This window comes from Massiliimalia massiliensis (assembly GCF_900155615.1).
In the GTDB taxonomy this organism is placed as follows: domain Bacteria; phylum Bacillota; class Clostridia; order Oscillospirales; family Ruminococcaceae; genus Massiliimalia; species Massiliimalia massiliensis.
This window is the reverse complement of record NZ_FUHT01000003.1, coordinates 286,945-940,950: the sequence shown is the minus strand read 5'-3', so window position 1 is coordinate 940,950 and position 654,006 is coordinate 286,945. Positions and strand designations below refer to the sequence as shown.

The following is a 654,006-nucleotide window of genomic DNA, read 5'->3' as shown; positions in this document are numbered from 1 at the left end:
CGTCCCCGCCCTCTCGAGCGGCAACTTGTTTATTCTATCACACCTCATCGCTTTTGTCAAGAACTTTTTTTCCTTGGCCGGGATTCCTTTCCTCCCTCTCGCTGCGGTGCTTCGCTATTATATCACACTTCCTGCTCCTTTGTCAAGGATTTTTTTCCTTTTTCTCAGCAGCACTCCGTGCGACAGCTTTGTTATATTATCATATCCTCTCTACTTTTGTCAAGACTTTATTTTAAGTTTTTCGACATATACAAAAACCTTTATTGCATTCCCAGCTTTTTATATGTTATAATGAAATCCAACATCAGTTTATGATAGGCTTATTTCAAGGAGGATCAAGCTTATGCCAATTAATATTCCCAGCTCGCTTCCTGCAAAGCATACGCTCGAGCAGGAAAACATCTATTTAATTACTGACGACCGAGCGGCTCATCAGGATATCCGCCCTCTGCGGATCATGATCCTCAACCTGATGCCTAAAAAAATTGAAACAGAGACCCAATTGCTCCGTCTCTTAGGCAATACTCCCTTACAGGTTGATATTGAACTGCTTCAGACTGCGACACATGTTTCAAAAAATACAAATTCTGAACACCTGTTAAAATTTTATAAAACCTTTGACCAGATTAAAGGGGAACGCTATGACGGCCTGATTGTCACCGGCGCTCCAGTTGAAATGATGCCCTATGAGGAAGTGGATTATTGGGATGAATTGGCTCAGATTTTCGAATGGAGCAAAACCCACGTCTACTCTACCTTTCATATCTGCTGGGGAGCGCAGGCTGGAATTTACTATCACTATGGGATCAATAAAAAGGTGCTTCCGCAAAAAATGTTCGGAATTTTTCCGCACAAGGTCACAAACCCGAACCATCTTCTCATGCGGGGCTTTGACGAAATTTACCAGGTCCCCCATTCCAGGCATACCGCAGTAGAGGAAGAATCAGTTTACCGCCATCCGGATTTAGAGGTTCTCTCCTATTCCGATATTTCCGGACTTAATATTGCAATTTCCCATGACTGCCGCAGAGTGTTTGTTTTTGGCCATTCGGAATATGACCGCCGCACGCTGGCAAACGAATATTTTCGGGATAAGGAAAAAGGGCTGGAAATCCAGCTTCCCTACCATTATTTCCCGAACGACGACCCGGCGGAACGTCCGCCTTTTATCTGGAGAGGGCATGCAAACCTCCTTTATAAAAACTGGCTGAATATTGTTTATCAGCAGACTCCATATGATCTAAATGACCTTGCTTGAGACAAAGACAGGCGCGGAAAATTCCGCGCCTGTCTTTGTCTCTGCTGAAACGCTATGTCAATATCTGATAGAAAAAATTGATCAGCAGAGGAACCATTGCAGAACAGATCACACCGTTGAGCACTGAGATGACGACGACATCCTCGCTGGTATATTTGATCATCATTGGCAGGGTGGTATCCTCGCTGGTCGCACCTGCCGGTGCAATCGCTGTAAAGGCGTTAAAATGTTTAACCAGAAACGGAATCAGTAGAAATGAGAAAATTTCCCGGAGCAGATTGCTTAAAAAGGCGATTGCGCCGGCTTCCGCTCCGGCTAAATCCCCAACCAGCACGCCGGATAGGCTGTACCATCCAAGCCCTGATGTCACAGAAACGCAAACAGGGAGCGGGATTTTCAGAAACAGGGCCGATAAAAAGCCTCCCGCCACTGATCCTATCATAATTCCCGCCGGGATCAGCAGGATCGTCAGGTTATATTCCCGCAGCTTCCGCAAAATCAGCTTATTCATCCCTACGCTGACGCCAACCGATACCATCAGAAAACCGAGGACATAATCGGACAGGGACATCACTGCCTGCGAGGCTTCAGGAGAAAACAAAAACTGCGCGCAAAGCACACCGAGAACCAGGCTGATGATTGCAATATAAACCATGGATTAGGCTTCCTCCTTTTTGGCGTCCTGTTTCAAAAATTTCCGGCTCAGCGGATAAACCAGCGCGACGGACAGCACAATCGGAACCACTGCCAGCACCGCGCTTTTCCATCCCAGGGAGAGCAGCTCCTGCCAAAAGTTCTCCCGGCTGCCCAGCTTTAGTCCCATCATAAAGATCAGCACTGCCACCAACACCATCTGAATCCAGGAATTGACCTTCCCGAGCCGTTCTGTCAGCCTGACCGGAATCAAAAAATAACCGATCAGCACCCCGACTGCCATAATTATTACCACCGTCATCTTGTATCACCACTCCTTAATCCCGTCGAAAAATAAGACTTGCGGATTTCCGCAAGTCTTATCCATTTTAATAGCCAACGCTATTCTTCATCCGTTTGAGCCGGGCCGGAAGAGTAAATAATTGTAATTCTAGAAATAGTATTAATAGGAACATCTACTCCCGCACTTATACCCTGCACTTCAATCACCATATTTTGTGCCACAGAATCACTCGGCTGTGCTTCCATACTGATGATGCTCTCAGAAACCCCTTGTTCAATCAATTGAGCTTTCAATTGCTCTACAGTCATTCCACTCCATGATACATTAACACTTTCAGGGCCATCACTTACATACAATATAATTTTTGTATATCGTTCTACCTCTGTACCGGCTTCAATATCTTGACCAATGACTGTTCCCTTTTCATCATCGGTATGTTCACGTTTTACATCAAAAGTAAACTTATCTTCATATAGCGGATTCCCCTGAATAACACTATCATAGTTCATATCAATAAAATTATCTACTACAACTAAATCGACTGCCGGCGACTCCTCAGAGGAGACCTCCGACGACGTCTCTTCGGAAGAAACCTCCGACGTTTCCGAAATCGCGGAAGACAATTCAGAGCTCACCTCAGAAGAGGTATTGTCATCCTTTTTCTGACAGCCAAATCCGATCATCACCCAGTACAGCAGAAAAGCAATTAACAGGACAAACGGCAGGCAGAGAAGAAGCACCTTCTTCCAAGGCGGCACCGGCTTTGCCGGCGGTTCATCCCCCTCGCCAGCCGGATTGATGATTTGGGTTTCATCCTGCGCCCCTTTTTTGCGCGCTTCCTCCAGATAACGGGTGTGCTCCGCCGTCATAGCGTCCATAGTAATCGTGAAATTACCGGCATGGTACAGACCGGCCACCAGCTCCCGTACATTGCTGGTCCGATTGCGATAATCATACGCCATCCCGCGCATCACTGCTTCTGAAACCGCGCGCGGCACTGTGTCGTTTAACTGCACCAGCGGAATCAGATTGTCATTGACATTGCGGGTATTCGCTTCCGGCGGCCTTGTTCCCGACAATACCTTATAAAGCACTGCGCAGAGGGCATAGACATCCGTCCATTCCCCATGCGGTGTCATTCTTGCATACTGTTCAGGAGCAGCGTATCCGTCATATACCTTGCTTTCCAATTCACTGTTCGCTACACGGGCGGCACAAATCTCGAAGCCGGTTAAAATCATCGTGCCGTCTTCACTGATCATCAGTGTTTCCGGACTGATCCCCCGGTGCACAACCCCATGGCTATGGATCACTGCCAGCGATTCCAAAACAGGCTTGAACAGCTCGGACGCCTGTTTCCAGCTCAGCTCTCCCGCCTGCTCGCTGAGATATTGGTTAAGCGGAACCGCATCATATTTTAAATACACAGAATAAACTGTGTTGTTCTCCTCGAAAAGATCGTATACCCGAATGATATTCTCCAGAGAATTCAGCTCGCCCAAATGCTGGTACAAATCTACAAAATCAGATTTCAGAGCCTTATACTTCGCGTCGCATCCCACGTTTACCAGGATGGCGTCTCCCTGTCGGGTACACAGGTTTTGCGGCATGTATTCCCTGATATAAACTGCGCATTCCTTGCTGCAGTCATAACCGATATAAGTCAGCCCTTCCCCGTCAAACTGGAGCATCCTGCCCACAACGTAACGGTTATGCAGAACGGTTTTAGGCTTAACAGCAAACTGCGGCACTTTGTCATCTCTGCTGAAGCCGCAATACGGGCAACGCTCCACGTCGCCAATTTCGCGCATACAGCCAAGGCAAATTTTGACACCCATATATTTTACACCTCAAATTCACGATTCATTTCGCGAAGCCTGTTTAAATAATATTCCTACTTGCCGCAAATGGGCAAATTTATACGTTTATATGATATCAATATCCTCGATATTTGTCAACTCAAAGGGAAAAAGAATTTTTGCACAAAAACGTGCAATACTATTCAAAAATATGTTCGATTGTTTCATTACATTGACTTTCGGAAATATCTTGGATATAATAAAATTATCTAGAAAGCATCGGTAAACTCAAACAAAGTGCTTAAAGAGGAAAGAGGTTTGTATATGTCAGTTTTAGTCACCGGCGGCGCCGGCTTTATCGGATCGCATACCTGTGTGGAATTATTGAATTCCGGAGAAGAGATTGTTGTGCTTGACAACTTCTGCAACAGCAAGCCGGAGGTCTTGGATAAAATCCGGCAGCTCACCGGAAAAGATTTCAAATTTTACGAAGTAGACCTGCTCGATCCGGACGGCGTAGAAAAAGTATTTGCGGAAAACGATATCGAAATCGTGATTCATTTTGCGGGCCTAAAGGCTGTCGGGGAATCAGTACAGAAGCCGCTCAAATACTATCACAACAACATCACAGGAACCTTGATCCTCTGTGAGGCCATGAAACGGCATAACGTCAAAAAAATCGTGTTCAGCTCCTCGGCTACTGTTTACGGAAATCCGCACACAGTCCCGATCAAGGAGGACTTCCCTCTTTCCACAACAAATCCCTATGGCTCCACCAAGCTGATGCTGGAACGGATTTTAACCGACCTCAATGTTGCCGATCCGGAATGGAACGTCACCCTGCTGCGTTATTTCAATCCAATCGGCGCTCATAAAAGCGGTCTGATTGGTGAGAATCCAAACGGTATCCCGAATAATCTCATGCCATATATCTGTCAGGTTGCTAACGGCACCCTGCCGCGGCTGAACGTCTTTGGCGACGATTATCCCACTCCCGACGGAACCGGCGTACGCGACTATATCCATGTCGTCGACCTCGCAGTCGGGCATGTCAAAGCGGTAGAAAGAGCGCGTGAGCTGGACGGCGTAAACATCTATAATCTCGGAACCGGAACCGGTTATTCGGTGCTCGATATCGTCAAGGCATTTGAAAAGGCGAACAATCTGAAAATTCCATATGTAATTGCGCCGCGCCGCGCTGGAGATATCCCCGCATGCTATGCCGATCCAACCAAGGCGAAAGAAGTGCTTGGCTGGGAAGCACAATACGGGATTGAAGAAATGTGCCGGGACAGTTGGAACTACATGCTAAAGCAAAAGGAGAACTAAATCGGAAAGGCCGCCTGAAAGCGGCCTTTTTCTTTTGCTGTTTTCACTCATTTTCTCTTGATTTTTACCGGACATCCAGTTATGATATTCTTAGTATCGGATAAAGGAGAAGTGGATTCATGAAACGCTGCTTATACTGCGGGAAGCCGCTTTCTGACGGGCAGAAAAAATATTGTACCGAGGACTGCCGGATGCGCGCCCATGCGTTCCAGCATTTCGCCGACCGAAAAATTTATTCCTTCCTGTTCCTGTTTATCGTCGGCACGCTGGGAATCGTTGTCGGAAGCGTGCTGATCGCAATGCATCCCGGAATCGGAACCGGAATAATCGGTTTGTCGATTATCGTCTGGGGAGTAAATTTTTTTATCCTTCCGTTCGGCATTCCGGATTCCCTGCATTTCTTCGGCATCCTGGCTTCGATCCGCATCACCAGGATATTAAGTCTTCTGCTGGTCGTTTCCGGAATCGTTTTGTCTGTCGTTGGATTTAACGGATAAATCCCATTTTGTGGTCTTTGCTGCCCAATAGGATACTGATTTTACTTCGCAAAATCAGCCGTAATCCCGAAAGGAGGAAGCTTTCGCCGCACGAAAGCTATGATATTATGGAACGTATTTTATATGTCTCTGATCTGGACGGGACGCTGCTCCGTCCCAACGAAACCATTTCGTCCCAGACCTGCGACATCATGAACCGTCTGATCGGTGAAGGAATGACCTTTTCCTATGCGACCGCCCGGTCATCCGTCACTTCAAAGAAAGTAACCGAGGGTCTCCAGGCGGCATTTCCCATCATTGTGCATAACGGCGTCTTTATTGTGGATAACCGTACCGGCAAGCGCTTGCGGGCAAATCTCTTTACGGACGAGCAGAAGGCGGATATTTTTTCTGTCCTGGAGCAGTTTTCCATTGCTCCCCTCGTCTATTCCCTGCTTTCCGGAGAAGAAAAGTTTTCCTATGTCACAAATATGCTCAGCCGCAGCGCCTTGGAATTTCTTCCGTCCCGAAAGGGCGATCCGCGCAGCCATCCGGTTAGCGAAGCCGGCAGGCTGCGGGAGGGGCAGGCCTATTATTTTACCTGTCTTGACCGGGAAGAAAAGCTGCTGCCGGCATATGAGCAGCTAAAGGGTCGTTACTACTGCACCTATCAGATGGATATCTATACCGGGGAGCCCTGGCTGGAAATCATGCCGCCGACCGCCTCAAAGGCAAACGCAGTGCTTCAGCTCAAAGACCTGCTTTGCTGCGACAGGGTGGTCGCCTTCGGAGACGCGGTCAACGATGTTACGATGTTTCAAATAGCGGACGAATGCTATGCTGTCGGCAACGCCTGTGAAGAACTCAAGCAGATCGCTACAGAAATAATCGGCAGAAACGAGCAGGACGGAGTGGCCAAATGGCTGCTCGAAAACGCCCGGTTTCCCGGCCGCAGATAATAAAAAGGATCAGGAGTTTTCTCCTGATCCTTTTTATTATCTCACCTTCAGTACACAGGACAGAGGTTTCGTTCCCAAAAGCTCCGCGCTGCGTTCATCCGGCTGGCTGATTCCGGCAAACAGCCTAAAGGAACCGCTTTCAATGCTGCGTTCTCCCGCTTCATTGACCGCCTCCATTTCGTGAGGGCGTACTGTCAGGGAAACGGTTTTGCTTTCTCCCCGTGTCAGCGCTACCCGCTGAAACGCCGCCAGGCTCCAGTTTGGAACCGCGTTCGGAGATTCCAGGTCCTTCAGGTAAACCTGCGCGACCTCCTCCACGTCAAAGCCACCCTTATTTTCCAGCGTCAGTTCGACTGTTGCCGCGTCGCCTTTCTGAATTTCCTTCGGCGCAGACAGCTTCACGGCCTCAACTGTGGAATAGGTCAGCCCATAGCCGAAGGGATATAAAGCCGGTTTCTCCATGTAACGGTAGGTTCTGCCCTTCATTGAATAGTCGGTAAAATCGGGCAGGTCGGAAGTATCATGATAGAAGGTGACAGGCAGCTTTGCGCTGGGCGAGCACTTCCCGAACAGCAGGTCGCAGACAGCCTCTCCGCCGTGGCTTCCCGGATACCAGATATCCAGGATCGCCGCGCAGTGCTCCTGCGCATATTGGATTGCCATTGCGCTCCCGGCACTCAATACCAGGATAACCGGTGTGCCTGTCTTGCAGACCGCTTCAAGCAGCTTCTGCTGAAGTCCCGGCAGATCCAGATTCGGCTTGTCGCCTCCTGCATAGGAATTTCCTTCATCGCCTTCCTCACCTTCGATCAGGGAATCAAGGCCCAGGCAGAGGATTGCGACGTCGCAGCGTTCCGCCACCGATACAGCCTCACAAATCCGGTCGTTTGGTTTTGCCAGGTTTTCCACCTTATCCTTATAAAGATGGCAGCCCTCTGCGTACCAAACACGTGCCGTATCGTCTACCGCGCCATGCACCCCTTCCAGGATGGTAGTGTATTTCGAGGCAGTCCCATAGTAATTCCCTTTCAGGACAAGCTGGCTGTCCGCAGTCGGGCCGATCACTGCAATATTCTTGATCTTTGCTTGATCCAGCGGCAGGATACCGTTATTTTTCAGCAGCACCATCGATTTCCGGGAAGCTTCCAGCGATTTTTTGTTGTGCTCCTTACAGTCGTTCACCTCATACGGAATCCGGTTATATTCACAGTCCTCATCAAACATGCCGAGCTTCATCCGGGTCGTGAACAGGCGGACTGCCGCAGTGGTAATATCCTCCTCTGTGATCAGGCCCTCCTGCAGAGCCGCCAATACATGGAGGTAGGTGTTTCCACAGTTGACGTCGCATCCGTTTTTCAACGCCAAGGCCGCCGACTCCGGTGCGGTTTTCGTCACCATATGATGAGTATGAAAATCGCGGATCGCCCAGCAGTCTGAGGTGAAATGACCCTCAAAACCCCATTTTTTCCGCAGGATATCGTGAATCAGGGTTTTGCTCCCGCAGCACGGTTCGCCGTTGGTGCGGTTATATGCGCCCATCACAGCCTCAACCTTTGCTTCCTTCACCGCCGCTTCAAATGCGGGCAGATAGGTTTCATACATGTCCTTTTTAGATACGACCGCGTCAAATTCATGGCGCAGGCTTTCCGGGCCGCTGTGAACCGCAAAATGCTTCGCACAGGCAGCCAGCTTCATATGCTTCCCGTCGCCCTGCAAGCCTTTAATAAAACGAACGCCCAGCCGGGCAGTCAAATAGGGGTCTTCTCCATAGGTCTCATGTCCCCGTCCCCAACGCGGATCACGAAAAATATTGATGTTCGGTGACCAGAAGGTCAGTCCCTTATAGATATCCCGATCATTCTTTTTTACTGCCTCATTATATTTGGCGCGTCCTTCTTCGGCAATGATCCGGGCAATTTCTTCCAGCATATCCTCATCAAACATGGCCGCCATCCCGATCGCCTGCGGGAATACGGTTGCTGTGCCGGCTCTTGCCACTCCATGGAGCGCTTCGTTCCAGTAATTGTATTCCGGTACGCCCAGCCGTTCCACAGCCGGCGCATCAAACCGGAGCTGAGAAGCCTTTTCTTCTACTGTCATCCGGCCGACCAGATCTCTGGCCCGTTCTTCCGGAGAGTAGGCTTGGTCTAGATAAATTGGTTTTTCCATTTTGCACCTCCGCATTATATTCTGATTTTATTATAGGGGACGCGTATGAATTTGTATAGTATTTTTCGTGAAATACGCAATTTCTTAAACCAAAAAAGCAAAAAGTGACAGTTTTTCAATTGCAGATAAAAAGTTGCGTCTTCCCGCAAAAGAGGATATAATAAAATTATTACAAGCTTAAGGAGGTTAGCAAATGAGCCAAGTTGGACTGGTCCTGGAAGGCGGCGGCCTCCGCGGAGTTTACACCTCCGGCGCGCTGGACGCATTTCTGGATGAGAAGATAAAAATCCCCTATGTGATCGGCGTGTCGGCCGGGGTATGCAACGCGGTTTCCTATTTGTCAAATCAGAAGGGACGAAGTGCCGCGATTAATATTGAGCACTGCAATGACCCGGAATACTACGGGCTAAAAAACCTGATCACCAAAGGATCTATTTTCAGCGAGGATATGCTGTTCCGCAAAATGCCGGAAGAGCTTTACCCATTTGACTACGACGCCTATGAAAACAGCGGGATTCAGTTGTTTGCAGGCGTTACCGACTGTGTCAAAGGAGCTCCTGCTTATTATATGCTGGATGGGTTAAAGGAAAAGATGGACATTGTCAAAGCCTCGAGCTGGCTGCCGTATGTTTCCCCCATGGTAGAATATGACGGAAAAAAATTCCTGGATGGCGGGATTTCCGATCCAATTCCAATCAAAAAATCCATGCAGGACGGCAATGATAGAAACGTCATTATCCTAACTCAGCCAAAAGGATATCAAAAGCAGCCTTCCAAGGCGGCACTGCTCGCAAAGCTGAAATACCGCCGCTACCCAAAGCTGGTTGCGCTTTTGGCTGCGCGCCATCAGCTTTACAATGATACCCTCGCTTACATCGACAGATTGGAAACTGACGGGCAGGCAATTGTACTGCGGCCGAGTGAATCTTTAGGGCTTTCCCGGCTGGAGAAGGATGCCGAAAAGCTGAAGGCAGCCTACCGTTTAGGGTATGCAGATGCCATGGCAAAGGCGGAAGCAATCAAAAAAATGATGCATGCGGAATCCTGAACCGGTTATATTATGTGAGGCCGTCACAGAACAGTTCCCCGAATTCTGTTATCCTGAAAGCAGAAAGGATGGTTAGCAAGATGGCAAATATTGTGATTATCGGCTCCGGCCCTGCCGGAGTGTCCGCTTCCCTTTATACCCAGCGTGCGGGAATTGAAACAACAATTCTTAGTAATGGCGGCGGCGCCTTATCAAAAACCGAAAAAATTGAAAACTATTATGGGTTCGCCCAGCCCATTTCCGGCCCAGAATTGGAGCAGGCCGGGCTGGCAGGCGCCAAGCGGCTAGGCGTCACCGTACTGGAGGAAGAGGTCGTCGGCATCACCTTTGAGGAAAAGCTGACGGTGCTGACAACCGCAAACAAATATCCGGCAGACGGGATTATCCTCGCAACCGGTTCTTCCCGGAAAGCCCCAAAAATCAAGGGACTGACGGAACTGGAGCATAAAGGTGTCAGCTACTGCGCGGTCTGCGATGCATTTTTCCACCGCGGCAAGGACGTCGCCGTGCTGGGAAACGGAGAGTACGCACTGCATGAGGCCCTGGAACTGCTGCCGGTCGTTCATTCTGTAACCCTGTTTACCGATGGGCAGGCGCTCCAGGCAGAGATTCCTGATTCAATCAAGGTCAATACACAGAGGATAGACGAGATCGTGGGTACGGAAGCCGTAGAAGCCGTTCGTACCACAGACGGTGAAATATTCCCTGTCAATGGCGTGTTCATCGCATACGGCATTGCCGGAAGCACCGACCTTGCCAAAAAAATCGGCGCGCTCACAGAGGGCAGCCGGATCATTGTGGATGAAAATATGGCGACCAATATTCCCGGCTTATATGCCGCCGGAGACTGTACCGGGGGATTGCTCCAAATTTCCAAGGCGGTCTACGAAGGCGCAAAGGCTGCGACAGAGCTGATCAAGTTTATCCGGAAACAGCAATCATAGTCTAGAAAAGAGGCATAATCTATGGGTTCTTTTGATTCTATTCCTGTATTGAAACAGTTTTTTCCGTTTTGGGAAAGGCTTAGTCCCGAGCAGCAGCAGCTCTTGCTTCAGAACACCTTCCCGGTGACCTATGAAAAGGAAGAACAGCTTCATCGCGGAGCGCTTGACTGTATCGGCGTGCTTCTGCTGAAAAGCGGGCGAATCAGAAGCTACCTGCTTTCAGAGGACGGGCGGGACATCACCCTTTACCGGCTGGCCGGAGGTGATCTTTGCCTTTTGACCGCTTCCTGTATTCTCAAGGAAATTACCTTTGACGTTTTTGTGGAGGCAGAAACTAAATCAGAGGGCTATCTGATCCCGGCTCCGGTATTCAGCCGGCTGACCCAGGAAAACATCTATGCTCAGGCGTTTGAGTACCAGCTTTTGACAATCCGGTTTTCCGACGTTATGTGGGCGATGCAGCAGATTCTCTTTATGAGCTTTGACAAACGCCTTGCCACCTTCTTGGCCGGTGAGCTTTCCAAAGCAGAGAACGGCATTATCCGGATGACCCATGAGCAGATCGCTAAATATACGGGAAGCGCGCGGGAGGTTGTCACAAGGATGCTCAAATATTTCGCGAACGAGGGAATCGTCTCCCTTTCCCGCGGCGCAGTGCAGATTATCAACCCGGAAAAGCTCTACCGGCTTGCAAAATAAGGCTAAAAAGGCCGCCGCCACAATTTGTGGCGGCGGCCTTTTTAGCCTTAGATTTCCTTACTTTTTGATCATGTCGACAATCGCGCCTTTTGGCTTCACGCCGACAGAGGTATCCACCAACTGCCCGTCACGAAAAACGGCCAGGGTCGGGATGCTCATCACGCGGAATTTCTGCGCAAGTTCCGGTTCATCATCAATATTAATTTTGCAGACCTTGACATTATCTTCCTCGTTCGCTATCTCATCAACGACCGGAGAGAGCATCTTGCAGGGCATGCACCAGCTCGCCCAAAAATCAACCAAAACAGTTTGTTCAGCCTTTAATACTTCCTGTTCAAAATTTTCTTTTGTAATTGTTACAACTGACATTCCAATCGCTCCTTTTCTTTCTTGTTACGTTTATTATAACCATTTTTGCAGGCTCATTCTGTAACCGGGTTACAAAAGCCGGGAAAAATTCAGCAAAATTCTTGTTCCCATTCTTCTGCAGTACCATAAAATACATTTTTGTCGATATATTCCTCTTTTCCCTGATAACCCCTGAGTCTTTCCCTGGAAGAATACTGCCAGAAGGTCCAATGCTCCCGGTCATGCAGCACCGGCCGCTTCCAGATATCCCGAATCCAAATCGGACATTCCTGATAATCTCCCTTCAGATACATTCGATAGGATTTTTCCGTTGCATAAAGAACCGGCTTCATTCCGTAATACGCTTCCAGTTCCCCGACCAGTTCCTTGAGCAGCTTATCCACATCTTCCCTTTCCGGTGGGTTTTGTTCCTTGTCCCCATAAAATTCCACGTCAATCACGGGCGGGAGCATTCCCGGAAGCTTCGGAACAGTACGGATAAAATTTTCCGCCTGGGTTTTCCCACTGCTGTCATAGCTGAAAAAATGATACGCGCCAATCTTTAGGCCGGTTTCGGAAGCCTGCTTCCAGTTTTCCGCAAAACGCTGGTCAGTAAAGCCGCTGCCCTCGGTTGCCTTGATATAGGCAAAGGAAATCCCTTCCTCCGCCAGGACGCCCCAATCAATCTCGCCCTGATAAGAGGATACATCAACCCCATGGATCGGAAACTGTTTCGCCGTCATCCGGTTTGGCTGTATCACTCCAAAATAGAGCATAGCCGGAATCAGGAATATAAGGCACGCAAGGAAAACAAGGGATGTGCAAACAGCGCGTTTTTTCATCATCTACCTCTCCTCTCTCCGGCGGGATGTGCCGTCTCCTGCTCTTCCCGCCCCAGCTGATATAGCATGGCGTTTATAATCGCCGCCGCGACATTGCTTCCGCCCTTTCTTCCCCTTGCTACAATACAAGGAACATCGCTTTTTAGAATCAGCTCTTTCGCTTCTACCACATTGACAAAGCCGACCGGCACGCCAATCACCAGCGCCGGAGAAACGATTTGCTTTTCCATCAGCTCATAGAGCTTAACCAAGGCAGTAGGCGCATTCCCGATGGCAAAGATCAGCGGCCCTTTTAAGGACGACGCCTTTTCCATGCTCACTGCGGCGCGGGTAGTCTGCCGCTTCCTTGCCGTTTCCGCCACATCGCTGTCCGCCATAAAGCACTCTACCCGTCCGGACAAACGTTCCAGCGCTTTTTTATTGATTCCGGCCTTTGCCATGTTTGTATCGGTCACAATAGCAGCGCCCTCCCGCAGTGTCTGGATTCCCTTTTCAGCCGCCCCATGGGTAAAGACTATATTTTTGACATAATCAAAGTCTGCGGTCGTATGAATAACCCGTTTTACAATAGGAAGCTCCCAGTCATGAAAAGAGGTTTCCCCCATCTCAGCCGAAATAATCTCAAAGCTGCGCTGTTCAATTTCCATTGGCAGATGCCGTTCCAATTTCATTCTTCAATTCCCTTCCTCGCCGTAATTCCTTGGTCAAACGGATGCTTTTTCTTAACTATTTCAGAATAATAGTCCGCCGCTTCTATCATATAGGGTTTTGGATCCCTGCCGGTCATCACTAGCTCCAGATGTGCGGGTTTGTTCTTCAGAAACTCCCGGAGCGGTTCTTCGGATAACAGCCCCGTTTGAACCGCAGACAGCACCTCATCCAAGATCAAAAGATCAGTTAGGCCTGCCTGCCTCACTGCTTCCTGAAGCAGGCTGTCCTGCTCGGATTTTACTGTCTGTTTTTCCTTTTCTGTCATCTGGAAGGAGAATTTTGTGCAGCTCCCCCGCCGTACAGTACAGCCCGGAAGCTGTTTCAGAACGCTGATTTCCCCGCTCGTCCTTCCCTTCATAAACTGCAAAAACCAAACGCGCAGCCCATTTCCCTCGGCCCGGACTGCCAGCCCAACCGCAGCGGTTGTCTTTCCTTTCCCATCTCCTGCGTAAAGATGGATTAATCCCTGTTTCATATTCCTTCCTCCATTATATGGTAAAACAGCTCCATGTCAAGCCCGCCGCGAATTCCTTCCGCCAGGAGGTCATACTGCCGTTCCCGGTAAGCGGCCTCATCGATTTCCTGTCCCGGACAATACGATACGCCCTTTTCTTTCAACAAAGCGGTAACCACCGCCTGCGCGATTTCAGGCCGGTCAAAGATCCCGTGGATATAGCTTCCGTACAGATTTCCTCTGTTTGCCCCGCCAATGCTTGTGAGCGGGATAGGAGGCGTATCCCAGCAGGTCTGTCCCATATGGATTTCATACCCGCGAAACGCTTTTCCGCTCAGGGTGCAGAATATTCCTTCCAGCGCCCCGAAGGTTCCCGAAACCTGTCCGCGCACCTTTTCCTGTCCAAAGACAGTCCTGCCCGGGAAGAGGCCCATTCCCCGCAGGGTACCGCCTTCTTCTACCTGCTCCGGATCGCTGAGCGCTTGACCCATCATCTGATAGCCTCCGCAGATTCCAAAGACCGGTCTTCCTGAGGAAGCATATTTGAGTATCTTTGCTTCCAGGCCGTTTTCCCGCATCCATTTCAGGTCGCCCATTGTATTTTTGGTACCTGGCAGCACCACAAGGTCAGGCTCTCCCCATTCCTTTGCCGACGTGATATACCGCACTGACACACCGTCCAACCGTTCGAGCGCATTGAGATCAGTAAAATTAGAGATCCTCGGAAAACGGATCGCAGCAATATCGCAGATTCCATGTCCCTGCTTCTGCTCGAGCCGCTCAGAAAGGCTGTCCTCATCATCTACATCAACCGGCAGATAGGGAATCACCCCCGCTACCGGGATATTTGTCAGATTTTCCAGCATCGACAGCCCTGGTTTCAGGATTTCCGGATCGCCCCGGAACTTATTAATAACCAGACCCTTGATTATCCTCCGCTCATCCGGTTCAAGCAGCGCGGCGGTTCCATAAAGAGAGGCAAATACTCCTCCCCGGTCAATATCCCCCACCAGCAGCACCGGTGCATCCGCCAGCTTTGCCATTCCCATATTGACGATATCATCCTGCTTGAGGTTGATTTCAGCAGGACTCCCTGCCCCTTCAATTACAATGATATCATATTCTTCCGACAAACGCTGATAGGCCCTCATAATATCCGGAATCAGCCTTTTTTTATACCGGAAATAATCCGCGGCCTTCATATTTCCCAGCACCTCGCCGTTGACGATCACCTGTGAACCGACATCGTTGGTCGGCTTGAGCAGAATCGGGTTCATCAGCACGCTGGGTTCTATCCCTGCTGCTTCCGCCTGCATCACCTGCGCACGCCCCATTTCCATTCCCTCCCGGGTGATAAAGGAATTCAGCGCCATGTTCTGGGACTTAAAGGGCGCGACCCGGTAGCCGTCCTGCTTGAGAATCCGGCAGATTCCCGCCGCTACAAAGCTCTTTCCGGCATTTGAGGTCGTTCCCTGTATCATAATTGCTTTTGCCATCTTTGTCCCTGCTTTCTATCATTTGCACTGGGTTAGTGCATCCATTAACTGTATATTTTCCGGATGGTTTTTTACAGCAACCCGGTAATCATATTCATCCAGCCCATGATAATCCCGGCAATCCCGGATCAGGATATGCCGCAGCGCCATTTCTTCCTTAAGGCGGGCAGAGCTGCTGCGGAAAAACAGGTAATTTGCATGAGAACCAGTCACTTTAAGCCCCAGTTTTGTTAGTTCCTGTTTCATCCACTTCCGTTCATTCGTCACAAGCTTTCTGCTTTTCTCCAAAAATTCAGTTTCTTTCAGCGCCGCAATCCCCGCTTTCTGAGCCGGAATCGACACATTCCAGCACGCTCCGGATGCCTCCGCGCCACAAACCAGGGCTTGATCCGCACAGGCCGCCCATCCGAGCCTGAGTCCAGCCATTGCATAGGTTTTGGTAAACGCCCGCAGGATAAACAGGTTCGGAAAATCTGAGATCAGAGGAAGCGCGGAAACAAGGTCATATTCCTCTAAAAATTCCGCAAAGCATTCATCCAGGCAGAGTGTAATTCTCTTTTCCCGGCACGCTTCAGCCAGTCGTTTGATAAAGCGCCTGTCCACATACTGCCCGGTCGGATTGTTCGGATTGCAGAAAAACAGAAGGTCTGCGCCGCAGTCCAACGCTTCCAGCAGGGAATCATCCGGCAAAAAGTCATTCTCCCTCAGCAAAGGCAGAAAAATAATCTCACACCCAGCTCCCCTTAATGCGGTTTCGTATTCTGAAAAGGTAGGACAGGGCAGCAACGCCTTTTTAGGCTTAATTGCCTGTACCAGACGAAAGATCAGATCGGACGCTCCGTTTCCGCAGAGAATCTGATTTTCCGGAATTTCATAATGTTCTGATATTGCTTTTTTTAATTCCCGGCAACGAAAATCAGGATATTCCCCACAGAAATCCACTGCTTTTTTCGCCGCCTCTTTTACCGCCTGCGGCATCCCTAATGGGTTCACGTTAATGGAAAAATCCAACACAATATCTGAATACCCCAGTGTATCCCCACCATGCACCCTCATAGCAGGCCTCCTAACCAAAAATAAAGTCCGCGCCAGCCCAGGGCAAGCAGGAACGCGGCAACGGCTGTCCAAAGCATCAGCCGGTTCGCTCGCCGGATATCCTCTTGACAGACAGGCCGGTCATTATCGCCGATATATGGTTTCTTTAAAAGCCTTCCAAAATAATAAGCGTCTCCTGCCAGACGGATATGCAGTGCGCCGGCACAGACCGATTCCGTCTGCGCGCTGTTCGGACTCGCGTGTGAAAACCTGTCGCGCCGGAAAACAGCGAAAGCATGCTTGGCGTCGAGACCTGCCGGTCCGCTGCAGAGGATCATCAGCCAGGCACAGATGCGCGCGGGCAAAAAATTCATTACATCGTCTGTTTTGGCAGCCGCGCGCCCAAAATTCAGATACCGGTCATTTTTATATCCGACCATAGAATCAAGCGTATTGACCGCCTTATAAAAAAAGCCAAGCGGCGCCCCGCCCAAAGCGAGATAGAAAAGCGGTGCGGCAACGCCGTCCGAGGCGTTTTCCGCTACCGTTTCAACCGCCGCGCGAATTACACCCGCTTCGTCTAAAGACTCTACATCTCTTCCGACAATTTGGGAAACCGCTTCCTTGGCGCCGGAAAGGTTTCCCTGCCGCAGACAGGCATACACCTTCATGCTCTCCCTGCGCAGCGATGTAACTGCAAGGATCTGATAGCACATCACACTTTCCAGAACAAAAAAACACAGCGGATGAATCAGCCAGCCGATCCATAAAAGCAGTCCAGGCACAGCTACCGAACAATATAGGGTCAGCAGAACCAGACAGATACCTGCCGCCCATTCTCCCCTTTCAGCCGCCGGAAACCACCGGCGCAGAACCGATTCCAGCCGCTCGATCAGCCAGCCAATTAACCGTACCGGATGGGGCATCCAGTGAGGGTCTCCCAACAAAAGATCCAGAAAAAAGCCGCATACCAGCGACAGAAACGAATAGCCTAAAAGCTGCACTGTTTTTCCTCCTTCCCGGACAGCCGGACAACCTGGCCGGCAGACCTGGCAGAGTCTGAAAGCAAGAATTCCCATCCATCGCCGCTTGGGCATTGCCAGTCATAAAATCCGGACTCCGGAATCAACGAGGACATCACAGCCATGATCGGGCCGCCGTGGAACAGAAATACTGCAGATCCGCAGTCCTCCTTTTGCAGGGTTTTCACCGTTTTCCAAAACGCGGCAGTCACGCGGAAGGCCATTTCCTCCTTGGTTTCTCCGCCTGGGAAGGGAAGCTCGCCGCCGCTCTCCAAAAAATGCCGATAGGCCGGCTGATCCTTTAATTCTTCATAGGTTTTCCCCTCAAAGCTTCCGAAATCCGTCTCAACCAACCCCTCGCATAAAATCATTTTCTGTCCGGAGTATAAAAGCTCTGCAGTTTCAATACAGCGTTTCATCGGACTAACGATTACGGCCTCTGCCTTTGGATAGCGTCCAGCCTGATAAAAACGGATCAACTCCTGTCTGCCCTCTTCACACAGCGGTTCATCCGTTCTTCTCCCGATATACTGCCGTTTCACGTTTCCGGCTGTTTTCCCATGCCGGATCAAACAGATTCTCACAGCAATTCTCCCTTCAGCACCATTCCCAGTCCGCATTGAACGCGGATAACCGCTTCGGCCTGTTTTGCCAACAGGCAGCAAACCCGCCCGACTGCTTCCCGAAAGTCCCGTTCTTCCTGTAAAACCGGTACAACGCCGCAGCCGACCTCCCGGCAGAGGAGAACAATATCAGGATTATCCCGGCAAAGGACTTCCAGCCATGCACAGGGATCCATATTTCTGTCTAATAGCCTGCGTACCAGCAATTCCAGATGTTCCAGCGCGGCAATGCCGTCTCTCTGCTCAAGCGGCAATACCGCCCCGTCCAAAACCTGATCCGCTCTCAAACAGAACGCTTTGCAGGCATATTCCTTTTTTCCCTGCGCCATTCCGCCAATTATCAGTTTCATTGCTATGATCATTCCTTTCTTGGAATTGTACGGTTTTGACATAGCCAAATGAGCGGCGATGGCTCCGCCGCCAAGGAATCAAACCGCTAACCGCTCAACGCCCTGGGCAACAACCACGCCCAGTAATACAACCCATTCGCACAGCGTCAGAAAATAGCCCGCCAAATCCCCGCTGACACCGCCAAATTGCCGTTTGGCCATCCAGTAATAAAAAAACAGCAGTAAAAACACCAAAACAGCGACGCATACCGCCGCGATCCAGTCAAAAAGAACCATCCCAGCCAGAGAAAGCAGAATAAACAAAACGGAGGAAAGCCTGACAGCCTGTTTCTGCGCCGCGTCAGAAAAGCTGCGGAGCAATCCGCTGTTTTTAGAAGGCGGAAATGAGACCGAGCTCCAGCCGCTGAGCGCACGCGACAGGACAAAACCACACCATAACACCCCCATGGAGGAAACGGTAAAACGGTATTCTTCCCATAAGCCGGCGGTCAGCAGCAAATAAATCCCGACTGCAATCACTGCAAAGGCGCCGACATGGGAATCTTTCAGAATTTCCAGCTTTCTCTCCGGCGGTTGACGGGAAGCGAGTGCGTCCGAAGTATCGCAGAAGCCGTCAAGATGGATTCCGCCAGTCAGCAGTATCGGAACCGAAACTGCTACCACTGCGGTCAGCAGTCCGCCTAATTCCAGCAAATGGCTCAGCCAGAGCCACAGGGACAGCGCCCCGCCGACCACCAGCCCGATCAGAGGAAAAAAGCAGAAGGCATACCGCATATTCTTTTCTTCCCATTTTACATCTGGTATCGGCAGAACAGAATACATTGCAAACGCTATTTTAAAGGATTCCCATAGTCTCATAGCTCTTTCCCTTCTTCACATATGACCGGAATGCCGCAGACGACCTCAACTACTTCGTCCGCAATCCCGGCCAGCTTTTGATTTAGTTTCCCCAACAGCCGGAGATACTCCATCACAGAGGAATCATAGGCCGTCCCGTCAGAAAACAGCTCGTTGGTCACGACAATCAGATCCTCCGTCCGGCTGAGCAAACTTCCGATCCCGGAAAAAATTGTTTCTTCCGCCCTCTCCCTGCCAGCCCCCGCCGATGAAAAGAATTCATTTGCCGCAAGGTTGGAAAGGCATTCCAAAAGTACTGTGCTTTTTTCCGGCAGTCCCACTGACCGGATGTCTACTGGGCATTCGATTGTCAAAAAGCCCTTCTCCGCCCGCAGCCTTCGATGGCGGTGAATCCGCCTCTGCGCCTCTGCTCCAAACGGTTCCATGGTTGCAAGATAAACGCGCGGCGCTGCAGCCTGCATCGCGCGCTGTTCCGCGTATTCTGATTTTCCGCTGGCCGCCCCGCCTGTCACCAATAGAAACATCTGCCCCGCTCCTTCTATGTTAAAGGCTGATACGCCTCGATTTCAATCTCCTCAAAGGTGCTCATCCTGCGGTAAACCGCAAGTGACATATCCAAAACCGGCAGGGCGGCAACTGCTCCCGTACCCTCGCCCAGTCTCATCCCTGCGTCCAGGAATGGAGAAAGGCCCAGTTCTTCCATGATTATTCTGCTTGCCGGCTCTCCCGACTGATGGGAAGCCAACAGGTATTCCCCAGCCGCCGGGCAAAGCCGAACCGCGCATAAGGCGGCGGTAGCTGAGATGAATCCGTCAATCACAGCAGGAATTTTCAATGCCGCGCATCCTAAAAAGGCTCCGGTTAATCCCGCAAGATCTAAGCCACCTACCTTTGCCAGCACGCCGACGACATCCTCCGGGTCAGGCCGATGCAGCTCCAGCGCCTGCCGGATCGCAGTCTGCTTTTTCACAAGCCCCGCTGAAGACAGTCCGGCTCCTCGTCCGGTCATCTCCCGGACTGAAAGTCCAGTCAATGCAGACGCTACCGCACTGCTGGTGGTAGTATTGCCGATTCCCATTTCTCCTGTAGCAATCAGTTGATATCCTTCCTCGGAAAGTCTTCTTACCATCTCAATCCCGGCTTCCACTGCCCGGACGGCCTCCTGCCGGCTCATTGCAGGTTCCCTGGCAATATTGCCGGTTCCATACCGGGGCTTGAGAGAAATCATGCCGGGAACATCTGCATTCATCCCAATATCCACCGGTATGATATCGGCGCCTGCCAGCCCGGCCATGATGCAAACGCTGGTGTCGCCCGATAAAAAATTCCCGGCAACAACCGCGGTAACGCTGCTGTCACACTGAGTTACGCCCTCGCAAACCACACCGTTATCCGCGCAGAAAATCAGCACTGCTCTTTTGTCAATCCGACAGTCCGCCGTGCCCTGTACGGAAGAAATCCGAACCACGGCTTCCTCTAACAGCCCCAAGCTTCCCAGCGGCTTTGCGATGCTGTCCCATCTTTTTTTTGAAAGCTCCCCGCTCCTTTGATCAGCCGGCTGAATCCGCTGAAGCGTTTCCTGCAATGAAATCATTCTTGTTCCTTCCTTTTCCGAAAATGTACACATTTCCTCAAAAACCGTTGTACCGCAGATGGATTAGAGACAAAGGAAAGATGCGGAAATCCCGCATATAGAGTCTGCGTTGTATGAACGCATTCCCAGGATGTGTCCCGCACCGGTTTTACCGCTAAAAAGCTGTTCCCGCAGTCGCTGCAGTCCCAATAGTGAAATTCATGTCCCCGAATCTGCTCTCCCTCCCGGCACAGCAGGTTATCTTTCTGTGCAGTCAGGGAGACGTATCCAAAGCGTCCCAGCCGATGGGTTCCAAAACCCCTGGCCGAAATTGCCCCCACCATTGGAAGCGAAATTCCCTGCGCGTCTTCCAGCTCTTCACAGAGATACAGAAAGCCACCGCATTCCGCAATGCAGGGCATCCCATCGTTGACAGCCGCCAAAATGCTTTCCCGCATAGTATGGTTCTCCGAGAGCGTTTGTGCAAACAGCTCCGGATATCCGCCGCCCAGCAGCAGGCCGTCCGCTTCGGGCGGGAGAATACGGTCGCGCAGAGGAGAAAAATACCGCAATTCCGCGCCGCCGGCGGCAAGCAGGTCAAGATTATCCTGATAATAAAAAGAAAAGGCTTCATCCCTTGCAACAGCAATCACCGGACGTCCTGCAGCCGGCTTTAGGGATACCGGCTGCGTCTCGACAGGCGGCGCCGTATCCCCCAGACGGAGAAGCCCATCCAGGTCAATGCTTTTCTCCGCCTGCGCCGCAAGCGTTTGCAGCTTCTGGCCGATGCCCTCCATTTCACCTGCCTGTACCAGGCCCAGATAACGGCTCTCAAAGCTGCAGTTCTCCATTGGCGGCAGAAAGCCGTAAACCTTCACCGGGAGGTTCGACTCAATCAGTGCTTTCATCTCGGAATACCGGGAAGCGGACAAACGGTTCAGGATCACGCCTGCAATCGCCGAATCATCCCGGAATGACAGAAAACCGAACAGGAGTGCAAGAATCGAAACGCTCGCTTTCTTGCAGTCTACCACCAGCACAACCGGCGTCTTGGTCAGCCGCGCCACTTCGTAAGCGCTCGCCTTGGTCGTAGTACCGGCAATCCCGTCATAATATCCCATTGCTCCCTCCAGCACAGAAATCCTGCGCCCGGAGGAATGACGAAGCAGTGAACTGGCTAGCTGTTCCCGGTTCATGAAAAAGGAATCAAGCTGATAGCTCGGCGTGCCGATTGCCCGGCTGTGGAACATCGGATCGATAAAATCCGGCCCGCATTTAAAAGAAGCCGCCGGGATTCCACGATTCACAAAGGCCTGCAGCACTGCGCAGGCAAGGGTAGTCTTGCCGTTCCCGCTTGCCGGAGCAGTAAGCAAAAAGCGCGGAGAGGATAACCGCATGCCCAAACACATCCTTTCTTTAATCACCGTTCCCAATCCGCACTGATTACAAATACCGGGTTTTGCGCACTCATCATATGGTAACGCCCTCTTTTTTCCAAAGGCGTTACCGCAATTTGCACAGCCTCAATTTCCTGAAAGCCCAGTTTTTCCAGAACAGAAAGAGTATGGGAAAGAGTTTCTACTGTCACAGCGTTAGCCACCACACGGAACGAACCAGAGCGGTCGACCAGCCGCGTTAATATTTCTTCCGTCTGTCCGGAGGTTCCTCCAAGAAATACACGATCAGGCGCCGGCAATCCTTCCAGCGCCTCCGGCGCTTTCCCGGCAACCACCGTTATATTTTCACAGCCAAATTTCAGCTTGTTTTTCTCAATCAGCTCCAGTGCCGTATCCCGGCATTCCACCGCATAAACTGCGCCGTTCTCCGCCTGGAGCGCCGCCTCTACCGATACAGAGCCGGTTCCCGCGCCGATGTCATAAACAATATCCCCTGGGCGCAACCGAAGCCTCGACAGGGTAACGCTCCGTACCTCGCTTTTGGTCATCGGCACATTCCCGCGTTCAAACAGGCGGTCGGGCAGGCCCGGCGTTACTACGGAGGGGTGAAAGTCCTTCTGTTCGATCAGCATGACCGAAAGCGAAGCCGTCTCAAGGCTGCAAAATTCCTCTGCCCGTCCGCGAAAAATTCGCTCCTCCGCAGAAGAAAGGTTTTCACCGATCCGTACGAAAGCATCACCGCATCCATATTGCGCCAAACGCCTGCACACACTCGAAACAGTTTGCTCGCCGCCGGTCAGCAGAAAAATCTCAGGATACCGGCGAAGAGCTGAAATCAGGTTTTCCCGTCTGCCATGAAGGCTGATCAGACGAACCGTTTCCCACGCCTTTTTCTCTTTGGCGCAAAAATACTGCAATGAGCTCAGGCCGGGGATTCCAATGATATTGTCTTCCGGGAAAGCTTCTACAATCCGCTTTGCACCACTGTAAAACCCAATATCCCCAGACAGCAGGACAGCAGCTACCTTCGTCTCAGGCAGGCCGGACAGAGCCGCTTTGATCTCCTGAGGCTGATACACCGCAACAGCTTGTTTTCCCGCCGGCGCGATTGAATCAAGAAGCCGTTTGGCGCCAAACAGAATGTCACTTTCTGCTATTGCGCTGTTCGCCGCTCCGGTCAGACCGGACAGATTTCCCATCCCCGCTCCTACCAGATAAATGGTTCTCTTTCTCATCCGCCGCTCCTCCTATAGACATGATTGCCGCTATTATTGCCGGACAGGTATATTTCCCCGGCAATACTGCACAAAGCCCCATTTGTTTTGCCTTTTTCTGCACAGCCTCCGAGAGGCAGAGAATCACAGCGTGTTCCCTCTGCTGCGCGCTGATTTCCTGTGCCAGCCGGTCAAGGTTCACCGGATTATCCGTCACGATAACCACCCTTTTCCAAATTTCCGGCAGACGTTCGCCGCTCCAAACTGTCTGAAACAAGGGCACACAGTCATAAGCGACTCCGGCAGCCGAGAGCTTCTGAAGGCACCGTTCATCGGCCAGCCTTCCGTATGGGATCAGCAGGCGCTCCTTTGGACACACTGCCTGCAGCAGCCGTTCTGAAAATCGCTTATCTTCCTTTCCAACAGCACAGGCCGGGAACAGGCCGCGCTTAACAAGCGACTGTTCCGCGCCCCGGCTGGCCGCAGCCAGTTTCAGGTGTCCCAGTCCCCGGACATCAATTTTCCGGCAGGCGAGCATAGAAAAAAAGGTTTCTGTCTCCTCACTCCCAAAAAAGAGCGCCCAGTCATACTGTTTGATCTGGCAGACCGCCTGCCATAACAAGGTATTATGCTTGATCGGTTTCGTCTCGGTCAGAGAAAGTCGTATTGACGGAATCTGACGAGCAGACAGTTCTTTGCCGAGCCTCGGAAAACGATCCGGTTCCAAGAGCAGCAGCACTTGAAGCTCCGGGGATTCCGTCCGGATTTGACTGGGCTGTTTGATTGGCTTCAAGGCATTCACCTTTCCCTTTCCTTCCAAAGCCGGGCAGTCCTGCGGAAATAATCCGCTGCCCGTTTTACCTGATGATGGCCTTTTCCTCCCGCACAGACCGAGACGACCAATGGTTCTTCTACAATTACAGCGGGAAAATAAAAATCGCATTCTTCTTTGCTGTCCGCGCGGTTTACCGGAATCTTCCGCTTTCGGCAGTAGGATACGATCTCATGGTTGAGCTGCGGATCGTCTGTAGCCGCTAGCACATAATCCATCCCATTACATTCCGATACCTCAAACGCCGACTCCTGCCATTCCTCCGCAAGCTCCCTGATTTCCTCCGGGACAGCCAAGGCACGGACAATCAGCCGGCAGGAAAACCGGCTGAGCGTTTTGATTCTCCGGCATGCAATCCTGCCGGCCCCGACGATCAGCACCCGCTGATTCCTGACAGGGAGGTAAAACGGAAAGTAATCCTGTTTCTCCTCTCTGCACGGTTCCTCGATTCCAAACCGCGCCAGCAGTTCAGGAAGGGAATAGCCTTCCTCCTGCTCCGGCCGCCCAATCACCAGCACAGTCACGCCGAGTTCCTTCGCGGCCTGCAGCTTTTCCGAAAAGCCGCCGGCCTTCCCGGAAGATTTTGTAACCAGATAAGCGGCTTCTGTCTGAGACAGCATCGCCCGGTTCATCTCCCTGGAAAAAGGTCCCTGCATTGCAAAAATGTGTTTCCCGGTTAATCCGCATTCCGTACAGGCACGGATTGATTCTTCAAAGGGCAGTACCCTCGCATAAAACCGTTCTGCAAAATCAGGCAGCACAGAAAAAAGCTTCAGTTCCTTCGTCCCGGTTGTAAGAAAAACCGCGCCGCTGGTTCCCGCCAGATATTCTGCCGCTTCCCGGGACGAGGAAAGATAAACGGCATCCTCCGCCGCTTCCTCCTCCCGTACCAAACGGTAATAAGGCACGCCGGCTTTCAGACAGGCATTCCTGATATTCCGGGTTGCCTCCTGCGCATAAGGATGGGTCGCATCAATTACAGCTTCAAACGGTTCATCCAGCAGGCGATCCGTCATCTGCTGTTCTGTCATCCGATGAGGCCATACGGTCAGCCCGTCCGATTCCGGGAAAAGCTGCGCGCCATATTCTGTCGCAGTACTGGCCACCACCTCAAAGCCATGGCGGCACAGGGCCTGCGCGAGCTCGCGTCCCTCTGTCGTCCCGGCAAATACAAGCAGCTTCGCCATCCTAACTTTCCTTTCCGATCCGGTAGCCTCTGGGCGTTACCATAAATTCACCGATCTGCTTGGTTTTTGAATTTCCGATAAATACTGTCGTAAACATATCCACTTCTGTATCCTGTAATTCGGAAAGGAGCAGAATTCGTTTTGATTCCCCATCCCTTCCGATTTGCCGGACAATTCCGCACACCGTATTTCCCGAACGCCGGGAAAGGATGATTTCACAGGCGCGCTTCAAATAGTCCTTCCGTTTTTTGCTTGACGGATTATATAAACAGATGGAAAAGTCCGCCTCCGCAGCACACAAAAGCCGTTTTTCAATCAACTCCCACGGTGTAAGCAGATCGCTCAGGCTGATCACCGCGAAATCATGCATCAAAGGCGCGCCCAGCACAGCGGCGCCGGAACAGGCCGCCGTCACCCCGCTGATCACCCGCACCTCAAGCGGCGGGTATTCCTCCGAAAGCTCCAGCGCAAGCCCTGCCATACCATAAACCCCAGCGTCCCCACTGCAAACCAGTGAAACCGTATATCCGGAAAGTGCTTCTTCTATCGCCATTCTGCACCTTTTTTCCTCCTGGCGCATCGGGGTGTCCAAATACCGTTTTCCCGGAAAATCAGCGCGGATCTGATCGAGATATACCGGATATCCTACAATCACCTCACTGCGATCCAACGCCTCGTAAGCTTCTTCGGTCATGCCGGCACGTCCGCCCGGGCCGAGCCCTACAATCAATAATTCTCCCATCCAAACATCCTATCTCTTAAAAAGTTAGCTGAAAATTTCTTGTTGCCGCGGCGATTGTCACGCCGTTTTCCACCGTTTTAGATAGAATCAGCCGACCGCCGCTTCCCAGTATCGCCGCCCGTTCACAGACGTTATCCACTCCAACCGTTTTCTGCACAAACGCGGATGGCCGGAATTCTCCCGGCGCGCTGCTGAGCTCGTCCGCCGTATAGCAGCAAAAGGGGAGACGGTATTTCCGGCAAAAGGCCAAGATTGCCGGTTCCTCCTTTTTCCGATCAATCGAGCATACCTGCTCTACCGCCGCTAGCGGAATATTCTCCTGCTCCAGCCTTTGACATATGGCCTGCTCCAGCAGTTCCTCCGCGATCCCTTTCCGGCAGCCGATTCCAATCGTGACGGTTCGGGGTACGCACAACAGGGTAACCGCAAAGGGATGTCTGATTTTAGCTGACACGCAGAGACCCAGCGCCCCTGCTTTTTTCTCTGTAAGCTGTGCGGGCAGATTGCCGGTATAGGGGAAATCCGAATCAAATCCAATCTCTCTCCCAGAGAGCACCGCAGATGAAACCGCCCGGATCGCCTTCGGCGTAATAATGGAAAGCCCCTGTTCCTTTGCCCAGACGTCGACAGCGAACATTCCGTTAATATCAGTGGCCGTCGTGATCACAGCCTGGGCCGCAATCAAATCCGCAAGCGTTTTTGCCAGACGGTTAGCGCCGCCGAGATGGCCGGACAGTACCGGCACCGCATATTCCCCTCGCTCGTCCAGCACAACCACCGCCGGATCGGTTAACTTTGACTCCACGTAAGGCGCAACCGCGCGCACTGCAATTCCGCACGCACCGACAAAAAGAAGCCCGTCATATTCTGCAAACCCTTTCTGTGCAAACCGGTCTATATCCGGCACGGCAAGCCTTTCCTCTGTGCCGCCTATCTGATAACAATCCAGCGTATCCTCCTGCAGCAGACTGGAAATCCGCTCCAGGAGCGCTTTTCCTTTTCCCGTAAAAGCAATCCCAGCCAGTTTCATGATTCTACCTGTTGCCCTGCTGCCGCACAGCATCCTTTCCGCCTAGTTTCCGTTTTCCGCCTTTCGGAATTCATGGGAGAATCCGGGGTCATAAAGCTTTGATCTCTGATACTCGTCTCCCAGAAAACGCCCGACCAAAACGAGCGCCGTTTTGCTGATTTTATTCTCTTTCGCCGTCTGAAGCAGGGTTCCCACCGTACAGCGGCAGACCTTTTCGTCCGGCCAGCTCGCTTTATAGACAAGCGCCGCCGGGGTATCCTCCGAGTATCCTCCCCGGAGCAGCTGCACGCTCAAATCTTCCAGCAGTCCCGTGCTCAAAAACAGTACCATCGTCGCCTGGTGTTCTGCCAGCCGGGCTATTTCTTCCCGGTCCGGGACTGGAGTTCTCCCGGCCATCCGGCTGATGATCACAGTCTGCGAAACGTCCGGCAGGGTGTATTCAGCCTTAACCGCCGCGGCCGCGCCGCAGAAGGAGCTGACCCCCGGCACAATTTCATAGCTGATTCCCAATTCCTCCAAAAGATCCATCTGCTCGCGGATCGCCCCATAAAGACAAGGGTCTCCGGTATGCAGCCGTACTGTCAGCTTTTCCTCCTGTTCCGCCTGCCTCATAACTTCAACGACCTCTTCGAGCGTCATAACGGCGCTGTTATAAATTTCGCAGCTAGTTTTAGCTGTTGTCAAAAGCTCTGGGTTTACCAGTGATCCCGCATAAATTATCACATCAGCCCGGCGCAGCAGCCGGTCTCCCCGTACCGTAATTAAGTCCGGCGCTCCGCAGCCCGCACCCACAAAATAAACCATCTTGCCACCCATCCCTTTCTATTCAGGTTTTACCAGCAGAATGGAAAAATAATGCGGGGGCTCTGTCACTTCCTCCACTGAACGGCAGACCCGCTCTCCTTCCATCCCGCATCGCTCTACTAGCTGTGTTTTCTTCTCCAGCCCGTTCTCCCGAAGCAGGGCCTTTACCTGTTCGAAAGCTCGTCCCGTTTTCATTAAAATCTTGTTTCCTGGAGCTTTCAGCATCGTTTCGGTACATGCATAAGAGCCGGGAATGATGGTAAGCGGCTGATCCCCTTCTGCCAGGCTGGTTCCCAGTGCCGCTGCAGCCGCGCAGAAAGAGGTGACTCCAGGGACAATCTCCGCCTGGAACCCTGATTGTACCACCCGGTCATGCAGATAAAGATACGTTGAATAAACAGTCGGATCACCCAGCGTCAAAAACGCGACGTCTTTTCCCTGCGCCAGCACTGCTTTTATCTTTTCGCCTGCCCGGTCTCGGTTTCGTCCGGTCACTTCTGGGTCACGGGACATCGGTATGTCGATCAAGAGCTGTTCCTTGGATTCAATTTCCGGGACAGCCTTTCTCGCTATTTCAAACGCGGTCTGTTTCTCTCCATTTGCCGCGATCATCCCAACTACGTCGCATTCTCGCATCAGCCGCGCCGCTTTTAGGGTCACCAGCTCCGGATCGCCCGGCCCAACCCCGATTCCATATAATTTCCCCTGCATTTATCTATTTCCTTTCCCTTGTTCTTTCTTTAATTCTTCGATCAGCAGATCGGCGTTTTCAGTCTTTCCAAGCAATCCATAGGGCTTAGCAAACATCACCACGCCAACCGCAACCGATCCCGCGCGCCTTGTCAGCTGCGCTTCTATCGCCCTCATCACGCGGGATATCGTTTCCTTCAGCCATCCTGCCTGCTCCAGCACGGAAAGCGCCGCCTCGGTTGTAATACAATCCATCACCGCTTCTGCCGTTTCCCGTCCCGCGCCTGAAAGCACTGCATAAACGCTCATCAATTCCAGCCGGCAATCCCCGTATTTCGAGTGGGTGTTCATCATTCCCCCAGCAAGCTTCACCAGCTTTCCGATATGCCCTACCAGCAGGACAGACCGGATATCTGCCTGCCGCAGCATATCCAGCGTATCCCCAATGAAATTGCTGCACTGGAACATGGGCGCACCGGTCAGGCTGAGTGTTTCAGACGCAAAGGTTTCACCATAATTTCCAGGCGTCATTAACAGCGTTTGATGTCCCGCCGCATGTAATACACTGATCTCAAGACGGATCGATTCAAGCAGGGCGGCATCGCTCATTGGCTCCACAATCCCGCTGGTACCCAGAATCGAAATCCCCCCCTCAATTCCCAGCCGGGGGTTAAAGGTCTTTTTCGCAAGACGTTCTCCTCCCGGTACTGAGATAATCACCTCAAACCCGCATAAACAGCCAAATTCCTCCGCCGCTTCCGTTACAGCCTGGATAATCTGCTTTCTGGGCTGAGGGTTGATGGCGGCGCTCCCGACAGGACAGGATAAGCCCTCTCTTGTTACCCGTCCAACACCATTTCCGCCTTCGACCGTGATCCCGCCGCCATCCTTATAAAGGACAGAGGCGTAAACCAGAATGCCATCAGTAATATCCGGATCATCCCCACTGTCTTTTCTGACGGCGCAGGAAACTCTGTCAGGTTCTCTTGCGATGTCCTCCGGTTGTGCAGTAATCACAACGCCCTTCGGTGTTTTTACCGCGACAGAAGAAACTGCCTGTCCGGACAGCAGCATCTGCGCCGCCGCCTTCGCCGCCAGTGCGGCGCAGGTTCCGGTCGTATAGCCGTACCGGAGATTTGGGCGGGTTTGATCTAAAAAATAATCCATGATTTGGCCCATGCTTTGCCAAGCAAAGCTCCCTTTCCTTCCCAAGGATCAAAAGTGCCGGTCTCCCATTGAAAAAACTCCATTCAGGATCATCACCGAATGGAGTCATTTGTAAGAAGCCGTTTGTCTTCTCCACAGGCTTCGGTTGACCGCAAAGCTGTGAAACTATCAGGCCCGGCAATCTGGCTTGCTGCATAAAGCAGGATACAGTAACGGACTTGCGCAGGATTCCCACCTGACTTCCCCGTATTTTGCCCATAGTTCTTTTCTAAGCCTTATTGTAGCTTATCCGGGTTTGGCTGTCAAGAAATAGTTCTGGAAAAGGCCCTTTCCTCATTGACAAGAAAAACCGCCTATGCTACACTAAAATTGCGAAAAAACGAAAACAGTTCCAAACTATTTATGTTGAATAACGGTGAAATATGGGAGAATATCCCTATTTTCTTAAAAGGGAACTCGGGTGCGAATCCCGGACAGTCCTGCTACCGTATGAACTGAGGAGGCTTTCACGCGGGGACAAGCCTGCAAGCCACTGGATTTTATCCAATCCGGGAAGGCGAAAGCCAACGATGAAGTTTTAGTCGGGATATCTGCCGTTATGCTCCGCTTTGCGGATGGCTGTAACTTCACAGTGTATGAAGGGTATAGTCTGCATCACAGCCTGACAGGGATCTTTCTCCCTGCCGGTGTTTCGTATTGCAGGGAAGCCCGAAGATATTTTCGGGCTTCTTTTTTCGTGTGCACAATCATAATAGAAAGGGGTTGTTTTTATGATGAAAACAACAAAACTGCAAAAAATCCTTGTTTCCGCCTCGGCCGTACTATGCGCGGCCCTCTTTTTCTCTCCGCAGGCATCCGCCATGCATATTATGGAGGGATATCTCAACCCCGGCTGGGCGATAGCCTGGGGCGTTGTCTGTGTTCCGTTTGTCGTATGGGGCTTTTTCTCTATCTCCAAATCGGTTAAGCAATCCTCCAAAAACCTGGTGCTGCTCGCGATGTGCGGCGCGTTTGCGTTTGTCCTTTCAGCATTAAAAATCCCTTCTGTCAGCGGGAGCTGCTCCCATCCGACCGGGGTAGGGCTTGGCGCTGTCCTGTTCGGGCCGTCTGCCATGTCTGTAATTGGCGTTATTATTCTGCTCTTCCAGGCGCTTTTACTCGCGCATGGGGGATTGAGTACGCTGGGAGCCAATACCTTCTCCATGGCGATCGCGGGGCCGCTTGTTTCATTCGGTGTGTTCAAGCTATGTAAGAAGCTCGGTGTGTCATCCGGAATCGCGGTGTTTTTTGCCGCTGCGCTGGGAGATTTGTTCACCTATCTTGTCACCTCTGTTCAGCTCGCTTTGGATCATCCCGATCCGACCGGCGGCTTCCTCGCATCCTTCTCTAAATTTGCCGGCATTTTTGCGGTTACACAAATTCCGCTCGCAATCTGCGAAGGACTTTTGACCGTAGTGATCTACAATGTTCTGGTCAAGTACAGCCGCAAAGAGCTGGAATCTCTCCACGCTTTATAATCTGCTGTTACATAGAAAGGAAGTCAGCTATCATGAAACTTTGGAAGAAAAATTTAATTTTGATCCTTGCCGTCGTCATTATTACGGTTATCCCATTGCTGGTGCTCCCAAACGCCGAATTTGGCGGAGCGGACGGAGAAGCCGAAGCGGCAATCACAGAAATCGATCCGGATTACAAGCCGTGGTTTGAAACGCTCCTGGAACCGGCAAGCGGTGAAATAGAATCCCTGCTGTTCGCGCTCCAGGCAGCAATCGGCGCCGGTGTCGTCGGTTTTGTTCTGGGACGGATTACGGCAAAATCAAAAGATAAAAAGACGGCGGAAGGGCACCATGAATCAGATTGATAAAATTGCTTATTCCTCCCGGATTGCGCGGCTTGATCCCAAGGGAAAGCTCTGCTTTTCCCTTTTCCCGCTCTGTCTCTGCATCGGGACAAGGAGCATTGCGGCCGGGCTGATCACCCTGTTCGCTATGGCGGCGTTAACCTGCATGTTGACCGGGCTAACCCTAAAACGGTATTTGCATTTCCTGCTGATTCCCTGTGGGTTTCTCCTGATTGGCACGCTTACAATTTTTATCAGCCGCTATCCGGCGGGAGAGTCCTTGCTTGCCGGTGTTACCATCGGACAATACCAATATGGCATCAGCCCGGATTCCCTGTTTCAGGGAATCCGGCTTTGTTCCACTGCGCTCGGTGCGGTTTGCTGTATGTATTTCCTTTCCTTCAACACCCCGATGACCAGTCTATTCCAATGTCTGCGCGGCAGCCCCCTGCCGGGCGTCCTGGTTTCGCTGATGGAACTGATCTACCGGTATATTTTTGTTATCTGGGAGGAAGCCGCTCGGATGAAAACTGCACAGGAGGCAAGGCTGGGATACCGGGGCCTCAGGCAATCGATCCAGTCGGCCGGAACACTGATCGGTACCCTGTTCTTCCGCGCCTATTCCCGCTGCGGCCGGATCTGTGCCGCACTGGAAGCCCGTGGCTTTGAAGGGGATCTAAACGCCTTACAGGAGACCTACGCGCCCTCCAAAAAATGGTATGGCTATACCCTGGCGTTCTGCCTGGTTCTGGGCGCAGCGGCGCTTGCAGAATTTATGCTCAGGAGGAAATTAGGATGAACACAAATTTTCAGCCTATTATTGAAACAAAGAAGCTTTGTTACTCCTATGACGGAGAGTCGAACTCCCTGGACAATATTAATACAGTGATCCCAAAAGGAAAAATTACGGCTTTTCTGGGTGGGAACGGCGCCGGTAAATCAACCTATTTTTTGAATCTGAACGGCGTGCTGACCCCGGATTCCGGAGAGGTGTTCTTTGACGGACAGCCTGTGATTTATGATAAAAAAGGAATCGCCGCGCTGCGCAGGCGGGTCGGGATCGTCTTTCAGGATCCGAATGACCAGCTTTTTTCCGCCAGTGTTTTAAAGGATGTTTCCTATGGCGCAGTGAATCTAAAACTGCCGGAGCAGGAAATGAAACGGCGTGTTGACGAAGCGGTAGAACAGACCGGTATCCGCGAATTTTTGCACGCGCCGACCCACGCGCTCAGCTTTGGACAGAAAAAGCGGGCGGCAATTGCGGGAGTGCTGGTAATGAAACCGGACGTCATTATCCTTGACGAGCCGACTGCCGGCTTAGACCCTTCCGGTGTGAGCGAGATTCTAAAGCTTATGCTGAAAATACGGGAAGAACAGGAGATCACCTTCCTGCTTGCTACCCACGACATTGACCTTGTCCCACTCTACTGCGACTTTGCCTATGTGCTCGATCATGGAAAAGTCGCACTGCATGGTACGCCGGAGGAGCTGTTTCGGCAAAAGGAAAGACTCCGGGAGGTGAATCTCCGTCTCCCCAGGATGGCCCATCTCATGGAAATTCTTGCAAAAAAGGATCATCTCGATGTCGATATCACGGCAGCAACCATCTCCAAGGCCCGGAAGACGATTCGTTCCCTTCTGAAATAACGAAACAGCATTTCCTTGCAAAATCTGTAAATTTCCTGTTTATTTTTGTGGTTCGGTTGCACCGGTTTCTGTAATCTGGTATAATTGGAATATCTTGATTATATGGAAAAAGGATGGTAAACACATGATCATAGAACCAAAAACCAGAGGCTTTATCTGCACCACCGCGCATCCGGAAGGATGCAGGGAAAATGTCCGGAGACAGATAGAATATGTCAAAAGCCAGCCCGCGATTGACAGTGCCCAAAAAGTGCTTGTTATTGGCGCAAGCGCAGGCTATGGGCTTGCTTCCCGGATTTCCATGGCGTTTTCCGGAAAAGCCGCTACCATCGGTATTATTTTCGACAAACCAGCTTCCGGAAAACGAACCGCGAGCGCAGGCTGGTATAACACTGCCGCACTGGAAGAATTCGCCCATGAGGAAGGGCTATATGCAAAAACCATCAATGGAGACGCTTTTTCCCACGCGGTAAAGGAAGAAACAATCGCTCTGATCAAACAGGATCTCGGCAAAGTGGATATGGTAATCTACAGCCTGGCGGCGCCCCGCCGCACTATGGAGGACGGAACCGTTTATTCCTCCGTATTAAAAACCACCGGCGAGTCCTACACCAATAAGACCATTGACCTGGCCTCCAGAAAGGTATCCGACGTTACAATTCCTCCTGCTACAGAAGAAGAAATCGCCAATACCGTCAAGGTAATGGGCGGCGAGGATTGGATGGACTGGATCAAGGCGCTGAAAGAGGCCGATGCGATAGAAGACAGCGCCGTGACTGTCGCCTATTCCTATATCGGGCCGGAGCTCACCCACCCGATGTATACCAACGGTTCAATTGGGATGGCGAAAAATCATCTCTTCCAGACTTCAAAGGAAATTTCAGGACAGCTCGGCATTGAAGCCTATATTTCCGTCAACAAAGCGCTGGTAACCCAATCCAGCGCGGCTATTCCGATTGTGCCGCTTTATATCACCGTCCTATACAAAATCATGAAGGAGCAGGGCAATCACGAGGGCTGCATCGAACAGATGTACCGCCTCTATCATGACAAGCTCCAGAAGGACAGTGTGGAAACCGATGAAGAAGGGATGATCCGGCTGGATGATCTGGAAATGCTCCCGCAGGTACAGGACGAAGTAATGAAGGTGTGGAAGACCATCTGTGACGAAAATATTGAACAGGCAGCTGATATTGATGGATATTGGGAAGATTTTTACCGGATGTTCGGCTTCCGCTTGGACAATGTGGATTATGCAAAGGATACAGACCCCAACGTGGACATTTTGAGTTTAAAATAAAGATCGGGAGGAATTGCTATGAACATCAGAGGTGTTGTCCCGCCCATGACTACCCTGCTGGATGAAAACCGCCGGATCGATTTCGGCGCGAATCAGAAGCTGATCGATTTTCTGATTGACAGCGGCGTCAACGGCATTTTGATCCTGGGAACCTGCGGCGAATTTTTTGCCTTTACCGAACAGGAACGCAGGGAATTTGTCACCTTTGCCGTAAAAGCCGTAAACCATCGCGTCCCTCTTCTGGTCGGTACCGGCCATACGGACGAACGCGAGGCCGCCCGGTTCACCAAATTTGTAGGAGAAGCCGGTGCGGACGGCGCGCTGGTGGTCTCTCCGTATTATGTCGCGCTGGACGATAACGCACTGTATCACTACTACTATACTGTTTCCCATGCGTCCGATACTCCAGTCTTGTTTTATAACTTCCCTGACCGAACGGGAATCTCCCTGAACACACCCCTGGTCAAACGGATTTTAAAGGATTGCCCGACCATTGTCGGCGTCAAGGATACCATTAACGACTATGGCCATACCCGTACCTTCCTGACCGACATCCGGCCGGATTACCCCGGCTTTATCACCTTCACAGGATGGGACGAATATTTTCTGCTCAACCTGCTGAACGGAGGGAATGGGATCATCGGTGCCTACTCAAATTTTACTCCATCTCTTTATGCCAAGCTCTATCAGGCGTATCAGACAGGCGATATGGATCTGGCTGCGGAGTGCCAGAAAAAAATCGGTATTTTAATGGGCTTATCCTCTGTTTCCGCACAGTCAATCGCTGTTGTGAAATATGCGGTTTCTTTGGTGCTCGGCGTTTGCGACATGCCGGCCGCGCCGTTTGAACCCCTCAGCAGCGCACAGAAGGAGCAGGTCAGAACTATCCTGACCCAGGCCGGGATTTTTCCGGCAGAATAGGAAAGAGAGCTGCAATATGACAAATGATGTATCACACAGCGCAAAGGAACGGCTTTTATGGGCACAGTTCGACGCGCTTCAGCTCGGAACCGGCTGGACTTACTCAGATCTCACAAAGCTCCAAATTTTGGTAGAGGACGTTTACGGGGACAGCCACCCCGGCAGCATCCACCTCAACCAGCTTTCAGAACAGGTAAAGATCGGCGTATATGAATCCGGCGGAAAACCCGCCGGATTTCACGCGACTGATATCTGCGACGGCTGTGCCCAGGGACACAATGGAATGAATTATATTCTTGCTTCCCGTGAGGTGTTAACCGACATGGTGGAGCTTCATGGAAGGGTTAATCCCTGGGACGGGCTTGTGCTTTTGTCCTCCTGCGACAAATCAGTCCCCGCGCATCTGAAAGCGGCGGCCCGGCTCGACCTGCCGACCGTCATTGTTCCGGGCGGGAGCATGCGTCCGGGACCGGACATGTCTACCTCGATCAAGGCGGGAGACATTTCCCTGCGGCAAAAGCAGAAAGACAATATCACCCAGCGTGAAATTGCCGACTATAAGCTGACCGGATGCCCTTCAGCCGGCGCCTGCCAGTTTCTGGGGACGGCCTCTACCATGCAGTGCATGGCCGAAGCGCTTGGATTGACACTGCCCGGCGCCGCGCTCATCCCGGCAACGATGCGGGATATCGGCCAATGGGCGCGCAACGCCGGAATTGCCGTGATGGAGCTCGCACGCAAAGGGATTACCGCTTCTGATATTATGACAATGGAGGCATTTGAAAACGCCGTCATGGTTCACAGCGCAATCGGCGGTTCGACGAACGCAACGCTTCATCTCCCCTCCATTGCAGCAGAGCTGGGACTTTCTCTTCCGATTGAGCTCTTCGATGAAATCAACCATAAAATTCCCCATATTGCTAACATCTATCCGAGCGGAACCCAGGTCACCGAGGCTTTCTGGTTTGCCGGCGGGATTCCTATGGTACAATGGATGCTGCGGGATTTCCTGCACCTTGATGTACTTACCATTACCGGAAAAACCCTGCGGGAAAACCTGGACGAACTGGAGCAAAACGGTTATTTTGAACGATATCTCGGATATCTGCACAATTACGGCTTAGCCCGGAAGGATTTATTAACCCCATTGGACGAAATCCAGGAAACCGGATCAATTGCTATCCTAAAGGGCAATATCGCGCCGGATGGCTCAGTCATTAAGTATTCGGCGGTAAAGCCGGAGATGCGGCGGCACAAGGGCCTCGCGCGGGTTTTTGACTGTGAGGAGGACTGCTACAGCGCGGTCGTAAACGGCAATATCCATCCGGATGAAATCCTGGTCATCCGGTATGAGGGGCCGCGCGGCTCCGGTATGCCGGAGATGCTGATGACTACGGAAGCGATCGTCTGCGATCCCAGGCTAAACGGAACGGTTTCCCTGCTGACCGACGGAAGGTTTTCCGGAGCTACCCGCGGCGCATGTATCGGACACATTTCTCCGGAAGCCGCGCGCGGAGGCCCTATCGCCTATTTGCAGGACCGGGACCTGATCGAATACGATATCCCAAACCGTACCCTTTCCCTAGTTGGAACAGACGGGACTGAGAAAACAAAGGAAGAAATCGACACAATCCTGAGGCAGAGAAAACAGACCGTGGTGCTCAAGCGCCCTGAGCTGCGCAAAGGAATTTTCAAACGATATACTGATTCTGCTGAATCCGCTATGAAGGGAGCAGGCATATGACAAAACGCGCATTGGTTTTTATCAGCTTTGGCACTGCCCATTTAGACGCACTAGGTGCGATTGAACATCTGGAAAAAAACATTTCCGCCTCAATGGAAAATGTGGATATCTTCCGCGCTTTCACCTCCCGGATTGTAATCCGTAAGCTTGCGGAAGAGCAAAATCTTGTCATTAAGACCCCGGCAGAGGTGATGGATGAGCTGGTGCAGAACGGCTATGAATCCGTTCTCTGCCAGACATTGCACGTTATCCCCGGCATTGAATATGAAAAGATGGCGGCGGAGCTGCTAACCTATCGCGAGTCCTTTTCAACCTTCCAAATCAGCCGGCCATTGCTGTCAGCACAGGCTGACTACGAGGAATCAGCACAGGCTATCTGTTCTATGATTCCGTTTCGGACAGATGAAGAAGCAATCGTGCTGATGGGACACGGGACGCCCCATTTCGCGAACGCTGCTTACTGTCAGCTTGAAAATACCTTTCGTTTTCTTGGCGAGGAGCATGTCTATGTGGGAACGGTGGACGGCTTTCCGGGTATTGAATATATCCTTTCCCGTCTAAAAACACGCGGAATTAAAACCGTCTATCTGATGCCGTTTATGATTGTAGCCGGAGACCATGCAAAAAACGATCTGGCCGGCGAATCGCCTGACTCCTGGAAGTCAATCCTAGAGGCAAGCGGATTCCATACCCTCCCGATTTTAACCGGGCTGGGTGAACTGGAACAAATCGGGGAAATATTTATCCGGCATTTAAAAGAGGCGGAGCAGGTATAAACCTGCTCCGCTTCTTCTGCATCGTTTTAACTAAAGTACCTCATAGTGGTCAAGAATCTGCTCTTTGCAGAGCCATGGCAGCGACTGCTCCAGCAGCACGCCGTATCTCGTATCGGTGCTGTAGCTGAAGGTCGTTTTGATCGCCAGCTCCAGAAAGCGGGTCGCCCGTTCCATTGCAATTGGAAGGCTGTCCCCTTTCAGTACTGACGCCACTACAATACTGGCAAAGATATCTCCGGTGCCCGGATAGCTGACCGGCACATAGCTGCACTTCACCCGCCAGAAGGTGTTGTGCTCCCGGTCATAGCCGACATTGTTGATCGTCATATCTGCCAGCTCCACCCCTGTTACAATCACAGTAGACGGCCCAAGCTCGCTCAGGCGCAGCAGCTTTGTTTTAAACTGCTGGTGTGTCAGAGGGCGGGGGTCATACGGCTCGTTTAACAGCAGGCTCATTTCCGTCGGATTCGGTGTAATAATATCCGCTTTATGCACCAGTTCCCGCATTCTTTCGCACATTGCCTTGGTATAGGTGCGGTACATTTTTCCATGGTCGCCCATGACCGGGTCGACAAACACCACTGCCTCCGGATATGCCTCCATAAACTTCAGGCAGTCGTCAATCTGCTTTTCCGAAGCTAAAAAACCAGTATAAATACATTCAAATCCAATTTTTTCCTTTTTATACTGCTCCAATGCCGGAATAATATAATCGCTCAAATCTCGGGTCACAATATTCTGAAAACCGCCGGTATGGGTAGAAAGGACAGCAGTCGGCACTGGAACTGCCTGAACGCCCATTACAGACAAAAGCGGCAGGATGACCGTTAAGGAGCATCGTCCAAAGCCGGAAAGATCATGGATCGCCGCCACACGCGCGGGTCTTTTTAACATTTTGATTTCCCCTTCACTTCATTTTCCGCAATCTGACAAAAATTTTGCCAGAATCTCGCCTCAATAAATATTCCCCAAGCACAAATAATAATGGTGCAGGATTTTTTCCTGTAATTTTAATATTGGAGGCGGTATTTGATGAAAAAACACATGAATCCCTGGATTACCGGGCTTGCTGCAGGTGCAGTAGTCGGTACTGCTGCCTATGTCATCAACCATAAAGGCCACACAAATTCTACTGCAAAAACCCTTCGCCGCAATACAGGCAAAGCGCTGAAAACAGTCGGCACCGTCATGGAGAACATGTCCTATATGATGAAATAGGCTTAATTCCCTCTGAAACTCTCAGAGGGAATTTTACTTATTGTCGTCTCAGCCAGAGGTTTCATCTTCATTATAGCATAACGATTCGCTGTTTTCCAGACTCGAATCATAATAGGCGGATTGCCTGACATACTCTCCCGTTTTTTCGTCCTTGCAAACAGCGCTGCGATGTTTGGATAAAAATTTTACAATTTCATAAACGTTGATCCAAATTTCCTGGTCGGATTCCTTTTGCGATTCATCAAAGATAAGCTCCATGCCAAAGTGGAGATGAGGCTTTGTCATCCCATTGGTATCCTCTTTGGAGGAATATCCGGTCATCCCAAGATACCCAATTACATCCCCAGCCTGTACCGTATCTCCGACAGACCGGGAAAATACATATGGGTGTCCGCTGCGAAGATGGGCATAATAATAATATCTTTTTTGATCCAGGCTTCTGATGCCGATCCGCCAGCCTCCGAATTCATTCCAGCCCATCGCCTCGATCACACCGCTCTCCACTGCGATAATCGGCGTTCCGACATTTCCCAGCAAATCGTTTCCCAGATGGTTTCTGCGAAACCCATAGCTTCTTCCGGCGCCAAAATCATCATAATGGTTATATCCGTATCCGCCCGCAATAGGAGAAAAGACCTTTACCCCATAATCGGAAACTATGGTGGACTCTCCATCCTCCCCAATCAGCTCATGCTGGTATTCTCCGATGAACCCGTCCAGTACAGCGCGATAAACATTTTCATAATAAGTATACCCTTTTTTATTTGATTTTGCCTGTTCTTCAGGTAAGGTTCCAGCTTTTGCCTTCTGGATAATCCCGTCAAGGTCTTTTCCCCGATACTGCTTCCAATTCCCCCCGTATTGGACAGCAAGGCATGCCAGACTTTCCACCCAGTCCACATGGTTTTCCTCCTGATAGCTGTCAATGTCCGCCTGTCCCGCCTTCTGCATAGCCTCCACCGGAACATCAAATCCCGCCCAGGTGATATATCCTTCTGCCGGGACTGCCTTCTCCGGATAAAAACAGGCAATTCCTGTTACTGCTATCAATAAGATCAGGACAAAAGCGACAGTTTCCCGCATCCACTGCTTCATTCTATACCCCATCCTTTCCCTTGCATTATATGTGCAAACTAAGGCGGAAATACTTGTCAAAGGAAGGTGGATTGTTTATAATAAAAGATGGCAATTGTTTTTTTGTATTCCATCGGAAAGAGGCAGAATTATGGTTTTAACAGTAAATATCGAAAATACCATTATCACATTTGGCGTGTTTGATGACGACAGACTATCTTTTTCCGCGTCAATCGCCGCATCTCCAAATGCAACAGAATTTGAATATGCAGCCTCTTTCCAGCAGATTTTGACCCTGTCCCATATCCCATTGATAAAAATTGACGGGATAATTCTGGCAAGCGTAGTCCCAATGCTTACGCCAAAGCTCAAGCAAGCATGCCGTCTGTTATTCCATACTGAGCCTCTGCTAGTTTCCGCAGGAGTAAAAACCGGGCTGAACCTAAAGGTCAGTACCGCTACCCTGGGAACAGACTTTGTCTGCGCGGCAGCCTGTGCCGTAAGGGAATATCAGACGCCTTCTGTTATTGTGTCATTGGGGACAGCGACTACCTTTTCCGCGATTGACGGAAACGGGGTTTTCTGCGGTACTGCTATTGCAGCCGGTGTACAGGTGTCGCTGGAGGCGCTCCATCAATGTGCGGCACAGCTTCCGCAGGCTTCTATTGAACCGCCGCAGGCTGTTATCGGGACCAATACAGCCGCTTCCATGCGTTCCGGATTGATTTACGGTACCGCTTCGATGATCGACGGAATGTGCGCCCGCTTTGCGGCACAGCTTTCCGGATTACCGGTCTTTCTTGCAACAGGCCAGCACGCACAGGATATCATTCCATACTGCGATACGCCGTTTGTGTCTGATCCCCATCTGGTTTTAAAGGGGCTGTATTACATCTATCTGAAAAACAAAAAGCAATAGCCGAAATTAAGCACTGTATCCCAATTCTTGGGAACAGCAGCAGGAGGTTTTTACATGTCAAATCAAACACGTTCCACAGTCAAGCTAGTACAGGTTTCCTTATTGATTGCAATTATGGTTGTGATGGCAATGGTTCCGTTTTTGGGCTACATCCCATTGACTCCGACCATCCGCGCCACTACAATCCATATTCCGGTAATTATCGGAGCAATTCTGCTAGGGCCAAGGGTAGGCGCTCTTCTGGGATTTGTCTTTGGGCTGACCAGTCTGATTACCAATACCATCAACGGCGGCGTCACTGCGTTTGTATTCACCCCGTTTTACCAGCTTGGCAATACACAGGGGAATTTTTGCAGCCTGATTATCTGCTTTGTTCCGCGAATTTTGATCGGTGTAGTCGCGGGACTGTTATTCCAATGGATTCAAAAGGTGGATAAAACCAGGATATTTGCCTGTATTGCAGCGGGAATCGGCGGATCTCTGACCAACACCATCCTGGTAATGGGAGGGATCTATCTCTTCTTCGGAAAAGAATACGCGGCTGCAAAGGAAATTGCCTTTGATACGCTGTTAAAGGTAATCGGCGGTGTGATCGCCGTCAACGGCGTGCTGGAGGCCATTGTGGCCGCTGCAATTGCGACCCTGGTCGCACGGCCGCTGATTGCCGTTTTCCGAAAAAAGGGAATGTTGTTATAAAACAGCTTCACCCCTCAGCGGAGATGAATCCTGCTGAGGGGTTGATCTCGTTTTATCCTTTGATATGCTATAATAAAAGCAAACCAAATGCCCTGCATTCAGAAGCCTCATATTATGAGGCTTTGGCAGCGCGATAGCGTTGCCTGCTTTATATTGCAACAACAAATCATGCCGCTTTGCAGCATGGCCGTTTTACGGCCGTCAAAACTTTGTTTTGATCGATTTGTGTTATGATAAAAACAAAAATACAAGCGAAGAGAGGGAGTAATCATGAACAATGCCATGATTATCGAGCCGGAGGATAATGTTGCCGTTGCCATTGAGCCGATCCCAAAGGGTGAAGCGGCCTGTTATGTCCTGCCTGACGGAACACCCTGCAGGATAACTGTGATAGAAAATATCACTATCTATCACAAATTTGCCGTACATGATATCGCAAAGGGTGAGAAAATCGTCAAATACGGTGAGCATATCGGCGAGGCGGGAGCGTTTATCCCAGCCGGGGCGCACGTGCACGAGCATAATGTCATCAGCGTCCGGGAGAACCTGGATGATCGGGGGTAAAACAGGATGGAGTTTTTAGGTTATCTCAGGCCGGACGGACGGGTCGGCATCCGTAATCATGTGTTTATTTTGCCGGCAAGCGTCTGTGCAGCAGACGTTTCACGAATTGCCGCTTCCCAGGTGCAGGGAGCTGTGACCTTCCACAATCAAAACGGCTGCTCCCAGGTCAAAGCCGACCAGCAGCTTACTATGGATGTCATGGCAGGCTACGCGGCAAACCCCAATGTATACGGTACGGTAATTGTGTCGCTTGGATGTGAAAACTGCCAGATGGATCTGGTGGAAGCAGCAGTACGGGAGCGAACCAGCAAGCCGCTTCAAAAGGTGATTATCCAGGAAGCGGGCGGAACAATCAAAGCAGTTGAGCAGGTGGTGCGCCTGGCGCAGGAAATGGTCAGGCAGGCGGGCCTGCTGCAGAGGCAGCCTTGTCCATTGTCCCGGTTGATTGTCGGAACGGAATGCGGCGGCTCTGACCCAACAAGCGGGCTTGCCGCGAATCCACTCGTGGGCCAGCTCAGCGACCTTCTGGTGGATGAAGGCGCAGCTTCTATTCTGAGCGAAACGACAGAATTTATCGGTGCAGAGCATATCCTGGCAAAACGGGCGGCAAACAGGGAAATCCATGACCGGCTGTTTGATATCATCCACCGTTATGAGAAATCGCTGCAGCTCGTCGGAGAAGAGGTACGGGCCGGAAATCCATCTCCAGGAAACAAGGCGGGCGGAATTACCACTCTCGAAGAAAAATCGCTCGGATGCATCCACAAGGGCGGACACCGCCCGATTATGGCGGTTTACGATTATGCCAAGCAGATCGAAACAACCGGGCTTGTCGTCATGGATACGCCCGGAAACGATCCTTCCTCCGTCGCCGGGATGATCGCAGGCGGCGCTCAGGTTGTGGTATTTACAACCGGGCGCGGCACTCCGACTGGAAATCCCATTGCGCCGGTAATAAAAATCACCGGAAATAAACTGACCTATGCAAAAATGGAGGACAATATTGATTTTGACGCCAGTCCGGCCATTTATGAAAGCGGCTCTATGCCCCGGCTGACACAGGAACTGCTGGTAGAGCTGATTGAAATTGCGAACGGAAAATTGTCCAAAGCAGAAGCCCTGGGGATGGTGGAAACCGCGATTGCAAGGGTGTGCAACTATGTTTAAGGTATCATGGATTGCAATAAAAACCCGGTTTGGCAAACGCCAAACCGGGTTTTTATATTATTCCTCTGATTCTTCCTCTGCAGAAACCTCTGCATCAAAGCCAACCTCTTCTTTGATCCGCGCGCCGCATTTCGAACAATAGACATTTTCCTTTGGATTATTCTGTCCGCAGCCCGGACAAACTGTCACGTTCTTTAGCTCCGCGATCTCCTTATTCAGTGCGTCAAGCTTAGAGAGCAGCTCATCAATTTCCTCACATAATGAGTGAACAGTATCCTCATTGGAATTTCCGCTCTTTCCCCTGGACTGGTAAACACTGCGCCCAAGCTTTTCATATAACGATTTAATTTCGTTATTCACCTTGACTGTCTCCAGCTTAAGCTTAGAAATATTGACAACTTCCTCAGTCTTTTTCGCCGCGATATTCACAGCGTCTTTCGCTTTTTCAAAAACCTCATCCATATTCATGACTTAATCACCCTTTCTATGGCGCTTATAAAATTATTATAACGAATGCTCATGAAAAATTCAATGTGATTTTATTAATTTTTCCCATAAAAGGTAAAAACAGCTTCTTTTCGTTTTAATATTTCCGAAAAACCGTCCAGATATTCAAACGGATATTTATAGTTAAAAATCCTCTGCACCTTATCATGTCCCGGCCGGATCAGCTTTGTCACACCGCCGGCGCCCGCCGCCAGGATCGTATGGCGCTCCTCCATGATGAAAATATTATACAGCCCCTCATAACCTTTTTTGCAATATCCGACGTTTTCGAGATTGTGTAATGTATTTTTCTGCCTGTAGAGATAATACGGCTCATAGCCATGTTGGCTCAGGGTTTCATAAGCATAATCTACCATTTCCCCAGTCTTGACCTGTTTCATCCTCTCATCCAGCCCGTCGACTGTATAAAGAGAGGACGATCGCTTTAGGGACAGGGTATGTACGGTGATATTAGTCGGAGCAAGCTCAGTGGCAAGCTGGATAGTGTGCTGAAAGCTTTCCGGTGTATCGCCCGGCAAACCGGCAATGAAATCCATATTAATATCCTCAAAGCCCATCTCTCTCGCCATCTGATAGCAATCCAAGACCTGCTGGGCCGTATGTTTTCTGCCAATAATGGCCAATACCTCGTCATTAAAGGTCTGTGGGTTGATGCTGATTCTTGTCGCGCCTGCCCCGGCAATAACAGCCAGCTTTTCCCGTGTAATCGTGTCCGCCCGTCCGGCCTCAATCGTATATTCCCTGACTGTACCGCACAAAAGCTTTTCCCGCACAACGTCTGTCAACTGCTTTAGCTGCTCTGCTGACAGGGTGGTAGGCGTTCCTCCGCCAATATAAATACTTTCCAGCCGCAGTCCAATTGTATCCGCCATCTTTGCCATATAGCGCAGCTCCTCACAGAGCCGATCCACATAGGGCTGGATCAGCTTTCGTGCCTTCTGTCCCGCAATCGAGCTTGAGACAAATGAGCAGTAGCTGCACCGCGACGGACAGAAGGGGATCGAAATATAAAGGCTGTAGGAATTTTCCCGGGAGGAACGCAGAATTTCAATCTGGTTTCGCGCAGTTTTCTCCATCAGGCTGATTTTCTGGTCAGAGACAAGATAACGTTCCTGAAATTCCCGGCGGATAGACTGTGCATCCATCCCCTGCTTCATCAGATAGATCATAAATTTTACCGGCCGAACCCCGGTCATAATTCCCCATTTTACCTTTACTCCGGTCGCACGGGTAAGGATTTCATAAAGCGCGGTGCAGAGCTGCTCCTCACAATGCTGTTTTTCCGCCCTGTTGTTTTCCACTACACGGTGTGCATGATATACCTTCCCGTTCCATTTCAGAACTGCAAGCAGAAAGGTATGGCTTCCTCCCTTCTTAAGCCGGGTAATCACCAGGTCATCCCGGTCAAAGTCATTGGTATCATATTCATGTCCAAACAGGGTGCAGGGGAAAAACACCTTGCAGATGCACTCCACCTCGTATTGAAATTTGTGCCGGTTACAGATAATCGTCATAGCTCATCATTCCTAAATAGGGATTGGTATTCCGTTCGTAATTTAATGTGGTGTCCTGGTCATGCCCGGGATGAACCTGATAATCCCCGGGGAGTGCGGCAAGCTTTTTCAAGGAATTGATCAGTGTCTGGTAATCTCCGCCGTAAAAATCATGCCGGCCCATACTGCCGCGGAACAGAGTATCTCCGCTGAATAAATCCTCCCCAATGATATAAACGGACGACCCTCTGGAATGCCCCGGCGTATGGATCAATTTTACTGTCAGCTCATCCAGAGACAAGGTATCTCCATCCTGAAGCGGGACATATTCCCTGACTGGCTGACAAGAAAACCCCATCTCCCGGCTCAAATTTTTCACCGGGTCAGCCAGCATCTCTCCGTCCTCCTGCTGGATATAAACCGGGATATCCGGAAACGCATTATGCAGGCCAAACAGCCCGCCAATATGGTCAAAATGGCCATGGGTCAGCAGGATCATCTTCAGTGTGAGACCTTCCTCCCGCAGCGTATCCATAATCACATCCGCATCGCCGCCCGGGTCAATTACCGCGGCATTTTTTGCCTCAGAAGCGACCAGATAGCAGTTTGCTGCCAGCATGCCCAGGGGCTTTTTCCAAATTCTCATTCCTATCACTCCGCTATTTTATTCGCCGTCTTTTCTTGCCTTTCGGATCATAGAACCCGGCGGGACAACAACTTCTGTCTGAATCCGGAATCTCATATGAGGGTGCGGCGTACTATCCACCGGATTCCCTTCATCATCGAACAGGGATTCAATTTTCATAACAACCGGCTTTGCCCTCGGCGAGAGAATCTCTACTTCCTCCCCGATGCTCAGCTTATTTTTCTGCGTAGCATGCATCCAGCCGTTCTCACAGGCATCCACCACTGCAACTACATCATATTCCCGCAGATATCCGCCGTTTTCATAGTACTGATCCGGCTTGCCAAAATAAAACCCCGTGGAATAGCGCCGGTGGCTCACCTTTTTTACCTCTTCCAGCAGCCACGGCTCCAGATTGAAATGCTCCGGGTCGTTCCAGAACTGGTCGACCGCGCACCGGTATGCATTGGTTACAACCGCGACATAATAAGCGGATTTCGCCCGGCCTTCTATTTTCAGGCTGGTCACTCCAGCCTTTGCCAATTTGTCAATGTATTCGATCATACACAGGTCTTTTGCGTTGAGGATGTAAGAGCCCGCTTCATCCTCGAAAACAGGGTAATATTGCCCCGGACGTTTTTCCTCCACCAGATGGTATCCCCACCGGCACGGCTGCGCACATTCCCCGCGGTCTGCGTCCCTGTCCACCAAGTAATTGGAGATCAGGCACCGCCCGGATACAGACATGCACATCGCTCCATGGACAAAAACCTCAATCTCCAGCTCCGGCGGCGTTTTTTCCCGGATTTGCGCCACCTCTTCCAGAGAGAGTTCCCTTGCCAGCACTACCCGTTTCGCTCCCAATTCATAAAAGGCGCGGGCCGTCTGGTAATTGACGATTCCCGCCTGGGTAGAAATATGGATTTCCATTCCGGGAGCATGCTCCTTAAGCATCATCAAGACACCAATATCATTGGCAATACAGGCGTCGATCCCAATCTGCTCTGCATACCGGATATAGTCTGGAAAATATTCAATTTCATGGTTGCGCGGCAGAGTATTGCAGGTGAGGTACACCTTTACGCCATGTTTATGCGCATACTCCACCGCCCGCTTTAGTTCTTCCTCATCAAAATTAGCCGGGGTGGCACGCATCCCAAATGCCTTTCCTCCCAGATACACTGCATCTGCGCCATACTGCACAGCGCTGATAAGGCGCTCGAAATCCCCGACCGGCGCCAGCACTTCCGGTTTTTGAAGCATATGCTGTTCCTTCCTTTCTGTCTTTATCAAAACAGCCGAAGGCCTGCTGCAAAACGATTTCTTTTGCAGCAGGCCCCGGATAACTCCTGCGGGCTGTCCGCCTGCAGGTCTTTTTTATTACTGCTATTTTCCGCTTAGGCTTAACCTAAGCTTTCATCCAGTCCGGCCTTTTTGATGTTTTGCTTGTGCTCATCATAGGTTTCCGCATAGTAGAATCTTGATCCGTCCTTTGTGCTCAGGAAGAAATAGTAATTGCTCTCGGTCGGATTCAAAACCGCTTCGATTGCCTCCAATCCTGGATTATTGATCGGCCCGGTCGGAAGCCCCTCGCTGGCATAGGTATTGTAGCCGTCCAGAATTTCCTGGGAAACCCCAAGCGGTTTTAATACATTTTCCGCATACAGGGTGGTCGGGTCAGACTGCATTTTCGGGAAGGTCTTAGTGTTTTTCAGACGATTCCAGTAAACGCCGGCTACATTTGCCATTTCCTCAGGCGTAGCCTCGGCCTGGATAATCGAGGCCATCGTCATGATTTCGTCGATGCTGTACCCCATCTGTTTTGCCTTTGTCCGCATCTCTGAGGTAAATCTCTTATCAAAGTTTACCAACATTTTGGAAACAACATCATGCGCGTCAGAACCAATATAATAGTCGTTCGTATCCGGGAAGAGATATCCTTCCAAACGGTACGGGCGCAGATCCTTGGTATCATCCAATGCTGTGACAAAGCTCGCCTTAAACTCTCCGTTATTCACCTCGTCGATAAAATCCTCCTTGGTGCAGATCATATTGTCCTGCATGATCTGGGCGATTTCTTCTACCGTCGCGCCTTCTTTAATGGTGATACGGCGGGCAACATTGCTCTGATCCGCGTATTCTTCCAGTACGTTTATCAGGTCGGAGTAGGACATAGAAGCCCGCAGAGGATATTTACCGAAATTGACGGTAATCCCTTCCGTCGCATAATGGATATAAGCACGGAACAGAAAAGCCGACTCGATGACACCAGCATCCTCCATTTTATTCGCAACGTCCGTTACCGTATCATTCGGCTCTACACTGACCTCAATGATCTCATCGCTGTCCTTAAAGCCCATTACATCCTTGACCACCCAAACGCCTCCGGCGGCAATCCCCACAGCAAAGGCCAGGATCAAAAGAGCAAGAATAATTTTCAGGGTCATCCGGACCGGAGAAATCTTTTCCTTCACATATTTGCGTTTTTTCCGCTTTTTCTTCTTTTTTCCACCATTTTCCGGCAGAACGGCCGGCGGCTCCTGCTCATATGTAGGCTGCTGAGAATCCCCGAATTCACTCAGCGCCTCATCGGGAAGATTCAGCACAAACCGCTGAGTCTGCGGCTGTTCCGGTTCTTCTGCCTCAGCCGGCGGTTCTGCCGGCTGAGGCGGCATAACAGGCTCCTCACCTTCCTGAGGAGCTCCAAAATGCAGGTCGTCATATTGCATTGGCTCTTTGCTCATTTCCTTGCCTCCAATTCATCCGTTCTTTTGATCTTCCGAATTGATTTTTCGGTTACCAAAAAATCAACCGGAACATCATATCTTCCCTTTGGAAGATGATAAGCGATACATTTATGATAACAAATCCCGATTTTAACTCCCTGATAGGAGGATAAAAACCGGTCATAATATCCTTTTCCAAACCCTAGGCGAAAGCCCTGATGATCAAAAGAAAAACCCGGGACAATACAGACGGAACGGTCTGTATTTACCCATTTTTCACACTGCGAAAGGTTTGGCTCCAGCAGCGAAAACCTTCCCCGTTCCATATCCTCCCATGAGGTGATCAGGAAAAAATCCATCTTTCCCTTATCATTCAGGCATCTGGGTACCGCTACCCGTTTCCCGTTGCGCCAGCAATAGTGGATCAGGCGATGGGTGTCCACCTCTACTGCGGTAGAGACAAAACATAATACCGTATCAGCCCGCGCAAGGAAGCTAGATTCAGACAGCCGGTCAAAAATCCGGTCGTCCAACTGCCGTTTTTCTTCCGGAGACAAAGTCTCCCGATAGCCGCGGTATTTTTTCCGAAGTTTATTTTTATATCCCCTGATATCTACTCCCATAGAATTCCTGCCTTTAATGTTTCGGCGCGTTCCCGTCCGCAGAGGATTTCGGCAAGCCGAAAGGCAAACTGGTTTGCTGTCCCGGCACCGCGCGCAGTGATGATATTTCCATCCTGTACTACTGGCTCTTCAGTATATTCCGCACCGAGAAGCTGGTCTTCAAATCCTACATAGCAGGTTGCTTTCTTCCCGTTTAAAAGTCCCTTGTGCCCCAGAATAGACGGAGCGGCACAGATTGCAGCGATGTATTTGCCCTGCTTCGCACAGTGGTCAATCATTTCCTGAACACCCTGTGATTTTTCAAGATTCAGCGTCCCAGGCATGCCGCCCGGCAGGATAATCATCTCAGTTTCTTGAGGCTTCAAATCGCTCATCAGCAGATCAGCCATCACAGTAATCTGGTGGGAACCGGTTACCAGGCGATTTTCCACAGCTACTGTTTTAACCGGAAGCTCACAGCGCCTGAGATAATCCAGCGGGGTCAGCGCTTCCACTTCCTCAAATCCGTTCGCCAAAAACAAATAGATCAAAATGTCTTCCTCCATTTCCTAATCATCCAGCATCAGGTTCATATAGTAAGGCTTGTCCGCATGTTCTGTATCAAGCCGTTTCATCATTGCAAAGGGACGTTTTTCTGCCGGCCTGAACCACGGCTCTGCTGTTTTGATCACAATAGACTCCGCATTGGTCTTGCCTGCCAAAGACAAGGCAGCCGTTTCCAGTGCCAGCCGGGGCAGATTGCTTTCCCGGATCAAAAGCGTTTGGCCCTCTTCCAGGCGGTACACCAGATATCCGGCGCCCAAATCATTCACCGCCATAGCGGTTTCATATCCTGCTACGGACAATTCCTCAAAGGTATAGCAGAAATCATTCACAGAAAGAGCAGCAGAAACCGGAAACTGCTGAAGAAATGTTTCTCTCAGCCTTGTAAACTCCGGCCGTGCAGCTGGCGCAAACTGTGTCGGTGTTTCCCGGCTGCCTTTTTTCTCAATTTTTCCGTAATACAACCAGGCGCAGGTCTCATAGCCAAGCTTCCGGTACATTGCAAATAAGGACGGCTCAGCAGGCACCAGCGTCATAAAGCTGCTGCCATTCCGGCGGCATGCCTGCTCTGCCCGGTCATGCAATAAAGTCATCAGACCACGATGACGGTAATCAGGAAGAGTAGCGACAGCATAAACATAGGTTCCCTGTTTTTCCCTTCCATCCACCCATTCCACACACGGCATCAGAGTCATCATCGACACAGGAAGTCTCCCGTCCATAACCAGCCAAACCCATTCCGGACGGTAAGCCCGGGAAAGGTAAAACGCCAGATAACCGCCCTCATCGCCAAAGCAGCTTTTCCAGAGGGCTGTGATTCCGTCCAGATCGTTAATCCCTGCCCGCCTGATCTCCACTTGAATTCCTCCTGTTTATTGTTTCAGTTCTGCCCGATATTCCTCCAGCAGGATGACAGGGCGATAGGAAAGCTTTGCCTTTCGCAGGCCTTCAATCCCCAGATCCTCTTCTCTGTTGATATACCGGTACTGACTGGCTTCATGTGCAATAAATTCCTGATTGATCGTCGGATAGGCACCGTTCACATCGGAATAAGCCTTTTCGATATGGACAACAAACACGTCTTCATTCATTGCTTCCCCGATTGTAAACGCCACCAGCTTGCCGTCAACCCGTAAAAGCCCTCCAACCAGGCCAAGCCTTTCAAAATACCGGAAGGAATTCCTGATTACGCAAATCTCAGCCAGACGGCCGTGATCGTCGCATCCGTTCTGTTTGCACCATTCCAGGGCAAAATCCATGCATTCGCCCATATTTTCTCTGGTAATAGATTCATAACTCCAGTTATTTTCTTCCTTAAAACGGTTAATATGGTTTCGTTTCCCATGATATTTTTTCCCTTTCAGGGAAATCAAATCCTCGGAAAGATAGATATAGTCAAAGCTGTCGCGGTCAGAAATATACTCAAATTTCCCGGGAAAAGCCTGCTCCAGGTCAGCGCGCTTATCATTGGTCAGGCCATGCAGACGAAACTGGACTCCCTGCTCATTGCAGTAACCCATCAGCTTTTCTATTACCGGCGCCGCGTCATGTACTCCGATCGGATAGGCAAAGGAATACTCTGTTCCTTCACCGGCACGAATCACCAGCATATCATCCACGATCGCAAATTCCCCATGATAATGACCCGACCATAAAAACAGGTTGGCAAAGGTCATTTCACAGCTCAGCTCCTTCACAGAGCGGAAATACGGTTCCAGAAGCTCCTGGTCGTCTATCGTCGGCTGTTTAAATGAAATCTCGATCAAACTAAATTACCTCTTTTACACTTAACATAATTTTTTGCGCTATCTCTTCAATCGGAAAAGGGTGTTCTCCATCACAGCATCGGATCACCTGCCACCCTTTCTTTGCAGCGGCATAATGCGCTGACTCCATACACTGTTCCAGATAGCTCATATTTTGTTCATGAATATCCTTTTTGCTTTCATCTCCATGGTACCGGGACAGAATTAATTGATCCGCTACTGCGCGGGACATATCCAGAAAAATCACACGGTCAGGTCTCGGCAAGGAAAGCTTTTGATATTCATAATCCTCCAGCCAATCCAGAAACGTATCCCACTCATCCTTCGGCAATTTTACCATCTGATGGATTGCGTTGGAACTTACATATCGGCTTGCAATCATAATAAAGCCGTTTTCCAGCTTTTCTTTCCAGAATTGCATGTAGCTTGCATACCGGTCGACCGCGTAAAAGCTAGAGGCCGCATAAGCGTTAACTCCATCCGCTGATTTTGAAAAAGCCCCATTCAGATACATTTTTACCAAAGTCGAGGAAGGCTGGCTGTAGTCCGGATAGGAAAGTAATTCTACTTTTCTTTTTTCCGCAAGCAGACGGTCAGCCAAAAGCTGTGCCTGTGTTGATTTTCCAGAGCCGTCCAGCCCGTCTAATACAATCAGTTTCCCCCGCATTTTCCAAGTTTCCTTCCTAGCCGCCTTATTCATAGCATGAGAAAAAACAAAGCGTTTTAATCAGATGACAGCGATTCTCTCTTCTTTAAACCTTTTCCAGAAGAACGCAAAAGGTCAATGATATTATACCATAACCCAACAACAAATAACAAGATTTTTTGACAAGATTTACTTTTTGGACATTCTTCGTTTTTCTTTCTGTTAAAATCTTGGCCTTTCCAGCAATTTCTCGATACCCCGCAATTTTTTCTAGGAAATCTATTGACAAAATTCTATCCTATTGCTATAATATTAAAGCACGTTAAATATGCGGCAGTGCTGGAATAGGCAGACAGGCACGTTTGAGGGGCGTGTGTCTTTGACGTACGGGTTCAAGTCCCGTTTGCCGCACCATAAAAGGGGAACAAAAAAGATGCCCCACCGAAAAGCCTTGATTTTTCAAGGCTTTTCGGCATTTTCAGGGAAAGTTTTTCAGCAAGGGTTTTATAGATGCCAAACAGCAAAAATCCTATTCTGACAAGACTTGAACCGACAAAACCGAATATTTCACCGAAAGGCGTATGGAAGATAAAAAACCATACGCCTTTTTGTTTGCCTAAATTCACAACAACAGTGTAGGAGGTACAGTCAATGAACATATATCAGCAGGAGCTTTTGCGAAAGCTTTCAGAATACGAATGCACCGGACAATATAATGAAGAAAGCAAACGGCTGGAGGTGTCCTATGGCGGCATTCCCCTCTGCTCTCAGAATGAGGACGCTTTCCTTCGATATCACGGAGATAAGACCGTGACGGACGATTGGAAAGCAGCACTCGAAAATATGAAAGAGCAAGCGGCGAAAATCAGAGAGTATGTGAGAATGTATGAAACTGCGCCTCCGATGGAAATCTCCGATATTTCCGAATACCGCAGAATGGCAGAATACGGAGATACCGTTCTTGCCGGAATGTACAGTGAGCAGTATGGCTTCATGTTTACCACTTGGCGTCAAAGCGCCGATAAGTCCTCTGTTGCCCACGGCGATTACACCCCGAATTTCGATTATGTAAAAGAAGCCTTCATCACCCGCTCCGGTCTGCTTGACCGAAATCGGCTGTTCACCGAGGATGAAGCGGCGAACCTGTATCGCTGCATCGCATATGCACAGGACAACTGCGAAAGCCTGACCTACGAACAGGAACAGGAACTGAAATCCCTCGAAGAAAAGCTCCAATATGGGTATCCCAAGCTCGAAGACGAATCACCGTCCTTTGAACAGGCAGATGCCCCACAACTGAATATGTAAACGACACTCCCTCAAGCTCTCGGATTTTGTTTTCCTGTATTCAAAATCCGGGGGCTTTTTGTATTTACAGAGAAAGGAAATAAAAAGATGTATTTTACACAAAACCCATCACTTCATGAGATTGAAAAGCTCATGAAGATGATCCCGAACTTCCGTCCGAGAGGACACGGCATTATTGTCCTTTGTGGTGAGGAAGACGGAACAGCTTCTCTCATCGAAGCCCTTGCAGGAATAAGACATCCGCCGTTTCAAAGGCGGCTTAGGCAATATATGAAGGAAAGCGAGAGTAACCCTATGGATTACAGAAACGAAAAGCACAGACGGGAATTTGAAAATACCGTCAGGAAGAAGAATAAGAAAAACTATGCGCTCATGGCCGCCCTCTACCTTCTGACCGCAGACTGTATGCTTTGGAGGTCGGTTAAAAACTGTGCCGTGGAGAATGTCATCTGCTTTGAGGAAATCCGACTGCATGGCACAGACGAAAACAGCTATGCGCTTTTCTGCGCCGCAAAGGATTTGTATCTCGGCACAAAGTATCTGTCGGTCAGCGACCTTGCAGACAGAGAGCTGGTACCGCCGAGGATGTTCGCGCTCATCTGCAACGCAATGGCAATCCGCCGCTTCGGTCTCGGTGCCATCCATTTTACAGCGAGGGGTGACATGAAATGAGCTATTTTGAGCATGAGCTGAAGGTGATATTCGGCGAGTCCGAAAACCTCTCAGCCGATACCATTTTTTCAGGAAAATCAATGGTGTCGGATATCGGCGGTGATTTACGGGCAAAGGTTCGGTTTATCAGCGCCGGCATTGCAAACCAGTACAACGGTTTTCGGCTGTCCATCATCAACCGGCAGCAAGGAGAGATTGACTGCGAAACCTTTCTATTCCGCGATATTATCGGGCTGAAAAACGGATACGATCCGCATATATGGGAAAATGGCGGCGAAGCCAAATGGTACGGCTTCCGCCCCACTATGCAGGAATACGAGAAAATCCAAAGCAAGGTTGAGGAATATATCGGAATGTATTCCGATCAGGAATTCACTCACGACGGCGGATACACAATGGGAATGTAAAGGAGCGCCTATGCAGAAAAAAGACGAAAAACAACCATTGAGAATAAAAAGCCTTGCGGAATTAAAAAGAGCAATTCAGCCCGGTACTGAGATCAAAGCCTTGTCGCACAGCAATTACCCCGACCTTATCGGTCTTGTCCGTGTGGTGACCGAGGTGCAGACAAACGCTTTCTATTCTAAAATCAAGGATCAGCCGAATCACAGACTTTCCGCCTGTAATTACGGCAAGGGCTTTCGTTCGGATTTTGAAAAGGCAGGATGTTATCTGTTTGACGGCACAACCGTCAAGGTGCTTAACTCTCGGAAAAACGATGGCAGCTTGCTGTATGAGATGGAGGTCTACAGCCCCGAAAACAGCATGACAGAAACAACGAAAACGGAGGAAAACAAATTGAACGAATATGAGAAAATGCGCCGCATGGTGCAGCGCACAAAAGAAACCTATCCGCCCGGCACACGGCTGGAACTCATCAGCATGGATGATCCCTATGCTCCAGTTCCGTCCGGCACAAGAGGAACGCTTCGCTTTATTGATGATATGGGCACTCTTCATATGCAATGGGATAACGGCAGAACGCTCGGCATCGTTCCCGGACGGGATTCCTTTAGAATGCTGACAGAGAAAGAATTGTTAGAGGAAAGAATGGAAAAACTGCCCCGCGTCTCCGGCAAGCTTGTTGCCCTCACCTCAGACGATAATAAATCCTTCATGGGTTACGCAACCGACCGGAGCTGGAACGGATGGGAATGTCCGCTGTTCTCAAAAGCTTCCGCAGATAAAATCATGGCGCATATTAATGAAAATGGCTGCCAAATGACTTATGACGCCGAAGATGACAGCTATACCGTGAAATATCCCGATGATGATGCGGTGGAAGCATTCGAGGGTGAGGACTATCTGATAAACGGTAACATCGAGCATCTCTATCCCATCGGAAGTCATTCGTGGACATGGGATCGTGCGCCGGAGGAAAATGAATATACGGACGAGGGCAATGCTCCTGTTATGGGAATGTAGCACAGGAGGATACCGCTTGAATATTGAAATCAAACTTGACAAGGCAATGATGGATCGGCTTCTGCTGTGCGCTGCCGAAGAAGAAGTGACTGCAGAAGAAATCATCATCAGAGCGATCACAAATTTTATGAAACGAGGTGAGGAAATTGCCTAACGAAGAAAAGAAAGGGATCACAGTAAAAATCGACGCGGAGCTTCACGCAGAAGTCCGTCAGTATTTAGAAACACATGGCATGACGATGGCGGAATTCGTTGCACAGGCTTTGGATAACGAACTCCATCCCAAATTTCAAATGAACGGAGGAAAGAGTATGGAAAACACAAGAACGGTAGCCTTTAAGGTACCGGAACCCTTATTTCAGAAAATCAAGGATTATCTGCAGCGCAACAACATGACGCAGAAGGAGTTCATCCTCGGTCTTATTGAGGACGAGCTGGAACGGGAACAGACCGAGCGTGAGGGCGTAACCGAGGCACAGGAGGACTTTTCAGAACCGGGCGAAGAAGAATCCGAACAGGAAGAAACAGCCGCTGTGGACGATTTTGAAGGGCTTTCTGAAGAAAGCGAAAACGAGGAAGCCACAGACGAAGTTGACGAGGATGAGTCGGAAGATGAAGATAACGGCTTTCGTATGGAGATGTGAGGTGAACAGAAAAATATAAGGAACGGTCGGATGTCTTATGATAATCCGATTTTTTGATATGTTTGCGGGCATCGGCGGCTTCCGCAGCGGACTTGCCGCTGTCGGAGGCTTTGAATGCATCGGACATTGTGAAATAGACAAATATGCAAATCAGGCGTACAACGCCATCTACGACGTGAGAGGAAAACTGTATTTTGAAACCATTGATCCAAACGAGCTGTCCGACCTCGACCTCATCTGCGCAGGATTTCCATGCCAGAGCTTCTCGGTTGCTGGAAAGCGGCTCGGATTTGCAGACGATACAAGAGGAACTCTCTTCTTTGAGATTGCCCGAATCGCTCGTGCAAAACGCCCTGCATTTCTTCTTTTGGAAAATGTCCCCGGTCTGTTATCGCATGACGGCGGCCGGACGCTTGATACCATCTTCTCCGCGCTTGTTGAGCTGGGGTATCATCTCGAATGGTGTGTGCTTAACAGCGCGCATTTCGGAGTCCCGCAGCAGCGGCGCAGGCTGTATATTGTCGCAAGTCTTGGAGCAGAATGTGCCGGAAGGATATTTCCTCTCGCAAGCGGCAATGCGGAAAATCTCAAAGAACTTATACCCGGACCGCAGGGACAGCGCGTCTACGATCCAAGCGGAGTAGCCTGCACCCAATGCGCCGGTTCGGGCGGCTGGGGCGGTAAAACGGGGCTGTATTTCATCGATATGAATCCAAATCCCATAATCACCGACCATGCGAGGTGCATTACCGCGCGGCAGGATTCAGGAGTGAGCAATCACCGTGGCGAGCATACCGCCGTGTTGGTGGAGGACGATGCACCGAGAGCAATCCTCACACCCGACAGAGAAACCGTCCGTCAGCAAGGCAGGCGGGTAAAAGAACCGGATGAACCAATGTTCACAATAACGGCACAAGACCGGCACGGCGTGGTGCATCACGGCAGAATCCGAAAACTGATGCCCATAGAATGCTGGCGATTGCAGGGCTTTACGGACGAACAATTCTATAAAGCGCAGGTCACCGGACTGAAAGACGGTCGGCTCTACAAAATGGCGGGAAACGCAGTGAGCGTACCCGTCATTTCTGCTATCGGACGAAAAATAAAGGAAATCAACGATGAATACCACATCACTGAAAGGATGAAAAACAATGGATAACAAACAAAAAATCGAGGCATTTGACCGTGACAATGCTCCCTTCTATCTCGTAGATCATGAAAACGGAGAGTTCAGCCTGTGTCTCCCGCTCTCTTTTTTACCGAAAGAATATGCCGACTTCGGTCAGAGCGTCTTCAACCGATACGCCGAGCAGATTGGCGATTCCATAGAGGAACGAGGACTGTACACACACGGCCGCGGATACGAATGGGAATCTGTGTTCAAAAAAGCCTTTGAAAACGATGCCAGTCTCAGCAAAATCAGCTTTGACTGCGAAGCAGGCGGATTTTTCTGTTATGCCGGCGACCTCTCCCTGCTTGCAGATTTCGGCAGCCGTTTCAGAACCATGTGTATGGACGAGGACAGCTTCGGCGACCTTGTCTGCAAGGCTTTGAAGGAAGCGGCGATTCGTGAAGCAGAGGAAGAAAAGCTGCGGAATACCCTTCGTGGATTTTTTATGGAATGCCCGAAATCTGAAGCGGAAATCCGAACGCCGGACGGAGATATCCGGCTGTCAGCAGAACAGGGACAGCAGCTTCTAAACGGTACGCTGAAATTCCTCATGATCGGAGGCTCTGAAATCAGCGCGGAGGATTTTCTCGGACAGGAAATCACATATATCCGTTCAGATCTGTTTCATGATGAGCATTTCCAAATGAAAACCGAATGGCCGGAGGAAACAATTGCGCCGACCATGTCCATGTAGGACGGAGGAATGCAGATGAAAAAACAGATGACAATTGAAATGGTAACGGAATATCCCGGACGGGACGGATATTATTACGCCGATCTTCGATTGCCAGCCGAGGATTACGAAATCCGTGACGCTCTGCAAAAATCAAGGGATACCGGCAGAAAAGACGGATACAGAGAAATCACGATTCTGAACTGCGAGCTTATACCGGAGCTTGCAGATGTCCGTCTGGATTCTCCAACGCTGGACGAACTGAACTTCTTTGCCAAAAGGCTTGATTCCCTGGGTTTTGAAGAACAGCTTGTGCTGCAGGCGGTAATCGACAGAATTATTCCCGAAAACTATGAGGGCGAAATCATCAGTATAAAGGATTTAATCAATACCACCTATGGGCTGGATGAGATTATGATTGCGGCTTCTGTTGGCAATGATGAGCAGCTCGGTGAGTTTGTTATCGAAAACGATATGCATGAGGATGTAAGCAGTGTTCCCGATAATGCCCTGTATCTGCTGGATAAAAAGCAGATCGGAAAGCTGCAGAGAGAAAACGAGGGCGGTGTGTTTGTGAATGGGTTTTATGTGGTCGCCGGAGAATATGAACTGCCGGAAATCTATGACGGAAGGACACTTCCGTCCGAAGAAAAGCCGTCCGAGTGGTTTGCCTTTCGCTTAAAGGTAGCGGAAGCTCCGGTGAACAGCGCCGATGAAACCGAAGGCAGCGCGGAATGGATCAGTCTGCCTATTTACAAATCCGAAGCAAACCGCATTGCCAAGCTCCATAACGAGGGCTGTATTGAAGACTGCGTGTACTTTGACTTTGAAGCCTCTGTGTCGCAGTTCACCTCCGAGATGTTCGGAGATAATTCTTACGAGGACTTTATCATGGGCTATCGTCCGACCGAAAACGGCTTCGAACGAAAAGCTGGTGCATTCTACAATTTCTGCAAGAAGGCACAGGATGACAGCGAGAATGATTATTTCTTTATCATTGATGAGATCAACCGTGGAAACTTGAGCAAGATCTTCGGTGAACTGTTTATGTTGATTGAAAATGATAAACGTGGCATTGGCTTGCAGTTGCTATACTCAAATGAGAAATTCTCCGTTCCTAAAAACCTTTATATTATCGGGATGATGAATACGGCAGACCGGAGCTTGGCGATGCTTGACTACGCACTCCGTAGGCGCTTTGCTTTCTATAGGATGTTGCCGGGATTTGAAACTAAAGGTTTTAGAGATTACCAAGAGAACCTTGGTAGCTTAAAGTTTGACCGTCTGATTGCGACGATTCAGACGCTCAACGAAGCAGTCTCCGCCGATGAATCGCTCGGTGAGGGCTTCTGTATTGGCCATAGTTACTTCTGTAATTTAAAAGAGGCTACCGACCAGACTTTGTCGGAAATTATCGAATTTGAGATTATCCCCCTGCTAGAGGAGTACTGGTTTGATGAGCCGACGAAGGTGAAGAACTGGGTTAGCAATTTAAGGAGTGCTATTAATTGATACCGATAAAGAACATCTTCTATATGCTTTCATACGCCTTCCAAGTTTTAAACGAGCAAGGATTCAAGAGTATACAGACAGAAAAATTCGATAATATTGCAGATCTTTGCGCAGCGATATTAGCCAAAGGTGTCTCAAGGCAGTTGAAACAGGGAATAAGTCGTGAATACATTGAACATTCCGAACAACTATCTGCTTTGCGTGGCCGGATAGAGATAACTGAATCCGTTAAGGCTCGCACTATGCTGAAACGTCAGATGGTTTGTACTTATGATGATTTCTCTACCAATTCCTACCTGAATCAAATCATTAAGACAACGATGGAACTTCTTATCCGGTCAGATATTGCGAAAAGCCGAAAAAAAGAACTCCGCAAGTTACTGGTTTTCTTTGGTGAGGTAGATACACTTGATCCTTATATGATAAACTGGAGTCAGCAATACAACCGGAATAACCAGATGTATCGGATGCTAATTTCTATCTGCTACTTAGTTATCAAAGGGCTTCTACAGACCAACTCGGATGGCTCCGTGAAACTGATGGATTTCATAGATGAGCAGCGAATGTGCCGATTATACGAGAAATTCATTTTAGAATACTACAAAAAAGACGGTTATAACAATCTTGTGCTTATACTGGAAGATGTGCATAAACTGGTACATTCTACGAAGAAAAGCACAATAGATTTCTATTTGGGTTTACTCAAGTTGAATGACAAGCAACTCAAAAAGCTTAATCACTTAAGGGAACTCGCAGGATTACCTGCAATCAGCCGAGAGTAAAATCCTCAAGGCGAATAAATGCTGAAATCTTGTAAAATTGTGATGTTAAAGTGATATTAAGTGAAACGATGGAACGCCGTGTGCGGTGAAAGTCGCACGCACGGTGTGGACCGGGGGAAAAGCCGGACGAATTAAGCATTAAAAGAACCAAAAAAGCGAGTACCCGATAAGTACTCGCCAAGATGGAACGTGAGATTTATTTAGCAAGTTTTTCAACTGCTTCTTCAAGAGTAGACACGAAGAAAACGTTGCTACCCTTGTTGCTTTCATAAATGAAATCGTGCAAAGGTTTACTGGTATAGTGGGAATAATCGCCATAAATAGCGATACGGCCACCGTAATTGATGTATTTTTGAAGCATCTCGCCAGCAAATCCAGAGCTAAGAATGAAGAAATTATCGGCAATCAATGATTTACTGATAACAATATTCTTTGTTCCTACCTCATATTTTGCACTCATTAACAAGTCAAGAGCAGAAGAAGTATCTGTTATTACCTTATCTTCGCTGTGCACTACGGCGCAGACGGTGTTATTTCTCACAACTTTCTCAATAGTCAAAATTATCCCTCCTTCTGACAGAATTGTGCTATATTGTAGCATAAACTATCAACGAAAACAAGGGTTTTGACAAAAAACAGGAAGTTTTAGCTTAATTCCAAGGTTTACCTATCGGTATAATATGATTCAGTAAAAATTGTTATTACAAATGAAACCGAAGAGCGTATTACTCATAATATTTTCTATACGGCAATTACTAGAACTAAAAATAAGCTGAAGATTTACTGGAGTCCAGAAACGGAACAGCATATCCTAGAACGACTAGAAGTTAAAAATTCCAACAAGGATGCTTATCTACTAGCACAAATATCATCACTACAAATGGTATAGATAACAAAATTTATGCATAACTGTTTATTACCTTATTTACATGGACATTTTTAAGAACATTTCTATAACAAACTGGTGCAAATTCTCATTTTCTCACGGCTTTCGTTCTAAGCGTAACCGCAAAGTAAAGCCGTGAGAAATATATATTCCGCTATCAGAGTGACGTCCTAACACAGAATAGATAAACCTGTTTCAAAGATAAAATGAAACAGGTTTATCTATTTTTAAGGTAAAAAATGCGATTTTGAGCAGAAATCTGCTGATAAATTTATAAATAGAACGAAAAGCTGCTGTTTCAAACATGAAAGTTTTTAGGTTTGAAAAAAGCAGCTTTTTTAACGTCAAGTGAAACATCAAAATAATCATGTTTGAAAGGAGCGAATGTTATGATAATTCCGTATGGATATTTGAAAGATATAAACGGAGAAATCCGAATCAACAAAGAAAAAGCAAAAACAGTCCTACTGATCTATCACCTCTATCTTGAGGGACTGAGTTTGAACAGAATAGCAGCGTATCTGTTTCATGAAAAGATCGCTTCTCCATCAGGAAAAGATAAATGGACTGTTCAGGCTATTGATAATCTGTTATCCAATCAAAAATACACCCATATAGTCTCTCCTGAAATATATGTGAAAGCACAGCTTGAAAAACAAAAGAGGACAAACCAATCTTCTGATCATAAACGAAAGACCGTTCGGTACAACTCCAATGATGTACTGAGCGGTCTTTTAGTTTGCGGGGAGTGCGGAAAAAATTACCGGCGCATTACAAGAAAAGACGGCAATATTGTATGGCGATGTGCGGACAGAGTGGATAACGGAAGACAGGCAACCTGCCAAAATATTTATACTATTTCAGAAAACGAAATAAAGAACATCATATGTAATTACCTTGAAATAGAAAAATTTGACGATGTAACGGTAAAGAATTACCTTGAGCGTATTGAAATAAGTTGTGATGAAATTATTTTAATACCTAAATTAGAACATATCTTCGACATTCATCTGTAATATCTATCAAACCCCATAAAAATATGCTATAATATAAAAAATAACTTTGTGGACGGATACAATATGGATGAACAAAGACGAGCAGAGGTGCTATGGGCATATTCCATTACACATGAAAGAATTTTAGAGAGGTTAGTGAAAAAAGAGCGTATTTCTCAGGAGAGGGCAGATGCGATATTGGATATGCTTATAGATACCATGAACGAAGAGTAAATAGAGAAACACAGTCGATCCAAGGTCTTCAAAAAGAAATCGAGTCTTTTCTCCATCCGGTAATTGATAGTGAAGATTTTGTCTTGTTAACTGACCTGGCAAGGACTGAAAACAATGAAGACGGATATAGCCACTTGGTCAAGCGAATCAATCTTCCCTCTTTCACTTTAACAGCAAAGAAATGGATTATACAGACAAATGCTATAGGTATAATTTCCAAACAAGGAAATAACGGCGGTACACTTGCGCATCCTGATATTGCTTTTGATTTTCAAGTATGGATGAGTCCTGAGAAACGGCACGAGGTTGTAAAAAGATTAAGAAGATAATTAGAGTGAATGGTAAAAATAAATTCATGTATATCAAAAAATGATATTTATAAAATTGTAATTTTAGTGGATATTTTTTAATAGGAATCTTTGAAGAATGAAACGATGGAGAATATGGTCACTTTTCTTGATTTAATTAAAGATATAGAGTTTCGTAAGTTTAGTAGCAATAGATTATCGGTAGGAACAGGAGATTTTGACTATTTTTTCCCAGATATATTACCGCCATTGTATAAATATACTCGGATTGAAGATTATGTAATTGATAATATAATTAACAATCAAATATCTGCGACTCGAATTGGAGAATTTAATGATTTATTTGATGGAGCCTTTCATCAATATGGCACATTAAAAGAGAGAGGAGATTTTGCACAAAAAGAATGGAAAAAAATAGAGAAGCAGCAAATATCGGCTAAACTTCCTGAAATGTTAGAAGAAGATTATTGTGTTGACATATGGAAAAAACATTTAAAAGAAGAATCTCGTCTAAAATTTAGGGAACTAGATTATCTTAATACTTTTGTTTGTTGCTTTTCGACTCAAAATAATTCTACGCTCATGTGGTCCCACTATGCAGCATCTAATACCGGAATATGCATTGAATATAATTTTAATTTATTGGGTGAAGAATCTATAATACGCCATTCTATTTTCCCCGTTGCATATTCAGATTTGCCAGTCAATTTACAAGATTTACTGGATGATACAAATCATAAAGTTTTCAAATATTCGTTAGATTCAGCTGTATTGTGTGCGGCACTCAACAAAGCAAATGCATGGAAATATGAGCAAGAATGGCGCATAGTATTGGTGCTTGCGCCATTAAATCAGAATGGAAAATGGATGTCGTTATGCGCTCCTGATCCATCCAGTGTAATATTTGGATATCATTTTTTAAAGCCATTTTTTTATTATAATGATAACAAATTAAGTGGTAATGCAAAAGAAAGTATTAAGAAGACAAAAAATTGTTAGAGTATTTAGAAAAAAATAAGATTCCAGTTGCTATTATGCGACCAATGATTGGTAAATATGAACTTGTTCCGCAACCTATAGCTATTCAAAGTCTAATAGACTTAATTAATCAAAATTTTAATCATGACGAACCGGAAGATATGCGTTATTATTATGTAATTCACGATCAATTAATGGAGCTTTTAGATAATGAATAAAATTAAAGTCACTTGGCTTATTCTCTAAAGTTGTAAGTGAAACTTTTTCTACTAGCGTTTATTTAAATTTGATTTTTAGATGCGTAAGTTCAAGTCCCACAGACCAAAAACGTATGGTATCTTTTTTAGTCCCTCTTTACAGCCCTACAGTGATCAATTTGCATACCGTAGGGTTTCTTTTTTTATACGAAATAAACGATCAATTTTATTGAATAATGATAATATAAAGTAAGGAGTAACGAAACAGAGGTCACTCCATTTTTCAGCATTCATACGGGCTTTATGGGGTGAATTTTTAAAAATCTGTTTACCATGGATGTCGGGGATCAAAAACTGAATCACATAGAATGCAAACGGAGCTTCAGCCTGAAAAATCAGACTGAAGCTCCGTTTGCTCATTTTCTGAAGTTTTTCTTTCCCTGTATCGTTGTTTTGAAATAACTTTTTCATTTTATTCGCTTATTGATGATTTGAAATACTCGTAAGATATGTCTGCCGATATTCTGTCGGGGTATACCCCGTTAATTTTTTGAAAGCATGGCTAAAATATTGCGGTTGATTAAATCCAACTTTATGCGCAATGACACTGTTTTTTATCTGACTCTGCTTCATCAGTTCAATCGCATGCTTAATTCTGATTTGTGTCAAAATTTCAGTAAAATTATTCCCAGTTATACTTGGGATCAGAGAACTCAGGTAACCTGGAGATAAAAATACCACTTTTGCAACATCATTTAAGCTTATGTTTGAAGCATAGTTATCCTCTATATATTGCAGAATACGATCGATGATGATTTGTTTATCTGTGTGTTTTTTCACAGAAATATACTCGCTTAAATCCAAAAAAACAGAGAGGAACACACCTTTTAAGTTATCCATATTTTCACTGGATATAATCGCTTGAAAATTAGCATGACGTTCTAAGAATAACGCCATTTGCCGCTTATTTTCACTAAAGATGTGTTTTGCACATAATGTAACCAGTATTAAAATTGAACTTTTAATGAATGAGCGATTTCGACCGAGATTTTGGATCATTTGTTCAAATAAATCACCAATTTTCTCTGTGAAATGAACACCATAGGAATATTGTAATAGGTCAAAAAGTGATTGTTGTATATCAAGTATTTGATAATAATCCGGAAAATCGTCATCTTCTTCACCGGCAGCAAAATGAACGCTGTTAAACCCACTAAAAAAACGATTGCTAAGAGATTTTTTGGCCTGCAGATATCCTTCCTGCATATTCTGATGTCCTGATATTGGCTCGCTGATTCCAATTGAAACAGATATCTTAAGAATATCTTGAATCCGCTGTTGCAGAACTATAAAATAATCATATATCGAATTTTTCCATTCTTCTATGCCACAGGAAATAGAAATAACAGCTACAATCTGATCATAGTTCATTTTTAAAAAATAGAAATTATCTCCAACATTTAGATCAATACACACAGAAAGTAACCCCTGTATATATTGCGGAGTGCAATACGCCTCACCATCCGGTTCTAAAACAGCGATGCAGTAAGGATTTTGGTATTTCTGAAGTATAGAATATACAGAACTATCGGGGCTCATTTCGTTGTTAAGCCTGCCTTCTAACAAATTTCGCAAGACACCTTCTTTTTCATATTGTTTTCTCTCTTTTTCATTTTGATTCCGAAGTGCAGCACTGATTTTCAGAATAATTTGAGCGAGTTCTTGGTAGTGGATTGGTTTAAGCATAAAGGCATCCGCTCCAAAATTCACCGCATTTTTCGCATACTCAAATTCACGATGTCCGGTCATTATAATAAAATGAATATCTGGATTTCGTTCTTTAATGTATTTTAGGAATGTAAGACCGTCAATCCCTGGCATAACAATATCGGAAATGATCAAATTTGGATGATATGTCAAGCAAATTTCTACAGCTTCAAGCGCATTGGCAACAATTCCGCATAATTCACACCCCATTTGTTCCCAGTCGTAAGCCGTACGCATATTATTCCTAATTCCTTCTTCATCTTCGATAATCAATATCTTCATCATTTTTTTCTTCTCCTTGCATAATTTCTAACGGAATTTTAATGGTTACAACTGTCCCATGAAAAGGCTGGCTGTTAATAGTAAAACCATATTTTTCTCCATAAAGTATTTTTATACGATGTTGAATATTTTGTAATGCAATATGGTGCCCCTTTGATTCTTCTGCAGAGGAAACCTGTTCTATTTGTTCAGTCCCCATACCCACACCATTATCTTTAATTGTTATAATTAGGTTTTTCTGCTCTTGCACTGCACTGATGTCAACTATTCCAGATTTAGTTTGACCGCTCAGTCCGTGAACAATAGAATTTTCAATAAAAGGTTGGAGAATCAATTTGGGGATTTTAGCTTGTAATAGTTCTTGTGGAAAATGGCAATCAATATGAATCCTTCCCTGATATTTATTATCAATGATATAAGCATAGTGTTGAATATATGTTCTTTCATCTTCTAAGCAACTGACATGATCTCCTTTCCGCTCAAGGTCTTTCTCAAGCATATAACTTAGGCTATAGATCATGTTACACACATCCTCAGCCTCATATTGTGAGGCAGTCCAACTGATTAACTGTAGTGTATTAAAAAGAAAATGTGGATTAATTTGAGCTTGCAAATTTTCCAACTGCAGGTCCTTCAGCAGAAGTTGTTCCTGGTATTCTTTGGCAATTAGTTCATCTAGATTTCTGGACATTTGATTAAAACTCTGCCCTAAAAAACTAATTTCAATGATTCTGGATTTGGTCGTCCATTGTGTTTTTAAGTTTCCCTCCTGCACTTGTTTCATGCCGAAAACTAAATTTACAATCGGTTTTGTAACCACAAAGGAACCAAGTCTGGCACCCCAAATGCCGAGAAGGACAATGAGAAATGCAATAAAATATGAGAAATATATAATTTGATTGATTTCTTTGTATAAGACATCTCTTTCTATTTCCACTTGTACAACCCAGTTTCGATATGGATATTTTGTAATTTTATCTTTCAGAAAGTGATAACTGATAACCTTGTTTTTATACTGGTAAAGTCCGGAAGATTTTTCCAATTTTTCTATCGAATAATTAGGAAGTAGCGTTCCAAGAAGGCTGCTGTTTTTCGCCCCTAAAATTGTATTTTGTTCGCTTACAATGATTAAATTTGATATGTCAAATTTTTCCTCCTTACTGGATGTATATACCTTATCATATAAATAGTTTGGCGAGAATCTTAAAACGATGAATCCAGTGACTTGATATGTATTAGTATCATATATCAATCGGACTGTGTCTAAGCAATCTAGTTTCTGATTATATCCCAGCCAGCATAACTGTAGGGGATAATTGATTGCCTGTTTGTATTCTGCGCTCGAAAAAGGATTGTCAATTTTTGACTTGAGCTTTCCGTAAGAATAAAATCTGGAGTCTTCTTTTCCGTAGATTTCAATGGAATCTATGTAGTAATAATCAGTAGAACTAAAATATTGAGAAATAATCATTTCAAATTGTTGTTTGGCTTCTTTATCAGAAAGATCTCTTTTTAGAAAATTCCATATCAATGGTTCCTTAATGAGATTTGTCGTTTTAAAATCGATTTCGGTTAATGTATCTGCAATATTTGCAGCTATTTGATTGGCAATATTGTTTGCATATCCCTGTGTTTGTTGTTCAAATAAAGATAAATATTTGCGTGTGGGGAATATTAAAAAAGTTGCAACTGATAATATAATCAGACTGGTAACACCCAGCGTTAAATACCATCTAAGTGTGATTTTAAATCTCGAAAACGGTCTCACTGCCTATCACAATCCTTTCTTATATTTTATTGTAACGGTCAAGTCTCCAAAAATCAAATACAATATATTGGAAAAAATTTACATTGTTGAAAATTTTAAATTTTTATTTGCAGTTGAAACTATTATTTCTGACTTTTTTTATAAATCTGAAAATTTTATACATTAAAAACATAAATAAACAGACTTGAAATAATTATATTTCATTAATATAATTATCATAGAAATTAGATGATTTTTAGCGAAATCATCTAATAGGTAGAGATCTGTACCGTATATGCATAATCAAGTTTAATAATAGGAGGTAGTTCAATGAAATTAAAATCAATTTTGGCTGCGTTTTTGGTTACAGTAACTACAGTCAGCTGTTTTACTGCCTGCGGCGATAATAATGATTCTTCCACATCAAATGGAGAAAAAACGACCGGAGAACAAATCACGATAAATTGGATGGACGGACGTAGTACTCAAGATTATCAAATAGAAGCTGTAGAAAATTATCTTGTGAAACCGTTCGAAGAAGCAAACCCTAACATTGATGTTAACTTTATCCCCACCCCTGATATTACACAGGTATTGAAAATTCAACTGGCAGCCGGTGAGGGGCCTGACTTAATGACATTAGAGGGACCGTCTTCGGTTGGAAATTTCAGCGATAGACTTGTTGATATGACAGAATATGTTGAAAAATATCATTGGGATGAGATTATGTTTGATTGGGCGTTAGAGGCCTGCAAAGTAGATGGCAAATATATGAGTATTCCAAACTGGTATGAAGCAATTATCATGTGGCATAATAATGACATAATGAAAGAGCATGGATGGGAAGTGCCAAAAACAGTTAACGAATTAGAAACCATGTGTCAAGAGGCGCAAGATGCAGGCTTAATCCCGATTTGCTATCATACCGGAGGCTTTATAATGGGAAATGACTGGGCATTGTCTTTATGGTATAGCAATTATTGTGGTCGAGACAGGGTTAAACAATTACTTACAGGAGAAGCAAAATATACAGATGAAGATTTTGTTGCAGCAATAGAAATGTATAACGATTGGTGGCAGAGAGGTTATATTGGCGAGAAACAGACTCATGCAATTTCTAATGAAGATTCACAGTCATTGTATTATAGCGGTAAGAGTCCGATTTTCTTCCATACTACTGCTATGATTGGACAAATGAAGCAAAACTGCACATTTGATTATGGTATGGATTACTACCCTAAATTTAATGATAATTTAGAGTCTGCAGTTGTGCCCATTGCATGCGCAGGATCTTTAGCAATCAACATTATTTCTGAAGTGAAAGATGAATGTGCACAGTACATTGATTATGTCTATCGTGATACCAAAAATATGGCCAAGGGTGTTGAGGCAGGCTTGTCCCCCTTCTGCACAAATATCCCGACTGAAGATTTTTCGGAAGATGTTGACCCTATGATATTACAAATGAAAGATATCTTTGCTGAATTGGAAGAAAATCCTGAAATGGTAGGATATTGCCAGTGGACTTTTTGGCCAACAGCAACACACGAGTATCAAATCAATAATATAGAAAAAGTATTTTTAGGGCAGATGACTGTTCAGGAATTCTCTGAAGAATCCCAAAAGGTTCTTGATCAGGATATTGCGGCTGGTCTTGTTCCAACTATTCCGTAATATAAACTATGATATGCGTTTGCTTCTAGCCGGACATTATGTCCGGCTAGAAACTTAAAAGGAGTGAATAATATGCGGAACAGATCATCAGGATATAAAAAACCTATACCGTTTTTACGAAAATATATAGGGCTTATTTTTATCCTTCCCGCACTACTATTACATTTATGCGTTGTTATGATTCCATCTGCTTCGACTTTTGTGATGTCATTTTATGATTGGAATGGCTTAAAATCTCCAACGTTTATTGGATTAAATAATTTTATAGAAATTTTCACAGAAGATAAGGTTGTTTGGGTTGCATTTAAAAATAATTTAATTTGGATGCTTATTTTTTTAATCGTTCCATTAATTGTCGGTTTGTTTGTGGCTACCTTGGTAGTTCGATTGAAGCACGGACAAATGTTTTATAGAACCGCGATTTTTATGCCCTATGTACTGTCTGCTGTCATTGCGGCGAAATTGTGGGAATCTATTGTCAATCCTTATTATGGAATTCCTATCATTTTTAAATCCCTAGGATTTGATTCATTATCACAAATTTTGTGGTTGGGAGATCCTAACATTGCGTTATTCACAGTGGCTTTTGTAGACAACTGGCACTGGTGGGGATTTGTAATGGTGCTTTTTGTGGCGGCTCTCCATCAGGTCGATGAGGATTTGTATGAAGCGGTGAGGATTGAAGGGGCTACCAAGATTCAAGAATTTTGGTATGTTACATTGCCTGGAATTAAGCCTACTTTTGTTTTTATCATTTCGATGTCAATCATGTGGAGTTTTACAACATTTGATTATATTTGGGCTATGACACAAGGCGGACCAGGTCAGGCAACAGAGATTTTATCATCTTGGATTTATAAAAATTCGTTTACTATGTTCCGTTCTGGCTATGCCAGTGCGCTTTGTGTGATACAAAGTGCCTTAGTATTAATTGCTTTCATAGTAATGAGAATTCTGGGGAAAGGAGCGGAGGAATAGTGAAAAAAAGCTATATAGAAAAGCAAAAACGAACAAATCCTATGGTACATATTTTTTTGATTCTTATAACTGCTTTTCAGATTTTTCCGTTGATTATGCTGTTTATAAACAGCTTGCGAACAGATAAGGAAATTAAAAATTTCCCAATAGGAATCCCCACCTCACTTGACTTTTCAAACTATATTGAAACTTGGCAAAAGGGTGGATATACTTCCGCTTTTATTAGTTCGTTCTCTATTGGATTTACTTGTGTATTGGTAATTTTAGTCTTTGGGGGATTAGCTTCCTATGCGCTAGCAAAATTATATGTTCCTTTCAAGAGCTTTTTTCTGGGTTATTTTACCTTAGGGATGAGCATACCCGGATTTCTGTTTATTACCCCCAATTATACCGTATTTACAAAACTAGGCATTGTAAATACCAGATTATCAATGATAATAATTTATTCGGCGATATTTCTTTCTTTCAATCTCTTGTTATTGAGGACTTACCTAATTGGAATTCCAAAAGAATTGGAAGAGGCCGGGAAAATTGATGGATGCAGTGAAGTAAGCGTAGTATGGTATGTAACAATGCCAATTGCTCGCCCGATTTTTTCCACTGTGGCGCTGTTGGTTTTTGTACAGTGTTGGAATGAATTTTTGTGGGCAAATACTTATCTGTCAACAGATGATGTCCGCACAGTATCCACACGATTTTATAAATTTGTTTCTCAATACTCTATGGATCTAGCCAGTGTTTTTACCGCCGGAGCCATCGCTATAGGTCCGATCATTATTTTATATATTGCTTTGCAAAAAAAATTTATAGAAGGAATGACTTCAGGTGCCGTTAAAGGCTAATGATGTTGGGAGGAAATGTTTATGAATTTTCCAAAATATGTTATGACAAATGCGAATGACTTAGATATGGCTATTCGGGAAGCTAAAAGCCCTATGTGTGAGTGGTATGATCCTAAACATGATGATTTACCTTACTTTGAAAATATTGTTACCGGAAATCGGTTCGGAAATTATCATCACACAAGCTGGAGTTGTGGACACTGTCCTGGAAGATGGGCGGAAAGTTTGTTTTTTTCTCAGTTTGTAACAGGAATGGAATTAGATCCTACTGTATTTCAAAAGTTAAAAAAATGGGTTTTCAAAGTATACGATAATCAAATTCATTTGCCGGCAAACATTGACTTAGACACTTTTGAATTGAAAAAAGAAGTCGATCTCTGCAACTTACGTGAATCATTTTTTGGATTGACGGTCGTCTATCTTTATGATCATGACGTTCGTGCGCTTGCAATAGCAGAAGACGTCATTATGACGGTAGAAAAATATTTTGATTTCGAAAACGGAAAATGGGATTCATTTGCTTATGAGAAAGCAACCGGCGCCAAAAGTGTAGGCCTTTTTACCGGAGATTTAGAACAGACACGTTTTTGCAATACGTTTGGAAGATTTATCGGTGGATTGATCAGATATTATCAAATTAGTTACAGCTCTGCTGCTTTAACTCTTGCTTGTAAGTTGGCTGATATCGCATTAAAAACTGTTGTTCTAGAGGATGGCTCTTTTGATCCCAATCGAACTGCCATGCATCCTTATTCTACAACATCGATGTTGTCTGGTATTGCCCTATTAGCGGATATCACTGGTGACATGCTGCTGTTTAAACGGTTAAAAGCATTTATGGAAAATGGATTTTATCAAATTGCGATCGACACCGGTTGGGTAACCGAAAACTTAAATCGCACAAATTTGGTAGGAGAAATCAATGATAGCTGTGACTTGTTAGAAGTTTGCCTGTTTTTGGGGAAAGCCGGTTTTTCTGAATACTATGAACGGGCAGAACAAATGTTGCGAGGACATATCCTGCCATCTCAATTATTAGATCCTTGCTTTATTTCAGATGAATATAATGATGATGATTCTAAAAGTTACATGGCGAGAAGGGTAAAAGGTTCATTTGGTTTCCCGACACCATACAGCCATGAAGATGAACCAGGCAGTGAAATTTCTTATAATTGGGATATTATCGGTGGAGTTAGCGGACTTTGCTGGTCTAAATGTTACCAAACAACGGAAGACAATAATATTTACAGCATCAACTTGTTATTTGACTATGAAAATCAAGAAATCAAATTTGTCAGTCCATATCAACACAATGACATTCTGTCTGTTAAATTGAGAGTAAAGAAAAACCTACGAATCAGACTCAGCAGACGAATGGATCGCAAACAGCTCGAAAAAGAGTTACAAGAATCAGGAATTGCTTTTTGCATTTTAGGCGATTGGCTGTATTTAAACCATCTTGCAGTAGGACATACCTATTCTTTTCGACTGCCTTTGATTGAGGAAGATAAAGAATACAAATTTAAAGATCATAAGTTGATTTTCCAGTGGAAAGGCGACTCCGTTATAGCGGCTTCTTCTCAGGGCAAAAGATTATGCTTTTTTCAAGAAATATCTTGATGAAAAGACCTGCTGATAGTCTGCCTCCGGATCAAGGGATCAGGCTGTCAGCAGAAATTTATAAATTACATAATAGCGGAGGAAATTATAATGAAATATGGGATTTACAATGCGTACTGGGAAAAAGAGTGGGTCTCAGATTATAAATACTATATTGAAAAAGTGAAAAAATTAGGCTTTGATATATTGGAAATTTCTTGTGCCACACTGCAAAATGACAGCCTAACAGACCATCAGTTGCTCGAAATTAAAAAATGCGCGGAAGATAATGGCATTATTTTGACAGCCGGATATGGCCCGACTAAAAAGCAAAATGTGTCTTCACCTGATCAACATATTAGAAAACAAGCGATAATATTTTTCACAAATTTAATTTCGAAGTTAAATTTAATGAATATTAAATTTTTAGGCGGGGGACTTTATACCTATTGGCCAATGGATATGAGTATGCCCAGAAATAAACAGGCTGACGTAGAACACGCTGTAAAGAGTATGCAGATATTGTCCAAAGTTGCAGAGGAAAATGATGTGACCTTAGGGATGGAAGTGTTGAATCGCTATGAGTCATATATGATCAATACCTGCACGGAAGCAATTGATTTTGTTGATGCAGTAGGCAGCTCACATGTAAAAATCATGTTAGATACTTTCCATATGAATATTGAAGAGGATAATATGGGAGCGGCTATCCGACTGGCCGGAAATAAATTAGGTCATCTCCATATCGGAGAACAGAATAGAAAAGTTCCAGGAAAAGGGACACTGCCGTGGGCAGAAATAGGTCAAGCGCTTCGAGATATTAATTACCAACACGATATAGTGATGGAACCTTTTGTTATGAGTGGTGGAACAATAGGTTCTGATATCAGGGTATGGAGAGACCTGATGATAAATCCTACAGAAGAACAACTTGACCAAGATGCAAAAGGGGCATTGCAATTTATACATCATGTTTTTGAACGTGAAGATTAAATCCAGTATTTAAGCTACTTTTCCAGGTTTGCTCATTTTTATAAAAATGGGACATCAAAAAGTAAAATTAAGAAAATCGCAATGCAAAAATAAAAAAGTGACCAAATCTGAACCCCTAATTCTCATTTTTCTTCTGAATCACAGGGTAACAATTCCGTCACCCTAGCCCAAACCTACGGGAGCGGTATGCACACCGTAGGTTTTCTTTTTATGCAAAATGATAAATCAACTTTATTAAATAATTGTAATATAAAGTAAGGAGTGACAAAATAGATGTCACTCCATTTTTTCAGTATTCATGCGAAGTTGCACGACACAAATATCTCCCGGAGTCTTTTCATGAAAAGACTCCGGGAGATATTTGTTAATATATGTATGATTTTTAAAATTGTAGATCATCGAGTTCACAGTCCCATTTTCTTTGGTAATCCGATGTTTCCTTATCAAGATCAGTTTGTGCTTGTACCAATAATTCTTTGGTAGACCGAATGAGCTCAATTACAAAATGATCCCTTTTCCGCCTTTTATAGAAGTTCACAAGTGCAAGAGATAGTAGTTCGTGTGCCTTTTCTGTATTTTTGTATGTACCGATACCATCAAGATAGCATTTCCCCACTCGGAATTGTGCATCAGCAATGAAAACGGAATCCCTATCATTTTTTTGACAGCAACCCAAGGCTCTCTGATAGAGCATAAAAGCATAATCTTCATTTTGATCTACGCCGTAACCATTCAGATACATATCACCCAATTTATACAAACAGTTTGCATCATCATGGAGTAATGCGCCGAGAGAAAAATATTGATATGCCTTCTTGTAGTCAATATCCTGATGTTGTCCGTAATAGGGACCATACCCGCAGTTGCGGATCGCTGAAATCAGGCCTGCATCAGCCGCTATTTGATAAAGTTCATACGCTTTTTGATGGTTCTGCTCCACAACCTTTCCGGTATCATAAAGCTCACCGAGATCCAAGGCGGCTTCCGGCATATCGTGTTCTATACAAAGCTCATAACACTCTACAGCTTTTCTGGCAATTCTCTCATTGGAATCATCATCGTGACAGTATGCCCATTCATAAACTTCTTCCCAGTCTTCGATTCCAATGGAGTAATTCACTTCATCCAGATCATCTTGGATGTCATCGTTTCTATAGTACGGAGGGAGTGGCGGCTGATTTTCATATTCTTCAGCTGTAGCTTCTCGTACAATATGTTTTGTCCATTCGACCGGATATGGTGCTTCTTCCGCCGTATATTCTGAACAGAATTTTACAATTCCTATTCTCAGTGCATTTTGATTTCCAAATGGTACCATCACATAAGAACCAGACTTTATCTCTCCAGTATCGCTGATATAAGAATAGACGGTTTCCATTCCTTTCACCTGAATGCCGCAATACCAATATCTATTCATGATATTTCCCCCTTTATAGTATCATTACAATTACATTTTACTCTTTTCTAAAGATCGGGTAAAGCCTTTTAGATCATAATAAAATCTTTATATTTTATTTGAGAAAATCGGATTGATTTGACGCTTTCACTTAGATATAATAAAAACAGAGAAAAATTTTGATGGGTAAAGATGAAAAATGGTTTTTAACTATAAAGGTGTAAAATATATCCCTGATGAAAGAGGAATAGCCGAAAAGGTAAAGTGCCCTTTAACAGATGAGTGGGAGCAGGACATTGACTGCATGGAAAATCAATCTGTCATTGACAGTGCTATTCCGGAACGATTTAAGAAAAAGGAAAACTGGAAAGTAATATGCGAAAGGTGTCCGTTTCGGAATTATTAAATTGTGCTTTGGATATTTAAAACAATCCTATGTACTATAAAATATTCAATAAAGAAAGTGAAGTATAAAAGGTAAGAAAATGAAGATCAGATGGACCGGAGAAACAGAGTTTCTCATGCTGACAAAAAACAAAATATATCATGTTATTTCTGTAGAGCAAGGATGGTACAGAATCATCGATGATTCCGGAGAAGACTACCTGTACCCTCCTGAAAAATTTGAAGTAATCCAAAAAGCAAATGAACCGCTCTCACAAGAAAGCGGTCCGCAACAGGAAAAAATCAAATAATTTGCTAAAACATGTGAAGAAATACAACAAGATGAAATTTGAGGTGTAATTATGTACTTGCCACCAAGTGAAATGAAAATCCTTAAATTTATGCGAAAGGAATGGGATGAGATATAAGAAGGTTTGGAAAGCCTTATAAATGAATTCTGAAAGAACATACATTGGATATTTAAAACAAGCCACTATTTTAATATAAAAGCATATAGGAAAACTACGGCGACGGATCACATACAAAATGAGGTGTATCATTTATGCTGCGCTTAAGAAAAATAAATCTGAAAAATAATATCATTGAGGCAGATATGTATTACGAGGATTTGGAAAAACCAGATCATATTAAAGTTGATGTTCGCACTCAAGAAATTATAGAATTGGAAAATGCAGATTTTTATGAATTCAGAACTGCTCCCGGTCACGCTCGTCAGGCACTCATAAAAATTGCCAAAAGCGGAAAAATTCCCGAAGAAAAGTTAATTATGTGGTACTGAAATTACATTTAGGTTAGAAATTGAAAACCTAAAAAATGATGACGGGAATCTACACCACTTCTGTCAATGAATCTACAATCGATGAAGCTCCGATGGCATATAAATCGCTGAACGATATCCTCCACACGATCGGCGATGCGGTAGATATCATTGAAGTATTAAAACCTATTTACAATTTTAAGTCTTCGCATTGATAAAAGAGACTCGTTTTTTGATAAAATATTCGAAGAATGGGTCTTGTTTTATGCGCTAAGTCTCGATAAAATACTGTTTCATCTTCTGTCTTTTTGTTTCATACACCATTTCAGATGTCTGTAAATCCAAAACATAATATTTAAAAATTTTCTTTAATTTTTCAAGATTATCTTGTGTTTTATAAGCGAAATTGATATAATAAAGTTGCGAGATTTTATTATAGAAAGGGGGATCCTATAGAATGGCTGTCAGCTATAATAAACTCTGGAAAATGCTGATAGACAAAAGGTTGAGCAAGACCGAACTGACCCGCCTTGCAGGGATCACCACAAATGCCATGGCAAAGCTTGGACGAAATGAAGACGTCCGAGTAAAAACACTTGAAAAACTTTGCACGTCTCTGGATTGTAAGTTAGATGATATTATGGAGTTTGTGCCGGACCAAAAATCTGAGAAAAGGAAATGAGCGTATGACATATCATTCAGTCCTCTATCTTCACGAATTGGATAGGAAGGCTTTTGAGGCAATGAATTCCTTTCCGAAATTTGTCAAGCTGCGTGAGGCATACATCGCGAATGTAGATGAAAAATCAGCCAAAATCGATTTGCTTTCCTCTGCGATTCGAATCAGTGACAAGCAGTTTTCTGAAATTTACAGGCTTCTGCCCCCTATTTGTAGTAAACTTGACATAGCTATGCCCGAGATTTACTATTTGAAGTCAAAAGAATTAAATGCTTTTACCGGAGGAAACACCTCCCCTTTTATCTGTGTGACATCAAGATTAACTCATGAATTATCGTTAGATATGATAAGCAGTGTACTGGCACACGAATGCGGCCACATTGCCTGTAAACATTACCTGTATCATTCGATGGCTGCACAGTTAATAAACGGCATTGAAAAAAGTCCATTGTCAAGGATTCCGGCAGTACGCAAATATTTGACACCGACTCTCGTTCGTGCTTTATTGTTTTGGGACAGGTGCAGTGAACTTTCAGCAGACAGAGCTGCTGTTCTTTGTGACGGCAGCGCAGAAAAAACCATTGATCTTCTTTTAAAACTTCACGGGTATCAACATGTGAATCGCGATGAGTTTCTACGACAGGCTATGGATTTAAAAGCGTTCGTTAACGATTCAAAATCCAATAAACTGATGGAATTCATGCTGGTACAGGATGAAACGCATCCCAGACTTGCTACACGTGCCTATGAATGTTACGAGTGGTCAAAATCACAGCAGTTTACCGAGATTTTGAACGGCACCTACACACTTGAAGATTTGGAAAGAGCACAGACAAAATCCGAAGAACAAGAAGTGATATCTGCCGACGTTTCCGTTACTGTCAGCGATTCTGATCAGGATGTAAATCTGGATAAAATCAATCATACTTTACATAAAGTCAATGCGCAACTTGATCGCTATACCAATAAAGCAGACAGAGCGGATTATGCGCTGGCGGTCACAAGTGGCATCCTTGCCGGCATTTTGGATAGCTTGTTTGTAGGAGAATTCTCGCTTGAACGCGCTAATCAATGGGGCAATGAACAAGCAGAAATATTAGTAGTCAAAGTTGCAAAATTGCAGGGTTATACTGGTACAGACCCTGCAAAGGCTGTAAAGCATTTGGAAGATATGTTTCCCATTGCGGCAGATAAGGCAACAAGTACTTTTGGCGGAGGGCTACAGCATCATCTTCGTGATTTCTCTCATCATCCAACCCTTATAGGATTGATATGCTCAATTTTAACACAATTTACAAAAAAGGTTTACGGAACTGATGTTACAGGCAAATTCATACCGGTGCCGCTTGGTGAGGATGGGCTTGCCCTCGTCGGCAAGAATTTTCCGGAGAAAATTATGTTTGGCGTTATAAACTGGGTATTCCATATGGTCAGCGATGTTGCTGGCTCTTCTGGTTCCATTATGAAAGGCAGCTTTGGAACAGGTCTTCCAGGACCGTTAGTTTCCTTCCTTAAGGAACTTTCTGCACTTCCTGTGTTTCAAAAGCAAAATCCAAAAGGATACAAAGAGCTTTCTGTCTATATTTCCAAATTGTTCAATGGAACATTACTAGGGAAAAAAGATACAAACGGTAACTTGATTCCACTCAAATTTGACCTGCGTACTGAGATGGGCGTTGCCATGCAAATCGGTCAGCAGGCTATTCCGGTACTTATTAATGAGTGTATTGTCAGAGCTTTTTTCCTTCTACGGCGGCTCCTGCATGAGTTATCCGGAGCAAATATTCAGAGTTGGAGCGACCTACACAAAATGAACTGGAACAAAGTCCTTCCCTTTCATAACAGGACAGTTGACCGTATGCTGACTATCTCAAGTATGACTTTCACAATCGCCGATACCGCTGATGCCGCTATTCACGCCGCCATTGAATCAGGCGCAAATTGGGTTTTGTTTTCAGGCAGATTTGTTACCCGTTTTAATTATGTAGGAGCAGGCAGAGCCGCACTGGCAATCGTAAAAGAGATTTCAAACGAAAAGAAAGAAACACAACTGATTCATGAAAAAATGATTCTTTCCGAAGCTAAGACAACAATTTTTTTAAACAAGCTTCAAGAATTTAAAGCACAGCTCCAAGAAAAGGTTTCAACCTATCTTGCGGAAGATATTTCTGCTTTTATGAATGGATTTGATGAGATTCACCACGGACTGGATTCCGATAATTCCGATCTGATCATTCACGGAAATATTACGATCCAGAAGATTCTCGGCAGAGAACCGCAATTTACAAATCAAAAAGAATTTGACGAGCTGATGGAGTCAGAAACTCCTCTAAGGTTTTAGAGACGGAGGTCAAACCATGCCAATGACAGATTTTAGAAACGAACTGAAAAAATCTTTGCACACAGCATCCGATACTGTTCGAGACAAAGTGAAAGACATCAACACCGCCGAAACGAAAGAGCATCTTCAGAATATCGCTGAGAAAGTAAAGGATAAGTTTGCAGAGACTAGCGGTAAGGCCACCAAACAAATGAAAGAATTCTTTCAAAAAAAAGACTATACGGGGGGAAAAAACGGGCAAGATCACTTTGCCCTCTCTGTGAGAAATGCTTTAAAAATCATCTATTATCTCATGGCCGCTGACGGCGAGATCTTTCACGGTGAAGAAGAAAAGTTTGACGCTATCGGCAAGGAACTCGATCCGAATTTTGAACAGGTAAAGGCTGATATTATCAGTGAATGTAAGATCAGCCTTGAACTTATGGCAAGCAAAGAGTCATATATAGCCGCCTTACGTTCTGGTATTGACAGCGCTATCATTCATTCTCATGGAACAGATGAAGCTATCATCACCCCAAAGCTGCTGGTGTGGGATTTACTGACTGTTGCTTACAGCGACGAAAGTTACAATCAAGCGGAACAGGATTTGATCAATTATGTTGTAGAAAAATGCAATGTCGATCAAGCGATCTATTTGGAAATGCAGAGCAGCATTTTAACGGTATTGGACTTAGAAAAAGAACTCGTTTGGATCAAAACTACCAACAGACCTTATTTAACTATCGAGGCTCATGTAAATGAAATCAATGAGCGTAAAAAGACAATCATGGACAGCGTCATGGCGCTGATTTCACTGTAGGAGGTGTTTTTTATGCCATTACCCGTTTTATTTATCGGCATCGGGGTCGCTGCCGCAACAGGAGGCTTGGGAATCGGTAAGGGAGTAAAAGCCGGTGTGGATTATCACACAGCAAAGCAAGTCAATGAAACCGCAAATGAACTGATTGAATCTTCTACCGAGCAGCTAAATGCTCAAAGACTCGCCTGCAGCGTTTCGCTTCAAAAATTAGGAGAAGAAAAACTATTCGTTCTGAATCATACCATTAACGAATTCCTGGAAACTTTCACCAAAATCAAAAATGTAGATTTTCAGAATTCCGAAGGATTAGACGAACTCAAGAAACTCCATATTGACAATCAAGAATTTGTGAAGTTAAAAGCCATGGTTCATTTTGCCGGTTCGCTTGCGGGCGGCACTGCTGCCGGAACAGCCGGCGGAGCTTTGGTGGCATTCGGCGCTTATGGGGCAGCTCAGGCATTAGCCTGCGCATCTACCGGAACAGCAATTTCAACCTTGAGCGGCGCGGCGGCAACCAATGCCACACTTGCCTTTTTCGGCGGTGGTTCTATAGCGGCAGGAGGACTGGGAATAGCAGGTGGTACCGCCGTGCTTGGCGGTCTAGTCGCCGGTCCCGCTTTGATGGTTATGGGGCTTGTTGCCGGTTACGCTGCAAAAAAAGAACTTGAAAGAGCATATACCAATCATTCCGAAGCACAGCAAATTGCTTCCCAGCTTGAAACAGCTTCCTTACAATGTGAAACCATTCGCAGAAGAACCTACCTGTTTTACAATTTGTTGGCTCGCCTTGATTCCTGCTTTTTGCCGCTCATCTTTAAAATAGAAGATATCTTCAAGACAGAAGGCGACGATTATCGCAAATATAGTGATGAATCAAAAAAAGCAGTTGCTTCCGCCGCAAGTGTAGCAATCACCATTAAATCTGTTTTGGATACACCGCTTTTGACCGATGACGGTCTGCTGACGGAGGAATCCGATAAAACGAAATCCGACATAGAGAGTTTTTTAAAAAATATGAAAACTAATGTTTAACTTCAAACCGATTTCCTGCTGTTTTAATATTCAAAGTATGCGGCTTTGAAATCAAAAACTGTCAAAAGAAGGTGAAGTGAATATGAATATTGTTCGCGCTAAAGAGATGATCACATCTTTGGCAGACGGAATCAACCCTGTGACCGGCGAGGTCCTTTCTGAAAAAGACAGCTGCAATCAGATTGAAGTCGTGCGAGCCCTATATACGATACTGAATTATATTGATACACATTCTGCTGATAGTAAAAGAAAGGTCGAAAATTCCGGAAAGCTCTGGACGCCAGAAGAAGAGGAAGAACTTTGCCATAGATTTCAATCGGGGTACACAAACAAGGAAATTTGTGCTTACTTTAAAAGATCTACAGAATCCATCGCTTCAAGATTAGTTCGTTTGGGACAGATTTCCAGTAGAGATGAATTTAGAAAAAGAAAATGATGATATATCATTTTCATGCAAAATTTGAAAATAGTTATATCCACTTTCCTGATTCTCATTTGATTTTTAAGCAAACCCAGATCGAAATTTGGAACTCAAAAAATGAGACATCCAAATTTCGTCCTCTGTTTTATGTTATAATCCCAGTATTAAAGCTACTTTTCCAGGTTTGCTCATTTTTATAAAAATGGGACATCAAAAAGTAAAATTAAGAAAATCGCAATGCAAAAATAAAAAAGTGACCAAATCTGAACCCCTAATTCTCATTTTTCTTCTGAATCACAGGGTAACAATTCCGTCACCCTAGCCCAACTGAATCCCGGTTATAATTCGAACCAAAAAGTTCGGATTATAACCGGGATTTTTTGCCGTCGTTAAATCCTTGTTAGGCGGATAATGCTTTTATAAAAACACGAAAATAGAACGTTACCTGATTCGAACTGATTTGTCAGACAGGCTTTTCACTCCTTTCTGTGTCATAAAAGTTTTTTCAGACGAAGGAAACAATGGAACAGAGGACGATATTTGGAACTCAAAATGAGATTTCCAGATTTCGTCCTCTGTTTTTATATCGTAACGCGTATTATTATTTGTTTGAAGATGATGTCAAAATATAAAAATTAAAAAACCGTAATGCCAAGGCAAAGAATCATCGCATAAATAACACAGATGGAAAAGCAAAGCCTTTTTAAACTTTCTTTCCCTGAATTAGATTGCTTACATAAGGTCGTTTTCCCGAAAGCACCTCATCATAGAAATTCTGCTTCCATTCGATATAGGCAACGCTGTCCTCTAACTCTTTGATAGATGCGCGCAGGGATTCCTGCTTTTTTGCCAGCATTTCTTTACGCTTAGTAATCGTCTCAGCTCCCTGCAAACACAAAGCAAGGTATTCTTTCATTTCCTGAATACTCATTCCACATTTTTTTAAACAGGTGAGATCTTTGATCCATTTCACATCATGTTCATCAAAAATTCGCCTGTTGTTGCTATCGCGTTTTACATTAGGAACCAACCCCTCGTTACAATAAAATTTCAAAGTCTGATAGGTCATGTCAAGTTCCCGGCAGACCTGCATCATCGTATAAATCATGTCATTCTCCTCATTTATTCATAAAAAATTTTTAATTTTTTTCTAAAAGCCTCTTGACCGGTAGTAACAACCGGAAAATATAATCGATAATATAAACCGGTTATGATGATCGGATTATAACATAAAAAGCGCCAAAATACAATGAAGGGATATGATGATGAATGAGGGTATTGCTTGTGAATGGTAGTTCCCGGAAAAAAGGCTGCACCAGTACGGCCCTGTATGAAGTAGAACGAGCCTTACAGGAAGAAGAAATTGAAACGGAACAGCTTTTTATCGGCAACGAGGTCCTGCCGGATTGTATTGCCTGCCGCAAATGTAAAGAAACTGGAAGCTGTATCTTCCACGATGTTGTTAATGCGTTTGTGGAAAAGGCAAAATCTGCGGATGGCTTTGTATTTGGCTCGCCAGTATATTTTGCTCATCCCAGCGGCCGGCTGCTCACCTTTATGGACCGGGCCTTTTACTCTGGCGGCGGTGCTTTCGCTTTCAAACCGGCTGCCGCTGTGTTAAGTGCAAGGCGTGCCGGTACAACCGCTTCCTTTGATGTCATCAACAAATACTTTACCATCTGTTCCATGCCGGTGGTTTCCTCTACCTACTGGAACCATGTCTACGGCCAGCAGCCGCAAGAGGTTCAGATGGATAAAGAGGGATTGATGACCATGTATAACATTGGGAAAAACATGGCATGGATGCTGAAATGTATCGACTTAGGGAAGCGGCATGGCTTGCATCATCCGGAAAACCAAAAAATCTTAACCAATTTCATGCGATAGGTAAAGGGGTGTTTGAAATGGACAGAGATACACAGAAAAAAGCACAGGACATCTTCCGCGAAAGCCGGAAACGGCTGGTACAGACCGATCCGGAATTTCTGGAAATCGCCGAGAATTTCGCACAGGGCGAGGCTGTACAGGCCGGTAAATTAACCGAGAAGGAGCGTATGCTGTGCATTCTTTCCGCCATGTTGGGCTGCCAGGGTATCGGAGAATTTCGGAATCTCCTTCACGCGGCTTTGGACACGGGGATCGATCCCGTTGCCGTCAAAGAACTTCTGTATCAGGCGGCTGCTTACCTGGGGATCGGCCGGGTTCATGATTTTCTGCTTGCTGCAAACGAAATCATGGAGCAGCATGGCATCCCGCTTCCCCTTACACCACAGGGTACCACTGATAGAAATACCCGGTTTGAGCAAGGGCTGGCCAAGCAGGTGGCACTGTTCGGGGAAGGAATGGCAAAGCGCCAGACGGATGCACCGCCCCTGCGCCGCAACATCAACCGATGGCTGGCGGACAACTGCTTTGGCGACTACTACACCCGCACCGGTCTGAATGATCAGGAACGGGAGATGATTACCTTCTGTTTTCTTCTGGCGCAGGGCGGTTGTGAAAACCAGCTTCGGGGTCATACGGCAGGAAATTTTGGCGTGGGCAACGGAAAAGAAAAGCTTTACAGCGTTGTGGAGCAGTGTATGCCATATATCGGATATCCTCGTTCTCTAAACGCAATGATGGTCATTGACGAGATCGCTGCAAAAGCAGAATAAAGAGGAGGAATCATTATGCAAACTGTCACATTACAAAACGGACTGAAAATGCCCATGGAAGGCTTTGGCGTTTTCCAAGTCCGCGACAAGGAAGAATGCAAACGTTCTGTGCTGGACGCGATTCGGGCAGGCTACCGGTTAATTGATACCGCTGCCTCCTATACCAACGAGGACGCTGTGGGAGAAGCGGTACGGGAGGCCATCGCAGAAGGAATCTGCACCAGAGAGGAGCTGTTTATCACCTCCAAAATGTGGGTGCAGGATATGCAGAATTATGAAACGGCTGAGGCTGCCATCGACGCTTCGTTGGAAAAGACAGGACTTGATTACCTGGATTTGTATCTGCTACATCAGGCAATGAAGGACTATTTCAGCGCATGGCGGGCAATGGAGGATGCCTGCCGGGAAGGAAAACTGAAAGCAATCGGTGTGTCTAACTTCTATCCCCATGTCCTCACCAATTTCTGTGAAACGGTGGAAATCTGTCCCATGGTGAATCAGGTAGAACTTCATCCCTACTTCACCCAGGAGACGGCGTTGGAAACCATGAAGCGTTACCGGGTTGTTCCGGAAGCGTGGGCTCCGCTGGGCGGCGGCCGGTACCGGCCTTTTGAGGATGAAATGCTGGGGAAGATTGCAGAGAACCACGGCAAGACCATTGGACAGGTCATCCTCCGCTGGAATGTCCAACGGGGTGTGGCAGTCATTCCGAAATCCACCCACAAAGAGCGTATTGAAGAAAATATTAACATCTGGGATTTCACCCTTACGGATGAGGAAATGCAGCAGATTGCTTCTCTGGATCAGGGATATATTGGCACTGCCGTAAAACATTTCGAGCCTGAGTTTGTCCGCATGTGCAACAATCGAAAAATCCACGACTAACTGTGAAGAGGCGAATATATGATGAAAAATTTTACTTATACCTATCCCACTCACGTCTACTTTGGAGAGAACGCTGCCCAAAAGGCATTGAACACGGAACTTCATGCCAGCAAGACCGTCATGCTGGCCTACGGCGGCGGTTCGGTAAAGAAAAATGGGATTTACGATGAAATTATGACCATTCTGAGGGAACTGGGAAAAAGGGTCGTGGATTTCTCCGGAATCATGCCCAACCCTACGTATGCAAAAGTACAGGAAGGCGCGGCGCTGGCGAGAAAAGAGCAGACGGATACCATTCTTGCAGTCGGCGGCGGTTCAGTCATTGACTGCTGCAAAATCATTGCGGCGCAGGCGAAAACCAAAGAGGATATCTGGAACATGGAATTTGTCCAGCACAAATTCCCTACAGATGCGATCCCCCTTGGCGCTGTTGTCACCGCTTCCGGGACAGGAGCTGAGATGAACGGCGGGGCAGTCATCACCAATGAGGAATTGCAAATCAAGACCGGCGTTATGGCGGCAGCTCCTAAATTTGCAGTGCTGAACCCGGCTTATACCATGTCCGTTCCAACCATGCAGGTGATCTCCGGAGCATTTGATACCTTGAGCCATGCGATGGAGACGTATTTCGGCCAGTCGGATGCAGATCATGTGTCAGACGATGTGGCGCTGGCAGTCATGCGGAACACTGTTGTGAATATGCGCCGTTTGCTTGCCAGTCAAAATGATCTTCAGGCCCGCGGCAATTTGATGTGGGACTCCGCTATGGCGGAAAATGGAATTTTGAAGGTTGGCCGTTTGACGGATTTTCAGGCACACCAGATTGAGCATCAGCTTGGCGCTTATACCGATTGCAGCCACGGACAGGGATTGGCGGTGATCCATCCGGCCTACTACCGCCATATTGTGAAGGATGCACAAGAGAAATTCACCCGCTTTGCCAGAGAAGTGTTCGGGATGGACACTTCCGAAGCCGGTGTTGAGGCGTTGGCAGTCTTGATCAAAGAGTGCGGTTTGCCTACAAAGCTGGGAGAGCTGAAATCAAGAGTAGAGATCACACCGGAGATACTGCGGAAAGTGGCGGACACCAGCAATATCATAAAAAGCGGTCCCCGTGAGCTCAGCCGGGATGAAATTTACGAAATTCTTTGCGAATGCCTGTGAGGTAACGCCGAAATAAAAGAAAGTGAGAAACCTATGATGTTCAAAAAAATTCTTAGCCTAATAATGGCCGCCATGATGACCTTTTCCCTTTCTGCCTGCGGGCGGACGCCAGCCGGCAGTAATAGTACCGAGTCGCGGAAGCCGGTGTCCTCTGAAGGTGATGCTTCTTCCTCTGTTCAAAGCGAAACCCTGGAAACAGCAGACGGCAGCACATTGGTTGTGTACTTCTCCTGGTCTGGAAACACTGAAGAAATGGCTTCCTATATTGCTGAGCAGGTTGGCGGCGACCTGTATGAGATCATTCCCGAAGTGCCTTACCCGGAGGATTATAACGAAACAGGCGATATTGCAAAGGCAGAACGAGACGAAAATAACCGCCCAACGATTGCCAATCTACCGGATTCTATCGAACAGTACGATACCATTGTGGTGGGTTACCCTATCTGGTGGCACACCGCTCCCATGATTATCGGCACTTTCCTGGAGAGCTATGATCTGGCCGGCAAGGAGATTTATCCGTTTACCCAGTCGGCTTCTATGGATACGGAGCAATTTGATAACTCCATTGAATTCGTCAGAGAGAACGCCGATGGCGCTGATGTACATGACGGCTTGTTTGCAAGACCCTCGGATACTGCTGCGATTGATGCTTATCTCTCCGAAAACGGATTAAGCCAATAAAAAACAATGTATAGATATCAACAGAGGCCAACCCTTGAAACTCAAAAAGCAACGATCAGAAATTATAAGTATTGTGAAAATAAAAAAGGCAGCTTCATCCTCAATTCCCCCTGGTCTACTAGACGTATGGAGAGCAATACAACAGCTTAACAAACAGAATAGATTCTGTTATAATATATTGAGATTTTATAAATAAAAAGGATGATAGATATGGCAGAACGCTGTTCCTGGTGCCTTGGCAACGATAAAATGATCCGCTACCATGATGAAGAATGGGGTGTCGCCTTATATGATGATCAAAAGCAGTTTGAGTTCCTTATGATGGAGGTCATGCAGTGCGGCTTGAGCTGGGAATTGATGATAAAAAAACGAGAGATTTTCCGCACTTGCTTTGACGGTTTTGACTTTAACAAGGTAGCTTCCTATGGGGAGCCTGATATAGAGCGCATCATGAATACAGAGGGAATGATAAGATCCCGAAGAAAAATCGAGGCGGTTATCCATAATGCCTGCCGGTTTCAGGAAATTATTCGGGAATTCGGCTCTTTCAGCGCCTATCTGTGGGGATTTACCAAGGGCAGGACTTACCTTTATATGGGACATCAAAAAGGAAAGCTGCCTGCGAAAAACGGCTTATCCGAACGGATCAGCAAGGACATGAAAAAGCGTGGGCTGAAGTTTATGGGCGCTGTCACAGTGTATTCCCACTTGCAGGCCTGTGGCATCATCAACGACCACCGGGAGGATTGTTTCCGATATCATGAGGTGATGGCAGGACATGTGGCAGTCCGTAAGCGAAGAGACAATGAGAGCTGAGAGCTTGAAAATAGAGAAGGCAGGCATTGGGGACTCCAATGCCTGCCTTCTCTATTTGATGGAATTGCTTCATGCAGCTATATTCGTAATAATAAACGCGGCATCTGCTTCCATTTGATCAAGCCTATTCATATAATTTCCAAGCTGTCTTTATCAGGCAATTTCGGGAACGGCTTCGCTGGCAGGGCCTGATACCAAAATGCGACCGAAGCAATGTCGTCCTGCAAGGGCAGGTAACGTCCTTTATCCCGCCAGCCCAGCGCCTGAATCGTCACTCTCAAGTTCTTTTCAAACCGGATTGGGTCGGTGATATGGAACCGGTACATTCCAAACCGTTTCTGCACCCGGTACAAACGGTCTGTCTGAATTTCATGGAATCCTGTATATGGCGTGCTGAAGGACAGATACTGATCATGGGTAAACGGATCCTCAAAGTCATAGGAACCACAGAAGTAATCCTCTGTCCCTGTTCCGCAGATGGTAGGGAACTCCCCGTCGTCATCCAGGAAAAATTTGATTTCTCCTTCTCCCCACCAGTTATTGTTGTTGACACCCCAGGCCAGGTAGGTGCCTGCATACTGCCCCTTTCCTTCCACCCCGTCCAGGATTATATAGTTCTGCTTGTATGGCAAAGGGTTCACTCTTCTGAACTGCGCATGAAAATAGCCGCACTCCTCTGGAACCTCAGTAAGGGTATAGTCGATCTGATAATAGACTGTCGTATCGTCCTCCGCCAGATTTTCCAGCGTAATACGGCATTTTTTTCGAAACGGCATCGTCCAGTAGCAGTTAAGCGCACTGCCCGGATTAACGCAGACCGCCAGGGAATTGATCTGTGTGTACTCATTCCAGCCGGCGCAGAAAAAATCTCCAATCGGGCATTCTACTGACGGCGTTTCCTGCCCGTCCCAATACATACGGATTATCAGGTATCTCCATGTACCCGTTGGCGTCAGCCAGATATGCTGGATTGCTCCCGGCCCATCAATATCAGCGATCTCAAACGTGCCTTTTGCCGGGATGCGGATATAGGGATTCACCTTCCAGCCTCTGCCCAAATCCCGCGCCGCTTCCCTTGCAATGCCATTTTCCAGTCCGCACATCCCGCCTTTCCCCTTTTCGCCCCGGAAATTTTCCGGGCTGATGGAACGGGTAACCGCGTTGGAAAGCAGCGGAAGTGTTCCCATATTCATATTTAGCCCATCAAACATTTTTTGTTTCCCACCTTATCTATTTTTATTTCCGCACTGCATCAGCACGGTTTATTATACGATCCAAGCCGCTCTCGGCAAAAGGCTTATCCATCCCTATCATAACTGCTTTTTCGCTTGAGCGCAAGATAAATGTCAATGTTTTTATCCATGTTTTTATTGTTTTATAATTCTATCTTATTGCTCCGAATTTTCGCCAAAACAAACAGCGAGCAGAATTTTCAAGCTAAAAATTCTGCTCGCTGTTTGTTTTGGCGGAGAGGAATGAAACTCCCCGATACACTCTTACTCTGTTTCATCAATATGAATATAATGGCTTCCGACGGTTAACTCGATAATATTTCCGTCCGGATCAAAAAAACTGCTTTCAAAAAAATCCTTGCCATATGCGGTCGGTCCACTGCGTAACGCCACACCCGCAGCAACCAGCTTTTCCGTCCTCTCCCGCACCTCCTTCCGGCTTTTTGCCATAAATGCAATGTGCGCGATTCCATAACTGTTTTCCCGGTCAATCTCATGCCGGGCGGGCTGTTCCCTTTTCTGCAGTTCAATGCGGGTTCCGTTTTCAAAATTGATGAAGCAGATTTCGACAGTACCATCTGTCCAGTTATCTTCCGGTGCTCCTCCAAAATACTGCCTATAAAAATTCTTTAATTTCTCAAGGTCGTCTGTTACCAACGCGACATGATCCAGCATAAAATATATTCTCCCTCTATGTATTTGTGGGATTTCGAATCCCAAATATTGTAATTGGTACGATCAGCAGCAATACTACGGCCTGTATGGAAAGCGCTGCAAAAAAGCCAAGCTGCTCTGCAACAAATCCAACAAGCCAACAACAAAAGGTTCCGCCGGCTGAGGCGCTGAGTGCGACAACAGAAGAAGCAGTTCCCGAAATATGGGGAAAGCTCTGACAGGTCAACGCCAGGCAAACCTGAAAAATTGCCCCTGTTATCAGCCCCAGCAGCAGAAAGGCCAGCAACAGCATCGTTCCCTGGAGAAAAGTGCTGCCAAGCATAACTATTCCGCCCAAGGCATTTCCAAATATTAAATACTGCTTGGGTTTTATTTTTCCGGACAGGAAGGTCATCATCAGCCTGCTGCCCAATATTCCGGCCCAATAGACAGCCATAATATTATTGTTCATCGTTGTCTGATCCGGAAACCGTTGGGAAAGATAAGTGGGAATCCATCCCATGAATGAGCTGCTGTGCGCCATATAAAGGAATCCAATCGAGGCAAAAAGCCATAATTTTGGATGCTTCAGGTTCTGAAATATTGACTGCAAACGCAGCGATTCTGAAAGTCCGGATTTTTCATGTCCCGGATGAGGAGCCCGAAAAAGCAGGATCAGAAAGAAAGCCAACACTATCAGGCTGATCACTCCCAAAATACCGAAATCAATCCGCCAGCCTATTTTAAAACGAGCCGCCGCTAGCAGGTATATCGGAGCAGTGACTGATCCTATTCCAAAAAACACGCCGCCCATGTTGATGTAGAAATGGCTTTTTTCCGGGTACAAATCGGACAAATATGCAGAAATCAGCATATTGAGCGAAGAAGCTGCCAGACCAATCACCATTGCGGCAATAATAAAGCCTGTGAATCGGTGAATGATAAAACAGCCGCACAAGGCAAGCATCATCATGGAAAATATAACTAAAATCACCCGCAGTTTCCCAAACCGGTCAGAGAGAAAACCGCAAAAGATCAACGCCAGAATCCCGCCAAAATTTTGCGCTACTGTTACGACGCCGGCCCGGCTCAGGGTAATCTGAAATTCCCCAATTACATTGGGAAGCAGGTTGCCGATCAATGTGCAGGAAACAGCAAATAGGAACATGGCGGCCATGCAAAATACTGTAATAATAGGTTTCGTTTTGTAGTTCATTTATTTCCTCCTTGCTATTGGATTGCGGGCTATGATACAATAAGAGAAGAAATTCGAGAGGAGTTACTCATCATGAATTGCCTTGTGTTTTCTGAATCCTATCCATTGCAGCTAAAGGATGACGATTTCCAAATTGATGCTGTCACAGATTCTAAGCAGCTGCTCAGTTCCATCCGCGCGCACAGTTTTGTACTGATCCTGATTGAAGCAAGGCTTCTCTGCGCCCTTGATGAGGAAACCCTTTCAGAGCTTCAGCATCAAAAGCATCTCGTTTTAGTCGCAGAACAAATCGAACCATGCTTATTTCCAATCCTGACCTTCCTCTCCTTTGAACGGCTTATTCCAGAACAGGAATTCCTTGCCTCCCCCAAGGCCTTTATCCGCCAGACGGCAAGGGAGGCGGCCACAAAAGTTCTCGCTGACAGCAATTCCTCCCTGGAAAAAATAGTTCGTTCCGGCAGCCAGTCTTTAAAAGACGGCCAGGCCCTATCTATGCAGCTCCGGATGATTGATATCCAGTCTCTTTATCTCTTGTTTTTCTGTGCTTCCCGGCCTTTCAAGAAGGAGCATTTAATAACCATTCAAAATTTTGCCAGCTCACATTTGAAAACTCCTTTTGCACCCATCGATCTGGATGGCGAGATTATTCTATTGTGTCCCATTGTGAAAGAGTCCCTGTTGGAGCAGCTCGTAACGGAGTTGAAACAGGTAGACTGCATCGTCGAATATGGCATCGGAATCAGCCGGCATATCTCATTGCAGGAAAATCCTGATTTTCTGCGTTCTTTCCAGGAAGCCAAACTTTCAACCATGATCAACTTCTATCAAAAGCAGGAAGTCTCCTTTTATTTTGAAAACCTGTTTCAGATGGAATATGATTATGTATCTCTGATTCAATCAGAAAAAGAGATCACCAACGCGATCCTGACAGGCTACTCCGAAGAGGAGCTTTTTCAGACCATTGACCGATATATCGCCTGTTTTACTAAGCACTCTATTCTTCCCAAATTGGTATACGAAGCAGTATTCCGTTTCTTTAATTCCCTTGACCGGATGTTTAAGTTTATTGACCCGCTCTGCACCATAAATTTGGAGGATCTAACCATCCACGATTTTGAGCAGTACGGAACTATTGACGATCTTCATCAGGCATTAAACGACATGCTGTCTTTTACCCTAAAAAAGGGAGAGAATTATACCCAAACCAACACCAGAACCCTGCGCGAGATCAAAAATTATCTGGACGACCATCTGAACGAGGCAATCTCTCTGGATTTAATCGAGCAAAGGTTCTATGTCAACAAATATGTGTTCTGCCGTCAGTTTAAAAAATATACCGGACAAACTTTTGGGAATTATATCAAATCCCAGCGCCTTTATAAAGCAAAGGACATGCTCGAAAACTCTCACACCAAAATTTATGAAATCGCACAGCTGCTGGGGTTTAAAGACGAAAGCTATTTCAGCGCCGTCTTCAAAAAGCACTTCCATCTCTCGCCCTCAGAATACCGGGCCTTGCATCAAAAATCCCAAACCAGAGCGGAATGATGAGACATCATTCCCTCTTTTATTTTCTCTTTTTTAAACGGATAACGTTCCAGGACATGGCAGGAAGTATTGTTTCCAGTAGCCCATCCTGTAATGCTGTATTGCTGCAGTCAGAATATGGAACAACAAGATTCGGTTGGTCAAAGGAATTGTGAGCTTTTGGATCATCACTGTGATAGATGATATGTTCTTCCAAGCAATATCCGTCGAAGGTACGGACATCAGCAGACAGATGCATCTCCTGTGACACGCTGCGGTTAATGGCAAGAACGGACACCTCTTCCGCCTCTTCATCAAATACAGTGACTGCAGAAAGATAGGGTACATCGGTAAATTCCTTACTGTCATAACGGCCGCAGGTTACCGGCGTCGTCAGAGCAGTTCCGCGCCCATACAAAGAAGCATGGAGATATGGATAAAAAATAGTCTGTTTATAGCTCCGGGCTCCGCCGACTTCAGTCATAAACGGCGCATTGACATTTACAAGCTGAGAAATGCAGGCTGTTTTTACGCGGTCAGCGCGTTTGAGCATCGAAATCAGCATATCCCCTACCACCAGCGCATCCTCAAAGGTAAAATAATCCTCCAGCAGGGACGGAGCCGGACCCCAAAGCTGGTCTTTGGTGCGTGCGTCCGTATCCTCCAGAATGAACCATACATTCCATTCGTTAAATGCCAGATTAATAGTACGGTTGCTATGCTTGATTGCCTTCATATAGTCCAGTGCGGCTAAGCCATCGCTGATATAGCGGTCAAAGGTTAATGCGCTGGAAAGGAAATTCTGCGTATCATTGATATAATTTTTAAAATAGATGTGCATATCCATCAAATCGACGTGGTCATAGGCATGCTCCAGCACACCGGTCTCCCATGTTCCCAGTGTTTTCTGACTCTGGCTTGAGGTCCCGCACATAATGATTTCTGTATCCGGATTCATCCATTTGAACATTTTTGCAGTTTCCGTTGCGCGCTGCCCGTAAAAATCCGCCGAATGATGCCCAATCTGCCATGTCCCGTCCATCTCGTTGCCAAGACACCATGTTTTAATGTTGTATGGTTCCTTAAACCCATGCTTGATCCGCAGGTCGCTCCAGTAGGTTCCGCCTTTGAAATTGCAGTATTCAAAAAGACTTTGTGCCGCTTCAATATCTCTGGTACCCATGTTCACGGTCATCATGGTTTCTGTTCCCGCGCGCTTAGCCCATTCCTGGAATTCATTCACGCCAATGCGGTTTGTTTCCAGGGACTGAAACGCCAGGTCAAGCCGTTTGGGACGGTTTTCAACCGGGCCAACCCCATCTTCCCACCGATATCCGGAAGCAAAATTTCCGCCCGGGTAACGAACCTGAGGAATCCTGACTTCCCTGACCATTTCAAGCAAATCCTTGCGAAATCCCATGTCGTCTGCTACAGGACTTTCCGGATCATAAACACCGCCGTAAACATCTCTTCCCAGATGCTCTACAAATGCATCATACAGATGCTCGCAGACAGGGCTGATCTGATATGCCCTGTCAATGCTCATTTTGGCTTTTAGCATATTTTCCTCCTCCAAATTCTATCGTTATATGTATTATCTATCACTTTATCCTTTTACGCCTCCCGACGCCATCCCCTTGATCAGGTATTTCTGGGTAAAGAGGAAAAAAATAAAAGGAAAAATAATGGTAATGGTAACAACTGCAAAGGTTCTTCCCCAGTCAATAACATTTTTAGTGGCAGCCCGCGTTACCTCGAGGATCAGGACACCCTTGTCCCTGCTGGTCAGAAATAAGCTCGGCGCCAGGTAGTTGTTCCAGGAAGAGAAAAAGGTGAAGATAATTACCGTAATCATTACGGGACGGGTGAGCGGGAAAATGATTCTGAAAAAAATTCTTCCGATTCCACAGCCATCAATCATGGCTGCCTCTGCCATTTCATGGGGAATCCCTTTCATATAGCCGACAAACATGAAAAACGGCAAAGAAATCCCCGCAGAATAGAGAAGCACGATTCCGCTTACCTTATCCATCAATCCCAGCGTAGAATACATCTGATAGAGCGGAAGCAGGGTTGCCTGAAACGGGATAAAAAATCCCAGTAGAAGATAAACCTTCATCACATTGTTAAACCGGCATTTGTGGTATACAACAGGATAGGCCGCCATTGCCGAAATCAGTGTTACAATGATAACTGATCCGAATGCAATGATTAAGTTATTCCAAAGCAGGCTGAGAAACGGAGATTTCTCAAAAGCGGTAATGTAGTTCTGAAGGTTAAATTCCTGCACCCAGCCATAAGGGTTGCTCGCAAATTCCGCTCTCGATTTAAACGAGCCGATCAGGATAAAAAGGATCGGGTATGCAATCACAAAGCAAAGAGGAAGCATAATCAGATCTATCAGAAAGCTTTTTGCCCTTTTCTTCATAGTTCTGTTTCCCCTTTCTCGGTAAATTTAATTTGAAGCAGGCAGAGCACTGCGGTAATAATCAGCACCAGCACGCCGATCGCGGAAGCCTCCCCGAATTTCCATTCGGTTACGCCGCGGACCAGGATTGCGTGGGTCATGGTGTAGGTTGCTGTAACCGGGCCGCCTTTTGTCAGCGACTGCGGAATTTCATATACCTTCAGCCCCTGTGACAGCAGCACTGTCAGGTTTACGGCAATCGCCGGAACAATCATTGGAATAGTTACATACCATGCCTTTTGAAACCCATTTGCCCCATCCAATTTAGCCACCTCATAAAGGGACGGATCAATCGACTGGATATAGGCGTAGAACAGAACCGCACACCACCCCAGATCAAACCAGATTGCTACAATGATAACCGCAATCTGTGCCGCGGTAGAATCAGAAAGCCAGCCAACCTGGTTCCCGCCAAAGAAACAGATGATCTTGTTGATCAGCCCATTTTCATCCGAAGCAAAAAAGCTTCTCCAGGCGTAACCGGCTACCATCAGACTGATACAGGATGGAAAATAAAATACTGCCCGCTGGAAGCCACCGGTATGGGAATCGCGGGCAAACAGAATCGCTACAATCAGCGATAGGGCCGTAATACCAAGGGTGGTTACTATCGTAAATACCAACGTATATCCAATTGAATTTCGTACAAGCTCATCCTGGAATGCCTTAATATAGTTTTCAAGCCCAACAAAATCCATCTCTCTGTGAGAAGAATAATTCGTAAAGCTGTAAACCAGGCACATAATGAGCGGAACGACGGTAAATACTGTGAACAGCAAAAAAGCAGGCAGCATAAAAATTTGATAGGATATCTTGTTACGCAAACGATTCTTCATGATAGCTGTGTTCCCGCCCTATGCCAAAGGACGGGAACAACCTCCTTTTTCTTCTTTAGCTGTTATAAATCTTATCGAATGCTTCCGCACATTCCTGCGGTGTTTTTTCACCCAGGAGCAGCGCTTGGTTATTCTGCGTATAGGCAGCTACCATTTCATCAACGCTCTTCTTCCAGTAGGATTGAGGCATAAACTGGTTGCCCGGTTCCATTCCCTCTACCAGTGCCTCGCCAAAGATTTCATTCCCTGTATAGCTTGTTTCAAACCCTTCCACACAGGCGATCATGCCGTTAATCTCTTCCTGGGCCGTCAGGCTCTCCTCATCAAACAGGCTTTCTAGGAACGCCAGTGCGTTTTCCTGGTTCTTCCCTTCCTTCATTACGCACATAGAGGGTTCCAGACAGTCACCGCAATAATATTTAGAAGAACCGTCTTCATTCGGAATCCCCATTACTTTATAGTTGAGGTCGGGATTAATAGCCTGGATGTCTGGTACGTTCCAGGAAGCTCCCATAATCATCCCAACTTTTCCAAGCGCAAAATTATTGACAACCGTATCCCACGGAATACCCATATTCTCTGCAGTCATGATGCCAGTGTCATAAAGGTCGGTTTTCAGAGTGGCGAAGATGGGCTCCCAGTAATCAGCGTAGGTTTTCTCCCCAGCTTCAACCTGATTCTCGTAGTCCGGCTCCTTGTTCAGCCAGGTTGCCGCATAAAGCGGGGTAGCTATCGAAATTGCCGCATCGGCTGTATTGTCGATAAACCCTGTTACGCCATCCAGCTGCCCGAGTTTTTTCATTGCTTCAACCAACTCGTCCCAGGTTGCCGGGTCTTCTTGCAAACCAGCCTGTTCCCAGAGATCCATATTAACCAATAGGCCGCCGACAGAACCCCCTGTTGTAACCGCGTAAATCTTTCCATCAAACGTGATTTGTTTTTTGGCAGATTCAGACATTTTCCCTACAACGTCTTCGTTGGTCAAGTCCAGCACATAATCGTTCTCCAGAAAATCATAACGGTTCTCCGCTACCATCAGAACAATATCCGGTACTTCATTAGACATAATCAGACCCTGAAGCTTTTCCATGTATGGGGCGACAGCCTGAGCATACTGGTATTCCACATTGACGTCCGGGTATAGCTCATTATAATGGTCGATCCAGGCTTCCATCATCTCGTCGCTGTACCACGTTAAGATCGAAAGCTCTCCGCTTGGCGAATCAGACGACGGCTGACCGCTATTGCCTTCGGGCGCATTAGAGCTCCCGCAGGAAGCAAGACAGACCGCCATCGTTAAGGTTAAGATGAGTGAAACAATTTTTTTCATCATTAGGCCTCCTTTTTGTTTATATCTCTATTATAGTGAAAAATAAAACGGCCATAAATGAAAGATCTTGATTTTTTCTATAACAAAATTGACTCATTTCATAATTTGTCTATATTTTTCTTTCATTTTATAAAATCTTTTGCAGAATAAACACAAAAACTAAAGGCTAGAGCAAATAATTCAGCCTTTTTTCATTCTTTTTCGCATTAGAGTCATATGATTATTGACATATGTCGGAAACCATGATATACTATATCTGACATATGACGGAAACAAGGTGATGTTATGCCAAGACCGCAAAAGAAACGATATGTATGCTGTATGCCGCAAAATAAAGAATTTGCCCCGATGCATACAAGCTGTGAAGCTCCAGTGACTTTGACTGTGGATGAATACGAGACCATCCGGCTGATCGATCTAGAGGGGGTTACACAGGAGGAATGCGCTGTTCAGATGCATGTTTCCCGAACCACAATCCAGGGAATCTATAATTCAGCCCGGAAAAAAATTGCAGATGCCCTGGTCCACGGAAAAAGATTTATGATTTCCGGCGGGGATTATATTGTTTGTCAGCACTATGCGGCACAATGCGGCAGAGGATGTCACAGGCACTGTCATAAGCATCAATGCAGTATGAATCATACGGAGGATCAGTAAATGAAAGTTGCAGTAACCTATGAAAACGGCCAAATTTTTCAGCACTTTGGCCACACCGAACAGTTTAAGCTTTATACTGTCGAGGACGGCAAAATTGTAAGCTCCGAAATCCTTGGCACCAATGGCAGCGGGCATGGCGCACTCGCTGGTTTTTTAAGTATGAACCAGGTGGATGTTCTAATTTGCGGAGGAATCGGAGGCGGCGCACAAACGGCTCTCGCACAGGCGGGAATCAAGCTTTACGGCGGAGTTACAGGACAGGCTGACAGTGCTGTAAACGCACTGCTCTGCGGTACGCTGGACTATAACCCGGAGGTTCATTGCAGCCACCATGAGCATGAACATGAAAACAATGCACATCGTTGCGGTGATCATGGCTGTGGAAATCATAGCTGCGGCAGCAGCGTGCGGTAGAATAAAAATGCAGTGGTTGATTAACCACTGCATTTTTACGTACACTTTGGATTAAACTGACTATACTTCCCTGTTCAGCCGCAGGACAGTCAACGTAGCGGCCCCATCTGTGCTTTGCACATTACTGTTATAGGTCAATGAAAATCTCGTTGTTTCCGGTGCAAAAACAATGATATGCCTTCATTGCTAAAACGAGAGAATCTCTAGGATGACCACAAACTAGAAAAATCTTTTCATTTACTATTTTTATGGTATAATAAAATAGAAACCTAAACGAAAGAGGTGGTAAAGCATGGCGTTTGACTTCAAAAAAGAATATAAAGAATTCTATCTTCCCAAACAAAAACCCGAACTGATTGAAATTCCTTCTATGAATTTTATTGCAGTACGCGGAAAGGGAGACCCCAATCAGGAAAACGGCACCTATAAACAGGCGATCGGGCTTCTTTACGGAATTGCTTTTACCATTAAAATGAGTCGCATGAGCAGCCATAAAATCGACGGCTATTTTCAGTATGTTGTACCGCCTTTAGAAGGGTTTTGGTGGATGAAGGATACTCCCGGTGTAGATTACAGCAGGAAAGAAGATTTTGAATGGATTTCTGTGATCCGCCTTCCCGATTTCGTAAAAAAAGAGGACTTTGACTGGGCTGTGCGGGAGGCGGCAGGAAAGAAAAAGACCGATTTTTCTAAGGTGGAATTCTGGACTTACCACGAAGGACTTTGCGTCCAGTGCCTGCATATTGGGCCGTATGACAACGAGCCGGAAACCATTCGCCTGATGGATGAATATGCCGAAAGACAAGGATATCAAACCGACATCACTGACCATCGTTATCATCATGAAATTTATCTGAGCGACGCACGCAGATGCGACCCGCAAAAGCTTAAGACGGTTATTCGTCATCCGATTAAAAAAGCGGAGACGTAAAAATACACCCATTACGAGGAATTATGAAAATCACAGTTGCAAAAAAGGACGACCTGAAGCAGCTTCAGGCATTATACCAAATTCTATTTTCAGACATGCATCGGCTTCAGCCGTTTTATTATCAGAACGGGGAACAAAACCCGGAATTTATTCTTTCCATGATCAAGGGGAAACGATCTGATTTCCTGCTGGCAGAAAAAGAGTCGAAGCTGCTTGGCTTTGCGCTTGTACAGGAAGTAGAAACACCTTCTTTTGACTGCGTTCTTCCGCACCGATATGCCTATTTGATGGATCTTGTCGTCCATCCTCAGTTTCGCAGCCATGGTATAGGCACACTGCTCTTAAACGCAGTGAAGGATTGGGCCAGACAACGAAGGCTCGAATATGTTGAGCTCACTGTGCTCCAGGAAAACGCCGGTGCAATCCGCCTATATGAACGTGAAAACTTTCAGGAAACAATGAAAACAATGCGCTTTATTCTATAAAAGAGGCGTCCCGGCAGACATTTAGCCGGGACGTCTCTTTTATCTCCAGCCTGCCGGCTTCACTTTTCGCTCTCTCGGCATAGAATAAAAGGTACGGTTCTATCTGCTGTACAGTAAAATCCTATTTTGAAAGGAGTGAAGAACTTGGCAACCTTAGGCATTGATGTTTCGGAATTTCAAGGGAGAATCGACTGGGATGAGGTCAAGCGGGACAATATCCACTTTGCAATTCTCCGAGCTGGCTACGGACGTTTTCAAAACCAACGTGACCGCTATTTTGAACGGAATTACCGGGAAACAAAACGGATTGGCCTGCCTGCCGGGGCATATCTTTTCAGCTACGCCACAACAACAGAGGACGCGCGGGAAGAAGCAAGAAACCTGCTGCGCTGGCTGGAAGGGAAAGAGTTTGAATATCCCGTTTATTATGATATGGAATCACAGGCTCAGGCCTCGCTGAGCAAACGCGAATTAACCGATGTCGCCGTAGCGTTCTGTGAAGAGCTGGAGCGTGCCGGGTATTTCGTTGGAATCTATGCCAGCGAATACTGGCTCACCAATAAATTTGAGCATGACCGTATCCATCCCTACACCATTTGGCTGGCACAGTACAATGACCGCCCCACCTATGAAGGCGATTTTGACATGTGGCAGTTTACCAGCACCGGTACAGTCAGAGGGGTTAACGGGCACTGCGATATGGATTATGGCTATGAGGATTTTCCGAAGATTATTAAGGAGAACAGTCTCAACGGCTTCACCGGGCGCGGTTCCTCTACCGAATCTTCTGATACTGTCCGGCGTAAGCCAAGATACCGAATCTATACAGTAAAAAGCGGCGATACCCTAAGCGGAATCGCCAGCCGTTTTGGAACAACCTGGCAAAAACTAGCGAAATATAACCGCCTGGCCGATCCAAATTACCTCTATCCAGGCCAGCGCCTTCGTATCCCGGATTAGCAGGTTTGCAAAAGCTTTCTCTAATATGGTATAATAACGTTAAACGGATCGTTTAACGTCCCCAAAAACGGCTCTCAGAGCGAACTCTTTCGTGCCTTGCGGCACCGCCGTTTTTATCCCGGCGGCCTTTAAAGGATACTGAATTCAAAATCAATGCGGATAGCGGGTGAAATGGTGTGAAAGGAAAATGTAAAGGCAACTGGCTGATGGTGACGGATTTGGATGGCACCCTGCTAAACCGCGAAGCTAAAATCAGCAGCAGAAGCCGGGAAATACTCGGCGGCTTAATTGAGAAAGGCGCAATGATTTCGATTGCTACCGCGCGTACCTGCGCTACTGTTCTGCCCCTGCTCGATGGGCTGAGACTTCCCCTTCCTGCTGTGATTATGAACGGAACCGCACTCTATGATTTCAGTACCAGGGAATTTATGGAGTGTAAAATGGTATCCTATCCTCTGGCAATGGAAATTTTGTCAGTATTCCGGGCTGCCCATTGCAACTGTTTTACCCATGTCATTCATTCCGGCGAGCTTGATATCTACTATGACGGACTGTATCATCCGGCAGAAGAAGAATTTTATCATGACCGGAAAGATCTGCCGATGAAGCACTACCGGCAAGCTGATCTTCCTGCCGGACAGGAGGTCATCTATTTTTCCGCGATGAATCAAAAGGAAACCATCCTCCAGATTCACAGCAAGATTCTTTCCCTTCCCTGCGCTAAGAAAATCAATGCTTCCTGCTATGCCGATGTGTACCATCCAGGCTATTATTTCCTGGAAATCTATGATTGCGGCGCTTCAAAACGCAATGGTGTTCGTTCACTGCAAAAACGTTGTCCAGGGTTATCCGTCGCCGTCTTCGGTGACAATTACAACGATCTGTCTATGATGGAAATTGCAGACCGCTCCTTTGCGGTCAAAAACGCGGCCGAAGAGGTAAAGTTTAAAGCAGATGCCGTCATCGAATCAAACCAAAATGATGCAGTCGCATTGGAAATGGAAAAATTATTCTATGGCGGATAAAAAGGAGAGCGGTATAAACCGCTCTCCTTTTTCATATTATCCTTCACAGTCAAGAACGCCGTAGCCATTCTTTCTGCGGTAAATTACATGAGTCAGCCCATCCTCGCCGAGATATACAAAGAAGGAATGCCCCAGCATTTCCATCTGCACGATCGCCTCATCATCGGTCATCATGTTGAGCAAAACATGCTTCCGCCGCCTGATCTCAGTAGACGGATTCTCATCCTCCAGCTCATCTATATATCCTAAATCATCCATTGCCCGCGCAAGGACGTCAATTCCGCTCTTTCTTTTTTTCTCCACTAAGCTGGTTTTCAATTTTCGCAGTTTCCGTTTTAGGTCATCTACCGCATAATCAATGCTTGGTTCGATCCGCTCTGCCTGTGCTTCGCCACGGATAAAGCTGCCTGCATTTTTCACCGTAATATCGCATTGATAGCTATCCAGCTTTTTTGTCAGTGTTACATCAAATGAAGCCGTTTCAGGAAGCATTTTTTCAACTCTTTTTAGTTCCTTTTCCACCCCGTCTTTCGGTCCCTGTTTTAACTCAAATCCTCTTGCTGTAATGTTAATCATGAAAATGAACCTCCTTATTGGCGCTGGGAGCAGCCCAGCAGGTTTTCCGAAGCATATTTTCGAAAAACCATAGAAAAAACTATTTCTATACTATTATTTTACCATATATTCTTATGAATTTGTCAATAAATTGTAAAGATTGCACGAAATATTCTAGGAGGAAAAGAAAACAACCTGTGACGGTTTGTCCGTCACAGGTTGCGGCAGCGGCGAATTGCCGCGGACAGTTCGCAGTTTTCTGATATTACTTTTTCAGCCCGTTCGGTGAACGCAGCGCAGACTTTGCAGTTTTAATCTGGTTCACCGCGTCAAGAAGCCCCTGCTCTGTATTTTTAAGCACACTTTCCGAGAATTCGTTGGCAGCGCGTTTGAGCTCTCTGGCCTGAGTCTGGGCCGTAGAAAGCACCTCATTCGCCTGGGCCTTTGCCTTTTTGTTGATCTCATTCTCATCCACCAGGCGGCGTGCGCGTTCTTCCGCAGCCTTGACGATCCCCTCGGCTTCCTTCTTGGCGTCTTCAATAATAATCTTTCGGTCAGTCACGATCAGCTTTGCCTGCTTGATTTCCTGCGGCAGATTGAGCCTAATATCGTCGATCAGTTCACCGAAACGATCCACTTCGATGACGCATTTTCCCCCGGAAAGCGGAACCGACCAAGCGCTTTCCAGCATATCATCCATAATGTCCAAGATTTCATTGATATTCATAACAATCCCCTATTCTGCCGTCCGGCCTTAATTAATGATGTAGCTGCTGCCATCTATTATGATTTTCCCAATCGCTCCATAATATCCCCGACGATCTCCGCCGGCACAAAATCCGCGATATTTCCGCCAAACTCCGCCAGCTCCTTGACAAAGCTCGAGCTTAAAAACATATATTCCGAAGCAGTAGTTAAAAAAATCGTTTCCGCCTTATTATGAAGCTTGCGGTTTGCCATGACAAGCTGAAACTCATACTCAAAGTCAGATACAGCCCGCAGTCCTTTGACAATGGCACAGGCGCCGACCTGATCCACATAGTCTGCAAGCAGGCCGGAAAAAGTATCCACCTCTACACGCTCCATCTGCGTAGTGCTCCGGCGTATCATATCAAGCCGTTCCTCCGCGGTAAAGCTGCATCGCTTGGAAGGATTCACCGCCACAAGGACAATCACCTTGTCAAACAGTGTTGTAGCCCTGGCAATGATATCAAGATGGCCTTTGGTAATCGGGTCAAAACTCCCCGGGCAAATTGCGATTTTCATAAACCGAATACTCTCCCAGTAACAAATCATGTCTTAAATGCAACTTTATTATAGTATACTCTCAGCAAAAATGCAAATTAATTCTCTTCCCCGGTTTCTTTTTCCCGGTATAGGCTCAGCCGGATTCGCCCGTAAGCATAAACCCTTTTCAGAACATAGGCCCCTATCTCTTCCGGAAGGACTTCTTCCTTTAAGTGTTCGCAGATAATGATTCCGCCCGGCGCCATTACCTCCGGTACGCCGGGGAGCACCTTCTGCAAAATCCCCTTCGAATAGGGGGGATCAAGGAAAGCAATCTGAAACCGTTCCTTTGTCCCGGAAAGATAGGCCTTCGCTTCCATGGCGACCACCTTAGATTTCCGGTAAAATCCGGTCGACTGCAGGTTTTCCTTTATCACCTGCTGCGCAGCCCTGCTCTCGTCTACAAAAACAGCATATTCGGCGCCGCGGCTCAATGCCTCAATCCCAATCTGTCCTGAACCGCCGAATAAATCTAAGAAACGGGAAAAGGGCAGATCAAACTGGATGATATTAAAAAGCCCCTCCTTAACACGGTCAGTAGTAGGGCGAACATCCAGCCCGTCCAGCGTTTTCAGCTTCCGTCCTCTTGCTTCTCCTGTAATGACTCTCATAGGCTATAACTACAGCTTTCGCTCCCGGCGAAAGCACTCCTTTCCTGTGGCATTGGAACTGATGCAGCTCGATAAAATTGATCCATCAAGCTGATACTCATTCCAAAAAATAGGCCCCTAAAGGGCTCTGTCAATGAAAAATACGTTCTATCCGGTTCTGTCTTGCCACGCTCATAACCATCCCGATCCCAAGATAAGAGATCAAAAGGGAGGTTCCTCCCCCGCTCACAAAGGGCAGCGTAATGCCGATGACCGGAATTACGCAAAGCACCATGCCAATATTAATCAGCGCCTGATAAAAAATGATGGCAAAAACCCCGCAGCATAAGCTGCATCCAAGAAAATCCTCGCTGCGGTGTGCTGTCCAGAGGATTTTTCCGCAGATGAGCGCGATGCCAAGCACTGTAGCGGCACAGCCTGCAAGCCCAAGCGTCTGGCCAATATAGGCAAAAATAAAATCATTATGCGCTTCCGGGACCGAGATCAGGCTATCCGAAAACAGCCCTCTTCCCGACCACTGCCCGGAACCCAGCGCAATCTGTCCTCGGTATTGCTGGTATCCTCCGCCCAGCGGGTCAGAAGCAGGGTTCCATGCAACATAAAACCGCTTTTTCAGATAATCCGGCAGGACAAAATTCCACACAAGCGGAACCGCTCCGGCAGCCAGCAAAATTCCGACCAATAACAGCTTGACCGACAGCCCTGCCGCAAACATCATAATAATAAACATGGCAAAGAAAACAGTGGCAGAGCCGTAATCCCCCTGGAACATCACAAGCATGGTATACCCTCCGCCATGCAGGCAGAGAAGCAAAAAATGTCCCGGCGTATTCATCCGCTCCCGTACTTTAGACAGATGAAGGGAGAAGGTTGCCGCAAAGGAGAGCTTTAACAGCTCGGACGGCTGAAGGGAAAATCCAAACAGCCTCAGCCATGCGCGGTCGTCGCTGCCCGGCGGCGTATAGCCGAGCGGCGTGAGCAGCAGCAGGCAAAGCACAAGGCTGGCTCCCGCCCATAAAGGCCAGAGCTTTACAATCGTATGATAATCTACCAGAGAAATGAGGGAAGCAGCAAAAATCCCCAGCACCATAGCCCCGGCTTGGGTAATCACGACATTCAGCCTGATAAAACCCGCCAGATAACAGGAGGTAATAACCAGGCAGCTAAAGCCGGACAACAGGATGCAAAAAAGCAGAAGCCATTTGTCCGTTGTCCTATAAAGCCGCGCCCGTTCCGTTCCCAAACGTTCCATTCACCATGCTCCATCCAGAGCCGATCAGAACAGTCCTACAATCTCCCCGTTTTCGTCAATATCAATTTTAAGCGCAGCAGGCGCTTTCGGCAAGCCCGGCATCGTCATGATATTTCCGGTATAAACCACAATAAATCCAGCTCCCGCGGATACCTTAACGCCACGCACCGTAATTTCAAATCCGGTCGGCGCGCCCAGCTTATTCTGGTCGTCCGAGAGCGAATACTGTGTTTTCGCCACGCAAACAGGCAGCTTATCGAGACCTAACTGTTCAATCTCGGCAATTTCTTTTTCCGCCGCAGCGGTATAAACCACCCCGTCCGCACGATAAATTTCTTTTGCAATTGTCCCGATCTTTTCTTTGATCGGAAGGTTATGGTCATAGAGTACATGGAAATCACTCGGCTTTTCACAGGCCGCCACTACCTTCCGCGCCAGATCCGTACCGCCTTTGCCGCCTTTGGCAAAGACCTCCGCCAGGGCAAAATCACACCCGAGCGCGTCGCAGCAATCGCTGAGCACCTGAATTTCCCTGTCCGTATCAGTCAGGAAACGGTTGATCGCCACGACGACCGGAACTCCGTACTTCTGCATGTTCCGGACATGCACCTCCAGGTTTTTCACCCCGGCCTTGAGCGCTTCCACATTTTCATTTTCCAGGCCGACCCGCGCCGCGCCTCCGTTATATTTCAGCGCGCGGATAGTTGCCACCAGCACGATGCAGTTCGGCTTTAATCCTGCGTAACGGCACTTGATGTCCAAAAATTTCTCCGCGCCGAGATCGGAGCCGAAGCCGGCCTCTGTAATTGTATAATCGCCCAGCTTGAGGGCAAGCTTTGTAGCTTTAACCGAATTGCATCCATGCGCGATATTGGCAAACGGCCCGCCATGCACAATCGCAGGCGTGTTTTCCAGCGTCTGTACCAGATTCGGCTTGATCGCATCCTTCATCAGGGCGGCCATTGCGCCATGTACCCCTAAATCCCGTGCGTAAACAGGACGGTTATCATAAGTATAGGCAACTAAAATGTTTCCCAAACGTTTTTTCAAATCATGAATATCCGAAGCGAGGCACAAAATTGCCATAATTTCACTCGCAACTGTAATCTGGAACCCGTCTTCCCGCGGGATTCCGTTCATCTTTCCGCCCAGCCCGACATTGACAAACCGCAGCGCGCGGTCGTTCATGTCCATACAGCGTTTAAAAAGGATTCTGCGCTGGTCGATCCCAAGCTCATTTCCCTGCTGGAGATGGTTGTCCAAAACCGCGCAAAGCAGGTTGTTCGCCGCGGTAATCGCATGCATATCGCCGGTAAAATGCAGGTTGATATCCTCCATTGGGACAACCTGCGCATAGCCGCCGCCTGCCGCGCCGCCTTTAATTCCAAAAACCGGCCCCAAAGAGGGTTCTCTGAGAGCCAGCACCGCCTTTTTTCCAATCTGCGCCATTGCCTCGCCCAGCCCGACTGAGATGGTAGTTTTTCCTTCACCGGCCGGGGTCGGATTAATTGCAGTCACCAAAACCAGCTTCCCATCCGGCTTTCCGGATAACTCCTCTATCAGCTCATCACTTAGCTTCGCCTTATATTTTCCATAAGGCTCCACAAACTCTTCCGAAACCCCAAGCTCCTTTGCAATATCATAGATCGGTTTCATTGCTGCGTTTTGTGCAATCTCAATATCTGTCATCATAAATCGCCAACATTCCTTTCCTGTAGCCGCCCTGAATCAGCAGCATCCATCCGCTTTCTTTCCCATAGCTTTCCTCACAGGCGAAAGACTCCCGCCTGCGCCCGTCTCACAGGGGATGCTTTTCCCAACATCAGAGCATGCCCCTTGAAACAAATTATTATGATTTATTATACCATACTGTCAATAATCTGACCAGAGCTATTGAAATAATTTACAGAAAATAATATAATAGGAAAAACGGCCTGCGTTCCCATGCAGTGAATGGGTAAAGCAAGCTATGATTCGAAGAAAGGAAGTCCGAGGAGGGCGCCGTATTAATCCTATGATGAATACTTACCGTTCCCACAGTGTGCGGGAAACTGAAGAAATTGCCGAACAGTTTGCAAAAACGCTTCATCCAGGCGATGTCGTCGCATACACCGGGGATCTCGGCGCCGGAAAAACGGCCTTCACCCGGGGAATGGCGCGCGGACTGGGAATCGCGGACGAGGTAGCAAGTCCCACCTTTGCACTGGTGCATGAATACCGGGGATCCGTTATCCTATACCACTTTGACATGTACCGGATCACTGATTTTGACGATCTGTATTCTACCGGCTTTTTTGATTATCTGGACGATCCCAATGGCATTCTGGCAATTGAATGGAGCGAAAATATCGACGGAGTGCTTCCGCCTGGAACCATTACCGTTGCGTTCACCGTGTTAGGTGAAGAGGAACGGGAAATCAAGATTTCCCGGGAAGAATAATAAAGGAATGATGGCAGACTATGAAAATACTGGCAATGGACACCTCCGCCAAGGCAGCGGGCGTCTGTCTGTTGGATGAAACGAAAATACTGGCGGAATATTCGGCCAACCTGGGGCTCACCCATTCTCAGACTATTATGCCGATGTGCGAGCATCTGCTTTCACAGAGCCGGATATCACCAGAGGAAATCGATTATTTCGCCGTTTCAAACGGCCCGGGGTCTTTTACCGGGCTGCGGATTGGGATTGCCGCAGTAAAGGGGATGGCCTATGCTGCCGGAAAACCCTGCGTAGCAGTTTCTACGCTGGATGCACTGGCCTATAACGCGGTGGATTTTTCCGGAACAGTGTGCTGTGTTATGGACGCACGATGCAAGCAGGTTTATAATGCTCTGTATGATGTACAGCCAGGAACAATAATAAAACGGACTCCTGACCGTGCCATCTCGCTGGAGGAAATAGGTTCTGAACTGAAAATGGAAAAAAATCCTGTAATTTTAGTTGGAGACGGCGCAGATTTGTGCTATAATGAATACCAGGGACTTTTAACAGGTCTGGTGCTGAGCGGGGCGGCAAACCGTTACCAGCGCGCTTCATCGGTCGGTCTTGCAGCCTTGGAAAAAATCCGTAAGGGCGAAACCATCAGCGCGGCCGAATTGACGCCGGAATATCTCAGGCTTCCCCAGGCACAGCGTGAACTGATGAAAAAACGGAGGGAAAACCCATGATTGCAATTGGATGCGACCACGGAGGCGTGACGCTGAAGGCTGAATTAATGAAACATATGGCGGAAAAGAATATCCCGTTTAAGGATTTTGGCACCTATACGGAGGAATCCTGCGACTATCCCGATATTGCAAAGCCTGTCTGCGAAAGTATTTTAAGCGGTGAATGCGAAAAGGGAATTTTAATCTGCGGAACAGGAATCGGAATTTCCATGTCCGCCAATAAAATCCATGGCATCCGCGCTGCGCTCTGCCATGATTATTTCTCTGCGAAATACACCCGAATGCACAATGATTCCAATATCATCGCGTTTGGCGCACGGGTGATCGGCCCGGGGCTTGCGGCTGAACTGCTGGATGTTTTCCTGAAAACCGAGTTCGAGGGCGGAAGGCACGCCGTTCGGGTAGAAAAAATGATGAATCTGGAAAAAGAATATAAATAAGGGAAAGGATGTTTTACCATGACAACTCCTATGATTATGGATCACCCGCTGATTCAGCACAAAATTTCATTGCTTCGTGATAAGAATACCGGCTCTAAGGAATTCCGGGAACTGGTATCTGAAATCGCAATGCTGATGTGTTATGAGGCGACCCGCGACCTGCCGCTAAAAGAGGTCGAGATCGAAACGCCGATTGCCGTTGCAAAAACAAAGGTAATCGCCGGGAGCAAGCTTGCTTTTGTTCCGATTCTCAGAGCCGGTCTCGGGATGGTCGACGGCGTATTAAGACTGGTGCCCGCCGCAAAGGTTGGCCATATAGGGCTTTACCGCGATCCGGAAACCAAGCAGGCGGTTGAATACTACGCAAAATTCCCGGTGGATATTGAAAAGCGGGAGGTCATTGTCCTTGATCCGATGCTTGCCACTGGCGCCTCTGCGATCGATGCGATCAACCAGATCAAGCAGCGCGGTGTAACTAATATCAAATTTATGTGTATTATTGCTGCTCCGGAAGGTCTGGAAGCATTGCAGAAGGCTCATCCTGACGTTGCTATTTATTGTGCTTCCAAGGACCAGAGCCTGAATGAGCATGCCTATATCGTCCCGGGCTTAGGAGATGCCGGCGATAGAATCTTTGGTACAAAGTAAACTAAAATCGTGAATATTCGTCAAATAAGGCTGTATTTTTACAGCCTTATTCTTTTTCCGGCATTATTCGACGTTATAAAAGGAAAAATTTGGTAAATATCATCAATTCAGGCTATTATATTTCTCTGTCCTTTCTCATTGTCCCTGCATCAAAAATATGGTAAAATAAAAGTGTTTTAAAAATAGCGTCAAAGGAGATAGACACAGATGAGGCGTAAGTTTAGAATTCTAATTTGTGACAATAAACGCTTCTGGGAAAATGCCTGGAATTCATGGGTGGATCTATCAAGATTTGAGATTCAGGAGATCATACCTGAAGCCTTTGCCATTTTTGATAAAATTTGCGAATACCGTCCTCATATTGTGGTTGTATCAGAAAATATGAAATATATCTCCGGAATTGGAATGATGAAGGCTGTTTCTGCAATTCCCAATTACCATCCTGAGTTTATTATTACCGATTCTGACCCTACTACGGAAAAAAAGCTTTTTGCTGAGGAGCATGGCGCCGCATTTTACCTTTGCCGGCCATACAGCAACAGCACCCTAAACGAACGGCTGATGGAAATCGTCACCTCTTCCCACTATTATCTCAACTGCCCGACCAAGTCCCGGGAACAGTTGGTAGCGGAAACGCTTCATGCGTTTAATATCCCCGCCAACCTCAAAGGCTACCGTTACCTGCGGTATGCTATTTTATTGGCGCTTGCCGGAAGCCAGGAACTCGATTCTATCACAAAGGGCCTATATCCTGCAATTGCAGAAAAATTCAATACAACTTCGGTTAGTGTGGAACGTGCAATCCGTCATGCTGTCTCAATTTCCTGGGAGGCCTGCCGGAATAACCCGGCCGACGAATTCAATGAAATCTTTAGCAATACTGCAAAAAAGCCAAGCAACAGCCGCTTTATCCTCACAATAGCAGAAAAGCTGCATTTGGAATTAGAATTAGAAAATGGACAAACGGATGAAACCGATTAGGTTTCATCCGTTTTAATATGCAAATCCATACTCCCGCTCCGAAAGCCCTCCAAATCCAGAGTAACATAATCAAAGCCGCACTCTTTCAAGGCTGTACAAATTTTATCCTTTTTCTTCAGCGCATCGGTCAGCGCCTCCTGGTCGACCTCAATGCGGGCAATCCCGTTGTGACAGCGCACCCGGACATTATAAAAGCCCAATTCCTTCAGCGCGGCCTCCGCATCCTCTGCCTGACGCAGCAGTTCCCGGCTTAAAAGCTGACCATAGGGAAAACGGGTCGCCATGCAGGGTGAAGACGGCTTTGTCGCAACAGACAGCCCAAGCTCTGCCGCGATTTCCCGTACCTCGGCCTTTCCGAGCTTGCAGGCTGCCAGCGGGCTGAGCACACCCCATTCCTCCAATGCGCGCAGTCCAGGCCGGTATTCGCTCAGATCGTCCAAATTAGTACCATCCATCACACAGGCAAGACGGCGTTCCTGGGCTACGTGGACGAGCTGTTCAAACAGCATGTATTTACAGTGATAACACCGGTCGGGAGGATTTTCCATAACCTTGGGATTTTGAAATTCGTCAATCTCCAGCACCAGGTGCTCAGCCCCCATCTCTTCCGCTATTTTTTTTGCCGCCTGCGTGTCGGCTGCAGGATGGAGCATCGTATGGAAGGTTACGGCAAGCAAAGGGACGCCCGCCTCAGAAGCAACCTTCAGCAGGACGGCTGAATCGACCCCGCCTGAAAAAGCGAGGCAAATTCCGTTTTTCCCCTTATCCCGCACCAATTTGCGCAATTCAGACAATTGATCCATTCTTTCGATCATTCCTCTCATAAAGCGATATAGCAAGAAAGCAAGCCGAAAACGGCTTGCTTTTCCTTTTCAATTAATATTCGGCACTTCCGGTTGTTCTTGGGAATGGCAGCACGTCTCGAATATTGGAAACACCTGTGATATACATAATGAGCCGTTCAAAACCAAGCCCATAACCCGCGTGCTTGGTTCCGCCATAGCGGCGAAGATCCAGATACCAGGAATAGTCCGCCGGATCCATTCCGAGCTCCCGGATTCTTTCCTCCAGTACATCCAGACGTTCTTCACGCTGGCTTCCGCCGATGATCTCCCCAATTCCCGGAACAAGCATATCCATTGCAGCAACGGTTTTTCCGTCGTCGTTCAGGCGCATATAAAAGGCCTTGATTTCTTTCGGGTAATCTGTTACAAACACAGGCTGTTTAAACACCTGCTCGGTAAGGAAACGCTCATGCTCAGTCTGCAGATCGCATCCCCAGTATACCGGGTATTCAAACTGATCCTTGTTTTTCTCCAAAATTTCGATTGCCTCAGTATAGGTGACATGGGCAAAGTCGGAATCCACCAGGGCGGAGAGGCGCTCAATCAGCCCTTTGTCATAGAAATTGTTAAAGAACTGCATCTCTTCCGGACATTCCTCCAGCACATAGGAAAGCACATACTTAATCATATCCCGCGCGAGATCCATATCATCGTTTAGGTCCGCAAACGCAATCTCCGGTTCGATCATCCAGAATTCTGCGGCATGCCGGGTAGTATTGGAGTTCTCCGCGCGGAAGGTCGGCCCAAAGGTGTAAACCTTGCCAAAGGCCATGGCCATACACTCCGCCTCCAACTGTCCGGAAACTGTCAGACTGGTCGCTTTTCCGAAAAAGTCCTGAGAATAATCAACGCTTCCATCCTCGCAAATCGGCGGATTTTTTGCATCCAGCGTCGTAACGCGGAACATCTCCCCCGCCCCTTCGCAGTCGCTCCCGGTGATGAGCGGAGTATGCGCATAGACAAAACCGCGCTCATTAAAGAACCTGTGAATCGCAAACGCCGCTACTGAACGTACCCGGAACACCGCGTTAAAGGTGTTGGTACGCGGGCGAAGATGTGCGATAGAACGCAGAAACTCCAGCGAATGACGTTTTTTCTGGAGCGGATAGTCTGTTGTAGAAGCTCCCTCCAGCACAATCTCATCCGCGTGAATTTCAAACGGCTGCTTCGCCTGCGGGGTCAGTATAATCTCCCCGCTTACCGTTACGGCGCTCCCGACATGGTACTTTGTCACTTCTTTAAAATTATCAATCCTGCTGTCCTCAAAAACAACCTGCAGGTTTTTAAAGCTGCTCCCGTCATTTAATTCCATAAATCCCAGTGCCTTGGAATCACGGATTGTTTTCACCCATCCGGATATTGTGACCTTTTGATCCTGATAAGCGCTGACGTCTGTAAACAGTTGTTTGATTTCTACTCTATCCATAACCCTCAATCTCCTATAATTCTGTCCTGAGCAGGAAAAATACTCTTGCACACAGTCCCTGTTCAATCTTATTTTTTATTATAACACAGGTTATATCCCTTTTTCAAGGTGCTGTCCGGAGGCTGCGCCTTTCTTTTGGACAGCATAACAAGCTGTTGATACAATCACTCGGTTTGCGCCGGCCCTCATCAGGGTTTTCGCGCATTCGTTAACAGTCGAGCCTGTCGTCAGCACATCGTCTACTAATAAAATATCCTTCCCCTTGATCATCTCCGGATTTTTGACTTTATATGCATCCTTCAAGTTATATTTTCTCTCTGTTGCAGACAAAGTATGCTGCGGTTTTGTTTCTTTTATTTTTTCAAGCAAATCCTGATAGGTTTTTTCCAGATAAAATGCGACCGACTTCGCAAGCACCGCCGCCTGGTTATATCCGCGCCCGCGCTTTTTCTTTCCGGTCATGGGCACAGCAGTTACAAGATCAAAGTCGGCTAGTCCGGATTCCTCCAGAAGCCTTGCCTGGAACCAGCCGAAATGCTCCGCGGGCTCGATATCCTGCCGTTTTAAATCGAGAATCGCCCGTTCTGTATCCTGGTTATAGCAAAAAGAAGAACAAGCCGCGTCAAAAAAGCCGCCGTTTTCCCGGCAGTTTGTCAGAACCCGGCTATCCTGACTTTCCGCTAAGTCTCTGCAGTGTTCACAGTAGTGGCGGTCATAAGGGATCACACAGCGGCAGAACGGACAGCGCGCCGGAAAAAAGGAGTGGATCAAAAACCGCTTCACCTTTCCCGGGAAATGTTCATTTCTCAAAATTCTTCCACCATCCCTACCAGCAGGTGTTTCAGATTAGTAAACCTGATTCCTTTGAGGTTGTTATTTACCATAAAAGCAACCCGCTCTTTCCGTCCGACCAAAATAACAATTTGTTTTGCCCGGGTAATCGCCGTATATAAAAGATTGCGGTAATAAAGCCTGTCGTATCCGCCCAGCACGGGAATCACCACTGCTTCAAATTCATTTCCCTGGCTTTTATGGACGGTAATGGCATAAGCAAGCTCCAATTGATCGGCTGCCATATCAAACGGATAATAGGAAAGCCTGTCCTCAAATTCCACCGCAAGGGTCTGGCTGCCGCGGTCAATCATCCGGATTGTCCCGATATCGCCGTTAAAAACACCCATGCCGCGCTCTGTATCCTTCTGCCATTCCATATCATAGTTATTCTTGATCTGCATAACCTTGTCTCCGACACGGTAGGTATAAAGCCCGGCCTTAAATTCCGTTTTGCCCGGTGCCGGCGGGTTTAGCTGTTCCTGCAGTCTGCTGTTCAGCTCTTCTACGCCGAGTTCCCCGCGCCTTTGCGGGCAGAGCACCTGGATGTCGTCCAGCGGGGAATACTGATACCGGTTAGGCAATCTGCGGCAGACCAGGTCAATCACCGTCTGCGATACCGCCGGGGCATTCTGCCGCGGAAGGAAGAAAAAGTCCCCGTCCTTCCGGGAGAGGTCAGGTACTGTCCCCTCTACGATCCGGTGCGCGTTCAGAACAATATTGCTCTGTGCGGCCTGGCGGAAAATCTGCTCCAGCCGTACCGTCGGAACCACCTCGCTCGCCAGCAGATCGTGCAGGACATTCCCGGCGCCCACAGAGGGAAGCTGGTTATAGTCTCCTACCAGGATCAGCTTTGCTCCCGGCTTCATGGCGCGCAGCAGCGCGTCGAACAGCAGGACATCCACCATCGACATTTCATCGATGACCACCGCGTCATTTAAAAGCGGCTCCTGTTCATTCTTGGCAAAACGGGGATTCCCGTCCCCCATCTCTACCTCCAGCAGGCGGTGGATGGTTTTGGCTTCCCGTCCGGTCACCTCGCTGATCCGTTTTGCCGCACGACCGGTCGGCGCGGCGATTGCAATATCCTTCCCGCAGTATTCCAATACGTCAATAATTCCGTTCAGCGTAGTGGTTTTCCCGGTACCGGGACCACCGGTCAGGATAAAAATTTCATTCATCAGAGCTTCCCGGATCGCCTTCTTCTGCAAATCCTCATACCGCAGCTTTTTTTCTTCCTCAACCTGACGGATCACGAAGTCGATTTGCGGCGCTTCCATCGGCGGTACGCTCACCATCAGCGATATTCGGGACGCGATATATTGCTCCGCCGCAAAAAGCTCCGGCAGGGCAAGATATTCCTTTTTCTTCCGCAGCCGTACAAGATCTCCCTGCCGTACAATCGTTTCCAGTTTTTCCTCAATGGTTTGGGCCGGAAGCTCCAGCAGCTTTTCCGCAGCCTGATAAAGCTTTGAACAGGGCAGGCAGGTATGCCCGTTACCAATATTATGTACCAGGATACAGCCCAGCCCTGCAGAGATACGAAGCTCGCTGTCCCGGGGAATGTTCTGATCCTCCGCAATGCGGTCTGCCAGGGAAAAATCGAGCTGGAACAGGCTCCCGCAGAGCAGATAAGGATTTTCACGGAGCAGCTCCGCAGACAAAACGCCCCATTTTTTCCAGACCTTCACGCTCATCGCAGGCGGGACACCGTAAGCGGAAAGGAAGATCATCAGATTCCGTACACCAAAAACCTGCCGCACCTCTTCCGCCAGCTCCCGGCTCTTTTTCAGCGTGATGCCTTTCACCTCCGCCAGACGTTCCGGCTGTTCTTCCATAATCTGAAGGGTATCCTTTCCGAACCGTTCCACAATCCGCCGTGCAATCGCCGGGCCGATTCCCTTGATCGTCCCGGAAGCCAGATATTTGCAGATTGCATTCTCGGTTGCAGGCATTTTCTGTTCGCAGGTTTCCACACGGAACTGGTATCCATAGGTCGCATGGGTGGTATAATACCCCATCATGCTCAGTTCTGTCCCCTCCTGTACATCGGGAATATTCCCTACTGCGCAGACGAGCTCATCTCCAGTTGCCACCTCAATGACCGCAAACCCGTTTTCCTTGTTCGCGAAAACAATGTGCTCCACACTGCCGCAAAGGTTAATCAGTTCTTTCTCCGCCATACCCTGTTTCGGTTCCCTTGTGAACCGCGTCCTTTCTTTGCAGAATCGTAGTTTTATTATAGTATATTTTTACCTGCTTTGCAAACAAATGTTTTCCCGAATCTTTCCCAGCAGCTCTTCCTGTTTGCAGAGATAAACGCCGTCGATATCCTGCACCAGAATTTCCGCAATCCTCCTGCTTTCCTGGCTCATACCGAGATCAACAAGAAAAACCCGGCAATCTGACCGGTAGCGCCAGTTCTGCTCATGCCTGATCCGCCGAACCGAAAACTCTAAATCCGGAAGCTCCCCCTTCAGCGGCATGACAATCACCGCTTCGTCCTGTTTTTGCCTGCTGAAAGCAAAACGGCAGAGACAGGCGATCAGCTCCACAACGCCGAAAATGGCCAGCCCAATTAAAAACGACAGCATCAGATCATTCATCACAAACTCCCCTTTTTCAAAAATAAATCATTTTCCTGCTTTATACTATGTTTTTACAGAAAAAGGGGTGAAAAATAAATTGTTTTTCAGATATTTTTATGATACTATTAATAGATAAGAGCAATACAGGAGGTTCCTTATGAAAAAATGCGATAACTGCGGAGCTCCGTTTGACGGCGGCGTCTGCCCCTACTGCGGCCAGGCGGCAGAGCATACCGGCGCTTCCGATCCAGCGAGCTTCAACACCGGATTCCAGCAAAATACGGCGCCGATTTATCATACTGCACAGCAGCCGACCGCCGCTCCATACAGCCAGCCAACACCGGCAGCCAGCCCAAAAAGCAAATGGACGGCATTCTTCCTTTGCCTGTTTCTGGGATACTTTGGGATACACCGGTTCTATATTGGTAAAATCGGGATGGGCGTACTGTATCTATTCACCTATGGCCTGTTTGGTATCGGCTGGATTGTCGACCTGATTATGATTGCAACCGGAAAAATGCAGGACAGTAACGGCCTGTATCTGGAAAAATAAGCCCGGCTTTTAAAATTATTCCTGCAATAAGCAAAAGATCCCTGCGGATTCTTTCCGCAGGGATCTTCATTTAAAATTTTAAGCGCTTAGAGATATAGTGTATCAATTCATCAACCTTAACCCGTTCCTGTTCCATGGTATCGCGGTCACGGATTGTGACGCAGCCATCCTCAAGGGAATCAAAGTCAAAGGTGATGCAGAACGGCGTTCCGATCTCATCCTGACGGCGGTACCGTTTCCCAATAGAACCCGCTTCGTCATAATCAACGCGGAAATACCTTGAGAGCTTATCATACACTTCCAGCGCCTGCTCAGACAGCTTTTTAGAAAGCGGGAGGACGCAAGCCTTAAACGGAGCCAGCGCAGGATGCAGATGCATTACCACACGGGTATCCTTTTCATCGATCTGCTCCTCGTCATACGCCTCGCACAGGAAAGCAAGCGCAACGCGGTCAGCACCCAGAGACGGTTCCACGACATACGGCACATACCGCTCGTTGGTTTCCGGATCAAAATAATCAAGGCTCTTAGAAGAATGGCTGATATGCTGTTTTAAGTCAAAATCAGTCCGGTCGGCAATTCCCCACAGCTCGCCCCAGCCAAACGGGAACATAAATTCAATATCAGTGGTCGCGTTGGAATAGTGGGAAAGTTCTTCCTGCTCGTGGTCGCGCAGCTTGATATTCTCTTCTTTGATTCCCAGGGAAAGCAGCCAGTTTTTACAGGTATCCTTCCAATAAGCAAACCATTCCAGATCAGTTCCCGGCTTGCAGAAGAATTCCATCTCCATCTGTTCAAATTCACGGGTACGGAAGGTAAAGTTTCCGGGGGTAATCTCATTCCGGAAGGATTTCCCGACCTGGCAGACCCCAAACGGCAGTTTTTTCCGGGTAGTCCGCTGAATATTGGAAAAGTTTACAAAAATCCCCTGCGCGGTTTCCGGACGAAGGTAAATTTCATTCTTTGCATCCTCTGTTACACCCTGATAGGTTTTAAACATCAGGTTAAATTTCCGGATATCGGTAAAATTGGTTTTTCCGCAGTTCGGGCAGGTCACTCCCTTTTCCTTGATGAATTCCATCATCTGTGCGTCAGTCCAGCCTGCCGGATTTTCCCCGGTTTGGTCTTCAATGAGCTGGTCCGCGCGGTGGCGGGTCTTGCATTCTTTGCAGTCCATCAGCGGGTCGGAAAATCCCCCGACATGCCCGGAAGCCACCCATGCCTGCGGATTCATCAGGATCGCTGCGTCCAGCCCGACGTTATAGCGGGATTCCTGCACAAATTTTTGCCACCATGCCTTTTTTACATTATTTTTAAACTCAACGCCAAGCGGGCCGTAATCCCAGGTATTAGACAATCCCCCATAAATCTCGCTGCCCGGATAAACAAAGCCCCTGCCTTTGCAGAGCGCGACAATTTTTTCCATCGTTTTTTCGCTATTTTTCAGCATACCCATAACCTCCGTCTAATATACATATTCCTATTTTAAGTCAGCGGCGCCATAAAGTCAAGCGCGTATTCCGCCGCCGCCCAACATGCCGGCTATATTTCACCCGTGCAAAATCCGGATTTTTATGATACAATAAAATCAGAAGGACTTTATGAAGGAAGGAAAAACGTATGGAATGGACACAGATTAAGCTCTATACAGCGACTCCGGCTATTGAGATTGTTTCAGGATATCTGATTTCGCACGGTCTGCGCGGATTAATGATTGAGGACGCAGAGGATTTTAACGATTTTCTGGAGGATACCACTGTCCACTGGGACTACATCGATGATGAGCTGATGAAATTGAAGGAATGTGAAACCGCCATTGTGTTTTATATTCCCGACAATCTGCAGGGATTGGAAATGCTGGGCGGAATCCGCAATGGGATTGAGGCCCTGAGAAACGAGGCGCCGGAGATTGATTTCGGAAGGCTTGCCTTTGAAAGCGAACAGATCAAAGAAGAGGATTGGGAAACCGCCTGGAAAAAGTATTACCATCCTGTCCGGATCGGGAAACATCTGGTTGTCTGCCCCTGCTGGGAGGAATGCGAGCTGGATGACGGCGATATCCGGGTTACGTTAGACCCCGGCATGGCGTTCGGAACCGGGACGCACGAAACCACCCGCCTGTGCATGCAGTTCCTGGAAGAGGCCATTACCCCGGACAGCAGCGTGTTGGATATCGGGACGGGCAGCGGGATTTTGGCTACCACCGCGCTCCTGCTGGGTGCAGAATCCGCAGTCGGGGTGGACATCGACGAGCTCGCTGTCAAAATCGCGCAGGAAAACGCCGATTTAAACGGCGTTGGCGACCGGATCAGGCTTTATTGCGGCGACCTGACCGAGCAGGTGAACGGTACCTTTGATGTGATCTGCGCCAATATTGTCGCGGACGTGCTGATCCGCCTGAGCCAAACGGTCACCCGGTTCATGCGGCCGGATACCATCCTGATCGTCTCCGGAATTATCGAAGACCGGTTCGGAGACGTCACTGCCGCTATGGAACAGGCCGGCCTGCGTATCACCGGTAAAAAGCAGGAAAACGACTGGGTTTCCCTACAGCTTTGCCTGGCTTAGCCTATATTCAAACTTGGAAAGGAATCAGCCGATATGAAATACCGCACATTGCTGTTTGATTTGGATGGAACGCTGACCGACTCGTTTGAAGGAATTACCAAAAGCGTTCAGTATGCGCTCTCTCACTTCGGAATCGAGGTGGATGACCTGACAGAGCTGAAATGCTTTATCGGGCCTTCCCTTTATGATTCTTTTACAGAATTTTATCACATGGATCATGAAACTGCCCTGCTCGCAGTAGAAAAATACCGGGAGCGGTTTCGGGAAACCGGAATTTATGAAAACAAGCTCTATGACGGAGCCGCTGAAATGCTGGAGTCCCTTCATCGGGCTGGTTTTACCATCTGTACTGCTTCCGCGAAACCGGAGGTATTTGTCCGCAGAGTGCTTGATTATTTTAAGCTCACTCCCTATTTTGATTTTATTGCAGGCAGTCTCTTCGATGGAACACGGAAAGAAAAAATTGATGTGATCCGCTATGTGCTGGAGCAGCAACAGATTACCGACCTTTCCTCCACCTTGATGATCGGAGACCGGAAGCACGACGCCGAGGGCGCGCAGCTTGCCGGCCTCCCATTCTGCGGAGTCCTATATGGATTCGGTGGAGAAGAAGAGCTTGCCGCTTACCCGCATGTATATCTGGCAGAGTCAGCCGCTGACCTGGAGGAGTTTTTGATTCATGGATAATCTGCGCTTTGCCTCTGTCTGCGAAGCAATCACCGGACAAACTCCCGATTCCGGTGGGATCGGTACGCTTGGCGAAAAGACGCTTCACGCGGTCTTAAAGCACTACATAGAACCGGACTCCCGATGTCATGAAATCCCGGTAGGCGGATTTGTCGCGGACATCAAAAACGCGGACGGCATCATAGAAATCCAGACCCGCTCTCTTGACCGTCTGCTGAAAAAGCTTCCCGGCTTATTGCAGACAGGCCCGGTTACTGTCGTATATCCCCTGCCCTGCCGGAAAACTGTTTCCTGGATCGATCCGGATACCGGGGAGGTGACCAAGGCGCGGCGCTCTCCCAAAACCGGGCTGCCCTATGACTCGTTTCGGGAGCTTTATAAGCTCCGCACCATCCTGCCCAGCCAAAACCTGACCATCCGCCTGATGATGATCGACATGGCGGAATATCGCTATCTGAACGGCTGGAGCCGGGACAGAAAAAGAGGTTCCAGCCGCTGTGACCGGGTTCCCGAGCAGATCGCCGCAGAATATTTTCTCTCTGAGGCCGACGATTTCCGGCTGCTGCTGCCGCCGGGACTTCCCGCGCCCTTTACTGCCAAAGAATTCCGGAAAGCCGCCAAAGTATCCGAGCGCGGAGCCGGCTGCGGGATCGCCCTGCTCCGCTCCCTGGGAATTATCACGATGTGCTGCAAAGAGGGACGCGCCTATCTCTACCGGGAAACCGGAAAGGATGAAACAAATGAATGAGGACACAAAACGTCTCCTGACAGTCTGCCGTCTTTGTCCCAGAAGCTGCGGCGCAAACCGGCTGGGCGGTGAACACGGCTTCTGCAAAGCCGGTGCTGAGATTAAGGCGGCGCGGGCTGCTCTTCATTACTGGGAAGAGCCCTGCTTATCCGGAGAATCAGGCTCCGGAACTGTTTTTTTCTCCCACTGCACTCTGCGCTGCGTTTACTGCCAAAACTACGAAATCAGCTGCGGCGGCTTTGGAATTCCATTAACTGAAACAGAGCTTGCTTCCATTTTTCTGTCCCTGCAGGAGCAGGGCGCGCTGAATATCAATCTCGTCACACCGACCCATTATGTGCCGCAGATCATCGAAGCGCTGTCCCTAGCCCGGAAGCAGGGGCTTTACCTGCCGGTAGTCTATAATTCCAGCGGGTATGAATCGGCTGAAACCCTGCGCATGCTCGACGGACTGGTTGATATTTACCTGCCTGATCTCAAATATTTCTCGGATGAGCTGGCACAGACGTACTCCAACGCGCCGGGATACTTTTCTATCGCTGTCAAAGCAATTCAGGAAATGATCCGTCAGGTCGGTCTGCCCAAATTTGAGAAGGATGGGCGGATGCGCAAAGGGGTGATTGTCCGCCATCTGATCCTGCCCGGCTGTCTTGCGGATACCAAAGAGGTAATTCATGCTGTCGGCGAATACTTCGGCAGACAGGTGCTGTTCAGCCTGATGAGCCAGTATACGCCGACTCAGGCTGTCTCCGGGCATCCAACCCTTTCGCAGACAATCAGCGAAGCGGAATACCTTGCTGCCCAGGAATGGATGAAGGAATATGGGGTTACGGAGGGATTTCTGCAGGAGGGCAGCGCGGCGAGCGAAAGCTTTATCCCTTCCTTTTCCCTGGAAGGACTAAAGCCTTATCGAAAGGAGAGTTGAACTGCCTGCAGTTTTGCGCTATAATAAAATCATAAAATGAAAAGATTACCAGAAACAAATAAAGAGAGGAACGATACCGATGCTGACTTCTGCAAAAAAAGAATTTATTACCTTTATGATGAGCGCCGATGTCCTTCGTTTCGGCGAATTCAAGACAAAGAGCGGGCGGCTGACCCCTTATTTTGTCAACACCGGCAACTATAAGACCGGGGCGCAGATTGCGACCCTCGGCAGGTTTTATGCAAACCTGATCAAAGAAACCTGTTCCGACCAGTTTGACGCAATGTTCGGCCCGGCCTATAAGGGCATCCCGCTTGCGACCGCCGCAGCCGCTTCCCTGGCAAGAGACCATGGGATTGACAAGCCGTATTTCTTTAACCGGAAAGAGGTAAAAGACCATGGAGAGGGAGGAAGTCTTGTCGGTTACAAGCCGGTGGACGGCGACCGGGTTATCATCATTGAGGATGTAATCACCGCCGGGACGGCAATCCGTGAAACCATGCCGGTTCTGACCGGATGCGCCAAGGTAACAGTACCGGATATGTTCATCTCCGTCAACCGCTGTGAAGTCGGGCAGAATGCCGGAAAAACGGCCGTCATGGAAGTCTACGATGAATTCGGCATCCAGGTGCATCCGATTGTCACCGTCGAAGATATCCATGCATTTTTACAGGCAGAAGGATACGACAAGGACATCCTATCCCGGATGGAACAATATATGGAGCAATACTGCATCTTTTAACAGCCGAATAGCTTACAGTCCGGAAGAAGCATTCCCCTTTCTTTCGGGCTGTCTTTCTTCATCACTTTCTGAGAAAAGAGGTTTCATGTCATCATGATAAAGCAGCTCGCGCGGCGGTTTTTTGGCTGTGCCAACGTGGTAAAGCCAGCCGAAGCAGTGGGTGAAATACCGCCGCCGTCCCAATTATACCGGGATGCATTTCACATAGCCTGGCCTTCTGTCCTGGAATCTGTGCTGATCAACATGATTTCTCTGGTGGACACCATGATGGTGGGCGTCCTCGGGCCGGAATCTATCTCCGCAGTCGGGATAACCGCCCAGCCCCGGTTTGTGGTTTTGGCAGCAATCCTTTCCTTTAATGTCGGCGTTACTGCTGTTGTGTCCCGTTTTAAGGGTGCGGATGACCAGGAAAGCGCCAACCGCTGCCTGAAGCAGTGCCTTTTGGTCTGCACCTGTATGGCGGCTGTGCTTGCAGTATTAGGCGCGGTATTCGCCCGGCCGTTTTTGCAGTTCGCGGGCGCGGGGCCGGACATAATAGAGGATTCTGTCGGCTATTTCCGCATCATTATGGTCAGTGTATTCTTTAACGGGATCAGCGTGACCATCAATGGGGCGCAGCGCGGAGTTGGAAATACAAAAATCTCTATGCAAACCAACTTAAGCGCCAATGTTGTTAACATCATCTTTAATTTCTTCTTGATCAACGGCGTTTGGATTTTCCCGAAGCTTGGGGTGCGCGGAGCGGCTATTGCGACGGTAATCGGCGATTCTGTTTCCCTGACTCTCGCCATCCTTTCGATCACGCATCGGCAGGGTTTCCTCAACATCCTTCGCTCCAAAACTTCATGGTTTCCAGACAAGGAAACCATGCGCGGTGTCTGGAATGTAGGCCTAAGCGCCCTGGTGGAACAGCTCTGCATGCGCTTTGGCTTCTTCACCTATGTAAAAATTGTCTCCAGCCTCGGAACCATCGCCTTTGCAACCCATCAAATCTGCATGAACGTTTTAAGCATCTCCTTTGGCTTCGGAGATGGATTACAGATCGCATCCGCCTCACTGGTAGGACAGCGCCTCGGCGCCAAACGGCCGGATCTCGCAAAAATTGTAGTCGCCGTCAACCAGCGGATCGGGATGGTTATCGCGACGATCCTCGTCATTATCTTTGTTATTGGCCGGAAAGGCATCGTCGGATTGTTCACCACCGACCAATCTATCATTGAGCAAGGCGCGGTTTTGATGATTATCATGGCCTTTAGCATCCATGCCCAGATCTGCCAGGTGGTAACCTCGGGGAGCCTGCGGGGCGCCGGGGACACCAAATACACCGCCATGGTTTCCCTGATCAGCATTGCAATCTTCCGTCCGCTGATCACCTATGTTTTGTGCTATCCGTTTGGGCTTGGGCTTGTCGGTGCATGGTATTCGCTGGTGATCGACCAGTTTACCCGGCTGGTTTTAGTCATGATCCGTTTCCGGCAGGGAAAATGGACGGGATTAAAGCTATAAACAGTTATTGACAAACCCTTTCAGGGAATGATAAAATATGATATTGGTATCTGTTACACAGATTGAGTTAAAAGAGAAAGGAAACTAAGGTTTATGACTTTTGATACTGTCAGAACACGTTTCGCCCCCAGCCCAACCGGATATATGCATGTTGGGAACCTGCGGACTGCGTTATATGCTTATCTGCTGGCGAAAAAAAACAACGGCACCTTTATTTTGAGAATTGAAGACACAGACCAGGAGCGCTATGTGGAAGGCGCTGTGGATATTATTTATAACACCCTGCGCCAGACCGGATTGGTCTGGGACGAAGGTCCGGATATCGGCGGCCCGGTTGGCCCGTATATCCAAAGCGAACGGATGGGAATGTTCAAGGAGTACGCAGAGCAGCTCGTCAAAAGCGGGCATGCCTATTACTGCTTCTGCGATAAGGATCGTCTGACGGAGCTGCGGGAAATCCAGCAGGCCTCCGGAATTGCGCCGAAATATGACGGACACTGCCGCGACCTCTCCCCGGAAGAAATCCAGGAAAAGCTTGACGCAGGAATCCCGTATGTCATCCGGCAGAAGATGCCGCGGGAAGGCACCACATCGTTTTATGACGAGGTTTTTGGTACGATCACCGTAGAAAACTCCACGCTGGACGATCAGATTCTGATTAAGACTGACGGAATGCCGACCTATAACTTCGCGAATGTTGTGGACGACCATACCATGGGAATCACCCATGTAATCCGTGGGAATGAATACCTCTCCTCTACCCCGAAATACAACCTCCTATACGAGGCATTCGGATGGAAAATCCCAACCTATATTCACTGTTCCCCGGTTATGAAGGATTCTACCCACAAGCTCTCCAAAAGAAACGGCGACGCTTCCTTTGAGGATTTGATCGCCAAGGGGTATTTAACAGAAGCTGTAATCAACTACATTGCCCTGCTTGGCTGGGCGCCAAAGGGTGAAAATGAAATCTTTACCCTTGAGGAGCTCTGCCAGGAATTTGATGTAGGCGGCATTTCCAAATCGCCGGCAATCTTTGATACACAGAAACTGAAAGCAATCAACGGCGCTTATATCCGAAAATTAAGCCTGGATGAGTTTATGGAAAAAGCAATGCCATACATCCGCCAGACCTGCAAGCGGGAAGACGTCGATATGAAAACCCTTTGCGAAATGCTTCAGCCTCGGACGGAGCTCTTTACCGATATTCCGGACCAGGTCGATTTTATCGATGCGTTGCCGGATTATGACCTCCAGATGTACTGCCATAAAAAAATGAAAACCAATCTCGAAAATTCTCTCATGGCGCTGACAGAGCTGCTGCCTGTTTTGGAAAATATTCCAAACGAAAACTGGAATCTTGATACAATTCACGAGGCTTGCTTTGAGCTAATCGGGAAGCTCGGTGTAAAAAATGGAGTCGTCCTCTGGCCGCTGCGGACTGCCATTTCCGGAAAACAGTTTACCCCTGGCGGCGGGATCGACCTTGCTGAAATCCTCGGAAAGGAAACCACCATCGAGCGAATCAAGGACGGTATTTCTCGTTTGACTGCCGCGCAGGAGGCATAAATCCAGAAACAGAGACGGTGCAGTAAAAGGATCATGACCGCTTCAAATTATACTTGTTTAAAAACCAGCTCCAAGCTTATGGGAAAGGAAGATTAGCCATGACAGAGCAGTCACAGCTCGTAATATTAGTCCGTTACCGAATCAAGGAGGGCAAACGGGAAGAATTTCTTGCCCGCTTTCTGGAAGAGAAAATTCTAGTCTCCTCGCAGAATGAAAAAGGCAATCTAAAATATGAATGCTCATTGCCGATAGATTCTGAATGCGATCTTTTCCTGACAGAGCTGTGGGAAAATGAGCAGGCCCAGCTAGCGCATGGGAAAACCGCTCATTATGCAAAGCTCACAGCTTTGAAACAGGAATATGTCGAGGATGTCTCCATCCAAAAATATTTCATTGAAAACAACTAAATCGAATTATCAGAGGAAGGCTGCCAAAATACTGGCGGCCTTCCTCTTTTTCTCCCATTTATTACCAAAAACGCCTTGCCTTTCTGACAATTTTTACAATGGACAAGCCATATAATGGTAGTTGCCAAAATAACAAGCTTTACATCAGGGAGGCAAAATCATTATGAAAACACAGGCAATTCATTCTCGTACCAAACCGACTGTGTCCCGCCAGGGAAAACAGGTTATGTTCCGCGCGGCTATCATCGCAGCGCTCTCTTTTTTCCTTCCGCAATCTAAAATATTAGGCGGGATCGCGCCCTTTGCCGTTGCTCTGACCGCCTGTTTACCGCTAAAATATTCTGTCATCACTGCGGTTGGCTCCCTGCTTGGCTATTTGACTCTGGGGCTGGATGAGACAAACATGATTTACCTTTTCATCCTAGGCACTGCCCTGGGACTGAAAATCATCCTTCAGCGCACTCGTTTTCGGGAAGGTCTCGCCTCCAGCGCAGCTATTTCTTTTCTGGCGTTTTTGATGGTCAGCCTGGCCGGGTTCTTCGTATTGGATTACTCCTCATCCGATTTGGTGCTGCGGATCTGCGAAAGCGTCATTGCCGGCGGGATTAGCTGCTTCCTGTATTTAGCGACTTCGGCAGTCTTTCGTCACGATGCCCTTTCTCAATACAGTAAAATTGAAATTGCTTCTCTTGGCATTCTCCTGATGATTGCTGTAATTGGACTGTGCGGGGTAAAGCTCTATGGGTTCAATCTTGGCATCATATTTGGGACGCTCTGCCTTTTTGTTACAGTAACTCATTTCGGACTGAACGGGGCCGCAGTGGGCGGAATCATCCTTGCGATTTCCCTCTGCCTTTACAGCGTCGATTTTCTTCCGATCAGCGCAGTACTTCTCGTGTCCGGATTTTTAGCCGGGCTCTTCCGTATTATTGGAAAATTCGGACAGATCGCCGTATTCCTCGCCTGCGCTGTTTTCTCAGCCTTTGTGATCGGGATCAGCCTGGACATGCTGTTCTATCTCATGTGTATGCTGATCGCAGCGGGATTATACCTCTCTATCCCGGAACGTCTCTTCTCCTATTTCAACACCGCTGTCATCCAGGAAGAACAGGATTTTGGGATCCGCAGCCATATTGAGCACAGGCTGGAATTTGCCGCGGAAACTATCCAGGACTTACAAAATTCCCTGGTGCGTGTCTCCAAGGGTCTGCGTGCTTCCGACCGGGCTGACTTTTCCATCGTCTGCAACAAAACGGCCTCTCAGGTTTGCCAGAGCTGCCCGATGCGTTTAACCTGCTGGGATAACCATTACAACGAGACGGCTGATGCCTTCCAGAAACTATTCAGCCTTTATAAAAACGGCTTGACTGCTACAGAAGACCATTTAAAATCCTTCCGGCAGCTCAATTGCTGCCGGTCTGCCTCTCTCTTACAAAAGATGGAGGAGGTTTACCGCGAAAATCTCACCCGCGACTCGGTCAACCGAAAGGCGGAGGAAGTACGAAACTTCGCCATCGAACAGCTCTCCGGTGTTTCCCAGATGCTCTGGGAGGTAAGTGAAGAAATCTCTGCCATTGAAGCGCCGGCGCCCGATGACGCGCAGATGGTACGGTCTATTTTCACAGAGCTTGCTGTAGAACCGCAGTCGGTTTTTTGTGCCGTTAACCAGTTTGACCGGATGGAGGTGGAAATCTACACCCTAGCCGGCGTACAAATCGATTTAGAAGAGCTCCGCGCCTACCTGAAAACAGCATTAAAAAGGGACTTCGCCGCGCCGTCTGTTTCTAAAATCAGCAACCGCGTAAGAATTTCCTTCTATGAAACCGCCGCCTTTACACTGGAATACGGAATCCGCCAGGCAACCAACCAGCGTGACACCGTCTGCGGGGATAGCTATGAGCACTTCCTGGATAACAAGGGAAACGCCTATTTTATCCTGAGCGACGGAATGGGAAGCGGGAAACGCGCGGCTCTGGACAGCACGATGACCTGCGGGATTATCCTAAAGCTGATTAAAGCGGGACTTGGAATGGATTCGATCCTGAAGTTTGTCAATTCTTCTTTGCAGATCAAATCTGCGGAGGAGTCCCTGTCAACCATTGATATTCTCAAGCTTGATCTTTATACAGGGCAGGCGGATTTCTACAAAGCGGGCTCCGCCGCTTCCTTCGCCGTCATGGGCGGCAATGTCGCCAAGGTAGAGACCCATTCCCTGCCTGTAGGAATTCTGCAGGGCGTGTCCTTTGACCACAAAACCCTGCTGTTAAAAGAAAACGATACCATCCTCTTAGCGTCGGATGGAATTGTAGAGCTTCCCGAACCAGAAATCTTATCCATGCTCCGCCATGGGCAGGAGCTGTCCTGCGAAGAACTGGCGGAGGAAATCAACAAGGCCGCCGAGGAAGAACTGACTCCGCATGACGACCTCACCACTATCGTGATACGGCTGGCAAAAGGAATCTAAAGGAAAAGGAACGTGCTTTTTAACACGTTCCTTTTCCTTTTATATGATCTCGTGCCGCAGCGCGTCTACCGGCTTGAGAGAGGCTGCCTTCATAGCAGGATATACCCCGAATACGATCCCGATCAAGACTGCAAAAAGGATGCATCCAATCACTGTCTGGAACGGGATCACCGGCTGAATTCCGATCACCGTACAGCCCAGCAGTGCGACCAGAATTCCTACCGCCGCCCCGATTACGGAGCCGATCAGAGTTACCAAACCGGATTCTATTAAAAATTCCGCAAGGATCATCCCCTTTGTGGCCCCGATCGATTTTTTGATTCCGATTTCCCGCGTCCGTTCACTGACAGAAACCAGCATAACAGTCATGATGGACAGTCCGGACACCATCAGGGAGATTCCTGCAATTACAGTCAGCACCGCAGTCACCATTCCCATCATCGATTCAATCATTTCCATCTGACTGTTTAAATCCTGTGCCTTGACCGCTTCCTTTACACCGTAAACATCATCAAGCCCGGCGGTCAGTTTCTCTGTGGCCATTTGGCTGTTGCCGGAGGTCTTGACCATGATCTGTCCGAGGTTGGTTTGTTCCGAAAGCGTCTGCATGGTGGTGTACGGGACATAGGTGAAGCAGGGCACCACATCCCCCATCAGGCTTTGCAAGAGATTCCCGCCGGATTTAATCACCCCTACTACCTCAAACGGACGGTACACTCCGTTAATCAGGATTTTCAATTCCTTGCCGACGATATTGGACCTCTGATAGATGCTTTGCGCATAGCTTTCGTCCACCAGACAGACCTGAGCCATCGTCGCGACGTCATTGTCATTTAAGAGCCTGCCATGAATCACCTCAACCCGAATCAGGTCGGATACGCTCTGATCCACGCCCCAGATCACGCAGTCATCCGCGCCCTGTTTCAGCTTTACTGTACTGTAGGTTACCATCAGCGGCGTCGCTGTATCCACTACACTGCTTTTCCTCAGCCAGCTAAGCTGTGATTCCGTCAGCTCTACCTGCTTTTTCTTGCTGTTTGCGCTGATTAGAATTCCGTTTGCACCCAGATCTGAAAGCTCCTCATTCACTGCTGTCTTTCCGATATGGCTGATAATGGAAATCAGAACAACCGACATCACACCGACTGCAATTCCAAAAATCGTTAAAAACGACCGCATTTTTTTCCGGGTAAGGTGCTTGAACGCATTGATAAAATAATCGATCATGACTCTGTTTCACCCTTTTTCTTTTTCTGGTGCTAATTCACTGCCAGGTTGACATATTCCCCGTCGTGGGAAACCTGGCTGATATCTTCGATAATCCATTCGTCCGGCTTCAGTCCGCCGACCACTTCCACTGAATTGGCGAGCTCCTGCCCGGTCGCAATGACCCTCATTTTCGCCTGTCCGTCCTGATAAAGGTATACATATTCCGAACCGCTGTCCTGCTGGTCGATTGCGCTGTAAGGAATGGTCATCAGCTCCTGCGTGTCGTTTAACCGAATGGTTCCGACCGTAGTATATCCGGACTTCAGGGCGGAATCCTGATCGCTGATCGAAACATAGACGTCTACCACCGTCTGCTTTGTGGTGCCGACCATTGTTTCCTTGGCAGCCGGAGAGATGGTCTGAACAGTACCGTGGTATTTTTTTTGATCCAGCGCGGACATTTTGAGGGTCACTTCCTGTCCCCTTTTTAGCTGCGCCGCATAGTCTTCCGGCACACGCAAAACCGCTCGCAGATGTTCCAGATCCGCAATGGTAGCAACCGTTTCCGTTGGCTGGGTTACCGAGCCCTTTGTCAGATTCAGCGCGCTGATTACCCCGGAAAAGTCTGCGGTAATCTGGGACGGAATCAGAGCCTCCAATTGTTCCTGGTCTATTTTAATGGATTGAAGAACGCCGCTCAGCTCATCCGGAACAGCGTCATAAAGCGAAAGCAGAGCTAATAATGCCTGCTTGGATTCTTCAAAGTCAATCTCTGCAATCACATCTCCGTTTTTTACCGTATCTCCTAAATTAACAAAAACCTCTTTTGGTACAAGCGGCAGTTGTGTAGTCAGCGAGCTTTGGCTCACTGCCTCAATCTTTCCAGTGGCACTGATTTTATCATAATAGCTGCTATAAGTAGGCTGTACCACTGTAACATCATGTAAAACAGCCCCGGTGACAATTTGCGGCAGGCTCAATGCGGCTGCCATCAGCAGGACAGTCGCTCCCAGAAGGATAGACATTCGTTTGACCATATAAAAATTCCCCTTTCAGACAATTTGCTCTAATGATAGTGTGGGTAATTTTCTGAAAATATTTCACTTCATTACAAAATAAACCGCTTTTTTTCACATATACTGTTAAAGTGATTGAAAACAGAAAGGACATGCCGAATGAATTTAATTCTTTGTTCCAAGGACTGTGTTCATCAACAGGATGGCTGCTGCAAGCTGGAAGCGAACGCCGCGCCGACCGGCAGCCATACAGAGGGATGCTGCTATTACCAGAAAATCCGCCCCGCAGCATCAAAAAAGCCGCATAAGAACCGGTAAAGTTCTTATGTGGCTTTTCCCTTTAGCTTGCACCTACCGCCGCGTTGCAGAGCGCTCTGACCTTTTCCGCCGAAAGCTCACAGATGCTGCACGGCGGCCGTTCGGGCGTATCGAATTCATGCAGGACAAGCGCCTGATATTCCACATCGCACCAGCGATTGAATTTGTATCCTGATTTCGGATGGCAGCCGACCGGCTGAAATCCAAACCGACGGTGAAAACTTTGGCTTCCCTCGTTTGGGACAGCAATAACAGCATAGGCCTGATAGTATCCCTGCGCTTGCAGAATCGGCAGCAGCGCACGATATAAAGCAGAGCCAATCCCGAACCTTCTGAATTCCTGAGCGACATAAACTGAAAGCTCGCAATCCCAGGCATAGGCGCTTCTTTCATGAAAAGAGGAGGCATAGGCATATCCTACAACCTGTCCGTTCATTTCACAAACCAGCCAGGGGAACTGTCTGAGCGTATCAGAAACCCGTTCTGCAAACTCCGGCAAACCCGGCGCCTCATATTCAAAGGTAATGACTGTTGACTCTATATAAGGGCGGTAAATTTCCAGTACAGCCGGAATATCCTCCGTCCGAATCATGCGGATTGTTTTTTCTGTCTTGCTATTCGTACCCATCAGTTGTCCAACACCTTCTTAACCGCTTCTCGAACTGTTGATACGCCGACCAGCTCAATCCCGTCGATCCCCGCGCTTTTCAGCTCCCGGAGCGCATTCTTGGAAACAATACAGGTATCAAATCCCAGCCTGCGCGCCTCCTTAACTCTGGAGATGAGATTCGTCACTCCGCGCACCTCTCCTGCCAGCCCAATTTCTCCAAAGGCAAGCACCGTCCCGGAGATTGGCTTATCCCTCAGGCTTGAAATCAAGGCGAGCGCAATGGACAAATCAGCAGCGGGCTCATCCAGCCGAAGTCCCCCGACCACATTAATATAGGCATCCAGGCTGGAAAAATAATAGCCGCACCGCTTTTCCAGCACAGCGAGAATCAGGGCCAGGCGGTTATAGTCAAAGCCGGTTGCCGTCCGCCTCGGCATACCATAGGCTGTCTTGCAGACCAGTGCCTGTACCTCCGCCAAAATCGGCCTTGTCCCTTCCATAATACAGGCGACACAGGTTCCGGAAGCGCCTTCCGGCCTTCCGTCCAGCAGCATCATAGAGGGATTTTGCACCTCCTGCAAACCGCCATCCAGCATCTCAAAGACTCCGATTTCATTGGTGGAGCCAAACCGGTTTTTTACAGCGCGCAGGATACGGAAGTTTTGGTTCCTGTCTCCCTCAAAATGCAGCACCGCATCTACAATATGCTCCAGCACCTTCGGCCCGGCAATCGCTCCGTCTTTATTCACATGCCCGACGATAATCACCGGGATATCCTCGCTCTTCGCCAAATGCAGGAACGCATTTGTACTCTCCCGTACCTGCATTACGCTTCCCGGCGATGACTGCAGCTTCTGAATATTCATTGTTTGAATTGAGTCTACCATCACGAGATCCGGCTTCTTTGCCAGAATCGTGTTTGCGATCCGTTCCACATTGGTATCGGCTAAAAGATAGAGATTTTCACTGTCTACCTTTAAGCGGTCGGCGCGCAGCTTGATCTGACGCACCGATTCTTCTCCGGACACATAAAGAATAGAGAGTGATCTCCCCAGGTATTGGCAAATCTGCAGCAACAAAGTAGACTTCCCGATTCCCGGATCACCGCCCAGGAGAACGACGGAACCTTTGACAATTCCGCCGCCCAACACCCGATCAAGTTCCGAAACGCCGGTATGAAACCGGATTTCATCGTTGACATCCACATCCCGGATTGGGCAAAGCTGGGCCTGCTCGCCATTTGCCGCAGCAACCACCTTTTTATTTGTCGGCACGGCCGGTGCAATTTCCACCTGCTCTAATGTATTCCATCCGCCGCAGCCCGGACATTTCCCATACCATTTGGGCGTCTCATAACCGCAGCCACGGCAGACATAGAGTTCCCTTGCCTTTGCCAATGTAAACATCCCCTTCCGCCAAACAGCGCCGCTCTGCTTTACGGCGTCTGTCCGCAGTATTCCATTATCCCGCAATAGATTGCGAAGGCCATTTCCTTTTGGTATTCCTCGTCAGACAGCTTTTTCGCTTCTTCCTCATTGGACAAAAAGCCGCATTCCACCAGCACAATCGGATTCTGGGCATGCATCAGCAAATAGACTGATTTCGTCCCCTTTTTGATTTGCCTGGTATTTTCAGGCTGGAGTTTTTCCACAATAGAAGTCTGGATTGTCTGCGCCAGCACCTCGCTCTGTGGGTTGTTCACCCCATAAAACATCTGTGCGCCATGATATTTGCTTTCTCCGAATTTGTTCTGATGGATCGAAACCGTCAAGGAATTTTCATCCTGATCAACAATCGAAAGGCGCTTGCGGATATCCTCCGCTTTTTTCTGTGCGATGCTGCCATCCGACGTATGTAACGACAGATCAGATTCCCTGGTCATCACCACATCCATTCCGCTCATCTGCAGGTAATTCTTCAGATATCCGGCAATTGCCAGGTTGATATCCTTTTCCACTTCCCCGTGGATTCCGGTCGCACCGCCGTCTATACCACCGTGTCCGGCGTCGACAACTACCGTTTCAATTTTTTCCGGCTGTGATGGCTGGGTATCCGCAGGGAGAATCGGCGTGTCCTGCAACATAACGCCGAAGAAAGCAAACATTCCGATCACTGCCAAAAATGCAAGCTTCCCCGCCGTCAAGTCCCGCCTTCCTGTATGATACATAAAACACACCCTTTCCTATCTTACGCTAAGGCTTAAGATATTATATGGGTGTGTTTCTTCTTTTATTTCTTTTTATCCTTTTTGTTCTTATACATCAGCTTATCCATCAGGACAATATCCTTATATCCCAGGATATATCCACTGTAAACGCATAGTACGGTAAAGAACGTCATCAGGCTGATAACAATCGATTTCCAAACCGGAAGGGTCAGCAGGGTATCCTTCGTTCCTGCCACCAGGTTGATAAAGATCATATCATGCATATTCAGCACCCGGTAAATAACCAATCCCCATTCACTGGCAGCTCCGCAGTCAAACGCTGTCAGGATAATCAGCGCAAGATCCAGCACAAACATCGGGATGCAGGCGATCAGCCCAACCCACACACCGCGCCAAAGATTCTTTTCCATCCGGTTAAAGTGAACGCGGTTGAGGTCGTCATTTCCAAGCTTCCAGCCAGTTCCGCTTACCAGCGCCCAATAAATGAATAAAATAAAAATCCCGCAGCAAACCTGAAAAATGGTATTATCCGAAATCGGGAGCACGCTGATTACCAGGATCATCGCGATTACTACGCCGCCCACATGGGCTCCAAAAATACTGACTGCATATTTCCAAAGTGGTTTTTGATTCATAACGGTCTGTTTCCTCCTCAAGGCGTTTACAATACTTAATTATTATAGCATTGCGGAAACAGAAAAACAATGAAAGAACTATAAACAATTTATATTTTTGTTACTTTTTGACGATTTCTTCCCTCTAATTTTTCTCTCAGCCATCTGCTGTCAAAGACAAGGACAATAGCAATACCGATAATCAAAACAAAAACAGAAACTGCAAGCGGCATGCCGAACCGAAAATTTCCGGTGGTTATGATTTTGCCGAATAAGACCGGCCCTGAACCGAGCACCAGTCCCAAAATGGAAAAATAGGTGGCCTGCGGATAACGGCGCAGCAAAAAATCAATCATTTTCGCACCAATCAAAATACCAAGCAGCGCACCCAGTCCAATCGGCAGCAAAAGGAGAAAATTGAAATCAGATACAGCGGTCATAATCGTAGTATATACCCCAAAGAGCAGCATCACAAAGCTGCCGCTGATTCCCGGAATGATCATGCAGACCGCTGCAATAGCACTGCACAGGAATAACTGCACAAACACAAACGGCGTAAGGGTGGTAACCACACTTTCCGAAGAAGCGTCAAACGGCCCGACGATAGTAAAGATCATAATTCCGAACGTCACAAGGCAGGGAATAAAATGCCACGGCTTCAGCCCGTCCTTTGTTCCGCGTTTCCAGATCATCGGGATACTGCCGAGAATGATCCCGATAAAGAAAAAATTAATGATCATATAGTGCTGGTCGAGCAGGTAAGAAATCAGGTTGCTGCAGGCAATAATGGCAAGCGCCGCGCCAATCACCAGAGGAACAAGAAAAGACAGGCTCTTCCTCGGTTCCTTCCTCAAACGGGAAATAGAACCGATCAGCCGGTCATAGATGTTGAGAATTACTGCTGTTGTCCCGCCGCTCAGCCCCGGAATCACGTTTGAAATGCCAATGACTACACCATAAAAAACACGTTTTAAAAAATTCATATACGATTGACTGGATTCCCAGCCATTCCTCCTTTAAAGCCCGGACAGGCTAATTCTATTATCTGCTCTTTCCAAAACCTGTCAAATTAAACCCATTATAGCATTTCCCGATTATGATGACAATAAAATAACAGGAAGCTTAAGAAAACTTTATAAATTTCTTACTGAAAATAGTTTCACAAAATCAAAAACTCCCGTCTGATCCGATGAGATCAAGAGGGAGTTTTGATAAGCCGAGCATACCAGTCATTTCCAAACAGGCTTGCCGGCAATCTTATAAAAGCCGCGTCTGATTGATCGTTCCGGTCTGCCGAAACTCAAGCCATTCGCAGATATTGACGGCGTGGTCTCCGATCCGTTCCAGATACTTGGCAATCATCAAAAAATCAATTCCATGATCCACCGGAGCGTTTTCCGTTTTCATGATCTTCACAACCTCAGCTTTTACCTTGTTAAATAGGTCGTCTACGGTATCATCCTGCCGGACAACCTCTCCGGCCAGCTCCAAGTCGCGGTCTACAAAAGCCCGGATCGCATCGTGTACCATCTGTTTTGTATTCTTCGCCATATCCGGGATATGCTGTACCACCTCATAGATATGCGGACCCTTGATATGCAGGATCAGCTCTGCTATATCCGCGGCCTGGTCTCCGATCCGTTCCATATCGGTCACAACCTTTAAGGCGGTAGAAACCAGCCTCAGATCACCCGCTACCGGCTGCTGGCGGAGCATCAGGGACAGGCTCCGCGATTCAATAATCTTTTCAATTTCATTGATCTGCCTATCGTGCTCCACAATAGATTTCGCCAGTTGATAGTCCTCATTCTGAAATGCGGAAACTACCTTCTCAATCGCTTCCTCCACCAGGGCGCCCATCCGGATCAGGTCAGTGTTTAGCTGTTCCAGCTCATGGTCAAATGTTGGTCTTGCGGCCATTCTGATTCCTCCTCTGCTTCACTTTTATCCAAACCGTCCGGTAATGTAATCCTCGGTGCGTTTGTCCCCTGGCATGGAGAAAATCTGCTCTGTCGTGCCAAACTCCACCATCTCTCCCACCAGGAAGAACGCGGTATAATCGGCAATACGAGTTGCCTGCTGCATATTATGGGTCACAATCGCCACGGTATAGTCCTTCTTCAGCCCTTCCATCAGCTCTTCAATTTTCAGGGTCGAAATTGGATCCAGTGCAGAGGTAGGTTCGTCCATCAGCAGAACCTCCGGCTCTACCGCCAACGCCCTGGCAATGCACAGCCTCTGCTGCTGTCCGCCCGAAAGACCAAGAGCCGATTTTTTCATCCGGTCTTTGACCTCATCAAAGATCGCCGCGCTGCGCAGGCTTTTTTCTACGATTTCATCCAGCTTCACCTTGGAACGGATGCCATGGATTCTCGGCCCGTAGGCGATGTTGTCATACACGCTCATCGGAAAGGGATTCGGCTGCTGGAATACCATCCCGATTTTCTTCCGAAGAAGGGTGGTGTCCACACGCGGTGAAAAGATATTTTCTCCGTCCAGCTCAACTGTTCCGTCAATTGACACATTCGGAACCAGGTCGTTCATCCGGTTCAGCGTCTTTAAAAAGGTTGATTTCCCGCATCCGGACGGCCCGATAAATGCGGTGATTTTATTCTCCAGGATATCCATATTAACATCTTTCAGCGCATGGTTGGAGCCATAAAAAAGATTGAGATGCTCTACATGAATTTTCACTTGTTCTTTTCCTACTTGTTCTGTCATTTCTATGACCATTCCTTTCTTCACTCATCACAGCTTTTCGGTCAATCGCAACGAACCGGCAATAATCAGCTTTTCCGGCTTACGTCCAGCTTCCTGCTCAAAAGCTTTGTCAGCAGGTTAATGCCCAGTACAATGATAATCAGTACCAGCGCAATTCCGAATGCATTGTCATACTGCGCCTTGGTCATGCTCAGATACATCTGGATCGTCAAGGTACCGCCCGAGGTCATCGGATGGGTCAGCCAGTTGTTCGGCATCAGAAAAGCACTTCCTGCCGTAAAGAGGAGGGCTGCCGATTCCCCGACAATTCTCCCGATGGAAAGGATTACTCCGGTCACAATTCCCGGCATAGCGCTCGGCAGGATAATGGTACGGATCATATACCATTTGGTCGCGCCGATTCCAAGTGCTCCGGTGCGATAGCTTTCCGGAACAGTTTTCAAAGCTTCCTGTGTCGTCCGGGTAATGATTGGCAGAATCATGATGGTCAGGGTCAGCGCTCCGCAGAGAATCGAAAAGCCAAGACGCAGCACTGTCCCGAAAAACACCATTCCGAACAGTCCGAAAATGATGGAAGGGATTCCGGACAGTGTTTCTGTTGTAAATTCGATCAGGCGTACCAGACGCCCGCCCTTGGAATATTCGGTCAGATAAATGGCCGAGCCAATCCCAACCGGGGTAGCAATCAACAGGGTAATCACAATGATATAGAGCGTGTTAATGATATTCGGCAGGATTCCAAAGGTTTCGTTCAGGGCGCTCTGAGCGGTTGAAATAAATTGCCAGTCAACCACAGAAATCCCACGGTAAACGACATAGCCTATGATCCCAACTAACAGCAGCACTGCCAGAAAAGCACAGATATAAATTACAATCAACAGCGCCATATCGCCGGGGCGTTTCTTTTTATCATAGATACTCACGCTATTTGTCATCCTTTTTGCCCCCTTTTTTCAGCACTGTACTTAACAGGATATTGATTACCATAATAAAGGCAAATAGCACCAAGCCAATCGTAAAGAGAACCTCACGATGCAGTCCTCCGGCATATCCCATTTCAGATACAATCGCAGTGGTCAGCGTCCGAACAGAGTTAAATGGCAGCGGGAAATTGATAGAGTTTCCGCAGACCAGCACAATGGCCATCGCTTCCCCCAGCGCGCGCCCGATTCCCAGCACAATTCCGGTAATAATCCCGGATTTCGCCGCCGGCACAGTAACCTTAAAAATGGTCTGTATCTTGCTTGCACCCAGTGCCAGGGAAGAATTTCGATAGTCCTGCGGGACAGAACGCAGCGAGGTTTCGCTGATGTTAATGACTGTCGGCAGAATCATAATCGCCAGCACCAGGACGGCGGACAACAGGTTTGCCCCACCGGTAAACTGATGATTCGGATCGTCTTTGAAAATAAACTTTTCCAGTTTATAGATTACCGGATTGACCATCAGGATTCCAAGCAGTCCATAGACTACAGAGGGAATTCCCGCCAAAAGCTCTACCGCGGGCCGAACAATTGCGGCAAGCTTGGTATTCGCAATCTCAGAGAGAAAAATAGCGGTCATCAGTGCAATCGGCACACCGATCAGGATCGCGAGTGCCGTGCCGACAATCGAGGTCAAAATAATGTACAAAATCCCAAAGCTTGGATCCTCGGCAGTCGGCGCCCAGGTGGTGCCGAACAGGATATCCAGTATTCCTACTTTAAAAAGCGCAGGCGCGCCGGAATAGATCATATAAACGGTGATTGCGAGCACTGCAATGATTGCTACAAACGCACAGACGATAAAGATGATATTGGCTGTAACTTCTACCACTGATTTTGTTTTATGGCTTCCTATGATTGAAAATTGCTTTTTGGTCTTTGATGGAGCCTCCATAGAACCTGTCTCCCTCTTTTCCGCTGCCCTTCTAGCAAAATATCCTCAAGAGTAGCAAATCTTGAGGATATCTCAGAAAGGACTGATATTTTTATGTTCTCGAATTGATTAGTTATTGGAACGTATCCCCTATTTTGCAGAGATCAGGCCAACCTTAGCAATGATTTCCTGACCCTTGTCGGAGTTGATGTAGTCGAACAACGCCTGAACCGCTTCGCTCTGTTCCGAGATTTCACCTTTGGTAGCCATGACAAACGGACGGCTGAGGAAGTAGTCGCCGGATTTGATATTTTCTTCGGTCGCTTCTACGCCTTCCAATTTGACAGTGTTAACAGTATCGTCGATGACATCCAGGGACACATATCCGATTGCGCCCGGGGTTGCCGCAACCTTTGCCATCACGCCGCCGGTAGAATCAACCTCCTGTGCATACTTGCAAGCGTCCTCGACTTCAAGCAGTTCTTCAAACGCGCCGCGGGTGCCGGAGCCTGCCTCACGGCCGATTACAACAATCGCTTCGTCTTTTCCGCCGAGATCTTTCCAGTTGGTGATTTCTCCTTTATAGATGCTGATCAGCTGATCCTTTGTCAGGTCTGCAACAGTATTTTCCTTATCAACTACTACCGCGATCCCGTCAATTGCTACAATGTTTTCAGCAAGGCCGTTCGCCTTTTCCTCATCCTTTAATGCTCTGGAAGCGTTTCCGATATCTACTGTTCCAGCAGTGACCGCTTCGATCCCAGCGCCGGAACCGGTGTATTCTGCGGTTGCCATTGCGTTGCAGTCAGCGTTAAATGCTTCCGTCAAAGCAGAGCAGAATTTTTCCATAGAAGTGGAACCGGACATGGTGATCTTTGCTCCGCCCAAATCAACAGTGCCGTTTTCCTCTGAAGCAGCACTGGAATCAGAAGAAGCTTCCGGTGTGCTCGTGTTATCTGTTTTTTCTTCTCCGCAGCCTGCAAGCAGTCCTAATGACAGAACAGCAGTCAAAGCAAAAATACCTACTTTTTTTAATTTCATGATAAATCCCTACCCTTTCGTAGAATTCATTTTCAAATTTTATTTTACTTGTTTGCTACGAGTATTATTATAAGGGATTTGTTTTTCTTCAGAAAGCATGTTTCGGTATAATTTAGGTTAAATCGATGTTAAACCGCAAAAGCCCTTTGCGGCGGACAAAAATCTATTGTAAAATGCCTTTTGCTTCTCCAAAATCCAATTTCGCCTTCCATTTCGTTCATTTTAGAGCATATTTGTAAAGTCATGTTAAATGAAATGAAGCAAAAGCTTTACACAGCAAAGCCGGGACAGGTTTTCGTAAAAACCTGTCCCGGCCCTAATAAGCATAATTTTACATTGGCGCTCTTTACCGGTTCCGGCGGCGGAGATAGATAATCAGCGCACCACCCAGTCCCAGGATCACAGCAAACAGGAAGATCAGTTCAATGACCGATGAACTGCCTGAAGCGCGGATATCCACCCAAAGTTCATCCATATAGCGGTTTAGTTCATCCGGAAGGTTGACAAAGCTTTCGCACTTGTCAAGAATCTCCTGCGAGGGGTAAGAAATCCCATCGTTTAGAACCTCTTCGTCAAGCATGGATTTAACGGTTTTGAGCGGCGTAGAATAGCCGATAAACTCAATGTTTGCCAAGCCGATATCCGGCTCCAGCATAAAGTTGATAAAGGTTTCCGCCTCTTTCTTATGCTCCGTTCCCTTCGGAATGACCATCGCATCTACAAAGAGATTGGTACCCTCTTTCGGAACAGCAAAGGCAAGATCCGGATTGTCCTCCTGCATAATGAAGAAGTCCCCCGCGTAATAGGGAGCCAGCGCCGCCTCGCCGTTGGACATCTTATCAAAGATTTCATCCATAACATAAGCCTGGAGTACCATCTTCTGCTCTTTCAGCTTCTCCGCAGCCTGCTCCAGCTCCTTCACATCCGTGGTATTCTGTGAAAAGCCCAGCAGCTTTTCCGCAATTCCAAATGCATCCCGGCTGTTGTTGAACATTAGAATCTGGCCTGTGTACTGCGGATCCCACAGCACCTCCCAGCTATCAACCGTTCCTTCTACCATCGTCGTATTGTAGATGATGCCTACTGTTCCCCAGGTGTATGGTACAGAATACTCATTCTCCGGGTCATACTGCGGATTTTTGAAGGTATCGTCAATATCAGCAAAGTTCGGAATATTTGAAAAGTCAAGAGGTTCCAGCATATCCTCCGCAATCATCCTGGAAATCATATAGTCTGACGGAACGATCACGTCATAGCTTGCAGAACCGCTGCGCAGCTTCGCATAGAGTTCTTCATTCGTCGCATAGGTCGTATAACTGACCTTAATGCCCGGATACTGCGCTTCAAATTCCTTGATGACGTCCATCGAATCATCACTGCCGTCGGAGATATATTCTCCCCAGTTGTAGACCTTAATTGTAACAGTATCCTCCGCCCGCACATCCAGCGCAGATACCTGAAGGCAGGTAAAGCACAGCAGGACAGCGGTGAGAATCGTCACCCACTTTTTCAATCACAGCATCCCCTTTCATCGTTGTTTTTCCTTGTTTTTCTCAGAACGGGCCTGACGGACATTCATCACAATCAGTAAAATCAGAACCGCCAAAAACAGAATGGTTGAAAGGGCATTGATCTTAGGATTGACCTTTTTCCGGGTCATCGCATAGATGGTGACCGGCAAGGTCTGGAAGGAACTGCCGTTTGTAAAATAAGTGATAATAAAATCGTCCAGCGAAAAGGTAAACGCCATCAAAAAGCCGGACATAATTCCCGGCAGGATTTCCGGAATTACCACCTTGAAGAAGGCGGAAAACGGCGTACAGCCGAGATCCAGCGCAGCCTCATAGGTGTTTTGATCCATCTGCCGCAGCTTCGGAAGGACATTGAGAATTACATAAGGTACACAAAAGGTAATATGCGCGATCAATACTGTGATCATCCCCAGCTCCCAGTCAAACATTTGGCAGATAAACACAAACAAAAGCATCATGGAAATACCCATGACAATTTCCGGATTAATGACCGGCATATAGGTAACATTCATGCAGACGCTGCGCGCCCGTTTTTTCATATTCTTGATCCCCAGCGCCGCCGCCGTTCCCAGGATAGTTGCAAACACAGAGGCGAGCACTGCGATTAAGAGAGTATTCCCCAGGGAAGTCATGATCAGGTTGTCCTTAAAGAGCTCCTCATACCAATGGAAGGTAAAGCCGGTAAAGTTGGCTCGGCTTTTGGACTCATTGAAGGAAAAAGCGATCAAAACAAAGATCGGTGCATACAAAAACAATAAAATCAGAAGGACATAGCCCTTGGTAACAGCTTTCTTCATATTACAAGCCCCTCCATTTCATCATCGTCAAAGGAACTCATAATTCCCATAATCACCAGCATAATCACCATCAGGATCAACGACATCGCAGAACCGACATAGGGGTTATAGGTGCTGCCGATGAACTGCTGCTCAATCAAATCCCCGATCAGCATATTCTGACCGCCGCCCAGCATTCTGGAAATAACAAATGTGGAAACACTCGGTACAAACACCATAGTTACCCCGGTAATAATTCCCGGTAGGCTCAGCGGCATCAGTACTTTAATAATTACCTTGACCGCATTGCAGCCCAAATCCTGTGCTGCTTCGATCATCGACTGGTCAATCTTCGCCATCACGGAGTAAAGGGGCAGGATCATAAACGGGAGATAGTTATAAACCATCCCGAGCACCACCGCACCGGCGGTGTTGATCATCTGGAACGGCCCGATATGTAGGAGCCCCAGAAATTTGTTGATCAACCCCTCATTTTCCAGCAAAGTCATCCAGCCATAGGTACGCAGCAAAAAGTTCATCCACATCGGCAGCATGACCAGGAGGATCATGGTACGCTGGTAGCGTTCTGTCGAACGGGACAAAATATATGCAATCGGATAAGCCAGGACAAAACAGATCAGGGTAGCGATAATTGCAAGGTTAATGGATTTAACAAAGATCGGCGTATACTGGCTGATCTTGACAAGGTTGTCAAGGGTAAACCCGCCCTCTTCCGAGGTAAACGCAAAGTAAACCACCAGAAACAGCGGGACGACAATAAATGCAACCATCCATACAATGTACGGAAAAGCAGGCAGTTTATTCTTCACGTTCCGCTCCTTTCTGCCCTGGCAGTTCTGCAGGAGCGATCATAATATCGTCAAAACGGAATTTAATCCCGATATCGGTTGCAATCTGTTCATCATTCATAGAATGGACAAGCAGACTGCGGTATTCCTCTTCCTCATCCTTTGCCCAGACAATCATTTCATTATAAGCGCCTTTATATACCATCGATTCCAGATAGACAATCAGGTCGCTGTGGTCCTCTGAAACAACCTCGATCGATTTCGGCGGGATGGTGAGCAGTACCTCTGTATCCTCCGGAAGGCTTAGCCCTTCGCGGGTAAAGGTAACCCCCAGGAAAGAGACCTCGTTTTCCGCCGTGACCCTTCCCTTGATTTTACTGGAAAAGCCCTCAAAAATCCGCTTCATAACATGGACGTTGTCCGGCGTAAAGGAAAGGGAAACCTCGCTTCCCTCTTCTGCGCTGCGGGTAGTCTGAATCAGCCATTCCAGCCCGTTACATACCACGGTAATCTCATAGTGAACTCCTTTAAAGATCACGCTCTTGACCGTTCCGGTCAAATCGGAGGCGCCGGCGGGAAGGATATCAATATCCTCCGGACGGATGACAACGTCTACCGATGAATCCTTTCCGAAGCCATTATCGACACAATCAAACTCAACGCCGTTGATCTCTACTCTGCCATCACAGATCATGGTCGCGTCAAAGATATTGCTTTCCCCAATAAAGTCCGCGACAAACGCGTTTTTCGGTTCATTATAAACATCCTGCGGCGTCCCGATCTGCTGGATTTCCCCGTCCTTCATAACCACGATGGTATCGGACATGGTCAGCGCCTCTTCCTGGTCATGGGTTACATAGATAAAGGTAATTCCAAGCTGCTGCTGGATGTTTTTCAGCTCGAGCTGCATTTCTTTGCGCAGCTTAAGATCCAGCGCGCCCAGCGGTTCATCCAACAGGAGAATTTTCGGGTGGTTTACCAGCGCACGCGCGATTGCGACCCGCTGCTGCTGCCCGCCGGAGAGCTTGCTGACCCGGCGCTTCTCAAAGCCCTTGAGATTCACCAGCACCAGCATCTGCCTTACACGCTTGTCAATCTCCTTTTTATCCAGCTTTTTGACCTTCAGCCCAAACGCCACATTATCGTATACGTTCAGATGAGGGAACAGGGCGTACCGCTGAAAGACCGTATTGATCGGCCGCTTATAGGCCGGCAGATCGTTGATCCGTTTTCCCTCAAAAAAAACATCACCCTCATCCGGAAAAGCGAACCCGCCGATAATTCTCAGCGTAGTCGTTTTTCCGCAGCCTGACGGGCCGAGCAGTGTGATAAACTCTTTGTCCCGGACATAGAGGTTAATCCGATCCAGAATCTTTTCCCCGTCATACGATAAGGTGATGTTTTTCAAATCCAATAGCTTTTCGCTCATTGTTGTATCCCCCTTTGCGGAATTTTAGTTTTTGCACGAAACGGAGCAGGCTTCGTACAGAACCCACCGGGCTTTTGTACCACCACCCGCAAAAGGCTTTTTCCCCCCGCGCTTTGGGCTTGGAGTTATAGTGGACATACGCACAGTGAATAAAAGACACAAAAACAACAATACTAATATAGGACGTATCAGTATAAATGTCAAGCATTTTTTCAAAAAAATCTCGAAAAATCTTGATTTTTTTGATATTCAGCCGGAATGAGCATCTATTAACGCAAATTTATATCAAAAATACTTCTAAATCCTTTTAATTTCTCTGTTTTCCTTTTAAATCCTTCAAATTTGTGCAGGATAAACAATTTTTATTTCACCTGTCCGGTAAAATATACAGATTTCGCTTACCGCTATTTTCTCTTCCTTTTTGCTCTTAAATAAAAAGCCAGTCGGTTCTCCGGCTGGCTTTTTATTATAGTCCTCACTGTTCCCATGGCGCTATACCGCCATGTTTCATAGGACAGAGAATATCTGTCCTATTTTCCGTCATTCCGTTTCTGTTCCTTTAGCCGGAACAGGGCGTCCAACGCTTCCTGCGAGGTATACCGATTGCCAATTGGACTGGGCCTGGAGGCATAAAAGCCATGAAAGTCAGACCCTCCGGTCATAATCAGGTTGTTTTCCTGGGCCAATTGTCTCAGCGCCGCCTCCCCTTCCTCTGGGCAGCGGCTATGGAACACTTCGATTCCATCGAGTTTTTTTTCCGCAATCAAACGGTGAAGCAGATCAATACTGTCATATTCATAAGGATGCGCCAAAACAGCGATCCCCTGCGATTGATGGATCAGGTCAATCACATCGTCTACGTCGGGATAATCAATTTTGATGTAGAGCGGGCCGGTCTGAGCATTAAAAAGCTCGTGAAACAGGCCGCCAAAGATATGTGTCGTATAGCCGTAGCACATCAAAGCGTGCATAATATGCTGCTTATAAATTGATGTGCTGTGTGATGAGAAACGCAGCAGATCTTCTGCCGTCATCGGAAAATAGCGCAGAACCCTGCGAAACATTTCTTTTCCCGCCTTTTTCCTGGCCTCGCACATCCTGACGCACAATCCCTCCAGCCGGTCCGGCTTTTCCGGCAGATAACACAGAACATGTACCTTTCTGCCATTGGCAGGGTCTTTGCAGGAAAATTCCACACCGGGAATGATCTGAATCCCATAGCGTTGTGCAAGTACCTTGGAACGGGACATTGACGCAACTGTATCGTGATCAGTGATCGATAAAAAGTCCATCCCCGCACGCTTTGCTCTCGCGATTACCTCTTCAATGCCTTCTGATCCGTCAGATAAACGCGTATGACAGTGTAAATCCCCTTTCATCCCAGATACCTCCTATTAACCCCATTATTATACTACTTTTCAGGGAGAAAAAGCAAGTATTCGCCTTTGTATCTAATAATTTCCATATTTTTAGCACTGCAACAGGCTCTTCCTCAATTTGACAGAAAAATAACTGATCGATATAATAGTAAGGAATGATGCAGAGGAGGACGGTTGCAACTATGACTGAAAAGAGGAAAGCGTTTAAGGCGGCATTTCCGCATACTATTCCGATTTTTGCGGGCTTTCTTTTTTTGGGAATCGCTTACGGTATTTTTATGCAGAGCAAGGGATTTTCCTTTTTATGGCCGATGCTGATGAGCATGACCATTTTCGCCGGTTCGATGGAATTTGTCACGGTCAGTCTGCTCGCTTCTGCTTTTAATCCTATTTATGCCTATTTCCTAACGCTGATGGTCAATGCGCGCCACCTGTTTTATGGAATTTCAATGCTGGATGTTTTTCGCGGCACCGGAAAAAAGAAGCCTTACTTAATTTTTGGCATGTGTGACGAATCCTTTTCTATCCTGTGCTCTACTAAGCCGCCTCAAGGAGTGGACAAGGGGTGGTTTTGCTTTTTTGTTACCCTGCTCAACCAATGCTACTGGGTTTTGGGCGCTACCATCGGCGGCCTGGTCGGCGGGCTGATTCCCTTTGAACTGAAAGGAATTGATTTTGTCATGACCGCCCTGTTTGTCGTAATCTTCCTGGAGCAATGGCTTTCTCAGAAAAATCACTGGCCAGCTCTGATTGGGCTGGGTGTTTCCGCCCTTTGCCTGGTCATTTTCCGTGCCGACCAGTTTATCCTCCCGGCAATGGCAGGAATCCTGATTCTGCTTACCCTGTTCCGGCGCCCCATGGAGCGCCGGACGATGGATGAGGCGGAAGTACAATCAACAGACGAATCGGAAAAGGAGGAAGCAGATCAATGGAAATGACGCTGATACAGGGAATTATCACTGTAGCTGTAGTCGTGCTGGGTACAATGACTACACGTTTTCTCCCCTTTCTTGTCTTTCCGGAAGGGAAAAAAACGCCGGACTATATCCGTTACCTCGGCACAGTGCTTCCGTTCGCGGTAATCGGCCTTTTGGTAATTTACTGCCTGAAGGATATATCCTTTTCCTCTTTTCCGTTTGGGCTTCCGGAATTTCTTGGAATTCTTGCAACCGCGCTACTCCATCTCTGGAAAAAGAATATGCTCCTTTCAATTGCCGGCGGAACAGTGCTATATATGGTTTTGATCTGGGTGGTCACATAGCGGAAAATGATGCCAATTTTCCCCTGCATAAGAAAAAAGCAGCCGTTTTTCGGCTGCTTTTTTCTTATGCGTCTTCAAACATATCTTTGCCAACGCCGCAGAGCGGGCAGACAAAATCGTCCGGCAGGTCTTCCCAAGCAGTGCCCGGAGCGATTCCGCCTTCTTCATATCCTACTTCCGGATCGTATTCCCAACCGCATACAGAACAAACCTTTTTCATAATACACACCATACCTTTCTTTTACAGAGACCCCCATTTTCAAAATTGCAGCCGCATCTTCGGCAACATAGGATCTAAAACGGAACGTGCAAACAGCTTCACGCAGATCGGCCTCTTTTACTCATTGATTATTGATATTTTTAATATACCACAAAAGTATACTTTTGTAAAGAGTTTTTCATGATTTTTCCAACATTTTTTTCAGATAAAGTCCTGTGTAGGATTTTTTATTTGCAGCGATCTGCTCCGGCGTTCCGGCTGCAATCACCTTTCCGCCGTTGTCCCCGCCTTCCGGGCCCAAATCAATGATATAATCAGCAATTTTGATTACATCCAGATTGTGCTCTATCACCAAAACCGTATTGCCGGCATCTACCAGGCGGCCCAGCATTTCGACCAGCTTGTGAATATCCGCCACATGCAGACCGGTGGTCGGCTCGTCCAGGATGTAGAGGGTCTGTCCAGTGGACTGACGGGATAGTTCTGTCGCAAGCTTTACCCTCTGTGCTTCCCCGCCGGACAGGGTCGTCGCAGCCTGTCCCATTTTCACATAGCTGAGTCCCACATCGCAGAGCGTTTGCAGCTTCCTTTGAATTTTCGGGATCGGTTCAAAGAAATCGCGCGCTTCTTCAATGGTCATTTCCAACACATCGTGAATGGTTTTCCCTTTATATTTTACCTCAAGTGTCTCCCGATTATACCGCTTGCCCTTACAAACCTCGCAGGGAACATAGATATCGGGAAGGAAATGCATCTCTATTTTGATGATTCCGTCTCCTTCACAGGCTTCACACCGTCCGCCCTTGACGTTAAAGGAGAACCGGCCCGCGTTATATCCGCGCATTTTTGCGTCCGGGGTTTTCGCAAACACATCCCGGATATCAGTAAATACGCCGGTATAGGTTGCGGGATTGGAGCGGGGAGTCCGTCCGATCGGGGACTGGTTGATATCAATGATCTTGTCGATGTGTTCAAGTCCCTCAATCGCTTTGTGCGCGCCGGGCTTCAGCCTTGCTTTGCTCAGCTCCTTTGCCAGCGATTTATAGATGACCTCATTCACCAAAGAGGATTTCCCGGAGCCGGAGACCCCGGTTACACAGGTCAGCGTTCCTAAAGGGATTGAGACATTAATATTTTTTAGATTGTTTTCCTTGGCACCGATGATTTTCAAGAAATCGCCGTTCCCTTTCCGGCGGCCAGACGGTACTTCAATCTTTTTCACCCCAGACAGATACTGCCCGGTAATAGATTCCTTACAGCCGATAATATCCTGGATACTTCCCTGTGCGACAATCTCTCCGCCGTGAACGCCCGCGCCCGGCCCGACGTCTACAATATGGTCGGCTGCGTACATGGTATCCTCGTCGTGCTCCACCACGATTAAGGTATTCCCCAGGTCGCGCAGCCGCTTGAGCGTAGCAATCAGCTTATCGTTGTCGCGCTGATGCAGCCCAATGCTCGGCTCGTCCAGAATATAGACAACTCCCACCAGGGAAGATCCGATCTGGGTTGCCAGACGGATTCGCTGGCTCTCTCCGCCGGACAGAGTGCCCGCCGACCGGGAAAGGGTAAGGTATTCCAGCCCAACACTTTTCAAAAACCCGAGCCGTTCCCGGATCTCCTTCAAAATCTGATGGGCGATCATTTGATCTTTATCAGACAGCTTCAGGTTCTCGACAAAATCAAGCGCCTTGACAACAGACAGCTTACAAAAATCGCTGATGTTGATCCCGCCCACCGTTACCGCCAAAATTTCCGGCTTCAGCCGTTCCCCATGACAGTCCGGGCAGGGAACCGCGCTCATTACCTGCGTAATTTCATCCCGCATATAGTTGCTCTGCGTTTCGCGGAAGCGGCGTTCCAGATTGTTGAGAATCCCTTCAAAAGAGGATCGGTAGCTGCTCTCCCCAAACTCGCTGCTGCGTTTAAACTGAATGATTTCCCCATCCGAGCCATAGAAAAGCAGCGTCTGGATTTTCTTCGGGAGTTTGCCGAACGGAGTGTCCAGGCTGAACTTATAGTGCTTCGCCAGTCCCTCATAATACATCTGAGAAATGGAACCATCCGCGTAATACCATCCGCTCGCCTTAATTGCTCCGTCCTTAATGGAAAGCTCCTTATTCGGTACGATCAGATCCGGGTCAACCTTCATAAAGGTTCCAAGCCCTGTACAAGTAGGGCAAGCGCCGTTCGGGTTGTTAAAGGAGAACATATTCGGTTCCAGCTCTTCTATGCTGACGCCATGCTCCGGACAGGCATAATTAAGCGAAAAGAGTAGCTCCTCTCCATCGGATACGTCAATAATTACAACCCCTTCAGACAGTCCTACTGCCGTTTCCAGCGAGTCAGACAGCCGGGAACGGATTTCTTCCTTAATCACCAGACGGTCTACAATGACTTCAATGCTGTGTTTTTTATTTTTTTCCAGCTTGATCGTTTCGGAAAGGTCGTAAATATTACCGTCAATCCTCACGCGGACATAGCCGGCCCGGCGTGCTGCATCCAGTTCCTTGACATGCTCGCCCTTCCTGCCTTTGACTACCGGCGCGAGGACTTGAATTTTTGTCCGTTCCGGCATTGCCATAATCCGGTCAACAATCTGGTCGATTGTCTGCTGTTTAATTTCTCTCCCGCAAACCGGGCAATGCGGAATCCCGATCCGCGCATACATCAGCCTGAGATAGTCATAAATTTCCGTGACCGTCCCGACGGTTGAACGCGGATTCTTGGAGGTAGTTTTCTGATCGATAGAAATGGCGGGGGAAAGCCCGTCAATACTGTCTACATCCGGCTTTTCCATCTGTCCTAAAAACTGGCGCGCGTAGGAGGAGAGACTCTCCACATACCGCCGCTGCCCGTCTGCATAAATGGTGTCAAACGCAAGGGAGGATTTTCCTGACCCGGACAGCCCGGTGAAAACTACGAGCTGGTCGCGTGGAATGGTCACATCGATATTTTTCAGGTTATGCACCCTTGCGCCCTTGATAACAATCTGATCTTTTGCCATGTCGACTCCTTACTTCTGTTTCTGTTTAAAGCCACTGGATAAACGCTGTTTTATCTATCCGATTATAGCCTGACTGCTCATAAAAACGAAGAGTCGCTTTTTCCTTTGAGCCAGTCATCAGCATAATTTTATAGCACATATTTTCCTCTGCAGCTTTTTTGGCATGTGCTAATACTGCTGAAGCACAGCCTTTTTTACGGTATTCCTGGTCTGTAACTACATTTTCAATCAATGCATATGGTTGTTGGTTGTGGGTTAAGTTTGGAATCACCACCATCACACAAGACGAAATAACCTTTCCTGATTTCTCAATCAAAAAAATATGGTGCCGACGATCCTGTAGGATCTCATCCCACAGCTGCAGGAGAGACTGTTCTATCTCAGGAAGCGGGTTTTGATGCAGTTGGGTATAAAGCTTCAATAAACCATTCAAATCCTGTCTTTCCGCTTCCCGGACAATCCAGTTATTTTCCATCTGTCAGCTCCTTGATCTTATCTCGGATCTGCGCCGCATATTCGAATTCAAGCAGCTTTGCCGCTTCCTTCATCTCTGCATTCAGCCGCTTGATCATCGCCTGTTTCTCGCGGTCGTTCATCCGTTTCTTCAGCTTTCGGACGTCTGTCTCTTCGTCCTTCTTGGATATTTCAATAATCTCCCGAACATCCTTGCGGATCGTTTTCGGGGTGATCCCGTGTTCCTCGTTGTACTTCATCTGGATGGTGCGGCGCCGCTGGGTCTCCGTCAGGGCGCGTTCCATAGACGGGGTGACACTGTCAGCATACATGATGACCTGTCCCTCCGCATTTCGTGCCGCACGCCCAATCGTCTGAACCAGGGAGGTCTCGCTTCTGAGGAAGCCTTCCTTATCCGCGTCCAAAATACAGACCAAAGATACCTCCGGGATGTCCAGCCCTTCCCGCAGCAGGTTGATTCCGACTAAGACATCAAACTCGCCCAGCCGCAGGTCGCGGATAATTTCCATCCGTTCGATGGTATCCACGTCATGGTGCATATACCGCACCTTGATATCAAGGTTGTCCAGATACGCAGTCAAATCCTCTGCCATCTTCTTGGTTAACGTGGTAATCAGCACCCGTTCCTTCCTTGCCGTCCTGATATTGATTTCGCTGACAATATCCTCGATCTGCCCTTCTACCGGCTTTACGATCACTTCCGGATCAAGCAGCCCGGTCGGACGGATAACCTGTTCTACAATCTGGGTACTGAGTTCCTTTTCATATGCGCCCGGCGTTGCCGAAACAAAGACAATCTGATTCAGCTTTCCATAAAATTCCTCATAATTCAGAGGACGGTTATCAAACGCGGACGGAAGGCGGAACCCATAATCTATTAAGGTTTTTTTCCGCGCAAAATCCCCGTGGTACATCCCGCGTACCTGGGGGATTGTAACATGGGATTCATCCACAAACAGCAGAAAATCATCCGGAAAATAGTCCAGCAAAGTAAACGGCGTACTGCCCGGCTCCCTGCCGGAAAGCACCCGGGAATAGTTCTCGATTCCTTTGCAGAATCCAATCTCCGAAAGCATTTCAATATCATATTTGGTGCGCTGCTCGATTCGCTGTGCTTCCAGGTACATTTCATTATCCTTAAAATATTTTACACGCTCCAGCATCTCGTTTTCAATGTCCTGCAGTCCTCTGCGCAGCTTTTCCTCCGGCACAATATAGTGGGAGGCCGGATAGATGGCAGCATGGGAAACAACTGCCTTGACCTCCCCGGTCAGAGTATTGATCTCCGAAATCCGGTCGACTTCATCACCAAAAAATTCCACCCGGATTGCGTTGTCCCCGGAGTAGGCCGGAAAAATTTCTACGACGTCTCCCCTTACCCGGAACTTATTCCGAACGAAGTTAACGTCGTTGCGTTCATACTGAATCTCCACCAGCTTGCGGATCAAATCGTCCCGCGCCTTTTCCATTCCTGTCCGGAGCGAAATAACCATGTTGCGGTAGTCAATCGGGTCGCCCAAAGAATAGATGCAGGATACGCTGGCTACAATGATTACATCCCGCCGTTCACTCAACGCGGAGGTAGCGGAATGGCGGAGCTTATCAATCTCGTCATTAATGGCGCTGTCCTTTTCAATATAGGTATCAGTATTCGGGATATATGCTTCCGGCTGATAATAATCGTAATAACTAACAAAATATTCGACCGCATTCTCAGGAAAAAACTCCTTAAACTCACTGCAAAGCTGAGCGGCTAACGTCTTATTATGTGCAAGCACCAAGGTTGGTCGGTTCATCTGCGCGATAATATTGGCCATAGTAAAGGTTTTCCCAGAGCCCGTAACCCCCAGCAGGGTTTGTTCCTTATCTCCTCTTTTGATTCCCTTCACCAGCTTGGCGATCGCCTCCGGCTGATCTCCCGTAGGCTTGTAGGGGGAAACTAATTTGAATAGCTCCCGCTCATTTTTCTCACTCATAATACGAATCCTCATTTATTACGATTTCTATCAGCCACATTTTTACACGAATTCAGCATGAATCTTCGGACTGATCATAAGCTTACACGAATTTGCTCACCAAAAGCAAGAACGAACAAATGTTTTATTTTATTCTACCTCTTTCGAAACGCTTTGTCAATGTTTTAGTATACCACAAAACCCCATATTTTTCAATTCTTCAACATACAACTAATGCGTCATCTGATCCACTTTTCGCCCTCAATATTTAATAAGCAAGATATTGAGGTTGTTTTTTTAATTCCATTGATCGTTAAGAATCAGGTCTCGTAAAGTCTGCATCGAAATATCCACCGAAGCAATCTCGTCCGCACAGCGTTTTAATTCACCGCGAATCGTTTTTTCGTGCTCAATGTTTTTCTTATACTTCATCTGATGTTCTAAGGCTGCCCAAAAATCAATGGCAATCGTCCGCAATTGTATCTCTGCCATAAATTTTTGATTGGATACTGAAGGGAAAGATAAAACCAAATGCAGGCTGCGATACCCATTGGGCTTCGGGTAGGCAATGTAATCTTTCGTTTCAATAATCTCAAATTCAGGGCATGTCCTTAACCAACTGGCAATTTTATAGACATCATCTAAAAAAGAGCACACGATCCGCATTCCAACAGCATCATGTATCATTTCAAGGGCGGTAACCCCATCCGCCGGAATTTTCCGGCGTTCCAGCTTTCGTATCATGCTTTCCGGTTCCTTGATTCTGGTTTTACAATACAAAACCGGCTCTACCCCATTTGGATAACTTTGCGTTGGATATTTGCGAATAATATCCAGTAAAACTTGCTCTACACGCTTCAGGCCGTCAAGCTGACACCCATAGTATTCTTCATAAGTCAAGATTATCATTCCCTATTTTTTTACATTTTATTTCTTTTTCCTCTGATACATACAATATAGAAAACTATTCCCGCTAAGACGAATGCAGTTCCAATCCACCAGTAAATTTTAACAAGATGGTTAGTTGTTCCATAAATCTCCAGTGCCCCCTGAAACAGACTGCCTGTTGTCAGCGCCGCTATGCCAGAGTGGTACAAATTACAAGACGCCCTGTTCGGTATAGGCATTCTGCAAAAAGCGATTCCGAAAAAAGGCAGCATGCCGCCAACTAAAGGAAATACAAACGCATAGAGCATATAATAGGAATATACCTCATGGCTGAAATGCTCGTAGACAGCGCCAAACAGGATACAGAACAAAGAAACAAACAAATAGACAAATCCCGTCTTTGCCGCGCTTCTATCGGAGTGGTTAGTAACCGATATAGACAATGTCGCTCACGCTCCTTTCCTTGATGCTTCGTCCGTTGGTAGTCGGGTTGTTGATGATTTGACCGTTAAAATACATGGTAGAGGAACCCCCGCCGTCCAGATTGTAGGCGGTCACGACGCCAAGCTCTTTCATAAATTCCGCCAATTGCGCCAGGGACAGGCCGGCGCTTTCATCCGTTCTTCCGTCGGAGACTACAAACACATAGTGGAGATCATCAATGAGGCCAACAGCGGTACGGGGATTACTTGTTTTGGCTTTTCCGACTTCATCATTTTCTGAAACAACCACTGTTCCATCTTCTATCAAGGCAGAGCCAAACGATAAGATCTGCTGCGCGCCGTTCGCAAGGAGTTCCTCGGCAGTAATATCCGTTTCGTTAATAACAGCGAAACTTCCGTCATCGTAGATCACCAGATCTTCTTGACCAGCCGCAGCAGTGCTTCTGTAGAGAACTCCGTTGCGGAGAACATATCCATCTTCCTGTGCGCCGTAATAATCTCCGTTAATAGCCAGAATCGCGCCTGCGCTTTCCGCAATCTCGGAAGTCTTTTCCGTCACATTGCGTCCATAAGCGTTTTTTGCAAATGCGGTCTGAAGGTATTCCGGAGAGGACAGCACAATATCCGCAACAAAAATTGAGGTATCGTATTCCCGGTATTCCGTAATTGTAATTTCAATATTTTCATCGCGGTAGAAAGTTTCGGACAGCACAGCCTCCGTATCGGAACCCGTTTCATTGCTCTGTTCCGTATCGGCTGCGGCAGTGCTCTCTCTTCCGCTTTCTGTTTCGGTCACCACCGTATATGCCCTGGAGATCACAAACGTATCCATAGCAAGGTAGACCGTAAAGGCAGCCAGAAACAGGCTATAGACAATGGCCCACCAGTGTCGCCGTATGAACATTTGAATTTCATCCCTCTTCTTTAAAATTTTTCTGAGATTTTCCTGCGTTTTTCCCTTCCCGGAAAATAACCCTCCGCTGAACCAGCCAGCTGATCAGAAAGAAAAACAGTTCTGTGGCAAGTTTAGCCGCATACCGGTTTATCCCCAGGCAATCCGCAAGAAGCCCCAGAACAAAGGTGTTGCCAGCCAAAATCATACCTGCCAATACAGCATACTGAACAGCAGAGCGGACAACATGCGCTTTGCTCTGGAACACCAGCTTGCGGTTGATGGTATAATTCACGCATGCGCTCATAATCCGTGCACCGATATTCGATAGTACAAGTCTCTGGATACTCCCTAGCCCGAATGTCCATAGGGTGAGAAGACTGTATAATCCATAATCCACCAAAAAACTGATGAGAGAAGCCGCTGAAAACTTCAGGATTTCTTTATACACACGACAGGAATCCCTCACTGTATCAAAATGCGAAGAGGCATTTCCGTCGATATAAATCGTATCGATCTCCTCCTCCAGGATCGGAATGCCGGCCCGTGAGCAGGTCAGCAGCACATTCATTTCGTACTCGTACCGTTCCCCGGAAATGGTGAGAAACTGCGGGATCAGCTTCGCGCAAAAAGCGCGAAGGCCGGTTTGCGTGTCCCATACCTTTTGTCTGGTTGAAATAAAATAAACAAATCTGGTCACTGTATTTCCGAACCGGCTTCTGAAGGGAACATTTTCCTTTAGTTTTCTGCTGCCCAGCACCAGCGCATCCGGATTGTCCTGCGCAATCCGGCAAATTCTTTTGGCGTCCTCAACGCAGTGTTGCCCGTCAGCATCCATGGTAACAATGATGCACTCCGCAGGATAATAATTCTGAATAAAAGAAAGCCCCGTCTTAATGGCTCGCCCTTTGCCCTTATTCTGTGCATGACGGAGCACAGTTCCATATTGGGCAGCGGATTGGAACACCTTTTTGAAATTTTCGTCACTGCCGTCATCGACAACAACGATTTGAAACCCACCGTTTTTTGCCTCTTTCAGAAGCGGAATGAGTTGTTCTGCCGGCTGATATGCCGGAATCAAAGCGATCCATAAAGGCTGCATATTTTGACCTCCCTTCGCCCATTTCTTAATTTAACAATGACAGCTCCTGCCCAAAATATATGTCCGGACAGGAGCTGTCATTTAAAATCCGCCGCGGCCCCGGCCCATTCCGCCTTGCTCTGGCGTACCGCCGCCCATCTGGCCCGGATTGTTTTCTGAGCCGTCGTTGGTGGTAACATCGCCGCCGTTATTGGCGTAGGTTCCGTCACAGTCCAGAGCTGTATTGCCATTGCCGTTGCAGGTAAGGTTCAAGGTACCGCCATTGATAGTCAAAGCGCCGTTGGAATCAATGCAGTCGCCGGTAGAAACGATTTCAAAATTCCCATCGTTAATGGTAATAAAGCTGTCAGACGAAGCAGAGAACTGCTCCTGTCCGGGACGCGCACCGCCAAATCCGGAGCTGTCTGTGCCGCCGGCAGAATTAAGGCCATCGTCCACAGAAGTAATGTCAAAGGTTCCGTCATCAATGGTAATTGACAAGCCTTCAATTCCCTCGTAGCAGTAGCTTATGGTAAAAGTACCGCTCTGAATGGTAACACCAGCGTCCGAATGTATGGCGTCGTCACCGCTGCTCAGTTCGAATTGACCGTCTGAAATGAGAATATCACCGCCTGCGTGAATGGAATCGTCCACCGTATCTGTCACAAAGCTTCCGCCTGTGATTGTGACAGCGCCATCAGCCTTGATTCCTTTCTGGCTGGCCGAGTCTTCCTCTGTCGTAGTGGTTTCACTCTGGGAACCGCCTCGCTGTCCAAAATCCATGGTATCCGTAGTCATCGTGGCACTGGCGCTTCCCTCCCCTGTAGTAACAGTAAAGGTACCGCCCTCTATCTGCAGATAAGCGCTGGCGCTCATGCCGTCGCCTTCCGCCGTAATGGTAAAGGTTCCGCCTGAAATATAGAGAAATCCCAGACTGGCATCGTCTGTGTTCTCCGCGTGGATTCCGTCCTTTCCAGATGTAATCGTGTATGTCCCGTTGGCGATCCGAACACTGTCCTTACCGGAAAGGCCCTGGCTTGCCGCCGTAATAGTATAGGCGCCGCTGGTAAGAACCAGATCGTCTTTGGAAACAACGCCATGGCCTGCGGCAGCGTTGATGGTCAGTGTTCCTGCGCCGTTTAAGGTCAGATCAGATTTGGAAAAAATTACTGCGTCGATGTTATTGTCATCGATGGCCACATATTCCCCGCCGTTAGCTAAACTGTTCTCTGAGCCGGACGCAGTAGTGATAAATACCTTATCTGCCTCCAAAACATAGATAGCTGCTGAATCAGAACTTGTAATTTCTACATTATCCAGCACGAGCTGAATTTTGTCCGTATCCTCGGCGCTGACCACAATCATGCCGTCATTCAATGTTCCGGAAAGGATGTAGGTACCCTCATCCGTAATGGTAACCGTACTTCCGGAAATCTGAACGGCGTCCGAATCGCTGGAAGCGCTGCCGCCCGAAAGGGTGATCTGTGTGCTGGTTTCCTCATCATAACCAATTTCCAAGTCTCTATCCGTAAACATTTCCGATGAAATTGCTGTTGACACTGCTTCAGTTTGGCTTTCTTCAGAGGATCCGTTTTCAGATTCTGTAACAGTAACACCTGCGAAACTGCATGCAGAAAGTGAAGGAATAACCATGAGAAGCAACAATAAGATTGCTATCTTTTTCATATAGACACCTCCTTTATAATTCACCGATTGGCGTTTCCTGTTTGGAGATAGTAATCTCCAAATTCCCGTTGCGGCAGCGAAGTCTGTCGATCAATTCTTTTTCTTTTGCCGTGGTTTTCAGTGTAAGGTTATAGGTGAGGCGGAACAGGCTTCCCATGTTTGTGGTTTTTACCATTGTCAGTTCACAGGCAGACGCATATTCTTTCAGAATCGGTTCGAAAACATCTGTGTAATCCAGATCCTCCGGAATGGTAATGTGAAGGGTTTTATACAGTGCAGTTTTCTTTTTTGCTCCAAAATCCAAACGGTTATACAGAGCGCTGGCAAGGCCGAGGAGGATTGTACACAGAAACGCATAGCCGAGGTATCCCATGCCAATAACCAATCCGGTACCCATGGCAAGAAAAATTGCTCCGATTTCCTTTGCAGAACCGGGTACGGATCGAAAGCGAACCAGACTGAATGCTCCGGCAACCGCGACGCCGGTACCCACATTCCCATTCACCATCATAATTACCACGCAGACCACTGCGGGTAGAAGCGCAAGCGTTGCGACAAAGCTTTTGGTATATCTGGTTCTGTACATATAGAAGACAGCCAATATCAGCCCTGCAACCAATGCGCTGACAACGCAAAGAAGAAAATCGGTGAAAGGAATGACACTGGTCATTTCTGTGTCAAACAATCCTTGAAACAAATTAGCAAACATGACAACTCCTCCTTGAATCTTCCATTGCGGGCCTTATCATCATGCGCCGATATGCCAGCCCATATTTTGAAAACGATGTACGGAAAACCCTGAGCTGATTTAATTCATGGCTCATCCAAAGCGGGAGTCCTCCTGCCGTTTTAATTTCCATCAGCGTTTGTCCTTTTTCAAGCAGCGGCGTCCCATACGTCTCGCTGCCAAGAGATAGATCCTCTTCGCGATAGAGGATATTCTCATCGAATGTCACACGGAAATCGCTGCCATCCAGCGCATAGAAAGCCTCCCGCTCATACGACAGAAACACCGTTGGACGCAGACCTTCGTAGTAGGAGCGGAAATACTCGATTTCATCCGCTATTTGAGAACGGACAGGAAGGGGAGAACCGTTTTGGAAACTTTCTCTGACCTGTATTTCCGGCAGAGTCAGCCGACGCTTATAGACCACTGACTTGTATTTCTTTTTCAGTTCCACAAATACCGGATCGTACGGCGCCGCAGTCTGATAGCTGCGGATCCGCAGCTTCTCTTTATATGCCGGTTTTTCCAGAGAGCGCCGAATCAGACGGTAGGTATCCGTATCATAATAGACATTTCGGATCGTAGTGCGTCCATAGCTGTCAAGTTTCATATAGGGCTTCATTGCCAGTAAAATCGCGCCTTTTTGCCGAGGCGTAAGCAAGTATTTGATTTCATATCGCTTGAATGTTGCTTGATATGCCATTCTTCTGCTCCTTTCTTTATTTATGCGTTCAGTCCATCAAAGCTTCGATCAGATCCAGCACCTGGGAAATAGGGATGGCATACCCCATGCCCTCAACCTCCGTAGAAGAAACCTTGGCCGTATTGATCCCGATCAGTTCGCCGTTCATATTGAGCAAGGCTCCGCCGCTATTGCCGGGATTGATGGCTGCATCTGTCTGAATATAGGTAGAGGAACCGGTATCTGTGCTGACAGCCCGATCCAGTGCACTGACGATGCCTGTAGTTACGGATTGACCGTACCCAAGAGCATTTCCAATCGCGACAACCTGTTCCCCAACTGCCAATTCGTCCGAATCTCCAATTGAAACAATGGAAATCTGGGAAAGCGTGTCTGAAGACAATGTGTCAACCGAAACCTTCAGCAGCGCAATATCCATGGATTCATCATAGCCGCACAGCTGTGCTTCATAGGTTTCGTCGTCCACAAACGTTACTGATAATGTTGTCGCATCTTCCACCACATGATAATTGGTAACCATGTAAAGCTCCGAATCACCGGAATAGACAATCACGCCCGAACCACAGCTGGTGGTTTCCTGCAGCTGCGTTTGGCCCCGCCCGTTTCGCCCAAATTGTCCAAAATAGTTTTGCACCTCCTGGACGGAGATGTTAGTCACCGAGACCACTGAGGAAAGTCCCTGGACTGCAACTCCGCTTACATCCAAAGACTGGCTGGTCGTCTCAGATATATAGGACAATGCAGAAAGCGAAACAGCACTGTCCTGTTCGGCCGTCTGGTTTTCAGCCACGGCTGATTCCGTATAACCAAGCAGCGCGTTTACTCCATAAAAGCTTCCGCCGGCAAGTCCGCCGAAAATTACGGCGCTCAAAACAAACGCGGCAGATTTTCTGAAGATTCCGCCTTTTCTTTGCTTTCTTTTCGTGGGAATCGGAGATCCCGATTGTTCAAATTCTGACATATGGTCCATGGGTCTGTATTTCTGTTCGTTATACATAACCTGCACTCCTTTCATACGTTCACCCGTTTTTTGTACGGAAAATCTTTTTGTTATGTTCAAAGTATACTGTTCGATATTTAGATGAACTTAAAACAGAAACTTAATTCAACTTAAAATCTATTTTTCGGTTATAAAATTGTACAAAAAAAGCGCTATTCACCAAAGAATAGCGCTTTTTCTCAGCGATTTATTTTTTGTTCAGCTCATAGGAAACGTAACCATAATCAGCAAAGATTTTCCGTCTTGTGTGCTTGCCGTAATCTTTCCCTTATGCGTATTAACAATGGCCGACGCGATAGAAAGCCCAAGTCCATAACCGCCGGTCTGGGAATTGTGCGATTTGTCTGCGCGGTAAAAGCGGTCAAATAAATGCATCAGATCCTCTCTGGAAATGGATTCCACTGTATTAAATACACCCAGGTGAATCATATTTTTTTGCTTTTTCAGGGAAAGCTCAATTTCCCCTCTATCATCAGAATACTTCACCGCGTTGTCCAGCAGGATGGTAATCAGCTGCCGTATGGCTTTTTCATCCCCAGTCATCGAAAGCATAGGCTCGATCTGCCCTGAAATCATTTTGTTATGCGTTTTTGCAAGCGCCTGAAATGTTTCTAATACTTCCTCTGCCAGATCAGAAATGGGAAATTCAATTTTTTCCACCTGGGGCTGTTCTTCCATACGTGACAGAAGAATCAGGCTGTTAGTCAACTGAGTCAACCGCTTGGTCTGACTTTTTATATCGTGAAGCCACTCATTTTCCCCGATGTCCATTTCCAGTACCTCTGCATCTGCATCTATGATGGTCAACGGCGTCTTCAGCTCATGTCCAGCGTCGGTAATGAATTGCTTTTGCTTTTCATAGTTTTCTGAAAAAGGTTTCACAATTCGGCCGGAAAGAACAATCAGCAATAGCAGCACAGCCAATAAACCGATCAGGCCAACGCTTGCGCCTGTAACTAAAAAGGTTCGGAAAGAACCCATTTCCCGTCCGTAATCAAGAAAAATAATATGGACTTCATGTTCCGATGTATATATGGTGTATCGATAATCTCCTACAAATCCCCGTGAAGGTCCGTCTCCGAAAACCGACTGAGCGTATTCAATAGCCGTTTGTGTATCTACCGCCGCAATCTTCCCTGTATTCACAGACACAATCGTTCCGTCCTCGGTAAGGAATACCGAAAAATATCTGGATTCATAGGGCAGTTCAGGAGAAGAGCGGCGGTCACCTTTCGGCAGATCATCTGACAGGAAAAAATCATCTTTCAGATGTTCACCAACCGGAAAATTCCCGTCGTTTTCCTCCAAAATAGCTAAAATACTGTCAGCATCCGCCAAAATTTTTCTGTAATTCAAAACGCCTACGACCCCAAAAATAATCGTCAGCACCAGCAGCAACGACAACATGGAGGCGAGAATCAATTTAACGCGCAGTTTGCGTATCATACTATTTCCTCCAATGTATATCCGGCATTCCGCATGGCTTTAATCTGGATATCCGCATGCAAAGCAGCCAGCTTTTTACGCAGATAGGAAATGTATACCCACACCACATTGATCTCTGCTTCGCTGTCGTACCCCCAAATTTTTTCCATAAACCGTTCAGAAGAAATCAGGTTTTTGGGGTTACTCATCAGCATTTCCATCATCTGAAATTCTTTATTTGCCAACCGGTAGCTTCCCGATGCGGTAGAAAGTTCATACGTTGCACGGTCCAAAGTGACATTTCCAATTTTCAATTGGGAATTCGCCTGAACCGCCTGTGTTCGTGTCATTGCCCGAATACGAGCCAGCAATTCTCTTGAATTGAAGGGCTTTGTAAGATAGTCATTTGCACCGGCATCCAAACCAATAACCTTATCGTCCACCTCGGATTTTGCAGTCAAAAGCAATACCGGAATCAGATTTCCTTTCTTTCGAATCTCCTTCAGTACTGTGATGCCGTCCACCTTTGGCATCATAATATCCAGAATAACGCCATCATAATTATCCGCCTCTAAATACTCCAGCGCTTCTTGGCCATCATAGGCTGCATCGACAGAATAATTATTTCTTTCCAAAATGGCGTTCAGTGCCTTTGACAATGCTTTTTCATCCTCGGCCAGTAACAGTCTCATATTGCACACTCCTCTTTGCCTCTTAATCATTTTGGAGAAAAACAGTTCATCTTTATATTATTATAGCATAAACGCTGTAGCTTAAATAGAAATAAAAATCTCAAATTATATCTCAATGAAAACGTCGCTGCGAATACTCCCCTGTATGGCATAGCTTAACCGGCTATTCAAGCGTATTTATGAGGAGAACGCGGGCGGAAAAGTATCCAACAGCAGATTACAAATGCTATCTGATGATTACGGACAGGAGCAGGAAACACAGGCAGAAAATATTGACAGGTTCATCTGCGCGATAATATTGGCCATAGTAAAGGTTTTCCCAGAACCCGTCACCCCCAGCAGGGTTTGTTCCTTATCTCCCCGCTTTACGCCTTCGGTCAGCTTGGCTATTCGGCAGGCTGATAATTTGATACTAATTTAAAGTGATCCATAATGTATAAACACATCCCTGTTTGACCGACAAGCCCTCGCCGGCCGATTTGAATAACGTACAGTACAGATATTCCGTATCCTGTTGCAGGCATCAATATTTTCTAGTATTTTTTGCTTAATCCGTCGTGTTATTTGTGGTGAGAACAAGAATTTCAGAAATCATCTTGCCGTTACATAATACCATATTTTTACGAGTTTTCCGAAAGATCAATAACAAACGTTTCTGCTTGTTCGTAGATTTTTCTTTGCTGTTTAGGTTGATTCTATTTCTCCGCCCGAGGTAGGATAAACGAAAAAACGGATCCACATTCTCTCTGTTTTACACTGCTTTGCGATGATGATATAAAAGGCGGGGACTTGTTCATCCCCGCCTTTTATATCGCGTCACTTTTTCACTCCGGTCAGCACTTTCTCCAGCGTATCCCAAAGCATATTAAGATCAATCGGCTTCGCCACATGCGCGATCATGCCCGCCTCCAAAGAGGCCTGGATGTCCTCGGAAAAGGCATTGGCTGTCATCGCAACAATCGGTATCCTGCCTGCATCCGGACGGCTCATTCCCCGTATTGCACGGGTCGCCTCATATCCGTTCATCTCCGGCATCTGGATATCCATCAGAACCGCGTCATAGGTTCCGGGCTGCGCGCTGCGAAATTCCTCGACTGCCTGAAGGCCATCCGTTTTAACTACTGTTTCTCCTCCATACATGGTAAGCAATTCACAGAGGATTTCCGCATTAATCGCGTTGTCCTCCGCAATCAGGAAGCGGCGCCCCTTCAGGCTTTTTTCCTTTACCGGGCTTATAGTTCCAGATTCCTTTTGGCGGTCTGTTGGAAGCGCCTGGGCGGTTTCACATTCAAGCTCCACAGAGAATACCGAGCCTTGCCCCACTTGGCTGCGGACAGTGATATTGCCGTTCATCAGGTCAACCAACCCTTTGGTAATACTGAGTCCCAGGCCAGTTCCTTCAATCCGGGCAGCGGCGCGGCTGCGTGAAAAGGGTTCAAAAATATGAGATATAAATTCTTCCGGCATTCCCATTCCCGTATCGCTGATCGTAAACCGGTATCTCACCCGGTTTTCAGCTCTCGGCAGCTGAATTTCTTCCGCCAGGAAACTGACTTTGCCGCCTTCCGGCGTGAATTTAATCGCATTGCTCAACAGGTTGATCAGGATTTGGCTGATGCGCAGAGAATCACCATAAAATGCCTCGTGGCAAATTTCTTTTACCTGGATGGAAAACTCCAGTCCAGCCGCCCTAGCCTGCGGCCCCATAATTGCAGATATCTGTTCGATCATCTCTGGCAGCGACAGTCTGATATGGTTCAGTGTGATTTTAGAACGTTCGATTTTACTCATATCTAGGATATCGTTGATAAGACTGAGCAGATGCTTAGAGGAAAGAGAGATTTTTTGCAGGCAATCCCCTACTCTCTCCCGGTCGTCCAGGTGAGCAGCCGCCAATGCAGTCATTCCCATGATCGCATTCATCGGCGTGCGGATATCGTGGCTCATAGCAGACATGAAATCGCTTTTTGCCTGATTGGCGTCCTCCGCCAAAGCCAGCGCTTCCTCCAGCGCTTGTTTTGTCTGCCGCTCTGCGGCGATCATATCAGTCACATCCGCCCGTACCAAGCAGACAGTTCGATGGGCATCATCTCCCCACAGCACATTGATCTGTTTATACCGCAGCTCTTCTCCTGAACGATACGGCAAAACAAAGTCATAGCCAGACGGCCTTTCTCTAAGACGCTGCAGAATAGCGTTAATTTTAAACTGCCGCTCCGCCTGTTCCTGATCAGCCTCCAGATGATAGTTCCCAACAAAATGCCCTACCGAGTCATTATAGTTCTTTACAATATACGGAGGCAAATTTTCCAAAACAATCTGACGGGTATACATCGTAAAGGTATTATCTCTAACATTAATAAAACCCATCAATTCAAAAGTATAGGACATCATATTCAGAAGACCCTGCTGCTCCCGGACAGAATCTGTAATATCCGTCCGGGAAAGGCAAACCCGCCCTAAACGCAGGTCTATTGCGAATACGGTCATATTTTTCGTCCAGATATCACCATTATCGTCTACAATCGAATAGGAAAAGGCATAGGAGCTTTCCTTCCGCAAGCGCTCCAGCATTTGGTCAGGCTCCAGTCCTTTTTGATACTGTTCCCTGTCCTTTGGTACAATTCTGGATTCCAGAGCTGTCTGAACCCATTCAGAGTGCCGGCCATGCCGCGGGGGTACATGGCAGATATTCTGATTACAGGAAATAACCGTATAGGTATCCTTCGCCAAGTCGACATCCACCACAAAGTCATTACCCTTGAAGGACAACTGATGCAGGATTCTCTCAGAAATGATCTGTTCCGTCACATCCGTAATCGTCAGAATTCCGGTCACATCGCCGCTTTTCGGCGTGGAAATCATATTCATCTTCACCTGAACATATCGGCCGCGAGGGTCTTTCGGAAGCTTTACAAAGCACCTGAGAACCTGCTCGGTATCACCTCTGTCGAAAGCGGCATGCGCCGGTTCGTTGAGATAAATGCTCAGAAACTCCTGCCGCTCCGTCTCGTCGACAATAAAGCTCGATATCCCGGTAAAGAAATCATTTCTCACCCACCCGAAGCTCTGCAAAAGGTCAGAATCTGTATGGTCAATAATTTCCAGGATGATATTCTGCGTGATATTGCAGTGGCCGATAATCAGCGCATTGGGTTCTGGTACACGATAATGCTGAATAATCAGGTCATTATACTGCTGCTCAACCCGCTCCTGTTCCTCCCGTTCCCGGGTCATATCATGATAGAAGGCATAAACCCGGCTCTCGCCGTCTTCATTCTGAATCAGGGAAAGGGTATTTTTCACCCAAAAGTATCCGCCGCCGCCTTTCTTGAGCCGGTATACAATCTCCCAATGATTTTCTTGACTGGCGATGTAGGCGTCCATCTGCTCGCGCACAAATTGCCAATCGTCCGGATGCACCCCAGCCATCGCGTCCTGCTTATAGAGTGCCCAAGCCTCCTCATAGGTCATGCCAGTCATAGCGGCAAATCCGTCAGAAAGGAACTCCGGCGCCATGCTGCCGTCCTGCTCATACCGGACTACAGCAACACCGCCCGGCAGATTCTTTACAACAGTTTCAAAATACTGCTCCAGCCGTTCCTTTTCCTTCCGGATTTCTACTTCTTTCGTAATATCCCGGACATATTTGACATAAGATGGAATCCCATTCCAATCTGTTTGCCGGAAACGGGTGCCGAAATACCGCCCGGTGCCTTTCATCGGCATTTCATGCTCCTGTCCATCCGCCGGATGAGTTTTCAGAGTACAAAACTCACAGGGGGAGTCCTTTCCGTGCAGCGCAGTATAGCACTTTTTTCCAATACAGTTTTCATCTTTGAAAAAAAGACCCTTGGATTCATTAACATAAAGCAGGTCATAATTCTTCCTGTCAATCACATAAATTCCGTCCGCGGTTTCGTTTGCAATACTCTGGAACAGCCGGGTCTCCGCCGACATACCGGTAAAGACAGCATAAAACCGGGTTTTTTCAGAAAGCGGGCCCATGCGCCGCCCATTTAAGTGAATCCAGACCAAATTTCCGTCTTTATGGCGTATCCGGTAAGACACATCCAGCACACTTCCACTGCTGACTGCAGCCTTAGCCGCGGCCAGCACTCTGTCCCGGTCCAGCTCATAGATCATATCAAGGGCATTGTACCGTACTAAATTGTCAAATTCCTCCCTGCTATGGCCGGAAAGCGCCATCACGCCATCCGAATAGAAGGTAGGAATGAACCGGTCACCTTCTATCAGATAGCTGGCGATCCCGCCAGGAATCGAATTGACAAGATGATCCATTTCCAGCCGCGCTTCTTTGAGATCAGAAATATTGTAAAACACACAGTGAAGCAGCGGTAAACCGTTTTCCTCCCCGAGCCAGCGCATTTGTACGCGTACCCAAACGATATGCCCATCCCGATGCTGCTTACGAAACTCAAACACAGCAGCTTCATGAGTTTCAATGACACCCTTTGCCTGTTCCACAACCATATCGGTATCTTCCCAATAGGTCATCTCGGCTGCATCCCGCTTGATCAGCTCGTTATATTCTTCGGCTGTATATCCGGATAATTCCGGCACGCCGTCAGAGAAATAGACCGTTTCAAAGATATCGGATACCTTATAGATTGCAACGCCGCCGGGAATTGAATTGATAATATCCTGCATCGTTTCATTAGCGCCGGCCAATTCCTTTTCCAAATATATTTGTTCGCTTACGTCAGTATAAACAGCGTAGAGGAGCTTGGCGCCATCCTCCCGGCTTTTGGCAGAACACTCCAGCCTGATCCATCGGTATTCGTTCTTGTCGTCATTCCAAAAGCGGTAAGTCTGCTGCAAAAGGCCGTCCCGCCGGATAAATCCCTTTACATTTGCTTTCATTGAAACAAGATCATCCGGGTGGACTCCCAGAAAGCTCGTTTCCTGCTCCAACAATCGGATATGCTCGGCAGAATACCCCATAATACGATAGAAAGCCGGATTATGGAAAATAGGAGAAAGCTTCTCCCCGTCAAATTGATAAACGCACAACCCGCAGGGAAGATTGCTAAAGGTTGCCTCAAGCTGTTCTTTTACTGTCTTTTCCTGATCCTGCCGCCATTTTTCTTCCGTGATATCCAAAATATATTCAATATGCGCCAGCGTTCCTGCCCAATCAATCAGCTTTCCATTGAGCTGAAAGGTTCGCTGAAGCTTGGGATGATAAAATTCCCGGACAGACAAATCTGTTTTACTCATCTCTCCGGTACGGCAAAACGGGCATGGCGCATCAAAGCCCGCGGCGCGGTAACAAGCGAGCCCAGGCGAATCCATCTGGCACAAAAACAAGCTTCTAGCAGCCCGGTTTGCATAGAGCAGTTCAAAGGTTTCAGCCGCACTAACATAAACCGCTACAGGCGCATTGTCCAGCACCGCCAGCATTTGATCCATGGACAGCGGGTGATCCAAATTCATGTCCGACCTCCTAATATCCGTTTTTAGGATTATTACATTTTCTGGAATTTAATCCAGTTTGCCGGGCAGTTTCTGTCACACAACGTCTCAATCTACCCGTAAATTATTCTTCTTTTCTGTAAATAAAATCGTAAAGCACCTGGAACAGCCGTTCCGGCTCAATTGGTTTTGCCAGATGGGCGTTCATTCCGGCAGCTTTGCTCTTTTCGATATCGTCATCAAATGCGTTAGCCGTCATCGCAATAATTGGAATTTTTCTTGCATCAGAATTGCTCAGATGGCGAATATTATTAGCCGCAGATAAGCCATCCATGATGGGCATCCGGATATCCATCAGGATAGCGTCATAATATCCTGATTCGGATTTTCCATAAAGCTCCATGGCACGCAGGCCGTTTTCTGCGACGTCTACGACAAATCCTCTTCCTTGCAGAAGCATAACCGCCACTTCAGTGTTAATGATGTTATCCTCTGCCAGAAGGATGCGTTTTCCAGTGAAATCGTAATCGGAGTTCCTGGCCTGTTCTTTCTGTTCTTCCTTTTCTCCCAGGGCTTTCGTAAATGCGGAAACCAGCGAGGACTTAAACATAGGCTTGCTCATTAGAAGGTTTACGCCTGCAAGCTTCGCCTCATGCTCAATCGAAATCCAGTCATAGGCGGTCATAATGATAATTGTCACCTCAGGCCCTACGATATCCCGAATCCTGCGCGCGGTTTCAATCCCGTCCATTCCCGGCATCTTCCAGTCGATCAGGATCATATCAAAATATTTGCCGATATCCCAGAGTATTTGAACCCGCTCGATTGCCTTGCGCCCGCTGTCTACCCATTCAGCGGTAACTCCGATTTCTTTTAGTGTGACAACCGCACTTTCGCAGACAGCTACATCGTCATCCACAACCAATGTTTTCAAATGCGAGAAATGCAGATTCTGCTTTTTCTGGTTATGGCGCAGCTTTTCTTCTGTGATACCCAGCTTTACATCTATTGTAAATTCAGTGCCAATTCCCTTAATAGAGCGTACAGTAATTTTTCCATCCATCATATCGACAATATTTTTGGAAATGGCCAACCCCAGCCCGGTTCCTCCATACAGGGAGGTTGTTCCGGTAGACTCCTGAGAGAAGGGCTCGAAAATATGCGGAAGGAAATCATCGCTCATTCCAACGCCCGTATCATTGACAATAAAACGCAGCTCGGCGTCGTTTTTCGTCCTTCTCCGCTGTTCGGCAGAAATGACTTTACCGCCTTCTCCGGTAAATTTGATTGCATTGCTCAGGATATTAATCAGCACCTGCTGCAATTTCATGGCATCGCCGATATAGTAATCATCCAGCACTGGATCAATAATACACTCATAGTCAATCCCCTTGGACTCTGCCTGTGAATAGCAGATGGAATTGATCCCTACCAGGAAATCCTCGGTAGGAATTTTTTCATTTTTGAGCAGCATCTTTCCGCTTTCAATCCGGCTCATATCGAGGATGTCGTTAATCAGGGACAGAAGAAAACGGGATGAAATGCCAATTTTAGACAGACAATCCGCTACCTGCTCCTCGTCTCCGACCGCCTGGGAAGCAATGGTGCTCATACCAATAATCGCATTCATCGGAGTACGGATTTCATGGCTCATGCGGGACAGGAAATCGCTCTTTGCCGCATTGGCCTGCTCTGCGGCTACCAATGCAGCCGCCAGTTCTTCCTTCTGCCTCTGTTCCTGCCGGACAACATCGGTCACATCTGTACGTGTCATGCATACCCGGCCGAGCTCCCGGCTGATATAGAACACCTGGAAGCGTTTAACCCGGACATTCCCTTCATCATCGATCATTTCGACAATAAAGGAATAGAACGGTTTCTCGGCCAACTGTTTTTTCATAAAATCAAAGTCAAAATTCTCGAGATATTTCCTGCGGGCCTCTTCCTCCATATAACGATTGGAAAGCCGGCGAATTTCTTGCTGGAAATCCCCCTCACGCAGTATCATTTTCTTCTGTTTTTCATGAAACGAGATCAAACGGTGCTTTCCGCTGCAAAGATCAACTTCGGTGATCACATCATAATCCAGGTGGGCTATTTGACTAAGCAACAGCTCCTGTAGCTTCTGTTCCGTAATATCAAAGGTATAGAAAAAAATCACGATATCGCCGGATTCTGGGTTTAGGCAGGCGCGCAGGCTTGTGCTGCCCCAGAAAACGCCTCCGCCGTTCCGCCTGCGCAGAAAATCAAAATGATAGTCTACTTTCCCCGCGGCATAATCCTCTATCACCTTTTGCCGGTCAAGAGAACGGCGTATTTCCTCTCCGTAAGCAGTATCAACGGCAGAAGCGGCAAGATTCTCTATCGTTTTCTCATAGGTATCCCCGACCATGGCGACTGCCACATCCGAGGTTGCGATATAGCTTTCCACCCGGTTGGTTGAGATATTCAGGCGTCCCTGGATACTGCCGTCAGAGGCCGACACCTCCGCAAAATAGATCAGTTCCTTTTCATATAGCTCCCTAACCCGTTCCTGAAGCTGCTTTTCTTCTGTAATATCCACAAATACACAGTAAAAGTACCTCTGCCCGTCCTCTTCTGTGAAAAGCTGGGCTTTAATGGAGACCCATTTTATCTTCCCGTTTTTACAGATCAAACGGTTTTCGTTATGTATGGTATTGTCATGCTGAAGCTGTGCATTCAGCTTCTCCGCCATGATTTTTAGGTCGTCCGGATAGATCACGGCAGACATTTTATTTCCCATCGCCTCAAATTCAGCTCTTGTATATCCAAGAAAATCGAAGAGCCCGTCATTCGCGCTGATCATGGAAAAGTCTGCATCAAACCGGCACCGGAATACAGCGCCCGGAATGTTATTATATAGGTGCAGCACCTCGTCCTGCGCCTGTTTTTGGGCGGTAATATCGATGCAAACTGATGCAATCGCCTGCCTGCCGTCCTCTGCTGTCACCGGCCTGCCCAGATCATGAACCCAGATATAGGTACCGTCCTTTTTCTTCATACGGTATTCTACCACATACTCTCCATGATCCTTAAGCTGCTTCGCTACCGCCAGATCCACGATCCGCCGGTCATCCGGATGCATGCAGTTGGAGATCTTTCCGTCAATATCCGAAACGAATTCCTCTTCATCCTCGTATCCGAGGTATTGAAGCATTTGACGGTTAATGAAATAATAAGGAAAATCCTCTTCTATATATCCTCCCATCATACCGCCTGGCAGGGAATCGTTTAATAGTTCCTGACGCTGCCTTGCAATCTGCTCCATCACCAGAGTCCAGGGATAGTGTTCCCCCTGCCGTTGGCTGTTTCCCGGCTCAGCGTAATGGAGGCTTTTGATCCGCCATTTCCCCTGCACGAGAACCAATGTATAAAACCCGCGCAGATGCCAGGTGTACATCGTATTTTTCAGTGATAATTCAGAGGACAGGCTGCAGATTTCATCGGAGATCTTCTGTTCATGAATGATGCTGCAGGTAAAGGTAAAGGGTTCAGGAATCTCTTTGATATCTGTACGGATATAATCCTCCATTTCCTCCAGCCCCTGGGCAAATTCATCTTTTCCGGTTCCGACAAACGCCACATCCTCGGTAAAAAACGCCAGCGTTCCCACAGCGTCACGTTGGGCAAACCATGCCGCACAAAAATCCAGCAGCGTTTCTGAAGCCGACCTTTGAACTTTCATATTTTTCATCCTTCCCACAGACAGCACCCGCCTTTATTCTGAGCCTTCGCACGGTAAAGCGCAGCGTCTGCGCGCTCAAAAACCTCTTCGAGCGGCTCCTCATAATCCCACAGCACAATTCCGGCCGAAGCAGCGGCTGGAATGCTTTCCACAAAACAGCTTTCCCGGATCGCACGGCAAATTTCTTCACCCTTCTTGCAAGCGATCTGGGCTGATCCCATCTGTTTCATCACAACGGCGAACTCGTCCCCGCCGTACCGGCAGACGAAGTCGGTAGCCCTGGTATAGGAACGCAGCAGGTCGCTAAACATTTTGATAAACCGGTCGCCTCCGGCATGCCCATAGGTATCGTTAACCTGCTTCAGGTTATCCAAGTCAAGCAAAAAAAATGCAGCCGGCATGTCCTCTTTTCGGAGCGACTCAAGCGCATATTTCAGCCCTCTGCGGTTTAAAAGTCCGGTCAGGTAATCTTGATAAGCCTCATCACGAAGCACCTTTTCCCGATTCCAGGAAGCGTTCAGTCCCTTTGTCCGCTGTACCCGTCTGAGAAGGCTTCCCATCCGGTGCGGCTTTGCTGCGTAATCATCAGCCCCCATATTCAGCGCCCTTTCCTCCAGCGCTTCGTCTATCGGCCCGGTAGCAATAACTGGAATATTCCAAATCGTCTTTTCACGCTGGAGTAGCTCTAGAATAGAAAAGCCTTCCCGCTCGGGCAGAGTTAGACTAAGGATGATCGCAGCCAGCTTTTGCTCATATCTCGCAACACGCGCCAGCGCCGAATTAATATCCGGCAGTTCTACTACCTGATACTGGTTTTTAAATGCCTTTCGCACATCACTTCGGTACTCCGCGTCCTCATCAACCACTAAAAGAAGCTGTTCAGCTTCTTTTCTTCTGCGAATAGCCGTATTTTCCTCTTCTCTTTTTTCGGCAACGCCATGTTCTCTGATCAGGCTTTCAAATTCTGAAAGAGGCATAGGCTTTGCAAAATAGTACCCTTGTACATAATCGCACCCGATTTCCCGCAGCCGTACAAGCTGTTCTTTCGTTTCTACACCCTCAGCGACAACACTCAGGTTCATCCATCGGGCAAGACCCATGATAAAGCGGAGAATTCCCTGGTTAACCGGCTTGGCAGTCTCGCTCTGGATGAATTTCATATCCAGCTTCAGGATATCAAGCGGCATCTTGTTGAGCATATTCAACGAGGAATAGCCGCTGCCAAAGTCGTCCATTTCGATGACAAAGCCCAGCTCTCTCAGATGGGTAACCGTGTTGATAATCTGTTCCGGGTTTTCCGTATAAGCGCTTTCCGTAATTTCCAGATGGAGCCGGGAAGGAGAAAGCCCATATTGAGTCACAGTTTTCATCAGGATCTCAGCAATATCCGCATTATAAATGTCTGCCCGGGAAACGTTGACAGAAACCGGCACAGCCGGATATCCCTTCTTTTCCCATTCCTGCAATACGGCGCAGGTCTTTTCCCAGACAAATTGGTCAAGTCTGGTGATAAAGCCGTTTTTTTCAAATAACGGAATAAAAACCGCCGGTGATTGGAGTCCCCATTCCGGATGGTTCCACCGCACCAGTGCTTCCGCCCCGGCGAGTCTGTCATCCCTGATCCGGTATTTCGGCTGGAGATAAACTTCAAACTGCCCCTGCATCAAGGCGGCTTCCATCCCGTCTGTAATCGCCTGCTCCCGCAGCAGCTTGTCACGCAGCGTATCGTCATACATTGCGAAATATTTTCCATACTGCCCTTTGATGCTGCGCGCCGCAAGAAGCGCGCGGTCACACATCTGTTCCACTGAAACGCCGTGGCTGACGACAGCGTAGATTCCCCATTTCATTGTCACATTCTTGGCGCTGGAAAACTCGTTGATTTCCAGACTGCTCGCTGCAAACAGATCGTCCGTATAACTCGACTGCCGTTCTACCAGGCAGACGAACTGATCCGCATGAAAACGTCCGCAGATTCCATGCTTTCCCACATGCCTGGTATACATATCCGCAATTCCGCAAAGCAGCCGATTTCCGGCGGAAACTCCGAAAATATCGTTTACCAGCTTAAAATTTTCTATGTCAGAGCAGATAATGTCATAGTCCTTGCCGGGATTCTGCAAAAGGGTCTCCCTCACGCGCTGATAAAAGAACTCCTTATTATACAGCCCGGTCAGCCGGTCATACTGGATCTGATTGATCATGGCGGCTGTTTCCCTCAGGTTAATCATTCCAGCCACACGGTGCAAAATCACCTGCGGCTTATAGGGTTTTGTCACAAAATCTGTAGCGCCATGGGACAGGGCTGTCACCTCGTCTGACTCCCCGTCCTTCTGAGTCGTAACAATTACAGGAATGGAGGCATAAGCCGGGTCTGCCTTCATATGGGATAAAAAGGTATACCCATCCATGACGGGCATCACAATGTCCAGCAGGATCAGCGCTATCTCTTCCTTATGCTCTTTTAATAAGGAAAGGGCTTCCAGCCCGTTTTCCGCTTCCAACACCTGGTATTCGGCGGATAAAATGCCGCACAGCATCATCCGGTTAATCTGGTTGTCTTCCACAACCAGTATTTTTTTCTGTAGTACCATTGTTAAAAACCTCTATCCTGTGTTATCGCGCTGTTGATAAGTTGTGGTGTTACACCGTTTCTCCGCGTTAGCAGAAAAAGATCGGAAACATTCTTTTCCTTCGCAGCAAGCTCGTATCAGGGTTCTTAGTTTTCCTTCCTCGCAGCCCAGCAGAAACAGCCCTTTCCCTGTGATTTTGCATGGTAGAGTGCTTCGTCAGCCCTCTGATAGAGGGAAGCAAAATCCTCGCCGGTTCTGCAGCCGGAGGCAATCCCAGCCGAACAGCTAACCAGTACTCCAAGCCTTTGAGTCAGCTCCCGGCAGCCCTCTGCAATAGCGGCGTAGCGTTCTTCCGCTTCCTCTCTGCTCTGAAGGCTGCTATCCCAGACGGCAAATTCGTCCCCGCCCATACGGCCCAAAATCGCGGAAGGGTCTGAAACAGTTTTCAGCAGGCGCGCAAACTCCTGGATCACCTGATCTCCGGCCAAATGGCCCATAGAATCGTTGACATCTTTAAAGCCATCCAGGTCTAAAATAAAAAAGTAACCGGCCTCTTCTTTAATCGCCTGGGTAATATGCCATTCCATATATACCCGGTTATAAAGCTCAGTAAGGTGGTCTAGCTCTACCCGGCGCTCCAAGATTTTGTTCTTTTTAATCGCTTCATTTGCAAGTGAGGCCAAGGATTTCGGGTAATACTCGTCTCCCCCTGATCCAGGTAAGGCATGGAATGATGGATACTGCAAATTTCCACCTGCTCGCCCAAATCGCGGCAGACAATGGTAAACCGGCTGCCCTCCATATCCACCAAAACCGCCTTGCCGGGCATTACCTTTTCCCTCACCCAGATGCTTCCAAACACTACACAAATATCGTCACTGATCTTTAACGCGTCGTACCATTCGTCCTGGAATTCAAACTGGATATCCCGTGCCTCAATCTGATCTGAACTCATTCCCGTAAGAAACTCATTTAAATTTTTATAGAACTCATGCCGTCCTGTTCCAATCATTAGCAGATTTTCCGGCATCGTTTTAAACGCGTGTTCCAGCCGGGCAGGTTCAGGATTTACGATATACATGTGCCAAAGCTGTTTTACCTTTTCCATTGCTCTGATCTGAAAATCGGAATAGTTTTGTTTCATTTTGATATCCTTCCTGCGGCTAATTGCGCACTATATAAAAACACCTTTCCCGTATAGCCGGATTTTAAAACATCAACGGATCATGTCCCAATCTGAAATCATACGGGGAGACAATTTTATTATTTATATATAGTCTTAATTATACCTAAATTGTCACTAAATAGCAAGCTTCAGCAAAAGAATAAGCGATAAAATATCTGCTGAACATTCCCGGCTCCTGTAATGCGGATTGGATTCAGGCCAGCCGCCCTACAGGACATCGAAAACTGGTATGAGCAGCCTTTCGGCTTCCGGCAGTCCGCATTGAATCATAAATTCGCGGACAAAAGTTAGAATATGACAGTAACAGCCGGACAATTTTTCCGCAAAGCCATCCCTATCCCCAGCCTCCAACGCATGGAACGCCTCCATGCTCATGGGATAGAGAATATCGTCCTTTTTCTGCTTCTCATCGAAAAAGGAAAAGTAATACCCCCAGTGCAGCAGCTTCGCCGTCTGCTGAATAATCGTTTTTAACGGGCGCAGAGTCAGGTTGTCCAGGATACAATCCACCATTAAATTCAGTGGTATGGAATCCGATTGCTGAAGCATATGCCAAAGCGCCGCCTGCTGCTCCCGGCCAATTCTTTCAAAGGCAAGCCTTGCCGCCGGGCGGATCGCAAACGCAAGCAACTGCAGCCCGCTCAGATACAGCAGGGTGTCCCGCCGATAGGTCTTATTTTTCATACACTGCAGGGTCGCCTGATCGTCTGAGAGAAGAACCATAGTCCCCTTTGCATTGTATGTACGGCCAAAGCCCAGCTCATTAAGCATTGCAAGCGCCTTTCTGACTGTGCTGACCGAAACGCCATACTGACTGGCAAGCACTGCTTCCGAGGGCAGAAAAGTACGGTCCGGATAAATTCCCAACCCGATCTTGTCAATTAAATCGCGGACAATCTGGGTATAATAATGATCTCTTCCGCGTTCCGCAATCCAGCAATAAACGCTTTCTTCATCTTCCTCCACGTTGGGGTGCCCGTCCTCCAGCTCTTCTAAATATTCCTTTGCCGCCTTCCCGGTCAGCTGGAATAAGGTTTTAAAAAAGGTCTCGATTCCCTTTGTATCCTGCTTTTCCAAGGCCTCGATCAACCCTTCGGCCTTCTTTGCATAGCTGCAGGCAGAGCGCATCGCCACAGACGGCTTCTCAACAAAAGAAAACGGAATCCGTATAAACAGCTCCAGGCTGATATAAAGGTCGTTCAGTAACAGGTTATTGGTTCGCTCCAGCAAGCTATAGAGCAAGACGGGATATGCTTCCGAGCGCCCATCTGCCGTGAGTGTTTTGGCATGTTTGATCTTCTGCATCTGCCTGCCGATATTACGCCGGTCACCATGCTGGGCAGAAAAAGCCAGGATTGGCGGGAATAAAAGCGTTAACGTCTCGTACGCCTCCAGAATAGACCGCTTTCGCTCCAGCACAAAGCCTGCAGCCAAACCATCCGTCAAATCAGGATGACGGTATATCACAACAGCGGACTTTCGTTCCTCCGTCTGAATCAGGCCCTCAGCCTTCAGAGCGGCCAGCACGTCCCTGACTGTCCTGATTCCAACATGATACATTTCACAAAGACTGTTTGCCGAGGGAAGCGCTGTTTTGTATTTTAAATAGCCCGATACAATTTGATGATGCAAAATCTGATAAAGAAAATCAAATAACGTCTTTTTTTCTTCCATATCCCTATCCCCTCTCATGTTGATTTTATTATAGCATATTTCTATCAAGTTTTTGAGAGGCTATTTGTAAACGTTCGCAGATTTATTATTGCCGAAAATAACATAAGATGATAAAATAAAGATGATAACAATCATTTTGAATCAGGAGTCTTTTCCATGAAACGATATCAGAAAACTGCGGATTTTAGAAAGCCTGTTCCCAGCAAGGGAGCACAGGTCGTGTTTTTGTCTGCCCTTTTGGTTATTATCTTTGCAGTTACTATCCTAAATTCAGCAAGGCTGCGCTCCGTTTTAAACGACAGCGCCCAGAGCTATGCCCAGGACGTCGCCAGTCAATTGGCCTCTGATATTACCGCCAGGATTCAAAGCAATGAGGACGACCTGCTCCTGATTGCCGATACACTCCTTTCAACCGCGCAAGATGAAAATCAGCTCCAGGCTTTGCTGGACAGGCAGGCGGATATCCTTGAATTTGATCATTTTATGCTGCTTGACCAGGATGGTCAGGAAATTTTCAATGATTCCGGAACGGAAAACCTAAAAGATTTCCCAGGCATCCAGGATTCCTTAAACAACGGCCAAGCCTCCGTTTCCTACATCGAAGGGCAAAGCCTGCTTTATTCTGTTCCTGTCTGTGTGGATGATGAGATCATTGGCACCCTGGCCGGGTTGCGCACAAAGGAAAAGATGCAGGCCCTGATCCAGCCAAAAAGCTTTAACGGCCACGGGCTAACCTGTATTATCAACAACCAGGGCGAAGTAATTGTTTCCCCGACTGACCTAAAGCCTTTTTTACAACTGGACGACATCTTTCATGAAGAAGCCGATTCCGAAGTAAGCCAATCGATCCAGCAGATGCAGGAACGTTTACAAAAGGGACAGAACGGTTCCTTTGACTTTACGGCCATTGACGGCAGTCGGCTGATCCTAGCTTACAACAGCCTTCAGATCAATGATTGGTTCCTGCTCACGCTGATTCCGGAGGATTTAATCTCTGGTGAAGCGAGTAAATATATTTTAAGTACCTTTATTACCATTGCAGCGATCATCCTCATTTTCCTGCTTTTCCTGCTTGCCATGTTCCAATTCTACAGCGGGCACAAAAAACATCTGGAGCAGATTGCTTTTACCGATCCTGTTACCGGCGGCCAAAATGAAGCCGCCTTCCAGATAAGCTGTGAAAGGCTGTTTTCCCAGCTTCAGCCTTTTAGCTATGCTGTTGTTATCCTCAATGTAAAGGGGTTTAAGCTGATTAATGAAAATTTCGGTCTCGAGGCCGGAAACGATACGCTCCGCTATCTCTATCGCGTAATTCAGCGCAACCTTCACGACGGAGAAAGTGTTGCGCGCTGTGAGGCGGATAATTTCTTTCTCACTATGAACGAGACGGATAAAAGGGTGATTCAAACTCGCTTAGAGAACCTGGTCAAAGACATCAATTCCTTTAATGAAGGCAGGGACACGCCTTATTATCTTACTATTTTAGGCGGAATCTTTTTGGTGGATGACCCTTCCCTTGACATTGCCATCATCCAGGACAGGGCACGCACCGCCTATCAAAGCCTTTTAGCTGAGCAGCGTTCCGGCTTTGCTTTCTACAGCTCTGACTATACCGAAAGGCTGAAAAAAGAGCAGGAGCTCAGTGACCTGTTCGATACTTCTCTTGAAAACCACGATTTTCAGGTTTATTTGCAGCCAAAGGTACGCCTAAAGGACGGATCTGTCGGCGGCGCCGAGGCTTTAGTGCGCTGGGTGCATCCCCAGAAGGGGATGATCTTTCCATCGGATTTTATTCCGTTGTTTGAACGCAACGGTAAAATTTGCGAGCTTGACGTCTACATGTTCAAGGAGGTCTGCAAGGCTATGGAACGATGGATTCAGGAAGGAAAGCAAATTGTTCCTGTTTCCGTAAACCTGTCCCGCCAGCATTTCAGGCACCCTCATTTTCTTGAGACCTTTGCGCAGATTGCGAAAGATCATCACCTTCCTAATTGGGTAATTGAATTTGAATTGACTGAATCGATCTTCTTTAGCAATGAACAGATCGAAATGGTCAAACACAGTATTCGTCAAATGCATCGCCTGGGATTTTACTGTTCCTTAGACGATTTCGGCTCTGGTTTTTCTTCGTTAGGGCTGCTCAAGGAATTTGATGTAGACGCCATTAAGCTTGACCGCCAGTTTTTCCTAAATATTTCTCAGGAAAAGGCTAAAAACGTGATTGCCTGCCTGATTGAGCTTGCCCAAAAGCTGGGCGTATACACTGTGGCGGAAGGAATTGAGGAGGAATCCCAGCTTGATTATCTACGCGCAGTCAAGTGTGACATGATACAGGGGTATGTCTTTTCTAAGCCTCTGCCGATCCCTGATTTTGAGCAATGGGTTGAGCGCCAAAGTGCAAAAGGCGAATAATTCCCCTGACAAGGATTCCTTTCCCACTTGTATAGTACAAAAGAAGAACGGGAGCAGCATTTTCCGCTGCTCCCGTTCTTCTTTTGTGCCACTATCTCAAAGTATTTGCCATGAGTGCCGCTCCGATATCCATATCCAGTAAAATAGGTCAGACTTTACAGACAATTTGTTATAAAACAGAAAAAACCGATGACAAGTGATATACTCACAAGCCATCGGCTAAACAAAAGACTACAAATTATCATTCTCACAATCCTACAAACTGCTCTTTAGTATCTTTTGTGGCACTTAGGACATTCTCTGACATAAGTAACCTTATACGCCTTTTTATAATTTCCTCCTGTTGTCCCCGCCGCATGCCTAAACCCTAGATACTTTAATTCCTTTATTCTTTCTAACTTAACATAGCATTCGGGGCATTTATTATGAAACAGATTATAAATAAACCTTTTTATGGATGTTAAAGTTAATGTATATTGCTGCTGTTCTCCATATCTATTATGAAATTCATCTCGATATGGATCATTGTCATAATCTTTCTGAGTATAGCCCAGCTCTCTGTTAATTTGTTCTTCTTCCTCTTTAGAATAAATATATACTTTACGCATATATAGCACCGCCTTATAAATCCCCAAGTTGCCTGCCTTACCACAGACAATTACTGAAGATAATTATAATCCAAAAAGTCAGCTTGTTCAATAACATTACGCACATTCGTTTCTTGTGTCAATACGCCGTCCGGTAGAAACAACCCTATCGCTGATCGGGGACAAATGGAAGGTGATGACCGCACAGCTTCGGGATATGGAGGAAAAGGGACTGCTCATCCGTACCGTCTATGCAGAAGTTCCGCCAAGAGTAGAATATTCTCTGACTCCAACTGGCTACAGTCTCAAACCGATCCTGGACGCTATGGCCTCGTGGGGTACATAATATAAAGAAAAAATACTGGATATGTAAAGGGTTCGCCAAGCCGAAAAAATAGAGCTTGGCGAGCCTTTTACATATTTGTTCGATTTCTTTTCTGATGTCTTTCTGCGATCTTCTTTACTTATATTAAGGTTTTTTCAAAAAACCAATATTTAATTATGTTTTTACTCGAGTTTTACAAATCTATTGCATTTTGTTCATTCTTCTGCTATAATTAACCCTATATTGAACATTTCCGGTTCTAGGGAACGAAAAAGGATACCATTTCGTTCGGGAAAAAGCAAAAAAAGAAACGCCCTTTTAAGGGCGTTTCTCCTGTCGATTTCTGTAGAATGGGAAATTATACATTTTAAGGAGGGATCGTTCTTTTGAACCAAAAAGAATTTGATATTCTTTATTATCTGTATCAAAAGCCGAACCAAAATAGTCAGCGGCAGATTGCCGCCGCGACCAATCATTCGCTTGGGACAATAAATAACTACATCAAAAAATTAACCGAACAGGGTTATTTAAAGGAGGCGGAGCTGACCGAAGCAGGACAAGCCGCTCTGGATGAATATAAAATTAAAAATGCAATCATCCTGGCTGCAGGCATGTCCTCCCGTTTCCTCCCGCTCTCCCTGGAAAAGCCAAAAGGACTGCTTGAGGTTAAGGGCGAAACTATGATCGAGCGTCAAATCCGGCAGCTCAATGAGGTCGGAATCACCGATATTACCGTTATTGTCGGGTATATGAAGGAAAAGTTCTATTTCCTTCAAGACAAATACGGCGTAAAAATCGTGGAAAACCGGGAGTATAACGTCAGGAACAACACCTCCTCCCTGATGTTGGTGCTGGATCAGATTCAGAACACCTATATCTGCGCTTCCGACCACTACTTTACTCAAAACATTTTTACATCCCATAGCTTTACCACCAACTATACTGTGAAAATGGTTCACGGCTACACCACCGACTATTCCTATACCCTCAATGATAAGGGCTGCTTTGATTCCTTCCGGACCTACAGCCATGACGAGCTGGGACTGGTTGGGCCATGCTGCTTCCTGAAAAAGGATGCGGATATCTATAATGCTTTCCTGAAGCAGGAATATGAGAAGCCGGATACCTGGGGGAAACTCTGGGAAGAGGTTTTGATTGACTGTATCACAAGCGTTGAAATGTATCCGCGTATCTTTGAGGACGGCGTAATCTACGAATTTGATAATCTGGAGGAACTTCGTATGTTTGACAAAAACTATATCAATAATCTGGATTCTAAGATTATTGACAACATCTGCGCTACCTTAAACTGCACCGCTGCGGATGTCATTAACATTGAACCGATGAAAATCGGCCTGACCAACGTCTCCTTTAAGTTCGAATGCAACGGTACAGATTACATTTACCGCCATCCAGGCGCTGAAACCAGCCAGTTTTTAAACCGTGAATGCGAAGCCTATGCAGAAAATATTGCAAAGGATCTGGGGCTGGACGAAACCCTGCTCGCAATCGACCCGGTTTCTGGCTGGAAGCTCAGCCGTTTTATTGAGGGCTGCGAATACATTGACCCATACGGCGCAGAAGACCAGAAGGAAGCCATGCGGATGCTCAAGGTGCTTCATGACCAGAAAATTGTTTCCCAATGGGAATTTGATTTCATTGAACAGTCTGAGGTTTATATCCATCTGATGGACAGCCAGGGGCTTTATGATTTTTCTACCTTTATGGATACCCACCGCCAGATGGTGGAGCTGAGCAAAAAAATGGATCAGGAAGGCTTCCAGAAAGTGCTGTGCCACAACGACACCTGGTACTGGAATTTCTTAAAGGACAAGCATGGCAAGGTTCATTTGATCGACTGGGAATATGCCGGCAATACCTATCCGGCTGCTGATGTTGCGGACTACACCATCAGCCTTGATTTTGATGATGAGAAATATCTTGCTCTGGCTGAGGTTTACGAAGGCCGCAAGCTTTCTGAAAAGGAAGTCCGGTTCTATTTCGGTAACCTTGCAATCGTTGCATGGCACTGGTTTGTCTGGGCGGTATATAAAGAAGCAACCGGCACTGTCATCGACGATTTGAAGCTCTGGTATCAAAAAGCGACTGACGCTTTGAAAAAAACACAAGAACTCTATAACAAATAAGGAGAGACATTATGGCAATTGTAGGTAATATTATTGTTTACATCATTATGGCCTGTATGGCGGTTGGCGGCGTTGCCTCCATTATTAAGCCAAAAAGTGAACTGGGCCAGCAGTTTATCGAAGGGATTCAGTCTATCGGGCCGATCTTCCTGTCCGTTGCCGGTATCTTTGCTTCGATCCCATTCTTAAGCTCTTTCATCAGCGCGGCTTTTGGCCCGTTGTTTGAGCTGGTCGGTGCAGACGCTTCTATGGCGGCTACCACCCTGATCGCAGTTGACATGGGCGGCTACCAGCTTGCCGACGCACTGGCGCAGACCCGTGAAAGCTGGGTCATGGCAATGTACACCGGTTACATGGCAGGTGCAACCATTGTATTTACTATCCCAATCGGGCTGAGAATGATCCAGAAAAAAGACGAGAAATTCTTTGCGCTGGGTATTATGTGCGGTTTCCTTGCAATTCCGTTCGGCGTGCTATTCTCCAGCATTATTACTGCACTGTCTAACCCAATGATCCGTGAAACCATCAGTACTGACAGCGAATCCGCCTATCAGCTTGCGCTGTCCTTCGGACTGATCTTCCGCAACCTGATCCCGCTGATCGTAATCTGCCTGCTGATTGTAATAGGACTGAAATTCATCCCGAACGGCATGATTAAGGGCTTTACAATCTTTGGAAGCTTCATCGATATCGCTTCCCGTCTGGTGCTGATTGCCTGCATCCTGGAAAAATTCACTGGCATCTTCTCTATGATTTTCGGCGGCTGGGGCTTCGATCCAATTATCGCTGACGCAGAAAGCACAGAACGTTCTCTTGAGATTGTCGGCAACGTCTGCATGATGCTGGCCGGTGCTTTCCCGATGGTTTACCTTATCCAGAAATATCTGGCTAAAGGCCTTGGAAAAGTCGGAAAGCTGTTCCGTCTGAGCGAACCGGCAACCGCTGGTATCCTGGCCTGCTGCGCAAATGCAATCGCAATGTTCCCGATGCTCAAGGATATGAAAGCAGAAGATAAAGTAAAAGTTGTTGCCTTCTCTGTCTGCGGCGCCTTTTTGATCGGCGACCACCTGTCCTTCTCCGCCAACTTCCAGCCTAACCTGATTGTTCCGCTCTTTGTCGGAAAACTTCTGGCGGCTGCACTGGCTGTTGTATTCACCCGTTTCCTCGCCCTCTCAAAGGCACGGGCTCTTGAGGCAGAAGATCTCAAAGAAGAAGCGGCTGCGGTTTCTGAAAACGCTTAAGCATGCTGATTATATAAACAAAACGGCCTCCTATCACGGGAGGCCGTTTTTAATGATAATATCGAAATAAAAAAGCCTTTGCTTTTGCAAAGGCTTTTTTTTCGATTTACTGCAGCTTAGGCTTCCGCATATTCTTGAGCAATCGGGTCGATTCCATGCTCCTCCCGCAATGCAAGGAGAGTCAGACCGTTGCGTGTATGCTCAGACGCTTTCTGATAAAGCGTATACGCTTCCTTTTCTTCTCCAAGTCTGGAGAGCAGATCGCCGTAAAGCTTCATTAAATCACCGCTGTCTGAAAAGCTCTTAAGGCCTTCCTTTACCTGCTTGATCACTGCTTCATCCGGTATAAAATCAGGATTGCGCAGTTTTAATGTGACGTCTGCACAGAGGAAATCAATATGGCATCCGCAAAGCTGCGGATTCTCTAAAAGAACCTGTTCCGCATCGTCCCATCTGCCGTCATCCATAGCTGTTACCAGTGCCCGGCTTTTAGCGATTAAATTCTCCAATGCCTGAAACTGCCCATCAAGCCGGCGCTGCTGTTTGAGGACGTCAAGGATATATTCCGCATCATAATATTCTCCTGTCAGGGTCTGGAGAGTCAGTATCTCATAAAACATCTGGTCGTCTATCTCAGGCAGAACCCCGGTTTTTCCAAACACGCCCTGCAGTGCCCAATACCGGCCAAACAGTTTTCTGGCTTCTGCAAACCGCTTTTGTTCGATAAGCCGCCGGTAATCGCCCTTTTCCTTCAACGGCCGTAGCAGCTTTTCTACCAGCACCATTGCCTTGATCCGGGCTTCCTCTTTCTTATATTCATCCTCATAGGGCAAACGTTCAATCCAAACTGGCTTTCTTCCCTGAAACGCCTTACGAACCTTTTTGGCCTCAATAAAACGCATAAAATCCTGGTGCACGTTATTGCTGCTCACTCCATAATTGACATAAACATTGTGGGTCTGGCGCTCTTTCCTTTCCGGAATAATTTTCCAGCTTTCTCCAAACTCCCCGCGCAGGAATCCTGCCGGATAGGGCGCAATGGGGTACATGCCGTTTTCAAATTGGACATAAACCGGTTCGCCGTCGAACAGTTTCTTGTCCAGAAAGAACTGCTTGTCACCCCACCGGAAAAAATAATGATCAGCTTCCTCGTCGGGATAGCTGAAAATCTTTTCTTCCAGCTGCCTCAGTACTTCCTGACGCCCAATTTCCTTGCTCATATTCAAATATTTGTAGTAAAGCTCTTTATAGTTCTTGATTGCTGGGTTCACCACATAATAGTCGCTTAATAATTCCGCATAGACGGTATAATAGGCTAAAAATTCCCCATCCTTCTCAGACGGTACCGGGTCAAGGATAAAGATGTCAATATGCTGCCCGCAGGCAAGTCCATGCAGCTCATGTGAGGTATAAATGCAGGATGTCGTAAGGTCTGTTACTTTAATGGTTGATTTATGGTACTCCGGATATCGCGCATGGCAGACCATATCCAAATCCATCTCTCGGAAATCATCACACACCGCGAGTAATTTTTCAAACTCGCTGCGTTTCATGCAGATATCAAGGTCGTCGTCCCAGGGCAGGAACCCATGGTTGCGCACTGCCCCCAGCGCGGTACCGCCCTCGCAATAATAGGTAATATGATGCTTTTTGCAGACTGAATCAACCTTGTTCAAAAGATTCAGCAGTCTCTCCTGTGTTTCGGTCATCGTTGTCTCCATGCCTTTGCCGCGCAAAGGCCCTTTCTTTCGAAATTTGAACCGGTTTTACTTAAATATATTTTCCTTGTCCCTTCGGTCAGGCATGGACTCCGGAACAGGAAGGGTAAAAAAACAATCATTACCCAATTACTTCCCCTTTATAGTCATAGATAACAATCGGTTTCCAATGTTCATCCGGCACAAGGGTTCTGAGCTTCTGAACGTAATATTTCCTGCCCTTCCGTTTTTCAGGCGGCAATTCCTCTTTCAGCAGGGCATCCATAGTGATATCAAATATTTCCTTGTCAAAGCAAACTCCGAGTCCCTTTTTATAGTGATGGAACAGAATTGAACGGTAGGGCTGAAGCAATTTGTTCAGCTCCTCCCATTTTTCCTCGTTATGGAGACGAATCAGTTCACTCTTAATCGGCATATATTTCTGATACATCAGGAAACGGTCGTTGGAACGGCGAAGAATCGCATAGGATCTCCAGACAATCTTATTGTCTTTTGCCATCTTAGACGCATACTCATTATATTTTTTGACGTTTTCCAGTACCTTTTCACTTCCGAGATGCAAAAGGGTATTCTGAACCTCCTGGCAGCTCAGATTAGGGTCAACCATCGCAGAGGGTGCTTTCGGCAAATAAGTGCGCCAGTTGGAATAACATTTCCCAAGATAGGTTTCTATCTGTGCCGGGCCGGCAAAGCTTTTCCCCGCCAGGCTTAACGGCGCGCCCTGACGGTCAAACACCGAGTTCGAATATACCTTGTTTCTCAGCCTGTAGCTTCCCGTTTTTCCGCTATAAATCCGGGTTAAGGTCTTAAACAGACGTTTTCCCCCATTTTTGCCAGCTATCTTTTTCAGCAGGCAGGCGGCACGGTACACCAATTTGCGTTTTCGGCCCTTCGCCTTAAATCCCACCAAGGAGGCCCACTCCCAAAGCTTTTTATAAACTGTCGCTCGTTTGGAGGCGAATTTTCCTTTTTTGGCGCAAAGAATATTAATGGTAACATAAATCCCGTTATTTTGGTACTGTTTGAAATGTTTCCGGGAAATGCACAGCGTATTATTGTTCACGTAACGCAGACTGTAATAGGGATACAGCGGGTTATCGATCATGGAATCAAGGGTACGCTCCTCCCGATTTTCCTTTTTAATTCCTTCTACAAGACGCAGCACGTCGTCCGCGTGGACACAGATTGAGGCCGTATAGCTCTGCGGCCAGAAATCATGGTCACGGTAAGCCGCCAGCGCCGTATCCCCGCTCAGATAATAGGGGATCGCGTTACGGTCACAAACCGCGGCAAGTTCTGTCAATAACTGCGAAAGGACGGCCGCAATCTCCTTTTCCCGCTCTCCATCCTCCTTATCATAGCTTTTGATCTCTTCAATCATAAGTTCCTGTAATTCTTTGATGCTAGCCATTTTTCTGTTCTCCAATATCTTTTATTCTTTCAGTGCCCTCCAAGGCGCCCAATTTCTCATCAATTTCCAGCCAGTCAAACCCGTTACGTTCCTGTTTCTTCGCTAAACGGTACTGGTCTCCTGCCTCTTCTTTTCGATCCATAGCCCAGAGAATATCCCCATAGGACTTTCTCAGCTCCCCTGCCGCCGGGTATTGTTCCAAAAGGCTCAGCACCTTCTGTTCCATCTGTGCAAACGCCTCAGAAGGCGTATTTTCCCGCACCATTAGATACACCTTCGCACGGATAAAATCCAGATGTGCGTCCTGATAGGCCGGGGACTGTTCATAAATCGTTTTCACCGTTTTCAAATCTGAAGTATTCATTGCCGCGGTCAGCGCAACGCTGGTACGGATTAAGGCGGCGCTCTGTTTCAATCCCTCAGACAACGGTTTTTCGGTGCCGCGGCGCAGCGTCAGCAGCTTCTGCGCCTTGTCATATCCTCCGCTCATGCACAGGGTGTTCAGCACAATTTCCAGGTGCTCGTCACCAATATCCCAATACAGCCCATTCGCCCTCATAGACCGGTTAAGCTGTTTCTTGATATAGTCCCCGAACACTTCGGTCAAAACACTGTAATACTTGTCCCGGTAAAGCTGTCCCAAGCTATCTTTGCGGTCATCAAACCACTTCTGATACCTGCTTTGCAGCACAGCAGCCTGCACAAGCCACTTTTCCTTGCGGTTATCCGCTTCATAAGGAAGGCGCTTAATCCAGAGGCGCTTCCGGTGTGCAAAGCACTTAATCAGGCGCTCTTTGTCCAAAAATCTTCGGTAGTCCCCGATCAGGTTATTATAGCTCAAATGCAGGTTCATCACCGTATTATGCGTTTCCTGATTTTCTACTGCGGGAACCTGATACCAGTTGTCCCCATAGGTCTTTGCACAGTATTCGTACGCTTTTTCCGGGATTGGGAAAAGCTCCCCTTCAAACGGTACAAGCTGCGGCGTGCCAAACAGCGCGCGGTCATAAACCAAAAGCTGTTCTCCCCAACCATAAATATATTGCGTAAAGTCATCCGGCACGTCTTCTACATAAATTTTATGATAGAGCCGGTCTAAGACTCTTTGTTTTCCAATCACCTTAGTCAAAGCGCGGTATCTCTTATATTGCGGCAAATAAGGGATGATCTTCGGATTTACGACAAAGCAGGGCGTTAACAGCTCGTTATAAATCAGCCATTCCTGAATCCGCTGCTCCGGACAGGCCGCCGGAATTGGATCCAGGGTCATAACATCGATAGACAAGCCGCAGCCCTCATAGTCTGCAACCTGAGATAAAAAGACTGTAGAGGTCTCCTTGTTCATATATTTAATGGTAATCTTGTGATGGCTTTTATTTCTCCGGCAGGAAATCAGTTCCCGGTTCGGCGCCATTTCCTGATCGATAACACTTGCAAATTTTCTCCAGTTTTCCCTGGTCATGCAGATATCCAGGTCATCATCCCAGGGAATAAAGCCCCTGTGCCGCAAGGCTCCGATTACAGATCCGCCGCACAGATAATAGGTGATCTGATGCTTCTTACAAATTTTGTCAACTTCCCGTAAAAGGGTAAGCAACATTTCCTGCAATTCGTTCACAGGCCGTCCTCCGTCTATCTTGAAATCTTACAATTTTACACAAATTTAACTCTATTTCGCGTATAAAAATATAATATCATTTCTAAGGTGTTCAAGTCAACCGAGTATTATGCTATCTTTTGAACACCGGGATCAGTTTTTATATTTTCCCAGTTTCTTTATTTCCGGACAGAAAAAGGAAAACCTCCCGGTGCAAATCGGGAGGTTTTCCTCTGGGAATTATCAGGTGCTGCGGATCTATTAGAAATCGACTTCTGTCCCGTAATAAATACAGGTGAAGAGCTTTTCCATCTCCTCCTGAGTCGGAATTCTCGGATTGGAGCCGGTGCAGGCGTCACCAATCGCATTTTCGGAAATCGCGGACAGTTTTTGTTTGAATTCCGCTTCGTCAATTCCAAATTCCTTCAAGGTTTTTGGGATGCTCAGTCTCTGGTTGAAATCGTCAATTTTCGCACAAAGTGCGTCAACACCGTCGAGTCCCAGCTCCCATGCGATATCTTCATATCTTTTAGCCGCTCTCATATCTTTCGCATTAAATTTGATTACATATGGCAAATAGATTGCATTGGCACATCCATGCGGGATATGTCCGGTGCTGAACGCGGCGCCGGTTTTATGTGCCATGGAGTGAACGATGCCGAGCAGCGCGTTGGAGAACGCCATTCCAGCCAGGCACTGTGCATAATGCATCTGTTCTCTTGCTTCCATGCATCCATTATAGGAAGCCGGCAGATACTGCATCACCATCTTGATTGCTTTTAAGGCAAGCGGATCAGTGAACGGAGAAGCCACTGTGGAAACATAAGCTTCAATCGCATGGGTCAGCGCATCCATACCGGTGTGTGCGGTCAGTTTTGCAGGCATTGTTTCCGCAAGGTCCGGGTCAACGATTGCGACGTCCGGCGTAATGTTAAAGTCAGCCAGCGGGTATTTGATCCCTTTCGCATAGTCGGTGATAACGGAAAATGCGGTAACCTCAGTTGCCGTTCCGGAGGTAGAAGGGATAGCCAGGAATTTTGCTTTCTGGCGCAGGGTTGGGAAATTAAACGGAACAATCAGGTCTTCAAAGGTAACATCCGGATATTCATAGAACGCCCACATCGCTTTTGCAGCATCGATCGGGGAGCCTCCTCCGATGGAAACGATCCAGTCCGGCTGGAACTCCTGCATCGCTTTTGCGCCCTTCATAACGGTTTCAACAGACGGATCTGGTTCTACGCCTTCAAAGAGCTGTACTTCCATACCAGCTTCCTTAAGATTATCCACAACCTTATCCAAAAAGCCGAAGCGCTTCATGGAACCGCCGCCGACAACAACGATTGCTTTCTTGCCCTTCAGATTTTTCAGCTCATCTAAGGTGCCCTTTCCAAAATAAATGTCTCTTGGTAATGTAAAACGTGCCATTCTCGACTCCTCCATCCTAATTCTCTGCCCGGTTTCTTTCCCGGAAAAATTTGCAAGGTTCAAGGTATGTTTCGCGGTTATTCGCAATTTGCACGGCGCGCTCGGCAAAGATTGTCGAAATCTCGTGATTATACCGAATTTCTTCTTTGTTATTATTTTAACATTGATTAATCGAAAAGGGTAATATATAATAGTTATTGTAGATATCGAAGATTAGAATAGGTCGTTTCCAAGGCAGTCAGGAGGGAAATTCATTGAACTTGCAGTACCTGCGTTATGCCCTTGAGGTAGAAAACGCCAACTCTATCACAAAAGCCGCACAAAATCTTTTTATGTCCCAGCCCAACCTGAGCAAAGCCATCCGGGAACTGGAGCAGGAGATGGGGATCACAATCTTTCGCCGCACCACCCGGGGAGTCTCCCCCACCAGGCAGGGAGAGGAATTTTTGACCTACGCAAAAACGATTGTATCCCAGGTGGATGAACTGGAATCCCTTTACCGCACCAAACAGCAGGATGAATTCCATTTGACCGTTTCCGTCCCGCGGGCCACCTATCTTTCTACCGCGTTTGCAGATTATTATAACAGCCTCAACCCTCAGGGGCAGGTAAATATCCACTTCAAAGAAACGGATTCCATCACAGCAATCAATGATGTCAGCACCAAATTCTCTGATTTTGCAGTCATCCGGTATGAGACGATCTATGAATCCTATTTTCTTTCCCTGCTCGCTGACAAAGGACTGCGGCATGAACCGATGAAGGAGTTTGAATACCTTTTAATGATGTCTGAAACCCATCCTTTAAAGGAATATGAGCAGATTCCCTACCACCAGCTCAACGGCTACATTGAAATCGTCCATGGGGATCTGCAGACCCCGGCGCTGTCCTTCGCGCATATTAAGCACAATGCGGAGCTGAAGACTCCGCCGAAACGGATCTATGTTTATGACCGTGGAAGCCAGCTCAACTTTCTCCAGCAGATTCACGGCACTTATATGTGGGTATCTCCTGTCCCGGAAGAGATGCTCCGGCAATACAGCCTTGTTACCCGTCCCTGTGCCACACCGCAGAATAAAGTACGGGATGTGCTGGTTTACCGCAGAAACCATCTCTTTCATGATCATGAAAAGGAATTGATTCGGGTTTTCAAAGGACAAAACGGATAAGATTTTGAAAACGCTCACTTTTCTCTCACAAAGTTCTCACATTCTTCTGGTATCCTGACCCTATGAGAATGGGAAAGGATTGGGAAAATGAAGAAATTTGCCTGGCCGCACCGCCGGAAAAAAGAAAAGCAGGAGGAACCTGTACCTGCTGCAAAAAAGCTGTCAAAGGAAGAGGAAGAAGCTCAATACCAGGAATTGATCCAGCGTTTTTTACAGCACAGCGCTATAACGCCTGACGAGAAAAAGTAGAGACAGGAAATATGGATCGGAAAACAAAAGGACGCGGTTTGTCTCCGCGTCCTTTTGTTTTTGCCTCTCTTTAAAAAGCTCTTGACTCTGACGCTGCGTCATACGCTACAATCTAATTGCACGGGAAAGAATTGAAAAAGGTACGGTGAGTAGGATGAAAACAGTCAAGGAAGTCAGCAAGCTGTCCGGGGTGAGTATACGCACCCTGCACTATTACGATTCAATCGGTCTGCTTCGGCCGGCAATGACCACCGAATCAGGCTATCGGCTATATGACGGGCAAAATCTGGAACGCCTGCAGTATATCCTCTTATTCCGGGAACTGCAGTTCCCGCTCAAGGAGATCAGCAGGATTCTTGACAGTCCGGATTTTGACCGCAGCCGGGCACTGGAACAGCAGATTACCCTGCTGCAGCTAAAAAAGGAACATCTCGAAAACCTGATCGGATTTGCCCGTGGAATTAAAATGATTGGAGTGAAAAAGATGGATTTTTCAGCCTTTGATACGAAAAAGATCGACGAATATGCGGAACAGGCCCGGGCCCTTTATGGCAAAACGGAGGCATACCGGGAATTTGAGGAAAAATCAAAGGGACGCACCACAGAAGAAGAGCATCTGCTCTCGGAAAGCCTGATGGAGCTTTTCAAGGAATTTGGGACGCTGCGCGGACAGCCGCCGGAAGCAAAACCGGCACAGGAAATGGTGGAAAAGCTGCGCGGGTTTATCTCTGCGCATTTCTACCAATGTACCCCTGAAATCCTCGGTTCCCTCGGCGAGACCTATGCCGGCGGCGGCACAATGACCGAAAATATCAACCGTGCCGGAGGACCGGGCACCGGCGCCTTTGTAGTAAAAGCTATCTCGGCCTATTGCGGCAGTCTAGCTAACCCACAGCCGGAATAAGCCGGACGGCGGTAAAAATCCCCTGCGGAATAATTTCCGCAGGGGATTTTATTTCTGGACTAGCCCATATATTTTTCAACAATATAGTCGCTGAGTTCCTCCAGTACACCCAAATCATAGAAAATCTGAAGCGCGCCGTACCGATTGCGGACATCCTTGGCATAGGTCAGGATATCCTTGATCTCACCCTTTGTCAGCCCGTAGCCCTCTGGTGAGGTCAAGCCGTTTAGCTGTGTCAGCAGGCCGGCGGCTTTATTTGTTTTTTCTACTACGTTCTCCATCATGCCGCGCAGGACATTCCAATTTTTCTCCATCGCGTCAATCCTTGGAATGACGTTTTCCGGATTGTCCTGCCCAACTTTTTGATACAGTGCAATTACTTCATCCGCCGCAAGCCCAAAGGAACGCCTAATTTCCGCTTCCCAGCGGTCATAGTCAAACTGCTTTGCCTTTTCTCTGGCCTCATCAAAATCAATATCCATCTGAAGCAGCTTCTGGTACATGTCATGGATCAGGCAGGTGGCCATCCCGACATTTGTCCCGTGCATTTCACCATACTCCCCGTTGAAAATCGCTTTCATTTCCAGGAAGTGCGCAATGTGATGCTCCGAAGAGGAAGCCGGACGGGAAACCCCGATATAGCTCATCGCAATCCCGATCAGCACCAGCGACTCCATCAAATAGGTCAGTGCTTCCGGTTCCCGGTTCACCAGCCCCGGCACATTGTCAACACATTTCTGCACGCTGTAAAGCACTAGGTCGCCTACCTCTTCACAGAAGTATTCATCATTAATCACGCCGGACATTTTCCAGTCGTTGATGGCAAGATATTTCCCGATAATGTCCCCAAGCCCCGCGCCGATCATCTTGGTCGGGCAGGTTGCAAGCAGTTCGGCATCTCCAATAACAGCCGCAGCATTGCAGCAGACATAGGTGGTTTTCAGATTGTTGTGGATTAACGGGGAAACATTGGACGCGTAGCCGTCCATGGAAGGAGCTGTCGCTACAATATAATATGGAATTCCCGCATGGAACGCCGCATAACGGGTGGTGTCATTCAGAGTACCGGAGCCAACGGTGATAATCAGAGAAAGCCCCTCGAAGAAGTGCTCGCGCAGCTCCTCGACGCCCTCATCTGCCGCGTGCATCTTTTCATAAGGGAAGCAGTATTCCTGTACCTGATAACCGTACTCCTTCAGCAGCGCGAGCACCCTCTCGCCGCATACCTTCCGGGTATTCACATCAGTGACCATCAAGATCTGATCCCTTGCCTTATCGAAAACCCGTCCGTCAGCAAGCTTTTGTCTATCAATCAGGCCGGGGAGCTTCTGCAAAGCGTTTTTCCCAATTGCGATGTTGTCAATATGCGCAATATGTTTCCTGCCGCAGCTGCATTCATACTCCGTATTGATCAGCTCATTGATGGTTTTGTCCAAAAATCCCATATAACCCAACTCCTTCTTACATTATCCCTGCGGCGGGGATGAGCCGCCGCATATACAAAAAGGCAGCAAAAAATGACAGTGCTCCCGGTTAAAATTCCCCTAGGCCTTTTCTCTCATTTCTGTTGCCGCCCTTTTATTCACTTATCGGTTCCAATGATACCACGCAGAGGTTTGGCTGTCAAATTTACAGCTCACAAGCCTTTTCGTCCTTTATTTTTTCTGCCCGTAATAGGCGTTCGGCCCATGTTTTCGGAAGAAATGCTTGTTTAAAAGCTCTCTTGGCATCGGTTCGGCCTGATCACCCATGAGCTGCTCTGTGTAAACCGCCATCATCGCAATTTCTTCCAAGACTACCGCATTATGTACCGCGTTCATGGGATCAGTTCCCCAAGCAAACGGCCCATGGTTTTTTACAAGCACCGCCGGGATATAATCCGGCTCCTGATCCTGAAAGGTCTCTACAATTACCTTACCGGTATTCAATTCATATTCGGTATTAATTTCTTCGTTAGTCATCGCACGCGTACAGGGAATGGTATCCGCAAAATAATCCCCGTGTGTAGTGCCGTATGGCGCAATTCCACGCCCTGCCTGCGCCCAAAGGGTTGCCCAGCGCGAATGGGTATGTACTACACCGCCTACATTCTGGAAATTTCGGTAAATTTCCAGATGGGTCGCCGTATCAGAGGAAGGGTTCAGCTCCCCTTCTGCTGTTTTTCCAGTTTCCAGGTCAACCACCACCATGTCCTTTGCAGACATCTCGTCATACTCCACACCAGAGGGTTTAATGACAACCAGCCCCTTGTCCCGGTCAATCCCGGAGACATTTCCCCAGGTGAAGGTCACCAAATGATGTGCCGGAAGGAGCATATTTGCCTGGTAGACAATCTCTTTCAGTGCTTCTAACATCTTCTCGTCTCTTCCTTTCCCTTATTTTCCTTTTGCCTCAATCCTAAGCTGTTTCAGGCGCTTCATCACATCGTTTGCGCCGCGCCCGAAATAGTCGTGCAGGAGGTTATATTCCGCATACAGCCGGTCATAGACCGCGCTATGCTCAGCATCCGGATAATAGGTGATATCCTTGAGGTTTCCCATGACCTTTTCCGCTTCGAATACGCTGTCATAGCCCCCGTTTTCCTTTCCGGCCGCCACTGCGCCGAAGATCGCGGAGCCAAGCGCCGGGCCCTGTGCGGAGCCAGCAATTTTGATCGGCCGGCGAATGACGTCCGCATAAATCTGCATGGTCATCGGGTCCTTCTGGGATATCCCTCCCGAAGCGTAAAACTCGTTGACCGGCACGCCGCTTTCCTCAAAGGTCTCAATGATTTTCCGGGTTCCGTAAGCCGTCGCCTCAATCAGCGCGCGGTAAATTTCCTCCGGTTTCGTCTGCAGAGTCATCCCGAGAATCATTCCGGTCAAATCCACATCCACCAGTACCGAACGGTTCCCATTCCACCAGTCAAGCGCGACCAGGCCGCTCTCTCCCGGCCTGAGCTTCTCCGCCTTCTCCCGGAGATAGCGGTGGATATTCATTCCCCGCTCCTTTGCCTCATCCAAATAGGCCGCGGGGAGACAGTTGTCAATAAACCATGCAAAATGGTCGCCCACACAGCTCTGTCCCGCCTCATATCCATAGAATCCCGGCAGAATCCCGTCTTCCACCACGCCGCAGATTCCCGGTACCGCCTTTTCCTCTTTACTGATAATCATATGACAGGTGGAGGTACCCATAATTGCAAGCATTTTACCCGGGCCGTCAATTTTTACAGCCGGTACGGTAACGTGCGCGTCCACATTGGCAACCGCGACTGCTGTTCCCGGCTTTAAACCGGTCAGCGCGGCTGCCTGCCCGGTGATTTCTCCCGCTTTATCTCCAATCGGGCAGATTGGGCCGCCCAGCTTTTCCTCTGTGAAATCCGCCAGGCGCGGATCAAGCGCCTCATAAAACGAATGCTTCGGATACCCGGTCTGTTTGTGGTAAAGGGCTTTATAGCCAGCCGCGCAGGAGGTTCTTGTCTGCACTCCCGTCAACTGCCAGACTACCCAGTCTGCCGCTTCCACAAAATAGTCCATATCCTGATAGAGCGTCTCATCCTCGTCAAGAATCTGCCACACCTTTGGCAGCATCCATTCCGAAGAGGTTTTGTCTCCATACCGCTTCAGGAACACCTCCCCGCGCTGTTTCGCCACCTCGTTAATCCGGCTGGCATACTTTTGCGCCGCATGGTGCTTCCACAGCTTGACATATGCATGCGGATCTGTGCGGTACTCCTCCAGAAAGCAGAGCGGCGTACCGTCCCGCTTCACAGGGAGACCGGTACAGGCGGTAAAATCAATTCCCAGCCCAATTACGTCCTCTGCGGATATGCCCGACTGCTCTAAAACCTGCGGGATGGTTGTCCCCAGCACGTCAAGATAGTCCTGCGGATGCTGGAGCGCCCAATCTACGCCAAGCTTCGTTCCATCCGGGAGTTCCTTGTCCATCACAGCATGGGGATAGTCAAGCGCCGCATCAGCCAGTTCCTCTCCAGTTTCCACATTGACGATCACCGCACGACCGGAAAGGGAGCCAAAATCAACACCAACGCTGTATTTTGCCATGATTCTTGTTTCCTCCGTTATCCTGTCAGTTTACAAGTTGTACATACAACTATTTTCTGTTTTTATTATACCTGATCTTCTCCGGAAATGCAATAGATATTTTCTTTTTTACCGGCAATTTATTTTTTCATTTTCAAAATTGAACCGCGTTCGATCAGTTTTGGGGAAAAGGAAGCGCCCATCGGCCCGCGTCCTGCCTCCAGCCGCTCAACCAGCTGGGCCGCGGCTGTCCGTCCGATTTCCTGGAACGGATAATCTACACTGCTCAGGGATAATCCGCCAAAGGTAGCCAGCTGAGAGTTGTCAAAGCTGACCAGAGAAAAATCGTCCGGCACCCCTTTCCCATTCCGCCGCAGTGTTTCGCAGAGCAGGCAGGCAACCTCGTCGTTATAGCAGACAATCCCGCTGTGCCCCTCCAGCCGTTTAAGCAAAAAGCTGTCGTTTTCCGGTGCAAAAAACTGTCTGAGATCTTCTGTAACATACCACAGCACATCGCTGTCATCATAGGACAGCCCCGCGTCCTGCACTGAGTTGACAAAACCGCTGAACCGAAAATGCCCCTGGATATCGTCAGATTTGAAAATACCAAAAAGCCGCTGATGGCCCTTTTGAATCATTGCCTTGGTTGCAATGCGTCCTGCCATATAATCATCCATTGAAACATGCGGGATTTCCAGGTTTGAATAGTACCCGTTGAGGAATACAACCGGGATTTCTTCCTCAAGCATCCTTTGGTAAAGCTTAATATTGGGATTTGGGAACGCGCTTTTGGTCGGCTCAATAATAAATCCGTCCACCTGTCCGGACAGCATGGAGGAAAGGACATTTCCCTCATTTTTGATCCGGTTGTAGGTAATGCCCAGCTGCATCTGGTAGCCGGCAGCAGTTAAAACCTGCTCGATCCCATGGATAATATCCGGGAAAACATAACTGTCAAGATAGGTTGTCACAACAGCAATATTTCCTGTCTTTTCCCGGATCGGCTTCGGCTGATAGGATATATAAGTGCCGCTCCCCCGCCTGCGTTCGAGCATCCGCTCGTTGACAAGAGTCCCCACCGCCTGCCGCACGGTCTGGCGGCTGATTCCAAAGCGCTTTGCCAACTCGTTTTCAGAAAGCAGCTTGCTTCCCTTTTTAAATTCGCCGGAAAGGATGCGTTCCCTAATCCAATCGCTCACCTGCACGTGTTTTGGCTGGCCTGCCATCTCTGTTCCCTCCTGCCGATGTTTGTTTTTTCTATTTTACCATCTTTGAGTTGTATTTACAAGATAGAATATTCCTTCAGCCTTCTGTCCGCCGCATGATATCCCGGCATAATCCGCTCCAGATCCGCATAAAAGGCGGCGGAATGATTCGGGTGGAGAAAGTGGCACAGCTCATGCCCAATGACAAATTCCGCCAGTTCTATCGGAAGCTGGCAGAGGTAAAGATTGATCGTTATTCTTCCCTTGGAGGAGGAACAGCTTCCCCATCGTGAAGCCATCAGTCTTGTCGTAAGCGACGGCTTCCGGACGCCTTCTGCAGCAAACCGGGGGCAGACCCTCTCCAATGCCTCCGAGAGCAGAACCCGAGCCTCTCTCCGGTACCATTTGACGTAAGCCTGCGCCGCCGCTTCCGGGCTGTTTTCCTTAACTCTGACCACAATGATCTCATGCTGCACAATAACGGCTTCCGTCTCCGCCGTTTCTACACGGGCCGCGTATTCCTTTCCCTGCCAGCGCAGCAGGTCTCCTGATACCAGTCCGGCCGGAAGGGTAACCGGCGTCCGCTTGAGCGAACGTGACTGCGCCCTGCGAATCCAATCAATGTGGCTGCGAATAAAGTCCTCCGCCTGCCTCTGAGAAATGCGCCGGCTGACTGATACAGACACACTGCCATCCGGACGAACCCGCAGGTTCATATTTTTTACCCGTTTGACCGAAAGCTGGTATAGCAGCCTGCTCCCGTCATCCAGGATCAGCTCCTTCATTCTGTCCCCTCCGTTCCATATCCAATTAATCTGTTTCTATCTTACAGGAAATGGAACGGAAACGCAAATAAAAAATGCTCCGGCATTTTCCCTTTGCAGGCATGCGGTCAGGCCATTGCTTTTTGCACAAAAAACCTCTCCTCCCAGGAGGCACAAAGGATGAAATGCAAAATTATTCACACAAGCTTTATAAATATACATTATGATCCTTTGTGAATGGATTGACAATACGAAAAAAAAAAGATACAATATTAAAGTAGATTTTTAAAGATAAAGATACGCAGAAGAAAGGGGTTATTGGAATGGGCTATACAATTGCTGAAAAAATCCTCAAAGAGCATATTGTCGACGGTGAACTGAAAAAAGGGACTGAGATCGGGATTCGGATCGATCAGACTCTGACGCAGGATGCAACCGGTACCATGGCATATTTGGAATTTGAGGCGATGGGAGTCGACCGGGTAAAAACCGAGCGCAGCGTCGCCTATATTGATCATAATACATTGCAGTCCGGGTTTGAAAATGCGGACGACCACCGTTTTATCGGGTCAGTCGCGAAGAAACACGGTATTTATTTTTCCCGTCCGGGAAACGGGATTTGCCATCAGGTTCACCTGGAACGCTTTGGAATTCCGGGGAAAACTCTGATCGGCTCTGACAGCCACACGCCGACCGGCGGTGGGATCGGGATGTTCGCCTGCGGCGCGGGCGGCCTTGACGTTGCTGTGGCAATGGGCGGCGGCGCCTATTATATCACCTGTCCGCAGACAGTGCGGGTAAACCTCACCGGTAAACTCTCCGACTGGGTTTCCGCAAAGGATGTTATCCTTGAGGTGCTTCGGGTACTGACTGTAAAGGGAGGCGTCGGCAAGGTAATCGAATACGGCGGAGAAGGGGTGAAAACCCTGACTGTCCCGGAACGCGCTACCATCACCAACATGGGCGCGGAGCTCGGCGCTACTACCTCGATCTTCCCGTCCGACGAAGTAACCCTCGCTTTCTTAAAGGCGCAGGGACGCGCGGACGTTTGGAAGGAATTAAAGGCGGACGACGACGCAGAATATGATAAGGTAATCGATATTAACCTCTCGGAGCTGAAGCCTGCGGCGGCATGTCCGCACAGCCCTGACAATATCAAATCCATTCAGGAGCTCGCGGGCAACAAGGTTGATCAGGTATGTATCGGCTCCTGCACCAATTCCTCCTATCTTGACATGATGAAGGTTGCGGCGATCCTCAAGGGCAAGACCTGCCATCCGGATGTCAGCCTCTCCATCGCGCCGGGTTCGAAGCAGGTCTTTAACATGCTGGCGGAAAACGGAGCGCTGTCTGATTTGATTGCGGCTGGCGCAAGAATTCTGGAATGTGCCTGCGGGCCATGCATCGGGATGGGCCAATCCCCGAACAGCGGCGGTATTTCCCTGCGTACCTTCAACCGGAACTTTGAAGGACGGAGCGGCACCGCTGACGGCCAGGTCTATCTGGTCAGCCCGGAAACCGCGGCGGCAAGCGCCCTGACCGGCGTCTTTACCGATCCGACAGAGGCACTCGGAAAAATGCCTGAATTTACCATTCCGGAAAAATTCCTGATTAATGATAATATGATCGTCCCGCCTGCTCCTGTGGAAGAAGCGGATAAGGTGGAAATCCTTCGCGGGCCGAACATCAAGCCGTTCCCGGTAACCACCCCGCTGGATGAAAGCATTGCGGCTCCGGCTGTATTAAAGGTCGGCGATAATATCACGACCGACCATATTATGCCGGCCGGCGCAAAAATTCTGCCGTACCGTTCCAACATTCCATATCTCTCCCAGTTCTGCTTCGGCGTCTGCGACACTACGTTCCCGCAGCGCGCAATGGAGGCCGGCAAGAGTATCGTGGTTGGCGGTACGAACTACGGACAGGGTTCCTCCCGTGAACATGCCGCTTTAGTCCCGCTTTACCTGGGCGTGAAGGCGGTTGTTGTGAAGAGCTTTGCAAGAATTCATCGCTCCAATCTGATCAATGCCGGTATTCTGCCGCTCACCTTTGTACACGAAAGTGATTATGATTTGATCGATCAGGGCGACGAGCTGGAGCTTTCCGATATCCGAAGCTGTATCGAAAACGATCAGCCGGTTGTGCTCAAAAATGCAACCAAAAATCTCGTCATCCCGGTTAATGCTGACCTTTCCGGCAGAAGCAAGGATATTCTCCTTGCCGGCGGGCTTTTAAACTATACCAAACAACAAGCATAAGGATGGATCAAGGAGGAACGAACCATGGCAGATAAAATTAAAATGACCACCTCGCTCGTCGAGATGGACGGCGACGAAATGACCCGTGTGATCTGGAAAATGATCAAGGATATCCTGCTCACACCGTACATCGATTTAAAAACTGAGTACTATGATCTCGGCCTGGAATACCGGAATGAAACCAAAGACCAGGTGACAATTGATTCGGCGGAGGCAACCAAAAAATACGGCGTGGCAGTAAAATGCGCGACCATTACCCCGAATGCGGACAGGGTAAAAGAATATAATCTTTCTGAGATGTGGAAATCTCCGAACGGCACCATCCGTGCCATTCTGGACGGGACGGTGTTCCGCACCCCGATTATTGTCAAAGGGATTACTCCGTATATCCCGACCTGGACAAAGCCGATTACCATTGCGCGTCACGCTTACGGCGACGTTTACAAAAACACAGAAATGGCGGTAGACGGCGGTTCCAAAGCAGAACTGGTCGTCACTAAGGCGGACGGCAGCGAGGAACGCAGCCTGATCCACGATTTTGCAACGCCGGGTATCATCCAGGGCCTGCATAACATTGACAAGAGCATCGGTTCGTTTGCGCGCGCCTGCTTTAACTTTGCGCTGGACAGCAAACAGGATCTGTGGTTTGCTACCAAGGATACGATTTCGAAAAAATATGACCACCGCTTCAAAGATATCTTCAATGAAATCTATGCGGCGGAATACAAGGAAAAATTTGAAGCGGCAGGAATTGAATATTTCTATACCCTGATCGATGATGCGGTTGCCCGTGTGGTACGTTCAGAAGGCGGATATATTTGGGCCTGCAAAAACTATGACGGCGACGTCATGAGCGATATGGTCGCCACTGCTTACGGAAGTCTTGCGATGATGACGTCGGTGCTGGTTTCACCGGACGGAGTTTATGAATATGAAGCGGCGCACGGCACTGTTCAGCGCCATTATTACAAGCACCTGAAAGGCGAGGTGACTTCCACCAATTCTGTGGCTACCCTGTTCGCCTGGACCGGCGCGCTGCGCAAGCGCGGCGAATTGGATCAGCTTCCAGAGCTTTCCGCCTTCGCTGACAAGCTGGAAAAGGCAACCATCCAGACCATCGAAGAGGGCGTCATGACTGGAGACCTGTACCTTCTTTCCAAGCTGGAAGGGAAAAAGAAGGTCAATACGGAAGAATTCCTGGTGGCGGTCAATGAACGCCTGCAGGCTATGATGTAACCTGATAAAGAATTCGTCGCATCCCCGCGCAATGCCGCTCGTCCGGGGCATATCCCGGCGGCATGAAATACAGTTTTTATTTTTGGAGAGGAATGATCACTTTCATGGCAGGAAAACCAACTGTTTCTATCTCTGTTATCCGGCGTCTCCCCCGGTATTACCGTTTTCTCGGAGAGCTTTCCAAAGCGGGAATTAACCGGATTTCGTCCCGCGAGCTTTCAGAGCGGATGGGCTTGACTGCTTCCCAGATCCGGCAGGATTTAAACTGCTTCGGCGGATTTGGCCAGCAGGGTTATGGTTATAACGTTGCTTCTCTGCGGGAAGAAATTGCCAAAATTCTTGGGCTGGATAAAAAACTGAATACCATCCTGATCGGAGTCGGGAACCTTGGCAAGGCAATCCTTTCCCATCTCGATTTTGGACAGCGCGGGTTTAACCTTACTGCAGTATTTGACAATAATCCAAAGCTGGTTGGTACAGCGATTGCCGGCTTAACAATCAAAGACACTGACCAACTGGTTCCTTTCTGTATGTCCCATCCGACTGATGTGGCGATTCTCACCATTCCCAAAGCTGCTGCAGAATCCTTAAGCGAGCGGCTGATCCAATGCGGTATCCGCTGCTTCTGGAATTTCAGCCACTATGATTTCGCGCTCCATTATGACGACGTTGTAGTGGAAAATGTGCATTTGACAGACAGCTTAATGACGCTGGGATACCGTGTCAATGAGCATCTGCGCGCCAACAGGCCCGACAGTGAAGATTAATTTGGGAATATCCGGCAAATAACTTGTCATAAGATTGGCCCATAACAAATAAAAAGGACGGTGTTGCTCAGTACACCGTCCTTTTTAAGTTCGTGAAATGTTCTTTGTCAAATTGGAATTAAATATCTGAAAGAATGATGAAAAAAGTAGTCAGATTTCCGAATCTCAACGGGAAGAAAAAAATCGAAAAAAATACTTGCATTTCCTTTTAAATTCTGATATAATATATTTCGTTGACAACGCTTCAACATTTGCGAGGGTGGCGGAATTGGCAGACGCGCTAGATTCAGGTTCTAGTGGGAGCAATCCTGTGTGGGTTCAAGTCCCATCCTTCGCACCAAATCTGCGATGAATATAATGTTCATCGCAGATTTTTTATTTTTTCCGCCATACTACAGATCAAAAAAGATTTTATAAGAAACCGATCGAACAGCATATTGTCATTTTCTCCTGATCGTGTTACGATACTGATATATGAGAATCGCTTCGGATCATAACAAGAAATAAAAGCCAAAAGGAGGAAAGCATATGTGTCCCAAAAACCGCCGCCTGTTTTTAAACAAGGAGCATCAGCTATACCTGGTAGAGGAAGCCATTCCACAGCCCAAAGAAAACGAGGTATTGATTAAAATCGCCTCAAACGGAATCTGCGGATCAGACGTTCACTTTTTCCATGAGGGCAGGCTTGGAAACTTTGTCGTTGAACAGCCTTATGTTCCTGGCCATGAAGCGAGCGGAATAATCATCGAAAACGGCCCTGGCGCCAAACGTTTTGAACCGGGTGCCCGTGTGGTGATAGAACCGGGAATTCCCTGCGGGCACTGCCATTTTTGCAAAGAAGGACGATATAACCTCTGTCCTGACGTCATATTCCTGTCCGCGCCGCCAATCAACGGCACCTTCTGCGACTATATTTGCGTCAATGAAAATTACGTGTTCCCTGTCCCGGAGTCTCTTTCCATGGAGGAAGCCGCTTTGGCAGAACCGGCTGCGGTTGCGGTTCATGCCGTACAACGGGCAAAATTCCGGCTCGGGGCTGCCGGCGTGGTTTTAGGCGCCGGCCCGATCGGGCTTTTGACCGTCCAGGCCTTTAAAGCCGCCGGAGGAGGTAAGGTAACCTGTATAGACGTCGTTGAGGAGCGCCTGCAGGCCGCGCTTAAAATGGGAGCCGACGAAGTGGTCAATGCCGCCTCGGTAAATAACCCTCCGGAAAATCTCGGAGAGGTCGCTTTTGAAACTGCCGGAAACCGGGTAACAACCGCCCAGCTTTTCACTGTAACAAGGCCGGGAGGCTGTGCCGTACAGGTGGGCTGGCCAAACGGGAATGTTGTAGAAATGAATATAGCAGATATGATTGACAAGGAACTCACCTACACCAGCGTGAACCGTTATGCCAATGCCTTTGACACAGCGTTGACCTGGCTTGGCGACGGCAGGATCAAAGGAAAAGAAATGATTACCCAGCGCTATACGCTCGACCACGCGGATGAGGCCTTCCGGTGGGCATTAGAGCATCCGAGCGAGACCATTAAGGTGATTATCAACAACGAATAATCAGACGACTGAATATGTAAAAGGGTTATAAAGAGGAGAGGTGAAATACCTCTCCTCTTTAACGGTTTAACAGATAGATCATCAAATTCAGATATCCTGCAAATAATACCCATAAAAAATATGGAATCTGCAGCAGTGCCGCAAGCCGGTTAACCCGATAAAACTCATAAATCATCCAAAGAATCAGAGCCAGCAGGAAAATCAGCCATATAAAGGAAAATAAATAGCTTCTCAAATTAAAAAACAGCAGTGTCCAACAAAAATTAACGAAAAGCTGAATCCCGTAAACCAGCAGCGCAAGAATCGACTCCTTAGCTTTTTCCCGGCATACCAGGGCGCTGCTGATCCCCATCAGGATATACAGAACTGTCCATACAGCCGGGAACAGCCAGGATGGCGGAGAAAGTGACGGCCTATTAATCGCCTGGTATAGCTCCATATTCTTGTTGGTTAAAAGCGCAGAGAGAACCCCAACGCCCAGTGAAATACTGATTGAAATAGCAAATGGTTTGATTTTTTTCCACATAATCGTATCACCCATTCTTATTCTATCAGGAAAGCCAGGAGGTTATACCTGCCCTCCGAAATAAACAGCCGCTGGATTAAAAGGCCAGGCAACAAATTCACACCTTTCTGCATATGCTGTCAGTGGGGTGTTTTTTTGAACGCTTGTGAACTCACCACTACAATCACAGCGATTGCCAACAGCCTTGCCTGCAATCTCTCAACAGATAATATGCTGCTTGCCGCAGCTATATTTACTCAATTAGGAGACACGCTCGCCACTATCGCCGCGCAGAACCAGGCTTGTCAAAGCCAGCCAAATCCTGCAAACAATTTGGCAGAGAACGTCCAACATAAGTGATACTGCATTCTATCACAGGGAAATTCCTCCTTCAGAAGCTTCCTGATATCAGCAAATAGGAAAAGCGTCCAAACATAGGTTGTGTTTGGACGCTTTCTCTGTTCTTCTTATTCAGGCTGCTTTTCCCCTTTCTTTTTCCGTCCTCCGAAAAACAAGATAAAGCCCAGCGCGCTGACCGCCATCAAAATCGGATAAAACAGGTACGGCAGCAGGTCGATCGGCGTGACCGCCAGGCCAACAGCCGCAGCGCCCGCACTTGCATACAGAAGCTGTGCGCCATACGGGATAATTCCCTGCCAAACCGACGTGAAGATGTCCAGGAGCGCGGCGGTTCTTCTGGGTGTGATATGGAATTCCTCGGAGATATCCTTCGCAATCGGCCCCGCCATTACAATCGCAATGGTATTGTTTGCCGTAGAAATGTCTACCAGCGAACTGAGTACCGCAATCCCGACCTGGGCGCCCTTCTGTGTATGGACATGCTTTTTGATCCCCTGCAAGATAAATTCAATCCCGCCGTTTGCCTTTACAAGCCCAATAATTCCGGCGACCACAATCGAAATAACAGTAATGTCATACATGTTCTGCACGCCACCCTTTCCATCCGGGCCTTCGAAAACCACCCGGAAGATCGCGTCAAGCGCAATGGCGTCGGTTGCAACTCCAACCACCAATGACAGCACAATCCCAATTACCAAGATCAGGAATACATTTACCCCAATCAGGGCGCCGACCAAAACAACCAAGTAAGGCAGGATTTTAAAGACATTGTATTCCAAGTCTCCGGCAACCTGATAATTTCCGCCCCGTGCCAAAATCAAAAACAGAACAAGGGTAACCAAAGCCGCCGGAAGCACAATCTTCAGGTTCTCCCGGAATTTATCCTTCATATCGCATCCCTGCGTACGTGTCGCAGCGATTGTCGTATCGGAAATCATGGAAAGGTTATCCCCAAACATCGCGCCGGATACCACCGCGCCCACGCAGAGCGCCCCGGCAATCCCCGTTTTATCGCTGATCCCGACTGCAATCGGAGTGAGTGCGGCGATTGTCCCGACTGATGTCCCCATTGCTGTTGAAATGAAGCACCCGATGACAAACAGCCCCGCCACCGCTACGTTTGGAGGCAGGATCGAAAGTGCAAAGTTGACAGTGCTGTCAACCCCGCCCGCAGCCTGTACCGCACCGGAAAACCCGCCGGCGAGGATAAATACCAGGCACATGATCATCACATTGGAGTCTCCCATATTCTGGGTAACATCCATCAGCTTTTCCTGAAAAGTCCGTTTCCGATTTTGGATAAATGCTACGACTAATGCAATCAGAAAACCGACTACTGCCGGCATTGCATAAAAGTCCTGAAACAAAATACCGCTTCCAATGAATACAACTAAAAACAGAAGAATTGGAAGCAGCGCCCATGCGTTTGCCTTTTTCATGATGTCCTCTCCTTTGTCTTTCTGTTATCTTTAGTATATCGGAACCAGCCCCATCCTGCAAGAATTATTTTCCCTTTTTTCAGAATTTTTGCAAGTAAAAATGCAAAAAAATATAATTTCACAAAATTTCCGACAAATTGGTACAAATTATTGAAGATTTATAGAAAAATCGCTTTTTATATTGACATTTCCCTATTAAATTCGTTACCATAGTAGATGTGGGAATTTACGAATTTTTTACTTATCTATTACATATTAATTACACACCGATGAGATAGGAGGATTCTATGGGCCTGTCAAATATCTTCATGCTGATAGGTGGGCTGGGCGCTTTCCTGTTTGGAATGAAATTTATGGGAGATGGTTTGGAGGCCGCAGCCGGCCCGAAGATGAATAATCTTCTCGAAAAGCTCACCAGGAATCCGTTTTTAGGCTTTTTGGTCGGGACTCTGGTTACAGCGGTAATCCAATCCTCTTCAGCGACAACGGTCATGGTCATGGGGTTCTTAAATGCGGGAATCATGGATCTTGCCCAGGCAACCGGCGTGATTATCGGGGCCAACATCGGGACAACCATGACCAGTATTTTGATTGCGCTGGACGTCTCTGTCATTGCACCGATCTGTATCTTTATCGGCGCGGTTCTGATGCTCTATTCCAAACGTTCGAATTACAAGCATGTCGGGCAGGTGATTTTAGGGTTCGGTATCCTGTTCCAAGGACTGCACACCATGAGTTCCGCCATGTCAGTGCTCAAGGAAATGGAGTCCTTTCAGAATTTTATCACCAGTGCGAACAACCCTATTGTCGGTGTCCTGGTCGGGACGCTGATGTGCGCGGTAATCCAGTCCTCATCGGCTGCGGTCGGCGTTTTGCAGGCTCTTGCCCTGCAAGGTATGATGCCGGTCGGATTTGCTTCCTATCTGATTGCCGGAATCAATATTGGTTCGGCAATGCCGCCCTTTCTTTCCGCTATCAATGCAAAAAACAATGCCAAGCGGGCTGCGTTTATCTATTTCTTCTATAATATCTTTGGGGCGTTGATCTTTGTTCCGGTCACGATGTTTACCCCATATATCGACTGGATCGAGGCCTTTGTGCCCGGTGAGGTGACGCAGGTTGCCGTCTGTCATATCATCTTCAAAATTGTTACTGCATTGGTGCTGCTCCCCTTCACCAATGCAATCGTCCGTCTTTCCTACCGGGTGATCCCGAAGCAGAAGCATGAAAGTGAACGCCGGTTTCTATATATTGACCAGAACCTTGCTGCTTCGCCGAGTGTTATTATTTTGCAGGTTCAGCAGGAGATCAAACGAATGGGCAGTATGGTACGGGATAATCTGGTCACTGCCGCGGAGGGCTTTTTAAACAAGGACTTAAAGTACGCGGAGCGTATCAGGGATCAGGAAGATCTGATTAACTTCCTCAACCATTCCATTACCGATTACCTGGTAAAGGTCAACACGCTGGAAATGTCAGACAGTGTTTCCGAGTATATCGGAAAGCTGTTCCATGTCATCAATGACCTGGAACGCATTGGCGACCATGCAATCAACCTGTTGGAGCGGACGGAATACTGCATGAATAAGGGGCTGATTTATTCCGATTATGCCAAGGACGAGGTCGTGGATATTTATGAACGGAGTCTCCTGCTGTTTGACTGCGCAATCGGCGCTTTCCTCAACAGTGAGCTTTCCGACGAGGAAGAAATCAGGCTGCACAGCCTGGAGGAATCGATTGACCAGCTCACGCTCGAGGCACAGGATCATCATATCGACCGGCTGCGCAACCAGGAGTGCAATACCGAATCCGGCGTAGTATTTACCAAAGTCCTGCATGACCTGGAGCGCGTGGGCGACCATTCCTACAACATTGCGTGGGCGGCCAAGCAGCAGGCGCACCATACGGTTCGTGAAATTTAAGAATAGAATCTCTCCTGCAAAGAAAAATAGGTGACAGGAGGGATTTTTTATGAAAATTGAAATTTTTGTCGACAAGATGAAATTCCTATGTTATAATTGCTTTTGACTGACCTTTAGACAGAACAGAAAGGGGAATCTTTATGAACTGGTTTGACAATTTTTTAGCAGGGATCAACAGCTTTTTGGGAAATGCCAGCGACTTTTTGTATACGTATATTCTGATTATTATGCTGGTATTCGTAGGACTTTACTACTCTTTCCGAACAAAATTCGTGCAGTTCCGGATGTTTCCCGAAGCAATCCGGGTACTGTCAGAAAAGAAAAAAGACGGAAAAGATATTTCTTCCTTCCAGGCATTGATGATTTCCACCGCAAGCCGGGTCGGCACCGGAAATATAGCCGGGGTTGCCACCGCGGTCGCAGCCTCCACTGCAATAGGCGGCTACGGCGCTATTTTCTGGATGTGGCTTTTGGCGCTGATCGGCGCGGCTTCCGCCTTTATTGAAAGCACGCTGGCACAGCTTTATAAAGAGAAAAAGGGGAGCGACTATATCGGCGGGCCGGCTTATTATATTCAGAAAGCGCTGGGCAGCCGGAAGTGGGGGATCGTATTTGCAGTGCTCCTAATCGCCTGCTTCGCATATGGATTTAACGCTCTGCAGGCTTTTAACGCGGGCTCTTCTCTGAAGTACTATATTCCGGACTATGACACCAGCTTCTGGCCCTGGGTTGTAGGCGGTATCCTAGCTCTTTTAACCGGGCTTGTTATCTTCGGCGGCGTCCACCGGATCAGCGGGATTGTCTCCGCAATCGTCCCGGTGATGGCTGTCATTTATATCGGAATGGGATTATTTATTACCTTCCGCAACCTTGATGCCGTACCGGACATGTTTGGGAAAATTTTTTCCCAGGCATTTAATTTCCAAGCGATTTTCGGCGGGTTCACCGGTTCTTGTCTGATGCAGGGCATTAAGCGCGGCCTTTATTCCAACGAAGCCGGGATGGGCTCCGCCCCGAACGCCGCGGCGGCCGCGGATGTCTCCCATCCGGTTAAGCAGGGCTTGGTACAGATGCTGAGCGTATTTATCGACACCATTCTGATCTGTTCCACCACAGCCTTTATGCTGCTGCTGTCCGGAGTCGGGATCAGCGAAGATCTCAGAGGAATGGACTTTGTCCAGGCGGCAGTTTCAAACCAAATCGGAAAAATCGGGCCGCTCTTTATTACAATTTCTATCTTCCTTTTCGCCTTCAGCTCGCTGGTTGGAAACTATTATTACACAGAATCCAACTTCAAGTTTATCCGTAACTCTAAAACCGGGTTGTTTATCTTTCGCTGTACCTGTGTCGCCGCAGTTTTTATCGGCGCATTAATGGACTTTTCCACTGTATGGAGCCTCGCAGACATCCTGATGGGGCTGATGGCGATTGTAAACTTGGTGGTAATTCTTCTGCTTGGGAAAAAAGCCCTGACCGCCCTGAAGGATTATTCCGCCCAGCGAAAAGCCGGAAAGAATCCGGTATTCCGCTCCAGCGAGGTTCATGTAGGTGATCCGGAGATTTGGAACGAAGCACACGCACAAAAGTGGGAAGAATAACAGATTATTTTAGCAGAGGTGACAAAAGTCACCTCTGCTTTTTGGTTAGAAAACGCTTCCGTTTCCTTTTTCCGATGTGGTATGATGAAGTCACAAAATTGATGTCAAATTGCTTGGAAAAGGGGTGTTCATTTGAACAGAAAGCTCAAAAAGGTAATCCTTGATGTGGATACCGGATCAGACGATGCGGTTGCCATTATCTCGGCCCTGCTCTGCGACGAACTGGACGTACTGGGAATTATGGCTTCATTCGGAAACTGTGCGCTGAAATACACGCTCAAAAATACGCTTCGCGTTGTTGACCTGCTGAAAGCAGACGTCCCGGTATTTGCCGGCTGTCCGGAGCCCATGGTGAAGAATCTCCTTCCCGGCCGGGAGGCTAATAACAGCCGGATCGTCCCAAAGGTTGTAGTCGATGGGAAAACAATGCTCATTCATGAAAACGATCTGCCTTTGCCAGAACCAACCAGCAGAGCGCAGGAGAAGCCTGCCTGCGTATGGCTCTGGGAAACCTTAAAATATGCGGAAGAAAAAATCACCATCATCCCTGTCGGCCCGATGACTAATCTCGCGATGGTGCTCCGGATGGATCCTTCGGTCGCGGAAAATATTGAAGAAGTCGTCTTTATGGGCGGCGGTGTATCTATCAATAACGTTACTCCCTGCGCCGAGGTCAATGTGTTCAATGATCCAGATGCGGCCAAGATTGTGCTTCATTCCGGCGTTCCCGTCACCATGGTGACGCTAGACGCAACCTGCAGTTCCCAATTCGGGTATGAGGATGTAGAACGGATTGCGGCAATTGGAAATCCGGCGGCAAAATTCACTGCTGAAATCATCCGGCACTATATCGATACCACAAATGCTGCCAATGTATTTGGAAAGGAAAAACGCGCCCCAATTCATGATGTACTGGCGGTTTGCGCGGCAATTGATAAATCAGTTTTAACTGATGTCCGCCGGGAGGCAGCCGACATTGACATTTCCGGCGGGATCGCAGATGGTCAGCTTGTTGTCGATCACCGTCCAATTGCAGACCCAAAATATCCGATTGATATCGCTTATCATGGAGATGGGGACAAATTACTCAACATGGTTTGCAGCCATCTGGAAAAATACGCGGCAAAGGTAAAATAGGCAGCGAGAAACTCATATTTCCGAAATAACCAACCCGAATGCTTGACAAGGCGGGACGGGTGAAAGGAAATTATGGAATCGTGTGCGGTATCCGGCTTGAAATCTCATCGCTGTCCCAGTAGTTGACTGGCAGGAACAGGAGAGAAAGCCGGGCTGATTGCAACAATCCAACAGGCTGACCAGAAATGCGGAAGCTGTAAGCGCTTGCTTAATCCCCTCTGTAAAAGGATTCTGGAACTGCCTGAAAAACACTGACACCATATTTTCTCCATTTCATAAAAGCAAAAAGCAGGATGGCGGGTGATCCCTGTCCCCTGCTTTTTGCCTGTTCTGATTCAAACTGATTGTAAGCTCACAGTTCCTGTATCAGTCCAGCAAGAAAATGCAGAGAAAGAATTGCATCTTTTTTCCTCTTGTGGTATGATAAGGACGGACTTTCCAGTCCAATATCTGAAAGGGCAGGCGGTTGATACGGAACGCTCATTACTGGAATTATTTACTGACAAGCTGATCGAGGAAACGAAAAAAAATTTAATCCGCTGGCGCCCTGCCAAGCGGCTCGACAGCCTTGCTGTGAAAAAACAATTTGACCATTACCGGAACGAATATGGGCTAGACTCTCCATCCGAGGCATTCCTCTGTGATTTGAAGCAGGGACGTCTTCTTCTACTGCAAATCGTGAAAACAACGCTGAAGCCCGGCAGCGTCATTCATGCTGAATACGACTACCGTCTGTGCATCCAGCCAGAGGGAAAAGGTGATTTCCTAAGCTTGTCTGATCATGAAGCCATTTCTGTGATGGAGCAGCTCTCCGAGCTGCGGTACAGCGAAAACGACAAGCGCTATCCGGATTCCAAGGCACAGGCCCTGTTCCGCTTTATCATCAGTATTATCAATGACAATCCACTGTTATCGTCCACATAAAAGCAAAGACGCCGGTTCTGTAAAACAGAACCGGCGTCTTTGCGATTTTATATTGAGAGCAGCACATTATCGTGATGTTATCATTTTGCAAGAGATATCCTTTTGCCCTTGCTCACCTTTAGCTTGCTGAATACAAACCCTACAACGATAGGCAGGTAAAAGGTCATTACGCGCCATAGCACAATGGTGATCGCCACCAGACCGGCTGTTGGGAAGAACATGGAAAACAGCAGATAAAATCCGCCCTCCGCTCCTCCGGATCCGCCTGGAAGCGGGATAAAAGAGGAGATCATCAATACAAACGCCGCCGCGCTGATAATGGTCAGGTACTGTGGGTTTGCTACACCCAATGCCAGGCAGATGCAGTATGGGACAGTAAAGAAAACAGTTAGCTGCAGCACAGTAATCAGGCAGGGAGCAAGCAGCATTTTCAGGTTGGTTTTCAGCTCACGGAAGGTTTCATAAAACTCGTCCATCTCCTTGTCGACCTTTGCGCGCATCTCAGCCTCATTTTTCACCAAATGAATTTTAGACAGCAAGCGGGTCAGCCCATACAGTGCTTTCCTGCTGGTACGCGGAAAGAATCCAATCCCGATCAGCATCAGCACAACCAGGCAGTTTACACCAAAACCAAGCAGTACCAGATATTCGAACCGGGAAACCTCCGAAACGAAGAAAGAAAATCGGAGCAGAATCAGAACCAGTGAATAAACGGTCAAGATTACTTGATAGACGATAAACTTTGCCAGAAGAATACAGGATGCCTTCCCAACTGGAATCCCGCACTGCTTCAGACGGTATGCCTGGATCGGCTGTCCGCCGCTGGCAAAGGGCGTGATACAGTTGAAGAGCTGGCCTACCATCGAGGTTTTTACACTTTCGGCAAAGCTCAGCTTTTGATTCATCCTGTTTGCCATCAGATAGAGCGCAATGCTTTCAAACAGCCAATATCCCACCATGCAGAGTACTGCTCCCCACAGAAAGGCAGGCTTTGCGGCAACCAACGCCTTCCAGATATTCTGAGGCTTATCCGCCATAAAAAGCGAACCGATCAGCGCACCCGCAAACAACAGGATAATAATCCAGTTCCATGTTTGTTTTTTCATTTTTTTCACTCCCCTGATCCATTTTTAAATGGTTTCACCGCGTTAAACCAGCCGAGGAAGATCGGCAAGCTTGGGGTTAATATTTTTTTCCTTCACAGCAACCGCCTCATAAAAACAACGCCACATTTTTGCCACATGCTCGCGGCTGTAAAAGATATGTCCCTCCATCGATTTTTCCGACGCGGCCTGATAGTAGCCCCGGTCAGCAGAAAGCCTGGTAAGACATCCCATAAAGCCTTCGTTATCATCCGCCCTGAGATAATAATCAAAGAGGATATCTTCATAAATCGGCAGATCCCTCAGCAGGATCGGCACGCCGCAGTTCATCGATTCCAGAATCGTCATCGGAAACAGCTCCTCATAGGACGGCAGAAACATGACGTCTGCCAGATTATATATTTCATTCATCCGGCTGCGTTCAATCAATCCTAAAAAGCGCACGTTCTCCGGCGGATTTGCAACTGCTTTTTTAATCTCCTCATATCCGTCAGAGATTTTCCCAAAGGCAAAGTCCCCCGCCCATAAAAACTGCATCTGCGGCATGCTCCGCGCAATCTCCAAAAACTCCAGCACACCCTTGCGCTTTTGAAGCTGCCCAACACAAAGCACGGTAAATTTTTCGGGATCAAGCTGATATTTTTTACGCAGCCCTTCTTTATCCCGGATTGGGTAAAACTGTTCGGAGGAAACAAAATTCGGGATGTAGCTGACCTTCCGGCGATCTACCCCATAAGCCTCCAGTCGCTCGATAAAATAGGGGTTCACTGTTACCAGGTAGTCCATACTTTTATAGAAGCGGAGCACATACCAATAAAATGCCCGTTTCATAAAACGCGGAAGATGAATACTGTTTTCCAGCGTTTCAGGCAGAAAATGCACATAGCCAACCGCCGTCCCCTTATGCTTTGCAAACGGAAGGCCAAACAAAAATTCCGGATTAATGGTGTGATAATGCGTGATGTCGCAGGTAGAACGGCTGTTTTCCGCCACAATGAAACGGTCGGATAATTCTTCCCTCACAAGCCTTACCTGTTCATCATGCGCAGACAAAACGCCTTGTCCCTGTACCATATCAGCCTTTGAAACCATATTAATCGTAAGCATAATCATTCTCCTTCTATCCGAGGCGTCTAAGAAACCCGTTCTTGAAACCAACCCAGCGGGCAGCTTCTGCAAGGATACTCATCCTTTCTCATTCAACAGGATTTCATCCGAGAAACGCTCTCAAACAGGGCGTTTCTTTTCTATTTATGTCCGAACGAAAATTCATCCTATTTCGTTCAATATTGTATTACTATCATAATACAAATAGTACATCTTTTTTCCTGATTTGTCAACTATTATTTTTTACTATTTCCGGAAATAGTATCCTGATTGATTTGACATGCTTATCTTACCACCCAATACTTAAGAATTCCTTAATCGCGCCGGAAGAAAAAGAAAATATTTTTTGTTTATTTAAGGATTATTCCACAGGACTTCACAGCCTCCCCTTGCCGCGGCAAGGAGAAAGTCCTCTCCCGGATCACAGTCGGTAAGGATATAGTCCACCTGGTCAAAGCCACAGGTACGGCACAAAAGGCTGATTCCAAACTTGCTGCTGTCACAGAGCAAAACTCTTACCTTCGCATGGGAAAGCATCGCCCGCTTTAGCACTGCCTGTTCAAAAGAGGCGTCCATCACACCGTTATTTACCGTTAATCCGCCGCAGGATACCATTGCCAAATCCGTATTAAGCTGCTCCAGCTGCTGGATGGTGTCCGATCCCACGACAGAGCTGGATTGGCTGTTCACCGTTCCTCCCGTTATGTAAATTTTTGCCGGACACTGCTGAGAAAGCAACAGCGCATTTTTCAATCCGTTGGTAATCACTGTACAGGGCAGAGATTTTAAGAGCGGGATCACTGCTCCCGCAGAGCTGCTGGAATCCAGAAACACAGAGCAGTCCGGACGAAAAAAGTCAAGAGCCAGCTTGGCAATTTTTTTCTTCTTATGGATATTCTCCTGTTCTCTCACCCAGCTTGAGGTCTCATTATTATTGGTTTCAAACAGCACTGCACCACCGTGAGAACGCTTGATCATGCCCATTTTTTCCATCACTGACAAATCCCGGCGTACTGTTGCCGGGCTGACAAACAGCACCTGGCTCAATTCCTTGACCGTCACGCTCTTCCTTCGGTTTAGCAGCTCCAAGATCTGCTGCTGCCTTGCTTCCATCAACATACTATCGCTACTCCTTCCGATTATATTGTTTAATTATGATTACTTATGATTATATTATAGCAAATTCCTGCAATTTTTTCAATTTCATAAACAGAGATAGACAAGAAACAATCATAAAGCTTATAATAAGCTTAGAAAAAATTATGCAGAAAGGAGACTCACCAAATGCCAAAAAAAGTGTTAGCCTTTGATTTCGGTGCATCCAGCGGACGCGCTATGCTCGGCATCCTGGACGGCGGCGTGATTTCCATGCAGGAGATCCATCGGTTTTCCAACGATCCTGTTTCCATACACGGAACCCTGTACTGGGATGTGCTGCGGCTGTTCCACGAAATCAAAGCCGGCATCTCAAAGGCAGTGCAGGCCGGCGGATTTGACTCCATCGGGATTGATACCTGGGGCGTAGACTTTGGACTAATTGACGAAAAAGGGCTTCTGCTGGAAAACCCGGTGCATTACCGTGACCTGCGGACAGAAGAAATTCCGCCGGTCGTTTTTGCCCAGCTTTCAAAAGAGGACATCTATGCGCAGACTGGAATCCAGTTTATGAGGATCAACACCCTTTATCAGTTAAAATATCTGTCCTTAAACCGGCCTCAGCTTCTTTCACAGGCTAAAACCCTGCTGTTTATGCCCGACCTGCTCGCCTATTTCCTCACAGGAGAAAAACGCTGCGAAATGACAATTGCCTCCACCAGCAATCTGCTCGACGCTAAGACCAAAAAATGGGCCGAGCCGGTTTTAAAAGAAATCGGGGTGCCGGAAAGCCTGTTTCCACCCATGATTCAGCCCGGTGAGCAATATGGGAGCCTTTTGCCGGAACTCTGCGAGGAGTTTGGCTGTGAACCGGTCCCGGTAGTGGCTGTCTGTACCCATGATACCGCCAGCGCGGTGGTTAGCGTGCCGGCCTCTACACCTGACTTTGCCTATATCAGCAGCGGAACCTGGTCGCTCTTCGGCACAGAGCTTCACGAGCCTGTCCTCTCCAGGGAAGCGGAACTAGCCAACTTTACCAACGAAACCGGTTACGGAAAAACAACGCGGTTTCTCAAGAATATTATGGGACTTTGGGTTATCCAGGAGTCAAGACGGCAATGGCTGCGCGAAGGAGCGCAGTGCGGGTATGATACTCTGGAAAACGAGGCGCTGGAGGCTAAGCCATTTTGCTGTTATATCGATATTGACGCGCCGGAGTTTGAAACTCCGGGCAATCTTCCCCGAAGGATTCGGGCCTTCTGCGAACGAACCGGACAGTATGTCCCGCAGACGCGCGGCGAAATCATGCGCTGCATCTATCAGAGTCTTGCCATGAAATACCGCTATACCTTTGAAACACTCCATCGGCTGACCGGAAAGGAATTTCATCATATTCATGTCATCGGCGGCGGGATAAAAGACACCCTGCTGTGCCAGCTCACGGCCGACGCCTGCAGCATTCCGATTCTGGCCGGCCCTGCGGAGGCCACAGCTATGGGCAATATCTCCGTGCAGCTCATCGCGGCCGGCATGCTCGACGGCGCATCGGGTGCCAGAAAGGCTGTCACCTGCTCAACCAAGCTCAAGCAATATCTGCCTTCCCAGCCGGAAGTATGGGAAGCAGCCTATACGGAATTCTTAAAAATACTCCAATAAGGTTTGAAACGGAATTCCTTTCAAGCTTCAGAGGCTATACCCAAATAGAAAGGATGGAAATTCATGAACGAAAAACTGCGGCAAGCATATGAGCTTGCAAAAGAACAGTATGCCGCAATCGGTGTAGACACTGAAAAGGCAATGGAGCAGCTCAAACAGATCAAGGTTTCACTCCATTGCTGGCAGGGCGACGATATCAACGGGTTCCTGTTCCAGGACAATGCCCTGACCGGAGGGATCCAGGTTACTGGAAACTATCCGGGAAAAGCTACCAATATCAAGGAACTGCGGCAGGACATCGAAAAGGCATTGTCCTGCATCCCCGGAAAACACAAGCTGAGCCTGCATGCAATTTATGCGGATACAGAGGAAAAAATTGATCTCGATGAAATCGAACCGAAACATTTTGAAAGCTGGGTCAACTGGGCAAAGGCGCAGGGGCTGGGCCTTGATTTTAACCCAACCTGCTTCTCCCATCCCATGGCTGATACCGGCTTTACCATCTCGAGCGCGGACGAGAAGGTGCGCGAATTTTGGATTGAACACTGCAAGCGTTCCCGCCGCATCGGAGATTATTTCGGCAGGGAGCTCGGACAGAAATGCGTCACCAATTATTGGTTCCCGGACGGCTACAAGGATATCCCGATTGACCGGGAAGCGCCGCGGCATCGGATGATGACCGCCCTGGACGAGGTCTTTTCCGAGCCGATGGATCCCCAGTATAACCTGGACGCAGTCGAAAGCAAGGTGTTTGGGATAGGTGCGGAAAGCTATACCGTCGGTTCCAATGAATTCTGCCTGGGCTACGCAGTATCCCGCGGCAAGGCATATTGCCTCGACGCCGGACATTTCCACCCGACCGAGGTTATCTCGGATAAAATCCCATCTGTTCTGCTCTATACAAAGGAGCTTCTTCTCCATGTCAGCCGCCCGGTTAGATGGGATTCCGACCATGTGGTCATCTTCGATGACGAGCTCAACGCAATCGCACAGTCTCTCGTGCGCGGCGGGCTTCTGGAGCGTACTCATATCGGACTGGACTTCTTTGACGCCAGCATCAACCGGGTCGCCGCCTGGGTCATCGGAACAAGAAACCTTTTAAAGGCCCTGCTCCGCGCCTTGCTGGAACCGACCGGCACCTTAAAGCAGCTTGAACTGGACGGAGACTACACCTCCCGTCTGGCCCTGACCGAAGAATATAAAACCTATCCCTTCGGCGCGGTATGGGATTACTACTGCGCCCAGATGGGTGTTCCCAGCGGAACCGCCTGGTTTGATGAAATCCGTCAATACGAAGCGGATGTTTTGAGAAAACGCTAGAAAGGAATCGATCAACATGAATTGTATCAAAGAAGCTCCTCTGATCCGCGAAATACGCCTTCTCGCGCAAAACCTGTACCGGTTGGGCTGGGATGAGCGCAACGGCGGAAATATTAGCTGTATCATGTCGGAGGAAGAAGCAGAAAGCTATTTTGACACCAGCAAGACGATTCGTTTCATTCCAATGGAGTTTGACGCAGGCGAGCTGGCCGGACGCTATTTTGTCGTGACGGGTACGGGAAAGTACTTTAAAAACGTCTATGACGATCCGGAAAACAATCTCGGCCTGCTCAGAGTACGGGAGGACGGAAAAGGCGTCGATCTTATCTGGGGATACGCCGACGGCGGCAGACCGACCAGCGAGCTTTCCGCCCATTTTATGACCCATATTGAACGGTTAAAGGCCGACCCGCTTCATCGGGTTGTCATCCATACCCATGCTACCAACGTAATCGCCATGACCTTTGTACATGACCTGACCGAACGGGAATTCACCCGCACGCTGTGGCGGATGTGTACAGAATGCATGGTAGTATTTCCGGACGGCGTTGCCGTACTCCCTTGGATGCTCTGCGGTACAGATGAAATCGGAAGGGTGACCGCCGATAAAATGAAGGAATTCCGGCTGGTGGTCTGGGGACAGCATGGAATTTTCGGTACCGGGCGGGATATCGACGAGGCGTTCGGGCTGATTGAAACAGTTGAAAAGGCCGCCGAAATTTACATTAAGATTATGACCCGGCCAATCCTGCAATCAATCACGGATGATCAGCTTTGGCAGATTGCAGATGCTTTCCATGTCAAGCCCCGCGAAGGATGGCTTGAACCAAGATAATGCGTACACGTTTGCTTTAATAAAGGAGGGACGCTGCGGATATTCCGCAGCGTCTCTCCTAATTTTATCATTCCCATCAGAGATATGCTTTCAAATCCTCAATTTTTGTCTCTTCCATCTTCAAAAGACGGTTGCCCAGCTTATGCGCCTGGGTATCTGCATGCGGGCATTGCCTGAGCTGCTTTGTAATCTCAACAATCCCCATCGTGCTCCCCTGCGTCATCATCTCGGCAAGATGAGAGGAAGAACGGTCTTTAATCAGATTAAAGTCAATCATAATGTCAGAGGACATCTTGGTCAGAGGCCCTACCTTTTCGGCCTTGGCATTTCTCTTTTCCAATTCTCTTCTTGCCTGATCGCTGATTTCTCCATAAGCGGATAGCTGATCTGTCAGCAAATCCTCCATTTTTTTCTCCTCTGTCACAGTCAGCAAATGCTTGATTGTGTCTTTCCCCATCGTTGCATTTTCATAAATAAACTGAAACAATTTCGTCGTTTCATCCATGTTATAGTCCATTCCTTTCCAGTCGTTTTTCTTATTTTCTCCGTCAGAAAAGGAAATATACAGAGAAAGGAACGCATGATTCATGCGCTCCTTTCTCGTGTTATGTTTCGTCTGCTGCTTCCGCTTCTAATACAGAAGTACAGTGCGGGCAGCGGGTCGCTTCGATCGGGATCTCACTGCAGCAATATGGGCAAGCCTTTGTCACCGGAGCGGCAGGCGCTTCTTCCTCTTTTCTCTTGCCAAGACCGGCAAGCTTATTCATTCCCTTTACCAGAAGGAAGATCAGCAATGCCATAATCACAAAGTTGATTACCGCTGTAATAAAGGCCCCGTATTTCAGATCCACGCCAAGGACATTAATTGCTTTATCCTGCAGAGCCGTACTGCCGAACAGTCCCAAAAGCGGAGAAAGGATATCGTTGACCAACGACTGAACGATTGCTTGAAAAGCGGCACCGATGATAACACCGACTGCCAAATCCATCACATTGCCGCGCAATGCAAATTCTTTAAATTCCTGAACAAATTTTTTCATTGTTGAAACCTCCTGTTATCCCAAATACGTCACGTAATCCCCGGCCTGCTTCCTGATTTTCGGCCTATGCTCCGGCGTCGCGGCATAACCGATTGCCACCACCACAACAGGCGGCGCATCGGGAGACAACCCCAACGTCTTAACCAGGTGCTCCTCACCAATGGAACCCATGATACAGGTCGCCGCACCCAAGTCCTCCGCTGCCAGGCAAAGCTGCATCACAGCCAGTCCCAAATCAAAGCGGTGCCACTTCTCAGCCGTAGCGCTGCCAATCTCAGGCTGTACGACAATGAAGGCAGGGCAATGGTCGGTAAATTGGTTGAAGCCTTCTTCCTGAGCACAGGCTGCAATCCTTTTGCAGAGATCGGGACGGTTTACAATAGTAAACCGCCAGGGCTGGCAGTTCCTTGCGGAGGGAGCCAGTCCCGCCGCTTCGACACATTTGAAAAGGATTTCCTTTTCAATCGGCCTGTCAGCATAGTCCCGGCAGCTCTGCCGGTCGCAGATCAGAGAAAAATAGTCTTTCATTTTCTTCACCTCATTTTCTATTTACAATGCATATAGCCGTCTGCTTCCTGCCATCTTACGGGATATCCTGCACCGTGAGAACAAAAAACAGAATCGGCTGTATTGGCTGCATCATGATCCGGGTCATACCCAGCCTGCTCTATCGCTTCCTGCTGGTTATGGCAGGGCTCATATCCGTCAAAAGTAAGGTTCAGGCTGCCGGAACCGCCTGTCAGGGAGATCAGCTCCCTCTGGTATCCCCGCAGCTCTGAAACCGGAGCACGCCCAGTCAGCCGGACAGTATGCCCGTCAAGCCTCGGCGGGTCAAAGCTCCCGGAAAAGCGCTGGATGTCTGCAATCAATCTTCCCACGCAGTGATCCGGCGCGTCAATCGTAAACCGGTAATACGGTTCCAGGAGAACGCTTTTCCCTTTGCGGAGGCCCTGCCGGATCGCGCGGTAGGTCGCTTCCCGAAAATCGCCGCCCTCGGTATGCTTCAAATGCGCCCGCCCGGTCAGGAGAGTGATCTTTATGTCGGTAAGCGGCGCGCCCGTCAGCACGCCCCGATGTATCTTTTCGAACACATGGGTGCGGATTAGGTTTTGAAAGTTTCCGTCCAGCACATCCTGGGAGCATTCGGAGGCAAAACGGATCCCTTCTCCCCGTTTGTTTGGTTCCAGCCGGAGATGCACCTCTGCATAATGCCGCAGCGGTTCAAAATGCCCGCATCCGATTACCGGTTCCTCCAAAGTTTCCTGATATAAGATCCGGCATTCCCCGAAACGGATATCCAGGGAAAACCGTTCTGCAATCAATGCTTTGAGTATTTCAAGCTGGATTTCGCCCATCACGCGCAGACTGATCTCCTGCAGTTCTTCATCCCACGCCACCTGCAGCATCGGATCCTCTTCCTCCAGAATACGAAGCTGTTCAAGAACAGCGCGCGGATGATATGTCCCTTCGTCAAAGACCACCCGGGCAGTCAGCATCGGCTTCATCTCAAAATAAGCGGAGGAAAACTCGCTTCCAATCCGGTCTCCGCATTTCGGAAGGCTGAGCCCGCTCACAACACACAGAGCGCCCGCTCCCACTTCGGCCGCAGGCTGAGCCTTGTCACCGTGGCACACCCGCAACTCATTCACCTTTTCAAAGCAGGTCCCTTCTCCGCCGCGAACCGCAATCTCGTCCTTTGCTCTCAATGTTCCGCTCCGAATTTTCAGATAGGTCCTGCGGATCTTTTTTTCGTCATACCGCACCCTATAAACATCAGCGCAGAAGGGTGCTGACGCATCATAAGCTGTTTCCGTCCACCGTACAAGGCATTCTAAAAACAGATCAATTCCCTGATCCTGAAGCGCCGAGCCGCTCAGGCAGGGAAACAGCTTCCGTTCTCTGATCAACCGGACGGCGGCCTTATCCCATTCCTCGGGCTGGTAACCGTTTTCCAGATAGTACTCCAGAAGCCGGTCATCCCGTTCTGCCACCGCTTCTACGGCAAGATCCGGCAGTTTCCCGTCCGCAATTCCGTCAAAACAGACTGCGTCTTTTGTCAGTCTGCGGCGGATTTCATCGAGCACTCGGCTGGGGTCGGCTCCCTCCCGGTCGGTTTTGTTTAGAAAGAAAAAAACCGGAACACAATGTTGGGCAAGAATCCGCCAGACGGTTTCCGTATGACCCTGCACACCCTCCACACAGCTTACAATCAAGACTGCATAGTCCATCACCTGCACCGCACGCTCCATTTCCGCTGAAAAATCAGCATGTCCCGGCGTATCCAGCAGGTCAAAGGATTTTCCTCCCGCGGAGAAAACAGCCTGTCCGGAAAAAATAGTAATTCCCCTCTGCCTTTCGATCCGGTGGGTATCCAAAAAGGTATCCTGATGGTCGACGCGGCCAAACCTCCGAATACTGCCCGTATGATATAAAAGCTGTTCCGCAAAGGTAGTTTTCCCCGCGTCAACATGCGCTAAAATCCCAATCGTCTGGTTCATCTGTTTTTCTTCTCCTTTTTGCTTATTTTCAGTATATCTCACTTCCTTTTCAGAATCAAGATAGAAATCATAACCACCCGTCAAACGGGTGGTTTGCTCGCCCCTATAAGGGGCAGATACCGACCAGCGCCTAAAGACGCTGGCTTTCTCTTTGTTCAAGCCTATTGCCTTTGCCGCTTTTGCCGCCCCTTAAAGGGCGTTCGTACTACCTGCTACCCTTAAAAGGGTCTTCATACTCTTTTACACTCAATTTATCCAGTGCTATATCGTGCTTTTCCTGTTCCTCTATGTATTTCCGTATGGTTGCCTCATTGAGTCCTACTGTACTTACATAGTACCCCTCTGCCCAGAAATGTCTGTTCCCATACTTATACTTTAGATTTGCATGTTTATCAAACATCATCAACGCACTTTTTCCTTTCAAGTATCCCATGAAACTTGACACACTTATTTTTGGTGGTATACTTAAAAGCAGATGTACATGGTCAGGCATCATATTTCCTTCCAGTATTTCTACTCCTTTGTATTTACACAGTGTTCTTATGATTTTCTGCAAATCCACTCTATACTGTCCGTATATCGCTTTTCTTCGGTATTTCGGTATGAACACTATGTGGTACTTACACATCCATTTTGTGTGTGATAAACTGTTTGTTTTATTTGCCATTAAAATCACCTTTCTTTTTTTGCAATAAGCTTGAACATCTTATTGTACCACGAAAGGTGATTTTTTTGGTTTAACCTTTTGTTTCCCACCCGCATAGCGGGTGGTTTTCTGTTTCGTGCCGCTGGCACTCAACCGTCTAAAGACACTAATAAAAAAGCCGCCGGGAAACCGGCGGCTTTTGGGAACAGGACAATCAGACCTGCACAACATAGTCAAATTGGAAAAACCCTTTATTGAAGAACGAGCTTGTCGGAATCATATTTTGATTCAAAAAGAGTGCCGTCGTGCTTTCAGCATACAGGTCATACCCTTCTTCGATTAACTGCTCCGCAACTTCGATTGACTGATATTTGTTTCCCAACAACAATGCTTTTTTATTCATACCTGACACTCCTTTACTCCGGTGATTTGTTTCTTTTGTTCTATAACTATATTATACACAAAACGAATAATTATGCAATATATTCGCAGAAATAATTTATAATTATACATATATTTGTATAGTTGCATAAATTTTGATTTGTTTTCTCGTCAAAACAACCAACCTATTTCACCTGGATTGCACAAACAGACCCTTCGTGTTAAAATAAAGCAAAGAGGAGGAAAAGCATGATGGAATTTACCGGCAAGATTTGCGTAGTCACAGGAGGCGCCAACGGAATTGGGCGATGCATTGCACAGAATTTCCTGGAACGGGACGCTTTTGCTGCTGTGATCGATACGGATGAGGTGAGAGGACGTGAACTTGCGGAAGCCTATCCCGGCAAGGTTCTGTTTTTCGCCGGCGATGTGGCGGAACAACTTGTTTTGGAAGGATTCGCCTCACAGGTCAGGGAACGGTTCGGAAAAGTGGACTTCCTGGTAAACAACGCCTGTCTGTCCAAAAAAGGGATCTGTTCCAGGTGCAGCTATGAGGACTTCCTCTATGTCCAAAAAGTCGGTGTCGCTGCGCCCTACTATCTGAGCCTGCTTTTTTCTGATTTATTTGCAGACGGAGCCTCCATTGTCAATATTTCATCTACCCGTGCCCAGATGTCCCAGCGGGACACAGAAAGCTATACAGCGGCAAAGGGAGGGATTTCCTCCCTCACCCACGCGCTGAGTGTCAGCCTTGCGGGGAGGGTTCGGGTCAATGCCGTAAACCCCGGCTGGATTGACACCGGGCTATACCACTCCGGGCATCGGCTTGATTGCTATGAGCCTGCCGATCAGCTCCAGCATCCGGCAGGGCGGGTTGGGAATCCGCAGGATATCGCGCAGGCTGTCCTGTTTTTGTGTAGCGATCAGGCTTCCTTTATCACCGGGCAGAGCATGATCGTGGACGGCGGGATGACAACACAGATGATTTACCATAACGACGAGGGCTGGAGCCTAAACGTGAAATAGCGGGGACGGATTAATAAAAATCCGTCCCCGTTTTATTCAAGTATGTTTGTAGTGATCTGATCAACGCCCCATTGGATCAATTTCTTTGCATCCGCCGTGTCGTCACAGGTCCAGGCATTCAGCAGGATTCCCTTTTGCTTAATCCTTTTTACAAGCTCCCGGTTAAGCACACGGTAGTCAATATCCAAGCCAAGCCGTTGGGCAGGGAGAAGCTCCAAAAGCTGGTCATCCCACTCGGAAACCAAATATTCTGCACGAGCCTGCGGAAAAATCCGGCGTAATTCTAACAGGTTGGAAAGTGAAAAGGAAATGAACAGCATTTTTTGCAGGTCATATACCTCTCGGATAATCTGCAAAATTTCCGCTATTTCACCGGATGAAAATTTGTTTTTGAATTCCAGCACCCCAACCTTTCGGTATCTCCTGCAGATTGACAGGTATTCCTGCAAGGTCGGAATCCTGAGATCAATCCGGGTAGAGCCGTCCCGGTCTATCAGCGCCAGTCTCCGCAGTTCAGCCAGCGCAGTGCCTTCAACCGGAATGTTCCTCTCCGCCACCCTGCCGGTCGTATCGTCGTGGATCACGACATAGTTCCCGTCCGCTGTTTTGTGCACGTCAGTTTCTATTCCGAAATAGCTGCGGTTCGCCGCAGCGATGAAGGCCGCGGCGGTATTTTCCGTCTCAATTCCGCTCAGTCCCCGGTGCGCGATCATCCGCACACCCTTTGCTTCCACCCGAAGGGTATCCATGCTGATTCCTCCTGTCAGGAAATCTCCCGCCTCATCCGGCGGATCAGTTCCCTCTGCTCCCCGCTTATCCGGCGGGACTCTGTAATCTTCTGCAGCGCTTTTTTCCGTGTTTCCGGATCAATTTCATTCCCGGTCAGATAGGGAAACGTCTGATTCGGGAATTTGACATAACAGACCGACAGCGCCCATCCGACCGCCATCTTTACATAATACCCCGGCTGTTTCACCCCGGACAATGCCGCAAGCACCCGGTCAATCCATTCCGGGACAATGTAATGATCAAGCAGCATCACCGCTCCAAACCGGGCCTCAAACTCCTTCTCAGATACAAGGTAGGGCTGCAAAAATCCCCATACCTGTTCCCTATCCTTCTGCACCGGCTTTAGCCCGGCGCAAAAGCTGTCACAGACCGACCAGTTGTCAATTTTGGGAACAAACCAAGCTATCCAGGACAGCCGCTCCTCTAAAGAGAGGTTTGCCTTTCCAATAACCATCCCTTTCAGCATGGTTTCTTCAAAATACTGCTCCGGACAATCAGTCAGATAACTCTGCCAGTCCGAGCGCACCGCCACCTCCTTGGCGAGCCTCCGCAAAGCGGGCAGCCGGACTCCGATAAGCGGCAATCCGCCAGGAATCAGTCCCTGCGAAAACTCCCGGTATCCCGGCTCGGAAAGACGTTTTAATGCTTCTTTTACAAGCAGTTCAATCTCATGACTCATGGTTACAGCTAACCGTTCCCTTTTCTGCCTCCATCTTTACCACAGCGCCGGTTTTCAAGATTTTGGTTGCGTCCCGCGCGCCGACTATGACCGGCAGATCCATCGCCATACCGGCAATGGCTGCATGAGAATTGGTTCCCCCTTCTTCGGTGATAATTCCGGCAGCGTTTCTGAGCAGCGGCATGAGCTGGTTAGAGGTTTTCGGAATTACCAAAATATCCCCATCCTTAAACTGTGCTGCCGCTTCCTGCTCATCCCGGCAGACACAGAGACGCGCAGTCACCTGCTGGCTGGTAATTCCCTGCCCGGAGACCAGGATATGGCCTACGACATGAACCTTCATCATATTGGTAGTACCGGAGATGCCAAGCGGAACTCCCGCAGTAATAACCACCAGATCCCCGCTCTGGAGATAACCGGCTTTTTCCGCCGTATCAACCGCATGGTCAAACAATTCATCCGCCATACTTTTTTCTTCCACCAACAGCGGCTTTACACCCCAGGACAGGTTTAACTGCCGCCAGACAACCTCCTGTGTAGTACAGCCGATAATCGGGTATTTCGGACGGAACTTGGAGATCATCCGGGCGGTTTTGCCGGATTTTGTTACAGTTACAATTGCAGCCGCGCCCAAATCATGCGCTGTGGTGCAGGTAGCATGGGAGATCGCATTGGTAACGTCCACCCCGCCGACGCCGGTTAACAGGTTAAACCGTTTGATATAATCGATGTCCTCTTCTGCCGATACCGCAATCCGAACCATGGTTTTGAGCGCCTCCACCGGGTACTGCCCCGCCGCAGTTTCCCCGGACAGCATGATGACGCTTGTTCCATCGTAAATGGCGTTGGCAACATCCGTTGCTTCTGCTCTGGTCGGGCGCGGATTTTTCATCATGGAATCGAGCATCTGGGTTGCTGTCACAACCTGTTTGCCCGCCATATAGGCTTTTTTGATGATCATCTTTTGCAGCACGGGGACATCCTCCATCGGGATTTCTACTCCCATATCGCCGCGGGCCACCATGATTCCATCCGCTACCCGGATGATTTCATCAATATTCTGAACCCCTTCTGCATTCTCTATCTTTGCAATAATATTAATATGATGGCAATGATATTCCTCTAATATTTTGCGAACCTCCAAAACATCCTCCGCACTGCGGGTAAAGGAGGCGGCAATATAGTCAAATCCGGTTTCAATGCCAAAAATGATATCAGACCGGTCCCGTTCACTGATAAATGGCATGCTTAGCCTTGTCCCTGGGACATTGATTCCCTTGCTGTTAGAAAGGGAACCGCTGTTCATAATTTTACAGGTAATATCCGTGTCCGTTACCGTTACAACCTGAAGCTCTATCAGACCGTCATCCAGCAGCACAACCGCACCCGGCACAATATCCTTCGGAAGATCCTGGTAGGTGATGCTGACAATATTCTCCGTACCAGCCACCTTGCGGGTTGTCAGGGTAAATATATTCCCCTTTTTCAGTTCTACCTTTCCGTCCTCAAAGGTGCCAATCCGAATTTCCGGGCCTTTGGTATCCAAAATAGTGGCAATCGGAAGATTGAGCTCTTTCCTGAGCTTAACTATCATATCGAACTTTTTCTTGTGGGAAGCATGGTCTGCATGAGAAAAGTTAAACCGTGCCGCATCCATTCCCTCCAGCATCAGCTTTCTCAGCACCTGCTCGTCGTCGTTGGCAGGCCCCATTGTACAGATAATCTTTGTCTTTCGCATCTCTCTTCTTCTCCTAACCGAGTCAATCTTAAAATCCCTCAGCATTATTATAAGCAATCCCAGCCCGAAATGCAACTTTTCGCCGCAAAGGTAAAATCCTAAATTTTGATCGCTTTTCTTGCAAATTCTGCCGAATTCTCCTTTTCCCTGCAACGTTTCCTTCAAGAATATTTTACCTTGGATTTACAAAAAGAAGCCCAAATCATAACCACCCGTCAAACGGGTGGTTTGCTCGCCCCTATAAGGGGCAGATACCGACCAGCGCCTAAAGACGCTGGCTTTCTCTTTGTTCAAGCCTATTGCCTTTGCCGCTTTTGCCGCCCCTTAAAGGGCGTTCGTACTACCTGCTACCCTTAAAAGGGTCTTCATACTCTTTTACACTCAATTTATCCAGTGCTATATCGTGCTTTTCCTGTTCCTCTATGTATTTCCGTATGGTTGCCTCATTGAGTCCTACTGTACTTACATAGTACCCCTCTGCCCAGAAATGTCTGTTCCCATACTTATACTTTAGATTTGCATGTTTATCAAACATCATCAACGCACTTTTTCCTTTCAAGTATCCCATGAAACTTGACACACTTATTTTTGGTGGTATACTTAAAAGCAGATGTACATGGTCAGGCATCATATTTCCTTCCAGTATTTCTACTCCTTTGTATTTACACAGTGTTCTTATGATTTTCTGCAAATCCACTCTATACTGTCCGTATATCGCTTTTCTTCGGTATTTCGGTATGAACACTATGTGGTACTTACACATCCATTTTGTGTGTGATAAACTGTTTGTTTTATTTGCCATTAAAATCACCTTTCTTTTTTTGCAATAAGCTTGAACATCTTATTGTACCACGAAAGGTGATTTTTTTGGTTTAACCTTTTGTTTCCCACCCGCATAGCGGGTGGTTTTCTGTTTCGTGCCGCTGGCACTCAACCGTCTAAAGACACTAATAAAAAGGATGCAGAGAAACTGCATCCTTTTTCAATTATTAATAGCAATCCGGGCATGGCCGGTAACCATCGCCCCGGGCGGCCTCTATATTATACGCCCAATAAGATTCGCAAGTTTGGAATGTGCTGCAGGTATACTTGTGATAATAGGCCGAATAATAATCATCGCACACAAAGGCGATATTGTCTATCAAAAAATCATATCCGATTTCATGACTAGCTGACTGCAGCTGCCAATAAGCAACATCTTCCTCTAATTCCTCGATCCTGCCGTTTTTGTCTGTAATCGCTGCGTTGAGATCTTCAATCGTCTGCTTCTGTTCCTGGATTGTTCCATTTAATTTGTTTACATTAGAGAAATATAAAATTGTAACAGCAATCAGTGCTATCACCATGAGAACACCCCCGGCAATCACAAAGACCATCTTTTTATCAATCGCCTTTTTCGTTTTCACGCTTACCGCTTCGAACGGGGCAAACTCTCCCGTATAAAGGGAGGCTTCCATCATCTGAGGTGTAAAAGCTGCCTGAGACACTTGTGTTTCCTCTTTTAAAGATGCTCCACAGCGTTCACAGAAAACACTGTCGTCTGGGGTCATCTGGTTGCATTTGGGACATTGCATCATCCATTACCTCCGTCATTTCCATTATTTTTAGCATAAAAATTGCTAACACAGCAACTGAGACCGGCGTTCCTAATATGTATCATACTAAAGGCCATAACCTATCGATGAGTTGTTCATCAGATTCTGAGGCAATGAATTGAAATAATTCGTTTTTTTCGCCATCCCCTTTTCGTATTATATCAGAATATACAAAGAAATCAAGATAACAAATAAATTTATATAAACCAAAAACAACAGAAACAAAGTTCCTGTTGTTTTTTATAAAAATTATTTAGACTCTACAATCCGTTTGGTATCTCTTGCGATCAGCAGTTCTTCGTTAGTCGGCACAATCCAAACCTGCACTCTGGAATCTTCAGCAGAAATTTTCCCTTCGTGACGGTTCAGCTCCACATTTTTCTCTTCGTCAAGTTTAATGCCAAGAACGCCCATATCAGCACAGACATCATGCCGCAGCTCATCCGAGTTTTCCCCGATTCCGCCTGTAAACACCACGGCATCCAGTCCGCCCATCGCGGCGGCATAGCTGCCGATATACTTCCTGATCTGATAACGGAATTTATCAATGGTTTCCTGCGCGCGGTCGCTTCCCTCTTCAGAGGCCTTAATCAGGTCGCGGGAATCGCTGGTCACACCGGACATCCCAAGGAAGCCAGACTGTTTGTTCAGCACATCGTTCATCTGATCCGGGGACAGATTTTCGTGCTTCATAATATAAAGGATAACCGACGGGTCAACTGCTCCGGAACGGGTACCCATAACCAGGCCGTCCAGCGGGGTAAAGCCCATGGTGGTGTCTACGCATTTTCCGCCGTCCACTGCCGCGATGGAAGAACCGTTCCCAAGGTGGCAGGTCACAATCTTTTTGTCCTCTACACCGCCGATCAGCTCGCCCAAACGACCGGTAACAAAACGGTGCGAGGTTCCGTGGAAACCGTATTTCCGAATCTGATATTTTTCATAATATTCATATGGCAGTCCATACATATATGCTTTTGGCGGCATAGTCTGATGGAAGGCCGTATCAAAAACCACAACCTGCGGCGTACCCTGTGGGAACACCTTCTGGCAGGCACGGATAGCCAGAACATGCGCTGGATTGTGCAGCGGGGCAAGGTCAGAAATGCTTGCGATCCGGTCGATGACTTCTTCGGTTGCCAATACAGATTCAGAGAAATATTTTCCGCCCTGTACGATTCTGTGCCCGACGGCAGCAATTTCAGAAAGGCTTTCTACAACGGCTTTTTCTCCGGTAGTCAGCAGCTCAACAAGCTTTTCAAACGCTTCAGTGTGGGTTGGGAAATCTGCTTCTTCCTTTATGGTTGTCCCATCCGCCAGCTTATGCGTAATCAAACCGCCGATTCCAATCCGTTCGCAGTTTCCTTTTGCAATGACGTCTTCTGTGGTCATATCAATCAGTTGATATTTTAATGAAGAGCTTCCTGCATTGATAACGAGTACTTTCATTCCTTTAACAACTTCCTTTCCAAACTAAAAAACAGCACGCCCGCAACCGAACAGTTATACGGCCGCTCTCTTGACAGCATGCTTCACCATACTATATAGTAATACATGAAGGTTAAAAAAACAAGTATTTCGGACAAATTTTAGCACAATTCATAGATTTCAACTTTAAAATATAGACAGAGATGATGACAGGAGGCAGCGGCCCAATGATTGCAGGAATTGTTGCAGAATATAATCCGTTTCATAATGGACATCAATATCAGCTTGAAAGAATCAGGCGTTTGGGCGCGTCCCATATTGCCGTCGTAATGAGCGGGAATTATACCCAGCGCGGCGAGCCGGCCCTGCTCGATAAATGGTCGCGCGCAAAGGCGGCCGTACTCTGCGGCGCCGATCTGGTTGCAGAGCTGCCAACGCCCTACGCCACAGCACCTGCCGCTGATTTTGCATTTTCTTCTGTTTACCTGCTCAGTCAGCTTGGGATCGATACACTCTGTTTCGGGAGCGAATGCGGGGATATTGAGCTATTGTCCCGTGCCGCGGCAGCCTGCCAAGCGGCCGAGGAAAATCCAACAATCAAAGCGCTTCTGAAAAGTGGTTTTTCTTATCCCCGGGCGCGGGAAGCTTTGGTGGCGGATTCAGGAAACCCGGAGCTGGTTCCGATAATCCGCCAGCCGAACAATATGCTGGGAATCGAATATCTCCGCGCAATTTGGACTGTCAATCCCACTATTAGGCCGCTCACCATCCGGCGTATTGGGGCTGAGCACGACAGCCCGCTTGCTCATTCACATTTCGCCAGCGCGTCCTTCCTCCGGCAGATGATCCGTACTCAAGGACTTCCCAGGGCCTCCGGCCTTCTCCCAGAAGCAGTTCGCGAAATTCTGGATGAAGAAGTAACAGCCGGGCGTGCCGTCCTGTCGGATGAGCCCTACTCCCGGCTGCTCCTGAGCACACTGCGGCGGGCAGGCCCAGAAGATCTTCGTACACTGCGGGGTATTACAGAGGGACTGGAACATCGCATCCTGCATGCTGCGCAGGATGCTAATTCAGCAAAAACACTTCTGGAGGCAATCTCTACCAAGCGTTATTCCAATGCCAGGCTGCGCCGCGCGCTATTAACCTGTTTGCTCGGCATCAAACAAACAGGAAAGCGCCCCCAGTATGCCAGAATTCTTGCCTGCAACAGCCGCGGAATGGACTTGCTGGGACGGGTAAGAAAATCTGCCGAAATTCCCATCACTCCAAAATTCGCGCAGCTTGCAAAATCCGGTTTTTCCGACGCGCTGTTTGAGCAGCACGCGACCGGCCTGTATGCCACGCTGGGTGAAGCAATACAGTCCGGCCGGCAGGAATACACCCGCCGCCCTTTTATTATAGAATAAATTTTTCATAACAAAAGAAAAAACAGCCATACTATTTCTATCCACGCTGATCAAATACTGGCTTTATATGTCAAGGCGCCGCCGCTTTTGGAATGAACACAGCAAAATACTGTTTGAAGGATTCGCTCTTCCAGCTTTGCCGCACCGCTGTCCTTGAGGTCACGCCAAAATCAGCTTGAAACCTGAAGAAAGGGAGCCTTTGCACCGCCAAGGCTTGGTGAATCGTATGGACATATTATCAGATGTTCTGGAAATTTTATTCCGTTCGCTGTTTTCTGCGGCCGCGCTGTTTATTATCACAAAAATCATGGGATACCGCCAGATTTCACAGCTTTCCTTTTATGATTATATTATCGGTATTTCCATCGGCTCGATTTCCGCCGTCATGGCCACAGACCTGGAAACCGATATCTGGAAAACCCTCGTTCCAATGATCGTTTATGGCGTTCTTTCTATTATTCTTTCCTGGATTACCACGAAAAGTATCCGCTGCCGCCGGTTTATAACCGGCACATCAGTGGTTCTGATTGAAGACGGGGAAATTCTGGAGGACAGCCTGAAAAAGGTCAAATATGATTTAAATGATCTATTGGGCGACTGCCGCAATGCCGGTTACTTTGATATCGCGGATATTGAATATGCTGTGATGGAGCACAACGGCAAAATCAGCTTCCTCCCATATCCGAACAGGCGCCCCGCAACACCGGAAGACCTTAATCTAACCCCGCAGAAGGAGGGACTTTGCGTCAACCTAATTCTGGACGGGCAAATCATGAAGGAGCATCTGAAAGCAGTCGGAAAAGAGGAGAAATGGCTGGAAAAACAGATTGCCCAGAGCAAGGCAAAGACGATTGACGATATCCTGCTCGCCACCTATGACTGCAACGATACCTTTACCGTTTACCTGAGAAACCGGGACATGAAGCCGATCCAGGTTCTTGACTGATGACACCTGTTTCATTTTGTGATACAATAAGAAAAACGGCATATTTGCTCAAGCAAACCGTGAGAAATATTCAGCAATCAAAATGGAGGAGATTTGATGGAGCCAGTCGTTTACCATGTGGTCAAAATCAATGGAGACTATGCGGTCATGAAAACTGACGACGGAGTGGAAAACACCGTTGCAATGGCACTGCTGCCGATTGAGATTACGGAGGGCGACACCGTCCTGTGGGAAAACCTTGCATATTCTATCCTAAAATAACAAACTGGGCCGGCACTATTTTCGCGCCGGCCCAGTTTGTTATTTTAGGAAGCAGCACGGTTTTGCTGCCTGCTGTACATTTTTCTCCAGTTATAAAAGCCATACAGGTCATTCAGGAAAAACATGGCGAAACAAATTACCATCGGCAGATAGGAAAGCGATTCCGCAGCCGCCAGAACCCAAAGGATAATCAGCACAACATCGTTCGCGGCATAGGCAAGCGCGTAAAAAGCACTGCGGCAAAAGGTTAGGTAAGAAGCAAGAAAGCTTGTCGTAATAGAAATGGTACTGATGACCAGACTCGCATTATGGAAGTATTTGAGGATAAAATAAAATCCTACTGTTGAAACGGCGGCGCCAAGTACCATAATCACAGCCCGAAGCCTTGAAAGCGGCGCAATCTTGACCTCGTTTTTCTTCTCCTCAAACGGGTTTTTCAGCCATGAGACTACGGACAGCATCGCCATCGGCATGGTCATGCCGAGATAGGTGATCATCTCTCCATAATACCGCAGTTCCCAAGAAATCACAGCATAAACGATGCTGAACACAACTGTCAGTATCTGACCCAGCACGTCACCCTTTGCGACAAAGATCAGAGCGGTTACTCCGATCAAAGAAGCAATCAGTGTAAGCGCCTGAAAATCTCCGCTTAGGAGGAAGGAAAGGGTAATCACAGTGATTGATGCCAGCCATAAAATCCGCTCAAATTTTGTCAAATTTCGAAATGAATGAAAAATCGCCATAAAAAACCTCCAAAAAAACAAGCATCCGTCCTGCACATCTTCAAAGACCTAACGATGTGCAAACGAATGCCCTATCAGCATTGCTACCCGGTGGCAGCGCCTATTTATTTTTTGTTATTATAGCACAGCCCCTCAGCAAAGTCAAGGCTTCATTTTTCCAAAAATCCGCAATGCCGTGCATAATTTCTACTCTACATTTTGGTGGAGAAATAACCCAACAGCAGCAAGGCTGCTGTAATGACAACGCAATACAGTAAAATCTTTTTGGGAGAAGGTCCTTCCCCTTTGTCCAAACCAAACAATCCCATCGTTTTACCCTTTCTCTTCTTAATATTTGCCCTTCGCCATCTTCTTTACATTGGCATTGTGCTGTTTAATCAGTTCTTTGTCCGTTACCCGGTTTTTCTCCAGCGCTTCGTAAACCTTCTCGACATTAACCTGGTTATCCTGTTTATATCTTGATTTTTTGAAATATTTCTTTAGAAGATTAATGGTAATTACCGGCAGCTTTCTTGGAATATTCAGAATCGCTGTTTTCTGTGAGAAAACAACCAGGCTGTCAATGTCCACACGGTAAATATTTTCTTTTTTCAGGATATGCCGGATGCAGTCCACATGGGTTTTGTTCTGGAAAAGCGGGTTATAAAATCTTGTTTTCTTCTCGTCCACAACATTTGCCCAGTCATTGTCCTTTTCCGTTCCATAAATATCGCCGTTCATGGCTTTGGTTTCCACAACTACCATTCCGAATTTCCCGATGACAATATGGTCAATCTGGGTTGTCTTATCATACAGCGGAAGATAAATATCGTGGATAACACGAAATTTGTTGGAGGACTTTCTCGCAATTTTCTCCAGCTCTTTTCCGACTTTCTTCTCCCCGTTTTTTCCAACGCGGATCTTTCTCAGCTTAATTAATTTTTTTACGCCGAAATAGGCGGCGACAAACAACACCACCAGCGCGACGATAACGGTGACAACCGCAATCTGTGTCTTATCCATATATACGACCATCCTTTTCTTCACTCATTCGTGCTTTTTTCCGGTATCCGGCAGGAAAAGCGAAAACTGTGTCTGAAACCTCAGATATTGTATTTATTGTATCATAAAACGTATAATCTTGCAAATTAACGGCAATAATAATTCATGAAAAGTTTGCAAATCCTATGCAAATTTTAATTAACAGGAGGTCTTGTCATGATCGATAGAATTGCGTTAATCCTCGTCATTATCGGTGCTCTCAACTGGGGCAGCATCGGAATTTTTGGATTTGATATCGTTGGATGGCTTTTTGGAGGACAGGGCGACATTATCAGCCGCATTATCTTTACCATCGTCGGCATCGCCGGAATCTGGTGCATCTCCCTTTTATTCCGAAAAAATGATATGGTAGAATAGAAAACATCCGGCTTCGGTTGAAGCCGGATGTTTCTTATTCAGAAAGGTTTTTCTTCCCAAAGCCAAACGGAACCAGCTCCCGCAGCTTATGGACTTCGTATTCCATTTCATCCCGCACAAGGATTACGTCAAGCTCATCAGGATCACAGAATTCCAGCATTACCTGCAGGCAAACGCCGCAGGGTGTACAGCGCCGGAGCGGAAGTACCTCTTCCTGTTTTCCGCCGGCAACTGCAATTGCCGCAAAATCACGTTCTCCGAGCTTTACGGCTTCAAAAAACGCAGTCCGTTCCGCACAATTTGACGGGGTAAACGCAGCATTTTCAATGTTACAGCCCCAATAGGTTTTCCCGCTTCTGGTCAGCAAAGCCGCGCCGACTGCAAACCCCGAATAAGGAGCGTATGCATGCTCCCTCGCTTTTAACGCTTCCTTCGCAAGCTCTTGATACTTCATTTGCCTTCCTCCGCCGTTATCCGGGTTATTTCTGCGTCCGGTTGATCGCGCTCAGCAGCGCCCGAATTGAAGCGTCCATAATATCGTTATGCACTCCGGCGCCCCAGCTCATTTTGCCGTTCGCCTCAATGCCTACATAAGCGACCGCCTGCGATTTGGAGCTCTTCTCCAGCGCGTGCTCCGTATATACCTCGACTGTGAAGTCCAGCCCTAAATTTTCTTTGAGCGCATTGCTGACAGCATCCAGGCGTCCGTTCCCAGCGCCTTCCATAACCTTTGTTTCTCCGTTTACAGATATGGTGACTGTTGTCCTGATTTCATCTCCCTGGGCAAAATGGTTTTCAATTAAAGCATACGGCGCAGAGACATTGACATATTCCTTCTTAAAAATATCGTAAACTTCATCCGGCTTTAACTCCTTGTGGAGATGGTCGGATACGCCCTTGACCGTATAGCCAAAATCCTCCCGCATTTTAGCAGGCAGGCTGTACCCAAAATTCTGCTCCAGCAGGTAGCCGATACCGCCCTTCCCGGACTGGCTGTTAATCCGGATGACATCGCTTTCATATTCCCGGCCAATATCATGCGGATCGATCGGCAGGTAAGGTACTGTCCAGTGGTTGCGGTCCTGTTCCTCCCGCCATTTCATTCCCTTGGCAATCGCGTCCTGATGCGAACCGGAAAACGCGGCAAACACCAGTTTCCCGCCATAGGGCTGGCGATCGTAAACCTTCATCCCGGTCATCCGTTCATAGACGTCAACAACCTCCGGCATATTCTCAAAATCCAGTTCCGGGTCAACACCCTGGGAAAACATATTCAGCGCCAGCGTTACGATATCGACATTTCCTGTCCGCTCCCCGTTTCCAAAGAGCGTTCCCTCAATCCGGTCTGCGCCTGCAAGCAGCCCCATCTCAGAATCCGCGACCGCACATCCGCGGTCATTGTGCGGATGCAGTGATACAATGACATTTTCCCGGTATTTCAGGTTATCACACATATATTCCACCTGGCTGGCGTAAACATGCGGCATGGAATGGGAAACCGTTACGGGAAGGTTGATGATTACCTTGTTGTCCGGAGTCGGCTGCCAGATATCCAGCACCGCGTTACAGATTTCCAGGGCAAATTCCATTTCTGTCCCGGTAAAGCTTTCCGGGGAATATTCAAATTTGAAATTTCCCTCGGTATTTTTCGTGTATTCATTCAAGAGCCTTGCTCCGGAAACCGCGATCTCGATAATCTCCTCTTTTGACTTGCGGAAAACCTGTTCCCTCTGGGCAACAGAGGTTGAATTATACAGATGAACCACCGCGTTCTTAGCGCCCTTCAGGGATTCGAATGTCTTTTTGATGATATGCTCCCGCGACTGGGTCAGCACCTGCACTGTCACATCGTCCGGGATCAAATCCTGCTCAATCAACGTTCGCAGGAAATTATATTCCGTTTCTGAAGCAGCCGGAAAACCAACCTCGATTTCTTTAAACCCGACTTTGACCAGGAATTTGAAAAATTCAACCTTTTCATCCAGGGACATCGGAACGATCAGCGACTGATTGCCGTCACGCAAATCTACGCTGCACCAGATCGGCGCCTTTTCAATTGCTTCTTTTTCCGCCCATTTCATACAGGACACAGGCGGCATAAAATACTGCTTTTTGTATTTCTGATAGTTTTTCATATGATTCATCCTTTCCTGATTCGGCCTTGCCGCATTTCTTGGGAAAGCTTTTTTTAAAAAAGAGCATAAAAAAAGCTTTCACCCCTAACAATAGAGACGAAAGACTAAAACCTCCGTGGTACCACTCTAATTCACGTCCAACAGGACATGCACTCATTACCAGATACGAGCATTTCTGCTTTATATCCTCCCGCTGTAACGGCCGGGATCCGTCGCAGCCTACTTAAGGGCAACCTTGTTCAGCGCGCTACTTCAAGGCGAGTTCAGGCATTTTCCGCCGCCGCCTCACACCGTCCGGCAGCTCTCTGCAGGCTTTCAACACCCTACTGATCCTCTTCAACGTATTTAAATTATTGTTATTAGTATACTATATTTATCCGTTTCATTCAACCAGCGAATTATACAATTTCACATATCTATTTTTGTTGAGAATAACGGGCAGACTCGTTGTTCGGCCTGCCCGTTATTCTAATATTATGTAGGCTAAATCCTTTCTTTTTTGATTCCAAACAGCACTTTCAAAATCCCAGATAAAAACTTCGGGCTTTTCCATACAACAACCTTCATGCAAGCTCGCTCCCTTTCAGCATTATGATATGGTTAGGATACCAAGGACAATCAGGATTGCGGACAAAATCAGCAGCAAAGGCTGGAACGCATAGAAAAACAAAGCAACAATCCCCGCAGCAATCAAAGCTTTTCCACGCAGCGGAAGCCATGACCATCGCATCTTTATCCGCCCCCTAAGCCGAAAAAATCAGGCACCCTTTGGTGAGTGCCTGTTATTGCATCATATGCTGCCTTTTTCCGTTTGGTTCCAATCTTTGGATAAAACGACCAGTAAAATCCCATTTTCCACGGAAACAACCGCTTTTTCCCCGCAAACCTCATTGCTCACTCCAAGCGGAAAATTGCTTGTGAGGGTTGCCCGGTCTAACGGGTATGCGGCGCCCTCAATGGTTACGCCCCGGCTTTCCTCGGTCAGCGAGAACAGGGAAAAATAATGGAATCCGCCTTTTTGAATTTCAATCCTTCCATCCTTGATTGCCGTAACTTCATTCTGCGCGTCGCGGATTGTTATCGATATCCCTTCCTGAATACAGCCCATCATCATCTGGACATTCGCGATCGAATGGTCGAACCGTCCGCCCAGCGCGCCATAGACGACAAATCTGGTGTAGCCAAGCTTTCTCCCCTGGGATACCGCGAGATAGAGATCGGTATCATCCTTTTCCGGCTTTACCCGGATCACCTGACTGAAATCGACTTCCTCCCGGTTGGAGTCAAAGTCTCCTACCAGCCAGTCTGGTTTTACGCCGATCCGCTTTGCAAGCTGGTATCCTCCATCCGCGCAGATGACGGTATCCTCTTTTTTCACATCAACCTGAATCCAGTCAGTATCCTCTACCGGCGCCGCGCCGAAAATATAACATGTTTTCATCGAATCTTCCTTTACGTCCTTCGTAGTCCTACCTCGGCAGCTCCCATTCCTTGATCTGCTTTGCCTCCTCATACAGCGCCTTGTAGCTCTCATGGCGGGTAGTCTCAATTTTCCCTTCCGCCAACGCCTCCAGCACCGCGCATCCCTTTTCCACTGTATGAGAGCAGCCGGTAAACCGGCAATGATCCCGGTAGGGCGCAAATTCACGGAAGCAGTACTGTAGCTCGTCCTTGAAGATAATATCATAACGGGTCAAATCCATGGTACTGAATCCCGGCGTATCCGCGACATAAGCGTCCAGCTCTTCCAAACGGTAGAGCTCTACATGGCGGGTCGTATGCCGTCCCCGGCCCAGCTTTTGGCTGATGTCCGCAGTTTTGATCCCCAGGCTTGGCTCAATTCGATTGAGAAAGCTCGATTTTCCCACTCCGGTATTTCCGGTAAAGGCACAAATTTTCCCCCGGAGCAGCTCTCGTACTTCCCCCAAGTCGGACTCTTCCAGATTATTAACGATGCAGACCGCAAATCCGGCGTTCTCATAAATCCGGCGCAGTTCATCCGCAGGCGCCAGGTCACTTTTGGTGATAACTAATACCGGCTCAATTTCCTTATGCTCGCTCATTGCAATAAATTTGTCAATCACCAGAAAATTGGGCTGCGGCTCACAGACGGAGACAACAATAAACAAACGATCCAGATTCGCCAGCGGGGGACGGACAATATAGTTCTTCCTCGGCAGGATTTCAGTGACAACACCCTTCCCCTGCGCGTCTGTTTCAATTTTCACCCGATCCCCGACTGCGGGCGAGATTCCATCCTTCCGGAACACACCGCGCGCCCGGCATTCATACAAAACCTTCTCGGAGGTTTCCACATAGTAGAAACCTCCGAGCGCTTTCATAATTAATCCGTTACTCATCAATCAATCTCACCATTAATCCTCGCTGACAGTGCTTTCCGGCTCTGAGGACGATTCCGGTGCCGAAGACGATTCCTCTGGTTTCGAGGATGGCTCTTCCGGCTTCGGAACAGCCTGGTATCCGCCGACAGAGGCGGTTCCGTTCTTGAAGTCAACCGTCCCGCTTGCATAGGCGTTGCCGTTAGCGGTAATCGTCAGCTGACCGGTCTTGGACGATTTTCCTTTCACTGTGAAATTCCAAGTTCCATTCTTGGCAGAGGTGGTTGCCACCTGTTTTCCGTCCAGGTAAGCGACAAAGTCCGCCTTCTTGCCGGAATTATTATGGATTTCAACAGAAACCTTTACTTCAACCTCAATACCATTGCCGTTGCTGACCTCCAGCGTGATGCTGGTGCCTTCCAGGACGACACTGCCCTTGGCCATGCTCTGGCCGACAACCGTACCCTTTGGCTTATCGCTGTCCACTTCCGTGGTTCCGCCGCAGACCAGGTCGTTCGACTCAAGCTCTGCTTTTGCCGCAGATACGCTCTTTCCAATCAGGTTCGGCACCGTAACCTCTTTCGTCGGAGAACCGGAGCTGACATATACCTTGACTACTTCGCTCTTTTTCGTTTCCGTATTGGCTGCCGGGTCTGTTTTAATGACCTTTCCAACCTCAACCTCCCGGTTGAAGAGGGAAACAACAGTAGTTGTAAAGCCGGAATCCTCCAGCATCTTAACGGCTTCATCCTCGGTTTTTCCGGTAACATCAGGCACTACGCCTGTATTCAGCCCAGAGCTAACGACAACCTTGATTTTATAGCCGTCTTTTACTAATTTGTCCTTTTCCGGGGTTTGTTCACAGATAATTCCGGCTTCATATTCGTCGCTCAGTTCTTCCTTTTCCTTCACAATCTCAAAGTGATCCGTATACTCTGTATTGGTAATGACCTTCTCGTATTCCAATCCGACCAGGTTTGGGACGATGACGTCCTCTTTCGGGTTATTCAGCGCGCTGAAGAAAATAATCAGCGCAATCACTGCGATCACAACAAAAGCCCCTGTTACCGCGAGCAGAATCTGCATCGTCGGAGAGATCCGTTTTTTTACGACAATCTCGTCGACATCTGCATATTTCGGATCAGTTGTATCAAAATAATTTTCCGAATCATCATCCGTAAAATACTTATACTCAAATAAAATGCTCGGATTGCGTTTAAACTCGTCAATATCCCGCAGCATCTCGGCTGCCGTCTGATAACGGAGATCCGGATCCTTTTTCATCGCGCGGACCACAATTTCCTCCAGCCCTTCCGGAATCTGGTCATTGAGGCTGCGCGGCGCGGGCGCCTCGGCCTGCATCTGCTTCACTGCAATTGCAACTGGGCTTTCCCCGTCAAAGGGCAGCTTCCCAGTCAGCATTTCAAACATCATGACGCCAACGGAATAAAGGTCTGTTCTTTCATCGGTAACCTCGCCGCGCGCCTGCTCCGGGCTGATATAATGAACCGAGCCGATTGCCTTTTCAGAAACAGTCCGCCCATTGTCCCGCGCAAAGCGGGCGATCCCGAAGTCCATGACCTTAACGGTTCCGTCCTGCAAAAGCATTACGTTCTGCGGCTTGATATCTCTATGGACGATTCCATTATCATGCGCATGCTGCAATGCCCTCAGGATTTGAACGGTAAAATGCACCGCTTCTTTCCAGCCAACGACACCCTGCTGTTCAATGTATTCCTTCAGGGTAATCCCATTGACGTATTCCATGACAATAAACTGAACCCGGTCACCAAAGCTTACGTCAAAAATTTTGACAATATTGGGGTGGGAAAGCACCGCAATAGCCTTGGATTCATTCCGAAAGCGGCGTTTAAAATCTTCATTGGTAGAATATTCGTCCTTCAGGATTTTAACGGCGACAATTTTATCCTCCATAAGGTCATAGGCCTTATAAACGTCTGCCATGCCGCCAATCCCAATCAATTCCCTGATTTCATACCGACCGTCCAAACGTTTCCCGATAAATTTATTCAAGCTATTCACTCCTTTTGATTATAGGATCACGACTGCTGTAATATTGTCAAGCCCGCCATTTTCATTGGCCTGATCAATCAGCCGATCACAAATTTCATTCGGATTTTCTGTGATTACAATTTCCTTGATCGTCTCGTCATCACAGGTATTGGTAAGCCCATCGGAGCAAAGCAAAAGCGCAGCGTTCGCAATATGGCTGACCTCTATATAATCAATATCCACAAAGCAGCTGATCCCGATTGCGCGGGTAATCATATTTTTCTGCGGATGATTGTTCACTTCCTCGGGTGTAATTTTCCCCTGCTCCAATAAGGTCTGAACAAGGGAGTGGTCTTTGGTGAGCTGATGGATTTTTCCATCGCGGATCAGGTATACCCGGCTGTCGCCTACATGGGCGATATATGCCTTTTCTCCGGAAACAACCGCCAGCACGACGGTAGTTCCCATTCCGATATACTGCTTGTCCTCCAGCGATTTGTCATATACCGCTACATTGCCTTCGCTCACCGCAGAGACAATGATATTTTTATAGTCCTCATCATTCAGGCCAGGCTTGAGGTGTTCCATTAAATGACGGCCGATTACGTCGCTCGCAACACCGCTCGCGATGTTGCCGCCGTTTTCACCGCCCATTCCATCGCAAACTAATCCAAAGCCAAGATTTTCGCTGATAGAACAAATCTTGAACTCATCCTGATTGGTAGCACGATGGCGCCCGATATCGGTTTTTCCATAGATCAACAAACTTATCTCACCTCTGACAGATTCTCTCTTCGCAGCTGGCCGCATGCAGCATTAATATCGCTTCCCAGCGTCCTGCGCACTGTGGCGTTGATTCCCCGCTTCATCAATTCCTTCTGGAAACGGTAAATATTCTGGCGCTCTGTTTTCTCAAATGAGGTTTCCTGCACCTCGTTAACGGGGATCAGGTTAACGTGGCACAATTGACCCTTAAGCAGGCAGGCCAGTTGCTCCGCGTCCTTTACACTGTCATTCTTCCCTTTCATCAGCGCATACTCAAAGGAAATTCTCCTTCTTGTTATCTTACTATAATTTTTGCAGGATTGCAACAGCCGCCCGATCGGGTACCGCCGGTTGACCGGCATAATCTCATTTCGCTTTTCATCAGTACAAGCGTGAAGCGAGATGGACAGCGTCAGTCCCAGGTCAAACGCCGCAAGCTCATCAATCTTTTCCGCCAGCCCGCAGGTGGAAAGGGAAATATTACGCATACTAATATTAGCACCATACGGAGAATTTATCAACTCTAAAAAACGGGTTGTATTCTCAAAATTATCCAGCGGCTCCCCAATTCCCATCATGACAATATGGGAAATCCGCAGGTTTTGATCCTGTTCCGTCTGGTAAATCTGGTCTAGAATCTCACTGGGCAGGAGGTTTCTCACAAATCCGGCCTTGGTGGAGGCACAGAATTCACATCCCATTTTACATCCCACCTGCGAGGAAACACAGACACTGTAGCCATGCTCATATTTCATCAGCACAGTTTCTACGCTCTCCCCATCCTCCAGGCCGTAGAGGTATTTTACGGTTCCGTCAAGCCGGGAAACAAGCCTTCTGCGTATCTCTGCTCCCGGAAGCCGGCATTCGTCTGCAAGCTTTTCCCGGAGCGCCTTCGGCAGGTTCGACATCTCTTCAAAGCCGCGCGCCTTTTTGACATGAATCCAATCGAACACCTGACCCGCGCGAAACGCGGGTTCACCCCGCTCTTTCAGGAAGGCTTTCAGCTCAGGCAGGGTAAAGGACTTGATATCAATTTTTTTCATCTAAACGTCCCTTTCTGAAACCCGTTCAAACAGCGCCGTGAAAAAGCCGTCACTGTCGGTTACATGAGGAAAAAAGGTTGCCATATTGCCTTCCACCCTTCCGATTTTCTCCCATTCCGTCAATGGGACAGGTGCAAACTGCGGGTTCTGTTCCAGAAACCATGCCGCGACCTCCTCGTTCTCCTCCCGGCTCAGCGAACAGGTGGAATAGAGAAGCCTGCCGCCCGGCTTCACATACCGCGACCCATTTTGGAGAATCGCCTTTTGAAGCTCCGGCAGCCCTTTCAGGCTTTCCGGCGGCTTATATTTGATTTCCGGCTTCCTCCGGATTACGCCCAGCCCTGCGCAGGGCACGTCGCAGAGCACCCGGTCGGCTTTAGGAAGCTCCTTCCGGAATTTCGCCGCGTCGGACACCTCCGCCCGGATACTCTGAATTCCCAAGCGCCGCGCGCCCTCTTCAATCAGAACCTTCCGATGCGGATGCAGGTCAAACGCTAAAATTTCACCCTGATCCTCCATCCACTGCGCAATAGTAAAGGACTTGGAACCCGGCGCGGCGCAGAGGTCATAGACCGTCATGCCGGGCTTTGCGTTAAGAAGCTTTGCACAAAACTGGGATGACGCATCCTGTACATAAAACAGCCCCTGCTGAAACTCGGGCAGCCCGGCCAGACTTCCGCTGTTTTTAATCTGCCAGCAGTGTGCAATATACGGGTTCTCTTCCATCTCTATTCCGCGCGCGGACAGCCGTTTTACCAGCTCATCGTCCGTTGTTTTCAGGGTATTCACCCGGATAGACAGAGGCGGACGTCCCAAAGAGGACCGCGCCAATTTTTCCGCCGTTTCCTCGGAATATTCCTCCGCCCATTTCCGAATCAGCCATTCCGGGCAGGAATAAGCAAGTCTCCAACGCTGGAATTTATTGTCACCATCCAGCCTTGTCTCCTTTCCATCCCGGATAAACGCCCGCAAAATCGCATTCACCATTCCCTTTGCGCTCGCCTTTTTGGCGTAATAGCAGAGGGATACGGTTTCGTTCACTGCCGCGCGGTCTGGGATATGGTCAAATCCAGTTAGCTGGCAGAGCCCCATCTTGAGGATTACTGCCACCTCAAGATCCAGTTTCTCGCTTTTCCGCTTTGAATACTGGTCGATCACCGCGCAGAAGGTCAGATCGCGCTCCACCACCCCATAGAACAGGGCGGAGGCAAGAGCGGCGTCCTCCTGAGACAGGCTTCTCCGTCCAAGCGCCCGGTCGAGCGCAATCGAGGAATAGCTCCCATCCCGATACACCTGGCAGAGTGCGTCAAAGCAGAGTTGTCTTGCATTTTTTGCCATAACGGCTCCTTTTTCGTTAGTCATTTCTTCGGTTTGCAAGCAAAATCAGGCGGAGAAGCTGCGCAACTGCAGTCAGCAATGCGGCGACATAGGTTAGCGCTGCCGCAGTGAGCATTTTCTTCGCTCCGTTATATTCGGCGCCATCCTCCAGGATGTGCTCGTCGGTAATGGTTCTCAGCGCCCGGGAGCTTGCATTGAATTCTACCGGCAGGGTAACAAGCTGAAACACTACCACAACGGTAAAGAGCAGGATTCCCACCGTCACAAGGACAGAGGATCCCATGAAAAGCCCAATAATCGCAAGCGGAAAGGCCAGCGTAGAGCCAATCTGGGTAATCGGGACAATCGCCGTCCTCAGCTTGATCGGGAAATATCCTACATTATGCTGGATAGCATGCCCGCATTCATGCGCCGCAACACCAATCGCCGCAACTGAAGTGGAGTTGTAAACCGTGTCGGACAGCCGCACCACGCTTTTGGACGGATCAAAATGGTCGGTCAGGGAACCGGCTACCCGCTGTATCTGAACATGATGCAGCCCGTTGGAGTCGAGGATAAAGCGCGCTACCTGGTAACCGGTATAGCCGCGCACATTCCCGATCCGGCTGTATTTGTTAAACGATGATTTCACGTTAATCTGCGCGATGGTTGCAATCAACAGCGCAGGGACAACCAGAATCAGATAGTAGGAATCAATATAAAATCCAAAAAAAGGCATTCGTCACCAATCCTTTATTCGCCCAGGCGGGTTCCTTTTTCCACTTTATGCCCGCGCAGGAAATCTTCACTCTTCATTCGTTTGGAGCCCTCATACTGTACTTCTGAAAGGCAGACGGCAGTCTGTTCTCCGCAGCCTACAATCAGCCGTTTTTCATCCAGTACTTCTCCGCAGCCGCCATGATATCCATCCGCCAGCTCACTGCGGTAGATCTTCAGCCGCTTTCCATGCAGGATAGTCGACGCGCAGGGCCAGGAGGACAACCCCCTGATCTGGTTATGCACCAGCCTTGCAGGTCTGGTAAAGTCGATTGCTGAAAGCTCCTTTGAGAGCATCGGCGCATAACAGGCTAGGCTGTCATCCTGCTTCTGTGGATTCAGCGCTCCGGCTTCCAGCGCTTCGAGTGTTTCAGTCAGCAGCTTTGCGCCAATTACCGAAAGCCGGTCATGCAGCTCGGAGGCCGTCTCGTTTTCCCCAATTGTCGTTTTGGCTTTGAGAAGCATATCCCCGGTGTCCAGTCCTTCCGCCATATACATCGTGGTAACGCCGGTTTCTGTTTCCCCGTTCAGGACACACCACTGGATCGGTCCCGCGCCCCGGTATTTCGGGAGCAGGGAAGCGTGGACGTTAATGCAGCCATATTTCGGTAATTCCAGAACCGCCTTTGGCAAAAGCTTTCCATAGGCTACCACAACGATTAAATCCGGGCTTAGCTCCCTTAACGGAGCGACTCCGTCCTCGGTTTTCAAGGTCGCAGGCTGATAAACCGGCACCCCATACCGTCCGGCTAGTTGCTTCACCGGCGGCGGCAGTACCTTATGCCCCCTCCCTTTCGGCTTATCCGGCTGGGTAAATACCCCGCACACCTCATGAGGAGAGTCCAGCAGCGCCTGCAAACAGGGCACCGCAAAATCCGGAGTACCCATAAATACAATTCTCATTCTTGCAAAGGTTCCTTTCCGGCGCCGCTTTATCATACAGCGCCCTCAGTCAGCGGGTTTCCTCCCGCCCTTTTTATTCTTCCTCTTCTTCTTTGATTTCAACCATCTCTTCTGCAATATCCTTAAAAATTCGGCCGGAAAGATGGTCAATTTCATGGCAGAATGCCCGCGCCAGCAGTTCTTCCCCCTTGATGGTGAATTCCTTTCCATTGCGGTCCTGCGCGGCAACCTTTACCTTGGCCGGACGGGTTACGCGCCCATACTGTCCCGGACAGGACAGGCAGCCTTCCACATCGGTCTGTTCGCCCTTTTCCGAAACGATCCTTGGATTAATCAGTTCAATCAGGCCCTCGCCGACATCAATCACAACGGCCTGCCGCAGAATTCCTACCTGAACGGCTGCCAGGCCGACGCCGTTTGCCTGATACATGGTTTCTGCCATATCATCCAGCAGATCCCATAGCTTTTGGTTAAAATCCGTCACTGGTTTTGACTTCTTCCGGAGGATTTCGTCATCCTCCAGGCAGATGGTTCTTAGTGCCATAGTTTTATATTCCTTTCTCTATGCATTCATATCGCCGTTAATGTCAGCATATACCGAAATCCGGCGAAAACTTTTTTCTTCTCCGGCCAAACGGAAGCACCGCTTTAAATATGTCCGAAAGGTGCTGTTGCTCCGGCATTTCACAATGATCTTCTCCCTGTATTTCCCACTCATTTTATACATCACGGCCTTCACCGGCCCCATTGCCTGAAACGAGAGAGATTTTTCACCAGGCTTCACCTGCTCCCGCATCAGTACAGCGAACCGCTTTGCCGCGGCGCTGACGCCCTGGGGATCTGCCCCGCTGAAGCTGATCGTACAGATATCGCAGAATGGCGGATACAACAGCACCCGCCGGCTTTCCAGCTCATCCTGGTAGAAGCTGTCATAATCCTGCCGGGCAGCGAAATTCAGTACCGGGTGCTCCGGCAGATAGGTTTGAATATAAGCCCTGCCATTTTTATCCGCCCTGCCGCTTCTCCCAACCACCTGGGTAATCAGTGAGAACACCCGTTCCACTCCCCGATAATCCGGAGCATAAAGCCCGGCATCCGCATTCAGTACACCCACCAGCGTCACATTCGGGAAGTCCAATCCTTTTGCGATCATCTGAGTTCCCAGCAGGATATCGTAATCTCCATTTCGGAACGCGTCAAATTTCTCACTGTAAGCATACCGGGAATAGGTGGTGTCAGTATCCATCCTAAGTATTCTCGCCTGCGGAAAAAGCTGTCCCAGCTCATCCTCCAGCTTTTGCGTACCCATCCCGGTCAGCTTCAAATGCTTCCCCGAGCAGGTCGGGCACTCCTTAGGCTGCCGTACCGAGTATCCGCAGTAATGGCACATCATATAGCCGTTATCGCGATGGTAGGTCAGCGCCGCGTCGCAATGCGGGCATTTTACCGCTTCGCCGCAGTCAATGCACTGCATCGCCGTCTGGTAGCCCCGCCGGTTGATAAACAGGATTGTCTGCTCCCCGCGCTCCAGGTTCCGTCTGATCTCCTGCTGCAGCATCCGGCTCATCGAGGAAAGGTTCGCATGGCGTTCCTCTTCCTTCATATCTACCAGGTACACCTCCGGAAGCCGGGCGGAGGCGTACCGTTCCTTTAACTCAAAATAATGGTATTTCCCCTGCTGCGCCTTGTACCGGCTCTCGACAGACGGCGTCGCTGACGCCAGCAACAGCAGGGCGTTGTGCGCGACGCATCGAAGCTTCGCCACCTCGCGGGCATGATATCTCGGGGAGGCGTCTGATTTGTAGGAGGCTTCCCCCTCCTCATCCATAATGATGATCCCAATCCGCTCAAACGGTGCAAACACCGCGCTGCGCGTCCCCACAACAATACTCGCCTTTCCGTCCCGAATCCGCTTAAATTCGTCCAGCCTCTCACCCAGCGAAAGACCTGAATGCATCACCGCGACCTGGTTGCCAAACAGTCCTTTAAACCACGCGACCATCTGCGGCGTCAGAGAAATTTCCGGCACCAGCATCAGCGCCTGTTTTCCATCCTGTATCACTCGCTCGATCAGCTTTAAAAAAACCTGGGTTTTTCCGCTCCCCGTCACACCGTACAGGAGCGCCGCCCGGGGCTTCTCCTCCCGGCGCAGGCTGTCAATCCCGGCAAACACCTCCTGCTGTGCCGCAGAAAGAGAGATATCAGACAGCGATATATGGGAAGTATTCCCTTCCTCCGGGATTCTATATACCATCTGCTGCGTCCAGACACAGATTTCTTTCTGCACCAGCGTCCGCAAAACGCCTTCACCCACGCCGCAGAAATACATCACTTCTTTTTTTGTAGCAGTAATATTCTGTTCCAGAAAGGAAACAACCTCACTCTGCTTTGGGGTCAGCTTGCATTCCAGGCCGCCGGCATACCTGTCGCTCAGCCGCAGGAGGGCAATATTCTTGTCAGAAACCCTCTGCCTTGCCAAGTCGGACACCTGTATCCAACCGTTCTGAACCAAGCTGTCCAACGCCTGTTTATACCGGAGGCTGCTCTCCTGGGCGCTCAGATATTCGTCCAGCTCCCGCGTGCTTCTCGCTTTCTTAAAAAAAGCAAGCAGACTGCGCTGCTCAAAGCTAAATCCAGCCAGCTCCTCTTCCGCCAATGCCCTGACAAGACGGTATTCCTGCGAAAGATTCATATTCAGCCCATTGGGCAGGATTGTTTTCACAGCATCATAAAAGGTACAAAAGGTATTCGCTATAAGAAATTCCGCGATCCGGAACATTTCGCCGGTAAAGACCGGCTCCCGGTCAATCTGGAGCAGAATAGGCTTCAGCCTTTCCTGTACCGTTTCTTCCCGGAAAACCTCTATGACCATCCCCAGCCGTCTCCGGTTGCCGTTCCCAAACGGAACCGCAACCCGGCAGCCGCGCCCGAGCGTCCCGGCGATCTCTTCCGGCACAAGATAATCAAAGGGTTTGTCAAAATGATAAACCGCTTTGTCTACATATACCTTCGCAATCAACCGTTTTTCAGCCAAGCGTATTCCTCCGATTATTGTTCCATTGATTTCAGTTCGTCAAGCAGCGCGTGCGCCACCTTTTCCTTACTCATTTTAGGAAGCGGCCGTTCCGTATTTTCGCTGATCAGGGTCACAATATTTGTTTCCCCGCCGAAACCGGCGCCCTCTTCCTTCAGGCTGTTCGCCACAATCAGGTCGGCATGCTTGCGCAAAAGCTTTTCCCTGGAATGCTCCAGCACCTGTTCTGTTTCCATTGAAAAGCCGCACAGAAGCTGCCCGCCTCTTTTATGCTCCCCCAGATACTGGAGGATATCTGCTGTTGATACAAGCGCGATTTCGGAAGAAGCCTTCCCCTGTTTCTTGATCTTTTCGGGTGCCTGCTTTGCCGGAGTGAAATCCGCCACCGCCGCCGCTTTAATAATCCAGTCCATCTGCGGCGCATATCGTTTGACAGCTTCAAACATCTCACCCGCGCTGACTACCGGCACCGTCTTTACGCCGTAAGGCGGCTCAATCCCCACCGGCCCGCTGACCAGCGTCACCGCCGCGCCGCGCAGATGGGCCGCTTTCGCAATCTCATACCCCATCTTTCCGGTGGAATGATTGGACAGAAACCGTACCGGGTCAAGCGCCTCCTGCGTAGGACCCGCCGTTACGAGAATTTTTTTCCCGGAAAGGTCTTTTTCACAGGCAATCTGCCGCATCAGCTCCATATAGAGCACCTCTGTTTTGGGAAGGCGGCCTTTGCCGACGTCCTTACAGGCAAGCACTCCGGATTCCGGCTCGATCACCCGATAGCCCAGCTCCCGGAGCGTTTTCAGGTTTTTTTGTGTTGCGGGATGCTCATACATCGCCGTATTCATCGACGGAGACACCAGCACCGGGCATTTCATCGCCAGAACGGTGGTGGTCAGCATATCATCCGCCAGGCCGTTTGCGAGCTTTGCAACCAAATTAGCGGTAGCCGGCGCGAGCAGCGCGGCATCCGCCCGCTTTGCCAGGGATACATGCTTCACGTCCCATTCAAAATCCCGGGCAAAGGTATCGGTGATACACTTGTTCCCAGTTAAGGTTTCAAAGGTGAGCGGCGTGATAAACTCGGCGGCGTTCTTGGTCATCACAACATGGACGTCAAACCCTTCCTTTGTGAGCCTGCTCGCCAAGTCTGCGATTTTGTAGGCGGCGATCCCGCCGCTGATCCCAAGCACCACTGTTTTCTGGTTATCCAAACGAATCACCTCCGAGGACTATTCCAGTTCGTCTCCAATTCCTTCCGGCTCTGCCAGCTTGAATTTCCCCTTGGCAAATTCATCCACTGCAATCTGAACCGGCTTTTCCAGCAGTTCCTGGTGGTTTTCCTCTGCGTCCTCCGCGATCTGGCGCGCCCGCTTTGCAACCGCTACAACCAGAGAATAATAGCTCTCTCCATTTTTTAAAATTTCTGTACTGGCTGGTCTGTGCATCATAATCTTTTCTCTCCTCTCAACATTTACCCAATCAATTCACTCATCCGGCAGGAACGGTTCTGTTCCGCCCGGATGATCGCGGCGATATCCTTCACCGCTTCAGATACCTTATCATTCACAACAACATAGTCATAATCCTTGGCCAGGTTCATCTCATCTACCGCAGCGGCAAGACGGCGCTTTACCGCCTCCTCATCCTCTGTCTGCCGGTCTACCAGACGGCGTTCCAATTCTGCCAGGCTCGGCGGCATAATGAAGATTGAAACTGCCTCCGTACAGGATTCCATCACCTGCTTCGCCCCCTGTACCTCTATTTCCAGGATGACATGCTCCCCGCGCTCCAGCCGGTCGAAAACCGGCTTTTTCGGAGTACCGTAGCAATTTCCGCAATAGCAGGCATATTCGAGCATCCCGTCCTGGGAAACCTCGCGGTCAAATTCCTCTTTGCTCAGGAAAAAATAATTGACTCCATCTTCCTCCCCCGGCCTCGGGGCGCGGGTTGTCGCGGAGACAGAATAGAAAATATTCGGTTCTGCCGCCAGCAGCTCCTTTAAAACAGTTCCCTTCCCGCACCCGGAGGGGCCGGAAAGGATTAGCAATAATCCCTTTTTATTCATCCTCGTCCTCATCCTCGTCCAAACGGTTTGCCACAGTCTCCGGCTGGATTGCCGACAATACGACATGGTCGCTGTCCATAATGATCACAGCGCGCGTCCGCCGCCCATAGGTTGCATCAATCAAAAATCCCTTGTCCCGCGCCTCCTGGATAATCCGCTTAATCGGAGCGGACTCCGGGCTGACAATCGCGATCAGCCGGTTTGCGGATACCATGTTTCCAAATCCGATGTTGATCAGTTTCATCGCTGTTTCATTCCTTTCTGCTGTTCCGGGGAACTGTGCCGGTTTTCCTTTGCCGGAGACTTTTCCAATTACAGTCCTTCCATCTATTCAATGTTTTGGATCTGCTCCCGGATTTTTTCAATCTCCGATTTGATTTCCACCACCATACCGGTGATTTCTATATCCTGTGCCTTAGAGCCGATGGTATTGGTTTCGCGGTTTAACTCCTGCACCAGGAAATCGAGCTTTCTGCCAACCGCCTGGTCGGTTTCCAGCAACTGGTAGAATTGCTTTAAATGGCTTTTCAGGCGGACTGTTTCTTCATCTACCGCGATCTTTTCGGAATAAATCGCCGCTTCCAGCAGCAGGCGCTGTTCGTCAACATTTTTATCCTGCAGCACCTCCTGCATCTTGGCGGTCAGACGTTCCCGGTAGTTTGCCACTGTCTGCGGGGAACGCGCCTCAATCTGGGAGACGATCTCCTCAATGTGATGCAGCTTTTCCAGCACATCAGCCTTAAGGCGTTTCCCCTCTGTTTCCCTCATAGCAATAAAGTGGTCAACCGCTTCCTGTGCTACAACCTGCACATCGGCCCAGACCGCCTCTTCATCCTCCGCCGCCTTGCGTACCGAAAAGATATCCCCAAACCGCGAAATAGAGGAAAGGGACAGGTCGTCAAGCAAGCCAAATTCATCCTTCAGTTCTCTCAGCGCCTCAATATATCCCTGCGCCAGAGACTTATTGATCTCAACCTCCGATTCCTTCCCTTCAATGGTAAACACTGTGACGTTTACGTCTACCTTTCCGCGGGACACCTTGGACTGCACGAAAGATTTCATCTTTTCTTCCAGATATCCATATACCCTGGGAATTCTGGCAGAAAACTCAAAGAACCGGTGATTCACCGAGCGGATTTCCACCGAAATATCCCGGCCGTTTCGAATCTGCTGGCAACGGCCATAGCCCGTCATACTTCTTATCATGATGCTCATTACCCGCCTTTGCTTTTATAAAGGCTTCCCTTTCTGAAGGCCGGCAAAACATCTCTGCAGGCTTTCGACATCCTTCTTCCCTACCCCAGAGAAGCTGCTTTTTGCAGCAGGACTCAAAAACAGCGATATGCCGGCTCTCTTTATCAGCCTGGAATAACAGGCTCTTCTTCTGTATTATTTTACCATACTTTTCCGCAAAACAATACAGTTCGTTCACAAAAAATTAACAAATAACAAGATATATTCAGATTATAGACCAGCTAACCCTGGTTTTACCCTGTTTGGGACAGCTTATTTCTCCTCCAGCCAGTTAACCTCCTCTTGAGAGAGGACAAAATCCTGTGCTGACATACTGTCCTCAAGCTGCGCAATGCTGGAGCAGCCCACAATAGCACCCGTTTCAAGCTGCTGGCTGGTGAGATAGGCAACCGCAATCACCGCCGGGCTGACATGATATTGCCTGCTCAGCTCCATCAAACGGTTAAAACGCTCTAAATTCATTTCCCGGTTTTCCGGGCTTAAAAAGCGCTGCCTGATCTTGGCAGGCAATTCCTCCTCCTTCATCTTTGCCAGCTTAGAGAAAAAGCCCTTCGCCTGAGCGTTGTAGGCCATCACCGGGACATGATGCCGCAGATAGTCCGCTCGGATTTGATCCGTCATGCAAACAAGGGTGTCATCTCCCCAGGTCTGCGGTGTGCAGGCTGCCAGCGACCACTGGATCTGGCTTGCCGAAAAGCCGAGCTTTCCGGCCCGTTTGGCATAGGTGTTTGCCTCCAAAAGGCGCTCCGTCGTCCAGTTGGAAACGCCAAAGCATCGTACCAGCCCCTTGTCAGCAAATTCGTTTAAGGTATCCACAATTTCTTCTACCGAGGTAGAAAGATGGTCGCGATGCAGCCAGTAAAGGTCAATATAATCCGTCTGCAGAGCGTCGAGGCTTTGCTCCAGATCATACCATAAATCCTTTCGTCCCAAACGTCCTGCTTCCATCTGTCCATAGGGCGGATGCCCGCCCTTGGTGGAAAGCACGAGCTGTTTGCGGACGCCGGTTCGTCTCAGCCATTCCCCAATCACCTTTTCGCTCGGATAACGGTCCTCCGGCGCAAGATTTGAATAGATCCGCGCGGTGTCCAGACATCTGCCGCCCAGTTCAAAATACCGATTCATCTGCCGGTAACCTTCAGCATGGTCGTCCATATTGCCGAGATATGTTGTTCCTAAAATTACCCTTGAAACCTCGAGGGCGTCCCGTTCGTTCTGAATCTGAAATGTTCTCATTGCAGTCTCCCTTCCTGTCCGTTACAAAAAAGGAGACAGAAGCACCTGCTGCCCCCGTCTCCTTTGCTTAAATTACTCGTCGTCTGATTCGGTATCTTCGTCGCTCTCAGTCGTATAGTGGCTCATCGTACAGGTTCCGGGGAGATTGGATTTTTTATAATATCCAACCTTGGTGCTTCCGCAGCCTGACCCCGCCAGCATACCGCTGACCGTACAATACCGTTTTTCTACTACCTCGCTGTCATCCAGATCAAAATCAGCGTTGTCATAGTCCTTCAGCAGGTCTGTCATAATATCCTTATAAACCGTCTGCGGCTTATAAACCTTATTTTTGATGCTTCGTTCCTTCTTTGTTGTATAGGTCTCGTCGTTCTGGTCGTAGCCGAAGCGGATTGCCATGACATAATACGGGTTCAAACCAACAAAGGAAAACTCAAGGTTATCATCGGAGGTACCGGTTTTACCCGCAATGGTAAAGCGGTTCATCCTTGCCTGCCGGCCCGTCCCATTGGGCGCCTCGATGACCTGCTGCATCATCTTATTCATAATATAGGCGCTGCTGGCGTCGATTGCGTAGCTGTTCTCCGGTTCATTTTCCAGCAGTACTTTTCCGTTGATATCTACAACCTTGGTGTAATATTTCGGAGTATTGTAATTCCCGTTGTTGCCGAAGATCGCATAGGCCGCGCAAAGCTCATCCAGCTTGACCCCCCGCTCGGTCATACCCAGAGTCAGGTTTTCTGAACGGTCTATCCCATCCCCCAAGGTCGAGATATGCAGGTTATCCTTTAAGAAATTATAGCAGTAGTCAATCCCCAGGCGCTGCATCAGCTCAACCGGAATGGTGTTCTTAGATACTATGAGGGCGTCTACAGTCGACAGGCCCTTTCTCGTCCAGTAGTCCTCATAGTTGCCCGGCCAGTCTTTTCCATTGATTTTTTTCTTCGGTTCGTCCACCAGCATGCTTGACCAGGTGATCAGGTCAGAGTTAATTGCCGGCGCGTAGGTTGTGATCGGTTTCATGGCAGAACCTGCGGAACGGACGTCGTCAGTCGCGCGGCTCAAAACAAGATTCCCTTCCTTTTCATTCCGGCTCCCGACAACAGCCTGGACATTCCCCTGGTAGTCCATAATAATCCCCGCGCCTTCCGGCGGATGCTCGAGCTTAGAGCCAAAGAAATTACTGTCGTCAAGGAAATATTCCTCCAGGTAATTCTGCATGTCAATCTGGCAGGAGGTATAAATTTTCAGACCGCCGCCGTTGACCTTCTCCTTTGCCTCCGATTCAGTCATACCGCACTGATCCTGCAGATCCTGAATAACCTTTTTAACGGTTGCGTCGACATACCAGTTATAGATCTTATTATCTGATTCCAGAACCTTTGAATCCTCGCCCTTCCGGTCCATGACCGCAATTTCTTCATTTAAAGATTCCTCATACTCTTCCTGGGTTATGGTGTTAAATTCCAGCATCTTGCTCAGTGTATAAGCGCGGCGCTCCTTGTTCCGTTCCGGATTTGCCATAATATTGATATTATTCGGCGACTTGGTAGTTGCCGCAAGGCTAGCCGCCTCCGCATAGGTCAGCTCAGAAACATCCTTGTCAAAATAATATTCCGAAGCAGCCTGCACCCCATAGTTCCCGTTCCCGAGGTCAATATAGTTAAGGTAAGCCTCCAGAATCGCTTTTTTCGGATTATGCCGCTCAAGCTGGAGCGCTCCTAAAATTTCACGGATTTTGACGTCAATCGTCCGGTTATCAAAATCGCGGTTAATATTCTTAATAAGCTGCTGGGTGATGGTCGAACCGCCCTGGCTTGCGTCCTGCTTCAGCGCCAGCTTTAAGAAGGAAGAAAGGGTACGCCCCCAGTCCACGCCCTCGTGATCCATAAAGCGCTGGTCTTCGGTATAGACAAACGCGTCCTGCACATGCTGCGGAATCTTGTCCAAATCCACCCATTCTTTTCTTCCGCTCAGATGGAGACTCTGCATGGCTTTTGCATTGCCTTCGGAATCCAGTCCGTAAACAGTCGAAGTGGAATAAACGTCCAGTTCGTTCAGGTCGATGCCTGTATCGGAATCCACATATTTCATGACAAATACAGTCAAAGCGGTTCCCAGGATACAGCAGATAATCAGCAGAATCAGGCAGATGGTTAAAAACACCTTCCCAATGCTGAAAACAACCGATTTGGCAGCACGTACACCCACCGGCCCGCGCTTGTGGCGGATAACCGGTTTCTTTGCTTCAGCTTCACGGTATTCGGAGCCGCGCATCACCTTTTTCTGCGGCTTTTTCTGATTGCCGTTTGTACTCATAAGCAGTATGATCCTCCTTGCCCTGTTTCACATATCATATAACGAAAGCGAATTTACTATCTTTACATTTTTTCATACGTTTTGATTATATCATAATTTTTATGTCCTGTTAAGTCAAAATTTTTGAAAATCAGAGATTCTGTATAATTTTCCCTATTTTGCGCAAACTAGGGGTAAACAATTCACAGAAGGAAGCCGTGCGGAAAAGATTTTTCCCGCCTGCTTCCCTGCCGCCTCAATTCCGGCTTGCCGGAAACGGCATGATATTCCAAGGGCTTGTGAATATTCTTTGCAAACCTTGAGAAAGGAAGCCTTTGCAAAACAAAGGCATGGTAATGATTATGAATAAAACCTCTCTCCGAATCCTCTTAATTGGCTCCGGTGTGGTTGTGACCGGCATTGTTCTGATTCTGGCCTTCACACTGTTTTCTCCAAAAGAACCGGCAAGCCCGGCCGCTGAATCTACAGCCGCGTCCTCCGGCTACCTCCTGAAGGAATATGACGGGAGAATCGCGCTTTACGCCCTTCCCGAAACTACACCAAGCCAAATTTTTGATATTTATGTCGATTCTCTCCCAGAGGCAGATATCGCCCGCCTCCAATCCGGAATTCCGGCAGACACCCTCGAACAGGCAGAGGAATATCTGGAGGATTTCGACAGTTGACCTTTAGTGTACAGAATCAATGTGAGAGCTTTATGAACATCCTGTAAAATATCGTAAAATATAACAAATTCCGAGCAAATACTTTCCTTATAAAAAGAAAGCTTCAAGGAATTGCTGTCCATCATCATTTTGCCCCTTTCCTATCTACGCAATCATAACCACCCGTCAAACGGGTGGTTTGCTCGCCCCTATAAGGGGCAGATACCGACCAGCGCCTAAAGACGCTGGCTTTCTCTTTGTTCAAGCCTATTGCCTTTGCCGCTTTTGCCGCCCCTTAAAGGGCGTTCGTACTACCTGCTACCCTTAAAAGGGTCTTCATACTCTTTTACACTCAATTTATCCAGTGCTATATCGTGCTTTTCCTGTTCCTCTATGTATTTCCGTATGGTTGCCTCATTGAGTCCTACTGTACTTACATAGTACCCCTCTGCCCAGAAATGTCTGTTCCCATACTTATACTTTAGATTTGCATGTTTATCAAACATCATCAACGCACTTTTTCCTTTCAAGTATCCCATGAAACTTGACACACTTATTTTTGGTGGTATACTTAAAAGCAGATGTACATGGTCAGGCATCATATTTCCTTCCAGTATTTCTACTCCTTTGTATTTACACAGTGTTCTTATGATTTTCTGCAAATCCACTCTATACTGTCCGTATATCGCTTTTCTTCGGTATTTCGGTATGAACACTATGTGGTACTTACACATCCATTTTGTGTGTGATAAACTGTTTGTTTTATTTGCCATTAAAATCACCTTTCTTTTTTTGCAATAAGCTTGAACATCTTATTGTACCACGAAAGGTGATTTTTTTGGTTTAACCTTTTGTTTCCCACCCGCATAGCGGGTGGTTTTCTGTTTCGTGCCGCTGGCACTCAACCGTCTAAAGACACTAATAAAAAAAGGTGTGCTGCAAATTTGCAGCACACCTTTTTCGGTTCCATACAGTTATTCTGTCGCAAGCGCCATATAAGCGTCAGTAATTTTAGCGGCTTCTTCCTCATAAATCGCTGTCAGCTTTTCCGCCCATTCCTGATATACGCTGTCTTCATCATTGTTCTTCAGCTTGATTTCCGCCATTTTAGCCGTTCCCTCTGTCGAAATTTCAGCCAGCTCAGATATTTTTTGCTCAGAAAGCTCAGCCAACTTATTAGGATCACCGTCCAAATCTGCCGCTTCCTCCTGAAATTCCTCTACCAGAGTCGGAGCCTTATCTTGAATTTTTGAGGAGTAGTCATCAAGTACCTCTTGATAGGTAGCGGCACCGCATCCTGTGAGAACGAGCGTCAGGATCATCAAAGCAGAAATTACAGACAAAAAATGCTTTTTCATAAATTATACCCTTCCTTTCATAAAGTTTTCATCATTGTAACACATAAGTATTCATTTGTCAACATATGTATTCATAAATTTGTTTTTTCCAGCATAAAATATAGTTTGGAGGTGGTGTCTATGTATATTCCTACGCTTGACGCGGCTTTAGTTGGTAAAGTGATTGCCTATTACAGGATGAAAAGCGGTGTTTCTCAAGAAGTGCTCAGCGGTTTGGCAGATATCGGGCGCAGCCATTTAAGCGCAATTGAGAGAGGTAAAAGAAAGCCTACATTAGAGACCTTATACCGAATATGTACAGCCTTAAATATAAAGATGAGTACCGTAATTCAAAAATTGGAAGAAGAATTGGAAATGCAGTAAGACAAAGGCCGCCTATTTAAATCATCGCGGGCGTTTGGCTTCTTACGAAAACAGGGCGGATAGCTTACAGCTATCCGCCCTGTTTTTGGCGTGTCTGTCTTTTACTTTTCTTTGCCCTCCAGAAAATAGGTAGCCTCCATGTCCGCTGTGCAGAGCGCAAAGCTTAAAGGAAACTGCTCAAAGGAAGCGCCGACGTTGCGGATATCCTCCGTGCCGGAAAAGCCCATATGATACCGGATAGCGAAGGCCTCCTCCCTGCTGAGACGCATAAATCCGGAAATAATATAAACCGATTTTTCTCCGTGCCCATATGGCATCCTGTCATCGTATTCAAAGGTGTCAACCGTCCTCCAGACGCCGTCCTCCTTGACATTCCTCGTTCCGGGACGATAGCAGTTGATTTTGCATACGTCATGCAGCAGTGCGGCCACAGCGACCGTCTCCTCTGTATACTCCATTCTGTAAACCGACCGAACCCGCTCCCTGGAAAGATAATCCTTTAGACAATGATAAACATTTACGGAATGCTCCACCAGCCCGCCCGCGTAGGAGCCGTGAAATCTGGTTGAAGCAGGGGCGGTAAAGAAATCGCTCTGCGGAGACAAAAGATACTCCAACAGCTTGTCCGCGCCGTCCCGCTTCACATAAGTTCGATACAATTCCAAAAATTCTTCTTTATAGTCCATGTGCTCTCCTCCGTTATTTCCAGCTTTTACAGACGTCGACCCAGCCGGCGCAGCCCGAATACCGCTCAAGCTCCAGGATGGTCAGCTCTATCGCGCTGTTGCTGCTGCCACAGGCAGGAAAAACGGTTTCAAAGCGTTTCAGGGATTCATCCAGGTATACTGGCACCCCATCATTCACCGCAAACGGGCAGACTCCCCCGACCGCATGACCGACCTTTTCCTCTACCTCTCCGCCGGGAATCATCTTTGCCTTGGTATGGTAGGCCGCTTTAAATTTCGCATTATCCACCTTTGCATCTCCCGCCGCTACAATCAGGATACACCGGTCGGGAAGCTGAAAGGAAAGTGTTTTGGCAATTCGTTCCGGTGCACACCCAAGCGCCTGCGCCGCCAATTCTACCGTCGCGGAGGAAACGTCAAATTCCTGGATTCTGTCGGCAATTCCCTCTTCCGCAAAATATGCTCTCACTCGTTCTATTGACATAGCAATACAAACTCCTTTTGTGACTTGATTTATTATCGTTTATCATACCATATTTCTGAAGTTGGGTCAAAGCCCTTCACAAAGTTGTTTTTTGAAGAAATCACAGGAGATTGAAATGTTTGGGAACGATAGCCAAAACCCAAGTCAGTACCTGCATCTATTAAGACAGGCACTGGCTTAGGTTTTGTATAAGCATCTGCTTCGCAGCCAATACTGAAATTATATGGAGGTGGTCAATATGAACTTAGATTCTTTGCCATTAGGCCTTGGGATGGCACTGGCACAACGCCCAGACGCAATGGAATGCTTTTGCAGCATGACAGAACAGCAGCAGGCAGAAATTATTGAACAAGCGCACCATGTCGCTTCCAGGAAAGAGATGAAATCGCTAGTCAGCAAGCTAGTCTCTGACAGTTCACAATAAAAAAGAAACGCATCAAAACAGCAAAGGCCCGCGCCACAAAATGTGGAGCGGGCCTTTGCTGTGTATCATTGGTTGGGCTAGTTGGATTCGAACCAACGGAATGCTGGAGTCAAAGTCCAGTGCCTTACCGCTTGGCTATAGCCCAATATGGAAACCAATCCCAGATATAAAAAAAGCCAGAACACTTTCGTATTCCAGGGCATCTGGTAAAAAATAATGGGGTGGGTAGAGGGATTCGAACCCTCGGTCTCCAGGACCACAATCTGGCGCTTTAACCGACTAAGCTATACCCACCATATTGATATAAAATTTTATTGGCACGCCCAACAGGATTCGAACCTGTGGCCTACTGCTTAGAAGGCAGTTGCTCTATCCGGCTGAGCTATGGGCGCATATCTGCCTGTCCGCAAACAGTACATAAAATGGAGCGGGTGATGGGAATCGAACCCACGCGACCAGCTTGGAAGGCTGGGATTCTACCATTGAACTACACCCGCATCTAATCGAAAAAGCTGTCTTGGACGTTTCAGCGACGTAATATATTATAGCAAGTACACTGATTTTTGTCAACACTTTTTTCCAAAAAACTGATCTTGAGAGTAAAATTGTAAACCCTAATAAAAATAAGAAAATCTTTTGTTTTATCCTGTTGAATCGTCACAAGAGGTATGATATACTATTTTGGATAAGTAAAAGTGTCTTGGGAGGACACGGTTTTATGCCTATTGAACAGAAATGCGTTCAAAATCCATAGTATAACCTCCTATGGAATCGGCATCGGACCAAAGCATCAGAAAGGAATGACTATCAGAATGAAAGTTAAAAAAGCAGTCATCCCAGCAGCAGGGCTGGGTACGCGGGTATTGCCGGCTACAAAGGCAATGCCTAAGGAAATGCTGACCATTGTGGATAAGCCCGCAATCCAGTACATCGTGGAAGAAGCGGTAAAAAGCGGAATTGAGGACATCTGTATTATCCTCAGCCGGGGAAAAAATGTGGTGGAGGATCATTTTGACCGCGCTCCGGAGCTGGAGCAAAAGCTGGCTGACAGCGGGAAGCTTTCCATGCGCGACGAAGTGCTGAAAATTGCCGAAATGGCAAATATCACCTATGTCCGCCAGCAGCAGCCAAAGGGTCTGGGGCATGCCATTATGTGCGCGCGTCCGTTTGTTGGCAATGAGCCATTCGCCGTCCTGTACGGCGATGATGTGATTATGGGCGACTATCCGGTATGCCGGCAGCTTCTCGACCAATACGAAGCCTACGGGCTTGGCTGCGTCTGCATGAAGGAAGTCCCGTTCGAACAGGTAACCCGCTATTCTTCCTTAAAGGTTGACAACCTCAAGGATAACGTTTATAAAGTAACAGACATGGTGGAAAAGCCGGCGACTCCGGAGCTTGCCTTCTCAAATTTCTCCATCCTGGGACGCTGCGTCCTGCCGCCGGAAATTTTCCAGATCTTGCGCAATATCCCAACCGGCGCTGGCGGTGAGTACCAGCTCACCGACGCCATGAAAATTTTAGCCCGTGAAAAAGGGATGATCGGGGTTGACTTTATCGGCACCCGCTATGACATGGGTAATAAGCTGGGAATTATGCAGGCTGCTGTAGAAACCGCCTGCGCCCACCAGGAAATTGGAAACGATTTCAAGTCCTACCTCAAGGAATTTGTAAAGACGCTATAATTTTCAAGGCTCTCTCCCAGAGCAGAGAGCCTTTTTTACATAAGGAGATAGGTTCCATGACAAAAAAGCTTCTGTTCCGCCGAATCCTGTGTTCGTTCATTATTGTTTTCACCCTGATTATTATCGTAGCCGCAGTTTTGGAGCATCGGGAACATACCTTTTATTTGAAAGCGCTTTTCCCCCTGACCGCCGGAATTTTAGGACTGGTCAGTACATTTTACACCTCTATTGATAAACCGGTATCCGATAGGCTCACCAGAGATTTTAACGAAATCACCCTCAATTATTTTCACGATGACCGCCGCGCCAAAAAACTGTTCTATAAGGGCTACCGCGCCTGGTATACCGACCATCACGAAACCGCATATTATTACTTGAAAAAAGCGCAAAAGGCGGCCGCTTCCCCTGAAGCAGAAGCGCGTATTTTGTTCCTGATCGGACGAACCGCACTGGAGGAGAAAAAATATGGCCGCGCTGTCGAGTATTTTCACAAGGCTTTGGAATTAGATCCATCCTATGATATGGTCTGGTCTAATCTGGCAACCATTTATTTTGACGAAAATCAATCGGACAAAGCGGCAAAATGCTGCGAAAATGCCATATTCTATAATCCCCGTAATACATTTGCCTATAACAAGCTCGGAAACTATTATCTAAATACGGGAAAGTACGAGAAGTCTCTTTCCTGTTTTGAAAAAGCAACGAAGGAAATGCCGGATCATCCAGTAATCCGGATGAATTACGCTAAGGCGCTTTCGGTTTTAGGCAAAGAAAGGGAAATGCTGGAGCAGTATCAAATTGCGGTCGGCGCCGGCTATTCAGATCCGGATCAGAAAATTCTGGCTCAATTAAAGCAGGACGCCGTCCTAGCGGGGCAGCTACAGCAGGAGCAGCCATGCGAGCCAATATAAAACAAAAACACCATGCTTATGAAACAATACATTTTTATATAGGCAGAATCAAACGCGGACAACAAATGTTGCCCGCGTTTTCACTCTTTATTATTCACCGAAAACCGCTTTGTAGTCCGCCTGGAATTTTGCGATTCCCTGATCGGTCAGCGGATGCTTGGTCATCTGCTCAATTACGCCGTAAGGAACAGTAGCGATGTCTGCGCCAGCCAGGGCACAGTCAGTCACGTGGATCGGGTTTCTGACGCTCGCCGCAATGATTTCGGTTTCCAGCCCGTAAATCTGGAAGATTTCAGAGATTGTACGGATCAGATCAATCCCAGGAGCGGAGATATCGTCCAGTCTGCCCAGGAACGGGGAAACATAGGTAGCGCCTGCACGCGCCGCCAGAAGCGCCTGGTTTGCGCTGAATACCAAAGTGACGTTGGTTTTGATTCCTTCGGAAGCGAGCACCTTGGTCGCCTTCAGCCCTTCTACGGTCATCGGGATTTTTACAACCATATTCGGATGGATTGCCGCAATCTCCCGGCCTTCCTTGATCATGCCTTCCGCGTCAACCGTCGTCGCTTTTACTTCGCCGCTGATCGGGCCGTCAACAATTGAAGCGATCTCGCTGATAACTTCTTTAAAATCTCTTCCCTCTTTTGCAATCAGGGACGGGTTTGTTGTAACACCGCAGATTACGCCCATGTCATTAGCCTTTTTGATGTCTTCTACATTCGCTGTGTCGATAAAAAATTTCATTCCAAATTCCTCCCAAGGATAACCGAAACCGTCTGCATGGCCAGCTTAGATTATCTGAATATTTCATTTTAAATTATAGTCCTTTCCCAGGTATTAGTCAATAAAATTTTCCAGCCAACAGGGCAAAGCCCCCGTGGAAGGAACACCTTCTGCGGGGGCTTTTTTAGGATTATATGGAGTAAACAGTTATTTTCCGGAAATGGTGCCGGTCTGTTCAATCTCAGCGATCTGGTCGATCCGCACCTGATGCCGGCCGCCTTCGTATTTGCCTTCCAGCCAGCTTTTTACAATCATCAGCCCAAGGTCTTTGCCGACTACGCGGGAGCCGAGGGAGAGCATATTTGTATTGTTGTGCTGCCGGGAAAGCAGCGCAGAATAACAGTCGGAGCAGACCACGCAGCGGATGCCCTTGACCTTGTTCGCCGCGATAGAAATTCCAATCCCGGTTCCGCAGCAGATGATCCCCTTTTCACATTCGCCGCTCGCAACCGCATTGGCGGCCTTCAGGGCGTATTCCGGATAGTTGCAGCGCTCGGTGGAATAGGTGCCGTAATCACGGTATTCCAGATGCAGCTCGTCGAGGTAGTCCATAATATGTTTTTTCAGTTCAATTCCAACGTGGTCAGAAGCCAAAGCAATCATGATTCATTCTCCTTTTTTATCAGTTGAGGTTATTTTCCCAGTATGTCACGTGCATAGAGCGCGCTTCCGTAAATTCCGTTTTCGCCGCCGTTGTCCGAATAGACAATGTGCAGGTTGTCCGCCGGGAAAGGCTTACGGCTGTGCTTGTAAATGTATTTTTCCAGGCGCTCCTTCGGGAAGCCCGGCATAGAGAGCACGCCGCCGCCCAGGATAATCACCGCCGGGTTCAAAATATTGATTTCGGTTGTAATCGGCAGGGAGAGATGCTCCACATACCGGTCTAGCTCCGGAGCGTCGCCCCTCTCTGCAAAGAGGTCATGGATATCTACATCCGGGAAGGTTGTTTTCTGCAATTCCACCAGGTATTTTCCGCCGACATGGCTTTCCATGCAGCCTTCATTTCCGCAGTTGCAGATGTCCGTCTTATCCCAGACCGGGATATGCCCAAGCTCCCCTGCGGAACCGTCGTTTCCTACCAGCGGCTTCCCGTCCACCGAGATCACATTTCCGATTCCGGTGCCGATATAGCAGCCGATGATAATATCCTTGTGCGGTATATTGTGCTGATACAGGTCATAGTAAAACAGCATGGTTGCATCCCGTTCCAGCAAAACCGGGCAGCTAAAGTGAGACTGTAATGCCGCCTGTACATTCTTGCCGCTGAAGCCCCGAATATTCGGCGCGTTCAGAACGGTGGAACGGTCACGGCTCATTGCCGCCGGGATTCCAGCTACAATTGCGATTACGTCTTTCCCCTTTGCCCTTTCCGCCAGATACCCTTCCAGATAGACTGCCAGGCTCTCCAGCGTGTCCTCTCCGGTCAGGATGCTTTCCTGCGGCACCTTCAGGTATTCGCTCAGCTCATTATTTTCATCGACTAAGCCCATCCGGATATTGGTTCCTCCAATATCAATTCCAAGTACATAGGTATGCTCTGCCATTTTCTCTCTGCCTCCTTTTATTCCTGCTTCAGACGAGGGATGATTACCTCGTAGCTTTCCTCTTTGCCGAACAGCGCGGAGGTTCCCAGGACAAACCCGTCCACGCCCATCGCGGACAGCATTTCAATCTTCTGCGGGGAAATCGCGCCGTCTACCATCAGGTTAAAGCCAAATTCCTCTTTCATTCCTACCAATGTTTCAATCTTTTTATTGACAAAGTCCAGATACTTCTGTCCCGCAAAGCCCGGGTTCACCGTCATGACCATCAGGTAATCGGTCAGCGGGAGCAGCTCGCGGATTGTCTCTACAGAGGTTCCGGGATTGATTGCAATCCCCGCCTTTTTCCCAGCCGCGCGGATTTTATCCAGCGTCCTGGCCGGATGCACGTCTGCCTCCGGATGGATATAGATGATGTCCGCGCCAAGCTCCGCGAACAATTCGACATAGTTGCCCGGATTATCGATCATCAGGTGAGCATCCACCGGTTTTTTGGTCAGCCGCCGGATACAGGCGACGTCCTGAATCCCCATTCCAAAATTCGGCACAAAGCTGCCGTCCATAATATCAATGTGGAAAATATCGGTACCGGCTTGATCCAGCGCCTCCACCTCCGCCTTCAGGCAGTCAAAATTTGCACACATCATCGATGGACAAATCAGTTTTTTCATCATAATCACCATGCCTTCGCAGCGCAAAGGCTCCCTTTCCTCAATTGTAAGCAACGCCCGCCGCATTCGGGAAACACTTTGGGTAATCGTTTTCTCTAACTACATTATTACAGGTTCGTCGGCACTTGTCAACCCGAATCAAAAAAATAGTCACTCTGCATAATTGCAGTCCAAAAAAGTTGGTTTAATCGCCAATATTATCCCCAATTTGACCCGATCTGCCCGGATTGCTTTACAAGCCGGGCAAAATCTGATATCATGAGTAACAAATGAGTAACGATTAATTTCAGGTTAAAGAAGGTTTTTTTGTGAGAGCAAAGAAAAAAGTCTCTATCAAGGATATCGCGCGGCTGAGCGGTGTTTCGGTCGCGACTGTTTCCCGTGTCATCAACCAAAACGGCCGATTCTCCGAGGAAACGCGCAGGCGGGTGGAAAAGGTAATCAAGGAATATCATTACACCACCAATATGACCGGCAAAAGCCTTCGGGAAAGCAAGTCCAACACCATCGGGGTCATCGTCCCGGATATCAGCAACGAGCTGTTTGCGGAGATTGTGCTGGAGCTGGAGAAATACTTCTTCCGCAAGGGATATTCCGTCCTGATCTGCAACACCAATGAGGAGGAGCAGAAGGAGGCCGCCTATTTCCGCATCCTGGAATCCAAAACCGTAGACGGGATACTCTGCATTTCCGGTAGCGAGGACCTGCCGCAGGAGGTGCTCAGCACCGGGATTCCAATTGCCTGCATCGACCGCAGGCCAAAGGGGAAAAACGAGGTTGTCTATGTGGAGTCCGACCACTATCTCGGCGGTTATATCGCAACCGAGGCACTAATCAAAAAAGGATGCCGGGACATTATGATCCTGTCAAAGCAGCGGGCCCTTTCAGTGAATACCCAACGGTTGAACGGTTATCTTGACGCGCTCCGGGACTATGGGATCCCCAGGCGGGACGACCTGGTCGTGCACCTCGGGGATGATTTGTCCAACTTCCAGGAAGCGCGGGACATCGTCTTTTATATGATCAAGAAAAAAATCCGTTTCGACGGAATCTTCGCCACCAACGACTGGCGCGCTTACGGCGCGCTGGTTGCCCTGCAGCAGAACAACATCGCTGTCCCGGAGCAGGTCAAGATTGTCGGCTTCGACGGCGTTTCCGTTTCGGAGTTCTGTTATCCGGCAATCACCACCATCCAGCAAAACAAAAAGGAGCTTGCTCTCAAGGCAGCCCATCTCCTGCTCAAAATGGTAAAAGGCGAAACCGTCCCGCAGCGCCATGTAGTGCTGCCGGTTGCCCTGGTAGAGCGCGGAACAACCTAAAACACAGAGTTTTACAGGATTGTAATAAGAATTTCAAACCGGTTACAATCTTTTGGTGAATGGTAACAATCTTTTGTTTCGAATTGTTATTAATAGATAATTATGGTAGAATAATAAATAGGTTCTATCATTCAGAACAGAAAGAAAATTGGTTGGAAAGAGTCGATATTTATGAAGAAAAGCTCGGCGGTTTACCGGATCATCGGCGTTGCGGTTCTTGCCGTTTTGATTGTTCTGGTCAGCATTCTCCTGATCAAAAGCCATTCAGCAAAGCAGCAGGACATCCAGCAGGTGGCTGCCGGTACACAGAAGCTGACGCAGCTTGAACAGGTGACTGTTTCACAGGCGGAATCGGAGATTGACGCCATGCTGGAGCAGGAGAAGAAAGAGGAAGAGGAGCAGAAGAAAAAAGAAGCTGAGGAAAAAAAGAAGAAGGAACAGGTTGAAAAGCTTTCGAAAAAGGAGATTAAAACTATCTTCAAAAAGTCCGTTTTTGTCGGCGACTCCCTGACGGAGGCCATCTCCACCTACAAGTTCCTTTCCAAGAGCAATGTCGTCTATAAGCGCGGGATGAGCGTTCCGAATGCTGGGGAGCTTTTCCCCACTGTCGTCGGGCTGAATCCTGACCAGGTGTTCCTTTCCTTTGGGATGAACGACCTGCTCTATTTCCGCGGAAAAGCAGAATCGTTTATTGAAGCCTACCAAAAGCAGGTGAGCTCTCTGCAGGATCAGCTTCCGGATGCCAGGATCTATATTATGAGTATTATGCCGATCCAGGATCCGGCGCTGAGCAAAAACCAAAATTTCAAGCACTACGGGGAATTTAACAAAGCGCTCAAAAGCATGTGCGATGAAATGGGCCTTACCTTCATTGACTGCACCGATTTGGCGGAAAAGCACATCGATCTCTACGAACCGGACGGGATTCATGTAAAATCCACCTTCTATCCCTACTGGTTTAAAACGGTTGCGGAAAAGGCGGGATTGCTGTGATAAACATATTTGAAAATTTTAACCCGGCCGGCACCGGGACAAGCCCAGAGGAACAGAAGCCGGCGCCGAACCGCGAAGGTCTCGTCATCCTCTGTGCAAAGATCAGCCTGCTTGTCTTTCTGGCGGTCTTTCTGGTTTTGCTCTGTTTTTCAGGAAATTATAAGGACAAGCCGGTTTCCGTGATCGAACAGGCCATGTTTCCGGCAAAGGGCATTTCTTCCTTAACCAAAGGATCGGACAATGATCTGCGGCGCTGCTACGGGTTATCCGCCGAGGATTATGACGGATATTTCCTCTATCTCTCGGAATCCACCATGGCAGTGGACGAGCTGCTGGTGGTCAAATTAAAAGACTCCTCCCAGGCAGCCGCTGCGGAGGAGCAGATAGAAGGCCGCCTGAACAGTCAGATTGACGCGTTTGACGGCTATGGTGCAGAGCAGACCGCACTGCTGAAGGCGCACGTGCTGGAACGGATGGGGAATTATATTTTCTTTGCCGTTTCGGAGGAAGCGGATAGCTGGAAAGCTGATTTCGTTTCCTGCATCAAAAAATAACCGGAAGAAAGGAACCTTACACGTATGGTTTTCAGCAGTATTCTATTTTTATTTATCTTTCTGCCTGCTGTACTGGCTGTTTATTTCCTTGTCCCAAAATCATGGAAAAATGTCGTGCTGCTTATTTTCAGCCTGGTGTTCTATGCCTGGGGAGAGCCGGTTTATATTATTCTAATGCTTTTCTCCGCGGCGTTTAACTATGTCATGGGAATCGACATCGACCGCAAACGCCTCGACCCAAAAGCCGCGCGGAACAGCCTTTTGCTCACTGTCCTTGTCAATCTGTTCCTGCTCGGCTTTTTCAAATATTCCGGCTTTCTGATTGATACGGTCAACCAGATTTTTCACAGCAGTATTCCCTATAAGGAGCTGGCGCTCCCCATCGGAATCTCTTTTTATACCTTTCAAACCCTCTCCTATATCCTCGACGTCTATTGGGGCAAGGTCAAGGTACAGAAAAACCTCATCAGCTTCAGCCTGTATATCACCATGTTCCCGCAGCTCATTGCCGGGCCGATTGTCCGTTATGCGGATATCGAACCGCAGCTCAAGGAGCGCCGCGTCACACTGGCGGGCTTCGGACTGGGGACGGAGTTTTTCATCAAAGGGCTGGCGAAAAAGGTGCTGCTCGCCAACAATCTCGGCATGGTTTACACCACGGTGCAGGGAATGGAGATCGGAAGCTTTTCTGTCCTGACAGCATGGGTTGGAATTATCGCCTATACGCTGCAAATCTATTTTGATTTCAGCGGATATTCCGACATGGCCATCGGGCTGGGACGGATGTTTGGATTCCAGTTTATGAAGAACTTCGACTATCCCTATATTTCCCGCGGAATTACCGAGTTCTGGCGGCGCTGGCATATCTCGCTCGGAAGCTGGTTCCGGGAATATGTATACATCCCGTTGGGCGGAAACCGCGTTTCTGTCCCACGGCATATCTTCAATATCATGCTGGTCTGGATGCTGACCGGCCTCTGGCACGGCGCAAGCTGGAATTTTGTGGTCTGGGGGCTTTATTACGGGGTGCTCCTGCTCTTTGAAAAATATGTGCTGGCAAAATGTTTTGACCGGCTTCCCGGATGGGCTGTCCGGATTTATACCCTCCTGCTGATTGTCATCGGCTGGGTGTTCTTCAGCAACACCGTCCTGTCGGACGCGGTGGGTTATCTGGGGAATATGTTCGGCGTGACCACCGGCGGGCTTGCAGATTCTACCGGTCTTTACCTGCTCAAAACGAACCTGCTTTTGATTGTGATCGGCATGATTTCCTGCGCGCCCTGGCTTTACAATCAGTTTAAGCGCCTGCTCCGCAGAGCGCCGTGGGCTGCGGTAGCTGTCAATATCGTCCTATGGCTTCTGTGCGTAGCCTATCTTGTTTATGAAACCTACAACCCATTTCTATATTTCCGGTTTTGAAAGGAGGAAGCGAATTGAATCCCAAAAAACGCAGCCCGCTTCTGTTTTTTACCCGGATTATGGCGGCAATTTTCCTGATTATTTTTGTAGCCTTGGTCATCTGCAACATTTTCACCAAGGATCGTGTCTTTTCGGAAAAGGAGAACCGGGTCTTAGCCTCCAAGCCGAACCTTTCGCTTGATCATCTTGCAAGCGGCCAGTTTATGAAGGAATCAGAATCCTATGTCAACGACCAGTTCGCTTTCCGGGACTTCTGGATTATGATAAAATCCACAGCCGATACGATCCTCGGCAAAAAAGAGGCCAACGGGATTTATCTCGGGAAAAACGGACGGCTCTTTGAACAGTTTGAAGAACCGGATGCAGAACGAGTCGCTTCTCTGAAGCAGTCCATTCTCGCCTTTTCCAAACGGCATGAAAAGCTCAAGCAATATCTTCTGATCGCGCCGACTGCTGTGAATATTTATCAGAATGAGCTTCCCGCCTTTGCACCGGCAGCAGATCAAAACGCATATATGGATGCATTTTTAAGCGCCTTTTCCTCCTCCGAGACCATGAAGGTAATCGATGTGCGGGAAGCGTTCCGGCTGGAAAAGGAAACGAACCTCTATTACCGCACCGACCATCACTGGACTACCACCGGCGCTTATGTCGCATTTCAGCAGGCGGCCTCTGTGATGGAGCTTGACCCCTCCGCCGTCAGCTATGAGCATTATCCTGTCTCAGCAGATTTCCAGGGTACGCTCTCAGCCAAAAGCGGATTTTTGGAGAATGAAAAAGAAGCGCTGGAGCTCTACTTCCCCAACCAGGAAACCGCCTATACCGTGAATTATGTAGAGGAGCAGAAAAAGGAGGCGGACGTCTATCACGGCGAGAGCCTAAAAACCCGGGATCAATACGCCGTCTTTTTCGGCGGCAATCATTCCCTCATCGAGATTCAGACAGCCTCCAAAAGCAAGGCCAGCCTGCTGGTTCTGAAGGATTCCTATGCTAACTGCTTTATCCCCTTCCTGATCCCCTATTACCGGGAAATTGTAATCGTCGATCCCCGGTACAACTATGACAATATCGATACGCTGATTGACGAATATGACATCCAGGAGGTCTTGTTCCTATACAACGCCAATACCTTCTTCTCCGATAAATACCTCCAAACATCCTTAGAACCTGCCCCGCAGGAAGAAGAGGCAAATGCAGAAGCAACGGAGCAAAAGGAGAGTTAAACCCTCCTATCAAAGAATCCCCCTGAAAATGGTATCGAAGCCATTTTCAGGGGGATTTATTAGTGATTATTTCTTATGGCACACTGCCGAACTCGGGCAATCCTTGCAGCCGCAGCCGCAATTGCAGGAGCTGCCGTTCTTCCTGTCTCTTATCAGCTTGACAAGAATCAAAACCACAGCTGTAGCCAGGATTAAGCCGATTATGATTGTCGGCAGGTTCTGGCTCAGAAAAGCCAACATAAAAACCGCCTTCCTTTCACGCTTATACGCGGACTTTTACTTTCAATTCGTTCTGTTCTTTATACGGACGGAATAGGAGGTACAGCAGCGCGGCTACAATCATGATTGCGACAACTGTCCCAATTCCAAATGCGCCGGTGGTAAACAGCATACCAAGCTGATAGATGCACAGAGCCATCGCGTAAGCAAACACACACTGGTACGAAATTGCAAACCAAGTCCATTTTGCACTGTTCATCTCTCTGCGGATCGCGCCGATAGCGGCAAAGCAAGGCGCGCAGAGCAGGTTGAATACCAGGAAGGAATATGCAGTCAGGGCGGTGAAGGATTCTCTCATGCTTGCCCAGATCTGCCATCCGTTCTCTGCAACCTCATCCAGTCCGCCGTAGAGCACACCAAAGGTTCCTACTACATTTTCCTTTGCAATCAGGCCGGTAATGCTGGCAACCGCCGCCTTCCAGTCTCCCCAACCGAGCGGGGCGAAAATTGGAGCGATAAATCCGCCGATTACAGCGAGGATCGAGTTGTTGAGGTCTTCTACCCTGCCAAAGCTTCCGTTTTCCACACCGTAACCCTGCAGGAACCATAAAAGGATCGCCGACAGCAGGATGATTGTCCCCGCCTTTTTAATGAAAGACCAGCCGCGTTCCCACATGCTGCGGAGCACGTTGCCGACCGTCGGCCAGTGGTAAGCCGGAAGCTCCATTACAAACGGCGCGGGATCGCCGGCAAACATTCTGGTTTTCTTCAAGATAATCCCGGATATAATGATCGCCGCAACACCGACAAAGTATGCGCTCGGCGCTACCCACCAAGCTCCGCCAAAGAGCGCGCCTGCAATCAGGGCAATAATCGGCAGCTTCGCGCCGCAGGGGATAAAGGTGGTGGTCATAATTGTCATCTTCCGGTCACGGTCGTTTTCAATGGTACGGGATGCCATAATTCCCGGCACGCCGCACCCAGTCCCAATCAGCATCGGGATAAAGGATTTTCCGGAAAGGCCGAATTTCCGGAAAATACGGTCCATGATAAAGGCGATTCTCGCCATATATCCACAGGACTCCAGGAAAGCCAGGAAGATAAACAGGATCAACATCTGCGGAACAAAGCCCAAAACCGCGCCGACGCCCGCTACAATCCCGTTCAGGATCAGGTCAGAGAGCCAATCCGCACAGCCGATTGCGTTTAGGCCGTCCTCCAGCAGGACAGGAATGCCAGGTACCCAAACGCCGTAATCCGCTGGATCAGGCTCAGAAACGGCAACCGCATTTTCGAACTCGTCCAGATTGACCGGAAGCGTTTCTTCCACTTCCCCATTGTCATCCAAAACCTCCGCTTCCGCCGTAATACCGGCAGCAGAAGCCTCCGTTTCAAAGGCGGACAATGCAGCCTGGTCAACCTCGCCGTCCGCGATGGACTGGCTTAGCGCCTCGGTGTCAAGCCCGGCTGTTTCAGCCGCTTCCAGATAGGCTTCTGTTTTGAGGCTCGCCAGATCGTATTCCTCCGCAACCTCGTTATAGTCCGAGCTGCCGATTCCAAACAGATGCCAGCCTTCTCCAAATACACCGTCGTTCGCCCAGTCAGTCGCAATCGTCCCAACTGTGGAAACAGATACATAATAGACGATTACCATAACCACTGCAAAAATCGGCAGCGCCAGCCAGCGGTTGGTAACAATCCTATCAATTTTATCCGAGACGGTCAGCTTTTGACGGTTTCTCTTATGATAGCATTTTTCGATCATCCCCGACAGGAACACATACCGTTCATTGGTGATGATGCTTTCGCTGTCATCGTCCAGCTTATCTTCCATCGCCTTGACAATCGGTTCCACATCCGGAACGGACTGAAGCTGTTCTTTAATCTTATCATCGCGTTCAAATAATTTGATTGCAAAGAACCGCTTCTGTTCTTCCGGCACATTTCCAAGCTGCGCCGCGATATTATGTAACGCCTCTTCCACCTCTTCGGAGAACTGATGCACCGGCATGACGGCCTCTCCGCTTTTTGCCAGCGAGACGGCGCGCTGCGCCGCCTGCGCAACACCGGTTCCCTTTAAGGCTGAGATTTCCACAACCTCACAGCCCAATTCCTTCTGAAGCTGCTGAATGTTGATTTCATCCTTGTTTTTCTTAACCACGTCCATCATATTGACCGCCATGACAACTGGGATTCCCAGCTCCATAAGCTGCGTGGTCAGATAGAGATTTCGTTCCAGATTCGTCCCGTCCACAATATTCAGAATCGCATCCGGCTTTTCATGGATCAGGTAGTTTCTGGCAACAACCTCCTCCAGCGTGTAGGGTGAGAGTGAGTAGATTCCCGGCAAGTCGGTAATAACTACGTCCTTGTGCCCTTTCAGCTTTCCCTCTTTTTTTTCTACCGTTACGCCGGGCCAGTTCCCAACAAACTGGTTGGAACCGGTCAGCGCGTTGAAGAGCGTTGTCTTCCCGCTGTTCGGATTCCCGGCAAGCGCAATTTTAATTGGCATTGCTATGACCCCTTTCCTCTTTCAAAAACGCAAGTCTCAAAGGCATTCTCCCGGTTCGGCCGCCGTCCCGAAAGTTAGTTCCTTCTAACCTTCTGCCTCAAGAAAAACAGAAACCATTTTGTTTCCGTTGCTGCCTTAATTATGATACCTCAATCATCTCTGCATCTGCTTTCCGCAGCGACAATTCATATCCACGGACATTCACCTCAACCGGGTCGCCCAGCGGCGCAACTTTCCGGATGAAGATTTCTACCCCTTTGGTAATTCCCATATCCATGATGCGGCGTTTCACAGCGCCTGCGCCATGCAGCCTAATCACCTTCACCGTCGTCCCGCATTTCGCTTCTTTCAGTGTTTTCATCCTCTGCCTGCTCCTTTCTAAACCACAAATCCCATGGAAAGGAGAACCCCCCCCTGCGAAAAAACCGCACAAGCCGCGGCTCCCCTCCATCGGATCATGAAACTAAATCATGATTTTATTCGCCATTTCCCTGCTGATTGCAACCCTGGAGTCCTTGACGCTGACAATGACATTTCCCCCATTTTCAGAGACAACCGTCACGTCCCCGCCGACTACAAAGCCCAGGTTCTCCAAAAAACGCCGAATCTCCTCTTTTCCCCCGACCCGCTTGATGGAGTTTGACTCTCCTGCTTTTGCCATCGTTAAAGGCATCATGATCTCTCCTTCTTTGATTCCTCAAGAATGTAAGCTGAAACTAACCCTATTTCCCAAAAGAAACAGTTAGTAATTTCTAACCATATATAGGTTAGCACTTGCTAACCATTTTGTCAAGAGAAATTTTGGAAAAATTCTTTTTTTCCTGTTTCAGCGAACAGTGCTGCTCTAAAAATTCTTTCAGCGCCGAGCAGCTCCCGGACTGCAGCCTTGCAACGGGAATATCATTCCGTTTTGCCTCCTGCGAAGCGGTAATTGCCATTTTGTGGGATACGGTATTAGTAAACAGGATCATCAAATCCGGGCAGCCCAGCTTTTTCCGCAGCGGCCCTTTCTCCTTGACGAAAATTTTGGCTTTACATCCATGATTTTTACAAATGTCAGCATACTGGCAAACCATTCGTTCGTTTCCGCCTATGATAACAACACTCATTTTGCGCCTCCTTTTGGTTAGTTTGAACTAACTAACTGAATTAAAAATCAGGGTGCCCACGCACCGGTTAGTCTTTTTTAACTGTTTTCAGTGTACCACAGGAAAGCGCCGATGTCAAGCATTTCAATATATGAAATTAAAAGTGAAATAAATTTCAAGTTTCATATCTTCGGTCACAAAAAGAGATTTTGAATTCTGGATAATTTTCACAAAGATTATTTTTTTAATTGGATTTTTTTAAAATGAATTGACAACGGTTTTTCTTTTCGATAAAGTTAAAGAGTACAGCACAAGACCTACTCTCTGTTTTGTGCAAGCCGTTAATATTTCCCTTATGAATGGAGGTCAATGGATTATGAGTCAGTTACCAGAGAAGATGAAAGCAATCGTCGCTTATGCACCGGGTGATTACCGGTTTGAAATGGTTGATACCCCACATGCCGGCGACGGGGAGATGATTATTAAAATTGAAGCCTGCGGTATCTGTGCCGGAGATACAAAAGCATTTAAAGGTGCTCCGAGCTTTTGGGGCGGAGACGGAAACCCGCCATATATCAAAGCGCCTATGATTCCCGGACATGAATTTGTCGGCACTGTGGTAGAAATTGGCCCGAATGTTTCCGGCTGGGAGCCGGGCGACAGGATCTGCCCGGAGCAGATTGTTCCGTGCGGAGAATGCAAATTCTGTAAAACCGGACGGCACTGGATGTGTGAAAAGCATGATCTTTACGGGTTTCAGAATAATGTGAACGGAGGGATGGCGGAATATGTCCGCTTGACCAAGGAATCCCTCAACTACCGCGTACCCAAAGAAATCCCGATTGAAAAGGCCATTCTGACCGAACCATACGCCTGCTCCTTCCATTGTGTAGAGCGTGCCGGCATCGGCGTGCGGGATGTGGTTGTACTTTCCGGTGCAGGAACTCTTGGGCTTGGTATGGTAGGAGCAATCCGCCAGCACAACCCAAGCTGCCTGATTGTACTGGATCTGAACGACAAACGGCTGGAATTAGCTAAACAATTCGGAGCTGACATCGTGATGAATCCGTCGAAAATGGATGTCGTCAGCGAGATCAAAAAGCTGACTGACGGTTACGGCTGTGACATCTATATCGAAGCAACCGGCCATCCGTCCAGTGTACAGCAGGGACTAGAGGCAATCCGGAAGATGGGAACCTTTGTGGAATTCAGCGTATTCGGCGATCTGGTTACGGTGGATTGGAGCATCATCAGCGACCGGAAGGAATTAAACCTGCTCGGCGCACATCTCAGCCCATTCTGCTATGATACCGTCATTGAATGGATCGGCAGCGGGAAGCTTCCAACCGACGGCGTCGTGACGCATCAGTTCCCGTTGGAAAAATGGGAAGAGGGCTTCAAGCTTGCCACTACCGGAGCAGAGGGCGCTCTGAAAGTGATTTTAGTGCCTGATATGAAATAAACAAATAATGCAAATATACAAATTAGAGGAGGAGTATCATCCATGCAGCGAATTTTAAACAATCCGGACAACATCGTAGACGAAATGCTGAGCGGCTTTGTGAAAGCGCATCCAGATCTGGTTGAAACGACTGAAAACCAACGCGTGCTCAAATCCGTAGAATCTACAGAGGGCCGCGTCGGTGTCGTGACCGGGGGCGGAAGCGGCCACAAGCCGGCTTTTATCGGATATATCGGCAAGAACATGTGCGACGCGGCGGCAGTCGGAGAAATCTGCACCTCCCCAACGGCCCTCGCCTTTTACCAGGCGTTCAAAGCGGTTGACAGCGGCAACGGCGTTGCCTGTCTGTATGGGAACTATTCCGGGGATAACATGAACGTCAAGATGGCGGTCAAGATGGCAAAGAAGGATGGTATTACCGTCAAGACTGTCATCGCAAACGACGATGTTGCCTCTGCGCCGAAGGATCAGCGGGAAAAACGCCGCGGCGTGGCCGGCGAAGTGTTAATGTGGAAGGTCGGCGGCGCCAAAGCCAGCACCGGCGCGAGTCTGGACGAAGTAATCGCGGCAGCCCAGAAAGCAATTGACAATACCCGCAGCGTCGGGATTGGGCTTACTCCCTGCACCCTTCCGGCAGTCGGCCATCCGAACTTTGAGATCAAGGAAGGCACAATTGAGGTTGGGATCGGGCATCACGGAGAACCCGGCATTGAGGTCTGCCCATTGGAATCCGCCAGAGAGATGGCAAAACGAATGGTGGATATCGTCCTGCCTGACTATCCGTTTGAATCCGGGGACGAGGTCGTGGTTCTGGTGTCCGGGCTTGGCGCTACGCCGGTCATGGAATTATATGTCCTTTATGATGAAATCGAAAACCTGTTGACCGAAAAGGGAATCAAGGTACATAAATCGTATGTCGGCAACTATTTCACCTCCCTGGAAATGATGGGCGCTACACTGACCGTCATGAAATTGGACGATGAACTCAAGGAGCTGGTTGACATGCCGGCGAAGAGCGTTGGTTTAACCCAGTTTTAACAGGAGGGATAGTCGATAATGAAAACAATCAAGCAGTCTGATGGCAAAGTAATCCTCATGGCCATGGTGAAAGCCATCCAGGAGAATAAAGCCTATTTGGGCGAGGTGGACGGCCTGATCGGCGACGGGGATCACGGCATGAATATGAACAAGGGGTTTTCTGTCTTTGAAGAACGCTTCGGCGGTGAGGATTTCACCTTAAGCGACGGGCTTAATTCCCTTGCTATGATTTTGATGAATGAGATCGGTGGTTCCATGGGACCGATCTATGGTACTATTTTCATGGAAATGGCAGATTCTGCCGAGGAAAAGGATGAGCTTACCGTGGCAGACGTCCGGGATATGCTGCAAAGCGGCATGGACGGCTTATTTGACATTGTAGACGCGCGGGTCGGGGATAAAACGCTGGTGGATACCCTTTCCCCTGCGGTAGAAGCACTGAGCGCCGCAGCCGAATCCGGCAGTGAAATGGACGACGCAATGCAAGCGCTGAAAAAAGCGGCAACAAGCGGCAGGGACTCAACCAAAGATTTGGTTGCAAAATACGGGCGTTCCAGCCGGCTTGGCGAACGCTCCAAAGGCGTTTTGGACGCAGGCGCAACCTCCTGCTGCCTCCTGCTCTGCGCCATCGCTGACGCAGTGATCAGCTTATAAATCCTCAGAAAGGAAGTCAATAAATATGAAATTAGCAATCGGCTGTGACGAGGCAGCCTATAACCTAAAGGCAGAAATCATCAAACACCTGGAAAGCAAAGGGGTAGCAGTGGACGATTTCGGCGCGGATAAGGGCGAGGTTGTCCTTTATCCCGATGTGGCATTCAAGGTGGCGGAAGCAGTCGCTGACGGAAAATATGAACGTGCGATCCTGGTTTGCGGCACTGGACTTGGAATGGCAATGTGCGCCAATAAGGTTCCGGGCGTCCGGGCGGCAGTCTGCCACGATCCGTTCTCTACAGAGCGTTCCCGCAAGAGCAACAACGCACAAATTATGTGCATGGGCGAACGGGTAATCGGTGTAGAACTTGCCAAATACCTGGTTGACCTCTGGCTGACCTGTGATTTTTCCGGCGGCGGTTCCGCGCCAAAGGTAGCGCGAATTGAAGAGCTGGAAGCGAAATATATCAAAAAATAGGATATGAGCAATAGAGAAGAGCGGGGACATCATGTCCCCGCTCTTGTTTTATACCCCGCAGCCGTTAAACCGCTTTTTGCAGGCTACATATTCGGCTACCAAATAAGCATTATCCAGATCTGTTTCATCCAGTCCCCGAAAGGCAAACAGTTCATCCCAGAGCAGACTGCTTCCCTCCACTTGGAAATATCCGGTTACACGATCAATCCCAACAACAATCGGTATTCCGGAAAAGACCTCGTCCTGATCCCGATAGAGCTTCTCTCCCCGTTCTTCCCGCCTGATTAGAAAAACAGCCGGGTCGGGCTGTACGCCGTCGGGCAGCCTTTCAGCAAAGCAGTCGTTTTCCAGCACAGACAGCTCTACAATCCGCTTCCACTTTTCATCCTGCACTTCTTGAAGCGGATAGCTGCCCTGCAGATAGCCGACCAGTTCTCCGGCACTTTTCCGATTCGGAGACAGCCTCGGACGGTATTCCTGATAAACCGTCTTCCATCTCTCAAGCAGTTCCGGTGTTGGCTCTTGCAGCAGCATCCCAGGCACCTCCTTCTTTTACAATCTACGCAGCTCCCTATGCCGGCCGTCAAACCGTTCTTGAATATCGGACATCGCTTCATAGCACTGCCGGCAGAGAATCCGCCGTTTTTCCCGCAGGGAACCGTCCTGCGGCGGCCAGATCGGTTCTCCGAACTGGATGGTCAGCGGCGGTCTCAGATTTATTTTTCTCCATCCCTTTTTTGGACGCTGCAAAATCATGATAGGCACTACCGGGGTACCGGACATTGCCGCAATCTGAAAAGCGCCCTCCCGAAACTCCCGCAGGGCTTTGGAATAGGTAACCAATTCCCCTTCCGGAAAGATTCCAAACCAGTCTCCTTCCTTCAGCCGTGCACTCATAGTTTTGATAAAATCCTTTGTTTCCTGTACCGAGGAGCCAACTGAAATACATCCAAGCTGCCTAACCAGCCAGCCCGCTACAGGCAGGTGAAAATTGTCCGGCTGAGACGCAAAGGTGACACGGCGCGGCGATACGGCACAGGCGATCATGGCGCTGTCCAGGTAATGGACATGGTTGCAGCATAACACAGCGCCCTCCAGCCCGCGAATATTTTTTCTCCCCTTCATCCGCAGCCCAAAGGTCACACGGGTCAAAACCTGCAAAACCGGTATAGCGATGCAATGATATAAAACCCAACGAAAGCCCCGGACAAAGAAATTAGGCCGGTCTGCCTGTTCCCCTCGCATCACGAACAGCCTCCTCAAACATGGTCTCCGCTTCTCTGACACAATGCTCAATCCGGTATTTCTCCGTAGATTTTGCATATTCTGAGGACATCCTTGCCTTCTCCTCCGGATGATCGATCCAGTAGTCAATCTGTTCAGCCAGAGACGCCGCGTCCCCGGCGTGGAATAAGCTTCTTTCATCCAGCGCAAACTGCCCTGTGGCAGAGAGCTTGGAATCGGAAATTACCGGCACCAGTCCGCACGCGATAGCTTCCAGGCAGGCAATTGCCTCACTCTCCGCATCGGAAGCATGAACGTACAGGTCGCAGGAACGGATCAGTTCTATTAATTCCGGTTTGCTGTAAAAGCCAAAAACCGGCGGGTGTTTTAGCTTTTTGCCCCTATGCGCCAGCATTTGCTTCCACGGGCCGCTTCCGGCAAAATGAAGCTGTATCTTTTCTGCATGCCTTGACATCCCAGCAGCCTTGATCAGCAAATCCTGCCTTTTTTCCGGTGACAGGCGCCCTACCATTAAAATATGAATCAATTCATCCTGCCGTGTTGCCTGTCCCGGACAAAATTCCGGGATAATCCCATTGGAAATGACATGCAGCTTAGCTTTGTATCCATGCGCTTTTAGCTGCTCCGCCATAAAATAGGACGGGCAGTGGATGTGCTCAAAATTTTTATAGAAATATTCCCGGAACAGGTAGTAAACAAAATCGGACAGTCCGCGCCATCTTCCCATATGAATATTATAGGTAATGTTTTCTGGCTGAAGGTGGAATGCCGCGCTGCACGGAATCCCCATTTCCCGGGCAATATGGTAGGCCCTCACCTCTAACGGAAACGGCAAAAACAGATGCACCAAATCAGACCCTTCGATCGCCCTGCGGATTTGCTCGTCATCCGGCTTTGCAATAATAAAGCTCTGCTTGCTTGAAAAATGTTGGACAATCGGAATTTTCCACTGCGGAACCGGATATTTCCCCGGCCCCGGATCACCGGTTGAAACAACCCGTATTTCATGCCCAAGCTGTTGCAGATAATGCGCAAACCGCTGAGCCGTCATCGTTGTACCATTTTTCTTCACATCATACATATCAATGACAAATGTAATAACCATGCTGCCTCCCAATTCCAAATCTTGGTTTCTTCCGCCGGGAATTTTCCCCGCCATGCGGAATCTTACCTCTATTATACCATAAAGCAACCGAGATAAAAACGGCGATATCATAGGGTGAGAAAGAATCCGTTCTATCAGCCGTATGTCGGGACATTAAATGATCCGTTTAACGTTATTATATCACAATCTTCTCCGGAAATCGATTGCTTTTTCGTTCTTCTGCAGATCACGTCATTCTGATTTCAAAAGATTTTTATGATATAATTTTCACAAAATTAAATTATTAAAAGAAAAATATCCTATCTATTTAATTTATAATCCTTTTAAAATAAAGGTTTTATTTTTATATCTTTTTATTGATTTTCATATTTAAATATATTATAATGAAAATATAGATTTTGCTTTTTATCACAAATTACATTTTGGGAGGTATCTTATGGAAGTCGGATTAGGTTCAATTGTCTATGAGTTTGGCGGTATTCCGCTGGAACGCCAGGCAAAAATGATCGCAGAGCATGGGATTAGGTATGTGGATGTACTTGCCTTCGGGCAGTTTAACCCTGCGTTTTACCCAATGGAGCAGCAGCTGCGGGTTGCAAAGGAGTTTGAACGCTGCGGAATTCGTGCCTCAAGCGTAGTCACCTGCGCAGAAGGAAACATCGGGTCAAACGATCCTGAAGAACGCGACTTTGCGATGGAACAAATGAAGCGTGCCGCTCGCCTGGTAAAACGCCTGGGCGGTCAGCAGATTCTGGTTGGAAAAGGCTGCGGAAACATCGATTTCTACCTTTCCAGAAAGGACGCGTTCCAGAATTCCGCACATTTTTTAAAGGAGTTCAGCAAATGGTGCAAAAATGAAAATATCATCGTCACCATGGAATTAGAACCGGAAGCGCTGCATGTCTGCAACGGAATTGAATCGATGAACGCCATGATCGAGGCAATCGGTGAGGATAACGTCTTTGCAAATGTAGACATCGGGCATCTGAATATCCTGCGGGAACCGCCGGAAGCATTGGAGCTGTTAAAAGGTAAGATGATCCATATGCACATTTCCGATAATGAGGGCCTCGCACACACCAACAGCGTAATCGGAGAAGGAAATTCCGATATCCGCGCTTATATCAAAAAAGCCATTGAGCTTGGGATTGACGAAACCGCAAAGGAAATGGGCGACGTCGCGGTTGCCGGAATTGAGGTCGGCGAGCCTGGCGAATATATCACAGACAGCGACAGCCGGGTGCTGCGCAGCGTGGGGAATGTTTATCTGCGGGTGCCGGAGCTGAGGAAGGAATTCTAAACCGTGGGCGAATGCCTTGACACTGTCTGTTAAATAGGGTATTCTGGATTTATAAAAGGATAAACCGGACAGGACAATAAATGACAGGATGTGACCGCAGCATGACAGAAGCAGAGCTGAAAAAGGAATATCGTAAGCTATGCCGCACAGAAAAATCCAAAAGCTACCGCTATCACAGGATTTGCTATATTATCCTCATTGTAATTATTTTATATGAGGCATTCATTTTCAGTCTGGATAGCTTCACCAGCATATTTCAAAGCCTTTACCCGCTCCAGATTTTTTTCTATCTGGGCTGCCTCCCCTTTGCCGTTGTTGGAATCGTCTTTGATCTGTTAGGGGACAGGGCCTTTAAACAAGGCTTTCGGGAATATTTAAAAGAAAAACAACAAACATAGCCTGAAGCTGGTTTATCCGATAAAAAAGGAACAAGCCTGGTATTAATACCGGGCTTGTTCCTTTTTTCGTCCAAAATGCTAACGCCGTAAAGCAGCTTCTATTCCGGTCAGCCGCTCGAAATCACCCAGCAAGCTTTTGTAAACCGATTGATATAGCGCGTAATACTGATCATATGCCCTCTGCGCTTCCGGCTGCGGACATACGGGTTCATGGAAGGACTGCCATGTTTGCGCCTCCTCCGCCGTTATCGTCCCGGTTCCCAAGCCTGCCAGAATCACATCGCCGAGGTTCGCTTCAACATCCTGCGTCGGACAGACGATCTTTTTTCCCAGCACATCCGCAAAAATCTGTTTCCAGAGCGGTGACTTAGCCACTCCGCCGGAAAGCAGGATCGTATCGCCGACATCATCCCCGGCACACTCAATTGTCTGTCGGAGAGAATAAGCAACCGCCTCCAGAAAAGCACGGTAAACATGCGCCTTTGTATGGTTTAAAGAGAGTCCAAACAGCACTCCCCTGGCATGGGTATTCCAGAGCGGGCTTCGTTCTCCCATAAAGTAAGGCAGCAAAATAAGCCCGTTACTTCCGGCAGGCACCTGCTCCGCTTCCTTATCCAACGCCGCGTAGGCGTTCATGCCGCCCTTTTGTTCCGCCTCCTTTTCCAATCCGGCGAGCTGGTCCCGGAACCATTTGATGAGCGCGCCCGAGGTAGCAGCACCGCCAAAGGAATAGGTTAAATGCAGCGCGTCCAGAACATAGGGCATTTCAATCAACCCTTTTCCGTTGATCGGGCGGTCATGTACAAAGGCCGCGCTCATTGACGTACCGATGGTCGCCGCGTACTTCCCCGCCGAGAACACGCCAAGTCCCAGTGTCGCGACGACGCAGTCCACACCTCCGGCGCAGACCGGGATTCCTTCCCGGAGTCCCAGCTCCGCGCCCGCCTGTTCCGTCAGCGTTCCAACAATTTCACTCGACTGTACGATCCGCTGCGGCATCATTGAAAGCGGGATTCCCATCCTTCCCATCAGTTCTTCAGACCAGCATCGGCGCTTTGCATCAAAAATCCCGCCGATATTTCCCGCCGAGGAATAGTCGATTGCGACCTCCCCGGTAAGCTGGTAAATTGCATAGGCATTCGGCGGCAAAAACAGCCGAATTTTTTCCCAATTTTCCGGTTCATGGTTCTTGATCCACAGAATTTTAGTGTATCCATGATAAGGGTCTGTCCCGTTATGGGTAATATCCTGAATCGTTTCCTTTCCGATTTCAGAGCAGACCCACGCCTCCTCTTCCGAAGCGCGGCGGTCCATCCAGATCAGGCAGGGCCGCACCGGCCGCATTTCTTCGTCAAGCGGAATACCGGAGCCGCCGTAAAGCCCGCTGATACAAATCCCCGTGACCTCCTCCGGGCCACATCCGGATTTTTTTACTGCATTCCGAATTGATTCCCTTACGGCCTCCATCCATACCATCGGCCACTGTTCTGCCCACAACGGCTTTGGGGTAAGTACATCATATTCCACAAGGTCAGAGGAAATTAGTTTTCCCTTCTCATTCATTACAATTGTTTTGGTTCCAGAGGTTCCAATATCTGTTCCGATCAAATAAGCCATCGCATACCCCTCTTTTCAGTTTCAATATATAAATATGAAATTAAATCCAGCCCCATCGTAACATAGAACAACACTGCTGTCAACCGAAATACCCCATAAAATTTAACATACATCCTTGTCATTCACGACAAATAAGCCGTAAAATACATATATCTTCTCTTTTATATTAACAAATTCATAATTGAAAAACGAAAATATTCTTGAGGATTTATCCCAAATCAAGCAAGAGCAGCAGCCGCTTCACGTATCCCGACCCTTGACAAACCGTACATCCTATAATATAATAAAAACAAACGTAAAACCATTGATTGAAAAGAGTAGATACTGGTTTAGCGGCTTTCAGAGAGCGGCGGATGGTGGAAATGCCGTGGCAAGCACAGTATTGAATGGGTTCAAGAGGGTGAAAAGAAAGGCGTTCTGCGCCGAGTAATGTTCAACGGGATTTCCTATCCGTTATCAGAGGAGCATGCATGTCTTGTGCATGATGAGTGGGCGTTTCAGATGCCAAGTTAGGTGGTACCGCAGAAGCAAGCAAGCTTTTGTCCTATGAAAGTTAGGACAAAAGCTTTTTTATTTTGTACAAAACAGAATTTTGTCAGTACTGAGGGAGATACATAATGAAAAAAGGAATGTTTTCACAATATGGCGGGCAGTTTGCCCCAGAAGCCATGATGCATGCAATCAACGAACTGGAGGAAGCCTATCTGTATTATAAAGATGATCCGGATTTTTGCAGGGAGCTGAACGAGCTCCTGCATCATTATGCCGGGCGTCCTTCCTTACTCTATTATGCAGAAAAGATGACTAAGCGGCTGGGCGGAGCGAAAATCTATCTAAAACGGGAGGATTTGAATCATACCGGCGCCCACAAGATCAACAACGTTTTAGGGCAGGTACTCCTGGCCAAGAAAATGGGAAAAAAGCGCGTGATTGCTGAGACCGGCGCCGGACAACATGGTGTCGCTACAGCGACAGCGGCCGCACTGATGGATATGGAATGTGAAGTCTTTATGGGCGAGGAGGATACAAAGCGTCAGGCACTCAATGTTTTCCGGATGGAACTGCTCGGTGCAAAGGTGCATCCAGTCACTTCCGGAACTCGTACACTGAAGGACGCGGTCAATGAAACGATGCGGGAATGGGTATCACGAATCGACGATACCCATTATGTTCTCGGATCGGTGATGGGGCCTCATCCTTTCCCAACAATCGTTCGGGACTTCCAAAAAATTATCGGAGAGGAAATCCGTGAACAGCTGCTCAAGGCGGAAGGGAAGCTTCCCGACGCGGTGCTGGCATGTGTCGGCGGGGGAAGTAATGCTATTGGCGCCTTCTATGACTTTATCAACGAACCCTCTGTCCGGTTGATCGGCTGCGAAGCCGCAGGCAGAGGTATCAATACAAAAGAAACCGCCGCCACCATTGCCACTGGCCGGACAGGCATTTTCCATGGAATGAAATCCCTCTTCTGTCAGGATGAATATGGGCAGATTGCTCCGGTTTATTCTATTTCCGCTGGACTTGATTATCCCGGCATTGGCCCGGAACACGCTATGCTCTGGGAACAGGGGCGGGCAGAATATGTCGCTGTAACTGATGATGAAGCAGTCGAGGCATTTGAATATCTATCCCGTACAGAAGGGATCATCCCAGCAATCGAAAGCTCCCATGCTGTCGCCTACGCGATGAAGCTGGCAAAAGAAATGACTCCTGAGCAGGTCATGGTTGTCAATATTTCGGGCCGGGGCGATAAGGATGTTGCAGCGATTGCACGGTATAAAGGAGTAGAAATCTATGAGTAGGATTACAGCAGCATTCCAAGAGAAAAGAGCACTGATTGCTTTTATCACAGGAGGAGACCCGGATATTGAAACAACCAAAGACCTTATCCCTGCCATGGCAGAAGCGGGTGCAGATATTATTGAAATTGGTATCCCTTTTTCTGACCCCATCGCCGAAGGCCCGGCAATCCAAGCCGCTAGTCTGAGGGCGCTGACCTCTGGAACAACCGTGGACAAGCTTTTTGACATGGTTCAGGAAATACGGCAATCAGTACGGATTCCACTTCTCTTCATGACCTACGCCAATCCGGTTTTCGCTTATGGTACCGAACGATTTTTACAGCGCTGCAGCGACTGCGGAATTGACGGCTTAATTATTCCGGATGTCCCTTATGAGGAAAAAGAGGAGTTCTCTCCTTTTTGCAAGCAGTATGGTATTACGCTCATCTCTCAGGCTGTTCCGGCTTTCGAAGAACGCGCGGCCATGATTGCCGCGTCGGCAGAAGGCTTTGTTTACTGTATGCCTGCTTCTGGTACAGCCAATAGTCCCATTGAAGCTTCGGCAGAAGCAATAAACAAACTAAAACATACTGTGAGTATCCCGTGCGCCGTCGAAATTGATAACACAGTTCCAGAGCAAGGAAATGCAGTCATAGACTGTTCTGACGGCCTTATCCTCGGAAACCAGATTGTTAAAATAATGGATGAACATAAACAAAACTGCATTCCTTTCGTAAAAGCTTATCTGAAGCGGGTCAAGAAAAACTATAGTGTACAGTAATATTGAGTAACCAAAAAGGGAGCAGAGATTCTTCTCTGCTCCCTTTTTTGACTTTCCTGATCAAAGAATAATTCTCGAAACACTCGAATTATTCCAAGAGTTTCTTGTAGAAACTCTAATCCATCCATTCCAACAACGAAAGACCGGGAAGTCAAATTTATGACTTCCCGGTCTTTCGGCTCCCCCTGTCTGGCTCGAACAGACGACCTCTGCAAAAGAGCAGTATTCGCTGCGCTCATACAACTCTAAAAGATTCTTCTGCGCTGTTAACACAGCTTGAATAATCTTACGCCGCGCGGCTGTTAACCGTAAAAATCCCCCTGCACTAATCAAATAGGAAATAAATATCCGCCGGCGTAGCCGGCGGTTTTTCTTATGCGGGTATAACCCGCTGTTACTGGCAGCCATTGCAATGGCATATACGGTCTGACACTTGCAAAAAATTGTTACTTGCTACCCTTGAAAGGGTCTTCGTACTCTCTAATGGTCAACTGATCCTGAACTTTGTCTTCCTCAAGTTGGTTTTGGATATACTCTGCGATCTTTTTGGTGTTTTTTCCGGCTGTGTCTACGTAGTATCCTCGACATCAAAAAGATCGGTTGCCATGCTTGTATTTCAGATTCCCATGCCTCTCATGTATGATCAGACTGCTTTTTCCTTTGAGAAATCCCATGAAGCTTGATACACTCATCTTTGGCGGAATCTCTACCAGCATGTGAATGTGATCCGGGCATACTTCTGCTTCTATAATTGTTACCCCCTTCCATCCACACAATTCTCGCAAGATTTTCCCGATTTCCGCTCGCTTCTCTCCATAAAATATTTTTCGTCGGTACTTCGGTGCAAACACTACGTGGTATTTGCAATTCCAACTCGTATGTGCTAAACTCTTATTGTCATTCATTCCGAATGTCCTCCTTTTGGTGTTCCTTGCAGTTGCCAGACCGCAAGCTTATTCTACACCAAAAGGAGTTTTTTTGTCCTTTTCCTCGCTTAAGCTTTTTCCGCTCCACCGACACAGTCGGTGGTTGTTTCCACAATGAAAAAAGCGGAGTTCTGAGCCTGAAAAATCAGGTCGAAACTCCGCCTTTGCTCTATTTGATTCGATTTTTATTTTGGACATCCGCGGTAAATCGATTTTTGAAAAATCACCTTGAAAAGCCCGCAAACCCGCATGAATACTGAAAAAAATGGAGTGACATCTTTTTTGTCACTCCATCATGCGATGTTAGCACCAAACGGAGCATAAATACGGGGTGCTTGCACCAAAAGTATTCTATATCACCGCAGGCAATCTGTGATATTCTTGGTATTTTTGTCAGTCAGCACCGCGCCTTTGGCGATCAGGATGTAACCGTTTTGATGCTTGTTATAACGAGCGTAGGGTTTTACCGTATCGTGAGGCAGCATATATGCCTCTTTGATGCCAAAATGCTTATCGAATATCACAACGATCAGATAGTCGAATTGGTTGTCATCGTAGTTTCTGATTACATTCAACTCTCGGCTTTGTACCGATGCAGCACCGCGCTCCCACCGGCTTTTGACCTGATAGCGCGAACCTGTTTTTGGATCATATGCATCATAACCCTTTTGCGAATTATGCTCTAACACAAACCCAAGCTTCTCCGCAACCAGCCACTCTGCGTAATCGCCAACAGGGCTGTTGTATGTACGCACCACATTTCGGCTGTTCAGCTCTGCCAGTATTTCTGCGTACATGTTCATTAGCTCGATAGAGCTTTTACTTCTAATATCCATATTTGTAACCTTTAATCACTTATTGAATAGGAGTGCTTTCTGCAATGAACGGGTGTACATCAAGACGTTCTGCAGTGGAGAGTATTTCAGCGCGCTGTCCACGGATTATTGCCAGCACAGGCGGTATATTGTGGCACTGATTATCTGCCACCAGCCATCTGTCATGCCATTTGAAAGTGGTGTTGTCAATTGCTCTCCAGTTCAATGCAATCTGCCGTTTTGATAATTCCGCCTGAAGATTGAGGTAATCGGTCTTTGCGCTTGCTGTAATATTATCCGTTCCGGAAATAATGGTAACTGATGTTACGCCCTGATAAGGGAGACCATCAATCAGTATTTCAAAGCCTTCTTTGCGAAAATGCTTGTCTACCCAGTAGATATCTCCACGGCAAGCGCGGATAACTTTACGCATATTGTAAACGTTACTAAACGGCGTATCTGGACAAACAAAATACTGTTTCACAGGATCTGCAAAATCGCCTGACATTTTAACTGTGAACAACTTGTTTTTCTTATCATACACAACAATGCCGTACTTGTTTAGCAGACTGAGAAGTGCTACTGTGCCAGAATAGTCTACTTCTTTGGAGCCTACGCCATGATAATTTAACAAAACCCGAAGTTGTTCTACACCGATCTTGGCACGGCCATAAAAGGACTGGCAAAGTAGATTCACAACAGGGTTTTTCAGCAAGATCTGTGCAATCAGTTCCGTGATAGCTACTTCGTCTGGGAATACAAAAAGGAGCTCAAAAAGACGTTTTCCCTCATCCGACAAAGCATAGCTTTCCTGTTGCAACAATCCCGCCTGATCTAAAAAGGCAAACGTGGATTCGCGGGATGCGAAACAATCCTCCGATTTAAAAGCACAGCAATCCCGCGCGGTTCCTACATCGTAGATAACCGCGCGGATATCTTTGTCGGTTACAGTGAAAAGATAGTCGTGATTATATGTTTCAGGCATTTTCACTCAACCTTATATACGCGTTTGAACATTAGCGAAATCATGTCTCTGACATACTCCGCATCTTCCTTAGTTGCATCTATAGGCATGTAAAGCATGGCTCTGCGCTTGTCTCCAAAGGAGATATTTAACGGAGCAGCGAACTCATCCTTTTCAGATGCTGGTAGAACATCAAAAACAGCGTTCTGGTTATTATCATCAGGAACATCATCATTATTGGTGGTAACTTGAGCAGGTTTTTCTTCTGCTGCCTTGACATCCAAACACAGAACACCATTCTGAACGATTCCGAGCTCAGTTGTAGTATCAATAAATTTCTGTGCTGCGCTTTTGGCTGCAGCAGGCATGATCTGGTGATAGTTCACCAAAAGATTTTCAAGCGTTCCAACGGATGGTAGCGATTTCCCAACAAAGTCAGGGATAAGCTCTGCATACAGCTTCGGGGCAGAAAAGCATTCGATTTTCAGCGCTTTCAGCGCAGCTTCAGATTCCGTTGGACGCACCAACCGATAAGCGGGTTCCAACAATGTAAAAGTCAAACCAGTAGATGTAGAAATCAACCCAAACTGCTTAGCGGAGCTGATGGTATATCGAAACGATTTAGTGCTGGAGCTAACTCCGCACTCTTTGGCGGCCACATCATATGATATGGGCTTACTTACGGGATAGTCTTTAAACTTCTTGACAAAATCGATGGCTTGATCCAAGGTGACTGCGGGGTATTCTTTACTTTTGGGTCTCGTTTTCTTTACTTCGGCACTCATAGTGTGGCCTCCTTTCTGTTTGATAATAGTGTAACACAGACTAAAATATTTGTCAATAGGACTAATAAAAAAGTTGCCAAAGCTTGCTTGCTAGTCGATACTATGGCGTATCAAGTGAGTACATAGGCGAAATCTATCGTGCCGCCAACCCGCAGGTGAATTTCCATTCTGTCATCATACACGATGATCCTCTCCACCAGTGAGCGCATGATGATCGCGTCATCCGTGCTGAGTGCACTGCCGCTCTGGATCTGTTCCTTGAGATTGTCCAGCCAGTATTTTGCTTCTGCGTAGCGGTTTGCGGTAGCTTTGAGTTCCTTCTGCCGCTCCTGTAGCCCGGCCATTCGCTGGCTGTAGGTGAGCACCTTGAGGTCATAGTCGGTGTCCGTAATTGCTCCCTGCTGCTTTGCCTTGTGCAGAGCAAGGACAGCTTCCTGTATTTCTATGATCTCCCGCTGCACCGCATCCAACTCTTGGTGACTGTCCTGTGCCATGACGATACCGCAGCTTTCCTGTATTACATCGATGATCTCTCCGGCATCACCTATAATGGATCCCAATGCAGCCCTGTATGTCCGTTCCAGTACATCCTCGTTGATATGGTGGCTGTCGCATACGGCGCGGCCGTTGCTGATCCGATTGGTGCAGCCCCATGCGGGCACTTTTTTCTTGCCCACGGTACACACATGCCTGCGGAGCCTGTGACCACAGATACCACATATCAGTAGTCCGCTGAATGGATATTTGCTGGTGTAGCGGCTGCTGCCTACGGCGGTATCCTTTTCCTCTTTGCGGCGCTGCATCTCTGACTGTGCCATTTCAAACATCTCCTGCGGTATGATCGCCGGATGGGTGTTCTCTGCATAGTACATGGGCGACTGGCCGGTGTTTTTCATGCGCTTCTTGGACAGCACATCCGGCTTATATGTCTTTCCGAGGATGGCGTTTCCAGTGTATTTCTCATTTTTGAGAATTCCCAGCACCGCATTTGGGCGCCACTGAGTGCTACCTCTTTTGGTTGTGATACCGTCAGCCTCCAGCCCACGGCATATCTGTGGTACTGTAATTCCGGCAAGGTATTCACCGTAGATGCGTCTCACAACCGCAGCTTCCGCTTCATCTATGGCATAACTGCCGTCGGCAGCTTTCTTGTAACCCAGCACCATGCCGGTATTTAGTATGACCTCACCGTTTTGGAACTTCTTCTGGTAGCTCCATTTGATGTTGGTGGACATGATGCGCGATTCCTGCTCTGCCATGGCCGCGAGAATTGTCAGCAGCACCTCGCCGCCGGTCGTCATGGTATCAATGTTCTCATTTTCAAAGTATACGCTGATGCCGAGGTCTTTGAGCTCTCGGATATAATTCAACGCGTCTACCGTATTTCTGGCGAAGCGGCTGATTGACTTAACCAGCACCTTGTTGATTTTTCCGGCGCGGCAGTCCTGTATCATCCGCATAAAGTCTGGCCGCTTTTCGGCGCGAGTGCCGGTTATGCCGGGATCTGCATAGATGCCGCCGAATTTCCATTCCCGTTTGGATTTGATCAGATTGGTGTAGTGGGCGACCTGTCGCTCAAAGCTATCTTCCTGTTCTTCCTTTTCCGTTGAGACACGAGCGTAGGCGACTACCACTGTCTCCGGCGGCCTGTATTGCCCTGTGGTGAATAACACCGGCGATGGGATTCTGCGTACCACCCTTCCTGCTGCCTGTGCCATATCACACCTCCTTCTTGTTCTAGCCTGGTTTGTTGCCCGGCTGGCCGTTTGTATATTCCTTGGTGATCTCTACACCGTTATAGAAGCGGAAGGTCACCGTATTTCTATGTATGATAATCCTCTTTAGAAAGAGGGGAATTTTCCTTTCATCAAAATCAGTCATAATGGTAAATTCGCGTTCTGAGACTGTGTTGCGTTGTAATTCTTGTATCTGCTCTTGTAATTCTCGTATCTTTGTCTTTATGATTCGCTGCTCTATGCGGAAATCCTTTTCGGATATCAGCCTGCCCAGCATTAAGGTGGCAAGCTCCTGCTCCTGTTTCTGTAGTGTTTTGATTTCGCCTCGCAATTTTGCAACCGCATCACCCTGCGGCCGCTGGGTGACGAATTCGTTGTACACCTCTATGAATTTCCTCCGTAGGACAGTATCCTTAATGCGGGTCGATTCACAGGATGCTTTTCCTTCACGTTCCTGTCGGGCGCAGACCCAAATATCGTTGCGCCATTTCTTCCCGGGATTATTCACTTTGTGGCGGAAGCCGCTGCCGCAGCAGCCGCATGTAATCATCCCTGTGAAGGGGTAGCTGGGATGTGCTTGCTTCACCAGTTTCGGATTTGCGCGGCGCTGGCGCTGCTCCTGCGCTCGGTAGAAGGTTTCTTTGCTGACAATCGCTTCATGGGCATCTTCGATGTAGAAGCGTTCTCCGTACTGACCATCCATGTTGTCGCATTTCCTGCCAACGATATTAACGCTTTTGCCCATCATGGCATCGCCCATATATTTCTCATTGGAGATTAGTTTCAGAATCGTGTTGGGACGCCATGGGTTTCCTTTGCTATTTTGGATTCCGGCTTTGTTGAGTGTATCAGCGATGGGAGGGCATCCGCAGCCGGATAGGTACATATCGTAGATCCATCGCACCACCTCTGCTTCCTCCGGCACGATCGTAAGGTGGTTATCTCCGGTCATACGATAGCCGTACATGCCGCTGCCGATGGAATACCAACCGTTTTCAAACCGCCGCTGAAACGACCATTTCTGCCGTTGAGAATCCACTTCCAGATCGTTTTCTGCGATACTGGCCGCTATGGTCAAGAACAGCTCGCTGGTAGGCTGCAGGGTGCTGATTTGCTCTTTTTCGAATATGACCTCGATTCCCATATCCCGCAGCTCCCGTACCGCCTGCAGCAGTTCTACGGTGTTTCTGGCGAAGCGGGAGACGGATTTTGTATGTATTACATCAAAGCGGTCTGCTCTGGCATCCTGCATCATGGCAAGGAACTGTGGCCGCCGGTTCATGCTGCAGCCGCTAATGCCTCTATCCGCGTAGATTGTAACCAACTCACAATCTGGATCCTCCGCAAATTTGTTGCGCCAGTATGCCTCTTGGAATTCGTAGCTGTGGAGCTGCGCCTTGCTCGCAGAGGACACACGCACATAGGCCACAACTCGTTTTTCCTTCATCGCTGTCACCTTCTTCCCGTGTTATTTGCGATATGCTTATATCTCGAATCCTGCCCAGCGGACAATCTCCCGAATAGCGTTGAAGTCTCTTTTGGGGCTGGTATAGTCCCGGATGAACTTGGGATCCTGCCGACCATTCCACTTGACTACAACCAGCGGGTATCCGTAGCTCAGCAGGATCCGTACTTCCAACGTGTCCTCCTGCTCACCACGCCACGCTACCTGTACTGTTCGTTTCCACACTCTGTGGTAGATGGGATTGCCGGTATCGCTGGTGTATCCTGCGATGGCGAACCCGTTTTCTTCGGTCAACTTATCAAAGTCTTTCTGTGCTTTCTCTGTGGTCATAATCATTGCCTCCTGTGTTTTGGGTAGGACAATGAAACCAGAAAGGGAGAGGAAAGTCCAGCGCAAGCGCCAATTGTTAGCAAAGAGTTAGCAATTGCGCTGGACAGCCGGTTTACCCGGTAATCTCCAGCGCCCGGATTGCTTCTGGGCGAATGAGCTTGGCATCAATGGTCTCATAGCCTACATAGCCAATCTGCTGCTGCGGCATCAGCACTTCGGTGAGAGGCCGCATAGCAAACGGCATCCGATCTGCAATCCAAAAGTAGCTGAAATCGCCAAATGCGATGGGTCTTGTACCTGCTCCGGCTGTTTCGGAAGGCATATAGTCAGAGATGTGCACCGGCTTGCTGAGAATGCTGTTGTCGCTGTGGTTCCAGAGGTAGTTTCCGCTGGCATCTTTTAATGTGCGCAGCTTCAACGCGGTTTCATTATTCATCACCAAAACACCATTGCGACGGTACTCTGCATCTAGTGAGAAGAACAGGCGGATTACATCGTCATAGGTGATGTCCGCAGTGGTATGTCCTACCAGCGCATCATTCAAGAATCCGCTGATCGTATTGACACCATCGCCGTTAATGCAGGCGGTTTCTTCGGCTCGACCAATGCTTTTTGCAAATTCTCCCGTCACATGTGCTTCGATGTCGAAATCGGCATCTCCGGCAAAATCCTCGGATAGATGGGTGGCGCAGCCGAGCGTATGACTGTGCAGCGTGTGCGTAGCATGGGTCTCCACATTCGTGAAGAAAGCCGGGTTCTTTTCACTCAGCCAAGTGATTTCCGGCTCGTTGTCAAATGCCCAGATGGTAAAATCATGGGTGGGTGCGTTCACCACGGTGCCAATGCGCCGGAACAGATTTTCTTTCTGACGCAGGGCAGTGAACTTCTTGTTGGATTCGTAGGGCAGACGATAGCTGCCGTTCTGCTTGCTGCGGGTCGCTTCCAGCGCCGCGCTGGGTGCTCTGCGAGTCTTACTTCTGATGGCATTCCAGAACTCACGGTTATATTCGGTGGTATGATACATATTGATTTCCTCCAACTATTTGAAAACTTGATTTATGGGGCTATACCCCTTCTTGATTTCCCGATTTTTCGCGTGTGACCCCACGCCCGTCTCGGGAATAAAACCTGTGGAGATTTGACTCCCCCTACCCCTATTAGGAGACAGGCTTGAACTGGCGCTGCTTGCAATACTCATCCACATCCTGCTGATCGTGCATATGGATATTCATGGTTCCGTCTTTTACGGTGTAGCAGATCTTCTTTGTAACAACGATCTCTTTTCCGTCGCTATTTTGGAAGCGCTGCTTGCCGAAAGTGACAGTGCTGCTCCTGCCTAATAGCTTGTCTATTAGCTTCATCCCCGATCTCCTTTCCCGGTCAGCTTGAAGCCGCACTTCTTGCAGTGTTCGATGGCGTCTTTGTAGGTACTAAAGAATACAGTGCTGGTACCGTTATGGATACACCACGGCATGGGTGTCAGTACGTTGCTTCGACTGAGAATCACCGGCGCTCCGTCAACCGCCATGTACATGGCCATGGATTCCTTCTGATCGTCACCAAAGTCTGCCGGATCCGGCATCTTCATAGGCACCCGGCCATCCTTTGTGCCGTAAAATTTGTAGTTTTTCATTTCACATCTCCTTGTATGTTCATTTGTGTAGCTGCTGTAGCAGGTTATATATTTCTTTTCTTAAAAGATTCGTTTTTGAAACCACCTATATTTGCTGCTACATCTGCTACAATGGGTTTGTTGCTGCTGTTGCATCCTGCCTCCGTTGTTTTTCCTGCGGCAGCCTCCTGTTCGAGGACTCCGCGTTTTCTTCTCCTGCCTATGCTCGGGTGGTAACCGTCTTGGCATAGTTGCGATCGAGTATTTGTGGCGAGCGGATGTATTTTATTTTCAAGGTACAAAAAAGAGCAACGATACACTGCGCCCTTGAAGCGTTGTATCATTGCTCTTTGAATTCTGTTATATTGTTTTTTGAACTTTGTATCTTTGAAAGGCATCTTCCAGCCTTGAATGTCTTTTGACTCTTGTATTATAGCATAGCCAAACATATGTGTCAATAGTGCAGGTGCAAAATATTGCGATTATTTTTGATGTTTTATTTCATCAAGCACAAAATATTGTATTTTATCGTTTTGGCCGCTGCTGCTTCACCCCCTATACATCCCCATAAAAGCCATCGCCCGAAAGGGCGTAAAAAATTTACTGAGGACTGACTATTACTGATTCTTTTTTATAAAAAATCGCGTATGAAAGATATATAGAAAAGTTTACCGGATTTCGCATCAAACTGACTCAGCCTGTTTTCCCCGCTAACTCCTTTCACAAAAGACCATAGCCCTGAAGGGCAAAAAAGTGCCCTATTACTGGGATACTGTTCTTTACTGGTTCTTTTTCTAAGAAAGTCGCGTATAAGAAAAAATTACGGGAAATCGACACAGCAAACCGCAGAAGCCCAGTCTCCTTCTGCGGAGAACTGTTATAAAAGCCAATGGCTATTATTTATATAATCCTGTGAAGTTGTGAATATATGTGAATGATTTTCTTATAAAGTCTCATATGAGAGAATAATAAGAAAAGTTATCTGAATTTGCTTCCAGGTCGTTCACTTCTTCACATCGTCCTGCTGCTTATAAAGCCAGCTCTCGAATGGGAAACGCGAGAGGAAAAACTGAACCTACTGAGTTTACTGAATTATTTTCTTAAAAAGTCGCGTATGAAAAAATTATAGAAAAGGTTACGGGAATTTGCTTCAACACAATTCAGTCCTTCAGTAATGGCAAACCGGCAGATGGATCGCTCCACCTGCCGGTATCGTTTTATTCAAATGTTCCGTCAGTATCGAAGATATGATCCAGCTCATCGCTGCTCACTGCGCGAAGCACCTTCTCACGCACTGTCAAGTCGGTCAAATCCAACCGTCTGAAACGGCTGGTTCCACCTGCGTCGGTACTCTTATGAATGAGCTGTACTCTCCCAATGCGATCCTCCCGCTTTGCGTATTCCGCCAGCGCTTTTGCCTTTGGCAGATTATCCGCATATTGGTTACCATGGGGCTCCAGAATGTCGACGATGTAATCCAACGCCGGATCGCTGCGAACGATCAGGAAGTCCGGATAGAAGGATTTCTTTTCGCCACCAATGTCGTAGGGCAGGCAAAGTGCCCACGATGCTCTGGCCGGATTGCGCAGCCAGCATACAAAATCTGCTCTGTGGGATTCTTCCTCGATGAGGGATGCCTCCCAGCCGTTGAGCTTAATTTTTGCAATTCCAGTGGTCTCCGAGGCCAGCAGATGGTTTTCGTATTCGGTGCCATCAGGATCCTCACGGACGCTGATATTTTCTGGAATACCGAAAATCTGCTCACTGACAATATCGCTGTCTGCAAGGATATCGTGATACTTTTTCTTGCAGGCGTCGGATTTGTTGACCACCTTGAGGCGATATTTTCTGGCAAATTCATGCAGCTTTTTCTTAGCGTATTCACCCAGCTTTGCTCTGCAGCTGTCGTCTGCAGCAAACAGGATGCAGTCGATCTTATAGCTGCTGGGATCATCGTCATCAAAGTAGCGGCCACCGTAAATGTTGGGGAAGCCGTATCTGCCCAGCCTTGCATCTGCGTTGCGAAGCTGTCTGTCCAGATCGGTTTCCGACATCAAGGTCAGGTCATCAAAATAACCCTCCTGCAGTGCCTTACCAAACGGATCATATACCTGTACCGCCAACTTAAACTGCAGCACCTGCTGAGCAAGCGCATCGTATTTACCGGTACGATGCAGTTCTTCCACATAGCCGCGCATTAAGCCGATTACATCGTCAATCACTTCATCCCGGGCACCAATGTGAATGACATTGTGGGTAAGCAGGTCTGCCAGATCCAGCAGGGATTTCAAATAATCGTTAATCCGATCCTGTCGGACAAGGTATGTCACATAGCCCTGCGCATTGATAAAATCAATAATCTCCACGCGGTCAATCTCGGTGGTGATCGAAAGCTGCTTTCCTGCCGGGGTGGGAACAAATGGCGATGCGGGCTGTGTGCCGCTGGAAGCTGGTACCGTAACCGTTCTCGGCGGAACGTATTCCGGCGCGCCGGTACCGGGATTCATTGTGTTGACAGGCGTCTGTGTTGCTCCTGCGGGCTGCTCCGTAGTGCTGCTGCCGGAAACTGGGGTGTAAGTTGCCGCGCTGCCGCCCGGATTATCAAACATGCTGATCTGGTTGGGATCCGGTGTTACCTGATGCGTTCTGCGCGGTGTATGCACCGTCCACGTTGTCCAAGTAGGTTCCTCCAGCGATTCGCCGTTGATCTCGGTGGGAATGTCGCCACCTTCGCTGGCCTGCAGTTCCTCAACCACCTTTTTGACGGTGTCCCGATTGAAGTGGGGCAGGTACAGCTTAACATCATTCAAGAATTCATCGCGCTGTACGCGCATCTGCAACGGTGTGCGCACCATTCTGCCCAGGAGCTGGGCGATATAGGTGGGATCCTGCCGGACTGCAAAGGACATCATAGTCTCTGCTCTAGGGCAGTCCCAGCCGGTAGACAGTGCTTCCTTGAAGAAAACGACTTTGATTCTATGATCGTCGGCAATTTCCGAGGCTTTGACATGAGGAATATTCAGACCGTTGATTTCCAACTGAGTTCCTTCACCGAAGCAGTGAACAACCTCTCCTGCCTTGAAATGCACACCAGCCTTTTCTTCGATCTTGGCCAGCACATCTTCCAGATTCGTATCCGACAGCTTGCTGCCGATGCCCTGACAAACCTGCACCACCAGCACAGGATCCACATTGGCATAATGCTGCTCGGTGGTGTACTGATACCACCGTCTGCACTTTTTCAGCCATTCCTCCACGGCGGCTTCCAACAGTGCCATGTCGTTATGCTTTTCGGGATCCTCAGGATAGGTGATCACAATGCGGTCTTTCAGCAGGCCGGAATTTCGTACATCATCGGCGGTGATAATGCAGGTTTGCTGACCTACATTCGGTATGTTCCGAACCAAGGTGTTGAAGCGTTCTGCTGTTGCGCTGATACCGAGAATCACCGGCATGGAACGCATCTTGCGCCGGATGCCATTCTCGGTATATTCATAACCCTTGATGAAGCGCTGCATGATGGTGGTGTCCTTGCCCGCCTCGCGGATGTTTTTCGCGCCACGGTGTGCCTCATCAATGATGAAATACAGGTGATCGCCCTTGTTAGCAATGGTATTGTCGATGGTTTCCCAGATGGTATACTGCCGATCATCGGAATGCTGGGTCAGCTTACCGTTGCGGCTGATTTTCTGAGTGTTCAGGAAATAAATGTGACCATCCTCCAGCATTTCCATGTCGAAGGATTCCTCTGCGATGGTCACGCACTGGCCATACCGCAGTTTGCTGGTTTTCAGCTCGATCTTCTGCCGGGACTGGGCATTCAGCTCCGGGGAGTCCGACAACCATACAAAGATGGCCTCCGGCTGCTCATCGAAGGTGGTACCGTCTGCCAGCGTGGATCCGAAGTAGATATCCTCGATCAGTGCGGCGGCGATGATGGTTTTGCCTGCGCCGGTGGGCGCCTGCAAAGAAACCACCTGCGTTTTCCCTCTGCGGCAATAGCTGTCCAGCGCATCGGCCATGTCCACACGCAGTTCTTTGACAGCCTTATCCTGAAAAGCTATTAAGTTTACTTTCATCTGCTGTTCCTCCCTGCGTTGATTCTAAAGTTGTCCAGATAATCCCGATACAACTGGTAGGTCTTTTTGCCCTCCAGCGCCTGCGTCATAGCAACATAGCTGGATTCGTAATCGGTGACGAGGTACACAACCTCAATTTCAGGGTGCTGGGCAAGCTGATCTGCAAACTCACCGAAGCGGTTTTCTTCGGTGAGGATCGCCATTTTGTTCTCCGGCAGAATCAGCATATCCGGCACACTTGCATCGATAACCGGGCATTTGCCAATGGCACCTGCCTTCATCCACAAGGTGGACAGCAACTCCTTGAACTGCATGCCCAACGACACCTTGGTTTTATCAAGGAAACCCAACTTGAAGAATGCTGCGTTGGCTGCAAATCCATCTGCCATTGAGAAATCACTACCAACATACTGCCCTTTTAGAGGATTACCCTGGATATCGTGGCCTTCGATACTGCACACCGTCCGGGGCCATGTAATATAGCGAGCAATGCCCAAATCAACCCATTCTTTATCATCAGGACAATAACCTTGAGCATACAACTTTTTGGCTTCATTAGCCGATACTTCATTATTGGTAATCATAACGCACCGACGATGTCCACTATCTTTTTTATTCATCAAATTAACAGCATGAAGAGTCGTTCCAGAGCCAGCAAAGAAGTCAACAATAAGCGCATTTTTCTTATTTGCAAGAAAAATATCCAACGTATCTTCCACCGCATACAGCGATTTTGGATATGAGAATTCTCTGTTGAGCAGTATATTTTTGATTATACCTGTTCCGAAATTTTTCGCGTCATGTGAGGAAAAACTCCACTGAGTAGTAGGAAATGACTTTTTCTCTTCTACATAATAGGCTTTTACGCTACCATCGCTTGCTTGAGATCTAACTGTTGCTCGTCCTTCTTCAATATCAGCAATTGTGCCAGTCGTCAAATATGATAAAACAAACTTTTGTGGCTTGTTAGGAGTATATTTTCCTACTCTCACATAACCCTTTTCTAGTCTTCTTTTTAGCTCATCGCCCGTTAATCCCCAATTCATTTCTATTCCATTATCTCGAATAGGAAAAACTGGTATAGCGCCGTCAATAACTGGTACTTTGTGCAAATCCTCATCCGGGGATAAATACTTGCCAATATGTACTATTTTCCCTGAAACTATGTCTACATATATGGGATAAAACTGCATTGTCCCGCCTTTGGTTGTACCACGTTTTGAAGCCAAATCACTTCGTTTTAAAGGTTCCCAGTGGACTTCTGCATCTTTTGCCGTGGATTTTGTAGCTATTACTTTTTCTATTTGGCAATTTCCCAACATAACCATGAAAATATATTCATTGGTACGTGCAAACTCATTTGCATGACTGTTTCCAGTAGGATTGATTATGCTACTGATCATCTGGATTCTTGCGTCCGAAAACATCTCTTCCAGCAAACAGCCAAGATGTAGATATTCTTTTTCATCAATAGTGATGATCAGTACAGAATCGTTGGGATTCAGCAATTTTTTGGCAATCTCCAACCGTTTCTTTATGAAGGAAAGCCATTTACTATGACGATATTCATCGTTGCTGTCGACGTAGTCGTTGTTATATTTCCAATCCCGGGCGCCGGTATTGTAAGGCGGGTCGATGTAGATACAATCCACCTTGCCTGCGTACAAATATTCCAAAAGCTGTAGGGCATGGTAGTTATCCGCTTCGATGAGTGTATGCCACAGATCGCTGTCCGGCGCATTGCACACCTCACCCAGCGGCTGCAGACAGGGATAGATAGGCTCACCAAATTCTGCAGTCACTACCAGATCCGCCACCGGCAGCTCCACAGCCTCTTTGCCATCCTTTGGCATACAGATGGCTGTATCGCCGTTGATCTTCAGCACCATATAGGTTTCGCTGACCTTGCCATTTTTCAGAGAGACCCGCTTACCCTTCCGGACAGGAACATCGTACAGGGGAGTGCACTCCGGCAGATGCTCCTCGAACACGAGGCCGAATTTCTTCTGCTTCAACGCCTGATTTGCAGCTTCCTCAATCTGCGCCCGCAGCTCCGGATTTTCTATTTTCGCAATCAAATCACTTAGTCTTGACATATCTATTCTCCTATCCCTGCACGGCCAGCAGAGTCGTTAGTGTGTCACGTATTTTATCCAACTCCAGCGGGTGGCCTGTGATCAGCTTGGCAATATCCGCCGGTATTTCGTTGCGCCCCGCAGCGGCAAGATCGTAAAATTTGCGTTTCCGTTCCTTGTCTGCGCCGGTAACCCTGTCCAGCACATCCAGCATCCGATTCTGCAAATCAATCGGAGGAGGGGACGCGGTCAGAAGGTTATAAAAATATGGCTTTTTAATTCCGACGGCATTATAAAATTCTTCTTGCGACATTCCGGCCTGCCGGATCTCTGCCACCAAGAACTCACCAAAATCCGTCTTGGTTCTTCGTTTCACGCCTTTCCACCTCCTATAAGTATGTTCGTTTACATACTAACACACTTATGGTGAAAAATCAAGGGATTTCAAGAAAAGCCTTGATTTTTCTTGATTTTCTGTCACCGAAATCAAGCTGCGCCTAACTTTTATCCATTCAATCCCTGTCACCGCAAACCTTTTGATGCTATCTTCCTTGCGCCAATTTTGCCCCTGAAACAACAAAAAATCGGTCAAGACCGAGCACCGCTGCGCCGATCTCAACCGATTTTCACATTATTTTGCCTGTTTCTACCCCGAAAATGGGGCTATAAAAAGAATTTGACTCATAAGCCTTGTAGACTTATGAGTCAAACATCATGGTGCCGCTGACCGGACTTGAACCGGTACGATATTGCTATCGAGGGATTTTCTTGCTACTCTATGTTACCATAGCCATCTTAAAAGATGTTGTAGTCTGGACTTTATCTTCACCTTAGATAAATCCGTAGGTGTGCGCCGTCAAGTCTCTACACGTTCTTAAAAGGGAAGCCCTTTTAAGCTTCGCTCGGTATTGTCCTATAAGGAGTTCCACCGAATTTGACGCAATTCACACAAAGAGTTTCCCCTTTGGTGCTCAAATTACTAAGTCCCTTGCGTCTGCCTGTTCCGCCACAGCGGCAAGATACAAGATATAGTATAGCATACCATTTGCAAATTGTCAATCCCGAACATGAAAAAGACTATTTTTCCTTTGATTGTTCATATTTTGCCGCTAATTTATAAAAGGTGTTGCGTTTTAATCCTGTACGCTCCATTGCTTCCTTTGCCGTAATTGCCTTTTGATTATGCCATAAGTTATAGACTTGTCTCCAATTAACAGGGTATTCCGCTTTTGGTCTGCCTATATGTTTACCCCTTGCCTTTGCATACGCAATACCTTGTGCTTGCCTTTCCTTTATGTTTTCTCGCTCTTTTTGTGCTACATAGGAAAGTATTTGTAAAACCAAATCCGATACAAAGCGGGTATCTATATTGTCTCCGTTTACCCTTGTATCAAGCAATGGCATATCAAGCACTTTAATATCTGCGCCTAATTCATTTACGATATACCGCCATTGTTCTTGTACTTCGGTATAGTTGCGTCCTAATCGGTCAATAGATAGAACAACTACCAAATCTCCATTTCTGATTGAATTTAAAAGGCGTTGGTATTCCGGTCTTTCAAAATTCTTTCCGCTTTGTTTATCAATGTATATATCTCGTTCCGCTATACCAAATTCTTTTAGTGCGGCGATTTGTCTTCCCTCGTTCTGGTCTTTGCTTGAAACTCTTATATATCCGTGTACCCTTGTTTCTGTCATTTCAATTACCCCTTTCTTTATTACTAATTATATCAGAAGTGTTTGTAAAAGTCAATAGTATTTAAAAACATATTTGAAAATTATTTCGATAGTTTAGGGACACGTTTTGTTTGCCGTTTTGTCCTATTTTAGTATATCTTTAAAGGTACACCTTTAGAAACACTTAAACAAGAAGAAAAACGATAGCATAAAGCTACCGTTTTTCGTTGTCTATTTCCATTTGATATTGATACCGTGTTTTTTAAACATTCTGCCTATTTCTTTTTCAAATACATTTTTTATCATCTTTTCAGTTTGCTTTGCCACTGTACTATGAAAGTCATAGTTAATGTTCAATCGTCCGGTTTCAAAGTCCCTTAATGTTTGCGCTATGGCTTCTTCAACCATTTGCCTAATGGTTTGCATTAGGGTTGTGTTGACATATTGATTGACTACTTGTTTTGCAATATCAATCATTTCTTGCCGGTGTTCTTCTGCGTGTACGCTTTCATTGCGCATACGGACTACGGCATTTGTGAAATCTTCTCTATCCATGTTTTTCACCTCCTGTTTTGTTCCGCTAAAAGCGGGAACATATTTTATTATTTCTACCATTTATAAGTGGAATGGCAAATAACGCCTTATATCGAAAACAACCGTATAAAAGTTGAATAGCGGGAGCGGGTACGGAGAGGGGAAAGGTTTCGGGATAGTGGGAAATTTGGTTTATTTTTTTGGAATATACCACGCACATTGTCAGACTGAAATGTTTTTTACTTTTCCAAAATTTGAAGTTCTTATAGATATACAACCCAAATTTTGGAATTGTTTTTTATTTTTCCAAAATTTAGAGTGTATTATATAGGGTATTATAAAGTGGAGTAGTCTTCTGTGATAACACGATACCATCTACCGTTATCTTTGTCTCTTACTACTCGATAATGATTCTCTGGCAAGCGCCGTTCTATGGTAGTCCACCCAACTACTTCCCCTTTTTCGTTCTTCACATTTAACTTTAAAGCCAGTTCTTTTTTTTCTTCTTCAAAAAAAGGTCTATCTAAATACTCGTCCGGTATGGTTATTTCGGTATCATAGTCCAGTACATATAACTTCTTTAAATTATCCCGATACCGTCCACGTACTTGTATGCGTGTGTCTTCTGCTCTCGTGTGAACAAACATATAGTCAATTTGTCCTCGAATATTGATTCCTGTTTCGCTACTGGCGTTAATGAGAAGCACATCAATATCGGGTGGTAGTTCTTCTTTTTCTATGATATAGTGGCGGATATTGTACTGTTCATCTGTCATTTCGTGATCCTTACTCTGTGTACTCCAAATAGCACTACACCGACTAATACCCTTTGCTTTTAACTTATTCCATAGTTCCTTTATTCTGGTAACGCTCTGAACATAAACAATTACTTTATCCCCTGCTCGAATGGTATCAACAATAGAACTGATACCATTGTATTTAATGGTTTCAGTAGTTTCATACTGGCGCACATCTGGGGCAACTGGAATATAATGGACTTTACCACGAAAAAAATATTTTTCAGTAATAGCCGGTGTTGCAGATAACCCAATTACTTTGACGTTAGAGTGGTCGACTAACTCCCGCAATCTTTTAATTGCTTCCAAAGTGTATCGCCTGTCAGTGATATTTTTATTTTTATATGAAGCCATGCGGATTCCCTGATGGATTTCATCACAAACAATAGTTTCAAATCCATAGCCAAAATTTGGTATTCTATTTACTAAACTTCCAAATTTGGCGTAGGTAATTACAACGATTTTATTTTCATCATAAAGGTCATATTCTCCAATAACATTTTGCGGTTGCTTACCCTGTTTTATAAACTGTTCCCATTCATAACTATATTTTGCGGTACTTGGTTTCTTTAAAATTTGGTCTCGCCCATTTGTTGTATCAATTACATAAAGATATTTGCTGTTTCTGCTTGCCATTCTTGTAAGGCTTCCCAATGCAAAGGTTGTTTTGCCACTTCCGCAAGGTGCTTTTATTACATTGAGTACCCCGCTTTTAATATTGCTGATATCTACCGCTTCCGAAAGCCACTTTGTACTCTTCATGAAATTTTCAATCCTTTCTAAATTTTAATTGTTGTTAAAAATAGAAAGAAGCAGTACAAAATGCACTGCTTCTCGAAACAACTATTAGTTGTTTCTCTCTTAACTTTCTATATATATTATAGCATTATTTTACAATAAATTCAAATTTTGATTGTGCAATATACACAACAAAGAGCGGGTGATATATGCGAAAACAGGGTACAAGCGGGCAAAAGGAAAAAGAAAAAAGCCTCCCATAAGGGAGGCAAGTCAATATTGATTTAACCATTAAGTTTTTCAGCAATGGTAGAAACACTACCTGTTTTAACAATATCTTTTGCATTTGCGGTGATTGTATATTTTCCGCCCCAACTAAGCGTTACTTCTGCATTTGCTTCAACCGCTTCTTTATAAATGCCGTATTCTACCGAGAATAGTCCTGCAATCTCTGCACTATCGTCGCTACCTGCTTTAAGAGCATTTTCGGTTGAATAATATCCATCATCATAGCCATCAAAGAATTTTGACATTCTGCGGTCAATATCATTTATTTTAAATATAGTATTATAAGACTTATTGCCAATTTTTAATTCAAGTGCTAATTCTCCATTGTCTGCTTTATTAGGTAAATATAAATCTGCTCCATCTTTGTTAGAAGCGTTAAGAGTAGCAAAAACAAATAAATCTATCTCATCATCTTCTTTTAAGTTTTCTTCTAACAGTTGTGGATTTTTCTTTAAAAATTCATCGGCTGTTAGATTATATCGTGAGGGGTCTAATGCACCCGTTTCACTATAATACAAACCATCTAAAACAAAATCATAATTATCTGGCTCTATTAGATAGGCATTATTAAAAACAATAGTACTGTCATCAATAGAAGAAACTACACCTACAACCTCATAGGTATTAGATTTTGATAAATTTATTAAATCTCCTTTATCAACTAAATTTACGATAGAGTGATAGCCATAGTCTATAAAAGTAGGAGTTCTAAAATTATCTTTCTCTATTTCTGATGCATAAGCGGCAAATCTATATGTATTTCCTACATACTTTTGCTCTGCTCTAAGTGCATTTTCGTCAGCGTCAGCATAAATATTTGAAAGTTCAATTTGTTCTGCTTTTTCAAGCAATTCTTCATAAGATAATGCCCCACCTGTTTGTTTTGTTTCTGTTGTGCTCGTATTTTCTGCTGGTGCTGATGAACAACCTGCAATGCCTATTACCATTACCAAAGCCAAAAAACAAGATAATACTTTTTTCATTTTTCTATTCCTCATTTCTTTAATAATGAACATTGAGGCTAATACACCTCAATGTTCATTATACTTCCTTGTAAAATAGAAGTCAAGGGGGTGGGGTAATGAATCCTAAAGTAATCGGTAATGTTATCAAAAGTTTTCGAGAAGAGCGGAGACTTTCACAAGAAGTATTAAGCGGGCTTGCTAACATAGATAGAAGCCACCTAAGTAAGATTGAATTAGGGGTGAGAAGCCCCACGGTAAACGCCCTATATAAAATTGCAGACGCATTGAATATAAAAGCAAGCAATATCCTTGTTGCGGCTGAAAAGGAAGAAAGTAAAAACATACAAGTTACTGATAATGATTTGTAAGCGGGAAGTATATCCCGCTTTTCTTTTTAAAAAAATAGCGCATGAGAAAATCGAAAAATAAATATACCTTTACAAACACTTTTGTTAGATAAACCCGCATAAATACTGCATAAATTCAGAGTGTGTGTTTGCGAATCCACGTCTAAATAAAGAGGTTTACAAATAGATTTATCTATGCTATTATATAGACACAGGGAAAATAAACACCAAATAAAACGAAAAGGAGTAGGTAAAAATGTCACATGAAGAAATCAGAAAGATTGCAAGCGGTAATGGAAACAAGAGCGGAGAAACGATAAATGCAGACGAAAAACTAAACAGCAAAGAGGAAAAGCAAGTCGAAAAGGTGCTTGATATAAGCAATGATTTCATCTATAATTTTTGCAAAACCGCAAGCAAAGAAGATAGGGAATGGGTAAAACAAAATATTGCGCAATGCATTTTAGAACATGGAGAGGATAAGTACTTCCCTAAATTCCGGTCTGAATTTGCAAAAAAATTCTATCCCGAGTTAGTAGCCAAGAAAAAGAAAAAACTGTCTTTGTTGGATAGAATCCAAATGCTTGATGAATAATGAAAGCGCAAAAGGAAGCGGCAAGAAATTGATTCTTGCCGCTTCCTTTTTGTCTATTAACGTGTGCCACGCCGCTTAAGCTTTGTTCTGCCGGAGCGGGGCTGTACTTTATTTAGCAAAGCATGGTCTTCCGCTTTAGGTTTTATATCCGTTGCATAAAGATTTGCATAACGTGTTACCATCTTTAAAGACTTTTGTCCCAACATCTTTTGCAAAGTCGCAATATCTCCACCGTCCAGAATCCAGTTTTTTGCAAACGTATGCCGGAAAAGATGAATGGAAGTTTTCCCCACACCTCTTGACCTATTATAACTTGCTATAACTTTAGAGGCGGCGTCTCGTGTAAGTTTTTGTCCGTATGGATTGCAAAACAAGTATTCATCATAGAGCGGTACGCCTCTATCGTCTGACCGCCATTCTCTGATATATTCTTCTAATTTAGGAATAATGCTTTTTACAAGGGAAATGCGAATAGGGCTGCGATTTTTTACTACATTTACATTTGCATACCCTTCTTCTAAATCGATATCACTTACCTTTAACGATATAGCAGAAGTAACACGCATACCAGTTGCAAGAAAAAGACACACCATTACCCAACTTCTATACTTTGAGAAATCGTCAATATCCGGTTTAACTATCAACCGTGCAATTTCGTCTTGTGTATATGTGTTTTTTATGGGTGGTTCAACATCTTTGATGTTGATTTTACGCCGCTCAATCCAACCATTTTCCATTGCAAAGTAATTGATAGCACGAAATCCACGAAATTCTTTTAATATGGTTTGCTCACTTAGTTTCCTAACATCTTTTAGATAATTCCGATACCAATAGTCAATTTCGTCCGATTCTAAAAAAAGTAAAGTAAGATTTTTTGCGAAGCGAATTACGTCACCATTATACTGTTCCAATACTTTTTGAAAGTCTTCCTCTTCTTCCGTTGCGTGAATCGCTAAAAACTCGTATAATGTTTTAAAACAAGAGCGGTAATATTTTAAGGTTTCATCTGTATTATTCTTTGCTTCCTGTTCCGACATGAAAAGGCTTTCCAACTTCCAAAGCGGAGTAGTCATTTTATCTACCATCAATTTCTTTGTCCGCTTTAGCTTTACATTAGGAGCGGCTATAGACGCTCTTTCAAGCGCTTCTTGCCATGCCTTTTCCTCTGCCTGTTCTTTTTCTATCTCTTGCGGTGCTACTTCAATATCTATATTTGCGAAAAAATTTCCTTGTTCTTTTCCCATTATATTACCCCCTTTTATATTTCATAGTATAGCACAACCACACAGGATTATCAAGAGAAATCCCGATTTTTACTATACAGGACTTATTGTTTTGAAATATACAGGATTGCAAAAAAATAAAGTCGGTGAAATGCGTAAACCCGCATAAACACTGACTTTTTTGCAATTCATATTCTTTCAACTTTTTAAGTGATACCCACAGGATTTTAAGTCCCTTGCGTCTGCCTGTTCCGCCACACCAGCAATTCAGCTTTTAAGAAATCGAATGCTTTTATATTTTACAATATTCTGATCCTTTTGTCAAGGGATTTCTAATTCTAAATATAAAAGAAGGCCGGAAAAATTCCGGCCTTCTTTTATGCTTTTCCTTTTGTTAGAATCGGATCAAAATAACGCTTTTTGTATTCTTCCATGTAGTAGGTATAGTCATTAAAGTCGCCTTCGTGCATCCGTTTGATGTATTCATGTCGGTTAATCATTTCACTGCCTTGTTGATAGCCAATCAAATAAACCGCAATATTGGAGCAGTGGTCAGAAATACGTTCCAGATTCGTTAATACATCCAGGAAAACCAATCCGCCGTCAATAGTGCATTTTCCTTTTTTCAGGCGTTCAATATGCTTGGTTTTCAGCGCATCCTGAATCATATCAATTGTCTCTTCCAACGGCTCAATATGGATTGCCATTGCCAGATCATTATTGCGATAGCTAGTAAGCGCCATATTGACAATCTCCTGCACTGCGGCATGGAGCGTTTTCAGCTCTTCCATCGCCTTGTTAGAGACCTTTGCCTCCTTCTCGGTCAGAGCTTCTGCACATTCTACGATATTAATGGTATAATCGCCAATCCGCTCAAACTCAGAAATCATTCTCAGGGTATTGGTCATTGTCCGGTTTTCCGCTTCGGTTAGCTCACGGTCAGCTAATTTTAGGATATAGTTATTCAGATGGTCCTCCATCTTATCAATAGAATCCTCCATCGAATAGATCTTGTCCGCCTTTTTTACATCATATTTGGTCAACAGGTTAATGGACTTGCGGAAATTTGTCTGTGCATATTCCCCCATGGTTACCACGACTTCCTTACACTGGTCCAATGCCAGCGATGGAGAAACAAGAAAACGGTCATCCAGCATACCAAGCTCAGCAGCGATATCCTTTTCGTCCTCGTCAAGCGCCTTGCCCCGGATAGTAAGGATTGCGAGCTTTTCAAGCAATCTTGTAAACGGCAGGAACAATATTGTCACAACCACATTAAACAGGGTGTGTACGTTCGCAATGCCTCCCATTCCGATTGCCTCACTCCAGAAAGAGAACGGCCAGAATGCATTAATCGTATACACGGCTACCAAGAATACAATCGTACCGATGATATTAAAATACAGATGTACCATTGCCGCACGCTTTGCATTCTTTGACGTCCCGATGCTGGAAAGCAGCGAGGTAACACAGGTACCAATATTCTGTCCCATAATAATCGGAAACGCAGCCGAATAGGTGACCGCTCCGGTTGAGGCAACCGCCTGCAAAATACCGACAGAAGCTGAAGAGCTTTGGATAATTGCAGTCACCAGCGCTCCCACTAAAACGCCAAGCAGCGGATTATTGCCCAATGTCTGGAACATATCATGGAACATCGGGGAATCACTGAGCGGTTTGACAGCGTCGGTCATAATAAACATGCCCTGGAACAGTACGCCAAAGCCGATCAAAATTTCTGCTACGATTTTTGTTTTTTTCCTCTTGGTTGCCATCATCATGACAACTCCGACGATCGCAATCAAGGGTGCCCAGAAATTTGGTTTAATCATCTGGATCAGGGTGCTGGCGCTCCCGCTGGCATCGAGCTCAGCCAAACGAAGAATCTGGCCGGTCACAGTGGTGCCGATATTTGCGCCCATAATAATGCCAATTGCAGATCGCAGCTTTAAAATTCCAGCATTAACGAGTCCAACTACAATTACGGTTGTAGCGGAAGAACTTTGGATTGCGGCAGTAACTACCGCGCCCAGCAGAACGCCTTTAAAGACATTGCTGGTCAGCTTTTCCAGGATTCGTTCCAGCCGGCCTCCCGAAAATTTTTCTAAACCGGCTGAAAGCATATGCATCCCAAACAGGAACAGGGCCAGACCTCCGGCCATAGTGACTATCTGAAAAAATACGTCCATATTGTTCCTCCATCCTAACTTAACAAAGGGTTAAAATTGCACAATTCAAGTCAGTATATATTATATCATTGACAAAAGAAAGCTGTAAAGGTCAGTTATGAAAAATCTATGTAAAATTTTTCGGGTAGTTTTGGTAAAATCGATTCTGACTGGTATTCTTTCCTTTTTTAAGCGGGATATCACAAAGTAAGCTGCAAAAAGACAAAGCCTGCCACAGAATTTTCCATGACAGGCCAATAGCTACACACATATTATTCTGAACGGAAATGACTTGCGTCCACGCCGCAGACCGGACAGACATAATTTTCCGGCAGGGCCTCCCCTTCGTACACATATCCGCAGATATCACAGACATACCGGGACGGCTTTCCTTCTTCTGCAGCCGGTTCCTCCCGATGAAAATGGCTCGCATCTACACCGCAAACCGGGCATACATAATCTTCCGGCAGGGTTTCACCCTCATACACATATCCGCATACATCGCAGATGTACCTTGCCGCAGTCTTTGCACCTGTATCAGCCTGATAGGTAGGCGCATTTTTTGGTGCTTTTCCCTTAATCACCTTATGATAATAACTATAGGTCATCGGCGTTTTAGCAGTGCCCTCCAAAAGATCGGTGAGCCGCCCATAGAAGACAACATGGGTTTCCATGTCCGTCATATCCAGAACATCTAATACCAGAGTCGCACAGACATTCTCTTCGAGGACAGGCAGTCCGTCCTCCCTGACAGAATAGCGAAAGCCCTCAAACTTATTCCGATCCCGGCCGCTGAAAAAGCCAAAGGCGGAAATTACAGCCGGATCAGTCTGCTCCGACAAAATGGAGAGGACAAATCTCTTTTCTTTTTTGATCAAATCATAAGTATAGTTGTCCTTATTCATGCTGATTGCAAAAATTGGGTTCTCGCTGGTGATCTGCATGCAAGTGTTAATAATGCAGCCATTGGCATGATCTCCATCCTTGGCGGCCACCACATACAAGCCATAAGAAACATGGTATAAAAGCGTCAAATCCATTGCCATATCAAACATCTCCTTTTCTCGGAACCTTTTTCTTAATTATACGCTTTTGGTATTATTTGTCAAGTGAATTCCGGAGCGGAAAAATAAAAATTTGTCTCCCACGCCGGAATATATGGGTGATGCCGCAGATAAACCCGATATTCTGGATAGATCGAATGAACCAGCAGCGGCAGTCTGAAAAGGTCACTGTTCCGATGATATGCGGACACCATCAGCCTTGGATGAAAATTTTGGATCGTGTTCCGGCATCCCATCAGGCTTTTTTCCTCCGCGCCCTCAACATCCAGCTTAATCACACTGGCAGGCTTTCCGCCCAGCAGCTCGTCAACGCTGTAAACCCGGACAGGCGTTCCCGTTTCTCCCTGAAAGGACGAATTCCTTCCAGCCCGGGCATCAAATAAAAGCGTCCCTTTCCGGTCATAGCTTCCCGCATTTATCGCTGTAATATTCGTTAATCCCAGCGCTTCAATCCGTTTTTTCAGTTTTAGAAAGGTTTTCCGATCCGGCTCCATCGCTAAAATACTGCTGCATCTGCCTCCGGCAGCCTTTAAAAATCCCTCAACTGTGTCACCGGTATATGCCCCAAGATCAATATAATCGTCTGTTTCACGCGGCCGGATGATCGAGTTATATACCTCGCTGACCGGCGAGGTGATCTCTTTTAGGTAAGAAAGCTTTCCGCTGATTTTGAAATCCAGCACATTGAGAAAGGTTTTCCGCGAGAGCTCATCACTCAGCAGGGCGTAAACCTGGTCCAGCTCATTTTCATGGGTCCGAATATACTCCAGGTCAAAAATACTGCCCGGCTCCTCACACCAGGAGGAAAGCGGCGCGTCAGGGATCACCGGCACATCCGGCGCAGCCATCCCATAATTCTCACTGAGCTGGTAAAGATAGCTTAACAAAGGCTCGCGAAAAGTGCCGAATGCAAGGACAATAAAAAAATCTCCGAGCAGCTCCTTCGTCTGAGAGAAGGTTCTTACCGGGTAGCCCTCAAAGGAGTGCCCGCGGACAAATTCATCGCTTGCGAAAATTCCGGCAAGCGGAATCCCAAATTTTTTGAATGCCGCCATGATTTTCAGCGCCCCGTCACCCATTCCATAAAGTACAATCGGCTTATCCATCCCTTTCAGGCGTTCCCAGACACTGGTATTTTCCTGTAACCGTTCCAGCATTGGCTGTTATCACTCCTTTTGGAAGGCGGGGTTTACTCAATCCTCCTGCAGGCCCAGCCACTCTTCCATATAATGATCCGCTTCTCCCTTGATCTCTTCCAGACGTGCGCATTTTTCAGCCAGCAGCGTATAATCCGCGGCGAGCTGCGGATCTGCGATTTCCTGTTCAAGCTGCTGTGTCTCCCTGTCGCAAGCCTCCATCAGCTTTTCAAGCTGGACAATCCGGCTGCGGCGCTTTGCTTCCAGTGCGCGCTGCTGCTTTGAGCGGTAATAACCCTGCCCGCCTGACTTTTTCTGAGTCGTCTCCTGCTTTTCCGCCGCCTGTGCTGAGGATAATCTCGTTTTCTCCAGGTAATAATCAAAGCCGCCGTCATAAATCTGAATTCCGTCTTCTGTCATATCCATAATTTTAGTTGGAATGGTATTGAGGAAATACCGGTCATGGGAAACAAAAATAAGCGTGCCCTCAAATTCCCGCAGTGCCTTTTCCAAAGCTTCCTTACTGGCAAGGTCCAGGTGGTTGGTCGGCTCGTCAAAGAGCAGGGTATTGCTGTGCTCGCTCACCATGATGGCAAAGCTGAGTCTCGCCCGTTCGCCGCCGCTGATGACGTTGATTTTCTTATAGACATTTTCGCCAGTGATCAGCATCTGTCCCAAAACAGACCGCACCTTGAACTCCGGCAGGTTTGGAAACCGCTCCCAAAGCTCTTCCAGCACAGTATTCTCAAAATTCAGGTTCTGGTTTTCCTGCTCGTAGAACGAGGTAGTGACGCCCTTGCCCCAGGTAATATCCCCGGAGCTTTCCGGATTTAAACCTAGAAGAGTCTTGAGCATCGTCGATTTTCCAATTCCGTTGCGCCCGATCAGTGCAATTTTCTCCCCGCGCTTCACTTCAAGGCTGACAGGCCCGCAAAGCTTTTTCTGCTCCCTGCCAACCCGGAGCACGACATCATCCGCAAAGAGGACGTCTCTCCCGGAGGCGCGGTCAAAGGTAAAAGAAAATTTCGGCGTTTTCTCGTATTCCTGCGGTGCTTCCAGAATTTCCATATTCGCAATCTGATGGAGCCTGCTTTTCGCGCTGTTGGAGGTTGAGGCGCGCACAATATTCTTTTCTGCGTATTCCATCATGGAAGCGATCTTGTTCTGCTGCTGCTCGTATTCCTTTTTCTCCCTTGCAATCCGTTCCGCCTTAAGCTGCTTGTATTTGGTATAGTTCCCGTTATAGGTATATACCCTTTGCTGCGCGACCTCCCAGACCTTCTGCACCATTTTATCCAGAAAATACCGGTCATGGGACACGACCAGCAAGGCTCCCTTATATTCGCTGAGATAATCCTCCAGCCACAGCAATGTCCTAAAGTCCAAATGGTTTGTCGGCTCGTCCAAAATCAAAAGATCCGGCTCCTCCAAAAGGAGCTGCGCCAGCGCGAGCCGGGTTTTCTCACCGCCGGAAAGGGTGGCGATATTGGTACTGTAGGATTTATCCGCAAAGCCCATCCCGGTCAAAACCATTTTAATTTTGACGTCAATATGATACCCGTCTTTTGCTTCAAAATAGGCGGAGAGTTTTCCGTATTCTTCCGTCAGCTCCGCATATTCTTCCGAATCATGGCCGCATAATGCGATCCGCCGTTCCAATTCGCGCAGCTTTTCCTCGGTTTCTTTTAAAGGCGCAAAAACCTTCAGCATCTCCCCATAGATGCTGCCGTCCCGATCCAGTCCGGTGTTCTGTCTGAGATAACCGATCTGAACGCCCTTTTCGATAAAAATGTCTCCCTGGTCAAAATCAGTATGTTCGGCAATCAGGTTTAACAGGGTTGTTTTCCCGGCGCCGTTCACGCCGATCAAGCCGATTCGGTCCTTCTGTTCAATTGTTAAATTAATATGATCTAAGATTACACGTTCTCCAAAACTTTTGGTGACGTCCTTTAAAGTCAAAACCATTTTCTTTCTCCTATGCGGGGCATATTCTTCCTTTTTTCTTCCATTTTTTATTTTATAAGAAAAGTTGATTTTTTACAAGTTTCTGAGCAAAATAACTTTGATTTGATTTGAAATGGGAGTTGTTATTTTGAAAGAGCTGATATCTCTGTCGAACATTGTCAAACGGTACCGCTCCGGTGAAAGCGAAATTCGTGCGCTGGACGGAATCAGCCTTTCGATTGGGCAGGGGGAATTTGTCGCAGTAACCGGGATGTCCGGCTCCGGCAAATCCACCCTGATGAACCTGCTCGGCTGCCTGGATTTGCCGGCCGAAGGAACATACCTGCTTGACGGGATCGACGTCACCACCCTGACCGACCGCCAGCTTTCCGAAATCAGAAACGAAAAAATCGGGTTTGTATTTCAGGGCTTTAACCTCATTCCCAGCCTGAACGCACTGGAAAACGTGGAGCTCCCCCTTACCTATCGCGGCCTTGCCAAGCGAAAACGCAGGGAGCTGGCAGAAAAGGCGCTCTGCTCTGTAGGACTGGAAACCAGGATGACCCATAAGCCCAGCCAAATGTCCGGCGGACAGCAGCAACGCGTCGCCATTGCAAGGGCGATTGCAGCAAATCCAGAAATTGTCCTTGCGGATGAGCCTACCGGGAATCTTGATTCAGCCTCCGGGCAGGAAATCCTTTCTATCCTTACCTCCCTCAACCAGGAGGGAAAGACCATCATTCTAATCACCCATGACCCGGCCATCGCCTCAAAAACCAACCGGAAAATCAAGATCAAAAACGGCAGGGTCAGCGCTGACAGGATGCAAAAGTACGAGTCGCTTCCCTCCTAAAAATCACGAAAAAAAGGGAGCAGGAAAACCTGCTCCAGAAAAGAATTTATATGAAAAAACTTTAAAAAAATTATTAGCTTAATTTAATAATACACCCGATAAAACGCGGTGTCAACACGCTCAAATCACTTTCTATCTTTTGTGTAAAAAACAGGGTTTCTCACTTTCCAAACTATACAATTTAGATATGATTTGTGTGTAAATTGTGAAGAAAAAATGAGCGATTTTTCATTTGTTTTCCAATGCTTCCAGCAGGGAAAAAATCACGGTATTGGAGACTAGAAACCCCTTTGGGGTGAAGGACAAACAGCGTCCCCTTTTTTCCATCAGACCCGCTCTGCAGTAACGTTCGGCAAGGGCGCTCATTCTCTTTGTGTCCAACTCAAACTGTTTTCCAAAAGCTTCTATATCAACGCCTTGTATTAATCTCAGGCGGAGCATCAGGCAGTCCTCCCATTTCCTGGCAGAAACTTCTTCCGTCTCCGGGAAACGCCCCTGTGTTCTGATATATTCCTCCAAATCCCGTTTGTAATAAAACCGTTTCCCCCGATAGAAGGAATGCGCTGCCGGGCCGAAGCCAAGATAGTCTCCGCCGATCCAGTATTTGAGATTATGGCGGCATTCTCTTCCCGGTTGTGCAAAATTGGAGATTTCATACTGCGCAAATCCCATTTTTTCCAATTCCCGACAGGCGGTCAGGTAAAGATCACAGGTCAAATCCTCATCCGGGAGCTTGGAAATGATCCCCGAACCGGCAAACGGAGTACCTTCCTCGATTTTCAGCAGATAGGCGGAAACATGCTGGATTTCCAGCGAGTCGATCAGTTCCAGGCTCTCCTGAAGCGAGCTGATGGTCTGGCAGGGAACCGCCAGCATCAGGTCTACTGAAAGATTATCAAAACCCGTCTCCTTGGCCTGTTTCACTGCCTGTACCACCTGTCCTGTCGTGTGGCGACGTCCCAAAAGCCTTTGCTCCTGTTCATTGGCCGACTGCATCCCAAAGGAAAGACGGTTCACACCCGCGCGCTTCCATTCTCTTAGTTTTTCCCGCGTCACAGTGCAGGGGTTGGCTTCCATGGTAATTTCGCCCTGCAGTGAAAAACAGTCCCGCGCCTGCTTAATCACAGCCGCAATATATTCCGGGTGCAGGATTGAAGGCGTTCCCCCGCCAAAATAGAGAGTGTCTGCTTCTATACCCCGGTACTGCTCCAGGTTTTTACATACCGCCCGGATATATGTTCGCTGCTTCTCTGCTCCGGCCGGCAGTGAATAGAAATCGCAGTAGGGACATTTCGCCTCGCAAAAAGGGATATGGATATAAATTCCCGTCTTATTCATGGCCCTTTTCCTCAAAAAGGCGGTTGGCCAACAAAATCCATTCCTCAAACTTCATCTCTTCCGCACGGACAGTGGATTTGATCCCCAGCTCCTGCAGAACCTCGCCAATCCTCTGCTTTGACAGCCCCAGAATAGAGGAAACAGGATTTGCCAGTGTTTTTCTTCGCTGGGAAAACGCCGCTTTCACTACCCGGAACAGAAACCTCTCATCCCTTACATCCAAATCCGTCCGCTCCCTGACCTCTAATCGGATGACAGCAGAATCTACATTAGGTGCCGGCATGAAGCTGCCGCGTGAAACAGCAAAAAGCTGCTTTGGCTCGCTGTAGTACCGCACGGCAAAGGTAACCGCACCGCAGTCCCTTGTCCCAACCTGCGCGCACAGGCGCTGGGCTGCTTCCTTCTGTACCATAACGGTGACGGAACGGATCGGCAGCCTTTGCTCCAGCAGCGCCATAATGACCGGCGAGGTAATATAATAGGGCAGATTGGCGCAGACGCAGACGTCCATTCCCTCCAATCTCTCCCGGATCAGCCGGTTTAAATCCACCTTCAGCACATCGGCATGGATGATTTCTACATTATCGTATTCTGCCAGCGTCTCATCCAGGATGGGAAGCAGACGCTCGTCAATCTCAATGGCGACTACCTTTTTCGCCCGCTTCGCCAGCTCATTGGTCAGCACGCCAACTCCGGTGCCGATTTCGATTGCGCCGTACTCGCTGTCCCGAACGCCATCCTCCGCAATCCTCGGACAAACGGACGGGTTGATTAAAAAGTTCTGCCCCAGGGCTTTGGAAAACCGAAAATTATGCCGTTCCATTACTTCCCGTACTACAGAAATATTACAAAGCTGCTCCATTTATTTTCTCCATTGTTTTCATTATTTTTCCTGCCGGTATTCCACCGCTGCAGGCAGTAAGCTCATGTTTAAGCTTATTGTACCATAGAACCTTTCGGAAATCAAAACCGGGTCATTTCTTCCATCGGTTTCGGTTGAATTTTAAAGTCGAATCCTGTATAATAAAAGCATACCATAACAAGAAAGCTGGTGGAAAAATGAAACGTCAGGACAAAATCAATTATTACCTCGATATTGCACAGACCGTTGCAGAGCGATGCACCTGCCTGCGCCGAAGCTTTGGGGCAATTATTGTAAAAAACGACAGCATCATCTCCACCGGGTATGTCGGCGCGCCAAGAGGCCGGAAAAATTGTTCCGATCTGGGGTATTGTATGCGGAAAAGCCTGGAAATTCCTCATGGCGAACGGTATGAGCTCTGCCGCTCTGTCCATGCGGAAGCAAATGCAATTATTGCCGCAGGCAGAGAGCAAATGATCGGTTCCACCCTCTATCTGGTCGGGTTGGACCCTGTCAGCAAAAAGCTAGTGCCGGGAACCAATTCCTGCGCAATGTGCAAACGGTTGATTATTAACGCGGGAATTACTACTGTAATTATCCGTGATACCGCCGAGGAGTTCCGGGTGGTCAATGTGAACAACTGGATTGAGGAGGATGATTCCCTAACCGGGGAATCGGGTTATTAGCCTAACCTCGCTTTATCATGTGACTGTGCTAAATTGATTGGCCGGTCACATATTTTTCTGCCTTTTCGGAATGCTAAATTAAGAAGGCGTTTTTATTGACAAATTCCTATTGTTATGATAAGATATAAATGCGGACAAAAAAAGTCTATTTTATTCCGTTTCACACTTCTGAAAGATTAAGGAGGCTCATCGATGAAATTCAAAGAAGGCGTATGGAATGATGAAATCAATACCCGTGATTTTATTGTCAAAAACTATACTCCGTATGACGGGGATGAAAGCTTTTTGGCTGGTCCGACAGAGAGAACCCGCAAGCTCTGGGGGGAAGTTTGCGGCCTGATGCAGAAGGAGAGAGAGAATAACGGTGTATTGGATATCTCAACAGACACCATCTCTACCATCTCTGCTCACGATGCCGGATATATCGATAAGGATCTGGAAACCATTGTGGGATTGCAGACCGATGCGCCTTTAAAGCGCGCAGTCATGCCATTCGGCGGCTACCGGATGGTGAAAAACTCCCTGGAAGCCTATGGCTTTGAGGAAGACGCAAAAGTAAAGGAAATTTTTAAATACCGCAAAACACATAATGACGGTGTATTTGACGCATATACAGATGAGATGAAGCTCGCCCGCCACACCGGGATTATCACCGGCCTGCCGGATGCTTACGGCCGTGGACGGATCATCGGCGACTACCGCCGGGTTCCGCTTTACGGGGTGGACTACCTCATCGAACAGAAAAAAACCGCCAAAAAAGAGCTGATCCTTGATATTATGGACAGCCCTACTATCCGTCTGAGAGAGGAAATCTCTGAGCAAATCCGTGCGCTGGAAGAATTAAAGGCCATGGCCGCAAAATACGGGTATGACATTTCCCGCCCGGCAGAGGATACCAAGGAGGCCATCCAGTGGCTGTATTTCGCTTATCTCGGCGCTGTGAAGGAACAAAACGGCGCCGCAATGAGCTTGGGCCGTACTTCTACCTTCCTTGACATCTATGCAGAGCGCGATCTGAAGGAAGGCCGATATACTGAAGAACAAATTCAGGAATTTGTAGACCACTTTATTATGAAGCTGAGGATGGTGCGCTTCCTGAGAACCCCGGCCTATGACGAGCTGTTCTCCGGCGACCCAACCTGGGTTACCGAATCGATTGGCGGGATGTGCATCGACGGGCGCCATATGGTAACTAAAATGAGCTACCGTTATCTGCACACCCTCACAAATCTCGGCCCGGCCCCGGAGCCAAACATGACCATTCTTTGGAACACCCGGCTGCCGGAGCATTTCAAGCAGTACTGTGCAAGGGTTTCCATCGAAACCTCTGCTGTTCAGTATGAGTCGGACAACATCATGCTGGAACGCTTTGGGGACGACTATGGAATCGCCTGCTGCGTTTCCCCGATGCGGATCGGAAAACAGATGCAGTTTTTCGGCGCGCGCTGCAACCTCGCCAAGGCATTGCTTTACGCGATCAACGGCGGGAAGGACGAGCGTTACGGAACGCAGGTCGGCCCATATATCGCGCCGCTGAAGAGCGATTACCTTGACTATGCGGAGGTGGTCGGCCGTTTCGACTATATCTGCGAATGGCTCTCCAAGCTCTATATCAATACTCTCAATATTATCCACTACATGCACGACAAATACTGCTATGAAAAGCTTCAAATGGCGCTGCATGACGAAAAGGTTTACCGTACCTCTGCCGGCGGCATCGCCGGGCTCTCGGTTGTCGTGGATTCCCTGTCCGCGATTAAATACGCGAAGGTAAAGGCGATCCGAAACGAAGAGGGATTAATTACTGACTTTGAAATTGAAGGCGATTATCCGAAGTTCGGGAACAACGATCCGAGAGTAGACCAGATCGCTGTGGATGTGGTGCAGGGATTCATGAAAAAGCTGTCCCGTCACACCACCTATCGGGACAGCGTTCCGACCATGTCGATCCTGACCATTACTTCCAATGTAGTTTACGGAAAGAAAACCGGAAACACACCGGACGGCAGGCAGGCAGGAGAACCGTTTGCACCCGGCGCAAACCCAATGCACGGACGGGATACTCACGGCTGCGTCGCCTCTCTGAAATCCGTCGCCAAGCTGCCGTTTGAGTACGCGCAGGACGGGATTTCAAATACCTTCTCCATTGTCCCGGGCGCGCTGGGCAAAACCCAGGACGAGCAAAGGGATAATCTTGTTTCCCTGATGGACGGATATTTTGAGGATGACGGGTTCCATTTGAACGTCAACGTGTTAAAGCGGGAGGTTCTTTTGGATGCAATGGATCATCCAGAGCTGTATCCGCAGCTTACCATCCGCGTATCGGGCTATGCGGTCAATTTTATCAAGCTGACCCGGGAGCAGCAGCTTGATGTAATCAGCCGCACATTCCATGAAAAATTCTAGCATCTGACCTGTCCGGGACAAGCTAAACGCTTGTCCCGGTCGTTATCAGCGGCGGTTTTTGCAAGGCAGAAGCAGCCTGTAGTTCAAAGAAAGGTGATTCTATGTTACATGAAGATATAAAAGGTTACATCCATTCCACCGACAGCTTTGGCGCGGTGGACGGCCCGGGAATCCGGTTTGTCGTCTTTTTGCAGGGATGTCCGCTGCGCTGCCTGTACTGTCACAATCCGGATTCCTGGAAATTCGGAGAGGGAACCCAGAGAACAGCCGGGGATCTGATGGAGGAAATCCTCGGATACCGCAGTTTCCTCAAGCGGGGCGGCGTCACCCTTTCGGGCGGCGAACCGTTTGCGCAGATGGATTTTACCAAGGCGCTGCTCTCCCTTTGCAGGAAGAACGGCTTCCACACTGCGGTAGACACCTCCGGCGCTGTGGCGCTGTCCCTGTCCAGAGAGGGGATCGATCTGACTGATCTGCTCCTGCTCGATCTGAAGGCATACGACCCGGAGGAATGCAGGAAACTGACCGGGCAGGATAATCATCATGCGCTGGAAACCCTCGACTACTGCGAAAAGACAAAAAAACCGGTTTGGCTGCGGCATGTCTGTCTGCCCGGCTACACCCTTTATGACGAAAAGCTTACACGAATGGCGGAATTTCTAAAGCACTATTCCTGCATCGAGCGGATTGAACTCATTCCGTTCCATCAAATGGGAAGCTATAAATGGGATTACCTCGGGGAAAGCTATCAGCTTGCAGAGACAGAGCCGCCTTCTGCCCAGGAAATGGAACGCGCAAAACAAATTTTTCTATCACGCGGCCTGCCTGCGGTTTAGCCGTTGACAGAATTTTTCCGCTTTGCTATAATAACAGTAAATTAAAGGCTGTGTGAAGAAACGGTTTGATTCACCAAGCCGGATAAGACTGATTGGAATCTTCCAACCTCTTATCCGGCTTTTATGGTTCATAAAGGCAATGATAAAAAAGAAGGTTGGAATTTCATGAGACAGAATGATTTGACGCAGGGCAGAATCCTTTCCTCCCTGTTTTGGTTTGCCCTTCCCTTTTTACTGGCTAACTTCATTCAGGCGCTGTATGGTGCTGTTGATACGGCTGTAGTAGGGTGGTTTTCAAACGCGGCGGGTATTTCTGCCGTATCCGTCGGTTCCCAGCTCATGACTATTATTCAGTCCTTTATTATTGGACTGACCACCGGAGGGACAGTTCTGATTGGACAGTACAGCGGCGCACAGCGCAGAGAGGACATCCGTCAAACGGTCAGTACCATGATGGTGCTGTTTGCCATCTTTTCCTTAGCTCTGACGATATTGATGCTGATTGCGGGAAACGGGCTTCTGAGCCTGCTGCAGACGCCAAAGGAAGCCCAGCAGATGGCAAATGAATACGTTATGCTCTGCTCCTTTGGTATCCCGTTTTTGGTGATGTACAATGCGGTCAGCTCTGTGCTGCGCGGAATCGGCGATTCCAAGCATCCGCTGCTCTTTGTTGCCGTAGGATGCATCACCAATATTATATTGGATTTTATCGTTGTCGGCGGTTTGCGGATGGGGCCGGCCGGAGCTGCCCTTGCCACTATGCTGTCACAGGGTGTAAGCGCTATTATGGCGCTTTTCTATCTGGTGAAGCGAACTCAGCTTGCCGAGTTTACCCTTAAGTCGCTTCGGATCAGCAGGGAAAAAATAGGGCTGATCTTCAAAATTGGATTTCCTATCTCTTTGCAGGACACTGTTGTCAGCGTATCATTCCTGATTATCGCCGCCATTATCAACAGCATGGGGCTAATCGCTTCCGCTGCTGTAGGAATTGCGAACAAATTTGATGGCTTCGCCATGCTTCCGGCCTCCTCCTTCAGTGGGGCAATCGCAACCTTTGCCGCCCAGAATATGGGAGCCGGAAAACCGCACCGCGCTAAAAAGGGACTGGAACTCTCTATTCTTTCCGCCCTGATCCCGGCAGTTCTGTTCTTTCTCTGGGCACAGATTTCACCCGAAAGCATCTTTGGCATCTTTCATGCTGAGCCGGATGTCACAGCAGCAGGCGTTTTCTATCTGCGCAGCTTCAGTATCGATTTTCTGCTGGTCTCCTTTGTCTTTACAATGAATGGTTTTTTAAACGGATGCGGCAAAACCGCTTTTACAATGGCAAATGGGATTGCAGCTACTCTCCTGTTCCGCATCCCCATCTCCTATTTTGTGAGCCGCCTCGGCGGAGACTTATTTGCCGTTGGTTTTGCGGCTCCTCTGGCAAGCCTCTTTTCTATCATCTGTGCGCTTATCTACTTAAAATCCGGAAAGTGGAGGCAATTCTCCCTCTCGGAACATATTGAAGAAAAATAAACAAAAGCTCCTCCCGATATCGGGAGGAGCTTTTGTTTGGTCAAGGAGTCAGTACTACTCGAGTACGTAAACATCAACAGTTTTCGCACCAAAGCGGACGCTTTCCGCATAGGTGTTAAAGAACAGGTCAACCAATACTCCGCTGCCATTATGGACAAACGCGCCGGTATCTGCAACCTTGGAATATCCGTACACATAGCTTCCGCTCGGCGTGCGGATATAGAGCTTTGTCCCCTTCGGGAAGCGGCTCAGATCCATTGCCACACAGCCCGGAACCAGCTTTGTCGGCCTTCCCAGCGCACTGTAAGCAGTTGCTTTCCCAGTCACTTTGTATTTATAGTTAAGCGGAATTCCGTTTTCGTCAAGCTGGAGGTCGCTGCTGTCATATTTCAGCACGCTTCCGCCCCAGGAAACCTTAGCACGGTATTCAATTACCTCGTCAACCGGTTCTGTGAGTACTGTCTCTTTGATGGTCGTAGTTTCTTTTTCCACACCATCCACGAAACGGGTCTGGCGTGTCAATTCCTTTTCGCCGTTTTTCCCGCTCTGCATCACAACCTCGCGCTGGTTGCTCGGGCAATCTCCATCCGGACGCTTTGTTTCAAATGGGATTTCCTCTGTCTCTGTGAAGGTTTCAAAGGTCACGCGATTTACAACGATTCCCATATCCGGAATTGCCTGTTCTGATAGCGCAACATTGATCAGGTCGTCCTCACTGTAGGTGATATTTGCCTTTTTCAACGCATCCTTGACAGTACCTTCTGCCATCACAACTGTCTCGGTTTTCCCATCCGCAGTCACTGTGACATTAAAAGCCCGTTTAATCATGATGCTCGCTTCATTTTTACTGTTAAATCCGGAAAAAACACAGATATCGTCTTTTCCTAGTGTAATCTTCTGCTCCTCCAGAATCTCATCTAATTCAGAATAGGGCGTATACCGGTAATAAACGTCCTCCCCCTCATACACAGCAATCCGGTTGTCTGCAACGGTCAGCCCGGTACATACCGCCAGAGAAACTGACGCGATAGTACCGATCAGCAATACTTTTAACATGGAACGGGAAACTCTTTTTCCCCGAAAGCTCTGTGCAAAAGCCTGTGTATTAGAAACGACAGCAGAACCGACCTGACTAAAGCGGTCTGCTAAAGCTGAGACGGCAACGCCTATTTCCTTTTTATGCTGCTGTGTTTCTTCCTGAGGAGCGACAGCCGGCTGCGTACCCTGGTTCTTTTCCTGTACGTCCATTTGTTCCCTCATTTCTCCGCCCTCTTCCAGTTCCAGGGAAACAGCGCGGAATTTTGTTACATTTGTTACTCTTTTGTAATTATTATAGTCGTCTTTCTCTCATTTGTCAAGAAAACCGGAGTCCTGTCTTTTGTATAAAACTGCTAATATTTGAAACCTGTCTTTCACAAATCAGAACAAATCCTCCCTAATATCTCCAAATTTCCCGCTTCCTCCCAAAAAACGCGGGGATTTCTTTGCTACTTTTACCAAATTGATGTTTTTTGTATTTTTGAGCATATCCACTATTTTTATTTTGTTTTACTTCAATATTTCTTGCAATCGCACAATTACAAAGCTCAATTATTGTATATTATATCTAAATTTATACTATTTGTATATTTTATTCTTTCGTGATAACTGATACCGTTTCTCCTGGTACATCTACCTATCAAAAAATTACAATTTGTCACAATAAAGACAAAGAACATGGAATCATCCGCAAAATTGACAAACATTGGATTCTTTGTTATGCTGATTTTAGTTATCGGCCTTTGTACGGAGGCTTATCTTTATGTTATAAGGAAGTGATGAAATTGCGAAAAGTATACATGCTTTTCACCGTCATGGTTATGTGCTTCTCGCTGACCAGTTGTTCCGGAATTTTTAAGCTGATACACGATTCTGTTGACCCGGACAATCCACTAAGCGGGAAAGATACGGATGAACGTATTATGATGTGCCTTGAAACAACCTATCCCGAGCATACCTTTTCAGTGGTCGAACCATTTGATAAAAAAGCAAATAAGGGAATTTTCTGCGACGAAAATGGAACAGCGTTTTCCGTTCATAATCTTTTATATGATAATGTTTATCATTTCGGGTGCGAAAACGATTATTTGGCAGTTCTTTTAAAACAGCAAAATTATTTTGATACATTATCTAACATTACTGAACAATATGGGTATGTTCTGGATATAGACTATGTAAATGAATCTGTGTGGATCGAGCCAACAAACAGGAACGCGGAACATCCTGATTTTTCACAGTATGCATGCATGGTACATGAAATTTTAAACTCTGTTAAAATACCGCAGGTAATTTTTCCAGAGGATACCGGTTTTTCTACAGGTGAAGTAAATTATTATACAACCCCTTGTTTCGGTCTTGTAATGTGTGAGATTTCATATGATGATATCAGAACGGCAGTCAATTTTTATTTTGAGGATCAAGACTTGCCAGTCGAACAGTTACAGCAGCGTTTTGAAGATGAATTAGACGAACTGAAACGATCTGAACGGCCATAACGTTTCAGCCCTAGCAATCCCCATTGTACCACAACAAACAGCCAGTGCAGTGAAGAACTTTCTTCACTGCACTGGCTGTTCACTTATTTACCAGGTTGCTTCATGGTAAGTGCGATCCGCTTGCGTTTCAGGTCAACGTCCAAAACCCAGACCGTCACGATATCCCCAACACTGACAACGTCCAGCGGATGCTTCACAAAGCGGTTGGAAAGCTGGGAAATATGCACCAGCCCGTCTTCATGTACGCCGATATCCACAAACGCGCCAAAGTCTATGACATTTCTCACAGTGCCCTTAAGCTCCATCCCAGGCTTTAGATCCTTGAGTTCCAGCACATCAGAACGCAGCAGAGGCTTCGGAAGTTCATCCCTCGGATCGCGCCCCGGTTTCTGAAGCTCTGCAACAATATCCCGCAATGTCGGGATACCGGTATCAAGGCGCTTGGCAAGCTCAGGATATCCAATCCCCTCCGCACGCTTCGCAAGCTCGCCGATCTGCCTGTCTGCCACATCGCTAAGCTGATAGCCGCACGCCTGCAGCAATTGTTCCGCAGCCGGATAGGATTCCGGATGAACACCAGTATAATCAAGGATATTCTGCCCGCCTGGTATCCGGAGAAAGCCCGCGCATTGGGTAAACGCCTTTGCGCCCAGCTTCGGCACCTTCATCAGTTCTTTCCGGTTCTGGAATGCGCCGTTTTCCTCGCGATAGGCGACAATATTCCTTGCTACACTCTGGTTGATCCCCGCTACCCGCGCCAGCAGGGGCTGGGAAGCGGTATTAAGATCAACACCGACGGTATTGACGCAATGCTCTACGACACCGCCCAGCGCTTCGTCCATCCGCGCCTTCGGCATATCATGCTGATATTGTCCTACTCCAATTGCCTTCGGGTCAATTTTGACAAGCTCTGCCAGCGGATCCTGAAGCCTTCTGGCAATCGAGACTGCGCTGCGCAGAGAAACGTCATATTCCGGGAATTCCTCCGCCGCCAGCTTGGAAGCCGAATATACGGACGCTCCCGCCTCCGATACCACCATATAGGACACCGGCGTTTCAAGCTCACGAATCAGCTCCGCTACAAAGCTCTCGCTCTCCCTGGAAGCAGTTCCATTTCCAATGGAGATCACAGTCACATGGTATTTTTTGATGAGAGCGGAAAGTGTTCTTTTCGCCTCTTCTGCCTTTTTCTGCGGCGGAGTGGGATAGACTACCGTTGTCGCAAGCACCTTTCCGGTTCCGTCAACCACCGCAATCTTGCATCCGGTACGGTATGCGGGGTCAAGCCCCAATGTCACGCAGTCCTTGACCGGCGGCTGCATCAACAGCTTCTCCAAATTCTCTGCAAAGATATGGATTGCCTGTTCATCTGCCTGTTCCGTTAACTGGCTGCGGATCTCACGCTCCAGCGAGGGGAAAATCAGGCGGGAATAGCTATCCTCACAAGCGCTTTGCACCAATTCTGAAGCTTCACCTTCCCCTTTTACAAACTGACGGCAAACCGTATTCAGCGCGGCGGCTTCATCTGTTTCTACCGATACCTTTAGAAAGCCTTCCCGTTCCCCTCGGTCTGCTGCCAAGACACGATGCCCTGCAATTTTACTCAGTGGTTCCTGATACTCATAGTACATCGTGTAAACACTTTCTGCCTCCGGATCGGAAGCTTTGGTCACCAACCTGCCCTGCCGCAATAGCTGAGCCCGCAGTTTCCCGCGCAGGCTGGCGTCATCCGACACCTCTTCTGCAATAATGTCCAGAGCACCCGCAACCGCAGCTTCTATTGTTTCTACCTCATCATTTAGAAAAGCCTTTGCTTCTTCCGCAACGCCGGTTTCCTTTCGTTGCTTTAAAATCAATTCCGCCAACGGCGCAAGTCCCTTTTCCTTTGCCACTGAAGCCCTTGTTTTGCGTTTTGGACGGAACGGACGGTATAAATCCTCTACCTCCGTCATGGTCTGTGCCTGTTCAATGGACTGGCGCAGACCATCGGTCAGCTTTTCCTGACCCTCGATGAGTGCCAATACCTCCTCCTTCCGTTTTTCCAGCCCGCGCAGATAGGTGAGCCGTTCGGACAGCGCCCGCAGCACCTGATCGTCCAGCGACCCGGTCAGTTCTTTCCGATAACGCGCAATAAATGGGATGGTGTTCCCCTCATCAATCAGCTTGACCGTGTTTTCAACCTGCTGGTGTTGAAGCTTTAACTCTTCCTGCAATTTTTTGATAATATCCATGAAAAAAGTCCTTTCGTTAAAAAAAGCGTTAGAAACAATGTTCTAACGCTTTTTTGGAGTTACCAGGTCGTATCAACGTCTTTTCCGTCAATCAAATTCTGGAGCTCCCGTTCCAGTTTATCCAGATACGCGCTTCGTCCGGAACGGTTTGCCTGTCCATTGAGTGCAAAGATCATCTGCCGGCCTCCGTCATCATACAGCTCAATGGTATCGCTTCCGCCTGCACGGTATTCATAGGTAACGGATACCACCGGATCGCTGGTGACAGTACCGGTATAAATCGCTTCCAGGCTCGGATTCAAAATCAACTGGTACAACTGTTTGAAGTTGTCCGTATCAATATTCTTTCCATCCAAGGTGATTTTCAGCTCATCATCTTCGCCGGTCAGCTCATAGACATAGGTTTTATCCTCGAATTCCACAGTCACTGTCTTTACATCATCGATATACGGCAGAATTCCCAGGCTGGATACCAACGTATTCGGATCTACAGTCAGTGCCGCGACACTTTCGGTTTTCACACGATAGATGACGTTATTTTCGTTGAACATCATATAGTAGGACTCATCGTCCGCCTTGCTGCCAAAGGTCATTGTTGCAGTACGTCCGTCATACTGCAGCACAATGGTCGCCGTCGGATCGTCAAACCCATACTGACTTTTCACAGCCTCGGCATCAAGCGCTACCGCTTCCTCCGCGGTCAGCCCAAAGAGCGGAAGAATAATCTCCTCATCCGCATGCTGGGAGTCAAGGTCACACTCAACCGGGCTTACCATCTGCAATGTTGAAGCATACATCTGGGTTTCATCATCCCCGGTTTGCTGTGCCTTTTCCATTACAACCTTATAATCGAGGTCTTTCCGTTCGATGGTCATCCCTTCGATGGTCGGAATCGCTTCGGAGTCTTCCGTATCATAACCCTCGATAATTGTCATGTTCAGATACGCGAGCTGTGACTGCTGCAGCTTCTGCGCATTGGCAACAGTAATGATATAAAGCGCCTCGTCACCGTCAACCATTGCGTAATAGCCTGCCTCGTCCGGCGTCATATCTCCGACTGTCACCGTATGGGTAGTCCCGTTATTAAAGGTCGCTACTCCGGTTCCGCTCGGATTATCCAGCCCATATTTCGCCTTATCCGTCACCTTGTCGAGCAGCTTCTGCTTAGCGGCAAGCTGAGTATAACGCTCGGCGGTATCCGTATACGCCTCGCTGTCGGTTTTGTAGTCGTCCAGCGCCGTGATACCCCACTTCTGTTCTCCAACCTGCTCCAGGCTATAGGTTCCGGTCTCGTTGGTAACCTGAAGTGATTTCAGGGAATTTTCTTCTTCCTGATAAAGGTATACATCTTCTTCCTCAGCCGATAGCGCAGATGAGGTGTCTGCATCATCCTTCGGCTGGGTGAACAGCAATGCCAACATCGCCCCGATCAGCAGAACCAGAACCACCGCGCCGATCAACAATGTTTTTTTCTTTTTGTTCATAGGTTATTTATTCCTCCTGAGCACAAAGATCACAATGCCGACAATGACGCAAATCACCGGCAGTACAAACATGAACAGCACGCTGATTGTCGTAAACTGGGACTGTGTTATGGTCAGAGATTCCTCATCAAAGCTGACCGACACGATATTCAGCGTATCTTCTTTTCCGACCAGCTTGTTCACCAGGTTTACTGTATATTCGTTATTATTGTAATTCGCAGAAGAGGTAAAGCTCGAGTCAAACATTGTCTGGCCGCCGAATACCAGCACATTGGACGTAATCGCATCGGTTCCCTCATAGCGGGTGCGTGTTCCCACAGCAGCTACTGCATAAGAGGATTGTTCCTGTGCGTTCGGGTCAAAGTCCTCACCCGGCTCATAAGGCACAAGGATAGAGGTTGCCGGAGCGGAAAGCAGAACAGAAGCAGTACGATTGCTGGATTCTTCCCATTTCAGGCTCAGCGGACGGTTATATGCACCGATAAACGGCAGGTCAGGCTGTCTCAGATCAGTCACATAATCTTCCTTGGTATATTCCAGGCCCATCATGAAATTCTGCCCGTAAACGTTGCTGGTATTGGTTTCATAAACAAGGCCCTCGCCGATTTCGATGCCCCATTCGCCCAGGAAGGCTTCAAGGTTCGGCAGCTCCGGCTGCTCGTAAGAAGCAATATAAACTAACGATTTCCCAAACTTCCCATCGTTATCCAGGAATGCGTCCAGCTTCTTCAGCTCCGCTTCGCTGTAATCCGTTGTCGGCGCATAGATCACCAGCAGGGAGGCGTCCTGATTCAGCTCTTCAGTAGTGATATTCTGCTGAGCGACTTCATAGTTGTTGGAGGTCAGCAGAGAGGTAAAGCCGGCAACGTCTGTCTCAGAATGGCCGGTCAGGATCGAGGCCTGCATGACTTCATTGTCCGTAACATACATGATTGCGGAGGTCATCACCTGTTCTGCCTTAGATGAAATAGTGGTCGTCCCGGTGGAGCTGTTCTGCTGCTGGTCAAACAGATCGGTAATCGTAGTGACCTTTACACGCTTGTCACTTTCCACCACAATGCTGGACTGCTGCACGTCATAGGAAGAAAACTTCTGTGCAAATTCCGGTTCCTCCAGCAGGTCAACAAACTGTACCTTGATGTGAGAATTCTGTTTTGCATAGTTATTGATGATTTCATAAGCCTGCTTGTAATAAACAGAGCTGGAAGCAGCGTTTACAAAATCAGATTCTGAAACGCAGACATAAATATTTACATCTGAGTCAAGCTTTTTTACATAATCGACTGATTCATCTGTCAGCTGGTAAATATTATCCTCTGTCAGGTCAATATTCACCGGAAAACGGTTTAACAGAAGGCTTGCAATGATGTTGATTACCACTACCACTACAATGAATCCAACCGTCAGGATGGTCGCCATAGAGCCATGTTTAAAGCGGCGACTTTTCAAAATATTTAATTTCTTCATCACACTTCAACTCCTTAGCTCCAGCGTTTTCTTTCCAAAATACGGACCGTCAGGAAGTTGAAAACTACAACTACACTGAGGAAAAACAAAATATTGGAAAAATCCAAAATTCCCGATGTAAAATCATTATACCGGGTCAGGAATGACAGCTGTTCAAAAATAGCGCCCAGCCATGCAACCGGCATGATGGAAGCAATCGAATCAATCATGAATACAAAGAACATTGCCGCAAAACCGCCGATTGCAGCGATCATCTGGCTTTCTGTCAGGGACGAGATAAACATTCCGATGGAAATCAGAGAGCCACCCAAGAGAATAATTCCCAAAAGGTTGCCTAAAAAGATATTCCACTGCGGAGTCGCCATAGAGGAAAGGATCAGGAAGTACAGGATCGTAATGGCAATCCCAATCCCGAACAGCGCGAACGCCGCCAGGAATTTCCCCCAGACAATGCCGTTTAAAGAAACCGGAGCAGTCAATAGTGCCTGGTCAGTTTTCAAACGCTTATCCTCACTCATAAGCCGCATGGTTAAAAGCGGTATGGTAAACATTAAAACAGTAAACATACTGGAAAAAACTGTACCGATGCTGTTTGTCATGCTGTACAGCACCGCGGAGAAGAACTGCCCGCCAAAGAAGTAGAAGATTGCCAGATAAATATACCCCAAAGGTGCCCGGAAATAAGTTGCAAACTCACGTCTTAAAATTGCGCTCATTCTTCGTCACCCCCATCTTCTTGTTCTTCTGCCTCTGCCGCCGGCTCTGCCTTTTCTTCCGGCTCTTTCTCAGCAGCAGGCATCATATTAATATCCGTCCGCCCTTCTGTGAGCTGGAGGAAGATATCTTCCAGGGTCAGCTCGCTGCTCTTCAGGCTCATAATCGGCCAGTTGCGGCTGGAAAGGCGTTTAAACACCTCGCGGCGGATGTCAAAGCCCTTTTCCGCCTCAATAATATATTCGTATACTCCCTTTTCACGCTTGCCCAACGCCTGGACTTCGGTCATGGCCGGGATCGAACGCAGCATGGAAAGCACTTCTTTTTCCGGGCCGTCGATCCGGATGGTATACCGTACATCATCGGAAAGCTTGTTCGAAAGATTCGTCTCCGTATCGTCCGCAACCAGCCTGCCCTGGCTGATTACGATTACCCTGTCACATACCGCCTGGATTTCCGGCAGGATATGGGATGAAAGGATAACGGTATGGCTTTCGCTCAACGATTTAATCAGCGTTCTGATTTCGATAATCTGTTTGGGGTCAAGACCTACTGTCGGTTCGTCCAGAATCAGAACCTCCGGATTTCCAAGCAGCGCCTGCGCAATCCCGACACGCTGTTTATACCCCTTTGACAGGTTCCGGATCATCCGCTTGCGGACATGGGAAATCTTTACCAGCTCGCAGATTTCGCTGATATGCGTTTTCTTGCTGGCGCCCACCCTCACCTTTTTCAGGTCATACATAAAGTCCAGATACTCGTCCACCGTCATGTCAACATACAGCGGCGGCTGCTCCGGCAGATAACCTATTTTTTTCTTTGCTTCCGTCGGGTTTTCCAAAATGTCAAACCCATCGATGATGGCTTGTCCCTCAGTTGCGGAAAGATATCCGGTCAGAATATTCATCGTCGTGGATTTTCCAGCGCCGTTCGGGCCTAAAAAACCTAAAATCTCACCCTTGTTTACCGTAAACGAAACATCATCAACAGCCAGTTTGTTACCGTAACGCTTGGTCAGGTTTTTTATCTCGATCATCAGTTCTCCCTCCAATATCGATAATTTTATGTCCATCCTCAGGGGTTTTTAAAACTCCCCAATCTAGCAGACAGGAAAACAGACGCCTCCTTTGTTTTGGCGTCTGCTCTTCTGGTCATAAACAGACAAAACAACAATTATTAATATAACACATTTCATTCATGTTTGCCACATATTTTTTCGAAATGAATGTGAAAATATTGTGTTTCTTTTGCTTTGCCTATTCATAATTCATTCATTTTTAACTATTTTGCTGAGAATTTAAAGATCGTGGTGTAATTATATACATCCCCGGCATGCAGAATCGGAGCTCCCAAATGCTGCTGTACCATGGCGTTCGGGCAGCACTGTGTTTCCAGGCAGAAGCCGCCGCGGTAATGATAAACGATTCCGTTTTTCCCCGCTTCCTCCTGAATCTGGTTTCCTGCATAAAACTGGACGCACTGCTGGTTGGTATAGACATCCATGACAATCCCGGTCTGGTCCCCGGCCACCTGTACCGCATGGGTCATCTGACGTTCTTTCGTTCGCAGGATAAAGTTGTGGTCGTATCCCTTGGTGATGGCAAAATCCGGGACATTGTTAATTCGCTCGCCGATTGCGTGCGGCTCGGTAAAGTCAAACGGCGTTCCCTTTACGCTGAACACTTCGCCGGTTGGGCAGCAGTCATCGTCCACCGGAGTATAAAAATCGCTGAAAATAGTCATCTGATGGTTTTCAATAGACCCGCTTGCATCCCCGTTGAGGTTAAAATAAGCGTGGTTTGTCATATTGACAACAGTATCCGCGTCTGTTTTTGCAAAGTATTCCAGGATCAGCTCGTTGTTCCCGCTCAGGGAGTAGCGGACACAGACCTGAAGATTTCCCGGAAAGCCCTCGTCACCGTCCGGGCTGTAAAGGCTGCATTCCAGGCACTGCCCATGCTCCTTTTCCGCTACCGCCACATTCCAGATTCTCGTATCAAATCCATCCGGGCCGCTGTGGAGGTTGTTGGCGCCTTCGTTCTGAGCCATCTGGTATTCCTTCCGGCCGATTTCGAATTTACCATTTTTAATCCGGTTTCCGTTTCTGCCGATCAGAGCGCCGAGATAGGCGCCGCCCTGCTGATAAGCCGCAGCGTTGTCCTTTCCAAGCAGGACGTCGTAAATCTGTCCGTTTTTGTCAGTAGTGCGGATGGCGACCAATGTTGCGCCATAATTAGAAATATCCACCTCGGTATTCCCATTTTTCAAGGTGAACAGGGTTGCCTGCCGCCCATCGCTGGTGAGACCAAAGGGCCTGTTTGTAACTGTAGTCATAAGCATTCTCCTTTTTATTCAATCCGGTAGTTACCGTATATCTTACTGATTCGGGTTTTTCTTTCCTTTTGCTTCATACCACGCGTCCGGCATAAACCGGCCCGGATGGGTCTGAGCGCTCTGCGCCAGTTCCTTCCCATCCTCCCCCTCCTGCAGGAGCTTTCCGACTACTACAAAACGGGAGTCGTCAAATTCATAATCGCAGGTGGACAGGGTGATCAGCTTGTCTCCATATTCCACAGGAATCGCAGAGCGGATATAGCTTCTGCGCTCCACCTCGCTGATAAAACCATCAAAGGCCGCCTCATCCGCCGCCTCCACGAAATTGTGGTATTCAAACAGTTCCCCCTGGGATGGATAAATTCCCGCCATAAACATTCCGATAATCACAAAATCCTGCTTGCCGTAGAGGGTGTCAAAATGGATGACCGGATGCTCTTTATAATAATCAAGGCTTTTGTACTTTAACAGATCCCGAAAATAGGAGCCGTCAAACGCGCTGTGCCCGTAAATGACAGAATTGTCAGAAAACAAGTCTTTTCCGAACTGGCATCGGTAATCGGCAAATACGGTTCCGAGACGGTGGTATTCGCCGTCCATATTCCTGCGCAGATAATAATCGTTATCCTTTCCCTGGACAACCGGATAATCAATTTTTGTTCCGTCAATGGATATCCAGCCAAGAAAATCCGGGTACTTTGCATGCAGAACGGCAAACTCATCGGTCGCGCCGTCCGGCAGCTTTGACAGGTCGTCATCTGTAGGCTTTTGCTCCTTCAGCTCATTGATCTGTCCCAAAAACTGGTTCGCGCTGAAATAATCATAAAGCTGGTATCCCAGCAGCCCCAGCGAAACGACAAAGATGGCTGAAAAGATTACAATCAAGACTGTGTATCTTTTCTTCCCGCGCGGCCTTGTCTTAGCTTTCATAATGTACCTCATAGGCCGTTGGATCTTCTATGGTCAGGCGCACCATATTCATCGCGTTCAGGCAGGTTTGGGTTCGGATGTAATCCCGCTCATTGCGATGCCGCGCAAAATAATAGTGCTCGCACCATACCCTCCCATGATGCTCCACCGCGATATAAACGGTTCCGACCGGTTTTTCTTTACTTCCGCCGCCCGGGCCCGCGATTCCGGTCACCGCGACATTATAATCCGCGCCGCTTTTCTCCGCCAGCCCCTTCGCCATCTGTACCGCGCATTCCCGGCTAACCGCGCCCACCGTTTCCAGTGTTTCGCGGGACACGCCCAGGAGCTGTTCCTTAATGCGGTTTGCATAGGTGACTGCGCCCATCTCAAACACCTCAGAAGAACCCGGCACCTCAGTGATTTGAGCAGCGATCATACCACCGGTACAGCTTTCAGCCGTAGCCACGGTCTCACCATGCTGCTGGAGACTATGGACGAGCGCTTCGTGCAGCCCGCCGATATCAATCCCGTATATGGTATTTCCAAGCCGTTCCCTGAGCTGGAGAATCATACCGTCCACCAGCTCCTCAGCCGCCTGCTGCGACGGCGCTTTTGCCGTTACCCGGATGAGCACCTCCCCAGTTTTTGCATAAAGCGCAACCGTTGGATTGCCTGATGTGACCAGGTCGACAATCTTCTCCTCCAGCGAGGACTCCCCGATTCCAAAAACCCGGACGTTCTTTGAAAAGATAATCCCGTTCGTTCGCTGCTCCAGATACGGCTTCACCCTGTGGGTAAACATCGGCTGCAGTTCCCTGGGCGGGCCAGGCAGCAGAACGACGGTGCGGTGATCCTTTTCAATGATAAATCCAGGCGCGGTTCCCCAATCGTTCTGTAAAATGACAGCATGCTCAGGCACCATTGCCTGTTTCTTATTATTTTCGCTCATCACTCTGCCGGAACGGGCAAAAAACGCCTCCAGCCGAGCTCCAATTTCTTCATTGTAGCGGCAGGAAACCCCCATCAGCTCGCAGGCGGTTTCCTTGGTGATATCATCCGTCGTCGGGCCGAGCCCGCCAGTCAGGAAAACAATGTCGCTCCGTTCCAGGGCGGTCTGCAGGATCGCCGTAAACCGCCTGTCGTTGTCTCCAACCGCGGTATGGTAAAATACATTGATCCCCATCCCAGCCAACTCCTGGGAAAGGAACTGGGAATGGGTGTTGAGGATATCTCCCAGAACAATCTCCGTTCCGACTGAAATAATCTCAGCGTTCATAGCAAAATCAGCTTCCTTTTTCTATAATTATAATGCGGCAATGGTCTTGACCTCTGTCTCCCGAACCGCCTCCTCTACCAGCGGCGCAAAATCAAAGGCAGCCTGCGCAGCACGCACCTGCTCGACAGCAGGGCGGGTTTTTGGATGCTTCGGGGTAAAGACGGTGCAGCAATCTTCAAACGGGAGAATTGACGTTTCAAACGTCCCGATCTTCCGAGCAATTTCGATAATTTCATTTTTATCCATCCCGATCAAGGGGCGGAAAACCGGCATTGTGCAGACGTCGTCCGTCGCAGCAATCGCACCGATTGTCTGGCTGGCGACCTGCGCGAGGCTTTCTCCAGTAATCAGTGCTTTCAGGTCATTTTCTTCGCTGATTCGGATTGCGATTTCCATCATCAGGCGGCGCATAATAATCGTGAAGAACTCTTCCGGGCAATGGGTCTTGATCGCTTCCTGAATTTTGGTAAATGGAACACAGTGGAAATAAATCCTCCCTGCGTACCGGCTGACAATTTCGCAGAGGTCTTCCACCTTCTGACGTGCGCGGTCGCTGGTATAGGGCGGACTGACAAAGTGGACGGCATGAAGGATTAACCCCCGCTTTGCCATCATATAGGCCGCTACAGGACTGTCGATTCCGCCGGAGATCAGCACCATTGCTTTTCCGGACGAGCCGACAGGCATACCGCCGGCCCCGGGGATTTGTTTGCCGTGAATATAAGCGCCGAAATCCCGAATTTCAATCGTCACGGTTACCTCAGGATTGTGGACATCCACCTTGAGATGCGGGTAGGCGTCCAGCAGCGTGCCGCCCAGCTCCTGCTGAATCTGCGGCGAGGTGAGCGGAAAGCTTTTGTCCGCCCGCTTTGCCGTTACCTTAAAGGTTTTGGCATAGGGCAAAACGTCTCTCATATATTCCACCGCGTCGGCCTTGATCGCCTCCAGCTTCTTTTCAGTCACCAACGCCCTGGTAAAGGCGGCAATACCAAACACATTGCTCAGGTGGTCGGCCGCTTCGTCAAAGTCAATGTCATCCTCTTTGGGTTCGATATACATGGTCGACTGCGCGCGGGTGACTGCAAATTTCCCGACGCCCCGGAGACGCCATTTGATGTTTTTTACCAGCGTATCCTCAAAGGTTTTCCGGTTGAGTCCCTTTAAGGCGATCTCTCCCAGCTTAATCATAATTACTTCCTGCTTCATATCTCTGTCCTTTTCTATTTCATTTTCATCAGGCTTGTGCTGCCCTCTTTTAGCTTTTCAGCAAAATAATCGATATCATCGATTGTAGTTTCCGGAGAAAAGCTCACCCGCAGCGCAGTGTCGATCCGCTCAGCCGGGTAGCCGAATGCTGCGAGGACGTGGCTTTTCGCCCCCTTTGAGCAGGCCGACCCACTGGAAACATAGATCCCAAACTGCTCCAGATAGTGGAGCATGATCTCCGAACGGATTTTTGCCACCGACAGGTTCACAATATAGGGAACACAGCTGTCTTTGCTGTTGACGGAAACCTCTGGGATTTCCCCCACGCGTTCCAGCAAACGGCTTTTGAGCATCTCATAGAGGGCATAGTGTTCCTTCCTGTTTTTTGCCAGTTCCTCTGCCGCCGCATAAAACGCGCTGGCAAGCGGAACATTTTCCGTCCCGACCCGGATCCCATTCTGCTGTCCGCCGCCGAAAAAGAGCGGCTTTATCCGCACGCCTTTTCGGATAAACAGCAGTCCGATACCCTTAGGGGCAAATATCTTGTGCCCGCTGGCGCTCAGCAGGTCAATCGCAGAGCGCTTCAGAGACAGCGGCAGCTTCATAAAGCCCTGTACCGCGTCAACATGAAACAAAACCTGCGGGTTCTTCCTCTTGACCGCCCGCCCGATCTCCTCCACCGGGAACAGCAGTCCGGTTTCATTATTCACCATCATGCAGGAGACAAGGACGGTATTCTCATCCACCGCGCTGTAGAAGTCAGCCGGATCAAAGCCGCCATCCTCCTTCGGCCCAATCCGTACCACCTCATAGCCTTGTGCCTCCAGTTCTTCCATACAGGCCAAAACGGAAGCGTGTTCCATTGTTGTAGTAACAACCCGCCTTCCTCTCCGTTTTGCGCCGACTACTCCGCCCAGGATGCTCAGATTATTTGATTCGGTTGCACCCGACGTAAAATAAAGCTCCTGCTCCTCACAGCCGAGAAGCCGGGCAAATCCCTTTTTTGCGGCATCCAGCAGTTTCTGCGCCTCCCATCCCTTTTTGTGCAGGGAGGCCGCGTTTCCGTATTCCTTTTCCATCCCCAAAACAGCCGCTTCCAACGCCGCCTTACAGACTTTTGTCGTGGCGCTGTTGTCCAGATATACTTCCCGTCCTTCCAAAACCAGTCTCGTTCCTTTCCTCGTTCAGTACTCTCAATCATACTCTATTATACAGCATAGAATCCTCTATTTCCAGATTTTTTATGAACAAACTGCAAGAAAAAATAAAAAACTCATCTCGGTATATTTTCCCTTTTTTGCGGAAAAGTAAAGGTAGCAAAACAGCAGTATAAGCTGTAAATTTATTTCGGAGGTTTTTGCCATGCAAGCTAAACTCTCACGGCGCGGAGTTGTGCGCGCCGTTTCCTTTGCCACTGCGCTGATCCTGGCGCTGTCCTTCTTCTGTTATACCAACATCCGCCGGGCGGACGCCGCCGAGCTGAAGCTGGAATACCAGTATCTCAAAAGCATCGACGATTTGACCGACCATATGGAGAACATTGACAATACCCTGTTAAAGCTGCTTTATGCTGGAACCGAATCTACCATGACACCGCTTGCCTCCAAGCTCTGGCGTGAAGCGGGGTTTGCCAAGGAATGCCTGGCAGACCTGCCGGTCGGGACGCTGCAGCTTGAAAATACCTATAAATTTTTGTCCCAAACCGGGGATTATGCAGTAAGCTTGTCTGACAAGCTTGCAGATGACCAGACGATTAGTGACGAGGAGCGGGATAATCTCAAAAGCCTAAAAGATTACGCTCACAAATTTCTCCAAGAGGTGCTTGCCGTCCAGGACGGAGTCCGCTCCGGTTCCCTATCCTTTAAAGAAGTGAAGGAGGACGTTTCACAGACAAAGGACGAAACCAAATCCGCTTCTTTTTCAGACGGATTCCAGGAATTTGAAGAGGGATTTACCTCTTATCCCACCTTAATTTACGACGGGCCGTTTTCTGACAATATTCTGGAGAAGGAGCCTGAAATGGTGAAGGCAGCCAAGCAGGTCTCCCGGGAAGAGGCTAGAGAGGCCGCAGCCAAAGCGGCCGGTACAGAGACCGCCAGCCTGAAAGATGATTCAGATGAAGAAGGGAAAATGCCCTCCTATTGCTTCACTGCCGAAAGCCTGAATGTCGCTGTCACAAAACAGGGCGGATATCTGAGCTACCTGGTCAACAGCCGAGAAGTTTCCGATCGTATGGTCTCAGAGGATCAGTGCAAGGAAGCAGCCGAACGGTTTCTGACACAAAATGGCTATCAATCCTTAAAGCAGACCTATTATGAAATCAAGGGCGGGTTAATGACCATCAATTACGCCGGAACACAGGGCGAGGTAGTCCTCTATCCTGATCTCGTAAAGGTGTCGGTTGCAATGGACAAGGGCGAGGTAGTACGGTTTGACGCACGCGGATATCTTACCAACCACAAGGAACGTACCGGACTTGATCCGGTTATCTCGGAATCGTCCCTTTCCCAGTCCATCAGTCCGCTTCTCTCTATCCAGAAAACCTCCCTTTGTGTCATCCCCGGAAAAGGGACAAGCGAGGACTTTTGCTATGAGGTGCAGTGCGTAACCGAGGATCAGACACATGTGCTGGTGTATTTGGACGCTAAAACCGGAAAAGAAACACAAATTCTAATCCTGTATATGGATGAAAACGGTGCATTAACTCTATAAATCCTCTGCAATGGTTGCATCTTTTGACAGAATCCCCTATAATAGAAATACTTGCGGACATTCTGCAGGAAAACATTGCGCGAGGTGTTCTGTTTTGACTCAGCCATTGCAGCCGCTCACCTTTCAGAAGGGATTGCGGGACGGAATCCCGATCTGCCTGGGATATCTCTCCGTATCGTTTGCCTTTGGCATGATGGCAACCGAGGGAGGCCTTCCCGTGTGGATTGCCGTTTTAATCTCCATGACCAACCTAACCTCCGCCGGGCAGTTCGCCGGTACGGCGCTGATCATCAGCGGAGGAATGTACATAGAAATCGCTGTCACTACCTTTGTCATCAACATCCGGTATATGCTGATGTCCCTTTCCCTTTCCCAAAAGGTAGATGACCGGATGACCCTGCCGCAGCGGTTGGGTTTATCCTTCGGTGTCACGGACGAAATTTTCGCTGTCGCCATGCAGCAAAAGGGGCTGATTAACGCCCGGTATCTGACAGGCCTGATCCTGACGCCCTATTTCGGCTGGGCGCTTGGAACATTTTTGGGCGCGGCTGCAACCGGCGTGCTCCCGCTTGCGGTACGCACGGCGCTCGGGATTGCCATTTACGGGATGTTTATTGCAATTATCGTGCCGCCCTCTACCAAAAGCCGTCCAATCCTGCTGACAGTTATTGTGGCGGCAGTCCTGAGCTGCCTCTTCCATTATGTCCCGGTTTTCGGCGGCCTTTCCAGCGGATGGATCATCATTATCTGCGCAGTCGCCGCCTCAGCGCTGGCAGCTTTGAAATTCCCGGTCACTGAGGAAGAGGAACGGGAGGTGGCCGCATGAACTATCCAAAGATCCTGATTGCGGTCGCGGTAATGGCTGTTGTCACCTATCTGCCCCGGATGCTGCCCCTGGCCGTATTCCGAAAAAAGATCAATAACCGGTTCGTAAAATCCTTTCTCGCTTATGTACCCTTTGCTGTGCTCTCTGCAATGACCTTTCCGGAAATCCTTGCCTCTACCGCCTGTCTTTGGTCAGCGCTTGCAGGATTGATTACCGCCTTGATCCTGGCCTATTTTAACCGAGGGCTTTTGACTGTTGCGCTTGGTTCCGTAGGGGTGGTTTTCCTCACAGAAACTATTCTAAGATGCTGCGGAATATTGTAAAAGGATGGGAATCTCCAGATTATGGAATTTCCCATCCTTTTTTGTATGAATGTTTATCAAATCCGCCTTGACATCCATCGTGACACGTTTATAACAGGGAGGTTTGTTTGTGCAGAGAATTTTAAACCAGCCGGAGCACTGTGTAGACGAGATGCTAAAGGGCATTTATGCCGCGCATCCCCGTTCAAGTCACCTGCATCGACGAGGATCTGCGCTGCCCGGTAAAGGCAAGCCTAAGGCCGGGAAAGGTGGGGATCATTACCGGCGGCGGTGCCGGGCAGATCATCTATCAGGGTCTGCCGGAAAGCTTAAGCGAATAATAAAGAAATGCATCGTGCTTATGGCACGATGCATTTCTTTACGCCTTATCCTTCGGTTTAAAAATAAGCGCCACCAAAAAGCCAAAAAAGATAGCCGCTGCTATCCCCGCGCTCGCGGAGGTGAACCCGCCTGTCAAGATGCCAAGCAGTCCTTTCTCCGCAACTGCCTCCTTTACTCCTTTGGCCAGGAGGTAGCCAAAGCCGGTCAGCGGAACAGTGGCTCCTCCGCCCGCCAGCTTTACCAGCGGTTCATACACGCCGATTCCGCCCAGAATCACTCCGGCGACTACATAGGATACCAGGATTCTGGCGGGCGTAAGCTTCGTATAGTCAATCAGGACCTGTCCAATGGCACATAATATTCCCCCGACAAGAAAGGCCCAGAAGTATTCTTTAAAAATTTCCATATATTTCTTCCTTTCTATTCCCTGTTATAGGTCAGGTGTACAAGGTGGGCAATCGACGGAATGCTCTCCCCCTGCTGGAAGCTGGTGGTGGACATCAGCGCGCCGGTCGCGATAAACAGTACATTTTTCAGCGCCCCGTCCTCAATCTTTTTCAGGAGGTAGGAACAGAGAACCGAGGCGGAGCATCCAGCCCCGGAGCCTCCTGCATGGACATCCTGCGCCTCAACATCATACAGCATCTTTCCGCAGTCATTATGCACGCCTGAAATGTCGATCCCGTCCCGTTTCAACAGGTCAATCAGCAACTCACTCCCGACAAGTCCAAGATCTCCGGTTACAATCAGGTCATAGTCCTGCGGCCCGGTATGGCTGTCCTCCAGATAGGTCTTGATGGTCTGCGCAGCAGCCGGCGCCATAGCGGCGCCCATATTATTGATATCTTTGATTCCCAAATCGGTAATCGTCCCTCCGCAGACCGCTTTTACAAAGGGCGGCCTTGCGCTTTTTCCGACCACCAATGACCCGGCGGCTGTCGCCGTCCACTGGCTGGTGGGCGTCCTCTGCCCGCCGTATTCCAACGGCAGACGGAACTGCCGTTCCGCCGAACAGAAGTGCGAAGAGGTGGCGGCCATAGTAAATCCCGCCAGATTGTTGTCTACAAAGACAGAAGCCAGGGACAGCCCCTCTGCCATAGTAGAGCAGGCGCCATATAACCCGTAAAATGGGATATTTAAATCACGCAGCCCATAGTGAGAGCTAATGCATTGGTTTAATAAATCGCCGGCAAAGATGTAATCGATCTGCATGGTCGCATAGCCGCCCTTTTCCAGCGCGCGGCTGACGGCTTCCTTCTGCATTCGGCTTTCCGATTTTTCCCAGGTTTTTTCACCCAGGGTAGTATCGTCAAAAATCGCGTCAAAATAGCGCGCAAGCGGGCCTTCCCCTTCCTTTTTCCCCACCACAGAGGCATAGGACATAATGCTTGGAAAGGTATCTAAAACCAGCGTGCTTCTTCCAATTTTCTGTGACATTTTCTGCTTCCTCTCCAGATCAATATAATTTAAACAGATAAAGGATCAGTCCGTAAACAATCGAAGCGCTGATCCCATAGACAATGACAGGGCCGGCGATCACAAACAGCTTTGCGCCCAGTCCCAGGACAAGACCCTCCGATTTGAATTCCAGCGCCGGGGAGACAACCCCATTGGAAAAACCGGTGATCGGAACCAGGGTACCTGCTCCGGCAAAGCGGGCAATCGAGTTATAGAGATCCAGTCCGGTTAATAACGCGGCAAGGAAAATCAGGGTAACGGAGGTAACGGCGCCAGCCGTTTCCTGATCCATACCAAGATACTGGTAAAGGTTAATCAGCCCCTCCCCAGCCATACAGATCAATCCGCCGATCAAAAAAGCGATCGGGATAGTTTTATAGGATTTTGTTCCGGGAGAAGCCTTTTTGGCCATCTCGCTGTATTCTGCAGGTGTCAGTTTCATGACGCTCCTTCTTTCTCTCAAGATTCATATCATCAGTTTGTCCCTTTTTTATCCGGATATTCTTTTTCCTATTCGAATATCAAGCCAATATCCATTTCAGAAAAAGGAATCTTAAGTTTATCCTGGAGACAACCGCTTTCAGCCTAACGCCTAAAGAAATATAATTTAGCAAACAAGTTAAAATAATACAAAAAATATGGCTTTTTTACAAGCAACCAAACAGAAAATATATTATATTTATTGGATAGATAATCAAATAGAATCCCAGACTGCTTTATTTTTTCAAAAAGGAAGTGCTATTATGTATCAGCTCAGTTTGCCGCTTGTCGGACTGCATACTCTCACAGGAGAATTTCTCAACGCCCAATACCGTGAGGCTACAAAGCACCTTTCCCGTTCTGAAGACCTGACGCAAAAACAACAGCAGCGAATGGATTTGGCGTTTCAGGGAAAACGCTTGGACTTTCTCCCTATTGACGTGGATACACGCTGGTGGTTTGCGGAACACTACCATGACGGAACCCTGGAAAGCGCTGTTCAAGATTGTGATTTAGACAAAATTCTGATGTGCTCGCCTCTCGCCGCCGTTCCACCGGCAATTGAACCGATCCCCGGCATCGAAATCAAGGAGCACTGGGAAGGCGAACCCGTCCGATATCAAAACGGCGGCTATCCCGGACGAAAACGATCAGTCACAATTCATACTCCGGTAGGCTCTGTTACCGCTGCGGAAGCCTATGCCTCGCGCAGCTTTGGGATCGTGGAATACCCGGTGAAGGAGGTCGAGGATCTTCAGGTAGTCCGTTACATCTATGAACAGCGCGCCCAACACGCAAAGGCCGTATCCTCTGCAGCCGACTGGTGCGCCCCGCTGACCCCAATTCAAACGCTGATCGTTCAACTGGCAGGAATTGAAACAACCTCCTTCCTTTTGGCGGATGAGCCTGAGGAAACAGAAGCTTTCATGGATTTTCTGGACGAGGTTCACAGACCGGTAATCGAGTTTCTGGCTAAGGAACGAAAAATGGTGTTCTCAGTGGAAAACTACAGTGCAGACAACAGCTCAGGATACTTCGACCAATATTTGGGCCCTCAGCTGCAGCGCAGAAGCCAGATTGCACAGAAGTACGGCGCCGATTTAGGCGTACATCATGACGGAAAGCTTCAGCCGCTCTTTGGACGCCTGCAGGAGGTGGGCGTAACCTATGCCAACGGTATTACCGCAGCTCCTTCCGGGGATGTAGAGCTTGAGGATATCCGCGCCATTGCCGGCGACAGGATGGTGCTCAAGGATATTATCCCGCAGAGCATTTTTATGGACAGCTATGATATTGGTGCGTTCAAGGAATATATCGCCCGCGCGGCCGAGCTGTTTCGTGCTGACCACCGTGTAATCCTCGGTATTGGCGATATGCTTCCCTGTACCTCAGATCTCAAACGGCTGGAAATTATGGTTGATATGATCACAAAGCTGACGCGCTGATCATTTAGCCGGATTTTAATACTGCCTATCGCAAAATTATGGATTGCATCCTGCCGCATTTTTTGTTATAATTGAAATGTTTGGTAAGCTGCCGTGCGGCCTGCCAGGAAATAAAAGTGAAATGAGGAATCGCAATGCCAACAAAAGTAGTAGTAGGCACCCAGTGGGGAGACGAGGGTAAAGGAAAAATTATCGATATCCTTGCTTCCAAGGCTGACGTTGTAGTCCGTTCTCAGGGCGGGAACAATGCGGGCCATACCGTGGAAAGCGGCGGCGAGGTATATAAGCTTCACCTAATCCCTTCCGGTATCCTGTATCCGAATACTACCTGTCTGATCGGCTGCGGCGTGGTAATTGACCCGGAGGACATCTTAAAGGAAATTGACGGCTTAACCGAACGCGGCGTAAATTGCAGCAACCTGAAAATCGATCCGCGCGCTCACGTAATTATGCCGTGGCACCGGGCTTTGGACGGGTTGAGCGAAAAAGCCTTGGGCGGCGGAAAAATTGGCACGACCGGGAGAGGAATCGGCCCATGCTATATGGACAAGTATGAGCGCTGCGGAATCCGGATGTACGATCTGGTGCATGAGGAGATTTTCCGTGAAAAAGCGGCTGCTGTCGGCAGTCTCAAAAATAAAATCATCACAAAAGTGTATGACGGAGAGCCATTGGACATTGATGCGATCATCGAAGAATATACCACATATGCAAAACGGCTTGCTCCTTACATCGGAGATGTTTCCGTTTTGACTTACAACGCGATCAACGAGGGAAAAGAAGTCTTGTTTGAAGGCGCTCAGGCAACCTTCCTTGATATTGACGTTGGAACCTATCCATATGTCACCTCCTCCCATCCGGTAGCGGGCGGCTGTCCGCTCGGCGCAGGCGTCGGGCCGACTGTGATTGAGGAAGTCATCGGTGTTGCGAAGGCTTATACTACACGTGTCGGTATGGGGCCGTTTCCAACAGAGCTTTTTGATGAAATGGGTGATACCATCCGTAACCGCGGGAATGAATTCGGCACTACCACCGGCCGCCCGAGAAGAACCGGATGGTTTGACGCTGTCATTATGCGGCATGCGGTACGTACCGGCGGGCTGACCTGCCTTGCAATCAATAAATTTGACACACTGAGTGATTTGGGTGATTTAAAGGTCTGCGTCGCATATCAGAAGCCAGATGGCTCTCTGATGACAGAATATCCGGCTGATATCGACGAGCTTAAGGACTGCGTGCCGGTATACGAGACTGTTCCGGGCTTTTCCGGCGACTTATCCTCCTGCAAAAGCTTTACGGAGCTGCCGCAGGAATGCAAAAACTACATCGCATATTTAGAAAAACAGGTGGGCTGCCCAATTAAAATGGTGGGCGTAGGGCCGTCCAGAGATCAGAACTTGGTGAGATAAGATGAAGTGGGAAGAGAAAATGAAACGCCGGAAACGGATTGTACAGGTCGTCTGCATCATTCTTGCAGCGGCAATGCTTCTCACAGCAATCCTGGTTCCGACCTATTCCATATTTGGCGGATAGAAATAGAAGGGATGGATTTTAAGATCCATCCCTTTTTCTTTTCACTAAATTACGCAAGCCGGTTGACAAAGATAAAAAATTTTGATATTATTATGATATCATATAAATATCATAATATTTTTCTTCAGAAAGAAGGATCCATATGAGTGAAGCAAGTGAAGTACTACAGCATACCCCGGTAGAGGAAAAGATCATCAAAGGCTACAACGGCTATGCCGCTCTCTTCTTGATGCTCTTCATCCTGCTGGCCTCCATTGCCATGATTGTTTTAGGCTGTATCTGGCCGAATGTCCTGGGAATCGTCGGAATCGTCTTAGGCTGTATTCTGTTAACCGCCGCAAGCATTTCCCTGGCTGGACTGAAAGTAGTTGCCCCAAAGGAAGCAATCGTGCTGGTGTTATTCGGAAAATATTACGGCACAATCAACAAGGATGGGTTTTATTTTGTCAATCCGTTCTGTACGACCTTTAACCCCGCGACTTCCTCTGTTCCGGCCACAATCAACCCCGCGACTGCTTCGGTAACGATTGGAACCACAAGAGACCGGAAAATTTCCCTCAAGGCTATGACCCTAAACAATGAGAAGCAGACGGTAAACGATGAAATCGGTAATCCGGTTATTATCGGAACAATTGTAATCTGGCGGGTTGTCAACACCGCCAAGGCTGTCTTTAACGTCAACAACTATAAGACCTTCCTCTCCATCCAGTGCGACTCCGCAACCCGGAATATCACCCGCTTATACCCATATGATGTTTCGGATGGCAGCGACGAGAAAACCCTGCGCGGAAGCAGCCAGGAAATAGCCGATATGATGAAACAGGATTTGCAGGAACGCGTTGCTATCGCCGGCCTGGAAATCCTTGAGGTACGGATCACCCACCTTTCCTACGCGCCGGAAATCGCGGCCGCAATGCTTCAGCGCCAGCAGGCAGAAGCCATCATCGCAGCCCGGCAAAAAATTGTGGAAGGCGCTGTAGGTATGGTCGAAATGGCATTGCAGCACCTGAATGAAAACGATGTTGTCGAGTTGGACGAGGAACGGAAAGCCGCTATGGTCAGCAACCTGCTTGTTGTCCTCTGCGGAAATAAGGACGCCCAGCCCATCGTCAACAGCGGTTCGATCTATTAAGGCCGGTGGCTGGAGATGGCGCAGAAAGAGTCCGGCAAGAAGCAGGTTCTGCTCCGGGTATCGAACAGCCTTTGGAATGAGCTGGCACAATGGGCTGAGGATGATTTCCGTTCGATCAACGGACAGATTGAATACCTGCTGACCGAATGTGTCCGGCAGAGAAAAAAGAAAATGGGGAAAGAGAAGAGGGACGATGGTTAACATCGTCCCTCTTCTCTTTTTGTTACCCTTGCAAGCCGTCCTCCTGACGCTGCATATTTTCCACAACAATATCATGAATATCTCCCAGGGAGGCACAATATTCCAGTACCTTCCAAGGCGTGTTGGTATGGAAATGGATTTTAATTAAATCCTCATCCCCTACAGCCAGCAGGCAGTCTCCCTTGATATGTTTCATAATATAATCATGGATCTCATCTTCTGAAAGGCGCTCTCCTTCGATGAGAAGCTGCGTATCAAATTTATATTCCAGCATCCTGTTCCCTCCTTTCTTTCCATAACAGATAATTTTATTTTGATCGTTTCTCCCGCCGAAATTCTTCCAGCTTGGCTTTTAAAACTTCAAGCGCGTCGCGGTGATTCACAGGCGCAAACCGGGGGAATGCCTTCAACAGACGGCGTTCCTGAAAGCGCCGTTGGCTCAAAAGCTCCTTGACCCGATTTGTCCAAAGCGAATTCTGTTCCACCCGCTCCAAGATTTTCTGTCCGTGGTCATGAAGCCTGCCGCGCCGTTCGCTGATGTCGTCCTTTACATCTGAAACCCGTTCCTTAATCCGATCAAGCGCTGCCTGCACCTCAGCCAGCTTCTGGTTCATATTTACAACAGAACGTACAGTTGTCACCGTATCTGCAGCTACTAAAAGGAGCAGCAAACCGCAGATGATATACAAAATCTGTTCCGGAATCCTCTCTGTCAGGTCTTTTACGAATGGGTGCACAACCTTTAAAATCAATACCGACATCGTTCCGAATGCAACTGCTCCCAGAAGGCATACCCTTCCGTTTAATTGGAACCGGTAATGACTGTAATCCCACCACCGGGCATGGAATAGCTTTTCCATCAGCCAGGACGTTAGGTATTCCAGCGTGCAGGTCAGGACTGCACCGGATAAAAACAGACTCAATATACTGCTGTTTGCCTCCCTGCCCAGGCAGAGAATAATGACAAGTGCTCCAAAGCCGTAAATGGGGCAGAGCGGCCCGGCCAGGAAGCCGCGGTTCACCAGCTTATGCTGAGTAACGGAGCAAAGGGTCGATTCATACACCCAGCCGATAAAGCTATATAAAATCAACCAGAAAAACAATTGTGCAACTGTCAGCATCTTCTTCGTCCCTTTCTATTCCTACTTCTTTCAAAAATTGTGTTCATGGAACAACGTTCTATTTTCTTTGCAGGCGGCACCAAACCTTCAGAACAGCCGCCTGTGTTTTTGCATCAGGAATTTCGTTGTTCAGCACCTGCTCTGCCAGCTCATCAAGCGGCACCAGCTCAGCCTCCAAAAATTCATCCTCATCCAAATGCTGCTTTGCAGGGGTAAGCCCGGCAGCAAAATACATATGGATTACCTCATCCACATAAGCGACTGTTGGATAAAGCTTGCCCAAATCCTCCCATTGTGACGCGCGGATGCCGGCTTCCTCCTCCAGCTCCCGTTTAGCAGCCTCCAGCGGGTCTTCCCCTACCTCCAGCTTTCCGGCCGGAAGCTCAGCTAACACCTTCTGGAACGGATACCGAAACTGCCGTACAACATATACCTGATGGTCATCTGTGAGAGCCAGCACAGTAACTCCGCCCGGATGGTGAACCACCTCACGGATCGTCTCCTTTCCGTTTTCAAGCTTCACCTGATCACGGTACAGATCAATAATTCTGCCCTTATGGATTACCTCTCTGGATAGCTGCTGTTCATATAATTTCATAGTTCTAACAACCTTTCTCACAAAGCTTTTCCGTTTTCTTCATGATTTCGCTTTCTTTTTCCAGTAAGCTAAATGACATACAGCTAGACCAGAAAAACCCGTCGGGCAGAAATCTATGACGAATCGACAAAAGCGATTTCTCTTATCCCTATTATCACATAATTGCGGGTTTATTTCAATATATTTTACTGATTGAAAGGAGACTCGAATCATGGCCTATAATTTTTATGCTGTTCCTCCTACCTACGACCGCATGGTGGAGCAGCTCCATACCCTGCAAAAGCGGTTTCCGTTTCTCCGTCTTTTCCATATTGGAAAAAGTGTGCTAGGACGTAAAATCTATGCAGTCGGGATTGGCAACCTGCGGCATGTCAACCTCTTTGCAGGAGCATTCCATGCGCAGGAATGGCTGACCTGCTCTCTTCTGATCCGTTTTCTGGAGGATCTGTGCAAATCGGTAGAGGAAAGCAGCAGCAAGCAGCCAATGAGCTTACATGAAACCCTGTTGGAAAAGGGATTCCTGATTGTACCGATGGTAAACCCCGACGGAGTAGAAATCGCGCTGCGCGGACCTGAATCAGCCGGACGATATGCTGATTTCGTCGCCTGCCTACAGGAAAAATCCACCCAGAGCTGGCAGGCCAATGCCAGAGGGATTGACTTAAACCACAATTTTGACGCTGGCTTTGCCCAGTGTAAGGAAGCGGAGCGGCAAGCCGGCATCACAGAGCCGTCACCGCGCCAATATGGCGGCGAACGCCCGCACAGCGAACCGGAAACCAGGGCGCTTGTCCAGCTTTGCATCGGGTTTGACGTTCGGGTTGCATTTGCGTTCCATTCACAGGGCGAAGAAATTTTTTATGAATACGGGGAAAATACGCCGCCTGTCAGCTACCATATTGCTTCACTGCTCTCGGCCTACAGCGGCTACCGGCTGGTTCATCAGGAGGGGCTGGCCTCCCACGGCGGATTCAAAGACTGGTTTATCGATCGGCTGGGACGGCCTGCATTTACCTTTGAAATCGGGAAAGGCATCAATCCCCTTCCGGTAGAACAGCTTACAAAAATATATCAGCAGCTTCATGGAACTCTTTCGATTGCTTCCCTGCTATAACAAAAAAGGAACGGGAATTCCCGTTCCTTAACTTTCTGCTACTTGTTTTTCGTGACGAAAAATACAGAATTTGCTGACCATATAATTGATCAGAACAGACAGCCCGCTTGCCAGTATCTTAAACAGATAAGCATGCAATCCCCAATAGCTGACAAACAGCCAAACAAAACCGGTTTCAAACAATCCCGTCCCAGCGCGGACGCCTGCAAACTTAACCAATTCCTGAAATTTCTGCCCAATCGGAGCAGGCGGCCTTTTAAAGACATAGCGGCGGTAAAGGCTAAAGCTTGCCAGCATTGCCGCAATCCAAGCGATAAAAGAGGATACCGCCGCATCCAGCCCACAGACATCCATCAAAAAGGCATATCCGCCAAAGTTGATTACTGTAGTCGGTATTCCATACAATGCGTATAATATAAACGATTCATACTTTTGGTATAATCTTTTTAACGTTTCTTTCATTTTCATCCCTTTTCTTTTGCCCACTTCAAACGTATTATTAATATACTACAAAAAAAGATACGTGTCAATGTGCAGAATATATAAAAGAATGAGCATAATGATAATCTTATGTAAAGAATAGATAAAGTTTTTTCCAGCATATTCCGAGACATTTTAGCAGCGCATGGATAGAAAAAGCAAAACAGGTGCAGAAACATTCCTGCACCTGTTTTCAATTTTAATTATGCCTCCAGCCCCAGCATAGCGGCGCCAATCAGGCCGGCATCGTTAAAGAGCTTTGCCGGGATGATCTTGGTGCGCTTCTCCGGATCTCGGATATAGTTATTTTCATTTACCAACTCGGTCAGCGGGCGGATCAGCGTATCGCCCTCCTTGGAGATCCCCCCTCCAATGCAGAGAATCTGCGGCTGGAAAATATTGATCATGTTTGCAATTCCAACGCTCAGGTATTTGATGTAAAGGTCGACAACGCTTTTTCCGGCTTCATCGCCGGCACGCATTGCGTCAAATGAGGTGCGGCCGTTTGCTTTGCTGATATCGCCGCCGCACAGCTCCCACATCTTGGAGTCCTTGTGCGCTTCCATAGCTTCCTTGGTCAGGTTAATCAGGCCGGTAGCCGAAGCATATGCTTCAAAGCAGCCCAGCCGTCCGCAGGTACACGGCCTTCCGTCCACTTCAATGACAGTATGGCCGAGCTCCGCACCGCCGAAATTAGAACCGGTGAGAATTTTCCCGTCCATAATAACTCCGCCTCCAACGCCGGTTCCCAGCGTAATGGCAACAAGCGAGGTGCAGCCCTTTCCAGCGCCGGCAAGATATTCACCGTATGCCGCCGCATTCGCATCATTTTCAATGAAAACCTTAACGCCGAGTCCTTCCTCCAGCTTTGCCACCAACGGAACGTCATACCACTGGAGATTATTGGAGTATTCGATTTTTCCGGTTGCTTTATTGGCAGTCCCAGGAGAGCCTACGCCGGCCCATTCCACCTGCTCCATGGTAAGCCCGGCCTTCTCCACCGCGCGTTTCGTTGTCACAATCATATCGGCAATCACAGCGTCCGCGCCGCGCTCGGCCTTCGTTTTCGCGCTTTCCTTCGCAATAATTTCAAACGCTTCATTCACCACACCGGCAACAATATTGGTGCCGCCCAAGTCGATTCCTACATAATATTTCATCAGTAAACCCTTCCTTTCTCATGACCGGTTTTGGTTTCCGGTCTTTTTAAGCTGTCATGATTATTACAGGGAGCTGAGCAGTACCAGGCCGCTGCCTGTCAGCTCATATTCACCAAGGTCTGCCGGGATAAACACACTGTCTCCCTTTAACAAAGGCAGGCTGTCAAAGCCATAGTCAAGCTCCAGCTCTCCGTCCAGCACCAGCAGAGACTGAAAGCTCTGGTCGCCGGCCATCAACTGGGCGCAGTAGTCAATTTCCAGTCTATGAACGGTAAAATAATCACAGGACGCCAAAAGGGTATCCGTATATCCCTGCCGCTTTTCCGGCAATCCCTGCGGTTTTGGCTCCCGTTTGACCGGCTTTAGGCTGGTGACCTCCACTGCCTTTTCAATATGCAGCTCCCGCGGCTTTCCGTCCGCACCGATCCGTCCGTAATCATAAACACGGTAAGTCGTATTGGAATTTTGCTGAATTTCCGCAATCAGGATTCCCTTCCCAATCGCATGGAGCGTTCCTGCTTCAATGAAAAACACATCTCCCTGGTGCACCGGCACCTGACGCGCTACATCCAGCAGCATATTTTCTTCAATCCGCTTTGCGAATTCCTCCTTGCTGATCTCATGATCAAACCCATAGATCAGGCTGGCGCCCTCTTCACAGTCGACAATATACCACATCTCGGTTTTTCCGTATTCGCCTTCCACCCGCAGAGCATACTCGTTATCCGGATGAACCTGAACCGAAAGGCTGTCCGCCGCATCAATCAGCTTGATCAGCATTGGAAAAAAGGAAAACTGTTCCGCCTTTTCCCCCAGAATCTCCTTTCCCTGTCCGGCAAGATAATCGCTGAGCAGAAGTCCCCTTGCTTCCCCATTCAGGATGACGCTGGTTCCGTCCGGATGGCAGGAAAGCTCCCAGCTCTCCGCTACCTTTGGAAGCTCGGTCTCTTTCCCATATTCCTCTTTCAGCCGGGTTCCGCCCCAAAGGTAATCCTTGAGCGGCGCTTTTAATTTCAACGGATACAACAAGCCGTATCCCCCTCTCAATCGCAATTTGATCCTGGAATTATGATACCATATTCCAAAAGCCGGGTCAATTGGTAATTCCTAATTTATTCCGTCAAGCTCTGCCGGATAATAATTTCATTTTTCGTATAGTTCTGCACCTGTTTCGGACGTTTGCCGTACATCACAGCGTCAAACAGCAGCCGGATCACAGAATAGCCCTGAGAGAAGGGCTGCTGGTCTATAGTGGCGCAGATAACGCCCTCCTTTAGCTTCCTTCTAACATAGGGCGTCTCGTCATGAGTGAGGATGGTAATCTTCCTGCCGTCTACCTCGGCCGCCTCCACAGCGCCGTGTACTCCTCCGGCAGCCACATAGAGCGCGCTGAGCTGAGGGAATTTGCGCAAAAGCTCGGTGGTACAGTGATAGGAGAGCTCATTGTCATCATTATTTTCTACCACTTCAAGAATATCCATTCCCGGATATCCGGTTTTGATTGCCGATTCAAATCCGCGAAGCCTCAGGTTGTGCCCCAGCATCTTTACTGATCCGGTAACAATCCCAACCGCCGCATTCCCGCCGGTCATCAGACCCATCAGGCCGCCGGCGATTTCCCCGCTCTTCCGGTAATCACAGCCTACAAACGCAAGCTTTTGAATTCCTTCGACATCTGCATTAAAGGTTGCGACAGTGATCTCCCTTTGAGTCAGCTCGTTCAGCGCCCGGATTACCGCGCGGTCATCAATCGGGGTGATTGCCAAGGCAGAAATCCCCTCCGCCTCCAGCTCCCGGATCAGGCTAAGCTGTCTGTTCACGTCAAAGCCCTTCATTACCCGGATAGAAAGCTTCACGCCAAAGCTTTCTATTTCCTTTTTCGCCCGCCGTATTCCATCGAGTACTTCGTCAAAAAAGTCATTTCCGTCTGAATTAATTAAAACGCCCATGACAAAAGGGCGCCTGCAGTTCGCCAGCGCCTTTGCAACTGCATTCGGACGGTAATTTAAATCCTCCGCAATCCGCAGAATCCGCTCGGCAACTTCCTTTTTTACACCGCTGCGGTGATTCAGCGCCCGGTCTACCGTCCCCCGGGAAACTCCCGCCATTTCTGCAATTTGTTTGATCGTTACTGCCATATCCTGATTCCCTTGCCTTTTCTATGTTGATCCGGCCTTGGTTGGCCACAAATTTTGCTTTGCTGTCCTGTTTTTTCAAGCTGACGCCTATGTACAGAAAAAGAGCGGACGGCAGCGTCCGCTTTTTTCTACGATTCCTTAAATTGCAGGGTTGCGACAATCGGATAATGATCGGAAAGATATTTCCCGTCCTTTACCGTATGATCCACATAGGTGTTTACTACCTCCAAATCATCGGTAACAAAAATATAATCGAGCCGCGCCTTGCCAAAATGGTTTCCCTTGAAGCCATGATAGGTGTTCAACCGCTCTGCCTGTCCGTTAGCGTAAGCATATGCGTCAACCAGACGGATATTGGAGTACTGATGCAGATTTCCTCTCAGCCGGGAAATCAGCTTATTGCTGGGACGTACGTTAAAGTCCCCCATCAATACCATTGGCATTGGTTTTTCCTGCTGGAGCTGATCCATATAGCGGAGGATCATGTCCAGGCCGGTCTTTCTGGCAAAGCCGGAGATGTGGTCAAAGTGCGCGTTGAAAACCCGCACCTGCCTGCCGCTGTCCCGAAACGTCACTTCGCAGATCGTACAGATACGCGGAAAAAACGCAAGGAACGCATGGCTTCCAAATTTTTCCGGATGCTTTGACAGCCAGATGGTCTTGACAAACTTCGCTTCCAAGTTATCATGTTTCACCAGAATATCGGAATGCTCGTTAAACAAACGCTTGCTTCTACCCCGTCCAAACAGCCTGTATTCCTCCAGGCACCTCAGCATGTCCTGCTTCATGCTGGGCATCAGCTCCTGTACGCCAACTACCGCAGCGCCGGACTGCCTGATAAAATCAGATACCATATATTTCCGATAGCTCCACCGGTTTGCCCGGTCTAATCTGCTGTCTTTCCTTAAGTTAAAGGTCATTACCTTAAAAGTTGAGGCCGAAGCGCTCATTCTTTCACCTTCAAACAATCTATTTGGCTTTTTGTACCGCCTTTTTTATTATACGTCAGTACAGGCGACAAATCAATGTAAGATTTTATAAAAAATTCTTAATTATAACTGAAAAACAGTCATGATCACCGTTACAAACAGCACGCTGACCGGGATGCAGATCGAATTGAGCGCACCGGAGAGCGAAACATCGCCATGCAGCTTGGAGGTGAAAATCGGCGCGGTCACAGTAAGAGGAGAAAAAACCGCCAGTACCAGTACCTGCCGAACCACCAGAGGAAATGGCAGGAGGAAATAAAACAGTACCGCCAGCACGGCGCATACCCCATACCGCACCCCGACATTTCGTATCACCCGGAATATATTTTCCCGGTTTGCCTTGAATTCAAAGACAAGTCCGATCATAAACATGGCGAGAAAGGTGTTTGCGTTGCCTGCAATCGAAGCAAAGTCAAGAATCGGGCCGGGAAATGACAGCTTAAAGCAGGTCATCAGCAGCAGAACAAGATATGTAATAAACGGCGTAGAGGAAAACAAGCTTTTCGCCAGCAGCTTCAGGCTGCCCCTTTCCCCGCCCGGCGCGACACAGGAAGCAATTCCATAGGTAAGTCCGGTACACATCATCACGTTGCCTGCGTCAAACATACAAGCCACTACGATCCCTTCCGGCCCGAAAAAGGTTTGGGCAAACGGCATAAGAAAACACCCGATATTAAAGCCGGAAAAATTGATAATATTAAACGCGCGCCCCGCCCAGTCCCTGCCCGCGCAGAGAAAACCAATACCGGACAAAATCAGGTTGCAGCCAATCCCAAGGAGAATCACTGAAAACAGAGATAAATCCAATTGGTATTGAGAAAAAGAGGTAACCAGCATGCAAGGCATAGTGACGTTTAAAATAATTTTTGAAACAACCTTGTGATCATCCGGCCCAAACAGCTTCACCCTTCTCAAGAGCATTCCAAGCAGCATCAGGCCGATCATGCATCCGGCCCGGATTAATACATCAATCATCAGACGCCTTCCATTTCCCGCAGGTTCCCTGCTGTCCGCGTTTTGTCAGATAAACCACCCTGTCGAGACAGGGTGAGAGCGGCCCGCATTCCTTCAGCCTATCCATCACTGAAAAATCACCCCAGAAATGCATCGGCACTGCACAGCCCACCTCCGCTGTTTCCATCAGCCCGGCAAGCCCGAACCAAAAGGCCTCTCCCAGCCTTGGGTCGACCGGAACAAAAGCAAGGTCGATTACCTTTCCGCGAAGCTTTTCCATTTCTGTATGGTAGCGTTCAGCCATCTGCAGGTTATACCAGTGCGGTTCTCCCTCCCAGTGCCAATGGTTCAAATCCCCGGCATGATAAATGGTAAAACCATCAGTCCGGACAAGGAAGGCAACGCCCTCATCGGTAGAGTTCAGAGTTTCGATCGTAACGCCGTTTCGTTCATATCGCTGCCCCGGAGATACGAAAAGCGCTTCCTCCGAGGTACTGATGTCGTCGCTCAGCACATACTGTATCTCACTCACCTTGCCTCGCCAGGAAAAGATGATGGGATTAAAATGGTCATGGTGGCTGTGGGAGGAAAACACCACGACAGGTTTTCCGCCAAGCTCCAAAGGATTTATTACCCCTTCGGATAAGCCCTTTCCTTTCGGCTTATCGGTAAAATAATCAAAGATCAGCCACCGGCGGCCGGTATCGACCGCAAAGCCGCTATGATCCAAAAAGTAAAAGGTCATTTTCTCTTCCTCTCTTTTACTGTCCCAAAAAGCAGCCGATCTTCCTGTACAGGAAGATCGGCTAGCGCTGTTCGTCTGATTGGATTTCTTCCTGGGAAAAGGCATTTGGCTTTGCCACAGTATCCCAATAGAAGATAAAATCGTCCAGATCCCCACCGGTTTCAAACCAACGCGCCATTTCCATTCTCGTATCATGATGGCCGGTATCCTGCATCCTGATCCCTCCTTCTGTACTTCTCAGTTTACGGCATGAGCCGTATCTTTCTATTCTATGCAGAAAAAAGGAAAAGATGAATTACAGCCGCCTATCCTATATTTTCGTCTGCCGCAGCAATCAGTTCCTTCCCGTAAGGAAGCGACTCAATCCACCGGCAGAACACATGCCATTCATCCAATTTATGATCTTTGCGCGCATAATAAATATTGATCAGCGTCTCATAGTTTAACGTACAGGTCCGCATCTGGTTATAGCTGGACGGCAAAAACTGGATCATATCGTACCAGTACTGCTTATCCTTGGTCTGAATAAATTTTTTCCGCAGCACCTCCAGATAATCCACAACGCCCTGCATCTGCATCAGCGTCTCGTCGGTCATTCTGTCGCAGCTAAAGTCGGACAGGCTGAATTCCTTGGCCTGAATTTTATGCATGGTACTGGTGGAATTCGCCACTGTTGCCACCTTATAGGTATCGTATTCCTTCCACCAATAAAGGGGCGCGGTGATATCGACGGACACAAAAATCTGGCGGATAAATTTCCGGTGGTCGCTTCCGGCTTTGCGGAGCCGTTTCGCAAGCCCCAGGTCATTTTCTCCCAGAACATAATTCCCATCCTCATCATAATAGCTGTCCATCCGGTTCCAGCTATTCATCGGGTTCCTTGCTCCGCGGATCGCGTTCTCTAAATTCATTACGGAAGTCCGTTCCAATAAAATCATCAGTTTGCTCCTCTCTGTTTGGCCCGGGGATTATTGAATGATTTTCTTTTCAATTTCCTCTGTCAGTTTGGCAATCAGCTCTTCCAGCTTCATCTGGCCGATATCGCCGTCTTTCCTGGAACGGACAGAAATCACGCCGTTTTCAATATCCTTGTCGCCGGCGACGATCATATAAGGCACCTTCTCAAGCTGCGCCTCCCGGATTTTATAGCCAATCTTCTCACTTCGGTCGTCGATTTCAACGCGCTGGATTCCAGCGGCCTGCAGTTTTTTCTGTACGTCATAGAGATAGTCCAGATGGCGGTCGGCAATCGGAAGCAGCTTTAACTGTACCGGTGCCAGCCAGAGCGGGAACGCGCCCGCGTATTTTTCGATCAGCAGCGCAAGCGTCCGTTCATAGCATCCAATCGAGGTGCGGTGGATGATATACGGGTTTTTCATCTGGCCGTCAGCGTCTACATATTCCATCCCGAATTTTTCCGCCAGCATCTGGTCGATCTGGATGGTGATAAGGGTATCCTCTTTCCCGTGAACGTTTTTGATCTGGATATCGAGCTTCGGGCCGTAGAACGCCGCTTCGCCGATTCCGTCCGCATACGGGATTTCCAGGTGATCCAAAATTTTGCGCATGACACCCTGCGCTTCATTCCACTGCTCCTCTGTGCCGATATATTTGCCGCGGTCATTCGGATCCCACATGGAGAACCGGTAGGAAACGTCCTCATAAAGCCCAAGCGTTTTGAGCATATAGATCGCCAGCTCCAAGCTGCCTTTGAATTCCTCTTCCAGCTGGTCAGGACGGCACATCAGATGTCCCTCGGAAATGGTAAACTGGCGGACGCGGATCAAGCCGTGCATCTCCCCGCTTGCCTCATTCCGGAACAGGGTGGATGTTTCGTTATACCGCAGCGGAAGCTCCCGGTAAGAACGCTTTTTACTTAAATATGCCTGGTACTGGAACGGGCAGGTCATCGGACGGAGCGCAAACACCTCGTCGTCCTTTTCCTCATCCCCAAGGACAAACATTCCGTCCTTATAGTGATCCCAGTGTCCGGACAGCTTATACAGGTCGCTCTTGGCCATAAACGGGGTCTTGGTCAGCAGCCAACCCCGGCGCTGTTCCTCATCCTCGACAAAACGCTGCAAAAGCTGGATCACCCGCGCGCCCTTCGGCAGCAGGATCGGCAGTCCCTGTCCGACCAGGTCGGAAGTGGTAAACAGTCCCAGCTCCCGGCCGAGCTTATTGTGGTCGCGTTTCTTTGCCTCTTCTACCTGCGCCAAATATTCCTCTAGTTGAGACGCTTTCGGGAAAGCCGTCCCGTAAACACGGCAAAGCTGCCGGTTGCTTGCGTCGCCTCTCCAATAGGCTCCCGTGCACTGGGTAAGCTTGACCGCTTTCACCGCCGCGACGCTCATCAGGTGCGGCCCCGCGCAAAGGTCTACAAAATCGCCCTGCTGGTAAAAGCTGATCGGCTCTCCGTTTCCTGCATGCTCCTCAATCAGCTCTACCTTATAGGACTGGCCCTTTTCCTCCATCAGCTTTTTCGCTTCCTCCGGCGGCAGCTCAAAGCGCCGAATTTCTACGCCGGACTTCACAATTTTTTTCATTTCAGCTTCGATTTTTTCCAGTTCCTCCGGCGTAAACGCTTTCGGCACGTCAATATCGTAATAGAAGCCGTTATCCACCGCAGGCCCAATAGCAAACCTCGCTTCCGGATAAAGATGTCCCACTGCCTGTGCTAAAACATGGGAGGCCGTATGCCAGAAGGCCTTTTTTCCCTCCGGGTCGTCAAAGGTGAGGATGGCAAGGGAACAATCCTTTGTAATGGATGTCCTCAGATCGCAGACCTCCCCGTCTACTTTGCAGGCGCAGGCCGCCTTATAAAGCCCCGCGCCCAAATCCTTTGCCACCTCAGCCGCTGTAATCCCGCTTTCATATTCCTTGATTACGCCGCCTTTTAATGATACCTTTACCATACTCAACGCATCCTTTCTCATATTACCAGAAATCATAAAAAAGCACTTCATCCCAATCTCTGGGATGAAGTGCAAACACTCCACGGTTCCACCCGGTTTATCCGCACCAAACATCAGCGCAGATCACTCACAGCCTGGTAACGGAGGCTTAATCCGTCATGTTTTTCATGCTCTCCAAGGTGGTAACAAAACTCCCAACAGGAAAGCACTCTCAGCAAGCTGTGCTTCTCTCTGGCCTGTCACTTCGGATTTCTGCCATGTCCTTTTCCACGATTTCGTTACCCTTATAGTAACACCTGTTTTCCCGGCTGTCAAGTCTTTGTTTTATCCGTTTTCCTGTGTTCCCCGTTCAAAAAGCTCGGATACAAGCGTCTTTAATCCCCGGTTTTCCTCCAAAGCAAGCTCCGGGTCGCAGGACAAAATTTTCTTTGCCCATCGCTGGGATCTTTTCAGCGTTTCCATATCCTCCACCATATTGGCAATTTTAAGCTGCGGCAGCCCGTGCTGGCGGGAACCAAAAAAATCTCCCGGCCCGCGCTGCTTCAAATCCTGTTCGGAGATATAAAAGCCGTCGGACGACTGCGTCATAATCTTCAGCCGTTCCCTGGTCTGCTCGTTTGGATTATCGCTCACCAGGATGCAGTGGCTTTGAACGCTTCCGCGTCCAACCCGTCCCCGCAGCTGGTGAAGCTGTGACAGGCCGAACAGCTCCGCATTCTCTATCATCATAATGGCAGCGTTCGGAACGTCCACCCCGACCTCTACCACTGTAGTAGATACCAGGAGGTCAATCTCCCCGGCCGCGAATCGTCCCATTAATTCCTCCTTTTCGGCGGATTTCAGCTTCCCATGCATTACGCCGATTTTTATGTCAGAGAGGACCGTCCTTTTCAGCCTCTGCGCGTATTCGGTAACTGAAAATGCCTCTGTCTCCCCTTCCTCAATCAACGGGCAGACAATATAGGCCTGATGTCCCTTTCCGATATACTCGCGGATAAACCCAAAAGCACGTTCCCGCTTTTTCCCGCTGATCAGATAGGTTTTGATCGGCTGTCTTCCCTTTGGCGCTTCCTTGATGACGGACAAATCCAGATCGCCGTAAATCATCAGCGCCAGCGTTCTCGGAATCGGCGTCGCCGACATCACCAGCCTATGGGGACGTTCTCCCTTTTCCGCCAGCTTTGCGCGCTGGTTCACCCCAAAGCGATGCTGCTCGTCTGTTACAACCAGCCCGAGCCGCGCGAAAGATACCGTATCCTGGATCAGCGCATGGGTACCGACAATAATCTGGTATTTTCCGGTCGCAATTCCTTCTCTGACCGCCTGTTTTTGCTTAGCCGACATACTGCCGGTCAGCAGCGCGCATCTCAGCTCCATTGGTTCCAGAATATCGGAAAAGGTTTTAAAATGCTGCACAGCGAGTATTTCCGTCGGCGCCATTACTGCGGTCTGGTATCCGTTTTGCGCCATGCAATAGCCTAAGCCGCAGGCAACCATCGTTTTTCCCGAGCCCACATCTCCCTGAACCAGCCGGTTCATCGGAATTCCGCTCCGGAAGTCCCTCAGTCCGTCGGCAACCGCCTGCTTCTGTCCCTCTGTCAGGGTGAAGGGCAGAGCGGCCTCAAAGCCGGAAATATCGCAGTTTTCGGCTATGACGGCAGTTTCTTCCCGATGCCGGCTCTTCAACAGACCCAATCCCAGCTGCAGGGTAAGGAGTTCTTCAAACACCAGCCGGTATTTCGCCACAGACAGCGCGTGGGCATCCTGCGGAAAATGGATATTCTCATAGGCAAACCGGAGGTGGCAGAGATGCTCCTGCTGTTTCATCTGTTCCGGAAGCACGTCCTCCAAGCGGTCTCCCCAGAGCTCCAGTGCCTGCCGGATATGACCGCTCACCACCCTGTTTGTCAGCCCCTCGGTCAGATGATAAACCGCACAGATCATTCCATTCTTCTCCGGATCAATAAACTCCGGCGAGTTCATCTCCCTGCGGATCAGGTTGCCCTGCAGCTTCCCGCGGAAGCAATACTCCTTATCCATCTGCAGCGCCTCGTACTGAAACCTGCTGTTGAAGATAGTCACTGTCATATCGCTGTGTCCATCCGTTACGAACACTTTATAAAGGGACAGCCCTTTCCGAATGCGCTGTTCTCCCTGTTTATGAAACACCCTTCCCCGGATACAGCAAACTGAGCCAAGCTCACATTCCATAATCGGCTTGGTTTCGGAAAAGTCAGTATAGGTTCTGGGAAAAAAACGCAAAAGGGAGCAGACCGTATCCACTCCCAATTTCTCATAACATTTTGCGCGCCGCTCCCCAACCCCTTTTAAATACCGGATCGGGTCAGATAGCTGAGGCATAAGCTCCTCCTGATTATTCAACAGATACGATGTAGTAATAGACCGGCTGCCCGCCGCTGATAAAGTTCACCTCAAAATCAGAGAACTTGGATTCCAGCAGCGCTTTTGCTTCTTCAGCCTGTTCGTCTGTCACATCAATACCGTAAACGACTGTCATAAAGTTTCCGTCTGCCTTTTTAGCGAGGCTGCGCAGAAGCTTGAGCAGCGCCTTTGTGACATCCTTTTCGACAAAAGAGAGCTTACCGTTGTCCATCGCAAGGATTTCACCCTTTTTGATATCATGCCCGTCATAGTCGGAATCCCGGGCGGCAAAGGTAATCTGCCCGCTCTGGACATGGTCGAGCGCCTTGGTCATATTGACGCGGTTGTCCTCAAAGGACGCCTCCGGGTCAAAGGCAAGCATTGCGGACAGCCCCTGCGGGATCGTCCGGGTCTGCAAAACGCAAACCCTGCGGTCGGCAAGCTTCACTGCCTGTTCCGCAGCCATGATAATATTCTTATTATTCGGGAGCACAAATACTGTTTTAGCCGGCACAGACTGGACTGCGCCCAAGATATCTTCTGTACTCGGGTTCATGGTCTGTCCGCCGCTGACAACACAGTTCACGCCAAGATCTCCGAACAGCGCATGCAGGCCCTCGCCCGCTGCTACCGCGACAAACCCATATTCCATGTCCGGATCAACCGGGACATATTCATGGTTTTGCTTGGTGCGTTCCACTTCCTTCTGCTTCTGGGCATGCTGTTCACGCATATTCTCGATCTTCATGTTCACCAGCGCTCCAAAGGTAAGCCCTTCTTCCAGCGCTTTTCCCGGATGGTCGGTATGAACATGAACCTTGATAATTGCATCATCGTCTACCACAACAACACAGTCGCCTATCGTTTCAAGGTAAGCGCGCAGCTTCAGCGCGTCCTTCGCGTTCTTTTTCTTATCCACGATAAATTCCGTGCAGTAGGTAAAGGTGATTTCCCCTTCATATTCCGCAACCGGGCTTTCCACCTTGACCTGAGCGCGTTTCGGCGCGTCCTCGTCTATCATCCGCCCATCCTTGAGCACGGAGAGCATCCCTTCAAAAATGACAACCAAGCCTTTTCCGCCGGCATCCACTACGCCAGCCTTCTTCAGCACAGGCAACATCTCCGGCGTCTGATCCAGCGCCTCCTGCGCCGCCTTAGTGATTGCCTCAAATACCAGGACCGGGTCGTTGACCTGGTTTGCTTCCTGCATTGCCTTTTCAGAGGCCATTCTCGCCACTGTCAGGATGGTTCCCTCAGTGGGGTTCATCACCGCCTTATAGGCATTTTCCACCCCAATCGAGAGCGCTTCCGCCAAGTCGTATGCCGAAGCTTCTTCTTTCCCTTTCAGCCCTTTCGCAAAGCCGCGGAACAGCAGGGACAGGATTACGCCTGAATTCCCCCTGGCCCCCCGGAGCAGTGCGGCCGCACAGGTTTCGGCAACCTTTCCGGCATGGTCGTCTTCCAACTGTTCCAGCGCACGTTTTCCCGCGCTGATTGTCATCGACATATTCGTCCCAGTGTCTCCGTCAGGAACCGGGAACACATTGAGTTCGTCCACAGCGTTTTTCTGGTTGCAAATATGATTCGCGCCAGAAATAATCGCCTGTGAAAGCAGCTTTCCACTGATCACGTCTTAACACTCCTTACAAACCTTATTCCCCGTTCATGCCGTCAACATAAACGTTGACCCGGGATACCGGAAGCCCGGTAATATCCTCAACCTGATAGCTGACCTTATTTACAATACTTTTTACGATTGCATTGATGTTGGTGCCATACAGCACAATAATGTGCAGGTCAATGTTCAAAGCGCCGTTTTTGGTACGGACACGAACACCCCGGTCAGGCAGGTCCTTTTTGTGGAACATTCCCAGAATCCCCTTTTGGGATTTTGTTTCCGCCATGCCGGCAACACCAAAACAGCTCATCGCAGTTTCTCCAACCAGGCTGACAAAATAATCATGCGAAATATCAATAACACCCAAATGGTTTTCATAGCCGATCATATCGATTCCACACCTTTCCCATTTTGTTATATTGCTATTATACACTAATTTCCATCAGAATAAAAGAGTTTCTTTTTTTATTCTGATAGCCGCAGCTTTTCAGAAGGGAAAACCGCAAAATACCAGCCGGAAAAGTCTCCTGGCAAAACAATAGGGTGTAAACTTTCGGTTTACACCCTGCCGTTTCTCACATCTATTGAAGTTTCTATCTCATCTGGGTTCTACGATCAGGCGGATTGCCGTCCGTTCCACACCATCAATTTCAATATTTGCAAATGCAGGAATACAAATCAGCTCCACACCGGACGGCGCCATGTATCCCCGCGCCACCGCGATCGATTTGATTGCCTGATTGGCCGCGCCTGCACCGACGGCCTGAATCTCAACGTTTCCCTTTTCCCGAATGACTCCGGCAATGGCGCCGGCTACCGAGGTCGGTTTAGAACTGGCCGAGACTTTGAGAATATCCATCACGAAAACACCTCCAAAGCAGTTACAGATCTATGTCTCGTAAGCTGTTATCTCTATTATAGTAGAGAAAGAAGCATATTTCAATGATTTTTCTACAAAATTGTAAATTATTTGATATTAATACGTTCAATTTTGTTGCATTTGCCGGTTTTTTTGCCAATTTCTACCACTACACCATTCATTTGGCAATCAATATCCTGCACCTCAAACCTTGTCGGCATAGCAGAAAGATACCGGTCGATCACATTTTGCGGGTTGACCCCGAGCGCCGAATAGGCCGGCCCGGTCATCCCGGCATCACTGATAAAGCCTGTCCCTTTTGGAAGAATCTGCTCGTCGGCTGTCTGCACATGTGTATGGGTGCCGACCACACAGGATACCCGACCGTCCAGATAGCAGCCAAACGCCTTTTTCTCTCCCGTCGCTTCCGCATGGAAATCCACAAAATAATAGGTTGCTTCCACCTCGGCAAGAATCCGGTCAATTTCATAAAACGGATTATTCAGAGGCTCCATATAGGTAACCCCCATCATGTTAATGACACAGAGGGTGTAAGAACCGCCGTCATACAGATAATAGCCCTTTCCCGGCGCCGAAGCCGGAAAGTTAGCCGGCCTGATTACCTGCGGCGTTTCCTCCAGGTAGTCATAAATCTCGCGCCGTTTAAAGACATGGTTGCCTGTTGTAACGATATCCGCTCCGCTGTCCAGCAAAAAATTAGCCGATGAAGGGAGAATCCCATTCCCAACTGCGGAATTCTCCCCATTTACAATCACGATATCCGCACCCGTCAGGCGCTTCACGCTCGGGAGATGGCGGCGCAGGAACTCACATCCCGGCTGTCCCACCACATCCCCGATAAATAAAATTTTCAGCATGCAAAGGCTCCTTATTTTTCCTTCCGGTCATCACCGACAAAGAACAGCGCAGCCGTTCCCGGGCCGGAATGGGAGCCAATCGAAGCCCCAATATAGTTGATTAAGAACGATTTGATTCCGAACCGTTTCCGAACCTGTTCCGCAATGAATTTGGCATCGTCTTCGCAATCCCCATGAGAGATGAACACGATTTTATTCTCATTCCCGCCGATTTTTTTCTCCATCCGGTCAACCAGTGCGGTCAAGGACTGTTTCCGTCCTCGTACCTTGCCAATCGCGATCAAATGCCCGTCGTCGTCCACATGCAGAACCGGCTTAATTCCCAGCATCGAACCGACCACCGCCGTCGTTTTGGATACGCGCCCGCCCCGGTGGAGGAAGTTCAAATCGTCTACTGTAAAGTAATGGCAGATTTTCAGACGGTTATCCCCAACCCATTCCGCTACTTCATCAATCCGTTTTCCTTCATCCCGCTGGGCTGCGGCATAGTACACCAAAAGCCCCTGTCCCAGGGAAGCGCACAGGGAATCTACCACCTTGATTTTCCGGGATGGGTATTCCGCCGCAAGTTCTTCAGCAATCCGGGCAGAATTCTGGAAGGTGCTGCTCAGTCCCGATGAAAAAGCAATATAAAGGACATCCATATCCTGCTCCAGGTATTTTTTTGCTGTCTCGCGGAAGAGCTCTGTTTCTAAAGCGACTGTTTTCGTGACAGCGCCCTCCCGCATTTTTGTATAGAATTCTTTGGAATCCAAGGATTCCGGATGTTCAGCAGTCAGATATTCCACGCCGTCCACGCTGTATCCCATAGACATCATTTCAATTTTGTGCTCTTTTGCAAAATTCTCCGGCAAGTCGCAGTTCATATCAGTGATCAACTGAAAGGTTTGTTTCATAATACTGTTCCTCTTTTCCGCATGGTTGCTTCTATTTATATTCATTATATCCGATTTCAAAAACCGAATCAATCAAAAGAAAAAGAAATTGGCTCTTATTACAAAAAAAGAATTGCTTTTTGGGCGATTCGCCTGTGAGAAAACCCTCTGTCCGCCCATTTCAAAAATGTGCTATAAAAATTTTTAATTTTGTTCATAATTGTGTCTTGACATTTCGCGAAAAAGAGATAAAATAAATAGTGAAGTTAGCACTCGGAAAGTTTGAGTGCTAAAAATAAACCGTATTTTTTAAGGAGGAAGAAACAATGACAATTAAACCTCTCGGCGATAGAGTCGTGGTCAAAATGGTAGAAGCAGAAGAAACCACCAAAAGTGGTATTATCTTAGCGGGTGCAGCCAAGGAAAAACCCCAGGTTGCCCAGATCGTAGCAGTTGGCCCCGGCGGTGTCGTAGACGGAAAAGAAGTAAAAATGGAAGTCAAGGTTGACGACAAGGTATTAATCAGCAAATATGCCGGCACCGAGGTCAAAATCGACGATCAGGAATACACCATCGTCCGTCAGTCCGACATTCTTGCAGTAGTAGAATAATTACAGTTTAGGAGGAAACAATCATGGCTAAAAATATTATCTTTGGCGAAGACGCCAGAAAATCCCTGCAGGCCGGAATCGACAAACTGGCTGATACTGTTAAAATCACCCTTGGCCCAAAGGGCAGAAACGTTGTATTAGATAAGAAATTCGGTGCGCCGCTGATCACAAACGACGGCGTTACCATCGCAAAAGAAATTGAACTGGAAGACCCGTTTGAGAACATGGGCGCACAGCTTGTAAAGGAAGTCGCTACCAAGACAAACGACGCTGCCGGCGACGGTACTACCACAGCGACCCTTCTCGCACAGGCGCTCGTCCGCGAGGGAATGAAAAACGTCGCGGCCGGCGCAAACCCAATGGTACTGAGAAAAGGCGTGAAAAAAGCAGTTGACGCGGCGGTTGACGCGATTATCAAGAATTCCAAAAAAGTAGACGGCAGCAACGATATCGCAAGAGTCGCAAGCGTTTCTGCCGGTGATGAAAATGTCGGAAAATTGATTGCAGAAGCTATGGAAAAGGTCAGCGCGGACGGTGTTATCACCATCGAAGAATCCCAGACCGCTGAAACCTACAGCGAAGTTGTTGAAGGGATGCAGTTCGACCGCGGATATATTTCCCCGTATATGGTTACCGATACCGACAAAATGGAAGCAGTGATCGACGATGCTTACATTTTGATTACAGATAAGAAAATCTCTGCAATCCAGGAAATCCTGCCGCTGCTCGAACAGATTGTTCAGGCCGGAAAGAAACTGGTGATTATTGCAGAGGATCTGGAAGGCGAAGCGCTCTCTACTATCCTGCTCAACCGTCTGAGAGGAACCTTTACCGTTGTTGCCGTTAAAGCACCGGGCTTTGGCGACAGAAGAAAAGAAATGCTGCAGGATATCGCTATCCTGACCGGCGGTACTGTGATTACTGAAGACCTCGGCCTTGACCTGAAAGAAACCACTATTGACCAGCTCGGCCGCGCGGGACAGGTAAAAATCAGTAAAGAAAACACCATCATCGTAAACGGCGCCGGTGATTCTTCTGAAATCAAGGCAAGAGTCAACCAGATCAAATCCCAGATCGAAACCACAACCTCTGATTTTGACCGTGAAAAGCTCCAGGAACGTTTGGCAAAACTGGCCGGTGGTGTCGCAGTCATCAAAGTTGGTGCTGCAAGCGAAATCGAAATGAAAGAACAGAAAATGAGAATCGAGGACGCACTCTCCGCGACCAAGGCTGCTGTAGAAGAGGGCATCGTGGCAGGCGGCGGTACCGCGCTGATCAATGCGATGCCGGCTGTCAATGAGCTGATTAATGCTGCGGACGGCGATGAAAAAACCGGTATGACCATCGTTCTGAAAGCGCTGAGCGAACCAGTCAACCAGATTGCTGCAAACGCTGGTATGGAAGGCGCTGTCATTGTCGACAAAATCCTGGCTTCCGGAGAAGTTGGCTATGGCTTCGACGCATATAAGGAAGTATATACCGATATGATCTCCGCAGGTATTGTTGATCCGACCAAGGTTACCAGAAGCGCACTCCAGAATGCTGCTTCTGTTGCTGCAACAGTCCTGACAACAGAAAGTCTCGTTGCAGATATCCCAGAAAAAGAAGCTCCTGCTATGCCGGCTGGCGGCATGGGCGGTATGGGCGGTATGTATTAATCGCTCGGCTTGTAATAGTCAAAGGCACAGGTTTTTCCTGTGCCTTTTTTCTTTTGTTCACTGTTTTTTAACAATTTGAACAACAAAAATCCATCTGAATTGTTAATAATAACAATCAAGGTTTGAATCTATTTGCTAAATTGTTCATATTCTACTAATTTGCTCAAATTTTTGAACAATTTCTTGAAATATATCACTGAGAAAGCTATAATATAAAAGTAACAAATTGTAAAATTTAAAAATTATCATAAAAATTTGGAGGGTATTTGACTAAGATGTCGTCCATGATTGATCGTCGAACTGAAGCTGTCCTGAATGCCGATATCGCTCAGGATAACATTCAAGAAAAGAGCCCCAGGCTCTCCTTTATTGTTCCGGTTTACAATGTCGAGCAGCATCTTGCCCGGTGCCTTGATTCCCTGGTTGGACAAACCTTTCAGGATATTGAAATTATTGTCGTAAACGATGGATCGCCTGACAATTCACAGGAAATTATAAACCGCTATGCAGAAGAATATCCCAGCTTAGTACGTCCGTTTGAAAAGCCTAACGGCGGCCTTTCCGACGCAAGAAACTTTGGGCTTGAGTATGCGCGCGGCGAATATGTTGTATTTGTTGACAGCGACGACTATGTTTCGAAAGAGCTGGCGGAAAAAACGCTTGCTAAGGCAGCGGAGCATGATGCCGATGTTGTCGGCTTCCGGCTATACCAGGTAACGCATAATCGGTTGAGAATCCAAAAAAACAACTATATCGACCAGTTCCAGCAGGGCGGCTGTTCGGTCGTACAGAATCCGTCTATCCTTCTTGCAGCCAGGCCATACGCCTGGAACAAAATCTACCGGAAAAAACTGTTTTTCGAAAACAACATCCGTTATCCGGTGGGTCAGCACTATGAGGATTCCGCAACCACCTACAACCTGCTGTTAATGGCTAACCGGATTGATTTTGTCAATGAACCGTTTTATTTCTATATTATTGACCGCCCGGATTCGATCACAAACGTCGTTGACCATCGGATTTACGATGTTTTTAAGAGCGTTGAAAGCTTCATGACCTTCTATAAGGCGCATGGAGCCTATGAGATTTGCAAAAATGTGCTGGATGAACTTGCCCGTACCTTTATTTTTGCCCGGCTGGTTCAAATTCTCAGCGTGGCCAATGAAGAATTTGCCATCCAGTTTATTGATGACGCTTATGAAAAGCTGAATAATTTCGCTCCAAACTGGAATAAAAACCCTTATTACTGGCTTGCAAAGGTAAGCTGGCTGAGCAAACGCAAACGGCTTTATGTCCTGCGCAGCAAAGCTTCCTTCTATAAATTTTACTATCGTGTCCATCAAAAGCGTCTGCGGAAAAACGCCATGAAAAGGGCTAACAAGCAGCCGCCGTCCATGGAAACTGTCCAGAAGCTGCAGGATATCCAGCTTGGCATCCTGGCTGTTGTCGACCGCTTTTGCCGCAGGCATAACCTGACATATTATCTTGCAGAGGGTACATTGCTGGGCGCGGTCCGTCACGAGGGCTTTATCCCCTGGGATGATGATGTGGATATTCTCATGCCCCGGAAGGACTATGAAAAATTCATCTCTCTGTTTGACAAGCAGGAGATTGAAAACTGTGTCATGCTCAACCAGTTTACCTATTCGAAATACTACCTGACCTTTACTAAGATCGCTTATCTGGAAAAAACCGGCTTTGTCAACCGGCTCGATCGTTTCCCAAACCGTTTTTCCGGCCCTTCGATCGATATTTTCCCCTTGGATCACGGCGTGGAAAAGGAAGATCCCAAACGGGTGCGCAAAATCCGTTTTTACCGTGATATCCTGCTCTACAAGAGCAGATATATGCGGCTGAGAGGACACAAGCGAATCCGACAGCTTCCATTTTTTGTACAATGGTTCTTCTCGTATAAGAAGCTCCATCAGATTATCCGCGATCTCTATACCCAGTACAATGAGCTGGAAACCGGTTACCTCACCAATTTTGCCAGCTCCTATCGTGTGTCAAAGGAAACCTTCCCAACGGAGGCCTTTGCCGAACAGGTAGAAGCAAAATTCGGGGATCAGAAATTTTTTATACCATCTGATGCGGAAACCGTTCTTTCACGGATTTATGGGAACTGGAAAAAGCTCCCGCCGGAAAACAGGCAGATTCCCCGCCATTCCCTGTGCTATGAGCCAAAGTTCGATCCGCGGGAAGATGAGAAAAAATAAATTCCATGTAATAAAAAGCTGAGCTAAAATAGCTCAGCTTTTTATTATTTATCCAATTTTTCTAATATTTCGCCATATTCTGCAATATATCCGATTTTATCTAACAATTCTCTTGAAATTCTTAATGTATATCTAGGTATATCGTTCATAATTTTCCCTATCTAAAATGAAGCAGTTTTTCCGCTTCTACATCCAGTGCATCAGCAATTTTCAGCAACAACTCCAAGGACGGCGTCTTATCTATTTTTGTAGCCTCAATGTTACTAATATGTGTTCTGCTGGTTCCAACAATTTCGGCTAATTGTTCTTGAGTCATGCCCTTTTTCTTACGATAAAAAGCAATATTCAACCCTACTAAAACTAATCTATCACGCACACTAATTTCCATATTTATCACCACAATATTAGTATAAAGATAAAGACAGAAACAATACACAATCTAAAATTTTGCATTTGCAATCTAATAAGTTGCAAAATGTAATGATAATTGATATAATATCTTTAAATAGATTGCAAATGCAAATTATTAGGAGGGATAATATGAGAATTGCTATTATCGGGTCAAGAAACAAAAATATTGAAAATCTCGAAAAGTATTTGCCGGATTCTATTTCAGAAATTATTAGCGGCGGCGCAAAGGGCATTGATACAACAGCTAAAAATTATGCTCTTGCCCATCAAATTAAACTGACTGAATTTCTTCCTGAATATTCAAAATATGGGAAATCGGCACCATTGAAAAGAAATCAAGAGATCGTAAATGCATCTGATTTGATTATTGCATTTTGGGATGGCCAATCAAGAGGAACAAAATATGCAATTGATTATGCTATCAGTTTGGATAAGGAAATAAAAATTGTCATTTTAAAATAAAAGCGCCCCGACAAAATCCTGTCGGAGCGCTCGCTTTTTATAATACTTTTGACAAGAATTCCTTTAACCGGGGGTTCTGCGGGTTGTCGAAGAAAGCCTGCGGCGTGTTCTGTTCCTTGATAATCCCTTCGTCCACGAACATGACCCGGGTTGCCACTTCCTTTGCAAACCCCATTTCGTGGGTAACGATCACCATGGTCATTCCCTCGTCCGCCAGCTCGCGGATCAGGTCCAGCACCTCGCCGACCATCTCCGGGTCAAGCGCGGAGGTCGGCTCGTCGAACAGCATAACCTCCGGATTCATCGCCAGCGCACGGATGATCGCAATTCTCTGCTTCTGTCCGCCGGAAAGCATCGCAGGATAGGTGTCCGCCTTTTCCTTCATGCCAATCCGCTCCAGGAGAGCATATGCCTTTTTATCCGCTTCCTCCTTGGACATCAGCTTTAGTTTCACCGGCGCCAGGGTGATATTCTCCAAAATCGTCAGATGCGGAAACAGGTTAAAATGCTGGAATACCATCCCCATTTTCTGCCGCACCTTATCAATGCTGCATTTCGGGTCGGTAATATTCATTCCGTCAAACCAAATTTCTCCGCCGGTTGGTTGTTCCAGCAGGTTCAGACAGCGCAGGAAGGTGCTTTTCCCGGAACCGGAAGGCCCGATGATGGCAATCTTTTCTCCCTGTTCAATATGCTCCGTGATTCCGCGCAGGACATGGTTGTCCCCAAAGGTTTTCTCCAAATTTTTAACTTCGATCACTCTTTGCCATCCTCCTTTCAGCACGTTTGAGCAACGCGCTTAAACCAGTTACCAGCACCCAATAAACGAGTGCGACCGCAATCAGCGGGAAGAACGCATCATAGGTATTTGCGCGGACAAGGTTTGCCGCCTGGGTCATGTCAATGACTGTAATTGTCCCGGCAACAGACGTTTCCTTCAGCAGGACAATAAATTCATTTCCTAAAGCCGGAAGAGAATTTTTGATTGCCTGCGGGAGAATAATAAAGCGCATGGTCTGCACTTGGCTCAGTCCCAGAGAACGCCCCGCTTCCGACTGTCCGACGTCGATGCTCTGAATCCCGCCTCGGATAATTTCTGAAACATACGCGCCGGAATTCAGTCCGAAACCAAGAATTGCAACAAACAGGACATAGTCCCGGTCAAGCGAAGCAAAAATCAAATAATACCAGATCATCAACTGCAAAATCATCGGCGTGCCGCGAATTACTGAAACATAGGCGCGGCAGATTCCGTCAAGGATTTTCCATCCGCCGGTTTGGTTGTGGTATACACGGACAATTCCAACCAAAAGACCGATAATAACGCCGATTAAAACCGCAAACAATGAGATCAGCAGAGTATTTCCGAACCCCTGCAAAAACATCTTCCAGCGGTCAGCCTCCACAAAGGTGGCTAAAAAACGTTCCGCTAAATTTTGAAACCATGCTGCCATGAGAGCCCGTCACCGTTCCTTTCTGTTCGAATCAGAACAACACAAAAACCCGTGGGACAAGCTCGTCATCCCTGCACGGGTTTTTATATTTTTTACTTTATACGCGATTATGAGTTAGAGTGATTTACCATAAATTCATCGATTTTTCCATCGTCCTGGAGCTGTTTGATTACCTTGTTGACAACATCCAGCAGATCGCTGTCCTTAGCAACGCAGATCCCATAGGATTCTTCTGTTTTGCTTCCGTCGGCATAAACCAGTTCCACACATTTTAATCCGTCGTTTTTCGCAACCAATGCTTCTGCCGGCATTTTGTCAATAACAACTGCGTTGATTCTGCCATTGAGCAAGTCCTGGGTTGCCTCCAAAGCGCTCTTGTACTGCACTTCTTCCGCACCAGTATCCTGCAGAACGCCCTGTACCGCGTTTCCATCATCATCTTCATAGCCGTTGACTTCCCCGTTAATCAGGCTGTCGCCAGTAGTACCGGTCTGAACGCCGATAGCCATTCCAGCTAAATCTTCAACAGATTTTACTTCCGTTTCTTCCGGAACAATAATGTACTGGATGGAGGTTGCATATGTATCGGAGAAATCAACTGATTTTTTCCGTTCGTCAGTAACGGTCATGCCAGCCGCGCCAATGTCGCCTTTTCCAGCCTGGATGCTCGGAACAATGCTGTCAAAATCAACATTCTCAACAACAAGCTTTACACCGAGCTCGTCTGCAATCGCCTGAGCGATGTCTACGTCTACGCCAACCGCTTCGCTGGTCTCGTCGGACAGGTATTCAAACGGAGGGAACGCGGCATTTGTGTACATCACCAGTTTTCCGTTTGCTTTGATTGCTTCTACCGCGCTTCCGGAAGCAGAAGACCCGCCTGCCGGTGTGCTTTCCTGGCCGCCATTGTCTTTCCGTTCGCCGCAGCCAGCAAATATTCCGCAGGCCATAACTGCCGCTAATGCAATTGCAAATATCTTTTTCATTTTTTAAACGCTCCTTATTTTCTTATTCGATCATCCGATGGGACGAGCACCGTTTCTCTTTTGAGTACAGTAATTAATTTATCACACTTTGTATTTTCTTGCAAGCATTTTTCATACATTTTTCAAAAAATCGATGCTTTGACCATATAATTATGCAAAATTTCGCATAAAGACAGCAAATTGACAAGGAATATTTGCATAATTATACATCTAAATCCGAATTTTATCCATTTCTTCCTGAATATTTATGCACAAATCAACTAATTCTCCTGTTATAGGCTGAAAAAACCTAAGCCGGCTGCAGCAAAGGGCCTGTGATGCAAAATCCTTCTGTGACCCGCCATATAACCCGTCTCCCGCGAGGGGATAGCCCAAACTGGAAAAATGCACCCTGATCTGATGGGTTCGCCCAGTCAAAAGGCGAATCTTCACCCAGGTATAGTCTCCTTCCCGTTTCATCACCTGATAACAGGTCACACTAGGCTGTCCGTCCGAACGTACGGTACGTTTGATCAGCGAGCCGTCTTCCCGTCCGATTGGGGCGTTAATCTCTCCGCAGTCCTCTGGCAGGCTTCCGCAGAGAACTGCCGCATATTCCTTCGTCAAGCTCCCGCTGAGCTTTTTCGCTGCCAGTTGATTCTTGGCAGCCAGGCATAGTCCTATTGTATCACGATCTAAACGGTTAATGGGATGAAAGGCCGCAGAAATCCCCTGCCGTCCCAGGTAATAGCTGTAAAAATTGGCGAGGGTATCCTCATAATGAATCGTGGAAGGATGCACCGGCATTCCCGGCGGCTTATGAAAGACAATTACATCTTGATCCTCATATACAATCGGAACGGATAAATTGTGGTTCGGCAGGATATGCGTCTGTTCCGAAAGAATCACCGTCAGCCGGTCTCCGGTATGGAGAAGATCCACCATCCGGATATGGGTGCCGTTGCAGTGAATGTGCTCTGGTTCCTGTTTCAGCCGGGTAATAAGCCTGCGTGAAAAGCCATGCTCTTTGATCAGGTAGGCCTGTACGCTTTTGCCGTCATGCTCTTTCCCTATCGTATATTCCAGCCTGCGCAGCCAGACCGCCCCCTTTTCTGTAGAAGCTGGCCCATGAAAAAAGCGGGAGAATATCTCCCGCTTTTTTCAATCAGCCTGAGCTGTTTTTATTTTACCTTTACAATCCAGCCGAAGGTATCGTCTCGTTTCCCCCACTGGATACCGGTCAATTCATCATAAAGCTTCTGGGAAATCTCGCCGATTTCATTCTTGTTAATCTGCATGACAAGGTCGCCGTATTTGAGTTCGCCAATCGGAGAGATGACCGCAGCCGTCCCGGTTCCGAATGCTTCCCTCAGGTTTCCGGACTTATAGGCATCAACCAACTCCTGGATATCCAGCTCACGTTCTGTGACCTTGAGGCCCCAGGATCTCATAATTTCAATCGCTGATTTCCTGGTGATCCCGGACAGGATGCTGCCGTCCAGAGACGGAGTGACTACCTCATCACCAATGACAAAGAATACATTCATTGCGCCGACTTCTTCAACATATTTTCGGTGAACGCCGTCCAGCCACAAAACCTGGGAATAGCCCTCTTCCGCTGCAACATCCTGTGCTTTCAGGGAAGCCGCATAATTCCCTCCGGTTTTAGCAAAGCCCATTCCGCCCGGAGTTGCACGGACATATTTGGTTTCTACATAAATTTTAACCGGAGCCAGGCCGCCGGCATAATATGCCCCGGACGGGGACATGATGATCATAAATTTATATTTTGTAGAGGAGTGCGCGCCCAGAGATTCCTCTGTCCCGATTGTAAACGGGCGGATGTAAAGAGAGGTTCCATAGGTATGAGGAACCCAATCCGCGTCAATCTCTACTAATTTTTTGAGTGCTTCCAGCAGGAAGGCTTCATCAAACTGCGGGATGCAGATCCGGTCATGGGAAATATTCATCCGCTTGAAGTTTTCTTCCGGACGGAACAGCCGGATTTCCCCATCCTCAGTGCGATAAGCCTTCATCCCTTCAAAGACCTCCTGGCCATAGTGCAGGCAGGTGGCCGCCGGACTCATTTCAATCGGAGCGAACGGTACGATCTTCGCGTCATGCCAGCCCAGGCTTTCTTCCCAATCCATGACAAACATGTGATCGGTAAAAATATGCCCAAATCCAAGCTTGGTCTCGTCAGACGGCTTCTCTTTCGGATGCTTTGTCAATTCAATTTTCAGTTTCATTCCTTGTCACCTTGTTTTTCATAAAGTTTTATTGCTATCTATTATAGCAATAAAACGCAGTTTTTACAACTGTTTCCGATTGCAATTCTGCACAAATTTTAAAGTGGAAAAGCCCCTCTTTCCTGTCACGCAGAAAAGGACAGATGTTTCTGTACAAAAAACATCTGTCCCAAATTCCCATTATAACGCATAGCAATGGTTCATCGGGCCGTTGCCTTTCCCGAGATTCAGTCCTGCTTTCAGCGCGCCGGTAATGTAGTCCTTCGCATTTTTCACGCTCTCCTCCATGCTGAAGCCCATCGCCAGGTTGCAGGCAATCGCGCTGGAAAGAGTGCAGCCGGTTCCGTGGGTATTCTCAGTATCTATCCGTTCCCTCGAGAACCAGTGGAGCGTTCCGTTTACGTACAGCAAATCGTCTGCCGTATCGCTCAGGTGCCCGCCCTTGATTAAAATTCCTTTTTTACAGAACCGGGACAGCTCTCTTGCCGCCTCCGCCATGCCGTTTTTCTCCTCAATGGAAAAGCCGCAAAGACATTCTGCCTCTGGGAGATTCGGCGTAATCAAATCCGCTGCCGGGATCAGGTCGCTGATCATCGCTTCCGCCGCATGGTCAGCAATCAGCTTTCCGCCGCTGGTCGCCACCATGACCGGATCGAGCACAATATTTTTTGCATGGTATTGCGTCAGCTTCTGCGCAATCACCCTGATGATTTCCGCAGAGGAAACCATCCCTATTTTCACTGCATCCGGTACAATATCAGTAAAGACGCAATCGAGCTGCTGCGCCACAAAAGCAGGATCCGTCTCAAAAATCCCATAAACGCCGGTGGTGTTCTGTGCCGTCAGCGCTGTAATCACGCTCATTCCATACACCTTATGCGCGGTCATTGTCTTTAAGTCTGCCTGGATGCCAGCTCCTCCGCTGCAGTCGGAGCCGGCGATCGTCAACACTTTTTTCATCCTGAAAGCCATCCCTTCCCTGGCAGGCTGCGCCTGCCCCGGTAATTTTGTTCCGGCTTCTATTTTAACTCTTTTTCACCATTTGTGCAATAATATTTACAATCCCGCAGAGGATTCCTCCTACCGGAAAGACAATCCAGCCAGGATGCCACATACCCTTCAAAAATCCCAGCAGGAGAAACAGTACTGTCGCGGCCAGCATAATAATTCCGCATAATGAATCCGCCACCGGGTTCTTCTTGGACGAGCTGATCTCCTCCAATATCTGCTGGCGGAGCGCCTCATCAATCTCAGTATCGGCGATGCTCTGCCGTTTTTGCCGTTCATATTTTTCCTCCTGCATTCCGAAATAGATAAAGAGGCAAACGGCAGCCAGGATAATCAGCAGGAAAGCAACCAACGGAATATTTGAGCTTTCGGGCATAATTTCATCCAGCACCAGCATAGCAATCACAGCTAAAATACACAGCGCGACCCCCGCCGTAATGGCGATGGCAAACTTTTTCTTGAACTGCTCATATTCCTTCTGAAATTCTGCATCTAATTTCCGTCCTGTCTGATGCAGGCTGCCTGCTGCCGGCTCAGACCGCTCCTCTCCGTCATAACCCAATTCCTGTCTGATCTCGTCAATGCTGCCAAAATCGGCAATGACTTCCCCAAAGGCTTCATGTTCATTTTTGCCTCCGGCAATCAGCTCGGCATATTTTTCCTCCATGGAATCGATAATTCCGAGCTTCATTTCTACCGCCTCTTTGGTTTTTGGAATGCCGGAAAAAACATTCTCCACATAATTCTGAATTTTCGTCATCTCTCTATCCATCCCTTTCATTTCCGGTTTGCCTGGTAAAACAGTCCACTACCCGCTTGGTCAATTCCCATTCCTCGCATTTTCCCCGGTAATAGCGCAGCCCCTCGCCGGTAATCCGATAATAGGTGCGCCGTTTTCCAAAGGTCTCATTCCCATAGTAGGACGCGATATACCCGTTTTTCTCCAGGCGGTTGACAGTGGAGTACAGCGTAGTTTCCTTAATCTGGTAATTCCCGCCGGAAAGCCGGTCAATCGCCCTGGAAATCTCATATCCATAGGAATCGCCCTGAACCAGCAGGCTCAAAACAATGGTATCGTTATAACCCCGAATCACATCACTGCTGATCAGGATAACCGCCCCCTTTCAGATTACTTCATCAGATGAAGTACTTTTATCATACCACAATTACTACGACAAGTAAAGTAATTTCAATAAAAAAGTGCAGGAAATTTTTCCTGCACTTTTTTACCCGTTATTCTTCCGGCTCTCCGTATGTAAGCGTATCTCCGACCTGCTGTAAATAGACCAGCGGATCACCGGAAACCAGCGTCATCGAAAGCTTTCCGTCCTCTGCCGACACAGTAAAGGCAGAATGGTAGGTGCTTCCATCTTCATTCATAGTCAGGTCAGCAGTCAGGGTATCTCCTTCCAACGTATAGGTACCGCTGAACGTCCCGGCCCATTCGCTTCGGTACCAGCCCGCGCCGAATTCCGCCGTCCCGTCATCCCGGAAGGTGAACCGGTAAATATAGGTCTGCCCGTCCGCTTCCTGAATACAGTCCCAGACGCCGGCCACCTCGACAGCCGGTGCTTCCGGCTCCGGCTCTGAGCTAACAGCCGGTTCCGGCACAGAGGAAACCGGCTCAGCCAGGCCGTTCTCTGTCCCGCAGGAGATTAGCAGCATCACCGCCATCCATACCACAATCAGCAAACCATTCCACCGTTTCATTCTTCTGTCACCCCTGTCATCTGTTTTGCTAACCCTTTCAGCCGTCTTGCAGCCTCGGCGATATCTGGCTTTGCAAAGACAGCCGATACAACCGCGATCCCTTTCGCCCCGCTCCCCGTCAGCTCCAGGACATTTGCCTCCGAAATCCCTCCGATTGCCACCACCGGAATGGTTACCGCCTCGCAGATCGCCTTCAGTGTCTCAAACGAGGTGGTTTTGGCATCTAGCTTCGTAGAAGTGGAAAACATCGCACCCACACCAAGATAATCCGCACCGGCCTGCTCGGCCGCAAGCGCCTGCTCAACCGTTTGGGCAGACACGCCGAGAATTTTATCAGGCCCCAGCAGCGCCCGGACATCCTGCGCCGCCATATCGCTCTGCCCAACATGCACCCCGTCCGCGTCGCTTTCCAGACAGATAGAAACATCGTCGTTGATAATCAGGGGAATCCCTGCCGACTCGGCCAGCTTTTTGATCTCTTTCGCTTCTTCCAAAAACGCCTCCCGGCTCAGTCTCTTTTCGCGGAGCTGCAGGCAGGTGATACCGCCCTTTATCGCTTCATTCACCTGCTCTGCCAACGTTCGTCCGGCAAGCCAGGCCCGGTCGGTAACCGCATATAATAACAGATTATTTGCTTCGAATTTCAAGTTTCATTCCCCCATTCAGGATTGTTTCGTCCATCCGTCCGATCTCGTCAATCAGCCGGACGCCAAAGCTACCAAGCCCTTCTCCTGCGCATCCTGCTTTTCCGGCGGCAGATTCTCCTGCCAAGCCCATCACGCAGGCAGCACAGGAACAGGCGTCAAACAATTCTTCCGGGCTGGCCGCACAGAAGATACCTGTCAGCGCGGACAGCATGCAGCCGCTCCCGGTAATCCGTCCCATCACCGGCGTTCCGTTACGGATCAGACAAACTGCCTGCCCATCGGTCACTAGGTCAATTTCTCCTGTCTGAACAGTGACGGCGCTGTATTTCAGGCTCAGCTCTTTTGCCATTTTCACCTGCCTGTCCCAATCGTCCTTCAGCACCGCGTCCACGCCTTTGCTCAGCGCCTCTCCGGCGGAAAGGGTACGGATTTCCGATGCATTTCCCCGGATGACGGACACCGCCATACTGCGCAGCAGCTCCAGGGCAAAGGAAAGCCTATACGGCGAGGCAGACACACCTACCGGATCAAGCACGACCGGTTTTCCCCGCTCTGCCGCAACTGCCGCCGAGGCACGCATGGCTTCTTTTTTCGTCTCGTTGAGCATGCCGAGATTTAACACCAGTCCGTCGCAGCCGGACGTAATTCCGGCCGCTTCTTCCGGTGCGTCCGCCATAATCGGAGACCCTCCGCACGCCAGCATAATATTAGCGCAGTCCCGGATTGTAACATAATTCGTGATTGCATGGACCAGCGGGCGTTTCTGCCGCACAGCCGCAAACACTGCTTCAAACATCTAGCGTTCCTCCCCGTAGGACATATCCCAAAACTTCATTTCATAGATGCTCGCTGTGCGGAAAATCTCTTTCAGGCGCGCCTTGTGCTCCTCTGCCAGGGGTGCGTAAAGGGTATCCGCGTATTCTGCGTCTGCCACACAGGTTTCGTAATAGCCGTCGTTGCCGTAATCGTCGATCAGGTCGGCATATTGAGTGACTTTCACCTGCTCCGGATAGCGCCGGGTCAGCTCCCTGCCGATGAAACAGTAGCTGAGCATGCAGGGAAGCACCGCCGCAAAAATTTCAGGCAGGCCGCCCTTTTCCGCCTCCTGCATCATGTAGTCAACATAAGCACGGTTGTCCGGCAGCAGCTCCATCTGCTCCCATTCCTGCGGTGAAATCCCAAAGCGGTTCAGGTATTTGTCGCGGGTGACATATTCTCCCTGTACCGTCCCGGAAATCAGCCGGCTCAGATGCGACATGTCACGAATGGTAGGTGCCTTCAAAATCCCGACCGCAAACACCCGCGCGTATTCCCGCAGGTAGAGGCTGTCCTGAATAATATAGCGCTTGATTTTTTCCTCCGTCAGGGTTCCGTCCTTCAGCTCCTGCAAAAAGGGATGGGCAAGATAGCCCTCCCATAAATCCATGCTGTAATCAATCATCTCTTTGACAAAGCTCATATCTGTACATTCCTTTCCTCCCAATATCGTTTCAGGTCTAGTATAGCAGATTTTGGGGAGAATGGGAAGAATGTGGCACTATTTGATGCTACAATATTGAAGCATATCCACACAATACGCGGTCACACATGATAGACTATTACATGAGATATGCAGAAGTCTATATTCTATCAACTTCAATCGGAGGGATCAATTTTGACATATTCTAAATATGACCGTCTACGGGAATTACGTCTTGAAAATCATCTGTCACAAAAAGAGGTTGCAGAGCACTTAAATATCCGACAGAATACCTACTCTAAAATAGAATGCGGGAGGGCTGCCTTAAAGATTCCGAATGCCATTAAATTAGCATTCTTATATCAGACCAGTCTAGATTATCTCAGCGGCCTGACAGATGAACGGAAGCCTCATAAGAGGTGCAAATAGATAGCTTTTTAAGTCTGTTTCTGTTATAATAGAATCAGATAATCCAGAAAGGAAGCCTTTTTACTGAAATGACAATTTTTATTGACGCGGACGGCTGTCCGGTGGTTGACGCCGTACTGAGGACGGCAAAGCGGTTCGCTGTCCCGGTAACGATTCTCTGCGATACCGCTCACCGGATCGAACGGGAGGGCGCCCAAACACTTACCGTTTCCAAAGGCGCGGACGCGGTGGACTTCGCGCTGGTAAACCTGGTTCAGCCAGGCGACCTGGCAGTGACCCAGGACTACGGGCTGGCGGCTATGTGCCTTGCCAGACGGGCTGTGCCGCTCAACCAGGACGGGATGGTCTATACCTCCGACAATATCGACGCCCTTCTGCTTGCCCGGCATACAGCGCGAAAAATCCGCAGTGCCGGCGGACGGCTCAAAGGGAATGCCAAGCGTGATAGAAAGGTGCAGGACGCGGCATTCGAGGCGGCGCTTACAAAATTGCTGCAGCAGGCTTGACAAGTGCTGCCACGTTGTGCTATACTGACCCACGTAAATTAAAATAAGGGGTGGAAAGATGCGCAATTAGTCTGTATTCATGAAACAAACAACAAGTTTTGTTATCGGGATATAGGCGGAGTCTGCGCTTTTTCACAGGGATCAATTCTCTTCCGGCATGGGGAGGGTGTTTTTTGTCTGTTTCCGATAACGAAACAGGCTTTTTTTGTGCCCAAAAGCAAAACGGTATTTTTTACACCGGGTACTGGACTTCGCTATGAAAGGACTGATCCCTATGCTGCAAATTCACGACCTTACCATTACCTTAAATGAAAACCTTCATAAAATACTGGAGCATTTCACCTTCACCTTAAATCCCGGAGACCGCGCTGTCATTATCGGCGAGGAGGGAAACGGGAAAAGCACCCTCTTAAAGCTGATTGCCGACCCGATGCTGGTAGACAGTTACGCCGACTACACCGGTACGATCCTCAAGGGAAACGGCCGTCTCGGCTATCTCGCGCAGGAGCTGACAGAAAAGGAAAAAGCTAAAACCGTCTATGAATACCTGCTCGATTCAGGCGCGTACGATTTCCTTGACGCCAGGGAGACCGCCGCGATTGCCGCAGAGCTTCGCCTTTCTCCAGAGCAGCTCTACTCCGACCAGATGGTCGGCACGCTCTCCGGCGGAGAAAAGGTAAAGCTGCAATTATCCAGAATCCTGCTCTGCCAGCCGGATATTCTTCTATTGGACGAACCAACCAATGATATCGACATCGATACGCTGGAATGGCTGGAGCAGTTTTTGCTGAGCTGCCGGCTGCCGGTGCTATATGTTTCCCATGATGAAACACTAATCGAACGGACAGCCAACCGGATCATCCACCTGGAGCAGGTACGGAAAAAGACTGTCTGCCGCCACACCATCGCCTCTGTCCCCTACCGGGACTATATTGACGCCCGAAGCCGCGCGCTCTCCCATCAGGAGCAGGTGGCGCGGAAGGAACACGCGGAGCACAAAAAGCAGATGGCGCGCTGGCAGCAGATTTATCAGCAGGTCGACCACGACCAGGGCGCCATTTCCCGGCAGGATCCGCATGGCGGGCGGCTGCTGAAAAAGAAAATGAAAGCGGTAAAATCCACCGGTAAGCGGCTGGAGCGGGAGGCCGAAGATATGGCCCAGCTCCCAGACCTGGAGGAAGCACTCTTCCTGTCCTTTCCGCCGGTTTCTCTTCCCTCCTCCAAACAAATTCTGGATTTCTCACTTCCTGTTCTGGAGACAGGCGGCAGAGTACTGAGCCGGGAAATTGCCCTTTCTGTTTCCGGAAATCCGCATCTTGCAATCATTGGAAAAAACGGCGCAGGAAAGACCACGCTCCTACGCCAAATTGCTGCAGTCCTGTTGAACCGTATTGATCTAAAGGTAGCCTATATGCCGCAAAACTACCAGGACTCTCTGACCCTGCAAAAAACTCCGGTCGAATTTCTGGCGTCGGGCGGAACCAGGGACGAGATCACCCGCGCCCGGAATTTTCTCGGGAGCGTTCGGTTTACCAGGGACGAGATGTCGCACACAGCCGGGGAATTATCCGGCGGGCAAAAGGCTAAGTTATTCTTTTTAAAGATGGTACTTGATCAGAATGACGTGCTCATTCTGGACGAACCGACCCGGAATTTCAGTCCGCTGTCCAACCCTGTGATCCGGCAAATTCTCAAGGAATATGGCGGTGCAATTATCAGCGTGACCCACGACCGGAAATACCTGGATGAGGTCTGCAACCAGGTTTACGAGCTGAAACCGGAGGGCCTGTTACGCCTCCGGTAGACCCCAAAAAGCGCCGCTGTGGCATTACAGCGGCGCTTTTTCCATATCGAGTTGTTTCACGCTCTCCCGAACAATCAGCTTGGTGCTGATTTGAATCCGTATCGGGACAAGCTCCGGGTTTTTGATCCGCTTTGTCAGGCGTTCTACCGCCATCCTTCCCAGCTCCTGCTGGTAAAAACGGATTGTCGTCAGAGTAGGGGTTGATATTTCACAGAAGGGCATATCGTCAAAGCCGACGAGCGATACATCGTCCGGTATCCGGTAGCCGAACTCCTTCATTGCCTTCATGGCGCCCAGGGCGATAATATCATTTCCTGCTACAAAGGCTGTCGGCAATGTTACTTTCCCTTTCAGGAATTCGCACATATCCTTATATGCCCCATCCATGGTCGGGGTCAGGCCAATCATCATTTCCCGGCGCGGGTGAAGATGATGCTCCCGCATCGCAAAATAGTAGCCCTTTCTCCGCTCCAAAAAGTTTTTAGTGAGAGTGCTGCTGTCCAAGAAGCCAATATCCCGATGTCCGTTTTTAATTAAATAATCTACCGCAGCATGGGTGGAATCCTCATTATTGGTTACGGCAGTATCAAACTGCATCTGGTGAAACCACGCGTCCAACACTACGACCGGGCAGACCGCATGGGTAAAAAGCTCCATATCAGATTCCATTAATTCGGTTGCCAAGAGCAGGATCGCCGAGGAGGTATCCATAATCAGTTCCTGAAGCCGTTCCTGATAGTCCGCATCCTTCTGGCTGATATTGCAGACCGTCATATCATAGCCTGTTTCCCGGCAGGCGCGTTCTACTCCCTCGATCAGCGCAATAAAAAACGGGGTATCTGCTATTACCAAACCCGAAACCTTATAAATCACGAGTTTGATGGAACTAATTTTAGGCGCAGAAAGATATCCAACCTCCCTGGCGACCTTGATAATTTTTTCTGCTGTTTCCCGGTTGACTCCTTTTTTGTTGTTTAACGCATTCGACACAGTCGCTGGAGAAAATCCGGTTAACTCGCTTAGCTTTGCAATATTATACTTCATCTTAGACACTCCATCCAAGAAAATTATAATTTGTTTTTCGACAAATTTCAATATTTTTTGAAGGAACTTTTTATAATTTTCAGATTTTCCCTGTAATAACTGCAAAAAATAAAAACGGAAGTCAAGCCATAGTGTGGTTTGACTCCCGTTTTTATTTACATTTTATTCCACTGTAAGGCCTTTCCGGCTTGTTCCAGATGCTTCTGGTATGCCTCCGGTTTCTGAACCAAAAGGCTAACAAACAGGCTTTCAATAATACAGAGCTGTGTAATCCGTTTTGACATGACTTCGCCATGGAGCTGACGGGTAAACGCCGCAGTCTGCAAAACGATATCGGACAGCTTTGCAAGCTGTGAAGCCGGATAGTTTGTGATTGAAATTATTTTGACATTCCTCGTCTTTGCATACCGCACAATGTCAAGGATCGATTTGGTCCGGCCGGAATAGGAGATCGCAATCAGTGCGTCGCATTCCTCAAAATCCGAAAGCGCGATTAACTGTGTATCAATATCCGTATTGGCAAAGGTTCGGATCCCAAGCCGCGCCATCTTCTGCATTCCAGATAAGGCGACCGCATAGGAGTCGCCTATTCCGCAGAACATCAGCCGCCTGGCGCCCAAAATCTGCTCTACTGCCCGGTCATAGGACGCCCGGTCCAAACACTGCAGGGTATCATTCAGCGCCTGCACAGCAGAGGAAAACACCTTGGTTAATAGCTCCGCAGAATTGTCATTCGCCGTAATATTTTGATAAAGCGGCTGCGTTTCCTCTTCCGCAACGCTCTGAATGTCCTCCCGCAGCTCCGGATATCCCTTATATCCCAGCCTGCGCGCAAGGCGAACCAGGGTCGCTTCGCTGCATTCAGCCCGGCGCGCCATTTCGACAATGGTGGCGTTCTGGACAAAATCAATATCTTTGAGCAGGACGTCGGCCGCTTTCTTTTCCGCGCTTTTAAGCGTGTCATAAACAGCCTGCAATTGAACCAGCATACCATGCGGCAGCCGGTCATTCTGCAATAAATGTGGCGCAATCGGCATCAAACGTTCCTCCCTATTCCGGTTATGCGGCATAACCGCTTATATTTTATTTGGTGCTATTATAACATATTACAAACGATAATTCAAATCACGCAGGGTCGGGTAAATATCGCGGTACACCTCATATTTTTCCCGATAACGCATTGCGCGCCCGGGCTCAGGCTCATAACAGGATTTCACCTTTACGCACTGTTCTGCCGCCTGGTCAATCGAAGAAAACACACCGCAGGCAACTCCGGCAAGCATCGCCGCGCCCAGACAGGCCGCATCAGATACTACGAGCGTTTGAACCGCTTTGCCGGTAATGTCAGATTTGATCTGCATCCATTTCGGGGATTTTGTCGCACCGCCGACCGCACGCAGGGTATCGATCCGGATTCCGCAATGTTCCAGACGGTCCAGGTTAATCAGCAGCTCATAGGTCAGGCTGTCCATAATCGCTTTGACAAGGTCATACTTTGTGGTAGACATGGTAAGGCCGACAATCGCACCCTTGGAATCCAGGTCGCACCATGGCGTTCCGCTTCCGTTAAAGTGCGGCAGGATCATAACGGAGGAGGGGCCTTCCGGCGCCCTGCTCTCCAGCAGCCGGAAAGCATTGCCGTCCAGCAGAGCTGCTTCCTCTACCTGTTTTTCGCAGAAATTGTCCCGGAACCATTTAAACAATATTCCGCCGATATGGTTTAGGGTGAAGGTGAAATACATCCCGCTTTTCGCATGGCAGTAGCAGGGATAATAGCTGTCAAACATCTTCCCGCCCAGTCTTGGCGCGTCAAACGCGGTGGACACTACCTCTGCCGTTCCATGGGAATCGAGCGCGATATTTTCTTTTACCAGCCCGGCGCCAAGCGCCGCGCAGGTTTGGTCGTGCCCTCCCGCTACCAGCAGGACTTTTCCAGTTAATCCCAGCTCCTCCACCAGTTCTTTCCGCATTTTGCCTACAATCTCGCCGGAAGGAACCGGTCGGGAGAGCTTTTCTTCCGATATGCCGAGCTGCTCCAGCATCTGCTGCGACCATTTTTTCTCTTTCAGGTCAAACAGCATTGTCCGGGAAGCCATGGTTTCATCGATGACGGCCGGCGCGCCCAGCTTCATTAAAATGAAATCCGCATAGGTTACCAGCTTATCCGCTTTTTCATAAATCTCCGGCAGGCTTTCCTTGATCCACATCATTTTGGTGACCGAGTTCATCGGGTGGGGGCGCATCCCAGTCCGCTCAAACAGCTCCCGCTCGCCAAATAATTCCCCGCAGCGGTCACCCTGCTCTTTGGAACGATAATCCATTCCAAGCAATGTATGGGCAAGCGCGTTCCCGTCACGGTCTACCGGGATGACAGCGTCGCCCTGCACTGAAAGGCTCAGCGCATGTACGCTCGGTACGCCGCTTTTCTGAACCGCCTCTTTCATTGCCTCTTTCGCAAGCTTCCAGACACGTTCTGCATCCTGCTCATGGCGGACGGTATCCAGGCTGATTACCTCATATTCCCGAAACCCATGACCGAGAGCGGCGCCCTCGTCTGAAAACACCATCGCTTTGCAGCCAGTCGTTCCAATATCAAGTCCTATCAGGCTCAAAACAAACACCTCGTTTCTAATAAAATTCCGCCGGGCCGCCTATGAAAAGACAGCCAGGCGGGATTTCCGTCTCTTTCTTTAACGGTAAAGCTGGTCCTGAATTCTGCGGAGCTGCAGCAGGACGGAGCTATCGTTTAATTTTACCATATCGTAGGTGATGACCTCATCCTTCTTCACATCGCAGGTCAGCACTGCGCCTTTTGCCAAGCCAACCGGGAGCATATTCCCCTTGGCGGCAATATCAGCAAGCTCAATGCTTGCACGATAGCAGTATTCTCCGATTCCGTCCAGCGTCTGGCCGGCTTTCAAGTCCTGTTTTGCTACTGTGATACATTCCGAGGTGAGCTTTTTCATCGGATGCGCAGTGGATTCACCGTAAATGACTGCCTGTGCGGCGGTGATTGGGGTTTCAATGCTGCAAAGGTGATACGGACGGTACAGCAGATAGTTCGGGCCATTTCCCATATCGCGCTGAACCAGACCTTCAATGAGACGCGGTTTATCGGTTGTTACGATTACAAATACGCCTGGGTTGATGTCCCCGATTCCGAAGTCAACAACTCCTGTTTTTTCCAGGATTCCGCCCTGCTCCTTGGTCGCGAATACAGTAGTCAGATCCTTGACATTACATTTCGGGCCATGCATGCCGCGGATATCCGGAACGAGCCCGGTAGCGTTGGAAACCGCCGCCATCTCGATCATGGTCTTGGAGCCGTCTACGAATTCAACCAGCATTTTTGCGCTCATATTTCTTGCTTTTGCTTTTTCTTCCCATTCATCCGGGGTCGCATAGATATTCAGAGGATTATTTTTCCCTTTTCCAGCCGCAACCACTTCAAAGCCCAAGGCTTTTGCAAAGCGGTACACTTCTACAATAGATCCCGGTTCGTCGCCGGCGGTCAGCGAATAGACGACGCCTGCGTTTTCTGCCATCTGACGCAGGATCGGGCCGACTGTGATATCGCATTCCACGTTCATCATAACGATGTGCTTGCCGTTGTTGATGCAGTCCAGAGAAACCCTTGCGCCCATTTCCGGAGAACCGGTTGCGTCAATCACCACTTCTACCATCGGCAGCGTAACAGCAAGACGGTAGTTTTCCGTCGCGACCTTTTTGCCTGCCTCAATTGCTACAATTGCTTCTTCCGGGCAGTTGGTACGGACTATTTCGCCCTGATAACCGGCAACGCGGTATCCCTTTTCCGCCAAATCCAGAGACAGGTCGCATACAACCGGAATATCCATCCCGACCATGCATTCTACCTGTGCAATGATATCGGTTCCCATCTGTCCCGCGCCGATCAGCGCAACCTGAATCGGGGTGCCTTCTGCTTCCAACTCTTTTAATCTGCTGTCAATTTCATACATAATAATCACTTTCCCTTTCTTTTATTATCTATTCCATCCATGGTTTCACGACCGCTTTTAACGCTTTCCCCTGCTTGGACAGCATAATTCCGTCGCAGATTTTGTCAAGCGGTACAATCACATTGGTGTATTTGGACGCGGTGATTTTTTTCTCATTGAGATAGCTCAGCGCGTCGCGCAGGCCGCAGGACGGATAAGAGAACGCCCCGGTAACGGTCAGCTCATTGTAATGGATCAGGTTGCTGTTTAAGGAGGTCATCGGATTGGATTTCGGCACGCCGCCGAACAATACGATGATCCCGCGCTTTTTGGCCATCTCGACTGCCTGTTCCTGAGTTGAGGTCACCGGATTTGCACAGATGATGATATCCGCGCCGACTCCATCGGTCAGCTTCAAGACCTCTTCTACCGGGTTGACCGCAGCCGAGTCAAGCAGGACATCCGGATGAAATTCCTTTGCCTGCTCCAGGCGGGTCAGTCCCACCATAATAATTTTAGCAGCGCCTTTTGCCCTGGCCACCTCGATATGGATGCATCCGATCGGCCCGTCCCCGATAATGACTACCGTGTCGCCCGGCTGAACATTGTTCCGGTTCTGACAGGCTATGACCGAAGAGGCCGGTTCCGCCATAACTGCGTCGTCAAAGCTCAGGGTGTCCGGAATATGTTCAATGAATCCATGCTCGATGATATATCCCGATATGGCAATGTACTGCGCAAAGCCACCCGGAAAATGGGTGCCCAGCATCTTGTGCTCCGCGCAGAGGTTCACCCATCCGCGCTTACAGTAGACGCATTCTCCGCAGCTTACGTCCGGCGCCAGCGCGACCCGGTCTCCAACTGCAAAGTCTTTTGCATCGGGGCCGGCTTCTACTACAGTCCCGACAATTTCATGTCCCATGATCTGACTCCCAACATCCGCACGCAGACCTTGATAAAAATTGCGGACATCACCGCCGCAGATTCCACAGGCCTCTACCTTAATCAAAACTCCGTCAGGCTCGCATTCGGGAATCGGGATTTCCCTGATTACCATTGTTTCCGGCTTTTCAAATACAGCCGCCTTCATCATTCCGTTCATATTTTCTCTCCCTAATGAAGTTATTTCTCGTTATTCAGCAAGCGGGAACCAACTGCTCCGCCCGGATGAATGACAGCAAACTGTTCTCTGGTATAGTGTGTATAGTGCATCAGCGCGATGCATACCGCGTCAAACGCCGCAATTACCGCCAGCGTGCTGGCGGTAGCCAGCATGTTAAACGGGCAGGGCTCCCGATCTACCCGGACATTGTAAACGAGGTCCGACTGTTTTGCCAGTGTAGAATCCAGGTTTTCCGTCACGCCGATCAAAGTAGCTTTTTTCGTCTTGCAGGCAGGAATAAAATTGATGATTTCCTGCGTATTTCCACCTTTGGAAACCAAAATCAGTACGTCCTCCTCCTGCAGCATCCCCAGTCCGCCATGCACGGCGTCGGATGGATTGATATAGCAGGCAGGCACCTCAACACAGCAGAGGGAATGCGCAACTTTTTTGGCTGCCGCAGAAGAGGTTCCGCAGCCGGCTACCAGCACCTTTCCCTTACAATCACCCAGCGTCTGAACGATTTTCAGAATCGTATCCATATCCAGCTTTTGAGGAAGCGCGGCGATTGATTCCGCCTCCACAGCAAAGGTATGCCGGATGGATTCTTCCAGTAATGCTCTATCCATATATAACATCCTCTTTCTATTTTCTTGCGATAATCAGCATATCCTCATTACAGTCGGACAGATGCAGGGTTGTTTTACCATCCTCGACTGTATAAAGCGGTGAAATTATCTTTTTTGTTTCCATTGCAACCATTTCAACCGTATAGCCGCTGAGATCACGCAAAACAGTCAGCTCATCGTGATACGGCATATAAATCACGATCATATCGTCCGATTCCGCCATCCGGATCAGCTCCGAGCGCGCTTCCATCGCATCGGACGGCTGCAAGGAGAACATATTGTAATGCTCAAAAAGCCATTTGGAATAACCGACGTCCCATGCACCCGGGAACTGCAGCGCAGCATGCCAATTGTAGGGCAGGCTGGAGAAGTTGATTCCATTAAAGGGTTCTCCGCGGTGGTACATCTGCCAGACGCCGTGCGCGCCATAGGTAATCCCGGCTTTTGATCCCGACAGCAGACTCAGCCAAGTGGCGCGCCGGATGTCATACGCGTTAAAGCGTCCATAGGTGCAGCCGTGTCCGTGTCCCTCATAGCATGGTTCTGTATTGATGATCGGTTTTTTCTCCGGTTTATCTAAGAACTGCTTGGAGAAGTCGAGCATCGATGTCTGTGTGCTGTCATTCCCCATCGCCCCAACAGAATGTCCGGACTGATATACATAAAAATGATATTGCGGATGCCGCCGCAATACCTCCGGCGGATCAGCCGTCGGCTGTAAATGGAGAGTTGTCAGGCCCTGCGGATCCTGTTCATGAAGCACATCTAAAATTTCCAGATAATACTTTACAACCTGATCCGTTTCAAAATTTGTATCGCCGGATACAGAATAGATTGGGTCGAATTTCTTAACCCGATTGATAAAATATGTAGCCAAAGGCCGTACAAATTCAAACGGCATCACCGTTCCCGGGCTTTTCTGCGCCGCCCAGGTATCCGGGATATAATTCACCCAGAATAAGTGCAGGAATGGGATCATATCGTATTCCCGCATGACTGCAAGCATCTCTTCCGCTTTGTCAAAATATGTCTCGTTGATTTTTGAAAAATCATATTTTCCATCTTTCATGATGAAGGGGTGAAGATCATCCTCGCTGCTGGAATTGTCGTGCGCAATTGGCATCATACTAATCTGCAGCGCGTTGAAGCCCTGCTGCTTTCTTCTGACAACCAATTCTCTCCATTCCTCGACAGATAATTTCTGAAATGCCATCCAGTCAGTATCGCTGAGTAGAAAAAATGGCTTTCCGTCCTTTTCCAGGAAATCCCCGGAAGGCGCAACTTTTAACCGATCCATAATAGACCTCCTTATCATAACTGCCTTTCAGTTTCTGTGATTTTATTATAATCTATATTTTCATTTTTGTCAACAAAAAATGAAAATATTATTATTTTATTTTTCTCGGCGCTTTCCACCATTAATCTGCGCATATTTCTGGATATCCCTTTTGTGATCTTTTCGAAAATAAAGCTTGAATTTTTATATTCTATATAGTAAAATGAAAATAAAGGATAAGAAAGCGAGGATTTTTTATGAGTAGGATTTTGATGTTGGGCGCTCCGGGGAACATCTCTGCCAGCAGCATTGAGGCATTATCCGCAGAGCATCATGCGATCTGCGCGTTAACTCATCCCAAAAAAGACCTGGACAGTTACGGCGGCAAGGTAACCTTTTACTTTGGAGACCGCGATAATCCGGCAGATCTGGCTGCTGCCCGCGAGCAGGCAAAGGCGGATATCGTGATTGATTATTCCTGTTTCCGCCCCGAACAGGCGGAGCTGGCCGTCAAAACCTTCTGTGATACGGTTAAACAGTATATCTTTGTCAGTACTGTCGACGTTTATGGCTACCCGCTCTCTCAGCTCCCTATGCCGGAAAATGGAAGCTGGAACGCGCCGAACTGTGAATATGCGGCAAACAAGGTGCTTTGTGAAGAAATTTTTCAAAAGCCCGGCAGCCAGCGTCTCCCTCTGACGATTGTCCGCCCCGCCTATTCTATGGGAAACAAATTCCTGCTCACCGCCCTTTCCCGGGAAGGTGGCTATTCTCTGGTGCCGCGTCTGCGTGCTGGAAAACCGCTGTTTTCGCCCGGTGACGGAACCGCTCTCATCCACGCGGGCAACGCATATAACTGCGGAAAAATGATTGCCCGCATTGCGGGGGATACCCGCTGCATCGGCGAGGATTTTACCCTTGCACACGAAACCGTCTCCACCTATGACGACTATATCAGAATTGTAGCCGGCCAGCTTAAGACAAAGCCCAGCTTCGTACATATTCCAAGCGACTTTGTCTATTGCTGCAACCTGCCCGGTACAGAGGACGTCCTATTAAACGACCTGACGCGCCACAACGTATATTTTGATATTTCCAAATTCAAACGCTTTTTCCCGGATTTTCGATGGGAAAAAAGTATGCAGGAATCCGTTGCTGAGTTTATTGCATATAATGAAGGAAAATACGACGATTTATCCCTGCCATCCTATGAAGACAAGTTAATTGAGGCGTACCAAAATAAAGCGTAAAAGCAAAGGGCAGGCAACTTAGGTTGCCTGCCCTTTGCTTTTGTGAATTTATGAACCGGTCAGAATGGTAAATCCTGTCCCAACCGAGATCGAATAAATAATCAAACCTTCCGGATACGGATTGCCATATATTCTTTACCCGGCAGTTCTACACGGAATTTCCCCTTGAAGGTTCCTGCCTTTTCAATCGTCATATCCCAGGTGTCGATTACTTCCACCTCATATTCGTTGATATCATCCAGGTGGTACTCCCGGAAAGCAGGACGGAACACTCCAAAATAAATCAGATAATAAGTCCCACGATAACCGACATCGCAGGGAACTGCCACCTGATCGTCCCAGGTAAAGGCGGACCCTCTGTTAAAGATCGGCATAGACAGCGGAGTTAGTCCCAGGCCCGGGGTTTCACACAGGATCTTATGCAGGAATTTAAAGCGTTCCTGGCTTTCGCCGTGCAGTTCGCCGCCATGGCTCCACCAAAGGATATCGTCGGGATGCACATAAGTTTCGCCATGCCCGGCATATCCGCCGCGTACAGTCGCCTCCCAGAACCTTCTCACCAGCTCCTGCCCGGAAATGTTTCCCCAACAATGGTTGATATTGCCTTCGTAGCAAATTTCATCCCAAACAACCGGTTTCTGGTAACGGTCGGCATAATCGGCAGTGAATTCAGTAGTTTTATGACGATCCTGACGCTGCAGGCTGCAATGAGTAATCCACGGCCGGCTGTGATCATAGAAGTGGATGCAGTTATGGATAGAACGCAGATGGTTGTACGGATCTTTTTCACAGATAATCTGCGCGTAGCGCTCCCAGTCTGCGATGGTCTTTTTCTTCAAAAGGTCGTATTCGTTGGCAAGGCTCCACCACACATTGCGGTAAGCCGCAAACCGCGCAATCACATACTTCCAGTACCGGTCGTCACTCTCGGCGTCCATTTCGCTAAATCCCCATCTGTCATATGGATGCATCACAATCAAATCGGCTTCAATTCCTAAATCCATCAGGTCTTGAATCCGTTTTTCAAACAACTGGAAATGAACCGGATTAAACCTGGTAAAATCCCAGTTATTGCCCTCGCAGGCTCCATCGTATTCCATAAAGTTTTCCTTGGTCAGCACAGAGCTGTCCATCGGCGTTCCTTCATAAGGATAGGTCAAAGGTTCCGTCAGGTTATAGTCATAATGCTTGGGGAAAACGCAGAAACGAATTTTGTTGAAATACCCTTTTCTCAGAGTTTCCAGCGTTTTTTCCTGCAATTCCTGCGGCTGGTGAGTCCAGACATAGCAGGTGGTGCCGATAGAATAGTAAGGCGTCCCATCCTCATAAGCAAAGTGATGAGTATTTGCAACACGAACCGGACCATGATTTCCCTCAGACGGAGCTGTTACGGTAAATTCACCTTTCACCGGCTCATCCGCAAAGCTTCCGGATATCTCATAGGTATAATCGCCTTCAAAGGATGGCATAAAACGCACCTTATAGGTTCCGTCTCCATCATAGAAGCCATCTACAGTGACTGATTCATTTTTTCCGATAAAGGTACCTTTGACGTCATAATCAACAAAAGGATTCTTGTCGGAATACCCCTTTGCCGCGACCTCAAATACACCCCATTTTTCTACTGTATTCATAATCCGAGCCTCATTTCTTCTTGTGTATTGAAGCAGCCATTACCCTGATCAAAACAGGGTAATAGCCGCCCACTAACATTTTAACCTTTTACTGCACCCGCGGTCAAGCCTTTGATAACCTGTTCCTGGAAAACAATAAAGATGATAATCGCAGGAGTCATTAACACAACGCATCCCGCGCTCAACAAGCCGTAGTCGCTTGAATAAACGCCCCTCAATTGATAACACGCCAGGTTTAGCGTTTGGAGCTTCACATCGGTAGCCATAATAAATGCAACCAGGAAGTCGTTCCACGTATTCAGAAAAACGAAGGTTCCGACAGTCGCAAGACCGGGCTTCGCCATCGGGATAACCAGGCTGAAGAAAGCGCGCAGAGAGCTTGCGCCGTCAATAACGCCGGATTCGATCACAGCATCCGGGACGCCCTTCATAAATCCAGTCAAAATGAACGTACCGAACGCGATATTCATTCCAACATACATCAGAATCAACCCGATTCGGGTATTATTCATCCCTACCTTAACATAAGTAGTAAAAATAGGAATCAGGATGGTCTGTGCCGGCATCATCATTCCCAGAATCAGGAAGGAATACATTTTCATTCCCCGGGTCAATTTGGCACAGTAATAACCGGACATAGAAGTGATAACCAAAATAATGACTACCGTACTAGCGGAAAAGATAAGAGAATTCAAGAAAGTATTTCCAAAGTTTACCGCTTTAAATACCTCGGTCAGGTTGGACGGAACCGCGGGATTCGGAAGTGCAAACGGGTTTACAAAGATCTGCCCATTATCCTTGAATGCGGTCATAAATACCCAGACTACCGGGAACAAGGTGATAATACTCCAGATTGAGAGTACAACATATTTTGCAATTGTACCTGCTTTTTGCATCGCAGGAGATGTAGATTTGATTTGTCCTTTCATATCAATACCCTCCTCCGATTAATATTCAAATTTGCGGCCGAATTTCTTCAGCAGGATCGCAAATGTTACTGCCAAGACCATGATTACAATCGAGATCGCACTACCCATTCCAAATTTACCGCCCTGGAAGGTGGTATTGTACATGTAAACGCCCAGGAAAGAAGAAGCAACCCCCGGACCGCCCCATGTCATGATATAGGAATGCTCAAACGCCTTCATCGCGCCGCCGATAATCAGAACACAGCACATAATGATGGTTTCTGCCTGGGTCGGAACAACAATCTTCCAGAATACCTGGACAACATTCGCACCGTCCAAAGCAGCGCTCTCAAAGATGTCTTCCGGCAGGGACTGCATCCCGGCAAGCAGGATAACGACATAATATCCGATAAACTGATAAATCATCGGCGTGATAACAGAATACAGAACAATCTTGGCATCAGACAGCCAGTTCGGCGGGTTCTGTACTCCTAATGAGGTCAATATCTGGTTAACCGGTCCAATTTCAGAGTTAAACAGCAAAGTAAACATCAATGAAATCGAAGCCGCCGCGACAACCGCCGGCAGGAAAACCAGTACACGATAAACCTTCTGTGCCTTTTCTGCGCAGCGGTAAATCATAAACGCAAAAACCAACGCAACGGTCGGCTGGATCAGCAATGCCAAAATAGTGCTGATCACTGTATTTTTAATAACTGTACCAAAGTCAGGATTAGTAAACATTGTAATATAGTTCTCAAATCCCAAAAAAGTCGGCGTTGAAATCCCATTCCAATCACATAACGAATAATAAATCGCCTGACCGATTGGAATGATTACCATGATTAAATAAATCACCAACGCCGGAATCACAAAAATCAGGGAACGATACCATTTTTTTCTCAAATAATCCATAAATTCACCCCGCTATTTTTAGAATGGGAAGAAATGACCCCGACCCGTGATTATCATTTTTAAATATTCTATCTACCAGGAAATACAATGCTTAAAAATTATAACCACGGGCCGGTTTTTTATTAACTGACGGGAGAGCCGAATTCCGGCCCTCCTGCCAAGTTAAACTGTACTTTTTCAGTCAACAATAACCTATGTAGCCCCGCCCTTAATAGGGGGTTTTTTTATGCCCTTTTTTAAGAACGGAAAAGTACGCCTTATCGGACAAACCCATTCGTTTTCATCCAAATCAAATTGGATTATGCTCCAGCTTTTGCTTTCTCTTCGTCAAATTTCTTCTGAATCTTAGTCATAGCTTCATCAGCAGAAATAGAACCAGCCCAAACTTCGTCCAGAGTTGACTGATAGAATGCCTGCAGGTCGCCGTTTGCACAGTTTGCCCAGTGGTTCGGACGGCCAGTGATGTCGTTTTCAACTCTCCACTGCATTACTTCGCCAAGCAGGCCGAATTCGCCGTTAGAGTAGTCGATAGACTCTGTGATTCTGCTGTTCGGAGAAACGATAGCGCCAGCTTCCGCACCAGCTACCGGGATATCCCAGTTAATAAAGTCAAACGCTTTAATTACTGCATCGTGTTTTTCCGGATCGTCCCAGGATTTTTTCAGCATAACGTTTGCGTCGTTGATCCAGCCTTCCTGGAAGGTAGAGGTGCTGATGTCGCCGTCATCTAATGCCGGAACAGGGATGATTTCAACTTTGTCAAGCATTTCTTCTGGGAACTGTGTGAACATCCAGTTAAAGGTGTAGCACATACCAGCTTTGCCCTGGATGAACAGTTCGAAGGAAGGAGACCAGTCGCCGTTTGCCATTGTGTCAGACGGGAATACTTTGCTTGCAGCCATGTCTGCCATAACTTCCATCGCTTTTCTGTTCTGCGGAGTATCGAACTGATAGCTTGTCAGCATATCTTCGATTGCTTCCTTACCGCCTTCCTGCTGAACAACATAGTCGGAGAACCAGAAGTGGGACGGGTTACCACCCTTCGAGCCAACGTTAGTAGCAGCATATCCCTTGTCGGAGATAATCTTGGAAACTTTCTTCAGGTCGGAAACAGTTTTCGGATAATCAGCTTCTGTCAAACCGCATTCAGCAAAGATATCTTTGTTGACCATGAATACGCTGACCGCCAGTGTGAACGGAACACCATAGTTTACCCCGTCGATTACGTCGAAATCAATGTATTCCTGAGCATAGTCTTCTTTTTTAACCTTTTCAGATTCTGCAAAGTAAGCGTCGCAGTCAGCCAGAACGCCTTCTGCAACATAGTCGTTCAGGATGGAACCGCCCCAGAAGTGCCAGATGTCACAAGCGTTGTTTGCAGTAACATCAAGTCTTGCTTTGTTACGCTTATCGTCACCAGCAGATGGTTCATTGATAATTTTAACGCCGTTATTTTCTGCATTAAATTCATCAATTTTTTTGTTGTACAGAACAGAGTCAGGAGATACGTTTTCACCAGATGTCGTCCAACCGGACAGCAGTCTGATTTCAACAGTTTTCCCTGAATCTGCGCCATTTCCGCCGCCAGCATTTCCACTTGTATTGCCGCCGCCGCTTTCGCCGCAGCTAGCAATCAGCGTACTAGTCATGAGCGCGGAGAGCACTACAGCTAATAGTCTTTTTGCCTTTTTCATAAAATTTCCTCCTTATTCTACAGGTTTCCCTGCATTTGACGTGTCACAAACCTGTTAAAACAGGCCTGTGCTCTATTTTGATAAGACGAGTCCGACAGCCGCCTTCCATCCGGAATAGCGCTTGTCTCTCGTTTCATCACTCATTTTCGGTGTATATTCAGTGCGTTCCATCCGGTCAAAGATAGAAGCGTCATACACACCCATGGCGATTCCGGCCAAGTAAGCCGGACCCACCCCGCTGAGTTCATTCATACCGGGGATCCGCACCGGGATTCCAAGCATATCGCTCTGGAACTGCATTAAATACTGGTCTTTGGTCGCTCCTCCATCAACCCGCAATTCCTGGATATCAACGCCTGCTTCCTCACTCATAATCCGCAGGATATCAGTAATCTGATAGGCAATACATTCCTCCGCAGCCCTGACAATTTCCGCTTTCCCGGTATTCCTTGTCATCCCGCAGATCATCGCTTTTGCCCGGCTGACCCAGTAAGGCGCTCCAAGTCCGGTAAACGCAGGTACCAGATAGGTGGTATCCTCCGGATTCGCCTGCATTGCAAGCGGCCCGCTTTCCTTTGGTGAGTCGATCAGCTTTAAGTCTTCCACAACCCACTTCATCACCGCACCACTGTAGTTGATATTCCCTTCCAGCACGTAATTAACCTTTCCGTCAATCCCCCATGCCAAAGAAGTTACCAATCCGTTTTTGCTGAACACCGGCTTTTCGCCAATGTTCATCATAACAGACGTCCCGGTGCCATACGTGGCTTTGATCATTCCAGGCTCCCGGCAGCCATGCCCGCAAAGCGCGCCATGGGAATCACCCAGCACGCCACGAATCGGAACCGGCGCATTTAGGAAACCGTCAAAATCAGTCATACCGTAATCTGCGTTTGCATCACAGACTTCCGGCAGCTTTACATCCTGTACTCCAAAAATCTTCCGGACTTCGTCGTCCCAGGACAGAGTAGAGATATTAAAAAGCTGCGTCCGCGAAGCATTGGAATAGTCAGTTTTAAAGGAAGCGCCTTTTGTCAGCTTATAAACAACCCAGCTATCCATGGTTCCGCAATTGATTTCTCCGCGCCGCGCCTTCTCACGGACACCGTCAACATTTTCCAGAATCCACGACAGCTTGGCGGCCGAAAAATACGGGGACAGATTCATCCCGGTTGCCATCCGCACTGTTTCCGCAGAATCCTTTAAGCGTTCGCAGATATCCTCCGCGCGCGCGCACTGCCAAACAATCGCATTATAAACCGGCTCCCCCGTCTGGTTGTCCCAGGCCATCACCGTTTCGCGCTGGTTAGATACCCCTGCGCAGACAATATTGTCTTTATTGATATCCGATTTCTCGATTACATCTTTTACCACGCCGATCACATTTTGATAGATCTCATTCGGATCGTGCTCTACCCAGCCGTCGTTGAGAATAATCTGGCGATGCGGCAAATCGCTTCGCCCGATCAGATCTCCCGCAGAGTCAAACAGCAGCGCTTTTGTACCGGAAGTACTCTGGTCTATTGATAATACATATTTCATCATGTCACCGCCTGTTTGTTATAACAAGGATTCCGCTTTCTGGGCGATTGTTTTGGCATTTAAGCCGTAGTAATCAAAAACCTCCTGTGATTTTCCGCCGATTGCCGGTTCATCCGGAAGCGCCATATTCAGCACTTTTCTCGGGCAGGTACTGGCGACAACCTGGCTGACCATAGAGCCTAGTCCGCCGTATTCACTGTGTTCCTCCACTGTGATGACAGCTTTTGCATTTTCCGCCGCTTTGATGATCGCTTCCTTATCAAGCGGTTTCACACAGTACATATCAACGACTGTGGCGGAAATGCCCTTTTCCTTTAAGAGCGCCGCGGCATCCTTTGCCGGCTTTACCATCTCGCCACAGGCGATAATCGCAATATCAGTTCCTTCGCAAAGTACTGTCGCATGGTCCATTTCAAAGGGTACATTCCCCTCTTCGTAGACATCATCCACAGCGTTTCTGCCGACTCGGATATAAGCCGGCTTGTTATCCTTCAGCAACGCTTCCATCAGTGCTTTTGTCTGGAAACGGTCGCTTGGAAGATATACCCGCATATTCGGAATCGCAGCAAACGCCGCAATATCCTGCGCGGAGTGATGGGTCATTCCCAGCGCGCCATAACTGATCCCGCCGGAGATCCCAATTAGTTTTACATTGGTATTGGAATAGGCCACGTCTACCTTCGCCTGTTCCATGCTTCTTGTAGAAAGAAAGCAGGCCGGGGAAGCCGCATAAACCTTTTTCCCGCATTTCGCAAGCCCGGCAGAGACAGAAACCAAGCTCTGCTCCGCAATTCCTACTTCTATTGTCTGCTCCGGATACTGTTTGGCAAACTCAGTCAGCGAAGCCGATCCCCGGGAGTCGCTGCAGGTAATGACAATATCCCGATCTGCCGCCGCATGCTCTACCAAAACATCACAGATAATCTGTTTATTTGCTACCTTATTCACAGGCTGCCACTCTCCTTTCTTCCAACTCAGCAACTGCTTTTTCATATTCCTCTGCTGTTGGAACACGGTGGTGCCAACCGGCCTGGTTTTCCATAAAAGAAACACCGCAGCCTTTTGTGGTATCCGCAATGATTACAGTCGGTTTTCCCTTAAATGCTTTTGCTTTCGTGAACGCCTCATCCAACGCGTCCACATCATTTCCAGCCGCGTGGAGCACATTCCAGCCAAAGCTTGCCCAACGGTCATCCTGACTGTCCTGCGCCATAACATCCTCTGTGCAGCCAGAAATCTGCAGGCGGTTGCGGTCTACAACCGCGATCAGGTTATCGAGCTTGTAATGCCCCGCACACATAGCTCCTTCCCAAACAGAGCCCTCTGCCAGCTCGCCGTCCCCCATGACGACGTAAACGCGGTAGCCTGCCTGATCCATTTTCCCGGCAATCGCCATTCCAGCAGCAACAGAAAGTCCATGTCCCAGAGAGCCAGAACACATTTCAATTCCATTCACCTTGGTATTCGGATGCCCGATATATTTTGATTGAAACTGGGAAACTGTCTTCAAATCCTCTTTTGGGATAAAGCCCTTGTCAGCCAGCACGCTGTAAAGCGCCTCTACCGAATGACCCTTGCTGAGAATAAAACGGTCATGCTCCGGGCTGTCAAAATTTTCCGGCGTGACATTCATATGCTTGTTGTAAAGTACATTCAAAATATCACAGACGCTGAAATCGCCGCCAATATGACCCGCTTTTGCACGGAAAATAATATCAAGAATATCCTTTCTTAATGAAAATGATTTTGCTTTTAAATTTTCCATTTTATACCCCGTTCCTCGCTTTGCCAGTTTATATCGAATAAAATTATTCGCCTCTTAAATAAGCCTTTACATCCTCTTCGATCGGATCATACAAATCCGGTTCCAAACCGTTGATATATTTGCAGGCTTCATATAATACCGGCACAACATCCGCATAAATCCCTGTACAGTGATGGATGTATGGCCCTTCTACGAGCTTCGCCTCCAGACGTTTCAGGTTTTCAACCTCAACCCACAGGTAAGTTGCGTTGCAGTATGGCCCTTCCACACCCTTTGCGTGGCCGAGCAGCAGAGAATATTCCCCATTATCTCCGTCAAATCTCGCCAAGGTGACGTCTCCGTATTTTGCCAGCGCTCTGACGGAACCAGGATAATCAAATGCAAGCGGGACGCCGAGTGTCGGCTTTTCCTGCGCGATGGAGAACGGCCATGGCCCGCAGTGCTGCAGGAGCTCTGCATTTTCATTATCAGGATGGCGGATCGTCCAGTCAGCAAAGAAAATCGGCTGTTCGTCCATTGCCGCCGCCTGAACCATAATCGAGGTAATCGCGCCATGGATATCGGTTTCGCAGACAACCGGAATTTTTTCTTCGGTCAGCAGGGAGTTTGCACAGCACGGCATAATTCCCAGTTCATCCTGAAGCGCTGTCCAGCACTGAATCGCAATCGCGTTGCATCCGTAGAAGGAAGCCAAATTCTTCATGGCAACCTTTAAAGCAGCAATATTTTCCAGCTCCTGTTCGTTTACTTCCAAAATCGCATTCTCTCTCAGGAACTCCATTGTTTCCTTAACAGCCGGATCAGTTTCTTTCGCAATGCGAATCGCTTTAGTCAGCTCCGGCATCGGAATCGGAGAAAGCTGGATGTTAAACTTCTCAAGCAGCTCCCCTTCGTTGCACATTGTCGTCCAGAAATCGAACGGACGCGGTGCAATCTGCAGGATTCTGGTATGGTAGAAAGTCTTTACTACATTACATACGCGGAGGAAATCACGGATACCGCGTTCAAATTCAGGATCATTCAGTCTGCAGTTTGTCATATATGTAAATGGCACCTGGAATCTTCTCAGCACCTTGCCGGTTGCGAACAGCCCGCACTGGCTGTCTCTCAAGCGAATTCCATTTTCATCCGGGCGTTCATCCCGCGGCCCCCAGAGCAGCACAGGAACGCCAAGCTCCCTTGCCAGTCTCGCGCAAACGTATTCTGTACCGAAATTACAGTGAGGAATAAACAATCCGTCAACCTTTTCTGCTTTGAATTTTTCCAGGATACGCTTCATATCAGCGTCGTTATAGAGCAGTCCCTCTTCGTTAATATCATCGATATCGACGAAATCAACGCCGAGCTCGATTAACCGGTCTTTGGTTAATCCTCTATACTTTACTGCGTCTGGCGCGCTAAAAATGCTGCGTCTGGTTGGTGCGTAACCTAATTTGATCTTTGACATCATCATCTCTCCTTTAAATTTCGTATTTATTTAAATCCCTTACGCTTTCGCGCTCGATAAATTCTGTACTGATCTGCACTTTAGAATTAATGGTATCCCGCGTTTTAATCTTTTCAACCAAATGCTGAACCGCCACCCGGCCCATCTCCTGCTGAAAAAATCTAATAGTAGTCAAAGCCGGAGAAGAGATTTCCGAGAACGGAAGATCGTCAAACCCAATAATCGAAATATCCTGCGGCACCTTATAGCCAAACTGCTTTAACGCTTTCATGGCGCCCAGCGCAACAATATCATTATCAGCAAAAAACGCTGTCGGCAGCTTCGGTCCTGTTCCAAGATACCGGCACATGTCTTTATAAGCGCCGTCCATAGTCGGAGTCAGGCGAACCCGGTAATCGCCGTTCAGGGGAATCTTTCTTTCAGCCAGCGCCCTGCGGTAGCCGGTGCCCCGGTCAATAAAGTTACGGGTGCGGACGGTACCGCTCAAATACCCGATTTCCCGGTGCCCCTTATCAACCAAAAAGAGAACCGCGTCTTTGGCAGAATCCTCGTTATTTGCCAGCACAGTGTCAAACGCCATATTTTCAAACCAGGCGTCCAATACAACCAGCGGGCAATAGGTATGCTTAAAAATGCTCATGTCTTCCTTTGTCAGCTCCGTTGCCAGCAAAAGAACCCCCGAAGAACTATCATTGATAATTTCCTTCAGCCGAGCCTCAAAGCCGTCCTCACCCTGATTGATCGTATAGATCACAGTATCATATCCCGCTTCACGGCAGGCGCGTTCCACGCCTTCCATCAAGGCTGCAAAAAAAGGCGTATCCGAAACAACCAGACCGTCGCGTTTATAAATCACAAATTTTATCGAGCTCACTTTTGCTCCGCTCACATAGCCGACTTCCTTGGCTACTCTTAAAATTTGTTCCGCAGTGTCCTTATTCACACCTTTTTTGTTATTCAGGGCGTTTGATACAGTAGCAGGGGAAAAGCCAGTTAACTCACTGATTTTCTTTACACTGTATTTCATCAACACTCTCTCCTGTCGTGCCATTATTATAAATGATTTTATATAAATATTCAACAAATTTTCACACATCTCTCAATTTTGTAAAGTTTTTTGTACATTTATTCCTATACACTTCTGTTTTTAATGTAAAAATTGCACAATATATTCTTCTGATCTCAACGATTATCCAAAGCATATTTATATAAACGTTTATATAAATATTTACATTTTTGTTTATTATCAAACTGAACAAAAAAATTTACTTTAACCTGGTAAACTAAAAAAATGATAGGAAATATAACTAATTAAATCAAAATATCTTATTGATTTATATCAAAAATTTTTTCATATTTTAGAAAAGGGTTGCAAAAGCAAAAGTTTGACTATAAAATAAATCTTGAAAAAGATTGAATTAATTTAAAATATTTATAATTTTTCTTTCTCATTCTTATAAAAACCCCTTTTACAGGGTATTTCAAGCGCTGTCTTATGCAATTATTACTTTAAATTTATTACTTGTTTAAAAAGATTTGTGTAAAGAGGGCATTTGTTTTACAAGCAGATCCGAAACAGCTTTTCTCGTCATCAAAGCTGATTCAACATAAATAAGGAAAAGGAGCGAAGAAAATGAACTATCATTTTGACTGTCCGGAACACAAGAAAATCCGCGTTATCGTCAACACAGACGCAAAAAACGAGGCGGACGACCAATTCGCAATTGTACACGCTCTGCTCTCACCCAAGTTCAATGTTAAAGGGCTGATCGCCGCGCAGTTCGGCGAGCGTCGCACCACAGAATCCATGCAGGAAAGCTATGACGAGTGCGTCAAGATCACCAGCCTGATGCATTCCGAGGTAAAAACCTACAAGGGTGCGAAAAAGGCAATCCAGTCTAAAACTGAATACGAGTATTCCGCGGGTGCGGAGCTGATCGTCAAGGAAGCGTTGTCCGACGACCCGTCCCCGCTTTATGTTCTCTTTCTGGGCCCGCTGACCGACATGGCCTGCGCATACCTCGAACACCCGGAAATCGAGGGCAAGGTGAACGTGATCTGGATCGGCGGCGGTTTATATCCAGAAGGGGCCGAAGAATTCAACCTGAGTAACGACATCCTGGCCGCCAACATCATTATGGCTTCCCAAATGGAGGTTTGGCAGATTCCCAGTATCTGCTTCAGCGCGATCATCACTACAATAGCTGAACTGGAGCAGCGCGTCCGGCCTTATGGAAAAATCGGAAATTACCTCTATCAGCAGCTGGTAGACTTCCATAACACGCAATATGACAACTGGACCTCCGGCGAAACCTGGAGCCTTGGGGATTCCCCGGCGGTCGGCGTGCTTCTCAACGAACAGGCGTTCAGCTATGAAATGAAGGAGGCGCCGGGTTTCAACGAGGATATGACCTACATTCACAATACCGGCTACCGGAAAATCCGCGTTTATTATCGGATGGATTCCCGTTTTATTTTAGAGGATTTATTCTGCAAGCTGGCGCTGAGCTTCCCAAACCCAGAGGACTAGCCGACGCATCTGAATGCTGTATTCGCAGCATAGAAATAAAATGTGAAAAGGAGAAATGTATTTATGAAGTACCATTTTGACTGCCCGGAACGTAAAAAAGTCCGCCTGATCGTCAACACAGACGCAAAAAATGAAGCTGACGACCAGTTTGCTATTGTTCACGCCCTGCTTTCCCCGAAATTTGACGTCAAAGGCTTGATCGCCGCACAGTTCGGCGAACGGCACACTACAGAATCCATGCAGGAAAGCTATGACGAGTGCGTCAAAATTACCAGCCTGATGCATTCCGATGTAAAAACCTACAAAGGCGCAAAAAAACAAATCCAGTCCAAGACCGATTATGAGTATTCCGAGGGCGCGGAGCTGATCGTCAAGGAGGCGCTTTCCGATGACCCGTCCCCGCTCTATGTCCTCTTTTTAGGCCCGCTGACCGATATGGCCTGCGCATACCTCGAACACCCGGAAATTGGGGACAAGGTCACAGTGATCTGGATTGGCGGCGGCGACTATCCGGCCGGCGGCGGGGAGTTCAACCTAAGCAACGATATCCCAGCCGCGAACGTCGTGATGGAGTCCAAAATGGAGCTGTGGCAGATTGACCGCAGCGTCTATTCCACCATGATCGTCAGCCTTGCCGAACTGGAATACAAGCTCCGCTCTCACGGCAAAATCGGAAACTATCTGTTCCAGCAGATGGTCGATTTCAACAATTCCCCCAGAGCGCACTGGACCTCCGGTGAAACCTGGAGCCTGGGAGATTCCCCGGCTGTCGGTGTCATCCTGAATGAACAGGCGTTTAGCTATGAAATGGTAGAAGCGCCGAGATTTAACGACGATATGACCTATGTCCACAATACCGGCTACCGGAAAATCAGGGTGTATAAACGGGTAGATTCCCGGTTCATCCTGGAGGATATGTTCTGCAAAATTGCCATGAGCTTCCCAAATCCTGAAGATTAAAAAAAGAGCCGTCTCCATTTTCATGGAGACGGCTCTTTTTAGTTCATTTAAAAGCTAATCTGATCCGGGTCATGCGCGAATCCGACGCAGCCTGTCAATCCTGAAATGACGCCCATATCCTCCTCGGAAAGGGTAAAATCAAAAATCCTGGTGTTGGACTCGATCCGCTCCGGGGTCACAGATTTCGGCAGCGGAAGAAACCCATTCTGCAAAGACCAGCGCAGGCAAATCTGCGCAACGCTTTTCCCATATTTCTCAGCCATCGCCTTCATTTCCGGCACTTCAAAAATTTTTCCAACGCCAAACGGGCTGTAAGCCTCCAGCAGCATGTTCTGCTCCCGGCAGTAGCGAACCACCTCATCCTGCGTATCGCCCGGGCAGAGACGAATCTGGTTCACCATCGGTGCAATTTCAGCCGTTTTCAGCAGCTCTTCGATGTGATGCCGACGGAAATTACTGATTCCAATCGCCCGGATTTTTCCGGCCCGATACAGCTCCTCAAATGCTTTCCAGGTTCCGGCATTGGCTTCCTGCCAATTTTCCCGGAAGAAAATCGGGTTTGGCCAATGAATCAGATAAAGATCAAGATAGTCAAGCCCTAATTCATTCATCGTTTTTTCAAACGCTTTCATGGTCTTTTCATAACCGTGATCCGGATTATTTAGTTTGCTGGTGAGGAAAATTTCTTCACGTGGAATTCCGCTTTCCCGGATCGCCCTGCCAACACTCGCCTCATTTCCATAGGCAGCCGCAGTGTCAATATGCCGGTAACCTGCGTTCAGCGCATCCCTAACCGCATGATAAGCGATCTCTCCGTTTTCCGCCTGCCAGGTTCCGAACCCAATACAGGGAATTTGCACCCCGTTTTGCAGGGTATAGCAATCTGTAACCGATTTCATCGATATACCTCCTTTTAATAGATCATTCCGCAATTTAGCAGAGTCATCTTGAATATCTATAGTATAAACCATAAAGTGCGCTTAAAGTCAAGGGGTATTCTGAGAAATTTTCTGTTTTTCTTCTTCCGACTAATTAAAAAGATAAGTTGACCCACCTTTTATTTCTCGATTTGGAAGATTTTTTCAATCGTGTTATAATGCTTCTGAACATAAGGAGAATTATAATATTATGGACAAAAGTAAGAAAAAATATAATCAGATAACCCTTGACGAGAGAAAGGTAATAGAAAAGTTATTGAAAAGCAACACCCCTAAAAGACAAATAGCAAGATTGCTGAATCGCAGCATAACTACAATCCGCAAAGAAATCAAACGAGGAACGATTAAGCAAAGAAAAGAAGTTAAAACAACAAGCAAACGAGCAGACGTTCCGCTATACAATTCAGAATTCATTTATTTTGCTGAAACAGCACAAAACAACTACGAAAAAAACAGAAAAAACTGTGGCTGCAAATGCAAAGCAGTGCAGTGCTCAGATTTTCTTACATATATTGAAAAACAAGTAAAAAGCAAGCATTGGTCGCTTGACGGAGCTGCCGGATATGCTAAAAAAAACAAACTGTTCAAAAATACCGTAACAACTCAAACTTTATACAACTGAGTTGATATGGAAATTTGCAACATTAAAAATATTGACCTTCCGAAAAAAGTTCAAAGAAAAACACATACGCAAAAAGTACGTCAACATAAAAGATTGTACGGCACCTCAATCGAAGAACGCCCTGCGTCTGTCGATAGCAGAGTAATGTTCGGACATTGGGAGGGCGACGGAATTGTCGGCAAAAACAAGCAAGGACATTTAATAACACTGGTAGAACGCAAAACAGGAATAGGATTGCTGTTCAATGTCGGTGACAGAAAAGCAGATAAGATAGTTAATGTTTTAGATGAGCTGGAGCATAATTTCGGTGCACTATTCCCTTTAGTGTTTAAATCAATAACCAAGTGTTAAGGCTGATAAAGAAAATAAAGATACTTTATAGGAACAGTATCCTCCCAGCCGATGAGATATGCTGTTAAATCGCAGATCGTCATAGGTGGAGCTGAATCAAGCATTATTTCCTCAGGAAAATAATTACCTATTAACGACTGTTTTTCCACAGCCATATCAAGCTCTTCGTCAAAAATCTCCGTATAATCAGCATACAAATCAACAGCGCCGAATAAATGGAGCAGCTCGTGAGCATAAAGTCCGTACAGGCTTTTTTCCCATTGGTACATCGTGTATGCGACACAAACATCAAAAGACAAAAAGTAATCCGGTTCAGCTTCTTCAACCGAAAAAATCCACTCAGGCACTTCTTCCTCGACCCCTTGACAAGCAAATGACCTTCCGTTCTTGTTCACGGAAAAAATGAATGCAATATTTTTCGTGTTATATTTTTCCGTTATATTTTGATAACAGGCTCCTATTTCTGTCTTGAGTTCTTTCATCATATTCAGTATTTCATCATAAGCTAAAGCTCCATCTACAATCACCTTCGGGTAATTGTATTTTATGATTAATGCTTCATCGTCCTTACCCGTTATAATCCTTGCTTCTTTTCCTCTTTTTTTTGCTTCTGTTTCCAGCCAATCCCCGGCTTTTCTAACCTCTTCCAAAATTTCGTCCTGCACCTGCTGGTTAATTTCCGATTCCGGGTCATCTACCATTACATTGACAATCAGAATATCCCCCACCAGCTCCTTAGCGCTTCCGGAATTTTTTGACCGGACATATGGTTTTACCAATTCGTCGCCGGTAAGGGCAGTAATTGCTTGCAGCTCCGATTCGGTGTTGTTTGATGTAAGCTCCTTTGATTGAGTGTTCTCTGAATCAGATTTAGAAGGTTCTGAAACCGTACACCCAGTAATCAATACAAAAAATAACAAGCAGGAATAAACGCAGCGCCAAATTCTCATACAAGCCTCTCCTATCCAAAGGAAAACGAGGGAATGGGAACCCCATTCCCTCGCTCCAAATTATTCATAGCGATAATATTGATTGATGATTTCGTTATCAAAAGTGTAGATAATGTCCCCGTTCGGCACCTCGTATTCCTCTTGCGTGGTATCCCAGCCTGCCGCCTTACCATTAGCGATGAATTTTTCCGCAGCCTTATCAAATTCCTCGCGAGGGATTTGATAGCGTTTTAAATATGACGCCAACTGCATTTCATTCTGTTTTTTTCCGTACTCGTTCTGTTTGGAATAATTCTCAACCCATTCCGTATAGTCTTGTTTCTGTTCTTCGCTTAAGCACTCTGTAAACTCTCCCCAAATTCGATAATATGTAATTCTGTATTTGCGTTCAAATTCATAGTCGTCTTGCTCTTGGGGTACAAGCTGAATGGAACCGGGCTGATATTCCGGCAAATCTTTTTGCTCCGTATTGGAACCTGCGGACGAAACGTCCTCATCAGGCAGTTTAGATGATTCACCGCCGGGATCTTCAGAAACCGTTGACTGGGCGGAAGAAGGATCAGACGGACTATTTGTTTGGGTGGACTGACACGCCGTCAGTGTTAGAATGGACGCGCAAAGTAAAATAACCGGCAGAACGTTGAACCTTTTCATAAAAATCAATCATTCCTTTCTTCGGAATTTGTGCCGCTCGGCGAAGCCGATTGCCGCTTTGCTTTTTGCAGCAAAGGCACAAAAACGGGGTGTGAAAAAATATTTTTCACACGATTCTCCTATTTCTTCCACTTTGTGGAAGTATCGTTATAATCATTGGCTGAGTATGTATAATTGAATGAACTGTTTGGGATATATTTACCCCCGCTTAATTTGAACATAGGATTAGGATTTGTCCAGGAACTTCTTTTGTCGTTGGTGTGATAAGTCGTAAGCGGGTTATAGGATTTATACTTATCGCTTCCCCATTGGAGCTGAAAGTGCAGATGAGGCCCCGTCACATTGCCTGTGCTTCCGCTGACGCCAATCGCTGTTCCTGCTCTTACCGTTCCGCTTGTCACCTTATAGCTCTTGAGGTGATAATATCTTGTTTGGAACGAGCTTCCGGTTTTTGTAACAATTATAGAATTTCCGGAAGAAGAATCATAAAATGTTGAAACCGTGCCGGGAACTGCGGCAACTACAGTTTTTCCATCGCCGGTAATGTCAATTCCACGATGTACTGCTCCGTCAAAATTCCGATAGCCCCATTTAGAACTAATCGTGTAATTATCAGGAAGCGGCCAAGCAATGCTGCCGTTACCACCAGAACTGCCGCTATAACTAATCGTCATCAACGGGCGTTTGCTTTCTGTAGCATAATCCGAAGAATAAAATGAATTGTAATCATTGATAGATTCACTATAATATCGAATCATCATACCATAGTTAGCTTTCTTTCCTGTAGAACTGTTCGCATACCACTCTTTTACTGTGTTCGTGCAATTAAAAGAGTAATAAGATTTATTGTTATGGCTGATGTTGCTGGCAATCAATGTACCGGCAGCCGGTTTGTTCGCCCAGGTAATCGTTCCTGAATCCCAGTTCCCGCCTGTAACCTTATAAGCCGAAGCGTTATTCGCACTAGTTGTTCCCGCCAATATGTTAAGCCTTTGCGTTGCCCGAGTTATCGTCGAGTCAGTAGAAATCGTCGGCATTGTTACATATTTTAAGTAAGCTCGTGCGGTCTTTCCGGACTTTTTGCCAATATACATTCTGTCTAAATTTTCATTTTGATTGCCATTATCCTGCAAAACATAGGTATCAATGATATTCTGTCTAACCCGGCTGACAGAAACATCAGGGTCAATCGTAACCGGGTAAACTCGGTCGGGGGCGTTAAGCCATACAGAATCAGGAGTCATTGTAATTTCATACAGATTGTCGCCTGTTTCATTTAATGCAACAGAAATATTTTCTGACAGTTCCGAGGAGCTGTCGTACATATACGGTGCCCACATCGTAAAGATAACAGTATTATTGCTATCAAAAAATTCTATTTCCCTGTTATCAAGCAGACGAGCGGATAAGCCGTCTGTAAAAACAGTCACGGTATATGATGTAATATTCTGCGGACTGTCAAGGATAATGCTTTCCTTTACCCTGCTGGGCAGTACAATGTACTCTAAGTCTATATTTGGCGCTATTGCGTTTTCATACTGAACTGCTGATGAAGATTTGTCAACAAGAGTTTTCTGTTCTTCTGTATCCAAATCAGAGCGGTTCGCAGAAATAACTTCTGCCGCCGGACTCCGGAGATAAGCAGGAGCTTCCAATATCGGTGCGGTATTTGTGTTTGCTTCAACTCCCCAGGCTATTGAATATCCGTCCTGTTCCATCGTAACAAGCCTGTCTTGGTAGTTTTTCGCAAAGCTCACATCGGAAATTCCATCAACGGTTTCATAGCGTTCAGTTCCGTCAGAAGCAGTTTGAAGCCGAAGCGTATTATTAACTTCCACCCAGGAACCATTCGCCCGGCGGTGGATCGGTTCGCTATACACGGCAGCGGTATAGCTTCCGTCTGACATCAAAAAATGCTTTTCGTATTCTTTTCTTAAAGATGTATCTTCCTGAATAATTGTTAGTGTATCGTTTGCTGCGTTGTTTGCTTTATTGAAGCTTGCAGTTTCGGCTCCAGCCGTAAAACCGAAAGACATACAGCTGAACATAAATGCAAGCAGTGAAAACAGCGAAACAAACTGTTTCGACCGCTTTTTCATCGTTTTCCTCCTTATTTTTTCATTGTTATAACGGTACATCTTTTTATAATGGGTTTGCCAGGTCTTGCGCTAACGTTACAGCACCATCGGTATCATCTCCTTTACAATAGAATTTATAGATCTACCGGCAATCCATATTTGTTTATATTTCCTAATTTCAATATAACATAGTTAATATACATTGTCAACATATATTCTTTGATAAATAGTATTTGAAAAAGGCTATATTTTGTAGTATAATATATACAGATAGAAAAAACTGCGGCAAGGAGGTGGTTATTTGGCTCTTTCAGATAACTTTAAACGTGGGACGATTGAGCTTCTGCTGTTGACCTTACTCAATGAAGAAGATAAATACGGCTACCAACTGGCGAGCGAGCTGGAAGCCAAAAGCGACGGAAACTACACATTAAAAGAAAGCTCTTTGTATCCTCCGCTATACAGACTGGTAGAAAAAGGGTTTATAACCAGCCGAGACCAGCTCGTAAAAGGAAGGAACCGAGTATATTATCACATCGAACCTGTCGGAAAAGAGCATTTAGCTCAACTGCAAAAAGATTACTTGTCCCTGACGAAAGGTACCTTTAAAATATTAGGCGTTGATTGTTTGGAGGAATTTGGCAATGAAAAAGAATAAGGAATTGACTGACTACTGTAAAGCCGTAAAGAAAAATCTGCATTGTTCTAAACAACTGAAAAAGGAAATTCTGCACGCATTGGAAAGCGATATTGAAGAATATTTAGAACAAAATCCTGATACGACAGCAGAAGATGTCCGGGAGCATTTTGGCGATCCTGCCGATTTTGCCAGGGAATCGCTGTCCGTATTAGATGATGAAGAAATCCAGCGGCAAATCAGTAAATCCAAATTCATCAAGCGAATCGTTTTAATTGCTGTAATTATTATCTGTCTTGTCTTTACGACAACCGCTATTTGGGTCATTGTAGAAAATTCAAGAACAGCGATATACTATTATTCAGAAGAAATCGGTGAATACGAATAGGAGATACTATGACAAAAAAACCATTGACAATTTTATTGAACACAATATTGAGCAGTATCATGGTTATCGCTGTTTTATGCTCTATTCCTGTTGTTTCCGCTAATGCGTCAGAAACTGAAACAACAGCGCCTATGGAAAACATCATCAGCGAAACAACGGAATATCATTCGGACGGTTCATCAACAACCATAATTGTTGCCGAACTGCCGCAGCCGCAATCCAGGGCAAGTGCATATACAAAAAAAGGATACAAAACATATATCGCAAGGGACAAAAAAGGCAACGAACAGTGGCGCTTTACACTCAACGGAACCTTTTCTGTTAATCCCGGAGTTAACGCTGTCTGCACAGCCGCTTCTTACAGCATAAAAATCACCAATAATTCTTGGCAAAAAGAATCAGCTTCAGCCAAACGCTCCGGAAACCAGGCGATAGGCGAAGCTGCATTTATAAAAAAAATGCTGTTGATTACAACAGAAAAGAAAAGCTGCCGTGTAGTTTTAAGCTGCGATAAAAACGGAAAATTATCTTAACCAATAAAAGCGCTGATTCTTCTGAATAATCTATAAGCGGGAGTAACACTACTCCCGTTTTTTATATCGCAAAATCGTTGACAAATTATCGGCGTACCGATATAATGTGCTTAAAGGAGTGATTCAGATGGATTTACAATTACTGCTTGACACAAAGAAAATATCAAAACACCATTTGTCAAAAATAAGCGGCGTCCCCAATACCACAATACTGGATATTTGCTCCGGCAGAAGCTCCATTGAAAAATGCAACGCAAAAACAGTATTGCTGCTTGCAAGAGCGCTGGGCTGCACAATGGAAGATATTATGTCGCTGGACAGTCCCAATGAATATAGCAGGAATACGGGACTGCCAATCGACAAAAGCTATTTTGAATGCGGACTGCCGCAGTATTTACAGACCTCTCTCGACAATATGAAGAAATCCTGGAAAATCATCGACAGCGGAAAAAACGACCTGCATTGGGATTTATATTGGTGTGAATTAAATGCGGACATAAACTCTGCGGAGGTCGATCATATCATCTCATCAGAACAAGCGTGGTATTTGAGAGAGAAATATTTAAGAATGGAAAGGGATTGATTTCTAAATGGATTTTACGAACTTACCGACAAAAAAGAAAACATACGGCGGAGCAAACGGAAGTAAAATTTCCGTAATCTATAACGGCGGGCAGTATATGCTGAAATTCCCCGGAACTGCGCCGAAGAATCAGGAGTTAAGCTATGCTAACGGCTGTATTTCCGAATATATCGGCTGTCATATATTTGAAATCATCGGCATTCCTGTTCAGGAAACATTACTGGGAACTTATACGAAGAACGGCAAGGAAAAAATTGTTGTCGCCTGCAAGGACTTTACAAAATCAGGCGTAGTATTGCAGGATTTTGCTTCCCTGAAAAATACGATTATCGACTCGGAACACAACGGATACGGCACGGAACTCAACGATATATTGCAGGCTATTGATGAACAGCAGGCTGTTGAACCACAGGTGCTGAAAGAATGGTTTTGGAATGTCTTTATTGTTGACGCATTAATCGGCAACTGGGACAGACACAACGGCAACTGGGGCTTTCTTTATGATGTTGATTCTGATGAAATGTCCCTCGCGCCGATATTTGACTGCGGAAGCTGTTTATTCCCGCAAGCAGATGAAAGTATTATGAGGGCAACCCTTGCAGACAAAGCGGAACAAAATCTGCGTACATTTTCTATTCCGTTGTCCGGAATAAAGATAAACAACAGCAAGATAAATTATTTTGACTTTATCTCATCACTGGCGAACAAGGATTGCAGCAAAGCATTAAAAAGAATTTTACCGAGAATTGATATGGTCAAAATCAACGAAATGATTGACGAGACCCCTTATATTACGGATCTGCAAAAAACTTTTTACAAAACAATGCTTGCACAGCGCAAGGAAAAAATATTGGACTTTTCCTTAAAAAAGCTCCGCAGGCGGGAACGGGAGCAGCAGCTCGCCAAGTAAGCAGAAAAAAAGCAGGGCAAGCGCCCTGCTTTTTTAATTCTGTAAAAATTTAAATCGTACATTTGTATATCGCAAATGTTTGTGCTATGATATATGCGATGTAAGTGTGATTACTTATGTCGTTGCCAAAAAATCCTGCAACGAGCAAACTTTATGACACATTTTACATCATTTTATATTGAACCTTGACAGTTGAATAGAAACATTGGTGACATTCCGATAACAAAGAGCAGCTTCAGACGTTCCGCCACAACTACCTGTTTTTTCAAAATACAAAACGCAGATATATACAATATCTGGTCAGAAAGGTACGAGCAGAAACACAGCGTTCTGAATATACAATGATGATTACATTGGATTGCGATGAAGTGTTATCAGGGATAATGATACTTCTGTCCAGCCACAGCCCGAGCGTTGAAGCAATTTTTGTGGTTATTGTGAGCCGTCGCAGGCAATGGGGACAGCTGGGTGAGAACCACGCAGAGGAGTTATGTCCTATGGAGGTGTCACATCAACACCCCACCCGTGTTTTATTTGGGTGGGTCAGCTTGATTTTTGAATCGGCCTTTTTCTTCTTCCCGCTTCATCTGTCTCATCTCGAAGAAGATAAACACGAAGGCTAAAACCGCCGCCACACCGTCGGCAATCGGCCCGGCATACATCACTCCGTCGATCCCCCAAAGCAAAGGGAAAATCAGAATCAGGGGAAGCAAAAATAGAATTTGGCGTGTTAAGGAAATAAAAATCCCTCTGTTCGCCTTCCCGATAGAGGTGAAGAAATTGGAAGTAACCGGCTGGATTCCGTTGATAAAGGTCAACAGCATAAAAATGCGCAGATAGCGGGTTGCGAACTCAAAATACTCATTGCTCCCTTTCCCGAAAATCGCGATAATCTCATGGGGTATAAGCTGGAAGCACAAAAAGAAAACCGTGGCAATAGCCGTTACCCAGATAGCCGCCAAGCGATAGGTTTTGCGCACACGCGCAAAGTTTTTCGCCCCATAATTAAATCCGACTATCGGCTGGCAGCCCTGTGCAATTCCGACAGAAAAAGCAACCAGTATAATATTGAGCTTTGATATCACCCCAACGCAGGCCAAGGGAATATCGCTCCCGTAATGGGACAACGCCCCATAATAGGTCAAGGTCTGGTTCATGGTAATCTGTACCACCGTCATAGCAAGCTGGTTCAGGCAGGCGGCCGCCCCCAGTGAGCAGATCGCCCAAACCCGCCCCGCATTCAGATGAAAATGCGCCCTGGTAAAGTGAATACTTTGAAACCGGGTCAGATAACCGATTACCAGGCAGCAGGAAACAGCCTGTCCAATCGAGGTGGCCAGCGCCGCCCCGGCAATTCCCATATTCAGCCCAAAAATAAAAAAGGCATCCAGAAAAATGTTGAGCACTGCCCCGGAAGCAATACTGATCATCGCAAAGGTTGGGCTTCCGTCTGCACGGATCAAATGACTCCCGCCGGTTGCAAACACAGCGAACGGAATCCCAAAGGCCGTTATCTGCGTATAGGACAGCGCATAGGGCAGTACCTTTTCCGTCGCGCCGAACGCGCCCATCAGCGGTCTTAAAAAGATCAGCACAGCCGCACAGATCACCAGCCCGCTGACCGCCAGCATAGTAATTCCAGTACCTACAATGTTTCCCGCCTTATCTGGGTTTCCACGGCCCATCTCCAGATTAAAATTGGAGGCAGTTCCCACGCCGCATAAAAGCGCGACTGCGGTACTGATGGTAGTCAGCGGAAACGCCACATTGGTCGCCGCATTTCCCAGCATTCCAACGCTCTGCCCGATAAAAATCTGGTCTACAATATTATACACTGCATTGACCAGAAAGCTCATTACCGCCGGTACCGCAAAGCGGATAATCAGTTTTCCAATCCGCTCCTTTGCCAAAAGCTCTTGTCTTGTCTGTCCCCGCTCCACTGCTCTCCTCCGTTCATTCATTCTGTTTTTAGTATACCCTTCTTTTTCTTTTCAGTCAAACACAGCATTTTAGCAGCGGGAGGATTGCCGTTTCAGGAGCAATGGCTGTTCTGCAAAAATTCTTTCCTATAAAAAGCAGGCAATCCACAATTGGATTGCCTGCTTTTTTGAACTCCTGCTCCCGCACAGAGCAGCCGTATTGAAAAACTGTTTGAGACCTACAGCAATGCATATTGCGGCCGGCTCTTTCCAGGGAGAGAAGATTCAAAGCAAATTCCATTTCAGCCTGGCGGAACAGCGCCCTTTATCGCGGACGCTATTCCGCGCTGAAAAAGGGAGTGCAAAAATTCAGGTTCTCTCATACCCATCCATTAGCTGACGGTAAATTTCATCAATCTCCGCAATCACCGGGTTCGCCTGATAATCCGGCAGATCATGACTGCGGTCTGCAATCCTGCGAATGGTCTGCGTCGATACGCCAAACCGACGGAAGCTGATCCACATCCCGATCTCTTTGAGCATCCGATCAATTGCCTCACAGCATTCATAAGAGGCTTCCTCGTCAGAAGCTCCAAACAGACCAGGCTCCAGAATCCGGCCAACCGCCGCAAACTTTTCTACTGCGGCCGGCCTGGTGAAGCGCAAAAATGAAGGATAGGTCAGCGCCAGTGACTCGCCGTGCATAATCTGCGGGCAATGTCCGCTAATGGTCATTCCCACACCGTGCGGCAGGGTTACGCCGGCATTTGCGATAGCAAGCCCGCCGCAGGTATCTGCCCAGGCCATCCCCTCCCGTGCTTCTATATCGCCCGGATCACGGACAGCCCGCCGCAGATATTTCGCTGTCATCCGGATGCCCTCCAGTGCAATGATATCAGTATAGAGTGAGCTTTTGACATTGAGATAGCTTTCAAAGCAATGACAGAAGGCATCAAAGCCAGTGGAAGCCGTAATATGCTCCGGCACTGTCAGCATTAGCTCCGGGTCGACCAGCGCAGCCCTGGGATAGATCAGATTGTTAAACACCGCGCTTTTCGTACAGGTTTCTGTTTCTGTCATAACTGCGACCTGTGTCACCTGAGACCCTGTGCCTGACGTCGTAGTCACTGCAATGCAGGGCAAGGTTTTTTCCGGCTGGGGAGTTTTGAAAAAGAGATAATCCCACGCCCGTCCCGGATTGACAGCCGCCATGGCGATTGCCTTTGCCGTGTCCATTGAGGAACCTCCGCCGAGGCCGATAACAACATCTACCTGCTCCTGCCTTGCCAGCTCTGTGCCGGCGTCTACGCTTTCGGTGGTGGGATTCGGAACAACGCCGTCAAAATGAACGACGCGCAGTCCGGCCTCTTTCAAATATGCTTTTACTTTCTGGTAAAGCGCAGAAACTGCCGGAAATTCCGGAACGGTCACCAGTAGAGCCACTGTCCCGTATTCCTTTGCAACAGCACCGATCCGGCTGATTTTCCCTTTGCCAAAAATAATTTTTGTTGTCTGTTCATATGAAAAGTCCATAAAAGAATTCACCGTGCTTTCTTATTGTTTTTAGGCCAATATCAAAGGAAAAATAATCATCGACACCATTTCTACCGAAATCGCAGCTCAAACACCTCATAGGGTCGGGTATCCAGACAGGCAGTTCCATGATTTCCCGCTACGTCTGTTTTTTTCGGCAATTCCAGTTCAGAGGAATACAATACCGTTCCATCCCTGCCCGAAACATCGAACATACGCACGATCATCTCATCCCCTGCCGGTTCTACCGCTGTCGGGATAATATTTTCACTGTCGATTGTCAGGAAGGTCTTTTCCTCCACCGCTTCCGGAGACAGTACAGCAACCGGCGGGGTAATTCTTTCGATGATTTTTCTGCTGAACGCAACCGGATCGTCATTTTCTGCTATGCTGATAGAATAATGGTAGGAGCTGGTTCCATTAAGCCGCAGATCATAAATTTCAAAGGTCGACCATCCCCACGGAGAACGGTTGGTAAAGTTGTTGGAGCCCCATGCCAGCAGGTTGACAAGCTGCCCGTCCGATACCCAGGTCTTTGGCGTACCGGTATGCTCATAAACAAGCCCTTTTCCGCGTTCTGTAACCGCTATCGCGTTGGCGGGATGAAGCGGGCGGTCCTGCCGGCTCTTTACTACGCCAAACGGCTCGTCAATCAGAATATCCGAGTCATCCTGCGCCAAATCCCAATAGAGGCAGAGCTTGCTTTCATCATGATAGAAATCTCCCATTTCGTGATGGTCAAAGGTCACGTCTAAATCAAAATCAATTGTTTGGCACGCGCCATGCGGAAGCTTCATCATCATTTTATAGGGAATCGTCCCCATCTCGCCCTCTACCATCAGCCGGTCATACAGCGCTCCGGGATATAAAACGGCACGCTTCCCTGTATCTTCATTGCTGATCCACTCGGTAGATTTATCAGCATGAGTCAACCGGCCCTTCAGAAGGTTTCCAAATCCGTTCAGCCGTTCTCCGCTCAGCTTGGAGCAAAGTGAGGAAATCCGCCCGTCCGGAAGGATTGTCACGCGCATCACATCATTTTCAAACTGATACGGCCCGGTAATTACAATCTCCTTCTCTTCATTTAATTTTGGTTCCAATCGGAATGAGCGATAACCGAGTCCGTCCATCCGGGCTTCAAAGCAGAGCTTCCCGTCCTGCATCTGGCTCGGCAGTTCCTGATCCTGATCAAAAACACGGTACGCTCTGCCCGGCACGTCGACACTTACCCATTGTCTGCGCGCCACAGGAAGTGTGTTGAACACTGTGACATATCTGCTGTCCTTGTCAGACGTACCGCCGACAGCCTCCGACGCAAGCTTAATATAGCTTGCAGCTGAAGCTGCAGCCTGATCCATCTGCGCAATATAAGCATCCTTCAGTTCCTGCGTGTCATACCAGTTGATGTCGTGATGCTGGGCGGACAAAAGCTGATCCCATGCTGTATCAGCGTCAAACGGTTCTATTTTGCGCCCGGCCAAGCCCGCCAGCACCTGCATGGTTTCGGCAGCAAGCAAAGCCTGTTCCGTTGAACGGTAGGCCTTGAACATTTTTTCTCCGAATTCCCCTTCGCAGTATGACCAGTAGGTGTAATACCGGATTTTTGGCATCCGCGTTGCTGTTTTCAGTTCCTCGTCCAGCGCTTCGGACATCAGCCAGAATGTTCCAACACGCTTCCGGTCAGCGATATAATCATCATTTACTTCTACCAGGTCAGGGCATTCAATAATAATACTGCCGTTGCGGTACAAGCCCCGATTTTCCTCATAGTTGGTGGGGTATTTCCGCTGGCCCTCCGGAAGCTCTTTCATCAGTGTTTCCTTAAAATCAGGATCCGTAACCTGTTCGTTAAATACTGCGGCAACCTCCAGATCCATGCTCAGATGGTTCTGTACAATCGGAAGATAAATCGGCAGACAGGTGCCGTCCAGCCCGCACCATCTTGCAAAAGTCTCGTTTCTGACCAGCTCTAATTGGCCAAAATTTGAGCAGATCTCCAATGCCGGAGTTTCTAAAAACTCAAACGCAGAAGTAAACCGATGAATCGCCGCCTTTTTGATTCCATATGCCGCCAAAAGCTGGGGCAGGTTTTCAAACAGCCCCGTTTCCTGATGCATGAACGTGTCGGCCCGGATTCCCAGAACCTCCCGGAAAATCTTTTCCCCATATCTGAGCTGACGCAGCGCCGATTCAGAACGGGCCTCATGATAATGCGCCTGCGCATAATCGCATCCGACAAATCCAAGCCTTTTTTCCTTCAGAAGCTGGTCGATCATCTCTTTTGCCTCCGGAAACTCCTCCAGGAACATCAGCAGTTCTTTTGCTGATAGGTCAAAATCTATTTTCATTTCCGGCGTATCCAGGACTTTTTTCATCATCTCATACATTTTCAGACAATATCCACGGACGTCATTTCCACCCCACGGCGGGACTGTTTCCAGCGCCCTGGGGGAAGATTGATCCGCGCCGATCAAGACCATCGGATGCTGTGCGCAGACCCATTTCCACTGATAGGATTCAGGATACATCAAAACCGAATCACTCATATTAATCACCAAGCCCTTGCCCCGCAAAGACTTCCTTTCTGAAAATTAGTAAATTACAAATATCATCATTCATCCTCCAGGCCTTTCTGACTCGCCCGGATATCCGACCGCGCCTCCTCAGGACAGGCATGGAAAACATTGTGATAGAATCTGTCTTTCCCCCGCTAAGCCTTCAAGCCGCCAAGTGCAATCCCCTCCATAAACCGTCTGGAGGCAAAGCAGTAAACAATCATAATGGGCAGAACCGACAGCAAAGCCGCCGCCATAATAACGCTCCATTCAGGACGCCGTCCCATCGACGACTGTACCGTATAAAGAGTCAAGCCAATCGGCAGGGTATACAGCTTCTGATCACTGATAATTACCAACGGCCAAATATAGTTGTTCCAGCTTCCCATAAAGGTAAAGATCGCCAGCGCCATTACAGTATTATTAACCATCGGCAAAAAAACCTTGAAAAACATCTGAAAGCGGTTACAGCCGTCGATCATCGCGGCATACTCATAGTCGATTGGGATCGACAGCATGGTCTGGCGCATTAAAAACGTCCCCATCGGGAAGGAAATCAAAGGCAGAATCAGCCCCGCCAGCGTATTGACCAGTCCCAGGTTATTCATCAGGAGGTAGGTCGGGATAAACAGCACTACAAACGGAATCCCCTGGGTCATAATGAAGATGTAGAAGATCACATCCCGTCCAAAGAAATGAAGCCGCGCAAAGCCAAAGGCCGCAAACGAAGAGATAATCGTACTGCATATTGTTACAACGACCGCGCATACAATGCTATTTTTCAAAAACGTCCCAAAGGCCGCAAAATTCCATGCGTCCAAATAGTTTTCTATCCGCCAATCACTCGGCCAAAGCGTATAGCTGTTCCCATAAAAATCATCCGCGGTTTTAAACGATGACACCAGCGCGGTAATAAACGGGATCAATACCAAAAGCAAAAGCAGGATTGCCAGCAAATAGGAGATCACCTTTTGAACAGGATTTCCCTTGATTTTATTACTTGTCATAGCAAACCCACCTTTTCGATAGTTTATTGTTAACCAACGCAATAATCAGAATAAAAATTGTGAGAATCCATCCGGTAGCCGAAGCCGGGCCAAACTCCATTGAACCGCCGAACGCCTTGCGGTAAATCAGATATGACGGCAGCAGCAGCGAATTGTCCGGGCCTGTGCCGATTACGCCAGAGGATGAGGCCAGGATAACAGCCATATCGAACTGTCCCCAGCAGGTAATCAGCCCCATGGACAGATAGAAAAAGATAATCGGAGTAGAAAGCGGCAATGTGATTTTAAAGAAAGAATGAAACATACTTGAGCCGTCAATTTTCGCCGCCTCATAATAGGTTTCCGGAATATCCAACAGCCCTGTCAGGAACACCACCATCCAATAGCCCAGGTTTGCCCACACCACGATAAAATAGAGGCATATCGGCGCCCAGGTCGAGCTTGACAGCCAGGTTGGCGGTTCTGATATACCGAATAATCTCAAAAAGCTGTTGATAAGCCCTACCTTTGGAGCCAGCATATAGCTCCATACCATGGCGATCATAACAGTTGAGCAGATGCTGGGCAAAAAATAGAAGAAGCGCAAAAAACGCTTGATGGGCAGCGCCTTGACCGCCAGCGCAGCTCCGTAGGAAAGGATAAATCCTCCCAGGATCGTCCAGATCGCATATTTGAAATTGTTGAATAGCGCCTCATGAAACATAGTATCCTTGAGTCCGTCAACAAAGTTTTTCAGCCCGACAAAGGTGCCCCCGCCAATCGGATTCCAATCCTGAAAGCTGATGGTAAAGGAAAAAATCAACGGGTACAGAGTAAATACCAGAATCCAAATGACATTTACGCTGATAAAAGCATATCCCGTCAAATTCTCCTTTAAAATTGCCTTTTTGCGGGCTGGAGTCAATTTTTTCTTGGTTTTCATTCTCAGGTCCACTCCCTTTTTACGGCAGATGGGATGGGTTTTCCCATCCCAACAGCCATAAAGCTATTTTCCTTTTTCACACTGAGATTTTATCCAACCTTCTCAATTGCATCCCAGTTGGCCATAATGGTCTCATACGCTTCATCACATACAGTTTTGGAATCCTTGTTTTCTACCCATACATTGGAAAGGGAGTTCATTGCATTCTGTACATTTGTGCCCAGGATATGATGGGTAAACGGGAAGTATTTCGCCCGGGAAGCAACAGCGCCCAGAAAGTCTTTATTAAAGGATTCCGGCTGCTGGTCAGGATAGGTATAGTAAGCTTCGTCTTCCAATGTTGCCGCGCTGGAAGGCATTGAGGACAACGCGCCGATATCGATGTTGTTGATTCCTTCCTCGCTTCCCCAGTGCTTCATGACCTCCCAGGAGGTCTCCACATCTTTCCCGTTTTTCGGGATGAACATACCGGAGCTTCTCGCCGGAGTTACATCGCCCTTCGCATTCGGGCCGGTTGGAGCAAAAATAACGTCCCAGTTGAAATCAATACTGTCAGCATTGGTGCGCAGGTAATTGACCGTCCAGGTTCCGTTATAGTGGAACGCCGCTTTTCCATCACGGAAAAGCTGGTCGGCCGGCGTTGTGGAATAAGAGGACGGTTCCGGTACTACTTTATCTTCGTAGATCAGCTTCCGCACAAATTCCATTGTATCTACTACCTCCGGGGAGTTAATGGTGCATTCGGACATATCGTCTGAAAATGCCGCGCCGCCATTGAGCATATACCAATATATCGGTTCATTAGACATCCCGTCGGACAGCCCATAAATTCCATTTCCCGAATCCGCCACCTTCAGGCAGATTTCCCGCATTTCGTCCCAGGTCCAGGAGCCGCGCGGTACGTCAATTCCGTTTTCCTCCAGCATGGTAGTATTGACATACATAAACCAAGCGCCATACCAGGATGGCAGTCCAACCATCTTACCATTGACAACCCAATCCGGTGAACCATAAAATTCCGAGAAGTCTACACTGTCTCGTTCCATGTATTCATCCAGTTCCAGCATCAGGCCGTTCTTCGCATAAGACGATACCATATCACTGTTGCAGAGAATCAGGTCAGCCGGATTTCCCGCGGTAATTTCCGAAACCATTTTTTGCACAAAACCGTCAAACGGAATATAATCGAAAACCACTTCAATACCGCTCTCAGGCGTCCATTTTTCCTTAAAGTATTTATCTGCGATTTCAATTTCATGTTCGCCCCACCAGTTGGCAAAATGCACCTGTTTTGTGCCGGATGAATCGCCGGCTCCGGTATTTCCGGACGTATCTGTTCCATTTCCGTTGTTGCCGCAGCCTACAGCAGTTGTGGCCAGCAGCGCGGCGCTCAATAAAGCAGCTAGTAATTTTTTCATAGTTTCCTCCTTGATAATTTTCGTTTCAAACTAGATCAATGCGGATGACCGATGCAATGGTTTTCCTATATCACCTCCAGCATGCCGCAAAAGCATACTTTTCCGTTCATAAAAATAGGTATAAAAAAACACCTGTTTTATAGCATAAACAGATGTTTTTAGAGAATAGTTGCATATATTTTATCCGCAAGAAAAAGTATGCTTTATCGCATATTACTTACATATCTTTATTAAGTAAGTTTTTACACATTTCCGTTTCTTCGATCCCTTTGATAATAAATATAACATATTTTATTTGTTTGTCAATAGTTTTTTATAAAAAATATATAATTTATTTTTCAAAAAAAGAATTGACATTTTAAAATCAGCACTATATAATAATAAAAACAGCAGTATCTTACGAAAGTTACATTAGTAATTCGCTTCTTTTATCTTGACTGGAGGTTCCTATGCCCACAAAAATTGATAAGAGCATCCTTAACAATATCAATAAGAAAAATATTATTAATGTGATTCGCGAGCATGATGTGATCTACAAAGCAGAAATAGCCCGGATGACCGACCTGAGCATCCCAACCGTCATGAAAATTACCGACGAGTTTATCTCAAACGGGCTGGTCCAGACGGTCGGAAAGGGAGAATCTACAGGTGGCAAGCCGCCGCAGCTTCTCCAGTTTGTGGCCGATGCGAGACATATTATCGGCGTGGATATCGGAACTACCAATATATCGGTGCTCCTCATTAACCTTGCCGCTCAGATCAAAATCAAGCATACCATTCCGACTGATCCCAGCCGGGATTTCGCTGTGATTATGACGCAGGTAATCGAGGCAGTTGCCTCTATTTTGAGTCAGCAGACTGAGACCGAAGCCGAAAATATCCTTGGTATCGGTGTTGGAGTAGCCGGATTGATTTCATCCGCTGAGGGCAAGGTTTTGTTCTCACCAGACTTTGGATGGCGTCAGCAGGATATCAAAAAGCCGCTTTATGACGCTTTCCGCCTGCCGGTATTTGTCGATAACGTCACCCGCGCCATGGCAATGGGAGAGCTGTGGTTTGGACTGGGACAGGACGTCAATGACTTTCTATGCATCAACCTTGGCTACGGGATCGGCGCCGCAATCGTCATCGACAATGAGGTATACAGCGGCCGGCGAGGACTAAGCGGCGAATTCGGACATATGACGATGGACAAAAACGGTCCGAAATGTGATTGTGGAAATTATGGCTGTCTGGAAGCGCTCTCTTCTGCGAATGCCATGTCAAAGCAGGCGCGCACAGCCATTCAAAGCGGTGCGCATTCTACAATTTCCTTGGTAGTCAACGGAGATCTGGAAAAAATCGATGCAAAAGTAATCTTTGAATGCGCCCAGGCCGGGGACGCACTTGCCAATAATATTGTGAACCAGGCGATCAAATATTTAGGCATCGCGATTGCAAGCGCGGTAAATTTCCTAGACCCTCAGCTCATTATTCTGGAGGGCGGGGTCAGCCGTGCCGGGGAGGCGCTTCAGCTTCCCCTCACCCAGGAAGTAGAGCGGCATGTCATGCCCTTCCGGGAGCATTCCGTCAACATTATGACCTCCCACCTAGGCTCCGATGCAGCCGCAATAGGAGCTGCTGCATTCCTTCTGAAAAACCTAGTGGAGCATGGTGGAAAGATACAACTATCCGAATAAGAAAGGAGGGATTCGATGAATCGGAAAATACTCATTGAAGAGATTGCACCCGGAAAAATACCGGGCGTCGAGGTGGAATTATTTCAGCCACAGAACACCGGACACGACACCTATTTTGAGTGGACGCCCTGTTCCCTGATCGTTGAAATGGGCTCTTCACAGATTAGCGGCGGTTTTCTGGAAGCATGGCACCATGCACCTGTCTTTCAACAGGTGGAATCGCATATTCATCCCGAAATGTTCTATTTTTTCTCCGGAACTGCGATCATGCTTTTTGCGGATGTGAAGGACGGCGCGGTAGATCCCAACAGCATCCAGATTGTCCGGATTCCTAACCGGACACAGATTATTATTTCTGCTGGAAAAGCGCATTTTGTCGCAGTAGCGGAAGGGAATGAACCAGTCGGGATCGTGGTTGTGTCCCCAAAAATGGAAGCGCCGCGTCTTGACCTGCCCTTTACTGTAGAAGGTGTTACCGAATAAGCCTATCTTTCTTAACAAAAAGCAGAAGGGACAGATACAAAGAGTATCTGTCCCTTCTGCTTTTTGGCACTCCGTACGGGGGTCGAACCCGTGCTTCAAGAATGAGAATCTTGCGTGTTAACCACTTCACTAACGGAGCATCTTATTTCGACTTATCTATTATACAACGATTCAGACAGGTTGTCAAGAAAAGACGGAATAAAAAATCCGTCTTTTCTTTCATTTCTTTTTCATTATGCGATAGAAGTAAATATTCCAAACAGCATCATCGCAGCCATGATCGCGATGAAAACAATGATAAAAGCGGAGGAAAAGAAATTCTGATACAAGTTCGGCACTGTAATAATATTGTCACGCTGGGCGCTCAATGGGTCATCGCTGGTAAAATGTATGTTTTTCCTCAGCACAATCAGCAGAATCACTGTTGCGATAAAGCATGCGATCATCAGCATACCGCCAGCCATATTGACCGCTATGTAAACTCCGGAATTTTCCGGGAACAGGCTTTGCAGTGCTTCCAGTGAAACACTTACAGCATTATTCAGAATATGCAGCCCAATTGCAAGCTTGACTGATCCGGTTTTTACTGTGACATAGCAGAGTACTAAGCCCATTAAAAAGGCCGGGAACATCTGAGCAAAATTGCCATGCATGATTCCAAACAAAATAGAGGTAACCATAGAAGCAAAAAAGAGATTGTATCGGCTCAACGACCGCAGAATAACGCCGCGGAACATCAATTCTTCTGTAATCGGAGCGATAACGCAGCAAAACAGCACATAAAACACCGCGCCCAATACAGAATCTGTTGGGAAGGAAAGGCTGCTGCCCGGCGCGCGAAAGCCAACAAGACCTAGGCCGGCATTAATTAGCTGGTAAATAATTCCGCCGACAAAATTTAATCCAAAAAGGAAAACAATACTTAAGCCGACAAACCCGGCGGTTGGCCGCACACCCTGAAACAACCCCTTCAGCCGGATTCCGCTGCCTTTGGAGCAGTACCATACAGGAATCATATTGCTGAAAAACATAATCACTGCAATCGGAACATAATAAAGCCCCGTGGAGAAAATCGGGTCGGTGAGCATCATATTCAAAACAATCTGATAGATTGCTTGAAAACTCGTCTCTCCTGTTGCCGCAACATACTGCATAGCCTCCGAAAAAGCGCGGAAAAAAAGATAAACAAACTCAAACAAAAACATCAGTACAAACTGCAGGAGCAAAGACAACAGCATTGTTTTCGCAACTCGATTGCTGTTCTTCTTAAAATAAAAACGCTTCTTTTCTTCTACCTGCTGCCATGTTTCAAATCCCTGTGATGATCCATAATTTGGTGTCATTGGGCTCTTCCTCTCTATGATATAAATTCCCGAAGCAGGCTATCCTCCGGAATCAAAGCCGGGTTTACCGGTGCAAACTGCGAAATTTCCGCCAGCAACTGGTCAATGACCGCTTCATAAGGTCCCTTATCCTCTAAACCGCCTAATTCCCGCATCGCTCTGCCAGCATAGACAAACGGCTCATAGGCATGGGCAGAATTTAAATGGTAGTCAGCATAGCACCGGAACGGCTTAATATAGTCCTCTTCCCCGCGTACCACATATTCCCATAGCTTGAGTGTGTTCACCGGATCAGAGTTACGGTGAACCTGATCCCGCAGAATCCTTCTCAGCAGCCGTAGGGAGCGTGCCTTCAACAGAATATGTCCATCTCCGTCCACAAAGTCGCTGTGAACGCTGACATAAATGCGGAAGATGCGGCTCGGATCAAACTGTCCGGCAAGGCGCGGGTTCAGCGCATGGATCCCCTCAAAAATAATATAGGTGGATTCATCAAAAGTAACGGAAAAGGTTTTTTCCGAACGCTTGGCTATTGAAAAATCAAAAATCGGAAACTCCGCATAGCCGGTTTCTTTCAGTTGTTTGACCAGGCCATTAAATTCATTGACATCCAATCCATCGATGCTTTCGTAGTTGACATAACCATCGTTCCAGCGCGGCAGTTCATCATAAGGCTTATAGAAGTTATCAAGGGAAATCCGGTGAACCGTCTTCCCAAGCTGTGCAAGGCTTCTTTGAATCAGCTTCGCTGTCGTGGTCTTCCCGGAAGAAGACGGCCCTGTCAGCAGGATGATCCTGTGGTCCTCCTGAAGAATCTGATGGGCAACCTGTTCGATTTTCTGATGAAAATCACATTCGGACAGCGCAATTAAATGATTGGGGTCCTCTTTGATCAGCGCCGAAACCTCCTGCGCATCAATCCGGCACATCTCGCCACAATATTTCACGGTAATCCCTCTTTCCTATATGGAAGCTCTGTCCTTCACAACCTTATTTCGCTGCAAAAAACAGAGCTTTCTATTATTGTTATTCTGTCGTACAGGCAGGACAGAAGCAGGAATTACGCCGCGGTATCGGACGACAGGTCAGACGAGGTATCAGTATCCGGTTCATACTGCTGCTGGAAGGTCAGATCATCATAAACAAATTTATGGATCATATCTGCAGCCTGCTCCGTATCGTAAACATAATACCAGACACCATTCTTAATCACTGTGTTTGTCCCGCTCTGACTAATATCAATATACTCATTCGGGAAGGCCTGCATTTCCAGCTTTAAGTCCTCCGCTGTCATAATGCTGGCCAAACTGATAATCTTGCCGTAATCCAGAGAGGTTTCACACATCGGCAGAAGCTCTCTGGCAAAGCCCGGATATTGGGAGAATTCCATATTCATCGCAGTTTTAAACAGCTCGCTCAGCACTTCCCTCTGACGTTCCGTGCGGGCATCGTCTGTCCCGACATAACGAATTCTGGAAAAGGCAACCGCCTGCGGCCCGTTCAAATGGATCTTTGTTCCCGCAAGGCTGGTATCCAGGCGGTTTGATTCATCTCCTGTGATTTCAACCACCAGCTTGTTCAGATGCTTCATCTCCGCAGCACTGACCTCAATATCCACCCCGCCGGCCGCATCAATAATTTCGGCAAGCTGGTAGAAGTTAACCGCAACATAATCCTGAATATCTGTATGGAAGGTCTGATTAAAGGTCTTAATTGCCAGCTCCGGCCCGCCATACGCATAGGCGGCGTTGATTTTATCTTTCCCATAGCCGTCGATATTTACCAGCGTATCGCGCGGAATGGAAACTATTTTTATCTTGTCGTGCTTATTGTCAATTGTCAGCATCATCAGCGCGTCTGTCCGGCCCTTAACCTGAGTTTTGCTCCGGGTATCCATCCCGCAAAGCAGAATATTGGTTACGCTGTCATCCCGCTCGATTTCGCTGTTGATTCCAAGATCAGCGCCCTCGAGAATCGGTTTAATTCTTAATCCACCGAAATAGTACTGGAACAGGAAAACCAAAAGTCCCGCCAAAACCAGGAGGACAATTACTGTAATGAGCAGAGCCTTTTTCCCTTTGCTCATTTTCTGTTTTCTGCGTCGGTTATACTGCTTGCTCCTTGAACTGCCGGAGGACTTCCGGCCGCCCCTGGAACGGGACGGGGCGGTACGCCCCCGACTGCTGCTGGAGGAAGTTCTTCTTCCAGTTCTGCTATCGTATTCTGCTACTACAGAAGAACCGCGTACCACACGCTTTTTCCCGGACTGCGGCCGATTTTGATCCTGCATTCACAAACACATCCTAACCTTTTTATTATCCGTTTTTTCATCACAAATACTCTTATATCATTTTATTTTATCATGTAAAAACTATGTAACATGCAAACAGATATGTTATATTATATCACCTGGCGGCAGCAAATTCAATGAAAATGATGTAAATAAGGCATGAATCGACTGTTTTTAATTGTTATTTCTTCCTTTATTTTTCAATTTTTATCATACTAATTGTTTTTTCTTCTATTTTTATACAAAATGTAATTATTTTTATTCTTTTCTGCGAAAAGAATATTGCTTTTTCTTTCTATAAATGTTAGAATAATTTACATATATGACGACTGAAAAACCAAAAGGGAATGGTGAACAATAAGATGGCAAAACAGAAAAAAATGGTAGAAGCGATCACCTCTATGGATGAGGATTTCGCTAAATGGTATACCGATGTTGTGAAAAAGGCTGAACTAACCGACTATTCGGGCGTAAAGGGCTGCATGGTAATCCGGCCATACGGATATGCGATCTGGGAAAATATCCAGAAGGATCTGGACGCCCGCTTTAAAAAAACAGGGCATGAAAATGTTTACATGCCGCTGCTGATTCCGGAAAGCCTTCTTCAGAAGGAAAAAGACCATGTAGAGGGCTTTGCTCCGGAGGTTGCCTGGGTCACCCAGGGCGGCCAGGAAAAGCTGGCTGAACGGCTCTGTATCCGGCCGACCTCAGAGGTGCTGTTCTGCGAGCATTACCAGAAAATAATCAATTCCTACCGCGATTTGCCAAAGCTGTATAACCAGTGGTGCTCTGTCATGCGTTGGGAGAAAACCACCCGTCCGTTCCTGCGTTCCTCTGAATTTTTGTGGCAGGAAGGACATACCATGCACGAAACCGAGGAAGAAGCCAGACAGGAAACCATGCAGCAGCTTCAGACCTATGCGGATTTTTACAAAGAAACGCTTGCAATCCCCGCGGTAACCGGACGGAAAACCGAGAAAGAAAAATTCGCCGGCGCACGGGAAACCTATACGATTGAGCCGATGATGCATAACGGCGTTGCGCTTCAGGGCGGAACCTCCCACTACTTTGGGGACGGCTTTGCGAAAAGCTTCGGCATTACATTTGCCGGACGTGATAACACCCTGCAATATCCCCATCAAACCTCCTGGGGCGTTTCTACCCGAATGATTGGGGCTATTATCATGGTACACGGAGATGACAACGGGCTGGTACTCCCGCCCAAGGTTGCTCCGATTCAGGTAGTCATCGTGCCGATTGCAATGCATAAAGAAGGGGTGTTGGAAAAGGCAAGAGAAATCGCCGCCAAGCTTTCCGAAGTTTTCCGCGTGAAGCTGGATGATTCCGACAATTCACCCGGCTGGAAATTCAGTGAATATGAGATGAAAGGCGTGCCGCTTCGTCTTGAAATCGGGCCGAAGGATATCGAGCAGAATCAATGCGTCCTGGTTCGGCGCGACAACCGTGAGAAAACCTTTGTCTCACTTGACAGCCTGACGGAAGAAATCCCGCGGCTCCTACAGGCAGTCCATGACGGGTTGTATGAAAAGGCACTGAAAAACCTGGAAGAGAAAACCTATGTTGCCCGCAATTACGATGAATTCTTAGATATTGCCGCAAATAAGCCCGGTTTTATTAAAGCAATGTGGTGCGGCGATGTAGAATGTGAAAATAAGATCAAGGAGGATACCGGAGGAGTAAAATCCCGGTGCATCCCATTTGAAGAGGAACATCTCTCCGATGTCTGCGTCTGCTGCGGAAAGCCGGCCAAGCATCAGGTCTACTGGGGAAAACAATATTAATCAACAATAAAAGCGGTGGAAAGCAAATTTGCCTTCCACCGCTTTTTGATTTAGATTACTGCCTAATCATTACAGCCGTTTTCTCCCGGCCGCCTATGTTAATGCTGAAGTCCTTCTGCCGGCATTAGCTGAATACCACGGGATTCTACCGGAGTAGAAAAAACAATCTGTGTTTCTGTATTCCCATAGGTCTGAAGCTGGCCGATAAAGGAATCCAGCTCCTGCGTACTTGGAAAAGCCACCTTAATCAGCATCGAATACCGCCCGGTAACGCAATCACATTCCAATACATTAGGACATGACTCAATATAGGAATAAAAAGATTGTTTCTGCTGCGGCTGTACTTCCAAATTAATAAACGCCGTGATCGGATATCCTAATTTCAGATAATCCACCTTGGTCGTATAGGACTGAATAATCCCCTCCCGTTCCAGCTTTTCAATTCGGGAAGCAACTGCCGGAGAGGAAAGAAACACCTTTTGCGCAAGTTGGTTGAGTGGCATTCTGGCATTTTCCGTCAGCAACCGAAGCAGCTCCTTGTCAATTTTATCCACGCTGTCCGCTCCTTTCGGATTTTTTACACTTTGTTTATTATATCGCGGCAAAGGGTAAATGACAAGCCAATCCCAACTGAAAACTTTTGTTGCAAAGGAAATTTTCCCTATTGACCGAAAATGCCAACATAAACCTAGTCAATCTGCTTAACAGTGCAGAGTATCCCCATTTAAAGCTGACTTCCGGTAAAAATCTTATACAACGTCTCAAGCGGAAGTTTTGGTTCCCGATCCATCGTCAGCAGCCCGTTAACCTCCTGCATAACGTCGGTGAGCTGGGTGTAGCAGTATCCGCAGAATTTGCCGGACTCCATCAGCATCCGGTTTATCGGCACCAAACGATCAAGGAATTCCTTCTCGCTTTTTACCGCGCCGTAATAGCCCCAGAAGGCTTCGCCCTCCTGGTTGACAGAAAAGTCAAAGGCAATTCCGCCGTATTCGGTCATCAGCACCGGCTGTCCCGCCCGGTAGCCGTCACCGTCCGCATAAGCCTGGCGGTGCTCCATTGCGCCGGAAAGGAGTTTATCCATATCATCGTATTTATCCAGGTTATCCGGGAACAGCTTGTAATCATGAATCGCACAGAAGTCCCCGTCACTTAGCTGCTCCCAGCCGTCATTGATGCTGATCAGACGGGTGGGGTCAAGGGATTTCACGGTATAATACAGTCCCTTAGCGAAATTTTGCTGCTGCGTTTCGCTGAGAATCCGGCTCACGCCCCAGCTCTCATTGACCGGAACCCAAGTGATAATCGACGGGTGGTTATAGTGGCTTTCCACAAATTCCGTCATTTCGGACAGGGTATTCCGCTGTGCCGTACTGCTGAATTCATAGGTGCTAGGCATCTCGCCCCATACCAGCACGCCCATCTTGTCTGCCCAGTAATAATAGCGCGGGTCTTCAATTTTCTGATGCTTGCGCGCACCGTTAAAGCCCATCGCCAGGGTAAGCTCCAAATCCTTTCGGATGGCCTCATCAGACGGCGGAGTCAGCAGGGATTCTTTCCAGTAACCCTGGTCGAGGATCAGGCGCTGATAGAGAACCTCATTATTTAACAGGATATTTCCTCCCGCATAGCTGATCTTCCTCATCCCAAAATAGGTGTCGGCCTGGTCGCCCGATTCTTCGAGCGTTAGCTTTACGCGAATCAGATTTGGTTTCTTCGGAGACCACAGCAGGTCGTCCCACATTTTCACGCCATCATCGTCAAAACAGAACTTTCCTTTTCCGTAACCATGCCGGCACAGAAGCTCCGCCCGCGCCAAAACCACCTCTGAGCCGTTACGCTCTATTGTGGCTACAGCCGATACGGTCGCCGGGGTATCTGAAGAAACATAGACCTCCGCCCCGGCTTCCAGTCTGTCCACATCCGGCGTAAACTTTGCATACTTTATGTAAGCTTCCGGCAGATACTCCAGCCAAACTGTCTGCCAAATCCCTGTGGTCGGGGTATACCAGCATCCAAAATGCTCCCCTCTCCAGGATTGTTTGCCGCGCGGCTGCGCCTGACTCTGCGAATCGGTCGCCTGCACTGTGACTGTGTTTTCCCCGTCAGATACCAGCTCTGTGATATCAAAGGAAAAAGCAAGGTTTCCGCCCTGATGCGTACCGGCAAGCTTTCCGTTGACCCACACCCTTGCTTCATAATCCACCGCGCCAAAATGAATCATCAGGCGCTTTTCCTTCATTCCCCCTGCGGGAACGGTGAATTTCCTGCGGTAAAAGACATGCAGGTGGTCTGTTTCATCGTGAATACCGCTCAGCTCGCTCTGATAGCAGAACGGTACTAAAATTTTCCGGTCAAATACCGGCTGGTCAAAAGAGAATTCCCATTCTCCGTTAAGGTTTTCCCAACCGCCGCGTACAAACTGCGGTCTGGGATATTCTGGCCTTGGAATCTGTTGCATAGGCTTCCTCCTGAATTGAAATATTTGTTTCCAATGTCTTCGTTCACCATCAGGTTTAGAATATCACATTTTCCGGCTTTTGAAAATAGAAGAAATGTTGTACAAATGAGAAAAAATGTTGTTTCTCCTCAGTATTCATTGCATTGCCGCCGGAATACTTGCCCGGCCTTTGTCAGCAAGGCATAATCTCGGCTCAAAAGCAGTAAAAATCCCCGATGAAACAATTCGTCGGGGATTTGATATTAATAATTTTTCAGGCGTTTAAGCACCTCGACAACCAAATTCCAGGTGCGCTGCGCGGAGGAAATACTCATCTTCTCCTTACAGGTATGGATCGCCGTCATATCAGGCCCGAGGGAAATACAATCAAGCCCTTTTATTTTACCGGAAAACATCCCGCATTCCAGGCCGGCGTGGATTGCCTCAATTTTCGGTTCCTCCCCATACTGGTCGCGGTATGCCTCCACCACGATCTCCCGCAGGCGGGAGTCCTTCTTGTATTCCCATGCCGGATAATCTCCGCTCAGATTCACAGAGCCGCCCAACGCTTCTGTCAAGCTGTAAAGGCGTTCTACCACAGCCTCTTTGGCTGTCCGCACAGAGCTGCGAACCGCAAAGCTCATCGTCATTTCCTTATCGTCCAGTGTCAAAATACCGAGGTTCAGCGAGGTTTCTACCAACCCCGGGATATCCATGCTCATCGCCTGGATCCCATTTGGCACATTCAGCAAAAGGCAAACAGCGCGTCTGGTACAATCCTCGGTCAGTGCCAGCACTGCTCCAGTGTCCTTGATACAAGCCTTTACGGCAACTCCAGGATCGCTGATTTTATATTCGTTCTTTAAAATCGCGTCATATTCTTCCGCAACCGCTTTGACAGTATCCGGATCAGAAGTGACGACTTCCGCCCGACAGGACAGCGGGATTGCGTTGTCCTTCAACCCGCCGCCCAGGGCGGCAAGCCGGAATCCCGCTTTTTTCCCAATCCGATTGAGCAGCCGCCCCATTAGCAGGTTGGCATTTCCCCTGCCTTTATCGATTTCTCCGCCGGAATGTCCGCCCAGAAGCCCGTCAACAGACAACGTCACAGATATTCCCTCACAGCTTTCATACTGAACTGGCAGACGGCACGCAGCCGTCACTCCGCCCGCACAGCTTGTCAAAAAAATTCCTTCCTCTTCGGAGTCAAGGTTCAGCAAAAGCTTTGCTTCTAAAGAAGAAAGATCAATTGCGGCTGCGCCCAGCATTCCGATCTCTTCATCTGTCGTGAAAACAGCTTCGATTTTCGGATGCGGCAGATCATCGGAAGCCAGGATAGCAAGCGCGTATGCCACAGCAATCCCATCATCTCCGCCGAGGCTGGTTCCCTTCGCATAAATATAGTCTCCATCTATCGCGAGCTCCAACGGCGTTTTAGACATATCCAGCTCTGTTAAGGCAGCGTCTTTCTCGCACACCATGTCCAAATGCCCCTGGATCATCAGCGCCGGCGCATCCTCATAGCCCTTTGCCGCCGGTTTTTTGATGATGACATTATACATCTCGTCCTGAATATAGGACAACCCATGCTCTTTTGCAAAAGCGACGCAGTAATCGCTGATTGCCTTCATGTTCGTTGAACCATGCGGAATCCCGCAAAGATCTTCGAAATAGGAAAATACGGCTTTTGGCTGCAGATGCTCTAAAACTCTCATCCTCTATTTCTCCTTTTTATTTTGACGGACAGCGGCACGATACGCCTTTTTTCCGTCTGCGGACGTCTCTTCCAAAAAGCCGCGGTCCAGCATCCGTTTGAGGAGTTCCCTGGCGAAGTCCTGCGGCTTTGTTACAACCGCCTTGTTTTTGCTGTAGAACTCCCCGGCGCTGATATCTTTTACCAGCTCTTCCGTCTCTTTTATGGTTATCGTATCATGTTTTTTCAGATAATGCAACACCTTGTCGGAGGCCTTCTGATACAGCAGGCGAAGCAGGTTTTCCCTCTGGTTGACCGATTTTTTCAGTCCCCATGCGTAAAGTCCTGCCGTGATCACCGCAATGGCCAGAATCCACAAAACCATTTGCCACCAAGGCATTCCAATTCCCCCTGACTAAAATAGTATAAACCGGTTATTCTGCAAAATTCGGAGATATTTGACCAGACGTTCAATCAACGGCTCTGCTTCCTCACCGAATTCTTCAGACACTAACCCGCTGATTTCATAAACACTGCGCGTCCCGTCAATCTGCCGCCAGATAAAACTGCCGAATTTCTCCAGCGTGATCCGGCTGACCCGCGGCTTTTTCAGCAGCTTCTGTGCAATGCGGTTATAAATGCCTTTATTTTCGATCAGTATGACAACCATGCCGTCATCGTCCAGCTCCCAGCGAAAGGCCGGATTCTTTTTCGGCACGAAATCCAGATAGTTCTTTTTCTGCTTCATTTTATGCCCATACCTTGCAAAGGCAAAGCTTCCTTTCTATATGGTATAATATCCATAGCTGCAGGCAAACCGAAAAACCAGCCGCCCGGATGAAACAAGAGAGGCTGTATAATTTCTTATACAGCCCACTGTTTGCTTATGGCAGGATTATTTTACGCTTTTCCATTCAATATCAATCCCATATCTTAACACCCTAAAAAGGGCGTTTTTTTATGCTCTTTTTTATGAACGAAAAGGTGTACCTTATCTTTCCTTCTTGTCCCGTTTGACTGCAAACAGGTAGATCGTTACAAGCAGAGCTGCGAAGAATACCAAACCGCCGATATTGCCAAGAGAGAAGCTTCCGCTGATATTGATCATATCACCCAGGGATCTTCCGTCCTTGAAGGTAATGACTGCAAAGACCGCCAGCAGGATTCCCACCAGCCCTTCGCCGGCGATCATACCGGAGCAGTACAGCACACCGTTGTCAACTGCTTTTTTACGTTTGTCATCAGACCATTTCTTTCTCTTTTCGAGGAAAACACGAACCAAAGCGCCCGCCATAATCGGAACGCTCAGGTGAATCGGCAGATAAAGGCCAACTGCGAACGGCAGAACCGGGATCCCCAGAATCTCAACCACAATTGCAATTCCTACGCCGACGAATACCAGCGTCCAGGGCAGGTTGCCGTTCATAACGCCTTCGGTTACCATCTTCATCAGGGTTGCCTGCGGTGCGGCAAGCTCAGCAGATCCGAATTCCCAGGCCGCATTGAGCAGATACAGAATTCCGCCGATTGCGGCAGCAGAAACAATCGCCCCGATAATCTCGCCATACTGCTGCTTTCTCGGGGTCGCGCCAACCAGGAATCCCGTTTTTAAATCCTGCGAGGTATCGCCCGCCATTGCAGCAATGATACAGATAATTGAACCGATTGCAATCGCTGCAACCATTCCGCCGGTGCCGGTATTGCCTGTTACTTTCAGCAGGATAGTCGCAATCAGCATGGTAGCGATTGCCATCCCGGAAACAGGGTTGTTACTCGAACCGATCAGCCCTACCATGCGGGAGGAAACGGTCGCGAAGAAGAATCCAAATACAATGACGATCAGCGCGCCCATGAGGTTTACCGGAATAAACGGCAACAGCCACATGGCCAAAGCGACTACCACAATCCCGGCAAGAAGGATTTTCATTGACATATCCTGATCCGTACGTTCCACCACTTCGGTATGGGAGGATTTTTTCAGTCCCTTCATCGCTTTTGCAAAGGTTCTTACAATCAACGGGAAGGATTTGATCAGGCTGATAATACCACCGGTTGCAACGGCACCGGCGCCGATATACCGGATAAAGGTACCCCAAAGGTTTGACACACCGCCATCCTTCGCAATCAGCTCATTGACCGTTACATCCGCCGGATAGATAATGACATCTCCGCCGAACAAAGCAATCAGCGGCATGAGCACAAACCAGGCAACCACACCGCCGGCCAGCATATAGGAAGCGATTTTCTTCCCGCAGATATAGCCGACGCCCGCCAGAGCCGGAAGCACGTCCAAACCGAAAGCGCTTCCTTTATAAGCAGAGATATCCCAGTTAACTTCCGAAGGGAACAGCTTAACCCCATCGGTAATGAACTTATAGAGAGCCGCAATTCCCAAGCCGGAAAAAACGATCTTTGACTTTTCGCCGCCCTCTTCCCCGGCAACCAGAACCTCTGCGCACGCAGAGCCTTCCGGATAAGGAAGAGTGCCATGCTCCTCTACGATCAGTGCCTTTCTTAACGGAACCATGAACAGCACGCCAAGAATTCCGCCGCATAATGCAATCAATGCAATCTCTATAAATGAGGGCATATCAATATCGCCGTTATTTGCCCACATAAACAGTGCCGGCAGAGTGAAGATCGCACCGGCCGCCAGTGATTCGCCGGCAGAGCCAATCGTCTGCACCATATTATTTTCCAAAATCGAATCTCTTCTCATGATGACCCGGATGATCCCCATGGAGATCACAGCCGCCGGGATCGATGCGGAGATTGTCATTCCGACCTTCAGCCCCAGATATGCGTTTGCGCCGCCAAACAAAACAGCTAGCAGGATACCGACGATAATGGACGTTGCGGTAAATTCCGGCATGATCTTGTCTGCAGGAACAAACGGCTTAAAGGTTTGATTTTTTTCCATCAAAGCTTCCACCTTTCTTAAATTGTCGTATTTATTATACCTTGATCCCCTTTAATTCTCAAGTGATAATGAATGAAATGTAAAATTTATGTCAAAATAAATAAACTTTTCGATTTTTCTTAACAAAAATGTCAAGTTACACAAATATTCTGTATTTATTATCCAAAAACATGTTTTATTGCACTAAAGCACTATCACAAAACCATCCTAAAGTTTCCGGCGCTTTTCCCAAAAAAGATAGTGCATTTTTCTGAACTTTTTCCCTATGCAATCCACAAAAAATATACTATAATGTACTATATTGATTGAATAAATTTAAGAAAAAGTACCGCTGAGGTGTAACATGAGTGTAAAAGTCAAAGACATGACATCCGGAAAACCGATGAAATTAATCTTTTTATTTGCGCTGCCCCTGATGGTTGGAAATATTTTTCAGCAGTTATACATGGTAGTCGATGCAATTGTTGTAGGACAGGGTGTTGGGGTCGACGCGTTAGCGGCAGTCGGCGCTACCGACTGGACGCACTGGGTGCTTCTCTGGATGATCCTTGGCCTAACCCAGGGATTTGCCGTGATGATTTCTCAATTTTTTGGAGCGGGCGATATTGAAAATCTCCGCAAAACAGTGACTATGTCTATTGTCCTGTGCTTGGGCTTTGGGGTGTTTTTCACTGTGCTCGGTCTGATTATCGCAAGGCCGACACTGCAGCTTCTGAGAACTCCGGACGATATTATTGATCAGTCTCTGATTTATCTCAGCATTTTATTCGGCGGGATGCTGATTGTAACAGTCTATAACATTTTTTCTTCCATTCTCCGTGCCCTGGGAGACGGGCGCACACCCCTGATTGCCATGATCCTGGCCGGATGTATCAATATTGTATTGGATCTCCTGTTCGTTCTGGTTTTTCATTGGGGAATTGCAGGAGCAGCGATTGCAACGCTTCTGGCGCAGGCCTTTTCTGCTGTTTATTGTATTCTGTCAGTGAGGCGTATCTCTGTCCTTTCCTTTGAGAAAAAATATTGGAAGCTCGACTGGGATATTATTAAGCATCTTTGTTCGCTGGGGATTCCGATCGGCCTGCAGATGGCAATTATCGGTGTCGGCGGGATGGTTCTGCAGTTTGTTCTGAATCAGTTTGGCACTACAGTAATTGCCGGATTCACTGCTACAAATAAGCTTTATGGACTGCTTGAAAGCAGTGCGATTTCATTTGGCTTTGCGATGAATACCTTTGTTGGGCAAAATCTCGGAGCAAGAAAGTTTGACCGGATTCATGAAGGCGTGCGCAGTGTTATAAAGCTATCTATTTTACTTTGTCTGGCTATCGGAGGCATCATGATTCTCTTTGGCAAGCCGCTCCTTTCCATGTTTGTATCCTCTAGCGCGCAAAACAAGGAGCAGGTGCTGGATATCGCCTATCAATACCTGTTTATTATGTCCTGTACCCTGATCTTTTTATATCTGCTCCACGCCTATCGTGCGGCCCTGCAGGGATTGGGCAATGGGAAAAAGCCGATGATTTCCGGCTTGATGGAGACCCTGATGAGAGTCGGAGTATCACTGATTCTGCCCCGTATCATCGGGGAAATCGGAATATTCTTCTGTGAGCCCGCCGCTTGGTTTGGCGCCGCAGTCTATCTAATTTTTGCCTATTATTCCGAAATCCGAAAGATAGTCCGGAAATTGGAAACGGAGCAGGCAGACTCTGCTCTACAAAATGAACAACTGGAGGAAGCAAAATGAAACTGACCTTTCGATGGTATGGAAAAAATGATCCGGTTTCCCTTTCGGCAATCCGGCAGATTCCCAACATGAGCGGCGTAGTGTCCGCTGTTTACGACACTCCGCCCGGTGAGGTTTGGCCAAGAGAAAGCATCGCTGCATTAAAACAGGCGGCGGAACAAAACGGCCTTGCCTTTGAAGTCGTTGAGAGTGTTCCGGTTCATGAAGAGATTAAACTCGGCGGTGCGGACGCGCCGCGGTTGATTGAAAATTACTGTGAAAATCTTAGGCGGTTGGGTGAATTCGGCATCCGCGTAGTGTGTTACAATTTTATGCCGGTGTTTGATTGGCTGAGAAGTGATCTGAGTAAAGAATTAGAGGACGGCTCCAATACCCTCAGCTATGAATACCAGGATGTGCTGGCTATGAATCCTGCCTCTGGTTCCCTTTCTCTTCCCGGCTGGGATGAAAGCTATACAATGGATGAAATGCGACGCCTGATTGAACGCTGGCGTACACTTGACAGTGAAACGCTCTGGAGCAACCTTAGTGAATTTCTGCACGCCGTGATTCCTGTCGCAGAGGAAGCTGGGATTAAAATGGCAATTCATCCGGATGATCCGCCATGGGGAATATTCGGGCTTCCCCGCATTATCACAGGGGCTGACAGCATCCGCAGAATGGTTTCAATCACAGACAGCCCATCTAATGGTATTACCCTCTGCACAGGTTCCTATGGGGCAAATCTTGCAAACGACGTGGCAGCCATTGCAGAAGAATTTGCGGATCGGATTCCCTTTGTTCATCTTAGAAATGTCCGGCATACAGGCGATCACAGCTTTTTTGAAGCACCGCATCCAAGCCGATGTGGCTCTCTCGACCTATACGATGTTGTAAAGACGCTGGTAAAACATGGATTTAACGGATATGTCCGTCCTGACCATGGCCGGATGATTTGGGGCGAACAAGGAAAGCCTGGTTATGGATTATTTGACCGTGCGTTAGGCGCTGCCTATATTAATGGGTTATTTGAAGCGGCAGAAAAAGAAGAAAAGTATTAAAGGTATAAAATGATGCAGTACATAGATAAATATCACTCCCCTCTGGGCAATATTACCATTGCCAGCAATGGAGAATGCCTGACCGGCCTGTGGTTTGACGGACAAAAATATTTTGCCGACACGCTATCAGCCGAGCATGAAGAAAAAAATTTACCTGTTTTTGAGCAGACTAAGCAGTGGCTTGACCTCTATTTTCGCGGCGAGATTCCAGATTTTACCCCGCCGTTGTATTTAAATGGTTCTCCGTTTCGGCTTGCCATATGGGAAATCTTGATGCGGATTCCCTATGGGCAGGTAATGACCTATGGGCAAATTGCCGCAATTATTGCCGAAAATAAAGGACAAAAAGCAATGTCTGCACAGGCAGTAGGCGGTGCGGTGGGCCATAATCCAATTTCCATCATCATCCCCTGCCACAGAGTTGTCGGCAGCAACGGAAGCCTGACAGGCTATGCCGGCGGCATTGAAAAGAAAATTGGCCTGCTCACGTTGGAAAAGATCGATATGGAAAACCTGTTTGTACCCCAAAAAGGAACTGCCCTTTAAAACTGCATGGGTATCTGTCCGGAAAAGACGATTGAAATACTATAAACGAGTAAAGCGCTCCCATACTATATAATATGGGGGCGCTTTTGTCTGCGACAGTTGACATCTGCCATTCAAATATCAAATATACACACTAAAAGCCATTAAGGGCAAAAGGGTATCGGTAGTTCATCAGTTTGGGCGGTTGTTTTTCTCAACTTCAACATTATGAATTTTTCGTCCCACCACAAACTCCCAGAATATTATTCAGAAGGTCGGTAAATGATTCCTGATTGAGGACATCTTCTACCTGTAATTTATAAATATCAGTCTGCTATCAACTCAATCAAATTCCCAGCCGGATCAAAAATTTCGATTTCATAATACCCATCACCAGTAATCCGAGGATTGTCATAAATTCGATACCCATCCTGTCTCAAACATTTCGTCATCTGATCAACTTGTTTTCAATCGGAACAACGAATTGCAACATGATGGCAGCCAATCCGAGGGCATCCCGTCGATTTTGGTATTCAGGATGGCTCATCAACTCGAGTCTGATTCCGCCGTCAAAAGACAGAAAATAGGTCTTCAGCCCAGTTACCGGATTCTGATACTTCTGATTTGCATTTACTCCAAAATAGAATTCATAAAATACTTTCATTTCTTCCAAACGAATCGTATATAATGCAACATGTTCTGTCCTCATGTCTGCTCATCCCCGCTCTGCCCATAGCCGTGTCTGGGTCTCGATTGTTTTCCAGTGTTCATCGCTTCCTTTAATATAATGATAAGATACTGGTCCTGACACCCTTCCTCAAAGGAATAAAAGCTATTGCCGCCATGAACATATTCTCCCTTTCTTTCTAGTACTGTTGCGACTGCAATTTCATCGTCACTGAGCCTTGCATCTTCAAACGGATTACAGTACAGCCACTGGTCTGCTGCCGTAATCCCAACTATATGCGGAGTGCCCATACTGCCATGTTCCCCGGAGGCTACACGTTTAAATTCATACTCAATCGGTACCGATAGTTTAGCAAAAATATTTGATTTTGCAGAACAGTGTTTTTCATCAACGCCGCTCTAAACAAAGAGTACCAGTTCTTTGATAACGGTAGAATCGTTGCGGTTTTAGAAAACCTAAAACCCCAAATACTGCTGAGAAAGCCTTTTATAGCAATGAAAGGGCCTGAAGCCTTATCGGACAAATCAATTCTAACTACGCTATATTTTGTTTTTAGTGAATAATTTCCGCGTTTTTATAACAGTGCTGTCCGATTGACAACGACTTAATAATGACCAAATACCCAACACAGCCCTTGTATAGAAAATCCCGGTTGTAATTCGAACAGAAATATTCGAATTACAACCGGGATTCATATGAGCGAGGGTGATGGAATTGTTATCCCCACGCTTTGAAAATAAAATGAGAATTTTCGGTTCTAATTTAACCACTTTTATACTTTTGCATTGCGATTTCCTCTATTTTATTTTTTAATGTCCCGCTATTGCAAAATTGAGTAAACTTTGAGAAATGGCTTAAATACTGGGTATATAACACGAAAAAAGAGGTCAGCATTTGGACATCGCATTTTTCGAGTTTCAAAATTTAACCTTTGTTCAATCCGGCCAGTAAAAACACCTATTGCTCTTCAGCTCCAAAAGCTCCAGATTGCAATAGGTGTTTCACTTTTGTTAAAATTACAACTTATTTTCAGACAAATCAATCGCCTAATAATTCATAGTACTCCATTAATGCGCTATGGTCTTTCGCGGCTTGCCCCTTTTGCTTGAGCACCTGGAACATTTCCATTACCTGCGCGCTCAACGGGACAGGTGAACCGACTGTATGAGCAGTTTCAATTGCATTATTTAAGTCCTTGATGTGCAACTCAATACGGAAACCGGGATCAAACTGATGGTTTAACATCATCGGCACCTTCGCGTCCATTACAGTACTTCCCGCTAATCCGCCGCGAATTGCCTGGAACACCAGATTACAGTCAACATCTGCCTGCTTTGCCAGATGAAACGCTTCTGCACAAGCAGCAATATTACACGCTACAATAATCTGATTTGCCAGCTTTGTGGTGTTGCCCGCGCCGGGTCCTCCGCAATATACGGCAGAGGCTCCCATTTTAAGTAAAATACTGTCCTTCACCTGTTCAAATACATCCTGCTTGCCCCCTACCATGATAGACAGGGTGCCGTCAATTGCTTTGGGTTCTCCCCCAGAAACCGGCGCTTCCAGCATTTCCACCTGTTTCGCTTCACAAGCCTGGTATACCTGTTTTGATACTTCAGGAGCGATTGAACTCATATCAATGACAATACTGCCGGGATGTGTTCCCTTTAAAACGCCGTGATCTCCCAGCATGACTTCCTGTACATGACTGGAATTTGGCAGCATGGTAATGATTACATCAGATTGTTTGGCAACTGCCTCTGCATTTATCTCAGCAACTGCGCCAAGGGTTGCAAGCTGTTCCACACGTTCCGAAACCAAATCAAAAATATGAAGCGTATACCCGGCAGAAATCAAATTCTTTGCCATTGGATAGCCCATAATCCCTAATCCAATAAAACCAATGTTCATCTTTTCACCTTCTAATCGTCATATACCATTTTATCAGGATCTGTTCCAATTCTGCCATCACATTCCAGGGTATCAATCCGTTTCATTTCCTCTTCAGTTAATGCAAAATCATAGATATTGCAATTTTCCTGGATACGTTTCTGATGGACTGACTTTGGAATAATGATAATCCCCTGCTGCAATTCCCAGCGCAGTACAATCTGTGCCGGGGTTTTCCCATACTTTTCAGACAGTTCCACAATGATATCTTCCCCGAGTACACGCCCTTTCGCAATTGGAGCCCACGCCTCTGTAAGAATATCATGTTCCTTGTGGTATGCAATCAAAGCTTTTTGTGACAAATATGGGTGCAGTTCAATCTGGTTTACAACTGGTTTGACGTTCGCATGCGCCAACAATGTTTCCAGATGATGGATATGAAAATTGCTGACTCCAATCGATCTCACCAGCTTTTCTTCCTGTAATCGTTCCAATGCTTTCCATGTGTCCAGATATTTTCCGGTAACAGGATAATGCGCCAAATACATGTCGACATATTCCAAATCCAGCAGCTTTAAGCTCTTTTCAAATGCGGCCAGAGTTTTGTCATAGCCCTGATCCGGGTTCCACACCTTGGTGGTGATAAATACTTCTTCTCGGCTAAGTTCGCTGTCGTGGAATGCTTTCCCAACACTTGCTTCATTCGCATACAATGAAGCTGTGTCAATACTGCGGTATCCGGCTTCCAAAGCCCAGCGAACCGCCTGGTAGGTTTCTTCCCCGTCGTTGGCCCTCCAAACCCCCAGCCCAAGCTGAGGGATCTGATTTCCATCATTTAATAAAACTCGTTCTCCGATTGCATTGGTAATCATTATTTGGCTTCCTTTCTTGTACTGTTCTTGTATTCAACTGTAAACGGAATCAAAGCTTCCGGCGGCACGCAGACATCCATTTTATTCGGTCTTGGATCCCCGTAATATTGATAGCCAAGTCCGCCGTTTCTGCGGATCGGAAGTTCCGCAATATACTTCTTTTCATACGGCAAGGTTACAGTCATATAGGTATACTGTGCATTTAACGGATTTTCACAGAATAAGTACTGTGTTCCCTCCTGATCGGTGCAAGAAAGCACCTGCCCGATATTGGAATACGGGAACGTTCCATCCAATTTACAAATAAAGCGGGATACCAGCAAGCTGTAAGAATCAGGATGGATCAGCGCCACACCCTGCATAATCTCGCGGATGGTGGTTAATCCAGACGGTTCTTTTCCGCTTGTATGCGGATGACATACTGTATCAAATTCAGAATGCATATGCTGTACGGCCGGGAAAGACCGATGGATCCGCCGGATATAGACAGCGTTGCCTTCAGACGGATAAGCCCGGACAGATAGTCCTGTACCAATCACCTGACCGTCCTGTTTTACATCAATCAAAGACCTTGCCTCAGCAGCCTGATAACCGCCCAGATTTTCCTCCGTGGTTCCGCTTTCCGACGGAATCCGGCTATCATAAATCGAACGGTCTGTAAGCTCCCATTGAGATCCGCAGGTTCCATCTTTGGAAAGACCCAGAAGATCCAAAAGGGCCTGGTTTTCTACTTCGCCCACCACAATCAGAGTTTTGCCGCCGTTGACTACCAAATCACGCAGGGAGACTACCTGCTCATCTGTAATCCCCAACGGTTCTATCAGCAGCAGTGACCGGTTGGAAACATTCTGAATATTATCCAGATTCACGCTGGAATGGATCGGCAAGCCGGAAAACCGCAAAAAGGCGCTTTCGAATGTCAGCGGATAAATCTGGTTTCTTTTCGCATGTTCATATAAAAAGCTGTCTGACCAGATCAATACCAGACCATCATTATGCGCGATTTTTTTATGCCCGATGTCCAGCCGTTCTTTGTACCATCTCCATTCCGAAGCGGACAGGTCGATCCCAAACAGTGGCTGTACGCCGTCATAAGAAGGAATAAGCTCTCCGTCCGGGCCAACACAGCGCGCTGTGTTCAGCGCAATACATTCTCTTTCCAGCATTCCCGGATGATCTCTTAAAGTATGCCAGTGCTCCGGCGCATTGCAGGTCGCAGACATCCACATGATTTTTGTATCCGGTGCAACTGCCTTGATCGTGATGGCGTTGGTAATTCCAACGGCTTCCATAGACTGGAAATTCTGCCATCTGTGGCTGTTGGTTTCCATTGATTCCAAGGCGTAGCATTTTAAGCCTGCCCGGGCATTTTTGGCATAGTCATAGCCGTATTTCAGGAACGCATCGGCCGGGCCATGCTTAAAGGGCGCCATGACGATCAACTCTTTTCCCGCCTGTTCAAAAGCAGGAACCAGTTTCTGATAAAATGCTGCCCAACGGTCACTGTAAAAGTCAGCCCACTCATAACGGTAATGTTCCCAGATATCATCGGCACGTTCTGTAATCGTATTTCCCTTTACCTGAATACCGGTGTGTTCTGTAAACTGCGCAACCATATCGTCCGAATAATCCCCATCTTCCAATTGGGTTGCCAGGCCTCCGAAGCCGTCCGCCGCAAAAAATCCATCGGCATCGTAATCGTCGAGGAAAGCCAGAACATCCCGCAGCAGCATATCTTCGTACAACGTTCCGTCTTTCAGATGTTTCAGCGGGCAGATCATCCCCATTTCCTTTTCGGTTGTAGCGCCGTTGCGATAGGTGACAAAAAGCTCCAACAGATTGTTATAAATCCAAGTGTCACGGGACAGTTCCCCATATTCCGGCCAGACAGACCATGCCGCTTCCGCACCCTGGAAGAACTTGATATCATAGGTATGCAGCACTTTGATCAGTTCATAGTATTGCTTTCTGCTCCACACCTGACAGCCCGGCACTGCCCTTTGCGCAGTCCAGGTCGGCAGAAGCGGAGTGTCGTCAATAACACCGTCGTTGCTGTGAATATGCCCGACATAGGTTTCATGGTTAAATAAATATTCTGGGACAAATCCCAGGGTGTCCAGAAATTTTCGAACACCATAATCAGGCTGCTGATTATCAAAAACCCGCAAGTCGATGCTCAGGGCAATCGGATAATCATTATGTTTTGCCTGCATGTATTTCACTCCTTTTTATCCTTTTACTGCTCCGGATGTAATTCCTTTGACAATATATTTCTGCATAAAGATATATAAAATCATGATTGGAACAGTACAAATTGCAATTGCAGCAAACAGCAAGGTATACTGTATTGTATTTTCCCCTTTAAAGGCCAGCAGACCGGTAGAAATTGGCTTCAAATCCCGATCGCTGATTAAAACCATCGGGAAGAAGAAGTTGTTCCATGCATACATTACGTTAAAGATAATCCCAATGCTGAGAACATTCTGTGAAAGGGGCAGTACAATTTTTATAAATAGTTTAGGAATAGAACAGCCGTCAATTGTCGCGGCTTCTTCAATTTCAGTTGGAACGGCGGACATAAACCGTTGGAAAATAAAGGTGGTGAAAGCCAGCCGATAGCCAACCAGTGTAATAATCAGTCCCGGTATTGAGTTTGTCAGGTTAAATGCTTTCATTTGTAAAAATAATGGCATAATTGCAACCTGTGCCGGGATCGTCAAGCCAGCCAAAAGCGCCAGTGTAATAATTTTTTTACCATACAGGTCTTTCCGGCTTAAAGCAAAGCCCAACATGGCAGAAAGAGGCGTGCAGATCAAGACCTGAAATACCGTGATAATCAGAGTATTTACATAGTATTTTTCGAAATTCCCCTTGACCCATGCAGTAGTAAAATTGTCTGTTACCCACTGATGAGGCAGCCCCAGCAAATTCGTATACATTTCTTTTTCCGGTTTAAAGGCTCCCAGAATAACAGGATACACCGGAAGCATCAGCAGAATAGTAACTGCTACTAAAATCAGGATACGAACAATATTCCAAACCTTATCCGATTTGTATGAGGATCCACTTCTCGCTTTCATATCACTTAAACATCCTCCTTAATGATCAGCTTTTGAATACCGTTCATAACCAATACCAGCAGGAACAGAACAACTGCCGCCGCCGACCCTGTCCCTACTCTCCGGAAGGTGAACATCTCATCATACAGGAAAGTAGCGAGGACCTGTGTGGTTTTATTGCTCAATACATACATGATATCGAAAGACCGCATGGCTGAAATCATGGTTAAAACGGTTACCAGGGAGGTAGTCGGAGACAACAAAGGCATGGTAATTTTAAAGAATACCTGGATCCGGTTTGCTCCGTCAATTCTTGCTGATTCGTGCAGTTCTATCGGGATATCTTGTAGTCCGGCAATAAATAACAGGATTGACGTACCCAGGTTCATATAAATCTCAATTGCACCGATCGAGAAGATAATCAATCCCGGTTCCCCCAGCCAGACATGGGTCAGAAAATCAAGTCCCAGTGCTTCTAACGACCGATTTAAAATACCGATATTTGGATTATAAATGGCGTTGTTCCACATAAAGGCAACCGCAGTTGTAGAAAGAACACATGGCAGATAAAACATTGCACGGAAAAAATTGTTTAATCGTGATTTCTGATAAATCAAAATTGACAGGAAAATGGAAATAATAACACAGCCAATCACTACAAACAATACGTATTTAATCGAGTTGAAAAACGCAGGCCAGAATTTGGGCGTATTCAGCGCCAACGTTTTGTAGTTCTCCAGTCCGACAAATTCTTTATCCGGCGATAGTCCATCCCATCTAAACAGACTAAGCCCAATTCCCTGCACCATCGGCACAACAAAGACAAAGATGTACCAGATCAATGGCAATAACAAAATCAAATAATACCAGGCATTGTTTCTCCTGACCCGTTTGCTATTTAATAATTCTCGCATTTTGATCACCTATTTCTTGTGCTCCAGTATACATGATACCGGAGCACATTATTGCACAGTATTATTGTTGCGCTTTCATGTTTTCAAAGCCTTGTTCGATGGTAGCAACTGCATCTTCAATTGGAGTTCCCAATGTAATAGAGCCAAAGTATTCGTTCATTAATGAACCAATCTCAGCATTTTCCAATTTAACCTGCGGGTCCCCGCCGGCTTTATGAGAATTCATATAATCGACAACTTTGTTCAGAGCAGGATGGTCAACAGTAACGTCATTCCCTACCGGGACCTGCACTGTGGTGGAAGAGAAAATTTCCATGGATTCAGGACGGCTCATAAATTCATAATATTTAAGAGCTTCATCTTTGTGCGGAGTATTGGCGTTGATAACATGAATCTGTGCCGGACGGAACAGATAAACATCCTCCGCACCGCCAGGAGCACTGATGGAGAATACATCCCAGTTTAAGGTTTCATCCTCTGCCAGGGTGATTGCTCTCCAAGAACCTTCTACCAGGAATGGAGCTTCACCGCGCATAAACACTTCGCAAGCACCGAATTTATCTAAGCCGGTGCTTCCTTCGCAGTAATAGTCCGCGTCAGAAACCTGTTTTACCAGTTTAGAAACGGTCGCCATCGGTTCATCAGTCATTTTAGCTTCACCAGCCACAATTTCATTAAATAGATCGCTGGAGTGATCCGGAATCATAGATACCAGCAATTGATAACCAAGCTGTGTAGAAAGATTTGCAGCGTTTCCACAAGCGATTGGATGGATGCCTTTTTCCATGAATTTATCACAGATTTCAATAAATTCGTCCCAGGTTTTCGGTTCTCCTGTATATCCCATTTCTTCCAGCATATCTACATTATAAAAGGTATTGACCATACAGAACATCTGGCATGCGCCATATACTTTTCCATCAAAGGTACACGGTTCCAACGCACCTTCCTGATAGTTGTCCAAAAATGACTGTCCGGTCAACTCCAGCAGATTGCCGCCGTCAACATACATATCCAGATGTCCATCCAATGCGAACAAATCAACGTCATTGGATAACAGTCTAGTTGTCAAAACCTGTTCATAAGCATCTACTACATATTCAAAATTCACTTTAATATTCGGATTTTCTTCATTAAAATTAGCTACGACCTGGTCATATGCCGCAGAGTCGTCCCCGCGCCAGGTCAAAAAGTTTAATGTTACTTCTTCCCCGGAATCCTGTGCCGCGTCATTATTCCCCGTAGAATTAGCCGAATCACTGTTGCCGCCGCATCCTACAAGACCCATCAGCAATACCGCGGTAATGAGAGAAGATATGATTCGTTTTTTCATATGTTTTAACCTCCAAAAGTATTCGAATTAATTTTTGATCAAAAACTATAGTTTCATTATACGGGCTGCCTGTGGCATCTACAATGTGGTAATGATTTTATTTTGTAGAAAATTATTTTACATCTTCATATTTTATTGATAAAAAATGTTTTATATAGTATATTTTATTTGTAAAAATTTATAAATTCTTCTTTTATTTAGATCTAAAAACAATTTAGGAGAACAACCATGAAAAAGTCTGCGCATATCAAATGGGGACGATGGTTTCGATTGACCATCTGTGTCTGTTTTATTATCATCGCTATTTTTATCACCTTTGGGGTATCAATGTATTTCTTTCTTAACCATGACATTATTGACGACAGTACACGAATCTCACGCATTAATGCCGAAAAAACAGTACGTTCTTTAAATAATATATGTTCCAGTACTGTTTCTACCTACGCTTCTTTTTTTGCAAACAATTCATTTATGAATACCTTTCTCCAACTGGAAAATTCTAAAACCCTTTCTTTATTTGAGCAATACCGTCTGCGTACACAGCTTAGCACGCAACTACTGGCTGTCCAGGAGCAAAATTCCAGTATCAAAAATATCTATTTATATGCAGGTTACAGCCATAATTTATTAAACGGCCAGCGTTCTATCATTCCTATTCAGGAAATTGAAGATATTCCTGACCTGCAAAATATCAGTTTATCACCTTCTGATATCACCGCTTCCTTCTGGCAAGCTTCAGGAAAAGATCATTCCGAGGCTTTTATTACCTACATAGGCAGAATGAAACCAATTAATCAAAAAAGAAATTACGGCTGGATGGCTATCAGTCTCTCTCTAAACCACCTGCAATCCGAAATAACTGCGTTAAATGATATGCAGAGTTCTTATCACATGCTGCTGAGTTCCAGTGGAAACCCATTAATTCATACTGGAAATCCGGCTGAACTAAAATTGTCAGATTATGAAGATTTATATCGGGAATGTAATCAAAACAAGGAAAACGGAACTTTTCTTCATAATTCTCAAAAATATGGCGATATGATTGTTTCGTTCTATCCGTTGGATTATGGCGGGTTTGTTTACCTCAGTTTTACTCCCGTCAGCAGTGTTATTGAAAGCGTAGACCAAACGAAAATGTTCTTTATTCTGATGTGTTTAATTGTATTGGTCATCATTGAATTTTCCATCTTCTTTTTCATTTATATTGTCTACAAGCCCATTTTTTCTCTATTGCATGAGATGAAAAAATTTGAAAAAGGTGATTTTTCTTCTCGTTTATATCATGGCAAAAATGATGAGATTAAATATATCTATGATCATTACAACCACATGGTTGAGAATATTGCTCAGCTTATTCAGGATCGCTATGAACAAATCACCTTAAAACAGCAGGCAGAAATCAAAATCCTACAAAATCAAATTAACCAACATTTTTTATATAACACATTAGAATCAATCCACTGGCTATGTCTAAAAAATGAACCGCAGTCTGCAGCAAATTTTACCATGAAGCTATCTATGTTCTATAGACTCTTTTTAAGCAATGGGTTAGAAATGATTGCCGTTCGAGACGTTGTTAGCATGCTTCAGAATTACTGCGACATTGTCCAACTGCGCCATGGTTCTAAATTCAGTGTTGACATATCCTGTGATGAAAAAATTATGGATGCCATGGTTTGCAAATATATTTTCCAACCTATCGTAGAAAATGCGATTCTACATGGCGTCGAACAACGGGTAGACGGGGGAACAATCTCTATTCAATTCCAGCAATTTCGAAACCGGATTCTGTTTTCCGTAGAGGACAACGGACCCGGTATACCAGAAGAAATTCTTATGAAACTGAATCAGCGTCCAGAAGATTCTATTAAAATTGAACAGAACAATTTTGCCCTGCAATGTATCAAATATCAAATGAAGTTAATCTATCATGATGATTATTCCTTTAATATTGAAAGTGAAATAAATCAGGGCACTATTGTCACCATCGATATTCCCAAACTTTAAAAACATACCTTTCCGTTCTAAGTAAAATCATAGCTTTTTAGGTTCTAAAAGAGGTGTTTTCTATGCCTTTTCTTATGAACGAAAAAGTATAGATTCATTGGCAAAACCTCGAATAGAAAGGAAAGGAAACGATATGTACCGTTTGGTTTTAATTGATGATGAAGAATTAGCATTGGAACACCTATCCAATTGTCTGGATTACACACAACTACATATCGAAATCTGCGGCACTAGCAACAATGGTAACAGCGGATTAGAACTGATCTGCCTGAACAATCCTGATATTGTCGTGACTGATATTAAAATGCCTGGACTAACCGGGATTGATCTGCTTAAAACACTTTCTGGATTTGAATCTCCTCCTGAAGTAATTTTTGTTTCCGGCTACAGCGATTTCGAATATGCAAAACAGGCAATCCAGTATGGAGCCAGCGACTATATCCTAAAGCCGATTTCTCCAGATGAACTTTCTCAAGCGCTGCAAAAAGCGATTATAAAAATCCTGAAAAAACGAAAAGCAGCACAAGAGCGGCTAGAGCTCTACCAATCTTTTAAAGAAATCCAGACCTCCTACGAGTTTCAATCTCTGAAAAGTTATTTAATTGGGCAATCTCCTATGGTACCTGAAACAACACATCTGCTTCCTGATAATCTCACAGTCTATATCATGCTAACCGTTTCGGTTTCGGACGAAAGGAAACGTCCTCTATCTGACATATGGAATCAGATAACAAAGCTTGCCCTGACACCCAATACTCTGATTTTTGATAATGGTTCTATTTCCAGTATTCTCTTAGGCAGCTTCTCGGATGAGAATATTTCTTCCCAAGCCATGGCGTTAGCAGAAAAAATTATTATGGTATTGGAAAAGGACGAAAATCTGGATGTAACCATTGGAATAAGCAACGTCTGTCACGATAAATCAAAATTTCCAGACATCTTTGCTCAGTCTTCTCAAGTACTGTTACAAAAGCTATTTTTTCCTGATCAAAAAGTATTCTATTATCATCAATCACATATTACAGAGGATCAGTTCTTTTCCAAGGTATGTTCTACTCTGTTGAATTACATGAAAACAGCCGATAAAACTTCGGTTTCTCATTATCTCAAAACTGTTTTTCAAAGCATGCATTCTTTAGACACACAGACTGCCATCACCAAAAATCAAACTGAATTTTGGTGCCGAATTATTTTAGAAATTGAGCATACGCAGTCTTTTATTCACAAACATATCATAACCAATGATCTGCTGAACGAATGGATTCGTTCTATGAACTATGCGAAAACGCACAATGAGTTGTTCGTTTTAGTAGAACGCACCATATATGATTTTGTAGACCTAATGAATTCTGGGCATTCGGCCAATACAAAATCTGTGATTCAAAATGCGCTGATCTATATAGAGGAAAATTATGCACAGCATCTGACACTTGCCAAAGTCGCACAGCATGTATATTTGAGCAATTCTCGTTTCAGTACACTATTCGCAGAAGAGATGAAGGAGCCATTCTCAAAATATCTTACCAATAAGAGAATTGAAAAGGCGAAGGAACTCATGAAAAATCCTTATGCTAAAATTTATGAAATTTCCTATGCTGTCGGATTTCAAGACGCCCGATATTTTAGCGCTGTGTTTAAAAGGTCAACCGGCCTTACACCGATGGAATATTTAAAAAGGCAACATCTCTAAATACGGTTAAGAAGAGAGGCGAACACGTCTTGGAATGCTAATCATTCCAAGACGTGTTCGCCTCTCTTCACATGGAGCGGATGACGGGAATCGAACCCGCGTATCCAGCTTGGGAAGCTGGTGTTCTGCCATTGAACTACATCCGCATATCGTTATATATTTTACACTTCTTTCAATATTTTGTCAAGTAAAATCTCTAAAGATATCATTCGATTTGGTTACTACATGCTAAATGACAGCATCTCTTCAACTGTATAATTATCTACTTTTCTACTTGATTTTTCAGGATTAAAGATTATAATTAAATATATGATGTGATGGTTTTGTGACAAATTTATGGATCTACAAGAATTTACCTTGGCTTGTATTGCATGTTCTTACAGAAAAGCTACACCTTTTCGTTCTGGACTTTTTTGGTTTTTTCTCTTCGATTTTAAGGGATTTGTAAAGCCTATTTTGACAGAACGAAAAGGTGTATTTTTTATTTCATAAATCCATTAAACCGATAAATGGCAAAGCAGATGAAAATCTGTGACGCAAAGCTATAGGGCCTGTAAAATGGCAGCCAGTTACCGAATTGTGATAGGACTGCTGCTATAGGATTAAAAAGGCCTATAGCAGCAGCTTTTTTCTTTACATTAAATGGAATTTGGCATGGCCTTTCCCACAATTCAAAAGACAAGGAGTATGATAGTATGAAAAAATGGACAGCACTGTTCCTCTCCCTCTGCACCGCATTTATGATGCTTGTGGTTCCACTTCCAGTCGCTGCACAAATCACTGTGACTGATATCACTGACCTCTCTCAGATTACCGGCTCCGGCAGCTACAGGTTGTCTCAAAGCGTTACACTGACAGATATGGTGACGATTCCGGACGGAATGGAGATCACAATCGATCTAAATGGACAAACCATTACTGGTGCTTCAGGCAAATACCTGATTGAAAATCACGGTATCCTTACTGTAAATGGAAATGGTACACTGAATTCGCAGGGGCCGGGCGGTATCCGCAATTATGGTTCGCTTACGCTTAACGGCGGCACCATCAATATCCCAACTGGAAATTATGGAGGCGGTGGTATCTTTAACCGGGATACAGGAACGCTGATAATTAACCAGGTCGTTGTAAATACCGATTACTATGCTTTGTATAATAACGGCGACTGTCTGATTAACAACGGTGAATTCCATTCCACCTCTTCTAACCGGGCTGGATCAGGCAACTGGGCTTATTGCATCAGTAATAATCATAAAATGACCATTAAAAATGCAACTGTCACTGGCATTCAGGGCGCAGTAGCTTCCTCTTCCGGAACACTTACCATCTACAATGGCAATTTTTCCACTAAGCAGGATGATCCCACCTCTTTCTACGCACTCTATGTAGCAGGCGAACGCGGAGAGGTTTCCGCTAATATTTATGGCGGTACCTATTCCAGTCCCAAATATGCCGCTTACATTGGAAATGATAATACAAACGGCGACGGGGGATTGAATCTGCCTGCTGTTGCCTATATCTCAGGAGGAAGCTTTACTGGCGGAACAGGCGCATTGCTTCCCTGCAAAAATACCGGTTCCGTCTCTATTACAGGCGGTACCTATAACACTGATATTACATCACTCCTGACAAAATGCTATCAGCAGGATAGTACCGGAGCAATCAAAGAGGCTCATTCCTGGGACCAGGGCAAGGTAACCACCCCTGCCACTGCCCAAAAGGAAGGCGTTATGACCTATACCTGCTCTGTTTGTCAGGAAACCAAGACTTCCGTAATCCCTAAGGTTGATCCAGGCGAAGTGATTCCAGATATCTCCATTTCACAGGGCGCCCCTCAAACTGCTATTTCGGCAGATAAAGAAGCGCTTCTCCATGCAGTTTTAACCAGCGATGAACAAAAACTGGTTGAAAGCGGGACAGATATCCGCATTATACTGAATGTCCGAAGCGCCGATCATACGGTAAGCGATGAAATTCGGCAAATCATTGAAAAAAATTTAGGAAGCTTTACGTTAGGCCAGCATCTGGATCTGAGTATGACAAAAATGATCGGAAGCCAGCAAACAGACGTTACCCAGCTTAACAGTGAGATTCCAATTGTCATTCAGGTTCCGGAAGAACTGCAAAACGGGAATGAAAATGTAAAGCGCAGCTTTGCCGTGATCCGCGTCCATTTGGATGACAAAACCGGCCAGTATCTTACTACCGCCCTACCGGATATTGACGACAATGACGAAACCGTGACAATTATGACTGACTGTTTCTCCGCATACGCCCTGGCTTATCAGGACGCCGAGTCAAAGGATTCAGCCGTAACGGAAACAACCACCAATGCCGAAACTCTGGATCATAATCAGATTCTCCTCTGGGCCGGACTTTCTCTCGTTTCACTAACGTTAGTTTCACTTCTTTTGTCACACAGAAGGAAGCTTGTCAAAAAATAAAATATTTATGAAAGACCGGAAGGGGGATTTCCCTTCCGGTCTTTTTTGAATCATGGAGCTGTTTCCATCGTATTGATCTTACCTAGTTAGTAATCCAGTCTGCGGTAATACCGGCGGATTTCCATCGGATGGCAGCTCACCTGCTCCAGATGGGCGTCAATCCGTTGTGTCACAGCATGCATCACCAAATGGGACAAAAATCCCCGGTATTTTGGACTGATGCCTGGCAGGTCATACTCCTTGGTGTCAATCACAGTATAGTTCGCGCAGATTCTCGGCAGGAAACGCGCTACTCGTTCGGCCAGCGGGCGCTCCGCGTCCTCACCGACAAAAACTGTTACCGGCGTATCCTTCTCCACTATCTCGAGCATTCCATGGAAAAATTCCGCCGCATGGATTGACTTGGTGCGAATCCAGTGCATCTCTTCCCAATAGCACATCGCATAGGAATAGGTCGCGCCCCAAAGGATTCCCGCACCAACAAAATAGTGCAAAGCGTCCTTTTCATGCGCCTTGGCAAATTCCAGGCCGAATGTATCCGCCTTTTTTTCCACCTCTATCAGCGCTTTGGCAAGATGCTGTTCCATCTCTTCATAAAAGCTTTCATATTCATCAAACTCGTTGTTTCGGTACATAAACCGGTGCGCGGTCATAAACAGCTTTAACTGCTCATTGCCGGGATAGGAAATACAGTCGTCCACCATCCCAACCAGGGGTACATCCTCTTTGTCAATAAAACCAAACACCCTTACCCCACGCTCTTTTGCCAGCCTTACAACGTTGACAATCTCTTCGGTGCTCCCCGTCACAGTCGAAAAGATCATGACAGCGCCTTTTTTGAATTTTTTGTTTGTATTAGTTAGAAGTTCCGCCGCGTTTTCGAGATAAACCGGGATCAGGCTGTTTCCGCTCAGATAGTTTACCACCTGCATACCGGAAGCATATGTTCCGCCGATTCCGACATAGAATAAACTGTCATATCCCTGCTCTACGATTCCATCTACAATCTTTTCCACAGCTCCCCGGAGCTTCAACGCGCCGTTAACGCTGTCTAGCTGTTTTTGTTCATCAAATTTCAGCATATTTTTCCTCCTGTTTTGATCTTTATTTATCCCCCCGACTGGAAGCCATACCCGACAACCTCAGTCGCAGAAACAACGATTACAAACGCATCCGGGTCAATTTTATGTACCACCCTTTTTAGCCTATGATATTCATTCTGCCGAACCGCACACAGAAGTGTTTCATTTTCGGTATTGGAATAGGCTCCGATGCTTGGGATTTTCGTCACGCCCCGTTCCAGCTCATGCATCACAAAGTCCGAGACTTCTTTTCCGAACCGGGTGACCAGCATCACCATCTTCCCGTTTTCGGTTCCGCAGAGCACCAGGTCGATCAGCTTTGACTGGACATACATTGAAATCATAGCATACATCGCAGAATCAAAATTCCGGTAAGCAATCATCGCTAAGATGATCACCACTATGTCGGACGCAAGCACCAGTGTGCTGATCTTGAAACGCGGATATTTTTTCTTCACCAAAAGATTGGCGATATCCAATCCGCCTGTGGAGCCCTCACAGTAAAAAGTAATTCCCACGCCTACCCCGATCAATACTCCGCCGAACACAGCCGCCAGGAGCGTACTGCCGGAATAGGACGGCAGATAGCAGTAAACATGGTCGTATATCAACGCAAAGCTCAGCACGGATATCATTGTCTTGAGGATAAACGTCTTTCCCAGATAAATCCATCCTAAAATCAGCAGCGGCAGGTTAATTGCCGCAGTGACCAGCCCGATTGGCGCGCCGGTAAGGAAATTAATCACTGTCGCAAGTCCGGACACGCCGCCCGGTGCAATCTGGTTGGGCGCGGTAAATATATAGACGCCCAGCGCATAGATCGCTGTTCCCACGACAGTTAAAAGGATATCCCGCAATAAAACAGGGGCTTTTAATCTTATCATATCAAATGGCCATTCCTTTCTATCCATCAGGATGGAAGCCCTGCCCCTTTGACTTTCATCCGAATTTGAAAGTATGCTTTGTCTAAGCTGCTCTGCTCTGTTTATCCCTTACGGAAAACAGAGAGCATCGACTCGGAATTTGTAAATACCGGGATATGGTCAAGTGAAAGAGAGACAGCAGCCGTGCTTCCGCCATCCCAGTGTTTTCCGGTGCTAACCTCAATCCACTCGCTTCCCTCCGGCAGATAAACATCACGCTGTTTCATGCCTGCGTACATCACCGGCGCGATCAGGAGATTCGGCCCAAACATATAGGCATCTTCCACATCCCAGCAATTTTTATCCTCCGGGTAATCATAAAACATCGGGCGCATTGGCGGGGTTCCTTTTTCATGTGCATCTTTCATCAGTCTGCGGATATATGGGCGCAGACGTTCCCTCAGTTCGATATGTTCCTTCAGGATAGGATATGCTTTCTCCCCAAAGCTCCAAATCTCATTTGGCGCCCCGGAATCGCACATGCCTCCTCCTACCTCGTTCGACATCGGATCCTCATAAGGCAGCCGGTAGCCGTGAAGCCGCATAACCGGACAGAAGGTGCCATATTCAAACCATCTGATCAGCAGTTCGCGGAAGGCCGGATCATCCGGATATCCGCCGTTAAACCCGCCGATATCAGTCGTCCACCAGGGAATTCCCGCAACTGCCATGTTAAGTCCCGCTGCAAACTGGTCACGCATGGATTCAAAGCTGGAATGGATATCGCCGGACCAGACCAGCGCGCCATACCTCTGACTGCCAGCCCATGCACAGCGCAAAAGGTTCAGAGGCTTTGTTTCCCCCGCTGAAACCAATCCGTCGTAGAAGCCCTTTGCGTACAGAGCCGGGTAAATATTTCCAACCTGCAGATTGCTGCCAATCGCATAGCGGTAGAGGTCAAAGTCATAAACAGAGTATTCCGGCTCCGCTACATCCAGCCAATATGTCCGGATGCCAAGATCATAATAGTGATTTTTCACCTTATTCCATACATATGCGCGAGCTTCTGGATTTGTGGCATCGTAAAACGTTTCATTTCCTAAAAACTGCATCTGCGTACGCACGCCCCGGTCTGTGCCGACCAGCAGGCCCTGCTCCAGCATTTCCTGATAGTTTTCACAGTTAGCGTCTACCGTAGGCCAGATAGACACCATTAGCTCGATTCCCATTTCCTTGAGTTCCGCTACCATTCCCTTCGGATCGGGCCAGTATTTCCGATCAAAGTCCCAGGTGCCCTGATTCGGCCAATGGAAATAGTCGATTACCAGCACAGAAAGCGGAATGCCTCTCCGATGATATTCCCGCGCGACCTCTAACAGTTCCTCCTGGGTACGGTATCGCAGCTTGCATTGCCAAAAGCCCATTGCGTATTCCGGCATCATTGGCGGAAGCCCGGTCACCTGGGAATAGGAATGCATAATCTCAGCCGGTGTGTCTCCGGCAGTAATCCAATAGTCAAGCTGTTTGGTTGAAAGAGAGCTCCATTCGGTCACATTGGTGCCAAATGTCACTCTGCCGATTGCCGGGTTATTCCAAAGGAAGCCATAGCCCTGATCGGAAAGGACAAACGGCACGCTTGCCTGAGAATTTCTCTGAGCAAGCTCCAAGGTACTCCCCTTCAGGTTCAGGATATCCTGTTGGTACTGCCCCATACCAAAAAGCTTTTCCTTCCGGTTCGATTCAAACCGCATGGCGAGCTGATAGTCCCCGCCGAGAATCGGCCTGAGTTCCCTCGCATCGACCTTCAATAGGCTGTTAAATCCACCGTAAGCCGCTTCTGTCCGAAGGTATTCCTCCAGAAGCAATGTTTTTCCATCCCGGTAAAATAAAATTTTTCCGTTATCCAAAACCTGAGCAGTAATTTTTCCGTTGATAACCAATGCATTTTGTCCGTCTATGGTAATCTGCGCATTGCTCTCCGATTCAAGCAACGCCCAGTTTTCCTCTTCCATCTTAAAATTTTTGGTCGCGCGGACGCGCAGACCATTCTCTCCCCATGGTTCAATCCACAGCTTTTCCCTGTCATATTCCCGGACAAGCCGGTTTCCAACCTGTTTTAAAATCGCCATAAAGTCCTCCTTCTCTTTCATAATTGACTCAAAAGTGTATTATTCTGATTCCTTGTTAAGCTGTAACACAATATTGCGGTACTCGCTTGGGGTAATCCCCACGTTCTTCTTAAAAGTTTTCGCAAAATAACGGGTGTCATGGAATCCGGACTCCTGCGCAATCTGCAAAATTTTACAGCTTGGGTCGCGAAGCAGCCGTTTCGCATGGTCGATACGCAGGTTCATCAGATAAGTAACAAAGTTGCTTCCCGTATATTTTTTAAAGGTAGTGCTGAAATAAGAGGCATTTAAATTTGCATGTTCCGCTACCTCCTCCAGCGATAAATCCTGATCAAAATGGGTATTGATATATTCGATGGCCTGATCCAAATTCTGCTCTAGCCGCAGATTTTTGACTACCGTCATCTTTTCTTTAATTTTAGACAGGAACACGTTAAAGTCAGCTTCCAAATCAGCAAGCACATGATAGCGGTCGATTAAGTCAAGCTGTATTTTGATTTCCTCGTAATCCTCCTTCGTGATCCCGTTGTGCCGGAGCACCGGCTCGAATTGCCCGATCAATTCCTCCAATATTCTGCGCAGATCAGAAACCGGAGTTTTGTCCTGTGCAAAGCGCAGGAACAGGTCGGCTGTTTCCCGATCCGCCTTTTCAAATTCAGAGGAAAGCAGATGCCGCAGAATGGAAAGCGCGGTCTTTTCTGTGTCACAGGAAGATTCAGGTACCGGATGGTAATCATAAATCCGATTCCCCTGATAATAGAGCTCCTGCTTGGCTGCATTCAACGCCTGCCGGTATCCCTGCTGGATCTCCCCACAGTCGATCACAGGGCGGCTGATGCCAATGCTGCATTTTATCTCGCATTCATTCTGCCATGTGAGAAATTCCTCAAGCTTCTCCCGAAACTGCTCCTCCTGCGGCAAAACCCATAAAAACCGCAGCGGCCCCACCTGTAAAAAAAGCTGGTGATAGCCAGTAGGCTGCAGTTCCCGATAAAGCGCCTGATACAGCTCGGTTCCATCTAATCCATCCTGTTCGGTAAATTCCAATACGGCAAACACCATAGCGCAGCCTTCAAAGCCAAAATGCCTGAGCCATTGCAGGGATTCCTGATCCCCGTACCGAATGGCCCTAAGCAGCATCGTTTCATAGTGCTTCTGGTTTCCTTCAGACGATTCCGGCTGGTGCGCCAGCGCGCTGCTCGTGCTGTCAAGATCCTGGATCGCCTGTTCAATCACAGAAATCAGCTTTTCCTGGTCAACTGGTTTTAAAATGTACTCGCAAACCTGCAGGGAAATGGCTGTTTTCGCATAGTCAAACCGGCTGTATCCGCTTATAATAATAATTTTTAGAAGCGGATATTTCATGCGCAGCTTTGCGCTGAGTTCCAGTCCGTCCATATCTGGCATACAGATATCGGTGATCAAAATATCCACCTCATTTTCCTGTGCGTATTCCAACAGGACGGATGGATTCTGAAAGCTGATTACCTCTGCTTTTCCGGACAAACGTTTCCGCAAAAGCTCTGTAATCCCCTTTAAAATTTTAGGTTCGTCATCGGTCACCGCGATTTTATACATCTTGTTCCTCCGTTACCGTACCTTCGGAACCCGCAGATAGACACAGGTTCCTATTCCTACCTTACTTTCAATCCAAAGATGATATTCTTCTCCGAACCGAAGCTTCAGCGTTTTATTGATATTCTTGATTCCAATGCCCCTGCTGTCCTTCCCCATAATCTGCTCCATCATCTCGGGCGGAATTCCGCATCCATTATCCCGGACGGCAATCAGGATATCTCCATCCTGCTCCTTCATGGCAAGATCAATCCGGCAGTCATCCAATTGGTTTTGGAACGCATGCAGCAGGGCATTCTCCACAAAAGGCTGAAAAATGAATTTAATCGTTTTAAATTGCAGCAGGGAAGCGTCAATATGATAAGAAACTGAAAATTTTTCTTCAAACCGGAAATGCTGGATATAGAGATACTGCTTTAGCTGGTGGAATTCCTCCTCAAAGGTGACATATTCTCCGGAATCCTTGATCGAATAGCGCAGGATACTGGAGAGGCAGGTCAATGCCTTAGAGACCTCCGGCAAATCCTTGTCATAAGCAACCCAGCTGATGCTTTCCAGGGTATTATAGATAAAATGAGGATTTAACTGACTCTGTATCAGCTTAATCTCTTTTTCCTTATCCTGGGAATACGCTTCTTTCAACTGTCCAATCAAAAAATTAATCCGCTCGCTCATCTGCCCGAACGCTCGGTACAGTCCGCCGATCTCATCGCTCCGGTCAGTGGAAAGCTGCTGCCCAATTTTATCCAGCTCGTCAATATGATCCATCACCACGATCATCGCCTGAATGGGACGCACCATCTGACGGTTGATCATAATTCCGCAGAACAGGGCAAACAGGCAAAGAAAGAATACCACGATTCCAAAATAAATTTTAAACACAGTCACCTGTGTGTAGATCATATCCTTTGGGATAATATTGACAAACACCCAATCCGAATATTCAGAGGTTTCATAAAGATAGCAGTATGATCCGGTATGATCCTCATATTCGAGAAGCTTCATCGGTTCATTCTCCTGCAGTCCGGAAAGGAGCTTGCTGTCCAGCAGGCTTAAATCCAATTCCGTCTCTTGGTTATACCAAACAAGCTGGCTGCTTCCGTCCAAAATTGCCAGCATTTCCTGAGTATTGTTTTGATGCAGCGAGGTAACATCCTCAAAGGAAAGGGTAGAAACATGCATTACGCCCAGCCCGATCAGGTCATTCTGATGATAGATATTCCGGATTGCTTTCCGGCCGGAGATAAAATAAGCTGCTTTCCCCTGGCTTTTCCTGATATTCGGGTTGGCTTCCCAGACAATAGACTGTTTTGGGGTATTCATCTCTTCCACAAAATCGACCATCTGGCGCTCATTTTCCCGGATGAATTCCTCAAAATTCCCATAGCCGGAAATGGATACCAGACTGCTCTGATCCGGGAAAATCAGAGAAAATGCCCCGACATATCCCCTGGACGCACGCACCCGCGCCAGAATCATCTGAATACGGTTGTCCTCGTCCATCGAGGCTGAGAGCACTCCTTCTTGCGAGGACATTTTCAAAAGCTCGGGATAATTATAAATTGTATCGATGCTCTGCTCATAATCCCTTAGCAGGGAATCTACATTGTCCTTGACATTAGTCAGGCTGGTAATGCGGAAGTATTCTTCACTCTCAATCGTGTTTTTCTGGATGACGGAAAAAAGCACGCCGCTGATCAGCGCAAGAGGAAGCAAAACAATAAAAATGATGATAATTGCAACCTTCCCGTTGAGCGGTGTGTTTTTTTCTTTTTGTATCAATCTCTCCAACAGGAGTTTCCCAGCCTGATTTTTTCTCAAATTTAACACTCCGATACAAAAATCTGATCTGTTTTTGTATATTATACCAGTTGCCAGAGAAATCTGCAATTAACCTTTTACAGAACCGGCTGTAATTCCGCCGACAATATGCTTCTGAGTTAGGATAAAGATGATAATGACCGGCAGTGAAGAGACCGTAGCAGTTGCCATCAGGTTTCCCCATTTGGTTCCGTGCTGCCCGATGAAGGTTCGCATCCCTACAGTAATCGTCCAATATTCTCGGTCTGGCAGCAATACCAGCGCATAGATAAATTCACCCCATGCAAAGATAAAGCTGAACGCGGCACAGGTGACCAGTGCAGGCAGCGTCAGAGGCAGGACAATCCGGAAAAAAGTTTTCCAGTTGGAGCATCCGTCAATATATGCCGCATCCTCCAATCCCTGCGGAATCGCAAGAAAGGAGGTGCGCAGTACCAGCGCGATAAAGGGCAGTGACGAAGTAATATTTGCCACGATAACTCCTGCAAAGCTGTTGGTCAGTCCCCATTTGGAAAACATTGCATAGAGCGGGAGCGCAATCGAATTGCTTGGAACCATCTGAATGATAATCAGCAAAAACAGCGCAATGCCGGCGCCCTTTAAATTTTTTCGCGCCAGCGCATAGGAAATTGGCGCAGCCAAGAGAATCGAGCCCGCCATGGCAAAAACCGCGATGATTGCGGAGTTTTTAAAGTAATTCAGAAATTCGATGTCCTTAAAAAGGACGGAATAATTCCCAAGATAGAAATCCTTCGGAAAAAATGTAGGCGGGTTGGCAAAGATTTCCGCACTGGTTTTAAAGGAGGATATCAGCATCCAGTAAATGGGGAACAGGAAAATCAAGATGATAATCAATCCCAGGAGACTCTGGAAAATCCCTTTATGTTTTCGTAAAAGCTTACTCATGCTTCCATCTCCTCCTTATTGGAAAAATGGATGTACACAACGGCCAGCAGCGCGATCAGGACAAAGGAGATACAGGATGCCGCCGCCCCTTCCCCAAACTTGAACATTTTAAACGACTGTTCATAGGAGTAATACGGCAGGATCTGCGAAGAATTAGCCGGGCCGCCGGAGGTCATGGCATAAATGATATCAAAGACCTTGAAGGTATAGATGAAACCTAAAAGCAGCAGTACCATGATCGTCGGCTTCAGCATTGGAACAGTGATATAAAAGAATTTTTTGACGCTCCCCGCGCCGTCGATTACTGCCGATTCATAGAGCTCATTCCCGATTCCCTGAATCCCTGAGAGCAGGATCACCATATTAAACGGAATCCCGATCCAGACATTCCCCAAGATGACGCTTGCCAGTGAGGTCTGGGTGCTGGCAAGAAAATTGATTGGCTCTGAAATAATCCCAATCTGCATCAGCAGATAATTGAAAATCCCGATATCGCCTGCCAGCAGCCATTTAAAAATAGCGCCTGTAATAATCCCGGGGTTCATCCAGGCGATCAGGATGATTGCTCTCATCCATTTCGCACCCCTAAACTGTTTATTAAAGTAAAGTGCAAACAGAAAGCCTACCGAAAACTGGAATACCAGGCTGAACAACACAAAAACGAAGGTGTTTTGGAAGGAATTCCAGAAATATTTGTCCGCAAAGATGGCGGAGAAGTTCGCAAAGCCGATGAATTTTTGCTGGCTTGCATCCGTAAGGTTGCTGATATTTATTTCCTTAAAGCTCATCACGATATTATACCAAATCGGATAAATCATAAAAATCGCGATAAAAGCAAGAGCCGGGACAGTAAAAGAATAATCAATATATCGTCCGCTCCGGAAAAACTTTTTTCCGGAGTTCAGCAACGGTGATTTTTGTTTTTTCATAATTAAGACCATGCCTTTCGCAGAATCGGCCGGATATCGCCGTTTCGGCAATCAATCCATGATTGACCGTAATCCCAATTTTCTGCCTGCAAAGCAGAGAAAGCGGCAAACTTTGGATTTGCCATGCCCCCATTTTCCGGGACATGGCAAATCCGGTTCAAGCTATTTCCCTTCGCTTGCTTTGAATTCTTCATACAGTGGAGTGATGGTAGCCGCCGCGTCATTCAGCGCGTCCTGTGCGGACTGATCGCCGGACATGGCAGAACTGATCGCAGTTTGCAGAGCTTTTGACATTTCATTGTATTTGCCGCCGTAAGCACGCGGACGCGCGCTTTTGAGCTGGTCGATAAACACCTTGTTAATTGGGTCGTCCTGATAATACGGGTCTTCTGCCAGCACGCTGTCCGCCGGAAGCTGGCCCAGGCCCTTTAAGAACTCTTGATAGCGTTCCGGCTCTACAAGATATTCTACAAAGTTCCAGATTCCGTCAATGTCGGTATCCTTCCCAATCCCGAAGCTTTCGCCGCCCAGGATAGAAGCAAATTCGCCGTCGGCCTTCTTTGGAATCATGGCAAGGTCCCACTCCATATCCGGCGCATTTTCCTGCAAAGGCACAACATTCCACGGGCCGTTGAGCATCATCGCGACCCGTCCGGTTTCAAACAGGACACGGGCGTCCTCCTGGCTGTGATTGACGGTATCAGAGCTCATAACGCCCTCTTTAATCATGGTGGAGAACATGTCGAGCGCCTCTACAGTACCCGGAGCCGCAACATTATCGAGATCCTCCCCGGCCGACCACATAAACGGCAGGAACTGGAACACCGCGTCTTCTCCAGCTCCTCCAGCCATGGCAAAGCCATACATATCGTCTGTTGCAACGCTCTTGGCGGTCTCATAAAGTTGATCCCAGGTCGTCGGAGGCGTTTCGATCAAATCAGTGCGGTAGAACAATGCGACACAGTTTGCATAAACTGGGAAGCCATAAAGCTTTCCGGCAACTTCATGCTCTGCCACGACCCCCTCCAGGGTATCCTTCATCACGCCGCTCTCGTTGATCCGGTCAGTAATATCTGCTAAAATCCCGGCTTCTACAAAGGTCGCGGTAGAGTTACCGTCATAGATAAACAGTTCCGGCAGATCGCCGCCCGCCGCGGTAACCAGAATTTTCTGGATGTATTCGCTGTATGGGATATAGGAGATTTTGATGGTCGGCCCACCAGTTTCATCCTTATATGACTTCACCATATCAGCCAGCAAAGCCTGCTGTGATTCGCTGTCCCAGTAATGCCAAAGGTTTAATTCCTTTGTTTCTGCCTGCCCGCCGTTATTTGCATTGCCGGAATTGTCTTTCCCGTCCGTTCCGCCGGCACAGGAGGTGATTCCAACTGCCAGTGCTGCTGCAAGAAGCAGTGCAAGTGTCTTTTTAAACATATCCATTCCTCTTTTCTTGTATTTTTTGTGAAAATTTCTATATTTTTATTATATCTTACCAATAAATGAAAAAAAACGACAATATTTCTATATCATGTGTAATATCTTTGCAAAACATGTAGTTGATTTTTGGAATGAGGTTCTATTTTTTGGAATCCTTGTTTTTTCGTTGACTTGCTATAATATCTGTGATATATTATAACAAATTCAGTAAAAATTTCCAAACACGGGAGGGCTTTTGATGAAAATTGTCACAGTGGGCGATAACTGCATGGACGTTTATGAGCAAACAGGCAAGGCATATCCGGGCGGTAATCCGGTCAATGTTGCCGTCTATTTAAGGCGACTCAACCATGCTGTAGATTATGTGGGTGTTGTAGGAACCGATCATTATGGCAGTCTGATGCTTGACGCCCTCTCTGAAAAGGGAATCGGGATCAGCCATGTCCACCAAATTCCTGGAGAAACAGCACGCTCTTCTGTCGAACTGCACGACGGCGACCGTGTGTTTGGGGATTACTTTGAAGGCGTGATGGCTTCCTTCAGCCTTTCGGAGGAGGATATCCAGTTTATCTGCTCGCATGAACTCATGCATACCGCATATTGGGGAGAAACCGACCGTTTTCTTCCCAGGCTGAGGGAAGGCGGAGTCTTGATTTGTTATGATTTTGCCGACAAGCTGGATGATCCTAAAGTGGAAAAGCTGCTCCCTTACGTGGATTATCCCCTTTTTTCCTATAAACAGGATGACGAATATATCCGCAGCTATCTCAAAAATGCTCATGTAACCGGAGCAAAGCTTTCGATTGCCACCCTGGGCAGAAACGGAAGTCTCGTTTACGATGGGAAAACGTTTTATACCTATGGCATCGAGGATACTGCAGTAGTGGATACCATGGGCGCGGGAGATTCCTATATCGCGGGATTTCTTGCCGGAATTGCAGAGGGAAAAACAGTAGAGGAATGTATGAGGATGGGAACCCATTCCTCTGCGGTTACACTCGGATACAGCGGCGCATGGTAATACAAGCTATAAAAGGAGCCGTCCTCCGAATAGGAGGACGGCTCCTTTTATGACTTCTCCCAATTTTGATATGAAAACTCCACAGCCTGTTCCGGCTGGTTCTCTGTATAATAAAGAATCACCTGATTCTTCCGGTCGAGCTCAAACCGTATTCCGTTCCACAACGGCGCAAACCGGTCATCCTCCGCCGGATAGTTTGTCCCTTTGAGGAGATTTGCAGAGGCAAGATCATAGTCCGCCGGATCAAAATCCCCTGCCTGATCCCGTCGGGCTGCAGTCATCCCAAAATACTGCAGTCCACCGGGCGAGGCAGTACATTCAAAGGTTGGGTCGACATAATAGTACTTTCCCCCCAGGGTAATGAGATTCCATTCGTGCGCCTGGGTTGCATCGCGGTTAAGAGAACCACAGGTAGTCGCGTCCACCCCTACCTGTAAAAGCAGGTAGGAATAGGCGCCGGCAAATTCCTGGCAAATTCCAATCCGTTCCATTAGGGTGCGGTACGGAGACAGGTTTACCCCATTAGCCTCATCCTCTTCTCCCCCCAGAGCCTCGTAATCATAGCGGATGCTCCTGGTAAAGCCGTAGTAGAGAGACAGCGCTTTTTCAAGCTCATCATCGTTTTCCCTGACGTTCTCGGTAATCCAGCCGGCAACTGCCTCCTTAAAAGCCTCAATCCTTTTTAGGTATTCCTCCCTTTCGATGCTGTATCCAATTCTGCCGACACCGTTTTCATATTTGCAGTCATCCCAATCCAGATAAGCCCAAATCACCGGCAGGCACTCCCGGGAGGCAGAAAGAATATCATAGTAGGTCGCCTGGTCGGGACAGTCAAATTCGTTATCCCCAGCCAACGCCGCATCACAAAAGGCATAGAATACCGGTTCAAATTCTTCCCCGTAAGCGTCTATCAATACAGAAGAGAGGACATGCGGCTGAAATGTATACCGATAGGGCTGTTCCTCCTGAGACTGGCTCGCCTCGGATGAAACAGCAGCGGAGCTTTCCGCTTTCTCCCGAATCCAGCCGCAGCCAGAAAAAACAGCGCCCAAACAACACACTGCCAGCAAACCTGCCAAAAACTGTTTCATCCACGCAGCACTTCCTTCCTCTTATTCTCATTCTACCCTGTAATCCGCTGCTTATCAAACAAAAATTCAGCTAAGAATCAGTAACAAAACAGAAACCCGGACAGAAACATATGCTCTGCCTGGGTTTTTATCTGCTTTATGATTCAACTATAGAAACCGGCTGCGGTACTGCTCCGGAGTGCAGCCTAAAAGCACTTTGAACTTATCACAGAAATACCGGTAATTTTGGAATCCCACCTGCTCATAAATTTCTTTTACCTTCATTCCCTGCGACAGCATCAGCTTTGCGTGCTCCATCCGAACAAAATTGATATACTTGATGTAGGTCTGTCCTACCTGTTCCTTAAAGAGCATGCTAAAATAAGTGGGCTGCATCCTGCACAGGGAAGCAAGAAACGGCAGGGTAATCGGCTCGCTGTAATGGCGGTCAATATATTCCTTCGCAGGCAGAACACTTTTTTCCTCCGACTGTTTTTGTTCATTCAGCCATGCTACCATCCCTTCAAATACCGAGAATACCCAATCTGCGATATCCGCCGCTTTGTTATACTGCCGTATTTCCACATGAGGTAAAAACGGTTTCCCGTCCCGGTCAAATTCCCGGCCCGTCTCCCGGCAAAGCCCTATCCCAATATGCACCAGCTTCAGGCACTCGCTGTAAAACAGATCCAGCGCCAGCCCGCTCTCCAAAAGAAGATTGAGCATTTCGTCTACCTTTTCCAACACCTTCCGATATTCTCCTATATGGAAGGAATAGACGATGCTGTTGGTGCCATTCAATAACTGTGCCGGCGGAGTCAGGGTATAGGACAGCTCCCGCGCAGCGACAAAGGGTTCATCGGCATATTCTGCATATTCGAGCGCCTGCTGCCCATCCTTGAGTCCATAGGCGAGTTCCGCTATCCCGGAGCAAACATTGCCCAGCCCGGCAGCCTCCACAATGCCGTCAAGCACCAGGCCTTCACAGAAGATATGGAAATGCGCCTCAAACGCTGCATGGTCAAATGCAATCGGGAAGGACAATAATAAAACCAGCGATTCATCCAGGTATGACGCACAGTGATAAACTCCGCTCTCTACAAACTCCTGTGCAAATCGCTGCCCAACCAATTCTTTCCCATCCGGCTGCGCCGGCTTAAAAACAGCCGCCGCAAAGCTTTGCAGTCCCGCCAGATCAACCTGGTATTTTTCCTTTAGCTTCTCCAGGGTCTCCTGCGTCTGTACCGGAAAATGAATCAGCTCTTCCATCGCCTCCGACAGCCTTGTCTGCTGCTCCCGGCTTTCCTGATTAAATTTAGCCCGGGCTTCAAACACCTGCTCAATTTTCCGATAAACCTCCTCTATCTTTTCAACTGTAACCGGCTTATCGATATAATCGATTACTCCCAGGCGCAAAGCGGAGCGTGCATATTCAAATTCATTATATCCGCTGATCACAACAAAAACTGTAGACGGAAGGGCCTGCTTGACAGCAGCGATTAAATCCAATCCATTCATTCCCGGCATTCGGATATCGGTTAATACAATATCCGGCTTTTTCTCAAGGATCTGTTCCCTTGCACTGATTCCGTCATAAGCAGCACCGCATACTTCCGCACCAAGGCGCTCCCAGTCAACCAGCAGCCGCAGCCCCTCAATTGCGAGAAATTCATCATCTACTAAAAATACCTGGTACATCGTTCCCCCCTATTCATCCCGATCCGGGATTGTAACCGTAACACGGGTGCCTTTTTGCGGTTCGCTTTCAAACTGGCAGCCATATTCCCCGCCGTATTTCAGACGAATCCGCTCCGTCACGTTCTGAATGCCAACGCCCTGCGGCATAGAATCATCTACAGTCATTCCGACACCGTTATCTTCTACGACAAATATCATCCTGCTATCCTTTAATTCTCCGGTGACTGTCAGTTCCCAGTCTCCGGTTTTGGTTTCCAGCCCATGATAAATCGCATTTTCCACCAACGGCTGGAGCAGGAGCTTTAACATTTTCTTCTGCATCATTTCCGGCGCAACCAAAAGCTGAAAGTGAATCCGGTTTTGATACCGAATGTTTTGAATGTTGATATACTTTTTGATATGCTCAATTTCCGTTTCGACTGTAATCATGTCATTTCCTCGTTTGAGCGCTATTTTAAAAATATCAGAAAGGGAGATTGCCATATCGGCGACATCTGAATTTTTTCCAAATTTTGCAAGCCAATACATTGTAGCAAGCGTATTATAAAAAAAATGCGGATTGATCTGTGCCTGGAGCGCATTGAGTTCCGCTTCCTTTTCCAGCAGGGATAAGCTGGTGATTTTTTGGTTTAGCTGTTCATTTTGCTGGATCATCATCTGGAACCGTTTCCCTATCAGGCCGATCTCATCGTCCTTAAATTCTATCGAGGCCGCTGTTTCACGGTCTTCCATCCGTTCAATCAGGCGGTTGAGCTGTTTTAACGGACGGGTGATAGTGTTAGCGGCAAGGATCGAGAAAAAGACTGAGAACAGGATCAAAATAAGGATCACAATTGTAGTGATCAATGGAATCGTCAACCCGTCTGAAACCAGCTTTGCATTTTCAATCACATGGATCAAATCCCAACCTGTCCGTTGGTTGCGGATATGAGTAATAATATAGTGGTCAGAATCAAAGGAGTCCGGATAAGCGCCGAGCGCTTCTTTAAGATCGTCAGTTTCTCCAACCTGCATACCGATATAGCCGATTTTATCGCTTTTGGGATCAGCCAGCAGATAGCAGGAGTCGTCCGACTGGATTGCCATCGGATACACCTCGTTGAAATAAGCCATCAGTACATTGACCACCAATATACCATAGGTTTCTCCGGTACGGGTATCCTTTAACAGCTTTGTGACAGAAACACAGTCCGGATTATTCTGCTGAACGGCATATTCCCCCAGCACATCATAAAGGAAATAGCATTCCTTTCCATCCTCCCCGACTGTCTGCTGATACCAGCTTTTATCTGAAATGTCCTGAAAATGGATTTTCCAAAGGTCGGCAGCGGAATAAGGAAACGGAGTGTATTGGTATTTGAAGCCTTCTTCGCTTAAAAGAAACATACTGAAAAACTGACTGTTGTCCGAAACCATATCGGAAATCAGCGTATCCAAGCTCTGTACTGTCCTCGCATCCAGGTATCCCTTTGGATTCTCCCGATATGCTCTCATATAATTTTTGATAGTCTGATCTCCCAAAACCGAACGGGAAAGTGTTTCCATGTTCCGGGACAGGAGATTGACAATATTGTTGGAGATGTCAAGATTGTTTGCAAAAAGCTCCGTCGTGCTGTCCCGGACGTTCTTGGTGGCGATAACAAAGGAAATGCTTCCCACCAAAATCAACGGAATGATTCCGATCGCAAGCGTGAAATATAAAAATTTGTTCCGTACCTTTCCGAAGGAAAGCAGTTCTTTTAGCCCATGCATTTTGACTCACCCTAATCCATCATACCAAAAACAAAGAAAATTGCCAACTTTTTTACAAAGCCATTTTCAGGAAAGCCCTTTCTTCCTCAGCCAATCGGATTTAGCTTCCAGATATCAAGCGAGAGCAGCTTTGCCGACCCGCCCCTGCAGAATATTTCTATCCCGTCACAGGTCGGGTCAGGATAGATCAGGTTGGTCATACAGCTTTTCCCGCCGTTCGCGAAGAGTTCGATGCAGGAGGTATCTGCAAAAATTCGGAGCGTAAGTGTCCCATCCGCTTCCGGCAGGCAGGTGCATCGGCTGATTCCTTTGCTGCAGTTGTCTGCCTGGCTGCGGTCAACGGAAAGCTCCTGTGTACCGAGATCATACTGGACGACCGTCCGTATCTTCTCTTCTTCTCCCATCCGCAGATACACACCAGCTTGTTTCGCCGAGCTGTTTAAAATATCCCATTTTATCTCAATCTCCAGGCATTCTCCGCTCACCCTGTCCCGGATGAACCGGCTGCCTGGTAAAAGGACAGCGCTCTCCCAATGAAAGCGTTCTCCCCGCAAAGCGGCTGTCTCCTCCGCAGGTTCACAGATTAACCGGTTTTCTTCATCCAGATGAAGAACGCGGGGCAGAGAGATGGAACCGCACCAGTTTTGCTCTACAGTCGGGCCAAAGGAGGTAAACCAGGGCATCCAGTCCCAAGAATTGAGCCAGCCGAACATTACCCGGCGATGACTGTTATCCTCAAAGGTCTGCGGCGCATAATACTCAAAGCCATAGTCCAATTCCCCTTTTGTCTGCCAGTGGAAGGTTCCGGATTCATAGTCAAAATCTCCGACAAGATACAGCCCTTTTACTTTGCCCAGACCCATCGGGGAAAAAATCAGTACATATTTTCCGTCAAGCGGAAAGAAATCCGGGCATTCCCACATGGTGCCGAGCGAGCCGTCGCTTTCTGCCAGCACACTTTTATATTCCCAGTCCACCATATCCTTCGAAGTATAAAGCAGCGCCTTGCCGCGATTATCCTTGCAGGAGCCCAACACCATATAATAGGTATCTCCATGTTTCCAGATATTTGGGTCTCGGAAATTTTCCGATCCTTCGGGCGGAAAGCCCGGGATCACCGGATTGTGCTCATATTTGTGAAACCGTATCCCATCCTGGCTGGTAGCCAGACACTGCACTTGGCGCAGGTTTTCACCCGCCCAGGTTGAGCCGCAGTAAATCACCTTGATTTTATCGTCATCTGCCATGGCGCAGCCGGTGAAAATTCCTCCCTTCGGGTGGGTATCATAGGGTTCGCTCGGTGCAATTGCAATCGGGAGATGCTCCCAATGCACCAGGTCTCTGCTTTTCGCATGGCCCCAGTGAATATCGCCCCAAAGCGGGGAATAGGGATTAAACTGGTAAAAAATATGATATTCTCCCTGAAACTGCACCAGGCCGCAGGGATCATTGATCCAGTAGGCGGGCGCCATTAGATGGTATTTCATCCTTCGCGGGTCTTTGGCTACCTCCTCCCTTACCTGGGAGACAGAAGCTTCCGCCTTCTCGATCGCTTCTTGATGGCGGCGGTCAATCTCATTCATGGTAATCACCTTGCTTTATGTAACACAAAGCTTCCTTTCTTGTTTCTATCTTTCACTCTGCTTATCCTTTTACCGCTCCGGCGGAAAGCCCGTCGATAATTTTCCGATTCAGGATCAGGTAAAGCGCCAGGGTCGGGACAATCGCGGCACAGATGGTAGCGAAGGTGGGACCCCATTCCCGGTTTCCACGGTCATCAATGAAGGAAGCCAGGCCTACCTGGAGCATTTTATTTTCATTGCTGGAAACAAAGGTTTGTGAAATTAAAAGATCGTTCCAAATCCCAACAAAGGTCAGCATAATCACTGTGACAAATCCGTTTAAAGAAAGCGGGATGACAATTTTAAAGAAGCATCGGTAGATGTCGCAGCCGTCGATAACCGCTGCCTCCAGAATCTCATCCGGCAGGTATTTATAAAAGCCGGTAAGAAGATAGAAGGCCATCGAAAGAGAGGTACAGCTAAAAACTACGATCAGTCCCAGCAAGGAGTTGAGCAGATGGGTCTGCTGGAGCAGCAGGAACTGCGGCAGCAGCAGCACAAACGCCGGAATAAACATCCCCATCGTAAGATAAAGGAGCGCAAGATTTGAGCCCTTCCATTTCATCTTCGTAACGGCGAAAGCCGCGGTGGAGCTGAATATCCAGACAAATATAATGGAAACCACCGTAACAATCAACGTGTTCTTAAAGAGGACGCCCAAATTTGCCTGTTCAATCGCAACGGTATAGTTGTCGAGGTAAAGGCTCTCCGGCAAGGTGAACATTGGCTTGATAAATTCCGCCGAGGTTTTGAAGGAGGACAATATCAGCCAGATAATTGGATATAGGTCGATAACCAATAAAAAGATAATGAAAAATTTTAGGATGCCTCTTCCCAGTCTTTGCATGAAATTTCCTCCTTCCTAGACGTTTTCTTTTCGATCCAGACGCATAACGACCTGGGTCAGCACAATTGTAAGCACCAACATCACAATGGCAATTGTACTTCCATAGCCATACTGCCACTTGGTGAATGCAATCTTGTACATATAGATGGAGAGTACCGTCGTCACCCGTCCGGGCCCGCCGTCTGTCAAAACAAGCGGCATATCGTAAACCTTCAGCGAGTTCATAATCGCCAGAACAACACACATAATAGTAACCGGCTTTAAAAGCGGCAGCACGATTTTCCAGATGGTGGTCAGCTTCCCGGCCCCGTCAATCCGGGCCGCTTCCTCTACCTCCGGCGGAACATTAATCAGCCCTGCATAAAAAATAATGGTATAATATCCAATCCCCTTCCAGAGATCGACCAGACAAACCATCCACATTGCGGTCGCGGAATCCCCAGTCCAGCCCCGGATCAGGGAATCCAGCCCCATAACATCCAGCAGGCTGTTCAGAAGCCCATAGGTCGGCGTCACCTCCAGCACCTTGGAAAAGAGCGCTGCTGCCGCCACGCCGGGAATTACAACCGGCAGGTAAATAATGGTACGGGCCGCATTAGAAAAATGGTTGAGCCCGTATTGCAGCATCAAGGCAACAATCAGCCCAAATACGATCCAGCCGCCGCCGGTCACGAAGAAATACTGCATTGTAGTTAAAAAGCTCTCCTTAAAATTAACGTCCCCAAAGAGCTTTGCATAGTTTTGCAGGCCCACAAACTCAAAATTGACGTTTGGTGTCCCTTCAAAAAAGGTGAAGTAAAATGATTGGCACATCGGGAAAAATACGACAGCCGTATACGCGATAATAGCAGGCAGAATAAAAACCAGGATTGCCTTTTTGTCCCGGAGAATTTTTTCCATCTTGTTCCCTCCTACAGAATAATTTTCTCACCCTCTGATAACAGAAAGCCGCCGATCTTTTTACCGGCGGCTTTGTTTGTCATGCTTCAGATAACAGATTCTATTTTAACGTTGCTTATTCCGCCGGGAAGGCCTCGTCAACGGAATCGGCCAGACGGTCGCAGTATTCCTGCGGAGTCATGCTGCCCTCTGCCAGCAATTGTGCATTTTCAAGCGCAATATCAGTGGTTGCACTGTCCATCTTCGCTTCAAACCAGAGGGTTGGGTACTGAGATTTCTGAAGCTGGTCAACGATCAACTGCTGAGTTGGGGAATAATCCAGATCCTTTGTAGTGACGTATGGGGTCATGATTCCGATTTCGCTCTGACGGTCGCCCATGGTTGTAAACAGGTACTTTAAGAAGTCATGAGTTTTTCCAGTCTCAAATTTTTCTTTTCCGAGGCAAAGCGCGGTCGCACAGGACAGGTCATCCATCTGGGAAGCGTGTTCCATATCGATGCTGCTGCCTTCGATTCCGGGCGGAATGAAGTAGCCGATATTCTCTTCCCCTAGAGTGTTAACCTCTGGGTCTGTCCAGGTGGCAAGCAGCCAGGAGCCGCTGTACATCATCGCCGCCTGCCCTGTCAGGAACATCTGGTATTGCGTAGAGGCTTCTACAGTGTTAAAGCCCTCGCCAAAATATCCGTTCTGGAACATTTTCTGCGCTTCGGTTGCCGCTTCTACAAAGATATCATCCCGGAAGCTGCGGTTGTTTTTGTTTTGACTTGCATCAAGATGAACGCTTTCCCCTTCCATCCGGTCGGCATAGAGCATAATCCATCTGGTAATCGGCCATTTATCAGAACCGTTGCAGGCCAGGGGCTGCACGCCTGCCTCTTTAATATCTGCGCAGAGCTGCTGGAATTCCTGCCAGGAGGTGGGGACACTCCACCCCTTTTCCTCAAACATCTGCTTGTTATACCAAACGCCGTTGGTGGTCAGTTGCATTGGCAGAGAATAAATATGTTCGTGATTGCTTAAAACATGCTTGGAATTGATTGCGCCCGGCAGGACAACATCCTCAAGCTCTACGCCGATCCTTGAAAAATCCTCGTCGATATCAACGATTGCGTCCCGCTCAATCAGCGCATCCAGGGAGGTTCCGTCCTCATAGGTAAACATATCCGGAACGTCGTTGGAGGAAATCAGAATCGCAATTTTAGAAGCAATGTCGTATTTCTTTACCGTTTCAAACTCATAGCTGAAATTTGGATGGTCTTTGATATAATCATCCAGCGCCAGTTTCACTGGATGCACGTCGCTGGTTGGATCATCGGCTGAATTTTCGGAAATGACCTTAAAGGTATACGGTGCATCCGCGTCACCGGAAGCATTGCCGCTGGTGTTCCCGCTCTCATTGGAGCCGCAGGAGGCAAAAGCGGTCGTCATCATGGCGGCAGCCAAAATTGCCGCCAGAGATTTTTTGCTCATTTTCATAGTTTTTCTCCCTTTTCTATGTCAGGGCAGAAGCCCTGAGGCGTCGATGTTCGATTTTGCTATACGCGTATTAGCTTTATTCATAATTTATCATAGAACCGTTCATATTCCTAGTGCCAATTTTTTCAAAAATACAGATTTTTTATAAAAAACAACCTGATAACAAAATTTGTTTTATACGATATGCACAATATTCAAATATGTATTTTGTCACTTTCTCCTTGCAATTATATTTCATCCTATTGGCAAAACAAAAAGGAGGCAGAAACTTTACTTTCCTAGTTTCTGCCTCCTTTTCTATTTTACCGAACCCAGCATTCCGGCAACGAAGTGCTTCTGCATTACAAAAAACACCAGCGCTGTCGGTAAGGTAGCTATGACGATCGCAGTCATAATCAGGCCATAATCAGGAGTATAGCTGGTACCAAGCGCTGAGATCACCAGCGGAACCGTCCGTTTGTCCGGAGTCTGCAAAGCGATTAAAGGCCAGAGATAATTGTTCCAGCTATTCATAAAGGTGATGATTGCGGCCGCGGCATAGGTTGCCTTCATTGTTGGGAAATAAATTTGAAAGAAAATTGCAAGCTCACCAAGCCCATCCATCCGCGCGGCTTCCAGAATATCCTTCGGGAACGACTTTGTATTCTGCCGGAAGAAAAAGATCAAAAATGCAGTGGAAAGGGTTGGGATGATCACTGAGGGCAGGGTATTCAACCCAATAATTTTGAGCGGCGTTTTCCCCAATGATCCGAAAAACCGGTATAACGGGATCATCAGCGCGGAAAACGGCACCATCATTGACAGCAGCAGCACGCTGAACAGCCGGTCTCTTGCCTTAGAGCGAAAAATTTCAAATCCATAGCCCGCCAGCGAGGAAATTAAAAGTGCCAGGATCGTTGTAAGAACCGCAATGACCGCTGAATTGAGAAGCGAGCGCAGAAAACCCTGATCAGAGGCGAGCAGCGTATTTAGGTTTTCCATAAAGTAATTGCCCGGGGTCAGCTTTCCTCGGGTAACATCAATCGAACGATTGGTTGAACCGATGATCATCCAAAAAAACGGGAAAACCGAAATAAAGGACACCACCGTCAGCCACAGATATTTAAAAGCCCGTGCAAGTCTTTTTTTCCCCATGATATTCATTTCCTTTCTTCGGAATCTGATCCGATTTCGGTTTACTGAAGGCCTGACAGCCAGGCTGTTCAGCTTCATGCGCAATGTGTTTCATCTTTGCCGTCTGCAATTCATACCGTTAATGTTCGCGCTTGTCCCCGCCTATCTTGAACTGGATAAAGGAAAGGATTACGATGATCAATACAACCACATAGGACACCGCGGCAGCGTAACCGAAATTAGGCGAATACTTAAAACAGAGGTTATAGATATACTGAGAGATGGAAACGGTAGCATTTGCCGGACCGCCTCCCGTAATGTTCATGACCTCATCAAAGAGCTGCAGTGTTCCGGAGGTGGAGGTAATGGTAGTGAAAAGGATGATTGGCTTGAGCATTGGAACGGTGATGGCGGTAAACTTCCGAAAGGCGGAAGCTCCGTCCAAATCAGCCGCCTCATAAATTGACGGCTCGATATTCTGCAGCCCGGATAGATAAAAAATCATGTTATAGCCTGTCCAACGCCAGGTAATGGCAATAATAATCAAAATTTTTGCAAATACCGGATCTGTAACCCATGGAATCGGGCTGGAGATAATGCGAAGCCCCATCAGCATTTTATTGAATAATCCATCGTCCGCAAAGATGCTCTTCATGATCAGGGAATACGCCACCAGGGAGGTGACGCAGGGCAGAAAGATCGCTGTGCGAAACACACCACGGAATTTGAGCTTTGGGTCATTGAGCACAACCGCGATCAGCAGCGCCAGAATAATCATAACCGGCACCTGAATAATCAAATATAAAAATGTGTTAAACAGCGCTTTTTTAAAGGTCGCGTCTCCCAGCAGCCGGGTATAGTTTTTCAGCCCGACAAAGGAAAGGTTGGAACCCATCCCCGACTGCATGGAGGTTATCAGGGTTTGGATCATCGGATAAAACACGAACAGCAAAATCAACAGGGTACTGAGCGTAACAAACACCCAGCCCCAGCGGTTGGTTTTATGCTCCATGCTGTATCCTTTGGTCTTTGGCATATGGTCATCTCCTTACTGTGCGGACAAATGGGCGTTGTTGGTTCACCCTTTTGTGATTTCAGCGCGTATTTGATTTAACCCACAGCCGCTTCAGCCTGGGACTGTGCATTCTGCAGTGTTTTTTCCATATCAGCGCCTTTTACAATCGACTGAACCGCTTCGGTCATAATATCCTCCACCGCATAGGTGTGAAGTCCGTAATTGACTGCCGGTATCTGTTCAGTCCAGTCTGCAAAATCTTCAAAAACTTTCTGTCCGCCAAAAAATTCATTCTCTTTTTTATAGTTTTCCAGCTCGCCTGCTGATTTAAGGGTGCTGACCAAGCTGATTTCCGAAACCAGGTCATTCATCAAATCGTCGTTGGAGGCGAAGGTCTCCGCCAGAAATTTCACAGCGGTATCCGCGCCTTTAACATTTTCCAGTACATACCAGCTAGCGCCGCCCAGGTTGGAGGAGTTCACCGATTTTTCATTGTTGCCCAGGCGAGGAATCGGAGCAACCGCCCATTTTCCGTTCTGGTCTTCTGCAGCCCTGATGGAAGAAGCAATCCAGCAGCCGGAAGGAACCGTAGCAACTTCCCCTTTCTGAAACGCACCGACAAAGGAATCCCAGTCCGCAACCTGTTTGCTGATACCGGAATCCACCATTTCCTTATAAATGGCAACCGCGTCCTTTAACGCCTGGTTATCTTTGATATTGACGGTTTCCCCATCCTCCTTGACATACCATTCTCCGGCCGACTGCATCATAATCCGAATTTGGCCGATATCGCTTGGGTCAAGGGTAAGCATGGCCTTGCCGGTCTTTTCTTTTACAGCTTTCCCGATTTCAATATATTTTTCCCAGGTTAGATCCTCCATGTCATCTTCCTGGTATCCTGCTTCTTCCAGGATGTCGGTGCGGTAGAATAGGGCTGTAACGCCGCTGTCAAAGGGGACTCCATAAATTTTGTCAACATCCGTCATAAATTTCAGCTTATAATCTGCAAATTTCGAGGGATCGACACTGCCGGTCAGTTCCTTAATTTCTCCCGGATAGGAGGTGAGGAAATTCTGAATCCGGTAGTCCTCAATCAAAGTAATGTTTGGCAGCCCGTCGTAGGTTCCGGTAGAAAGAGCTGCATTTAGTTTTTGAATAATATCGTCCTGCGCCATGCTCACAACATTTACCTTAACATCCGGTTCCTTCTCCGCATAATACTTGATTGCGGTTTTGGCCGCCGCCACATTGAAGGTGTCGTCCCACGCCCAGATAGTGAGAGAATCGGCTGTCTCTTCGCCTGCCTGAGAAGAACCGGCAGAGCTGCCTTCATTTTTCCCATCATTGCTGCAAGCCGCCATGCTCAGCATCATTATGCCGCCAAGCAAAGCCGCAAGAATTCTTTTTGCTTTCATAGAAATTCTCCTTTGCTTTGATCATTTCAATTTTTATTTATTACAGTTTTTTCTATGTCCTATTTATATTTTCCCAAGAAACTGGAGGTTATGAAAATTTCTGTGAAAAATTTAAAATTATCAGCAAATACAAAATACTTGTTCCCAATAAAAATTCTCCTGAGTAAAGGACTGACCATCACAATCAGCGATCCTTTACTCAGGAGAATGTCTAAATCTATCTTATTTTTGATTCATCAGGGTATCGACCAGCGCAATCACGTTTTCAGGCGGAATTCCTTCGACAATATCATGAGAGGCAGACGCAATATATCCCCCGCCCTCTGACATCAATTTTAGTGTTTTTTCCACCTCCTGTTTTACTTCCTCCGGCGTGCCAAACGGCAGCAGTCGTTGTGTGCTGATGCCTCCCCAGAAAGCCAGTCTGTCGCCAAAATCCTTTTTTATCTGTGGCAAATCGTAGATTTCCGGCTGTAAAGTTTGATACACATCAAGTCCTATTTCAATTAAATCCTCAAAAATATCCAGATTGTTTCCGCAGGAATGCTGCACAACAATTTTCCCCGCCTTTTTAATCCGGTCATACAGGATTGCCATTCTTGGCTTGATAAATTGCCTCCAAAGCTCAGGCCCCATGATCAGACCTCTCTGCTGTCCCCAGTCGTCTGCAAAATAGAAGCCGTCGATATCATATTCCAGCGCCACATCCACTACTTCCAGGCAGCGTTTTAAAATCACATCCAAAAGCTCTTCCGTAAATTCAGGCTCAAGTAAAAGATCCATGAGAAAGTTTTCGGTTCCTCTAAAGGTACAAGCCTTATCATACAGGGCAAAACCTAGTGCGGCAAAGCAGGCGCGGCCGTTTGCCTCCTTAAGCATTGTTTCTATCCCGTTTCGCCAGCCTGCCTCTTCAAACGGAGGAACCTTCAGATCATTGATATCAGGTTCTTCTAATAGCACGCCCTTAATCAATCCAATATCCTTTTCAATGCTGGATTTATCCCAGTACACGCCCCAGGTATCGCAAAAAATTTCAGATCCGGGTTCTGTCTCCGTCATGGTCTCACTGTACCACTGGATGCTGATATGATTTCCTACCGTAGAGAGATAGCCGGGATTTCCAGTATATTTTTCCAGCTCCTTCCGTTCCTGCGAAGTCAGTAAAACTTCATAGGGAACCATATCTGTCGGCTGGTGGCGAATTGCCTGGAGAACACGTTCGCGTCGCGTCATAATCACAAGTCCCTTCCTATTTAATATACCTTAATTATAGCGGGAAATTTATTCCGACGCGTTCATTTTAAAGACAATTATTCGGCTGGATTGTTCGAAATCCGGACAAAATTCCGATATTCTCCGGGAGAAATCCCCTCCTGCTTTTTAAAAGCTGAGCTGAAATACTGAGAATTGCCGAACTGCAGACGTTGAGATATCTCCGTAATAGATAAGGCGGTAGTTTCCAACAGCTTTTTGGCCCGCTCCAGCCGCAGTGTGTTGATATAGCCCTGCACGCTGACCTGAAAGTGTTCCCGGAAAAGCCTGGACAGATGCCGCGGAGAGATGCTGACAGCTTCGGCCACCTGATACAGGTGAATTCCCTCGGCATAATGGAGATGGATATATAACAGTGCTTCGGCCAGATAGGAATTTAGATTCTTCTGAAAGACCCCGGATTCATCCTCAAGAATATCAGCAAGCTGTATCTGCAGCTCACAGAGGTATAATTTTGTCAGAATTTCAGAGGACTTTTTTCTCCGGCTGCTTTCGGATATGATCCGTTCTGAAATATTGCGGATTACCGCATTATCGCTCAGCTTCAGATATTGTCTTTTATGGGTTTTCATCTCGTAGAACAGCCGCATTTCCTTTCCCATTCCTCGAAGATTCTGCGCAAAGAAGGACTGTGCCGGCGGAATAAAATGAACGTTCACCAGCGTGCAGGTTTGCCTGTCATTCAGCAGAAAGCTATGTTCAATATCAGGAAATAAAATAAAGCATTCTCCCTTATTGATTCTTACCATCTGCCCATGGATCAGCATATAGCTGGTTCCGTCAATGACACAGATCACTTCCATAGAAGGATGACGATCTGGTCCGATTTTACAGCCTGGTTCAAAAGTCTGGATAAACGTATCCGTAATCCTGGAAGCTTCCTTTTCGCCATACAGCATCTCATGAATCATTGCTTCATACATTGTACCGCTCCTATCAATCTTCGCAAAAAAATACAAATAATCCTGTCTTTTTCCTAGATAATTTTATCACGATTTGGTATATTAGTCTATATCAGCCAGATGAAATGCCCCGGGGAAGCTGGGTGAAAATCCCACACAGTTCCGCTACTGTAACCAGCATTTGCTGCCGAGTCAGATTACCGGTTCATCTGGATGCGTAATTCACGAGAATGAAGGAGCATCAGGTTTGAAAGACAAATTTTTCAAGCAGTGTTTTGTCGCTTTCGTCACCAAAATAGCGATGCTGCAGGCAAAACCAGCTCCAATTCCACAAGAAAGGATCGATCATCACGATGAAAAACAAAAAACTGATCATTGGAATTGCGGCTGTAGCTGCAATCGCCCTGCTGCTGGCAGGACTTTACCTGATTTTTTCTCCCAAGCCGACAGAGGGCGCGAAAGAGATTACCGTTGCAGTTATGGTAGACGGAGAAACCAAAGGTACGTATCAACTGCAGACCGACGCAGAGTACCTGGGTGACGTTTTGGAGCAGGAAAAGATTATCGAGGGCGAAGACGGTCAATATGGCCTGTTTATCCATACGGTAGACGGAATAAAGGCAGATGAGGGGAAACAGGAATGGTGGTGTCTGACCAAGGGTGGTAACAATGTAGACACAGGCGTTGATCTGACACCGATTCAGGACGGCGATTCCTTTGAACTGACCCTTAAGGTTGGATATTGATGAAACTGCGCGAATTAGTCTTAGCGGCACTATTGGGCGGTATTCTGTTCATCCAGCAGGTCATCCTGTCAGGGCTTCCCAATATTCATCTATGCGCTGTCCTCATCATCCTATATACGTTATATTTTCCCCGGCTTGTGTTTCTGTCGGTTGGTATTTTTATTCTGCTGGAGGGTGTGATTTATGGATTTGGGTTATGGTGGATCAATTACCTGTATATCTGGCCCTTACTGGTATGCATCTGCCTGCTGTTTAAAAAGCGAAAAGCCGCGTGGTTCTGGGCTTTGTTAAGCGGGCTTTATGGCTTTTGCTTTGGCGCGCTGTGCTCGCTCCCCTATTTTGTGATAGGCGGCCCCATCATGGCATTTAATTACTGGATTGCTGGAATTCCGTTTGATATCCTGCATGGAATCGGCAATATTGCAGTCACCGCATTATTATGGAAACCATTGGGAGCTGTTTTTCGCCGCCTGAATACTGCATGAATTGCAATAAAAAGCGATACACCGCAGCTTAAGCTGTGATGTATCGCTTTTTTCTCGCATTTCAAAATCTATAACCTTTTTTAAAACTCCATACATTCGATATACTGCTCCATAAATACCGGATTCACACTTAAATCTACTGTATCGGAGCCATGAGCCGCTTGCTCGGACCGGCTGATAAAATCTGTGTTTTCGAGCAGCATGGCAGCGCCGCTTAACGCCGCATTTCCTAGCACAGCGGCCTTTTTTTCCAGTTCAGGCGGATAAAGACCGATTCTGGCAGCGTTGCTCAGGTTCAGGTAGCTTCCAAAGCCTCCGGCAACAGCAAAGGTGTGTAAAGACGCCGCGTCAATTCCGGCGGTGTCCAGCAAGGTTTTCACACCGGCGCAGACAGCGCTTTTTGCCAACTGTACCATACGGATATCCTTCTGGATGATCCGCACGCTGCCGGCAAGGCTGATGTCCTCCTCCGAGCTTAAGCGGCCTGTTTCATCCATCCAGCCTAGCTGTCTGATCGCCGCGACCGCATCAACCACGCCGCTTCCGCAGATTCCTGCCGCAGGAACATCTCCGATCACGTGTACAGCCAGCTTTCCATCCTCCGGCGCAATCCGGTCAATCGCGCCGGTCACACCGGGCATCCCGCAGGACAATCCGGCTCCTTCAAACGCGGGCCCGGCGGCAGTCGAACAGCAGAGTAAATTACCCTGATGCCAAAGCGCCATTTCCCCGTTTGTCCCAATATCTACCAGAAGCGCAGTCTCATCTCTATCGCAGATCCCACTGGCGAGCAGCGCCGTTGTAATGTCTGCCCCGACAAACGCTGACATACACCGGGGAAGATAGATTTTTGCCTGCGGATGACAGGGCAGGTCAAAATCCTTTCCCTCTCCGGTCTTCCCAAACAGCTCCTTTGCCTGAAAGGGTGCGGCTGCGAGCGGCGAGGGGTCGGCCTTGGCAAACAGGTGGAGCATTGCCGTATTCCCTGTAATGACTGCCGCGTCAATCTCTTCTACCGAAATTCCTGCGTCATCAGCTAATTTAACAAGAAGTCTCGATATTTCTTCCCGAACGCACCGGGCAAGCTCCTCGGTCTTTCCGTTCATTGCGGCATGAATTCGGGAAATCACATCCGCGCCAAAGATACGCTGCGGATTAAGGGATACCGCCGAACTAACCGGCCCGTCCTGTCCATACAGCCGGGCGGCAAGGGTAGTTGTCCCAATGTCCACCGCCGCGCCATAATGCCGGAAATAGGGCTTTTTTGTAAAGAAGCCAACAGCTCCCTCTGCCTGTATCTGTCCCTCTTCTAAACGATTAGCCGTCCATACAGCGGCATCGCCGAGCAGCCGGGTGCAGCAGGCAAGCCGAATACCGGCAGACAGCTCATCCGGACGAAGCGCGGCAGCTTCATCCGCCGTTGCTTTGCTCAGGGCGCCTTCCGCACGGACTCTGCATTTTCCGCATCTTCCCTTTCCGCCGCAGGGCATTTCTAACGGACTGCCGCCGCTCAGCAGAAGGTCGGACAGAAGGGCGCCGCTTTCCGCTGTGATTACCGTTTCCCCGTTCTGGGAAATGAAGGTTACTTTAGGCACGCGCCCACGCTCCTTTTTAACAAAACCGTTCCAAAATAGGTTACGGTATCCTGCCCGTTAATATATTTCATCCCAGCCAGGGGAGCCAGCTTGGAAACATTGATACAGTAAGCCTCCAGGGAAGCCAGCGCCTGGTCAGGATACCGGCACGGCTTTTCCTCTGCTTTGGCGCAGATTGTACAAACCCTGCATCCGCCGGCTCCGAGAAAGAGCGTTTCATAGCCGGACAGCGTGTTTAATTCCAGACGGATGGTCTGGGTAAGGCGATTCATTTTTTCTCCCGCCTGCATCATTCCCTCGAAATCATAGCTGTCCTCCAAGCGACCGATTGTCTGATAAACGATTGCCGCTTCATACTCCCGGGCTTTTTGGATCAAGTCCTGATATTCCCCGACATAGGGAGGGCACATCCAGCTTTTCCCATACATCCCGCAGGAATTTTGCTCACAGAGCGTTCGGAAGGATGGTTCAAATTCAATTTCACTGACATAAACCACGCCCGCGCGATCCGCTCCCAGTGCAAGCACCTTTTTTGCTATTTCCTGATAATTCATCATCCTGCTTCACTTTCTATGAACGAGTGTGGTTGAATTCTTCCACAGCGCCGAAAAATGCCTCGATATTCTTCCACTTGCTGTGCGGCGGAATATCGCAGCCGGAGGAAATAATAAAGTTCGGTTCGTTTCCGCATGCCTGCAGCAGCGAAATCGTCGCTTCGCGGATACTCTCCGGCGTCCCGGAGGCAAACTGCCCAGCCGGGTCGATATTTCCCATACAGAGCACATCTGCCGGCGCCTGATCCAAAATTTCCCGCATATCAACTGCATTGCCGAAATGATAGGCTGCAGCTCCGGAAGAGAAAATTTCTGGCAGCATATTGTTGACCGAATTGCCGCAGTTATGGTAAATGACAGCAAAATCCTCCGTTTGCAATGCTTCAATAATTTTCTTAACATAAGAGCAGGAGAACTCCGCGCTCATTTCCGCTGAGAGAAGCCCCGCCAGCGGTTCCGCCATCACCATACCGTCCGCCCCGGCTTCGCGGAATGCCAGGCCGTAATTGATGATAAACTCCGCTGCCTTTTCCAGCACTAGATGAACGGTTTCCGGTTCATCATAGCAGAGATACATAATCTCAGTGACATCCATCAGCCGGCCTGCCAGAGAATACGGCCCGATCACGCCCGCCAGAACCGGCCTGTCCTGGATCCGTTCTTTTGCCATCCGGATTGCTTCCACGCATACTCCGGTGCGGCCGGCTCCAACGCTTGGCACTGCCAAGGCTTTTGCTTCCTCCTCATCGGAAACAAGCTGTCCTGTCACAGTAGGCACCTCATCATCAGAAAAACGGACTGAAGCCCCGAATGCCTGCGCTTCTACCGACAAATCCATCAGACTGACAGCCGCGATAGACGGCGTTGCCTTTGCCACAGTTTCCATCGCCTCTGCCTGAAGCTCGCTGCTTTCTACCAGTTGCTTTACCGTCACCTGCATTTTCTGTACAGCAGGAAAGGAAAGTACCGGCATAGCGCGCTGTTCTGTTCCCCGGGCTATCTCCCATAAATATTTAGCTGTTTTCATGCGCCTATTCCTTTCTGGCAAAGCTCTATTGCGGCGTCTGCTGCAGTGCTAGCGTCAGGTGTGTAGACATCCGCGCCGATTTGGTCGCAGAACGCCTGTGTAACCGGTGCGCCGCCGACCATAATCTTCACCTTATCGCGGATTCCCGCTTCCTCTGCTTTTTTTACCACCTCACCCATATAGGGCATTGTTGTGGTCAGCAGGGCAGAACAGCAGATAATCTGGCATCCTTGTTCCTGTGCCGCCTTTACATAAGTCTCCGGGGCGACATCCGTTCCGAGATCAACTACCTCCAGCCCCTTGCCCTCCATCATCATCTTGACCAGGTTTTTGCCGATATCGTGCAGGTCTCCCTGTACTGTTCCAATGCAGACCTTGCCGGCATTTTCTACGCCTGCATCAGCAAGCAGCGGTTTGAGCAGAGCCGCTCCCATATTCATTGCGCGAGCCGCGACCAATACTTCCGGTACAAACACCTCGTTATTTTTAAATTTTTCCCCGATAACGCTCATGCCTGATAAAAGGCCTTCCTCCAAAATCTGTTTTACTGAAATTCCCTCATCAATCGCCTGCTGAACCAGCTCCTTGACAATTTTTGCTTTTCCCTTTTGTAAATTTTCGCTGATTTGATTTAATAATTCCATAATACCGATCCTCCAATTTTTATATTTGAGTAATATTCGTCTTCTAAACTATACCGCTTTTTTAGAAATCTTTCTTGTAAAAAAGAAATAAATTTAGTACTTTTTTGCCCACTTTTCCTCCCGAAAATTATAATTTTGGAATTATTCCAAAAATCATAAAATTTTACCAAAAAAACCTTATTTTTCTATTTTCTTACATATCATTCCCTGCTATAATATAAGCAAGATCATACTGGGAAAGGATACTGTCATGGAACAAAATCAGGCTTTTGACCACCGCCTGGCCGTAGAATGCGCCTCCGCATTCTCTGCTGCCACAGGTCTCGGATGCACTGTTTCTGACAAGGACGGCGCTATTTTATTTGAGAAAGGCTACGGATGTGCCTCCTGCCGGATGTGCGGACTGGCCGGGCTAAAACATGAAAACTGCATCCAAACGCATATCTACGGCATGTCTGAAGCGGAGCGCTTTGGGGGCAAGTATATCTATTTCGGCCCAATGGGTCTGACCTTTTTTGTATCCCCGATTCTGGGCAGTGAAGGCAGTGAAGCCAAAATTACTGTCGGCCCGTTTTTGATGGTCGAGCTGCAGGATTATATTGCCTGCGACCTGAAAGAGCAGATGAAAATTCCGGAGGAGAAACTTCCCGCTCTCTGCCGGGAATTGGAAAATGTTCCTTTTGTGGCGCCGGATATCGTTTCGCATCTTTCCACCCTCCTGTTTATGTCTGTCGGGTTCCTTAATAATGTCTCCTCCTCCAACCGGATGCTGGAAACCCAGGATTCTGACGCCATTCAAGGCCAGATTACCGCATATATCCAGTACTTAAAAAGCACAAACGAACCTCCGCGTTATCCCTTTGCAACGGAAAAGGCTCTGCTGCAGGCGGTAGAACATGCAGACAAGCCAGAAGCCCAGCGGCTTCTAAACGAAATGTTCGGCTTTATTTTTTTCTCACAGAGCGGAGATTTTGACGGCGCCAAAAGCAGGGTTTACGAGCTGCTGGTTCTGATTTCCCGGAGCGCCATCCAAGCCGGAGGAGATCCGGAGGAGATGCTGCGGCTCAGCCAGCAATACCTCCATGACCTTGGAAACCTCTCCGACATAGATTCCCTGTGTTTTTGGCTGACAGGCGTGATGAACACCTTTATGGACCGCATCTTTAACTATAGAAATGCCAAACATGCCAGTGTTATCCATCAGAGTATCCAGTATCTTAACGCACATTATTCCGAGCATGTTACCCTGGAGCAGATGGCGCAGCTCGTATTTCTTTCTCCCGCCTATTTCAGCCGGGTGTTTAAACAGGAAACTGGGCTGTCCTTCAACACCTATCTCAATAAGGTACGAATCGAACACAGCAAGGCAATCCTTTTGAAGCAGTCGATCCGTTTAACCGATGCAGCAATGCTGGTCGGATTTGAGGATCAAAGCTATTTTACAAAGGTGTTTAAAAAATTTACTGGAGTGACGCCGCTCCATTACCGGGCTGCAAGGATGAACGTAAACGAAGGCGAAAAGCGCCCGGAAAAGACATGATTTTTTTCGTCCTTTATGATAAAATAGAAGCTGTATGTAAAAAGGAAAGGAACTGTCATTCATGAATGAAAAAGAAATTGCTGAAATCCGGCGCCGTTTTCGGCCGGATAAAAATAACATTTCTGTTCTGCGGGGCTGCTGCGTTAATGAAAAGCGGGAAATCGTCTCGGAATTTGAACAGCCTTTGATCTCGACCCCACAGGAAGAAACTGAAAATATTCTCCAGGTTCTGCGGCGAACACTCTCCGGCTCCCTCAACAAAAATCTGATGGATATTGAATTTGAGACCCAGCAGGTAGTAGACAGTGAAGAGCACCGACTGTTAGCGGCTCTGCGGGATTCCGCCTTAAAGGACGAAGAAGCAGTTCACGCCTTTTATCAAAAGGCTGTCCGGTCGCTTGATCTGGAGGGGAATTATCTGATTTTGCTCGTCCATGACGTTTATGATATCCCCTATCGTTCCAGAGATGGAGAACACCAGGAGGACGTCTCTTCCGAAGTTTATTCTTACATATTGTGCAGCGTCTGTCCAATTAAAATGACCAAACCGGCCTTAAGCTACTATATGACAGATAAAGAATTCCGCAACTGTGCAATTGATTGGCTGGTAGCCGCGCCTGAGCTCGGATTTTTGTTTCCGGCATTTGATGACCGGAGTACGAATATCTATAATGCGCTCTATTATTCCCGCGATATCGCGGAGAACCATACCGGGTTTGTGGATGAGGTATTTCATTGCCCTCTGCCCATGCCGGCTGCGGAACAGAAGGAGACCTTCCAAGCAATCCTAGAGGATACTCTGGCGGAGGACTGCAGCTATGATGTGGTGGAGACGGTACATGAGGAATTCTGCAATCTGATTGCAGAACATAAGGAAAGAAAAGAACCCGAACCCCTCGCAGTGTCCAAGCAGGCGGTCAAGGGAGTTTTGGCTTCCTGCGGAGTATCAGAAAACCGGTTGGAGGCATTTACAGAAAAATATGATGAGGCATTCGGCAAGGATATGCAGCTCAGCCCGAAAAATATCATCAATGACAAAAAAATCGAGGTGCAAACCCCGGACGTTACTATCCAGGTCAGCGCCCAGCGCCGGGATCTCGTCCAGACCAGAGTTATCGATGGAACAAAATATATTGTTATACGGGCTGACGAAGGCGTTCAGGTCAACGGTGTCCATGTCCACATCGAATAAAAAACAAAGCAGCCGAGAATCCATTGGATTAATCGGCTGCTATCATTATATCTATCCGGGAATTAGAATCTGACCGTTTCCAAATCACGGATTCCCTCCTCAAATAACTGCGCTTCTTTTCTGGAATGACCCAGAAGAATTTGCTGAACCGGCCAATAGGCGTCGTTAATCTCAGCCTTCCGCTCTGCCAGCTCAGGGTGCGGGTGCCCGTAGTAGCGTAAAACCCTCCTGCCGAAATCCTTCCCGAAATCGTCTGTACTGTTATCCAGCAGGCAGAGGAAATCGTTGTCCGGATCTCCAATGACAGCATCGCCAAAATCAATGACTCCGGTCAGCCGATTCTTCTGATAAAGCATATTGTCTGCGCTGTAGTCGTTGTGTGTCAGGCACGGACGGTATGCAAACAGAAAATCCATATCGAGCAGATCGCGGTAAATCCGCTCAACCCAAGCTTGACGGCCGGGGGTAAGGAGTTTTTCAGCCTTCAAAATTGTAAGCAGGTTTTTCTGATCCTGGAGGAAACGGTCTTTGACCTCCAGCTTCAGTTCGGAATAAAGCGGGTGGCTGTCTGGAATTTCAACAGAATGAAGCGCTTTTAAAAATTCCGCCTCATCACAGGCGAGACGATCCTTTTCCTTTTCACTTAGCTTGTGATAATTTTCATAGGCCAGCCGCTCGCCTTTGATGTAAGTCATCATATTGAAGGCTTCTCCCTGATAAATGACCTTTGGAATCTCGCAGGGAAAGGAAAATGACTCCAAAAAACGGTATAGCTGAAATTCCAAGGCCTGCGTCTTTTTTACAGCCTCCCGTTTCGGCACCTTCATGACATATACATCATCGCACAAGTAGGCGTCGCTGTCATCCCCGCAGGAAAGCGGCCGGATATCCCGAATATCAAAGCCGGCGCCGGCAAGCACCCTGTACAGTTCATTTGTTAAGGCCATCATTACCCCACCCCTTCAGTTCAAAGCTGTTTCGATCTCAGCACAGGCTGATCAATATAGGAAAAAAGGAGCAGGCGGAATCAATCCGCGCCTGTTCCTTTTTCTTTTTCACTGTTTTTTCGTAAGGCTATATGCCGATGTCAGCTGATTTTTTTCTCCCGCAAAAGCTGGCGCATCTGTTCCCCAATATGCTCGGCTTCCTGTTTTGCCTTGACGCCAAATTGCTGACGGTAGGAGGTCTTTAAAACTCCTACTACCTCCGCCAGAATCTTATAGCCCACAGGGAAGGTCACCTGATCGGCTAATCTAGTTAATGGGAGCAAATCACCCTGAAGCTTCAGCGCTGTTTCCAGGTCATGATTTTCCACTGCCTCATAAATCTTACAGATTTCATTTGGGAAAATACACGCCAAAGCAGTAAAACTGCCGTCGCAGCCACCAGACAGACATGGCACCAATGCATCATCAGTCCCGGTCAGGATCGAGAAATCATCCCGAACATTGTTGCGCAGATTGATTTGATGCATAATCTGTTTAATGTCAGCACTGCTATTTTTCATCGCCACAACATGAGGCAGGCCCATCAGCTCAACAGTTTTGTCCAAAGGAATCGGAGAAGAAAAGGACGGAATCTGGTATGCAATAATCTTCACGTCAGAGCAATTCGCATCCAGGCTGCGATAAAATTCCACAATCTCATCACCGCCATACTGGTAATAGTAAGGCGGCGCAATCAACGCGCCAACCGCTCCCAGCTGCGACATGTAGCTGAGATAGTCGATACTCGTTTTGCTGTCAGGCCCGGTAGCGCCGCAAATCAATTGCTTCCTGTTTCCAACCACATTGGCGACTACCTTCATAATCTGCTTGTTTTCTTCCGCAGAAAGCATAACAAACTCGCTGGTCGATCCACAGGTAACCAATCCGGTAATGCCAGTCTGACAGAGTGAATCCGCCTGTTCCTCGATTTGATTGTAATCCACCTTACCGTTTGGCAAGAAAGGGGTCAGCATTATTCCATATGGCCCCTTAAAAAATCTATTTTCTTTATTCATAGCTGTATTGATTCTCCTCTTCCTCGTGATGGCTCAATATAAACGGAGCTTTAGCAAACACGAAACCGCTCTATTGCTTCCATATTGAGCTCAATTCCAAAGCCCGGTGCCTGCGGAATTTCCACAAAGCCTTCCGAGTCAACTTCAAACATTGTCTTCGTCAGCTCTTTGCGAAGGATGGTATCCTGTTCACAGAATTCTAAGTACCAGGCATTGGGGAGCGAAGCAATATATTGGAGTGTGGCTGCCATTAGGATATGAGTTTTAAATGCATGCGGTATAATGGTAATTTGGCGCAGGTCACAGGCGTCGGTCAGCTTTCGTGCAACAGAAATCCCGCCGCAGCGGCTTAAGTCCGGCTGCATGATATCCACGCACCGCTGGTCTAGAAGCTGCTGAAATTCATGCATAGTTCCCACTTCCTCGCCGCCGGAAATGTGTACAGTCGTGTTCTTCGCCAGCTGCGCATAGGCGTCCAGGTTATCCGGAGAGAAGGGTTCCTCAATCCAATGGACATCATATTCCTCCATCGCTTTGGCTGCTTTGATTGCACCCTTGACATCAGTCCACTTCATTCCGATATCGATCATCAGGTATTTATCGTCGCCCAACGCCTTGCGGGCCCATTTCACAAGCTGGATATCCTTTTCAAAGCTTTGTCCCAGCGCGCCCCAGCCCAGCTTCAGGCCGCGGTAGCCCTTTTGCATATGCCGTTCTACCAATTCGTTGATTTCCTTTTCCGTTTCCGGCATTAATACGCTGCAATACGCCTGTATTTTATTGCGGTAGGTTCCTCCCAGCAATTTTGACACAGGAAGAGAAAGCTTTTTCCCGATTGCATCCCAGATTGCCATGTCAATCCCGCTCATCGCATGGATCACCACGCTCCGCCTGCCATGATAAAGGCTCATTTCATACATTTTCCGCCAGATTTTCTCAACGTCAAATGCATCTTCACCGATAATCACTTCCTTGAGGCCGCGGCACACCATATGAGAATCAGGCATATCAATCACTGTTTTTACCGCATAAGGCGAGGAATCAACTTCCCCGATTCCGGTAATGCCTTCATCGGTATGAACCAGAATTACAACCGTATCCTGGCTTCCGTCCCCGATCATCTCAATTTCGCTTGGCTGTTTTACTACGATCGCTTCTACATCTGTTATCTTCATCTTCTATCTCCCATCCCGTTCATTCTTCCCAAGGATGAACAACAATCTTAATTGGTTTTTTCACCGGGTCTTCCATCAGTTCAAACGCTTTGTTAATCTCACTCAACGGCAGAGCAGTGTAAACCATATCCTTCAGATTGATTCTGCCGGATGAAACCAGTGTCAGCAGGGGTTCCCACACATGCGGGTTCCCCAGCACACCGTAAACCTCAAGCTGGTTCATGATGATGTCCAAGCTTGAGAACTCATTTGCCTGGTCCTTATTGGGAATTCCATATAACATAATCCGGCCTGCCCGTTTTACACACTCAAAGGCAGATCTTGTAGTGGCGCCGCTGCCTGCTGCTTCGCAAACCAAGCCGGCTCCTTTTCCACCGGTAAATTCCATTACTTTTTCTCTGACGTCTTCCTTTTTGGAGTTAATCAGCAGGTCTGCGCCAAATTTTTTGGCGCGCTGCAGCCGTTCGTCGTTTCTCGCCACTGCGATGACCTTACCCGCTCCCATCGCTTTTGCACCCTGGATAAATGCAATGCCAGCCGGGCCAACCCCATAGACTAGCACCGTTTCTCCAAAGCGAACGCCAAGCCGCATCAAACCGCCGACCGGGCAAACAACGCTCTCTACTATTCCGGCCTCGTCATAGCTGACGTTATCAGGAATGAGAACCAGATTATCCGCCGGCGCTTTGACATATTGAGCATATCCGCCCTGATGAGGCGCTGTCCCAATCTCTTCCATCTGACTGCAGAGATGCCGGTCTCCGTTTTTACACTCACGACAGGTTCCGCATCCGATTGAGGTTTCAATGACAACCCGTTCTCCAATCCTTCTTTCCTCGACGTCCGCGCCGACCGCGACAATTTCACCGGCAATTTCATGTCCGAGGATGTGCGGCGGCCTTCCGTAGCTGAACCGTCCTGTAATTACCTCCAGGTCTGTCGCACAGACACCTGCCGAATGCACCTTCACCAGCGCTTCGGTGGAACTGATTTCCGGCACAGGAACTTCCTGCAGTTCTACTTTGTTATAATCGGTCCATACGGCTGCTTTCATTTTTTCTTTCCTCCTATGATGAAGTATTCCATCTCTTCCGGATATGGAAAGAGATTTTGCGCTCCATCCGCAGTAATCAGGTAATTGTTTTCAATCCTGATTCCGTTATTTTCCAGATAAATTCCCGGCTCCAGCGTGACTACCATTCCTTCACTGATCGACTGATCACATCCCAGTACAAAGTCCGGGTCGTCCATCTCGGTCAAACCAACCGCATGACCGGCATGATGTACCAAGCCCTGATAGCCCTTAGAACGCAGGCAAGAATCAACCTCTCTGAAAATTTCCTCACCGGCCACGCCCGGTTTTAGACAGGCCTCTCCGCAGCGCAGCGCCTCTAAGAGCGCGGCATAAGCCTCTCGCAGTTCTTTTTCAGGCTCGCCTACAAAGAAGGTACGGGTCGTGTCGCACCAGCGTCCCTGATATTGGGGCAGCAGATCGGCAATCAAGCAGTCGCCTGTTTCAATCACCTTCTCGGTAGCCGGGCCGCTGATTTCAGCGCTCCGTTTTCCGGACACCAGATCATATATATAATGCAATGGTTCTCCCGCCTGCTCCCGGTAAGCCGCTTCAATAGCCTTCAGTACATCCAACTCAGTTACGCCGGCCCGTACAAATCCCTTAATCGTTTCATAGGCGCGGACATTACATTCCAGCGCCTTTTTGATTTGCTCCAACATCTTCTCAGCCTCTTTTCCAACACATTGCTAATCCTGGTAGCCCCACTTCATGCGCGCAGCCTGTTCCCGGGAAATCTCATTCAATTTCCGGTACAGTTCCTCAGCGTCTACTTCCTTCGGTGAAAAGCTGAACGAAGGAAGGATCAACACCTCTCCGTCCATGATCTCCACCGCCTGGCGATACCATTCCACCGGATCGCCAATACCGTCCCAGTACAGGTAGATAAATGCCTTGCGGCGGAATGCCTGTTTTAAAAACGGAAGATCGTCTTTGCTGTACGCATAAGCAAGATCAATACAGCGCGGGGAAAATTTCTGCGCTACATACCGTTCTGCGCAAGGATTCGGCCCGCAGTTATGCAACCCGCCGCAGCCATATTTTTGATAAATCATGCTGTGGTAGGGTGCGGAAAACTCATCGTATATCTGTGGCCCGAACATCGCGCACATATCGTCGCTGATATGCCCTTTCCGACCCTCCGGGAACCACAGATCTACAAAATCGGTAGTTGTAATATGCTCTTCGCCGCCGGCCGCATTCACACTGGCGTCCACTACCCTTAGGAGAAAGGTCTGAATCTTATTTAACAGTGCCTTTACTTCATCCGGCGCAATATAGAAGGCTTCCATCAGTCCTGTCGTACCCAGCAGGTCTGCCGCGACATTTACTCCACCGGCAGTATCCAGCAATGAAATCGGAATAATTCCCTGTCCTGCCTCAGCAAAACGTGCAATTCGCTTGAGGCCTTCTCCAAGCCAGCCGTCAGTAACCTCCGGGTCAGGCAGCATGTCGATGCCGTCCTCAATGTCCGGAATCAGGCAATCTTTAATACCCGGGGTTGAATCTTCATTCGCGCCCCAATAATATTCTGCGCCGAATGCAGACGCAATGCAGGAGCATCCGACATCAGGGCGCATAGCCGGAATTGCATCGGTCAGATGCAGGCGGTCAAGCGTTGTCTGCACATTGCGCATAGCCATTTCCAACTGTTTGTCGCCATCCATGGTAACGGCACGGACAGTACCAATCCGGTCTGCTTCATAGCGGATGTCTACGGGAATTGCATCGACCGGTTTCCCATTCCACAAATCCCGCATGACCTGTTTTCTCTGTGCTATCAGATCTTTCGCTTCATTTGAAATGCTCAGTTTCATCGATAACCTCTCGCTGTCTCAATCATTGCCTGGATATTTTCCACGGGCGTATCAAAGCAGATCGGACAGTCGTTGCTCATAATAAATTTCCCATGATTGCAGAGTTCTATTTCTCGTGTGGTTTCATTTATAACATCGTCTGTTGAGCCATGCAGCAGCGTATCTACACTATTGAGATTTCCGAATACTGTGAAAGCACCCTCCGCTTCTTCATACACTCGGTGTATATTGATATCCAGCCCTTTGTTATACCGCTCTACCAGCAGAGCATCCAAACCGAGCTGCTTAATATCCTCCATCATCGGGAAGAGGTCTCCCAGAAAATAGGAAAACGCATAAAGTCCCATCTTTTTCAGGCCCTGGTAAAAATATTGCTGGGCAGGGAATACTACCTCGCTGTACAGCGCGGGAGAGATAATATCAGCAGAGCAATAGGTTTCTGAGCCGATATAAGCATCCGCCCCGCACTTTTTCAGCGCTTTCAGCGTTTCCAGCCTGCTTTCGTGCAGCCGATGCAGCAGATACCCCACCATTTCTGGTTCTTCGATCATGGAAATCAAGCCGTTTTCAAAGCCCAGCACCCCATGCGGATCCAGCGTATCGGCAAAGGGATTTCCTTCATTTAAGGTGATAAACACCTCTTCGCCATATCGTTCCCGAATCACCTTCACCTGGTCATAGATACCGCTTTTCAGTGCTTCTTCCTCTGATACGGTGACCAGCGAAACATATTCGTCAATCACCTGCTTGCTTTCCAGCTTACGAACCTCAGGAATCAGCTCTTCCGCAGCCTTTTGGCGTTGTTCATCCACAGGCAGCCGGCCTGCGCCTCTGCCCAGATGGAAGGTATCCGGGTGAAAACGGTCATAGAAATTCAGTTCTACCTCGGCAAGTTCCCTGCCGCTCATTGCCCAGGCGAGATGTTCGTTCTCATAACCCTGGACAATATTGGCAAGCTGAAACTTATATAAGCCCCATGCATGTGCAGTAACCGGAACCTGCCCTGTTGTTTTTCCCTGCAGAGTATCTAATATCAGCTGTCTTGCATTCATAGGTAGTCTCCTTTTTACTTGATTGCGCCGGCAGTAACCCCTTTCGCAATCTGCTTCTGGAAGATAACGAAGATCAGGATTGTCGGGATGCAGTTAATCAGCAGCCCGGTCATCAGCAGCGGCATATTCGAGGTATACCGGCCGATCGAGGTTGTAATTTCTACTGTCAGCGTTCTGGTGCTCTCTGTCTGTAAAAAAAGCATTGCATACAACAGTTCGTTCCAGAAGGTCAGGAAGTTCAAAATAACCAATGTAACAACAGAAGGCTTGAGAAGCGGGAAAATGATATTAACATAAATTTTCGGAGGTGAAGCGCCGTCAATTTCCGCCGCTTCCAAAACACCGTTCGGAATATTTCCACACTGTGTTGTCAGCATAAACACTGCAAAAGGAATTGCTGTCGCTACATAATAAAGAATAACCGAAGCAAAGGTATTGATCAGCCCGATCTGGGACATAATCAAATAAACCGGTACCATTAATACCTGCCCTGGAATCATCATGCATCCAAGGATCAGCATCTGGATGGTCTTGCTTCCTCTGAACGGCAACTTCGACAAGCCAAAAGCAGCCATTGTAGCAACAAGGGTGTTGATCAGAATGGAGCTCACCGTTACGAATAAGGAGTGCCATCCCAGGCGGAAAATATCAAACCGCTCCATCGCGATCTTGTAATTTGCAAACTGAATTGCTCTTGGCAACCCGAAAATATTGGTATAGTATTCTGATTTTGTCTTAAATGAGTTCAGCAGCATAAAGACAAACGGATAGAAGATTGTGATGACAATCGCAATCAGGATCAAATAAACCAAAATTTTGGCAATAAGGCCTTTCCAACTATATGTTTTCATCTTCTATCCCCCTTAATCCATCCAGTCTCTGCGTTTGTTGAAGGATTGCAGCACTGTGCTGATCACCATTACAACTACAAACAGAATTACCGACAGGGCGCAGGCGTAGCCAAACTGGTTTGAACGGAAGGCTTTCAGATAAACCAGATATTCCATAACCGTCGTCTCGTAGCCAGGCCCGCCGTTTGTCATGGTAAAGACATAGTTAAACAAAGAAGTAAAGGAAGCAATAACATTCAGGATGATGACAAACATAGTAACATTAAAAATCATCGGCAGGGTTATTTTGAAAAAGCGGGTCCACCAACCGGCTCCGTCCAATAGTGCGGATTCATAGACTGACGGGTCAATCGAGGACATTCCTGCCAAGAAGATTAAAGTAGCAGAGCCAAAGCCAGCCCAGTTGATAATCATGATAATGAGCGGGATAGAAGTGGTGCCGCTCCCAAGCCAGTTAATAGCCAGGAAATCCAGTCCCAGGGATTTGAACAGCGCGTTCATCGGCCCATTTAAACCGAAAAATGATTTAAATACAATACCGAGTACCGATGTCGCCAATACAGTTGGGAACAGGAATGTAGAGCGAAAAAATCCGGCTCCTTTGATTCCCGAATAAAGCAAAGCGGCGACAACGAGCGGTGTAATCGTCCAAACCGGCGTCCCGATGAACATAAAGATAAAGTTGTTTTTGATAACCTGCCAAAAGTTTTTATCAGCAAAAATATTGGTAAAGTTTGAAGCACCAACAAAGTCAATGGTAGACATCCCATCCCAGGAGGTAAATGACAATACAAATACGCTTACAATAGGGATGAGCATAAATGCTAAAAGGAAAACCACTGCGGGAGCGACAAAAATTTTTCCCCATCGCCGTCTCATACGGTAATATCTTCCTTTACTGGCAGCTGGTTCAGCCATAATGATTCTTCCTTTCGTTTCCGGATAGGTGTTGGAACAAGTCTGAGTAGGATGAAATTCATCCTACTCAGTGTCCAAATCCTTATTCTTCTGTTTCAGTTGCACCAACGGCAACGTTCTTTTCCTGGATCAGCTTCAGGCCCTCTTCGATGCTGATATTGCCAGCGATCATCTGCGGTACCTGACGATAGAATTCAGCACCTGCGTCAGCAGAAGTAACAGAGTCAAACCCGATTACGTTTTTATTTTCAGAGAACAGAGCATAGCAGTCTGCCAGAAGCGGGTTGACATCCTCTACAGAGCTCATATCGATACCGACTTTACCCGGCAGCTGGCCTTCCTGTTCGTAACGCTGCAGATAGAAGTCCTCAGAGGTGCAGGCTTTTACAAATTCAACAGCCAGTTCTTTGTTCTTGGAGTAGTTTGTTACAACCAGGTTGTTTGCAATCTGGCCAACAATATATCCAGAATATTCATCAGAGGTGTTATAGCTCGGGATTGGCATGGTGCCAACGCTGTCTCCCAGTTCTGTATACAGGTTCCAGCAGTCCCAAGAACCGCCGAAACGCATTGCGGCTTCACCAGTGTAAAGCGGCATAAAGACATCTTCCGCAGTAGTAGTCAGCCAGTCTTCATTTGCCCAACCGTTTTCAACGATTTCTTTACCAAATTCAACCCATTCGGTCACTGCTTTGGTGAATTTTTCACCGGTCAGGTCTTCATTGCCCGGCAGCAGGTCAAAGATGCCTTCCGGACCATACAGAGTTGCAGCAGTCGCGCCTACGTTCCAGGCAGAGGCATAGCCGTTACCATCGATCATCGCAAACGGAGTAATACCCGCTGCGGAAAGCTTTGCACAAGCATCCTTCAGTTCATCAATTGTTTCAAAGTAAGCGTCTCTCGGCAAGCCCGCTTGTTCATATGCGTCTTTATTATAGAAAAGGTTTACTGTGCTGACATCAGTTGGAATACCGAGCAAATCGCCTTCAGGTTTAAATTCAGCGCGGCAGAGGTCAAGGTTCGGGAACTCAGCCAATTCTTCGTCTGTGAAATAAGAATCCAGCGGTTCAATGAATTCACGGTAATCATTTGTAAAGGAACCCGCCCACAGGAAAGCGATATCCGGGCCATTCTTTGCAACACCGGAAGACCGGAAAAGGGTATAGAGGTTATCAGCAGTCTGGTCAACTACTTCTATTTCACAGTTATTTGCCTCTTCAAACTCTTTGATGGTTTGATTAAAGATCAAATCCTCTGTCGCAATGGTTCCGGTATCATCCACGGTTTTATAAGAGCCGTTCCAGAATACCAGTTTGGTTTTTTCTCCATCATTGCCGCCGCTTGTGTCTCCGGTAGTACCGCTGTTGCCACAAGCTGCTGTCATTCCGCACATCATCAGTGCTGCTGCTAATGCCAGTACACGTTTTGCTTTAAACATTCTTTTTTTCTCCCTTTCTGTACCTTGTTAGTCATACCTTTCCGTTCTAAGTAAAATCATAGCTTTTTAGGTTCTAAAAGAGGTGTTTTCTATGCCTTTTCTTATGAACGAAAAAGTATACTTTCAATTCAATTCGATTACTTCTGAGCTTTCCTCTACTCCGCTGATCCGCACCCCCTTCTCCATTAAATCCTTCCCGCTCATGGTAACTGTATCCCCGCGGTCAATATAGTGAACTTGATACAGGCGCTCCGGCACCAGGCCTTTCAGGCAGATCTGACGATCCTCTCCTGCCGCGCCTTTCAGCTTGAAGGCAAAAACATATGCGCTTCCATCCTCAGCGATATATTGGAATGCCGGGCAGCGTTCTCCTCCGCCCCGATGCAAAGGCTGCTTGGTTAAGCGGTACATCCCGCCGCACATCATATATTTTTTCGAGATAGACTTGAAAAATTCAATATGCTCTTTCAGGCGTTCCCTGCACCATTCCGGCCAGGCTGTTAAATCATAAGAGAGACCAACGGATGACACCATTCCACATCTAATATAATAATCAAACTGGGTCTGGCTCATATGCTCGGAAATAGGATTCTGCGGTTCTTCTTTCCCGTTATCCCACTCCAGCATCTGAGACTGTGGGAAATGATAACATCCCACTGGATGAATAAAGGAGGTCGCTCCCCAGAACGTTTGAAGATGCTGGTCAACATAATCCGGGTCGGACAGGAAGGTAAAATGCATCCTGCTTAAAATCCCAAAGTCCATTCTTAAGCCGCCGGAACTGCAGTTTTCCAGTACCAGCTCCGGATAGCGCCGATGGATAATTTCTAAGAACCGGTAATAACCCTGATAGTGGGCGTACAGCCCGTCTCCGGCGCCATGTCCATGGTCAGTCCGGTTGCATCCGGACATCGGGTCAAGGTTAAAGTCAAATTTGATCCAGTGAGCGCCGTATTCGGTAACTAGTTTATCTACAACGCCGATCGCCCAATCTACCGTATCGGGATTCCCCATACAAACGTACCCTAAGGATTCCCCATTCCGCTCTGCAATCAGATCCGGCCGCTTTTGGTTTAGCTCGGCTCCAGGGCCGACTGCTTCGATTTCACACCAGATGCCAAATTTGATGCCCTCGCCGTTAATTGCTTCGCCCAGGTATTTGATCCCGTGCGGGAACTTGCCTACATTCTCAATATCCCAGTCTCCACGAGTCTGCTCCCAAGCCTGGCCGCTTCCGAACCAGCCCGCGTCCAGCATAAAATTCGGAATGCCAAGACTACTGGCAATTTTCGCATTGTCGATGCATCGGCCTTCGTTGATCAAAATATCCCGGAACGGCCACCAGGAATTATAGCATACCGGCAGGGTATCAAGCTTTTCCTTATCAAGGAGGCTGATATATTTCATGAAATACTGCCGCATACCGTAACAGGCTTCTTCCAAGCCTTCTCCGGAAAACGATATGTAAACTTCAGGAGTAACAAATTCCTCTCCCGGTGCAAGATCAAGGTAAAAGTCTCTGCTGCTGATTCCCATTTTGACGAACAGCCCCGGGCCATCCAATTCCTGCCGCTTAGCAGCGGCCTGCCAGTTCCCAGACCAGCCGATATTCATGCTGATAAAACCGCTCTCACACTCAAGGCCCAGCCATGGCGCATAGCCCTTATTGCTTCTGCCCGAGATTACCTCAATAAAGAAAGGATCTGAAAGCTCCGCAGCCATCGGCGTAAACTCATCACCCCAAAACGAAGTATAATAATGAAGCCTTGCCGGGCTATCTTCCACCACGACTCCGATATCCGCTCCGCTAAGCCGAACCGGGCAGTCTGTTTGATTCCTAAGCTTCAAATAATACTGCCCCACACCGGTTTTCTTGTCCGCCAGCTCATGCAGCTCCGCAGAAACGCTATGCCGGGACATATCCTCAGTATAAATCCGGTGAATCCGGGTACCGTCATCCAACTCTGAATTTAATTTTGGAATGCTGCTCCATGTTGCCTGGTCGACGCATGCCGTATAAGCAAATCTCATAGTGCACCCTCTTTTGAAGTTCTTATTTATGAACTAAATATTCTTTTATGAACACATTATAGCGCGTTTTGATACAAAAGTCAAGTTTTTAATCTAGTTTTTACACTTTTTAAACTCTTTTTATATTCATATTGCTCAAATTCTAGCGATTCAGAACTTACCGAACTTCGATAATTTCCGAGCTTTCCTCCATGCCGCTGAGCACAACGCCTTTTTCCATTAGCTCCGCACCGGTCGTGGTAAATTCATCCCGGCGGTCTACATAACGGACATGATAAAGCCGGTCAGGTTCCAATCCCTTCAGGCAGATCCGGCGTTCTCCGCCTGCGCCCTTCAGCTTATAAAGGAATACATACGCGCTGTTATCCTTCGCATTAAATTGGTAGGCCTGGAATCGGTCTCCCTTGCCATACCGCAGCGCCTGGCCGGTCAGCCGGTACATGCTGCCGCACAAAATATAATCCTTGGATATGGATTTGAAGAAATCAATGTGTTCTTTCAGGCGTTCTTTGCACCAGTCTGGCCAGCTTGGAAAATCATAAGACAGCCCAAAGGTTGACATCATGGCGCTGCGGATATAAAAATCGAACTTAGTCTGGCTCATATCTGCTGTGATCGGATTACGCGGCTCCTCTTCACCGTTGATGCCGCCGCAGGATTCCGATTGAGTAAAATGATAGCAGCCAGCAGGATGAATAAAGGAGGTCGCGCCCCAAAAGGCCTGGAAATGGTTATCCACATAGTCCGGGTCAGAGAGGAAGGTGAAATGTGTTCTGGCCAGGACACCGAAGTCCATTCTCAGCCCGCCGGAACAGCAGTTCTCCAAGATCAAGTCCGGATAACGCTGATGCAGAGTTTCCAGGAACCGGTAATAGCCCTGATAGTGGGCATACAGCCCATCCCCTTCGCCATGTCCATGATCGGTGCAGTTGCATCCCGAATTCGGATCCAGGTTGAAATCAAATTTAATCCAGTGCGCTCCATATTCGGTAACCAGCTTGTCAATAACGCCGAGCGCCCAATCGACCACCGCAGGGTTCCCCATGCAGACATAGCCCAGGGATTGTCCGTCCCGCTTTGCAAGGAATTCTGGATGCTCTTTGTTGAGCTCTGCATGATCACCAACCGCTTCAATCTCACACCAAATCCCAAATTTCACGCCGGTTTTATTAATTGCTTCTCCAAGATAATGAAGTCCATGCGGAAAATCGTCAAGATTTTCAATATCCCAGTCGCCGCGTTTCTGATACCAGTTGATTCCGTCCGCGTTATTGCCAAACCAGCCCGCATCCAGCAGGAAGTTGGTAATTCCTAAATCCTTTCCGATCACTGCGTTTTGGATACATTTATCTTCATTGAGCAGTTGATCCTCATAGCACCACCAGGTATTATAGCAAACCGGCAGAGAATCCCATTTTTCCTTGTCGATGATGCTGACATAATCGATAAAATACTGGCGGGTGCCGAAGCAGGCATCCTCCATACTATCCTTCGCAGCAGAAATATAAACCTCAGGCGCCTCAAATTCTTTCTGCGCAGGAATATCAATATAAAAATCATTGCTTCCAATTCCCATACAGACAAACAACGCCGGATCGCCAAAAAGGCGGCGATAGGTAGTAGCCTGCCAGTTACCGGACCAGCCGATATTCAGACTGACAAAGCCCTCAGCACATTCTAAACCTACCCAAGGGGCAAATCCCTTGGAGCTTCTTCCGGATAAAACGTGAATGGCGTGGGTTTCCGTCAGAAGCATATTTAATGGATCAAACTCACGCCCCCAGTTGGAAGAGAAGTAATGAAGCTGTGCCCCGCCATTCTCTACTGCCACTCCTACATCTGCTTTGCTGATGCGGATCGGACGGTCTAAGGTGTTTTTAATTTTCAGGCAGCATTTTGCCGCGCCGGAAACCCGGTCGGCAAATTCATGCAGCTCTAACAAAACGCCGGACAATTCCTCCGGTGTTTCCCGATAGATCCGATGCAGGCGTTTTCCCTCCGAATGCTCTTCACACAGAGTTGGAATTCCCCGCCAAACAATCTTGTCAACACATACGGTATAAGCAAATCTCATAGCATCTGCGCCTCCTATTAGGTTCGTATATATGTACTAAATATTTTTTTATGAACCTTATGCGACAATTATAATCCCTACCCATTAGAATGTCAAGTGTTTTTTATATTTTCGCCTTGATTCCCAACAAAATTATGTCCAATATGCCGAATAACTGATTTCCCCTTTACAAAAAACCAGTAGGAATCTCTGAAAAAATATTTCTCAGTTGATTTTTTAAAGTTTACAAGTATAATAAAAAGTAATACCGGATGGAATATGCAGTTAATGGAAGAAGGGACTCAAAAACTCATGGAAGTCAAAAACCACAGAATGCTGGAAAAAGCGTTACAGATGCTGGAATATATTGCGAATCAGCCGGACGGCGTTTCCCTGATCGATATCTGTTCCCAGCTTAGTATGGCCAAAAGCAGCGCCTATGTCCTGCTGATGACCTTTGTAAACATGGGATATGTCAAGAAATCAACCAACAACCGTTTTATCATCGGAATGAAGCCGTTTGAAATCGGTTCAAAGTTTGTCGAAAATAATGATTTTTCCCTCTATTCGCGCGATGTCTTAAAGGAATTGGTAGATGCCGTAGATGAAACAGCACATCTCGCGGTTCTAGACGGCTCAGACGTCGTTTATCTGAGCAAATGCGACTGTTCACATGTAGTACGGATGTCATCCAGCGTGGGAAAACGGATTCCCGCCCATGCTACCGCATTGGGCAAGGCGCTTCTTTCCGGAAAGACAGATGAAGAAATCCGGGAGATGTACTCCGGCGGAATGCGAAAAATCACCGCGAAAACCATTGACGATGTCGATATTCTGCTCCAGCAGCTAAACGAAACTCGTCAAACCGGATTTTCCTATGAGCAGGAGGAATCTACGCTTGGGGTACAGTGCATTGCTGTACCGGTTAAGGAGCATTCCGGCAGCGTTTACCTTGGCCTAAGCCTTTCTGTTCCAATCATCCGCAAGGATTTTAACTTTGACCTGATGAAGCAGCCCCTGCTGGAAGCAAAGCTGAGATTGGAACGGGTATTATGATGAGACAGCAGCTATTTGGTAAAACAAACTCCGGTTTTCCGGTCTATAGCTTTTTGCTGTCAGACACAGACGGTATATCTGTCACGGTCTGTAACTACGGATGCCGGATTCTCCGGCTGTCAACGCCAGACCGTAATGGCTTTTCCAAAAATATTGTGCTGGGATATGACCAGTTTCCCCTGTATGAAAGGGATGCCAAGTACGCAGGCGCTGCTGTCGGAAGAATCGCCAATGTAATCAGCAATGCACAGTTTGAGATGGACGGGGCAGTCTGCCGGCTTACGAAAAACGACTCTCCCCATCATCTTCATGGCGGAATCCAGAGCTTTTCCAATATAGTTTGGGATGTTCTTGAACAGTCTGATCATCGGATTGTATTTTCCCATCGGTTCCCCGGCGGGCTGGACGGATATCCCGGCAATCTCGATGTAAAAGTCATCTATTCCCTGCCTGGGAACGGAGCGCTCCATATCCGATATGAAGCGGTATCCGACCAAAAAACCCCAGTCAGCTTTACCAATCATTCTTATTTTAACCTGGATGCCGATTTTAACCGGGAGGTTACGGACTACTTGGTTCAAATCGAAGCAGAGCGGTATCTGGAATTATCACAACAGGCTCTCCCGACCGGCGCCATGATGTCAGTCGATGGCTCCATCTTCGATTTCAGAAAGCCTAGAACCTTGGAACACATCGGAGATTCCACATTGCAGAACACCAGAGGGTATGACCACACCTTTTTGCTGTCCGGGAGCGGAATGAGGCAGGCGGCATCTGCCTATTCCCCTTATACAGGCCGGCGGATTCGGGTATATACCGATCTTCCCGCGCTGCAGTTTTACACCTCAAATTTCCCGGAAGAGGCTCTAATCCTAAATGACGGCGTGCCGGACCGCATCCATAATGCAGTTTGTTTTGAGACGCAGTATGCGACTGATTTTGTCCATCATACCTCTTTTCCCGGCAAGTATCTGCTGCCCGGAGAACGGTATTCCTCTGAAACAATTTACCGTTTTGATGTAGTTTAGTTTGGAATGATTGCCAAAAGTAAATCCCCTCGAATCAAAAGATTCGAGGGGATTTATAATTCAGGTCAAAAAATGCACTCCACAAGACGAGGAGTGCGTTTGAAGCGCGGCAGCCTTCCGCTAATAGGGCATAAACAAAAGCCTCGAACACAAACGACGTGTCGAGGCTTTTGACTGCGAGAGAGCGACCAAAGGGTCAACAAACAGGGGTAAGAACGACCAAAAGTACACCTGTAACAATTCGATAAGTGATGTGTTATCAATTTTATCCGTTCATCTGATATTGAAATTTCACTACGCAGCAGTCTGCTCCCCTTTTGTTTTTGCCTTCAAAAGAATTAAAACCATAGCGTTTCCGTAGCTTCAAACTGCGGCTGCGACCCACTGGCATAGGGATCATAACGATGCGCATTGCATCCGAATTCCTGCAAGGATATGATCCGCCCATCGGAATCCCATGTGATTAGTGACATTCCATCAAAAGCATTTGCTTCTTCGCCGCACATCTGATATCTGAAATACCATTGCACGACGGTCTGATTTTCTTTGTGGAAGAATTGATGAATATCCCATTGCATAACGGAACCCCGCGTATTCCATTCGTCAAACCACAGCTTGATTTTCTCTGCGCCGTGATATTCAGGCCCCCAGCTTTCGGTATAGACTGCGCTATCAGCAAAAATTTCGTTAATGACCGAACTGTTTTTCGTAAGCCACATATGGAACCATTTGCGAATTGTTTCTTCTCTTTTCTCTATCATGTCATTATCCCTCGACTATCGTTCGCATTTATAGTTTCTTTTGCAGATACACCATATCGACCAACTGCACACCGCACTCGAAGATCGGATGATCATAGTTGCCCATGAAAAAGTTTTTGATGCTGTGGGAACGGACAAAGCCGCACTTTTCGTAAAACGGGACAGTCAAAGGACTGTCGCCGGTGCCGACCTGAAGAATGGAATAACGATCACAATAGAGTTCAGCAATGTAATTTATCATAGCTTTGCCGTAGCCCTTACCCTGATGGGCAGGCTCCGTTGCGAGGCTCTTGATCTCCAGAATGCCGCCGCCCTCGTCGGTGACAACGCACTCACATTTCACACCATCCTCTATCAGAACATACATCGTTCCCCGGTCAAGATACCGGTCGATCATATCCTCCTGCTCGTCGGCAAGGAGCAGGAGAGGCAGATATTGCTTTTTGTTTTCTTTGACTTCGTTAATTTCCAACCTTACACCCTCGCCGTAACTCATAGATTTTTTCCGAAGGCTCGAATCTCATCCAGTTTCTTTTTCGATTATTCCTCGTTGACCTTCCGGGTTTCTTATCATAGCATATAAATGTGAATTTTTCAACGAAACGAAAAAGTACCCTCGACGGTGGTTCTGTGACCACTGCCGAGGGCTTTCTGCTTTATTCGTAGTCCTTTTCGATGCTGACACCGCATTTGAACTGTATCTCTATGCCGCTGTCACTGACGATGATCTGTTCCATCAGTTGCTTGAGAATGGTGCTGTCATCTGCACTCATGATACTGCCGTCTTTGATGTGCTGCTCGAATGCGTCCAGCCAGGCCTTGACCTCTGCATACCGTGTTGCTACGGATTTCTGTTCTTCCTGCTGGGCTTCCAGCTCCTGCATTCGCTGGCTGTATGCCTGTATATGTGTTGCATAGTCCGTTGCGCTGACGCTGAAGCTCTGCTTTGCCTTATGCAGGGCGAGGACGGCTTCCTGTACCTCGATGATCTCCTGCTCGATGCGATTCATGGCATCTGCGTTTTCGGGTTGCATGACCAGCCCTGCGCTTTCACGCACCGCTTCCATGATATCCTCGGCATCCTCGATCATATCGCTGATCGCTGCGAGGTAAGTGCGCTGCAGTATATCTTCTTTCACATGGTGACTGTCGCAGACCGCTCTGCCATTTGATATCCGATTCGTACAACCCCACTTCTTGATTTCCCGATTTTTCGCGCGTGACCCCACGCCCGTCTCGGGGTAAATACCCCCAGAGATTTGACCTCCCCCTCCGGTTAGGCGAATTTTTGACAAAAAAGAGAGACTATCAATCTTTTCGTGGCAAAAAATAAGAGGTGTGGGAAACCGGTATTTATATTTCCTCCAACATTTGTCGGTTATTTTCAAGTTTTTCGGTTTTACTTTTTAATGGCAAACGGCCACGGTTTTGCTCCGTGGACATTAGGTCAGCCGTACAAGCTGACTGTTGTTAGTTAGCTTCTCCGTAAGCGTCTGCATTAGGTGCCGATCCGTGACGGTCAGCGACCAGTCGGAAAGCTCACGGTTGGTAATGTAAATCATGCTTCTTTCTTCCTTGAGGAAGTTCACCGCCCGATAAAACAGCGGTAGGTCCTGATCGGATAGGGCGACGTACATAATCTCGTCCAGTATGATCAGGTCTGCGCTCAGCATATATTTGAATTTACGGCTGCAGCGCTCTACGTGATCTTTGTTTCGGATGATGTCCAGGAACTCATCGACGTTGCAGTAATACACCCGATGGCCGGCTTCCAGTGTCAGTTCTCCCAGATGCACTGCCAGAGACGTTTTGCCTGTATCGCAGCGGCCAAGCAGAATCAGGTCCTCAGCCTTTTCGATCCAAGCTAGGTTCTCTAACTGCTGGATGTGCCACGCAATGCCCTTGTTCAGGGTCTCTATGGAAAAGGCCTTTCTCGGCAGGTGACTTTCCTTGCGGCGCTTTGCGATAGCACTTTTCTCTCGTTCTGCCAATTCTGATTCTAGTATATATTTCAGATAGTCCAGATTCGACAGAGATTCTTTTTGTAGGTTGACTACGCCACCAGCAATATTAGCGAGGCTAAGTTTGCGTGCCAGTTCTTGCAGTTCAGTAATACCTGCCATCTTGCTCCCTCCTAATCTCATAGGCTCTATTCCGGTTGCGGTAGTATGCGTTTTTCGATAGGTGCTTCTTAGCAAATTCATCTCCGTATCGGAAGATGAGGAAGGCCGTAACCTCCTGAGAACTGCAAATGCCAACCTTGAGGCAATACTCCATGGCTTCCGCCACCTGCTCAACGGAGTACATATTGGACAGAGCGATGATTCTGCCGCATTGAATGTTCTTGTACCGCGGCTCAAGCTCGGTCAGTTTCTCGAGAAAAGGCTCCAACGCGTCGCAAGCTTCGAATATGTATCGGATTTCGTTGGATTTCACAAAATCCCGTTTTGTCTCGTCACCGTGATAGGCTGTCACGCCGCAGTCTTCTTTCTTGGGGCATTTGTGGAGCAGTGTGCCGGTAGCGGCCATGTAGAATAGCAGCACGCCGTTTTCTTCCTCCACGCGAATTTGGTCGTACTGCTTCCCCTTGCTCCGAGGCAGTTCGTACACGCTCCAATCTACGGCAACGGTGTACTTGTCTGATACGCTACGGATAAGAGTGTCATCTACGTGGGGTGCGTTCACCGGCTCCAGATGCCGAATTTCCTCTCGGAACAATTCCCGTGGCGGTTTTCGTGTGCGCAGATTGGTCGTTCCGTTGGCCTCCGTATCCAGCCATCGCAGAGCGGCACTGTTCAGGGAATCGATGCCAGCGAAGATTCTGCCCTGCAGGAAGCTCTCCTTGACGTAGCGGACGAAAGTTTCAACCTTGCCCTTGGACTGAGGATCGTGGGGTCTGCACAGGCGGACGCTGAAGCCTGTACTTCGGACAAAGTTCTCAAACTTCGGCACCAGCAGAATGTTGCCGAAATTCTCGCTTCCCACAAACGCCCGATCCTGATCGTACATAATCATGCATGGCCTGCCGCCGAAATACTGAAACGCGTATTCGTGGGCTCGAATGGCTGTTTCCGTGGTAAAGGGCTCCCGGCTGAAATACAGGAAGTGCATCCTACTATAGGCCAACACCATGCAGAAGAAGTACACCCGCACCGGCTGCCCGTAGATATCTTTCATGCGGTATTGCCCGAAGTCCACTTGGGCCTCATACCCCGGTGGCGATTCCTCTCGCGGGGAAGTGACTCTGCCGGTAAATTGCAGGAAGCCCGTTTGCTCCCGCAGCTGCTTCATATAGCGGTAAAAGGTCCGCTTGTTGCAGTGAAAATCCGGAAATTCCTCTTTAAGACGGTATAGCAGATTCGTCTCTCGAATTTGCGGGCAGACGCGCAGAATACTCAGGATGAACTCCCGATATTGATCCATGTAGGGGGTATTGCCGCGGATGAGCTGGTCAAAGGTTTTCTCGTCTGTGTTCCACCATTTACGGACGCTGACCGCAGAAAGATTCAGCTTTTGCGCGATCCCTGTTCCGGTAAAGCCTTCTGCCTTCAGCTGCCGGATTGCTGTGTATTGCTCTTTGGAAATCATGTTGTTTTACCTCCTTAAATTTATTTGATTCCAAAGCTCATCTGTACACAATCATATACACCACCTCCTTCAAGGGGATTATATCATATTTTCTGTTATTTATGCAAAAATACGATTATATCGTATAACAGCCTTGACAGACGTTTCGGTTTATGCTAAAATACGATTGAATCGAATATTTGCCTAAGGAGGTCCTATCATGGCTTATATCAAACGAGATATTGAGGATAAAATTCTTGCTCTTTCCAAAGAATATTCTTGTATTTTAATCACCGGTCCGCGTCAGGTGGGTAAAACTACTGTTCTGCGGCAGCTCATGGACGACAGCCGTGAGTATGTAACATTGGACGACATGGAAGAGCGCAGCCTTGCCAAGCGCGATCCTGCTATGTTCCTGCAAATGCATTCTACCCCAATCATGATCGACGAAGTGCAATATGCGCCCGAGCTTTTCTCCTACATCAAGATGGAGATTGACAAAGGCGCTGCTCCCAGCACCTATTGGCTTACCGGTTCGCAGGCGTTCAAGCTGATGGAACTGGCGCAGGAGTCCCTTGCCGGTCGTGTAGCGATTCTGCATATGTCCAGCCTCTCCCAACACGAGATTTATGGGTCAGGTGATTGTACGCCGTTTACTCTGGAGCTGGACGCGCTGAAAGCGCGAGAGAAAACAAATGCGCCTGCGGATATTGCGGAAATCTATGACCGCATCTGGAAGGGCTCTATGCCCGGTCTTGCCAGCGGCAAGTTCTCTGATCGGGACGTGTTCTATTCCAGCTATTTGCAGACCTATATTGATCGCGATGTAAAAGAGCAGGTGCAGCTTGCGGATCCGCTTCTGTTCCGTGATTTTGTCCGCGCCGCCGCCTGTCGGGCAGGACAAATGCTCAACACCCACGATATTGCGCAGGATGTTGGCGTATCCGATGACACTGCTAAGCGATGGCTGCAGGTGCTTGAAAAATCCGACGTTATTTTCTTCCTGCGTCCCTATTCCAACAATCTATTGAAGCGTACCGTTAAGACGCCTAAAATGTATTTTTTTGACACAGGCTTAGTCGCCTATCTCACGCGGTATTCCTCTCCTGAGATTTTAGCCAATGGCGCAATCAATGGTGCTATTTTGGAAAACTTTGTCGTCTCTGAGCTGCTCAAATCCTACCACAACAACGCCAAGGAATGTCTGCTTTGGTACTACCGTGACAGCAATTCCAACGAAATCGACATGGTAATCGAAAGCGATGGTATGCTCCATCCGATAGAGATCAAGCGCTCCGTCAATCCAGGCAGTGAACTGATCAGCGCCTTTGTTCACCTTGACAAAGCCTCTATTCCTCGCGGCAATGGCGCGATCCTTTGTATGCGGCCGAAGCTGTCTGCCATCAATTCCGAAAACTATATTGTTCCGATCTGGATGATCTAACCGCACAATGGTGCCGGGCAACACGTTTGCTCGGCGCTTTTTATTTCCCCTATATAACCCCTTCATAAAAGGCCATCGGTGAGAATGTTATAAATAACTGAACAACTGCATATCTCTGATTCTTTTTCTGATAAAATCGCGTATAAGGAATAATATAAAAGTTACGCGAAATTGGTTCGTACTGACTCAGAAGTTCAGCGCGCAAAACGGCACCGCAACATTTCTGCTGCGATGCCGCTGTGTCAATGTTTTTGCTGTCTTCAGTTCCACATCGGAACGATGCAAGTATTATCGGAACTATACAACGTCAATTACTATAAATTTCTTCCTCGTGCTCGATAAACCGATGGAAAATGTTTTCCAGTTCATCTGTGACATCATCAAAGTCTTCCTCAACAGAATTCCAACAGTATATAGTAACTATGCGATACAGGTTGATGTACATATTAACGAATATTGTCATCATGTCACCAACGAAAACAGAGCTATGCATTTTCATATAAAACGATGTGCCATGTGAATAATCGCTCAGCATCTGAAAGCCATGATATTCTACACCGCCTTCTTCGCCAATCAGTTTGCAGATGTTTTCGAAAGTGAATTGCTTATTATCATTGATTTTATATGTCCAGCCGTATTGTTCCTGGATATACGCTTTCTTCCTGCCGGGTTGCTTGGTATAAAAAGCCTCTGGAATATCCAAATCTTTATATAGTCCTTCAAGCATGTCCAATTCTTTCTAGGTTGGAGTGCGTCTTGATTTATAAATAGTGCTTCTGTATGAATATGCCCAATAATACTTCCACAAATCTTCATTGTTGACGATGATATCTAAACAAACGAGATTCTCCAGAATGGCTCTGTTAATCATTTTAACTGCATGGAAATGCCCCAGCAAGACATTGTCATATGCCATCTTGCTATAATCAACTATTGTTTTCGCGAACGAATAGCATATTCCTTCATATGACCATGTATTATTAACAACTTGCTTTTCTATGGCCTTTTCCGAAATATTTATTAGGCGTTTTATCAATTTAATCTCGCGCTGATATTCGCACAGGGCACAAGCGTTATAGTCGTTTCCATACAAATTCCTTTTATTTATGAAGCCCATTAATAATCAACCCTATTTTTTCTTATCTCCGTTTTATGAAACGGCAGATTATATGATTTGGATTCCAATCTCTTTCAAATACCCATAAATCCCATCATACCACTCGCGCCTACGGGTCTGATCGTTATCGCTACCCGCTGGCACAAAGATAGCCATGCCCTGACGGGCGCGGGTGAGTAGTACACGGTATGCGTTTTTCAGATACAGCCGCTTTTCTTCGGAATTTACGTTGTTCCAGTGATTGCCCACAAAGTTGTTGTAGGTCCATTCACCGTTTACATAGCGATAATCGGCATCCCACGCAACAACGGAATAGTCCAGCTCCAGTCCCTGAATATCGAACTCCGTCACCACATCCTCCAGCATATAGCTGGAACGCACATCGTCTTTGCCATTCAAAAACCAGTTAGCAACCGAAATCTCATTCTTTACGAAGATGCCATCCGGTTTCAAACGCAGAGCGCCGCTGCTGGCCAGTAAGCCATAGCGCGTGGTGCCTTGGCATTGCTCTCGCACCCACGCTTTTGCTTTGTTCAGGTCGCGGGTGATCACGATCGGATATTTATCTTTGATGCGCTGATATAGCTCTTTTGCTTCGTCTGTATCTGCATCCAGCACAGCTTTCACGAACGCCGCCAAATCCGGTGTGCGGAAGGACCGCACAGAGGTCGCCAAGTGCAGCTTGTCTCTTTCGTATGTCTGCAGCCCTGACAGCATGTCCGACCACGCCCTGCCGCGGCGATATTCATCATCGTTGAGCTGCGGTGTGATATATACGTCCCAATCCGGGAAGGACCGCTTCAGCGAATCAAACCATTCAGGGAGTCCGGCCTCGCCGGTGTTGATCTCCTGGCCGCCACCAACCAAGCAAATAACCACTGCCCAGTCCTGGTGTCTGTCCATGGTGCTGATCAGGAATTCCGGTTCGCTGCAATGGAAATCTGGCACACCTTTCTTGGTGCGCATAAATTTTCTAATCATATCGTGAGTCCACGCACGCTGCGCCTCATCAAAAATGGCAACGCGCTCCGGTGGTACATTATCATTGCCGACGAAGGAATCGCGATATTTGTGGATAATCTGAATAAATGCGGATGTGCTGCGCAGAGTATCTGCTTTGGCCACACGGTTACCGCGTTGTTTTTCCTGCTCCACCTTGTCGCGAGCCAGCGCTTCCTGCAGCACCGTCACCAACGGGAAGTTACCAGACAAAAATACTGCATGTTCACCGGCCTGTGCGTCCGAGCGCTGGATGGCGATGTTCAATCCTACCAGCGTTTTGCCTGCCCCGGGAACGCCTGTTACAAAGCAAATAGACTTTCTGCCGTTTGCTTTGCTGTGTTCAATAATGCGGTTGATTTCATCGGTAGTGACTGTCAGATTCTCTGCGCCTGCGTCGCTGCGGGTAATGTCATGGACATTGTGACCGCGATACAACGCCTGCGCTGCTTCTACGATCGTGGGCGTGGGAAGGTATTCTGAATTCTCCCATGCCTCGTAATCGAAGGGCGCCTCATTAAACTGTTCGGCAATATGCTCGATTGCAATACCAATATTTCTGGCATTGCATCGGATCGGCTCCACAATGCGATCGCGTACTGTGAGTGTATTCTGATACCGGGGCGCATGCGTGGAAATCATCATAGGCACCAGCAGCTTATTATGGCTTTCCTTCTGGAAATTGCGCAAATCCAATGCGTAATCGTACACCTGGTCATATGTAGACTGGCAATATTCGCTATCGCCGCACTTAAACTCCAGGAGAAAAACGATATTCCGGTAAAGCACCACTGCGTCCACACGCTTTCCCATGCGGGGAATGGTATATTCGAAAATGATCCTACCGTCCGAAAATGGGTGCAGCTGATCCTTGAGAATCTGCACCTCAGACTCCCAGGTATTGCTCTGCTGGATCGTCGTCTCTGCCGAAATATCGTTGGAGTGGATGATTCCGATGATTTCGCTGCTCGACTGCTGCAAAAAATCCGCAATCGTCGCAGAGTAATAGGATCTCAAATTACGCATAGTGGTTACCTCGTTTTATTCTGGTTTTGAATCAGCCGCATCAAAGCGTTCGGCCAGTTTTCCTATAAAAACACAGACTTCCGTTTGTGAAAACACGTTTGATTTCTGTGTAAAAAACATATTCTTATCTGTACTCTTTTTCATAAGTCGATGAAGCAAAATCAAATTCCGTTTCTGCTGCGCATTAATCATTCCAAAGATCAGAATGCATTCCTCCACTGTGACGCGGTTGGCAAATGTAAAAAAGGATGCCATAATGCCTGCCACAATATCACACAATTGCAACCATTTTGAATCGTGTGATTTTTCAAAGCGGAATGCTGCTCGATAGAATAAAAACTCGCCATCTATAGGTGTGCTTTCCAACACTTCTTGTACTTCGGATATTTCATCAAAAACATGTGTGCTACCCTGGAATATCCCCATTCTTGACATGTAATCGGCAGCAAACCCGTCGATCAGTATGTGATCCTCGTTGTCAATAAGAAACGGTATGTCTTCCTTCCTGCCTGACGCCTTCAGTTCTTGACGTAGAAATTCGAGTAAGAATTCATCGTCAACATCATCCGAGGCAATACCTTCTATCCAGTTCACCATTGCAACACAATACTCTTTGATTTTGCCTGGATCAATATTGGGATAATTATACCGCGCTAATAATGGAAGGATATAGTCCTCATCGCGCTGTGCATACTTAAACAGCACATTTTTGATTTCGTTGTGATAAACCGAAACTGACAAAACGGAATCCACGATATCTACCCGTGAGTAGTAGAGCAGATTGATCGCGCTCCAATGGATGTACAAATTATCGACTGACAGCATATCGGTCAATACCGATTCCACTTTTGCTGAATTTAGCGCGTGCAGAAATTTATGCGTTCCTTCTGGGACTTTTCCGATCAAATGCTTCTGTTTCACGTCAACAATGGATTTCTGCAATTGTAGCTTTGAAAAAACAGTATCTATATCTAACGGCGGTTCTGTTCCTTCAAAAGCAATACCTGCTAAAACGTAATCCTCGGTGTAATCCACATTTAAATCACCGGCCGCGTCTTTGAATTTGAATTTCAGGCAGTTATTGCTCTCGTCATAGTACATGGTGTAATGATTGAAAACGCCATCCAAAAAACATAGAATCTTTTCGTCATCAACACCCGAAAAATCATAAATAAACCAATGCACTACGCGGTAGGATATAGAATTATCCAACGCCCACTGAATAAAGTCCGTGTCTATAATTCCTTTATGGGCGTTGTTATAGTGCGCCACCAGTGTTAGTTCTTTCTGAAATGCTGCATTTTCGCTGGCAAACTCCGGAAAATCGGCGGTTGTTAACGGTCTGTTAGAGATATTTAGCACAGTACTCCCTCCGGTTTATTCATTCTCCGGACCGTACTCATCAAAGAATACATCTTTTCGAAAACTGTGAAATGTTATACGGAAATCATCCTGGATTTCATCATACAATTCAAAAATATTATCAAAAAGAACCTTCATATACCGAAGACGACCAGAAATTTCATCCAGATTACTTTTCCGCATTTTGTGAATTGCTTCATTTCGAATCACGTTGAAGGCTGCTACTTTTTCCAAAAACTCATCTTTTTTGTAGAAGCTTACGGTGTCCTTCAATTCATTCAAATAAGCACCTAACATTCTGTTCGCCGGGATTGAGAAACGAATGGTTGCAGGATGCACTGATAGCTGAATTAAAAAATGACAATCCTCCAATAAATGCAAACACATCGCTTCTATACAACTGATGGTACATCAGAACTGCAGACAGCATTCCAGAAAATGTTCCTGATGAAAAACTTTCATCAGCTAATTCGTTGAGCAGCTCTAAGTTTTCTGGCAGTTCAAGATTTGGCCATTTTTCGCTGTCCATTATTCTATTGACAATGTCGTCCACGCAGTTCACCTCAGTCCTTTTTATGTGATTTATACCCCTAAGCGGTGGCGGATGGTGTTCAGCCATTCGCCTTTATATTTGAAATATTTGGGGCCGGCGATGGCGCTTTTTACGCCGGTCAGATGTTTTGCCAGCGCTGTAAGCGACCAGGTTTCGCCGTTGTAGCTGACGTGCTTGTCGTCAACAACCTCGCACAGCTCGCCGGTGTGATCGTTTCCGTTGCAGAAGAATTCGATCTGCTCACCAACAGCGATGCCACAGGCAGAGAATGTAAACGGTGCCATGCGCTCCTGATGTTGTTCGTTGATCTCCTGCGCCAAAGCTTCCTCGCGCTGCTCTGTTGCTGTGGCTTTCCACTTTTTCAGTCGGTGCTTGTAATCGTTGATTTCTGCAATGGCTTCCAGAATGGAATAAGCATCCTCCGGTGTCATAGCATAAAATTCACGAATACGCCGCTTGCCATCTACTTCTTCGGTGGAACGCAGTTCCGGATTCAGCTTGTCCAATATGGAATGGAGCTTTTTGTCCGACAGCGCGGAATCCACTTCGTATGTGGCGTAGACGCGAAACGCAAACGGCACAGCAGTGCTGCGGTTCAGCTCGTCCAGCCGCTGCTTTACGTCCCTCGCATAGCCGATTTTCACGTACTGCGGAAACGATGGATTTGTAAGTATATAAATTACACCTTTGCTCATTTTTTCGCCTCGTTTCTGTTATTTTCAATACTATCCTGTGCAAACTATGTAGGGTAATTTATGTTCGACAATCCTATCGTCTATTGCAAACAGAACAATAGGATCGTCAGACTATCTGTGCTTATCTCAGAATTTCGCCACACGCCGCCGCAAAACCTTCGTAAGCATTTAGCGCTTTGATTGCTGACTGCTGCTTACGCCTTCTGCTATGCAGTGCACCACTATTGGGATTTAGTTTCGCAGCCAAAGCTGCGTCGGAACTGCATTTTTCAACCCACTCACGCATTAGTACCCTTGTAGCCTCTACAACATTCGCATGCAAGGGCTGCTCCAGATCGTAATGGGGCATAATTTTATAGGGCAGTGTATGAATATGCCGCTTCCCAAATCCACCCTCTGGCTGAAAATCTTTTATGGCATCAGCTAAAGCGTCGCTATTTAGTAACCCGGTATAGAATATGGCTTCATCCTCTGTTTCTGCCAAATACCAATACAACGTTTGGTCAATGATAAGTCGGCTCCTGTCGTATGATTCTAACGATATATAGGCGGCACACGGATTTGATCCACTAGCGTTAGAAAGTACAAGCCAATTTGCGGTTGAAAAGTTTTGGTTGCGCTATTTACCATAGATATTTATTCTATTTTCAAAGAATTGCACCAAATTTTCATGGACACCTGTTTCTATTTGAGTGAACACTGCATTTGTGCTTGTGTTCATGCGCACACGATCTGCGGCACCAATAGTTTTCCATTCGCCGCCTTCTTTTCGACCTGGAAGCAATACCTTGGCCGGTGCAGAAATAACGAACGGTGATAGATGTTTGGAGATAAACGCATCGAAAACGTATTCTTTGTCGATGTTGTTGCCACTCAGTTCATTGCAGCATTCAATTTTGCTGTCACTCACTAAATACCACAATTCATCTGTTCGCTCAATCGGAGAAATATCCCAATTTCCGTTTGTTCTTTCAACAAACTTATGGAATAGTGCTGTTCTCGGAAATACGTCGCAGCCTTGGTAGAATCTGAGCGGACTGTCGTTAATCACATCTACTACTTCAACATCGGCGCCTTGGTTCGTCCATGCGCTGCGCGCACCTTGTCGATTAAGTGTATAACTGCATTCAGAAAATACGCATGGAGCAGTGTACACACGTCCATATAAACAATCCGGTGAAGGTTGATTTACTTTTTTACCGGATACTACTACCGCTTTGTTTTTGAAAGTATCAATTGGAAGTTCCCAAAGTGCATTCATTTGCATTGGTAGACTGGCTCTGGACGTTCTAAATCTTTCGCTTCTGAAATGCTCGTGGTTTAATCCACTCAACAGACTACCTGGCATTATACAGCTCCAGAAGCCACCATCCTTTATGTAACGATCAACAGCGCTTACTAAAAATATGGTGGCCAGCTCCATATGTGGATGGGATGCTCCTGTCGGTTTGATACCATAGTGGTCCGCGAGTGTTTGCAAAGAAGTTTTATACGGATTTACCGCCAATTTACTCATAGCCATCCACGGAGGATTTGAAACAATACAATCAAATTGTCGAGCGGTTACACCGGGGCGATAACTGTTGGATAAAATGAAATGCCAAATTCCGTTTCGACCCTGCCGTTGCAATCGCTCAAGTTCCAAGATTAACTGCCCTGCGGATATGCATAACGCTGCACGCTCGTCATCGGCAAACACAACCTCTGTTTCTTGCGTTATTGAATCAACTACAGCTGACACTTCGTCGTCCGCAAGTGTCACTTCTGGATGATTTGCTCTTATCATAGCAAATCTATAGGCTTTCGCCATAAAGGAATCAAATGTGCTCCTGTGTTCAGGCGAAAGCAAGAAACCAGGAAGCTCTACCTGATGATTATCAAAATGCAAAACATATGAATCACCAGCACTTTCCGGCATTCTATGTGTTATTGGTGTCGCAACGAACAGTGAGTCTGCATGATAAATGGGAATTACTATATTACCGTCATGTACACTAAATAGGTCACGCATCGCCATAACCCAGTTGACTTTTGCCAACATTACTGCAAGAGGATCGATATCAAATCCCATCACACAGGAAAAAGCAATTGCATCTTTTTCTGCAGAATAGCTTTCTTCGTTGATTGCAAACCGATAACGAATTGCTTTGATCGTTTCGATCAGGAAAACGCCGGAGCCGCAACACATATCCAACACTTTGGGGCTGTTGCTGGTAAGTTGATCCATGTTATATTCAACGATTTCCCTCGCTGCCCAATGAGGTGTAAATTCTTGCCCCAGCATCAATCTGTGCTCGGCATTCGCCATTTGCGCTAACAGTTTTCCAAAAATATCATTTTCTCCAAGGTGCGAAAAATCATATGCAACAAGGCGCTGTTGCATCTCCGCCACGCTATCCATAATAAGACTGGAGTAAGGAGCGCTATTTAACCAACCAAAATAGTCGTAATCTACCAAGTTCTCTATGTTTTGGTTTGAAAAATAACCGCCATCCAGAATTTGCTGTATTTCATTCCTTGTGCTTACTACTGGAGCGCCTGCCAGGACATTTACGCAAATGATTTTAGCAACTGTCACCAAATAGAACTCATTGATATATGTATCAACGGAAAATTCACCATAATCTGAAATTCCAAGGTATGCGATAAAATTCTGCCACACTTGACGAATCAGATCGGCATACTCTCGTTTTTCGGACATCGCTGTTCGCACTGCAGTTTCAAATATGCGAGCATGATTGCGGTAAAAGGAACTTTCAATACCGAAATCCATCACAAGCGTATTTGCGTTCAGTAAGCGAGACTGATCGCGTCCGAGGAACTGATCTACAAACCCTTCAAAACGATTTCGTTCTTCGGTGGTATCAACCGACAAATCGACAAAGGTTACCTGTTGTAGTTCAATGTTATCAGGGCCATACAAACCACTTTCTGTTGCTTCTCCTAAAACAGAAACAGCATAGCCATACCATCTCACCGTGTCCGAAAGCACACCTAAGATTTCATTTGCGGGTATGCCAACATTATATAATGCTGCACAATACTCTTTTACCTGGTGATAGCCCTCATCAAAAATACGACGGTTTGTCAAATTCTTTTCATACTCAACGGCCGTTTTGCCTACAACCGCATCCACAAAACCTTGGCGGTCCCCGTTTTCTGATGAAAAACGCACCCTTTCTTCGGTGCCCATCATATGAGCCTCAATCCACCACGGCAAATCAGGGAAGATGGCCGATAGCTTTGAAGACAAATAATGACGCAATCTATCCTCGACTGCTCCAGCGTCAATCATGGTCTGCGCATTACGTGCAAAATCTCGTAATGCTTCATGATTCATCATTTTTGCCACCCCTTTCTAGTAGTTTCCTGTTTAGTAATATTCGAATTTCATTAAGGATTTCTGTTCCGTTTTCGAATGGAGCAACTACAACCGTGTCAATTTTATCCTGTAATTCTTGTGTCGTTTGTTTGACTTGAAGCAGCTGATCTGCATATACGGATAACAATTGCAACTGATCTGCGGAATATTGTGGAAACAGTAACTTTCGGATATGACTTGCCTCCACTTTTAATGCTCCGCCACCCATAATTGCACTAATAATCTCCAGATAGCATTTACTCCACGAAGAATTCAGTAACGCAAATGCAATTTTAGTTGCCTGTTCAGAACTGCACCAAAGTGTCGAAAAATTCGCATCTACTGCCACGGGTGCTTCTGGTGTCTGCGGGACGAAAATACATTCCGCAGCCTTTTACTGATGTGCGATAAAGAAGTAATAGAAGTGTAAAAAATTTTGCCGTTCCTATCCGGCACTTGCGCATTGTGTCGGATAGGTCGGGCGGTTATTCGGGCAAGTCCACCTTGCCAACAAAAGAATAATAAATCTCAATGTCCTGTCTGCGGGTCTTGTTCTCGTCATAGCTGCACTCATGCACAACGATTTTCTCTACAAACTCCCGCAGCAGAGTAGGGGTAAGTTCTTCAAAGCTGGTATGCCGCCGGACAACATTCATAAACTTTTCTGCGTTCACGGTGGCTTCCTGTGCTTTGGAAAGCTCCGCTTGAATAGCAGCGGCTCTTTCTTTCAGCTCCCGTTGCTCTGCTTCATAGTCTGCCGACAGCTCTGTGAAACGCTCGTCTGATATGCGCCCGGTCACGCTGTCCTCATACAGCCGCTTGAAGATAGCGGATAACTCGGCTATGCGTTTCTCGGAGGCTTCCAGTTCCTTTTTCTTGGCGGCGTTCCTGCGTTTGCCCCCGTCCTCGTTCTGCTCAATCAAGAGTTTCATAAACCGGGCTTCATGCTTTGCCGCATAGCTGGTCACTTTCCGCAGATTGGAGAGTACACCAGCGGTCAAGAGGTCGGTGCGGATAAAGTGCGCCGTACAGTCATGGGTGCGTTTCTTGTAGTTGCCGCAGATATAACAGTCCTGCTTGCGCTTGTCCGTCTGGTATCGCTGCTGATACATCACGCTGCCGCAGTCCGCACAGAACAGTATGCCGGAGAACAAACCCACTTCATCATAGCGGTTTGGGCGTTTGCGCTGTTTGCGAAGCTCCTGCACCCGTTCCCATGTTTGGGTGTCTATGATAGGCTCGTGGTGGTTCTCGAAAATCACTTGCTTTTCCGGGGGATTTTCTACACTGTGCTTGACTTTGTAAGAAAGTTTTTCTGTCTTGAAATTTACCAGACAGCCTGTGTATTCCCGGTTTTCAAGGATATGCACTACGGTATTGGTCGCCCACTTGCACTCATAGCCGGGGTGGTAGCGGCGGGTGCTGCCCGTCCTGCGGTATTCAAGCGTTCCCGGCGTGGGGATTTGCTGCTCTGTGAGCATACGGGCTATCTTGGTCGGACCATTCCCGGCAAGACAGAGGTTGTATATCTGCTTGACTACGGGTGCAGCTTCCTCGTCAATAATGAAATTTTCATCCTCGTCCATGAGGTAGCCATACACAGGCTTGCTTGTGATGGGCTTGCCATTCATGCCTTTTGAGCGTTTTACTGCTTTGATTTTCTTGCTCGTATCTCTCACCAGCCATTCGTTAAAGATATTCCGCAGCGGGGCAAAGTCATTGTCGCCCTGTGCGCTGTCCACTCCGTCATTGATAGCGATGAAGCGGACACCTTTCTGTGGGAAAATCATTTCCGTGTACATTCCCACTTGCAGGTAGTTTCGCCCTAACCTCGACATATCCTTTACGATAACTGTCCCGACTTTTCCGGCTTCAATGTCCGCAAGCATGGCTTGAAAACCGGGTCTTTGAAAGTTCGCACCAGAATAACCGTCGTCCGTGTACCAGCGCAGATTGGAAAAGCCGTTCTGCTTTGCATAGGTTTCAAGGATACGCTTCTGATTGGAAATGGAATTGCTTTCGCCTTGCAGCTCGTCCTCATGGGATAGTCTTGGGTAAAGGGCGGTAATTGGTTGTTGGTTGGTCTGTCTTAACATAAAATCCTCCGTTTCCGACAGCCAGCCCCACTATTCCGTACCTTGATTGTACCACATGGGGCGGCTGTCTGTATAGCGGCAAAAGCGTCAAATCTGCTTCTTTATGGTCGGTCAAATCGCCGTTTTTTGTGTAGCAGCTTCCGCTTCCAGCACTTTCATCATCTTGTCGGCTGCGGTGTCGGTTGCGCCCTGCTTGAAGAAGCCGGAAACGGTAAGGACGGAGTTGCCCATGCGGATTTCCGTCACACAGTCCGGGCGGCGGTCTGTTTTGGTGGTGCTTGTCTGTTTCGTTTCTGTCATAGGCTCTCCTTTCGCTGCTTCATCAGTTGCTTTAAGCGTTCCAGCTTTTCCTGTGCGGTTTCCTTTCGGAAGTTGCTGCCCGTGAAGCGGACGGGGGCGCACATGGAAGTCAGCCTGTCATAGATACGGGCGTGGGGCGTGTCCTGCGGGTGCTGCAATTCCTCCAGCGTGAGGTTGGTCGTGGCGATCAGCGGCTTGCCGCTTCGGTAACGGCTGTCAATCACGCTGTAAACCTGTTCCAGCCCGTATTCTGTTCCTCGCTCCATACCGAAATCATCAAGTATCAGCAGAGGGTAGCTGCAAAGGCGGGAAATATATTCGTTCCTGCCCTCAAAGCTGGCGGCAAGGTCACCCAGTATCGTTGCAAAGTTTGTCATGCAGACGGCAACCTCTTTTTCCATAAGGGCGTTGGCGATACAGGCGGCAAGGTAGCTTTTTCCCGTCCCCACGCCGCCCCAAAACAGGTAGCCGATATTTTCAGCCTGCATGGTTTCCCAGCTCTCCACATAAAAGCGGGCGGTTTCGGTCTGCGGGTTTCTGCCGTTGTCATGCTCAAATGTCCAGTTCCGCATAGCAGGGTCGGTAAAGCCCCGGCGTTTCAAGTCCTCCACTTTTTCAAGGTGCTTCTGTCGGCTTTCGGCGGCTTGCTGCTTTTCACGGGCTGCCCGCTGGCAGTCGCACTCTGCCGGGTGGCGGTCACGCCCGAAACAAGTCTTTCCCTCTGCAAAATAGGCTTCTTTGGGCGTATGGCACTTACCGCAGTATAAAAGCCCGTCCTCGCCTGTGTAGTCCTCCGCTTCGGCGGTAGTGGCTGTAATGTCCGTAATCATAGCTTCAATTCCGTTTTTCATAAGCTCTCGCCCTCCTTGCATGAATAATCGGGTATGCCCTGTTTCGGGGCAGCCTTGCCTTTGGCAGCGTCCTCCTGCGCCCACTTGTAAATGGTGGCTGCATGGCTGTGGTACTGTTTCCCGGTGGAAGCGATATGGCAGGAAAGCCGGTCAATATAATACTCCCACTTGTCGGGCAACTCTGTTTTTAGCCCGGAAAGCTCTGTATCGGTCAGTATCACATTGTTGTATCTGCCATAAGCGGCGGGGGCGGGGTGTCCCGTTTCTCCCTCTCTCTCTTTTTCTATCTCTATCTCTTTCTCTAACTCTATCTCTATCTCTGGTGGACGAATGTCGGACAAATGTCCGCCTTTTGTCCGGGGCGGTAAAAGTGCCTTGTTTTCCAGTCTTGCAGCCCGTTTCCGCTCGGCTTCGGTAGAGGACTGTCCTATCATCAGCTCAATGTCGGTCATATAGAAAGCCCCGCTGTCAAGCTGCTCCACAAGCCCCAACTGCCGGAAAATCTCTAAAGCCCTCTCAACCGTCCCTATCTGGTGGCGGGTCAGTGTCGCTATCATCTGCGCTGTGTAGGGGATATGCTCGTCAAGCTGCAATTTCCCGCCGTTTTTCAGCGATTTTAAGTACAGCTTCAAGAGGATATTGGAGTATAAAATCCCGTCTTTCATATCTTCCAGCAGCACAATGGAGTCGCTGTCAAAAAAGTTCTCTTTCAGCTTGAGGTAGTAATACTTGCGGTTATCTGCCATTGTCCCTGTCCTCCTTTTTCCGGCGTTTGGAGTAGTAGTGGGGGCAGAGTATGATAACCGCCCGGAAGCTCTGCTTGCAGCTATGGGTACAGCCCCGGCAGAGGTCATTGTATGTGATACGATCGCAGGTGGAATTCCCGACTTTCACTTGCCGCAGGAAAAAAGACCATTCCAGCCGCCGTTTCTTGCTCATTCTTGGCATGGGTGCGCTCCTTTCTGCCGTTTCCGCTGGTGTGGCGGTATCGGCGGTAATTCTGTATCATCTCGGTATCATTTTCGGGTTTTTTCTGCCCTATAAGCCCGTTAAAAAATCCTTTGGTATTTGCGGATAGGGTACGGGGCAGCCCCCTTGTTCTGTATAGGTTCGGGTACATTTTGGGGCGGTTTTTATCGTTCCTGTTCCTGCCTTTTCACAGGCTTGCGCTCCCGGTGTAAAATCTGGTCGATATTGCCCTTGACAGTCTGTAAGCGGCGGTATTCCTCCCGTTTTGCCCGGTAATCGTTGTAGCCGCTGTTTTTCTCTTGGATAAGGGTTTCAATCTCTGCTTGCAGGGCTTTATAGCTCGGCAGCTTGGAAATGCCGTTTTCCCTGAAATAGCGGGCGGCTGCGTCTGCTATGATAAAGTCGCTTTCGTACTTCTGACGGTAGGCTGCTTTTGCTTTGGCGTTTTTCTGCTGTTTCAGCCCGTCCCGGACAGGGCGGGTCTTGGAATAGGCAAGCACCTGCCGTTGCAGCTCCTTTTTCCCGTTCAGCGTCTTTTCCATCTGCTTCAGCTCTGTAAGGCTTTCCCGCATGGCGGTATAGGCGGCAGAACAGGCTTCGTCCAGTTCCTCCGGGGAAGAAAAGCCGTACTGCTGATAGGCGGTAACGGTAGCTGCCATTTGCTTTAGGTTGTGCTTTGCCGCCCAGCGGTCATAGCCCACGCCCTTGCCCTCGGCTCGCTTGGCTTCCCGGTCAACCATGCGCTGCAAGGTGTTGTCTGCCGGGGTGGTTTTTGTGGTTTTTTCCCCTTGTGACAGCTTTTTAACCGCGGCAGGGTATTCGAGTATGGCTTTGCTCTGTTCGGCGGCTCTGTGGGCGTTCTGCGTAAGCAGGACAAGGACAGCAGCCTTGTCAAAATCGTCCCCCAGCTTCCGGGCTGTGATAGGCTTTGTCCTGTCCGGCGTGAGGTAGGAAAGCCGCCCCCGGCTCTCCTTGACGGTCACACCCTCCCGCAGCAAAAGGGAAGAAAATTCGTCAAAGCTGCCAGCTTGGGAAAGTGCCTGCCGTATCGTCCGGCGCAGCTTCGCCTTGTCCGTTTCAAACTTGGTGGGCTTGGTCGGCTGTCCTGCGGCTTCTCTGACAGCGTTCTCTTTATCAAGGGCAAGCTGTCCTTTCTTTGCCGCCCAGTATTCCCGTTCGGTTATCCGTTCCTTGCTGCCGCTTAGGAGGTCGATTTGGTAAAGCCCCTCCCGGTGGCACATCTCCATGACTTCACTCTTGAAATATTCCATAGCGGCGTTGGTGCAGCGGTGCTTGCAGCCCTCCCGTGTGTCGGCTGGTCTGTCCATGTAGGGCAGAAGCGGGACTTCATAAATCCGCAGGGAGTTGATGACGATATGCACATGGATATTGCCGCTGTGGTTATGCCCGTCCGGGTGGGTGCAGACTAAGGCTTGGTGTCCGGGGAAATGCTCTTTACAGAACTGCTCGCCCAGCTCCTGCGCCCGGTCTACGGTCAAGCCGTTGTCTGTCCCGTCCCGTGGGTCAAAGCTGATGATATAGTGGTGGCTTTTCACATCTTCCCGTTTTTGGTTTTTCTCATAGCGGAGATTAGCCCGCATACAGGCAACAGCGAAATCCTCGCCCCCACAGTTGAGGGAAGAAATGCGGTAATCCTCCCTCGGTATCAGCCGCCCGTTTTCATCAAGGGTGGGCTTCATGGTAAACTCGTCATGCTCAAATGTGAGATAGGCTTCCGCTGCGCCATAGTCCGCATTTTTAGAGCTGATATGTTTGAATGTTGCCAACAGCGTCACCCACTTTCTGCAAGACTTCAAACTTTAGGGCAGCAAGGTCGGAAACCGCCGCCCGTACCTCCCCGGCAAGCTGCGGGTAGGGGCTGTGCCACTCGTTCAGCGTCCGGGCTATCTGGTTTAAGTTGCCGCCGATCCTGCCGTATTCGGCGGTCAGCTTCCCGACAGCGGCAAGCAACTCGTCATTGACGGGGGAAACGGTTATGATGGGGCGTATGGCTGCCCCGGTTATGGCTTGCCGGATAAACTCGGCTTGGCTCATGTTGTAAGCAGAAAGCCTTTCCGCAAACTCGGCGTATTCTTCCTCGGTCATGCGTGTCTTGACTACCCGGCTGCGGTGCGGCGTGTTATATCGTTTTCGCATGGTAAAACCTCCTTCGGCTGTGCGTGGTGTCCTCTCACTAATAGGAGAAAAACAGGGTGTAAAGCGGAACTGTTTTTGAAAAATCCGAAAAATTATTTTGAGGGATTTTCCAGCGGCGTAAGCCGCATAAGCAGGGTTTGGGGAAGGCACTCCCCAACAAGATTCCCGCAGGGGCAAAATGAGCGATAAGCGAATTTTGGTACTGCGGTAGAATCTTGCTCTGAAAAACTCCGGCGTTCCCCGGCTTCCGTACTTTCCGCTAACAAGACGTTTCAAAAGGGCTTTGCTACCCGCTATTCCGGCATATCTTGAAAATTTTCCTTTCACTACCTACAACACCACGCAAAGCAAAATGGACGGAGATTTTTAGAATTTCCCCTTATTCCCTACAACACCACGCAAGCCGAAAAAGGCGGACAATGGCAGTATTTTTTTCTTTGATACCCTCCACGGATAAGTAAGGGATTTTGCCAACTGCGGCGGCAATTTTCCCTTTTGTTTTTTCATACTGGGGATTTTCAAAAATGCCAAACAGGAACGAAAAAAAGCAGCAAATCTGTTGAATAGATTTACTGCTTTCTGGTTGCCGGCGAAGCGGCGGTTATTCAGTTGTAGGCGGTAGGGCTATCTCCCAAAGCGGAACTTGAAAATAGCTGTGAGAAGCGTCTGGGTGATGTAGTCCTCTGTATCTTGGTCTACCCGTCCATTCACACGGGCGGCACATTGTATGCGGCGGCGGTAATACTGCAATACAGTTCCCACCGCTTCCGGCTCCCCGCTGGTGGCTTGGACGATTGTTTCATAGGGGAGAAGCCTATTATTTCTCATATGCCATTCCCTCCATTTCCGCTTGGAGCTGCCGTAGGACTTTTCGGATATGGTAGCCCGCTGTGCTGCGGCTGCGCCCGTACTGTCTGCCAATTTCGTGCTGTGGAATACGCTTGAAAAAGGACAGGTAAATCATTTCCCGCTCCCGTTCGTCCAGCCGTGACAGGGCTTCCGCAAGTAAGCCGCTGCTGAAAATGACCGTATCGCCGCAAAGGGTAAGTATGTATTCCTCGTCCGGCTCCGGGGCTTGGAAATATTCATCTGTCGTGCCTAAAGGGTAGTGCTTTTCGTCTGTGAGGTATTCAAGGGATATTTCTCTTTTGTGCTTCCTGCTCCGTGTCCTCGCTGCGTTGATCGTTGCATTTCGGATAACGACTTTGCAAAAGGCATGGAAAGTGTACTCGATATGTTCCCGATATTCTTCTGTACAGGTCATGGAAAATCCCCCTTTCCTCCCAAAAGGGCTGTGGCTGGTTAGTAGTTGCTTTTTATGATAGTAAGGGGCGGCAGCACTTTAGGCTGTCGCTCCTTGACTGCCTAACTGCAAAACCGGGCGGGGCTGTCAACGGCGGGCGAAGCCCGTTCATCTTGACCGTTGACTGGCTCGGCCAGGTTTGCTATTTATCCGGCAAACTTGAATTTATTTTAAGCTATCACGTTTTACCTTTTTAAGCCTTACTATCATTACCATAGGAATTTCTTTGTTGTTTTTGAAACATTCTTCATAAAATCCATCAATGACAAATCCAGCTCTAAAACAAAGGTTAAAAATATCTTGTATGGAACGATGATAATAAATCTGCTCCTCCGGTTGCCCTTCAATCGCTATACCATAGTAACTGTGCGGTGTCATATATTTTTCAGTCAACGTGATAAAACAAGGGTGTTGCGTTGCAAAGACAAAAATTCCGCTTTCCTCCAACAGTTCATAAACAGCCATAAGAAGTGGTTCAATATCCGTAATATCCATAATTGCCATATTAGAAACTGCTTTCGTAAAGGCTCGATTTCTTTTTAATTCTAATATACTTTCTCTATTGGTCGCATCCGCTACACAAAATTCAATTTGTTTTGCATATTGTGATTGCCGTCTTTTAGCCAATTCTATCATTTTTTTGCTGTAATCAAAAGCGACAATCGAAGCGCCTCTTTGTGCAAGATACGAAGAATAATTTCCATTGCCACACGCAATATCCAAAATGTAATCCGCAGGATTAGGAGATAGAAGTTCCGTTACTTTGGGACGCACTACCTCTCTGTGAAATTCATTAGATTTGTCACCCATTGCATTATCCCAAAATTGTGCGTTTTTCTCCCAGATTTTTTTACTTTCCTCTGTTCCCATGTTCTCTCCCACTCCCAAAATTTGCCTTTTTGCTTCCATTAAATCTTCCTTACTATATTCCATTGTTACCCTCCATAACTTCTGATTGTTGCCGTCTTGACTATTATGTATCTTTTCTTTCCAAAATGGTATAGGCTTTTATTTTTATAATGCTGCAAAACTTTTCTTCTGTAAGGTATTCAAAGGATATTTCCCTTTGCCGCCGCTATTGGAAAGCCAAAAGCAGCGGCTTTTTTACGCGATATGACCGAAAAGTCTAGAAAGCAGGATATGTCATCATTTGTCATTTCTTCTCAATGTAATAACTGCATGGCATATCAAGCCAAATACAAGAGAAAAACAGCCACCGCCAAATAGTGATGCTCCCCACCCTGCACCCGACATTGTCATAAAACCGCCAACAAAGAAAATACCAATGCCAAGAAATATCCCGACACCATAAAAAAGTCCAATTGCCATATCATACTTATTAAATTGTCGTTTCTCTTTTTTTTCACATGTTTCCATTTTTGTTATTACCTCCTTCGCAAAATCGTCCATGTGGACTCCAAAAAGAAAACAAATTTTTTTCAACGTATTTAAATCGGGTTCATTAACATCTCTCTCCCAATTCGATAGCGCCTGCCGGGTAACATTCAATTCCCCAGCCAGTTCTTCCTGTGTCATTCCCGATTGTGTTCGCAGATGACGTATTTGCTTTCCTGTTGTAATATCCGTCTGTTTCTGGTTCAAAATGGTTCCTCCTCTCTGATGCTGATTTTATCAATGATATTTCGCAATAGCCAGCAATGAACGCTTGCATTGCGCAAGACGTTACATTATCTTCTGAAACATATGCCGGATCTTGTCTAAACGGCTGTTCGGGCGGCGTGGCTGAAATACAGGCTCGCCGGAAGTTTCCTGATACCCTTTTAATTCTGTAATGCAGACACTTCTTCCATTTGTATAAAAATTCAGATCATTCCTATATTCACCGATACAACGGGCAGGGATTTCACCCTTAAAAATAACTTCATCTTTTTCAAGTCTGGTTGATTCAATGATTGCGCAATACTTTGGTGCATCATTATAAGCCCGTGAAAGATATTCCTGCGGTGCAAAAAGGGTAAAGGAAAGGTATGGTTCCAACAGTTGTGTCCCTGCTTTTTTCAATGCCTGCTCCAACACGACAGGCGCAAGAAAACGAAAATCAGCGGGGGTGCTGACCGGGCTGTAATAAACTCCATAATCAAAACAAATTTGGCAGTCTGTCACTCCCCAGCCATATAAGCCCTGCTCCATTCCATAACGCACACCCTCCATGACGGCATTTTGAAAACTTTGGTTTAAATAGCCGAGAGATACCTCGCTTTTATATTGTGTTCCGCTTCCAACAGGAAGCGGTGTTACAGTCAAACCAATAGATGCCCAAAACGGATTCGGCGGCACTTCAATATGAATCGTGCAGCTCGCTTTTTTTTGCGGTCTTTCCAGATAAATAACCGAAGGCTCTTTCATAGCCACGCCCACATGATATTTTTCTTCTAATAGCGAACAAATAACTTCTAACTGTACTTTTCCCAAAAAAGATAACATAATCTCATGGGTAACAGTATCAATGTCAAAATGCAAAAGAGGGTCTGTATCAGCAATCTCTGCGAGGGCATTTAACAGGGCTTCCCTTTGCTCCGGCTTTTGCGGCTCTACCGTTGTCCGAAGTAATGGCATGGGATTATCAATCCGTGTTTTGTGAGGCAGGAGTTTTTCATTTCCCAGGATATCGTTCAGTTTCAAAGTATCATCAGCTAAAATAACAATTTCTCCCGGACAGGCATGGTCAGCCGGGACGATTTCACCATTTGACGGAATACACATTTCTGTAATCTTTATTTTTTCCTTTTTTGACAGCAGCAGGGTATCCCGTAAATGGAGCGTCCCATGATACAGGCGTAAATAAGAAAGCCGTTTTTTCCGCTCTGTATACTCAACCTTAAAAACATATCCACATAATTCAGACTGAATATCGTCCGTTTCTGTAATGAAAGTTTCTATAATCGCTTCAATCAGTTTTTCTGTTCCTAAATTGTCTTTTGCACTCCCATGATAAACAGGAAACAAAGAGCAGCATCTGGTTCTTTTGCACTTTTCATATTGTAATTCCTGTATATCCAAAGAATCCTCTGCAACATATCGTTCTAATAGTTCATCGCTTCCGGAAATAATCATATCCCATTTGTCTAAATCAGAAATATCGGTCATGGTTATCTTTGGCGACAGGGAAACCTCCTGCATGACAATCATATCACTGGTAAGTTTATCTTTAATGCTTTGGTAAACACACTGCAGGTCGATCCCATTTTGGTCTATCTTATTTATAAAGATAATTGTCGGAATGTCCATTTTCTGAAGCGCATGGAATAATATACGGGTTTGTGCCTGTACGCCGTCTTTTGCTGAAATGACTAAAACAGCTCCGTCAAGGACAGATAAAGAGCGGTATGCTTCGGTTAAAAAATCCATATGACCGGGAGTGTCCACGATATTGATTTTATAATCATTCCAATAAAAAGAAGTAACCGCTGTCTGAATGGTAATTCCCCGTTGCCGTTCCAAAATCATAGTGTCTGTTCTTGTGGTCCCTTTATCCACGTTTCCCTGTTCCGCAATCGCTCCACTGGTGTATAGCAGACTTTCTGTCAATGTAGTTTTTCCTGCGTCTACATGGGCCAGAATGCCGATATTGATTATTTTCATGTGATTGTCCTCCCTTTACAGCCCCAAAGGGCATAAAAATCCCCAGCAGTAAAATACTTTTACCACTGGGGATTCTAATTTGCGGACATACACATATACAGCATACACCTATTTGTGATTGCTGTTTTTTGAATATGTCAAAATTGATAAGGCAAAAGTATTCTTAAATTGGGTACAAAAAACCAAGCCCCCACAAAAGGAGCTATCATAATTCTTTGTTCCCACTATTTGATTATAGTTTTATTTAAGAATACCTTGCCGCATATTTTTTACTCCTTTTCTGGAATGAAGCTATTATATCACATCAGTTTTAGGAAAGAAAGTACTTAAAAGAAATTTTTCTTCCCCTTATATGTAACAATCATACCGGCTTCCTGGTGTTCAGAATGGTTTCTGCTGTCTGCTGTGGTGTTTGATTGGAATTGTCCAGCCAAAAGCCGATCCGTGGTGTTGTCTGCATAAATGTATCGTATAAGGTTTCAACCGTAAAGCCGGAATAGCCTGTTTTCTCCCTGTATCGTTCCCTTTCTTTTATTGTTTCCACATCTGGACAAAGAACGACAACCTCAACAGGGTATTTATGCAGATAATTTATCATTCGGTTTAATTCATCACCGTAGTAGTTATCTTGGATCACTACAGAAAAGCCGTTGTCAAAGTATGACCTTGCCGCATCAGCAGTCAATTTGTATCGAAGGTACAGCTGGCGGACTGCTTCCGCTGATGGGGTAGCTGACATATTTTCTCTGCCTGAAATAATCATTTTTCGGAACACATCACCACGAAGATGGACGCATTTTTCTATTGATTTTGCCAGTAAATCGGAAACTGTAGATTTTCCAGAAGCCATTAAGCCTGTAATGAGATAAATTTTTTGTTTCATTTCACTTCCTCCGGCACAAAAAATATGTACATGTAACTAATTCAACACATTTATAATTTGAATAGGGACATTATAGCATTTACTAAATACAAATTCAATGTATACGGAAAGAAAGATATAAGGAGTGGGAGGGATTCCGCCGTAGTCGGCATTGTAGGAAAATCCAAAAGTTTAGATTTTCCCACAATGCTTATCTTTTGGTCTTTGGTTCGGAATAGTGTAGTGCTGGCGGTCTATCTCTTGTTTTCGGTTGCTTGCTTCCTTACCGTACATGAGCATTGAATTAATTCTTGTCACACACAAATCCGGTAAATGCCGTTTTGTGAAACTGGGGAGCATATACCAATAACTCGTGAATCCAGAATCGTCCTTTTTTTCGTTGGGCGAAACGGCACTATATTCTTTGAAGTGCCGCCCACGAGAGTCGACATATGTTTCTCCTGCACCGATATAACCAGTTAGCGCGTCAGATAAAACACGTATTTCGCTGAATTTTTTGCGACTACAACTCGCCCTATCAGTGGCGCGGATTTCATTAGAAATGCGTAACACGCCAAAACCCAATTCTGCAGGAACTACAACCAAACCGTCCACATTGCTGCGGTTTTGAACCACTTTTATGATATTATTCTTTTTCACGGAAAAGCTCTGCAGTTGCTTGCACCAAGATTTTCCTCTGACAATGTAGAATTGCGATTCTTCGGAAACGATTTCCATATAGAAAAAATCATTGGCTCCTGTGCGCAATCCCTGTCCACATGTAATCCCCAGGTCAGACAGAGAAACATAATCCGGATGGTTTCGTGATCCTATGATTTTTGTAAGTTCAGCTGGAAGAACACTATTTGAGGTAACGGCGCTTCGTTCCTCTTGTGCTGTCCATTTTGCGTACTTTGCAATACTTATTAGGTCCGAAAAAGCAGAAGTTGCATCATAGCTATGCGCCGTATATCCATTTCCAGAAACATTCATCTTCCACAGCAGCAACTCTACAATCGCAGCGTAGTTACAGTGCCCTTCAAAATACATGTTTTCTATCAAAGAAGTTGCACCCACAAGGTTGGCGCCAAGATCGATTTGGTATATATTCTTTTTTAGTCCCTCATTGAAAGTAACAGTATTTGACCGTTCTGCAACAACCAAACAGGTGCGAACTAATGCGTTCTCAAACCAGCACGTGCCCACATCTCGTGCAACAACAATATTGTCAAAACATTTCAACAACATATAACGAATTGGAGCTGCATACTCTCGATTCAACCATGCCTCTGGCACTACAATGGCCAGAACGCCTTTATTACTTAACAGTGACGCGCAAAGCAGCCACGAAGGAACCGCCATATCTGACAAGCCAGAGTAATTCTGAGCCAACTTCAAAAAGAACGCTTTATCTGGTGCACTCAAATGTTGCATTGTTGAAATCTGTTTGCACAAGTTGTGTCGTATTTTTGCGCTGGACGGAATAACGCTGTGCTCATCCTTTTGCAGCTGATATCTAACATAAGGTGGGTTTGTAATGACTAAATCCCAACCACCTGGTATGATAATTTGTTTGCTGCAAAAAGAATCCCCCTTGATTATTCTTGCGGATGATAGACGCTGCGCGCATTGTTCAGCGATGGGAGCATCTATTTCTACGCCAACAACGTTTGAATTGGGCTGCACTTTCTGAATGGCCGGCAACAGCAAATCGCCCACTCCTACCATTGGATCTATGGCAGAAGAATAGAGTCGACTTGATGGCAGCAACGCTGATAACAGTTCAGCTACTTTATTCCCAGAAAAGTATTGCCCATATCGCTTTTGATGGCTTGTATTATGTGATTGTTTCATCATTTTTCTCTGCCTCTTTTCGTAGGCGGTAATATTCGTAGACATCTTTTGCGTCCATTGTTTCGGTTATTCCGAATTCAAAACATTTTCCGATATACACGGAATAGCATCTTCTTGCGTCAAAACTGCGATTATGTGCATTGTCCCTAATCACGCTGTCAAGTACCTGTACACTCGTCATTGTTTTCTGAACGTCAGCATTTTTTTATGTAGCAGGAATAACGGATCTCCTTGTACTGAACCATCCGAAACGATCTGTTTAAAGCTGGCCTGTCTTTTATCCAATATACCTGAAAATACCACCTGCATACCGGCGCTTGTTATGGCTTTGCTGAACGCATCCCACACTTTCGCTTTTGCTGCATGGAATACAACGGCAGCATGTCCTTCTTTTTTTAAGACTCGCTGTATTTCACCAAAAACAACAGCCAACATCGACTGATATTCGGATAATCCCTTGTTCTGTGACGCGCTGATTATCACTTCATCTGCGCGTTTGGTTTGAGTTTGCAACCACAGCTCATTGATTTGGTTGACTTCCGCATAAGGAATATAATCTCCGAAGGGAGGATCTGTAAAAACGAAGTCAATACTATTATCTTCTTCTGTCATGCTAGCACTTGAGGCATTGTGAACGGTAACGTTTCCAGTGCACTTTTCTAACTGTAAGTACGCATCATAAAACGGCTTAGATTTTCTTTTTAATCCAAGTAAAATGTTTTTTTCCACAGGGATTTTACTTATATAGAGAACACCGCTCTGTGCGCCAGTCAACACAAAATCTTTGCTGTTCTTCTTAGCAACAACGCGAGTCATAAGCGTACAATGCGTTGCGTTATAGCTCAGAAGCAATAGTTTTAAGGCATCTGCAATACTTGATGGATATGTGTCAGCAAGATTCCAAAGCCTCAGCATGACCGCATAATTCCTCGTTGTATAGAACTGGTGAAGATAATTTATACCAAAATGATATCCCGCACGATGCAGCTCGCCCCATGTTATACTTTTGGGTTCAGAGGTAATATTTAGCGATTCCTCCAGCTCATGGTACTCAGCAATATCTGTTTCATTGGCTTCGCGATCCCAGTTTCTTCCGTTTGTTGTGCCATATATCCACGCTGGAATACGCTTTTTCCTTTCGACCTTAGCTTCCAGCACGCGATCAAAGTGTTCTTCTGTAGCGAAAGGCATATCGGCAACGCTATGGCGCCGTCCACAACACGGACAAGTGATTAGGTCAACAAAACTTACTGGATTTCTTGTTGTGCCGTGCTTAAAATAAGAAATTTCACTATTGCACGTCGGACAGATCAGCATGTCACTCCAAATCACATGCCGAATAACACCTTTCTGTCCTTCCGGATCAATCGCGGCATAGACCGTTCCTAATAATTCTCCGGCTTCTTTAACAAACGAATCAACGGCCTTTTTATATTCTGATGCTGATAGCCCATTTACTAATGTTTTGGTTGCAAACGAAGCATATGTTCCAATTTCATATAGAACAGCATTGCGTTTACCCCATACTGGTTCAACACCAAAGCTTTTTGCCAGATTCTTCATCTGTTCAGTGGGATGCTCACATAGCAACGCAGCAATGCCGGTGCTGCCGCTTCCAGAAAAAGCATCCAACACTGTGTCACCCGGTTTTGTCATACAAGCAATATAAACTGCTATCGCCTCTGGGGATATCCTTGTCGGATAGGGAAAAGTATTATTAAACACCCCTGAACGTGTTGATGGCAGAGGCATTGAAAAAAGCTTTTCGATAGTTTGCATATTCAATCTTCTTCCTAAATATTTTTAGTTAGCACAGGATTATTGTTCATCGTTATCCGGAATGAATTCCATTACATCGCCAATGTCGCAGCCGAGCACGGCGCAGGCTCTGCCGAGGATAGCGAGGTTTACCGGTTCGTCGCGGCGGAGCTTGGTCATAGTGTTTGGAGCGATGTCGGCAGCTTTGCGTAATTCCGCCTGTGTCATCTTTTTGTCGATCAGTAATTTCCACAGTTTGTTATAAGAAATAGCCATCTTTTCTGCCTCCTATAAGCGATAGCAATTATGCATACAATATTACAGAATACAGTATAGCATATATCGTCGAATATTTCGAGATTATCTCGCAATTTGTTGCGAATTTATCTAACAACCCATTCAGGATGCGGGACTCGAACAAAATTGATGCTTTTTCTGCCAACAGTACGCGTTTCGCATATAATTACGATTATTTCTAATATTATTAAGTTCAAATCCGCACTCTATATCGGCTGCATGACCCTTCATTGAGACAAAAAGTAACCAAACGTAGTTTTCTTCCATTCAAATCCCTTCGGTTCCACCTTTTGTTCGTTCTTTATCGAAGCAAAGAAATAACATTAGTAACACGTACAAAAAGTTAGGCAAGAGCGGCATAACGGAGCGGGAAGGTATAAAAATAGCGTCGGAACAGTGCTCCGACGCTATTTTTATGCGATTTTACCTCGATTTTTGTTTGTTTAGAGCGTCTTTGCAGCAAAGAATGCAAAAAAGAACACACTCTGTCGTGGTAGACAAAAGTGTGTTCTTTCGTGGTGGAGTGCAGGACTTCAAATCCGAACCGAAGGCCGCAGAAACGTCCGCCAGCGTTACTGTCTGCGTCCCGTTTTTGTAATTATACGTGAAAACCAGCCGGTCGTCAAATACATAAATGCTGTTGAGAAAAATATCGATGATCTGTCGCTGGTATTCCTTGTTGTTTGGGTCGCCATATTTGAACCGGCTGATCCACTCGATGATGTCCTCCCGGCTGTATTTTGGCCTTTCCAATTCCGCCTGTAAAATGCTGGTTTTTAATTCTTCCTGCAGCTTTTCCAGTTCCTCCAGCCGCTCTTTGGTGCTGTTGGTCAGGATTCCCTGCTGAATTGCATTGAGCATATTTTCAATCCCGCGGTTGGTATCTGCAAGCTGTTTGCGCAGCAGTGGGAGAGTATTGTCCTCTGTGTTTTGCAGTTCTACCAGCTTGTCCGCAATTTGGGCAATCAGTTCATCCTGAAAGACCTGCTGTATGGTATACTGCACAGCGATGCGTTCGATCCAGTCTTTCTTCACCGCTTTCTTGTGGCAGCCCAGCTTTCTCTTGGCACCGCTGCATTTGTAATAGCGATGGATAGCACCCGTATGGGATTTACCGCTCTCGCCAATCATCATACGCCCACAGTGACCGCAAAACAGCTTGGTGGTCAGCAGATATTCTTCCTCAGCTTTTGTCCTTGCCGGAGTCCGCTTGTTCTTTTCCACCCTCATCTGCACCCTTTCGAACAAATCCTTGGGAATAATACTCGGTACACCATCTGGTATGATGATGTCTTTGTACCGATATTCCCCGATGTATTTCCGGTTACACAACACGCTGTGAAGGCTGTTGGGACGGAATGGCTTCTGTTTTTGCGTCAGGATATGCCGTTCATTCAGAGAAGTGATAATGCTGCGAACCGTTTCTCCCTCTGCATACCTCTGGTAAATCTCCCGCACAACCGGGGCAGTCATTGGATCAATTCTGAGATGCTGGTCGTCGGTCAGCTGATAACCGAGTGGAATCCCACCACCGTTGTTTTTACCTTTCAGCGCATTTTCTGTAAGACCCCGGTTGATTTTCTGCGCCAGCTCCGCTGAATAGTACTCCGCCATCCCTTCCAGCATGGATTCCAGAATAATGCCCTCCGGCCCATCAGAGATATTCTCCGTGGCAGATACCACCTTGACGCCGTTTCGCCTGAGTACCGCCTTGTAGTGGGCGCTGTCGTAACGGTTGCGGGCAAACCGATCCAGCTTCCAAACCAGCACAGTATCAAACAGCCCTTTTGTGCTGTCCTGCACCATTTTCTGAAATTCCGGGCGGTTATCTGTCTTGGCGGAAAGTGCCCGGTCAATGTAGCTGCGTAGAATCATGATCCCGTTTTTCTCCGCATACTCCTTGCATTCTCGCAGCTGCCCCTCAATGCTTTCTTCCCGCTGATTGTCGCTGCTGTATCTGGCATAAATCACCGCCTTCATCCACATCACCTCCGTTTGTCTGTTTTAAGGGGTTTGGGTTCTCCCAAGGTGCGTTTGGTGGATATCCAAACGCTATGCTTGCGATACTAGTAACAGCTAAATAAATGCCAAGACATGGTGTTTGTTTGGTTACATACGAGGATCGTCTTGTATGGTTACTCTTACCTAAGCTACAATGTGATTGCCGGTCTGACGACGCTATGCTTGAGCTGTATACGCTCGTTTCTGCAAACTGTCAGCCGACCTCTCATTGCAGCGTTCGATTGATGCAGGTTGAAATACCGGTTTGCGATACTAGTAACAGCTAAATAAATGCCAAGACATGGTGTTTGTTTGGTTACATACGAGGATCGTCTTGTATGGTTACTCTTACCTAAGCTACAATGTGATTGCCGGTCTGACGTCGCTATGCTTGAGCTGTATACGCTCGTTTTTGCAAACTGTCAGCCGACCTCTCATTGCAGCGTTCGATTGATGCAGGTTGAAATACCGGTTTCCCGGACATTCGAATAACTACGCAAGCTGAATCGGTAATGAGTAAAAGGCGGTCGCCGGTATATTTTCATGGGAGGACAAGATATGAATTATGAACTAATTACAGTGGTAGGGATCGATGTTTCCAAAGGGAAAAGCACAGTTGCAGTCCGCCGACCGGGCGGAGAGGTTGTTCTGACTCCTTTTTGCGTCGAACATAATTCCCAGGAATTAAAGGAATTAGTGGAAAAAATCCGTAGTATCGGCGGCAACATCAGGATAGTTATGGAGCATACAGGGATGTATTGGCGTCCTATTGCACTCGCTTTGCAGCAGGCAGGATTTTTTGTAAGTGTGGTTAACGCTATTCTTATTCATCGCTTCATTGACAATTCTCTGCGCAATGTGAAAACCGACAAAGCTGATTCCCTTAAAATTGCTAACTACGGACTTACGTTTTGGGAAGAGCTGCGGGAATATTCAGCGGAGGATGAAACTCGCCAAATGTTGAAAACCCAATGCCGCCTCTATGAGCGAACGCTTGGAACAAGTGTCACTTTACGTAATGGATTGATTTCTCTTCTTGATCAGACATTCCCTAAGATCAACAATGTTTTGCACTCTGACTACCGCAATACCAGAGGCCATTTTAAATGGGTTGATTTTGTAAAACGTTTCTGGCATCGGGATTGCGTTGCCGGACTTTCAAAACACTCTTTTGAGGAGACCTACCAGAAATGGTGCAAAAAAGAAGGATATTGCTTCCGCACTGTTGATGTGGAAAAAATATATGACTGTGCCCAAAATGCTGTTGCCACCTTTCCCAAAAGTGAAAGTACAAAAATCCTGATTACACAAGCCGTAAACAGCTTAAATGCCGTTTATGATGCCTTGCAGATTCTGCGCGGAGAGATGGTGCGCCTTGCTTCACTTCTTCCGGAATATGAAGTTGTTATGGAAATGCAAGGCGCTGGTGAGATTACCGGTCCAATGCTGATGGCGGAAATTGGCGATGTCCGCAGATTTACAAATAAAAACGCACTTGTGGCTTTTGCCGGAGTAGATGCTCCGCCTTATCAGTCTGGAATGTTTGACGCAAAAACTCGTCATGTTTCTAAAAGAGGCTCCCCACATCTTCGGAAGACCCTCTTTCAGATCACTACCATTCTCCTTCGAAAATCTAATTCTGAAAATCCCGTGTATCTTTTTATGGATCGGAAACGTACTGAAGGAAAGCATTTCTACGTTTACATGGTGGCTGGAGCCGCCAAGTTCCTCCGCATCTATTACGCTAAAGTGAAAAATTATTTGGATGCGTTAGAAACCGCTTAAGTAACAGTCCATAAACCAGTTTTTTCACCGGCGATATCATCTCCGGTGTTTTTCTCATGTCCTTTTTTATATTTCTAAATTTTTTCTGAACACTACATTTTTAGGCTTGACATTTATTTGCAGGTTTGCAAAACCAGTCACCGACTGGGAAAACCGTTTTCCCAGCACAACACACTATCACAACCGCTGCCGGAAAGCTATCACCAACCTGTACAAATTCCGGCCTCAAATCTATCAAAAAGTACCGGCTGGGAAAGAAAAACTCTCCCAGCCCGGCGGGAGCTTTCAACTGTGCCGCTCCCTTTCTTCATGCCATTCCTTCAGCGCCTGTTTGCCCTGTTCGCTCTCAAAAAACGCCTGCATCTGGGGAAGCAATGTGCGGGCAAGACTTTCAACCGCTGACTGCGGTATTGGTTCTGTCTTGTTTTCTAAAACGACTTGATTGGCTGACATCCCTCTTTTCTGTAACTCTCTTTTTCTTTCCCAGCCAAGTAGGAGGTTTGGGGTGGGAAGCGTCAGCTTGCCACCCCCTGTAGTCCCCCTCCAAACAGGAAAGATTGTATGCCACAGTCTAACATGGGAAGCTTGCCATTTCAAGGCTTTTGCGGTATGATATAAGAAATCATAACTTGTAAAATTATAATTCCCATAAGAAAGGGCAAACGAATGGAAGAATATCGCTTTGAACATAAAGAACCTTTGACACAGCGGGTGGTTTTAGCGTTAAGAGTCAATACCAAACAGTTGAAGGAACAGTTGTGGTTGGGAACAGAATACGAGGTAGAGGCGGCTCTGCGTGGTTTGGATAAGCCCCTGTATCTGGCCCAAACCCGCCCACTGGGGGCGTTTTGGTGCGAGTTCGGGAAAAGCTTCGCCGACGGCTGGACGGAGGTTGTGTTGGCCCTTTGTGGGGCATTGTTGGCGCGAAGGGCAGAACGGGAAACACAAGAGCGGAAAGCGGCTGAACTTCTTTCCCAGCTGGTGGTGGGAAATTCCGCTGCTCTGTATGCGGCCATTCAGATTTGGGAGATGTACCTGCGCTGCTGCCGAGGAAGGGATAAACATAAAGCAGAAACTGCCCTGCGGGATTATGCACAGCTGCTGATCCTGCCCTTTGGGGAATACTCGCCGGAGATGGCAAATTGGAAATGGGAAAAGCCGGTTGTACCTGTGTGGAATTATCGGGAAGATGCCAAGCTGGAGTTGTGGTACCCCCCATGGAGAAATTTCCTTTGAATGTGCGGTGGTAAGTGGTTCCCTGCGACCGGCTCTTATCTATTACCGCCAGCGGATACTGGATGCTGGCATGATTATACGCACCTGCAGCCAATGCGGACGGGTGTTCTTCGCCCCGGATTCTCGCAGCAACCTGTGCAGTGAACGGTGCCGCAAGGCCAGTAAAAAGGCGGCAAGGAAAAGTTTTGATAACAAATCCAAAGAGGAAGAATATGAGCAGGCCTACAAGCGGGAGTATATGTTCTGGTACAACCGCATCAAGAAGCTGGAAAAGAATCGTGCCCCGCAGGAACAGATCCAAAGGGCAAAAGCCGCTTTCCGACAGTTCCGAAAGGAAGCTGGCCAGCGCAAAAAGCAGATTCAGAACGGTGCGTTATCTACGACGCAATTTATGAACTGGATGATCGGGCAGGAGCCTGTTATCCAGGAAATCTGTGGTGAGTAAAAGGACGCAGGCTATCCATATGGATAGCCTGCGTCCTTTGTTTCGGGTTGGTTTGTAGTATTTAGCTATCCACCTGGATAGCCAATACAGGATTTTTGTTTTTCCAAGCTGTAGCCGACTCCACGAACGGTTCGCAAGTAACAGCCGGAGGATTTATCCAAATAAAGTTTTCTGCGAAGACTCCTCACATGGTGGCTGACCACTTCTTGGCCAGTTCCGTAATCTGGCTCTTTCCAGACATATTCATAGATTTGTGTAAAAGTAAGAACCTGATTTATATTTTGCAAAAGATACAGCAAAATATCATACTCCTTACGGGTGAGAGCAATTTCGGAATCTTTAAAATACGCCCGACGCTCTGCTTGTCGAATTTTCAATTCGGAAGAAATTATCATTTCGTCTTTTGGATTTGTAATAATTTCTATACCCATGTCTGTTTGCCGTGTAGAAAGAAGCAAAAGGATGGAATGATAGACAGAATCATCTGGATCATCCAAATTCAAGATAATCGTTTTTCGCATTTCACCACCTTCTTTGTTTTCACAATCATTCAAATTTAATCAATTGCCTCAAAAGTCACCTCGGCATCGCCGGTTGTGGCAAACACTTCTACGCCCTCGCTGATATGTCCGATGTGCTGGCGCTCAAACTGCTCACCATTCTGCTCATAAAGGATAACCAAACTTCCTCTCGGCGGCCAGTAAGCAATATCGCCAACCTCATATCCGTCTGAACGCAGGCTATCTGTCGGCAATGCGTTTGCACCGTAACGGTAGCACATTTCACGACCGTATAAGTCGTCCATTGATAAGGTCATCGGCATTTGCTCAATCAAAGCCCTTGTTGTTGCGTTATCTTCCAATGTGGCAAACAGTTCTGTATTACCAACAGTAATTTTAATTTGCATATTTTCTGTTTCCTCCTGTGCCGGCGCTTCGGATTCTGTTGAAGTGACATTTTCCGGCGCGCTATTTGGTGTACTGCTTTCAGTTTCATTTGTATCGGTTGTTTCTTTTAGGGCAATCGTCACATCAATCTGTCCCTCCAAAGCGTCCAGCATTTCCTGTGGGCTTGTAATGTGACCGAGTTTTACAAGATTGCCGGTATTTGCGGAATTTTCCTCGCCGCTTACAAAAATCACGAAGTTGCTTGCAGGTGTCCAAAAGACAAGATCGCCGTTCTGATACCCGGAAGTCACATCACTTTCAGAGTATTTAATGTCAAGGCTGTCACCGCAGAAATCATTATCGGAATCATTTAATGTAACGGTAAGGGGAAGCTGCGAAATCAAACTTTGTGCAGGTACGGAATCATTCAAATAGGCTTCCAGAACCGTATCGCCAATGGTAAGCGTAACGGGTGTGCTTCCCGCAGTATCGTTTGTATTTTCATTATCGGCACTCGGCTGTGATGAACTTGCGGGAGGATTATCTGATGAAGCGGGTACATCGTTTTCAGTCTGCCCGCAGGCTGCCAGTGCAAGCGTTAAAACAAGAGCCAATGCGATACACAATATTTTTTTCATAGTCAAAATCTCCTTTTTATTTTATTCCAATATCCGAAAGCCATTCGGATATATCTTCGCTGTTATCTTCACGCCCGGTACGAAGCGTAACGCCGTCTAAAACAGTTGCACCGTCTGCAAGAGAAGTGATATTTTCTACGCTTTCCTCAACACCCGCTCCCATTGTGGTACAAAACGGAATAATGGTTTTGCCCGAAAAATCGTATTCATCAAGGAATGTGCGGATCGCCATTGGTTCGATGTACCACCATATGGGATAACCGATATAAACGGTATCGTATTCGTCCATATTGTCTAAATGGGTGGAGAGTTCGGGGCGGGCGTCCGAGCGCATTTCTTCTTCTGCAATGGCTGACGCTTCTCTATGGCTGACGGGATAGGTTTGCACGGTTTTTATTGCAAACAGATCGCCGCCCACCTGCCGCTGAATTTCCATTGCCGCCGATTCTGTGTTACCGATTGACGGTGTAGCGTGAGCCGAAGCGTCAGCTCCCTCCGGCACAATATCAATCAGTGAAAAATAAGCGATCAGTGTTTTCCCTCCGGTTGTTTCTTCATTGGCTGTTGGCTGCCCGGATGATTGCATAGTATCAGTTTCCTCCTGTTCTGAGTTTTCTTGTTCGGATGATGAGGTCTGCGGGGTGCTGTCTGAGTTTACAGGATTCTCCTGCCCGCCGCCCGAACAGGCCGCAAGTGACAACAGCAATAATACAGATAAACAAAGGGCTGTGATTCGTTTCATTTGAGTTCACTCCTTTTTCTTGGTTTTAATATTTTGGATAAGGTAAAGGCAAGGGCAGCAAACAAAATCAAAATGCAGAGATAATCCCCGAAAAAGAACAGGGCAGGTTCTTCATAATCGAAAAACGCATATTCCATTAGCAAAAACATTCGATCTGCAAGCTGTCTTGTAATAAATGCGTAAATACCGTAAGCGGATAGTAGGGCAGCGGATATTCTTCCTGCCATACCGAGCCATTTATTTCGGAACTTGATTTTCTTTTTGAATATTCCGGCGATCATTCCAAAATGCAGGCCGATATGCGCCGACATTAACAGGTAGCCCCAAGAGGTCGAAATCATATGTAATCTGCGTCCAAACATTCCGGCTCTCAAATTCAAAAAGGCGAACACTTCACGGGAAAGCATTATGCCGCTTATCATCATTCCAACCATTGCTGCAAATAAAAGCACATTTATGGTTGTTATTAAAATTCTAACGGCTGAATATTTGCCCTTGAACAGCGTTTTGTACCAATTCAGATTCAGCATATGGTGCAGAACGAAAAGAGCAAAAAGGATTGTCCCGAGCCATTCGTGCAGGCTGTTTCCTGTAATGTGGTATGCCATTTGCGCAAGAAACAATACGGTCATTAAAACATCAACCGATATTTTGAAAATTTGTTTTGGTTTCACTTTTCTTCCTCCTTTCGCTTTAATACGCAATATCAAGCTCGGCAAGCCAAGCCAGCAGCTCGTCTTTTGACTGTGCCACCTCCGGGCGGTATGCGCCGAATTCTTCTAAAACAGTACAATCATCGGGCAGAACATTTCCAATATCCCGTAAGCTGGCGGCAAATCCACCTGTGCCGTGGGAACAAAATGGAATAATTGTCTTGCCGGACAAATCGTATTTCTCGATAAAGGTAAGAATCGCCATAGGGCAGGAATACCACCAATTTGGAAATCCCAAAAAGACAATATCGTAATCGCCCATATTTTCGATATTCCCTTGTATAGCAGGGCGGGCATTATCATCGTGTTCCTCGATTGCCCGATTCAAACAGGTATCATAATCGCTGGAATATGGTTCTTCGGTGATGATTGAAAATTTGTCGCCGCCTGTTTCTTCTTCAATCCATTGGGCAAGCAGTCCCACATTTCCGGGCATAAGTACGCTGGCCGAGGTAATGGCGTCCACATCAACCGAATCGGGATCAGCGACCGAAGTATTTTCCGCCCAAGTGAAATAAGCGATCAAAATATTGCTTTGAGGGGCGCTTCCCTCCGGCTGGGTGAGCGTGGATTCTTCAACATCTGCCGATGAATCAGCACTATCTGTCGAATCACTTTCCAATTCTGAATTGCTCCCGTTTGCGCTGCTGATTTCTTTGGACGGCTGTGGAGCAGAACAGGCCGTTATCCCAAGCAACAAGCAAAGCGTTAGAAATATACTGATTAACCTTTTCATCTCTATTCCTCCAATCCAAGAGAGCCGAGCCATTCGGCAATATTGCCGTTTTCGCTTTGTACCCGGTTTCCGCTGCACTCAAAGCCCTCGAATATTTTTGAGTTCGGACAGGTACGGCTAAGACCTTCAATACTGTTTCCAAACCCGCCGCCCCCATTGGTGCAGAACGGAACAATCGTCTTTCCCGTAAAATCGTATTGCTCTAAAAAGGTATAGACAATATGCGGCATATCGTCGCCCCAATTTGGGAAACCTATGAAAATCACATCATAGTGAGCCATATCCTTGACGCTGTTTGCGATAGTCGGGCGGGCATTTTCATCACGCTCTCTGCGGAATCGCTCAACGGTTTCGTCATAATCAGCCGGATAAGGTTCTGTCGGCACTATCTCGAACAACTCACCGCCAGTTTGTGAACTGATTTCCTCGGCAAGCTCTTTTGTATTGCCTGTCCGTGAAAAATAGGCAATTAAAAACTCTTTTTTCTCTACAATTTCCTGCGCCTCGCTTTCTTCATTAGAAGCAGCTTCATCGGCTTCTATCTGTGTATCGCTTTGCGGGTTTTCGGAATCTGTTTTTGAATTTTGTAAAACATTGTTTCCGCAGGCCGTACATAAACCCACAAGAAAAAGTATAAATACACCTGTAACTATCCGCTTCATCACATTATCCCTCCACCTTTCTTAAAAAATTTCTGTTCAGTATCAGCTGCGTACAGCCGCCCGTAAATGCTCCCGCAAGACAGCCGGAAAACAATAAAAACGGAAGAAAACTCAACATACCAAATCCGGCAATTATCACGGCAACGATTATTTGTCCGATGTTATGGAAGATTGCCCCGAATACGCTGCAAAGCCATATCCACTTTTGCGGGAGCAAACGGTGAAGAACGAGCATACCTGCAAAGCAAAACAACCCTCCCACAATACTGTATAGTAAAGACATCGCATTTCCGCTGAAAAAAGCGCCAAGTAAAATGCGTGTCAGTATAATCAAAAATGTTTCCTTGGGCGAATAGCGGTAAACTGCATATACCGTTATGATATTGGCAAGACCGAGTTTTACTCCCGGAATGGGAATCGGATTTGGAATCCGAAGTTCAACAATAAAAATTGTCAGCGCTATGGTCGAGAGCAATGCAAGCTCCGTTATTTTTTTCGCTTTCATATCGCACCTCACCCTGCGGCATCCGCCTCGCCGCTTTGTATGTACTGTATCACAAGACGGTTTGGCAGACAGACAATCGGCAAGCCCTCTGCTGTAAGCCAGCCCATATGTACGCAGGTATTGTCCGGGCAGTCAGCATTTGTGATACAGATTTTGCCGTTTTCAATTAAAACGGTATTTACTTTCCCGTTATAAGAAATCTCAATCTGTTGATTTTCTGTATTGTTCAAGTCAAAACGATACAATGTCGTTCCGTCCTGCACGATTTCCACCGTGTTTGTTTGTGCAGGGCGTATTATCCAAAAGCAAAACGCAAGTGAGAGAACAAAAATCGCCGCTGCTGTAATTAGCAATATCTTTATCCGTTTCATTGTCCGATCACATTCACAACCATATTTTTATAGGCTTCAGAAAGAGTGAACTTGTCTTTTAACCCATTCGTCAAATAAATTTCGCCGTTTTCTGTCAGCAAAAGAAAATCAATATCGCCGTACTCTCTAAAATATTCTTCCGCTGCGGGCAAGCCCATTACAAAAAATGCCGTAGCAAGAGCGTCACAAACCTTGCTTTCTTTTCCTACTACCGTTACCGAAGCAAGACCGCTCTGTGCGGGTTTACCCGTTGACGGGTCAAGAATATGTCCGTATCGTTTACCGCTTTCGTCCTCAAAATATCGTTCATATGCCCCGGAGGTTACAACGCTTACATCAGACAAAGAAAGCAAACCCAACGAATTTCTGTTTTCGGGGTGTTCTACGGAGATTTTCCAATCGCTGCCGTCCGGCTTTGAGCCGATTACCCGGATATTGCCACCCAAGCTGACAATAGCAGAGGTGACACCGTTTGCCTGCAAGTTTTCTGCTACGAGGTCGCAGGCATAGCCTTTGGCAACCGCACCGAGGTCTATTTCCATTCCGGGTAAAAGCGTAACGGTGTTTTCAGAAAGGAAAATTTTATCATAGCCCACATACTGCATAAGCGCGGCAATCTGTTCATCGGTCGGAACTTGCTTATTGTCCGTTGTAAATCCCCAAGCGGTTAAAAGGGGATAAGTGGTAATGTCAAGGTTCCCGTCTGTTCGTTTTGCCATTTCAAGCGAAAACCGTAAAAGTTCTGCGGTTCTGTCGCTGACGGTAATGCTTTGGCCTCCGCCGTGATTGATTGCATAAATTTCGCTCTGCTCATCGGTCACCGACCAAAGGCTTTCAAGGGCTTTGAGCTGATTTTCCGCAGATTCTAAAACATCACCCGATATATCGTCATAAACCGTAAAGGTGTTGTAGGTATTCATCGCAAAAACATTTCTTGTAATTGGATTATCACGGTATCGGGCCGTATGATTACTCTGATCGGAACAGGCACTTAAAAGACAAGTTGAAAGGGCAAGTATTATCGCTGTCATTTTATGAAAGAGCTTCATAGGCTTCGTCCTCGACAGGCTCAAGCCACTTTGTGGATTCATTTTCTCCGGGAACGGCGATTGCAATGTGACTGAACCAACTATCTTTTTTCGCACCGTGCCAATGTTTCACGCCTGCGGGAATTTGTATAATCGTTCCGGGCGTCAAACTTACGGCTTCTTTTCCGTCCTCTTGATACCAGCCCTCACCTGTGGTACAGATTAAAATCTGTCCTCCGTTTTTTGCAGCGTTATGAATGTGCCAATTATTCCGGCAAGCAGGAGAAAAGGTTACATTCGAGATGTGGAGAGAACAATTTTTATCGGTAAGCGGTTTTAGAAAGGAATCCCCGACAAAAAACTGTGCAAACGCTTCATTCGGCATTCCGACACCAAAAATATCTGCTGTTTCAAAATCCGATATGTTGTTATACTTCATCGTTATAGACCTCCTTTGCAAGTCTGAACGCAGCCCAAGCGTTGGGCCAGCCTGCATAAAAAGCTGCGTGAGTTAAAATTTCTGCCATTTTCTCCGCACTGATTCCGTGTTTTTTTGCATTTGTAATATGAACTTTCAGCGAATTGTCAAAAATGCCTTTTGCCATTAAAATGCTGACGGTAATCAAACTGCGATCTCGAGGGGACAATTCGGTTTCTCTTGACCAAACCTCGCCGAACAGAACATCATCGTTAAGTTCTGCGAATTTCGGTGCAAAGCTGCCTAACTGTTTTCTTCCGGCTGTTTGTTTTTCCATTTCTCTGTTTCCTCCTGTCTATTTTTTGCCGCCGAATACGGGAAAACGGCTGTGTTCACCGTAATCTTTAATTCGTGGAATTGCCTTTAAGATTTCCATATCATCATCTGAAATGACAAAATCAAGTTCTGCGTTTGTACGCATATGGTGGGGTTCGCAGTTTTGGGAATGACGATTGTGCCGAGCTGAATGTCATATCGAATACAAAGCTGCGGAACTGTCACACCATATTTTTCTGCCAGTTCTTTCATTTTTGCATTTTTCAAGGCTTCTCCGTGAGCAACGGGCGAGTAGGCTTCTACTGCGATTCCATTCCTTTGGCAGTAATCAATCAGTGAAAACGGAGTGTTGGAAATATGGCAAAGCACTTGATTTACCATAGGCTTTACGCTTACCGCTTCCAAAAGGCTCTCAATATCTTCTTGTAAAAAATTCGATACGCCGATCGCCCGTACCTTTCCGGCAGAGAGTGCGTCCTCTAACGCTTTCCAGACCTGACGATTTTCTTCAAAATAGCGGTTCTCCGATTGATTGACCTCTGCCCACGGCTGCGGGCTGTGAATAATCATCATATCCAGATAGGAAAGTCCCATTGTGTTAAGAGTTTCGTCTATGGATTTGGTGGCAGTTTCATAGGATTTATGTTCTGCTGCTACTTTACTTGTGATAAAAATTTGCTCCCGTGGAACACCGCAATTTCTCACACCGATTCCAATGCCCGCTTCATTGCCGTAGGCCTGTGCGGTATCAATATGGCGGTACCCAACAGTTACTGCCTGCTTGACCGCTTCGGCAGCTTTGTCATTGTCAATAAACCAAGTTCCAAGTCCGAGCCTCGGAATACGAACACCATTGCTCAATACATAAGTTTCATTTAACATTGTGATTTTCAATCCTTTCTTTGTGAGATAGCGACCTCGTTTGCAGTTGAAACATACCTGAGCCACACACAACCGTTTTCTGTAATTTCTGCACTTTTCACTTTGAATTCGATATTTTGCCCAAATGGAGAATCAAGCCGTTCAAACAATGTTGGGGTGTTGGAATTACCGTCAGCAACAGGTGCGATCACTACGCTGATTTCGTCGATCAATCCTGCTTGTGCAAAAGACCAGTTTAGTACGCCGCCGCCCGATACCTTTAAGGTGTCGATATGGAACAGCTCTTTCAATTTTTGAACGAGCAGCATACAGTCGATTTTATCCTTACCGGCAAAAACATAAGAAATCTGCTTTTCTCTCAAAAACGCCAGATAGTCGGTTGATACTTTTTCGGTGAGCACCTCGATTACAAACGCTTGGGGCCGTCCGGCATATTCTATATAATTTTTCTCCCAGCCTAATTTACCGCACGGGTCAACGGCGACAATATAATTTTCTGCGTCTTGAATAGCAAGAAAATCAGTATAAGTGATTGGCTCGGAGTGATTTTTCAAGTTTGGTTTTTTATAAAAGGTAAAGTTTTCATCAACGGTAATCCGTCCGTTTACCCAAGCCTGCGGGGAATAAAAACGATTAATATTCTCGTAGTCTTTATAAGCCTTATCTGCCACAGAAGAATCGGTATATTCTCCTGTGATTTTTCCGTCAATCGAAACGGACATATGGCAAATAATATATGGTCTGTTCATTAAAACGCCTCCTTTTACGCCTTGCTGCTCTTGTGCCAAATCATATAGTCGAGATTGTCAAGAAGCTGCTGCTTTTTATGAATGTCGTCGAGCAGAGAGCGTCGCTGTTTTTTGAGCATACGGATTTGTGTTTCATCAGCCCCCATATTTTCGGTAAGTGCCAAATACTTTTTTGTTTCCTCCGGTGTAAAACCCGACTGAATCAATGTATCAATAAGTCCTAAACGCTCAAAATCCGAATCTTTATATTGCGCCGTACCGTCTGTATTTGAATTTTCTCTGATAAACCCCAAAGATATATATTTTTTCAGTGTTTCCAAAGGAAAATCAAATTTTTTAGCGGCGTCATTCAATGTCATAATCTGCCTCCTGTCTATATAAACAAAAAAATATAAGTGCCGCCGGATTCGCATTTGCGTTCCGATTACACTTATATTTTAGTTCGTTTCCGTTTATATATCCAATACTTATGTTATATACAAAAGTATGCAATTAGAGCATACTTTTAAAATGCTCTAAAAACTTGCCGGCTGCTCCAAAGTTCGGTTGAAATTTCTTCCACGCAAGCACGGAAGTCATTGAAAGCTCCGGGTATAAAGGTTTGAATACCATTTTTTCGTTTGCAAATAAATTAACCGCCCCCTCTATTGTCAAGGCCGAAGCCACACCGCTGTCAACCAGCATAGCCACATTCGTGATGATATTGTAAGTAGCAAAAATATCCAGTGATGAAAGAGGTGCGCCGAGCCAGTGCTCCATTTCTTTTTGCAGCGGTAGCCGATCTGTCGTAATAATAGGAATGGAAAGCAAATCATCTTTTGTGATACATTCTTTTTTAGCAAGCGGGTGATCTGAACGGATTAAAAGTCCCCATTTTTCTTTTTCAGCCATACGAATATAATCAAACTTGGTAACATCTATCGGTTCAAGTAAAAGCCCGAAATCTAAAAGTCCTTGTTCCAACCGTTCTTTCACATAATCAGCACTGTTCGTATAAAACTGAAACTGTACTCGTGGATATTTTTCACGAAAAGACTGCATTACAGAGGGGAGAATTTGCGAAGCAGTCAATCCACCGCTTCCGATAGAAATAACACCGCTTAAATCACTTTGTTCTTCAAACTCGCTTTCAATTTTGTCAATTAGCAGAGCAACTTCCTCGGCACGGCGGCGAAGCATAACGCCTGCGTCGGTTAAAGATAAATGTCTGCCTCTTATAAAGAGCTGTACGCCTAATTCTTCTTCCAACTGTGCCATTTGTCGGCTTAATGTTGGCTGCGTAATATGGAGAATACCAGCCGCTCGTGAGATGTTTTCTTCTCGTACAATCGTTAAAAAATACTGTAATACACGAAGTTCCATGGCACACCCTCCTATTATAGTTTTCATTATAGCAGAAGTATGCCTAGAATTCAACAATCTATCAAATCTATAGATTATAGGCATATATCTAACCATACAAAAATGAGAGGGCTGTCAAGTATAGCAGTCCTCTCATTTTTGTATTACCACATTTTCATTTTATCCAGAAAAACAACAAACCCGAACCCATTGCCAACCGGCACAAGGTTCGGATTTATTTGTTGTGGTGGAGACGATCGGACTCGAACCGACTACCTATACGTTGCGAACGTATCGCTCTCCCGGGTGAGCTACGCCCCCATAATCCGACAGAACCCAAACGAATCCTGCCGTATTCTATTCAGTTGGTGGAGACGATCGGGATCGAACCGACTACCTCTTGAATGCCATTCAAGCGCTCTCCCAGGTGAGCTACGCCCCCAAACAAAACAAGCGATAAGCCCGCTGCCTCATTTTAGATAAATCAACAGTCAAGCCTCCCACGAGACGATAATTATTATATCACAAAAAAATCTTCTTGTAAAGTACTAGCACACATCTTTTCCGCAAATTCTTGCTTTTAAAAAGATGTGTGCTAGTATATAATTTCACTATTCAATTAATTCGGTTTCCTTTACTTCAGATTTCAGCATGTTACAAATCAATCTATCACATTTCCGATTTCTTTTTCCTGTACCTGCTTACTCCTTCCAGCGAAAGCTTCTGTTCCTAACCTTAGGCCATTACGAAAATACTCTGTCTTACAACAGTCTTTATAATTATACTATTAATTTTTTTCTTTTCGCTTTGCCTCTATTATTCGAATCAAAATCTCATTCTGTGCCGGAAACCATCAGGATACAGTTCCTGACCTTTTGAAATTCTTCTAGAAATGTTCATTTAGCTATCATTCAAAATCCATGATCGAGGGTCATTGCATTTGCAACATCTTCAACCTGTTATTGAGATGATTTTGCGATTTGCTTGCTGATCGATTTTCCTTTTTACTGCTTTTATGACACTAAAAAGACTCGGAATCCTATTTTGATTGCTTTTCATCTGTTTGCACAGCCGGCTTCCCTGCAATCAAGTTTCACCGTAAGACTAGCTATTTCGGTGGTCTCACTCCCGTCCGATTAAATTTCTCTGATTACCTGGTGTTTGCAAAACATTACAAACCACTTCTTCCTTTTTCACTCAACGGTTATCTCAGAAGATTTCATCAGTGCATCGGAATTTTCCTCGTTTCTTCAAGCTATTCTTGTCAAAGGAAAAAACCTTTTTGCCAAGCTGTTTTGTTATTCCGCCATGGTTCTTCGTTCATACACTCTTGTTTTAGCCCCGCAGCTTCCCGGATTTACCTTTTCGGTGGTACGGAAAAATTCAGCGATCGGCCTTGTTTCGATTTCACAGCGTTATCTGCAGCCTGCAGGCCTTTCCTCTAACTCATTTGAAAATGGTTCAAAATCCATTGGAAACGCCTCCCTTTCTTACGGAAAATACTTTCGGAACATTCCCCTATGATTTCATTTTCCAGCTAGCTTTTGTTTTTGACTCTCAGCATTTCATACTGCGTCTTCCTCACCAGCCAAGAAAACCTCCATCCGGTTCTTTCCGGTTTTTCTTTTCCTTTTGTTGTCTTTATTATAACCGAATAATTATAAATTGTCAACATAATTTTCGTAAAATAAATTAATTTTATATGAATAATATCTAAACACTTTGCCTATTGCAATTTCCATTAAAAGAGGGTATAATGATTATTGTAGGCGGTCAAAAATTGGCCGCGTTTCTTTTATGATGCTGTAACCAGCTCCGAAAGGACGATATATATGGACGAATATGTAAACCCAAATGAAACCCCTACCTATCTCACGCTTGTGGATGAAGAGGGCACGCAGACCGAGTTCGAGCTCCTCGGCTCATTAGAAGAGGACGGCGTTGAATACCGTGCGCTTGCGCCTCATTATGACGATCCTGCTCAGGCGCTTGCAGCAGACGGACAGTTTGTAGTGCTGCGGGTAGAAGAGGATGAAAACGGAGAAGAAACCCTCGCCAGCATTGACAACGACGAGGAATACGAACGGATCGGCGAACTCTTTTTAACCCTATTTGATGAGGAAATGGATTGGGAATAATTGCTGGCTTGTATTTTTTTAATATTATGATATAATATTGATGCGGAATCAAAGTTCCGTCTTTTGTGTGCAAGCTATCTGCCTTGACTCGTTAGCACAGATTATAATAATCCAACACTTTGATAATCGGGAGCCGGACTCTTCGACGGATTGCAGACCTCCCGCCTTTTGGCGGACGAAGGGAGCATGGTAGTCAGAAGGAGGCAACCCACCTGCAATATTTGCGGGTTTTTATCAACTGTGCGACGGCAAGGCGGACAAAAGAATGCTCAGAGCCAGGACTTGTGTCCTGGCTCTTTTGTTATGGAAGGGAGAATTGATTATGCCGGAATGGCTGACGCGCACCAAGGCGCTGATCGGGGAGGAGAACTGCCTCAGGCTTTCTGACGCACGCGTTGCGGTGCTGGGGCTGGGCGGCGTGGGCGGCGCATGTGCGGAAGCGCTCTGCCGCAGTGGAATCGGCACGCTGATTTTGATTGACCGTGACACTGTTTCCCTCTCAAACCTCAACCGCCAGCTTTTCGCTACGCTGGACACGGTTGGGCTGGAAAAAACGCAGGCCGCCAAAGCGCGGCTTTCCTCTGTCAGCCCGGACTGCAAGCTCATTACTCTGACCGAATTCTATCTGCCGGAGAACCGGGATATCCTCTTTTCACAGAATCCGGACTTTGTGGTGGACGCAATTGATACGGTCACAGCAAAGCTAGACCTGATGGAAACCTGTTTTCATCGCGGCATTCCCCTGATTTCCTGCATGGGGACAGGCAACCGGCTTGACCCGTCGCAGTTTACAATCGGCGATATCGCCGACACTGCCGGGAGCGGTGACAACCTCGCCAAAGTGATCCGCCGGGAGCTCAAAAAGCGCGGCGTTCCAAAACAGCCCGTCCTGTTCTCTACTGAGCAGCCGCAAAAAATCGGCTTCGTGGGCGAGCCGGAATTCGGGCGGCATGCGCCGGCAAGCATCGGCTACACGCCCCCGGCCGCCGGATACCTGCTCGCGGGATATGTCGTCCGGTCACTGCTTGGGATGGAAAAAACCGTCAAATAGAAAGCGCCTGCGGCAATTGCCGCAGGCGCTTTTTAAATAAAGCCCAAATTCAGATAAATCAACAGCATTCCGAGCGCAAAGGAGGCCGCATTGGCTGTCAGCGCATAAACCGGCGCAATCCATCGTTTCACTGAAACACCCTTTGCCCGGCTGAAGTAAAGAAGATAAGCAGCTGCTTCTACTGCAAAAACGATCCATTCCAGGACAAAATACTGGATTCCCAGCAGCCATCCCCCGCCAAAATAGATGCTCAGGTTGAGCAATACGTTCAGGATCACCTGCGTTATCACATTTATAAGGGTGATAAACAGCAAAAGGTTTTTCCGCCGCAGTCCAAACGGCAGCGCAATCAGAAGCTCCACCCCGATTGTCAGCACGATCCGCAGCAAAAGTGACAGGATCTCCCCGGTATAGCTGTAGCTTTTCTGCGCTGTGACCGAAAGCTCCTGAGCAGAGGAAAAGTCAAGCTCGCTTCCGTCCACAGTATAATCGCTGTGAAACGCATACCGCTTCTCAATCCCGCTCACTGCAAAGGCGTCATACTCCGGGAAGTAAAGCAAAATTTTGAATTCGTCCGGCGGATAATAAATCCAGGAAAAAATCTCTGTCTCCGTTTGATCAGATTTCCACCCCATTTTCTCAAAATATTCGATGAAATAAAAACCGTCCTTGTCCTGATAGTTCCGGAAAGCCTCCCACGCCCGCTTCCCCAAGGCCGGATTTTGTATGTCCGCCAGCAGGCAGCTCTCCTCGTCGATCGGCTCGTCGCTCACAGAATAAGGCCCCGTGGATTCCTCTCTCGACAACAGGGTTACATAATAGATTTCTTCCTGAAGTCCGTCAAAGTAAACCCATGTCGCCGCTTTCGGCCCCATGTCCGCGGACACCGGAACCGGCATCAGCGCAAGCGCCACCGTCAGGCAGGTAAAGATGGCGAACAATCTCTTTTTCATAGCGATTCCTCTTATAAAACAATGTCACTAAAATCAACACATAAAATTTCCTTCAATGCTTTCAGCTCATCAATATAAAGATGTCTCTGGCCCACTTCGATTTTTGCAAGTGCGCTTCTCGTCACATCACAGCCCTTTACTTGCAGTTTCGCTGCCAATTGCTCTTGTGTCAAATTCATCTCTAAGCGCAATTCCCGAATCCGTTTGCCTACTTTCTTCTCATATGTCATATTCACAGTTATTTAAATAAATCCTTCATATCTACCTGAAATATCTCTGCAATTACAAAAACTTCTTTATCTGTTGCGATTCTTGTTTGGCCTTCCAATTTTGATAAACTTGTATAATTAATATCTATTCCTCTCGATTGCATTCTGGCCATTAATTCTTTTTGCGTCATTCGATGGAGCTTTCTCAACTTTGTAACAGTCGCACCAATACAGTTCTTGTCACCCAATTCTGCGATACGAGGTCTCATATCATTCTCTCCCAATATAATTCTTTATCTGAATTATATTTCTCACATCTCTTGAAATAATTCTGTATTAGAATTATAATGTAAACAATTAGTTACGAAAGAGATGATATGAAAATGAAAATGGATGATATCGGGCGTATTGTGATTCCGGCTTACCTGCGCGAATATCTCGGTTTGCATCGCAAAAATAAATTAGTGTTTGAACAGCGTCCCGATGCTATCGTTCTGAAACATTGGGAGGGCTGCTGCCTTTTTTGCTCCTCAGAGAAAAGCCTGATTGCTTATAAAGGAAAACTAGTCTGCCGGGACTGCCTCGAAGGGCTAAAAGAAATGAAAATGAATTAATCGCCGCCGCGCACTTGCTTTTTCCATTGAGTGTGGTAGAATGAAAGAGGAAACTTTACCGATTCTTAACAAACCATCTTGAGAACATCAAAGGAGCTGTTCTTTGTGGCGAACATAAGAAGCCGCTGCGATTCCTTTTTCACCCGGATTCTCAGCGGCCGAACCATGAGCTATAAACAGATTTTTGCGATTTTCCTTCCGCTTTGGGTTGACCAGGCGTTTATCATCAGCCTGAACATGCTCAATACGGCGATGGTCAGCTCGTCCGGTGTGGCGGCGGTCAGCGCGGTCAGCATGGTGGATTCGCTGAACCTGTTTCTATTAAACGTTTTTGTCGCGGTGGCAACCGGCGGCACAGTAATTGTGGCGCAGTACAAAGGAAACCACGACCATATGATGATGTCCAAGGCGGCTGCGCAGGCGCTTTTGTCCGTCACCTGTCTGGCAACGGGGCTGGCGGTCGTACTCCTGATCCTGCATGGGCCGATGCTCACCTTTTTATTCGGCGCAGCAGAGCAGGAGGTGCTGGACAACGCGCGGATTTATATGATCGCGAGCTACATATCCTATCCCAGCTTTGCGGTTTATCAGGCGGTCTGCGGAGCGCTTCGGGGTGCTTCCGACACCAAGAGCTCCCTTGCGATTTCTATGATTACCAACATTTCCTATGTCCTGATGAATTTTTTCTTTGTTACCCTGTTGGACATGGGTGTTTTAGGGCTGTCGATTTCCCTCAATCTTTCCCGTCTGCTGGGAATGGGCTGTTCCCTGCTTTACCTTCTGCGGCTGAACCATTCCTTTGCATTGGAATGGAAAGACCTGCTCCGCTTTGATTTTCAGATCATCAAGCGGGTCATGACAGTCGGGATCCCCTTCGCGGCGGAGCAGATGTTTTTTAACGGCGGAAAGCTGCTGACCCAGACCTTTGTCGTCCAGCTTGGAACCTATTCCATGACCACCTATGCCATCTGTAACTCCCTTACCCCGCTCACCCAAATTACCGGAAACGCGCTGGGACTGACAACTGTCACAGTAGTCGGGCAGTGCATGGGACACAAGGACCCGGATGATGCGAAAAAATTCTCAAAATCGCTGGTAGGGGTAAGCTGTGCCGCGTTTCTTGTCATGCAGCTCATCATCTATCCGCTCCTGCCGGTTTTAATTTCCCTGTTCTCCCCGCCTGAGGAAATTGTTCCGGTGATTTACCGGATCATGATCTTTACTGCGGCAGCAAACCCATTGATGTGGTCGACCAGCTTTGTCCTCCCGAACGCTCTGCGTGCGGCGGGCGATTCCAAGTTTACCTCGATCGCCTCTATGTGCTCGATGTGGCTGTTCCGGGTTGTCCTCGGTTATGTATTCGGAATTATCCTCCCGTTTGGGATTACCGGCGTATGGTGCGCCATGCTGTTGGAGTGGGGCGTGCGCAGCGTTGTATTCCTCATCCGGTTCAAGAGCGGAAAATGGACAAAGCACCAGCTTATTTAATGATTCGGCCCTTCAGCCGCTGATTGTGAGAAGCGTGTTTTGTCTGCCAAATCAGCTTTTATTCCACCAGAACAGGAATCAAAAGCAACTATATTAAATAAAAAGACACCGTAAAAAGTCGTCTGAGGAGCCAGCTCCTCAGACGACTTTTGCCATCTATGTATTATTCCTGTATTCGTTTTTCATAACGGTGTTTGATCCATTCGGTACAGAAGATCATCAGTATCAGCAGAAGCCCTAAATAGACCGGGAAAAAGGAAAGCCCAAGCCATTTGGACACAAGCCCGAATACCGGCGGCATCAGGGTAGAGCCAACATAGGCGCTTGCCATTTGGATTCCCATCATAGACTGAGAGTTTGACTCGCCAAAGGTTTTTGGCGTCTGGTGAAGCAGCGCCGGATAGATTGGTGCGCAGCCTAACCCGGCCAGGAAAATCGCAGCCGGAACGCGCCAGACACCTACCGGTACAAACAGCAGGAGAACACCGGCCAGCGTGATAGTCTGCCCCAGACGGATCATCTGGAGGTTATTGAGCTTGATAGAGATAAATCCCGCCGCCGCGCGCCCAATGGTCAGCCCCAGATAGAACAGCGAGGCCCAGGCCGCCGCTACATCAGCAGTCACATGGAAAAGCTCTGTCGCAAAGCTCGCGCCCCACAGCCCAACTGTCAGCTCCATTGCACAATAACAGAACAGAGAGATAAAGGTAGGCTTGGCAAGCGGCATTCTTACCACTTCCCGCAGACCCAGCACCCGAATCGGCTTTTCTTCCGGTGTGCCGCTTTTCTCCTCCTGTGCCTTTTTCCAGGCCGGAAGGGTAAGGAACAGCACCAGAGACAGCACACACTGGATCACGGCAATGGTCAGATAGCCTCCCCGCCAGTTGTCCGATTGTGCCAGCCACAACGACATAATCACCGGGCCGGCTGTCGCGCCGATTCCCCAGAAGCAGTGCAGCCAGTTCATGTGCATCGCTTTATAATGAAGCGCCACAAAATTATTCAGCGCAGAATCAACCGCACCAGCGCCAAGCCCGAGAGGGACAGCCAGCAGGCAGAGCATCCAAAAGGACGGGACAAGCCCAAATCCAACCAGTGCGAGGCCGGTCATCGCCACGCTGACCGCCGTCACCTTTGCAGTTCCAAACCGGGAAATCAGCCGCGCACTCAAAAAGCTGGATACCACCGTTCCGCCTGCTACAATCATGGAAATAATCCCGGCCAAAGAAAGATCTGCACCCAAATCAATCCGCATCACAGGCCAGGCGCTTCCCAGCAGCGAATCCGGCAGTCCCAGGCTGATAAAGGAAATATAAATTAGTACTAATAAAAACACCATACCTATTCCCGCCCTTGCTCCTTCTGATTTTTGCGGTACTGCAGGTAGCTTTCCAGAATAATCGTCGCAGCCACCTCATCGATTACCTCCTTGCGTTTTGCTCCCCGTACATCCAGCTCGTTCAGATAGGCTGCCGCCTGCATGGTTGTCTGGCGTTCGTCCCAGGTTACAACCGGGATCGGGATCAATGCCTTGAGCGCCCTTGCAAATTTGTCGCAGAGCTCAGCGCGCGGGCCTAGAGAACCATCCATGTTTTTGGGCAGTCCGACTACGACCATGCCGACGTCCAGTTCCTTCACCGCAGCGTAGGCAACCTTTTTCACGCAGGTTTCAAAGTCGCGTTCATGCACCACCCCAACCGGAGAAGCCAGGAATTCTGTCCGGTCGCAGACAGCCAGACCAGTGCGCGCTTCGCCGAAATCAACCGCCATAATCTTCATAATCATCCAATCCTTTCGATAAGCAGAAAACCGCTCCTGTCACGCAGAACCGGCCAAAGCTTTCTATTTTTCCTCTTTATGCTGGAACAGGGTCATCGCATAGGTACGCAAATCCTCGTCCAGATGGCTGATATCGTTCTGCCAAACAATTGACGGATGAAGCTCATCGTCAAAGGTGAGCTTGTTTACCGCAGTATTGTCGCAAATTTTCATTTCATTCAACCGTTTTGGCGGCAGGCCGTTTGCCCACGCCATAAATGTCACAATTGCACAGCCATGAGATACAATACAAATCGTTTTATTTCGATTTCTTTCTACAATATGTAATACGGTTCGCACCATACGGTCATAAACATGGGAAAGTTTTTCTCCATTTGGGGCTTGAAATTCCGGATCCCGCTGTTTCCACATCCCGTAACGCACCGGGTCAGCCTTTTCCAACGCCGCCCACTTTTTTCCTTCCCAGTCGCCGCCATCGATCTCCAGCAAGCCATCGTCAGTCTGGATCGGGAGGTTATGGTGGCGGTTCGCCGCCGCCGCTGTTTCATAGGCGCGGGAAAGCGGGCTTGTATAAACGCTGTCAAAGGGAAGGCCTTTACAGTATTCCGCCAGGCAGTCAAGCTGCTGGTAGCCAAGCTCGGTCAGCTTCCCGTCAATTCTCCCCTGAAATGACCGGTCAAGATTCCCCTGTGCATATGCATGCCGGATTAAATAGATTGTTGTCATCCGCCTTTCCTTTCTTAAAACATTTTATATTTCCTGAATTTCACTTAGGCGCAGCCGGTATCAGCGCCGCAAAAGCGTTCTGCCCCCTACCAGGGCTTAACTGTACCGGTCAGCTCGCTTATCCTTTCAATCCCGTTTTCATCACAATAACGGTTCAGGCCATCAATCACCTTCAGTGGTGCAAACGGATCCTGGAAGATCGCCGCACCAATCTGGACTGCGGCAGCGCCTGCCATCATCATTTCAACAGCGTCGTTCCAGGCAGAGATCCCGCCCATTCCGACTACCGGAATTTGAACCGCATTCGCAACCTGCCATACCATCCTGACAGCAATTGGAAAAACTGCAGGGCCGCTCATTCCCCCGACATTATTCTTCAAAACCGGACGCCGGGTTTTCAGGTCAATCCGCATTCCCAAAAGAGTATTGATCAGCGAGACCGCATCCGCCCCCTCCGCTTCGACAGCCCGCGCGATCTCCGTAATATTCGTTACATTTGGAGACAGCTTCACCATCAGCGGCTTTTTAGTCGCCCTCCGCACTGCCGCCGTAATATGTGCGGCGCTCTGGCAGTGTACTCCAAAGGCAGCGCCTCCCTGCTTTACGTTCGGGCAGGAAATGTTAAGCTCGATCATATCGACATCAGTCGGCTCCAGCCGTCTGGCAATCTCCACACAGTCCTCTTCGGTTGCTCCCGCAATATTGGCAATTACCACAGTATCACAGGATTTCAAATGTGGAAGCTCCTCCTGAATAAAATGCTCGATTCCCGGATTTTGAAGCCCAACGGAATTGAGCATTCCATTCGGGGTCTCGGCAATCCGCGGAGGCGGGTTGCCGTCTTTTTTATTTAAGGTCGTCCCTTTGGTCGCGATCCCGCCCAATTTAGACAGAGGGTACAGCTTTTCATATTCCCGTCCAAATCCAAACGCGCCGGAAGCCGGGATCACCGGGTTTTTCAGTTCAACACCCGCGATATTTACACGTAAATCTGCCATAAATCCATTCCTTTCTAAAGCGCCTTTTTCCTACTCAAAGATCACTTCTTCCGCAGGGAACACCGGCCCGTCTTTACAGACATGGGCGTAATACTCCTCACCGTTTTTCACTGTTTTGCAGGCACAGACCAGGCAGGCTCCCACGCCGCAGCCCATCCGTTCTTCCAATGAAACCTCACAGGGTACGCCAAATTCATTGGCCAATTCCACCACGCCCTTGAGCATAGCGTGGGGCCCGCAGGCATAGATCATGTCAGCATGCCCCTCCATCAGACGTTTATGCAGCGCCTGGGTTACAAATCCCTTCGCGCCCATTGTCCCGTCGTCGGTACAGAGCATGACGTCATTCCCGCAGGCTTTAAAATCATCATTTAAAATTACTGCGTTTGCACTTCGGAAGCCAATGATAACCGTTGCATTTTTTTGGTAGTGCTTTGCCGTTTCAAGCATTGGCGGTACGCCGATCCCCCCGCCGACCGCGATCACGCTCTGATTGGCGGGCAGCAGGGTAAAACCCCGGCCAAGCGGCCCTAGTACGTCTACAAATTCGCCCTCATTGATTTTGGCAAGCTGTTTTGTTCCCTCGCCGCGTACCTCAAAAACAATCCGCAGTGTGCCGGCGCTGCGGTCAATCTCACAGATGGAGATCGGCCGGCGCAGCATAAAGCCCTCTACTCTGAGATGGACAAATTGGCCGGCCTCGGCAAGCTCCGCCATTTCTTTGGCAGCGATGGTAAAATCATAGGTGTTTTTCGCAAGGTTTTTCTTTTCTACCAATTGGTATTTCCCCTGCAGATACGTTCCCTGTTCCAAACTGTTCCCTCCTGTTTTCCTGTCGGCGTCTATTTCGTCTGAATCCTGTCAAGGAGCGCGTTCAGAGTCACCTGATAGCTATCCTCCTCATACGGATAGGAAATCTCCCGATATACAAAGCTTTCGTTATCACGCTTTCCGATCAGTTCGATCAAATACTGCATAAAATGCGGGTTTTTTACCAGCATCGGCCCGGTAAGATAGGTCGCGAACAGGTTGTAAAGGCGAAAGCCTTCGCGGTTATCATTCGCGCTGTTTCCCTTTCCCATCTTTACAGTAAAGAGAGTCTCTCCCGACAGCCCGGTCAAATCCGTACATTTGTTAATAAATCCAACGAAATCCTTTCCGAGCCAGTCGGCTGTAAAAACAGCATCCCCGGTGAAGCGGGTGTCCTTGTCCTCCTGTACTGAAAAGGGCAGAAGAGAAAGTCCTTCATGATCCCTGCCGTCCAATCCATGAATGACGGAACCCAGCATTTCCAAAGAATTTCCGGTAAAGAGACAGGGAATCCCGCTTTCTACCGCTTTTTGAAAACCCTCCGCATGTTCCTTCAAATGTTCCAAAGCTACTTTTTGGTTCCGTTCCGTACCACTTCCGCAATAAATAAATGCATATTCAGAAAACTCAATTGTCTCGCCGACTGTTTTCCGTTCTACCTCTGCCGCAAAGCCCTGATCCTCCAAATGGCGGGACAGCACCCGCATATTCCCGTTCTCCCCATAGAGATTCATCAGGTCATAATATAAATGCAATATCTTCATCTGCGCCTACTCCTTTTCTCCAGCCGCTCATCTTTTCTGCTAGTCCACCAGAACCTGAGCGAGGAATTTATCCTTGTCAGAAAAACAGGTAATGACATAGCTATAACCGACAGCATGCTTCTTCAGTTCCTCCACTGCGTCCGCAACCTGTTTTTTCACGGTAATTACAGCAGGGTCTATCTGCGTATAGGAAAAACGTCCCGCAAGGTCGCTCGCATAGGCGCCGGCCAGAATAATCTTTTTGATATTGTCATGCTCGAGCAATTCAAAATCAATATCCCACAGCCAGGAGGTTTCGCTGGTAAAATATTTCCGGCTCACCCGGTCAACAATCACCATTACGGTGGTATCCTCCGGATGCGCCCGGGCAACCCGCAGCGATTGGTCATAGGAGATCGAGTTCTCGTGCTTAGAGGTTAATAGGGTTCCCTTTTTCTCTCCGGCTGTAAAGGTGACAACCCTTCCGTTTTTCAGCACATAGCTGCTGATCGATTCGGCTATTTTCTCCCCGTCGATTCCAACTAACCGCGCTACAGAATAGGCGGCGAGGATATTATAAACATTATAGATGCTCTTCAGCGCCAGATCTATCCGATGCTCACCGTCGATGATAATATATCCATCGGACAAATTGACCTCTGTGACAGTATACTGGGTATCATGCCGGCGATGCCCGCAGCTTTCGCAATGGTAATTCCCGATATGATTGTAATGGTAGTATTCATATTCCATCGGCGCTTTACAGTATGGGCAGTACTTGCCGTCATTGTAAACACTGGTATTTTCCTCTGTGGACTCAGAGAACCGATCCACACCGAAATAAATGACATCCTCTTTTCCGTATCCAAAGCAGGACACCAAGGGGTCGTCCGCATTTAAAATGAGCCGGCTTCCCTCATGGATGCTCTGCCCAATGATATCATATACCCATTCCGGATGCCCGTTGCGGGTCAACTGATCCCGGTAGAGGTTGGTAATCACATAATGGGTTGGAATAAAGTGTTTAAAGGTATGGCGGGCGAACCGTTCGTCGCTCTCAATCAATACGACGTCGCTTCTCAGCTTACCGCGAAGCGTACTGTCCGAAAGCAGGAAAGTGGTTACCCCTTCAATCTGGTTCGACCCCTCTTTATTATAAGCCACCGTCAGCCCGCTTTTGCGCAGAATCTGGGAGATCATCTCTACAGTTGAGGTTTTCCCGTTCGAGCCGGTTACCGCGATGACGTATTTCGGCAAAGTTAATTTCCGCAGGATATTGGGATCGAGCTTTAACGCAATTTCACCCGGCAGGCTGGAGCCTTTGCCGATCAGTTTCCCAATAAAGCGGAGGAGTTTGCAGACAAGTATGGTCAAAAACATTCTCATGATTGCGACTGTCCTTTCGTATCAGTTCAGGCATTTTCCGCCCTGTTCAAATACCTCTTTCAAAGCAAGGATAGCAATGACCGGAAAATCCGGCCATTGCCATGCTGAAGCCTGTTAAATTTTCGTGATATCAACCAAATCCACATCGTTGATGGTTTTGTGCATTGCAATGCAGTCGGCAACTGCATTGGCAGTATCCAGCGCCGTCAGGCAGGCGATCCCATGCTCCACTGCTTTCCGGCGGATTTTTACGCTGTCCTTTGCCGGTGAACGCCCCTTTGCTGAGGTAGAAATAACATAGCTGATCTTCCCGCTATTGAGGATGTCCATCGTGCTGTTCGGCTTGTGTTCGCTGATTTTGGAAACCACGTTGGTTGGAATCATGGCGTTATTCAGCTTGTTTGCCGTCCCGCTGGTTGCATAAAGGTCAAACCCAAGGTCCGCGAATTTCTCCGCAATCGGGATAATCTCGCCCTTATCGCTGTCCCGGACAGTGATCAGAACACCGCCCTCGACCTTAATATTCTGACCGGCCGCAATCAGCCCCTTCAGAAGCGCTTCCTCAAAGGTTTTGGCGATTCCCAGCACTTCTCCGGTGGATTTCATCTCCGGCCCAAGCTGGTTGTCCACGTTGTGCAGCTTTTCAAAGCTGAACACCGGAACCTTCACCGCGATATACTCCGCATCCGGCACCAATCCGGATTCATATCCCATTTCCTTTAACGTATGCCCCAGCATAATCTTGGTGGCGATATCCACCATCGGCACGCCGGTCACCTTGCTGATGTACGGGATTGTCCTGGAGGAACGCGGGTTGACTTCAATGACATAGACCTCATGGTTATAGACCACATACTGAATATTGACCAAACCGATGACTTTTAATTCCATTGCAAGGCGTTTGGTGTATTCAATAATGGTTTCTTTGATTTTCGCGGAAAGGTTCTGCGCCGGATAGACGGAGATGGAATCCCCGGAATGAATGCCCGCGCGTTCAATATGCTCCATGATTCCCGGAATGACAAAATCCGTCCCATCACAGATCGCGTCAACCTCTACTTCCGTTCCCATCAGGTATTTGTCCACCAGAACCGGGTTTTCTAATTTCGTACGGGTGATGATCGCCATATATTCATCTACATCCTGATCCGAATGCGCAATAATCATGTTCTGGCCGCCCAAAACATAGGAGGGCCGCAGCAGCACCGGATAGCCGAGCTCATTTCCGGCTTTTTTCGCTTCTTCCGCTGTAAAGACAGTATGCCCGGCCGGACGCGGAATCCCGCAGCGCTCCAGAACCTGGTCGAACCGTTCCCGGTCCTCCGCGGCGTCGACGCTGTCGGCCTGGGTTCCCAAAATCTTAACTCCCAACTGATCCAGATAATTTGCGAGGGAAATCGCGGTCTGTCCTCCAAACTGGACGACTACGCCATACGGTTTCTCCGTTTCAATAATATTCTTAACATCCTCTTTTGTCAATGGGTCAAAATACAGCCGATCCCCGGTGTCAAAGTCAGTGGAGACGGTCTCCGGATTATTGTTGCAGAGGACAGCCTCACAGCCCTCTTCCTTCAGGGCCCAGACACAATGGACGGAGCAGTAGTCAAATTCAATTCCCTGCCCGATTCGAATCGGCCCGGAACCGAATACCAGCACCCGTTTCCTGCCCTGGTCATGCTCCTCGATAAACTCCGCCGCTTCGTTCTGCTTGTCATAGGTTGAATAGAAATACGGGGTCTGCGCCTTGAATTCCCCGGCGCAGGTGTCAACCATCTTATAGGAGGCAGAGAAGTGCTCCGGCACCTTCTGGCCGCTCATCCGTTCAATAGTACTGTCCAAATATCCCCATTTCTTCGCATAGCGGTATTTCTCTACAGTCAGTTCTCCGTCGGCCAGCCATTTTTCCAGTTCGACCAGGTTCTTCAGCTTGGCGATAAACCATTCGTCGATCATGGTAATTTCATGGATTTCATCAATGCTCATCCCGCGTTTCAGGGCTTCAAATACATAGAAAATCCGCTCGTCGTGCGCCGGGTCAATTCCCGCCTTGATTTCCTCATCGCTCATCTTGGCGAGCTTGGGCAGGTTCAAGGAATCCACCTTCAGTTCAGCGCCGCGGATCGCCTTCATCATCGCCTGTTCAAAGCTGGTTCCAATGCTCATGACCTCACCGGTCGCTTTCATCTGAGTACCGAGCTTTTTGGAAGCGTAGACGAATTTGTCAAAAGGCCAGCGCGGGAATTTCACCACGAGATAGTCAATTGCCGGCTCGAAGCACGCATAGGTGGTTCCGGTAACCGCATTGACGATTTCATCAAGGGTATAGCCAATCGCGATCTTGGAGGCAACCTTTGCAATCGGGTAGCCGGTCGCTTTGGAAGCCAGCGCAGAGGAACGGGATACGCGCGGATTTACTTCAATCACCGCGTATTCCATCGATTCCGGATGGAGCGCAAACTGACAGTTGCAGCCGCCCTCTACCTTCAGCGCCTCAACAATATTCAAAGCCGCCGTCCGCAGCATCTGATATTCCTTATTGCTCAGGGTTACAGCCGGAGCGACAACAATGCTGTCCCCGGTATGGACTCCGACCGGGTCGACATTTTCCATCGAGCAGACTGTAATGGCGTTGCTCTTGCTGTCCCGAATACACTCAAACTCAATTTCCTTCCAGCCGGAAATACATTTTTCAATCAAAACCTGTGTGATTGGGGAAAGCCGCAGGCCATTCCCGGCAATTTCACGCAGTTCCTCTTCCGTGTCTGCAATGCCGCCGCCGGAACCGCCCAGGGTAAAGGCCGGGCGGACAATCACCGGATATCCGATGGTTTCGGTGAAAGCGATCGCGTCTTCTACCGTTGTAACAACCTTTGACGGGATGCAAGGCTCCCCGATGGATTCCATCGTATCCTTAAAGGACTGGCGATCCTCCGCCTTATCAATGGTTTCCGGATTTGCACCCAGAAGGATTACATTATGGCTGTCGAGAAAGCCCTCCTTTGCAAGCTGCATGGAGAGGGTAAGGCCGGTCTGTCCGCCCAGTGTTGACAGCAGGCTGTCTGGTTTCTCAATCTCGATAACGCGGCGGATGACGTCCAGCGTCAACGGTTCGATATAAATTTTGTCAGCCATTGCCTTGTCGGTCATAATCGTCGCCGGGTTAGAGTTGACCAATACAACCTCCAGCCCTTCTTCTTTTAACGCACGGCAAGCCTGAGTACCCGCATAATCAAATTCGGCAGCCTGTCCGATCACAATCGGGCCTGAACCGATTACCAAAACTTTCTTTAACTCTTTTCTCAACGGCATAATTCAAATCATTCCTTTCAGCAATCAAGCGGAATTTGCTTCCTGTGTAAATATGGCGTGTATTCTGTCCTGATCTATTGTTACACTAGCTCTTGTTATCCATCATGGAAACAAACTCTCTATAGAATCCTTCTTCCGGCATAAACTGAACACTCACAGCCGGAATATGCAGATATCTAAGCCCCTCGCAGGTCTTGTCATTTGCATTGTGGAAGCTCACCTGTGCTGTCTCCGGGCTGATTTCCTCTACAACAAAGCCATGGTTCTGGGAGGTAACATAGGTGCGTCCATGCGCAAGGTCAATGACCGGCTGATTGCCGCCGCGATGGCCGTAATGGAGCTTCCTTATCTTTCCGCCGTTGGCAAGCGCCAGGACGAGATGTCCCAGGCCAACGCCGGCTATCGGCATTCCCCAGTCACAGAGCTCCTTTACCGTATGGATGATCTCTTCCGCTCCGGAGGGATTACCCGGCCCATCCGGAAGAAAAACACCGTGATAGCCGGCTGCTTTGATCGTCTCCGCTGATGTATCATACGGCAGGACGGTAACGCCGCAGCCATTTTTAGTGAAGCCTTCAATCATACTTTTGTGTACACCAAAATCCAGCACCGCTACTTTTTTTGTTCCGTCTTCCGCCTTATATTCCTTAGGCGCAGATACGGAAACCGCCTTCAACGCATCTGTGACCTGAAATGCTCTCAGCTCCTTAAGAAGCGCTTCCCTGTCATACTCCCCAGTAGTAATCACCCCGTTCATCTCCCCTTCCTCCCGAAGGATTTTGGTAAGCTTTCGGGTATCAATATCGTAAATACCGACAATACCATGCCGTTTCAAGTAATCGTTGATGTCGCCTTCTGAGCGGAAATTAGACGGTACCTCGCACCATTCCCGGATGATATAGCCGGACGCATAACAGCGGGGAGCTTCATCGTCAAAAGAATTGACGCCGTAATTTCCAATCAGCGGGAAGGTCTGGGTAACCAGCTTTCCATAGAACGCGGAATCAGTCAGAGTTTCCTGATAACCGACCATCGCAGTGGTAAATACTGTTTCTCCCATCGCTGTTCCTTCTGCACCGCAGCTTTTTCCGATCAGTTCTGTTCCGTTTTCAAGCAGCAGCACTGCCTTTTTTCCATCCTGGATCATATTTTTGACCATCCCTTTCTCTTTTAACGATCTTTTATATCCTTACTTTCCTATTTCGACAGTGAAATCGGTGCGATCACACCTGCAATATCCTCCCGCATCCGAATGGCTTCTCGGCGCGCCGCGCCGGCAAAATCATGCTCGTCACAGCCTTCTTTCTGATATGCACACATAATTCCCCTTGAGGAATTCACAACAGCGCCCAGGCCGTTTTGGTCGAACGCATAGCTTACGTCCTTTGCGCCTCCGCCCTGTGCCCCATAGCCCGGAACAAGGAAAAAGGTATGCGGCATCTTTGCACGGAGTGCTTCAAGCTGCTGAGGATAAGTAGCGCCAACTACCGCGCCGACCGCGCTGTAGCCGTATTTTCCAACCTGCTCCGCGCCCCAGCCTTCACACATTTCGCCCATTAACTCATAAACCGGCTTTCCGTCAATCAGCCGATCCTGCAATTCCCCGGAAGACGGATTGGAGGTTTTCACCAGCACGAAAATCCCTTTATCCTCTTCCCGGCAAATCTGGAGAAGAGGCTTGATCCCATCGGTACCAAGATATCCGTTGACGGTCAGGCAATCGCCGGGGAAGCCCTGGTAAAGGATACCGTTTACCTCTGTTTTCCCGAGGTGTCCGGTTGCATAGGCTTCCATCGTGGTGCCGATATCGTTGCGCTTTCCGTCTGTGATCACTACCATTCCCTTTTCCTTCGCATAGGACATGGTTTCGTACAGCGCCTTTACCCCCGGCCAGCCGTACATTTCATAATAAGCGCACTGGGGTTTTACAGCCGGAACAATATCACAGAGTGCGTCGATCAGGCCCTTATTAAAGGCCAGCAGTGCCTGGGCCGCGCCCTCCAGCGTGCTGCCGTACTGGGCGAACGCCTCCTCCCGAAGATATTCCGGCACATAAGAAAGCTTGGGATCCAATCCCGCAACAGTCGGATTTTTCATCTCGGCAATCTTTTCAATCAGCAAATCCATTGACATCTTTTTCACCATACCCTTGCCATACAAAGGTTTCCTTTCCTTCACAGCTTCTGTTTTTCCGGTTCTTTTGACGGAACCTATCTCTCAGAATAGACCACGACGCCATCCTGAATGGTCATAACAACCTTTGACGCCAAAGTTCTTCCTTTATATATCATATTTTTAGAGCGCGAATGGCTCTTCTCCGGGTCAACCACCCACTCGCGGCTTAAATCCGCAATCGCAATATCTGCCACCGCGCCCACACACAGTGTTCCGGCTTCAATCCCAAGCAGTCTGGCCGGATTGGTGCTCATCCGCTCCAACAGTCCGGACAGGCTCAGCAGTCCCGGCTTGACCAGATGGGTATAGGCCGCGGCGAAAGAGGTTTCCATCCCAATGACGCCGTTAGGCGCCCGGTAAAAGTCCGCCTTTTCCTCCGGTGTGTGCGGCGCGTGGTCTGTAACAATACAGTCCAGCGTTCCATCCAGCACCCCTTCAAGCACAGCCCTCCGGTCTGCTTCCTCCCGAAGCGGCGGGTTCATCCTGTAATCGGCGTCCTTTTTCAGCACTTCGTCCTCAGTCATCCCGAAATAGTGGGGACAGGTTTCTGCCGTCACCTGCACGCCCCTGGCCTTAGCCTCTCGGATAAGCTGCACCGAAAGCCTGGTGGAGACATGCGCGATATGCACTGCACAGCCGTTGGTTTCCGCCAGGATAATCTCTCTGGCAGTAACAGTATCCTCACTGCTGCGGTGCATCCCTTTCACTCCCAGCAGTTCGGACACCCTTCCGGCATTGACAATTCCGCCCTGAATGATATCCAAATCCTCACAGTGGGAGGTGACAAGCAAGCCGTGTTTCCTCGCCTCGCACAATGCGCCTGCCATCATCGCCGCATTTTTTACCGGCTTGCCGTCGTCGCTTACCGCCTTGACGCCCAGCGCCTGATACTCCGCAAAGTCACCCAAGGCTTCGCCGTTTAATCCCTGGGTGATCGCAGCAGTGACGTAAACATGAGCCTTCGCCTGTTCCGCCTTTTTCTGTATGGCTGTAATGATTTCCCGGCTGTCAGTAACCGGGCTGGTATTCGGCATGCAAAGCAGGGAGGTTATCCCGCCGGCGGCGGCAGCCTCACACCCGCTGAGTATATCCTCTTTATAGGTCAGCCCCGGGTCACGCAGGTGAACATGCATATCCACCAAGCCCGGCATCACGCAAAGCCCCTCGGCGTTTACTACCTCTTCGCCTTCTTCCGGCTCCAGGTACTCCGCCCGCGCGGCAATCCGTCCGTCCCGAATTCTCAGGTCTAGCTTTTTGTCCGTCCCGTCTGACGGGTCGACCACCCGTCCGTTTGCAATCAGCATGGCTAATCTCCTTTTTACTGTTCCGGCAGGATCAAAACGCTGTTGATCCCGTCCCGCTCTTTGACCTTTACCTGTACCGTTTCCTGTTTAGAGGTCGGGAGGTTTTTCCCGATAAAATCGGCGCGGATCGGCAGCTCCCGATGCCCGCGGTCAACCAGTACTGCAAGCTGGACGGTTTTCGGCCTGCCCCGCTTCATTACCGCGTCCATTGCGCTGCGGGCGCTCCGTCCGGTATAGATTACGTCGTCCACCAGCACCACCTGCTTGTTTTCCACCTCAAACGGAATTTTTGTCTGATCCTGGTGCGCCGCACTGAGTTTTTTGTCATCCCGGAATGCGGTAATGTCCAGCATGCCATAAGGCACCGCCTTCCCCTCTACCTGTCCGATCTTCTCTGCAATCCGTTTCCCCAGCTCTGCGCCGCGGGAAAGGATTCCGATAATACAAAGGTTGTCCGCGCCCTTATTCCTTTCGATGATCTCGAAGGATATCCGCGCGATGGCACGTTCCATCGCCTTTTCGTCAAGAATCAGTTTGTGCTCCATTCCACCGCACCTCCCGGCTTCATTTTTGCTCAAAAAAAAGCTGACCTCCTGCCAAAGCAGTTGTCAGCTTATACATTCCCTATCCGGATACAGCTATAGTATCCCCCTATTGTAAGCTCGCTGCCTTGCCGGCCTCACAGGACCGAATTAAAGGTTGCTGTTTGATTTGTATTAATTATAGTATACCGCGCCTTGTTTGTCTATAGTGATTTTGTAAAATTTCAAAATAATTTGCCGGATGTTTTTGTAAGATGTCAGCGGTCGATTTTTTGCAGGGTGCGGTCCCTTGCCCGATCCAGAAAATAGTCGTCAATCTCGACATATTCGCAGACTGCGCACTGCCCGCGCTCGTCCATCGAAATAAAGTCCTCATCCAGCATACAATAGGTTTTTGAATAGTAAACACAAAATCGGTTTTTACAGCGCATTTGTTTTTCCTCCCGCTTTTTAATTTCATTATAGTCCATATTTGGAACATGTTCAAGTAGTGGAGTTTGCATTATGATTAAAATGTATTGCAAAATCATACGCAAAATTGTTTAGTATGTTAGATCAATGAAAGGAGTTAAAAATTATGATCGTTTACACGCCGTTTTGGGAAACAATGAAAAAGAGGAACCTCTCTTCCTACCAGCTCGTTCATGTTTATGAGATGAGCTCCCATACCATCCACCGCCTGCGTCACAACGGGGGTATTTCCACCGCGCTGATTGACAAGCTCTGCGGTATTCTTAACTGCCGCGTAGAGGACATTCTGCTCTACCTCCCGGACGATTCCAACCAAATAGACATATTATGACGCTGGCCTGACGGAGATCGTTATGGTCAGCTTTCTTATTGCTGGATCGAAATTGGTCGCAAACCGAATATTTTTTCAACACAATGTCGAAAAAAGAACAGAATTGGAGGAAAATATAAGATGATTACTTACCGCCCCTTATGGAAAACGATGAAGGAAAAACAGATCACCACCTACACGCTCAGGGAGACTTATCATTTCAGCCCGCACACGATTTCCCGCCTGAGGCACGACCAGGGCATCTCCACCTGGATGATCAACCGCCTCTGCCAAATCCTGGAATGCCGGGTCGAGGACGTAATCGAGTACATCTCCGAGCAAAAATTTGAGGAAAATCAATGATCGCCGAAAAATATCGATAGGTCAAAAACACCCTAAAAATACTGATCATATATATTATCATTTTATATGAGAAAAAGAAAATTGGCAATTTCCAGATTTTGACTCTCTCAAAATTCGGACAACTTAACATTTGCAGAATGGTAAACTGGATAAAACTGGTTTATGATAAAAGAAATCAATGAATTTGGGTGGTGGGCTATGATTGTATACGACCCGTTTTGGCGGACGCTAAAGCTGCGAGGGTCCAGTTCTTATCAATTGATACACAAGCATGGATACAGCAGCCATACCCTCTTTCGTATGCGACACAATTTGGGAATTTCAACTGCCCTAATTGATGATTTATGCGAACTCCTTGACTGCAAAGTAGAAGATATCCTAGAGTATGTGCCGGAAAGTAAAACAAAAAAGCTGCCCTAGCGGGCAGCTTTTTTGTTTTCTATTCAACTTTTGGGAGCTTATCCAGAGTTTGCTGAATTTCTTCATCTGTCGGGATATAGTCGGTCATCTTTCCGTCGTGGAATTTTTCATACGCTACCATATCAAAATATCCAGTTCCGGTCAGGCCAAACACAATGGTCTTTTCCTCGCCGGTTTCCTTGCATCTCATCGCCTCGTCAATCGCAACCTTAATCGCGTGGGAGCTTTCCGGCGCGGGCAGGATTCCCTCGATCCTGGCGAACTGCTCCGCAGCCTCAAACACCGAGGTCTGGGTAACGGAAACCGCTTCCATCAGCCCATCGTGGTAAAGCTGGGAGAGGGTGGAGCTCATGCCGTGGTATCTCAGGCCGCCGGCATGGTTCGGAGCAGGCATAAAGCCGCTGCCTAGGGTATACATCTTTGAAAGCGGGCAGACCATACCGGTGTCGCAGAAATCATAGGCATATTTTCCTCTGGTAAAGCTCGGGCAGGAGGCCGGCTCAACTGCGATAATCCGGTAGTCTGCTTCGCCCTTGAGCTTTTCACCCATAAACGGGGCGATCAGGCCGCCGAGATTAGAGCCGCCGCCCGCGCAGCCGATGACGATATCCGGCTTGATTCCGTATTTATCGAGCGCCGCTTTGGTTTCCAGCCCGATGACGGACTGGTGCAGCAGTACCTGGTTGAGCACACTGCCAAGTACATAGCGGTAGCCCTCGGTAGCGGTCGCTTTTTCTACCGCCTCGGAAATCGCGCAGCCCAGGCTCCCGGAGGTGCCGGGATGCTCTGCCAGGATTTTCTTTCCAACCTCGGTTTCCATCGACGGGGACGGGGTGACCGACGCGCCGTAGGTGCGCATCACCTCTCTCCGGAAGGGCTTCTGCTCATAGGAAACCTTCACCATATAAACCTTGCAGTCAAGGTCAAAGTAGGAGCAGGCCATGGACAGCGCGGTTCCCCACTGCCCTGCGCCGGTTTCAGTGGTAACGCCTTTTAAGCCCTGTTTCTTCGCGTAATACGCCTGTGCAATCGCGGAGTTCAGCTTGTGGCTGCCGCTGGTGTTGTTGCCCTCGAATTTATAGTAAATCTTTGCAGGCGTCTGGAGCTTTTCCTCCAGGCAGTAAGCCCGTACCAACGGAGACGGACGGTACATCTTATAGAAATTGCGGATCTCTTCCGGAATTTCAAAATAAGGGGTGGTGTCGTCGAGCTCCTGCCGCACCAGCTCCTCACAGAACACGCCTGCAAGCTCTTCTGCCTTCATTGGCTCTAAGGTGCCCGGGTTAAGCAGGGGAGCCGGTTTGTTTTTCATGTCAGCGCGGAGATTATACCATACTTTCGGCATCTCCGATTCTTCCAGATAAATTTTGTAAGGGATTTTTTCTTTTGACATCATTCTGTCTCCTTTCTAAATTTGGGACAAAATACAAAAATCCTGTCCCAGTTTAATTGCTGGGACAGGATTGAATAAACCCTGCGGTGCCACCCGGCTTGACATATCATTATAATACGCCCACTTTACGCATACCAACATATGCAGACTTTTGTTTACGAAGTGCCATACTCCGGCGCACATACTCCGGCAAATCTCCCGTTTCTGATTGCCCTCGGAAGCCCATTCAGCTTTATGTTTTCCGCCGCAATCACACCTCTCTGCGGCTCTCTGAAGGAAAATGGATAAAACCTACTTACTCTTCCTCATCGGTTTGTTGTATTGTAGCATATTCGCACCGGTTTGTCAAGAAAATTCTTCTCCACAGCCCTTGTTTCGTTCTGTCACAGTTATTGTCTCCTTTCCCAACTGAATCTTTTTTCAGTCTACCATATCCGCCTCAATATGACAAGATTTCCCCGACAACTTCCCTTTCCAGGCAGGCAATGCATTGTTTATATTCCAAAAATTGTCCGGGACAGATCCGAGCAGTTGTTGAACAGAATTTTTATTCACAAAATATTTACAATTTTAAACTGAATATGCTATTGACTTTCCCTGACCTTAAGTGTATACTAATTTCAAAAGTCAAAGAAAGTCAAAGTCAAACAAAAAGGAGGCGGTCAAACGTGAACATGACAGACTTGATCGTGGCTCAGATCAATGAAATGCTGCGGGAGGCTGGCGGGACAGTCAAAATCCAGAGAAATGAGCTGGCCGGCAAGATCGGCTGTGTTCCCAGCCAGATCAATTATGTGATCACCAACCGCTATACAAGGGAAAATGGATACCTGGTGGAAAGCCGGCGGGGCGGCGGCGGATTTATCCGGATTGTGAAGCTCGATTATGAAAACCGGGAGGCGATTTTTCACCTGATTAATTCTATCGGCACTGAAATCGATGAAACCAGCGCGAGAGTGATTCTGCAAAACCTCGCTTCTGACAAAATCCTCACAGCAGAACAGTATAAACTGATGATAGCCGCCCTGCGCGACAACAACTTTACCGGACTGCCGGATAAGGCCAAGCGCACACTGCGGGCTAACTTAATGAAAGTCATGCTTCTAAGCTGCGTGGAATAAGGAAAGGAGAACTGAAAAATGCTTTGTGATTACTGCCAAAAGAATGAGGCAACCAATGTATTGAAACAGACGATTAATGGAAAAACAAAACTGCTGCACATCTGTGATAGCTGTGCCAATTCGATGCTGTTTTCGAACCTGTTTTCCGATTTTTCCATTAACCAATTTTTCAGCCAGGGACTCCAGCCCGTCCGTACCAAAAAAGTATGCGACAAATGCGGGATGAGCCTCGACGACATCATGAGCACCGGCAAAGTCGGATGCGACCACTGCTATGACGTTTTTTCCGGCGAGCTTTCCCGGAGTATTGAAAAAATTCACGGAAAATCAAACCACGTCGGTAAGGCGCCGCGTTCCGCCGCCGGAAAGCTGAAACAGAAAAATGAGCTTGCGGCTGCAAAGGAGGAACTCAGCCGTTTAATTGAAAAACAGAACTTTGAACAGGCTGCCGTTGTCCGCGACCGGATTAAAAAGCTGGAAGCTGAGCTAAACGGCAGCAGCGAGGAGGTGCAGGGCGATGAGTAAATGGTATGAGCTGCCGGCGCCGCACGAGGATATCGTGCTGAGCAGCCGAATTCGGCTGGCGAGAAACCTTTCGGATTTCCCGTTTGAAAGCCGGATGTCCGATGATCAGCGGCGTCAGCTTGCGGACAAAGTAAAAGCGGCCTTGCAGGATATTCCGGTCGGAGGAACTCCCCTCTCATTTGTCGAGATGGAATCCCTGGACGAGATCAAGCGCTACGCAATGGTGGAACGCCATGAAGTAAGCCGGGAATTTGTCAAGAATCCGAAAAACCGGATGCTGGGACTGAGCGCTGACGAGAGCGTCTCCATCATGGTAAACGAGGAGGATCATCTGAGAATCCAGGTGATGGCAAACGGGCTGAACCTTTCCAGCGCCTTCCAGCTCTGCAACGAAATCGACGACGCGCTGGATGCAAAGGTTGATTATGCCTTTGATGAAAAGCTCGGATATCTTACTACCTGCCCGACAAACCTAGGTACGGGGCTGCGCGCGTCTGTCATGGTGCATCTGCCGGCGCTTGAAAAAAGCGGCCTGATGAACCAGCTTACCGCAACCATTAACAAGCTTGGGCTGACCATCCGCGGCACTTACGGTGAAGGAAGCAAGGTACTGGGATCAATTTACCAGATCTCCAACCAAATCACATTAGGCATTACCGAACAGGATGCGATCCAGAATCTGGAGAGCATTGTCCTTCAGGTAATTGAAAATGAAAAGCACGCAAGAGAGAGCCTCTTAAATGACAAGCACCGTCTGGAGGACGTAGTCTGCCGCAGCCTAGGCGCGCTGCGGTATGCAAGGCTGCTTTCCTCCAAGGAGTTTTTTGAAGAGGTATCCAATGTCCGGCTGGGCATTTCGCTTGGGGTAATCCACGATGTGGAGATCCCGCGTCTGAACCGGCTGATGGCTCTGACCGGCTCCGCAAGCGTCTGCGAGCGGGAGGGTAAAAACCTTTCCCCCCAGGATCGTGATTTTGTCCGAGCCGGGATTGTCAGAAACTATTTATAAAAGTCTTTAACAGCCTCAACACTACCATAGAAGAAAGAAAATATCCTGATGAAAGGGGATTACGATTATGTATCTGTTCAATGGATTTACTGAAAAAGCAAATAAAGCATTAAACGCGGCCATTCAGGTTGCCTCTGAATTGGGGCATACCTTTATCGGCAGTGAACACATCCTATACGGGCTGATTGCCGAGGACAGCTCAGTGGCCTCAACCCTGCTAAGCAAAAAAGGCATTTCCAAAGAAGATGTTTTGCAGAAGATTGTGGACAGCGACGGGCGGGGTGATCCTGTCCGGCTTTCTCCCGAGCATTTCACTCCCCGCTCGAAACGGATTCTGGAGCAGTCGGTATCTGAAGCAAGACGGCTTGGCCACAGCTATGTCGGGACTGAGCATCTGCTGTTGGCAATTCTCCGTCAGGTAGACGGCTATGCGGTCATGTTCCTAAACGATGCAGGCGTTGACCCACAAACCCTCTACCAGGACTGCGTATCCGGAATTGCCGGTGAAGCTGCTTCTGCATCCGGCGGATATACGCCGGACGGCTATCAATCCGGGAACGCAAAGACACAGGGTTCCGGCGACCTCAAAAACCTGTTGAAATACGGCAAGGACTTGACCCAGGCGGCAAAGGACAATGATATTGACCCGGTCATCGGGAGAAAAGAGGAAATCGACCGAGTCATCCAAATCCTGTCCCGCCGGACAAAGAATAATCCCTGCCTGATTGGTGAACCAGGCGTTGGAAAAACCGCGATTGCGGAAGGCTTGGCCCAAAAAATCAGCGCCGGTGAGGTTCCGGAAATTCTAAAAGGCAAACGGGTCGTTTCGCTGGATATGACCTCGATGCTGGCGGGTGCAAAGTACCGCGGCGATTTTGAGGAACGGATTAAAAATGTCCTGGACGAAGTCGCCAAGAATCACAATGTCATCCTGTTCATCGATGAAATCCACAACATCATCGGCGCAGGCGCGGCGGAAGGCGCAATCGACGCCGCGAACATTCTAAAGCCGCAGCTTGCCCGCGGGCAAATCCAGGTTATCGGCGCGACCACCCTGGATGAATACCGCAAATATATCGAAAAAGATTCCGCTCTGGAGCGCCGGTTCCAGCCGGTCATGGTTAACGAGCCGAGCCAGGAGGACGCGGTAAAAATCCTGTTTGGCCTTCGTGACAAATACGAAGCGCACCACAAAATCAAGATCACCGATGAGGCAATCAAAGCGGCTGTAGAGCTTTCGAGCCGGTATATCAATGACCGGTTCCTGCCGGATAAAGCGATCGACCTGATCGACGAGGCGGCCGCAAAGGTACGGCTGCGCGCCTATACCGCTCCAACCGACGTGAAGGAGCTGGAAGACCGTTTGAAGGAGCTTGCTAACGAAAAGGCAGCCGCAGTCAACAACCAGGAATTTGAACAGGCGGCGAAATTCCGTGATGAAGAAAAACAGATCAAGGAACAGTTGGAATCTCAGAAGCAGCAGTGGATGGAGAAGAATTCCGGCTTAACGGGAGAGGTTACCCCGGAAGATATTGCGGATATTGTATCCGGCTGGACGGGCGTTCCGGTAAAGCAGCTTACGGAAGAGGAAAGCGAACGGCTGCTTCATCTCGAAGAGGTGCTGCACAAACGGGTCGTTGGACAGGATGAAGCGGTCAGCGCAGTCTGCCGGGCAATCCGCCGCGGACGTGTCGGTTTAAAGGATCCCCATCGCCCAATGGGTTCGTTCCTCTTCCTGGGGCCGACCGGCGTCGGGAAAACCGAGCTGTGCAAAACGCTTGCCGCCGCTCTCTTTGGCGATGAGGACGCCATGCTGCGGCTGGATATGTCCGAATACATGGAGAAGCATACGGTTTCCCGTATGGTCGGATCTCCTCCGGGATATGTCGGCTACGAAGAAGGCGGCCAGCTAACCGAAAAAATCCGCCGGAAGCCTTATTCCGTCGTCCTCTTTGATGAAATTGAAAAGGCGCATCCAGACGTGTTCAACATCCTGCTTCAGATTCTTGAGGACGGTATCCTAACCGATTCACAGGGACGGAAGGTTGACTTTAAAAACGCTGTGATTATCATGACCTCCAACATCGGCGCCCGCCTGCTGGACGAGAAAAAGACAGTCGGTTTCGCAACCGGCAATGACGCGGCCAGCAAGGAACAGGAGGAAAACCGCTCGATCATCATGAACGAGCTGAAAAAATATTTCCGTCCGGAGCTGTTAAACCGGATCGATGATATCATCATCTTCAACAAGCTGACCCGCGCGGACATCGCGGAAATCGCGACCCGAATGTTCTCCACGCTGGAAAAACGGCTGGAGCAGCTTGACATTCACCTGAAGGTCACACCGGAAGCAGTTGAAAAAATCGGCGAGGCCGGATTTGACGATGTGTACGGCGCAAGGCCGCTCCGCCGGGCGATTACCGCGCGGATTGAAGACCCGATCTCCGAACTGATGCTCGAAGGAAAGGTTAAGTCCGGCGGACTTGTTACAGTCGGCGTCAAGGACGGGGAATTCTCCTTCGACTGCTCCGAACCTGCCCGTGTTATGGAACATTCTGAGGAAAATTAAAGTATCTGTGAAACCAGAAACTGGGAGTCACCCATTTGGGTGACTCCCAGTTTCTTCCATGCGAACTGAAAAAGAGCAGGAATCATGATCCGACGCCCTGCCGCCCTTTTTCTGTCAGGCGTGCTCTGCTGCAATCCTTATTTCTTTCTGTACAGAGCGGCCTTTACTTTACCTTTCGGATCTTTTATCAGTAAAATTACCAGCCATATAATGAGTCCCAAGGCTACGACAGATAAACCAAGATAGAAATCATTTATCATATCTTCCAGCGCAGGCGTAAAAAATTCTGCATGAAGCTCTGCATATTCAAAAATTGCATCGACCAGCCACATCAGAGAAGCGCCCCAGTACATCCAGCATAAAACCCCAACCTTCATATCATCGCCCGGTGATTTTTTATACCATATGACCGTACAGATAATCGCAGCAAAAACAGTAGTCAATAATGTCATCGCTTTTCTCCTTTAATTTGTTGATGGCTTAGCTTTGAGCATTTTCTTTTCCATTGCACCTGTTACAAGTACCATTCCAATCCAAACAGCGGTAACAAGACAAGCCATGGCGACACCAGCCGTCGCCATCTCATGAAGCATTTCTGCCGCGTCTGCCGGATTCGAGGCTGCCGTCAAAAACGGGAACCAAGGTGTAACTTCACCATGCCATACATGCTCGAATGCCAAAAGCGCAGAACCTCCCCAAAGCAAGTTGGATAACCATTTTAATTTGTGTGAAAATTTAATTTTCACATCGGAAGTTTTTGTCTTACCATCTTCTTTTTTTCTCATTGCTCTTGTCAACACAGTGGTCACAATCGCTTCCGCAGCCGGAACAATAAAACATGCCATATATACGTCCTCCTTAAAAAAATGATTGCCTTTTTAGAAATTATATCCGCGGAAAAATATTGGCACTTGTTTCAAAGGATTGCAGTAAAACAAAAAAGGCATACGGTCTTTCTTCAGAAAGACCGTATGCCTTCACAGCATACATTCTCAACGCAGAATTTATCAGAAAAGACAAAATGCTTCTTGCATTTCTAACCGGTTCCTTACCGATCCTATATAAGATTATACCTCTATGTCACCATTTTGTCAAGACGAAATATTACTTTTTCCTGCCGCATGGATATGGGATTGGATCATCTGTAATTTCAACCAAATAGTCAATACTGGTATCATGAAAGAGGGCTGATTTTTTTAATATATTGAAAAGAATACTGATTTTCCCCCTCTCATAATCTGAGTAGATTTTTTGAGATACATGCAGCATCTGCACCATTTCTTTCTAAGTCAGATCCTTATCTTCCCTCAAATCTCTGATTCTTCTCCACATATTTTATCACCTCGCTCCGATTATAGCATATCGGAACGAAGGATATGAGATTTTACCGGTATTTCCGTTAAAGACACCCCGCCGGATTGTTTCCGATGGGGTGTCTTTAATTTTTATTCTTCCGCAAAGAGTTTTTTTGCTTCCTCAATCACCTTGGCCTCAAGCTGTCCCGGAAGCTGTTCATACCGTTCAAAGGCAAGGCTGAAGCTGCCGCTTCCCTGTGTCATCTGCCGCACAAGGGTAGTAAAGTCGGACATCTCGCTCATCGGAACCTCCGCCTCAATCACAGTCATACCGTCTTCCTCATCGGATGGGTTCATTCCGAGCACTCTGCCGCGGCGTTTGTTGAGTTCGCCCATCATATCTCCGGTATTTGCATCCGGAACCAGTACCTTTAAAGAACCGATCGGTTCGAGAAGTACCGGAGAAGCCTGCGGGATACCCGCCTTGTAAGCGAGGGCCGCTGCCATCTTAAAGGACATTTCAGAGGAGTCAACCGGATGATAAGAGCCGTCGACCAATGTCGCTTTCAGCCCAACCATCGGATAGCCGGCGATGACGCCCTTCACCATCGCTTCCTTCAGGCCCTTTTCAACAGCCGGGAAATATCCCTTCGGCACAGCGCCGCCGAATACCTTTTCTTCAAAGACAAGCTCTTCACTGTCGCAGGGTTCGAATTCGACCCAGACATGGCCGAACTGCCCGTGTCCGCCCGACTGCTTCTTGTGTTTCCCTTCTACCTTCACCTTTTTGCGGATGGTTTCCCGGTAGGCGACCATCGGCGGTTCCAGTGTAACGTCAACGCCGAATTTGCTCTTAAGCTTTGCTACCACGACGTCAAGATGCTGCTCACCCAATCCACTTAAAATCCGTTGATGGGTTTCATGGTTGTGGTCATAGCCGAGGGTCAGATCCTCCTCGCAAAGGCGCTTGATTCCCTGTGAAATTTTGCTTTCATCGCCCTTATTCACCGGCAGGACTGCCATAGAATAGCATGGAGCCGGGAAATCTGCCTTTTTCAGGGTAAGCTGCTGGCCAATATAAAGTGTATCGCCGGTGTTGGCGTCGAGCTTCGTAACAGCGCCGATGTCCCCAGCCGGAATCACTTTGGCATCCTCCTGCTTTTTCCCGCGCAGGGTGACAAGTTTGCCCATCTTTTCCGTTTCACCAGTCGTTGCGTTTTTGGGCACAGATTCTGGTTTCAGGATACCTGATACCACCTTAATATAGGAGAGCTTCCCGACAAACGGGTCAGCTACTGTTTTAAAGACAAACGCAACCAAATCCTTATCCTCGTCACAGGAAACGGCGACGTCTTTTCCATCCCCATCCTGTGCGGTTTCAATCGCAGCCTCCTGCGCGGTTGGCAGCAAAAGCTGAATCCCCTTGAGGAGCATGTCAATGGCTTCCATCTCAGTGGAGGAGCCGCAGAACACAGGCGTGATATCACCCATCCGAACCCCCTTGCGGATTCCGCGCAGCAATTCGTCGTGGGTGAATTTTTCCCCGGAGAAATACTTTTCAAACAAATCATCATCTGTTTCGGCAACAGCTTCACTGATCGCAGTGATCAGCCCGTCAATTCTGTGCTCGCTCTGCGGAACATCGACTTCAACGGCTTTTCCTTTCTCGTAGCGGAAAGCCTTCATATCAATCAGGTCAATATAGCACTGAACCTTATGATCCTCTACATAGGGAACAACCAACGGGCAGATGCTAGGCCCGAACTCTGTTTTGAGTTGTTCGAGCACTTTATAAAAATCAGCGCTTTCCCGATCCAGCTTTCCAACATAGATCATCCGGGCTTTGCCCTGTTTTTTTGCCATTTTATAGGCTTTTTTACTTCCGGTGGTCAGTCCGGATTTCCCGGAAACAGTTACAATCACGCTGTCTGCAGCGCGGATTGCTTCGCTCATTCCCCCGACAAAATCAAACAGTCCCGGTGCATCCAACAGGTTCACTTTGCAATCTTTATATTCAAACGGCGCGACAGAAAGCCCAATGGAAGCCTTTCTTTTGGTTTCTTCCGGATCAAAGTCGCAAACTGTGGTGCCATCCGCAATGGTTCCCAGCCGGTCGGTTGCACCTGTAGTATACAGAAGCGCTTCAGCCAAAGTTGTTTTCCCGGAGCCGCCATGCCCTACAATGGCAATGTTTTTAATGTTGTTTGCATTATACTGTTTCATGGTAAATCTCTCCATTCGTTTGAATCATTGGAAGCAGCCTGCTTCCTTATCTGGAATATTGCAGGATTTGTTTGTGCAATCTATCCATTTTTACCAACTCTTTGCTCAATATTATATCATAGTTACCGATATGGTGCAACTGCGAAATTGTCAAATAATCTAAAAAATATCTGTTAAGTGTGTATAACTTTAGTGAATCAGATATGAACAGCTCTGCTTTTCTGACAAAATAAAAAAGATTTCTTATTCGGAACAACCGCTTGCAGGGTATATAAGCATTTTTTCTAAAAAGAAAGTATGGATTTTGTAGCAAGTATAGAAAATTAAAAATTAACGTATTTATTTATCAAACTATGTTGAAATTGTGAATAGATTATGTTAAAGTGTTATCATAAACAATGAATTGGAGGGTAATTCTATGGATCAGAATTATAACAATCAGCCTCAACAGACTCCAAGCAAAGGAATGGCTGTCGCTTCTATGGTACTTGGCATCATCGCTCTTGTATTGAGTTGCTTCTGGTATATTTCTGTACCTTGTGCAGTCGTTGGCTTAATTCTTGGTATCCTTGGCCGTAAAAAATGCGAAGCTGCTAAGGGGATGGCAACCGCTGGGATGGTAATGTCAATTATCGCAATCGTTCTAGTAATTCTGTTTATTACTGTTTTAGCTGGCATTATCGCTTCTATCGGTCTGTCCGCATAATAAAATGCCATGTAAAAAAGCATTCCATATGGAATGCTTTTTTCTTTTATTTAGCTAGTTTCGATCATCAGAAAAAAGTTGCAAACTTATGCAATTCATGTTACACTAAAATCAGAAAATGTTAAGGAGGGCAAGTTTATGGATCCGAATTATAACAATAATAACCAATGGAATCAAAATGGGCAAAATCCGCCGACTGACCCAAATGCGCAGTGGCAGTCAACCCCGGACGGAGGACAGTACCAGTCTTACCAGTCCCCGCAGCCGAATGCATGGGAAAGTCAGAACAATGGCTGGAACAATCCGCAGCCGGATAACAGCCAGCAGTGGAATCAGCAGCCATATCAGCAGCCCTATAACCCGCAGGGGCAGCAGCCGGAGCAGAAGGGCTTTTCAATCGCTTCTCTGGTGCTTGGTATTCTGTCCGTTGTATGCTGCGGAGCCGGTTTATTTGGCATCCTTGGTTTAATTTTTGGTATCATGGGGCAGAAACGCGCTCCGTCCTCAAAAGGGATGGCAACCGCCGGTATTGTCCTTTCTGCCATCGGTATCGTTCTGTTTATCGTTATCATTATCATGAGTGCCGTTGGGGCATTAGACAATTTCTGGTACAATGTCTATTATAGTTATTAATTCTGTTCAAGTATAAAAAGAGCATGGCAGACGCCATGCTCTTTTTATGTCCCGAAAAGCTGCAGTGCAGGAATAAAATTGCGAATTACAAGGTAAACAAGATATACGCCCAACATCCCATAGATAAACCAATTGCCGCGCGGAAGCAGCTTTATGGGCCGGTGAAAGAGATAAAACCAAAGCTCCAGCCAGAGCGGAAGAACAATCACTGCCAGAAAAAAAGGCATCAGATTATACCGCATTGCCATCAGCACATCCCCATGCAGCAGAGAAATGACACTTCGTGTTAGCCCGCAGCCCGGACAAGGGATGCCGGTTAGGGAATAAAAATAGCAGGGCGGGAGATTCCGTCCCAGGCCAAGTGCAAATTCTTTCCAAAACGGAACGGTTATCAAAAGGATTAACGGGACAACCGCTCCAATCCAAGCAAATATCCGCATTGTTCTCTGTTTCATCCTTCACGCCCCATCCTGTCTGTACGTGTCACAAACTCATCTGACAAAAATCAGGGCAAGGAACAAAATTCCCTGCCCTGACAAACAAACCAATCTTAATCCTGATGGTCTTCGATATATTTTACGATGTCGCCGACAGTCTTGATGTTTTCCACTTCTTCATCCGGAATTTCAACATCAAATTCTTCTTCCAAAGACATCACCAGGTCCACAACGTCCAGAGAGTCTGCACCGAGATCGTCTGTAATGGAAGCTTCCATTGTTACTTTTTCAGCGTCCACATCCAGTTGATCACACAAAATTTCAGTTACTTTTTCTAATACCATTCTAATATCCTCCTTAATGAAAATAAATTCATTTTATTGTCAAAGGTTACCCCTTACAACATACATCATATGATTCCCACTGTCAAGCCTTTATTCCACAAATTCACCAATTTTTCTGAATTTGTGATACCGCCGTTCCAGCATAGTTTCCTCCGGTACGTCGGAAAGCCGATTTAAAGCGTCCTCCAGATAGTCGGAAATGTTTTCCGCGGCCTGCCCGTAATTATTGTGCGCGCCGCCTGCAGGCTCCGGTATCACTGTCTCTGCAACTCCCAGCTTGACCAGATCCTGTGCTGTGATTTTCAGGATATTCGCCGCTTCCTTTTCCCGGGAAGCGTCTTTCCATAGAATACTCGCGCAGCCGCGGGGGGAAATGACAGAATAAACCGCATTTTCCAGCATAGCCAGCTCATCACAAACACCCAGCGCCAATGCGCCGCCGGAGCCGCCCTCGCCGAGCACAATCGTGATGACCGGCGTTTTCAGCCGGCTGAACTCCAGCAGGTTTTTGGCAATTGCCTCACCCTGCCCGCGTTCTTCCGCCGCAATACCGCAGAACGCACCCGGCGTATCCACAAAGCAGATTACCGGCCGGCGAAATTTTTCTGCCTGCTTAGCAAATCTTAATGCCTTGCGATAGCCCTCCGGATGAGGCATAGCAAAGTTTGCATCTTTATTTTCATCGATATTTTTTCCCTTTACATGGGCCAATATCGTCACCGGCTGGCCCTGAAAGCTGGCAATGCCTCCGATAATCGCATGGTCATCCCCAAACAAGCGGTCGCCGTGCAGCTCAAAAAAATCTTTAAATATCAACGGGATATAATCCCGGATGGTCGGACGGTTTTTATTCCGGATAATCTCCATCCGCTCCCATGCCGTTGCTTCCATATACCCATTCCTTTCTTTTTGCCAAATCCGAATGTGGTTCAAAACAGAAAGCTAAGCTTCTATTTTTTTCCTGTATATCCGTGATGGCGCAAAAGCTTCGAGATGGTGCGCCGCATATTCTGGCGCTCCACAATCATATCAACAAACCCATGCTGCAGCAAAAATTCCGCTGACTGGAAATCGTCAGGCAAACGCTGCTTAATGGTACCCTCGATGACCCGTCTTCCGGCAAACCCGACCAATACCTTCGGTTCGGCCAGGATAATGTCGCCGATCGAGGCAAAGGACGCGGTCACACCGCCTGTCGTTGGATCGGTCAAAACGGTAATATACAATAGCCCTGCATCGGAATGACGGCCTACTGCAGCAGAGGTTTTTGCCATCTGCATCAGGGAAACGATTCCCTCCTGCATCCTGGCGCCGCCTGAAGCCGTAAATATTACCACTGGCAGGCCTTTCTCTGTCGCACGCTCAAAGGCCCTGGCGATTTTTTCTCCCACGACGCTTCCCATGGAAGCCATCATGAAGCGGGAATCCATCACTGCAACCACACAGGGCTTTGTTTTAATGGTACACTCTCCGGTCACGATTGCGTCTCTCAGCCCGGTTTTTTTCTGCAGCGCTTCAATTTTTTGTTCATAGCTGTCAAATGAAATCGGGTTAGCGCTCTCCATCTCCGCGTCATATTCTACAAAGCTTCCCTTATCAATGGTGATATTCAGCCGTTCTCTGGCAGTCAGCCTTGCATGATAGTTACATTCTGAGCAGACCTTATTTGCCCCGACAAAGTCCTCCATGAACATGACATGGCCGCAGCGCGGGCACTTAAAGAGAAGGTCTGACGGAATGGAAACCTTGCTTTTTTTGCTGTGCTCCGGGTCAGTGTCAAAACGCGACTTGACCGTCTTAAACAAATCCTCCAGCAAGGGTACTCCCTCCTTTTATGATAGAGCCGGACAGGCTATAATTCCCCGTCCGCCATCTTTCTTTCTAAAAATCCATTGTCAAAATCCGCCGCCGCAAAATCAGGGTCGCGCAGGATGGACAGCTGGAAATCGATATTGGTATCGACCCCTTCCACCAAAAATTCAGCGAGCGCCCATTTCATCTTTTTGATCGCCGTCTTCCGATCCTTCGCGTAGACGATCAGCTTGGCAATCATGCTGTCATAATACGGCGTGATTTCATAGCCCTGGTAAACCGCGCTGTCAATCCTTACTCCCGGTCCGCCCGGAAGGTTCAGGGATTTGATTTTGCCCGGCGACGGCCGGAAATTCAGCGCGGGGTTTTCTGCGTTAATTCTACACTCTATTGCATGCCCTGTCAAGTGGATTTCGTCCTGCGTATAGGAAAGTTTTTTGCCCTGAGCAATTAAAAGCTGTTCCTGCACCAGATCGACTCCGGTTACAAGCTCTGTAATCGGATGCTCCACCTGAATCCGGGTGTTCATCTCCATGAAGTAAAAATCCCCCCGGGCGTCGAGCAAAAATTCAATGGTTCCGGCATTTTCATAGCCGCATGCCTTTGCGGCTTTCACCGCCGCCTCTCCCATTTTTGCCCGAAGCTGCGGCGTCATCACGACACAGGGTGCTTCCTCCAGCACCTTTTGGTTTCTCCTCTGCACCGAGCAGTCCCGCTCTCCAAGATAGATCACATTTCCAAAGCTGTCAGCCAAAACCTGCACCTCTACATGGCGCGGGTTAAGGATAAATTTTTCCAGATAGACGCCGGCGTTTCCAAAGAAATTCAGCGCTTCCTGTTTTGCCGCAGTAATCTGGCTCTCCAGCTCCTGTTCGGAGTCAACCCGCCTGATTCCGCGTCCGCCGCCGCCGGCAGAAGCTTTGACCAGCACTGGATAGCCGATTTCGCGCGCCAGGCGCTTTGCCTTCTCGACATCCGAAATCTCGCCGTCCGATCCCGGGATTACCGGTACGCCGGCAGCCCTCATCGTCTCTTTCGCCTGCGCTTTGTCGCCCATCATCTCGATAGCCTCATAGCTTGGCCCGATAAATTTCACTCCGCACCGAGTACAGGTTCGTGCAAAATTCGCATTTTCTGATAAAAAGCCGAAACCCGGATGGACCGCATCCGCGCCCGTCAAATCACAGGCAGAGAGGATCGCCGGGATATTCAGATAGCTGTCCTTCGTTGCAGCCGGCCCAATGCAGACCGCTTCATCCGCCAGCTTTACATGCAGCGCGCCGCGGTCAGCCGTAGAGTAAACCGCCACGGTCGGAATTCCAAGCTCCCGGCACGCGCGAATAATTCGAACCGCGATTTCACCGCGGTTGGCAATCAATACTTTATCAAACATGACCATAACCCTTTGCTTTCTGGTACAGGCTATTGATCCTGCACACAGTTATTTTCAGGCGGGCAACGCGCTGTAAAGCACAGGGCGCTGCTCCGCCTGCCCTTCTCTATTCCCCGATGGCAAAGGTGATTTCTGCGCTGCAAACCCGCTTGTCACCGACATAGGCCGTCGCCTTGCCAACACCAATCGACCTGCGCGCCTTGATAATCTCCACTTCCAGCGTCAGGGTGTCGCCCGGCTTTACCACTCCGCGAAATTTTGCTTTGTCAATCCCGGCAAAAAAGGCAATTTTCCCTTTGTTTTCCGGTACGGACAAAGCGCAGACCGCACCTGCCTGAGCCAGCATTTCGATGGTCAGCACGCCCGGTTGAACCGGCTGGCCCGGGAAATGGCCTTTAAACCAATATTCGTCCTCTTTGAGGTGCTTTCTCGCAACCACCCGTACACCCGGTTCCATTTCCAATACCTCGTCGATCAGCAAAAACGGGTCGCGGTGCGGAATGATTTCTTTGATCTGTTCCTGATTCAGTAACGGCATTTTCTTACACATTCCTTTCTGTAAAGCTGAGGTCAGAACACTTCCCCCATATCGGGACATTTCATGTTCCTCAGCGTTACCGGATTACCATAATCGGCTGTCCGTATTCCACTGGAGCGCCGTCCTCCACAAGGATTTCAGCTACCTCTCCGTCATATTCGCTCTGAATTTCATTCATCAGCTTCATCGATTCAATAATAAACAGCACATCGCCCTTTTTCACCTGCTTGCCGACAGCGACAAACGGTTCCTTGTCCGGGGCTGGAGAGCTGTAGAAGGTGCCTACAATCGGCGCCTCCATTACATTTCCGGAATACCGTGCATTGGCTTCTTCTGTCGGCTGGACAGAAGCGGAGGCGGCAGCAACGGCCGCAACAGGCGCCTCCGTTCCTGCAGTGGAGGTACAAACAAGCTCCTGGCGTTTCGCACTCAGGTTTAGCTTAAAGTCCCCGTCCTCCAGCACCAGCTTGCCAAGGCCAGTCCGTTCCATCTGTTCCATCAGTTTTGTGATTTCAGCCACGCTTAATTTCATTTCACCCATGGTATAAGCCTTTCCTTTCCTGTGCGGCACTGCGTTCAAGCTGCCAGGCCGCAGACAAGATCTCCTATTTTTTATTCTGCGTATTTTTTCAGGCAGAGGGTGGCATTATGCCCGCCAAACCCAAGAGAGTTGGAAAGCGCCACATGAATCTCGGCGTCCTTCCCCCCGTCTGTCATATTATTCAGGTCGCATTCTTCATCATACTCCTGGAATCCGGCTGTCCCTGGGACAAAGCCTTCCTCCAGTGATTTTGCGCAGATAATTGCTTCCACCGCGCCTGCCGCACCCAATAGGTGGCCTGTCAGTGCCTTCGTGGAGCTTACCATTACGTCCTTTGCCGCATCGCCAAGGGCGAGCTTAATCGCTTTGGTTTCATATTTATCATTCAGCGGCGTAGAGGTTCCGTGCGCGTTGATATAATCCACATCCTCCGCTTTCAATCCGGCTTCCTCCAAGGCAAGCTGCATCCCTTTCCCTGCACCCAAGCCTTCCGGATCAGGGCTGGTGATATGATATGCGTCCCCGGTTGCGCCGTAGCCAACGATTTCCGCATAAATTTTCGCGCCGCGCGCTTTGGCATGCTCAAGCTCCTCCAAAATCAAAATTCCGCCGCCTTCGCCCATAATAAAGCCGTCCCGGTCCTTGTCAAACGGAATCGAAGCGCGATCCGGGTTGTCCGAATGGGAAAGCGCTTTCATGTTATTAAAGCCGGCAATCGCAAATTCACTGATTGCCGCTTCCGAGCCGCCGGTCACACAGGCATCCAAATAACCATGTTTAATATTGCGGAACGCTTCCCCAACCGCATGAGCCGAGGTCGCGCAGGCAGTTACAGGGGCAAAATTTGCGCCCTTAAAGCCAGTTTTAATAGCAATTGTTCCAGCCGCCATATTGGAAATCATCATCGGAATATAAAACGGAGACACTCTGTTTCCGCCCTTTTCCAGAAATTTCGCATGTTCTGCCTCCGTGGTTCCGAAGCCGCCGATTCCAGAGCCGACAATCACCCCGATACGGAACGGATCCAGATCCTTAAAATCGCTCCCGCAATCTTCCAGCGCCTGTCTTGCCGCCTCCATTGCATACTGAGTATAGAGGTCTGTTCTCCTCAATTCTTTTTTTTCAAAAGCCTTCAGCGGATCAAAATCCTTAACCTCTGCCGCCACTTTTACGTCTGAATCAGAGGCGTCGAATTTTGAGATAAATGAAATGCCGTGTTTCCCAGCCCTTACATTGTCCCAGGCGGTTGCAATGTCATTCCCAATCGGGCTGACAATTCCCATCCCTGTGATAACTACTCTGTTCATGGTACTTTCTCCTTTTCGTAACTTTCTGATCAATAACGCTTTGCGCTTTCTATGTTACATCTGCATGGCCCCGTCAATGACAATGACCTGACCGGAAACATAGCTTGCATCGTCTGAGGCCAGGAAGGAAACCACACTTGCAACCTCCTCCGGCTTTCCAAACCGTCTGAGCGCAACTGCCTCCATGCATCTTGCCTTGACCTTTTCATCCAGCACATCGGTCATCGGGGTCTCGATAAAGCCCGGCGCAATGGCATTTGCAGTAATCCCGCGCGGGCCAAGCTCCTTGGCGGTGGTCAGGGTCATTCCAACAATTCCCGCCTTGCTCGCGGAATAGTTAAACTGTCCCGGATTGCCATACAGACCTGCAACAGAAGAGACGTTGATGATCCGCCCGCTTCTCTGCTTCATCATCACCGCGCCGACATGGCGGGTCATATTGAATACGCTTTTATAGTTTACGTTGGTCACCATGTCAAACTGCGCTTCGCTCATCCGCACCAACAGTCCGTCCTTGGTAATTCCCGCATTGTTTATCAGTACGTCAATGGTTCCGAAATGTTCCTTGACCGCCGCAACCATCTCCTTGCACGCCTCAAAGCTGGAGACATCTGCAATAAAGCATTCCGCCTTCACTCCCAGCGCCTCGCATTCTGCCTTCACCTGGCGTCCGCCGTTTTCAATCTCGACCTCGCCGCGGCAGTTTATCGCGATATTAAAGCCGTCCTTTGCCAGCCGGAGTGCCATCGCAGCACCCAGTCCCTGAGAAGCGCCGGTAATCAGCGCTGTTTTTCTTTCGCTCATATCATCATTCCTTTCAAAGCAAGGTAAAACCCTGTAGTTCGTTTTATTCCCATTCAAAGATCGACGCACCGTAGGTCAGTCCCGCGCCAAAGCCCACCAGGCAAATTTTATCACCCTTATGGAGCCGCCCCTGATGGGAAAGCTGAGCCAGTGCCAGCGGGATGCAGGCGCTTGAGATATTCCCAAACTCCTGGATATTGACATAAAAGCGTTCCTTTGGGAGCTTCAGCCGTTTAATGGCAGTATTGACAATCCGCACATTAGCCTGATGCGGGATAATCATATCAATTTCAGAAACACCGATTCCTGCTTTTTGAGCCGCAATTTCTACTGCCTCCGGCATCGCTGCTGTCGCAAATTTATAAACCTCGTTCCCCGCCATCTGCATAAAATAGTCCGGCGCGGCGTTCATTTCATCGTTTCCCCAGTCAAATTCATTCTTGCCAAACGGGTTATTCGGAGCAGGAAGCTTGGTGAAGATCTTGTCCGCGCCCTGCGGCTTCCCCTTCAAAGCGCAGGAATACATCCCCTCGCCCTTCCTGACAATCGTAGCGCCGGCCCCATCTCCAAAGAGCACACAGGTGCTTCGGTCGGAATAATCCACCATTCTTGTGATGATTTCTGAAGAAACAATCAGAATGGTTTCAAATTCTCCGCTCTCCAGGTAATGTTTTGCGACATCCAGCGCAAAAACATATCCGGCGCACGCGGCGTTTAAATCCATTCCGGCCGCCGATTCAATCCCCAGCTCCTTTCCAACCAGGCAGGCGAGCGACGGGGTCAGGCAGTCCGGCGTTACAGTGGTAGCGATGATCATGTCGATCTCCTGCGGGTCAATTCCCGCTTCCTCCACCGCTTCCTTTGCCGCAGCCGCGCCCATCTGGAAATTCAGGGTGCCGTTGGTAATATGACGGGTTTTAATCCCTGTACGGGTGGTAATCCATTCGTCGCTGGTATCGACGATCCTTGCGAAATCCTCATTTCCCGCGATAACATCCGGGACAAACATCCCAGTGCCGATGATATTGATTCCCATGGCTTCAATACCTCCTATATTTGTATTTGTAGTTGCATCTATTCCCATAAATGTGGTATATTTAAAAAAGATATTGGGACAAAATGACAGCCGGACTTTTCAATTTTTGCCGCTGCCCGAAACTATATATATTACAATAGTAAAATGTTCCATTCTATTTGTCAACAAAGTTTTGTTGCTTTTGTTATAAGATGTTGGTATCTTTTTGGCTTTTGCAGTTGTTTTTATACAAATTGACCGAGATTTCCGAAGAGAAACCAAACAATTTTTAAAAGCGGTGAAAGAGGTTTTTCTCTTATGCTGCTGCCGTTTCAAGAAGAAAGGATGAAAATTAAAATGTCAAAAAATATTTTTCTTTTTTCAGGACAAGGCTCCCAATATCCGGGTATGGGGAAGGAGCTTTTAGCGCTTTACCCAACTGCCGAAGCGATCTATGAATGCGCAGGCGACGTGCTCGGTATGGATCTGAAAAGGCTTTGCTTTGAAGGGACAGAAGAGCAACTGGCACAGACCAAGGTTTCGCAGCCCGCTATCTTCACTACCTCTCTCGTTGCATTGGAAGCAATGAAGCAAAACGGCATTACTTTCGAGGCAGTCGCCGGACATTCACTCGGAGAGTACGCCGCGATGGTTGCGGCCGGCGTTGTCACCATGGAAGACGGCTACCGCCTGATCAAACATCGTGCAGCCGCCATGCAGGAATGCGCAGAACAGCAGGACGGCGCGATGTGTGCAGTGCTTGGAATGGAGGCGGAGGAGATCGCAAAGGTATGCGAATCCGTGGACGGTTATGTCGTCCCGGTAAACTATAATTCCCCCGCGCAGACTGCGGTTGCCGGCGAAACCGCTGCAATCGAGCAGGCCACTGCAAAATTTGCGGAACTCGGCAAAAAATGCGTCCGGCTCGCAGTGAGCGCGGCATTCCATTCCAAACTCATGCAGCCTGCGGCAGATGCATTTCTTCCGAGCATTCAGGACATCCCCTTTTCCAAACCGACAGTGAATTTTTACTCCAACGTAACCGGTGGGGTGCTCACCGATTTCTCCGATATGCCGCATTACCTTGCAAAGCATCTGGTTTCTCCGGTCAGGTTTGTGGATGAAATGAACGGGATGAACCAGGCTGGCTTCGAATATTTTATTGAACTCGGGCCAAACAAGGTGCTGACCGGACTTGTAAAGAAAACCCTGAAAGGGTCAAACGCTTATAATGTAGAGAATGAAAAAACCTTGCAGAAGCTGCTTGAAAAAATGAATGGCTAAGGGAAGTATTTCCAAAATGGATAACATTTATTTATGCGGTTTTATGGGAGCCGGAAAAACCACTGTCGCCAAGGCGCTTGCCAAGAAAAACGGTGTTTCCTACTGCGATACGGACGACCTTATCACCACGCTTTGCGGCCTGTCAATCCCAGAGATTTTTTCTCGTTACGGGGAGGCTTATTTCCGTGAAATGGAAACGAAAGCCCTCCGCGAAACGCAAAGCCTGCCCGGCGCTGTGATTGCGACCGGCGGCGGATTGGTGTTAAACCCTAAAAACGTAGAACTCATCCGGGAATACGGAACACTCCTTTATTTGGATACTCCGTTTTCCCTCTGCTATGAACGGATTCACGGGGATCAAAACCGCCCAAATGCCGCGGCACGGACAAAAGATGAGCTTTTCGCCCTTTACCGGGAGCGGGAAGCCGTTTACCGGAAAGCAAGCTGTTTGATCATCCCCTGCGGGAATGATCTGGAAGAAACGCTCAGACGAATTGAACAGGTATTAAACAAATAAAAAGAATACGGATGGAGGCAATGCCACATGGGAATTTGCATCAACAGTATGGGATTATACGGCATGAACGCCTACCCGGTACAGGTCGAGGCAGATACCCTGCGGGCATTGCCTTCCTTTGATATTGTCGGCCTGCCGGATGCTTCAGTCAAGGAAAGCCGCGACCGCGTAAGAATCGCATTGAAAAATTGCGGGTACGAGTTTCCGGCAACAAAAATCACTGTAAATTTGGCGCCCGCAGATGTGAAAAAAAGCGGGCCGCTGTATGATGTCCCGATTTTTCTTGCCATGCTCTGCATCACCGGGCAGCTTGCCTGCGGCGACCTTTCGGATTCCGCTTTCCTGGGGGAATTATCCCTGGATGGTTCTGTCCGTCCGGTCAATGGGGTGCTCCCCATGGCGATTGAGGCAAAGAAGAATGGTACCGCTTCCCTTTTTGTGCCGCAGGAAAATGCGGCGGAGGCCTCCCTGGTAAGCGGGCTCAACGTTTACGGCGTCGAAAATGCCAGCCAGCTGATTGCCCATCTTCTCGGCCACCGGCTTTTAACCCCAACCCTGCCGGAAGCCGGCTCGGAAGAAAGCACAGACGCCTTCCTGGATTTCGCGGACGTCAAGGGGCAGACTGCCGCTAAACGCGCGCTGGAAATTGCCGCCGCAGGGAGCCATAATGCCTTGATGATCGGGCCTCCCGGTTCTGGCAAAAGTATGCTGGCAAAACGCCTGCCCTCCATCCTTCCGGATATGACCTTTGAAGAGTCTATGGAAGTGACACAGCTTTATTCGGTTGCAGGACTTTTGGGACAGGACAGTGGGCTCGTCAAAACCCGTCCATTCCGCGCTCCGCACCATACCGTTTCCCCTGCTGGGCTGTCTGGCGGCGGTTCTATCCCCCGCCCCGGCGAGGTTTCTCTCGCCCACCACGGCGTTCTGTTCCTGGACGAGCTCCCGGAATTTTCCCGCTCGGCAATGGAAATCCTGCGCCAGCCGGTAGAGGATGGAACGGTGACTATTTCTCGTGCAAGCGGCACACTGAGCTATCCCTGCTCCATCATGCTGATTGCGGCAATGAACCCATGCCCCTGCGGCTATTTTGGACATCCGACCAGGCCCTGTACCTGCACGCCGAACCAGGTAACCCGCTATCTTTCTAAGGTGTCCGGGCCTCTGCTTGACCGGCTTGACCTGCATATTGATGTCCAGCCGGTAGAATTCGAGAGTCTGTCCTCTACCCAAAAGGCCGAATCCTCCACTGAAATAAAAAAGCGGGTGGATGCGGCAAGAAAAATCCAAAACCACCGATTTGCAGGCTCAGGCATTGTCTCTAATTCTCGGATTCCGGCGGCCAAGCTGTCTGAATTCTGCCCGATGGATCTCAGCGCGCAAAAGCTGCTCAAAAGCGCGTTTGAAAAACTGGGACTTTCTGCCCGGGCTTATGACCGAATTATGAAGGTCGCGCGAACCATTGCTGACCTTGACGGGTCTGAAACGATTTCCAACGCGCATATCGCAGAGGCAATTCAATACCGAAGCCTGGACCGCAAATATTGGCAGCGCTAAAGGAGAAACAGCATCATGAACTGGACAAATTTTCTAATCGTAGGATGCGGTGGCTTTTTAGGCGCGGGCGGACGGTATGCCTGCTCCACACTGATCAACCGGGCGGCAAACCATCCATTTCCTTTCGGCACCCTGATAGTCAACATTTTCGGCGCTTTTCTGATTGGGCTGATCAGCGAGCTGTTTGCCGTCTATGCTCCTGACAAAAAGCGCCTTCTACTCTTTTTTACAACCGGCATAACCGGAGGGTTTACCACCTTTTCCACCTTCAGCCTGGAAACGCTTCAGCTCTTTGAGGGCGGGAAGGCTGGGTTGGGCATGCTCAATATCCTGCTCAGCCTCATCTGCTGTCTCGCCGGGGTATTTCTCGGAAAGCTCCTAGTACGGCAGATCGTCCTCTCCTAGCTGATGCTGTGAGAATCAAATAGAAAGAAGGCTAATGAAATGGATCAAAAAGTCGTTCTGCTCCTGGTCGACGGATTGCGCCCGGATGCGCTGACCGCCTGCGGCAACCCATTTATAGAGGAACTGACCCGCAGATGCAGCTATACGCTGGAGGCCAAAACAGTGACTCCGTCCGTTACACTCCCCTGTCATATGTCCCTGTTTCACAGCGTTACGCCGGAACGCCACGGGATCACCACCAACGTCTATACCCCGCAGGTCCGCCCAATTACAGGATTAGCCGACCAGTTAGCCCTTTTTGAAAAAAAGGCAGCCTTCTTCTATACCTGGGAAGAGCTGCGGGATATCGCGCGCCCTGCCTCCCTCAATTACAGTCTGATGATAAATCACGAGAAGGAACCGGGTACAGACCGGAAAATTACCGATGCCGCCATTCCCTACCTCATTACTGAACAGCCTGATTTTTTATTCCTTTATCTAGGGGAAACGGATGCATTCGGACATGACTGCGGCTGGATGAGCGAGCAGCAGCTTTCCTGTGTCAGCCGGGCGGTTGACTGTATCCACGATGTCATGGACGCTCTGCCGGCCGGCTATCAGCTTATCCTTACTGCCGACCACGGCGGGCATGACCGGCATCATGGCGCTGGAACGCGGGAGGATACCACAACGCCCCTGTTCTGCTATGGAAACGCTTTTCCGGCAGGAAAACTACTTGGTCATCCTTCTATCCTCGACCTTGCCCCAACCGTCGCTAAGCTTTGCGGCGTCCCGCCTGTCCGCCAATGGGACGGTCATTCCCTGATATAACAGTCTCAAGCTTTCTGCTTGTCATAATTTTGATGAAAGTCTTGGTGATCACCATCGAACAGGAAAAAATTTTACTTGATACTGATATTGGCGGAGACATTGATGATGCAATCTGCTTGTCCTATCTGCTGAGAGAGCCACGCTGTGAGCTCTTGGGTATCACTTCTGTTGGCGGAGACGCGATTCGGCGCGCTATGGTTGCTTCCGCGCTCTGTACGGCCGCCGGCCGAAAGGATATTCCTATTTTTCCCGGAAGAAGCATGCCGCTTGTCCCAATCCCAGTTTATCCGCTCCCAGAGGGTGCAGGAGAACTGGAAAACTGGCCGCATCAGGTTTATTTTGAAGAAAACCGCGCGGTGGAATTCTTGCGGGATACGATTCTGTCACATCCGCATCAGGTGAATCTTCTCGCGATTGGGAACATGACAAATATCGCCCTGTTGTTCCAGCAATATCCGCAATGTGTGGAGCTCCTGAAGGGATTCTATGCCATGAACGGGTACTTCGGCTCGGAACCGCTTCCCCACCCACTCTACAACTGGAATTCTTGGTCGGATCCACTTGCCTCTGAAATCGTGTTCAAGACTGCGCCAAAGGTGCATCGGGTCTTTTCGCAGGAAATCACCCGCACCCTGACGATCGATTCTTCTGAAGCCTCTGCCCTGTTTTTTCCGGCATCCCGGCTGACGGATTGCCTTCTTGCTTTCGGCGGTTCTTGGCTTCAAAGCAGCGGGGAGTTAACCATGCATGATCCGCTGGCCGCCGTCGGTATCTTTTATCCGAGTCTCTGTACCTACCGCCGCGGAGTAGTGACAGTCGAGACAGAGCAGGAAGAACGTATGGGTGCGACGACATTTACTCCGTGCGGGAAAGGAAACGTTGAAATTACGGATTCGGTTTCCAGAGAGAATTTCTATGACCTGCTCTTTTCTACAATCAACGGTAAACAGAACCTATAAGCGGTTTTCCATTGGAGGAAAGAGCGGTCATTACAGTAAAAAAGATGACATTCAGTGAATGTCATCTTTTTTTATGATATAATTTTTCGTGCCTTTGATATTGCCCAAAGGACTACCAGCCACGCGCCCTCATAGATGCAAAGTGTTGCGGGCGAAAGCTGGCTGACGCTCTTTAACGCGGTAAACACAATGAAAAGCAGCACGCCCAGCCCTACCGCCACACAGCTGACAAGCTGTGTAAGATTAATTTTTCGATGAAGCAGCTTGGCCGCCAGCACTGAGTAAAGATAAGCCGGAAAGGTTCCATTGTTTGAAACTGCGCCGCTGAGCGCTTCCTCCGAATCCGACAGAATTTCCTCCTCTTTATGCAGCCGGGACGGGATCACGCGGAACGCGTCCTCCGGCATGTCAAAAATCTCAGCAAGCTGGCTTTTGGTGAGAATTGGGTCGACTGTTTTGACAATTGCGGTGATATCGTGATTATAAAGGTCGACCAGCATGTTCCGCGAGTCGTCATTCCCTTTCACTCCTACTACAAACACCGCGCTTAATTCCCCTGCAGCCGACAGATAAATCAGGTTTCGGTTCTGCGCCAGATACCGGCTCTCATAGTCCCGGCTCGGTACGTCGATATTATGGTTGATCATCAGTTCCCTGGAACCAACCAGCACCCTTCTGTCCTTGATCCAGGCTGAAATACCCATTCCATCCTCATAAATCAAGGTGTCGACTGGGTCAAGATAGTCCTTCCGGTCTGAAATGATATTCAGAAAAATCCCGCCTAGAATGCTCTTTGTTTCGCAGAGCACACTGGTTGCATCCAGAATTGCGCGGTCAATCGCCATATTAGAAAAGGTCTTGATTCCATACAGGGTGACATCATTGGTGCGGAACAGGTCGTTCGCGCTGATCAGCATAGAGTTGACGTCGCTGTATTCCTCCACTGCGCGATAACCGAGCACCGCGCCGCCCATCCGGGACAGTTCCTTCTGCGCCTGGCTGAGCGGGAGTGCGGACACAAACGCCGGTGTAATGCCCGCGCCTACAATCAGCACGCCGCTCAGCACCGTCAGCGCTGTAAAAATATCTCCGCCCATCAAAAAGGCAGTCACTGCGGCAATCAGCCCAAGACCGCAGACCATAGGCACAACATATTTCGACTGCTGATCCGCCACATCCTGGCTGAGCGATTCCTTAATAAAGCCGGATAAAAACGGTGTTTTCCGGTTTAACACAAAATGCGGGCGGCGGTTATCAAGCGCGCCCTTGGTAAAGTCCTCTGCCAGACGCTGGTTATCAAGCAGGCAGGCGGAATATTTATCCGTTTTTCCTGAAACAAAATGAAAATTCTTTAATATCCTTGAAAAATTCAAGATCCGCCCGACATACCAGCCGCCAATGCAAAGCGCCATAACCGGCACATACAGGAACACCGCGTCCCCGTTCACCATTTCTGGATCGATGATAATCACTGCACTGTAAACCGTCATGACGGTCAGCGCCAGGCTGTAAAGAGTCGCCTTGCTGGGCCGGCGCCGGAACAAAGCCAAAAACCCGTCCCGGAGCGTATCCGAGCTGAACGCGCACAGCAGCGCCATAATAACTAGGTTTGCCGCGCAGAATGCAATCGGGTTCTTTGCCGGATCAATGAGCTGCACCGGATTCCCGTTTGGCAGGCGGTTTAACAGCACCATCCCCAGCGAGAGGATAAACAGCACGACTGCCGCCGCGCACCGGAAAATCATCCCATGCTTTAACTCGTGCAGGGTATCGTAAAGATCCTCTGTTTGGCTATAGGCGGTATATTCCTCTCCGGCTGCCTGAGCGCTGGCTTCCTCCCAGCGTTTGGCGGCGTCCGACTCATCGGGCGCTTCTTTTTGGGAGGCGCGGAACAGCGGGCTGTCTCCCCGCTCCTGGCGCTCCAGCTCATCCGTTAAATCCTCAATCAGCGGAAGCTTCATCGGAGGCGGAGTAACATTAATGGAAAGGTCTGCTTCGACAGCCTTTCCCGTCTGTTCCGGGTTGGACTTATTAAAATCTGCCTCCAGCGAAAAATCCCGCACCTTACTCTGACGGTTTTTCCGCAGGGCAATATATTTCAGCTTTGCAGTATCATTTAAATCAACAGAGGTTTTTACTCCGGCCGCATTCAGCGGCGTCCCCTGGATTTCCGTCGTCACAGAGGAAAATGTTCCGTCCCCGCTTGACCGGGTTGTCTTTCCGCGCTGTGCATGACGGGCAAGCTCAGCTGGATCAGCTTCCAGCGTCGGTTCCTCTACCCCATATGGCAAGGCCTCTATCGTTGGCTCCTCGACCGAAAGGGATGGCGTTGGAAGCTCGTCAGTGTGCGCCTCAAAGGTCGCGGTCTGAATCTGCTGAACCGGCGTTACCGTTTCTTTCTTAATCTGCGGCTTCTGGGCCGTCTCCTTCTTTTCCTCTGCCTTTGGCGGCTGAACTGTCTGCGGTTTCTGCTCTGCGGCAGACGGCTTTCTTTCTGCAGCAGGCTTGGTTTCTGCCGGTTTTATCTCCTGTTTGGTCTCCGCCGGGCTGCCGACAGCCGGCTTTGACTCGACCGGCTTCTTCTCTTCCGCCTTTTTCTCCGTATTCAGAGAAGCGGAAATTGAAGCCGGCTTCTCTGCTTTTACCGCTGTCTCCGCCTTCCCGGACAGAGACTTCTTCTGCTCCTCGGTAAAGAACGGGCGCGGGCGTTTCGGCTTAAAGCCGCTTTCCACCTCAAACGGTACACGGGTATCCTGCTCGGCCTGTCGTTTGGCTTCCTTCTGAATTTCCACCTTGGAAATCAGGCCGGTCACGCTGTCCTTATGTACCGCAAAATCTTTTCCGTGGGTTGTAGCAGGCGTGCTCTGCAAGGGATTAAAGCCCGGCGTCTTCGGAGCCTCCGAAACCGGGCGGAGCGGCTTGATTCTCGGAGGCTGTGTTTTCTGCACCTGCTCCTGCTGGGCTTTGAGCTGCTTTTCTATTTCCGGCTCTTCTTTCAAAATCTGCTCTAAGAGCTTATTTTCTTCTTCTGTCAGCGCGCTGTCCGACACTGGAATCCCATCCAGCAATTTGTCGGATTCCCGGCCCAAAACATCGTCCAAAAGGGCAGTCGTATCAAATTTTTGGTAGTCCTCGGCAAGTCGTGCCAGCTCCTGCTCATCCATCTTATTCTCTTTGATTTCACGGATAATATCATCAATATTGTAAAGTTTGTCTGACATGGCGAGCACCACACCCCTTTCCTTTAAGAAGTATTTCTATTTATCTTGCGCGAAGCCCCGCGCGTTGCCTTGCAATCTCATACATTAAAATCCCTGCCGCAACGGAAGCGTTGAGGGAATTGATCTGCCCGTTCATCGGCAGGCTGACCACAAAATCGGACTCCTCCTTCAACAGCCGGGAAACACCCTTTCCCTCCGAGCCGATCACCAGCGCAACGCCGCCGGAATAATCCACCTCACACCAGGGCTGCCCGTCCATATCCGCACTGTAAACCCAGACCTGTTCGCTTTTCAGGTAATCAACCGCCTGTTTGAGGTTTGCCACGCGGCAGACCGGGAGCACGCTTGCGGCGCCCGCGCTCGTCTTATAGACCGTCTGATTAACCGAGGCGCTCCTGCGCTTCGGAATGACAACCCCATGCGCGCCGGCTGCCTCTGCAGTCCGGATAATAGCGCCCAGATTATGCGGGTCCTCGATCTCGTCACAGAGGATCAGAAACGGGGCTTCCCCTTTTTCCTTTGCCTGCTTCACCACATCGGAAAGCTCGGCGTAACCCACCGCGCTGATGACCGCGGCAACACCCTGATGCACCACGCCGCCGCTGAGCTCCGTCAGCTTTTGTCGGGAAACATATTTGATTACCAATTTCTGTTCCTTCGCCATACGGATGATCTTCCCGATTGAGCCATGCTGGCCTTCCCCGTCCGGCTGCTGCAAATATAAGGTGTCAATCTGCCGGCCGTTTTTTATCGCTTCCAGCACAGCGTTTCGCCCTGCCACAACATCACTGCGGGGTTGGGAGGCTTGGTGGTTCGGCTTGTTCATCTAGTCTGTATCTGCCTTTCCGCCGGAAAAATCCGACATCAATTTATATTCTTTTTTATTATATCATAAACCCTGACAAAAAAACACCCTTTCCCTTTATTTTCTAGCAGAGTTTTTTGAAAGACTTTTTTAAGAAAGGCTGGTCAGCGCCACCGACAAAATCCCTCCGGCAGCGGCAGCGGCCGTAAGCTGGAACAGCAGCTTCCAGCATCCCTTCAGCCTGCGCTTTTTCCGCACCTTGGGCCCGGCACTTTTCAGATATTCCTCACTGCGCCGGAGCGCTGCCAGGGCATCCTGCTCCGCCTGGGGATTCAGAAAAAAGATCACCTTTTCAAAATAGCGGTCATCCGGGCGGTTCACCTCTATAATCCGTTTGTTGACTCCTTTTAGCATTCCAATCATTCCCTTTTCCAAGCGTTTTTTCTTCTGTTTTGATTGTTGCCAATTTATGGAAATGTATACAGGCAGTAATTTTTACCTTGTGGAAAAAATTGTTGACAACTCGGTTGATGAAGTGGAAAACTTTTTGATTTTTGGTTGAAAAGTCTGTTGAAAGTGTGAAAAACCCCGGTCTTTTCGAGATCAGAACATTTTTTCGCCCCTGTTGAAAAAGAATTCCAAAATGCTACTATTTGTATATTTTTAAAATCTGTGACGAAATTTGTCGTCGAATTTAGTCCGGTTCGCTCGAATTCCGGCAAAAAAGAACCTCCCGGCGAACACCGGGAGGCAGCTAAATCTATTTACCTGTTTCATCCAAATTTGATAAGGCATAATCTAAACATTGCTGAACAATTTTATTACACGATACTTGTGTCTCTTCACTTAATTCCATTAATTTATCATAAGTCTCAGGTTGATCCTGATTGTTCGATTAATCGAAGAAATCTTTTCCGTTTCAGTTTTTATTCTAAACTTTTCCATGACATCACCCACTTTGGATCAATTATACCTCTGAATATCATTCGATTTCCTGTTCAAGATTTCGGAAAAGGTCGCAATTGAAAAAATCAATCATATTGATTTCCAAACCGTCAAGCAATTTTTTAAGTGTAATCACCGATAAGTCTTTTCTTGAAGGATCCATCATGCTGTAAACTGTTGATGGAGTCACACCAGCTCTTGTAGCAAGCTGATTATATTTCATATCTTGTTGTTTGCAAAGTTCCTGAATTCTAACCACAATAGCCTCTTTGATTTTCATAATAGTTACCTCCAGAAATAATTCTAGAAGTATTTACATTTGCGCGTATACGCGCTTGCGTAATTATAGTATTTCTGATAAAATATTATATATACAAATCCAATAGGAGGTAAAACATGATATCTTATAAGCCATTATGGAACACATTGGAAAATCGCGGAATCACATCCAGACAGTTAATTACGATTTACGGAATGAGCGAAAGCACAGTAAGCCGATTATGCCATAACAGAAGAACTACAACCAAAACGCTTAATCGGCTCTGCGAATATCTTGCATGTGATATATCCAACGTCATCGAATATATCCCTGACCAAAATGAAAAGTCTTAGCCATGGGGTGGTTTCTCCTTACTCTTTTTAACACAAAAAGAACGGCGCTCCTCCGTAATAAAAGAAGCGGCTGAAATCAGCCGCTTCTTTCCTCCTGATAGGTGCGAATATCGTGAAATAAAAACTGCTGGGCGATGCCCTGGATTTTTTTCGCCTGCTTTGGGAACCCGTTCGGGAAATAAAGCGCCAGGGACTTTTTCATCCAGACGTCCACCGGGAATGCGTCAAGCTTGTGGAAGCCGTAAAGCAGCGCGCACTGCGCCACCTTGACCCCAACGCCCAGAATCTGCATCAGCTCCGCCTCGCCCTCCCCGGTAGACGAATGTGCAATCCGCGCGGGATCGATTGTCCCGTCCGCCACCTTTTTCGCCGCGTCGAGGATATACTTCGCCCGGAAGCCCGCGCGCAGGGGCGCGAGATCATCGGCTGTACAGCCGGCAAGACGTTCCGGGGCAGGGAAGGAAAATCCGCCGGGAACCGGGCTGCCGAACCCTTCGCAAAGCCGCCCGACAATCCCCTTGATCCGGGGAATATTGTTGTTCTGGGAAATAATAAAGGAGCAGAGCGCCTCCCACGGATCCTGCCTGAGCAGCCTGATCCCGCCTGCCCGGTCAATCGGCCCGCGCATGGCACGGTAACGGTACAAGCGGCGCTTGGCGTCCTCATAGTCGGTATCGAGGTCAAAATAAGCGTGCCAGAATCCTGCGTCCGCCTGGCTGCTGGCGATCAATACCTGGCTGCCCGCCTGCCGGATATCGGCGTAATGCGCTCCGGCAAAGCCGGAAAAGCTCCCGTCCGGGTTTTCCTCCCATCGAAAGCACTGTCCGCAAAGCAGGGTGTCCCGTAGGGAAAAATGAGGGATTGTCAGGGTAATCTCGTGCATAGGCCGGTTCCTTTCTTTTGCAGATTCGACAGAATCCGCTTTTGCTTTTCATTATAACACAATTATGGTATAATAGGAAACAACATATTTATGGAAGGAACCAGGCCAAATGAGAGACAGTATCTATACAATCCCGGTAAACGAGGTGTTCGAGCCGAAATGCGGCTGCCCGATCTGCACGATGCGGGATACGCTGGAGGAACGCAGTGTGGAATATATTATGGGCGCGGCAATGATGGAGCCGGACGTCCGGGTGGAAACCAACAGGCAGGGCTTCTGCCGCCTTCATTACGGCATGATGCTCAAGCGGAAGAACCGGCTTTCCCTTGCCCTGATGCTCGAAAGCCACCTGATCGAAATTAAGGAAAAGGGTATGAAGCCGGGCAGCGCGTCCAAGGGCGGGCTGTTTGGGAAAAAGGGCGAGCCTGCGGAAAAGGAAAGCTGCTTTATCTGCGGAAAGATCGACTGGGCACAGAAAACCATGTTCGACACTATCATGCGCCAGTATGCCGCAAGCGAGGAATTCCGTCAGCTTTTCGCCGGGCAGGAGCTGCTCTGCCTGCCCCATTTTAAGGAGCTGACCGCCTATGCCGGCGAGCACATGGACAAAAAATACCGCAGCGCCTTTATTAAGGAATGCACCCGCCTATGCCGGCAATACCTGGAAACACTGTCCGGGGACGTATCCCACTACTGCAAGATGTTCGACTACCGCAACGCCGGCGCGGACGCGGACTGGGGCAACTCCAAGGATTCCATCGAACGCGCGATTTATTTTTTAACCTCACGAAAAACAGAGGATTAAAAGAAGCGGCTGAAATCAGCCGCTTCTTTTCTTTTGCCTGGCGGCCAGCTTTTTCAGACATTTGCCGCAAAGTGCGTGCCGCCCAATCCTCACAAGGTCTTTTTCCGTATGGCATATCATACATGTTTTTTCCCTCTTTTTCATAACGATCCCTTCCTCGCTAAAGAATACGTCCAAGCAGTCTCCGGATCGCAGCTCTAAATATTTCCGTATCTGGACGGGAATCACTACCCGCCCGATGGAATCTATTTTTATTTTCATGATTATCACCTCAAACATACTCTTTTGAGTTAATTATAATCTTTCTACACAAAAAATCAACTCAATTGAGGTAACTATTTTGAGTTAAATCGCATAAGCTTTTATTAACTCAAAAAAGTTAATGAGGTGACTGGTTATGAAAATAGGTGAAGCAGTTCGCGAGAGAATTTTGGAATTATGTGACAGCAGAGATATTACAATTAATAAACTCGGAACAATTAGCGGTGTGACACAATCTACAATTAATAATATTATCAGCGGTAGAAATAATAGCACTACGATTGCAACGATCAAAAAACTTTGTGACGGTTTGGAAATCAATATTATTGACTTCTTCAATTGCAACCTTTTTCGTAATCTCGAACAGGAAATCGAATGACTTTTAAAAGACATGGTGAGTTCTATGAAATATGAAAGAATTCGGAATTTAAGAGAAGATAGGGATTGGACACAAAAGCGAGTCGGTGAAGCAATCAATGTTCCACAAAGGACTTATGCTTATTATGAATCAGGCGAAAGAATGATTCTACCTCATGTTTTGTGTGCGTTAGCAGATCTTTATCATGTCAGCGTTGATTATTTGTTAGGTCGTACAAACAAAAAACATCTCTAGTGCATGGGGAGATTTCCCCTTACTCTTTTTGGTGAAAAAAGAGTAAAGCGCTTCCGTTTCAACAAAAAAGCGTCTCATGAAAAAATCATGAGACGCTTCCTTCATTATAACTATTTCAAAATCACGCCAGGCAGGATCGAGAAGATTCCCGCTTACGCCTTGTTGACGGAACCGAACAGCTCCATTTTTTCCTTAACAGTTGCTTTAATCGCTTCAAAGCCGGGAGCCAGGAGCTTTCTCGGGTCAAAGCCCTTGCCCTGCAGGTCTTTTCCTTCTTCAATGTATTTACGGGTCGCGGCAGCAAAGGTAAGCTGGCATTCTGTGTTAACATTGATTTTGGAAACGCCGAGGTCAATCGCCTTTTTGATCATATCTTCCGGGATTCCGGTACCACCGTGGAGAACAAGCGGCATTTTGCCGGTCTTCTGCTGGATGGCGTCCAGGGTTTCAAAGCTTAAGCCGGCCCAGTTGTCCGGGTATTTGCCGTGGATGTTTCCGATTCCGGCAGCCAGCATGGTAACGCCAAGGTCAGCGACCATTTTGCATTCTTCCGGATCAGCGCATTCGCCCATTCCGACGACGCCGTCCTCTTCGCCACCGATAGAGCCGACTTCCGCCTCAATGGACATTCCCTTTTCTTTGGTGATTGCAACCAGCTCTTTGGTTTTCGCGATGTTTTCTTCAATCGGATAGTGGGAGCCGTCGAACATAATGGAGGAGAAACCAGCTTCGATACAGGCTTTCGCGCCTTCGTAGGAGCCGTGATCCAGGTGGAGCGCAACCGGCACTGTGATGTTCAGCTCTTCGAGCATTCCGTTGACCATGCCGACAACCGTTTTATAGCCTGCCATATATTTTCCAGCGCCTTCAGAAACACCAAGGATGACCGGGGAATTCAATTCCTGAGCAGTCAGTAAAACTGCTTTCGTCCATTCCAGGTTGTTGATGTTGAACTGACCGACTGCATAGTGGCCTTCTTTTGCTTTGGTCAGCATATCTTTTGCTGATACTAACATATTTGTTACCTCCGTTTATTCCCCGGCGGAGCTCGCCGGGCGTTGATAATTTTTTAACTTTCTTTCATTATAACCGCTTTTTCAGTAAAAATCAATAGAGGCAGGCCGATTCTGCTAATTTTTCTCTGCTGAATCAATTATTTACAAATTGGTTGTTCCATGCTAAAATAAAAGACAAATACAAAAATAGTAGTATTTCATCTGCAAAAGCCGGACTAAACCGGCCGCGAACTGCTTGAAAGGAATGAAGCACCATGAAAAGTGAATCCGTCATCCAGGGTGTGCAGAATGCGCCGCACCGCGCGCTTTTTAACGCCCTTGGGTTTACCAAAGAGGAAATGTCCCGTCCGCTCGTCGGGATTGTCAGCTCCCAGAACGATATCGTTCCGGGGCATATGGATATTGACAAGCTGGTCGACGCTGTAAAATTAGGCGTCGCCATGGCGGGCGGCACACCTGCTGTATTCCCGGCGATTGCCGTCTGCGACGGGATTGCAATGGGACACCAGGGGATGAAATATTCCCTCGTCACCCGCGATCTGATTGCCGACTCGACTGAGGCGATGGCAATGGCGCACGGGTTTGACGCGCTCGTCATGATCCCGAACTGCGACAAAAACGTTCCCGGCCTGTTGATGGCTGCGGCACGCCTCAATATCCCAACCATCTTTGTCAGCGGCGGGCCGATGCTCGCTGGTACGGTGGACGGCCAGAAGGTCAGCTTCTCCGCCGCGTCAGAAGCGGTCGGCGCTTACATAGCCGGGAAAATCTCTGCGGAAAAGCTGGAGGAATTTGAAGAAAAAACCTGTCCGACCTGCGGCTCCTGCGCCGGGATGTATACCGCCAACTCGATGAACTGCCTGAGCGAAGTGCTCGGCATGGCGCTGCCGGGCAACGGCACCATCCCTGCGGCCTATTCCCAGAGAATCCGGCTGGCAAAGCATGCCGGGATGCAGGTCATGGAGCTCCTCCGCAGCAATATCCGTCCGCGCGATATCATGACCGAGGATGCGTTCTATAACGCGCTGACCATGGACATGGCCATCGGGTGCAGCACCAACAGCATGCTCCACCTGCCGGCGATTGCGCATGAGGCGGGCGTGGAACTAAACCTTGATATGGCGAACAAAATCAGTGACAAGACCCCGAACATCTGTCACCTCGCTCCGGCCGGCCCGCACCACATTGAGGATCTGAACGAGGCTGGCGGCGTCTATGCGGTGATGCACGAAATCAATAAGCTTGGGCTTTTGAAAACAGATCTGATCACCTGCACCGGCAAAACCGTCGCAGAAAACATCAAAGACAGCGTCAACAAAAATCCAGAGGTCATCCGTCCTGTGGAAAACCCATATTCCAAAACCGGCGGCATCGCAGTTCTCCGGGGCAATCTGGCGCCGGACTCCTGTGTGGTAAAGAGAAGCGCGGTTGCGCCTGAAATGCTCAAGCATTCCGGCCCCGCTAAGGTTTACGACTGTGAAGAGGACGCCATGAACGCCATCAACGGCGGAGACATTGTAGACGGCGATGTGGTCATCATCCGGTATGAAGGCCCGAAGGGCGGCCCCGGCATGAGAGAAATGCTCAACCCGACCTCCGCAATCATGGGACGGGGACTCGGCAGCACCGTCGCATTGATTACCGACGGACGCTTTTCCGGCGCAACCCGCGGCGCGGCCATCGGGCATGTTTCCCCGGAAGCTGCGGTCGGCGGCCCAATCGCGCTGGTTGAAAACGGCGATATCATTGAAATTGATATCATGGCAAATCAAATTAATGTTAAGATCAGCGACGAGGAATTTGCAAAACGGCGCGCTGCCTGGAAGCCGAGACAGCCGAGAATCACCACCGGCTATCTGGCGCGGTATGCCTCCCTTGTCACCTCCGGAAACCAGGGCGCAATCCTGAAAGCACCGGAAGTAAAATAACTCCATTGATAAGAAAACGGCACTGCAAAAATTGCAGTGCCGTTCTTTCTTTATCCCTGTTCGGTCAGCAACGTATAGCTGGCTTCCCCGTAAAATTGATTCTGATCGAGCTTTTCCTCATCCCATACGGCGGTAAGCTCGTAGACCTTGCCCGGCTTGAGCTCCGCCATCGTCGCGTCCTCATAGGTGTTCTCCGCGTCCGGCGCCGCCTCTGTATCTCCCAGCTTTGAGATATCCCATTCCCGGACAGTCAGCTTATCCGGCGTTACAATCCAGGAAATGACATAGAAAACCGCGTCTGTCCCCTGATACTCCGGAATTTTCAGCTTATTCCCTTTTTGCTGGTTTTGGTCTAACGGATGTGTCCCGCAGGCAATGATGCTTTCCAGCTTATCATTTTTTTGATAGCTCCAGCTAAAATTCCCCGATTGCACAATAAACTCACTCTGCTTCGACGATAAAGCGTCTGTCAGAGCAATTTCCGGCGCGGTGGTCAGAGGGATGCTGTAGTTCGGCCTGCCGCTGCCGCTTTCAGCAGGCATACTGCTCGTGCCGGTGAGATAGCCATGATAGTATTCCGTTCGCCCGCAGCCCGATAACAGGCACAGCGCCGCCGCGGCTGCCAGGGCAATATATCGTTTCTTCATCCTTATCTTATCCTTTCACCTCACAGCCGCCCCATTCCACAACGGTAAACCCGTCCCGATCAAACGGTTCAAATTCCTGCGGCTCAATCGGAATGTTCTGTTCTGCCGGCTTCCACGCCATGAATACCCGCAGCATAGAGTCCGGCGCCGGGTCAACTATCAGCTTCGCGCTCTCCCGGTAAGCCTCCTGCTGGAAGGAAATCAGGTTCCATTCGTTTGCCTCCATCCGGGGCAGCCAATAAATGATAAACTCGTTTGCCTCCGCGCGGTTCAGCCCAATCTCTGCCAGCGCCTGCTCCAAAAACGCGGCGGTGTCCCCGCCCTTCACACAGAAACCCCTGCTGAAATCATACCGGGTTTCGTCTGTCCCCTCCCAGTACAGGTAACGGTATTCCATCCCTTTTTGGTCGGTCAGGGTTCCGTCCGGCTGTGCGGTGACCGTCCAGCCGTCCTGATAGGCCGGATATGCGGCGGTCAGTCTGCCGTCATAGTCAAGCCTTACCGCAACCTCTGTCTCTTGCTCCGGATACAGGTAAATGACCGGCTTTTCAGCGGTAAGCTCGTCGTCCCGGTTGAAGCACCCCGCCAGGCTGAAAATCAGCGCGGCGGAAAGCATGCACGCAAAAATCCTTTTCATCGCTCTTGGCTCCCTTCCTGTTCTCTTTTCTTCCATTATAACAAGGGTTTTCCGGAAAAGGAAGTGACCGCGTGATTTTTTAAGAAAATTATCATGTTTGTTGATAAAGTCAAAACCGCGCAATTCCGCCTCGGTAACTGCATCAGGCGAAAAATGCCAGAAATCTCCCCATAGCTAAAATTTTTCATTTCGGTCAGGGATATGTTCGATAATGTCCTCTACCCGGCAATCAAGCAATGTACAAAGCTTATCCAGTAAAGCAGTAGATATTCCCTGATTATGGCGCAGACGGTAGACGGTATTGGCACTGAAGGCATGATATCGGATCAGCTTATATGCTGACATGTTTTTTTCTTTCAAGGTTTCCCATAACGGTTTATAGGATATCATCACTTGCTGCCACCTTCTACTTTTTTAGTTAATAGTATAAAGCAAAAACTATTTGCTAAAAAGAGGATTAGAATCCCCATATATCTAAAACTCATTAGATAATCTTTTTTCTAGAACAGGGGGGTGATTTTTAAGAGGGGCGCGACTTTATTTCCCTTTTTGTCAAGAGATGGAGCGCCCCTCTTAAACGCCCTTTTCTGCCTACTCTTTTTGGCGCAAAAAGAGTAGGGTTCTTTTGCGCAGAAAATCCGGCGGGTGTCCGCCGGATTTTCTCCATCAATCTTCCTTATATTATGTATCCTGCTCTTCCGCACGCTCAAAGCCCTGGATAAAGCCGTCCGACTCAATTGAACAGATGTCGCCGCCGATCACCTTTCCGTCATACACCAGGACGTTCGCGCGGACATTTTCCTCCTGTCCCGGATAGTTAGTGACCTCGTAGGCGATCCGTTTCGCACATTCGCCGCGGTACTCCTCCAGGTTAAATCCCTGCTGCTTCTGCATTTCATTATACTGGGTATAAACATCGTTAAACTCAGTCGGGATCATAACGTCTTCCATTTCGCACGGCTCCGACGACGTTTCCCATCCAAAATTTTTAAGAAAGGCGGCGACGTCTGAGGTCTCTTTAATGACGTTGGACACCCTTTCCCCTGTTTCTGCGGTTTTGCCCAGACCGCTGACCGTCAGCACCACCACTGCCGCCACTACCGCTACTACTCCGGTAATACAGGCGACGATCTTCTTCCGGCTCATTTTCATTGACACAATAAACACGGTAACTCCCCTCCGTTCCTTCCTACAGCATTTATATGCAGTTTTTTTCAAAACTTGCCGCAAAACCCAATCTTTTTCTCTTGCGCCGGAGAGTTTCTTAGGCTACAATAAAAGAAAGCAAAAAAGGGGGATACGCTTTGGCACAGAATATGCGGCTGGATCGTTTCTTTTCCAGCCAGAACCTCGCCAGCCGGAAGGAATTCCGCACGCTGCTCAAGCAGGGACGGGTGGCGGTTAACGGCGCCGTCCCTGCGAAAGCAGACCTGAAAATCGATCCGGAACGGGATGAAATTTTTCTTGACGGAACCCGGATCGGCTATCAAAAGCATCTTTACCTGATGCTGAACAAGCCGCGGGGAGTGGTCAGCGCAACGGAGGACCGTTCCCAGAAAACCGTGCTCGACCTGGTGCCGGAGGAGCTGTACCGGCCCGGATTGTTCCCTGCCGGGCGGCTTGACAAGGACACTACCGGCTTTGTCCTTTTAACGGACGACGGCGAGTTTGCCCACCGGATTCTTTCCCCGAAGCAGCATATTGCAAAGACCTACCATGCTGTCCTCGACGGGCCGATTTCAGAAGAAACGGCCGCACAGTTCGAAAAGGGAGTTACATTAAAAGACGGCTTTACCTGTCTCCCCGCATGGATAAAAACGGTTAAAGATGGGCAGAATCCGATTGTGGAAATCATTTTGCATGAGGGAAAATACCATCAAATCAAGCGGATGGCGGCGGCCTGCGGGCGGCATGTTTTGTCCTTAAAGCGGATAAAAATGGGCGGCTTGTGCCTTGACCCTGATCTGCCGGAAGGCGGCTGTAAAGCACTTTTGCACAAAGATATCCAGAAACTTTTGGAAGGGCAAGGGGCAGAATAACCGAATTTTGCACAAGATTTTCCCTTTATTTTTGGGAATTGGGCATTTTATATAAACTCTTTTTTAAAACTTTGGACAATACACTACTGTTATTTTTTAAAAAAGTCTGGTATAGTTATAGTACATTAAAACAAAATAATTCTGTTCTCGAAAACGAATTATCAAATTGGGAGGTCCATAATTATGGCAAGTTTATCACTTAGAGGTATTTATAAAAAATATCAAGGAAACGTAGTTGCTGTATCTGACTTCAACCTGGATATCGAAGACAAAGAGTTTATCATCCTGGTTGGTCCGTCTGGTTGTGGTAAATCTACAACCCTGCGTATGATCGCTGGTTTGGAAGAAATTTCCGAAGGTGAACTGTACATTGGCGACAAGCTCGTAAATGACGTTGCTCCGAAAGACCGTGACATCGCAATGGTATTCCAGAACTACGCTCTGTATCCGCACATGACAGTTTTTGAAAACATGGCTTTCGGTCTGAAACTGAGAAAAACTCCGAAAGATGAAATCAAAAAACGTGTTGAAGAAGCTGCCCGTATCCTGGATATCGCTCACCTGTTAGACAGAAAACCGAAAGCTCTTTCCGGTGGTCAGAGACAGCGTGTTGCTCTTGGTCGTGCGATCGTTCGTGAACCTCAGGTATTCCTGCTTGACGAACCGCTCTCCAACTTGGATGCAAAACTGCGTGCACAGATGAGGACCGAGCTTGCTAAATTGCACCTGCGCTTGGGTACAACCTTTATCTATGTAACCCATGACCAGACAGAAGCTATGACAATGGGTACCAGAATCGTTGTTATGAAAGACGGCTTCATTCAGCAGGTTGACACCCCGCAGAACCTGTACAGCAGCCCATGCAACGTATTCGTAGCTGGATTTATTGGATCTCCTCAGATGAACTTCATCGATGCAAAATTGGTTGACAACGGCGGAAAATATGCTGTTGAATTCGGCAATGAAAAGGTCTACACTGTTGAATTGCCGGAAAGCAAAGTAAACGACGCTGTAAAAGAAAGCGTTGGCAAGGAAGTTATCCTTGGTGTTCGTCCGGAACATCTCCACGACGAGGAAATGTTCCTGTCTGCTGCTACCACTGGTGTTGTTGACTGTGACGTAGACGTAACTGAAATGATGGGTGCTGAAACATATCTGTATCTGACCCTGGATGGCATTAACCTGACTGCTAGAGTTTCTCCGAGAACTACTGCAAAACCGGGCGACAACATCAAAATTGCGATCGACGTTAACAACATTCATCTGTTTGACAAAGAAACTGAAAAAGTTATCTGCAACTAATTTGAAAACAGATTTGCAGGAAACGGCGCAAGCCGTTTCCTGCTTTTATTTTTCCTGATATTTCCACAAGAAGTTAAAGATTTTGTAACATCTTTTTATAAAAAACATGTTACAATTTGTAATAAGTTTGGGAATAACTTCAATATTTTTCTCTGATATTTACAAATTCAGAGGAACTCCATATGTAAATCTTGAGAACTTTTCAGGTTTCTGTAGCTTTTTTTGTGATTTGGGTTGCAAAATTCAAAAATTTTAGTTACAATAATTATGATTAGGTATCTTATGTCCAAATTTCTATCAGATATCAACTATTTTCACAAAAAAGAGGGGAAATATTATGTCAAACAGACTTTTCCAAGGCGTGATGCACCAAATGCGTGATACCATCAACCGCGTGATCGGTGTCGTGGATGAAACCGCTACCATTATTTCCTGCAGCGAATTATCCAAGATTGGTTCTACCAATGAATTTATTGCACTGGACCTTTCCGAATCTCATGACACGTTCATCCGGGATGGTTATACCTACAAACCGTTTGGCCCTCACATCAAACCGGATTATGCTGTCTTTGTTGAAGGTGTCGACGAAGTGGCAGCGAAATATGCCCAGATCCTTGCGATCACCCTTTCCACTATTAAGCAGTATTATGATGAAAAATACGACCGCAACAACTTTGTAAAAAATGTTGTGCTGGATAATATCCTGCCGGGCGATATTTATATTAAGGCAAGAGAGCTGCACTTTAACACTGATGCAAGCCGTGTCGCGCTGCTGATCCGTGTCGTTTCCACTAATGATGTCTCCGCCTATGACGTAATCCAGAATCTGTTCCCGGACAAGCAGAAGGATTTTGTCTTTAATATCAGTGAAACCGATATTGTTTTGATCAAGGAAATCCGCGCCGGGATCGAATCCAAGGATCTGGAAAAGCTTGCGCGCTCTATCGTGGATACACTCAGCAGTGAATTCTACACGAAAGCGGTAGTTGGAATCGGTACGAGTGTTTCCGGTATCAAGGATCTTGCCAAGTCCTTTAAAGAAGCGCAGGTTGCGCTGGAAGTTGGAAAAGTATTCGATAATGAACAGGCTATCGTATCCTACGACAACCTGGGGATTGCGCGTCTGATTTATCAGTTGCCAACTACCCTTTGTGAAACCTTCCTGAAGGAAGTATTCAAACAGGGCTCTATCGATTCCCTCGATCACGAAACCCTATTCACCATTCACCGTTTCTTTGAGAACAATTTAAACGTTTCCGAAACCTCCAGAAAACTGTTTGTACACCGAAACACCTTAGTGTACCGGCTGGAAAAAATCAAAAAGCTGACCGGTTTAGACTTACGGGAATTCGACCATGCGATTGTCTTTAAGATTGCGTTAATGGTGAAAAAATACCTGACCTCAAATCCGGTAAAACTTTAATCCTTGACAGTATAGTGTAAAGCAAACAAGCAAAACGGGAATTCCCTTTTGCTTGTTTGTGTTGTCTTTCATTTTCCCCGTGCCGGACAGGTTCTCGTGTCTTTTGGAAGATAGAATACCTGTATCTTATTCCTGCTTAGGCAGGTAGGAATCGGCTTGGGATCGCAAAGGCTGGCGGCTGTCACCGCTAGCTTTCAGAAAGGAGGCCTTTGTTCAGCAAAGGCATGAATACTATTATGATCGAACTAGTCGACGTTTCTTTAAAATACAATAATGAAACTACTGCGCTGAATCATATCAACCTGAAAGTCGACAAAGGCGAATTTGCTTTTGTGGTCGGTTCTTCAGGAGCCGGCAAAAGCTCTATCATTAAGCTCCTGCTGCGTGAACGAATCGCTTCCGCTGGAAAGGTGTTTGTCAATGGATATGATCTCAGCAAATTAAAACGCAGGAAAATCCCGGAGTTTCGACGTTCATTGGGCGTGGTATTCCAGGATTTCCGCCTGATTCCAACAATTGACGTTTATGACAACATCGCGTTCAGTCTCCGTGTAACCAATGCGTCTAATAAATATATTCGTACCCGCGTCCCCTATATTCTGGAGCTGATGGGCCTGACAGAAAAGGCCAAGCGTTTCCCGCATGAACTATCCGGCGGTGAACAGCAGCGTGTATCTCTGGGACGGGCGCTTGTCAACAATCCTCCCCTGATCATAGCAGACGAACCTACCGGCAACGTTGACCCGGAGCTTTCCTATGAGATCGTGGAACTCCTGAAAGGCATTAATGCCTGCGGCACCACCATCCTTATGGTAACTCATGAGCACGATATCGTGCGTTACTTCGGCGGCCGCACCATCAGCATCGAGCACGGCGAGGTCGTGTTTGATGATTACATAGGAGGTCACGATGAAGGCTAACAGTGCAAAATATTTAGTAGGCCAGGGCATTTCCGGCCTATGGAAAAACCGCATGATGACGCTTGCAAGCGTCGGTGTGTTGACAGCCTGCCTGTTAATTGTCGGGTTCGCTGTTCTGGTAACCGAAAATATCAATCAGATCGTGGGATATGTCGAATCTCAAAACGAGATGGTTGCTTTTATGTATAAAAGCGGCGAAACAGAAGAATTTGTCAGCCCTGTCCCGGATGTGGAAAGCTTTAACCGCATCACTGCGCTGAGAATCCAGCAGGACTATGAAGCAAGCGGGAAAACGGAGGAGGAGTTTCGCCAATCCCTAATTGACAGCGGAATTACCGAAGAGGAGTTAACCACGCTGTTTGGATCCGAATCAATTGCTTCCTTTGAAAAGCCTGGCGACACTGGTGATACCTCTTCTGCTGACTCTGGTTCAGCGCAGGATGGGACAACTGATTCTTCCGAGCCGGATACCGCAGACACTGATTCTGCCGAACCGGCAGAGGGCGTACCGGTAGTTTATTGGGACGGACTGATTCAGGATATCCAGGCAGAGCTGGAGCAGATTCCAAATGTAGTAGAGGTTCGCTTTGTTTCCAAGGAGGAAGGGATCGAAAGCCAGAAGGAATCCTTTGGCGACCTCGGTTATCTTCTGGATGATTATACAGGCGCGGACAATCCTATCCGAAATTCGTTCGTCATTAAAATCGAGGATCTCAGCAAGCTGCAGGAGACCGCTTCCGCAGTGGAGCAGATTCATGGGATTAAACTCGTAAATGCTTCCAACGAGGTGGCGACCACCCTTACCGGCCTGCGCCGAATCATTAATATAGTCGGCTGGTCTATTGTGGCCGCTCTGTCAATTGTTTCTTTAGTTATTATTATCAATACCATCCGCGCGAGCATTTTCAGCCGCCGGAAGGAACTCAATATCATGAAATATGTAGGGGCTACCAATTCCTTTATCCGCCTTCCGTTTATTGTGGAGGGAATCTGTCTGGGAGTGATTTCAGCTATTGTTGCCTACCTGATTATCTGGGGAGGTTACTCCTATTTCATGACCTCATTTATGAATACGGCCTCTTCCTGGATTAAGGCAGCTTTCCAGAGCATTATTCCGTTTGAACAGATTGCTCCAAGGCTTGCCGTCTTCTTCCTAGGTGCAGGCGTAACATTGGGTGTAGCGGGAAGTCTTGTCAGTATCCGCAACCATATCAGAGTATAGGATATAATCGAAAAGAAAGGTGAAATGATTATGTTTTCCTCGACAAAACGTCATGGACTGCTTCGCGTGGTCGCCGTACTTACTGCACTGGTTATGATGTTTGCGGCCAGCGCTTATACAGCCGTCCCGCAGCAGGTTTCGGCAAAATCGGAAGAACAGCAGCTCAAGGACGAGCTTGCGGATTTAAAGGACAAGCAGAAAAAGCTGCAAAAGGAACAGCAGCAGCTTAAGGATGACCTTGCTGATGAAAAGGACAAACAGGCTTCCTATGAAAAACAAATCGACAATGTAAAAGAACAGATCGAAATTTATCAGGATCAGATTGATACTGTGAATCAAGCGATCAAGGAAACCGATCAAAAAATCTCTGACAAAGAGGATGAAATTGATCAGACCAACAAGGATATCAAAGAGAAGGAAGCAGAGATTGAAGAAAATGATGAGCTCTTCAAGGATCGGCTTGATACAATGTATATCGCGAACTCTTCCAACTCTGTTCTCGCTATGCTGCTCGGAGCAGAATCCTTCTCAGATTTCCTCTCTGCCACAGAAACAGTAAAAACTATTTCCGAAAGCGACCAGCAGCTGCTTGCGGAGCTTGATCAGCAGCATAAGGATCTGGAACAGCTCAAGAAGAAGCTGGAAGATGATAAACAGGATCTCGAAGAGGCTAAGCAGGAGAAAGAAGATCAAAAGGCAGAACTGGTCGATGTAAAAGCCGGTTATGAGGACAAGCAGGACGAGCTTGCGGATCTGTATGAAAAGTCCGGCATCAAGATTGACGAGATCACTGACCGCCAGAGTGAAGTGTCAGAAGAAATGAGAGAGAATGACGCCTTGATCGAAGAAACCCAGGCTGATATCAAAAAACTTCAGGATGCAGCCGCAGAAGCAGAAAAAGAATGGGAGGAATCCCACGGCGGCGGAGGCAGCAATTCCGGCGGAGGAAATTCAGACAGTGGCGGCGCAAGCGATGTGAAGCCATCTGCAAGCGGATATCTCTGGCCTTTGAATGGCGGCCACGTTACCTGTGCCTACGGCGGATATGTTGGGCATCGCGGGGTCGATCTGAGTACTGGCGTTGTTGGTACCAGTATCTTTGCCTCCCGTACCGGAAAGGTCGTTGACGTCCAGTATTGGGACGGACATACCAAGACCGGGATGCAAAGCTACGGCAATATGGTCAGAATTTATCATCCGGAAACCGGGACATATACCCGCTATGCACACTGTAACTCGATTGCAGTACGTGAGGGGCAGTGGGTCAACCAGGGGCAGGTTATCGCTTATATGGGAAATACCGGCAACTCTTTCGGTGCACATCTTCACTTTGAGCTGAGCACTGGGGCCAGCAACAGCACCCGGATCAATCCTTTGCCTTATATTACTTAGACATTCTAACAGCACGATCCCCTGCGATACCGCAGGGGATTCTGTTCCGCATCAAGCTTGTACCCCAGAAAGGAAGAGTTTATGAATAAAAAAATATCACTTGGCGCTGCGATTGCCTTTATGGCAGTAGTAGCTAGTATTACATTTGTTGTTACGATGCTTTTTTCTCAGGGTGTTTTCAACAAAATGATTTCAAATGTCAGCCAGCGCGAGGACATGTATAAAAAGGTTCAGGAAATTGATAAGCTGGTAAGAAATAACTATCTGTTTGAAATCGATGAGGATGAGCTTAAAAATGGCTTGGCCAGCGGAATTATTGCCGGTCTGGACGATCCATATGCAGAGTACCTTGACAAAGAGGCATATGAGCGCGATCTATTGCAGAAAAAGGGCGAGTTGGTCGGCATTGGCGTTCAGGTCAGTGTAGACCCGTCCAGCGGTTATATGGTGATTGCTTCTGTCTATGCCGGAGGCCCGGCAGAGGAAACCGGACTCAAACAGGATGATGTGATTGTCAAGATCGACGATAAAGACGTCGCTGAGGTCGGTGCAAACGAGGCGGTTAACCTGATGCAGGGCGAAGCCGGCACAAAGGTTAAGGTTACTATCCGCCGTGACGGTGTGGATACTGACTATGAAATTCAGAGAAAACAGGTAGAAATCCCAAGTGTGGAAAGCTGGATGATCGATCAAAACTGCTATATTAAAATTGAAGACTTTAACGCAAACACTCCGGCACAGTTTAAGCAGGCAGTCGATAACGCAGTGCAAAACGGAGCTGCGGGCCTTATTTTTGACCTGCGCGACAATACAGGCGGCACCATTGATTCCGTTACCGAAATGCTGGATTATCTCCTTCCGTCTGGTACTATTGCAACAGAAACCAATTCCAAGGGTGAAGAGTCGGTACTGGCCACATCAGATGACAGCCAAATCGAACTGCCGATGATTACTGTTACCAACGCAAAAACAGCGTCCGCTTCCGAGCTCTTTGTAGCTGCACTGAAGGATTATGGGAAGGCGCAGTCTGTCGGTGTGACAACCTATGGAAAGGGCGTCATGCAGACAACCTATGCGCTGAGTGACGGCAGCGCGATCCGGATCACCACCGGGTATTTTAACCCGCCGAAAAGTGAAAACTTCAATGGGATCGGTATTGCGCCGGACTATGAGGTAGAACTCACTGCCGAACAGGAACAGGCGCTTGACTCAAGCGATCCGTCCACCGACCCACAGCTTGCAAAAGCAATTGAAGTCATTAACTCACTGGAAAATTAATGATAAACGAAGAAAAGCCGAAGAGAAAATCTCTTCGGCTTTTCCTATTTTTCCTGATTCTTTGATACTCAGGCCTCTTCACACCATTTCCGCATTGCGCCAAACAACAGTGCAACTGAAGTTGCTCCCGCATCCTGGAAACCAACTGCACGCTCCATCAATGATTTTGCACGTCCAAATTTTGCAACATATCCTTTGGTTGCTTCCACACCCTCCAGCGCCGCCTGCTCCGCCGCGGTAAAGAAAGCTGGGAAAGCGTCCCCTGCCGCAGCAGACTGGTTCATGGCAGCGCAGGCGGGCTCCATTGCATCGACCATTGTTTTATCCCCAACCTTTGCGCCGCCGCGCTGTTTGATCTTCTCAAGGCTGTCTGCCATAATATCGGCAAACACCGCTGGAGTAATTGCCTGAATCGGTTCCTTTCCCTTCAGTCCGCCCAAAAAAATTGTACTGAAAATCACGCCGGAAGCTCCGCCCATTGAGTTGAGCATTGCCATCCCAGCTGCCCGGAACAGATCGTTTACAGTCTGGTATTCCGCATTTGACAGAACCTCCTTCACCTTGGTAAAGCCAATCTCAATTCCGATTCCATGATCTCCGTCTCCGATTTTGGAATCCACTTCAGTCAGATATGGTTTTTGCGCAATCATTTCATCCGCAGCAAAGAGAAGCATTTCCTTTAACTGACTGGCTGTCATGTTTTGTCCCGTAAAAGGGCATCCGTCTTTTTTGATAGCCACAAAACTGTTCTTTTTGTTTGAAACCGTGGGAGTGAATTCCTTAGATTGATTGTTCGGCTTCTGGGCCTTATCCCCCTGTATCCCTTTCTTGAAATAATACGGACTGTTGCATGGCATATCATAAAACGGCTTGAGCTCATCGTCAAGCAAAAGCAGGCTAACAGAGGCGCCGGCCATCTCCTGACAGGTGATATAGGAATTCATATCCATATCATAGACCTCTATCCCTTTCTCAGCAAGCAGAGCCTTCAGCCTCCGGTTGATAATACAGAGCTCTGACAGAGTTGTAGAACTGAGACCATTTACCAAAGTGCAAACCCTGTCGCCTGCCCGGATTCCGGAATCCCTGAGCAGCTCATCAAGAAGGATTTCCGTAATTTCATCCGCAGGCAATATCTTCATCCGTTTAATACCCGGTTCCCCATGGACGCCCATTCCAAATTCAATTTCGCCATCCGGAAGGGAAAAGGCCGCCTCCCTCTCTCCGGGAATCGTACCGCCGGAAAGCGCCACCCCGATGCTATAGGTACAATCCCTTGCTTTCGCGGCAATCCGGTAGGCCTCATCCAGAGTCAGCCCGCTTGCAGTTGCCGCGCCTGCGATCTTGATGACGAAAACATCTCCGGCAATTCCCCGGCGGTCCTTGATCCGGTCTTTGGGTGCAGATGCTATATCATCCCAGACCCGGACAATTCTGCTCTCCACACCCAGGTCGTCCAGCAGTTCTGCCGCCATATCAAAATTCAGGTTATCGCCCGCATAGTTTCCATAGACAAAGAGAATCCCTTTTCCGCATTCGACTGACATCGCGGTCTGGAGAATCGTATTCGGATCAGGAGAAGCAAAAATGTTTCCGTTAGCGCTCGCATCCGCAAGATTTTCTCCCACAAACATTGAGAACATTGGCTCATGGCCGCTTCCGCCGCCAATAACCAGTCCCACCTTCTCTTTTAGTTCCTTGACCCGGATTCCTTTTACGCCGTCTACCCGTTCAAATTGATTCGGATAAGCTGCCAGGAATCCCTCTAATGTTTCTTCCACCACCATTTGCGGCTCATTAATTATTTTCTTCATGATAACCACCCTGCTCTGCTTAGCAAAGCTTCCTTTCCTTCAGCGTTTCTGATTGTGTGAGGCTTTTAGCCTGTAACTGGTTACCAACTCTTTTCATAACCATCATACATATCTCAACTTAGGAAGTCAAGATAAACTGTGTACCATTCCTTTTCCTGAAATGTCCAGAACGGAAGGAACGTAACCGGTATTCCATCCGGAGTCTGCGCGGTGAACCGGAGAGTTCCGGGCTCCCTGCCCGCAATTTCTTCAGGATGGGTAGGAGATCCGAGAATCGTCCGCCTCCGCCCGGCCGCCGCAAGCATCATTGGGCCGTACATCAGCGCGGCGCGCTCTTGATGGGAGGGTGTGATTGGGCTCAGGCGAAGATGCATCGGGAAGGTAACCGTAATCTGATCCCCGGTCTTCCAATGCCGGTTCAATTTCGCCCATTCTCCGGCTTTCAGGCAAATTCCGGAATCCTCTCCATTGACGAGAATATTCCCTTCCCCTTCCCGCAGCCAGGATGGCACACGCAGGGAAAGACGGTAAGTGCCGTCAGTTTTTACCTGTATGCTGAACTGATCCTCCGTTGGATAATTCCCGCAGATTTCCAGGGACAGCCTTTCTCCTCTCCATTCTGTTTCCAATACGGAAGGCAGGTACTGGGAAAGATAGATTCCATCCTCACCCAAATAATAGATCAGATTATGGTATTCTGTAACCGCCTGCGGATAGGTTCCCGAACAGCAGGGAAAGCTGTGTTCATAATAGACCTTTCGCCCGCCGCCAATCCGATAATCCGCGTAATAAAAGGTTTTTCCGCGTCGCTGTGCGTCGTCCTTCATCGGCAGTGCCGCAAACATCCCATTATATAAAATCGTCTCTGCCCAATCCCCATATTTTGCTTCCCCGGTAATGGATAGCAAGTGACGGGTCAATTTGAATACGGCCCAAGAGCCGCATGGTACCTCAAAGGACTTGGCGATCTGTTCCACATCATAGTAATTGGAACCCCATGGATCGGCAAGGTGTTCGTCAAAAGCAAAACCCCCGCTCGCCATCCTCTGATGACGCTGAAACAGGTCATAACCCTTTAAAATTGTGGTAAGGTATTTCTCTTTCCCAGTAACCAGATAGGCATAAGCGGCAGAATTAAGCGTATTCACATGGCTGTAGCCATGCACGCCGGTCATCACCTCCGGGTTACCATACTGGAGCGCATCCCAGTAATAATCGTAGTGCCATTCGCCTGCAAAGCTTTTGTAGCGCTCCCCGCCGCTGGCCAGATACATCCGGTAAAGATTTTCCGGCAGGGTATACCATTCATTGTCAATTCCATGAATCGCCGTATTCCCTCCTGTGAAACCGGAGCGGGTGCCATTAGCGGAGCAACGGTATTTAGGCAGATGCGCTTGCGCCCAGTCGGTAATAATCTCAAGCAGGTCTTTTGCTTCCTTCAGCCCGGCATAAAGGTATAGGTCGGTCAGGCCGCCCGCCATCTTTTCATAAGCATACTGCAGTCCATTGCACTGCTCGGAGTAAAAAAAATACCCGTCAGCCTCAATCGTCTTTCCCCATTCCTTCATCAGGTAAGCCACTTTTTCCAGCAGCCGCTGATCACCAGTCACCCGATAAGCCTTTGCCAAGAAACCCAGCCATTGGCCGAAGGGGTTAAAAATTTCATCCCAGTCATAGATATTGAAGCTTCCGTCGTTGGAATACCAGCCGCCAAGCTCCTCCCCGGGATGGGGGAGGCCTGCGCGGCGCCGGAATCCCAATAATATATCATCATTAGGCAACCGTAAAAAATAATCCACGACATCCTCAAACTGCTGCTTTGCAATGCCGGATGTCAGTGTGACTCCTTGATAGTCGCAGGGGATCAGTTTTGTATTGATCTGCATTCCGTATCCTCTTTCCAGATTTTTAAGGTCAAAATCTCGTGTTTGTGCAGCACAGCCTGATAATTTGAGACTTGGATCGCCTCATCAATCATCTCCTCCAACGGTGAGACAACCATCACACTGCATTCCTCTCCAAAATCGACTGATACAGGTGAAGTCTGTCCTTCTGACTCATAAAGCCGCAGGATCACGCCATCTCCCGATTCAGCTACCTTAAAGGCGGTAATCACTGCATTGCCAGTTACAGAGAACGGCAGCTCTAAGCCGGCACGGTTGTATTCATAGCCGAGCTTTGCCAGCTCGTGGAAGGACATCGGAGAGGTATAAGGCAGAACTGAAAATTCAAAGCGGTGTTTTCCTGCTTCCCTCGCATCATCTATATCCCACATTTCATCGGCATGCGGCATTACTGTCACTCCCTGGAGGCTGGGTGAGCGCATCAGCCCCAGTGTAAAACAGCCGGGCTCCCATTTGTTGCAGGGAAGCCCCCGGTTTAATACCGCGACACCGCAGGTCTCGTCGATATCATGACGCACCCAGTGGAGGGCCGGATAATCCCCGCTTGGCTTAATCGCCGTGGTTTCATACCGTGACGGAGCATGATAAGGCCGGATTGCTTCTGACTGGTCAACCGCCGGATCAAATTCTCGTTTCAGGTAACCATAGGGAATTTCCCAGACAGCTTCGCAGGAATTGTAATCATTGACCGGAATCAACACACTCAATCGTTTGTTGGAGGTATTCCAATCGACGTCTACTGTAAAGTCCAGGCGCTCCCCATCCGCTGAAGGAGTAACCAATACCTGCCACTTCAGTTTGGAAGCGGCATATTCATGAACATTCCGTTCCCCATACCAAAGAATCGCGTTATCGTCCTCTTGTACAGCATAGTGAAACTTCCCTAAACAGATAGAATCCTCCAGCATATAGGTTCCATAAAAATCGCCAATGTCATTCTGGAGCATCAGCTCACCGATTCTGACCTCCTCCTCGCAGAAGCGGGGTGCGTCCATTCGATGCAGGAAGGTACCGAACAAATCCTTTCCGTCCTTTATAATAGACAGTATTCCCTTCCGGTCATAGGTGACACTCAGCTTTCCGAGCTGTTTTACCGCCCGGAATTCCTTCGCACGAATTACACCGGACGGCTTTTTCACCGGTGCTTTCCGGTAGTCATAGCAGTATGCGATTCGTTCGCTTTCATCCAGTAAATCCATCAGCTCATTCTGCCCGCAGTCAATATGCGCGCCTGCAATAGAATCATGATGGATATTAAGGATCAGGTTTTTCCAGGCATGCTCCAGTTCACCGGGATTGATAAACGGTTCGCTTTCATTCCAGAAACGGCGCGCCGCCGCTGCTTCCGCCTGAATCAATGCATAACACACTTCCCTGCTGCGCTGCTTGTTTTCAATCCGAGTGAGGTATCCGCCCTGATTGACGGGATTTAAATCCTCAGTCGGCTGTACCGCTTGTTTCAGTGCGGCTTCATATTTACTATGATGATACTCCCAGAATTCATCAAAGGTGCCAAACCGGAAGGACACCTCACCCTGATAGCTCTGGTTCAGTTCCCGCATAGCCTCCAGAATACAGGCGTCCGGAACGGTCTCCTCCCCGCCGATCAGGACAAATCTTTTTTTCTCTCCGTAATCTGCACTCATTCTAAGAATTTCCAGAACCTCTTCCTTTTGGAACGGATGAATATTGAGCATGCCGCGCCCGTTGCATTCCTCACATCCATATCCATTGCAGGCCGGACAGTGCGGATGACGGGCACATTCATAGAGGATCGGGGCATGAGCGAGGTTGCAGGATCCGAGCTGCCAGTCGATGCAGGGCAGTGCGGTTCCATCAATACCAACCCAAACGTCATGCAGACAGGGACGGTATTTTGTTCCCCCGACCCGGTTTGCTCCGCAGAGCTTTAAAATCTGTGGCAGATTTGCGCTGCTCCCAAAGGCGTCCCAAACAAATCCCTGACGGCTGTGTTCCTTTCCTGCCATTCTCTGATAAAAAGGTTCTGCCAGCAGGAAATTTCGGATGATTCCCTCCGCCGGAGCATAATTGGTATCGCATACCAGCAGTCCCTGCATCAGGAATTCAAGCTTTCCTTCCTTTAGCAGCTTTTTGATTTCTGCTTCCCGCTCTGGATGACGTTTCAGATAAGTTTCCCAAAAATATACCTGGCCTTCACTAAAGCAAAAGCCATCGTCCGCCAGTTCCATAAAAGCCTCCGTCAACCAGGAGAAAATATCCATATAGCTGGGCGTAAGAAAAAAACCGTTATAGGCCGGACGGTCAAAGCAGCGCGCCCATTGAGGATCAATATGGTTGTGAAAAACCGCAATTACCTCACGTTTTTTCTGATTCATCGTTATCACCAGGCCTTTTTAACAAGCCTTCCTTTCTTTTAGAATTTAAATCGATTCAGGCCCAAAAACGCGGTGCGAAAAAATTCGCGCTGCGTTTTTTCTTATGCCTCACAAAGCTTTTTGGGAACCTCCGGATTGTTGTTTGCAAAGTTTTGCAGGATTACCAATGGTTCATAGCTGCTGGTGTTCTTAATCCTAATTCCGTTCCGGGCTGTTTTTTCCGACACAAAAAATTCATCCGCAGAGGGCTGGCCAAACCGGAGCATCTGCGGCGCTTCGCATTCCAGCCCGCCAAAGCCTCCATGACCCTGTACCACAAGCGCACAGTAGCAAGCCTGATCGGTCAGGGTAATTTCACTGTTCGGCGCAATGGTAACTTCTTTTGCTGCAATCCACTCGTTGGCATACGCAACCCATTTTTCACAAAGTCCTTCCTGGGTTGCTTTCAGTGCAACCGGAGGACGGAAATAGGTCTCCTTATAATCGGAACGGGTGGACTCTTTCCAATCGATCAGTGCAAATATTTTTTCAACATCATTCTTTTCATCCTCCGGCACACAGTCCGTCAGCAGATTTTGAGGATTCACTTCGCCCATTGTGACATTTTCCATAATCGTATTGACATCGCTGTTCCATTGTGGTTCATAGGTTACAACCGAAGCCGGCGCATGGATTACCCCTGCAGGTGTGTACCATCCGGTACCCAGCTTAATCCGGTAAGCGCGGGAATATTCTGTAATCCTCGTGTCAAACGCAGTGTAATTGCGGAGGCAAGTCTTGATATCCTCCGGATCCGTAGAAGGATCAAATCCGAAATAGGTCAGTGGAAAACGCCCCAAATAACTATTGTACTGCATCGGAAAATAATAGGCTTCCGGTTTTCCATGCTTACCGATTTTATTTGCTTTTTCCTCAGTCAGATGCAAATGATGGAACAGCGGTTTATCATAATCATACAGTTTGGCGAAGGTCGGCCAGGTTCCATATTTTTCATAAAGCTCTTCGCCAACCAATTTCGCGCCAAGCTCCTCCACTACATCCCGGAAGAGAATCGTTTCTCCGGTTTCCTTTGAAACCAGTACATGGCTCATCCCTTCCTCCGGTTCGGTCTGGGGGCCGTTGAGCGCTACCGTTACAGATCCCAGCCAACGCTCACAGATTCCTCCCCGCTCCATACCCAGTGCATAGTAATCGTCCGGATGGAGGCGCAGGCGCTTGCCTGGTTCATTAAAGGAGCGCGGAACCCAGGTCGGAGTAAGCTGCAGGATGCCGCCGTTTTTCTCAAATAGTTCATTGATTTTCTGACTCATGGTTTTGATATCCTTTCATTAGGCAGAAGGGATGTTTCTTCAATATAGCCACAGCTTCTCTTCCGCACAATTATTCTTCCTTCAGGCCGCCTTCGATCACAGCTACCTGATAAGCTTCCAGTGGAATAGAATATTCCAATTCCCCGCTTAATTTGCTTTCGTTTCCGGAAAGGTATAGCATCCTGTCCGGACAAAGTGATTGACTGAGCGCAAAGCACGCAGTATTTTCTCCCCGTTTCAGATTTGCCGCGACCACTGCAAAACGTTTGGTTTCATGGTTGCGGTAAATGCGTACCAAAATCCCCTCAGAGACTTGGATCTCTATTCCCTCCAAATGATCATATTCCCCGGATTGGTAGGAATCCGGGAGCTTTTTCTTTAAAATCGACAGCTTCTTTAAATGCTCGGAGAACTGCGGAAAATCGGAGAGGATTCCATCTCCGCCTTCAATTTTCAAATCCATCAGGATTTTTTCTGCAAAGCAGATATTTGCCGCGTCATATTCATTGGCGTCCACTTCGCTGGAATAGTTCATCCAGGGAATGCTGTACCGCATAATTTCCGGTTTGTTTCCGGTCTGATGCCAGTTCCAAAAGCCGTCGCAATATTGAGCAGTCAGGTCCGACATTCCTTCCCCAATCATAACGCCCTCAGAATTTGCCTCGCGGACAATCTTCCTGACCTTGGTGAGAAGCTCCTGAAGCTCCTTTGTATAGGCATATTCCGGACGTTCGTGCCCATGGGCTGGATGATAGCATACATAGGATTTATGAGCAATTTGGTCAAGCTGTAGGTTTCCGAACCCACATTCCCGCACAATCCGGGCAACTGTTTTTTGCCACCACTCCTGTACTTCCTTGGCCGTGATGCAGATATCAAGCAAGGTCATATTTCGGGTGGATGTTTCCAGGGAAGCGTTACGGAATGCCAGGTCGTTATTTGCACGGGAGAATTCCGCGCCGCAGTACGGCTCTCCGGTACGTCCCAGCACCGGCCAGCGATAGCCGTATTCCGCATACTCCGGAGTTGCAATATCCAGCAGTGTTCCGTTAAAAAACGGAATAACTGCACACCCCATGGCGCTGCATTCCGCGATTTTTTCTCTGAGCAGTGCTTCTCCGCCCCACTCGGGGTTTGCAAAGTATCCATAAGGATAGTCGTTGTCATGCCCGGCCGGATACCATCCAAACACCATGATCTGGTTTACTCCGGCGTTCAGCGCCGCCTCGGCCATTCTGGGCAGATCGTTATAATCATGGTAGACCGTCCCGTCCTGCTGCTTCATAAAGTAAAAATGCCAGCCCAAGGATTCCTGAAAACGTGCTGGAATTTCTGCGCTCTTTACCTGCGCCTTGAGCCATTGGCGGTGGCGTTTTGCCGGAACATGCCAGTCCCCGGTATGGAGGGAGATAAGGTATACCGGGCTTCTCCGCGTTTCACCCTGCTTGACGTTCGGATAGCTCTGCAATGCAAATTCCAGATATTCAATATTATTTTCCTTATAGTCCGCCGCTTTCTTAATCCGGCGTTCCATCCCGAAATCGCAGATATCAAAATCCCCGCTTCGCTGTTCAAAGCTGATTCCGCCCTGCCCGTCTGAGTAATCCATCCACGCAGTAGAAAGATTCTGCGGGTAGCGCGCCGCTTTCCGGTTGCAGCCCCGAGTCCAGTCCTTATGGTTGCCATCCCCAAATGCAAATGGGTCTTGCACACGGGTATCCCCAAACGCGGATTGCTCCGGCATAATCAAATTCATCGGAGACTCGGGGTGACCCAGTCCCGATACAATCGGGAACATGATATGGGAGAAAAACTCATCATCATCGTTAGAAATAGAATAACACATCATCAGCTCATCGCCGGAAAGTTCCATTTCGATCCTAATTTCAGACTGAAGCGGCTTTCCATCCTCGGAAACCAGCTTTTGAAAGGTTGCAGTCAGGCTATTCCCATCTGTGACCACAACAGGAAAATCAGCTTTAGCGGAATCGGCATAACGGCCGTCCCAGATTTTATTTGGCGCCATCAAACGGAACAGGTTCCCGCCTTCCCGGTAAGTAATGTATTCCCTTTCAATCCGTTTGTCATATAAGCCGATGATCGCGGCATGGTCATCCAAAGTGAGCTTTACAAGCTCATTTTCCAGATAATACATTTCCCTGACCTCTCATTAGCCTTTTACTGAGCCTGCTGTCAATCCGCGGATAACCTGCTTGGAACAGGCAATAAACAACGCAATGATTGGCAGGATTCCAATGACGATCACCAAAATCTTTGGTGCGTGTTCTACACGGTAAAGCGCGTTGACTACCGTCATCCCAACTGGAATTGTGAACAAATCCGTACTGTTCAGTACAATACTCGGCAGGACAAAGTCATTCCAGGAGCCTATAAAGGTGATCAGAGCGATGGTCGCAATTGCCGGGCGCATAATCGGAATGCCGATTTTAAGAAGGTGTTAAATTCCCCGCTTCCGTCAATCCTTGCGCTCTCCAGCAATTCATTCGGCACGTTTTCCGCCGTCTGCTTAAACCAAAACGCAGCAAAGGGACTCCCGACGCCAACCATAATCAGCGGCAGATGGGTGTTCACCCAGCCGAAAATCCGCAGCTCATAAACCAGTGCAACCATGCCGAGGGTGGTAGGAATCATGAGGGTAAAAACGATAAAGGCAAAGAGGAATTTCTTGCCTCTGAAATTGTATTTTTCCAGGCCATACCCGCACATCAGACAAACAATACAGGTCAAAGCGGCCTTTAATATACCGACATAGAGGGAGTTAAAGATAAACCGCGGCAAACGTCCGCCCGCCCAGGCCAGTTCAAAGTTATAAAGAAAATCCGACCCCGGCAGCAGTGTAACAGCTTTATACATGGATTGTGTATTGTAGGTGCTTGTAATTATAATCACATAAAAAGGGAATAACACAACCGCAAACAGAAGGATTGTTATTAGGATAACTACAATTGGTCTCACAGCTTTTTTCATGCGTTATCACTCCTTTTCATGACTGCATTCAAAATAACACTCGATACGCCAATTATCACAGCGTTCGCCATCCCAATCGAAGCTCCGTAGCCATATTGCAGACTGATAAAGCTGGTGCTGTAGAAATTAAGCCCCATAGTCAGACAGGAGGCATCCGGCCCGCCGACGGGATAGTTGCTTCCAAAGATTCCTCCGGTAAACATCATAAATTCCTGTTCAAGCTGCTGGAATGCGCCGATGACAGAGGTAAGGATGACAAAATATGTAATTTTTTTCATCATCGGAAGACAGATGCTCCAGAAAATCCGAAACTCCTTCGCTCCGTCGATTACGGCGGCTTCAATGATTTCGTCCGAAATACTGGCCATCCCGGTGATAAAGAAAATGCTGGTATATCCGACATAGGTCCACTGATTGATCAGAATAACAATCACTCTTGCCATCATCGGATCACCCAACCATTCAATGGTAGGAGATTCCAATATTCCGAGGTTTACCAAAACGGAATTAACAATCCCAATGTTCTTGTTGAACAGGAACGAGAAGATCGCTCCGACTGCAATCGTGGAGGTAAAATAAGGAATTAGGCTGATAACCTGCACCGGGCGGGCCAGCCGTTTTAATTTAAAGCTGACAAAATAAGTTAAGAGAAGGCAGAAAATCATTGTCAGCGGTGTGGAAATAAGAACAAGCAGGACAAAGGAATTCTGGATTGATTTCCAAAAGTTTGCATCCTGCAATAAGCGCTGATAGTTCTGAATCCCGATAAAGTCCATTGTCATTCCATCCCAGTTTGTAAACGATATTACAACGCTGAAGATCATAGGAACAAGGTTAAACAGGACAAAAAACAGAATAAACGGGATACAGAAAATTACACCGTATTTATTGATATTTTGTCTGCGCGGTCTGCTCATGACGATTCCTCCGATTAAAAGAGAGGGGATAAAAGCACTCTTTTATCCCCTTATCTTTGAAGTTATTTATTCTGTAATTTCAGGGTATACACGTTTTAATTCATCCACATAGGCCTGCATTGCCTGGTCAGCGCCGTCGCCGTTTTCCAGAGCCTGAAATGCGATTTTCACGCCGTCAGACCACAAGGTTTTGTCATAAGGAGTCAGTTCCAATACTTCTGTGTTTTCAATGTATTTGGCATACTGTTCCAAAACATCACACTGGAAATAGTCCCGCATATCCTGTGGAGTGGTATGGAAGGCAGGATCTTCATAGGCTTCTTTGATATCTGCAACATCACCGAAGTTGTCGCGGGAGAACGCGACGCCATCCATGGTGCAGCGGAAGTAGGTGATATATTTAAAACCGCCCATTGGGTTTTTGGCATCCTTCGGAACACATAACGGCATACCGCCGCCAACAAACATCTTTCCTCCCGGAGGTGTGCTCATCAGAATCCACTGACCTGCAGATTCTGGAGCAGATGCCATGAAGGTCCACATTGGCTGCCACATTGCGCACTGCCACATAAAGTAGTTATCGCTTTCAAGCGCTGCCGGAATTTCCGGACCATCTGCTTCGAGGGTGTCAACCAAATCCTCGGAGGCAAGTGTATTTAAGATACCAAACTGTTCAGTCCACTGGGATTTCATGTTGCATGTTGTCCCGTCAAACAAGCCCTTGCTTTCCTGTTTTAAGATCCCGACCAGTTCATTCAGGTTCGCGGCCAGGAATTCCTTTCCACCGCCTTCCTGTTTGATTTTACGGCCTAATTCAACTACATCATCCCATGTTTTGAGCTTTTCAGAAATTTCATCCGGGTCAGTTGTTCCCAGATATTTTTCTGCCATTGACTTTCTGACCGCAAAGGTAGAAGGTGCCGGCCCGATTTCAATTCCGCGAACAGCGCCGCTGGCATCAGAATATAAATCGCCAACCCAGCCTACCAAGGAATCTTTGTCCAGATTGTACGGATCGGCTGTCATATCAATGAACAAATCCTTTGCCTTGTCGCTGCAGACAACACTTCCGCCGTCCATCAGGTCAAGGAACAGCGCATCCGGAACCTGTCCGCCGGAAGCCAGTGTCGTCTGGAATTTTTTGAGCATTTCCTGGTTGTTGGTAATTTCAAAGTTAACCGTGTACTCCGGAAAAACTCGTTCAAATTCCTCTTTCATTGAGACAGCCTGCGACTCAATATGCTGCCAGGCAAGAATTTCTCCGCCCTCGGCAGTCTTGTCATCGCCGCCGGTAGAATTGTTGCTGCCGCCCGGATTTCCTCCGCAGCTTGCAAGCATTGCTGCAGATAGTAAACCGGAAAGCACCATGGTGAAAATCTTTTTCATAGTGTTTCCTCCTTAAGATTTATGGTTTATTGTGATGATACTGCACATCTATTGGCCTACTCTCCGTTTTGTTGTGCGGTATCATGTCGGCTGTAGTAATTGCCAGGTCAGGCGTTTTCTCCCAGAAGCTCCGCTTCAATTCCAAGCATTTTGCAAATCATCTTCAATTCTTCCACATGGTCTCCATAGACCGCATGGCAGTGGTTTGCGTCAAAGCAATCCAGGAATATTTGATGGTCAAACGGCAGCTTTGCAAAAACATGCGGCCATTCCGGCGTGGTTTCCGCCATTTTTTCTTTTGGCAGCGTCACAAACTCCGCCTTCATAATCGTCATCCGGTATTTGCCCTCTGTCCTATTCAGCCTGGCAATCGTTGCCTCTCCTGGTTTCGTCATGCAGGTAACATGGCATCCGCCCCCGGAATAAATCGGGAGCGCCGGATTTAATGAAACATGCTTTAAATTCTCATCTGGGTTGTCCGAACCCGCCGCATAATAGGTTGACTGTGATCCGCAGTTGCAGAACACCATGACGTCATAATCAGAATCGTAATGCCTTACATCCATGAAAATGACCGGCTTTCCTGTCAAAAGCTTCAGAATCTGCATAGTTAACGCCGCGTCGCTGTCTGCTTCACAGGCATACGCCATTGGCTCCTTCGGGCCGTCCCAATCGTAGGGATCATTGATAAACGCCGCACTTAAACATTCGGTGCAATGATGCCGGCTCATCTCGTAATGGCATTTCACACCCAGGAAGTCCAGCTCATTGTCACGGATAATTCTTTTGATCGCCTCATGATGGCGGATCTGTGTTTTCAGCTTTTCTTCGGTCAGCTGCACACCATCATAATGAATGGATTCCAGCTTGTCATTCAGCCATTGGAAGCCTTTTTCCACCTGTTCCTCCGGAATCTCCTGCGCAATGCGGACAATTTCTGATTGGTCAATGTGCTCTACATCAATTCCAAATATCTTCTGCCAGTCCTGCATGGAAACGGTCGCGCTGTACATCCCCAGGCTTCTGCCGCCCACAAGTCCGTATTTCTGTCCGTTTAATGTATGTACTGCCCTTGCACAGCGGGCAAAGGTCAGCACCCTTTGCAGCACTGACTCCTCCCGAATATCTCCTGCTGCCCGAAAATGTTCGATACCTAAATGATGAAGGGCTCCGCCGGCCGCCAGCATTGCAACCATTCCGGGCCATTCCGGATTAAGATTTGCCGCAAGCAGAATCGGGACGCTCAAATTCTGTGCTGCGATTGCAGAGAAATTCGGGAAGGAGAATACCCCATACGAGAAGATCACTCCATCCACATCCTGCGCGGTCATACGCAGGGCTTCCTCCTTGGCAGACTTGACTGAAGCTACTAATCCAGTCGCCTGAACCAGTTCTATCTCACCATTTTCCTGAAGGGCCTGCGTAATTGCGTCCACCTGTCGCTGTACGATTTCTTTGAGCTGCTCATGTACCTCCGGTTCGCCATCAGAAAACCCGATAATCCCGATACGTGGTTTTTGCATATTTTTATGTTTCCTTTCTCATCTTATCTGGAAGAATCTTCCTATCCATTTCATATTTGACTTTAATCAGAAGTTTTATTTCATTTAAACGATGATAAAATTCATAAATGAATTTATTTTTTCAAATTTATAAAAAATATATCTATAATTGAATTTTGATTATTCATATATGAAATTTAAATATTTGATTTAGCTATATTATATTTAATAAAAACATATTTGTCAATGATTTTTCGCAAATTCTCTAAAAAATTTCCCAAAATGTCGGATTGACAATTGCTGCATATCTCTTTATAATTAGAATAGTGAATTGGATCGTTGTGACAAAAAATAAAAATATACAAGAATTGGAGAAACGATATGCCAGAAGAGTACATCACTGTTCCCGCAGTCAATCGGGCAATTGATATTTTGGAGTATGTGGCGCAGTCCCCCTCCTCTGTGACAACAAAAGATTTATGTGACGCATTACAGATTCCCACTTCCACCTGTTTTCGGATTATTAAAAATCTGCTGGCTCGGGGCTTTCTGATTGAAGACCGAAACACCCAGGGAAAATATTCAATTGGTTTCCAGCTTATCCGTTTGGCTGACCAGACTATGTATAAGCTTGACCTGCGAACCATTGCCCTGCCCTTTATGCGCCAGATTTCGATTGAAACAAATCAAGCGGTTCAGCTTGGCGTACTGGAAAGCGCCGGTGTTGTCTATATAGAGCAGTCCCTTCCTCTTCATCCGGTCAGCGCGATTGCGGAATCTCATACACCGGTGCCAGTCAACATCTGTGCGGCCGGAAAGGTGCTCTGTGCCTATATGCCGTTGTATAAACAGGCGGACTATCTCCGGCGGGCCAATCTTGCAAAAAATACGCAGTACAGCATTACTGACAAGGAAATTCTCACAGAAAAGCTCCAGACTGTCCTGGCAAACGGCTACGGAACAGATGAACAGGAATTTTCCATCGGCGTAGGCTGTGTCGCCGTCCCAATTTTTAACTATACCGGACGTTGTGTTGCCGCTATCGGTACCACAGGAAATTTTGCCGACTATAATACACCCGAAAAAATGGATAAAATTTTGAAGGTGCTCCGTCCCATCTCAAATGAAATCTCTTTTCAACTTGGGTATCATTCATAATAAAAAGAGGGCTGAACGCTTTTTGTTCAGCCCTCTTTTAAACAGAAAAGCCCGGCAGACTTGCCAGGCTTTTTATTATGAAAACGGTGTGCCGTCCTCCAGATAAATCTGTTTCCGCAGTACCTGCACCAATGCCTCCTGCCCGCTTTCCCTTAGAAACAGGTCGGTAAGCAGGGTCGGATTAATGTTCTTCTGTCCCGCTGTAAACCGCATTTTGTAAACAACCGCGCCATCCTCTATCTCTTTTCCGAGCACCGAAAATTCCGGTTTCAAGTCAACAGGCTTCTCTCCCTTTTTCGTCCGCTTCATCACAACCAATTCCGGACGGGTACAGAATTCATCAAAAAGTACGGACACCTCTTCCGGATTATTGCAGATAAAACGCAGCTCATAGTCCGCCCACCGAATCTGCTGTGGTTTTTCCTTCTGGAGCGCGACCCTGGTTACAGCCATATCCCGCGGCAGATTTTCTCCTAAACGCCTTTTCACTTCCTCCAGCTCCATGGGTTCCGCCAGCCTGAAATCCATACATTCGCATTCGCTCTCATACCCCAGAGCCAGCGGCAGGGCAAAGGTGAGATACATATGCGGGTTAAAGCCCTGCGTATACCAAACCGGAATGTCTGCCCGCTTTAACGCCCGCTGCATACATCGGGTAATATCCAGATGGGAAATGTACTTAGCGCGGCCCTTTTTCTGATAGAAAACCCGCACGTTTGGCATCGCAAGAATCTGCTGGTTCCGTTCCGCCATATTTTCTACATTGCCGGTCCGAGCTGTATTATTCAACGCATTTTCCTCCTTTGCGATCCAATAGCTTGTTCGCGCCGCAGCCGGCACACTGCTCCCGGCAGTTCGGGGTTGTAACCGCATTCTGCGCTTTCTCCCACTCCCGCGCCAGAAACGCCTCGCTTACGCCGAAATCCAGATGGCTCCAGGGGAGCACCTCCCCGACCGTACGGGTACGGTTCGCGTAAAATTCAATGGAAAGCCCGCATTCCTTAATTGCTTCCTCCCACCGGTCAAAATAGAAATGCTCGTCCCAGCTATCGAAGTAGCATCCCCGTTTCCAGGCCTCATAGATCACCCTGCCAAGCCTGCGGTCTCCCCTCGCAAACACCGCCTCCAGAACGGAGGTCTTGCTGGCATGATATTTAAAGGAAATTTTCCGTGAGGTAATGCAGTCCAGCATATGTTTTTGCTTTGTCACAATCTGCTCTAATGTGTCCTGCCCAAACCACTGGAATGGGGTAAACGGTTTCGGCACAAAGGTAGAAACCGACACAGTGACATTGACCGGCCTGCCTTTAGGACGGTTTTCCATGTGATGATAAAATCCGACAATCTTCTGTGCAAGCTCAATAATCCCCTCGCAGTCCTCCATCGTTTCAGTCGGGAGTCCCAGCATAAAATAAAGCTTGACAGAGGTATAGCCGCCTTCAAATGCAATCCGGCAGGAGGAAAAGATATCCTCTTCCATAATGTTTTTATTGATGACGTCCCGCAGCCTCTGTGTCCCTGCTTCAGGTGCAAAGGTCAGGCCGCTTTTTCTCACCCGTGCAATTTTCTCCAGAAGCTCCTCTGAAAAATTGTCGATCCGCAGGCTGGGCAGGGAAAGATTGATATGGTTATCTACTGTATAATCAATCAATTCGTCCAGCATCGGTTCGAGCTTTGAATAATCAGAGGTGCTGAGTGAGGAGAGTGAAATTTCCTCATAACCTGTGCTCTCACATAGGTCTTTGCCCTGCCGGCAAAGCACATCCGGATCCTTTTCCCGCAGAGGACGGTATAAAAATCCCGCCTGACAGAACCGGCATCCCCGGATACAGCCGCGCATCAGCTCTAAAATTGCCCGGTCATGGACAGTTTCAATAAAGGGAACTATAAATTGATCCGGATAAAAGGTTTTGCTCATGTCCTGGACGATCCGCTTTTTCACCGGGAATTTTGCGTTGTCAACCGGCGCTATCTCACGAATCCGCCCATCCTCATAGTAAGATACTTCATAAAGGGACGGGACATAAACGCCCTCAAGCCGGTTTGCTTCTTTCAGAAATTCCGTCTTGCTCCACTTCTCCTCCTTTGCCTTTCGGTAAAGGGTGACCAGCTCTACGATCACATCCTCGCCTTCTCCAAGCATAAACAGGTCGACAAAATCGGCAAGCGGCTCTGGGTTGCAGGCGCACGGGCCTCCGGCTACTACCAGATTTTTGAGCTCTGTCCTTTCTTCACAGAGAACCGGAATTCCGGCAAGATCCAGCATATTGAGAATATTGGTAAAGGATAATTCGTACTGGAGCGTAAAACCAATGATATCAAAGTCTTGAACCGGATCAAGGCTTTCTAATGCATACAACGGAATCCCTTCCCGGCGCATCGCTTCCTCCATGTCCATCCAGGGTGCGAATACCCGTTCGCACCAGACATCCTCTATCGAATTGAGCAGCGAATACAGGATTTTCATCCCCAGATGAGACATCCCAACCTCATAAGTATCCGGAAAACAGAAAGCAAAGCGGACAGAAATCTCCTCCGCTTTTTTGACAATGCTGTTCAGCTCTCCGCCGATATATCTGCCCGGCTTCTGCACATTCGGCAAAATCCGGTCTAATTTTAACTGTATCTCTTTCAAAATAATCACCCAGCCCTTGCAGTGCAAAGGCTTCCTTTCTTACAGAGTGTAAGGCACTGTCACCAATGGAATACCGTTTCCAGAAACACATTGAACATCATAACCAACGGCAAGGTTGCCGCCGACAGGATGGTTGATACCGCAAACAGCTCCGAAGCATAAACCGGATGGTTGTCAAACCGCAGAGCGAACGCAGTGCATACAGTTGCCACCGGGCCGCCTAGTGAAATCGTGATGCTCAGCAGGATAATCGGGTCAATCGGCATCCATCGGAACATCAAGAGGATGACAGCCGGATACAAAATCAGCTTTAAAAAGGAAACATAATAAATCCGTTTTTTGAGAAAGACGGTCTTGAGGTCTGACTGCGCCAGAGTCAGTCCCGCAATTAGCATTGCAAGCGGCGTATTCATGTCAGATATGTATCCCAAGCTATCGGTCAGAATCGTCGGCAGCGGAATCTGAAGCAGATAAATGACCAGTCCCAGCAGGGCGGCAATCAATGCTGGGCTGCACAGCTTTTTGATCCGTTCCTTTACGGTAGGCTTCTGCCCGCTCTGTCCCCCCATCAGGATAATCCCGTGCGTCCAGACAAACAGGTTAAAAACAGTAACGACGCCGGTCAGGTAAAAAACCCCTTCCGCGCCAAACACTCCGTTGACAATTGGAATCCCAATAAAGCCGCAGTTGGAATAGGTCGCTGCAAAACGTTCCACCTGATAGGCTTTCTGCTTGTCCGACACCAAAAAATGGGACAGAACAATCAAAACAAGCAGGCTGACCGCCGTTATTCCAAGGGAGAGCATCAGCCCTTGCAGGTGCTTCGCGTCATAATCTGTATCATATGCCATAAACAGAAGCGCCGGATTTACAACCATGAGCAGCAAATTGGAAAGCTGTTTATTTCCTTCCTTTGAAATGACTTTTGTCCGGTAGGCAATCATCCCCACCAGCATAATCAGGAGCATGATCACAACCTGCTGCAATACCTTCAGTGCCACATCCATCTTTATGATTCTCCTTTATGTTCTTTTTTGAATATCCAAAGCTTGCTGAACAGGTAATTCAGCACAATTACAATCATATTAGAAATAATTTTAACCACCAGGTCATTAAAGCGGAGCAGCTCCGCAAACACCCACATGATCCCAATATCCAGTACACCCGAAAAGGCCCTGCAGGCAAAAAAAGCGGCCAATTCGTGCAGGAGCGCCTTCTTGCCATCCCGACGGCTTTCAAATACCCAGATTTTATTGGTTACATAGGCAAACAAAACTGATAAAAGCCATGCGATAGCTGTTGCCGCGACAGGCGGCATCGCCAGCGGGTGAGCCAGAATTGCATAGCTGATAAAATTGACCAGCGTTGTCAGCCCTCCGAACAGTAAGTATAATATTATCTCTTTATACTTATAGTAATATTTTTTGATTGTTTTCAACCCAATTTCCTTCTTTCATATACCTTTTTATTATAATCGTTTTTTCCGCTTCCTACAATAGTTTTTCCCTGATTTTTCTTTTTCAGACATTTTCTCCGGCTAAAGCGTTGAATTTCTTTTTCTGATTGTGTATAATGAAATTTATAGAATTGATTGGAGGCGTGTCGAAAATGTTTCAGGATATGATGGATACCATCGGACTGGTAGAACAATATGACAAAGAGGTCGGTGAGGCAATGGGCGCTGAATTAAAACGCCAGCGCAGAAACATTGAACTGATCGCAAGTGAAAATATCGTTTCCCCTGCTGTTATGGCGGCTATGGGATCGGTACTGACAAACAAATATGCAGAGGGCTATCCGGGAAAACGGTACTATGGCGGCTGTGAATGCGTGGACGTTGCGGAAAATCTCGCGATTGAACGCGCCAAGAAGCTGTTTGGGGCAGAGCATGCCAATGTGCAGGCTCATTCGGGCGCACAGGCAAATATGGCTGTCTACTTTGCATTGCTCCAGCCGGGCGACACAGTGCTGGGAATGAGCCTTGCGCACGGCGGCCACTTAACCCATGGTTCCCCGGTAAATATGTCAGGAAAATACTTTAACTTCGTTTCCTATGGGTTAAATGAGGAAACCGGTATGCTGGATTATGACATGGTTGAAGAACTGGCAAAACAGCACAAGCCAAAAATGATTGTTGCAGGCGCTTCCGCCTATCCCCGTGTGATTGATTTCAAACGCCTCTCTGAAATTGCTGAAAGCGCCGGCGCTTACTTCATGGTAGATATGGCGCATATCGCCGGATTGGTTGCCGCAGGCGTCCACCCAAGCCCTGTTCCATACGCGGACATCGTAACGACTACTACACACAAAACCCTGCGCGGGCCGCGCGGCGGTTTGATCCTCTGTAAGGAAGAATATGCAAAGGCTATTGACAAGGCGATTTTCCCCGGTACTCAGGGCGGCCCGCTGATGCACGTCATCGCGGCCAAGGCAGTTTGCCTGGGCGAGGCCTTAAAGCCTTCCTTTAAAGAATATGCACAGACTGTTGTGGACAATGCCAATGCGCTTGCCGAAGCTCTGATGGGATATGGTTTTGATCTTGTTTCCGGCGGAACGGACAACCATCTAATGCTGGTTGACCTGCGCAAATTCCACATTACCGGAAAAGAGCTTCAGAACCGTCTGGACGAAGTGTATATCACTGCCAACAAAAATGCGATTCCAAACGATCCGGAAAGTCCGTTCGTCACCAGCGGTGTGCGGATTGGCACCCCGGCTGTCACCAGCCGCGGTATGAAACCGGAGGATATGAAGGTGATTGCAGAATGCATCTACCTGACCGCGACAGATTTCGACAATAAAGCAGAAGAAATTCGCGCAAAAGTGAATGAACTCTGTGAAAAATATCCATTATATGAATAAACTCTGCTTGACTTTTTATCTGTATTTGATATAATTGGTTTAGAGCTTCTATTATTTTGGAATATTTTTCTTTCAGCTTCTCCGGCACCTGTTTTCTTTGGAAGGCAGGTGCCTATTTATCCATGGAAAATGTTGTAGAAAAACATTTTAAAATAGCATATGTTTTCTTGCAGATAAAATACAAACAAATAGTTCTTAAAAACATCTATTTATGTCATAAAATAGGTGTTTTTTTGTGTTTGTTTTTATGAACGAAAACATATACTTTTTCGTTCATAAGAAAAGGTATAGAAAACACCTCTTTTAGAACCTGAAAAGCTATAATTTTACTAAGAACGGAAAGGTATAAAAAATATTGCACAAAAAAATCATTTATCTTCCCCGATTTCTGAACATAGTATATCACAACCTTTTTTATTTGTAAAGCTATTTTATAAAATTTTTCTAATTTATCCATTCTTTTGGTATCTTAGTTATAAAAAGATTGCATTTAACAATGGGATACGCTTTGCTTTTTCTGAATACACTTCCATGAAAAATCAACCCGAAAACATTTTTTCCCCACCTAAAATTAACCATAAAAAGTCTTTTGCAGCAGCAAAATATAAAAAACAGGCGCTGGAAAGATTCAAATCTTTCCAGCGCCTATTCGCCTTCTGTTATTGAAAAGCCTGTACAATAAACTGTGTTGCACTTCCGACAACTGAAGATTCATCCTCAAAGGACGGAAGCGTAATCGACAAATCCTGTACGCAGGGCGTCAGGCTATTGCGCAGGACGTAGCGTTCCGCTTCTGTTACAATTTCCGGGAAAACCTTAGAAAGACCTCCCCCAATCACAATTCGCTGTGGGTTGATCAGGTTAACCGCGAGGGAAAGCGCCAGCCCCAGCTTGGAGGCAACGTCCTGTATTACCCGAATCACAGTTTTGTCCCCGTTGCGGTAGGCCTGTACGATATCGGTGATGTCCAGCTGCTTCAGTTGCTCCGGCGACTGTTTAAGGAGAGAAAATACATTCATGGAGGACAGCTCCTCCACAACCTTCTGAACGATCATCGGGATAGTGATATAAAGCTCCAGACAGCCCTTGTTCCCGCAGGTGCAAAGGATGTCGTCATCCGAAACCTTCAAATGCCCCAGCTCGCCGGAAAAGCCTTGTGTTCCCATTAAAAGCTGAGAGTTGACAACCAGCGCCGCTCCAACCCCGTAACCAATCGAGACAAACATAAAATTAGAGAGCTGCTGGGAACTGCCAAAGGTTTTTTCAGCCAAAGCCATACACCTGGCGCTGGAATCCAACATAACGGGTAATTCAAAACGCTCTTTCAGGCGGTCGACGATATGCGGGTCAAGCCCGCTGATATTCGGTGCAAAAACCACCACTTGGTTGATATAGTCGATGATTCCACTGACTCCTATCCCAATTCCCAGGATTTTTTCTTTGGAATACTGGTCAATATACCCCTGGATTAACGCCTCAATTTTCTCCTGCGCCAAGGTCGGCGCAGGGGGGACCATGTTTGTATTTAGAATCGTTCTATGTTCCATTACCGTCCCATCAAGCGCCACCACTCCGATCTTAAAGGAATGGGAACCAATATCAATTGCAATTATTTTTGCATAAGAGGGATCGATGGACAGGCAGGTCGGCCTTCTTCCGCCGGAGGATTCCATAATTTCACCCTCCATAATGATTCCGTCCTCAATCAGCGCTGTGACAGCCTTTGATACGGTCAAAACACTTAAACCAAGCAGCGACGACAATTCCGCCCGCGTGATTGATCTCTGTTCAAAAATTTTCTTTAAAACCTCTTTTTTTGCCCCGCTATATTCAGGCATCTGCATTTCACAGCTACCCCCTCTCTATTTTGTCATCTGGATTCGAAATGATGGATTAATTTTGCTGAAGTGCTAAAATACCACTAAAATTATACCATGCTCTTCTATTTTTTGCAACAAATTTCACTTTACATATCCTATTCTTATTTACTTAAATATATTTTATTTATAAAAGTTTTAAAAAATATATTGACTTTCAGATTATAAGATTATATAATACAGTTGTCATGAACGTAAATAAAAAATAATAGAAAAGAGGTTATCACTATGAGCGAAAAAGCAATCAAAACCCCATTACCAAATGCCGGATTGGGCTGGACCGCCATCGATCAGCAGGAGATTGATGCAGTTACCAATCTCTTGAAAACCCCGGAAAAACTTTTCCGTTATGACGAGGGCGAGAAACGGCAATGCGATTATCTGGAAAAAGAGCTGCGGGACAAAACCGGTGCGCACCATGCCCTGTTTGTCGCTTCCGGAACAGCAGCGCTGGCTTGCTGCCTGTCGGCCTATGAGCTCGGGCCGGGCGATGAAGTCATTGTTCCAGCCTACACCTATATCGCAACCGCTGCGGCTGTCTGCGATGTCGGAGCGGTTCCGGTAATCGCTGAAATCGACAATTCTCTGGGACTCGATCCTGCAGACGTTGAAAGAAAAATCACACCCTATACGAAAGCAATCATTGTAGTACATATGCAGGGTGTCCCGGCAAAGCTCGATGCGATTCGCGCAATTGCCGACAAACACAATCTGATCCTAATCGAGGATTGCTGCCAGGCGATCGGCGCCACCTACCACGGCGATTTCTGCGGAATTCATTCCCATGCCTTTGCCTGGAGCACCAACTATTATAAGGTACTGACCTCCGGAGAGGGCGGCGTCTTTTTTGTACGGGACGACGACGCGTTCCAGCGCGGACTCTATCAGTCAGACTCCGGAATGACAATGTGGAAAACCTCCATTGAAAGCGTGCTGAAGGTTGCGGCCTTTTCAAGAAGCGGCGCCCGTGGCAATGAAGTCGCGGCGGCAATTTTACGGGTTCAGCTCACAAAGCTTGATCAGATTCTTGGGAAAACCCGCGGACTGAAAAAGCTCCTGCTTTCCAAGCTTAATAAGCCGCTTCATTACTCCCTGCAGTATGTAGATGATCCTGAGGGCGACTGCGGCTTCTCGGTCACCTTTATTGCAAACAGCCAGGAGGAATGCAAAAAGATGAACGAGCTGCTGGTTCAGGAAGGGCTGTCTCTCGGCTCTGTTTATGACGCCGGGTTCCCAGACCGCCATATCTATGCAAACTGGGATTCCATCATGAATAAGAAGGGTGCGACACCGCTGAATTATCCATGGAATGACCCAGCCTATAAAGGAAACGTCACCTATTCCAAGGATATGTGTCCGCAGACGCTGGATATCCTATCCCGCAGCCTCCGTTTTACGATCAACATTAAGATGACAGAACAGAACATGCTGGAAGTTGCAGATGCTATCAACAAGGTAGACGCAGCTATGTAATTCGTGCGAAAAGCAGCTAAGCGGCAATTTAGATTGCCCGCTTAGCTGCTTCTACCAAATGTTTTGATTCAGGCTTATCAGAATACCAGAGGAAACATTATGACATATCATACAAAATTTGTATTGAAACGTTACTTTTTCATGGTAGTCGGCTGTTTATTTTACGCAGCCTCAATCGATCTGTTTCTGGTACCCCACCATATTGTAACAGGCGGGGTCACCGGAGCGGCAACCCTGATCGCAATTCTGACCAATGTAAAAGTCGGCATTACCAGCGCCCTGATAAACATCCCGATTCTGATCGTGGCATTTAAGATGATGGGATGGAAATTTATTGCAAGATGCTTTTTAACCACATGGCTGCTGGGGATTTTCATTGACATTTTTTCGTTCCTTCCCTCCTTAACGGATAACCTGATGATGGCTTCCTTTTACGCAGGCATCTGCCAGGGAATTGGAATCGGATTATTTTATAAATATGCTGTTTCCAGCGGGGGCACAGAGCTTTTGGCGAGGATTTTGATGCGCCTTTTCAAACATTTCTCTCTCGGCACAATGCTCGGCATCCTGGATGGCCTGATCGTTATTATCGGCTGCGTGGTGCTCAAAAATCCGGAAAATACCCTTTGCGCGCTGATCGTAATCCTGGTCAGCTCCAAGGTAAGCGATATTGTGATCGGCGGACGGAACAACACCAAGCTCTGCTACATTATCACCGAATGCTCCGAAGAAATTTCCGCGCGCCTGCTTAGCTGCTCAGAACGAGGGATTACCTATATTCCCGGAAAGGGAATGTACCAGAAAAAAGAGAAGGGCATCCTGATGACAGTTGTGAAAAACAAGCAGGTAGCTGCCTTAAAGGAAGAGGTCCATCAGATTGATCCGCAGGCTTTCGTGATTATTGGAAACGCGAGCGAGGTGTGCGGCAATGGATTTCATTCCTTTACAGAGCAAGCCTGAGGATAACGTTTTGTCAGAAAGTTTCTCATTGTGAAGGAGGGAATTATTTGAAAAAGCTGAAAATTGGAATTATCGGGCTTGGTTTTATTGGCTCTGTCCATATTGACGCCATCAACAGAAGCCCGTTTGCCGAAGTAGCCGCAATCTGTGACACCAACCGGGAGTTCGCTGACCTTGCGGGAAAGACGTTCCAGATTCCGAAGGTTTATTATGATTACCACGATATCATCTCAGATCCCGAAATACAGGTAATCCACAACTGCACGCCGAATAATCTGCATTTTGAGATCAACAGACTCGCGTTGGAAAATGAAAAACATATCCTCTGTGAAAAGCCACTGGGCATGACTTCCGAAGAAACCGCAGCCCTGCTGGAAATCAGCAAGGCGCAGCCCAGCCTTAAAACCTGCGTAGATTTTAATTACCGGATGTATCCGTTGATCCAGGAATACAAAAAACGAATGCAAGAAAACGAGTTGGGTACGCCCCGGCTGGTGCACGGACATTTCCTGCAGGACTGGCTGTTATATGATACCGACTATAGCTGGCGGCTGGAAAACAAGGTTGCCGGAAAAACACGCACAGTGGGAGATATCGGATCTCACTGGTGCGATATTGCCGAAACCCTGCTGGGTACGCGGATCAAAGAAGTGATGGCGAATCTTGTGACCGTCATTCCGACTCGAAAAAAGCCACTTAAGCAGGTAAAAACTTTTTCCTCTTCTGCAGACGACGGGCAGCAATATGAAAATTTCACCGTTTCTACCGAGGATTATGCCTGTGTTATGCTCAAAATGGAAAATGGCGTGCAGGGCATCTTTTATATTTCTCAGGTCAGTGCAGGACATAAATGCGACCTGAATATTGAAATTAACACAGATAAGCTGTCATGGTCCTGGTCTCAGCAGGAGAGCGACCGTGCTTGGCTCGGCTACCGCGACCAAGCCAATCAGACTGAGATGCGAAATCCCAACAGCTTTCATTTTGCAAACCAGTATACTCATCTTCCGAGCGGACATCCGGAAGGCTTCCATGACGCGATTCTCAATAATTTTAATGCTTTTTATCAGTCCATTCTGATACCGGGCAACACTGACACAGACTATGCGACCTTTGAGGACGGACATCATATCATGAGCGTGATCGATGCAATCGTAGCAAGCAGCCAAACAAAACGCTGGGTGACGGTCACAGACTAAAAGGACAATCGAAAAAGGTGGGTAGTTCCAAACTGGAACTACCCACCTTTTTATCTGCTCTGCGCCAATAAAAACGTTCTCATATGAATCCGGGGGCAATTCCCTACCGGATAACATGGTCGGCCTTCATCGCTTTTTTAAACTGAAAAGCAAATAAAACTGCGGTAAAGGTAACTGCGATAAAGTCTGCAATCGGCTCCGCCATATAGACCGACATCGTCTGATTCTCAGAGAAAATATGCGGCAGCAGATAGATCAATGGAATCAGAAGGACAAATTTCCGCATCACCGCCACTACAATTGACGCCATAGCATTTCCAAGAGAATTAAAGGTCATTTGACACGCTATTTGAATCCCGAACAGCAGCAGGCATCCCATATAGACACGGAGCGCCGTTTGTGTAAACTCTAATAACTGTGTATCTGTAGTAAACATCGCTGCAAATGCCTGCGGGAACAGCATCACACAAAGCCACAGCAGAGTGGAATAAAACAGGCTGGCTTTCAGCAGCAGCTTGAAAGCCGCTTTTACTCTGTCAAAATTCTTCGCGCCATAATTATAGCTGATAATCGGCTGCGCCCCCTGTCCCAGCCCCTGCAGCGGAAGCATGGCAAACTGCATGACGCTGGTCAGAATAGTCATTGCGCCGACAGCAATATCCCCGCCGTACCGGAGCAGAGAGGAATTAAAGCAAATAGAGATGATGCTCTCACTCGCCTGCATGATAAAGACAGAGACTCCTAACGCGACACTGGGGAAAATTACCCTTGCCTTTAGTCCCAGGTTACGCCGGCGGATTTTCAGGAAGGTCTTTTTCCCGAACAGAAATACCAGAACCCAGGCGCAGGACATTGCCTGCGACAGAATGGTTGCCAAGGCGGCGCCCCGCACTCCCATATGAAAGCCGAAAATAAAAATCGGATCAAGGATGATATTAGCTACCGCACCAATTAAAACCGAGAGCATGCCGGTCTTTGCAAATCCCTGTGCGGTAATAAAGGCATTCATTCCCAGAGTGAGCTGGACGAAAATCGTCCCAACAGCATAGATATTCATATAGCTGACGCCATATTCAATCGTATTTTCACTGGCGCCAAACGCCATGAGAAAATCACGATTCCACAAGAGAAGGATAGCAGTCAAAACGGCAGAGATGATAATTTGCAGGGTAAAGCAGTTTCCAAGTGTTTTTTCCGCAGATTCGTAATCATCCTTCCCCATAAAGATAGAAGCCCTCGGCGCTCCGCCGTTCCCGACCAAGGCGGCGAAGGCCGTCACAATCATGATCAGCGGCATACATACACCGACGCCAGTCAGCGCCATTGCACCGATCCCTGGGATATGGCCAATATAAATTCGGTCCACAATATTATAAAGCATGTTGATCACCTGCGCCGCCACAGTCGGAAGCGCCAGCCTCAGCAACAGCCTGCCAATCGGTTCTTTCCCTAAAAAGTCCTTCTCCTCGTTCACACCGATTCTCCTCTTTCCAATGCTGATTTTGTATTTGCCATAATCCTGTCATTCAACGCAAAAAACAGTTCCCGTTCCTCCTCTGTAAAACCGGAAAATACAATTTCCCGGAATTCCAGGCGCAGGGCGTCTATCTCCTCTGTTATCGGCCTTGCCGCCGGTAAAATGGACAGATGGATTTTCCTGCGGTCAACCGTATCCTGCCTGCGCTGGAGCAAGGATTTTTGGATCAGGCTTTCTACTGCCTGCGACACTGCGCCCTTGGATAGCATTCGCAGCTCAACAATGTCCACGGCAGTATCTTTTCCCGGATTATTCTGAAGGAAGCTGATAATATTGGCTTCAATCGGCGTGAGCTGATACCGGCCGCTGATCTTCTTCAGCATCCCCTCATACAGCCTGGC

630 protein-coding genes, 10 tRNA genes, 1 other RNA gene, 4 pseudogenes, 3 riboswitches and 2 other annotated features (1 of these 650 only partly in view) are annotated in these 654,006 nt (G+C 47.7%); of the genes and pseudogenes, 212 read left to right on the top strand and 433 right to left on the bottom strand.

All coding sequences use genetic code 11. From position 1 onward, the window contains the following. The first annotated feature begins 343 nt into the window (after window positions 1–343). On the top strand, window positions 344–1,258 hold the full coding sequence (gene metA / locus CZ360_RS08615) for a homoserine O-acetyltransferase MetA (protein ID WP_077533736.1): 915 nt from the start codon (window positions 344–346) through the stop codon (window positions 1,256–1,258). Between the two features lie 52 nt (window positions 1,259–1,310). Here the strand turns inward: metA and CZ360_RS08610 are convergent, their stop codons facing one another. From CZ360_RS08610 to CZ360_RS08600, 3 genes are all read right to left on the bottom strand, one after another. Next, complete coding sequence (locus CZ360_RS08610; protein WP_077533735.1) at window positions 1,311–1,913, bottom strand: LysO family transporter; 603 nt, start codon at window positions 1,911–1,913, stop codon at window positions 1,311–1,313. 3 nt (window positions 1,914–1,916) lie between these two features. Next, complete coding sequence (locus CZ360_RS08605) at window positions 1,917–2,213, bottom strand: LysO family transporter (RefSeq protein ID WP_077533734.1); 297 nt, start codon at window positions 2,211–2,213, stop codon at window positions 1,917–1,919. Window positions 2,214–2,293: 80 nt separating this feature from the next. After that, entirely contained in the window at window positions 2,294–4,033 is a 1,740-nt protein-coding gene (locus CZ360_RS08600) for a protein kinase domain-containing protein (RefSeq protein ID WP_077533733.1), read from the bottom strand. Window positions 4,034–4,318: 285 nt separating this feature from the next. Between CZ360_RS08600 and galE the strand changes: the two genes are divergently transcribed. From galE to CZ360_RS08585, 3 genes are all read left to right on the top strand, one after another. Then, entirely contained in the window at window positions 4,319–5,323 is a 1,005-nt protein-coding gene (gene galE / locus CZ360_RS08595; RefSeq protein WP_077533732.1) for a UDP-glucose 4-epimerase GalE, read from the top strand. A gap of 119 nt (window positions 5,324–5,442) precedes the next feature. Continuing rightward, window positions 5,443–5,820, top strand: coding sequence for a hypothetical protein (locus CZ360_RS08590; RefSeq protein ID WP_077533731.1), 378 nt, complete (start codon window positions 5,443–5,445; stop codon window positions 5,818–5,820). Between the two features lie 107 nt (window positions 5,821–5,927). Then, complete coding sequence (locus tag CZ360_RS08585) at window positions 5,928–6,758, top strand: HAD family hydrolase (RefSeq protein ID WP_077533730.1); 831 nt, start codon at window positions 5,928–5,930, stop codon at window positions 6,756–6,758. A gap of 36 nt (window positions 6,759–6,794) precedes the next feature. Here the strand turns inward: CZ360_RS08585 and CZ360_RS08580 are convergent, their stop codons facing one another. After that, window positions 6,795–8,927: a glycoside hydrolase family 3 C-terminal domain-containing protein gene (locus CZ360_RS08580; protein WP_077533729.1), complete on the bottom strand. Its 2,133-nt coding sequence runs from the start codon at window positions 8,925–8,927 to the stop codon at window positions 6,795–6,797. Window positions 8,928–9,120: 193 nt separating this feature from the next. On the opposite strand from CZ360_RS08580, the gene CZ360_RS08575 reads away from it, so the two are divergent. The 3 genes from CZ360_RS08575 (at window position 9,121) to CZ360_RS08565 (ending at window position 11,618) form a co-directional block, all read left to right on the top strand. Next, window positions 9,121–9,975, top strand: a complete 855-nt coding sequence (locus CZ360_RS08575) for a patatin-like phospholipase family protein (RefSeq protein WP_077533728.1) — start codon at window positions 9,121–9,123, stop codon at window positions 9,973–9,975. 80 nt (window positions 9,976–10,055) lie between these two features. Next, window positions 10,056–10,919: an NAD(P)/FAD-dependent oxidoreductase gene (locus tag CZ360_RS08570; protein WP_077533727.1), complete on the top strand. Its 864-nt coding sequence runs from the start codon at window positions 10,056–10,058 to the stop codon at window positions 10,917–10,919. Between the two features lie 21 nt (window positions 10,920–10,940). Next, on the top strand, window positions 10,941–11,618 hold the full coding sequence (locus CZ360_RS08565) for a Crp/Fnr family transcriptional regulator (RefSeq protein ID WP_077533726.1): 678 nt from the start codon (window positions 10,941–10,943) through the stop codon (window positions 11,616–11,618). Window positions 11,619–11,675: 57 nt separating this feature from the next. Here the strand turns inward: CZ360_RS08565 and trxA are convergent, their stop codons facing one another. From trxA to cbiD, 21 genes are all read right to left on the bottom strand, one after another. Then, window positions 11,676–11,987: a thioredoxin gene (gene trxA, locus CZ360_RS08560; protein WP_077533725.1), complete on the bottom strand. Its 312-nt coding sequence runs from the start codon at window positions 11,985–11,987 to the stop codon at window positions 11,676–11,678. 89 nt (window positions 11,988–12,076) lie between these two features. Then, window positions 12,077–12,811 (bottom strand): glycoside hydrolase family 25 protein, encoded by a 735-nt coding sequence (locus CZ360_RS08555; RefSeq protein ID WP_205411115.1) that lies wholly within the window; start codon window positions 12,809–12,811, stop codon window positions 12,077–12,079. After that, window positions 12,808–13,479, bottom strand: coding sequence for a precorrin-8X methylmutase (locus CZ360_RS08550; protein WP_077533724.1), 672 nt, complete (start codon window positions 13,477–13,479; stop codon window positions 12,808–12,810). Before CZ360_RS08550 ends, CZ360_RS08555 begins: the two co-directional genes overlap by 4 nt. Beyond that, the gene (locus tag CZ360_RS08545; RefSeq protein WP_077533723.1) at window positions 13,476–13,994 is read right to left on the bottom strand and encodes a cob(I)yrinic acid a,c-diamide adenosyltransferase; all 519 of its coding nucleotides are present in this window, start codon (window positions 13,992–13,994) and stop codon (window positions 13,476–13,478) included. The genes CZ360_RS08550 and CZ360_RS08545 overlap by 4 nt, the downstream gene beginning before the upstream one ends. After that, entirely contained in the window at window positions 13,991–15,469 is a 1,479-nt protein-coding gene (locus CZ360_RS08540; protein ID WP_077533722.1) for a cobyric acid synthase, read from the bottom strand. Before CZ360_RS08540 ends, CZ360_RS08545 begins: the two co-directional genes overlap by 4 nt. Window positions 15,470–15,487: 18 nt before the next feature. Further along, window positions 15,488–16,525 carry a pyridoxal phosphate-dependent aminotransferase gene (locus CZ360_RS08535; protein WP_077533721.1) on the bottom strand — a complete coding sequence of 346 codons (1,038 nt, stop codon included), beginning with the start codon at window positions 16,523–16,525 and terminating at the stop codon, window positions 15,488–15,490. Next, window positions 16,522–17,508, bottom strand: coding sequence for an adenosylcobinamide-phosphate synthase CbiB (cbiB, locus tag CZ360_RS08530; protein WP_267872680.1), 987 nt, complete (start codon window positions 17,506–17,508; stop codon window positions 16,522–16,524). Before cbiB ends, CZ360_RS08535 begins: the two co-directional genes overlap by 4 nt. After that, on the bottom strand, window positions 17,496–18,110 hold the full coding sequence (locus tag CZ360_RS08525) for a histidine phosphatase family protein (RefSeq protein WP_159438194.1): 615 nt from the start codon (window positions 18,108–18,110) through the stop codon (window positions 17,496–17,498). The genes cbiB and CZ360_RS08525 overlap by 13 nt, the downstream gene beginning before the upstream one ends. After that, complete coding sequence (locus CZ360_RS08520) at window positions 18,107–18,499, bottom strand: bifunctional adenosylcobinamide kinase/adenosylcobinamide-phosphate guanylyltransferase (RefSeq protein ID WP_077533719.1); 393 nt, start codon at window positions 18,497–18,499, stop codon at window positions 18,107–18,109. The genes CZ360_RS08525 and CZ360_RS08520 overlap by 4 nt, the downstream gene beginning before the upstream one ends. A gap of 78 nt (window positions 18,500–18,577) precedes the next feature. After that, complete coding sequence (cobS, locus tag CZ360_RS08515; protein WP_077533718.1) at window positions 18,578–19,357, bottom strand: adenosylcobinamide-GDP ribazoletransferase; 780 nt, start codon at window positions 19,355–19,357, stop codon at window positions 18,578–18,580. Beyond that, a complete protein-coding gene (locus CZ360_RS08510) occupies window positions 19,354–19,881 on the bottom strand; it encodes a bifunctional adenosylcobinamide kinase/adenosylcobinamide-phosphate guanylyltransferase (protein ID WP_077533717.1) in 528 nt (175 codons plus the stop codon). The genes cobS and CZ360_RS08510 overlap by 4 nt, the downstream gene beginning before the upstream one ends. Window positions 19,882–19,895: 14 nt before the next feature. Next, entirely contained in the window at window positions 19,896–20,951 is a 1,056-nt protein-coding gene (gene cobT, locus CZ360_RS08505; protein WP_324612705.1) for a nicotinate-nucleotide--dimethylbenzimidazole phosphoribosyltransferase, read from the bottom strand. Next, window positions 20,948–22,327 (bottom strand): cobyrinic acid a,c-diamide synthase CobB, encoded by a 1,380-nt coding sequence (locus CZ360_RS08500; protein ID WP_077533716.1) that lies wholly within the window; start codon window positions 22,325–22,327, stop codon window positions 20,948–20,950. The genes cobT and CZ360_RS08500 overlap by 4 nt, the downstream gene beginning before the upstream one ends. 23 nt (window positions 22,328–22,350) lie before the next feature. Continuing rightward, window positions 22,351–23,562: a bifunctional cobalt-precorrin-7 (C(5))-methyltransferase/cobalt-precorrin-6B (C(15))-methyltransferase gene (locus CZ360_RS08495; protein WP_077533715.1), complete on the bottom strand. Its 1,212-nt coding sequence runs from the start codon at window positions 23,560–23,562 to the stop codon at window positions 22,351–22,353. After that, the gene (locus CZ360_RS08490; protein ID WP_159438193.1) at window positions 23,471–24,334 is read right to left on the bottom strand and encodes a uroporphyrinogen-III synthase; all 864 of its coding nucleotides are present in this window, start codon (window positions 24,332–24,334) and stop codon (window positions 23,471–23,473) included. The genes CZ360_RS08495 and CZ360_RS08490 overlap by 92 nt, the downstream gene beginning before the upstream one ends. 5 nt (window positions 24,335–24,339) lie before the next feature. Then, window positions 24,340–25,560, bottom strand: coding sequence for a precorrin-6A reductase (gene cobK / locus CZ360_RS08485; protein WP_077533713.1), 1,221 nt, complete (start codon window positions 25,558–25,560; stop codon window positions 24,340–24,342). Between the two features lies 1 nt (window position 25,561). Beyond that, window positions 25,562–26,302: a precorrin-3B C(17)-methyltransferase gene (gene cobJ, locus CZ360_RS08480; protein WP_077533712.1), complete on the bottom strand. Its 741-nt coding sequence runs from the start codon at window positions 26,300–26,302 to the stop codon at window positions 25,562–25,564. Window positions 26,303–26,318: 16 nt separating this feature from the next. Further along, on the bottom strand, window positions 26,319–27,332 hold the full coding sequence (locus CZ360_RS08475) for a cobalt-precorrin 5A hydrolase (RefSeq protein WP_159438191.1): 1,014 nt from the start codon (window positions 27,330–27,332) through the stop codon (window positions 26,319–26,321). A 42-nt stretch (window positions 27,333–27,374) separates the two neighbouring features. Further along, window positions 27,375–28,136: a precorrin-4 C(11)-methyltransferase gene (gene cobM, locus CZ360_RS08470; RefSeq protein ID WP_077533710.1), complete on the bottom strand. Its 762-nt coding sequence runs from the start codon at window positions 28,134–28,136 to the stop codon at window positions 27,375–27,377. Between the two features lie 18 nt (window positions 28,137–28,154). Next, window positions 28,155–28,847, bottom strand: a complete 693-nt coding sequence (cobI, locus tag CZ360_RS08465) for a precorrin-2 C(20)-methyltransferase (protein WP_077533709.1) — start codon at window positions 28,845–28,847, stop codon at window positions 28,155–28,157. Continuing rightward, the gene (gene cbiD / locus CZ360_RS08460) at window positions 28,848–29,993 is read right to left on the bottom strand and encodes a cobalt-precorrin-5B (C(1))-methyltransferase CbiD (protein ID WP_229408021.1); all 1,146 of its coding nucleotides are present in this window, start codon (window positions 29,991–29,993) and stop codon (window positions 28,848–28,850) included. Window positions 29,994–30,389: 396 nt separating this feature from the next. Next, window positions 30,390–30,605, top strand: a riboswitch (cobalamin riboswitch). Between the two features lie 161 nt (window positions 30,606–30,766). On the opposite strand from cbiD, the gene CZ360_RS08455 reads away from it, so the two are divergent. From CZ360_RS08455 to CZ360_RS08420, 8 genes are all read left to right on the top strand, one after another. Further along, a complete protein-coding gene (locus CZ360_RS08455; RefSeq protein ID WP_077533809.1) occupies window positions 30,767–31,510 on the top strand; it encodes an energy-coupling factor ABC transporter permease in 744 nt (247 codons plus the stop codon). A gap of 32 nt (window positions 31,511–31,542) precedes the next feature. Next, complete coding sequence (locus tag CZ360_RS08450) at window positions 31,543–31,854, top strand: energy-coupling factor ABC transporter substrate-binding protein (protein ID WP_077533707.1); 312 nt, start codon at window positions 31,543–31,545, stop codon at window positions 31,852–31,854. After that, window positions 31,841–32,632: a cobalt ECF transporter T component CbiQ gene (gene cbiQ / locus CZ360_RS08445; RefSeq protein WP_077533706.1), complete on the top strand. Its 792-nt coding sequence runs from the start codon at window positions 31,841–31,843 to the stop codon at window positions 32,630–32,632. Before CZ360_RS08450 ends, cbiQ begins: the two co-directional genes overlap by 14 nt. After that, window positions 32,629–33,480: an ATP-binding cassette domain-containing protein gene (locus CZ360_RS08440; RefSeq protein WP_077533705.1), complete on the top strand. Its 852-nt coding sequence runs from the start codon at window positions 32,629–32,631 to the stop codon at window positions 33,478–33,480. Before cbiQ ends, CZ360_RS08440 begins: the two co-directional genes overlap by 4 nt. Window positions 33,481–33,604: 124 nt before the next feature. Next, entirely contained in the window at window positions 33,605–34,780 is a 1,176-nt protein-coding gene (gene fabV / locus CZ360_RS08435) for an enoyl-ACP reductase FabV (RefSeq protein ID WP_077533704.1), read from the top strand. An 18-nt stretch (window positions 34,781–34,798) separates the two neighbouring features. Then, on the top strand, window positions 34,799–35,701 hold the full coding sequence (locus tag CZ360_RS08430) for a dihydrodipicolinate synthase family protein (protein WP_077533703.1): 903 nt from the start codon (window positions 34,799–34,801) through the stop codon (window positions 35,699–35,701). A 16-nt stretch (window positions 35,702–35,717) separates the two neighbouring features. Further along, the gene (ilvD, locus tag CZ360_RS08425; RefSeq protein WP_077533702.1) at window positions 35,718–37,445 is read left to right on the top strand and encodes a dihydroxy-acid dehydratase; all 1,728 of its coding nucleotides are present in this window, start codon (window positions 35,718–35,720) and stop codon (window positions 37,443–37,445) included. Beyond that, window positions 37,442–38,221, top strand: a complete 780-nt coding sequence (locus tag CZ360_RS08420) for a sirohydrochlorin cobaltochelatase (protein ID WP_077533701.1) — start codon at window positions 37,442–37,444, stop codon at window positions 38,219–38,221. Before ilvD (CZ360_RS08425) ends, CZ360_RS08420 begins: the two co-directional genes overlap by 4 nt. A 30-nt stretch (window positions 38,222–38,251) precedes the next feature. On the opposite strand, the gene CZ360_RS08415 is transcribed toward CZ360_RS08420, so the two are convergent. Further along, on the bottom strand, window positions 38,252–39,115 hold the full coding sequence (locus tag CZ360_RS08415) for a pyridoxamine kinase (RefSeq protein WP_077533700.1): 864 nt from the start codon (window positions 39,113–39,115) through the stop codon (window positions 38,252–38,254). Between the two features lie 138 nt (window positions 39,116–39,253). Here CZ360_RS08415 and CZ360_RS08410 point away from each other — a divergent pair, with 138 nt between their 5' ends. Continuing rightward, complete coding sequence (locus CZ360_RS08410) at window positions 39,254–39,439, top strand: hypothetical protein (RefSeq protein ID WP_077533699.1); 186 nt, start codon at window positions 39,254–39,256, stop codon at window positions 39,437–39,439. Between the two features lie 48 nt (window positions 39,440–39,487). Here CZ360_RS08410 and CZ360_RS08405 read toward each other — a convergent pair whose 3' ends face one another. Beyond that, window positions 39,488–40,534, bottom strand: a complete 1,047-nt coding sequence (locus CZ360_RS08405) for a M23 family metallopeptidase (RefSeq protein ID WP_229408020.1) — start codon at window positions 40,532–40,534, stop codon at window positions 39,488–39,490. Window positions 40,535–40,664: 130 nt separating this feature from the next. On the opposite strand from CZ360_RS08405, the gene CZ360_RS08400 reads away from it, so the two are divergent. From CZ360_RS08400 to CZ360_RS08385, 4 genes are all read left to right on the top strand, one after another. Next, on the top strand, window positions 40,665–41,432 hold the full coding sequence (locus CZ360_RS08400; protein ID WP_077533698.1) for a type III pantothenate kinase: 768 nt from the start codon (window positions 40,665–40,667) through the stop codon (window positions 41,430–41,432). A gap of 54 nt (window positions 41,433–41,486) precedes the next feature. After that, window positions 41,487–42,128: an ECF transporter S component gene (locus CZ360_RS08395; protein ID WP_077533697.1), complete on the top strand. Its 642-nt coding sequence runs from the start codon at window positions 41,487–41,489 to the stop codon at window positions 42,126–42,128. A 270-nt stretch (window positions 42,129–42,398) separates the two neighbouring features. Continuing rightward, the gene (locus CZ360_RS08390; protein WP_077533696.1) at window positions 42,399–42,692 is read left to right on the top strand and encodes a UxaA family hydrolase; all 294 of its coding nucleotides are present in this window, start codon (window positions 42,399–42,401) and stop codon (window positions 42,690–42,692) included. 6 nt (window positions 42,693–42,698) lie between these two features. Then, entirely contained in the window at window positions 42,699–43,859 is a 1,161-nt protein-coding gene (locus CZ360_RS08385; RefSeq protein ID WP_077533695.1) for a UxaA family hydrolase, read from the top strand. A gap of 57 nt (window positions 43,860–43,916) precedes the next feature. On the opposite strand, the gene CZ360_RS08380 is transcribed toward CZ360_RS08385, so the two are convergent. From CZ360_RS08380 to CZ360_RS08335, 10 genes are all read right to left on the bottom strand, one after another. Next, window positions 43,917–44,327: a zinc ribbon domain-containing protein gene (locus CZ360_RS08380; RefSeq protein WP_077533694.1), complete on the bottom strand. Its 411-nt coding sequence runs from the start codon at window positions 44,325–44,327 to the stop codon at window positions 43,917–43,919. Between the two features lie 74 nt (window positions 44,328–44,401). Beyond that, window positions 44,402–45,880 carry a coproporphyrinogen dehydrogenase HemZ gene (gene hemZ, locus CZ360_RS08375; protein WP_077533693.1) on the bottom strand — a complete coding sequence of 493 codons (1,479 nt, stop codon included), beginning with the start codon at window positions 45,878–45,880 and terminating at the stop codon, window positions 44,402–44,404. Then, window positions 45,864–46,505 carry an MBL fold metallo-hydrolase gene (locus CZ360_RS08370; protein ID WP_077533692.1) on the bottom strand — a complete coding sequence of 214 codons (642 nt, stop codon included), beginning with the start codon at window positions 46,503–46,505 and terminating at the stop codon, window positions 45,864–45,866. The genes hemZ and CZ360_RS08370 overlap by 17 nt, the downstream gene beginning before the upstream one ends. 18 nt (window positions 46,506–46,523) lie before the next feature. Next, window positions 46,524–47,747, bottom strand: coding sequence for a peptidase U32 family protein (locus CZ360_RS08365; RefSeq protein ID WP_077533691.1), 1,224 nt, complete (start codon window positions 47,745–47,747; stop codon window positions 46,524–46,526). Window positions 47,748–47,887: 140 nt separating this feature from the next. Beyond that, window positions 47,888–49,228 (bottom strand): endolytic transglycosylase MltG, encoded by a 1,341-nt coding sequence (mltG, locus tag CZ360_RS08360; RefSeq protein WP_077533690.1) that lies wholly within the window; start codon window positions 49,226–49,228, stop codon window positions 47,888–47,890. Continuing rightward, on the bottom strand, window positions 49,225–49,833 hold the full coding sequence (locus CZ360_RS08355; protein ID WP_077533689.1) for a 5-formyltetrahydrofolate cyclo-ligase: 609 nt from the start codon (window positions 49,831–49,833) through the stop codon (window positions 49,225–49,227). The genes mltG and CZ360_RS08355 overlap by 4 nt, the downstream gene beginning before the upstream one ends. Beyond that, window positions 49,824–50,363, bottom strand: a complete 540-nt coding sequence (locus CZ360_RS08350) for a DJ-1 family glyoxalase III (protein ID WP_077533807.1) — start codon at window positions 50,361–50,363, stop codon at window positions 49,824–49,826. Before CZ360_RS08350 ends, CZ360_RS08355 begins: the two co-directional genes overlap by 10 nt. Window positions 50,364–50,381: 18 nt before the next feature. Beyond that, a complete protein-coding gene (locus tag CZ360_RS08345) occupies window positions 50,382–51,233 on the bottom strand; it encodes a GNAT family N-acetyltransferase (protein ID WP_159438189.1) in 852 nt (283 codons plus the stop codon). Between the two features lie 15 nt (window positions 51,234–51,248). Beyond that, on the bottom strand, window positions 51,249–52,142 hold the full coding sequence (locus tag CZ360_RS08340) for a DUF2156 domain-containing protein (protein WP_077533687.1): 894 nt from the start codon (window positions 52,140–52,142) through the stop codon (window positions 51,249–51,251). Between the two features lies 1 nt (window position 52,143). Further along, window positions 52,144–52,809 carry a dTMP kinase gene (locus CZ360_RS08335; RefSeq protein ID WP_077533686.1) on the bottom strand — a complete coding sequence of 222 codons (666 nt, stop codon included), beginning with the start codon at window positions 52,807–52,809 and terminating at the stop codon, window positions 52,144–52,146. Between the two features lie 309 nt (window positions 52,810–53,118). Here CZ360_RS08335 and CZ360_RS08330 point away from each other — a divergent pair. Further along, window positions 53,119–53,202: transfer RNA gene (locus CZ360_RS08330), tRNA-Leu, on the top strand. Here CZ360_RS08330 and CZ360_RS08325 read toward each other — a convergent pair. Further along, window positions 53,181–53,414 carry a hypothetical protein gene (locus CZ360_RS08325; protein WP_143530198.1) on the bottom strand — a complete coding sequence of 78 codons (234 nt, stop codon included), beginning with the start codon at window positions 53,412–53,414 and terminating at the stop codon, window positions 53,181–53,183. The genes CZ360_RS08330 and CZ360_RS08325 overlap by 22 nt on opposite strands. 25 nt (window positions 53,415–53,439) lie before the next feature. Between CZ360_RS08325 and CZ360_RS08320 the strand changes: the two genes are divergently transcribed. From CZ360_RS08320 to CZ360_RS08280, 10 genes are all read left to right on the top strand, one after another. Beyond that, window positions 53,440–54,096, top strand: a complete 657-nt coding sequence (locus CZ360_RS08320) for a hypothetical protein (RefSeq protein ID WP_143530197.1) — start codon at window positions 53,440–53,442, stop codon at window positions 54,094–54,096. An 87-nt stretch (window positions 54,097–54,183) separates the two neighbouring features. Next, a complete protein-coding gene (locus tag CZ360_RS08315; RefSeq protein ID WP_077533683.1) occupies window positions 54,184–54,768 on the top strand; it encodes a hypothetical protein in 585 nt (194 codons plus the stop codon). After that, window positions 54,765–55,175, top strand: a complete 411-nt coding sequence (locus CZ360_RS08310; protein WP_077533682.1) for a hypothetical protein — start codon at window positions 54,765–54,767, stop codon at window positions 55,173–55,175. Before CZ360_RS08315 ends, CZ360_RS08310 begins: the two co-directional genes overlap by 4 nt. A 10-nt stretch (window positions 55,176–55,185) precedes the next feature. Next, complete coding sequence (locus CZ360_RS14270; RefSeq protein ID WP_229408019.1) at window positions 55,186–56,193, top strand: DUF4314 domain-containing protein; 1,008 nt, start codon at window positions 55,186–55,188, stop codon at window positions 56,191–56,193. A 16-nt stretch (window positions 56,194–56,209) separates the two neighbouring features. Beyond that, window positions 56,210–56,347, top strand: coding sequence for a hypothetical protein (locus CZ360_RS14070; protein ID WP_159438188.1), 138 nt, complete (start codon window positions 56,210–56,212; stop codon window positions 56,345–56,347). After that, entirely contained in the window at window positions 56,340–56,837 is a 498-nt protein-coding gene (locus tag CZ360_RS08300; protein ID WP_077533681.1) for a hypothetical protein, read from the top strand. The genes CZ360_RS14070 and CZ360_RS08300 overlap by 8 nt, the downstream gene beginning before the upstream one ends. Before the next feature lie 37 nt (window positions 56,838–56,874). Beyond that, on the top strand, window positions 56,875–57,996 hold the full coding sequence (gene dcm, locus CZ360_RS08295) for a DNA (cytosine-5-)-methyltransferase (protein WP_077533680.1): 1,122 nt from the start codon (window positions 56,875–56,877) through the stop codon (window positions 57,994–57,996). Further along, entirely contained in the window at window positions 57,989–58,702 is a 714-nt protein-coding gene (locus CZ360_RS08290; protein WP_077533679.1) for an Imm51 family immunity protein, read from the top strand. Before dcm ends, CZ360_RS08290 begins: the two co-directional genes overlap by 8 nt. A gap of 15 nt (window positions 58,703–58,717) precedes the next feature. Continuing rightward, complete coding sequence (locus CZ360_RS14370; protein WP_407656964.1) at window positions 58,718–60,193, top strand: AAA family ATPase; 1,476 nt, start codon at window positions 58,718–58,720, stop codon at window positions 60,191–60,193. Then, complete coding sequence (locus CZ360_RS08280; protein WP_077533677.1) at window positions 60,190–60,975, top strand: 5-methylcytosine restriction system specificity protein McrC; 786 nt, start codon at window positions 60,190–60,192, stop codon at window positions 60,973–60,975. Before CZ360_RS14370 ends, CZ360_RS08280 begins: the two co-directional genes overlap by 4 nt. 196 nt (window positions 60,976–61,171) lie before the next feature. Here the strand turns inward: CZ360_RS08280 and CZ360_RS08275 are convergent, their stop codons facing one another. Then, complete coding sequence (locus CZ360_RS08275) at window positions 61,172–61,534, bottom strand: DUF4180 domain-containing protein (RefSeq protein WP_143530196.1); 363 nt, start codon at window positions 61,532–61,534, stop codon at window positions 61,172–61,174. Window positions 61,535–62,250: 716 nt separating this feature from the next. On the opposite strand from CZ360_RS08275, the gene CZ360_RS08265 reads away from it, so the two are divergent. From CZ360_RS08265 to CZ360_RS08250, 4 genes are all read left to right on the top strand, one after another. Then, window positions 62,251–62,877 carry a recombinase family protein gene (locus CZ360_RS08265; protein WP_077533675.1) on the top strand — a complete coding sequence of 209 codons (627 nt, stop codon included), beginning with the start codon at window positions 62,251–62,253 and terminating at the stop codon, window positions 62,875–62,877. Between the two features lie 63 nt (window positions 62,878–62,940). Continuing rightward, window positions 62,941–63,090: a hypothetical protein gene (locus tag CZ360_RS14065; protein WP_159438186.1), complete on the top strand. Its 150-nt coding sequence runs from the start codon at window positions 62,941–62,943 to the stop codon at window positions 63,088–63,090. A gap of 434 nt (window positions 63,091–63,524) precedes the next feature. Further along, window positions 63,525–64,397: a DUF2971 domain-containing protein gene (locus CZ360_RS08255; RefSeq protein WP_077533673.1), complete on the top strand. Its 873-nt coding sequence runs from the start codon at window positions 63,525–63,527 to the stop codon at window positions 64,395–64,397. Beyond that, window positions 64,391–64,594: a hypothetical protein gene (locus CZ360_RS08250; protein WP_077533672.1), complete on the top strand. Its 204-nt coding sequence runs from the start codon at window positions 64,391–64,393 to the stop codon at window positions 64,592–64,594. Before CZ360_RS08255 ends, CZ360_RS08250 begins: the two co-directional genes overlap by 7 nt. 153 nt (window positions 64,595–64,747) lie before the next feature. Here the strand turns inward: CZ360_RS08250 and CZ360_RS08245 are convergent, their stop codons facing one another. The 3 genes from CZ360_RS08245 to CZ360_RS08235 are packed head-to-tail and all read right to left on the bottom strand — an operon-like array spanning window position 64,748 to window position 68,390. Further along, complete coding sequence (locus CZ360_RS08245) at window positions 64,748–65,044, bottom strand: hypothetical protein (protein ID WP_077533671.1); 297 nt, start codon at window positions 65,042–65,044, stop codon at window positions 64,748–64,750. A gap of 9 nt (window positions 65,045–65,053) precedes the next feature. After that, window positions 65,054–66,625: a response regulator gene (locus CZ360_RS08240; protein ID WP_077533670.1), complete on the bottom strand. Its 1,572-nt coding sequence runs from the start codon at window positions 66,623–66,625 to the stop codon at window positions 65,054–65,056. Beyond that, window positions 66,597–68,390: a cache domain-containing sensor histidine kinase gene (locus tag CZ360_RS08235; protein ID WP_077533669.1), complete on the bottom strand. Its 1,794-nt coding sequence runs from the start codon at window positions 68,388–68,390 to the stop codon at window positions 66,597–66,599. Before CZ360_RS08235 ends, CZ360_RS08240 begins: the two co-directional genes overlap by 29 nt. Before the next feature lie 309 nt (window positions 68,391–68,699). Here CZ360_RS08235 and CZ360_RS08225 point away from each other — a divergent pair, with 309 nt between their 5' ends. The 5 genes from CZ360_RS08225 to CZ360_RS08205 all read left to right on the top strand — a co-directional run bounded on the left by CZ360_RS08225 (window position 68,700) and on the right by CZ360_RS08205 (window position 74,455). Beyond that, the gene (locus CZ360_RS08225; RefSeq protein ID WP_077533667.1) at window positions 68,700–70,043 is read left to right on the top strand and encodes an ABC transporter substrate-binding protein; all 1,344 of its coding nucleotides are present in this window, start codon (window positions 68,700–68,702) and stop codon (window positions 70,041–70,043) included. A 72-nt stretch (window positions 70,044–70,115) separates the two neighbouring features. Further along, on the top strand, window positions 70,116–71,021 hold the full coding sequence (locus CZ360_RS08220; RefSeq protein WP_077533666.1) for a carbohydrate ABC transporter permease: 906 nt from the start codon (window positions 70,116–70,118) through the stop codon (window positions 71,019–71,021). Further along, window positions 71,021–71,863, top strand: coding sequence for a carbohydrate ABC transporter permease (locus tag CZ360_RS08215; protein ID WP_077533665.1), 843 nt, complete (start codon window positions 71,021–71,023; stop codon window positions 71,861–71,863). The genes CZ360_RS08220 and CZ360_RS08215 overlap by 1 nt, the downstream gene beginning before the upstream one ends. A gap of 21 nt (window positions 71,864–71,884) precedes the next feature. Then, window positions 71,885–73,483: a hypothetical protein gene (locus CZ360_RS08210; RefSeq protein WP_077533664.1), complete on the top strand. Its 1,599-nt coding sequence runs from the start codon at window positions 71,885–71,887 to the stop codon at window positions 73,481–73,483. A 90-nt stretch (window positions 73,484–73,573) separates the two neighbouring features. Further along, a complete protein-coding gene (locus CZ360_RS08205) occupies window positions 73,574–74,455 on the top strand; it encodes a D-psicose 3-epimerase (RefSeq protein WP_077533663.1) in 882 nt (293 codons plus the stop codon). A gap of 382 nt (window positions 74,456–74,837) precedes the next feature. On the opposite strand, the gene CZ360_RS08200 is transcribed toward CZ360_RS08205, so the two are convergent. Further along, entirely contained in the window at window positions 74,838–75,872 is a 1,035-nt protein-coding gene (locus tag CZ360_RS08200) for a tetratricopeptide repeat protein (protein WP_077533662.1), read from the bottom strand. A gap of 464 nt (window positions 75,873–76,336) precedes the next feature. On the opposite strand from CZ360_RS08200, the gene CZ360_RS08190 reads away from it, so the two are divergent. The 7 genes from CZ360_RS08190 to CZ360_RS08160 all read left to right on the top strand — a co-directional run bounded on the left by CZ360_RS08190 (window position 76,337) and on the right by CZ360_RS08160 (window position 82,300). Next, window positions 76,337–76,546, top strand: coding sequence for a hypothetical protein (locus CZ360_RS08190; protein WP_077533660.1), 210 nt, complete (start codon window positions 76,337–76,339; stop codon window positions 76,544–76,546). A gap of 251 nt (window positions 76,547–76,797) precedes the next feature. Further along, a complete protein-coding gene (locus CZ360_RS08185) occupies window positions 76,798–77,034 on the top strand; it encodes a hypothetical protein (RefSeq protein WP_077533659.1) in 237 nt (78 codons plus the stop codon). A 436-nt stretch (window positions 77,035–77,470) separates the two neighbouring features. Then, the gene (locus CZ360_RS08180; RefSeq protein ID WP_077533658.1) at window positions 77,471–77,695 is read left to right on the top strand and encodes a helix-turn-helix domain-containing protein; all 225 of its coding nucleotides are present in this window, start codon (window positions 77,471–77,473) and stop codon (window positions 77,693–77,695) included. A 4-nt stretch (window positions 77,696–77,699) separates the two neighbouring features. Continuing rightward, window positions 77,700–80,033: a M48 family metallopeptidase gene (locus tag CZ360_RS08175; protein ID WP_159438184.1), complete on the top strand. Its 2,334-nt coding sequence runs from the start codon at window positions 77,700–77,702 to the stop codon at window positions 80,031–80,033. Window positions 80,034–80,049: 16 nt separating this feature from the next. Beyond that, on the top strand, window positions 80,050–80,832 hold the full coding sequence (locus CZ360_RS08170) for a hypothetical protein (RefSeq protein WP_077533656.1): 783 nt from the start codon (window positions 80,050–80,052) through the stop codon (window positions 80,830–80,832). 12 nt (window positions 80,833–80,844) lie between these two features. Next, window positions 80,845–81,864, top strand: coding sequence for a hypothetical protein (locus CZ360_RS08165; protein ID WP_077533655.1), 1,020 nt, complete (start codon window positions 80,845–80,847; stop codon window positions 81,862–81,864). Window positions 81,865–81,946: 82 nt separating this feature from the next. Further along, window positions 81,947–82,300: a hypothetical protein gene (locus CZ360_RS08160; RefSeq protein ID WP_077533654.1), complete on the top strand. Its 354-nt coding sequence runs from the start codon at window positions 81,947–81,949 to the stop codon at window positions 82,298–82,300. 688 nt (window positions 82,301–82,988) lie between these two features. Here the strand turns inward: CZ360_RS08160 and CZ360_RS08155 are convergent. Further along, on the bottom strand, window positions 82,989–83,393 hold the full coding sequence (locus CZ360_RS08155; protein WP_077533653.1) for a MerR family transcriptional regulator: 405 nt from the start codon (window positions 83,391–83,393) through the stop codon (window positions 82,989–82,991). A 161-nt stretch (window positions 83,394–83,554) separates the two neighbouring features. On the opposite strand from CZ360_RS08155, the gene CZ360_RS08150 reads away from it, so the two are divergent. The 6 genes from CZ360_RS08150 to CZ360_RS08125 all read left to right on the top strand — a co-directional run bounded on the left by CZ360_RS08150 (window position 83,555) and on the right by CZ360_RS08125 (window position 88,488). Then, a complete protein-coding gene (locus tag CZ360_RS08150; RefSeq protein ID WP_077533652.1) occupies window positions 83,555–84,172 on the top strand; it encodes a flavodoxin family protein in 618 nt (205 codons plus the stop codon). 17 nt (window positions 84,173–84,189) lie between these two features. Continuing rightward, the gene (locus CZ360_RS08145; protein WP_077533651.1) at window positions 84,190–84,942 is read left to right on the top strand and encodes a carboxymuconolactone decarboxylase family protein; all 753 of its coding nucleotides are present in this window, start codon (window positions 84,190–84,192) and stop codon (window positions 84,940–84,942) included. A gap of 15 nt (window positions 84,943–84,957) precedes the next feature. Then, window positions 84,958–85,827: an aldo/keto reductase gene (locus tag CZ360_RS08140; RefSeq protein WP_077533650.1), complete on the top strand. Its 870-nt coding sequence runs from the start codon at window positions 84,958–84,960 to the stop codon at window positions 85,825–85,827. A gap of 21 nt (window positions 85,828–85,848) precedes the next feature. After that, window positions 85,849–86,991, top strand: coding sequence for an iron-containing alcohol dehydrogenase (locus tag CZ360_RS08135; protein ID WP_077533805.1), 1,143 nt, complete (start codon window positions 85,849–85,851; stop codon window positions 86,989–86,991). Window positions 86,992–87,024: 33 nt separating this feature from the next. Next, a complete protein-coding gene (locus tag CZ360_RS08130; protein WP_077533649.1) occupies window positions 87,025–87,672 on the top strand; it encodes a flavodoxin in 648 nt (215 codons plus the stop codon). 210 nt (window positions 87,673–87,882) lie between these two features. After that, window positions 87,883–88,488 (top strand): DNA-3-methyladenine glycosylase I, encoded by a 606-nt coding sequence (locus CZ360_RS08125; protein WP_077533648.1) that lies wholly within the window; start codon window positions 87,883–87,885, stop codon window positions 88,486–88,488. Between the two features lie 128 nt (window positions 88,489–88,616). Here the strand turns inward: CZ360_RS08125 and CZ360_RS08120 are convergent, their stop codons facing one another. From CZ360_RS08120 to CZ360_RS08110, 3 genes are all read right to left on the bottom strand, one after another. Beyond that, on the bottom strand, window positions 88,617–89,699 hold the full coding sequence (locus CZ360_RS08120) for a glycoside hydrolase family 172 protein (protein WP_077533647.1): 1,083 nt from the start codon (window positions 89,697–89,699) through the stop codon (window positions 88,617–88,619). Window positions 89,700–89,984: 285 nt separating this feature from the next. Further along, a complete protein-coding gene (locus CZ360_RS08115; protein ID WP_077533646.1) occupies window positions 89,985–90,395 on the bottom strand; it encodes a VOC family protein in 411 nt (136 codons plus the stop codon). Between the two features lie 16 nt (window positions 90,396–90,411). Beyond that, window positions 90,412–91,590 (bottom strand): MFS transporter, encoded by a 1,179-nt coding sequence (locus tag CZ360_RS08110; RefSeq protein WP_077533645.1) that lies wholly within the window; start codon window positions 91,588–91,590, stop codon window positions 90,412–90,414. A gap of 72 nt (window positions 91,591–91,662) precedes the next feature. Here CZ360_RS08110 and CZ360_RS08105 point away from each other — a divergent pair, with 72 nt between their 5' ends. Then, entirely contained in the window at window positions 91,663–93,138 is a 1,476-nt protein-coding gene (locus CZ360_RS08105) for a helix-turn-helix transcriptional regulator (protein ID WP_077533644.1), read from the top strand. Window positions 93,139–93,157: 19 nt separating this feature from the next. Here CZ360_RS08105 and arfA read toward each other — a convergent pair whose 3' ends face one another. From arfA to CZ360_RS08085, 4 genes are read right to left on the bottom strand one after another with little or no spacing between them, the layout of a single operon-like run. Continuing rightward, on the bottom strand, window positions 93,158–94,678 hold the full coding sequence (gene arfA / locus CZ360_RS08100) for an arabinosylfuranosidase ArfA (RefSeq protein WP_077533804.1): 1,521 nt from the start codon (window positions 94,676–94,678) through the stop codon (window positions 93,158–93,160). 45 nt (window positions 94,679–94,723) lie between these two features. Further along, window positions 94,724–95,545: a carbohydrate ABC transporter permease gene (locus CZ360_RS08095; protein WP_077533643.1), complete on the bottom strand. Its 822-nt coding sequence runs from the start codon at window positions 95,543–95,545 to the stop codon at window positions 94,724–94,726. Next, a complete protein-coding gene (locus CZ360_RS08090; RefSeq protein ID WP_077533642.1) occupies window positions 95,542–96,420 on the bottom strand; it encodes a carbohydrate ABC transporter permease in 879 nt (292 codons plus the stop codon). Before CZ360_RS08090 ends, CZ360_RS08095 begins: the two co-directional genes overlap by 4 nt. A 55-nt stretch (window positions 96,421–96,475) precedes the next feature. Beyond that, window positions 96,476–97,753, bottom strand: a complete 1,278-nt coding sequence (locus tag CZ360_RS08085; RefSeq protein WP_077533641.1) for an ABC transporter substrate-binding protein — start codon at window positions 97,751–97,753, stop codon at window positions 96,476–96,478. 282 nt (window positions 97,754–98,035) lie between these two features. Between CZ360_RS08085 and CZ360_RS14200 the strand changes: the two genes are divergently transcribed. The 6 genes from CZ360_RS14200 (at window position 98,036) to CZ360_RS08060 (ending at window position 102,222) form a co-directional block, all read left to right on the top strand. Continuing rightward, the gene (locus CZ360_RS14200; RefSeq protein ID WP_205411113.1) at window positions 98,036–98,407 is read left to right on the top strand and encodes a DUF134 domain-containing protein; all 372 of its coding nucleotides are present in this window, start codon (window positions 98,036–98,038) and stop codon (window positions 98,405–98,407) included. Further along, window positions 98,408–98,821, top strand: coding sequence for a NifB/NifX family molybdenum-iron cluster-binding protein (locus tag CZ360_RS14195; protein WP_205411112.1), 414 nt, complete (start codon window positions 98,408–98,410; stop codon window positions 98,819–98,821). It abuts the gene before it with no gap. Between the two features lie 292 nt (window positions 98,822–99,113). Continuing rightward, complete coding sequence (locus CZ360_RS08075; protein ID WP_077533640.1) at window positions 99,114–99,752, top strand: GyrI-like domain-containing protein; 639 nt, start codon at window positions 99,114–99,116, stop codon at window positions 99,750–99,752. 23 nt (window positions 99,753–99,775) lie between these two features. After that, window positions 99,776–100,237 (top strand): GNAT family N-acetyltransferase, encoded by a 462-nt coding sequence (locus CZ360_RS08070; protein ID WP_077533639.1) that lies wholly within the window; start codon window positions 99,776–99,778, stop codon window positions 100,235–100,237. A 144-nt stretch (window positions 100,238–100,381) separates the two neighbouring features. Beyond that, window positions 100,382–101,197, top strand: coding sequence for a GH25 family lysozyme (locus CZ360_RS08065; protein ID WP_143530194.1), 816 nt, complete (start codon window positions 100,382–100,384; stop codon window positions 101,195–101,197). A gap of 176 nt (window positions 101,198–101,373) precedes the next feature. Next, window positions 101,374–102,222 carry an HAD-IIB family hydrolase gene (locus CZ360_RS08060; protein WP_143530193.1) on the top strand — a complete coding sequence of 283 codons (849 nt, stop codon included), beginning with the start codon at window positions 101,374–101,376 and terminating at the stop codon, window positions 102,220–102,222. Between the two features lie 36 nt (window positions 102,223–102,258). Here CZ360_RS08060 and hpf read toward each other — a convergent pair whose 3' ends face one another. From hpf to CZ360_RS08030, 6 genes are all read right to left on the bottom strand, one after another. Then, a complete protein-coding gene (hpf, locus tag CZ360_RS08055) occupies window positions 102,259–102,798 on the bottom strand; it encodes a ribosome hibernation-promoting factor, HPF/YfiA family (RefSeq protein WP_077533636.1) in 540 nt (179 codons plus the stop codon). 244 nt (window positions 102,799–103,042) lie between these two features. Continuing rightward, window positions 103,043–103,504 carry an HrpE/YscL family type III secretion apparatus protein gene (locus CZ360_RS08050; protein WP_077533635.1) on the bottom strand — a complete coding sequence of 154 codons (462 nt, stop codon included), beginning with the start codon at window positions 103,502–103,504 and terminating at the stop codon, window positions 103,043–103,045. A gap of 56 nt (window positions 103,505–103,560) precedes the next feature. Next, window positions 103,561–104,043, bottom strand: coding sequence for a pantetheine-phosphate adenylyltransferase (gene coaD / locus CZ360_RS08045; RefSeq protein WP_077533634.1), 483 nt, complete (start codon window positions 104,041–104,043; stop codon window positions 103,561–103,563). A 77-nt stretch (window positions 104,044–104,120) separates the two neighbouring features. Then, complete coding sequence (rsmD, locus tag CZ360_RS08040; RefSeq protein WP_077533633.1) at window positions 104,121–104,675, bottom strand: 16S rRNA (guanine(966)-N(2))-methyltransferase RsmD; 555 nt, start codon at window positions 104,673–104,675, stop codon at window positions 104,121–104,123. A gap of 130 nt (window positions 104,676–104,805) precedes the next feature. Continuing rightward, window positions 104,806–105,927 (bottom strand): FtsW/RodA/SpoVE family cell cycle protein, encoded by a 1,122-nt coding sequence (locus CZ360_RS08035; protein WP_077533632.1) that lies wholly within the window; start codon window positions 105,925–105,927, stop codon window positions 104,806–104,808. A 24-nt stretch (window positions 105,928–105,951) separates the two neighbouring features. After that, window positions 105,952–107,619, bottom strand: a complete 1,668-nt coding sequence (locus tag CZ360_RS08030; RefSeq protein ID WP_077533631.1) for a formate--tetrahydrofolate ligase — start codon at window positions 107,617–107,619, stop codon at window positions 105,952–105,954. 277 nt (window positions 107,620–107,896) lie between these two features. On the opposite strand from CZ360_RS08030, the gene tsaE reads away from it, so the two are divergent. From tsaE to CZ360_RS08005, 5 genes are all read left to right on the top strand, one after another. Further along, window positions 107,897–108,367: a tRNA (adenosine(37)-N6)-threonylcarbamoyltransferase complex ATPase subunit type 1 TsaE gene (gene tsaE / locus CZ360_RS08025; RefSeq protein WP_229408018.1), complete on the top strand. Its 471-nt coding sequence runs from the start codon at window positions 107,897–107,899 to the stop codon at window positions 108,365–108,367. A gap of 20 nt (window positions 108,368–108,387) precedes the next feature. Then, window positions 108,388–109,095: a tRNA (adenosine(37)-N6)-threonylcarbamoyltransferase complex dimerization subunit type 1 TsaB gene (tsaB, locus tag CZ360_RS08020; RefSeq protein WP_077533629.1), complete on the top strand. Its 708-nt coding sequence runs from the start codon at window positions 108,388–108,390 to the stop codon at window positions 109,093–109,095. After that, window positions 109,092–109,535 (top strand): ribose 5-phosphate isomerase B, encoded by a 444-nt coding sequence (gene rpiB, locus CZ360_RS08015; RefSeq protein WP_077533628.1) that lies wholly within the window; start codon window positions 109,092–109,094, stop codon window positions 109,533–109,535. Before tsaB ends, rpiB (CZ360_RS08015) begins: the two co-directional genes overlap by 4 nt. A gap of 18 nt (window positions 109,536–109,553) precedes the next feature. Then, window positions 109,554–110,183: a uracil phosphoribosyltransferase gene (gene upp / locus CZ360_RS08010; RefSeq protein ID WP_077533627.1), complete on the top strand. Its 630-nt coding sequence runs from the start codon at window positions 109,554–109,556 to the stop codon at window positions 110,181–110,183. A 207-nt stretch (window positions 110,184–110,390) separates the two neighbouring features. After that, window positions 110,391–111,164 (top strand): sporulation initiation factor Spo0A C-terminal domain-containing protein, encoded by a 774-nt coding sequence (locus tag CZ360_RS08005; protein ID WP_077533626.1) that lies wholly within the window; start codon window positions 110,391–110,393, stop codon window positions 111,162–111,164. Here the strand turns inward: CZ360_RS08005 and larE are convergent. The 5 genes from larE to CZ360_RS07980 form a co-directional block, all read right to left on the bottom strand. After that, window positions 111,161–111,979, bottom strand: coding sequence for an ATP-dependent sacrificial sulfur transferase LarE (gene larE / locus CZ360_RS08000; RefSeq protein WP_077533625.1), 819 nt, complete (start codon window positions 111,977–111,979; stop codon window positions 111,161–111,163). The genes CZ360_RS08005 and larE overlap by 4 nt on opposite strands. Before the next feature lie 61 nt (window positions 111,980–112,040). Further along, window positions 112,041–113,435 carry an asparagine--tRNA ligase gene (gene asnS / locus CZ360_RS07995; protein ID WP_077533624.1) on the bottom strand — a complete coding sequence of 465 codons (1,395 nt, stop codon included), beginning with the start codon at window positions 113,433–113,435 and terminating at the stop codon, window positions 112,041–112,043. 90 nt (window positions 113,436–113,525) lie between these two features. After that, the gene (locus tag CZ360_RS07990; RefSeq protein WP_077533623.1) at window positions 113,526–114,245 is read right to left on the bottom strand and encodes a ComF family protein; all 720 of its coding nucleotides are present in this window, start codon (window positions 114,243–114,245) and stop codon (window positions 113,526–113,528) included. Then, window positions 114,242–116,449 carry an SF1B family DNA helicase RecD2 gene (gene recD2 / locus CZ360_RS07985; protein ID WP_077533622.1) on the bottom strand — a complete coding sequence of 736 codons (2,208 nt, stop codon included), beginning with the start codon at window positions 116,447–116,449 and terminating at the stop codon, window positions 114,242–114,244. Before recD2 ends, CZ360_RS07990 begins: the two co-directional genes overlap by 4 nt. Window positions 116,450–116,518: 69 nt before the next feature. Further along, window positions 116,519–116,872: a hypothetical protein gene (locus tag CZ360_RS07980; protein ID WP_077533621.1), complete on the bottom strand. Its 354-nt coding sequence runs from the start codon at window positions 116,870–116,872 to the stop codon at window positions 116,519–116,521. Between the two features lie 139 nt (window positions 116,873–117,011). Here CZ360_RS07980 and CZ360_RS07975 point away from each other — a divergent pair, with 139 nt between their 5' ends. Continuing rightward, window positions 117,012–117,407: a TM2 domain-containing protein gene (locus CZ360_RS07975; RefSeq protein WP_077533620.1), complete on the top strand. Its 396-nt coding sequence runs from the start codon at window positions 117,012–117,014 to the stop codon at window positions 117,405–117,407. Window positions 117,408–117,477: 70 nt separating this feature from the next. Here CZ360_RS07975 and CZ360_RS07970 read toward each other — a convergent pair whose 3' ends face one another. Next, complete coding sequence (locus CZ360_RS07970; protein WP_077533619.1) at window positions 117,478–118,857, bottom strand: glycine--tRNA ligase; 1,380 nt, start codon at window positions 118,855–118,857, stop codon at window positions 117,478–117,480. Window positions 118,858–119,027: 170 nt separating this feature from the next. Between CZ360_RS07970 and prmA the strand changes: the two genes are divergently transcribed. From prmA to CZ360_RS07925, 9 genes are all read left to right on the top strand, one after another. Beyond that, window positions 119,028–119,975: a 50S ribosomal protein L11 methyltransferase gene (gene prmA, locus CZ360_RS07965; protein ID WP_077533618.1), complete on the top strand. Its 948-nt coding sequence runs from the start codon at window positions 119,028–119,030 to the stop codon at window positions 119,973–119,975. A 33-nt stretch (window positions 119,976–120,008) separates the two neighbouring features. Further along, entirely contained in the window at window positions 120,009–120,662 is a 654-nt protein-coding gene (locus tag CZ360_RS07960; RefSeq protein WP_077533617.1) for an HAD-IA family hydrolase, read from the top strand. Beyond that, entirely contained in the window at window positions 120,655–121,410 is a 756-nt protein-coding gene (locus CZ360_RS07955) for a DUF8091 domain-containing protein (protein WP_229408017.1), read from the top strand. The genes CZ360_RS07960 and CZ360_RS07955 overlap by 8 nt, the downstream gene beginning before the upstream one ends. Then, window positions 121,403–122,335: a radical SAM protein gene (locus CZ360_RS07950; RefSeq protein ID WP_077533616.1), complete on the top strand. Its 933-nt coding sequence runs from the start codon at window positions 121,403–121,405 to the stop codon at window positions 122,333–122,335. Before CZ360_RS07955 ends, CZ360_RS07950 begins: the two co-directional genes overlap by 8 nt. Window positions 122,336–122,414: 79 nt before the next feature. Then, on the top strand, window positions 122,415–123,077 hold the full coding sequence (gene pyrE, locus CZ360_RS07945; protein ID WP_077533615.1) for an orotate phosphoribosyltransferase: 663 nt from the start codon (window positions 122,415–122,417) through the stop codon (window positions 123,075–123,077). A gap of 93 nt (window positions 123,078–123,170) precedes the next feature. Continuing rightward, complete coding sequence (locus CZ360_RS07940) at window positions 123,171–124,583, top strand: MATE family efflux transporter (protein WP_077533614.1); 1,413 nt, start codon at window positions 123,171–123,173, stop codon at window positions 124,581–124,583. 93 nt (window positions 124,584–124,676) lie between these two features. Further along, window positions 124,677–126,152: a glutamate--tRNA ligase gene (gene gltX / locus CZ360_RS07935; RefSeq protein WP_077533613.1), complete on the top strand. Its 1,476-nt coding sequence runs from the start codon at window positions 124,677–124,679 to the stop codon at window positions 126,150–126,152. A gap of 98 nt (window positions 126,153–126,250) precedes the next feature. Further along, entirely contained in the window at window positions 126,251–126,559 is a 309-nt protein-coding gene (locus CZ360_RS07930) for a putative quinol monooxygenase (RefSeq protein WP_077533612.1), read from the top strand. A 163-nt stretch (window positions 126,560–126,722) separates the two neighbouring features. Further along, window positions 126,723–129,023 carry a SpoIIE family protein phosphatase gene (locus CZ360_RS07925; RefSeq protein WP_077533611.1) on the top strand — a complete coding sequence of 767 codons (2,301 nt, stop codon included), beginning with the start codon at window positions 126,723–126,725 and terminating at the stop codon, window positions 129,021–129,023. 39 nt (window positions 129,024–129,062) lie between these two features. On the opposite strand, the gene CZ360_RS07920 is transcribed toward CZ360_RS07925, so the two are convergent. Further along, on the bottom strand, window positions 129,063–130,250 hold the full coding sequence (locus CZ360_RS07920; protein WP_077533610.1) for an ABC transporter permease: 1,188 nt from the start codon (window positions 130,248–130,250) through the stop codon (window positions 129,063–129,065). Window positions 130,251–130,282: 32 nt separating this feature from the next. Next, window positions 130,283–131,269, bottom strand: a complete 987-nt coding sequence (locus CZ360_RS07915) for an efflux RND transporter periplasmic adaptor subunit (protein ID WP_077533609.1) — start codon at window positions 131,267–131,269, stop codon at window positions 130,283–130,285. A gap of 138 nt (window positions 131,270–131,407) precedes the next feature. Between CZ360_RS07915 and CZ360_RS14060 the strand changes: the two genes are divergently transcribed. Then, window positions 131,408–131,566 (top strand): hypothetical protein, encoded by a 159-nt coding sequence (locus CZ360_RS14060; RefSeq protein WP_159438182.1) that lies wholly within the window; start codon window positions 131,408–131,410, stop codon window positions 131,564–131,566. Between the two features lie 22 nt (window positions 131,567–131,588). Here the strand turns inward: CZ360_RS14060 and CZ360_RS07910 are convergent, their stop codons facing one another. From CZ360_RS07910 to CZ360_RS07840, 15 genes and pseudogenes are all read right to left on the bottom strand, one after another. After that, entirely contained in the window at window positions 131,589–132,194 is a 606-nt protein-coding gene (locus CZ360_RS07910) for a GNAT family N-acetyltransferase (RefSeq protein ID WP_077533608.1), read from the bottom strand. Beyond that, complete coding sequence (gene radA / locus CZ360_RS07905; protein WP_162841210.1) at window positions 132,194–133,573, bottom strand: DNA repair protein RadA; 1,380 nt, start codon at window positions 133,571–133,573, stop codon at window positions 132,194–132,196. The genes CZ360_RS07910 and radA overlap by 1 nt, the downstream gene beginning before the upstream one ends. A 38-nt stretch (window positions 133,574–133,611) precedes the next feature. Then, a complete protein-coding gene (locus CZ360_RS07900; protein WP_077533606.1) occupies window positions 133,612–134,343 on the bottom strand; it encodes an N-acetylmuramoyl-L-alanine amidase in 732 nt (243 codons plus the stop codon). A 62-nt stretch (window positions 134,344–134,405) separates the two neighbouring features. Then, on the bottom strand, window positions 134,406–134,978 hold the full coding sequence (locus CZ360_RS07895; RefSeq protein ID WP_077533605.1) for a hypothetical protein: 573 nt from the start codon (window positions 134,976–134,978) through the stop codon (window positions 134,406–134,408). An 89-nt stretch (window positions 134,979–135,067) separates the two neighbouring features. Further along, window positions 135,068–135,940: a DUF368 domain-containing protein gene (locus tag CZ360_RS07890; protein WP_077533604.1), complete on the bottom strand. Its 873-nt coding sequence runs from the start codon at window positions 135,938–135,940 to the stop codon at window positions 135,068–135,070. A 274-nt stretch (window positions 135,941–136,214) separates the two neighbouring features. Continuing rightward, complete coding sequence (gene phoU / locus CZ360_RS07885) at window positions 136,215–136,877, bottom strand: phosphate signaling complex protein PhoU (RefSeq protein ID WP_077533603.1); 663 nt, start codon at window positions 136,875–136,877, stop codon at window positions 136,215–136,217. A 24-nt stretch (window positions 136,878–136,901) separates the two neighbouring features. After that, window positions 136,902–137,678 carry a phosphate ABC transporter ATP-binding protein PstB gene (pstB, locus tag CZ360_RS07880; protein WP_077533602.1) on the bottom strand — a complete coding sequence of 259 codons (777 nt, stop codon included), beginning with the start codon at window positions 137,676–137,678 and terminating at the stop codon, window positions 136,902–136,904. Between the two features lie 65 nt (window positions 137,679–137,743). Next, window positions 137,744–138,613: a phosphate ABC transporter permease PstA gene (gene pstA, locus CZ360_RS07875; RefSeq protein ID WP_077533601.1), complete on the bottom strand. Its 870-nt coding sequence runs from the start codon at window positions 138,611–138,613 to the stop codon at window positions 137,744–137,746. Beyond that, window positions 138,603–139,556 (bottom strand): phosphate ABC transporter permease subunit PstC, encoded by a 954-nt coding sequence (gene pstC / locus CZ360_RS07870; protein WP_077533600.1) that lies wholly within the window; start codon window positions 139,554–139,556, stop codon window positions 138,603–138,605. The genes pstA and pstC overlap by 11 nt, the downstream gene beginning before the upstream one ends. 129 nt (window positions 139,557–139,685) lie before the next feature. Further along, window positions 139,686–140,576, bottom strand: a complete 891-nt coding sequence (locus tag CZ360_RS07865; protein WP_077533599.1) for a phosphate ABC transporter substrate-binding protein — start codon at window positions 140,574–140,576, stop codon at window positions 139,686–139,688. A gap of 346 nt (window positions 140,577–140,922) precedes the next feature. Beyond that, on the bottom strand, window positions 140,923–142,089 hold the full coding sequence (locus CZ360_RS07860) for an ABC transporter substrate-binding protein (protein WP_077533598.1): 1,167 nt from the start codon (window positions 142,087–142,089) through the stop codon (window positions 140,923–140,925). Between the two features lie 15 nt (window positions 142,090–142,104). Beyond that, window positions 142,105–142,905, bottom strand: a complete 801-nt coding sequence (locus CZ360_RS07855; protein WP_077533597.1) for an ABC transporter permease — start codon at window positions 142,903–142,905, stop codon at window positions 142,105–142,107. Then, the gene (locus CZ360_RS07850; RefSeq protein WP_077533802.1) at window positions 142,902–143,675 is read right to left on the bottom strand and encodes an ABC transporter permease; all 774 of its coding nucleotides are present in this window, start codon (window positions 143,673–143,675) and stop codon (window positions 142,902–142,904) included. The genes CZ360_RS07855 and CZ360_RS07850 overlap by 4 nt, the downstream gene beginning before the upstream one ends. Before the next feature lie 412 nt (window positions 143,676–144,087). Continuing rightward, window positions 144,088–145,122: pseudogene (gene potA / locus CZ360_RS07845) on the bottom strand (spermidine/putrescine ABC transporter ATP-binding protein); the annotation flags it as partial. Window positions 145,123–145,652: 530 nt separating this feature from the next. Further along, the gene (locus CZ360_RS07840) at window positions 145,653–146,501 is read right to left on the bottom strand and encodes a PHP domain-containing protein (protein ID WP_077533595.1); all 849 of its coding nucleotides are present in this window, start codon (window positions 146,499–146,501) and stop codon (window positions 145,653–145,655) included. 182 nt (window positions 146,502–146,683) lie between these two features. Here CZ360_RS07840 and CZ360_RS07835 point away from each other — a divergent pair, with 182 nt between their 5' ends. Beyond that, the gene (locus CZ360_RS07835) at window positions 146,684–147,439 is read left to right on the top strand and encodes an AzlC family ABC transporter permease (RefSeq protein WP_077533594.1); all 756 of its coding nucleotides are present in this window, start codon (window positions 146,684–146,686) and stop codon (window positions 147,437–147,439) included. After that, window positions 147,430–147,762, top strand: coding sequence for a branched-chain amino acid transporter permease (locus CZ360_RS07830; protein WP_077533593.1), 333 nt, complete (start codon window positions 147,430–147,432; stop codon window positions 147,760–147,762). The genes CZ360_RS07835 and CZ360_RS07830 overlap by 10 nt, the downstream gene beginning before the upstream one ends. A gap of 64 nt (window positions 147,763–147,826) precedes the next feature. On the opposite strand, the gene CZ360_RS07825 is transcribed toward CZ360_RS07830, so the two are convergent. From CZ360_RS07825 to CZ360_RS07735, 20 genes and pseudogenes are all read right to left on the bottom strand, one after another. Beyond that, complete coding sequence (locus CZ360_RS07825) at window positions 147,827–147,982, bottom strand: rubredoxin (protein WP_077533592.1); 156 nt, start codon at window positions 147,980–147,982, stop codon at window positions 147,827–147,829. Between the two features lie 178 nt (window positions 147,983–148,160). Further along, on the bottom strand, window positions 148,161–150,989 hold the full coding sequence (gene uvrA / locus CZ360_RS07820) for an excinuclease ABC subunit UvrA (RefSeq protein WP_077533591.1): 2,829 nt from the start codon (window positions 150,987–150,989) through the stop codon (window positions 148,161–148,163). A 25-nt stretch (window positions 150,990–151,014) separates the two neighbouring features. After that, on the bottom strand, window positions 151,015–151,464 hold the full coding sequence (locus CZ360_RS07815) for a GNAT family N-acetyltransferase (protein ID WP_407656962.1): 450 nt from the start codon (window positions 151,462–151,464) through the stop codon (window positions 151,015–151,017). Then, window positions 151,454–153,439 (bottom strand): excinuclease ABC subunit UvrB, encoded by a 1,986-nt coding sequence (gene uvrB, locus CZ360_RS07810; protein ID WP_077533590.1) that lies wholly within the window; start codon window positions 153,437–153,439, stop codon window positions 151,454–151,456. Before uvrB ends, CZ360_RS07815 begins: the two co-directional genes overlap by 11 nt. A 276-nt stretch (window positions 153,440–153,715) precedes the next feature. Next, window positions 153,716–154,318 (bottom strand): GTP pyrophosphokinase, encoded by a 603-nt coding sequence (locus CZ360_RS07805; protein WP_077533800.1) that lies wholly within the window; start codon window positions 154,316–154,318, stop codon window positions 153,716–153,718. 411 nt (window positions 154,319–154,729) lie between these two features. Then, window positions 154,730–155,653 (bottom strand): phosphodiester glycosidase family protein, encoded by a 924-nt coding sequence (locus CZ360_RS07795; RefSeq protein WP_143530192.1) that lies wholly within the window; start codon window positions 155,651–155,653, stop codon window positions 154,730–154,732. Window positions 155,654–155,660: 7 nt separating this feature from the next. Then, window positions 155,661–156,743: a bifunctional glycosyltransferase family 2/GtrA family protein gene (locus tag CZ360_RS07790; RefSeq protein ID WP_077533587.1), complete on the bottom strand. Its 1,083-nt coding sequence runs from the start codon at window positions 156,741–156,743 to the stop codon at window positions 155,661–155,663. Between the two features lie 81 nt (window positions 156,744–156,824). Further along, window positions 156,825–158,408, bottom strand: a complete 1,584-nt coding sequence (locus tag CZ360_RS07785) for a carbohydrate-binding domain-containing protein (RefSeq protein ID WP_077533586.1) — start codon at window positions 158,406–158,408, stop codon at window positions 156,825–156,827. Window positions 158,409–158,421: 13 nt separating this feature from the next. Beyond that, window positions 158,422–159,117 (bottom strand): DUF4956 domain-containing protein, encoded by a 696-nt coding sequence (locus tag CZ360_RS07780; RefSeq protein WP_077533585.1) that lies wholly within the window; start codon window positions 159,115–159,117, stop codon window positions 158,422–158,424. Beyond that, complete coding sequence (locus tag CZ360_RS07775) at window positions 159,107–159,838, bottom strand: polyphosphate polymerase domain-containing protein (RefSeq protein ID WP_077533584.1); 732 nt, start codon at window positions 159,836–159,838, stop codon at window positions 159,107–159,109. The genes CZ360_RS07780 and CZ360_RS07775 overlap by 11 nt, the downstream gene beginning before the upstream one ends. Before the next feature lie 28 nt (window positions 159,839–159,866). Then, entirely contained in the window at window positions 159,867–160,835 is a 969-nt protein-coding gene (locus CZ360_RS07770; RefSeq protein WP_077533583.1) for a S1C family serine protease, read from the bottom strand. Window positions 160,836–161,036: 201 nt separating this feature from the next. Continuing rightward, on the bottom strand, window positions 161,037–162,284 hold the full coding sequence (locus tag CZ360_RS07765; protein WP_077533582.1) for a sensor histidine kinase: 1,248 nt from the start codon (window positions 162,282–162,284) through the stop codon (window positions 161,037–161,039). Then, window positions 162,281–162,955, bottom strand: coding sequence for a response regulator transcription factor (locus CZ360_RS07760; protein ID WP_077533581.1), 675 nt, complete (start codon window positions 162,953–162,955; stop codon window positions 162,281–162,283). Before CZ360_RS07760 ends, CZ360_RS07765 begins: the two co-directional genes overlap by 4 nt. Before the next feature lie 279 nt (window positions 162,956–163,234). Further along, window positions 163,235–163,386: pseudogene (locus CZ360_RS14255) on the bottom strand (DEAD/DEAH box helicase family protein); the annotation flags it as partial. Window positions 163,387–163,771: 385 nt separating this feature from the next. Then, the gene (locus tag CZ360_RS07755; RefSeq protein WP_077533580.1) at window positions 163,772–168,412 is read right to left on the bottom strand and encodes a hybrid sensor histidine kinase/response regulator; all 4,641 of its coding nucleotides are present in this window, start codon (window positions 168,410–168,412) and stop codon (window positions 163,772–163,774) included. 103 nt (window positions 168,413–168,515) lie between these two features. Then, on the bottom strand, window positions 168,516–172,097 hold the full coding sequence (locus CZ360_RS07750) for a response regulator (protein WP_143530191.1): 3,582 nt from the start codon (window positions 172,095–172,097) through the stop codon (window positions 168,516–168,518). Between the two features lie 5 nt (window positions 172,098–172,102). Continuing rightward, entirely contained in the window at window positions 172,103–174,691 is a 2,589-nt protein-coding gene (locus CZ360_RS07745) for an EAL domain-containing protein (protein ID WP_077533578.1), read from the bottom strand. A gap of 125 nt (window positions 174,692–174,816) precedes the next feature. Continuing rightward, the gene (locus CZ360_RS14250) at window positions 174,817–175,311 is read right to left on the bottom strand and encodes a GGDEF domain-containing protein (protein WP_229408016.1); all 495 of its coding nucleotides are present in this window, start codon (window positions 175,309–175,311) and stop codon (window positions 174,817–174,819) included. Next, window positions 175,296–175,814 (bottom strand): nuclear transport factor 2 family protein, encoded by a 519-nt coding sequence (locus CZ360_RS14245; protein ID WP_229408015.1) that lies wholly within the window; start codon window positions 175,812–175,814, stop codon window positions 175,296–175,298. The genes CZ360_RS14250 and CZ360_RS14245 overlap by 16 nt, the downstream gene beginning before the upstream one ends. 249 nt (window positions 175,815–176,063) lie before the next feature. Continuing rightward, complete coding sequence (locus CZ360_RS07735; RefSeq protein WP_159438181.1) at window positions 176,064–177,530, bottom strand: GntR family transcriptional regulator; 1,467 nt, start codon at window positions 177,528–177,530, stop codon at window positions 176,064–176,066. Between the two features lie 156 nt (window positions 177,531–177,686). On the opposite strand from CZ360_RS07735, the gene CZ360_RS07730 reads away from it, so the two are divergent. After that, on the top strand, window positions 177,687–179,942 hold the full coding sequence (locus CZ360_RS07730) for a bifunctional diguanylate cyclase/phosphodiesterase (RefSeq protein WP_077533576.1): 2,256 nt from the start codon (window positions 177,687–177,689) through the stop codon (window positions 179,940–179,942). A gap of 269 nt (window positions 179,943–180,211) precedes the next feature. Here CZ360_RS07730 and CZ360_RS07725 read toward each other — a convergent pair whose 3' ends face one another. Continuing rightward, window positions 180,212–180,550, bottom strand: coding sequence for a hypothetical protein (locus CZ360_RS07725; protein ID WP_143530190.1), 339 nt, complete (start codon window positions 180,548–180,550; stop codon window positions 180,212–180,214). A gap of 175 nt (window positions 180,551–180,725) precedes the next feature. Here CZ360_RS07725 and CZ360_RS07720 point away from each other — a divergent pair, with 175 nt between their 5' ends. From CZ360_RS07720 to CZ360_RS07710, 3 genes are all read left to right on the top strand, one after another. After that, window positions 180,726–180,875 carry a winged helix-turn-helix transcriptional regulator gene (locus CZ360_RS07720; protein ID WP_077533574.1) on the top strand — a complete coding sequence of 50 codons (150 nt, stop codon included), beginning with the start codon at window positions 180,726–180,728 and terminating at the stop codon, window positions 180,873–180,875. A gap of 365 nt (window positions 180,876–181,240) precedes the next feature. Next, window positions 181,241–183,001, top strand: coding sequence for an NTP transferase domain-containing protein (locus tag CZ360_RS07715; protein WP_077533573.1), 1,761 nt, complete (start codon window positions 181,241–181,243; stop codon window positions 182,999–183,001). Window positions 183,002–183,012: 11 nt separating this feature from the next. Further along, entirely contained in the window at window positions 183,013–184,242 is a 1,230-nt protein-coding gene (locus CZ360_RS07710) for an ethanolamine utilization protein EutH (RefSeq protein WP_077533572.1), read from the top strand. Window positions 184,243–184,358: 116 nt separating this feature from the next. Here the strand turns inward: CZ360_RS07710 and CZ360_RS07705 are convergent, their stop codons facing one another. The 4 genes from CZ360_RS07705 to CZ360_RS07690 form a co-directional block, all read right to left on the bottom strand. Next, the gene (locus tag CZ360_RS07705; protein ID WP_159438180.1) at window positions 184,359–185,951 is read right to left on the bottom strand and encodes a LicD family protein; all 1,593 of its coding nucleotides are present in this window, start codon (window positions 185,949–185,951) and stop codon (window positions 184,359–184,361) included. Between the two features lie 130 nt (window positions 185,952–186,081). Beyond that, window positions 186,082–187,371: a LicD family protein gene (locus tag CZ360_RS07700; RefSeq protein ID WP_143530189.1), complete on the bottom strand. Its 1,290-nt coding sequence runs from the start codon at window positions 187,369–187,371 to the stop codon at window positions 186,082–186,084. Then, a complete protein-coding gene (locus tag CZ360_RS07695) occupies window positions 187,364–188,989 on the bottom strand; it encodes a LicD family protein (RefSeq protein ID WP_077533569.1) in 1,626 nt (541 codons plus the stop codon). The genes CZ360_RS07700 and CZ360_RS07695 overlap by 8 nt, the downstream gene beginning before the upstream one ends. A 240-nt stretch (window positions 188,990–189,229) precedes the next feature. Beyond that, window positions 189,230–190,393, bottom strand: coding sequence for an iron-containing alcohol dehydrogenase (locus CZ360_RS07690; protein ID WP_077533568.1), 1,164 nt, complete (start codon window positions 190,391–190,393; stop codon window positions 189,230–189,232). A gap of 254 nt (window positions 190,394–190,647) precedes the next feature. Here CZ360_RS07690 and CZ360_RS07685 point away from each other — a divergent pair, with 254 nt between their 5' ends. The 3 genes from CZ360_RS07685 (at window position 190,648) to CZ360_RS07680 (ending at window position 192,715) form a co-directional block, all read left to right on the top strand. Then, window positions 190,648–191,562 (top strand): LysR family transcriptional regulator, encoded by a 915-nt coding sequence (locus tag CZ360_RS07685; RefSeq protein WP_159438179.1) that lies wholly within the window; start codon window positions 190,648–190,650, stop codon window positions 191,560–191,562. 87 nt (window positions 191,563–191,649) lie between these two features. Beyond that, window positions 191,650–191,811: a hypothetical protein gene (locus CZ360_RS14050; RefSeq protein ID WP_159438178.1), complete on the top strand. Its 162-nt coding sequence runs from the start codon at window positions 191,650–191,652 to the stop codon at window positions 191,809–191,811. Between the two features lie 154 nt (window positions 191,812–191,965). Continuing rightward, complete coding sequence (locus CZ360_RS07680) at window positions 191,966–192,715, top strand: MerR family transcriptional regulator (RefSeq protein ID WP_077533566.1); 750 nt, start codon at window positions 191,966–191,968, stop codon at window positions 192,713–192,715. A 59-nt stretch (window positions 192,716–192,774) separates the two neighbouring features. Here CZ360_RS07680 and CZ360_RS07675 read toward each other — a convergent pair whose 3' ends face one another. From CZ360_RS07675 to CZ360_RS07655, 5 genes are all read right to left on the bottom strand, one after another. Continuing rightward, the gene (locus tag CZ360_RS07675) at window positions 192,775–194,160 is read right to left on the bottom strand and encodes a sn-glycerol-1-phosphate dehydrogenase (RefSeq protein ID WP_077533565.1); all 1,386 of its coding nucleotides are present in this window, start codon (window positions 194,158–194,160) and stop codon (window positions 192,775–192,777) included. A 210-nt stretch (window positions 194,161–194,370) separates the two neighbouring features. Beyond that, window positions 194,371–195,069, bottom strand: a complete 699-nt coding sequence (gene araD / locus CZ360_RS07670) for an L-ribulose-5-phosphate 4-epimerase (protein WP_077533564.1) — start codon at window positions 195,067–195,069, stop codon at window positions 194,371–194,373. A gap of 21 nt (window positions 195,070–195,090) precedes the next feature. Beyond that, a complete protein-coding gene (gene araB, locus CZ360_RS07665; RefSeq protein ID WP_077533563.1) occupies window positions 195,091–196,761 on the bottom strand; it encodes a ribulokinase in 1,671 nt (556 codons plus the stop codon). A 119-nt stretch (window positions 196,762–196,880) separates the two neighbouring features. Further along, window positions 196,881–197,966, bottom strand: a complete 1,086-nt coding sequence (locus CZ360_RS07660; RefSeq protein ID WP_077533562.1) for a GntR family transcriptional regulator — start codon at window positions 197,964–197,966, stop codon at window positions 196,881–196,883. A gap of 56 nt (window positions 197,967–198,022) precedes the next feature. Continuing rightward, window positions 198,023–198,730: a M48 family metallopeptidase gene (locus CZ360_RS07655; protein WP_077533561.1), complete on the bottom strand. Its 708-nt coding sequence runs from the start codon at window positions 198,728–198,730 to the stop codon at window positions 198,023–198,025. Window positions 198,731–199,032: 302 nt separating this feature from the next. Between CZ360_RS07655 and CZ360_RS07650 the strand changes: the two genes are divergently transcribed. The 5 genes from CZ360_RS07650 to CZ360_RS07630 all read left to right on the top strand — a co-directional run bounded on the left by CZ360_RS07650 (window position 199,033) and on the right by CZ360_RS07630 (window position 204,524). Beyond that, on the top strand, window positions 199,033–200,967 hold the full coding sequence (locus tag CZ360_RS07650; protein ID WP_077533560.1) for an aconitate hydratase: 1,935 nt from the start codon (window positions 199,033–199,035) through the stop codon (window positions 200,965–200,967). Window positions 200,968–200,991: 24 nt separating this feature from the next. Further along, on the top strand, window positions 200,992–202,203 hold the full coding sequence (locus tag CZ360_RS07645; RefSeq protein ID WP_077533559.1) for an NADP-dependent isocitrate dehydrogenase: 1,212 nt from the start codon (window positions 200,992–200,994) through the stop codon (window positions 202,201–202,203). 104 nt (window positions 202,204–202,307) lie between these two features. Beyond that, on the top strand, window positions 202,308–202,970 hold the full coding sequence (locus CZ360_RS07640) for a redox-sensing transcriptional repressor Rex (RefSeq protein WP_077533558.1): 663 nt from the start codon (window positions 202,308–202,310) through the stop codon (window positions 202,968–202,970). A 253-nt stretch (window positions 202,971–203,223) separates the two neighbouring features. Continuing rightward, window positions 203,224–203,310 (top strand) — tRNA-Leu (locus CZ360_RS07635). Window positions 203,311–203,498: 188 nt separating this feature from the next. Next, on the top strand, window positions 203,499–204,524 hold the full coding sequence (locus CZ360_RS07630; RefSeq protein ID WP_077533557.1) for an alcohol dehydrogenase catalytic domain-containing protein: 1,026 nt from the start codon (window positions 203,499–203,501) through the stop codon (window positions 204,522–204,524). Window positions 204,525–204,582: 58 nt separating this feature from the next. On the opposite strand, the gene CZ360_RS07625 is transcribed toward CZ360_RS07630, so the two are convergent. Further along, entirely contained in the window at window positions 204,583–205,050 is a 468-nt protein-coding gene (locus CZ360_RS07625) for a TspO/MBR family protein (protein ID WP_077533799.1), read from the bottom strand. Window positions 205,051–205,260: 210 nt separating this feature from the next. On the opposite strand from CZ360_RS07625, the pseudogene CZ360_RS14365 reads away from it, so the two are divergent. Further along, a pseudogene (locus CZ360_RS14365) lies at window positions 205,261–205,308 on the top strand (DUF6774 domain-containing protein); the annotation flags it as partial. 188 nt (window positions 205,309–205,496) lie between these two features. Here CZ360_RS14365 and CZ360_RS07615 read toward each other — a convergent pair. Further along, window positions 205,497–206,828: a Na+/H+ antiporter NhaC family protein gene (locus tag CZ360_RS07615; protein ID WP_077533555.1), complete on the bottom strand. Its 1,332-nt coding sequence runs from the start codon at window positions 206,826–206,828 to the stop codon at window positions 205,497–205,499. Window positions 206,829–207,115: 287 nt separating this feature from the next. Here CZ360_RS07615 and CZ360_RS07610 point away from each other — a divergent pair, with 287 nt between their 5' ends. The 4 genes from CZ360_RS07610 (at window position 207,116) to CZ360_RS07595 (ending at window position 212,409) form a co-directional block, all read left to right on the top strand. After that, window positions 207,116–208,750 (top strand): Na/Pi cotransporter family protein, encoded by a 1,635-nt coding sequence (locus CZ360_RS07610; protein WP_077533554.1) that lies wholly within the window; start codon window positions 207,116–207,118, stop codon window positions 208,748–208,750. 140 nt (window positions 208,751–208,890) lie between these two features. Then, window positions 208,891–210,348, top strand: a complete 1,458-nt coding sequence (locus CZ360_RS07605; RefSeq protein ID WP_077533553.1) for an alanine/glycine:cation symporter family protein — start codon at window positions 208,891–208,893, stop codon at window positions 210,346–210,348. Between the two features lie 132 nt (window positions 210,349–210,480). Next, complete coding sequence (locus CZ360_RS07600) at window positions 210,481–211,485, top strand: nucleoside hydrolase (RefSeq protein ID WP_159438176.1); 1,005 nt, start codon at window positions 210,481–210,483, stop codon at window positions 211,483–211,485. A gap of 420 nt (window positions 211,486–211,905) precedes the next feature. After that, the gene (locus CZ360_RS07595; protein WP_143530188.1) at window positions 211,906–212,409 is read left to right on the top strand and encodes a hypothetical protein; all 504 of its coding nucleotides are present in this window, start codon (window positions 211,906–211,908) and stop codon (window positions 212,407–212,409) included. Window positions 212,410–212,489: 80 nt separating this feature from the next. Here CZ360_RS07595 and CZ360_RS07590 read toward each other — a convergent pair whose 3' ends face one another. The 3 genes from CZ360_RS07590 to CZ360_RS07580 all read right to left on the bottom strand — a co-directional run bounded on the left by CZ360_RS07590 (window position 212,490) and on the right by CZ360_RS07580 (window position 215,738). Next, window positions 212,490–213,515, bottom strand: coding sequence for a lysylphosphatidylglycerol synthase transmembrane domain-containing protein (locus tag CZ360_RS07590; RefSeq protein WP_143530187.1), 1,026 nt, complete (start codon window positions 213,513–213,515; stop codon window positions 212,490–212,492). Between the two features lie 42 nt (window positions 213,516–213,557). Then, the gene (locus tag CZ360_RS07585) at window positions 213,558–214,619 is read right to left on the bottom strand and encodes a glycosyltransferase family 4 protein (RefSeq protein WP_077533549.1); all 1,062 of its coding nucleotides are present in this window, start codon (window positions 214,617–214,619) and stop codon (window positions 213,558–213,560) included. Window positions 214,620–214,973: 354 nt separating this feature from the next. After that, the gene (locus CZ360_RS07580) at window positions 214,974–215,738 is read right to left on the bottom strand and encodes a DeoR/GlpR family DNA-binding transcription regulator (protein ID WP_077533548.1); all 765 of its coding nucleotides are present in this window, start codon (window positions 215,736–215,738) and stop codon (window positions 214,974–214,976) included. 165 nt (window positions 215,739–215,903) lie between these two features. Here CZ360_RS07580 and CZ360_RS07575 point away from each other — a divergent pair, with 165 nt between their 5' ends. The 3 genes from CZ360_RS07575 (at window position 215,904) to rhaD (ending at window position 219,525) form a co-directional block, all read left to right on the top strand. After that, window positions 215,904–217,370 carry a rhamnulokinase gene (locus tag CZ360_RS07575; RefSeq protein ID WP_077533547.1) on the top strand — a complete coding sequence of 489 codons (1,467 nt, stop codon included), beginning with the start codon at window positions 215,904–215,906 and terminating at the stop codon, window positions 217,368–217,370. A gap of 63 nt (window positions 217,371–217,433) precedes the next feature. Continuing rightward, a complete protein-coding gene (gene rhaA / locus CZ360_RS07570) occupies window positions 217,434–218,690 on the top strand; it encodes an L-rhamnose isomerase (protein WP_077533546.1) in 1,257 nt (418 codons plus the stop codon). A 16-nt stretch (window positions 218,691–218,706) separates the two neighbouring features. Next, window positions 218,707–219,525, top strand: a complete 819-nt coding sequence (gene rhaD, locus CZ360_RS07565; protein ID WP_077533545.1) for a rhamnulose-1-phosphate aldolase — start codon at window positions 218,707–218,709, stop codon at window positions 219,523–219,525. A 76-nt stretch (window positions 219,526–219,601) separates the two neighbouring features. Here rhaD and CZ360_RS07560 read toward each other — a convergent pair whose 3' ends face one another. The 6 genes from CZ360_RS07560 to CZ360_RS07535 form a co-directional block, all read right to left on the bottom strand. After that, window positions 219,602–220,114 (bottom strand): hypothetical protein, encoded by a 513-nt coding sequence (locus tag CZ360_RS07560; protein ID WP_077533544.1) that lies wholly within the window; start codon window positions 220,112–220,114, stop codon window positions 219,602–219,604. A gap of 16 nt (window positions 220,115–220,130) precedes the next feature. Further along, window positions 220,131–220,565 (bottom strand): large conductance mechanosensitive channel protein MscL, encoded by a 435-nt coding sequence (mscL, locus tag CZ360_RS07555; RefSeq protein ID WP_077533543.1) that lies wholly within the window; start codon window positions 220,563–220,565, stop codon window positions 220,131–220,133. Window positions 220,566–220,580: 15 nt separating this feature from the next. Beyond that, window positions 220,581–221,093, bottom strand: a complete 513-nt coding sequence (locus CZ360_RS07550; RefSeq protein ID WP_077533542.1) for a nitroreductase family protein — start codon at window positions 221,091–221,093, stop codon at window positions 220,581–220,583. Window positions 221,094–221,110: 17 nt separating this feature from the next. Next, window positions 221,111–223,063 (bottom strand): GTP-binding protein, encoded by a 1,953-nt coding sequence (locus CZ360_RS07545; RefSeq protein WP_077533798.1) that lies wholly within the window; start codon window positions 223,061–223,063, stop codon window positions 221,111–221,113. A 205-nt stretch (window positions 223,064–223,268) separates the two neighbouring features. Next, window positions 223,269–223,730 carry an IS200/IS605 family transposase gene (gene tnpA / locus CZ360_RS07540; RefSeq protein ID WP_077532218.1) on the bottom strand — a complete coding sequence of 154 codons (462 nt, stop codon included), beginning with the start codon at window positions 223,728–223,730 and terminating at the stop codon, window positions 223,269–223,271. A gap of 193 nt (window positions 223,731–223,923) precedes the next feature. Next, the gene (locus CZ360_RS07535; RefSeq protein ID WP_077533541.1) at window positions 223,924–224,112 is read right to left on the bottom strand and encodes a hypothetical protein; all 189 of its coding nucleotides are present in this window, start codon (window positions 224,110–224,112) and stop codon (window positions 223,924–223,926) included. Between the two features lie 227 nt (window positions 224,113–224,339). On the opposite strand from CZ360_RS07535, the gene CZ360_RS07530 reads away from it, so the two are divergent. Further along, the gene (locus CZ360_RS07530; RefSeq protein WP_205411110.1) at window positions 224,340–225,116 is read left to right on the top strand and encodes an SDR family oxidoreductase; all 777 of its coding nucleotides are present in this window, start codon (window positions 224,340–224,342) and stop codon (window positions 225,114–225,116) included. A gap of 32 nt (window positions 225,117–225,148) precedes the next feature. Here the strand turns inward: CZ360_RS07530 and CZ360_RS07525 are convergent, their stop codons facing one another. The 6 genes from CZ360_RS07525 to CZ360_RS07500 form a co-directional block, all read right to left on the bottom strand. Continuing rightward, window positions 225,149–225,865: a glycerophosphodiester phosphodiesterase family protein gene (locus tag CZ360_RS07525; RefSeq protein ID WP_077533540.1), complete on the bottom strand. Its 717-nt coding sequence runs from the start codon at window positions 225,863–225,865 to the stop codon at window positions 225,149–225,151. Window positions 225,866–225,879: 14 nt separating this feature from the next. Next, window positions 225,880–226,572, bottom strand: a complete 693-nt coding sequence (locus tag CZ360_RS07520; protein WP_077533796.1) for a DNA alkylation repair protein — start codon at window positions 226,570–226,572, stop codon at window positions 225,880–225,882. A 1-nt stretch (window position 226,573) separates the two neighbouring features. Continuing rightward, a complete protein-coding gene (gene pyk, locus CZ360_RS07515; protein ID WP_077533795.1) occupies window positions 226,574–228,322 on the bottom strand; it encodes a pyruvate kinase in 1,749 nt (582 codons plus the stop codon). Window positions 228,323–228,662: 340 nt separating this feature from the next. Next, window positions 228,663–229,124 carry an IS200/IS605 family transposase gene (gene tnpA, locus CZ360_RS07510; RefSeq protein ID WP_077532218.1) on the bottom strand — a complete coding sequence of 154 codons (462 nt, stop codon included), beginning with the start codon at window positions 229,122–229,124 and terminating at the stop codon, window positions 228,663–228,665. Window positions 229,125–229,311: 187 nt separating this feature from the next. Then, entirely contained in the window at window positions 229,312–229,899 is a 588-nt protein-coding gene (locus tag CZ360_RS07505) for a zinc-ribbon domain-containing protein (protein ID WP_143530186.1), read from the bottom strand. 267 nt (window positions 229,900–230,166) lie between these two features. Further along, a complete protein-coding gene (locus CZ360_RS07500) occupies window positions 230,167–231,366 on the bottom strand; it encodes an acetate/propionate family kinase (protein WP_077533538.1) in 1,200 nt (399 codons plus the stop codon). A gap of 206 nt (window positions 231,367–231,572) precedes the next feature. Between CZ360_RS07500 and CZ360_RS07495 the strand changes: the two genes are divergently transcribed. From CZ360_RS07495 to CZ360_RS14160, 3 genes are all read left to right on the top strand, one after another. Beyond that, window positions 231,573–232,751: a tRNA(Met) cytidine acetate ligase gene (locus CZ360_RS07495; RefSeq protein ID WP_159438175.1), complete on the top strand. Its 1,179-nt coding sequence runs from the start codon at window positions 231,573–231,575 to the stop codon at window positions 232,749–232,751. A 226-nt stretch (window positions 232,752–232,977) separates the two neighbouring features. Next, window positions 232,978–233,697: a DUF421 domain-containing protein gene (locus CZ360_RS07490; protein WP_077533536.1), complete on the top strand. Its 720-nt coding sequence runs from the start codon at window positions 232,978–232,980 to the stop codon at window positions 233,695–233,697. 96 nt (window positions 233,698–233,793) lie between these two features. Beyond that, on the top strand, window positions 233,794–233,958 hold the full coding sequence (locus CZ360_RS14160) for a hypothetical protein (protein ID WP_162841208.1): 165 nt from the start codon (window positions 233,794–233,796) through the stop codon (window positions 233,956–233,958). A 44-nt stretch (window positions 233,959–234,002) separates the two neighbouring features. On the opposite strand, the gene pnuC is transcribed toward CZ360_RS14160, so the two are convergent. Continuing rightward, window positions 234,003–234,704, bottom strand: coding sequence for a nicotinamide riboside transporter PnuC (gene pnuC, locus CZ360_RS07485; protein WP_077533535.1), 702 nt, complete (start codon window positions 234,702–234,704; stop codon window positions 234,003–234,005). 327 nt (window positions 234,705–235,031) lie between these two features. Beyond that, complete coding sequence (locus tag CZ360_RS07480) at window positions 235,032–235,706, bottom strand: nuclease-related domain-containing protein (protein WP_159438173.1); 675 nt, start codon at window positions 235,704–235,706, stop codon at window positions 235,032–235,034. 195 nt (window positions 235,707–235,901) lie between these two features. On the opposite strand from CZ360_RS07480, the gene CZ360_RS07475 reads away from it, so the two are divergent. Then, window positions 235,902–236,102, top strand: a complete 201-nt coding sequence (locus CZ360_RS07475; protein ID WP_077533533.1) for a DUF378 domain-containing protein — start codon at window positions 235,902–235,904, stop codon at window positions 236,100–236,102. 34 nt (window positions 236,103–236,136) lie between these two features. Here CZ360_RS07475 and cdd read toward each other — a convergent pair whose 3' ends face one another. From cdd to CZ360_RS07380, 21 genes are all read right to left on the bottom strand, one after another. Beyond that, the gene (cdd, locus tag CZ360_RS07470) at window positions 236,137–236,556 is read right to left on the bottom strand and encodes a cytidine deaminase (RefSeq protein ID WP_077533532.1); all 420 of its coding nucleotides are present in this window, start codon (window positions 236,554–236,556) and stop codon (window positions 236,137–236,139) included. Window positions 236,557–236,581: 25 nt separating this feature from the next. After that, the gene (locus CZ360_RS07465) at window positions 236,582–238,237 is read right to left on the bottom strand and encodes a 2-isopropylmalate synthase (protein ID WP_143530184.1); all 1,656 of its coding nucleotides are present in this window, start codon (window positions 238,235–238,237) and stop codon (window positions 236,582–236,584) included. An 89-nt stretch (window positions 238,238–238,326) separates the two neighbouring features. Then, window positions 238,327–238,586, bottom strand: a binding site (T-box leader). Between the two features lie 134 nt (window positions 238,587–238,720). Continuing rightward, window positions 238,721–238,804: a stage V sporulation protein SpoVM gene (spoVM, locus tag CZ360_RS14360; RefSeq protein ID WP_143530206.1), complete on the bottom strand. Its 84-nt coding sequence runs from the start codon at window positions 238,802–238,804 to the stop codon at window positions 238,721–238,723. Between the two features lie 22 nt (window positions 238,805–238,826). After that, the gene (locus tag CZ360_RS14045; protein WP_159438172.1) at window positions 238,827–238,967 is read right to left on the bottom strand and encodes a hypothetical protein; all 141 of its coding nucleotides are present in this window, start codon (window positions 238,965–238,967) and stop codon (window positions 238,827–238,829) included. A 60-nt stretch (window positions 238,968–239,027) separates the two neighbouring features. Further along, the gene (locus tag CZ360_RS07460; RefSeq protein WP_159438170.1) at window positions 239,028–239,678 is read right to left on the bottom strand and encodes a thiamine diphosphokinase; all 651 of its coding nucleotides are present in this window, start codon (window positions 239,676–239,678) and stop codon (window positions 239,028–239,030) included. A gap of 28 nt (window positions 239,679–239,706) precedes the next feature. Next, the gene (gene rsgA, locus CZ360_RS07455) at window positions 239,707–240,597 is read right to left on the bottom strand and encodes a ribosome small subunit-dependent GTPase A (protein WP_077533529.1); all 891 of its coding nucleotides are present in this window, start codon (window positions 240,595–240,597) and stop codon (window positions 239,707–239,709) included. Between the two features lie 15 nt (window positions 240,598–240,612). Then, the gene (pknB, locus tag CZ360_RS07450) at window positions 240,613–242,610 is read right to left on the bottom strand and encodes a Stk1 family PASTA domain-containing Ser/Thr kinase (RefSeq protein ID WP_077533528.1); all 1,998 of its coding nucleotides are present in this window, start codon (window positions 242,608–242,610) and stop codon (window positions 240,613–240,615) included. Window positions 242,611–242,628: 18 nt separating this feature from the next. Beyond that, entirely contained in the window at window positions 242,629–243,354 is a 726-nt protein-coding gene (locus CZ360_RS07445; RefSeq protein ID WP_159438169.1) for a Stp1/IreP family PP2C-type Ser/Thr phosphatase, read from the bottom strand. Between the two features lie 2 nt (window positions 243,355–243,356). Next, on the bottom strand, window positions 243,357–244,397 hold the full coding sequence (gene rlmN, locus CZ360_RS07440; RefSeq protein ID WP_077533526.1) for a dual-specificity RNA methyltransferase RlmN: 1,041 nt from the start codon (window positions 244,395–244,397) through the stop codon (window positions 243,357–243,359). After that, window positions 244,398–245,735: a 16S rRNA (cytosine(967)-C(5))-methyltransferase RsmB gene (gene rsmB, locus CZ360_RS07435; RefSeq protein WP_159438167.1), complete on the bottom strand. Its 1,338-nt coding sequence runs from the start codon at window positions 245,733–245,735 to the stop codon at window positions 244,398–244,400. Window positions 245,736–245,751: 16 nt separating this feature from the next. Continuing rightward, window positions 245,752–246,453 (bottom strand): zinc metallopeptidase, encoded by a 702-nt coding sequence (locus tag CZ360_RS07430; protein ID WP_077533524.1) that lies wholly within the window; start codon window positions 246,451–246,453, stop codon window positions 245,752–245,754. 14 nt (window positions 246,454–246,467) lie between these two features. Then, window positions 246,468–247,394, bottom strand: coding sequence for a methionyl-tRNA formyltransferase (gene fmt / locus CZ360_RS07425; RefSeq protein WP_077533794.1), 927 nt, complete (start codon window positions 247,392–247,394; stop codon window positions 246,468–246,470). Window positions 247,395–247,467: 73 nt separating this feature from the next. Then, window positions 247,468–247,938 carry a peptide deformylase gene (def, locus tag CZ360_RS07420; RefSeq protein WP_077533523.1) on the bottom strand — a complete coding sequence of 157 codons (471 nt, stop codon included), beginning with the start codon at window positions 247,936–247,938 and terminating at the stop codon, window positions 247,468–247,470. Between the two features lie 18 nt (window positions 247,939–247,956). Further along, a complete protein-coding gene (gene priA, locus CZ360_RS07415) occupies window positions 247,957–250,428 on the bottom strand; it encodes a replication restart helicase PriA (protein WP_077533522.1) in 2,472 nt (823 codons plus the stop codon). Window positions 250,429–250,442: 14 nt separating this feature from the next. Next, entirely contained in the window at window positions 250,443–251,645 is a 1,203-nt protein-coding gene (gene coaBC / locus CZ360_RS07410; RefSeq protein ID WP_077533793.1) for a bifunctional phosphopantothenoylcysteine decarboxylase/phosphopantothenate--cysteine ligase CoaBC, read from the bottom strand. Between the two features lie 12 nt (window positions 251,646–251,657). Next, window positions 251,658–251,876: a DNA-directed RNA polymerase subunit omega gene (rpoZ, locus tag CZ360_RS07405; protein WP_324612704.1), complete on the bottom strand. Its 219-nt coding sequence runs from the start codon at window positions 251,874–251,876 to the stop codon at window positions 251,658–251,660. 23 nt (window positions 251,877–251,899) lie between these two features. Continuing rightward, complete coding sequence (gmk, locus tag CZ360_RS07400) at window positions 251,900–252,493, bottom strand: guanylate kinase (protein WP_077533521.1); 594 nt, start codon at window positions 252,491–252,493, stop codon at window positions 251,900–251,902. Then, window positions 252,486–252,737: an extracellular matrix/biofilm regulator RemA gene (gene remA / locus CZ360_RS07395; protein WP_077533520.1), complete on the bottom strand. Its 252-nt coding sequence runs from the start codon at window positions 252,735–252,737 to the stop codon at window positions 252,486–252,488. The genes gmk and remA overlap by 8 nt, the downstream gene beginning before the upstream one ends. 83 nt (window positions 252,738–252,820) lie before the next feature. Further along, the gene (locus tag CZ360_RS07390) at window positions 252,821–253,699 is read right to left on the bottom strand and encodes a YicC/YloC family endoribonuclease (RefSeq protein ID WP_077533791.1); all 879 of its coding nucleotides are present in this window, start codon (window positions 253,697–253,699) and stop codon (window positions 252,821–252,823) included. Window positions 253,700–253,999: 300 nt separating this feature from the next. Beyond that, window positions 254,000–254,983 (bottom strand): aldo/keto reductase, encoded by a 984-nt coding sequence (locus tag CZ360_RS07385; protein ID WP_077533519.1) that lies wholly within the window; start codon window positions 254,981–254,983, stop codon window positions 254,000–254,002. Window positions 254,984–255,055: 72 nt separating this feature from the next. After that, a complete protein-coding gene (locus CZ360_RS07380) occupies window positions 255,056–257,302 on the bottom strand; it encodes a transglycosylase domain-containing protein (RefSeq protein WP_077533518.1) in 2,247 nt (748 codons plus the stop codon). Window positions 257,303–257,616: 314 nt separating this feature from the next. On the opposite strand from CZ360_RS07380, the gene CZ360_RS07375 reads away from it, so the two are divergent. Next, complete coding sequence (locus CZ360_RS07375; RefSeq protein WP_077533517.1) at window positions 257,617–257,967, top strand: hypothetical protein; 351 nt, start codon at window positions 257,617–257,619, stop codon at window positions 257,965–257,967. 290 nt (window positions 257,968–258,257) lie between these two features. Here the strand turns inward: CZ360_RS07375 and tnpA (CZ360_RS07370) are convergent, their stop codons facing one another. Together tnpA (CZ360_RS07370) and CZ360_RS07365 are read right to left on the bottom strand one after the other, a co-directional pair. Beyond that, a complete protein-coding gene (gene tnpA / locus CZ360_RS07370; protein ID WP_077532218.1) occupies window positions 258,258–258,719 on the bottom strand; it encodes an IS200/IS605 family transposase in 462 nt (153 codons plus the stop codon). A gap of 201 nt (window positions 258,720–258,920) precedes the next feature. Then, on the bottom strand, window positions 258,921–259,304 hold the full coding sequence (locus tag CZ360_RS07365) for a hypothetical protein (RefSeq protein WP_077533516.1): 384 nt from the start codon (window positions 259,302–259,304) through the stop codon (window positions 258,921–258,923). A 120-nt stretch (window positions 259,305–259,424) separates the two neighbouring features. On the opposite strand from CZ360_RS07365, the gene CZ360_RS07360 reads away from it, so the two are divergent. Continuing rightward, on the top strand, window positions 259,425–259,667 hold the full coding sequence (locus CZ360_RS07360; RefSeq protein ID WP_077533515.1) for a helix-turn-helix domain-containing protein: 243 nt from the start codon (window positions 259,425–259,427) through the stop codon (window positions 259,665–259,667). A gap of 101 nt (window positions 259,668–259,768) precedes the next feature. On the opposite strand, the gene CZ360_RS07355 is transcribed toward CZ360_RS07360, so the two are convergent. Next, window positions 259,769–260,353, bottom strand: coding sequence for an HD domain-containing protein (locus CZ360_RS07355; protein WP_077533514.1), 585 nt, complete (start codon window positions 260,351–260,353; stop codon window positions 259,769–259,771). A gap of 13 nt (window positions 260,354–260,366) precedes the next feature. After that, window positions 260,367–260,837, bottom strand: a complete 471-nt coding sequence (locus tag CZ360_RS07350; RefSeq protein ID WP_077533513.1) for a YbaK/EbsC family protein — start codon at window positions 260,835–260,837, stop codon at window positions 260,367–260,369. Window positions 260,838–261,075: 238 nt separating this feature from the next. Here CZ360_RS07350 and CZ360_RS07345 point away from each other — a divergent pair, with 238 nt between their 5' ends. After that, window positions 261,076–261,261 (top strand): hypothetical protein, encoded by a 186-nt coding sequence (locus CZ360_RS07345; RefSeq protein ID WP_077533512.1) that lies wholly within the window; start codon window positions 261,076–261,078, stop codon window positions 261,259–261,261. 69 nt (window positions 261,262–261,330) lie between these two features. Here the strand turns inward: CZ360_RS07345 and CZ360_RS07340 are convergent. The 4 genes from CZ360_RS07340 to CZ360_RS07325 form a co-directional block, all read right to left on the bottom strand. After that, window positions 261,331–261,406, bottom strand: a tRNA-Gln gene (locus CZ360_RS07340). A 72-nt stretch (window positions 261,407–261,478) separates the two neighbouring features. Then, window positions 261,479–261,555 (bottom strand) — tRNA-His (locus CZ360_RS07335). A gap of 21 nt (window positions 261,556–261,576) precedes the next feature. Then, window positions 261,577–261,653: transfer RNA gene (locus CZ360_RS07330), tRNA-Arg, on the bottom strand. Window positions 261,654–261,684: 31 nt separating this feature from the next. After that, window positions 261,685–261,758 (bottom strand) — tRNA-Gly (locus tag CZ360_RS07325). 315 nt (window positions 261,759–262,073) lie between these two features. On the opposite strand from CZ360_RS07325, the gene galU reads away from it, so the two are divergent. Both galU and CZ360_RS07315 read left to right on the top strand, forming a co-directional pair. Then, on the top strand, window positions 262,074–262,946 hold the full coding sequence (gene galU, locus CZ360_RS07320) for a UTP--glucose-1-phosphate uridylyltransferase GalU (protein WP_077533511.1): 873 nt from the start codon (window positions 262,074–262,076) through the stop codon (window positions 262,944–262,946). Between the two features lie 56 nt (window positions 262,947–263,002). Continuing rightward, window positions 263,003–263,857: a tetratricopeptide repeat protein gene (locus CZ360_RS07315; RefSeq protein ID WP_077533510.1), complete on the top strand. Its 855-nt coding sequence runs from the start codon at window positions 263,003–263,005 to the stop codon at window positions 263,855–263,857. Window positions 263,858–263,947: 90 nt separating this feature from the next. Here CZ360_RS07315 and fsa read toward each other — a convergent pair whose 3' ends face one another. The 4 genes from fsa to rpe form a co-directional block, all read right to left on the bottom strand. After that, a complete protein-coding gene (gene fsa / locus CZ360_RS07310; RefSeq protein ID WP_077533509.1) occupies window positions 263,948–264,601 on the bottom strand; it encodes a fructose-6-phosphate aldolase in 654 nt (217 codons plus the stop codon). 186 nt (window positions 264,602–264,787) lie between these two features. Continuing rightward, complete coding sequence (gene rpiB / locus CZ360_RS07305; RefSeq protein WP_143530180.1) at window positions 264,788–265,243, bottom strand: ribose 5-phosphate isomerase B; 456 nt, start codon at window positions 265,241–265,243, stop codon at window positions 264,788–264,790. 29 nt (window positions 265,244–265,272) lie between these two features. Continuing rightward, window positions 265,273–266,184, bottom strand: coding sequence for an allose kinase (gene alsK / locus CZ360_RS07300; protein WP_077533507.1), 912 nt, complete (start codon window positions 266,182–266,184; stop codon window positions 265,273–265,275). A gap of 17 nt (window positions 266,185–266,201) precedes the next feature. Next, on the bottom strand, window positions 266,202–266,852 hold the full coding sequence (rpe, locus tag CZ360_RS07295; RefSeq protein ID WP_205411119.1) for a ribulose-phosphate 3-epimerase: 651 nt from the start codon (window positions 266,850–266,852) through the stop codon (window positions 266,202–266,204). 308 nt (window positions 266,853–267,160) lie between these two features. On the opposite strand from rpe, the gene CZ360_RS07290 reads away from it, so the two are divergent. From CZ360_RS07290 to CZ360_RS07270, 5 genes are all read left to right on the top strand, one after another. Then, window positions 267,161–268,171 carry a LacI family DNA-binding transcriptional regulator gene (locus tag CZ360_RS07290; RefSeq protein ID WP_077533506.1) on the top strand — a complete coding sequence of 337 codons (1,011 nt, stop codon included), beginning with the start codon at window positions 267,161–267,163 and terminating at the stop codon, window positions 268,169–268,171. A 171-nt stretch (window positions 268,172–268,342) separates the two neighbouring features. After that, window positions 268,343–269,164, top strand: coding sequence for a GDSL-type esterase/lipase family protein (locus CZ360_RS07285; RefSeq protein WP_077533505.1), 822 nt, complete (start codon window positions 268,343–268,345; stop codon window positions 269,162–269,164). After that, a complete protein-coding gene (locus CZ360_RS07280) occupies window positions 269,161–269,718 on the top strand; it encodes a DUF4358 domain-containing protein (RefSeq protein ID WP_077533504.1) in 558 nt (185 codons plus the stop codon). Before CZ360_RS07285 ends, CZ360_RS07280 begins: the two co-directional genes overlap by 4 nt. Before the next feature lie 24 nt (window positions 269,719–269,742). Continuing rightward, window positions 269,743–271,137, top strand: a complete 1,395-nt coding sequence (locus CZ360_RS07275) for an MBOAT family O-acyltransferase (protein ID WP_077533503.1) — start codon at window positions 269,743–269,745, stop codon at window positions 271,135–271,137. Window positions 271,138–271,151: 14 nt separating this feature from the next. Continuing rightward, on the top strand, window positions 271,152–272,360 hold the full coding sequence (locus tag CZ360_RS07270; RefSeq protein ID WP_077533502.1) for a DHHW family protein: 1,209 nt from the start codon (window positions 271,152–271,154) through the stop codon (window positions 272,358–272,360). A gap of 66 nt (window positions 272,361–272,426) precedes the next feature. On the opposite strand, the gene CZ360_RS07265 is transcribed toward CZ360_RS07270, so the two are convergent. The 5 genes from CZ360_RS07265 to CZ360_RS07245 all read right to left on the bottom strand — a co-directional run bounded on the left by CZ360_RS07265 (window position 272,427) and on the right by CZ360_RS07245 (window position 276,200). Next, a complete protein-coding gene (locus tag CZ360_RS07265) occupies window positions 272,427–272,600 on the bottom strand; it encodes a FeoB-associated Cys-rich membrane protein (protein ID WP_077533501.1) in 174 nt (57 codons plus the stop codon). A gap of 22 nt (window positions 272,601–272,622) precedes the next feature. Beyond that, window positions 272,623–275,091, bottom strand: a complete 2,469-nt coding sequence (gene feoB / locus CZ360_RS07260; RefSeq protein WP_077533500.1) for a ferrous iron transport protein B — start codon at window positions 275,089–275,091, stop codon at window positions 272,623–272,625. A 139-nt stretch (window positions 275,092–275,230) separates the two neighbouring features. Then, window positions 275,231–275,452, bottom strand: coding sequence for a FeoA family protein (locus tag CZ360_RS07255; RefSeq protein ID WP_077533499.1), 222 nt, complete (start codon window positions 275,450–275,452; stop codon window positions 275,231–275,233). Window positions 275,453–275,554: 102 nt separating this feature from the next. Further along, window positions 275,555–275,767: a FeoA family protein gene (locus tag CZ360_RS07250; RefSeq protein WP_077533498.1), complete on the bottom strand. Its 213-nt coding sequence runs from the start codon at window positions 275,765–275,767 to the stop codon at window positions 275,555–275,557. 91 nt (window positions 275,768–275,858) lie between these two features. Continuing rightward, window positions 275,859–276,200 (bottom strand): DUF2325 domain-containing protein, encoded by a 342-nt coding sequence (locus tag CZ360_RS07245; protein ID WP_077533497.1) that lies wholly within the window; start codon window positions 276,198–276,200, stop codon window positions 275,859–275,861. 355 nt (window positions 276,201–276,555) lie between these two features. Here CZ360_RS07245 and CZ360_RS07240 point away from each other — a divergent pair, with 355 nt between their 5' ends. Genes CZ360_RS07240 through rpiB (CZ360_RS07225) form a run of 4 tightly spaced genes read left to right on the top strand, consistent with a single transcriptional unit; the run spans window position 276,556 to window position 279,811 of the window. Then, window positions 276,556–277,641, top strand: a complete 1,086-nt coding sequence (locus CZ360_RS07240) for an alcohol dehydrogenase catalytic domain-containing protein (RefSeq protein ID WP_077533496.1) — start codon at window positions 276,556–276,558, stop codon at window positions 277,639–277,641. Between the two features lie 42 nt (window positions 277,642–277,683). Then, the gene (locus tag CZ360_RS07235; protein ID WP_077533495.1) at window positions 277,684–278,679 is read left to right on the top strand and encodes a dihydroxyacetone kinase subunit DhaK; all 996 of its coding nucleotides are present in this window, start codon (window positions 277,684–277,686) and stop codon (window positions 278,677–278,679) included. Window positions 278,680–278,697: 18 nt separating this feature from the next. Further along, window positions 278,698–279,333: a dihydroxyacetone kinase subunit DhaL gene (dhaL, locus tag CZ360_RS07230; RefSeq protein ID WP_077533494.1), complete on the top strand. Its 636-nt coding sequence runs from the start codon at window positions 278,698–278,700 to the stop codon at window positions 279,331–279,333. Between the two features lie 25 nt (window positions 279,334–279,358). Beyond that, window positions 279,359–279,811, top strand: coding sequence for a ribose 5-phosphate isomerase B (gene rpiB, locus CZ360_RS07225; RefSeq protein ID WP_077533493.1), 453 nt, complete (start codon window positions 279,359–279,361; stop codon window positions 279,809–279,811). A gap of 48 nt (window positions 279,812–279,859) precedes the next feature. On the opposite strand, the gene CZ360_RS07220 is transcribed toward rpiB (CZ360_RS07225), so the two are convergent. From CZ360_RS07220 to CZ360_RS07210, 3 genes are read right to left on the bottom strand one after another with little or no spacing between them, the layout of a single operon-like run. Then, window positions 279,860–280,345, bottom strand: a complete 486-nt coding sequence (locus CZ360_RS07220; protein ID WP_229408013.1) for a hypothetical protein — start codon at window positions 280,343–280,345, stop codon at window positions 279,860–279,862. 18 nt (window positions 280,346–280,363) lie between these two features. Continuing rightward, entirely contained in the window at window positions 280,364–281,056 is a 693-nt protein-coding gene (locus CZ360_RS07215; protein WP_159438166.1) for a lysophospholipid acyltransferase family protein, read from the bottom strand. Then, the gene (locus tag CZ360_RS07210) at window positions 281,028–282,215 is read right to left on the bottom strand and encodes a glycosyltransferase (RefSeq protein ID WP_159438164.1); all 1,188 of its coding nucleotides are present in this window, start codon (window positions 282,213–282,215) and stop codon (window positions 281,028–281,030) included. Before CZ360_RS07210 ends, CZ360_RS07215 begins: the two co-directional genes overlap by 29 nt. A 382-nt stretch (window positions 282,216–282,597) precedes the next feature. On the opposite strand from CZ360_RS07210, the gene CZ360_RS07205 reads away from it, so the two are divergent. Together CZ360_RS07205 and CZ360_RS07200 are read left to right on the top strand one after the other, a co-directional pair. Continuing rightward, entirely contained in the window at window positions 282,598–283,461 is an 864-nt protein-coding gene (locus CZ360_RS07205; RefSeq protein WP_077533490.1) for a sugar phosphate isomerase/epimerase family protein, read from the top strand. 80 nt (window positions 283,462–283,541) lie between these two features. Further along, window positions 283,542–283,859: a hypothetical protein gene (locus tag CZ360_RS07200; RefSeq protein WP_077533489.1), complete on the top strand. Its 318-nt coding sequence runs from the start codon at window positions 283,542–283,544 to the stop codon at window positions 283,857–283,859. A gap of 78 nt (window positions 283,860–283,937) precedes the next feature. Here CZ360_RS07200 and CZ360_RS07195 read toward each other — a convergent pair whose 3' ends face one another. Continuing rightward, entirely contained in the window at window positions 283,938–285,476 is a 1,539-nt protein-coding gene (locus CZ360_RS07195) for an FGGY-family carbohydrate kinase (RefSeq protein ID WP_077533488.1), read from the bottom strand. 295 nt (window positions 285,477–285,771) lie between these two features. Then, window positions 285,772–286,026, top strand: a binding site (T-box leader). A 67-nt stretch (window positions 286,027–286,093) separates the two neighbouring features. Here CZ360_RS07195 and trpB point away from each other — a divergent pair. Continuing rightward, on the top strand, window positions 286,094–287,278 hold the full coding sequence (gene trpB / locus CZ360_RS07190; RefSeq protein ID WP_077533487.1) for a tryptophan synthase subunit beta: 1,185 nt from the start codon (window positions 286,094–286,096) through the stop codon (window positions 287,276–287,278). Further along, complete coding sequence (gene trpA / locus CZ360_RS07185) at window positions 287,271–288,038, top strand: tryptophan synthase subunit alpha (protein ID WP_077533486.1); 768 nt, start codon at window positions 287,271–287,273, stop codon at window positions 288,036–288,038. Before trpB ends, trpA begins: the two co-directional genes overlap by 8 nt. A gap of 446 nt (window positions 288,039–288,484) precedes the next feature. Here trpA and tnpA (CZ360_RS07175) read toward each other — a convergent pair. The 19 genes and pseudogenes from tnpA (CZ360_RS07175) to CZ360_RS07090 all read right to left on the bottom strand — a co-directional run bounded on the left by tnpA (CZ360_RS07175) (window position 288,485) and on the right by CZ360_RS07090 (window position 307,842). After that, a pseudogene (tnpA, locus tag CZ360_RS07175) lies at window positions 288,485–288,943 on the bottom strand (IS200/IS605 family transposase). Window positions 288,944–289,320: 377 nt separating this feature from the next. Beyond that, window positions 289,321–289,800, bottom strand: a complete 480-nt coding sequence (locus CZ360_RS07170; protein WP_077533484.1) for a DUF6998 domain-containing protein — start codon at window positions 289,798–289,800, stop codon at window positions 289,321–289,323. Between the two features lie 19 nt (window positions 289,801–289,819). Then, window positions 289,820–290,764, bottom strand: a complete 945-nt coding sequence (locus tag CZ360_RS07165) for a hypothetical protein (RefSeq protein WP_077533483.1) — start codon at window positions 290,762–290,764, stop codon at window positions 289,820–289,822. Between the two features lie 2 nt (window positions 290,765–290,766). Continuing rightward, window positions 290,767–291,528 (bottom strand): hypothetical protein, encoded by a 762-nt coding sequence (locus CZ360_RS07160; RefSeq protein WP_077533482.1) that lies wholly within the window; start codon window positions 291,526–291,528, stop codon window positions 290,767–290,769. Between the two features lie 110 nt (window positions 291,529–291,638). Then, complete coding sequence (locus CZ360_RS07155; RefSeq protein ID WP_077533481.1) at window positions 291,639–293,246, bottom strand: recombinase family protein; 1,608 nt, start codon at window positions 293,244–293,246, stop codon at window positions 291,639–291,641. A gap of 19 nt (window positions 293,247–293,265) precedes the next feature. Beyond that, window positions 293,266–294,711, bottom strand: a complete 1,446-nt coding sequence (locus CZ360_RS07150) for a recombinase family protein (RefSeq protein ID WP_077533480.1) — start codon at window positions 294,709–294,711, stop codon at window positions 293,266–293,268. A gap of 36 nt (window positions 294,712–294,747) precedes the next feature. Continuing rightward, window positions 294,748–295,059, bottom strand: coding sequence for a hypothetical protein (locus CZ360_RS07145; RefSeq protein WP_077533479.1), 312 nt, complete (start codon window positions 295,057–295,059; stop codon window positions 294,748–294,750). A 112-nt stretch (window positions 295,060–295,171) separates the two neighbouring features. After that, window positions 295,172–296,083, bottom strand: a complete 912-nt coding sequence (locus tag CZ360_RS07140) for a phage major capsid protein (protein ID WP_159438162.1) — start codon at window positions 296,081–296,083, stop codon at window positions 295,172–295,174. 133 nt (window positions 296,084–296,216) lie between these two features. After that, window positions 296,217–296,420: a hypothetical protein gene (locus tag CZ360_RS07135; protein WP_077533477.1), complete on the bottom strand. Its 204-nt coding sequence runs from the start codon at window positions 296,418–296,420 to the stop codon at window positions 296,217–296,219. After that, window positions 296,417–296,692, bottom strand: coding sequence for a hypothetical protein (locus CZ360_RS07130; protein ID WP_077533476.1), 276 nt, complete (start codon window positions 296,690–296,692; stop codon window positions 296,417–296,419). The genes CZ360_RS07135 and CZ360_RS07130 overlap by 4 nt, the downstream gene beginning before the upstream one ends. A 44-nt stretch (window positions 296,693–296,736) precedes the next feature. Beyond that, window positions 296,737–297,069, bottom strand: coding sequence for a hypothetical protein (locus tag CZ360_RS07125; RefSeq protein WP_077533475.1), 333 nt, complete (start codon window positions 297,067–297,069; stop codon window positions 296,737–296,739). 819 nt (window positions 297,070–297,888) lie between these two features. Beyond that, on the bottom strand, window positions 297,889–300,750 hold the full coding sequence (locus tag CZ360_RS07120) for a DEAD/DEAH box helicase (protein ID WP_077533474.1): 2,862 nt from the start codon (window positions 300,748–300,750) through the stop codon (window positions 297,889–297,891). Further along, window positions 300,747–302,846: a site-specific DNA-methyltransferase gene (locus CZ360_RS07115; protein WP_077533473.1), complete on the bottom strand. Its 2,100-nt coding sequence runs from the start codon at window positions 302,844–302,846 to the stop codon at window positions 300,747–300,749. Before CZ360_RS07115 ends, CZ360_RS07120 begins: the two co-directional genes overlap by 4 nt. Before the next feature lie 10 nt (window positions 302,847–302,856). After that, complete coding sequence (locus tag CZ360_RS07110; protein WP_077533472.1) at window positions 302,857–303,201, bottom strand: hypothetical protein; 345 nt, start codon at window positions 303,199–303,201, stop codon at window positions 302,857–302,859. 45 nt (window positions 303,202–303,246) lie between these two features. Next, complete coding sequence (locus tag CZ360_RS14040; RefSeq protein WP_159438161.1) at window positions 303,247–303,417, bottom strand: hypothetical protein; 171 nt, start codon at window positions 303,415–303,417, stop codon at window positions 303,247–303,249. Between the two features lie 485 nt (window positions 303,418–303,902). Beyond that, window positions 303,903–304,523, bottom strand: a complete 621-nt coding sequence (locus CZ360_RS07105; RefSeq protein ID WP_077533471.1) for a recombinase family protein — start codon at window positions 304,521–304,523, stop codon at window positions 303,903–303,905. 210 nt (window positions 304,524–304,733) lie between these two features. Further along, on the bottom strand, window positions 304,734–305,057 hold the full coding sequence (locus CZ360_RS07100) for a hypothetical protein (RefSeq protein ID WP_143530177.1): 324 nt from the start codon (window positions 305,055–305,057) through the stop codon (window positions 304,734–304,736). 314 nt (window positions 305,058–305,371) lie between these two features. After that, window positions 305,372–306,595, bottom strand: a complete 1,224-nt coding sequence (locus CZ360_RS07095; protein ID WP_077533469.1) for a DEAD/DEAH box helicase family protein — start codon at window positions 306,593–306,595, stop codon at window positions 305,372–305,374. Window positions 306,596–306,855: 260 nt separating this feature from the next. Further along, a complete protein-coding gene (locus CZ360_RS07090) occupies window positions 306,856–307,842 on the bottom strand; it encodes a hypothetical protein (protein WP_159438159.1) in 987 nt (328 codons plus the stop codon). A 98-nt stretch (window positions 307,843–307,940) separates the two neighbouring features. Here CZ360_RS07090 and CZ360_RS07085 point away from each other — a divergent pair, with 98 nt between their 5' ends. Together CZ360_RS07085 and CZ360_RS07080 are read left to right on the top strand one after the other, a co-directional pair. Beyond that, window positions 307,941–308,192: a helix-turn-helix domain-containing protein gene (locus CZ360_RS07085; protein WP_077533467.1), complete on the top strand. Its 252-nt coding sequence runs from the start codon at window positions 307,941–307,943 to the stop codon at window positions 308,190–308,192. 235 nt (window positions 308,193–308,427) lie between these two features. After that, window positions 308,428–308,766 carry a hypothetical protein gene (locus CZ360_RS07080; protein WP_077533466.1) on the top strand — a complete coding sequence of 113 codons (339 nt, stop codon included), beginning with the start codon at window positions 308,428–308,430 and terminating at the stop codon, window positions 308,764–308,766. Window positions 308,767–308,822: 56 nt separating this feature from the next. On the opposite strand, the gene CZ360_RS07075 is transcribed toward CZ360_RS07080, so the two are convergent. The 5 genes from CZ360_RS07075 to CZ360_RS07055 form a co-directional block, all read right to left on the bottom strand. Beyond that, window positions 308,823–310,010, bottom strand: a complete 1,188-nt coding sequence (locus CZ360_RS07075) for a tyrosine-type recombinase/integrase (RefSeq protein WP_077533465.1) — start codon at window positions 310,008–310,010, stop codon at window positions 308,823–308,825. Window positions 310,011–310,366: 356 nt separating this feature from the next. Further along, window positions 310,367–312,178 carry a Na/Pi cotransporter family protein gene (locus CZ360_RS07070; RefSeq protein WP_077533464.1) on the bottom strand — a complete coding sequence of 604 codons (1,812 nt, stop codon included), beginning with the start codon at window positions 312,176–312,178 and terminating at the stop codon, window positions 310,367–310,369. A gap of 251 nt (window positions 312,179–312,429) precedes the next feature. Then, a complete protein-coding gene (locus CZ360_RS07065) occupies window positions 312,430–313,203 on the bottom strand; it encodes a flavin reductase (RefSeq protein ID WP_229408012.1) in 774 nt (257 codons plus the stop codon). Window positions 313,204–313,262: 59 nt separating this feature from the next. Next, entirely contained in the window at window positions 313,263–314,378 is a 1,116-nt protein-coding gene (locus tag CZ360_RS07060) for an FkbM family methyltransferase (protein ID WP_077533463.1), read from the bottom strand. A 36-nt stretch (window positions 314,379–314,414) separates the two neighbouring features. Beyond that, entirely contained in the window at window positions 314,415–316,322 is a 1,908-nt protein-coding gene (locus tag CZ360_RS07055; protein ID WP_077533462.1) for an ABC-F family ATP-binding cassette domain-containing protein, read from the bottom strand. Window positions 316,323–316,434: 112 nt separating this feature from the next. On the opposite strand from CZ360_RS07055, the gene CZ360_RS07050 reads away from it, so the two are divergent. Further along, window positions 316,435–317,154: an ABC transporter ATP-binding protein gene (locus CZ360_RS07050; protein WP_077533461.1), complete on the top strand. Its 720-nt coding sequence runs from the start codon at window positions 316,435–316,437 to the stop codon at window positions 317,152–317,154. A gap of 228 nt (window positions 317,155–317,382) precedes the next feature. Here the strand turns inward: CZ360_RS07050 and hemW are convergent, their stop codons facing one another. Next, window positions 317,383–318,492, bottom strand: a complete 1,110-nt coding sequence (gene hemW / locus CZ360_RS07045; RefSeq protein WP_229408011.1) for a radical SAM family heme chaperone HemW — start codon at window positions 318,490–318,492, stop codon at window positions 317,383–317,385. Continuing rightward, window positions 318,485–319,354 carry a 16S rRNA (adenine(1518)-N(6)/adenine(1519)-N(6))-dimethyltransferase RsmA gene (gene rsmA, locus CZ360_RS07040; RefSeq protein ID WP_077533460.1) on the bottom strand — a complete coding sequence of 290 codons (870 nt, stop codon included), beginning with the start codon at window positions 319,352–319,354 and terminating at the stop codon, window positions 318,485–318,487. Before rsmA ends, hemW begins: the two co-directional genes overlap by 8 nt. A 197-nt stretch (window positions 319,355–319,551) precedes the next feature. Between rsmA and CZ360_RS07035 the strand changes: the two genes are divergently transcribed. From CZ360_RS07035 to CZ360_RS07020, 4 genes are all read left to right on the top strand, one after another. Further along, window positions 319,552–320,040 carry a deoxycytidylate deaminase gene (locus CZ360_RS07035; protein WP_077533459.1) on the top strand — a complete coding sequence of 163 codons (489 nt, stop codon included), beginning with the start codon at window positions 319,552–319,554 and terminating at the stop codon, window positions 320,038–320,040. Window positions 320,041–320,232: 192 nt separating this feature from the next. Then, window positions 320,233–322,446 (top strand): formate C-acetyltransferase, encoded by a 2,214-nt coding sequence (gene pflB, locus CZ360_RS07030; protein ID WP_077533458.1) that lies wholly within the window; start codon window positions 320,233–320,235, stop codon window positions 322,444–322,446. 101 nt (window positions 322,447–322,547) lie between these two features. Then, complete coding sequence (gene pflA / locus CZ360_RS07025) at window positions 322,548–323,282, top strand: pyruvate formate-lyase-activating protein (RefSeq protein WP_077533457.1); 735 nt, start codon at window positions 322,548–322,550, stop codon at window positions 323,280–323,282. 165 nt (window positions 323,283–323,447) lie between these two features. Beyond that, window positions 323,448–324,803, top strand: coding sequence for an MATE family efflux transporter (locus CZ360_RS07020; protein ID WP_077533456.1), 1,356 nt, complete (start codon window positions 323,448–323,450; stop codon window positions 324,801–324,803). A 54-nt stretch (window positions 324,804–324,857) separates the two neighbouring features. Here CZ360_RS07020 and CZ360_RS07015 read toward each other — a convergent pair whose 3' ends face one another. Beyond that, window positions 324,858–326,063 (bottom strand): resuscitation-promoting factor, encoded by a 1,206-nt coding sequence (locus CZ360_RS07015; protein WP_077533455.1) that lies wholly within the window; start codon window positions 326,061–326,063, stop codon window positions 324,858–324,860. A gap of 557 nt (window positions 326,064–326,620) precedes the next feature. On the opposite strand from CZ360_RS07015, the gene CZ360_RS07010 reads away from it, so the two are divergent. Further along, a complete protein-coding gene (locus CZ360_RS07010) occupies window positions 326,621–327,337 on the top strand; it encodes a hypothetical protein (protein ID WP_077533454.1) in 717 nt (238 codons plus the stop codon). 83 nt (window positions 327,338–327,420) lie between these two features. Here CZ360_RS07010 and CZ360_RS07005 read toward each other — a convergent pair whose 3' ends face one another. From CZ360_RS07005 to CZ360_RS06960, 10 genes are all read right to left on the bottom strand, one after another. Continuing rightward, on the bottom strand, window positions 327,421–329,568 hold the full coding sequence (locus tag CZ360_RS07005; RefSeq protein WP_077533453.1) for a Tex family protein: 2,148 nt from the start codon (window positions 329,566–329,568) through the stop codon (window positions 327,421–327,423). Window positions 329,569–329,627: 59 nt separating this feature from the next. After that, complete coding sequence (locus tag CZ360_RS07000; protein ID WP_077533452.1) at window positions 329,628–331,052, bottom strand: DUF4340 domain-containing protein; 1,425 nt, start codon at window positions 331,050–331,052, stop codon at window positions 329,628–329,630. A gap of 3 nt (window positions 331,053–331,055) precedes the next feature. Beyond that, entirely contained in the window at window positions 331,056–332,519 is a 1,464-nt protein-coding gene (locus CZ360_RS06995; RefSeq protein ID WP_077533451.1) for a GldG family protein, read from the bottom strand. A 14-nt stretch (window positions 332,520–332,533) separates the two neighbouring features. Next, window positions 332,534–333,235: an ABC transporter permease gene (locus CZ360_RS06990; protein WP_077533450.1), complete on the bottom strand. Its 702-nt coding sequence runs from the start codon at window positions 333,233–333,235 to the stop codon at window positions 332,534–332,536. Continuing rightward, complete coding sequence (locus tag CZ360_RS06985; protein ID WP_077533449.1) at window positions 333,232–334,269, bottom strand: ABC transporter ATP-binding protein; 1,038 nt, start codon at window positions 334,267–334,269, stop codon at window positions 333,232–333,234. Before CZ360_RS06985 ends, CZ360_RS06990 begins: the two co-directional genes overlap by 4 nt. A gap of 245 nt (window positions 334,270–334,514) precedes the next feature. Then, window positions 334,515–335,567, bottom strand: coding sequence for an aldose epimerase family protein (locus tag CZ360_RS06980; protein WP_159438158.1), 1,053 nt, complete (start codon window positions 335,565–335,567; stop codon window positions 334,515–334,517). A 42-nt stretch (window positions 335,568–335,609) separates the two neighbouring features. Beyond that, complete coding sequence (gene srtB / locus CZ360_RS06975; protein ID WP_159438156.1) at window positions 335,610–336,497, bottom strand: class B sortase; 888 nt, start codon at window positions 336,495–336,497, stop codon at window positions 335,610–335,612. Next, window positions 336,487–337,755 (bottom strand): competence/damage-inducible protein A, encoded by a 1,269-nt coding sequence (locus CZ360_RS06970; protein WP_077533446.1) that lies wholly within the window; start codon window positions 337,753–337,755, stop codon window positions 336,487–336,489. The genes srtB and CZ360_RS06970 overlap by 11 nt, the downstream gene beginning before the upstream one ends. A 27-nt stretch (window positions 337,756–337,782) precedes the next feature. Beyond that, a complete protein-coding gene (gene thiI, locus CZ360_RS06965; protein WP_077533445.1) occupies window positions 337,783–338,961 on the bottom strand; it encodes a tRNA uracil 4-sulfurtransferase ThiI in 1,179 nt (392 codons plus the stop codon). A gap of 14 nt (window positions 338,962–338,975) precedes the next feature. Continuing rightward, window positions 338,976–340,121: a cysteine desulfurase family protein gene (locus CZ360_RS06960; protein ID WP_229408010.1), complete on the bottom strand. Its 1,146-nt coding sequence runs from the start codon at window positions 340,119–340,121 to the stop codon at window positions 338,976–338,978. Between the two features lie 202 nt (window positions 340,122–340,323). On the opposite strand from CZ360_RS06960, the gene ypeB reads away from it, so the two are divergent. The 4 genes from ypeB (at window position 340,324) to CZ360_RS14035 (ending at window position 343,142) form a co-directional block, all read left to right on the top strand. Further along, window positions 340,324–341,673, top strand: coding sequence for a germination protein YpeB (gene ypeB / locus CZ360_RS06955; RefSeq protein WP_077533443.1), 1,350 nt, complete (start codon window positions 340,324–340,326; stop codon window positions 341,671–341,673). Window positions 341,674–341,767: 94 nt separating this feature from the next. Further along, the gene (locus CZ360_RS06950) at window positions 341,768–342,499 is read left to right on the top strand and encodes an AzlC family ABC transporter permease (RefSeq protein WP_229408009.1); all 732 of its coding nucleotides are present in this window, start codon (window positions 341,768–341,770) and stop codon (window positions 342,497–342,499) included. After that, on the top strand, window positions 342,496–342,822 hold the full coding sequence (locus CZ360_RS06945) for an AzlD domain-containing protein (RefSeq protein WP_077533441.1): 327 nt from the start codon (window positions 342,496–342,498) through the stop codon (window positions 342,820–342,822). Before CZ360_RS06950 ends, CZ360_RS06945 begins: the two co-directional genes overlap by 4 nt. Before the next feature lie 167 nt (window positions 342,823–342,989). Further along, window positions 342,990–343,142, top strand: coding sequence for a hypothetical protein (locus tag CZ360_RS14035; protein ID WP_159438155.1), 153 nt, complete (start codon window positions 342,990–342,992; stop codon window positions 343,140–343,142). Between the two features lie 38 nt (window positions 343,143–343,180). On the opposite strand, the gene spoVAE is transcribed toward CZ360_RS14035, so the two are convergent. From spoVAE to spoVAC, 3 genes are read right to left on the bottom strand one after another with little or no spacing between them, the layout of a single operon-like run. Continuing rightward, window positions 343,181–343,549 carry a stage V sporulation protein AE gene (gene spoVAE, locus CZ360_RS06940; RefSeq protein WP_077533440.1) on the bottom strand — a complete coding sequence of 123 codons (369 nt, stop codon included), beginning with the start codon at window positions 343,547–343,549 and terminating at the stop codon, window positions 343,181–343,183. Between the two features lie 14 nt (window positions 343,550–343,563). Beyond that, window positions 343,564–344,580, bottom strand: a complete 1,017-nt coding sequence (gene spoVAD, locus CZ360_RS06935; protein ID WP_077533439.1) for a stage V sporulation protein AD — start codon at window positions 344,578–344,580, stop codon at window positions 343,564–343,566. Window positions 344,581–344,599: 19 nt separating this feature from the next. Further along, window positions 344,600–345,043, bottom strand: coding sequence for a stage V sporulation protein AC (spoVAC, locus tag CZ360_RS06930; RefSeq protein WP_077533438.1), 444 nt, complete (start codon window positions 345,041–345,043; stop codon window positions 344,600–344,602). Window positions 345,044–345,344: 301 nt separating this feature from the next. Here spoVAC and CZ360_RS06925 point away from each other — a divergent pair, with 301 nt between their 5' ends. From CZ360_RS06925 to CZ360_RS06910, 4 genes are all read left to right on the top strand, one after another. Continuing rightward, the gene (locus CZ360_RS06925) at window positions 345,345–346,526 is read left to right on the top strand and encodes a hypothetical protein (RefSeq protein WP_077533437.1); all 1,182 of its coding nucleotides are present in this window, start codon (window positions 345,345–345,347) and stop codon (window positions 346,524–346,526) included. A 134-nt stretch (window positions 346,527–346,660) separates the two neighbouring features. Further along, the gene (locus CZ360_RS06920) at window positions 346,661–347,935 is read left to right on the top strand and encodes an adenylosuccinate synthase (RefSeq protein ID WP_077533436.1); all 1,275 of its coding nucleotides are present in this window, start codon (window positions 346,661–346,663) and stop codon (window positions 347,933–347,935) included. Window positions 347,936–348,201: 266 nt separating this feature from the next. Further along, the gene (locus CZ360_RS06915) at window positions 348,202–349,191 is read left to right on the top strand and encodes an SPFH domain-containing protein (RefSeq protein WP_077533435.1); all 990 of its coding nucleotides are present in this window, start codon (window positions 348,202–348,204) and stop codon (window positions 349,189–349,191) included. A gap of 15 nt (window positions 349,192–349,206) precedes the next feature. Beyond that, a complete protein-coding gene (locus tag CZ360_RS06910; protein WP_077533434.1) occupies window positions 349,207–349,392 on the top strand; it encodes a type II toxin-antitoxin system antitoxin in 186 nt (61 codons plus the stop codon). Window positions 349,393–349,414: 22 nt separating this feature from the next. Here the strand turns inward: CZ360_RS06910 and CZ360_RS06905 are convergent, their stop codons facing one another. Genes CZ360_RS06905 through CZ360_RS06895 form a run of 3 tightly spaced genes read right to left on the bottom strand, consistent with a single transcriptional unit; the run spans window position 349,415 to window position 351,111 of the window. Next, window positions 349,415–349,666 (bottom strand): kinase to dihydroxyacetone kinase, encoded by a 252-nt coding sequence (locus CZ360_RS06905; RefSeq protein ID WP_077533433.1) that lies wholly within the window; start codon window positions 349,664–349,666, stop codon window positions 349,415–349,417. Between the two features lie 34 nt (window positions 349,667–349,700). Further along, window positions 349,701–350,513 (bottom strand): putative ABC transporter permease, encoded by an 813-nt coding sequence (locus tag CZ360_RS06900; protein ID WP_077533432.1) that lies wholly within the window; start codon window positions 350,511–350,513, stop codon window positions 349,701–349,703. 58 nt (window positions 350,514–350,571) lie between these two features. Beyond that, window positions 350,572–351,111 (bottom strand): NUDIX domain-containing protein, encoded by a 540-nt coding sequence (locus tag CZ360_RS06895; protein WP_077533431.1) that lies wholly within the window; start codon window positions 351,109–351,111, stop codon window positions 350,572–350,574. 211 nt (window positions 351,112–351,322) lie between these two features. Between CZ360_RS06895 and CZ360_RS06890 the strand changes: the two genes are divergently transcribed. Next, window positions 351,323–352,225, top strand: coding sequence for a M14 family metallopeptidase (locus tag CZ360_RS06890; protein WP_077533430.1), 903 nt, complete (start codon window positions 351,323–351,325; stop codon window positions 352,223–352,225). A 27-nt stretch (window positions 352,226–352,252) separates the two neighbouring features. Here CZ360_RS06890 and CZ360_RS06885 read toward each other — a convergent pair whose 3' ends face one another. From CZ360_RS06885 to CZ360_RS06815, 16 genes are all read right to left on the bottom strand, one after another. Continuing rightward, a complete protein-coding gene (locus CZ360_RS06885; RefSeq protein ID WP_159438154.1) occupies window positions 352,253–352,687 on the bottom strand; it encodes a GtrA family protein in 435 nt (144 codons plus the stop codon). Window positions 352,688–352,908: 221 nt separating this feature from the next. Next, the gene (locus tag CZ360_RS06880; RefSeq protein WP_077533428.1) at window positions 352,909–353,865 is read right to left on the bottom strand and encodes an ROK family protein; all 957 of its coding nucleotides are present in this window, start codon (window positions 353,863–353,865) and stop codon (window positions 352,909–352,911) included. A gap of 63 nt (window positions 353,866–353,928) precedes the next feature. Beyond that, on the bottom strand, window positions 353,929–354,891 hold the full coding sequence (locus tag CZ360_RS06875; protein WP_143530205.1) for a type I phosphomannose isomerase catalytic subunit: 963 nt from the start codon (window positions 354,889–354,891) through the stop codon (window positions 353,929–353,931). A gap of 86 nt (window positions 354,892–354,977) precedes the next feature. After that, window positions 354,978–356,003 carry a LacI family DNA-binding transcriptional regulator gene (locus CZ360_RS06870; RefSeq protein WP_077533426.1) on the bottom strand — a complete coding sequence of 342 codons (1,026 nt, stop codon included), beginning with the start codon at window positions 356,001–356,003 and terminating at the stop codon, window positions 354,978–354,980. Between the two features lie 128 nt (window positions 356,004–356,131). Further along, on the bottom strand, window positions 356,132–356,953 hold the full coding sequence (locus CZ360_RS06865; protein ID WP_077533425.1) for an endonuclease/exonuclease/phosphatase family protein: 822 nt from the start codon (window positions 356,951–356,953) through the stop codon (window positions 356,132–356,134). A gap of 102 nt (window positions 356,954–357,055) precedes the next feature. Beyond that, on the bottom strand, window positions 357,056–357,967 hold the full coding sequence (locus CZ360_RS06860; RefSeq protein WP_077533424.1) for an AEC family transporter: 912 nt from the start codon (window positions 357,965–357,967) through the stop codon (window positions 357,056–357,058). Continuing rightward, window positions 357,960–358,691 (bottom strand): MBL fold metallo-hydrolase, encoded by a 732-nt coding sequence (locus CZ360_RS06855; protein WP_159438152.1) that lies wholly within the window; start codon window positions 358,689–358,691, stop codon window positions 357,960–357,962. Before CZ360_RS06855 ends, CZ360_RS06860 begins: the two co-directional genes overlap by 8 nt. Before the next feature lie 61 nt (window positions 358,692–358,752). Next, entirely contained in the window at window positions 358,753–358,905 is a 153-nt protein-coding gene (locus CZ360_RS14030) for a hypothetical protein (RefSeq protein ID WP_159438151.1), read from the bottom strand. A gap of 91 nt (window positions 358,906–358,996) precedes the next feature. Next, window positions 358,997–359,629 (bottom strand): hypothetical protein, encoded by a 633-nt coding sequence (locus CZ360_RS06850; RefSeq protein ID WP_077533422.1) that lies wholly within the window; start codon window positions 359,627–359,629, stop codon window positions 358,997–358,999. Between the two features lie 30 nt (window positions 359,630–359,659). Further along, complete coding sequence (gene thrS / locus CZ360_RS06845) at window positions 359,660–361,606, bottom strand: threonine--tRNA ligase (RefSeq protein ID WP_077533421.1); 1,947 nt, start codon at window positions 361,604–361,606, stop codon at window positions 359,660–359,662. A 324-nt stretch (window positions 361,607–361,930) separates the two neighbouring features. Further along, a complete protein-coding gene (gene recG / locus CZ360_RS06840) occupies window positions 361,931–363,967 on the bottom strand; it encodes an ATP-dependent DNA helicase RecG (RefSeq protein WP_077533420.1) in 2,037 nt (678 codons plus the stop codon). A gap of 13 nt (window positions 363,968–363,980) precedes the next feature. Continuing rightward, complete coding sequence (locus CZ360_RS06835; protein ID WP_077533419.1) at window positions 363,981–365,618, bottom strand: DAK2 domain-containing protein; 1,638 nt, start codon at window positions 365,616–365,618, stop codon at window positions 363,981–363,983. 22 nt (window positions 365,619–365,640) lie between these two features. Continuing rightward, window positions 365,641–365,994 carry an Asp23/Gls24 family envelope stress response protein gene (locus CZ360_RS06830; protein ID WP_077533418.1) on the bottom strand — a complete coding sequence of 118 codons (354 nt, stop codon included), beginning with the start codon at window positions 365,992–365,994 and terminating at the stop codon, window positions 365,641–365,643. A 210-nt stretch (window positions 365,995–366,204) separates the two neighbouring features. Beyond that, entirely contained in the window at window positions 366,205–366,465 is a 261-nt protein-coding gene (locus CZ360_RS06825; protein WP_077533417.1) for a stage V sporulation protein S, read from the bottom strand. A 107-nt stretch (window positions 366,466–366,572) separates the two neighbouring features. After that, entirely contained in the window at window positions 366,573–367,343 is a 771-nt protein-coding gene (locus tag CZ360_RS06820; RefSeq protein ID WP_324612702.1) for a TIGR00282 family metallophosphoesterase, read from the bottom strand. A gap of 11 nt (window positions 367,344–367,354) precedes the next feature. Further along, complete coding sequence (locus tag CZ360_RS06815) at window positions 367,355–368,239, bottom strand: DegV family protein (protein ID WP_077533416.1); 885 nt, start codon at window positions 368,237–368,239, stop codon at window positions 367,355–367,357. Between the two features lie 305 nt (window positions 368,240–368,544). On the opposite strand from CZ360_RS06815, the gene CZ360_RS06810 reads away from it, so the two are divergent. From CZ360_RS06810 to CZ360_RS06800, 3 genes are all read left to right on the top strand, one after another. Further along, window positions 368,545–368,829 (top strand): co-chaperone GroES, encoded by a 285-nt coding sequence (locus CZ360_RS06810; protein WP_077533415.1) that lies wholly within the window; start codon window positions 368,545–368,547, stop codon window positions 368,827–368,829. 23 nt (window positions 368,830–368,852) lie between these two features. Next, entirely contained in the window at window positions 368,853–370,487 is a 1,635-nt protein-coding gene (gene groL / locus CZ360_RS06805; protein ID WP_077533414.1) for a chaperonin GroEL, read from the top strand. A 275-nt stretch (window positions 370,488–370,762) separates the two neighbouring features. Next, complete coding sequence (locus CZ360_RS06800; RefSeq protein ID WP_077533413.1) at window positions 370,763–372,703, top strand: LicD family protein; 1,941 nt, start codon at window positions 370,763–370,765, stop codon at window positions 372,701–372,703. Between the two features lie 157 nt (window positions 372,704–372,860). Here CZ360_RS06800 and CZ360_RS06795 read toward each other — a convergent pair whose 3' ends face one another. After that, a complete protein-coding gene (locus tag CZ360_RS06795; protein WP_077533412.1) occupies window positions 372,861–373,091 on the bottom strand; it encodes a helix-turn-helix domain-containing protein in 231 nt (76 codons plus the stop codon). A gap of 152 nt (window positions 373,092–373,243) precedes the next feature. Between CZ360_RS06795 and CZ360_RS06790 the strand changes: the two genes are divergently transcribed. Continuing rightward, the gene (locus tag CZ360_RS06790) at window positions 373,244–373,576 is read left to right on the top strand and encodes a DNA-processing protein DprA (protein ID WP_077533411.1); all 333 of its coding nucleotides are present in this window, start codon (window positions 373,244–373,246) and stop codon (window positions 373,574–373,576) included. A 37-nt stretch (window positions 373,577–373,613) separates the two neighbouring features. Here CZ360_RS06790 and CZ360_RS06785 read toward each other — a convergent pair whose 3' ends face one another. The 12 genes from CZ360_RS06785 to tenA form a co-directional block, all read right to left on the bottom strand. Then, a complete protein-coding gene (locus tag CZ360_RS06785) occupies window positions 373,614–374,336 on the bottom strand; it encodes an amino acid ABC transporter ATP-binding protein (protein ID WP_077533410.1) in 723 nt (240 codons plus the stop codon). Further along, complete coding sequence (locus CZ360_RS06780) at window positions 374,323–375,030, bottom strand: amino acid ABC transporter permease (protein WP_077533409.1); 708 nt, start codon at window positions 375,028–375,030, stop codon at window positions 374,323–374,325. Before CZ360_RS06780 ends, CZ360_RS06785 begins: the two co-directional genes overlap by 14 nt. Before the next feature lie 107 nt (window positions 375,031–375,137). Continuing rightward, the gene (locus CZ360_RS06775) at window positions 375,138–376,016 is read right to left on the bottom strand and encodes a transporter substrate-binding domain-containing protein (RefSeq protein WP_077533408.1); all 879 of its coding nucleotides are present in this window, start codon (window positions 376,014–376,016) and stop codon (window positions 375,138–375,140) included. Between the two features lie 210 nt (window positions 376,017–376,226). Then, window positions 376,227–377,069, bottom strand: coding sequence for an RluA family pseudouridine synthase (locus CZ360_RS06770; RefSeq protein WP_267872682.1), 843 nt, complete (start codon window positions 377,067–377,069; stop codon window positions 376,227–376,229). A 107-nt stretch (window positions 377,070–377,176) separates the two neighbouring features. Further along, the gene (locus CZ360_RS06765; protein WP_077533406.1) at window positions 377,177–378,244 is read right to left on the bottom strand and encodes a branched-chain amino acid aminotransferase; all 1,068 of its coding nucleotides are present in this window, start codon (window positions 378,242–378,244) and stop codon (window positions 377,177–377,179) included. 180 nt (window positions 378,245–378,424) lie between these two features. Then, window positions 378,425–379,204 carry a bifunctional hydroxymethylpyrimidine kinase/phosphomethylpyrimidine kinase gene (thiD, locus tag CZ360_RS06760; RefSeq protein WP_077533405.1) on the bottom strand — a complete coding sequence of 260 codons (780 nt, stop codon included), beginning with the start codon at window positions 379,202–379,204 and terminating at the stop codon, window positions 378,425–378,427. A 64-nt stretch (window positions 379,205–379,268) separates the two neighbouring features. Further along, window positions 379,269–380,012, bottom strand: coding sequence for a permease prefix domain 1-containing protein (locus tag CZ360_RS06755; RefSeq protein WP_077533404.1), 744 nt, complete (start codon window positions 380,010–380,012; stop codon window positions 379,269–379,271). A gap of 4 nt (window positions 380,013–380,016) precedes the next feature. Further along, window positions 380,017–380,361 carry a PadR family transcriptional regulator gene (locus CZ360_RS06750; RefSeq protein ID WP_077533403.1) on the bottom strand — a complete coding sequence of 115 codons (345 nt, stop codon included), beginning with the start codon at window positions 380,359–380,361 and terminating at the stop codon, window positions 380,017–380,019. A 124-nt stretch (window positions 380,362–380,485) separates the two neighbouring features. After that, window positions 380,486–380,962 carry a lipocalin family protein gene (locus CZ360_RS06745; RefSeq protein ID WP_077533402.1) on the bottom strand — a complete coding sequence of 159 codons (477 nt, stop codon included), beginning with the start codon at window positions 380,960–380,962 and terminating at the stop codon, window positions 380,486–380,488. Continuing rightward, complete coding sequence (thiE, locus tag CZ360_RS06740; protein ID WP_077533401.1) at window positions 380,959–381,609, bottom strand: thiamine phosphate synthase; 651 nt, start codon at window positions 381,607–381,609, stop codon at window positions 380,959–380,961. The genes CZ360_RS06745 and thiE overlap by 4 nt, the downstream gene beginning before the upstream one ends. Continuing rightward, window positions 381,590–382,405, bottom strand: a complete 816-nt coding sequence (thiM, locus tag CZ360_RS06735) for a hydroxyethylthiazole kinase (RefSeq protein WP_077533400.1) — start codon at window positions 382,403–382,405, stop codon at window positions 381,590–381,592. The genes thiE and thiM overlap by 20 nt, the downstream gene beginning before the upstream one ends. Further along, entirely contained in the window at window positions 382,406–383,068 is a 663-nt protein-coding gene (tenA, locus tag CZ360_RS06730; RefSeq protein WP_077533399.1) for a thiaminase II, read from the bottom strand. 195 nt (window positions 383,069–383,263) lie between these two features. Between tenA and CZ360_RS06725 the strand changes: the two genes are divergently transcribed. The 3 genes from CZ360_RS06725 (at window position 383,264) to CZ360_RS06715 (ending at window position 385,807) form a co-directional block, all read left to right on the top strand. Beyond that, window positions 383,264–383,497, top strand: coding sequence for a helix-turn-helix domain-containing protein (locus CZ360_RS06725; RefSeq protein WP_229408008.1), 234 nt, complete (start codon window positions 383,264–383,266; stop codon window positions 383,495–383,497). A gap of 68 nt (window positions 383,498–383,565) precedes the next feature. Continuing rightward, window positions 383,566–384,003 (top strand): YaiI/YqxD family protein, encoded by a 438-nt coding sequence (locus tag CZ360_RS06720; RefSeq protein WP_077533397.1) that lies wholly within the window; start codon window positions 383,566–383,568, stop codon window positions 384,001–384,003. Window positions 384,004–384,277: 274 nt separating this feature from the next. Further along, window positions 384,278–385,807, top strand: a complete 1,530-nt coding sequence (locus CZ360_RS06715; RefSeq protein WP_077533396.1) for an ATP-binding cassette domain-containing protein — start codon at window positions 384,278–384,280, stop codon at window positions 385,805–385,807. Window positions 385,808–385,831: 24 nt separating this feature from the next. On the opposite strand, the gene CZ360_RS06710 is transcribed toward CZ360_RS06715, so the two are convergent. The 7 genes from CZ360_RS06710 to CZ360_RS06680 all read right to left on the bottom strand — a co-directional run bounded on the left by CZ360_RS06710 (window position 385,832) and on the right by CZ360_RS06680 (window position 393,838). Next, entirely contained in the window at window positions 385,832–386,851 is a 1,020-nt protein-coding gene (locus CZ360_RS06710; protein ID WP_077533395.1) for a LacI family DNA-binding transcriptional regulator, read from the bottom strand. Window positions 386,852–387,006: 155 nt separating this feature from the next. Continuing rightward, window positions 387,007–387,888, bottom strand: a complete 882-nt coding sequence (locus CZ360_RS06705) for a MurR/RpiR family transcriptional regulator (protein ID WP_159438150.1) — start codon at window positions 387,886–387,888, stop codon at window positions 387,007–387,009. Between the two features lie 69 nt (window positions 387,889–387,957). Continuing rightward, complete coding sequence (locus CZ360_RS06700; protein ID WP_077533393.1) at window positions 387,958–389,463, bottom strand: FGGY-family carbohydrate kinase; 1,506 nt, start codon at window positions 389,461–389,463, stop codon at window positions 387,958–387,960. Window positions 389,464–389,541: 78 nt separating this feature from the next. Continuing rightward, the gene (locus CZ360_RS06695; protein ID WP_077533392.1) at window positions 389,542–390,831 is read right to left on the bottom strand and encodes an NAD(P)H-dependent oxidoreductase; all 1,290 of its coding nucleotides are present in this window, start codon (window positions 390,829–390,831) and stop codon (window positions 389,542–389,544) included. Between the two features lie 28 nt (window positions 390,832–390,859). Beyond that, a complete protein-coding gene (locus CZ360_RS06690; RefSeq protein ID WP_077533391.1) occupies window positions 390,860–391,912 on the bottom strand; it encodes an alcohol dehydrogenase catalytic domain-containing protein in 1,053 nt (350 codons plus the stop codon). A gap of 20 nt (window positions 391,913–391,932) precedes the next feature. Beyond that, complete coding sequence (locus CZ360_RS06685; protein WP_077533390.1) at window positions 391,933–392,541, bottom strand: KpsF/GutQ family sugar-phosphate isomerase; 609 nt, start codon at window positions 392,539–392,541, stop codon at window positions 391,933–391,935. Window positions 392,542–392,557: 16 nt separating this feature from the next. After that, a complete protein-coding gene (locus CZ360_RS06680; protein WP_159438149.1) occupies window positions 392,558–393,838 on the bottom strand; it encodes a glycoside hydrolase family 140 protein in 1,281 nt (426 codons plus the stop codon). A gap of 236 nt (window positions 393,839–394,074) precedes the next feature. Here CZ360_RS06680 and CZ360_RS06675 point away from each other — a divergent pair, with 236 nt between their 5' ends. Further along, on the top strand, window positions 394,075–395,067 hold the full coding sequence (locus tag CZ360_RS06675) for an NAD-dependent epimerase/dehydratase family protein (protein ID WP_077533388.1): 993 nt from the start codon (window positions 394,075–394,077) through the stop codon (window positions 395,065–395,067). Window positions 395,068–395,168: 101 nt separating this feature from the next. On the opposite strand, the gene CZ360_RS06670 is transcribed toward CZ360_RS06675, so the two are convergent. The 9 genes from CZ360_RS06670 to CZ360_RS06630 all read right to left on the bottom strand — a co-directional run bounded on the left by CZ360_RS06670 (window position 395,169) and on the right by CZ360_RS06630 (window position 405,999). Next, entirely contained in the window at window positions 395,169–396,701 is a 1,533-nt protein-coding gene (locus CZ360_RS06670; RefSeq protein ID WP_077533387.1) for a DUF5605 domain-containing protein, read from the bottom strand. A gap of 80 nt (window positions 396,702–396,781) precedes the next feature. Continuing rightward, entirely contained in the window at window positions 396,782–397,630 is an 849-nt protein-coding gene (locus CZ360_RS06665) for a carbohydrate ABC transporter permease (protein WP_077533386.1), read from the bottom strand. Between the two features lie 18 nt (window positions 397,631–397,648). Continuing rightward, complete coding sequence (locus CZ360_RS06660; protein ID WP_077533385.1) at window positions 397,649–398,524, bottom strand: carbohydrate ABC transporter permease; 876 nt, start codon at window positions 398,522–398,524, stop codon at window positions 397,649–397,651. 299 nt (window positions 398,525–398,823) lie between these two features. Then, the gene (locus CZ360_RS06655; protein ID WP_077533384.1) at window positions 398,824–400,218 is read right to left on the bottom strand and encodes an ABC transporter substrate-binding protein; all 1,395 of its coding nucleotides are present in this window, start codon (window positions 400,216–400,218) and stop codon (window positions 398,824–398,826) included. 72 nt (window positions 400,219–400,290) lie between these two features. Further along, the gene (locus CZ360_RS06650; RefSeq protein WP_077533383.1) at window positions 400,291–401,763 is read right to left on the bottom strand and encodes an FGGY-family carbohydrate kinase; all 1,473 of its coding nucleotides are present in this window, start codon (window positions 401,761–401,763) and stop codon (window positions 400,291–400,293) included. Between the two features lie 15 nt (window positions 401,764–401,778). Next, window positions 401,779–402,708, bottom strand: coding sequence for a transketolase family protein (locus CZ360_RS06645; protein WP_077533382.1), 930 nt, complete (start codon window positions 402,706–402,708; stop codon window positions 401,779–401,781). After that, window positions 402,701–403,525 (bottom strand): transketolase, encoded by an 825-nt coding sequence (locus CZ360_RS06640; RefSeq protein ID WP_077533381.1) that lies wholly within the window; start codon window positions 403,523–403,525, stop codon window positions 402,701–402,703. The genes CZ360_RS06645 and CZ360_RS06640 overlap by 8 nt, the downstream gene beginning before the upstream one ends. A 43-nt stretch (window positions 403,526–403,568) precedes the next feature. Further along, on the bottom strand, window positions 403,569–404,972 hold the full coding sequence (locus CZ360_RS06635; RefSeq protein ID WP_077533380.1) for an L-fucose/L-arabinose isomerase family protein: 1,404 nt from the start codon (window positions 404,970–404,972) through the stop codon (window positions 403,569–403,571). A gap of 13 nt (window positions 404,973–404,985) precedes the next feature. Next, window positions 404,986–405,999 (bottom strand): LacI family DNA-binding transcriptional regulator, encoded by a 1,014-nt coding sequence (locus tag CZ360_RS06630; RefSeq protein ID WP_077533379.1) that lies wholly within the window; start codon window positions 405,997–405,999, stop codon window positions 404,986–404,988. Window positions 406,000–406,605: 606 nt separating this feature from the next. Between CZ360_RS06630 and CZ360_RS06625 the strand changes: the two genes are divergently transcribed. Both CZ360_RS06625 and CZ360_RS06620 read left to right on the top strand, forming a co-directional pair. Beyond that, window positions 406,606–407,502: a nucleoside hydrolase gene (locus CZ360_RS06625; RefSeq protein ID WP_077533378.1), complete on the top strand. Its 897-nt coding sequence runs from the start codon at window positions 406,606–406,608 to the stop codon at window positions 407,500–407,502. A gap of 63 nt (window positions 407,503–407,565) precedes the next feature. Then, window positions 407,566–408,462, top strand: a complete 897-nt coding sequence (locus CZ360_RS06620; RefSeq protein WP_077533377.1) for a nucleoside hydrolase — start codon at window positions 407,566–407,568, stop codon at window positions 408,460–408,462. A gap of 47 nt (window positions 408,463–408,509) precedes the next feature. Here CZ360_RS06620 and CZ360_RS06615 read toward each other — a convergent pair whose 3' ends face one another. Then, a complete protein-coding gene (locus CZ360_RS06615) occupies window positions 408,510–409,361 on the bottom strand; it encodes an aldo/keto reductase (protein WP_077533376.1) in 852 nt (283 codons plus the stop codon). Between the two features lie 229 nt (window positions 409,362–409,590). On the opposite strand from CZ360_RS06615, the gene CZ360_RS06610 reads away from it, so the two are divergent. Together CZ360_RS06610 and CZ360_RS06605 are read left to right on the top strand one after the other, a co-directional pair. Next, on the top strand, window positions 409,591–410,022 hold the full coding sequence (locus CZ360_RS06610) for a helix-turn-helix domain-containing protein (protein ID WP_077533375.1): 432 nt from the start codon (window positions 409,591–409,593) through the stop codon (window positions 410,020–410,022). Window positions 410,023–410,028: 6 nt separating this feature from the next. Then, on the top strand, window positions 410,029–410,373 hold the full coding sequence (locus tag CZ360_RS06605) for a hypothetical protein (RefSeq protein ID WP_077533374.1): 345 nt from the start codon (window positions 410,029–410,031) through the stop codon (window positions 410,371–410,373). Here CZ360_RS06605 and CZ360_RS06600 read toward each other — a convergent pair. The 3 genes from CZ360_RS06600 to CZ360_RS06590 form a co-directional block, all read right to left on the bottom strand. After that, window positions 410,370–411,323, bottom strand: a complete 954-nt coding sequence (locus CZ360_RS06600; RefSeq protein ID WP_077533373.1) for a hypothetical protein — start codon at window positions 411,321–411,323, stop codon at window positions 410,370–410,372. The two genes, CZ360_RS06605 and CZ360_RS06600, sit on opposite strands and share 4 nt — an antisense overlap. A gap of 60 nt (window positions 411,324–411,383) precedes the next feature. After that, on the bottom strand, window positions 411,384–411,977 hold the full coding sequence (locus CZ360_RS06595; protein WP_077533372.1) for a hypothetical protein: 594 nt from the start codon (window positions 411,975–411,977) through the stop codon (window positions 411,384–411,386). 119 nt (window positions 411,978–412,096) lie between these two features. Further along, window positions 412,097–414,076, bottom strand: coding sequence for a DNRLRE domain-containing protein (locus CZ360_RS06590; protein ID WP_159438148.1), 1,980 nt, complete (start codon window positions 414,074–414,076; stop codon window positions 412,097–412,099). A gap of 280 nt (window positions 414,077–414,356) precedes the next feature. Here CZ360_RS06590 and CZ360_RS06585 point away from each other — a divergent pair, with 280 nt between their 5' ends. From CZ360_RS06585 to CZ360_RS06565, 5 genes are all read left to right on the top strand, one after another. Beyond that, window positions 414,357–414,713 carry a PadR family transcriptional regulator gene (locus tag CZ360_RS06585; RefSeq protein ID WP_077533370.1) on the top strand — a complete coding sequence of 119 codons (357 nt, stop codon included), beginning with the start codon at window positions 414,357–414,359 and terminating at the stop codon, window positions 414,711–414,713. Next, window positions 414,700–415,080, top strand: coding sequence for a DUF6120 family protein (locus CZ360_RS06580; protein ID WP_077533369.1), 381 nt, complete (start codon window positions 414,700–414,702; stop codon window positions 415,078–415,080). The genes CZ360_RS06585 and CZ360_RS06580 overlap by 14 nt, the downstream gene beginning before the upstream one ends. Window positions 415,081–415,088: 8 nt before the next feature. Next, window positions 415,089–415,613: a hypothetical protein gene (locus CZ360_RS06575; protein ID WP_077533368.1), complete on the top strand. Its 525-nt coding sequence runs from the start codon at window positions 415,089–415,091 to the stop codon at window positions 415,611–415,613. 127 nt (window positions 415,614–415,740) lie between these two features. Then, window positions 415,741–416,196 (top strand): helix-turn-helix domain-containing protein, encoded by a 456-nt coding sequence (locus tag CZ360_RS06570; protein WP_077533367.1) that lies wholly within the window; start codon window positions 415,741–415,743, stop codon window positions 416,194–416,196. A 7-nt stretch (window positions 416,197–416,203) separates the two neighbouring features. Beyond that, a complete protein-coding gene (locus CZ360_RS06565) occupies window positions 416,204–417,106 on the top strand; it encodes a HipA domain-containing protein (protein ID WP_077533366.1) in 903 nt (300 codons plus the stop codon). A 530-nt stretch (window positions 417,107–417,636) separates the two neighbouring features. On the opposite strand, the gene CZ360_RS06560 is transcribed toward CZ360_RS06565, so the two are convergent. From CZ360_RS06560 to CZ360_RS06530, 6 genes are all read right to left on the bottom strand, one after another. Beyond that, on the bottom strand, window positions 417,637–419,067 hold the full coding sequence (locus CZ360_RS06560) for an MATE family efflux transporter (protein ID WP_077533365.1): 1,431 nt from the start codon (window positions 419,065–419,067) through the stop codon (window positions 417,637–417,639). Window positions 419,068–419,394: 327 nt separating this feature from the next. Beyond that, on the bottom strand, window positions 419,395–420,558 hold the full coding sequence (locus tag CZ360_RS06550; protein ID WP_077533363.1) for an iron-containing alcohol dehydrogenase: 1,164 nt from the start codon (window positions 420,556–420,558) through the stop codon (window positions 419,395–419,397). Between the two features lie 71 nt (window positions 420,559–420,629). Next, window positions 420,630–423,104, bottom strand: a complete 2,475-nt coding sequence (locus tag CZ360_RS06545; RefSeq protein ID WP_143530175.1) for a glycoside hydrolase family 38 N-terminal domain-containing protein — start codon at window positions 423,102–423,104, stop codon at window positions 420,630–420,632. Window positions 423,105–423,268: 164 nt separating this feature from the next. Further along, entirely contained in the window at window positions 423,269–424,120 is an 852-nt protein-coding gene (locus CZ360_RS06540; RefSeq protein WP_077533361.1) for a carbohydrate ABC transporter permease, read from the bottom strand. Continuing rightward, entirely contained in the window at window positions 424,110–425,042 is a 933-nt protein-coding gene (locus CZ360_RS06535; RefSeq protein WP_077533360.1) for a carbohydrate ABC transporter permease, read from the bottom strand. The genes CZ360_RS06540 and CZ360_RS06535 overlap by 11 nt, the downstream gene beginning before the upstream one ends. Window positions 425,043–425,131: 89 nt before the next feature. Continuing rightward, a complete protein-coding gene (locus CZ360_RS06530; protein WP_077533359.1) occupies window positions 425,132–426,460 on the bottom strand; it encodes an ABC transporter substrate-binding protein in 1,329 nt (442 codons plus the stop codon). 449 nt (window positions 426,461–426,909) lie between these two features. On the opposite strand from CZ360_RS06530, the gene CZ360_RS06525 reads away from it, so the two are divergent. Beyond that, on the top strand, window positions 426,910–428,139 hold the full coding sequence (locus tag CZ360_RS06525) for an ROK family protein (RefSeq protein WP_077533358.1): 1,230 nt from the start codon (window positions 426,910–426,912) through the stop codon (window positions 428,137–428,139). Window positions 428,140–428,154: 15 nt separating this feature from the next. Next, window positions 428,155–428,622: a hypothetical protein gene (locus CZ360_RS06520; protein ID WP_077533357.1), complete on the top strand. Its 468-nt coding sequence runs from the start codon at window positions 428,155–428,157 to the stop codon at window positions 428,620–428,622. A gap of 64 nt (window positions 428,623–428,686) precedes the next feature. Here the strand turns inward: CZ360_RS06520 and CZ360_RS06515 are convergent. The 4 genes from CZ360_RS06515 to CZ360_RS06500 all read right to left on the bottom strand — a co-directional run bounded on the left by CZ360_RS06515 (window position 428,687) and on the right by CZ360_RS06500 (window position 432,255). Next, window positions 428,687–428,761: transfer RNA gene (locus tag CZ360_RS06515), tRNA-Glu, on the bottom strand. A 94-nt stretch (window positions 428,762–428,855) separates the two neighbouring features. Then, entirely contained in the window at window positions 428,856–429,965 is a 1,110-nt protein-coding gene (locus CZ360_RS06510; protein ID WP_077533356.1) for a CPBP family intramembrane glutamic endopeptidase, read from the bottom strand. A gap of 14 nt (window positions 429,966–429,979) precedes the next feature. Then, entirely contained in the window at window positions 429,980–430,912 is a 933-nt protein-coding gene (locus CZ360_RS06505) for a hypothetical protein (RefSeq protein WP_077533355.1), read from the bottom strand. Window positions 430,913–431,025: 113 nt separating this feature from the next. Next, window positions 431,026–432,255, bottom strand: coding sequence for an LCP family protein (locus CZ360_RS06500; protein WP_077533354.1), 1,230 nt, complete (start codon window positions 432,253–432,255; stop codon window positions 431,026–431,028). 362 nt (window positions 432,256–432,617) lie between these two features. On the opposite strand from CZ360_RS06500, the gene proS reads away from it, so the two are divergent. Beyond that, window positions 432,618–434,057, top strand: a complete 1,440-nt coding sequence (gene proS, locus CZ360_RS06495; RefSeq protein WP_077533785.1) for a proline--tRNA ligase — start codon at window positions 432,618–432,620, stop codon at window positions 434,055–434,057. 98 nt (window positions 434,058–434,155) lie between these two features. On the opposite strand, the gene CZ360_RS06490 is transcribed toward proS, so the two are convergent. From CZ360_RS06490 to CZ360_RS06465, 6 genes are all read right to left on the bottom strand, one after another. Beyond that, complete coding sequence (locus CZ360_RS06490; protein ID WP_077533353.1) at window positions 434,156–434,611, bottom strand: Lrp/AsnC family transcriptional regulator; 456 nt, start codon at window positions 434,609–434,611, stop codon at window positions 434,156–434,158. Window positions 434,612–434,781: 170 nt separating this feature from the next. Then, window positions 434,782–436,518: a glycoside hydrolase family 2 protein gene (locus tag CZ360_RS06485; RefSeq protein WP_077533352.1), complete on the bottom strand. Its 1,737-nt coding sequence runs from the start codon at window positions 436,516–436,518 to the stop codon at window positions 434,782–434,784. Window positions 436,519–436,760: 242 nt separating this feature from the next. Next, complete coding sequence (locus CZ360_RS06480) at window positions 436,761–438,212, bottom strand: aminoacyl-histidine dipeptidase (RefSeq protein ID WP_077533351.1); 1,452 nt, start codon at window positions 438,210–438,212, stop codon at window positions 436,761–436,763. A gap of 3 nt (window positions 438,213–438,215) precedes the next feature. Next, on the bottom strand, window positions 438,216–438,590 hold the full coding sequence (locus tag CZ360_RS06475) for a hypothetical protein (RefSeq protein WP_143530174.1): 375 nt from the start codon (window positions 438,588–438,590) through the stop codon (window positions 438,216–438,218). Window positions 438,591–438,605: 15 nt separating this feature from the next. Next, window positions 438,606–438,938: a PqqD family protein gene (locus CZ360_RS06470; RefSeq protein WP_077533349.1), complete on the bottom strand. Its 333-nt coding sequence runs from the start codon at window positions 438,936–438,938 to the stop codon at window positions 438,606–438,608. 243 nt (window positions 438,939–439,181) lie between these two features. Continuing rightward, window positions 439,182–441,110, bottom strand: coding sequence for an OPT family oligopeptide transporter (locus CZ360_RS06465; RefSeq protein ID WP_077533348.1), 1,929 nt, complete (start codon window positions 441,108–441,110; stop codon window positions 439,182–439,184). Between the two features lie 343 nt (window positions 441,111–441,453). Between CZ360_RS06465 and CZ360_RS06460 the strand changes: the two genes are divergently transcribed. Genes CZ360_RS06460 through CZ360_RS06450 form a run of 3 tightly spaced genes read left to right on the top strand, consistent with a single transcriptional unit; the run spans window position 441,454 to window position 444,443 of the window. After that, window positions 441,454–442,857, top strand: coding sequence for an MATE family efflux transporter (locus tag CZ360_RS06460; protein WP_077533347.1), 1,404 nt, complete (start codon window positions 441,454–441,456; stop codon window positions 442,855–442,857). Further along, entirely contained in the window at window positions 442,854–443,897 is a 1,044-nt protein-coding gene (gene uxuA, locus CZ360_RS06455) for a mannonate dehydratase (RefSeq protein WP_077533346.1), read from the top strand. The genes CZ360_RS06460 and uxuA overlap by 4 nt, the downstream gene beginning before the upstream one ends. A 12-nt stretch (window positions 443,898–443,909) precedes the next feature. Next, window positions 443,910–444,443, top strand: coding sequence for a methylated-DNA--[protein]-cysteine S-methyltransferase (locus tag CZ360_RS06450; protein WP_077533345.1), 534 nt, complete (start codon window positions 443,910–443,912; stop codon window positions 444,441–444,443). A gap of 305 nt (window positions 444,444–444,748) precedes the next feature. On the opposite strand, the gene CZ360_RS14295 is transcribed toward CZ360_RS06450, so the two are convergent. The 9 genes from CZ360_RS14295 to CZ360_RS06410 all read right to left on the bottom strand — a co-directional run bounded on the left by CZ360_RS14295 (window position 444,749) and on the right by CZ360_RS06410 (window position 453,178). Next, complete coding sequence (locus CZ360_RS14295; RefSeq protein WP_267872678.1) at window positions 444,749–444,874, bottom strand: VOC family protein; 126 nt, start codon at window positions 444,872–444,874, stop codon at window positions 444,749–444,751. Then, window positions 444,871–445,131, bottom strand: a complete 261-nt coding sequence (locus tag CZ360_RS06445; RefSeq protein ID WP_205411109.1) for a VOC family protein — start codon at window positions 445,129–445,131, stop codon at window positions 444,871–444,873. Before CZ360_RS06445 ends, CZ360_RS14295 begins: the two co-directional genes overlap by 4 nt. Continuing rightward, complete coding sequence (locus tag CZ360_RS06440) at window positions 445,128–445,400, bottom strand: hypothetical protein (RefSeq protein WP_077533344.1); 273 nt, start codon at window positions 445,398–445,400, stop codon at window positions 445,128–445,130. The genes CZ360_RS06445 and CZ360_RS06440 overlap by 4 nt, the downstream gene beginning before the upstream one ends. Before the next feature lie 748 nt (window positions 445,401–446,148). Continuing rightward, window positions 446,149–447,021 (bottom strand): 2-hydroxy-3-oxopropionate reductase, encoded by an 873-nt coding sequence (gene garR, locus CZ360_RS06435; protein WP_077533343.1) that lies wholly within the window; start codon window positions 447,019–447,021, stop codon window positions 446,149–446,151. An 11-nt stretch (window positions 447,022–447,032) separates the two neighbouring features. Further along, window positions 447,033–447,872 carry an aldo/keto reductase gene (locus tag CZ360_RS06430; RefSeq protein ID WP_077533342.1) on the bottom strand — a complete coding sequence of 280 codons (840 nt, stop codon included), beginning with the start codon at window positions 447,870–447,872 and terminating at the stop codon, window positions 447,033–447,035. Continuing rightward, the gene (locus CZ360_RS06425) at window positions 447,872–450,085 is read right to left on the bottom strand and encodes a hypothetical protein (protein WP_077533341.1); all 2,214 of its coding nucleotides are present in this window, start codon (window positions 450,083–450,085) and stop codon (window positions 447,872–447,874) included. Before CZ360_RS06425 ends, CZ360_RS06430 begins: the two co-directional genes overlap by 1 nt. A gap of 15 nt (window positions 450,086–450,100) precedes the next feature. Continuing rightward, window positions 450,101–450,952, bottom strand: coding sequence for a carbohydrate ABC transporter permease (locus CZ360_RS06420; RefSeq protein ID WP_077533340.1), 852 nt, complete (start codon window positions 450,950–450,952; stop codon window positions 450,101–450,103). A gap of 5 nt (window positions 450,953–450,957) precedes the next feature. Further along, window positions 450,958–451,845, bottom strand: coding sequence for a carbohydrate ABC transporter permease (locus CZ360_RS06415; RefSeq protein WP_077533339.1), 888 nt, complete (start codon window positions 451,843–451,845; stop codon window positions 450,958–450,960). A 61-nt stretch (window positions 451,846–451,906) separates the two neighbouring features. After that, complete coding sequence (locus tag CZ360_RS06410) at window positions 451,907–453,178, bottom strand: ABC transporter substrate-binding protein (RefSeq protein ID WP_077533338.1); 1,272 nt, start codon at window positions 453,176–453,178, stop codon at window positions 451,907–451,909. A 228-nt stretch (window positions 453,179–453,406) separates the two neighbouring features. On the opposite strand from CZ360_RS06410, the gene CZ360_RS06405 reads away from it, so the two are divergent. Further along, entirely contained in the window at window positions 453,407–455,185 is a 1,779-nt protein-coding gene (locus CZ360_RS06405; protein WP_077533337.1) for a sensor histidine kinase, read from the top strand. A 133-nt stretch (window positions 455,186–455,318) separates the two neighbouring features. Then, complete coding sequence (locus CZ360_RS06400; RefSeq protein ID WP_077533336.1) at window positions 455,319–456,875, top strand: response regulator; 1,557 nt, start codon at window positions 455,319–455,321, stop codon at window positions 456,873–456,875. A gap of 72 nt (window positions 456,876–456,947) precedes the next feature. Here CZ360_RS06400 and CZ360_RS06395 read toward each other — a convergent pair. Then, window positions 456,948–457,021, bottom strand: a tRNA-Gly gene (locus tag CZ360_RS06395). A 355-nt stretch (window positions 457,022–457,376) separates the two neighbouring features. Beyond that, window positions 457,377–457,452: riboswitch (cyclic di-GMP riboswitch) on the top strand. Between the two features lie 118 nt (window positions 457,453–457,570). Between CZ360_RS06395 and CZ360_RS06390 the strand changes: the two genes are divergently transcribed. Then, window positions 457,571–459,319 carry a hypothetical protein gene (locus CZ360_RS06390; RefSeq protein ID WP_077533335.1) on the top strand — a complete coding sequence of 583 codons (1,749 nt, stop codon included), beginning with the start codon at window positions 457,571–457,573 and terminating at the stop codon, window positions 459,317–459,319. Window positions 459,320–459,405: 86 nt separating this feature from the next. On the opposite strand, the gene CZ360_RS06385 is transcribed toward CZ360_RS06390, so the two are convergent. The 9 genes from CZ360_RS06385 to CZ360_RS06350 form a co-directional block, all read right to left on the bottom strand. Then, window positions 459,406–460,401, bottom strand: coding sequence for an SIS domain-containing protein (locus tag CZ360_RS06385; protein ID WP_077533334.1), 996 nt, complete (start codon window positions 460,399–460,401; stop codon window positions 459,406–459,408). Window positions 460,402–460,427: 26 nt separating this feature from the next. Further along, window positions 460,428–461,285 (bottom strand): YitT family protein, encoded by an 858-nt coding sequence (locus CZ360_RS06380; RefSeq protein ID WP_159438146.1) that lies wholly within the window; start codon window positions 461,283–461,285, stop codon window positions 460,428–460,430. A gap of 101 nt (window positions 461,286–461,386) precedes the next feature. Beyond that, window positions 461,387–463,393, bottom strand: a complete 2,007-nt coding sequence (locus CZ360_RS06375) for a glycoside hydrolase family 31 protein (protein ID WP_077533332.1) — start codon at window positions 463,391–463,393, stop codon at window positions 461,387–461,389. 39 nt (window positions 463,394–463,432) lie between these two features. Then, entirely contained in the window at window positions 463,433–464,971 is a 1,539-nt protein-coding gene (locus CZ360_RS06370) for a response regulator (protein ID WP_077533331.1), read from the bottom strand. 12 nt (window positions 464,972–464,983) lie between these two features. Beyond that, on the bottom strand, window positions 464,984–466,759 hold the full coding sequence (locus CZ360_RS06365) for a histidine kinase (protein WP_159438145.1): 1,776 nt from the start codon (window positions 466,757–466,759) through the stop codon (window positions 464,984–464,986). Window positions 466,760–466,858: 99 nt separating this feature from the next. Further along, entirely contained in the window at window positions 466,859–467,695 is an 837-nt protein-coding gene (locus tag CZ360_RS06360) for a carbohydrate ABC transporter permease (RefSeq protein WP_077533329.1), read from the bottom strand. Continuing rightward, on the bottom strand, window positions 467,692–468,624 hold the full coding sequence (locus tag CZ360_RS06355) for a carbohydrate ABC transporter permease (RefSeq protein ID WP_159438144.1): 933 nt from the start codon (window positions 468,622–468,624) through the stop codon (window positions 467,692–467,694). Before CZ360_RS06355 ends, CZ360_RS06360 begins: the two co-directional genes overlap by 4 nt. A 2-nt stretch (window positions 468,625–468,626) precedes the next feature. Then, a complete protein-coding gene (locus tag CZ360_RS14025; RefSeq protein WP_159438142.1) occupies window positions 468,627–468,785 on the bottom strand; it encodes a hypothetical protein in 159 nt (52 codons plus the stop codon). 1 nt (window position 468,786) lies between these two features. Beyond that, a complete protein-coding gene (locus CZ360_RS06350; RefSeq protein ID WP_159438141.1) occupies window positions 468,787–470,058 on the bottom strand; it encodes a sugar ABC transporter substrate-binding protein in 1,272 nt (423 codons plus the stop codon). 241 nt (window positions 470,059–470,299) lie between these two features. Between CZ360_RS06350 and frlD the strand changes: the two genes are divergently transcribed. Next, window positions 470,300–471,082: a fructoselysine 6-kinase gene (gene frlD / locus CZ360_RS06345; protein WP_077533326.1), complete on the top strand. Its 783-nt coding sequence runs from the start codon at window positions 470,300–470,302 to the stop codon at window positions 471,080–471,082. 47 nt (window positions 471,083–471,129) lie between these two features. On the opposite strand, the gene CZ360_RS06340 is transcribed toward frlD, so the two are convergent. The 12 genes from CZ360_RS06340 to CZ360_RS06285 all read right to left on the bottom strand — a co-directional run bounded on the left by CZ360_RS06340 (window position 471,130) and on the right by CZ360_RS06285 (window position 486,186). After that, the gene (locus CZ360_RS06340) at window positions 471,130–472,173 is read right to left on the bottom strand and encodes a transglutaminase domain-containing protein (RefSeq protein WP_077533325.1); all 1,044 of its coding nucleotides are present in this window, start codon (window positions 472,171–472,173) and stop codon (window positions 471,130–471,132) included. Between the two features lie 147 nt (window positions 472,174–472,320). Then, window positions 472,321–473,850, bottom strand: a complete 1,530-nt coding sequence (locus tag CZ360_RS06335) for a response regulator (protein WP_077533324.1) — start codon at window positions 473,848–473,850, stop codon at window positions 472,321–472,323. 9 nt (window positions 473,851–473,859) lie between these two features. Then, complete coding sequence (locus CZ360_RS06330) at window positions 473,860–475,602, bottom strand: cache domain-containing sensor histidine kinase (RefSeq protein WP_077533323.1); 1,743 nt, start codon at window positions 475,600–475,602, stop codon at window positions 473,860–473,862. Window positions 475,603–475,688: 86 nt separating this feature from the next. Then, on the bottom strand, window positions 475,689–477,185 hold the full coding sequence (locus CZ360_RS06325; RefSeq protein WP_143530172.1) for a glycoside hydrolase family 32 protein: 1,497 nt from the start codon (window positions 477,183–477,185) through the stop codon (window positions 475,689–475,691). A gap of 61 nt (window positions 477,186–477,246) precedes the next feature. Next, complete coding sequence (locus tag CZ360_RS06320; protein WP_077533322.1) at window positions 477,247–478,071, bottom strand: carbohydrate ABC transporter permease; 825 nt, start codon at window positions 478,069–478,071, stop codon at window positions 477,247–477,249. A gap of 15 nt (window positions 478,072–478,086) precedes the next feature. Beyond that, complete coding sequence (locus tag CZ360_RS06315) at window positions 478,087–478,971, bottom strand: carbohydrate ABC transporter permease (RefSeq protein WP_077533321.1); 885 nt, start codon at window positions 478,969–478,971, stop codon at window positions 478,087–478,089. Window positions 478,972–479,086: 115 nt separating this feature from the next. Next, complete coding sequence (locus CZ360_RS06310) at window positions 479,087–480,448, bottom strand: ABC transporter substrate-binding protein (RefSeq protein ID WP_077533320.1); 1,362 nt, start codon at window positions 480,446–480,448, stop codon at window positions 479,087–479,089. A 297-nt stretch (window positions 480,449–480,745) separates the two neighbouring features. Next, a complete protein-coding gene (locus CZ360_RS06305) occupies window positions 480,746–481,582 on the bottom strand; it encodes a carbohydrate ABC transporter permease (RefSeq protein ID WP_077533319.1) in 837 nt (278 codons plus the stop codon). Between the two features lie 118 nt (window positions 481,583–481,700). Then, complete coding sequence (locus CZ360_RS06300; RefSeq protein ID WP_077533318.1) at window positions 481,701–482,597, bottom strand: carbohydrate ABC transporter permease; 897 nt, start codon at window positions 482,595–482,597, stop codon at window positions 481,701–481,703. A 74-nt stretch (window positions 482,598–482,671) separates the two neighbouring features. Then, a complete protein-coding gene (locus CZ360_RS06295; RefSeq protein WP_077533317.1) occupies window positions 482,672–483,991 on the bottom strand; it encodes an ABC transporter substrate-binding protein in 1,320 nt (439 codons plus the stop codon). Window positions 483,992–484,213: 222 nt separating this feature from the next. Further along, complete coding sequence (locus CZ360_RS06290) at window positions 484,214–485,224, bottom strand: uroporphyrinogen decarboxylase family protein (RefSeq protein ID WP_077533316.1); 1,011 nt, start codon at window positions 485,222–485,224, stop codon at window positions 484,214–484,216. 77 nt (window positions 485,225–485,301) lie between these two features. Then, window positions 485,302–486,186, bottom strand: a complete 885-nt coding sequence (locus CZ360_RS06285) for an AraC family transcriptional regulator (protein ID WP_143530171.1) — start codon at window positions 486,184–486,186, stop codon at window positions 485,302–485,304. A gap of 97 nt (window positions 486,187–486,283) precedes the next feature. Then, window positions 486,284–486,376, top strand: a riboswitch (adenosylcobalamin-variant (AdoCbl-variant) riboswitch). A gap of 142 nt (window positions 486,377–486,518) precedes the next feature. Here CZ360_RS06285 and CZ360_RS06280 point away from each other — a divergent pair. Both CZ360_RS06280 and CZ360_RS06275 read left to right on the top strand, forming a co-directional pair. Next, window positions 486,519–486,911, top strand: coding sequence for a DUF4430 domain-containing protein (locus CZ360_RS06280; RefSeq protein ID WP_077533314.1), 393 nt, complete (start codon window positions 486,519–486,521; stop codon window positions 486,909–486,911). Next, on the top strand, window positions 486,911–487,396 hold the full coding sequence (locus CZ360_RS06275) for a hypothetical protein (protein ID WP_077533313.1): 486 nt from the start codon (window positions 486,911–486,913) through the stop codon (window positions 487,394–487,396). Before CZ360_RS06280 ends, CZ360_RS06275 begins: the two co-directional genes overlap by 1 nt. An 80-nt stretch (window positions 487,397–487,476) precedes the next feature. Here the strand turns inward: CZ360_RS06275 and CZ360_RS06270 are convergent, their stop codons facing one another. The 4 genes from CZ360_RS06270 to CZ360_RS06255 are packed head-to-tail and all read right to left on the bottom strand — an operon-like array spanning window position 487,477 to window position 491,216. Beyond that, entirely contained in the window at window positions 487,477–488,991 is a 1,515-nt protein-coding gene (locus CZ360_RS06270) for an ASKHA domain-containing protein (RefSeq protein ID WP_077533312.1), read from the bottom strand. Then, window positions 488,979–489,548 (bottom strand): DUF2284 domain-containing protein, encoded by a 570-nt coding sequence (locus CZ360_RS06265; RefSeq protein WP_229408007.1) that lies wholly within the window; start codon window positions 489,546–489,548, stop codon window positions 488,979–488,981. Before CZ360_RS06265 ends, CZ360_RS06270 begins: the two co-directional genes overlap by 13 nt. 13 nt (window positions 489,549–489,561) lie before the next feature. After that, complete coding sequence (locus CZ360_RS06260; RefSeq protein WP_077533311.1) at window positions 489,562–490,572, bottom strand: uroporphyrinogen decarboxylase family protein; 1,011 nt, start codon at window positions 490,570–490,572, stop codon at window positions 489,562–489,564. After that, complete coding sequence (locus tag CZ360_RS06255; RefSeq protein WP_077533310.1) at window positions 490,569–491,216, bottom strand: cobalamin B12-binding domain-containing protein; 648 nt, start codon at window positions 491,214–491,216, stop codon at window positions 490,569–490,571. The genes CZ360_RS06260 and CZ360_RS06255 overlap by 4 nt, the downstream gene beginning before the upstream one ends. Window positions 491,217–491,466: 250 nt before the next feature. On the opposite strand from CZ360_RS06255, the gene CZ360_RS06250 reads away from it, so the two are divergent. Then, on the top strand, window positions 491,467–492,756 hold the full coding sequence (locus tag CZ360_RS06250; RefSeq protein WP_077533309.1) for a helix-turn-helix domain-containing protein: 1,290 nt from the start codon (window positions 491,467–491,469) through the stop codon (window positions 492,754–492,756). Between the two features lie 61 nt (window positions 492,757–492,817). Continuing rightward, window positions 492,818–493,948 (top strand): DUF4317 domain-containing protein, encoded by a 1,131-nt coding sequence (locus CZ360_RS06245; RefSeq protein ID WP_077533308.1) that lies wholly within the window; start codon window positions 492,818–492,820, stop codon window positions 493,946–493,948. Between the two features lie 62 nt (window positions 493,949–494,010). Here CZ360_RS06245 and CZ360_RS06240 read toward each other — a convergent pair whose 3' ends face one another. The 12 genes from CZ360_RS06240 to CZ360_RS06185 form a co-directional block, all read right to left on the bottom strand. Beyond that, on the bottom strand, window positions 494,011–494,898 hold the full coding sequence (locus CZ360_RS06240) for an aminoglycoside phosphotransferase family protein (protein WP_077533307.1): 888 nt from the start codon (window positions 494,896–494,898) through the stop codon (window positions 494,011–494,013). Window positions 494,899–495,035: 137 nt separating this feature from the next. Continuing rightward, window positions 495,036–495,950 (bottom strand): dihydrodipicolinate synthase family protein, encoded by a 915-nt coding sequence (locus CZ360_RS06235; protein WP_077533306.1) that lies wholly within the window; start codon window positions 495,948–495,950, stop codon window positions 495,036–495,038. Between the two features lie 50 nt (window positions 495,951–496,000). Next, the gene (locus tag CZ360_RS06230) at window positions 496,001–497,125 is read right to left on the bottom strand and encodes a mandelate racemase/muconate lactonizing enzyme family protein (protein WP_077533305.1); all 1,125 of its coding nucleotides are present in this window, start codon (window positions 497,123–497,125) and stop codon (window positions 496,001–496,003) included. A 19-nt stretch (window positions 497,126–497,144) separates the two neighbouring features. After that, window positions 497,145–498,179, bottom strand: coding sequence for a zinc-dependent alcohol dehydrogenase (locus CZ360_RS06225; RefSeq protein WP_077533304.1), 1,035 nt, complete (start codon window positions 498,177–498,179; stop codon window positions 497,145–497,147). Next, window positions 498,176–498,859: a M24 family metallopeptidase gene (locus CZ360_RS06220; RefSeq protein WP_077533303.1), complete on the bottom strand. Its 684-nt coding sequence runs from the start codon at window positions 498,857–498,859 to the stop codon at window positions 498,176–498,178. The genes CZ360_RS06225 and CZ360_RS06220 overlap by 4 nt, the downstream gene beginning before the upstream one ends. A 27-nt stretch (window positions 498,860–498,886) precedes the next feature. Beyond that, entirely contained in the window at window positions 498,887–500,014 is a 1,128-nt protein-coding gene (locus CZ360_RS06215) for a uroporphyrinogen decarboxylase/cobalamine-independent methonine synthase family protein (RefSeq protein ID WP_077533302.1), read from the bottom strand. After that, window positions 500,011–501,066 (bottom strand): uroporphyrinogen decarboxylase family protein, encoded by a 1,056-nt coding sequence (locus tag CZ360_RS06210; RefSeq protein ID WP_077533301.1) that lies wholly within the window; start codon window positions 501,064–501,066, stop codon window positions 500,011–500,013. The genes CZ360_RS06215 and CZ360_RS06210 overlap by 4 nt, the downstream gene beginning before the upstream one ends. Window positions 501,067–501,080: 14 nt before the next feature. Next, the gene (locus CZ360_RS06205) at window positions 501,081–501,917 is read right to left on the bottom strand and encodes a carbohydrate ABC transporter permease (RefSeq protein WP_077533300.1); all 837 of its coding nucleotides are present in this window, start codon (window positions 501,915–501,917) and stop codon (window positions 501,081–501,083) included. A 12-nt stretch (window positions 501,918–501,929) separates the two neighbouring features. After that, complete coding sequence (locus tag CZ360_RS06200) at window positions 501,930–502,835, bottom strand: carbohydrate ABC transporter permease (RefSeq protein WP_077533299.1); 906 nt, start codon at window positions 502,833–502,835, stop codon at window positions 501,930–501,932. An 82-nt stretch (window positions 502,836–502,917) separates the two neighbouring features. Further along, window positions 502,918–504,273, bottom strand: coding sequence for an ABC transporter substrate-binding protein (locus tag CZ360_RS06195; protein WP_077533298.1), 1,356 nt, complete (start codon window positions 504,271–504,273; stop codon window positions 502,918–502,920). A gap of 123 nt (window positions 504,274–504,396) precedes the next feature. After that, complete coding sequence (locus CZ360_RS06190) at window positions 504,397–506,304, bottom strand: alpha-galactosidase (RefSeq protein ID WP_077533297.1); 1,908 nt, start codon at window positions 506,302–506,304, stop codon at window positions 504,397–504,399. A gap of 157 nt (window positions 506,305–506,461) precedes the next feature. After that, complete coding sequence (locus tag CZ360_RS06185) at window positions 506,462–508,378, bottom strand: alpha-galactosidase (protein WP_077533296.1); 1,917 nt, start codon at window positions 508,376–508,378, stop codon at window positions 506,462–506,464. A 291-nt stretch (window positions 508,379–508,669) separates the two neighbouring features. Here CZ360_RS06185 and CZ360_RS06180 point away from each other — a divergent pair, with 291 nt between their 5' ends. Then, entirely contained in the window at window positions 508,670–509,413 is a 744-nt protein-coding gene (locus tag CZ360_RS06180; protein ID WP_159438138.1) for an IclR family transcriptional regulator, read from the top strand. Continuing rightward, window positions 509,410–510,441, top strand: a complete 1,032-nt coding sequence (locus tag CZ360_RS06175) for an aldose epimerase family protein (protein WP_077533294.1) — start codon at window positions 509,410–509,412, stop codon at window positions 510,439–510,441. Before CZ360_RS06180 ends, CZ360_RS06175 begins: the two co-directional genes overlap by 4 nt. Window positions 510,442–510,779: 338 nt before the next feature. On the opposite strand, the gene CZ360_RS06170 is transcribed toward CZ360_RS06175, so the two are convergent. From CZ360_RS06170 to istA, 5 genes are all read right to left on the bottom strand, one after another. Then, a complete protein-coding gene (locus CZ360_RS06170) occupies window positions 510,780–511,202 on the bottom strand; it encodes a nuclear transport factor 2 family protein (RefSeq protein ID WP_456085451.1) in 423 nt (140 codons plus the stop codon). 28 nt (window positions 511,203–511,230) lie between these two features. Beyond that, window positions 511,231–511,674, bottom strand: coding sequence for a GNAT family N-acetyltransferase (locus CZ360_RS06165; RefSeq protein WP_077533293.1), 444 nt, complete (start codon window positions 511,672–511,674; stop codon window positions 511,231–511,233). Between the two features lie 184 nt (window positions 511,675–511,858). Further along, window positions 511,859–512,431: a zinc ribbon domain-containing protein gene (locus CZ360_RS06160; RefSeq protein WP_077533292.1), complete on the bottom strand. Its 573-nt coding sequence runs from the start codon at window positions 512,429–512,431 to the stop codon at window positions 511,859–511,861. Between the two features lie 213 nt (window positions 512,432–512,644). After that, window positions 512,645–513,325 carry an ATP-binding protein gene (locus CZ360_RS06155; RefSeq protein WP_077533291.1) on the bottom strand — a complete coding sequence of 227 codons (681 nt, stop codon included), beginning with the start codon at window positions 513,323–513,325 and terminating at the stop codon, window positions 512,645–512,647. Continuing rightward, window positions 513,309–514,790 (bottom strand): IS21 family transposase, encoded by a 1,482-nt coding sequence (gene istA / locus CZ360_RS06150; protein WP_077533290.1) that lies wholly within the window; start codon window positions 514,788–514,790, stop codon window positions 513,309–513,311. Before istA ends, CZ360_RS06155 begins: the two co-directional genes overlap by 17 nt. Before the next feature lie 199 nt (window positions 514,791–514,989). Between istA and CZ360_RS06145 the strand changes: the two genes are divergently transcribed. Further along, complete coding sequence (locus tag CZ360_RS06145) at window positions 514,990–516,213, top strand: ATP-binding protein (RefSeq protein ID WP_077533289.1); 1,224 nt, start codon at window positions 514,990–514,992, stop codon at window positions 516,211–516,213. A 307-nt stretch (window positions 516,214–516,520) separates the two neighbouring features. Here the strand turns inward: CZ360_RS06145 and CZ360_RS06140 are convergent, their stop codons facing one another. From CZ360_RS06140 to CZ360_RS06000, 26 genes are all read right to left on the bottom strand, one after another. Continuing rightward, window positions 516,521–516,940: a hypothetical protein gene (locus tag CZ360_RS06140; RefSeq protein WP_077533288.1), complete on the bottom strand. Its 420-nt coding sequence runs from the start codon at window positions 516,938–516,940 to the stop codon at window positions 516,521–516,523. A gap of 438 nt (window positions 516,941–517,378) precedes the next feature. After that, entirely contained in the window at window positions 517,379–519,355 is a 1,977-nt protein-coding gene (locus CZ360_RS06130) for a DNA/RNA helicase domain-containing protein (RefSeq protein WP_077533286.1), read from the bottom strand. Window positions 519,356–519,370: 15 nt separating this feature from the next. Then, window positions 519,371–520,717 carry a DUF3800 domain-containing protein gene (locus tag CZ360_RS06125; protein ID WP_077533285.1) on the bottom strand — a complete coding sequence of 449 codons (1,347 nt, stop codon included), beginning with the start codon at window positions 520,715–520,717 and terminating at the stop codon, window positions 519,371–519,373. Between the two features lie 15 nt (window positions 520,718–520,732). Next, window positions 520,733–520,951: a hypothetical protein gene (locus CZ360_RS14020; protein WP_159438137.1), complete on the bottom strand. Its 219-nt coding sequence runs from the start codon at window positions 520,949–520,951 to the stop codon at window positions 520,733–520,735. 40 nt (window positions 520,952–520,991) lie between these two features. After that, window positions 520,992–521,279, bottom strand: a complete 288-nt coding sequence (locus tag CZ360_RS14015; protein ID WP_077533283.1) for a hypothetical protein — start codon at window positions 521,277–521,279, stop codon at window positions 520,992–520,994. A 20-nt stretch (window positions 521,280–521,299) separates the two neighbouring features. Beyond that, complete coding sequence (locus CZ360_RS06110) at window positions 521,300–521,965, bottom strand: GIY-YIG nuclease family protein (RefSeq protein ID WP_077533282.1); 666 nt, start codon at window positions 521,963–521,965, stop codon at window positions 521,300–521,302. Window positions 521,966–522,086: 121 nt separating this feature from the next. Continuing rightward, window positions 522,087–522,449 carry a hypothetical protein gene (locus tag CZ360_RS06105; protein ID WP_143530168.1) on the bottom strand — a complete coding sequence of 121 codons (363 nt, stop codon included), beginning with the start codon at window positions 522,447–522,449 and terminating at the stop codon, window positions 522,087–522,089. 135 nt (window positions 522,450–522,584) lie between these two features. Next, window positions 522,585–525,308, bottom strand: a complete 2,724-nt coding sequence (locus CZ360_RS06100) for an N-6 DNA methylase (protein WP_077533280.1) — start codon at window positions 525,306–525,308, stop codon at window positions 522,585–522,587. Next, on the bottom strand, window positions 525,295–525,675 hold the full coding sequence (locus CZ360_RS06095) for a hypothetical protein (RefSeq protein WP_143530167.1): 381 nt from the start codon (window positions 525,673–525,675) through the stop codon (window positions 525,295–525,297). Before CZ360_RS06095 ends, CZ360_RS06100 begins: the two co-directional genes overlap by 14 nt. A gap of 136 nt (window positions 525,676–525,811) precedes the next feature. Beyond that, entirely contained in the window at window positions 525,812–527,422 is a 1,611-nt protein-coding gene (locus CZ360_RS06090) for a recombinase family protein (RefSeq protein WP_002569232.1), read from the bottom strand. Window positions 527,423–527,533: 111 nt separating this feature from the next. Further along, window positions 527,534–527,722, bottom strand: a complete 189-nt coding sequence (locus CZ360_RS06085; RefSeq protein ID WP_002569233.1) for a transposon-encoded TnpW family protein — start codon at window positions 527,720–527,722, stop codon at window positions 527,534–527,536. Then, window positions 527,719–528,573, bottom strand: coding sequence for an ATP-binding protein (locus CZ360_RS06080; RefSeq protein ID WP_002569234.1), 855 nt, complete (start codon window positions 528,571–528,573; stop codon window positions 527,719–527,721). Before CZ360_RS06080 ends, CZ360_RS06085 begins: the two co-directional genes overlap by 4 nt. Further along, window positions 528,570–529,319, bottom strand: a complete 750-nt coding sequence (locus CZ360_RS06075) for a phage replisome organizer N-terminal domain-containing protein (RefSeq protein WP_002569235.1) — start codon at window positions 529,317–529,319, stop codon at window positions 528,570–528,572. Before CZ360_RS06075 ends, CZ360_RS06080 begins: the two co-directional genes overlap by 4 nt. Further along, window positions 529,309–529,521, bottom strand: coding sequence for a hypothetical protein (locus CZ360_RS06070; protein WP_002569236.1), 213 nt, complete (start codon window positions 529,519–529,521; stop codon window positions 529,309–529,311). Before CZ360_RS06070 ends, CZ360_RS06075 begins: the two co-directional genes overlap by 11 nt. Window positions 529,522–529,706: 185 nt before the next feature. Further along, complete coding sequence (locus tag CZ360_RS06060; protein WP_002569237.1) at window positions 529,707–531,329, bottom strand: relaxase/mobilization nuclease domain-containing protein; 1,623 nt, start codon at window positions 531,327–531,329, stop codon at window positions 529,707–529,709. Next, the gene (locus CZ360_RS06055) at window positions 531,301–531,699 is read right to left on the bottom strand and encodes a plasmid mobilization protein (protein WP_002569238.1); all 399 of its coding nucleotides are present in this window, start codon (window positions 531,697–531,699) and stop codon (window positions 531,301–531,303) included. The genes CZ360_RS06060 and CZ360_RS06055 overlap by 29 nt, the downstream gene beginning before the upstream one ends. 624 nt (window positions 531,700–532,323) lie before the next feature. Further along, a complete protein-coding gene (locus CZ360_RS06050; RefSeq protein ID WP_003505336.1) occupies window positions 532,324–532,527 on the bottom strand; it encodes a helix-turn-helix domain-containing protein in 204 nt (67 codons plus the stop codon). Then, entirely contained in the window at window positions 532,517–532,963 is a 447-nt protein-coding gene (locus tag CZ360_RS06045; RefSeq protein ID WP_003505338.1) for an RNA polymerase sigma factor, read from the bottom strand. Before CZ360_RS06045 ends, CZ360_RS06050 begins: the two co-directional genes overlap by 11 nt. A gap of 204 nt (window positions 532,964–533,167) precedes the next feature. Continuing rightward, window positions 533,168–533,935 (bottom strand): class I SAM-dependent methyltransferase, encoded by a 768-nt coding sequence (locus tag CZ360_RS06035; RefSeq protein WP_003505400.1) that lies wholly within the window; start codon window positions 533,933–533,935, stop codon window positions 533,168–533,170. Window positions 533,936–534,148: 213 nt separating this feature from the next. Beyond that, complete coding sequence (locus CZ360_RS06030) at window positions 534,149–534,604, bottom strand: XRE family transcriptional regulator (protein WP_003505401.1); 456 nt, start codon at window positions 534,602–534,604, stop codon at window positions 534,149–534,151. 81 nt (window positions 534,605–534,685) lie between these two features. Then, complete coding sequence (tet(32), locus tag CZ360_RS06025) at window positions 534,686–536,605, bottom strand: tetracycline resistance ribosomal protection protein Tet(32) (protein WP_003505402.1); 1,920 nt, start codon at window positions 536,603–536,605, stop codon at window positions 534,686–534,688. Window positions 536,606–536,966: 361 nt separating this feature from the next. Continuing rightward, window positions 536,967–537,488, bottom strand: a complete 522-nt coding sequence (locus CZ360_RS06020; protein ID WP_003505403.1) for a P-loop nucleotide/nucleoside kinase family protein — start codon at window positions 537,486–537,488, stop codon at window positions 536,967–536,969. A gap of 171 nt (window positions 537,489–537,659) precedes the next feature. Beyond that, window positions 537,660–539,324, bottom strand: a complete 1,665-nt coding sequence (locus CZ360_RS06015) for an Eco57I restriction-modification methylase domain-containing protein (RefSeq protein WP_083712056.1) — start codon at window positions 539,322–539,324, stop codon at window positions 537,660–537,662. Window positions 539,325–539,498: 174 nt separating this feature from the next. After that, the gene (locus CZ360_RS06010; RefSeq protein ID WP_077533277.1) at window positions 539,499–541,100 is read right to left on the bottom strand and encodes a DNA methyltransferase; all 1,602 of its coding nucleotides are present in this window, start codon (window positions 541,098–541,100) and stop codon (window positions 539,499–539,501) included. A 39-nt stretch (window positions 541,101–541,139) separates the two neighbouring features. Next, the gene (locus tag CZ360_RS06005; protein WP_077533276.1) at window positions 541,140–541,355 is read right to left on the bottom strand and encodes a helix-turn-helix domain-containing protein; all 216 of its coding nucleotides are present in this window, start codon (window positions 541,353–541,355) and stop codon (window positions 541,140–541,142) included. 444 nt (window positions 541,356–541,799) lie between these two features. After that, a complete protein-coding gene (locus tag CZ360_RS06000; protein WP_077533275.1) occupies window positions 541,800–543,356 on the bottom strand; it encodes a recombinase family protein in 1,557 nt (518 codons plus the stop codon). 579 nt (window positions 543,357–543,935) lie between these two features. Between CZ360_RS06000 and CZ360_RS05995 the strand changes: the two genes are divergently transcribed. After that, window positions 543,936–545,162, top strand: coding sequence for an IS110 family RNA-guided transposase (locus CZ360_RS05995; protein WP_077533274.1), 1,227 nt, complete (start codon window positions 543,936–543,938; stop codon window positions 545,160–545,162). A 285-nt stretch (window positions 545,163–545,447) separates the two neighbouring features. On the opposite strand, the gene CZ360_RS14155 is transcribed toward CZ360_RS05995, so the two are convergent. Further along, window positions 545,448–545,615, bottom strand: a complete 168-nt coding sequence (locus CZ360_RS14155) for a hypothetical protein (RefSeq protein WP_162841207.1) — start codon at window positions 545,613–545,615, stop codon at window positions 545,448–545,450. Window positions 545,616–545,828: 213 nt separating this feature from the next. Between CZ360_RS14155 and CZ360_RS05980 the strand changes: the two genes are divergently transcribed. Together CZ360_RS05980 and CZ360_RS05975 are read left to right on the top strand one after the other, a co-directional pair. Further along, a complete protein-coding gene (locus CZ360_RS05980; RefSeq protein WP_143530166.1) occupies window positions 545,829–546,398 on the top strand; it encodes a hypothetical protein in 570 nt (189 codons plus the stop codon). Next, window positions 546,352–546,843, top strand: coding sequence for a hypothetical protein (locus CZ360_RS05975; protein ID WP_143530165.1), 492 nt, complete (start codon window positions 546,352–546,354; stop codon window positions 546,841–546,843). The genes CZ360_RS05980 and CZ360_RS05975 overlap by 47 nt, the downstream gene beginning before the upstream one ends. A gap of 65 nt (window positions 546,844–546,908) precedes the next feature. On the opposite strand, the gene CZ360_RS05970 is transcribed toward CZ360_RS05975, so the two are convergent. The 17 genes from CZ360_RS05970 to CZ360_RS05890 form a co-directional block, all read right to left on the bottom strand. After that, window positions 546,909–547,364 carry a winged helix-turn-helix domain-containing protein gene (locus CZ360_RS05970; RefSeq protein WP_077533269.1) on the bottom strand — a complete coding sequence of 152 codons (456 nt, stop codon included), beginning with the start codon at window positions 547,362–547,364 and terminating at the stop codon, window positions 546,909–546,911. Between the two features lie 35 nt (window positions 547,365–547,399). Next, a complete protein-coding gene (locus CZ360_RS05965) occupies window positions 547,400–548,368 on the bottom strand; it encodes a cyclophilin-like fold protein (protein WP_077533268.1) in 969 nt (322 codons plus the stop codon). Window positions 548,369–548,384: 16 nt separating this feature from the next. Beyond that, window positions 548,385–549,110, bottom strand: coding sequence for a flavodoxin (locus CZ360_RS05960; protein ID WP_077533267.1), 726 nt, complete (start codon window positions 549,108–549,110; stop codon window positions 548,385–548,387). After that, on the bottom strand, window positions 549,107–549,784 hold the full coding sequence (locus CZ360_RS05955) for a DUF4405 domain-containing protein (RefSeq protein ID WP_205411108.1): 678 nt from the start codon (window positions 549,782–549,784) through the stop codon (window positions 549,107–549,109). The genes CZ360_RS05960 and CZ360_RS05955 overlap by 4 nt, the downstream gene beginning before the upstream one ends. 19 nt (window positions 549,785–549,803) lie before the next feature. Beyond that, window positions 549,804–550,559, bottom strand: coding sequence for a flavodoxin (locus CZ360_RS05950; RefSeq protein WP_077533266.1), 756 nt, complete (start codon window positions 550,557–550,559; stop codon window positions 549,804–549,806). A gap of 2 nt (window positions 550,560–550,561) precedes the next feature. Beyond that, on the bottom strand, window positions 550,562–551,221 hold the full coding sequence (locus CZ360_RS05945; protein ID WP_077533780.1) for a flavodoxin: 660 nt from the start codon (window positions 551,219–551,221) through the stop codon (window positions 550,562–550,564). A 4-nt stretch (window positions 551,222–551,225) separates the two neighbouring features. Further along, window positions 551,226–551,726, bottom strand: coding sequence for a Gx transporter family protein (locus CZ360_RS05940; RefSeq protein ID WP_077533265.1), 501 nt, complete (start codon window positions 551,724–551,726; stop codon window positions 551,226–551,228). Between the two features lie 8 nt (window positions 551,727–551,734). After that, window positions 551,735–552,079: a NusG domain II-containing protein gene (locus CZ360_RS05935; protein WP_229408006.1), complete on the bottom strand. Its 345-nt coding sequence runs from the start codon at window positions 552,077–552,079 to the stop codon at window positions 551,735–551,737. A gap of 14 nt (window positions 552,080–552,093) precedes the next feature. Next, entirely contained in the window at window positions 552,094–553,017 is a 924-nt protein-coding gene (locus CZ360_RS05930) for an FAD:protein FMN transferase (RefSeq protein ID WP_159438135.1), read from the bottom strand. A gap of 112 nt (window positions 553,018–553,129) precedes the next feature. Beyond that, window positions 553,130–553,564: a cupin domain-containing protein gene (locus CZ360_RS05925; protein ID WP_077533262.1), complete on the bottom strand. Its 435-nt coding sequence runs from the start codon at window positions 553,562–553,564 to the stop codon at window positions 553,130–553,132. Further along, the gene (locus CZ360_RS05920) at window positions 553,554–553,880 is read right to left on the bottom strand and encodes a carboxymuconolactone decarboxylase family protein (RefSeq protein WP_077533261.1); all 327 of its coding nucleotides are present in this window, start codon (window positions 553,878–553,880) and stop codon (window positions 553,554–553,556) included. The genes CZ360_RS05925 and CZ360_RS05920 overlap by 11 nt, the downstream gene beginning before the upstream one ends. Window positions 553,881–553,966: 86 nt before the next feature. After that, window positions 553,967–554,761 (bottom strand): aldo/keto reductase, encoded by a 795-nt coding sequence (locus CZ360_RS05915; RefSeq protein WP_324612701.1) that lies wholly within the window; start codon window positions 554,759–554,761, stop codon window positions 553,967–553,969. 8 nt (window positions 554,762–554,769) lie between these two features. Next, window positions 554,770–555,510: a dihydrofolate reductase family protein gene (locus CZ360_RS05910; RefSeq protein WP_077533260.1), complete on the bottom strand. Its 741-nt coding sequence runs from the start codon at window positions 555,508–555,510 to the stop codon at window positions 554,770–554,772. 14 nt (window positions 555,511–555,524) lie between these two features. Continuing rightward, on the bottom strand, window positions 555,525–555,869 hold the full coding sequence (locus CZ360_RS05905) for a MerR family transcriptional regulator (RefSeq protein ID WP_159438133.1): 345 nt from the start codon (window positions 555,867–555,869) through the stop codon (window positions 555,525–555,527). Window positions 555,870–556,002: 133 nt separating this feature from the next. Beyond that, entirely contained in the window at window positions 556,003–556,872 is an 870-nt protein-coding gene (locus CZ360_RS05900) for a LysR family transcriptional regulator (RefSeq protein ID WP_077533258.1), read from the bottom strand. A gap of 224 nt (window positions 556,873–557,096) precedes the next feature. After that, a tRNA-Ala gene (locus CZ360_RS05895) sits at window positions 557,097–557,172 on the bottom strand. Window positions 557,173–557,217: 45 nt separating this feature from the next. Beyond that, window positions 557,218–557,293: transfer RNA gene (locus tag CZ360_RS05890), tRNA-Ala, on the bottom strand. Window positions 557,294–558,683: 1,390 nt separating this feature from the next. Between CZ360_RS05890 and CZ360_RS05885 the strand changes: the two genes are divergently transcribed. From CZ360_RS05885 to CZ360_RS05875, 3 genes are all read left to right on the top strand, one after another. Beyond that, the gene (locus tag CZ360_RS05885; protein ID WP_077533257.1) at window positions 558,684–558,989 is read left to right on the top strand and encodes a DUF1292 domain-containing protein; all 306 of its coding nucleotides are present in this window, start codon (window positions 558,684–558,686) and stop codon (window positions 558,987–558,989) included. A 72-nt stretch (window positions 558,990–559,061) separates the two neighbouring features. After that, a non-coding RNA gene (gene ssrS / locus CZ360_RS05880) (6S RNA) lies at window positions 559,062–559,253 on the top strand. Window position 559,254: 1 nt separating this feature from the next. Then, window positions 559,255–560,040: a tRNA threonylcarbamoyladenosine dehydratase gene (locus CZ360_RS05875; RefSeq protein ID WP_229408005.1), complete on the top strand. Its 786-nt coding sequence runs from the start codon at window positions 559,255–559,257 to the stop codon at window positions 560,038–560,040. Between the two features lie 32 nt (window positions 560,041–560,072). Here CZ360_RS05875 and CZ360_RS05870 read toward each other — a convergent pair whose 3' ends face one another. Genes CZ360_RS05870 through CZ360_RS05860 form a run of 3 tightly spaced genes read right to left on the bottom strand, consistent with a single transcriptional unit; the run spans window position 560,073 to window position 561,471 of the window. Continuing rightward, window positions 560,073–560,993: a hypothetical protein gene (locus CZ360_RS05870; RefSeq protein ID WP_077533255.1), complete on the bottom strand. Its 921-nt coding sequence runs from the start codon at window positions 560,991–560,993 to the stop codon at window positions 560,073–560,075. 11 nt (window positions 560,994–561,004) lie between these two features. Next, window positions 561,005–561,223 carry a helix-turn-helix domain-containing protein gene (locus tag CZ360_RS05865; RefSeq protein WP_267872677.1) on the bottom strand — a complete coding sequence of 73 codons (219 nt, stop codon included), beginning with the start codon at window positions 561,221–561,223 and terminating at the stop codon, window positions 561,005–561,007. A gap of 8 nt (window positions 561,224–561,231) precedes the next feature. Next, window positions 561,232–561,471 (bottom strand): helix-turn-helix domain-containing protein, encoded by a 240-nt coding sequence (locus CZ360_RS05860; RefSeq protein WP_077533253.1) that lies wholly within the window; start codon window positions 561,469–561,471, stop codon window positions 561,232–561,234. A gap of 108 nt (window positions 561,472–561,579) precedes the next feature. Here CZ360_RS05860 and CZ360_RS05855 point away from each other — a divergent pair, with 108 nt between their 5' ends. Then, on the top strand, window positions 561,580–561,816 hold the full coding sequence (locus tag CZ360_RS05855; RefSeq protein ID WP_077533252.1) for an AbrB/MazE/SpoVT family DNA-binding domain-containing protein: 237 nt from the start codon (window positions 561,580–561,582) through the stop codon (window positions 561,814–561,816). 105 nt (window positions 561,817–561,921) lie between these two features. Beyond that, the gene (locus CZ360_RS05850; RefSeq protein ID WP_229408003.1) at window positions 561,922–563,304 is read left to right on the top strand and encodes an MATE family efflux transporter; all 1,383 of its coding nucleotides are present in this window, start codon (window positions 561,922–561,924) and stop codon (window positions 563,302–563,304) included. Window positions 563,305–563,467: 163 nt separating this feature from the next. Here CZ360_RS05850 and CZ360_RS05845 read toward each other — a convergent pair whose 3' ends face one another. The 13 genes from CZ360_RS05845 to CZ360_RS14005 form a co-directional block, all read right to left on the bottom strand. After that, on the bottom strand, window positions 563,468–564,643 hold the full coding sequence (locus tag CZ360_RS05845; RefSeq protein ID WP_077533251.1) for an MFS transporter: 1,176 nt from the start codon (window positions 564,641–564,643) through the stop codon (window positions 563,468–563,470). Between the two features lie 2 nt (window positions 564,644–564,645). Continuing rightward, a complete protein-coding gene (gene ruvX / locus CZ360_RS05840) occupies window positions 564,646–565,083 on the bottom strand; it encodes a Holliday junction resolvase RuvX (protein ID WP_077533250.1) in 438 nt (145 codons plus the stop codon). A 63-nt stretch (window positions 565,084–565,146) separates the two neighbouring features. Then, window positions 565,147–565,809 carry a histidine phosphatase family protein gene (locus tag CZ360_RS05835; RefSeq protein WP_077533249.1) on the bottom strand — a complete coding sequence of 221 codons (663 nt, stop codon included), beginning with the start codon at window positions 565,807–565,809 and terminating at the stop codon, window positions 565,147–565,149. Between the two features lie 86 nt (window positions 565,810–565,895). Beyond that, window positions 565,896–566,807 (bottom strand): dihydroorotate dehydrogenase, encoded by a 912-nt coding sequence (locus CZ360_RS05830; protein WP_077533248.1) that lies wholly within the window; start codon window positions 566,805–566,807, stop codon window positions 565,896–565,898. 30 nt (window positions 566,808–566,837) lie between these two features. Then, window positions 566,838–567,620 carry a dihydroorotate dehydrogenase electron transfer subunit gene (locus tag CZ360_RS05825; protein ID WP_229408002.1) on the bottom strand — a complete coding sequence of 261 codons (783 nt, stop codon included), beginning with the start codon at window positions 567,618–567,620 and terminating at the stop codon, window positions 566,838–566,840. Between the two features lie 29 nt (window positions 567,621–567,649). After that, a complete protein-coding gene (locus CZ360_RS05820; RefSeq protein ID WP_077533247.1) occupies window positions 567,650–568,381 on the bottom strand; it encodes a hypothetical protein in 732 nt (243 codons plus the stop codon). Between the two features lie 39 nt (window positions 568,382–568,420). Beyond that, the gene (locus CZ360_RS05815) at window positions 568,421–569,746 is read right to left on the bottom strand and encodes a Mur ligase family protein (protein WP_077533246.1); all 1,326 of its coding nucleotides are present in this window, start codon (window positions 569,744–569,746) and stop codon (window positions 568,421–568,423) included. Window positions 569,747–569,860: 114 nt separating this feature from the next. Then, window positions 569,861–573,055 carry a carbamoyl-phosphate synthase large subunit gene (gene carB / locus CZ360_RS05810; RefSeq protein ID WP_077533245.1) on the bottom strand — a complete coding sequence of 1,065 codons (3,195 nt, stop codon included), beginning with the start codon at window positions 573,053–573,055 and terminating at the stop codon, window positions 569,861–569,863. 85 nt (window positions 573,056–573,140) lie between these two features. Continuing rightward, window positions 573,141–574,202 (bottom strand): carbamoyl phosphate synthase small subunit, encoded by a 1,062-nt coding sequence (locus tag CZ360_RS05805; RefSeq protein WP_077533778.1) that lies wholly within the window; start codon window positions 574,200–574,202, stop codon window positions 573,141–573,143. Between the two features lie 50 nt (window positions 574,203–574,252). Beyond that, window positions 574,253–575,188, bottom strand: a complete 936-nt coding sequence (gene pyrF, locus CZ360_RS05800; RefSeq protein ID WP_077533777.1) for an orotidine-5'-phosphate decarboxylase — start codon at window positions 575,186–575,188, stop codon at window positions 574,253–574,255. A 77-nt stretch (window positions 575,189–575,265) separates the two neighbouring features. Further along, window positions 575,266–576,534 (bottom strand): dihydroorotase, encoded by a 1,269-nt coding sequence (locus tag CZ360_RS05795; protein WP_077533244.1) that lies wholly within the window; start codon window positions 576,532–576,534, stop codon window positions 575,266–575,268. 14 nt (window positions 576,535–576,548) lie between these two features. Next, window positions 576,549–577,079 carry a bifunctional pyr operon transcriptional regulator/uracil phosphoribosyltransferase PyrR gene (gene pyrR / locus CZ360_RS05790; protein WP_077533243.1) on the bottom strand — a complete coding sequence of 177 codons (531 nt, stop codon included), beginning with the start codon at window positions 577,077–577,079 and terminating at the stop codon, window positions 576,549–576,551. Window positions 577,080–577,333: 254 nt separating this feature from the next. Next, window positions 577,334–577,507, bottom strand: a complete 174-nt coding sequence (locus CZ360_RS14005; protein ID WP_159438132.1) for a hypothetical protein — start codon at window positions 577,505–577,507, stop codon at window positions 577,334–577,336. A 146-nt stretch (window positions 577,508–577,653) separates the two neighbouring features. On the opposite strand from CZ360_RS14005, the gene CZ360_RS05780 reads away from it, so the two are divergent. The 3 genes from CZ360_RS05780 to CZ360_RS05770 all read left to right on the top strand — a co-directional run bounded on the left by CZ360_RS05780 (window position 577,654) and on the right by CZ360_RS05770 (window position 578,640). Then, a complete protein-coding gene (locus CZ360_RS05780; RefSeq protein ID WP_077533241.1) occupies window positions 577,654–577,878 on the top strand; it encodes a helix-turn-helix domain-containing protein in 225 nt (74 codons plus the stop codon). 120 nt (window positions 577,879–577,998) lie between these two features. Continuing rightward, on the top strand, window positions 577,999–578,220 hold the full coding sequence (locus CZ360_RS05775) for a helix-turn-helix domain-containing protein (RefSeq protein ID WP_077533240.1): 222 nt from the start codon (window positions 577,999–578,001) through the stop codon (window positions 578,218–578,220). A gap of 162 nt (window positions 578,221–578,382) precedes the next feature. After that, the gene (locus CZ360_RS05770; protein ID WP_324612700.1) at window positions 578,383–578,640 is read left to right on the top strand and encodes a helix-turn-helix domain-containing protein; all 258 of its coding nucleotides are present in this window, start codon (window positions 578,383–578,385) and stop codon (window positions 578,638–578,640) included. Window positions 578,641–578,659: 19 nt separating this feature from the next. Here CZ360_RS05770 and CZ360_RS05765 read toward each other — a convergent pair whose 3' ends face one another. Further along, window positions 578,660–580,033 (bottom strand): TrpB-like pyridoxal phosphate-dependent enzyme, encoded by a 1,374-nt coding sequence (locus CZ360_RS05765; RefSeq protein ID WP_077533239.1) that lies wholly within the window; start codon window positions 580,031–580,033, stop codon window positions 578,660–578,662. A gap of 674 nt (window positions 580,034–580,707) precedes the next feature. Here CZ360_RS05765 and CZ360_RS05760 point away from each other — a divergent pair. The 4 genes from CZ360_RS05760 (at window position 580,708) to CZ360_RS05745 (ending at window position 585,257) form a co-directional block, all read left to right on the top strand. After that, window positions 580,708–581,154: a CtsR family transcriptional regulator gene (locus tag CZ360_RS05760; protein ID WP_229408029.1), complete on the top strand. Its 447-nt coding sequence runs from the start codon at window positions 580,708–580,710 to the stop codon at window positions 581,152–581,154. Window positions 581,155–581,172: 18 nt separating this feature from the next. Then, window positions 581,173–581,679: a UvrB/UvrC motif-containing protein gene (locus CZ360_RS05755; protein ID WP_077533237.1), complete on the top strand. Its 507-nt coding sequence runs from the start codon at window positions 581,173–581,175 to the stop codon at window positions 581,677–581,679. Next, the gene (locus CZ360_RS05750) at window positions 581,672–582,688 is read left to right on the top strand and encodes a protein arginine kinase (RefSeq protein ID WP_077533236.1); all 1,017 of its coding nucleotides are present in this window, start codon (window positions 581,672–581,674) and stop codon (window positions 582,686–582,688) included. Before CZ360_RS05755 ends, CZ360_RS05750 begins: the two co-directional genes overlap by 8 nt. Window positions 582,689–582,755: 67 nt before the next feature. Then, the gene (locus CZ360_RS05745) at window positions 582,756–585,257 is read left to right on the top strand and encodes an ATP-dependent Clp protease ATP-binding subunit (RefSeq protein ID WP_205411107.1); all 2,502 of its coding nucleotides are present in this window, start codon (window positions 582,756–582,758) and stop codon (window positions 585,255–585,257) included. Window positions 585,258–585,394: 137 nt separating this feature from the next. Here CZ360_RS05745 and CZ360_RS05740 read toward each other — a convergent pair whose 3' ends face one another. The 3 genes from CZ360_RS05740 to CZ360_RS05725 form a co-directional block, all read right to left on the bottom strand. Beyond that, entirely contained in the window at window positions 585,395–585,709 is a 315-nt protein-coding gene (locus tag CZ360_RS05740; protein WP_077533235.1) for a hypothetical protein, read from the bottom strand. 12 nt (window positions 585,710–585,721) lie between these two features. Further along, window positions 585,722–586,102: a hypothetical protein gene (locus CZ360_RS05735; RefSeq protein WP_077533234.1), complete on the bottom strand. Its 381-nt coding sequence runs from the start codon at window positions 586,100–586,102 to the stop codon at window positions 585,722–585,724. Window positions 586,103–586,702: 600 nt separating this feature from the next. Beyond that, window positions 586,703–588,775, bottom strand: coding sequence for an elongation factor G (locus tag CZ360_RS05725; protein WP_077533233.1), 2,073 nt, complete (start codon window positions 588,773–588,775; stop codon window positions 586,703–586,705). Between the two features lie 418 nt (window positions 588,776–589,193). Between CZ360_RS05725 and CZ360_RS05720 the strand changes: the two genes are divergently transcribed. Continuing rightward, window positions 589,194–589,481, top strand: a complete 288-nt coding sequence (locus CZ360_RS05720; protein ID WP_229408000.1) for a DUF4190 domain-containing protein — start codon at window positions 589,194–589,196, stop codon at window positions 589,479–589,481. A 138-nt stretch (window positions 589,482–589,619) separates the two neighbouring features. Then, entirely contained in the window at window positions 589,620–590,114 is a 495-nt protein-coding gene (locus CZ360_RS05715; protein WP_077533232.1) for a DUF4190 domain-containing protein, read from the top strand. A gap of 44 nt (window positions 590,115–590,158) precedes the next feature. On the opposite strand, the gene CZ360_RS05710 is transcribed toward CZ360_RS05715, so the two are convergent. From CZ360_RS05710 to CZ360_RS05665, 10 genes are all read right to left on the bottom strand, one after another. Beyond that, window positions 590,159–590,569: a DUF2752 domain-containing protein gene (locus tag CZ360_RS05710; RefSeq protein ID WP_077533231.1), complete on the bottom strand. Its 411-nt coding sequence runs from the start codon at window positions 590,567–590,569 to the stop codon at window positions 590,159–590,161. 95 nt (window positions 590,570–590,664) lie between these two features. After that, window positions 590,665–590,895: an acyl carrier protein gene (locus CZ360_RS05705; RefSeq protein WP_077533230.1), complete on the bottom strand. Its 231-nt coding sequence runs from the start codon at window positions 590,893–590,895 to the stop codon at window positions 590,665–590,667. Window positions 590,896–590,985: 90 nt separating this feature from the next. Next, complete coding sequence (locus tag CZ360_RS05700) at window positions 590,986–591,786, bottom strand: acetyl-CoA carboxylase carboxyltransferase subunit alpha (RefSeq protein ID WP_077533229.1); 801 nt, start codon at window positions 591,784–591,786, stop codon at window positions 590,986–590,988. A gap of 59 nt (window positions 591,787–591,845) precedes the next feature. Continuing rightward, the gene (gene accD / locus CZ360_RS05695) at window positions 591,846–592,712 is read right to left on the bottom strand and encodes an acetyl-CoA carboxylase, carboxyltransferase subunit beta (protein ID WP_077533228.1); all 867 of its coding nucleotides are present in this window, start codon (window positions 592,710–592,712) and stop codon (window positions 591,846–591,848) included. 35 nt (window positions 592,713–592,747) lie between these two features. Then, a complete protein-coding gene (locus CZ360_RS05690) occupies window positions 592,748–594,100 on the bottom strand; it encodes an acetyl-CoA carboxylase biotin carboxylase subunit (RefSeq protein ID WP_077533227.1) in 1,353 nt (450 codons plus the stop codon). Between the two features lie 106 nt (window positions 594,101–594,206). Next, window positions 594,207–594,638: a 3-hydroxyacyl-ACP dehydratase FabZ gene (gene fabZ, locus CZ360_RS05685; RefSeq protein ID WP_077533226.1), complete on the bottom strand. Its 432-nt coding sequence runs from the start codon at window positions 594,636–594,638 to the stop codon at window positions 594,207–594,209. A gap of 76 nt (window positions 594,639–594,714) precedes the next feature. After that, a complete protein-coding gene (gene accB, locus CZ360_RS05680; RefSeq protein ID WP_229407999.1) occupies window positions 594,715–595,179 on the bottom strand; it encodes an acetyl-CoA carboxylase biotin carboxyl carrier protein in 465 nt (154 codons plus the stop codon). A 71-nt stretch (window positions 595,180–595,250) separates the two neighbouring features. After that, the gene (gene fabF, locus CZ360_RS05675) at window positions 595,251–596,486 is read right to left on the bottom strand and encodes a beta-ketoacyl-ACP synthase II (protein ID WP_077533225.1); all 1,236 of its coding nucleotides are present in this window, start codon (window positions 596,484–596,486) and stop codon (window positions 595,251–595,253) included. Between the two features lie 54 nt (window positions 596,487–596,540). Then, window positions 596,541–597,290 carry a 3-oxoacyl-[acyl-carrier-protein] reductase gene (gene fabG / locus CZ360_RS05670; protein WP_077533224.1) on the bottom strand — a complete coding sequence of 250 codons (750 nt, stop codon included), beginning with the start codon at window positions 597,288–597,290 and terminating at the stop codon, window positions 596,541–596,543. A 43-nt stretch (window positions 597,291–597,333) separates the two neighbouring features. Continuing rightward, window positions 597,334–598,326: a 3-oxoacyl-ACP synthase III family protein gene (locus CZ360_RS05665; protein ID WP_077533223.1), complete on the bottom strand. Its 993-nt coding sequence runs from the start codon at window positions 598,324–598,326 to the stop codon at window positions 597,334–597,336. A 336-nt stretch (window positions 598,327–598,662) separates the two neighbouring features. Between CZ360_RS05665 and fabD the strand changes: the two genes are divergently transcribed. From fabD to CZ360_RS05635, 6 genes are read left to right on the top strand one after another with little or no spacing between them, the layout of a single operon-like run. Further along, window positions 598,663–599,589 (top strand): ACP S-malonyltransferase, encoded by a 927-nt coding sequence (fabD, locus tag CZ360_RS05660; protein ID WP_077533772.1) that lies wholly within the window; start codon window positions 598,663–598,665, stop codon window positions 599,587–599,589. A 16-nt stretch (window positions 599,590–599,605) separates the two neighbouring features. Further along, window positions 599,606–600,106, top strand: coding sequence for a shikimate kinase (locus tag CZ360_RS05655; protein ID WP_077533771.1), 501 nt, complete (start codon window positions 599,606–599,608; stop codon window positions 600,104–600,106). A gap of 27 nt (window positions 600,107–600,133) precedes the next feature. Beyond that, window positions 600,134–601,663 (top strand): YifB family Mg chelatase-like AAA ATPase, encoded by a 1,530-nt coding sequence (locus tag CZ360_RS05650; RefSeq protein ID WP_077533222.1) that lies wholly within the window; start codon window positions 600,134–600,136, stop codon window positions 601,661–601,663. Window positions 601,664–601,678: 15 nt separating this feature from the next. Further along, window positions 601,679–602,068: a fluoride efflux transporter CrcB gene (gene crcB / locus CZ360_RS05645; protein WP_077533221.1), complete on the top strand. Its 390-nt coding sequence runs from the start codon at window positions 601,679–601,681 to the stop codon at window positions 602,066–602,068. 39 nt (window positions 602,069–602,107) lie between these two features. Beyond that, on the top strand, window positions 602,108–602,878 hold the full coding sequence (locus CZ360_RS05640) for an alkaline phosphatase family protein (RefSeq protein ID WP_077533220.1): 771 nt from the start codon (window positions 602,108–602,110) through the stop codon (window positions 602,876–602,878). Window positions 602,879–602,922: 44 nt separating this feature from the next. Next, a complete protein-coding gene (locus CZ360_RS05635) occupies window positions 602,923–603,837 on the top strand; it encodes a nucleoside hydrolase (RefSeq protein ID WP_229408028.1) in 915 nt (304 codons plus the stop codon). 71 nt (window positions 603,838–603,908) lie between these two features. Here CZ360_RS05635 and CZ360_RS05630 read toward each other — a convergent pair whose 3' ends face one another. From CZ360_RS05630 to CZ360_RS05615, 4 genes are all read right to left on the bottom strand, one after another. Beyond that, window positions 603,909–607,058, bottom strand: coding sequence for a hypothetical protein (locus CZ360_RS05630; protein ID WP_077533218.1), 3,150 nt, complete (start codon window positions 607,056–607,058; stop codon window positions 603,909–603,911). 40 nt (window positions 607,059–607,098) lie between these two features. Then, the gene (rlmB, locus tag CZ360_RS05625; protein ID WP_077533217.1) at window positions 607,099–607,884 is read right to left on the bottom strand and encodes a 23S rRNA (guanosine(2251)-2'-O)-methyltransferase RlmB; all 786 of its coding nucleotides are present in this window, start codon (window positions 607,882–607,884) and stop codon (window positions 607,099–607,101) included. A gap of 129 nt (window positions 607,885–608,013) precedes the next feature. Beyond that, window positions 608,014–608,286 (bottom strand): hypothetical protein, encoded by a 273-nt coding sequence (locus tag CZ360_RS05620; RefSeq protein ID WP_159438127.1) that lies wholly within the window; start codon window positions 608,284–608,286, stop codon window positions 608,014–608,016. 559 nt (window positions 608,287–608,845) lie between these two features. Further along, window positions 608,846–609,088 carry a helix-turn-helix domain-containing protein gene (locus tag CZ360_RS05615; protein WP_077533215.1) on the bottom strand — a complete coding sequence of 81 codons (243 nt, stop codon included), beginning with the start codon at window positions 609,086–609,088 and terminating at the stop codon, window positions 608,846–608,848. A gap of 116 nt (window positions 609,089–609,204) precedes the next feature. On the opposite strand from CZ360_RS05615, the gene CZ360_RS14355 reads away from it, so the two are divergent. Beyond that, window positions 609,205–609,420: a helix-turn-helix domain-containing protein gene (locus CZ360_RS14355; protein ID WP_077533214.1), complete on the top strand. Its 216-nt coding sequence runs from the start codon at window positions 609,205–609,207 to the stop codon at window positions 609,418–609,420. Window positions 609,421–609,496: 76 nt separating this feature from the next. On the opposite strand, the gene CZ360_RS05605 is transcribed toward CZ360_RS14355, so the two are convergent. Beyond that, the gene (locus CZ360_RS05605) at window positions 609,497–610,303 is read right to left on the bottom strand and encodes a DNA-3-methyladenine glycosylase family protein (protein WP_077533213.1); all 807 of its coding nucleotides are present in this window, start codon (window positions 610,301–610,303) and stop codon (window positions 609,497–609,499) included. 109 nt (window positions 610,304–610,412) lie between these two features. On the opposite strand from CZ360_RS05605, the gene CZ360_RS05600 reads away from it, so the two are divergent. Then, window positions 610,413–611,108 carry a DUF6062 family protein gene (locus tag CZ360_RS05600; protein ID WP_077533212.1) on the top strand — a complete coding sequence of 232 codons (696 nt, stop codon included), beginning with the start codon at window positions 610,413–610,415 and terminating at the stop codon, window positions 611,106–611,108. 15 nt (window positions 611,109–611,123) lie between these two features. On the opposite strand, the gene CZ360_RS05595 is transcribed toward CZ360_RS05600, so the two are convergent. Continuing rightward, a complete protein-coding gene (locus CZ360_RS05595; protein WP_159438125.1) occupies window positions 611,124–611,369 on the bottom strand; it encodes an AbrB/MazE/SpoVT family DNA-binding domain-containing protein in 246 nt (81 codons plus the stop codon). 136 nt (window positions 611,370–611,505) lie between these two features. On the opposite strand from CZ360_RS05595, the gene CZ360_RS05590 reads away from it, so the two are divergent. Continuing rightward, window positions 611,506–611,748, top strand: a complete 243-nt coding sequence (locus tag CZ360_RS05590; protein WP_077533210.1) for a helix-turn-helix domain-containing protein — start codon at window positions 611,506–611,508, stop codon at window positions 611,746–611,748. Between the two features lie 24 nt (window positions 611,749–611,772). Continuing rightward, window positions 611,773–611,982, top strand: a complete 210-nt coding sequence (locus tag CZ360_RS05585) for a helix-turn-helix domain-containing protein (RefSeq protein ID WP_077533209.1) — start codon at window positions 611,773–611,775, stop codon at window positions 611,980–611,982. 152 nt (window positions 611,983–612,134) lie between these two features. Here CZ360_RS05585 and fba read toward each other — a convergent pair whose 3' ends face one another. Next, a complete protein-coding gene (gene fba, locus CZ360_RS05580) occupies window positions 612,135–612,998 on the bottom strand; it encodes a class II fructose-1,6-bisphosphate aldolase (protein ID WP_077533208.1) in 864 nt (287 codons plus the stop codon). A gap of 254 nt (window positions 612,999–613,252) precedes the next feature. Here fba and ilvD (CZ360_RS05575) point away from each other — a divergent pair, with 254 nt between their 5' ends. Continuing rightward, window positions 613,253–614,926, top strand: coding sequence for a dihydroxy-acid dehydratase (ilvD, locus tag CZ360_RS05575; RefSeq protein WP_077533207.1), 1,674 nt, complete (start codon window positions 613,253–613,255; stop codon window positions 614,924–614,926). Between the two features lie 50 nt (window positions 614,927–614,976). Here ilvD (CZ360_RS05575) and CZ360_RS05570 read toward each other — a convergent pair whose 3' ends face one another. The 4 genes from CZ360_RS05570 to CZ360_RS05555 all read right to left on the bottom strand — a co-directional run bounded on the left by CZ360_RS05570 (window position 614,977) and on the right by CZ360_RS05555 (window position 617,362). Further along, entirely contained in the window at window positions 614,977–615,573 is a 597-nt protein-coding gene (locus tag CZ360_RS05570) for a hypothetical protein (RefSeq protein ID WP_077533206.1), read from the bottom strand. A gap of 7 nt (window positions 615,574–615,580) precedes the next feature. Beyond that, window positions 615,581–616,210, bottom strand: coding sequence for an LptM family lipoprotein (locus CZ360_RS05565; RefSeq protein WP_077533205.1), 630 nt, complete (start codon window positions 616,208–616,210; stop codon window positions 615,581–615,583). A 174-nt stretch (window positions 616,211–616,384) separates the two neighbouring features. Further along, on the bottom strand, window positions 616,385–616,600 hold the full coding sequence (locus CZ360_RS05560; RefSeq protein WP_077533204.1) for a helix-turn-helix domain-containing protein: 216 nt from the start codon (window positions 616,598–616,600) through the stop codon (window positions 616,385–616,387). A 291-nt stretch (window positions 616,601–616,891) separates the two neighbouring features. Further along, window positions 616,892–617,362, bottom strand: a complete 471-nt coding sequence (locus CZ360_RS05555; RefSeq protein ID WP_077533203.1) for a DUF4830 domain-containing protein — start codon at window positions 617,360–617,362, stop codon at window positions 616,892–616,894. Between the two features lie 152 nt (window positions 617,363–617,514). Here CZ360_RS05555 and CZ360_RS05550 point away from each other — a divergent pair, with 152 nt between their 5' ends. The 7 genes from CZ360_RS05550 (at window position 617,515) to CZ360_RS05520 (ending at window position 625,786) form a co-directional block, all read left to right on the top strand. Then, window positions 617,515–618,249: a pseudouridine synthase gene (locus CZ360_RS05550; RefSeq protein ID WP_205411106.1), complete on the top strand. Its 735-nt coding sequence runs from the start codon at window positions 617,515–617,517 to the stop codon at window positions 618,247–618,249. Between the two features lie 183 nt (window positions 618,250–618,432). Beyond that, window positions 618,433–619,551 carry an ABC transporter ATP-binding protein gene (locus CZ360_RS05545; protein WP_077533202.1) on the top strand — a complete coding sequence of 373 codons (1,119 nt, stop codon included), beginning with the start codon at window positions 618,433–618,435 and terminating at the stop codon, window positions 619,549–619,551. Window positions 619,552–619,888: 337 nt separating this feature from the next. Further along, on the top strand, window positions 619,889–620,974 hold the full coding sequence (locus CZ360_RS05540; protein WP_077533201.1) for a PucR family transcriptional regulator: 1,086 nt from the start codon (window positions 619,889–619,891) through the stop codon (window positions 620,972–620,974). 236 nt (window positions 620,975–621,210) lie between these two features. Next, complete coding sequence (ftsE, locus tag CZ360_RS05535; protein WP_077533769.1) at window positions 621,211–621,894, top strand: cell division ATP-binding protein FtsE; 684 nt, start codon at window positions 621,211–621,213, stop codon at window positions 621,892–621,894. Beyond that, a complete protein-coding gene (locus CZ360_RS05530; RefSeq protein WP_077533200.1) occupies window positions 621,884–623,116 on the top strand; it encodes a permease-like cell division protein FtsX in 1,233 nt (410 codons plus the stop codon). Before ftsE ends, CZ360_RS05530 begins: the two co-directional genes overlap by 11 nt. A gap of 30 nt (window positions 623,117–623,146) precedes the next feature. Then, window positions 623,147–624,508: a murein hydrolase activator EnvC family protein gene (locus tag CZ360_RS05525; RefSeq protein ID WP_159438123.1), complete on the top strand. Its 1,362-nt coding sequence runs from the start codon at window positions 623,147–623,149 to the stop codon at window positions 624,506–624,508. A gap of 81 nt (window positions 624,509–624,589) precedes the next feature. After that, window positions 624,590–625,786 carry a S41 family peptidase gene (locus CZ360_RS05520; RefSeq protein WP_077533198.1) on the top strand — a complete coding sequence of 399 codons (1,197 nt, stop codon included), beginning with the start codon at window positions 624,590–624,592 and terminating at the stop codon, window positions 625,784–625,786. 68 nt (window positions 625,787–625,854) lie between these two features. On the opposite strand, the gene dhaL (CZ360_RS05515) is transcribed toward CZ360_RS05520, so the two are convergent. From dhaL (CZ360_RS05515) to CZ360_RS05470, 10 genes are all read right to left on the bottom strand, one after another. Next, the gene (gene dhaL, locus CZ360_RS05515; protein ID WP_077533197.1) at window positions 625,855–627,600 is read right to left on the bottom strand and encodes a dihydroxyacetone kinase subunit DhaL; all 1,746 of its coding nucleotides are present in this window, start codon (window positions 627,598–627,600) and stop codon (window positions 625,855–625,857) included. 113 nt (window positions 627,601–627,713) lie between these two features. After that, entirely contained in the window at window positions 627,714–629,486 is a 1,773-nt protein-coding gene (locus CZ360_RS05510; RefSeq protein ID WP_077533196.1) for a beta-L-arabinofuranosidase domain-containing protein, read from the bottom strand. Then, on the bottom strand, window positions 629,465–631,861 hold the full coding sequence (locus CZ360_RS05505; protein WP_077533195.1) for a glycoside hydrolase family 38 N-terminal domain-containing protein: 2,397 nt from the start codon (window positions 631,859–631,861) through the stop codon (window positions 629,465–629,467). Before CZ360_RS05505 ends, CZ360_RS05510 begins: the two co-directional genes overlap by 22 nt. Window positions 631,862–631,962: 101 nt before the next feature. After that, window positions 631,963–633,171, bottom strand: a complete 1,209-nt coding sequence (locus CZ360_RS05500; RefSeq protein ID WP_077533194.1) for a cupin domain-containing protein — start codon at window positions 633,169–633,171, stop codon at window positions 631,963–631,965. A gap of 70 nt (window positions 633,172–633,241) precedes the next feature. Then, complete coding sequence (locus CZ360_RS05495; RefSeq protein WP_077533193.1) at window positions 633,242–635,326, bottom strand: DUF6259 domain-containing protein; 2,085 nt, start codon at window positions 635,324–635,326, stop codon at window positions 633,242–633,244. 15 nt (window positions 635,327–635,341) lie between these two features. Beyond that, window positions 635,342–635,602 (bottom strand): ABC transporter permease family protein, encoded by a 261-nt coding sequence (locus tag CZ360_RS05490; RefSeq protein WP_077533192.1) that lies wholly within the window; start codon window positions 635,600–635,602, stop codon window positions 635,342–635,344. Then, window positions 635,572–636,159, bottom strand: coding sequence for a carbohydrate ABC transporter permease (locus CZ360_RS05485; RefSeq protein ID WP_077533191.1), 588 nt, complete (start codon window positions 636,157–636,159; stop codon window positions 635,572–635,574). The genes CZ360_RS05490 and CZ360_RS05485 overlap by 31 nt, the downstream gene beginning before the upstream one ends. Next, complete coding sequence (locus tag CZ360_RS05480; RefSeq protein ID WP_077533190.1) at window positions 636,156–637,076, bottom strand: carbohydrate ABC transporter permease; 921 nt, start codon at window positions 637,074–637,076, stop codon at window positions 636,156–636,158. Before CZ360_RS05480 ends, CZ360_RS05485 begins: the two co-directional genes overlap by 4 nt. A 66-nt stretch (window positions 637,077–637,142) precedes the next feature. Next, window positions 637,143–638,462, bottom strand: coding sequence for an ABC transporter substrate-binding protein (locus CZ360_RS05475; protein ID WP_077533189.1), 1,320 nt, complete (start codon window positions 638,460–638,462; stop codon window positions 637,143–637,145). 107 nt (window positions 638,463–638,569) lie between these two features. Beyond that, entirely contained in the window at window positions 638,570–639,985 is a 1,416-nt protein-coding gene (locus CZ360_RS05470) for an L-fucose/L-arabinose isomerase family protein (protein ID WP_077533188.1), read from the bottom strand. Between the two features lie 360 nt (window positions 639,986–640,345). Here CZ360_RS05470 and CZ360_RS05465 point away from each other — a divergent pair, with 360 nt between their 5' ends. After that, window positions 640,346–641,122, top strand: coding sequence for an IclR family transcriptional regulator (locus tag CZ360_RS05465; protein ID WP_077533187.1), 777 nt, complete (start codon window positions 640,346–640,348; stop codon window positions 641,120–641,122). Window positions 641,123–641,197: 75 nt separating this feature from the next. On the opposite strand, the gene CZ360_RS05460 is transcribed toward CZ360_RS05465, so the two are convergent. Genes CZ360_RS05460 through CZ360_RS05445 form a run of 4 tightly spaced genes read right to left on the bottom strand, consistent with a single transcriptional unit; the run spans window position 641,198 to window position 645,195 of the window. Further along, window positions 641,198–641,911, bottom strand: a complete 714-nt coding sequence (locus CZ360_RS05460; RefSeq protein WP_159438121.1) for a TIGR03936 family radical SAM-associated protein — start codon at window positions 641,909–641,911, stop codon at window positions 641,198–641,200. Then, a complete protein-coding gene (locus tag CZ360_RS05455; RefSeq protein WP_077533767.1) occupies window positions 641,904–643,757 on the bottom strand; it encodes a TIGR03960 family B12-binding radical SAM protein in 1,854 nt (617 codons plus the stop codon). Before CZ360_RS05455 ends, CZ360_RS05460 begins: the two co-directional genes overlap by 8 nt. A 59-nt stretch (window positions 643,758–643,816) precedes the next feature. Then, on the bottom strand, window positions 643,817–644,764 hold the full coding sequence (locus tag CZ360_RS05450; RefSeq protein ID WP_077533186.1) for an AEC family transporter: 948 nt from the start codon (window positions 644,762–644,764) through the stop codon (window positions 643,817–643,819). A gap of 2 nt (window positions 644,765–644,766) precedes the next feature. Further along, window positions 644,767–645,195, bottom strand: coding sequence for a GtrA family protein (locus CZ360_RS05445; RefSeq protein WP_229407997.1), 429 nt, complete (start codon window positions 645,193–645,195; stop codon window positions 644,767–644,769). 170 nt (window positions 645,196–645,365) lie between these two features. Here CZ360_RS05445 and CZ360_RS05440 point away from each other — a divergent pair, with 170 nt between their 5' ends. After that, on the top strand, window positions 645,366–646,619 hold the full coding sequence (locus CZ360_RS05440; protein WP_077533185.1) for a serine hydroxymethyltransferase: 1,254 nt from the start codon (window positions 645,366–645,368) through the stop codon (window positions 646,617–646,619). A 659-nt stretch (window positions 646,620–647,278) separates the two neighbouring features. Here the strand turns inward: CZ360_RS05440 and CZ360_RS05430 are convergent. Further along, window positions 647,279–648,463, bottom strand: a complete 1,185-nt coding sequence (locus CZ360_RS05430; protein ID WP_077533183.1) for an ROK family protein — start codon at window positions 648,461–648,463, stop codon at window positions 647,279–647,281. A gap of 261 nt (window positions 648,464–648,724) precedes the next feature. Here CZ360_RS05430 and CZ360_RS05425 point away from each other — a divergent pair, with 261 nt between their 5' ends. The 3 genes from CZ360_RS05425 to CZ360_RS05415 all read left to right on the top strand — a co-directional run bounded on the left by CZ360_RS05425 (window position 648,725) and on the right by CZ360_RS05415 (window position 652,128). Further along, window positions 648,725–649,969, top strand: coding sequence for a DegT/DnrJ/EryC1/StrS family aminotransferase (locus CZ360_RS05425; protein WP_077533182.1), 1,245 nt, complete (start codon window positions 648,725–648,727; stop codon window positions 649,967–649,969). 99 nt (window positions 649,970–650,068) lie between these two features. Further along, window positions 650,069–650,929, top strand: a complete 861-nt coding sequence (locus tag CZ360_RS05420; protein WP_077533181.1) for a YitT family protein — start codon at window positions 650,069–650,071, stop codon at window positions 650,927–650,929. Between the two features lie 47 nt (window positions 650,930–650,976). Beyond that, window positions 650,977–652,128 carry a Gfo/Idh/MocA family protein gene (locus tag CZ360_RS05415; RefSeq protein WP_159438120.1) on the top strand — a complete coding sequence of 384 codons (1,152 nt, stop codon included), beginning with the start codon at window positions 650,977–650,979 and terminating at the stop codon, window positions 652,126–652,128. Window positions 652,129–652,231: 103 nt separating this feature from the next. On the opposite strand, the gene CZ360_RS05410 is transcribed toward CZ360_RS05415, so the two are convergent. Beyond that, window positions 652,232–653,602, bottom strand: a complete 1,371-nt coding sequence (locus CZ360_RS05410) for an MATE family efflux transporter (RefSeq protein WP_077533179.1) — start codon at window positions 653,600–653,602, stop codon at window positions 652,232–652,234. Further along, a protein-coding gene (locus CZ360_RS05405; RefSeq protein ID WP_077533178.1) for a MarR family winged helix-turn-helix transcriptional regulator crosses the window boundary here: on the bottom strand, window positions 653,599–654,006 show its 3' portion. 42 nt of this gene lie beyond the right edge of the window; 408 of the gene's 450 nt are visible here — the last part of the coding sequence; its start codon lies off the right edge, out of view; it ends in the stop codon at window positions 653,599–653,601. The genes CZ360_RS05410 and CZ360_RS05405 overlap by 4 nt, the downstream gene beginning before the upstream one ends.

Bases quoted from the DNA above. Each gene is read 5' to 3' on its own strand.
- CZ360_RS07250 (WP_077533498.1), bottom strand. From the start codon at position 275,767: ATGATGCCTTTAACGATGGCAAAAGCAGGAGAGTCAAACTCCATCAAG.
- spoVM (WP_143530206.1), bottom strand. From the start codon at position 238,804: ATGAAGGTTGTTGTATGGAAAAGCCCGAAGTTTTTATCTGGGATTTTG.
- CZ360_RS07585 (WP_077533549.1), bottom strand. From the start codon at position 214,619: ATGCTTACGATTAATATGGTTTCAAAGGCTGATATGGTACAGGGACAA.
- cobM (WP_077533710.1), bottom strand. From the start codon at position 28,136: ATGGTTTATTTTGTGGGTGCGGGCTGCGGAGCGCCGGACTTAATTACG.
- CZ360_RS14005 (WP_159438132.1), bottom strand. From the start codon at position 577,507: ATGCGCTGTAAAAACCGATTTTGTGTTTACTATTCAAAAACCTATTGT.
- CZ360_RS07085 (WP_077533467.1), top strand. From the start codon at position 307,941: ATGAATCCTAAAGTAATCGGTAATGTTATCAAAAGTTTTCGAGAAGAG.
- CZ360_RS05650 (WP_077533222.1), top strand. From the start codon at position 600,134: ATGGGAATTTGCATCAACAGTATGGGATTATACGGCATGAACGCCTAC.
- CZ360_RS06920 (WP_077533436.1), top strand. From the start codon at position 346,661: ATGCCAACAAAAGTAGTAGTAGGCACCCAGTGGGGAGACGAGGGTAAA.
- alsK (WP_077533507.1), bottom strand. From the start codon at position 266,184: ATGGCAGAGCATACCTATGTACTTGGAATTGATATTGGAGGAACCAAT.
- CZ360_RS05710 (WP_077533231.1), bottom strand. From the start codon at position 590,569: ATGAAACAGAGAACAATGCGGATATTTGCTTGGATTGGAGCGGTTGTC.
- CZ360_RS06155 (WP_077533291.1), bottom strand. From the start codon at position 513,325: ATGGCAGGTATTACTGAACTGCAAGAACTGGCACGCAAACTTAGCCTC.
- CZ360_RS05590 (WP_077533210.1), top strand. From the start codon at position 611,506: ATGAAAATAGGTGAAGCAGTTCGCGAGAGAATTTTGGAATTATGTGAC.
- CZ360_RS05780 (WP_077533241.1), top strand. From the start codon at position 577,654: ATGATCGTTTACACGCCGTTTTGGGAAACAATGAAAAAGAGGAACCTC.
- CZ360_RS08095 (WP_077533643.1), bottom strand. From the start codon at position 95,545: ATGAAGAAAAGGGCAAAAAGCTTTCTGATAGATCTGATTATGCTTCCT.
- CZ360_RS05565 (WP_077533205.1), bottom strand. From the start codon at position 616,210: ATGAAAAGGATTTTTGCGTGCATGCTTTCCGCCGCGCTGATTTTCAGC.
- CZ360_RS14030 (WP_159438151.1), bottom strand. From the start codon at position 358,905: ATGCAGGATACCGGCCATCATGATACGAGAATGGAAATGGCGCGTTGG.
- CZ360_RS05655 (WP_077533771.1), top strand. From the start codon at position 599,606: ATGGATAACATTTATTTATGCGGTTTTATGGGAGCCGGAAAAACCACT.
- CZ360_RS06245 (WP_077533308.1), top strand. From the start codon at position 492,818: ATGAATGAAAAAGAAATTGCTGAAATCCGGCGCCGTTTTCGGCCGGAT.
- CZ360_RS07115 (WP_077533473.1), bottom strand. From the start codon at position 302,846: ATGTCAAGACTAAGTGATTTGATTGCGAAAATAGAAAATCCGGAGCTG.
- CZ360_RS07750 (WP_143530191.1), bottom strand. From the start codon at position 172,097: ATGAAAGTTCAAAGGTCGGCTTCAGAAACGCTGCTGGATTTTTGTGCG.
- rlmB (WP_077533217.1), bottom strand. From the start codon at position 607,884: ATGAACAAGCCGAACCACCAAGCCTCCCAACCCCGCAGTGATGTTGTG.
- CZ360_RS06410 (WP_077533338.1), bottom strand. From the start codon at position 453,178: ATGAAAAAACGAATCATATCTTCTCTCATTACCGCGGTATTGCTGATG.
- upp (WP_077533627.1), top strand. From the start codon at position 109,554: ATGACAACTCCTATGATTATGGATCACCCGCTGATTCAGCACAAAATT.
- CZ360_RS06610 (WP_077533375.1), top strand. From the start codon at position 409,591: ATGGACAAAAGTAAGAAAAAATATAATCAGATAACCCTTGACGAGAGA.
- CZ360_RS07495 (WP_159438175.1), top strand. From the start codon at position 231,573: ATGATTGCAGGAATTGTTGCAGAATATAATCCGTTTCATAATGGACAT.
- CZ360_RS06615 (WP_077533376.1), bottom strand. From the start codon at position 409,361: ATGAAATCGGTTACAGATTGCTATACCCTGCAAAACGGGGTGCAAATT.
- CZ360_RS07205 (WP_077533490.1), top strand. From the start codon at position 282,598: ATGGAAGTCGGATTAGGTTCAATTGTCTATGAGTTTGGCGGTATTCCG.
- CZ360_RS07345 (WP_077533512.1), top strand. From the start codon at position 261,076: ATGAACTTAGATTCTTTGCCATTAGGCCTTGGGATGGCACTGGCACAA.
- CZ360_RS06300 (WP_077533318.1), bottom strand. From the start codon at position 482,597: ATGCCAAAGACCAAAGGATACAGCATGGAGCATAAAACCAACCGCTGG.
- CZ360_RS14245 (WP_229408015.1), bottom strand. From the start codon at position 175,814: ATGAAACAAAACTATTCCGATTTTCAGATCAGAGCAATGGAAAAGGTA.
- CZ360_RS06790 (WP_077533411.1), top strand. From the start codon at position 373,244: ATGAGAATTGCTATTATCGGGTCAAGAAACAAAAATATTGAAAATCTC.
- CZ360_RS05845 (WP_077533251.1), bottom strand. From the start codon at position 564,643: ATGGTGTTTTTATTAGTACTAATTTATATTTCCTTTATCAGCCTGGGA.
- CZ360_RS08265 (WP_077533675.1), top strand. From the start codon at position 62,251: ATGATAATTCCGTATGGATATTTGAAAGATATAAACGGAGAAATCCGA.
- CZ360_RS07140 (WP_159438162.1), bottom strand. From the start codon at position 296,083: ATGTATCATACCACCGAATATAACCGTGAGTTCTGGAATGCCATCAGA.
- trpA (WP_077533486.1), top strand. From the start codon at position 287,271: ATGAGTAGGATTACAGCAGCATTCCAAGAGAAAAGAGCACTGATTGCT.
- CZ360_RS05530 (WP_077533200.1), top strand. From the start codon at position 621,884: ATGAAGGCTAACAGTGCAAAATATTTAGTAGGCCAGGGCATTTCCGGC.
- fabF (WP_077533225.1), bottom strand. From the start codon at position 596,486: ATGAACAGAGTAGTTATCACAGGGATGGGAATTGTCAGCCCGATTGGG.
- CZ360_RS06525 (WP_077533358.1), top strand. From the start codon at position 426,910: ATGCCCACAAAAATTGATAAGAGCATCCTTAACAATATCAATAAGAAA.
- CZ360_RS06590 (WP_159438148.1), bottom strand. From the start codon at position 414,076: ATGAAAAAGCGGTCGAAACAGTTTGTTTCGCTGTTTTCACTGCTTGCA.
- CZ360_RS07900 (WP_077533606.1), bottom strand. From the start codon at position 134,343: ATGTATCATACAGGAAGGCGGGACTTGACGGCGGGGAAGCTTGCATTT.
- CZ360_RS07095 (WP_077533469.1), bottom strand. From the start codon at position 306,595: ATGAAGAGTACAAAGTGGCTTTCGGAAGCGGTAGATATCAGCAATATT.
- coaD (WP_077533634.1), bottom strand. From the start codon at position 104,043: ATGAAAATCGCAATTTGCCCGGGGAGTTTTGACCCGATTACCAAAGGC.
- CZ360_RS06050 (WP_003505336.1), bottom strand. From the start codon at position 532,527: ATGAGAAATAATAGGCTTCTCCCCTATGAAACAATCGTCCAAGCCACC.
- CZ360_RS06890 (WP_077533430.1), top strand. From the start codon at position 351,323: ATGGCCTATAATTTTTATGCTGTTCCTCCTACCTACGACCGCATGGTG.
- cdd (WP_077533532.1), bottom strand. From the start codon at position 236,556: ATGAAGTATCAAGAGCTTGCGAAGGAAGCGTTAAAAGCGAGGGAGCAT.
- CZ360_RS08605 (WP_077533734.1), bottom strand. From the start codon at position 2,213: ATGACGGTGGTAATAATTATGGCAGTCGGGGTGCTGATCGGTTATTTT.
- CZ360_RS08205 (WP_077533663.1), top strand. From the start codon at position 73,574: ATGAAATATGGGATTTACAATGCGTACTGGGAAAAAGAGTGGGTCTCA.
- CZ360_RS07035 (WP_077533459.1), top strand. From the start codon at position 319,552: ATGAAACGTCAGGACAAAATCAATTATTACCTCGATATTGCACAGACC.
- CZ360_RS07975 (WP_077533620.1), top strand. From the start codon at position 117,012: ATGAAAAAATGCGATAACTGCGGAGCTCCGTTTGACGGCGGCGTCTGC.
- CZ360_RS06420 (WP_077533340.1), bottom strand. From the start codon at position 450,952: ATGAAAGCGAGAAGTGGATCCTCATACAAATCGGATAAGGTTTGGAAT.
- CZ360_RS08520 (WP_077533719.1), bottom strand. From the start codon at position 18,499: ATGAAACTGATAATTGGCGGAATGGCGCAGGGAAAAAAGGAATATGCC.
- CZ360_RS06830 (WP_077533418.1), bottom strand. From the start codon at position 365,994: ATGATCGGCTATGAAAACCATTTGGGTGTTATTGATATTTCGCATGAT.
- cbiD (WP_229408021.1), bottom strand. From the start codon at position 29,993: ATGGATTATTTTTTAGATCAAACCCGCCCAAATCTCCGGTACGGCTAT.
- CZ360_RS08335 (WP_077533686.1), bottom strand. From the start codon at position 52,809: ATGCGGGGGAAACTGATTGTATTAGACGGGCTGGACGGCTCTGGAAAA.
- CZ360_RS07000 (WP_077533452.1), bottom strand. From the start codon at position 331,052: ATGAACAAAAAGAAAAAAACATTGTTGATCGGCGCGGTGGTTCTGGTT.
- CZ360_RS08005 (WP_077533626.1), top strand. From the start codon at position 110,391: ATGAGGCGTAAGTTTAGAATTCTAATTTGTGACAATAAACGCTTCTGG.
- CZ360_RS06800 (WP_077533413.1), top strand. From the start codon at position 370,763: ATGTCGTCCATGATTGATCGTCGAACTGAAGCTGTCCTGAATGCCGAT.
- CZ360_RS06485 (WP_077533352.1), bottom strand. From the start codon at position 436,518: ATGCAACAGATTCCAAGGCCAGAATATCCCAGACCGCAGTTTGTACGC.
- ilvD (WP_077533702.1), top strand. From the start codon at position 35,718: ATGACAAATGATGTATCACACAGCGCAAAGGAACGGCTTTTATGGGCA.
- CZ360_RS07355 (WP_077533514.1), bottom strand. From the start codon at position 260,353: ATGGACTATAAAGAAGAATTTTTGGAATTGTATCGAACTTATGTGAAG.
- CZ360_RS07850 (WP_077533802.1), bottom strand. From the start codon at position 143,675: ATGGTTGCATTTATTGTCGTCCCGCTGTTTCTGGTGGTTTACTTTGCG.
- CZ360_RS06810 (WP_077533415.1), top strand. From the start codon at position 368,545: ATGACAATTAAACCTCTCGGCGATAGAGTCGTGGTCAAAATGGTAGAA.
- CZ360_RS07840 (WP_077533595.1), bottom strand. From the start codon at position 146,501: ATGAAAGGGGATTTACACTGTCATACGCGTTTATCTGACGGATCAGAA.
- frlD (WP_077533326.1), top strand. From the start codon at position 470,300: ATGAAAATTGTCACAGTGGGCGATAACTGCATGGACGTTTATGAGCAA.
- CZ360_RS07970 (WP_077533619.1), bottom strand. From the start codon at position 118,857: ATGCTGAAAAATAGCGAAAAAACGATGGAAAAAATTGTCGCGCTCTGC.
- uxuA (WP_077533346.1), top strand. From the start codon at position 442,854: ATGAAACTGACCTTTCGATGGTATGGAAAAAATGATCCGGTTTCCCTT.
- CZ360_RS08475 (WP_159438191.1), bottom strand. From the start codon at position 27,332: ATGAAACTGGCTGGGATTGCTTTTACGGGAAAAGGAAAAGCGCTCCTG.
- CZ360_RS14065 (WP_159438186.1), top strand. From the start codon at position 62,941: ATGGATGAACAAAGACGAGCAGAGGTGCTATGGGCATATTCCATTACA.
- CZ360_RS06195 (WP_077533298.1), bottom strand. From the start codon at position 504,273: ATGTTTAAAGCAAAACGTGTACTGGCATTAGCAGCAGCACTGATGATG.
- CZ360_RS07785 (WP_077533586.1), bottom strand. From the start codon at position 158,408: ATGAAAAAGATAGCAATCTTATTGTTGCTTCTCATGGTTATTCCTTCA.
- CZ360_RS06685 (WP_077533390.1), bottom strand. From the start codon at position 392,541: ATGGATAGAGCATTACTGGAAGAATCCATCCGGCATACCTTTGCTGTG.
- CZ360_RS08110 (WP_077533645.1), bottom strand. From the start codon at position 91,590: ATGAACTACAAAACGAAACCTATTATTACAGTATTTTGCATGGCCGCC.
- CZ360_RS07015 (WP_077533455.1), bottom strand. From the start codon at position 326,063: ATGAGGGAACAAATGGACGTACAGGAAAAGAACCAGGGTACGCAGCCG.
- CZ360_RS08310 (WP_077533682.1), top strand. From the start codon at position 54,765: ATGAGCTATTTTGAGCATGAGCTGAAGGTGATATTCGGCGAGTCCGAA.
- mscL (WP_077533543.1), bottom strand. From the start codon at position 220,565: ATGAAAAAATTTGTTCAGGAATTTAAAGAATTTGCATTGCGCGGCAAT.
- CZ360_RS08115 (WP_077533646.1), bottom strand. From the start codon at position 90,395: ATGCTGGATCATGTCGCGTTGGTAACAGACGACCTTGAGAAATTAAAG.
- dhaL (WP_077533197.1), bottom strand. From the start codon at position 627,600: ATGAAGAAAATAATTAATGAGCCGCAAATGGTGGTGGAAGAAACATTA.
- CZ360_RS05520 (WP_077533198.1), top strand. From the start codon at position 624,590: ATGAATAAAAAAATATCACTTGGCGCTGCGATTGCCTTTATGGCAGTA.
- CZ360_RS06370 (WP_077533331.1), bottom strand. From the start codon at position 464,971: ATGTATAAAATCGCGGTGACCGATGACGAACCTAAAATTTTAAAGGGG.
- CZ360_RS07525 (WP_077533540.1), bottom strand. From the start codon at position 225,865: ATGGATACCCTTCGGGTGGAAGCAAAGGGTGTGCGGATGATCGCGCAC.
- CZ360_RS05705 (WP_077533230.1), bottom strand. From the start codon at position 590,895: ATGGTATTAGAAAAAGTAACTGAAATTTTGTGTGATCAACTGGATGTG.
- CZ360_RS05760 (WP_229408029.1), top strand. From the start codon at position 580,708: ATGACAGACTTGATCGTGGCTCAGATCAATGAAATGCTGCGGGAGGCT.
- CZ360_RS08405 (WP_229408020.1), bottom strand. From the start codon at position 40,534: ATGAAGCAGTGGATGCGGGAAACTGTCGCTTTTGTCCTGATCTTATTG.
- CZ360_RS07825 (WP_077533592.1), bottom strand. From the start codon at position 147,982: ATGAAAAAGGTTTGTTCTGTATGCGGTTGGGAATACGATCCGGAAGTA.
- CZ360_RS06620 (WP_077533377.1), top strand. From the start codon at position 407,566: ATGAAGTACCATTTTGACTGCCCGGAACGTAAAAAAGTCCGCCTGATC.
- CZ360_RS07135 (WP_077533477.1), bottom strand. From the start codon at position 296,420: ATGAAGCTAATAGACAAGCTATTAGGCAGGAGCAGCACTGTCACTTTC.
- CZ360_RS06290 (WP_077533316.1), bottom strand. From the start codon at position 485,224: ATGACGCGACGCGAACGTGTTCTCCAGGCAATTCGCCACCAGCCGACA.
- CZ360_RS05950 (WP_077533266.1), bottom strand. From the start codon at position 550,559: ATGAAAAGGTTAATCAGTATATTTCTAACGCTTTGCTTGTTGCTTGGG.
- CZ360_RS06995 (WP_077533451.1), bottom strand. From the start codon at position 332,519: ATGAAGAAATTAAATATTTTGAAAAGTCGCCGCTTTAAACATGGCTCT.
- CZ360_RS05540 (WP_077533201.1), top strand. From the start codon at position 619,889: ATGTCAAACAGACTTTTCCAAGGCGTGATGCACCAAATGCGTGATACC.
- spoVAC (WP_077533438.1), bottom strand. From the start codon at position 345,043: ATGAAACTGACACCTGCAGAATACAGCGAGATGGCCAAAAAGGCTTCT.
- CZ360_RS05605 (WP_077533213.1), bottom strand. From the start codon at position 610,303: ATGCACGAGATTACCCTGACAATCCCTCATTTTTCCCTACGGGACACC.
- CZ360_RS07350 (WP_077533513.1), bottom strand. From the start codon at position 260,837: ATGTCAATAGAACGAGTGAGAGCATATTTTGCGGAAGAGGGAATTGCC.
- CZ360_RS06350 (WP_159438141.1), bottom strand. From the start codon at position 470,058: ATGTTTAAAAAGACACTTGCACTGCTTCTTGCAGCAGCACTGGCAGTT.
- CZ360_RS08225 (WP_077533667.1), top strand. From the start codon at position 68,700: ATGAAATTAAAATCAATTTTGGCTGCGTTTTTGGTTACAGTAACTACA.
- CZ360_RS08135 (WP_077533805.1), top strand. From the start codon at position 85,849: ATGAAAAATTTTACTTATACCTATCCCACTCACGTCTACTTTGGAGAG.
- CZ360_RS05555 (WP_077533203.1), bottom strand. From the start codon at position 617,362: ATGAAAATGAGCCGGAAGAAGATCGTCGCCTGTATTACCGGAGTAGTA.
- CZ360_RS07705 (WP_159438180.1), bottom strand. From the start codon at position 185,951: ATGACCGAAACACAGGAGAGACTGCTGAATCTTTTGAACAAGGTTGAT.
- CZ360_RS08170 (WP_077533656.1), top strand. From the start codon at position 80,050: ATGCCAATGACAGATTTTAGAAACGAACTGAAAAAATCTTTGCACACA.
- CZ360_RS07070 (WP_077533464.1), bottom strand. From the start codon at position 312,178: ATGGACGTATTTTTTCAGATAGTCACTATGGCCGGAGGTCTGGCCCTG.
- CZ360_RS05620 (WP_159438127.1), bottom strand. From the start codon at position 608,286: ATGATTGGAATGCTAAAAGGAGTCAACAAACGGATTATAGAGGTGAAC.
- CZ360_RS06085 (WP_002569233.1), bottom strand. From the start codon at position 527,722: ATGACAGAAACGAAACAGACAAGCACCACCAAAACAGACCGCCGCCCG.
- CZ360_RS07240 (WP_077533496.1), top strand. From the start codon at position 276,556: ATGAGTCAGTTACCAGAGAAGATGAAAGCAATCGTCGCTTATGCACCG.
- CZ360_RS07980 (WP_077533621.1), bottom strand. From the start codon at position 116,872: ATGAATGATCTGATGCTGTCGTTTTTAATTGGGCTGGCCATTTTCGGC.
- CZ360_RS06980 (WP_159438158.1), bottom strand. From the start codon at position 335,567: ATGACTACAGTTACAAACAGGCCCTTTGGTCTCACCAGCGATGGGCGG.
- rpe (WP_205411119.1), bottom strand. From the start codon at position 266,852: ATGAAAAAACTGATTTGTCCATCGATGATGTGTGCAAATTTTGACTGC.
- CZ360_RS06005 (WP_077533276.1), bottom strand. From the start codon at position 541,355: ATGGCTATTTCTTATAACAAACTGTGGAAATTACTGATCGACAAAAAG.
- CZ360_RS07235 (WP_077533495.1), top strand. From the start codon at position 277,684: ATGCAGCGAATTTTAAACAATCCGGACAACATCGTAGACGAAATGCTG.
- CZ360_RS06465 (WP_077533348.1), bottom strand. From the start codon at position 441,110: ATGGAAAAAAATCAAACCTTTAAGCCGTTTGTTCCTGCAGACAAGATC.
- CZ360_RS07430 (WP_077533524.1), bottom strand. From the start codon at position 246,453: ATGCCTTTTTTTGGATTTTATATTGATTCCTACTATCTGATTCTGGTT.
- CZ360_RS07640 (WP_077533558.1), top strand. From the start codon at position 202,308: ATGGCAGGAAAACCAACTGTTTCTATCTCTGTTATCCGGCGTCTCCCC.
- CZ360_RS06450 (WP_077533345.1), top strand. From the start codon at position 443,910: ATGCAGTACATAGATAAATATCACTCCCCTCTGGGCAATATTACCATT.
- CZ360_RS07385 (WP_077533519.1), bottom strand. From the start codon at position 254,983: ATGAGAACATTTCAGATTCAGAACGAACGGGACGCCCTCGAGGTTTCA.
- CZ360_RS06230 (WP_077533305.1), bottom strand. From the start codon at position 497,125: ATGAAGATAACAGATGTAGAAGCGATCGTAGTAAAACAGCCAAGCGAA.
- araD (WP_077533564.1), bottom strand. From the start codon at position 195,069: ATGTTAGAAGCACTGAAAGAGATTGTCTACCAGGCAAATATGCTCCTT.
- CZ360_RS08320 (WP_143530197.1), top strand. From the start codon at position 53,440: ATGAACATATATCAGCAGGAGCTTTTGCGAAAGCTTTCAGAATACGAA.
- CZ360_RS06595 (WP_077533372.1), bottom strand. From the start codon at position 411,977: ATGAAAAGGTTCAACGTTCTGCCGGTTATTTTACTTTGCGCGTCCATT.
- pflB (WP_077533458.1), top strand. From the start codon at position 320,233: ATGAAATTCAAAGAAGGCGTATGGAATGATGAAATCAATACCCGTGAT.
- CZ360_RS05820 (WP_077533247.1), bottom strand. From the start codon at position 568,381: ATGAAGATATTGCATTTATATTATGACCTGATGAATCTCTATGGGGAG.
- CZ360_RS06500 (WP_077533354.1), bottom strand. From the start codon at position 432,255: ATGCAGGATCAAAATCGGCCGCAGTCCGGGAAAAAGCGTGTGGTACGC.
- CZ360_RS05765 (WP_077533239.1), bottom strand. From the start codon at position 580,033: ATGTCAAAAGAAAAAATCCCTTACAAAATTTATCTGGAAGAATCGGAG.
- CZ360_RS06285 (WP_143530171.1), bottom strand. From the start codon at position 486,186: ATGTATGAAGCAATGATTCATGAGATGCTGTATGGCGAAAAGGAAGCT.
- pstB (WP_077533602.1), bottom strand. From the start codon at position 137,678: ATGACAGAACAAGTAGGAAAAGAACAAGTGAAAATTCATGTAGAGCAT.
- CZ360_RS07210 (WP_159438164.1), bottom strand. From the start codon at position 282,215: ATGGCGGGGAAAATTCCCGGCGGAAGAAACCAAGATTTGGAATTGGGA.
- rsmD (WP_077533633.1), bottom strand. From the start codon at position 104,675: ATGAGAGTCATTACAGGAGAAGCAAGAGGACGGAAGCTGAAAACGCTG.
- CZ360_RS14200 (WP_205411113.1), top strand. From the start codon at position 98,036: ATGCCAAGACCGCAAAAGAAACGATATGTATGCTGTATGCCGCAAAAT.
- CZ360_RS05755 (WP_077533237.1), top strand. From the start codon at position 581,173: ATGCTTTGTGATTACTGCCAAAAGAATGAGGCAACCAATGTATTGAAA.
- CZ360_RS06385 (WP_077533334.1), bottom strand. From the start codon at position 460,401: ATGCTGAAATTTGATGAACAAAAACAGCTAGACAGCGTTAACGGCGCG.
- CZ360_RS07055 (WP_077533462.1), bottom strand. From the start codon at position 316,322: ATGGTTTTGACTTTAAAGGACGTCACCAAAAGTTTTGGAGAACGTGTA.
- CZ360_RS06200 (WP_077533299.1), bottom strand. From the start codon at position 502,835: ATGGCTGAACCAGCTGCCAGTAAAGGAAGATATTACCGTATGAGACGG.
- CZ360_RS08450 (WP_077533707.1), top strand. From the start codon at position 31,543: ATGAAACTTTGGAAGAAAAATTTAATTTTGATCCTTGCCGTCGTCATT.
- spoVAE (WP_077533440.1), bottom strand. From the start codon at position 343,549: ATGGAAATTTTTAAAGAATACTTCTGGGCCTTTCTTGTCGGGGGAATA.
- CZ360_RS08565 (WP_077533726.1), top strand. From the start codon at position 10,941: ATGGGTTCTTTTGATTCTATTCCTGTATTGAAACAGTTTTTTCCGTTT.
- CZ360_RS07390 (WP_077533791.1), bottom strand. From the start codon at position 253,699: ATGATAAGAAGTATGACGGGCTATGGCCGTTGCCAGCAGATTCGAAAC.
- CZ360_RS07075 (WP_077533465.1), bottom strand. From the start codon at position 310,010: ATGGGAAAAGAACAAGGAAATTTTTTCGCAAATATAGATATTGAAGTA.
- CZ360_RS05420 (WP_077533181.1), top strand. From the start codon at position 650,069: ATGACATATCATACAAAATTTGTATTGAAACGTTACTTTTTCATGGTA.
- CZ360_RS14155 (WP_162841207.1), bottom strand. From the start codon at position 545,615: ATGTCAGCCAATCAAGTCGTTTTAGAAAACAAGACAGAACCAATACCG.
- CZ360_RS06055 (WP_002569238.1), bottom strand. From the start codon at position 531,699: ATGCGAAAACGATATAACACGCCGCACCGCAGCCGGGTAGTCAAGACA.
- CZ360_RS07020 (WP_077533456.1), top strand. From the start codon at position 323,448: ATGAGACAGAATGATTTGACGCAGGGCAGAATCCTTTCCTCCCTGTTT.
- CZ360_RS14195 (WP_205411112.1), top strand. From the start codon at position 98,408: ATGAAAGTTGCAGTAACCTATGAAAACGGCCAAATTTTTCAGCACTTT.
- CZ360_RS08160 (WP_077533654.1), top strand. From the start codon at position 81,947: ATGAATATTGTTCGCGCTAAAGAGATGATCACATCTTTGGCAGACGGA.
- CZ360_RS05615 (WP_077533215.1), bottom strand. From the start codon at position 609,088: ATGAAAATCAAAGAGGCTATTGTGGTTAGAATTCAGGAACTTTGCAAA.
- CZ360_RS05525 (WP_159438123.1), top strand. From the start codon at position 623,147: ATGTTTTCCTCGACAAAACGTCATGGACTGCTTCGCGTGGTCGCCGTA.
- CZ360_RS05630 (WP_077533218.1), bottom strand. From the start codon at position 607,058: ATGTCAGACAAACTTTACAATATTGATGATATTATCCGTGAAATCAAA.
- CZ360_RS05500 (WP_077533194.1), bottom strand. From the start codon at position 633,171: ATGAGTCAGAAAATCAATGAACTATTTGAGAAAAACGGCGGCATCCTG.
- CZ360_RS05545 (WP_077533202.1), top strand. From the start codon at position 618,433: ATGGCAAGTTTATCACTTAGAGGTATTTATAAAAAATATCAAGGAAAC.
- CZ360_RS08495 (WP_077533715.1), bottom strand. From the start codon at position 23,562: ATGAGAAAGAGAACCATTTATCTGGTAGGAGCGGGGATGGGAAATCTG.
- CZ360_RS05690 (WP_077533227.1), bottom strand. From the start codon at position 594,100: ATGTTTGATAAAGTATTGATTGCCAACCGCGGTGAAATCGCGGTTCGA.
- CZ360_RS06255 (WP_077533310.1), bottom strand. From the start codon at position 491,216: ATGGAATTATTAAATCAAATCAGCGAAAATTTACAAAAGGGAAAAGCA.
- CZ360_RS06075 (WP_002569235.1), bottom strand. From the start codon at position 529,319: ATGGCAGATAACCGCAAGTATTACTACCTCAAGCTGAAAGAGAACTTT.
- CZ360_RS08550 (WP_077533724.1), bottom strand. From the start codon at position 13,479: ATGAAATTGGAACGGCATCTGCCAATGGAAATTGAACAGCGCAGCTTT.
- fabV (WP_077533704.1), top strand. From the start codon at position 33,605: ATGATCATAGAACCAAAAACCAGAGGCTTTATCTGCACCACCGCGCAT.
- cobI (WP_077533709.1), bottom strand. From the start codon at position 28,847: ATGCAGGGGAAATTATATGGAATCGGGGTTGGGCCGGGCGATCCGGAG.
- CZ360_RS05775 (WP_077533240.1), top strand. From the start codon at position 577,999: ATGATTACTTACCGCCCCTTATGGAAAACGATGAAGGAAAAACAGATC.
- CZ360_RS07650 (WP_077533560.1), top strand. From the start codon at position 199,033: ATGGGCTATACAATTGCTGAAAAAATCCTCAAAGAGCATATTGTCGAC.
- CZ360_RS06275 (WP_077533313.1), top strand. From the start codon at position 486,911: ATGAAACTGCGCGAATTAGTCTTAGCGGCACTATTGGGCGGTATTCTG.
- CZ360_RS06170 (WP_456085451.1), bottom strand. From the start codon at position 511,202: ATGATAGAGAAAAGAGAAGAAACAATTCGCAAATGGTTCCATATGTGG.
- CZ360_RS06540 (WP_077533361.1), bottom strand. From the start codon at position 424,120: ATGACAAGTAATAAAATCAAGGGAAATCCTGTTCAAAAGGTGATCTCC.
- CZ360_RS14060 (WP_159438182.1), top strand. From the start codon at position 131,408: ATGAATTTAATTCTTTGTTCCAAGGACTGTGTTCATCAACAGGATGGC.
- CZ360_RS07005 (WP_077533453.1), bottom strand. From the start codon at position 329,568: ATGGATATTATCAAAAAATTGCAGGAAGAGTTAAAGCTTCAACACCAG.
- CZ360_RS07765 (WP_077533582.1), bottom strand. From the start codon at position 162,284: ATGATACGCAAACTGCGCGTTAAATTGATTCTCGCCTCCATGTTGTCG.
- trxA (WP_077533725.1), bottom strand. From the start codon at position 11,987: ATGTCAGTTGTAACAATTACAAAAGAAAATTTTGAACAGGAAGTATTA.
- CZ360_RS08385 (WP_077533695.1), top strand. From the start codon at position 42,699: ATGGAGTTTTTAGGTTATCTCAGGCCGGACGGACGGGTCGGCATCCGT.
- CZ360_RS05450 (WP_077533186.1), bottom strand. From the start codon at position 644,764: ATGGATGTGGCACTGAAGGTATTGCAGCAGGTTGTGATCATGCTCCTG.
- CZ360_RS07010 (WP_077533454.1), top strand. From the start codon at position 326,621: ATGAAATTGCGAAAAGTATACATGCTTTTCACCGTCATGGTTATGTGC.
- CZ360_RS07105 (WP_077533471.1), bottom strand. From the start codon at position 304,523: ATGACAGAAACAAGGGTACACGGATATATAAGAGTTTCAAGCAAAGAC.
- CZ360_RS05600 (WP_077533212.1), top strand. From the start codon at position 610,413: ATGAGAGACAGTATCTATACAATCCCGGTAAACGAGGTGTTCGAGCCG.
- CZ360_RS08455 (WP_077533809.1), top strand. From the start codon at position 30,767: ATGAAAACAACAAAACTGCAAAAAATCCTTGTTTCCGCCTCGGCCGTA.
- CZ360_RS05725 (WP_077533233.1), bottom strand. From the start codon at position 588,775: ATGAAACAGTATAATGCAAACAACATTAAAAACATTGCCATTGTAGGG.
- galE (WP_077533732.1), top strand. From the start codon at position 4,319: ATGTCAGTTTTAGTCACCGGCGGCGCCGGCTTTATCGGATCGCATACC.
- CZ360_RS06570 (WP_077533367.1), top strand. From the start codon at position 415,741: ATGGATTTACAATTACTGCTTGACACAAAGAAAATATCAAAACACCAT.
- CZ360_RS06425 (WP_077533341.1), bottom strand. From the start codon at position 450,085: ATGCAGGCAAAACATAATGATTATCCGATTGCCCTGAGCATCGACTTG.
- CZ360_RS06280 (WP_077533314.1), top strand. From the start codon at position 486,519: ATGAAAAACAAAAAACTGATCATTGGAATTGCGGCTGTAGCTGCAATC.
- CZ360_RS05425 (WP_077533182.1), top strand. From the start codon at position 648,725: ATGAGCGAAAAAGCAATCAAAACCCCATTACCAAATGCCGGATTGGGC.
- CZ360_RS08315 (WP_077533683.1), top strand. From the start codon at position 54,184: ATGTATTTTACACAAAACCCATCACTTCATGAGATTGAAAAGCTCATG.
- CZ360_RS07760 (WP_077533581.1), bottom strand. From the start codon at position 162,955: ATGAGACTGTTACTGGCCGAGGATGAAAAAGCATTGTCAAAGGCACTG.
- CZ360_RS06720 (WP_077533397.1), top strand. From the start codon at position 383,566: ATGACAATTTTTATTGACGCGGACGGCTGTCCGGTGGTTGACGCCGTA.
- CZ360_RS06390 (WP_077533335.1), top strand. From the start codon at position 457,571: ATGAAAAAATGGACAGCACTGTTCCTCTCCCTCTGCACCGCATTTATG.
- CZ360_RS06575 (WP_077533368.1), top strand. From the start codon at position 415,089: ATGACAAAAAAACCATTGACAATTTTATTGAACACAATATTGAGCAGT.
- tnpA (WP_077532218.1), bottom strand. From the start codon at position 223,730: ATGGCAAATAAAACAAACAGTTTATCACACACAAAATGGATGTGTAAG.
- uvrB (WP_077533590.1), bottom strand. From the start codon at position 153,439: ATGAGTGAGAAAAATGAGCGGGAGCTATTCAAATTAGTTTCCCCCTAC.
- CZ360_RS06660 (WP_077533385.1), bottom strand. From the start codon at position 398,524: ATGGATTATTTGAGAAAAAAATGGTATCGTTCCCTGATTTTTGTGATT.
- CZ360_RS05975 (WP_143530165.1), top strand. From the start codon at position 546,352: ATGCCAAGCTGGAGTTGTGGTACCCCCCATGGAGAAATTTCCTTTGAA.
- CZ360_RS06015 (WP_083712056.1), bottom strand. From the start codon at position 539,324: ATGATGAAACAATCACATAATACAAGCCATCAAAAGCGATATGGGCAA.
- CZ360_RS08140 (WP_077533650.1), top strand. From the start codon at position 84,958: ATGCAAACTGTCACATTACAAAACGGACTGAAAATGCCCATGGAAGGC.
- fabZ (WP_077533226.1), bottom strand. From the start codon at position 594,638: ATGCCGTTACTGAATCAGGAACAGATCAAAGAAATCATTCCGCACCGC.
- prmA (WP_077533618.1), top strand. From the start codon at position 119,028: ATGGAATGGACACAGATTAAGCTCTATACAGCGACTCCGGCTATTGAG.
- pstA (WP_077533601.1), bottom strand. From the start codon at position 138,613: ATGACAAATAGCGTGAGTATCTATGATAAAAAGAAACGCCCCGGCGAT.
- CZ360_RS07490 (WP_077533536.1), top strand. From the start codon at position 232,978: ATGGACATATTATCAGATGTTCTGGAAATTTTATTCCGTTCGCTGTTT.
- CZ360_RS06260 (WP_077533311.1), bottom strand. From the start codon at position 490,572: ATGAAAACAGCTAAATATTTATGGGAGATAGCCCGGGGAACAGAACAG.
- pflA (WP_077533457.1), top strand. From the start codon at position 322,548: ATGTTACATGAAGATATAAAAGGTTACATCCATTCCACCGACAGCTTT.
- CZ360_RS06860 (WP_077533424.1), bottom strand. From the start codon at position 357,967: ATGATTGATGTATTAATCCGGGCCGGATGCATGATCGGCCTGATGCTG.
- CZ360_RS06265 (WP_229408007.1), bottom strand. From the start codon at position 489,548: ATGATGAATTATCAGGAAATAGCAAAAAAGGTGCTTGCACTGGGAGCG.
- CZ360_RS07890 (WP_077533604.1), bottom strand. From the start codon at position 135,940: ATGAATTTTTTAAAACGTGTTTTTTATGGTGTAGTCATTGGCATTTCA.
- CZ360_RS07795 (WP_143530192.1), bottom strand. From the start codon at position 155,653: ATGTTCATACGGCGACACTGGTGGGCCATTGTCTATAGCCTGTTTCTG.
- CZ360_RS07315 (WP_077533510.1), top strand. From the start codon at position 263,003: ATGACAAAAAAGCTTCTGTTCCGCCGAATCCTGTGTTCGTTCATTATT.
- CZ360_RS05570 (WP_077533206.1), bottom strand. From the start codon at position 615,573: ATGAAGAAACGATATATTGCCCTGGCAGCCGCGGCGGCGCTGTGCCTG.
- CZ360_RS06320 (WP_077533322.1), bottom strand. From the start codon at position 478,071: ATGCAAAGACTGGGAAGAGGCATCCTAAAATTTTTCATTATCTTTTTA.
- CZ360_RS06480 (WP_077533351.1), bottom strand. From the start codon at position 438,212: ATGAGAGTTTTAGAGCATCTGCAGCCAAAAGCCGTATTTTCCTATTTC.
- tnpA (WP_077532218.1), bottom strand. From the start codon at position 258,719: ATGGCAAATAAAACAAACAGTTTATCACACACAAAATGGATGTGTAAG.
- CZ360_RS14035 (WP_159438155.1), top strand. From the start codon at position 342,990: ATGCCGCGCATCCCCGTTCAAGTCACCTGCATCGACGAGGATCTGCGC.
- CZ360_RS08245 (WP_077533671.1), bottom strand. From the start codon at position 65,044: ATGAAAAAGTTATTTCAAAACAACGATACAGGGAAAGAAAAACTTCAG.
- CZ360_RS07610 (WP_077533554.1), top strand. From the start codon at position 207,116: ATGGGCCTGTCAAATATCTTCATGCTGATAGGTGGGCTGGGCGCTTTC.
- CZ360_RS06605 (WP_077533374.1), top strand. From the start codon at position 410,029: ATGGAAATTTGCAACATTAAAAATATTGACCTTCCGAAAAAAGTTCAA.
- CZ360_RS06915 (WP_077533435.1), top strand. From the start codon at position 348,202: ATGAGTGAAGCAAGTGAAGTACTACAGCATACCCCGGTAGAGGAAAAG.
- trpB (WP_077533487.1), top strand. From the start codon at position 286,094: ATGAAAAAAGGAATGTTTTCACAATATGGCGGGCAGTTTGCCCCAGAA.
- CZ360_RS08190 (WP_077533660.1), top strand. From the start codon at position 76,337: ATGAAGATCAGATGGACCGGAGAAACAGAGTTTCTCATGCTGACAAAA.
- CZ360_RS06825 (WP_077533417.1), bottom strand. From the start codon at position 366,465: ATGGATATTCTCAAAGTCTCGGCCAGTTCTAAACCGACCTCGGTAGCC.
- CZ360_RS07460 (WP_159438170.1), bottom strand. From the start codon at position 239,678: ATGAAAACATGTTATATTTTCGGCGCGGCGCCGGTAGAGGATACTGAC.
- CZ360_RS05945 (WP_077533780.1), bottom strand. From the start codon at position 551,221: ATGAAGCGGATAGTTACAGGTGTATTTATACTTTTTCTTGTGGGTTTA.
- CZ360_RS07170 (WP_077533484.1), bottom strand. From the start codon at position 289,800: ATGGATATTAGAAGTAAAAGCTCTATCGAGCTAATGAACATGTACGCA.
- CZ360_RS06545 (WP_143530175.1), bottom strand. From the start codon at position 423,104: ATGAGTGATTCGGTTTTGATGTATCCTGAATCCTATCAGTGGAAATGG.
- rhaA (WP_077533546.1), top strand. From the start codon at position 217,434: ATGAACGAAAAACTGCGGCAAGCATATGAGCTTGCAAAAGAACAGTAT.
- CZ360_RS07590 (WP_143530187.1), bottom strand. From the start codon at position 213,515: ATGAAAAAACAAACATGGAACTGGATTATTATCCTGTTGTTTGCGGGT.
- CZ360_RS08380 (WP_077533694.1), bottom strand. From the start codon at position 44,327: ATGAATATGGATGAGGTTTTTGAAAAAGCGAAAGACGCTGTGAATATC.
- CZ360_RS06185 (WP_077533296.1), bottom strand. From the start codon at position 508,378: ATGAGATTTGCTTATACCGTATGTGTTGACAAGATTGTTTGGCGGGGA.
- CZ360_RS07145 (WP_077533479.1), bottom strand. From the start codon at position 295,059: ATGACCACAGAGAAAGCACAGAAAGACTTTGATAAGTTGACCGAAGAA.
- mltG (WP_077533690.1), bottom strand. From the start codon at position 49,228: ATGAGCAAAGAGCCAATGCAATATGACGACCTGCATTTTGGAGCTCCT.
- CZ360_RS06635 (WP_077533380.1), bottom strand. From the start codon at position 404,972: ATGTCAAAGATCAAATTAGGTTACGCACCAACCAGACGCAGCATTTTT.
- CZ360_RS08035 (WP_077533632.1), bottom strand. From the start codon at position 105,927: ATGGAACGTTTGGGAACGGAACGGGCGCGGCTTTATAGGACAACGGAC.
- CZ360_RS05795 (WP_077533244.1), bottom strand. From the start codon at position 576,534: ATGCTGATTGCAAACGGACGGGTGGTCGACCCGTCAGACGGGACGGAC.
- feoB (WP_077533500.1), bottom strand. From the start codon at position 275,091: ATGCCAATTAAAATTGCGCTTGCCGGGAATCCGAACAGCGGGAAGACA.
- CZ360_RS06970 (WP_077533446.1), bottom strand. From the start codon at position 337,755: ATGAACGCTGAGATTATTTCAGTCGGAACGGAGATTGTTCTGGGAGAT.
- CZ360_RS08180 (WP_077533658.1), top strand. From the start codon at position 77,471: ATGGCTGTCAGCTATAATAAACTCTGGAAAATGCTGATAGACAAAAGG.
- CZ360_RS06560 (WP_077533365.1), bottom strand. From the start codon at position 419,067: ATGAATGAACGGAGGAGAGCAGTGGAGCGGGGACAGACAAGACAAGAG.
- CZ360_RS08415 (WP_077533700.1), bottom strand. From the start codon at position 39,115: ATGTTAAAAAGACCCGCGCGTGTGGCGGCGATCCATGATCTTTCCGGC.
- cobS (WP_077533718.1), bottom strand. From the start codon at position 19,357: ATGAGACTATGGGAATCCTTTAAAATAGCGTTTGCAATGTATTCTGTT.
- CZ360_RS06130 (WP_077533286.1), bottom strand. From the start codon at position 519,355: ATGCGTAATTTGAGATCCTATTACTCTGCGACGATTGCGGATTTTTTG.
- CZ360_RS07575 (WP_077533547.1), top strand. From the start codon at position 215,904: ATGCCAAAAAAAGTGTTAGCCTTTGATTTCGGTGCATCCAGCGGACGC.
- CZ360_RS06100 (WP_077533280.1), bottom strand. From the start codon at position 525,308: ATGATGAATCATGAAGCATTACGAGATTTTGCACGTAATGCGCAGACC.
- CZ360_RS14270 (WP_229408019.1), top strand. From the start codon at position 55,186: ATGCAGAAAAAAGACGAAAAACAACCATTGAGAATAAAAAGCCTTGCG.
- cbiQ (WP_077533706.1), top strand. From the start codon at position 31,841: ATGAATCAGATTGATAAAATTGCTTATTCCTCCCGGATTGCGCGGCTT.
- CZ360_RS08500 (WP_077533716.1), bottom strand. From the start codon at position 22,327: ATGCGGTTATCCTCTCCGCGCTTTTTGCTTACTGCTCCGGCAAGCGGG.
- CZ360_RS06900 (WP_077533432.1), bottom strand. From the start codon at position 350,513: ATGCTGACAGTTGCACAATTGTTTTTCTGGTTGATTTTATATAGCTTT.
- CZ360_RS06210 (WP_077533301.1), bottom strand. From the start codon at position 501,066: ATGAATGCAAGACAGCTGATATTAGATACTCTGCAGGGAAAAACAACA.
- groL (WP_077533414.1), top strand. From the start codon at position 368,853: ATGGCTAAAAATATTATCTTTGGCGAAGACGCCAGAAAATCCCTGCAG.
- CZ360_RS08090 (WP_077533642.1), bottom strand. From the start codon at position 96,420: ATGAAGAATCGTTTGCGTAACAAGATATCCTATCAAATTTTTATGCTG.
- CZ360_RS07730 (WP_077533576.1), top strand. From the start codon at position 177,687: ATGAAACGATATCAGAAAACTGCGGATTTTAGAAAGCCTGTTCCCAGC.
- CZ360_RS06360 (WP_077533329.1), bottom strand. From the start codon at position 467,695: ATGAGTAAGCTTTTACGAAAACATAAAGGGATTTTCCAGAGTCTCCTG.
- CZ360_RS06035 (WP_003505400.1), bottom strand. From the start codon at position 533,935: ATGGAATATAGTAAGGAAGATTTAATGGAAGCAAAAAGGCAAATTTTG.
- CZ360_RS08355 (WP_077533689.1), bottom strand. From the start codon at position 49,833: ATGGGAGTAGATATCAGGGGATATAAAAATAAACTTCGGAAAAAATAC.
- CZ360_RS06225 (WP_077533304.1), bottom strand. From the start codon at position 498,179: ATGAAAGCAGCCGTATGGACCGATTATAACAAAGTAGAACTGCAGGAA.
- CZ360_RS05960 (WP_077533267.1), bottom strand. From the start codon at position 549,110: ATGAAACGAATCACAGCCCTTTGTTTATCTGTATTATTGCTGTTGTCA.
- CZ360_RS07605 (WP_077533553.1), top strand. From the start codon at position 208,891: ATGAACTGGTTTGACAATTTTTTAGCAGGGATCAACAGCTTTTTGGGA.
- CZ360_RS07125 (WP_077533475.1), bottom strand. From the start codon at position 297,069: ATGCCTTTCAAAGATACAAAGTTCAAAAAACAATATAACAGAATTCAA.
- rpiB (WP_143530180.1), bottom strand. From the start codon at position 265,243: ATGATTGCTTTGGCTTCTGACCACGTTGGAATTGAACTGAAAAAACAT.
- rpoZ (WP_324612704.1), bottom strand. From the start codon at position 251,876: ATGATGCACAGACCAGCCAGTACAGAAATTTTAAAAAATGGAGAGAGC.
- CZ360_RS07655 (WP_077533561.1), bottom strand. From the start codon at position 198,730: ATGAAGGAGCTGATCCTGGATGACGGGAGCAGGCTGCTATACCAGCTT.
- CZ360_RS06045 (WP_003505338.1), bottom strand. From the start codon at position 532,963: ATGACCTGTACAGAAGAATATCGGGAACATATCGAGTACACTTTCCAT.
- CZ360_RS06670 (WP_077533387.1), bottom strand. From the start codon at position 396,701: ATGAATACAGTAGAAAAATGGGGTGTATTTGAGGTCGCGGCAAAGGGG.
- CZ360_RS08390 (WP_077533696.1), top strand. From the start codon at position 42,399: ATGAACAATGCCATGATTATCGAGCCGGAGGATAATGTTGCCGTTGCC.
- CZ360_RS06715 (WP_077533396.1), top strand. From the start codon at position 384,278: ATGCTGCAAATTCACGACCTTACCATTACCTTAAATGAAAACCTTCAT.
- CZ360_RS06145 (WP_077533289.1), top strand. From the start codon at position 514,990: ATGGCTTATATCAAACGAGATATTGAGGATAAAATTCTTGCTCTTTCC.
- CZ360_RS06925 (WP_077533437.1), top strand. From the start codon at position 345,345: ATGTATCAGCTCAGTTTGCCGCTTGTCGGACTGCATACTCTCACAGGA.
- CZ360_RS06240 (WP_077533307.1), bottom strand. From the start codon at position 494,898: ATGATGGCCTTAACAAATGAACTGTACAGGGTGCTTGCCGGCGCCGGC.
- CZ360_RS07580 (WP_077533548.1), bottom strand. From the start codon at position 215,738: ATGTTGATGGAAGCAAGGCAGCAGCAGATCTTGGAGCTGCTAAACCGA.
- CZ360_RS06680 (WP_159438149.1), bottom strand. From the start codon at position 393,838: ATGGATCGGTTAAAAGTTGCGCCTTCCGGGGATTTCCTGGAAAAGGAC.
- CZ360_RS05870 (WP_077533255.1), bottom strand. From the start codon at position 560,993: ATGAAAAAGAGATTGTTCGCCATCTTTACCTGCCTGACGGTGGCGCTT.
- CZ360_RS05585 (WP_077533209.1), top strand. From the start codon at position 611,773: ATGAAATATGAAAGAATTCGGAATTTAAGAGAAGATAGGGATTGGACA.
- CZ360_RS06295 (WP_077533317.1), bottom strand. From the start codon at position 483,991: ATGAAAGCAAAAAGAATTCTTGCGGCTTTGCTTGGCGGCATAATGATG.
- tnpA (WP_077532218.1), bottom strand. From the start codon at position 229,124: ATGGCAAATAAAACAAACAGTTTATCACACACAAAATGGATGTGTAAG.
- crcB (WP_077533221.1), top strand. From the start codon at position 601,679: ATGAACTGGACAAATTTTCTAATCGTAGGATGCGGTGGCTTTTTAGGC.
- CZ360_RS05740 (WP_077533235.1), bottom strand. From the start codon at position 585,709: ATGACATTATTGACTACTGTTTTTGCTGCGATTATCTGTACGGTCATA.
- CZ360_RS06250 (WP_077533309.1), top strand. From the start codon at position 491,467: ATGGAACAAAATCAGGCTTTTGACCACCGCCTGGCCGTAGAATGCGCC.
- CZ360_RS08600 (WP_077533733.1), bottom strand. From the start codon at position 4,033: ATGGGTGTCAAAATTTGCCTTGGCTGTATGCGCGAAATTGGCGACGTG.
- CZ360_RS06675 (WP_077533388.1), top strand. From the start codon at position 394,075: ATGAGTAGGATTTTGATGTTGGGCGCTCCGGGGAACATCTCTGCCAGC.
- CZ360_RS05700 (WP_077533229.1), bottom strand. From the start codon at position 591,786: ATGGAAGCAACGGCATGGGAGCGGATGGAGATTATCCGGAATAAAAAC.
- CZ360_RS07215 (WP_159438166.1), bottom strand. From the start codon at position 281,056: ATGCGAGGGGAACAGGCAGACCGGCCTAATTTCTTTGTCCGGGGCTTT.
- CZ360_RS07050 (WP_077533461.1), top strand. From the start codon at position 316,435: ATGGGAGTTGTTATTTTGAAAGAGCTGATATCTCTGTCGAACATTGTC.
- phoU (WP_077533603.1), bottom strand. From the start codon at position 136,877: ATGGCCGCAAGACCAACATTTGACCATGAGCTGGAACAGCTAAACACT.
- CZ360_RS06870 (WP_077533426.1), bottom strand. From the start codon at position 356,003: ATGGCAGTAACGATCAAACAAATTGCAGAAATGGCGGGAGTTTCCCGG.
- CZ360_RS06020 (WP_003505403.1), bottom strand. From the start codon at position 537,488: ATGAAACAAAAAATTTATCTCATTACAGGCTTAATGGCTTCTGGAAAA.
- istA (WP_077533290.1), bottom strand. From the start codon at position 514,790: ATGATTTCCAAAGAGCAATACACAGCAATCCGGCAGCTGAAGGCAGAA.
- CZ360_RS06530 (WP_077533359.1), bottom strand. From the start codon at position 426,460: ATGAAAAAATTACTAGCTGCTTTATTGAGCGCCGCGCTGCTGGCCACA.
- CZ360_RS08510 (WP_077533717.1), bottom strand. From the start codon at position 19,881: ATGTTTCTATTGGTGACAGGCGGGGCGGCCAGCGGAAAATCAGAATAC.
- CZ360_RS06990 (WP_077533450.1), bottom strand. From the start codon at position 333,235: ATGAGCGCAATTTTAAGACGTGAGTTTGCAACTTATTTCCGGGCACCT.
- CZ360_RS07160 (WP_077533482.1), bottom strand. From the start codon at position 291,528: ATGAGTGCCGAAGTAAAGAAAACGAGACCCAAAAGTAAAGAATACCCC.
- CZ360_RS08430 (WP_077533703.1), top strand. From the start codon at position 34,799: ATGAACATCAGAGGTGTTGTCCCGCCCATGACTACCCTGCTGGATGAA.
- CZ360_RS05835 (WP_077533249.1), bottom strand. From the start codon at position 565,809: ATGACAACAATCTATTTAATCCGGCATGCATATGCACAGGGGAATCTT.
- CZ360_RS06690 (WP_077533391.1), bottom strand. From the start codon at position 391,912: ATGAACGGAATGATGAAGGCGGCTGTATTTGAAAAGCCGGAAACAATG.
- CZ360_RS07200 (WP_077533489.1), top strand. From the start codon at position 283,542: ATGACAGGATGTGACCGCAGCATGACAGAAGCAGAGCTGAAAAAGGAA.
- CZ360_RS07505 (WP_143530186.1), bottom strand. From the start codon at position 229,899: ATGATGCAATGTCCCAAATGCAACCAGATGACCCCAGACGACAGTGTT.
- CZ360_RS07100 (WP_143530177.1), bottom strand. From the start codon at position 305,057: ATGGATAGAGAAGATTTCACAAATGCCGTAGTCCGTATGCGCAATGAA.
- CZ360_RS05855 (WP_077533252.1), top strand. From the start codon at position 561,580: ATGAAAATGAAAATGGATGATATCGGGCGTATTGTGATTCCGGCTTAC.
- CZ360_RS06985 (WP_077533449.1), bottom strand. From the start codon at position 334,269: ATGATCGAGATAAAAAACCTGACCAAGCGTTACGGTAACAAACTGGCT.
- rsmB (WP_159438167.1), bottom strand. From the start codon at position 245,735: ATGGCAAAAAATGCAAGACAACTCTGCTTTGACGCACTCTGCCAGGTG.
- CZ360_RS07940 (WP_077533614.1), top strand. From the start codon at position 123,171: ATGATAAAGCAGCTCGCGCGGCGGTTTTTTGGCTGTGCCAACGTGGTA.
- CZ360_RS07550 (WP_077533542.1), bottom strand. From the start codon at position 221,093: ATGAAAGACTATTTTTCTCTGATCTGCGACCGGCAGAGCTGCCGGGAC.
- CZ360_RS06765 (WP_077533406.1), bottom strand. From the start codon at position 378,244: ATGAAACTGAAAATTGAATTGACAAAGCATCCGAAAGAGAAGCCGTCT.
- CZ360_RS06775 (WP_077533408.1), bottom strand. From the start codon at position 376,016: ATGAAAAAGATATTTGCAATTGCATTAGCGGCAGTTATGGCCTGCGGA.
- CZ360_RS05860 (WP_077533253.1), bottom strand. From the start codon at position 561,471: ATGAGACCTCGTATCGCAGAATTGGGTGACAAGAACTGTATTGGTGCG.
- CZ360_RS06010 (WP_077533277.1), bottom strand. From the start codon at position 541,100: ATGCAAACTATCGAAAAGCTTTTTTCAATGCCTCTGCCATCAACACGT.
- CZ360_RS07930 (WP_077533612.1), top strand. From the start codon at position 126,251: ATGACAGAGCAGTCACAGCTCGTAATATTAGTCCGTTACCGAATCAAG.
- CZ360_RS05915 (WP_324612701.1), bottom strand. From the start codon at position 554,761: ATGTTAAATGAAACTTATGTATTGAGCAATGGTGTTCGTATTCCGAGG.
- CZ360_RS05920 (WP_077533261.1), bottom strand. From the start codon at position 553,880: ATGGAAAAACAAACAGCCGGAAGAAAACAGTTAGGCAGCTTTGCACCG.
- CZ360_RS07150 (WP_077533480.1), bottom strand. From the start codon at position 294,711: ATGAAGGAAAAACGAGTTGTGGCCTATGTGCGTGTGTCCTCTGCGAGC.
- CZ360_RS07735 (WP_159438181.1), bottom strand. From the start codon at position 177,530: ATGGAAGAAAAAAAGACGTTATTTGATTTTCTTTATCAGATTTTGCAT.
- CZ360_RS05885 (WP_077533257.1), top strand. From the start codon at position 558,684: ATGGACGAATATGTAAACCCAAATGAAACCCCTACCTATCTCACGCTT.
- CZ360_RS08555 (WP_205411115.1), bottom strand. From the start codon at position 12,811: ATGATGAAAAAACGCGCTGTTTGCACATCCCTTGTTTTCCTTGCGTGC.
- CZ360_RS05875 (WP_229408005.1), top strand. From the start codon at position 559,255: ATGCTCAGAGCCAGGACTTGTGTCCTGGCTCTTTTGTTATGGAAGGGA.
- CZ360_RS08130 (WP_077533649.1), top strand. From the start codon at position 87,025: ATGATGTTCAAAAAAATTCTTAGCCTAATAATGGCCGCCATGATGACC.
- CZ360_RS07910 (WP_077533608.1), bottom strand. From the start codon at position 132,194: ATGGGTACGAATAGCAAGACAGAAAAAACAATCCGCATGATTCGGACG.
- CZ360_RS05505 (WP_077533195.1), bottom strand. From the start codon at position 631,861: ATGAATCAGAAAAAACGTGAGGTAATTGCGGTTTTTCACAACCATATT.
- CZ360_RS06305 (WP_077533319.1), bottom strand. From the start codon at position 481,582: ATGGGGAAAAAAAGACTTGCACGGGCTTTTAAATATCTGTGGCTGACG.
- CZ360_RS06215 (WP_077533302.1), bottom strand. From the start codon at position 500,014: ATGAAACTGAGCATTTCAAATGAAGCGAAAGATCTGATAGCACAGAGA.
- CZ360_RS07680 (WP_077533566.1), top strand. From the start codon at position 191,966: ATGAAAACAGTCAAGGAAGTCAGCAAGCTGTCCGGGGTGAGTATACGC.
- CZ360_RS05900 (WP_077533258.1), bottom strand. From the start codon at position 556,872: ATGGAACTTCGTGTATTACAGTATTTTTTAACGATTGTACGAGAAGAA.
- CZ360_RS06335 (WP_077533324.1), bottom strand. From the start codon at position 473,850: ATGTACCAGGTATTTTTAGTAGATGATGAATTTCTCGCAATTGAGGGG.
- CZ360_RS05830 (WP_077533248.1), bottom strand. From the start codon at position 566,807: ATGGCAGATTTACGTGTAAATATCGCGGGTGTTGAACTGAAAAACCCG.
- CZ360_RS07560 (WP_077533544.1), bottom strand. From the start codon at position 220,114: ATGAATCATGCGTTCCTTTCTCTGTATATTTCCTTTTCTGACGGAGAA.
- CZ360_RS07915 (WP_077533609.1), bottom strand. From the start codon at position 131,269: ATGGTCAAACGAATGTCTATCCTTCTGGGAGCGACTGTCCTGCTGATG.
- CZ360_RS06865 (WP_077533425.1), bottom strand. From the start codon at position 356,953: ATGAGCGCTTCGGCCTCAACTTTTAAGGTAATGACCTTTAACTTAAGG.
- CZ360_RS08365 (WP_077533691.1), bottom strand. From the start codon at position 47,747: ATGCTTCAAAAACCGGAAGTGCTGGCGCCGGTCGGGGATTTCGAGCGC.
- thiM (WP_077533400.1), bottom strand. From the start codon at position 382,405: ATGTTTGAAGCAGTGTTTGCGGCTGTGCGGCAGAAACGCCCGCTGGTC.
- CZ360_RS07775 (WP_077533584.1), bottom strand. From the start codon at position 159,838: ATGGCATATCAAGCAACATTCAAGCGATATGAAATCAAATACTTGCTT.
- cobJ (WP_077533712.1), bottom strand. From the start codon at position 26,302: ATGGGAGAATTATTGATTGTAGGGCTCGGCCCGGGCGGACGTGCCGGC.
- galU (WP_077533511.1), top strand. From the start codon at position 262,074: ATGAAAGTTAAAAAAGCAGTCATCCCAGCAGCAGGGCTGGGTACGCGG.
- CZ360_RS06695 (WP_077533392.1), bottom strand. From the start codon at position 390,831: ATGTATGAAATTGACAGCAGATTAAAAGAGTTGGAAGCAGAAGGCACC.
- pyrF (WP_077533777.1), bottom strand. From the start codon at position 575,188: ATGTCAATGGATTTGCTGATTGAAAAGATTGCCGAGATGAAAAATCCG.
- CZ360_RS08070 (WP_077533639.1), top strand. From the start codon at position 99,776: ATGAAAATCACAGTTGCAAAAAAGGACGACCTGAAGCAGCTTCAGGCA.
- asnS (WP_077533624.1), bottom strand. From the start codon at position 113,435: ATGGATAGAGTAGAAATCAAACAACTGTTTACAGACGTCAGCGCTTAT.
- CZ360_RS06745 (WP_077533402.1), bottom strand. From the start codon at position 380,962: ATGAAACGGTGGAATGGTTTGCTGATTGTGGTATGGATGGCGGTGATG.
- CZ360_RS05995 (WP_077533274.1), top strand. From the start codon at position 543,936: ATGAATTATGAACTAATTACAGTGGTAGGGATCGATGTTTCCAAAGGG.
- CZ360_RS06710 (WP_077533395.1), bottom strand. From the start codon at position 386,851: ATGAAGTATAATATTGCAAAGCTAAGCGAGTTAACCGGATTTTCTCCA.
- CZ360_RS07645 (WP_077533559.1), top strand. From the start codon at position 200,992: ATGGCAGATAAAATTAAAATGACCACCTCGCTCGTCGAGATGGACGGC.
- fsa (WP_077533509.1), bottom strand. From the start codon at position 264,601: ATGAAATTTTTTATCGACACAGCGAATGTAGAAGACATCAAAAAGGCT.
- CZ360_RS07625 (WP_077533799.1), bottom strand. From the start codon at position 205,050: ATGTGGAAAAAAATCAAACCATTTGCTATTTCAATCAGTATTTCACTG.
- CZ360_RS07275 (WP_077533503.1), top strand. From the start codon at position 269,743: ATGGTTTTCAGCAGTATTCTATTTTTATTTATCTTTCTGCCTGCTGTA.
- CZ360_RS07080 (WP_077533466.1), top strand. From the start codon at position 308,428: ATGTCACATGAAGAAATCAGAAAGATTGCAAGCGGTAATGGAAACAAG.
- CZ360_RS07130 (WP_077533476.1), bottom strand. From the start codon at position 296,692: ATGAAAAACTACAAATTTTACGGCACAAAGGATGGCCGGGTGCCTATG.
- CZ360_RS05465 (WP_077533187.1), top strand. From the start codon at position 640,346: ATGCCAGAAGAGTACATCACTGTTCCCGCAGTCAATCGGGCAATTGAT.
- CZ360_RS07675 (WP_077533565.1), bottom strand. From the start codon at position 194,160: ATGGGATTTTTGGACAAAACCATCAATGAGCTGATCAATACGGAGTAT.
- CZ360_RS07595 (WP_143530188.1), top strand. From the start codon at position 211,906: ATGATAAGGACGGACTTTCCAGTCCAATATCTGAAAGGGCAGGCGGTT.
- CZ360_RS06905 (WP_077533433.1), bottom strand. From the start codon at position 349,666: ATGCTGGAATATAAATTTGATACGCAGCTTCTCATCGAAGGAGAGCGC.
- CZ360_RS08200 (WP_077533662.1), bottom strand. From the start codon at position 75,872: ATGAATAGATATTGGTATTGCGGCATTCAGGTGAAAGGAATGGAAACC.
- CZ360_RS08400 (WP_077533698.1), top strand. From the start codon at position 40,665: ATGGTTTTAACAGTAAATATCGAAAATACCATTATCACATTTGGCGTG.
- CZ360_RS14045 (WP_159438172.1), bottom strand. From the start codon at position 238,967: ATGCGATGGTCATGGCTTCCGCTGCGTGGAAAAGCTTTGATTGCTGCG.
- tsaE (WP_229408018.1), top strand. From the start codon at position 107,897: ATGATTCGAAGAAAGGAAGTCCGAGGAGGGCGCCGTATTAATCCTATG.
- CZ360_RS07755 (WP_077533580.1), bottom strand. From the start codon at position 168,412: ATGAATTTGGATCACCCGCTGTCCATGGATCAAATGCTGGCGGTGCTG.
- CZ360_RS08210 (WP_077533664.1), top strand. From the start codon at position 71,885: ATGAATTTTCCAAAATATGTTATGACAAATGCGAATGACTTAGATATG.
- CZ360_RS06110 (WP_077533282.1), bottom strand. From the start codon at position 521,965: ATGAGCAAAGGTGTAATTTATATACTTACAAATCCATCGTTTCCGCAG.
- carB (WP_077533245.1), bottom strand. From the start codon at position 573,055: ATGCCGTTGAGAAAAGAGTTAAAGAAAGTTTTGGTAATCGGTTCAGGC.
- CZ360_RS08535 (WP_077533721.1), bottom strand. From the start codon at position 16,525: ATGAGGGTGCATGGTGGGGATACACTGGGGTATTCAGATATTGTGTTG.
- CZ360_RS08075 (WP_077533640.1), top strand. From the start codon at position 99,114: ATGGCGTTTGACTTCAAAAAAGAATATAAAGAATTCTATCTTCCCAAA.
- CZ360_RS08240 (WP_077533670.1), bottom strand. From the start codon at position 66,625: ATGATGAAGATATTGATTATCGAAGATGAAGAAGGAATTAGGAATAAT.
- CZ360_RS08085 (WP_077533641.1), bottom strand. From the start codon at position 97,753: ATGATGAAAAAAATTGTTTCACTCATCTTAACCTTAACGATGGCGGTC.
- fabG (WP_077533224.1), bottom strand. From the start codon at position 597,290: ATGAGCGAAAGAAAAACAGCGCTGATTACCGGCGCTTCTCAGGGACTG.
- CZ360_RS07060 (WP_077533463.1), bottom strand. From the start codon at position 314,378: ATGCTGGAACGGTTACAGGAAAATACCAGTGTCTGGGAACGCCTGAAA.
- CZ360_RS05560 (WP_077533204.1), bottom strand. From the start codon at position 616,600: ATGATATCCTATAAACCGTTATGGGAAACCTTGAAAGAAAAAAACATG.
- CZ360_RS08410 (WP_077533699.1), top strand. From the start codon at position 39,254: ATGAAAAAACACATGAATCCCTGGATTACCGGGCTTGCTGCAGGTGCA.
- CZ360_RS08395 (WP_077533697.1), top strand. From the start codon at position 41,487: ATGTCAAATCAAACACGTTCCACAGTCAAGCTAGTACAGGTTTCCTTA.
- CZ360_RS07480 (WP_159438173.1), bottom strand. From the start codon at position 235,706: ATGGATAAGACACAGATTGCGGTTGTCACCGTTATCGTCGCGCTGGTG.
- thiI (WP_077533445.1), bottom strand. From the start codon at position 338,961: ATGAAGCAGGAAGTAATTATGATTAAGCTGGGAGAGATCGCCTTAAAG.
- CZ360_RS07835 (WP_077533594.1), top strand. From the start codon at position 146,684: ATGACTGAAAAGAGGAAAGCGTTTAAGGCGGCATTTCCGCATACTATT.
- CZ360_RS05665 (WP_077533223.1), bottom strand. From the start codon at position 598,326: ATGGGAATCAATATCATCGGCACTGGGATGTTTGTCCCGGATGTTATC.
- CZ360_RS06815 (WP_077533416.1), bottom strand. From the start codon at position 368,239: ATGAAACAAACCTTTCAGTTGATCACTGATATGAACTGCGACTTGCCG.
- CZ360_RS05715 (WP_077533232.1), top strand. From the start codon at position 589,620: ATGGATCCGAATTATAACAATAATAACCAATGGAATCAAAATGGGCAA.
- CZ360_RS07865 (WP_077533599.1), bottom strand. From the start codon at position 140,576: ATGAAATTAAAAAAAGTAGGTATTTTTGCTTTGACTGCTGTTCTGTCA.
- CZ360_RS05925 (WP_077533262.1), bottom strand. From the start codon at position 553,564: ATGAAGTATAACAACATATCGGATTTTGAAACAGCAGATATTTTTGGT.
- CZ360_RS14370 (WP_407656964.1), top strand. From the start codon at position 58,718: ATGAAAAAACAGATGACAATTGAAATGGTAACGGAATATCCCGGACGG.
- CZ360_RS14355 (WP_077533214.1), top strand. From the start codon at position 609,205: ATGATATCTTATAAGCCATTATGGAACACATTGGAAAATCGCGGAATC.
- CZ360_RS08610 (WP_077533735.1), bottom strand. From the start codon at position 1,913: ATGGTTTATATTGCAATCATCAGCCTGGTTCTCGGTGTGCTTTGCGCG.
- CZ360_RS07545 (WP_077533798.1), bottom strand. From the start codon at position 223,063: ATGAACCAGACGATTGGGATTTTAGCGCATGTTGACGCGGGGAAAACT.
- CZ360_RS05905 (WP_159438133.1), bottom strand. From the start codon at position 555,869: ATGACATTGAATGACGCCGCTAAAAAATTTGATTTTCCTTTGGAAACA.
- spoVAD (WP_077533439.1), bottom strand. From the start codon at position 344,580: ATGTCACAGAAAATTGGAAGAAGCACGCTGGTTTTAGATACCTTTCCA.
- proS (WP_077533785.1), top strand. From the start codon at position 432,618: ATGGCAAAACAGAAAAAAATGGTAGAAGCGATCACCTCTATGGATGAG.
- CZ360_RS06650 (WP_077533383.1), bottom strand. From the start codon at position 401,763: ATGATGAAATATGTATTATCAATAGACCAGAGTACTTCCGGTACAAAA.
- CZ360_RS08120 (WP_077533647.1), bottom strand. From the start codon at position 89,699: ATGTTTGATGGGCTAAATATGAATATGGGAACACTTCCGCTGCTTTCC.
- CZ360_RS06220 (WP_077533303.1), bottom strand. From the start codon at position 498,859: ATGTTGGAGCAAATCAAAAAGGCGCTGGAATGTAATGTCCGCGCCTAT.
- CZ360_RS07165 (WP_077533483.1), bottom strand. From the start codon at position 290,764: ATGCCTGAAACATATAATCACGACTATCTTTTCACTGTAACCGACAAA.
- tsaB (WP_077533629.1), top strand. From the start codon at position 108,388: ATGAAAATACTGGCAATGGACACCTCCGCCAAGGCAGCGGGCGTCTGT.
- CZ360_RS05980 (WP_143530166.1), top strand. From the start codon at position 545,829: ATGGAAGAATATCGCTTTGAACATAAAGAACCTTTGACACAGCGGGTG.
- ftsE (WP_077533769.1), top strand. From the start codon at position 621,211: ATGATCGAACTAGTCGACGTTTCTTTAAAATACAATAATGAAACTACT.
- CZ360_RS07725 (WP_143530190.1), bottom strand. From the start codon at position 180,550: ATGCGTAAAGTATATATTTATTCTAAAGAGGAAGAAGAACAAATTAAC.
- CZ360_RS06630 (WP_077533379.1), bottom strand. From the start codon at position 405,999: ATGAAATACAGTGTAAAGAAAATCAGTGAGTTAACTGGCTTTTCCCCT.
- rpiB (WP_077533493.1), top strand. From the start codon at position 279,359: ATGAAATTAGCAATCGGCTGTGACGAGGCAGCCTATAACCTAAAGGCA.
- accB (WP_229407999.1), bottom strand. From the start codon at position 595,179: ATGGGTGAAATGAAATTAAGCGTGGCTGAAATCACAAAACTGATGGAA.
- CZ360_RS06140 (WP_077533288.1), bottom strand. From the start codon at position 516,940: ATGCTTGAAGGACTATATAAAGATTTGGATATTCCAGAGGCTTTTTAT.
- CZ360_RS06895 (WP_077533431.1), bottom strand. From the start codon at position 351,111: ATGAAATTATATGAACAGCAGCTATCCAGAGAGGTAATCCATAAGGGC.
- CZ360_RS07245 (WP_077533497.1), bottom strand. From the start codon at position 276,200: ATGAGTGTTGTTATCATAGGCGGAAACGAACGAATGGTTTGCCAGTAT.
- CZ360_RS05495 (WP_077533193.1), bottom strand. From the start codon at position 635,326: ATGTATTATCTGGAAAATGAGCTTGTAAAGCTCACTTTGGATGACCAT.
- CZ360_RS14295 (WP_267872678.1), bottom strand. From the start codon at position 444,874: ATGACGAAATGTTTGAGACAGGATGGGTATCGAATTTATGACAATCCT.
- CZ360_RS06475 (WP_143530174.1), bottom strand. From the start codon at position 438,590: ATGCCTTGGTGGCAAATGGTTTTGTGGATTCTGGCCATTGCGGTGATC.
- CZ360_RS06855 (WP_159438152.1), bottom strand. From the start codon at position 358,691: ATGACCTTTTACTTTTTGGATCATAGCGGCTTTGCGGTCGATACCGGC.
- CZ360_RS05440 (WP_077533185.1), top strand. From the start codon at position 645,366: ATGTTTCAGGATATGATGGATACCATCGGACTGGTAGAACAATATGAC.
- garR (WP_077533343.1), bottom strand. From the start codon at position 447,021: ATGAACATTGGTTTTATTGGATTAGGGATTATGGGCTATCCAATGGCA.
- uvrA (WP_077533591.1), bottom strand. From the start codon at position 150,989: ATGGCAAAAGATCAGATTGTTATCAAGGGCGCAAGGGTGCATAACCTG.
- CZ360_RS06535 (WP_077533360.1), bottom strand. From the start codon at position 425,042: ATGAAAACCAAGAAAAAATTGACTCCAGCCCGCAAAAAGGCAATTTTA.
- CZ360_RS06440 (WP_077533344.1), bottom strand. From the start codon at position 445,400: ATGGGCACTCCGCATATAGTTGGGATTACGGCAGCAGACCAGTGGCTG.
- CZ360_RS06405 (WP_077533337.1), top strand. From the start codon at position 453,407: ATGAAAAAGTCTGCGCATATCAAATGGGGACGATGGTTTCGATTGACC.
- CZ360_RS06945 (WP_077533441.1), top strand. From the start codon at position 342,496: ATGAACTATCCAAAGATCCTGATTGCGGTCGCGGTAATGGCTGTTGTC.
- ruvX (WP_077533250.1), bottom strand. From the start codon at position 565,083: ATGAAGATTATGGCGGTTGATTTCGGCGAAGCGCGCACTGGTCTGGCT.
- CZ360_RS08370 (WP_077533692.1), bottom strand. From the start codon at position 46,505: ATGAGAATTTGGAAAAAGCCCCTGGGCATGCTGGCAGCAAACTGCTAT.
- CZ360_RS06625 (WP_077533378.1), top strand. From the start codon at position 406,606: ATGAACTATCATTTTGACTGTCCGGAACACAAGAAAATCCGCGTTATC.
- gltX (WP_077533613.1), top strand. From the start codon at position 124,677: ATGACTTTTGATACTGTCAGAACACGTTTCGCCCCCAGCCCAACCGGA.
- CZ360_RS05805 (WP_077533778.1), bottom strand. From the start codon at position 574,202: ATGATCCAGGATGGAAAAAAGGCAGTGCTGCTGCTTGAAAACGGAACA.
- CZ360_RS06510 (WP_077533356.1), bottom strand. From the start codon at position 429,965: ATGACACCAAATTATGGATCATCACAGGGATTTGAAACATGGCAGCAG.
- CZ360_RS05770 (WP_324612700.1), top strand. From the start codon at position 578,383: ATGATAAAAGAAATCAATGAATTTGGGTGGTGGGCTATGATTGTATAC.
- CZ360_RS07285 (WP_077533505.1), top strand. From the start codon at position 268,343: ATGAAGAAAAGCTCGGCGGTTTACCGGATCATCGGCGTTGCGGTTCTT.
- CZ360_RS06460 (WP_077533347.1), top strand. From the start codon at position 441,454: ATGAGTGTAAAAGTCAAAGACATGACATCCGGAAAACCGATGAAATTA.
- thrS (WP_077533421.1), bottom strand. From the start codon at position 361,606: ATGGTAAAGGTATCATTAAAAGGCGGCGTAATCAAGGAATATGAAAGC.
- CZ360_RS06325 (WP_143530172.1), bottom strand. From the start codon at position 477,185: ATGAATGAGATTGACCGCCGCCATCAAGAAGCGATCGAGAAGGCGGAA.
- CZ360_RS06470 (WP_077533349.1), bottom strand. From the start codon at position 438,938: ATGAAGCAGAAAAAGAACTATCTGGATTTCGTGCCGAAAAAGAATCCG.
- CZ360_RS07615 (WP_077533555.1), bottom strand. From the start codon at position 206,828: ATGAAAAAGGCAAACGCATGGGCGCTGCTTCCAATTCTTCTGTTTTTA.
- CZ360_RS08440 (WP_077533705.1), top strand. From the start codon at position 32,629: ATGAACACAAATTTTCAGCCTATTATTGAAACAAAGAAGCTTTGTTAC.
- CZ360_RS08165 (WP_077533655.1), top strand. From the start codon at position 80,845: ATGCCATTACCCGTTTTATTTATCGGCATCGGGGTCGCTGCCGCAACA.
- CZ360_RS05510 (WP_077533196.1), bottom strand. From the start codon at position 629,486: ATGCAGATCAATACAAAACTGATCCCCTGCGACTATCAAGGAGTCACA.
- remA (WP_077533520.1), bottom strand. From the start codon at position 252,737: ATGAAACTGATCAACATCGGATTTGGAAACATGGTATCCGCAAACCGG.
- CZ360_RS06910 (WP_077533434.1), top strand. From the start codon at position 349,207: ATGGCGCAGAAAGAGTCCGGCAAGAAGCAGGTTCTGCTCCGGGTATCG.
- gmk (WP_077533521.1), bottom strand. From the start codon at position 252,493: ATGAATAAAAAGGGATTATTGCTAATCCTTTCCGGCCCCTCCGGGTGC.
- CZ360_RS07195 (WP_077533488.1), bottom strand. From the start codon at position 285,476: ATGGCTTATTTGATCGGAACAGATATTGGAACCTCTGGAACCAAAACA.
- CZ360_RS06580 (WP_077533369.1), top strand. From the start codon at position 414,700: ATGAAAAAGAATAAGGAATTGACTGACTACTGTAAAGCCGTAAAGAAA.
- CZ360_RS05475 (WP_077533189.1), bottom strand. From the start codon at position 638,462: ATGAAAAAGATTTTCACCATGGTGCTTTCCGGTTTACTATCTGCAGCA.
- hemW (WP_229408011.1), bottom strand. From the start codon at position 318,492: ATGAATAAGACGGGAATTTATATCCATATCCCTTTTTGCGAGGCGAAA.
- rhaD (WP_077533545.1), top strand. From the start codon at position 218,707: ATGAATTGTATCAAAGAAGCTCCTCTGATCCGCGAAATACGCCTTCTC.
- CZ360_RS07855 (WP_077533597.1), bottom strand. From the start codon at position 142,905: ATGAAGAAAGCTGTTACCAAGGGCTATGTCCTTCTGATTTTATTGTTT.
- pnuC (WP_077533535.1), bottom strand. From the start codon at position 234,704: ATGGCGATTTTTCATTCATTTCGAAATTTGACAAAATTTGAGCGGATT.
- CZ360_RS07960 (WP_077533617.1), top strand. From the start codon at position 120,009: ATGAAATACCGCACATTGCTGTTTGATTTGGATGGAACGCTGACCGAC.
- CZ360_RS05930 (WP_159438135.1), bottom strand. From the start codon at position 553,017: ATGAATACCTACAACACCTTTACGGTTTATGACGATATATCGGGTGAT.
- CZ360_RS05940 (WP_077533265.1), bottom strand. From the start codon at position 551,726: ATGAAAGCGAAAAAAATAACGGAGCTTGCATTGCTCTCGACCATAGCG.
- rlmN (WP_077533526.1), bottom strand. From the start codon at position 244,397: ATGAAAAAAATTGATATCAAGTCCTTTACCCTGCCTGAGCTGAAAGCC.
- CZ360_RS05720 (WP_229408000.1), top strand. From the start codon at position 589,194: ATGGATCAGAATTATAACAATCAGCCTCAACAGACTCCAAGCAAAGGA.
- hemZ (WP_077533693.1), bottom strand. From the start codon at position 45,880: ATGACGATTATCTGTAACCGGCACAAATTTCAATACGAGGTGGAGTGC.
- CZ360_RS05470 (WP_077533188.1), bottom strand. From the start codon at position 639,985: ATGCAAAAACCACGTATCGGGATTATCGGGTTTTCTGATGGCGAACCG.
- CZ360_RS06550 (WP_077533363.1), bottom strand. From the start codon at position 420,558: ATGGACTTTTCATATGAACAGACAACAAAAATTATTTTTGGCAAAGGG.
- CZ360_RS07955 (WP_229408017.1), top strand. From the start codon at position 120,655: ATGGATAATCTGCGCTTTGCCTCTGTCTGCGAAGCAATCACCGGACAA.
- thiD (WP_077533405.1), bottom strand. From the start codon at position 379,204: ATGAAAAAAGTGTTGACGATCGCCGGCTCCGACTGCAGCGGAGGAGCT.
- CZ360_RS07255 (WP_077533499.1), bottom strand. From the start codon at position 275,452: ATGAAAACACTGAAAGAAGCGAAATGCGGGACGACGGTGAAGGTGATT.
- CZ360_RS06080 (WP_002569234.1), bottom strand. From the start codon at position 528,573: ATGAAAAACGGAATTGAAGCTATGATTACGGACATTACAGCCACTACC.
- pstC (WP_077533600.1), bottom strand. From the start codon at position 139,556: ATGGAGGCTCCATCAAAGACCAAAAAGCAATTTTCAATCATAGGAAGC.
- CZ360_RS07700 (WP_143530189.1), bottom strand. From the start codon at position 187,371: ATGGCTAGCATCAAAGAATTACAGGAACTTATGATTGAAGAGATCAAA.
- CZ360_RS07155 (WP_077533481.1), bottom strand. From the start codon at position 293,246: ATGGCACAGGCAGCAGGAAGGGTGGTACGCAGAATCCCATCGCCGGTG.
- CZ360_RS06205 (WP_077533300.1), bottom strand. From the start codon at position 501,917: ATGAAAACATATAGTTGGAAAGGCCTTATTGCCAAAATTTTGGTTTAT.
- CZ360_RS08585 (WP_077533730.1), top strand. From the start codon at position 5,928: ATGGAACGTATTTTATATGTCTCTGATCTGGACGGGACGCTGCTCCGT.
- CZ360_RS05485 (WP_077533191.1), bottom strand. From the start codon at position 636,159: ATGAAAAAAGCTGTGAGACCAATTGTAGTTATCCTAATAACAATCCTT.
- CZ360_RS07690 (WP_077533568.1), bottom strand. From the start codon at position 190,393: ATGGCACGTTTTACATTACCAAGAGACATTTATTTTGGAAAGGGCACC.
- CZ360_RS07360 (WP_077533515.1), top strand. From the start codon at position 259,425: ATGTATATTCCTACGCTTGACGCGGCTTTAGTTGGTAAAGTGATTGCC.
- CZ360_RS06850 (WP_077533422.1), bottom strand. From the start codon at position 359,629: ATGATTTTATTGGAACGGACTTCCGTAATGAATTTAGAGAACGCGATC.
- CZ360_RS06780 (WP_077533409.1), bottom strand. From the start codon at position 375,030: ATGGCAGCATGGTTTCAAAATTTAGCGGAACGTTTTTTAGCCACCTTT.
- CZ360_RS08050 (WP_077533635.1), bottom strand. From the start codon at position 103,504: ATGAATATCAATGAAATCTTGGACATTATGGATGATATGCTGGAAAGC.
- CZ360_RS07365 (WP_077533516.1), bottom strand. From the start codon at position 259,304: ATGAAAAAGCATTTTTTGTCTGTAATTTCTGCTTTGATGATCCTGACG.
- CZ360_RS07380 (WP_077533518.1), bottom strand. From the start codon at position 257,302: ATGAGTACAAACGGCAATCAGAAAAAGCCGCAGAAAAAGGTGATGCGC.
- CZ360_RS07830 (WP_077533593.1), top strand. From the start codon at position 147,430: ATGGAAATGACGCTGATACAGGGAATTATCACTGTAGCTGTAGTCGTG.
- arfA (WP_077533804.1), bottom strand. From the start codon at position 94,678: ATGCTAAAAGCCAAAATGAGCATTGACAGGGCATATCAGATCAGCCCT.
- CZ360_RS08580 (WP_077533729.1), bottom strand. From the start codon at position 8,927: ATGGAAAAACCAATTTATCTAGACCAAGCCTACTCTCCGGAAGAACGG.
- CZ360_RS08420 (WP_077533701.1), top strand. From the start codon at position 37,442: ATGACAAAACGCGCATTGGTTTTTATCAGCTTTGGCACTGCCCATTTA.
- CZ360_RS07660 (WP_077533562.1), bottom strand. From the start codon at position 197,966: ATGGCAGGCCAGCCAAAACACGTGCAGGTGAGCGATTGGATTAGGGAA.
- CZ360_RS14050 (WP_159438178.1), top strand. From the start codon at position 191,650: ATGAAGAAATTTGCCTGGCCGCACCGCCGGAAAAAAGAAAAGCAGGAG.
- CZ360_RS08575 (WP_077533728.1), top strand. From the start codon at position 9,121: ATGAGCCAAGTTGGACTGGTCCTGGAAGGCGGCGGCCTCCGCGGAGTT.
- CZ360_RS07925 (WP_077533611.1), top strand. From the start codon at position 126,723: ATGAAAACACAGGCAATTCATTCTCGTACCAAACCGACTGTGTCCCGC.
- ilvD (WP_077533207.1), top strand. From the start codon at position 613,253: ATGAAAAGTGAATCCGTCATCCAGGGTGTGCAGAATGCGCCGCACCGC.
- cobK (WP_077533713.1), bottom strand. From the start codon at position 25,560: ATGGCGAAGCTGCTTGTATTTGCCGGGACGACAGAGGGACGCGAGCTC.
- ypeB (WP_077533443.1), top strand. From the start codon at position 340,324: ATGCAAGCTAAACTCTCACGGCGCGGAGTTGTGCGCGCCGTTTCCTTT.
- CZ360_RS06665 (WP_077533386.1), bottom strand. From the start codon at position 397,630: ATGAAAGGACAAATCAAATCTACATCTCCTGCGATGCAAAAAGCAGGT.
- def (WP_077533523.1), bottom strand. From the start codon at position 247,938: ATGGCACTAAGAACCATCTGCCTGGAGGATGACGAAATCCTCCGGAAG.
- CZ360_RS06090 (WP_002569232.1), bottom strand. From the start codon at position 527,422: ATGTTAAGACAGACCAACCAACAACCAATTACCGCCCTTTACCCAAGA.
- CZ360_RS07630 (WP_077533557.1), top strand. From the start codon at position 203,499: ATGTGTCCCAAAAACCGCCGCCTGTTTTTAAACAAGGAGCATCAGCTA.
- CZ360_RS08290 (WP_077533679.1), top strand. From the start codon at position 57,989: ATGGATAACAAACAAAAAATCGAGGCATTTGACCGTGACAATGCTCCC.
- CZ360_RS05750 (WP_077533236.1), top strand. From the start codon at position 581,672: ATGAGTAAATGGTATGAGCTGCCGGCGCCGCACGAGGATATCGTGCTG.
- CZ360_RS05735 (WP_077533234.1), bottom strand. From the start codon at position 586,102: ATGGCATGTTTTATTGTTCCGGCTGCGGAAGCGATTGTGACCACTGTG.
- CZ360_RS06430 (WP_077533342.1), bottom strand. From the start codon at position 447,872: ATGATTACCAATGCAATCGGAGAACGAGTTTTATTAAATGATGGAAAT.
- CZ360_RS08185 (WP_077533659.1), top strand. From the start codon at position 76,798: ATGCTGCGCTTAAGAAAAATAAATCTGAAAAATAATATCATTGAGGCA.
- larE (WP_077533625.1), bottom strand. From the start codon at position 111,979: ATGATCGAAAGAATGGATCAATTGTCTGAATTGCGCAAATTGGTGCGG.
- CZ360_RS07780 (WP_077533585.1), bottom strand. From the start codon at position 159,117: ATGTTTGCTAATTTGTTTCAAGGATTGTTTGACACAGAAATGACCAGT.
- CZ360_RS06640 (WP_077533381.1), bottom strand. From the start codon at position 403,525: ATGGAAAATTTAAAAGCAAAATCATTTTCATTAAGAAAGGATATTCTT.
- CZ360_RS08255 (WP_077533673.1), top strand. From the start codon at position 63,525: ATGGAGAATATGGTCACTTTTCTTGATTTAATTAAAGATATAGAGTTT.
- fba (WP_077533208.1), bottom strand. From the start codon at position 612,998: ATGTTAGTATCAGCAAAAGATATGCTGACCAAAGCAAAAGAAGGCCAC.
- pyrR (WP_077533243.1), bottom strand. From the start codon at position 577,079: ATGGAGCACAAACTGATTCTTGACGAAAAGGCGATGGAACGTGCCATC.
- CZ360_RS06000 (WP_077533275.1), bottom strand. From the start codon at position 543,356: ATGAAGGCGGTGATTTATGCCAGATACAGCAGCGACAATCAGCGGGAA.
- CZ360_RS06330 (WP_077533323.1), bottom strand. From the start codon at position 475,602: ATGCATGGGCTAAAAGAACTGCTTTCCTTCGGAAAGGTACGGAACAAA.
- CZ360_RS06820 (WP_324612702.1), bottom strand. From the start codon at position 367,343: ATGCTGAAAATTTTATTTATCGGGGATGTGGTGGGACAGCCGGGATGT.
- CZ360_RS06315 (WP_077533321.1), bottom strand. From the start codon at position 478,971: ATGGAAAAAATTCTCCGGGACAAAAAGGCAATCCTGGTTTTTATTCTG.
- CZ360_RS07465 (WP_143530184.1), bottom strand. From the start codon at position 238,237: ATGAAAAACTATCAGAAATACAAAAAGCAGTATTTTATGCCGCCTGTG.
- CZ360_RS05430 (WP_077533183.1), bottom strand. From the start codon at position 648,463: ATGCAGATGCCTGAATATAGCGGGGCAAAAAAAGAGGTTTTAAAGAAA.
- CZ360_RS07770 (WP_077533583.1), bottom strand. From the start codon at position 160,835: ATGTATAACGAACAGAAATACAGACCCATGGACCATATGTCAGAATTT.
- CZ360_RS07720 (WP_077533574.1), top strand. From the start codon at position 180,726: ATGACCGCACAGCTTCGGGATATGGAGGAAAAGGGACTGCTCATCCGT.
- CZ360_RS07920 (WP_077533610.1), bottom strand. From the start codon at position 130,250: ATGATCGATTATTTTATCAATGCGTTCAAGCACCTTACCCGGAAAAAA.
- CZ360_RS08030 (WP_077533631.1), bottom strand. From the start codon at position 107,619: ATGATGACAGATATTGAGATTGCACAAAACGCAGCAATGAAACCGATC.
- CZ360_RS06355 (WP_159438144.1), bottom strand. From the start codon at position 468,624: ATGAAAAAACAAAAATCACCGTTGCTGAACTCCGGAAAAAAGTTTTTC.
- CZ360_RS06705 (WP_159438150.1), bottom strand. From the start codon at position 387,888: ATGCCGATTGCGCCACATTTATTGCAGAATGACCGGCTGCCGCATGGT.
- CZ360_RS07710 (WP_077533572.1), top strand. From the start codon at position 183,013: ATGGCAATTGTAGGTAATATTATTGTTTACATCATTATGGCCTGTATG.
- CZ360_RS08105 (WP_077533644.1), top strand. From the start codon at position 91,663: ATGAATTGCCTTGTGTTTTCTGAATCCTATCCATTGCAGCTAAAGGAT.
- CZ360_RS06755 (WP_077533404.1), bottom strand. From the start codon at position 380,012: ATGACGAAAATTCAGAATTATGTGGAGAATGTTTTTTCCGGCATTCCA.
- CZ360_RS06380 (WP_159438146.1), bottom strand. From the start codon at position 461,285: ATGATAAGATTAAAAGCCCCTGTTTTATTGCGGGATATCCTTTTAACT.
- CZ360_RS06175 (WP_077533294.1), top strand. From the start codon at position 509,410: ATGATGAGACAGCAGCTATTTGGTAAAACAAACTCCGGTTTTCCGGTC.
- CZ360_RS05595 (WP_159438125.1), bottom strand. From the start codon at position 611,369: ATGAAAATAAAAATAGATTCCATCGGGCGGGTAGTGATTCCCGTCCAG.
- CZ360_RS07895 (WP_077533605.1), bottom strand. From the start codon at position 134,978: ATGAATCAAAAACCACTTTGGAAATATGCAGTCAGTATTTTTGGAGCC.
- tenA (WP_077533399.1), bottom strand. From the start codon at position 383,068: ATGAGCTTTGTCAAAGAGATGATTGATTACAGCATGGATTTATGGGAG.
- recG (WP_077533420.1), bottom strand. From the start codon at position 363,967: ATGCCTCAGCTATCTGACCCGATCCGGTATTTAAAAGGGGTTGGGGAG.
- CZ360_RS08590 (WP_077533731.1), top strand. From the start codon at position 5,443: ATGAAACGCTGCTTATACTGCGGGAAGCCGCTTTCTGACGGGCAGAAA.
- CZ360_RS05910 (WP_077533260.1), bottom strand. From the start codon at position 555,510: ATGAACAGACCATATATTATTTGCCATATGTCCGTTTCGATTGACGGA.
- rpiB (WP_077533628.1), top strand. From the start codon at position 109,092: ATGATTGCAATTGGATGCGACCACGGAGGCGTGACGCTGAAGGCTGAA.
- CZ360_RS07500 (WP_077533538.1), bottom strand. From the start codon at position 231,366: ATGAAAGTACTCGTTATCAATGCAGGAAGCTCTTCATTAAAATATCAA.
- CZ360_RS06885 (WP_159438154.1), bottom strand. From the start codon at position 352,687: ATGAAAGAAACGTTAAAAAGATTATACCAAAAGTATGAATCGTTTATA.
- CZ360_RS08175 (WP_159438184.1), top strand. From the start codon at position 77,700: ATGACATATCATTCAGTCCTCTATCTTCACGAATTGGATAGGAAGGCT.
- CZ360_RS06655 (WP_077533384.1), bottom strand. From the start codon at position 400,218: ATGAAAAAGGCAAAAAGACTATTAGCTGTAGTGCTCTCCGCGCTCATG.
- CZ360_RS06445 (WP_205411109.1), bottom strand. From the start codon at position 445,131: ATGAGGACAGAACATGTTGCATTATATACGATTCGTTTGGAAGAAATG.
- CZ360_RS06400 (WP_077533336.1), top strand. From the start codon at position 455,319: ATGTACCGTTTGGTTTTAATTGATGATGAAGAATTAGCATTGGAACAC.
- CZ360_RS08545 (WP_077533723.1), bottom strand. From the start codon at position 13,994: ATGAAACAGGGATTAATCCATCTTTACGCAGGAGATGGGAAAGGAAAG.
- CZ360_RS07090 (WP_159438159.1), bottom strand. From the start codon at position 307,842: ATGAAAAAAGTATTATCTTGTTTTTTGGCTTTGGTAATGGTAATAGGC.
- hpf (WP_077533636.1), bottom strand. From the start codon at position 102,798: ATGATTAACATTACAGCAAGAGGATTTGAGTTAAAACAGGGACCGAAA.
- recD2 (WP_077533622.1), bottom strand. From the start codon at position 116,449: ATGGCGGAGAAAGAACTGATTAACCTTTGCGGCAGTGTGGAGCACATT.
- CZ360_RS06235 (WP_077533306.1), bottom strand. From the start codon at position 495,950: ATGAATAAAGAAAATAGATTTTTTAAGGGGCCATATGGAATAATGCTG.
- CZ360_RS06340 (WP_077533325.1), bottom strand. From the start codon at position 472,173: ATGAAACAGTTTTTGGCAGGTTTGCTGGCAGTGTGTTGTTTGGGCGCT.
- CZ360_RS07475 (WP_077533533.1), top strand. From the start codon at position 235,902: ATGATCGATAGAATTGCGTTAATCCTCGTCATTATCGGTGCTCTCAAC.
- CZ360_RS06190 (WP_077533297.1), bottom strand. From the start codon at position 506,304: ATGAGATTTGCTTATACGGCATGCGTCGACCAGGCAACATGGAGCAGC.
- CZ360_RS07065 (WP_229408012.1), bottom strand. From the start codon at position 313,203: ATGGCAATGGATTTGACGCTTTTATACCATGTTTCTTATGGCTTGTAT.
- rsmA (WP_077533460.1), bottom strand. From the start codon at position 319,354: ATGGAGCAGCTTTGTAATATTTCTGTAGTACGGGAAGTAATGGAACGG.
- pyrE (WP_077533615.1), top strand. From the start codon at position 122,415: ATGCTGACTTCTGCAAAAAAAGAATTTATTACCTTTATGATGAGCGCC.
- CZ360_RS08220 (WP_077533666.1), top strand. From the start codon at position 70,116: ATGCGGAACAGATCATCAGGATATAAAAAACCTATACCGTTTTTACGA.
- CZ360_RS05965 (WP_077533268.1), bottom strand. From the start codon at position 548,368: ATGAAAAAAATATTGTGTATCGCATTGGCTCTTGTTTTAACGCTTGCA.
- CZ360_RS07120 (WP_077533474.1), bottom strand. From the start codon at position 300,750: ATGAAAGTAAACTTAATAGCTTTTCAGGATAAGGCTGTCAAAGAACTG.
- CZ360_RS06415 (WP_077533339.1), bottom strand. From the start codon at position 451,845: ATGCGAGAATTATTAAATAGCAAACGGGTCAGGAGAAACAATGCCTGG.
- CZ360_RS05970 (WP_077533269.1), bottom strand. From the start codon at position 547,364: ATGCGAAAAACGATTATCTTGAATTTGGATGATCCAGATGATTCTGTC.
- CZ360_RS06375 (WP_077533332.1), bottom strand. From the start codon at position 463,393: ATGGCGATTTTAAAACAGGTTGGAAACCGGCTTGTCCGGGAATATGAC.
- CZ360_RS07815 (WP_407656962.1), bottom strand. From the start codon at position 151,464: ATGGAAAATAACTGGATTGTCCGGGAAGCGGAAAGACAGGATTTGAAT.
- fabD (WP_077533772.1), top strand. From the start codon at position 598,663: ATGTCAAAAAATATTTTTCTTTTTTCAGGACAAGGCTCCCAATATCCG.
- CZ360_RS08150 (WP_077533652.1), top strand. From the start codon at position 83,555: ATGAGGGTATTGCTTGTGAATGGTAGTTCCCGGAAAAAAGGCTGCACC.
- cobT (WP_324612705.1), bottom strand. From the start codon at position 20,951: ATGATTTCATTGCAGGAAACGCTTCAGCGGATTCAGCCGGCTGATCAA.
- CZ360_RS08145 (WP_077533651.1), top strand. From the start codon at position 84,190: ATGGACAGAGATACACAGAAAAAAGCACAGGACATCTTCCGCGAAAGC.
- fmt (WP_077533794.1), bottom strand. From the start codon at position 247,394: ATGAGAATTGTATTTATGGGTACTCCGGATTTTGCGGTGCCCTGTTTG.
- CZ360_RS06180 (WP_159438138.1), top strand. From the start codon at position 508,670: ATGGAAGTCAAAAACCACAGAATGCTGGAAAAAGCGTTACAGATGCTG.
- CZ360_RS07790 (WP_077533587.1), bottom strand. From the start codon at position 156,743: ATGCAGCCTTTATGGATCGCTTTGATTCCGGCATATCAGCCGGCAGAA.
- pyk (WP_077533795.1), bottom strand. From the start codon at position 228,322: ATGCGAAAGACAAAGATTATCTGTACAATGGGGCCTGCCAACGACGAC.
- dcm (WP_077533680.1), top strand. From the start codon at position 56,875: ATGATAATCCGATTTTTTGATATGTTTGCGGGCATCGGCGGCTTCCGC.
- CZ360_RS07220 (WP_229408013.1), bottom strand. From the start codon at position 280,345: ATGCTGCTGCAAGAGCCAACACCGGAACTGCTTGAGAGATGGAAGACG.
- CZ360_RS14160 (WP_162841208.1), top strand. From the start codon at position 233,794: ATGGAGCCAGTCGTTTACCATGTGGTCAAAATCAATGGAGACTATGCG.
- srtB (WP_159438156.1), bottom strand. From the start codon at position 336,497: ATGAAAGCTAAGACAAGGCCGCGCGGGAAGAAAAGATACACAGTCTTG.
- CZ360_RS06795 (WP_077533412.1), bottom strand. From the start codon at position 373,091: ATGGAAATTAGTGTGCGTGATAGATTAGTTTTAGTAGGGTTGAATATT.
- dhaL (WP_077533494.1), top strand. From the start codon at position 278,698: ATGAAAACAATCAAGCAGTCTGATGGCAAAGTAATCCTCATGGCCATG.
- CZ360_RS05815 (WP_077533246.1), bottom strand. From the start codon at position 569,746: ATGAGAATGTTTTTGACCATACTTGTCTGCAAACTCCTCCGCTTTATT.
- CZ360_RS05865 (WP_267872677.1), bottom strand. From the start codon at position 561,223: ATGACATATGAGAAGAAAGTAGGCAAACGGATTCGGGAATTGCGCTTA.
- CZ360_RS07265 (WP_077533501.1), bottom strand. From the start codon at position 272,600: ATGTTGGCTTTTCTGAGCCAGAACCTGCCGACAATCATAATCGGCTTA.
- CZ360_RS07535 (WP_077533541.1), bottom strand. From the start codon at position 224,112: ATGAATAAAAAAGCATTGTTGTTGGGAAACAAATATCAGTCAATCGAA.
- CZ360_RS07745 (WP_077533578.1), bottom strand. From the start codon at position 174,691: ATGGTACTACAGAAAAAAATACTGGTTGTGGAAGACAACCAGATTAAC.
- araB (WP_077533563.1), bottom strand. From the start codon at position 196,761: ATGGCAAAATACAGCGTTGGTGTTGATTTTGGCTCCCTTTCCGGTCGT.
- CZ360_RS07950 (WP_077533616.1), top strand. From the start codon at position 121,403: ATGAATGAGGACACAAAACGTCTCCTGACAGTCTGCCGTCTTTGTCCC.
- CZ360_RS05640 (WP_077533220.1), top strand. From the start codon at position 602,108: ATGGATCAAAAAGTCGTTCTGCTCCTGGTCGACGGATTGCGCCCGGAT.
- rsgA (WP_077533529.1), bottom strand. From the start codon at position 240,597: ATGAGTAACGGATTAATTATGAAAGCGCTCGGAGGTTTCTACTATGTG.
- CZ360_RS06880 (WP_077533428.1), bottom strand. From the start codon at position 353,865: ATGAAATATTATGTAGGAATCGACTTGGGCGGCACCAATATTGTTGCC.
- CZ360_RS08540 (WP_077533722.1), bottom strand. From the start codon at position 15,469: ATGGCAAAAGCAATTATGATACAGGGAACGACCTCAAATGCCGGAAAG.
- CZ360_RS06600 (WP_077533373.1), bottom strand. From the start codon at position 411,323: ATGAGAATTTGGCGCTGCGTTTATTCCTGCTTGTTATTTTTTGTATTG.
- CZ360_RS06310 (WP_077533320.1), bottom strand. From the start codon at position 480,448: ATGAAAATGAGCAAAAAATCTCTGGCGGCAATTTTGGCTGCCGCCATG.
- CZ360_RS08570 (WP_077533727.1), top strand. From the start codon at position 10,056: ATGGCAAATATTGTGATTATCGGCTCCGGCCCTGCCGGAGTGTCCGCT.
- CZ360_RS06520 (WP_077533357.1), top strand. From the start codon at position 428,155: ATGAATCGGAAAATACTCATTGAAGAGATTGCACCCGGAAAAATACCG.
- CZ360_RS07530 (WP_205411110.1), top strand. From the start codon at position 224,340: ATGATGGAATTTACCGGCAAGATTTGCGTAGTCACAGGAGGCGCCAAC.
- CZ360_RS05480 (WP_077533190.1), bottom strand. From the start codon at position 637,076: ATGAGCAGACCGCGCAGACAAAATATCAATAAATACGGTGTAATTTTC.
- CZ360_RS06565 (WP_077533366.1), top strand. From the start codon at position 416,204: ATGGATTTTACGAACTTACCGACAAAAAAGAAAACATACGGCGGAGCA.
- CZ360_RS05490 (WP_077533192.1), bottom strand. From the start codon at position 635,602: ATGCGCCCGGCAATTGCGACCATCGCTCTGATCACCTTTATAGGCTCC.
- CZ360_RS08125 (WP_077533648.1), top strand. From the start codon at position 87,883: ATGGCAGAACGCTGTTCCTGGTGCCTTGGCAACGATAAAATGATCCGC.
- CZ360_RS05745 (WP_205411107.1), top strand. From the start codon at position 582,756: ATGTATCTGTTCAATGGATTTACTGAAAAAGCAAATAAAGCATTAAAC.
- CZ360_RS08155 (WP_077533653.1), bottom strand. From the start codon at position 83,393: ATGATTTATACGATGATGCAGGTCTGCCGGGAACTTGACATGACCTAT.
- CZ360_RS06070 (WP_002569236.1), bottom strand. From the start codon at position 529,521: ATGCCAAGAATGAGCAAGAAACGGCGGCTGGAATGGTCTTTTTTCCTG.
- metA (WP_077533736.1), top strand. From the start codon at position 344: ATGCCAATTAATATTCCCAGCTCGCTTCCTGCAAAGCATACGCTCGAG.